Source organism: Shewanella halotolerans (genome assembly GCF_019457535.1).
Taxonomy (GTDB): domain Bacteria; phylum Pseudomonadota; class Gammaproteobacteria; order Enterobacterales; family Shewanellaceae; genus Shewanella; species Shewanella halotolerans.
Map to the genome: position 1 here is coordinate 285945 of NZ_CP080417.1, position 922746 is coordinate 1208690.

A 922746-nucleotide genomic window follows, 5' to 3' on the forward strand; every position below is an offset into this window, starting at 1 on the left:
GCGACATCCGGGGTCATCACGCCAAAGTCGTTGTAGCACTTCACGCTACCCCAGTCGGTGTTGAAGGTCTTGGCGATGTTGGCGCTGTAGGCCTGGCCCTTGGAGGCGATCTCATACTGCCAGCTCACCACAGAGACACCTATCTTGTTGGGATCTACGGCGTTGGCTGCGTCATATTCATACTGCATCGCCTGTAGCTGAAGGTTCCAGCCCTTGTAGCTGCTGTCCAGGTGCAGGGCCACGGCATAGCGGTCGCCGTTGTTGCCCGTTTTGCTGTTGTAGATCTGACCATATTGCACTGAGCCACCTAGCGTCGTCGAGCCGCCTTCATGCTCCAGGGTATAGGTTTGGCGCACGTTGAACTGGTTGGTCTCTTCGTTGTGATATTCGGTGCCGTTGATGGTGCCTGTGTAGAGATCGGTGGCGTAGCGCTTGTTCTCTGTCGGGCCGTACTCAGGGTTCTTGTAAAAGGCCAGATCTGTGTGCCAGCCATTTTTCTCATACACGGCCTTGATACCCACATCATGATCATCTTCGAAGCCTAGGTAGTAAGGGATGCCGAACCACCAGCTGTTAGAGATGAAGTCGCGGTTACCAAAAGGCACCTTGTTGATACCGAACTGTAATTGCCAGTCTGGGTCGATGTTGTAGTAGCCATAGCCATATTTGATATAGTCTGTGCTTGAGGTGAAGCGGTATTCTGCCGCCAGGCCCCAGTCACCTTTCTTGCCGTTAAACTTGATGGCGGCCATATCGAAGGTCAGGTCGCCGCCCTTGTCTTTAGAGGCCTCGCTATAGTCTTTGTAACCATAGTTAACGCGTACCGCGCCGCCGACATTGATGCCATCTTCTTGCTCCTGGGCATACGCCGTAGAAGCTGAGAGGGCGATCGCGGTGGCGACCATAGACAACATAAATTGAGTGGTCTTTTTCATCATCATTACCTATTAGTATTTTTAAGTATTTACTTCAGAAATCGTTACATCTCACCAAACCAGGTGCGGTGGCACTCTGCGCACACCGGAGCCTTCTTCTCATGCTCGCCATGACAGGCCAGGCAGCTCGCGCCTTGGTTATAGTGCAGAGACTTATGTGGATGGGCCTCTGGGATGGCCAGCATGCTTTCGTCTACTGGGATGCTGTTGATCTCGCCATGACACTCGACGCAGGCGCTGTCGGTGGCGTTCTTCTTGCCCGAACCCTGATGACAGCCTTGGCAGCCATCCTGATAGATAAACTCGTGGTTGGTGCGTCCCTGGGTCTTGCCCTTCATCTTGACGAGCTCGCCCGCGTAGACGCCCGAAGAGAGTGCTAGCCCGAGTAGGAGGGTTACAATAAATTTGTTCATAGTGATTAAGCCTGCGCGTCAGATTTGATGGTTTCAGAGACGACGATTCCCATCGCCAAACATTCGAGACAAGAGGTTGAGCTGAGTCTGGCCTCGCCGTGAATGCCACCCGTGACCTCTCCTATGGCGTAGAGCTTCTTGATGGGCGACATGGAGCGGCCATCGATAACCCTGGCGGCAAGATCGGTCTTCAGACCGCCCATGCAGTAGTGCACTTTTGGCCAAATACGAGAGACCACAAAGGGGCCGGTGAGAACTTCGGCCGTGTCCATCTTACGGTTGAACAGCGGGTCCTTACGGGCGCTGACGTGGCCGTTGTATTCGTTGATGGTGCGTTTTAGCTCGGCGGCTGGAATGTTAAACTTGCTGGCTATCTCATCGAGGCTGTCTAGTTTCCAGGCCATCTTGTCGCGCAGCGCACGCACCACACGGTCATCGTCTTTGTATTTCTCGTAGTTGAACAACACTATTGGGTAGGCTGGGCTGTTGTCTGGGTAGCGGTTCTTCATGATGGCTTCGGAGCAGGTCTTGCGATCTGCACGCTCGTCCATGAAACGCTTACCATTGAGGACGCTGATGGCCGCGCCCTGGTGCCAGCCGATAGAGAGCAGGGCGTTTGACCAGCCAAATCCGCCCTCGTCCGGGGAGCCCCAGTGACCCGTCTGGATCAGGTTCATGTGCACGGGCAGGGCGCCGTGTGCCATGGCGGTGAGGGTTACCTCGCCGGTGGCGCCAAGGGCATTGGTGCAGTCAAGTGTCGGGTCCAGCGAAGGGTCGACCACCTCCCTGAGTTTCATGTTACGGGCGAAACCACCATTGGCCAGGATGACCGCCTTGTTAGCCTTGATGTAAATCGTGCTGCCTGTGGTGATGTCGGGGAAGTGGTAGTTCTTACGCACCTTGACGCCGACGATCTCTTGACCGTCCATGATGAAGTCTTCGATGTAATGTTGTAGACGGTATTCGACCCCTTCTCTGACACCCGCCTCGTACAGCTTGGTGGTGATGTCGCCACCCGTGCCGTGTTGAGTGCGTATGGCGCGGGCCTTGTTATGGCCGCCGACTTGAATGTTAAAGCTGTCGCGAAATTTTACGCCCGTGCCGATACATAGCTCGTAGGCATCTAAGGCTCTATTGGCGATCTGGCGCAGCGCCGCCTCATTTTGCATGCCGCGACCCGAGATGATCTGATCTTTGACCAGCTCTTCTGGTGAGTCATCTTCGATGCCCTGGGCCAGTTGAATGGGATTCTTGGGAATGGCTAGCCAGCCGCCGTTGATCGCCGAGTTACCGCCGATGACCTGCATCTTCTCGAGTACCAATACGGATTTAATACCTTGACGCTTGGTGTTGAGGGCGGCAGAGAGTCCGGCGAAGCCTGAACCGACTATTATGACATCATGAGACTCGTCCCATTTAATCGCTTGGCACTCTTTGGCCAGGCTGGTGCTGGGGAGCGCGGCGGCCATGCCACCTATGGCAGCACCCGCACTAAGCTTTAAAAAATTTCTTCTGTTGTGCATCTAAAGTGTCCTCTGTCTCTGTATGCAGGCAAAGATAGAGGTTCTGTGGAGGGCTAAAGTTGAACTAAGTCACGGCGTTTTCTGGGTGGCAAACTTATTCGTGAACCATGTCCCGAATAATTTTTCTGAAATGTTTCTATATGGTCGAAAAGTTGGCGTAAGTGTATACGGGGTGAATATTCCTGGGTGAATGTTTGTTTGACGTAATTCACAAAGCGGTGCAATAAAGACCTCATTGCGTGAGGTCAGTCCCGATTAAATCGGCGTTCGCTGTAATTCAAAATCAAAATCAGCACATACTCTCGGCTTCTCTATGATTAAGGTATAAACGATGAAATGTCCCACTGAAACCTTGCCCATGATGCGTTGCAATCAGATATTGGATGCCGCCGAGCGGCTCATCGAGTCTCAGGGGATCGTCTCGTTCAAGTTCTCTCAGTTGGCCAAAGAGGTGGGGTGTTCCACCGGGACCCTGTATAAGTTTTTCGAGCGTAAAGAAGATGTGTTGGTGTGTTTGTTTTTACGCAGCGCCACCTCGAATCATCTGCCGATTTTTATCGATAAGCATCCGGAGCTGAGCGAGTTGGAGAAAGTGCTCCTGCCTGTATTGTTCACCTTCGAAACCATCAGCCGCAGCAAGAGTTTCTTCACCCTACGTTCGGTCTCGGTTAACACCATGGTGTGGCAGCTGGCCAGCGATGAGAAAGTGGAGCGCTTTAAGAAACGCATCAACGCCTTCTGGGGCTGGTTTACCAACTCGCTCCATGCAGCCGTGGAGCAGGGAGAGTTACAGGCCACACCGCTACAGATCAAAGAGTTGGTGCAGGGGCTAACCTTCTATCTAACCGGTTCATTGACTCAGTTTGAGAGTCAATTAATCGCGCCCGAGTATCTGTCTAACCGGCGAGAAACCTGTTACCGCCATCTGGCCAAGTTGATGGGGCAGTACAAGTGGAACCAAGCATTAACCCCTGAGCTGTTCGATAGTCTCGAGGCGAGAACCAAGGCATTTTTTGACCAACATTACCGCGACCATATGACCTGCGCGGCCTGCAGTGCCCTATCTGGCGTAAATCTGAAAGATCGCCCTGCCTGCGTCAGACAGGCTTATCAATAAAAAGCCCTCGATAGGGTCGAGGGCTGGGCCTAAGTTTGTCGGTGTGATTTGATGAGCAATAGTGTGGCCCTAAAGCTGACTAAGTTAATCTCTACAGCGAATAACTTAGTGGGAATGAATTGATTCCGCTGGGGCGACTTTGACCGGATAGGGAATGGCTTCATCGCCCTGAATGAAGTAACCCGTTTGTGCGAAGGCATTCTTTTCTGACCGCACCGAGAGTCTGCCGGAGATGTAGACAGGTTGCTCAATTTCTGGAAGTGCTACGGGTCGCTCAAACGTAACGTGAATCAACTGATTAGGGCCCGGTGGTGGTCTGTGGATACAGGCGCCCTGTCGCGGCGACAAGAGAAAGTCCCGTGTTTGTCCGTCGAGTGCATCCAATGGGATGACGAAGCCGGGAATGACCACACGTTTACCATCGAGTGCCTGGTTTATGTTGATTTCAGCCGGAAGCTTAGCCGGCCCGGGGGCCAAGCTATTCCAGAGAATCGCCTGCGGTTCATCGGCAAAAATATTGCCGCTAAGTAGTAAGCCGAAGATTAAGATGTATTTATTCATAATGATTTAAGGGGCCGGTATTAACGGCCCCTTACTCTGGCCAAATGGCGACTAAGCGTTACTTCTTAGAAGATTGAATGACATCCCAACCATAACCGCCTTTACCCGAGCGCACGGCGTGTGAATTGGTGTAAGGGATGAAGTCAAACATCAAGGTTTCACCTGGGCCAACATCTTTTGGCCACTGATATTTAAAGGTAGAGAACTTACCATCGAGCGGGAACCAGTACATGTAGATCAGATCCTGATCATCATAGGTGTTTGGTGTGTAGTGCATCGCTTTACTCGGGATCTCGATATAGTCCCCGGGTTGGAAAGGCTGCATTCTCTCTTGTGCCCAGGTCAGACCTTCACCGCTAAGGTTGTAGTAGCACTCCATCTCTCTGTGGTAGTGAGGAATGGCGGTACCAGGGGCGACTCGTACCAGACCGATAACTGTCGGTTCGTCGTTGAGCTCTTTCCAGCACATGCCAACCTCGGTGGCACTGGCGCCGCCTTCCGGACAGGGGATCAGCGTGTCGGGATCGGCAATCGTCCAGGTCAACCAGCCTGAGTCATTGGCACCCTTACCGCCATGATCGTTCGACTTGACCGAGAAGATGTCCTTCTCGCCACTCTGTAACTCTTTAAGGTAAGCCATCGCCTGCTCTTGTTTGCACACCATAGGCAGAGTCTTGGTTGGCGCATTGATGGTCGATAGGGTCGGTTTCTCATTGTGCCAAGGCTTGTCGGCTGGCTTATCGGCAGCAACGGCGCAGCCGGTCATCAATATTGCTGAGCTGATCAGTAGTTTTTTCATCATCATATCCTTTCGCGTTTTATTGCTTATTAGTGTTTGAATTTGGGGTAGTCGAAGTTATGACAGTCCATGCAGATTGCCTGTTTAGGCGTGTGCTCTCCGTGACACTCCATGCAGGGAGCCTCTTGGCCATAGTGCATGCTGTCATGTGGATTCTGTTTGGCGTCATGGCCTTCGCGTTTGGTCTGCTCCGCCAACTCACTCATGTCGTGACACTGTAGGCAGGCCTGATCCGAGGGAAAACGTTTGGCGCCTTGGTCATGACAGGTCTTACAGCCGGAGTCGTAGACCATGTCATGGTAGTCACGCTTGTCTCTCGCATGTGCCGAAAGGGTGAGACAGCTAGTCAATGCCAGCAAAAGTAATAGGTTGATCTTATTCATGTTAATTCCTTATGCTTTCATCATTGAACGCGCAGCGGTTACGCCGAACGCCATGCATTCTGGTGTGGAACAGCCCCCTAAGCGGCTAACGCCGTGAATTCCGCCCGATACTTCACCGGCGGCGTAAAGACCCGGGATCTTCTTACCTGTCTTAGCGGCGATCACCTCGGCCTTGGTGTTGATTTGAATACCGCCCTGACAGTAGTGCACCTTGGGCCATAAGCGCTGCACGATGAACGGAGGAGTGAGGTAGATACCCGTACTCATGTTCATACGTTTGCCAAATTGAGGGTCCTCACCGGCCTTGACGTAGGTATTCCAGTCTTCAATTTGCTTTTTCAGTGGCTTTAGAGGCACTTCGAAATGCTTGGCGATGGCCTCGACGCTGTCGAACTCCCACGCGACCTTGTAGCGCAGTACATTTTCCAGAGAAGGGTCTTTTTGCGCTTCGTGTTTAGGCGCAATCAATAACGCTGGATTTGGTTTGCCATCTTTATCGCGGCGCTGTACCTCAAGATCCGCACGGGTCTTGCGATCGGCCGTTTCGTTCATGAAACGCTGACCGGTAGACCTGTCAATTGCGATAGAGTGAGGGAAGTTGTAGAGAGAGAAGCCGGCGCCATAGCCGAATCCGCCTTCGTCGGGAGAGGCCCAGGGACCAGACTGAATGAAGCTCAAGTGGACAGGCATGGCTCCTTCGGCCAGCATGGCAATCAGGCCATCGCCGGTGGCGCCGCGAGCATTGGTACAGCCAACTTCAGGGCCAAGATTGGGGTCAAGCGCCTGACGGAAGCTGACATTCGCACCAAAGCCTCCCGTTGCGATCAACACGCCTCGCAGGGCGCGAACATTGATCAGTTCGCCTGAGTCTTCATGGCCGAAGTGGTAGCCTCTACGCACCTTAATACCGAGTACCGAACCATCTTTAGCCGTGATAAGACCTTCAAATTTATGACGTATCTTGGTTTTTACACCATAGCTGCGAGCGGTTTTGAGCATGGGCCGGATGAAGCCTGAACCGCTGCGTTCGACGACCTGATGACTACGGGTGGCGCTGGTTCCACCCGTATTGATGATGTGGTCGCGGTAGATACAACCACAATCCTTGGTGAGCTGGTAGATATAGGGGCCAAGCTCGGCGCTGTGGCGTAACAAGACTTCGCTGGCGTAGCCTCGTCCCGATTTGAGTTGATCTTGTACCATCAGCTCGGCGCTATCTTCGATGCCGAGCTTTTTCTGTAAGTCTGTATTGGCGAAGCAGGCTTGACCGGCGTTTAAGGTGCTGTTACCGCCATATACGCCCAGTTTTTCGAATACCACGACATCTTTAGCACCAAGCTTGCCGGCTTCAACCGCCGCGGCTAAACCTGCAAAGCCTGAGCCCACTATGATAATCTCATGTTCCTCATCCCACTTGATGTCGGATGGGCTGGCATGAGTAGCGAAGGGGACGAGTGCACCAGCGGCAGCTGCTCCCGCACCTAATTTTAAAAACGAACGTCTTGTTTGCATGTATTACCTCCGATTAACTTGAGGTAACAGTAATTTTTGGGCTGTATTCCAATCATGCGCAAAATCACACTTTAATATGGAAAAGAAAGTTTTATGTGATGATGATTAAGAAAATGTTTCTTTTTATTATGTTAAAGATATAGGAGTCATAAAATAGGCCGTAGATTAATTATTGTGTGGTGAATCATATGCGCTGTCCCAGAGATGATTTTGAGGCGTTAAGGTGTAATCAGTTACTAGATGAAGCTGAAAAGTTAATTGATAATCAAGGTGTTGTTTCGTTCAGATTTGCGCAGATCGCTAAGCAGGCGGGTTGCTCAACGAATACACTTTATAAGTATTTTGAATCAAAAGAAGATGTATTAGTTTGTCTTTTCTTAAGAAATACCACATCAACCAGAATACCTGTGTTTATCGATGAAAATCCTGATTTTGATATTTATCAGCGCGCGGTGCTTCCCTTGTTATTTACCTTTGAAATGGTTCGAAGAAGCTCAATATTTAATATATTAAGGTTGGTTTCGATAAATAGTATGTTTTGGCAGCTCGCAAGTTCAGAAAAAATAGATGTTCTTAGGCATAGAGTGAATCTGTTTTGGAGCTGTATCAGGCAACCTATAGATGCCGCCGTTGCCGCAGGAGAACTGCAGGCGACAGAGGTGGAAGTTAAAGAGTTGGTGCAGTCCCTGTACTTTTTCTTAGCGGGGGCGACATCTTCTTGCGAGAGCAGGTTAATGGATGAGTATTATCTGACACCGGACAATGAGACACAGTATCGTCATATAAGCCATCTGATGAATCGATATCGTTGGAAGCGGCCCATTACTAAAGAGATGATGCAGGAGATGACTCGGCGCATTAGCCTTTTTCTCGATAAGGGGCAGGGAAAGGTTCGTTCCTGTCAGACCTGTCTTGCAGTTGGTAAGTGTCATCACTGTGGCGAGTTAGCATACCAAGAGTAAAGGAAGAAACTCCTGGGGCGTAACACCTTGGCTGTCTAAAAATCTGTACTCTGGATGGGATGAAGAATTTCGTGCCAGACCGCTTATGGCTTGACTTTAAAGCAGGGCGTCCATAGTCTGCTAGATCAGTATTTAAGGTGGTATGCAATGCAAATAAATTACAATTTAAAACCTGCGTCTGAACGCCGAACACAGCAGTTTAAGCCCGAGACCAATGTTGGTTTTGGCAATCTTAGAACTGACCATATGTTTTTGATGGATTACCGCGATGGGGAGTGGCGGGATCCTAGGGTAGTCCCTTACGGACCATTCGAGATGGCGCCCGGTGCCATGGCACTGCACTATGGTCAGTCCATCTTCGAGGGGGCTAAGGCCTTCATGCATGACGATGGTGAGATCTATACCTTCCGTTTAAACAAGAATGCCGAGCGTCTCAACCTGAGTGGTGAGGTGGTCTGTATTCCTCCTGTTCCCGAGGCGATGCAGTTGGCGGGTATCAATGCCCTGATCGATGTCGACAGGCTCTGGTTTCCGATGCAGGATGGGGCCTGTCTCTATATTCGTCCCTTCGTGTTTGCCACCGAAGACAGACTCTCGGTGAGTCCGAGCCAGCAATATACCTTCTGTGTCATGTTGAGCCCGAGTGGCGCCTATTATGCCGATGGCTTCGATAAGGCGATTCGTCTGCTGATCACCGAGCGATTCCACCGCGCGGTATCTGGTGGCACGGGTGCTTCTAAGGCGGCGGGTAACTATGCTGCCTCGCTCAGAGCGGGTAAGGCCGCAGCGGAATACGGTGCGGCCCAGGTATTGTATCTCGACGCCAACAACAAGCAGATCGAAGAGGTGGGTGCCATGAACCACTTCCACGTGCTTAAAGATGGCACCATCATCATACCTAAATTTACCGATACCATTTTGAAGTCTATTACCTCGCAATCCATCATGGAGCTGGGAGAAGCGCTTGGCTGTGAGGTGCGCCAAGAGACGGTCATGCTGGACAAGTTTGTTGCCGATATCGAGTCTGGCGAGATCGTCGAGGCCGGTGGCTTCGGTACCGCCGCCGTGGTGTCGCCAGTGGGCTCTTATATCTTCGAAGACCATAGAGTATTGACGGTCGGTGATGGCCAGGTGGGCGAGCATACCCGCCGCATCTATCAGGTGCTGACGGATATCCAGAAGGGTAAGCGTCAGGGCCCTGAAGGCTGGATGCAAAAGGTTGAGCGCGTCGCGCCCTAACCCTTGAATCTGATATGAAAAAGGCGCCTATCAGGCGCCTTTTTTAATTGAACATCACGGTGGCGGAGACCCGTACCGGCTGGGCCGTCTTATTGTCGACCGTGGCGTTAAATCTCTGCTCGCTAAATCTGGCTAGCAGGGCCTCTCTTTGCTCGGGCGAGATAGATAGATCGTCGAGTTCGAGATCCACTAACTGCCCCGATGGGTTGATGCCAAAGCTGATATTGAGTTTCTGTTTTTGTTCGATTAATCCCTGCCAATTCAGGGTGTTGTCTTGGATAACCCAATACTTACTTAGCTGCGCCGGAGTGACCTCTAGATAGTCTCTCTCTGCCTGGGCGGGGAGATTGCTCTGACAGGCAGAGACAAATAGGGGTAAGGTGATTAGCGCAAACAAGCGGAAAAGCGATGACGGTTTGTGTCTAGCGATAAAATGGACTGGATTCACAGCGACTACTCTCTGCCAATGCATATCTATGCATTTAGTTTGGTCATTCAGGCAGACAAGTATATTAACATTTAGTTAAAATTTGTAGTCAAATTTATGACATTTACAATAATTTGGCGTGAAGATTGAGTGACATCTGATTTTAAAGAGAAAAGGCCTTGCCGGAAGGGAGGGGCAAGGCCTTTTCAAGTCGATGCCAACGAGTGTTCGCTGGCATGAACCCGGTTCGCGCTACTCTGCCTGTAGCGCCTTAAGTCGTTTCTCTGTATTGATTCGACCCTGTTCAATATGACGTCGCATCAAGAGGCTGGCCAATTCGCCGTCGCCAGCGGCAATGGCTTCGACAATGCGTCTGTGTTCGGCGATCGCCCTGGTCGGCCGGCTCTCGCTGGTGCATTGATAACGATACATGCGCAGCAGGTGGTAGAGGTTGCCGATTAGCGTTTCCTGCAGGTGGCGACTGCCGCTGGCGCGTATGATGCGGTAGTGGAAATCCACATCACCATCTTGTTGAAAATAGGTGTCGCCCTTGGCCAGTGCCGCTTCCTGACTATCCATCAGGCGTTGCAGTTGCATCAGTGCCGTTGGCGTAATATGTTTCGCGGCCAGCTCGCAGGCCATGCCTTCCAACACGCTGCGCAGACGATAGAGGTCGTTGAGTTCATCTATCGAAAGTTGAGCGACGCGGGCACCGACATGGGGGATTCTGACGATGAGACGACGACGCTCCAGGGTCAGCAGGGCTTCCCGGGTGGGGCCGCGGCTGATGCCGTAGCGTTGGGCAAGCATCTGCTCGTTGATCTTATTGCCGGGGGCGAGTTCTCCCTTGATGATACTGGTCTGGATCGCCTGTAAGGCTTTATCGGCCAGGGTGAGTGCGGGCGTCTCTGTGTCTAATGTGGTTATTGCATCTAACGCCATGGACTTGCTCATTAAGGGATTGGAGAAGTTATGAAATTAGTGCGGGAAGTGTAAATTGTCAACAATCTAAGGGTAGAACTTAAGTCTAACGCAAGTTTTTAACTATTATTTCTGTGGGTTACTGATGTTTGGCATCTTTGCTAAGATGATTTTGTTGACAACTCGAGGCATTCGCCGCCAGGGAGGGCGGCGAATGGAGCTAAGGTTAGCGACTCTCAGCCAGGGAGCGGGTCTCTTCGCTAACCAGCTGATCTGAGTTGTAGCGGGTCAAGATCTGGTGAATTTGCTCATCTTTCTGTTGCCAGACGCCGTTGAGCCAACGCTGGAACTGGGCACGACACTCGGCGTCGTTGAAATATTGCTGATCGTCCACCTCGGGCACCGGCATAGATTCGATGCGCACCACGATACGTTTCACCTTGCCGTGCATCACCTCGGATAGCGTGTTGTCGGCCGAGTCGGGATAGACCAGGGTGACGTTAAGCAGGCTGGTAAACTGCTCGCCCATGGCCGAGATGGTAAAAGCGATGCCGCCCGCCTTTGGGCGCAGCAGATAGCGGTATGGAGAGCGCTGACGAGCCTTCTTCTCCGGGGTGAAGCGACTACCTTCCACATAGTTGATGATAGAGGTAGGAATGGTCCTAAACTTTTCACAGGAGCGGCGGGTGGTCTCTAAGTCTTTGCCCTTGAGTTTAGGGTTTTTACGCAGCTGCTTGGCGCTGGTGCGATTCATGAAAGGCATGTCCAATGCCCAGCAACCGAGGCCAAGGAAAGGCACATAGAGCAGCTCTTTCTTCAGGAAGAACTTGAGCATAGGGATGTTGTTACGCAGCACATAGGTGAGGGCGGCGATGTCGAACCCGCTGAGATGATTGCTGATCAGCAGGTACCAGCCATCTTTCTTCAGTCCTTCAAGCCCTTCGATATCCCACTCTATCTTGGCGATCAAAAACAGAATGCCGCCATTGAGGCTGGCCCAGCTCCACATGCAGCGATTCATCAAGTGAGTGATCCCGGTGCGCAGCAGTGTGATCGGTAGCAGGAGTTTAATTATGCCGCCAACGCAGATCAAAGTACTCCATAACACAGTGTTGATGATCAACAAGGTCAGGCTAAGCGCAAACAGGAGGGGTCCGGGTAAAAAATTTAGCATCTTTCTAAAGCACCTTATCTGCGGTTATTGCTGCGCCATTTTCGTTAACATGGCGTCCTTTTCTTGCCAGATACGATTGAGTTGTTCCTGAAAACTGATCTTGTAGGCGCGATCATTGAGGTAGTCGCCACGCATCTCGGGAGCGATTTCGCTGACCTTGATGTGGACCCTGACCTGTTTGACCCGGCCGCAGATATAGTCCCAGTAGCTGGGTGTGTTGCCTGGATAATAGATGGTGACATCGACTAGTTTATGGATCTGCTCACCCATTGCCGACAGGGCGAAAGCCATACCACCCGCCTTAGGCTTGAGCAGGTGGTTAAATTCTGAGTTTTGCTTTTGATGTTTCTCGGGTCTAAAGCGGGTGCCCTCGACAAAGTTCATCACACTGACCGGCTTAGTCTTAAACTTGGCGCAGGCCTTACGGGTGATCTCGATATCTTTGCCCCTGAGCTTTGGATTCTTGCGCAGTTGCGCGCTTGAGTATCGGCGCATGAATGGGAAGTCTAGCGCCCACCAGGCGAGGCCCAGCACTGGCACGTAGAGCAGCTCCTGCTTCAGGAAGAATTTCAGGAAAGGGATCTTATGGTTGAAGATACGTTGCAGGACCAAGATATCTACCCAAGATTGGTGGTTGGCGATCACCATGTACCACTCCTTGGGGGAGAGATTGCTGTCGCCTTCAATCTGAACATCCACTCGGTGGAACAGACGTTCGATTAAGGTGTTGACGCTGATCCAGGCGGTCGCGCAGTGATCCAACAGGTAGCTACACAGGGTACGTAGCGGCGTGATAGGGATAAGTTTTATTATACTTACCAATAAGATAGGTATTACCCAAAAAAGGGTGTTGATGACATAACAGCTAAATGCCAAGCTGCCTCTTATTAGTGATAACACCGCGCCCATTAAAGCCCCCATAAAAAATTCGGAGACCTATGTTACTCGCCTGAGCCCATTAGCTCAATCTTATCCTGTTCATCTTGCCAAGATAACCCTGTTTTAGGTAATGATATAACTGGTCTCAGTAAGGCGTTTTCAGGCTATTGAGCAGACGATCCATGGCGCGATAGCCAAGTGCTTGGGCGATGTGGTGGCGTGCAACATCTTTGCTCTGCTCAAGATCGGCTATGGTGCGGGCAACCCTCTGCAGCCTGTGATAGCTGCGCACCGAGAGCCCGAGCTGGTTGACACTCTGCTCGAGAAACTCGAGATCTTTCTGGCTGAAGCCTGCGGTTTGCGTGAGCAGTTTGCCGCTCAGCTCGGCGTTGAGTACTCCGGCGCGGCTCAGCTGGCGCTCCCTGGCCTGATGCACTCGCTGAGCAACATCTCGGCTGGTTTCACCACGCTGACTGCTGGTGAGTGTGCCTTGGGGCAGCCGGGGGACCTCTATGGTGAGATCGAAGCGATCGATGAAGGGCCCCGAGAGTCTGGCGAGATAGCGCTGGATCTGATCCGGGGTGGCTCTGGCGTTGGCGCTGTCGCCGCAGGGGCTGGGGTTCATGGCGGCGATCAACTGAAAGCGGCTGGCAAAGGTGAGCTTGGCGGCGGCGCGGGAGATCACCACCTCGCCTGTCTCCATCGGCTCTCGCAGGCAATCGAGCACCTTGCGGGGAAACTCGGCGACCTCGTCGAGGAAGAGCACGCCGCGATGGGCCAGGGAGATCTCGCCTGGCTTGGGGTGGCTGCCACCGCCCACCAGTGAGATGGCCGAGCTGGTGTGGTGAGGGCAGCGAAAGGGGCGTTGATAAAAAGCCTGCATGGGAATGCTGAGCCCCGCCACCGAGTGAATGGCGGCGACCTCCAACGCCTCGTCATAGTCCAGTGGCGGCAGCAGCTGCATCATGCGGCTGGCCAGCATTGTCTTACCCGTCCCCGGAGGACCGAGAAATAATAGGTTATGATTGCCTGCGGCGGCGATCTCCAGGGCGCGCTTGGCTTGATATTGGCCTATCACATCGCTGAGGCACTTGTGGTCTGTGTCTGGTTGGGAGTCCAGCCACTGCAGATCTTGGGACAGGCCTGGCAGTGAAGTCTGACCGTGCAGGTACTGGGCTAAGCCTTGCAGGTGGGCGGCGAAGAAGCACTTTCGATAACCGACCAGTTCGGCGTCGTCTCGATTCTCCAGGGGGAGGACTAAGGTCTTGTCCTGCTTGCGGGCATCTATGATCACCGGCAAGATGCCGTTGCAGGGCCTTATTTGCCCGGAGAGGGCTAGCTCGCCGATGAACTCATGATCCGCTAAGTGGGTATCGGGCACCTGCTTGGAGGCAGCCAGTATGCCGATGGCGATGGGGAGATCGTAGCGGCCCCCCTGCTTGGGTAGATCCGCTGGGGCAAGATTGACGGTTATTCTGCGTTGCGGAAATTCAAATCCGGCGTTGATCAGGGCGCTGCGTACCCGCTCCTTGGCTTCCTTGACCGAGGTCTCCGGGAGTCCCACCAAGCTGAAGGCGGGCAAGCCATTGCTGAGATGCACTTCGACCGTGACTTCGGGAGCTGCCACGCCCAGGCTGGCGCGCGTGGTGACGCAGGCGATGGCCATAAACAAATCCTTTTGTTTTTGTTGTTAAACCTGAAAGAAAGTGTAGCAGGGATACGTTTTTTAGGCGTTTTGTACAAAATTTAGTTGCCAATTGGCCAATTTCTGATAAAAGGTGCTCCATATTCTCAACCGTCTCTTATTGCGGCACTGTTCCCGCCAATTCGGCATCTTGAGGTGGAATCTCAATCACGTCTTATGAAGGTGTAAGTCACTATAATGGTTGGCGTCTTCACACTGCATACATCATTTAGGGTTAATGTCTCTTAGTCCTCATCCCTGGGGAGCGCTTGGCCGATGCTGGCCTGTCTGAGCTTTAGGTTAGGTTTAAAATGAGTCTACTAGATAACATGTTGATTATTTTGTTGTTGATCGGCACCAGTTGTTTCTTCTCCATGTCGGAGATCGCCCTGGCGGCGGCGCGTAAGATCCGCCTGCGTCAGCTGGCCGACGAGGGGGATCCCCGTGCGGAAAGGGTGTTACAGCTGCAGGCTCATCCCGGCAGTTTCTTTACCGTGGTGCAGATAGGGTTGAATGCGGTGGCGATCATGGGTGGTATCGTGGGTGAGTCCGCCTTTACCCCTTATATCAAGGCTGGATTACACTCTTGGGTGGCCGATCCCTGGCTTAGTCAGCTCAGCTTTGTGTTGTCATTTATCATAGTGACCAGCCTGTTTATCCTGATCGCCGACCTGATGCCCAAGCGGGTCGCCATGGCGATGCCTGAGCGGGTGGCGCTGGTGCTTGTCGGCCCCATGACCTTCTGTATCCGCCTGTTGACGCCCCTAGTATGGGTATTCAACGGTCTAGCCAATGCCATCTTTCGTCTATTGCAGATCCCCACGGCCCGTAACGACCAAGTGACCTCTGACGACATCTATGCCGTGATGGACGCAGGCGCCGAGGCGGGCGTGCTGGATAAGGATGAGCAGCAGATGATCGAGAACGTGTTCGAGATGCAGACGGTACCTGTCACCGCGGCCATGACGGCGCGGGAGAGCCTGGTCTACTTTCTGCTGCAGGACGATGAGGAGGTGATCAAACGCAAGATCGCCGAAGATCCCCATACCAAGTTTCTGGTGTGCGACGGCCAGCTGGACACCATCAAGGGGGTCGTCGACGCCAAGGAGTTGTTGATTCGGGTGATCAATGGCCAGAGTATCACCCTCAAGGACAGCACCTTAGTACACAACTGTCTGATCATCCCGGATAGCCTGAGCCTGTCGGAATCGATGGAATATTTTAAGAATCACAGGGCCGATTTTGCCGTGGTGATGAACGAATATGCCCTGGTGGTCGGCATAGTGACCACCAACGATCTACAGAGCGCCGTGATGGGCGCCTGGTCACTCCATGAGAGTGAGGAGCAGATCATCGCCCGGGATAAGGACTCCTGGCTGGTGGATGGCGTGACGCCGATAACTGACGTGATGCGCGCCTTCGGTATCGAGGCCTTCCCACAGAGTCAGAACTACGAGACCATCGCCGGTTTCATGATGTTTATGCTGCGTAAGATCCCCAAGCGCACCGATTTCGTGAATTTCGGTGGCTACAAGTTTGAGGTGGTGGATATCGATGCCTATAAGGTGGACCAGCTGTTGGTGACGCGCATTCCCGCCGAGGTTCCGCCCTTAGTGGCGGCAGTCGAGCAGTAATGAACCGTGTGACAGGGTTAGACAGTCTCAGGGGCTGAACTGCCCCAGAGGTGCAGGCATATCGGTCACCTGTGAGAAGGTCTCATAGTCGCTGTTATTCTGTTTGCTGCGATACATGGCGATGTCGGCATGCTTCATCAGGGTCTTTCTGTCGTCGCCATCTTGGGGGTATAGGGCAATGCCTATGCTGATGCCAACGGCGAGCAGATGGCCCTCGCAGTGGATATCTTCGATCACCGCCTTTTGGATCTGCTTAGCCAGACGCTGGGCCTGGCCGAGCTCGCTCTTGGGCATTAGCACGGCAAACTCATCGCCCCCCAATCGCACCGGAAGTGCCTGGGGCGGCATGATGCGCTCGATACGGTAGGCAATGATCTCCAGCACCTTGTCACCGGCGTCGTGGCCCAGGTTGTCGTTGATCATCTTGAAGTCGTTGAGATCCATCATGATGAAGCCGAAGGGGGAGCCGTTTTCCTTGATCAGCCGTTCCATGGTTTCATACAGCATGTGGCGATTGGGCAGATCGGTCAGCGAATCGTGATAGGCCTGGTAGTGTTTATCTTCCAGTGTGTCTTGCAGCTTGACTATGGTCTTCTTGCTCATCTTGACCACCAACCAGACGAAGGCACCACCGGCGGAAAATACCAGTGAGACCACGGTTTCCAGCGTGCCAGTTTCCCGGTTAAGCAGCATCCACAGAAATCCCAGGTAGCCGAAAATAAACATGCCAATCATAAATAGCAGCAGGTGCCAACCTTGTGTCTGTGGTGGTTTCAGCAGACAGATCTGATAGGTAGGAATGAGCGATGCGAGCAGTCCCATCAAACCGATCAATACAATAAAAATGGCAAAGGCGGTCATGTCTCCCCCTTTCAGTGCATTGGCGTTGAGTGTGTCATTCCTTGGCATGGACGTACCGTCTTAGGGTTAGGGTAAAGGTCACGTCGGGTTCGCCAACTGCTTGAAAGTCTTGTGGCTGAGATGTCGGTATTAAGTATAGGCTAAGTTGGCTGCAAGGTAGCTGGCCGCCCGGTTTATCTCATCGCCCACGCAATAAATTTAGGGCAATAGGTTAGGGTCAGTAGGCGTGACTCAATAGGTTTGACTCAATAGGTTTGACTAAGTAGCTGCAGGTGATGCTCGAGCAGGGGGCGTAATTTGCCCTGTTTGTTGAGGCTGTCGATCTTGGCATCGAATAGCTGCTTGATGGTCTCTTTGTGGGGCGAGTTCTTCGAGATCAGCATATAGAAGGGTTCGGGCTTGGCGTTGGGCGCCGTGATACCTGCAAGCCGGGTGTAGAAGTCTTCCATCTTGTTGATGGCCAAGGTGCCGCTGAGTGTCTCCTTGCGGGCGAGGAAGAACTGGCAGCGCTTCTTGGTGAGCATCTCGGGTAGTTGAGCTAGGTTGCGGATCTGAAACAGGTGAAAGTCGGGCTTGAGGCCGAAGTTCTCATAGTTGAAGTTTTTGATGCCACACACGCTGCCATAGTCGTTGAGCTGCTCAAGGCGCTGCACCTCTACCCCCTTGGGAAAGTCTGACTTGAGGTAGTAGTAGCTGGGGGTCAGATAATAGTAGGGGGCGGAGATTAGATAGTCACGGCGACGCTCGCTGTTAAGCGACGCGCTCATGGCAGCATCGACCGTGCCCTGTTTGACCTCCTTGAGGCAACGATTCCAGGGCAGGGCGATCACCTTATGGCTCAGCACGCTCTTGCCGAAGGCAAGGTTGAGGATGTCGATGTCGTAACCTATGCTGCGGGGCTCGACGTTCTGGTTACGGTCGAAATAGTTGAAGGGGGGGAACTCGGTGTTTTCGACACATATGGTGACAGAGGCCGTGGCCAGGGCGGGAAGGGCCGAGAATAACAAGGCGAAGCCACAGCATAAGCGAGTGACCAAGCGTCCCCATGACACCATAGCTAACCTCTTGAAAATTCTTCGATGAAATCAGTATAGCAGAGGCCTGCCCTAAGCAAGTTTTTTGCTAGTTGACCGCATTGAGTTCTTTGACGAAGGCGGCGATCACCGGCTCATCTTCACGGCTTTTCTTGCTGCAACAGCCAAGTTCGAAGGGCGGGATGGCGACCGGCGAGCTAAGCTGCTGGATCCTGTCTTTTACCGGGCTGTTTTGAATCACCACCTCTGGGGTGATGCTTACCCCACAGCCCAGTGCCACCATGGAGGCGATTGCCTCCTGCCCCGAGACCTGGGCATAGACATTGGCACTGAGCCCCAGCTGCTTGAACCAGTTCTCGATTCTCAGTCGCCCAGGGCCATGTTCCGGCAGGATGAAGGGCAGGCGGTCCCAGGGAATATAGGGTTCGGTCAGTAGCTCCTGCACCGCGCATTTGAAGGTGGGGGCGATAATCACCAAGGGCACATTGTCTATCTTGATGAAGTGCAAGGACTCGGGCAGGGACTCGGGCTTAGCGGCGATGCTGATGTCGGCGCGGTTTTGTCGCACCATCTCTACCGCATTGGCGGCGTCCCCCGTGGTGAGGGCGATCTCCACCAGGGGATGCTCGTTGCGAAAGCGATCCAGCAGCGCCGGTAGGTGGCTATAGGCGGCGGTGACCGAACAGTAGATGTTGAGGCGGCCGCGCAGCAGATCCTGTTTGGGATCCAGCCTGTGTTTCAGCTTGCTCCAGTTATCCAGAGTCTGCTCGGCAAAGTGACGATACTCGACGCCGGCATTGGTGAGGGTCACGCTGCGATTGTCGCGCTCGAACAGCTTGGCTCCTACCTCTTCCTCCAGGCGCTGCATGGCGCGGCTCAGGGTGGAGGGGCTGACATGCATCTGCTGGGCAGTGCGGGCAAAATGCAGGCTGTTGCTCAGGTGCAGATAGAGTTTGATGGTACGAATATCCATGGTGGCGCCTTACTTTTTAGCTTGATTCGAGAGTGAGACCGGTCCTTCTTATATTGCAAAAAATGCAATATGACGTTTCGAATATATCATTTTAAGCAATAAAAGACATGGGCTATAGTTGATCTCATTCACAGCTTGGCCAAGGCGGTTGAGCCCATTTTCAACGGTTTCGTTTAAAGGTAGGGAATCTGATGGCTAATTATTTTAACTCTCTGAATTTACGCCAACAATTAGAGCAACTTGGCCAATGTCGTTTTATGGACCGCAGCGAATTTAGCCAAGGCTGTGACTATATTAAGGGCTGGAATATCGTCATCCTGGGCTGTGGTGCCCAAGGCCTTAACCAGGGCCTCAACATGCGCGATTCTGGCCTGAATATCTCTTTTGCCCTGCGTGAGCAGGCGATTGCCGAGAAACGTCCTTCCTACCAGAAAGCCACCGGCAACGGTTTCCGTGTTGGTACCTTTGAAGAGCTGATCCCTGATGCGGATCTGGTGCTTAACCTGACGCCCGACAAGCAACACACGGATGCGGTGAATGCCGTGATGCCGTTGATGAAGCAGGGCGCGGTACTCTCTTATTCTCACGGTTTCAACATAGTGGAAGAGGGCATGCAGGTGCGTCCCGACATCACCGTCATCATGGTGGCGCCTAAGTGTCCGGGTACCGAGGTGCGCGAAGAGTACAAGCGTGGTTTCGGCGTACCAACCCTGATCGCCGTACACCCAGAAAACGATCCTAAGGGCGATGGCCTGGAAGTGGCCAAGGCCTATGCCAGCGCTACCGGTGGCGATCGCGCTGGCGTGCTGCACTCCTCTTTCATCGCCGAGGTGAAGTCGGATCTGATGGGCGAGCAGACCATCTTGTGTGGCATGCTGCAGACCGGTGCCATCCTGGGCTATGAGAAGATGGTGGCCGACGGTATCGAGCCTGGCTACGCCGCCAAGCTAATTCAGCAAGGTTGGGAGACCACTACCGAAGCGCTTAAGCATGGTGGTATCACTCACATGATGGATCGCCTCTCAAACCCTGCCAAGATCAAGGCATTCGAGATGGCCGAGGAGCTCAAAGCGATTCTGCAACCACTGTTTGAGAAGCACATGGACGACATCATCAGCGGTGAGTTCTCTAAGACCATGATGGAAGACTGGGCTAACGACGATGCCAACTTGCTTAAATGGCGCGCCGAGACCAACGAAACTGGCTTCGAGAATGCCCCAACATGTGATGAGGCGATCGACGAGCAGACCTATTTCGATAAGGGGATCTTCCTGGTCGCCATGATCAAGGCGGGTGTGGAACTGGCCTTCGATACCATGGTATCGGCCGGTATCGTCGAAGAGTCGGCCTACTATGAGTCGCTGCATGAGACACCGCTTATCGCCAATACCATCGCCCGTAAGCGTCTTTACGAGATGAACGTGGTGATCTCAGATACCGCCGAATATGGCTGTTACCTGTTTAACCATGCGGCCGTACCATTGCTGCGTGACTATGTGAATCAGATGTCTCCCGAGTACCTGGGCGGCGGCCTGAAAGACAGTGGCAACGGCGTCGATAACCTGCGTCTGATCGAGGTGAACGATGCTATCCGTCACACCGCGGTTGAGTACATAGGTGCCGAGCTTCGCGGTTACATGACCGAGATGAAGCGCATCGTAGAAGAAGCTTAATTATCAATATATTAATCCACGGTTGTTTAGTGGTTGGGCCGAGCTTTCTCAGTTTCGAAATAGAAAAATTGAGTCGGCCCAAGAGTCAAACCCAAGAGTCACATGAGTAGGGAAATATCTGGTCTTGATTGGCTTGCTAGCGCTGCCCGAGACGCCTGTGAACAGGCTTTTTACAGATAGTCGCAGGTTTTGGTTGTGTTATTCGTTGGCTTTGTGGTATTGATTAAAAGGTCGGCTAAATTGAGTTGACCGAGATACAGAATTTAAGCAAACAAAGATTAGGAAACTGAAAAACACCATGTTTAACCAAGCTGCCCTCCTCATTATTGAGATTATTACCGTAGTGATTATTAAATCACAGCGGGGGCATCGCATGGCGCGTCGACACACCTAATCAGGTCAAGATTGCAACAAGAACCCCCGCTCCGAAAGGACCGGGGGTTTTTTGTTTTTAGCACTCATGACTTGCTTAACCCAGAAAAACACTTAATTACGCAGGATAGGGCAGATGGAACAAGGGCAGAAGATCAGAGGCGCAGACGCCGTCATCAAGGCATTGGCCGCGCACGGCGTGACCACGGTATTTGGTTATCCAGGTGGCGCCATCATGCCCATCTACGATGCCCTGGTCGGTGCGCCGGTTGAACATCTGCTCAGTCGTCATGAACAGGGCGCCGCCTTCGCCGCCGTAGGGTATGCCAGAGCCAGCGGCAAGACGGGTGTCTGCTTCGCCACCTCGGGCCCAGGGGCGACCAACCTGGTGACCGCCCTGGCCGATGCCCTGCTCGATTCTGTGCCCCTGGTGGCCATCACGGGCCAGGTGTCTACTGCGGTGATCGGCACAGATGCGTTTCAGGAGATCGACGTGCTGGGCATGTCGCTCTCCTGTACCAAACACAGCTTCATGGTGACAGATGTCGAGGAGCTGGTGCCTACCCTGTACCGCGCCTTCGAAATTGCCGCCTCCGGCCGCCCTGGCCCTGTGCTGGTGGACATACCCAAAGATATCCAGATCGCCCAGCTGGACTACAAGGCGCCACTCCAGGCGATACAGCCTGAACCCCAAGTCGACCCTAGCCTGCTCGAGTCTGCTAAGAATCTGATTGCTCAGGCACAGCGCCCCATGCTCTACGTGGGCGGCGGTGTCGGTATGGCGGGCGCGGTCGAGCAGCTGCGGGACTTTATCAAACAGAGCGGCATGCCCTCGGTCGCGACCCTTAAGGGTCTCGGCAGCATCGCCCATGACCATCCGGGTTATCTTGGCATGTTGGGCATGCACGGCGGTAAGGCGGCCAACCTGGCGGTGCAGGAGTGCGACCTGCTGCTGGTGGTCGGCGCCCGTTTCGACGACAGGGTCACCGGCCGTCTGGCCAGCTTCGCCGAGCATGCCAAGGTGGTGCACCTGGATATCGATATCGCCGAGCTAGGTAAGCTTAGACGCCCGGATGTGGCCATCGCCGGGGATCTGCGTGAGATCTTGCCTGCGTTGGCGCAGCCGCTGGAGATAGCCCCTTGGCTTACCGAGGTGGCCACATTGAAAGCCCAGCATGCCTGGAGCTATGACAGACCCGGTGAACTGATCTTCGCGCCTAAGCTGCTCAACAGTCTGGCGGCTAAATTGCCCGAGGACAGCGTGGTGGCCTGCGACGTGGGTCAGCATCAGATGTGGGTCGCCCAGCATATGTGGTTCAGACGCCCGGAAGATCATCTCTCCAGCGCAGGCCTGGGCACCATGGGGTTTGGTTTGCCGGCGGCGATCGGTGCCAAGGTTGCCAGACCCGACGCCTGTGTGGTGGCCGTCTCCGGCGATGGTTCTTTCATGATGAATGTACAGGAGCTGACCACCATCAAGCGACGTCAGATCCCGCTCAAGATCCTGCTGATCGATAACCAGAAACTGGGGATGGTGAAGCAGTGGCAACAGCTGTTTTTCGAAGAACGTTTCAGCGAGACAGACCTTTCCGACAACCCGGACTTTGTCACCATGGCCTCGGCCTTCGACATCCCGGGGCGCACCATCACCCAGGCGGGTGAGGTGGAGTCGGCGCTCGATGAGATGCTCGATGCAAAGGGGCCCTTCTTACTGCACGTAAGAATCGACGAGGCCCACAACGTTTGGCCTTTGGTGCCGCCCGGCGCCAGTAACCGCGACATGATGGATGAGATGGAGAAGCAGACATGATCTATAACCTAGCCTTAACCCTAGCCCAGCAACCCGAGGTGGTAGAACGTGTCCTGCGAGTCACACGTCACCGTGGATTTAAGGTCACCGAGATGGATATGCACCTGGGTGACAATGGTACCACCCGGCTCGGCATGGTGGTGGAGAGCGAGCGCGCGCTCGAGCTTCTGAGCCATCAGCTGAATAAATTGATCGATGTCACCGAGTGCGAGGTCCTTTCAGCCAAGCCCGCCGCGACAAGATACCCCCAACACGCAAGCGCCTAAGACGCGAAACAGATAGGTGAGAGAAGATGGCCGCAAAAACAGCAGAGTTGATTTGGTTTAATGGAGAGATCATGCCTTGGGGGGATGCCAAGGTACACGTGATGTCGCACGCCTTGCATTACGGCACCTCGGTGTTCGAGGGGATCCGCGTCTACGACACGCCACAGGGACCGGCGGGATTTCGCCTAACCGACCATGTGCAGCGCCTGTATGACTCGGCCAAGATCTATCGCATGCCTGTGCCCTATCGTTTCGAGCAGACCATGCAGGCCTGCCGCGACATAGTAAAGAGCAACAAACTCGACGCGGCCTACATTCGTCCCTTGGTGTTTTTCGGCGACGTAGGCATGGGGATCACCCCGCCTAAGGATGCGCAGTGCGATCTCATGGTGGCCGCTTTCCCCTGGGGCGCCTACCTGGGTGAGGGAAGCATGGAGCGCGGCGTCGATGTGGCCGTGACCTCCTGGAACCGTCTAGCGCCGAATACCATTCCTACCGGTGCCAAGGCGGGCGGTAACTATCTCTCCTCATTACAGATCTCTACCGAGGCCAAGCGTAACGGCTTCGATGAGGGGATCGCGCTGGATGTCAACGGCCTGGTGAGCGAAGGTGCCGGTGCCAACCTGTTTGTGGTCAAAAAGAACAAGCTCTATACCCCGCCAGCTACCGCGGCCATCCTGCTGGGGATCACCCGAGATACCATCATTACCCTAGCGAGAGACTTGGGGTATGAGGTGGTCGAAGAGCCTATGTCGCGTGAGTTTCTCTATCTGGCAGACGAGATCTTTATGACGGGAACCGCCGCCGAGATAGTGCCGGTACGCAGCGTCGATCGTATCGAGGTGGGTGCCGGTGGCCGCGGCCCGGTAACCCAGGCCTTGCAGGCGAGCTTCTTCGGCCTGTTTAATGGTGAGACCCAGGATAAGTGGGGCTGGTTAGAGCCGCTTTAAGGCGCAAACCACAGCAATTAAGATAAGATTAAAACCTCGGCGGTGGATCTGCCGTCGAGGCTCCAATTTAGCTCTGGTGGCCAGGCCGCCAACGCAACAGAAGGAAAGTGTCATGGCAAAACTACGTTCAGCTACCAGTACTCAAGGGCGCAACATGGCCGGAGCCCGTGCCCTCTGGCGGGCGACCGGGGTAAAAGACAGCGATTTTGGTAAGCCGATTGTCGCCATTGCCAACTCCTTTACCCAGTTTGTTCCGGGACACGTGCACCTCAAGGATATGGGCTCGCTGGTGGCTGGTACCATCGAAGAGGCGGGCGGTATCGCCAAAGAATTCAATACTATCGCCGTGGATGATGGCATCGCCATGGGCCATGGTGGCATGCTCTACTCCCTGCCATCGCGGGAGCTGATCGCCGACAGCGTCGAGTATATGGTCAATGCCCACTGCGCCGATGCCCTGGTGTGTATCTCCAACTGTGACAAGATCACCCCTGGCATGCTGATGGCGGCGCTGCGGCTCAACATCCCCGTGGTGTTTGTCTCCGGCGGCCCCATGGAGGCGGGTAAGACCAAGCTGTCGGACAAGCTGATAAAACTGGATCTGGTGGATGCCATGGTGGCGGCGGCCGACGATCGCGTCTCGGACGAAGACAGCGAGAAGATAGAGCGTAGCGCCTGCCCAACTTGTGGCTCCTGCTCGGGCATGTTTACCGCCAACTCGATGAACTGCCTGACCGAGGCCTTAGGCTTGTCGCTGCCGGGCAATGGCTCGCTGCTGGCGACCCACAGTGACCGCCGTGAGCTCTTCTTAGAGGCCGGTCGCCGAGTGATGGCGCTGGCGAATCGCTACTACCGCGATGATGACGAGTCGGTGCTGCCACGCAATATTGCCAGCTTCAAGGCATTCGAGAATGCCATGGCACTGGATATCGCCATGGGCGGCTCTTCCAATACCGTATTGCACCTTTTGGCCGCGGCCCAGGAGGCCAAGGTAGATTTTACCATGGCCGATATCGACCGCCTGTCCCGCCAGGTGCCACATCTGTGTAAGGTGGCGCCGTCGACCCCTAAATATCATATGGAAGATGTGCACCGCGCCGGTGGCGTGATGGGCATCTTAGGTGAGCTGGACAGAGCAGGCCTGCTGCATACGGATGTCAGCCATGTGGCCGGCGAGAACCTCAAGGCGGTGCTGGCCCAGTATGACCTGGTTCAGACCCAGGATGCGGCGGTGCAGCAGTTTTATGCCGCCGGCCCTGCCGGCATCCCCACCACTAAGGCCTTCAGCCAGAGCTGTCGCTGGCCGAGCCTAGATGTGGATCGCCAAGAGGGCTGTATCCGCACCCGAGAATTTGCCTTCAGCCAGGAGGGCGGCCTGGCGGTCCTGTCGGGGAACATCGCGGCCGATGGTTGTATCGTCAAGACTGCCGGGGTCGATGAGGCTAACCATATCTTCGTCGGCCATGCCCGCGTGTATGAGAGCCAGGACGACGCCGTGGCCGGCATCTTAGGTGGCGAGGTGGTTGCCGGTGATGTGGTCGTGATCCGTTACGAAGGCCCTAAAGGGGGCCCGGGTATGCAGGAGATGCTCTATCCCACCAGTTACCTTAAATCTAAGGGGCTGGGCACCTCTTGTGCGCTTATAACTGATGGTCGTTTCTCTGGTGGTACCTCAGGACTGTCTATCGGCCATGTGTCGCCCGAGGCGGCAGCCGGTGGCACCATTGCTCTAGTGGAAACCGGCGATCGCATCGAGATCGATATTCCTGCAAGGTCAATCACTTTGGCAGTGAGCGAAGAAGAGCTTGAGACCCGTCGCCAGGCCATGCAGGCCCGTGGCAAGCAGGCCTGGAAGCCGGTTAATCGTGAGCGCAGCGTATCGCTGGCGCTGAAAGCCTATGCCATGCTCGCCACCAGTGCCGATAAGGGCGCGGTGCGCGACGTCAGTAAGCTGGAGGATTAGTATGTTGGCCCTTGCCTCTCAGTCTCAGCTGGATCTCGCCCACTATTATCTGCAGAAGATCTTGCTGTCGTCGGTTTATGATGTCGCCAAGGTGACGCCGCTTTCCAGCCTTAATAAGCTGTCGGCGCGCCTCGGGTGTCAGGTATTTCTCAAGCGTGAAGATATGCAGCCGGTACACTCCTTTAAGCTGCGCGGCGCCTACAATCGCATCGCCGAGCTGAGTCAGGAGGAGTGTCAACGTGGGGTGGTGTGCGCCTCGGCCGGTAACCATGCCCAGGGGGTCGCCATGTCGGCCTCAGCGCGTGGTGTCAGTGCGGTTATCGTCATGCCCCAGACCACGCCGGATATCAAAGTGGATGCGGTGCGTCGCCTCGGCGGCACTGTGGTGCTGCACGGTCAGTCCTTTGACATGGCCAACGAGCATGCTCAGCAGCTCGCCCGCGATGAGGGGCGTATCTATGTGGCGCCGTTTGACGATGAGGCGGTGATCGCCGGGCAAGGCACGGTTGCCCAGGAGATGCTGCAACAGCAGCGGGATCTCGAGGTGGTGTTTGTGCCCGTGGGCGGTGGCGGCCTGATCGCCGGTATCGCGGCATATTATAAGGCGGTGATGCCCCAGGTGAAGATCATCGGCGTCGAGCCAGAAGACTCTGCCTGCCTCAAGGCGGCACTGGAAGCCGACGAGCGGGTGGTGCTGTCTCAGGTGGGCCTGTTTGCCGACGGCGTGGCGGTGAAGCAGATAGGCGCCGAGCCTTTCAGGTTGGCCCGCGAGTATGTGGATCAGGTGGTGACAGTAACCTCAGATGAGATCTGCGCCGCGGTCAAAGATATCTTCGAGGACACCCGCGCCATCGCCGAACCGGCGGGCGCGCTCTCTCTGGCGGGGCTAAAGAAATATATCGGCGACGAGGGCAAGGGGCAGAAGGTGGCGGCGATTCTCAGCGGCGCCAACGTCAACTTCCATAGCCTGCGTTATGTGTCCGAGCGCTGCGAACTGGGTGAACAGAAGGAGGCGATTCTGGCGGTGAAAGTGCCGGAGCGTCCGGGAATCTTCCTGCGCTTCTGTGAGCTGCTGGAAAAGCGCGCCATGACAGAGTTTAACTACCGCTTTTCCAGCCGTGAAAAGGCGGTGGTGTTTGCCGGTATTCGCCTGTCTCATGGCCAGGCGGAGCTGGACGAGATAGTGGCGCGGCTCGAGGGCGATGGCTTCGAGGTGCAGGATTTGTCTCACGACGAGACGGCCAAGCTGCACGTGCGCTACATGGTCGGCGGCCTGCCGCCAGAGCCGCTGCAGGAGCGTCTGTTTAGCTTCGAGTTTCCCGAGCATCCCGGCGCCCTGTTTAAGTTTCTCACCACCCTGCGCAGCAAGTGGAACATCAGCCTGTTTCACTACCGCAACCATGGTGCCGCCTATGGCCGGGTGCTGGCCGGTTTCGAGGTGCCCGAGAGCGATAGCGTCGCCTTCCAGCAGTTTCTTACCGAGCTGGGCTTCGTCTATCAAGAAGAGACCCAGAGCCCGGCCTATAAGCTGTTTTTGGATAATCGCGACTAATGTTTTTTGCTTTCGCGAGCGGAGACAAACTTTAATGTTAAAGGGGCGCGATGGCGCCTTTTTTTATGTTATCTTGCAACAGATTCAAAGCAATAAGATGCCAGTTATACCAATCACGGTAAGTAAGTGATCAGAAATAGCACAGGAAAAACGGTCGAGAACAAGGCAGAATTTTTCGATAAGTAGTTATTCTACAATCAAAAATAGTAACGCCGTTATCGGACGTTTTAACAAGCTAGCATGATCAGTTATTTACTACGATTGGTATTATGGCACGAAAGTAACTGTTCATCCGTAGGGTGATGATGGGGCGTAAAGCGTTCGTCATCAAAACAAAACGACAGTTAGCCTTAACCCTAACTTCTCAAGCTAAGGCTTGATAGAGGATATGAGATGTTAGCAGCACCCAAAGTTACCCCTTTTAATCCCCCACGCCGAGTCTTGATGGGCCCGGGCCCGTCGGATGTCTATCCCGAGGTTTTGGCGGCGCAGGCAAGGCCGACCATAGGCCACCTGGATCCCCTGTTTGTCGGCATGATGGATGAGCTTAAAGCACTGATCCAATATGCGTTCCAGACCGAAAATGCTATGACGCTGGCGGTATCAGCCCCAGGCAGCGCCGGTATGGAAACCTGTTTCGTCAACCTGGTTGAGCCGGGCGAGAAGGTGATCGTCTGCCGTAACGGCGTATTTGGCGAGCGTATGCGCCAGAATGTCGAGCGTGTCGGCGCGATTGCCGTGGTGGTGGACAACGAGTGGGGCACGCCGGTATCACTGAGCGATGTCGAGGCGGCGCTTAAGGCCCATCCCGATGCCAAGTTTCTCGCCTTCGTGCATGCCGAGACCTCAACCGGGGCGCTGTCGGATGCTAAGGGCTTGTGTGAGCTGGCCAAAGCCCATGATTGTCTGTCGATTGTCGATGCGGTGACTTCCCTCGGTGGCCTGGAGCTCAAGGTTGATGAGTGGGGCATAGATGCCATCTACTCGGGTAGCCAGAAGTGCCTCTCCTGTGTGCCGGGCCTCTCGCCTGTCTCTTTCTCACCGGCGGCGGTAGAAAAGCTCAAGGCGCGTAAGACGCCGGTGCCGAGCTGGTTCCTGGATCAGAGCCTGGTAATGGGTTACTGGAGTGGCGATCAGGGGGCGGGCGGTAAGCGTAGCTATCACCATACGGCGCCGGTCAATGCCCTGTATGCCTTGCATGAGTCGTTACGCCTGCTGGCCGAAGAGGGGCTGGAAAACGCTTGGGCGCGCCATCAGGTTATGCATGGCTTGCTGCGTGACGGCTTAGAAAACTTAGGTTTAGAGTTTGTGGTTGCGGAGGGCTCGCGTCTGCCACAGCTCAACGCAGTTTATATTCCTGAGGGAGTAGACGATGGCGCGGTGCGTAAGCAACTGCTCGAAAACTATAACCTGGAGATAGGTGCCGGTCTGGGCGCCCTGGCCGGTAAGGCCTGGCGTATCGGCCTGATGGGCTTCGGGGCGCGGCGCGAGAATGTCGCCCTATGCCTAAGAGCGTTAGAGGAAGTGCTGCGTTAAACCAGCTGCAAATCTAAAAAAGGGGCTTAGGCCCCTTTTTTGTTGTTATCGCCTCCCTGTTTAGAGGGAAAGCCTTTGATTTAGTCTATCGTGGTGCCATAGCCGATGAGTGCCAGGGTGGCCAGAATGGCGACCGAGGAGAAAATGGTGCCCAGTATGGCGAAGATCTTCTTGCGTTGTTTCTGCACCAGGCCGCCAATTCCCAGCCCCAGGGCCACCAAGGCCAGACCGATGAAGGCAAAGATCAGCATGCCGACGACGATCGCCTCGGGAGATGTCTCATCTATGCCACCGGGTGTGGTTGCCTCCATGACCCCAGCCACTGTGACTATGCCGAAGATTAACAGGGTTGCGATGATACTCAGGATAAAGGCGGCGATGCCCAGGCCCGAGTGTTTAAACTCTTGCTCCATAGCGGGCACTTGTGGGCTAGCTTGGGCAGGCGCCTGTGTTGTTGGTGTCGGCGCTGGCGCGCTGTCGATGGATGCAGTGTCCATGAACGATTCCTTTCGATAGATAGTGTCGTTCAGAGCATACCTAAGTCTCTCCCCGCTGTCTTTAAAAATGTGGCCGACTCAGGCGCAGTTAAAACCGCTATAACCTCATAATAATATTGCCTTTGTTTTGCCTTGCTCAGTAGGCGTTTTTACATGGCCACAAGGGCATATTCTGTGCCTGAACACTGCCAAGATCTGGAATTTTTCACCTTGATTTGATCTGGATTAACCTCGCGCTAGATTGTGCCTTGCGGTTCGTAAAATGTGGGACTAAGGGACTAAAATTAAAGTAAGGAGCCCGGAGGGCTTGCGCTTCGGGCTGTTCGTAAATCCTCTGAATCTTGCCTTTTGGAGATTCAACCAACAAAGGAGCTTGTTATGCGATCTTTCTTCCCCTCAATCTTTCATAAAGATGATCCGCGAACCGCTCTGCATTCGCGGCTAGACAATGTATTCGATGACTTTGCTAAAGACTGGTTAACCACTTGGCCTAACACTCGCACCGAGCTGGGCGTGATGCCTGCCATTGATGTCAAAGAATGTGCCGAATATGTCGAGATCAAGGCTGAATTGCCCGATATGGAAGAGAAGGACATCGACGTCGACATCCGCGGTAATTACCTCACCATCAGCGGTGAGAAGCGTCATGAGCAGGAGAAAGACGAGAAAGGCTATCACCTGAGAGAGCGCTCATTTGGCTCGTTCCAGCGGCAGATCCCATTAGGCTTCAACATCGATGCCGACCAGATCACCGCCAAGTACAAGAAGGGCGTGCTCGCCATTCATGTGCCAAAACCTGCCGAGTTGCAGCAAGATGCTAAGAAGGTGAAAGTCGACTTTCATGAGTAGCAAGTGAGGTGAGTTAACAGCTATAGCAAGTCAATCGAATGTGAATCAAAGGCGCCCGGTTGGGCGCCTTTTCACTGTTTTACGCAGGGTTAATAATATAAGCAGATTGCCGGTGGTAGTTGCGTGTCTTCCGGTGCGATTAATTGGGGGTATAGCTCGGTCATGTCAGCATACAATTTTGTGTATTTTAACCGTAAAAGCGCCATTAACCTGATATGTGCTGGCTGAATTGGCGGTTCGAGTGACATGATAAGCGGTAAATAGGTCATGAGTTGATCCGGATTGAACCTATGATCACTCGTGTCTAACAAGAGATATAAAGGATCCCGTCCAACCACTCTTTCGGGGTAAAGAATGTGCTGCGAGATGAGATAATTAAGCAGTTGAAGATCTTCTTTTGTAATCGCTATGTCGAGCAGGTTCTTACCTGAATAATCGAGCTCGTCGATATCTATACCCTGCGCAATAACGTCGACCATTTTACTCTTGGTGACGTCGTATAACAGCGAATAAGAGAGCCTTTCCTGATGCAGGCGACTGGTCTGTAAAGGTACAAAATAAGTGGGGTCGTAACCTAGCAGTTGATAGAAGAAATGGCGATATTCCGCTTCATTAAGCTGAGCCTCCTCTAACACGCTTATGGCTTCAGAGATCTTATTCTTACGAGCGAACCCGTAGACCTTATCTTCCAACTCTCTATCGTGAAGGTAACTTACCCCAAGTGTATTTGGTGCAACCTTTGAAGAACAGTCTGCTAGGATAGGATCGATTTCATTGAGGGTTTCTCTGGTAACAGTTTTCCCCTCTTCAGTGAGCTTAGTGGTGAAAAAGTTGAGATCCCGAGGTTGCCACTCTTGATCGACTCGAGCCACAATTTTCTTGCATTGGTTGCGCTCGGACTCTGAAGCAATAGTTGTTAGCTGCTCTGCGAGTTCTTTCTCAAGAGCTTGCATTAAGGCGCTCTGTTTATCTAGCTTTAGCCCTTGCTTGGGGAGGATTTGAGCCAAGGCTAAATCGTGAGTTTGCTGTAGGAATGCGATTTGCTGGGCGTCGAAACTGTAAAAGTGCCTTGGGAAGAATCCTTTAACACTCTGTTCTGTGTTCGAGATGAAGTTTGCCGGGCTCCCCTGTGACTGCAGGAGTCTGATGATCTTTATCTGGTGCTTAAAGACTTCATCATCGTTGAGTTTGTTCATTCGGAATCGATAGTCGAGGCCTGCAAGGGCATATTCCATCGTCGTGCCCAGATAGGGATCATTAGTCAGTTGGCTACCTTTGTTTAGTAGGGCAGAGACCACTTGGTTGCGACCATGAAAGGCTGCGGTATCGATTAGATGTAAGGTTTCATCCTGTGTAATACCGTAGCCGAGCAAAGCGTTGACATCTTCGATTTGATTGAGTGCTTGTAGCAAGAGGGTTTGAGGTAAGCTCTCTTGTTTCAGCAGCCAATTTAGATCATCGATTGAAATCTCTGTGGATTCAAGCAGGGCTAGTGCCTCTTGTTGGGTTAACTCAGCTATGTTTGTGAGTTGTGGCTGCGGAACAGCTTTTTCTACGCGAACGAAACTCGGCAAGTCAGGTATCAGCGCCTTTACCTGCTCGCCGAGGCTGCGATTAATCTGGTTAAGCTGAGAATTATGTTTGAGCTGTTTGGCTCGCCAGCTGCCGGCAAAGTTTGCATTGAGATAGTGAGCCATAGCCAGGGTAATGTCGTCTATGGAGTAATCTTGTTCGAGTCGTTGATCCCAATCTTGCTCTCCGGCCCATTTTTGCTTGAGATCCTTGGCAGATTGAAGGGTATTACGGCAATCGGCGTAATTTAGCTCAGCGATTGCTTTTGAACCGTTTGCAGTGTCAGGTGCCACATTAGCGGATTTATCGGTAGGGGCATTGGGTGTATCGACTGCTTGAGTAGGGACGATGATCGAACTGTCACGCGTCTGCCAATAGAGGATAAAGGCCACAAATAGAATGATGGCGACAAAAAATTTTTTCACTATGTTTCAATCCCTAAAACAATTTTGATGGTTAAATTTTTATTGTCGCCATTCTAGCATCTCGAATCGCAGAGGAAAAACCGGTCCTTGATGCCAAGCGAGTGGTGAGCCTCAAGGGCAGAAGATTATTCGTTTAGTGCTAAGTTGAGCTGTTCCTCCCGCCACCAGGCGACGCTATCGGGTGTGTTGTGAATATCCAGTACCTGTCCCACGATTGGCGTGATGAGCTGTGTGTTTGCATCGGCGGCTAGGGCGGCGATGCGCTCCAGCGGCTCGTACCAGCTGTGAAAGGCCAGGTCGAAGGTGCCGTTGTGGATCGGCATCATCTGACGTCCGCCCAGATCCAGATGGGCCTGCAGGCTCTGCTCCGGCGTCATATGGATGCTGGGCCAGTCTTTGTCATAGGCGCCCGTCTCTATCATGGTGAGGTCGAAGGGGCCGAACCGTTCGCCTATGGCCTTGAAGCCGTCGAAGTAGCCCGAGTCACCGCTGAAGAACAGCTTGCTCCTGTCAGATTGAATGACATAGCTGGCCCAGAGGGTCTGATTTTTGTCCCAAAGTCCCCGGCCGGAAAAGTGCTGGGTTGGCGTTACCGTGATGCTGAGCTCGCCCAGCGTTACGCTCTGCCACCAATCTAGCGGCTGCACCTTATCTTTGGCGACGCCCCAGCGAAGCAGATGTTGCTCCACACCCAGAGGGACGATGAATCGCTTCACCTTGTGGTGGAGCCGCTTGATGCTGGCCTCGTCCAGGTGATCGTAATGGTCGTGGCTAATCAACACGCCGTCGATTTCGGGAAGCTGCTCGAGGGCGATCGGTGGTTGATGGAAGCGTTTAGGGCCGATAAAGCTAAAGGGCGAAGCACGGTTGCTAAAAACGGGATCGATCAACCAGGTTTGGCCCGCTATCTTGAGTAAGATGCTCGAGTGGCCCAGGCGGATCACGCTGTCCTGAGCGTCAGGCAGCGCGGCGATGCCGTCGTGGGTCAGTGGCATCAAGGGGATTGCCTTCGAAGGGCTGGCATCGACTCGCGTCTCGGTCAGGTAACGCATCAGGATGGCGCCCATGCCGCTGTTCTCGGTGAGATTGGCGGCGGTATTTTGAAAGCCGCCATCTGACCTGTGGTGTGCGGCAGACTCTCTGCTGGCAAGTTGATCTCCTGAGGCCAGGGCTTGCGGCGCCGAAGAGGAGTTGATTAGGTTAGATGTCAGCATGCCGCCTCCGAGTATGATGCCAAGTGAGATGAGATATTTGCGTTTCATTGCAATTACCAAATGTAAACTAGTCAGTGTAGTTTACATAATCTTAGTTTAAAAAGTAAACTAACAAGTGTAAAATAATTGCAATTCGCCAAGGTAAACCTAATAAGTTATTTAAAATGATAGAGAAAAAATTAACTCGCTCGGAGCTGAAACGCGCGGCCATCGTCGAGGCAGCCAGTGTGGAGTTTCAAAATAAGGGATTTAGCCTGGCGAGTATGGATGACATTGCCAAACGTGCCGATGTGTCCAAGCGCACCGTGTACAACCATTTCCCCAGCAAAGAGGCGTTGTTTAGTGCCATCATGCTCGAGATGATGGAGATGCTGTGCGCCTTCGAATCTCTACCCTTCAGCGCCGAGGAGAGTCTGGCCTCACAGTTGACCCAATTGGTGCAACACGAGATTAAGCTGTTAAGTGCTAAGGGGTTTATCGATACGGCCAGGGTGATTATTGCCGAGGCGATCCATAAGCCAGAGCTGATTCAAGATGCCATGTCGGAGTTTAGTAAGCAGGAGTCGCCACTGGCGAACTGGTTCAATCAGGCGATCGCCGCCGGTGCGTTAAAGGCCAAGGATAGCGAGATCTTGGTGGTTCAGTTTACCGCGGTGATCAAGGCCTACTGCTTCTGGCCCCAGCTTATCCAGGGGGAGCCGCTGCCGAGCCAGACCAAGCTCGATGAGATCACCCAAACCGTGGTCGAGATGATCATCAAGCAATACACCTAAGGCTGGCTCCCCAGCCATTGGTCTTTGCCCAAATAGAAAGCCTAGTCATATTCCTATGACTAGGCTTTTGTGTATCTGAGCTTTAGACCGACCTTTTATGCTCACCTCAGACCGAGATAATCACTAAGCCTCAGGCGGTCAGCAGCTGCAATATGATGGCGAGGATCAGCACTGGGCAAACATATTTAACGTACAGAGGCCAGATGCGCCAGAAGAGGCCGTCGAGCTTGGAGCCTTCCTGGGCTGCGATCGCCTTGAGCAGGCTGTTTCTATGCCATATCCAGCCAGTGTACAGGGCTATGCCTAGGGCGATAAAGGGCTGGGCGCGCTCCGTGGTCAGGGTGATCACTAACCCGAACAAGGCATCGAAATTAAACACCATGATAGTCGCCAGCAGGGCGATACCACTGCCCACCAGATAGGTGGCGCTGTGACGCTGAATCTCTGTCTTCTCTACCATATAGCTGGTGGGCACCTCGACAATCGAGATGGCCGATGTCAGTCCAGCTATGGTCATCAGGATGAAGAAGACGATGGCGATCGCCTGCCCAGCTAAGCCGCCCAAGCTATCGAACAGCGCCGGCAGTACGGTGAACACCAAGGTATCGGCATTGAGCAGGCTGCCATCGGCGGCGAAGATCTGAACGCCGTTATGCTGGGCTACATACATGGCGGGAATGATCATCAGGGCGGCGAGGAAGGCGACGCTGGTGTCGGTCAGGGTGACGTAGGCGGTCAGCTTGGCCAGGTTTTCCTGCCGATTCAGGTAGGCGCCGTAGACCATCATGGCGCCTGTACCTACGGTGAGTGAGAAGAAGGTCTGGCCCAAGGCGCCTATGAGCACCTGAGGTTCCCAAATGCGGCCGAAATCTGGCACCAGCAGGGCGTTAAGCCCCTGGCTCGCACCGGGTTGAGTCAGAATATAGGCCACGCCCAATATCAAGATTGCCAACAGCAGCGGCATCAGTCGCTTAGACCAGGCTTCGATCCCCTTCTGTACCCCCTGGCGGATCACTAAGACCACCATGAGGATAAAGATTAGGGTAAAGAGCAGATTACGCTCCAGCGAGAAACTGGTTAGCCAGAGGGCAATATCTTGCATTCCCACTAGCCTGGCCATCGGCGCCAGGGTGAAGCTGACAAACCAGCCAGATAGGATGCTGTAGAAGGTGCAGATCAGGGTGGCGGTAATGATGGAGGCGAAGCCTATGGTCTTGCCCAGGTTGCGACTTAGCTTGTTGCTGCCCAGCTTGGCCATGGCATCGGCAGGGTTGGTCTGGCCGTGGCGGCCAATCATGAGTTCGGCGACCAGCATGGGGTAACCCAGCAGGAAGATGAGCACCAGATACACCAAGAGGAAGGCGCCGCCACCATGGGTTGCCGCCTGAGTGGGAAATCCCCAGATGTTACCGACGCCGACGGCCGAACCTGCCGCCGCCATGATAAAGCCTATGCGTGAGCTGAAATGCCCTAAATCTTTTGCGCTCATCTATCCCTACCTCAGTGTTAAAGAGGGCGCATCATAGTCCTTTATTATAGTTGGTCAAGGGTGGGAAATGGCGCAGTTCAAGGTTAAGTCTTTGTTGTTATCGCGTCATATGGCTATTTATTGGAAACTAATTTCGCCACTAGGCTTTATTGGCGAAATTATTGCGATGGTCGCATTGAGGCAGGCGTCGACGCGATAGGATTGCGCGGCCAAAAAAATGAGAATCTGTGTGATTTATCAAGCTTTATCCTCTTGAGTGCCGAGTTCAGGCAGGGGAATGGCGGTGCGGCTCTTGACCTGTTTGAGGACGAAGCTTGAGCGTATGCCTGCGATATGTGGATTGCTGGTGAGCTTCTCCAGCAGGAAGTGTTTGAAGGCATCCATGTCTCTGACCAAGACCTTGAGCTGGTAATCGGCGTCGCTGCCTGTCAGCAGGGCGCATTCGAGTACCTCGTCATAGCCGTCGATGGCCTGCTCGAACGCATCGAGTATCGCTTGGGTATGTTTTTCCAGGCGCACCTGCACGTAGGCGGTCAGGGTTAACTGAAAGTAGGGGGCATCGACTAAGGCGGCGTAACCGGCGATGATGCCCGCCTCCTCCATCGCCTTGACCCGGCGTGAGCAAGGGGAGGGCGACAGGCCGACGCTTGCAGCCAGATCTTGATTGGCCATGCGCCCCTGGGCCTGGAGTAACTTGAGGATCTGAATGTCGGTCTTGTCGAGTTGTAGTCTTGTCATGTCAGTCGCCGGGTAAGAGTAAACCCTTGTGGAAGTAAAATACTGTTTCAGTAAAACATTAGCTCAGTCAAACATTAGCTCAGTAAAACGTTAGCCCAGTTAGGCATTAGCCTTGCTTAATGAAGCGCCATTTCTCGGTGATCAGCAAGGCGAGCAGGGCGATAAGGCCGCCGAGCAAGGTTGCCGCCAAGACATCTTGAGGCCAGTGCATGCCCAGTAACATGCGGCTAAACCCCATGGCCAGCGCCCATAAGCATAACAGAGCGGCGAATAAAAACCTTTGCGCCGCCAACAAAAAATAGCTGACGACTAGGGCGAGGGTCACCGCAAACAGGGTGTGGCCCGAGGGAAAAGAGTAGCCCACCTCATCTTGCCAGTGCTGAGCTATCTTGGGGGAGAGGGATAGCTTGGTCTCCTGTGATAGCTTGGCAACCTCCTGTGCCATCAATGCCCGTCGCGTCGGCTGACTGGCCTGATAAAAGCCACTAAGCGAGAGCCCTTGGTTCTCTGCCAAGAATTGCACATTGGGTCTGGGATGGCCGAAATAAGGCTTGAGAAAGTGATTTAGCCCCAGGCTGAGCCCCATGGCGAGGCCGACGCTAAACAGCAGTGACGCAAGCTGTTTGCGTGGCAGCAACCAATAGCAGGCGAACAGCAGGGTCAGTACGGTAAGTACGCCATAGGGCGCCGTGCCCGAGCTGGTTAGGCCGTAGAGTAGCAGTGCATTGAGGGAACTGAGCTCGAGCCAGGGAAACAGGCTTAGTCCGCCTAAGTAGATCGCGGCGGGGATCAGCGTCAGACCGCTCCAGAGTAGCACTACTGAAAAATAGGGATTGGCGGGAGGATTCGATCTCATAGGTGTGCTTTTAAAACTTCCTGTTTGAAAAATACGGTTATTGAAAAGCGCTAGGCTAACCCGCTTAGGCGGCGCTGGCTAGTCTGGCCAGCGCTACCTGAGGTGTTATTTACTCTTGCTGCGGGGTTGATGGCATCTCGACCTGATGACGGGTCAGATACATGAGGATCAGCAGCACCATCATCAGCAGGCCAGATCCCATCAGCAGCGCATAATCTTCCAACTTCAGGATGGAGTAGAGCACGCTGTAGAGCGCCAGCAAGATGATGGCCATGAAGGCGCCGCGCCTGCGGCTGGCGGTCACGCTGGCAATATAGGCCGAGACAGACAGTAGTGGTACAGATGCCGCCAGCAGGTAGGCATAACCGAAGCTGATATGCTCCGACAGGGAGAGCAACAGCAGATAGAAGAGCGCCATGGCGCTGGCGACCAGCAGGTACTGAATCGAGTTCAAGACCTGTTGTTGCCCCAGCTCGAAGATCAGCAGCATTATGCTGGTGAGCATGATAAACAGCAGACCATATTTGACCGCACGCTCTATCTTGCCGTAGTGGGTCACGGGTTCAAACAGGGTGGCCTGGGCTGCGATCTCCTGCAGATTGACCTCCTGGGTCTTGGCAAAGACCTGAGGGTAGTTGCGGGTCAGGTGGCTCACGTCCCATTGGGCGCTGAAGCCCTGGGCGGTGATCTGTCGCTCGGTCGGTAGCAGGCCGTGAAAGCTTGGATGCGGCCAGTCCGCCGACAGGATGACCTCTGTCTGCTGTCCTATGGGCAGCACTGAGACCCCTTGAGAGCCCCTCAGGCTGATATCGAAGTTGACCGTGAGTTGCTCACTGTCGGGACTCAGGGCGATCAATTGATGAAAGCCACGGTTGAGACCCCTGAGCTGCTCCAGTCTGGTGCCGGGCATGAGCCTTTGCGGCGCGGCCGCTTGCTGGTCGGCCTTGGCGGAGAAACGGTTGATCTTGTCGATGGCCTGGTTGGCGGAGATGCCAAACACTAGTCTGGCCTGGTCGGGATGCAGGCTGACCAGGTTGGGTAAGGTGTAAGCTTCGAGGCGAAACAGCGCCGAGCCTGTGACCTGAGACTGATAGACCAGAGAGCGGAAGATGCCGCGGGAGAGGAAGCTGTGTTTGAGGGAGACGGCGAGGTTGAGCTGCTCCGGCAACACCACGAGTTCGCTGTCGTAGGTGTGCCTGGCCTTGGTCATCTTACCTGTGTCGCTGATGCTCTCCTGAACCACCTCATAGGTGTAGGGGATCACCAGCGCAGGTCCGGCAATGGTCTGCTGCTCGCCCCAGGAGCGGCCTATCTCGTTGACCACGCCGTGGTACAGATGCTGCCTGTCTGAGGTGAGGCTCTCGATGAGACCCAAGGGGATCATCGCTACCAGGGTAAGGATGGCGATGAAGATCAGTTTCTTGCTCAGTGGGCTGTTGGCCAGGGGTAACCGACTTAACATAAAAATCCCTCTCAATGACGGTCTGGGTGTATTACGCCATTACACCACAAGTCGCGCCACACAGGCTGGCATAGCGATGACCAATTGTGGCAAAACGGGGGCAATTGCAGATGTTGTAAGAGGTGAAAGGTGAGCAAAAGAAGAGAGCAAAATAGGTAACAAAAAAGAGCGCCTAGCGCTCTTTTTCATGGATGGACGACGCTTACAGGGCTTAGTGCGGCTTAAGCCTCGTCTTGCTGTCTGAGTTTGGCTTCCAGGGCATCGACCTGCGCCTGCAGGGCTTCGAGTTTCTCGCGAGTCTTCAACAGCACGTGTTGTTGCACATCGAACTCTTCGCGCGAGACAAGATCTAGCTTCATCAGCTGGTTTTGCAGTACCTGTTTGCTCTTCTCTTCAAATTCGCCGGCAAACTGCTTAAGCCCGCTGGGGAGGTTATCGCTTAGCTGCTTAGCTACTTCTTCGATCTTTTTGGGGTTAATCATCTTTTCTGTCCGCCATTGGCCGTTTAATGCTATGCCTGAATTGTACCTAAGCCTACTGGGATGACAACTAAAAACCGGTTGTCTGACACCAGGTTGAGGGCAGGCTCACGTCTGAGGCAGGCTGGTTACCTGCGGTTAAGCTCAAGGCAAAGCCTGGATATTTTTGTCTGAGCTATGGCGAAGATTCTGGTATGATCCCTGGCCGATCTCACGAATTCTCTAGTTGGTAGCCGTTAGTCAATGAAGCTCAATCCCGGTCAAAATGATGCTGTACACTATGTCTCTGGTCCCTGTCTGGTGCTAGCCGGCGCGGGCAGTGGTAAGACGCGTGTGATCATCAATAAGATTGCCTATCTGGTACAGAAGTGTGGTTATCAGGCGCGCAACATCGCCGCTGTGACCTTTACCAATAAGGCGGCGCGGGAGATGAAGGAGCGTGTGGCCCAGTCGATGGGACGCAAGGAGGCCAGAGGGCTGTGGATCTCGACCTTCCATACCCTGGGGCTAGAGATCATCAAGCGCGAATATAAGGTGGTCGGCCTTAAGCCTGGCTTCTCCCTGTTTGACGACCAGGATACCCTGGCGCTGCTGAAAGAGCTGACCGAGAAGGAGTTTGACGGCGATAAAGATCTGCTGCGCATGCTGATGACGGCCATCTCCAACTGGAAGGGCGACCTGATGACGCCGGACGGCGCCATCAAAACCGCCAGAGACGAGCAGTCACAGTTATTTGCCTTGCTCTACCAGCGATATGCTCAGCATATGAAGGCCTATAACGCGCTGGATTTCGACGATCTTATCCTGTTGCCCACCCTGCTGCTGCGGCACAAGCAGGAGGTACGCGAGCGCTGGCAGAAACGGATCCAATACCTGCTGGTGGATGAGTATCAGGATACCAACACCAGCCAGTATGAGTTGGTTAAACTGCTGGTGGGCGAGCGCGCCCGCTTCACCGTGGTGGGGGATGACGATCAATCTATCTACTCCTGGCGTGGGGCCAAGCCGCAAAACCTGGTGCTTTTGGGAAAGGACTTTCCCAATCTTAAGTTGATTAAGCTCGAACAGAACTACCGCTCCAGTCAGCGTATTTTGCGGGCGGCCAACATATTGATTGCCAATAACCCCCACGTCTACGACAAGTCGCTGTTCAGCGAGCTGGCCTATGGTGAGCCGCTGCGGGTGCTGATTGCCGCCAACGAGGAGCAGGAGGCCGAGCGTGTGGTGGCCGAGATGATCCGCCACAAGTTTGTCGGTAAGACCCAGTTTGGCGACTATGCCATCCTCTATCGGGGCAACCATCAGTCGCGCCTGCTGGAGCGTGCGCTGATGACCAACCGCATCCCCTATAAGCTCAGCGGCGGCACCTCTTTCTTCGGCCGCGCCGAGATTAAAGACATCATGGCCTACCTGCGTTTGGTGGTAAACCCCGACGATGATAACGCCTTTCTGCGGGTGGTTAACCTGCCCAAACGCGGCATCGGCCCTGCAACCCTTGAGCGCCTGGGTAACTATGCCAACGAGCAGCATATCTCCATGTTTGAGGCGATATTCCAGAGCGAGCTGAATCACCATCTGCCGCCAGCGGCCATGTCAGCCCTGTATCAGTTTGGTAAGTTTATCGTCGATACCGGCGAGGCCGCGACCCGCGGCGAACCGGTTGAGGCGGTGAAGCAGCTGATCCGCCACATCAACTACGAAGATTATCTGTACGAGACCAGTACCAGTGCCAAGGCCGCCGAGATGCGGATGAAGAATATCTCCGAGCTCTATCGCTGGGTGACCGAGATGTTAGAGGGTGATGAACTGGACGAAGGGATGACGTTGCCGGAAGTGGTGACCCGTCTGACCCTGAGAGACATGATGGAGCGTAACAGCGAGGACGAGGCTGGCGATCAGGTGCAACTGATGACGCTGCATGCCTCTAAGGGCCTGGAGTTTCCCTATGTCTTTATGGTGGGGGTGGAGGAGCGCATCTTGCCGCACCAGACCAGCATAGATGAAGACAACGTCGAGGAGGAGCGCCGCCTAGCCTATGTGGGGATCACCCGGGCGCAGAGGGAGCTGTGGTTCATGATCTGCCGTGAGCGGCGCCAGTTTGGCGAGGTGATGCGCTGTGAGCCCAGCCGCTTCCTGATGGAGCTACCCCAAGACGACTTGATTTGGGAAAACCGCAAACCGCCTCAGTCCGAGCAGCAAAGAGTGCAGTCCGGCCGGGCGAACATCGCCAACATACGGGATATGCTTAAGAAGTAAATTGCTAAGGCGGCGCTCACCTATGTGATTAGGCGGAGATGCAGCCGCTCGGGCGCTTTCTGGGCTCGGGCAGCTTGCTGGGATCGATAGATTCACCCAGGGCCTGGCCCTGACCCTGATCGAAGCCTAGGCTGACCAGCTGCTGCCTCTGTAGATCTGTCTTAACCCCTTCCACAAACAGCGTCAGCTCGAGCGCCGAGGCGGTCAGCTGATGCGCCTTAAGCAGGCGTTTCTGCTGCGGATTATTCAGATGACTGATATAGCTAGGGTCTAGCTTCAGGCCACTCAAGGGCAGGAAGCTGAGGCTGCTCAGTGCCGTGTGGGCGCTACCGTAGGCGCACAGGCCTAAGTTGATGCCCTGCTTAGCCAAGAGGTCGAACGCCTGAATATGGCTGTCGCTGTCGGCGACAAAGGCCTTCTCGTTGAAGAATACCCAGATATCGGCAGGTTTGTAGTAGCTCTGCTTGATGCGATTCTTCAGCTTGCGCACCGCATGTTTATGTTTGAGGTGCTGACTGGCGAGTTTGATGTGCAGCTGCACCTTGCCATCGACCTGCTGCATCACCTTGTCATAGTCGCTGTTGAGCTGGTCGAAGAGGTAGAGATCCAGCTCCTTGGTCAGGTTGCAGTGCTCGGCGATATTGCTGAGCTGATCCTGTTTGATCTTGCCCAGCTGCTCATGCTGCCAGTAGAGTCTTGGTTCAAGGGCTAGAACCTCCTGGGTCGCCAAGGCCATCACGGGGAAATATTGCAGCGCCAACTCTTGCTTGGCGATCGCCTCCCTGAGCTCTATCTCCAGGGTGATGTCATGGCTCTGCTGATGGCTGGTGCTGTGATCGAAGATGACGAAGCAGCCCTTGCCGTTGGACTTGGCCTGGTACATGGCTGCATCGGCATCCTTCAACAGCGACTCGCTGGTGTCGCCGCTGCTGTGGCCGCTGAAGGCGATACCGATACTGGCGCCCGAGGTGAAGCTCTGATTCGATAGCTGGTAGGGCTCGCTCAGCTCGCCTAAGATGCGCTCGGCCACCTCGATGGCGTCACTATTGGTGTTGATGCTGTCTAGCAGGATCACAAACTCATCGCCGCCGATACGCCCTAAGGTGTCATTACTTCTGATGCAGAGGTTGAGGCGACGGGCGGTTTCGATCAGAAAGCGGTCGCCTTGCAGATGGCCCAGGGTATCGTTGATCAGCTTAAAGCGGTCGAGGTCGATAAACAGCAGGGCAAATCTGTCTCTGGCGTGGCGCCGGACATGTTTTACCGCTTGAGCTAGGCGCTCCATGAACATGGCACGATTGGGCAGGCCGGTTAGTGTGTCGTGGCTAGCATCGTGTACCAGCTGCTGCTCGACCTTGCGGCGCTGAGCGATCTCCTTTTCGAGATCCTGGTTGAGCATCGCCAGGGCGCGGGTGCGTTGGGCGACTTTCTCTTCCAGCTGTTCATAGCTCTGTTTCAGGGACTCTGCCGACAGCTTACGCTCGATCGCTGCGGCGATATGCTGCGAGACGAAGGTGAGCAGATCCAGATCTTTCTCCTGGTAGGTCTGCGACGGGGTAAAGCTGTAGATGGTGAGCGCGCCCTTGACTATGCCCTGGATAAACAGGGGCACGCCTATCCACTGATGTATGGTCTCGGCATAGTTGAGCTGAGGCGCCTTGGCGTAGAGCTGCCCAGCCTGAATTAATGCCTTGATGTCGCTGCCATCGAGCAGCAAAGGGCGCTTATGCTTGAGAATAAACTCTGTCAGGCCATCGGCCAGAGGGCGCTTCTGCGGCGCGCCTACGTTGAGCTGAGAGACATAAAAGGGAAAATGCAGCTCACGGCCATTGTCCTCAAGCAGGGCGATATAACAGTTGTTGGCGGGTAGCAGGTGGCTGATCACCCTGTGTAGTTCGCGGTAGAAGCTCTGGTGGTCTATGGTCGCATTGGATAGCTCGGCGATTTCAAATAGCGATTTCTGCAGGTTTTCCGCGCGGCGTCGTTCGGTGACCTCCTGCTTTAGCTTATCGTAGGCGACGCTCAGCTCTTTGGTTCTGTGCTCAATTGCGGCCTCGAGGTTGTGTTGGTACTGCACCCGCTCGATAACGCCCGAGATATGCTGGCTGATGAAGGTCATCAGCTCGACTTCGATCTCGCCATAGGTGATATTGGCATCGTAGCTCTGCACCGCGATCACCCCTATGGTCTGATCGCTGCTGAAAATTGGGACCCCTAGCCATTGGTGGCAGCTGGAGCCTCGACTGACGATCTCGCCGCTGGCGAGCAGCTGCTCAAACTTATCGTCATCACACAGCAGGGGCTGCTGGCTGCGCAGCACATAGCCGGTGAGGCCGCTGTTGAGTGTGGTAGACAGCTCTTCGCTGGGGTAAAGCTGGCTTGGGTGCTGGTCCTTCTCATCGACGAAGAAAGGCACGCCTAATTTGTTGGTTTCTCTGTTGAGGATGGCGATGAAGAAGTTGTCTGCGGGGAGCAGGCGATTGAGATTGGTTTGGATACCAGCATAGAAGTCTTCGGCGCGCTCGACGCGAGCGGCAAGATTGGAGATATCCAATAGCGTATTTTGGACGATCTCAGAACGCTTGTACTTCCGAGCTAGGCTCTTTAAGCGAGATATCCTTTTATATAAACGCCCAACTTCATGGGGTGAATGTTGGTCTGTTTTATCCCTAAACATGGTTCCGCCAATCACAAGTAGTTATATTTTTTCGCTAGGATTTGGGGTAATGGTTATAGATAGCATAAAAAAGCAGCACCACCAAGTCATTATTTTGACGTCGTCAGCTTAATATCACCTTAAATATGCTAAAACTTGAGCAAACGCGTAAAAAAATACGTGTTTGCTATAGACGCGCAGTAAAATAATCCATACTATATGCGGCGCTAACAAGGCAGGCACCCATAGCTCAGCTGGATAGAGCGCACCCCTCCGGAGGGTGAGGCCGAGGGTTCGAATCCTTCTGGGTGCACCAGTTGGATGAGGGGCAAAGTTAGCGTTAAGAAGTCAATATCAGTGGTGATTGTAGCTCAGTTGGTAGAGCCCCGGATTGTGATTCCGGTTGTCGTGGGTTCAAGTCCCATCAGTCACCCCACTTCTTCTTGCAATAGACTTCACAAGTCATTCTTTTCCTTGATATAGTGAAGCGAGGCGGCACCTCGTAAAATATCCATTGTTTCGGTGATTAGCGCAGTCCGGTAGCGCATCTGGTTTGGGACCAGAGGGTCAGAGGTTCGAATCCTCTATCACCGACCAGTTTCCAAGTGAGTGATACATCAAGCATCGCTGGCTGATAAAAAAGATTTTCGGTGATTAGCGCAGTCCGGTAGCGCATCTGGTTTGGGACCAGAGGGTCAGAGGTTCGAATCCTCTATCACCGACCAATCCTAGAGAAGCCCCTCGAGTTATCGAGGGGCTTTTTCTTTGCCCGTCTGTTATTTCTTAGCGTTTGTCTTCACCGAATAAAACGCGCCATCAAGGTAAAAAAAAGCTGCCCAAGTGGGCAGCTTTGTCGTTTATAGCTCGACGCGGGTGGGTGGGTAGAGATAACCCATGTAGGCGTTGGCCTTGAGCGGCTCGAAGCGTGCCAGTTGCGGCTGCTCCTGAATGCCGGTGACGATGATCTGGATATCCAGGCCTCTGGCGACGTTCACCAGGGCGCGGCACAGCTCGCTGTTGTGCTCGTTCTCGTCATAGTAGGCGAAGGATTGATCCAGCTTGACGTAGCTAGGTCTTAAATTTTGCAGGTAAGACATAGAGCCAAACTGACGACCGAAGTGGTCGATACCGAAGTGAGCGCCATTGTCGCGAATGATGTTGCACAGCGCCTGGCAGGCATCGGGATCGCTATAGACGCCGGCTTCAGGGATGTCGAACACGATTCGCTGGGCGAGCGGCGTATTGCGCAGGAACTTGTTGAGCCACTGATGGAAGGTCGTATCGCTCAGACTGTTGAAGGTCAGATTGATGGCGATAGGCTCGTAGTTACGCTCCAGCAGGCCGTTATCCACTATGGTCTCGATCAGGCATCTGTCCAGCATAGATCCCAGTGAGAGCAGTTCCACATAGGGCATAAACTGGCCCGCGTGGATCTCTTTATCGCCTATGGTTAGTTGACAATAGAGCTCACGCTGCACCACCTCATCCTTATTGGTGTGGTAGACAGGCTGCCATTTGAACTGGAACTGCTTGCTGCTGATGGCGGCGCTCAAATGTTCTCGCCACTGCTCACGGGTGTAGAGCTGCTTCTCGTTGCTCTCGAACCAGTGGAACACCTTGTTTTCGGCTATTGCTTTCTGCAATGCATTATCTGTCTGCGCCAGGATGTCCGATACCGTCATGTTGTCGGTGCGCTGGGCGATACCTATGGCAAACTGCTCGTTAGGCTTACAGCCTGCCTTAGAGATCTCCTGATTCACGGTTCTGATCAGGGTATGCAGGTACTTGCTGCTCTGCTCCTGTTCGGCGCTGGTGATCAGGAAGGCAAATTCATAGGCGGCGATACGGGCGATGACGGACGGAGCTATCTCGTCCAGTTGCTCCTGCATCTTCTCGGACAGCAGGCGTATGGTCTCATCACGTACCTGATAACCATACTTGCTGTGTACCTCTTCGAGCCAGTCGAACTTGGCCATCATTAGCGAGCCATTGTTGGGTTCGCTTAACCAGCTGTTGAGGCGGCCCATCATATATTGTCTGTTTGGCAGCTTAGAGACCTGATCTACCAGGTTCTTCTTACGCAGCTCAGTCACCTCTTCGTCCAGTGAGCTGAAGATCTGCTTGAGCTGATGAGACATGCTGTTAAAGGCCTCGACCACAGACTTGAGCTCTGAGGTCTTAGGGATCGCCATGTCAGGGCCAAACTTGCGCTGGGCGATCTCGGCCGCGTGCTCGGCAATCTCATGCAGTGGCCTCAGGATCCAGGTCAGGCCGAAGCGCGCCAGCATGATGGCGAGTAAAAACAGGATGGAGATGACTATGATGGCGTTGGTTAGGGTGCGCCATAGCTCGTTGTAACCAAAGCCTGGGTGGGCGGTGATCTCCAGGTTGGCTAACTGGATCCAACCCGAGGTAATAGTGCTTTCGCGTTTAATGGTTTCGAAGAATCCCAGGTCGATAAACCATTGGGGAACACCCTCGATCTTAACGTCGTTTTCCCACACCTGTTGTTTGCCGTCGACCAGCCAGGTGAGCTTCACCTGTTGGTAATAGCCGCCTTCGAAGATGACGTTGATCAGCGTCTCGGCGCCGACAATGTCACCCGCTTCCAGATCGGGAACCAGCATGATCCCCAAGCTGTGGCTGGTGTTATTGAGATCGGACTCCATCTGCTTGGTCAGAAAGCTTTGTGTCTCGGTAAATTGGACATAAGCCAGGCTGATGACAACGACCAAGAACAGGCCAAAAAGCAGTGAGTATATCTGTCGAAACAGTGTCATTGTTTTCGCTACTCCAATCTTAACTTAGGCATTTTGAGTCGCTCAACACCTAATCTATTTTTGAGATCATTCCATTTTTCAAGGCGTTGGGATGAGCCTGCCAGCACACCGCGACCTTTCTCTTTGTTTAGCCACAACTGACGACCGTTAAAGCTGTATACGGGGATCAGATCTTGTCTCTGGGTGGCTGGTTTAATCTGTCTGTCCAGGTTATCCAATACCAAGGGGATGGAGCCGGGCGTCTCATAGTAGGCCAACACCATGTGGTACTGATTGACCGAAGTGGCCTTAACCATAGTGATCCGCAGCTTGTCATCGGGCACCCCCAGCTGTAGCAGGGTGAAATATTTGGCGATGGAGAAATCTTCGCAATCGCCACCATTTACCCCGATAAACTCCATTGGTGTGGCCCAGTAGTTACTGACACCCCACAACTTGATGTCGTCGACAAACCTAAACAGATTGAAAAAGTTATTTACCTTGGTGATCTTCTCTTGTTCACTCAGGCCCTGCGATTCATCCAGCACCTTAAACCAGGCGGTGACGCGCATACCTGCGCGTTCACCGTAGCGGGCTTCTAGGGTGGACTTAATGTAGTTGGCGTCGAGTGTTTGCGTCGGAGAAGCGTATAGGCAAGAAAACCCCAAGGCCGTTGCCACAACGCAAAGTTGGCAGACCCTCTGAAAGCGTTTTTGCCTGCCAATTTTGGCTTTCATCTTCTCCGACTATTTTTTTATTTTACTTGTTCATCAACTGTGTAGATATGCCACTTCATATCGGCCTTGGTATCTTCACCCGTTACCTCTGCGATCACGCGGCGGTTACGTGTGTGTGCCATCTTGGTATGAGTTGGATCTACCGGTCTGTCGTAGCTGTAGCCTATGGCCGTCAGACGATCGCTGGCGATACCAAATCGCTCAGACAACAGCGAGGTCACGGCGTCGGCGCGGTTTTGCGACAGGGTTAGGTTGTGCTCATAGCTACCCGTCTTACTACAGTGACCTTCGATGGTCACTTTAGTGTTTGGGTACTGTCTCATGAAAGTCGCAACCACTTCTACCTGATCATAGTACTGAGGATCTATGTAGTAAGAATCGTTGGCAAACAATATCTTAAGTTCTTGACGCTCATTGATAGGCTTAATCTTACCACAGCCATAGTTGTCTATGGTGGCACCTAGCACTGTGTCGTTACAGCGTTCACGGGCGACGATGACACCATCTTTATCTTTGTCGTTAAGATCGAATACCTGATTGGTTGGGGTATCCATGGTTACTATGTCGCGCGAAGCGCAGCCGCCCAGTAAGGCGACGCTTAGAATAATCAGTAAGGCTTTCATTATTTTACTCCCCCTTCGTATTCGCGCTCACCCTTCCAAACCTCTGGGCGAGTCACACGAAGCGATTCCAGTAGTCTACCCGTAGCGTTAAGGATGCGATATTCGGAGATGATCTCGTCGTATTCGGCATCGAGGTAATCCTTACGCGCTTCAAACAGTTCGTTTTCGGTATCTAGCAAATCCAATAAGGTGCGCTGGCCCAGGTTGAACTGCTGGCTATAGGCGACTTGAGTATCCTTGGCGGCGATGACGTGATCGCGAATATACAGTTTCTGCGGCTCTAGCATCTCGTAGGCGTTCCAAGCCAGGTTGACCCCTTCAACGACCTGACGGTAGGCGCGTTGGCGAATCTCTTTCGCCTCGCCAATCTTGTAGGCCGCTTCCTTCTCGCGGGCTAAATCTTTACCACCGGCGAACAGGTTGTACTTCACCCGTACCATGGCGATAAGATCATTGTTATGACCGCCGACATTTTGTGAGGCGAAGGCAGAGTAGCCATCTTCACCGTCAAGATTATCGTTCCAGTTACCACCCAGCTCTAGTGACAGCTTAGGATAATAGTTGGATTGGGCAGATGAACGCTCGTTCTCTGCTGCCGAGATATCACTCGCGGCCGATTTCAGAATAGGATGGTTTTCCTGAGCAACCTTGAGGCCATCGGTGAGGTTGGTTGGCAGCATATCGTCATCGGGTACGGGAACGATCAGGTTTTCCGGCTCCTTCTCGACGATACGGACAAACTGCGCCTTGGCATCGAAGAAGTTATTCTTCGCCGCGATCACGTTGGCGTTGGCGCGTGCCAGACGACCAGTGATCTGAGACAGGTCGGCGATTGAGCCCAAGCCTGAATCGGTACGCTGCTTAATCTGATCATAGATGTCTTTGTGACTCTGCAGGTTTTTCTCTGCCAAAGTCAGTACTTGCTCACTGCGGATATAGTTGACGTAGACTTTGGCTACATCCAGCGCGATATCTTCGGCCGCGGCAAACAGGGCCCATTGGTCGGCACTGGCTTCGAAGCTGAAGCGATCCACTTCGCTCGAGGTGTAGAAACCGTCGAATAGCATCTGCTTGATGCTAAATCCGACTTCACCACGCATCAATTCGATAACGCCATCCTTGTCAACATCGCCCTGGCCTGCACGGCGTCGGGTAGATGGACTGTTTGTCTGTTCCCAGCCATAGCCACCACTGATATCAACAGTAGGCATGTAACCGGCGATTGCCTGATTGACCTGCTCTTCACGCGCCTTGAAGCGATTAAATGCGATGCGAATATCTGGATTGGTATCCAGCGTATGGGCTACAGCCTGTTCTAGCGTTTGGCTAGAGGCTGCCCCCGGTATCAACATCGCACTAATGGCGAGTGCCATGGCACTGCGCTTTAGTTGATGCATGGTTTGCTTACTCATTTGGTTAACCCCCCTGGTTATTGTTGTGAACTTAACGCTCACGCAGAGCAGTGTCTCTTGCTCTCAAAATTGGATTAAGTATGTACTCCAGAACGGATCTTTGCCCAGTGATGACATCTACCGTGGTTAACATGCCAGGTATGATGGGCATCTGGGTGCCGTCGTCTTTCGTCAAACTTGATAGTTCAGTTCTAACCCTTACAAGATAGAAACTGTTTCCCTCTTCGTCCTGTGTTGTATCGGCACTGATGTGCTCCACAACGCCATTGAGGCCACCGTAACGCGTGAAATCGTAGGCGGTAACTTTAACAACGGCGGGTAAGCCAGGATGTAAAAATGCAATATCTTTCGGAATGATCTTGGTTTCGATAAGTAGCTGATCTTCCGATGGCACTATCTCTATGATGTCGATGCCAGGCTGTACAACACCACCTAAGGTATTGATATGAATTGTCTTAATGGTGCCATTTACCGGTGATACTATCTCTGCCTTGCTGACCTTATCGCGCGCGCCCACCTGGGCCTCGTTGACGCGCGACAGACGTGTCTGCATCTCATTGAGCTGGGTACGGACCTCGGCGGCGTAGACGAATACGGCTTCGCGACGCTTCAGGATGGCCTCATCCTGTGATGCCTTAACCTTCGGCCTGAGTAGCCTGAGTGAGCTTAGCTCACCACGAATGTCGTTGACGTTCCGTTCAAGCTTAAGCAGCTCAACCTCGGGCACAATCCCTTTGTCGGCAAGCGGGCGGGTTAGCTCCAGCTCCCGGGTCACCAGCTGGAAGCTGGTCGTCAGGGTGTTGATCTTTGAGGCCAGCTCTTCGGTTTCCTGTTGCTTCTGCTGGATCTGCCGCGCCAGGATCTCCAGTTGGTTGCTCAGATTATCCAGTCTGCCCGAGTACTCGTCGCGCTGACGCTGGACTAAGTCGTGTTCGCTTTCGATCAGCTCAGGTGGGAACTGTAGCGGCTGTTTGGCAATTTTCACCTGCTCGCGCCAGTCGGCGGCGACGTCTGAGATGGTGATGCTGTTGAGTTCGGCGCGCAGACGAATAACGTTGGCTTGCAGGCTATAGACCTCCTGCTCCTGCTGAGCGAAGTCTGAGCGGAAGCGGGTGTCATCTATGCGTACCAGAGGCTGGCCCTTGGTGACCGTCATGCCCTCACGGACATACAGCTCTTTCATGATGCCGCCATCCAGACTCTGAATCACCTGCACTTGAGACGAGGGGATCACCTTGCCTGTGCCCGTGGTCACCCGGTCGAGCTCGGCAAAATAGGCCCATACCAGGAAGCTGAAGGCGAGGGCGGTCAGGGCCCAGATGATCAGCCTGTGACTGGTGGGCGCATCTGTCATCATGGCGCCATAGACGTCATCGACCATCTCTAGTTCTTGGGTGGTTAAGTGCTTACTCACTCTTCGGCCCTCCCGACAGCAGCCCCTTGGCGAGCTGGTTGAGCACCTGATCTTTCGGACCGTCTGCCACCAGATGGCCACGATCTAATACCAGGATGCGGTCTACCAAATTGAGCAGGTGCATCTTATGGGTGATCAGCAGCAGGGTTCGCTCCTTAGAGACATTTCTCATGGCGCGGATGAATTGCTTCTCGGCGCGCGCATCCAGGCTGGCGGTCGGCTCATCCATCAGGAGTACCGGTGGGTCATTCAAGGTGGCCCGCGCCAGCGCGATGGTTTGGCGTTGACCGCGGGAGAGGGATTGTCCACCCTCTCCGACCTGTTGATCTAAGCCTTCGGTCTCGATATCGGTAAACTGGTTGACGCCAGAGAGCTGCACCGCACGGATCAGCTGATGCTCAGTGACCTGGCGGGTACCGAACAATATATTGTCGCGAATCGTGCCGTGGAATAGTGTGATGTCCTGGGGCAGGTAACCGAAGTTTCTACGCAGATCCGTCGGGTGGATCTGCGCCGAATCCAATCCGTCATAGCGTAGGCTACCCTTGGTCGGTTGATATAGGCCTACCAATAGCTTAGCCAGGGTACTCTTGCCCGAACCGTTGCGACCTATGATGGCGATGCGCTCACCCGGTGCAATAGACAGGGACATGGGATGTAGCACGGGGCGCTCGGAGCCTGGATAATTAAAGCTGACGTGGTCGGCGTTGATCTGCCCTTTAAGGCGATGCTTGCTGACCAGATGGCCTTTATTTTCAAACTCATCCTCTTGGGTCATGATCTGATCCAGCTGCCTTAGGGCGCTGGCGGTATGGTTGCCTCGGGTCATCAGGCCTGCCAATTGCGCCATGGGTGAGATGGCCCGGCTCGATAGGATAACTGCGGCGATGATGCCACCCATGGAGATGTCGTTATCGGCAACACGATAGACCCCTAAGATCACTACGCAGACCACAGAAAGCTGTACGGTGAAATTGGCCACGTTGGTGACTGAGGTAGAGATCTTCTTCACCTTCAATTGCCAGTTGGCGGTATGACCTATCATCTGCTGCCAGCTTTTCTGCACTAAGCCTTCGGCGCCACTGGATTTTATCGATTCGATGGAGGCAAGGGACTCGATAAGATGGCCGTGTTTCAGGCTGGAGAACTTGTTGCTCTCTTCGATAGCCGCCTTGAGCCGGGGCTGCATCAATAGGGTATAGCCGATAATGATACAGCCGCCGATCACAGGAATGATGGCCAGATCGCCGGCGACGATATAGATGATCAGCATGAAAAACAGTGCGAACGGCAGATCGACCAGGGTGGTGATGGTCGCTGAGGTTAAGATCTCGCGTATGCTGTCGAACTCGCCCAGTTGCCGCGCCATGCCGCCTATGCTGGGGGAACGCTTCTCTAGCGGTATGCCGATAGCCTTAGCGAAAAGCCGCGATGACACTATGATATCGACTTTCTTGCCAGCGACGTCGATCAGGTAGGCCCTGAGTTGCCGCATGACTAGATCGAAGATGTAGGCGATACCTGCGCCAATGGCGAGCACCCAAAGGGACTCGAAGGCGAGGTTAGGCACCACCTTGTCATACACGTTCATGATAAACAGCGGCGATACCAGGGCGAAAAGGTTAACCAGTACTGAGGCGATTAGGGCGTCGCGGTAGATAGGCGCCGAATCTTTCAGGGTCTGGATAAGCCAGTGGGTGCGACTGTCGTGTAGATGCAGATCTAAGCCCATGTCGCCACGGTATTGCTGCTTCACGAGGAACAGATAGCCGACATACATGGCCTCGAGTGCCTCTATGCTGAGCTCTTCTTCACCACCGGTTTCAGGTAGCTGAATGACGGCTCTGTCTTTGTCTATGTCGATCTCTCTTAATAGACAAGCGTTTTTATCTTTGAGAAGCAAGATACAAGGCAGGAGAATAGGGGAGATCTGATCCAGGCCCTTACGGGTGAGCTTGGCTGCCAAGCCGGCTCGACTGGCAGCCTGAGGCACAAGTTCTGGTGTCAGAATGCTCCCTGACAGCGGGAGGCCAGCGGCTAATGACTCGCTGGAGCAGGGGCTGCCGAAGTACTCTGTCAATAACACTAAACTGTCTAACAAGGGATCGACAGTCACTCTTTGGGAGGCTGAAACTGTCCATTGTTCAGTTTTTGGAGACGCTGTAGCTTGCACCTTAGAAGCTTATCCTTAAGATTTTATTATAAAATTATCGTAGAACAATTATAGAAGTAATACCAAAACATCACCAAAGTAAAAATGACACCAATTAGCCGAAACTAGTTGGTGCCATTTGTTACTGACCTTGATTAAGGTACTAGATGCTGGATCTGACCATCATCGTCTTGGGTTGTCGGTACGGCAAAGCTCGAAGCCGCCTGGTTCACGTTGGCATTATCTACGATTAATGCACCGTTACCCTCTGAGCCCAATAAACCGTTGATGATTTGACCATCGGTTGTGCCCAGATGGCTCAGGTCGACACCGTCGAGAACAATCGTCTGATCCACATGACCGTCGTTATTAGCATCAACCTCGATGGTGGTTGAACCATTATCAACGGTGAAGTGCAGGTAGTCTTCCAAGTTACCGCCATTCTCTCCCTGGAGCAGATCGCTCAGATCCAGTTTGTCCTGGTTGATATCGAAATCGGTAATGTGGTCGGTCCCCGTATCACCTTGCTGCCAAACGAAGGTATCGGCTTCGCCATCGGCCTTACCAGTGCCACCGGTTAGAGTGTCATCGCCCAGGCCGCCGATGAGGATATCTTCGCCGGCGCCGCCAATCAGCATGTCGCTACCGTGACCGCCAAGCAGCATATCATCGCCGCTACCGCCATGAAGCTCATCATCACCGCCTTGACCGAAGAGGATATCGTCCCCTTGGTTGCCGGCAATAATGTCGTCGCCGTCATGGTCGCGTGAGGTGTCGAATAGCCCAGGGTTGGCTGCTACGAATTCGTGAACATCTTGGATTGTAACGGTTGAAGCATCTTCACCCAGTTGCAATGCCACATATTTTTGCAGCGCTGCGTAGCCCTGGCCGTCGATGCCGTCAAACTGTACGAGATCGCCAAAGACAATGTCATTACCTTCACCAGCGTTAACAGTGTCATCTCCCTGAAGTAGCATCTCCTTAGAACCTAAGATAATGCTCGCCAGGTCACTCACATTGATATTGGTGGCTACATTGCCGTCTGAATCATAAGGGGTAAGCTTGTTTAGACTGATACCGCTGCCTATGCCAATAGCTTCCACGTTAGACAGGGTATTTAGCACTTGGAAGGCAGCCAATGCTTCAGACTCTGCCGTGACGTCTGTACCATTACCATTACTGTATCCAGAGGCGATCTTCGCGACATAGTAGTCGCCATTTTCGTCTACTCTGATAGAGCCAATTTGGCGACCATCCATATCGTATCTTGAATAGCCCGACCAATAGTTGATGTTGCCGTATTCGTCAATTATCACTTTTCCGCGATAAGTTAACTCTTTTCCTGGAATATAATCATTAAGAAGATCTGATAGGGTTCTATCGTCTCCGCTTCTGTAATTATCGGTATAATAAACCCACACATCTTCAGGATCGGCATTAACGTTGTAGTTGTTGGTTTCACCGTCTGTGATGAAGTAGGTGAGGTTGGTTCCTGTGTTCGATGCGGCCGAGCCATGGCTAAACCAATCGATAACCGTCTCAAATGCCGCCTCATAGTTGGTTCTGCCATTGTCGCTGCTGATTTCGTTCAGTACGCTCTCTAACTTAGAGATAGCATCTGAATCGGCTAGATTAACGGCCACATGTGCCTTAGTGCCGCTATTGAAGTCGACAAGTAATACGTTCACAGTACCGGAAGTCGCACCGCCAACGCTGGCCTTTAGAGTATTGAAGACCTGAAGTAGCTGGTCTTTAGCTGATTCAATTCGGTTCGAGCCCATACTTCCTGACGAATCCAGGATAAACGCAACATTGTAGTTTTCGCCGTGTACTACCTGTATGCCAGTTGTGTCACTGACGATGACATCATTATCTTCGCCACCATTGATCACGTTGTCGCCATCGGTGCCGTTGTCATAGTGGTAGTTTCTCAGTGAAACATCTAGAGTAGTCTGGCTAAAGGCGCTATCAGAGTTGCTTTGTTCAACTGAGCTCGCCTTAATGGTCAAGGTGAATTCCAGGTCGCCATTGTAGCTATCGGCCGCCTTGATGCTGAGGTTGCCCAGTTGGTTAACTGCGACTGTCCAGCTGCCATCAGCATTGAGTGTGCCGGCGGATAGCGAGACGCCACTTGGAACGCCTTGAATGGTAACGTCTGTCAGTGACTCACTACCATCTCTGTCGACGAGTGCCACATTTATATCCAGGGCGACTTCGCCTTGGACTACGTCACCAGTACTTGCGCTCAGTATAGGTGCATCGGCGACAGCCACGACATTCAGATCGAGAATAGCTGTGTCACCCGTATTGGTGAGATATTCAATCTGTGGCAGCGTGCCACTCCAATGCAGATTTGGTTCGAACGTAAAGCGCCCATCCGCGTGGATACTCAGTTTGCCTTCAGCAAGGTTAATGGTGCCGCCATCTGCCTGATATGTATTGCCTGATAGCTTAAAGCTAACGATAGATAACTCGTCATCAGGATCGATATCATTGGTGAGCAGATTACCAGATAGGTCATGATCTTCTGTTCCGCGAACACTATCATTCACTGCTTCTGCGTAGTCACTGACAGAGACAGTGATAGTGGAAACGGCCTTCTGTCCCAGAGCATCGACGCCGACAATGTTGATGCCGCTAATCACTAGATTCTCGGTCGACACATTATGTGGGAAAGAGGCCAATAGTTCGGCAGTTACGCTAACGCTTCCCTCTTCACCACTTTCGATACGGTCACCATTGAGAGTGAGACGGATAGCCTCTTTACCCATGAAGGTGCCGATGAGCTGTCCTTCATCGTTAAATGACCAGCTAATCTTCGCATTGACGCCAGAAATATGAATGTTGTCCGTATCGCCAAACTGGAATGCCGTAATCGACTCACTGCCAGACTTGAAGCGCAGTGTCTGTACGTCTGACTCGGCGCCATCTTTGTAAAGATCGGCTTCGCTCAGCATAGATACAGCATTCGAGGACAGCGCAGTTGGAGCCGTCGTCGTGCTGCCTGGTGCATCCAAATCGACATGGATAGAACCTGTTGAGGTGTCGCCGTCGCTGTCGGTCACATCGACCACAAAGTCGAGATCAACATCCACGGTCGAGCTGACGATATTCTCAGCCGACGTACCGGTAAACTGGAAGTTGGAATGCTCCCCTTGCGCACTGGTGGACACTTCGATATAGCTAATTTCGCCAAGGTTCCCAATGGTTTGTCCGCTGGTAATGTCGCCTTCGCCCAGCAAGTTGCCATTGGCATCGTAGGCCTTGTAATGGATATAGGTGGCACCGCTAAAGTTGATCGAAGCAGAGGCTACCTCATTGGCGTAGTCGATGATGAGTGCTTCGCCTTGGTCGACCCAGGCGTTTTGTGCGCCGAAACCATTGGTGTTGCCATTGACGGTACTTGCAATGCTGCCCGATGTAGATGTTAAAGTGAATGTAATGTCATTTGGATTCGTTACATCATTAATATCGTTATAAATTGTACCATCGGCCATCACATAGGCTGCAGGCGTGTTACCGCCTTTACCACCACTCATGTTGGCTACTGTCACTGTGCTGAGTTCATCGATGGCATGCTTCAGATCTAGCTGGTAGCTATCGCTATTCGGATCGATAGATAGGGTAAAGATCACCGATTGTGCACCGTTGCCTGAATCGTAAGCCGAAGGTGTACCACTGGTATCCGAGTAGGCAATGAGTATGCCTGGATTGGCCGGATCGACATAGTAGAACACGGTCAAGCCACCGGCAGTAATGCCTGAGTCAGAGAATGCGCCACTGCCTGAGATATTACCTGAGAGGTCTGCACTAAAGCCTTGATCTGCGCCGTCTACATTTATAACACCATCATAGATACCTGCGGCGTTATCACCGGCAAGGTCTAGTGGATTGACCGTGACGCCATCATCGATAACCTTCACTGATACTGTGCCTGTAGCTGTGTCATTGGCGGCATCAGTCGCAACGACTGTAATGCCGTTAATGACAAGTTCATCGACACTGGTTCCATGCGGTAAGTTGTCTAGTAGAGTCACTGAGACGGTAACAGTACCTGTCGCACCTGCGCTGATGTTACTACCCGATAGGCTAAGTTGAAGTACTGCATTGCCATCGATTTTGCCGATCAGGTTACCCGAGCTATCTAGGCTCCAGCTAATGTTTGCATCAAGGCCGCTGACATTGATATCGCCAATGTTGCCAAAAGCAAAACCTGTTACATCGTAAGCACCTGCAGTGAAGCTCAAACCTGCGCTGTCGCTGTCGGTTGCAGTGCCTTGGGTGTTGGCATCATCGACTATAAGGTCAACATTGTTGCCGCCGTCGACTCCTGGGGTGACCGTGATGGTCAGGGTCGCCGTCTCACCGGTGTTGGTGGTATAGGTGACAACCGGTACGCTGCCGTTCCAATCCTGGTTTGGCGTGAAGCTGTAGCTACCATCGCTGTTAACCACCAGTACGCCGCCCGCTAGGGTGACGCTGTCACCGGCAGTGAAGCTCTCTTGTGAGCCGTTGCCGTCGGTGTAGAGGGTGAAGCTGACCACGCTGGTGTTACCGGCCTCATCGTTGCTTAGCACGTTGCCGCTGGCAACAGTGTCTTCTGCTACGGTGATCGCATCGTTGGCCACATCGGTGTTGTCTGGGGTGACCGTGATAGCCAGGGTCGCCGTCTCACCGGTGTTGGTGGTGTAGGTGACAACCGGTACGCTGCCGTTCCAATCCTGGTTTGGCGTGAAGCTGTAGCTACCATTGCTGTTAACCACCAGTACGCCGCCCGCCAGGGTGACGCTGTTACCGGCAGTGAAGCTCTCTTGTGAGCCGTTGCCGTCGGTGTCGAGGGTGAAGCTGACCACGCTGGTGTTGCCGGCCTCATCGTTGCTCAGCACGTTGCCGCTGGCAACAGTGTCTTCTGCCACGGTGATCGCATCGTTGACCACGTCGGTGTTGTCTGGGGTGACCGTGATGGTCAGGGTCGCCGTCTCACCGGTGTTGGTGGTGTAGGTGACAACCGGTACGCTGCCGTTCCAATCCTGGTTTGGCGTGAAGCTGTAGCTACCATCGCTGTTGACCACCAGTACGCCGCCCGCCAGGGTGACGCTGTCACCGGCAGTGAAGCTCTCTTGTGAGCCGTTGCCGTCGGTGTCGAGGGTGAAGCTGACCACGCTGGTGTTGCCGGCCTCATCGTTGCTCAGCACGTTGCCGCTGGCAACTGTGTCTTCTGCCACGGTGATCGTATCGTTGGCCACATCGGTGTTGTCTGGGGTGACCGTGATGGTCAGGGTTGAGGTGTCGGTGCTTGAGCCGTCGGTGAGCACATAGGTGATCACTGGTACCGGACCGTTGTAGTTGGCGGCCGGGGTAAAGCTGTAGCTGCCGTCAGCGTTCAGGGTGAAGCTGCCGACGCCATTGATGGTGACTGCCTGACCCAGGGTGAATGGGCCGTCAACGCCGTCGATGCTGAAGCTCTGCACGCTCAGCTCACCGTCGACGCTGGTGCCATCAATCACATTACCTGTGGTGGCGCCGCTGTCTTCATTGACGTTAATGACTTCGTTGTCATCGGTGAAGTCATCGTTGACCGGATCAACCGTGATGGTCAGGGTTGAGGTGTCGGTGCTTGAGCCGTCGGTGAGCACATAGGTGATCACTGGTACCGGACCGTTGTAGTTGGTGGCCGGGGTAAAGCTATAGCTGCCGTCAGCGTTCAGGGTGAAGCTGCCGACACCATTGATGTTAACCGCCTGACCCAGGGTGAATGGGCCGGTAACGCCGTCGATGCTGAAACTCTGCACGCTCAGCTCGCCATCGACGCTGGTGCCATCAATCACATTACCTGTGGTGGCGCCGCTGTCTTCATTGACGTTAATGACTTCGTTGTCATCGGTGAAGTCATCGTTGACCGGATCAACCGTGATGGTCAGGGTTGAGGTGTCGGTGCTTGAGCCGTCGGTGAGCACATAGGTGATCACTGGTACCGGACCGTTGTAGTTGGCGGCCGGGGTAAAGCTATAGCTGCCGTCAGCGTTCAGGGTGAAGCTGCCGACACCATTGATGTTAACCGCCTGACCCAGGGTGAATGGGCCGGTAACGCCGTCGATGCTGAAACTCTGCACGCTCAGCTCGCCATCGACGCTGGTGCCATCAATCACATTACCTGTGGTGGCGCCGCTGTCTTCATTGACGTTAATGACTTCGTTGTCATCGGTGAAGTCATCGTTGACCGGATCAACCGTGATGGTCAGGGTTGAGGTGTCGGTGCTTGAGCCGTCGGTGAGCACATAGGTGATCACTGGTACCGGACCGTTGTAGTTGGCGGCCGGGGTAAAGCTGTAGCTGCCGTCAGCGTTCAGGGTGAAGCTGCCGACACCATTGATGTTAACCGCCTGACCCAGGGTGAATGGGCCGGTAACGCCGTCGATGCTGAAACTCTGCACGCTCAGCTCGCCATCGACGCTGGTGCCATCAATCACATTACCTGTGGTGGCGCCGCTGTCTTCATTGACGTTAATGACTTCGTTGTCATCGGTGAAGTCATCGTTGACCGGATCAACCGTGATGGTCAGGGTTGAGGTGTCGGTGCTTGAGCCGTCGGTGAGCACATAGGTGATCACTGGTACCGGACCGTTGTAGTTGGCGGCCGGGGTAAAGCTGTAGCTGCCGTCAGCGTTCAGGGTGAAGCTGCCGACACCATTGATGTTAACCGCCTGACCCAGGGTGAATGGGCCGTCAACGCCGTCGATGCTGAAGCTCTGCACGCTCAGCTCGCCATCGACGCTGGTGCCATCAATCACATTACCTGTGGTGGCGCCGCTGTCTTCATTGACGTTAATGACTTCGTTGTCATCGGTGAAGTCATCGTTGACCGGATCAACCGTGATGGTCAGGGTTGAGGTGTCGGTGCTTGAGCCGTCGGTGAGCACATAGGTGATCACTGGTACCGGACCGTTGTAGTTGGCGGCCGGGGTAAAGCTGTAGCTGCCGTCAGCGTTCAGGGTGAAGCTGCCGACGCCATTGATGGTGACTGCCTGACCCAGGGTGAATGGGCCGTCAACGCCGTCGATGCTGAAGCTCTGCACGCTCAGCTCACCGTCGACGCTGCTGCCATCAATCACATTACCTGTGGTGGCACCGCTGTCTTCATTGACGTTAATGACTTCGTTGTCATCGGTGAAGTCATCGTTGACCGGATCAACCGTGATGGTCAGGGTTGAGGTGTCGGTGCTTGAGCCGTCGGTGAGCACATAGGTGATCACTGGTACCGGACCGTTGTAGTTGGCGGCCGGGGTAAAGCTGTAGCTGCCGTCAGCGTTCAGGGTGAAGCTGCCGACACCATTGATGTTAACCGCCTGACCCAGGGTGAATGGGCCGGTAACGCCGTCGATGCTGAAGCTCTGCACGCTCAGCTCACCGTCGACGCTGCTGCCATCAATCACATTACCTGTGGTGGCACCGCTGTCTTCATTGACGTTAATGACTTCGTTGTCATCGGTGAAGTCATCGTTGACCGGATCAACCGTGATGGTCAGGGTTGAGGTGTCGGTGCTTGAGCCGTCGGTGAGCACATAGGTGATCACTGGTACCGGACCGTTGTAGTTGGCGGCCGGGGTAAAGCTGTAGCTGCCGTCAGCGTTCAGGGTGAAGCTGCCGACACCATTGATGTTAACCGCCTGACCCAGGGTGAATGGGCCGGTAACGCCGTCGATGCTGAAACTCTGCACGCTCAGCTCGCCATCGACGCTGGTGCCATCAATCACATTACCTGTGGTGGCGCCGCTGTCTTCATTGACGTTAATGACTTCGTTGTCATCGGTGAAGTCATCGTTGACCGGATCAACCGTGATGGTCAGGGTTGAGGTGTCGGTGCTTGAGCCGTCGGTGAGCACATAGGTGATCACTGGTACCGGACCGTTGTAGTTGGCGGCCGGGGTAAAGCTATAGCTGCCGTCAGCGTTCAGGGTGAAGCTGCCGACACCATTGATGTTAACCGCCTGACCCAGGGTGAATGGGCCGGTAACGCCGTCGATGCTGAAACTCTGCACGCTCAGCTCGCCATCGACGCTGGTGCCATCAATCACATTACCTGTGGTGGCGCCGCTGTCTTCATTGACGTTAATGACTTCGTTGTCATCGGTGAAGTCATCGTTGACCGGATCAACCGTGATGGTCAGGGTTGAGGTGTCGGTGCTTGAGCCGTCGGTGAGCACATAGGTGATCACTGGTACCGGACCGTTGTAGTTGGCGGCCGGGGTAAAGCTGTAGCTGCCGTCAGCGTTCAGGGTGAAGCTGCCGACACCATTGATGTTAACCGCCTGACCCAGGGTGAATGGGCCGGTAACGCCGTCGATGCTGAAACTCTGCACGCTCAGCTCGCCATCGACGCTGGTGCCATCAATCACATTACCTGTGGTGGCGCCGCTGTCTTCATTGACGTTAATGACTTCGTTGTCATCGGTGAAGTCATCGTTGACCGGATCAACCGTGATGGTCAGGGTTGAGGTGTCGGTGCTTGAGCCGTCGGTGAGCACATAGGTGATCACTGGTACCGGACCGTTGTAGTTGGCGGCCGGGGTAAAGCTGTAGCTGCCGTCAGCGTTCAGGGTGAAGCTGCCGACACCATTGATGTTAACCGCCTGACCCAGGGTGAATGGGCCGTCAACGCCGTCGATGCTGAAGCTCTGCACGCTCAGCTCGCCATCGACGCTGGTGCCATCAATCACATTACCTGTGGTGGCGCCGCTGTCTTCATTGACGTTAATGACTTCGTTGTCATCGGTGAAGTCATCGTTGACCGGATCAACCGTGATGGTCAGGGTTGAGGTGTCGGTGCTTGAGCCGTCGGTGAGCACATAGGTGATCACTGGTACCGGACCGTTGTAGTTGGCGGCCGGGGTAAAGCTGTAGCTGCCGTCAGCGTTCAGGGTGAAGCTGCCGACGCCATTGATGGTGACTGCCTGACCCAGGGTGAATGGGCCGTCAACGCCGTCGATGCTGAAGCTCTGCACGCTCAGCTCACCGTCGACGCTGCTGCCATCAATCACATTACCTGTGGTGGCACCGCTGTCTTCATTGACGTTAATGACTTCGTTGTCATCGGTGAAGTCATCGTTGACCGGATCAACCGTGATGGTCAGGGTTGAGGTGTCGGTGCTTGAGCCGTCGGTGAGCACATAGGTGATCACTGGTACCGGACCGTTGTAGTTGGCGGCCGGGGTAAAGCTGTAGCTGCCGTCAGCGTTCAGGGTGAAGCTGCCGACACCATTGATGTTAACCGCCTGACCCAGGGTGAATGGGCCGGTAACGCCGTCGATGCTGAAGCTCTGCACGCTCAGCTCACCGTCGACGCTGCTGCCATCAATCACATTACCTGTGGTGGCACCGCTGTCTTCATTGACGTTAATGACTTCGTTGTCATCGGTGAAGTCATCGTTGACCGGATCAACCGTGATGGTCAGGGTTGAGGTGTCGGTGCTTGAGCCGTCGGTGAGCACATAGGTGATCACTGGTACCGGACCGTTGTAGTTGGCGGCCGGGGTAAAGCTGTAGCTGCCGTCAGCGTTCAGGGTGAAGCTGCCGACACCATTGATGTTAACCGCCTGACCCAGGGTGAATGGGCCGGTAACGCCGTCGATGCTGAAACTCTGCACGCTCAGCTCGCCATCGACGCTGGTGCCATCAATCACATTACCTGTGGTGGCGCCGCTGTCTTCATTGACGTTAATGACTTCGTTGTCATCGGTGAAGTCATCGTTGACCGGATCAACCGTGATGGTCAGGGTTGAGGTGTCGGTGCTTGAGCCGTCGGTGAGCACATAGGTGATCACTGGTACCGGACCGTTGTAGTTGGCGGCCGGGGTAAAGCTATAGCTGCCGTCAGCGTTCAGGGTGAAGCTGCCGACACCATTGATGTTAACCGCCTGACCCAGGGTGAATGGGCCGGTAACGCCGTCGATGCTGAAACTCTGCACGCTCAGCTCGCCATCGACGCTGGTGCCATCAATCACATTACCTGTGGTGGCGCCGCTGTCTTCATTGACGTTAATGACTTCGTTGTCATCGGTGAAGTCATCGTTGACCGGATCAACCGTGATGGTCAGGGTTGAGGTGTCGGTGCTTGAGCCGTCGGTGAGCACATAGGTGATCACTGGTACCGGACCGTTGTAGTTGGCGGCCGGGGTAAAGCTGTAGCTGCCGTCAGCGTTCAGGGTGAAGCTGCCGACGCCATTGATGTTAACCGCCTGACCCAGGGTGAATGGGCCGTCAACGCCGTCGATGCTGAAGCTCTGCACGCTCAGCTCGCCATCGACGCTGGTGCCATCAATCACATTACCTGTGGTGGCGCCGCTGTCTTCATTGACGTTAATGACTTCGTTGTCATCGGTGAAGTCATCGTTGACCGGATCAACCGTGATGGTCAGGGTTGAGGTGTCGGTGCTTGAGCCGTCGGTGAGCACATAGGTGATCACTGGTACCGGACCGTTGTAGTTGGCGGCCGGGGTAAAGCTGTAGCTGCCGTCAGCGTTCAGGGTGAAGCTGCCGACACCATTGATGTTAACCGCCTGACCCAGGGTGAATGGGCCGGTAACGCCGTCGATGCTGAAGCTCTGCACGCTCAGCTCACCGTCGACGCTGCTGCCATCAATCACATTACCTGTGGTGGCGCCGCTGTCTTCATTGACGTTAATGACTTCGTTGTCATCGGTGAAGTCATCGTTGACCGGATCAACCGTGATGGTCAGGGTTGAGGTGTCGGTGCTTGAGCCGTCGGTGAGCACATAGGTGATCACTGGTACCGGACCGTTGTAGTTGGCGGCCGGGGTAAAGCTGTAGCTGCCGTCAGCGTTCAGGGTGAAGCTGCCGACGCCATTGATGTTAACCGCCTGACCCAGGGTGAATGGGCCGGTAACGCCGTCGATGCTGAAGCTCTGCACGCTCAGCTCGCCATCGACGCTGGTGCCATCAATCACATTACCTGTGGTGGCGCCGCTGTCTTCATTGACGTTAATGACTTCGTTGTCATCGGTGAAGTCATCGTTGACCGGATCAACCGTGATGGTCAGGGTTGAGGTGTCGGTGCTTGAGCCGTCGGTGAGCACATAGGTGATCACTGGTACCGGACCGTTGTAGTTGGCGGCCGGGGTAAAGCTATAGCTGCCGTCAGCGTTCAGGGTGAAGCTGCCGACGCCATTGATGGTGACTGCCTGACCCAGGGTGAATGGGCCGTCAACGCCGTCGATGCTGAAGCTCTGCACGCTCAGCTCACCGTCGACGCTGCTGCCATCAATCACATTACCTGTGGTGGCACCGCTGTCTTCATTGACGTTAATGACTTCGTTGTCATCGGTGAAGTCATCGTTGACCGGATCAACCGTGATGGTCAGGGTTGAGGTGTCGGTGCTTGAGCCGTCGGTGAGCACATAGGTGATCACTGGTACCGGACCGTTGTAGTTGGCGGCCGGGGTAAAGCTGTAGCTGCCGTCAGCGTTCAGGGTGAAGCTGCCGACGCCATTGATGGTGACTGCCTGACCCAGGGTGAATGGGCCGTCAACGCCGTCGATGCTGAAGCTCTGCACGCTCAGCTCACCGTCGACGCTGCTGCCATCAATCACATTACCTGTGGTGGCGCCGCTGTCTTCATTGACGTTAATGACTTCGTTGTCATCGGTGAAGTTATCGTTGACCGGGGTGACATTAATGGTCAGAGTCGCACTATCACCAGTATTAGTGGTGTATGTGATGACAGGTACGCTGCCGTTCCAGTTGTCGTTTGGCGTAAATGTGTAAGAGCCGTCGGCGTTTATCACCAGGCTGCCGCCTTCCACTTCAACTGTTGTGCCCGCGGTGACGGTTTGACCGTCGACGCTAAAGCTTACGACTGATAGTTCGCTGTCGATATCGCTGTCGTTATCGAGTACGTTGCCGCTAGCAACAGTGTCCTCGGCTATGGTGTTAAAGTCATTGACCGCGTTTGTGGCATCGTCCACTGGGGTAACGACGATGGCTAGAGTGGCGGTGGTACCTGTATTGGTAATGTAGGTCACTACGGGCACGTTGCCGTTCCAGTTTTCGTTCGGAACGAAGCTGTACGAGCCGTCGGTGTTAAGGAAGAAAATACCGCCGTCGAGCGTGGCGACGTTGCCAGCGATATAGCTATTGCCATCGATTTCGAAGCTGACCACGGACAGCGTGTCATCCACATCACTGTCGTTGTCGAGAACGTTGCCGCTGGCAATCGTATCTTCGGCCACTGTGTTGAAGTCGTTGACGGCGTTGGTGGCATCGTCCACAGGGTCAACGTAGATAGTCAGGATAGCGGTGGCACCGGTGTTAGTAGTGTAGGTCACCTCAGGTACGTAGCCATTCCAGTCGGCATTGGGAGTAAAGCTGTAAGAACCATCAGCATTAAGCATCAGAGTGCCACCGTCGAGTACGACGCTGCTACCTGCTGTATAGCTGTTCCCATTCACTTCGAAGCTGACCACGGACAGTTCGTCATCTACATCACTGTCGTTGTCAAGTACGTTACCGCTGGCCACGGTATCTTCAGGTACGTTGATGTAGTCATCCACGGCACTTGTGGCATCGTCCACTGGGGTAACGACGATGGTCAGAGTGGCGGTGGCACCTGTATTGGTAATGTAGGTCACTACGGGCACGTTGCCGTTCCAGTTTTCGTTCGGAACGAAGCTGTACGAGCCGTCGGTGTTAAGGAAGAAAATACCGCCGTCGAGCGTGGCGACGTTGCCAGCGATATAGCTATTGCCATCGATTTCGAAGCTGACCACGGACAGCGTGTCATCCACATCACTGTCGTTGTCGAGAACGTTGCCGCTGGCAATCGTATCTTCGGCCACTGTGTTGAAGTCGTTGACGGCGTTGGTGGCATCGTCCACTGGGGTAACGACGATGGTCAGAGTGGCGGTGGCACCTGTATTGGTAATGTAGGTCACTACGGGCACGTTGCCGTTCCAGTTGTCGTTAGGCGTGAAGGTGTAAGAGCCGTCGGCGTTGATCACCAAGCTGCCGCCTTCCACTTCTACTGTGGTACCCGCAGTGACGGTTTGACCGTCGACGCTGAAGCTCACGACTGATAGTTCGCTGTCGATATCACTGTCGTTGTCGAGTACGTTACCGCTTGCCACCGTGTCCTCTGCAACTGTGTTGCTGTCGTTGGCCAGTATAGATGGGTCATCTACCGGGGTGACGTTGATGGTTAGCGTCGCGCTCTCACCTGTGTTGGTGGTGTAGGTGATGACAGGTACGCTGCCGTTCCAATCTTGGTTTGGTGTGAAGGTGTAAGAGCCATCGGTGTTGATCACCAGGCTGCCGCCTTCCACTTCGACTGTGGTGCCCGCAGTGATGGTTTGACCGTCGACAGTAAAGGTAACGACTGACAATTCGGTATCGAAATCAACATCATTGTCTAAAACGTTGCCAGTTGCCACGCCATCTTCTGCGATGGTATTTGTGTCATTAGCGGTAATGGTAGGGGCGTCATCACTGCTAACGGTAAACGCTTGGACGGTTGGCTGTTCGACAGAAAATCCAGATGTAGTATATCCGGCACCAGCGAGTGTTTGGGCGCCAGTTCTGCTTACCGATATAAAGCCAGAGTCGCCTTCACTGGCGGCTGTGTTGCCGGCTGCGGTTTCTGGTAATTCAGCTGTTGGATCTTCTCCAGAGGCGATGAGCGCTTGAAGTTGTTCTATTTCATTTAATGCATCAGCTTCAGCGGCCGTAGTGTCATTGAGGCTTTGGCTTGTAAAAGAGGTGCCATCGGCAAATGCTAGTTCTAAATCAGCTTGTTCAGCAATGAGAATAGTGCTTCCTTCGGGAATCATTTCACCGATAGTTACTTCTTTTTGCTCGGTTTCTGTGACTAAAGAAACCTTTCCTTTCACACCTATTACTTGTCCATTTTTGGTTGTAACTAACGATTTCATACCTGCCCCCGCAGAATTAAATGACACAACTTGATTTTATATGTTGCAACTGTTAGCGCGTTTTTTCGCCAAGTATCGAATGTTATCAATAGTCTGTACAGTGGTCAATTTTTTGACGCGCAAATAATGCTAAAGCCAAGGTGTACTCGCAGTTTGTAATGCTTAAGATTGACAAATAAAAAGGCCAAACCACTAATTGTTAGGGCTTGGCCTTACAGGCTGTCACGATAATGTCAGCTGTTATGGAATTGTATCAATTACCAAGTTTTCGTTACCGAGTAGGTTGTTGATGATCTGAGCATCACTTAAGGTGTTGTTATTGGTTAAGTCAACATTGTTCAATACTATAGTGAGATCCACCACTCCATCATGGTTGGCATCAACAGAGATCTCAGTGTTACCACCACTGAAATTGAACGCTAAGTATTGATCTAAAGCGTATACACCACTCTCTTCATCGACCAATATGGCAGATAAATCTAACTTATCCATACTGATATCGAAGTTGAGCACAGTATCTATGCTGCTGTCATCGGACCCAACATCCCAAACAAAGGTATCTATATCGCTATCTATACCTGCATCTATAGAGTCGCTGCCCGCACCACCAATGAGTACATCGGCTCCTATACCGCCATCGATAGTATCGTCGCCTAGGCCTCCTAAGATGATGTCATTACCACTTCCGCCTTCGATCAGATCGTCACCAGAGCCACCGATGAGTTGATCGTCGCCTTCCAATCCGAATATGGAGTCGTTACCTTCTCGACCATAAATTTCGTCATCAAGGTTTGCCCCAGTTAACGAGTCTCCTTCTGTAGTACCGAAAATGAGATTATCTACATTATCAGTTCCTGTGACAGTTATTGCGGTATCAGGGAGCAGTTCATGGGTAAAGGTTGCCTGAACAAAGCGTGCCTGATAAGAGCCGCCATCATTATCCAAGTAGGTGATGGTCCAAATATCACCTGGATCGACAGGATTGGCACCGAGATAATCGGCCAGCGTGATGCTATTGTCAGATTCCATTAGAATGTCTGTATAAGAGATATGAGCACTCATCAAACCGGAATTAGCGTCATAGAACCAATCTGTTACGCCATTCGCTGCTGCTATCACAATAAAGGTGATACCGTTAATGGTCAGCCTTACAGATACTTCCTGCTCCCTTTCAATGCCAGTCGGTCCACCAATCTCGCTATTAGGAATTGGGATGTCGAAAGGTGATTTTTGGAAATCGGTAAATAGATCTAAAGCACCGCTGCTTGGATCTAAGTTAATGGCGCTGGCAAATGCACTGCTGACAGTCAGATAAGCATCTTGGTCATTACCTGACGTCAATGGTGATGAGCCATCACCGATTAGTACGGTATTTCCGCCCAGGCTATTTGCAGGAACCGTATGTATGACAAAGTTGCCATCAACGCTATCGGAACCTGAGTTGATCGTGAAGGTTAGATTGATATCTAGTTGATCTTCGATACCTGTATTATCTCCAGGGACATACACTAAGGTACCGAGTTCTGAAGCCGAAAGCACGACCGGATTATCAAAGTCATACAGGGTCAATACTCCCGAATCGTCATCGACATACCAGATCTCACCTATGTTGGCTGTTTCGTCGGGATCAACGAAGGATAGACTTAATCCAGTAATGGTAATGACATCGTTATAGTCCTGATCTGTCGGTACATCGATACCAAGTGGGTAACCATCTAGATAAGGTATGGCTATTTCTGCAAGTGAGGCGGGTACCCAGATCTCTTTAGCAAACTCACCCTCAATCGGATCATTATTACCGTTAATGGTGATAGTGACTGTTTGGGTATCTGTTCCACCGTCATTATCTGTGACGGTGACATCGAAGCTCAGGGTAATGGTCTCATCTTCAGCAAGGAACTGAATGAGAGAGTTTAAGATGCTGTAGTCCCAGCTGTCGCTGTCGACGCTGAAGCCGTCAATCAGGCTCTGAATTTGCGCCGCGCTGAGCACGCTGGTGAGGTCACCACCGCTCCAGCTGATGTCATCGTTGTAGACCTCGGTGACGTTGTGGGTGTTGTTGACATCCACATCGGTGAAGCTGAGTGCGCCGCTGTCGGTGAGGTTAGGATTGCTGGCATCTTCGGTGACGCCGCCAGTGGCGTCCACGGTCAGTACCGGCAGGTCATTGGTGCCGGTAATGGTGAGGCTGACGGTCTTGGTATCAGACCCGCCGTCGTTGTCGGTGACGGTGACCTCGAAGCTTAAGGTGATGGTCTCACCCAGGGCGAGGAACTGCACGTCACTGTTGAGGATGCTGTAATCCCAGCTGTCGCTGTCGACGCTGAAGCCGTCAATCAGGCTCTGAATTTGCGCCGCGCTGAGCACGCTGGTGAGGTCACCACCGCTCCAGCTGATGTCATCGTTGTAGACCTCGGTGACGTTGTGGGTGTTGTTGACATCCACATCGGTGAAGCTGAGTGCGCCGCTGTCGGTGAGGTTAGGGTTGCTGGCATCTTCCACTACGCCGCCAGTGGCGTCCACGGTCAGTACCGGCAGGTCATTGGTGCCGGTAATGGTGAGGCTGACGGTCTTGGTATCAGACCCGCCGTCGTTGTCGGTGACGGTGACCTCGAAGCTTAAGGTGATGGTCTCACCCAGGGCGAGGAACTGCACGTCACTGTTAAGAATGCTGTAGTCCCAGCTGTCGCTGTCGACGCTGAAGCCGTCAATCAGGCTCTGAATTTGCGCCGCGCTGAGCACGCTGGTCAGATCGCCACCGCTCCAGCTGATGTCATCGTTGTAGACCTCGGTGACGTTGTGGGTGTTGTTGACATCCACATCGGTGAAGCTGAGTGCGCCGCTGTCGGTGAGGTTAGGGTTGCTGGCATCTTCCACTACGCCGCCAGTGGCGTCCACGGTCAGTACCGGCAGGTCATTGGTGCCGGTAATGGTGAGGCTGACGGTCTTGGTATCAGACCCGCCGTCGTTGTCGGTGACGGTGACCTCGAAGCTTAAGGTGATGGTCTCACCCAGGGCGAGGAACTGCACGTCACTGTTAAGAATGCTGTAGTCCCAGCTGTCGCTGTCGACGCTGAAGCCGTCAATCAGGCTCTGAATTTGCGCCGCGCTGAGCACGCTGGTCAGATCGCCACCGCTCCAGCTGATGTCATCGTTGTAGACCTCGGTGACGTTGTGGGTGTTGTTGACATCCACATCGGTGAAGCTGAGTGCGCCGCTGTCGGTGAGGTTAGGATTGCTGGCATCTTCGGTGACGCCGCCAGTGGCGTCCACGGTCAGTACCGGCAGGTCATTGGTGCCGGTAATGGTGAGGCTGACGGTCTTGGTATCAGACCCGCCGTCGTTGTCGGTGACGGTGACCTCGAAGCTTAAGGTGATGGTCTCACCCAGGGCGAGGAACTGCACGTCACTGTTAAGAATGCTGTAATCCCAGCTGTCGCTGTCGACGCTGAAGCCGTCAATCAGGCTCTGAATTTGCGCCGCGCTGAGCACGCTGGTGAGGTCACCACCGCTCCAGCTGATGTCATCGTTGTAGACCTCGGTGACGTTGTGGGTGTTGTTGACATCCACATCGGTGAAGCTGAGTGCGCCGCTGTCGGTGAGGTTAGGGTTGCTGGCATCTTCCACCACGCCGCCAGTGGCGTCCACGGTCAGTACCGGCAGGTCATTGGTGCCGGTAATGGTGAGGCTGACGGTCTTGGTATCAGACCCGCCGTCGTTGTCGGTGACCGTGACCTCGAAGCTTAAGGTGATGGTCTCACCCAGGGCGAGGAACTGCACGTCACTGTTGAGGATGCTGTAATCCCAGCTGTCGCTGTCGACGCTGAAGCCGTCAATCAGGCTCTGAATTTGCGCCGCGCTGAGCACGCTGGTCAGATCGCCACCGCTCCAGCTGATGTCATCGTTGTAGACCTCGGTGACGTTGTGGGTGTTGTTGACATCCACATCGGTGAAGCTGAGTGCGCCGCTGTCGGTGAGGTTAGGATTGCTGGCATCTTCGGTGACGCCGCCAGTGGCGTCCACGGTCAGTACCGGCAGGTCATTGGTGCCGGTAATGGTGAGGCTGACGGTCTTGGTATCAGACCCGCCGTCGTTGTCGGTGACGGTGACCTCGAAGCTTAAGGTGATGGTCTCACCCAGGGCGAGGAACTGCACGTCACTGTTAAGAATGCTGTAATCCCAGCTGTCGCTGTCGACGCTGAAGCCGTCAATCAGGCTCTGAATTTGCGCCGCGCTGAGCACGCTGGTGAGGTCACCACCGCTCCAGCTGATGTCATCGTTGTAGACCTCGGTGACGTTGTGGGTGTTGTTGACATCCACATCGGTGAAGCTGAGTGCGCCGCTGTCGGTGAGGTTAGGGTTGCTGGCATCTTCCACCACGCCGCCAGTGGCGTCCACGGTCAGTACCGGCAGGTCATTGGTGCCGGTAATGGTGAGGCTGACGGTCTTGGTATCAGACCCGCCGTCGTTGTCGGTGACCGTGACCTCGAAGCTTAAGGTGATGGTCTCACCCAGGGCGAGGAACTGCACGTCACTGTTAAGAATGCTGTAGTCCCAGCTGTCGCTGTCGACGCTGAAGCCGTCAATCAGGCTCTGAATTTGCGCCGCGCTGAGCACGCTGGTCAGATCGCCACCGCTCCAGCTGATGTCATCGTTGTAGACCTCGGTGACGTTGTGGGTGTTGTTGACATCCACATCGGTGAAGCTGAGTGCGCCGCTGTCGGTGAGGTTAGGGTTGCTGGCATCTTCGGTGACGCCGCCAGTGGCGTCCACGGTCAGTACCGGCAGGTCATTGGTGCCGGTAATGGTGAGGCTGACGGTCTTGGTATCAGACCCGCCGTCGTTGTCGGTGACCGTGACCTCAAAGCTTAAGGTGATGGTCTCACCCAGGGCGAGGAACTGCACGTCACTGTTGAGGATGCTGTAATCCCAGCTGTCGCTGTCGACGCTGAAGCCGTCAATCAGACTCTGAATTTGCGCCGCGCTGAGCACGCTGGTGAGGTCACCACCGCTCCAGCTGATGTCATCGTTGTAGACCTCGGTGACGTTGTGGGTGTTGTTGACATCCACATCGGTGAAGCTGAGTGCGCCGCTGTCGGTGAGGTTAGGGTTGCTGGCATCTTCCACCACGCCGCCAGTGGCGTCCACGGTCAGTACCGGCAGGTCATTGGTGCCGGTAATGGTGAGGCTGACGGTCTTGGTATCAGACCCGCCGTCGTTGTCGGTGACCGTGACCTCGAAGCTTAAGGTGATGGTCTCACCCAGGGCGAGGAACTGCACGTCACTGTTGAGGATGCTGTAATCCCAGCTGTCGCTGTCGACGCTGAAGCCGTCAATCAGGCTCTGAATTTGCGCCGCGCTGAGCACGCTGGTGAGGTCACCACCGCTCCAGCTGATGTCATCGTTGTAGACCTCGGTGACGTTGTGGGTGTTGTTGACATCCACATCGGTGAAGCTGAGTGCGCCGCTGTCGGTGAGGTTAGGATTGCTGGCATCTTCGGTGACGCCGCCAGTGGCGTCCACGGTCAGTACCGGCAGGTCATTGGTGCCGGTAATGGTGAGGCTGACGGTCTTGGTATCAGACCCGCCGTCGTTGTCGGTGACGGTGACCTCGAAGCTTAAGGTGATGGTCTCACCCAGGGCGAGGAACTGCACGTCACTGTTAAGAATGCTGTAATCCCAGCTGTCGCTGTCGACGCTGAAGCCGTCAATCAGGCTCTGAATTTGCGCCGCGCTGAGCACGCTGGTGAGGTCACCACCGCTCCAGCTGATGTCATCGTTGTAGACCTCGGTGACGTTGTGGGTGTTGTTGACATCCACATCGGTGAAGCTGAGTGCGCCGCTGTCGGTGAGGTTAGGGTTGCTGGCATCTTCCACTACGCCGCCAGTGGCGTCCACGGTCAGTACCGGCAGGTCATTGGTGCCGGTAATGGTGAGGCTGACGGTCTTGGTATCAGACCCGCCGTCGTTGTCGGTGACGGTGACCTCGAAGCTTAAGGTGATGGTCTCACCCAGGGCGAGGAACTGCACGTCACTGTTAAGAATGCTGTAATCCCAGCTGTCGCTGTCGACGCTGAAGCCGTCAATCAGGCTCTGAATTTGCGCCGCGCTGAGCACGCTGGTGAGGTCACCACCGCTCCAGCTGATGTCATCGTTGTAGACCTCGGTGACGTTGTGGGTGTTGTTGACATCCACATCGGTGAAGCTGAGTGCGCCGCTGTCGGTGAGGTTAGGATTGCTGGCATCTTCGGTGACGCCGCCAGTGGCGTCCACGGTCAGTACCGGCAGGTCATTGGTGCCGGTAATGGTGAGGCTGACGGTCTTGGTATCAGACCCGCCGTCGTTGTCGGTGACGGTGACCTCGAAGCTTAAGGTGATGGTCTCACCCAGGGCGAGGAACTGCACGTCACTGTTAAGAATGCTGTAATCCCAGCTGTCGCTGTCGACGCTGAAGCCGTCAATCAGGCTCTGAATTTGCGCCGCGCTGAGCACGCTGGTGAGGTCACCACCGCTCCAGCTGATGTCATCGTTGTAGACCTCGGTGACGTTGTGGGTGTTGTTGACATCCACATCGGTGAAGCTGAGTGCGCCGCTGTCGGTGAGGTTAGGGTTGCTGGCATCTTCCACTACGCCGCCAGTGGCGTCCACGGTCAGTACCGGCAGGTCATTGGTGCCGGTAATGGTGAGGCTGACGGTCTTGGTATCAGACCCGCCGTCGTTGTCGGTGACGGTGACCTCGAAGCTTAAGGTGATGGTCTCACCCAGGGCGAGGAACTGCACGTCACTGTTAAGAATGCTGTAGTCCCAGCTGTCGCTGTCGACGCTGAAGCCGTCAATCAGGCTCTGAATTTGCGCCGCGCTGAGCACGCTGGTCAGATCGCCACCGCTCCAGCTGATGTCATCGTTGTAGACCTCGGTGACGTTGTGGGTGTTGTTGACATCCACATCGGTGAAGCTGAGTGCGCCGCTGTCGGTGAGGTTAGGATTGCTGGCATCTTCGGTGACGCCGCCAGTGGCGTCCACGGTCAGTACCGGCAGGTCATTGGTGCCGGTAATGGTGAGGCTGACGGTCTTGGTATCAGACCCGCCGTCGTTGTCGGTGACGGTGACCTCGAAGCTTAAGGTGATGGTCTCACCCAGGGCGAGGAACTGCACGTCACTGTTAAGAATGCTGTAGTCCCAGCTGTCGCTGTCGACGCTGAAGCCGTCAATCAGGCTCTGAATTTGCGCCGCGCTGAGCACGCTGGTCAGATCGCCACCGCTCCAGCTGATGTCATCGTTGTAGACCTCGGTGACGTTGTGGGTGTTGTTGACATCCACATCGGTGAAGCTGAGTGCGCCGCTGTCGGTGAGGTTAGGATTGCTGGCATCTTCGGTGACGCCGCCAGTGGCGTCCACGGTCAGTACCGGCAGGTCATTGGTGCCGGTAATGGTGAGGCTGACGGTCTTGGTATCAGACCCGCCGTCGTTGTCGGTGACGGTGACCTCGAAGCTTAAGGTGATGGTCTCACCCAGGGCGAGGAACTGCACGTCACTGTTAAGAATGCTGTAATCCCAGCTGTCGCTGTCGACGCTGAAGCCGTCAATCAGGCTCTGAATTTGCGCCGCGCTGAGCACGCTGGTGAGGTCACCACCGCTCCAGCTGATGTCATCGTTGTAGACCTCGGTGACGTTGTGGGTGTTGTTGACATCCACATCGGTGAAGCTGAGTGCGCCGCTGTCGGTGAGGTTAGGGTTGCTGGCATCTTCCACCACGCCGCCAGTGGCGTCCACGGTCAGTACCGGCAGGTCATTGGTGCCGGTAATGGTGAGGCTGACGGTCTTGGTATCAGACCCGCCGTCGTTGTCGGTGACCGTGACCTCGAAGCTTAAGGTGATGGTCTCACCCAGGGCGAGGAACTGCACGTCACTGTTGAGGATGCTGTAATCCCAGCTGTCGCTGTCGACGCTGAAGCCGTCAATCAGGCTCTGAATTTGCGCCGCGCTGAGCACGCTGGTCAGATCGCCACCGCTCCAGCTGATGTCATCGTTGTAGACCTCGGTGACGTTGTGGGTGTTGTTGACATCCACATCGGTGAAGCTGAGTGCGCCGCTGTCGGTGAGGTTAGGATTGCTGGCATCTTCGGTGACGCCGCCAGTGGCGTCCACGGTCAGTACCGGCAGGTCATTGGTGCCGGTAATGGTGAGGCTGACGGTCTTGGTATCAGACCCGCCGTCGTTGTCGGTGACGGTGACCTCGAAGCTTAAGGTGATGGTCTCACCCAGGGCGAGGAACTGCACGTCACTGTTAAGAATGCTGTAATCCCAGCTGTCGCTGTCGACGCTGAAGCCGTCAATCAGGCTCTGAATTTGCGCCGCGCTGAGCACGCTGGTGAGGTCACCACCGCTCCAGCTGATGTCATCGTTGTAGACCTCGGTGACGTTGTGGGTGTTGTTGACATCCACATCGGTGAAGCTGAGTGCGCCGCTGTCGGTGAGGTTAGGGTTGCTGGCATCTTCCACCACGCCGCCAGTGGCGTCCACGGTCAGTACCGGCAGGTCATTGGTGCCGGTAATGGTGAGGCTGACGGTCTTGGTATCAGACCCGCCGTCGTTGTCGGTGACGGTGACCTCGAAGCTTAAGGTGATGGTCTCACCCAGGGCGAGGAACTGCACGTCACTGTTAAGAATGCTGTAGTCCCAGCTGTCGCTGTCGACGCTGAAGCCGTCAATCAGGCTCTGAATTTGCGCCGCGCTGAGCACGCTGGTCAGGTCACCGCCGCTCCAGCTGATGTCATCGTTGTAGACCTCGGTGACGTTGTGGGTGTTGTTGACATCCACATCGGTGAAGCTGAGTGCGCCGCTGTCGGTCAGGTTAGGGTTGCTGGCATCTTCCACTACGCCGCCAGTGGCGTCCACGGTGAGTACCGGCAGGTCATTGGTACCGGTAATGGTGAGGCTGACGGTCTTGGTATCAGACCCGCCATCGTTATCGGTGACGGTGACCTCAAAGCTTAAGGTGATGGTCTCACCCAGGGCGAGGAACTGCACGTCACTGTTAAGAATGCTGTAGTCCCAGCTGTCGCTGTCGACGCTGAAGCCGTCAATCAGGCTCTGAATTTGCGCCGCGCTGAGCACGCTGGTCAGGTCGCCGCCGCTCCAGCTGATGTCATCGTTGTAGACCTCGGTGACGTTGTGGGTGTTGTTGACATCCACATCGGTGAAGCTGAGTGCGCCGCTGTCGGTGAGGTTAGGGTTGCTGGCATCCTCGATCACGCCGCCTAGGCCATCAATTGTAAGCACAGGAAGATCGTTAGTACCTGTAATGGTTATGGTTAGCGGGACGAGTACCGAATCGCCGTCGCTATCGGTTAGCAGGTAGTTAAAGGTTTCGGTTATCTGCTGGCCAAGTGCGAGTGATTGTACTGCGCTGGATCCATTGTTGAGTTGATAGCTATAGCTACCATCGGCAAACAGGGTGAGTACCCCGAACTGACCTTGGATGCTATTGGTTTCACCAAGGCTAATTGAGGAGCCTTGGCTGTTAGTGACAGCGGTGACCTCTGCTGAGTCTGCACCTTGTATATCGTTGACCAGTAAGTTGCCTGTTGCCACGGTAGCCGTATCTTCGGAGACGACGTTGCTGTCGGCGAAACCTTCTGGCTGATCGTCGACAATATTGACCGTAATGGTACCTGTGGCGATATCGCCTTGATTATCGACTAGCTCTATATTGAATAGGAGTTGCAGCTGGTCGCCTGCGCTGTGATCGGCTGAGCTATTGAAGGCGTAGTCGTAGGTAAATTGTCCCGACGTGCTGTCAAAGCCGGTGATGGTGAGGACGCCATTTGGCGTGTTGATCACTATAGGACCAGCAAATTGGCCGCCACTAATAATGTTAATGCCATTGATGGTCAGGCTGCTAATACCTGCATCTGCTTCGGTTTGAATACTGTTGGCAAAATTGGTGAGCAGTGCCGAAGGTGAACTACCCTGTGCCAGATTGGCCTCAAATAGCGAGAAGGTTGCTGAAGAGACTGTGGGCGCGCTGGGTTGAAGCTCGGGAATGATCACCTCTTCAACCGTGGTATCTGGCGTCAGTGGGAAACCTGCTGTGTCCCAGCCGGCATCGGCGAGGGTTTCATCACCGGTCCTGCCGACGGAGACGAAGTAAGCATCCCCTTGGTTAGCTGGCGTGCCGGCACCGGCGGCGGTTTCAGGCAGTCCTTGGGTCGGATCTTCACCGGCCAGTATCTGAGCCTGTAGCGCAGCTATTTCGGGATCCAAGGCTACCGGCGTGTCGGTTTGCGGCGCGGCGTCGCTCTGTTGTCCCTGACTTGTGTCCTGACTCACCGTTGTGTCTTGATTAAGCGTGTCTTGCATCAAGTTGGCTTGGGTCGTTGATGAGCCATCTTCATATTCAAGATTAAACTTAGCATTGGGTGAAAATATAAGTTGCTCCCCGGCATGGATCAGGTCGCCTATTTTTACCTCTCTGATATTTCCTTGTTCATCTTTAACCTTGAGTTCGCCAACAAGGTTAACAACTACTGCATCCTGTGTTGTGATTGAAGCACCCATAATCATTTCTCGCTCTACAAAGAGTAAAATCAAGAGCAAAAGAGTTCTATTTTGCGCTTGCTATTGGAATGTCCACGTGGTTTATCCCTTTAAGTGTGGTTGGCATTGAATAGCTGTCAAATAGCGGCAATTAAGGGAAAAATAGGGGAAAATAGTGTGTTTTTGTAAAAATACAACTAATTAATTGTTTTAAAGCGGGTTATATGTAAGGAAGTGGGTTGAGGGTATTTTTATAAATAAAAAACCACCAGTAAAGGTGGTTTCTTAGTTGAAAACAGTATAAAAAAGCGTCAAAAAATTGCCGCTTTTCGATAATGTTGGAGGGCCTGGTTCTGTTCACCCAGGTGCTCACAGGCCTCAGCAAGTGCCAGCCAGCGCTGTTTGGTAGGAGATTGTTGGCAGACTTTAGACCACCACTTCTGAGATTCTCTGAACTCCTTGCTCTGATCGTACAGCGCGGCGATGCAGGCCTGGTATTCGGTTTGCTCGCCGAGTTTCTTTTCAAGTTCAAAAAGTTGCTTTCTTGCGTCGAGATCCGCTGGGGTCAGTACCCGAGGCAGGGCGTCGAAGATCGCCTGCGTGGGTTGCTGTTTTGCCTGTTTCATCAGGAGTTTGATCGCCTCATCTCTGCGCTCGAATTTAGCGAGGCCCAGGGCATATTGTGCAATAAACTCGGTTTGCTTACGTTCTGCGCGGGAAAGCCAGTGCCAGGCTTTTTCTAATGCCTGTTCGTTCTGCCCCGCAGCTTGCTTGAGCAGCTCCAGGTTAACCTCCGCGTTCAGCGCTTGATGCTCGCTTTCATCTATGATGCCGCGCTTCTTAACGATGGGAAGTAGCAGCTTGAGGGCCGACCAATCTTCCTGGGCACGATAGAGATCGAGTGCCAAGCCCAATACCGGTGGCTTGCTCTTGCTGGTCGGATTGAGCTCATCCAGCAGGGCGCGTGCCTGGGTAAGTTCCCCCTGTTGTAGCAGGTATCTTACTCGTGTCGTGAGTACCGCCTTGTAGGCCGCAGGATCTTTGGCTGCCTCGTTGAGGTAATGGTCACGGGCGTCATGATCGTTTCTGTGCTGGGCGGCGCGGGCGGCGGCCAACAGGTTTAATGCCGGGATCTCGCCCTTGTCTGCGCCGCGGGCCATAGCCTTTTCGGCGGTGGACCAATCTTCTTCGGCTAAGGCTAAGGCGCCTGTGAGGGTGTGTTTTCTGGCAGCTTTACGACGCCATTTTTCCGGTAGCAGGCGGCTGTTTAGGATCAAGTTTATGCTCCAGACGACCAACATCTCGAGCAATACCAGTCCCACGTAAAACATGACGGCGGCAAAAATGGCAAATACCAGACTGGTTTCAAGCTCATAGTCGCCGATGGCGATATAGATATAGCCTTTTAGCCAGGAGAGATAGGGACTGGCAATTAAACCTATCATGACGATTACCAGGTAGATCAAGGCTCTTATCATAGCGATGTCTCCCGGTCGTTAATCAGGCTGCCGTTGGTCACCAGTTGCTGTAGCAGTGGCGTGGCGGCAAATTGCTCTATGGTTGGCGATTGAATTTCGAGGGTGGCCAGAGCATCCAGTGCGGCCAGGGTCTGCTCGGTCTTGTTGTCGCCGAGATCGAAATACTGGAAGATCCATTTTCTGGATAGTGTCACCGACTGACGGTAGTTCACTTGATCCTGTCGGAACAGGGCCAGTTGCGCCTGAAGGAGTTTGTTGCGAATATTTTCAACAAGATACCACTGTTGATCGGGTGCCAGTAGTGGTGCGGGATCTGTGGTGCGCTTGCGTATGATGACGAACTCTTCGATGAGTGCCTGCCAGGACTTGGCCAGATTACTCTGCCAGTCGTCGATAGATTCGGTGACTTGCAGCGAGTCGTCTTTGGCGTTGATCTTGGACTCGCTGCGATTGACCTTGAGTTTAGGCAGGCGTTCTATGATGGTATCCAGGCTGAGTACAGTGCCGGCGATATCGGTACTCTTGATGGCGGCAACATCGTTCATGTCACGGGCCAAGGCCTTACGGATCGGCGTGAGCGATGGATCTTTCATGGTTGCGATGCGATCGTCAGCGGCCTCCAGCAGGCTAAGCGCTGTCTGGGGATCTTTCTCTAGCCACAGCTTATTGCCCGCCATTCTGACCAGGTATTTGGCTTCCTCGGCCATCCAATGGTTGGGGTTGCGCTGCGCCAGCTTGTTCACCTGATCCTGCACCTCACCCTGCTTGGTTTGTAGCTGGGCAAGTTTTTGATCTAATTGATTTTCTGTCGCGCGTTGCTGCTGCTCTAGGTGGGTAATGCGGGTGCGCGGATCGTCCAGCCCCTGTTGCAGCTGTTTAGCCAGCGCGGCCGTCTTTTCTTTTTGCTGGGTCAGCTCCTGATACAGGTAGAAGCCACCGGTTGCCGTGGCAAACAGGAGTATTAGGATAAATACCAGATTAAAGAGAAATCCCCATGAAACCCCGCCGCCAGACTGAGCAGGCTTGGTCTCCTGGGATGCCGTCGATTTGGCCTGTGGCGTGTCGGTAAAGGTCGCATCGATAGACTCATCGTGCTCTGTGGTGGCGACCGCTTTACTCTCTTGGGTATTTTTGTCCATTTAGGCAGATCCTTGAAGACGAGGGCGACATCGGCGAGCAGCGGTATAAGAAGGCTTAATCCTGTAAACCTAAGGCTGTGAGTACTGCGTCGCGGTTTGCTGCTTTTGCATTGGTGACCCGTGTAAAACCTGCCGCAATGGCTTGGTCATAGACACGTGCGCTGGGCACTATAATATGACATGCGTGCAGCCAAGCAAATAATTCTTTAGGTACAAGTGTAATTAGATTGGCCAGAATTTCACCACTGGTAATCACTATGGTGTCAATTGCTTGCTCTCGCCATTCATAGGGAATGTGGGGATCGAGTTGCGGGCAGGCGCGGCGATAGACCTCCCAGTAGTCGACTTTGGCGCCTCTATCTGTCAGTTCGCTGGCTAGGGCTTCCCGGCCGCCGACTCCCCGGACTATGGTGATCTGTTGCCCTGTAATGGCTTGCAATTGAGCTAAAGTAAGCAGGCCTTCGGTTTGCTGGCAAGACTCGGGGGCCTCAAAGGCCACAATGCCTTTGTCCTTAAGGGCGCAATAGGTTGCCTGACCGACCGCAAAATATTGCTTATCCTTAGGCCAAGCTGACGCCAGGGCTGCATCGGCATACTCTACCGCATTGGTGCTGATAAAGATGATGATATCAGACTGATAAAAAAGCTTTTTCTTGTGCTCATGGTCGGCGGCTTGGTTAGCGACGACCGCTAGCAGAGGCGCTATGGTGAAAGGCACGTCACGTTGTGACAGTGCCTCGGCCATAGACTGATTGCGCCCTTCGGGGCGCGTCAGGAGTAGCTTCATTTTTACTTGGCGTATACCGCATCTAAAATGGCTTTGGCGCCCTTAGATAGCAGCTCATCGGCCAGTGCAATACCTAGCTGCTCAGCATCTTGCTTAGCGCCACTGGTTGCGCCGCGGATCACCTGGCTACCGTCTGGATTACCTACCAGGCCGCGCAGCGACAGGGTGTCGCCGTCGATTTCGGCGTAGGCACCGATTGGTACCTGACAGCCACCTTCCAGGCGGGTGTTCATGGCGCGCTCTGCGATCACGCGGTAGCGGGTTTCGATATGCTCTAACGGTGCCAGTAGCGCCTTGACGCGTTCATCGTCGGTGCGGCATTCGATACCCACGGCGCCTTGACCGTTAGCCGGTAGTGAGTCTTCCGCCGAGATAAAGCTGGCGATACGGTCTTCGAGTTTGAGGCGTTTCAGGCCAGCGGCCGCCAGAATGATAGCGTCATAGTTGCCGGCATCTAGCTTAGCCAGGCGAGTGCCTACGTTGCCACGCAGGTCGCGGATCTCAAGATCTGGGCGCGCCGCGCGGATCTGGCATTGGCGTCTCAGGCTCGAGGTGCCGACGATGGCGCCCTGAGGTAGCTCTTCGATGTTTTTATAGGTATTTGAGACGAAGGCATCGCGGGGATCTTCACGCTCGCAGATCACCTGTAGGCCCAGGCCTTCGGGGAAGTCGACCGGCACATCCTTCATCGAGTGCACGGCGATATCTGCCTTGCCTTCTAGCATGGCAACTTCCAACTCTTTAACGAACAAGCCTTTACCACCAACCTTTGCCAATGGTGTGTCCAGGATGACATCTCCCTTGGTGCTCATCGGCAGGAGTTCGACGACTAATCCCTCATGGGCTTTTTCTAGTTCGGCTTTAACAAATTCAGCTTGCCACATTGCCAGTGGACTTTTACGTGTAGCGATACGAATGACGTTTTGAGACATGCTCGATATTCCATCAGAGGCCATAGTTGCGCTAATGCTAACATTGCTAATTGCTAGATGTAAGAAATGGCTGTCGATTCTTTGAAGTTCACCCGCTTACGGTTTGTGCAGCTTGAGGATAAAGTGTGATCTAGCTCTCAAATACTTGCTGTTTCCGCCTAAGCTGTTAGCATGCTATAGGTGAGCTAAATGGACTAGGTTGCTTAAAATTGAAAGAGCAAGAGCATTTTATCGCAACGGCGGAGCGCTTAAACAAAGTGCGTTTAGCGCGTGCGCTTGCCATGTTGACGCCTCTGCAGCGTCATCTTATGCAATTGATCCCTGTGCTGTTTCACTATCATCGTAATGATTTCCCCGGTTACAACGGCCCCATGACGCCAAGCGGCGTATTCGAATATTTCCCCAGTGACGATGCCCTCGAGGCCTGCCGTACCTTAGGGCTCAGCGAGCCCCAGGTGATCCATCAGCAGCAGAGCGCCCTGTATGGTATCTATACCATGGGCAGTACCGCCAGTTTTGGCCAAAACCCTAAGAGTGATATCGATGTCTGGTTGGTGTATGACCCAACCCTGGCCGACGACGAAATCGCTTCCCTGCAGGAAAAGTCGCAGCTACTGACGGCCTGGTTTGGCCAACATGATCTCGAAGTGAATATCTATCTGGTTCATCCTAAACAGTTTCTTGCCAGCAGTAGTGACGGCGTGGTTCAGACCGCCAGCCTGGGGTGCGAAAACAGCGGCAGCGTGCAGCACTGGTTGCTGCTGGAAGAGTTTTACCGCAGCCAGATCTGTCTCGGCGGTAAGCGGGTCGCCTGGTGGCCAGGAGCGGAGGCGATCGAGAGCCATCTCTTTCTGGGGGATGTGAGCAACCTGCCCGCCAGCGAGTATTTCGGCGCCTCCCTGTGGCAGCTCTACAAAGGCTTGGACAAGCCCCATAAGGCGCTGCTTAAGGTAATGCTGCTGGAGGCCTATGCCAGCGATTATCCCAATAGCAATCTGGTGACCACTCAGGTGTGGCAACGCACCCTGGCGGGGGATTTTTCGGCCTTCAACGATGCCTATTTTCTCCTGTATCAGTCGATAGAACACTATCTGGAATACAAGAACGATAAGCGGCGCCTCGAGATCGTACGTCGCTGTTTCTATTTGAAGTGTGGTATCAGGCTGACGGTGGCGGAGCACCCTAAAGATTGGCGTTACTATAAGTTGCAATCCTTGGTGACGCGCTGGGGGTGGTCCGATAACCTGCTGCGCACCTTAGATCAATGTGCCAGCTGGCACTGTGGTCAGTTGCAGTGGTTTAACGAACAGCTCAATGAGTTGATGCTGGGCTGCTATCAGACCCTCCTACAATTTGCCTCGGCCAACAAGCTGAGCGACAGCCTGAAGATCTCCGAGTTGGGGCTGTTGACCCGCAAGCTACACACCTACTTTAGTGAAGATGACAAGCAGATCATCAGCCTCAACCGGCTCTGGACCCGCTCGGTCGCCGAGGCACACCTGACGGTGATCTACAGCCATAATACCAAGGAGTATTACCTCTACCGCTGTACCCCAGAATCGAAAAACTTCATGGGTAATCGTGCGGTATTTCACTCTCATAGTAAGGCTAAGTTATTGATTTGGGCCAGCCTGAATGGCGTATCCACCGCCCAGACCCAGTGGTACGCCTATGGCGAAGGCAAAGGCCAGGATAAGGCGCTCACCAAGGCGGCCAAGCGCCTGCCCACTATCATGGCGGAGCGTCGCTGGCGGGCATCTAAGCTGGACCTGTGTCAGCCGTGGCATTTTCGCCAGCTGCTGTTCCTCATCAACTTCAATCGCGATGAGACCCAGCTGTGGCGGGGTCAGGAGATCATCTTCGATTACATGAACGCCAATATCTTCTCCATGGGGCGTCACCACAGGAATATGATGCAGTCGCTGGATGTGATCTGCCAAAACAGCTGGGGAGAGTGGCACTGCCACCATTTCGAGGGTAACGAAGCCATCTTAGATGCCCTGGTCTATATCACCCCTGGCATGCAGCGGGCACCCCAGCAGGTGAAGGTGGATGTGGTGAGCTGCTCAAGCCGCCTCAGTACCCAGATAGAGCGCAGCATCAGCCAGCTGGTTCACCGAGCGAATCGCATGTGTACCAAGGCAAAAACCTCGTCGACCATGGTGCACCCGCTTCAGGTAGGCGGGATAAAATATGGCCTGTTCTTCAACTCCAAGGGCATGGTGTATCAGGACTTGAGTGAGTCAACGGCCTTCTATCAACGACTCTCCAAGCAACGTATGCTCGAGCTGCCGCGGCCGGATCTCGGCAACGAGCCTTTCAGCAAGATCCCTGAGGTGATCCAGGATTTTGCCGCCATCGGCGCGATTCAATACTTCCTGCGCCCGGGCAAGGAGGGGATAGACGTGTTTGTGCTGGATGAAAAAAATGAGCTAAATCATTATGTTCAGCCGGGTAATAATCTAGAGGAGCTGGTGAGTCAGGTGAGTCATCATCATGCCTTTGCCGACTCTTACCTGGATAATGAACGCTTTAATCTACCGCAGTTTTTCCGTTTGGTCAGAGTCGATGGCCGACTGCAGGCGCAGCCCTTTGGGGTCAACGTCGACGAGGCAGCCATCGAATTTTAGGGCCTTCTTACAGGCTAAGCGCTATGCCGCCTTGACGCAGGATAGAGGCGAGCACGAAGGGCATAAATTCGCCCGCATCGCTGCGCTCATCCAGCCACTTACCTTCGACGTAAGAGAAGTGGTATCCACCAAACTGTGTCGCTACCCAGATCTGATGCAGGGGCTCTTGCTTATTGATGACTATCTTGGACTTGTCCTGGAACTCAAGTTGCAAAACATTGCCTGAGGCATCGATGTCGATATCGGCATCTTGTTCATCGATTGCATTCTCTATGGCATCTTCAAGTGCGGTAAACATTTCGTCGGCGAGTTGGTGATACTCTGAATCTGTCATTGCCATCTGGGCATCCTTCAGTGGAGTGGGTTGTTGCAGAGCCCACATAGTAATACCAAATTTACCAAATATCTAACTTTGGCCGGGCCGGTATGAGGTGAAGTTTGTCGCCAGTCGCCTGCATCTCCCTATGCTTTGCAGAAACTAAGGAGGTCGCCAGGGCTTACCAATGAATAAAAATATTCACATTCGGGTTTTTTAGTCTGGGTTAAGCTTGACGTTTTGGCCCTATCTCTGCAAACATCAGACAGACTCGATTTTGGTTGTGCGCGGGCGTGTCAGGCGAAGGACAAGGGCCCCGTTTGATGGCAATAAAGCGAGATTTTGCCTAGCAGGGAATTCGTTTGTTCGGGTGATGCCTGAGTTATGAAAAGTGGATTTTTATGGGGTTTAGCGGGGATTTATCCTGTTTGGGTTAAAAACCATCTTTTTCTCCCCCGCGAGCCGAGATAGTGCGTACAATCATGAGAAACGTGATGAAAAAGGTACGGAGCCCTTCGGCTACCGTGTGTGATCCCCTCGAAACTGGAATGTCTGATGTTGAATAAGATGAAACCGATTTTACTTATGTTGTTGGCGAGCGCTGTGCTAAGCGGCTGCGGGCAGAAGGGGCCTCTGTATAAATCGCCAGCGCAAGAAGACAACCAGAAGCCGCAGGTGGAGCAGCCCACACCAGCAACCGAGCAGAATAACAATAAGGATTAAGCCCAGTGGATCACTTTCTCTATCAACAAGATGAACTCTATGCCGAGCAATGTACCGTTGCCTCGCTTGCAGAAACCTATGGCACGCCGCTCTATGTTTATTCGCGCGCGACTCTAGAGCGCCACTGGCATGCCTTCGACAATGCGGTCGCCGACCATCCCCATATGATCTGCTACGCGGTGAAGGCCAACTCTAACCTGGCGGTGTTGAATGTGTTAGCGCGTCTGGGCAGTGGCTTCGATATCGTCTCCGGCGGCGAGTTGGCAAGAGTATTAGAAGCCGGTGGTGAGGCGAGTAAGGTGGTCTTCTCTGGCGTCGGCAAGACAGTTGCTGAGATGGAGATGGCCTTGGAGGCGGGGATCTACTGCTTCAACGTTGAGTCGGCCGCCGAGCTCGAGCAGCTAAACTTGGTCGCCCTGAGGCTGGGCAAAGTCGCGCCAGTATCACTGCGGGTGAACCCTGATGTAGATGCCGGTACACACCCTTATATCTCGACCGGCTTGAAAGAGAACAAGTTTGGTATCGCCATGGAAGAGGCCGAGGCAATCTTCCTGCGAGCAAATGAGTTGCCGGGTTTGGCGGTGAAGGGCGCCGATTGCCATATCGGTTCGCAGCTCACCGAGTTACAACCCTTCCTCGATGCCATGGATCGTATGTTAGCCCTCATCGACCGTCTTGCAGAGCAGGGCGTTAAGATCGCTCATCTGGATGTGGGCGGCGGCTTGGGCGTGACCTATGATGGCGAGCAGCCGCCTGAGCCAAGTGCCTACGCCAGTGCCCTACTTGGCAAACTCGCGGGACGCGACCTCAAGCTCATCTTCGAACCGGGCCGCGCCATCGCCGCCAATGCCGGTATCTTCGTGACTCAGGTGCTCTACCTGAAAGAGAACGCCGAGAAGAATTTCGCCCTGGTTGATGGTGCGATGAACGATCTTATTCGTCCTTCGCTGTATAGCGCCTGGCAGAAGATCATCCCAGTGGTTCCGCGCCCAGGTGACACCCGCCAATATGACGTGGTAGGGCCTGTGTGTGAGACGGGGGACTTCTTAGGCAAAGACAGGGCGCTCAACATTGAGGCCAAGGATCTGCTGGCGGTACGCTCGTCGGGCGCCTATGGCTTTACCATGGCATCAAATTATAACTCTCGCCCCCGCGCCGCAGAGGTGATGGTGGATGGCGATCGTCATTATTTGGTGAGAGAGCGAGAAAAAGTCGCGCAATTGTGGCAAGGTGAACAACTCCTCCCTTAAGCAGGGCAGGCCGGTTACTTTTTGAAGGAAAACACATTTGATCCATTTCACCAAGATGCACGGTTTAGGCAATGACTTTATGGTGGTCGATGGCGTGACGCAGAACGTCTATTTCTCGCCCGAGCAGATAAAGCGCTTAGCGGATCGCAACTTCGGCATCGGTTTCGATCAGCTCCTGTTGGTGGAGCCGCCCTATGATCCTGAGCTGGATTTTCACTATCGCATCTTTAATGCCGATGGCAGCGAAGTCGAGCAGTGTGGCAATGGCGCCCGCTGTTTCGCGCGCTTCGTGAAGAGCAAAGGCTTAATCAATAAGCAGAAGATTAAGGTCAGTACCTCTTCTGGCAAGATGACCTTGCGTCTTGAGCGTGACGGCAGCGTCACGGTCAACATGGGGATCCCTGTGCTGGAGCCGAGCCGCATCCCCTTCAATGCTAAGAAGGCGGAGAAGACCTACCTGCTGCAGGCCGATATGCCTGAGGGCATGCAGACCTTCCTATGCGGCGCCGTGTCTATGGGGAATCCCCACTGTGTGCTCGAGGTCGATGACGTGGTCAACGCCGAGGTCGAGCAGATAGGCGCCCTGCTCACTAAGCATGAACGCTTCCCCAAGGGGGTGAATGTAGGTTTCATGCAGGTGGTCGATGCAAACCATATTAAACTTAGAGTGTATGAACGCGGCGCGGCCGAGACCTTGGCCTGTGGCAGCGGCGCCTGTGCGGCCGTGGTCGTGGGCCAACTGCAAGGCAAGCTTGCCAGACGCGTGCGGGTCGACCTTCCCGGTGGTAGCCTAACCATTAATTGGGAAGGCGAGGGTAAGCCCCTATGGATGACGGGGCCTGCTGAACATGTATACGATGGACAGATACAGCAATGAATGATGCGATGAACAAAAAAGCCGAGTTGCCCTTCGATGAAGTCTTGATCCGCGAGTATCTGCTCGACAATCCCGACTTCTTCGCCCGCTACCCCGAGCTGTTGTTGGCGATGCGTATCCCCCATGAGCAGCGCGGCGCAGTATCCTTGGTGGAACGTCGTCAGGAGATGCTCAGAGCCAGGGTGACCCAGCTGGAGGAGGAGATCACCTCCTTGCTGGCCATGGCCTCGCGTAACGAACAGATCTATATGTTCAATACCGCCTTGTCGCTCAAGCTGTTGCAGGCAGAGGATCTCGGTGACTTGCGGCAGATACTGTCGAGCGAGTTGCAGAAACAATTTCAGTTTACCCATGTCCGTTTGATCACTGTCCATGATATCGACAGCGAACTGTCGAACATCTGGAGCGAACGCCTGAAGCAGGGCTACTACTTCGGCCGTCTTACCCAGAATGAATCTAAGCGCCTGTTTGGCTGTGAGGTGGGCTCGGTGGCGCTATCTCGCCTGTCACAGCAGTGTGGCCAGGTGATCTTTGCCATCGCCAGCCAAGACCCTATGCATTTCCATCCTGAAATGGATAACCTCTTGCTGGATCAGCTAAAACAGTTACTCGACCACCTGCTGCCTAAGTTGTGAGGCCGTGATGTCTGACGACTGGGTGCAGGAATTTGTCTCATATCTGGTCAGTGAGCGGCAGCTCTCTCCCCATACGGTCAGAAACTATCGCTTCGAGCTCGAGCGGGTCGGCGAACTCCTCCCTGAGAATTTTATCTGGGCAGAGGTCAGCGACGAACAGCTGCAAGCCGTACTCAATAAACTGCACCGCAAGGGGCTGGGGCCTCGCTCCATCGCCCTGACGCTGTCGGCCTTAAAGCAGTTTTGTTATTATCTGCTGCAAGAGGGCTATATCAAAAAAGATCCCTGCCTCAACCTCAGCGCGCCCAAACAGCAAAAGCCTCTGCCTAAGAATATGGATCTCGACTCCGTGACCCACCTTCTGTCAATCGAAGGGGACGACCCGCTAGCGCTGAGAGATAAGGCGATCATGGAGCTGTTCTACTCTTCGGGCCTGCGTCTGGCTGAGCTGGCGGCCCTGGATACCCGAGACATCGCCAGTGGCGAGCATCAGGTCAAGGTCATGGGTAAGGGCAGCAAGGAGCGTATCGTTCCCATTGGCCGCATGGCACTGAGTGCCATCGACGACTGGCTAAAGGTGCGAGCAAGCCTGCCCTGTGAGGACGATGCCCTGTTTGTCACAGCAAAGGGCAAGCGCCTTGCCCACAGGAGCATACAGGCCAGGCTAAACAAGTGGGGCCAGCAGCAGGGGTTAAATGCCCGGGTGCATCCCCATAAGCTGCGCCACTCCTTTGCAACCCATATGCTGGAATCCAGCGCCGATCTCAGGGCGGTGCAGGAACTGCTGGGTCACGCCAACTTGTCTACCACTCAGGTATACACTAGCCTGGATTTTCAACATCTAGCCAAAGTCTACGACGGCGCTCATCCCAGGGCGAAGAAGCGAGGTGGTAATGGTTAGTGTGGCGATAGGTCTGCGACCCTTTAAGGCGATCAGTTTCGATCTGGATGATACCCTGTATGACAACCGGCCCATCATCATGGCCGCCGAGCAGCGCCTGCTAAGCTATCTGGCTGAATGTCATCCATTGACCCAAGATTGGAGCCTGGATGATTGGCAGGCATTGAAGCGCAGTCTGATAAGACAGTGCCCAAGTCTGGCCCACGACACCTCAGCCGCGCGCCTGGTGACCCTGGAGCAGGGGCTGATAACCTTAGGTTACGCCAAGACGACGGCCTGTGAGGCAGCGCAGCAGGCCCTGACTTACTTTGTCGAGCAGCGCTCCGACTTTAGCGTCGCGCCCGAGGTGATCGCCAAGCTCGCTCGCCTGGCACAGCACTATCCCTTGGTTGGCATCACCAACGGCAATGTCGATGCCCAGCGGATTGGACTGGGTGAGGTGCTGGAGTTCGTCCTGCATCCCGGCAATGGCACACGAATGAAACCCTACCCAGATATGTTCTATCAGGCCTGCCAACGGCTGGATATCGGCTGTCATGAGCTCTTGCACCTTGGCGACAGCTTTAAGGCCGATGTACAGGGGGCTCGTCGCGCGGGTTGCCAGGCCGCCTGGCTGAATCCGGCCTTCGATAGAGAGCCAAGTGAGCCTGGTTTGGGCTGTTTGCCTCATATTACCTGTACAGATCTTGACGATCTGCTAGCCCTTATCGACTAGGCTCGTCAGTCACTTATTTGTACTTTTCGGCTAACCATCACAGTCAGTTAACCTTAATTCCTCTATTGTCGGTGCTCATATTTCAAGGATAGAGAGGATATATGCGCACAAGGTTACTTCCCCTTTTGCTGTTGGCGTGGACGACGCCTGTATTTGCCCATGGGATCACCCATGGTGCGGGCTTCATGACCGGCTTTAATCATCCGGTGCTTGGTTTCGATCACCTGCTGGCCATGCTGAGTGTGGGCCTGTTGAGTACCCAGTTGGGTGGTCGGGCGATCTGGACGGTACCGCTGGCCTTTATGGCCTTCATGTTAGTCGGGGGCATCCTTGGCCTTTACGGTGTGGCTTTGCCCTGGGTTGAGCTGGGGATCGCCCTGTCTGTGTTGCTGCTTGGTCTGGCCATCGCCTTGGGCAGACATATTCCGTTGCTGCTCGCCATGGGGTTTGTGGGGCTGTTTGCTATCTTTCATGGTCATGCCCACGGCGCCGAGATGCCGGCCTTAGCCAGCCCGGTGCTCTATGCGCTTGGTTTCCTTACGGGAACCGCTGTGATCCATCTGCTCGGTGTGGCGCTTGGCATCATAATGCAGCAGCTGAGCCGTAAGCTGCCGCTGCTGCGTCTCAGTGGCGGCGTGATCGCCTTGGTCGGTGGTTATCTGATTATCGGCGTCTAGGGCACCGATTGGATAGGGGCGCTGATTGCCGCGCCCCTTCTCTTGCTAAGTGATAGATAACTAAGCTTTAAATAGCTAATTGTTAAATAGCTATGTTTTAAATAGCTATGTTTTAGATCGCTAGGGTCTTAGGGAAGAGGATGTTGTTCTCGATATGTATGTGCTGCTGCAGATCGGCGACAAACTCCTTCAGGGTAGCGTAGCAGATGCGCCAGGTGGTACAGGCTTGGGCCGGCGGCGTGAAGTTGTTGGTGAGGGCCCTCAGGCGCTCGACAATCTCGCTGGCCTCATCGTGTTCATGTTCCATGGCGTTGATGGGGTTGCCTATGTGACCGAAACAGCCGCTCACCTGTTCGCCCGCTGCCATGGCGCGGATGGCGGGGAAGAGGATCTGTTCCTCCTTCATCAGGTGGGGCATGAGATCTTCTATCAGGGCACGCACCCAGCCGGCAAAGGGTTTTATCTCGTCATAATGCTCGCCGTGGGCGCGCACCATCTTCTGGCTATATTCGATAAGCAGTGGCGCCTTCTCACGCACATAGTCGTGGTGCGTCGCCTCAATGTAGTCGATCAGCTCGCCTAAGGGTAACTGATTCAGGCTATCCTCTTGCATCCCTTCTGCCTTCACGGCCTGCAGCGCCGCCTCTACCTCCACCAGGGCGATGCCCGCCCGATCACAGGCCTTTGCCAGGGTGCGCTTGCCGCCGCAGCAGAAATCGATACCAAATTGGCTGAAGACGTGGGCGCGTCGAAAGTCGCCGGCCACTAGGCTGCCAACTGTCTCTTCGGCAAATTCTGAGGCCAGTGGGGACTGTGTAGATAAAGACATGGTGACTCCAATTTAAAAGCTGTATTTTATAAGTGTGTTTAGATGGTAGAGAGGTTACCGGGTAAATTCAACGTAAACTTGAGTGTTTTACTCGGGATTATTGATTTAGTTGAGGCAGATCATGATTTACGTGTTAAGCCGTGGGCCTAAGGTGAGGGATTGATTGCAGAGTTGTGTGACGGAGCGGGGAATGAAGCGGCTTAAAGCAAAACGGGCTCACCATCGCTGGCGAGCCCGTTCAATACAGCTGACTAAGACAGTCTTAGTTCATGCCATACTTCTTTAATTTCTTACGCAGAGTACCACGGTTGATGCCTAGCATGTTGGCCGCGCGAGTCTGGTTACCACGAGTGTGTTGCATGATGATATCTAGTAGAGGTGCTTCAACTTCACATAACACCATTTCATAAACTTCTTCGGCTTCCTGGCCGTCCATTTGAGCGAAAAAGTTAGTTACTGCGCGCTTCACTGCGTCACGAAGTAACTGAGGCTTGATAGTGCCGTTAGCGGTTTCGATTTTGCCTACGGTAAGCTGATGAGCTTCTGGTTGAGTTGTCTGATCAAACATTCGTATTCTGCTCTTTATTAATTCTTTACTAATTCATCAAAATAACGCTCCAACATGGAACGTTGTTCTTCAACAGTTTCCAGCCGATTGAAGTCGGCTCTGAAAGATCTCTGCGCTTCTTGGTCCAGATACCATCCAACATGCTTTCTGGCGATACGTAACCCTTTGTATTCGCCATATAATGCATATAAATTCTTGAGGTGTTCCAGCATCACTTGACGCTTTTCGTCCACTTCAATGGGCGCTAGCTTATTACCTGTTTCCAAGTAATGTTGGATCTCTCTGAATAGCCAAGGCCGTCCTTGAGCGCCTCTTCCTATCATCACGGCATCTGCGCCCGTGTAGTCCAGCACGTAACGTGCCTTCTCCGGGGTACAGATATCGCCATTTGCGACAACTGGAATAGAGACATTCTGTTTAATCGCACGAATCGTGTCGTACTCGGCGTCGCCTTTGTACATGCATTGTCGCGTACGGCCATGGACCGCGAGCGAGGCAATGCCACAATCTTGCGCAATTTGAGCTATGTGAACGCCATTTCGGTGTTCGGGTGCCCATCCGGTGCGAATCTTCAGGGTGACAGGTACATCCACAGCGGCAACGACAGCCTGTAAAATTGCTTTTACCAGCTCTGGTTGCTGCAGTAGGGCCGAACCTGCCAACTTCTTATTCACTTTTTTTGCAGGACACCCCATGTTGATATCGATGATCTGTGCGCCCTGTTGTACGTTAACAAGGGCGGCATGGGCCATCATATCGGGGTCGGCACCTGCAATTTGTACTGAGCGAATCCCATCTTCACCAGCGTGTGCCATGCGCTGTCGGCTCTTGTCCGTGTCCCAGACCTCGGGATTGGACGAAAGCATCTCTGATACGGCCAGGGCGGCACCGTAGCGTAAACAGAGATTTCGGAAGGGTTGGTCGGTGACTCCTGCCATAGGAGCCACGATCAGCTGATTCTTCAGTTGATAGGGTCCAATCTGCATTAATCATCACACCTTGCGCTTCAAAGGGGCGCTATAGTACGCCTTTTTCAAGCCTGTGAAAAGGTCAATAAATGACCTGAGAGCAACTTTTTTGCTTGACTTTTGCGAGGTGAGAAGTCTGTGGCGGCCTTGCGGCCGCTGGCTTTTACCCCTATTTGCGTCTGCCTGTCAAGCGGCTCCAATCCTCTTTGTGAACTGGTGCGTCCATGTCAAACCACTGGGCATAATGCTGGCTGATCTCGTCGGCCTGTTCCTTTAGTAAGCCAGAGAGTGCCAGCAGGCCACCGGGCTGAACTTTCTCGGCGATCAGCGGTGCCAGTTCGCGTAGCGGTCCGGCAAGAATGTTGGCCACCAGAACCTCTGCCTTAAGATCGGCAGGCTGGTCCTCTGGCAGATAGAGGTCGAGCTTGTCGGCCACCTGGTTGCGCTCGGCGTTGGCCTTAGAGGCCTCGATCGCTTGGTAGTCGATGTCGATACCTGTGACCTTGGCGGCGCCTAACTTGAGCGCGGCGACCGCGAGAATGCCTGAGCCGCAGCCAAAATCGATCGCTTCTTTACCTTGTAAATCCAGGCCGTCTAACCATTCCAGGCACAGGGCGGTAGTAGGGTGGGTGCCGGTGCCGAACGCCAGGCCGGGATCCAGCATGACGTTGACTGCTTCTGGGTCGGGCACTTCGCGCCAGCTTGGGCAGATCCACAGGCGACGACCAAATTGGATCGGGTGGAAGTTGTCCATCCACTCTCTTTCCCAGTCCTTGTCTTCGACCTGCTCAATCTTATGGCTAAAGTCGGCGCCTAAATAAGGTTGCAACTTGAGCATCTCTACCACGGGCGCCAGATCATAGTCGGCCTCGAACAGGGCGGTGATTACTGTGTGGCTCCAGAGCGGGGTCTCACCCAGGTTAGGCTCGTAGATTGGGGTGTCTTTACCATCTTCATAGGTGATCGACAGCGAACCCAGCTCCATCAGCATGTCGCTGAGTTGCTCGGCGTGTTGGTTATCTGTGTCTATCTTTAACTGGATCCAGGCCATGGGATCTTCTCTCTAAGGTCAATATAAGGTCAATAATGGCCCTATTGTAAACCAAGCCTAAGGCAAAGGCCGAGGAATCTGTGCCGAAACTGAGATTTGTGGGATTTAGCATCTAAATTCAATCGGTTATTTTGACTTGCTTGTGACTGATTGTGTTGTTTGAAATAAGTGTTTAAATTACTGATTATTATTGGTTAATTGGTTTTACCTTTGTTTCGTTATGGGCGGATTGTTTGTGATCGACGTCAAATGTTCCACCTTAGCAGGGTGAGGTGTCTCACGCTTTTCAGCTGTTCGTATAGGCAGCTAAAAACTTGTTGGTATGGTGTAGATCCCGACACTAGGCGCAGAAAGATCATGAAGGTTAACAGCTTGCAGTACCAACACACACATTACGCTGCTTTGGGTAGTCCCTGGTCAGCAAAGGCTGACAGAATACAGAGTGCCACCGGCATCTTATTGGGATGTTTTTTGCTGGCGCATCTGCACTTCGAGTCGAGCATTCTCTTCGGTAAAGAGACCTTCTATCACGTGGTGCAGTTCCTCGAAGGCGGCATGTTCAGCAGCACGGGCCATGGCATGCCGATAGTGACCAAGGTGTTCTCTATTTTTATCATGCTGGTTGTGATGCTGCATGCGGCGGTGGCGCTGCGTCGCTTCCCGGCCCAGCTGGGGCAATGGCGCGCGCTGCGTAATCACATGCAGGGGATCAAGCATAAAGACAGCCACGCCTGGTTCTGGCAGCTGGTAACAGGTTTCATCCTGTTTTTCCTGGCGCCGGTACACATCTTTACCATGATAACCAACCCGGAGATCGGCCCCCATCTATCGGCCGAGCGTGTCTATCACGCCAACGCCTGGTTGCTCTACGCTCTGTTGCTGCCCGCCGTGGTGGTGCACGCCATGATAGGTCTCTACCGTGTGGCGGTGAAGTGGGGACTAATCTGTCACCGTAAGGGGCTGAGAAAGGCGATCAAGGTGTTGATCATCTATCTGATGACCCTGGGCATCTTGAGCCTCATCTCGTACATCATGATAGGCCGATCACTCGTCTTGCCAATTACGCCATTTGTGCCATAACTGTGTAGGCGCGGGGTAGATTAGCAAATTATAAAATATCGGATTGTGTTTTGATCTATCTCACGGTTTCAGTAGGGTTTGTGAGCGACATTAAGGCTAGCTGTTTTTAAATCTGTTTGTCTCGCACTTTTCCCACTTTTCACAGGAGTGCCTATGTCGCTGGCGAAAAAAAATAATAATGTAAGCGGTTGGCTCGATATGAGCCAGAGTGTCTCTGGTGTCATCTTGGCGTTGTTCCTCTGGACACATCTGGTGTTGGTTTCCTCAATCCTGTTGGGGGCCGATGCCATGACATTTGTGGCGCGCACCATGGAGCTGAGTTTCCTCAGCGCCGATGGTCATGGTTATCCCTGGGTGGTGTCGGGTATCGCCATCATAGTGGCGCTACTGGCGTTGATCCATGTGTTGGTTGCCGTGCATAAGATGCCGCTGAATCTGCAACAGCAGCGGGCGCTGCGTCAGCAGATGAGCGTGATCCACCATGACGACACCAAGCTGTGGGTATGGCAGGCGATCACCGGCGTGGGGATCTTTCTGCTGCTGCCTGTGCATCTTTGGTTGATTGGCAGCGCGCCGGAAACCATAGGCCCTGTGGGCAGCGCAGACCGTATCTGGAACCAAGGGGTCTGGATGGTCTATCTGCCGCTGCTTCTGTGTGTAGAACTGCATGCCGCTATCGGCATCTATCGCGTGGCCATCAAGTGGGGCGCCAAGCGCGCCATCGACGCCCGCGCCCGAATTAAAAAAATAAAAACCATAGTGAGTGTGGTGTTTGTGGTGATAGGTCTGGCCTCTCTGCTTGCCTTCCTGCCCTACGCCAGCTAACCCATTAGACGCTAATTTGATCTCTTATCCCTCGTAAGGAGCAAGTGTGAAACTGATATATACCGATTCTTTAGTCGTGGGCGCCGGACTGGCGGGACTAAGGGTCGCCATCGCCTCGAAGGAACGCGGCCTGGATACCCTGGTGCTGTCACTGATCCCCGCCAAGCGTTCCCATTCAGCTGCTGCCCAGGGCGGCATGCAGGCCAGCCTGGGAAATACCGTTAAGGGCATGGGAGACGATGAAGACGTACATTTCCAAGATACGGTAAAGGGATCGGACTGGGGCTGTGATCAGGAAGTGGCGCGCATGTTTGCTCATTGTGCCCCGAAGGCGGTGCGTGAGCTGGCGAACTGGGGCGTGCCTTGGACGCGGGTCACCAAGGGGCCTCGCCAGGTGGTGGTGAATGCCGAGAAGGTCACCATCGAAGAGGCCGAGGAGGCCCATGGCCTGATCAACGCCCGCGACTTTGGCGGCACCAAGAAGTGGCGCACCTGCTATACCGCAGACGGCACCGGCCACTCACTGCTCTATGCCGTAGACAACAAGGCGATCTCTCTGGATATTCCGGTACACGAAAGGGTGGAGGCGCTGGCGCTGATCCACGATGGCAAGCGTTGCCATGGGGTGGTGGCCAGATGTCTGATCACGGGTGAGCTGCGCGCCTATGTGGCCAAGTCCACCACTATCGCCACCGGCGGCTATGGCCGTATCTATGAGGTCTCCACCAATGCGATCATCTGCGAGGGGATAGGCCAAGCGTTGGCGCTGGAAACCGGCGTGGCGACCCTGGGTAACATGGAGGCGGTGCAGTTCCACCCGACGGCCATCGTGCCTGTGGGGATTCTGACTACCGAAGGCTGCCGCGGTGATGGCGGCCTGCTCAGAGACAAAGATGGCCACCGTTTCATGCCCGACTATGAACCGGAGAAGAAGGAGCTGGCCTCGCGGGACGTAGTATCGCGCCGCATGACTGAACATATGCGTAAAGGTAAGGGGGTTGATAGCCCCTATGGTCCACACCTATGGCTCGATATCACCCTGCTTGGCCGCAAACACGTGGAGACCAACCTGCGCGAAGTCAAAGAGATCTGTGAGAACTTCCTCGGCATAGATCCCGCCGAAGATTGGATTCCTGTGCGTCCGACCCAGCACTACTCCATGGGCGGCATACGCACCGACGCCAAGGGGCAGAGTCCACAGCTAAAGGGTCTGTTCAGTGTGGGTGAGGCGGCTTGTTGGGACATGCATGGCTTTAACCGCCTGGGGGGCAACTCGCTGGCAGAGACAGTGGTGGGCGGCATGATCATCGGCAAGTATGTGGCCGACTTCTGCGAAGAGAACACCCTGGAAATCGACACCTCGCTGGCCGAGCGCTTCGTGGCTCAGGTACGAGATGAGATAGATGGCTTGGTGGAGGGGCAGGGCAGTGAGTCTGCCTATGAGCTTAAGCGCGAGATGCAGCGCATCATGATGGACTATGTGGGCATCTTCCGTAATGGCCCAGAGCTGACCAAGGCGGTCGAGGAGTTAGAGGCTCTGCTGATCCGCTCGCGTAACTTGGGCCTCAAGTGCAAGAAGCGCCATGCCAACCCAGAGCTGGTGGAGGCATTGAGAGTCAAGCGCATGCTTAAGGTGGCGTTAACGGTTGCCTGCGGCGCCGAGGCGCGCACCGAGAGCCGCGGTGCCCACGCCCGTGAAGATTATCCACAGCGTAACGATAAAGAGTGGCTCAACCGCACGCTCTCCTCTTGGCCGAGCAGTGACGCCACCCGTCCTCAGCTGGATTACGAACAGCTGGATGTGATGAAGATGGAGCTGCCACCCGGCTATCGTGGCTATGGCATCAACAACGCCATCGCCCATCCGGACACAGAGAAGCGTGAGAAACAGATCGTCGAGATCTTGAGTAACCTGGGCGAAGATGCCGATCGCCATGAGCGCCAGCACGCGCTGATGCCGTTCGAGGTGCCGGAATCCCTTAGAGAGAAGAATGAGCGTTTGCATGATAAGCCGCTCGGAAACAGACAGCAGCTTGGAGAAGAAAGCAAATGAGTCAGGGTCGTACATTAACCTTTAATATCTTCCGTTATGATCCTCAGATGCCGGACGATAAGCCCAAGATGGTCAAGTATCAGCTGGAAGAGGCGCCAGGTATGACGGTGTTTATCGCGCTGAATATGCTGCGTGAGCAGCAGGATCCGTCACTGCAGTTCGATTTTGTCTGCCGCGCCGGGATCTGCGGTAGCTGCGCCATGGTGATCAACGGTTATCCCACCTTGGCCTGTCGTACCCTGACCAGCAAGTATCCTAAGGGGGAGATCACCCTGATGCCGCTGCCGGGTTTCGAGCTGATCGGCGACCTGTCAGTCAACACGGGTAAGTTTATGCGCGAGCTGGCAGAGCGTCTCAAACTGTGGCTGCATCCGAGAAACGACGAGGCGGACATTCACCGCATCGAGGCCCCCATGGATCCCGAGGAGGCCGCCAGGCTCTACGAGCTGGAGCGCTGCGTCGAATGTGGTGTGTGTGTCTCGGCCTGTGCCACTAAGCAGATGCGCGACACCTTCGTCGGCGCCGTCGGCATGATGAAGATCGCCCGCTTCGAGCTCGACAGCCGAGATGCCCGTAGCGTGGAAGACTTCTATCACGTGATAGGCAATCAGGATGGGGTATTCGGTTGCATGACCCTGCTGGGCTGTCAGGACAACTGTCCTAAAGACCTGCCGCATATGCAGCAGATCGCCTATCTCAGACGTAAGATGGCGACCGCCTTGGTATAAGCCCTAAGTTGTTTGTGCACACCTTTGAAAGCCTGCTCGAGCAGGCTTTTTTATTGGCACCAAATCCACCACTTGGCTTACTTTTATCAAAAATATTTTGATAAAAGTAAGCTTTTTAGCCAGTCTATGCTTAATAGAAGTTTACTTAGGGAGAGTGCCGAACGCGGCGGGGAAACAGGCGATGCAGGTTAATGATCTATTGTTATTTGTGCGGGTGGCCGATTGCGGCAGCCTGAGCGGTGCGGCGGTGGAGCTGGAGATCTCCGCGGCGGTGGCCAGCGCCAGCCTGAAGCGGCTGGAGAAGGAGCTGGATACCGTGCTCTTCATCCGCAGCACCCGCAGCCTGAGGCTGACCGACGCCGGCGAGCGTTACCTCAGCTATTGTCGCCGGGCATTGGAGGACTTGCGTCTCGGCGAACAGGCGCTGGCCTGCGCCAAGTCGCAGATAGCCGGCAAGCTGAGTGTGGCCCTGCCGTCCGATGCCGGGCGCAACTATATTCTGCCCTGGCTGGATCATCTGATGGACGAATATCCCAGGTTACAGTTGAGGCTGCATCTCGCCGACAGCCTGACCAACTTCTATCACGACAAGATAGATGTGGCTCTGCGTAGCGGTACCCCAAAGGATTCCAGCCTGGTGGCCTTTAAGATCTGCTCGGCCCAGCGCATCCTGTGCGCCTCGCCCGAGTATATAGCTGCCCATGGTCGCCCCGAGACCCTGAGCGATCTGGAGAAGCATAACTGCTTGTTCTTCATGTTAGATGAGAAGACCCACGACCAATGGTGTTTCTATCGAGATGGTCAGAGTCACAGGGTGAGGGTGTCGGGCAATCGCACCTGTAACGACGCCGAAGTCGCCCGCAAATGGGCACTTGCGGGGAAGGGGATCGTCTATAAGTCATCTTTGGATCTGGCGGACGACCTGGCCAGTGGCGCCTTGGTGCCGCTGCTGACCCAGTACAGCGGCGAGAGCGCCGATCTCTATCTTGTGTGTCCCGGGCGGCAACATGTGACGCCTCTGGTGCTGACCCTGAGGGAGCATCTGCGCCAGCGCTGCCAGCAGCGCGCCAAGCGCCTCGCCACGGCTTTTACTCAGCAGGCATAAAAAAAGCCGCATCTTTGCGGCTTTTTATCGATAACGTTTTAAGACTAATATTGGGACTTAATTTAGGACTTAGCGCGTTTCATCGCGGTGAAGAACTCTTCGTTGGTCTTGGTCATGGCCAGCTTGTCGATGAGGAACTCCATGCCGCTGACTTCGTCCATAGGATTGAGGATCTTACGCAGGATCCACATCTTCTGTAGCTCGTCCGGTGTGGTCAGCTTCTCTTCGCGACGGGTACCCGAGCGGTTGAAGTCGATAGCTGGGAAGACACGCTTCTCGGCGGCCTTACGAGACAGGTGAAGTTCCTGGTTACCCGTACCCTTAAATTCTTCGTAGATCACTTCATCCATCTTAGAGCCTGTATCGACCAGCGCGGTGGCGATAATGGTCAGGCTGCCGCCATGTTCGATGTTACGAGCGGCGCCGAAGAAGCGCTTAGGACGGTGCAATGCGTTGGCGTCCACACCACCGGTAAGTACCTTACCTGATGAAGGGATCACTGTGTTGTAGGCGCGTGCCAGACGGGTGATAGAGTCGAGCAGGATCACTACGTCTTTCTTATGTTCAACCAGACGCTTAGCCTTCTCGATAACCATCTCGGCTACCTGTACGTGACGGCTGGCTGGCTCGTCGAAGGTAGAGGCGACCACTTCACCCTTCACCAGGCGTTGCATCTCGGTTACTTCTTCTGGACGTTCGTCTATCAGCAGTACCATGAGCACAACTTCTGGGTTGTTGTAGGTGATGCTCTGGGCGATGTTTTGCAGCAGCAAGGTTTTACCTGCCTTCGGCGGCGCCACGATCAGACCACGTTGGCCCTTACCGATTGGCGAGCAGAGGTCGAGAATACGGGCGGTAATATCTTCGGTTGAACCGTTACCACGTTCCATTCGGATACGTTCTTCTGCATGAAGTGGGGTTAAGTTTTCGAAGAGGATCTTGCTGCGGGAGTTTTCGGGTTTGTCGAAGTTGACTTCACTGACTTTCAGTAGCGCGAAATAACGTTCACCTTCTTTCGGGGGGCGGATTTTACCAAAAATGGTATCACCGGTGCGCATGTTAAAGCGGCGAATTTGACTCGGTGAAACATAGATATCGTCTGGACCTGCCAGGTAAGAACCGTCTGCGCTACGAAGGAAACCAAAACCATCTTGCAGGATTTCGAGTACCCCGCCACCGAAAATATCTTCACCGCTTTTGGCGTGGGCTTTAAGGATTGCGAAAATAATGTCCTGCTTGCGGGCTCGGGCCATGTTCTCGATTTTCATATCCTGAGCCAAAATGACTAGGTCTGAAATCGACTTCTCTTTTAATTCTGATAAATTCATCGTGGTGGGTCTTGTATATTGCGAGACAAAGCTATTTTGGGACTAATAGCATAAAGTTGTTTGGATATTAATCGAAATAGCGAGGTGTGGTTAATGAGAAAGTTTCTGGTTATTAAAGTAGCACTATAGGAGCAGGGCGTCTAGAAATTTAGCGACCCTCGACACAATTACTTGACCAAGCTGTGTCGAGAATCACTTTCTATGACAAAAATGTCATAGGGATCGAAGCATTATAGTTGTGCGTCGATGAACTCTTTAAGTTGAGTCTTAGAAAGGGCGCCTACTTTAGTGTCGGCTAGCTCACCATTCTTGAAGATAAGCAGTGTTGGAATGCCACGTACGCCATACTTAGCCGGAGAGGCGTTGTTTTGATCTACGTTTAGCTTAGCGATAGTTACCTTGCCGGCATATTCGTCTGCAACGTCATCCAGGATTGGGGCGATCATTTTACAAGGGCCGCACCATTCTGCCCAGAAATCAACGAGGACTGGCAGATCTGATTTTAAAACGTCGTTTTCAAAGCTGTCGTCGCTTAGGGTAATAATTTTATCGCTCATGATGTTCTCCAGTTAGGGTGCCATTGCTGGTTTGTTAATGGCTTAAGCTGTATATTGGGTCTGAAATTCGCTTTTCAAGAGTTATTCGCGGCTTTCAACGGTCTTTTTTTATTAGCCGTTATTTCAAACGATCGAGTTCCTTATTGCAACCCTAACTGGTATGCTTGCGCTATGAGCGAAACACATTTAACGAATCAAAAGTTTGCCGACTTTTCTCTACATCCAGAGATACAACAGGCATTAGTCGAAAGCGGCTTTGAATATTGCACACCTATCCAGGCATTATCATTACCGATTTTACTCCAGCATAAAGATATCGCAGGCCAAGCACAGACGGGTACAGGTAAAACCCTGGCTTTTCTGGTCGCAACCTTCAATCATCTGCTAACCACCCCCATTCCCGACGGACGTCAACTCAATCAGCCCAGAGCCATAGTGATGGCACCGACCCGCGAACTGGCTATTCAGATCGCCAAGGATGCTGAGCTGTTGGCAAAACATACCGGCCTCAAGGTCGGTATTGTCTACGGCGGCGAGAGCTATGAAGTACAACGCAAGGTGTTGGACAAGGGCGTCGATATCCTGATTGGTACCACTGGCCGCATCATAGATTATGTGCGTCAGGGGGTGATCAACCTCAGCACCATACAGGCGGTAGTGTTGGACGAAGCCGACCGCATGTTCGATCTCGGTTTCATCAAAGATATTCGCTTCCTCTTTAGACGTATGCCAGACGCCAACGAGCGTTTGAATATGCTGTTCTCGGCGACCCTGTCGATGAAGGTGCAGGAGCTGGCCTACGATCATATGAATGATCCTGAGAAGGTCGAGATCGCGCCAAGTGAGAAGACGTCTAAAAACATCACCGAGGAGATCTTCTATCCTTCACAGGAAGAGAAGATGCGCTTGCTGCTTACTCTGATTGAGGAAGATTGGCCAGAAAAAGCTATCGTGTTCTCTAACACTAAGCACAGCTGCGAAAACCTTTGGGCTCACCTGGAGGGTGATGGTCACCGAGTTGGCCTGCTCACCGGCGATGTGCCGCAGAAGAAACGTATCCGTATTCTCGAGCAGTTTACCGAGGGTCAGCTGGATATTTTGGTCGCGACAGACGTGGCCGCGCGCGGTCTGCATATCTCAGACGTGTCTCACGTGTATAACTATGATCTGCCCGATGACTGTGAAGATTATGTCCACCGTATCGGTCGTACCGGACGTGCGGGTCAGAAAGGGGTCTCTATCAGTTTCGCTTGTGAAGAGTACGCCCTGAACCTGCCGGCTATTGAGAATTATATTCAACATAGCATTCCTGTGACTAACTACGACAGCGAAGCGTTGCTCGATGATATTCCGCCACCAGTGCGCATTCATCGCAAGCATTCGCCACGTCCTGCAGGCCGTTCGGGTGGTAGTAAGCCACAGGGTGGTCGTCCAGGTGCACGTCCAAGACGCCACGACAGGACCCGTAGACACAGTTAATGAAGCACTCTGGCGTCAGTCCCTTGTATGCGGCCATTACCTTAGGCTCGAATAGTTTCAATATGCTGGTGGCGCAAACCCGCGCCGGCAAGCCGACCGTAGTGGCCAAGTATAAGCGCAAGGTACGCCTTGCCGAGGGGATAGGCATTGATGGTGTGCTCTGCCCCGAGGTGTTCGAGCGCGGCCTGGATTGTCTGCAGATGTTCTCGCAGATGCTGGACCGCGAAGGGGTGAGTCGTGACAACATCGCCGTCATCGCCACGGCGACCCTGCGTAGTATCGGCAACGCAGATGCATTCTGCGAGGCTGCCTTACCTATCCTGGGACAACCCATAGAGATCATCTCTGGCCTGCGTGAGGCGGAGCTTATCTATCAGGGCATGGTCGCCACCACTCAAGGTGAGGGGCGACGCCTGGTGATCGATATCGGCGGCGCAAGTACCGAGTTCATCATAGGTGATGGCAATAAGGTGCTGCTTAAGACCAGCCTTCCCATGGGCTGTGTCACCTTCAAGGATAAATTCTTCAACAGCTTCCCATTTCAGCAACTGGATTTCGATGCGGCCCAGAGCCAGGTCGAGACCGCCCTGGGTGACTATCGCAGACAGCTGACCGATTATGGCTGGCACTGTGTGGTCGGCGCCTCGGGGACTGTGCAGTCCGTGGTGGAGCTACTCAACGATCGCGGCGTCTCCGCGACCATTACCCCGGCAGTGCTAGCCGATCTCAGGGGGGAGGTGCTGGCACAGACAGATGTGAGCCTGCGAGACATTCGCGGCCTGCATAGTGAGCGCGCGCCCACCTTCGCCGCAGGCTTAGCCATCTTATCTGCCCTGTTCAATCTGCTCGACATTCAGTCCCTCAATCTCTCCGGCGGCGCCCTGAGAGAAGGCGTGCTGCATCAACTTGCGCAGCGAGTCTTGGCCGCCTAGTTCTGCCTTTTATTGGCGATTGCCAACATTTAGATGCCCCCTTCAAGTTCGTAATTTCTCCCTTCTTACTAAACAATATCTAAATTATTTGAATAATTTCATTTGCTTATCTGCTTGACCTGCCTTTTCTCTTCTCCGCTTCTCTACATGAAGATCTTTTGTATATTGAAGATTGTATAAAATATGTCTTTTGTGTTATGTTTTTGTTGCGTTCAGGGGCAGTACCCATAAAACACCACATTCATCGCCCTGAACGTCAGCAAAATAATAAAGAGAAGGGAGATAAAACTTATGTCAGGAAGTAACGCTACTAGGCGTTTTGTCCCGAGGAAGACCTTGGCGGCAATCGCAGTTGGCTCGGCACTCATGCTGTCTGCGCCCGCCGCGATGGCGGCCGATGGTTTGGGCACAATTAAAGGGCACATTACGAGTTCTGTCGGCGCAGAAGTTAATAACGCCAAGGTGATCATTCGCCACGAGAGCAAGGGTATAGTCAAAGAGACCACCACAGGTGCCAACGGCAGCTTTTCACTGAAAGGCCTGCCCATAGGTAACTACACCATCACTATCGTCAAAGATGGTTTCTACCAGGTGCAAGAGCAACATGTTGCCGTGACCGTGGGTAATGCCTTGACCTTCGATGTAGCGCTGGATGCCCAGAACAACGAAGTTGAGCGTATCGCGGTAACAGGCGCCCGCATCAGTCGTGTCGATACCTCGAGCACCACTAACTCTCAGGTGATCTCTATCGAGGAGCTAAATCAGCTGCCGGTAGAGTTAGACTCCACCTCAATCGCATTGTTGAGCCCTGGCGCGGTCGCGGGCGATAACGGTTTCGGCGGTGTTGCCATCGCCGGTTCTTCGGTGGCCGAGAACGGCTACTACCTGAACGGTCTGAACATTACCGATCTGCGTAAGGGGATGGGCGATATCGATCTGCCTTGGGAAGCGATCTCGCAGACTGAGGTACAGACTGGCGGCGTATCGGCGGAATATGGTCGTTTCATCGGTGGTGTGGTCAACCTGGTGTCTAAGTCGGGTGACAACGAGTGGAAGTTCGGCGCCAAGGCCGAAGTCGCGCCGGATGCCCTGGCCGAACCTGTGCCGCTCATGAGAAACGACGGCAGCATAGAAACCGTGTCCGATGCCTATTGGCAGGAAACCGAGTATAACCTCTGGGCGTCTGGCGCCCTGATCGAAGACAAACTCTTCTTCTACGGCCTGTGGAACCCCTATGGTGAAGAGGCAACCGCCTATGGCGAGACTACGTTGCGCGATAAAGAGTGGGATACCAACCGCTGGTTTACCAAGGTGGACTGGTTTATCCATGAGGATCACTCTATCGGTGTGATGGCCTTCAGCAACGAAGGGGATTACGCCAGCACCCAGTATCGTCGCAATGACGACGGTAGCCGTGGCGACGCCATCGGCCTTACCGAAAGCACCTACGGTGGTATCGGCTGGAACGCCCAGTACACAGGTTATCTGACCGACGATATTACCCTGTCGGCCATGTACGGTGAGATCACTCAGTCGACCAAGGACAACTCGGGCACCCTAGATCAGTCCACCTATGAAGATTACCGCTCCGGCAGCTATCAGCGCCTGGGTGACTGGGTTGGCTATGGTTCGTCCGAGACAGAAGATAAGCGTATCACCTATCGTATCGATCTGGACTGGGTGATCGGCGACCATACCCTGCGCGCCGGTTATGATTATGAGCGTCTCGAGATTGCCGACTTCTACACCCCGCATGGCGACGGCTGGTATGAGTATTACACCGCCGGTGCCGATAATGCCTACGGCCTGGCCGAAGGCACAGAATATGCGGATCTGCGTATCTGGGGTAAGGCGAGTGAGACTGAAAACGTACACACCGCCCTGTATGTGTCAGACACCTGGATGGTGACAGATACGGTAACTGTGAACGCCGGCGTGCGTTACAGCGAGTTCAGTAACACGACCGGTTCTGGCGATAAGTATGTCGACCTGGATGGTCAGTTTGCGCCGCGTCTGGGCGTGACCTGGGATGTGATTGGCGATGGCTCGAGCAAGGTTTACGCCTCTTATGGTCGTTACTTCCAGCCGGTGTCGCCTAACACCAATCTGCGTATGGCTTCTGCGGCCTACGATTCGCATATCGTCAGCCATCTTAATGGCGTGAACGCCGACGGCTCGCCTATTCTGGGTGATGAGATCTCTCGCCGCGTGGTGGCCGACGGCACAGTGCCCGATGCCGACCAGCTGTTTAACAACAAGGCGGGGTCCATGTATTCGGACGAGTTTGCCCTGGGCTTCCAGCAGCAGCTTAACGATGACTGGGCCGTGGGCATTCGCGGTGTCTATCGTGACCTGAAGCAATCGATCGAAGACGTCTCCTTCAACTACGGGATGAACCAGTGGATCAAGGAAAACTATGATTCTTCCTGGTACGCCGGTAACGGTGAGACCAGCGCCGAAGATTACTTCGTCGGTGGTTGGTTCCCGACGCTGACCAACCCAGGCATAGGCACAGAGATCAACTATGATGTCGATGGCGATGGCATAAAAGAAACCGTAAACGTCACCGCAGATCAGATGGGCTTCCCTAAGGCGACTCGTACCTATAAGGCTGTTGAGCTGAGCTTTAGCGGTAACGTGACCGAAGACTTTACCCTCAACGGTTCCTATACCTGGTCTAAGAGTGAAGGTAACACAGAGGGTCTGGTGCGTTCGGATAACGAGCAGGCCGATCCGGGTTGGACCACCTCGTTCGACTATCCTGAGTTGATGGATAACGGCGAGGGCTACCTGCCTAACGACAGACGCCACAACTTCAAGCTCTATGGTGTGTATCACATCACGGATGACTTGAGTGTCGGTTTCAACTCTTATCTGCAATCGGGTCGTCCGATCAATGCCTTCGGCTTGCATCCGGCGGATCAGGGTTACTGTGTGAAGGCGATCGCCATCGACGGTACCTGTTATGGTCGTGACTGGTACGGCGCTTCCTCTTTCTACGCCAATGGCGAGGCGGCACCGCGTGGCAGCATGGGACGTACAGACTGGGTCTACAACATAGATCTGAACCTGTCCTACACCATGGACTTCGACACGGCGGGACGCCTGAACTTCAAGTTGAACGTGTACAACCTGTTTAACTTCGACGGTATCACGGGTGTGGATGAGCAGTATGAGCTAGACAGTGGCGATAAGAACATTCGCTACGGCTATGCCGACAGCTTCCAGACGCCAAGATATGTTCGTGCGTCGGTACGCTACGACTTTTAATCTTTAGTCAGATCAAAAAAGGCCGCAATTGCGGCCTTTTTTATTGATGCGGGTTTAGTCGAGGATCTTCGCCAGATCCACCTCGAGTGAGGTTTCTGGACGCTCGACGATACGACCTATCTCCTTGCCATCCTGCTTCACGATGAAGGTTGGGATGCGGGTAAAGTCATACTTGGCAGCTAGGCCTTCTGGGTCGAGTTTCTTACGATCCACCCCTATGTAGGTCACCTTGATGTTGGCGTTGTTGGCCGCTTCCATGATGCGGATGAAGCGCGGCGTCTCACGGTGACAATCTGGGCACCAGGTACCTATGATGACGACTATCTCGGTCGGTGTCTGCAGCTTCTTGATTGGCGCGATGGCGGCCTCGTCTACCTGGTAGCTCTTATAGCCCTGGGTGAAATCATCAAGCTCTGTGACTAAGGTTTGGGCTTGTACTTCGCCGGTCAGTATCACTTCCTGTTTCTCCTCACTGCAAGTGGCGATAAAGCCTTCCTGCTTTTCATCGAATGCACAGCCATTATTTGCCAGTGCCTGAGTGCTAAAGAACAGCGCTGTGGTGGCAAGTAATGCTTTAATATTATTGGTCATAAATAGTACCTCAGGCCCGTAGACAAAAACCAGAATTGAGAATTCATTTCATTCTGATGCTATTCAATCATCTAAGTTGCACCGAGAGTAGCGCGAATGCGGCGAGCTGTTAACTGGATCACGCCATGGTCGATAGCTTAGCGCAGGGCTTCACACATTTGTCGCTAAATTGCAGAAATTTCCTGCGCTCGGCAACAAGGTGTTAACCCTGCGAGCCGCCTATTGCTGATTAGGCGGCGACCAGCTTGGCCAGATCGGCCGGGCGATAGTAGACAGACTTGAGCACCTTGCCCTGACGCACCACCTTACCGGCCATCTCCACATCCTTGGCGCACTTGGCGATGATGAAGTCGCCCTTGCGGCTGCCGACGATCTCAACGCCCTGCTTGGCATAGTGGGCTATGGTTTCTTCCAGTTCCTGCTCGTTGCGACACACCTTGCTCATGTTGCTCGAATGCACCTCGTCCCAGCAGCGGACGAAGTCGATGTCGCGGTTCTTGGCGACATGCAGGAGTAGGTCGATCACATAGCTGATCTCCAAGCGGTCACTCATCTGCGTGGCGCCGAGATGCACCAGGCGGCCCATGAGTACATAGACAGAATCGACAATAGCATCGGCCTGCTCGACGCGGCTATCGGCCTCGGCCAGCTCGGTCAACTCCTCAATGGCGAGTGAGGTGTGCAGGGTATCGGCCTGCTCATCCAGGCTGGACTCATCTTCGATAGGCAGATCGAAGGTGGAGCGGAACTGGTGGATGTCGCGGTAGAGGTGGTCGTAAAGGGGCTGATCGAGTGCGGTCAGTTTCATCTGTGTGCCTTATGGGTCTTGAATGTCTATATGCGTGCCGGCAATTTTAATTTAACCGGTCGCTAATTGAAAGTTAGCTCCCTTGTACCGGCTGTGTTAGCGGCATACGACCGCGAGAATAGTGGATTGGCTGCTGTCTGGGTGACTTTTTTCCTGTGGTGCAAGCCAGGGATATATGTGGATATCCTGCATAACCAGTCTCAAAAAGCCGCTCTTGGTGAATTTGTACGCTTAATGGGACATAAGCCCTATGGTCTCATGGCGTCGATATGCCCGCCCGGTCTGGACTGGATTGTTAAAAATGTGTAACTATGTTTGACCCGTCTGGCGATGAAACGGCCCATTCATAGTTCAAATGGCTGGTTTGATCGCCGGGGAGAAGAATAGGAAACCCCATAATTATAATAAGGATTACCCATGACCTCTCATCAGCAGTCGCCAGAACAGCCTGGCAGAGATTCGAGTCCCGCGTCCGCTAAACGCCACAAGCAGCCGACGCTACTAGATGCCCTGATCCCCATTATCGCCCTGGTCTGTATGTTAACGGCCTCTGTGTATCTCTTCTCGTCCGACAGCTCCTATGGCGCCAACCAGATCGCCCTGATCATGGCGGCCTGTATTACTCTGGTTATCGGGGTGAAAAACGGCTATAGCTGGAAGGAGATGGAGGCGGGTATCGTCAAGAGTGTCTCCCTGGCCACAGGTGCCCTGTTGATCCTGTTTTCGGTCGGCTCCCTGATCGGCACCTGGATCTTGGCCGGAACCGTGCCCACTATGATCTTCTATGGTATGAAGATCTTAAACCCAGATTATTTCTACGCCGCCTCCTGCCTACTGTGCGCCGTGGTGGCCCTGAGTATCGGTAGCTCCTGGACGGTCGCCGGCACCTTAGGTATCGCCCTAATTGGTGTCGCCGGTGCCATGGGGCTGAGCGTCGAGATCACCGCCGGCGCCATCATCAGCGGTGCCTACTTTGGTGACAAGATGTCGCCCATGTCCGACACCACTAACCTGGCGCCCGCAGTTGCCGGCAGCGAGCTGTTTGGCCATATTCGCCACATGGTGTGGACCACGACTCCGAGCATATTGCTTGCCCTGATAGGCTTTTTGTTTATCGGCCTTAACAGCGACAGCAGCGGCGTGGCGACGGATCTGGCCGCGACCATGGCGCGCATCGAGACCCAGTATCATCCCGGCCTGCATCTGCTACTGCCCCTGCTGGTGGTGTTAGTGCTGGCCTATAAGAAGTTGCCCGCCTTCCCAACCGTGATTCTGGGGACCCTGGCCGGCGCCATCTGCGCGGCGCTGTTTCAGTTCGACGGGGTGATCAAGTTCGTCAACGATGACAGCCTGCCGACTATGGTCGCCCTGGTGAAGGGGATCTGGGTTGCCATGTTCGATGGCTACACTGCCAACACGGGTGATAAGACGCTCGACAGTCTGCTGAGCCGCGGCGGCATGAGCAGCATGGTCAATACCGTCTGGTTGATCCTCTGCGCCATGGCCTTCGGCGGTGTGATGGAAAGGACAGGTCTGCTACAGCGTCTGCTGCAAGGCGTGCTGCGCCTGGTGAAATCCAGCGGCAGCCTGATCATCACCACCCTGGCGAGCTGCATCGGCGCCAACTTGATCACGGGCGATCAGTTTATTGCCATCTTGCTGCCGGGTCGTATGCTCAAGGTCGAGTATGAGAAGCATGGTCTGGCGCCGGTTAACCTGAGCCGCGCCCTGGAAGATTCGGCCACCATCACCAGCCCCTTGGTGCCCTGGAACACCTGTGGCGCCTACATGGCCAGCACCTTAGGCGTGGCGACCATCGCCTATCTGCCTTTCGCCTTCTTTAACCTCATCTGTCCATTCGTCAGCGCGGCTTATGCCTACTATGACTTTAAGATTGAGCGGCTCGATGAGAGTGAAGCCGTGGAGGCCGTGGCTTAGGCTATTCGCCTGAGCCGCCTGGCTTGGTGTTGGAAGCGTAAAAAAATCCGCCCGGCGAAATCACTGGCGTCGTGCCGGGCGGGAGCAATAAAGTGATGGTGGGTGGCGCCTAAGGGCGCCATTGCTTAATGAAGATGTTGTGCTTTGTTCGGCTTGGCATATTTGGCAGTGAGTTGTTCCAGATAGGGTTGTACCGCCTGATCGCCCCAGTCTAGATAACCTCTTAAAAATCCGATTAAATTCCCCTCGCCGTCGAAGGCGTAGGTGGCCGGTACTATGTTGGCGGGTAACATCTTTTCCACCTGCCGCTTAGGGTCGATTAGCGTGGGATATCCCCCTAATTGGTGGCGAGCCAGAAAGGCGCCCACCTCGTCATGGGCCTCGTCGATGGACAGGGGCAGCACCACAAGATCTTTGTCGAGATTGTCCCGTCTTATCTTATCCATCATGGGGATCTCCTTGATGCAGGGGGCGCACCAGGTGGCCCACAGATTGATTAAGACCAGCTTGCCCCGGTAGTCGCTCAATTTGACCTGGTCACCACTCAGACTCTCGAAGGTCGCCTCATCGACCTTCCGGGCACTGGTCATCTCTACGAAGCGCGACATGATCATCGGCTTAGGCAGGTTCTCTCCCGTGTCATACACCTTGGCGCTCGGCATCACGGCCAGGGCGTTGCCCGTAGGTGTCATTAAAGTTAGAGCGGACAGGGCGAAGCTGAGCAGGGCAAGTCGTGGTTTTCTCATGATCTATCTTCCTGAGAGGTGTTGATGGATGCGGCGCCAGCTGTCTGCCTGAAATACCAGAATATCGCTAGAGCCAGCAGGCAGAGCGGCGCGAAGAACAGCAGGGCGGTGCCTGCACTTAGGCTGGGCATATAGCGGATCCGCTCGCCGTAGCGGGCCACCATGAAGTCGACTATTTCATCGCTCGTCTTGCCCTGCTCCAGCTGCAGATAGATCTCCGCCTTGAGCTCGTTGGCGATCGGGCTCTGGGAGTCCTGCAAGCTCTGGTTGGTGGACATGGGGCAGCGTAGGCCTGCGGCGATCGCTATCGCCTGATGCTTGAGCTGAGCGGGCGTGCGCCACTGTGGGTTCCCATGAGTTTCTGCTAGCGCCTGGGCTTGGGATACAGTCGATCCAAGGAGAGTCGCAAGGGCGACCAGCAGTAAGATCCAGCTTCCTTTCATCATCAGGCTCCTTTCAGCGCCAGTTGCGGCGAGGGCGCCCGAGACAGTTGTTGTACCTTGCGCGGCAGCAGCAGGCTCAGACCGGCAAACATCATGATGAGGCCGCCTATCCAGATCCAGCCAATCAGGGGTTTGTAGCTGATACGGATCAGAAACTCCTCCTCGCTCAGTCTATTGCCCATGGAGATATAGAGATCGGCAAACAGGCTGCGATGGATCCCGGCGGCGGAGATCTGCATGGCGTTGCTGTTAAAGGTCTGACGCTGGGGATAGAGGTAAGCCAGGTGTTGATCTTGTCTGTCTCTCACCTCTATCTTGGCCTGAAGCGCACTATAGCTGGTGTGGGAAACGGTTTCGGTCGCCCGGTAGATAAAGGTATAGCCCGCCACCTCCTTGCCTTGGCCCGGCCCCATCCTGAGTAGCTCCTCCTGCTGAAAATAGCTGGAGCAGGTGGCCCCGAATATGCTCAGGGCCACACCCAGGTGAGCAAAGCACATGGCGTAGCAGCGCCTGTTATCCCCCGTGCCTGTGAACGTCGCAAGCCGCTTATGCAAGTAGAGCCCAGTACAGCCGAGAAGCCAGAGGCAGGAAAAGCTGCCAAGCAGGAAGTGGGCGGCAAACTCTTTCAGCAGCAGAGTATTAAGAATGAGGCTGATAAACAGGCAGATAGCTGCCAGCGCCGTTAACTGTCTTAGCATGCCTGGGTTTGATACTTGCCAGCGCATCAAAGGCGCGGCGCCCATAACCAGACAGATAAGCCAGGTCAGCGGGATGAAGAGGCTATTAAAGTAGGGGGCGCCCACCGAGATGCTCTGACCGCTTGCTACCTCATAGAGCAATGGATAGCAGCTGCCCAGCAAGATGGAGATGGCGGCGACCAGCAATAAGAGGTTGCCCAGCTGCATCAGACTTTCCCGGCTCAGCATATTGCCATCTATCTGTCTGTGCAGCCTGGGGAGGCGGTGCAGTAGCAGGGTAAAGCCGCAGATAGAGACCAGGGCAAACAGGGTCAACATGGCGCTACCGCGCAGAGGATCGGCGGCGAAGGCGTGAACAGATTGCACCACACCTGAGCGCACCAGGAAGGTGCCCAGCAGGCAGAGGCTGAAGCCTAAGATTGCCAGAAACAGGCTAGTGCCATGAAACCTGTCGCGTCGCTCGCCCAAGATTAATGAGTGCATCAGCGCCGTGGCGACTAGCCAGGGAATAAAGGAGGCATTTTCCACCGGGTCCCAGAACCACCATCCGCCCCAGCCCAGCTCGTTGTAGGCCCACCAGGAGCCGAAGGCGTTGCCGCCGGTCAACATGGCCCAGGCCAGTATCGCCCAGGGGCGCATCAAGCGGCAGTGCTGTTTCAGCGGCTGACTACTATCGATCAGGGCGGCGATGGCGGCGGCGAAACAGACCGCCAACCCTACATAGCCGATAAAGAGTAGCGGCGGATGCAGAATTAAGCCTATGTCCTGCAGTATGGGATTGAGATCCCGTCCCTCCACCGGAATGCCGGGTAAGAGCCTGGCGAAGGGATTCGATCCTATGAGCAAGAAGGCAATCAGCCCGGCTTGAATGGCGCCCAGCACGGCGTGGAGGTAGTGAAAAAATGGGGCTTTGCCGTGTTTTAGGCTAATCACACTGCTCCAGATCCCCATAACGGCGACCCAGAACAGCATAGAGCCTTCGTGGCCACCCCAGACGGCGGCTAGCTTATAGAGGCTGGCCAGCTGGGTGTTGGAGTTGTTGGCCACATAGGCCACTGAAAAATCGTTGCTGAGAAACAGATAGGCTAGGATAAACAGGCTTGTCATCTGCGCCAGGCTATTAAGGCGAATAAAGAGGGGCTGGTAAGGCTTAAGCCTGAGTTTGACCCCGCAGACAGGCATGACAGGGCTCATGGCCGTGAGTAAACACAGGGTCAAGGAGATAATAAGAAGTAGTAAGCCAATTTCCGCTGTCATGATCTCGCCTTCAGCCAAGGGGACCAAGCTACTCATCTATTTGCTGGTGATGGATAAGCCTGGTCTGTCTCTGTTTTGGCCTCACCTTAGGCGAACTCCCAAGCGGATTCTGTGAGCTAAAGCAGGGTCCGTTTTACCCGTTTTCCCGCTCAATATTTTTCATAACTCAAAAAGCCACTTGAGCTTTTTTGAGATCTAAAAATGTCGCTTTTAAAACTAAAAAATCACACGTGAGCACGTCTTAAGCCTCTGTTTAAATTGATTTTATATCTGTTCACAACTCACGAAAAATTCCGTGTGCGCCAGCTCAACTTTTTTCTTCTTTGTCTGTGAAAAATACTGAAATTGCTCAGTTGTATAAGTCGTTCGGTTAACGATTAGGTTTATTCCAATTAATTCCCGCCAGCGAAAAGGATGAGCTGATTTGGAATTAAACATAAACAGATAAAACTAAAAATATTTAGGAGTGAATGATGAGACGATGGAAACACAAGGTAGCCTTAAGTGCGCTATTTTGTTTCGGTGCCATTGCCAATGTGAATGCCGCTGGTGGTAAATACAACAGCGTGCCCGAGATGGGCAAGACCGCCAAAGAGGCAATAGCAAACTATCAGGGCACGGAACAGGTTAATGGTGTTAAAACCCTGCAAGACTATATTGTTCAAGAAGCCGAGCTGTTTGATTTCCTGTTTGAAAACCACCCTATGTTCAAATATCAGGAAGCGGGCAATCTGGTCGGCGACTATCACATCAGTGACCGGGGCGAGGAGTATCTGGACACCGGCCACAGCCCCGAATACAGCAAGAAGGCGGGCAAACCCAGAGCGGTACAGTATCGCCTTGGCGCTAAGTCGATTCTGGATTATCCCAACAACTTCGTCGGCCCAGAAAAGTGCGCCGAGTGTCACGCGACTCAATATGAGAAGTGGAGCCGTTCACGCCACGCCAAGACGATCCGTTTCCCCGGGGATCATCCCGAGGTGGATAACGATCTCAACAAGACAATGTACGGCACTAAGGACACCTCTATTCTACCCGACGGCATCACGCCGGATGTGATCTATGCGACCGTGGGTACGCCCAGAACCAAGTATGGCTTCATCGATGCCTGGTTAGTGCGCGGTTCATACCATATCGAGGGTGGTTTGCTTAAGGATGGCACGGGCAAGATGGTGGCCGGTGCCAACCAGTTCTCACGTGGCTGGGCCGAGTGGCTGACTCCCGAGATGGCCAAGAAGATCAATGCGGTGATCCCTGAGTTCCCAACGACCCTGGAAGCCTATGGCGGTTCAGGCTCTCACCAGTGGGGCATGAGCTCCTATGGCGCCAAGTATCGTAAGGAGATGCTGTTCCAACCCGCCAGTTCCTACTGTGAGGTTTGCCATACCTTTAAGTTCGACTTTAAGACCAAGCAGGAATACTTCGACGCCCTGGGCGATCCTAAGAAACTGCAGGAACACACCATAAGTAAAGGGATCGCCTGTGAAGAGTGTCACGGTGCAGGTGGTCACTTAGATGGTGGTACAGGCGGCATGCAGTCTAACTGCGAACGCTGTCACCAACGCTTCCAGTACGACCCTGCCATGGCCGAAACCCCGGCCGCCCAGGAAAAACCAGAGCTGGCCTTCGGCGTGAAGATGAAGTCGCTCTGTCCTTCTTGTGGTACCGAGGGCTCGCAGATGTATGGCTCGGCGCACTACGAGAAAGGGATGCGTTGTACCACCTGTCACGATCCTCACGAGGTTACAGACGGTACCTGGATGTCAGGCATCACTAAGCCTAAGTTGAAGACAGACTGTAAGGACTGCCACGAGGCGCAGACAGTGATTGCCAGCAACACAGACACCCACGCCAACCAGACCTGTCAGAGTTGTCACATGCCTAACATGGGCAGCTGTGAAAACTTCAAGGCGATGCAGTTCCCCGATCAGGCCGGCTTCGATGCGGTGCGTAAGTCGCACATGTGGAAGATCGATGTCGACCCTGAGCGTAAGACACTCAACCCGCCAGAAGGTCAGCCAAGAATCCAAGGACCTAAGGGGGCCAAGGGCTGGACAGTGGCCAAGAATGAGGAGGGGCGCACCTACCTGGATCTCATGTGGTCTTGTGCCCGCACCTCTATCTCAGATCACGACGTAGTGGAAAACAAGGGTTGTCATAGCCAGTTCCAGTCTGAACTCGAGACAGGCCTGCACTACAAGGATCAGCTGGAGATCTACGGTGAAGTGATGAAGTGGCAGAAGCCTATTAAAGAGGTCTTCGGTCAGGTAGAGCAGGCGCTGGTGCGTATCGATCAGCTGCTCGAGGTCACTAAGTTGTCTACCGAAGACAAGACTCAGGTGCTGATGCTGGCCGAGAAGGCTCAGGCCACAGTGGATCTGATCAAGCAAGACGGCTCTTGGGGTGTCCATGGCTTCCGTTACAGCCAGAAACGTCTCGATGCTGCCCTCACCTATGTGACTCAGGCGCAGAAGATCTTAGACGGCAGCGGCTATTCGGCCAAGGCCAACTAAGTCTCTGACATCTTGAGATATCTAGGTCAATCACTAACCACCCGGCGCCTTTCCGGCGCCGGGTATTAGAGGAGAGAGAAGATGAAATCCAAACTAGGGCTATCACTGGCATTGCTGCTGGGGCTAACCCCGCTGTGCAGCCAGGCGGGTGGCGGCGCCGAGATGGCACCGGCGCACAGATACGAGCATAGCCTGCATACCATCAGCCTGGCCGAGGCCGAGGCCCTGCTGGCTCAGAAAGATGTCTACTTCTTCGACGTCAACACCTTAGAGCTGTGGGCCGAGGGCTATATCCCTGGGGCCGTCTACTTCAATGTCGATAACTGGAAAACCCTGCTGCCCGAGGATAAGGCGGCGCGCATGGTGTTTTACTGCGCTAATCGCCTCTGCAATGCCAGCGAGATCGCAGCTCATCAGGTGATGAAGCTGGGCTACACCAATGTGATGCAGATGCACGATGGCATCTATGGCTGGCGCCTGTCGGGTAGAAGTATTGAAAAACCATAATAAACAGAGTGTTGCCTGATTTTTTGAACAATAGGTATTTTGAATAATAGGCATTTTGAGCAATAGATGATTGAGAGTGTGAATATGAAAGCGAACCTACTGAAATCTTGTCGTGTCACCACCTTAGCCCTGGCCTGCACCTGGTCATTCTTTGCCACGGCAAGCGAGTCGCCCCAGGAGGTCGAAGATGCCTCCTATGCATTGGGGGCCTCTGTCGGTCATTACATCTCCGGCAAGATCTATAACCAGGTCGACCTTGGCGCCCAGGTCAAGGTCGATACCGTGATCCAGGGAGTGATCGACGCCCTTAAGGGTGAGGGCAAGATGTCCAACGAAGAGATACTGACTCACCTCAACGCCCGCGCCGAGTGGCTCAACAACGCCAAGGCCGCCAAACTCGAAGCCTTAGCCAGCAAGCATCAGGCCGAGGGCCAGGCCTACCTGGCGGCCAACCAGGCCAAACCTGGAGTCAAGGTGACCGAGTCGGGTTTGCAATATGAGGTGATCAAACAGGGCGACGGCCCTAAGCCAGTCGAGTCTGATGTGGTCACAGTGCACTACGTGGGTAAGCTGCTGGACGGCACCGAATTTGATAACTCTTATGAGCGCGACGAGCCCAACCGTTTCGCCCTGCTGTCGGTGATCGACGGCTGGAAAGAGGGGATCGCCCTGATGAATGTGGGCTCTACCTATCGTCTGACTATTCCTGCCGAGCTGGCTTATGGCAAGGAGGTGGTGGGCGTGATCCCGCCTGGCTCGACCCTGATCTTCGATGTCGAGCTGCTCAAGATGGAGGCGCCCGGCGAGAACGCTCACGGCATGGGCCTCAGCGGTATGGGCATGGGCGGCATGATGGGCATGGGCCACTAGTTTAGGTTATCGGCAGTAGGTGCTTGTTATGAATAGTTTAGTGTTCGCCATGGCGGTAACCCTGGTCTGTTTTATTGCGCCCATCTGGCGCCACTATTTCATCCAAGAGGCTAACGCCCTAGCCGGCGATGCGACCATCCCTGCTAGGAAGCAGACCCTGACACCTATTGTGCTGACAGGCATGCTACTGCTGATACCACTTACCCTCTATGGCCTGCTGGGCCGCTTCAACGACTGGCATACCGGCCAGGTCGACGAAAACATCGACTACCTGATCGCCGCCGACATCAACAAGAATGCGCGCATCTTGGATGACACGCCCCTAGATAGACTGGCCTTACTCAACCTGGCCAATGCCTACACCGAAGGGGGACGCTACGGTGAGGCGGTAGAGACCTTAGATAAATTACTGGCAATAGCGCCCGACGCCGAGCTGTATGGCATGAAGGCGACGGCGCTCTATTACCGTGATAACCGCGTCATGAGCCTGGAGGTTTCCCTCGTGATATCCCAGGCGCTGGCGCTCGACCCCGAGGAAGTGCAGTCACTACTGCTGATGGCGACCCACGCTTATCTGAATAGGGATTTTCAGCAAGCGATCGTCCATTGGCGGCAGTTACTGGACAGCGATAACCCCAACATAAACCGAGCATCGATTAACAGTGCGATTGTCAACGCTGAGCAGAAGATGGCTAACCGTACCGTGACTGCATCTGAGTAAAAGTCACCAAAATGAAAGATTCAATGAGGTCGGCATGCGTGCCGACGGATGGAGGATGCTGTGAGTGAAAATATAGAGAGACGGAGGTTCCTGAAATGCTTAGGAGCCGGCTCTTTGATGTTGGCGCCCTTGGGGTGCAGCGTTAAGGAGCAGACAGCGCAAGATGCCGCACCGCACTATGTGATGGTGTTCGATCAAAACAAATGTGTGGGGTGTGGCGGCTGTAAGGAGGCCTGTAACAAGGCCAATAATCTGCCCGAGGGACGTTCGCGGGTGGTACTGGAGCAGCAGTCATCTGCCGTTGCCGGGCAGGCTTGTCCGCACTGCGGCAAGACAGACTGTGACTGTCAGCGTAAGTATGTGCGGGTCTCCTGTCAGCAATGTCAGAACGCCCCTTGTGTGTCTGTGTGTCCCACAGGCGCGGCCCATAGGGATCCCAAGACGGGCATAGTGACCATGGACGCCAGCAAATGCGCCGGCTGTAAATACTGTATCGCCGCCTGTCCCTACAACGCCCGCTATATCAACAGCGAGACGGATGTGGCCGACAACTGCGACTTCTGTCTGCAGAGCAAGTTGGCCAAGGGAGAGCTGCCCGCCTGCGTGCAGGAGTGTCGCTACGACGCCCTGGTCTTTGGCGACGCCAACGACCCCAACTCCTATGTCAGTCGCCTGCTGGCGGTGAAGGATTCGGTGCGGGTCAAGGCTCACTTGGGTACGGAGCCTAGCCTACGTTACATACCTATCGTTAAGTTGGGGGTATAGAGATGGACGGAACACTCGAATTTACCATGGGCCTCTCGGAAGGGGTCGCCTGGCCCTGGCCCATCGCCGTTTACCTGTTCTTCGCCGGTATCTCGGGCGGTGCATTGTCGGTCGCCCTGTTTATCCGCTTCTATAAGCAGCAGAGCGCCAATACTCCCTTCCTCAAGGCATCGGCGCTGATCGCCTTCGTCACCATCGCCCTAGGCATGCTCTGTCTGGTGCTGGATTTGACCAATCCGCTGTTCTTCTGGCGCATCTTGGTCTACTACAACCTCAACTCAGTGATGTCGGTCGGGGTGATCGCCCTGTCAGCCTATATTCCGCTGGTGGCCCTGATTGCCCTGTTTGCGCTTGAGGAGGAGATACGTCGCCTGCCTATGCTGGCGCCGCTGCTACCCTTGATCGACAAGCTCAGACCCTGGCGTCGTAGCGGCGAGGCCCTGGTGCTGGTGCTGGCGCTGGCGGTATGTGCCTACACAGGCTTCTTGATCTCGGCGCTGATCCGCTTCCCCATCATCAACACCTCTGTGTTGCCGGCCTTATTTGTGGCCTCTGGCCTGTCGGCCGGCGCTGCGGCGGCCAAGATGCTGGCGGTGGGGCTGTTTAAGGAAGACAGACACAGCAGCGACATGCAGATTCTGCACGGCGCCGAGTGGCCCATCATGTTTGCCGAAGCCCTGTTCCTCTTCATGATCATCATGTCGTTGGTAACTGGTAACGCCGGTGCCCAGAGCGCCTTCGAGGCCTTCCACACAGGCAGCTGGTCCATGGTGTTCTGGTTGGGTGTCGTGGGTGTGGGATTCGGCGGCCCCTTGCTGCTGAACTTCGCCACCGGCGAGCGCTTTAGCCATTCCTCTCAGGCCTTCTACCTCTCTGGCCTATGCGCCGTGAGCGGCATGATGTGCCTGCGGATGTTTATCCTTTACGCCGGTCAGAACTTTGCCATCTGACCATCTTGCTCAGCCCCTGTATGACAGGGGCTGCTTTCCAGCTTAGGAGTCATAATGAGAGCCTTTATCTTCATCTTTATCAGCGCCTTGTTTATCTCGGGTTGTGGCGCCGCCGAGAGCGATACCCATAGCCACGACGGCTTAGTGATAGGCAACCACGAGCGCTGCCACATGTGCGGCATGATGGTGAAGCAATACCCAGGCCCTAAGGGCAGCCTGGATCTTAAGGGTAACGAGATCCAGCCCAAGTTCTGCTCTACCCGGGATATGTTTATGTTTGCCCTGCAACCCGAGAATCGCCGTCAGGTCGAGGCGCTCTGGGTACACGATATGGCGGCGACCGATTGGCAGCATCCAGAGGATGAGCATTTTATCGATGCTACAAAAGCCTGGTATGTCTATGGCTCAAACCGCAAGGCGGTGATGGGCGTTGCCGTGGCGCCTTTCTCCACTCTGGCTGCGGCCGAGGCCTTCGCCCAGCAGTATGGCGGCGCGGTATTTGAATATGACGAGATCACCCTTGAGCTGCTGTCGGCAAAATAGGCGACGCCTGATGCTCGGGCAGTCACTCTGGTTATCGCTAAGGTTTTGGCGACGACTAAGACAGTGCCTGGTGCTGGCCTTGAGTCTAGGCCTTTGCTTGGCACCTCAATTAGTGCTGGCGGCCAGTGGGCCTCAGATCATAAATGTTGCTGATAGCGAGGCGCTGCGCACGGCGCTGGCATCTGCACCAAGTGGCACCGAGATACGGCTGTTGCCTGGGCGTTATATAGGGCGTTTCGAGGTCGAACAGCCGCTGACCCTGCGAGGTGAATCCGGCGCCGTCATAGATGCCCAAGGCGCAGGTTCGGCGCTGGTAGTCAGCGTGTCCGGCGTGACCCTTACCCGGCTGACGATACGCAACTGGGGGCGGGATCTCTATGAGAAAGATGCTGCCATTCGTCTGCTGCCTGGCGCCAACGAGGTGACCATTGTCGCCAATGAGCTCAGTGGCCCGGGCTTTGGTATCTACGCCAGCGAGGTGAGCGACCTTAAGCTAAAGGACAATCAGATTGAGGGGGAGGCCGAGGCCTTCTTGTTGGATCGTGGTGATGGCATTCATCTGCTGAAGGTGAACTATCCCCATGTCAGCGGCAATCGCATCAAAACGGTGCGCGATGGCATCTACCTGGAGTCTGGCGTCGGTAGCCGTGTCTATGGCAATCATCTCTCTGAGCTACAGTATGGCCTGCACTATATGTATACCAAGCAGGATGAGGCCATGGATAACCTGGCCTGCCGGGTCAGTGGCGGCTATGCCCTGATGAACTCAGAGGGAATACGCTTGGTGTTTAATCGCGTGCGCGAGGCTAAGGAGTTTGGCGTGCTGCTTAATCTTACCCATGACGCCGAGATCCAGGCTAATCAGATCGAGGCCACCCAGATGTCCAATAGTGTCGCCGGGGATCTCTTTAGCGAGGGCAAGGGGCTGTTTGTCTACGGCGCCAAACGCAATCAGATCAGCGGTAACTATATCGCAGGTAATCAGATCGGCATCGCCATGGCGCTCGGCGGCGAGGACAATCTTGTCTATCAAAACCAGTTTCTGGCCAATGCCACCCAGGTGCGTTATGTGGGAGAGACGCGAGTGGAGTGGAGTCTTCAGGGGCGGGGAAATTATTGGAGCGATTATCGGGGCTGGGATCTCGATGGTGATGGTATCGGCGATGGTCAACATCTGCCCAATGACAGTTTAGATCGCCTGTTTTGGCTGTACCCGGAGGCGAAGTTTTTGATGGAGAGTCCCCTAGTGAAATTATTGAAGTGGTTGGATAGCCAGCTGCAAGGCGAACATTCGGTCGGCGTGGTCGACAGTCATCCCGTGATGACGCCGCCACCTCATCTTGGCCCCGCCGCCTGGGAGGCATTATGAGTCAGATGGCGGTGAGCTTTAAGCAGGTGAGTCACTATTTCGATGAGCTGCGCGCCTTGAACGATCTCAGCTTCTCTCTGCCCGGGGGCAAGTTGATGGCGCTGCTGGGTCATAACGGCGCGGGTAAGTCGACCCTTATCAAGATGATCTTAGGACTGCTTAATCCCTGCTTTGGGGAGGTGAGTGTGCTGGGGCTGACCCAGAGACAGGCATCGAAGGCCGCCTCGACCGATATCGGCTACCTGCCGGAAAATATCAGTTTTTACGATAAGTTGACCGGCCATGAGGTGCTGAGTTACTTCGCCGCACTTAAAGGGGTCTCAGCCCGCACGGTCGTCCCTCTGCTGGAAGAGTTTGGCCTGGGTTATGCGCAGCACAAGGCGGTTAAGGGCTACTCCAAGGGGATGAAACAGCGCCTGGGATTTGCACAGGCAATACTGGCGCGGCCCAGGCTGCTCTTGCTGGATGAGCCGACCGTGGGGCTGGATCCCCAGGCGTCTCAATTTATCTATCACAAGCTTAAGCAGCTGACCGCTCAGGGCTGCACGGCCATCGTCTGTACCCACGAGTTACAGCTGGTGGAACCGCAGCTGGACTTGGCCTTAGTGCTGGGACGGGGCAAGAGGCTCGCCTTCGGCACCCTGGATGAGCTGGTGCTTAGTTGCGACCTGGGTGTGCGCATGGCCCATCCGGCCCTGGCTCGCCTGGTCGAGACCCACCCCCTATTACAATCTTTTTATCGAGATGGCGAGCTGATTTGCCCCGTCTCACAACGCGAGGTGTTGATGAAGTACCTGACCCTAGAATGCCAGCTGTTTGATATGAAGGTGGCACTTCCTGATCTGGCCCAGGTGTACCATGCCAAGATGGCGCAGATGCAGGTGATGAGCGAGCTGGGGCTCAGCCTTACCTCGGGAGAGCTATGATGTCGACCTCAGTAAAACGGCCGAGTCTCCAGCTTATTAGGGTGATCGCCACCAAGGAGATGAAGGATAGCGTGCGCAATCGCTGGGTCATGGTGGTGTTTGCCATCTTCTGGCTGCTGGCCCTTTGTATGACCTTTGCCGGTAGTGCCGTGAGCGGCACACTGTCGCTGCCGAGCCTGAGCAGTGTAGTGGCCTCCTTGACCACCATCTCGGTATTTATCATTCCGCTGGCGGCCATCTTGCTTAGCTACGATGCCTTCGTGGGTGAGGAGGAGGCAGGCACCCTGCAGCTGTTGCTCACCTATCCCGTGAGCAAGTCGCAGATCCTGGTCGGCAAGTTACTGGCCCATGGCGGGGTGATCTTTACCGCCATCGCCAGTAGCTATGCTAGCAGCGCCGCCATGCTGATTCTGTTTGGCCGAGGTGAGCCCTGGGGCGAGATTCTATCGTCATTCGCGCTGCTGATCGTCAGCAGCTGCCTGCTGGCGGTGAGCTTCATCCTCATCAGCTATCTAGTCAGCCTGAAGTCGGCGGAGAAGGCCAGGGCCGTCGGCAGTCTGTTAGCCCTCTGGTTCGCCCTGGTGCTTATCTATGATCTATTGCTGTTGCTGCTCCTGGTGGCGGATCTTGGCTATGCCAGCCAGTGGTTGGTGAACCTGCTTATTCTATTGAATCCGACCGATCTCTACCGCGCCATCAATATGCTCGGCGCGAGTGCCCCGCTGGGCAGTTTAGACCTGCTGGCCGAGTATGAGTGGAGCCTGCCGCTGCTGCTAAGTGCTGGTGTTGCCTGGCTCCTGTTGCTGCTCTATTGGACGCGACGCGTGTTTATTCACAAGCTGGTATAACCCTTGGCATTTTCTAGAGAGCCGGGATTTGGGCGCTAGTTCACACTCTGAGTCCTGGCCTGAGATCCTGGCCTGGGATTTGAGTGAGTAGTCACGGTAATTTTTGGCGAATGTTAATAAAATGCGAAAGATAACAATAAGATATTTCTAATTAACGGTTAGGAATTATTGAGGTGTCAGGTGTTAAAAATTACGCCATATCTTGAGTTCGATGATGAGGCGCACCAACTACACGATCGTACCTGTGGCGCCACGATAGGGCTGAGCTTTTCCGAGTCGGCGGTATTGGCTCACCTGCTTTCGCAGCCCGATGCCATCTGCGACAAGGAGGCCTTGATTGCCGTGGGTTGGCCCGATCGTGTGGTGGCGGCAACCTCGCTGACTCAATGCATCAGCACCCTGCGCAAGAAGCTGGAACCCTTTCCAGAGATACAGTTAAAGACCATAGCCCGGCGTGGCTATCAGCTCCATGTATCGCCTAAATCCCATGTGACCATGTTGGCGGTAAGCGATGCGGGCTCGATCAAAGATGCGCTCATCGATGTCTCCCTTATGGTTAAGGTCAGCGGCATTTTGATCTTGCTGGGGATAGTGTCGACCCTCTGGTATCAGAGTGATTATCACCAGGTGATGAAGCATGCGGCCAGATGGGCCTCGGATCATGAGATCAATCTTAATATTGGTGGTACCACCCGGCCCGTGACGCTGATTAATCCTAAGGGGGTAGATAGCCTGCACCCTTCCATGTGGCAGAAGCATATCGCACCTGAGAGCAATAGCATCCAAGGGTTTAACAATTTTGGCGGCTTTGCCTTTACCGATGGCAACCATTATTCGATGGCGCTCTGCGATCTGGATGAGCGCGGCGAGTGTCGCCGGGACAAGATAGTCAACCTGACGGCGATCGATCTTACCCCGGCGGGGCTCAACATGGTGGAATTTGTCGAGCTGAGTAAGCGGATGGAGGAGCGGATTCGCTATAACCGCATCCTTATCCCGCCTGGCGAAGCTGGCGGTGACCTGGTGGAACACCACTACAATGGTGATGTCTATTTTCCCGTGGCCGACGAGTTGTTGGTGCGCGCCGACATAGGGATCTCTCTGGTGTATGAGCAGCCCCTCGGCGGCAAGTTTTACTCCCGCGCCTGTATCACGGATCAGGACTGTCTAACCACGCCGATTAAGTATCAGATCCGCGGCGAGTTCGAGCAGTATCGCCAGAAGCTGGGGCAACTGGATGTGGACGTGTTTCATGTGAAGGTGAGGCAGAAAGATCTCATCATGCCCGATGTGGTGAGCGCCTCGGCGATGCATTTCTATCGCGAGATCCGCAAGCACAACATTCGCGATGAGGAGCTGTTTTATATGCGGGTCCATGCCGACAACGGCACGGCGGTGTGGGTGGTGCCTCTGCTGGGCAGCCTGGTGGCCTGGACCAAATATGAGAAGGTAGCGCTTTAGCCGAATCGTGTTAGGGCTTGAATCAAGTTAGCCCCGGCCTCGCGGACCAGGGCTAAGCGCAGATGAGATTTACTTGATGAAGGCGAAGGCGTCGCCGTAGAGGTGTTCCTCTTCGACGCCTATCTCGCGGAAGACTTCTCGGGCGGCGCCGACCATGTCGAAACGACCGGCGATATAGATGTCGTAGCCGTTGAGGCTGACATAGTCTTGCTTGATTTGGGCCAACAGATTGGCCGTCTTACCCTGCCAATCTGGCGTCGACTCTTCTACCACGGGCACGAAATGTAGCCAGGGGTGATCCTGGTGCCACTGGCGCGCCAGCGATTCATAGTACATGGCATTCTGGTTACGACAGCCCCAGTAGAGGGTGGTTTCGACTTTCTGATCCAGGGCGATCGCCTGCTCGACGATACTCTTGATGTAAGAGAAGCCAGTGCCACCTGCGATCAGCAGTCGTGGTCTGTGGCTGTCGCTGCGCAGGAAGGCTTCGCCGCCCGGCGCCTCGATGTCGATATATTCGCTCTGCTGTAAACGTTCGACCACCTGCATGGGGTAGCTTTCGCTGACGGCCGCGCCAATGTGCAGCTCAATCTGCTCGCTACCCGGCGCCGAGGCGATAGAGAAGGGACGTTTATCTTTTTCACCCATTACGACGCAAAGGTACTGACCAGCCTTAAATTCGAAGCTGGTTTCTGGGGTTAATGCTACCTGATAGACGGCATCATTAAAGGCGGTAACATGTTCAACTTTACAGCGTATGGTGTTCATTGGTTTTCCTTTCAGACCCTCTCTGTGGAGGTTTAGCACCTCTGAATACCCGATTAAATTGTTCAGGTATTCAAAGGGTTAACTTCTTTGATTTATTTTTAAAATTCAGACGATTAGTTTACGCCTGATATTGATTATAGTGTCGGGGCATCGTCTATGCCCAGGTCATCCCAGATCGCATCGATTCTCTGTTTGACCGCTTCGTCCATGACGATGGGGGTGCCCCACTCGCGGTTGGTTTCCCCTTCCCACTTGTTGGTGGCATCCATCCCCATCTTGGAGCCGAGTCCGGCCACAGGAGAGGCGAAATCCAGGTAGTCGATAGGGGTGTTGTCTATCATGACGGTATCGCGCTTTGGATCCATCCGGGTGGTGATCGCCCAGATAACATCGTTCCAGTCGCGGCAGTTGACATCCTCATCCACTATGATGATGAACTTGGTGTACATAAACTGGCGCAGGAAGGACCAGGCGCCCATCATCACCCGCTTGGCGTGCCCTGGATATTGCTTGCGGATGGAGATCACCGCCATGCGATAGGAGCAGCCTTCTGGCGGCAGATAGAAGTCGACGATCTCTGGGTATTGCTTACGCAAGATAGGCACGAATACCTCGTTCAGTGCCACCCCCAGCATGGCGGGCTCATCGGGTGGCCTGCCGGTATAGGTGCTGTGGTAGATGGCGTCGCGCCTATGGCTCACATGGGTCACTGTGAACACGGGGAACTCGTCGGTTTCGTTGTAGTAACCCGTGTGATCCCCGTAGGGGCCCTCTTCGGCCATCTCGCCCGGTTCGATATAACCTTCGAGGATGATCTCGCTGGTGGCGGGCACCTCGAGATCGCAGCTCAGCGCTTTACATACTTCGGTGCGCTCGCCGCGCAGCAGGCCGGCAAAGGCGTATTCGCTCATGGCGTCGGGCACAGGCGTCACGGCGCCTAAGATGGTCACGGGGTCGGCGCCCAGCGCCACCACAACCGGGTAACGTTCGCCCGGATGCTGCTCTTTGAAGTCTTTGAAGTCCAGTGCGCCGCCGCGATGATCCAGCCAGCGCATGATCAGCTTGTTCTTGCCTAGTAGCTGCTGGCGGTAGATACCTAAGTTTTGTCGCTTCTGCCTCGGGCCCTTGGTAATGGTCAGTCCCCAGGTCACCAGCGGAGCCACGTCGCCAGGCCAGCAGTGCTGAATAGGCAGCTTGGTGAGATCCACCTCATCGCCGCTGACCACCACCTCCTGGCAAGGGGCGTTGCGCACCGTCTTGGGCGGCATGTTCAGCGCCTGCTTGAACATAGGGATCTTGGAGATGGCATCTTTAAAGCCGCGTGGCGGTTCAGGTTCCTTGAGGAAGGCCAGCAGCTCACCCACATCGCGCAGGGCGAGGGGATCTTCCTTGCCCAGGGCCATGGCAACGCGTTTTGGGGTGCCAAACAAGTTGGCCAGCACAGGCATTGTCTTGCCGACAGGATTTTCAAACAGCAGCGCCGGGCCCTTGGCTCTCAGCACACGATCGGCGATCTCTGTCATCTCCAGATGGGGATCGACAGGGTGGGCGATACGCTTAAGTTCGCCATTGGCTTCGAGGTGATCGATAAAACTGCGTAAATCCTTAAAACTCATTTGGAAATACTCGCGTTGAGAAAAATGTGATATGGCGCGCACTATACCATTTATGGGCGCTATTCCCAAATAGCTTGCGTCGGCTTTGCGACCCCGGCATGACAAGATTTTCAGGGGGTATAATTAAGGGTAAGATGCGATAAACCCCTTGAGAGTGAGGTGGCAAGATGAAGCCCGATATGAAACCTTTATTGCTCCTGGCGAGCGTGCTCTGGCTCGGCGCCTTGCCGCCCGTGTCTAACTCTGCCTGGGCGCTCAAGATAGACGATGAATTTGAGATAGATCCTGATTTTGGCGTGGACCCAGATTGGGAGTATCGCCCCGACTGGGACAGAGACTTCTATGATCCCTGGCGCTGGCGTATTGGCATAGGCACTGGCTTTCCCTACTGGCGCCATGGCAGCTATGGCTATTGGCGTGATGGCTGGCGTTACCCCTATCGTTACCAGCCGCGCAAATACCGCAAGCCGAAACCCATCGCACCGCCGCAGCAAGTCACCACAAGTTTTACCCAGAGCGATGCCATTAAGAGCCTGCCAGCTAATGCCAGGGTGAGGGTGAAAGAGGGCAGAACTGTATATGAATGGCAAGGGGTGGAATATATCTACGACTGGAATAGCGACAGCTACGTCAAGCTTAAGTAGCTGTCACTCTGTTGCTTCTCTATTAGCGATTAGATGGGCTGCAGCCAGCGCTCGCTTCTAAACCAATAGTAGTGCTCGGGATCGTTGGAGAAGGCGACCCTGTGGGCCTTGCCGGTGATCTCTTCGCGTGGAACGAAGCCGATGACGCGTGAGTCGGCGCTGGCGTCGCGATTATCCCCAAGCGCCAGGTAGTGCCCCTCGGGGACAGTTACCGGGCCGAAATTGGCCAGCCTCGAGGGCTGGTCATTCAGCCTGATGGCGTGGGATTTGCCGGGCAGGGCCTCTTGCCAAACGCTAAAGGCTCTTTGTCCATCGCTAAGGGCTTCTTTCCCTTGGCAAAAGGCTTTTTCGGTATTCTCTGTAAGTGCCAGTGGCTCGGTGCGATAGTTGAGGGCCACGCCGTTAAGATAGAGGCGGTTGTTGCGCATCGCCAGAGTGTCGCCAGGCAGGCCTATGATGCGTTTGACCAGCTTCTTGTCGGCCTTGGCCGAGTCGAAGGTGATTATGTCGCCACGCTCCGGGTCGGCCAGCTTCATCAGGCTGACATGGGTGAAGGGCAGGCGCAGATCGTAGGCCATCTTGTTCACCAGTATGCGGTCGCCCTGCACTATGGTGGGCAGCATGGAGCCGCTGGGCACATGGTTCCAGTCGGCCACCGCGCTACGAAATATTAGGGTCTGTTGACCTTTCCTGTTTGTTTTTGCAGCAGTTTGCAGGTTATTGATACAAGGCGGAGCCTGTACCGTGTAGTTATTCTACACAAACTGGCGACAACGCCGTAGAAATGGCCTGCAAGCGCTGCCCAAAGGGTTCATCTCAACGCGCCCTGCTCAGTGTTGTTCGCAATTGCCATAGTATAACTATGCTTCATTGCTTACGCCTTGAGCATAACGCGGTGAGATTGAACAAAAATTAAACCTGAAAGATCAACAGGCCCTCGCATCAGGCCGATAAATAGAATGAACTGGCGGTGGTGTTTCACTTGTCGCATCACTTTTTTTAGCATACCAACTCCTTGGAAAGTAAAGTGTCTTAGCATCAGACGCCGCATCGCCCAAGTGGTTCCTGCTGTGTTATCCCAGAAGCGTAAGCAAATATTTTTGCTCTGCCGAGCTCGGCATTGATATAGTGCTGCCTGTTGTCCTAAGGCCATACCCATGGAGAGAGAATGAAGTACCAGTGGATATTATTTGACGCCGATGAAACCCTGTTTCATTTCGACGCCTTTAAAGGATTACAGTTGATGTTTTCGCGCTTCGGTGTGGATTTCACCCTAGCCGATTTCGAAGAGTATCAAACGGTTAATCTGCCTTTGTGGGTGGATTATCAAGACGGCAAGATCAGCGCCCGTCACCTGCAGGTGACCCGTTTTGAGCGTTGGGCCGAGAAGCTTTCTGTGACCGCCGAGCACCTTAATTCGGCGTTTCTCACGGCCATGGCCGACATCTGCACCCTGCTGCCTGGCGCCGCCGAGCTGGTGGATGCACTCTATGGCAAGGTGAAGATGGGGATCATCACCAATGGCTTTACCGACCTGCAGACGGTACGTCTACAGCGTACCGGCTTGCTGCATGCCTTCTCGCCCGTGGTGATCTCGGAAGAGGTGGGGGTGGCTAAACCCGACGTGGCGATCTTCGAACACGCACTGTCGCAGATGGCTCATCCGCCCAGAGAGCATGTGTTGATGGTGGGAGATAATCCTCATTCGGATATTCAGGGTGGGCTTAACGCCGGCTTCGATACCTGTTGGCTCAACCGCGCCAGTCAGCCAGTCCCCGAGGGGATCACGCCGCACTATCAGGTGGCATCACTCACCGAGCTGCACGACCTGCTGCTTAAGGGCTAATGCCTAACGGGTTAACAGCCCGAATCCACAATCTCGAAACTTGGGCCCTGGGTAGTACTCAGGGCCTGTGTGTATTTGAGGTAGCAGTTCTCACTACTGGACTTCTTGCTTGGGTGCATGAAGCGGATAAAGGGCTCGGCTTTGTTATTGTGAAAGTACCAGTCGGCCGGGTCATCGGCGTTGAACACGGCATCGGCAAAGCTGGCCTCGAGCAGGAGATCCCATGCGTGGGCCGAGTCGGCGGCCGGGTAACCATAGGCGAGCTCTACCTGATCGCCGTTGAGGCTTATGTTTGTGCTGGCCTGTGTCTGCAGGTTTTCCAGACTCGCCTTGGTAAACACCAGGGGCAGGGTGCCGCTCATCTCGCTCTTGAGTCCCTGTAGGGCGGCGATGCGGGCATCGGACTGGATATTGATGAAACGTGGCAGGGCAATGGTGGCAAGAATGCCGAGTATGATGACAGTGATGACAAGTTCAATCAGGGTAAATCCGTTACGTTTCATCTTGCTACCTGGGGTTGGCTTTGTGCCTATACTACACCCTGAGCAGGCATTTGATCCTTAAAATAGGTCCGAAAAGGTTGTTTTTAACGCATTTGTCATCGAAAAATGCCTTAATGGATTATTTGTTGCTCAGTTAGTGAAATTTAGGCTTTACATTTAAAGTCCATTTCCTTACTATTCTCGGCGTTCGGAGAGATGGCAGAGTGGTCGAATGCACCGGTCTTGAAAACCGGCACGGGTTTATAGCCCGTCTAGGGTTCAAATCCCTATCTCTCCGCCACATTAAGAAAAAGGGCTTCCAGAAATGGAAGCCCTTTTTCGTTCTAGCGCTAGTTAAGTTTTATCTAAGCGACTAAGCAAACAAAAGCATTTTGAACCCAGGGTTCCTAATATTTAGATCTGGTTATCCCTCAGCCTCATTAACAAAGCCCGATTTATAGCGGGCTTTGTGCTATCTAGCATATAGCATTTGAGTCATAGCCGGGTTCCTAATATTTAAATCTGGCTATCTCTCTATCACATTAAGAGAAAGGGCTTCCAGAAATGGAAGCCCTTTTTCGTTCTAGCCCTTTTTCGTTCTAGCCCTTTTTTGTTCTAGCGCTAGCTAAGTTCTACCTAAGCGACTAAGCAAACATAAGCACTTTGAACCTAGGGTTCCTAATATTTAGGTTTGGCTTCCTATCGATTCCATTTTGCTAGCCCATCGGCATCTGTGCCTGGGGGTTAACCCTAGTGCTTCTTTCCTTGCTTTAATTCAGTCTAACCCAACCTCAGTTGCATATGTGCTGCATAATTATTCGCCAACGTGAATAGGCAAGTGGCTGTCAATCGGGGAAAATCGGGCCGGTTTTGCTGGGAACTTACGAGTAGATAAGTAGGCGCTAATGGGCTTGTGGCTCACAAAATTACCGGCTTTTGTGATCGGTTTTGGTGTTTTTAAGGTTTAAAAATTGTTAAATGTGGCGTTTTTATCGCTAATTTGAATAAATTTTAAACATCAGGCTGGATTCCCGCTTTCTTTTACCGAGCGCTTTTTGCTATGCTCCCGCGGCATAAAAATACAGTGTAAATGATTCGCATTTTTTCAATTGCTGTCGATCGCATTCCAATTTTGGACTGATCTATTGAAACCTACTCCTAGTCATTTTCTGGCCGACGCACAGCGTGACCTCGCCCGGCTGGCAATTAGTCATCAGAAACAGTTGGCCTATCTGTTAAGCCTGCTGTTGCTCTGCTATTGCCTCTCCGTGGTGATCTCCAGCTATTTAGATAGCCGTGAGCTGATGCAGCTGTTGTCAGACTGGCTGCTTTGGGAGTCCTTCGATCTCTCCATGATGGGGCCTGTGTTCATCAGCCCGCTGTTCATCTATCCATATCTCTGTCTCTGTTTCATCGCTTATCAGCTGTTTTGCCTCCTGGCTTCCCAAGGGCCAGGCTACCCACTGCTGACATGCGATCTTAAGAGCGTCGAACATGACGCTCACGGCTGTCGCGCCCCTCCAAGCCTAACACTCTGTTTATAAAATACTTTAAGTATCCTTAGCCGCTTAATTTTCGCAGCTTGAGCCCTATTTTGCGCTCTATGCTTGCCCCTTGCTGGCCCGGATACCCTTGCCAAGCCCATTTGGCAATCTCATAAACTAGGGTTAGAGGAATATTCCTTGTGTTAATTCGAAACTTTGCCAAAGCAAGCTGTGCCATGGCGGCGCTGATGTTGGCAGGCTGTGAAGGTGGCGTACTCGATCCAAAGGGACAGGTGGGGATCGATGAGAAGCAGTTGATCGTGATTGCCACCTTGTTGATGTTGATCGTGGTGATCCCTGTGATCGTCATGACCTTGTACTTCGCCTGGAAGTATCGCGACGGTCGCGATCATGAAATCTATGCACCTAAGTGGGCGCACTCTAAGACGATCGAATTGGTGGTCTGGTGTGTGCCTATCGTCATTGTCGGCATTCTGGGTGTGATCACCTGGCATTCGACCCATAAGCTGGACCCTTATCAACCGCTGGAGCATGAGGCCGAGCCGATCACCGTCGAGGTGGTGTCACTCAACTGGAAGTGGTTGTTTATCTATCCTGAGCAGGGCATCGCCTCGGTCAACGAGCTGGCGTTTCCTGCCAATGTGCCGGTGAACTTTAAGATCAGTTCCGACACGGCCATGAACTCCTTCTTCATTCCCCAGCTGGGTAGCCAGATCTACTCCATGGCGGGCATGACCACTAAGCTGCATCTGATCGCCAACGAGCCAGGTACCTACAAGGGGATCTCGGCCAACTACAGTGGCGCGGGCTTTACCGGCATGAAATTTAATGCCATCGCGACGCCTACCCGCGACGATTTCAACGCCTGGGTTGCCAAGGTGAAGCGCGAAGGCGCGGCGCTCGGCCCAGAGAGTTATCGCGAACTGGCGAAAGAGAGCAGCAATAATCCCGTGAGCTACTACGCCTCGGTCAGTGACGGCCTGTTTGAGCAGATCGTTATGCAGTACATGCATCACCACCAGATGCCTGCCCATGAGGGCATGGCGATGCCGGCCGTCACTTTACACGGGCAGTCACACGAGCAGGTGCATGCATCTGAGTCATCTAACACGACGGGAGGCGAACACTAATGTCGTCTTTTCTTGGAAAATTAACACTGGATGCGGTTCCCTTCCACGAACCCATCATCATGGTGACCCTGGCTGCGGTCGCCGTGATAGGCCTTGTTATCGCGGCCCTGATCACCAAGCATAAGAAATGGGGCCCTCTGTGGCGCGACTGGCTGACCTCGGTCGACCATAAACGCCTGGGGATCATGTATATCCTGCTGGCCTTCGTCATGCTGATCCGTGGCTTCTCCGATGCCATCATGATGCGCACTCAACAGGCCATGGCCACCAATGGCGCCGCCGGCTACCTGCCGCCCGAGCACTATGACCAGATCTTCACCGCCCATGGCGTCATCATGATCATCTTCATGGCGATGCCCTTCATGATTGGCCTGATGAACCTGGTGTTACCGCTGCAGATAGGCGCGCGCGACGTTGCCTTTCCGTTTCTGAATAACCTCAGTTTCTGGTTGACCGCCTCCGGCGCCGTGCTGATCAACATCTCTCTTGGGGTGGGTGAGTTCGCCAAGACAGGTTGGGTGGCCTATCCGCCGCTGTCTGAGCTGGCCTTCAGTCCCGGGGTTGGGGTCGATTACTATATCTGGGCGCTGCAGATCTCCGGCATAGGGACCACCCTCACCGGGGTCAACTTCCTGGTGACTGTGCTTAAGATGCGCGCGCCGGGCATGAAGTTGATGCAGATGCCGATCTTCACCTGGACCTGTACCTGGGCCAACATACTGATCGTCGCCTCGTTCCCGATCCTGACGGCTGTGCTGGCCATGCTGACCCTGGACAGATACATGGATTTCCACTTCTTCACCAACGAAGGCGGTGGTAATGCCATGATGTATATCAACCTGTTCTGGGCTTGGGGACACCCAGAGGTGTATATCCTGATCCTGCCGGCCTTCGGTATCTTCTCCGAGGTGATCTCAACCTTCACCGCCAAGCGTCTGTTTGGTTACAAGTCTATGGTTTGGGCCAGCGGCGCCATCTCAATTCTGGGCTTCATCGTCTGGTTGCATCACTTCTTTACCATGGGCTCGAGTGCCAACGTCAACGCCTTCTTCGGGGTGATGACCATGGTGATTGCCGTGCCGACCGGGGTGAAGCTGTTTAACTGGCTGTTTACCATTTACCGCGGACGCCTGAAGCTAACGGTGCCCGTGCTCTGGACCCTGGGCTTCATGGTGACCTTCACCATAGGCGGCATGACAGGTGTGTTGCTGGCGGTGCCCGGCGCCGACTATGTGCTACACAACAGCTTGTTCTTGATCGCGCATTTCCATAACACCATCATAGGCGGCGCCGTGTTTGGCTACCTGGCAGGCTTTGCCTTCTGGTTCCCTAAGGCGACCGGTTTCCACCTCAACGAACGTCTGGGTAAGGCGGCATTCTGGTGCTGGCAGGTGGGCTTCTATGTCGCCTTCATGCCGCTGTATGTGCTGGGCTTCCTCGGCATGACACGTCGTCTCAATCAGACAGATAACCCTGACTGGAACTTCTGGATCTATCTGGCGGCGGTCGGTGCCTGCATCATCTTCGTCGGCATTGTGCTGCAGTTCGTTCAGCTGTACGTGAGTATCCGCGATCGTGAGCAGAACCGCGACACCACCGGCGACCCTTGGAATGGTCACACCCTTGAGTGGTCGACCGCCTCGCCACCTCAGTTCTATAACTTTGCCCGTTTGCCTCAGGTCGTCGATATCGACGCCTTCACCCATGCCAAGGAGCAGGGCCAGGCCTATCAGATGCAGGAGAGCTACAAGCCGATCCACATGCCGAAGAATACAGGCCATGGGGTTTGGATGGCCCTTGGGATCACCGCCGCCGGCTTTGCCGCCATCTGGCACATCCTCTGGCTAGCCATCGCAGGTTTCCTGGGCGCCTTCATCGTCTTCCTGATGCGAGCCTACGACACAGACACCGACTACTACGTGCAGGGCGATGAGGTTAAGCGTATCGAAACCGCACACCTGAACAAATTATCTAAGGGGCAGATATGAGTATTGCTATCCCAGCTGACCTGAGTGTTACCCAGGTCGAGACCCTACATGAGGAGCACCATGATACCGGCGAGAACACCTTGCTGGGCTTCTGGATCTACCTGATGACCGACTGCATCCTGTTTGCCTCGGCCTTCGCTACCTATGCCGTGCTCTACATGAACACAGACGGCGGCGTGTCGGGCAAGGATATCTTCGAGTTGGACTTTGTCCTGATTGAAACCGCGGCGCTGCTGCTCAGTAGTATCACCTATGGTCTGGCGTTGATCTTTGCCAAGCGTCATCACAAGGGGGCGACCCTGGCCTGGTTGGCGGTGACCTTCGCCCTAGGCTGTGTGTTTATCGGCATGGAGGTGAACGAGTTTCATCACCTGATCCTCGAGGGCAATGGCCCACAGCGTAGCGCCTTCCTCTCCGCCTTCTTTGCCCTGGTGGGCATGCATGGTCTGCACGTGAGTGCCGGCCTGGTGTGGATGGCGATCATGATGCTTGAGGTGGTTAAGCGCAGCACGGGCGGACGCACCCTGACTCGCCTGAACTGCCTCAGCCTGTTCTGGCATTTCCTGGACATCGTCTGGATCTGCGTGTTCACCGTGGTTTATCTGATGGGGGTCTTATTATGAGCCAAGCCACTACCCATGGTCAGGACGATCTGGCCGCCAGCATCAAGTCCTATCTTACCGGCTTCCTGCTCTCTGTGGTGTTGACCGGCATTCCCTTCTGGGCGGTGATGACTCACAGTCTGGAGACCTCGACCACCCTGGTCATAGTGCTGGTGTTGGCCGTGGTGCAGATTCTGGTGCATCTTAAGTATTTCTTGCACCTGGATTTTTCCAAGGAAGGCAAGGTGAATACCCTGTCGTTTATGTTTACTGCCCTGGTGATTGTCATGGTGGTTGGCCTGTCGGTGTGGATCATCTACGCCGCCAACGACCTCATGATGTAGGAGATGCTGCATGATTAGGCATTCGACCTCAACTCAGGTGGCCGCGCCCTTGGGGGCTTATCTTCAGGTGACCAAACCCGGGATTATCATGGGAAACCTCATCGCCGTGGTGGGCGGGTTTCTCTTGGCCGCCAGGGGGGAGGTCGATGCCGTCTTGATGCTGGCGACGCTGGTGGGGCTCTCTCTGGTGGTGGCCTCAGGCTGCGCCATCAACAACTATATCGACCGGGATATCGACGCCAAGATGCAGCGCACCTGCCGTAGGGCAACGGTGACCGGCGCTATCTCACTTAAGCAGGTACTTGGCTTAGGCATAGCCCTGGGCGTACTCGGCTTTGGCCTGCTGGGCTGGTTTACCAACCTGGCGGCCTTGCTGTTTGCCGCCTTCGGTTACCTGGTTTACGTGGGGCTCTACAGCCTCTATATGAAGCGTAACTCCGTCTATGGCACCCTGGTCGGTAGCCTCTCGGGCGCCTTGCCGCCCGTGGTGGGTTACTGCGCCGTGACCGGCAGGATAGATGGCGCTGCGTTGATCCTGCTGGCCATGTTCAGCCTGTGGCAGATGCCGCACTCCTATGCCATCGCCATCTTTCGCTTTAAGGACTATGAGGCGGCCAATATTCCTGTGCTGCCCGTGGCCCAAGGCGTAGAGAAGGCCAAGCTGCATATCGTCTTCTACATTGCTCTGTTCGCCCTGGTATCAACCCTGCTACCCCTGGCGGGTTATACCGGGGTGGGCTTTATGGCGGTGAGTTGCGTGACCAGCTTCTGGTGGCTACTGATGGCGCTGAAAGGCTATCGCAGCGATGTGAACCTGCTGCGTTGGTCGCGCCAGGTGTTCGGTTTCTCGATACTGACCATAGCTATTTTGAGCCTCACCATGGCGCTGGACTTTCAGGTGGCCGATCAGGTGCCGCTGCTGGCCATGTTGGGCTAGAAGTTGCGCTAGCAGTTGCGCTATCTGCAGCGTTAGTCGCAGGGTTATAAGAAAGCAAAAGGCGACCCATCAGGGTCGCCTTTTTTATTGTCTGACATCTTGTATGGCTGACTTTCACAGACAGCTATTTCAGTGAAAAATAGATCTCTGTTACCAGCTCATGCTCCGCGACCTCGGGGAAGAAGTTGTGGTACTCGAAGTAGAGAGGAAAGTCCCTCAGCTCCTCGCCGCTCTGGGGCAGCCAGTCGCGGTAGAACTGATAGATCTTATCGTCCATCTGATCGTGCGGCCCCTGGTGGCGGATCACGGCGCAGCGACCGCCGGGGATCGTCTTAGTGATCACCCCAAAGTCGTTGGCCTTGACCTCGGCCGTTACCGAGCCACAGATGTCGAAACGAAACGCCTCGGGCGCTACCGTGTTGGGGTCGTTAAAGGGCACGCCCAGGGTCAGGCTGCTGGCCACAGGGGATTCGCCGCTCTGCTTACGCCAGTTGATAAATTGTTGAATCGAGTCGTTCAGTGCGGCCGGGCTGCCTTGGTGTTCCAGCACGGCGACTTTGATATCGTCTCTTTGCGTGAGTTTGATCTGCACAGTTTCTCTCCTTGTATAGTTCACCTTGGCATATTGTTGACTCCATTGCTCCCACTTAGGGGTTAACCTGAACTGGGTAGGGGTCTGGGCAAATACCTGCTTAAAGGCTCGCGAGAAGGATTCGCCGTTCTCAAACCCGGCATCGAGGGCGATGTCGGTGATCTTGAGTTCGGGATGAAACACCAATCGGTATGAGGCCCGCTTCAGCCTGAGCAGGCTGATGTATTTACCTAAGGTTATGCCGGTATACACCTGAAACTGGCGATGAAAATGATACTTGGAGAAGTGCGCCTTCTGGCTCAGTTGTTCCAGCGTCAGGGGCTGGTCCAGATGTTTCGCGATATAGTCACAAACCGTCTGGATTCGTTGACTGTAGGCCTGGTGCGCTGCTCGGTTCATATGCATCCCTTTTCAAGTGAGCGGCCATTGTGCGATGAGAGGGCTTGCTTTGCCTGACTCATATTGCTCAATGGCAATTGGCCGAGCATTTGTGCTTAAAAGCCCCTGCGTTTCCAAAAGTTGGCCACCTGACTCTCCTCATCGTTAAGATGCACATGAAAGGTCTTCTCGGCAACCACCTTGTTACCCAGGGATAGTGTCATGCGCCACCTGCCCACCTTGTCATGTTCGGGCGCCCAGATGGTGTCACCCAGATAGAACTTCCAGTCGTTGGACTCGACAAACAGCTCACCCTCGAAGGGCGGGCGAACATTGCCCTGCTGGTCTGGAATATGGGGATGATAGATACAGTAGCTAAGCCTTTGATTCTTTGCCTTACGGATACGGGCGATGAAGCCAAATTCTATGTCGATCTCTGCCGGCACATGGACCGTGGCCTTGAGAAACTTGGGCAGATCCGGGCTCTCTTCATCCCAGCGGCTGAAGAGTCCGGCCTGTAGTATGGTGACATCGGCTTTGAGCTTAGACAAAGGAGGCTAGGCGTTAGGTGTGATACTTCACGGCCATGTCGATCAGCGGCTCACGGCTGGCCTTGGCGGCGCGCAGCCTGGCCAGATAGTTCTCCCACAGATCTACCTGATTGGTGGCCAGATCATAGAGCACCTTCCAGGAGTAGAGGCCTGTGTCGTGGCCGTCGTCGAACACCAGCTTGACCGCATAGTTGCCTACAGGGGTGATGGCGTTGATATTGACGTTCTTCTTGTGGGTGACCAGCACGGGATTGCCGTGACCATGGACCTCGGCCGAGGGGGAGTAGACCCTTAGGAGTTCGCAGCTCAAGGTAAATTGCTGGCCGTTGTCGAAACTTATCTCCAGCTGGCGCGACTTGCGCTTGAGTTTGAGCCCTGTGACCTTGGGCGTATCGCTTTGGGGGGTCATATGCTTCGCCTATTCGTGGGAGGGTATCCCTGGTTAAAAAAGAGGGCCCGCAGGGGAACTGACGGGCCCTTTAAGTTTACAGGATGAAGCGGCTGAGATCTTCGTCCTGTACCAAGTTCTCCAGGTGAGCGTTGACATAGTCGGCATCGATCACAGTCGTGCTGCCTGACTTGTCCGAGGCCTCGAAGGAGAGATCTTCCATCAGGCGCTCCATCACTGTATGCAGGCGGCGGGCACCGATATTTTCGGTGCGCTCGTTCACCTGCCAGGCAGCTTGAGCGATGCGCTCGATACCCGACTCGCTAAACTCGACCTTAACGCCTTCGGTGGCCATCAATGCCACATACTGCTCGGTGAGCGAGGCATGGGGCTCGGTGAGGATGCGTTTAAAGTCGTTGGCAGACAGGGCTTCCAGCTCGACGCGGATTGGCAGACGGCCCTGCAACTCGGGGATGAGATCCGATGGTTTAGACATCTGGAACGCGCCCGAGGCGATAAACAGGATATGGTCTGTCTTGACCATGCCGTGCTTGGTGTTCACCGTGCAGCCTTCCACCAGAGGCAGTAGGTCGCGCTGAACCCCTTCGCGAGAGACGTCTGGGCCTGAGGTGTCGCCACGCTTACAGATCTTGTCGATCTCATCTAGGAAGACGATGCCGTGTTGCTCGACCAGTTCGATCGCCTGCTCTTTAAGATCGTCAGGGTTCACCAGCTTGGCGGCTTCCTCTTCGATCAACAGCTTATAGGCTTCCTTGATGGTCATCTTGCGACGCTTGCTGGCGCCAGGGCCCATGTTTTGGAACATGCTCTGGAGCTGGCTGGTCATCTCTTCCATGCCGGGTGGCGACATGATCTCTATGCCTACCTGAGGCGCGGCGATATCGATCTCGATCTCTTTGTCGTCCAGCTGGCCTTCGCGTAGCTTCTTGCGGAACACCTGACGAGTGCCGGTGTCATCTTTCTTCTCAGTGTCCCAGTCTTCCTTGGGTTTAGGTAGCAGGGCATCGAGAATACGCTCTTCGGCCGCTTCTTCGGCTCTGAACTTACACTTGGCCATCTGCTCTTCGCGGGTCAGCTTGACGGCGGCGTCGGTGAGGTCACGGATGATCTGCTCGACCTCCTTACCCACGTAACCGACTTCGGTAAACTTAGTGGCTTCGACCTTGATGAAAGGCGCCTTGGCTAGCTTGGCCAGACGGCGGGCGATCTCTGTCTTACCTACACCCGTGGGGCCTATCATCAGAATGTTTTTTGGGGTGACTTCTTGGCGCAGCGCGGCATCTAGCTGCATACGACGCCAGCGGTTACGCAGGGCGATAGCGACCGAACGCTTGGCGTTTTGCTGGCCTATGATGTGGCTGTCCAGCTCGTGAACAATCTCGCGTGGAGTCATCTCAGACATAAGTATCCCTTAATGCTTGGGTGCATACGTTTGGTAACAGTGAGCGGGCTCAGTGTTAGTAATTCAGTTCTTCTATCGTCTTGAATTGGTTAGTGAATACACAGATGTCACCGGCAATGGTCAAAGACTTTTCGGCGATCTCCTTGGCGCTGAGATCGGTATTTTCCAGCAGTGCCGTGGCCGCGGCTTGGGCAAAGTTGCCGCCTGAGCCTATGGCGATCAGGTCGTTTTCTGGCTGCACCACATCGCCGTTACCTGTGATGATCAGGCTGCATTCGGTATCGGCTACCGCCAAGAGTGCCTCGAGCTTGCGCAGCACCCTGTCTGAGCGCCAATCTTTGGCCATCTCGACCGCGGCGCGCATCAGATGGCCCTGATGCATCTCTAACTTAGATTCGAAGCGTTCGAATAGGGTGAAGGCATCGGCGGTGCCGCCGGCAAAGCCCGCGAGGACCTTGTTGTGATACAGGCGTCGAACCTTTCTGGCGTTTCCTTTCATCACTGTATTTCCCAGTGATACCTGGCCGTCTCCGGCAATGACAACCTGATTATTGCGACGTACTGAAACGATTGTGGTCACGGTATTTCCTCTTCTCAAGCCGACGAGTAGGAAACTCATCGGTGGACAATAGCTTAGATATGGGGATGGCATTTTGTTTTTCAAGGGAGATCAACCATAGGTTTACCCACGCCAGAGGAGAAAAGCCGAGTTTTGTGCCTCTGCGACCTAAAAGCCGTTTATTTTTATCGCCTTACTCATTCAAGTATGACGCTGGGGCTAATACTAAAGAGGGGGGGCGTCTGGGCAAAATTAGCCGCTTGGTGGTGGGCTTTCATACCTTAGCCGGATGAAGGGGGAGAGGCTTGTCCGCATACTTTTGCCTGCCAGCACAGGCTGGCGCTTGTTTCTAAGCCGCTTGTTTCAAACATGGGGATGAAAGGAAAACGGTTCGCGGTGTAGGGTCGACAGGCCGGAGGTTGCACGGTGACGCTTGTCGGGATCTTCGCAGGATGCGCCAACATCGAGTGATGGGCGAAGAAGATTCGGCATCTGGTAATCGCAGTTTCATGTTACTGCTGAGACTTGCATAGGATTGCACCACCTAGGTGGTGTGCACAGGGGTTGCCTCAGGCGAGCGCCCCGACAGATAAATTTAGTAAAGGATATTACTCATGACAAAGCTACTTCCACTGGCCGCCGCTATTGCGATGACAATAGGTACCGCCCACGCTGCCGACAGCACGGCGACAACTTCACAAAATGGTTCGGGTAACATTGCTTCGACGGTGCAGACTGGTACTAACCATACTGCGGCCATCAACACCGCCCTGGGTTTCGACAGCTCGGCAACTATCGACCAAGCCGGTGATGCACAAACGGCCACCATCAATCAGATCGGCGGCGTCGCGAACTCTAGCGCCATGGTGACTCAGTCTGTGTCGTCAAATAACGCTACCGTTAACCAAGAGCACATGGACAACACTCATGCGACGGTTACCCAGGCCGGTGAGAGCAACAACGCCGATGTGAACCAGCTGCATGTTAACGACTCGCAGGCGATCGTTGTGCAACAAGGCAACACCAACAACGCCAACATCAGACAGTATGGTTTCGGCATCCATAACCCAGCCGGTTCAACCATATTGCAGACTGGTAACAACAACAGCGCTAACACAGATCAAGATACCTCTACCGACGCCCTGTCGACCGTAGTACAGACCGGCGCCGAGAACATTGCTAACGTTAATCAGATGAACAACGCCGAGCGTTCGGTTGTTGCGATTAATCAGATCACCAACAGCTCTATGGCAACGGCGACTCAGGATGGCTCTGCCGACTCGAGCATCACCATCAACCAGATCAACGGCTCAATCGGCACCGCCGATGTGACCCAGAGCAACGGCAGCGATAACCTGGCGAGCGTGACTCAGGATGATAACAGCCTGAATGCCACGGCGAGCGTGTCGCAAACTGGCAGCTTCAACCATGTGAATACACTGCAACAGCATGCCATCAACACCAGTCTGAGCGTGATGCAAAATGGTGAGTCTAACATCGCCTCAGTTAATCAAGAGCATGTGAACGACAGCGTTGCGACCGTGAATGTGACTGGTGACACCAACACCACCACAGTGCGTCAGTATGGCTTCGGTTACCATGAGCCAGCGTCGGCGACCGTAACGACTGTGGGTAACTTCAACAACGTGAACATCAACCAGGATACTTCATTCATGGCTGAGGCCAGCGTAAACCAGGTGGGTAACGGTAACATCGCCCTGGTGAGCCAGCTTAACGAGTCTGATAATTCCAAGGTGTTCATCGACCAGATCGATGCCAGCGAAAACGGTAATGTTGTTGTGGCGCAGGATCAGGCTGCCGACTCTACGGCGACTGTGATGCAGTCAGGTGTTAATGGTTCGGCGGTATTTGTGGCCCAGGGCCCAGGTAGCCAGCTGAATGCCAACGTGAATCAAACTGCTAGCGTGGGCGGTATCGTAAACATCAATCAGGATGGCCTAGATCAAGGTGCCATGGTGAGCCAGAGCGGCACAGACAACATGGCCGACATTGACCAGACTGCCTCGCTAAACCGCGTGACTGTTGCTCAGATGGGCGATTTCGGTGCCGCCGATATCGACCAGACAGGCAACAACAACGAAGGTTGGGTTAACCAGAGCGGTGGCGAATACAATGACGTCGTGCTGCTGCAACAGGGCGATGACAACTACGCCATGATCGAGCAATCTGGCCTGGGGCTTGATGGCGCACACAACCTGGCGACCATCAACCAGCTGGGCATGAACGATAGTGCTTCTATCATGCAGGCTGGTGGTTTCGGTAACACTGCGACCATCACCCAGAACTAAGCGATTAACGCAGACAACAAAAAGCCAGCATTACGCTGGCTTTTTTATTGCCTCAAACATAAAAAAACGGACCAGGGCCCGTCTTTAGTCTGCTAAGGCTAGCCGCCTTCCCAGAACCAAATCTGACAGCCGTTGAGGCCGCCACGTTGTAGTATGTGGCGATGTTTCTCGGCAAGGCGTTTACGCTCATAGGGGCCGAGCACCACCTTATACCAGGTGCCGTTGCTGCCGCTGACCTTACGCACCTGCGCCTCCAGGCCCTGGAAGGCGATCACCGCCTTCATCTCATTGGCCTGAGCCTCTTTCCTGAAGGAGCCGCATTGCATCTGATAGGGACGGGTCGGCGCGGTGTTTTCTGGGATATCCACCTCGACCTGCTTATTCTCCAGCTCCTCCTGGTAGGTCCACTCCTCCTTGGGCTTAGGCGGCAGCGCATTGGGGTCCTTCTTGACCACCTTAGGCTTAACCGTTTGTACCTCGGGCTGAGTCTCTACTTTGTCGGCGCTGTCGTTGATGCTCCAGAGGAAGTAGCCGAAACCGCCTACTAATCCTAGGGTCACCAGAGAGAGCACGAAGGGGAAACGTCTCGGCTTTGGTGCCGGCTGACGTCGGCCACCCGTGCTCTTCTTACGTCCTTTCGAGGCAGGTCTTCTGTTGGCGTAATCGCGATTGCTCATCCTGGCGCCCTATACTACATGCGTTCTAAGGTTTCGATACCCAGTAGATCCAGGCCCTGCTTCAGCGTCTTAGCGGTCAGTTGTGCCAGCAATAGACGGCTCTTCTTCTCATCTTCGCTGTCGGCCGCCAGCACTGGGCAGGCCTCGTAGAAACTTGAGAAGGCGCCCGCCAGTTCAAACAGGTAGCCACACAGGGCGTGAGGCTGACCCTTGGCCACCATGCGACCTAGCACCTCGGCAAACTGGGCCAGCTTGTTGCCCAGCTCTTTCTCTTTGTCGTGCTCCAGCTTGATGCTGGCGCCCGTGAGGTCGATATCGGCCGCACGCTTGAAGATGCCTGCAACACGTGTGTAGGCGTAAAGCAGGTAAGGCGCCGTGTTGCCCTCGAAGCTCAGCATCTGCTCGAAGCTGAAGATGTAGTCGCTGGCGCGATTCTTCGAGAGATCGGCATATTTCACCGAGGCGATACCCACCACTTTGGCGATCTTGGCCAGCTCCTCTTCATCCATATCAGGATTCTTGCTGCGTACCAGTTCAAGCGCACGGGTCTCGGCCTCGCTCAGCAGGTCAACCAGCTTCACCACCCCACCAGAGCGGGTCTTGAATGGGCGACCATCTTCGCCGTTCATGGTGCCAAAGCCCATGTGTTCTAGGCTCATCTCTGGACGGACGAAGTTAGCGGTGCGGGCCAGGCTGAATACCTGCTGGAAGTGCAGGGCCTGACGCAGGTCGACGAAGTACAGGGCGCGGTCGGCCTTGAGTACGTTTGAGCGATAGCGCATCGCCGCCAGATCGCTGGTGGCATACAGGAAGCCGCCGTCGGCCTTCTGGATGATCACCGGCAGTGGTTCACCCTCTTTGGTTTGGAACTCATCCTGGAAGACCACCTTGGCGCCGTTACTTTCAGACAGCAGCCCCTGGGCATCCAGATCCACTACCACCTGCTCGAGGTCATCGTTGTAGGCGCTCTCGCCGCGCACGTCGGCGCGGGTCAGGCTCACACCCAGACGCTCATAAACTTCGTGACAGTGGCTTAGGGAGATATCGTTAAATTCACGCCATAGCTTGTTGCAGTACTCGTCGCCCGATTGCAGCTCAACCACGAGCTGGCGAGCGCGGGTAGCAAACTCTTCCGACTCGTCGAAACGTACCTTGGCGGCGCGGTAGAAGCTCTCGAGATCTGCCAGTTCAACCTGGGCTTGCTCGCCTTGCTTAGCGCGTAGCTCTTCCATGTAGGCCAGCAGCATGCCGAACTGGGTGCCCCAGTCGCCGACGTGATTCTGGCGGATCACCTTGTGACCCTGGAACTCCAGCGCGCGTACCACGGCGTCACCGATAATGGTTGAACGTAGGTGACCTACGTGCATCTCTTTGGCCAGGTTTGGCGACGAGTAGTCAACCACTACTGTCTGCGGCGTCGGCAGGACTACGCCCAGGTGATCGTCGTTCAGGGCGGTCATCAGCTGGTTGGTCAGGGCGTTCTCATCGATAAAGAAGTTGATGAAACCTGGGCCGGCGATCTCAACCTTAGCCACCTGGCTGTCTTGTGGCAGGCTATCGATTATCAGCTGTGCGACCTCACGAGGATTCTTGCGAGCCACCTTGGTCAGCATCATGGCTAGGTTGGTGGCAAAATCACCGTGGGTTTTGTCTTTGGTTCGGTCAACCTGAATACGAGCCTCAAAATCGGCAGGAATGATCGCCTGCTGTTTTAGGGTTTGAATGGCTTGTTCGAGCAAAGATTGAATATGTGATTTCATTGGCGTTTAATCGACAGTTGCTAAATAAAAAGATTCAGGGATAACCGCGTATTTTAGCCGTTTGTGGTGGCCAATTGCTATCCTCTGGTCGGATTTTTATGAGCTATTTTTGCATTTTTTGATCACAGGAGATCCTGCGGGTCGCGATCTAGGCTCCAGCGGCATAGCTTGGCCAGTGGCAGGGCTTCGATCTGCGGCAGTGCCTGCTCGAAGGCCTGCTGCAACAGCCCGCGGGTCTTGGTCTGGAACATCAGCTGACGGCGGAATTTGCCGGCCTTTCTGTCCATGGGAGCGGGCATGGGGCCTATGATCTCGCACTGCTCGTCTTGCGGCAGTAACTGGGCAACCTGGGCCAGGAAGGCATCGGCGTCCTGTGCCTTGTGGGCCTCGGCGCGTAGCAGCAACATGTGCCAGGCCGGCGGCAACAGGGCCTGTTTACGCTCCTCCAGCTGACCGCGGGCGAACTCGCCATAGCCCTTGTGCATCAGCTCCCTCAGTATGGGGTTGTCACATTGGTGGGTCTGAAGCAGCACTGTGCCCGGCTTGCGCGCTCGTCCGGCGCGGCCCGATACCTGAGTATAGAGTTGACCGAAACGCTCGGGGGCGCGAAAGTCTGCGCTGAACAGGGCGCCATCGACATCTAACAGGCCGACCAGGGTGACGTCGGGGAAATGGTGCCCCTTGGCGAGCATCTGGGTGCCGACCAAGATCTTATATTCCCCCTTATGGATGGCGTTAAGGTGGGTTTCCAGCGCTCCCTTGCGGCTGGTGGTGTCGCGATCGATTCGCACCACAGGGTAGTTGGGAAACTCCTTGGCCAGGGCGTCGGCCAGCTGCTCTGTGCCCACCCCTTGGCCCATCAGCATGGTGCTGCCGCACTGATGGCACTGCTTGGGGATGGCGTACTGATTGCCGCAGTGGTGGCAACGGATCTCGCCGAGGGATTGATGCACAGTGAAGAAGGCGTCGCAGCGATCGCACTCGTGCAGGTGGCCGCACTCGTGACATAGCAGCGCCGGGGCGAAGCCGCGGCGGTTAAGAAACAGCAGCACCTGATTGCCCGCATCCAGATGGATTCGCATCTCGTTGAGCAGGCCATGGGAGAGACCATTCTTCAGCGGCTGATTGCGGATGTCGATGATCCCCTGGCGCACCTTCTCGGCGGCGCCGGCGCGGCTGCCCAGGCTCAGGTGTTGGTAGCGTCCAGACAGGGCATTCTGTAGCGTCTCCAGGGAGGGGGTGGCGCTGCCAAGGAGTACGGGCACCGATTCGAGATGGCCGCGCATCACGGCTAAGTCCCGGGCGTGATAACCGATCCCCTCTTGCTGTTTGAAGCTGGCGTCGTGTTCCTCATCCAGGATGATGATGCCTGGATAGCGCATGGGGGTGAACAGCGCCGAGCGGGTGCCGATTATGATGGCTGCCTCGCCGCTTCTAGCCAGACGCCAGGCGCTCAGGCGTTGATTGTCGGTGAGCCCAGAGTGGATCACCGCCACCTGCACCTTGAAGCGACGCTTGAAGCGGCTGATGGTCTGGGGTGTCAGGCCAATCTCGGGCACCAGGATCAGTGCCTGTTTACCCTGTTTAAGCACAGTTTCCAGCAGTGCCAGATAGACCTCAGTCTTGCCCGAGCCCGTGATCCCCTCGAGTAAGGTGCAGTGGTAGCCCTGCTGTTGGTTGAGGGTGGCGACGGCGATGGCCTGCTCGGGATTGAGCTGATGGGGCGTCTCATCGAGTTCGAGCCCGTCGCGCCAGCTGAGATTTGATTCGATACGCCGCTCGATACACTCTATCCAGCCCCGTTCAACAAGAGCCTTTAGCGCCGTCTTGCTCAGCTCCAGGGCATTGAGTTCATCCTGGCTGAGCTCTGTCTCTAACAGGGCAAGCAGCAGCTTGCGCTGGGCGGGTGCACGCTTGAGCAGATCGATATCCGCTTCCTGTCCGGCAGCGGTCACGCGCCAGATCTGTAGCTGCTGGGCCTCTACCTCGGCACCCTTACGCAGGGCGACCGGCAGGGCCTGTGACAACATCTGCCCCAGGCTGCAAAAATAGTAGCGGGCGGCCCATTGGGTCAGCTTGTATAGCGAGGGGGGCAATACTCCCTCATGGTCGAGGAAGGTGATAACCGACTTGATCTGGTTCGGCGCCAGATCGCAGCTTTGGCTTAGGCCGGTTACCAACCCGATCAGTTGCTGTCGACCGAAGGGTACCCTGACCCTGACACCTACCTGAGCTTTGTCGAGATCGGCCTCTTTGACGCGATAGCTAAAGGCCTGGCGCATGGGGACGGGGAGGGCGACTTCGACAAACAGGGACATAGATTCGGCTGGCAGCAATAATAGTAGAGCAAGTGTAACCAGACAGCCTGACGAGGGCTACCAGAATCTGTCACAAGTAGGTGGAAAGCCTAGGCTATTCAGATCTAAGACTTGTGACAAAATTGTTGAAACATCAAAGAGCTTGTTGCTTAATAGCTAGGTGAGACTCGGGGTTGTCGACTGGCCGGATGGCGGATGCGTGTGACCCTGAGGTGAGCGTCTGACAGTCGAATCGATCCACCCAAACAGGGATAAGAAGGTTGCGATGAAGAGAGTGCAATATCTGGTCATGCTGTGCCTAGTGCTGCTGGGGCAAGCCGGGCTTATGAGTCTGCCCGCCTGGGCGAAGCTTACCCACGTCAGTATCAATCAAAGGCTGTCAGATCTGGGGCAACGCCCGACGCTCAGGGTCAATATCGTCGCCCAATCGGTCAACCTGGATAAGGTGCAGTTTATCGTCGAGCAGCGCTCCGGCAGTGAGCGATTGATGGTCAAGCCGATGAACACCTATATGTTGCTGCTCAGCGGTGTCGAGGAGGTGGAAGATGGCGAGGCGCAGCTGGTGATCAAGGAGTATCTGGTCAATAACTGGCAGGAGGTGAAGCGGATGCCGCTGTTTAACGCCTCGACGACTTATCAGCAGAGCAAGCCGGTTAAATCAAAGCCTGTTAAATCAAATACGCCGGTTAAAACAGCCAAGACCAACAAGCAGCCGTCGCAACCCCTTGCAGCGGCTCAGCAGTCACTGGCAAGTTTACCGCCTGTTGATGCCGGCGATCGGGTGCAGCAGGGATGTCAGCTGGATTATGCCCCGCCTCAAACCCTGTGGCGTCTCGGCAGCGACTATGCCAAGCAGTGGGAGCTGAGCACCTACGGCGCCATGCTGGCCATCTTCGAGGCGAACCCCAATGCCTTTAATGGCGGTAAGATCAATGGCCTGCGGGCGGATGTGACCCTCAAGTGTCCGTCGGCGGCCCTCAAGCAGAGATACCTGAGCGCCGATGCGGCACGAGCGGCCTTCGAGGCGCTGGTCGCAGAATAAGCACGGCGGCCGATTGCTGCTAGAAGGAAAATCAGATAATGCAGGAGAATAGTTGCAGGCTATGCTTGTAACTATTGATGGTATCCTGTACTATCTCGCGCCTAAATATTCTATTAACTGCATGTGGTGTCCGACTTCGGGTTGGAAGTGCGACATGGCCTTAAACTTGAGGTAATCCCAATGAAACCAGGCATTCATCCTGAATATGCTGAAATCACTGCAACTTGTACTTGTGGTAACGTTATCAAAGTAAACTCAACTGCAGGTAAGCCACTGCACTTGGACGTATGTGGTGCATGTCACCCATTCTACACTGGTACTCAGAAAGTTATGGATACCGGTGGACGTATCGACAAGTTCAACAAGCGTTTCGGTATGCTTGGCAAGAAGTAATACTTCTGCAAAGAACTCTGAAAAAGGCGCCTATATGGCGCCTTTTTTGTTTTCAGCCCTAAACCACCTACTTCAGTAGGTGGTTATCATCATTTAGGCTTTGCCTGTAATTCGCATTGATAGATAGATGCAGTTACCCATCGAACGGGGCGGTGTAATCACTTTCCCAATGCTATAAGCAGGCTAAATAGAGCCAAAAATAGGTTGGGTAAATAAATAGACGCTTTTGGCCCCCTTTGAGGGGGCTAATACAAAGCCACCTTCTTCAGAAGGTGGATTTTTACTGTCTGTTATTGCTGGCCTGTGCCTATGGGCTCAGCCTGCCACTTATTCCGTCACTGTGCCTGCAAGTGGGCCTGCAAGTGGGCTTTCTTGAATAGAGTTGGCGATCAGCCTAACATGCTTGTAAGGTTATGATATTACTGATGACTGAGCGTTTAATCTAGGGAAGCGATTTATTATGGACAAGATTCTGGCCCTTTCTCTTTCTCTCTGCTCCTTCCTGGCGACTGCCGCTGGCAGCCTGTGTGCGCCAACCCACTATGATGAGACTGTCACCTTAGCCTCGGTGATCGATGGCGATACCTTGATGCTGGAAGATGGTCGTCTGCTCAGGCTTATCGGCATCGATTCGCCCGAGATAGACAGGCACTACCCTGAGCTGTCTGAGCCCTTCGCCAATCGCGCGCGCAATTTCCTCGCCGAGCGCCTGGTGCCTGGGCAGAAACTCAAACTGGCCTTCGATCGTAAACGTCTGGATCCCCAAGGGAAAACCTTAGCCTATGCCTATACCGAGGAGGGAGAGCACCTGCAGGAGATGATGCTGAGTCAGGGCTATGCCAAGGCGAGGGTCTATCAGAACGATTACTTCTGGCAGTGTTTGGCCAATATCGAGCGTCAGGCCCGCCAGGAGCAACGTGGATTATGGAGCCATAAAAGCTATCAGGCCAAGTTGCCGAATGAGTTAAATCGTGACGATCGCAATCGCTGGCGAGAGGTCAGAGGAGTGGTGACGGGTTTTGAAAGAAAAGGTCAGCAATTGTGGCTGATTATCGATGAAATCTTTTATGTGGGTATACCTAGAGAAGAATCTGGTAAATTTAGCAACATTTTAACCCTAAACCTGCTTGAAAGTCCGGTAATTGTGCGTGGTGAGTTGTATTATTCCTACAAAAAATGGCAGATGATTGCCCATCATCCTTCGCAGATAAGTTTGCAAAATAAGCCTTAGACCATTTGGCTTCATAATAAACTGAAATTTTCTAATATCTTGTTTAAAAATCGCCTAATTTCGAGTATCTTAGCGCTCTAATGACCTGCGTCGATTTTCGCCAAATCTGGGGGAGCGAGGCGGGGCAAATAAGACCTTACTCTGAATACACTTGTCGCATTTTTTGCAGGATTACTAAAATGGCCGATTTCCGTCAGCAAGCCCTTGACTACCATGAGTTCCCCGTACCAGGCAAAACCGCCGTTAGCCTGACCAAGCCCGCAGAGACCAGCATGGATCTGGCGCTGGCCTATAGTCCGGGTGTGGCCGAGCCGGTGCGTGAAATCGCTGCCAATCCTGACGACGCATACCGTTACACCGCCAAGGGCAACACGGTTGCCGTGATCTCTAACGGTACCGCCATCTTAGGTCTGGGCAACCTGGGCCCACTGGCCTCTAAGCCTGTGATGGAAGGTAAGGCACTGCTGTTCAAACATTTCGCCAATATCGATGCCACAGACATCGAGGTGAAGCACCGCACCGCCGAAGAGTTTATCAACACGGTCGAGGCGATTGCCGATACCTTCGGTGGCATCAACCTGGAAGATATCAAAGCACCCGAGTGTTTCGAGATCGAGAAGGCGTTGATTGAACGTTGTAACGTTCCTGTATTCCACGACGATCAGCACGGCACGGCCATCGTGACCGCGGCTGGCATGATCAACGCCCTCGAGATCCAGGGTAAGAAACTGGAAGAGGCGGTCTTTGTCTGTATGGGCGCAGGTGCGGCGGCTATCGCCTGTATGACCATGTTGGTGAAGTGTGGCGTGCAGCGTGAGAATGTCTACATGCTGGACCGTAAGGGTGTTATCCACACCCGTCGTGAAGATATTAACGAATACAAGGCGCTGTTTGCCAACAACACAGACAAGCGCACCCTGCAGGATGTGATCAAGGGCGCCGACGCCTTCCTGGGTCTGTCTGGCCCAGACGTGCTGAGTGCTGAAGATGTTGCCCTGATGGCCGAGAAGCCGGTGATCTTTGCCTGTTCAAACCCAGATCCAGAGATCAAGCCTGAGCTGGCCCACGATGTGCGCAAAGATCTGATCATGGGTACCGGTCGCAGCGATTACCCTAACCAGGTGAACAACGTGCTCTGCTTCCCCTTCATCTTCCGTGGTGCCCTGGATGTGCGCGCCGCCAAGATCAACGACGAGATGAAGATTGCCGCGGTACATGCCATAGCAGCCCTGGCGAAAGAGCCTGTGCCTGCCGAGGTATTGGCTGCTTATCCAGACGTGACCGAGCTGAAGTTTGGCCCTGATTACGTGATCCCTAAGCCGATGGATCCACGCCTGCTGTCAAACGTGGCCAAGGCCGTTGCCCAGGCGGCTATCGACTCGGGTGTTGCGGCCTTGCCAACACTGCCTGAGCACTACATGGCCTAATCGGCGATGGTAATGATAAGAAAAGGGCCTCAGGGCCCTTTTTTATTGTGCCTTTACGGCTTTATTTGTATGGTAATGGTGTTGCTCAGCCTAGGTGATAAAGCCTTTCGGGATCCTAGATGATAAAGCGGTCTCAGACGTAAAAAATAATAATAATCCTGCAGGAAGCGGAAATGAAATTGACACAACTCCTCACCAAGAAGTTAACCGGCTTTTGGCTGCTTTCCCTCGCTGCGGTCGCCTTCATCTTTCTGCTTACCGCTCTGGTCAGTTTCATTCAGCTCACCTATAAGTTTCAACAGCAACAGATGACAGAGCTGGAAGAGATGCTGCTGCAGCATCAGGTGAGGCACGAGCTTCAGCACCTGGATATCTGGCTGCCGCAGATCCTGGCCGCCTACGATGCACAAAAATTTACCCTGATCCGGGGTGATGAGACGCTGTACCGCTTCGACCGGGGTAATCATGATCAGAGTGTGGTCAACTACGACAGGGTACTCAACGAGACCTTAGACCTGCATTTTCATATCAGCCTGCCTCAGCCCTTCCTGCTGCACAACATCAGCTGGCACGGCGGTCTGGTGTTCCTAGTGGGATGCATAGCGGTAGGCCTGCTGGTGCGCCGCGGCTACCTCTGGCTGGCGCTGCAGCTGCAGGGCATAGAAGATCTGGCCAAGCGCAGTCATCTGATCCTCTCGGGAGATTATGACAAGGCGCTAGCCGAGACGGGCCATGGCCGTCCAAGGCTTATCAACCGCGCCTTGACCCAGATGTTGCTTGAGCTCGATGATGCCCAGAAGCAGCGTGCCAGGTTCGATCAGTTTATTCGCTCCAACACCTTCCTCGACCCCGAGTCGGGCATAGGTAATCGCCTGTTCCTCAAGAACCGCCTGGACGCCCTGAGCAACAAGGATGGCATGATGGCCCCCGGGGTGCTGCTACTGCTGGAAATGGAAGATCTGGATCTCTTACAGCAGGAAGCAGACGAGTTCAGCATTCAGGAGTTGCTCACCCAGACCATAGGCGGCATCAGTCATCTATTGGACAGTCAGGCCAACAGCATCTTCTCCCGTCGCTCCTACAATCAGTTTGCCATCGTGGTGCCGCAGATCTCCCTGGCTGATGCCGAGAAGCTGGCCGCCAGGCTGCTCAAGGTTTGCCTGAGTCAGCCCCTGGAAGGGGTGAACAATCGCGATGACTTCTTTCATATCGGCGTCGCCTACTTCAAGGTGGGCGAGAGCAAGGAGCAGCTGATCGAAGAGGCCGAGATGGCGTTGCGGGCGGCCCAGTTTCAGGGCAACAGCGGCTGGTTTATGTATGACAAGGGCGTGGTGGACGAGGAGTTTGCCAGAGGCTCGGTGCGCTGGCGCAGCTTCCTCGAATATGCCCTGGTCAACAAGCGCGTGGTGCCCTTCACCCAGGCGATACTCGACAGCGATGGCAAGGAGCACCACAGCGAGGTCTCCTGTCGTCTGCGCGACAGCAGCGACAACCTGGTGCGCGCGACCCTGTTCTTGCCCATGGCGATCAAGTGCGGCCTGATCCCCCAGATCGAGCGTCAGGTGATCGAGGCCGTGTTGTTCGATCTGTTACCCAAGTCACCCAAGAACAAGCGGAAATACAGTATTAATCTCTCTCTGGATACGCTTACCAGCCGCGCCTTTATCCGTTGGCTACAGACGACCCTGCTGGAGTATCGTCACCTGACGCCGCGGCTGATCTTCGAGATCAACGAAGATATCCTGGTGAATAACCTGGCGAAACTGAAGGCGCCGCTGGATATGATCGCCAAGATGGGTGCCAGCCTGTGTGTCGACCGGGTAGGGCAGCAGGTGGTGAGCACCCAGTATCTTCAATCCTGCCGCGTGGATCTGATTAAGCTGCACAGATCTATTGTGCGACAGATACATTTACGCCAAGAGAATCAATTGTTTGTCAGAAGCCTTATCGGCGGACTCTATCGTACCGAGGTGCAGGTTTTTGCCGAAGGGGTCGAGTCGTTGGAGGAGTGGCAGACGTTGAAGATTTTAGGGGTGAGTGCAGGACAGGGCAGTTTCTTTAGCGACCCCCTCGAGGCCGCGTGATTTTGTTATCTCCCTGTTGGGCCTGATAAGGGCTTGTTAGGGCAGGGTTACTGTTCTATGTTTATCTGAGTGTATCTGATTGATGTTAGATTTTTTCTATAAAATTAGGCGATTAGTCGCTACAATAACGCTATTATTTTGACGCTTTCCTCGAGGCAATATCCATCCGGCATTTGAGGTAGAGCGATTTGGGACACTCATGGCGCGTGAGTATCAAATTGGTGGATATGCCTTAAATGGAAAATAGTCTTTTGAGTAAATTTGCCTTCTGGCAAACCAAGCACGATAGAGTCGATTTGGGCGTATACCTCAACGCCGCCGCTGTGACCTTCTTCCAGCGCGACAGCGACACCTCATTCTCACTGCCCCTGGCGGGCGATGACTGGTCTGGCGTATTTGAGGCGCTGACCGACAAGATCCCTGCGCCTCATCTGCAACTCGTGCTCAGCGAGGACTTCTACCAGCTGCTGGTGGTCGACAAGCCTATGGTGCAGCCCGAGGAGATGCATCAGGCGCTCGTCTGGTCAATCAAGGATATGGTGTCAGAGCCCGTCGAGTCCCTGCATCTGGATTACTTTGAGTCGCCAGAGTCCACCAACAACAAGGTGACTGTGGTTGCGGTCAACAAGGCCATGCTGCAGGCGCTGATCAAGGCGGCGGATAAGCACCAGGTGACCATTGCCGGGATCAGCATCGAAGAGATGGCCATCAGTAACTATGGCGCCGAAGATAAGCTGGCGCACATGGTGCTTTGTCATAAGCCGGGGAGCGAGCTGTTGCTGACCGTGGTGAAACAGGGGCAGCTCTACATGCAGCGCCGTATCCGCGGATTTAGTCAGATAGATAGAGTCTCGAGCGAAGATCTGCAGCTTAACGTCGCCGATAACCTCAGCCTGGAGCTGCAGCGCTCCATGGATTATTTCGAGAGCCAGCTGCGCCAGGCGCCGGTAGCCTCTATCGCCCTGCTGATGGGCGGTGAGCGTCAGATGCTGGCTCAGCTATTGAGTCGGAACTTCGATCAGGCCGTCGAGGTGATCGCCTGTGATCAGGTGCAGGATAAGTTGGCCCAATGGGCATTGGCCGAGCTTGAACGTCAAACGGAGGAGCCTGCCTAGATGAATCCAAAACTGCGGGTCAACCTCTTTACTGCCAGCCTGTTACCGCCCAGGCTGCGCCTCTCCTTTACGCGTCTGCTACAGCTTGGCTTCGGCCTCTTTGTCTTGCTGCTGGCCGCCAACCTACTGGCCTATCTGCATCTGGGAAGCCTGGAGGCCGACAAGCATCAGCTACTCAGCGACAAGGCCGCTTTCGATCAACAGAAGGCGCAGCTCGAGCAGGCCATCGCCAAGCGTAGCGCTTCTCAGGCATTGGTGCAGCAGGTGGATCTCCTATCGCAGCAGGTGGAACTCAAGCGTCTGCTGCTCGGCGAACTTTCCCATGTGGAGACCCTCACCAGCAAGGGTTATTCTCCCCTGCTGACCGGCCTTGCACGGGTGACCGACGATCAACTCTGGCTGAGCCGCATCCAGGTGCAGGAAGATCAGTTTGTCTTCGAAGGCTTTAGCGCCGCGCCCAACGCAGTCCCCCTCTGGCTGGCACGCCTGCAAGGGGTTGAGCCGCTCAAGGGGCAGGCCTTTAGCACGCTCACCATGAACCGGGGCGACAAGCAGCCGCTGGGATTTGTGCTGCGCAGCAAGCGCGATGAGGAGCAGGCGAAATGAAACAACAGATAGCCCGCTGGGGCGAAGCCTTCGATCAACTGAGTCAGCGCGAGCGGGTGATGATCGCCGTGGCAGTCGTGGTGGTGATCGGCATGTTGCTCTATCTGCCGCTCGAGTCTCTGCTGACCCAGAGCAGCCGTGTGCAGAGTAATATCAAGGCCTTAACCGCAGAGAACCGGATCTCAGAGCAACAGATTGACCTGTATCAGCAGACTCTGGCGAGCGACCCCGATCAGGAATATCGTCAGCGTCTGGCGGGGCTACAACAGCAAGCCAAGGATCTCGATCAGCAGCTGTCGTTTCAGATGGTCGACATGGTGCCCGCCGACAAGATGCCGACCATGCTCGGCGAGTTGCTGGGTCGGGTAAAGGGGATACGCCTGCAAAGTTTCGAGTCTCTGGCGCCTAAGCCGTTGCTGGCATTAGGGGATGAGAACAAACTCAATCTCTATAGCCACGGCATCAAGCTGGCGTTCGAGGGAGATTACTTTGCCACCCTCAAGTTTATCGAGGCGGTCGAGGCCATGCCCAATAAGCTCTATTGGCGCCAACTGGATTATTTGGTGGGCGATTATCCTAAGGCCGAGGTGACGTTAGAGGTCTACACACTCAGTATTAACAAGGACTTTATCAGTGTTGCGAATCAAGATTAGTGTTTGCCTGCTGGCGCTGCTTTGCCTTGGGCTGACTCAGGCCTCGGCCCAGACCCTGAGGGATCCTACCCGTCCAGGTGCAGGGGCCCCAGGCTCGGCGCAGCATCAAGGCGGACAGAAGCTGGTGCTCAACAGCCTGATGATTACAGACCAATCGGCGACGGCCATTATCAATAACAAGACATTCACCACGGGTGACAGGGTACAAGGTGTGAGGATCACTCGCATCACTAAGCAGGGTGTCTGGCTTGCCGATGGCCGCCAGCTTAAGCTCTACCCAGAAGTAACTGCGACAAAGGGACAATAAATGACTGCGATGAAAACCATAACACCTCTGCTCGTGCTGATGTTAGCCGCCTGTCAGACAACGGATCGTCCCCAGCCTGTCGAGTCGAAATCGGCGATCGATAGCTCGATTGCCGCGGCGCAGAATAAGCCACAAACGCCACCACCGGCGGCCGTGATGCCAGATTCTGTGCAGCGTGAGCTGCAGTCATCGAGCCTGCTAGGTTCCTTGACCCCAAGCCAGCCGAGCGAGCGACGTTTCGATGTGTCGGCCAAGGATGTCGATGCCAAGGTCTTCTTCCCGAGCCTGGTGCAGGGCACCCCCCTGAGCGTGGCCGTGCACCCTAACGTGACAGGTACAGTCTCTCTGTCCCTCAAGGGGGTGACCCTGAGTGAGGCGCTGCAGGTGGTCGAAGATATCTATGGCTACGAGGTGAGCCGAGAAGGACGTATCCTGCGTGTCTTCCCTGCTGGCATGCGCACCGAGACCTTCCCGCTCAACTATCTCTACATGGAGCGCCAGGGCTTGTCGCTAACCTCGGTGAACTCAGGGCGGATCTCGGACAACAATAACAACCGAAATAACAACGGCAACAACAGCAATAATTACAACAACAATAACTCGAACAACAACGGTGGCGACAGCAATAGCAACAATAGCAACGAGACCACCAACGGCACCTTTATCCGCTCCAAGACCAAGACAGACTTCTGGGGTGAGCTGAAGGACACCCTGGAATCTATTATAGGCACCACGGGTGACGGCCGTCAGGTGGTCGTCAGCCCGCAGGCGGGCCTGGTGACCATCAGGGCTTTTCCCAACGAGCTGCGTCAGGTGAAGACCTTCCTTAAGACCGCCGAGAGCCATCTGCAGCGTCAGGTGATCCTCGAGGCCAAGGTGCTCGAGGTGACCTTGTCTGACGGTTATCAGCAGGGGATCCATTGGGAAAGCGTACTGGGTCAGAGTGGTAACAACAGCATCGAGTTTGGTACCTCGAAGGCGCCCGATGGTCTAGGGGATGTGATCACCTCGGCCATAGGCGGCATCACCTCCTTACAGGTCAAGGGCAAAGACTTTAGCACCATGATTAACCTGCTCGATACTCAGGGTGATGTGGATGTGCTGTCCAGCCCAAGGGTGACCGCTTCGAACAACCAGAAGGCGGTGATCAAGGTGGGCCGCGACGAGTATTTCGTGACAGATGTGTCTTCGACCACGGTAGCGGGCACCACGCCTGTCACCACGCCGGAAGTGGAGCTGACGCCGTTTTTCTCGGGCATCGCGCTTGACGTGACCCCGCAGATCGACGAGCAGGGCAGTGTGCTGCTGCACATCCATCCATCGGTTATCGACATCAAGGAACAGAACAAGTCGATCAAGGTATCAGACAGCACACTCGAGCTGCCGCTGGCCCAGAGCGAGATCCGCGAGTCGGATACTGTCATCAAGGCCAATACCGGCGATGTGGTGGTGATCGGCGGCCTGATGAAGAGCGAGAATATCGAGTTGGTCTCTAAGGTGCCGCTGCTGGGGGATATTCCGTTTCTGGGCGAAGCCTTTACCAACCGTTCGAACTCGCTACGCAAGACTGAGCTGGTGATCCTGCTCAAGCCGACCGTGGTGGGCGCCGAGACCTGGCAGACCGAGCTGCAACGCTCTAAGGCACTGCTGGATCGCTGGTACCCAGAAGAGAAACAGGAGTAGGCGCTTGTATCTGCAGCACTTTCATTTGGCGCAGGCTCCGTTTTCGCTGACGCCAAATACCGGCTTTTTCTTCGGCTTGGCGCCCCATGTCGAGGCGCTGCAAGTGCTGCAAACTGCCCTGCAGACGGGGGAAGGGTTTATCAAGGTCACCGGCGAGGTCGGGACGGGTAAAACCTTGATCTGTCGTAAACTGCTCAACGATATTCCCGAGCGTTTTCATTGCGCCTATCTGCCCAATCCCTATTTGAGTCCCAGCGAGCTGCGTTGGGCACTGGCTTTAGAGCTGGGGTTAAAATACAGCGCCGATCTGGATCAGCAGCGCCTCACCAGCCTTATTCAGCAGCAGCTTATTGCGCTGAGCGCCCATGGACACTCCATCGTTTTGGTGCTGGACGAGGCTCAGGCCCTGCCGGATGAGAGCCTGGAGGCATTGAGGCTGTTCACCAACCTGGAGACAGAGAGTCGCAAGCTGCTGCAGGTAGTCTTGTTTGGTCAGCCTGAGCTGGATACCCGACTGAAACAGGCGCAGTTTCGTCAGCTCAGACAGCGAATCACCTTCAGCTATCAACTACGGCCCATGACCGCCGACGAGACCAGAGCCTATCAAGCCCATAGACTCGAGGTGGCGGGGTATCGCGGCGAGGGGCTATTTGGCGCCCGCGAGAGTAAGCGCATCGCTCGCGCCGCAAGAGGAATTCCGAGACTCATCAATATTTTGTCCCATAAGGCGCTGTTGCTGGCCTATGGCGAAGGCGAAGACAGGGTGAGCCTGCGCCACGTGAAGGGGGCGATTATCGACACCCAGGATGCCGACAAGGGGCTGTTGCCCAGGTGGTGGCTGGGCACCTTTGGCGCCGTGTCACTGTGCGCCGGCGCGCTATGGTTTTGGCTTACCCGGGGGCTGGCATGAGCGTCATCAACACCATGCTCAAAGATCTGGATAAGCGCCAGCAGTCCCACGGCCTGGATGAGCTGCCAGTGCCGCCGCTGCAATATCGTCAGGCCCCCCAGCCGCGTCTGCCCTGGTTGTTACTCGCGCTGCTCTCCCTACTGCTGTTGGCCATGGGCTATCTGGCGTGGGATCGCTATGCGGCTCTTGAGCGCACCAACCTAGCACTGCAACAGGATAATCAGATTCTGGCTCAGGAGATCGCCAGCGGCGAACTCAAACAGCCGAGCGTAGAGACGATCGCTTCGAATGAAACGGCACTGGTAGCAGATGAAGCGCCTGCCGAGAAACCAAGGGCTGAGGCTTCACAGATTGCAGATACTCAGGCCACAGCTAAGGTCGAGCCTAGTGCCGACGCTAGTGCTGAGCTCGTGGCTACCCCCAAAACAGCCCCCGTTGCAGAGCCTAAGGGCGAGAGCACGCCTGCCGCTAAGCCTCAGACGGTTCGGGTCGAGCAGGCATCAGACGCCAAGACAGCCAAAGCGACCGGCTCAATGGCGGTGACCGAGGTAAAGCTATCACCCGAGGCGCTGGCCGAGAAACGTTTCAGCCAGGGCAAGTCGGCCCAGGAGGGGGGGCAATTGTCCCAGGCGCTGGATGACTTTAGCGAGGCGATAAGGCTCGATCCTGCCCTGCACGGCGCGCGTCAACATCTGGCGGCCCTTTATTATGGTCAGGGGCAGTTGGGTGAGGCTAAGACAGTGCTGGAACAGGGCCTCGCCCGCTATCCCCAAGAACTTGATTACACCTTCATGCTGGCCAAAGTGTTGGAGGCGCAGGGTGATAGCCAGGGGGCCCTGGCCGCGCTTGGCACGATCCCAGATGATCACCTGCTCGCCAAGCAGAAGTGGGTGCTGCAGAGTCATCTTGCCCAGCAGGCATCGCAATTTGCCTTGGCCGAAGAGAGTTATCGCCGCCTGGCCAGGGTCGAACCCACGCAGGCCAAGTGGTGGATGGGGCTGGCCTACGCCTTAGATTCCCAGCAAAAATATACCAGCGCCAAGCAGGCTTACGGTCAGGCCCTAGGCTTATCCGGCTTGTCGCAGCAGGCCAGCGATTTTATTCAGCGGCGGCTGGCCCAGTTAGGAGATATCGAGTGAAACCCAAGTTAAAGATGCGCCTCGGCGACTTATTGGTACAGGAAGCGATCATCAGCGAGGCACAGCTGGGTCAGGCCCTGGCCGAGCAGAAAAATACCGGCAAGAAGCTGGGTCGCACCCTGATCGATCTCTCCTGCATCACAGAAGAGCAGCTGCTTAAGTTTCTGTCGCAGCAGCTCAATATTCCCTTTTTGGATATCAGCCGCCGGGCTATTCCGCCTCAGGTGGTGAATCTTCTGCCCGAGGTTCAGGCCCGTCGTTATCGTGCCCTGGCGGTGGAAGATAATGGCGACCATGTGCTGGTGGCTATGAGCGACCCAGCCGATCTGCAGGCGATGGACAATATCGAGGTCTTGCTGGCGCCCAAGGCGATTAAGATCGCCGTGGTCACAGAGACCCAGCTGCTGGAGGCCTTCGATAACCTGTATCGCCGCACCGGGGAGATCGCCCAGATCGCCGGTAAGCTGGAGGAGGAATATGCCGCCGACGATCAGTTCGATCTCGCCAGCCTGACCGATGCCGACAGCGACAACGAAACCACTGTGGTTAAGCTGCTGCAGTCGATCTTCGAAGATGCGGTGCAGATGCGCGCCTCAGATATTCATATCGAGCCCGGTGACAAGGTGCTGAGGATCCGCCAGCGTATCGACGGCCAGCTGCAAGAGAATACCCTGCAGGAGGTGAACATCGCCTCGGCGCTGGTGCTGCGCCTTAAGTTGATGGCGGGGCTGGATATCTCAGAGAAGCGTCTGCCCCAGGATGGCCGTTTTCACATGGAGATCAAGGGGCACAAGATAGACGTGCGTATGTCGACCATGCCCATCTATCACGGCGAGTCTGTGGTGATGCGTCTGCTGGACCAGTCCGCAGGCCTGCTGACCTTAGATGAGACCGGCATGCCGGCCGAGATGCTAGCGCGGGTGCGCAGACAGATCAAACGTCCCCACGGCATGCTGTTGGTGACCGGGCCTACCGGTAGCGGTAAAACCACGACGCTTTATGGCGTGCTGAGTGAGCTTAACACCGCCGATCGCAAGATCATCACGGTGGAAGACCCGGTGGAGTATCAGCTGCCGCGTATCAATCAGGTGCAAGTTAACCATAAGATAGGCTTAGATTTTTCCAACGTACTGCGTACCACCTTGCGTCAGGACCCCGACATCATCATGGTGGGTGAGATGCGTGATCAGGAGACGGTGGAAATTGGCCTCAGGGGCGCACTCACTGGTCACTTCGTGTTATCGACCCTGCATACCAATGATGCGGTTACCTCTGCCTTGCGTCTGTTGGACATGGGCGCCGCCAGCTATCTGGTGGCCAGTGCGCTTAGGGTGATCATTGCCCAGCGTCTGGTGCGCCGGGTCTGTCACAAGTGTGCCCAGCCCTATGATCCTAGCGCCGCCGATCATGCCTGGCTTAGCAGCATCAGCGGTCGAGACTTCAGCCAGGCCAAGTTTCGTATCGGCACCGGCTGCCAGAGCTGCAACGGTAGCGGCTATCGTGGCCGTATCGGTGTATTCGAGATCCTGGAGCTGGATGAGAAGATGATCGATGCGATGCGTAGTGGCAATCCCCAGGCGTTTGCCCAGGCGGCCTATCAGAGCCCGAACTTTACTCCGCTGGCCGAGTCGGCGCTCAACTACCTTGCTGAGGGCATGACCACTATGGAAGAGGTGGCCAAGCTTATCGAAGATGCCAGCGATGCCCAGGTGCCCATCTCTCAGGAGATGATCCATCAACATGAGATTGAGGGCTAACTATGCCTGTCTATCAGTACAAGGGGCGTGATGCACAGGGTAATGCGGTTAGCGGGCGACTCGATGCGACCACACAAAGTGCCGCCGCCGATCAGCTGCTGTCTCGCGCCGTGATCCCCCTTGAGCTGGTGGAGGCCAAAGTTGCGCGCGAGTTTCACCTGGGCAGCCTGTTCAAGAGCAAGGTCGGTCTGGATGAACTGCAAATCTTTACCCGGCAGATGTATTCGCTCACCCGCTCGGGCATCCCTATTCTGCGGGCCATCGCCGGCCTGTCGGAGAGTTCGCACTCCAAACGGATGAAGGATGCCCTCAACGATATTTCAGAGCAGCTGATATCTGGTCGTCCGCTTTCATCGGCGATGAACCATCACCCGGATGTGTTTGACGCCCTGTTTGTCTCCATGATCCATGTGGGGGAGAACACGGGTAAGCTGGAGGATGCCTTTATTCAGCTCTCTGGTTATATCGAACGCGAGCAGGAGACCCGCAGACGCATCAAGGCGGCGATGCGCTACCCCATCTTCGTCTTGATGGCGGTGGCCCTGGCCATGGTAGTGCTCAATATCATGGTGATCCCTAAGTTTGCCGATCTGTTTGCCCGTTTCGGCGCGGATCTGCCCTGGGCCACCAAGCTGTTGATCGGCACCTCTAACTTCTTCGTCAACTACTGGTACCTGCTGCTCATCGCCTTGGTGGGCGGCTTCGTGGGGATCCGCTATTGGCACAATACAGAGAAGGGCGAGCAGCAGTGGGACAGATGGAAGCTTAAGATCCCTGCGGTGGGCAGCATCATAGAGCGCTCGACCCTGTCGCGGTATTGCCGCAGTTTCTCCATGATGCTGAGCGCAGGTGTGCCCATGACACAGGCCTTGAGCCTGGTAGCCGATGCCGTGGATAATGCCTATATGCATGACCGCATAGTGGCCATGCGCCGGGGCATAGAGTCCGGCGAGTCCATGCTGCGGGTGTCGAACCAGAGTCAGCTCTTTACCCCGCTGGTGCTGCAGATGGTGGCCGTTGGGGAAGAGACGGGTCAGATAGATCAACTGCTCAACGACGCCGCCGACTTTTACGAGGGGGAGGTCGATTACGACCTCAAGAACCTGACCGCCAAGCTGGAGCCGATTCTCATTGGCATAGTCGCGGTGATCGTCCTCATTCTGGCGCTGGGCATCTACCTGCCGATGTGGGATATGCTCAATGTCGTCAAGGGGGGATAACCCATGGCAGCCATGAGCCGGGAGCTGAGCTGATGGAAAACCAGACACGGGTCGATAGCGAGCTGATGCAGGCCTACGGCAAGATGATCGCCATAGTGGTGCTCTTGCTCATCTTGGGCGTACTGGGTTACGGTTATTTTGCCAAGGTGGATCAGGTCTCTTCTCAGGGGCTGAAGCTGGAGCACAGCCGCCTGCTGAATGTGCTGGCCATGGTGCGCTCTCAATGGTTGGTGCAGGGGCGCCCCGCCGAGATGCATCTCGACTGGTCCACGGCCATGGAACTCAGGGACGGCGAGCAACCCCTGATTAAGATGAGCGATCAGGGGTGGCCAACCTTGGCGCAAATCACAGAGGAGAACTGCAAGACCCTCTGGTGGCAGCTGTTGGGTGGCCGGGATGATTTAGCCAAAATTGTTACACAAGCGGACCAGGCTGGAGAGGTTTGTAGTTATATTGCTAATAACGGTGATCGATTGAGTTATCAACTCACTAGTGGACGCGTTATTTTTTTGACAGATCGCTGAATTTAGCGACTTCTAAGGTTTTATAATTTGCTGTAACTGCTAGAATTATCAGGATTATCTAAGGGAGTTTTTTATGAAAATGCGAGCCCAAAACATGCCAATCAAACAGAGCGGTTTCTCTCTGATCGAGCTGGTGATCGTGATTGTGATCCTGGGAATTCTGGCGGCCACTGCCATTCCCCGTTTTTTGAATGTGACCGACGATGCAGAAGATGCTAGCGTAGATGGCGTAGCCGGTGGTTTAGCCACGGCCGTAAGCTTCGTACGCTCCCAATGGGAGGTGGATGGTCGTAATAATGCCAATGTGGTGCTCGATGGTACGCAGATCTCCCTGGATACCCGTTTCGGCTTCCCAACGGGCTTGACTTCGGGTCGTGGTATAGTGAGTGCGACCGGTATGACAGATGCCGCCTGCCAGGAGGTATTCCAGAATATTCTTCAGGGCGCGCCGCGTAACGTGCTCTTTAATCAGGATGCCCGTAATCAGCGCTTTACCGCGCGTGTACTGGATGGCGCCGGTGGTAATGGTGTTGCCATCGATGGCACTCAGGTGACCAACTTAGATCTCTGTGTCTACCATCAGGTGACCTCGCTGGCATTAAACCCAACCACGGGCGTGCCTACACCTACACCTGATCTGGCCACCGCCAACGCCAAAGGTATCCTCTATAACCCAGGTACCGGTCAGGTGTTGAGTTTTACCAATTAATCTTGCGCCTTGCCCCGGCGAGGCCGACAGAATTTTATTGAAAAGTTGAAAGTTAGCAGAAGCGAAAATAACAAGGGTACGACATGAAGAAGCAAAACGGCTTTACACTGATCGAGCTAGTGGTTGTGATCATCATCTTAGGGATTCTGGCCGTGACCGCAGCGCCTAAGTTTATTAACTTACAGAGTGATGCGCGTGCATCGACGTTGGAAGGTTTGAAAGCCTCGTTGCAAGGCGCCAATACCTTAGTTTATTCCAAAGCTGCTATCCAAGGGCAAGAGTCGAAGTCGGCTGGCACCGTGATTTTAGATGATAAGGGTGATAGTGATACGAGTAACGATGTAACTATCAACTCAGTATATGGTTACTTAAAACAAGCATCGGCCGATTTAGTTTTAGCATTGGATATCGATACGACTTCATCTCAGCCTGAGTGGACGATAGTCGATTCTCCAAATGTAACCACGACTTTAACTGGCGCAATTATTATTCATCCAGGTGATAAAACACCATCTGATACGTCTAAATGTTGGGTTGAGTATAAGCAATCTGCATCTAACGGTGCATTACCTCAATATCAAGTAGAAAAATCAGGTTGTTAATTTAGGGAATGGCAAAAATGAGTAATCAAAAAGGTTTTACATTAATCGAGTTAGTTGTGGTCATCATCATTTTAGGCATTTTAGCTGTGACCGCGGCGCCAAAGTTTATTAACCTTCAGAGCGATGCCCGTAAATCGACAGTCTCTGGATTGGAAGCGGCAATAAAAGGAGCGGACAGCCTTGTGCATTCTAAATCCTTGATTGCAGGCAACGAAACTAAAGCAAGTACCGCAACTCCTGCGCCGACAGTCACGATAGATGCAGCGGGTACAGCAGTGGCGTTGAACTATGGTCATGCCAAGGCGGTTTGGACCGGTAGCTTGGCCAATGCGTTAGACATTAATGCCGCGTCTTCAGGTACCACTGCCGAATGGTTGTATGTTGAAGATTCGGCAACAAACAGCATCTATTTTTATCCACAGGGACAAACTAGCCCTAAAGCTGCCCAAGATGCAGGCACTTGTTATGTGCAATATGTAAATGGGTTAACTGCTTACGGAGCAATTACTGTCAATACAGTCGTTACAGGTTGTTAAGCCTGTTACGTTTCTAAAGGCCTGCAATGCAGGCCTTTTTTGTCTGTGACGAGAGACTAATTACTGAAATCGATGGCAATATTTGCCATACTCTGTAGGTTATTAGAAAGTTTAACGCTATCAGCGTGTTGCGGCTGGGGTGTCGATGAATAAACAACAAGGTTTTACCCTTGTGGAGCTGGTCACTAGCATCATCTTGATTGCCATTTTATCTGTGGTGGTCTTGCCGCGCTTCTTTACCGCCTCTAGCTACAGCGCCTATACCCTGAGAGACGAACTGATTAGCGAGCTCAGGCGAGTTCAGCTAATGGCGCTGAATAATCTGGATCGTTGCTACAAGGTGAGTATGACGGCGACAAGTTATCGTGCCGACATCTATGGCGCCGACTGCAGCAGCCTGTCGGTCAGTGGCAATCCACAATCGCTGCCCCGCCAGACAAGCCTGAGTTTAGGTGGCTTGAACAGCTTCACCCTGACCTTCGACCGTGATGGCAGGGTGACCGGCAGCTGTGCTACGGGCTGCACCATCAAGGTCGCCGCCGATGAAACCTTAGACCTCACCATAGAGAGCCAGGGGTATATTCATGGACGCTAGCAGAGCTATCTTACCAAGGCGCGCCTCAGGCTTTACCCTGATCGAATTGGTCGTGGGCATGATAGTGCTTGGTATCGCCCTGGTTATGCTCACCAGCATGCTGTTTCCCCAGGCGGATCGCGCCGCCGAAACCCTTCACCGGGTGCGCTCTGCCGAGCTGGCGCATTCCCTGCTCAACGAGATCTGGGGCAAACGTTACGATCAGAACAGCAATCCCAATGGCGGCGTGCCCGCCTGTGGCGCGGCGGCCAGGCCAGATCTTGGATTGCCAGCCGGGCTGCCCTGTACTGACGAGGTTAACTTTGGCGCGGGCGGACTTGATCGCAACGCCTATCGCGATGTGGATGACTATCATGGCCTGACCCATGCCAGCAAGATGCTCAACTCTGACCGCACCTATGCTCAGGAATATATTAACTACCAACTATCGGTCAGCGTCACCTATCCCGGCAGCGACAAGAACAGTAAGCTGGTGGCGATCAATGTGACCACACCCAGTGGCGAGGTGATCACCTATCATGCACTGCGGAGTAACTACTGATGCGGCTGCAAACTAACAAGGGCTTCACCCTGGTCGAGATGGTGACCGTTATCATCATACTCGGTATCCTGGTGGTCGGGGTGAGCAGCTTCGTGATCTTGGGTACCCGCATCTTCGTCGAATCCAGTTCTGTGGATCAGGTGCTGAGCCAGAGCCGTTTCGTGATTGAGCGTATGACGCGGGAGCTGCGTAATGCCCTGCCAAACAGCATCAGGGTGGCCAGCTCAAGCGATGCCCAGTGCATAGAGTTTATGCCTATCACTGCCAGCGCCAGCTATATCAATTTGCCCATAGCGCCAGACAGCGCCGCAGACAGCGGCAGCGTGATGCTGCCGGCGCAGGGAATTAACCTGGCTCACAAGATGGTGATCTATCCGCTTTCACCTGCTCAGCTCTACCAAGACAGTCCGTCGACCACACAGGGGCGTATCTTCGATGTTAAACAGATGAGTGGCAATCAGATCGAGTTTAACAATGCGCTGCGCTTCGATGAGGCCTCGCCTCAGAAGCGCTATTTTATGGTCAATGGCGCCGTGAGCTACTGCTTCTTAAGTAGTGGCGATATCAGGCGTTACGACGGCTACGGGGTTCAGACCACCCAGCCGACACCGGCGCAGATGGGGACGGGGGCCTTGATGGGCCAGCATGTGGTCAATAACCTCGGCAGCGAGGAACCGATTCACTACACGCCGGGCACCCTGGTTAACAATGCCGTGGTGCAGCTGTCGCCCCGTTTCGAGGTGAATGGCCAGACGTTTCAATATCAACATCAGGTGCAGGTGATCAATGTTCCCTAATCGAGCCAGGCAGCGAGGCAGCGCCCTAGTGATAGGCATTTTCATCATAACCGTGATGTTTCTGATGGCGGCGGCGCTCGTCAATATCGTCAGCGATGCCGACGAGGGGGTAAACCTGGAGGTCTTGGCGACTCGCGCCTTCGCCGCGGCGAACAGCGGCGCCGATGCCGCCCTGGCGCAGCTGTTTCCCCTAAGCGGTGCTGTGGTCGGTTGTTCTAGCGTCTCTGCTAGTTGGACACCGCCGGATGTGGTGGGCTTTCATGGCTGTAATGTGGTGTTAAGCTGCAGTCAGACCACAGTGGCGACTGGGAGTGGCAGCGTGACCCAATATCTTATCGGCAGTGAGGCGACCTGCGCCGTGGGCAGCTGCGACGGCGATGCCTGTCTACGCGTCAATCGTAAGGTGGAGGTCGAGGCCCGTGAATAGACACCTTCTAAACCTGCTCGCTGGCTTGTTTTTCCTAATCTTCTCCACAGGTGTTTTCGCCGTGCCTCAGTGTGATGCGATCTTTACCGACCCACCAACCGGAAACCATAATCCTGGTTTGGTGCCTCCCGATGATATTGGGCCTAGACTCGGCAACCTTACTTGTACTAAGTGGGGATGTTCTGGGCACAGTCCACAGTTCGCTCCCGGGGACTACGACTTTGCTACTGGTGATTTTCAAAATAAATCCTATATGAGCACCACGGGGAAAACGGCTCGCCTCTACTTCGATAACCTGTCGATGAATAATGCCAGCATCAATGCATCTGGCAATGCCGAAAACCTGATCATCTATGTCAGGGGCGATCTCTCTGTCGCCGGGCAGAACTATATTAATGGCATCCTCTATGTTGCCGGCACTGTGACTTTTACCGGCAATGCTTGGATAGATGGCGCCATCGCATCAGGGGGGAGCCTGAGTTTTGGCGGCAATGGTGGAGCGGATGTCGACCTGGGAGCTGTGGATGATGCCGACTTCGGCGGCATGTGTGATAAGGGCGGGGTGAGTGTTGATCATTACCGGCTCGAATTTACCTCGGATGCGCTGAGCTGCGCCGCCAAAGACATCCTGCTGCGTGCCTGTGTCAACGCCGACTGCTCGACCCAGGCGAGTGTCTCCTCGAGCGTCGAGTTAACCAAGAACGGCCTGAAATATGCCGATGTCGGCTTTACCGGCTCGGCTCAAACCCAGGTGTGGCACCCAGACGGCGGCAGCGTCCTCCTGGGACTTGGCACTACGGCACCATCCGCGCCCTATCGCTGTTATATCGACGGTGCTCTGGTGGCTAATGCCCAGTGCCTGCTCGACTTTGCCGATACGGGATTCTATTTCGATGTGCCCGACAGCACCGCCTGTAAGACGGGTAACAGCTTTAATTTGTTTGCTGTGACCAAGGATACTCAGACTCAGCAGTGTAAGCCCCTGTTTGCCAACCAGACCAAGACGATTAGCTTCGGCTTCGATTATCTGCGTCCGGCAACGGTAAACAATCCGGCCCAGCTTACCCTGAATAGCCTGTTATCGCCGAGTGACTCGATAGCGATCGATGGTGGCGGCACTCAGACAATGCAGGTGCATTTTAACGCTGAAGGAGTTGCCAGTCTGTCGGCCAACTACCCAGAGGCGGGCGTGGTGACGCTTAGCGCCGAACATAACCACACTGTTTCGCGTCCTGCCGGAGGCTCAGAGACGCTAGTGCTCACCCATAGCGATAGCTTTACCTCGGCGCCCGCCGGTTTTCATTTTGCCAATGTCAGTGCCAATGGGCGCTGTGATGCCAGTGATCCCTATGACACTGACTGTAAGGTACTGGCCGCGGCGGGTGAACCCTTTAGCATGCAGGTGACTGCGGCCTGTTGGCAGAGCGAAGACGATAAGGATTTCAGTGACAATAGCGCGCTGCAGAATTTCGAGCATGGCGGCCTGTCTGTGGTGTCACAGGTGGTGCAGCCCGATACCGGGGTAAACGGCGTGTTAGGCCGTGATAGTCTGGCGTTCTCACTGTCATCAGGCGCCAGTGCCCAGATCATCAATGATCAAAGCTGGAGCGAGGTGGGCACCATGCAGGTGACGCTTGGCAGCGATGTCAGCTTTGAGGGCGTGACCATCCCCGCCAGCCAGTCCAGCAGCGAGGTATTTGGCCGTTTCACACCAGCCTACCTAAGCATTACAGGCAATACCCCTGAGGCAGCCCAGAGCTGCGGCGCATTCACCTATCTGGATCAGTCCTTCGGCTTTAAAACGGGCGCTGAGCCAAACATTGAGGTGGCGGGATTAAATGCCCAAGATAAGGTTACCAGCAATTACCAGATCGGCGATTGGTGGCGTTACAAACACAGGGATGAGGCAGATCGCAATCAGTGGGCTGAGCGCAGCTATCAAGACAGCACAGGGCTAGCTGTGATTGGCGACAGTCAGGCGCCGGCACTCTCAGGCCAGGTCAATTATCGCGGCTCACCCAATGTCGCTGAGTTGATCGGCGCCCAGCCGAGTTACCGGCGCACCCAGACGCCACAGGAACCCTTCGATGCCAAGTTTGATCTGGTTTTGTCGGCGCTGGACGTCAGCGATGAAGATGGCATCTGTTATCGCGACAGCGCCTCGGCCCCTTGCCGCGGATTTACCTTTAGCGATATCGGCGACGGTAAGGCCTTCGAGCTGCGCTATGGTCGTCTGGTGCTGGAAAATGGCTATGGCCCTCAGTCGGAGAGCCTGCGGCTGCCGCTACGCAGCGAATATGTTTCAAGCGTGACTGCTGGCGTGCCCACCTGGACATTAAATGGCGATGATAATTGCTCGATTTTTAATACCCAGAACTCCTTAGATGCCGGCGAGACGGCAACCTCTGGCCTGTATCGCGTCCTACCTTCGGGCTTCCCCGACCTGCAGGCCTATAGCGATAGTGGATTGTCGCTGCGCAGTGGCGCTCTGGTGAATGGCGTGGGCAATCTCAATTTTGCCATCCCCAATCAGGCGGGCGAGGTGCCCCTCAAGCTGCATGTTGAACCTTGGCTCAAGGGCTATTGGAACTATCCGGGGAACGCTGCCGATACCTTGTTTGACCCGAGGGCCAATGCCTATTTTGGCACCTATCGCGGACACGATAAGATCATCTATTGGCGGGAAGTGAAATAGCCGATCTACCAATTGCTGAGCGAGTGTTCACTTAGGCTGACACAAGCCTCAATGATGAACAGATATTTATCTAAGGATCAGCATAATATCCTTGTGGAATGCGGGGGGCATTGATAAAGTTACCTGATTTTTATTTTTCCGACTCCACTGAGACAGGCTGGTTACATGTTCAAGAAGCTGCGTGGCATTTTTTCTAACGATCTTTCGATCGATTTGGGTACGGCTAACACCTTAATTTACGTTCGCGAAGAGGGCATAGTGTTAAATGAGCCTTCAGTTGTTGCAATTCGGGGCGAACGCGGCAGCGGCGGCCAAAAATCGGTTGCCGCCGTGGGAACAGAAGCTAAGCAGATGCTGGGTCGTACGCCGGGCAACATTCAAGCCATTCGTCCAATGAAAGACGGTGTGATCGCCGACTTCTATGTGACCGAGAAGATGCTGCAGCACTTCATCAAACAGGTGCACAATAACAGCGTATTCCGTCCAAGCCCACGTGTCTTGGTGTGTGTGCCAGTGGGAGCCACTCAGGTTGAGCGTCGTGCGATTCGTGAATCGGCCATGGGCGCAGGTGCTCGCGAAGTTTATCTTATCGAAGAGCCAATGGCGGCCGCTATCGGTGCCGGTCTGCCTGTGTCGGAAGCAACAGGTTCTATGGTGGTGGATATCGGTGGTGGTACTACCGAGGTGGCCATCATCTCGCTAAACGGCGTGGTTTATTCCTCTTCTGTGCGTATCGGTGGCGATAAGTTTGACGATGCCATCATCAACTATGTGCGTCGTAACTATGGCAGCCTGATCGGTGAGGCTACGGCCGAGCGCATCAAGCACACCATAGGTACCGCCTATCCGGGTGACGAAGTGCTGGAGATCGAAGTGCGCGGTCGCAACTTGGCCGAAGGGGTACCACGTAGCTTTACCCTGAATAGCAACGAGATCTTAGAGGCGCTGCAAGAGCCGCTCTCTGGCATCGTTAGTGCCGTGATGGTGGCGCTGGAACAGTCTCCGCCAGAACTGGCTTCGGATATCTCCGAGCGCGGCATGGTACTGACAGGTGGTGGCGCGCTGCTGCGTGACCTCGACCGTCTGTTGATGCAAGAGACCGGCATCCCCGTGATGGTGGCCGACGATCCGCTGACCTGTGTGGCCCGTGGTGGTGGTAAGGCATTAGAGATGATCGACATGCATGGCGGCGATCTCTTCTCTGACGAAAACTAATTCGGCTCAAGAAAATAGGCAGCAAGACTCTGGTTGCACCCCTGGCGAGGCATAGTAAATGATGGCTCGCCGCCCAGACACCACAAGGTGAATGGGTAAAAAGTGGGTACCGGGTTCGCTGCCTTAAGTGTTTTATGAAACCTATTTTTGCCCGCGGTATTTCGAATCAATTCAGGCTCACATTGGCAATTGTTTTGTCGGTGATCTTACTGGTGGCCAACGATAGGCTGGAACCGGTGCGCCAATCTATCTCCTCTGTGCTCAGCCCACTGCAATACGTGGCTAACATCCCCGGTGCCATCCTGGATTGGTCCGCCGAGAGTATCGCCACCCGTAACATGCTGGCCAAGCAGAACAAGCAGCTGCTGCGGCAACAACTCCTGATGAGCGAGCGTCTGCAGCGCTTCGAGCACCTGAGACAGGAAAACGATCGTCTGCGCGCCCTGCTGGGCTCTCCGGTACACATGGACTCCAAGAAGATGGTGGCCGAGGTGATGGAAGTGGCCAGCGATCCCTTTCGTCACTATGTGGTGCTCAACCATGGTGCCCGCAGCGGCGTCTTCGTCGGTCAGCCCGTGGTGGACGCCCATGGCGTCGTCGGCCAGGTGGTGGAGATCAGCGAGCTAACCAGCCGGGTGCTGCTGATTTCAGACGTGACCCACGCTATCCCGGTGCGGGTGACCCGTAACGATGTGCGCTTGGTGGCCCAGGGGATTGGCGAGCTCGACGAGCTCGAGCTGCGTCACGTGGCCAAGAGTACAGACCTTAGGGTTGGCGATCTCCTGGTCTCCTCGGGTCTGGGTAAACGCTTTCCCGAAGGCTACCCCGTGGCGCGCATCATGACGGTCGAGCGCGACGATGGCCAGAGCTATGCCACTGTCACGGCCCAGCCTTTGGCGGCACTGGATCGTATCCGTTACCTGCTGTTGATCTGGCCAGATGGCAATCAGAGTGAGCAAGCCGAGCCGGTCGAAGCTGAGGCCGATGCCCAACCGCAAGCGGAGGAGACGCCATGAGCATGCATATTCCCCACGGTCGTTGGGTGGTCTGGTTAAGCTTCCTGCTGGCCATGTTATTTCAGATCATGCCGCTGCCGGGCCTGGTCGAGGGCTGGCGTCCCGACTGGCTGCTGTTGGTGATGATCTACTGGGCGATGGCGCTGCCGCACCGCTACAACATCCTTTCGGCCTGGGTGCTGGGCGTCTTGCTGGATATCCTGCTGGGGGCCCACCTAGGCATTCGGGCGCTCTCCATGTCGCTGGTGATCTATGTGGTGGTACTGCATTTCCAGCGCCTGCGTAACTTCCCCATGTGGCAACAGGCTCTGATGGTGGCCAGCCTGGTGTGTCTGCATCATCTGCTGGTGTTCTGGGTACAGTTTGTGGTGAACGTGGCCAGCTTCGATGTCAGCCTGTTCCTGCCCGCCCTGTCGAGTCTGATCATCTGGCCTTGGGTATTTTGGATGCTGAGACGCATTCGACGTATTTATAAAGTGAGATAATGATGCAACTGGTATTAGCCTCTTCCTCTCCTCGTCGTCGCGAGCTGTTGGCTCAAGTGGGTCTTGGCGACCCCGGCTTTGCTTTCGAGGCGCTATCCGCCGACATCGACGAGAGCCATAGGGCAGGGGAAAGTGCCGAGGCGTTCGCGGTGCGTCTGGCGATCGAGAAGGCCAATGCCGGATTGGCGCTGTGGGGGCAATCGGATGCAGTGGTGCTGGGCTCAGATACTATAGTGGTATTGGATGGTGAAATCCTAGGTAAACCTAAGGATGAGCAGGACGCCAGGCAGATGCTTAGCGCGCTGTCGGGCAAGCGCCATAGCGTGATGACGGCGGTAGCGGTCACCGACGGTGAGCGAACCCTGTCTCGATTAGTTGAAACTAAAGTGCAATTTTGCGGCCTAACTGAACAAGATATCTTAGCCTATATCGCCACCGGCGAGCCCATGGATAAGGCCGGTGCCTATGGCATTCAGGGCTTAGGCGGCTGCTTCGTCGAGGCCATCGACGGCAGCTATTCGGCGGTGGTAGGACTACCCTTGGTGGAAACCCGCGCCCTGCTGGCCGAGATTAAGCTGTTATCCGCTTAGCGTTTTACCCAATAGATTGAGCCATTTAGGTCTAAGTTGTTCTAAAATTAACGGTCCTTAGGCCGTTAATGCATTAATCATATTTGAGTGAGTAAACATGAGTCACATAGTCAAAAACAGAGTACAGAAGAAGATAGGTTCTGAGCTATTGATCAATGTGACGCCTACCGAGGCGCGGGTGGCGCTGGTGGAATATGGCATCTTGCAAGAGGTGCATATCGAGCGCCGCATGAAGCGTGGCCTGGTGGGCAACATCTACAAGGGCAAGGTCAGCCGGGTATTGCCTGGCATGCAGGCCGCCTTCGTGGATATCGGCTTGGACAAGGCCGCCTTCCTCCATGCCTCGGATATTGTGCCCCATACCGAGTGTGTCGCCGACGTCGAGAAGGGCAACTTCGTGGTACGTGACATCGCCGAGTTGGTGCGCCAAGGCCAGGACATCATGGTGCAGGTGGTAAAAGATCCCCTGGGCACCAAGGGCGCGCGCCTCACCACAGATATCACCTTGCCCTCACGATATCTGGTGTTCATGCCGGGCTCCAGCCACGTGGGCGTATCGCAGCGCATCGAGTCTGAAGAGGTACGTGCCCGTCTCAAGGGACTGACCGAGCCCTTTGTGGATGAAGATGGTGGTTTCATTATTCGCACCGCCGCCGAGAATGCCGGTGAGCAGGAGCTGATCCAAGACGCGGCCTTCCTACGCCGGGTCTGGGCCAAGGTTTGCGAGCGTCGCAAGCGTCCAGGCGTCTCTCTGCTCTATCAAGATCTCGCCCTGCCTGTGCGTATCGTGCGCGACTTCGTCGGCACCGAGCTGGATCAGATCCAGGTGGATTCCGGGCAGACCTATGAGGAGCTGCTGCAGTTTACCCAAGAGTTTATGCCCGAGATCGCCGACAAGATAGAACACTATTCCGGCCGGGTGCCCATCTTCGATCTCTATGACGTGGAGAACGAGGTGCAGCGCGCCCTGGGACGCAAGGTGGAGCTCAAGTCAGGCGGTTACCTGATCATAGATCAGACCGAGGCCATGACGACTGTGGATATCAACACAGGCGCCTTCGTCGGCCATCGCAACCTAGAAGAGACCATATTCAACACCAACCTGGAGGCAACTCACGCCATCGCCCGCCAACTGCGCCTGCGTAATCTGGGTGGGATCATCATTATCGATTTCATCGACATGCTGAACGAAGATCATAAGAAGCGTGTGCTCAGCACCCTGGAGGCGGCACTGGCCAACGATAGGGTGAAGACCAATGTCAGCGGCTTCTCGGGGCTCGGCCTGGTGGAGATGACCCGTAAGCGCACCCGCGAGAGCCTGGAGCATGTGCTGTGCGGCGAGTGTCCGGCCTGTTTCGGCACAGGTAGCCTGAAGACGGTCGAGACGGTTTCTTACGAGATCTTCCGCGAGATCATCCGCCTTAATCGCGGCTATGATGCCGACGAGTTCCTGGTCTACTGTGCCCCGACTGTCTACAACAGCCTCACCGGCGAAGAGAGCCATCTGGTGGCTGAACTCGGCGCCTATATCGGCAAGCATGTTCGCCTACAAAACGAGCCCATGTATGCGCAAAACAAATTCGATGTGGTGATAATGTAGTGTCACGCCCATTCTGTCCCCGCACCTTCGGCCGCCTATGCTGGCAGATGATCGCCATCATAGTGGTGCTTTTCGCCTTGAGCGTCAGCCTGTTCAGAGGCCTGCTACCTAAGCTGGATCAGGTCCGTCAGGAGCTGGTGAGTTATATCTATGAGCAGTATCAGGTCAAGGTCGAGGTCAGCGAGCTTACCGCCGAGTGGCAGGCGTTCGGCCCTGCGGTGACCATCAAGAATCTGGTCTTGCCGGTGCAGGAAAACCTGCCGGTCACCTTCATCATAGACAATGTCCACCTCAAGTTGGATTTCTGGGACAGCCTGGTCTCGGCGTCGCCCCAGATAGAGAATGTGATCTTCGAGGGGGTCAAGATTGCCCTGGATCTCGACCGTATCAGTCAAGCCGGTAACGGTCAGCAGAGCAGCGATGCGCCAGTGGCAGAGCAAAATACCGATTGGCTCTATGCACTGATGCTGGAGCAGTTCGACCGCTTTGCCATCACAGATGTGACCATGCAGCTGATCAGCAGCTCTCACAAATACCGACCTATCCATATCAGGGATCTGCGCTGGCGCAATCTGGCGGGTCGCCACAGAGCCGAGGGCGCGCTGTTCCTCGACGAGCAGGCCTCTGAGGTCGAGCGTCTTTCTCTCGCCGTCGATATTCGTGGCGATGGCCATAGCCCAGAGTCCTTGACCGGTCAGCTCTATCTGGCGGCTAACTCGCTGGATCTTGGTGAGTGGGCATCGCGCCAGGAAAATCCTTATGCCTCGGGCAAGAAGCTGCCGCTCGAGGGGGTGGTGAACCTGCAGGCCTGGGCCGAGTTCTCTAACCGCGCCTTTACCGCGGCGACGGTCGCCTTCGAGCCGAGCTGGCTACAGTGGCAGCTCAAGGGTGAGCAGCAAAAATTTGAAATTAAGGCTGGCCAGCTTAACTGGCAGCCGCAGGTCTCTGGCTGGCAACTGACCAGCTCAGACCTAGCCTTCGTCACCAATGGTCAGGCCTGGCCGGCGCTGCATATCGGCGCGCGCAAGCGTGACGATCGGCTGATGGCCAGTATCAATCAACTCGATGCCGAGGTCTTGTTGCCTCTGTTGCCCCTGGTGCCCGGCATGGAGCTCGATGGCCTCTACCTGTGGCAGTCGATGGATCCCAAGGGCAGCATAGAGCAGCTCAAGCTGGGTTACGGTGCGCAGCAGGGCTTTGCCCTGTCGGCGCAGCTCAAGCAGATTGCCTGGCAAGGCAGCGGCGCCATCCCAGGGGCTGAGCCGATCGACCTTATGCTCGGCAAGCAGGGCAGCGACCTCTATCTGTCTGCGCCTGAGCAGCAGTATCACTTGGATTTTAACGGCGGCTTCGAAGAAGCATTGTCCCTCGCGGGTGACGCCTTCACGGTGAAATATGCCCTGGGCGAGGCGGCGCTGATCGCCCCTAAGCTGCATTTTTATAATGCCGACCTGGATCTCGATGCGGCCATGAAGCTGGGCTTTGCCGGTGAGGCCAGCCTCAACCTGCTGGCCGATGTGCAGGTGAAGAACGCCGCCAGGGCCAAGTACTATTTCCCTAAGCATGCCATGTCCGAATCTCTGGTCGATTACCTCAGTGGCGCCATCAAGGCGGGGCAGAGCCAGGACGCCAAGGTGGTGTGGAACGGCCCGCTGAAGCATTTCCCTTACGATGATAACAGCGGTGTATTCCAGGCCGGTTTCTCATTGAATCAGGCCCGCTACAGGTTTCAGCCCGATTGGCCCGAGGTGACCGACCTGAGCCTAAATGCTCTGTTTGAAAACGCGGCCATGGATATCTGGGTGAACAAGGGGATGTTGATGCAGGTGCCGGCCGACGGCGCCCATGTTGCCATCCCGCGCATGAGCCATCAGACGCTGCTGACGGTGAAGGCGGATCTGCGCACTCAGGGCGAGGCCGCCAAACAGGTGCTGCAACGCTCCCCCCTGGCCGATACGGTCGGGGCCACGCTAGAGGTGGTGCAGGTGCAGGGTGAGGTTTCGGGCAAGCTGGATCTCAGCATCCCCCTCTATCATGGTGGCAAAGAGGCGATACTGGGACAGGTGAAGTTCGACAATACCCCTGTCTATATCAGCGAGCCGGGGGTACAGCTAGATGGGGTGACCGGCGAGGTCTACTTTGCCAACGAGGTGGTCACAGGTGAGAAGATACAGGCGCGTCTGTTCGAGCAACCCGTGAGTTTCACCTTCGACACAGGCAAGACCAACAAGCACTATGGCCTGAATCTGGATATGCAGGGGCAGTGGGCGCTGGCCTCGCTGCCGGCGATGTTGGACAACCCGCTCAAGGATTACTATAGCGGTGAGCTGGATTGGCAGGGCGCCATGACGCTGATCTTCGATGAACTGGGTTATCGTATTCAGGCCCAGGTGAAGAGTGACATGCAGGGCGTCGAGCTGAGCCTGCCGGGTAAGTTTGCCAAGACGGCCGACAGCCCGCGAGCCCTCTCCTTCGAGCTGATCGGTGATAACAAGCAGGCCTCGTTAGGGGCCAAGCTTGGGGATCAGATGGAGTTCTGGGGGGGATTCGACGAGGAGTCGGGCGACCATTTGGCGCACTTCGACCTGCTGCTGGGACGCCTGTTTAAGCCGGGCGACCAACTCAAGCGTCAGGCCGGCCATCTGCAGCTGGATATGCCTGCCACCGAATTTGCCCCCTGGCTGCCCATCATCAAGGGATTCATGGGCGATGCCGCACTGGAATCCTCACTGGACATGGCCATGCGGGAAGCCTTAGCGGAGCAGGCGCCGGAGACTCCGCTGGTACAGGCTGATACCGAGCCTAAGAAGAGCAGCTTCTTCCCGCCGCTGATTGCGGTCGACGGTCAGGTACGCCAGTTGAACCTCTATGGGCAGCCGCTGACCGAGCTGAACCTGGAGGCGCGTCCCACAGAACATGGCTGGCGCTTCAAGGGCAACGCCAACGAATTTAGCGGCCGGGTGGACTTCTATCCAGACTGGTCGACCCAGGGCTTAAAGCTGGTGGCGAGCCGATTTAATTTTGCACCTGAGAGCAAGGAGGGCGAAGCCTCTGAGGTTGCCAGCAATGAGGTGCTCAGCATACTGCCGCCGTTGGCGGTGGATGTGGATCAGTTTAGCGTCTATGGTAAGCCGCTGGGCCACCTGGTGTTGCAGGCGACGCCCAAGAATGGCGACTATCAGATCCAGACTATCGCCATCACGACCCCGGGGATCACCCTCAAGGGTAAGGGCGCCTGGTCCAACAGTGAGGGGCAGAACCTGACCGAGTTTCAGGTGGATCTTAAGGCCAAGCAGTTCGATGAGGTCTCAGAGCGTCTGGGCATAGACCCCGGCCTCAAGGAGGCGCCGCTGGATCTGCAGGCCGAGCTGTCTTGGCAGGGGGCGCCCTATGCCTTCTCGCTGGAGACCCTCAACGGCCAGATCAGTTACAAGCTGGGCAAGGGCCACCTGTCTGAGGTGAGTGACAAGGGGGCGCGCATCTTCTCCCTGTTCAGCCTGGATTCCTTGCTGCGTAAGCTGTCGCTGGATTTCTCCGATGTCTTCGGCAAGGGGCTTTACTTTAACGCCTTTACCGGCACCCTTAAGCTGGATAACGGTGTGGTCAAGACAACAGACTCCGAGATGGATGCGGTGGCCGGTAACATGAGGGTGCGGGGCTATACCGACCTCACCACAGAGAGCCTCAACTACGACATACGCTTCGTGCCGCAACTGGCCTCAAGCGTGCCGACCGTGGTGCTGCTCAGTACCGGCGGTTGGACCCTGGGCCTGGGCGCCTTCGCCCTGACCAAGGTGTTGGAGCCGGTGATCGAGGTGATCTCTGAGATCCGCTTCAGGCTGACGGGCACCATGTCTGAGCCTAAGCTGGAGGAGCTGGAGCGTAAGAGCAAGGAGATAGAGATCCCCGAGTCTGTCTTGCCGCGTCAACAAGCGCCTGGCGTAGAAGCTAAGCCAGAGAGCGTGCTGCCAGAAAGCAAACAGCCAGCGAGCGAACAACCAGCGCAACTAAAACAAGAGCAGCAAGAACAGAATCCGGCGCAGTCTGGGGCAGACGCTCTGCCAGCAGAGGCGGCGGGTGAGCAGGTGATGCCATCGGGCGTGGAGATCCCTAAGCCGGCGGTCGTCGCCATGCCAGAATTTAAGGAGACGCCCACAGGGCAGCAGGCGCCAGTGGAGCAACAAACCGAGACGCCGCAACAGCAAGAGTCACAGGAAAAGCCAGTGAGCAAGGAGTCAAGCGATGCAGGTCAGCCTATTACAATGTCAGAGTGGTCGCGACGTCGAGGAGAACCTCAGCTTTATTCGCGAGCAGCTTGATGCCTTAGTCGGTGGCGAGCGCCCCCATCTGGTGGTGCTGCCAGAGTGCTGCCTGCTGTTTGGTGGCCATGAGCGTCAACAGCTGGCCTATGCCGGGGACGATGCTGGTAGCGAACTCAAGCAGACCCTGGCCGCGCTGGCGAAGCAATATGGTATCTATCTGGTGGCGGGCACCATTCCTATCCTGGCCGATGAGGGGCGGGTGTTCAGCCGCAGCTATCTGTTTAACGATAGCGGCGAGACCCTAGGTCACTACGACAAACTGCACCTGTTCGACGTGGATGTGGACGATGGCACTAAGTCTTACCGGGAGAGTGACACCTTTTGCCCCGGTGAGGCAGTAACCGTTGTCGATACGCCTTTCGGTAAGGTCGGGATGGCGATATGCTATGACATCAGGTTTGCCGATCTATTTCGCGCCATGCGTCTACAGGGGGCGGAGATCATCGTCCTGCCTGCGGCCTTTACCAGGGTGACCGGGCGGGTGCACTGGCTGCCCCTGCTGCAGGCCAGGGCGATAGAGACCCAGTGTTTCCTGTTGGCGGCGGCCCAGTGGGGCGAGCACAACCAGGGGAAACGTGAGACCTGGGGACACTCCTGCGTCATAGATCCCTGGGGAGAAGTGCAGGCGATCAAGCCCGAAGGTTGTGGCTGGTTGTCGGCAGAGATAGACCTTAAGGCCATAGAGGGGATACGTCGTAACATCCCAGTGGTCGAGCACAATCGTTTCGAGCCACCCAAATTAAAGAGATAATAAAATCGCGCCTTCCATGCGCCATAGAGAGAAAATTAATGCCATTTTTAACCCAAGTAGAACAGAGCCTCTTGCAAGACGGATTGTCGCTGGATCAGTTGCAAGGCTATATCAATAGCATTCATCAGCATCAGGTGGACTTTTCCGATCTCTATTTTCAGGGCAGTCGCCACGAGTCTTGGGTGTTAGAAGATGGCATAGTCAAGGAAGGCAGCTTCCATATCGAGCGTGGTGTGGGCGTGCGTGCCATCAGCGGCGAGAAGACAGGCTTCGCCTATGCCGACGAGATCAATCCCGTAGCATTGAGTGCGGCGGTCGAGGCGGCTCGCGGCATCTCTGCGGCGGGCAATAGCGGCCGCGTTCAGGCCTGGAAACAGCAGAAGGTGACGCCTCTGTATCAGAGTGCTGACCCTATTGCTGCCATGGAAGAGGTGAAGAAGATTGAGCTGCTCAAGCAGGCCGACGCCTATGTGCGCAGCCTGGATCCGCGCATCATACAGGTGGTGATCAGCCTGTCGGGCGTGCATGAAGAGATCTTAATCGCGGCCAGCGACGGCACCCTGGCGGCAGATATTCGTCCCCTGGTACGTTTCAACTGTAGTGTGGTGCTGGAGCAGGAAGGTAAGCGTGAGCGTGGCGCCAGCGGTGGCGGTGGACGCCATGACTACCAAGTATTTTTCGAGTCGGGCGAAGATGGTCTGCCTAGCTGTTTCGCCTTTGCCCGCGAAGCCGTGCGTCAGGCATCGGTCAATCTAACCGCCATAGATGCACCGGCCGGTGAGATGCCTGTGGTACTGGGCGCGGGTTGGCCCGGGGTACTGCTACATGAGGCAGTGGGTCATGGTCTGGAAGGCGACTTTAACCGTAAGGGCAGCAGCGCCTTTAGCGGCCTGGTCGGCCAACAGGTGGCGTCAAGCCTGGTAACTGTGGTGGACGATGGCACACTGGAAAATCGCCGCGGCTCGCTCAGCATAGACGATGAAGGGGTTCCTACTCAGAAGACTGTGCTTATTCAGGACGGCATCCTCAAGGGTTATATGCAAGACAAGCTCAACGGCCGTCTTATGGGCCAGGCCTCAACCGGTAATGGTCGCCGCGAGTCTTATGCCCATCTGCCGATGCCGCGCATGACCAATACCTATATGGAAGCCGGCGACAGCTCGCCTGCCGACATCATCAAGTCGGTGGACAAGGGTATCTATGCGCCTAACTTCGGCGGCGGTCAGGTCGATATCACCTCGGGCAAGTTTGTGTTCTCGGCGTCTGAAGCCTATCTCATCGAGAAGGGCGAGATCACCCAGGCGATCAAGGGCGCGACCCTGATAGGTAATGGTCCCGAGGCCATGGGGCAGATCTCCATGGTGGGTAACGATCTGGCGCTCGATAAGGGCGTCGGTGTCTGTGGCAAAGATGGTCAAAGTGTGCCCGTGGGCGTGGGCCAGCCTAGCTTGAAACTCGACCGCTTGACGGTAGGCGGCACGGCGTAATTTAGTCGCCGACCTCGCCTCTGGCAGAGCTGTCAGAGGCAAGTACCGCCCTGCGAGAGTAGTTGCAGGAGTGGTTGCAAGAGAGAGTTTAGGGAAGGCTGTCGACAGCTTGTGAAGCGGCTTGCCAACAAGGCTTGCTTCTCAACGCCCCCATAGGGTGTTAACATTTGCCAAGGAAATAGAGTTATAGCTCTAGAGGTGTCGATGAGATATTCACATATTGTTTGGCTGTCGCTGTTAGCCCTGGCGGGGAATGCCGCCCAGGCTAAGGAACTCGCCTTCGGCGATGCCTGGCAGCAGCTGTTACAGGTCAGCGACAAGTTGCAGGCCAGCCAGCAGGAGGTTAACCGTGCCCAGGCCGAGCAGGCCGCCGGCGAGGACCTCAACCTGCCTTCGTTGTCGATCAACGGCAGCTACACACGTTTAGAGAAACCCCTGGAGCTGGATCTGAGGGATCTCAACCCCTTAGCCAGTCTCGACCCCGCCAGCTTGCCGCCGGCACTCGGCGGTGCCCTAGGCGCCATTCCGGGGTCGCTGTTTGTCACCCCTTTTACCGAGCAGGATGTCTTCCGCTCCAGCCTGCAGGCGATGTGGCCCATCTATACCGGCGGCCGGATCAGCGCCGCCCAGGGGATCCATGAGGCCCAGGTGGCCGAGAAGGAGCAGCAGCATCAGCTGTCTACCCGGGATCTCTTCGTCCAGCTGGTGGACAGATACTATGGTGTGGCGGTGAGCCATGCCCTGATGGCGACCCGTGGCCAGCTGGTGGATGCCCTCACCGAGCACGCCGAGCATGCGGTCAAGCTTGAGCAGCAGGGACAGATCGCCAAGGTGGAGCGACTCAACGCCCAAGTGGCCCTGGAAAATGCCCGGGTGGATTATGCCAGCGCCAAGCGTCAGCTGGAGATGAGCCAGATCGCCCTATCACGCATGCTGCATCAGAGCGATGTCGATACCGCCTCTAAGCTATTTCTGCTCGATAACCCGCCCTCCCTCGGGCAGCTCAGTCAGCTGACCCTGACTAGCCATCCGGCGCTCAAGCTGTTGGAGGCCAAGGAGACCCAGGCCAACGGCCTTATTGATGTGGAGAAGGGCAGTTATTACCCTAGCGTCTTTCTCTACGGTAACTACACACTATATGAAGACGATAGCCTGCTGGCCAAGATGGAGCCCGACTGGATGGTCGGCGTCGGGGTGAAGATCCCGCTTATCAGCCGCGATGGTCGTAGTGGCAAGGTCGAGGCCGCCCGCAGCGCCCTGTTGCAGGCGCGCTACACCAAGGCACAGACCCAGCAGGATCTCAGCCTGCTGCTGGATCAGAGCTATCGCCAGCTGCAGCAGGCCAGGGAGGAGACAGAGTCACTCGACCTGTCGCTGTCGCTTGCCAAAGAAAACAAACGCCTAAGGGATCTCGCCTTCAGCCAGGGGCTGTCGACCTCTATCGAGAAGGTGGACGCCGAGCTTAAGCTGAGCGGCGTGCAGACCCAGCAGCTGGCGGCCCAGTACCGCTATGTACAGGCCTACGCCAGATTGATGGCCATCAGTGGTCAGTTAGATGAATTTATCGGTCGTTCACGCACCGCCCAGGAGAGAGCTGATGCGCACTAACAGAATCCTAGCCATTGTCGCCCTAATCGCCTTAGTGGCCATCCTGGCCTACGGCCTGATGCTTGCCCATACGCCCAAGGCCGAGCGACTGCAGGGGCAGATAGAGGCCAGAGAGTACAACATCTCCTCTAAGGTGCCAGGGCGCGTGGCGCAGGTCATGGTGCGCCGTGGCGACCAGGTGGCCGAAGGCGATCTCCTGTTTGCCATCGACAGCCCTGAGCTCAATGCCAAGCTGATGCAGGCCCAAGGGGGCCGCGACGCCGCTAAGGCGTTGCAACAGGAGGCGGATAACGGCGCCCGTAAGCAGCAGGTAGCGGCTTCTAAGGAGCAATGGCTAAAGGCGAAGGCGGCGGCAACCCTGGCCGAGACCACCTATCAGAGGGTAGAAGCCCTGTTTAGCGAAGGGGTGCTGGCCCGTCAGAAACGCGACGAGGCCTTTACTCAGTGGCAGGCGGCCAAGTACACCCAGCAGGCGGCCTATGCCATGTATCAGATGGCCGAAGAGGGCGCCCGTGAAGAGACCAAGGCCGCGGCCGAGGGTAATGCCCGCATGGCCGAGGGGGCGGTGAAAGAGGTTAGCGCCATTTTGGCCGACAGCCAGATGCGCTCGCCCAAGTCCGGCGAGGTCAGCGAGGTGCTGCTGCACCCAGGAGAGCTGGCGCCAAGCGGCTTTCCTGTGGTGAGCATTATCGACATGCAGGATGCCTGGGCCGTGTTTCAGGTGCGTGAAGATCAGCTTAAGGGCTTTAAGGTGGGCGATACCCTGAAGGTGGAGATCCCGGCGCTCGGCGAGCGTTACCCCTTCAAGATCGCGCACATCAGCGTCATGGGCCATTTCGCCACCTGGCGCTCCACCGAGAGTGGCCACGACTTCGATATGCGCACCTTCGAGATGGAGCTAAGACCCGTAACCCCCATCGCCGACCTGAGGGTGGGTATGACCAGCCTGTTGGTACAGTAGGCCTTGGCGTCCATGGGGCAACTCATCACGCGGGAACTCAGGCGGCTGTGGCAGTCGCCCTGGCAGCTCGCCCTGGTCAGCTATCTGCCCTTGCTGGGCACGCTCGCCCTCTGGTGGCTGTTTAGCGCCGGGCTACCTCGCGCCCTGCCTGTGGCCGTGGTGGATCAGGATCAGAGCCAGCTGAGCCGCATGCTGGTGCGTCAGCTGAGTGCCAACTCGGTGATCAGCCCTGTGAGCTATCAGGATATCGGTCAGGCACAGGCCGCCATGGAGAGGGCCGAGGCCTATGCCATGGTGGTGCTTCCTTTCAAGCTGAATCAGGACCTGATGATAGGGCATCAGCCCAATATCGATATTCGCTACAACGCCCAGTTTCTGCTGGTGGGCAAGCTGCTCTCCAGCCAGCTCCAGCTCAGCCTGGCCGATGGCCTCAAACAGAAGGCGCGGCTGAAGCTGCTGGCATCTGGCGTACCGCCGGTGCAGGCGGAGATCAACCTGAATCTGATAAAGACCCAGAGCAGTGCACTCTATAACGCCAATAACAACTATGTGGCCTTCCTGGTGCCGCCAATATTGATCGCCCTGGTGCAGATAGTGGCCATGCTGGTGTTTGCCAATGCCCTTACCGAGGAGCTGAGGCGTGAGACCCTGGCCGAGTGGTTTAGCCTGGGGACCTACCGGGTGCTGCTGAGTAAGGTCTTGGTCTATACCCCACTGCTGATGTTGCAGCTGGGGCTTGTCTACGCCTGGCTCTATGGCTATCTGGGATTGCCGATGCTTGGCGGCCTGGGTCAGCTGCTCCTCGCCCAGTTGGTGATGCTCCTGGCGGTGTGGCTTATCGTGCTGACCATCTTCGCCCTGCTGCAAGACTCGGCCCGGGTGATCAGCTTCTGCACCGCCTTGTTTGCGCCGTCCTTCGCCTTCATGGGGGTGACCTTCCCCACCCACGAGATGCCGCTTCTGGCGCAGTGGTGGCGACAGATCATGCCCTCGAGCCACTATGTCGATACCCATATCGGCGTCATCGCCTATGGTCAGGAGACTCAGGCATTAGTCTCCCAGCTGTCGAGCTACTGGGGTTTCCTGCTGTTGCTGCCGCTGATCGCCTTGATGTTGGCTAAGATGCGCCGGGAACAGACTGGCGAGCAGCTGGGCCAGGCGCAGATAACGGAGGGGCAGGGATGAACTTTTTTGCCCTGATGTTTGAAGAGCTTAAGGCTATCGTTACCGACAAGGCGATCGCCATCACCCTGTTTGGCGGGGTGATCTTCTATTCGGTACTCTATCCTTTACCCTATCTTAACGAGGTGCCGACCCGGCAGCAGATAGTGGTGGTCGATGGCGACCACTCCAGCCTGAGCCGCCTGGTGATCCGCCATGCCCAGGCCAGCCCTAAGCTGGAGGTGGTGGCTCAGTTGAATGACCTGACCCAGGCCCAGGCCGCCGTTAACTCAGGGCAGGCCCATGGTTATCTGGTGATCCCCGACGGGTTTCGGCGGGATCTGCTGCGCCAGCGTGGCGTCACCCTGGCCTACGGCGGCGATGCCAACTATTTTCTGGTCTACTCGGCGATCCTCGAGGGCCTAGTGTCTGTGGGGATAGACGCAGGGAAATATATTCAGTTCCAGGGCCTGCTGGCCAGAGGTGAGGCGGCCAAGCAGGTTCAGTTTGAGCTGGATCCAATCCACCTTAACAGTGTTCCAGCCTTCAACCCCAGCCTGGGCTATACCTCCTACGTAGTGCCCGGCGTGCTCCTGTTGGTGTTGCATCAGACCCTGCTGATTGGTACCGGCATATTGGGCGCAGGTCAGTGGCAACGTCAGGGGTATTGGCGCAGCGTGGGGCTCGGGCAGCTGCTGAGCGCCAGGGTGGCTACCTTCGGCCTAATCTATAGCCTGTTTACCGCCTACTACATAGGCTACTGCCACTACTGGTATCAGGTGGGCGTACAGGGCAACTTGGGGCAGGTCTGCCTGTTTCTGCTGCCCTTCTTGCTGGCCACTAGCCTGGCCGGTATCGCCTTTAGCAGCCTGTTTGTGCGCCGGGATTTACCGACCCAGGTGCTGTTGCTGATCTCCATGCCCATCCTGTTTGTGTCGGGCTTCGTCTGGCCGGTTGAGCTGATCCCTGCGCCGCTGCAGGCCGTGTCTCAGCTGATCCCCGGGGTGGTGACCATCAAGGGGATGTTACAGCTTAATCAGATGGGGGCGGACTGGCAGAGCGTCGCGCCGCTATGGTGGCAGCTGTGGGGCCTGGTGCTCTTCTATCTGCTGCTGGCCTATCTCGGGCTGCGGCTCAGACTTGCGACAATAAAAAGCCCGCACTAGCGGCGGGCTGTTTGCTCTCGATGTTTATTCGAGGGCTGGTGGCTATTCGCCGGTCTCGGCGCGCAAGTACTTCACCAGCTCGGCGGCTGACTTAGAGGCCACCTCAGGCTGTTTAGCTAGCTCCTTGTTGGCCTGTCTCACCAGCTGGCGTAGCTTCTGGCGCTCGAGGCCGGGATGCTGCTCGAGCAGGGCCTGAATCGCCTCATCACCGCCTGTCAGCAGATGATCTTTCTGCTTCTCGGCGACGTTCTGCTTAGAGCTTTCGTTGCGGTTCTGGTTAAGCACGTTCTTCAGGTTTTCCTGCAGCTCGTCGATATCGACGCTGCGCATCAGTTTACCCACATAGTGCAGCTGGCGGCGGTGAGCCTCGCTGTTGATACGGATAGTCTTGGCCTTCAAGATGTTGTCGTGTAGCAGCTCATCCAGCTCAAGCTTCTTCAGCTGACTCTTGCTGAGGGAGACCAGTTTCTTACCTAGCTCTTGGTAAATGGCAATTTCGCGCTTTATATCGGCTCTGCTGACGTAATCATCGTCATGATCGAAGGGCTGTTTAAAGTGTTCTGAGTCGCCAACAATATTCATCATTAAAAAATCTCTGGGGTCCAAGCCATAACTCCCCTAATCATAACATTTCCGGCCAATATCGCCTACGAAACGACTCAGTTATTTAATGTGAAAGCCCGACGGGTTTGCTATGCTACGGCCACGATTGATAACAAAAGAGTAGATCTGTGGCTTCTCCAAGCATCGAAACCGAATTGAATTCATTGAAAGACGCCGTGTCTATGGCATTGGAATATGCCGCCAAGTTGGGCACCTCGGGGGCCGAAGTGGCCATCAGCAAGCAGCAGGGACTCTCTGTCTCGACGCGCTTGAAAGAGGTGGAGACCGTTGAGTTTAATAAAGATGGTGCATTGGGGATCACCTTGTTTCGAGATGGCTGCAAGGGTAGCTCGTCGACCTCAGATCTGAGCCCAGAGGCGATTCGCCGTGCCGTGAAGGCCGCCGACGATATCGCCCGCTTTACTTCGGAAGACCCATTTAATGGCCTGGCCGATGCCGAGCTGATGGCTAAGCAGATCGAAGATCTCAAGCTCTACTATCCCCACGATACCACGCCCGCCGAGCTCGAAGCCCTGGCGGCCCGCGCCGAAACTGCGGCCCTGGATGCCGATGCCCGCATTAAAAACTCCGACGGTGCCAGCGCCAACGCCCATACGGGTGCCAAGGTGTATGGTAACAGCCATGGCTTCCTCAACGGTTACGTCAGCTCACGCTACAGCCTGAGCTGTGTGGTGATCGGCGAGCAAGATGGCCATATGCAGCGTGACTATGACTATACCGTCGCCCGCCGCTTCGATGATCTGTGGACGCCAGAGGCCGTGGGCCAGCAGGCAGCCAAGAAGACACTGAGTCGTCTTGGCGCGCGTAAGATTGCCACCACTAAGCTGCCGATTCTGTTCGCCCCCGATGTGGCCACTGGCCTCATGGGGCATCTGGTAGGCGCCATCAGCGGCAGTAGCCTGTATCGCAAGTCGAGCTTTTTGCTCGATGCCATAGACACCCAGATCTTCCCCGAGTGGTTCACCATCGCCGAGCAGCCGCACCTCAAGGGCGCGCTGGCCAGTGCCTGGTATGACAGCGAAGGGGTGGCAACCATAGATCGCAACATCATCGACAGCGGCGTACTCTCGACTTACCTGCTGACCAGCTATTCGGCGCGCAAGTTAGGGCTGACTAACACAGGCCATGCCGGTGGCATCTACAACTGGACGCTGTCCCATACAGGACAGACCTTCGATGAGCTGGTGAAACAGATGGGCACAGGCCTTATCGTCACCGAGGTGATGGGTCAGGGTGTGAATGGCGTGACCGGCGACTATTCTCGCGGCGCCGCCGGTTTCTATGTGGAGAATGGCGAGATCCTCTATCCGGTGGAAGAGATCACCATAGCCGGTAATCTCAAGGAGATGTACCGCAATATGGTTGCCGTGGGTAAGGAGCAGGATCTTCGCTCCTCTATCCGCACCGGCGCTATTCTGCTTGACGAGATGAAGATTGCCGGTAACTAATCCTAGGGCCTGATTAGCCTGAGATTTTTAGCGACCTTAAAGCGAGCCTGATGGCTCGCTTTTTTGTGCTTTAAACTAGTCTGCCAGGGCAAAATTATGGTCATCACGACTTGTATATATGGAAATCCATATATATGCTTAGCCATATGTTTGTTTGAGGAAGCACTGATGGCTGTTGCAATCTTTAAAGCCCTTTCCGATGAGACCCGTCTGCTGAGCCTGCTGCTGATCCAAGCCGAGGGCGAGCTGTGTGTGTGCGAGTTGATGGTGGCGCTGGACGAGAGTCAGCCCAAGGTCTCGCGTCATCTAGCACAGCTACGCAAGGCCGAGCTGCTGAGCGATCGCCGCCAGGGCCAGTGGGTGTTCTACCGCATCAACCCTGAGCTGCCCGAATGGACGGGCGAGGTGATCCAAAAGACGCTGGCGGGTAACCCTCAGCTATTGAGTCAGGCTCAGGCCAGGTTGGCCGAGATGGGTCAGCGCCCCGAGCGGGTGCAAGTCTGTTGTAAGGGATAAACCATGGGATTATTTGAGCGTTATCTGAGTGTCTGGGTGGGGCTGGCCATAGTCGCCGGCGTCGGCCTGGGTTATCTGCTGCCGGAGCAGTTTGCCCTGATCGCCTCGTTCGAGTACGCCAGCGTCAATCTGCTGATCGCTGTGCTTATTTGGGTGATGATCTATCCCATGATGGTGCAGATCGACTTCTCTGCGGTAAAGGATGTGGGCAAGCGTCCCAAGGGGCTGCTGCTGACCTTGGTGGTGAACTGGCTGATTAAGCCTTTTACCATGGCGCTGCTGGGCTGGCTTTTCTTTCGTGTGCTGTTTGCCTCCTGGGTCGATCCCCAAACCGCCAGCGAGTATATCGCCGGCATGATCTTACTGGGCGTCGCGCCCTGTACCGCCATGGTGTTTGTCTGGAGTCAGCTCACCAAGGGCAATCCTAACTACACACTAGTGCAGGTGTCGGTGAACGACATCATCATGGTGTTCGCCTTCGCCCCCATCTGCGCCTTCCTGCTTGGGGTGAGTGATATTCAGGTGCCCTGGCAGACCCTGCTGATCTCTGTGGTGCTCTACGTGGTACTGCCCCTAGTGGCGGGTATTGTGACGCGCAACGTATTGAATAAAAAGGGGCATGCCTCGGGTGTCGAGGCCTTCGTCGCCCGCCTCAAGCCCTGGTCTATCCTGGGCCTGCTGGCCACAGTTGTGCTGCTGTTTGGCCTGCAGGCCAATACCATATTGGCTCAGCCACAAAACATCTTGCTGATCGCCATCCCCTTGCTGCTGCAGACCTACGGCATCTTCTTCATTGCCTATCTGGCGGCCAAGCGGATGAGGCTAGAGCAGGATGTGGCGGCGCCCGCCTGCATGATAGCCACCTCTAATTTCTTCGAACTGGCGGTGGCCGTGGCCATCTCCCTGTTTGGTCTGCACTCGGGGGCAGCCCTGGCTACTGTGGTGGGGGTGCTGGTGGAGGTGCCTGTGATGCTCTCCCTGGTGGCCTTCGTCAATCGGGATAAAACCAATTACCTGCGCGGTCTGGGCAAGGCCTAGGCGATTAACGCGAATCTAACGAATAGGACGATAAGATGACAATCAAAGTGGGAATTAACGGCTTTGGCCGCATGGGACGCCTGGCGCTGCGCGCCGCCTGGGAGTGGGACGATATCGAGTTTGTGCAGATTAACGACCCGGCGGGCGATGCCGCCACCCTGGCGCATCTGCTGACCTTCGACTCCATCCATGGCCGCTGGAGCCATGATGCTGTCGCCGAGGGTGAGCAGATCATCATAGGTGACAAGCGCATCAACACCAGTGCCAACCGCGCCATCGGCGACACCGACTGGTCAGGCTGCGACCTGGTGATCGAGGCCTCTGGGGTGATGAAGTCTAAGGCACTGCTGCAGGCCTATCTGGATCAAGGCGTGAAGCGCGTGGTGGTGACAGCACCTGTGAAGGAAGAAGGTGTGCTCAACATCGTCATGGGGGTTAACCATCAGCTGTATGACAAGGATAAACATCCTATCGTCACCGCGGCCTCCTGCACCACCAACTGTTTGGCGCCTGTGGTCAAGGTGCTGCATGAGCAGATAGGTATAAAGCACGGCTCCATGACCACCATTCACGACATTACCAATACTCAGACCATTCTCGATGCGCCCCATAAGGATCTGCGCCGCGCCCGCGCCTGCGGTCAGTCGCTGATCCCCACCACCACGGGCTCGGCTACCGCCATCACCCATATCTTCCCCGAACTCAAGGGTAAGTTAAATGGCCATGCTGTGCGTGTGCCGCTGGCCAACGCCTCCATCACAGACTGTGTGTTTGAGATGCAGCGCCCGGTGACCGAGCAGGAGGTCAACGCCTTGTTTAAGGCGGCCGCGGCAGGTGAGCTGAAAGATATTCTTGGCTACGAGGAGCGTCCGTTGGTCTCTGTGGATTACAAGACAGATCCCCGCTCCAGCATAGTCGATGCCCTATCGACCATGGTGATCAACGGCACTCAGCTCAAGCTCTATGTCTGGTACGACAACGAGTGGGGCTATGCCAACCGCACCGCCGAGTTGGCGCGTATGGTCGGCCGCATGGATAAGGCCTAAATGATGCTTGCCAGCCTGCGCGCCCTGCCAAGCGAGATGCGCCAGTATCTCTTGGTAACCGGCAACTACTGGGCCTTCACCCTTACCGACGGCGCGCTGCGCATGTTGGTGGTGCTGCACTTTCACCAGCTTGGCTATTCGCCGCTGTCCATCGCCATGCTGTTTCTCTTCTACGAGATCTTCGGCGTGGTCACCAACCTGGTGGGCGGCTATCTGGGGGCGCGCCTCGGGCTCAATCGCACCATGAATATCGGCCTCGGGTTGCAGGTGGTGGCCTTGGGCATGCTCTTGGTGCCTAGTAGCTGGCTTGTCGTGTCTTGGGTGATGGCGGCCCAGGCGCTATCGGGGATCGCCAAAGATCTCAATAAGATGAGTGCCAAGAGCAGCGTCAAGATGCTGGTGGCCAAGGGGGAAGAGGGCAGGCTGTATAAGTATATCGCCGTGCTGACCGGCTCTAAGAATGCCCTCAAGGGGGCAGGCTTCTTCCTCGGCGGCGCCCTGTTGGCGCTGCTGGGCTTCAAGGGGGCGATCGGTCTGATGGCGGCTTTGCTGACTATCGTCTGGCTGGTGAGCATCATCAAGCTCAAGCAAGATCTCGGCAAGGCCAAGAACAAGCCTAAGTTTACCGAGCTGTTTTCCAAGAGCCGGGCGATCAACATACTCTCGGCGGCGCGCATGTGCCTGTTTGCCGCCCGCGATGTCTGGTTTGTGGTGGCGTTGCCCGTCTATCTCGCAAGTCAATTTGGCTGGGACCACTATCAGGTGGGTGGCTTCCTGGCGCTGTGGATCATCGGCTATGGCGCGGTGCAAAGCCTAGCCCCCAGGGTTACGGGCAAGGCCAGCGGCCAGGTGCCCGACGGGCGCAGCGCCATGTGGTGGGCAGGTGCCCTGACAATTATTCCCGCGCTGATCGCCTATTTGATGAATGGTGAGTTAGCGGCCCAGGCGCCCGAATTCAATCTCGGTGTGTTGCTACTTGGCCTGATGCTGTTTGGCGCCGTGTTTGCGGTGAACTCCTCCCTGCACAGTTACCTGATTGTCAGCTATGCCAGCGACGATGGTGTCTCCCTGGATGTGGGCTTCTACTACATGGCCAATGCCATGGGGCGCCTGTTGGGCACTATCCTCTCAGGCTGGGTGTACCAGGCCTATGGGCTGGGGGCTTGCCTGTGGATCTCTACAGGGCTGCTCGGGCTGACGGTTGTAATAAGCGTGGGACTGCCGAGGCGCTAGCCTTGGAATGAAGACTGAATGCTTCGAGGTTGCTAAATATTCTAGCAACAGCGGGAACTGCTTAAGAACTCATATACCAAGACTTAGACTTTTGGTGTAACAACATCAAGAGAATTTGGTTATAGTGACTCTAGGTTCAAGCGTGACCGTTTGTTAATAGTAATCTGAATTTAAAAGGGATTTTCATGACGGATTTAGAAAAAATTAAGATTTTAACCCGGGGTGAGAAGGGCGTTATCGCCGGTGTCTGCTCTGGGTTGGCCGACTATTTCGGTTGGCGAGTCAACGGACTGCGGGTTGCTTTTGTTCTTAGCAGCCTATTCTTCTTCCTACCTGTGTTCGCCTATCTGGTGTGCTGGTTAGTATTGCCCAAATATCCCACAACCCAAGCGATGCGCCGTCAGTTGCAGCGAAAGGCCAGCCAAGCTCGTTGATTGGCCGATACTGCAATTATGCGTTTGTGTCTCTATTCATTCCCCTCCAAGTTATAGTCGTTCGTCTCAGTGAAAGAGTCGGAGGCAGAGGGCCGAGAGATAGAGGCCGAGCCCGAATATGCCATGGGTGATCAGGCTGTGTAGTCGAGCCCGGCCTGGGTTCGGCAGACGTGAGGCGGCGATGCCTGCGCCCATGCCGGGTTGCATCAGCAAGAAGGGGGCGAGCACAGTGACTAGGCCCACCGCGAGGGCGGGGGTCAGGCTTGGGCTGGTGAGCCATTTTGAGCCGGTGACGAGCAGCAAGAGGGCGGCAAAGCTAACGCCGATAAGATAGTGGGCCAACCAACCTATGAGGGTCTCACCTGGGATGGGGGCGGCCTCGGTAATCGCCTGGTGACGAAACTGACCCTTGGGCATGTGGCCCAGCCAGCGGCCCACCAGATAATAGCTGGGCAGCGGCATACCCAGAAGGGGATGACGCAGCAGGCCCCAAAGATCCATGATCAGGGTGGCGCCCAGGCCGATGAGGAGGCAGTCGATAAGGGGAGACATATTCATTCCTTTGTTGTGTGAAGCCATTGATATTGTTAGCTTACAACTTCAAGTCGACTTGAGGTCAAGGGAAGGATATGGATATTTCACAGGTCGCCAAGCGGTCGGGCGTGCCGGCGTCGACCCTGCGTTACTACGAAGAGCGGGGGTTGATTCGCTCGCTGGGACGTCATGGCATTCGTCGCCAATTTAGCGCCGAGGTGCTAGAGCGCTTGGCGTTGATCGCCCTCGGCCGCTCGGCGGGATTATCCCTCGATGAGATTGGCAGCATGCTAGGTACAGGCGGCGATCCCCTGATAGACAGAGAGCTGCTGCTGCGCCGGGCCGACGAGCTGGAGCGCACCATACTGAGGATGCAGGCGATGCGTGACGGTTTGAGACACGCCGCCAACTGCACCGCACCCAGTCACATGGAATGCCCCAAGTTTCGCCGTCTGATGAAGGCTGCCGCAGCCGGAGCATTTGATCCGCAGGATAAGCCGTCTCTGCCAAGGCGTTAGCGGCTCGCTTGCGTCTAACGCCCTGAACACCCTTTGAGTCTTATTCTTCGGCGTTAGGCTCGCCGCTTCGGCTAACATCTCTCTTTGTTTCAATTTGTTAACAATCGCTGCTTTCATTTTGAACGCTTTTCGTTGTACTCTGGGATGCAATCAACAGAGCGTGGCGTAGATCACCAAAATAACGATAAAAACGACGAGGTTTGAATGGAAGGTATTACTGAATTTGTCAGTACGATCAACGGGTTCGTATGGGGTACTCCCATGCTCGTGATGATCTTAGGCGTGGGACTCTTTCTCTCCTTTGGCTTGCGGTTGATGCCGATCCTCAAGCTGGGTACCGGCTTTAAGCTGCTCTGGTCCGGACGCATTCCCGACAAGGATAAGCAGATGAAGGGGGAGATCAGCCCCTTCAATGCCCTGATGACCTCGCTGTCGGCCACCATAGGCACGGGTAACATCGCAGGGGTGGCGACCGCCATCTTTATCGGTGGCCCAGGCGCCCTGTTTTGGATGTGGTGTACCGCTCTGGTGGGTATGGCAACCAAGTTTTCCGAGGCCGTGCTGGCGGTGAAATATCGTGAAGTCGACGACAACGGCAACCATATCGGTGGCCCTATGTACTACATCAAGAATGGTCTGGGCAGCAAGTGGGCCTGGCTGGGTACCGCCTTCGCCCTGTTTGGCTCCTTTGCCGGTTTCGGTATCGGCAACACGGTACAGGCCAACTCAGTGGCCGATGCCCTGAGCAGTAACTTCGGCGTGCCAACCTGGGTGACGGGTGTGGTGCTCATGGTGCTGGTGGGCGCCGTGCTGATGGGGGGCATCAAGCGTATCGCCGATGTGGCGGGTAAGCTGGTGCCTCTGATGACGGTATTCTATATCGCCGCCGGTCTGTCGGTGATAGTGGTTAATGCCGCAGCTATCCCAGATGCTATTGCTCTTATCGTTCACAGCGCCTTCAATCCTGTGGCGGCCCAGGGCGGTTTTGCCGGGGCGGCAGTATGGGCGGCGGTGCGCTTCGGTGTGGCCCGCGGCGTCTTCTCTAACGAGGCCGGACTGGGTAGTGCGCCTATTGCCCATGCGGCGGCGCAGACCAACAACCCTGTGGCTCAGGGCCTGGTGGCCATGCTGGGTACCTTCATCGATACCCTGGTAGTGTGTACCATTACCGGTCTGGCGATCGTAGTCTCCGGCGCCTGGAAATCGGGTGAGAATGGCGCGGCGCTGACCTCCTATGCCTTCTCCCATGCCCTGCCTATGGGTAATTATATCGTGGCTATCGCCCTCTCTATCTTTGCCTTCACCACTATCCTAGGCTGGAGCGTCTATAGCGAGAAGTGTGTGCAGTATCTGTTTGGTGTGCGCGCGGTAAAACCCTTCAGAGCCATCTGGGTAGTGGTGGTGCCGCTGGGGGCCGTCAGTTCGCTAGACTTCATCTGGCTGCTGGCCGATACCCTGAATGCCATGATGGCGATACCTAACCTGATCGCCCTAACGCTGCTCAGCCCTGTTGTTTTTGGATTGACTCGCGAATACTTCATCAAGAAGCGTCAGCAAGCAGCCGAAGCCAACAGCTAAAGCCTGCGTTTGTTGAATTGAAGAAGCGCCCTCGGGCGCTTTTTTTGTGTCGTTAACTCTGCTGCTAGTGAATGTATTAGTCGAGGCGCTTATTGAAGCGCAGCGAGGCGACCAGGATACCGACCAGGGTGAAGCCGATAAGCCAGAGGGCATCGAACTGCATGTCGCTCAGGGCGCCGCCCCGCAGGACGATGGCGCGTATGATACGCATGAAGTGGGTGGCGGGCAGCAGCTCGGCGATCCACTGGGCCGGCTTGGGCATGGCCTCGAAGGGAAACATAAAGCCCGACAACAAGATAGTGGGCAGTATGATGAAGATGGTCATCTGCATCGCCTGCAGCTGGGTCTTGGCGATGGTGGAGATGATCAGTCCCAGGGTAAGGCTGGCGGCGATGAAGAGCAGGGTGCCCATCAGCAGCTGGGCGATGGCGCCATTGATGGGCACATCGAAGATAAGATAACCAAGGCCGAGGATGATGGTCATCTGCACCAGCCCCACCAGGATATAGGGGACTATCTTACCCAGCATCAACTCTAACGGCTTGATCGGGGTGGTGATCAGCAGCTCCAGGTTGCCACGTTCGCGCTCTCTTACTATGGCCGCCGAGGTAAAGAGGATCATTGTCATGGTGAGGATCACCGCGATCAGCCCTGGCACTATGTTGACCGCCGAGCGCTGCTCTGGGTTGTAGAAGAGGGCGACCTCGAAGGTGGGCAGTCGTTGGCTGTCCTGGCCCGTGATCTGATCCAGCAGCATGTTCCTCAGCTGGCTGATGGCCGAGGCCACCATAGTATCTGAACCGTCGACCACCCATTGGCCCAGCGTCTCGCCGTTGGCCAGCTTCTCGGTAAGGTTGGGGGGCAATATCAGCGCCGCGCGCACCTCGCCGCGGGTGATGGCGGCCTCGGCCTCCTCGGCGCTGGCGTAGTGCTTCTCTATGCTAACCACCTGAGTCACCTTGACGGCCTCGACGATCCAGCGCCCGGCGGCGGAGTGGCTCTGATCCACCACCACCACGGGCACGTTACGCACATCGGTATTGATGGCGTAGCCAAACAGCAACAGCTGGATCAGGGGGATCATCACCACCATGCCGAAAGTGATGCGATCCCGCTTGAGCTGGCGGATCTCCTTGGTGGTGATCGATTTTATCCGTCTCAGGCTAGCCAGTAACATCTTCAGCCTCCCGAGAGGTTTTGAGTCCCTTGCCTGTGACGGATACGAAGAGATCTTCCAGGTTGGGCGAGACCAAGCTTAACTGATTGGCGCTCAGCGGTTCAGGCGTTCCTTGCCCTGCCATGGTGCGACTCTTCTCCAGCAGCCAGGGGATGGGATCTGCTATCTGCTTATCGACTAGGACTAGCAGACGGTCGCCGAGTTGGGCGGCGGAAGGGATCTCGCTGAACTGGCTCAGGTGTGACTTTAGCTGGCGCAGCCTGTGGCCGGCTATCTCTATGACATGCAGCGGCATCGCCTCGAGGAGTGCCTGAGGATTACCCTTGGCGCGAATGTGGCCACTTTCCATGATCGCCAGCTGGTGGCAGCGCTGCGCCTCGTCCATGTAGTGGGTGGTGACCAGTATGCTGGTGCCGCGCTCGGAGAGATCGAACAGCTGCTCCCAGAAGTCGCGCCGGTTCTGGGGATCCACCGCCGAGGTGGGCTCATCGAGAAACAGCAGCTCGGGCTCGTTGATACAGGCGCAGGCTAATCCCAGGCGTTGCTTCTGACCACCACTGAGGGTGCCGGCTAGCTGCTGGCGCTGGGCGTCGAGATGATAGGTATCGATCAGCTCATCTATCTTGCGTTTGCTTTCTCTGGCACCCAGTCCATAGATGTCGGCGATAAATTGCAGGTTCTCCCTGACGCTCAGGTCTTCGTAGAGGGAGAACTTCTGGGTCATGTAGCCGATGCGCCGCCTGAGGGCCTCGGCCTGCTGGGGGATGGCCATGCCGAGCACGGAGATCTCGCCCCGGGTTGGGGTCAAGAGGCCGGTGAGCATGCGTATTGTGGTGGACTTGCCGCAACCATTGGGGCCGAGAAAGCCATAGATGTGGCCCTTCTGCACCTGTAGATCCAGCTCGGCCACCGCCAAGAGATCGCCAAACTGCTTATCGACGCCGCGGGCATCTATGGCCAGATCCGCATTTGGTTGCATCAGGGCAGCTCCACCTGGGCGGGGATCCCCGTGGGCAGGCGCTGGGCCGAGTCGTCGAGATCGAACTCCGCCAGATAGACGAGGCGAGACCTGTCTTGCTGATTCAAGGCGTAATAGGGAGTGAAGGCCGGCTCCTTGCTGAGCCAGCGCAGTGTGCCGCTGAAGGGCTGCTCTTGACCGTCGACATGGACTTTTAGCTGCATTCCTATGGTGAGCTTGGCCATGGCGGGGGCGGGAATATAGACCCTAGCATAGGCGGCCTTGTCGGCCTGAATCGCCACTACCACGGCGTTGGCGGGCACTCGCTCCCCCAGGTTAAAGGGCAGGCTGTCGAGTCGACCGCTGCGGGTCGCCGTGATGCTGAGGTCATCCAGCAGTTGCCGCGCCAGATCCAGCTCGGCCGCGGCGGCATCCAGAGCCGCCTGGGCCTGCTGAATATCTTCCTGGCGCACGCCGACAATCAGCTTGCTCAAGGCCTCATTGGCGGCGTTGTGTTCGGCTATGGTCTGATCCCGGCTGGCAACGGCCTGATCCAATTCTGACTGACTCACCAGGTTTTGCTGTTTAAGTTTAGCGATTCGGCGATAGGCCTTCTCCGCCTGAACCATGGCCGCCGTGGTACGTTCTAAGTTGGCCTGTGCGCTGGCGATATCTTCGGGGCGCTCACCATTGGTGAGTCTGAGCAGATATGCCTGGGCCTTCTGCCACTGAGCCTGGGCGCTGGCGACGCGGGCGGTTTGTTTGCGGGTGTCGAACTGTAGCAGCAACTCGCCTTCGTTGACCTGGCTGCCCTCGCGTTTGGGCAGTGCCGTGATGATCTCTGAGGTGGTGGCGCGCAGCAGTACCCGGTCGCGTTCCAGTGTGCCCAGGGCCTGGGGAGGTTCGGCGCCCTGACAGCCGCTAAGTAGCAGGAGCAGCGGGGCGAGAAGGCGTAAGGATTTACTCAGCGTCATGGTGACCTCTTGCAGCGAACCGCTTGGAAGAATTATGACTATCAATAAGTTATGTGCTGAATTTAATCTTACACCAATTTAACCTGGGTAGAAGGGGAATCTTTGAGCCCTGAATTTGAGTGCTAACTGGCTAGTGAATCTAAAGCTTAGCGTGCTCAACGTCGAGAGCAAACGTCTGCATGGAGCCTGGCCCCATGCAGTGTTGGCGAGAAGGAGGCAAAGGAGTCTGGGGTTAGTAGAAATCTCCCCCCATGGCGCGTTTAAGTGCCGCCTCTTCGAGTAACTCTTCCAGGCGACGTTTGACTTCGCGTCTGTGTTGCAGCTCACAGGCCGCCTTAGGGTTTTTGGGTGCTGTGATCGCTTCGATTTCAGCATCGTTCGGAATAACATCGAGTAACTGAGCCATAGTGAAATCCTCGTCAAATAAAGTGCTTGTGCACTCATTTGGTGCCGCTTAGCACTGAGCCGCTTTAACATAAAGTTAACTGAGTCAAAGCGTTAGCTAGTTTAGCGTCCTAAGGCGTGAGCACATTAGCGAGCGCTAATGAGAAAAATAGCAGGGGATTTTCGATTTTTGTTTGATCGAGTTAACACAATTGTATTTGTCGTGGATTTAGACAAAATGTGAGCGAATAGACGGGCGGTACTTTTATAACTTTATGTTTTTAATTGAAATATTTTAAGGCTGATAGTGAGTTGCCAGCTAATTTAGTGGCAACTCATTTAAATTTAGATCACAAATCGAAACTATAGCTGTAGCCAACGACCACTTTAGGATCGTCACCCTCGAGATCGGTATCGCTGACCAGGAAGGAGATGGTACCGAAGTCGGTTTCCTTATCCAGAGACAAAGAGTAGTCCGCATAGTTGTCGGTATCGAACCAGGCGTTGACGACATCACCGCTGGAGTAGCCATAGTGGGCCGAGATAGACAGTGTCTCCGACAGTGGGAAGCTGACGCCTGCGTTGATATAGCTGAGATCTTTCTCATCGAAAGGATCTGCCGCCACGTCGCTGCCGGCATTGACCACCTTTGAATAGCCAATGCTAAACCACTTCCAGCTCAGGGCCAGGGTGACTTCACCGAAGTCTATGCTCGAATCGCTGTCGGGGTAGGCGTAGTAGAGATAGCTGATGTCATAACCAAAGTCTTCCCCTATGCTGCCGGCATAGCCGCCGTAGAAGTCGATCTCGTAGCTGGTGTCGTCGCCGAAATCCACATTGGACGCCCAGGTTCCGAGGTAGAGACCGCTGTCGTGTTCGAAGTCTATGCCGCCTTGAACCGCGGGCGCGTCTCCCGTCTGTGTGGCGCCGCGCCACAAGTAGTTGGAGGTTGCGCCTATGTTGCCCGTGACGCTAGCGCTGGCCGGTAGGGCAACCATCAAGGTGCCCGCGAGTAGGCTTAGGGTTCGCAATGCTTGTTTCATACTCATTCCTTCTTATTGGTCTATGGGAGCGGCCCTGCCTGTTGTTATGAGTATTGTCAGGCCGCGTACAAGCTATAGCGAAGAGCGTGCCAAATATTTATCTGTTATTTTTCAGTCGTTTATTTTATTTGCATCAGAAGCAGGCAACGAATTGGTTAAAAATGAGGCAGAGGATGCACTAGGAGGGTGCATAAAAAAACCTCCATGGAGGAGGTTTTTTCGACGGATTAAATACCGATTTAGTTTACGCTGTCTTTTAGCGTCTTACCGGCTTTAAACTTAGGTACTACAGCCGCTGGGATCTGAATTTCTTTGCCCGTCTGTGGGTTGCGGCCTGTACGTGCTGCACGGCTAGTGGTCTCGAAAGAACCAAAACCTACAATAGAGATTTTTTCGCCGTTCTTCATCGCTTCCGCTACCGTTTCTTCGAAAGACTTTAAGGCGCGAGCAGCTTCAGCTTTAGTGAGTTCAGCGCTTTCCGCTATTTTTGCAACAAGTTCAGTTTTATTCATTTGGATAGTCTCTTCTTTCCGTAGATTTAGTAATACCAATTACATTAGATACTTGCAATTGCTGGACTTAACATGCCACAAGCATCCCTATAATGAAAGCGGTTTTATGCGCTCAAAGGGTGCTTTCAGTCAAATTCAGTAAAAATTTAACCCTTGAAACAGAAGAAAGCGACCTGGATTTGACTGAATTGACACGAAGGCCGGTCAGATAAGGCCTGGGGAGGTGATGGGATGTAAACCTCCCCGATAGAGGGATTAAGCCTTGGTCTGGTCGCTGGTTTTAGTTGCCTGCGGCAGATACTTTTTCATCCCTTTAGAGAAGGCCATATACCACTGGAAGCTGAGCAGTGCGGTGACGACTAAGGCGATGGCCCAGATAGGCAGCTCCTGACCGCGCACCACCACCTTAACGTCCTCCGGGGTGATCTGATAGGCGATCACCGCCGTGGCACCCAGTGCCGTGAAGCCCAGGGTCTGTATGCCGATATAGATCTTCAGCACCAGGCTTGCCCAGCTGGTGCGGGCGATGAGGCCGATGATCACAGGGATCACGCCCAGGGTAAAGAGATCTAGGGTCTGGCTGTCCAGGGCGCGCCAACCGGCGAGGATGGCGATAACAATATAGAGGGCGATCAGTAGCAGTATGCTGGGACTTGGTCGGTTCATCTTGGCACTTGGGTGAATGATTTGCCCCGCAGTGTAGAAAAATGGCGCAACTTAGTCCAACGCTTTACTTAAATGTCTAATGCTTTACCTAAATGTCCACTGCTTTGGCTAAATTGCAAAGGCCCTGCTGCCAGCCGGGCTGGCTTAGGGTAAGATGTGGCCTCTGTCTGGCCTGTCGCTTGATAAAAATGAGTCAGGATACGCAGGACAGGAGTATATGAAGGCAATCGTTAACCATAAACCGCGTTTGGTATGAGAAGAGCATGAACGAGAATGAATTTTGGCAGTTAGTCACCCGCAGCAAGCCTGAGCAAGATCAGGAGAGCCTGGCGGCGGAGCTTAAGGCGAAGCTGAACGAACTCGACAACCAAGACTTGGCGGCTTTCGACAAGTTCTTCTCGCAGCAGATGCGTCGATCTTACCTCTGGTCGCTGTGGGGCGCCGCCTACATAGTGACCGGGTGCGACAGCGAATATGGCTTTGCCGAATTTCGCGCTTTCCTGATCTCCCTGGGGCAGGAGTGGTTCGAGCGGATACTGCTTAACCCGGATGCCTTGGCCGAGCTGCCCGCCTGGCCGGAGAAGGATGGCTATGCCTATCCCTTCGTAGAGGATTACGATCTGATCGCCGGGCAGATCTATGAAGATCGCACTGGCGAGGAGTTGCCCTTTGTGCCTTCTGGGCAGGCGACGCCTCAGGGGAAGAAGTTTTCGCCCAAGAAAAAACAGCTGAAGGCGACTTACCCTCAGCTGTTTCAGTTATTTCCTTTCTAGCGAGCCCTTACTAAGCCTGCTCTAGTAGCAGACCTGGCTATCGCTATCGAAGGTTAGTTCATGCTCGGCGCAGGCACCTTCCATAAACTCCTCTTCGGCCTGCTCAAGCTGGCTGTCGAGATCGGCCTGGAAGCCGTCGAGCGTCTGGTTATCGCTTGCTTCTTGCTGCTGGTCCAGAATCTGGAAGTGTTGTTCTACCGCGGCGCGTTCGCTGTCGCTAAGCTCGCTGGCGTTGGCGCCTGAGATAAAGGCGAAACCAAGGATTAGTGAGGCCAATAGGGCGAATCTACCTGAGAATCTTGTGTGGGTTAGCTTGCTCATTGTCATAGCTCCTGTCGGTGTCTTAAATTCAATCTGTTGTCGGCATCTGGGGCTGTGTTTGCTGCGGCCCGAGTGCTGCTGCCGTTTCATTGATACCTATGTTAATGGCAATAGCTTGAACAGAAGCTGAATAAAAAACGAACAGATTAAATTGGCTCGCTGAGTGATGAAAGGCGGCTGACTCATTCCTGATTCTGCATGCTCTCGCACTGAAAGCCCTGACGGCTGTTATCGAAGCGACACCTGAGGCCACACTCCCATAAGACATCGCCAAGCTCCTTGGCCTGCTCGGTGGCGAAGGCCTTACAGCTTTGGTAATCCTCGAAGTCATCGGTTTTCTTGTAGCGCCCCGAGTTGTAGCCATGGGCATAGACGAAGGCCGACCAGGTTTCTGGGGCCTGCTGGGTCTCTTCCTCTAAGGTGATCCAATAGAGGGCACCGGCCAGCAGCGAAAAGAGGATGACGACGAACAGCAGAGAAGATCGGTTTTGCATGATTTACCTTAGTAGCCTCACTTGCCCTGTGAGTCTACCCCAGGCTCGAAGCAAATTGATACAAAGGCTGCCAAAAACTGTGGGCTGGGGAGAAAAGGGTTAATTGCGCTTGTCCAATAAGTAAATGATGGCGAAAAGATTCGCCAGGATTTTGCATTAAGCCTATATTCAGGTTAGCTTTTGTACACTCAATGTAGTCGCTAGACTCAGTAGGTGTCCCAAGCTTGGGCGATTAAGGAGGCATAATATGAAGTTTCAATCTCTACTCTTGGTGGGAGCACTGGTGTCACTCAACCTTGCCGCCGAAGAAGCCAAAGAGAATCCAGTCACAGAGGCCGGGGTGGTCAAGATCACCTGGCAGGATGTCGACAGCTACCGTGATGTGAAGGCGGTGGGTGACATTCAGTCCCGCTATGAGCAGCGTGTTTTCGACACCCTGACCAAGAACCTCAATAAGGCCGCCGAGAAGACGCTTAAGCCGAATCAGAAGCTGGAGCTGGTGGTGACAGACGTGGATCTGGCCGGTGATGTGCGCCCCACCTTTGGCGCGACCCCTAACGACATTCGTCTGATCGAAGATATCTACCCGCCACGCATGACCTTTAGTTACCAGGTGCTCGACGGTGATAATGTGGTGATCGCCGGTGACGAGAAGCTCAGAGACATGAGTTTCATGCACACCACAGGTGTGATGAACGACAAGCCCCTGAGACACGAGTCTAAGATGCTGAGCGATTGGCTGAAGAAGACGGTGCAGCCCAAACTCTAAGGCTGCTGGGCCTCTCAGGCGAACTTGAGCGGCCGATACATGGCAATTGCCGCGTCGTTGGGCGCGGGCGTAAACAGGCTAAAGCCATTTAATGCGGCTTTGGCCTGTTTTTTTGCCGCCGCGCTGTAGGCCGACAGCCCCTGCTCGTCGCAAAAGCGAGTCACCTCGGGGGGCAACAGGCCGACACACAAACTGATCAAGGGGTGAGCCACCCTCTGTCCCTGTCTGTCTTCGGCCATTACACATTGGGCCAGCCAGTCGTCTGGGCTGTAGAAGGATTCTCTGTCTTGGTTAAAGTCGAGCAGTAGGCGGCGACACTCGTCGACGATCGCCTGGCTTGTGCCTATCACCACAAAATCATCGCCGCCCACATGGCCGACAAAATGCTCGCACCCCAGTTGCTGCTGCAGGCGTAGCGCCAAAGATTGGATCACCTCATCGCCGCGGCAGAAGCCATAGATATCGTTGTAGGGCTTGAAGTGGCACAGGTCAAAGTAGGCCAGGTAGAAGGCGCGGCCCTGTTGGCGCAGGCGCTGTAGCTCCTCCTGTATGGGGATGTTGCCAGGAAGACCGCTCAGGGGGTTGGCGTGACGAGCCATTTTGATGCGCTGCTCGGTGATCTGTTGCAGCAGATCTTTGGTGTGGCCTATTCCTAACAGTTGTTGGTCACGCATCACCATGAAATGTTGCGCAACCGTGCCATGTTCTGCGGTCAGACACTGACTCACCTCGGAGATCGGCATGCAGGCTGGCACCTTCAGTACCTTGTCATTCATCACCTCTATCACAGGGCTGTTCTCGTGCAGTGCGCGGCCATAGGGGGTGCTGAACAGCTCCATCAACTGCGCCCTGTCGACGACTCCAAGTGGCTTCTGCTCGGCATCGACGATGGCGACTACCTGCAGGTGCGGCGAGCGCACGAAGCGGGCGCTCAGGGCCTTCAACTTGGTCTGGGGCGTCACACATATGGTGCGGGTCGACAGACTTTCGGCCGATTCGGCGTAACGGGTCTGTCGCTGCTTGGTCTCCTGGGGCGCCACTGCCGTCAGTGACTGTGTCGGTTGCGTTTGGGGGCGGCCCAATAGGTAGCCCTGACAATAGACTATGCCGAGCTGGGTTAGCAGCGCCAGTTCCGCTGGTGTCTCTATCCCTTCGGCAATTACCTTACAGCTGAGGCTCTGGCAGAGATCTATGATGGAGCGGACAAACTCCTGCTTCACCGGTGATTGGTCGATTTGGTGGATGAAGTGGCGGTCTATCTTCACATAGTCTGGTGCCAGTTCGGACCAGAGTCGCAGCCCTGAATAGCCGGTGCCGAGGTCGTCGATGGCGGTCAGAAACCCCTGGCTACGGTAGTGGTTAAGGCACTCCTTCAGGAGATCGATATCGTCGGCGGGATATTGCTCCGACAGCTCTATTACTATCTGATCCGGCGACAGCCCCAGCTCCTGAACCAGGCTGAGGGTGAGCCCCTTGGCGTGGCTGGGTTCCAGCAGGGCCTTGGGGGAGATGTTGATAAACAGCTTGCCCGGCAACTCGCGGGCATCGAACTGTCTGATGGAATGACGACGGCAGATCTCTTCAAGCTCGGACAGGCGTCCCTCGTGGGCCGCGGTCTGAAACAGGGGCACGGGAGAGAAGAGGGCGCTATGCTCGGGTCCCCGGCTCAGGGCCTCGAAGCCATGTAGCCGCTGGCTGTTGATGTTGAAGATGGGCTGAAACAGCACATGGATCTTCTCATTCTCGATGATCTTATCCAGTTCACTGCTCAGGTCGATTGCTGTCATCTAGGTCCGCCTCGTACGAAAAGTAGGGCGATTCTATGGCCAGGCTATGACAGCAATATGACACTAAAGTATGAGCTTACCCGCTCATTCATTTGCTTAGTTGCTTAGTTACTTAGGTGCTTAGTTACTTGGCCTGGCTCTTAAATGCCTGCAGGGTCTGTAGCAGTACTCCTAGCTTCCGCACGAAACTCTCCAGCGCCGGGGCCAGACCATCGCCTTGGCTTGGCAGCTTGGTCATCTCGTCGGCCAGCTCCTGTACATAGGGACCGAAGCGGTTGCTGCGCGAGGTAAAGCCTTCATCTTGGGTGAAGATGGTGGTGAATTTACCGTGGCCGGCCTTCTTTAACTCATCCAGTTTGGCATCGGCGTCGATGGCCTGACGATAAGCCAACTGCAGGTTCTCTTTCAGTTGCTCTATTAGGTGACTATGTGGCATAACAGCCTCGTGTTGAAAAATTTAGCCGAATTATAAGGGGCAAGCCAGATGGCAACAAGTCGACCGCGTTTATTAACTATAGGGATTCTACTACTGACAGGGATCATGTCACTCAGCGCGATGGCCGCCGGTGATGACAAGCCGCCCTTCTATAAGATCACTTATCAAGGCAAGCAGACCTATCTGTTGGGATCGATTCATATCGGCCAGGCCGATTTTTACCCCATGGCAGAACAGATCGAAGCGGCCTTTGCCAAGTCGGGCGCCCTGGCGGTTGAGGCCGACACTAACAAGGCGGATATCATGGGGCTGATCCGCAAGTATGGTTTGGCTCAGGTGGCGGCCGATGCCAAGACCCAGACGCGCCTTGAAGAATACTGCCATACTCGCCGCGAGATCTGTACGCCCATGCAGCCCTACGCACCCTGGATGCAGGCTATGCAGTTTAGCGTGATGCGTTTCGCCTCCCTGGGCTATCAGGCCCAGTGGGGCGTGGATCAGATGATGCTGAGCAAGAACGGTTCGCGCCCTGTGATCGAGCTTGAGAGCACAGAGTATCAGTTTAAGCTGATGGCCTCTTTCAGCCCGCAGATGCAGTGGGATATGGTGCTGGAGGCGATAGATGCGCCGGATGAGGAGATGGTGCAGCTGATCAAGGCCTGGCGCAGTGGCGATGAGGCGGGGCTCGATGCCTTGATGCAGGGGCAGATGCTGCACGATGGCGATAAGGAGCTTATCGACAAGATGCTGTGGCAACGCAACGAGCAGATGACGGCCAAGATCAGATCCTTGATGATGCAGCAAGATGGCCCGTCGCCGCTGTTTGTGGTGGTTGGTGCTGGGCACGTGGTGGGGGATAAGGGGATACCCGCCAAGTTTACCGGCATAGAAGGAGCCAAGGTACAAAATTGCTGGCAGACGGCCTGTAACTAACCTTTCTCTGCTCTGCACCGGTTTCTCCCGTTTGGCTATACTGATAGGCAGGATAAACCTTGGAGAGATCTCGATGGACGCCAAGTCCATCGATGCAGGGAGGCAAGATGCAGGCAGAGGCGACCCTTTTCCCCGTTCGACCGGAATTTGAAGCGATTCCCCGCCAGTGGGATAGCCGCCACGACGCCGTGGTGGCCAGGGTCGATCCCGGCAACTTCTATGTCACCGCCCATGATGAGCTGATCTTCACCCGCCTGGGTTCCTGCGTCGCCGCCTGCATCTGGGACCCCTTGCTGGGCATAGGCGGCCTCAATCATTTCCTGCTGCCCGAGCGGCAACTCCATGAAGACTGGCATCAGCTGACCAGCTATACCTGCCGCTATGGCAACTGGGCCATGGAGCAGCTGATTAACAGCATTTTGAGTCTGGGTGGCATGCGTAATCGCCTCAAGGCCAAGGTCTTCGGCGGCGCGCAGATGACTGCCACTAGTGTGCTAAACGTCGGCGAGTCCAATATCAGCTTTGTGAAGAACTACCTCAAGACTGAGGGCATAGAGATAGTGAGCGAAGATCTTGGCGGGCCCTGGCCGCGTAAGGTGCTGTTTCATCCCAACAGCGGCAAGGTTAAGCTGATGCGCCTGTCACCTGAGCGGATTAGTAAGATGATGAGCGAAGAGCAGCGCTACCTGAAACAGATAGTCACGGCTCAAGGGGAGAGCCAGGTGGAGCTGTTCGATTAGTGAGTTAGCTATCTTTGCCAACGGGTGATGAAGTGGACGTAGCGCCCCAGGCCTATGTAGGCGGGGTGGGTCGAATATTGCAGCTCCATCTCCAGCAGCTGGCTGAAATCTGAATTAGGGGGCTGGTGGGTCTTGAGGTAGTCGTGGATCACCCGCACGCCAGAGGCCGTTACCAGCTCCATCTGCCAATCACTCACCCAACCTCGCACATCGTCGATATACAGGGGGTAGCTTGGGGTCAGGCCCACCTTCTTCTTCACCTTGAAATCCGCCGCCACATAGTCGAAGTTACCCGAGATCAGGCTGTGAAAGCGCATCGCCTCCTTGTTGTAGAACATGAGGGAAAACAGCCCCCGGGGTTTTAACAACTGGGTCAGACCGGCCAGGGTCTGCTTGGCATCGCTGAGCCACTCGGCCACCGCATGGCAGAGGATGAGGTCGAACTGGCCAAGATCTTCCCGGCTCAGGGATTGAATCGGTGCGTGCAGCAGTGTGATGTCCAGCTTCTCACCGCTATTGCTTTCATACTCTGTAATTTGCGCCTGACCCAGGGCCAACATCTCGCTGGAGATATCGCACAGGGTGACGCTATGGCCAAGCTTCGCCAGCTTCTGGCTAAAGAAGCCGAAGCCGCCGCCGGCGTCCAGAATACGCAGTGGCCCCTCGGGCAGTTGTGTCATGGCCTGGGAGATATCCCGCCACAGCACGGCGGCGCGGACCTCGCCCTTAGGCGTGCCGTAGATGTTCTTGGCAAATTTACCGGCTAATGCATCGAAGTTTTTGTCTTGCACAGAGTGACGCCCATGGGAAAAGCTGACTGAAATTAGGAGGGCTATTTTGCCATAGGCGGGGGCGACGCGCATTAAACAGACTTAAGGTTTAGGTAAAAAGCGTGATTTTGGGGTATACTCGCGGGCTTGCAATTTTTAGGCTAAGTAAAGTGTGAAGGGTTTGGATAGCGTGAATAAAGAAATTTGTGTTGAACTTAAGGCGATGCCGTCGCTGTTATCGCTTTATCGCAAGATCTTTTTTGGCCGAAAGCCAGGCTGGGACGAGCAGCCTCTGCCCCATGTTAAGGTGACCTGTCCACAGGTGGCAGTGCGCGGCGATAAGGTCGCCCAATATGCCAAGGTGTGTGGCTTCGAGTTCGATGGTCAGCAGCTACCGTTGACCTATCTTTATGTCATGGTGTTTCGCCTGCATGCCAGCATCTTTACCTTAGATGCGATCACCTTCCCCTTGCTGGGCATGATCCACCTGAAGAACAGTATTACCCGTTACCGCACCACGAGTGTGGATGAGCGCTATGATCTTGAGTGTGAGCTGACCAGCAGTCAGATGACAGACTCAGGGTTGGAGTTTGAGCTGGTGTCTCGCGCCTTTGTCGGCGGCGAGCTGGTGTGGGAGTCGCTGTCGACCTATCTCTACCGTATCGAGGGTAGCGGCAAGCGCGCGCGTCCGCCTAAGGCGAGCCCAATGAGCTGGTCGAATCCGGTTAGCTGGGAACTGAGCGAAGATCTTGGTCGTCGCTATGCCAAGGCATCGGGCGACTATAACCTGATCCACCTGCATCCCGTGCTGTCTAAGCGTTTCGGTTTCGATCGCGTGCTGGCCCATGGCATGTGGTCTAAGGCACGAAGCGTGGCCCAGCTGATGCCTGAGATCGGCGATAAGCCTTGTACCGTAGAGGTGGCCTTCAAGTTGCCGCTACTCATGCCGGCCCAGGTGAGTTTCGATTTCGATACCGAGAGTGCCGAGGGGCTGATGTTCGAACTGCGCGACGTCAAGGGGCGCAGACCGCACCTGACGGGTCAGGTGAAGTTTCACGACTAAATCCCTGAAAGCTAAATCCTTGAAAGCTAAAACCTTAAAAGCTAATTCCTCAAAAGCTAGCTTAAATGGCTAGGTCTTAGTTTTTAGAGGGATAGAGAAAAGCCAGCAGATTGCTGGCTTTTTCGTTTCTGGTGAGAAAGGTAATGACTTCTTAGAGCCCTAAGGGACGCTGTGGCCGGTGGAGGCTTGCCAGATGCTAAACCACTCCTGCCTGTCGAGTTTTATCTCGCCGGCGGCGACGGCGGCACTGATCCGCTCAGGATTACCGCTACCTATGATAGGCCTTGGCTGGCTCGGCAGGGCCATCACCCAGGCGTAGATGATCTGGCTGATATCGTCCGTGCCATGGTCGGCGGCTATCTTGGTTAACGTCTGGCGAAGTCGCTTGGCCTGCTCGCTCTGGCTGCTGAAGATCTCGCCGCCACCTAGGCAGGACCAGGCCATGGGCGGGCAACGATACTGCTGCGCCTGATCCAGGCTGCCATCGCTCAGGGTATGCATGGCTAAGGGCGAGATCTCCAGCTGGTTGGTCACCAGGGGGCGATCCAGCCGGGACTGCAACAGGTCAAACTGGGCCGGGGTGAAGTTGGAGACGCCGAAGTGGCGCACCTTGCCGGTCTGATAGAGCTGCTCGAAGGCCTGGGCGACCTCGTCGGCATTCATCAGGGGATCTGGTCTGTGGATCAGCAGCAGGTCTATCTCATCAACCCGCAGCGCCTTAAGCGAGTTATCGACGCTGGTGAGAATGTGCTGATAGCCTGTGTCATAGTGGTTGACGTAGCGCTCAGGTGTCGAGGCGAAGGCAGGCTTGATGCCGCACTTGGTGACTATCTGCATCTGCTGTCTCAGCTCGGGCTTGAGGGCCAGTGCGCGGCCAAACAGTGCCTCGCAGCTGTACTCGCCATAGATGTCCGCATGATCCATACAGGTCACGCCCAGGCTGAGGTAGTGTTCGATCAACGCCAGGGTCTGCTGCGATGTCTGTTGCCAGCTATCCAGGCGCCAGAAGCCGGCGATAAAGGGGGAGAATGTAAAGCTTTGCTGACTCATGGGCTGCTCCGTTTGGATTAATTTTTTCCATTAATAATCATTTTATTGATTTAGATTCATAAATCCTTAATTAATACCTTCGCCGACAATGAATAGGTTTGTAATGATCACCATTTCCTCTATATTCGCACCAGCTCGCTTTTTTTCATGCTTATTCATTGTAGGAGCGCTATATGCTGACTGACATCGAAATTTCACGCCAAGCCAGCTTACAACCCATAGAAAGCATAGCTACTGCTTTCGGGATCTTGCCCCACGAATTAAGCCCTTACGGCAGAACCAAGGCCAAGGTCGATCTGGCTATCACCAACCGAATTAAAGATAACAAACATGGTAAGTTAGTGATAGTCACGGCGGTAACGCCGACTCCCTTCGGCGAAGGCAAGACAGTGACCAGTATCGGCCTGACCCAGGGCTTACAGGCGATCGGCAAGAAGAGCTGCGCCTGTATCCGTCAACCCAGCATGGGACCTGTGTTTGGCATCAAGGGTGGCGCCGCCGGTGGTGGCCTGGCCCAGGTGGTGCCCATGGAAGATCTCAACCTGCATCTGACCGGCGACATACACGCGGTGACCAGTGCCCATAACTTGGCGGCCGCGGCCATTGATGCCCGCCTCTATCATGAACAGCGTCTGGGCTGTGAGGCCTTTCGCGAACAATCTGGGCTAGCGCCCTTAGATATCGATCCCGAGAAGATCTTATGGCGCCGGGTAGTAGATCAGAATGAGCGCAGCCTGCGCACCATCACGGTCGGCCTTGGTGATGTTAACGGCCCTGTGCATCAGGGCGGTTTCGATATCAGCGCCGCCTCCGAGTTGATGGCGATTCTGGCACTGAGCCGGGATCTTAAGGACTTGCGTGCCCGTATCGGTCGTATTGTGCTGGCGCAGAACAAACAGGGCAACTACATCAGCGCCGAAGATCTAGGTGTGGCCGGCGCCATGACGGCCATCATGAGTCAGGCCATCTCGCCGACCTTGATGCAGACCCTAAGTGGTGCCCCTTGTCTGATCCATGCTGGCCCCTTCGCCAACATCGCCCATGGTAACTCGTCGATCATCGCCGACGATATCGCCCTCAGGCTGGCAGATATCGTGGTGACCGAGGGGGGCTTCGGCTCCGATATGGGCTTCGAGAAATTCTGTAATATCAAGACCCGTCAGTCGGGCAATGCGCCGGATGCGGCGGTATTGGTGGTGACGGTCAAGGCGCTCAAGTCTCATAATCCTGACGCAGGTAGCGAGATGGATAAGCTTGCAGCCGGCTATGCCAACCTCAGCTGGCACATCAGTAACGTGGCCAAGTATGGTTTGCCGCTGGTGGTGGCCATCAACCGCTTCGCCGAGGATACTCAGGAGGAGCTAGACTGGCTCAAGGCCCGCGTGCTGCAAGAGGGCGTGTTTGCCTGCGAAGTCTGCGAAGCCTTTACCCAGGGAGCCGAGGGGGCGGTGGCGCTGGCCAGGGCCGTGGTACGCGCTACCGAGCAGCCGAGCCAGTTTCGTTATCTCTATGAGACCAAGCAGTCTATCGAGGCCAAGCTGCTGACCATCGCCGAGGCAGGTTACGGCGCCAGCGGCATCAGTTTATCCGACACGGCCAAGGCTCAGCTGACTCAGCTGCAACGCCATGGGTTCGATAAGCTGGCGCTCTGTATCGCCAAGACGCCCATGTCGGTCAGCCATGATCCTAAGCTCAAGGGGGCGCCACAAGGGTTCGAGCTGCCCATCGCCGAGCTGAAACTCAATGCCGGTGCCGGCTTTATAACGGCGCTGGTGGGTAAGGTGATGACCATGCCAGGACTTGGGATACGTCCCGGTTACCTCAACATAGATATCGATGAGCGAGGCGAGATCACCGGTCTAGCCTAAGGTTGGCTGGTCTTTCTAGCTTAAAATAGATAAAAAAGCGCCTGCAGTTGCAGGCGCTTTTTTGTTGATGGCTGTGTTGTAAAGGGCTCTCTTGTTACAGCCCTTCTTGTTAAAGGCTGTCTTGTTAAGAGCTCTGTTTGATCCCTTACTTGCCAGTCTGGTAGATATGCACGTCGCGCTGCGGGAAAGGAATCGAGATATCTTCCTGGTCGAAGCGCATCTTCACCGCACGGGTGATGTCCCAATACACATCCCAGTAATCTTCCGGTTTCACCCAAGGACGCACCACGAAGTCCACCGAAGACTCGCCCAGCAGGTGTAGCTTCACCGTCGGCTCAGGCTGCTTGAGCACCTTAGGATGCTCGTCGACTATGCCGCGCAGCACCTGCTCGGCCTTCTCTATGTTGTCGCCGTAACCTATGCCGAAGGTCATGTCGACGCGGCGCTGATGTTCCACCGTGATGTTGTTGATGGTGTCGCCCCAGATCTTGTTGTTGGGAATGATCAGGCGCTGGTTGTCCAGGGTCTTGATGGTGGTGGAGACCAGGCTCATCTGGCTCACCTTACCCGTTACGCCCGCGGCGTTGATCAGGTCGCCCACGTCGTAGGGGCGATAGATGAGGATCATCATGCCCGAGGCGAAGTTAGACAGGGTATCTTGCAGGGCGAAACCTATGATCACACCCGCGACCCCGAAGCCGGCCAGTAGTGGCCCAAGTTCGAAGCCCAGCTGTGACAGGGCGATCATCAGACCCAGAGCAAACACTGTCTTACCCGAGAGGGAGACGAAGAAGTCTTGCAGCAACTTGCTGAATTTGAGCTTAGAGTTGCTCACCATCTTCTTGACGATGCGCTGCACCGCCTTGCCGGCCAGGTGGGCCAGGAAGAGGATCAGCAGGAAGACAAACAGCTTGAACAGCAGGCCAGGGCCGTTGTCCAGCGCTTGATTCTTGGCCTTGTTCCACCACTGATCCAGCAGGTTACTGGCCACATCGACGTTGAGCACGTCCTGGGTGATGTCCCCTGAGATGCTAAACAGCGTCTGCTTGAGGGCTGTGGTGTCCTGGCTCAGGGCATCCAGCAGTTCGATCGCTACCGACAGGCTGGCGCTGGTCAGGCTGAGTCGCTCGTTGAGGTTGGTGACCAAGGCGGTCTGCTCACTGGTGACATCCTTACCCGCCTTGGCCGCCTCATCCACCGCCAGCTTGAGTTTGTCCTGGGTGAAATGCACCAGGCTGTTGAGCATGTCTGAGCGTTTCAGCAGTTGAGTGGTCAGCTGGGTCTTGATGGCCTGGGTATCTTCGCCCAGGGCGTCTAGCCAGGTGAGGGTCTCATACTTGGCGCTGAGGATCTCGTCGCGCTGGCGATCCCGCATGGCGAGCTTATACATGACGCCCGTGTCATTATCGCTGCCAAGCTGTTGTTTAAATTGGTCGATATCGGCGGCGTAGTAGTCGGCCACCTTGTCGATGAAGGCCAGATGCTTCTGCAGCAGCGGCAGTAGGTTTGCCTTATCCAGTGGTTGCTGATTCATCAGCAGCTTGAACTTGTCATGAACCTGGTTGGCGTGCTCCTTGATACGGTACTCGATAAACTGCTTCATCTCGCCGTTGGCATTGCCTAGTTTAGCGATGTCTGAATCTATGGTCTGTTGCAGTTGAGTCAGTTCGGTCAGGGGCTGGGGGGGCTGGAGGGCTTCATCGGCGGTGGCGGGAAGATGGGCTAGGGCCATCATAGTCACCAGCGCCAGGGCTAAGTTGCGTAACATATTATCCGTCCTGTGTTAGCTAATGGCTGGAATCATAATCTGTTCCATCTGCGCTGTAAATTCGCAACGCGCGGCGGCGCAATCTGATAGACTAGCACTCTTTGCCGTTATTTGAGAGTTTGTTGTGCTGTGTCCTCACTGTAGCCACTCCTTTCGCGCCCAGCAGGTGTCTGCCCAGCGGGGTAAGGGGCTGGAAGCTCAGGTTCAATGTCCCCACTGCGAGGCCTGGCTGGGTCGAAGTGCCGCATTGATGCGATTGAAGATGTTGGGCTTCTATCTGGGGCTGGTGATGCTGGTCGTGGGCTATTTCCTACCCGAGTGGCGTAACTTGACCACGCCTGTGGCGATATTTGCCGTGATGATACTGCTGGTGAGCCATATGATGGACCACCTCAAGGTGACCCAAGCCCCGCCTAGGCAAGAGGTGGACGACAGCGAGCACAGACAGAAGTATCGTTGAGGGAGCTGTTGCCTGCTAAATGATGCTGCGCCAGAGCCAGGCCTGGCGCCTAGCTCATCTGAAATATGATATTTGTGCCTTGTTCTTAAAAAGCAGACTCAGGTCAAAGTCGTTATTCGACGACCTGAACCTGGGCTTCGAGCGCCGCTTCGACGTAATAGATCCCGCCGAGAATGGCGACAAAGAAGATGGCGGTCCAGAACAGCAGTTTGAAATTTTCGCGAAAAAATTCCTTCATAGAGAGCATTTCCTTTAAACCTTAAATAGTGAGAGTCGGTAGCTCAGAGCCGCCGCTCAATTTAGCTGTCATCTTAGTGTCACTAACTTAAGTCAGACTTAATTTTAGCCAATCTGGCCGTGATGTGGGCCACGCTTTGGGTCGGCGCATAAGTAAAATTTTCGAATAACTTTTGTTACATTCCAGCCTGAGCCACCGCCAATTCTGGCTTGACTTCATCACTCGTATCCCTAAACTTGGTCGGAATTTGAATGCGTCCAGTAGATCCCATGGCAATAAAGGTAAAAGGAAAAGTAAGAGGAGTGGCGATATGGCTTAGTGCTATATTGTTCTGCTTGTCTGTGCTTGCGCCTGCCCATAGCCTGGAACATCTGGACGAGGGCGCCACCACACACTGCACCCTGTGTATTCAAAAACTGCAGCTCAATAGCGTCTTGCCGGTCGGTGAGTTCAGCTTTAGCCTGCCCAGCCTCACGGTGGAAGTGCCGCTGCGCGAGCCCACGGTCCTTGCTGCCGTCCATGTCGACTACTTCCAGAGCCGCGCCCCGCCCGCACAATCGTAATACCTCAAAAACTCAAGATAATTAATACTCTGCGCCCCATTGGCGGCAGAGTCGTTTAGCTGTTTTTTGGAGACATTATGATAAATTTCAATGCGCGCCTGTCGGCGGTTGCTCTTGCCTGTGCCTGTTTACCAACCCTAAGTTTTGCGGCGGATCCTAGCCTGACTAACCCTGCCATCAGTGCGGTGCTCGATGGTTATTATCAAAACGCCGAGCGCCCAATGGCCGAGCGTGTCGAGGGCTTCGGTCTGGGTCACACAGAGCTGGCCCTGAGCGCCAACATAGACGATATGTTCTATGGCAAGTTGACCACAGTCATTGAGGTCGCTGATGGCGAGACCGAGGTGGGACTCGAAGAGGCCTTCATCCAGACGTTGTCGATGCCCTATGGCCTGTCGATGCGCGGCGGTCGTTTCCTGTCGGATGTGGGTTACCTTAACAATCAGCATGTGCATACCGATGCCTTCTCAGATCGTCCGGCGGCCTATCGTGCCTTCCTCGGTGGGCATTACTTCGATGACGGTGTGCGTCTGGACTATGTCGCGCCAACGGATCTCTACTGGAGCATGGGTGTCGAGGCCTTCAAGGGCGATAATATGCGCGCCGAAGATGAACACGGCGAGCGCGAATTTAAGAGCGTCGGCGTCTACACCGCCTACACTAAGTTGGGTGGCGATATTGGTGTCAGCAGCTCCTGGCAGCTGGGTCTGAGTTATTTGCGTAACGAAAACGGTCGCCTCAGCGCCCATGAGGAGCATGAAGAAGCCGTGGTGGCCGAGGATGGTCATGACCATAGTCATGGGGTCAGCTATACGGGTGAGAACACCTATATGGCGGACTTCGTCTACAAGTGGGCGCCCCAGGGCAACTACAAGTATCAGCACCTGACCCTGAGCGGCGAGTATTTCCGTGTGAGCGACTATGCACCGCTGGACGACCATGATCATGAGGCGGTGGACGATCATGATACCGCTAAGCCGGATGCCCATACGGGTTGGTATCTCAGCTCTGTTTATCAGCTCTCGCCAAGCTGGTCGGCAGGCCTGCGTTACGGTCAGGTCGATACGCACCTGATGCACGATGAGCATTTCGATGCCCAGAAACTGAAAGAGACTGAGGTGAGCCTGGCCTGGCATCACAGCCACTTCTCTACTGTGCGTCTGCAATATACCAATCAGCAAGGCACTAACTTTGACGGCATCACAGATGATAACGTCATTACACTTCAATATGTCATGACTCTGGGGGCTCACGGTGCGCATCAATTCTAACTACTTAAAGGCTGGCGTTGCGGCGCTGGCGCTGAGCTTTGCCTGTGGTGCACAGGCGAAATTGAATATCTTCGCCTGCGAGCCTGAATATGCCGCCTTGGCCAAGGAGCTAGCACCGGACGCTAAGATCTATGCCGCGACCACTGCGATGCAGGACCCGCATCAGGTGCAGGCTAGACCCAGCCTTATCGCTAAGATGCGCCAGGCAGATCTGGCGGTCTGCGCCGGCGCCGATCTCGAGGTGGGCTGGCTGCCCATGTTGCAGATGAAGTCGGCCAACGCTCAGGTGCGCTCGACCGACAAGGGGCTGTTCTATGCCGCCGAGCATACCCAGACCCTGGATAAGCTGGCCCAGGTGGATCGCAGCATGGGCGATGTCCACGCCCAGGGTAATCCGCACCTGCACTTCGACCCAGAGCGTCTGCTGGAGGTGGCTAAGGCGCTGTCGGCCAAGATGGTGTCGCTGGATCCGGATAATCGCGCGGCTTACGAGTCGGCTCTGGCCGATTTCAGCCAGCGCTGGCAGGCGGCGATTGGCCGTTGGCAATCACAGGCGGCGCCACTTCAGGGCAAGAAGGTGATCGCCTATCACACCAGCTTCCGCTACCTGTTTAACTGGTTAGGCATGGAGCAGGTGGGGGATCTCGAGCCTAAGCCTGGCCTGCCGCCAAGCACGGGTCATCTGGCCAGCCTGCAGGGGCGCGCCGGGCAGGGCGATGTGATGGCGATTATCGTCGCCTCCTATCAGGATGAGCGCGGGGCCAACTGGCTCGGTGAGCGTACCGGCCTGCCAGTGGTGAATCTGCCTATGTCGGTCGGCGGCAACGATGACGCCCAGGATCTTTTTGGCCTGTACGACAGCGTTCTCCACTTGTTGCTGAGCGTAAATCGCTAGCCTGGCTTAGATCCGGCGCCCTCATTGGGGGCGCCGTTGTTCGCTTTTTGGTACTCAACTATGTTTGATCTCGATCTCTTATCTATCCTGTTACCCGCCTTCGCCGCGGGTATTCTGGTGCTCTCAACCCATGTTTTGCTCGGGAGTCAGGTGCTTAAGCGGGGCATCATCTTCATCGACCTGGCGATCGCCCAGGTGGCGGCGCTGGGGGCGATTATTGCTCACACCAACCATGAGCTGGAGCACCTGCCCTATGCCACGGTCTGGATGCCGGCCCTGTTTGCCCTGCTAGGTGCCGGGTTTATCGCCTGGCTGGCCAAGCGGATGGCCGATGAGCTGGAGGCGATCATCGGCTGCTTCTATGTGTTGTCGGCGGTGGCGGCCATGCTCTTGCTGTCGAACGACCCCCACGGCGCCGAGATGCTTAAGCAGTTGATGTCTGGGCAGATCCTCTGGGTGAACTGGTCACAGTTGATCCTACCGGCCGTGGTGTCGGGCCTGGTGCTGGCGATCATCGCCCTGCGCCCCGCCATACTCAACGGTGCCGGTTTCTATCTGCTGTTTGCCTTAGTGATCACCCTGTCGGTGGAGCTGGTGGGCGTCTATCTGGTGTTCAGCTCGCTGATTTTACCGGCGCTGGCGGTCAACAAGCTGCGCGGCAAGGGTAAATGGCCGCTGGCCTATCTGGTGGGCCTGCTGGGCTATGGCATAGGTCTGTTGCTATCGGCCAGCTTCGACCTGCCTAGCGGCGCGGCGATTGTGGCTACTCTGGCGGTCAGCACGGTCGCGTTTCGTCTGCTACAGTCAAGACTACTCAGAGAAAGTTCGATTACAAAAGTCGAAGCTAACTAAAAAAGCCGATAAAAAACGACGCACTTGTGAGGTAAGCGGGCTGGGGGCAGTAGGCACTCACCCGCTTTTTTCTTAGCTGCATATGATTGCGGTGATGTTTTTCTACTGTTAATTCCATGACTTATATCGTTAACACTTGCCCTGTATCCTATCAGGCTGCTAGGGGGGGTAAGACGACAGGTGTAAGTCAAAAGGCCTGCTGCTATAATGTCGCCACTGAAATCACAGGAGTAAGTTGTGCTGTTAATCTTCAGATCTCTGATCTTAGCCATCATGTTGTTGTTGGCCTTTGTCTTCGGCGGCCTCTATTGTCTGCTGCGCCCCCGTCATAGAGACAATGTGCATCTGTTTGCTAAGATTTTTTCCTGGGCCGCGCCAGTATTGGGGGTCAAGGTGGTGGTGCGCAAGCCCAAGGTGGAGCGCAGCGAGCCCTGTATCTTCCTGGCCAACCATCAGAACAATTTTGACATGTTCACCCATACGGCCGCCGTGCCTAAGGGGACTGTTAGCCTGGGCAAGAAGAGCCTGGCCTGGATCCCTTTCTTCGGCCAGATCTACTGGCTGTCGGGTAACATACTGATCGACCGTAAAAACCGTAACCGCGCCTTTGAGACCATGGCGCAGACGGCGAAGAAGATCAAAGAGAAGTGTCTCTCTATCTGGATCTTCCCTGAGGGCACACGCTCACGGGGCAAGGGGCTGCTGCCCTTCAAGGCGGGCGCCTTTCATACCGCCATCGAGGCGGGTGTCGCTATGGTGCCTGTGCTGGCGTCGAATCAGGAACATATTAAGCTCAACCGTTGGAACAACGGCGTGGTGATCATCGAGATGATGGATCCCATAGAGACTAAAGGCCTGGCCAAGTCTCAGGTAAAAGAGCTTTCTACCCGGATTCATGCCATGATGGCGGAAAAACTGGCTCAGCTTAATCATGAAGCCAGTGCCCTGATGGCCAAGAAAGCAATTAATTAAGAACATTTTTATTCGGAGAGATCCATGTCTACAGAACGTCAGCTGCAGGAACAGAAACAGGAAAACCAGGAGATCGTGGATGCGATTCTTGCCGATGGTTCTGAGCCAGATGCCGAATACACCATAGAACATCACTTCTCGGCCTCTAACTTCGACCGTCTGGAGAAGGCGGCGGTGGAAGCCTTTAAGATGGGCTTCGAGGTGAACGATGCCGAAGAGATGGAGCTGGAAGACGGCTCAGTGCTCTTCTGTTTCGACGCCATCGCTTATCACAAACTCGACGTGGCCCTGCTGGACCAGGCCTGTGAAGATCTGATTCTGCTGGCGGCTAAGCTCAAGGTGGATTATGACGGTTGGGGCACCTATTTCATCGGCGACGAGATGGAAGATGACGACGAGGAGTATGAAGAGGAAGACTCTCGCTTCCATTAATCTTCGCTTCTCTCGCATCGAGTAAAAAGCCCATCATAGATGGGCTTTTTCGTATCTGTCACAGATTATATTTGACCTCATTCGGCTTCATCGGGATTGAAGATGACGCAACAGTTGCGCCCCTTCTGCTTGGCCTGATAGAGGGCGCTGTCGGCCTGCGCTAACCACTGAGCGCTATTGCTCAGATGTTCGTCTATGCCGCAGATGCCGATACTGACTGTGACCTTGAGGATGGCACTCTCGAACCTCAGCTCAGAGGCCTCGATCTTCTCCCGCAGGCGGTCGGCAAAATGCAGTGCGGCCTCGGCATTGGTGTTCGACAGCACCACGGAGAACTCCTCACCGCCGTAGCGACCGGCGCAATCTGTGTCACGCAGTGACTGACGCAGGATATGGGAGACATGCTGGATCACCCTGTCGCCGGCGATATGCCCATAGGTGTCGTTGATCCGTTTGAAATGGTCTATGTCGAACATCACCAGTGTGGTGGGCTCGCCGTAGCGGGCGTGGCGGTCGAACTCCTTCTGCATACACAGCTGCCAGTGACGGCGGTTATGCAGCTGGGTCAGGCCATCTGTCTGGCTCAGGTGCTCCAGGCGCTCGTTGGCGGCCTTGAGCTGTAACTTGTTGATCGCCACATCGGTGACGTCATAGATGATCATGCTGATATGTGTGATCTGGCCCGTGAGGGAGGAGAGGGGCAGCAGGGTCACATTCTGGTACATGAAGTCGGCGCGGCCCGTGATGGGGCGATAGTTGCCAAACTTAAACACATAGGGGCGTTGCTCCCAGCTGATGAAGGCGCGGTTCTTGAGCAGAAACACAGACTCCATCTTCTGCTTCAGCCAGTTGGCCGGCAGGTAGTCGAACTGATCGAATAGATTCTTGCCCTTGATGGAGTTGGGTGAGATGCCGCTATGGTTCTCCATGAAGCCGTTCCACAGCTGGATGTTGTAGTCGCGATCCAGTACGACCAGGCCCACCTCTATGGTCTGTACCATATCGATCAGCCAGTGGAGTTCATTCATCGCGCTTTGGTCATATGCCATATCTTGGTCCAACTTAATCCAGCAGGTAGCCCAGCTTATAGTTAAGCGTCGGCAAAGAGTCTTCGGTAAACAGCAGCAGGAGATCGCATTGAATATCATGGCCTTCGATGCGGTAGTTGATCTCCATCGCCAGAGTGCGGGACCATTTCTCCGAGTTGTCGTGGATCAGGTCATTCACAGTGCAGTGACGCCCCAACACCACGGGATGGCTCTGGCTGAATTTCATGTGCAGCTGCTCCGAGATACCACTAAGGAAGGCGCCGATAAGCACGTTGCCCGTGTCTATCATCACCTCTATCTCTGTGTTGGCATCCTCGGGATTTGCCAGTCCCATCAGTTTGGCCATGTCCTGAAAGGAGGAGTCGTGAAACAGCAAAAGCGCCTCGCCGGCCACGCCCGCGCCGATAAAGCCCTGGCACAGGGCCGATACCGTGCTGTAGCGCTCGGTAGCCTTGAGGGTCATGGTGAGTTCGCTGACTTCCAGCACGTTGACGTTAGGGATGGGCAGCAGTACGAAGACATCCAGCAGCTTGGCCAGCAGATCGGCGGCGCGGCCCATGGCCACGTTGGCGACCTCCTGACAGGCGTCGCGCAGATCCACTTCTATCATGGGGTTGTCGTTTTCTTGCTCCCCCAGAGCTATGGTGAGTATGCCGTATTCCTGGAGTATGTTGCTGATGGCATCGGCACTCACCGGCTTCTGAATAAAGTCCAGGGCGCCCAAAGCCTTCACCTTCTCGTGGGCCTTGATCTGAATGTCGCCGGAGACCACGATCACCAGGGCGGGTAGATCTTCCTTCTGAATCGTCTCCAGTACCTCGTAACCATCCATGACTGGCATGTTGAGATCGAGAAAGACCACTTCGCCCTTGCCGGCCCTGATCGCCTCGATACCTTCGGCACCATTATTGGCAAAGGTGATCTCGACATCCCACTCCTTGGGCAGGGTCCTGGCCATCTGCTTGCGAGCGAGTGCGGAGTCATCGCATATGAGTACGGGAATCGACATCTAGTTATAACATCCTAATCTGCCTTCATTATTAGAAGATAACACCAAATCACTTGCTTGGTGGCTAAAAGCTTCGTCCTGAGGCAGTTTTCATCGGTTTTGTCTGTGGTAACGACAGGCTTTAAGTGGACTTACAGTTGGTCTCTTTGCCGGGGTATCTACCCGAATCCCAGACATCCAGGTCGGGTCGCCGGGTGTGTCGGCGCAGGTAAATGACAAGCTTTGTCCAAAGGTTATTATCTATCAGCTTGATTAACAACCGTAAACGCTCTGTTGGCAATATTTTGACGCCAGTCAAAAAACGGACTTATGTTATATCTTTTAGGGATATTTGCCAAATGTGTTACATTCCTTCTGGACTGACCAGTAGCAGAGATTAACTGCAGCGATTGAGGAGTAAAGGAATGCAACATCCCCACGTCACCCTGACCATAGCCGAAGGCATCGCTTGGGTGGAACTGTCACGGCCGGAAAAGTACAACGCCCTCAACTATGCGCTGTTCGACTCTATCGTGAAGGTGCAGAAGGTTATCGCCAGGCGCAGAGACGTGCGGGCGGTGATCCTCAGTGGCAGTGGCGGCAACTTCTGCTCCGGCCTGGATGTGGCCAGCGTGATGAAGTCGCCCATGCAGGCGTTTAAGTTGCTGTTTAAATGGCTGCCGGGCAATGCCAACCTGGCGCAGCGAGTCTCCATCGGCTGGCGCCGCCTGCCCGTGCCTGTGATCTGTGTGCTCGAGGGGATCTGCTATGGCGGTGGCACTCAGATAGCCTTGGGGGCCGATATGCGTATCGCCGCGCCAGACTGCCGCCTCTCTATCATGGAGGCCAAGTGGGGCCTGGTACCCGACATGGCGGGCCTGGTCGGCCTGAGGGAGCTGGTAGGTATGGATATTGCCATGCAGCTCACCATGACCGCCGAGGTGATCGACGCCGAGCAGGCCAAGGCCTATGGCCTAGTGACCCAGGTGAGTGAGGCGCCGCGCGAGGCCGCCGAGGCGCTGGCCTTGAGGCTGGCGAACACCTCCCCCGATGCTAACGCCGCGATCAAGTTCAGCATCAACAAGAGTTGGCGCGCCGGTGAGCGCAGCCTGTTGGCGCGGGAATCCCTGAGCCAGGTACGCCTGTTACTGGGTAAGAACCGGGTGATTGCCGCCCTGCGTCAGACCAAAGATCCCGAGCGGCGCTACCAGGTGCGTCAGCCCTGGTGGCGCTAATTAGAACCCTTATCGGTAAGGTCGGCGACATAGAGATGTCGCCGCTAACCGAATGAGTGATAAGTAATTTTCAATGTGATCTGCTTCACACTCCGCTTCCCCAGGCGCGACTAAGCCCCTGAGGCCCGCTAGTATCCCGCTGCCAAATTTTTGATTAAGGAAAGCATGATAATGCGACAAGGGTTCGAACGATTTCTCTGGAGTAGCCGCCTCTCTGTGATGATTGGGGTGTTTGCCTGTGTGCTGGCGGCCTTTGTGGTGTTTGTCATGGGAATGAAGGATGTGGTCCACATGGTCGCCCTGCTGTGGGACTATGTGCTGACCGGCAGCTACGAGGTGCGTAACGATCTTGTGATGGTGGTGGTCGAGATCTTAGATACCTTCCTGCTGGGCTCTGTGTTGCTCATCTTCGCCTTCGGCCTGTATGAGCTGTTTATCAGTAACCTGCAAGCGGCGGAAGACAGTGTCGCCGGCGGTAAGATATTGGTGATCAGCAGCATAGACTCGCTCAAGAGTAAGCTGGGTAAAGTGATCCTTATGATGTTGATCATTAAGGTGTTCTCTTACTTTACCGAGATGAAGCCCACCTCAATGCTCGAGCTGCTCTACATGGGCGTCATCGTCGTGCTGATCGCCCTGGCCCTGATGTTGAGTAAAGACAAGAAGTAAAAGACAAGAAGTAAGGGGCTAGATACCCCTTTCTTTATGGATAGGCCCGCAGGATGCGCTGGGCGAAGCCCTGCACTAAGGTCAGCACATCCTGCCAGGCGCTGGGCTGATCCAGGTTTAACGCCAATTGCTGCTGCTCATACCGCAGCGGCTCCCCCATGGGAGAGAGGGCCTTGCGGGCCTTCTGGGTCGCCAGCGAGGCGGGCAGTCCGTCCGGCGATTGAATATCCAGCACCGGCAGCGCCAGCTTGGCCAGCTTGCCCGGCAGATCGCGATTCTCCTCATCCTGTTCAAGATAAGGGTTGATCACCACCAGTAGATCTGGGCTCGGCAGCGTTGCGGCCGTCAGCATCTCGATCACCAGGCCGGCGCTCTGGCCGGTAACGATCAGTATGCGTTTACCTGGATAACTCTTGCCGAGAGAGTCGAGCTGCCCCAGGGTCTGACTCATCACCGTCTTCTGTTGCTTCCTTAGTGCCGCCCACTCCTCCTGGCTGTATTTCGGCAGACTCTGATTACTCTTCTGGCTAAGCTGCTGCTCACCCGGCTTAGGGATCTCTCCTGCTTCGGTAATATGGTTAGGCTGCGCCGCGCCCTGAGGCGCGCCTATGCTGAGGGTCGCCCAGCCCTTGGGTGTCAGCTCTCGCCTGAGAAACGCCAGCAGTCCCTCTGGGTCGGCGTCCTCGCCTAAATCTCCTAATAAGACTGCCGCACCATATTGATTTCGCCCCTGCCAGGGACGCACCAATACAGCTTGCTCTGCGTCACCTACTGTTATTTTTTCCACCTCGGCAGGCGGCAGGTAATCATATTCTGGCGTGGTACTGCGTTGGGCCGAGGCCATAGCGGGAATTAGGGCCAGGCTCATCAGAGCGAGTAGGGCAAGGCTAAGCTGTGTGGAGCGTAGAGTCATCGGCATCTAAGTCATTGGGCGTTTACTTTGGCTATGGCGTCAGTATAAGCCTAAGTGCTTGCCATTGGCGATAAAATGCAGAAGAAGCAGGCACCGACTAGAGGTCGGTGCCAGTGGAAGAGGTGTAGCGCTAAGGGCAGATTAGGCGTGGCTGACAAGCACCAGACGCACGGCGTCCAGTTGTAGCTGACAGGCATCTAAGTAGTTGCCCAGCTCGACCATCTGATTTCTCAGGTGCTCCAGCTCCTCGTCACGAATGTTGGGATTAACCGCCTTGAGGGCCTCCAGACGTTCCAGCTCTGCGGTGAGCTGCTGGGTCATCTTGTTGCTGGCCTCTTCGGTCAGCTGCTTCATCGCCGCCTGGGCAAACTCCTCACCCTTGGCAAACAGCGGATGCAGCAGGGTTTGCGAGGCGTTCACCAGCTTGCTGGCGATATGGCGGTTGACCGCGCTCAGCTGCTTGTCGAAGCTCTCGTAGCTGACATTCTGCGACAGGTTATTGCCATTCTTGTCCAGCAGCACGCGTACCGGGGTCGGCGGCATGTAGCGGTAGAGCTGGCTCGAGCGCGGCGCCGAGGCATCGGCCATGTAGATCAGCTCCAAGAAGATGGTGCCCGCAGGTAGTGCCTTGTTCTTGAGCACGGCGACGCTGGTGGTGCCTGTCTCGGAAGAGGTGATCAGATCCAGCCCCGTCTGAACCAGCGGGTGCTCCTGGGTGATCAGGGCGATATCGTCGCGGGACAGCGCCATCTCACGGTCGAAGGTGACGGTAATGCCATCTTCCGGCAGACCCGGGTAGGTCGGGAACATCATGTGTTCGCTCGGGTGCAGTACGATGGCGTTCTCACCGCTGTCTTCCTGCTCGACGCCTATGATGTCCCACAGGCGGATCACAGAGCCGATCAGCTGGGTGTCCTGGTCGCGGGCCGCCAGGCTCTCCACTAACTTCTGCGCCTTGTCGCCGCCATGAGAGTTGATCTCCAGCAGCTTGTCGCGGCCCTGTTCCATTGCCTTTTTCAGCGCCTTGTAGCGGCTCTGGGTGTGGTTGAGCAGCTGGGTGAACTTGTCTTCGTCGCGGTAGACCAGCTGGGTCAGCAGCTCCTCGGAAAACTCGTTAAACAGAATATGGCCGGTAGGGCAGGTCTGCTCGAAGGCATTCAGTCCCTTGTGGTACCAGTTCATCAGGTTTTCCTGGGCCGTGTTGGCCAGGTAAGGTAGATGAATCTCGACATCGTTGGCCTGACCGATACGGTCCAGACGACCGATGCGCTGCTCCAGTAGATCCGGATTCAGTGGCAGGTCGAATAGCACCAGGTGGCTGGCAAACTGAAAGTTACGACCTTCCGAGCCGATCTCACTACAGATCAGCGCCTGGGCGCCGCCGCTTTCCTGGGCGAAGTAGGCGCCGGCCTTGTCGCGCTCTATGATAGACATGCCTTCGTGGAATACGGTGGCCTGAATCCCCTCACGGGTGCGCAGGGCCTCTTCCAGGCTCAGAGCGGTCTCCGCCTGGCTGGCGATGATCAGCACCTTCTTGCTGCGATGGTTTTTGAGGAAATCGATCAGCCAGTCGACCCTAGGGTCGAACTTCCACCAACTGGCGCTATCGCTCTCGAAGGCCTGATACAGTTTCTCTGGGCTCAGGGCCTGTTTCACCTTGGCGGTCAGATCTGTCTGGCCACCCATCATGTCAGACACCCTGGCGGCGGTCTCATACTGAGCCGGCATGGTCTGAGGGTGTGCGTTGAAGATACGGGTCGGGAAGCCCTTCACAGAGGCGCGGCTGTTGCGGTATAGCACGCGGCCGGTGCCGTGTCTGTCTAACAGCTCCTGCAGCAGCTCGCTGCGGGCCTGGTCACGTTGTTCGTTATCGACGCTCTCATCTTCAATCAGACGCAGCGCCGGGGTGATATCTTTCTCGTTGAGCAGCTCGGTCAGGCTGGCAACGGCCTCGTCGGGCAGACGCTTACCGCTGGCCAGGGCATCGGCGGCGCTCGCCACCTCTTTATAGCTCTCCTCCTCTTTGAGGAAGGCTTGATAGTCGTAGAAACGGTCCGGATCCAGCAGACGCAGACGGGCGAAGTGGCTCTGGTGGCCCAGCTGATCCGGGGTGGCGGTCAGTAGCAGCACGCCGGGCACCACTTCACTCAGGGCCTCGACCACGCGATAGGCGCGGCTCGGCGCCTCTTCGGTCCACTCTAGGTGGTGGGCCTCATCGACCACCATGAGATCCCAGTCGGCATCCAGCGCCTGATCCAGGCGTTTCTTCTTACGCAGCAGCTCGAGTGAACAGATCACCAGCTGCTCTGTGTAGAAGGGGTTGTCGTGGTCGGCGTAGGCCTCGACGCATCTGTCTTCGTCGAACACCGAGAAGCGCAGGTTGAAGCGGCGCAGCATCTCCACCAACCACTGATGACGTAGGGTGTCTGGCACTATGATCAGGATACGTTCGGCGCGGCCGGTCAGCAGCTGCTGATGGATGATCAGGCCGGCTTCGATGGTCTTACCCAGGCCCACCTCGTCCGCCAATAAGACGCGCGGCGCGAAGCGTTGGCCCACTTCATGGGCGATCCACTGCTGATGGGGGATCAGGCCGACGCGGGGACCCTGTAGGCCCAGCAGATCTGAGGTGGCCAGCTTATGACGCAGCAGCTGGCTCTGATAGCGCACGCCAAATCTGTCCAGACGATCGATCTGGCCGGCAAACAGCCTGTCTTGGGGCTTGTTGAAACGAATATTGTGGTTGAGCAGCGTCTCTCTGAGGCTGACCTCTTCGCCGGTCTCGGTGTGGATACCGTGGTAGATCACAAGTTGGTTCTTCTCTTCGATCTCGCTGACCTTGAGGCTCCATCCTTCGTGACTCTCAATGATATCGCCGGGGTTATAGATCACTCGGGTTAGCGGGGCATCGTCGCGGGCAAACATGCGGTTTTCGTCAGTGGCGGGGAACATCAGGGTGACCATACGGCCTTCGAGTCCAATGACAGTACCTAAACCGAGTTCCGATTCGGTATCACTAATCCAACGTTGACCTAAGGAAAAGGGCATTTACAAATTCTCATCTACAGGGTGAATCACGAAAGGGCGCGTATGTTATCCAATCGAGACTATGATGTCGAACATATCTGACCCGTAATTGTCTCGTTAAAAATACTAATTAGATTACAAATTATCCAATCGGATCGGCCGCCGCCCGCCTTGTCATCTTAATGTCATTTTAGGCCACCAGTCTCGAATTGGGTCGGGCGATTTTCTGGACAAGTTTCCGTTGAAGCCGTGAGATTTTGGTGTCAGTATGGATTTAATCCCTAAGTGCTTTGTTGCGCGTCACTATACTGACAGAGAAGGAGGCTAATTACCCGCTCAGCTCGCTTGACTACAAATATAACACCCTACGCACAAGTGGAGGCGCCATGGAACAAGACGACAAGAAGTTGTTTGTACTGGATACCAATGTGTTACTGCATGAACCCTTAGCCATCTATTCGTTTAAGGAGCATGATGTCGTAGTCCCCATGACTGTCCTTGAAGAGTTAGATCAGATCAAAGACAGGAAACGAGATGTTAGCCGAGATGCCCGAGTCGCCATTCGCGCATTGGAAGACATACTCGGCGGGCAGACCACCCCAGAAGAGATTGTCAGCGGGGTGCCCTTGCCCAAACGTGAAGGACACGGTGACGCAGTAGGTTCCCTCTCTATTTTCCCCGACCATCAACTCGAATTTACCCAGGCATCTCTGCCCGGCGACAACAACGACAACCGCATCATCAACACAGCACTGCATCTGCAGAATCAGTTTGCCCCACGCCATGTGGTGCTGGTGACCAAAGATATCAACATGCGCCTCAAGGCCAAGGGCGCCGGCATCAATCTGGTCGAAGACTATCGCACCGACCAGCTGATCGACGACATTCGCTTCCTTACCAAAGGCTTCCATCAGTTTGAGGGCGATTTCTGGGCGCGCAAGGAACATGTGAATACCGAGACCCAGGGGCGCCATACGGTGCACAGGGTGCCAGTTAAGGAGGTGGGTGAAGAGAACTTCTATACCAACCAATACCTTATCGACGAAGACTCCAACTTCTGCGGCCGGGTACTGAGCAACAACGACGAAGAGCTGGAGATATTGGATCTCGGCCGCGACCGTCTGCTTAACCTGGATGCCTGGGGCATCAAGCCCAAGAACGTCTATCAGGGGATGGCGATGCAGGCGCTGCTGGATCCCGATATCGATCTGGTGATCCTCACCGGCCCCGCGGGCTGTGGTAAGACGCTGCTCGCCATGGCGGCGGCCCTGGAGATGGTGGTGGAGCGTGGCCTCTACGATAAGGTGATAGTGACCCGTAACACGCCGGAGATCGCCGAGTCTATCGGCTTCCTGCCCGGCACAGAGGAGGAGAAGATGGCGCCCTGGCTGGCGGCCATTACCGATACCCTGGAGGTGCTGCACAAGCATGACGTTAACCCCAGCGGCAGCATGAACTACATCATGGACAAGGCCAACATTCAGTTTAAGTCGATCAACTTCATGCGCGGACGTTCGATTCAGAACTCTGTGGTGTTGCTGGATGAGTGTCAAAACCTGACCGCCTCGCAGATCAAGACGATGATCACCCGTATGGGCGAGGGGACTAAGCTGATCTGTAGTGGTAACCTGGCGCAGATCGATTCTAACTATCTGACGGCGGTGACCTCGGGACTCACCTATATCGTCGAGCGCTTTAAAAACTTCGACGGCAGTGCCAACGTCTACCTCAACGGCGTGGTGCGCTCTCGCCTGGCAGAGTTTGCCGAGGAAAACCTCTAACCGCTTAGGCGGCCACCGACGGCAAAAGGCTCCCAGGCGGAGTCTTTTGTCTAAAGTAAGGGCGATCTTGTGGGTCTGCGCCAATGCGCCGGCCCTGTGCCAGGCTGACGACTGAGATCATTCTGGCAAAAGCGACTCCCCTTTGTATTCCATTGGGCTGGCTTCCTGATACTATATGCAGAATATGATGCGCCGCTCCGGGTTAGCCCAAGGGCAGATGCTTGTTTTCAAAGGTAATCAATGAAGTCGACAGAGCCGGACTTACAGCTTAAGTCTCCGATTCAAAAAAACTACAATCGCGCGGTTTTCTATACCTATATCGGCGTGATCATCATGGCGTTACTGACGGCCTGGATCTTCTTCGAGCGTCAAAAGACCCAGATGATGGATCAGCGCGAAGAGCTGGTCGAGCGTCACGTGTTGCAGATCGACCTCCTGTTGGAATCCAGTATCCGCGCGGTGAAGAGCCTGCGCAACGTGGCGGTGGATCACCTGCGTCTGGGTGAGTTGGTGCGTACCGACCGTCTGCCCCAGTATGAGAAGTTTAACGAGAGCGGCCAGTTCTTCACCCTTGAGCCCAGCTACGCCCAGAGCGGCAAGCCCTTCACCAACATGGGGCGGATCACGGGCGCGGGCTCGCTCAATGGCCGCAGCGACAAGTTTTATCAGGAGCTGGAGATGCTGTTCGAGCTCTCCCTCTCCTTCCCGGTCGCCAGACAGGCGGCGCCCAAGGCCTCTTCTATCTACTACATCTCCAAACATAGGATGATGTCTTACTACCCCTGGCCCTCGGACGAGCAGCGTTTTCGCGACGAGCTGCTGAAGAAGCAGCAGTTCCAGCTGGTCACCCCGGCGATGAACCCACAGCGCAGCGTAGCTTGGAGCCCGGCCTATGTGGAGCCCAACGGCAAGGGGCTGCTGACCACGGTCGGTGTGCCCATCTATCTGGAAGATGAGTTTATCGGCTCCATCAACCTGGACATGACTCTCTCCTCACTGGATAAGCAGATCCGCCTCTACTTCAAGATGCCGGGCACGGTTATCCTGCTGGATCAGCAGAACAACATTCTCTCCCACAGCGATATCGACGCCGCCGACATCAACCGCGTCTTCCATATCAGCCAGAAGATCCCCTCGGCGCTGCACTCAGTGCCCGAGTCTGAGCTGTTCGATGCCCACGAGGGGATCATGCGCAACGGCTACTATATCCACTCGGTGGCGCTGCAGAACGCCCCCTGGCGCCTGCTCTACCTGCAGGATGAGAACGAGCTGTTTAAGGACTCCTGGGAGAAGCTGGAGCTGACCTTCCTGCTGGTGGTGATCGCCCTGTCTGTGCTGGTGACCATAGTGCACTGGCAGACCCGCCGCTCCTTCGTTAACCCGGCGTCGCGCCTGCTGTCGCACCTGGAGGGCTGCTCTCAGGAGCCACGCAAGCCACCGGCCAAGATCACCCAGGGCTGGGAGCCATGGTTCCAGCTGGTGAGTCGCATCTTCGAAGAGAACCAGCAATATACCCGTCACCTGGCGGAGCAGAACCGTCGCCTGGATAACCTGGTGGCGCGGCGCACCGAGCGTCTTAAGGAGACCACGGAGCGGCGCGAGCGGGAATACGCCCTGTTACGCTCCCTGCTGGATTCCATCCCCGAGGCGATCATCTTCAAGGATAAAGAGGGTAAATACCTGGGCTGTAACAAGTCCGCCGAGCGCATGCTGGGATATACCGAGAGCGAGATGATAGGCCAGGATTCCCAGACTATGACCAGCAACGAGCAGTCGATGCGGATCCGCGCCGAGGATGAGCGGGTGCTGTCCGAGCGTACGCCGCTGCGCTATCAGGAGAAGGTGGAGCTGGCGGGCAAGCCGGTGCTGCTCGATACCCTCAAGCTGCCTTTCTACAACCGCCGTGGCGAGCTGCTGGGTCTGATTGCCGTGTGGCGTGACGTGACCAGAGAGTATGAATCTGCCGAGCAGCTCAGGCTGTCGGAGGAGCGTTATCACCTGGCGATGGACGCGGTTGAAGATGGCCTGTGGGACTGGTATCTGGATTCGGAGCAGATCATCTGTAACCCGGCCTACTACTCTATGCTCGGCTATAAGAGCAACGAATTCCCGGCCCTGGTCTCCACCATAGACGAGCTGGTGCATCCGGACGATCGCATCCGGGTACAGGAGTATCGCGAGCAATACCTGGCGGATCCTATCGGTGCCTACGACGTGGAATTCCGTATGCGCGGCAAGAGCGGCATGTACCACTGGGTGCTCAGCCGTGGCCGTGTGGTGGAGTTCACCTCGGACAACCAGCCTAAGCGTATGGTGGGTACCCACAAGGATATTACCCGCCATAAGAGCAACGAGGTGGCGCTGCTGGAGGCCAAGCAGGACGCCGAATCGGCCAACCTCTATAAGAGTGAGTTCCTGGCCAACATGAGTCACGAGATCCGCACGCCGATGAACGCCATTATCGGTATGTTGCAGCTGGCCAGCCGGACTCAGTTGACGCCACAGCAGGCGGATTACCTGGACAAGGCGGGCTTCTCGGCCCAGTCACTGCTGCGCATCATCAACGATATCCTCGACTTCTCCAAGATCGAGGCCGGTAAGCTGGAGCTGGAACGGGTGGCCTTCCCGCTGGATAAGGTGCTGGACCACGCCCTGGATCTCAATGCCCTCAAGGCGCAGGAGAAGGGGGTCGAGCTGCTGCTGTATGCACCTGTCACCGCCGGGCTTATCCTCGAAGGGGATCCGCTGCGTTTGGGTCAGGTGCTGATCAACATGCTCAGCAACGCGGTCAAATTTACCCAGAGCGGCGAGATCGAGCTGGGCTGTGAAGATGTGGGCGAGCGGGATCACCGCATCACCCTCAAGTTCTGGGTGCGCGATACCGGCATAGGGATCAGCAAGGAGCAGCAGGAGAGCCTGTTCGACGCCTTCGCCCAGGCCGACGGCTCGACCACCCGCAAGTATGGCGGCACAGGTCTTGGCCTCTCCATCAGTAAACATCTGGTCTCCATGATGGGCGGCACCATGCAGGTGCAGAGTGAGCTGGGGGTCGGCAGTACCTTCAGCTTCACCATCAGCTTCGAGATCGCCGAAGAGGCCGAGGTGAAACCGCTTATCGTGCCCGAGGTGATCGGCAACCTGAAGACGCTGGTGGTGGACGACAACCCGACGGCGCTGCAGATCTATTCTACCGCCATGCGCGACTTCCACTTCGACGTGGACACAGCATCCAACGGCGCCGAGGCGCTATACAAGCTGGAACACAGGCCGGTGGATCTCCTGCTGCTGGACTGGATGATGCCAGAGATGGATGGGGTCGAGGTGATCAAGGCGCTGGATGCCATGGTGGCCGACGGCCGCCTGGAGAAACGCCCGGTGATCATCATGATGACCGCCTATGCCTCCGAGCCGCTTAAGGAAGATCTGGACGATCTCGACATCTACGCCATGTTGCAGAAGCCGTTCAAGGCCTCGGCCCTGTTCGACGAGATCATCGCCGCCTTCATCGACAAGCCTAAGATCAATCCGGCGGCCGCGCTGCCGGTGGAAGGCAACGCCACGGGCACAGGGCAGATCCTGCTGGTGGAAGACAACTTCATCAACCAACAGGTGGCGACCGAGCTGCTCAAGAGCGCGGGTTACGAGGTGGACGTGGCCGAGAATGGTCAGGTGGCCCTGGATATGGTGGACGCCAAGCAATACGACGCCGTGCTGATGGATATTCAGATGCCAGTGATGGACGGTCTGACGGCCACCAAGGAGCTGCGTAAGCGCTACACCAAGGAGGAGCTGCCGGTGATCGCCATGACGGCCCACGCCATGTCGGGGGATCGCGAGAAGAGTCTGGCGGCGGGCATGAACGCCCACATCACTAAGCCTATCGTGCTCAACGAGCTGTTCGACACCCTGGCCCAGTGGATAGTGCGTCACTAATCAGACAGTGCAATGCGCATGTGCGAGAACAGAAGGGGCCCAGGCCCCTTTTTTGTGGCTGTCGCTACGCTGGCCAACAAGGTGGGGAGGCTTGTGATGCGGCGTGAATTATTTGCACTTGAGCCTGAATTGAGACCTGTTAAGCTAAGTGACTGATATTCACGAGACGCATAATATTTGAACAACTCAGTCTCCCATTAAAAGTCTCAGCAAGGAGATAACATGAGACCCTCTACACTCGCGCTGGCCCTTGCCCTCATTCTGGTCCCGACTGGCCCCCTGCTCGCCATCGAAAATAGCGCTAAGGTGATCAAGAGCAGTCAGGCCGCCAAAGGCTTTATCAACCTCTTCTATCAGCAAGGTTCGGGCGATCTCTACCTGGAGGCGACCCGCCTCAAGCAGCCGTTCTTGTTGGTCACCAGCCTGCCCCATGGCGTGGGCTCTAACGATATCGGTCTGGATCGCGGCCAGCTGGGGATGACCCGCCTGGTGCAGTTTGAGCGCCACGGCCCCTATCTCATCCTGAAACAACTCAACACCCGCTACCGGGTGACCACAGACAACGGCGCCGAGCAGCGGGCAGTCAAAGAGGCCTTCGCCGAGTCTGTGCTCTGGCGCGGCAAGCTGCTGGAAGGCAAGCAGGCGCTGGTGTCGATCAAGGATCTTGTGCTGCGTGACCTGCACGGCATAGCCGACACCCTGGAGCAGACCAAGCAGGGGCATTATCAGCTGGATAAGGAGACCTCGCTCATCCTGCCTCAGGGGGTGAAATCCTTCGAGCGTAACAGCGATGTAGACGTACTGCTCACCTTCAAGGGCGCCAAGGCCGGGCCTCAGGTGGCCGAGGTCACCCCAGACGGCAAACAGATGTCGCTGCGGATGCGCTACTCCTTCGTCGAGCTGCCGGACGACAACTACCAGCCCAGGGCCTATCACCCCAACAGCGGCTACCTGTCCGATGAGTATCTGGATTACGGCGCGCCGATCGATAAGGACATAGTGCAGCGTCATCTGCTGCGTCACCGCCTGCAGAAGGTCGTCCCGGGCGATGCCCCCAGCGAGGTGGTGAAACCTATCATCTACTACCTGGATCCCGGTGTGCCCGAGCCCATTCGTAGCGCCCTGCTAGAGGGCGCTCGCTGGTGGGAGACCGCCTTCAACGAGGCCGGCTTCATCAACGGCTTCAAGGTGGAACTGTTGCCGGAAGATGCCGACCCTCAGGATATTCGTTACAACGTGATCCAGTGGGTACACAGGGCGACCCGTGGCTGGTCTTACGGCAGCGCCATCGCCGATCCCCGCACAGGTGAGATCATCAAGGGCCATGTGACCTTGGGCAGTCAGCGGGTCAGGCAAGATCACCTCATCGCCCGTGGCCTCACCGCGGGCTGGCAAGACAGAGAGGCGGTCGCCCAGGCGGTGACAGACCTTTCCCTGGCGCGTATTCGCCAGCTGTCGGCCCATGAGGTGGGCCACACCTTAGGCCTAGATCATAACTTCGCGGCGTCGAGTAACGATAACGCCTCTGTGATGGATTATCCGCACCCCAAGGCAACCCTAAAGGGCGACAAGATAGATATTTCTGCCCCCTATGATGAGGGCGTCGGTGCCTGGGACAAGTTTACCGTAGCCTATGGCTATGGTCAGTTTAGCGCGGAGGATCAACAGACTAAGCTGACCGAGCTGATGCAGGCAGTGGAGCGTCAGGGGCTAAGATATATCGGCGAGGCAGATTCGCGCCGCGCCGGTGCCAGCCATGCCTACGCCAGTCTGTGGGACAATGGCCAGGATCCTGTGGCCGAACTGAGCCGCCTGGCCAAGGTACGCGAGGCGGCCATCGACGGCTTTAGCGATGCCGCCTTGCTGCAAGGCCAGCCCTATGGCGAGCTGCGCGATGCCTTCGTCCCCATCTATCTGCTAACCCGCTATCAAATAGAAGCCGCGGCCAAGTTTATCGGCGGCACCGACTATACCTATTCCACCCAGGAGGGCGGGCGCAGCTGGCATTATATGGCGCCTGAGCTGCAAAAGAATGCTCTGGACGCACTGCTGCAGGGCCTGAGCGTGGATGCCCTGGCGCTGCCGACTAAGGTGACCGATGCCCTGGTGCCTAAGTCGGGTAACTATGGCGCCACCCGCGAGAGCTTCGATAGCGCCACCGGTGTGGTGATCGACCCTATCGGCATGGCCGAGGTGCTGAGTCGTCACACCTGCGGGCAGCTGCTGCAGCCGATGCGACTCAATCGCGTCAATCAGGGCTACTTTGCCGACAAGGAGCAGCTCTCCGTCGTTACTCTGGTGAACAAGCTGCTGGCCAAGACAGTGTTTGCCGATGCCCCTAACGGTCAGGCTCAGGGGGTATGGATGCGGGTCAATGCCGTGGTGCTCGACGCCCTGCTGGCCAGCTACCACGACGCGGCGAGTTCGCCCGAGGTGAAGGCGCAGCTGGCGGGCCGTCTGGCCTTCGCCCAGAAGCAGCTCAGCCGACTGGTGAAGCGCAGCAGCGACTATGAGGCGGCCCATTATCAATGGCTGCTCGATGGCGTAGAGAAGGGGCTGAAGGATAGCAAGCACAAGCTGATCCACAAGCCGCTGGCTATGCCACCGGGCTCGCCGATTTAAGCTCGTCAGAAGCGCTTATGAGCAAAAATGATATTTAGCTAAAAGCCCCGCATCGCGGGGCTTTTTTATGGTCTAAATTTGCCCGAGCCGGCGGGCTAGAGACGCTGCACCGAGTCGAGGAAGTTGCGGGCGGTCTGCTCTTCACGGCTGGACTGATAGCTGGCCATCAACAACAGCAGGTGGTCGTCGATGATATAGATGTGTTGCAACATGCGGGTATCGTCCTTGGGCAGACGCATCTCAACCTCGTAGCCGCGCATGCCATTGGTGTTGATATAGCCCTTGCTGAGGATCAACTCCTCGAGAATGGCGGCGACTTCAGGCCCCGCCATGGCAGTGTATTTATCCATCTCATACGGAAGAAACTCCAGATCTTCTGGCTCGAAGCGTTCCATCGAGGACTTGAAACTCATCACAAACATGGTGAGCTTGTCATCGGCGTTTTTCTGGGTATTGAGGGACTCGAACTCCACTTGGGTGTTTTGCTTGTGCAGCACCTTAGGATCCGGCAACAGCTTGAGGCTCACGGGTACAGAGGTGAGGCGATAGGTTTCCAGTGGGTAGGGGGCAAACCAGTGTTGGTAGCCAAAGTAGAGCGCAGCCACCAGGGCCGCCAGTTTGATCAGGTGCGACATGTTTGTTTCCTTGTCTGCTTAGCCTGGGGCTAAGGGTTATCCGTAACGCGTCATTGGGTCGTGCTAGCCATATCTGCCCGACTTGCCTTATTTGCTGTGCATTGCGCACTTGCCATGCAAATAGACTTGGGGGCCGCTGCAACCAAGTGAGTTTACCCAGCAAATCACCCAAATAGCAAATTTGCTGCTGGGTGGTTTGCCACGCAAAAAGTGTAACAATTTGCAAGCCTTACTGTGATCTTGTTCAAAAAATGTGTGGTTTAGGTTAGTATCTTTGTTAGCTAATTGTGGTCAATAAGATTGGAGTACATGATGAAGTTGTTAGCCAGCACGACCTTAGCTTTAGCCTCTCTACTACTTGCTACCCAGGCGTTTGCCGAGAGACCAGATTTCTCGAAGACCGCCGCGGCAAGAGCCGATTATCTCTTTGCCAACAACCCAAGTGCGCAGCTGGATCCGGTGTCGCGCTCGAGCAGTCGTCATGATTTTTCCAAGACGACCGCCGCCAACAGTGAGTATCGCTTCGCCGACAATCCTCCCGCCGATGAGACTGAGCTTGAGCCGAGAACGACTCAGCACGATTTCTCGCGCACGGAAGCGGCAAGAAAACAGAGCTAAAGCATTTTTGATCTTGTGAAGGAGCCGCTTAGGCTCCTTTTTTTATGGCTGTTTTCGTGGCGTTAGCCAGCCCTTTGAGCCATTGCCTGAGCTAGCAGTTTGAGCTAGCAGGCTGAGTCAGTGATTTGCCTCGGCATGATCTTGGCTCTGCCGTGCCTCCAGGCGCATCAGCTTACGGCCCTGACGATAGGCGTCTATGATGCCGATGAGCCAGCCGAGGATGAAGGCCCAGGTGGCGGCCTCGAGCCAGAAGGCCTCGCCACCCTGTGGGGCCTGGCTGATGGCGGCGTAGATGGCGCCATAGTCCAGCGGCAGCTCGCCCGACAGAATCTGGTCCGATACCGTCACGGCGCGGTTGACCGCCTGATACAGGAGGTAGGCGATGCCGCTCAGGCTGATGCAGGAGATCAGTGTCCCGGCGTTATAGCGCTTGAGGTAGAAGTGGCCCGAACCCGGGCAGACGAAGGCCGAAAGCAGGGTGGCTATGATGGCTTTATTCATAATGTTCGCTTCTGAGTTGTTTGGTTTCAGCCTCTACACATTAGCGGCTGAACTATTCCAGGTCGACGCGCCTGATGGCGGCCCTGAGGTGTTCGGCCTTGGCCCGCATTGTCTCGGGTGCCCTGTCGCCATGGGCGGCGAGCTGACTCTCTATGCCGCTCAGCTCCTGCACCAGCCAGCCACGGATCATCACATAGTAGCGTGAATCCGTGCCGTAGCGGGCGATCATTTCTAAGTGCTCGGGTGATGGGCTGGCGATCGCCTGCTGCAGCGCCTGCACCATGGCCCCCAACTCTTGCTGCTCTGCCTGGAGACTAGATTTAGACTGAGACTGATCTTGGGCCTGGCTGTGATGATTGGCGCAGCCGGACATCAGTCCGGTGATGAGCAGGCTGGCTGCAAATAGGGTGAACAAAAACAGACGAGCCATGGGCGTGTCCAACTAAGTGGCCTATCAATGAGTCTGATAATAACAGCTCTTTTGGGCCTGATTATACCAATCGTAGTAAATAGCTGTTCATTCTAGCTTGTTAAAATACGCGATAACGGCGTTAGTATTTTTGATTGTAGTATAACTACTTATCTAAAAATCCTGCCTTGTTCTCACGCGTTTTCCCTGCGCTATTTCTGATCATCTACTTACTTTGATTGGTATTAGCCTTATGGATCAATTTTTATGCAAGCTAAACCCGTGCTGTTTATTTGCAAATTAAAAAAACCACCGCCTCGGGGCGGTGGTCAGCAGGTGGAATCTTAGTTCTGTTTCGCGCCTTCATCTATCCAACGCTTGATGAGGGCGATCTGCTCGCTGCTGAGGGGCTTTCCTTCGCCTTGCGCAAATTTATCACTGTGGTGGGGCGGCATCTGGATCTTGCTATCGACCTTATGATCGATCGCCAGATAGAGGGTGCTGGAGGCGGAGCTGCCGGGGACTACGACAGGGCCAAGCTGGGTACCGCGCATCACGCCCTGATAGCTATCCAGTGCCAGATGGGTTTTTGCCATGCCTTCGCCTGCACCCGAATGACAGCTGATGCAGGAGGCGTTGAGTATGGGCTGTACTTCGGATGAGAAGCTCACCGGCCGCTCACAGCCCAGTAGCGCCGTGGTGGCCAATGCTGCCACCAGTAACAGGCGCCTGTCGATGGAGTGATGAGCATACATAGTATCCTCCCAATAACCTTGTTTTAAGTACGGTTTAAGTATAGTCCTGAGAGGGAGAATCCTCCTGTGTGGAGAGTGAGACAAGGCGCCTGTGGTGAGCGGGTGTAAATCCAGCTTGCCGCTAATCCGAGATGAACCAAAGAAAAAGCCCGACTCTCTCGAGCCGGGCACGCCGGGAAGCGAAATGGAAAGGGGTTATTGCGCCTTAGGCACCTTGATGCCGAAGACCAGGGTGTAGGCCACCGGCAGCACCACCAGGGTGAGCACAGAGGCGAAGCCCAGGCCGAAGATGATGGTGATCGCCATGGAACCGAAGAAGGCATCCGGCAGCAGGGGGATCATCCCCAGCATGGTCGTGATCGCCGCCATCAACACGGGACGCACGCGACTCACCGAGGAGTCGAATACCGCGCGGTAGGCTTCCTTACCCTGGCTCAGCTCCAGGTTGATCTGATCCACCAGGACGATACCATTCTTGATGATCATCCCGGTCAGACTCAGCAGACCCAGCAGTGCCATGAAGCTGAAAGGGGCGTCGAACAGCAGCAGGCCAGAGACCACGCCGATCAGCGCCAGCGGCACGGTAAACCAGATCACCAGGGGCTGTCTGACCGAGTTAAACAGCAGCACTGTTATCAGGAACATCGCCAGGTAGCCAAGTGGGATCGAGCTAAATACCGACTGCTGCGCCTCGCTGGAGGTCTCATATTCGCCGCCCCATTCCAGCTCATAGCCGGCAGGCAGGCTGATGGCCTCGACCTTGTCACGTAACTTTCTAAACACAGAATCTGCAGTCTCGTTGCTGCCGTTCACCGGGTCGGCGAGCACAGAGATCACCCGCTTACGGTCGCGGCGCATGATCAGCGGATCTTCCCACTCAGTGGTGAAGTCGCTGACCACCTGAGAGATGGGCACGAACACATTGTTTTCTGTGCTCCACACCTGCAGCGCCGAGATGCTGTCGGCATTGAGACGCTCATCGGCCGGTGCCCGGGCGATAATCGGCAATAGGTGGCTGTTCTCACGATACAGGCCGACATGCTTGCCACTGAAGTTGGTCAGCAGGGCATTATCGAGGTCTTGCTTGCTGATGCCGGTTTCCCGGGCCTGAGCCAGTGCCAGCTGTGGACGCACTAGGGTCACCTGGTTACGCCAGTTGTGGCGCACGCTGGTGGCGCTCGGCTCGGCAAGGAAGATCTCGCTCGCCTGCTGGGCCAGCTGTCTCAGCACCTCAGGGTCTTCGCCGTAAAAGCGCGCCTCGATCTTGGCCGCCGGGCTGGGGCCATTCTCCATATACTTGAAGCGATATTCCGCCTCGGGATAGTGCTGTACCAGGTCCTGCTCCAGCTTACGCATATAGGCGTTGAGGGTCTCCAGGTTGCTCATCTCGATCAGCAGCTGGCCATAGGCGGCGTAGCCCTTCTCCGGCACATAGGGCAGCACGAAGCGCTGGGCGCCCTGGCCGACCACACTGGTGATGTTTACCAGGCCGAGATCCTGTTTTGCCTGCTCCGCCATCAAGTCCTGCTCGATACGACCCAGCAGCGCCTCGGTGGCCTTGATGTCGCTGCCTTCCGGCATCCACACATCCACGAAGAAGATAGGGGTGTTAGAGGCCGGGAAGAAGACGTTCTTTACCTGACCGAAGCCCATCACCGAGCCCACCAGGGCCAGCAACACGACCAGCAGGGTCAGGCCGCGAAAACGCATCGCCAGGCCTAGGCTGCCGCGATAGAGCTGGAACAGCCAACCCTTGTAGGGGTCGCTATCCGCCTCATCGGGGATCTCGCCATCCTTAAACAGCAGATCGCAGAAGAAGGGGGTCAGCGTCATGGCGGTGATCCAGCTGATAAACAGGGAGATCAGCAGCACCAGGAACAGAGAGATACAAAACTCACCCGTGGCGTTGTCCGACAGACCGATAGGCGCGAAGGCGATGATGGCAATAACCGTCGCCCCCAGCAGCGGCCACTGGGTCTGGGTGATCACCTGCTTGGCGGTCTCCAGACGCGACTGGCCGCGCTTGAGGCCTATGATGATCCCTTCGGTTACCACGATAGCGTTATCCACCAACATCCCCAGGGCGATGATCAATGCCCCCAGCGAGATGATCTGCAGCTCGATATTGAGCACCTTCATCATGATGAAGGTACCGAGAATGGTGAGCAGCAGCACCAGCCCCATCAGCAGGCCAGATCTCAGCCCCATGAAGATCAGCAGCACGCCGATGACGATGGCGATCGATTCCGCCAGGTTCACCAAAAAGCCGTTGATGGTCTGATCCACCATCTTGCTCTGGTCATAGACTGTGGTAAGCGTCATGCCCACCGGCAGCTCGTCGCTGAGCGCCATCATCTTCTGGTTGACGGCTTCACCCACCTTGACCACGTTGACGCCGCTGGAGAAGGCGATGCCCACAGACAGCGCCATGTCGCCGCCGCTGTGATACAGGTTGCTCGGGGTCTCGTCCATCGCCTTGTAGATGTTGGCGATATCCCCCAGGTAGATCAGCTTGGCGCTACCGGGCGCGCTCACCACCAGGCGTGAAAGCGCCTCGACGCTGTCGAACTCGCCCGTGGGGTGGATGCGGATGCGGTTGTCGCCCACGCGTATGCTCCCCGCGTTAGAGACCACGTTCTGGCTGTTGATCAGCCCATAGATATAGTCCTGATTAAGACCCAGGGCGTTGATCTTCTGAGTGGAGATCTCCACCACCACCTGTTGGTCGACGATACCCGCGATGTTGACGCGCTTGATCCCATCGACCAGCACCAGCTCGCGGCGCAGAAAGTCGGCGTAGTTCTCCAGCTCGCGTTCGCTGTAGCCATCGCCGCTGAGGTTGAGCAAAATGCCATAGACGTCGCCGAAGTCGTCGATCACCTTAGGCGTCATGGCGCCGCTGGGCAGCTCTCCCAGGGTATCGCTCACCTTACGGCGCACTTCGTCCCAGATCTGCGGCAGCTTCTCGGCGTCATACTTGTCCTGCATCTCAATTTGGATCTGCGACAGGCCGGCGCTGTTGATTGAGGTGATATGTTTCACCCCATCGAGCTGTTGCAGTGCATCTTCCAGAGGCAGGGTGACCTCTTCCTCCACCTGCTCCGGTGAGGCGCCAGGGTAGGCAGTGACGACCAGTGCCTCTTTAATGGTAAATTCGGGAAATTCCAGCTGCCCCAGGCTCATGAACGACAGGCTGCCACCTATGAGGAGCAGCAGGGCAAACATCCAACTGACCACCTTGTGGGTGATCGAATACTCGGCAAAATTCATCGGTTAAACACCTCGTTGCCAGCGCAGAGGCTTGACCTGCTGATTCTCGTGCAGCTGGGCCACACCGGCAACCACCACGCGGTCACCTACAGCCAGGCCCTGGGTGATCTCTATTCCCTGACTGGTCACCTTACCCAGGCTCACCTTGCGGGCGCTTACCTGGCCCGTGCCCAGATCATAGGTCCAGACTATCTGCTCACCGTCTTGATCCCGCTTGAGCACGGCGCTCGGCGGCACTATGGCGCTCTTCTTGTCGGCATCGGGACCGGCAATATCCAAGATCAGCTGGGCGCTCATGCCCGGCAGCACGCTAAACTCGGTCGGAGTCGGCAGGGTAAACACTACCTCGTAGCTCTGGGTGCCCGGAGTCACCTGAGTGGCAAACTCTTTCAGGCGCGCGGCATATTTCTGCTCCGGGTGATTGCTAAAGGTCACCATGGGCAGCGAAGGCGAATGTGGGTTAAAGGAGGTCACACGGCTGGCCAGCGACTCGGGCACCTGGATCACCACGTCGATGAAGCGATCTTTCTGCAGCACCAGAACCGGCTGATTGGCCTGTACTATCTGGAAATTCTCTATCTTGGTCTTGGCGACCGTGCCGCTGAAGGGCGCCTTGATCACCGTATAGCTCAGCTGATCCTGGGCGCTGGCCAGGTTGGCGGCGCTGGATTTCAGCTGGGCCTTGGCCAGATCATATTCCGCCTGAGAGATCAGTGCCTGACGCAGCAGCTCGCCCTTACGATTAAAGTCGGCCTGGGCCAGTTCGTGATCCGCCTCGCGGTTGAGCAGCTGGTTGCGTGCGTCTCTGTCGTCGAGGCGCGCCAGCACCTCGCCCTTGGTGACGCGCTGGCCATCCACCAGAGAGAACTCGACCAGCTGACCGGATAATCTGAATGACAGTTCCGCCTGCTTGGTGGCGGCGACCTTGGCGGGGAAGCTTCTCAGGGTGCCGCTACCCAGCTCGGTGATCTCCAGCAGCTTAACGGGACGAACACTCTCGGGAGCGATCTCGGCAGATTCTGTGCTGCAACCGGCAAGTACTAGAGTTAATACGAGTAGTGAAAGTGACGTTGTAAGGGGTTTCATGTCGTAAACTCCATCATTTGTGACAAGGTGTATCTCATGGCGGCTAAGATAGCAGCGCGATACATCTATTAAAATGGAATTATATGGAATCATGAGTTCCAAAAATTGAAACTGTATTAACTTGATTTACCCCAGTGACTGTGTGCAAAGTAATAACAGAATCAGGTCTGCCGCCTGTTATTGAAGTGAGACTGTGATGAAAACCGAAGATATTGCCCTGTTCCACCGCATCGTCGAGACAGGCAGCCTGGTCGAGGCTGCCGATATTCTCAACGTGCCTAAATCGACCCTGAGTCGACGCCTGCAGACGCTCGAAGATGAGCTCAATGTTAAGCTGTTTCATCGCCAGAGTCGCGCCATGACCCTCACCGCCTCGGGCAGTCATTTCTACAATAAAACCACGCCCTTGCTGGCGAGTTTGGAGCAGACCTTCTCTGAGCTATCGGGGCAGGAAGCGGCGGTCACCGGCCATTTACGTATCTTGATCTTTCCCATTCCGGAGATATTGCATATCACCCACGCGATATTTGAGTTCATGGATCTCAACCCTGAGCTGACGGTGGAACTCATCGTCAGCTCGGAGCCCAAGGATATGATCCGCAACAATATCGACTTGGCCTTTATGCTCGAAGATGCCTTTAACGAGAATGAGATGGTGGCGCGGCACGTCATCAGCGAGACAGTGCACTTCTTTGCCAGTCCGGAATATCTGGCGCGGGCGGGTACGCCTACTATGCCTGAAGAGTTGGATGGGCATAACTCCATTTTGTTTCGTTACCCCAACGGCAGGATCTTCAACGAAGTGCCCTTCGGAAAAGACAGAATTATCTCGGTAAAAGGCAACCTGTGTGTCAATAGCCTGGGCACCTGCTTAGAGGCCGCCTTGATGGGGCGTGGCATCGCCTTGATGCCACTGCCGATTGCGCAGGAGTATGTGGATAATGGCAAGCTAGTGATGCTATTTGAAGATATCGAGCCCTATGAGGGTAAGTGCTTCCTCGTCTATCCGTCGCGGCGTTTCATTAGCCTCGCCAGTCAACGCTTTATCGACCATGTGTTGAGGGCAATAGATGAGTGTCTTCAAAATGGTGCCTGCGATCGTGAAGCCAGGACCAAGGGGGCGATTAAGCCGTTAATTTAACGCTATTCGCCGCAGACGATTAAGCCGTTAATTTAACGCTATTCGCCGCAGACGATTAAGCCGAAGGGCGCCAGCAGCTGACTCTGCTGCCAGGCGTCTATCATTACCCCTTCCAGCGCCACCTCGCGGGGATCCAGTCCCTCGAGATCCACCCGCGTCAGGTTGGCGCCCCTGAGATCGAACTCGCCCCACAGCTCTGGGCTAAACTCGCCGCCGCTGAGGTTACTGCCCTTCAGCGATGCGCCGGTCAGGTTGGCGCCGCGCCAGCGGTTGTCGGTCAGTTCACACTCTTCCAGTATCACCTGAGACAGGTTAGCGTAGGCGAGGTTACAGCCGGAAAACACGGCGCTGCAGAAGTAGTGGTTAATGCCTATTTGATTGGCGAAGCTGGCGCGGTAGAAGTCGGCGCCCTGCAGGTTAGATGCTCGAAACTCGGCGCCGAAGCAGCGGGCACCGGTGAAGCGCGCCAGATTAAGGCGACAGTCACTGAACTTGGCGTTGATAAGCGTGGCGTAGCTAAAATCACACCCCAGCAGATCGCCGGACTCGACAAACTGGCACTGCTCGAAATGGCAGTCGGTCAAATCCGCGCGGTTAAAGCTGCAGCGCACGAAGCGGCAGCGACGAAACTTCAGCCCCTGCAGATCCTCACCGCTAAAGTCATGCTCAAAGTAATCCTGTTCAAGCGTCTCGTGTTGCAAATCATCCATGGTGGCTAGGCCTCTATTAACGCTTGTAGATCTCGACATGCTTGGGCGTGGTGTCTGGCTCTGTGATACGACTGGCCAGGATATAACAGGCGATCCCCATCACGGCGTTGGTGACAGGTAGCGCCAGCAGCAACCCCTTCACGCCGCCCAGATAGGAGCCCAGCGCCGCCAGCGGCAGCAGGAGCAGAAACAGGCGGCAGACATTAAGCACCAGGGAGCTCATCGGCCTGTGGTAGGCGTTGAGTGAGGTGGCGGTAAGGATCACCATCCCCAGCGGGCCATAGGCGGCGGGCAGGGCGATGATGTAAAAAGCGAGCCACTCGATCACCTGGGGATCTTTACTGAACAGTTGGGCGATTGGGGTTGCCATGAGTGCCAGCGGCAGATAGATGAGGGTCTGGAATACCAGCACGAAACGCAGCGACAGCATTAGGGCGTCGCGGGCGCGCTCCGTCTGTCCTGCCCCCAAATTTTGGGCGATAAAGGGCACCAAACTGGAGGAAAGTGCCATCACGGCGATAAGCAGCACAGACTCAAGGCGGGTACCGGCGCCGAAGGCCGCCACCGCGCTGTGGTCGATGCGGGCCAGCATGGCCATTATGATGGCGTTGGCCACAGGGTTGAGCAGGTTCATCAGCGCCGCAGGCTGGGCGATATGGGCCAGTTGGCGCCAGTTGCAGTGAATGCGCTCAAGGTTAAACTCGGCAAAATCCACCAGGTTGCGCTTGATGATAAGCAGGTAGCCAGACAGAGACAATGCCACCACCCAGGAGATCAGGGTGGCGATGGCCGCGCCTTGAATTTCCAAGCGGGGGAAGGGCCCGAGGCCGAAGATCAGCAGCGGGTCGAGCACCAGGTTGATCACCGCCGCCAGGGCCATGATCTTGGCCGGCGACTTGGTATCGCCGGTGGCACGTAGCCCCTGGTTGCCCACCATCAAGAGCACCAGCAGGGGCGCCCCCAGATACCAGAGAAACATATAGTCGCGGATCAGCGGCAGGCTGTCGTCGTTGGCGCCCAGCAGAGTAAACAGCGGGCCGATAAACAGGCTGCCCAGCAGGGACAGGGCGGCGATCAGCCAGAAGGTGATCAGCAGGGCGTCGTGTAGAAATACCTTGGCTTTGGGGCTGTTGCCACTGCCGATGAGGCGGCCAAGGTTAGTCGATACCCCGGCCCCTATGCCGATGGCGATGCTGGAGACGATCAGGGTGACCGGAAAGGTAAAACTGATGGCCGCCAGGGCTTCTGTCCCCAACTGGCTGATAAAAAAGGTGTCTACAAGGCTGAACCCAAGAATGGTGAGAATACCAATCAGGTTCGGGAGGCTCATATTTAGCAGTACACGACCGATTGGCTGACTGAGCAGCCCGTGTCTGTCTCTCATGTATGTGGAATGCCTAGGTAACAGAAGGAGGGCAATTCTATCAGGAAAGGCTGATCTTTTATAAAACCCAGTTAAAAAAAATCAGATTTTTTTTGTAAAGCCCTTGGATCTCATCAACCCCATCCCCATATATCGAACATCCCGCGGCGAAAGCTATCTCGCCGCACTTTTAATTTGATAAACCGCCAACGTTTGTTGGGCAAAAAAATCATTAGGAGAGTCCGTAGATGAATATTCGTCCATTACATGACCGCGTCATTGTTAAGCGTTCTGAAGTTGAATCAAAATCAGCCGGTGGCATCGTACTAACAGGTAGTGCAGCCGAGCAGTCAACTCGCGGTGAAGTTCTTGCAGTAGGCAATGGCCGAATTCTTGAAAATGGCACTGTGCAGCCACTGGACGTGAAAGTGGGTGACATAGTGATCTTCAACGAAGGTTACGGCGTGAAGAAAGAGAAGATCGATGGCCAAGAGGTCTTGATCCTTTCTGAATCAGATTTAATGGCTGTAGTGGAATAACCCACTCAATATCCCGTTTAACCAGAATTTTATTAAAGGATACAGAACATGGCAGCTAAAGAAGTTTTATTTGGTAATGACGCTCGCGTAAAAATGCTTGCGGGCGTAAACGTACTGGCTAACGCAGTTAAAGTTACCCTGGGCCCTAAAGGCCGTAACGTAGTTCTCGACAAGAGCTTCGGCGCGCCGCTGATCACCAAAGATGGTGTATCGGTCGCTAAAGAGATCGAACTGGAAGACAAGTTCGAAAACATGGGCGCGCAGATGGTGAAAGAAGTTGCTTCTAAAGCCAACGACGCCGCCGGTGACGGTACCACTACCGCTACCGTACTGGCACAAGCCATCGTAACCGAAGGCCTGAAAGCCGTTGCCGCTGGCATGAACCCAATGGATCTTAAGCGCGGTATCGACAAGGCGGTTGTTGCTGCCGTTGCCGAGCTGAAGACCCTGTCTCAAGAGTGTAGCGACACTAAGGCGATTGCTCAGGTAGGTACCATCTCTGCTAACTCTGACGAGTCAATCGGCGAAATCATCGCAACTGCGATGGAAAAAGTTGGTAAAGAAGGCGTGATCACAGTTGAAGAAGGTCAGGCCCTAGAGAACGAGCTGGATGTGGTTGAAGGTATGCAGTTCGACCGTGGTTACCTGTCTCCATACTTCATCAACAAGCCAGAAACTGGCAGCGTTGAACTTGAAAACCCATACATCCTATTGGTTGACAAGAAGATCTCTAACATCCGTGAGCTACTGCCAATCCTTGAAGGTCTGGCGAAAACCGGTAAGCCACTGATGATCATCGCCGAAGACGTTGAAGGCGAAGCCTTAGCGACTCTGGTTGTGAACAACATGCGCGGCATCGTTAAAGTAGCTGCGGTTAAGGCACCAGGTTTCGGTGACCGTCGTAAGGCGATGCTACAAGATATCGCTATCCTGACTGGCGGTACTGTGATTGCCGAAGAGATCGGTCTAGAACTTGAAAAAGCGACTCTGGAAGACCTAGGTACCGCTAAGCGCGTAGTTATCACCAAAGATGACACTACCATCATCGACGGTACCGGCGAGCAAGAGCAGATCTCTGCCCGTGTTGCCCAGATCAAGATCCAGGCTGAAGAGTCGACTTCTGACTACGACCGTGAAAAACTACAAGAGCGTATGGCTAAACTGGCCGGCGGTGTTGCAGTGATCAAGGTTGGTGCCGCTACCGAAGTTGAAATGAAAGAGAAGAAGGCTCGCGTAGAAGATGCGCTACACGCGACTCGCGCCGCCGTTGAAGAAGGTGTGGTTGCCGGTGGTGGTGTTGCCCTGATCCGCGTTGCCTCTAAGATTGGCGAGCTGGACGTGGCTAACGAAGACCAGAAGCACGGTGTGACTATCGCACTGCGCGCCATGGAAGCGCCACTGCGTCAAATCGCAACCAACGCGGGTGAAGAAGCCTCAGTGGTGGCGAACAACGTGAAGAACGGCTCTGGTAACTATGGCTACAACGCTGGTAGCGACGTGTACGGTGACATGCTAGAGATGGGTATCCTTGACCCAACTAAGGTGACCCGTAGCGCGCTACAGTTCGCGTCATCTATCGCAGGTCTGATGATCACGACCGAAGCTATGGTTGGTGATGTACCGCAAGAAGCTGGTGCTGGCGATATGGCCGGCATGGGCGGAATGGGTGGTATGGGCGGAATGGGCGGCATGATGTAATTCTAGCTGGTTAAAATCGTCTATAGCGGCGTTATCTTGCCACTCGTTTAGACAGCTAAACGTCGCGGCAAGATGCCTTGCTCTAAAACGATTTTTCCTGCGCTAGAAGCAATGCTGGTCTAAAGCTTAACAGCCTGAAACCAAATGAAGTAAAGCCTCGATATCTAACGGTATCGGGGCTTTTTCATGGTTTGGATTTGTGATGGTGTTGAGAGCGACGTTGCAGCTCGCTCGTGTATGATATTTTGTGGTATGCCAGTAGGGCTAATTCTTGGTTTTCTAGGCATGTGCAAGTTCCAATTGCAAAGAGACTCTAGATAAGGAGTATAGCTAGATATTCTAAGTTTATTCTGCCCCGATTTTTCCCCCCGACTTTTCACTCGACTTTTCGGCAGCGGCCATTTTTAACAGCTGAAAATCTGACAAATAAACACTTAAAAATCAAGGAATAATGACAGGTTGAAAATTCAGTGAAAAATATAGTGCAGATTGCCATTAATAAAACAACAACCAACCCCAGAAAATTCTCACATGTAGTGAAGCACTGCGCCTCCCTGCCCCCGCAGTAGTTTCAGCCAGAAGGACCCGTTTAAATATTATTGTTGGTTGGAAAAGTAAAAGGCGCAGCAGCGCCTTTTACTTACGTTAGATCTAAAACATTATTTCCAGCAATCTGGGCCAAACTGGTCGTTTAATGTGACGTCAATAACACTCTTAAACATTGTTACTTTTTTACTTTCTAACGAAGTGATCATTCTGATGGGCATTCCATTGAAAGTTGGCATGTATTGTAAAGTTTGGTCGATAGTATCAGTAGTGTAATCTCTGAAATCAATTTTATGTTGGATTATTTCCCCTACACCTAATGGATACCAATCATATTGACTTTTTAGTTTAGCTTTACCCCTTATTTTTGGGTCGAAGTAGTCTGTTGACTCTGTAACATGAGACAGACTAACTCCAGCACTATGGGCATCATACGAAATAGGGTCCGCAAATGCGGGATCAATTAAGAGCAATTGGCCAGAAGTATTTGTTATTTGAAAGATCACCTGCCCTTCAGTGCTACACAAAGGTAAAAATTCAAGCTTAAGATAACTTTCATCAGTTACAGTTTCAAATAACTTTTCTTCAGCCCGTGCAAAATGCGCCATAAAAAGACATATAATCATTATTTCACTATTTATCTTCATAGGTACCTCCCAACAATATCCTCAAAAATGTATGCGTTATTAGTCAGTGGTTTAAGGTGTTCTTTTTTTTAAATAAACTGAGTTGAATTCAGAGTTGATTTCAATGTATTTATCTAGTCTAGATTGGTAAAACTTATCTCTTTCCAGTCTTATTTGAGCTGGAGATAAGCCTAAGCCATTATCAGTTAAATTATCCTGACCACCGCATGCGTGATGTAATTCATGAGTTATGGTTCCAGGTAACTGATTTTTATACCCTGTAAACAACCTGTTTGATAGCTCTATTAAAGTCAGCATACTATGTCCCAACTGGTTGTTTGCAATGTAGCCCATTCAACCCCTCAAAGTCATTTATCCTGATATTGTTACCTTGTGGATCATCGAGCACGTTCTCCACCCCATAGGTATGGGCAACCTCGTCCAGGGTAAAGCCGCGAAGTTGGCGGTCTGTCCTGAGCAAATCGTAAAAAGTGGGGTCAGAGTAAACTTTATTCGCTGTTCTCGCAGGGGCGTCCCATTTTCTGTGGTCTCATGCTTTTTCCCGTTATTCGTTCTATTTTGCTTTTAAATTTATCATTTCCAATTGCCATGCCTCTGTTGGTTGCCTGGCGAATGTCATCTACTTTTGCTCCAGCCTCATGTTGCTTGATAGCTTTAATGATTTGTTCTTCGGTGTAGCGTTTTTTCATGGTGAGATCTCCATTGGCTCCAGTGTATTGGAAATCTCATCAATGTCATGGTGTTAAATTTGGGAGATAGGTCAGCATGTGCAAGTTCCAATTGCAAAGAGACTCTAGATAAGGAGTAAAGCTAGATATTTTAAGTTTACCCCGCCCCGACTTTTCACCCGACTTTTAGGCAGCGGCTATTTTTAACCGCTGAAAACATGACGAATAAACACTTAAAAATCAAAGTTTAATGACGGGTTGAAAATTCATTGAAAAATATAGGGCTGATCACCATTAATAAAACAACAACCAACCCCTGAAAATTCTCACATGTAGTGAAGCACTGCGCCTCCCTGCCCCCGCAATACAAAGAGTTAGAAGGACCCAACAAAAAATTGATATTAAAAAGGCGCCGGAACGCCTTCTAAAGAAATGTACTATTGAAAGCAACTTGGTTCTATTATAAAAGGAGTCGGCCGTAAATACGTATCAATACCTGCAAGCCATATTTGACCATTTGGCCTAATGAATTTAATCGTTTTCATCATATTAACCTGATAAGACTTACTTGTATCTACAGCTGAACGAGCCCATAAACGTAGATCAATAGTGTGCTCTATTGACTGACCAACCTCTAGACGAAAATAGCTTTTAGGATCCGGAACCCTATTCCGTGGTTTTTTGAGATTAAGATCCTCACCTGTGTCGGCAGTATAAATCGACAGACCCCAATCACTTTTTCCAAACGAATCCGACTTGAAATACTGGTTCTCTACCAATAAAACTTCAGGAGAAGTATTTGAAAATGATATCTTAAATTGTCCTTCAGCATTGCAAATTGGCAAGAAATCTACTTTGAGATAAGATTCTGTATGATCAATCATATCTGCAACATTGTTAGAATAAGCCGAAAACGAGGCAAAAATGAAACAGGATACTACAACTACAGATTTAAATAATTTAGTTTTCATAATAGGCCTAAATTATATACTCATAAAAAGATGGGTCTTTTAAAATTGACTCAAAGTACTTCTGCCTGCTGAGTTCATCCATATAATTTTTTTGTAGCTCAAACATCTCCAATCGGTTTTTTAACCATGCTTTCTCTTTTAACCTAAAATCACTTTCATCTGAGCTTATCATATGAGAACCTCCGCAATGATGTTGGTTTTCATGCATCATTGTCACTGGCAACGTATTAATAAAAGGCAATACCACTCCTTCTTTATAGTCCTTCAAGCTACGTTCTGTAATTTCTATTTGCGGCTCCTCTGACGAACCAATATAACAAGTTCGAGCAAAAATACTACTTTGGGCTGCTTTATCAGTTTTAACTCGATACATATTTTCATTAGGTGCTAATTGGGCACCCTCAAGACGTGAAGATACACACTCGTTTACCTTCAAAATTACATTTGAAAGCGTATTAAAAAGCGGTTGAGAACTATCGGAAATATTAAATACCCGAGAAATTGAATCTAGTTTTTCTTTATTAAGCGCAGACGGGTTGTTCAAGTCAGATGACATTTGAGCTAAAAAGTCAACAGCCTCTTTTGCTGATGATGCAACAAGGTTCTCATCCTCTGTACTTAATGTATATACTTCAGGATAGTTTTCATGATCAATTGAAATGAAAGGACTTTCATGACAAGTATCGTCAAAATCTAGTTTTGTTCTAATTTTCAACTTATCTTCTGGATTATAACAACGATCTACCTTCCCATCCTCATCAAAATCTACTTCATAACTAAAATCAGGAAACAAACAGCTTAAAGAAGAAATACTTCCTTGCTCATAAACATAACCCCAAGGATGAACGCCAGAAACAGGATCATTTATACCTGGGTCAATCCACACTGTTGTATAACTAACTTTATATGCGTCACCATCAAAAAAACCACCAGAATTGGTGGTTTTTACTATTGAAGAAGAATAGTACGCATCATGACTTGATAAAAACCAATCTCCACACTCACTTTTAGAAACTTTATTGGGTGTAGAGTTACCACCATAAAAATTGCTATTTAGCATACACCAATATATATCAACATTTGTGACACGTGGAGGTACCCACGGTGCGTCCCCCCATACAGCATACACTCCTTCGTTTGCCGTAGTTGAAAACGACACATTCTGAAGTATAAAGAAGAAAACAATAACAAAATATTTTTTCATTTAAACCAAATCTTTATCAATCCTTGATTTACAAGGATAGTATGGCATACCGTACTATTTTTCAATTGATACCATATAAACACTCCTATTGCATAAGAAGTTGAAATTCTGCTCTTCTCAGCCTATACAAATATGACTTCCTACTACTAAACCCCATCAAGGACCACTGACCTCTACAGATATAGTTAGTTCTTATAGCCTTGATACTCTCGGGCGATAGACATTCAATCATCCTGTCCAACTCAGCTACATACTTTGGCACAATCAACTCACGAACAATTGGATTGCCATAAACCTGCACCTCTCCTAACAAATCGCAAGCACTTCGATTAGCGTACCCCTTCCCCAACTCCTGATATGTCCAGTACTGCCCCCAAGCTGCAAGCCCGGCTCTTAAAGCTTTAATGTTCATCATGGCTTCATGCTGTGCGTCATGCTGCATGGCTGGTCAACTCCGTTAACTTGATTAATGACAACTTAAACACCTGGTCTAATAGCGCGATAAGGTCATCGAACGACACCGCAGTGGTGCCTCTCTCCCAATTACGATAAGTCTTGGTGCTCACCCCATAGGTTTGGGCCACTTTGTCCTGGGTAAAGCCGCGAAGCTGGCGAGCTGTCCTGAGAAAATCGTAAAAAGTGGGGTCAGAGTATACTTTATTCGCTGTTCTTGCTGGGGCGTCCCATTTTCTGTGGTCTCATGCTTTTTCCCGTTATTCGTTCTATTTTGCTTTTAAATTTTTCATTTCCAATTGCCATGCTTTTGTTGGTTGCTTGGCGAATGTCATCTACTTTTGCTCCAGCCTCATGTTGCTTGATAGCTTTAATGATTTGTTCTTCGGTGTAGCGTTTTTTCATGGTGAGATCTCCATTGGCTCCAGTGTATTGGAAATCTCATCAATGTCATGGTGTTAAATTTGGGAGATAGGTCAGCATGTGCAAGTTCCATTTGTAAAGAGATTCTGGATAAGGAGTATAGCTAGATATTCTAAGTTTACTCTGCCCCCAGTTTTTTAGACATAATATGTCGCAAGTAAACGATTTAATCTGTACTCTGTTATTGGTTTCGATGTAAGAGGTTAAGGAGAACCGATGCGATTAATTAGTCTATTTGTTTACTCGCTACAGTGGTTGGCTGTAGCTGCATCACCCACGCTTTTAGGTCTGTTTGTAGGCGGCATGATCAGTTTGCAGTCTGGTCAGTTTAACTCGCTCACTATTATTGCGTGGGGGGCGGTGGGTTTTATTATTGGTGGCTTTTGGGCTGAAAGCATTAGAAAGCAGATCGGTCTTAGTCATTTTTTTGGGCGATTAACTGATGCAAGGGATAAACCCAAAAACAGGTCATGACAGCAGTGTATCCATCTTTGCCCTTATTTTTCACAGACAAGGCAATAGTGAACAAGATACCGCTTAGGAATGGTCGGGAGCCGTCAGAATAGTGTCGATGATGTTTTGCGGTGTTAGAGACTCTGATAGTGTAACAAATGACACTTTTGGCCCATTTTCTAGTTAAAAAGGCTTTAAAGTGTAGGATGTTACACTCCTGGGGGAGCGCCCGTACCAGCGTTTTACTAATACCTGAGTCGATATTCGAATTTCGTTTGGTAAGCCTAAACCACCTGCTGATTAAAGCTGCATTCTTGGCAGTGTAGCGTGTAGGTTTCTTGCCTTTTCTGTACTCGGGTATGCTTGCTTTGGCACTGGGGACAGTCCTGTTTCATGGGCGTGTTTTTAGTGCACTGGTTGCAATGGATGTAGTATCCGTACTTACCATACATTGGCCTGTAATTGGCTGATTCACCACAGTGCTTACAAAGCAGTTTTAGTTGTGGGACTGCATCATTCTGTGGAGCCTGGTAAGGGGAATGGGCCTCTTGTAGCGGCATTATGGGCTGTGGCTGAGCAGCCTGTTGAATCGCTTCTGAATCTATAACAATTTCGTCTTGTTCTAAGTTTTTATGTGTCCACGTAGCAGACTCGCTAGCTTCATTCTGTTCTTGCGAGTGCTTGTTATCGAAGTCATGGCTAATTAAGAAATCGGCGATTGAGTTGAGTTCATCTTGGCTAAAGTCGGGTCGGGTATCTGTAAAATTAACTAATCGCGTAAACTTACCCTTGAGGTTCATTATCTCGTTGAGTTTATCTACCAGAAACTCGGTTTTCACTAGCTTTTCTGAGACTTGCTTAGGCATGGTGTCGCGGTTTATTATTGCATCGCTCGATACGGCGCAAAGATGTTCCCATCCTCGTAACCTAAAGCCCTGCTGTTTGATGCCCAATAGCTTGCCGAGAATTTCACTTCTGTGATGCGTTAATAATTGCAGCAAAAGCGCCTGTTGGAGTTCGACTTGTTTGATTGGTGATGCCATACCAAACCAAGTGCCCTTATGGCTGCGAGTCCACTCTTCCTGTTGGTTAACCTTAACCTGACCTTTGATGCTCTTTGACTCGATTAATACAAAACCATAGGTATAAACAATCAGATGGTCTATCTGTGCTGTTTCATCGTTAAAACTGAACTTAAAGTCATTGATGACCAGCACTTGGGGATGGTCTTTAAAGGCTCTACGTAGAAAGAAAGCAACGTCCTGTTCTTGCTTTTGTCCCGCATAGGCTTGTGCGGAATGTACTGTTTGAAGTGATTTGTTTTTCAGAATCATTTATCAATTGCATCCATTCACTGCTCAATTATGAGCAAACTGATAATGGGCAAGTGTATCTGATTTCATACTGGTGACAAAGCATTGAAGCATGTTCAGGGATTTGTATATGTGGACTTGGATTTCCTTGCGCTTCAATCAATAATGCGGCTTTTATTTCTCAAGGAATAACAGCCCCTCGGCTGTCGATGGTATGGATACACAATATGCATGAAGATCTTATGCCGGTTTTGATGATCGCCGTGATGCTGGCGCTGCTCGTTGCTGTCATGCTTTTTATCGAGGGGCAACGTAAGCCGACCATAATGCCGGGCTGGTTAGATCTGCAGGGCTTTGAGCGCCTGTTTATCTACTGGGATGCGCCGAGTGCGAAGGAGTATGGCGAAAAGCATCCTCGCCGTTATCAGCGTCTGCTTGAGGCCTGGCAAGATCTGCCGCCAGAGGAGGCTTGGTTTCACTATAACCTCTCCTGTATCGGCGTGACGCCTGTGGGGTCGAGTGTGCGTAGCGCGAAACGTTGGTGTCAGAAGGCCTGGCTGAAGAAGCAGGATGTTGAGGCGGCCTATCATCTGGGGATGATGCAGCTTATGGGCTTGGGTGGAGCGCCTGAGTATCGCTCGGCGTTGATACTGTTTGAGGCGGCGGAGCAGGGGAGCATCATACGCGCGACAACTGCTCGCGGCCTGATGTTGCTGCGTGACCCTGGTTTTATGAATACTGGCTTTGGCAACTCAGATATAGGAGATTCTGGCTTAGTTGAGGACTGGCCAATCGAGGTGCCCAAGGCGCAGCGCCACGCCGAGGCGCTGGCCTGTTTCATCGGAGCGTTTGAACAGGGGGATATGTTGGCGGCGCTTAACCTGGGTTACATGCTGGAGCATGGCCTTGGTTTTGGCTCTGGTGTAGAGACCCGTTTAGAGAACCGTTTAGAGAATGGTTTAGAGGCTAGTACAGAAGCTAAAAGCGCGGCCAATCTGGATCGCGCCATCGAGAGTTATCTGCTGGCCGCCAATGCCGGCTTGCCCGCCGCTCAGTATCGTTTGTCTATGCTGTTTGAGGCTCGCGGCGAGCTGGTCGATGCCTATCGCTGGGCCTATATTGCCGCAGCCTGTTCTGAGTCGGACATTCCCATGGCCCGCAGCCAGAGGTTGGCGACATTGCTGGATAGTCGCACCCTGCAGCAGGCGCAGGAGTCGGCCAGGGCAGCCGCCCACAGGATAATGACGCCACGGGTGCTCGCCATGCTACATAACCTTAAGCATCTGCGCAGCGCGGCTTAACCCTTTATCTGGCCTCTTGCGCTAACGCTCGGCTTTAACCAGAACAATTACCCATTTTTAAGATTTGCCTCAGCTTGCTTGGGTAGCATGGTGACTGTTTTGTGTCTGGAATGGTTATCAAAGGGAGCGAGCGGCATGGGAAATCAGCATTTAAATGGGACTAAGCGGGGGCCTTGGATGGCGATTGGGGTGAGTCTGGCCGTGGTGGGGCTGATCGCGCTGCTGATCATGATGATGCCCAAGGGCTTTAAGGCGACCCATGAGGAGATAGGCAAGGGCACGCCGGCCCTGGTGTTTGTCTACGACCCTAATCTGGCGGTGAGCCATACCCAGACAGAGCAGATGAACGAGGCGCGGGGCCACCTGGGCGATAATGTACTGTTTCTACTGGCGAGAGTCGGCACCCCAGAGGGTGAGCAGCTGATCGCCAAATACCGCGCGGGCGTCGCCGAACTCCTGCTGTTTGACGGTTCGGGCAAGCTGGTTAAGCGCCAGCTTGCGGTGCAAGATGCCAATCAATTGATGCGCTGGGTGCGTTAATCCCTCGTGGGGCGCGTTTTCGGGCGCGCCGCCTATCTTTAATCGCTATTTCTTCAATACCAATTCTTTGCTGCTAGTTACTCAGTGCCAGCCCTTGTCCCTACAGCCCGTCTTAACCTAAGTGTTTCCAGTTTGCTGAACATTTGTTAATCGAAAAAGTCGTTGTTGAACGGCGCTGGGGTGGTAAAATGCCGCTCGGCTTGCGGTTGCTGCTGTTTGACACTGCAACAAATACGTAGCCCATAACTCCTAACATCTTATTTTTCCTGACTAATCATTAGAGTGTTTATGAAACGGATTTTATGCTTGTCCCTGCTGGCCTTTTCTCAATTGGCCGCCGCCGTAGAGCCCCTGATTGAAACGCCAAAAGATATGCAGCCTACCTGGGTCGATGAGATCCTGGATGTCTTCGGCGCCGACGGTGAGTTTGACGAGAGCAAGACCATAGACATGAGCTACCTGCCGACCGCCTATTACACGCCCGAGAAGAAGTTCGGCGTGGGCCTGCTGATGGTGGGCCTGTATAAGACAGATGGCGCGGCGCCCGAGGAGCAACCTTCCTCTTTGGTGCTGAACTCCTTCGTGTCGATGAACAACTCCTACGGCGTCGAAGTGGAAAACATGACCTTCTTCAACGGCGGCAAGCAGCGTCTGCTGCTGGGGCTGGATCTGCACAACGAGGCGTCTGTCTACTACGGCCGTGGCATAGCCGACGGCAACATCGACAGCAATCACCATGAGTTCGACGAGCAGCTCTACAGCTTCACGCCGCGCTGGATGACTCAGGTGGCCGACAACTATTTTGTTGGTGTGGGCGCCGACTTTACCTACGCCAGTGCCGACAAGTTCACTCGGGTAGAGGGCGATATTCCCCTGCCATCCGACGGCATCTTGCCAAGCAACTTCAGCTCGGGCCTGGTGGTGACCAGCATCTATGATTCCCGCGACTATCGCCTCAACGCCACCAAGGGCTGGTTGTTCCAGCTCGATGCGGGCTTGTATCAAAACAGTGAATACGACAGCTTCGCCAAGTATGACCTTGAGCTGGCCAACTATATCGATCTCAGCACCACCTCTTTGTTGAGCCAGATGCCTGGGCTTATCGCCTGGCAGGTGCAGGGCCACTTCACCAGCGGCGATGTGCCTTGGAACATGCTGCCTGATCTTGGTGGTTCAAGTGCCATGCGCGGTTACATCAAGGGACGCTACCGCGACAAGCAGATGATGATGGGCCAGGTCGAGTACCGTCTGCCTATCTTCCAGCGTTACGGCATGGTGTTCTGGGGCGGCGTGGGTAGCGTGGCCGACAAGGTGAGCGATCTTAACGACGAGCTGCTGACCTCTTACGGCACGGGTTTCCGCTTTAAGATCAAAGACAACATCAACCTGCGTCTGGATGTGGGTGTCGGCGAGAATGAGACCAACTTCTACCTCAACGTTAACGAAGTCTTCTAGCCATGACTGTGCTGCCTGTTCGATTGTGTGTTAACACCAAGCCTATGCTTGTCGCCTCGGCCGTTGTTGCGGCTCTGGCCTTTAGCCAGGGCGCGAAGGCGGACGAGACTCGGATTCGTGATGCGCAAGACAAGGCTGTTATCGATGCGACCCCAAAGCAGAAGCCACAGTGTACTCGCCGCTCGGATTACGACATCTATCTCAGCGGCATACACACGGGCACCATGAGCCGCACCGAGCAGTGGCAGGGCAAACAGGCAGTAGTGACCTCAAACAGTGAGGCCAGCATCCTAGGCATAGGCACCCGCTATCGGCAGCGAGCCGAACTCAGCTGGTCAGAGGCCACTGAGGAGTGGATCACCCAGGCGTTTCATCAGCAGGTGAGCGGCTTTCGCGCCAGAGACATGCAGGTGCACTTCAGTCACAATGGCCGCGCCGCGCGGGTGGATCTGGATGGTGAGGTGACCGATTATCACTCCAAAGACAAGGCCCTGCGGGACGTAGACACCCTGGCGATAGAGATGCGCCGACTGTTGATGCAGGGCAGGCATCAGTTTGCCCTGGTTCGTCAGGCGTCCGATGCCATGGAGCCCTATCAATTTTATGTTAAGCCTCCGCAAGCCGCCGAGGTGGCGCCTTGGGGAGAATTGATGCTGGTGCCCGTGGAACAGACTGGCGCCGAAGAGGTGACCTACTATTTCGCCCCCGAGCTGGATTATCAACTGATCAAGGCGCGCTATCACGGCATCTTGCTGCAAGGCCTTATCGAGCTGAACCACTACAGCTCGAGTTGCGACCTGGCCCCCTCGGCCTGAGTCGCCCGCTTTCATTCTTATCCAAGCGCGGCGGCTAACATAAACGCCCAGCATAAACGCTCAAGATAAACGCCCAACATAAACGCCTAGCTTAAGCGACTAATTTAACCCAAGCGCCTGCTAGTTGGTTTCGTAGTGGGCGATCGGCAGCTGGCTGACGCTATCGAGTCGCCAGGCACCCTTCTCATACACAAAGCTGACGCTGTGCAGGGCATCCTTGAAGTCATAGCGTTCGCTTGATTTGGGCAAGGCATCTTTAAATTCGACCTGAATGTTTTGGTAGCCTTGCTCGAGTGACATCTTACTCAGATGGCTGGGCAGGTCTATCAGGCGGCTCAGCGCCTTGTCTAACTCACGATCCTTAATTGGCAGCTTGAGTTTAAATTGCTCGCTGAATAGCGCCGAGAAAGCATGTTTATCTTTGCTGTGGGTGTAGGCGGCGACAGTCCAGTCGGCCAGCAGCAGTTCGAATGCCTTGTCGGCTTGGGTGAGCGAGGCGATAGGCGTCTTGTTGTCGTTGGCGAGGTATGCCTTGAGGGTCGCCTCGGCTTCTTGGTAGCCGTCGATGAAGATCTGCGCCACCTGAGTCGCCGCCGGATCTTGGCTCGCCTTAAGCTCATCGGTTACGGCCGCGATGGCGTCCCCTCGGGCCTGCCAGCTGTCAAAGCCCTTCATCAGGCCTTGTAGTGAGGCTTTATGCTGTTTTACCACCTCGGCAACGGCCTTATCCTGTTGGCGCGCCTGTCTGATCTTAGTGCCGACATACTCGCTGTAGGTGCCGCTGAGCAGGCTGGCTGGCGACTCGAAGTAGAGACCCGCGCCGCTGTAGGGATCGACCCAGAAAGCGCTGCTATCTATCGGCGCCATGGTCTTGGGCGTCATGCCGTTAAAGTAGAGATCTGTGAGTGCCGTCTTGTGCTTAGCGTAGAAGGCAGCAATCGCCTTACTATCTGTAGCGGGCACTTGCTGGTATTGCGCCGCTAGTTGCTGCAAGCCTTGGGATGCCTGGATCCTCTGACTGGCATAGTAGCCGCAGCGCAGGTCACAGGCTTGCTTGGTCAGACTGGAGGCCGCATCTAAGTTTATCGCCTTGCTTTGCACGAAGACCTCGGCGGTATAGATACCTCTGGGGATAGCGCCGCTTTTATCCATCAGGTAGATGGTGTTGTTGGGGCTATGGCGGCCGACGACCTGGAGATCTTGCTTGCTGGCGCAGAGGGAAAAGTCGCGGCTGGTGACCGGCAGCTCCTTGTTATAGGTGGAGACCACTAGCTTCTCCAGGCTGACGCCCTCAGGCACTGTGCCTGTGATGCTGAGATCACACTGCTGAGCGTTAGCGCTCATTGTCATCGCGCCTAAGCCTAGGCCGATAATTAGACATCCTTGTTTCATCTTACATCCTTGTTTGTTTATTGAAGTTTTAGAGATTTAGCCACAGAACTGTCTTTCGCAGGGAATGCCATCGTGATCACCATCCATTTCTGTGCCGGGACAATTGCGGAGGTAGAATTTGGCTTCCTCGCAGGATCGCATATGATTGCAATGTGTCTTGCCTGCCTCACAGCGAAACTTTGGGGTGGCCGGTTGCCACTCCTGAGCCTCTATGGCGGGAAGGTCTTCAAAGCTGGTGACAGGCGTGGCGTTGAGTGCCTGATATTGTTTAATGGCGAAGCTGCCAATACTCACCAGTATGATAATGAAGATCATCCGCTGCAGGCGTGAGCCGGAGCGGCGATGAGAATAGTGGGACGTGGGCGTATGGTCTCTATGTTGCGGGCGAGTCGGTTTATTCGCGAGGCCAGAAGCTATGCCTGAAACCACGGCGACGCCTTCAATACTGGCCTTGACAGCCTTTATCTTGCCATCGCTCTGTTGCTGGCTTTGGTAGACTATCTCGTCGCCCACCACAGGCTTTCTGGCCATCTGTTTCAGGGCCGAGATATGGATAAACACATCTTGGGCATTGGGCGTGTTCGGCTTGATGAAGCCAAAGCCTTTGTCATCGTTCCAGCGAACCAGGGTGCCTCTTTCCATGGCTAAGATTGTCCTTTTATGAATTATTTGCCTGTTGATTCAGCGGCTAAGCAATATTGTTCGCCTATGCTATCGCGAATTCTCCTGCTTTGTCATCCGCTAATGGTGACCAGGTTCAGCACCCAACCCATCAGGGTGAAGGCGACCAGTAGCAGGGCAAACAGTAGGGCCAGCAGGCGCCACTGCATCACCTGTTTGAGCATGACAAATTCGGGAAAGCTGGCGGCGACCGTGCTCATGCAGAAGGCCAGTGTGGTGCCCAGGGGCACGCCTTGGATCAACAGGCTCTCCAGCACCGGAATCACCCCGGTGGCATTGGCATACAGGGGGATGCCCATCAGTACGGCGATGGGCACTGACCACCACTGGCCGTCGCCCAGGTTGGCTTCAAGATAACCTGCGGGCACGAAGCCGTGTAGCGCCGCACCGATACCTACCCCAATAATCACCCATTTCCACACGCGGCCGAAGATGGTGAGCGTCTCCTCCTTGGCGAACTGGTGACGCTGGCGCCAGCTTATGCCGGGCGTGCTCTCGTCTGGCGTGTAAGCGTCAGATGCAGAAGTTGAAGTTTGCGTCTGGGTGGCGCCACGTCGGTAGGCGTTTGCGGCGAGGGGCTGTAGCCAGCGCTCGGCATGCAATAGGTCGAGCAGGGCGCCGCCGAGCATGCCAATGGTGATGCCGGTGAGGGCGTAGAGCAGGGTGATCTTGGCCCCCAGCAGGCTAAACAGCAGCAAGATGGCCACCTCGTTGATCAGCGGCGAGGTTAGCAGGAAGGCCATGGTGATCCCCACGGGGATCCCCGCCGTGGTAAAACCGAGGAACACGGGAATACTGGAGCAGGAGCAGAAGGGGGTGATGGCGCCAAAGCCGGCCCCCAAGCCATAACCTAGTAGCTTAGGCTTACCCGCCAGATAGTCGCGCACCCGCTCGACATTGAGTGCTGCCCGCAGCAAGCCGATCAGGTAGATCATCACCACTAGGAGGGCGAAGATCTTGCTGGTGTCTTCGACGAAGAAGTGCAGCGCCTGCCCGGCGGCGCTCTGGTTGGAGAGGCCGAGCAGATCGTAGATCAGGAGATCGGCGAGTTGGGTAAACCAGGCTAGCATGGGGCCTCCCTAGAGGTGACTGAGGCGCTATTGCACCTTGTTAATCTTGGTTAGCAGCTGGGCGAGCTCTTCTTCGCTGGGCAGGCGACCGGCGGCCAGGACTTCACCGTCGATCACTATGGCCGGGGTCGACATCACGCCGTAGGCGGCGATCTGCGCCATGTCGGTTACCTTGGTCAGCTCTATATTGAGGCTGAGCTCATCGGCGATTCTGGCGATGTCGCTGGCGAGGTTGGTGCAGCGTTTACAGCCGCTGCCGAGTACTTCTATCTTCATCTGTTTCTCCTTATCTAACGGATTGAATAGGTTTGGCTTTATCTGTTTTGGCGGCCAATGACTTGGTGCAGCAGCCGGGTGATTGCGCAAGGGCGGTCTCGATACAGCTCAGCATGCCGAGCAGGCAAGGCGTCTCCAGGCGGTAGTAGATCTGCTTGCCCTCGCGACGACTGGCGACTATGCCCGCCTGCCGTAGTTGCGACAGGTGTTTGGAGACGGTGGAGATGTCGGCGTCGACGCCGTCGGTCAGCTCGCAGACGCAGCGCTCCTGATGTTCCAACTGTTCAACCAGCCAGAGACGGGTCGGGTGGGCCAGCGCCTTGAGCTGGGCAGCGCGGTTGTTGAGTCGCTCCTGGCTCTGGATATGAGCTTGGGTATGAGTCTGGGTATGAGCTTGGGCCTGAGCTTGAGTCTGGGTATGAGTCTGGGCCTGAGCTTGAGTCTGAATCTGAGCCGTTGCAGGTTTCATGGTGCGCCTCAAAAAGTGGAGCCTTCATTTGGCATAATAGCCAAATGTTCTGGGGGGAGTTAGCTTTAATCAAGGGTTTAGCTCGGGTTTGTGATGAGCCTTTCAACTGCAGAAGGCTTTGTGAGCCCTGGCTGATTTGCAATCTGAGTGAATCAGATTTGCAGTTTGTGCAACTCTGTCGAGCCTCTGGCGCAGGATAGTCTATCTGTGTGGCGAAAATTTGTACTTATGTTGCGTGGTGATAGAGTGAAGCTCTTGGAGGTGTGCTAAGGATTAAGCTTAGTTTAAGTGTTAGGGTCGATCATGTTGGCCAAATCACAATAAAAACAACTTGAAGGAGAGGACGCGTGAAGAAGATAGCCATTTTGTTGCTGTGCATCTTGATGCCGGTGACGACGGTTTTTGCCCAGACGGGCAAGCCCCTGTCGGTGGAGGTGCTATGGCAGCTCAGTCGAATAGGTAACCCCAGCATTTCCCCCAACGGCGATTACATCATCGCCCCAGTCACCGAGTACGATGTGCCCGAAGATAAGGGCAATACCCAGCTGTGGCTGTTTAGCCAGGACGGCAAGCAGCAGCGCGCCCTGACCGCCAAGGGGATGCGGGTGAGCGAGCCGGTATTCTCACCAGACAGCAAGACCCTGGCCTTTATCAGCAAGCGCGATAAGGATGAGGCGGGGCAGATCTATCTCTTGCCTATGGATGGACCGGGCGAGGCTCAGCGTCTAAGCGATGTGCCGAGCGGCGTCTATGGCCTCAAGTGGGTGGGCGAGCACCTCTACTTCATCAGCTCTGTCTATCCGGGTAAGAATTGGACAGAGATCGGCGAGCAGCTCAAGGCCGATAAGGACGACAAGGTGTCGGCCCATCAGTGGAACGCGCTGCCCTATTCGAGCTTCGATCACTGGATAGACGAAGGCCGTCAGGCCCATGTGTTCCGTATTGCCGCTAAGGGTGGCGAGGTGGAGGCGATCACTCAACCCCTGAATATCGAGCTGCCACGCTCGTCGCAAGGTGCGGGCAGCTATGACATCAGCCCCGATGAAGCGTGGATCGCCTTTAACGCCAACGGCAGCGACAATCAGGTGAATCCTAAGCTAGATCTCTTCCTCGCGGCCATCGGCAGCGGCAAGGCGGAGAACATCACCCCAGACAACCTGGCGCCGGACGCCAGCCCGCAGTTCAGCCCTAACGGTAAGACGTTGGCCTTCACCCGCCAGCACATTCAGGGCTTCTATGCCGACACCGCCAAGCTGATGCTGTTCGACTTGAAGAAGCGCAGCACTAAGATGCTCGCCAAAGAGTGGGATCGCTCCGTGGCCCGCTTCGTGTGGACCCCAGACAGCAAGGGTTTCTATGCCGCCATAGACGATGCGGCCACCAGGCGCCTGTTCCATATCGATGCCAAGAATGGCAAGGTGAAGGCGATCACCAAGGCGACCAACTTTGGGCAGCCGGCCATCGCCAACAATGGTACCCTGGTTGCGACTAATGATAGCTTCCTCTACCCGGCGCGCCTGGTGAAGGTGAATGGCAAGAACGGCAAGACCAGCCGTTTGGATAGCTTTAACGACGAGATCCTCGCGGATGTCGATCTGGGCACCTATGAGTCCGTAACCTACAAGGGCTATAACGACCAAGAGATCCAGATGTGGGTGCACTACCCACCAGGGTTTGATCGCAGCAAGAAATATCCACTGATGATGCTGGTTCATGGTGGGCCGCACAACGCCATCTCAGACGGTTTCCATTACCGCTGGAACGCCCAGACCTTCGCCTCTTGGGGCTATGTTACTGCCTGGCCAAACTTCCATGGCTCCAACAGCTTCGGTCAGGCGTTTGCCGACAGCATCAACCCGGATTGGAAGAACAAATCACTGGAAGATGTGCTCAAGGCAGCCGACTGGTTCAAGCAGCAATCCTGGATCGATGACAAGCGCATGGTGGCCGGTGGTGCCAGCTATGGCGGTTACCTGACCTCTATCATCCTGGGGCAGAAGCATCCCTTCAACGCCCTGCTGATCCACGCCGCCGTATACAACATGTACTCGCAGATGGCGGCGGACTTCTCGGTGCACAGCCCCCGCTTTGGCAACTACTGGGATAACCCAGAGATCTACCAGTCTATCTCGCCTCACTATGGCGCAGGCAATTTCAACACCCCGACCCTAGTGATCCATGGTCAGCTGGATTATCGCGTGCCTGTGGGCCAGGGCTTCGAGCTGTTCAGAACCCTGCAGACCCGCGGCGTAGAGTCGCGCATGATCTATTTCCCAGACGAGAATCATTGGATCATGAAGCCTAACAACTCCATTTACTGGTATCACCAGGTGAAAGACTGGATGACCCGCTTCGCCGAGCCGGGTGGCAAGTAGGCGATCAATCTAGCCGTTTAGTAGTAATAAAAAAAGGCTGCCCAAATTACTGGGTGCAGCCTTTTTTGATGAGATGAAAAGCTTAAGACTTCTGAAGTTGGGCCTTGGCCGCCTCGACCTTGGCGAAATCCAGGCCTAGCTCGGTCACCGCCTCTTTGATCAGGGCGGGGTTTTGCATCACCAGCGCCATCAGCTGCTGTAGCTTCTCCGGGGCGATCCCCAGCTGACCAATGGTGCCCATGGCCATCAGAGGGTTCTCGGTCAGGGCCTGAAACAGCTCCTGGATCTGCGCGTCGCTGACGTTGTGTTCTTTTAAGATCGCAATAATAGGATTCATTGCACTACCTTATCTCGGTTGAAAGTAAAACAGGCCGCAAGTGTAGCATCCTCTGTGACCAGCTCAAGCGATAGCTTCTCATGCCTAGCTTCTAGCGCATGCCGCAGTTTCTAGTTCAGGCCGCAGTATCTAGTTCATGCCATTGCGCTTGAAGCAGTCCACATAGGCCTTGTCCTCCTTCTGGATGTGCTGGCTGAGCCAGCTCTTCAGAAATGCCATCAACTCATCGCCAATATCTTCGCCCTGTTCGACCCGGCGCTGAAACGCCAGCACCTTGCCCACCAGCTGGTGGTGAGAGTCGGTATGCTGCTTGTCTTGGGGGTAGCCAAACTGCTCGAATAGCGTCTCTTCATATTTGAAGTGATTGGCCGTGTAGTCGATCAGCCCCTGTACCACCCGCTTGATGGAGGCCAGGCCATAGTTGTTGTTGAGCAGATAGTAGAGCTCGTTGATCAGGTGTACCAGGGTCTGGTGCTGACGGTTGATCTCGGCGAGGTTGAGATCCAGGGCGTCGCTCCATTCGATCAGCTTGTCGCGGCGTGTATCCTCACGGCCGATCTGCTCGCTGTCGGTGGCAAAGCGGTGCAGCAGGGAGTCGATCTCACCCGCTAAATTACGCACCGTGATGCTAGCCAGTAGTGTCTCCTGGGTAGCCTTGACGTTTTCATCCGATACCTTGTCGACCTCCACCAGACAGGTCTCCAGCACCTGAGTCTGCTCTACCTGATGCTGAGAGGCGATGGCGATCTCCTGGCCCAGGGCATCGATGGCGTCTATCTGGCTCACCAACTCTTCGAAATGGGATTCGGCCTCGTTGGCCACGCTCTGGGAGTGTTGCACGCTCTGGCGGTTTTTCTGCATCGCCGCGATGGCACCATTTATCTGGGTCTGCAGGTTGACTATCTTGTTGTTGATATCTTCGGTGGCCACCTGGGTGCGCAGCGCCAGGGAGCGAACCTCGTCGGCGACTACGGCAAAGCCCCGGCCCAGCTCGCCGGCGCGGGCACTCTCGATGGCGGCGTTGAGCGCCAGCAGGTTGGTTTGCTCGGCAATACTTTTGATGGTTTCTACCACCTGACCTATCTGCTGGCTCTCCTGCTTGAGCTGCTCGAAGTTCTGGTCCGAGGCGGCAAACTGTTCGCCAACTTCTTCTAGCGCCTTTTCGAGGGAGCGCATCTCCTGTTTACCACGATCCGCCTGACGCTTGGACTCGCTGGCCAGCTGTGAGGTGGACTCGCAGAAGGAGGAGACTTCGGCGGTGGTCTCAAACAGCTTGGAGACTATCTGTTTGGCCTCTTCGACATCGCCTTTCTGTCTGAGGGCGCCGGTTTTGGAGACTTGGGAGTCGGCCTGCACGGTATCGGCCACCCTGACCAGCTGCTGGGCAGACTTGCTCAGGGAGAAGACGGTGCGCGACACATCCTCTCCTATCTGATTGAAGGCCTTAAACAGCGGGCCGCCGAGGGCCTCCTGGGTGTCGAGTCTTACCCTGAGATCGCCCTCGGAGAGATGGATGGCGGCGCTGCGCAGCCTGCCGAACATGTTACTCATGGCTAGTAGTACGGAGAGGATAAACAGGTAGTCGATAACTAACAGGGCCAGCCAGCCCCAGGCGCCTTGGCGTATCAAGAGGTAGGCTATCGGCACCAGTGGCAGGCCGGTCAGCAGGCTCCACTGCAGGGCGCTCAGCGAAGCGATTCTTTTCGCAATTTTATCAATCATTCCCAAACCTTATGTTGAGTGTGACTCTATAAAATTTAGTCCAAATTCACTAATTAGGTTATCTGTCTCCGCTAATAAAAACCGCTCGGCCCGGCGCTGATTTAGCCGGGCCGAATGTTAGTCTAATGCGGGCAGAATGTGGAGGGGAGGGAAGGTGAGTGCCTAGAGGCGGGGATCGCCGGACTTGCTGTCGACCCTGCCGATCACCTCGATATCGCTCAGCTTAGAGAGTATGCCCCACTGTTGTATGGTCATCATATCTTTAACCTCCTGGGCCTTGAAGCTCAAGCGCAGGCCATCCTTGCGATACTCCTGGGGGAGATTTTGCGGCAGTATGTGGCGACCATCGTCGGCGACTATGCCCCAGAAACCGCCCTCAAGATTGAAATACCTAACCGTGCCTTGTGTCATGGTGATCGCCTTCTGCAGTGAGTCGCTGGTCTCCTTAGATAACCCCTCGGCGACGATTTTAAGATCCTCGGCCTTGGGCTGAGCCTTGCTCGTTTCGACTTGAGTCGTCTTGGCCTCATCGGCCTTAATTGCGACAGTCTCTTCAGCGCTTTGCTTTGCCGCAGGTGGCTGTGCGGGGGCAGATTGTTCTTCCTGGTTACAGGCCGAGAGCGCCAGGGCGGCGAGTAGGGGGAGTGACAGCTTGGTGAATACACCCATAGGTAAGTTCCTCATGCACTTTATGTTTATCTTAATTACTCTAACAGAATCCCCACGAATGCCTAGTCCAAGGAGTGGGGCATGGCTTGCAACAAGAGCGCTCGCATCCTAGCCACCTCGTAGCAGGCTAGCGTAACCACGCCAGTATCTATTGGTTTTTCGCATATTAACTGCCAAGGCGGATCGTCCCTGCGGGGATAAGATGACATCCCATTACCTCTGTGATAACCAATAAGAGAAGGCCCATGAAAAAATTACTCCTTGTTCCGGCGTTGATCTCTGGCGCCTTTATTGCCGCTACGCCGGCATCGGCGGCGACCATTATCGGTGGTCTAGGCTTCGAGTCGGCGCGCACAGTGCAGCCCACGGAGAAGAAGGAGAAACAGCAGGTCGAAGCCATCTTGCAGGCGGTGAATGTGGAGTTTCTCGGGCTTAACTGGAGCAACACCACGGCTGCCAAGATAAACCGTAACGGCGACATGACCGTGGCGCGCAACTGGGCCTACGGCTTCTGGAACGATAACTTCGGTGTCTCAGTGGATCTCATCAAGGGAGACTGGCTCGGCGCCGGCCCCAATATCGCAGCGGTGGGTCTCGCCTATAAAGATTGTTGGGACAAGTTTTGCCTGCGGATTAACCCGACCCTGGCGGCGATCGACATGAAGGGCGCCGATGGTCAGGTATTTAAAGATAATGGTGCCCAACTCAACATCAAGGCGGACTATCAGTTTAACGATACCTTCAGCGCCACCTTTCATCCCCAGTATGCCAGCTGGAACGATGACGAGCTGGGGCAGACCCTTAAGCTGGAGTTCAACCTGACCGCTAATCTGACGGACGATAAGCGTCATAAGCTAATGCTGGTGAACGAACATTTTCTGGTCAATAACGCCTCTACCGACCACAGGACCCGTTACATAGGCGAGAACTCTCCCTTGGGCGGTTATGTGGTGGGTACAGAGTCGACCTTGAAGCTGCGTTATTTTTACGTCTTTTAAATCAAACCTTTGCCTACAAATTTGCCGACGCTACCCTCTCTCCTGGTGTCGGCGATCTCCGCCTGGGCCCACCCTTAGGGTGTGGCCCAGGTTTTCTTCTTCCCCTTAGCCAAGTACCATAGCCTGCAACAGACTGATTTATTGCGCCGCGAACCAACCCAGTTCGGCGGCCAAAGGAAGGCGTGATGCTTGCTAACAAATTGCTTGCCAGAAAAAGAGGCACCATGACCGCGATTCGCCGTCAGCGAGGCTTTAGTGGAATGCAGATCTTCTTGATCGTGCTCCTGACCATGGTGCTGACCGCGCTGGCCAGCTTCTTTATCATCAAGACCTATATCTTTCCCTCGCCCTTTACCCCTGTGACCCTCAATGCGAAGGAGGAGCAGCGGCTGGATAACAAGCTGTCCCAGCTGGGCTGGCAGGTGGAGCGCAAGGATGATCGCCACGGCGGCGCAGGTAAACTCGAGCCAGAACCCTATCGTGAGCGCGACGCCGATCGTCAGGTGACCTTTAGCGAGAAGGAGGTCAACGCCATGATTGGCCGCAACCCAGACTTTGCCGAGCGAGTGGCGATAGATTTCTCCGACAATCTGGCCAGCGCCAAGATCTTGATCCCCATTCCCCAGGACTTTCCCATCATGGCCGGTGAGATCCTGCGGGTGAACGCCGGTTTGGACATCCATCTGGACGCCAGCCGTCGCCCCGTGGTTGCCTTGGTCGGCGTGAGCCTGATGGGGGTGCCTATCCCCAATGCCTGGTTGGGTAACATGAAGAACGTCAATCTGGTCGGGGAGTTTGGCGATCGCGGCTTCTGGACCGCCTTCGCCGACGGGGTCGAGGAGCTGCAGATCCGCGATGGCGAACTCTATCTTAAATTACGACGCTAGAATCGCCCGGCCCCGGGCTGATTAGGAGGCAAAATAAAAGCCGGTGATGAGGGCCGGCTTTCGATGCAGTGGTGTAGGGAGATGGTGAGATGGCGCCTAGTCCTTGGTCTGCTGGGTGTCGGCCTCCTGCTCTGCTGCCTTCTCTTGTTTGCTCTCTTCCTGTTTAGGTTTCTCGGCTTGTCCGCCGCATCCGCCACAACAACTCATAACAACTCCTGTTGGTTCGATTAACTGGCCACAGAGTACTTGATTAAATTACTCGGGTATTTGATCTCGATCAGCTTTTGTCGACTTGTTGTGATCGCCGCCGCGCTCGGCAGCGATCCTTTAAGCGTTCTGGCGATCAATTAAGTTCTCAGACGGTCAACTCCTGCTGTGCGCCCTGGCTATCCCGGGCGGCGAAATAGCTCTGGGTGTCGGCTATGATCACCTTGCGCAGGCCGATGAGGGCGATCAGGTTAGGGATCGCCATCAGGCCGTTGACGGTATCGGCCAGCAGCCAGATGAGATCCAGCTGGATGAAGGCTCCCACGGCGATCAGGCTGAGAAAGATAAACTGGTAGATCTTAATGCCTCGCTCGCCCAGCTTGTGGCCGGTGAGATAGTACCAACAGCGCTCGCCGTAGTAGTGCCAGCCCAGTATGGTGGTGAAGGCGAAGCAGACCAGGGCTATGGTGACCAGATATTGGCCGATGACGGCCGAACCGCCGGTGGCGAAGGCGGCGCTGGTCATGGCGGCACCTGCGGCGTCGCCGCTCCAGACCCCCGTGATGATCAGCACCAGTCCCGTCATGGTGCAGATGAGCAGGGTGTCGAAGAAGGTGCCCGTCATGCTCACCAGCCCCTGTTCGACCGGCTCTTTGGTCTTAGCGGCGGCCGCTGCGATGGGCGCGCTACCCAGACCCGACTCGTTGGAGAAGACGCCGCGGGCGATCCCTATCTGAATCGCCTGCGCAACAGTTGCACCCAGGAAGCCGCCGGCGGCCGAGATGGGGCTGAAAGCCGAGTGGATCACCAGCTGCAGCGCCGGGATGATCTGCTCGCTAAAGGTCACCAAAATCCACAGGCAGGCCAGCACATATCCCAGCGCCATGCTGGGTACCAGCTTCTGTGCCACCTTGGCGATCCGCTTAACGCCCCCAAGGGTAACCGCGGCAACCAGTAGGGTGAGCACCAGGGCCGTGACCCAGGCGGGCAGGTGGAAGGCGATGGTCATGGCGTCGCTGATGGCGTTGACCTGGGCAAAGGTGCCTATGCCGAAGAAGGCGACGCCGACGCCGAACAGGGCGAACAGCTTGGCCAGCCAGCTCAGACCCAGGCCGCGCTCTATGTAATACATGGGGCCGCCGGCGATATTGCCGCGAGCATCTGTGGTGCGATACTTGAGCGCCAACATACACTCGCCATACTTGGTGGCCATACCGAAGAAGGCCGCCAGCCACATCCAGAAGAGGGCGCCCGGGCCGCCTACCTTGATGGCGGTGGCCACGCCGACGATATTGCCCGTGCCTATGGTGGCCGACAGTGCGGTGCACAGGGCGGCGAAGGAGGAGAGGTCCCCCTGGCCGCTGGCGGGTTTGAACAGCAGCCTGAGTGCCAGGGGCAGTTTGAATACCTGGATCAGCCTGAGGCGCAGGGTGAGATAGAGGCCGGTACCGACCAGCAGGCACAGGGTGATAGGGCCCCAGACGATGGCGTTGATCTCGCTTAGTAACGCGTGAAAATTCATGATGTTCCTCGAATATTAAACTCAAGGGTCCGTAGACCCCCTAATATGGAGGAGGAAAAGAAATGTCTGTGTGGAGACTGGCGTTTGTGGCTATTTGACAGCTATTAACAGTTACAGCTATTAGCTGCGACAAGCATTTACATTGGTGGATACCAACTGGGCAAAAGCAACAAACGACAGTGACTGAATATAGCCGGGGCTATAACCGCTACAGTCATCCTCTCCTCTGTCCTTTTGCCTGAGCGTTTCGCGCAGCCATTGGGGCTGCACTTTCGCCTTCGGCGCCGTGATACTCAGGGGTTATCCTGGGCTCACAGTCTCTCCAGAGGCTCGTCCAGTAACAGTCCACGCCACAATATGGCACCTGAAAGAGTGGTTTCTCGCCGATAACGCCTGGCGACAAACTTGCCTCGTCGGTGTGGGGTTGACTCCCCACTCTCCTGCTACCTTCATCCGAACGGAATCCGGGGGCTGAAGCCCCCGGGGCCGTATAGCATGCGCCAAACGCCGCGCCATCTCAAGGGGCGAAGTCACACTTTTGGTTGAGAAGTGTGGCAAAGAGAGTAGGGGATAGGGAGGAGAGGGCTTAAACGCCAAGCTTAGACCAAAGGCGTACGATTTTTTTCGCCCAGCCTCTTACCTTGGCGCCCGCCCAGGGTTTAGAATAAAAGCTCATAATCACACTGTGGTTATACTGGCATTCATTGCTTAGCAGTCCAGCCTCTACGCTCACAGAAACTTCAGGTGTATCGTCACCTCACGACTTGCCATTTTTTGCCAAGTGCAGACAAGCCTTGATCTCGACTCGTTACACTCAGATGTTCGCAACTGTGTTGCGGCCGCAAGCATTATTTCATCGGGATCAACATGTTTTCAGCAGTCAAAAAAAGCATCAGCGCTAAACCCTCTTTTCAGGAGATACAGACCAACATCTTGGCGGGATTGACCGTGGGGGTGATTGCCCTGCCACTCTCTATGGCACTGGCGATCGCCAGCGGCGTGCCGCCCCAGCACGGCCTCTACACGGCGATGATCGCCGGCATAGTGATCGCCCTGTGTGGCGGCTCTAAGGTCAACATCTCTGGGCCGACGGCGGCCTTCGTGGTGATTCTGCTGCCCATAGTGCAGCAGTTTGGCCTGGGGGGACTCCTGCTGAGCGGCCTGATGGCCGGGGTGATACTGCTGTTGATGGGGCTGGGTAAGCTGGGCAAGTTGATCGAGATAGTGCCTTATCCCGTGACCGTAGGCTTCACCGCCGGGATAGGTGTGGTGATCGCCACCTTTCAGATCAAAGACTTTTTCGGCCTTGAGGTGGCCGCCGGTGGCGAACATTACCTGGAAAAGCTCTCCTATATCCTCCAGGCGCTGACCAGCATCAGTTGGCAGGAGACGCTGATCGGTGCCCTGACCCTGGCCGTGTTGCTGGTCTGGCCTAAGCTCAAGTCTAAGGTGCCGGCGCATCTGGCGGCGCTCTTGGTGGGCGCACTCATCGCCTGGGTCATGACCCAGATGATAGGCGGTTTCTCGGTGGCGACCATAGGCAGCCGTTTTCACTATGAGCTCGATGGCCTGCTGGGCAGCGGTATTCCGCCCATCATGCCCAGCTTCGAGTGGCCCTGGAACCTGCCGGGCGCCGATGGTCAGCCCATAGGCATGAGCTTCGAGCTGGTGCGCGAGCTACTGCCCTCAGCCATTACCATCGCCATCCTTGGGGCGCTGGAGTCCTTGCTGTGCGCCGTGGTCGCCGACGGCATGTCGGGCAAGAAGCACAACCCTAACGATGAGCTGATCGGCCAGGGGCTGGGTAATATGCTGGTGCCTCTGTTTGGCGGTATTCCTGCAACGGCGGCCATCGCTCGCACCGCGGCCAACGTCAAGGCCGGGGGCAGCATGCCGCTGGCCTCAGTGGTGCATGGCCTGTTTATTCTGGCGGGGATCCTCCTGCTGGCGCCGCTGCTGTCATACATTCCCATGGCCTCGATGGCGGCGCTGCTGCTGGTGGTGGCCTGGAACATGAGCGAGGTCAAACACTTTGCCCGTACCTTAAAGGTGGCGCCGAGGGACGATGTGTTGATCTTGGTGCTCTGCTTCGCCCTTACCGTGTTGTTCGACATGACGATTGCCGTGGCGGTGGGCATGGGGCTGGCGGCCATGTTGTTTATTCGCCGCAGCATCAGCCTGACCGATGCCAGGGCGGTGGAGACTAACCATCAGGCCTACCAGGTGCCTGAGAGTGTGGTGGTGTACGACATCAATGGGCCGCTGTTTTTCGGCTCTGCCCACAAGGCGCTCAAGACCATCGCCCTGGTGCGTCCCGACGTGCGGGTGGTGATTCTGGATATGTCCGAGGTGACTCTGCTGGATATGAGCGCCATCGTCGCCATGGAGTCGATCGCCCAAGATCTCTCGGGCAAGCAGGTGGCGCTGATCATCAACAACCTGCAGCCGCGCATGTTGCTCAAGCTCAGGCGGGCGGGGATCCGCAAGCGCCGTGGTCAGGTGGAGTACGCCCGCACCATGGACGACAGCTTCGCCCTGGCACAGAGGATGACGGCGCAGGCATAAAGCGATTAGGGCACTTGGGGCCGCTGCATGTCGAAGCGCAGCGCCTCAGAGATGCCATAGTAGGCAGAGGGGCCGCCGGCCCTGAGGATAGGCTCGGCCTTGGCGGTCTGGTAGCTGCCATCTTCTATCAGGCTGGGATCGATATGCACGGCGACCACTTCGCCCAGCACCAGCCAGGTCTCAATCTTCTCGCCTGCGGCCGATTGCAGCTGCAGCGACTGGGTCAGCCTGCACTCGAAGTTGACCGGGCTTTCGGCCACCCGGTCAACCCCCACAATGCTACCCGGTACAGGCGTGAGCCCGGCAAAATCAAACTCGTCGCTGCCCGCTGGCAGGGCCGCCGAGGTGAGGTTCATCTTCTCGGCCAGCGGCCGGGTGGCCAGATTCCAGACAAATTCGCCCGTAGCCAATATGTTGGCCAGGCTGTCCTTATAGCCGACGCTGGCGAAGCCTATGATGGGCGGATGGTAGTTGAAGCAGTTGAAGAAGCTGTAGGGAGCCAGATTTCTATGGCCTTTAGGGCTACGCGAGGCGATCCAGCCGATCGGTCTGGGCCCGACGATGGCATTGAGCGGATCGTGCGCCAGCCCATGGCCCTTGCTCGGTTCATAATAATAACGCGCCTGTGTGTCCATCTCATCACCCTCTGCCAAGACCGCTGTCGATTAGGTTATTTAACGCCGCTTCAGCTCGAAAAACAACTCTCTGGTCTTGGACTGAGTTTTTGATTAGTCTAAAAAATCCCCTACCTAACTGTGAGAGCTCGAATGCTTACCAATAAGAAGAATAACTTAAGCCTCTTTGCGATTTTTATCTCGCTCGCCTGCCTACTGGCGCCTCAGCTTGGTCGGGCGGCCGCAACCGACGGGATACTGCCGCTGCGCGAGCGCGCGGCGATGATCGACAGCCTGACCCAGAAGCGTGTGCAGCAATTGCTGCCCGACTTGATGGGCGAGACCAATATCGATATGTGGCTGCTGATCAGCCGTGAATATAACGAAGATCCTGTACTGAAAACCCTGCTACCTGTTACCTGGTTGTCGGCGCGGCGCACCACCATACTGGTATTTGCCCGCGATAAAGCGGGTGAGGTGAACGCCTATGCCATCGCGCCTTACAGTGTGGGGAATCTGTTTACCAAGGCCTGGGATAAGGAGGCGCATCCCAGTCAGTGGCAGGCGCTTAACGCCTTAGTGGAGCGCTATCAACCCAAGCGTATCGGAGTGAACCGCTCCGGCAACTGGGCCCACGCCGACGGCTTGGTATCGGGAGACGAGCAGCGGCTCTTGAGTCATCTGCCCGAGCGTTATCGACAGGCGCTGGTGTCTGCCGAGCCGCTTGCGGTGGGCTGGCTTGAGCGCCGCATCCCAGAGGAGGTTGAGCTCTACCCCAGCCTGATCAAGATGGCCCATGAGATAATCGCCCGGGGTTTTTCCAATCGGGTGATTAAGGTGGGGCAGACGACCAGCGAGGATCTGGTGTGGTGGTTTAGGGAGCGGGTACGTGAGCTGAAACTCGACACCTGGTTCCATCCCAGCGTCACTATACAGAGGGCTAAGCAGCAAGACCTCTCTGGCGATACCCTAATTCTGCCGGGTGATCTCCTGCATGTGGACTTTGGTATCACCTACCTGAGATTGAATACCGATACCCAGCAACTCGCCTATGTACTGCGCGATGGCGAGACCCAGGCGCCCGACTATCTGGTGAAGGCGTTTAACTCTGGTAACCAGCTGCAAGACCTACTCACGGCTCAGTTTGCCGTGGGCAGGACGGGCAATGAGGTGCTCAAGGCGGCGCGCGAACAGGCCATCGCTGCCGGGCTTAAGCCGACTATTTACTCTCATCCCATCGGCTATCACGGTCATGGCGCAGGCACTAGCTTAGGGATGTGGGATGCCCAGCAAGGGATCGCGGGATCTGGGGATCACCCCCTGCATCTCAATACCGCCTACTCCATCGAGCTCAATAACGCCGTGTTTATCCCCGAATGGGAGCGCGAGATCCGTATCATGCTGGAGGAAGATGCCATGTTTGACGCCAGCGGCGTCTGGTATCTGGATGGCCGCCAAACGGCACTGATCTTAATCGAACCGGAATTAAGTATGGGAGGTCAGTGAGCGGACTAATACATTTGTTGTGTTTTTGTTGACACTCGGTTGGCCTGGCAGTAGCTTCTAGTTTCTTTTTTTTGAGGGAACAAAAATCGTGACTAACTACAAGATACAAAAACATTTTTCGCTAATTTTAGGGGTTGTTTTATTAGGCCTGACCACAGGTTGTGCCACCTCCTATAAGGTTGATCCTGAGCTGGTGAGCCAGTTTAAACCTGAGGCGACGCCGACTCAGGAGCAAACCTTCGTCTATGTGATCCGCGGTGCTAACTTTCAGGGGGGCGCCCGCGGTGCCTGGGTAGCGGCTAACAAAGATGTGGTTGCCGATCTCTCTAACGGCAGTCATACCCTGTTAAAGCTGGCAACCGGGCTTAACTCTGTGCATCTGGTGCAGGGGCTGGTGGGCTTCGGTTATAGCCGGGTAGATAATCGTCCCGGTGAGACAGTGTATCTGACTATAGACTACACCACGGGCAAGATGAAGGAGGTCGAGCGTGACCTTGGTGTCTCTATGATCATGCAGACTAAGAAGGCCAAAGATATCGGCGCGCCGAGAAAGAACGATGCCTACGATAACCTGTTGGCCAACCCTGCCTTGCTGGGTTTTCCCGTGATGAAGACCGGCGTCGAGCCGATTAAACCCGATGAGCACTCGGCGGTGATCAACTTCTATCGCATGGAGACGCTGATCGGTGAGGTGCCTTTCGATGTCTGGTCTGAAACCGGTTATGTGGGCAGTACCAAGGCGGGCACCTATTTTCAGGTGAGAGTTACCCCGGGCAAGCACACCTTCGTATCACTCTCTGAGCGTTATTCTGTGCTCGAAGCCGAGGTCGAGGCGGGCAAGGAGTATGTGGTCGAGTACGATGTCGACATGGGATGGAATCAGGCCCATGTGCAGATCTTGCCGATCGATCCCGTCAAGTCGGCTAAGACCATCAAGAAGTGGCAGGAGAAAGCCAGGCTGATGGTGCTGGATGAGACTGTGGTGCAGCAGCCGGAGTTTGCCCAGCGTGTTCAGATGGCGAAGGAATACCTGACGCCAAAATTTAAGAGCATAGATGCTGGTGAGATGAGCACTCGAGCCTTGACTAAGCAGCACGCGCTCTAGTCTCTAGTCTCTAGGCTCTAGGGCCTCTCAAAAGCGAATCACTCTTAGGTGGTTCGCTTTTTGTTTTTTTAGCCACCGCGAATATAAGCCAGTGTGAGCCGGCCCTCAGTTTCATTTCATAAGATCTCCCACAATTCAGTTATTGGCCTACGCCAATAACTCATCAACATTTAATCGATAAAGGGAATGGCCATGCCAAGACCCAAAAAATGTCGCCGCCTGCAGTGCCGTCCGCCCTGCAGCCTGTTTAAGCCTAATGGGATCCCAAGCGTGGAGCTGGAGAAGATCCAGTTGGAGGCCGACGAATTTGAGGCCCTGGCGCTGGGGGATGTGCAGCGTCTGAGTCAGTTGGAGGCGGCCGCGTCCATGGGGATCTCCCGCCAGACCTTCGGCAATCTGCTGGCCAGTGCCCGCCAAAAGGTGGCGACGGCGATCACTCAGGGCCAGGCCATAGTGTTGCCGACATCGAACTAATAAGGAATCATCATGATAATTGCTATGCCCATGAGCTGGGGCCGTCTGGCGGCGCATTTTACCAAGGCGCAGCGCATCGGCTTCTTCAACGAATATCACCAGCTGATCACCAGCTTCGATAACCCGGCCATAGGTGGCGGTGGTTGTCGCGCCAAGAGTGAGCTGCTCAGCCTGATCAAGGCGCAGAAGACAGACATAGTGATAGTGCAGCATATCGGCGAGCGCATGCTGGGTAAGTTGCTGGCGGCGGGGATCAGTGTCAGCCAGGGTGACAACGCTGAGAGTATCGAGGTGCTGCTTAGCCAGACTCAGCTGCTGGAGCATCGTCTGCTGGACGCCTCACAGGGACGGGCTTCCCTCAATCACGCCAAGAAGGGCGGCTGCTGTGCAGATGGCGGTGGCTGTTGCTCTAGTTCGAGTGGCTCGGGTGCGAGTGGCGGCTGCGGATGTGGTGGCCATGATGGGCACAAGGCCCAATCCTCAAGCCTGTTGCAGCAGTCTGCTTTGCATAAGGCTGCCCATTCTTCACGCACGGCTGAAGGCGAGGCCGACAAGCCCATCAGCTATCAGGGATTTCGTCCTCTGACTTGATTGATCATGGTCTGTTAGTAAAGAGGCATATAGGCCAGGGAAGGTGCGAACAAGTCGTTGCTATCAAAGCCCCGCAGGGCGAGGCTTACAGTGGTATTTGCTGCGTTCCATTTCTTGTGAAGGACTAGGGCCATTCGCTGCAAACTGTGCCTTGCATCTATTCACTTTAAGCACACGCAGAGCAAGCACGGGACTTATTCGCACCTTCTCTAGTCCAGCAATTGATAGGGGCGAGCGATCGCCTCTCTCACCTCGGCCATGGCAAACACCTTCATGAAGCGAGCGAACGCCTGACCCTGAAAGTAGAGCTCGACGACGGGGAGGCTGAACACCCTGTGGGCGGCGGCAATATCGGCCTGCTGCTCACAGTCGATATAGCAGAGGCGCATCTTGGGAAATTCCTCGGCCAGCATCTGCAGCAGCCTGGGCTTGATACTCTGACAAACGCCGCAGTGGGCGCCGCCAAAGAGCAGGAGCACGGCCTCATGGGTGGCTAAGTAGTCGTCCAAGGCGTCATTAGACTCTATGTTATCTGCGGTTAACTGTGGCATCTGTATTACCCTTGTCTTTCATGCTCTCTTTCGCCTCGATGCTCTCGAGAGGCTTCGCAAGCGTTACGCTACTTACTGAGCATGCCTCTAAAGAGGTATTTAAATTCAATATCATAGCCTAATTTACCTACCTGGTTCACACTTCTTTTGTTCGGCTCGAATATCCGTTGTCCGCTATCTCTCCTCTGAGTAGACTGGCGGCAATAAAGCTATATTCAAGATGTTTGTTTAATCCCTTATTCAGACCGAGGCGCAGCAGATGTTAAATATCGATGATCCTAGCGTGGTCGACAAGACACCGGCAATTTGGCGCCTGGGATTTAGGCCCTTTTTCCTGGGGGGCGCCCTGCTGGCGACCCTGTATGTGCCCCTGTGGTTGATCACCTGGTATCTGCCGGAGATGAGCCTGCTGAGATCTCAGTTCTGGGTCAAGGTGGTGCCGCTCTGGTGGCATCCTCACGAGTTACTGTTCGGTTTTGCCTTGGCGATCGTTTCTGGTTTCCTGCTCACCTCGGTGCAGACCTGGACCAATCAGCCTAGCCTCAAGGGCTGGCCCCTGGCCTTGGTATTTGCCTGCTGGTTGCTGGCGCGCGTGCTGCTATTGTCGCCGTTTGAGCTGCCGGTGTGGCTGCCAGCGCTGTTTGACAGCCTCTTTTTGCTGCTGACGGCGGCCAAGCTCTGGTCTTGCATCTACCGGGTCAAGCAGTGGCGCAACATAGGCTTTCCCATCATGTTGCTGGTGGCCACGGGGATCAACCTGCTGAGTTACTACGCCTTGAGCCAGCGCGATTTCGTGCTGAGCCACCATATCTGGCAGGGCATGCTCTGGTGGCTGGGGCTGTTGATCACCATAGTGGGCGGTCGGGTGATCCCCTTCTTTACCGCTGTGCGCATCAAACTGGCTAAGCCTGAGCCGATTAAGGCGTTGGATCTCAGCCTGATTGCCTTGATGATCTTGCTGATTGCCCAGGGGATCACTAAATACCTCGCGCCCGGGGGCGAGCAAGCTTTGCTGGCGGTGACGGCGCTGGCACACCTGCTGCGCTGGAGTCGCTGGCTGCCCCACAAGACGCTCGGCGAGCCCATGCTCTGGTCCTTGCAGCTGGCCTATCTCTGTTTACCCCTGACCCTGGCGGCGCTCGCCTGGAACATAGATGATGAAAATGCCTATCGCCATCTGCTGCATCTGTTTGCCATAGGCACCATGGCCGGGCTCTGCCTGTCGATGATCTCCCGGGTCTCTCTGGGCCATACCAGCCGTAATATCTATCAGGGCCCCAAGATGTCACTGGCCTTTATGGGCATCACGCTGGCGGCGCTGTGCCGGGCCGTGATGCCGCTGTGGTTTCCCGAGTATAGCGAGCTGTGGCTGTGGATCGCCGGCAGCTGCTGGAGCCTGGCTTTCGGCTGGTTTGTCTGGTGCTACGCGCCCATATTAATCCGGCCCAGAGTCGACGGACGTCCGGGCTAGCCCAGAGACAATCTATCCCAGACACAAGTAGTCATTTAAATGAGTGTGGAAGTGTAATGAAGAAACTAACTGCCATCGCATTGAGCCTGCTAGGCTGGTGCACCCTGAGTCAGGCGCTCGCCGCAGATATTAGCCCCGAGAAGATGAAGGCCAAATATCCTAACCAGTATGCCAGCTGGCAGGCGACTTCGACCCAGGCGGCGCGCAGCGACATGCTGGCCAGCTATCCCGCCGCCATTATCCTCTGGGCGGGCTCGGCCTACGCCAAGGAGTACCATAGCCCTCGTGGGCATCAGTTTGCGGTGGCCGACGTGACCCATACCCTGCGCACAGGTGTGCCACCGGGAGAGGGCAAGAAGGGGCTGTCGGCGAGCTGCTGGACCTGTAAGTCGCCGGACGTGCCAAGGCTCATCGATGAGCTGGGGGTCGAAGGCTTTTCGGCGAAGAACTTTACCGATCTCGGCACCGAGATGAACAGCGTGGTCTACTGCAGCGACTGTCATGAGCAGGGTAAGGCGGAGTTGACCCTGCCGCGTCCTCACGCCCGCGACGCCATGGCCAAGGTCCATCTGCCCTTCGACAAGCAGGATGAGGCAATGCAGGGGGCGCAGGTGTGTGGCCAGTGTCATGTGACCTACTATTTTCAGCCGGAGCGCAGCAACAAGGTTAACATTCCCTGGATCTTCGGCAGTAGCGCAGATCTTATTGAAAAATATTACGATACCCGCCGTTTCTACGAGTGGATCCATCCCGTCTCTAAGACGCCCATCCTCAAGGCGCGCCACCCAGAGTTTGAGCACTGGAGTCGCAGCGAACACGCTAAGGCGGGGGTGACCTGCGTGACCTGCCACATGCCGGCGGCGACCGACGGCGAGGGCAAGGCCTACACCAACCATCAGGTGGGCAAGGCGCTGCCAAACTATGACGTTGTGTGTCAGGGCTGCCATGAGAATAAACAGGCCTTAATGAAGCAGCTCAACTCGGCCAAGTCGCAGATAGCCGAGAAGGCGAGACGCGTGGAGCAACTGCTGGTCAAGGCCCACTATGAGGCGGGAGCCGCCTGGGATGCGGGTGCGAGCTGGGCCATCATGAACGATGCCATCATGGCGATCCGTCATGCCCAGTGGCGCTGGGATTTCGCCATGTCATCCCACGGCAGCTATGCCCATAACCCCCAGGAGGCTAACGCCCTGCTCGACACGGCGATCCTTCAGGCCGAACATGCCCGCCGCGCGCTTAGCGAAATCCTCAGCATGTTGTCTGTCACCCAAGTGAGCTACCCGGACATCTCCACCAAGGAGGCGGCGCAGCAGGCGGTGGGGATCGAGCTGGATAAGCTGACCGAGGCTAAGCAGGCCTTTATCAAGCAAGAGGTGGATAAACACTGGCCCGCGGTGAGCCGAACTGGTTACTAATCTACTGGCTTTCAAGTTTACGTAATTAAAAGCGCCGGCCAGGAGATTGAGCCGGCGTTTTTTGTTGCTAGCGCCTGAGCAGCGGATATTGGTTGTCGAAGGCCTGGCATTTCTCTTTAAGAAACTCGATGCAGGTGCGGACCTTGTGGCTTGGGTATTCCGTTTGCAGATAGGTGAGCTGCAGAGGGATGGGGTCGGCCAGATAGTCGGTCAGCAGCAGCTCGAGCCTGCCCTCTGTGACCTCCTGGGCCACATCGAACCAGCTTTTGTAGGCGATCCCTTCCCCCGCCAGGGCCCACTCTTTTACCACGGCGCCGTCGTTGCAACTCTTGCTGCCCGTCAGCTCGACCTCGAGGGGCTGTTGTTTGTCGGCAAATCGCCACTTGTGCCATGGGGTGTTACCCCGGTTGAGCAATAAGATCTTATGTTGGCTAAGCTGCTGGGGATGGCTCGGGCGGCCATGTCGCGCTAAGTAGCCTGGGGAGGCCACCGCCACCCTGTGCATACGCGTCAGTTGCCGACGCATCAGGGAGGAGTCTTGTAGTTCACCGTATCTCAGCGCCAGGTGGACATTCTGAGCGATGAGGTCGTCCAGCTGATCGCCGAAATAGAGCCTCAGGGTCAGCTCGGGAGCCTGGGCCGCTAGCTCATCTAGCCAGGCTCTGACCCGATTGCGGCCAAGATCTGAGGGGAGGGCGATGCGCAGCTCGCCCCTGAGTTCGCCTCGCTTGTCGGCGAGGGCGTCGCTGGCGCCTTGCAGCAGGCTGAGGGCCTGACGCCCGGTGTCGATGAAGGCCTGGCCCTCCTCGGTGAGCTGCATGTTGCGGGTCGAGCGGGCGAACAGCTGACAGTTGAGCTTATGTTCCAGACGCTGCAGGGCGGCGCTGGCGGAGGCAGGAGTCATGCCCAACTCGCGGGCGGCGGCCGATACGCTGTGCAGATCGGCGATGCGGATCGCCAGTTGCAGATCTTTGAGATGATACATATCAAAAAATTTTTGAAAATGATTTCAATACTAGCCTAATTATCAAATTATGTAACGGGTAATAGACTCTGTTTCATCGAACAACTTGAACTGCATCTGCCGCCAGCTGTCGGCATAAGGAAACCCGATGAAACTCTTTAACTCCTACCAGATGGGCCAGAACACCTTGGCCAACCGTATCGTTATGGCACCGATGACCCGCTCACGCACCAGTCAGCCGGGCAATCTGCCCAACCAGATGATGGCCACCTACTACGCCCAGCGTGCCTCGGCGGGGCTGATAGTAACCGAGGCGACTCAGATCTCAGGCGATAGCCAGGGATATTCCTTCACCCCAGGCATCTATACCCAGGCGCAGATCGACGGCTGGCGTCAGGTGACAGATGCGGTGCACAGTGCGGGTGGTAAGATCTTCAATCAGCTCTGGCATGTGGGCCGGGTGTCTCATCCTGTCTTTCAGGGCGGCGAGGCGCCCATGGCCCCCTCGGCCATTAAGCCGGAAGGAACCCAGGTGTGGGTGGTCGATGCTGCGCACCCCGAGGGGCAGATGGTGGATTGTCCGACGCCCAGAGAGATGTCCCAGGCGGATATCGATCGTGTGGTCAAGGACTTTGCCTTGGCTGCGAGCAATGCGGTGACCGCCGGCTTCGATGGGGTGGAGATCCATGGCGGTAACGGTTACCTCATCGATCAGTTCCTGCGCACCAACTCTAACAAGCGCCGCGATGCCTACGGCGGCAGCGGTGAGAAACGTATTCGCTTCCTGCTTGAGGTGGTGGCGACCGTGAGCGAAAGAATAGGCGCGGAACGAGTCGGCGTGCGTCTCGCTCCCTTCGTGACCTTCAAGGACATGAACTGCCCCGAGATCGTCGATACCATCTTGCTGGCTGCCGGCGCGCTGTCGAAGATGGGGATCGCTTATATTCATCTGTCAGAGGCGGATTGGGATGACGCGCCGCAGATCCCCGAGTCTTTCAGGGTGCAGCTGCGCAACCTATTCGACGCCACTATTATCGTGGCAGGACGCTACGATCTCGCCAGAGCCAGCGAGGTGCTGAGTAAGGGCTATGCGGATCTGGTAGCCTTCGGTCGCCCTTTTATCGCCAACCCGGACCTGCCTCATAGGTTGCAGCACCAGTTGCCACTGGCAAGCTTCGACAAGGGGCCGCTGTTTGGTGGTGGCGCCGCTGGGTATACGGATTATCCCAAGGCGACTTAAATTGGCGCGGGGCCTTGGGATGTTAAGGTGAATTTTTCTCTCAATCAGGCATTTGCGACTATGTTTATAGCTAGTGTCCGTGGAGGAATTGTCTGCTGGCGAACCATTTTCCATCGTCAGCATAGAGATTAACTCTCAATGAGGAAAAGCCATGCCGTTGATTAGTGTACTCATACTGTCGAGTCTTAGTCTGTGTCTGACCCTCTGTGTGAATGTTTCTCTTTGGGCGGCCGAGATTAGCCTGGTTGCTCCCCACTTTACCGGCCTTATCAATAAGCAGCACAGTGGGCCTTATCAAAATCTGCTGCAGGAGGCGGCGGGTATGGCGAAGGTCGACTTTGTCGAAGATGTCATCCCAGAGAAGCGAGCCATCTACATGTTTCGCAAGCGCCGTTACGATTGTATTTACAGTTACGCCAACGTGATGCGCCAAGAGTTTGGTGTGGATAAGATAGTGACCAGTTTCCCGTTGGGCGTCTTTAAAGAGTATATGATGACCCTGCGAGGCACCCCTGCGCTGACATCGACTGCCCAGCTTCAGGGGGGATTGGTTGGGGCAACCCTAGGCACTGAGGTGTGGGATCAAGAGCTGCTAGCGTCAGGTGTCAAGATAGAGTACGCCGCGACCGATGAACAGAATATCAAGAAGCTGGAAAGTGGTCGTATTCAAGTGTTTCTCGCCTATCTACCCGATGTGAACCAGTATCTATATCGCCTCAGCTATTCGCCTGCGCATCCCATAAGGATCGAATTTGATCAGATCACCTGTCATCGCACGCCCAAGACGGAAGCCTTTGTCGATGCCATTTCGAAGGCGCTGCGCGAAATGAAGCGTAGCGGCAGGACGGCGCAGCTCTTGGGTGAACATTATCTCGAGTTCGATGATAGGTTAATCCCTTAGCTGCCGAGGGGCGGTGCCGAGGGATTAACATGCACAAGCTGTTAGTGTCTTAGATCAGAGATCAGATGCCACTGCCTGCGGCCCATCTCTAATATCACACCTACGGCGAGTCCGGCGGCGGTATTGATGGTCAGGCAGACGGCAGCGGTGGATAAGATCACAAAGATGCAGAAGGGTTTACCATCGAGAAAGCGTTTCGACCAGGCCAGTTGCAAGCCGGCGATTGCCAGCAGGCTCCCCAGAATCGCCAAGGGGATCAGAGATAGCACCTGGGCTATGGTATCGCCCCAGCACAGGGCGATCGCTATGCAGGTCAGGCCAAACAGGGCGGGGGCTCGCCAGCTTCTGGCGCCAAAATGGTATTGCACCGCCAGGCCACCCGCGCCGTGGCACATGGGCGTGGCGCCCAGTGGTGCCAGCAGCAGGTTTGCCCAGCCGGAGCTGGTGGCCAGTCGCCGCGGTGCGAAGCGCTTATCATCTACCAGGGCATCTTGGGGGAATTTCTCTCCGGCCATGGCTGAGGTAGCGATCACCGCATTGGTCAGGGTCAACGCCAGCTGTGGCAGTACCAGGAGTAGCGCCGCCGAGCTCCATTCATCCATATTGGGCCAGCCCAATTGCCAGTCTGTGGTGGCCGACAGGGTGAAGCTGGTGGCCGAGCCCTGGTTTGCCTGCCATAGGACGCCTAGTACCAATACCAGGGGCATGGCCAGGTAGGGAAGCGGCATGAAACGGCTCATAAACAGGGCGCTGAAGGCCAGTATGCCGATGAACCAGGTGCCGCTCATCATCTGTCCGCCCATCCAGATGAGTTGTAGGCCAATAGCTAGCTGTATGCCGATACTGATGGCGGGTGACAGCTGCCTTGCCATCCAGTTAATGGCACCGCTATAGGCCAGCAGCAAGAGTATGAGGCCCATCATGATACCGCTGGCCTGCAGCATGCCCGGTGTGAGTCCCTGGGCGATCACCAGCGCCGCAATCACCTTCATCGGTTGTACCGGAATGGGTCTGCGATAGAAGTAGGCGGCAAAGAGGGCGAACAGGCCGAAGCCGAGAAAGATCCCTTGAGGGGAGAAGTGGTTGATGGCGATAAGGCCGAGTACCAGTGGCAGAAAGGTGCCGAGGTCGGCGAAGGCGCCGCTGAATTCTCCTATGTGTTTGTTTAGCTGGCTAACGTCTTGGGTGTTACATCTCATATTACTTGCCGTGGGAAATCATCACTCATTTCATGGCAAATTTAATGCCATGTTTTTTGTAGGCTTTTATGGGGAAAACCGAGGCAAAATGGGCCATTTGGCTGAAGTGGATGAGACAAGTTGTCACACTCTTGGCCGGCACTGGGACAAGAGATCTCAATATTGATTGATGCTGACTTTTTATGAAGTCTGCGCTAGCAGTGAATTTTTGGCTGCTTGTGGCTGTAAGTATCCCGCTTCTGACAAACGAACAGTGATTAAGTCAGGGGAGAAACGCTGTTTGTTAAATTGGGACTAGGGTCTTTGCTGTAGATCGGGTGTTGAGCCACTAATGTTTTATCGGCACAAGGCCCGTAAACGGGCCTTGTGATTGCGTCAGAGTTGGTTGTGCATATCGTTTAAGGCGTTGTGTAGCAGGTCGTCATCATGGGCACAGGCATGCTGATCGTCTCTGGGATCGTCGATATCCACAAGCGATGGATGAGGCTTCTCTTTCTCATGCTCCTCCAGCAGCGGGTTGTCGAACTGATCCGCCTGAGTCAGGGTGAGATCGTCGGCGTCGAAGTGCTCCGTGGCCATCAACGGCGTATCCAGATCCGGCTGAGGCTTAGTGTGACTCTCGACTTGCGCCAGATCCTGCTGACTCAGCCCCACCATCTGTAGATAGTGGTCCACGGGGGCGAGCACCGCAGCCATAGCTGGGCGGGTGTCCGCCTCTGTATGGGAGGGTTCGGTGCTACTCGCCGCTAGCTCATGGGGCTGGCTATGCACCGGCTTGTCATCCAGATCTGCAGCATGCTTATCCTCTTCCTTGCCTTCGTCCATCGGGATGACAATCACCTGGGCATCATCGATCGCATCTTGGTCGCCATCCCATTGGGTAGCATCGTGCAGCTCAGGCGGCGGTGGCGGCGGGGCAGGGCTAGTGGTGACAGGGGTGACCGTCATATCTACCAACTGGGTTGATAGTTGGTTGTGACCACTGTGACCGTGAACATAGGTGATATCCAGATTCACTTCCACATCCACATTGGAGGAGTGGCTGTCGTGATAGAGGATATGGAAGATATCGTGATGGGTTTCAGACATGGTTTCGCCTGCCCAATGGGTGCCACCAGCTGCTTTGTCGCCCGGTGTTGGTGCCTGATTATAGACATAGTCGACGTGGCCGGTATCTGGATCTATGGTCAGTGTGCCGTATTGGCCCCTAAGGCTCAGGGTGGGATGACCATGACCGTCATCGATCGCCCAGGCGCCAGTGGTAGGGGCGTTGGGTGTAAGCTGTTGCAGTAACGGCGGCGCAATCAGATCGCCCGAAATGTGGGAGCCAATGGCGCCCGTCCCCGTTGGCGTAGGCGGCGTGAGAAAACTCATGCTGGGTATGGGGTTAGCGTGGTCGACCACATACAGGGGGCTGCTCATCTGGGCGTGATTACCCGCCATGTCGCTGACCATGGCCTTGATCTCCAGGTTCCCGCCCGGCAAGGCATCGACCTCGGCGGCGCTTAGCTGGGTGCTCCAGCAACCGTTATGCACATTGGCATGGTATTGCTGCCCACCGATGGAAACGGTCACCCTCTGCCCCTCTTCGACATTAGTGACCGTGCCGCTGATGGTGAGGGGTTGATGATGCTCGCCGGCCTGTAGCATGTTGTCGCCGGCGATGGGGTTCATGTCTATGCTTGCCTGGGTATCGACTAGGTATTGATGGCTCTCTGTGGCGCTTCCCTGGTTGCCGGCAACATCTGTGGTGATCAGGGAGGCATTGATCTCATGGGCGCCTGCCAGCGTGCTGCCGGGCACCTGCACGCTGAAATGCCCCTGACAGTCCACCTGTCCCTGATAGGTTTGTTGTCCTATGGCTAGGGTGATTGCTGTACCTGCGGGGACTTCGCTGTTGACGCTGCCCGTGACCGCTATGCTTCTGCCTGCCTCGGCGGCATTGACCAGATTGTCTGGCGTGATGGCGTCGAGTCGTATCTGGGGAAGCGGCGCCTGATTATCCAGCTCAAAGTCGAGCTGGGTGTGGGGCGATGCGTGGCCGAAGGCGTCGGTCTGACGCACCCACAGCTGGTTATGGCCCTGCACTGGGGTAAATTGCGACTGCCAATGCTGTCCACCGTCGACTGAATATTCCACCTGCATGCCCGCGAGCTGGCCACCTATGGTCAGGCTGGCGTCTGTGGTGATGCCATCACTGCTCGACAGGCCGGTATCATGGGTCAGCGCCAGGGTAAGGGGCGGTATTTGGGTGTTGAGGCTGAGCGGCGAGCCGTTAAATTGGCTGCTAGTGGCCGAAGCTTGATTGCCCGCTAAGTCTTGCCCGCGCACGCTGATGGTAAGTTCGCCATCGGGCAGCGATGAGAGGTCGATATGTTCGAAATTAATATATTGATGATCGGGATGACTCACGCTGCCACCTATGGCGCCGTGATGTTGAGGGTTGATCACCAGGGGTTGACCGCCGCCACTGCTGCTGATCACCAGCTGAGTCAGCTCGCTATCCTTGGGCAGGTAGACCTGCACCATCAGCTCCCCCTGGCCATTCAGGGAGGCGCTATGCACGGCTATGTCTGTCTGGGTGTCGATTGTGAGCGCCAGCGGTGTGGCCTGCACCGCTTGTTGACTGCCGGGAGCCTGGGCACTGGCAGTGAGCTGGTGCGCGCCCTCGCTCAGGCCGTTGAGTGCGACGCTGTAGTGCCCTTGGGCATCGCTTAACACACTGGTGAGCTTGTTGCCCTGCTCATAGAGGGTGACCAGGGAGAAGGGGATGTCCGTCTGCCCTTCGATCACAGGGTGGGTGTCATGGGTGATACCGTCGCTGTCGGAGGCCCCTGTATCGCTGCCATGACTCAGTGCGAGAGTAATGGCGTTGCCTATGGTCTGTGTCGGGGGCAGCTGTGGCCTAGTGTCTGCCAGCTGCGATGGGCTGGTGACTGTGGTATGCAATTGGGGTTGTAAGCCTGCGCCTGTTGGCGCGGTGAGGCTAACCCTGGCATCGAAGCTGATAAATTTGGTCTCGCTGCCGCCATGGTTGTCACTGACCTGCACCTCGAAGGTGTCTGTGCCTTGGTACTGACCGCTGGCCTTGTCGTAATGCATGCCGGCGACGCTCTGATTGAGGTGGTAGCTGTAGGCGCCTGTGTCTGGGTCGACAACCAGGGTACCAAATTGTCCCGTTTGTTGGGCAACCGAGAAGCTGTGGCTGTCTTGGCTGTCTGGGTCTTGTACCGTGAGATGCCCAGTGGTGCTGGAGAGCTGCGCCACGCCAAGCATAGGGGCATCGTTGGTGCCTGTTATCTTGATGACGATATCCTGCGCCGTGCCATCCAAGGTATAGACTCTGTGGGTAACCAAGACCTCCTGATGTTCGCTCAGCTCTTGTAGCCTGGCGTTGTCGACGTCGTAGGTCCAGCTGCCATCGGCGCCGATATGCAGACTGCCGCCGAAGGGGTCGTCCACTTGTGTCGCCGTGCCCGCTTGGAAGGCCGCCTGTCCCGCATCGGGATCCTGCACATTGAGCTGGCCCGAGATAGCAATCTGGTTGTGGGCGTCCTGATGGTGATCTTCGACGAGCTCGCCCCAGGTATCGCCTGAGATCTGGGCTTGGTCACTCACCGCCGCCAGTGTGGTGCTGGCGCCTGTGTGAGTCACTCCGCCGTGAGCATCTTTGACATCGTAGGTAAAATGCACCGCACCGTTGTAGTCTTTGTCGGGGGTGAAGGTATAGGTGCCATCTTGGTTGTCTCGAATGGAGCCATGGTCGGCGATAAGGTTTGCGACGGTAAGCTGGCCTTGGTCGTTATTATCAATATCGGTTGCATGCGCCAGCAAATCAGACGCAGTAATGGTTTGAACAGTGTCTTCCTTGCCTGAGTTTAACTGCACCTCACTTGATACTGTCGGGGCATCATTAGTGCCGTGGATGGTAATGACGATATCGTGGGTGGTGCCATCTTTAGAGTGCACCGTCACGGTATCCGTTAAGGTTTCGCCTTTACCTAAGTGCTGGATTTCAGGTTTGCGGTTATCTATGTAGTAATTCCAGTTCCCTTTTGGGTCAATTGCCAATTGTCCACCCAGCGATGAAGAATAAGGTCGCCACTCTGGGTGCATTGCTGCCGAGATAAGAGTTTTGAATTCAAAGCCACTTTCTCCTGCATCAGGGTCTATAGCCTGAAGTGTGCCACGTGCTTCAAGCTTATAGGCGTAGTTCCCTTGCACAGGGGCATGAGGATGAAGATCTTCGGTGACAGAGCCGGTATCGGTTCCTGTAATTATTGCTGCGTCGTTGACAGCTGCCAGTGTGGTGCTGGCGCCTGTGTGAGTCACTCCGCCGTGAGCATCTTTGACATCGTAGGTAAAATGCACCGCACCGTTGTAGTCTTTGTCGGGGGTGAAGGTATAGGTGCCATCTTGGTTGTCTCGAATGGAGCCATGGTCGGCGATAAGGTTTGCGACGGTAAGCTGGCCTTGGTCGTTATTATCAATATCGGTTGCATGCGCCAGCAAATCAGACGCAGTAATGGTTTGAACAGTGTCTTCCTTGCCTGAGTTTAACTGCACCTCACTTGATACTGTCGGGGCATCATTAGTGCCGTGGATGGTAATGACGATATCGTGGGTGGTGCCATCTTTAGAGTGCACCGTCACGGTATCCGTTAAGGTTTCGCCTTTACCTAAGTGCTGGATTTCAGGTTTGCGGTTATCTATGTAGTAATTCCAGTTCCCTTTTGGGTCAATTGCCAATTGTCCACCCAGCGATGAAGAATAAGGTCGCCACTCTGGGTGCATTGCTGCCGAGATAAGAGTTTTGAATTCAAAGCCACTTTCTCCTGCATCAGGGTCTATAGCCTGAAGTGTGCCACGTGCTTCAAGCTTATAGGCGTAGTTCCCTTGCACAGGGGCATGAGGATGAAGATCTTCGGTGACAGAGCCGGTATCGGTTCCTGTAATTATTGCTGCGTCGTTGACAGCTGCTAATGTAGTGCTTGCGCCAGTGTGAGCCGTACCACCGTGGGCATCTTTCACATCGTAAGTAAAATGCACCTCGCCGTTGTAGTCCTTATCTGGCGTGAAGGTGAAACTGCCGTCGGGGTTGCTGGTAATAGTTCCATGATCGGCATGCAGGTTGGCGACTGTAAGTTGCCCGGCGTCGTTGTCATCGACATCAGTGACATTGGCGAGCAGCTGGGTCTGGGTGATGGTGAAGGCGTGGTCTTCCAATCCAGCTGGGAGTATCTGGGTGGCGCTAACCACCGGGGCATCGTTGGTGCCCTCTAGGGTGATCTTGATATCTTTACTCGTGCCATCGGTGCTGTAGACGCGATAGACGACCTGCTCAAACTGCCCCTTACCTAAATGCTGAAGGGCGTCATTTGAGACCACATATTGCCACACCCCGTGCTTCTCGATATCCAGGCTGCCACCGAAGGGATCTGAGATCGCCTGAGCGTCGTGAGTCGCCCGGAAATAGCTCTCTCCCTTGTCTGGATCATGGACGTCCAGGGAACCCGTATAGTGCAGGGTATGGTGCGCATCACCTGCAGGATAATGGTCTTCCTTCAAGTAGCCCTTGTCTTCTCCCGTGATGACGGCGGCATCATCTTGTCCTGAGATCTTGATGATGATCTGCTGCTCAGTGCCATCCAGGCTATGTACCGTCAGATTTTCGTTGAGTGACTCGCCGGATTTGAGCCCTTGAATAGCGGCCTGGGAGTTGTCGGCCGTGTAGGTCCAGTGGCCCAAATCATTGATTGTGAGGGTGCCATATTGGCCCTGTAGGCTGGTGGCGACAAATTGCGCCTCGCCATGATCGGCGTCGGTGACTGTCAGCGCGCCATCCACCCTGAGCTGGCCCAGGTAGAGGTCTCTATCTTCGGTCACGCTGGCTGTCGCCGCGCCGCCAATCACTGCTTTGTCGTCGGTGCCATTGATGGTGACGGTCACCTTTTGCGCTGTGCCATCGATGCTGTGAACAAACAGAGTCTCGGTGAGTGATTCACCGGATTTAAGCCCTTGAATAGCGGCCTGGGAGTTGTCGGCCGTGTAGGTCCAGTGGCCCAAATCATTGATTGTGAGGGTGCCATATTGGCCCTGTAGGCTGGTGGCGACAAATTGCGCCTCGCCATGATCGGCGTCGGTGACTGTCAGCGCGCCATCGACCCTGAGTTGTCCCTGATAGAGGTCTTTGTCCTCATTAACAATTCCTGTTGCAGTACCGCCAATTACCGCCCTGTCGTCTGTGCCGTTTATGGTCACAGTGATCTTCTGCTCTGTGCCATCGACTGAGTGCACCAGCAAGGTGTCAGTGAGTGACTCGCCCGATTTCAGCCCCTGAATAGCGGTTTGAGCGTTGTCGGTGGTGTAGGTCCAGTGGCCATTTGAATCAATCGACAAGGTACCAAATTGACCTTGTAGTGAGGTTGCTTGGAACTGCGTTTGACCACTGTCCGCATCGGTGGCGGTGAGCGCACCATCGACCCTCAGTTGTCCCTGATAGAGGTCTTTGTCTTCGGTAACCGTCCCCGTGGCTGCGCCAGTAATCACTGCTTTGTCGTCGGTGCCATTGATGGTGACGGTCACCTTTTGCGCTGTGCCATCGATGCTGTGAACAAACAGAGTCTCGGTGAGTGATTCACCGGATTTGAGCCCTTGAATAGCGGCCTGAGAGTTGTCGGCCGTGTAGGTCCAGTGGCCATTTGAGTCAATCGACAGTGTGCCAAATTGACCTTGTAAACTAGTTGTCAGGAACTGCGCTTGACCACTATCGGCATCGGTTACCGTGAGTGCTCCGTCAACACGCAATTGGCCTTGGTAGAGATCTTTGTCTTCGGTAACCGCCCCCGTGGCTGCGCCAGCAATCACTGCTTTGTCGTCGGTGCCATTGATGGTGACGGTGACCTTCTGCTCTGTGCCATCGACTGAGTGCACCAGTAAGGTGTCAGTGAGTGATTCGCCGGACTTGAGCCCTTGAATAGCGGTTTGAGCGTTATCGGCCGTATAGGTCCAGTGGCCATTTGAATCAATCGACAAGGTACCAAATTGACCTTGTAAACTAGTTGCCTGGAACTGCGCTTGACCGCTATCGGCATCGGTTACCGTCAGCGCGCCATCGACTCTCAGCAGGCCCAGGTAGAGGTCTCTGTCTTCGGTCACGCTGGCTGTCGCCGTGCCGCCAATGACCGCTTTATCGTCGGTACCATGGATGGTGACGGTGACTTTCTGTTCTGTGCCATCGACTGAGTGCACCAGCAAGGTGTCAGTGAGTGACTCGCCCGATTTCAGCCCCTGAATGGCAGCCTGGGAGTTGTCGGCCGTGTAGGTCCAATGGCCATTTGAATCAATCGACAAGGTACCAAATTGACCTTGTAAACTAGTTGCTTGGAACTGAGCTTGACCACTGTCCGCATCGGTGACCGTCAGCGCACCATCGACGTGGAGCAGACCCTGGTAAAGGTCTTTGTCCTCGGTCACTGTGCCCGTTGCACTGCCGCCAATCATCGCCTTGTCGTCTGTGCCGTTTATGGTGACGGTGACTTTCTGCGCTGTGCCATCGATGCTGTGAACAAACAGAGTCTCTGTGAGCGACTCACCGGACTTTAGCCCCTGAATAGCGGCCTGAGAGTTGTCGGCCGTGTAGGTCCAGTGGCCGAGATCGTTGATGGTCAAAGTGCCGTATTGGCCTTGCAGGCTAGTGGCGACAAATTGCGCCTCGCCATGATCGGCATCTGTGACCGTCAGCGCGCCGTCCACCCTGAGCTGTCCCTGGTAGAGGTCTCTGTCCTCATTCACAATCCCCGTTGCAGTACCGCCAATTACCGCCCTGTCGTCTGTGCCATTGATGGTGACAATTACCTTCTGTTCTGTGCCATCGACGCTGTGAACCAGCAATGTATCCGTTAATGACTCACCCGTTTTTAAGCCTTGAATGGCGGTCTGTGAGTTATCGGCGGTGTAGGTCCAGTAGCCATTTGAGTCAATCGACAAGGTACCAAATTGACCTTGTAAACTAGTTGCCTGGAACTGAGCTTGACCACTGTCCGCATCGGTGACGGTGAGCGCGCCATCGATGCGGAGTTGTCCCTGATACAGGTCTTTGTCTTCGGTCACTGTGCCCGTGGCCGTGCCGCCAATTACCGCCTTGTCGTCTGTGCCATTGATGGTGACGGTGACCTTCTGCGCTGCGCCATCGATGCTGTGAACAAACAGAGTCTCTGTGAGTGACTGACCGGACTTGAGCCCCTGTATCGCATTTTGTGAGTTATCTGCTGTGTAGCTCCAGTGGCCGAGATCGTTGATGGTCAAAGTGCCGTATTGGCCCTGTAGGCTGGTGGCAACAAACTGGTTTTGGCCGCTGTCGGCATCGGTCACCGTGAGCGCGCCATCCACCCTGAGTTGTCCCTGGTAGAGGTTTCTGTCTTCATTAACAATCCCCGTTGCAGTACCGCCAATTACCGCCTTGTCGTCTGTGCCATTGATGGTGACGGTCACCTTTTGCGCTGTGCCGTCAACGCTGCGAACAAACAGGGTCTCGGTGAGGGACTCGCCAGACTTGAGCCCCTGAATGGCGGCCTGGGAGTTGTCGGCCGTGTAGATCCAGTGGCCATTTGAATCAATCGACAAGGTACCAAATTGACCTTGTAAACTAGTTGCCTGGAACTGCGCTTGACCGCTATCGGCATCGGTTACCGTGAGCGCGCCGTCCACTCTCAGTTGTCCCTGGTAGAGGTCTTTGTCTTCGGTCACAGTCCCAGTGGCCGTGCCGCCAATTACCGCTTTGTCGTCTGTGCCGTTAATGGTGACAATTACCTTCTGCTCCGCGCCATCGACGCTGTGAACAAACAAGGTTTCTGTGAGGGACTCGCCGGATTTGAGCCCCTGAATGGCGGCCTGGGCGTTATCGGCGGTGTAGGTCCAGTGGCCAAGGTCGTTGATGGTAAGGGTGCCATATTGGCCCTGTAGGCTGGTGGCGACAAATTGCGCCTCGCCATGATCGGCGTCGGTGACTGTCAGCGCGCCATCCACCCTGAGCTGGCCCAGGTAGAGGTCTCTGTCTTCGGTCACGCTGGCTGTCGCCGCGCCGCCAATCACCGCCTTGTCGTCGGTGCCATTGATGGTGACGGTCACCTTCTGCTCTGTGCCATCGATGCTGTGAACAAATAGAGTCTCGGTGAGTGACTCACCGGATTTGAGCCCCTGAATGGCTGTTTGAGAGTTATCCGCGCTGTAGGTCCAGTGGCCGAGATCGTTGATGGTGAGGGTGCCGTATTGCCCTTGGAGTGTGGTGGCAATGAAGTGATTGTCGCCGCCATCGGGATCGATCACCGTCAGTTGCCCAGATGTCTGTAGCTGTCCGGCGACCAGGTCTCTGTCTTCTGTTACTAAGCCGCTGGCCATGCCATGGATGATGGCTCGCTGATCTGCGCCGTGAACTTCTATGGTCACTATCTGGCTGACGGGTTGTCCCGAGCTGTCGGTTGCCGTGACTCTGAAGGTTTCCGTGGCCACCTGGCCCGCATGTAGGGAGAGGGTGTTGGGCGAGCTATTATCGAGCCGATACTGCCAGACACCTGTATCTGGGTCGATCACCAGCTCGCCATAGACGCCTGATGAGTGGGGCACGGCCCAATGGACGCCGTCTCCCGAGTCGGGATCTGTGGCGATCAATTGCCCCGATACCCGATCAACCGAGCCCAGCTCGTTGAGGCTGGCGTGATGGACGCCGGAGATCACCGGCAGATCGTTACTGCCCTCGACGGCGACGCAAATGACGCTGCTGACTCTGTTACCCAAATTGTCTGTGGCCGTAATGGTAAAGGTTTCGTTGTGGTGCTCGCCTTCGAACAGGGCATTGGTCTTGGCATCGAAGTTGTTGAGATGATAGTGCCACTCACCCGTGCTGGGATTGAGCACAAGATCGCCATATTGTCCCTTACTGGTCTCCACAGTCCAGGTGACGGCGTCCTTAGTGTCGCCGCTGGCCGCGAGTTTGCCCGATACCGTATCGATAACACTATTTTCTTTAATCGTTTGCAAATCTTGTTGACTATCAATATGTAACGGGTTTTCATGCGTGCCAGTGCCAGTGCCAGTGCCAGTGCCAGTGCCAGTGCCAGTGCCAGTGCCAGTGCCAGTGCCAGTGCCAGTGCCAGTGCCAGTGCCAGTGCCAGTGCCAGTGCCAGTGCCAGTGCCAGTGCCAGTGCCAGTGCCAGTGCCAGTGCCAGTGCCAGTGCCAGTGCCAGTGCCAGTGCCAGTGCCAGTGCCAGTGCCAGTGCCAGTGCCAGTGCCAGTGCCAGTGCCAGTGCCAGTGCCAGTGCCAGTGCCAGTGAGCGAGACCTGAGGCTCGGTAGTGGGGCGGTCAGTTGTTGGGGGCTGAGTGCCTGTTTGCTGTGTGCTTGGCTGCTGTGTCGAGCCTGTGCTCGGCTGTGGTGGCTTATGAGCTTGTGTCTCGCTACTCGTCAGGGTCACCTGAAAGGCGGGCGGCTTGCCGTCTGAGTTGAGGGCGTGGGCAAGAGGCGTCAGGTTTGGGGTCTGGGCTGTGCCTTTTTCGAAGCCGCTAAACTCCTCTATTCCCGTGGTCTGCACTGCGCGGTGGGCCAACTTGTTTTGCACCTGCGCCGCATTTGCTTGTGCTTCTGGCGTTTGAGTTTCTTGTGCCTGGGCTTCTTGTGGCTGAACCTCTTGAGACTGGCTTTGCTGTGACTGAGCCGCTGACGCCATCCTACCGTCTAATTCTGTTGAGCTTGGTGTCAGCTCTGCCTGAGCCATTGGGCCCTGATCTGCACTATTTGCCAGATCTGCGTCTAGTTGCTCTGGCTCTGCGCTTGCGCTGGCGGCCGTGTGCCAAGACTTATCCGCCACCAGATCTTGATTGAAGCGGCTCGTCGTCTTGCCATCGCGATACTCTTCGGCCTTGAGCTGCTCGACCGCCTTATCCTGCGCCCTGGCGAGACGTTTCGCCTCGCGCTCACGTCGCTGAGCCTCTGTTAACGGCTCCGGCTCGCTCGCCGGCTGCGAATTGGTTTGCGGCTTAGCCTGATTAGTAGCCTGACTAGATTCGTCCTGAGGCGACGTGTTGGGGCGCTTATCTTGGCTCATGGCGTTCTCCTAACGTTCACCAAAGGCTTCGGTCACATTGGTAAATACCGGCTTCCACAGGTACTGGAAGACTGTCTTGTCGCCTGTCACTATGTCGGCTTCTCCCGTCATGCCGGGGATCAACGCCAGCTTGTCGGGTTGGTCGCCGAAGTAGGGTTTGTCTATGGCGATCTGTACCTTGTAGAAAACGCCACCTTTCTCGTCGGCGTCCGTGCTGGGGGAGATCTTCTTCACCAGCCCATCGATGGCGCCGTAGCGGCTGTAGTCGAAGGCATCTATCTTGATGCGGGCCTTCTGTCCGACGGTGACGAAGCCTATGTCTCTTGGGGACAGCTTGGCCTCTAGCAGCGCAGTGGGTGTGGTGGGGACGATCACCGCCACGGTACCGCCTGGCTGGATCACGCTACCCGCCGAGTTGTTGGGGATAGATTGAATGATGCCATCTACCGGCGAAGTGACCCGGTTCTGCTGCACAAGGGAATCTGAGGATTTGAGACGGGCTAGAATGCCCAGCAGTTCGGCCTGGGCGTCGGTGCGTTTCTCGCCCACCTCGTTGAAGAGGCTCGCCTCTTTCTGTGCCAGCTGTTTCTCTTGATTATCTATGTTGCGTTGCAGCACGCTGCGACGCCCCTCAAGCACCTTGAGTTCACGGATATAGGCATCGAGTTTCTGTTGTGATTCCAGCATCCTGAGCTTAGAAACCGCCTGCTGCTCCTTAACCGAGTTCATCATCTTGAGGGTCTGTTCCACCGAGCGTATCTGATCTTTGAGCGGGGTGATCTCCTGTTCGATGCTGGCCAGCTCAGCCTCAGACTTGGCCACGTCAGATTCGGACAGGGCGATGATCGCCTGTTTTTCCTGATTCATGCGGGCCAGGGCGTTGATGTGTTGAGCCACTAGGGCGGGGAAGCCGAGTTGATAGGCGCTGAAGTCGGGCTCGCGCTCCTCGAGGAAGGCGGTGTATCTCTCTATCTTCAGCTCCAGGTTGGCCTGCTTGCTTTGTAGCTCCTCCTTCAGGGCCTGGCTGTCGGTGGCGACAAAGTTAGCGATCAGGTCGCCCTTCTGGACCAGGTCTCCCTCGGCGACGGCGATCGACGCCAGGGTGCCTCCAGTCTGGCTCTGGATCACTTGCCTGTGGCCCAGCGGCACCACCTGGCCCTTGGCCTTGGCGATCTCCTCTATGTTGGTGAAGATTGACCAGATCAGCAGAATGAATACGGCCGTGGCGATAAAGAAGGTGATGCGGCGAATGGCGCGCTTCTCGGCAGGCGCCTCGACGGCCTCGGTAAATTCGTGTTCAGGCCAGGAATGCTGAGTGAGTTGGCTGTCATTCATTTTGTGAGGCCTCCATGCTGGGGGTTGTGTCCTGGTGAGTTGCATTTTGTGTCGTCACACTGTCTTGGTTAGGCAGCGGGCCGGCGTAGACCACTGTGCCCTTGTCGAGGATCACCACCTTGTCGGCCAGCTGGATCAGTGCCTGGTCGTGTGTGGTGAACAGGATGGTAGTCTTGCCCTTGAGGCGTTTGAGGGTCTGGATAAAGGCCTGTCGGGCAAAGGGATTGCGATTGGCTATCGGCTCATCCATCACCAGCAGGGGAGAGCCTTTCAACAGGGCCCTTGCCAGGCTGATATAGCTGCTTTCTACCGCCGAGAACATGCTGGTGCCGCGGGAGAAGAGGTTGGCATCTATGTTCTGTTTCAGCGCCTGCAGCAGCGAGGCGCCACCGGCATCCGTGAGGGCCTGCTTGAGCTCTTCGTCACTGGCCTCTGGCTTGGCAAGGCGCAGGTTGTCCGCGAGGGTGCCGGGTAAGATCTCGCTGTTGGTGGGGCTGTAGGCGGCCCACTGACGGAAGATCTCAGGGTCGAACTGTTTCAGGTTTTTGCCGTTGACGGTGACGAAGCCGGCCTGGGGCTCGATAACCCCGATGGCGGTGAGTAGCAGCGAGGTCTTGCCGCTGCCGTTGGGGCCTATGATGGCCACCGTCTCGCCGGCTTCGATGTCGAGCGTGACCCCGGAGAGGGCGGGCTCGCTGTCTGCGCTGTATCTCAGGGTCACATGCTTAAAGGAGAGCGCCGGTGTCTGGTTGAGATTTGGCGAGTCGAGTCTGAGCTCATTGAACTCTGTGGTGACGCCCATGAAACGGTCGAACTGATCGACGGCGCCCTTAAGCAGGGTAAACTTCTGCCGCGAGGCGAAGGCCAGCTGCGCCGGGCCTGTGATCCGCCAGATCAACATGACGCAGGCGATCAGCGCCCCAGGGGTGATGCTCTGGTTGAGGACCAGGAAGATGCCGGTAAACACTGTGGCTAGGGCGGTAAACAGCCCCATGGCATGGGCCACCGCCGCGTTGAGCCCCGCGCGTTTGCTGTAGAGAAAGTTCTGCCGGCAATGTTCCCGGGCGCGGCGCATAAATTGCTCGTACCAGGCGCCACTCTCGCCGGCGCTCTTGAGCGGTAGCAGATGAGTCGAGAGCTCGTTGAGGCTGTTCTGATATTCGCCGCTGATGGTGGGCGCCGCGGCCTGGGTATACTTGTCCAGCGCCTTCATCACCAGGTAGAAGAGCAGCAACATGGCCAGCGGCACCAGCACCAGAAAGCCACTCAATAGAGTGATGGCGACGAGGGCGATGAGGGTAAAGGGCAGATCGATAAGGCCGCCTCCGCCTGGGCCGGCCACCAGGCTGCGCACCTTCTCGGCGTTGCGCATCCTGGCGATATGGCTGGAGAGGCCGACGCGTGAGAGCAGGCTAAGGGGCATGCTCAGCAGGCGGTTGAAGGTGATGCCGGAAAGATCCCTGGCGAAGCGGTTGCTGACATTGGCCAAAGCCTGTGCCCTAAGCAGTCGACTGGCGACAAAAATCCCCAAGGCAAGGGCCGCACCTAGAGCTATGCTGGGCAGGATCTGCGGCGCCTGTCCGCCGATGACCCTGTCGTACACCGCCATGGTAAAGAGGGGAATGGCGAGGCCACTCAGGCTGGATAACAGACTCAGCCAGAAGATGGGGCGGTACCAGGGCCTGAGCTTGGCGAGATGGGAGGCGAACACGCTGCTGCTTCGGCTCTGGGCCGGCAGGCTCTCTACCAGAAACACGTGGCCGGCGCCCGGCAGCTTGTCGAGTGTGAGCCATTGATTATCTTGGTTTAAGTATTGAAAACTGTGGTTGCTGCGCCTTGCCACCATAGGCTCGCCATCCTGTGGTAGCAAGATGAAAGGGTAGACGCTGTGGACCAGGAGGTTAGCATCCAGTGCCTGCACCTTGATGCCCACATGATGCTTCTTCAGCAGAATATAGGCTTCGAGGTGGGTGAGCCTGTCGTGGAGATCGCTCTTGTCTATGTTGCTGGCCTGTACGCTAAGACCCAGCTGATGGAACAGGGCGATCAGCAGCGACTTGGGCAGATGTATCGGATCCAGGTGCTGATTCATTAGCGTGCTCCTCCTTGATCTTGGCTGGCCAGCTCGCCATGCTCGCCGAGTGCGATCTGCATGTCGCTCAGCGCCGCGACCTCATCGAAATAGGAGGCGATGACAACCGTCATCTGCCCGCGCCGCTCGGCTAACATCTGCAGCAGGCGCGCCTGGGAGTCGGCATCCAGTGAAACCATGGGCTCATCCAGCAGCAGGATAGAGGGGGACTGTGCCAGGGCCCGCACCAGGGCGATCAGCTTGATAGCCCCCTTGTTAAGCACCTGATTCTCATTGCTGCCTACCTGGGTCTGATAACCGGCTGGCAGCTGCGCCAGGGTGGCCGATAGGCCGAGTTGGTCGGCGATCAGCATGGCGCTGGCCTCACGCTCGCGGCGAAACAGCGTCATGTTGTCTAAGATGGAGCCGCTGAAGAGGCTGGCCCAGGGGGGAACATAGCAGATGGATTGACGGTACTCGAAGCCGTCATGATCCTGCTGCGGCACACCCGCGATGGCGATCTGCCCACTATCTAGCTGGTGATAGGCGCCTATGGTGCTCAGCAGCAGACTGGCATGGGTCATGGGGTTGGAGGTAACGGTGGCGATGCTGCCCGCAGGTATGGTGAGGCTGATGTTGTCGAGCCGGGCGCTGGTCTTCTCGGCGCTGACACCCTCGAAGCGGATAGGGCCTAGGGGCAGTTTCTGTTGATATCGGGTCTGGCCGTTAAAGGTCTCCTGTGGCGTCGCGACCAAAGCATTGACCTGATCCATCGCCTCCTTGGCGCTGACATATTTGGCCCTCAGGCTGCCGATGGCGCTTAAGGGGGCGACGGCGCGCCCGGCCAGGATGGAGCAGGCCGCCAAGCCGCCGGTGGTGAGGTTACCGTTGAGCACCTCGAAACAACCTATCATCACCAGGCACAGGGTGGTGGCCTGGGCGGTGCCCTGTATCAGCTCCTGGAGTTTCGCCGACAGCCAGTCGACCTCCTCCTGCTGGGCGAGGCGTTGATGATTGATCTTCTTATAGGCGTAGGTCATGCGGGACTCGAGCGCCATCGCCTTGGTAGTGGTGAGGCCCGAGAGCACCAGCATCAAGAGTCGGGTACGTTCATCCTGGCTCAGGCTTAGCTCCTTGGTGGCGAGAGAGAGCTTCTGCCCCAGTTGCCACACCCTCACGCCGGCAATTAGCCAGACGATCAGGGGGATAAACACCAGAGGCCCGCCTATGTAGGCCACCAGGGCGAGGAAGATGATCACGAAGGGGAAATCCATCAGCGCCACGGCCGCCTGGCCAGAGTAGATGTCGCGCATCGCCGCTATGCTGTGGATGCCGTGGGAGATCTTGCCAGCGCCGAGGTTCTCTATGTGATGATAATCGGCATTGAGCAGACGTTTCACCACCCGGGTGATGGTATGCAACTCATAGTTGGCCGCCGAGGCACCCAGCAGCCAGCTGCGGGCGTATCTGAGGATCAGCTCCAGCAGGATGGCGATGGCAACCCCAATCACGAGTACCGTTGCCGTTCCGTGTGCCTCGTTGGGCAAGATACGATCGTAGATCTGTAACATGGTGAAAGGCAGGGCGAGTGAAAGCAGATTGATAAACACAGAGGTGAGGAGCAGTTCGTTGAACGACTGATTCTGTGCGAGCAAACGAAAGGTTTTAACCATCTATGCCGTCCCTTGGAATAATTGGTGATTAAACAAGAGTGTAGTTCAATGTTGCTAGGACTAAAGCTAGCATCTAAGACAAGGGTTAGATATAAGACAAATTTCTATACTTTTGATTTAGCTGCAAAGCTTGCTTCATCATCATTTTGAGCAGTGGGCAGGCGTTATGCAGGGTGAGTTTGATGGACAAAAAAAGAGGCCTGGTAGACCAGACCTCTTTGCAGCAGGGAGATGACGAAAGGGGATTTCAAATTACTTGGCGTGTTTAGCGCCTTTCTTGTTCTTCATTGGGTCGCCTTCGTAACCTAAGGCTTGCCAATCTAAACGTGTGCCCTTGTTGTGGCAGTCGTTACACTTGAGCGCCTGGTCTTTTGGCGAAACCATGTGGTTGATGCGCCACCACATCTCTGTTTCGGCAAAGCCATGCTCACCACTGTATTTGATGCCTTGCTGGGCCAGTGCCTGGTTAGCCTCCATGCCAAGCTTGGCGGCCTTATCCCAGTCGAACTCTTTCCAGTAACCACCCTTGCCATAGACCTTGGCGGTGACGAAGATGTTCTGTTTCTTGTCGTAGATCTGCTTGCCGCGATGCACCTTGAATGGGTAGATCTTGGCGGTCTTGTCTGTGATATCACCCAGTGGCGAAGTCAGCTTAGTGACCTTGGATGGATCCATCTTGTCACCCACCATGTAGGCATCGGCCTTGCCGTTGTACCAGGCGTACTCAGGCTTGACCATCTTGCCCCAGACGAAGCTGCCTTTCTTCTTCATGAAGGTGTGCTTGCCATATTCGTCCACGGTTTCCTCTTGATCGCTACCCGCGGTCGACCAGTCCCAGCTCATCTTGGTCGGCTCATTGCGGGCGAAGAATGGAATGTGACAGGTCTGACAGGCGACACTGGCCGTATGGGTGTTGAGGCGCTTGTTGGCGTGTGGCGCGCTATCGTGGCAGTTTTCACAGCCGATATCGTTCTCACCGCCTGGCGATACGCCCATGGCATTACCTGTGATCTGGTGTTGCTGCGTGGTGTGACAGGTCTGGCACTGGAAGTCATTGCCATCGCTGTCCATGTGCACGTCGGTGGCCTTGTCTGGATAGGCCATGGAGGAGTCGAGATCCCCATGCTTCACCGCGTCGCCGCCGCCACCGTAGAAGTGGCAAGAGCCACAGTTGTCACGTACTGGCATGCCGACATTTTGTGCTACACGTTCCAGATTGACCTTAGCCAGGGCCTCGCCGGCACCGGCAGGGTCTTTAACATAGGTACCTGTGGTGTCGTGGCACACCAGGCAGTCGACCTTGGTCATGTCGCTAAAGTCGAAGTTGTTGTCTTTCCAGCCGTAGCCGGCGTGACAGCTGGTACATCTAGGCTCGTTACCGGCGATAGAAGTACAGAAGTTGTTGATGGCGTTCTTCTTACCCCGTTTAACTGTGCGTCCGGGCAGCTTCTGCTCCAGTTCCCAGGTCCAGTGAGACGACTTCATAAAGTCTTTGGCGTGATCTTCATGGCATTCGATGCACTGCTCGGTCACTTGAGAGCCCTGGGTAAAGGGTCCCTGAATGGCTTCTTTGTGCGGGTTTTCGGCGATGGCATTGAGGCTGGCCAAGCCGAAGATCCCTGCAGCAAACATCGCCGTGAGAGAATGTGTGTGTTTCATTGTCTGTTCCCTACCCCCGGCCTAGGCCGGGGGAGATAGCTTAGTTAGAAGTTGACGACGAGTGAGGCATTGATGTCATAGGCGGTATCGACTACTGGCAACATAGAGAAGGCTGAGCCAGCGATCACATCATCCACTTTTTGTGGGGCGCCCACCGGAGTGCCACTGCCGGTATATTCGTAGTCGTAGTAGAGACCAGCCAGTTTGATGAACATTCTTGGGTTGATATCAAACATATAGTAGGCCTCGGCCACATGACCACGGGTAGCCAGCTTGCTGCCGATAGGATCGTCTTGTGCCTGAGTAAATGGGGTCCAGTACTTGGAGCCATAGTTATACTCGAGGCCGAATTTGCCGTATGGCGCGGGGATTTGAATGCCCACATAGATGCCATAGCCATCTTTAGTGTCATTGTCGTCGGCGGCGCTTGGCATCATGATGATCTCGCTACCGTCGGCATTAAGCTGGGCTTCAAATACTGCGTCGCTGAGCATGCCACCAAACATACCGGCATTACCGTTGCCTTCGGCGCGGGTCCAACCGAAAGAGGCGAAGGCTTTGAAGTCTTCATCGCTCTCGTAGGCGTAGCCGATGCCACCTAGGTACATGTCGCCGATCACGCCGCTAGGCTGTACTCGGGTCTGGAAGTTGAAGTTGCTGAACTTCTGCATGTCCTGATACATGGTGGGGGCAAAGATTCCCGCTAGCTGAGTTGGGAAGGCCATGGTGCCCTTGAAGCCATCGTTGATATCTTTGGCGCCAAACAGGGTGAATTGTAGGAAGTGGTTGCCGTCGTTGATGGCATCTATGTTAAAGCCGCCCAGGTGGGTGTCTTTGGTGACGATATCGCCAAACATCTCACCATTGCCCCACTGTGACTCGAAGCCCTGGCCATAACAGAAACGCACTACCTGACCTTCGATGCCGGTGATCTCACCCAGCTTGTAACCCAGAGTTAGACCATCGAAGTTGAAGTTAACCAGGTGGCCAGATGGTGTACCGCCGCGTTTCTCGTTTTCACGATATTGGGTTGGTGGGCCATAGGTAGATGGACGACGACCGATAGAGAGGTAGGTGTTGCTGCCACCTATGTTCTTCCAGTCGAAGTAGGCGCGTTCGACCCTGAGCCAGTCGCCGCTGGTGTTACCACTGTTGGTGCCGTCCATGGTGAAGGAGCGCCATGAGTCGAACACCTGCACGCCGGTAGAGTCACCCCAGTTTTTATACATGCTGAGACGGCCGGCGAAGCTGACGTTATCCCACACCTTGGCCTTAAGGTTGAGTCTGAGACGCGTGGTGTAGAAGATGTCGTTGTTGATATCTTGGGTGGTCTTGGGAGCCAGCACGTAAGGCATCACGCCTTGTAGCATGCCGCTCTGGAAGGCGGCGGCAAGATCTGGGTTGGCCGCCATCATCTGTCCCAGCGGGGAGTTGGGATCGTTAGGCATACCAAAGGCACCAGACATGGCTTTAGCACCAAAATCGTTGAAGTCCACCTTGATTGCAGGGTTCCAGGTGACATTTTGGTAATGCAATGAATGGGCCTTGGTACGGAAATCGCCAGTGATCTCTAATCGGTCGAGAGCGGTGTGGCGCTCGTTCTTATCGACGCGGCTGTTGATAATGTCAATCTCTTCGGTGAGATCGGCAAGTTGTTGTTTAAGTTCGGCTATTTTTTGCGCATCGCTATCGGCGGCATAGACTGAGCCTGACATAGCCAGAGCGTTAGCGATCAATATAGACAGTAGAGTACGCATGTGAATCTCTCCTTAGGCGCTCATCGGGAGCGGTGAATGAGCGCTTCGATTACAAAAGCTGTGGTTAACCGCAAGTCTGTGGCTGATCTGAGTCGGCCGCGTGGTCGTATAAGAATTGCTGGATATCCAGGCGTTCTTTGTCGGAGAGCTTTTTAAATACGTCTGGTTGGGCGCTGTGCATGTCGCGCTTGAAGAAGCGATCCCACTGGCTCATGGTCTTGCTCATGGGGGTGAGTTCACCGGCGGCATCGCCCTTGCTGTGGCAGGCTTTGCACTCTTTTTTATAAAGGTGTTTCCCTTTCTTAGGGTTACCACCGTCGACGGCGTAGACTTGTCCGCCTACGGTGAGGGCGAGGAGTAAGCATGTAGCTATTTTGGCAACGTTTTTCATCATCATTTTCCTTAATCGCTACTCTGAGCGATTTATTAACCTGAAACAAAATGCTTGTTTCTTGTTGGAAAATTTACCAAAAGGGGGTAGTTGTAAATTTGATGTTGATCACTTCTATGAAAAAAATCTAATTGATAAAAATTTCATGAATAAAAATCTAATGAATATTGTGTAATGCAATGAAATTTAATGTTTTTTGTTTTTGGGCTTTTGCTTTCTTGTGATCTTGCTCTCGAATAAAAAGTACCCGGTTAGATCACACTTTGTTATTTCAGCTCTCTCTAAATAGGTATTTTCGCTTGTTTTTGTATTGCAAATGGGCCTGTTTTGACGGGCTGGGCGGTTAACCGAATCGGCAGGTTTCATTCTGGGTGAGAAGGAGTGGCAAAATAATTTAAAAAAAAGTGTTTGATCGACCTGTTTCGAGAGCACTTTTTAGCCGTCTTAGTCTATCTTTAAAGACGACTCGGGTAGATTCCCGAGCGAAAACAAAAATAATGAACGGGGTGAATGAGATGAAATACCTTAGCTTGGTCATCGCAGTGTTATTGTCTGCTAGTGCCTCACTGGCATCTGCCGCCTCTCTCTACAACGAGGCCCGTAGTGATGCCATGGGCGGAACTGGGGTCGCGGCTTCTAACCGCGAAGGTGCCGCCTTTATCAACCCCGCCCTGTTAGCCATTCATGCCCCCAAATATTCCGGCGGCGCCGTGATGTTGCCCGTGCTGGGCGCCGAGGCCGCCAATATCGATAATCTGACCGACAAGTTCGACGCCTTGCAGGCTTCCTATGACGGTCTGGAGGCGGCCATCAATGCCAGCGACGTCACTGGGATCACCAATTACCGCGACATGTTGGTCGCCGATCTCAAGTCTCTCGATGGTGAGAATGCCTATGGCAGCGTGGGGCTGGGTTTTTCAGTGGTCCTGCCCACCAAGCGCATGCCTATGTCGATCTTTTACAAGACCTATATCGATGCGGTGAGCGTGGCGGTGATCGAGGACAGCGACATAGACGCCCTGACTAATCTCGACCCTAACAATCCGCCTGCAGTTACCGATCTGGATTCGCAGGGGGCCGTGGTTGCCGGTGCCATCTCAGATCTTGGGGTGGCCCTCAGCTTCCCGTTGTCGATCGTCAATATGCCGGTCGCCGTCGGTATCTCGCCTAAGCTGCAGCGTATCGACACCTATAACTATGTGGTCAGTGCCAACAACTTCGACGCCGATGATTTCGACGACAACAAGTACCGCAACGACGATACCGTGGCAAACCTGGATATCGGCGTGGCGATTCAGCCACTCGATCGTATGACCATAGGCCTGTCGGGACGTAACCTGGTGAGCCAGAAACTGGACACCGTCGAGGCGATGGGACGCAAGTTTACCTACCGTGTCGAGGCCCTCTATACCTTAGGTGTGGCCTATGATTGGGATAACTTCAGCCTGACCACGGATGTGGATCTCAATGGTCATAAGCGTTTCGATGAGATAGGCGAGACCCAGTATTGGCGTCTGGGCGGCGAGATGAGGGCGACCGATTGGCTGGCCCTGCGTGTCGGCTATCGCCACGACATGAAAGATACCAGTAGCAACCTCTATACCCTGGGCACAGGCTTTACCATAGGCCGCTCCTTTAATCTGGATCTCACCGGCCTGGTGGGCACAGATGACGCCGTGGGCGGGGTGATTCAGACTTCCTATCATTTCTAGGGATAGGTTTTTTAGAAACAAGAAGGCCGGCTATGATGCCGGCCTTCTCTTTATCCTAGAGGAGTTACAGCAGGGTGCTTAAGGACTTAGCGGCCAGCAGGATGGCGCTCAGGCTACAGAGTATCAGCGTCATGATACGGGTCTTGTTCTTGTCTATGCGCCCCACCAGGCGATTGGCCATCAGGTAACCCAGCAGCACAGAGGGGAGCAGCAGCGCCGAGCAGTAAAAGTGATGTAGGGTCAGCAGACCCGTGAGCCCCAGAATCACTATGGCGATAGTGGAGCTGAAGATGAAGAAGGCCGACAGGGCCGCGCGAAACTGCTTGGCATCCTTACCCGAGAGCAGTATGGCCAGCGGCGGTCCGCCGATAGCGGCGATGTTGCCGAAGATCCCCGAGATCACCCCTGCGATAAACAGGTTGCGGCGGTTAACCACCAGGTTGAGCCGCATCAGGCTTAGCAGTACGGCGATGGCCACGATAATGGCGATAGTCATGCCGAGCACGTCCTGGGGAGCGACCATGAGCAGGCCGGCGCCGATCAGTCCGCCGGGGATGCGTCCCAGCAAGGCATATTGCAGGCCGTTGAATTCTAGGGCGCCACGCTCGCGGATCAGAGTCAGCAGGGCGATAGAGAATCCCATCAGGATCACGGGCGCTGGCACAAGTGACGGCTCGATAAGATAGAGTAGGGGCGCGGCGACGACCGCCATGCCGAAACCGATTAGGCTCTGGGTGAGGGCGCCGACGAAGACGATAAGCGAGGCTAGCGCCAGAATATGGGGATCGAGCGGAAGTGCAGGCACTGCAATGTTCCAGGCTAAGGTTGAAAACTAAAAGAGGGACCGCCTAGCGATCCCTCTATCGATTCGTGTGTGAGTGGATTACTCCATCTCTTCCCACTCTATGCCCATCTCGGTCATCAAACGTTTGACTTCGGCCGGGATGCTATCTGGCTTGTCTTTAGACAGGTCATCGTCTTGGGGTAGTGGCTGACCGGTGTAGGCGTGCAGGAAGGCCTCGCACAGCAGCTCGCTGTTAGTGGCGTGACGCAAGTTGTTGACCTGGCGCCGGGTGCGCTCGTCGGTTAACACCTTAAGCACCTTAAGAGGAATAGAGACAGTGATCTTCTTTACCTGCTCATTCTTCTTACCATGTTCAGCATAGGGGCTGATATAATCGCCATTCCACTCAGTCATTGACTCACCTGTAAATTCTAAAATTCGGTGCAGATTTTAAACCCTTACAAATTACAGTCAAATTATTGCCTCGAATTTTTGGCAAATGCAAATAGATTTCTAAATGTTTGGACGTCTAAACGTCCAAAAGTTGTTGACGCTCACTACCGGCTTAGGTACATTTAGACGTCCAGACATCTCTTTTGTCCGAGGTGCCTGCCCAGATCCATATTGAGGAGTTGAAGATGACAGCGCGTAAACTAGCCACCGCCGCCGTACGACGAGGCATAGAGTCAGACACTCAGCACGGTGCCGTGGTGCCGCCTATCTATCTGTCGACAAATTACTCGTTTGAAGGGCATCAACAGCCGCGGGCGTTCGATTACAGCCGTTCCGGCAACCCGACCCGCTCCATTCTCGGCGATGCGATTGCCGAACTGGAACAAGGGGCGACCGGCGTGGTGACCTGTACCGGCATGGCCGCCATCACCCTGGTGACCAGCCTGCTAGGCCCAGAAGATCTGCTGGTGGTGCCTCACGATTGCTATGGCGGCAGCTATCGCCTATTCACCAACCTGGCCAAGAAGGGCGCCTTCAAGCTCTTGGTGGTGGATCAAACCGACGATGCCGCGTTGCAGCAGGCGCTGACCCAGTCACCCAAGATGGTGTGGCTTGAGACCCCCTCTAACCCGCTGCTGCGAGTCGTCGATATCGAGGCCATCGCCCAGGCGAGCCACAAGGTGGGTGCTCAGGTGGTGGTGGACAACACCTTCCTTTCTCCCGTTTTACAACAGCCACTGTTGCTGGGGGCCGATATCGTGGTGCACTCGACCACCAAATATATCAATGGTCACAGTGATGTGGTGGGCGGCGCCGTGGTGGCCAAAGACCCTGAGGTGGGCGAGCTGCTGCACTGGTGGTCAAATACCCTAGGTTTGACCGGGTCGGCCTTCGACAGCTACCTGACCCTGAGGGGGCTGAGAACCCTGGCGGTGCGCATTCGTGAACACCAAGCCAACGCTCAGAAGGTATTGGCACTGCTTTGTGACCACAAGGCGGTGGAAAAAGTGTATTATCCGGGGCTTGCCGAGCATCCAGGCCATGAAATTGCGGCCAGACAGCAGAAGGGCTTCGGCGCTATGCTGAGTTTTGAGCTAAAAGGTGGCGAATCGGCACTCGTTGCCTTTTTAGATGCGTTACAATACTTCTCGGTAGCCGAGAGTCTGGGAGGCGTAGAGAGTCTGGTGGCGGTTCCCGCGACCATGACCCACAGAGCCATGGACCCAGAGGCGCGCCGTGAGGCGGGCGTGAAAGATACCCTGATCCGTTTGTCAGTGGGCATAGAAGATGGCGAGGATCTGGTGGCAGATATTCTTGCGGGTTTAGAAGCGGCTATCGCGGTAAGTAGTTAAAGGGTTTGAGGAGCAGATAATGACACGATGTCATTTGCATAAGTTTGGTGGTTCTAGTTTAGCGGATGCAGATTGTTACCGCCGCGTCGCCCACATTTTACTGACCCATGGCCACAGCGATGATCTTATCGTGGTGTCGGCCGCGGGCAAGAGTACCAATTTCCTATATCGCCTGCTGGAGCTGTGCGACACAGATCAGCTGTGGCAGGAAGAGTTACAGGTGCTGGTGAGTTACCAGCAGAACCTGATCGAGCAGCTGCTCTCCAACGAGCAGGCCCGTAGCCTGAGAGAGCGACTGGCCACCGACAAGTCGCAGCTGACCAGCCTGTTGTCGCTCGATGAGCTAAACGATTATCAACGCAACCAGGTAGTAAGTTTCGGCGAGCGCTGGTCTTCTCGTCTGCTGGCGGCGCTGCTGCGCGAGTCTGGCGTGGCGGCGACCGATGTCGATGCCCGCACCCTACTGGTCGCCGATGAAGGCGCCGTGCCGCAGATCCGCCTTGGCGAGTCACGCCAGAAGGTGCAGGCGCTGCTCGAGGCTCATCCCCAGGAGCGTCTGGTGATCACCGGCTTTATCTGCGCCAACGAGCAGGGCGACACCCTACTGCTGGGCCGTAACGGCTCAGATTTTAGCGCCACTTTACTGGCCAGTTTGGCGGATATCGAACGTGTCACCATCTGGACAGATGTGGAAGGCGTATTTAACGCCGATCCTAACCGAATTAACGATGCCAAGCTGCTCAAGAGCATGTCGCTCACCGAGGCGAACCGTCTGGCGCACCTTGGCTCTCCTGTGCTGCATAACCGCACTTTGCAGCCACTGTTCGACACCGAAGTGAGCCTGGCGGTGCGTTCAAGCTATGCGCCCCATACAGATTTTACCCTGATCGCCCCTAAGAGCTCGTCGGCCAGTGCCCCAGTGGTGACCAGCCTCTCCAGCGTCAGTCTGTTTAGCCTGACCATAGGGGTTGAGCTGCCGCAGTTGCTGGCCTGTTTTGCCCAGGCTGGCCTGACGCCACTGGCCTATTGGTCGTTGGCCCACGGCCGCGCCGAGCTGGCCTTTACCCATGAAAATCAGAAGCAGGCCCAGGCCATCTTCGAGGCCAAGCGCAGCGAGCTGGGAATCGATGAGTTACAGCTGCGCGACGATCTCGGCCTGGTGGCCCTGGTAAGCGCCGATGCCAGCCTCTATCGCCGCGGTTTCTCGCGTCTGCTGAGCCGTGAGGCCCATCCTCTGTGTAACGATGGCTTGAGTCTGGTGACTCTGGTGCCTAAGGCGCAGGTAAACCTGTTGACCCAGAAGGTGCACAGACGCTGCGCCGGTCCGCGCAAGCGTATCGGTGTCTTGCTGCTGGGCATAGGCAACATAGGCGAAGCTTGGATCGATCTCTTCAAGCGTGCCCGCCCCGTGCTCAATAAAGAGCTTGAAGTCAGCGTCGAGCTGGTGGGACTCTTGAGTTCCAAGAAAGCGCTGCTGAGCGAGACAGATATTGACTTAAGCAGCTGGCAACAGGCCTTCGAGGAGCGTGGTACTGGCTGGCAGTACACCCATCTGTTCGAGCAGTTACAGGCGTTAAATTGCGATGAGTTGATCGCCCTGGATATCAGTGCCAGCGCCGATCTCACCCTGCAATATCCAGAGTTTTTTGCCCGGGGCATTCATATCGTCAGCGCCAACAAGCTGGCGGGTTCTGGGCCGCTGGCCTTCTATCAGGAGCTGAAACAGCAGCTGGGCAATCGTCGTCTGTTTTGGCGTTATAACGCCAGCTGTGGTGCGGGTCTGCCGGTGCAACATGCGCTGAACGATCTGCATAACAGCGGCGATAGCATAGAGGCGGTCGGCGGCATCTTCTCTGGCACCCTGTGCTGGCTGTTCGAGCACTATGACGCCAAGAAACCCTTCTCCGAGCTGGTGCTGGAGGCTAAGGGGCTGGGCATTACCGAGCCAGATCCCCGCGACGACCTCTCCGGCCGGGACATGCAGCGCAAGTTGCTGATCTTGGCCCGTGAGATAGGTTACGACATTGAGCTGGACGATATCGAGCTGGAGTCTCTGGTGCCGACTACGCTGGCCGAGATCCCGTTGGATGATTTCATCAAACGTATGGCCGAGCTCGATGGCGAGATGTTGCAGCAGTATCAGGCTGCTGCCGAGCAGAACAAGGTGCTCAGGTATGTGGCGTCATTGGATTCAGACCAGGGCCAGCTCAAGGCCAAGGTGGGGATCCAGTGGGTCGATAGGAGCCACCCGTATGCCAATCTGACGCCGGGCGATAATGTCTTCGTGATCCGCAGCGATTTCTATCAGGACAATCCGCTGATCATACGTGGTCCGGGTGCCGGGCGCGAGGTGACGGCTGCCGCGGTGCAGTCGGATCTGGCGCAGATCTGCCGGGATCTCCTGCAAGAGTGATTCAAAGGGTCGATGCGTGCATCGGCCTTTTTTATAGCTTTTTCTCTTCTTCTTTATATCTCTCTTTCAGTGTATTTCGCCGGATGAATTGGTGAGATAGGCCTGCCTGTGTCTGCCGTTTCACTTTCGGACTATCTTATAAACAGATTGTTTTTTAATGAGGCAATTTTTGGGCTTGACATCACTCTGAGTTTCTCTAGTATATGGACATATAGACGTCCAAACGTCTAAAATATTTTTTGCTCTAGGTCTGAGGGAATTAAGATGGCTTTTCATCACGCACAACACGCCAATTCATTGAATCAAAGCTTGTCTGAGCTTAATGGTGATATCAATGTGTCATTTGAGTTTTTCCCGCCGGCCACCCCCGAGATGGAAACCATTCTGTGGAACTCCATCAGACGCCTGGAGCCGCTTAAGCCTAAGTTTGTCTCGGTAACCTATGGTGCTAATTCTGGCGTGCGCGATCGTACCCATGGGGTGATCGAACGTATTCAGAAGGAGACAGATCTGGTGGCGGCGCCCCATCTGACCCTGGTCGATGCCAGCGATGAAGAGCTGGTCGAGCTGGCGAAGCATTACTGGAACTCGGGTATACGCGACATCGTTGCGCTTCGTGGCGATCTGCCCGCGGGCAGCCCTAAGCCGACCCGTTTTGCCAACGACCTGGTGCGCCTACTCAAATCTGTGGCCGACTTCGATATCTCGGTGGCGGCCTATCCTGAGGTGCACCCGGATGCGCCCAATGCCCAGGCGGATCTGATCAACCTCAAGAAGAAGATAGATGCGGGGGCCAACCGCGCCATCACCCAGTTCTTCTTCGATGTGGAGTCTTACCTGAGATTCAGAGACCGCTGCGTGGCCGCCGGAATCGACGTGGAGATAGTGCCGGGCATTCTACCTGTGACCAACTTTACTCAGCTGAAACGCTTCGCCGGCATGACCAATGTGTCTATCCCGAGCTGGCTACATCGGCAGTTTGAGGGGTTAGATGATGATCCATCGACCCGCCAGATGGTCGGGGCCAACGTGGCCATCGACATGGTCAAGGTGTTGTCGCGAGAAGGGGTGAAAGACTTCCACTTCTATACCCTGAACCGCGCTGAATTAACCTATGCCATCTGCCATACCCTTGGTGTAAGACCCGGTAAATAGCATTTCGTTTGCCAGAATAGACGTCTAGCCCCGCCTCGATTGGTGGGGCTTTTTTATTCCTATTATCAATAGTCCTAGTGTGGTTTTTCTTCTATGATTGACCACAGCCAATAAGGAGGTTGATATGTATAGAATGCTTATCGGAGTAACAGCGCTTTTCCTGAGTAGTCAGGCGATGGCCGCCAACGAGATGCCACCGGCCGCCGCCCTGTGTGGTAGTTGCCATGGCCCGACCGGGATGGGCATAGAGCCTATCGCGCCGCGTATCGCCGGACTCTCTTCAGAATATATTGCCAAGCAGATCCACCTGTTTCAGCAAGGCGACAGACAAAACCCCAGCATGACTCCCATGGCGATGACGGTGCAGGGAGAGGCCATCAATCAGGTGGCAGATTACTTTGCCGCTCAGCCAGTGCCAGCCTTTATCCCCGTGGTGCGTGGCAGCCAGACTAGCTACCAAAGCGTGGCGGAAACCTTGGTCTATCAAGGGGACTGGCAGCGCACCCTGCCGGCCTGTGTCTCTTGCCATGGCCCCTCGGGGATAGGCGGAGGCCAGTTCCCGCGTCTGGCGGGGCAGCAGGCCAGCTATCTCAAGACACAGCTGATGGCCTGGCAGTCGGGCACGCGTAAGGGCGATATCGATAACATGATGGGCAATATCGCCAGCAAGTTGAGCCAGGATGAGATAGCGGCCCTGGCCGACTATTTTGCCAAGTTGAAGTAGGGAGGCGGATATGAACAGGAATCTAATGACACTCAGTGGCCTACTCTTTTTTGCCCTTGGCAATAACGTACAGGCGGGTGACTTACCCGATAAGCAGGCGGAGCTGAAACTGGCGGCGCCAGCGCCGGATGCGGATTATCTTAAGATGCGCTCCCTTGCCACCATCCCCGAAGGTGCCTTCGGCGAAAAGGTACGCCTGGGCTATCAGCTATTCGTCAATACCCAACAGCTTAGGGGCCAATATGTGGGCAACGAGCTGAACTGCGTCAACTGCCACATGGATGCAGGGCGCAGGGCCAATGCCTCTCCCTTGTGGGCCGCCTATCTGGCCTATCCCGCCTATCGCAAGAAGAACGATAAGGTGAACAGCTATCAGGAGCGGATCCAGGGTTGTTTCACCTATTCGATGAATGGCAAGGCGCCCGAGTCGGGCAGCGAGCCCCTGGTGGCGCTGTCGGCCTACTCCTACTGGTTAGCCATGGGCGGCCTGATGGATAAGTACGGCGTGACAGGCGCCGTGCCCGAGCTGAGCGATGCCGATCTACTCAAAGGCGGCAAGCGGGAGGATTTTGTCTTGCCTGAGGCGATCGCCAAGGCCATGACAGTCGATGAGCGTGCCAAGCTGCCCGGCAGAGGCTTCCCCGCCATCCCTAAACCCGAACAGGCTTATTCGCCTGCGCGCGGCGAGCGGGTATATCGGGCCCACTGTCAGTCCTGCCACGGTGAAAACGGCGAAGGGCTAGCCATGGGCGGTGTCTATAGCCTGCCGCCACTGTGGGGGCCGAACAGCTTTAACTGGGGAGCGGGCATGCACAGGGTCAACACGGCGGCCAATTTTATCTATGAGAATATGCCTCTGGGTAAGAGTGTGCAGCTATCGCATCAGGAGGCCTGGGACGTGGCGGCCTTTGTGGTCTCCCATGAGCGACCACAGGATCCACGACTGGAAGGCGATAAGGTGATGGAGCTGAGCAAGCGCTACCATCAGCATCAAGGCTATTACGGTAAGAGCCTGGGTGAGGGGGCCGTGCTCGGTACTCAGTCCTACCCCATCAATCCGGCTAAGCAGTAAGCTTAAGCAATAAGCCTTAAGCTTGTCCCGTCCGAGACTGAGTGTTAACGTTAACGGCTAACACTCAGTCTTTATGGATTCTATGCGCACGAATGCCAGTCAGTGCCCCCTGTGTCACAAGCCCAATCAATGCGCCGTCGTGGCGGGGCGTGAGAATGCTACCTGTTGGTGTCATCATCAGACGTTTGCGGCCAAGGCGCAGTTGCCTCAATCCATAGCCCCAGATGTTTGTATCTGCCAGGCCTGCGCCGAGGCGCTTAGGCTGGAGGCCGAGTTAGGGGTTAAGCGAGTCGATTAATGGTCAATCAATTATTTAAGGATGAATATTTATGAAAAATAGCGCCATCATGCTTTTAGGCCTGCTTGTTCTCGCGGGATGTAGCAATTTAACGCTGACGACCAATATCTCACCCGAAGAAGCGTTAAAGACCTCCAAGGTGGAGGAGTATAGTATGGCCGAAATTGGCCGTTATAAGGCGGATTCTCTGGGAAAAGTGTCAACCTCTATGTGCCGTACCCGCTCTACTCAGCCGAAACCGACCGAGTCTTTATTGGTTGGCAACCTTAAATATAAGGCGCAGAAGTTGGGAGCTAACGGCATAGTCGTCATGGAGTGTGTCGATCATAAAATTAATAACGATTGTCCTGAGTTCTTGCGGTGTGATGCGCTGGCCTACCGCGTCGACTTCGACGCCCTGTAAAATAAAAAAGAGGCGAATTCGCCTCTTTTTTCATCTTATGCGCTATCGAGCGCTTGGGTAGTAGTTAGGGCCTTCGATTCTAAATGGAATGGTCTCTCTTCCCCAGTCAGACAGCAATACATCTCTAACACGTTCACTGTCACCCTCTGTGCTACATCCCCACATCTCGGCGCAGGTGCGTCCGGCGATGTTGGAGCCTGTACCCGACTCTGTATCTGGGCGGCTGTTATTGAGGCGGGCAATTTCGTCGTCGAAATAGCGGTTATAGTCGGGAGCCGTTACTGTTATGGTTTCCATTTCACCCACTGGGGCATTGCTGCCTGGTTTGGCGTCCTTGTCCGCGTCGACCATGGCATATAGCTTAGGTAGCGGCAGAGTCGTGGCCAGTTCTGATTTTTTCAGGTTAGCGGCAAAGACTTTAGCCGAGGCATTGTTCAATTCATAGGCTCGAGATAGCCATTTGTCGGCTTCGGTAAGGTCTTGCTTGACCAGAGTATCGTTGAGGTAAACCTTACCTAACACTAAGGCACTTGGAGAGAAGTTGACCTTCATGCTGCGCTCCAAGAGCGAGATAGCCTTATCGACATCTTGATAGTCGGTCTCTTGCAGGTACATGACTGCTGCCTTGTACTGTGCCGTCGTATTGCCAAACTTGGCGGCGCGTCTAAACCATTTCAGCGCCTTCTTGTTGTCTTTCTTGGTGCCGTAACCTGCATAGTAGAGTTCGCCCAGAGTTGCCATGGCGTCTGAGTGACCTCGCTTGGTCAAGATGGTATAGGCCTTAAAATATTCCTTACATTCTGCCGAATCACACTCAGGCAATCCCGAAGCGTAACTCGTTGAAGTTATAGCCCAAAAGGTCAAGCCGATTGAGAGTGTTTTGATTATCCTTTTCATTATATTGTCCTATTTTGGTGGTTGATGTGCTTCAACCCTCTATGCCTCAATCGGCTCAGAGTACATCTTGTTGAGGCTGATATTATCGAAAACATTATCGAAAACTGAGAGCTATCCTTCCCCAGTCAGACAGCAGGAAGTCACGAACACGCTCACTGTCTCCCTCCGTACTACATGCCCACAATTCGGCACAGGTTCTGCCTGCGATATTGGATCCTGTGCCTTTTTCCGTATCAGGGCGACTGTTGTTGAGACGGGCGATTTCGTCGTTGAAAAACTGGGTATAGTCAGGCGCAGTGACAGTGATGGTTTCCATCTCACCGACAGGTGCATTACTGCCAGGTTTATTGCTGGCTTGCGCATCCAGCAGGGCATAAAGCGTTGGCAGGGTGAGTGTTTGGCCTTGTTGGGACGCTTTAAGTTGCTTGGCAAATTTTTGCGCCTCTTGGTTGTTGAGCTCATAGGCCTTGGCTAGCCAGTGATCGGCTTCGGCAAGGTCTTGTTTAACGAGTTCGTTGCCAAGATAAATTTTACCCAATACGAAGGCGCTGGGAGAGAAACCGACTTTACTGCTGCGTTTGAGCAGTGTGATGCCTTTGTCTATATCTCTATCTTTTGAATCTTGAAGATACATGATCCCGGCCTTGTACTGGGCCGTGGTATTGCCAAACTTGGCGGCACGTCTAAACCACTTGAAAGCTTGCTCCATATCTTTCTCTGTGCCATAGCCGGCATAGTAGAGTTCGCCCAGGGTCGCCATGGCGTCCGAATGGCCTCGCTTGGTCAAGATGGTATAGGCCTTGAAATATTCCTGGCATTCAGCCGTGTCGCATTCGGGAAGCCCGGCAGCAAAGCCTTGGGAGGTAACCGCCAACAGGCTTAGTCCAACTGAGAGTGCTTTGAGTCTCTTCTTCATCATCTCGTCCTTTGATAGCGCTGACAAAACTCCAACTCTTAAAGCCTGAAAGAGGCTTTAAGTACCACTCGTTGAAATGGATTTACCTAACATTTAAGGCCAATGCGATAGTGCCCCAATCCGATAACTGTAGGTCTCTAATGCGTTCGCTGTCGCCCTTACTGCTGCATGCCCAGATATCTGAGCAGGTTCGTCCGGCGATGCTGGAGCCGGTTCCCTTTGCCGTGTCGGGACGACTCTGGTTAAGTTGAGCTATCTCCTCATCGAAATAGGCGGCATAGTCAGGGGCCTCAACCAGTATTATCTCCATCTCTTCCAAAGATGATTTACTGTCGGCCGCGACGGGCTTTTCGGCATCGACAAGTGCAAACAGTTTAGGCAGCGGGAGCTTGGCTGTATTGGGCGATTCTCTAAGGGTTTTGGCAAATTTCATTGCCTCTAAGTTGTTGAGCTTATAAGCGAGCGTCAGCCACCTGTCCGTTGCGGCAAGATCTCTTGGGATCAGTTTGTCTTGCAGGTAGATCTTGCCTAAGGCTAGCGCGCTTGGTGAAAACGTCGCTTTGGCGCTACGTTTTAGCAAAGCGATCCCTTTGTCGATATCTTGGTATGCAGAGGTTTGCAAGTACATGATCCCGGCTTTATATTGCGCTGTGGTGTGGCCAAACTTGGCGGCGCGTCTAAACCACTTAAAGGCCTTATCGAGATCTTTTTCCGTGCCATAGCCCGAGTAGTAGAGCTCGCCAAGCGTCGCCATTGCGCTCGAATGACCCCGTTTGGTCAAGATAGTATAGGCGTCAAAATAGGCCTCGCATTCTGCCGTTTTACAAGGGGCTAACTGAGTTGCATTGCAAAGAGGGGCTATCGCGACCAAAGCTGCTACGAACAAAAGCTTATTCACGATTCGCTGCATGCCGATATCCTTTAGTAAAATGTTAATAACTATTACTATCAGTAACTAATGGAGAGTGCCATAGTACTAAAGTGCTAATGTTTGGTGATCTCTTAGTCCTCTCCCGGCATGGCTAAGAGCGGGCTCGATTTAGGAATTTTTAATCTATTCAGAACAAGGTCAGATATTTAGCCTGTTGGCATTAAGTGGCTCAAGTTGTCTGGTAGGAAGGGCAGGATTGGCAAGGGGGAGTGATGGACAAGCTTGATGCGATCGTTATCGGTGCCGGTGTGGTTGGGCTCGCGGTGGCGGCTAGCTTGAGTCGGCGTTTTGGTAATGTGCTGATCATAGATCGCGCCGAGACAATAGGCACTGGCATCAGCAGTCGCAACAGTGAGGTGATCCACGCGGGGATCTACTACCCGACGGGGAGTCTCAAGGCGCAGCTTTGCGTTGAGGGTAAACAGCAGCTGTATGCCTATTGTCGTCGCCGGGGTGTCGCCGTGAATCCCCTGGGTAAGCTGATAGTGGCGACTCAGGCCGAGCAGGAGGCGCAGCTTGACGCCTTGCTGGTAAACGCTCGGGCCAATGGGGTCGATGATCTTGTCCCCCTTGGTCGCCGGCAACTGCTGACGCTCGAGCCGGCGCTCAAGGCATCTGCCGGGTTACTCTCTCCCTCTACCGGTATTGTCGACAGTCATGGCTTGATGTTGAGTCTGCTGGCTGAGGCGGAGGATCATGGTACGATATTCTGCCCCCATACCGAGTTTATCACCGCCCAGACCGATGCGAATGGCTTTAGGGTGGAGCTGATGCAGCAAGGGGAGCGGGTGAGTCTGGATACCATCTACCTGATCAACTGCGCCGGTCTATATGCCACAGAAGTGACGACGCGTATTGAGGGGCTGGCAGAGTCGCTCATTCCACAGCGTTATTGGTGCAAGGGACATTACTTCGCCTATCAGGGCAAGAGCCCGTTTTCGCATCTCATCTATCCCGTGCCCGAGCCTGGGCTGAAAGGCTTAGGGATCCACGCGACCTTAGATCTCGGCGGCCAGCTTAAGTTTGGCCCGGATACTCAATACATGGTACCTAACTCTCTGGAAGACTATCGGGTGCCAGAAGCGCTGCGCCAGCGTTTTCATCAGGCGATTTCGCGTTATTACCCAGGCATAGCAATCGAGCGGCTACAGACTGCCTACGCCGGGATCCGTCCTAAGTTACAGGGGCCCGATGACACCGAGGTGGCTGATTTTATGATTCAGGGGGAGGTGCAGCATGGCATACCAGGCTTGGTGAATCTGTTGGGAATCGAATCCCCCGGATTAACGGCGAGTCTGGCCATTGCCGAACAGGTCTCCCTGCAGTTAGGCACGCCATAAAAAAGGAGCCGATGGGCTCCTTTTATTGGGTTCACGCGCTTTTATTGCGCCAGTGACGGGGCGTTAGCCGTTGTCTCTGTTGCCCTTGCGGTGTGACTTGCGCTCACCCACAGGCTTGCGACGACGTGGTGCTCGGTTGTCATCGCTGGCGTTGACCATTTCACTGCCCGCTTCACGGATGTTTAGTGGCTTACCACATACGCGTACCTTCTTCAGGTGTTGCAGGACATCCTTTGGCATGCCTTCTGGCAGATCGATCGAGGTGATCTGATCGAACAGTTGGATCTGGCCTATGTAGCGGCTGTCGATGTTGGCTTCGTTAGCGACGGCGCCGACGATGTTGCCTACACCCACACCATGGTCACGACCCACGTCTAGCACGTAACGGCACATCTTGACGTCTGGATGATCTTTCAGGGTATCGGCCTGGCCCAGGTTTGTCGGGGTCGGACGCGATTCGCGGCGGCCGCGAGGAGCACGATCTGAGCGTTCACCACGGTCACGCGAGTTGCGCTCGTCACGGCTATCGCGCTGACGCTCCTGGATAGGAGGCAGTTGCAGAGGACGCTCCTGCTGAACCATGTTCAACAGCGCGGCCGCAAGCACTTCTGTGTCCACTTCCAGTTGCTGACACAGTTGGGCGACGGCGCCATGCATGAAGTCCAGGGATTCGTTGTCGATGGTGTTAGATACCTGCTCACCCAGACGCGACAGACGACGCTCGGCCACTGTCTCAGGGCTTGGCACGTTCATCGGCGAGATACGGCTCTTGGTCGCACGCTCAATGGTACGCAGCATGCGCATCTCTCTGTGGGTGACGAACAGAATCGCCATACCGGTACGACCGGCGCGGCCGGTACGACCGATACGGTGTACGTAGGCTTCGGTGTCGTAGGGGATATCATAGTTGATCACGTGACCGATACGCTCAACGTCCAGACCACGGGCTGCCACGTCGGTGGCGATCAGAATATCCAGCTTGCCACGCTTAAGCTGATCGACGGCGCGCTCACGGGCCTGTTGGTTCATGTCGCCATGCAGTGGCGATGAGGCATAACCACGGGCTTCAAGCTTCTCGGCCAGCTCAACACAAGAGTTACGGGTACGTACGAAGATGATGATACCTTCGGTGTTTTCCACTTCCAGTACGCGTACCAGAGCCTCGAGTTTGTTGTGCTGAGACACCTGCACGAAACGCTGCTCGATAGACTCAACCGTGGTGTGGCTTGCGGCGATGCTGATGTGTTCCGGCGTTTGCAGGTACTTGTTGGCGACGCGCTTGATCTGCTCAGGCATGGTGGCCGAGAAGAGTGCCAGTTGACGCTCCTGTGGCGTGTGTTCCAGGATCCATTCGATGTCGTCGATAAAGCCCATCTTGAGCATTTCGTCGGCCTCATCGAGTACCAAGGCGTTGAGTGTCTCTAGCTTAAGGGTGCCACGACGCATATGGTCCATGACACGGCCTGGTGTACCCACGACGATCTGTGGGCCACGACGCAGGGCGTTAAGCTGTTGATGCATGCTCTGACCGCCGTAGATAGGCAGTACGTGCAGGCCTTTCATAAATTTGGAGTAGCTACCGAAGGCTTCGGCAACCTGTACCGCCAGTTCGCGGGTCGGTGCCAGTACCAGAATTTGTGGCACGTTGCGATTAGGATCGATAGCGTTGAGCAGGGGCAGGGCAAAGGCACCGGTTTTACCCGTACCGGTTTGCGCCTGGCCTAGAATATCTTTACCCGCCATGAGGGGGTCGATACTGGCGGCCTGGATCGGCGTAGGTTTTTCATAACCTAGCTCGTCGAGAGCACGCAACAAAGGCTCGGACAGGCCGAGTTCGCGGAAAGTTTTTTCACTGGATGACATGGGTTGTAGCCTTGTGGTGTAACTAAAGTGCAGAGACTGCACCAAAAGATGTAAAAGACAGAAAATCAACCCCGTGTCGACTTCCCGCACCGAAAACGAATCAGTAAGCCGATTATTATAACAGTAAGCCAGAGAACTTTCCACCGCCTGGCATAATTTTCGCAGTAAACTCAGGTGTCGTTAATTTAACCATTTAGTTAACAGTGAGTTACATTTTTCAAAAATACAGAAATCCCTGTGTTTTGTATTAGTTATTCAAGAGATAAGTGTCAATTATTAACAGTTTATAGGCGGTTTCCGTAACAGCGGCCAGAAAATTAACATCTATCTTACTCGCCTCGTCACTGGGTTGGTGGTAATCCTTGTGGGGCGGCACACCGAAGTAGAGCCAGGGGATGCCTGCCTGATGAAAAGGATAATGATCTGAGGCTCTTAACCAATCGACTTTCTGTATCGTCTTGCCCGCTTCCGGCGGATGATTGGCGCGAATACAAAGATTGACCGTCTGCTCCAGCCGGGCCTTGATCTGCTCGAACTGGCTAAAACCGCGGCGGCCTTCCAGGTAAATACGGCTGTTGCGTGCGGGGCGGCCTATCATGTCGAGATTGACCATCAGCTGGATCTGACTCGGTTTGAGCTTGGCATCAGGCGCCATCAGACCGTCGACAAAGGCCTTGGAACCGTAGAGACCCGGCTCTTCGGCGTCGGTGGCGATAAACATCAGGTTTGCGTCTCTTGGTAGGCGTGCGCTGTGGGTAGCGATCTCTAGCAGACCGGCGACCCCTGAGGCATTGTCGTCGGCGCCGTGATAGAGCTTATAGCCCTGTTTGCCCAAGTGATCATAGTGGGCGACCACCAGACGCCAACTGTCGCTGGGCTCGCTTGCCGGCAATATGCCTATGATGTTGGTGCCAAGGCGGGTGCCGAACTGATAGTCGTATTCAAAGTTGTGATCGAAACGGCCCTGCCAGGGAGTGAGACCCGCCTGATGCATCTGACCGATTACGTAATCTCTGGCCAGGACGGCGCCGTCTGTGCCTGTCTTGCGCCCGGCGAATTGATCGCTGCTGAGGGTCTCGACGTGGGCGAGGAGCCGTGCTTGATCGCTCCAGGTGAGCTGGTACTCATCGCCGCAGCGCCTATCGTTCGCGCTCTCGGCGCAGCCTACCAGGCCTAGCGTGATCAGGCTCAGGGTGAACAGGCCCAGCTTAAGTAGACTTAGCAGTGGTGCGAGCCTTAAGTAGTGCTTATGGACAGGGGCGTAGGGACTTCTCAATGACGGCAATCCTCGGGTCTGAATACTTCTAAGCTACCCCTGTTTGCCGGGGAAGGAAACAAAAAAGCCAGCCTGTCGAGGCTGGCTTCTTAAGGCCGTCAGCTTGAGTTAGCCCTTTAACAGCGGCTTGAGGAAGCGCGCCGTGTGGGAGCTTGGATGCTTGGCGACCTGCTCAGGTGTGCCGCTGACCAGTATGGTGCCGCCACCGGAGCCGCCCTCTGGGCCGAGGTCGACGATCCAGTCCGCCGTCTTGATCACATCCAGGTTATGCTCGATAACCACTATGGTGTTGCCATGGGCCTTGAGGCGATGCAGCACATCCAGCAGCAGCTGAATGTCGGCAAAATGCAGACCCGTGGTAGGCTCATCCAGAATATAGAGGGTCTTGCCGGTATCGCGTTTCGACAGCTCCTTGGCCAGCTTAACCCTTTGAGCCTCACCACCAGAGAGGGTGGTGGCGCTCTGGCCCAGGCCGATGTAGGAGAGACCGACCTCCATCAGGGTCTGCAGCTTGCGGGCGATGGCCGGCACGGCGTCGAAGAACTCGCGCGCCTCCTCGACCGTCATCTCCAGTACCTCGTGGATGTTCTTACCCTTGTAGCGTACCTCCAGGGTCTCGCGGTTATAGCGCTTGCTCTTACAGCTGTCACAGGGCACATACACATCCGGCAGGAAGTGCATCTCCACCTTGATCAGGCCATCGCCCTGGCAGGCCTCACAGCGTCCGCCCTTGACGTTGAAGGAGAAACGCCCCGGCTTGTAGCCACGGGTTCTCGCCTCCTGGGTGGCGGCAAACAGCTCGCGGATCGGGGTAAAGATCCCCGTATAGGTAGCCGGGTTAGAGCGCGGCGTGCGGCCGATGGGGCTCTGGTCGATATCCACCACCTTGTCGCAGTGATCCATGCCTGAGACTTTCTGATAAGGCGCGGGTTCATCGACCGTGGCGCCGTTGAGCTGGCGATGAGCGATCTTGTAGAAGGTGTCGTTGATCAGGGTCGACTTGCCCGAGCCCGATACCCCAGTGACACAGGTAAACAGGCCGACGGGAATGGTGAGGTCGACCTGCTTGAGGTTGTTGCCCGAGGCGCCGAAGAGTTCGATCACCTTGCTGGCATCGTACTGGGCGCGTTTCTCGCTGATATGGATCTGCTTCTTACCCGAGATATATTGGCCTGTGACCGACTCGTCGCAGGCGATAATCTCCTTGAGCGGGCCGTCGCAGATCACCTGACCGCCATGCACCCCGGCGCCCGGGCCGATATCGATAATATGATCCGCCATGCGGATGGCATCTTCGTCGTGTTCGACCACGATTACCGTGTTGCCGAGATCCCTAAGGTGGATCAAGGTGTTGAGCAGGCGCTCATTGTCTCGCTGGTGCAGGCCGATGGAGGGTTCATCCAGCACATACATGACGCCAACTAGGCCGGCGCCGATTTGGCTGGCCAGACGGATACGCTGGGCCTCGCCGCCGGAGAGGGTGTCGGCCGAGCGTGACAGGCTCAGATAGTTGAGGCCGACGTTCACCAGGAAGCCGAGGCGATCGCGCACCTCCTTGAGGATCTTCTCAGCGATCTGTGCCCGCTGGCCGGTCAGGCTCAGCTGCTCGAAGTATTCCATCGCCTCGCCGATAGACCACTCAGTGAGTCTCGGCAGGTTGAGGTCTTCGATAAACACATGGCGGGCCTCTTCACGCAGGCGAGAGCCACCACAGCTGCTACAGGCTTGGGTGTTGATATACTTGGCCAGCTCTTCGCGTACCGCGTTTGATTCCGTCTCGCGGTAGCGTCTGTCCATGTTATTGAGGATCCCTTCGAAGGGGTGGTTGCGCACCACCACATCGCCGCGATCGTTAATGTATTTGAACGCTATGCTCTCCTTGCCTGAGCCGTGCAGCACTATGTTGCGTATCTTGGCGCTCAGTTTCTCAAACGGCGCCTCGACATCGAACTTATAGTGCTCCGCCAGCGAGGTGAGCATCTGGAAATAGTAGAAGTTGCGTCTGTCCCAGCCGCGGATCGCGCCGCCAGCCAGTGAGAGTTCGGTATTGGTGATCACCCTGTCGGCATCGAAAAATTGTTGCACGCCCAGGCCATCACAGGTGGGGCATGCACCGGCCGGGTTGTTGAAAGAGAAGATGCGCGGCTCCAGCTCTGCCATGGAGTACCCACAGTGGGTACAGGCAAAGTTGGCCGAGAACAGCAGTTCTTCGCTGTCGCCGTCCATGGAGGCGACGGTGGCGATACCGCCAGAGAGTTCCAGCGCGGTCTCGAAGGATTCTGCCAGACGCTGCTGCAGATCGTCACGCACCTTGAAGCGATCTACCACCACCTCGATGGTGTGCTTTACGTGGAGCTCCAGCGCCGGGGGATCGGACAGGTCGCACACCTCGCCGTCGATACGGGCGCGGATAAAGCCCTGGGCCGCCAGGCTGTCCAGCAGCTTGACGTGTTCGCCTTTGCGGTCGTTGATCACCGGGGCCAGCAGCATCTGCCGGCTGCCCTCTGGCAGGGTGAGTACCTTGTCGACCATCTGGCTGACGGTCTGCGCCGCCAGTGGTTGGTTGTGAGTCGGACATCTCGGCTCGCCGACACGGGCAAACAGCAGACGCAGGTAGTCGTAGATCTCTGTGATGGTGCCCACGGTGGAGCGCGGGTTATGGGAGGTCGATTTCTGTTCGATTGAGATCGCCGGACTCAGGCCCTCGATATGATCCACATCTGGCTTCTCCATCAGGCTGAGGAACTGGCGCGCATAAGCCGACAAGGATTCGACATAACGACGCTGGCCCTCGGCGTAGAGGGTGTCGAAGGCGAGTGAGGATTTTCCTGAACCCGACAGGCCAGTGATCACAATAAGCTTATCTCTGGGGATCGTCAGGTTGATGTTTTTGAGATTGTGGGTGCGGGCGCCACGAACTTCAATCTTGTCCATCTGTGTCTCTGGTTGTGCCGAAAAAGAGACTGATTATCGCATAAAAATTGAGTTAGGTCATAGAAAAGCCCAGCCTGTGATCTGGCCATGAGGGGAGGGCAATTGCGCATTTTGCTCGCATCTTCAACTTTTCTTTTTGAGCTATTTCTCCGCTTCGTGATAAACTGCGCGACTTATTTATGAATACAGATCAGGGCGAATAATGGCCAATAATGGACTGTCTAAGACTGAGAAAAGAGTCGCGTTTTCACTAGCCAGTGTATTTGGGCTACGCATGATGGGCTTGTTTATGATCATGCCTGTCTTTGCGTTGTACGGACAACACCTTGAGGGATTCTCTCCCCTGTGGGTGGGGATTGCCATCGGGGCCTACGGCCTAACCCAGGCCATCTTGCAGATCCCTATGGGGATCCTATCGGACAGATATGGCCGCAAGCCTATCATTCTTATCGGCCTGGCCCTGTTTGCCCTGGGCAGCCTGCTGGCCGCCTCAGCCGATTCTATCTATGGTGTCGTCGCCGGACGAGCACTGCAGGGGATGGGGGCAATTGCCGCCGCTGTATTAGCCTTGGCCGCCGACCTGACCCGGGACGAGCAACGCACTAAGGTGATGGCCATCATAGGCATGTGCATCGGCTTCTCCTTCGCGCTCTCTCTGCTGGTGGGGCCGATCGTGGCCGAGCATCTTGGCCTATCTGGCCTGTTTGCCATGACGGCCGGTCTCGCCCTGTTGGGGATGGTGATAGTGCAGCTGCTGGTGCCTAACCCTATTGGTCAGGCGCCCAAAGGCGATACCGTCGCCGCGCCAGCCAAGCTCAAGGCGATGCTCACCGATCCTCAGCTGTTCCGCTTAGATGCCGGTATCTTCATCCTGCATCTGGTGTTAACCGCCGTATTCGTGGCGCTGCCGCTGGATCTGGTCGATGCCGGCCTGGTGAAAGAGAAGCACTGGATGCTCTATTTCCCCGCCTTCGTAGGGGCTTTCTTCCTCATGGTGCCGCTGATCATCATAGGGGTGAAGAAGAAAAACACTAAGGCGACCTTCCAGATCGCCCTGCTTATCATGATAGCCGCCCTGGCCGCCATGGCGCTGTTTGCCAACAGCCTGGTGGTGCTGAGCGTCGCCGTGGTGCTCTTCTTTACGGGTTTCAACTATCTCGAAGCATCCCTGCCAAGCCTGATCGCCAAGTTCTGTCCCGTGGGCGACAAGGGATCGGCCATGGGGGTTTACTCCACCAGTCAGTTCCTCGGCGCCTTCTGTGGTGGCCTGCTGGGTGGCGGCGCCTATCAGCTGCTGGGAGCGGCCGGTGTGTTCGCCGTGGCACTGGGCCTGATGTGCCTGTGGCTGCTGCTGACACTGGGGATGCAAAACCCCGTACTGTTAAAGAGTTATACCCTGGAAGCCGAGGTGGAAGGTAAAGAGCAGGCCCGCGCCATGGCGACCGAGTTGTCGCAACTGCCCGGCGTGGCCGAGGCCATTGTGGTGCTTGAGGAGAAGGTCGCTTATTTAAAAGTTGATGAGCATTTCGATTTGAGACAGGCGCGAGCTGTGTTAGGCTCTTCCAATTAACAGATTCGCGGTCGAGTACGGCCGTGCATCTGTACCTAATTTAGATTTATAAGATTATCGCAGGAGATTTCAATGGCCAGTCGTGGTGTCAATAAGGTAATTTTGGTCGGTAACCTGGGGAAAGATCCCGAGGTTCGTTACATGCCAAACGGCAACGCCGTAGCCAACTTTACAGTGGCGACCAGTGAGTCTTGGAAAGACCAGCAAGGTCAGATGCAAGAACGTACAGAATGGCACAACATTGTAATGTACCGTCGTCTTGCGGAGATCGCCGGTGAGTACCTGAAGAAGGGCTCGAAAGTGTATCTGGAAGGTAAACTGCAGACCAGCAAGTGGCAGGATCAGCAGACCGGACAAGATCGCTACAAGACAGAGATCAACGTTAACGAGATGCAGATGCTGGATAGCCGTGGCCAAGGCCAAGGCGGTCAAGGTGGCCAGCAAGGTTACGGTGCGCCGCAACAGCAAAACCAGTACGCACCACAGCAATCGGCGCCGGCCGCGCGTCCACAGCAGCCGCAACAATCGGCTCCTCAAGGTGGGTACGGTGCCCAGCAACAGCCACAGCCACAGCAAGGTTATGGCGCTCAGCCACAGCAGGCCCCTGCCTATGCGCCTAAGCCACAGGCGGCACCGCAACAGGCACCGCAGCAGCGTCCAGCACCACAGCCACAGCAGAACTTCACGCCTGATCTGGATGACGGTTGGGACGACGATATCCCGTTCTAGGATTTGGTCGACAAATGTTTGCTTAAAACCCTGCCTTGGCAGGGTTTTTCTTTTCTTAGACTCTGCCGCGCTATGCTCTTCTTAGCGCGCGTCGGTCGGCGTCATCCCACGGGAGTGTTCATTTACCGCCATGCGGTGTAAAATGCGCGCCCAGCCCGTAAAAGGGCGACTGCTAAACTTGGGTTACCCTTATTTATGTCATTTGCCACTATGCCAACTGCTATTAATCGTACCTTCTCCATTGCGCCCATGCTCGATTGGACCGACAGGCACTACCGCTATTTCGCGCGCCTGATGTCTTCCGAGTTGCTGCTCTATACCGAGATGGTGACGACCGGGGCGATCATTCATGGCAGGGGCGATTATCTGGCCTATAACCAGGAGGAGCACCCGCTGGCGCTGCAGCTAGGGGGATCCAATCCTGAAGATTTGGCAAAGTGTGCCAAGTTGGCGGCGGAGCGTGGCTATGATGAGGTCAATCTCAATGTGGGCTGCCCGTCGGATCGTGTGCAGAATGGCCGTTTTGGCGCCTGCCTGATGGCCGAGCCTGATCTGGTGGCTCAGTGTGTGGCGGCGATGAATGAGGTGGTGGATATTCCGGTAACGGTAAAGACCCGCATCGGCATCGACGAGCAAGACAGCTATGAGTTTCTTACCGAGTTTGTCGACAAGGTGAGCGCGGCTGGCTGCGACACCTTTATTATTCATGCCCGTAAGGCCTGGTTGCAGGGGCTGAGTCCCAAGGAGAACCGCGAGATCCCCGAGCTCGACTATGACAGGGTGTATCGCCTCAAGCAGGATTACCCTCAGCTGAGCATCTCCATCAATGGTGGGGTCAAGACGCTAGCAGAGTGCGGCGAGCACCTCAAACAGCTAGACGGCGTCATGGTGGGCCGCGAAGCCTATCAGAACCCTTATCTGTTGGCTCAGGTGGATCAGCAGCTGTGCGGCCTGGACAAGCCTGTGCTGAGCAGAGATGCCGTTTTGGAGAATATGATTCCCTATATAGAGAAACATCTAGTGTCCGGTGGTCGCCTGAATCATATTACCCGTCACATGACAGGTTTGTACCAAGGAGAGGCGGGTTCGCGGGCCTGGCGTCGTTATCTGAGCGAGAATGCTCATAAGCCTGGTGCCGGTATCGCCGTGGTGCATGAGGCCAGAGCCAGCATGGAACTCAAATAAAAACATAATACAAACAATGTATTGATTAAGATTCTTGCACAAAGCCGCTGATAACACAGCGGCTTTTTTTGTCTAACTTTTAAACTTCTCACCAGAGTTGGCGAAAATTACCAGCCGGTAGTGAAACTCACTATCTTCTTAACCAGCCGCCTCAGTCCTAATGAATGTCTCAGCGGCATTAAATTTTATAAACTCTTATTTATCATATATTTATATTGTTTTTATAAAGTTGGCACACCCCTTGTATTGTCATAGATGTCATAAACGAAATGGAAAGGAAGACATCATGAACAAGCTAACTAAAGTATCGCTAATCGCCTCTCTACTTGTAGGTGCTAGCTTCTCTGCCTCGGCAGATGACTTTATCCCAACAGATATCACCGCCAAGCTGGAGCGTCATTTGGCGACACAGATGCAAGAGATGATGGTGACTGCTCAGCAAGAACTGACACTTTCACTGCAGGCGCAGCTGTCAGAGTCGCTATTCGACACTAACCTTAAGCTGGCAGAAACGGCGACCAAGAGTGAAGACGCACCGATGAAGAGTGCGATGGTTAAGGAATAACTCTGGTAAAGGAATACCATAGTTTGGGGAATTGTTATGACTTATCTGTTTGAGTTGGCAGCACTGTTACTGCTCCCAGTATTGAGCTTCGCGCTCTGCGCAACCTTAGTCTGTACCTTGAAATGGCATAAGGTGTTATAGCCGGGGCTCATCAATTTGTTGATAGTAAGGACAAGTATTATGAATATCGATGATCTGGTAAGAAGGCTAAAAAATCCTCGCAGCATAGTATGTGGTGTGGCGGCGATGACGGCAGACAAATTTTCCTGGTCTTGCCTATGGACTCGCGTCGTGTGGGCCGTGGCAGCCTTTATGAATCCGGCCTTCGTCTTGTTAGTGTATTTTGTATTGGCACTCGTTCTGCCGAAATGGAAACCAGGCTACTAGCCGTTAGGAATTAAGAGCGTGAAGGGACGTACGAATTTACAAAAAGCGCTGGATATCTTGCTGGCCCTGGGTGTCATCCTTATAGTGGCTGCGGCGCTGATGATGCTGGGACATTACTTTGAAGCGCGTTGGTTTTACATCAGCCTGGAGTCGCCTCAGTGGATCGACATAGGTTTGTGGAGTACGGCGCTGGTCAGTGCCCTGTTATTGATTCTGCTACTCTGGCTCACTCTGGCCTTTAGTTTTGTCGCCCTGGTTTCTTCTGTTTGTGTGCTAAGCGCCATCGCCATGTTGTTTGCCGGCTTTTCGCTGTTTTGGCCGATTCTCCTATTACTGCTGGCGGCTTGGGGCGTAGGCCAGGCTAGCCGGGTCGATTAGCCTGGCTCGATTTCTTTATCTGCTCAGGAAGGCGTTAAACTGCGCCTTGGCCTCATCGCTTTGCAGGCGAATGGCAAACTCTTCCAACTCTTTTTGCATCTGCTCCCTGATGAGCTCGCTGTCACCGCGTATCAAGCGGCGACTGGCTCTGAGTGCCTGAGGTGGCTTCTTCGCCAGCTTGATGCTTTGGCTCAGGGCATGACTCATCAACTCATCGCTTGGCAGTAGATCGTTGATAAGCCCCATCGATAGGGCGCTGTGGGCATCGAAGGCCTCACCGAGCAGCAGCAATTCGCTGGCCTTGGTCTGGCCGACTAGGCGGGGCAGTAAAAGGCTGGCACCGGCCTCGGGCACCAGCGCCAGATTGACGAAGGGCAGCTGGAACTTGGCGGTGTTGTCGGCATACACCAGGTCGCAATGCAGCAGCAGGGTCGTGCCTATGCCGACGGCGGGACCGGCCACGGCGGCAACCAGAGGTTTAGTGAGATCCAGCAGGGTGAACAGAAACCTGACGGTAGGATGATTCGGTCCTAAGTCACTATTTTTTAAAAAGTCGGCAACATCGTTACCCGAGGTGAAACAATCGCCTTCGCCTTTGAGGAGAAAGGCGTTAATTCCGTTGTCTGACTCCCCTTGGATAAGGTATTCTGTGAGCCGAGCATACATCTCAAGGTTAAGCGCGTTGCGTTTGTCGGGGCGATTGATCGTGATGATGCGTACGCCCTGCTCATCCTGAAATTGAATGTTACTCATGGGTCAATAATCCTTATTTGGCAGATGGGTTAAAAAGGAGTTTAAGGCATTGAAACAGATTTTCAAACACGCGTTTAATTTTGTCCTGCTATCATGCACTTCATTTTCCGTATTGGCAAACGTCATGTTTGTCGATGGCTATGTCAGGGCCATGCCGCCGAGCGTGCCCAATACCGCCGCCTATTTCACCCTGATGAATCATGGGCCCGAGGTCGATCTTATTGGCGTCGACACAGAGGTAGCCGCCGAGGCGCAGCTACACACCCTGGTGGAAGAAGAGGGCGTGGTGAAGATGCGCCAACTCCCCAAATTTACCCTGGCCAGCCACGCTAACCTGGAGCTTATGCCCTCGGGTAAGCACGTGATGCTGTTGGGATTAAAAAAACCGCTGACGGAAGGACAGGAAGTGGTGTTAAGGCTAAAGTTTAGCGATGGCAGCGAGCAGCAGCTGACGCTGCCGGTGAGCAAGCAAGCGATAGCGACACAAGATGATGGCGAGCACCATCATCACCATTAATGGAGTAAGAGTATGCAGGTAACATGGAAACGGGTCAGCCTGGCGGCCGCCGTCTTATTTTTGATTGGCTACATCATCAGCGTATGGTGGAGCGTAGAACCAGACAGTATAGAGCCCCATCAACTCAATAACGAGACGGGCCATAAGATAGTGGGCTACGCGACCACTACCTCTTTGATTTTGACCATGGAAACCCTCCTCGATAAGAACGGTGGCTGGTTGTCGAACGACGTGATGCCTCCCTCGCTGTTCATGGATAACATGCCCGCCTTCGAGTTTGGTGCCATAGAGCAGGCGCGGGATCTGGCGCTGATCATGCGCAAGGAATTTAGCCGTTCCCAGTCGCAGTCTACCGCCGACAAAGATCTGCTGGCGGCCCACTCTAAGCTGAATATTGAACACACCAGCTGGTTGGTGCCGAGCGCCGAGGGCGAGTATCGTGACGCCATCAAGCTGCTCAAGCTCTATCGCGCCCGCATCGCCGACACCAATAATCCCGATGCTCAATTCTATGCCCGCGCCGATAACCTCAACGAGTGGCTCAAAGAGGTGCAGAAGCGCCTGGGCAGCATGTCGCAGCGTCTGTCTGCCAGTGTCGGTCAGGAGCGGATCAATACCGATCTCGCCGGTGACACTGAGGCTAGCCAGTCCACACCTAATCTGGCCAGCCAGGAGATCAAGACCGGCTGGTGGCAGATCGACGATGTCTTCTATGAAACCCGCGGCGCCACCTGGGCACTGCTGAACTTTATGAAGGCTATTGAGGTAGATTTTGCCGACGTATTGAAGAAGAAAAATGCTGAGGTCAGCTTGCAGCAGATCATTCGTGAGCTGGAAGAGACGCAGCAGCCTGTGTGGAGCCCGATCGTGTTGAACGGTTCTGGGTTTGGCATAGTGGCCAACCATTCGCTGGTGATGGCCAATTATATTTCCCGCGCCAATGCCGCGGTGATCGATTTAACTAACTTATTGACTCAAGGCTAATTAGATGAAAAAAACACTACTTGCATGTGCTCTGCTCGGGTCTTTGGCAGCGACGTCTGCACAGGCGGCTACTGTAGTTGGCTTCAAGGTGGGCGGCGACTACTGGAATGCCGATACCGAGGGTACCTTTGCTCAGAAGGGCCAGGCTCAACAGGAGTTTGATTACAGCTCTTCATCTCAGGGCAGCATCTGGGTCGCCATCGAGCATCCGATTCCTTTAGTGCCTAACCTGAAGATCCGCGAAAACCGCCTGGATGCCGACGGCAAGGCGACTGTGACCGGCGACTGGTCATTCGGCGATCGCGTATTTAATGATGATGTTACCACGGCAAGCAACCTGAGCAATACCGATTTCGTGCTCTACTATGAGCTGCTGGATAACGACATAGTGGCACTGGATCTCGGCGCCGCCTACAAGAAGATGCATGGCTCTTTCCGCGTACATCAGATCTCGCCATCTGGCGTGGTAGGCGCCTATGCACAGAAAGATCTCAGCGACGGCATCGTCATGGCTTATGCCAATGCCGAGGTGGGCATTCCTGGCCTGGGTCTGTATGGTTTTGCCGACGTGATGCAGGGCATCGACGAGAGCAGCGTCTACGACTATCAAGTGGGTTTGGGCTGGCAGTTTGACGGCGTGGCGCTAGATACCAAGGTGCGTGTCGGTTACCGTGACTTTAACTTCGATGTGAACGACTTCGATGGCGTGACCGCCAACATGCAGTTCAAAGGCTATTTTGCCGGGGTTGAGCTAGTCTTCTAATAGCTAGTTTGTAGCCAAAAAAAAACCGCCATGATGGCGGTTTTTTTTTGTGGCTAAAGCCTGACGTCTTACTGACTGACTTCAGGTGCCTTCAGGCCATTGTTGATGGCGATGACATCGTCTTCGCTCAGGGTACCTGTCGCTTGTTTCAACGCCAGGATAGAGTTGATATAGCCATAACGGGCATTAGAGAGCTGACGCTTAGAGTCATAGAGGTCACGGGTACGGTTGAGTACGTCAACGATAGTACGGGTACCGACTTCGAAACCTGCCTGAGTCGCTTTCAGTGCGCTCTCAGAAGAGATCACAGATTGCTCATAGGCGCGGATAGAGCTGATAGATGCACCAACGTTGTTGAAGTTGTTACGCACATCCTTCACAACCTTGCGGTAGGTCTGTTCCATCTTCTCGCTGGCTTCCACGTATTGGTACTGTGCCTGGTTGACCTTAGAGCTCACTTTAAAGCCTTCGAAGATAGGCACGCTCAGGGTCAGACCCACGTTGGCGTTGTCGTAATCGCTCAGATCACCTGCCTGATTCTTCTGATTCAGGTTGGTGGTGTAACCCGCATTCAGGCTCAGAGACGGCATGTGACCCGCCTTGTAGAGCGAGATGGTCTGCTGGGCGATATCTTTACCGATACGCGTGGTCAGCAGATCCACACTGCTGGTCTCGGCCATCTTCAACCAGTCGTTTGGCATGGCTGGGGTTGGCGGTACCGCGGTGAAACGTGTGGTATCCAGAATATCGATAGACTTGTGGTCTATGCCGGTGATTTCTCGCAGGGCTTCGTAGCTGTTGATCAGCTGGTTTTCTGCCAGAATTTCCGATGCACGGGCCAAGTCATACTGAGCCTGAGCCTCGTGTACGTCGGTGATCGCGGTGAGACCCACGGCGAAACGCTGCTTGGTCTGCTCGAGCTGACGCTCGATGGCACGCTTCTCGGCGCCCTTGAATTCGTAGTTATCTTTCGCGGCTAAGACGTCGAAGTAGGCGCCTGTCACGCGAATGATGAGTGACTGAAGTGTCGAGGCGTAGGCGGCATCGGCCTGTGACGCCGCAAGCTCAGCAAGGTCGAGTCCAACCCAGGCGCTGTGATCGTAGATCACCTGCTTGAGTGACAGCCCTGCATCGAGTCCGCTGTTGTACTTGTCATCATCAACATTGGTCCAGCTCTTTCCATAGCCTACGCTGGCGCTGATGGTGGGTAGCAAGGGGGCGCGGTTCTCTTCGATCTGCTCGTAGAGGCGGTCACGCTGCGCTTGTGCCTGGAGCGCAATAGGATCATTGGTAAGGGCCTGCTGATATATCTGCAGTAGATCGTCGGCATGCACGGCAGAAGTCGTTGCCGCGAGAGTCAACGCTGCACATAAGGTGCGGATCTTAAATTTCATTAGCTGTCCTTTTTTAGACATAAATACTCCGAGGCGGAGCCATTTACTTAATAAAGTTAAGTGATGCTTCAGCGCAAATCATTTGCGCGAAGCGGTTTGCGCTTCCCGACGCTTCCCGATACATCTAAACTTATTAAGGTTAAGATATTAAGAAATTAACCATTTTTAAGTCAACTAGGAAGTGTAACAGTTTTTAACGGTAAGTCTGCATTTTTTAGTGGTCTACATGGTATATTGAGAGCCCTTGGGGATAAGCATTTACTAACTGAGTCGCGGGACGGGTAATGAGCCAGAAATTCACCAATGAAGATGTACAGATGCTGGAAAAACGAACCCTTTTTCAGGGGTTCTTTCGTATGGAAGAGTACAGATTCAAACATAGGCTGTTTGCCGGTGGTTGGAGCCCGGAAGTGGTGCGCGAAGTATTCGAGCGCGGCCATGCCGTGGTCGTGCTGCCCTATGATCCCGTGAGTGACAAGGTGGTGCTGATTGAGCAAATACGCATTCCAGTGGTGAATGCCGCGCCAACCCCTTGGCTGCTGGAGTTTGTCGCCGGCATGATAGAGGAGGGAGAGAGCGCCGAGCAGGTGGCTCACCGTGAACTGCTCGAGGAGTCTGGCCTGGTGGCTAGTGAGATGCACTACATCAGCCAATATTTTTCCAGTCCCGGCGGCACCAGCGAGCGATTCGATTTCTACTGGGCCAGGGTCGACGCCAGTCAGGCCGATGGCCTACATGGACTGGACGATGAACATGAGGATATCAAGGTGCATGTGATGCCCCGTGAGGCAGCCTTTCAACTATTGCAGGATGGCACCATCAATAACGCCTCGACGGTGATCGGTCTGCAGTGGCTGCAGCTCAACTACCAAACCCTAAGGGCCGCCAAGTGAGCCTGTCGTTAAATAAGCGCAAGCCGGACTATCAGGCAAACGTGAGTCGTTTTCTCGCCTTGTGTAGTCGTAACTACTTCAATATATTACGCTGGCTGCCCGCGGGCTATGAGCAGGGGCAGTCCTGGCAGGTCGAGGGAGACTTCGGTTGCCTCGAGGTTAAGCTGCTGGAAAACACCCAATATACCCAATTAATTGAGATCTCCCGTCCGCTGAAAATCGCGCAATACGTTGATACGCCTAAAGTTGTAGTGCGTGTTTACCATGACGCTAAATTAGCAGAAGTGTTAACTAGTCGACAGATTTATCGATTAAGACCAGTATATGATTATCCAAATATACGTATGTACCATAGAGACGAAAAGTATCAGGTAAATGCTTTTCTTGAAGAGTTACTCAAGATTGACAACCATGCCCGCATCATTTGTCAGTCCGAATCTTAGGGTTTTAATGTGCTAAAAGAGGCTATCTCTTATTCCATAGATCACGATGAGAGCGTAAAGCTGGTCCAGGTGACGGACCCTCATCTTTTTGCTGATCCCGAGGCGCAACTGCTGGGTGTGAATACCGCACATAGCTTGGATGCTGTGTTGAACACCATTAAGGCCGTTGAGTACCCGGCACACCTCTTATTGGCCACTGGCGACATTAGCCAAGATTATTCCAATCAGTCTTACCATAACTTCGTCGCTGCGATTGAAAAATTAAATCTTCCTTGTCACTACCTGCCGGGCAATCACGATGACCCGCGCATCATGCACCTGCATATGCAGGGCCCCAGAGTCTACGGCGATAGGCGGATCCTGGTGGGAAAGTGGCAAATCATCATGCTGGATTCCACCGTTAGGGGGAAGCCTGGCGGGCATATGGCCGACGGCGAGATGGAGCTGATCGAGGCGGCGGTGGCGGCCCATCCCGAGCTGCATACCCTGTTGGTGATGCATCACAATCCGATCCTGGTGGATTGCAAATGGTTGGATCAACACTGCATGGACAATGGCGAGGCGTTTCTCGACAGAGTGACGGCCATGCCTCAGGTCAAGGGCCTGCTGTGGGGCCATGTACATCAGAGCCTGGATCAGTTCTACCAGGGCAAGAGTGGCCCGGTGAAGTTGATGGCAACGCCTTCTACCTGCATTCAGTTTAAGCCCAAGTCTCCCTATTTTGCCCTCGATGCCCAGCAGCCAGGTTATCGCCTGCTGGAGTTAAAGCCAGACGGCAGCATCCAGGCCAACGTCTACCGCGTGCCCGGCAACAAGTTTTCACCGGATCACGACTCCAGCGGTTACTAGGCGCTCATTTTGGTGAGCAGATAGCTAGCAGTCTGCTTGGCATTAGCGGGGTTAATATTTGGTTAATTGCCGCGCCGGTGTTAGCATCTGGAAGCCCCATGCTCGGCTGCAGATGTTAGGCGCAGAGCCAATCTGCCCGACAAGCCGTTATGCAGGGAACACATTGCCGTTTTATCATTCGCTGCCGAGGAAATATGCTGCTCTATATTCATGGATTTAATAGTTCACCGTACTCAGACAAAGGTGTGGTCACTGCCCAGTATATTGCCAAGCATTTTCCCGATATCAATTTCGTACAACCCCAACTCCCGTCCACACCCAAGGCGGCCATGGCGCTGCTGACAGATTTGGTCGAGCAGGCACTGGAGAAGGGAGAAAGCCTGAGTTTCATCGGTTCATCCCTCGGTGGCTATTTTGCCAGTTATCTGGCGGAGCGTTATGGCGGGCGCGCCGTGCTGGTTAACCCGGCGGTGAAACCCTTCGAGCTGTTTGATGAGTTCCTCGGTCCCCAGTACAATCCCTACACAGAAGAAGATTATCAGATTCTACCCGAGCACAAGTTAGAGGTGGCTAAGTACGATACCCCGGCCATCTCACATCCAGATCGTTTCTTGGTGCTGCTGCAGTCTGGGGATGAGGTGCTTGATTATCGGCAAGCCGTAAATAAATACCAATGTTGTCAGATGCTCATCGAGGCGGGTGGCGATCACAGCTTCGTCGGCTACCAGCAGAAGATGCCGGGGATCTGTGATTTCCTGTTTCTTGACAAATAGACATGTAGGGCCGCAACATGGCCTGAATAACAATATATTGTGTGCGCTATGACTAACCAATACACTTCAGATGCAATTGAAGTCCTCAATGGACTCGACCCGGTAAAACGTCGCCCAGGTATGTATACCGACACCACACGTCCAAACCATTTGGGCCAAGAGGTGATCGATAACAGCGTCGATGAGGCCCTTGCGGGACACGCGACCAGAATCGACGTGATACTGCACAAGGACAATTCGCTGGAGGTGATCGACGATGGCCGCGGCATGCCGGTGGACATACATCCCGAAGAGGGGATCCCAGGAGTCGAACTGATCCTTACCAAGCTGCACGCGGGCGGTAAGTTCTCCAATAACAACTATCAGTTTTCCGGTGGTCTGCACGGCGTAGGTATCTCGGTTGTGAACGCGCTGTCGAATCGCGTCGAGATCACAGTTAGGCGCGGTGGCCAAGTTTATGAGATGGCTTTCGAGCATGGCGACAAGGTGGAAGAGCTGACGGTGACAGGCACCTGCGGTCGACGCAACACCGGCACACGCGTCCATTTCTGGCCAACCGCCAGTTATTTCGATTCGGTTAACTTCTCTATTCCCAAGCTTATCTATCTGCTAAGAGCTAAGGCGGTACTCTGCCCGGGCCTGCGTATCAAGTTTACCAACAAGCAGACCGGCGATGTCGAAGAGTGGTGCTACGAGAGCGGCCTGACCGATTATCTCAAGTCGTCAACACAGGGAGCATTGACTCTGCCTGAAGAGCCTTTTATCGGCAGCATGGCTGGTAATACCGAGGCGGTCGACTGGGCCATCACCTGGTTACCTGAGGGGGGGGACTCCCTTAATGAGAGTTACGTCAACCTGATCCCCACGCCCCTGGGCGGCACTCATGTAAACGGTTTCCGTCAGGGGCTGCTGGAGGCGATGCGCGAATTCTGTGAGTTTCGTAACCTGATCCCCAGAGGGATCAAGCTCTCCCCCGAGGATATCTGGGATCGCAGCAGCTTCATTCTGTCGATCAAGATGCAAGATCCTCAGTTTGCCGGACAGACCAAAGAGAAACTCTCCAGCCGCCAGAGTGCGGCCTTCGTCTCGGGCATCGTCAGAGACGCCTTCAGTCTCTGGCTCAATACCCATACGGATCAGGCCGAGGCCCTGGCCGAGATGTGTATCAGCAACGCCCAGAAACGTCTGAAGGCGGCCAAGAAGGTAGCGCGTAAGAAGGTGACCTCGGGTCCAGCGCTGCCGGGTAAGCTGACCGACTGCAGCGGCCAGGACCCTATGCGCGGCGAACTCTTCCTGGTGGAGGGGGACTCGGCGGGCGGCAGTGCCAAGCAGGCGAGGGATCGTGAGTTCCAGGCGATCATGCCGCTGCGGGGTAAGATCCTCAACACCTGGGAGGTGGAGGCCTCACAGGTGCTGGCCTCTCAGGAGGTGCACGACATCTCAGTCGCCATCGGTTGTGACCCGGACAGCAACGATATTTCAGAGCTCAGATACGGTAAGATCTGTATCCTGGCGGATGCGGACTCGGACGGTCTGCATATCGCGACCCTACTGTGTGCCTTGTTCATGAAGCACTACAAGGTGCTGGTGGAGAAGGGACACATCTATGTGGCCATGCCGCCGCTGTTTAGGGTCGATGTGGGTAAAGAGGTATACTACGCGCTGGATGAAGCCGAGAAGCAGGGGATCTTAGATCGTATCAGCGCCGAGAAGAAGAAGGGCAAGGTGCAGGTGACCCGATTCAAGGGATTGGGTGAGATGAATCCATTGCAGCTGAGGGAGACCACCATGGATCCCAACACCCGAAGACTGGTACAGTTAACCATAGATGATGCCGAGGACACCCTGGCCATCATGGATATGTTGCTGGCCAAGAAGCGTTCTGGCGATCGTAAGACCTGGCTTGAAACCAAAGGCGACTTAGCCCAGCTATAGCTATGTCATTAAAATAAAAAGACAAATCGTTAGACAAGCTTAATATAATGCATAATAAAAGAGTTAGTTGTTATTTTCTGAGTGCGATGTTTGCCATGATGGCATCGGGTGTGGCCCTGACGGCGCGCGCCGAGCAGCCCATCATGATCACAGTCACCAAGGGATTTGGACTCTCCTTATATGCCTCAGATCTCGGTGATGCCAAACAGATGGCACTGGGTGACGAAGGCACCCTGTTTGTGGGCTCTTATAAGTCCGGCACCATACAGGCCCTGGTAGACAGCAACGCCGATGGTCGTGTAGACAAGCGCTACGTGGTTGCCAAGGGGCTCGAGTACCCAGAGGCGATCGCCTTTCATAAGGGGGATCTCTATGTTGCCGAAGAGGAACGCATCCTACGCTTCGTGGATATCGAGAATCGGCTGAAGCGTCCAGGTCGCGGCAAAGAGGTTTACGATCGTCTGCCTGGCAAGACCAACAAGAGTCGCCGCGCCATGCGTTTCGGCCCAGATGGACGTCTCTATATCGCCATCGGCGCGCCCTGTAACGTGTGTGAGGCCCATGCGCCCTTCGGCAGTATCATCGCCATCGACCTCAACAGCGGCAGCAGTGAGCAGATCGCCACAGGTATACGCAACGTCACCGGCTTCGACTGGGCGCCCACAGACAACAAGCTGTGGTTTGCCGATCTGGGCCGTGACTGGATGGGCGACAGGCTGCCACCGGATGAGATTAACCGTGTCGATATCGTCGGCGCCCACTACGGCTTTCCCTATATTCACGCCAGCAGCGTGCTGGAGCCCGCCTACGAGAAGCCTAAGGGGCTCAAGGTCACCACGCCCGTCTTCGAATTGCCGGCCCACGTGGCACCCATGGGGCTCGAGTTCTATCGTGGCGAGCAGTTCCCCGAGAAATATCGTGATCAGCTTTTCGTGGCCGAGAATGGCTCATGGAACCGCTCCAGTAAGATCGGCTATCAGGTCACCATGTTGACCCTGGAAGATGACAGTATCAGCAAGCGCCAAACGGTGGTGAGCTTTCTCGATGGAGAGTTCCCCGTCGCCCGGCCCTATGACTTAATCATGGCGCCCGATGGGGCCATGTATATCTCAGACGATCTGAAAGGCAATGTGTATCGTCTGTTTTATAAAGAGAACGCGAGCGAAGAGATTGAATCGAGTGAAGCGAGTGAACAACAGGATCCTAATCAATGAGTGATGCGATAGATTTAAGCCTCGATGGCGTCGAACAGATGCCCTTGAGACGTTTCACCGAAGAGGCGTATCTGAACTATTCCATGTACGTCATCATGGATCGCGCCCTGCCGCATATCGGCGACGGCTTAAAGCCGGTGCAGCGTCGTATCGTCTACGCCATGAGCGAACTTGGCCTGTCGGCGCAATCTAAGCACAAGAAGTCGGCGAGAACCGTGGGTGACGTACTGGGTAAGTATCACCCCCACGGCGACAGTGCCTGTTACGAGGCCATGGTCTTGATGGCGCAGCCTTTCTCTTATCGCTACCCGCTGGTAGATGGTCAGGGTAACTGGGGGGCGCCGGACGATCCTAAGTCATTCGCGGCCATGCGTTATACCGAGGCGCGCCTGTCTAAGTTTTCCGAGGTGCTGCTGACCGAGCTGGGTCAGGGCACGGTAGATTGGGGCGTCAACTTCGACGGCACGCTTAAAGAGCCCATGGTGCTGCCCGCCCGTCTGCCGCATATCCTGCTCAACGGCATCACAGGGATCGCGGTGGGGATGGCGACCGATGTGCCGCCCCACAATGCCCGCGAGCTGGTAGATGCCTGTGTGGAGCTGATTGACAACCCCAAGGCGGATCTGGAACGTCTGATGGAGCTGGTACCCGGCCCCGACTATCCCACCGAGGCGGAGATCATCAGCCCGAGAACCGAGATCGCCAAGATCTATGAGACCGGCCGTGGCTCCATCAAGGCCCGCGCCGTCTATAGCGTGGAGTCTGGCGAGATAGTGATCACCGCGCTGCCGCATCAGGCCAGTGGCGGTAAGATTTTAGAGCAGATCGCCGCCCAGATGCAGGCTAAGAAGCTGCCCATGGTGGCCGACCTGCGCGACGAGTCAGATCACGAGAGCCCGGTGCGTATTGTTATCGTGCCTCGGTCAAATCGTGTCGATTGCGATCAGCTGATGGCGCACCTGTTTGCCACCACAGATCTCGAGAAGAACTTCCGCGTTAACCTCAATGTGCTGGGGCTCAATGGCCGTCCTCAGGTGAAGGGGCTGAAACAGTTGCTGACCGAGTGGCTGGAGTTCAGATTGACTACGGTCAGACGCCGTTTAGAGCACAGATTAGACAAGGTTTTGGCAAGGCTGCATATTCTGGAAGCCTTGATGATCGCCTTCCTCAATATCGATGAGGTGATCGAGATCATTCGTTACCACGATGATCCTAAGGCCGAGCTGATGGCGCGCTTTAACCTGACCGACGATCAGGCCAACGCCATCTTAGATCTTAAACTGCGTCATTTGGCGAAGCTGGAAGAGTTTAAGATCAAGACAGAACAGAGTGAGCTTGAGGCCGAGCGTGAGAAGCTTGAGCAGCTGCTCAGCTCAGATCGCCGCATGAAGACGCTGATCAAGAAAGAACTTAAGCAAGACGCCGAGACTTATGGCGACGAGCGCCGCTCTCCGCTGGTCGAGCGCAGCGAATCCCGCGCCCTGTCGGAGCAGGAGCTGGTACCGGCCGAGGCGGTAACTGTAGTGCTGTCCGAGAAGGGCTGGGTGCGCTGCGCCAAGGGCCATGATATCGACCCAACGGCGCTCTCTTACAAGGCGGGTGATGGCTTCCTCTGCGCCGCGTCTGGCAGGAGTAATCATGCCACCGTCTTTATCGGCTCGACGGGGCGCGCGTTTGCCACCGATACCCATACCCTGCCATCGGCCAGGAGTCAGGGTGAGCCTGTGACTACCCGCTTCCAGCTGTCACCGGGCGAGTCTATGGCCCATGCGCTGCTCGGAGAGGATGGACAATGCTTCCTGTTGGCCTCGGATGCGGGCTACGGCTTTATCGGCGATTACAAGGATATGGTGTCTCGCAACAAGGCGGGTAAGGCACTACTCAGCCTGCCGGCCAATGCTCAGGTGCTACCGCCGAAACGCGTGGACAAGAGTCGTAGCGAGTCTATCTTAGCGATCACCAACGAGGGGCGCATGCTGCTCTTCTCCGTCGATGCATTGCCGCAACTGGCCAAGGGCAAGGGCAACAAGATCATCGGCATCGCCAGCGACAGGGCCAAGAGCCGTGAAGAGCTGCTGGTGCATCTGCATGTGGTGCCGCAGGATACCGCAGTTACTCTGTGGGCGGGTAAGCGCAAGCTTACTCTCAAGCCGAGCGATCTCGAGCACTACCGTGGCGAGCGTGGTCGTCGTGGCGCCAAGCTGCCTCGTGGCCTGCAACGTGTGGATAAGGTGGAGCTTGGCGAGGACGAGACCAGTCTCTAGCCGACTGTCAGACATAAAATCCGGATACAAAAAAAGCTGCCTTGGGCAGCTTTTTTTATCTCTGATGGAAGTAGGCCTTAAGCCACTTCGTAGAAGTTGGGGATTACATCGAGGCGGGCCTGAATGATCTCGGTGGCCATCTTGCTACATTTACCACATTGATTGCCAACACCCAGACGACGCTTAACGTCGGCAAGAGACATATCTCCTTGATCGACAGCTTCTTTTATTTGCTTGTCGGTAATGGCGTGGCAAAGGCAAACATACATACAGGTGACTCCCCTACTTCAGATGCATGCAATTATAAATGAAAACGATTCTCACTGCTAATAACTCCTGGTTATAGATCGTGCATTATGGCGCCTAAGCGGGGAATTAAAAATTGTGAGCTAGCCCACTAAATACGGGGCTTCCAGCCTATTGGTGGCTCGAACTTGACCTCGTTTTGTCTGGCCGTAGGCTAGGGCGGTAATGAGCGCAAGCGCGCGTGAAAGATGCACTTACCACAAGTTAAGATGGTTTATTTGCTGGCTTATGATGGGTTGGGGTAGGCATTTACTGCTCAGATGAGGCGCTATCTTTGGCTGATAGCGCCAGGGGGAATTAAGCTTAATAGCCGCGCTCGAAGTTGACCTTGTGGCTCAGGGGCTCTCCCTTGATGAACTTGTGATAGTTATTGGCGAAGATCTCCACCACCTGCTCTGGGAAACTCGGCGCGGCGATATGGGGAGTAATGATGACATTCTCCAGTGACCAGATGGGATGCTCCTGAGGCAGGGGCTCCTGATTAAACACATCTAGGATGGCGTTCTGCTGGGGATGAGTCAGCAGCTGGGCGTAGAGGGCGTCGAGATCCAACACGTCGCCGCGGCCCAGATTGAAGAGGATTGCCTCAGGCTTCATCATGGCCAGCAGCTCCTGGTTGAGCGCTCCCTGGGTCTGCGGCGTGCTGGGCAGTATGGCGGCGATGGCGTCTGCCTTACCTATGTGGTGGGCCAGATTAGCCAGGGTATCGACGCTGTCGAAGCCTATGGTCGGCTTAGCGCCGCGGTTGATGCCGGTCACCCGCATGCCGAAATGTTTGGCGGTCTGTGCCAGGTGTTTAGCGATATTGCCTGTGCCTAACAGCAGCAGCTCCTGCCCCTGCAGGGTGCGGAAGTTGCCCGGGCGCCAGATCTTCTCCGCCTGCTGGGACTGATATTGCTTGTGCTGACGCTGGTGGGCCAGCAGGTAGCCAAACAGGTACTCGCTCATCAGGGGGCCGAAGATCCCCCGCACATTGGTGAGCTGGTAGTCGCGGCGCAGTCTGGGTTTGACCAGGAGATCGACGCCGGCATAGGTGGATTGCATCCACTTGATCTGTTTGGCATGGCCCACCAAGGGGGCGGCCAATGGCGGTTCGGCGAGCCAGATATCGGCATCGAGAATACTCTGGGGATCGTCGCCTAGCAGTGTCAGGTGCGGCAGGTGACAGGAGCCGAGCAGGTTGCGGTATTTGTCGTTATCGCTGGTTAACAGCAGTAGCTTGTGTTCCATAGCGAGTCCTTTTGGCTGTTATTATTTTTGTATGAGACCCAGAAAATGGCTGGTTTATTTTGGTGGCGAACTTTATTCAGTCGCACCTTGTCATTATAGATGCTCCCGCCTGGCTTAGTACTTAAGTGGGGGGCTAGTGCTACAGTTACAAAAAATGGCTGAGGTGTCCACCGCTAGTGCGGACTTTGCCTATTTGTTGGGCAGTTTAAGGTGAGTAGGCACTCGCTGACCCTAGCGGGTCAGCAGCAGTTGATGGACGCAGTTGGCGCTGACGTCGGGGAAATTACTGAAGATGCCATCGACGCCCATCTGCGACAGATAGTGGATGTCGTCGCGATTATCCACGGTATAGACAAACACCTTGGCGCCGCGAGCGTGGGCGTCATCCACCAACTCTCGGGTGACGAAGTTGACGCTCAGGTGCAATGAGAAGGCCTCAAGCCGAGTGACTATGGCGGCCAGGTCTTCCGGCACCCCCTCGATGAGTGGCGCCAGTACAGCATCGGGGAAGGCTTGTCTCAGGGTGAACAGAAAGCCGTGATGGAAGGATGAGATCAGCAGCTGATCGGCGCGGTAGTTGAGCTTCTCGAGGATCTCAGGGTAGAGGGCCATGAAGGGGCCGAGGGAGTTGAGCCCTTTGAGCTCTATATTGATCAGGGCATCGAAGGGTTGCAGGTACTCCAGCAGCTCCCAGAGTTTAGGGATGGGCTCGCCATCAACGGTAACGCCGGCCAGATACTCTTGAGTCATCGCCTCGATAAGACCTGTGCCACTGCTTTTGCCGTCGAGACGCCTGTCGTGAAATACATAGAGTTCGCCCTCGACGCTGTGCACGTCGATCTCCACGGCGTTACAGCCCAAGGCGATGGATTTCTTGATGGCGGCCAGAGTATTTTCGGCGCCATAGCCGCTGGCGCCACGGTGAGCATAGACACGCATTAGCTTCTAATTATCCCCTGAGTCTCTTTACTTTGACCACTAATATGCACCTCGAGCTGCGGATAGGCGAGCTCCAGATGATTCTCTCTCAGTTTCTTGCTGACCTGCTTGTGCAGCTTGTGTCGTAGCGGCCAGCGGGTGTTCATATCCTTGGCATAGGCGCGGATCTCATAATCCTGGGTATGCTGACCAAATCCGGCAAACCAGACCTCGGGCTCCGGCGTGGTCAGGGCATCGTCACACTCCTTGACCGCCTGATAGAGCGCCGCCTCGACCCGTGCGGGATCCGAGTCTCTGGCGACCGAGACATAGACGATCACACGAGTTATCGGGTCTGACAGCGACCAGTTGATCAGCTGCTCGGTAATGAAGGCCTTGTTGGGGACGATTATCTCTTTTCTATCCCAATCGACAATCGTGGTGGCGCGGATCTGAATCTTGCTTACCGTACCTGTCAGTTCGCGAATGGTGACGGTATCACCGATACGCACAGGCTTCTCGAACAAGATGATCAGGCCCGAGATGAAGTTGGCGAAGATCTCCTGCAGGCCGAAACCTAAGCCTACCGAGAGCGCCGCGACCAGCCATTGCAGCTTAGACCACTCCATCCCCAGGGTCGAAAAGCCGCTGAGCATACCGAAGAAGACCACCAGATAGCGGCTCACAGTGGTGATGGCAAAGCCTGTGCCCTGGGTGAGATCCAATCGTTGCAGAATCATCAGCTCCAGCAGACCCGGCAGGTTGGTGGCTATCATCAGCGAGAAGCCGACGATGATAAGGCCCAGTAGCAGGGACTTGAGGGTGATAGGGATCTGCTGGGCGATGCCATCGACCGTGCTCGAGCTGGTCCACAGGGTGATGCCATCCAGAAACGAGAAGATAGCGCTATGGGTCTGAGTCCACAGACCAATCAGGCTGATCAGGAAGGCCAGCGTTAGCAGTGAACGCACCAGCCCAAGTGACTGGCTGGAGATGGTCTCGAGATCCACCACAGGCTCTTCATAGGTGTCCGGCGGCTCGTTACTGTTGGGGTCCTCTTCTTTCTCTCGCTGGGCCAAGATCTCGGCGCGCTTTGCCTTGGCGCGGTTAAAGGCGATGCGGCGCCGCTCGATTAACATCCAGCGTTTAATCAACTGATACAGCAGCATGAAGCTTAGGGATAAGATCAACGACAGCTGCAGCTGTAGCAGCATCTGATAGGCGGTGAAGTAGTAGCCCCTGAAGGCCAGCACGGCACAGGTCGGCGGCAGTAGTATGAGTATCGACCAGAGCAGTTTCTGCAGCAGGCGCTTATTCTTATCGTCCTGGTGGTAGTGATGTTCCTGCTTCGACAGGCTCAGCATATCGCGGTAGAACCAGAACAGCATGAGGGCCAGTAGGATGAAGGCGCCGCGTCCCAGGCTGTTGCGCACCAGCGAAGTTTCTAGCACCTCGGTGAAGCCGATCACGCCGACAATCGGCATCGCCAGTATGGTCAGGGCGCGCAGGCGCTGCTGACCGGCGCGTATGATCGCCTTGTCGCCCTTGAAGTGGCCGATCAACAGACCCTTATCCAGCGCCAGTAGATAGGTGAGGCGATAGAGCTGGTATAGCATGCCTATGGCCAGTATGCCCATGCCCACCGAGGAGACCAGGTTATGGTTGCTGAAGTAGAAGATCAGACCGCCGCAGATCAACGGCAGTGGTTTGATACAGCTGTAGAGCAGCGAGCCAACCAAGGTATTGAAACTATAGATAAACTTATCTTGCGTGACATTACCCACATAGGTGACGTTTTTGGCCATCAGCTGGGTAAATTTAGGCGTGACCAGGTCCTGCATTACCAGGCAGAGCACCATCAAGATCACCCACCAGGACCAGAGGGTGCTCTGTTCGCTCAGGGAGTCGTGTACCTGATGCCAAGGGGCCTGGGTCAGCAGCCATTGGGTGCTCTGATACAGGTCGCCCAGCCAGTAGCCGTCTATGCTGTTGGCGTTGGCTACCCAAAACAGGTGCTCGTTAAGCGTGGTCTTAAGGGTCTGATACTGCTGGCCCAGCTGTTCATACAGCACCCTTAACTCGGCCAGTTCGCCAAGGTAGAGATCATAGTTTTCCAGCAGCTGACGCTGCAGCTCTTTCTGGGCACCGACCAGCTTGTTCTGCAGCGGCGTGAGCTGCTCGACGGCGCCGAGTAGCGGGTGCAGAGTCTGGTCTTGCTCTATCTGGTAGCGGGCCAGACGGGCATTGGCGATCTCATTGCTGATCTTGTCCTGGCTCGGCGGCTTGGGCAGGGAGTAGAGGATACGCAGGAAGCGCTCGCCGAAGGCCGAGTTAAGCTTCACCAAGGCGATCTGCTGCTGAATATTAGTGATCTGCTTGGCCTGGAACTGGTATTGGGTCTCGGCCTGCTCCTGCAGTGTCATCACATTGGTGACCTCATGGGTCAGCTGTTTCAGCTGCTCGCCGTAGGCTTGGTTCTGCGCATTTAGCTTGATGGCGATGGCGTCGTCTGTGATGGAGGTTTCAATCTGACTGGCGGCGATGGTGGCCGCCGTCGCCTTGTGGCGCTGCTCGGCGATGGCGCCGTTGAGACGTTCGATAAGGGCCTCTTGCTGCACCAGCTGGCTGCGCACCAGCGCCAGTTGCTGCTGGGTGAGCGCGATCTGTTTCTGGCTGCTGGCCAGCTCCGATTCCAGGGTCGACAGGCTCTGAACATAGACCCGGCGCTGCATCTCGCTCAGGGGCTGGTTGTCATTGCTGGTCGCCTGTTTGTGCTTGGCCAGGGTCAGGTTGGCTTGGCTTATCAGGCTAGGAAGCTGTTGCTGGCGTTTGATTAACTCGTTGACCTGAGTGGCCAGGTTAGCCTCTGTCTCTTTGAGCTCAGACAGTCTCAGGTAGGAGAGTGAAGCCTGCTGGCTCAGATCTTGTTTGGGGTTATATTCCAGCGGCGTGGCGGCTTCTTTAAGCTGCTGAGTCAGCGCCTGTTTCTGGCTCTGATACTGGTGAATGATGGCGTCGAAGCTGGACTGCAGGACCTGTTGCTCGGTGAGCTGTTCCTCCAGCAGACTCAACTGCTCGGCGGTGCTCTTGCTGGCGACCTGAGGCTCCTGTCCTAATCCCAGGCGTTTATTGAGGTTCAGGGGCGAATTTGCGGCGCCTGAGAATGAGATTAGACAGAGAATAATCAGTAATATACGAGACATAAGCCGCTTTGTTCACACCAGCATCAATGGACGCTTATATATTACCAAGTTAGTTCAAAAATGATATCTATGAATCGGTTAATTTGACCCGTGTGGCGTTTCCTTTACCAATGACGAAAATGTCTTAGGATTTCGCCTTTTGGGCGCGGTTGGCCTTATGGCTCTTCTGGGTCTCATAGACGGCGGTAAAGACCACTAAGGCGCCGCCAATCAGCGTCTTCATGGCGAGTCCCTCGCCCAGGATCAACAGGGCTAACAGGGCACCATAGAGGGGTTGCAGGCAGGAGACCAGGCTGACCGTCTTAGCGCTTAGCTGGCGCAGCGCCGAGGTAAACAGGGCGTGAGGCGCGGCGGTAAAGACTATGCCTAAGAGGATCACCAACCACCAGACGTTGGCTTGGATGGCGCTTGGGTCGACCTCGAGCCAGGGCAGCAGGAACAGGGCGCTGACTCCTGTCTGGTAGTACATGGCTTGGGCGCCGCTGTAGCTGGCGAAGTAGCGCTTGTGCAGCAGGTTTCTGGCGGTGAACAGGGCCGCCGACAGAATGCCTATGATGATCCCCAGGGTGACATCGTTACCCAGGTTGGCCTCTGGGATCAGCAGGCTGACGCCGAGCAGGACACAGATGCCGCTGATGATGTCGGCCAGTTCAAGGCGTTTGCCGGTAAAGAAAGGCTCCACCAGAACCGTCATCACGGGATAGGTAAAGAAGGCGATCATGCCGATGGCCACCGATGACAGCTGCATGGCGGCAAAGTAGGTGACCCAGTGCAGGCTGACGATAATGCCGAGCCCCAGGGCGATGCCGTAGTCTTTACCGCGATTGAGCCTGAGGTGCTTGCCGCTGACCTTAACCAGTAGGGCGAGGGCAAGGGCGGCGATGCAACAGCGAAGTGCCGTGATATCCAGGGCACTGAGGGGAATAAGCTTGGAGAAAAGGGCCGTACCACCAAACAGGAGGACGGCCAGATGCAGTTCGATTAAGCCAGAGCGTTCGCTGCTACTTGTGTTCAAGATTTCCTCTAATCTATTTTGGCGAAGGCCTGACCCATGCGGGTAACGGCCTTAGGCTCGACGCCATCGGCAAAGTGTTCCAGCGCGTCTTTGGCAAATAGCATGACTACAGTGCTGCCAAGCTTGAAGCGTCCCATCTCCTCGCCCTTATCCAGGGTGATCGCCTCTGGGCCCTCGGTTGGGTAGTCCCAGGTGAAGACTTTCTTGCCCGTCGGCGGGGTAACGGTACCAGCCCAGACGGTTTCTATGCTGGCTACGATAGTGGCGCCAACCAAGACCATGGCCATAGGGCCGATTTCGGTTTCGAAGATGGCCACCACACGCTCGTTACGGGCAAACAGGCCGGGCACATTTTCGGCCGTCAGCGGGTTCACCGAAAACAGCTCGCCAGGCACATAGGTCATCTTAGACAGGGTGCCTTTAATGGGCATGTGAATTCTATGGTAATCCTTTGGTGCCAGATAGATGGTGGCGAAGTCGCCGCCTTCGAAGCGCTTGGCATCATCGGCTTGATCGCCTAAAAGGGCAAGTGACGAATATTCATGTCCCTTGGCTTGAAAGATACGGCCTTCTTTGATCGGTCCGCATTGGCTGACGGCACCATCGACCGGATGAACGATATAGTCGTCATCGTCACACAGGGGGCGGATGCCGGGTTTCAGGGCGCGGGTGAAGAACTGGTTGAAGCTGGCGTAGGCTTCGGGTGCACTCTCGGCGGCCTCGCTCATGTCTATCTTATACTGCTTGATAAACCACTTAATTACGCTTGTCGTTACCGCGCCGAGTTCGGCGGCTGCCAGTTTACCCACGAGTCGCGAGAGCAGGTGTTTCGGCATTATGTATTGCAAGGCAATCTTCAATTTGTCCACTGTCTGTTTTCCTTCAAATCCAGTTTGGCTGTTCTTAATTTAGTTAGTCGTTATCGTTTTTGAAATGACGGGCATGGCGCTGCTCGTCCAGGCTGTCGATAATTCTGTGGTAGTTCTGGTACCTGTCCTGGGCTATCTTGCCTTCCTCGAAGGCCTGGGTAATGGCGCAGCCAGGATCATTCTTGTGTTTGCAGTCTCTAAACTTACAGGTGCCGAGATAGTCCCTAAACTCAATAAAGCACCAGCCTACGCGCTCGGCAGGCAGGTGCCAGAGGGCAAATTCACGGACGCCGGGAGAGTCCACCAGATCGCCGCCACTTGGGAAGTGTAGCAACTTGGCCGTGGTGGTGGTGTGCTGGCCCAGGCCCGAGGTCTCGGACACGTCGCCTGTGATGAGCTCGGCTTCTGGCAGTAGGGCATTGATTAGCGATGACTTACCCACGCCTGACTGACCGACAAACACGCTGACCTTATCTTTTAACAGGGTCTTGATCGCCTCAACCCCTTCGCCAGACTTGCTGCTGACCCTATATACCTGATAGCCGATGGCTTGATAGCGTTCCAGCGCGGCCTCGACGGCAGGCGCCTCTTCGTCGCTGAGCAGGTCTATCTTGTTGAGTATGATGACGGGCGCTATGCCTGTGTCTTCGGCGGCCACCAGATAGCGGTCGATGATCTGGGTGGTAAAGCTAGGCACCACGGAAGAGACGATAAGTATCTGATCGATATTGGCGGCGATGATCTTGATGCCGTCGTAGAGATCCGGCCGTGACAGTGAGGAGTGTCTCGGGTGAACGGCCTCGACCACGCCGGCTATGGTGGCTGTGGTTTCACTGGCCTGGCGCATGATCACCTTATCGCCGGTGACCAGGCTTTGAATATTTCGGCGAATGTTACAGCGAACCAGTTCACCGTTTTCCGTTTCGACATCAGCGTGTTGGCCGAAACGAGAGATGACGGTGCCCAGCTGTTCTGGCCCCAGTGAGCTATCCTGTAACTCAATGGTTGTTTCTTTTGCGTCTTTGCGCTGCAGCCTTTTCTCATGATTGGCGCGCATGCGGCGGCGTTGGCCTTGGCTTAGGGGTTTCTTTTTACTCACAGTGTCGTCATCGTCAAAATAAGGTTATTTTGTGTCTTCTAAAAAAGCAGTATGATACACGGTCTTAAATAAAAAAGCCTGAATTTAGGCAAACACGCATTGATAAGGCAGATATATGGCTGCAGATGAAACAAATCTGATCTGGGTTGATCTGGAGATGACGGGACTAGAGCCCGAGGTCGACAGAATCATTGAGATAGCAACGATTGTGACTGACAAGGAATTGAACATCTTGGCGGAAGGGCCGGTAATTGCCATCCATCAGAGCGAAGATGTGCTTGCGGCGATGGACGACTGGAACCAGAAGCATCACGGCGAGTCGGGTCTGATCGACAGAGTCAGGGCGAGTGACTTCAGCGAGCAAGATGCCATCGAGCAGACGATTGCCTTCTTATCTGAGCATGTACCTGCCGGTGTATCGCCAATGTGCGGCAACAGCATAGGTCAGGATAGACGTTTCTTGAACCGTTACATGCCAACCCTGGAAGATTATTTCCACTACCGCAACATAGATGTCAGCTCTGTTAAAGAGTTAGTGCGTCGCTGGAAGCCTGAGGTAATGGACGGTTTTAAGAAGCAGGGCACACATCAGGCACTGGTTGATATTCAGGAATCGATCGCGGAACTCCAATATTATCGTGAGAAAGTATTTAAAATTTGACCAAACGGTAGAAAATTTTAAATTAGGGGGTTGCAGAGGGGCGAAATTCTCCTATAATGCGGCCTCAACTTTTTACTGGCGTGTTCGCTGGTAGAGATTGAAATGCGACATTAGCTCAGTTGATAAAAGGTGAAAGACGATACCTTTTGTTGATAATGACAGTTAATTTAGCTCGAAAAAATTTATGCGACATTAGCTCAGTTGGTAGAGCGATACCTTGCCAAGGTATAGGTCATCGGTTCGAACCCGATATGTCGCTCCAAATTACAAAAGTTTGGCTACAACGATATCCAGACTCACAGATTTTGCGACATTAGCTCAGTTGGTAGAGCGATACCTTGCCAAGGTATAGGTCATCGGTTCGAACCCGATATGTCGCTCCAAATTACAAAAGTTTGGCTACACCAATATCCAGACTCACAGATTTTGCGACATTAGCTCAGTTGGTAGAGCGATACCTTGCCAAGGTATAGGTCATCGGTTCGAACCCGATATGTCGCTCCAAATTTATGCGACATTAGCTCAGTTGGTAGAGCGATACCTTGCCAAGGTATAGGTCATCGGTTCGAACCCGATATGTCGCTCCAAATTTTCTCCAGTTAGTACCAATCATCTAATTAGGCCTTGCGACATTAGCTCAGTTGACTTTTTGTATAGAGCAAAAGGGCGATACCTTGCCAAGGTTTAGGTCATCGGTTGTTTGTTTCGAACCCGATATGTCGCTCCAAATTTTCTCCGGCTAATACCAATCATCTAATTCGGCATTGCGACATTAGCTCAGTTGACTCTCTGTATAGAGCAAAAGAGCGATACCTTGCCAAGGTATAGGTCATCGGTTCGAACCCGATATGTCGCTGCAAATTTTTCCCCGCTAGTACCAATCATCTAATTCGGCATTGCGACATTAGCTCAGTTGACTCTTTGTATAGAGCCAAAGGGCGATACCTTGCCAAGGTATAGGCTATCGGTTCGAACCCGATATGTCGCGCCAAATTTCTCCCTATAGTTTCAGCTTCCAGTTCCCCTTGGTTTGTATCCTTAAGTCATCTAGTGGTCTGCTTTTTGTTGTAATCGATTCGGTGTCATGGCAATTACCCTGATGAATTTTTATTCATTTTTTTCACGATTACTTTAGTGAGTCGTCGATGGCCTGTTTTGCCCAGAAAGCCTTTAAGCTAGCGATTATTGGCCCTTTATCGGCGTGAAGATCACAAAAATGCCATTAGCGTGATGTGAGATAAAATTCTTTAAGCTTGTCTAATGTAGCGACTTCAGAAGTGCGCAAACTATGACATTGTTCAAAAAAAACTGCGCTAATTACTCCCATAATGAAATCAAATCAGTATTAACGCCTAAAACTTGGCATCGATTGGAGAAGGAAAGATGAGATTTCAACAACTTAATGAACAGTTGGCATATGTCTCTAAGTGTCGCTTGGAAATGGCCCGTTTATATGCGCGTTTGCACAGTGCGGTAGACTCGTCTCGCGTGAAATTGATGCTGGAGTATTTGCAACAACATGAGAAAGAGGTTTCTCAGAAGATCGATGACTATATCGAAGAGGCACCACGCCGTCTGTTGGAACTCTGGTACAACGATATCGTGTTTGAAGACTTCATCAAACGCTGCCAAGACGTGATCCCTGCGGCCAACATGAACGAAGATGATCTGTTGGAGCTGCACCTGGATCTCGATAACCGTCTGATTGGCTTGTTTGAGAAGACGGCGGATTCCTCTGTTCCGGGTGATGTGAAGAACGCTCTCAACGATCTGGTGCGTGTCGAGAAGATTCAACAGCAACGTCTGGTGCACAGCAGCCTGAGAATGGAAGATATCTAACCCGATTCACTAAGCTGAATCATTGAATCAGAGCCATCTGGCCAGTTTTCTTGATAATGATTTGATAAAAAGGCGCCTTGGGCGCCTTTTTTCATTTATGCCGAGACAATTGCAAGCAGGCATTTATAGCTAATTATTTTTCATTGCTTTTTTCTTCTTATGCCAGGGCGAAATTATCACTTTCTTGCATCTATATCGCGTTTTCTGGCTCCAATGGCTCAGTAATTTGACTGACTTTCTAGCGAGTTCAATTAAGTTTGATGAAATGTTTTGTTATCGCCTCGTTGGCCTTTTTGTCGTTGAGTCGGCGAATTTATTGTGCCAGATCAAACTTCTTACATTCTCTGGCGTTTAAGCGGAATCTATTGGCGATTAAAAACTCAAATATCGAATATGCTTAGGCTTAGGGTAATCCGCCCCGGTGATGAGTCTTGTTAAGGAGAATCCAGATGTTGTTTAGTGACGGCCAGCTGCCATCGGCCTTATATACGGCGCAGATGATTCGTGATGCCGAAGCGCGTCTGATCGCGTCCGGTGAGGCAAACTTGTGCCAATTGATCGACAGCGCCGGACAGTCGGCCTTCGAGTTACTGCAACGAGAGGGCAAGCTCAATAGCAAAATTCTGGTATTGGCAGGTTATGGCAACAATGGCGCAGATGCCTATATCTGCGCCACCTTGCTGCTCGAATCTGGCTGTGATGTCGGCCTCTATGCGGTGGAGCGCCCAGAGCCTGGTGAGGGGATCAGTTATGCCAAGGCGGCCTTTCTCGCTGCGGGCGGGCATCAGCTATCTGACTATGAAGAGGCGCTCAAGGAGGCTGAGGTCGTCGTCGATGGCCTGCTAGGCACAGGTGTTAAGGGAGAGCTGCGCGACCCCTTTGCCGAGATGATAGTGGCGCTCAATCATTATTCTCCCTGGATCTTATCCTTAGATGTGCCATCGGGTATCGATGTGGATACTGGCGCCGGCCTGTTAGCGGTTAAGGCAGATGTGACCCTGACCTTTGGCGCGCCGAAACAGGGACTGATCACGGGTAAGGCCAGGGACTGTGTCGGCAGGCTCTGGTTTGCCGATATCGGCCTGCAGGAGTATCTGCCTGAGTCTAAGGTGCTCAATATTGCCCATAGGCTGACCGACCTTGGATTGCCTGCCAGGGCGCAGAACAGCCACAAGGGGGTCTGCGGTAAGGTGACAGTTATAGGTGGCGATATCGGCATGGCCGGGGCGCCGCGTCTGGCCGCCGAGAGTTGCCTGCGGGCGGGCGCCGGACTGGTGGCAGTGATCTCAAGACCCGAACATCTGGCCGTGGTTAACTCGGGCAGACCGGAAATCATGTTCTGGGGCTGCGAGCTGGTGGATATGGAGGTGTATCAACGCTTGGGTTGGGCCGATATTCTGCTGATTGGTCCAGGACTGGGTAAACACGACTGGGGCTATAACCTGCTTAAGGCGACAGGCCTGAGCGACAAGCCCTGCGTGATGGACGCCGATGCGCTTAACCTACTGGCGCTCGAGCCGTCACGTCAAAGCAACTGGGTGTTGACCCCTCACAGCGGTGAGGCCGCCAGGTTGTTGGGGATTAGCATCGCCGAGGTGGAGGCGGATCGCTTTGCCGCCGTCTATGCCTTGCAGGCTAAATATGGCGGTGTGGTGGTGCTCAAGGGTGCGGGCACTCTCATCTATGATGGTGAGGTGTGTCATGTGGCGCCGGTGGGAAATCCTGGGCTCGCCAGCGGTGGCAGCGGCGATGTGCTAGGCGGCATCATTGCGGCCTTGATGGCCCAGGGGATGCCTAAGATGGAGGCGGCGAGTGCCGGAGTAGTGGTTCATGGGGCCGCAGCGGATCTGGCCGCGAAAGATGGCGAGCGAGGCATGTTGGCCTGCGATCTATTCGCCCACATACGCGCCCTGGTCGATAAGATTTAGCTTAGGGCGGCGTTTGTTGAGCATTTCTACTGCGTTATCGCCAGCTTATGTAGATAACTACACTGCACTGGCTCTGCCTTGTACAAATGGTCAACAAGCTGCTGAAGAAACAAGCAGTAAAGAGCAACAGACTCTAACCAGATTAAAATACAGTAATGTCTGTTTAGATAAACGCCGGTTTAGGTTAAAGTATCTGGCTCAAAAAAGGATTGTCCTTAATTAGCGATAGATACGATGACACCAGTAAAAGTTTATCTTGAAAATGAAGCAGAAACCGTTAGCTTAGGTCAAAGGCTAGCCAGTGCGATCAAGCCGCCATTGACCCTCTATCTGAGTGGTGAACTGGGGGCGGGGAAAACGACCTTTAGTCGGGGGCTCATTCAGAGCCTTGGGCATAAGGGGGCGGTGAAGAGTCCGACCTATACGCTGGTTGAGCCCTATGAGCTAGGTGATATTGATGTGTATCATTTTGATCTATATCGATTAAGTGATCCAGAAGAGCTCGAATTTATGGGGATTCGAGACTACTTTACCGAGTCGAGCCTGTGTATTGTCGAGTGGCCCGATAAGGGCGTCGGCCTACTGCCCGAGGCGGATCTGGCGATCCATATTCAGTATCATCAACAGGGCCGAGAGGTCATGCTGACGGCGCACTCACGCGCCGGAGAGATTTTGTTAGATAGTTTACATAATAATGATAAGAACTGAGTCACTAATAAAACGCCTATTATTGATTGTCTTGCTATGCATTCCTTCCATTGCCTATAGTGCAAATAAGCTGGAAGGTGTGCGTATCTGGGCGGCACCAGAATCGACGCGGGTGGTGTTTGATCTGCGCGAGCCGCCAAAATATTCCCACTTCACCCTCACCAGTCCCTATCGCTTGGTGGTGGATCTGACGACCACGGCAACCGGGCTGGATCTCAATAAGATCGAGAACAACAGTAAGCTGGTCAAGCGGGTGCGTATCAGCAAGCCGCCCAAGAAGGGCACCCTGAGGCTGGTGATCGATCTGGTTAAGCCCGCCAAGGCTAACCTCTTTGCCCTGTCGCCTACGGCGCCCTATGGCAATCGCCTGGTGGTGGATCTCGAAGGGGGTAATCAGAGTCCTAAGACGGTAAAAGTCGAGCCTGAGCAGAAGCTTAGGGACATCATAGTGGCCATCGATGCTGGCCATGGCGGCGACGATCCCGGTTCCATCGGCCCCTCTGGTATCTATGAGAAGAAGGTGGCGCTGCAGATAGCCAAGAAGGTGGAGGCCAAGATCAACGCCACGCCGGGCATGCGCGCCATCATGACCCGTTCCGGTGACTACTTTGTCAATTTGAACAAACGCTCGGAGATCGCCCGCAACAGCAAGGCCGACCTGCTGGTGTCGATTCACGCCGACGCCTTTACCTCGCCTAAGCCTCAGGGGGCCTCTGTGTGGGTGCTGTCGATGCGCCGCGCTAACAGTGAGATCGGTCGCTGGTTAGAGCAGAAAGAGAAGCACTCTGAGCTGCTGGGTGGTGCCGGTGAGATTATCCAGAACGCGGATAATGAACAGTATCTGGCCATGACCCTGCTGGACATGTCGATGGACAGATCTATGGCGATCAGCCATAACATCGCCGGAGATGTGCTGGCTAATCTGGGTAAGGTGACTCGCCTGCACAAGCATAAGCCCGAGGCGGCCAGCCTGGCGGTACTCAAGTCGCCTGATATTCCCTCTATCCTGGTGGAGACTGGCTTTATCTCGAACCACAAAGAGGAACGCCTGCTGACCCAGAGGGATCACCAAAACAATATTGCCAATGCCGTCCACAAAGGCGTGGTGCGCTATTTCGAGAATAATCCTCCGGCCAATACCATGATGGCCAGTAAGAGCGGTATCAAACACAAGGTGACCGCAGGCGAATCACTGTCGGTGATTGCCCATCGCTATCAAGTATCAGTCGCCAGCATCAAGAAGGCCAACAAGCTCAAGTCCAACACCCTCTACATTGGTCAGAAGCTGATCATTCCCCGGGCCTAAGGAGCCAAGATGACCATACGTATTTTGCCTCCTCAACTGGCTAACCAGATTGCCGCCGGGGAGGTGGTAGAGCGTCCTGCCTCAGTGATCAAGGAGCTGGTGGAGAACAGCCTGGATGCTGGTGCGACCCGGGTCGATATCGAGATCGACAAGGGCGGCAGCAAGCTGATCAAGATCACCGACAACGGCTCAGGCATCCCCAAGGAGGAGCTGAGTCTGGCACTGTCCCGTCATGCCACCTCTAAGCTGGCCTCGTTAGACGACCTCGATGCCATCTTAAGCTTTGGTTTTCGCGGCGAGGCGCTGGCCAGTATCAGCTCCGTTTCCCGACTGACGTTGACCTCCCGCACGCAGGAGCAGAGCGAGGCCTGGCAGGCCTATGCCGAGGGCTCCGAGATGGCGGTTCGGGTGATCCCGGCGGCGCACCCTGTCGGTTCGACGGTCGAGGCGGCGGATCTTTTCTTCAACACGCCGGCCAGACGTCGCTTCTTAAAGAGCGATAAGACAGAATTTACCCATATCGATGAGTGGCTTAAACGTATCGCCTTGGTGCGCAGCGAGATCCATTTTACCCTCAAGCACAACGGCAAACAGGTGCGTAACTACCGCCCGGCCAAGACGGAGGCGCAGTATCTGCAGCGCCTGGCACAGGTCAGCGGCAAGGCCTTCGCCGACAATGCCCTCAGGGTCGATTGTAACCATAATGGCCTTAGCCTCAGCGGCTACATTCAGTCGCCATTTAGCGAGATGGCGGTTGGCGATACCCAATATTTCTATGTAAACGGCCGCCTGGTACGTGATCGCCTGGTCAATCATGCGGTGCGTCAGGCCTTTGCCCAGCAGCAGGGGGAGCAGGTCGCCTTCGTGCTCATGCTGAACCTGGATCCCCATCAGGTGGATGTCAACGTGCATCCTGCCAAGCATGAGGTGCGCTTCCACGAGAGTCGCTATGTGCATGACTTTATCCTGCAGGCGCTGGAATCGGCGCTGCGTCAGTCGAGCGAACTCGCCTTCGAGACCGCTCAGAACAGTCAGGTAACTGACCAGGATAGATCGGCTTCCTATATTCGTCCGCTACAGACGCAGCAAAGTGACACAGATTCCAATCAGATTGCGCTTGGCGAGACTGAAGAAAACGCAGTAGGGATCGCGAATGAACGGCCTGCCTATGGCGAGCGCGAAGCCAGTCGCCAAGCAGCTGGCCAGAGAGTGCAAGAGGCCCAGATGAGTGGCTATGGCGGCGGTCAGTTTGCTGGGCGAGGGCGTAGCTATGTAAGTGCGGAGCTTCCTAGCCAGGCAGCGGTCGATAGTTATGCCCAGCTGATGACCACACCCGGCGTGTCGAGTCAACAGCGTGACAGCCATCTTCCGCCCATGCCTCAGGTGCTCGACGGTCAGTATTGGCTCTTGGTCAGGGGGAGTGAGTTGGCGTTATTGAGTCTTAGCTGTGCGGCGCGCGAAGTGACCCGCCGCGAGATTGAAGCCAAGCTGGATGCAGGGCTGATTGGTCAGCCGCTGTTGATGCCTGTGTCGGTCAAGGTGGATGAAGATTGGCAGCAGACCCTGGTCGAAAGAGAGCTTTTGGTCAGAAAATTGGGCTTAGAGCTAACTATTCGCCTCGGCCAGTTGATAATTAAAAAAGTGCCCCCATATCTAAGGCAGAGTCAGCTGGCGAGTGTGATCCCTGAGTTTCTCCAGTGGATTCGCTTCGAAGAGCCGACAACTGAAGCCCTGGTTAACTGGCTGGTGAACCAGTCGGGTGAACAGTTTAATTCGGCGAGTCGACTCTGGGGCGAGCTCATGGGGCTTGCCGAGTCGCAGCAGCAAGAAATTTTATCTTTGGCCAAGGTGATGCCTTGGCAAACATGGTTAGGTGAGCAAACGAGTGAATAGCGAGAGTCAGCCGACAATTATCACCCTGATGGGGCCGACGGCGTCGGGTAAGACAGCGCTCGCGATGGCATTGGCCGAGCAGCATAACTGCGAGATTATCTCGGTCGACTCGGCGCTCATCTATCGGGGTATGGATATTGGCAGCGCCAAACCGACCCAGGAAGAGATGAGCCGGGCGCCCCATAGATTGATCGATATTCGCGATCCGAGCGAGAGCTATTCGGCGGCGGATTTTCGCAGCGACGCCATCGCTAACATCGAAGCGATCCTAGCCGCGGGCAAGACGCCCCTGTTGGTGGGCGGCACCATGCTCTACTTCAAGGCGCTATTGGAAGGCTTGTCGCCTTTGCCATCGGCAGATGAGGCGATTCGGGCCGAGATAGCCAAAGAGGTCGAAATTAAGGGCTGGCAGGCGCTACATGACGAGCTGCGTCGAATTGACCCTGTATCGGCAGAGCGGATCCATCCTAACGATCCCCAGCGTCTGTCGCGGGCGATTGAGGTGTACCGGATTAGCGGTAAGAGCTTGACCGAGTTGACTCAGGTGAAGGCCGATGCCTTGCCCTATAAAGTGGTGCAATTTGGCATAGCACCGAAAGATCGCAAAGTGCTACACCTTGCTATAGCAGAAAGATTCAAATTGATGTTAAATCAAGGTTTCGTCGAAGAGGTGCAGCGGCTCAAGGCGCGAGCGGATCTGCATCTAGACCTACCTTCGATGAGATGTGTCGGATATCGCCAGGTGTGGCAGTATCTCGATGGGGAATATGACTATGATACTATGGTCGAAAAATCCATAGTTGCGACTAGGCAATTGGCCAAGCGTCAATTAACATGGTTGCGAGGATGGGCTGATCTAAATTGGCTGGAGAGTGGGGATGAATCTAATCTGGCGGGACTATTAGAGTATTGTCGCTAGCTAATTCATTCACTCTATATAATACTAAAACCAAACCAGAAATTGATGCTGTATTAGGTTTTAATTAATTTTAATAAAAAGGAAATTACATAATGGCAAAGGGGCAATCTTTACAAGACCCATTTTTGAACGCATTACGACGTGAACGCGTTCCGGTATCTATCTACCTAGTTAACGGTATCAAGCTTCAGGGACAAGTTGAGTCATTCGATCAGTTTGTTATTTTATTGAAGAACACTGTCAGCCAGATGGTTTATAAGCACGCTATCTCTACCGTGGTGCCTGCGCGTCCATTTAACGTGAGCAGCCATCACAACACGCCTAACCAGGCGGCGGGTTACAATGCACCACATGACGATAGCGCTGAGTAATTTCCTGAGGAGTTCGATTTTTGTTTGAACGCTATGAGGCGGGAGAAGCTGCAGTACTTGTCCATATCGACTTTTCAGATGAAGACAGTAGGGAAGATATTACCGAACTTCGTTTATTGGTCGAGTCGGCAGGCGCTGAAACCGTTGGCGTGATCACGGGAAGTCGTCGTTCTCCAGATAGAAAGTATTTTGTTGGTACAGGTAAAGCGGAAGAGTTGGCAGCCATGGTTGCCGCCACTGACGCCAATGTGGTGATTTTTAACCACGCCCTGAGTCCTGCACAAGAGCGTAATCTTGAGCTGATCTGTCAGTGTCGGGTCTTAGACCGTACGACGCTGATTTTGGATATTTTTGCTCAGCGCGCCAGGACTTATGAGGGTAAGTTGCAGGTGGAGCTAGCGCAATTGCGCCACATGTCGACGCGCCTGATTCGTGGTTGGACTCACCTTGAACGGCAAAAAGGTGGTATCGGCCTGCGGGGACCGGGTGAAACTCAGCTGGAAACCGACAGACGTCTGCTGCGTGGTCGTATCAAGACCATCAACAAACGGCTGGAAAAGGTCGATAAACAGCGTGAACAGAGTCGCCGGGCGAGGCAGCGAAGCGAGCTCGCGACCGTGTCTTTGGTGGGGTACACCAACGCCGGTAAGTCGACCCTATTTAACGCCTTGACCGTTTCCGAGGTCTACGCCGCCGACCAGCTGTTTGCGACACTGGATCCGACCCTGCGTAAGTTAGACTTACAAGACGGTTCGGTCATTTTGGCCGATACGGTCGGTTTCATCAGACATCTTCCCCATGATCTTGTGGCGGCGTTTAAAGCCACCCTACAGGAAACCCGCGAAGCGGATCTTCTGCTGCATGTGGTCGACAGTGCTGATGAAAATATGGGCGACAATTTTGAACAGGTACAATTGGTACTTAAAGAGATTGGCGCCGAAGAGATTCCACAGTTGATCGTCTGTAACAAGATAGATCTGTTGGAAGATGTGGGACCTAAGATCGACTATGACGGCGATGGGGTTCCTACGCGTGTTTGGGTTTCGGCCCAGCAGAGTCTAGGCTTGGATTTGCTCGAAAAGGCCATCAACCAGTTGGTTGGACGGGCCATATTGGAGCTTACCTTGCGAATTCCGGCGACGGCCGGGCATTATCTTGGTCAGTTTTATCGACTGGATGTGATACAGCAGAAAGAGTATGACGATCTGGGGAACTGTATCTTGTCTGTTCGTTTGTTGGAGGCCGATTGGCACCGATTAGCGAAGCAGAGCCAAGGGGAGTTGGAAACCTTTATTGTTGAAACCGCAGCAATAGAGTAGTTTTTAGTAATCTCGTTTATTTCATACACCTATGGAGTGCTAAATGGCTTGGAACGAGCCCGGTAACAAGGGTCAAGACCCTTGGGGAAACAAGAACGGCAATGACAAGGGGCCGCCAGATCTCGACGAAGTATTTAAGAATATTTCGAAGCGTTTTGGGGGTAAAGGAAATGGCGCTGGCGGTGGATTCAGCGCGCTAGGTTTTATCATTGTATTAGGCATCGCCGTTGTCGTATGGGGCCTCTCAGGTTTCTATACGGTGAAAGAAGCCGAAAAGGGTGTGGCGCTACGCTTTGGCAAGTACATTGGCCAAGTGGAGCCAGGCCTACAGTGGAAGGCGACCTTCATCGATGAAGTCTTCCCGGTGAACGTGAGCAACGTTCGCTCAATTCCAGCCTCTGGCAGCATGCTCACCGCCGACGAGAACGTTGTCCTGGTGGAGCTGGATGTACAATATATTGTGGTCGATCCTTATCGCTATTTGTTTAGCGCGGTCGATGCCAATTCGAGCCTGCGCGAAGCCACCGATAGCGCGCTGCGTTATGTGGTGGGCCACAACAAGATGGATGACATTTTGACGACTGGTCGTGATCAGATCCGTCGTGATACTTGGGAAGAAGTTGAGCGTATCATCAAGCCTTACAACCTGGGTATTGAGATTCGTGACGTGAACTTCTTGCCGGCACGTCCGCCGGAAGAGGTGAAAGACGCCTTCGATGACGCTATCGCGGCGCAGGAAGATGAGCAGCGCTTCATTCGTGAAGCCGAGGCTTATTCTCGTGAGATCGAGCCTAAGGCGCGCGGTACTGTTCAGCGTATGGAGCAGCAGGCAAATGCTTATAAAGAGCGTGAAATCCTAGAGGCTCGCGGTAAGGTGGCTCGCTTCGAAAAGCTATTGCCTGAGTATAAGGCTGCGCCAGAAGTGACACGTAACCGTCTCTACATCGACGCCATGTCTAAGGTCTTATCGGGTACCAACAAGGTGCTGGTGGACTCAAAGGCGGGCAATAACATGATGTATCTGCCACTGGATAAGTTAATGGAGCAGCGTCCACAGACCAAGACCAGCAAGCCTGTCGAGGTGGATACGGTCAATGACTCAGTTAACAGCATAGTAAATAGTGTTGGCATGCCGTTAGATGGAAGGCCTTCTCGTAGCGACCGCACTCGCCAGGGGAGAAACTAATCATGGGTAGATTATCTGTTATTATTGCGGCCATCTTAGTCGCTATGGGTCTATCGTCCCTGATGGTGGTCAACGAGGGTGAACGCGCTATCGTGTCGCGCTTTGGTAAGATCATCAAAGACGAGGGCGTAACCCGCATCTATAAGCCGGGTCTGCATATTAAGCTGCCGGTGATCGATAAGATCAAGTATCTCGACTCTCGCATCCAGACCATGGATGGCGCGGCGGACCGTTTCGTCACGTCGGAGAAGAAAGACTTGATGGTCGACTCTTACGTGAAATGGCGCATCAAAGATCACGAGAAGTACTATCTCGCGACTAATGGTGGTAACAAGGTTCAGGCGGAATCTCTGCTCCAACGCAAGATCAACAACGACCTGCGCACCGAGTTTGGTCGTCGTACCATTAAGGATATCGTCTCCGGAAGTCGTGACGAGCTGCAGCAAGATGCGCTCAGAAACGCCTCTGACAGCGCCCAGGACCTCGGGATCGAGGTGGTCGACGTGCGTGTTAAGCAGATCAACCTACCTGCCAACGTGAGCTCAAGTATCTACCAGCGTATGCGCGCCGAGCGTACCGCTGTGGCGAAAGAGCATCGTGCTCAGGGTAAGGAGCAGTCTGAGATTATTCGTGCCAAGACAGATGCGAGTGTGACCATTCAGATCGCAGAAGCTGAGCGTAAGGCGCTTCAGGTTCGTGGTGAAGGTGATGCCGTGGCCGCTAAGATCTATGCCGATGCTTATAAGAAAGATCCTGAGTTTTACTCTTTCTTGCGTAGTCTAGAGGCTTACCAGGCGAGTTTTGGTAACGGTTCTAACGTTATGGTGCTCGAGCCAGAAGGCGACTTCTTTAAGTATATGAAGGACGCTAACGCTAAATAGTTCTCATTGAGGATTATTGAGATTAAAGCCCGACGAGTTCGGGCTTTTTTATCGCTTACTTCTGCAAGTTACTAATTTAGTTTTGATTGTTATTCTCGTTTACCATTTTATCAGGTAAAATCCTGACAGTTTTAAGCCGCTCTTGCTGCCCATTTTCTTCTAGAATGAGCTATTTCCTAACATAGTTAACTTTGTGCTTTGTTTTACTATGATCTGCTTCTAATTTTTGGCTATAATGAGCCCCGCCTCAAATTTGATTTTTGCGCTTTGGGGTAAAACCCCAAATTCAAAAATTTTTAAAACAAAAATTCCAACACTCTCTGGAGATAAGTGGATGAGCAATGCGCCAGTCGATACCGGACGTCGCAGATTCCTGACCGCAGCAACCGCCGTAGTGGGTGGTGCTGGTGCCGTCGCTGTAGCGGTTCCTTTTATAAAGTCGTGGAATCCGAGTGCCAAAGCGAAAGCTGCAGGTGCGCCGGTAGAAGTAAATATTAGTAAGTTAGAGCCGGGTCAGCTGATCCGTGTTGAATGGCGTGGAAAGCCTGTATGGGTTGTCCGCCGCACTGAAGAGATCTTAAAGGGTCTTGCTACTCACGATGATCAGTTACGCGATCCAGCGTCTAACGAAGAGCAACAACCTGCCTACGCGCAGAACGCCGTTCGCTCAATCAAGCCTGAGTACTTTATTGCCGTTGGTCTGTGTACGCATTTAGGTTGTTCTCCAACGTATCTGCCTGATACATTCGGTGAACAGGTTGAAGGCGTCGCTTCTGGTTTCTTCTGCCCATGTCATGGTTCTAAGTTTGATATGGCTGGTCGTGTATTCCAGGGTGTTCCAGCGCCGTTGAACCTAGTTGTTCCACCTCATCAATATATTGATGACGGCAACGTGATCATCGGTGTCGACCAGGGGGCTGCATAATGGTTAAGAATATTATCGATTGGATTGATGCGCGCATCCCTATGACGGCGACCTACAACCGTCACGTAGGTCAATATGCGACGCCGACCAACTTCAACTTCTGGTACTTCTTTGGCTCGCTAGCCATGCTAGTACTGGTCAACCAGCTGCTGACCGGTATCTGGTTGACCATGAACTATGTACCAACCGCAGAAGGTGCCTTCGCCTCTATCGAATACATCATGCGTGATGTCGAGTACGGCTGGTTGTTGCGTTACATGCACTCCACCGGTGCATCGGCCTTCTTCGTGGTGGTTTATCTGCACATGTTCCGTGGCCTTATCTACGGTTCTTATCAGAAGCCTAGAGAACTGCTGTGGCTGTTCGGTATGTTGATCTTCCTCGTACTGATGGCTGAAGCGTTCATGGGTTACCTGCTTCCTTGGGGACAGATGTCTTACTGGGGCGCACAGGTAATTATCTCTCTGTTTGGTGCTATCCCTGTTATCGGTGACGACCTGACACTATGGATTCGTGGTGACTTCGTTGTTTCTGGTGCGACACTGAACCGCTTCTTCGCGCTACACGTTATCGCGCTGCCATTGGTGCTTGTGGTTCTGGTGTTCCTGCACCTGATCGCTCTGCACGAAGTGGGTTCTAACAACCCTGACGGTATCGAGATCAAGAAGAACAAAGATGAGAATGGCTGGCCGAAAGACGGTATCCCATTCCACCCTTACTACACAGTAAAAGATATCATGGGCGTCGCTGGCTTCCTGGTCGTCTTCTGCTACGTATTGTTCTTCATGCCTGAAGGCGGTGGATACTTCCTCGAGAAGCCAAACTTCGAAGCGGCTAACCCGATGAAGACACCTGAGCACATTGCGCCAGTTTGGTACTTCACTCCATTCTACGCCATCCTACGTGCGATTCCTGACAAGCTGTTAGGGGTTGTGGGTATGGGTCTAGCGATTGCCGTACTCTTCGTTCTACCTTGGTTAGATCGTTGTAAGGTGAAGTCAATCCGCTACCGTAGCATGATTCATAAGCTGAATATTGGTCAGTTTGCCGTATCTTTCGTTATCTTAGGCTACCTGGGTGCCGTACCTGCGACGCCAACGCTGACAATTGCTGCGCGTATCTTCACTCTGACATACTTCGGTTTCTTCTTAGCACTGTGGTTATACAGTAAGAATGAGAAAACTAAGCCTGTACCAGAGAGGTTGACCCACTAATGAAAAAATTACTGATTGCATTAGTTACATTAGTACCATCTCTTGCGTTTGCTGCAGGTGGTGCCCATGTTCATCTAGAAAGTGCTAACGTTGACCTGAAAGACAAAGAGTCACTGCAACGTGGTCTGGATACTTTCCAGCACTACTGCTCAGGCTGTCACAGCACTCAGTACCAGCGTTACAACCGTGTAGCCGAAGACCTGGGTATCTCAGTTGACGATATGCGTAACAAGTATATGCTCAATGCCGATGCCAAAGTGGGCGACCTGATGGAAAATGCGATTCCTGAAGTCGACGCGGCGAAATGGTTCGGTGCCGCGCCACCGGATCTGACTCTGGTTGCACGTGTACGTGGCGAAGACTGGATCTACACCTACCTGAAGAGTTTCTACAAAGATGAGACTCGTCCATTTGGTGTAAACAACACAGTCTTCCCGTCAGTGGCTATGCCCCACGTACTGCAAGAGCTGCAAGGTCTGCAGGTTAAGCAAGAAGACGGTAGCTTCGTTGCTACTGGTGGAAAGCTGACTGCAGAAGAATATGATCAAGTCGTTCGTGACATCACAGGCTTCCTGGTTTACTCAGGCGAGCCGGTAAAACTTGAGCGTGAAAGCTTAGGTTGGTGGGTAATGGGCTTCCTGTTTATTTTCTTTATTGTGGCCTACCTCTTGAAGAAAGAGTACTGGAAAGATGTACACTAACCCCCAATAGAGGTTAGAATATATTATCCGCATATTATAAACGGGGGGCTTTGCCCCTCGTTTGTTTTTGCTTTTTTAGCTTTCATATTTAAATCTTGGAGGGTATCAATGGCTGTTGCTGCCAATAAACGCTCAATCATGACCCTGTTTTCAGGCGCCGACGATCTCTATAGCCATCAAGTCCGTATCGTCTTGGCGGAAAAGGGAGTGACTGTCGATGTTCTGCAGGTGGATCCTAGCGATATGCCTGAAGATCTTATTGAGCTAAACCCATACAACACAGTGCCAACTTTGGTTGACCGTGAGTTGGTGCTTTATAACTCACGCATCATCATGGAATACCTGGATGAGCGTTTCCCGCATCCACCTCTGATGCCTGTCTACCCGGTTTCTCGTGGTCAGACTCGTCTGATGATGCACCGTATCGAAAACGACTGGTATAGTCTGGTCGATCGTATCCGTAAGGGTGACCGTGCCGATGAGGCGCGTAAAGAGCTTCAGGAGAGCCTGACCTCTATCGCCCCTATCTTTAACGAGATGCCTTACTTCATGGCCGAAGAGTTTGGTCTGGCCGACTGCTACCTGGGCCCACTGTTGTGGCGTCTGCCTGTACTGGGCATCGAGCTGGACAGCCGTACCGCCAAAGAAGTTAAAGCCTACATGACACGTCTGTTCGACCGTGACTCATTCAAGGCGTCTTTGACCGAGGCTGAGCGCGAAATGCGCATGGGTATCTAAGATGAAACCTATGACCCCTAACCGTCCTTACCTGTTACAGGCCTATTACGACTGGCTCATGGATAACGAGCTGACCCCTCATGTGGTGGTCGACGCTTATGTGCCCGGTACCCAAGTACCGCAGCAGTATGTGAAAGATGGACAGATAGTGCTTAATATTACCGCCAGTGCCGTGGGTAATTTGCAGATAGGTCATGACTTCATCGAGTTTAATGCCCGCTTCGGCGGTGTACCGCAACAGGTGGTACTGCCTATGGCCTCTATCGTCGCCATCTACGCCAGAGAAAATGGCGCAGGAACCGTGTTCGATCAGGAAGAAGCCTATCAGCTCGAGGCCGATGCCCGCGATCTGGGCCTTTCTGTGGTCGATGAGCCTAAGTCGGAAGAACCGGCTGTGGCCGAGGCTTCTGCCGAGAAGGACAAGCCGAAACGTCGCGGTCATCTCACCCTGGTGAAATAACCGGCGCGAATTAGAAAAACCAGCTTAGGCTGGTTTTTTTGTGCCCGAGAAAAGACAGGCATGCGTGGGGGCATAGCAGGAGGTAAGCCCAAGGCATCAGTAGAATGGATGATCCTGCCTGGACTCTGTGTTAGCATCTGCGCCAGAAAAATGTGGCGCAACTCACCCCAAATTTACACGGGCACTCTATCCATGATCCTGATGATCGACAATTACGACTCCTTTACCTTCAACCTGGTGCAGTATTTTCAGCAGCTGGGGGAGGAGATTGTCGTCAGGCGCAACGATGAATTTAGCCTCGCCGACATCCAGGAACTAGCGCCGAGCAGGCTGGTGATCTCACCGGGTCCCTGTTCGCCTAACGAGGCCGGTATCTCCCTTGAGGCCATTAAGGCCTTCGCCGGTAAGCTGCCCATATTGGGGGTCTGTCTTGGTCATCAGGCGATTGCCCAAGCATTTGGGGCAAAGGTGGTACGCGCCAAGCAGGTGATGCATGGCAAGACCAGCGCCATCGCTCATACAGGCAAAGGCCTGTTTGTTGGGCTGAATCAGCCGCTCACCGTCACCCGTTATCACTCCCTTCTGGTCGAGCAGTTGCCCAAGGACTTTACCCTGGATGCCTGGTTCGACGACCCGGTTCACGGCAGGGAGATCATGGCCATGAGCAGGCCCGAGCTTGGCCTGTTTGGCGTGCAGTTTCATCCCGAATCTATCCTCACCGAGCAGGGACTCGAACTGCTGGCAAATTTCGTCAAGCAGAGCATTCCTTCCGGTAAATAAAACGGTGCTTGAGTCCAGCGCCATGAGCGAATTAGGCCCATTCTTTTTCAAACTGTTACAAGTTTTATCCCGCCCACATCCTCGTCCCACACTCATTTTGTGATATAAAAGGCGGCAAAATAACAAGGCTGGGGCCTTAGCCTCGGCGACATAAATAATAAGGAAGGACGATGACGGGCGCGTTTCGTGGATTTGGTCTCAGCATTTTGACCCTCACCATCTTGGGGGGCTGTGCAGTCACCCCTTCAAGCGATACTCAACAGACTCAGGTAACGACTCAGGCAAGCACTCAGGTGGCGTTAGCTAAGCCGCCAAGTGTGGATCAGCCTCTGACCCTCAAACAGATCATGGCCAATCCAGATTGGATGGGGATCCTGGCTAAGGGCGAATATTGGAGTGACGACAGCCAGTCGGTTTACTTTGCCCGTCAGGCCCATCAATCGCCGCTACTGGACTACTATCAACAGCCACTCGTCTCGGGTGAGGCCGCCAAGCTAGCGCTCGATGCTCTGCATCAGGCGGATCAGCAGTATGGCGTGATGGACGAGGCTCGCAGCCGCAAGGCCTATATTTATCAGGGCAACCTGTTCGTTAAAGATCTGCTCAGCGGCAAGGTGTCGCAGCTGACCCGTCAAAACACTAAGGTGGATGGGGTGCGTTTCCTCACCAATGGCGATATCGCCTACTGGCAGGGTGAGCAGGTGTTCCGTATCCACGGCGACAGTGGCCTGTATGAACAGATCGCCAACATCAAGATGGCCAAGCAGCCCAAAGGGGTCGAGGCGCCTAGCAGTTATATCGCCAAGCAGCAGCATAGACTGATTGAATATGTCGCCCTCAAGCAGAACCAGGCGAAAGAGAAAGAGCAATATCAGGCGGAGCTGGCCAAGCAAGATCCTACCATGACGGCCAAGACCTGGTATCTGGGCGACGAGGAGACAGTTTCCCAGATGAGCCTGTCACCGGATGGTCGCTACCTGCTGCTGTCACTGGTGGACAAGAATTACAGCTGGCGCGCCGAGCATGACATCATGCCTAACTATTTGGGCAGCCTGGGTTATGTGGATGCTGTACCTGCCAGGGCGCGTGTGGCCGAAGATAAGTATCCCGGCGAGCGTCTGGTGCTTTTGGATCTCGAGCAGCATGAGAAGCGTGACATCACCATCGAAGGCCTGACAGGCTTCGATGAAGACGTGCTGGCCTCGGTGAAGGCTGAAAATGCCAAAGCCAAGGGCGAGACCTATAAGAGCGAGAAGTCGCCGCGTAAGGTGCAGCTGATGCAGGACTGGGGCTGGACCCAGAGTGCCATGCAGTGGCAGGCCAAGGACAACAAGGTCGCCATCATGCTCGAGGCGGTGGACAACAAAGACAGATGGATTGCCACCCTCAACCTCAAGTCGGGCTCATTGAAGACTGAGCACAGACTGCATGACGATGCCTGGGTTAACTACAACTTCAACCAGTTCGGCTGGTTGCCACAGAGCGATACCCTCTATTACCTCTCGGAAGAGACAGGCTATTCCCACCTCTACCTCAAGGCGAGCGGCGCTAAGCCACAGGCCTTGACCCAGGGTAAGTATGTGGTCAGCGATATCACCCTAGGCCCCAAGGCCGAGTATATCTACTACAAGGCCAACAAAGACCATCCAGGCATAGACAACGTCTATCGCGTCAACATTGCCGATGGCCAGAGCGAGCAGCTCACCCAGTGGGATGGCCAGCTGGATTACAGCCTGAGCCCAGATGGCAGCAAGCTGCTGCTCAAGGCCTCTCGTCGTACTCAGCCGAGCGAACTCTACGTGCAGGCGATCGGTGGTGAACTTAAGCAGCTGACCCACTACACCTCGGATGCCTTCAAGCAATATGCTTGGCAGGCCCCTGAGGTGGTTAAGGTGCCATCTACCCATGGCGCCGGCGATGTTTATGCCAGAGTCTATCTGCCACAGGGCTTTGATAAGGCGCGGGCCGAGAAATACCCTGCGGTGATCTTCAACCATGGCGCGGGTTATCTGCAAAATGCCCACTATGGTTTCTCCGGCTACTTCCGCGAGTTTATGTTCCACAATCTGCTGACTCAACAGGGTTATGTGGTAATGGACATGGACTACCGTGGCTCTAAAGGTTATGGCCGCGATTGGCGCACGGCGATCTATCGCAACATGGGCCATCCAGAGGTGGAAGATCTGAAGGACGGCGTTAACTGGATGGTGGCCAATACCCATGTGGATGTTAAGCGTGTGGGCACCTATGGTGGCTCTTACGGTGGCTTCCTCACCTTCATGGCGCTGTTTACCGAGCCCGAGCTGTTCCAAGCCGGTGCGGCGCTGCGCCCCGTGAGTGACTGGGCGCACTACAACGCGCCATACACCTCTAACATTCTCAACACACCGGATGTGGATGCTATCGCCTATGAGCGCAGCTCGCCTATCGAGCACGCACAGGGACTGCAGAAGCCGTTGTTGGTGATGAGTGGTGTGCTGGACGATAACGTCTTCTTCCAAGACAGCGTGCGTCTGGTGCAGCGCCTGATCGAGCTGGAGAAGCCTATGTTTGAGACCGCCATCTATCCGGTCGAGCCCCACGGCTTCCGTCAGCCTTCGAGCTGGCTAGATGAATACCGCCGCATCTTCAAGTTGTTCGAGCAAGAGCTTAAATAACCGACCAGGGCCTCATTCGAGGCCCTTTTTATTGCAAGGGGATCTGCCAAGTGCGTGATTTGGTGTAATATAAGCCTAATGCGCTCAATTAGCTGAGGAGAACGGCTTAGGTGGCAAAGTCCATTGCCGGTGGTGTCCGTCCGGGCATCATCATAGATATCGAACACAGGCTTCTGAAACAGATCATCGTGGGTAAGCAGAAGGCCGCGGCCTCCATGTTTGATGACTTAGACCGTGAACTGGAAAGCGATGCCAATAAGCTCGCCATCGAGCGCGATGCCGTGTTCGAGCGCCTCTCTAAGCAGATCCAGGCACGGCAGGTGTACGAGGCGGTCTCTAAGCAGCTGATCACTACGGTCAACAGTACCCTGGACAATCAACTGGCGTCTCCCGAACTCTTGATTCAGCATGCCGGCATCAATCAGAGTCAGATGTTGATGCTGGAGCTGCTACAGCAGAAGAACCTGGATCTGAGCCGGTTGCGCCTGCTTATAGCCGATCTGCCCTGGCTGGCGCGGGATCTCACCAACATGGTCAACAGTCCTTCGTTTCGTCACAAGCGCCAACAGCGCTCGGACGTGAAGGTCACCGAGATAAAGCTGGTGCTCAACTTCATCGGCGTCGAAAACCTCAGGCTGCTGATTCCCTATTACTGTCTGCGCAACTGGCTGCCAACCGGGCATGCCAATCTCTTGTGGACCACACGTAAGCTGTGGCGCTATGCCATGGTTACCGGCATCGCCGCCAAGGCGCTGGCGCAGCTAAACGAGCAGGACATGGCCACCGCCTACACCAGCAGCCTGCTCTATCAGCTGGGGGTCTCAGTGGTGCTGAAAAATGGCGCCAAGGTCTACGAGAGCATCTGGGGCAACTGGCTCAGGGAGGCCAGTGCCAGCCGTGACAAGGAGCTGCATGACGCCGTGCTGGCCACCGAGTTTCCCGCCGAGGATATCTACCTGCAGGTGCTGCAACATGCCCATACTCTCAACTGGCGCCTGCCTGAGCTGCTGGACTTCTCTGCCAGCGGACTGACCCAGACCCAGAGGGAGCTGGACACCTGTCTTAGCTATAGCGAGTTGTCGACTGAGGCGGCTCTGGTCGCCCGGGCCAGCTGTTATGCCAAGGTGTTGATGCTAGATGAGATGCGGCTGATCTCGCCCAAAGAGAAGCAGATGATGTTCGACTATTATCAGCTCTCGGAGCAGGAGCAGATCCGCCTCAAGGGGCAGAACTACCGCAAGCTAGACCTTTATTAGAGTTCTAGCGCTTCGCGTACCGACCTATAGCGCTTCGCGTTAGCCCTTAGTCCGTAAAGCGCGGTTTCTCCCAAGGCGCCCAAAACTCAGCTTAACAGTGGCGTCTTGTCCTTATCCTTCGCTACGTATCCCATTGATAGTGATGACATCATTCACCTTGCTGGCCGCGTCTGTCAGGGCACTCGCATTCAACTAATAAAGAGTGGAAACGGCGGTGTACAACAGGGCAGTGAGAATGAACTGTTTTACTGATGCTTTTTAGTGTTATTTGCTGTGGAAATGTTTTACTATCCACGCCACGTCAAAATGTGACTATATATTCATAAAAATTACATTATTAGTTGAATTTTGGGTCGATAAACTTTTTTCTGACTATTTATGCTCAAGCCTAGGTTATAAACGCTTGTATAACCTTTAAGCTCAAATCTTTATGCATTTGTTATGCACATGCTAAGAAGGCTCGACTGGAGGAACTGGTATTTTGATCACGTTTTCGCTATTAATGTCCCCCTAGATAACAAAATAACCGTCACCGATAGGCGTCACTTTTCGGAAAAAGACGGGTACGACAGGCGATTGAAGCCTTCGGCAACATTGAAAGGATGAGTAGAATGAGCGTGAACCATAAGCTAACCCGAGCCCAGTTTGATGAAGTAATGGTGCCTAATTATGCACCTTCGGCTGTGATCCCTGTCCGTGGTGAGGGTAGCCGTGTTTGGGACCAGGAAGGCAACGAGTTTGTTGACTTCGCCGGTGGTATCGCGGTGAACTGTCTTGGTCATTGTCATCCTGCGCTAGTGGGCGCACTGAAAGAGCAGGGCGAGAAGATCTGGCACCTGGCCAACGTGATGACCAACGAGCCTGCACTGGCACTGGCCACCAAGCTGGTTGAGGCGACCTTCGCCGAGAAGGTTTATTTCGCGAACTCAGGTGCAGAAGCCAACGAAGCGGCCCTTAAGCTGGCCCGTCGTTACGCCCTGGACAAGTTTGGCGCCGAGAAGGATCAGATCATCGCCTTCGACAAGGCCTTCCACGGTCGTACCTTCTTCACCGTGAGCGTGGGTGGCCAGGCGGCCTATTCAGACGGTTTCGGTCCTAAGCCACAGTCTATTACCCACCTACCATTTAACGACATCGCGGCGCTGGAAGCCGAAGTGTCTGACAAGACCTGTGCCATCATGCTCGAGCCACTGCAGGGCGAAGGCGGCATCATAGACGCCGATCCTGAGTTCCTGCGCGCAGTACGTGCCCTGGCAGATAAGCACAACGCCCTGGTGATCTTCGATGAAGTTCAGACTGGTGTGGGCCGTCTTGGCGAGCTATACGCCTACATGCGCACCGAAGTGACGCCTGACATCCTTACCACAGCCAAGGCGCTGGGTGGTGGTTTCCCTATCGCGGCCATGTTGACGACCACTGAGATCGCCTCTCACCTTAAGATTGGTACCCATGGTTCAACCTACGGCGGTAACCCATTGGCCTGTGCAATCGGTAATGCGGTACTGGACGTAGTGAACACGCCTGAGGTGCTCGATGGTGTTAAACGTCGCGAGCAGCTGCTACGTGATGGTCTGAACCAGATCAACGAAAAGTACCATGTGTTCACCGAGGTTCGCGGTCAAGGCCTGCTGCTGGGCGCCGTGCTCAACGAGCAGTACCAGGGTCGTTCGAAAGATTTCTTGGTTGCCGGTACCAGCGAAGGCCTGATGTGCCTGATAGCTGGTCCAAACGTGATCCGCTTTACTCCTTCTCTTGTTATCCCTGAGGCCGATATCGCCGAGGGTCTTGCTCGTTTCGAACGTGCAGTAGCCAAGGTTGTAGCTGGCTAAGCGACAGCATAAGCGCGGCATAACAACCGCGCTTTTTTGTCTGAGAGAAAACCTTGAACCTCAAGCGTGGCACATAGGTCTTAATTGTTAAGGCTGTCTGCGTTTGAACGACAAGGACAAGTGAGGAGACCCGAAGATGTTAATTATCCGCCCAATACGATCGAGCGATTTCGATGCTTTGTATCAGATCGCCATCGAGTCAGGTCATGGATTCACGTCTTTACCCGTCAATGAAGAACTATTAAGAAATAAGATTGCCCGCGTTGAGGCCTCGTTTGTTAAAGAGATCGAGAAGCCGTTCGATGAAGGCTATCTTATGGTACTGGAAGACACAGAGACTGGCGAAGTGGTCGGTACCTGTGGACTCGAGGCCGCGGTCGGCATGGTCGATGCGTTTTACCACTACCGTCTGGGCACAGAGGTCTACTATTCAGAGCAGATCGACGTGCGCAACGAGGTGGAAACCCTGACCCTGTGTCACGACTACACGGGCGCCGCCGAGCTATGTACCCTGTTTCTGCGTGACACCTACCGTAAGAACAACAACGGGCGCATGCTGTCTCGCAGCCGTTTCCTGTTCCTGGCACAGCACGCCGAACGCTTCGGCGACACAGTGATCGCCGAGATGCGCGGTGAGAGCGACGCCGAGGGCAACTCGCCTTTCTACGGCTGGTTGCAGAAGAACTTTCTCGGCATCGACTTCGTGCAGGCCGACTACCTATCGGGCCTGGGCCAGAAGGCCTTCATGGCCGAGATGATGCCGAAAAACAGCGTCTATGTCTGTCTGCTGCCCGAAGAGGCGCAGAAGGTGATCGGCGAGGTGCACACCAACACTCGTCCCGCACTCAACCTGCTGCAGGCAGAGGGCTTTAGATGCCGTGGCTATGTGGATATCTTCGACGGCGGTCCAACGGTCGAGTGTAATCTTAACGACATTCGGTCGGTGAGAGAGAGCCGTCTGTTGACGGTCAAGGTGGGCGAGATGCCTGTCTCGAGCAGCAGTTTTATTATCTCAAATACTTTGTTAGCGGGTTACCGCGCCACCTCGGCCAACTTGATGGTCAGCGATGAAACCGACGAGGTGATCCTGTCACCCGAGCTCGCCGGTGCGCTGCTGGTGGCAGAAGGTGAACAGATCCGTGTCTTGGCAATGTAGGAATATATGATGAGTCAATTTATTAACGGCCAGTGGGTTGCCGGTCTGGGACACGACGTGGTCTCGAAGAACCCAGCAAATCAAGAAGTGATCTGGGAAAGCAAGACGGCGACCCCAGAGCAGGTTAACGCAGCAGTAGAGGCGGCGCGTGCCGCTCAGTTCGACTGGTTCATGCTGGGCTTCGATGCCCGCCTGGCGATTGTCGAAGCCTATCGCGACCAGCTCGAGGCTCACAAGGGCGATATCGCCGAGGTGATCGCTCAGGAAACCGGTAAGCCACAGTGGGAAACCGCCACCGAAGCGGGGGCTATGATCGGCAAGATCGGCCTGTCGGTAGCTGCTTACCATAAGCGTACCGGCACCTCAGAAAACGACACCCCTGCCGGCCGCGCCGTGCTGCGTCACAAGCCACACGGCGTGGTGGCGGTATTTGGTCCCTACAACTTCCCGGGCCACCTGCCGAACGGTCATATCGTCCCAGCACTGCTTGCGGGTAACACAGTTGTGTTCAAGCCATCTGAACTCACCCCTAAGACGGCCGAGCTGATGCTCAAGCTGTGGGAGAAGGCGGGTCTGCCGGCTGGCGTGATCAACCTGGTTCAAGGCGAAGTGGAAACCGGCAAGGCGCTGGCGTCACATCCGCAGATCGACGGCCTCTTCTTCACCGGTAGCTCTCGCACCGGCCACATCCTGCACCAGCAATACGCGGGTCATCCGGGTAAGATCCTGGCGCTGGAGATGGGCGGCAACAACCCGCTGATCATCAAGGGCGTTAAAGACACCCTGGCGGCGGTTCACGACATCATTCAGTCGGCCTATATCTCATCGGGTCAACGCTGCACCTGTGCCCGTCGTCTCTATGTGGAGAAGGGCGCCGAAGGCGATGCCCTGCTGGCTAAGCTGGCCGAGGCGGTTAAGCAGATCAAGGTAGGTCCTTGGAACGCGCAGCCACAGCCATTCATGGGCTCTATGATCTCTGAGGCCGCAGCCAAAGGCATGGTGGAAGCTCAGCGTAACCTGATCAACCTGGGCGGTACACCGCTGGTTGAGCTTAAGCATCTGGAAGCCGGTACCGGCCTGGTATCACCCGGTCTTATCGATGTGACTCAGGTGATCGAGCTGCCAGACGAAGAGTACTTCGGCCCACTGCTGCAGGTGGTGCGCTACACAGACTTCGACGAGGCGATCAAGCTGGCGAACGACACCCGCTATGGCCTCTCTGCCGGTATCCTGGCGGACAGCCGCGAAGACTACGACTACTTCCTGGCGCGTATTCGTGCGGGTATCGTCAACTGGAACAAGCAGATCACAGGCGCATCAGGTTCGGCACCTTTTGGTGGTGTTGGCGCCTCGGGTAACCACAGGGCGAGCGCCTTCTATGCCGCCGACTACTGTGCCTATCCGGTCGCTTCGGTCGAGGCCGATGCCCTGGCCATGCCTGCCAGCCTGAGTCCGGGTCTGACCCTTTAGTAAACAAGCATGGGAGTGGGCGTCTTGTCTGCTCCCATTTTTATAGGCGTACACGAAAAATCTCGTTGTACTTATATCGTGAAAACAAACAAACCGGCGCGATAACGACCGGTAACACGATGATGTTAAGGAAGAAATTGATGCATACCGATGTAAACCAGCTATTTGCCGCCCTATGGGACGACTATGTTGAAATGACCCCCTCAGCCGCCAAGGTACACCAGCTATTGGCCAAGGGTGAGACCATCATCAACGATCATATCGCCCTACGTACTTTCAACATTGCCAAGGTGAATCTGAGCGTTCTGGCGAAGCATTTCGAGTCTCTGGGCTATGTGGCCTGTGGCGACTACGACTTCGAAGCTAAGAAGCTTAAGGCCAAGCACTTCGAGCATCCGGATCCAACTCAGCCTAAGGTGTTTATCTCTGAGCTGATGGTCGAAGCCTTCAGCCCTGAGCTGCAAGCCATAGTTCATGGCCTGGTAGAGCAGGTGGATGAAGCCGCGACTACCGCGGATAACTTCCTCTACTCTGGCCGTCACTGGGAGCTGGACTACGCGACCTACGAGCAGCTACTGGCCGAGAGCGAGTACGCGGCGTGGGTAGCGGCCTTCGGTTACCGCGCAAACCACTTTACCGTGTCGATCAACCACCTACCTGGATACAACACTATCTTAGAGGTGAACGAGACCCTGAAGCAGGGTGATTTCGTACTGAACAGTGTCGGCGGCGAGGTAAAAGGGTCGGCTGATGTCTTGCTAGAGCAGTCATCGACCATGGCCGACAAGGTCAATGTGGCCTTTAAAGACGTCCAGAAGACGATTCCAAGCTGTTTCTACGAGTTTGCCTTGCGCTACCCTAAGGCTGACGGCGAGCTTTACACAGGCTTCGTGGCGGCCTCTGCGGATAAGATCTTCGAGAGCACCAACAACGCAGGTTAATCCTGGGGTGAATCTCAGACAGTAAAAAGCCGATGCACTGCATCGGCTTTTTTGTGGGCCAATGGGTTGTTTTAACAGGGTCTCGAAAGCTATCCCTTAAAGCCTATCCCTTAAAGCCTATCCCTTAAAACGTATCCTTTAGAGCCTATCCCTTAAAATTTATCCTTTAAAGCCAAGGGTGATCTTCAGTCCGCCCAGCTGCTGGCTGTGCTCGAAGGCTAGGCTTATCTCATATTGCTCGGCAATATCCTTGACGATAGAGAGCCCAAGGCCATGGCCCATGATCGCCTCGTCCAGGCGCTTGCCCCTCTGGGTCAGCAGGCTGAGGGCCTCGTCGGCGACCCCCGGGCCATCATCTTCTATGGTCAGTAAGATCTGCTCGTCGGCTTGCGTCGTCGACACCGCCACTTTGCTGTCAGCCCACTTGAAGGCGTTGTCCAGCAGGTTGCCGATAAGCTCCATGCCATCTTCGCGGTGAATAGGCAGGCGGCTTAAGCCCTCGTCCAGGCTAAACTCGCAGGCGATCGCCTTGTGGCCGTGAACCTTAGTGAGGGTCTGGGCCAGATCCTGTAGATCTTTGGGTAGCTGCATCTGCGCCGCGGGCAGCATGTCGCCGGTAATTCGTGCCGCCGCCAACTTGCGCTCTATCATCTTGTGGATCTGATCCAGCTGGCTCTGCATGGCGCTGGCGGCCTCGGGATCTTTTAGTCCCAGCACCTCAACCTGCTGCTGCATCACCGCCAGCGGTGTCTTGAGGCCATGGCTGAGGTTGCCCAGGTTGTTGCGGCTGCGCTCCATCTGCTTGCTCGAGTATTGCAACAATTCGTTATAGGTCTGTGCCAAGGGCGCCAGCTCTGGTGGGATCTTGCTGGTGTCCAGCGCGGTGATCTCCCCCTCTCTGAGCTTCATCAGCGCCCGCTGCATGTCGTTGATCGGTTTGAAGGATTGCCTTAGCAGAATGAAGATTCCCGCTACCATGGCAAGCAGCATGGCCAGGTTGACCGACAGCTTAGTACCATAGACTTGGGAGAATACCTGGCGGCCGATACTGAGATCCTGGGCGACCGTGAGCGTCGCCTGTACCTTGGCATCGGCGCTGCTCAGCCCCAGGGAGAGAAGCTGAATATCGTGATTCTGTGGCCCCTTGGTCTGCCATACCCGGGTTTGGCCCTTGGAGAGAGGTTCTATCTCCAGGCGTTGATCCCACAGGGAGCGGGATCTCAGCTCGATATCTTTGAGGTTGAGTTGGTAGTAGCGCCCTGAGTAGACGGGCTTGTAGAAGTTGGAGACCTGGTTGGGGTCTATGCTGATGTCGCCGTTGTCGAACTGAATCGCCAGTAACACCTGCTCTAAATCCTCTTCGAGGCGGTCGATGATCGAGTCGTGAAACGCCTGGCGCAACATGGACTCGAAGATGACGATCGCCACGAAGGTGGAGATGATGACTAAGGCCGACAGCCAGAGGCTGAGCTTAGTGCGGATCGATATCATGGCTTGAGGCCGTGGAAGATGTAGCCCTGTCCCCTGCGGGTCTCGATGGCCGTCTTACCCAGCTTCTTACGCAGGTGGGTCACATAGACCTCCACCACGTTACTCTCCTTCTCGTCGTCAAACTGATACAGCTTGTCGGTCAGTTGCGCCTTGGAGAGCAGTTTCTTGGGCGACATGAGGAAGATCTTCAGCAGGCGAAACTCCATGGCGGTGAGTTCGAACTGCTGCTCGCCAACGGTGACGCTCTGCTGGCTCTCGTCCAGGGTGACTCCCTCGAAGCTCAGCTCCTTGGTGGGGCTGTTGGTCTTGCCGTGGGCACGATTGATCAGGGCGTGAATGCGCGCCAGCAGCTCTTGGCTGTGGAAGGGCTTACCCAGGTAATCGTCGGCACCGGCGTTGAAGCCTTCGACCTTCTCGTGCCATTGACTACGGGCGGTGAGCATGATCACCGGCGTGTCTATGCCCTGGTTACGCCAGGTCTCCAGCAGCTGCAGGCCGTTGCCGTCGGGCAGGCCGATATCCAGGATGACACAATCATAATGGGTTTCTTTGATCAGGTAGTCGGCTTCGGCGGCTCTGTCGGTGACATCTGTGACATAGCCGGCCTGCTTCAGCTGTTTGGCAAGCTCATCGACCAGTAGGGTGTTGTCTTCAACCAGCAGCAATTTCATCGTTTTTCTCTACCTTAGCGCGGCAGGCGCTTCTGTCTACATGAAGGCGGCCGAGTCGCATCGACCTGAATTGATAATACACTTTTTCACCCTAAGCGGATATTTCGGCGCTAGTTTTTGTGCGGTACGCAGGCCTGGGGCAGGGGCTTGTTGGCGCTGTGACGGCCGGTGGTGGCGTCGATATCCAGGGAGATCAGCTCGCCATTGGCCAATTTGATCTGCAGATCGTAGCGCCAGTGGCCCTGGGCATGAAACAGGTGGGCGTCCACCAGTTTGCCATCGCAGTAGCCCTGTACCTGGCTGAGGGTGAGATCGAGAGAGAGGATTTTGCCTTCGCTGACCAGCTCTTGGGCCTGGTTGTGCTCCAGTTCGATAACGGCGGTCGCGGCAGGACTGAGCAGTGAGCAGACACTAAGCAGTAAGGTGCTGATAACGGCGGTCGGTTTCACTGAGGCTGTCCTAAAAAAATGGCCTGACTAAGGAGTCAGGCCACTTTAACTAAGATCCATTAAATCTAACTTAATGCTAGCTTAGCGGGTACCGTAAACCACGATAGTTTTGCCGTGTGCTTGGATCAGATTCTGCTCTTCAAGCATCTTGAGGATACGGCCCACGGTTTCGCGAGAACAACCCACGATCTGACCAATCTCTTGGCGAGTGATCTTGATCTGCATGCCGTCTGGATGGGTCATGGCGTCTGGTTGCTTAGCCAGGTGCAGTAGCGTCTGTGCGATGCGACCGGCAACGTCCAGGAAGGCAAGGTCGCCCACTTTCTGGCTGGTGCTTTGCAGACGGTAAGCCATCTGAGAAGAGAGCTTCATCAGGATCTCAGGGTTAACCTGGATCAGCTGCTTAAATTTCTTGTAAGAGATCTCAGCGATTTCACAGGCTTGCTTGGCACGAACCCAAGCGGTACGCTCGGCTTGCTCTTCAAACAGACCCAATTCACCGATGAAGTCACCTTGGTTCAGGTAAGAGAGGATCATCTCTTTGCCTTCTTCATCTTTAATCAAGACGGCAACAGAACCCTTCACTATGTAGTACAGCGTGTCAGAGTCTTCACCCGCATGGATCAGAGTGCTTTTGGCTGGGTACTTATGAATGTGACAGTGTGATAAAAACCATTCCAACGTTGGATCAGGTTTAGGCTTACCAATCAGAGCCATGCCTATGTTCCTCGACTGATTAATGTAAATACAAGAATATGCTAAATAAGCAGATTACGTCAATTAAGGCCAAAAAACCTCGTCAGAGATCAAATTATTGCAATAAGTATGCAGCCGGTAACGTAATTTACTTTGCTGTCAATAGTGGGAGTTCATTTTGATACATTAGTAATATATGTCAACTAATACCGTAATCGGGCCAGTTTATTTGGCCGACAATGTTGCCCATATCACATCTGCCTAGGTGCTTATTGTCCGCCCAGGAGATAACACCTGTGATTTTCATGCAGTAAAACACGGTTTTTACTCGACTTGGCGGGGGGATTATTGATAGTGTTAGTCTCTGCGCCGCCGAATATTATTCGGGCCTGGGCAGCTCAAAGTTGTGGCTATTTCGTGTCGTCTCCCTAGATGACACGAACTGGTGAAGGAGAGTTCTGAATCGTGACAAAGCATGTTTGGAAATTGGCCGCAGGCCTACTGGCCCTGTTTGCCGTGCAGCAGCCTGCCCTGGCATTTTCTGTGCCCGCCACCGAAGCGGCGGCGCCAGCCAGTAAGTTGGCCCATATTCAGCTAAAAGCCAGCCAAGGCGAGTCTGAGGCGCAATTTCTTCTCGGTTTGATGTATCTCTCCGGCCGTTTTGTTAGTCCGGATCCTCAGCTGGGTGCCAGCTGGGTCGAACGCGCCGCCGAGACAGGCCACAAGAAGGCGGCTCAGACCATAGCGGATCTGGCCTTCGACGGTAAGATCATTCCTCGCGATCTGGCCCTGGCCGAACGTTGGTATCTGAGCCTGGCGAGCGAGCAGGACAAGTGGGCCCAATTCCGTTTAGGCTTCATCTATGCCGCCGGCGGTAACGGTGTGGCGCGCAACTGTGGTAAGGCGGTCGATAACTTCATGGCGGTGGGCGATGAGATCTCCCTGGGCAACGTTGTGTGGATCCTCTCTACCTGTCCAGAGGCCAAGTATCGTGACGGCGGTAAGGCCCTGGCCATAGGCAAGGGGCTGGTCGAGGCCAACAAACAAGACCCGACCAACTTGGATAACCTGGCGGCAGCCTATGCCGAGATTGGCGATTACAGCTCGGCGGTGGATCTGCAGAAGCAGGCGATTAAGGCGCTCAAGCAGACGGCCGAGTTCGATAAGTCAGATGAATTTGAATTAAGGTTGGAAAACTATCGCCAACAGAAGCCCTATCGTGAAGTGGTACCGCTGTCACAGTAGCTTTTACGCCAGTAAATACCGGTTTCCTAAAGATTAAGACGTCGACTCGGGTCGGCGTTTTTTTATGCCTGAACGCTTTATGCTCGAAGCATGAGTCTTGAAATCTTTAAGCTTGAAATGGTTAGGAAGGTAACGCAGGGAAATTAATGCAGAGTGGCGTGCAAGATGAGGTGTCGGGACGCTAGCATACTCGAGGAAGCAAACAGATCAAGATGGGGGAATTCACTCCCAAGAGTATACTAACTATCAGTCTTTCGCCTGAAATCCCGATAGCCAGCATTGTATGTGAGCAGACTTAAATAAAGCTTAAGCGAATCTATCTCTGACTGAAGCTGGCGCGAGCGGTGATAATTTATTCGCTATCCAGATCCAACAGGTGTTGACGCTTCTCCAGCAGATCCCGAATCAGCGGCGTGAGGATCAGCTCCATCGCCAGCGACATCTTGCCGCCGGGCACCACCAGGGTGTTGATGCGGGACATGAAGGAGCCATCGATCATCTTCAGATAATAGGGGAAGTCGACGTTCTTGATGCCGCGAAAACGGATCACCACGAAGCTCTCATCCAGGCTGGGGATGGTCTTGGCGCTGAAGGGGTTAGAGGTGTCTACCGTAGGGACCCGTTGGAAGTTGATATGGGTGCGGGAGAACTGCGGCGTCATATGGTTAATATAGTCTTCCATGCTGCGCACGATAGAGCCCATCACCTTCTCGCGGCTGTGGCCTCTGTCCGAGGTATCGCGGATGATCTTCTGGATCCACTCCAGGTTAACTATGGGCACCATGCCGATCAGCAGGTCCACGTGCTGGGCCACGTCGCAGTCGTCGGTCACCACGCCGCCATGTAAGCCTTCGTAATAGAGCATATCCGTGTTTTCCGGCAGCGGTCGCCACTGGGTGAAGGTGCCAGGCATCTGGTTGAAAGGGACGGCCTCGTCGAAGGTGTGCAGGTAGGAGCGGGTCTCGCCCTGACCTGTGGCGCTATAGGCGCTAAAGCACTGCTCCAGTTTGCCAAAATCGTTGGCCTCGGGACCAAAATAACTGATGTTGCGGTTCTCGTTCTGCGCCTGGCGGATCTTCAGTTCCATCTCGGGACGCGTGTAGTGGTGAAAGCTGTCGCCCTCGATCATCGCGGCATTGATCCCCAACTGACGGAAGATATGGCTAAATGCTGTCGTGGTCGTCGTGGTGCCCGCTCCAGAGGAGCCGGTTACGGCAATAATGGGGTGTTTAGCTGACATTCTTTTACCTAAATAGCGCTAAGCTGATGCCCGATAACGGGCAATTGTGAACCAATAGTTATACGGCACGGATAACCTAAAGGTCAACAGGGCCCGTCATCTTGGATCTGTTGTGTCAGGGTATCTTGCCGGTGGCGAATGGCGATAGATTCATCCTCTTCGCTGTATTCGACCACAAGTTCGCTGAGGGCCAACGCCTGACGGCACTGTTTGATGGCGCGGGCCAAGGCCTCGCCATCCAGGCTGGCGAAGCTGCCATCCTCGGTCTGGGTGAAGAGAAACTCCTTAATCAGATTATCCAGGGTCTCGCTCGGCAGTTGCAGCAGGGATTGATAAGGGACCAGCATGGTTAAGCCTCCAGCAGAAAATGGACGATGCGCTGCTCCAGATAATATCTGGGCTTGAGGGGATGACCGCCGTCGATAAAGCCGACGTGACCCCCCTGTTGGTGCAGCTCGTAGGTGACCTGGGGCGAGAGCGCCTCCTGAGTCGGGATCACCTCATCTGTCATGAAGGGATCGTCCTTGGCGTGGATCACCAGGGTCGGCTTAGCCACCTGACTCAGGTAGGGCAGACCGCTGGCGCGCCGATAATAGTCTTCGACGCCATTGAAGCCGTGCAGCGGCGCGGTGACTCTGTCGTCGAACAGATGAAAGGTGGTCAGACTCTCTACCTCGGCCTGGGTCACCGGCATCTGGGCGCTCAGATCTGGCAGGGCCAGCTTGTCGCGCACCTTCTGCTGTAGCTGCTTGATGAGATAGCTCTGGTAGATCTTGGAGAAGCCGTGTCTGAGGCGTTTGGCGCAGGCGCCGAGCTGCAGCGGCGCCGAGATCACCACGGCGCGATCCACCAGGCTGTCACTGCCATGCTCGCCCATATATTTGGTCAGCACATTACCGCCCAGGCTGTAACCCACCGCCAGCAGAGGCGAGTCGGGATAGTCCCTTCGCAGCTGGCTGAGTGTGGTGTGCAGGTCCTGCGTATCGCCGCTGTGATAGCTGCGGGCGAGACGATTGGTCACGCCAGAACAGCTGCGATGATGATGCACCAAGGCGGCAACCTTGTGCTCGCCCAGCAGAGTGAGCAGACGTCTGGCATAGTGAGAGTCGGCGCTGCCCTCTAGTCCATGCACTAACACGACTATCGGTTCAATTTGTGTGGGCTCAGCCTGTGTGGGCCCAGCTTGTGTGGGTTTAGCCAGCCAGTCGAGATCGATAAAGTCGCCATCATCCAGTTCCAGGCGCTGGCGAGTGAGGGCTGGCTTGTTCACCTTAGTCAGCACAGGCAGGATAGTTTGCACATGGGGATTTCTTGCCCACCAGGGGGGCGTGAAGGTACGCTGGGTCATAAATCGCTGTTGCCGAAAATTAAAACATATGTTTAATTGTTAGTTATCTAGCTAGTGTAACATAGATTCGAGTCGCTCCTTGTTGTCGAAGGAGAGTCATGGAATATCGCTATTCACAGAGCGCAGGGAATAAGATGAATCGACGCACCTTTTTGACCACGGCCCTGGTGGGGACCGGCGCCCTGGCACTGGGAGTAAACCTGTATCATCCGCCGCAGGTGAGGGTGAGTGCATCCCTGGATCAGTCCCATCGTCTGCTGTTTAGCCTGCTGGTGCCCGTGTTTCTAGACGGCGCCTTACCCCATACCCAGTCGCTGCGCGTGGCGGCGCAAAACCGCACCCTAGATGCCATAGTGGCGACCATGGATCTGCTACCCGAGGAATCTCGAGACGAGCTCGAGCAACTGCTGGAGCTGCTTGAGTCGCGCCTGGGACTGCTACTGCTTACCGGTAACATGACCCCCTTGCTGATGCGTCAGCCCCAGGAGCTGGCGGCCATGCTGGAGGCCTGGCGAACGAGTTTTCTCGACCTTATGGTCACCGCCTATCAAGGGCTGCGAGAGCTGGTGCTGGCAAGCTATTACAGCTGCCCCGAGCATTGGACACGACTAAATTACGAGAAGCCACGGCTGTTTAATTGAGCGCTTAAATTGTTGAGAGCTTGAGAGCTTAAGTCCTAAGATCTTGAGTTAGTAAAAACTTGAGCCTAAGAGAAGCCGAGCGACTAGCCTCGGATAGATAAATACAGACCCCGATAACGGGGCAAAGGAGCGCCATTGGCCATCGAAGATCCCATAGTGACCGGCCTTGCAAACGGCTGGAAACATATAGATGCCAGTCAACTGACCCAAGACCAAACCCTTGAGGCCGACGTGGTGATTGTCGGCAGCGGCGCCGGTGGTGGCGTGGCGGCCGAGATCATGACCGAGGCTGGGCTGTCTGTGATTATCGTCGAAGGTGGGCCACTGAAATCGTCCGAGAGCTTCAACATGGAAGAAAGGCGCGCCTACCCCAACCTCTATCAGCAGGCCGCCTCGATGAAGACCAAGGACAAGGCGATCGGCATCTTTCAGGGACGCGCCGTCGGCGGCTCCACCACCATCAACTGGACTACCTCGATTCGCACCCCGGAAAATGCCCTGGCGTTCTGGGCCGAGCATAAGTCGGTCGAAGGCCTCTCCAGGGAGGCGCTAACGCCCTGGTTCGAGAAGATGGAGCAGCGGCTGAGCATTACCGAGTGGCCCTTCGAGCCCAACCGCAACAACATGGCGATCAAGCAGGGTTGTGAGGCATTGGGCTGGGACTATACCGTCATCAAACGCAACGTGGCCGGCTGCTGGAACACTGGCTACTGCGGCATGGGCTGCCCGGTCAACGCCAAGCAGTCTATGCTGGTCACCACGATACCTGCGGCGCTGGATCGCGGCGCGACTCTGGTGAGCCGCGCCAAGGTGAGCAAGATAGAACACCATAACGACAAGGTGTACGCCCTCAAGGCCCAGACGTTAACCGAGTCACTGCGCCCCAGTGGTGTGCAGCTGATGTTAAAGGCCAAGCACTTTATCCTCAGCGCCGGTGCCATCCATACGCCGGCCCTGATGATGCGCTCCCGCCTGCCGGATCCGCAAAAGCTGCTGGGTAAGCGCACCTTCCTGCACCCGACCGTGCTCAGTGGCGCCCTGTTTAACGACGCCATCAATGGCCATAGCGGTGCGCCACAATCCATCTATTCGGATCAGTTTGTCTGGCAAGATGGCGCTGATGGCGAGCTGGGCTATAAGCTGGAGGTGCCGCCCATCCACCCCGTGTTAATTGCCTCGAAATCTCTGGGATATGGTCAGAGTCACGCCGAGCTGATGGCCCAGTTTAATCAGCTACAGGTGACAATTGCTCTGATGCGAGACGGCTATCATGCGGACAGCCCGGGTGGCCAGGTGCAGCTGACAGACAAGGGCTATACCCTGGATTATCCACTGACCGACGCCTTCTGGCGAGCCGCCCGCCGCGCCTTTGCCAGCATGGCCGAGCTGCAGTTTGCCGCCGGGGCGCAGAAGGTGTTGCCCATGAGCGAGGGGATGCCCTTTCTGCCGAGCTGGCAGGCGGCCAAGGAGGCTATCGCCGATATGACCCTGGCCCCCTTCAAGACAGTGGTGGCGTCGGCCCATGTGATGGGCGGCTGCCCGCTGGGCGAAGATAAGCAGATGGCCATGGTAGATAGCCGGGGGCGCAGCCATTATCTGGAAAATCTGTCGGTGATGGACGGCTCGCTGTTCCCCACCAGTCTCGGAGCTAATCCTCAGCTCTCCATCTACGGCATTACCGCCCGCAACGCCAGCCTGTTGGCCGAAGAGCTAGGTGGAGCATAAATAGCTGGGCTCGTGCTTGGATTTGAAATTGAGATTTGGGCTTGGATTTGGATTTGGTTCTTAGGCCTTAGCGGATCAGCGTCTGTGCCAGCTGGTGGTACTTGTCTATCTCTATCTGAAACAGGCCGAGATAGCGGGGCAGATTCGCCTGGCCCTGCTCATTGGGAAGCTGTCTTAGCTGGCGCAGTATCATCCCCTGGGATTTGCGCTCCAGCATGAGTTCCACCTCTAGCATCTGGCGATACTCGGCCTCGGCCAGGTTGTGTTTGCTCAGCTTTCTCAGCCTGCGGTAGGGCTTGAGCACCTTCTGCTCCCAGGCCTCGACCTGCTCGCTGAGCTGGCGCCAATCCTGGTCGCTCAGGTAGTAGTGCTGCTCGTCGAGCCACTGGGCCAGCAGCAGGAGATTGACGTTGAGCCCGTATTCATCTTGCAGCTTGAGGTAGAGCAACTGCCCCTTCTCGTAGAGGCTGTCGCAGGTCTGCCACAGGCTGGCGTCAAAATGATTTACATGGCTCATACTTCATCCTTGTATCGCTTAGGTTTTCCCTTTGGTAGTGGTCGAGCTAGAGGCTTAGCCAAGATGGTTAGCCCTGCAGCTTGGCCTCTTGCTCTATGGCCTCTATGTTCTCTTGCAACTCGAGCCACTCCATCTCGCTCTCTTCAAGCTGTTGGGTATGCTGGGTCCGCTCGGCCAGGATCTGGGTGAGTTTGGCCTTGTTGTCGGCCTCATACAGGCTGGTGTCGGCCAGCAGGTTTTCCAGCTCGGCCAGCTTGTCGCTGCAATCTTGTTGGATCTTCTCAAGCTTGGCCTGCGCCTTCTTCAGCGGTGACAGTTTCTGTCTCAGCTCAGCTTCCAGTCGTTTCTGCAGCTTCTTGTCCTGGGCCGGTGTCGCATCATCCTGGGCGGAAGGCTTGTTAGCCTCCTTGGCGGCGTCCAGCAGCCACTGATGATAGTCGTCCAGGTCGCCGTCGAAGCTCTTCACCTCTCCGCCATCCACCAGGTAGTAGTCGCTACAGCTCAGGCGCAGCAAGTGTCTATCGTGGGAGACTATGATCATGGCACCCTCGAAGGATTGCAGCGCCATGGTCAGGGCGTGACGCATCTCGAGATCCAGGTGGTTGGTGGGCTCATCGAGCAGCAAGAGGTTAGGGCGTTGCCACACCAGTAGCGCCAGCACCAGACGGGCCTTCTCACCGCCGGAGAAGGGACGTACCGGTGACAGGGCCATGTCGCCATTAAAGCCGTAGCCGCCGAGGAAGTCCCTCAGCTCCTGTTCCCTGTTGTTTGGGGCGAGTCGCGTCAGGTGCTGTAGCGGCGACTCATCCAGGCGCAGAAACTCCAGCTGATGCTGGGCGAAGTAACCGATATTGAGGCCGGGATTTGGCTCATACAGGCCACTCATGGGCTTGAGTTGTTCGGCCAGCAGCTTAATAAGCGTCGATTTACCCGCGCCGTTACGACCAAGCAGGCCGATGCGGGCACCTGGCACCAGGTTCAGGTGCACATGGTTGAGGATCGCCTTGTCGCCATAGCCGACTGAGACTTGCTCCATTTTCACCAACGGGTTGGGCAGGGCCTCGGGGGCGCGAAACGCCATGTAGAAGGGGCTGTCGGCCTTGGAGGGCAGCAGCTCTGTCATCCGCTCCAGCGCCTTGAGACGGCTCTGGGCCTGCTTGGCCTTGCTGGCCTTGTAGCGGAAGCGATCGACGAAAGATTGCATATGGGCGCGCTCTTTCTGTTGGCGCTCATAGGCTACCTGTTGCTGGGCCATGCGTTCGGCGCGGATGCGTTCGAAGGCGGTGTAGTTGCCCTTGTAGTAGTTGAGCTTATGGTGCTCGACATGCACTATCTCGTCGACGATGGCGTCGATAAAGTCCCTGTCGTGGCTGATGAGGATCAGCGTGCCCTGATAGGCCTTGATCCAGCTCTCTAGCCAGTACATGGTGTCCAAGTCGAGGTGGTTGGTGGGTTCGTCCAGTAGCAGGAGTTCGGAGCGGCACAGCAGCGCCTGGGCCAGGTTGAGACGCATGCGCCATCCCCCCGAGAAGCTCTTCACCGGATTTTGCTGCTCGGCCTCACTAAAGCCCAGACCTGCCAACAGGCTGGCGGCGCGGGCGCGGATGCTGTAGCCGCCAATGGCGTCTATCTTGCCGTGCAGCAGGGCGATCTGGTGACCGTTATCCTCCAGCTGTGCCTTGTGCAGCGCCTCTTCCAGCTCGCGGTATTCGCGGTCGCCGTCGATCACATATTCCAGCGCGCTCACCTCCAGCGCCGGGGTCTCCTGGGCGACTGTGGCGATCTGCCAGCCCGTAGGCACGCTGATCTCACCCTTATCCAGGCTGAGGTGTCCCATGATCAACGCAAGCAGAGATGACTTGCCCGTGCCGTTGGCACCCACCAGGCCCACCTTGTGGCCGGGATAGACAGTCAGAGAGGCTTCATCCAATAGGGTCTTGGAGCCGCGAATAAGTTGCGCTTGGGTAATGGTGATCATTGAGGTCGACTTGATGCATAGCTAAGGATTAATAGGCTTGGGATGATAGCCCAGTTGGGGGGCCGCTTGCCACTCTTTAGCCGGGACATTTTGAATCCGATAGGGTGTTTTGCCGCACCTTGTGGCAAAATGGCCCCATCGACAGAGTTTTTATCCCAACAGGTTGAGTCAAGCGTGAGTAGAGTCAGAGTCAAGAAGCGTTTCGTTGCCGGTGCCAAGTGCCCCAAGTGTCATGCCCAGGACAGCATAGTGTTGTTTAAGGAGCAGGGTGTCGAGACGGTCGAGTGCGTCGAGTGCGATTACCGTGAGCAGCAGGCCGAGGCCGAGGTGGCCAAGCAGGCCACTGGCGCAGTGATCGGGGTGTTTAAGCCCTAACGCTATTTAGGCCTGAAAAGCCTAGTCGCGAAAAACTTAGTCGTGAAAAACTTAGTCTTGAAAACCCTGTTGTAGAAACAGGTGGCGCGTCTGATTGAAGCGCGCCTCGTCGGCGAGGATGAAGTCGATCGCTAGCTGGGCATTTTCCTGCCTGAACTTCTCCGTCTTGGCGATCTCATATTCGTTCATCACTATGTTCATCGCCTCCACAGTCCATTCGCATTCCCCCCGGCCTATGCTGACCTCGTCGGGATCATAATGGGTCACCATCCAGTCCTGTAACTCTTCATTGTCTATCTTGCCCTGCTGCCAGGCGGTGAGCTGGTCGATGAGTTGCTGTTTGCTGATGTTGGCTTGGCTCATAGTTTTAAAAGTTTGCTGTCATTGGTGGGGGATTCGTCGCGCAGATTATAATCATAAACTCAAGAAGATGCGACGGCGTAGAGTTATGTCGTAATGATTGATCAAGTTTAATGCTCTTAATATTAATAAGAAAGAGCGCATAAGAGAATCGCGAGACAGTCTAGCTCTCTGTATAGCTGTCTGACCTAAGTGGGAATGATTACGTTATTCGGATATTAGGACGAGTTAATAAGTGAGGTGCCTCGTTTTGACACACCTCACCGAAATCTAGATATTTATATGTTGAAAAACAGCCGATTATTAACTTGAACGGCCACTTTTTATGTCTTTATCTACTCTCTAAGGTCAACACACATCTCTTGTAACCATTTTTGAACCTGTTAATGCATATCGGCGATACATGATAGTGATTATTAATAAGAGTATTTCAATAAACATAACACCACCTGATGAACTACTACTGTTTGAACCATCAGGGGGAGTAGTATTTCCATCGTTATTGCTTTCGTTACCTCCTGTGCCAGTATTGCCTCCTTCATTTTCAGTTCTTATATTAATGGAAAATGGTTGGCTAGAGATTGTATCTATACCGTCTGATACACTAACGATGATATTTTCAATGTTTGAGTCCCAATCTGATGGGGTTTTTCCATAAATTTCACCATTATCAGGATTAAACTTCACCCAGTTAGGAACTTGGTTAATGGAGAATGTCAATTTATCCATATCTTCATCCCATGCTCTGATTGGGATGTATAGGTATTGGTTGGCCATTAACGTAGGGCTAACAACATCAAGCATGATTGGGGCTCTATTGTTATAAGGATTTTTACAGCTTTCTCCTCGGCCAATTTTAGCGGCTAAGCACTCTTGATTTATTGTAAAAAACTCGTCTCCAAACTGATTTGATCTATATCTGAAATAGTAATGTCCATTCAAGTAAAACCCCTTGTCATTGATGTTACTTAATTCAGATGCATTGGGGATTTTTATCGTGTGCCATAGATCGTGTTCAGGCATATAAATAGCCAGATTAAATATCCCTCCAATACTACCTATTGGGACAAACAACCATTGGTTAGGGTCGTTATAAAATGTGATTGGATAGGGAGTGAAACTACTATGATAGTTACTAAGTGTGCTCAGTTCGGTGCTGGTGCTGTTTGATATTGAATACAGTTTTAGTTGGTTTGTGTCTGTTTCGAAATAGTAAGTTCCTCTGTTGGTATATAGCATTGAGTCTCGTCTGAACTTGTCGAAGTCATCATGTAGCAATGATATGGCTTTCGAAGTGAGATCAATTGATCTCAGTAAAGATATTGAACTATTAGACGTGAATTCTTGAGTTGAAAAGATAATTTTACCTTCGGGGTAATGTAGTTCACTGATATGTTCATTTTCATTGGCTTTATATAGTTCATGGTTTATTCCGCTCTTGCAATCATAAGAGTTGATGGAGTATACGCTTTGAGAAGGGTAATATTTTAAATAGTATGCTCTTCCGCTTTCACTATCAATGTAAGTGTAACGATTGTAAGCTATAGAAATAGATTCTCTAAGCTTGTATTGATTGCTATCCCATTTGTAAAAGTTTAATTTATCTTCTGAATCACTTGATAAGTCAATGTTTGCAACTAAATCGTGGCATTTCCCCGTAGTAGTATCTTTTAGGCCTACTTCACTGGATGAATAAATTTTATTTGATTCAGTGTCGATGATTTTTACTTTTCGCTGATGTGTTAGTGCAATTAACCTTCCTTTATCAGCTAAAATCAACTCTGAAAAGCTAAGGTTTTCATAATCGATTAGTTCTGTAGTTGTTTGGTTAGTGTTGTTGTACCTATTTATTTTTCCATTTAGCAAGTAAAATACATCATCATTTTCGTTAGCCAAAGAAAGTGAACTATATTTTGGATACTCAACAGGAAGAGTTTCATCTAAAACCTCTGCTCCCTCCATCGATGATGCTTTGAAAAATACATGGTTTACTTCTGTATCACCTGGATTTGTGATTTCTCTCAGTTTTAATTTTTCATCCAATTTACCAAAAGCAAAAACATCTTGGCTATTCCTGCTGGAAAGCTTTGTATTGCTTGAAATTGTTCTGTTGCCCTTATCTATACTTGATACATAGTCGAATGTATCAGTATCATTGTTTAATACGTGAAGTCCTTGACCAATCAATTTATCTGACTGAATGATTTTATCGAAAAATATTTTGTTGTCATGGATAAAATTTTTGTTGGTCAGTTGACCTTTTCCATAGAAGATGTCTCTGATATCTCCTTTCTCTTGTGAATAGACTATTATATGAGTATCTTTATTAAATGAACTATCGAAAAATATTTCTTTCTCTGATTTTCCCAAGTAGAAAACTTTTGTGTCATCAATTGAAAGCGTTAAGCGTTTTATATCACTATCATTATTGCTGTTGAATTTATATAGGTAATCTTCTGAACTGGTATAGCCTTTTATTAAGATATCTTGCCCTATGTGGTATAGAGATAAGTCCCCATGATAATTCTCTAGCTTTTCCCTGTGAATGAAACCAGTTATTTTCGTGTTGTTGTTATACTTAAATAAATTGTATGTTAACTCACCTGAACCCATGGAATTTACGGCTAGGGCTATGAAGTAGGAAGCATCGTCTGAGTGAAATACTTTTTTATATGGTATGAGAAAGTAATCTTCGTTCTCGTATAGAGTGTGTGACTCGCCTGTTGAAATGTTTATTTTTACAAGCTTTGAAATGTTATCTAATAATGTAATTGTAACGTATTCATCTTTTTTGTTAGCATCGGATAGCTTATATTGTTTATCTTCTTCAAACTCATAAATTAAATTTGTACCACTTTCGGTGCCATCTGTTGTGTAAATTTTCCCACCCAGTATACAAACAACTCTGGTGCCCCATAATGTACATTCTTGATCTTCGTGGAAGCTCGCTCTTTCGTGGAATCTAGTGCTAACATTTTGTTTGATATCGAATAGATAGGTTCCATCGTATAGTGAGTAAATGTATTTGCCTTCTCCTATTTTTAGTATGTTTTCTGCTATATAATTTGAACCTTTATTAGCTTTGATGTTTTCTTTTATTATATCTAGCTCATCAAACCTCCTTGTTCCTTGTGTGGTGCCATCTGTGATAAATGTGTCGCCTACCAATGAAAATTTAAAGACGACTTCATCTTTACTTAGTTGGTATATATTACTGATGCTGGAGCAGTTAATGTACTCTGAATTATTATTCCATAGATTCTGAGGGGTAAACTCACCGTGTTTAATAATCCAGGGTTGTAAACCATTTTCGTTACAGCCGAAAAAAAATGTGCCAGCTTTTACAGAGAAGTGATTATAACTCGAAGTGCTTAATGGGTAATAATTTTTGTTAAGATCGTAAGTTTTCACATAACCTTTATCTTCAAATGATAAAGCCTGAAAGGTTATTAGTGTTAGTATTAGATAAAATATTCTCATATCGCTCCCTTTTATTTTGATTTTTATTCCTTTGTCACATCTGTATAAGTTTAACTCTCTTAATTGAAGATAACTTCTAAGGATGTGTTTCTGCGTGTTCTATGTCAGCAGTGTTTTTTCGATTGATAATTGTACATTTGTTGGTGTTTTGTTAAAAGTGTTTTCTTTCTAACATCGTGCAGTGTCGTGCGTTAGTGAATGCTAATTTGTAGGCGTTTAATTAGGTGTGCAGCCAGGTGTTTTACCGTATGCATATCTCTTGGTGAATGTTTGTCGAATTACATCTACTGTCTTTGAACACCTTTTCGCTTTGTTTTTCTCGTTAATTTGTCGCGCACTTTTGATAAAAATTGATCCCTATCATGACGCTAAGGTTGCGTCCTTGCTCGCCTCAGGGTAGTTTGAGGTGTTTTTTCGCCTGGAAGACTAAAAATGAATAATAAAGCTACGTCCACTGCGGCGCCGCGCTTTCCTAGAATTTTCTGGATCGCCAACGGTGTCGAGTTGCTCGAACGAGCGGCATATTATGGGGTGTTTATCGTTATCACCCTCTATCTGTCACGCATCCTTGGCTTTAGCGATGTCGAAGCCGCCTGGCTGGCGGGTTCATTCTCCGCGGGTCTCTACTTTTTACCTACCTTTAGTGGTGCGTTAGCCGATAAGATTGGCTTTCGCGGCGCCCTGCTGTTGGCGTTTGGCCTGTTAACCATAGGCTATGCGTCCTTGGCGATATTCCCTGCGCTTATCGAATCTCAGGGGCTGGTGGAATATGGCAAGGAGACCATATATCACGGCCTGAAGGAGGCGGATATTCGCTGGGCGATCGTGCCTATTCTTATCGTCATCATGATAGGTGGCTCCTTCATCAAGGCGGTGATCACAGGTACCGTGGCGCTATCGACCACGGCCGAGACCCGTGCCAAGGGCTTCTCTATCTTCTACATGATGGTCAACATTGGCGCCTTCTCGGGTAAGACAGTGGTGAAGCCGCTGCGTGAATCCATGGGTGACCTGGGTCTGATTAACCTTAACTACTTCGCCGCCACCATGACGCTGATCGCCTTCTTCAGCATCATGCTCTTCTTCAAGAGCACGGAGGAGAACCGCTCGGGCAAGAGCCTGGGCGAGATCTGGCAGGCGCTGCTCAAGGTGCTGTCTAATGGTCGATTGATAGCCCTGATCTTAATCATCACAGGCTTCTGGATGGTACAGCATCAGCTCTACGCCACCATGCCAAAATATGTGCTGCGTATGGCCGGTGAGGGCTCATCGCCGTCATGGTACGCCAACGTCAACCCTCTGGTGGTCTTCCTCTGCGTCAGCTTCGTCACAGGTATGATGGCCAAGCGCAGCGCGCTGACCTCTATGACGGTGGGGATGTTTATCATGCCGGTATCGGCGCTGCTGATGGCCTCGGGTAACATGTTTGCCGGCAGTGAGACCATCTTAGGCATGCACCCCATCGCCGCCATGATGATCATAGGCATCGTATTCCAGGGCTTGGCCGAGTGTTTCATCTCGCCGCGCTTCCTGGAGTACTTCTCGCTACAGGCGCCTAAGGGCGAAGAGGGTCTCTACCTGGGCTTCTCGCACCTGCACTCTTTCATCAGTTCATTGCTGGGCTTCGGTCTGTCGGGTTACCTGCTGGAGGCCTACTGTCCAGATCCGCGCGTCTATAACGACCACGCCGCCTGGGTCGAGGCTTCGGCACATGCTCACTACATCTGGTATGTGTTTGCCGCTATCGCTAGTGTGTCGGCGGTGTCACTCATCATCTATGGCGCCGTGATCAAGCGTATCGATGCCAAGAATGATACCGACGCCGAATTGGCAACCGCCTAACTGTTTGACTCAGTTTTGGTTGGTTTAACCCTGAATGCCGTCGCGATCCCTCGCGGCGGCTTTTATTTTATTCCCCGTCTAATTGGCGCATTGCCGCCTGATTGCTGCTATAATCGCCGCCATATCCACGCACGCCCTTGAAGATTCATCGGCAGCTGCCATCACATAGCTTTATTTGTGCCTGATCTAACTCAGTTTTTCTCGGCACAGCATTAGGAAATTACCGTGAGTCAATCTGACGCTACTACGCCAAGCGGGGCTTTTGACAGTCTGCCGCTTAAACCCGCTTTGCTCGATACCCTGAAATCTATCGGCTTTCACCAGATGACGCCTATTCAGGCCCAGAGTCTGCCTGCCATCCTCAATGGGCAGGACGTCATAGGACAGGGCAAGACGGGCTCGGGCAAGACGGCCGCCTTCGGTTTAGGCCTGCTCAACAAGCTGGATGTGAAGCGTTTTCGTATCCAGACGTTAGTGCTTTGTCCTACCCGTGAGCTGGCGGATCAGGTAGCGGCGGAGCTGCGCACCCTGGCGCGCGGTATCCACAACATCAAGATCCTCACCCTGTGTGGTGGTGTGCCCATGGGGCCACAGATAGGCTCGCTGGAACACGGCGCCCACATTATCGTCGGTACGCCGGGTCGTATCATAGATCACCTGGACAGAGGCCGCTTGGATCTCGACAACGTCGATACGTTGGTGCTGGATGAGGCGGATCGCATGTTGGAGATGGGCTTTCAGCGTGAGCTGGACGCCATCATGCAAGAGGTGCCCCGTGAGCGTCAGACCCTGCTGTTTAGCGCCACCTTCCCCGAGCAGATCCAAGGGCTTAGCGAGCAGTTTATGATCGATCCCCTCATGGTGAAGGTCGAGGTACAGCACGGCGGAGAGAGTATCGAACAGCACTTCTATGAGTGCGGCAACAACAACGATCGTATGAAGGCGCTGCAGCTTCTGCTGCTCAAGCATCAGCCCGAGAGCGCCGTGGTTTTCTGTAACACCAAGCGTGAGACTAAGGATGTGGCGGCCAAGCTCACCAATGCCGGTTTCAGCGTGGTGGCCCTGCATGGGGATCTGGAGCAGCGCGATCGCGACCAGATGCTGCTCAAGTTTGCCAACAAGAGTGCCAGCGTCATGGTGGCCACCGACGTGGCGGCACGCGGCCTGGATATTGACGCCCTGGACATGGTGGTCAACTACCATATGGCCTATGACACTGAGGTGCACATTCACCGCATCGGCCGCACCGGCCGCGCCGGCAGCAAGGGCGCCGCCCATACCCTCTTTAACCATGAAGATGGCTACAAATTATCCCTGCTGGCAGATGCACTTGGCCGCGAGATAGACGGCGAGGCGCTGCCTGGTGAAGCCCTGCTGGACACCATGCCGTCGCAACCCAGAATGGTCACGATTCAGATCGACGGCGGTAAGAAGCAGAAGGTGCGTCCAGGGGATATCCTCGGCTGTCTTACCGGTGACAACGGCATCGAGGGTAGTGAAGTCGGCAAGATCAAGATCACCGAGTTCCGCTCCTACGTGGCGGTGGATCGCAAGGTGCTGCGCAAGGCCCTTAACAAGATCGTCAAGGGTAAGCTCAAGGGTAAGAGCTACCGGGCGTGGGAGTTAAAGTAAGGGTTCACGCTATGCTAGCGTGGTAATTGGAAAAGGAGCTGACTGACGTTAGCTCCTTTTTTGTTGTCTGGGGTTTGGTGGGGGCAGATCATCGATATATCTTGTCTCTTTGTTTGAGCAGCGTTTGGCAGCATGTTTAGTTGTTGAGTGAGGTTGAAGGTCGACCCTTCATGGCAATCTAACGCCTGCCCGGCGGGGGAATGTGCAAGCACTCTTTTGGCACGCTGTGAATATATCCCTATACGCTTCACGGCGGCGTCCGTGCCGCCGAGAGCCAAAAGCGTGCTTACACCCGTATCTAAACGTCTCTTCGAATTGGCGGTATTGGCGTGTCTAAAGCGTGAAAACTAACTGATTTTTGCCCCAAAGTGTGTTGGCCTTGGAATGAAGGTTTGGCATTTCTATAGTTTGTTTGTTTGTTTGTTTGTTTGTTTGTTTGTTTGTTTGTTTGTTTGATTTGCATTTGGCCACATGATCATTAATTAAATGAGTTGAAGGTCGTACCTTCATCGCTATCTAACGCCTGCCCGGCGTGGGATGTGCAGATACGCCCGTGACGCACTGTGCGCCATCCCTGGCCGCTCTGCGGTTTCATCTGACCTACATGGATGTAGGGAATGCCGAAAATGTCGGGAACATTTTTTTGCCATGAAACCGAAGGTCACTGGCGTATCTACACTCGGCATCTAACGTCTCTTCGATTTGGCCGTGTTTGGTGTGAAGAGGGAATGAAAAAGCTGATTTGGTTTTGCCCCAAAATGAGTTAACACTTTGTCGGTGGAGCAGTACCTAACGAACTTTCTGGCCTGGCAATTTGTCGTCGCTACACCTGCGTGATCTAATTCACTACTCCCCAACCCAAAAAACTGGATAACTATACAGTCATATTCAGATCACAAGGATTTTGAACGACTTTTATCCTGTATTTGTGCGCGTTTTCTCATTTAGGTATAAATTAATAGCTTTAAAATTAACTACTTATAACATGCGTTAAGTAGATAATAGGTTTGGAAAACGCGCATGCGCGCTCTTCCAGATGGTATATTTGGCAAAATGCTGATAAGTTCATTACATACAGATAGTTAGCTATGCGCGTATTCACTGGTCCAACGAGGTAAACGCGCATGCGCACTAATAAAATGTTATAAGGCTTTATGAGTTCGACATTAATCGCAGCCGCAGTGGTTGCATCAATAAGTACACCAAACTATGAAGTATCATCATGTGATAATTCAAAATTTGAGCTAAAGCACGCTGTTGTTGCTAAATGGCCTGTGATTGAAGATCACCTGCGTTTAGATTCTGGATTTGTGAAAATAGAAGCTATAGTAAGCTCCACTGGTGTTGTAACTTCTCAAAAAGTAACTGAGACAAAGCCCCGACGTATATTTGACCGTTCAGCTAAAAAGGCAATGGAGAAATGGTTATTCTCAGAGAGTGACAAAGAGCAAAGATGTTTTAATGTTGTCTTTAAGTTTAAGTTGGTGCGTTGAAGCGCCTTATAACAAGCCAAGTCAGCGGGACTATTTCTCGCTGCGCTCAAAATAGCCCCTGCTTGGGGCATTAACTGCCCAAGAGAAATCGAGTGAAGTACGAGATTCGAAGACAAGATAAAGTCATTGGCATAACCGAACTAGAAGGCGGCGATCCTCCTATGGGATTCGTTTTTGGTGCAGTCGATCCAACTGACTTTTATTTATCGGGTGCAGGGAAAACCGACTGGAAAATATATACATGTGATACCAACGAAGAGATAGCTAGTGAGTCCATTACCATTGAAGATCTTTCGGAGGAGATGGGTGAGCAATGTATAGAAGTAACAGTTTTGGTTAAATCGGCAGAAGAATATGAAAGGTTCTTCAAACACCACCTCGAAGCTTATGGCAAACAATTTAGCTAAGCAGCAGTTAACAAGCAAAGGCTGTATCGCTCACGCAAAAGGCGCGTGGGCTGGACTCGCTAACGCTCACCGCTGCTTTGGGGGTTAAAGCTAAGAGCATGTGGAAGTTCATCAATACAATACTGCTAGTGTTTTGTTTTTGCTTCGGGGCTGCAGAGTCAATTCTGTTCGGGGATATGATGGATATACAATGGGGAAGAGATGACTTTCTTCTGGCCCCCTTAGTGTTTGGAGCTATGTGCTTTCTCTCCATATGGAGTTGTAGAATCTTTAGCAAAGACTCCAAGTGGTACACCCCTTCTTATAACATGAACCTCTTCGCCAACGACAATCCGTTAAAATTTCCTTTCGCGTTAGGTGGTCTGTCTGCAGTATTGGGCTTAGGGTGGTTAGCTGCAGACATCTACCAAAGTAGGGAAATTAGCAACTTCGCAATTATGCTACTTTTCTCCGGGATTGGAGTTTTTGCCACTGGGTTTATATCAGTTAAGGTGTTCTCCCATGAAACGATTTAACAATTACAGGCATCGGTTCTACGCAAGCAAGCTTGCTCCGTCCGTTGCAGTATGGGTTAAGTAACTAAAGGAAATCTTATGAATAAGTTGAAAAAAGGGAATTTATTCACGCGAACAGAGATACAGCAGCTAGTTGGTGGTGAAATACAAACATACCTACCTCAGAAAAATAAAGTGATTTTAGCTGGGTGTTTCAACCGAAAATTAAATCCTGATTGCCCAACGGAAGTTCAAGCTGGCAACGCTAAAAAAGTAACTCAAAAGGCAGCTTTACTAATTAGCCAACCAAATACTATTTTTCCGGTTTTCACCAAAGAATCTGATACAGACAAACACTATGAGTTTATCGGAATGTACCGTTGCACAGGAGGAACAAATGATCCAAAAGTCCTTGCTCAAGCAGAGAAGAAATCAGGACGAATCGATCAGTTGTCATACGTTTTCCAGCTTGAGAACGTTACTTAACAAACAAAATCAGCAGCGCCCGAAAGCGGGCCGGACGTCGCTTCGATTCGCCGCTGTTTAGAGCATTAGCACATACAAACGTTAATCTGAAGCTCACATATATAGCTCTAAAGTTCTAACTCATTTTTGTCCAAGAATGTTTTAAAGCTAGGTTGTGCAATAACGTTAAATCGAAGAGACGATAGATACTGGTGTAAACACATTTGTGACCTTCCGAGGCATGGATGCCGAGGCAGAGCTCACATGGATGTGCTCGTAGCGTGTCACAAATGTGTTTGCACATAAGCCTGCCGCAGGCAATTTAAAACCATGAAGGTCAACGCTGCCATCAGCGAAGTAAAAACCTATGCAGCTAAAAGTTACAAGTTAAAAAAGCCAATACCTTCATTCGAAGGCCTAATTACTTTTGTCCAAAAATAAGTCAGATTGCGCTAGTCGCACAATTAACGCTAAATCGAAGAGACGGGGGCACAAAAGGCCGTTTACTCACATCCATGTGATCACGACATTGCTGTATCCATGTCACAGCAGCATTCGTGAGTCCATTCACATCAGATGTTTCGCCAGAGCCTACAAGGTAATATTCAAGCAACATCCGCGTTTACATGTCAGTTCGGCATCCATGTCTCTCGTTCGTGAGTACGAAGTAGCACTTCACTCACCGTCTCAATGGCATATCAGCACATGACCCCCGCAGGTGATAAGTACACCATGACGCCATGACTCGACATTCCCAGTTGTATTCGCCCTACCGGATTAAGAAAACGTATGAAGCTGGATGTGACTGGCTGCTGCCAGGGTTAACTCTAGTAAGGTTATTTTGCCTTGCCGGGCGTTTTAGTATAGATTCCGCGCTCGTTAATCTATTGGTATGTAAGAAAAAATGAATAAAGAGGCCGTTGTCGCGGGTCAGGCGATCTACTCCAAGAGTGTGCTCGCCATCTATGATCTTTGGGTGCTGGGATTTTCCAATCACTATCTGTGGAAGTGTCCTACCAGGCTGATCGCCGAGCAGTTTGCCGCCTTGACCTCAGCCAATCACTTAGATGTCGGTGTCGGCACGGGTTACTACCTCAAGCATCATCTGCCGGAGCATACCCGGCGCATCGCCCTGATGGATCTCAATGAGAACAGCCTGGCATCGGCCTCGGCCGTGGTACGTCGTCTTTCCCCCGAGATCTATTGCCGCAACGTCCTGGCGCCGCTTGAGCTAACATGCGATGGCTTCGATTCGGTCAGCGTGAACTATCTGCTGCACTGCCTGCCGGGCACCATGGCAGAGAAATGCGTGCTCTTCACCCATCTCGAATCTGTTATGAAGCCAGGCGCCGTGCTGTTTGGCAGCACAATTCTGGGCATCGGCATCACGCCCAATGCCTTCGCGGCCAGGCTGATGGCTATCTACAACAAGAAGGGGATCTTCTGTAATCAGGCTGACGATATCGACACCCTGACCCAGGCGCTAAGCGCCAGATTCGATCGGTTCAACATCAGGCAGGTGGGCTGCGTCGCCCTGTTTAGCGCAGTGAAGCGCTAGAGATCGTTTCTTTCTTAACCCGTCTCAGCCTTCACTGCGGCTCAGGCGGTATCTGGGGAGGTCATCGGCAATCTTGAGCCAGTCGGGCTGATTGCCCGTGTAGATGTGATATCTGGGGGCGACCGCGTTGGCATCGTCCAGGCTGGCGATGCTCAGGGTGTAGTAATCTGGGTAGTCGGTACTGCGATAGCTGATGCTGGTACCACACTGGTCGCAAAAGCCGCGGCGAATGGTGTCTGAGGAGGCGTATTCCTTGGGCGCCCCCTGTAACCAAGTGACCTGGTCGGCCTTAAAATCCATCCAGCAGGTGGCCATAGCGCCGGTGCTCTTCTGGCACTGGCGGCAGTGGCAGTAATCGCTATCGAACGGCTGCGCCGACACCTTGTAGCGCAGCGCGCCGCACAGGCAGCCGCCTTGTAATTGCTCTACTGTTTTCATCTGTATTGCCGCCTAACTTTAGAGTTCATCCTTAAGATCGATACCTTAACATTAACTGTGAGTCTTTAGTTTCGTGGATAGATCTCAAGAATAGGAAACTTGTGTTCACCAAAAGCTAAGGTAATCGAGAGAATCTCATTGGCGGAAAATCTTGTTTTAAAGATGTGAGGCGTCAGTCTCTCACCATTAGCAAACAGTGCCATGAGTTGGTTCTGGTTTAACGTACGTTGGCCGGATGCTAAGTTTTCAACGGTTACTACCGCCCAGCGCTCTCCTGCTTCATTACTCATCAGCACGCTATTGAGCACCTTAAAATCACTGATATCAGGTTGAATGTTATTTTCGTTGGGAAATGAGGATTGGAAGCTACCGGAGACGCTGCGATCGACGGTTAACACATCGTCTACCGCTATTGCCATGCCTGAACTTAACAGGCCGATTGCGAGCATAATAAATTTCAACATAGTGTCCTTACTTATTTTCCATGGTGTCCTTATTTAATCTGCATATTGTTTTATGCTACTTCGAGATTGAAATCAACCGTGATAGGGGCGCAGATATTTCTGGCCCCAGATGACTCTTCAACTAGTGATTCGCAGGTGCGCTCTGGCTAGGACGGCGACGTCTGCGACGGCGAGCGGGGGCGTTACCGTCCCTGTGCTCCTGTTTGCCTTGGTTTTGCGCTTGTTGACCTTCGCTCGCAGGCTTGCTAGTACCAGTACTTGCGCCTGTTCGGCGACGGCCCTGACCCTCTTTGTTGCCCTGAGCTTGATCGCCGCGGCGAGGCTGTCCAGCCTTGTCTGAACCCTGGCCGTTGCTTGAGCGATTGCTGCTGCGTTGGCTGTTGCTTTTAGGCTTAGGATTACGTGGTCCCTTGTGCTGACCATGGCGCTTAGGCGTCAGGTTGGTCTCGGGCAGGGTGTGTGTCGGCTCGAAGCCTTCTACTTCGGCACGCGGCAGCAGCTTGCCGATCAGGCGCTCGATATCTGCCAGCAGCTTGGCCTCTTCGTCGCTCACCAGGGAGACAGCTTTGCCATCGGCGCCAGCACGACCGGTACGGCCGATGCGGTGCACATAATCTTCGGGCACGTTTGGCAGGTCGAAGTTGACCACTTGAGGCAGCTGGTCGATATCCAGGCCGCGGGCGGCGATGTCGGTGGCTACGAGCACGCGGATGTCGCCCGACTTAAAGTTAGCCAGCGCCTTAGTGCGGGCGCCCTGGCTCTTGTTGCCGTGGATTGCCGCTGCGGTGATCCCTTTGCCGTCCAGGGTCTTGGCCAGACGATTGGCGCCATGTTTGGTACGGCTAAATACCAACACCTGCTGCCAGTTATTCTGTTTGATGAGGGCGATAAGGGCCGCCGACTTCTTACTCTTATCCACGGGGCAGATAAGCTGCTGTACGGTATTGGCCGTGGTGTTACGTGGCGTAACCGAGATCTCCACCGGATTGTTCACCAGCCCCTTGGCCAGGGTGCGGATCTCATCGGAGAAGGTGGCGGAAAACATCAGGTTCTGCCGCTTGGGTGGTAAGATGGCGAGGATCTTCTTGATGTCGTGAATAAAGCCCATGTCCAGCATGCGGTCGGCCTCATCCAGCACCAGTGTCTCCAGCTGAGAGAAGCTCACGGCATCTTGCTGATAGAGATCCAACAGACGGCCCGGTGTGGCCACCAAGATATCGACGCCGCGCTTAAGTTGACTGATCTGTGGGCTGATGCCGACACCGCCGAACACCACGGCGCTGCGAAGCGGCAGATGTTGACCATAGGTGGTGACGCTTTCGGCGATCTGGGCCGCCAGTTCGCGGGTTGGCGTCAAGACCAGAGCGCGCACCTGTTTGCTGCGGGCGCGAGGACCTCCACTGAGTAGTTCCAGTAGCGGCAGGGTAAAGCCGGCTGTCTTGCCCGTCCCTGTCTGCGCCGCCGCCATCACATCTTTACCCGACAATACTGCTGGGATAGCCTGGGCCTGGATGGGCGAGGGGGTTTGATAACCTTTGTCGGCTACAGCTTTGAGTATGGGGGCGGATAACCCCAGGGAGGTAAAACTCATAGATGGATCTCTTGGGCGACGGGGCCGGATAATTGGAAGCCAGCGTGCTGGCGGGCGTGCAGCTTACATTAAGCGATAGCAAAGTGCTATCGAATTCGCCAGTTTTGCCTGGTTGAAGGGAGCAACTTTTTCGTATTTTGTGCGCGCTAATGATTGAGTTTTATCCAGAGGAGACTACAATAGCCGCCTTTCTGACGACAGTGGTATATTAGACCGCTGTTTCCCTCAATGAGCGCCACGTTTGCACTCGAAGATCGAATTAGGAAATTAACATGACACAACAAAAGAAATACGGTCTTCGCGTGAGCGAAGCCGAAGGTAGCTGGACTGCCGAAGTCACCCGTCGCATGACGGCACGCAAGACAGTAGTGACTAAGGCGCAAACTGGCTTTGCCAGCGAAGCCGAGGCCACCGCTTGGGGCGAAGAGACCCTCAAGGGCATAGTCGATAACCTGATGCTGCGTAACGAGCGTCGTGCCAAGCAGCGTGTCGAGCGTAACGAAGCCGCTGCCGCCAAAGAAGCCGCCGCCGAGAAATGGCGCGCCGAGCGTGACGCCGCTGGCGACAGCGATCTGGATGACGACTTCTTCGATGAAGACGACGAGTAACGGGACGAAGACGAGTCGTCGCCAGGCAAGATAAAAAAAAGCCCAGCAGATGCTGGGCTTTTTGCGTTTGTGGAGATGAGATTAACTGATATAGCTTTGACCTGCGTAGATCACGAAGTGTCTCAGGGCCAGCACGCCGGTGAGGCTGCAGCAGGCCACGGCTATCATCACGCCCTTGCTGTGACGTGTCTGCGACGGCATCAACATGGTGAGCAGCGGGATGGCAAAGCCGATACCGACCACGCCGACCCAGAACACGCTGGCCCAGACACCTGTGGTGAGTGACGCCAGCGCCGCCGCAGCTGCTCCACCCTTGAAGTAGAGGGCGCAGAACAGCATGAACAGGAACATGATCTCGCTCAGCATCACGGGCAGTTCCAGGCCATGCATCTTGCTCAGGTTGGTATCATGGCTGTGGGTGTTAAACATCAGCAGCGCGCCGATAGCGTTAGCCGCCGCGCCGGCTGACAGGCCAGACACCAGGAAGAGCGCCGGCAGTACCGCAGTGTTCAGCAGCGGGTAGGCGTTCATCGCCGAGATTAGGAAGCCGGTATAGGCGCCCACACCTATGGCTAGCACAAACAGCACTACCTCAATCGCCTTGCGCATCGGCATTAGTGCTTCTGCCACAGGTACCAGGAAGTCCAGCTTCCGCTTGGTCAGCTCATCCCTTAGCACGATCAGTGAGTAGGCGATGCCGATTGGCGAGTAGAGCAGTAGCGCCAGCACACCGATAGACATGACAGAGCTGAAGTTGTAGTTGACCAAGATCAGCCAGAACTCAAATGGCTTGGTCAGGTCAAACACCAGACAGGCCAGGCCCAAGGTGATGGCCAGCGGACTGATGATGGCTGCGGCTTTTAAAATCGCGCTCTCTATCGCCTTCTCTTTGCTGTACCAACGCAGACCTATGCCTATCAGGATGGAGCCCGCCGAGAGGCCCGCCATAAACAGGTAGACTGCGATAACCCAGTTCCAGGTGACTGGATCATATTGCGCCATATCGCCCCAGGTATTGTTCATGACTGTATCCCCCCACGTTTCGTTGGAATGCGATAGACCCTAGGCTTGGTCCCCAGATGGGTCTTCTCCTGATAGGTCGCTTTGGTGTTGATGAGTTTGGCTACCTCGCTGCTCGGGTCGTTGGCGTCGCCAAAGGTCAGTGCATCTGTGGGACACACGGTGACACAGGCGGGCAGTTCGCCGCGGGCCAGGCGGGTGTCCTTACAGAAGTTACACTTGTCGGCCGCCTTGGTTTCAGGGTTGATGAAACGCACCTTGTAGGGGCAGGCCGCCACACAGTACATACAGCCGACGCACTTATCTTCCTTGATGGAGACCAGGCCATCGTCGCCCACATAGGCCGCACCAGTCGGGCAGACGGTGACACAGGGGGCGTTCTCACACTGCTGGCAGGAGACGCGGTTATATTTAAAGTGCAGATGCGGCGCATCGCCAAAGGGGCCTTCTACGCGCACTTGCAAGCGGGTGACTCCCTCGGGGACGCCGTTTTCGCTGCGACAGGCGACGCTGCAGGCCTGACAGCCGATGCAGCGATTCTCGTCGTGCACCATTACATATCTTTTACTCATACTGGACTCCTATTAGATCTTGGCTAGCGTGATGCCAGTAGTGTGGATATTCATGCCGCACACGGCCGCGGTTTTGTTGGGTAGCAGGTTGCCGCAGTGAACCCCCTTGCCGGTCGCCCTAGCGAGCTCTTTGTTTTTAGAGCCAAAGCCCATGTAGGCGAACACGGTATCCTGACGAATACCCGGCGTGACCAGGGCCGTACCCTCTTCGCTGCCGACACTGCTGGTGAGGCGGATTCGATCGCCGCTGGAAATGCCTAAGCGTCCTGCTGTGATTGGGTGGATCCACACGCCGTTGTCAGACATCAGGTTGGCCAGCATGGGCACGTTGTGGGTGGCACCATTGGTGTGCACAGCTACCTTGCCCTGGATGAAATAGAGCTCGTTGTCCTGTTTGAGTTTGACCTCGCGGTACTTGATCACCCCGCGACCGGCGGCCATCTTCTCGACCTTGTCTGAGCTGAGTTCAATCTTGCCGCTCGGGGTCTTGAAGCTCATGGCGCTGGCGTAGGTGCCATCTTCATCTGTGGGCTTGGCATTGGGGTATTGCTTGATGAATGCCGCTACCATGGCGGGTTCGCGCAGCATCAGCGGTTTGCCGTAGCTGACATAGCCCTTCTGTTTGATCTCGTTGAAGCGGGCCATGTCGCGGTCCAGCTGCAGCAGTTGCAGGCTTTCCATGTTCTCCCAGGGGAAGTATTGCCCCAGGCCCATCTCGTGGCCTAATTCTTTAAAGATCTGCCAGCTTGGCTTAGTGTCGCCTATGGTCTCGACCACACGTTGGCGCACATAGTAGGCAGGGCTCTTGCCTGACTTGTCGGCGATCTCTTCGTCCCGCTCCAGATAGGTGGACTCAGGTAAGATGATGTCGGCGTAGGCGGCGGTCTCGCTGATGTAGACGTCGCAGCTGACCACAAACTCCAGTTTCTTCAGGGTCTCAACCACCAGGGCTCTGTCTGTCATGGTCTGCATAGGGTTGGTGCGGCTCATCACCCAGGCCCTGAGCTGATAGGGCTGGGCCTTGAGGGTGGCATCCAGAATAGTCTGATAGATACCGCCCGATGACCACATCATGGCGTACTGCTCATCCACCTGATCGATACGCTTGGCCGCAGGCTTAGGCATGCCCTCGACGCCTGGCTTACCCAGGCCGGGGGCGACCTTGTCGCCGGCAAACTTGTTATAGGTCTTGGCCTTCTTACCCAGGTAGAGGCCGCCCTTACGCTCAATGTTGCCGATCAACACGTTGGCGGCAAACAGGGCGCGGCGCATCTCGAACTCTTCTGGGGTAAAGGTGGCGCGGTGACCGAAGTCCACCACGGCGTGAGGCGCCTTGGCGGCAAACTCGTGGGCGATGCGGCGAATATCCTTGGCGGGTACGTCGCTGATCCCCTCGGCCCACTCAGGGGTATAGGCTTTGACCTCCTTGGCGAAGGCATCGAAACCTTCCACGTGGCGCTCGATGAAGGCCTGGTCGTAGAGGTTGTCGTAGATCAGCACATGACACAGGGCCAGCGCGACGGTGACATCGGTACCCGGACGTATGGCAAACCACTCGTCGGCCTTGTCGGCCACAATTGAGAAGCGCGGCTCGAACACCACCAACTTGGCCCCCTTGCTCATCTGCGCCTTCATCAGGCCGCGGGTTTCGGACATGTTGATCCCTTCATAGAGATTGTGGCCGAAGTTGATGATGTACTTGGAGTTGCTTAGGTCGCGCTTCACCTTAGTGCCAAACATTGCCTTGGCGGCGATCACATAGCCACCGGGGCAGGTGGAGGCGTGGGTGAAGGTGTTGGGCGAGCCGAAGGCCTTGCCCAGGTGGAACAGGTGTCCCGACAATGAGCCGGACTTGGAGGAGAAGGCAACGGCCTCTGGGCCATGTTGCTGCTTGATGTCGTTAAGCTTGTGGGCGATCGTCTTGTAGGCCTCTTGCCAGCTGATCTCTTCCCACTTGCCTTCGCCGCGCTCGCCCACCCGGCGTAGCGGTTTCACGATACGCTGTGGATCGTACAGCAGGCTGTGACCGGCGCCGCCACGGGCGCACACTTTGCCGCCGAAGGATTTTGCGGCGCTGTTGCCCTGGATAAACACATTCTTGCCATCGACGACCCGCGCCGAGATGGGGCAACGCGTCGAACACATTTCACAGATGCTGGCGACTTCCTTGCCCATACCCTGTAGGGGTTTCTGTTCCAGCGCTGCCAGCGAACCGGGTAATAATGTTGCCAGCGCACAGCTTGCTCCCCCTGCACCGGCACCCTTAATAAACGTTCGTCTATCAAGCTCTATCATGGTTTCCTCCTTCATCTGCCTGGGCAGATGAAATCACACACTGTTATTGGTTTTTGTTCCCTCCCGCAGGAGGTCTGAGTCCATTGTTATCCCGTACAAAATTAAGGGGTATTGTGGTAAACCACATAGGCGGGGGGCGCGTGATCTGGCGCAGCGATTTTTAGCCAGAATGTGAAAAAAGTGTGACCTTTATTCACACAGGACTTTGTGAATCGAGCGTAATAAGAAAGGCTTACGACTGGGGCTAAGGGCTGGGGCTAAGGAAACAAGGGGAATAGAAAACTCGGACGCTACTTATGCGTCTCAGATCTGACTGTACTTGGCTAATTCGGCCAGGTTGTGCACCTTGAGCTTTTTCATCACGTTGGATCTGTGTACCTCTATGGTGCGCAGGGACAAGAACAGCGCCTCGGAGAGCTGCTTGTTGGTCTTGCCCTGGATAAGCAACTCAAGCACCTGATGCTCGCGATCGCTCAGGGTGGCCAGGTTGTGGCTCAGCTGCAGCGCCTCGAAGGCCTTCTGGCTGTGGAGCATGCTCTTGTCGATGGCGGCCGCCAGGGCCTGACCCGATACCGGCTTCTGAAAGAAGTCGCAGGCACCCTGACGAAAGGCATTGACCGCCATGGGCAGGTCGCCATGGCCGGTGAGGAAGATGATCCCAAGGGGGCTTTGTTTCGCTAGAAGCTCTTGCTGCAGTGCCTGACCACTGATGGCCGGCATACGGCTATCGAGTATGACGCAGCCCGGCTGGCTCAGATCTACCTCTTCCAGGAAGTGCAGGCCAGAGACGAAGGTGGTCATCTCATAGCCGAACTGGCGCAGCATGAAGCTGAGGGAGTCGAGGACGGCTTCGTCATCGTCCACCAGATAGAGGGGCATAGGTTGCGGCGTGGCTTGCGGCATAGCTTTAGTGGGTCGTTGGCCTTGGGTTGCATCTAGCCTAGCGCCTCTATTTGAGGCTGGCAAAAGGGGCATTTGGGCCTTTGAGACAGATCACTAAATGATAATTTTCTGATGGAGACACAAGGGGATGTTTGCACCGCCTCACATCAAATAGCTCCTTTCTTGCCTAGAGTAGTAGGCTTAACTCAGTGATCGGGCGAGCGATGAAAGGGCGATTGGGATTTGCACTCATAAGGTGTTGGAAGGGGAGCTTAGGGCGGCTCAAGGGCGCGCTGATCTGCTTCTTATTGCCTTTCTGTCTGCTTCAAGTCGGCAATGTCTTGGCTAGTGAGAGCGCCAATGAGATAGGCGATGCGATAGTCGATGCCTCGGTTAGCGACAAGGTGAACCTCGTGCATCTCAGGGTCGGGGTGCTGGCCAATCACGGGGTGCAGAAGGGAATAGAGCGCTGGCAGCCCATGATGGACTACCTGTCGCAGGAGGTGCCTGGCACCCATTTTGAGGTGGTGCCGGTGGATTTCGATGAGATGAGCCGCCAGCTGCTGGAACACGAGCTGCAGTTTATCGTCACCAACCCGGGGCAATACTTTAATCTCAGCAGCAACTTCCCCCTCTCCTGGCTGGCGACCATGAAGAGCCATATGCATGGCGGCGCCACCTTTGCCATCGGCTCCACCATCATAGTGCGCGCCGATAGTGAGATCTACACCCTCAAGGATCTCGAAGGCAAACATCTGGTGGCCAGCGATCCCCAGGCCTTGGGGGGCTATCAGGCCGCCATCGGCCTGCTGCATAAGATGGGTTACAACCCGGAGAACTACTTCGGCTCGCTGCGCTTCCTGGGCTTTCCCCTGGAGCCCATCGTCTATCAGGTGCGTGACGGCACGGTCGATGCGGCCATCACCCCCTTCTGCACCCTGGAGGAGATGATTCAGGACGGCCTGGTGAAGAAGGAGGATTTCAGGGTGATCCACCCCACCATGCCGGCGGGCTACGAGTGTCTGGTGAGTACTCAGCTCTATCCCAATTGGTCCTTTGCCGCCGCCGATACCGTGCCGCCGGCCATCACCCAGAAGATCACCCAGGCCCTCTATGCTCTGGGGCCAGATCATCCCGCCGCCATTCAGGCCAAGACCCTGGGCTGGACGGCGCCCATCAGTCAGCTCAAGGTGATCAAGTTGTTTAAGGAGCTGCAGCTCAAGGCGCCACCGCCGCCACTGCACTACACGGTGTTGAAGTGGATGGAGAAGAACAAGGAGTGGGGCCTGGCGTTGTTGTTGCTGTTTCTGGTGTCCACCGTCTATCACCTCTGGCTTGAGTATAAGTTCAGGCAGAAGAGCGACTTTCTGATCGACACCGAGCGTCAGCTCAAGGATAAGGCGCTGCAGGTGGAGCGGATGAAGAGTGCGGCTATTCTCGGCGAGATAGGCTCGGGTCTGGCCCATGAGCTGAATCAGCCCATCGCCGCCATCACCCAATACAGCGAGGGGGGCATGATGCAGCTCAACAGCCGCGGCGATGCCGACTCAGATCTGTATGAGCTGCTGGCCAAGATCAATGCCCAGTCTGCCCGGGCTGGCGCAGTGGTGCACCGCATCCGAGGCCTGCTCAAGCGGCGTAAATCCCAGTATGAAGCCCTGTCTCTGGATGAAGTGATCACCAACACACTGGCGCTGTTTCGCCGCGAGTTTCAGCAGCAGGGGATAGTGCTCACCCAGGAGGTGCGCGGTGAACCCTACAGCCTGTTTGGCGACGGCGTCGGCCTGAGTCAGGTGCTGGTGAATCTCATCAAGAACAGCCTGGACGCCATGGCGGAGATGAAACCCGACAGGGAGAAGCGATTGCTGCTGACCGTTGAATATGGCGCCCAGCAGGCGACCCTTAAGCTGGTGGACAACGGCCCCGGCCTCAAGGGCAAGGCGCAGGATCTTATGGCCTCCTTCTACTCCACCAAGGACGACGGCCTGGGACTGGGTCTGGCCATCTGCTGCGACGTGATGCGTCAGCATAAGGGCCAGTTCACCATAGATAACTGCGCCGATCATGCCGACCTTCCCTGGCGGGAGGGATGCGTGGTGAGTTTGAGTTTGCCAAGAAACTCGGGGGCTTGTTAGCGGGGAAGTTAGCCGGTTTGAGCTAATCGGCAAATTAGCCTTTTTGCTGGCTGCATCGGGTTATAGCTTCTTTGTTGTAACGTTAACCTCAGCTGTCATCAATAGCCTGCGGCTCGCTTATGTGCAGATACGCCTGTGACACGCTGTGCGGCATCCCTGGCCGCTCTACGGTTTCATCCTTGAAACCGAAGGTCACAGTCGTATCTGCACTGGGTATCTAACGTCTCTTCGATTTGGCGGTATTGGGTACGAGTAGCGTTTGGCGGCAGGTTTATTTGTCGAGTGAGTTTGAAGGTTGTACCTTCGCTATTATCTAACGCCTGCCCGGCGGGGGAATGTGCAAGCACTCTTTTGGCACGCTGTGAATATATCCCTATACGCTTCACGGCGGCGTCCATGCCGCCGAGAGCCAAAAGCGTGCTTACACCCGTATCTAAATGTCTCTTCGATTTGGCGGTATTTGGCGCAAGTAGCGAATCTAAAGCCTGGGTTATTTTTGACGCATTGCGCGTTTTTCCAGATGGTGTATCTAGCAAAATGCTGATAAGTTCATTGTATACAGATAGTTAACTGTGCGCGTTTTCACTGGTCCAACGAGGTAAATGCGCATGCGCACTAATAAAATGTTAAATTTTTAAATAGGATATATCGTGCCTGAAGAAAAAGTAGTTAGAATCTGCTGGAATACAAACAATTGGTGTTCACCTTCAGGGCCAGAAGGAAAGTCTAAAAACAAAGAGTCATACGAAGAAATTGTTGGTTATGGCCATGAAGAATGGCTCTTTGATCTTAATAAGATCGTAGACGGCTACCACTACAGTTTTTTGCAAGCAGCCAATACCGGACGAAATGTTCATAAGAATAGTGATTTAAAGGTATATCTATATTCAATTAACAGTGCAACAAAAACAAGGTGGTGGATTGGCTCAATTGCTAACCTTCAGATTGTGCCTGAATCAGAATCTGAGCGAATATATCAGATTTATAAAGAGCAAGGCTGGCTCGATGAAATGATTGATCAAGTTTGTCAAGCTGGTGCCTCTTCGGAAGATCTAAGAAAAACTGACCCTAAAATTCTTTTTACGGTCAAATTTAGGCCAAGTGACTTAAGCTTAGAAGAACCTCCTAAGGAGTTTTCTGCAAGTGACGACTCCCTATCCGCTACTTACTATAATTTTCAACCATATTTAGGGTTGCCTGATTTCTTAAGCCATACTTTTAACTTTGTACCTGGTCATAACCCTGGGGAAAATGAAGGCTGGAGAACATATGAAGATAACAGTAAGAAGATAGATAATCTTCATAATCAAATCCAAAATGGAGCATACCTCCATCTTACTAAAAGTTATGGAAATGATAATGTTGGCACAGAGCAGCTAACAAGTAATGGTACGAAGATCGATATAGTTGCAAGAGAAAGAGATAATGGCCTGATATTTTATGAGATAAAAACCTCATCAACTGTTTTAGGATGTATTAGAGAGGCCTTTTCTCAGCTTCTCGAGTATTCTTATTATCCTGATAGTAATCATGCTAAAAAGTTAGTGATTGTATCGCCAAATAAGATCACTGAAGAGGCATCAGCTTACTTAAATAACATTCGAGAAAGATTTGGAATACCTATTTATTATCAAGCTTTTGATATGGATGTTAATGAGCTTGAAACAGAATTACATTGATAGTTTAACAAGTCAAAGCACTCGGACAGCGTAAACGCCGCCGGTGTTTGAGGCGTTAACCATACCTGTATTAATCCGAACCTAGTGGGTTAAAACTAAATTTCAGACTTACTTTTGTTCAAAAATAACTTTGTTCTAGTCAGTCCGATAAGGTTAAATCGAAGAGACGATAGATACTGGTGTAAACACGTTTTTGGCCCTCGGCGACAGGACGTCGCCGTGGAGCGTATAGGGATATATTCACAGCGTGCCAAAAACGTGTTTGCACGTCCCCCGCCGGGCAGGCGTTAGGTCGCTATGAAGGTGCGACCTTCAAGACCTCCTCAAATACAAACCCAGGTAGTGGCTACACTCTTTAACCTAGCCACATGAAGACTGCATGAAATCCATCAAAACCCAACAAACCTGACACCTCCAAAACTAAACTAGATAAAAACTGAGTTCCCAGTTTTTTTGATCTAGCTCAATTTTTGTGAGCCTACTAACAATTCCCCACCCGCTGGTTTATTCCTGAGTGCGAGCCTGCGATACTCTTGCCATCGAACTTAGTGTCCCTGCCTGATAACGCGCGGAGCTCAATGGATAAGACCCTCGAAAAAGTCCTCGGCCGCTGGCTTAAGCAGCAAAAATCGGCCTGTGGCGCCTACCTTAATCTGACCGTGTTGTTTGGTGTGCTTACCGGCTTCGCCCTGGTGGCCCAGGCCTATCTGCTGGCGACCATGCTTCACGGTCTGATCATCGAAAACCTGCCTCGAGAGGCCTTTACCAGCGAGTTTATCGCCCTGATTGCGGTAATAGTGCTGCGCTCAGCGCTGGCCTATGGCCGTGAGCGCATCAGTTTCAAGGCGGGCATGTTGCTGCGAAGTCATATTCGCCAGAGTGTGCTCGATAAGCTGGTGGAGCTAGGGCCTGTGTTTATCAAGGGGCGCCCGGCGGGCAGCTGGGCCAGCATAGTGCTGGAGCAGGTGGAAGACCTTCACGATTTCTACGCTAAATATCTGCCGCAGATGATGCTGGCGGGCTTCATTCCCCTGACCATATTGGCCGTGGTGTTTCCCATCAACTGGGCGGCAGGGATCATTCTGCTGGCAACGGCGCCGCTGATCCCTCTGTTTATGATCTTGGTGGGCATGGGCGCCGCCGATGCTAACCGCAAAAACTTCGGCGCCCTGTCGCGTCTGAGCGGCCACTTCATGGATAGGCTGAGGGGGCTTGGTACCTTGCGTCTGTTCCACGCGGGTGAGCGGGAGCAGCAGGCGATCGAGAGCGCCTCGGAGGAGTTTCGCAGCCGCACCATGGCGGTGCTGCGCATGGCGTTTCTTAGCTCGGCGGTACTGGAGTTCTTCGCCGCCGTCTCTATCGCCGTGCTGGCCGTCTATTTCGGTTTTAGCTTTTTAGATCATCTCGACTTTGGTCACTACGGCGCCGGTATGACGCTGTTTATCGGCCTGTTTGTGCTGATTCTGGCGCCTGAGTTTTATCAGCCACTGCGGGATATGGGCACTCACTATCATGCCAAGGCCCAGGCCATAGGGGCCGCCGAGGCGCTGATGGAGCTGCTGAATCATCAAGTGGATGAGGCTGTTGATGTGCCGCGCGTGCCTTTTACCAGTGAAACGCCTTTGAGCATTAAGCTGCAAGGGGCCGAGGTGTTAAGCCCGGACGGCCAGGTGTTGCTGGGGCCGATAACGGCCGAGGTTATCGGCGGCGAACAGCTTGCCATCGTCGGGCCGAGCGGGGCGGGTAAGACCAGCCTGCTCAACATGCTATTGGGCTTCTTATCCTATCGCGGCAGTGTCCTGATAAATGGTGTGGAGCTGAGCAGCTTAGACAGGGAGAGCTACCGCCATCACCTCGCCTGGCTGGGGCAGGAGCCGCAGCTGTTTCACGGCACCATAGGCGACAACGTCGCCATGGGTAAGACGATGTCGGATGAAGCCATTTATACATTGCTGGACGATGCTCGTATCGGCGACTTCGTGCGGGCACAGCTTCTTGGGCTCGCTCATCCCATAGGGGAGCAGAGCGCCGGTGTGTCCGTGGGGCAGGCGCAGCGTCTGTGTCTGGCACGGGCGCTAGGTCAGTCGGCCAAGCTGTTTGTGCTTGATGAGCCGACCGCCAGCCTGGATAGCCACAGCGAGGCGGCGGTGATGCAGGCGCTTATTGATGCGCGCCAGGGCGCTACCAGTCTGTTGGTTACCCATCGCCTGGATGCCCTCATCGATATGGATAAGATCTGGGTGCTGGATGGCGGCAAGCTGGTGCAGCAGGGGGATTATCACACCCTGAGGGCCGAGCCTGGGCTGTTTAGCGACCTGTGTCATCGACAGGAGGAGGCGTAATGAAACACCTGCTGCCTTTTATCAAGCTGTTTAAGCGCCAGTGGCTGATGATGCTGGTGGGCCTGCTGCTGAGCCTGACTACACTCATGGCGGGGATCGGCCTGCTGTCGCTGTCGGGCTGGTTCCTGTCGGCTACTGCGGTAGCCGGACTGAGTGTGGTGACCGCCCAGGCTTTTAACTATTTCACCCCGGCCGGTGGGGTGCGTTTCCTCTCCATCGCCCGCACCGCCAGCCGCTATGGCGAGCGTCTGGCGACCCACGAGGCCACCTTCCGCCTGCTGACCGAGCTGCGCACTTGGGCCTGGGGCAAGCTGATGCCACTGAGCGCCAAGGATCTCAGCCATCTGCGCGGCGGCGATCTGCTCAACCGTTTGGTGGCGGACATAGATACACTGGATCATCTCTATCTGCGGCTTATCACGCCGCTGCTGGCCTCGCTCTTGATGATCGCCGCCCTGTATGGCTTTCTCGCCTGGTTCGATAGTGAGCTGGCGCAGACCCTGTGCGGCGTGCTGCTGAGCCTCTGGTTCCTGCTGCCTCTGGTTTTCTATCGTTTGGGCCACGGGCCGGGCATCGCCCAGCTGGAGAGCCGCCGTCAGTATCGGGTGCTGCTGCTGGAATACCTGCAAGGCCAGGCGGAGCTGACCCTGTTTGGCGCCGAGAAGCGCTTCAGGAACGAGCTGGATAGTGCCCAGGCCAAGCTGTTTACTAGCCAGTCCACCATGACGGCGGTGACCGCCCTGAGTCAAGCGCTGCTGATCTTAAGCCATGGGCTGGCGCTGGTGCTGCTCTGTTATCTCGCCGCCGATGGGGTGGGGGATAAGGTGCCGCCAGGGCCGCTGCTGGCGCTGGTGGTGTTTATGACCCTGGCCTGTATCGAGATGTTGATGCCGCTGGCTGGTGCCTTTCAGCATCTGTCGGCCTGCGTGCAGGCGGCCGAGCGGGTGAGTGAGATCACCGAGCGTCGCCCCAGCATTGGCTATGGGGAAGAGGTTAGCCTGGCGGCGAGTCGCGGCGCACTGTCTATCGCGGGTGTCAGCTTCGGCTATCAGCCGGGCCAGCAGGTATTGGACGATTTGAGCCTGGAGGTGAAACCGGGCGAGAAGCTAACCCTGCTGGGCCAGACCGGCTGCGGCAAGTCGAGCCTGTTGTCGCTCATCACCCGGGAGTGGACGCCCGATGCGGGCACTATCTTGCTCGATGGCCGGCCGATCGAGGCCTATAGCGAGCAGGCGCTGCGTCGCGCCATGACGGTGGTGAGTCAGCGTATCTATCTGTTTGCCGGCACCTTGCGAGACAACCTGACTCTGGCGCAGTTTGAGCAGGCACCCGAGGGCAGCCGCGCCGAGCGTAAGGCTTGGCGTGAGGCCAACGATGCCAAGTTAATTGAGGTGTTAGAGCGTGTCGGTCTGGGAGCATTAACCCAAGGCGACAAGCCGCTGGATAACTGGATAGGCGAGGGCGGCAGACAGCTCTCAGGCGGCGAACGTCGCCGTATCGGCGTGGCCAGGGCGCTGCTGCGTGACGCACCATTATTGCTGCTGGACGAGCCAACCGAAGGGCTGGATCAACGCACCGAGCGGGAGATCATGGCGCTGCTGCTGGAGTTTGCCAAGGACAAGACCATGGTGATGATCAGCCACAGACTGACGGCCATGGACAAGATGGATAGCATCCACCTGATGGAGGCGGGCAAGATCCGCATCAGCGGTACTCACCAAAGCCTGCTTGCCCAGGATGACCACTACGCTAGTTTGAACCGTGTGCTAAGTTAAGGCGTATTCTGCGCCTTGAGTGCTTAGTCCTTAGCACTTAGTTCTTTTAGCCCTAGTGACGGGTAATAAAAAAGCCAGTGGCAACCCACCGGCTTTTTTGTTTGTCGCTTAACGAGAGCGCTTAACTAAAGCGCTTAGCGAACGAGATTATTCTTCGCTGTCACCCAGAGAAAGCAGGGTGGCGTTACCGCCGATGGCGGTGATGTTGTTGGTGCGCGTCTTCTCGGTGACGAAACGGGTCAGGTAGTGTGGACCACCGGCCTTAGGACCCGTGCCCGACAGGCCTTGACCGCCGAACGGCTGCACGCCAACTACGGCGCCAATCTGGTTACGGTTGATGTAGACGTTACCCACGTTGACCTTGTCGGCCACTTCCAGGGCATGGCCCTCGTTGCGGCTGTGGATGCCCAGGGTCAGACCGAAACCTGTTGAGTTGATGTCGTCGATCACCTTAGGCAGGTCGGCTGCCTTGTAGCGGATCACGTGCAGGATAGGACCGAAGTGTTCCTTCTCCAGCACCTTGATAGAGTCGATCTCTACCGCAGTTGGCGCCACGAAGTGACCATTTTCGGTACCTGCTGGCAGCTCCAGCTGGTTGATCAGACGACCCACCTGCTTGATATGGTCGATGTGGGCGTTGAGGTTCGCTTTGGCGGTCGCGTCGATCACAGGACCAACATCTGTCTTCACCGAACCTGGGTTGCCTATGGTCAGCTCGTCCATGGCGCCCTTCATCACGTCGATCACGCGATCGGCGATATCTTCCTGTAGATAGAGCACGCGCAGGGCCGAACAACGTTGACCGGCGCTGGTGAACGAAGAGGAAACCACGTCGTTAACCACCTGCTCTGGCTGTGAAGTCGAGTCCACCACCATGGCGTTCTGACCACCTGTCTCGGCGATCAGCGGGATGATGGCACCGTCACGCTGTGCCAGTGTCAGGTTGATGCGCTTAGCGGTCACGGTCGAGCCGGTAAAGCAGACGCCGCCGATACGCTCATCGGCCGTGATGGTCGCGCCAACGGTAGCACCCGTACCAGGCAGGAACTGCAGGGCTTCTTTCGGAATACCGGCCTCATGGGCCAGTTGCACCGCGCGGTAACCTACGATAGAGGTCTGCTCGGCAGGTTTGGCTACGACTGTGTTACCCGCCGCCAGCGCCGCAGTGACCTGACCTAGGAAGATCGCCAGTGGGAAGTTCCACGGGCTGATACAGACGAATACGCCACGGCCTTGCAGGAACAGCTCGTTCAGCTCACCCGTTGGGCCTGGCAGCAGCTCAGGCTTGCCCATCATCTTCTTGGCTTGTACCGCGTAGTAGCGACAGAAATCGACCGCCTCGCGCACCTCGTCGATGCCGTCTTGAATGCTCTTACCCGCTTCACGGGTACAGAGGGCGATCAGCTCTTCGCGGTTCTCTTCAAGCAGATCCGCCAGCTTCTGTAGCGCGTTGGCACGTACTTCAACCGGGGTTGAGCACCAGCTGCCGAAGGCGTTGTGGGCGCTGGCCAGAGCCTGCTCGATCGCCTGATTGTTGGCGAAGGCAACCTTGCCGACGATCTGTGTGGTGTCGTATGGGCTCTTCACCTCAATGGTTTCGCCGCTGAGGGTTTCGCCATTGACGATAGGGCCGGCAGACCACTGCTGGTCTTTGAACTTGTCCAGCGCGGCGAAGAAAGGCTCAGATTCTGAGATGATGTTCATGTTGATTCCCTTGGAGTTTTTACGCTCGGCGCCGAAGATGTCGATCGGCTGAACGATTTTATTGTTGGCTAGGGTTTTATAGCTTTGTAGGGTCGTCAATGGGTGGACAACCAAAGATTCGATCGGTGTCTTAGGGTCGACCAGCTTGTGTACGAACGAGGTGTTGGCGCCGTTTTCCAGCAGACGACGCACCAGGTAAGGCAGCAGATCTTTGTGGGCACCCACAGGGGCGTAGATGCGAACCGTGCTTACGCCGCTCTCGGCCAGTAGGGTGTCGTACAGCTCTTCGCCCATGCCGTGTAGGCGCTGGAACTCATACAGACGGTCGCCGGCCATGTCGGTGATGGCGGCCACTGTCTGGGCGTTGTGGCTGGCAAACTGCGGGTAGATGGCGCCGCGGGTGGCGTCAGACAGCAGGTAGCGTGCACAGGCAAGGTAAGAGACGTCGGTACCCGCCTTGCGGGTAAACAGCGGGTATCCGCCTTCGCCGGCAACCTGAGCCCACTTCAGCTCGCTGTCCCAGTAGGCGCCTTTCACCAGGCGTACAGGGATCTCATCGCCCTGATCTTTGGCCAGACGGGTGATCCAGCACAGCACGGGTAGGGCGCGCTTAGAGTAGGCCTGTACCACGAGACCCAGCAGGCCCCAGCCCTTGGCGGCATCTGAGTTATACAGCTTCTGGAAGAGCTTCAGTGACAGCTCGAGACGGTCAACCTCTTCGGCATCGATAGAGACACCCACGTTGAGGCTACGCGCCTGAGACACTAGCTTGACGAGCGTGTCATACAGCTCTGTCATGGTTCTGTCTTCGTTGGCCACCTCATAGCGAGGGTGCAGCGCCGATAGCTTGATAGAGATGGTCGGGCGTGGCGCCTCGCTCTCATCATAATGCTGGGCGCCCAGTGCCGCGATGGCATTGGAGTAATCTTGGTAGTACTTCTGCGCGTCTTTCATGGTCAGGGCGGCTTCGCCCAGCATGTCGTAGCTGTGGGTGTAGCCCAGCTTGCGCTTGTCAGTGCTGTTCTTCAGTGCCTCTTGTACCGTACGGCCCAGTACGAACTGTTTACCCATGATTTTCATCGCCGCCAGCATGGCTTGGCGGATCACTGGCTCACCTAGGCGGTTGACCAGACGATTCAGCAGGCTGCTTGGCTTGCCGTCTATGCTCTTGTCCAGGGAGATGATCTTACCCGTGAGCATCAGGCCCCAGGTTGAGGCGTTAACCAGGGTAGAGTCACTCTTGCTCAGGTGCTCATCCCACTTGGCGCCCGAGAGTTTGTCGTCGATCAGGGCGTCGGCGGTGGCCGCATCAGGGATACGCAGCAGGGCCTCGGCCAGACACATGAGGATGATCCCCTCTTGGGTCTCCAGGCTGTACTGTTGTAGGAAGGCGTCGATACCGACCATGAGTCCTTTCTTGTCGTATTGACGCACCTTGTGCACCAGGTCATGGGCACGCTTGGTAATACGTTGAATCTCGTCGTCGCTCGAGGGAACAAGCTTAATCAGTTCAGAGAGGTACTGCTCTTCGTCGACAATATAGTTGTTGGTGATCGCTGTAAATAGCTCATCTAGGGTAGCTGAGTCGTAACGACCAGTCAGAACTTCACTTGCTTTGAACATAGTAATCACTTCCACCTGGACCTAAATAGGGACAGTTTTGGCTTGAACAAAAGGTAAGTTTTCAGGCGTTTAGTATTATTTTTGTATACAATCTGGCGCCATTTGCGCGCCGATTATACCTCCAAAATGTGACGAGGGACACTCTTGTGTGGGTGAATGTGACCTTTGTTTGATCTCGTCCGGCCAGAAGGCGGCTAAGGCCACTGTTTATGGGGGTTGTGGCAGCGTGCTATGAATAAAATTCAGGGTGTTTTATGGCTATTTTAGCCATAAAAAAAGCCAGGGACTCAGCCCTGGCTCATTATGGTCGCTCGCGGTAATGCCTAGATGATTACCAACGGTTCTTCTGGCGACGACGTGGACGCGGCAGGTAGACCAGAATCACACCGATCAACACGCCGATACCGGCAATCATGCCGCCTTGCTTCATCAGCTCGAAGCGCTCGTCGTTTTTCAGCTTGGTCAGCTCGCGGGTGGCGCTGTCGCGCTCGCTCGAGGCCTTGGCCAGGGCTTCTTCGGCATTGGCCAGTTGTGAACGTAGCTGGCGGATCACCTGAGTGCTGCTGTCGCTCTCGTTGGTGATGTTCTCAAGCTCGGCCTTGACTCTGTCGAGTTCGGCCTGAACTTCTGGCAGCTGCACTCGGAAGCTCTTGCCAGAGTCCAACATCTTGCTGTCGACCCAGCCTTCGCGGCCCTTGTGGTCGACGACCTTAGCGTAGTCGTTTTGCATCTCACCCAGGTAGGTGACCGGTTGACCGGCTTCGACGCTGCCCAGAATACGGTATTGGGTGCCAGGACCACCGTGAATGAAGGTGTAGACGTTATCTGAGATATAACGGGTCTGCTCTGCCGCCATCAGGGTCGATGATATTAGCATCATGGCGAGAATAGATAGGAGTCTTAACACTTTGAGTTCTCTTCAGCGAAATATTGGCACATGCTAGGGATTTAGCCACCTATTTGCAAGTGCAACATGGGAAGTGTTACCAGGAATTAATCTTTGTAGCTGCCTAGTTTGGCAAACAAGTTGCACAGAAAAGATAAGCCCAAACGGCATGGCTAAAAGTCAGGGTAAATGGAAACAAAAAAGGAAGCCCTGAGGCTTCCTTTTTATTCTCTCATGAATAGGACTTAGCTTAGCTAAAGATCCCCTTGATCATGAAGAAGAAGATGATCGACAGACCCGCACCCGCAGGCAGTGTGACTACCCAAGAAACCACGATGTTACGTACCACGCCGATGTTGATGGCGGCGATACCACGTGCCATACCAACACCCAACACGGCACCAACCAGTGTCTGAGTGGTCGAGATAGGCAGACCCGTACCCGAGGCGATAACCACGGTAGAGGCTGCAGCCAACTCGGCGGCAAAACCACGGCTAGGTGTCAGGTGAGTGATGTTCTTACCGATAGTCTGCATCACACGCTTACCGAAGATAGCCAGACCCATGACGATACCAAAGGCACCCAGTGGTAGGATCCACCACACTAATTCAGCCTTGCTGGCGATCTCGCCACCGCTATTTACCACGGATACCACGGCGGCCAGAGGGCCAATAGCGTTGGCGACATCGTTAGAACCGTGTGCGAACGCCATACAACAAGCGGTCACAACCATCAGAATAGCGAATACCTTCTCCACGTTACCAAACTGCGTCTGACGATCGGCGCTCTGGCTCATCTTTAGACGTCTGATGGCAATCATACCGCCAATGCCCACCAGGATCGCAATAAAGACCGCCAGTGAGTAGGCTTCGACGTTGGTGAAGTGCAGACCTACGTGCTTCAGACCCTTCTTGATGGTCACCAGCGACATGACGAAACCGGCCAGTGCCATATAGAAAGGCACGTAACGCTTGGCGTTCTCCAGCGGGTTGTCAGTGTTGAAGATCAGCTTCTGTACGCTTTGGAAGATGGTAAAGGCGATAAAGCCAGAGATCGCCGGGGTGATGATCCATGACCCCACGATACCCAATACCTTGCTCCAGGCAACAGAATCGGCGCTCACACCCACGGCGGCGAAACCTACGATAGCTCCAACGATAGAGTGAGTGGTCGATACCGGCCAGCCCAGGGCTGACGCGACAACCAACCAGATACCGGCAGCCAGTAGCGCCGAGATCATGCCGTACACCAGCAGCTCAGGCGAGTCGACAAAATAGGCCGAATCTATGATCCCTTTACGGATCGTGCTGGTTACTTCACCGCCTGCGAGGTACGCGCCGGCAAATTCGAAGATCATCGCGATGATGATCGCTTGTTTAATGGTGATCGCGTTTGAACCTACTGAGGTTCCCATAGCATTAGCGACATCGTTTGCGCCAATACCCCACGCCATTAAAAATCCAAATGCAGCCGCAATGGCAATTAGCCACGGGCCATTGGTGATTAATACATCAACCATGTTGATACCTTGATAACTTTGTTTTTAGACGCGAGCTAACATTAGCTCTAGGCGGGAACCGACACGCTCGGCAAGGTCTGCCAAGTCTCCAACCCACTCAATTATCTTATAGAGGAACATCACATCCACAGGGTTTAGCTGATTCTCGATGCTAAACAACTGACGACGGATTTTGATTTGTAGATCGTCGGTGTCCTCTTCAATTTTGTCGAGTTCCACGATCATTTTAGCGACAAGATCGACCTCACGGCCTCTGAAACCTGTTTCTAGCAGGTCATCGAGTTCGTTAATGGCTTGCTTAGCCTGAGCCACTGCATCGAGACAGCGTGCCAGGTAGGCATTAAAGGTATCTTGAATTGCTTCTGGGACAAGTAGCTGACGGCCGATAACGCGACCTGAAATGTCTTTCGCCTTGTTGGCGATTTTATCTTGCTGGGTAAGTAGCTCCAGTAAGTCTGTTCTTTCAACTGGCATAAACAGGCCGCCGGGAAGCGTTAAGCGGATTTCACGCTTGAGTTCGTCTGCTTCACGTTCTGATTGGCTGATTTGCTTACGGAGTTGAACCGCTTTGTCCCAGTCACCTGCGACAGTAGCGTCAAAAAATGGTACAAGGATCGAGGCACAATCGTGTACCTTGTCGATATGATCTTGTAATGGTTTAATTGGCGATTTTGCAAACACGCCCAAAATAGAGTTTACTGGCATTGCCGTGTACCTATTTAGGTTATTCCACTGTTGGAAAATGCGGGCGCATGTTAACCCAAGCGTCCGCGTATTGAAACTGTGTTTTTATATAAAAACCCACAGTTTTTATTCTAACGAGTTATATATAAACTGCAATGCGAGATACTAATGGCCGATTATGACATTAATATGACATTGTGAAATTTTCATTAAAGTATAATGACACATTCATTACAGTTCCGAGTCCTAGATTAAAAAAGTGAGCAGCTGGCGAATGGAAGCCGAGATAGAGCTAAAACTATTTTTCCCCGAAAACAAACGCGAAGCCTTGGTATCACTGCTTAACAGTCTACCCCATAGCGATGCAAAAGGCGCTATTCATCTGACCAACAGTTACTACGATACCCCAGATCTTCAGCTTAGACGCTGGGACATGGGACTGCGTATTCGTGGCCGAGACGGTCAATTTGAGCAGACGATCAAGACCGCCGGCACTGTGGTCGGTGGGGTGCACTCCCGCCCCGAGTACAATATTGATATCGATCAAGCAAAGGTCAATTTGTCGCTTTTCCCCACTGAAATCTGGCCAGAGGGCGCCGAAATCGGCCCGGTGCAGGCTGAGTTGGTCTCGCTGTTCGACACAGACTTTACCCGCATGAGCTGGCATATCTATCTCGATGAGAGTCTGGTGGAGGTGGCGCTGGATATCGGCAGCATCAGCGCCAATGGCCAGTGCGAGCCTATCTGTGAGCTGGAATTTGAGTTGCTGGCGGGCGATGCCCAGGCGCTATTGGCCCTGGCCGAGCGGGTGACAGAGCAGATCCCGGCGAGACTTGGGCGCGCCAGCAAGGCCCAGCGCGGTTATCGCCTGGCGGCCATGGCCAGCCCCCTGCAGCTAGATACCCTGGCCTTTATCGCCCTGCCAAAGAAGGGCACTCCGAAACAGGCCCTGGTGACCCTACTGGAAACCGGTCTTGATCGCTGGCAGTTGCTGGAAGAGATGCTGCTGGAATCCCGGCAGACGGCGCGGCAGCTGCCGCTGCTTGGCTATCGTCTGCGTGCCTGCATTCGCCTGCTGCGTTGCACCCTGGCGCAGTTTTCCCTGCTGGATGACAAATTGCTGCAGGCTTTCGACGCCATAGAGTCGCAGCTGAGCTTTGTCGACAAGGGGCTGAGTCTGTGTGAGCTGCTGGATGGTGACGGTGCCCTGTTGAGTAATCTGAGTGAGCCCGAAGGCTTGCTGGATGCGGTGCGCCATGAGCTGGCTGCCCTGGAGATGCCACAAAAGATAGATGCCATGCTTAACCATGTGACCTATGGTCAGTTGCAGGTACGTCTGGTGAGCCTCTTGATGGCGGTGAATGCCGGGCAGGTATATATCAGCGAGCAGCAGAGCCTGCAGGCCTTCGCCGATCGGCTGCAGGAAGCCTCCTGGCAGCAGATTGTCGATTTAATGCCTTCCAATGCCGAGCTGAGCAGCGAAGATTATCAATCTTTTGCCAAGGCGCTGGATGAGAGCATCTTAGTCGGGGTTGCCTACGGTGAGCTGTATAAGCATAAGTCGCGGGATCAGTTCCGAGCCCCCTGGCAGGACTTGGTATTAGGCATACGCACCCTGGGCGCCTATCACAGTCTGAGGCAAACCGCCGCCACGCAGGGGCGGGATATCGGTGACTGGCTCGATAGCAAGGAGCAGAGCCTGCTGTTTGCCATGGAGCATTCGCGCCGCTCGGCCCTCAAGGTGCAGCCTTATTGGCGTTAAGGCTTATAGCGGTTAGTGGGCAGGGTGGTTAAGGTGTTAGTGCGCTCGGCTTATGCGCTAATACTTACACACTCCCACTCAACCTCACATTCGCACCCTGACTCGACGTCTAGCCGCCGAGTTAGTCTTTGGCCTCTTTCTTCTCATTCAGCTGGCGCTTGAGGGTTGCGATCTCCGCCAGTAGGGTCTCTTGATTCTTCTCCATCCGCTGCAGCACTATCTGTAGCTCGTCACGCATCTGTTGGCTCTGGGCCTCCTGATGCTGCTTGCTGTCTGGTGCGATGAAGATAGAGGCCATGTAACCCGAGATCACCCCGAAGAAGCTCACCCCACAGACGATCACTAGGCCGCCGATGAAGTGGCCTATCGTGGTGACTGGATAATAGTCGCCGTAACCCACGGTAGAGATGGTCACCAGCGCCCACCAGATGGCATTTTCTGCGGTGTGGATATTGGCATTGGGATCGCCGCTCTCCACTAACAGAATCATTACCGAGGCGAGGGTGAGTATGGTCACCATGGCCACCAACAGGCTGGCGAGGGTGGTCTCCTGACGCTGGCGCATCAGGGGGATAAGAATAGAACGGGTCATGCGGATCAGGCGGATCACCCGCAAGATCTGGAAGAAACGGGCCAGCCTCAAGGCTTCGATGGCGGGGATACTGGCCACCAGATCGATCCAGTGATGCCTGAAGTAGTCACGCTTATCTTCGGCGCGAAACAGGTTGATAAAGAAGTAGCTGATGAAGATGACGCAGATGCTGGTGTCGATGAAGAAGAGCAGGCGGCGGGTCTCGCCATCCAGCTTGGCGAAGGTCAACATGAGCACCACGATGACAGAGATTAGGGAGAGCAGCATCATCGCCAGCTCGAAGGGAGTGGGGTTCTGGTTTATGGGCAGAAGCCAGCGCTTTCTATCGATCATGATATCGATTCCTTTTTGGCGGCGGCGCTCAAGCCGAATTTCCCTGTGAGTCGCCCTAAAATAGTATACAGCCCATGATCTTATTCGTTTTTGTCGACAAAATGAACCAGGTCATCCAATACGCGGCGTTTTATTTCCAATTGCTCATCGGCGGCTAGGCCATATTTTTCCGCCAGTTGTTGATAATCTTCCGGGCTGAGGGAAACGGTGAGACGCGGACGCTTGGGCCGTTTGGTGGTGGCCAGCCCTAGTATGCTGCGGATCTGATCCGAGGGACTGACGCCTGCATCTAAGGCGGCCTTGCGGATAGAGTATTGAAACTTCTCGTCCAGATCGAAGGCGACCTGGGTGGCCTTGGCGGCTTTCTGATTCTGCTGCCACTGTTCGGGAAGCAGCTTCTTATTCTTGGTCATTAGCTTGCCTTAAGGTGCTGTGAATCTTGCAAAGTGGGCGGCATGACCGCCCTGTGTTGTTTATAGCTGTCCCGGCCAATATTGGCGAATATCGCTCAAGGGACGGTAAATAGTGAGGCTGACATCTGTATCGCCTCCTTCATACACCTCGACCTCGACGGCGCGATTTTCCTCTTCATCCAGCAGCAGATAACTCTCGAACGGCTCGCCTGAGCTCATCCCCTCGTCTTGAGGTGGACGCATGCCGCGATAATCGACGCGGTGGAAATAGCCAAACTGGGCGAAGTTTACCTGATGATAGCGATCACCCAGCCATCCCATGAGGGCGGCAGGGGTCTCTTTGACCTCAAGCTCGGCGTGCGAATCCTCTTCGAAGATCTCGCTGAAGGCGTCGAGATCGAACAGCTGCTCCACCTGACTGCGGGGGATCTTGATGGAGAAGGCCAGATAGGTTTCATCGTCTTCATCCAGAGAGAGGCAGAGGCTGTCGTTGCCGTGGCCCTTGAGCACCCATTCGCAGAGCTGTTTGCGCTGGTATTCGTAGGTGTTGATCCCTTCGACTCTCAGCTGTTGGCCTCGCAGTTGCTCGGGCAGGGCGAAGCTGTCATCCAGGCTGATAATATCGCCTTTTTGCAAATGATTAGGATGGTTGAGTTGGCGTTTGGGCGCCTCTTTCTTACCAAACAATCCTTTTAAGAATCCCATGAACTACCCTCGAGAAGAATAATGGTTGATACCAATCCTAGTAAATCGCTGCTCATGCTGGCTTGTTAAAACCTTCGATAACTGCTTATCGAAAAATCCTGCCTTGTTAGCAAGCGTTTTCCTGCGCCATTGCGGAACGCTTACCGTGATTGGCACAAAAGCACCTTGGGCAGTGCCGCAAGGTGCTATGATTTCGCTAGTCGCTTATGGCTTACTTACGGGCTTTGAGGCGATCCAGTACTGCGTTGGCATTGGACTTCTGCTCGCCGATACCCGCTTCGGCCAGCTTGGCCTGTAGCGACTTGTCGCTGTTCTCGTCGGCCAGGGTTTCGGCGGCCTTGAGACGGTCGTCAAACTGCTGCTGACGTGCCTTGATGCGTTCCAACGAATCCTTGGCGTTCAGCAGTTTAGAGTTGCTGCTGGCGAAGGAATCGGTAATGGTCGCCGTGGCCTTCTGCACGCTTTCCGTGGTCTTGACCATGCTGAGCTGACGTTGGTAGTCAGCCAGCTGGCGCTCTGTCTTGCGCACCAGGTCTTTCAGGCGGGCGGCGTGGGCGCTGAAGCTGTCGTTGGCGCTCTGGTGTTCAGAAAGCTCTTGCTCAAGCTGAGCGATCTTCTCGGCCACTTCCAGGGCCAAGGCTTCGTTTTCCTTCTCCAGCGCCTGAGTCGCATAGCCTTCGTGCTCGGCGATGGCGCGCTTTAGGCGATCCACTTCGCGGCTGGCTTGCATCTCTTTGGCCATGACGTCGGTCAGCTCGCGCTTGGCCTTGGTCAGGTGTTTCTCTGCGTCACGGATCTCTTGTTCGAAGATGCGTGTCGAGTTGGCGTCGACGATACTCTGGCCAACTTCGGTGGCGCCACCGCGAAATGCGGTGAGGATCTTGTTCAGTATGCCCATAATATGACTCCTCTTGGGGTAATGGCGTCGCCTTGTGCGTAAACCATCACATGACTAAATTGGTTAGCGGTTACTTTAAGAAATCGGCCAGTTCGTCGATCACTTCCAGACAGTTGTCGGACAGGACTGACAGCTCTTGCTCTATCTCTAACATGCTCGATTGCACAGACAGGGCTCCATAGACCACATACTTGTCGTCGACCTTAGCGAAGGAGGACAGTGGCATAGGGATGTTGAGTTCGAGCATGGTTTCAAACATCTCGCTGCGACGTTCTTGCTTAACTTCGTCTTCGCCCCATAGGTAGCTGATGCACAGGATTTGGTTGTCCGTTACCGATACAAACACAGGGATCTCTTCGCGTCCCACAACGTTGACTTGCAGTACTTCGACGTCACCATCTATGGGATAACAATCGAATTGAAAGCCGGTGTGGCTGTTGTCGCCAAGTGCATTGAGGTGGTTGGCAATGTTGTGAATGTTCATATTTATCCTCTTTGACATATTATGTCTGCGATTAAAGATAGCACTGAGACATAATATGTCAAGCGCTATTTTGTGTTCCATTTTTACCTTCAGTCGAGCGTCAGGTTTTCATCCTCTGACCAGGCGCGCTGATGGTAGCGATACAGATGCATTGAGCCTATATCGTTGACCTTCACCTGGTCTGCATGTTCATAATAATTTTTAGGAAATTCAAATGCGGCCCTGATAAGCCCAGGCGTGAGCCAAGGGTCATCGACCGGCAACTCTGTCATACTCGACAGCCGCTGCTTGGCGTTTTGGCCCCTTAGGGTGCCTATGCTCCAGCCCCACTCGCCGAAACTGGGCACATTGTGGTGATACTGCTCTACTTGAAAGCCTGCGGCTTGCAGCGTCTTGCCGACCGAGATGAAGGCCTTGGCGGCGTGATAGGGGGAGGTCGACTGCACTGAGATTGCCCCGTCGCTGCTCAGCAGCTCCTTGAGCTTGCGATAGAAGAGATCCGAATAGAGCTTGTTGAGATCCGGATGGCTGGGATCCGGCAGATCCACGATTATGGCGTCAAACTTCTCACCGCGTCTTATTAGCTTGTCGGCGCCGTTAAAGGCATCGTCTATCAGCAGCTCGACCCGCTCATCGTTAAAGGCATCGCCATTAAGCTTTAGCAGCGCGTTTGATAGTCGCGGTGGCATCTCTGGATCGCCCTCCTTGAACAGCCTCACCAGATCTGCGTCGAGATCCATCAGGGTCACCTGCTTGGGTTGCCACTTGAGCACCTGCCTCAGGCCCAGACCGTCGCCGCCGCCGATGATCAACACCTTGTCGTGACGGGCACTGGCGGCCAGCGTCGGGTGTACCAGGAAGGCATGGTAGATATGCTCATCCTGGCTGGAGAACTGCAGGCGGCCATTGATATACAGAGAGTAGACAGGCGCGAGGTGATTGCCCCGTAGTCGCTCGGTAAAGGTGAGCTGCTGAAAGCGGGTCGCCTTGGCATAGACCACCTTGTCCTTGTAGAGCATGTTGTTGAAGGCCTGATCCCACTTGGGGCCATGAATAGCCAGTACCAGCAATATCCCTGTGGCGAGCAGATGGCCTGCCAACAACAGTCGGTTAAAGCGGATCTTGGACCAGAAACGCCAGATAAACAGGAAACCCGCCAGCAGGTTGAAGCTGGCGGTCAGCGCAGCGGCCAGCTGGATATCCAGCGCCAACATGAAGAGCACCCAGATGGCGGCGCCGACGCCGGCACCTATATAGTCGGCGCCATAGATGGTGCCGGCGTTATGCATCAGGTGCTCGTCACAAAGTGACTGACGTACCCGGGCGATCAGGGGGATTTCCATGCCTATCATCAGGCCAAGCAATACGCCCCAGGCGTAGGGCAGGTATTCACTCAGCTTCTGCAGCGTGCCGATAAAGCCGCCCTGGGGCAGCTGATCTGGCGGTAAGCCTATGGTACTGGCGATGATGATGGGCAGCTGCTGGCCGAAGCCGATCACGGCGGCGGTGATCAGAATCGCCAGTGCGCCGCAGAGGGCGACGCACAGCTCCAGCATGGCGAAGCCGGTGAAGGCGCAGCGGATCTTGCGCGCGGCGAAGGCGCCGACGCCCATGGAGACGATCATCAAGCCGATCATAGTGTAGATGGCGGCTTCCAGGGCCCCCAGGATCCGCCCCGCATAGTGGGACAGCAAGTATTCGTAGATGAGGCCACAGGCGGCCAGTACCGCCATGATCCCCAGCAGCAGGAGATCGTCGAGCCAGCTTAATGATTTAACGCCTGCAGGAGCAGGCGTTGTGGTGTGTGTCGATTGCATTCAGGGTAGCGTCTTAGGCCATCAGGCTGGTGAGGATCAGGGCGATGGCCACGCTGATGGCCAGCTCGACGGTGGCGATCCCTATGTTGTGCTGCTCTTCGACCTCTGCTTTCAGGTTGATATTGGCCAGTACCAGTTTCTTCACCAGGGCCAGTAGCAGTGAGAGGGCGAGCAGCATGATCACCGAGAAGATCAGCCAGCCGAGTATGTTGGTGACATAGGCGGTCGGCATGAAGACGATGAAGTGGCTGGCGGCGTTGAAGCTAAGTGCCATGGCGAGCATATAGCCGCTGTGACGAATCGCCACCGCGATATGCCCCTTGGCCAGCGCCTCTTGCATCGAGCTGTCGTTGTGGCGCTTGGCATAGCTGCGCCCGCGCAGACGGGTCAGTAGCACCAACATCAGCTGTGAGATGGCAAAGGCGCTGAAGATGGCGATAAAGGTATCCAGGGTCAGATCTTCGGCCCACAGCAGTACGGAACGTATGATGATGGCGGTGGCGATGGCGGCGGTGGCATCCACTATGGCGACAGAGATATTGCCTTTTAAGATCATGGCGTTCTTATCTATCTCGTTCAGTGCCACCTTGTCATGCAGAAAGCGACCGAGTTTGATCAGAATCAGGCCGAAGATGCCGTAGGCGCTCATGCCGATGGCCTCGATGAGATAAGACTGGGCCGCCTCGCCGGTGATGGCGCCGGTAAGTACGATACCCAGACCGGCCACGGCACCGGCTGTGCTGATGCCGAAGGCGAAGTTATCCCGCTCGGATAACTCATGGGTGCTGTTGACCTTAACGGTCCAGCCCTGCAGGTAACGCATGGCCGTGAGCAAGACGATGGCGATAGTCAGATCTATGGCCAAGATGATCGCCAGTTCCTGGGTCAGACCGTAGTGTTGAAAAAATGTCATCTTAATATCCTTTATTTGCCCCGACGAACACTGCGCGTCGTACGACTGCTAGAGTTTCTGAAATTACTGTTCTTAGAGTAGTTTGAGCGGAACTTGCTGCCGCCAGTTGCCCGTCCTGTGGTGCTGGCCTTAGGCGTCGAGGCGCTTTGACGCGACAGGCTGGTGGAGCCAGAGCGAGACTTGGCGTAGGGGCTGTCGAATTGCTTACCCTGACGGTTAAACTGCTTCTTGGTGCGCTCGAAGGTCTGATTCTGGGCGCGAGCCTGTTTGGGCGAGGTGTAGCGATAGCGGCCCACGTCGTTGTAGTAGCTGTAGTTGCGGCGGCTCGACCATCTGTCATAGTAGATGGGGCCGCGTACCAGGTTGGAAAACATGGAGTACATGCCATACCAGGCCCAGAAGGACATGCCGTTACTGCCAGTCTGCCAGCTGCCGTAGGCCGGGTTGCCCACCAACTGGCTGCCTGCGCCAAAGTCTTCGCCGCCATTGGCGAGAATATCAGCCTCACGGCTGATGGCATTTACCCTGGCGAGGGCGCCACCTGACATGTCGGCGACCACGTTAACCGGGTCAGACAGCATGTCGTTAAACAGGCTGGGATCGGCCGCCTGATAGAGGTTTTCCGCCTCGTCGAGCTGCTGGTCGAGATCGACGAAATTGCTCTCGTTGCCCAGCTCCTGTAGACGCCGCTTGAGCGAGGCATACATGGGGCCCTGGCTGCTGGCGTCTTTAGACAGCTCCTGCAGCAGGGGGGCTACGTCTGGCTTGGTTGATGCGAGGATATCGGCATACTGCTTGAGTAGGTTGGCGTTGCGCACCTCGCCGTTATCCAACATCTGGCCTAGGGTATCGACCCTTGCCTGGGCTAGCTGTTGAAACTTGGCGATCTTCTCTGGCCTGTCGTCGCCGCATCCCGCCAGGGCGAAGAGCAGGGTCAGCGCGAGAACACGCATTAGCATCACTGCCATGTTTTCTCCATAAATTTAGTTGAGATTGAGACCGATAAATGAGTGATCAGTCTGCGACTTCTTTGCATAATATAGCGATAAGCTGGGTTATAGTAACCTGTAGTGCAGGATAAAAAGCCATCTTTACTTCCCCTGATAATATGGATGAGTAATTTGGATGACAATTTTATGCCAAGATGATTACCGCTTGGTTGCATAAACAGCTTATCTATAGCATTGATGACATAATATGTCGACCGTTTAAGGCTGAAGGATTTTTCTGGCGATGGAAAACATGAGCGAGCAAGCGTTACCCCATGAAGTCAATCAGGTTGCCGAGCAGCATTGGCAACGCCTCGCCGAGGCCTGGCCGGATATCTCCGAGCAGCTTACCCCGGAGCAGACCAAAGAGCTGAAAACCATCTTCGGCCTCAGCGACTTTGTCGCCGAGCAGCTGTGCCGCCACCCCAACTGGATAGTCTCTCTGTTCGAGGGGCAACTGAGTATGCTGGCCCGTGACAGTTTCAGCGCTGAGCTGCACTCCATCCTGGCCGGCGCCAACGACGAGGAGCAGGTCAAGGCGATACTGCGCCGCTACCGCAATCGTCAGATGGTGCGTCTCGCCTGGCGGGACTTCTTAGGCTACGCCGAGCTTAACGACTCCCTGCTGGATCTCTCGGCCCTGGCCGAGGCGCTGATCATCGCCGCCCGCGATTGGCTCTATGGCCAGATGTGCCAGCAGTATGGCACCCCTTGCGACAGCGAGGGCAATCCCCAGCCCTTGATGATCTTGGGTATGGGCAAGCTGGGTGGCCGCGAGCTCAACTTCTCTTCCGATATCGACCTTATCTTTACCTTCCCCGAACACGGTGAGACTCAAGGCGGTCGTCGCAGTCAGGACAACCAGCAGTTCTTTATCCGCATGGGTCAGCGCCTGGTCAACCTGCTCAATCAGGTGACGGTCGATGGCTTCGTCTACCGGGTCGACATGCGCCTGCGTCCCTACGGCGAGAGTGGCCCGCTGGTGGTTAGCTTCAGCGGCCTTGAAGATTATTATCAGGAGCAGGGCAGAGACTGGGAGCGCTACGCCATGGTCAAGGCCCGCGCCCTGGGCCCCTGGAGCGCCTACAGCGATGAGCTACACGACATGCTGCGCCCCTTCGTCTATCGCCGCTATATCGATTTCTCGGCTATCGAATCCCTGCGCAAGATGAAGCAGTTGATCACCCAGGAGGTGAGACGCCGACGCCTGACCGACAATATCAAGCTGGGAGCTGGTGGCATCCGCGAGGTCGAATTCGTGGTGCAGAGTTTTCAGCTGATCCGTGGTGGACGTGAGCCGGCGCTGCGGCAGCAGAGCCTGTTTGGCGCCATAGACACCCTCTATAAGCTGGGGCAGTTGGAATACCTGGCGGTCGATGAGCTCAAGCAGAGCTACCTTATGCTGCGCAGGGTGGAAAACCTGCTGCAGGCCATAGGCGATCAGCAGACCCAGACTCTGCCACAACACCTGCTGGACTGGCAGCGTCTCTGTTTCGCCTTGGGCATGGCGGGGGAGGCCGAGCTGCGTACCCATATCGAATCGGCGATGGCCAAGATACATCGTTACTTTAAGGAGACGGTGGGCGGTCAGGAGAGCGACGAGGTGGCCGAGCAGTGGACCGCCCAGCTGTGGAGCCTGGTTGAGGATGAAGACGCCGAGGCCCTGCTCAGGGAGCATGGCGTCGAGGAGAGCGAGCTCTGGCCCGCCTTGAAGAGCTGGCGTGGCACAGTAGCTAAACGCACCATAGGCCCACGTGGTAGAGAGACACTAGATAAATTAATGCCCTGGCTGCTGCAGGAGTTTATTCAGCTGCCGACGCCTACCAAGGCCTTCCTGCCTGTGTCTAAGGTGCTGGATCAGATCCTCACCCGTACCACTTACCTCGAGCTGCTGTTCGAAAATCCAGGTGCCCGTCAGCAGCTGGTGAGCCTGTGCATGGCCAGTCCCTGGATTGGCGAGCAGCTGGCCAAGTTCCCTATGCTGCTCGACGAGTTGATCGACCCGGCCCAGCTTTATGACACTACCTCGCTGGATGATTATCCCAGCGAGCTGCGCCAATACCTGCTGCGGGTGCCCGAGGAGGATATGGAACAGCAGATGGAGGCCCTGCGTCAGTTTAAGTTGTCGCAGCAGCTGAAGATTGCCGCCGCCGATGTGACCGGCGTGCTGCCTGTGATGCAGGTGAGTGACCATCTGACCTTCCTGGCCGAGGCGATCATAGAGCAGGTGGTGCTGCAGGCCTGGCAGCAGGTGAGCAAACGCCACGGAACGCCGCCTTATTTGGCACCTGAAGAGATGGGCTTTGCGGTGATAGGCTACGGCAAGGCGGGGGGCCTGGAGCTTGGGTATGGCTCGGATCTGGACCTGGTGTTTCTGCACAACTATACCCGCGACAAGTATCCAGAGGCGCAGCAAACCAACGGCGATCGCCCCATAGATATCGGCCACTTCTATCTCAAGCTGGCCCAGCGGATCTTGCACCTCTTCTCTACCCGCACCACCTCGGGGGAACTCTACGAGGTAGATATGCGCCTGCGCCCCTCGGGCGCCTCTGGCCTCTTGGTGAGTGAGATCGAATACTTCGGTAGCTATCAGCGCGAAGAAGCCTGGACCTGGGAGCATCAGGCGCTGGTGCGTGCCCGCTTCCTGTTTGGCGATAATCGCCTGGCCGCCCGCTTCAGCGAGCTGAGGGCCGACGTGCTCGCCATGGAGCGGGACAAGGCTGAGCTGGCCAAGGAGGTGCGTGAGATGCGCCAGAAGATGCGCACCCATCTGCTCAAAGTCGATGAGGGCTGCTTCGATCTGAAACAGAGCCCGGGCGGGATCGCCGACATTGAGTTTATTGCCCAGTATCTGGTGCTGGCCAACACCCATGATCATCCCGAGCTGGCGATCTGGTCCGATAATGTGCGGATCTTCGAGGTGCTGTCTGAGCTGGAGCTGCTGCCCCACCTGAGCGCCCAACACCTGACCCAGGCCTATTGCTACCTGCGCGACGAGAGTCACCGCCTGACGCTACAACAGGCGCCGGGACAGCTGCCTCAGGAGAGTGTGGATCTGCATGTGCAGCGGGTGCTGGCCATCTACGAACAGGTGCTCAATAGCGGCCAATAGCCTTTCTGCTACACTCAAATTAGGTCGGTGACTGATGGGGTGGGCATGTGGCTATATGTCGGGCGTTGATCCTCGCTGTTGTGGCATTTTTTAGCTGCAATGGCGAGCTATTGGCCCTGAACAAGCTATCGCAGCTCAGCTATTACACCGAATCCTACCCGCCCTATAATTACCGTGAATCCCATCAGCTAAAGGGGATCGCGGTGGATCTGCTGGCCGCGGCGGCCCGCAGGGTCGATGGTCGTTTCGACATCCATAGCATTCAGCTGGTGCCCTGGGCCAGGGGCTATAAGCTGACCCGCACCGGCAAGAATACCGTGCTCTTCTCCACCACCCGTACTCCCTATCGCGAGCCGCTATTCGACTGGGTCGGCCCCATCTCGGCGACCCGTATCGTGATCTTCGCCCGTGCCGATCGTAAGATCAGCATTACCGATGAGGCTCAGCTCAATCAATACAGCATAGGGGTGATCGCCCAGGATATCGGCGAGCAGGCATTGCTGGCGGCCGGCATCGCCCGTGAGCAGTTGCGCCACGCCCATGAGGCCACCTCTTTGGTGCACATGCTCAGGCGTGAACGGGTCGATCTCTGGGCCTATGAGGAGGTGGTGGGTCGCTACCTGATGAAACAGGAGGGGGTCGACACCGACGAGTTTGAGGTGGTCTTTACCCTCAAGGTGAGCGAGCTTTATTACGCCTTTAGCCGGGATAGCGATCCCGAGCTGCGTCGTCGCCTGCAGCAGGGGATAGATAAGGTGAAGGCCACCATAGAGGCCAACGGAAAGACCCAATACGAGAACATTCTAGCCAAGTATCGTTAGTGCTAGTTGTTGAGCGAATCGACGCGTTTAATCAGTAGCTTACCGCTGTGATTCAGGCATTGGCGTACCGCCAGACTGAGGGCGCTGGCGACGCTCATACTCAGCATCACCAAGATGGCCAGCATGATCACCACCTGATATTTCACCGCGACTAAGGGATCACTGCCGCCGAGGATCTGTCCCGTCATCATGCCGGGCAGAGTCACCAGCCCCATGGTGCTCATGGCAGCGATACTGGGCGCGAGGGCCTGTTGCAGCGCGCCTTGTATGAAGGGAAAGGCCGCCTGCCAGGGTGTTGCGCCCAGGGCGAGTCGCCCCTGATAGTCCTCCTGTTTCTCCTCGAAGGCGTTAAACAGACGCTGTAGCGCCAGAATATTCCCCGAGAGGCTGTTACCCAGTAGCATGCCTGCCAGGGGGATCATGTACTGAGCCTGATAGACAGGCGTGGGTTGCAGCAGTGCCAATAGCAGCAGTGCCAGCAGGGGCAGCAGGCTGAGGCTAAGGCTAAAGAGCAATGGCAACATTAACCTGGCCTTAGGTAGTCGGGCACCGCCGAGGATGGCGCTGGCGCCCACAAGTAACATGACACTCAGCCAGAGCAGATTGACCCAGAGACTCTCCAGACTAAAGAGAAACTTGAGGTAGAAGCCGACTAACAATAGCTGCGCCGTCATCCGCGCGGCGGCCAGCAGCATCTCGCCATCCAGTTTTAGATTAAACAGTCTGCCTATCCCTAGGGGCACAAGCAGCACCAGCATGAAGAGCGCAAGTGCTAGCCAGCCGATATCCAGACTCGCCTGCATCTGAGTCGCCATGGTTTAGGCCTCGCCCGCGGTGCGGGTTGCGTTCAGGTATTGGCGCGACTGCATCTCAATGAGGCGACTCATGGTGCGTCTGAACTCGAAGGCCAGGGCGCCCGGGGTGTAGAGCTGCTCAAGCGGCAGACTGGCCTCTAGGTAAAGTTTGACTCCTTGATCGTAGAGCTCGTCGACCAGGGCGATGAAGCGCCGGGCCGGATCATCGTTGGGCGCGTAGTTGAGCTGGCGATCCCCGGCGGCCACAGCGGCAGCGCCATCTTCTGTGCCCCTGGCGCGGATCCAGCTGCGGGGCGTGCCGCCAAGGGGCGGTACCTGGCTCAGGAGCAGGGTATCGAACTGGCTGGCGATGGCGATATAGTCGAGCTGTGAGCGTGGGCCGCCGCACAGGGCGTCGAAGTCGAGCCAGAGGGTTGAGGTGCCGCGGCGAATAACGCTAATTTCCCTGCCTAAGATGGTCAGCGGTGTGTCGCTGCCACCGCCAGGCTCCAGGGCATCGAAACGCCTGGCAAACTCCCCCTCATCTTGCCGGAAATAGGTCTGTACCTTGTCGAGGTGGCGCAGGCGGTGATCCATGCCGCCATCCAGGTGCAGGGCATCCGTGTGGGCTTCTAACAGGGCGATGCAGGGCAGAAACCTGTCTCTTGCCAGCCCATTCTCATAGAGGCGCTCTATGGGGGTATTGGAGGTGGCGACCAGAGTGATCCCGTGATCAAACAGGGCCTCAAACAGGCCCGACAGTATCATGGCATCGCCTATGTCGCTGACGAAAAACTCATCGAAGCAGATCACTCGATAACTCTGAGCGAGCCTGCCGGCGATGCGCCTTAGGGGATCGCGCTTGCCGCTCTCGGCCTTGAGCTCCTTATGAACCCGCTCCATGAAGCGATGAAAATGCAGCCTGAGAGCCATCCCATCGGGCAGGCTCTGACAGAAGAGATCCATCAGCATTGTCTTGCCGCGACCGACGTCGCCCCATAAATAGAGCCCCTTGATCGGTGCCTGCTTACTTGGATGTAGAGTGCCGGGCTTATGAGCGCCAGAAGGCGTTGCTTGCAAGGCCTGATAGAGGGCTTCCAGGCGCAATATGGCCTGCTGCTGAGCCGGGTCGTCGACAAAGTTCTCCTGGGTGAGTTGATGTTGAAAACCTTGGAGGGGAGAGCGCGACATGAGATGACCCAGGTAGTGAGCGGACGGTCATTATATCAAGATGTTATGAATTAAACAGCGCCCACAAGGGCGCCGTTTTGATGGACTATTGCATGTCTGAGCGCAGTACCAGCTCCACGCGACGATTACGCTGTCTGCCCGCCTCATCCAGGTTGTTGGCTACAGGCACATATTCGCCCACGCCCATGGGGCTGAGCTGAGCCTTGTTGATGCCATGAGATTGGGTGAGGGTGGCGACCACCGCCTTGGCGCGCTGCTCCGACAGCCCCTTGTTGTAGCCCTGTTTGCCTTGGTCATCCGTGTGACCCACCACATAGAAGTGCTGCTTGGGATGGCTCTTGAGGTAGGTGGCTAGGGTGGTGATCACTTCGTCTGCCTCGGGCAGCATCTGATCGCTGTCGAACTTGAACAGCAGACCATCCAGCGCCACGTGGCCTTGTTGGGCGATCTTATCCTTGAGCCCCTCGAGATCTATGACCACTCTGTCGTCGACGAGTTTGGTCTCCTCCACCACCTTTATCTCGCCCCAAAGGCCGCCGCTAAAGCCTGTAATATACACCATGGCGTGCACGGCGCCCTCGGGGCGATCGAGTCGATATAGGCTGTAATATTGGTTGTCATCTGGACCTATTTGGATCAGTGTCTTGATCCGGCGTTCGATGAGCTGTTTCTTACCACAGGCTAAGCCCTGGCAGTGAAAGCCTCGGACAAAACCAAGCTTTTCCAGCGCGGCCTTATAGTTGGCCTCGACTTCAAACTCCGAATAGCCTCTGGGGAGATTGTAGGCAATGTCGGTGACCTTACCCTCTAATGTCTTAATCTTGTGTTGGCCCTGTTCAACACCGTCAAATACTAAGGTCTGTGTATAGCCCTGCTGCTGATACTCTTGGATGAAGGCGCCGGGCAGCCTGGTGATCATGGGGTGATCCTTTGAGCCTTGGGTATCCTTGTTGCTTCTGTCCTTAAACTCGCTCTGGCTGACCTCGCTTGTTAAGTAGGCCTGGTTGGTGGCAAGCAGATCAAGGGGCTCGTCAATCACCTCGATGATATCCAGTTGCAGGCCGGTGTCGTGGATCCAACTTGCGCTGTAGACAGAGAGGTAGAGCTGTTTCTTGGCAAGCGCTAACTTGGCGGTTAGCAGCGCGGGTGTCTGCTTGGGGATATTGTTGAGCGGCGCTATCTGTTTTGAGAGTTTGTGGTCATCGCCGCAGGCCTTCTCCTGACACTCGAACAGTATTGTGCCGCCGAGCTTCTCTATTTGCGCCTTATAGTTGTTGACGGCGTGGGACGCCAGGTAGCTGTTTGGCAGCTTGTAGTTGACCCGTTTTAGCTGACCGGCAACCATCTGCGTCTGATAACTGCTTTTGTCGACGCCTATCACCAGCTCGAAAGGGGTGTAGTGGCGCTCATCTTGTTTGTTGAGCTTAGCCTCCGGCAGGGGCTGAAAGGGGAGGTCATTGGCCAGTGCTAGGCCGCTAAGGCCTAAGCCGCCACATAAGGCGAGTGTGCAGGCGAGAGTTTGGGGTTTCATCTTAATTCCCTTTAAGTTTCTGAAAGTAGCTTTATCAATATCTGTTTTGTGCATATCGTGTGCCCAGCTAAGGCGCGGGGCAATTCGTCATTATGGTGAGTCCCTGCATAGATGCCTGGCGTTGCATCAGGTCGGCCATGGCCTGTGGCGATAGGCCTTTGTAGAGCAAGGCAACATTTGGCTGATTTGCTAATGGTTTTAAGGCGTCGCAGCGCGTCGGCGACATGATGGCGATCGACTCGGCCTGAGCGTCTGCCAGTGCCTGCCAGTCTTGGCTATCGACCTCGCTGAAGCTAAGGTTGCCCTTAAGCGCCTTGAGGTCGCCAAAGGTGATGATTTGACTCTGCTCAATGTTCAGTAGGCTGAGATGGCTAAGGCCAGCCAGCGCCGACAGGTCGGTCAGCACGCCGCCCTGCAGGCTCAGCATCTCCAGGTTAGACAGCTTGCTCAGGGCTTTTAGGCTGACCGAGTCGCTGGATAGGCGGCAGCTCAATACAGTGAGCGCCTGTGCCGATGTCAGTCCCAGTTGCGAGACCTGCAGCTCGATACAGGCTTCGAGCGTGTTACCTTGCAGGCCGGGCTGTTTTGGTGACGTATTCTCTTCTCGTTGGTTAAATGCTTCACTGTCTACAGGATTTGAGCCATTAGTATTTGAATCAGCAAGGATTGCACCTGCCGCATTGGCGTCTAAACGGCTTGCATCCGCGATGTTAAGTTCGGACCCGTTTTGAGTGGGTTGGTTTAGCTCAGGTTTGTTAAGCCTTGGTTCGTTAAGGCTAGGTTCGTTTAGGCTTAGCCCTTCAGGCTCGAGTGCCGACAGATTGGCCGCCTCTACTATTTCGGGGAGCCGCTCGGCCATGAGTCCTTCGAGCAATAAGATATCCTGGGCAACCGCCGGCATGGCCTGGGTAACATAGCAAAGCTTGCTGGTTTCCAGCAGGTTGACCAGCACGGCCGCGCGGCTCTGGCCGATATTTATCGCCATCAGCGCCGCGTAAGCCTCCCCCTGCTCCTGGGTCTGAGTCAGGCCTTGCAGCTGGTTGAGGTAGTCTTGTACCTCGTCTCTGGTCTGCTGAAATTGTTCGAGTCGCTTGGGCTGATAACAGCTGGAGTTTTTGTCGATTCGGGTGAGGAAGGCGCGATAGCGAGGCAGATACTCATTGGTCAGGGTTAACATCTTGTCCGCGGTGAGCGCCATCTCACCGATTATGGCATCTTGCAGTAGTGGCCTGGCATCTTGGTATTGGTCAAGCTTGTTAGAGAAAGTCTCCATCTGCTCTCTGTGTCTGCGACTCAACTGACGGGCACGCTCGGTCAGTGGCGTCGTTTCGAGTTGAAATTGTTTGATGGCTTCTCTGTCGGTATCTTTGTCGGTTCCTGTGCCGGTTCCTGTGCCGGTATCGGCAGAGGCTAGGCCGCTAATCGATACTAAGCTCAGCGCCGAGGTCAGCGCCAGTGCGCGCAGCACCTTGCTGCTGAAATTGTAGATGCTTTGGGGGATCCTAAGGTCTTGATCAAATAACACGACTTAGCCTTATCAGATGGCGAGCGTTGAGGGGGCGTTAATCTTGCGATTGAGCCGCCATGGCATAGAGGCTCGTGCCTATGCCATGGCGATTAATTTAGAAGTAGAGGTTGTCTACTAGCTTTTCGTTGACATAGAGCTCGCACTTATCTGCGGTGCTGCTCTTAGAGGATTGAACTATACCCGCGATGGCGCCGAAGGCACCGCCTTGCTTACCCAGCACAGACCCGAAGTAGCAGTGGCTTTTAACGGCAAAGTCTTTGTAGTTAGCCTTAAGGTTTTGGGTTGGGGTGTAAGGGGGGAATCGGCCCTGCATGATAGGGTCGCCGTTGACGCTAAGGATCAAGATGTTCTTCTTGTCGTGGTAGCTGCCGTTAAATTTAAGCACTGTGCCATCGACTTCGACTGTCTTTTCCAGTGCCATGCGCGGGCCGGGATCTGAGGCGCAGGCGGTCAATAACAGGGCTAGGGTCAGGGCAGAGAGTGAAGCAATTTTCATTGATATAGTCCTTTATATGGGAAGAAATAGTCCTGAGTGGTTGAATGATTTTGAGGATGAAATGCCTCTCAATATGCTTTATTCACAACCACTTAAAATAAGCCTTTAGGTTTATTCGTAGCGATCCTATCGCAAAATATCGGCCGGAAACATTATTCTTTTGGGTGTATTTTGGCGGTTTTATCGGCAAAAAAATCATCGCTATGCACCGCCTAAGCGCTTTCAGCGTCAAGTTAAGGGCTGATGAAAATCATCCATAGATTCAGCAGCAAGACGCTTGTCCCCAGGACGAGGAGAAAGCTACCCAGTCGCTCCTTGGGTGGCGTGCTTTCCTCCATGACGATAGGGTAATCGAAGAAGATAGCCAGATAGAGCAGGCTTCTGAGGGGATAGGCCATGCTGGATAAGCTATAGCTTTGCCCCCGTTTCAGCTTGATGACGAGCCTGTGGGCGCGCTTACACTCTATCTGGTTGCTGTTTTGGTAGCTGTGCCAGTCGAACTGCAGCTGGGCTATCTCTTCTCGGCCTATGCTTTGCGACGACCCAGAGTTGCTGGTGAGAAAGGGGGGCAAGGTGATGCCAGATTGGCTAATGATGATCTGCTGATTGGCCTGGCTATCGGCCTCTATCCCCAGGTGTGTTTTAACCTGGCGTCTACGGATACTGGCGTAAACCAGCAGGCCTATTACGGTCAATATCGGGAAGCGCAAAAAATCGAACCTGGGGTCGACTGAAGGAATGAACAGCGCCAATAGAATGAACGGGAGCAGACTTGTGGCGAGCAGGAACTCTTTCTTAAGCGGCAGGGCAAAGAAGTTAAACGAGATGGGAAGCTTTTTCGTACTCTGCTTGTCGAGACCTAGGTACTGACTCAAGAAGACGGTATCGAACCATTGTAGATTTTCCAGCAGGTGATTGAGTGAGTTCATCTCGATGAAAAGTCCCTTTTTCTTAGCATTTGTGTCGAGCATCAATGCTCTGATTGCCGCGTAATATATCAAAAAGGGCAAACAAGTTGCCCAAGAAGATGCTGAAAATATCTCAGATAATCGCTGTTAACTCAAGGCTATAGCCGTAACGAGCGGAAATACCAGCTGTCACCTATGCGTAGGTATTTGCAAGCCGTCGCGCTACTGTTGCCTTTGTTACTGGCGATATAGAGGTTGATCTCCTTGGCCTCTAGTGCACCTAACTTCTCTTGCTCGATTTGGTAACTTTGGTTGGAAATCTTTTAAAATTACCCGATTTACTATTTTTGCTATGACTATCCAAAGCTAAGGTTTCAGGTAGGGTGCTAACCAGCTGTGAATCGCATAGCTGTGTTCTGTCGGTAACTTAAAAGCCAACCATTCAGCACCAAGTCGGGTAACTAGATAGGTATTTCTAGTCATGTTGACTACGCCAATTACATCTGAAAGTTTATATGTTTTTCTTGTTAATACACCGTGCTTAACGATCAGTTTGTCATTGTAAATCTTGAGTTTCACGCCCGATGAACGGTAAAAAAATATCCAAGAAAAAAAGCCAATAAGTAATACTGATAAGGCGTATTGAATAGGCAGGGATACATAAGGCGTAAAAATTGACTCAGAAAAAAATAATACAAATATCACAATGAAAAATGCTATGCCTATAGTATTCGCCGCAAATAACCAGAATTTTAATGATGAAGCTGGCATGCCGCCAAGCGTCAATTGCTGAAAACTAGACTCTCGCACTAAATCATCATTTGGAAGCGCGGTCGGCTTATGGTCTCTTAATAACCCCTTAGTACTAAATTTATGCCTTCTATCCTGAATGACTAGCGCCAAATCAGTATCGAAGTGTTTTTCAAAAAACATCACGACATTGATCATGGTTGAGAGATTTCTGATAGTCAGATGCCATTCAGGGTGGCTATAGAACTTCAGAGCATAGTGATGCAGGATCGCTTCTTTATTATCAAAAAATGCCGCAAATTCACCGCTAGTAAATCCAGACATTTCCAGTAGAGATAAGTTGTTATTAGTCACAATCTCTTTTTCAGCAGTAATACCGAACCAAGATCTTGTTTTCACCGCCTCTTTACGGATCGCATCAATCGTTAACTGGTTACGCTTAAACACAGGGAAGAATAAACAACTACCGACTAGAACAACTATGAGTGGCATGAATATTTCGCCCGTATCTTGGTAGCCAAACCAGCCTAAATAGATGATACCAGCACCTATGGCGGCTAAAACAGCACCAAAAACAAAGTCTATAACGCCGCCTGTGTCCTGCAGCACGATTTGTTCATCGGTCTGCTTGTAAATTTTATAGCTCATAAATCCCTTTAGTGTGCTTTAGAAATTAAAAGTAAAGCCCTGTTAATAAAGGGCTTTTATTTGATTAAGGTTTTTTGCCAAAATACCAACGACCATCATCATGACGTTTGAAATAACATGAAGTCCCCCTGTCATAAGCCATGATCCCAGCTTTATATCTTAATCTAATGCTTTTTGTTTGAAGTCCTTTGTATTCAGATTTCTCTATTTTATCTTTCATTTCAAACAGTTCATATTCCGTTAAAGGTTCAGAACCAAATCGTTTTAAATGACCTTCATACCACTTTTTTTCGAGCCTTTCAGCGTGGCTTACCATTGATTTAGGCAATAAATGGAAAAAAAGCTCAGGATCATTTTTTAAATAACTGTTGATCATATAATCTTTACAGACTGCTTTTAGGTTGGCATCGGAACCATCTTCAATGCCGGCGAAGCGCTCCAGGGCATTGGCTGAGGCACCCACTAGCATCATGCTAGATATTGTTATAAGGCTCGCGGCTAATCTCATATTAATCTCCTTTTAATACCTTGATGCCTGGATTTTCGGGGCGACTATGGCTCCTGCAAATGTTCCCATTAATCTAATTACCATCCATGGTTTGTTCATTTGTTAAGTTCCTTTTTAAGCTGATGGGTTTACAGAAAATACTCTTTAAACAGCAAGCCAGTTACCGCCATAAGGGCGACTAAGGGAAAAGCCACAAACAGGCTACGAGCGACGATGGCCAAAGAGTGTCGGCGCTTTTGCAGCGTGATTGGGTAGTCGAAGTAGACCAACAGGAAAAGAAGTGGCTTAATCGGGAAGTAGAGGCTCTTTAAACAGATTGATTGGCCCGATTCAAGCGTGATGATGAGTTCACTGACATCGTAGGTGGTGCGCTGGTCGCGTGTGCTTGGCCAATAACGCACGCCTATCGTCTTTATGTCTCGTCGCTGAATTTCCATAGAGCCTGCTTGGGTCTGGATAAGACGACTGCCGGGAATACAGAGCCTTTCAGCGTTAATCTGGCAAACTTGACTTCCCTCCCAGCCATAGATGCTGGTGATGAACAGTTTTTTGAGGATCAGATAACCTAGGAGGGCGGCAATATTTAGCGTAAGCCAGGCCTCTGGAAGCATCAGGCTAGGATTGATAAAGGGTTGAATGGCCAATGTCAGTGGGCCAATGAAAAAGAGTATTTCTAACGGCAAGGGCAGCGGGTAGAGCAACCTGGATGACTTGAGGCGAACGTCGCTGTTGCTAGTTAGTTGGTTCTTTCCCTTGAAGTCTGTGGTACCAAACCAAGGAGTGTCGTCAAGGGTTAGCTTTTCCATGCCAGTAGAATCCTTTCAAGCCGGTTGGGTTTGTGATTACCTGCTAAGATGTCAAAAAAGGGCAATCAAGTTGCCCAGATTCGTGCCAAGAATGTCTCAGCTAATCGCTGTTAACTCAAGGCTATAGCCGTAACGAGCGGAAATACCAGCTGTCACCTATGCGTAGGTATTTGCAAGCCGTCGCGCTACTGTTGCCTTTGTTACTGGCGATATAAAGGTCGATCTCCTTGGCCTCTAGCGCACCTAACTTCTCTTGCTCGATTTTGGCAACCTTGGCAGGCGTTATTGCCTTGATTTTTATGGTATCAGGCTTAGCTTGGTATTCTTTAACATATTTACCATGGCGATCGGCGAGCTGTTTCCTCAAGGTTTTTTCACCGAAGATGCCTAGCCAGGGCTCGGGAAATTCTGCCACATAGGCGTCGAAGTCCTCTGTGGCGTAGATATCCAGCATCTTGATGCAGCGCTGAGCCAAGGGGTCATCACTGAAATTTTGTTCGGTCGATGCTTGGAGGTTGGTTGATATTAGCGTTCCCGCTAATGTTCCCATTAATATTAATGCCATCCATGGTTTGTTCATCTGGTTAAATCCTTGTTGAGTTGGTGGGCATTGCCTAGAAAGGGCTTGATTCTAGCCTTTAGACAATATTAAGGACGATGCTTTTGCTCCAAATTGTTGCGAAGAATATCCCAGATAAGAGGCTGGAATTCAAGGTTATAGACGACGCTAACTGAAATAGCGACTGCCAATAACCCGTCAGCACTTACTCGGTTTGATCGAACTTAGCGGCACTTGAAATTGGCCCGTTATGGTTGTGAAGATTAAAACCAACCGTTGCTATATTTTAATTAATGACCACTCACGCGAGGAAAATTGAATGTCGTACCAACAATTGACATTGTGATTTTAGTGAGTTCGGTCGCACCAAATGCTTCCTGCTTATCAACACTAGCGTCGATATCGGGGACACCTTAACGAGTAAGCTTTCATGTCGAGCATAAAGGCAGCTTTCGCTGCCTTTATGCTCATTTTTATTGTGACTTTACGTTTTCCATAGATTGGGAGTGGTAATAGGAGCCTTTATTTTTCATATTAAGGTCAATGTTACCAAAAGCTGTGTCACCCATGATCTATTCTTCTTGTAAAATCCTTACCTTGTTGGTTGCCGAGTTGATATAGGCACAGTTAGAGATCTTCGGATTGGTGCTCTTAGCTACCTTGATCTTAAAGGACTTGGTTGCATCTCGAACTAAGTCTCGACCAGACAAGGCATGGCTACCTGCTTCGATGGTGACATTGTCAGAGAAACAGATGTAGTAGGTACCAACATCGTCAGGAGCCTCGATACCTTTGAGTTCGGCCGTATAGTTGCCAGGTTGAAGTTGTGAGCTAATGTCGACCATTCTTGCCCCTGTGGTCATTAGGCCTGCCTGCTTATTGTCTAGCCAGAGTGCGTATTTGTCGTCGGCCAGGTTACCGTTGTCGCCAAAGCGCACCAGCATCCTGTTTTCGAGCAGAGTGAAGGGGGTATACAGAGTTTCTGATTCCCTCTTGACCGAGACGCTGCCAGTGAGGGCGTGTTCGGGCACTATGATTTTAAGCTCATTGTCTTTAACTTGAGTGATGACGGCTTTTTCCTGTCCGCTGCTGGCGGTAAACCAAACTTCGACTTTGTCGTCAAAGCCGATTCCCTTGAGTGTCAGCACATCTTGAGGATAGCCTTCATCGGGATAGAGTTTATCGAGGGCGAAGCCAGTGCCAATTTTTATGGTCTTAGGGTCGCTGTAATCGGTCGATTTAGTGATCTGCTCTCTATGTTCGACTTCGACTCGTAGATCGCCCTTGGCGTCTTTGAGGTACTCTCCTGGAATGGTGACGATAAGTTCAGTGCCTGAGTCATTGACCTGGTATTTTGATATTTCGGTTTTGTGATCATTGTTGCCTTGATCATAGATAACCACCAGCGGATGCTCGTCTGGCCAAGGCCACCAGTTGTCAATCGGCTTGAAACCGGCACCACGTATGGTCAGTTCGACGCCCTTGTCTTCGGCGCTCACGATACCAGGGTTTAAGGTGATTATCTTCATTCCCCAGTTGACGTAGAAATCATATTGCGCGCCGACTTTATTTAAATCCCACCAAAACTTCGCAATATCGGCGCCGGAATCGACCCCTTTTAAGATATCCCATACGATGGCGACTTCACCTATGACGGGAATAACCCTCACGGCGATTTTCTTAAGTACCGCTTCGCCAATGTTGATCGGGCTTATCGACATCTCTTCAAGCAATGCGGTGAGGATTGGGCCAGATTTACCATTGGCCAAGGCATCCTTTTCCGTATCCAACATGAGCTTGATACGTCCCCAGATAAGCGCCTCGACGGCCTGGCTCCATTGACCATCCTCTTGAGCTTTTTCTATGGTATCCCTAATAAAATCAATATCATTGAATCCATGGGAAAGAATGACTTCGATGATATTCTTACCTCTTTTAAGCTTGGTCATTGGCCCTTGGGGAACCTTACCTGAAAGCCCGGCTACGTCTAGCATCAACTTGATCGATGGCCATATGCCGCGTTCGACCAGAGATCTCAGGTAGAGCTGAGAGCGAATCCTGACTTGATCGTTTTCCGTGGCAAAAGGTTGTGAATAACCGGGACTCAATACCGTGTAGACACAGTCGGTATAAGGGCACGCCTTAGAGGTCACATCCTGGGACCAGAGATCGACACCAAATAGCTGCAGATACTGGGCACCTATGATGTCGCGGTCAAACATGTCTTGGATATGCTCATGAGTCTTACCGGTTTTATCCGTGACATAGCCTTCCCCCTTCTCAAGATCTTTGTTCATGGGATGAACCCCAAGGCTGAGCAGTAGCTGAGAACGGTTCTGTACCTCCATGAAACCATCGTATTCCAGCGCCTTGTACCATTCCTCTTGAAAGGCTTTTCTGGTTGGGCTGATGGATATCTCATCCCAATAGGAGGCGCCGGGCGTGACTGTTGGTTTAATAGAGCCGTTGCTGGCTGCTTTCTGTGCCATGCTCTTCTGATTGATGTGCTGGTCTTGAGTCTCATAGCCGTTCATTAGGTCTATGGCTATGGCGGTTGAGGCTTTTGCCAAGCCACTCATATTTGGAATTTTATTGAGATTCGGGTCTTGTTTTAGCTGTTCAAGGAACCCTTTGTCGTGGGCGGCAATACGATTAACAGAGGGCATTAGCAGTATGTTGGAAAGTGCCAACCTGCCAGTATTGACCTCAACGGTTTGTTCGTCACTCATAACGGCCAAAGAGGTATAGGGAGTGAAATCTCCATCGATATGCTGATAGAGCTCGATAAAGCCGATAGCCTCGCGGATAAGTCCTACCTGCACGCCCTTATCGCTAAGCGCCGTAAACTCGTTAGTATAGGCGTCTTTGGCGTAGAGGGCGGGCAGATCTGTGGCCGTTGCCTGGCTATTTAGCGTGACGGTTACGCTGGCCTCGAGGTTTAGGTAGACCTTATTGCTCAGCAGCTGCAAGGATTCCACATAGATGAATCCCGAAGTTGTTTCAGCCGGCAGGGTGATGATTGCCTGGTTATCGACCACAGAATCAGGACTCACGGTCAGGGTGTCGATATGAACCGACATGCTTGGTTGCAGGTTGCGCCCTCTGATAGTGATTTTATCTCCTGCCTGATATTGTCCCGCGCTTAACTCTTCAATGATAGGTGTTAGTGGTGAGGAAACTCTGAAGTATTTAGAGAGGCTTCTTTGATTGCCATCTGTCAGGTAATATTCGAAATCTTGCTCATCTGAGATGGATTCGGGCAGATAGAAGTAAAAGCCGTCATTCTCGAAGTCGGTCAGTTTGATGTTATAGATTTCGCTGCCGTTAATTAGTACCAGAGTGGCATTGGCGACAGGGATATCCTGTCCTTGGACGAAGACTCTTTCTCCTGGAAAGCTTCTATCGGTCAAGCTAATGCCTAGGCTGTCTTGGTATCTGACGGCAAACACCTGAAATGCCTCGGTGAGGGCGATCTTAGTTAGTCTGTCATTGTCATTGATATCAAACAGACCGTCAGAATCATCATCTCTGTCTAAGAAATCATAGACACCGTCATGATCGGTATCGAGTGGCTTATCGAGCTCCACGGCTTCGACATTATCGGCAATGGTATTGCCGTCTGAATCTGTATCGACAAATGCACCCATGCCATCACCATCGACATCGGCGAGTAGCTCTAGGCTGTCAGGTAGGCCATCGTTGTCGGCATCCGTGTCCAGCCAGTTGGGGATACCATCATTATCTAAATCCAGTTGTAGGCTGCCAAAGGCTTTGACATAGACTTCGTTGGCGTCGTATACCCCATCACCATCGGTATCAGGATTGGTATCATTGATTGCCAGGGCTCTCTCTACATCTTGGGGCAGGCCATCGTAATCAGTATCGACAAATGCCTTCAGGGTATAGTTGGCGTTAGCATCACCAGCCAGATCCTGTTCGGCGATCGCTATGTAATAGATTCCAGCGGTTTGGAACTTCACGCTGGCGAGTGTGCCTATCATGCCGATTGGTTCGGCATTGTTTTTAATTTCAAAAATTGCCCTACCGGTTTCGTCCAGAATACTTATCGTCGGCTTGTAGGAGAAGTCATCCATGAGTAACAGGAAGGTAATGGGATTGTCCGCGTCGATGACTGCCTGGTCGACCTTGATGCGGTAGACATCACCGTCACCGCGCTCTTCAAAGGCGCCCTTTAAGGTAAAAGGGAAGCTACCTGGAACTAAGGTCGCTACCGCTGGATTGTCATTGAAGCTGGACTCAGTCGTTGTCGGATAGCTTTGCTTGCTGGCATCAAACGGATAATCATCCAATTCATCTACCACGCCGTCGCCGTCTTCATCCCTGTTTTCCCAGGTGCCCACCTGAGGGGGGGCTGTGGGATCGGTAGGATCCGTAGGTTCGGTCGGCTCAGTTGGATTGGTGGGATCAACAGGGTCCACAGGATCTGTCGGCACCTGAGAGTTAGGGCCTTCTCCCTCTTTGAGTTCGCCGTTACAGCCCGTTATTGCCAGGGTCGAGGTCAGCATGAGTGCCAGCCAATGTTGCTTGGTCAGGCGAGACGTGTGTTTCATTTTATATATCCCTATGATTTTACAAGGTCCAGAATTCTTGTTTGGTATTGAATATTCGGTTTAGCTGTTTCGCTGAGCTTACATTCGAAATGGTGTCTGCATACGCATCAGTCCCTGAGCCGTGATTGCCAAATACGTATCACCCGTTGCCAATCCCAGCACGTTGCAGGCCAGCTGTTCCCGGCTTGGGTTATAGAAGGGGGAGGTGACTATCTCCTTAATGAGGTAGTTGGCAAAGGGGACGATCAGCTTTTGGCACCAGCGCACCTCTATCTGCAGCAGGTTGGCGTCCTGCACATTCAGTTGTCGGTTATTGCCCACGTTCTTGGGGGCTGGGTCACGAAACATCAGGTTGTTGTTGGGGATCTCATAGCGAGAGCCTGTGTCATATCGACTTCGCACCTTGAAGCGGTCGAAGGTTTCCCTGTCAGGGCTGAGTATGGTTATTTGACTTTGTACCAGGGTGGCGATTCTTGCCTTGGCGAAGGCCCGAACCGTGTCACTCGTGCCCGTGCCGTGGGCAAATAGCGGCATCATCCCCTGGGCCAGCCCCTTGCGCATCTCGTCAATATTGCCATGGTGTAGGGTGCCGGCCCGAACGGCGGCAACCGTGGCCGCATCCAGGGTGCTCTTGCTGGTATAGATAAAGGCCCACTGCACGATCAACATCATCGCAACCAGAATGATGGGAATAAGAAACGGCAGGGCAAGGCTGAACTCAAACATACTCTGCCCTCGCTGTTTCGAGCGTGCCGCTATCATAGCCCCGCCTGCGCCGTCGTTTGTGGCTGACTCTGCAGCTGATTGAGGGCATCGAGTAGCGCCTTGATTTGACGGCCCACGGCTGAGTCGGCATCGCCCTGGTTGCTGGCGGTATTGAGCAGATTGGTGGACTGCTTGATACGCACCAATCCCATGTTGTACCAGGCCTTCTGGTTATTTGGCTCTAGCTCGATGCAGCGTCGATAGGCGGCGATGGCCGCTTCATGACGGTTGGTACGGGTATAGATGTTACCCAGGCGAAACCAGGCGGGCGCATAGTTAGGTACGCTCTTTAGCACCTCGAGATAGAGGCTCTCCGCCTGATCCAACATGGCAAGTTTGTAGGCATGCTCCGCCTGAGACTGAATCGCCATTATCTGCTCATTGCCCTTGTGCTCAGGCTTCTGAGGCGTAGTCGAACAGGCGCCGAGTAGCGCGGTAACGGCGACGAAAAGCGAGAGGCGTATTAGTTTGCCCATGTCAAAATATCTCCGGGTTTTATCTGTTTGTGGGTGGAGTTGCCTGCGGCCAGCTCCAAAACCTGGGTGGCACCTCGACAAGCACTGCTGCGCCAGGGCTTAAGATTTCGGGTGATCTTAAGCACCTTGTTGTTTTTATTGAGGTAGACGATATCCAGCGCATAGCGCATCCCTAAGGTATGCACCGAGCTGCAGGGAGCGATAAGCATCCCTTGCTCGTGAGAGAGGGGGCGACGACCTAACAGTCCCCTGAGTCTGAGCCAGGGAGTATCGGCCACGAAGACTTCGGTGATCGCCTGTCCATTTGGGGTTTTCAGTGTGGTTTTTTTCATGTTAGAGCTCATACATAAACTTCATGGCAATCGGGAAGGCCAAGATCATAAAGGTCACGGGAAAGATGAAGACGATCAGCGGAAAGACCAGCTTGACCGGTGCCTCCAGAGCCTTCTTCTCGGCGCGCTGAAAACGCTCTATTCGGCGTTGATCCGACTGGATCCTCAGTGTCTGGCCCAGGCTGGCACCGGTTCTTTCCGCCTGTGCCAGGGCGCTGACCAGGCTGTTGACCTCGGTCACCTGCACACGATCGGCCATGTTACGAAACGCCTGGGCACGTGACATACCGGCGCGCATGTCGCGAATTACCTTCTCAAATTCGATGCGCAGTGGTCCGGCAGGCCCGCGCTCGACCGCCTGGCTGAGCGCCCCTGTCATGTTCAGGCCCGCCTCGATCGACATGGTGAGGTAGTCCAGATACACGGGCAGGCTCTTGACGATCAGCCCCTGGCGTTTCTTACGCAGATCGTTGAGGGTCATCACAGGCAGAAAGTAACCGAACACGGCGGCCAGCAGCAGATATTGAGGCACATAGGCGTCGAGCATGGCGCTACATATGAGCGTCAGCCCCAGGCTAAACAGGGTGCTCAGGATGCGGATGGCAAAGTATTGCTCGGCGGTCATTATGTAAGATAACCCTGAGACCTGGAGCTTCTTGGAGACCCGCTCCAGATAATCGACGCTGAGGTTCTCACTGACATAGAAGGCCAGCAGGCGCACCAGGGGCCAGATAAGCTTAAGACCCGGCGATAGCGGGTCCATAAATTCACGGTTTTCCTTCGGTACTCTGTGGTAGATGCGAGCGCAGCTTACGGTCAGGAAAACGAAGGAGATCACGAAGCAGGCGACAATGAGATTGACCATGATATTTCCTATACGTCTATCGCGACGATCTTACGGATCGACAGGTAGCCACTGGTGAGCATGATGATGACCAGGGCAATCAGGGCCCAACCCATAGGCTCGGTGAGAATACGGCCCATGGCGGAGGGCTCCATGTGATAGAGCACTACGCCGATAAAGACGGGCAGCAGGGTCATTACTATGCCCTGCATCTTTCCCTGGGATGTCAGGGCATCTATCTTGCCTTCCATCTCTATCTTGCGTCGCAAGGTGGCGGAGAGGCGTTGTAGCACCTCGGCCAGGTTTCCCCCGACCTCACGGGAGATCTGCATGCCGGCGGTCACCAGCTGAAACTCCTCTTCGGGGATGCGTTTAAACATGTTGTCCAGCGCCGTGTTGAATTCAACCCCCAGGCGTTGCTCGCGCAGGAAGAGCTGAAACTCTTGCTTGATCGGCGCCTCCATCTCTTCGGCCATAAACTCGATGGCGTTGCTGACGTTGGCCCCCGACTGCATAGAGGAGGCGATCATGTTGAGCGCGTCGGGCAGCTGGTGGACAAACTTGCGGCGACGGCGCTTATGCAGGAACTGATAGGCGAAGCGCGGCAGCAGCGCCAGCGCGATACTCAGTAAAATCCCCAGCACCCAGGAGCCGAAGAAGAGCCGCACCAGAAAAGGCACCGCCAACAGGGTCAGCATGTTGATGACAAACAGCTGCCTTGGCTCGATAAACAGGAACATATCGAACAGGTTGGTACGGGCCGAGCTGGTAAAGGTTTCCTGGTAGCGCTTGGCGAAGCGTGTCGACAGGTGCTTAAGCGCCCACACTAATATGGTGACCGAAGCGAATGCCAGCATGGCGGCGATCAACGGACTACTCATAGCGGCTATCCTTGTCGAAGATATCCAAACGTACGGCGATCCCTTGTTTTCTTAGCTGTTCGTAGAATTCGGGCAGAGTGCCGGTTGCGGTGTAATAGCCCTGTACCTTGCCCTGCTCGTCGAAGCCGGTCTGCTGGAATTTGAAGATCTCCGACAGTTGCACCACAGTGCCTTCGATGCCAGTAACTTCACAGATGCTGGTAACCCGGCGCGAGCCGTCACAGAAGCGGGACTGCTGCACTATGATGTTGACCGCCGAGGTGATCTGCTCGCGGATCGCCGTGACAGGTAGATCCATTCCCGCCATCATCACCATCACCTCGAGACGTGAGATACAGTCTCTTGGCGAGTTGGAGTGGGCCGTGGTGAGCGAACCATCGTGACCCGTGTTCATCGCCTGCAGCATGTCGAGCGCCTCACCGCCACGGCATTCACCGATCACCACGCGATCGGGACGCATCCGTAGGCAGTTCTTCACCAGATCGCGGATCTCTATGGCGCCTTTGCCCTCCTGGTTAGGGGGACGGGCCTCGAGGGAGACTAGGTTAGGCTGATAGAGTTGCAGTTCGGCGGCATCTTCCACCGTAACGATACGTTCGTTGTCTGGGATGAAGTTAGACAGTACGTTTAGCAGGGTAGTCTTACCCGAGCCAGTCCCCCCGGAGATGACGACGTTGCGCTTCTGCTTCACGGCGATCTCAAGAAACTCCGCCATGGCCTGGCTCATGGAGCCAAAGGCCACCAGATCGTTGCAGCTCAGGCGTCGCTGCATGAATTTACGTATGGTGATGCAGGGCCCCTTGAGTGCCAGCGGGGGGATCACCGCATTCACGCGGGAACCATCCTTGAGGCGGGCATCCACCATGGGGGAGCTCTCGTCGATACGTCTGCCTATGGGGGTCACGATACGTTCGATGGCGCCGAGTACCGCTTGATCGTCGGAGAAGGCGATATCCGACAGGTAGAGGTTACCCGCCTTCTCATAGAAGATCTGATCATGGCTGTTGACCATGATCTCAGTGACATCCGGGTCGGCAATCAGCCCCTCGAGCGGCCCTAGGCCTATGGTCTCGTCCAACACTTCCTTGGTCAGCGCCGAGATCTCGATGTCGTCGGGTAACTTGAAGTTGTCGATGATCTGCTTGAGCAGCACCTCACTCTGGGCGCGCAGCTCGGTGTCACTCATCTCGTTAACGTTAACCCGGCGCAGATCCATCTGCTTGAGTAGCTCGGTATGCACCTTGCGGCGCCACTCGTTGCGTCTCTGAATCTGGGCGCTCTGCTCCGTCACTATTGGAGGCTGCGCCTCGACAGAGGTTACAGCAGCTGCCACGGGAGCGGCTTGTGCCACGACGGGCGCTGCAGGTGGCGGTGGCGTCTCGGCGGGGGCACTTGCCTGAAATTGCGGATCGCTGCTCTGTACCCTGAGCTGATAATCGCCCACCTGAATCTTGTCGTTGAGGGTGAGGGGACCGAACTCCTGATGTTTCTCGTCGTTCACGCGTACGCCTGTACGGCTCTTGTTGTCGACGATGAAGATCCCCTCCTCATTTTGCCGCAAGGTGGCGTGATGCTTGGAGATCTTAAAGCCCCGAAGGACGATCAGCTGATCGGGGTCTTTACCCACACGGCATTCGCGGTGGATACATTGAAACTCGCCGACCTTGGTGCCCTTGGTGGTGCTGACTAAGATGTTAAACATGAGCTGCTCCTAGTCCAAGATGTAGAAAGCTTCGAGCTTGGTGGCTTCTTCCGCCATCTCCAGGCCGCGATTGAGTTGAGTGTCATGCTCTTCCTGCCCCGGATAGACCACCACAGGGGTGACGAAGATGACCAACTCTGTCTTGTCGTCTTTAAAGTCGCGGGACTTGAAGAGTTCACCCAGGATGGGGATATCGCCAAGCAGAGGGAACTTGTTGACTATCTTGGACATTTCACTGTTGACCAGGCCAGAGATCACTATGGTCTCGTTGTTCTTCACGTTGATCACAGACTCGGTGCGGCGGGTCAGCATACCTGGCACACCATCGACGGCCACAGAAGGATCGATTGAGCTGACCTCGGCCATGACCCGGCTGACAATGTTTTGTTGCTCGTCTACCACGGGCTCAATGTCCAGCTTGATGCCGTACTCTTTATATTCGACATCCACGGCGCCCAGGCCGCTGACGCTGCGGATAGGGAACTCGCCACCGGCCAGGAAGCTGGCCGACTCGCCGCTGCGGGTGGTCAGGTTGGGCTGGGCCAGTAGGCGGGCATCGCCCTTTTCAGATAGCAATTGGATCTGGCTGCCGATACCCGAGACGATACCCAGCGAACTCCAGCCACGGGTATCTAAGACGCCTATGTTCTCGGCAATGGATTTGGTGATCGCCTCTGTGTATTGGCCGGGTGAGGCGACGTTGAAGATAGGGTTGGCGGTAAAGCCCTTAGCTACCCCATATGCCGGACCAGCCATGGAGGTTTCCCACTTGATGCCGACGTTGTTGAGGGTCGACTTGTTGAACTCGACTATCTTGACCTGCATCTTCACCATGGGTGACATTGTCTTGGCAAACTTGAGGTATTTCACCAGGGAGACGACGTTAGGATCGCCTTCGAGGATCTTCTCCAGCTGCTCCTTCTGGGCAAGGTCGGCTTCGCCCTGAACTATGATCAGGCCATCGCTCTCCGAGACAGTGAGCGACGGGAAGGCGGCGAGCATCTTCTTGACCATGGTCGTGGTACGCAGGCTGTTGTCTGGGGTGACGGTGAGGCTGAGCTTGATCAGCTTGCCATCTTTCTGCCATAGCTGCAGGTCGGTATTGCCCGGAGCCTCGCCGATCAGCAAGACGCCCTTGTTATCGACGACCTTGGCGCTGAGCACCTTGCCGTTACCCACGACGATACGCTCGACGTTGGCGGCCTTATAGAGTTCGACTGCGCCGACATAGAGCTTCATGGGGCGGTTGTTGTGCGCCATGCTGGACGCGGGCAGCAGTAGACATATCCAAAAAAATGCGACAATTTTCAATGTTTTCATAGTACGGCTTTATCTTTTTGTTGGCTGAGTTGCTCTAGCATCTCTTTGGGAAGCGGGTAGGTTTGGGTACTGGTTTTGATGCCACTGCCACCGGTGATCACCTCGACGGCAAGCTCGTGGTTTTCCACATCGCGATTAAACAGTTGGCCTTCATGCATAGAGATAAACTCCAGCGCCCTAGACTCCTTCTGATTTCTCAGCAGGGTGACAAAATCACCTTTCTGTTTTGCCAGTGAGACGCGCGCCGCGTCGTTGACCGATAGCGCTAGAGTGACTGTGTTATAGGCGTTGGGGTTGTCGTATAGGGTATCGACCAACTCGGGATTGACATCTATGCTGCGTCTGCCTGTGGCTAGCACTGTGACATCCTCCAGTAGCAGCTGGAGTCGTTTTCGCTCGCCATCACGTCCCTCTTCTTTGAAGGAGAGCAGCAGATCGATATGATCTGAGGGCACCAGCATGCCGGCATTCGAGTTAATCTCATCGATATCTATAGTGACGGCACGTTGGCCCTCTTTAAGAATGTCGGAGAACTGCGCCACGCGCATGCCGGGCAGGTAGGTTTCGATCAGCGGGCGACCCGGTGCCATGGGTTGTAGCAGCATCTGCCCGGCAACCTCGCCGAAGCGGCTGGGATGTATGGCGTCCAGGGGCAGGGTATCGGCGCGGATTTGACGCACAGACATGTTGGCCTGGGAGATGATATCGCCCTTTTTCAAAGGCTGGGTGGCGACGATTACATCGGCCATCGCAATGTTGTCCTTGGTCAACTCATCTCTGAGTTCCTGCTCTTTGGCTATGAAGTAGTTCTTGGTCGCCCAGGCCGAAATACCACCTAAGATCAAGGCAATAACTAGCAGCACCCAATTGAAGTCAATTGATTTTAATTTCATCGTTAAACCTGAAGTTAGTTGGGGAGTATCGAGAGCGATTTCGTGTAGGCAAACGCCGTATACCACTCGGTGAGGGCATCGGCGCAGAGGTCTAGCACATTGTCATCATTGCTGACGGGGGTGAGCAGGGCGGCGACTAAGGCGCCGCATACCACCAGGTATTCGACGCTGGCCTGGCCCCGACAGCGGGTGTTGCTTAACTGCATGGGTTCATCATCCTTGTTTCACTTGATTGGCAACTATGTAAACTTGCGAATTTCGGGTGTCGAAACTGATATCGACGCTATTGGTTCCCTGGCTCATTTGAAGGGCGGCCTTTCCCGATTGGGTATCGAGTATGGCGGTCTCTTCTACCCAGCCCCGCTGCTGATAGTGACGGCGGTAATAGTGATAGTTGCTGGAAAGGCTGCGAGTGCTGCTGAGCACGATGGTGCGCCCCTGCTTGTAGAGGTCGGTCGAGGCGATATCAGATAGCACAGTGGCACCACTGGGCTGAGGAAAAGTGTTGCGTCTAACCCTAGCCAGTTCATTCTCTTCCATATTCTTGGTGATGCCGACAAAGGCGGTGACGCCATCAAACTGCTGGCTGATGCGGGCGGTCAGCAGATAAGGGGGCTGCAGACTGTTGATCACTAAGTCGCCGTTAAAGGGGCGGGAGTCGAATCGTTCGCTATCTTTCTGCCAGGCCTTAGTAAAGAAGGCCGCCAGCTGGGCCTGGCTCTGGGTGTCTTTGACCACCCAGGTCTTCATAGGGTAGCCGTTGTAGCGCATCTCATCGGCGACTATCTCTACCTTGGCGGTGTCGGGAAAATTTACTTCAGGCCAGTCGCTTGCCTGTGTAAGGCCGGTGAATAGGACGAGAATAAGGGGGAAAAGTGATTTCATGGGGTCAGCCTCCACAGTTCTTGGTGCCATAGGTACATAGGCGGTTAGCGGGCAGCACATCGGGTTCGACGAAACCTAGCTTCAGCGAGTTGGACTTGATCTCCTTACCGAAGGGGATAATGCCAATGAGGTTCTGAGCGGTGCGGATCACGCCAACGTCCATATAGTTGGTCAGCACCAAGCGTCTTACCCGGTTCTTCACATGGTAGGGGCCGGCGGCGTTCCAGCCTGAGGCGAGCAGGGCGCTTTGACCCTCGACGCTCAGGTTTAGTTGGTCGAACGGACTCATTTCGAGGTTTTCCAGATCTGTCTTGACCTGGGTGCGATAGAACTGATCTCTGGGCAGCTTAAAGCCGGTAAAAGAGAGCATGCCGACGGCTCGCTCGACACTTGCGCCATAGGCCCCTGGTGTTCCAGAACCTTGCTGGCTACCGCTAATTCTGGCCAGTTCCTGTTCATCCTTGGCCGACTCCTGCAGATTCTTTAACAGCAGGCTATTTGTGCCGTCGCGCTTTAGGGGATACTTGAGTAGCGGGTGGACATTATTGTCCCAGCTCCATTGATCCTTTTGGCGGGTCGCTATCTTGCGGCCATCTTGCTGATAGAAGCGCCAGGGCAGGTATTGCATCTGCTCTTCATCTGAGCGAATGGCCACATAGAGGCCGCTGCGGCTCGGCATTCTATCGGGGCGTCCCTCTTTCCAAACGGTGCGCTCCCAGGCGTTATAGTGCGCGGCCTGATCTGCCCTGTGCTGGGCGCTAGAGACCTTAGCCAGTAAGGGGAAGATGATCAGCAGGGGGACAATCACAAAGCTGAGCCCTACGACACTCTCGACCAAGGCCTGGCCCTGTTGTTTCTTGGCCATTAGAGCATCCTCGTTAAGGCCAGCACTGTGCTGCGCTCGCCGTTGGTGGAGTCGGTCAGACGGGTCTGCCAGAAAGGGTTATAGAGGTTGCCATATTCGTGGCGGCCATCGCGTCTAGCCCAGGAAGAGGTTATTTGCATCAGATCTTTTGGGCGTGAGTAGTAGGCCTGCGCTGTCGCCAGGGCCGTCATGCGATTGCCGAGCATCTCTTCGTCTTTTGCCGGGTTAAGGCCATCGCCCACCAGTTGCACACTGCTTGATGTGCCGACATTGTTGCGTTTTTTAGAGACCACAATGGCGATGTTATCCGTCTGACTCTTCTTGTTGGCGCTGCTTGAGAGACCGAAGAAGGGGCGGACACCATTGTAATCGCCACGGGTTTCCTGGGCGTAACCTGCGTATCGGGATGCAGTACGGTTGATGCGGCGACTGCTGCCCCAGGTTTGGCGATCACCTTCGCGGGGAATATTGGCGCGATCATCCGAGCTGGTCGAGCCCCAGCCGAGCGGGATCTCTCTGTATCCGCGCCAACGGCAACCGGACCAACTACAACGAAACTTGGAGAGGTGGAAGCTGATGGTATCCATAGAGGTCCAGGATTCAGCCTGCCTATTGTCGTAGGCTATCAGATCGCTACCACCGGTTTTCTGGGTCTTCCAACGTATAGGGAAGACGGTCATCGACCAGATCCCCCCAAGTTTGTAGGTTCGATTTTTACTGAAGGGATCGCGTGACGCCAGAGTCACGCCGATGAAATCTTTAAACTGGGTCTCTTTACTCTTGGGGTTACGGCTATGGCGCTTCTGGAATGATATCCAGGTATCTTTCACATCGACAAACAGTAGTGGGTTTTGCGCCAGATCCAGCCTGGCATCGCTATCATTGGCCTTGACCACCTTGCCGGCCGATTCGATGCTGGAGGCCATGCCCGCGTAGTGGATAACCTGTTGTGAGCTGCTCAAGGTCCACAAGATGGCATCTTCGGCGTAGATCAAGCCTTCAAATACGGGTTGCGCCACCTGGTTGATGGTACCGACAGCCTTTTCGATACCAGCAAGCACCTGGCCAAGATAAGGTACCCAGCAGAGGGTTGTGCAGGCATTTTGCGCGAATTGGTCTGTCATGTTGAACCAGGAGGAGAGCCCGACCATCTGGGCAATGGCGACTTGATTCGCGACAGATGCGCGATTGGTATAGGCCTTGAAATTGAAATCTCGGGCGGCAAAGGTCGCGACGCTGTAGGCCGTGTTGTCGGCAGTATTCTGCAACTTAGTTGCGTTGAGATTGACCTTGGTTGTATTAAAACTGTAGAGCACAGACATGAGTGCGAGCGACATCAGCATTAAAGACAATGCCATGGCCTGCCCTCGCTGTTTGGAGCGCATGGTATTTGGTTTCATAGGAGTCTCTTGGCTAGTCGAAAAGGCTGGGGTTAATCTACGCCGCTACCTGACCCACTACCTGAGCCGGTACCACCGCTGGCGCTATTCGCCCCTTGGTCATAGTTACCTAGGTTGTAATCCTGGTTGGCTACACCGTTTGCTGCGGAGGCTGAACCTTGTGCTTGACCTATTTGACCGTTAGCACTCTGCCCTGAGACCTCGGCGGAAAGGCCGGCGACCTGGTTGCGCACCGTCTTGCCGAAGAAGCTGTAGACGCCAATTGCCGAGACGGCGATTAAGGCGACTATGATGATATATTCGGTCATGCCCTGACCTTGTATGTGTATCTTTTTCACCATAAGTTCCTTTTATGATCGATGGAAAGGCAAGTGCCTTGGCACTTGCCTTCGTCTTGACCCCAAAACAGTCTTGACCCCAAAACAGGTTTAACGCTTATAGGGTTAGTTAGTACCACCAGCGCTGCTGTTTGCAGCTTGGTCGTATGTACCTAAGTTGTAATCCTGGTTGGCAACACCATTTGCTGCGGTGGCAGCGCCTTGTGCTTGACCAATTTGACCGTCGGCGCTTTGACCTGACATTTCGGCAGACAGACCGGCAACCTGGTTACGGATAGTCTTACCGAAGAAGCTGTATACCCCGATGGCAGATACAGCAATCAGTGCGACAATGATGATATATTCGGTCATACCTTGACCACGTTGCTTTTTCTTTAACATCTCTTTTCTCCTTGAGAATATATAATTAAGACTCGGTTATTTTATCGTCATACCTTAGTGTCTCAATTATCCCTAGGAATAATATTGCCCTGATGAACCTACCCGTTGTTATTATTTTCCTACCTATAACTGATTATATTTAACCAGGAGTTGTCCTCGGCTCTTACAATCGGTTTTTTTGTAAATGTTTTGTAAATGCATCTTGATGGTATTTATTGAAACGTTCATTTTATTTGCGGCTTCTGAGTTACTCAGGCCTTTACAGATAAAAGAGAGCACCTCTTTCTCTTTCTTGGTGATCCCTTGAAACAGTGCATGTTGCTCTGAGGCTTTAGCGGGTTTTTGCTGTGTCTGAATATAGTGCGACAGGGCGCTCAGGCTAAAAAACAGGTTGCCCTCGAGCACATTGTCGAGCATCTGCATGATGGCGTGTGCTGGGCTGGATGCCTTGGTGGCTCCGCTAAATCCATGTTTTATTAGGGTTAACTCATCATCCATCGAGAGGTTTTCGCAGATGGCGATATGTTTGCCTGCCGATAAGAGCTCAGGATCTATCTGACCGAGTTCGCCGTGAACGTCTTTGAGAAAATGAAACAGAATCTTGGGGACTTTCTGCGGGTTGTGCCAGGCCGCTAGCGGCGTAATGCTGGCATCAACTTTTAAATTGAGTAGCCCAGAAATATTCTTTAACAGCTGAATATTTTTCGGCGACCGGCTTAGGGTAAATAATTCACCATTATACATTTCACGTCCTTATGAGATTTATAATGTACTACTTTGTTACTAATAGGGTTTGTTTATTTTTTTCGAGCGTAAGACTTTATTATGACTAAATTATTAAACGCTCGTTTATTTGTTCATATTCTATATAAGAAGGAATTAATATCAAGAGGCGAGAACTTGTGACTTATATCCTTTCGGGCAGGCATTAGACCCCTGTACTCGTGATCAGGCATAGCGTGTCCTGTGCCTTTGTGTCAGACGACACCTGATGTGGGATGAAGATCTGGGATGAAGAAGTGGGTAGAAGATGAGCAGCACAGAGGCGACAGCTTGCCGCCTCATTTTGGCGCCCTCTCTGTAACGCCCTCTCTGTTACGCCTTATCTTTAGCGCCTGATCATTGGAGTGAGGTTAGTCTACCGAGGTGACCTTGAGCTGCCACTCGGGTAGCTTCTCTTCGAGATCCGGCCTGATACGTGCTAGATCGCCGCGGATGACGATTACAGGCTCTTGGCCAAAGTGTGCTTGTGCCAAGGCTTGCAGCGCCTCTGGGGTTAACGTTTGCCAGTGTTTGAGTCGCTTTGCCATAGCGTCGGTGCCTGCTTGGCGTGCAATGGCCTGGCAGTAATCTTCGATGCGATGGCCAGGATCGTCCTGGCGCAGGGCGATCTGGCTAAACTGCGAGGTCTTCAGCGCGGCAAGCTCCGCCTCTGAAGGCGGGGCTTCGGCTGCCAGTGCCAGGTGATCTAAGATGCCACGAATAAAGGCGCCAGTATGCTGCTGTTGGGTGGCGCCGTAATATTTTAGGATGCGCGCCATAGGATTGTTGAAGCAGCGGCCATAGATGCCATAGGTTAGACCCCGTTGCTCCCTGAGATCGAAGTAGAGGCGCCCGGAGAAGCTACGCCCGAGCCAGCGACTGAGGGCTTCGCAGGCAAACGCCGAATCCTCTTGGTCAGCTAGTCCCATAGGCAGGTGATAGCCGATCCGCACCTGAGTCTGTACCGTGCCCGGCGCATCGATAACAAATAGCTGCTTGCCATAGGGGCTAACGGTATCGACGAAGCGCTCTTCCTGCCTTTGCGCGGCACCTAGCTGGCTCAGGCTTGCGGTAAGCTGCTCCCTTAAGCTGTTTTCCACCTGAGGGACGCCCTCCAACAACAGATGCCATTGGCTCTGTGCCTTGGTTTGTTTGAGTAGAGCCAGTAGCTGAGGCTTATCCAGGCTTTGCTGTAGATCCCTGTTATTCAGGGCCTTATTGTAGGGATGAGCGCTGCCGAGGATCTTGTCGGCCCAGACCTCTTCTATCTCGCTGCCATTAAAGGCTCTGATATGTTTATCCAGGGCCAGCTGGCGTTTGAGTCTCGGTAGATCAAGCTGGCCGTAGGCGTCTGGCGACCAGCTTTGGGCCAAGATGTCGACTGCTTGCGCCAGTGCTGATGTCGGGCATTTTAGGCTGAGTCTGAGACCATGGATGCTGGGGTGTATGGTCAGTCCTTCGATACAGGGCAGGTCGTGCTGGTTGGCCAGCTTGACGCTAAGCTGCTGCATCGCCGTATGCAAAATATCGAGATTCTCATAGGGGGCATCCGGGCTCACGGCTAGCAGGTGTATGCCCACCAACTGGGAGGGCGTGCCGGGAAGTAGATGCAGGCTTAGCTCGTCTGTCAGCGAGATAACCTCAGGCGGCGCCAAAGGCGTAAACTCTTTTTTCGTCAGCGTCGGCGCATTGGTCGGCGCGGTAAAACTCGGCACCTTAGGCGCTTCAACCTGGGTGAAGCTTAAGCGGGTCTGCTGGCAGCCTCCACTCCAGAGGCTGCCAATGAAGATGAGGAGTAAGCTTATTGGTCTCATAGCACCTTCTCCTCCAGTGAATCGGACAGGCCTTCGGGCAGCCACTCTAATATCGTCTTGCCCCAACGAATATACCAAGGCGGCAACAGGTCGAGGCGAACATACCCGGGGCTCAGATAGTGCTGGGTGACCCGTTTGATATCCTCTTGAGTCACCGCCGCAATGCGCTCCCAGGGGGCGGTGAGGGGATGCTCTCTATCTCTAAGTTGGCTGGCGCTGAGCAGATTGGCCAGGCTGACATCATTGTCTAGCTTGCTCAGCTGGGTGAGTAGCCAACGGCGTTTGAGTTGATCGAGCTCGAGCGGCGTTACCCCCTGGCTTGCCAGAGTATCCACCATGCCAGTGATGCGTTGGCTGAGAGTGTCGAGGGAGACCTTGGCTCTGGGCACCAGGATCAGGTTCATCACGCCAAGATGCTCCATGGAGAGGGGGACTGAGTAATGCAGTAGGGTGTCGGGCGCCTTGAGGTTCATCTGCTCCAGCATGCTGGTGCGGTTTTGCAGCAGATAATCTTCGACCAGGGTGATGGCGGCGGCATCCGGATGCAGGGCGCCCACCGTGTGCCAGGCCAACATCAGCCCGGGCCAGGGGCCGCGACTATCGACTATCTCACCTCGCACCGGCTGTCGCTCGACGGCCAGCGGGGAGAAATGCGCCAGGGGACGCTTGGGTTTCTGCCAACTGCCGAAGTACTTATCTACCCAAGATAGAGCTTGCGGCGGCAAGTCGCCGACGATGGCCAGCTGCATGGCATCTGGGCGGTAGAAGTCATGGTGAAACCGATTCAGGCTGGCGGGCGTGGCCGCCGACACATCGTCAACTGAGCCGATCACCGCATGGCCATAGGGGCTGCCTTTTACCTGATTGAGCAGAAAGTTCATAGCCGGGCGGATATAGGGCTGATTGTCTATGGTGGTGGCCATCTCCTCGAGTACGGTTTGTTGCTGATTGCGCACCGTCTCGTCGCTGAGCTGGGGGCGGATGAAGCGGTCCGACTCGAGCCAGAGTGCCAGCTCTAACGCCTGACTGGGGAGGTTGACATAGTAGTTGGTGGCATCGAAGAAGGTGCTGGCGTTGAAATAGCCGCTGTTGGCGCTCATGGTCTGGCCATAGCTGTCACCCGGGGCATTTTCGCTGCCCTTGAACAGCATATGCTCGAACAGGTGGGCGTAACCCGACTCACCCTCGAGCTCGTTGCGTGAGCCTACCGAAAACTGGCTGGAGAGGGCGACGCTTTGCTTGTTGGGCAGCGGCAGCAGATAGAGGCTCAGGCCGTTATCCAGTTCGTGCCGGCTCAGTTGCTGCTCCAGCTGATAAAGCGGCGCGGCCAGCGTCTCCAGGCTGGGCTCGCTGGCCATGGCGCTCACGCCAAAGAGGCTGAGCAGGCAGGCGAGCAGGGAATAGCGTGTTGGGCTTGGCATCTTATTGTATTTTCTGAAATTGACTTATTTTAACCCTATCCGTTTTGCCAGGCGGTGTAAATTACCCGAATCGACCTCGAGATCCCTGGCGGTGGCGGCCCAGTTATTATCGTGCTGGCTCAGGGTTTGGCGTATGTAGTCGGCCTGAAAGGCTTCGGTCGCCTGCTTGAGGCTGCCGCTAAATTGCGGTGCCAGGGTTTTGCCGCTACTTTGGACGGCGCGCGGTGCCTGGTTGGCGAACTCGAAATGCTCGGGGTTGATGAGGCCGTTACTGCCGGACGACTGAGCCCTCGCCAGAATGGCTGCTCGGTAGATGCTGTGCTCCAGTTCCCTGACGTTGCCGGGCCATTGGTAGCACTCCAGCATGGCAAGACTGGTCGGGCTGAGCCTTAGGGTCTGTAGCCCTAGTTGCTGACGGCAGCGCTCGACGAAGAAGCCGCTCAGCAGGGTAATGTCCTGCTCACGTTCTCTCAGTGGCGGCGCGATCAGCGGGAAGACGCTGAGTCTGTGGTAGAGGTCGGCGCGAAAACGTCCCGCCAGCACCTCGTTTTTCAGATTCTTGTTGGTGGCGGCGATGATCCTCACATCCACCTTGAGGCTGCGATCGTCGCCGACTCTTTGCAGATCGCCATATTGCAGTACCCTCAGCAGCTTGGCCTGTAGGGTCAGCGGCAGCTCGCCTATCTCATCGAGAAACAGCGAGCCCTTATCGGCCATCTCGAACTTACCGCTGCGATTGCTGACGGCGCCGGTAAAGGCCCCTTTGACATGACCAAACAGCTCACTCTCGGCCACAGATTCGGGCAGGGCGGCGCAGTTGAGGTAGACCAGCGGCTGGCTGGCGCGCATGGATCCCTGGTGGATCTCATGGGCGACCAACTCCTTACCTGTGCCTGTCTCGCCCATGATGAGCACGTTGAGATCCGTCGGCGCCACCACGGCGATCTCCTGCTTGAGGTTGTTCATCACCTGTGACTGGCCGATGATCTCCTTGGTGCCTTCCTTACTCTGGCTAGTGCTGTCGCCCTTGTCCCATTGGGCCTGCAGCGCCTGCTTCTCCAGCTTATCGATCAGCAGGGCGTTGTTGAGCGACGCCGAGGCGATGGCGCTGATCCCCCGCAGCTGCTCGTTGGTGAAAGACTTGAACTGATCCGGATCGAAGCCGTCTATGGTGACGGCGCCTATCAGGCTGCCATCGGCCAGCAGCGGCAGGCCGATACAGGCGTGTACCGTGAGGTTGTCCCCCTGATTGGGGATCAGGCCGTCGTAAGGATCGGGCAGATCGCTGTCGGCGGGAAAGCGCACCACGTCACCGGCGCGGGCAATCGCCTCGAGCCTTGGGTGTTCATGGAGCACGAAGCGGCGGCCCAGTACATCTGGGCTTAGGCCGTTGATGGCCAATGGGGTAAACTGCTGACCCTTAAACTCCAGCAGCGCGGCGGCGTCGCACTGCATGCTTTCCCTGATGGTGTCGAGCAGGCGTGAGAACCTGTCATGATTGGACAATCCCGAGGTGATATCTAACGCCATCCGCGTTAATTGGGTTTGACTTAATGCCATGGGGTCTCCGAAATATCGCGCCAGTGCCAAGGGACATCCTTCTTCATCGGCAGGCTGCGGCTGTACTAGGAATTAGTATATGTCAATTTAACAGTAATGTTTATTGTCATTTTTACACTTGTCGTGAGGGTAAAAAGGGGTCGATATGACCCCTTTGTCGAGTGATGTCAGGCGTTATGCGTTGGCCGACAGTGGCGCATCGGCAATGGCTTGAGTGCCCTTGGCGCCAATGGCTTTTCTGATGATGTCGAACAGGAAGGCGCCGAGGAACAGGCCGCCTGCACCGAAGATGACGTCACCAGGGACACGCATCCATACCAGGGTTTCAACCAGTGGGCTGTGGATCACCTCTGGTGAGCGGGCGAACCAGTAACCGTTCTCGATGACGGCGAAGAACTGGGTCAGACCCACAGGCAGCAGTGACATGAAGACCATGGCCGCCAGACCGATATTCAGGCTCCAGAAGGCACCCTTAAGCAGCTTGTCGCTCCACTGGATATTGCCTGTCAGACCGCGCAGACAGAAGAGCATCAGGCCTACACCCAGCATGCCGTACACACCCATGAAGGCGGCGTGGCCGTGGGTCGCAGTGGTGTTCAGACCCTGGATGAAGTAGAGCGAGATAGGTGGGTTGATCAGGAAGCCCAGTACGCCCGCACCTACTAAGTTCCAGAAGGCGGTAGCCACGAAGAACATGATGGCCCACTTGTAGCGAATCATCCAAGGGCTGGCGTTACGCATACGGTAACTCTCGATGGCTTCGAAGCCGATAAGGGCTAGCGGAACCACTTCCAGTGCCGAGAAGATGGCGCCCCAGGCGATCACACCCGTTGGTGTACCTGTGAAGTAGAGGTGGTGCAGGGTACCGATAAGACCACCGGTGAGGAAGATAACCGTGGCGAATAGTACGGCGCCGTTGGCGCTGCGGGCACGGATGAGTCCCAGACGCACCAGCATCAGGGCGATCACCGAGGTCGCAAAGGTCTCGAAGAAGCCTTCAACCCATAGGTGAACTACCCACCAGCGCCAGTATTCGGCGATGGCCAGGTTGGTGTGTTTGCCCATGAAGAGACCGGCGCCGTAGAAGAGGCCGATGGCGACACACGAGGCGTAAAGTACCCAGATCACGGGGCGCATCTCGCCTTGAATCTTAAGGGCTGGGCGCATGGCGGCGGTGACCAGGGTTAGCCAGATCAACAGGCCAGCCAGTAGCAGTACCTGCCAGACACGGCCGAGGTCGATATATTCATAGCCTTGGTGGCCGAAGAGGAAGTTGGTATCCAGGTCGAAGTATTGCTGTACGCCGATCCATTCACCGGCCATAGAGCCCAGTACCACGACAACCAGGGCTACCCAGAGGACGTTGACGCCCAGACGTTGGAACTTAGGCTCATATCCCGATAGCGCAGGCGCTATGTAGAGGCCTGTGCCGAGCCAGGCGGTGGCGATCCAGAATACCGCTAGCTGGGTATGCCAGGTACGGGTGACTGAGTAGGGCAGTATCTCTGATAGCGGGATGCCGTAGAAGTTTTGCCCTTCTACCGCGTAGTGCGCCGTCACGCCCCCTAAGAGGATCTGCAGCAGGAAGAGGCCGACTGCGGTGACGAAATACTTACCCACGGCCTTCTGTGAGGCGGTAGGCTTCTTGAGGAACAGAGGATCTTGCTCGGCTGGCTTAGGCAGCTCTTCATGCTTGCCTGAGGCGTGGTGCCATACCAGGGCGCCGATACCGGCGATAAGGGTGACGATACTCAGGATAGACCAGACGATGTTGTCTGAGGTCGGGGTGTTACCTAGCTGCGGATCGAAAGGCCAGTTGTTGGTGTAGGTATACTCTTGTCCTTCACGCTCTGTGATGGCGGCCCAGGCGCCCCAGAAGAGGAAGGCGTTTAGCTGTTGGCGACGCTCAAGGTCAGGCACTGTGCCTTCCTTCATCGCATACTGTTCGCGCAGAGTTGAGAGCTCAGGATCGTCGCCAAACAGAGACAGATAGTGGTCTGATACCTGGCCGATGGCCTGAATACGGGTTTCAGACAGGCTGATGCGTATCTCGCCATTGGCCGAGGTAGTCAGGGTGTTTCGACGTAGGTCGTCACGTAGCGACTGCTCGAGCCCAGCTTTCTTGATAGAGTCCAGCTCGTTGAAGCTTCTGCCATACTGCGCCTTGGCGGTGATATCTAACCAGGCCTGCGCCTCACGGTGTAGCCAGTCGGCGGTCCAGTCTGGGGCGACGTAGGAGCCGTGACCCCAGATAGAGCCTAGCTGGTGTCCGCCCATAGAGCGCCAAACCAGTTGACCACGCTCTATATCGTTTTGGGTGAACAGAGGTTGACCCTGCACATCGGTAAAGGCGGTGGGGATTGGGGGTTTTTCGCGATAGATCTGACTGCCTATGCTCAGCAGTACAGAGAAGGAAGCGATAAGTACTATCAAGAGTGCTATCGCCGTTAGCCGTTGTTTATTCATAGAGCCTCTCAGCGCAATATATTGTAGGTGTGGAGTACCCTGCTATAGCAGCTAACGTGCCATACTTATAAGTTGTTGATTGTTATTGGGTAAGAGTATATTAGTGTCTTATTAAATTGTCATAATGACAATTGAGATAAAGTGTAAAAATGACACTGAATGTCAAAAGGACAGTGTGTGTTTTGTCTGTGTCGATTTGATACTTATTGGGGTTGTAGAAAGATGTGCGGCATAAAAAAAGCCAGCCTAAATGGCTGGCTTTTACCGAGCGACTAACCCTTTCGCCGTCGGGCTAGCGATAGAGCGACGGGTCATCCTTATTGGGACGGGTCTTGAAGCGTCTATGCAGCCACATGTATTGCGCTGGGCTGCGTTCGATGATCTCTTCTATGATGCGGTTCCCCCGCTTGGCATCTTCCAGCTCGTTCTCGCCGGGGAAGTCTTCCAGCGGCGCTTGTATCTCTATGGTGTAACCCTTGTCATCTTCATTGCGCACCACAATGAAAGGCAGCACCTTGGCCTTGCCCAGTTTGGCTAGGGTGGTGGCACCCGTGATAGTCGCGGCCTCAGGCACGGCGAAGAAGGGGATAAAGACGGCGCTGGAACGGCCGAAATCCTGATCCGCCGTATACCAGATCACATCGGGGTTACGCAGACTGCGCACCATCTGTCTGAGATCCCGCTTGGGCACCAGTCCCTTGTTGGAGCGCAGACGTCCCTTTACCTGAAGGTATTCCATCAGCGGATTATTGTGGGGGCGGTAGACGCCTATGCCCGGCTGAAACTGGCCGAAGATGCGTGCGCCCATCTCCAGCGGCAGACAGTGCACCGCGAAGAGGATCACTCCCTGCCCGGCGGCCAGGGTCTGTTCTACGTGTTCTTGTCCCTTGATGGTCATATGGCGCTGAATGCGTTCGTCACTCCACCACCAGGCGTTGGCGATGTCGAATATAGCCTTGCCCGTCTCTTCGAAGTTGCGGGTTAATAGTTGCTGCTGGTCGGCCTGGCTCATCTCGGGAAAACAGAGTGCTATGTTGCGCTTGGCGGTATTGACGCGACTGCCGGCTATCGCCATGGCCAGGCGGCCTATGCCCTGTCCCAATTTCATCTGGGCCCGCAGGGGCAACAGCTGGGTCAGACGCATAAAGCCGACACCTAACCAGATGAGCCAATACTTGGGATGGAAAAATTGAGCGGAGAATTGAGCGTTTTCGACCACGGTTGACCCTATGGGGTTTACAAAAATTACTGCTTATTCTAACTCAATTTGTTGGGAAAATTAGGTATAATCAGGGATTAATTTTCGCAAAAAGATAAGTGCCATATGAAGATTTCTCTGCCAGCTTTCGAAAAAGCAAACGTTCTGGTCGTCGGTGATGTGATGTTAGACAGATACTGGAGCGGTCCTACGGGGCGCATTTCGCCCGAGGCGCCTGTGCCCGTGGTACGAGTGAATCAAATTGAAGACAGACCCGGCGGGGCGGCCAACGTTGCCTTGAATATCGCCACCCTGGGCGGTCAGGTGAGCCTGGCGGGCATAGTGGGTGAGGATGAAACCGCAGCGGCCCTGACCCAGGGCATAGAGGCGCTTGGCGTCGTGCCTAAGTGGCACACTGTGGCCGAGCTACCCACCATCACCAAGCTCAGGGTGATGTCGCGCAATCAGCAGCTGATTCGCCTCGATTTCGAGGAGGCCTATCCGGCCGAGCAGAGTCAGGCACTGCTGGCGAGCGCCGAGAAAGAGCTGGATAAGGTAGCCGTGGTTGTGCTGTCCGATTATGCCAAGGGCGCCATCGACAAGCCCGAGGCTTTCATCGCCAAGGCCAAGGCTAAGGGAGTCAAGGTGCTGGTGGACCCTAAGGGCAGTGACTTTTCCCGTTATCGCGGCGCGACCTTGCTGACGCCTAACATGAGCGAGTTCGAACAGGTGGTCGGTAAGGTTGCCGACGAGGCGGATCTGGTGGCTAAAGCCAAGGAGCTCCTCAAAGAGTTCGACTTCGAGGCCCTGCTGGTGACGCGCTCCGAGAAGGGGATGACGCTGATCACCGCTGATGCCACCGAGCTGCATATTCCGACCGTTGCCCACGAGGTCTATGACGTGACCGGCGCCGGTGACACAGTGATCTCGGCCCTGGCCACCTCGCTGGCGGTAGGTTGTGAGCTGCCAGTGGCCTGCGCCCTGGCCAACACGGCCGCGGGCATAGTCGTCGGCAAGCTGGGCACCTCAACCGTGAGCCGTATCGAGCTGATTACAGCGCTTAATCTGAGTCATGGCGAGAGTGGCTACGGGGTGGTCAGCGAAGATCAACTGGCCTATGCCCTGGAGCAGGCCAAGCTGAAGGGCGAGCGCGTGGTGATGACTAACGGCTGTTTCGACATTCTCCATGCCGGCCATGTGAGTTACCTGCAACAGGCGAGGGCGCTGGGTGACAGGCTTATCGTGGCGGTTAACGATGACGACTCGGTGAAGCGCCTTAAGGGCGATGGCCGTCCGGTCAACAAGCTGGAGCGCCGCATGGCTGTGCTGGCGGGTCTGGCCTCGGTCGACTGGGTGGTGCCATTTAGCGAAGACACGCCGCAGCGCATCATCTCCAGACTACTACCTAACAAGCTGGTGAAGGGCGGCGACTATAGTGTCGAGGATATCGCCGGTGGCAAAGAGGTGATCGCGGCTGGTGGCAGCGTCGAGGTGCTGGGCTTCGAAGATGGCGTCTCTACCACGGCCATCATAGAAAACATCATGGCTAAGCAGTGATTGCAGGGACGTTACTGATCGCCAGTGCCTGGTTCTGGGCGCCCATGCCCCAAGGCCAGGCCCTGGTGTGTCAAACGTCTCACGTTCAAGAGTGCCTTGGGCAGTTACCGAGTAATGCCAGGGCACAATTACCCCTAAATTCTCAGACGCTTTTGAGCCAGATGGGTCGGCGCGGCGCCATGGTCAGGCCGTTGACCGATTCCGATATTACCGGTCTGGTGTTGCTGCAAGATGAGCGGATCCCCAAGGCATATTCGGCGCTGTGGAATGGTCAGGTCTATGCCCTGCCGATAGAACAGGCCTACCAGATGACCCTGGCCCATGAGCTGGGGCACCTGGCGGTGAGCCGCTCGAACTCCATCTACCTAAAAGCCGACAAGCTAACCCCCTATCAACACGAGTGGCTGGCGGACTTCTATCTGCTCTGGTCTCTGGCCAGAGCGGGCAAAGCCGAGACCCTGGCCTGGCAGCAGTATCATAGGCGTAACCTGGAGGTGTTTGAGAGCGTGGCGGCCATCTCTCACTGGTCGACTCCTATGCTCGCTCAACTTCTGGACAGGTACAGCTGGCAGGCGCTTGGGGCATTTGAGAATTTCGATTCGCTTATCGACGCCATCTACCCAGAGCTGGTCCAGTATGATCAGGAGACGCTCGATGAGTTTGCCAGCCTGCTCCACTGGCTGTTCGGCGCCGCAAATCAGGCTAAATTACCCCAGTATATGTTTTGGCGGAGATCTGAGATGGGGGCGTTTATCCGCCCGACCCTGAGGCAGTTGATGGGTGAGCAGGCCGCCAATACCTGGATGACGCAGCAGGCGATGCAGGGAGAATAGTCGCTTGGTTTTAGCAATCGTTTGCGAGTCAGATAGAAAATAAAAAGGAGCCAGAGGCTCCTTTTTTTGCTTATTGCTTTCGAGGTGGACGGCGTTCGCGCAGGACGACATCTGGGTGAAAGTCGATATCACCTTCGTCGTCAATGGTAGCGAGTTGATCTTCCTGCTTGGCGATAGCGGTACTCGTTGTTGGGGTTTGCCTCACAAAGAGTAGCTGATAACCAAGTTTCGCTAAGGTGTAGAAGGCGAATCGCTGCGCCGTCGTCAACCTGTCCCAATGTTCGTTAGCGTGAGCCTGAGAAACGCGCCTATCCTCGAAAGATAGCAGTCCATTATTTAGCACTTGAGTTTGCATTTTCAAAGCCTCTTTAGGAAACGCTAACATTGTTACATGACGATTATATAATCAGATGTTAATCCAATATGCAAGCGATTCGCCCGGCCAAAGCGCGGCCTCTCAGGCTAAGTATAGCCGAAATGTTTAGATAACTTTCCACCAGAAAGCAAGGTGGTGGCGGGTGAAAAATAAACTGCAACTTAATCAATAAGATTTATCTAATTTTATTTTCAATAGGCAATAAAAAAGGCCGTTTAACGGCCTTTTTTCAATTTTGTGCGCTTAGTCCGCTTCTTTGAGGGATTGAGTCAGATCGACAATCGCCTTCTTACCATCGCCAAACAACATCAGGGCGTTGTCCCTGGCAAACAGCGGATTAGGCAGGCCGGCGAAGCCCGGGCTGAGTGAGCGCTTGACCACCACCACAGTACGGGCCTTGTCGACGTTGAGAATAGGCATGCCGTAGATAGGGCTGCCTTTGTCTTCACGCGCCATAGGGTTGGTTACGTCGTTGGCACCGATGACGATGGCCACATCTGTCTGCTCGAACTGAGGGTTGATCTCATCCATCTCGATCAGCTGCTCATAGGGCACCTCGGCCTCGGCCAGCAGCACGTTCATGTGGCCAGGCATACGACCGGCAACCGGGTGGATAGCGTACAGCACCTGGGCGCCGCGCGCCTCCAGTACCGAGGCCAACTCGCGCACCGCATGTTGCGCCTGGGCCATCGCCAGACCATAACCTGGAACGATCACCACGCGCTCTGCGGTTTCCAGCAGCATAGCTACCTCTTCCGGCGAGGAGGAGGTCACCTTACCGGCATAGACTTCGTCGGCATCTACCGTCTCGCCACCTTCGGCCATGACGCCGAAGAGTACGTTAAACAGCGAGCGGTTCATCGCCTTACACATGATCTGGGTCAGGATGATGCCCGAGGCGCCAACCAGAGAACCCGAGACGATCAGTACTGTATTGCCCGTGATAAAACCTGTGGTGGCCGCCGCGATCCCCGAGTAGGAGTTCAGCAGAGCGATAACCACTGGCATGTCGGCGCCGCCGATAGGCACCACCAGGAAGAGACCCAGTAATAACGATACGGCGACCAAGGCGTAGATGAAGGTCGGATTGCTTGGTGTGGTGACCACGGCAACCGTCAGCACCAAGGCGGCGATCAACAGGCTGGCGTTGATAAACTTGTTGCCCGGCACCCGGATTGGATTGCCCGAGATCAGCTCCTGCAACTTAGCGAACGCCACGAAGGAGCCCGACAGGGTGACTGAGCCGATGAGCACGGTCAGACCGATTGAGATCAGCGCCACCACATGAGTCGCCGAATCGGGATCCAGGAAGCTCGCCAGGGCGATAAACAGCGAGGCGCCGCCACCGAAACCATTAAGCAGGGCCACCATCTGCGGCATGGCAGTCACCTGGATCTTGGTGGCCATCACGGCGCCTATGGCACCACCCAGCAAGATACCGGCGATGATCCACTCATAGCTTAAGATACTCTTATCCAGCAGAGTCACCACCACGGCGATAAACATACCCAGGGCCGACAACTGGTTACCACGCACCGCGGTGCGCGGCTTGGTCAGCCCCTTGATCCCTAAAATAAACAGACTCGCAGCCACAAGGTAGGCGAGATAGATAATCGTCATACTCATGTTGGCTTATTTCCTCTTAAACATGGCAAGCATACGGTTGGTGACCATGTAGCCACCCACAACGTTGATGGTGGCCAGTACTACGGCAACAAAGCCCAGCACATTGACCCAGAGTCCCGCACCTGAACCTGCTGCGAGTAGGGCGCCGACCAGGGAGATCCCCGAGATGGCGTTTGAGCCCGACATCAGCGGCGTGTGCAGGGTCGGCGGCACCTTAGTGATCAGCTCAACCCCAAGGAATACTGCCACCACGAACAGGGTCAGTAGTAATAAAATTTCCATTATTGAGCCTCCTCTGTTGCCGCAAGTGGCGGCAGTGATAACAGATCACGTAATCTGGCGTTAGCCACCTCACCCTGATGGGCCACGACTGTGTCGCGGACAATCTCGTCCTCGAAATCCAGGTTTAACTGGCCTTCATCGTCGACGATCAGCTTGAGCAGGTTCTCTATGTTGGTGCCATACATCTGGCTGGCGTGGGTCGCTGCGCTGCCGGGCACATTTGATGGCCCTAGTATGGTAACGCCGTTGTGGACAACGGTTTGGTCCAGCTCCGTCAGCTCACAGTTACCACCGGTTTCGGCGGCAAGGTCGACGATAACCGTGCCAGGTTTCATGGCATCCACCATCTCCTTGGTGATCAGCACGGGCGCCTTGCGGCCCGGGATGGCGGCCGTGGTGATGACGATATCCTGCTGGGCCAGCACATTGGCCATCGCCTGCTGCTGACGCTTGAGGAAGTCATCGCTCTGCTCGGCGGCGTAGCCACCCTTGGTTTCTGTGTTCTCGGTTTCCAGATCCAGTTCAACCGGTTTGGCACCTACCGAGAGGATCTGCTCCCGGGCGGCTGGGCGAATATCATAGGCTTCTACCACGGCGCCCAAGCGCTTGGCGGTGGCACAGGCCTGTAGGCCGGCGACCCCGACGCCCATGATGAAGGCGCGGGCGGGTTTGAGCGTACCTGCGGCCGTCATCATCATAGGGAACATGCGCGGCGCCTCATGGGCGGCCAGCAGCACGGCCTTGTAACCGGCGATGGTCGCCATGGAGGAGAGAATATCCATGCTCTGGGCGCGGGTGATCCTTGGTACCAGCTCAAGTGCCAAGGCGCTGGTACCTGTTTCGGCCAGGGCGGCGGCATTTTCCGGTTGCGCCAGGGGATCCATCATGCCGATAAACAGCTGCTGGGGCTTCGCCTTGGCCTTGATCTCCTCGAACTGCTCACCCTTGAGGTTGACCAGGGTGATGATATTGGCGCCGAGTACCTCGTCTCTGTTGGCAATAATGGCTCCAGCTTCCTGATAGGCTTGATCGCTAAAGCCCGCAGCGAGACCCGCTCCGCTCTCCACGAGAATTTGGAGGTTTTTTTTGATTAACCGAGTCACATTGGCCGGGATCAACGCAACGCGTTTTTCATCGGCATGGCTCTCTTTAGGTAGACCTAGTTTCACTGAGAAACCTCTTAGTTGGGGACAGACGTCGTTTGAATTGTTGGCTCGCTATTGTGGCGAGTCTGGACTTAGACACAAGCGCGAATTTTTCATAATCAGCGCTGGTGCACTGGTCGGAGCAAAAAGTTTGCGCCAGTCCACAAAATTTCATTTCAAATTCTGTGGTTAAGGGCACAGCTTAAGCAAATATCGCTCACCACTCTCACTTTTGTAGCTCAAATTATGACCTTTGCATATTCCAAAAATGAATTAAAAATTAGATTTTATTCTTTTTTGCTTTTTCCATTAAGCCATTAAGCTAGGCTAATTACACTGTTATAGGGCCGTCTTCCATGCTGTTAAAAGAGCTTTCATCACTGGCTTCTCCCCTGTCTGCGACGCAGGTGGATAAGCTTAAGCAACTCACCGCTGAACTCAACGCCGTGCAACTCTCCTGGGTAGGTGGTTACCTGTCGGCTACGGCCGAACTGAGCGGCGTGGCCGGCGAGGTGCAGCAAGCGCCCCAGCAGACCATCACCATTCTTTACGGCAGCCAGACAGGCAACGGCCGCGGTATCGCCACCGAGCTGGCCGAGAGGGCGCAGACCCAGGGCTATAGCGTCAACTTGGTCTCCATGGCCGATTACAAGACGCGCCAGCTCAAGCAGGAGACACTGCTGCTTGCCGTGGTGAGCACCCATGGTGAAGGCGAGGCGCCGGACGATGCCATCGAGCTGCACAAGTTCCTGGCCTCTAAGCGCGCCCCTCAGCTAGACACCCTCAACTACGCCGTATTGGCGCTGGGAGACTCCAGCTATGAGTTCTTCTGCCAGACGGGTAAAGATTTCGATGCGCGCCTGAGCGCTCTGGGCGCCAAGGCGATCGTGCCGCTCACCAAGTGTGATGTGGACTACGAGAGCGCGGCCAGTCAGTGGCAAGAAGCCGTGCTGGGCGCGGTCAAGCCATTGGTGGGCACCGGCGCCAGCGTGGTCTCCATCGGCAGCGCAAGCAGCACAGTCAGCAGTTCAGCCTTCAGCAAGCAGAAGCCCTACAACGCCGAGCTCCTGGTGAGTCAGAAGCTCACCGGTCGTGACTCGGACCGCGACGTACGCCACGTGGAGATAGACCTTGGCGAGTCGGGCCTGAGCTATCAGGTGGGCGATGCCCTGGGCGTCTGGTTCAGTAACAGCGACGCCCTGGTGGAAGAGATCATCCAAGGCCTGTCTCTGGATGGCGAGGCCGAGGTGACCCTGGGTGATGCCACCCTAACTTTGGCCCAAGCACTCAAAGAGAAACGCGAGCTGACCCAGCTCTATCCTGGCCTGGTGCAAAACTGGGCGCAGCTGAGCGGCAACGAAGAGTTGCAGGCGATCAGCGAAGACAGAGAGCAGACCCGCCAGTTTATTCTCAAGCATCAGCTTGCCGACCTGGTGGCCAAGTATCCTGTGGATATCGGTGCCTTCCAGCTGGTGGAGCTGCTGCGTCCAATTACCCCAAGACTCTACTCCATCGCCTCGAGCCAATCTGAGGTGGAGAGCGAGGTACATCTGACCGTGGCCCTGGTGGCAGATGAGCGCGACTCGGGCACCCGCTTTGGCGGCGCGTCTCACTTCCTGGCAAGCGCCGAGGAAGGCGCCGAGGTCAAGGTCTATGTGGAGCCGAACAATCACTTCCGTCTGCCAGAAAACCCAGAAACGCCTGTGGTCATGATTGGCCCTGGTACGGGTGTGGCGCCGTTTCGCGCCTTCATGCAGGAGCGTGCGGCCCAAGGCGCCCAAGGCGACAGCTGGCTCTTCTTCGGTAACCCGCACTTCGAGCAGGATTTCCTCTATCAGACTGAGTGGCAGCAGTATCTCAAAGATGGCGTGCTGACCCGTTTAGATTCCGCCTTCTCGCGGGATCAGGCCCATAAGATCTATGTGCAGCATCGCATACTGGAGCAGGGCGAGACCTTGTGGCAGTGGATCGAGCGCGGCGCGCATCTTTATATTTGCGGCGACGCAGAGCGCATGGCCAAAGATGTGCATCAGGCGCTGATCGAGGTGATCAAACAGCATGGCGGCAAGAGTGAAGAGCAGGCCGAGGCCCTGCTTGAGAGCCTGCGCAGCGACAAGCGTTACCAGAAAGACGTTTATTAATTGAGACAGGCGCCAGTCGCCGACAGATTAACTTGCATGGGCAGAGCCGGTGCAAAAGAGACAATAGGGCAGCAGCCATGAGCGACCAGAAATTATCAGTAAACGAGTACCTAAAGACCGACAGCAACTACCTGCGCGGCACTATCGAAGAGGGGTTAGACACCTCGCTGACAGGTGCCTTCAACGACGCGGATCAGCAGCTGATCAAGTTCCACGGTTTCTACCAGCAGGACGATCGCGATCTGCGTAACGAGCGTAAGGAGCAGAAGCTAGAGCCTCTCTACAGCTTCATGCTGCGTGCCCGTGTCGCCGGCGGCGTCTGTACCCCCAAGCAGTGGCTGGGGGTAGATAAGATAGCCTCGACCCTGACCAGCTCCAACAGCATTCGTCTTACAACCCGCCAGACCTTTCAGTACCACGGTATCCCTAAGCGTAACCTCAAGACGCTGATCCAGGATCTGGACAGAGAGGCGCTGGACTCTATCGCCGCCTGTGGCGACGTGAACCGTAACGTCATGTGTAACCCTAATCCGGTAGAGTCCAAGCTGCATCAGCAGGCCTACTACTGGGCCAAGAAGCTGTCGGATAACTACCTGCCACGCACCAAGGCCTACGCCGAGATCTGGCTGGGTGATGATAAGGTGGCGGTGAGCGAGAGCGAAGAGGTGGAGCCTGTTTATGGCAAGACCTATCTGCCCCGTAAGTTCAAGATGGCCGTGGCCGTGCCGCCGGATAACGATGTGGATGTCTACACCAACGACCTTGGCTTCATCGCCGTGGCCGAAGACGGTGAGCTGGTGGGCTTTAACATGGTGGCCGGTGGCGGCATGGGCTCGACCCATGGCGAGGTAGCGACCTTCCCACGTCTGGGTGACGACTTTGGTTTCATCAAGGCCGAAGACTGCCTGAAGTTTGCCGAGGCCGTGCTCAAGGTGCAGCGTGACTGGGGTAACCGCTCAGATCGTAAGCAGTCGCGCCTCAAGTACACCATAGTCAAGCATGGTTTTGAGGCCTTCAAGGCTGAAGTGGAGCAGCGCACCGGGGTAAAATTTGAGCCTAAGCGTGAGGTGGTGATTGGCGATCGCGGCGATCGTTACGGCTGGATCAAGGGCGTGGATAACCACTGGCATCTGACCCTGTTTATCGAGGGTGGCCGCATCAAAGATCTGCCGGGACAACCGCTGCAGACCGGCCTGCGTGAAATCGCTCTGGTACACAAGGGTGATTTTCGCATGACAGCCAACCAGAACATCATTATCGCCGGTGTGGCCGAAGAAGATAAGGCGCAGATCGAGGCTCTTGCCCGCAGTCATGGCCTGATGGGTAAGCTGATCAGCCCGACCCGTGGCCACTCTATCGCCTGTGTGGCGCTGCCGACCTGTGCCCTGGCGATGGCGGAGGCCGAGCGTTACTTCCCGGACTTCATGACCAAGGTCGAGGCGCTGCAGGAGAAGCACGGCTTCCTGGAGCAGCCGATAGTGATCCGCATGACGGGCTGCCCTAACGGCTGTGCCCGTCCCTTCGCCGCCGAGATTGGCCTGGTGGGTAAGGCGCCGGGTCGATACAACCTCTACCTGGGGGCGAGTTTCGAGGGTACGCGCCTCAATAAACTCTACCGCGAGAACATTCAGGAAGCCGAGATTCTGGCGGCCCTGGACGAACTGTTTGCCCGCTACGTCAAAGAGCGTGAAGCTGGCGAAACCTTTGGTAACTTCACCGTGCGTGTCGGCGTGGTGAAGGCGGTTATCGATGCCGCTAAGGATTTCCATGGATAATTCAGTGATCTCTGCCCAGGCGCTGCAAGCATTGCTTAGCGCGCCCAAGGCGGAGCAAGACGCAGAGCTGGCTCGAGTCAACGCCTTCCTGGCGGGACTCACGCCGGCCGAGCGGGTGATCTGGGGCTTGGCTTACCTGCCGGGCACTCATGCGCTGTCGTCGAGCTTCGGTATTCAGGGGGCCGTAATGCTGCATCTGGTCACCCAGGTACAGCAGGATATTCCGGTGATCCTCACGGACACTGGCTATCTGTTTCCCGAGACCTATCAGTTTATCGATGAGCTGACCGAGCGACTCAAGCTTAATCTTAAGGTGTACCGTGCGCCCATGACCAGCGCCTGGCAGGAGGCCCGTTTCGGTCGCCTGTGGGAACAGGGGCTGGATGGCCTGGAGCAATACAACCGCCTCAACAAGGTGACTCCTATGCAGACGGCGCTTAAGGAGCTGGAAGTAGGCACCTGGTTTGCGGGCCTGCGCCGGAGCCAGTCCAGCACCCGTGAGGATCTGCCGATTCTGGCGATCCACGGCGATCGCTATAAACTGCTGCCGATCCTGGAGTGGAGTAACAAGGATGTGCATGAGTATCTCACCAAGCATGACCTGCCATACCACCCGCTTTGGGAGCAGGGCTATGTGTCGGTGGGCGATACCCATTCGAGTCGCCCGCTGGAGCTGGGGATGACCGAAGAGGAGACCCGCTTCAACGGCCTCAAGCGCGAGTGTGGCCTGCACTATGAGATCTAATGCTGCCGCGAAATTCGCGGCACTAGCAGTTTGATTCATTAGTACTTTTTTCTGATTTGTGCACTTTTTTTGCACAGGGTTATGCACAGATCATAAATTTGAACTATAGTGGTAAGTTCCCGTAGATGGTTTTGAATTGTTGTCTGTATCGGATCTCACTTGGATCCAGTCGCTTTCTCTTCCTCTTTGATGCGACAGGCAGAGCCGCCGACAAGATCGAAACCCAACTCGCTTGGCGAGAGCTAGATGTTTGATTGGTCTGCTGGCGCATGCTAATTAATAGCCATAGGCCCTGGATAGTCCGCTGCGGCTATCCAGGGATATCCCCGCTAATCTTATTTCCCTTTTTATTCATCTATATAGTAATATCGACCCCATTCTTTTCTTATACCAATCAAAGTAAGTCATTGATGGGTATTACGTGCTTGCCAGCTTGGGATAGGCCCGACTGCCGCGCGAATTAACAGGGAGTTTAGTGAATGAAGAAGGCATTAGTGGCGGCGGCGATCTTCGCCATAGGCGCGGGGGGCTACTGGGCGATGCAACAGGCGCCTAAGTCGGTGGAGAATCAGCTATTGGCCTATGTGCCTGCCGATACACCGCTGTTTTCCGCGCAGTTTGAGCCTTTTCCAATAAAGGACTATATCGACGCGCTTCCCGAGGCGCAGAAGCAATATCCCGCAGAGATGAAGACCCTGCTGTCTGAGGATGATGATCCCAGAGCCCAGTTTATCTTCCGCGTACTGGAACGTTACTTCGACGCCTCGAAAGATGGCCAGCAGCTGATCGATACCTTCGGCCTACCCGAGAAGATCACCAGTTACTTCTATACCCTGGGCGTCTTGCCTGTGATCAAGCTGGATATCGCCAATCCAGATCATTTCTGGGCGGTGCTGGATAAGGCCGAAGCCGACAGCGGCCTGACCCACACGGCGAAGCAGCTGGGCGAGGTTAAGTACCGTGCCTATCGTCTCACCGACGAGGGCGAGAACGAGCGTGTGGATCTGGTGTTTGCCATCGACAAGGGCATGCTGACCCTGACGCTGGAAACCAGCTTCCTCGAGCCTGAGCTGCTTGAAACCGCACTGGGGCTAAAGCCGGTACAAGACTCGCTGGCCAAGGCCGGTACGGTCGATGAGATCATCAAGAAGCACGGCTTCAGCAAGGCGGGCGTCAGCTATATCAATCATCAGGAGTTAGTGAAGGCGATCACCACCCTGGATGCTAATCAGATGGCGCGTCAGCTGACCAAGATCTTTAAGTTGATTCATGATGATCCCTTCGTTGAGCTGCGCTCTCAAACCTGTCAAAGCGAGCTGGCCGGCATCGCCGCAAACTGGCCACGCACAGTGATCGGTTATACCGATTTTGAGGTGAAGAACAAGCGGGCCAAGATAGGCTTTAGCACTGTTATCGAGAGCAACAACCAGGTGATCCTCGGCGCCCTGAGTCAGATGCGCGGCTTTATTCCGGCCCATACCAAGCGCATAGACACTGGCGTGTTCTCCATGGCCCTTGGCCTGGATGTGAATCAGTTTGTGCCTAGCATCTCTAAGATCTGGGACGACCTGCTTACCCCAAGCTATCAGTGTGAGCCGCTGGCGCAGCTACAGGGTGAGATGGAAGGGCAGAGCCCGGCCATGCTGGGTATGTTTACCGGTATGGCTAACGGCGTGAAAGGGGTTTCCTTCTCGCTGCTGGATTACGCGCTGGAGCAAGACACACAGCAGATTTCGCTCAAGGATCTCGACGCCATCGCGACCCTGACGGCGGACGACCCGGCGACTCTGTTTAACATGGTCAAACCCTTTGCCCCCGAGCTGGCCAATGTCAATCTGCCTAGCGACGGTAGCACGGTCGATCTCGGCGCAGCGCTGCAACTGCCGCCATCCCTCGGGGTGAGAGCGCAGATGGCACTTAAGGGGCAACACCTGACCATCTACACGGGCGACAAGAGCCAGGCGATCGCCGACAAGCTGGCCGCTGAGAAACCAACGGCGAATGGCCTGTTTGCTATGACAGCCGATTACGCCAAGCTGTTCACCCCCGCCATGAACCTGATGGCCATGAGCGGCGAGCCTATTCCTGAGGAGCTGGAGGCGCTGAAAGATTATCGCACCCAGCTGAAGGTGGGGATGGATATCAATGCCAAGGGGATCGTCATCGACAGCCTGGTGGAGACCCGTAACGACTAAGGGTCATTCATCGTTGCAAATACGTCATGGCAAATAAAAAGCCCCGGGGCCTGAGCGCACGGGGCTTTTTTATCGCTACCTTTTTACTTACTCGGCCTTGGCGATGCCTAAGGCAGCCAGGTTGGCGGCGATATCTTCGGCGGCCGTCTTAGGATGAATGTCTTCATCTATCTTGAGTATGGTGCCGTCCTCGCCTATGTAGAAGGTGACTCGGCTGGCGACGCGCACCAGGTTGAGCACGTCATAGGCCTTGGCGGTTTCCTTGGTGGGGTCGCTGAGCATAGGGAAATCGGCCTTCTGCTCCTTGGCAAACTTCTGGTTGTCTTCGAGATCATCGACGCTGGCCATCATGTATACGGCCTTGTACTGACGGATAAGATCCCCTTTCTCCACCAGTGATTTGCACTCTAGCGTACAGCCTCGGGTATTGGCCATGGGGTACCAGGCCAGTACCAGGGTCTGTTTGCCCAGGTAATCGCTGAGCTGATAATAGTGGCCGTCGGTGGCTTGTAGGCGGAAATCTGGCGCCTTATCGCCCACCTTGAGATCGGTGGCGTTGGCCTGTGCGGCGAGAAGTAGGCTCAGGCCGAGCAGGAGTCTGGTGACTAACTTATTCATGTGTGGTCCTTTTTAGTTAGTTGTAGGGTTGGTTATATTAGCTACTTGTATTAGTTACTTGTATTCGTTGAAGTCGGCGCCTGGCTGTCTGTATCCGGCGTAAACAGGGCGATCAGGTTTTCCCAGTAGACGACATCATCCAGCGACTGCTCGATATCTGGCTGAGTCGGCACACCAGATAGCGCCTTGCCCGTGGCATCATATACCTGGGTGGCGTTGAAACTGATCTTAAAGCCGCTGTTTGGCAGGGTGAGCTGCTGCTTTCTGCCATATTCCCCCCGCGTCGGCTCACCCACCACTAAGGTATCTGGCCAGGTCTTGGCGAAGTGGGCGATCCACTGGCACTGCTGACGACAATCAGGGCCAATCAGCAACATTAACTTACCCCGTTTAGGGCGGGGAAGATACGTCCAGGGGAGGCTGGCCAGGTGCCAAAACTTGGCCTGCCAGGGGCTAAAACTGGGTTCCTCTTCGGGCAGGTGTGGGCGTAGCAGTTCCAGCTGTAACTGCTCCGCCTGACTCAGGCTAGCGGGTGGCAGGAAGCCTAAGGGCTTGAGGTAGTCGCTGCGCAGGTTAGGCCCCTTCTTGTAGCGTGCCACCGCCTGCAAGGAGTCTGGCCAGCCCGCCAGTAGCGGCGGCCTGATGTCCGGGCTGAATGTCTGGGCCAGCAGTTTGAGGAGTTCATCTCCTGCGCCATAAGCCTGGCGCAGGTCCAATATGGTGACAGGGCTGGTCAGCGAGCGCTTGAGACGCTGCCCTAGGGGGCTGCCTGGATTGAAGCTCGACAGGTCATGGAGGCTAAACACCCCGTGCAGGTCGGCACTGACCTGCTCATTGTCATTGCTACTGAGCGCCTGAGGTGGCTTGCTGGTCAGCGCCAGGCTAACCTGGTGGCCGTTGCCCTCCTCATTGCTCAGGGTGAGGCGGCAGCGCTCGCTGGGTGCCAGGCCTATCTCGCGCCTGAGCATGGTGATCATCGTAAGATACCTTGCCTGTTCGCTTACCGTGTCGGCCAGGCTGGGGGGCAGAAAGCCCTGGGTGGCTGCTACCCAGAGGGCGATGGGCAGGCCATCGATATGGGTGATAAAGGGTGCCTCACTGTCCAGTGGGCTATTGTCCTGAGTCAGCGCCAGCCATTTATCGTCTAACTTGCGCAGCTTGATCGGCAGATAGGCTTGGGCGGTGACACCCTCGAGCCGAGCGCTGGGATCGTCTATTGCCGTCAGTATCTTAAGCAGTTGCTGGGCAAACAGCTGACGCTCACCGCCCAGGGGCAGCTGGCCCTGGGCCTTGTTGATCTGGGTATCCAGGCTCACTAAGCGCTGAGGGGAAGCGGCCGCGCTGGCGGAGTATTGACTGAGATGCTGTTGCAGGTAGTTAAGATCAGACAGCATCTCCCGCGCCGAGAGCTGCGGCTTGGGCGGCTCCTCGCGCAGGGCGATCACCGTCAGCTGGATGCAGCTCAGCAACATGATGAGGCCGAAGCCATTGATGATGCTTTGGTGTCCGAATTTCATTCTACTTCCTAATGCGAGCGGCGGGCATAGCGCGCCGCCTATGGTTAGAGAATGTCGTTGATCGCGAAACCTATGCCGATCCGCTGGGTATGGGCGTTGTAGTCGATAAGACTCTCGCCATAGCCATTAAAATATTGCGTATAGAGACGCAGATTGCCAATGATGGGATAGCTCCAGGTAAACTCCACCGCGCCGCGGTTAGGGCTCTCTAGGTTATTGCGCAGCATCAGCGAGAACCTGTGTTTGTCTACGCCATAGACTCCCATGAGCTCGAAGTTGCCCATGTAATCCAGGATATCAGGGTTATCGTCTCCCTTGGCGGAATCTGGGGTTTCTTTCTCATCTTCCGGAATCCGCCACCACACCTTGGCAGCGAGGGCAAAGGGGCCGCTATCGAACACCATGGTGCCATAGATACGGTTCCAGCTGCGGGAGAGATCACCCGATTTGCCGTTGGACTGATGCACGGCGCCGACGCCCCAGAAGGAGTTGGTTAGCGGACCTATCTGCCAGTCGTTGTTGAACAGCATGAAGATCTCTGGCTCATGGTTGGTTTCGCGAAACGGCGAGGAGATATCCTTGTTATACACCTGCCAGTAAGACTGGTTGGTGTAGGCGAAAAACAGGTGGCCGTTGTCGCCGAAGACGTTATACATCAAGGGAAACTTAAAGCTAATCTGAAACTTGGCTTCCAGGTTATCGATTTCCGAGTTGTTCTTGGCCAGCTCGTCGGCAAAGGGATCCATGTTAGGCGAGTTATTATAGGTCACGGGCAAGATGTAGTTGACCTTGTGCGGCGTGATCACGAAGGGCCTCTCCGAGGTGGCCAGCTCATCTTCGACGCGCTGGTCCAGCAGCGAGCTATCCTCTGTGGTTTTCTTCTCTTCAGTGGGCTCGGCGCCCAGGCAGGTTGCAGGCAGTGAACATAGGGTGATCAGGGGAAGCCATTTAAGGTATTGGGTGGTTTGCATCCTTGTTTCCTCTCGTGTCGCAAGCTTAGCGCGTCGTCTCCAATCTAGGCTATGTTGTAACATTTGAGCCCGCCGCGCGCACCTATTTTAATTCTGTCTATTTGATTTGTTTCATGAAAATCTCGCCAAACCCCACTAATAACTAAAAAGAATAAAACCTAATAAACTTCTATTTTTTATGGAATAAGAATGACGCTATATTAACCTCATCACTATTGTATGAGTTGCGGATATGGAACTATTTACTCTACCCGGGCAACAGGCACAGGGCAAAGTCTGGCTTGTGGGCGCCGGTCCTGGCGACATTGAGCTGTTAACGCTCAAGGCCTACCGTATCCTGAAGAAGGCCGATGTGGTCTTGTTCGACGCCTTGGTGAGCGATGAGATTTTGGCATTGGCGCCGAAAGAGGCGGAGCTGATCGCCGTGGGCAAGCGCGCCGGTAAACACAGCGCCGCCCAGGAGGAGATCAACCAGCTCTTGGTGACCAAGGCTTATACCCGCAAGAATGTGGTGCGTCTCAAGGGGGGCGACCCCTTCATCTTCGGCCGTGGTGGCGAAGAGCTGGAGACCTTGGTAGAGGCCGGGGTGGAGTTCGAAGTGGTGCCAGGCATCACGGCGGCCAGCGGCACCTCTGCCTACGCAGGTATTCCCCTGACCCACAGGGATCATGCCCAGGGAGTCACCTTTATTACCGGTCACTGCAAGTTAGAGAGCCGCCCCATGGACTGGCAGTCCTATGCCAACAGCGCCAATACGCTAGTGGTCTACATGGGGATCCTCAACGCCGCCAGCATTCAACATGGGCTTATCTCGGCTGGGCGATCGCCCAAGACCCCGGTGGCCATCATCTCAAAGGCGACTACGGCGGCGCAGCAGCGATTTATCGGCACCCTAGGTGAACTGGCGGAACTGGCTGCGGATCCGGCACTGGAGATGCCGGCGCTGATGCTCATAGGTGAGGTGGTTGGCCTGGCCGATAGCCTGCACTGGTTCAACCCAGAGACCAGCCCTAAGACCCTGGATGCGGCGCTGAAGCAGTCGCTGGGCCAGTAATCTACTTTTCAGTATTCTACTTTAAAGTCTTTCTTGAATAGTGCCTGCAGCGCGCGGGCGTACTCTTCATCTGCCTTGGGGCGCACCAGCTGCGCCAATTCGTCGCCGGTCGGCGTCAGTCGATAATAGCTAAACACCAGATGGCCGTGCTTTGGCGTCAGCGTCATGCGTTTGCCCGACAGGGTAAAGCTGATAGGGTTCTTGGCGTTGAGCTGGCCCGTCTCAAACTCGCTCCTGTGCAGAAGGCCCGCATCTACCAGGGTGAGCACAGAGGAGTAGGGCAGACCAAATTGCGACAGGGCGATCTGGGTCGTATCCGTCTTGCGAAACAGCTGGCCTATGCCACCGGCGTGGCGAAAGCCGATCACCAGCTTGAGCTTAGATTCGTTGTTGAAGGTGACTGCCATTCCCAGGGCCTTCTCGAACATCTGCGCCTCTTTGTGGGTCAACTGCTTCAGGGTCGCCAGACTCCTGAGGCTAAAGCTGCCTGGGCTGGTGATCTCATTGGCCAGGATCCGTCCCCACAGGGCCTGCATGTTGCGGTTGTGGATCTGCTCCGCCAGCTGAAAGAACTGGTGGACCCAGTCGGGATCGAGATCGGCCCCGGTCACATCCGATGGCGTGTGGGAGAGGGCGATGGCGTAGATGTTTTCCAGGTTAGCCTGATACTGGCTGGCGAGCTTGCGCAGGCGATGGTCCGAGCGCTCGGCCACAGAGGCCTGAGAGGGACGGTAATCCTCATCGCTGCTCAGACCGATAAGGCGCCCAAGCAGCAGGGCCTTGCGGCGGGCAGATACATCGGGTTGATTGGACCCTGAATTGGATAGCTTAACGATCTCGGCCATAATCTTTTCTTGTGAATAATCTTATCTTGTAAATAGTCTTATCTTGTAAATAGTCTTATCTAGTGAGTGACACTATTGTCTGATTCTATCTGAATTTCGCCCTAGGCCCTAGGCCTTAGCCCCAACCCCTAGTTTCAAGCGTTGGCCGGCCAGTTGACATGCTTGTCCTGGGCCGGATGGCGCGGAATGTTGAAGGCCAGCACCAGTGAGCAGAGGGCGAAGCCTGCCCCGATAAAGAACACCCACTTGTTGGAGTAGAGCCAGAGCATCCCCAGCAGCGCCGGGATCACCACGGCCGCGATATGATTGATGGTGAAGCTGACCGACATGGTGGCGGCGATATCCTTGGGCTCGGCGATCTTCTGGAAATAGGTCTTGATGGCGATGGCCATGGCAAACAGCAGATGATCCAGCACATAGAGCACGGCCGCCATCTCCGCCTGCTGCACGAAGGCGTAGCTGGTGAAGATCACTATCAGGCCCACATACTCTATCATCAGGGCGTTGCGCTCGCCGATGCGGCCGATAAAGCGGCCAATGGCGGGGGCGAACAGCAGGTTGACCACATAGTTGATCAGGAAGAGGGCAGTGATCTGGCTGACGCTATAACCAAACTTCTCCACCATCATGAAGCCGGCGAACACCATGAAGATCTGTCGCCGCGCGCCAGAGAAGAAGGTCAACAGGTAGTAGAGCCAGTAGCGTCGTCTGAGGATCACCTTCTTGTGTTGCACCTCGCCCTGGGGAAACTGCGGGAAATAGAGGCTCAGGGCGATCACCATCAGTAGGCCCAGGCCCCCTATGATGGCGTACATCCACTGATAATCCAGCTGCAGATAGGTCATCACCACCCAGATGCTACCATAGCCTGTGAGGGCTGCCGCCGAGCGCCAGGCCAGCGCCTTGCCCATGAAGCCTGCGGTATCGGCCTTGTCGACCCATTGCAGGGTGAGGGACTGATTGATGGTCTCGTAGTAGTGAAAGCCCACCGACATGAGAATGGTGGTCAGATAGAGCCCCAGCACCTGGGGAAAGAAGCCTGTGATGCCCACCCCTATGGTCAGCAGGGCGAGGGAGACCAGGGCGAAGGTCTGTTCCTTGAGCAGCAGTAAGATGAAGATGGCAGTAAAGGCCAGAAATCCAGGCACCTCCCGCAGGCTCTGTAGTATGCCTATCTCGGCGCCGGTAAAGCTGGCCCGCTCGATGACGAAGTTGTTCAGCAGCACCTGCCACACAGAAAACACCAAGGACATCACGAAGGTCATCAGCAGTAGGAGGGTTTGGGGGTTCTTCTTTAACATTCCATTGGCTTCCAGTCTTTCCCGGGGCGATCAGTCTACCCCATAGCTTGGGCGCTACAAACTGGTTTCAATCATTACGCCCTAGCATGCCTTGTCAACAATTTGTTATTAACAAATGTAAATTGTAATGCAAATAATTCTCATTTGAAATATTGTGCCCGCAATTTAACGGGGGATGCTGTTTATTCAGCATGGAGAGAAGATGACACTGAAATTAACCACCTTAGGGATGGCAATCGCCGGCTTGCTGGCGGGCAATGCCTATGCCGACACTCAACTAAATAACACAACCAATACCGCGACCAATACCGCCACCTTAGCCGAGTCGATCACCAGGCAGGAGCAGGCGCTTATCCAGCTGAAACAGGAGCTGGCTCAGCTTAAGGCGCAGCAGGCCGACAAACAGACAGAGAAACAGGCCGAGCAAAAGATTGACCGACAGGCACTGACCAAGGCAGTACAGGAGCAGGTTGCTCTGGAGGCCGCTAACAGCCCCTGGAGCCGCTTCAAGTTTGAATCCTACGGCAGCATGAATTACACCAGCGACGAGTATTTCGATAACGTGCAGGACACCTCGCCCGAGCGTCGCGGCCGTCTGGATCTGGAGCGGATCGTCACCGAATTTGGCTACCAGTTCAACGACGAGTGGGACATGGAGGTGGAGATCGAATATGAGCATGGCGGCACGGGCAGCGCCCTGGAATATGACGGTTTCGACGAGTTTGGCGAGTTCGAGTCGGAGGTCGAAGCCGGCGGTGAGGTGATGATCGAGAAGGCCCAGCTCAGGTATCGCCCGAGTAAAGCCTTCGGCGTCAAGTTCGGTAACATACATCTGCCGGTGGGCCTCTCCAGCATGCTGCACAAGCCTAACCAGTATCTGACCGTACTGCGTCACCGCAGCGAGGCGGCCATGTTACCCGCCGTGTGGAACGAGACGGGTATCGGCATCTTCGGCGACCTGGGGGATTTTCACTATCAGGCTCAAGTAGTTAGTGGCCTCAACTCAGAGTATTTCCGCACCTACGACTGGATAGCATCCGGCCATCAAAAGCGATTCGAGCACATTAACGCCGACGAGCTGGCCTATGTGCTGCGCCTGGATTACGGCAGCTTCAAACAGCCAGGTCTGGCCCTGGGCGCCGCCTACTACTATGGCAACACCAGCGGTAATCGCCACAAGAGCAACAAGTTGGCCGGTGATGGCAGCGTGAGCCTGCTGGCGCTGTCCGGTGCCTATGTGGATGGCCCTTGGATACTGCGTGGACAGTACCTGCAGGGCACCCTGGATGATGCCGATGCGATCACTCAGGCCAACAAGACCACCCCGGGCCTCAAGCCAGGCAACTTCGCCCAGCTGGGCAGCAAGGCCGAATCCTTCTTCGTCGAGGCGGGGCTGGATCTCAACCACTTCTTCTCTGTGCCGCTGACAGTGTTTGCCAACCTGGATTACGCCAACCCGCTGAGTGAGGTGGAAACCGGTACGGCCACCAAGCGCTATGAGAACACCTGGACCAGCGTCGGTATCAACTATTCGCCGATCCCCGAGATAGTGATCAAGGCCGAGGGCGGCCTGCATCAGGTGGCGGTGGCTGCCATCCCGGATACCCATTTCTTTGCCCTGGGCGTGGGCTATCAATTCTCGCTCTAACGGCGGACAACTTTGATTTTTATGGAGAGACAGATGAAACACTTTAAATATGGCGCGATCGCATTGGCACTCATTTCAACTCTGGCCGCCTGTGGTGGTTCGGGCAGCGACGAGCCCGAGGTCGTGGTGCCCGAGACAGGTTTTAGTTTCGATGCCGACGCCCTGATCGTCAACCTGAGCGACGAGGTGATCGTCAAGGGTTACAGCACACTGGCAGATCGCGGTGAGGCGCTGCTGCAGGCCACCCAGACCCTGGTTGCCACTCCGACCCAGGCAAATCTTGAGGCGGCGCAGTCGGCCTGGAAGGCGGCCCGCCAGCCCTGGGAGCAGGGCGAGTCACACATCTTTGGCCCGGTGGACTCTCTGGGGATCGACCCACACCTGGATAGCTGGCCGCTGAACACCACAGATCTTAAGACGGTCCTAATCAACAGCAGCGGCTTCGATGCCGAGACCATCAAGGGCTGGAACGATGACGTGCAGGGCTTCCACACCATGGAGTTTCTGCTGTTCGGTGACGGCATAGACGACAACGTCAAGCAGATCGACGAGTTGACCGCCAATGAGCGCGACTATCTCATGGGACTGGCCGAGGTGTTTCGCGACTACACCAAGCAGCTGGCCGATGCCTGGCAGGTCAGCCATGACGGTCAGAGCGGCAAGGCCTATGGCGAGTTGCTGAAATCGCCGGGCATCGATGGTAATACCTTCTACAGCTCACAGGTGGGTGTGTTGGAGGAGCTGATCAAGGGGATGATCGGCATAGTCGATGAGGTCGGCAATGGTAAGATCGCCGACCCCTTCGGTGGCTCGCTGGCCAGCGCCGACACCTCAAAGGTGGAGTCGCAATACTCCTGGAACTCGCTGACCGACTTTAGCGACAACATCATAGGGGTACGTAACGTCTATCAGGGCGAGTTCACCGGCGAAGCCGACAAGCAGGGGATCATCGACTTCGTGCGCGCCGCGGACAGCGAGCTGGCTAGCCGGGTCGCCGCCGAGATAGACGCTGCCATCTTGCAGATCCGCGCCATCGAAGGCACAGATAAGATGCCGTTCCGTCAGGCGATAAAAGATGAGGCGGGCCGTGAGCGCATCCAGAAGGCGGTCGATGCCCTGGCCACCCTGCAGGCGAGCCTGGAAAACCAGGTGTTGCCGCTACTCAAAGAGTGGAAGGTATAAGGCCAGTTAAGAAGAGAGCCCAGGCTCTCTTTTTCTTGCCTATATAACCCTATAAAAATAAAGGCTAAATGGCAAAAGGCCCATTTAGCCCGACTGCAATAAAGTGTGATAAAGATGATGAATTGCTTAACCAAACCCTCCGCCCTGTTGGCGGCCTTGACCCTGGCTCAGACATTGGCGCTAAGCGGCTGTGGCGGCTCGGGTGATGAGATAGAAGTGCCAGAGCCCGAGAAGCAGTATCCCGACTATACCCAGGTGACGGCATTGGGCGGTGATACCACCACCTTCGATGCCTCGAGTTCGGGCCACGGCTACTCGACGCCGGCGCTGAATCTTAACCAGACTCAGCTCGCCCAGCACCTAAGCGGCGACCTGAATTTTGAGACCGCCTTTACCACGGCGCCCAACGAGGAGCATCCCGAGCTCGACGGCCTGGGGCCAGTGTTCAACAACGCCGACTGTAACTCCTGCCATCAGCGCGACGGTCGTAACTCGACGCCGATAGTGCCCGCAGGGCAAGCGCGCATCAAGCTCGGCTCCGAGGCGGGGATCTTCCTGCGTATCAGCAAGGCGCCGGACCAGCCCTGCCTGGAAGGTACGTCTGAGAACAACTACTGCGCGCCTATCCCTGTGCCAAACTTTGGCACTCAGCTGTTTCACCGCGGGGTGCTTAAGGCCAGGGAAGATTGGCAGCAGAACCTGTTCGGCGGTCAGGCGGATGTCTACCTCTCCTACGAGCTAAAGACGGTAACCTATCCCGACGGCACCGAGGTGACGCTGAAAAGACCACTGTTTGCGGTGGAGAACCCCTTCGATGCGCCGGGTGAGAGCCTCAACAGCAGCAATGTCACCTCTGAGCTTTTGCAGGGCGATGTCTTGATGGGCTGGCGAAACGGCATGCCTGTGTTTGGTCTTGGGCTGCTGGAGGCGATTCCCGAGGCGAGTATTCTGGCGCTGGTGGATGAAAACGATGCCGACGGCGACGGTATCTCAGGACGGGCAAACTATGTGTTCGACGCCGTCAAGGCGCAGCGCGGCGAGAGCCATCCCGTCTCTTTGGGGCGTTTCGGCTGGAAGGCCAACACCCCCAGCGTGCGGGTGCAGTCATTGGGCGCGCTGCGCGGCGATATAGGGATCACCAATTCTCTGTTTCCCGAGGAGAGCATAGCGGGCACCAGCATGCATGACAGCTACCTAACCCGCACCGGGTTTGTCGATACCGGCAGCGGCGTCGACGGTGAGCCGGAGGCGAGCGCCGAGTTCAGCGACGACGTGGTCTTCTACGCCGAGACCCTGGCGGTGCCGGCGAGGCGGCAGGTGGATGATGTTAAGGTGAGGGAAGGGGCGCGCCTGTTCGAGCAGGTCAATTGCAGCGGTTGTCATCAGCCCAAGTTTGTCACCAAGAGCAATGGCGAGATCGGCGGCCTGCCCATGATAGAGGCCCTCAAGGGGCAGACCATCTATCCCTTCAGCGACATGTTGCTCCATGACATGGGCGAAGGCCTGAGTGACGCTCGCCCTGACTTCCTGGCGAGCGGCAGTGAGTGGCGCACCCGGCCGCTTTGGGGCATAGGCCTGACCCAGACGGTCAACCCCCAGGCGGGCTTCTTGCACGATGGCCGCGCGGCGAGTGTGGAGGAGGCGATCCTCTGGCATGGCGGCGAGGCCCAGGCCAGTACCGATAAGTTTATGGCCCTGAGCCAAGCGGAGCGCTCGCAACTGCTGGCCTTCGTGATGTCCCTCTAAGGGTAAGAAAGGCGATGGGGAGCGCGGTCTAGGCCGCGCTTTTTTATGACAAAATGTATCCAGGAGGCAATTTGTGACCTCGGTAAACTTAAGCCGGATTTTGCCCTTAGTCCTCGTGATCTGTTTCAATTAAATATTGCCCGATTTCCCCTATCATGGTGCTATAGCAAGAGTTAAGTCGACTTAGGGGCCTTCGTGAGCAAAATATTAATCATCTATTCCAGTGTGCATGGGCAGACCCGTAAGCTGTGCGATTTCATGCAGCGCGAGCTCGAGGCGCTGGAACATAGTGTCACCTGCGCCAGCATAGATAACCCGCCAGCCCTGGAAGGGTTCGATAAGATAGTCCTGGGCGCCAGCATTCGTCATGGCAAGCATAATCCCAGGGTGTATGACTTCATTCGCGAGAACATCAAGGTGTTGCAGGAGAAGGCCAGCAGTTTCTTTTCGGTGAGCCTGGTGGCGCGCAAGCCCGCCAAGAATACTCCAGAGACAAATCCCTATATGCAGGCATTTTTGGCCAAGTCGCCCTGGCAGCCTAAGCTCTTGGCGGTGTTTGGTGGTAACCTGGATTATCAGGGCTATAACGCCCTGGATCGCAACATCATACGCTTCATCATGTGGATCACTAAGGGACCGACGGCGCCGGATACCAAGGTCGAGTACACCGACTGGGATAAGGTGAAACATTATGCTCAGCAGGTCGATGCGCTCTAGTATTGCGTGCTTAAGTAAATTCCAAGCGTAAACATAGTGTGAGCCATATCAAGGGGAGAGCAAGATGAAGACACTGACCAAGCTGCGCGAGGTGCTGGAGACCTATCAGCATCTGTTTGTCATTCTGTTAACCCTGTTTCTGGTGGGCACCAGCGGCTGGCTCATGATGGGACGGGCGCTGCGGGCTAACGCCTCGGTCTGGGATATCCTGCATGTCTACCTCGGGCTGCTGGCGGGGATCTTCTCGGTCACCATGTTGGCGATAAACCTGATGCGCGGTCAGTGGCGACAATATTTTCCCTATCTGGTGGGCGACTTTACCCAGCTGAGTAACGATGTGTGTGGCCTGAAGCGGGGCAAGTTGCCCCTGGCCGGTGGCCGCGGCCTGTTTAGCGTGGTCGAGGGGATAGGCATGCTGCTGTTTGTGGCGGTATCCGTTACCGGCTTGATGTGGTTTCTCACCCAGGGCAGCAGCGAAGCCCTCAACTGGCGTAGCTATCATCACAGCCTGGCCCATGGCTTCATCGTCTTCATGGTGATCCACGCCCTGTTTGCCCTGTCGCACCTGCTGGACTTTATTCGTCGCTAGGCCAGTGCTAAGCCAGTACTAGGCCAGTGCCAGCGCCCGCGGGAGTTTAAGCGCCGCAAGACAAGGTTAGATTTGATCACTCCTCGTCGATTAACTGCTCGATAAACCAGTTGCCCGCTTGGCCCAGTCCCTCCTGCCAGATGAGATCTATGGGCCAGTGATTGCCCTGCTTACCATAATCGAAGTTCAGATCCTTAAGCTTGCCCTCCTCGATAAGCGGCCTAGCAAGCGCCTGTGGATACATGGCAAAACCACAGCCCGCCAACAGTAGCTCCCGCAGTTGGTAGAAGCGCTCGACGGTCACCAGCTTGCAGGAGTAGCGCATCACCTCCAGGTAATGGGGCAGTATGATGTTACCCGCTGGTGGCATCAGCTGGTGATGGTGATCGAAGTCTTCCAGCTCGGGGGCACTCCTCAGTTGCGCCAGCGGATGTTGGGGCGCGCTCACCAGCAGCCATTTAATGCTGTTGATGGATTGTATGTTGACCCCCCTGAGATTCACCAGGCGATTAGGCGCAATAATGATATCGCACTGCAGATTCTGCCAGTCCAGGGTTTCCGCCTCGACTATGTTGATTTCCAGATCTGGGTAGCGCGCCGCCAGCTCGCCGATGAGCCGGGTGTATTCGGGGTAACAGGTATAGGGATGCAGGCAGATGGAGAGCTGGCTCTCTATTCCTTCGCTCATCATCTGCGCCTGACGTTCCATGGCGATAAGCTTGGGCAGTATCTCCAGCGCCTTCACATAGAGGCGTTTGCCCTCTTGGGTGAGCTGTGGCTTCTTACCGCCATGGCGCTCGAACAGGGTCAGCTCAAGATCAAACTCCAGATGTTGTATCGCCTTGTTGACTGCGGCGACACTGACCCCCAACTCCTTGGCGGCGCTGGAAAAGCTGCCATGCTGGGCTACGGAAACCAGGTATTGCAATCTCTCTGTGGTGATGATCATCGGCGAACCTTTAACTTTAGGTTTATAGTTCTTAGGGTAGCACTTTTTTCGCCTTTGGTACGATTAACCCGTCAACGAATCAACATCCTCAGTTACGGAGATTGTTACCATGAAAAAAGTACTACTAAGCACCACTATCGCCGCCCTGTTTGCTACGACCATGGGCGCCGCCATAAACGCCGAAGCCTGTTCTCGTCTGGTGACAGAGACCCAATACGGCACTATGTTAATGCGCACCGCAGACTGGGTGAGCACAGCCCCTTTCGACGGTCACATGTCTGTCTTCCCTGTCGGTACCGAGCGCACCATGCGTGGTCAGGTTGCCGAGTACCAGCAGGCCATGACTAAGTGGCAGACTAAGTACCACACCCTCTCTATCGAAGAGCATGGCGCCTTCGGCGGCCTGTCGGGTCAGACTTCTAACGAGAAGGGACTCAGCGTGATGGCGCTATCTCAGCATGACAGCGAGCCCTATCTGGCCCAGCACAAAGATAATGGCGCACCAGCAGTCAACACCGCCGACGTAGTGAGCTTCATCACCGAGCGTTATGCCACCACTGCCGAGGTGAAAGCGGCCCTGGATAACGGTGAGTTCCAAATCGCCTGGGCCTCTGCGCCAAATGGTATGGAGCACGCTGCGCCGCTGCACTACTCTGTGGTCGATGCCGACGGTAACATCATGCTGATCCAACTGGTGAAGGGCGGTGAGCAGAAGATTTACTTGGGTGATGCCGAATCGGATCTGCGCGTGAAGACTAACGACCCGCTGCAGGAGAAGCACAGAGAGTATATGCAGCAGTTCGACCTTAAGGATCCTAGCGTTGCCACTAAGATGCCTTGGAGCATAGGCGGCCTGGAGCGTAACTCACGCCTGCTGGCCATGTCGACACACATGGACTTAGAAGGGCTGAGCTACACAGAGACAGTTGCTCGTCAGAAGGGCACCTTCGATGCGGCGGCGCTGGTGCCATTCGGTGTGCAGGATCCTAAGACGGGCGAAGACTATCCAAGCTTCTTCAGCATGCAGTACAACCTGGATAACGGTGATATCTGGTTCCGCAGCCTGATGAGTGGCAAGGAGATCAAGTTTAACCTGGAAGACACCAAGCAGTTCAAGACGCCAATGCATGCCGATATCATGGCTCAGGTAGATAAAGGCGCTCAGACCATCACCTGGTCTAAGATGTAAGCTAGGCGAATGCCTTAACAAAATGGGTTTAAAAAAGCGCGGCTTAGGCCGCGCTTTTTTTTATCTGCTTTTATGACTGCTTCGCTGCTGGCATCGCAGTCTCTGGCGCTTCGGAGGGCGCATTACTAGGCGCCTCATCTGAGCCCTTCTCATCCGTCGATTCATCAGTTGCGCCCGTCTCATGGTGCAGCAGGCTGAGCAGCAGGCCACCAATTACGATGGCGATACTGATAGAGATTAGGCGCACCAGCTGGGCATAGAGGGCATCGGATCCTATGTGAGTGATGATCTGATACACAAGCACCACAAAGTTGGTAAACAGCAGCTGATAGATGGCCAGGGGAGTGGCTCGCCTGATGGCAAAGCCCGCTAGTTGCAAGCCGCAGAAGATGGCCATTCCCAACACTACCCAGGTCGGCAGACCGAAGGCGAAGGTCAACATCACGGGGAAGGTGAAGAGGATACCTATGGCCGTGGTGATCAGACGATTCTGCTTGAAGCTCTTATGCTCCTTGGGATCCGCCAGCTTGATCATGCTGCCTATTGTGATAGCAATCAGCATGCTCTGGGAGCTGCCTATGCCGATCAGCGCCGCCAACACTATGGTCATGGCGGTGGTCTTAAATAAGATGGTGCCCATATGGGTGCTGCTGCCATCGGCCTGGGTCTCATCGGGCAGTATGTCTTGCTCGTCGCCGGGAAACAGCAGGAAACTCAGATAGGTGAGGATCAGTGCCAGCACCGCCGATTTCATCAACAACCAGGGCAGCACCTCGATGGGCGCCTGCATTTGCTTACTCATGATGGTCATGATGATCACCACGATCAGCATCAGGGTCGCGAGCAGATCTTTGCCGTCGTTGTGGCTGCGATAGAAACTCCAAAACAGCAGCGACCAGCAAAACAGCAGGTAGCCGCTGGGAGAGTCCAGCAAGAGTCCGCCGATAAACACCAGTCCCAGGCTGACAAACAGGACGATCAGCAGCAGCTTGAGCATCAGGCTCAGGGGCGGACGCGAAGGCATCAGGGTGAGAAAAATCACCATGAACATGGGCGCCAATATGGCTAGCGGCGCCGCCTGGGACCAGAGGTAAAACAGCAGCGCCAGTGGGCCGAATACCAGGCGTATGATAGGGTTGGCTGGGCTATGAAACATAGGTCCAGATACTCACTATCTGCATCCAGATGCCGGCCAGGAACTCGCCTATGCTGCTCTGCTCTGTGTAGAAGGCCACTGTGGCCTGAGAGCCGTAGCGAATATTGCCTGGCGGTTTAGTGCCGGTGAAGACTATGTTGACCGGGTAGCGCTGGGCCTTGATGCCATTGCTGTCTGCGGTAAGAAACCCTGTATTCTGGTCGATATTGTTACTGCCGCCCGTGCCCCAGCCTATGCTGTCGACCTTGCCTTCCAACACTCTTCCCGGCAGGGCGTCGAGGACTATCTCCACCTTGTTGCCCACCTTGATATGTTCCAGCGAGTTTTCTCTGACCAGGGCCGAGATCCACACGCCCCTTGGGTCGATAAAGGTCAACATGGGCGAGCCGACATTGGCGCGCTGTCCCAGGGTGAGCTGAAGGTTGGTGACCACCCCCTTAGAAGGTGCCTTGACCTGAGTCTTTTGCAGATCCAGCTGAGCCTTCTCCAGGTTTGCCATGGCCGCGAGGATCTGCGGATTGTCCTGACCCGCCGGGCCCAGGGCCTGTCTGGCTTGCACTAGCGAGGCCTCGGCCGCCTCCAGATTCGCCTGGGTCCTGTCTCTGGCCTCGATGGCGTTATCCAGCTCTGCCTGGCTGAGTACCCCTTGTCCGGCCAGCTCGCTGACGCGCGCGGCTTGCTCCTTAGCGTTGTTGCGCGCCGCGATGGCATCGACCACCTTGGCCTGGGCCACCTCTACCGCCGCCGTGCTGGCACCGATATTCTGCCCCGCCAGGGACAGATTGGCCTGAGCCGATTGCAGGGCAAGACGATAGTTGCGCGGATCGATCTGAAACAGGGGCTCGCCGGCCTCGACGATCTGGTTATCTCTGACGTTCACCTCTGTGATGTTACCGGCGACCTCGGAGGCCACCCTTACCAGATAGGCATGCACCCTGGCATCGCTCGTCATGGGCGTTACCCTGTCGGCCCACAGGCTATAAAGCCAGACGACCAAGATTAAGCCTATGATGTAAAAACTCATTTTCCGTGATGATTGTTCCGCAGCAGACATGCCTTCGCCTCGATGAATAGAGATTGTTTTATGGTAAACCTCGATCCTGTTACCAGCAAGTAACAAGACTCGTTTTAGTGGTGTTTATATGACCTAGGTATCTAAAAAGGTGGGGAAAGTGGGCTAGTCTGATTTAGCGTAGGTCTTGGCAAGCTTATTGTGAAGGGCTAAGAGCAGAGCTAGGCATAGCTCTGCTTTGCAGAGCATAGCGAGTATGTTAGCTTGGGAGCGTATCGCCATGGCGAGCGGATAAACGTCTTCGTCGGTGCGTGCAGGGAATGGGTCAATTCATGGAAGGCATCTGGGATCTCTCCTGGCAAATACACTCCTTCAGCAGTCTAGATTTACCGACATTGCCTAATATTTTTCGCTAAAAAAATTAAAGGATTAATTAGATATGCCTAGATTGAGCAAGGTGAATTTGCTGTTTCTAATCGGCCTTGGCGGCTGCCAGGTCTCCCTTAACGGTATCCCTCCTATGCCCGAGGTGATCGAGCTAGCCGATGGTACCTATAAGGTGTTTGTTGCCCACCCCAGTAAGACACAGGTGGTGAAAACCTCTAAAGGATTCATGAATAAGATATGTAGTGATAAGGGACTGAGTTACGACATCATCTCTGAAAATATCGAGATGACGGGTGAAGCCATCGACCAAACCAAGAAATCTTCCTCTGTATCTGTCTTGGGCGTGAGCCGCACCGAATCAGAATATGAAACTAAACATATGCAGGAAGGGGAGGTGCATTTCAAGTGTGTCTCTGAGGATGAAGCGGCCTCAAGCCTGGTGCATCGCACGACGCCTTGAGCTGCTGTCTTACAATTAGCGCTTTTAGTAAACGGATAATGCCAGAAATAATAATAGGAAAATCATAATGTCAGGGAATATCTTTAAATTTAAAGACGCAAGACTTTTAACTCAATGGGTGCGTTATCTGCTTTATGCCCAAGTCTTTGTTGCATTGCTCGCGATTAGCTCCAATTACATGGAATATCAGTTGCTGATGGATTATCAGTCTGGGGCTTATTCTTCAGAGGAGCAGGCGATTGCCGATGGTGACGAAAATGATCGACGTCAGCTGGGGGTGGCAGGTCTTTATTTTGTTGTCTTTATCGTTTCGGGGATCATGATCCTCAAGTGGATATACAGGGCGAACTTCAACGCGCGTCAGCTGGGGGCTACTGATATGAATTTTACTCCTGGCTGGTCCATCGGTTACTTCTTCATTCCCATCTTCTGCATCTGGAAACCCTATCAGGCGATGAATGAGATCTGGCAGGCGAGCCATGATCCCGAGAACTGGAGTTTGAGCGGCTTCAACTCCAGCATCAGCCTGTGGTGGCTACTATGGATCGTCAGTAATGCCCTGGGTCAGGTGGTATATCGATTAACCGATAGGGCAGAGGAGTTACAAGATTTCATTAATCTCAACATGCTAGCTCAAGTATCAGAGGTTTCCGCTATCTTATTGGCCTTCGCTACCCTAAGTGTGATTAACACTATTTACCGGGCCCAGACCAAGGCGCAGGCGCGGGTGGAACAGCAGACCTATCAGGGGGCGCAGCAGCTGGTAGTAGGCTAACGCCACAAGGTTAAAGCCAATGCGATTAATAACAACGAGAAACGAAAAAGGCGCCGTAGGGCGCCTTGTTTATGTCATTTTGCCAAGCTTATTTGTGCTCGACGGCCAGGTAGTTGATCAGATCGATCAGCTCACCTAGGGTACGGATCTGGCTTAGGTTGACCGCATATTTATCGTTAACGATAAAGGTGGGCACACTTTGAATGCGGAACTCACGTTGCTGGGCGCGCCACAGGTCGAGCTTGTCGCTGACCGTCTTACCATCGGCGATCTCGTCATACTTGCTGATATCGATCCCCTGATCGGCGAACACCTTCTTGATGTCGTCGCGGGTATTGATAGCAGGTTTCTCATGGGCACTATGGTCGTGATCATGGCTGTGTCCGTGGCCACCTTGTTCGCCCTGAATGGCGCTAAACATGGCGTGGACCATCTTGTCTTTGACGCCCAGCTCCTGGATCACCCCAAGTGAGCGCATCACCTCTGTGCCTATGTCTGAGTTCATGAAGTCTACATGCTTGCTGTCGAAGCTCACTCGTTTGTCCAGGTTGGCCTTGATGTCTCCCAGGAACTGAGTCTCCATGTTGTAACAGTTATGGCAGTAGAAGGAGTAAAACTCAGTCAGCTTGGGGCTGGCACTAGGGGCTTTGTCAGACACAGTCATGAAGTGTTGCCCCTCGACAAACTGGGCGGCAAAACTAGTGAGCGGGGCCACGGCTAGGGTCAGGGCGAGTGCGATATGTTTAATCATGATGATCCTTAAATTGATAGCGTCGTTGTGCAATCAATGGCTAACGTCAATCGACAATAGGGTTAGCCTAAATGCCAAAGCTTAATTATGACTGAAGGCGAGGTGAGAAACAGGGGCCAGAATGTGACCTGAGCTGAAGTTCTGAGTATTGTTCGTCGGCAAAAAGGGCGGATCTGTGACGGGGCTAGCGTGATTCTCTCAGTGTCTGCCAGGCCTCGCAGACCCGCTTAAACTGAGTGGCGTCGCCGCCGTCGCGGTCGGGGTGCCATTGCAGGGCCAGTTTTCGCCACTGCTTGCGTATCTCTCTGTCGCTGGCGTCTTGGGGCAGCTCGAACACCTCCAGCGCCTGACGTTTGGGCAGGGCGTTGTGGCGGGTGCCGATATAGTCTTCATAGCGCTGCCAGAAGGACTCTAGCATCTCCTGAATGATGTCCGGGCAGGTGTCGTAGTGCTGCCAGTCCTGATAGTAGCTTCTCAGGGCATCGTCCTGACTCAGCTGGCTATCTAAATTGCTGGGAGGGATGCGAAAAATCTGTATCTCCATCGCCCTGACCTGCAGGTAGCTGCCGGGCAGTAGCATGGCCTGTAACTCGAACAGGGCGTTCATCAGCAGGAAGTTCTGCTTAAACAGGGCCTTCTGTGGGTCTGTGTCCAGCTCGCGCATCAGGCCTTTCTCTTGTAGGGCGGCGGCCAGGTGATGCACCTTCCAGCTACGATTGCTGCGCTGCAGCAGGGTGAGGAGCGGCCAGATGAGCGGGTTATCGCCTTTGATGGCGAAGCATTGGCTGGACGATGAGGCGTCTTGCAGCCTGGCGGCTGTCGGGGTCGATTTGGCAAGAAGCATACAGAGAGTCTCATCCGTGACTGGCGATAATTTCTACTATGACAATGGTGAAAATAGAACGCAAGTCTTATTGGCTTAGCCTGGGCTTGTCGGGCCAGAAACCAATGAAAAGGCGATGCATGGCATATGCATCGCCCTATGACAGATCATGAGTTGAGACGATTAGAGCTCGGTGAAGAGCGTCTCGATAGGCAGGCGCGACTTAGGCAGCTTGGCGTTAAAGTCATCCTCGCTGTGATAGCCCAGGGCCACCACCACAGAGGCGGCGTAGCCTTTGGCTGGCAGGTCCAGTACCTGATTGAGCTTGGTGGCGTTGAAGCCTTCGATAGGGGTGGCATCGATATCCAGCAGGCTGGCCCCGAGCAGCAGGGTACCCAGCGCCAAGTAGACCTGCTTCTCCATCCAGTGTTGGCTGTCTTTCAGCTCGATTCTATGCATGTTGGCGAAGAAGGAACGTCCGTTGTGCTGGCCCTGTTTGGCGGCTTCGTCGGCGAAACGGCCATCCGCATCTTCCTGCTCGAGTACCTTTAATAGGTGGGCCTCATCCATGTTGGTCTTAGTGCAGAGCACCAGCACGTGGGAGGCGTTGAGGATCTTATCGGTGTTGAAGGCGAAGTCGCTGGTGGCCTCGGCGATCTGCGCCTTGCCTTCCTCGGTCGAGGCGAGCACGAAGTGCCAAGGTTGTGAGTTGGTCGACGAGGGGCTCATGCGAAGCAGCTGCTTGATCTCCTCGACCTTGTCGTCGGCGATCTTGCGGCTAGGGTCGAATGCCTTAGTGGTGTAGCGCTTATTGGTGTAGAAACTGAGTTGTTGCATGACAAGCATCCTGTGATTGAGTCGATTCTTTATGTCGAGAGTGAGGCTGATTCTACGTGACTCTTTCACCGATAAAAACAGAGGAAAGTCACATATACTTTCAAAAAAATATTGATAATAGGCAATCGCCAGTCTGGAGATGCCATTTATGATCGCGAGGCATAACCCTTAGCGATTGCTCAACGGATAGCTGTCGCATAAGTTAAGCTAATTACCTGACAAAAAAGATGATTTATGCTTAACTTTCAAAGCTGTTATCTTGAGTCGAGCGCTCCGCCCGGCTCGCCTACGCCGGAGAAGAAAACATGGCTTTTCGAATCGATTCATCCATCATCGCCTGGCCCCTTATGGGGGCATTGCTGAGTGCACCCGCCATGGCCCTGGACTGGCGCCTGGGCATAGGCGGACACGACTACTATGTGGATGAGGCCGACTCCCACACCTTAGGTGCTGGGGTGAGTATTGCCCTGACTCATCTTACCGAGAGTGAGATCAAGCTTACCGGCGAGCTGAATATCTTCGTGGATCATGATGTGGACGAGCTCGACCCAGACCATATTCCCGTCTGGTTTAGCTCCTACTACAGCGCAGGGGGCGACCTTGTCTCGCTATCCCAGCACTCTCGTCTCTTTTGGGACATAAGCCTGGGGGGCAAGCGTAATACCGTTAGCTCGGTGGAAAAGCAGGTCAGGCTGTTTCCGGCCCTGGGTTATGGCTACCAGAGAGAGGCTTTTCAGGCCGACGTTAAGCTGGGAGGCGGTTACTACTTCCTTGAGATCGACGACGATGTGCCGCGCATGCGTGGCTATGACAGGGAAGATTTTCAGAATAAGACCGGCGCCTATACGCTGGCCGCGGCAACCCAGTTTGCCCTGGGCAAAGATTTCGATCTGAGCCTGGCGGCGCAGCAGTGGCACGATGGCAGTGACTGGCTGGAGAACCAGCTGGAGGCGCGCCTCAGCTATGACGCCGACCATTGGTCATCTAAGAGTCAGCTCGTCTTCAGCGTGAAATATAACGAGTATAATCTGGACCCCTATGCTAGGGTGCCCGTGGACTCGCCGGACTATCTGCCAATCCTGCCCTGGAACAAAGATCTCTTCGTCAGAGTCTATTTCGACATGCCCTGGGGTTAAGCCTGACTGCGCGTGAGACAGGAGAGATGCGTAAAAGTGCTAGCGGCAGGGCGTTTCTACTCATGATGGCTTTGCTGCGAGTAAGGGCTTTGCCGTTAGCAGAGGTTTGGCCGTTAATATAGGTTTGGCAGTTAGTAGAGGCTTAGAGGAGGGGACGTGACCCAAACGTCAGCAGCGGCGAGCCAGATACGGATCGCCAGTTTCAATCTGTACAACTTCATCGCGCCGCCTGACGCCTACTACGATTTTAACAACATCTACACTCAGGCCCAGTGGCATCAGAAATGTGACTGGATAAGGCGCTACCTGGCGAGCCATGACCCCTGCGTCATCGGCTTTCAGGAGGTGTTTTCGATAGAGGCATTGCAGGCACTGCTGGCCGAGGCCGGTTATCCCTATTTTGTTACTGTCGACAGGCCTGAGATCAGCGACGACTTCATCTATCGCCACCCAGTGTTGGCCCTGGCCAGCAAGTACCCCATCCTTAGTTATGAGGCATGCGACATAGATCAGACGGTCGCCAGCCTCATGGGTATTGCCCCCGGCTTTCAATACAGCCGCCAGCCCTTGAGGGCGACCATAGCGCTGCCGCATCTTGGCCCCTGCGACTGTTATCTGGTGCACTTTAAGTCCAAGCGGGCTCAGTTTGAGCCCGGGTTAGTGGTGACGTCAGCCCCCGGGAGCGAGCCTGTCGCAACGGGGGCTCAGAGCGATAGCCTGACCATTGAGAAGCGTGGGGCCCTGTTTGCCATTGAGGCGGCCGCCAAGTGGGCTTCTTCGCTGATACGCGGCAGTGAGGCGAGCCTGCTGCGAGTCGCCATCGCCAGGCGCCGTATTGATACCCGCTACCCAGTTATCCTGATGGGCGATTTTAACGATAGCCTGGCCGGCGGCGTGTTGTCGGCCCTGGTGAGCGAGGATAGCCGCCTGCTTGGGGGCTTGGGTGAGGAGGCGTTTCAGGGCTATCGCCTGCAGGATGCCTACCTGCTGCATGAGCGCTCTGAGTACTGTCCTACCTCGGTGGCGCGGGCCCCGACTCACTATCACCTTAATCGCGGCGAGGTGATCGACTATATCCTGCTCTCCAACGAATTCGATCCCCATAATCATCAGTGTCTGGCAGAGGTGAGTCAGTATCACACCTATGATAGCCACCTGATCAATCCGCAATATGATCGCGACAGCCACAGCACAGATCACGCTCCCGTGATGGTCAGCCTCAAGATCAGGGAATAGGGCGGGGTCCAAAGAGGCAAAATGTGGGCTATATTCTTGTTTTACTTGTGGGATTAATTAACACTATCGGCTATATTTTGCTCAGACTAGGTGGTGAGGCCTAAAGCATAGATTCTAGTTTAGGGGTTAACGCTTTGGGCCTTAGTCGGGTTATCGGTACGCACTTACACACGCTGGGAAGGGAAAGTTATGGACAATGAAGCCAAGGCGCAGCAGCGCAAAGAGTTTATCGGTAATATGACGGAGTCGGCGATTCGCATCGGCCTGCTCGCCATCTTAGTGATCTGGACCTACGACATAGTACGGCCCTTTATCGTGCCAGCCCTGTGGGGTGCCATCATCGCCGTCGCTCTGATGCCTCTGACCCACAGGCTGGAGCGCATGTTAAAGGGACGTCGTGGCCTGGCCGCGACCCTTATCGCTCTGGTGGGGATCGCCCTATTGGTGACCCCTTTCGTGGTAGTCTCGGGCTCCATCTTCGAGGGGGTCTCCAACACCCTTAAGGTGCTGCAGAGCGGCGAGATCCACCTTCCAGAGCCGACCCAGCGGGTGGCGGAAATTCCCATCATAGGCGAACGCCTGTTTGAGGTGTGGTATAACATCGCCAGCAACCTGGAGAAGGCGATATTGCACTTCCTGCCTGAGATCAAGGCGGGCTTCTCCGCGCTGGCCGGGGTGATCGGCAGTAGCCTGGCCACCCTGGTGATGTTTATCATCTCGCTGCTGATCGCCGCCGGCTTCATGGCGAACTCAGAGCAGTGCTCCGCTGCCATGAGTAAAGTGGCGGTGCGGGCGGTAGGCCCCAATGCCCACGCCTGGACCAGTCTGACCGCGGCCACCATACGCAGCGTGCTCCTCGGGGTGGTCGGTGTGGCCTTCATCCAGGCCATGTTGATCGGCTCGGCCCTGTTTGTCTTCGGCCTACCCGCCGCCGGATTGCTCACCCTGGTGGCCCTGTTCCTGGGAATAGCCCAGCTGCCGGCGCTGATCATAGTGTTGCCCCTGATTGGCTATGCCTACTCCTCCATGGATGGCACCTCGGCAACCATCTTCAGCGTGTGGATCTTCCTCGGCGGCATCTCTGACAATATCCTCAAGCCTATCTTGATGGGCCGGGGCGTGGATGTGCCCATGCCAGTGATACTGATAGGTGCCATAGGCGGCATGCTGTTTGCTGGGATCATCGGCCTCTTCCTGGGCGCCGTGGTGCTGGCTATCTGGTATGAACTCTTCATCGCCTGGTTAAATGGTGGAGAGCCCGAGGCGGTGTTGGCCCAAGCAGAAGCGTCTGAGTCACCGGGCGACGCCGAGACGGCGGAGTAGGTCTATGCTGGATGCCGTCTGCCGGGTCGAGGGCCAGGCCGAGAAAACCTATTCGGTATTTACCTTTCAGCGCCTCAGCGAACAAGAGATTGAGGCGCTGCGCCAGCAGCTCTATTGCCCCGTGTGTGACGGCAAGGCTTATTTTCGCAAGGCCTCGCGTGACGGCAAGGCTGCCTGTTTCGGCTCGCGCTATCATCTGGTGGACTGCAGCGAGTTTAATCCCTCGGCCAGTCGCAAGCAGGAGGAGCAAGATGCTCTGGAGGTGAATCAGCAGCTGCTGGAGAGTGACGCCCTGAAGATAGACTTCAGCATGCCGTCCAGGCGTAAGAGTCAACCAGCGCAGCAGGCTCAGTCCAAACAAGCTCAGGCTGAAGGCGTACAGAGCCCCAAGGGGAGTTATCTCGCTGTGGCTAAATCAACAGCCGAGACTGAAACCGAAAATCAAGCCGAGCCAAAAGCTGAATCTGAGCACCAGTCAAAGGGCGAGGCAGAACCTAAGATAGCCACCCAGGGGCTACAGAAACTTCTACACAGCCTGTTGCGGGGCAGCGATCTGGCCAGCTCAGATCTCTGGGTCTATACCGACGACAAGTATCGCTGGCGGGCCAAGAACCTGTTCGTCAACTTTGCCGATGCCGAGCCCAACGAGCGTCACGCCCCGCGCATGTATTGGGGCACCATCTCCCACGCCGACAAGGCGCTGCTGTGGCTCAATCCCGCCGACTGTAAGGATGTGGGCATCCCCATCGAGGAGGTGAAGGACGGGCTGTGTAAGAAATACGATATCCAGCAGCGGGAGGATCTCGAAGGCGCTGGTATCATCCTCTTCGGCAAATGCTTCTGGAACAAGGACAAGACCCGCAAGATCATCCAGTTGTGGAACAAGGACCTTAGCCGGCTGCATCTGGTGAAGGCCGAGGATTAGGAGGCGTTTTGCATTGCAAAGCGCATTTTCTTGACGCCGCCTGAGCTTTCCCCTCTGCTAAGCATCGCCAAATCTTAATAACAACCCCTACCGATTGAACCACTTGAGTGGCTTTCTCAAGGATTGGTACGCCTTATGCTCAGCTAGGTTATCGAATCAGATACCTCAAGCATGAGGATAAGGAGTCGGCGATGAGGTTATGCAATCAAGCTCCCCTGCTGGGATTTGTGGTCAATCAGGCCCTGTATGCCAGCAGCGAGGCTTACCGGCAACGTATCGACTATATCTGCAAGTTAATGCGCCTGGCGGGCGCGGACAGGGGCCAGGCAGATTGCGGCCGTGCAGACAGAGGCCACACCCGACGCGAGCGTCAGGCCAGCCTGATAAAGGACTAGAGCTGTGAGGATACCCTGGCCCTTCGCCGGGCCAGCAGGGTATCGCCCCACTGAAACAGGCCGAGTCCCGCCAGCACCAGGCCGGCACCTATCATCAGGGTCTGGGAGATCTGCTCATGATTCACCATTGCGCCCAGGGCCATGGCAAATACCGGGGTGATCAGTGTGACCAGGGCGACCGTGCTGGCATTAAGGTGCTGCAGGATATAGAAGTAGCCGATGAAGCCTATCAAGGAGCCGAAGATCCCCAGGTAGAAGATGGCGGCGATGGAGCGCATCGACCAGGTCTCCACCGGCAGGCTGGCATCAAATATCAACCAGGCCAGGGCAAACAGGGGGGTCGAAAACAGCAGAGCGCCGACCGTGCTGGCGATGGGATGAATTGCCAGCTCCACCGTCTTGATCAGCACGCCGCTGAGACTGAAGAGAAACACGGCGCAGAGGATCAGCACCAGGCCTATCCAAGTATCGCTGCCCAGGGCAAGCTTGGCCGAACAGACCACGCCCAGGCCGCAAAATGCCAGAATGAGCGCCATGATCCGCATGGGGCTGAATTTAGGTTCGTTTAGCAGCCGCTGTGCCAACAGGCCTGATACCAGCGGGGAGAGGCCGAATAGCAGCGACATGGTGCCCGAGGCCAGATAACGGGCGGCAAAATAGCTCAGTAACATGCCGCCCACTATGCCTATGGCCGAATAGGCGTAGAGCTTGAAGGCGGTGCGATGCCAGGGCAGGCGTATGCTGCTAAAGAGGATGATCAGGCTGCCAATGATTAGGGCAATCACCATGCGCGAGAGTACCGCCATGGTGGGATGCACTGTCTCGCTGCTCCAGACGATCCCCAGCGGAGTCGTCGACCAGATGAGCACCACGGCCAGAAACGAAACTGGAACCAGGCGCGGCAGTTGAGCTGCGTCGGCTTGAGTAGGGGAAGACATGCTAGCGGGGCCCTAGTACAAAAATAAGCAAAGAGTGATAGAGGCGATTTTGACCCAGTTCGCACCGGAAAGCTATGGCCAAATGTGCTGTTGAGAAAAATTACTGATGGGGGATAAAAGGGGATGGAATGAGGTGTCAGTAGACGGCTTAGCACGCAATGGCGGGGCTTATTAAGTCAAAAGGGGCATTGCCCTTCAGCATATGCCCCTTTTGTTGTTGGCGTTTGTATGACCCTTTGCCTTTCTTGGGTTTCTCGACGCGCATCTTAAACAGTTCGCTGGTAACTATCGCCTTTAAGGCGTTGTCTTTGATGACGCCACGGCCGCTCTCGTGGGGAGCGTGCGCGTTGCGGCGCGATTGTTTGCTCATGGTTTTTCCTCTTACTATCAGTATTAAATCTGTCTCTGTTTGTCGTGCCTGACTCTGTCAGGCGGCGCAAGATTACTTCTTGGTTGCTTAAAAAGCAAACAGTATTTTATCACAAATTAGCAAATAATGTTTTACTCTTTAATTCAGTAACTTATGTCTAACTGTATTGGGTGGAATAGGGTTGACCCCTGCCTCGAAGGAGAGGGCAAGGGTCAACCCCAAAGCTTGCTAGATATCTGCCAGTTCGTGGCGATAGGGGATGGCACGCTGGGCACCGGCGCGGGTTACCGAGATGGCGGCGGCGCGGTGGGCAAAGGCGACCGCCTCCTCAACAGACTTGCCCTCGCCAAGGGCCACCATGAGGGCACCGTTGAAGGTATCGCCGGCGGCGACCGTGTCTACGGCTTTCACCTGAACGCCAGGGATCAGGGCGCAATAGTCCTTGGTGCTGAGCATGGCGCCTAGCTTGCCCAGGGTGATGATCACCGTCTGCGGCCCGAATTGATGCAGCATCTGCGCCGCCATTCTGGCGCTCTGCTCATCGGTCACCTCTATGCCAGTGATGGCTTCAGCCTCTGTCTCGTTGGGGGTGATCACATCCACCAGGCGAAACAGATCTTTGCCGATCACCATGGCTGGTGCCGGGTTGAGTACGGTGGTCACGCCATGTTTCTTGGCGTGCTTTAAGGCATCCAGCACAGTCACCGCCGGGGTCTCTAGCTGCACCAATAGATAATCGGCCTTTTCGATCAGCTCAAGATGGCCCTTGAGCGCCTCGGGGGTCAGGGTCGCGTTGGCGCCGGCTGAGACGCCTATGATGTTCTCGCCTGTATCGGCGACGAAGATCATCGCAGTGCCCGTGGGCTGGGCGTCCGTGTAGGTGATGCCGTCGGGCGCGATGCCATCTTGCTGCCAGGCCTGGGCCATTGCCTGACCTATGGCGTCCCGGCCTAGATGACAGATGAAGTCGACCCGGGTCTCGTCCTGGCTAAGGCGTGCGGCGGCCACCGCCTGATTGGCCCCCTTGCCGCCGTGTTCCAGTCTATAGCCGCTACTCATCAGCGTCTGTCCGGGGCTGGGCAGGTATTCCAGGTTCATCACATGATCGGCATTGGCACTGCCGAGGATTAACAGTCTGGTCATAGTGTCCTCTCGCCTGATGGGAGGGCGAACCCTCCCTGGGCTATTAATTATAGGCGCTGAGGCACTCGACAATCAGGTCGACGAAGCCTTGGCGATCTAAGTCAAACAGCACAGTGGCGTTAGGCGCCTTGCCTGTGAGCTGATAGCGATCCACCACTGTCATCCCTTGGGTATATTCACCCTTGGTCTCGACGCCTACCCAGCACTCCTGGGCGGTGAACAGCTCAGGCTTTAGCAGCCAGGCGATGGTGCAGGGATCGTGCAGCGGCGCGCCGGTGAAGCCCCACTTAGGATCTCTGTGGTAGATCATGAAGAAGTCCAGCAGCTCGGCGACACACTGGGCCACAGGGTTGGGGATGGCGCGGATCCGTTCGATATCCTCATCCATGATCTGCGCCTCGTGGGTCACGTCCAGGCCGCACATGGTGATAGGGATGCCGGACTTGAACACCATATCGGCCGCCTCTGGGTCGACGAAGATGTTGAACTCGGCGGCCGGAGTCCAGTTGCCAACCCCTGCGGCGCCGCCCATCAGTACGATACGCTCCACCTTGCTGTGCAGCTCGGGATAGTTAGCGATAAACAGGGCGATATTGGTGAGCGGCCCGGAGGGGACTAAGGTCACGGGTACTGCGCTCTGACGCACCTTCTCGGCCATCAGCTCGATGGCGTTTTGCGTTAGGGGATCAAAGCTGGGATCTGGTAGCTTAGGGCCGTCGAGACCGCTCTCGCCGTGGACGTTGTCGGCGATAATCAGCTCCCTGGCCAAGGGCTTCACCGCGCCGCCGGCTACCGGCATGTCGGCGCGATTGAGCAGGGTCAGGATGCGCAGGGCGTTGTTGAGGGTCTTGTCCGGCGTCTGGTTACCCGCGCTGGTGGTGACCGCCAACGGATTGAGGCGCTCGCTGCTCAGCGCCAGGATCAGGGAGATCGCATCGTCATGGCCCGGGTCGCAGTCGAGAATAATCGGGGTCGCCGAGGCGAGCGGGCGGATGGCTTTTGGAGAAGCGTTTGCTGCGTGAGAATGTGGGGCAGCGTTTGAGTGAGTCATGGTCATGCTCCTTTGATTGACACCTGTGGCAGAGTAACACGCTTTAGTTGCGTGTCATCTTTGAGATGAAAATTTGTGATTAAGCAGACAAAGCATGCCTCTGGCCACAAGGATAAAGTGAAACGGGCTCAGTGGTTTATCGAAATGCTGGTATATCGGGTTAGTGGCTTATCGACCTTTTTGGGTTGCTATCCCGCCTTCGAAGATTAATTGAGCATGGCCTTATTAATTAAGCGCTTTCGCTGCATAAGCTTAATTTTAAAGGTGTGCGAAATTAGCGCATTCTATTTTACTTATATTGTTAATTATCAATGGTTTGGTTTGTTTGTGTTTGAAGCCGAAAAATTATTTATCGCCGGATAACTATTTCTGATTGACTCAGTCTCCAATGCAGATTATTTTGCGCCCGATGTTTTAGCTGGGGTACAAAAATAAAGGCATGGTTCGCTAAGGGCGAACGTCGTTATGTCCATAATAAAGCAGCAATTAAGCGTATAAACTTTGGGGTTTTACGCCGAGTAAAATGAGTTTGCCGTATCGGCTCAATTTTAGAAGGACCTTAAGCCATGTCTGACGCGACAGCCTTAAGTCTTATCCCACCTGTGGTGGTCTTGGTGTTAGCGGTTTGGCTACGCCGTCCAATCCTTTCGTTAATCATAGGTGCCTTAGTGGGTCTGGTCTTGTATCAACCCGATCAGGTGCTGAATAACTTCTCCGATATCTCGCTCTCTGTCATGGCCGATGAAACCATAGGTTGGTTGATTCTGGTGTGTGGCGGTTTTGGCGCCCTGATCGCCCTCCTGGTTAAGACGGGGGGCTCCATGGCCTTCGGTCGCCATGCGCTCAAGTATGCCAAGGGGCCTAAGTCATCTCTGCTGATGACCTTCATCCTGGGTGTGGTGATCTTTATCGACGACTACCTCAACGCCCTGACTGTGGGGTCGACCATGAAGTCGGTGACCGACAAGTTTAAGGTGTCGCGGGAGATGCTGGCCTATGTGGTGGACTCTACCGCCGCGCCCATCTGTGTGCTGGTGCCGCTATCGACCTGGGCCGTCTTCTTCGGCGGCCTGCTGGTGGACAACGGCGTGGCGGGCGAGGGCCAAGGGATCAGCGTCTATATGTCGGCCATTCCTTACATGCTCTACGCTTGGTTGGCGGTGGCCATGGTGCTGCTGGTGATCCTGGGCATAGTGCCTGCTTTCGGTCCGATGAAGAAGGCGCAGCTGGCGGCTTTGGCGGGTAAACCGGCCAAGGCGGTCGACGCCATCGACGAGGTGCAGACCTCGGATGATTACAGCGTCAAGGCGATCGAAGAGGAGTTTAAGCATGCCGATAACCTGGGCAAGCTGCATAACTTCATGGTGCCAATAATCTTGCTGGTGGGCTTTACCGTCTACTTCGATATCGACGTGCTCAAGGGGCTGATCGCCACGTTGGCGGTGACCCTGCCTTACTATGGCGTGCAGCGTCTGATGCCTCTGTCAGAGATGATGGAGCAGATGCTCGACGGCTTTAAGTCTATGCTGCCGGCCATAGGCACGGTTATCGCCGCCTTCGTGTTTAAGGATGTCTGTGACAAGCTGATGCTGCCGCAATATGTGATTGGCAATCTGAGCCCCTTCATGACCTCACAGTGGCTGCCGGCCGTGGTCTTCCTGACCATGTCGATTCTGGCCTTCGCCACTGGCTCTAGCTGGGGGATCTTCGCGGTATCGATTCCTATCGTGATGCCACTGGCCCAGGCGGTCAATGCCGATATTCCGCTGGTGATCGGCGCCTTGCTGTCGGCCTCATCCTTCGGTAGTCAGGCCTGTTTCTATTCAGACTCTACCGTGTTGGCGGCCCAGGGCTCAGACTGTAATCTGGTGAGCCATGCGGTGACCCAGCTGCCCTATGCTCTGCTGGCGGCGGGACTGACCTTTATCGGTTTCCTGATCTTGGCTTAAGTCAGTAAGAGAGATGCAAGAGAAAGGGGCGTTGACTAGTCTAGTCAACGCCCCTTTTGATTAACCCATAGGGTGACTACAGGTAATCTAACCTTTACGACACCTTAGAATAGTGAGCTGTTGAGCCAGAGATGCACCAGGATACTGGCGACGTAGCCCAGGGCGATCACGGGTGTCCACTTGAGGTGGCTGGCGAAGGTGTAGATGCCGCGAGCCTGTCCCATCAGGGCCACACCGGCGGCGCTGCCGATAGAGAGCAGGCTACCGCCCACACCTGCGGTCAGGGTCACCAACAGCCACTGGCCCAATTCCATGTCTGGGTTCATGGTTAATACGGCAAACATCACAGGGATGTTATCCACGATAGCGGAGAGTACACCCACGGCGATGTTGGCATAGGTGACGTCCCAATGGGTATACATGGCCTCGGAGACTAGGCTCAGGTAGCCCATGAAGCCCAGGCCGCCGACACAGAGCACCACGCCATAGAAGAAGAGCAGGGTATCCCACTCGGCGCGGGCGATGCGGCTGAATACATCGAAAGGCACTACGTTACCTAGCTGCTCCAGGCGCTTGATGTTGTTGTCGCGCTCCGCCTGCTCCTTGGCCTTGAGTACCGCCTTGGGGAAGCTCTTACGCAGGTAGAAACCGAAGAATTGTAGGAAGCCGAGACCCGTCATCATGCCCAGCACGGGTGGCAGACCCAGCAGGCTGTGGGTGCAGACGGCGGTGGCTATGGTAAGCAGGAACAGGCCGACTATGCGTCTGGCGCCGCGCTTCATCAGTACCTTCTCCTCTTCCGCCTCCTGCACCTGATTGACGATGAAGGCGCTCATAATCGCCGCCGGCACCAGGAAGTTAACCAAGGATGGGATGAAGAGGTCGATGAACTGCTCGAAATGCACCACGCCTTTTTGCCAGACCATCAGGGTGGTAATATCGCCGAAGGGGCTGAAGGCGCCACCGGCGTTGGCCGCTACCACTATGTTGATACAGGCCAGGGCGATAAACTTCTTGTTGTCGCCGCCTACCTTCATCACCACGGCGCACATCAATAGGGCCGTCGTCAGGTTATCGGCGATGGGGGAGATGAAGAAGGCCATGAAGCCGGTGAGCCAGAAGACGGTGCGCTGACTAAAGCCCTTACCCACCATCCAGGCCCGCAGGGCGTCAAAAAGGTTACGCTCCTCCATGGCGTTGATATAGGTCATAGCAACCAGCAGGAAGAGCAGCAGCTCGGCATACTCTAACAGGTTGTGCTTAAAGGCGGTCTCTGAGAGTTCCGACATGCCATGCTGCACATAGATGTAACCTATGATGCCCCAGATCAAACCGGCGGCGACCAGCACAGGCTTGGACTTGCGCAGATGCAGCAACTCTTCACCCATCACCAGCAGATAGGCCAGGACGAAGATCATCACAGCGACATAGCCGGCGCCGGTGGCGGTGAGATCTAACAGCTGCCCATGGGCCTCGCCACTGCTGGCAAAGACAGCCGGGCTAAACAGTGCGGCCAAACATACAACTAAGCTTGCTAAGGTACTGGCAAGGTTGCCAAAGGGGGGCTTAAGGTTTCTCATTAAGTATTCTCTGTGTTAGGAATAGCTTAAAAATTACCACAGCTTTCCTGCTGTAAATTTTGATGCGCCTCAAGTTTATGTGTATTAGTTACGGCTAAGTCACATAAAATTGACAAAATTATGTATGAAAAATAAACATTTACCTACAAAGTGGTAATAAACTTATCGTCAGATTTGTGACGATTCCGCGTTTTGCGCTGTTAGAAACTTAGCACAGGATCACGCTTTTGGCGCCTGCGGATGCTGCCTGAATTTACGTAAAAAAAGAGGACCCTAGGTCCTCTTTAGTCTGTCTCGTATAAGGCCTTAGGCCTTGATGCTGCCAAATCGTCCCGCCTGATAGTCGGCGATCGCCTGTTGGATCTCCTGCTCAGTGTTCATCACGAAGGGGCCCATGTGCACTATCTTCTCGCGAATGGGCTGACCGGCAAACACCAGGGTACCGGCGCCTTGCTCGCCAGCCTTAAGCGTGAGGAGCTGCTGGCTATCGACAATCAGGTATTGCCCGGCGCTATAGGTTTTCTCCGGCTCTACTTGGCTGACTATCTCTCCCTGATAGAGGTAGAGGCCGACATATTCGCGTTCATGCAGATCCAGCTGGGCCGAGCCATTTGGCGCCAGCATAAGATCGGCAATCTTGCCTGCGCCTGCCAAGGTTTGAATCGGCGCCTCGATGGGATCGGCCCCCGTTAGCTGCCAGCTTCCAGCCAGGGCGCGCAGCTTGGCGCCGCTGTCGTTTTCGGTCTCGGGCAGCGGCTCATCTGTGCTGTCACGATAGATGGCGGGACGCATCTTCTCCTTGGCGGGCATGTTGAGCCAAATCTGGAAGCCGTGCAGGCCATCTTGGGCGTCGGCCAGTGGCATCTCAGAGTGCACCACACCGCTGCCAGTGCTCATCCACTGTACGTCACCGGCCTTGATCGCCTTGACGTTCCCCAGTTGATCCCTGTGCTCGAAGCCGCCCTTGCGGATATAGGTGAAGGTCTCTATGCCGCGGTGAGGGTGGGGCGGGAAGCCGCCAATATAGTCGTTGGCGTCGTCTGACTTGATCTCGTCCAGCATCAGGAAGGGATCGAAGCGGGTATTCAGAAAATCGGCCACACGGCGGATGTTGACGCCGTCGCCATCCATAGCCGGGCGGGCGGTAAATTGGCTGATCACTTTCATCGTTAGTACCTCATGATTAGGAACCGCCTAGTGCTGCTTAAGTGCTGCTTAAGTGTAGCTGGCGGGAATGGGAACAGCCTATCACTGGATTAATCGAACGAATATCGCTAAATACCGCATATTAGATTCTAAAAAATAGGATGATTAGCCGGGTTGTTGCTAAGCAATTGGCAGAGACCGGGTGAGGGTTTTATCAAAAAGAGATTAGTAATCCTTGTTTTTGTTATCAAAATTCAATCTCTCTGTACAAATTTGTCATCGGCCTGTGCTAGTATCCGCGCTTGCCTCGCTTCCCCCATTATTGTCTTGGGGCGGCGAGCCTGTTATTTGTTACCGGAGCCTGGATATGGATGTTAATGACAAAGCCGCCTTGGATGAGGGCAAGCGCTTTCCCCGTTTAGACAATAGGGAGCTGGTAAAGACCAGCTTCTGGATCAGCCAGATCTTCATGATCATCGCCACGGTCGCCGGCGTCTATCTGGCCGCTCAGGAGGGGTTGTCTCAGGCGATCACCTTCGATAATCTGACCAACAAACAGAATAACTATTACCTGCGTCATGCCCTGTATGACGAGGTGCAGGACAATGTCGGCATCATCAACGAGTACGCCGACTTCATCGCAGGTAAGGCGCCTTTTGACATTAAGAATCACAGGCCTGCACTGGCCACCTTCGTGTGGGAGAATATGCGCTACTCGCCCTATACCCTGGAGACGCCGCCTCAGCTGCTGTCGCAGACGCGGCGCTTCTACCTGCAGGTGAACGATATCATCGGTAAGATTGAGGGGCGTGTCTATGGCGCCAAGTATGGCGGCGACCTGCTCAAGGCCCAGACCAAAGCGATGAGCGACGACACCTTGCCTGCATTGAAGGCGAACTACACTGCGCTGGCCGATGAGCTGAGACGCAACGACATCACAGTAGATTAGGAAAGGAACTCCCCATGACCAATATCTGTCCGGGTTGCCACGATGGGCGATTGAGAGTGTTTAAATTTCACGGCGAAGAGGTGGATTGCTGCCGCCAGTGCGGCGGCCTCTGGTTCGAGAATGGCGAGCTCAACGCCGCCCTGTCTAAGGCCGATAACGGCGACGACAACGTCCGTATCGAAGAGACCCTAGGCGATCAACTGGGGATCTCCAGTCGCTGCTGCCATCGTTGCGACCTTGCCATGCAGCGCTACCATCTAATGGCTGGCTATGAGATTGAGGTGGATCTGTGTCACGGCTGCTGCGGCATCTGGATCGATGAGCATGAGCGCACCAAGGTGGTACAGTCGCCCAAGGTGCGCCAACTGCTGGAGGAGTTGAATGGCAGCATTAGCGTCAAGACCTGGCTGTTCCAGTTCCTCTCTAAGATGCCGGTGGAGTTTAACCTCAAGCCTAAGTCGACGCCCCTGGTGACCTATCTGCTGCTGGCGCTTAATATCCTGATTTTCTTCGCTTACGGCTTTAACCTGAGCACCACAGATATGGTGTTTGAAAACTTCGCCATGCGCTCCAACGATCTGCTTGCAGGACACCATCCCTGGAGCCTGGTGAGTCATATGTTTCTTCATGGTGACATCATGCACTTGGCGGGCAACATGTATTTCCTCTATGTGGTGGGGGATAACCTAGAGGACGTACTGGGCCGCGCCAAGTTTTTCGCGCTCTACCTCCTGTGTGGCCTGGCGGCTGCTGCGGCGCAAATCGCCGCCGATCCTGGCTCCGGCATCTATATGGTAGGCGCCAGCGGCGCCATCGCCGGCCTGTTCGGCATGTACCTCATGTGGTTCCGCCATGCCAGCCTGACCTTCATGTTTGTGGTGTTTCAGAAGAAGCTCAGTCCTATGGCCTTCTTCGCCATCTGGCTAGGCTTCAACATCTTCGGTCTGGTGATGGCCGGCCAGGGTGTGGCCTACTGGGCCCATATCGGTGGCTTCGTGATGGGGCTTATCCTGGGGGTGACTCTAAAGACTCGGGTGATGAATAATAACCCTATGCTGGCGCTGCTCAACGAGCCAGAGGTGAAGATCGCCCGCTAGCTATCTCATGGTGATTTAAGGCCCCGTCTTTGGATGGGGCTTTTTTATGGACGCCCTTTTTGTGGCTGAAACTTAAGCGAAAAAGCCGGGTCTAAGCTGTAGGCTTAACGAGTCGTGGCAGGCTGGTATTCCCGCCAGACTTGGATACAATGTAATCAATTTAACAGCGAGAGCGAGAAATAAATGTCCAGAGCGAAAATCTTGATCATAGATGACGATCCCGTCTGCACCGGGATATTACTCGCCATGCTGGGGGACGACTATGACGTGACCTCGGTGAACTCGGGGAGCGGTGGCATAGAGGTACTCAAATCCCTGACGCCGGATCTCATCCTGCTGGATATCACCATGCCACATGTCAACGGCTATCAGGTGATCCAGCATCTTAAGGGCAGCGAAGAGACCGCCAAGATCCCCTTGGTGGTAATAAGCTCGCTGGCGGAGCAGTCGGACAAAGACTTTGCCCTCAAGCTGGGGGTGGATGACTATATCACCAAACCTGTGATGCCTGATGCGATTCAGGAGATGATAGAGGCCTATCTCTAACCCATATTCATACCTTGGTCTCGATGAGATATGTTTACCTGCGCCTTTTATCTATCGACCAGCTTCTCACTAGACAGGCCTGACTGGGCTGAGCTATCTTATGGCGGCAACAAGGATGTCACCGCCTGGTCGACCGACCATCACCGACTCGTCACATCACCGATTTTTCACATCAATAAGGGATTAATGATGAAAGCAACACTCTTACTACCACTGTTTTTTATCCTCACCAGCGCCCAAGGCACCGAGGTTCCGCCCTATGACCTAGGCAGCATGGAGGTGGACATCGATAAATTTATCGAAATGAATGTCTCGCGGATGAAAGCCGACGGTGACTTTTCCGCCATGGAGCAGGTATCTGGGATCGGCAGTGGCAAGCTGGAGCGTGGTTATCGCAGCGCCATGAAGTTCTGCTTCGATAAGTATGAGCAGATGACAGAAGAGAACGCCGAGGCCTTGTCCAACTGTTTCATCGACCAGACCGCCGCAGAGGTTGGCGTGACGAATGAGCAGTTTTACGCCTGGCTGGATGAGCTCGACCGCCAAGACGCCGCCAATCCCGATCCTTTGGACGCCATCTTCGATGAGATGGATAGGGTAAGCGAAGCCATCTATGCTCTGCAGGATAAGCCAGAGCGCAGCGCGGCGGATGAGGCGCAGCTCGAGGCGTTAGAGCGTCAGCTTATCGAACTCACCGAGAAGCGCGACCGGATACAGGCCGAGGAGACAGAGGCGGTAGCCGCAGAGATGGAAGCCATCTTCAAGCGCAAGTAATCCAAGGTTAATCGCACGGCTAACTGTGTGAGCAGCCTAATTAAAAAAGGCTCGGTACTGAATTTGCCTTCAGTCCGAGCCTTTGTTGTTCTTCTGCTGTTAGTCTAACTTAGCGCTAGCCTAGCCCCTGGCGATGGTGATATCGGCAATATGGCCGTGGGCGGTGGCCTTCAGGGCGCCCTGTAGCATCTCGGCGGCTTCGTCTGCGCTCATGAAGCTGGAGGTATCGAGAGACATACCACTACTTGGCCAGAAGCCTGTGTCCATGCCGCCGGGATAGACGGCGATGATCTTCATCGGCTTGCCCTTGAGTTCCAGACGCACCGACTCGATAAAGCCGCGTACCGCCCATTTCGCCGCGCAGTAGGTTGACTCACCCGCCTTGGGCTGCTGGGCTGCGGTCGACATCACCACCACCAGATGCAGCGGCGTGTCCTGATAGCGTTTCACTAGCTCGCGCACCAGCAAGATACTTGAGGTGACGTTGTTGTGCATCAGCTTGTGGATCTCATCGGCCTGCTGCTCGGCGATGGGGCCGAAGTAGCCGCTGCCGGCGCAGTGAACCACAGTGTCGAGTGCGGCGCCGCCGCTCATGGTCGCCAGGGTATCGAGTAATGTCGCGACGCCCTTCTCATCACAAAGATCCGCCGCTAGCGGGTGTAGATTCCTTGATGCTTGTGCGACGCCGGCCAGTCTGGCCTGGTTGCGACCCGAGATCATCACCTGCTCGCCCAGATCCGCATAACGCTTGGCCAGGGCGGCGCCCAAGCCGCTGCTGGCACCGGTAATTAATATCATGATTCATTCACTTAGAAGCTATGTTAGGTCGACCTATTATGCCGCAACTGGCTCTCGATGCCAGTGGGCGGAATATCTAAGCGATGTGAGCGTGAACCTGAGCAGAAAAAAGGGGAAGCCGCAGCTTCCCCGATAAGAGAGGGTTAGTGGATGCTCTGATAGCTGAATCTCAGGTGTTTTGCGTCTTTGATCAGCTTGATGAAATCTTCGCGGCTGAGCCTGACCAGGCTGGTGTGATCGCCGGCCTCTAGGTAGAGCTCCTTGGCCTCGATCAGTAGGTCGTCATAGATGGTCTCGATATTGTAGGCCGCGCCGAGGGAGGGGATGGCGCCATGCTCGCAATCGTCAAACATCTGATAGACGGTTTGCTCCTTCACCAGATGCAGATCGCGGTTGAGCTTGTCGCCCAGCGCCTTGAGGTTGATCTTATGATTGGTGGGGAGCACTGCCATGACCCTGCGCCCCTGATGATCCTCCAGAATCACCCCCTTGGCGACTTGGGCGGGGGCCAGCTGGGCGGCAATAGCCGAACTGATAGAGTTGTGGCTGTGGCGGTGCAGCACTATCTCATAGTTCACTTCATGTTCCGCCAGGTAGTGATTTAAGCGGTTTGAAATACTCATATACTTGCCTCGTTAACGTTGTGAAACGTTAACGCTAAGTATAGTTCAACCAGGCCCCAATGCTGGCTGAGTGCACTTTTCACCGCTGACTTAAGGCCGTTTTTCTGCTGACTGAGCAGCGCTTTTCATCAATTAAGTCACCCGCCGAGCCTGGCTTGCCGATCAGCTAAACCAGGTCTTGAATTTGTTCAGCAGCGAAGGGCGATAGAAGGGCTCAAGCTTCTTCAGGCAGAAGTCGCTTATCTCATCATGTTTGTCACTTCTTAATAGGTAGGGGCGTATTTCCCAGCCATGAAGCTCAATCTCCCTATGTAGGTTGCGGCAATCGCTGCGAATGCAGCTGAAATCATCGCTAATCCTGTCTCCCTGCAGGGTGAGCGCCAGGGTGAAGGCGCTGTCTGTGCCGCCGCGGCGGATATCCAGCTCGCATGTTTCGATGAAATAGCCTGCCTTGACGTTGGGGTAGTTAGCCAATATTTGACGCACCGCGCCGAACATGGGCAGATCGCTTGCGAGTACCTTGCCGAGCAGCAGGAGGTGATTGCCCTGGGGGAGTAGCGCCATGTCGGGCAGCAACATATAGCGGATCTCATCGCTGCTGACGACTTTTGATAAATTGCTATTGGGGTTGAGTGCCATATCCATCTGGTTGCTCAGCAGCAGCTGAAATGCCTGAGGCGCATCTATCTCTATCTGGCCGTGAAATTCTGTGCCCTCCGCTTCCATAACCGCCTTGGCCTGATCGACCGCCTCCTGGGAGGTAAACAGCGGGACGAAGTAGTGCACCTGCTCATCGCTGACGGGAATGTGCCATTGCATGATGGAGAGCTCAGTGGTGCCATCGGCCTGAGGCGTTTCTTGGCCATCGCTCAGCAGGTAGAGCTTGGCCTTAATCAGGTGTTCATAGAGGGCTTTGGCTTGGGTGTGATCGGCAAGTGCCGCCTGCAGGGCGGTTTCGAGGGCGTTGCTCGGGGTGAGTGTAACTTCCATTTTCTTTAATCCTTGTTGCCAGCTGGTAGAGACCAGACATCCTGGTGAGTAGGCATAGTAGATCAAGGTGTTAGTTGGGTCTAGGGGGAGTGGGGGCAAACCTCGTTTGAGATTCTATTCCTCACTCGAGGGGGAGTTGGTTTGGCGGCTGAAGAAAGTCGTGGGTTTTCATCCCATACCTTGGAATGTGCGGCCTGACGGCCGAGGTAAGTCGTGGAACTCCGTTCCACACCTGGGCAAGAGGGGGATCTCCAGCAATCCCCCTCTTGCATCTCCCCTTGCCGCCCCAGACGAAGTTACATGCATTGATTAGGAGCCTCGTGCTTATGGATAAATCGCTATCGCTTCCGAAGGATGCATCCATGCACCTACGGAAGCTAGCCGGGCATCCATGCCCGTCTCACCCGATTTATTCCAACGCCCTTCGGCAACTTCGAGGGGGATTTACTGTAGCCACAACCGGTAATGATAGGAGGTTAGCTTGCCAGATGAGGGATGTGATTAGAGCAAACTTTGTTTGGATATTAACGTCGTGGGATTCCATTCCACACAAGGGCAAGAGGGATTAACAGCAATCCTCAAATATATCCCTATATAAAAGCCAGTTCGGCATCCCTGCCTCTCGTTCGTAAGCACAATCATCAAAGATGATTATTCACCTTGCATCTCCCCCTGCCGCCCCAGACGAAGTTAACTGCATTGGTTAGGAGCCTCGTGCTTATGGGTAAATCGTTACCGCTTCGGAAGGATGCATCCATGCAGTCGTCGGCAACTTCGATGGGGATTTGTTGTAGCCACGACCTGTATTGTTGCTAGTACCTTCGCTGAGATGGTTGTGCCGATTTTTTCGAGACGGGTATCGGCAGAGGTTTGTCGGGCTATGGTCAGAACTGTGGTTTTCGCCACTAAAAAGGCTTTCTTATTTTCGATTAAGATAATCGTTTTTATTCGATATATGCTTTTAGCATCTTGCTTCTAATATATTCCTGATGACTAAATCACGCCCTGGAAATTTAGCCTTGCCGCTTGCTGTCTCTTTTTTGTTTTTTGTGGCTTGGCGAAATCCACTCTGGGCTGACAACAGGCTTCGCCTCGGCGAAGCGTAATTAACCTGAAGGAAGCTAACCATGAAAGGAAAAACAGTAAACAAGCAAACGCTCGCGGCGTTAGTGAGTGCCTTGTTGGTGTTTAACCCTGCCGTCGCCGATGAGCAAGAATCCGCACAGATGACTAAGCCCAAAGGGGCTGCCGCCACAGGCACCGCCAAAGCGTTTCAACCCAAGAGCAAACAGTTTTGGTGGCCCGATCAATTGGATCTTTCCCCGCTGCGGGATCACGACTCCCGCTCCAATCCCTACGGCGAAAGTTTCGACTACGCCAAGGCCTTCAACTCGCTGGATCTCGACCAGGTAAAAGCCGATATCGACCAGCTACTCACCCAATCGCAGGATTGGTGGCCAGCCGACTACGGCAACTATGGTCCCTTCTTCATTCGCATGACCTGGCACAGCGCAGGAACCTATCGCACCTTGGATGGCCGTGGTGGCGCCGGTGGCGGACAGCAGCGATTCGAGCCGTTAAACAGTTGGCCCGATAACGCCAGCCTGGACAAGGCGCGCCGCCTGCTCTGGCCAGTGAAACAGAAGTATGGCGAGGCGCTCTCCTGGTCAGACTTAATTGTGCTCGCGGGCAACGTCGCCCTGGAAAACATGGGATTCAAGACTTTCGGTTTTGCCGGTGGTCGTAACGACGACTGGGAGCCAGACATGGTGTACTGGGGACCGGAGGTCGAGATGCTCGCCAGCGATCGTGAAGACAGAGACGGCAAGCTGCAAAGACCCTTAGGCGCGACCCACATGGGGCTCATCTATGTTAATCCGGAAGGCCCGAAAGGGGTGCCAGATCCATTAGGTTCGGCCAAGAATATCCGCACCGCCTTCTCCCGCATGGCGATGAATGATGAGGAAACTCTGGCACTTATCGCCGGCGGCCATACCTTCGGTAAGATGCACGGCGCTCACAAGCCGAAAGATTGTCTGGGGGCAGAACCTGCTGCGGCAGGCATCGAAGCTCAGGGGCTGGGCTGGCACAACAAGTGTGGCAAGGGCCACTCAGAAGACACCATCACCAGTGGCTTGGAAGGGGCTTGGACTCAGGCGCCGACTAAGTGGACCTCGCTCTATCTGAGTAACCTGCTGACCTACGACTGGCAACAGACCCGCAGTCCTGCCGGTGCGATCCAGTGGATCCCAACCGACGAGTCGGTGCACAAGGCCGTGCCCGATGCTCATGTCAAAGGTAAGTTTCATGCGCCCGTGATGACCACGGCGGACCTCGCGCTCAAGTATGACCCCGAGTATCGAAAGATCGCCGAGCGCTTCCTGGCTGACCCAGAAGAGTATCGCTTGGCCTTTGCCAAGGCCTGGTACAAGTTGACTCATAGAGACATGGGGCCTGCCCGTAACTTCCTCGGTAAAGAGGTGCCTCAGGGCAGCTTCATCTGGCAAGACCCAATCGATGATAAGACCCAATCGCGTCTCAGCGCCGGCGATATCAAGCAGCTTAAAAAAGCCATCAGCAAGTCTGGGCTGAGCGTTGCCGAGCGCGTGCGCCTGGCCTGGGCGTCGGCGGCCAGCTATCGTCAATCAGATATGCGTGGCGGCGCCAATGGTGCTCGTATCGCTCTGGCTCCGCAGAAGGATTGGGCGGTGAACAACCCAGCCGAAACCGCCACGGTGCTTAAGACGCTGGAGGCGATTCGTGCCGACTTTAATAAGGGCGCCGGCAAGCGTCAGGTTTCCTTGGCCGACCTTATCGTACTCGCGGGGGCTAGCGCCCTAGAGCAGGCCGCCAAGCAGGCGGGCTTCGAGGTCGCCGTGCCTTTCACCCCGGGACGAGGTGATGCCACTCAGGCGCAGACGGACGAAAACTCCTTTAGCCTGCTGGAGCTGCATGCCGATGGCTTTAGAAACTACTTCGACGTTAACCACAGCTATAAGTCGCCCACCGAGATGCTGGTGGATAAGGCCGACCAGCTGGATCTGACTGTGCCCGAGATGACAGTGTTAGTCGGTGGCCTGCGTGCCCTCGATGCCAACTATCAAGGGGTTAAGCACGGGGTGTTGACCCAGCGTCCCGGTACGCTTAACAATGACTTCTTCGTCAACCTGTTAGATATGTCGACCCTGTGGCAGAAGTCAGATGTCGATGGCATCTACCAGGGGCTGGATCGTAGCAGCGGCAAACCTAAGTGGACCGCCACTTCGGTGGACCTCATCTTCGGCTCTAACTCTGAACTGCGCGCGGTTGCCGAGGTTTATGCCTTCGATACCTCAAAGCAGAAGTTTGTCGATGATTTCGTCGCCGCCTGGGTCAAGGTGATGAATTTAGATAGATAACAGGGGAGTGTCGGTCTGATGACCGTTGTAAGTCGTGGGGTTATTTCTTTCCCTTTGGGAGGTGATACCTCACGGCTTACGTATGTATTGGCTCAAACTTTGTTTGGATATTAACTTAACGTCGTGGGATTCCATCCCATTGTTATGAGGTGAGTCGGTCTAGTGACCGAAGAAAGTCGTGGGATTCCATCCCACACCCGGGCAAGAGGGGGATCTCCAGCAATCCCCCTCTTGCATCTCCCCGTGCCGCCCCAGACGAAGTTACATGCATTGGTTAGGAGCCTCATACTCCAATGAAAATCGCCTAACGACTCGGATGGGACTCCTGTCCCCCCGAGTCTTAGCCATCGTCCATGATGGCTACACGGCATTTTCATCTGCGCATTTCGGCAACTTCGATGGGGATTTGTTGTAGCCACAACCGGTAATGATAGGAGGTTAGCTTGCCAGATGAGGGAAGTGATTAGAGCAAACTTTTTTGGATATTAACGTCTTGGGATTCCATCCCACACCCGGTCAAGAGGGGGATCTCCAGCAATCCCCCCTCTTGTATCTCCCCCTGCCGCCCCAGACGAAGTTACATGCATTGGTTAGGCGCCTCATACTCCAATGAAAATCGCCTAAAGATTCGGATGGAACTTCTGTCCCCCCGAGCCTTAGCCATTGTCCATGATGGCTACACGGCATTTTCATCTGTGTATTTCGGCTCTGGCATCCTGCTTCGCTCTAATTCCTGCATCCGTGTAGTCGTCGGTAACTTCAATGGAGGGCTATCAGATATGAAATATAGTAGCTAAAATTACGATTAGAAAATACAACTAGATTTCTTACTCTATATCTAGTTCCTGTGTTGAATAGTTCGTGATTTTTAGAATTAGTCGATGCTTTGCATAATGTTTTGGTAGGTTGGTTAAATAACAAATTTAGTTAATAAATGTGTCAGTTGAACTGGTCTGTATCATATTGGTATAAAACTAATGATGTGAAAGCGTTGTGGATTTATGTTTCTATCTTAGTATTTGAATCTGTGTTCTAATATTGCCTTTCGGCTCTTGTTTTTAACGCATATAGAGCCGAAAGGTAAATTTAAGGTTTTATTCTGAGCTTTTCATTCTTTTTAGATCGATGATAATTACAGAACCTCCACCACCTCTTACTGTTGCGCTTCCATCTCCAAAATATACATTGATACCTTCTATTGTGACTAAGTAGTTAGCTAGTGCGACTAAATCACCAACTTCTTGTTGATTTTTTTGACTGTCTTTTACATTTCTTAGGTACTCATTGACAGTATACTTTGAACGAGGGATTCTCTTCCCTGTAGCATCGTAGGCATCTTTAAAGGTCAATTCAATAGTTATTCTAGTTCCACCATATAATACTGCGTGGGATACGCCGAATGTAACAGATGTATTATCCTTGAATACAAAATTTACGTTTACACTCATTGGGTTAGATAAAGAGATTATGCCTTTTCCAATGCCAAAGTTATTCCTTATTACTGCCCATTGTGAATCTGCAACTGAATATTGCTCTTTCATTTCAGGCATATTGTTAATCAGCTCTGTTGCATACCCAGTGAAATCTTCTTTAGCTTCTAGAGCCGTGAAAGCAGAATCAAAGCTGCCATCTTCTGGCAAAACAATAGGCGAGCTAAAAAGCTCTTTTTGAGCTTTCATTTGTGCAGCTAAAATTTTTAGGATAGGCGTTCCCATTGTTTGAGCTAATTGGCTATTTGGGCCATGAGTTGTAATGTGCTTGGCCCAGTATTCAGGTCTATAACTCTCTTCGTCCCAATCACTTCCACCACTACTTATGGTTCTATATTCATCAATCGTAATTTGACTATTTTGAACATCATAGACGTATACTTTATATGTGTTTGAATTACTTATATCACTGGCCATGAGGCTTTTTTGTGCCGCAGTACAATCACTGCAATCTACGATTGCATTCGTTTGAGCTTGTGCAAATAAAGATGCAAAAAATAGTATTAAAGTTGAGGGGATTTGTATTAGTTTATTCATGTTCTACATACTCCTTTATTGAGAACAGATTGTTGTTTTTACATATATCGAATGTAAAGGAAGGGTAATATCCTGTCAACCCATAAATATTAATGGTTTTTTGCTGTTTTTGTAGGGGGTTATTTTTAAATATGTTTGTTTTGAATTTGTTTTGAATTTGTTTTGAATTTGCTTTGGGTTTGTTTTGAATTTGTTGTTGGCTTGCTGGGGCATTTTGTTTCTTATGTTGGTTTTTTGACAATTCTTATATTTTTTGAGGATAACGCACTCAATGGGTTAAATGTATAGACGTTGTGGGTACCGGGTGAAGATGGAGCGAGTAAAAGGCTGACCAGCATAGGGCTAGCATTTTATATTGCTATGGTGAGCATCATTTTATCTGGGCTAATATTTTCTAGCCTGTATCCCAGCTCGTTTATGGGCATAATCACTCAAAGTTTTCTAAATGCCATAGTTTACACGCTTGTAGTGGCGATTCCCTTCATTGCCCTAGAAAGGTATTTAACTCAAAAAGGTATCCTGTTAGATACCAATGACCAGGGTGACTGACCCTTCAGAATAGGTTAGATGCTACAACAAGTCCCCATCGAAGTTGCCGAAGGGCGTTGGAATAAATCGGGTGAGGCGGGCATGGATGCCCGACTAGCTTCCGCAGGTGCATGGATGCATCCTTCGGAAGCGGTAGCGATTTATCCATAAGCACGAGGCTCCTAATCAATGCATGTAACTTCGTCTGGGGCGGCAGGGGAGATGCAAGAGGGGGATTGCTGTTGATCCCCTTCTTGCTCGGGTGTGGGTTGAAGACCCACGACTTTCCTCGGCCGCAAGGCCGTATGAGTTAGTGAGGCGAAGCCTCTGGACTCAAGTTCAAACGAAGTTTAAACAATCACAAGGAGTCTATGTGATGACTCCAGATCACTTCCCGTTAAATATCATAATCGAGTACCGGCGCCAACCAACGCTCTGTCTCCTCAACACTCATTCCCTTACGTTTGGCGTAGTCCTCCACCTGATCCCGGCCGATATTGGTCACGCCGAAGTAGCGCGACTGCGGGTGGGCGAAGTACCAGCCGGAGACGGCGGCGGTGGGGAACATGGCGTAGCTCTCGGTGATATTGAGATCTATGGTCTCGTCGGGCTTTAGCAGCTCCCACAACAGGCCTTTCTCTGTGTGATCCGGGCAGGCGGGGTAGCCTGGGGCCGGACGTATCCCTTTGTATTTCTCGCGAATTAGCGCCTCGTTATCCAGGTTCTCATCGGCGGCATAGCCCCAGAACTCCTTACGCACCCGCTCGTGCATCCGCTCGGCAAAGGCTTCGGCCAGACGGTCGGCCAGACACTTGAGCATGATGGCGCTGTAGTCGTCATGGTTGGCCTCGAAGCGGGCCACATGCTCGTCGATGCCGTGTCCTGCGGTGACGGCGAAGCCGCCCATGTAGTCGGCGACGCCAGAGTCTTTCGGCGCGACGAAGTCGGCGAGACAGAAGTTGTCGTTACCGACACGCTCTATCTGCATCCGCAGATGGTGAGTGGTCATCTCGACCTGGCTGCGGCTCTCGTCTGTGTAGATCTCGATATCATCATGGTTAACCGTATTGGCCGGGAAGAGTCCGATGACCGCCTTTGCCGTAAGCCATTTCTCTTCGATGATGGTTTTGAGCATCGCCTTGGCATCTTGATAGAGCTTGCGCGCCTCTTCGCCCACCACCTCGTCGTCGAGGATCTTGGGGAAGTGGCCGTGTAGCTCCCAGCTGCGGAAAAATGGCGTCCAGTCGATGCGATCGACCAGGTCTTCCAGCGGATAGTCGTCAAACACCTGTCTGCCCAGTTGATTCGGGACAAAAGGCGTATGGGCGTTCCAGTCTTGCTGGCAGCGGTTTTCCCGCGCCGCCTCGAGGGAGACGATCTGCTTGCGCTTGGCCTGTGAATTACGTTTGTCGCGCATCACCCGGTATTCCTCGTAGGCGGCATCTATGGTCGCCTGGCGGGTCTCCTTGTTGATCAGCTTGGCCACCATGGGCACGGCGCGCGACGCGTCGGCGATATAGATGGCACCTTCGGGGGCGTGGGGTGCGATTTTCACTGCCGTGTGGATCTTGGAGCAGGTGGCGCCGCCTATGATGGAGGGAATATTCAGCCCCGCCTTATGGAAGGCTTTGACGTTGTGCACCATCTCATCCAGGCTCGGGGTGATAAGCCCCGACATGCCGATGATATCGACATTTTCCGCCTTGGCGACCTCTATGATCTTCTCGACCGGTACCATGACGCCGAGATCCACCACCTCGTAGCCGTTACAGGCCAGCACCACGCCGACGATATTCTTGCCTATGTCATGCACGTCACCCTTGACCGTCACCATGAGGATCTTGCCGTTGGATTCGCCCTCGACTTTTTCCGCCTCTATGTAGGGGTTGAGGTAGGCCACCGCTTTCTTCATCACCCGCGCCGATTTCACCACCTGGGGCAGGAACATCTTGCCCGAGCCAAACAGGTCGCCGACCACGTTCATGCCATCCATCAGTGGGCCTTCGATCACATCCAGCGGACGGCTGGCCAGCTGGCGCGCCTCTTCGGTGTCCTGGTCGATAAACTCTGTGATCCCTTTGACCAGGGCGTGCTCCAGCCGCTTGTTGACCGGCCAACTGCGCCACTCGAGATCTTCCTTCTTGGCGCCCGTGGCGCCGTCGCCACGGTACTGCTCGGCGATCTCCAGTAGTTGTTCTGTGTTGTTTGAATCTTCCACCGGGCAGGGCAGGTTCTGCACCACGGCCTCCACCCTGGCCTTCAGTTCGGGATCGATATCATCATAGATCGCCAGCTGCCCGGCGTTGACTATGCCCATGTCCATCCCCGCCTGGATGGCGTGGTAGAGGAACACGGCGTGGATCGCCTCGCGCACCGGGTTGTTACCGCGGAAGGAGAAGGAGACGTTGGACACCCCGCCGGAGATCATCGCGTGGGGCAGGGTACGTTTGATCTCGCGGGTTGCCTCGATGAAGTCCACCGCATAGTTGTCATGCTCGTCGATGCCGGTGGCGATGGCGAAGATGTTGGGGTCGAAGATGATATCTTCCGGCGGGAAGCCCACCTTATCCACCAATACCCGGTAGGCGCGGGTACAGATCTCTATTTTGCGCGCCATGGTGTCGGCCTGGCCAACTTCGTCGAAGGCCATGATGATGGCCGCCGCGCCGTAGCGTTTCACCAGGGTGGCCTGTTCGATAAACTTGGCCTCGCCCTCCTTAAGGGAGATGGAGTTCACCACGCCCTTGCCCTGGATGCACTTGAGCCCGGCCTCGATCACCTCCCACTTGGAGGAGTCGATCATGATAGGTACCCGGCTGATGTCGGGCTCGGAGGCGATAAGGTTGAGGAACTTCTGCATCACCTCGACGCCGTCCAGCATCCCCTCATCCATGTTGATGTCGATGATCTGGGCGCCGTTTTCCACCTGATCCCGGGCCACCGACAGCGCTTCTTCATATTCGCCCGTCTTGATCAGCCGCAGAAACTTGGCCGAGCCGGTAACGTTGGTGCGCTCGCCCACGTTCACAAACAGCGAGTCGGCGTCTATGGTCAGCGGCTCCAGGCCTGAGAGGCGACAGGCCACCGGCAGATCCGGCAGCTGGCGGGCACCGTGCTTGATGACGGCGGCGCGGATCGCCTTGATATGTTCTGGGGTGGTGCCGCAGCAGCCACCTATGATGTTGAGCAGGCCTTCCTCGGCCCAGGGGCCGATCACCTCGGCCATCTGCTCCGGGGTCTCGTCGTAGCCGCCAAACTCGTTGGGCAGGCCAGCATTGGGGTGCGCCGATACATAGCACTCGGCGATCTTCGACAGCTCCTCTACATAGGGGCGCAGCTCTTGCGGCCCCAAGGCGCAGTTGAGGCCGATGGAGAGCGGTTTCACGTGGCGCAGTGAATTGTAGAAAGCTTCTGTAGTTTGACCCGTCAGGGTGCGGCCCGAGGCATCGGTAATGGTGCCCGAGATCATCACAGGCAGACGCTGGCCCAGCTGTTCGAACAATGTCTCGATGGCAAACAGCGCCGCCTTGGCGTTGAGGGTATCGAAGATGGTTTCGACCATGATGATGTCGGCGCCGCCCTCGATAAGGGCCTGGGTCGACTCGATATAGGCTTCCACAAGGTCGTCGAAATGGATATTACGATAGCCAGGATCGTTCACATCTGGGCTGATGGAGCAGGTGCGGTTGGTGGGGCCGAGAACCCCGGCCACATAGCATTGACGGCCGGTTTCGGCGGCAACTTGGTCACAGGCGGCGCGGGCCAGTCGAGCGCCCTCTAGGTTTATCTCCCGTGACAGCGACTGCATCTCATAGTCGGCCATGGCCACCTGGGTGGCGTTGAAGGTGTTGGTCTCTATGATGTCGGCGCCCGCCAGCAGGTAATCTCTGTGGATCTGCTTGATAAGCTCGGGTTGGGTCAGCACCAACAGGTCGTTGTTACCCTTGAGATCGCAGGGCCACTCGGCAAAGCGTTCGCCGCGAAAGTCGGCCTCCTCCAGCTTGTGGTTCTGGATCATGGTGCCCATGGCGCCGTCGAGGATCAAAATTTCCTTATTGAGTCGCTCGCGGATCGCGTCGTTAATCTGCCTTACGTTTCGAACAGGGGATTGGGTCGCCATAACTTTCACCTACTTCAACTGACCTATTGCCTAAACTGCCGCGTCTATCGATTTGACGTGCTATTTTTATTTTGGATGTATAAACGTATAGACGTCTATACTAATCGACTTATAATACCCAGGGCAAGTCAAATGAGTATAAGCGTAAACACGGATGAAATTCGAGGGCTACGCCGCTGCGTCCTGTTTAAACCGCATTGTATGGAAAGGCTGACAAAGATATTTAATTTGAAAGTTTTTCAATGTGTTAATTGTCTGGCGTTGCCAAGCTTATTGCCATAAGGGTATGCTGCTAGCGACTTAACTTGAAAAGGTTTAATGCTGCAGTTATGACGCAAACGACACTCTATTTGATGCGCCACGGCGAATGTGAAGGCGGCAACCTGCTGCGCGGCCATAGCGATCAACCGCTTACAGAGATAGGCTTCGCCCAGATGCAGCTGGCCTATGCCAAGCTGCCCCAGACGGTGGACAGGGTGATCAGCTCGCCGCTTAAGCGTTGCCGCGTGTTTGCCGAACATCTGACGACTAAGAATCAGGTGAAGGTGGCGCTGGATGCCGGGCTCAAGGAGATCTACTTCGGCCGTTGGGATGGTCAGCCTATCCCTGAGCTGCATGCCGATCACGGCGAGGAGCTGAGTGCCTATTGGCGGGACCCTTGGGCCAATCCACTGCCCGAAGGGGAGCCCATGGCTGAGTTCGAGCAGCGTGTCGACGAGGTGGTCGAGCAATTGGTGCATCAGCATAGTGGTGAGGCCTTGTTACTGCTCACTCATGGCGGCGTGATACGTCACCTGATGGCCAAAGCCCTGGGGGTAGAGCGCGCCGTGGGCTTCTATACCCGGCTGAGCCTGGACTATGGCAGCGTGGTCAAGGTAAGCCACTATCGCGATAAGGCGGGAGAGGGCTACTGGCGCCTGCACTGGCACGACGCCGAGTAATTGATTTGTTAGCCCGAGTAGCAGCCCGCTTGCCAGCGGCGCGAAATTTAGCATAATAACCGTGCGTGGGGACCGCCTGCGCCGGGAGTATGGTGTCGAGATCGCCAAGGCGATAACTCGGACTTAATAGGGAATTGGGGAAGGCCTTGTGCCGCTAGCCCAAACTGTACCCGCAACTGTGAGTGTGTTACCTAGTCGAACCCGACCTGGTCGCCATTAGTCAGGATACCTGCCTACTCTCCAACCACTATCTCAAGCGGGTGACTTGAGGGAGCCTATAGATGAAGAATACCTCGGGGTCGAGTCTGGCCCAAGGGCGAGGGCGCCTCGGCGTCGTTTCCCGGAGGGCGCGACCTTGAGCGCCCCTAGTCAGCCATCACAAACAGAATCATTCCTGTCTCACGGCGCCAGTGACGGTGCTATTTTAGGTACGGACACAGGTGCTGGTGCAGCCATCGGCGATGGCGCCTGTGCGCGCCCGGCGCTGTCGGTGCGGGATCTTAGCTGGCGCTGCGGCGAGCGCGCCATCCTCTCTGGGGTCAAGCTGGATCTGCTAGAGGGTAAGATGCTGGGGATCATAGGTCCCAATGGCGCTGGCAAGTCCAGCCTGCTGCGCTGCCTCTATCGTTTCCTTACGCCTAGCAGCGGTGAGATCCAGCTGTTTGGTCAGCCCATCGCCAGCCTGAGCGCCAGGGCCTTTGCCCGCGAGGTGGCCGTGGTGTTGCAGGACACGCCCCAGCATTTCGACATGACCACGGCCCAGCTGGTGGCATTGGGGCTCACGCCACACAAGGCCGCCTTCTCCATGACCACTAAGGCCGACCGCCTGGCGGTGAGTCAGGCCCTGGAAACCGTGGGGCTCAAGGAGCGCGCCGGACAGACCTACGCCTCCCTGTCAGGGGGCGAGAAGCAGCGGGCGCTGATCGCCCGCGCCATAGTGCAGCAGCCCAAGCTGTTGATCCTCGACGAGCCCACCAATCACCTGGATATCCGCTATCAGATCCAGATCCTCGAGCTGCTCAAGGCCCTCGGGGTGACTGTGGTGATTTCGATTCACGACCTCAACCTCGCCAGCGCCCTGTGCGATCAACTTTTGCTGCTGGATCAGGGGAAGGCCGTGGCTCAAGGTTCGCCCAAACAGGTGCTGAGCGAGGCGCAGATCGCCAGGGTATTCGGCGTCTGCTGTCAGGTATCGCCCCATCCACAGCACGGCAACCCGCAGATTAACTATTTCTATGGCTATCACCTTCACAATGCTGACCAGAGTGCTCTGCATGGCAATGGCTTGGATGACCTGCCCCTTGAGGCGAAGGAGGCTAACCATGATGAGCGCTAGCCTGAGTCTGGGAAGAGGCTATAGCCCGCTGCAACAACTGGCCTTCGTCTGCCTGGGGCTGCTGACACTGGCGACTCCTGTGCTGGCGGTGAGCTTCGGCGCGGCGCAGATAGGCGTCGCCGAGGTGCTTGATGTGCTGCTGGCCAAGCTGAGCGGCGCCGACCCCGGCGGCGTGACTGCAAGAATATTGATTGAGCTGCGCCTGCCGCGCATCCTGCTGGCCTTCATCGCCGGCTTCGGTCTGGCCCTGGCGGGTGCCGTATTGCAGACGGTGACACGTAATCCCCTGGCCGACCCTTATCTGTTTGGCATCTCCTCGGGCGCCAGTCTGGGGGCGGTTGTGGTGATCACCCTGCTGGGCGGTGTCGGCGGCGCTTTGGCCAGTGTCGGCCTGCCGCTCGGCGCCTTTATCGGTGCCAGCCTGGCGGTGCTCATGGTGCTGGCTCTGTGCGGGCGGGATCTGAACACCCAGATAGAGCGCATGTTGCTCTCCGGGGTGGCGATCTCCTTCCTGTTTGGCGCGCTGGCCAGCTTGATGCTCTATTTCTCCGGGCCGCAATCGGCCGCCTCTGTGCTCTTCTGGAGCCTGGGCAGCTTTGCCAAGGCGAGTTGGCAGATGCTCTGGCTGCCCTGGCTGCTGGTGTTGGCGGCGAGCGCCATCCTGCTGCTGCTTAAGCGGCAGATCCTCGCCATTCAGGCGGGGGATGAGACCGCCCATACCCTGGGCATTCGGGTACAGCGCTTACGCCTCGTCAGCCTACTGCTCTGCTCGTTGATCACCGCCGTCCTGGTGGCCAACTGTGGCGGCATCGGCTTCGTCGGCCTGATGGTACCCCACATGGTGCGCCTATTGCTGCCCGGGCGTTTCGCCCTGCTGCTGACGGCCCTGGTGGGCGGCCTGTTTATGATCTGGGTGGATGTGCTGGCCAGGTGTCTGCTCAGCTATCAGGAGCTGCCGGTGGGGATCATCACGGCTGTGATAGGCAGCCTCTTCTTCCTGTTTATCCTGGGCGGCAAGCGTGGCAACTAGCCCAGGTCCTCTGTATACGGAAAGAGAAGAGTATGGAAGGAAAAGCGTATTGAACTATGCCAGCAAAGAAGGTGTGGATTGGAAAGAATCGAGAATGAGGGCGAGCGATATGAGGTACCAGTATGTTTGAAGTCACTGAGGTAAGTAGCGAGTTCGATGCCAAGATCCAGCAGAAAATAGACACTAAGACCAAGCCCCTCGGAGCCCTCGGCGCGCTCGAGACCCTGGCGATGACTATCGCTCGGGTGCTGGGTCCAGACAAGCCGCAAATAACCAAACCAACCCTTTTGGTGTTTGCCGGCGATCACGGTATCGCCGCCTCCGGGGTCTCCATCGCACCTAGCGAGGTGACCACCCAGATGGTGATGAATTTCCTCAAGGGCGGCGCGGCCATCAATCTGTTCTGTGCCCAAGGGGGGATCACCATGGAGGTGATCGACTGTGGCATCGCCCAGGAGATCCATGATCAGCCTAAGCTTATCAATCACAGGCTGGGGGCCGGCACAGCTGCGATTCATCGCGAGCCCGCCATGACCCTGGGCGCAGTCAAACAGGGCTTCGCCATGGCCAGGGAGCGAGTCGCGCTGCATCACGGCCGCGGCTGTAACCTGATCGCCTTCGGCGAGATGGGCATAGGCAACACCAGCTCGGCGGCGGCCATCATGGCGGCGCTGATGGGGCGCGAGGCGGCCGAGTGTGTCGGCCGGGGCACAGGCATAGATGCCGCCACCCTGGCACGCAAACAGCTGCTGGTGGAGCAGGCGCTGCATCTGCACCGCGAGCAGCTTGACGACCCCTATGGTGTGCTGGCCTGTCTGGGTGGCTTCGAGATAGTGCAGATGGCCGGTGCCATATTGGCGGCGGCGGAGCTGAAGATGCTGGTGCTGATCGACGGCTTCATCGCCACGGCAGCGGCCCTGGCGGCGGTGACCATAGCGCCCCACGCCCGGGACTATATGATCTTCGCCCACGAGTCCGGCGAGCGCGGCCACAAACTGATGCTGGAGCATCTCAATGCCCAGCCGCTCTTGTCTCTTGGACTGCGTCTCGGTGAGGGGACCGGGGCGGCGCTGGCGGTGCCTCTGGTGCAGGCGGCGGCCACGTTTTACAACGAGATGGCCTCCCTCGAAGAGATGGGCATTTCGATTTAGCGGCAATAACAATCTAAGGAACCAAAAGGGAAAGCGCGAAGATGTTTGCCAGAGAGTTAAACCTGTTTTTTATCGCCATGGGCTTCTTTACCCGGATCCCCATGCCTGCATGGGTGGAGGTCGACAATGAGCGGCTCAATCAGGCCAGCCGTTACTTCGCCCTGGTCGGCGTGCTTGTCGGTGGCATCTGCGCCCTGGTCTATAGCCTGGCGACTCAGGTATTGCCCATCAGCGTCGCCATCCTACTCGCCATGGTGGCCGGGCTGCTGCTCACCGGTGGCTTCCACGAGGATGGCCTGGCGGATACCGCCGACGGATTCGGTGGTGGCTGGCAGGTGCAGGATAAGCTCACCATAATGAAAGACTCGCGTGTCGGCACCTATGGCGTGCTCGCCCTGGTGATTAGCCTGCTGTTCAAGTTTGTGCTGCTCAGTGAGATTGCCCTGTTCGATGGCGATCTTGTGATGGCAGCCTTGGTGGTGGGCCACTGCCTGAGCCGTATGGTAGCGGCCTCCTTAATCTTCACCGAGACCTATGTACGGGATGACGACAGCAGCAAGAGCAAACCTCTGGCCCAGTCGCAGACCCCCAACGAGCTGGGAATTTTGCTGTTGACCGGCATCCTCACCCTCTGGCTCAGCGGTATCGCCTCGGCGCTCTCGCTCTGTTTGGTGTTGCTGGCGGCGCGCCAGCTGCTGGTACGCAGTTATCGCCGTCAGATCGGCGGCTACACTGGCGACGTGCTGGGGGCGACCCAGCAGATGATCGAGCTGCTCTGTTACCTGTTTATCCTGGTGATCAGCCTATGATGCACCTGGTTCTAGGCGGCGCCCGCAGCGGCAAGTCTCGCCATGGCCTTTCCCTCGTGGCCGATTATGTGGCCAAGGGTTATGAGTGCCTGTTTGTGGCCACCGCCCAGGGGCTGGATGAGGAGATGCGCGCGCGTATCGCCCGCCACCAGGACGAGCGCCGTGATGATGGTTTGCCCTGGCAGACCCTGGAGTGTCCGCTACACTTGAGTGCCTGTATCGAAACTCACGCCAGGGAGAAGCGGGTGATCTTAGTCGATTGCCTCACCCTCTGGCTCACCAATCAGCTACTCGAGGGCGATGACTGGCCGAGCGCTAAGGCGGAGCTGCTGCGCGCCTTGGAAACTGCGCCAGGAGCTGTCGTGCTGATCAGCAACGAGGTGGGCTGCGGCGTGGTACCGGCCGACCCCTTGAGTCGCCGCTTCGTCGACGAGGCGGGCTGGCTGCATCAGGCGATCGCTCAGCGAGCCCAGCAGGTGACCTTGGTCACCGCGGGTCTGCCGCTGATCCTCAAGGATGAGACGAGCCAGGGCGCCAAGGAATAGGAAGAGTAGCCAATGACACCAGATAACTTAAGTAATCAGCCCAACCAGAGTAAACAGAGCAAGCAGGGCAATAGCAATCAAGAGACAAGTGGCAATATCTTGATGGTGCAGGGCACCACTTCGGATGCGGGGAAGAGCACCCTGGTGGCGGGCCTGTGCCGCTACTTCGCCCGTGAGGGGCGCAGGGTGGCGCCCTTCAAGCCGCAGAATATGGCGCTCAATAGCGCGGTGACCCTTGACGGCGGTGAGATAGGCCGCGCCCAGGCGCTGCAGGCCGACGCCTGTTATCTTTCGCCCCACACAGACTTCAACCCCATACTGCTTAAACCCAACTCGGACACCAGCTCCCAGGTGATAGTGCAGGGTAAGGCCCTGTCCCACATGGAGGCCCAGACCTATTTTGGCAAAGACAGCCAGGGTTATCGCACCAAGGCGATGGCGGCTGTGCTGGACTCGCTGTCACGCCTGGAGCAGCAGTATGAGCTGATCTTGGTGGAAGGGGCGGGTAGCCCGGCGGAGATCAACCTGCGCGAGGGCGATATCGCCAACATGGGCTTCGCCGAGGCGGTGGACTGCCCGGTGATCTTGATCGCCGACATCGACAAGGGCGGGGTGTTCGCCCATATCGTCGGCACCCTGGCACTGTTGTCAGCATCCGAGCAGGCCAGAGTCAGAGGCGTGGTGATCAATCGCTTTCGAGGCGACATCTCTCTGCTTAAGCCTGGCCTGGATTGGCTAGAGGCCAGGATAGACAAGCCCGTGCTGGGCGTCTTGCCCTATCTTAACGATCTGCATCTGGAGGCCGAGGACGCCCTGGATGCCCGTCAGGTGAGCAGTGGCAACACTCGCTTTCGGGTGTTGGTGCTGGTCTTTCCCCGCATCAGCAATCACACAGATTTCGACCCCCTTAGGCTGCATCCGGAGATCGACTTTCGCTATCAGCAGGTAAACGAGGCGTTCGACGGTCAGGCAATTGATGTCGATCTCATCATACTGCCCGGCAGCAAGAGTGTGCGGCAGGACCTGGCCACCATGGTCGAACAGGGCTGGGATCGCGCCCTTAAGCGCCACCTGAGATATGGCGGCAAGGTGATAGGCATCTGTGGCGGCTATCAGATGTTGGGGCTGGCCATCGAAGATCCCCAAGGGGTCGAGGGCGAGGCTGGCGACAGCGATGGCCTGGGGCTACTGCCCATAGTCACAGAGCTGACCCCAAACAAGCGTCTGGCTCAGGTTAAAGGCACGATAAAACTGGCGGGTGAGCGCGCCAGCATAGCAGGTTATGAGATCCACTGTGGCCGCTCCAAGGTGTTGTCAAAGGCGACCAAGCCCCTTGTCCTAGAGAGTGACGAGGGCAATCAGTTTAACGAGGGCTGTTTGTCCAATGATGGCCAGATCCTGGGCAGCTATCTGCATGGTCTGTTCGACAGCCCTGCGGCCTGTGCGCTGCTCCTTGGCTGGGCTGGGCTCAGCAGCGTGGCCACGGTCGATCCTGAGGCGATCAAACAGGCACAGTTAGATCGCCTGGCCGATACCCTGGCCGAGCATCTGGACATGGCGAGGCTGAGCGCCATCCTCGCCGAGACGCCACTGAGGCGTCCAAACAAGAATAATTAACTAAAGGAGAGAAGATGAGCGCGGACAAGCAGGCGGAAAACCAGGCGGAAAATCAGAAGGCCGAGCGTCATAAGGCACGCCAGCAGAAGGTGAAGGAGGCTGTAGACGCCAAGATCGCCAAGGCCCAGACAGAAAAGGGCGTGCTGCTGGTGATGACGGGCAACGGCAAGGGCAAGACCACGGCGGGTTTTGGCAACATCACCCGCGCCGTCGGTCATGGCAAGAAAGCCGCCGTTGTCCAGTTTATCAAGGGCAATTGGCCCTGCGGCGAGCGCGCCGTGCTGGAGAAGGTGGGAGTCGAGTTTCATGTGATGGCCACCGGCTTTACCTGGGAGACCCAGGACAGAGAGAAGGATACCCTGGCGGCGCTGAGTGCCTGGGAGGCGGCCGAGACCCTGCTGAGCGACGACACCATAGACATAGTGCTGCTGGACGAACTCACCTACATGGTGAGCTATCACTATCTGGATCTGGACAGGGTGCTGACGGCACTTAAGAACCGTCCGCCCATGCAGCATGTGATTATTACGGGACGGGCCTGTCACAGGGCGATTTTGGAGCTTGCGGATACGGTGAGTGAGGTGCAGCCCATAAAGCATGCATTTGAGAGCGGAGTTAAAGCCCAGCTCGGCTTCGACTACTGAAAATTGCTATTGCAGTGCTCAATTGCGGCGTTGCGTCCTCATTCACGGCTCGCCTACCAGTAGGTATGTCTTCGCCGTTTATTGCGGGGCGCCTTGCACTGGAGCACTTCATGGCGCAATTTGGCTTTCTGCCTGTTTGCTCCTGTGGCGGTATTGTCTGCGCGGGCTTAGCCACAGAAGCAAACAGATTGAAATTCTCCTGCGGTGATCGGCTGGATAGATATTAATAAAGGGAAAATGAATAGATGAAGATGAGGGTTAAGCTGTGGCTGATGTTGGCCTTGTTGCTGTGTGTGCCTGGGCTTAAGGCGGCGCCTGCAAATCGGATCATCGCCCTGTCGCCCCATGGGGTGGAGATGCTGTTTAGTATCGGGGCGGGGGATAGGGTGGTCGCGACCACAGATCACGCCGATTTTCCCGATGCGGCCAAGGCGATCCCGCGGATCGGCGGCTACTACGGCATACAGATAGAGAAAGTTATCGAGCTCGACCCGGATCTGATTGTCATCTGGGGCGGCGGCAACAAGCGCGAGGATATCGAGCGCCTGACCCAGTTGGGTTATCCCATCTATAACAGCGACCCTAAGACGTTGGAGGCGGTGGCTGACGATCTGCTGGCGCTGGGTAAGCTGACCGGCAAGGAGCGCGAAGCGGAGCGGGTGGCCGAGCAGTACCTTATCGGCCTTAAGGCGCTCAGTAAGGAGAACCGGGCCAAGGCGGCGGTGCGGGTCTTCTATCAGCTCTGGTCCGTGCCCCTGATGACGGTGGCCGAGGGCAGCTGGATTGAGCAGATCATCCAGGTCTGCCACGGCGAGAATGTGTTTAGCGACGCGGGTAACGAGTATCCCCAGGTGAGCCTGGAAGCCGTGCTGCTCAAGCAACCTCAGGTGATTCTGCAGAGTCAGGATGAGGGCAATGTGCGCGGCATCGACTGGTCAGCCTGGCAGGAGATCCCGGCGGTGAAGCAGCGCCACATCTATCAACTGGATGCCGACCTCTTGCATCGGGCGACTCCAAGGGCCATCTTAGGGATTGAATCTTTGTGCAAGGCCCTGGACAAGGCGAGATAAACACAAACTAAAACTAAAGCTAAAACAATGCGCTAAATAATAAGGAGATAAATGATGACTATGCTACTGGCCTGCCTACTCTTTGCCATGTTGCTTCCCTACCTGGCCAAGGTGCCCGTGGCCATGGCGATGGCCAAGCAGGGTGGCTATGACAACGCCTATCCCAGAAGCCAGCAGGCGCAGCTGACCGGCTTCGGCGCCCGCGCCTTGGCGGCCCACCAGAACGCCTTCGAGTCCCTGCTGATCTTCGCCGTGGCGGTGCTGACAGTGATCGCACGGGACAAGGTCGACGACACAGTTGGTCTGTTAGCCCTGGTGCATGCGCTGGCAAGATGTGCCTATCATCTCCTCTACCTGCTGGATAAGAGCACCCTTCGTTCGCTTTCCTGGTTCGTGGCCATCATCGCCGCCTTCGCCATCTTCGCCCGGGCGTTTTAACTCCTTCCTCAATACTCAGCAAGTGTGTTCGCCATGTGCGCAGTCCTTTACCCTCAGTGGTTGGGGGCTGCCGCTTACTGGCTCGCTAATCTTCCAAGTATTTTAACGCTCTATCCACGCTTTATCATATGTCCGTACTTTCTCGTCTGTCCGGCTTTCCTCATATGCGGACACTCGGGGAAAATGACCGGACACTTTTGCGGGTGTCCGCGGACACTTTCATGGAATACTTAGCGGACATTTCTGTATAAGTTGTTGAAAGTTAATGGGTATAAAAGTTGGCACGGCAATTGTAATCCTTATGGGCAGAAATCGACTCGGTCGAGTAACGGACACTGTTAGGGATAAACAATGATTAAAGATACCAGCGCACAAGATAAGCAAGTTGCCCCCAGCCTGGGACGTCGCATCAAATGGCCTGTCACTATCGGCGCAGGCGTTCTCCTGGTTTCTGGTCTGGTGTGGGCCAGCGTCAGTGGCAGCAGCGTGAGCGAGTCTATCGACCGTAGCGAGCTGCGTTTTGCCACCCTGGAACGCGGCACCTTAGTGCGTGATATCGCCTCTACCGGCAAGATAGTCGCCGCCAACGCCCCTATCCTCTATGCCCCAGAGAAGGGCACAGTGACCCTAATCGCCAACCCGGGTGACAAGGTAGAGCAGGGCCAGGTGGTCGCCACCATAGAGAGCCACAGCCTGACCAACAACCTCAAGCAACAACAGGCGCTGCTGGAAGGAATGCAGAGCAGCCTGGAGCGTGCCCGTCTCGACGCCCGCCGCGATCAGCTCAAGGCGATCCAGACCCTGGACATGGCCAAGGTGGATCTCGAGGCGGCGGATCGCGAGAGTCGCCGTGGCGACCAGCTGATCGAGTCTAGCCTGATTTCTAAGATAGATTATGAGAAGAGCAAGGATGAGCTGCACAAGGCCAAACTGCTCTACGCTCACGCTCAGCAGGAAGCCGAGCTGATGAAAGATACCCTCAGCTTCGAGCTGAAAAACAAGGCCTCAGAGGTGGATCGCCAGGCCCTGGTGGTCGCCGAGCTTGAACGCCAGGTGGCGGCGCTGAATATCACGGCCCCCGTCGGCGGCATCATAGGTAACTGGCTGACGGAGCAGAAGGCCCGTATCGGCCAGAGCCAGCCCATATTGACAGTAGTGGATCTGAGCGCCTTCGAGGCCGAGCTGGCGGTGCCAGAATCCTACGCCGACGAGCTGGGGATTGGCATGGATGTCGAGCTTAACTTCGGTGGCCAGCTGGTGATGGGCAAACTGTCGGCCATCTCTCCCGAGGTGCGTAACCGTGAGGTGACTACCCGAGTGCGCTTCGAGCAGCAAGCTGCACTGCACCTGCGTCAGAACCAGCGTCTGTCGGCCCGCGTCTTACTGGAAAATCGTCCCGACGTGCTCATGGTCAAGCGTGGCCCCTTCGTCAACAGTGGCGGCGGCACCCTGGTCTATGCCGTCAAGAACGACCTGGCCGAGCGCACCGAGATCCAACTGGGTGCCCGCAGCATGAGCCACATAGAGGTGGTCTCGGGCGGTGAGGTCGGCGATCAGTGGATCATCTCCTCCACCGACGCCTTTAAGAACGCCGAACAAGTATTGATCCGCTAAGGAGCTAAGCGATGAAGACCCTGATGATAAAGCTACATCCAGAACGAGTGGTCGCAGGACTGGCGCTATTGCTCCTGCTGGTGGCGACTCAGGTCTATACCCAGGATGCCTCAGACTGGTTTCTGCTCGGGCTCAACATATTAGAAGCGACCGGCATGCACGGGCAGCCGGTCGATAGTAACCAACTTCCCGACGTCGCCAGAGTTGGCGGTGATTTAACTCAATGGTTATTGGCCCGATTGTCCTAGTCCGTCCGGGCATAGGTGTAATAACAAACTGAATAACGCGATACAAAAACAAAGGATACAACCCATGTTAACGATGAAAAATATCAACAAGGTGTTTAAAACGGATTTGGTGGAAACCCATGCGTTACGGGATTTCAATCTCGAGGTTAAGGAAGGTGAGTTTGTCGCCGTCACCGGGCCGTCTGGTTCGGGCAAGACCACCTTTCTCAACATCGCCGGCCTGTTAGAGGGCTTTACCAACGGCGAATATCATCTGGACGATGTCAACATCTCTAACCTGAGCGATAACAAGGCAGCCGCCATTCGCAACGAGAAGATAGGCTTTATCTTTCAGGGTTTTAACCTGATCCCCGACCTTAACCTGGCGGAGAATGTCGAGGTGCCATTGCGCTACCGCGGCTTCAACGCCAAGGAGCGTCAGCGCCGCGTGAAGGCTGCGCTGGAGCAAGTGGGTCTGGGGGCGCGTATGAAGCATCTGCCATCACAACTTTCCGGTGGTCAGCAGCAACGTGTGGCGATTGCCCGCGCCCTGGCTGGCGAACCAAGATTTCTCCTCGCCGACGAGCCAACAGGTAACTTGGACAGCCTGATGGCTCGTCAGGTGATGGAGCTTTTAGAAGAGATCAACAAGGCGGGCACCACCATCATCATGGTGACTCACGATCCCGAATTGGCGCGCCGCGCCCAGCGCAATATTCAGATCGTCGATGGTCAGGTGTGTGACTTCACCCTGTACCAGGGCGGTCAGTCGCACCTGGTCGATACGGCCGAAAAAGTGGCCAGCTAAGGAGAGTAAGCATGTTTCTATATTACGTCGATCTAGCCTGGCGCAGCATACGCAAGACGCCGATTCTGTCACTGCTCATGGTGCTGGCCATCTCTGTGGGGATAGGCATCACCATCACTACGCTGAACGTCTACAGCATGATGGCCTATAACCCGGCCGGCGAGCGCTCGGAGCAGCTTAACGCGATCCAGCTCTGGTCACAGGGCCCTGATTCCTGGGACGACTTTCATCGCCTGGTCACCTATCAGGATGCGATGAACCTGCGTAAGGGCAATGTAGCCCCAGCCCAGGCGGCCATGTTCCGTAGTGGCATGGCGGTGCAGACAGACGATCCTGAGGTGTTGCCAAGGTTGCAGGGCATCAGGGTAACGGATGGCGACTTCTTCAAGATGTTTGAGGTGCCCTTTGTCTATGGCAATCGCTGGGACAAGGCGGTGGATCTCGACCCTGCCTATCAGGCGGTGATCGGCGAGAAGCTTAACCAGAAGCTGTTTGGCGGCGAGAATAGCGTCGGCAAGACCATCTACCTCAACCGTAAGCCCTATCAGGTGGTGGGTGTGATCGGCGACTGGAATCCTCAGCCTAAGTATTACGATCCGACCAGTGGCGCCTTCGCCAAATCGGAGCAGATCTATATTCCATTTTCGCTGGCGGCAAACGAGGAGTTTAGCGTCTGGGGCAACTCATCGGGTTGGAAACATGAGCCGATGAACAACTATCAGGACAGGTTGAATTCAGAGAAGGTGTGGCTGGAGTACTGGACCTATCTGCCGACGCCTGAAGATCGCGCCGCTTATAAGAACTATCTGGCCAACTATGTGGAACAGCAGAAGGAGCTGGGCCGTTTCACCGATAACAAGTCACCTGTCGACTCTGTGCTCATGTCAAATGTCGACGGCTGGTTGGAGCGAAGCCATGTGGTGCCTGAAGATAACAAGATTCTGGTGGGACTGAGCGCCCTGTTCCTCAGCGTCTGCCTGATCAATATTCTCGGCCTGATGCTGACCAAGTTTCTCAAGCGTGCCCCCGAAGTGGGTGTCAGACGTGCCATCGGCGCCAGCCGGGGCCAGATCTTCTCTCAGTACATGGTGGAAGTGGGCGTCATCGGCCTGTTTGGTGGCCTGGTGGGACTGCTATGGGCCTGGGGCGCCCTCTACGCCCTGTCGGCACGCTTCGGCGTCGCCGAGGGACTGACCCATCTTTCCATGAGCATGTGGTTGATCACCCCAACCATCGCCGTGGGCACCGCGCTGCTGGCTGGGCTCTATCCTGCCTGGGTGGTGTGCCGCACTAAACCAAGTGTCTACTTGAAGAGCCAATAAGGGATTGAAAATGCTTAATATTAAACCAATTTTTAGCAGTTTGCTCCGCAGTAAGAGTGGTCCGGTATTGCTACTGGTGCAGATTATTCTGTCGGTGGCCATAGTCGCCAACGCCAGCTTTATCATCCATGAGCGTCTCGAGATGATGCAGCGTGACTCTGGGATTAATGAAGAGGAGGTGTTGACCTTTAGTGTGTTTAACTTCGATCCCAGCATAGATGGCGAACAGCAGAACAAGATAGATCAACAGATCCTGCGCGGTTTGCCTAACGTGCAGGCGGCCACCTCCACTAACATGTTGCCCCTGAGTGGCAGTGGTTGGTCGAGCACCCTTAATCTGGGACCAGATCCTGAGACGGCCAAGTCGACACCACAGTTTGCCATGTACCTGGGCACAGAACATACCGTTAAGACGCTGGGGCTCAAGCTCATCGAGGGACGCAACTTCTACGCCGATGAGATCAATAAGAGCGTTAACGATCCCGGTAAGCTGGCGATCATCTCCAAGGCGTTTGGTGAGGCGGTATGGCCGGGTGAGTCGGCCGTCGGCAAGTTGCTCTATGTAGATGATGAGCAGCTAGAGGTGATAGGCGTGGTGGAGAAGTTTCAGGGCGCCTGGGTCGACAGCGATGAGCTGGAATACAGCGTGATCCACAACGTCGATTTTGCGGGTTATAGCTATATGGTGCGTGCGGAGCCCGGCCAGCATGAGGCGTTGCAAGATGCCATCACCAAGGCCTTGATGAAGGAGAATCCAAACCGGGTGATCGACGATTTTCAGTCTGTCGCCGAGGTGAAGAAGCGCTCCTATCGAGATCACGAGCTGATGATAACCGTGCTCTCCATGATGGTGGTCCTGCTTCTGTTGATCACTAGCCTGGGTCTGACCGGTATGGTGATGTTCAATATCCAGCGCCGCACCAAGCAGATAGGCACTCGCCGCGCCTTGGGAGCGACCAAGGGGGATATCCTCAGCCTCTTCCTAGTGGAGAACTACCTCATCTGTCTCTCGGGTGGCGTATTAGGGGCCAGCCTGGCGGTGCTGCTGGGGCAGCAGCTGATGAAGTACTATGATCTGCCGCAGCTCAACCTGATCTACCCGCTAATGACGGTAGTAGGCATGATGCTGGTGACTACGGTTGCCGTGGTACTGCCGGCGCGCAAGGCGGCGAACATCTCGCCAGCCATGGCGACCCGCAGCGTTTAAGCCTGGTCTTTAACCCTGGGCGCTAAACAAGAGACACCGAAAGCGTTTGTCCTTTTCATCGGCGGCGCTTTCGGTTAGTTTGTTGCTCTGCAAGTAAAAAGTTAATAAGAATATATGGATACGATTCTCATCGTCGACGACAATCAGGCGGTATGCAGCGCGCTCTCCCTGATGCTCGAACTCAATGGATTTAAGACCCTAACTTGTTTCTCCCCGGAGGAGGCGCTGGGCCTGGTGGCCGAGCAGGAGATCGCCCTGGTGATCCAGGATATGAACTTCACCCAGGACACCACCTCGGGCGAGGAGGGCAAGCGCCTGTTCTACGATATCCGCGCCAGTCAGCCGCAACTACCCATCATACTCCTGACCGCCTGGACCCAACTGGAGCTGGCGGTGGAGCTGGTGAAGGAGGGGGCCGCCGACTACATGGGCAAGCCCTGGGACGATGATAAGCTGCTTAACAGCGTCAACAACCTGATATCCCTCCACGCCCTGTCGCGGCAAAACTCGCAGCTGGCGCGCTCCGAGCATCAGCGGATGTCGGCGATCAAGGATGCCGATCTGTGCGGCATCGTCTTCGGTAGCGGCGCCATGCAGCGCTGTATCGATCTGGCGCTGCAAATAGCCAAGTCCGACGTATCAGTGTTGATCACCGGCCCCAACGGCGCCGGTAAGGACAAGCTGGCGGACATACTGTACGCCAACTCTCCTCTTAAGCATAAGCCCTTCATCAAGGTGAATATCGGCGCACTGCCGATGGAGCTGCTGGAGGCCGAGCTGTTTGGCGCCGAGGCGGGCGCCTTCACCGGCGCCAATAAGGCCCGCATCGGTCGTTTCGAGGCGGCCGACGGTGGCACCCTGTTTCTCGACGAGATAGGCAACCTGCCGTTGTCGGGTCAGGTGAAGCTGCTGCGGGTGTTGCAGACCGGCGAATTCGAGCGTCTGGGCAGCCATCAGACCCGTAAGGTCAAGGTGCGGGTGATCAGCGCCACCAATGCGGATCTCGCCGAGGATATCGCCAGCGGTCGTTTCCGCGAGGATCTCTTCTATCGCCTCAATGTGATCGAGCTGGCCTTGCCGCCCCTCAATCAGCGTCAGGACGATATCCTGCCCCTGGTGAATCACTTCATCGGTCAGGACTTTAGCCTGAGTAAGCCCACCCAGCAGGCGCTGGTCAGCTACCCTTGGCCGGGCAATGTGCGCGAGCTGGAGAACGCCTGTAAGCGGGCGGTGATCCTGGCCGCCAGCCCCATGCTGACTATGGCTGACTTTGGTTTAAAGCCTGTGAGCGGCTTAAATCCTGTGAGCGGCGCACCATCGACCAGCTCGGTTTCTGCACCTAGCCCGGTAGAGTCGCAACAGGCTCAGGAACAGAGACAGAATACTCGTTTCGCGGAGCAAGAGGCGGAAACTGACAGAGCACCCACGGTTGATTCCGCTAGCCGCGGCGAGCCGACTGGGGCCGATATCGAACTGGCTCTGGCTGAGCACAACGGGGTGATCGCCCGGGTGGCCAAGTCCCTGGGGCTGAGCCGTCAGGCGCTCTATCGCCGCATGGAAAAATTTGGGATCGAGAAATAATGCCGACGCTGCGCACTAAGCTCATCTGGGGCAATGTGATTGTCAGTCAGCTGGCGCTGGCTCTGTTCATCCTGCTACTCAAGATGCTGGCGCCCGCGCTGTATCAGGCGGTGGCGCCCGAGCTGATAGTCGCCTGCCTGCTGCTGTCCGGCGGTTTTGCCTGGCTACTCAGCCGTTGGCTGACCCGGGGGCTGTCGACTAGCCTCAAGGCGCTGGAGGTGGGGCTGCTCAACATCAAAGACAATGATTTCAGCGTGAACATTCCTGTGACGGGGGACAGCCAGCTCAAGGCGCTGGCCAGCCTGTTTAACGAGTCGGCGGCCGTGCTGCGCCGCGAGCGTCAGTATATCTATCAGCGTGAGCTGCTGCTGGATAAGGTGATCCAGAGCTCGCCTAATGTCATGGTGCTGCTCGATGATCGCCAGCGCATCATCTACGCTAACGACGCCGCCCGCCACCTGTTTGCTCAGGGGGCGCGTATCGAGGGCAGCATGTTAGATGAGTTGCTGAACGGCGTCAGCGAGGAGCTGGCCGGTGCGGTCAACAATCCCAAGGGCGGCCTGTTTACCCTGGCGTGCATGGAGGAGGGCGGCGAAGATGAGACTTGGCATCTCTCGCGTGGACGCTTCCTGCTCAACGGTCAGTATCACCATCTCATTCTGCTCAAGCAGATGACCCGTGAGCTGAACCGTCAGGAGGTGGCGGTGTGGAAGAAGGTGATCCGCATCATCAGCCACGAGCTCAACAACTCGGTGGCGCCCATCGCTTCTATGGTCAATTCGGGCCGTAAGCTCACCGAGCCGCTGGATGATCCTAAGCTTAAGCTGATCTTCGACACCATAGAGGACAGGACCAGCCATCTGAGCCAGTTTATCTTCAATTATGCCCGCTTCGCCAAGCTGCCCCTGCCCAAGAAGAGCGAGGTGGATTGGCACAAGTTGGTGACTCAACTGGCCGAGCATTTCCGCTTCAGTCTGGTGGGTGAGCTGCCCCGGCGCTGCGGTTATTTTGACCTGATTCAGCTGGAGCAGGTGCTGCTGAACCTACTCAAGAACGCCCACGAGTCGGGTTCTCCCGAGGCGTCGGTAAGCCTAAGTGTCAGGGAGCAAGGCCTGGCCGATGGCAGCGACGGGGTGACTATCGAGATAACCGATGAGGGCAGCGGCATGTCGCCGGAGGTATTGACTCAGGCGCTGCTGCCTTTCTATTCCACCAAGCAGTCGGGTACAGGCCTTGGCCTGCCTTTGTGTAGGGAGATCATCGAGGCCCATGACGGCCGTATCAGTCTGCATAACCGCGAGCACAAGGGGCTGCTGGTGCGGATCTGGCTGCCCTATGATCAGGCTCAGCAGCTCGGGCAGGCAAGCGCCTAAACAGGTATTTTAGAGACAAAAACACCGCCAACTGGCGGTGTTTTTCTTTTTATCTAGAGCGGGTTAGTCTTCCACCTGCCATTCTATGGTTTCGCCGGCGCGGATCGGCACTACGCCCGTGTCACCCAGCGGATAGGTGGCGGGCACTTCCCAGCTGCGTTTCACTAGTGTGATGCTGTCAGTGTTGCGCGGCAGACCGTAGAAGTCAGGGCCGTTGAAGCTGGCGAAGGCCTCTAATTTGTCTAAAGCGCCCACTGACTCGAACGCCTCGGCGTAGAGCTCGATGGCGGCGTGGGCCGTATAAGAACCGGCGCAGCCACAGGCGGCCTCTTTACGGTCCTTGGCGTGGGGCGCCGAATCTGTGCCCAGGAAGAACTTCTTGCTACCGCTGGCCGCAGCCGCCAGCAGGGCCTGCTGATGGGTGTTGCGCTTGAGGATAGGCAGACAGTAGAAGTGAGGACGAATACCACCGGCCAGCATATGGTTACGGTTGTAGAGCAGGTGATGGGCCGTGATGGTGGCGGCCACGTTGTCGGAGGCGCCCATGACGAAATCCACCGCATCTTTGGTGGTGATATGTTCCAGCACTATCTTGAGTGACGGGAAGTCGGCAACCACCTGCTTGAGGGTGTTGTTGATGAAGGTGGCCTCGCGATCGAAGATGTCGATGCTCGAATCTGTAACTTCGCCGTGTACCAGGAAGAGCATGCCCACTTCCTGCATCGCTTCCAGCACGGGGTAGATGTTCTTCACATCAGTGACGCCCGAGTCTGAGTTGGTGGTCGCGCCCGCAGGGTATAGCTTGGCGGCAACCACCTTGCCCGACGCCTTGGCGGCGCGGATATCCTCGGCCGTGGTGTTGTCGGTGAGGTAGAGCACCATCAGCGGCTCGAAGTTGGCGGTGCAGACCGCCTTGATGCGCTCATAGTAGGCCAGTGCCGAATCGACATTGGTGGCCGGTGGCACCAGGTTAGGCATGATGATGGCGCGGCCCATGTAACGGCCAGTGTCTCTTACGGTATCGGTCAGCACGTCACCATCGCGCAGGTGAACATGCCAGTCGTCGGGTCGGGTTATGGTTAATTTGGTCATCGAGGACTCTTTCTTTTGCGTGGACTGGCTGGATCTTATGTGGCTGGCCAGGGCCTGTAAAGGGCAAACTGAGTTTTATCCTCGGGATAAAGGTGGACAATTTTTAATAAAGTCTTGCTCACTTTGCCATCGAGATCACTGTTTTCACCATTCGCTTAGATTTTTCTAATAAAAGGAATTTGCATGTAATAGCGAATGTAATACACTTTCGGCCAAGGTCTGTTTAGTGCAGTAGGAGAAGCATTGAGATGAAGAAGATACTGATCATTGGCGGCGTCGCGGGCGGCGCATCGGCGGCGGCAAGGGCGCGTAGACTCAGCGAAACTGCTGAAATCATTATGTTTGAGCGCGGCGAGTATGTCTCCTTTGCCAACTGCGGCCTGCCCTATCATATCAGTGGTGAGATCGTTCAGCGCAGCGCCTTAGTACTGCAGACGCCAGAGAGCTTCAAGGCCAGATTCAATGTCGAGGTGCGGGTTAAGCATGAGGTGGTTGCCATCGACCGCGCCGCCAAGTTGGTGACCGTCAGACGACTGCTCGATGGCAGCGAATACCAGGAAAGCTATGACACCCTGCTGCTCAGCCCCGGTGCGGCGCCAATCGTGCCGCCGATTCCGGGTGTGGATAACCCGCTCACCCACTCCCTGCGCAACATTCCCGACATGGATAGGATCCTGCAGACGATCCAGATGAACAATGTCGAGCATGCCACTGTGGTTGGTGGCGGCTTTATCGGCTTGGAGATGATGGAGTCACTGCATCATCTGGGGATCAAGACCACTTTGCTTGAGCTTGCCGATCAGGTGATGACACCTGTGGATCGCGAGATGGCGGGCTTTGCCCATCAGGCAATCCGTGACCAGGGCGTGGATCTGCGTCTGGGTACGGCCCTGTCAGAGGTGAGCTATCAGGTGCAGACCCATGTGGCCAGCGACGCCGCCGGTGAAGACACGGCCCATCAACACATCAAGGGACACCTGAGTCTGACCCTGAGCAACGGCGAGCTGCTGGAGACAGATCTTTTGATCATGGCCATCGGCGTGCGCCCCGAGACTCAGCTGGCCCGCGACGCCGGGTTAACCATCGGCGAGCTTGGTGGCATCAAGGTCAACGCCATGATGCAGACCAGCGATCCCGCCATCTACGCCGTAGGTGACGCCGTCGAAGAGCAAGACTTTGTGACCGGCCAGGCCTGTTTGGTGCCGCTGGCGGGCCCGGCAAACCGTCAGGGCCGTATGGCGGCCGACAACATGTTTGGCCGCGAGGAGCAGTATCAGGGCACCCAGGGTACGGCGATCTGTAAGGTGTTCGATCTCGCGGTGGGTGCCACGGGCAAGAACGAGAAGCAGCTCAAGCAATCGGGTATCGCCTTTGAAAAGGTCTATGTGCATACCGCCAGCCACGCCAGCTACTATCCTGGCGCCGAGGTGGTCTCCTTCAAGCTGCTGTTTGACCCGGTTAAGGGCACCATCTTTGGCGCCCAGGCCGTGGGTAAGGATGGTATCGACAAGCGTATCGATGTGATGGCGGTGGCCCAGCGCGCCGGCATGACGGTTGAGCAGCTACAGCACCTGGAGCTTAGCTATGCGCCGCCCTATGGCAGTGCCAAGGATGTGATCAATCAGGCGGCCTTCGTGGCCAGCAACATCATCAAGGGCGATGCGACGCCGATCCATTTCGACCAGATAGACAATCTCAGTGAAGATCAACTGCTGCTGGATGTGCGTAACCCTGGCGAGCTGAAGAATGGCGGCCTGGAAGGCGCGGTTAACATTCCCGTGGATGAGCTGCGCGATCGCATGCATGAGCTGCCAAAAGATAAGGAGATCATCATCTTCTGTCAGGTGGGTCTGCGGGGCAACGTGGCCTATCGTCAGCTGGTCAACAATGGTTACCGTGCCCGCAACCTGATCGGCGGGTACCGCACCTACAAGTTCGCCAGCGTGTAAAACGCTTTATTGATAAATGATTTAGTAATCAATAGGCGGGGCGCCTAGCCCCGTCTCTTTCCCTTTGCGACAGATGAAAGAGGTACTCGATGTTTTCATCACTCGCTATCGCCCTGTGCGGTGGTCTCTTGATTGGCTTGGCGGCAAGCCTGCTCCTGGTGGTTAACGGCCGCATCGCCGGTATCAGCGGTATTATTTCTGGCGCCCTGTGGCGCCGCGGCACAGACCTGTTTGGCTGGCAGTTCTATTTTCTCGCGGGTTTGCTGCTCAGTGGCCTGCTGCTGGCCGAGCCTTTAAAGGCCTGGCTGGCTATCGAACCTGTGGTGCTGAGTGAGCGTGGGATTGCCGCGCCGACTCTGCTGCTGTCGGCGCTACTGGTGGGACTCGGCTGCAGCCTGGGTAACGGCTGTACCAGTGGCCATGGCATCTGCGGCATAGGTCGTCTGTCGCCGCGATCCATCGCCGCGACCCTGGTCTTCATGCTGGTGGGTGTCATCGCCGCCGTGCTGCTGAACTAGGAGGGGCCATGCGTAACTTATTTGCCTTACTCTCGGGCCTGTTGTTTGGTGCCGGCCTGCTGCTCTCCGGTCTTGCGGATCCCGCCAAGGTGCTCGCCTTCTTAGATATCAGCGGCGTGGTCAATGGCCATTGGGACCCTAGCCTGATGCTGGTGATGGGCGGCGCCCTTGGGGTCTATCTGCCCGTCTTTCTGCTGTGGGTAAAACCTAGGATGGCGCGCAATCAAGGCCCTGTGCTGGACAGCCAATATCATCTGCCCAGCAAGACCCGCATCGATGGGCCGCTGATCGTCGGCGCCGCCTTGTTCGGCCTGGGCTGGGGCATGCTCGGCATCTGCCCTGGGCCTGCCGTGGTCAATCTGGCTAGCCTGGATCCCATGGCGCTGGCGTTTATGGCGACCATGGTCTTGGGGGCCTACCTGGGACGCCTGATAAGCAGGATGATCGCCCGCAGGCTGCCTGGGCCGGTTGAGGCCTAAGCGGCTTATTTTTATGTAAAAGTGCTTGGCAGCATCACGCTTTGATGCTTAGCTAATAGACAGAAGTTAGGCTGGATCTATAAGGCTATTACTTTTATTCCTGGCATGAGTGATGACAGGAGTGACGGCATGAGTATTAGCATGATTCCCGGCCTGCTACCCTGGTGGAGGCTGCTATGCACTTGTTTCTGTTTCGACAACCTTTTGCTATGCTGGCGGCGAGTCGGTTTGCTTTTGCATTAGCGATTCCGTTAGCGGCTTTGTTTCAGTTAGGCCTGCACCATGGCTGAGATGTCGCTACCGCTTCTTCTTATCATATTCCTGGCTATCGGCCTGATAGCCGCTGCGGCATGCATGCTTGTTCTTCGCTTTATCCTCAGGAGCCGCGGCGTCGACTTTTCTGCCCTGGAAAATTCTGTCGAGGATGGTCTGCTCCTTATTGACGAGCAGGCGAAGATCTTGGCCCATAACGCCCAGGCCGCAGCCTTGATGAAGGCCGAGGGGAGTGATCTCTCAGGGCTGCCCCTCAGCCTCTGGCTCAAGGATTCCAGCGGCGAGCAGCTGCAGGTGTTCGCCGACCGTCAGCTTGGCACTAGCCTGAACCTAGGCCATGAGATCTTAAGCTTTACCCGCCTGGCCCGTGAGCCCAGAGGGCTGCTGCTCTTGGTGCGTCATCACAACCTGGAACAGGACATTCGCCAGGATATCGCCCGTTATCACCACAGCCAGTATTTCGCCAAGATAGGCACCTGGGACTGGCAGGTGGGCACAGACACCCTCTATTGGTCCGATGCCATCTTCGGCATCTTCGGTTACAAGCTGGGGGAGGTCACCCCTAGCTATGAGTTCTTCTATTCCAGGGTGCACCCCGAGGATCGCGACAAGGTGAAGGCGGGAGAGGCGCGCTGCATCGCCACCGGCGAGAACCATGACGAGGAGTATCGCATCCTCTGGCCCGATGGTTCTGTGCACTGGGTGCGCGAGACGGGCAACCTGGTGAAGGATAGCGATGGTCAGCTGTTAAAGATGGTGGGGGTGGTGCGTGATATTACCCAGGAGAAGGCGCTGCATCATAAGCTCGAAAAGATGGCCCACCAGGACCCCTTAACCGGACTGCCCAACCGGCTGCAACTCGAGCTACGCCTGAGTGAGGCGATTCGCGCGGCGTCGCAGTGTGGTGGTCGCCTGGGACTTATCTTCATCGACCTCAATCAGTTTAAGGCGATCAACGATAGCCTGGGGCATCAAGTGGGGGATCGCGTCTTGATGACGGCGGCTACCAGGCTGCAGAGCCTTAAGGGGTCAGAGGATCTGGTGGCCCGCATCGGCGGCGATGAGTTTGTGATGCTTCTGCCCCAGTGGCCAGCTGATAAGCCGTTAGATGAGGAGGCGGCGCGACTTGCTAAGGCGCTGTTTGAGCGATTCGCTGAGCCTGTTATTCAGACCGGCAGGGGAATCGCGGCCAGCATAGGTTTCGCCATCTATCCGGATCATGCCGGACACATGGATGCGCTGCTGCATGTGGCCGATCAGGCCATGTATATCGCCAAGGGGCGTGGCGACAACCAATATCATCTGGGGCCGGATCATCGCATGGATCTCGGCCACCGTCTGGCCCGTTAAACCAAAATAACTATTGACCTGTTAAGGCGATTAGCTTCGGGCGGTTTCCAGTGCCGGGCTAATTGCGGGCTCTGACTGACGACGCAGGAAGAGGGCGTAATACCAAGTCAGTGCCGAGAACCAGGAGATGGTGAGGGTCCAGACATCGTGGGAGATGAAGTGGGCGCCCCTGAGCTGCTGGGCAATGCCGAAGGTGAGCCCCAGCAGCAGACCGAAACCAAGGCCGAACCAACGATAGCGCGGCGCGTAGGCCAGTGCGAAGAAATAGAGCGCCACCCAGGCATAGCCGCCGCTGGAGTGACCGGCAGGGAAACACTGACCCGGCGAGTTGGCATCAAACTGACCCGAGAACAGCGAGAAGTAATCCGCGCGGCCACCGAAGATCTTCAGATGCCAGGGGCAGTCCAGGTGTACGAATGACTTGCCCAGCCTCACCAGCAGTACGCTGCTCAGTACGCTCATGAAGAGAAACACCAGGCCCCTGCGATAGCTGGCCAGGGCGGGTTTCTTATAGCTCAGACCCAGAAGGGTGAGGACGGTGACTCCAAGTAAGATCACTAGATTACGACCGCCGACATGGATCAGATTTTCCGTGACCCAGGCGCCGCGAAGCGGCCAGCCATCGATGCCGCCCTCGAGACGAAACAGCCACTGGCCCAGGGCGATATCCAGATGAAATAGCTCTATCAGGCTGACGGCTAGCAGGAAGCAGACGGCGGGCAGCATGAAATGATAGCGCCAGAAGGCGGGTGAGCTAGCAGTGTCTAATGACTTAGCAATCGACATAGAAAAGTGTCCCATCGGCACCTAAAGTCTGGTGCAAAGATAAAAAATTCAGGCTAGGACAAGAGTCTAGGGGGAGGGGCGTGAATTATATGTGAATTACCCGGCCCCAAGGGTGCGGCCGGTGCCTTGGGGCGGGATTTAGCTGTGGTGCTCAGGTGTAAGATTTAGGTGTGGCGCTTAATTTGTTACTTGGCTTAGCTTGCCAGTCGAATTTGCCAGCTAGTCGCTCTTGCCTACTAGCTGGGCTGGTTGGCGGCGGCCTTGATTGCCTCGGCCAGCGCCAGCACGCCGTTGGTGCGCGATGGGCTCAGCTGACCGCTCAGCCCCAGTTGGTCGAAGTACTCGTGTAGATCTAAGGCGGCTATGGTCTGCTCGTCCTGCCCCTGCACTGCGGTGAGCAGCAGGGCGATCAGTCCCTTGACGATGCGGGCATCGCTGTCGGCCAGGTAGTAGTGTCTGCCGTCTATCTCCTTGTGATAGAGCCAGGCGTTGCTCTCGCAGCCTCTGACCTGGGCCGACTCTTGTCGAAGGGCATCATCCAGCGGCGGCAGGCGTTTACCCAATAGCATGAGGGCGCGGTAGCGCTCCTGCCAGTTGGCGGCCTGGGTGAAGCTTGGCAGTATCTCCTGGGGATCCAGCATTAGGCCGGTAAAGGCCTCAGTGGATGGGCTTAGCTGACTATTACTCATTTGGAACTCGTCTAATTAATACTGTCGCTCGTTAGAGCAAGAGGTCTTTTACCGATTTTAGCGCCAGGATGAAGCGATCGACATCTTCATCATTGCTATAGACGCCGAGGGAGGCGCGGCAGCAGCCAGACAGCCCCAGAGTCTGCATCAGAGGCATGGCGCAGTGATGGCCGCAGCGCACGGCGATCCCCTGCTGATCCAGCAAGATCCCTACATCCTGGTGATGCTCGCCGGTGAGGTTAAAGGCCACGGCGCCGATATTGTCCTGGTGGGCACCGTAGAGGCTGATGCCACCCAATGCCCTGAGCTCATCCTGAAGACGGTTCAGCAGGGCCTGTTCATGGGCCCTGAGTTCGGCGCGGGGCAAGGACTGGATAAAGTCGATGGTGGCGCCCAGACCTATCACCTCGGCGATGGGCGGCGTACCCGCCTCAAGACGGTTGGGCAGGATATTAAATGTGGTGCCTTCGAAGCTCACCTGCTTGATCATCTCGCCGCCGGTGAGCAGGGGATCTAGCTTGTCGAGCGCTGCATAGCGGCCATATAAGATGCCTATACCCGTCGGGCCATACATCTTGTGGCCGGAGAAGAGGTAGAAGTCGCAATCCAGGGCCTGCACGTCCACCTCGAGATGGGCGATCGCCTGGGCGCCGTCGATAAGCGTGAGTGCGCCTACCGCCTTGGCCTGAGCGATCATCTCTTTAACCGGATTGACCGTACCCAGCACGTTGGAGACATGGCTGAGGGCGACGACACGTGGGCCACGTTGCAGTAGCGCTTGATAGGCCGCCTGATCCAGGCGCGCCTCAGGAGTCAGCGGGATAGGCAGTATCTCGGCGCCGGTTTGCTTGGCCAGCATCTGCCAGGGCACTATGTTGGCGTGGTGGGCGGCGCTGTCTAACAGAATCAGATCCCCAGCCTTTAGCTGGCTGGCCAGCCCCAGGGCCACCAGGTTGATCCCCTCTGTGGTGCCATGGGTAAAGATGATCTCTTCGCGGCGGTTTGCCTTAATGAAAGCCTTCACCTTGTCGCGCACCGCCTCATATTGGCTGGTGGCGCGGGCAGAAAGATGATGGGCAGCGCGGTGTACGTTGGCATTGTCCGCTTGATAGTAGCGGCTCATGGCGTCGATCACCCCTTGGGGTTTCTGACTGGTCGCGGCCGTATCCAGATACACCAGCGAATAGTCGCCGAGTGACTGGGTGAGGGCGGGAAACTGGCTGCGCAGCTGGCTAAATTCCATCGATTGGGTCCGTCGCGTGATTCAAACAAAAAAGGCGCTCAGATCTTGGGAGATCTCAGCGCCTAATGCAAGTTCAATTAGCCTTTTAGAGTATCTCTACGGATTTAGGGGCAGGGAATGCGGTAGATGGCCGCCAACTCGTCGATTCTGCCCATCAGCTCGTCGCTCAGGCTGACCGAGGTGCTGTCGATATTCTCTTTCAGCTGCTCTAGGTTGGTCGCGCCTATGATGTTACTGCCGACGAAGCGGCGGCCGTTGACGAAGGCCAGCGCCATCTGCGCCGGGCTGAGGTTGAACTCCCGCGCCAGCTCCACATAGGCCTGGGTGGCATCCAGGGCCATCTGCGAGCCTGTGTAGCGGGCGAAGCGTTTAAACAGTGTGAGTCTCGCCCCCTCTGGCCATTGGCCGCCTATGTATTTACCGCTAAGGGCGCCAAATGCCAGTGGCGAGTAGGCCAGAAGCGGCAGCTCTTCCCTGTGGGCGATCTCGGCCATGCCCACCTCGAAGCTGCGGTTAAGCAGGTTGTAGGGATTCTGTACGCTGATGATGCGCGGCAGGCCATGCTTCTCCGCCAGTTGCAGATACTTCATCAATCCCCAGGGGGTCTCGTTGGAAACGCCTATGTAGCGGATCTTACCGGCCTTGATCAGATCCGCCAGGGCTTCCAGGGTCTCGACTATGGGGGTGAGCTTCTCGTCATCCTGCTGCTCATAAAAGAGCTCGCCGAAGAAGTTGGTGTTGCGATCCGGCCAATGCAGTTGATAGAGATCTATGGTCTCAATCTGCAAGCGCTCCAAGGAGTCGTTGACCGCCTGGTGGATGTTGCGCCAGTCCAGCGCCATGTTCTGGCGGATATAGTCGCTCTTGCCGCCAGGGGCCGCGACCTTGGTCGCGATAATGAGATCGTCACGCTTGCCCCTGGCCTTGAGGTAGTTACCCAGGATACGTTCGGTCTCGCCCTGAGTCTCGGCCTTGGGCGGCACGGGATACATCTCGGCGGTATCGATAAAGTTGATGCCTTGTCCGATGGCGTAGTCGAGCTGTTCGAAGGCCTGGGCCTGGGTATTCTGTTCACCCCAGGTCATGGTACCCAGGCAAATTTTACTGACGTCTAAGCTGGAATGGGGGAGTCTTGTATAGTCCATTCAAATCTCCAGAATGCGCAAGAATTACCTCTGAGGCTAGCAAGCTTTCTTAGGAAACACTAGATAAATTACTTCATGGTGAAGTAACAAAATATCTCAATGATTTGCTTGAATTTTTAATGGCTAAAGTTTAATCAGCATAGGCATTTCACAGGCATCGTGACCCGTGTTGCCAAGGGGGGCATCCAGGTGCTCGAACCCCAGTTTCTCATAGAGGCTGACCGCCTCACTCAGGCAGGCGGTGGTTTCCAGATAACAGTGGCTGAATCCCTGGCTACGGGCAAACTCGAACGCCTGCAGTGCCATGCGCTTGGCAAAGCCCTTGCCCCTGAGTTTGGGATCGAAATACATCTTCTGTAGCTCACAGACCTCATCGTGCCCCGGCAGGGGAGCGATCCCCACGCCGCCCAGCACCAAGCCCTTGTAGTCGACCACCCAGTAGTGGGCCTTGTCGGCCTGATAGACGCTGTAGAGATCGTCCAGGGTCGGGTCGGCGACGCTGTAGCCCTTGTCCGGTGTCAGGCCATACTCGGCGGAGACGTTGCGGATCACCCGGGCGATATGGGGGTTATCCTCCTGGGTGAGGCTGCGGATAGTGTAGCCCTGCTGGGCGCTGGCCAGATCCATGGCACGGGTATATTGGCGCAGGCTGGCTTCCAGCTGAGCGATCTGTTCGGGCGAGAGCTGAGCCAGAATCTCCTGGTACATCTTGTTCTGTTGCTCGTTCAGGCTGTTGAGTTGGCGTTTGCCCTGAGCCGTGAGTTGGCACAGCGAGCTGCGACTGTCTCTGGGATTGTTGCGACTCTTGGCAAAGCCCTTGTCACACAGCTGGCTCACGGCGCGGCTGGCATTGGACTTGTCGATATTCAGGGCCAGGGCCAGCTGCTTTATCGACAGCTCCTGGGTGCTGAGTTCGATCAAGGCGTGGGCCTGCACCGGCGACAGCGGCTGATCGCCGCAGGCGGAGTTGAGCATGCCCAGTTGCCTCACCAGTTGCCTCGACAGGCTGCGCAGTGACGAGCAGGTCTGGGGCAGTTCGACGGCCTGAGCGAGACTGGCATCATCGAGCATCGAAGGACAAGACTGTGACATGGTTAAGATCCGAGTGAGCTATATAGTTGCGATATACATCTAACTTAGATCCCTAAAAAGAGAAATGCAAGTTTTTGCTAATGTAGATAAATTCGGCAGGCTCATCAGGGTTGGCCTGCCTTCTCCTGGCGCCTAATTAGCCAAAAATCTCCGGGTTGAGCAGCGGCGCCATCGCCAGCACGATCGCCTGGGTGTAGACGCTCTCGCGACTGGCCTTGCCCTGGGTAAAGAGGCCGATGGCGCCCCCCTTCTGCTTGATATTGACCGTGTTGAACAGCCTGTCCATCACATCGCCAAGTTCCTCACCGGCCACCAGGGCATCATACACCGGGGCGGGCAGGGGCATCTGCGCGCTGCGACCTATGCTGAGCCCGCCTCGATGGACGATGGCCATGTAGGCGTAGGTGGCCGCACCGTGGTCGAACAGGTCGACGCCGCCCTCCATGGCGATATAGAGATCCGCCGTAAGGCGCTCATCGCTCTTGCCTTGCTGCTCGCAGTAGCGGGCGCGGTTGATGGCGCCTTCGCGGGTCTCTGAGTCCGTCATCGGCTGGGCCGCGACACCTGAGGGGGCGTGCATGCCCTGGCAGAGGATCTCGGCGTCAGGAAACAGCAGGCAGAGGGCGTTGCGGGCCGCGCCTATCTTGACCGGATTGGTCGAACCGACCGTGATACGAATGATGGCTTGTTGGCTAAGAGCGCTGGGCATGGGTATTCCAAAATTGAATGAATCGACAGGGCACCATTTTGCCATAAAGCGCCACGCGATGCATGGGCGGGCAAGCACCAGGCGCGGCGCGATATTTAACCTAGTGGATGCGCGTAAATGGCATCTTACCGCGGCGAAACAGGGCTAAGCGGCATAGCGGCCGCCATAGCGCCGGGTTAACAGATGTAAAAAAGGGTAACGCGCTTGTGATGTTCTGGTTCGCTTTGGTTAGCGTGAGATTGCCGTTATGAAAATTTACAACACAATAAGTTAGATTCGGCTCACAAAGCCGATTCATTCTGAAAATTCATTACAAAAAGAGGTGTCAGATCAATTTTTAGCGTACTGCCTGCTATATGCTACGCCCGAATTTTAGTCGTGCTCGTCAGGCGGAAAAACGCCGCGGGGCGGGGCGTCGAAACACTCAGATGCTAGTGCATCGATAAGGTTATTTTATGCAAAACGAAGCGACAATCTCTGATGTAAACCTCGCGCAGCGCCAAGGTTGGACTCGCAACGACACGACCTGGATGTTGAGCCTGTTCGGCACCGCCGTCGGCGCCGGTATCCTGTTTCTGCCCATCAATGCGGGCATGGGCGGTTTCTGGCCCCTGGTGCTGATGGCCGTGATTATCGGCCCCATGACCTATCTAGCCCACAGAGGCCTGTCTCGTTTCGTTTGCTCCTCTCAGCGTCAGGGTAGCGACATCACCCATGTGGTCGAAGAGTATTTTGGTGTCGGCGCGGGTAAGGCGATCACCTTGCTCTACTTCTTCGCCATCTACCCCATAGTGCTCATCTATGGTGTGGGCATCACCAATACGGTCGACAGCTTCATCGTCAACCAGTTGGGCATGGCCTCGCCACCACGCTTCCTCCTGTCCGGCATCTTAGTGCTGGGCATGATGTCTGTGATGGTGTCCGGCGAGAAGTTTATGCTCAAGGTGACTCAGCTGCTGGTGTATCCGCTGGTGGGGATCCTGGCCTTCATGTCGCTGTACCTGATCCCAAGCTGGAAGATGGACGCCCTGATGGAAGTACCTGCCGCCGGTGAGTTTCTCGGTACCGTCTGGCTGACTATCCCTGTGCTGGTGTTTGCCTTCAACCATTCACCGGCCATCTCACAGTTCTCGGTATCGCTGAAGAAGCAGTACGGTAGTAACGCGGCCAGAAAGGCCGATGTGATCCTGCGTAACACCAGCATGATGTTGGTGGGCTTCGTGATGCTGTTCGTCTTCTCCTGCGTGCTGTCGCTGAGTCCGGCCCAGCTGGCCGAGGCCAAGGCGCAGAACCTGCCGATCCTCTCTTATCTGGCCAACGTACACGCCAGCGGTTTCGTCAGCTATTTTGGCCCCATCATCGCGGTGATCGCCATCGTCTCCTCTTTCTTCGGTCACTATCTAGGTGCCACCGAAGGCCTCAAGGGGATCATCACCAAGCAGCTGCGTAGCAGCAACAAGGAAGTGTCGGACGCCAAGATCGACAAGTTTATCCTCGGCTTCATGTTCCTGACCATCTGGGGCGTTGCCGTGATCAACCCGAGCATCCTGGGGATGATCGAGGCCCTGGGCGGCCCTATCATCGCCGCGATCCTCTACCTCATGCCTATGTATGCCGTCTACAAGGTGCCTGCGCTCAAGGCTTACCGTGGTCGCATCAGCAACATCTTGGTGATCCTGGCAGGCTTGCTGGCGATGACGGCCATACTGTTTGGCATGCTCTCTTAATCGACTCATGTTACGCCCGGCGGCTCTCCGCCGGGCGAATCTAAGTGGAAGCAATTATGGTTAGCGCATTTGATATTTTTAAGATAGGTGTGGGTCCCTCCAGCTCACACACTGTCGGGCCGATGAAGGCCGCCAAAGGTTTTGTTGACGATCTGCGTCAGCGTGGGGAACTGCTGAGCATCACCAGTGTTAAGGTGGATATCTATGGCTCCCTGTCGCTTACCGGCAAGGGCCACCATACAGATAGCGCCATCATCATGGGGCTGGCGGGCAACAGCCCTGAGACGGTAGATATCGACCTGACCCCTGAGTTTATCCGTCAGGTGGCCATGACCTCCTGTCTGCCACTGGGCACGGAAGGGCATGGGGTCGATTTTCCGCCCGAGGCCGTGGTGTTTCACCCCGAGGCCCTGGCGCTGCATGAAAACGGCATGACGTTGAGCGCCTATGTCGGTCAGCAGTGTGTTTATCACAAGACCTATTATTCCATCGGCGGCGGCTTTATCGTCGACGAGGAACATTTTGGCATGACGGCCGCCAACGAGGTGGTCTTGCCCTATCCTTTCCCCAATGCCGAGGAGCTGCTGGATCTATGCCAGGAGACAGGCATGAGCATCAGCGCCATCATGATGGCCAACGAGCGGGCGCTTCACAGTGAGGAGCATATTGCCGAGGGTTTCGAGGCGGTATGGCATACCATGAAAGAGGCTATCGAGCGCGGTTGTCACACCGAAGGCGTGTTGGCTGGGCCATTACGGGTGCCACGTCGGGCACCGGCGCTGTTCCGTCAGCTGGCTACCGGTGAGCGTCTGTCGGCGGATCCCATGATGATCGTCGATTGGGTCAACATGTTCGCCCTGGCGGTGAGCGAAGAGAATGCCGCCGGTGGCCGGGTGGTGACCTCGCCCACTAATGGCGCGGCGGGGATCATCCCGGCCGTGTTGGCCTATTTTGACAAGTTCATTCAGCCAGTGGGCCCTAAGGAGTACAGCCGCTACTTCCTCGCCGCTGCTGCTATCGGTGGCCTGTATAAGCGCAACGCCTCTATCTCTGGCGCCGAAGTGGGCTGTCAGGGGGAAGTAGGCGTCGCCTGCTCCATGGCCGCCGCCGGACTGGCAGAGCTGATGGGGGGCAATCCGGCTCAGGTCTGCATCGCCGCCGAGATCGGCATGGAGCACAACCTGGGACTGACCTGTGATCCGGTCGCCGGTCAGGTGCAGGTGCCCTGTATCGAGCGTAATGCTATCGCCTCGGTGAAGGCGATTAACTCGGCGCGCATGGCACTGCGGCGTAACAGCGAGCCCAGGGTCAGCCTGGATAAGGTGATCGCCACCATGTATGAGACAGGCAAGGATATGCATGTGAAGTATCGCGAGACCAGTCAGGGCGGTCTGGCGATCAAGGTCACCAGCATCTGCGCTTAAGCTTTTGTCTGAGCAATTGGCTTAAGCTATGCGCCGGAGCCATAAAAAAAACGCCCATCGGGGCGTTTTTTTATATTTGGTTATCGGCTACTTTTCTTCATACATCAGGTAGTAGCTCTGCTTCATGCCGAGGGCCTCGTAGGTCTTCTGCGCCTTATGGTTCTCTTGCTCCACATAGAGTCTGAAGCTGGCGGCGCCGCCATTGTCCTCGGCTATCTGTTTCACCGCCTCATACAGCTTGCCATAGATCCCCTGGCGACGATTCTGCGGACGGATATAGACGCTCTGGATCCAATAGTAGTCCTTGGCGCGCCAGTCGCTCCATTCGAAAGTGACCATGAGGGAACCCAAGATTTCGCCTGCTTCCTCGGCGACCAGGTAGAAGCCGCGGGCGGGGTTTTCGAGTAGCGTCTGTACGCCTAGGGTGAGGGTTTGTTGATCTAGGCTGAGCCCTTCGGTTTCGTTGGCCATGGCCTGATTAAACTGCACCAGTGCGGTGAGATCCGATTGTTGGCCTTTTCTTATTTGCATTATCGCCTCCTTAATTTTGGCCATACTCTAGCATGCTTCATGGCCAAGCCAAGGCAGAATTTTTTCGATTGACTCTTAGACTAAAGTCTAACTCTGCTATGCTTTGAAGAAGGGAGTGCTAAGTGTCTATGGGGTGAGGCGATGAGTGATTCTGACCAGAATGATCTTACTAAACTCAATCAAAATCAGCGTGATAGCCTGGCGCTTGGCCGGGAGCAGGAGGTGGTAAACCATCTGCTGCATTTTCTGCTGACTCTGGTTACCCTGGGCCTCTGGGGCCTGGTCTGGTGGCACCTTATCTTAAAGTCCCAGGGCAAGGCGGAGCGGCTGTTTCATGGCTTCGACGACGCCTACTGGAGCCACCTCATCGAGCGCGAACAACCCCCTGCGGCCCTGCATACCTTCAGGGTCGATGCCAAACAGGAATCTGCCTACTTCGAGGCCTGATGGGCCTCTCTTGATATGAATCACAGCTTACTCCAGGTTTATCTGATATTATCCCCGTCCCATTTGTGTCCGTCGTCTGCTGCGTTGCTACTTGCTCCGTTGCGACTGGCTCCTCTGTCATAGTGCGGCGGGACGAAACCACTCTCGCGATTCAAGGTTATTAATGATGCGTCAACAAACCTCTTCTTGGCTGGGCCGTGCCTGGTCTGGCTGGATGTCTGTGCCCCTGTGGCTACAAATTCTTATCGGTATGCTGCTGGGTATCAGCGCCGGCCTGGGCCTGGGCGAACAGGCGGTGCTGCTTAAGCCAATCGGTACGCTTTTTGTCAACACCATCAAGATGTTGATTGTCCCCTTGGTGTTCTGCTCCCTAATTGTGGGGGTGACCTCGATGCAGGATACCGCCAAGATGGGCCGCATCGGTTTTAAATCTTTCGCCTTCTATCTGGGCACTACCTCAATCGCCATCACGCTCGGTTTGGCGGTGGGTTATATCATGCAGCCCGGCGCCGGACTGGCGATGACCTCGGCAGAGAGTCACAACGCGGTGAAAGAGGTGCCTTCTATCATGGAGACACTGATCAACATAGTGCCGACCAATCCTATCGCGGCGCTGGCCAGCGGGCAGATCCTGCAGGTGATCGTCTTCGCGGTGGCCCTGGGTATCGCCCTGGTGTTGATAGGTGACCATGGTAAGCCGGCCATCAAGGTGTTCGAGAGCCTGGCAGAGGCCATGTATAAGCTGACCGACATGGTGATGAAGCTAGCGCCTTATGGGGTATTTGGCTTGATGGCCTGGGTAGCCGGTGAATACGGCATGGATATGTTGATGCCGCTGATCAAGGTGATTCTGGCGGTTTATATCGGCTGCGCTCTGCATATCATAGGTTTTTACAGCCTGGTGCTGACCTTCGTGGCCAAGCTCAACCCCATGCAGTTCTTCAAGGGGATCAGCAACGCCCTGGCGGTGGCCTATACCACCTCGAGCAGCGCCGGCACCCTGCCTGCCAGCATGAAGTGCGCCAGCGAGTCTTTAGGGATCAACAAGAAGATCTCCAGCTTCGTATTGCCCCTGGGCACCACCATCAACATGGATGGCACCGCCCTGTATCAGGGGGTCACGGCGCTGTTTGTTGCCCAGGCCTTCGGGATCGACCTCACCTGGGTCGACTATATCACCATCATTCTCACCGCGACCCTGGCGTCAATTGGCACCGCCGGGGTGCCGGGTGCCGGTCTGGTGATGCTGACCCTGGTGCTGACCACGGTTGGCCTGCCACTGGAAGGGGTGGCGATCATCGCGGGTATCGACCGTATCTTGGATATGGCGCGTACCGTAGTGAATGTGTCCGGGGATCTGGTGGCGACCACAGTGATCGCCAAGTCTGAAGATGAGCTGGATCTCGAGCACTACAACGCCGACGCCGAGCAGAGCCAGATACTGGCAGAGCGCCTGGATAGCTAACGTTAAATAGCTAGTGTTAAATAGCCAAGCCGAGTTTGAGACATAAAAAAACCGCCAATCAGGCGGTTTTTTTATGTCTGTCAAAGCGGACTATTGCTTGCTGAGGATCAGCTGGGTTTCGCCATCTGCGTCGCTGAGCAGCAACTTGCCTTTGACCAGCTTGGCCTGGGTGACCTGAGACATGGCCTGCATGACATTGCGCTCCTGCTGCATCAGGGCGTCGACACAGGCTTTCATCGTGCTACCGGCGGGGGAGAGGGTCAGGGCCTGACCGTTAAGCTGATACTGGCCGAAGAACTGGTTACAGCTGTTGTTGCCGCTCAATGCGCCATCTTCGGCAAACACCAGCTGGGCTGGGCTGTAGTCGATGACGGCCTTACCTTGGGCGGCTTCAATATGCCAGCTGCCTAAAATATCCAGATCCTCGCCGCCTGTGAGGGATGCGCTTTGACAGGCAGATAAGCCGAGCAAGGTACCGGCGATAAACATAAACTTCTTAAACATGGGGAAACTTCCAAATCTGTGAGACAGATATTTTGACAAGCTTATGCCTAATTAAAAAGCCTTATTCGGGGTTTTTCCATGATATTTTGTTCATGGTAAGCTGTTTCCACTGTTGGCCCAGCTGCTTCGACGACAAACTAGGCTGACGACAAACTGTGCCGACGACAAGCTCTGCTGAAAGGGGAAAGACGAAGCTATGATGACAGGATTAAAACTGGCCCACTGGTTGGGATTCGCCATGGTGCTCGCCGGCCTTGGGATCTATGGCCTGACCTCCTGGACCGAGCAGATCCAGGGGATACTCTTGGTTTCAAGCCTGATAGGCCTGGGGCTGGTGATGATGTCGCCTTTCCCCATAGTGCTCTTTTTTCAATGGGCAAAGGCGCAGGATCAGAGCCAAGACGCACCTGAGTGCGAGAGCCAGCGCGAGAGCTAGCGCAAAACTTAAGGCTTAACTCGCCCTAGGCCTTTACGCCGCCTTGCTGTTTCAGTTCTCGGTTGGCATGTAGATTTTGTCTCGCCGCCTCAACCATGGGCTCGATGGCGAGATGTGTGGTGGGGGTGAAGAAACTTACGCCTATGGCGATCTCCGCCTTGATCTCCTCCTTGGCGATCTGCTTGAGCAATCGCTTGGTGAGGGATTCGAGATTAGCCTGACTGTCGACGAAGGCGAGTATGGCAAATAGCCCATCTTCGATGCGGGCCGATACATCGGCGTCGCGCATATTATGGTGTATCACCCGGGCTAACTGCCTCAGTCCCTGACTCTGTTCCATCACTCCCTTATAGGAGGTCATGTCCTGCAGCAGGACGATACCCGCATGGGAGCCGAAGCGGCGACTCAGGCTCAGTTGTCTTGGCGCCATCAGGTTGAAGCCATAGGGGTTGAGCATGCAGGTGAGATCGTCCTGTACCGACATCATCTGAATCTGCTGCATCAAAAACAGGTGCTTGAGCTCTGCCTGGATCAGCGCCTTGGCGTTTTCCATAAGCGGCAGGAGTCGCTTAAAGTGTTTGCTGCGCTGGCTGTCGCAGATCAGCATGACGCCGAAGGGTTGACCGTCTGACCAGTAGAGGGGCAGGGCCAGCAGGCTGTTAAAGCGTGTCAGGTGACTCTTGGGATCTTGGCTCTTGGTCAGATCCAGCAGGCCGTAGGCGGTGTGGTTCTTGAGGGCCTGGGTGAGGCTGGCATCATGAAACTGAGTACCGGCATAGAGATTGAGATCCGTGTGTTGACGACTACAGACCACCTGATACTCGCCGTCGATAAACTGCAGCACCACACTGGCCTGAGCCTGATAAAATTCATTAAGTAGATCAACTTGTTGCTGCCAACGTGGCAGGGTAATGGCGGGATGGTCGGCTTCCCTGAGCCAAAGGCTGGTATCGGCGCATTCTAATAGCATAGTAGTGCTCGCTTATTGTTATTATTAAATTGCATAACTCGCTAGATAAGGTGGGTCAGCCGAAAGACTGACGACACAAAGTGTTTACATCATACTCAAAAATCATATGTTGTGAGAATGTAAATTTCCAATTTTGCGAGCAAAATCTGTTTTTTGATTTTTCGAAATCAACTTCTAAAGCCTGTTTCTAATGCCAGTTTCTAGCGCCAGCCTCTAGCGCCAGTCTTTAGCACTAGGCCTCAGTCTCAATTTCATCGTCCTTCTGCTGAGACTTGAGTTGCTGCTTGGCCTTCTCCAGCATGGGCGCCAGCTTGGCCGAGGAGTCTGGGGCGAAGAAGGAGTGGCCCGAATCCAACTTGAGTCTATCGTTTTGTTGTAGCAGCAGTTTCTCGACTCTGTGGCTGATGTGGTTGAGATCCCGCTCGGTATCCACAAACACCAGCACCACGAACTGGCTGTGGCTGTAGTGGGCGGCGATGTCGGCGGTGCGTATGGTGTCCTGAATGATGTTGCCCAGCAGGCGGATATGCTTGTCCTCTATTTCGTCGATCAGCGGCGGGTTGGGGTAGAGCTCGAAGAAGAGGATGCCGGCATGGGCACCGAAGCGGCGGCCCAGGTTGAGCTGTCGCGGCGCCATCATGATAAAGCCATAGTGATTGAGCATGCCTGTGTCGCGATCCCGCATCGACAGTGATTCGATGCGCTGGCTCTGACACAATAGCGCCAGGTCCTGTTGCAGTAAGATCTGGAAGGGCTCCAACATGAAGGCGTTGGTGCTGGCGGTCTCCTTGCTGGCCGGATTGATCACACACAGACAACCGAACACTGTGCCGTCGGGCCAGAGGATCGGCCTGGATAGCATGCTGCTGGCAGTGGCGAGATCTTTGGGAAGCTCGGCGTTGGATTCCCGGCTCAGGTCCAGATTGACCCCTTCGGGCTGACTGTTGGCGAGACGGGTGAATAGCTCGAATTTCTCGTTATACAGGGTGCCGGAAAGAAACCTGCGGGTATCGTTGATGGAGCTGACGATGATCTCAAAACCCAGGTCCGTCTGCTGGGCGACAAAGGCGACATCCGCTTCGAAATAGCGTTTCATCAGCTCGCACTGATGCATCCACCTGACTAAGTTGATTTGCGCGTTATCGTTTTCAAGTATACTCACACCCGTGTGAATGTTTTCCGGCAGCATGATCGGCTCTAACCTATTGGTGTTTCAAGTGTGTTAAGTGTGGTAGTCGATTAGCTATTTTGCAAATAACCCGAAGATTTAAGGGGATATTCTTGTTTCTTCACAGCATAGTGAGTTTGTCATGGTGATCCGTCTGGCAACCCGCGCCGACCTCGATGCCATTGCCGCCCTGGAAGCGAACCAGTGGGAGGCCGAGCTTGCCCCAGATCAGCGCGGCGGCATGATGACGGGCCAGAGTTTTAGTCGCCAGCAGTTAGATGAGCTGATTCAGAATCATTGGTTGTTGCTGGCCGAAGTTGGCGGTGAGATCGCCGGTTATGTGATCGCCGGTCGCTGGCCTTTCTTCGGTGACTGGCCCCTCTATCGTTATCTCTTGAAGCGACTCGAGACCGGTCGCTTTGAAACTGGCTCGGGTATAATCAATAAAGCCAATAGCTGCCAGTATGGTCCCATCTGGATAGCGCCGTCCCTGAGGGGGTCTGGCCTGTTTGCCGACATGGTGGCAAAACTCAAGGTGCTAGTGGCACCTCAATATACCTACATGGTTACCTTTATCGCCGAAGAGAACGAACGTTCATTCGCCGCCCACACCCAGAAGGGGGGGATGCAGGTGCTGGACTTCTTCGAGTTCGATGGCCGCGGTTACTATCTGCTGGCGGCCGATACTGCAAGCACTATCTAGGGGGGCGGCCTTATGGCTAGCAATAATACCGAGAGTGACATGAATGAGAGCAAGATGCAAGACTTCCCGCCCCGTCTCGCCCAGCTGCTTGAGCCCTATGCCGGTGTCACCCTCAGCGCCCTGGATAATCTCAAGTTGCTTAACGCCTTGGCGGACCAAGCGGCGCTTAACTATGAGTGTCTCGAGCTCAGCGGCGAGCCGCGCGCGGTTTACGTCGCCAAGTGGCATGAGCACTGGTTTGATTGCGGCTTTAGTAACGCCTACAGCGCCGAGATAAGGCCTATGACGCCGCCATCTGAGGCGCAGTTGGCGACGGCCAAAAAGGTTGAGGTGCCACTGTTAAATGCGCAGCAGCTGAGTTTCATGTGCATGCAGTATGCCCACTTCGATCACTGCTAGCCGGCATTGATGACGTTACAGCAGAGAACTGGAATGAACATATCAAGGATGAGTCGATTGTGATGGTGAGAACCTTTGCCCTGCTGGGCGTGTTATTCAGTGGCTTCCTGGTCTGGCTGATCGTCAGCGCCGATGCCGGGCGCACTAACCCCTTGTTTGAGCTGGCCCATGCGATACCTTTTGGTGACAAGCTGGGGCATATGCTGCTGTTTGGCACCCTTACCCTGTTTGCCGTTGTGGGCAGCAACTTCAGGCGTGTCTCTTTCGGGCGGCTTTCTTTAGGGCGACTTTCTTTAGGGCCACTGGAGGTAAGGCCTTATCTGGGGGCTGTGGTGGTGGCGATTGTGGTGATCATCGAGGAGTGCAGTCAGCAATATTTTCCCAGTCGCAGCTTCGATGGCTATGATCTAGTGGCCGATGGGGTCGGTATCTTGCTCTTCAGCCTGATGAGTCTCTATCTAGAGAAGCGATTATCTACGGGTAATGAGACCTCTCGTCGAGCTTAATATTATCTCATTAACCAAGATACAAAAAAGCCGCCAAAGGGCGGCTTTTTGCTGACTGGCGAGAACCAATCTTACAACTTAGCGTCTGCACGCAGGGCTTCAGCCTTGTCGGTGCGCTCCCAAGGGAACTCGTTACGACCGAAGTGACCGTAAGCCGCAGTTGCCTTGTAGATAGGACGCGCCAGGTCGAGCATTTCGGTCAGGCCATAAGGGCGCAGATCGAAGTGTTGACGAACCAGGCCGATAAGCACTTCTTCAGAGACTTTGCCTGTGCCGAAGGTTTCAACGCTGATAGAGGTTGGCTCGGCCACACCGATAGCGTAAGAAACTTGAATCTCACAGCGATCCGCCAGACCGGCAGCCACTATGTTCTTCGCCACATAACGGGCCGCATAGGCCGCGCTGCGGTCAACTTTTGATGGGTCTTTACCCGAGAATGCGCCGCCGCCGTGACGAGCCATGCCGCCGTAGGTGTCGACGATGATCTTACGACCCGTCAGACCACAGTCACCCATAGGACCACCGATAACGAAACGGCCGGTTGGGTTGATGAAGAACTTGGTCTCCTTGTTCAACCACTGTGCCGGTAGCACAGGCTTGATGATGGTTTCCATCACGCCTTCGATCAGATCAGACTGGCTGACGCTGTCGCAGTGCTGGGTAGAGAGAACCACGGCGTCGATGCCGACGATCTTGTTGTCTTCGTAGGCGAAGGTCACCTGGCTCTTGGCATCTGGACGTAACCAAGGCAGGGTGTTGTCTTTACGCACTTCTGACTGACGCTTCACCAATGCGTGAGCATAGGTGATAGGGGCTGGCATGAGTACGTCAGTTTCGTTGCTGGCGTAACCGAACATCAGGCCCTGGTCGCCGGCGCCTTGCTCTTTAGGATCGGCGCGATCGACACCCTGGTTGATGTCTGGAGACTGCTTACCAATGGCGTTGAGTACCGCACAAGAATCGGCATCGAAGCCCATGTCTGAGTGGGTGTAGCCGATTTCGCGAACCGTCTTACGGGTTAGCTCTTCAATATCGACCCATGCAGAAGTGGTCACCTCACCACCTACCATCACCATGCCGGTTTTGACGTATGTTTCGCACGCCACACGTGCCTTAGGATCTTGCTCTAAGATCGCGTCGAGTACCGCATCAGAAATTTGATCGGCGATTTTATCTGGATGACCTTCTGAGACCGACTCAGAGGTAAACAAGTGCTTTGCCATAATGGAAAAATCTCGTCTTTAAACAATTCGAATGTGTAGAAGTATCTACATCTAGACGGCCATTTTAGTGGAAATCAGATCGGATAACACCCTTTTCGATGAAAATTGTGGAGTAAAACCGGGTAAATATTCTAATGCTTCGGATGAGTTTAAATAAAAGTACAACTTAAAATATTGTTAATGTTGGATTTTTATTGTTGTTATAAGGCCGCGATTTTTTATTGCCAAAGGATCGCTTAGGCCAGTTAGATGAAGATCGCGGCGAGTCGGGTCTGCCTGCTCAGTCTTATGCTCGCAAATTTTGGTGAGGGCGACGGAGAAGTTTAAGCGGCGAGGTGAGGTTTTGCCTGGGGTCATCTTGAGTGTCATCGATGTGCACTTTTTCGCGTCTAGATGGATTTAATCTAAGCTAAAGGGCGAATTTTATTTGCGTCCCATCCGCGAGTAGGGGAAAATATGCCCCCATTGTTGCCCGCAAAATCGGCCCGCAAAATCCCCAACATTCAAATCAGCAGGAGAGAGCATGTCATCTCGTAAAGAACTCGCAAACGCTATCCGTGTGTTAAGTATGGATGCCGTTCAGAAAGCCAACTCTGGTCACCCAGGTGCGCCATTGGGAATGGCCGATATCGCCGAAGTGTTGTGGAATGATTTCCTGAAGCACAACCCGAACAACCCAGAGTGGGTCGACCGCGACCGTTTCATCCTTTCAAACGGCCACGGCTCTATGCTGATTTACTCTCTGCTTCACCTGACGGGTTATGCACTGCCGATGGATGAGCTGAAGAACTTCCGTCAGCTGCACTCTAAGACGCCGGGTCACCCTGAGTATGGTTACACCCCAGGTGTTGAAACCACTACCGGTCCACTGGGCGCGGGTATCAGCAACGCGGTAGGTATGGCGATTGCCGAGAAGACTCTGGCGGCGCAATTTAACCGTCCTGGCCACGATATCGTTGACCACTACACCTACTGTTTCCTGGGCGACGGCTGTCTGATGGAAGGTATCTCTCACGAGGCCTGTTCACTGGCGGGTACCCTAGGTCTTGGCAAGCTGATTGCCTTCTGGGATGACAACGGCATCTCTATCGACGGTCACGTCGAAGGCTGGTTTACCGACGATACCGCCAAGCGTTTCGAATCTTACGGCTGGCATGTGATTGCCGGTGTCGATGGCCACGACAGCGATGCTATCCGCGCGGCAATCGAAGAAGCCAAGTCAGTTACCGACAAGCCAACCATGATCTGCTGCAAGACCATTATCGGTTTCGGTTCACCAAACAAGTCTGGCAGTCACGACTGTCACGGCGCGCCACTGGGCGATGCCGAAATTGCTGCGGCTCGTGAATTCCTGGGTTGGGAACACGGTCCATTTGAGATCCCAGCAGACGTTTACGCGGGTTGGGATGCCAAAGAAGTGGGCGCGGCTAACGAATCTAGCTGGAACGAGAAGCTTGCTGCCTATGAAGCCGCTTACCCAGAGCTGGCTGCGGAATATAAGCGCCGCGTGATCACTGGCGAACTGCCAGCCGACTTCGAAGAGAAGGCGCAGGCCTTCATCAAAGAGTGTCAAGAGAAGGGCGAGAACATCGCCAGCCGTAAGGCATCACAAAACGCTATTGCGGCCTTTGGCGCTATCCTGCCTGAACTGCTCGGCGGCTCGGCTGACCTGGCCGGTTCTAACCTGACCCTATGGTCTGGTTCTAAGGGCATCCAGGAAGATCCAGCCGGCAACTACATCTACTATGGTGTGCGTGAGTTCGGTATGAGCGGCATCATGAACGGTGTGTCGCTGCACGGTGGTTTTATCAACTACGGCGCGACCTTCATGATGTTCATGGAATATGCGCGTAACGCGGTACGTATGTCTGCGCTGATGGGCATTCAAAACATCTTCGTTTACACCCACGACTCTATCGGTCAGGGTGAAGATGGCCCGACTCACCAACCGGTTGAGCAGCTGGCTAACCTGCGCATGACACCAAACATGATGGTATGGCGTCCATGTGATGCGGCGGAAACTGCCGTAGCTTGGAAGATGGCTATCGAGCGTCGTAACGCGCCGACTTCACTGGTATTTAGCCGTCAGGGTCTGCCTGCACAGCCACGCAGCGAAGAGCAACTGGCTAACATCGCCAAGGGTGCTTATGTGTTGCAAGATTGTGCCGGCACACCAGATCTAATCCTGATCGCAACCGGTAGTGAGGTGCAGCTGGCACTGGATTCGGCTAAGGCACTGAGCGAGCAAGGTAAGGCGGTACGTGTGGTCTCTATGCCATCTACCGACGTGTTCGATGCGCAAGACGCCGACTACAAAGAGTCTGTACTGCCTAAGTCAGTCACCAAGCGTGTGGCCATCGAAGCGGCTCACGTCGATTACTGGCACAAGTATGTCGGTTTCGATGGCGCTATCGTTGGCATGACTACCTTCGGTGAGTCTGCTCCAGGCGGCGCGCTGATGAAGCACTTCGGCTTCACCGTTGAGAATGTGGTTGCTAAGGCAAGCGCTATTCTCTAAGGCCTAGTGCCTGCAAAAGGGCATAGGGCAAGCAGTTGCTCTATGCCATGATGACTCGGCTTATCGATAACGATAGGCCGTTGTCGCATCAAGAAAGCCTATCTCAGGACGGTGTTAGGAGTAGAAGCACTTAATGATTAAAGTTGCTATTAATGGTTATGGCCGAATCGGTCGCTCGATTCTTCGTGCTCTCTATGAGTCAGGCAAGCGGGATCAGATTCAGATTGTCGCCATTAATGAACTCGCCAACCCCGAAGCCATGCTTCATCTGACCCAATACGATACCACCCATGGTCGTTTTCAGTCTCCCGCGTCACTCGACGCCAATGTGATGACCATAGGGGATGATCGTATCCAATTGCTCCATGAGGCCGATGCCGAGAAGCTCCCCTGGCAATCCCTGGATATCGATATCGTGTTCGAGGCCACGGGCGCCCTCATCGACCGTCAGGCCTGTGAGGCCCATATCAGGGCGGGCGCCAAACAGGTGCTGATCAGCCATCCCTCATCCGGCGATGTGGACGCTACTATCGTCTACGGCGTGAATCATCAAGATCTCAAGGCCGAACATAAGGTGGTCTCTAACGCCTCCTGCACCACCAACTGCCTGGTGCCCATAATCCAGGTGCTGGACCGCGCCTTTAAGGTACGCAGCGGCGCCATTACCACCATCCACTCGGCGATGAACGATCAGCAGGTGATCGATGCCTATCATGACGACCTAAGACGCACCCGTGCGGCGGGGCAGTCGATCATTCCAGTAGATACCAAGCTGGCCAGAGGGATCGAGCGGATCTTGCCCGAGATGAAGGATAAGTTCGAGGCGATATCTGTGCGCGTGCCGACAATTAATGTGACTGCAATTGACTTATCGGTCACCTTAGATAAACGTGTCGATATCGATACAGTGAACCAGGTATTATCTCAGGCAGCAAATGGCTCATACCAAGGGGTTGTGGGCTATACTAATGCGCCATTAGTATCGTGCGATTTTAACCATGATCCCAGATCCAGTATCGTCGATGGCACCCAGACCCGGGTGAGCGACGGCCATCTGGTGAAGTTGCTGTTGTGGTGTGACAACGAGTGGGGCTTTGCCAACCGTATGTTGGACACCAGTTTAGAGATGATAAAGGCCGTTAGAGCCTGATTTTAAAGATTTTAACCTATGGCCGGTGAAGCGTCCCGGCGGTGGGTAGCCCAGTTTTGCTTTAACTTTTATTTTTAACTTTAAACTTAAGGAAACGTGAAATGGCGATTATCAATATGTCAGCGTTAGATCTTCAGGGCAAGCGCGTGCTTATCCGTGAAGACCTCAATGTCCCGGTCAGCAATGGTGTGGTCACCAGCGATGCGCGTCTGCGTGCCTCTCTGCCAACCATCAAGCTGGCGCTGGAGAAAGGCGCGGCCGTGATGGTGATGTCTCACCTGGGTCGTCCGACCGAAGGCGAGTACAACAGCGAATTCTCTATGCAGCCTGTTGTGGATTACCTGGACAAGGCGCTGGATTGCCCGGTACGTCTGGCTAAAGACTATCTGGACGGCGTAGAAGCCAATGTCGGTGAAGTCGTGGTGTTCGAGAACGTACGCTTCAACGTCGGCGAGAAGAAGAACGACGAGGCGCTGGCCAAGAAGCTGGCTGCCCTGTGTGACGTGTATGTGATGGACGCCTTCGGCACCGCACACCGCGCCCAGGCATCGACTCACGGTGTTGGCCTGTACGCCCCTGTGGCCTGTGCCGGTCCACTGCTAGCCGGCGAGCTGGAAGCCCTGGGTAAGGCGATGGACAACCCGGCGCGTCCGCTGGTGGCCATCGTGGGTGGTTCTAAGGTGTCGACCAAGCTGACCGTACTCGAGAGCCTCTCTGGCATTGTCGACCAGCTGGTCGTGGGTGGTGGTATCGCCAACACCTTCATCGCCGCTGCCGGTCACAACGTGGGTAAGTCTCTCTATGAAGCGGATCTAATCGATGAAGCCAAGCGCCTGGTAGCCAATGCCCAGAGCCGTGGCGGCGACATCCCAGTACCAACTGACGTTGTCGTTGCTAGCGAGTTCAGCCCAACGGCGAGCGCGACCCTCAAGGCGGTCCATCAAGTGGCGGATGAAGATATGATCTTCGACATCGGCCCTGATAGCGCCGAGGCCCTGGCCGAGATCCTCAAGAACGCCGGCACCATAGTCTGGAATGGCCCGGTAGGCGTGTTCGAGTTCGACCAGTTCGGTGAAGGCACCAAGCGTATCGCTCAGGCGATCGCCGACTCTTCTGCCTTCTCTATCGCGGGCGGTGGTGACACCCTGGCGGCGGTCGACAAGTACGACATCGCCGACAAGGTCTCTTACATCTCTACCGGTGGTGGCGCCTTCCTGGAATTCCTGGAAGGTAAGGAACTACCTGCTGTGGCGATGCTGGAAAGCCGCGGCGAATAAGTAAAAAAATAATTAGTATTATAAGAAACCGCCGATAGTCGGGTCGCAAGGAGTTCGCGACCTTTCTGTCGGTATCAAAATCTGTCCAAACGATAGTGACCTCGGTGGTTAAGCGGGCATGGCCCGATTGCCACCCTATTATTGGAGTTAAAAATGGCCTTAATTTCCCTACGTCAACTGCTAGACCATGCCGCAGAGCACGGATATGGCGTTCCCGCGTTCAACGTTAACAACCTGGAGCAGATGCGCGCCATCATGCAGGCGGCTGAAGCCACAGACAGCCCGGTTATCGTTCAGGCGTCAGCCGGTGCGCGTAAGTATGCTCGTCCTCAGTTCCTTAAGTATCTGATGGCGGCGGCGCTCGAGCAGTACCCAGATATCCCTGTGTGTATCCACCAGGATCACGGTACTCACCCTGACGTGTGTCAGCGTTCTATCCAGCTGGGTATGTCTTCAGTCATGATGGACGGCTCACTGATGTCAGACGGTAAGACACCGGCTTCATACGAGTACAACGTCGACGTGACCCGCAAGACGGTAGCTTTCGCCCACGCCTGTGGTGTGTCGGTAGAGGGTGAGATCGGCTGTCTGGGTAGCCTGGAAACTGGTCAAGCCGGTGAAGAAGATGGTGTTGGCGCCGAAGGTATCCTGAGCGAAGATCAGCTGCTGACCACGCCGGAAGAAGCGGCGCGTTTCGTGGCCGATACTCACGTGGATGCCCTGGCCATCGCTATCGGTACCAGCCATGGTGCCTACAAGTTTAGCCGTAAGCCTACTGGCGACGTGCTGCGTATCGACCGCATCAAAGAGATCCATGCACGTATCCCTAACACCCACCTGGTCATGCACGGTTCATCTTCTGTGCCGCAAGAGTGGCTGGAAGTGATCAACCAGTATGGCGGCGCCATCCCTGAAACTTATGGTGTGCCACTGGAAGAGATCGTCGAAGGTATCAAGCACGGCGTGCGTAAGGTTAACATCGACACCGACCTGCGTCTGGCCTCTACCGGTGCGGTACGTAAGTTCCTGGCGGAGAACCCAAGCGAGTTCGACCCACGTAAATTCCTGAAAGCCTCTATGGATGCGATGGCAGACATCTGTACCGTTCGCTACGAAGCCTTCGGTGCGGCGGGCATGGGTTCTAAGATCAAGCCTAAGTCACTGCAGGCCATGTATAAGGCATACCAGTCTGGCGAGTTAGATCCACAGGTGAACTAATTCGGTCTGACGACCCGATATGAATGCTTGATATCAAAGCTTGATATAAAACAAAGGCCCGCCAATTTGGCGGGCTTTTTTTATGGTAAAAACGCCACAAAGAGTAAGGACTAACTCTCGTTATTAGCTGAGCTGTTAGTTCAATATGCTGGAAAGGCAAGCGCAATTTTCATTTCTGTGCGCCGGGTGATACTATTGCGCCAATTTTTAAGGGACTTAGATAAATAGGTAAACAGATAATGAAAAAATTGCTGACGGCTACGGCCATCCTGATGGCGGCCCCTTTCGCAGCGCACGCGGGCGCCGATTTCGTTAAGGGTGACAGAACCTTTGCCGCCGACGCCGAACTGGGTGCGACGGTGACTACGGGTAATACTGAGACGACCTCTCTCAAGGGCCGTCTGGACATGAAGCACGAGCTAGGTAACTGGGAAAACCAATACCTGCTGGAAGCCCTCTACAAAGAGGACAGCGGCGAAGAGACGGGTAAGCGCTACTACGGCCTGGTACAGGGCAACTACAAGTTCAGCGACGTGAACTATATGTTTGCCAACGCCAACCACGAGATCGATCCCTTTACCGGCTTCGATTCTAAGTCGACGGTTTCTGCCGGTTATGGTCACAAGTTTGTCGATACCGAGAAGACGACCTTCGCCGTCGAAGTGGGTCCGGGTTTCCAGTACAAGCGTCTGGACGATGAGAGCGCCGCCGAAGCGGGTTACGACACCGAAGAGAGCTGGGTGGCTCACGGTGTGATGAACTTCGAAACCGAGATCACCGACAACTCTAAGTTTAAGCAGCTGTTTGTGGCCGATTACGGTGAGAGCCTGGAAGGTCGCTCTGAAACCTCTATCACGGCTAACATCGTTGGCGCCCTGGCGATGAAGTTTGCCGTCATCGTGCGTTACAACAGCGAGCCGCTGGACGACAAGAAGAGCACAGATACCGAAACCAACATGACGCTATTGTACTCTTTCTAATAGGGTTTTTATTGGGTTTAAGAGACGCCTTTCGGGGCGTCTTTTTTTTGTCTGAAATCAGGCTGAAATTAAGCCTAAGCGGGCTTAAATCTGTATCGGGATGTATCATAATTATTCAGATAATTTAATGGGTTATGTGCTGATTGTCACGAAAGTCAGCCGGGTAAAATGTCACACTAACAACTAGACGCTAGCCTTAACAGGCGTCGTGATATTTGTGTAATTTCCCCTTAAGTGTGAGACCCGGATGCAGATAGGCTGCTGTTGGTTTGAGCCGTCCCAGTCGACGCTGTCAAATCAGGACAATGACACCAGCTGGCTAATGCCAGGTGCGGAGTTTGCCGTACTTAAATTATTGACCGAGCACCGGGGTCAAGTGATGTCCAATGCCGATCTGTTGGCCTGCCTACCCGAAGATGACGCCAACATGGCACGTCTGGTGCAGGCGGTGGATCGCATCCGCTTCTTTCTCGGCAGTCCGTCGGGCAAGCTGCTGGAGTCGGTGGACGATCAGGGCTATATACTGCACAGCAAACTCTCGCCCCACCGCGAGCTGCTGGGCAATGGACCTATCCGACGCATGACCAAGCAGCAATACATACTGCTGATCTCTCAGCTGCTACTGCTGTTTCTGCTCATCTATTCAGTGTTTGAGCCCTTCAACTATCTGCCCTCGTTAGCCGAGATCATCGGCGAGCAATAACCCCTTCTTCTATCTATGGCCGTGTCCCGCTTGCTGGGCAGGTTTAGCGCTGGTTTAGCTTTGATTTAGACTTAGGCTTTATTTAGCTGACAGCTCTCTGCTGTTGCCGAAAGAGTGGCAAGAGCGGACATAAAAAAAGGGCCACACGTTAGGTGATGGCCCTCAAAGTGGTGCAGTGGGTTAAGTGGAGGGGAGCAGAACCAGTTCGTTGGTCGCCTTGGCACCTTTGATCTCGATACCTACCTTGTATTCCTTCACCGAGCCAGGCGCCGTGTTGGCGTCCCAGTTAAGATCCGTGGCATCGAAGCTGTATTGACCCTTGTCTGTTTCTTGCAGCACGCCCTGGCAATCGCCGGCGGCACTGTCGCATGAGTAGCTCTGGGTCACGTGCCAGTGTTTCCACGCCTTGGCGTTACGTGAGGTGGTGGAGCTATCAGGGAAACCGAAGTAGACGATACGGTAATCCGTGGCATTGGTGATGGCCAGGCCGGCATCATCCTTCAGGGCAAAGTTGAGTGTGCCCGTCTCGCCGTCAAACTCGGCCAGGGTCAGGTTGATGGCCAATGCCTCACCGGCATCTATGGTGTCGGCAACCGGTGGCGGAGTGATCTCGCCGCCGTTGTCATCATTGTCATTGTCGTCGCTACCGCAGCCGCCGCAGATTAGCGCCGTTGCCAGTAGGGCTGTTAATAACTTCTCATTCATGACCTGCTCCTTTAGTTAAAGTGGCCGGTATGGCAAGTCGTACATTCCATGTCAGACTTCACGCTGGCGGCGCTGCCCATGGTGCTCTCTACGCCGTGACAGCTTTGGCAAGCTTGCGCCTCGCTCGAAGGCTTTGATTCAGGCAGGGCAGAGATATCTTCGCCCTTGTAGGCACGGTTAAGTAGCTCGACCACATGGTAGGCCACTGAGGCCGACAGACGCTTACAACGCTCACCCTTCTGGCTGAAGGTAAAGCCTGAGGCCTTAGACCAGTTACTGATAGAGGAGTGACACAGTATGCTGTTGGCAACAGATGACTTACCTACAAGTGCCGTCTTCTCGGCGGTAGAACCGATACCGGCCACGAACTCGTCGCTGGAGAAAGGCAGCTCGGTCACCTCGTAGTAGCGGAAAGAGGCGCCGATCACCGCGGCGTTCTGGCCATTGATGTCGTCGAGTATGTTCACCAGCATACCTGTGGCGTTGTTGTTACCACATACTGTGCCCTGACCCACGATACCGGCCCAACCATAGCCAGCCAGTGCGGTAGGAATCGTTGCAAACTTGGCGGCGTCGGCGCTTTCAGAGTTGGCCAGCATGGTGACTAGGGCGTGAAAGACCTGGTGCATACAGCCGCCGCCTGTCTCGTAGGCGAGCTTGGCCGTTGCCATAGGATCCAGGGGGACATACTTGAGCTTCTCACCCAGTTCCAGTTTGTAGTTACCTTGTTCGTCGGTGGCGGCGAAGGCAGATGTGCCCATTAGGGTTGCGCCTGCCGCGGCGGTGCTGATGCCGATGATTTGGCTAAGTGCTTGGCGTCTATTGATGGTCATGACAATGTCCTCACTTGGATAGATGTTATTTTTGTTGTTGGCGTGGTTAAAGGGATACGCCGGTTTGAACTTGAGGCCAGTGTGGTCTGGGTAGATTGCAAATAGTGTGACCTGGGCTGGATGAAGCTTGGGGCTAGGCGCGCATCTGCCTGCGCCGATTTTTTCGGCGCCTTTTATCGATTTAATTAATTAACACCTCGAGCTTTCATCGTTGTTATGTTTTGCGATGTGAGGTTGGTCACTTTATTTGTAATATTCATGTTAATTTGCGAGGTTTCAGCCAGGGATAAATATTGGGGCTTAGTGCACGAAGAAGGGGGCGGGGATCACAGAGCGCATAACTCCACAACTATTGTAAGGGTATTTTCTAGATGACTTTCGAGGAGATAGAGGGGATCACAGATTTTTTTGCTAGGTTTGCATAAGCTTATGCACAGCGAAATGAAAGAGTAACCAAGATGCAACTGGGTGATTGCCGATTTGACAGACATACAGGCGTGCTCACCAATGAGTTAACGGGTGAAGAGTGGCATCTACCGCGCGCCGAGCTGCAGGTGTTGCTGCTCCTGCTGGCCAATAGTGACAAGGTAGTGGCTAAGCGCGTCTTAGGGGCGGGGGATGACGAGCATCCGCCATTAAGCGATTCGTCGGTGGCGCGGGCGGTATTTATGCTGCGCTCCTTCCTCGGTCCGCTGCACGAACACATGATAGAAACCGTTAAGGGCAAGGGCTATCGCCTGCGCCTGGATAGCGGCGTTCCCTCGTCTGTGCATCATACCGATAACGCCTCGGCAAACGGCGAGCCCCATGGCCTTGGCGAGCGGATCGAGGCTGTGCTGGCCTGGCTGTTTGGCAAGCGTCATCGCTGGATAAAGCTGTGGATTGGCCTTATCGTCCTGCTGCTGGGGGCGCTGGTCTCCTTGCAGCTCTTCTCCTCGGTCAATTTCGAGGCGCAACATACAGAGCCCTATCTGCGCCATGGCATCACCTTGGAGTCGGGGCAGAAGGTGATGTTTATCAGCTACGCCAAGTCCAAGACCAATAACACCTCGCTACTGCGCCTGTCAGAGAAGATGTCCCAGGCGTTCGAGCGCTGTGAGTCCTCGCCCTGGAAAGAGGTCTATATGTCGCTCTCCCACGATAAGCAGGTGTTTAACATCACCATGCGCGGCGAGAGGATGGGACAATCTCTGGTGCGCAACCTTAAGTTAACCGATTACAGGCAGCAGAAGGTGTTTATCTCCGAGGCCTGGTTTAAAGAGGTATCTTTGTGTGAATAGAAAGGTGCTGTGGGCGATCAATATTATCGTGCTGGGGCTGCTGGCGATTAGCATCACCATCAGCTATCGCTACCTCAATCCCAGCGAAACCCTGATGCTCAGTTGTAGCTCTGAGCTGTTCGACCGCCGCGACGACGCCCAGGCGGAGGGGCGCCACTATCTCTTGGTGGATATCATGGCCAAGAAGCAACAGGCGCAGATCAACTACCGCTACTTCAATCTCGACGGCACCTCGGCGGGGATCATACGCATGCAGGGCAAGTACCTCGAGTTCGATGAGGCTAACGGCCGCTATAACTTCTCGGTTGAGACCAAGGAGGAGAGCGGCGCCGAGTCGACAGATGCCATGCCAAGACACATGCAGTACCTCTCCTATATCAGCTCCTTTAACTTAGACAGCAAGGGGATGCACAACCTCTCTATCGAGCCGCTGGAATTAGATCCCCACAGGGACTATGCCGTGGTATTGTTTCAGCCGAGTAACACCGTCTGCGGCTGCCGTATAGTGCAATAGCCGCACTTGGGCTATACTCAGGATGTGCATTTCTAAATTACTGAAATAATTCTATTATTCTGAGGTTTTGTGTCTAAGGTTAATATCAAGCAGGAAGAGTCTCTGTCGATCAAGTTTACCCATCAGATGAAGGTGGGCGACCATAGACGACTCGACCTCTATTTCTTTCTGCCCAAAGAGATGGGGATCAATCCCCAGAGCCTCGACGAAGAAGAATATTATCACGCGGCCATCGCCGGCCGGCGCTCCTATTACTCCTCCGGGCTGCATCTGCCGCTGGTGCAGGGGCGTTTCATCAGTCAGAAGAAGCGTACCGTCGAGGAGTTTAGGCTTTACCTCAACCTGTTTGCCTACCAGTTTGCCGTGGCTATCGAGACCGACAGCAAGGAGCTGGCGCAGGTGGAGGATGTGGAGCAGTTCTACGCCTCCCTCAAAGATCTGAGCGAAATCGTCACTCAGCTACTGAAGAAGTTTCGCCGTAACGAGCCCAGCGATCCTAAGTGGAAGCACTACTTCGAGAATGCCGACAACTACCTCTCCTGGTTCTGCGAGCAGCGCCTGTTGAAACTCATGTCCCACGCGCCCCGCAGCAGTGACTACAGCGAGGTGGTGGAGGAGGTGATCAACCTGTGCCGCAGCGAGAACAGTTACCGCGACAGCAAGAACTACAACTCCTCCCAGACCCAGAGTGACCCGAACCGCATCTCCAACAAGATGCTGCTGCTGCGCCGCCTGATCCAGCAAGGGGTTGTGTTGAAAGAGGAGCAGAAGCGTCTCGGTGTGGGCCTGAAGAAGATGACCACGGGCATAGCCACCGCCTTCGTCATGTTGGTGGTTTCAACGCTCATCATCAAGGCCCAGGGGATCTTCAGCGGCCTCACCATGGCCTTGGTGTTCACCCTGGCGGTGATCTATGGTTTTCGTGAGATCTTCAAGGAAGATATTCGCAATGCCCTGTGGCGGGTGATCCAGAAGGGCCGTCCCCGCTGGAGCCGCATTCTGCGGGACACCACCAGCCAGGCGATGATCGCCAAACAGCACGTGTGGATCGATTTTGTTAAGTCTAAGGATCTCCCCGAGGAGATAGACGAGATATTGAAGCGCCGCCACAGCCAGAACAAGCTGGACGCCGACATACTCCACTATGGCATCAACTCGCGCATCGCCAGCAAAGATTTCCTCGCTGGCTACTCCACCATACAGGAGCAGGTAAACTTTAGCCTGGCCCCCTTCGCCCGCTACCTGGAGCGCGGCAAGGCCAAGATCTACAAGGAGGCCGACGGTAAGATCAGCAGCGACTCGGTAGAGCGCCGTTACCAGATCAACCTGGTGCTCTCCCTGCAAGAGGGCCGCAAGCCACCCCAGTTTGCCCGCTACAAGATCACCATGAACCGCTCCACCATAGTGGATATCAGTGAGAGTGCGCTACCAGATGGGGTAGAGGCCATTGGGATGGAACACGATGAGACTGAGGGCTAACTTGCCCTTAGTAGAAGTTTTCAGCTTCGACTGACTTTGCTCTGAATTAGTGGATTCTAGCGTTAACCTTCATTGTTTTGAATTGCCTGCGGAAGGTGCAGTGCATGGATGCACCAATGTCGCGATCACATGGATGTGAATGAGCGACCTTACGTGCAGATACGCCTGTGAGACGCCGCAAGTACGTTCCCTGTAGGCTCTGCCGAAACATCTGACCTCCATGGATGATGAGATGGACACCTCTTGTGAAGTCGGCGTCAAAAGCGCCATATTGAATTTGCACGTTCAATATCAACAAAAGGTGTCCACTATGAAAGTTACTCTAATTGGTATCGATTTGGCAAAAAACGTCTTTCAAGTTTGCGGCGTGAATCAGGCTTGTAAATCTGCATTTAATCGTGCACTTCGTCGACATCAACTTATGGCGTTTCTAGCTCAATATCCTGATGCAATCATAGCAATGGAAGCCTGTAGCGGTTCAAATTACTGGGGAAGAAGCTTAAAAGCCCAAGGTTATCAGGTAAGGCTAATTCCCCCTCAGCATGTGAAGCCATTTGTCAAAGGCAATAAAAATGACCGTAATGATGCCTTCGCCATTTGCGAAGCAGCGCATAGACCCAACATGCAGTTTGTAGAACCAAGAACCCTAGAGCAGGTTGATATGATGTTGGCGCATCGAGTCAGAGAAAGGCAGGTCGACGCCAGAACAACATTGATTAATCAAATCAGAGGCCTGCTAAATGAATATGGCATTGTCATCGCAAAAGGCAAAGAAAGCCTTAAAGCAGCATTACCTGACTTAATTGAAGATGCAGAAAATGGATTAACCGAAAGAGCTCGAGTCCACTTTACGCTGCTACACCAAGAGTGGGGCGCGATTGATGAAGCCATAAAGTCATCAGAAAAGGATATCAAACAGCAAGCCCTGGCTTCCGAAGGAGCTAAACTGCTAATGCAAATAAAGGGAATAGGAGAGATTACGGCAACAGCCGTAGTCTCTTTTGCTGGTAATGGTTCGTCCTACAAGAATGGTAGACATTTCTCAGCCAATATCGGTTTAGTACCTAAGGAACATTCAAGCGGTGGAAAACAAAATCTTGGTGGGATAACCAAGCGAGGTAACCGTTACCTCAGGAAGCTACTCATTCAATGTGCTTGGTCGATTATCAGGCACTGTAAAACAGCGCAAGATAGGTTGTCTGTTTGGGTTAAAACGCTCATCGAACGGCGTGGCAGTCACAAGTCTGCAGTCGCGCTGGCTAATAAGTTAGCAAGAACTGTTTGGGCCATTCTATTTAAGAAAACAGAGTTCAGAGCTGTTTAAATTTAAAGTTTAGAGTAAAGCAAACCATGTACTGCTAAATAGTAATGTAACAACAGGTAATACCGGCCTCTACAACCCCTGAGAGAATCCATGAACCAAAGAGTTCGGACGGACGGTTAAGGCATAGAGGCGCGGTTCTCATTAAGGCCAGAGCACAAAGATGCTCATAAACAGGTCGGATATACGGATGCAGTAATATCTTTTGTTACTAACAAATTAGCTATTGAATCTATCGAGGTGTCCATATATGGAGGGAATGCCAAAAAATGTAGGGAACATTTTTGGCCCTGTTTCGGAAGCTCACCGGCGTATCTACACCTAGTTATTCATCTCTTCGATTTAGCAGCATTTTGTACCAGTGCTTCGGTGCTAAATTTTATTTAACCATTTGAAATATATGGTTAAACTGCTATTTTTAAATACGTATCAAAAAGTAGCTTTACTTGAAACTTTAGCTAATAAAGATTTTCCCAATGTCACTGCTCTTGATGCCATTGAGATTGTTTGATCAATATTATCTATAAAAATTCGTAATTCTCGCTGTAATTCTCTACTTGCTCGGTTAAAGGTCTTCTCTAAATTTGGAAGTTCTTCCATTGTAGTGAGCAGACTTACGAAACCATCGCGTCCGCCCTGAGCTCCGTCTTGCAGTGATTCAAAGCCAGATATAAAGTTTCCAATACCTTCTTTAGATTCTTCATCGTGATTCTGACTTGAAGTTAAAACGATCTCGATACTTGTTTCTAATATTTTATTTAATTCTCTATAATTTTCATTTTTTGGTTTTAAAAAGCTTGCATAATCATCGACGTGAATAGCTAAATCTTTTATTAAGTTTCGTCTCTGTTTAGTCGTCAAACTATTTGTAGTAAGCGTTTGGGTAGTCTTGGTTATTTCAGGCGTTAATTCATCTACCATTTTACTGCCGACGATATTTACAATGTCTGTTAAGTCCTCAAAGTTTTCTTCAACTTGTACAATATGGTCTAAAAAACCTAATTCTAACTCTAGCTCTTTACTACTATCGTGAACAACAACAGGGAATACCGGAGTGCTATCAGCTCGAGTATTTGCATAATCTTTAACAGGGTTACCAAAAGGCAGCGTTCCTTTTGAAGCTTCTTGAGCCAGTTGAAGAAGCTCAGTCTTTGCTTCATGCATTCTAGAAAAGTGCGTGGAATAACCTATTACTCTGTATGATTTTAGATCAAAAGGAAGTTCGTCAATCTCTTGAGTTATAAGTACTACTTTTTTTTGCATCGCATGAGCAATACCAAGTTCATAATATACATTGGCATTAGAATCTGTTAGATCTGCAACGATTAAATCACTCTCCATAATGCCTTTGACAATATCCTCTAAAATATTGCTTTGACTTTTAATGTCATCAGCTCTTTTTACTTCATATCCTGCATCAATAAGCGCTCCTTTTATCAAAAAATCGTACACCTCATTTAATGATTCAGTAAATGGCATTAGTATAAATGCGTTCTTATATTCCATTTTATAACTCCAGTGAAATTTTAATTACCTGCACATCCGGTCGATAATGGCTCAATTACAACCTTGGATTTTCTGTGTCTAAAAAGTGAGGGCAAAGTAAATTTTTAAGAGAGTTGATTTGGCGCATAATTGAATGGCTTCTTCTTCCTTAAATGGCGTGCTCGTTAGATTGATGACGAGTTTGCCCAGCTCTGTCCTTAACTGGTTATACTTTAATCTATCTTGTTAGTTGGGCTCAAGAGCGCTTATCGTATTTATGTGAAGTATTTTGATTAAGAAAGAATGACTTGTGTCTGCGGGCAACAGAAATCGCTTAATCGAAGAGGCGTTGGATGCCCAGTGTAAACACGATTTTGGCCCTCGGCGGCAGGGAAGCCGCCGTGGAGCGTATAGGGACATATTCACAGCGTGCCAAAATAGTGTTTGCACGATCCCCGCCGGACAGGCGTTAGGTTGCCATGAAGGTACGACCTTCAACTCGCATCCCAACAACAAACTCGGTAGACGCTACAGCAGCGAAATGTGAACAAACAAGCCCGCCGGACAGGCGTTAGATTGCCATGAAGGTACGACCTTCAATCCCCTAGTCAATTCAAGTAAGGGTAAAGCCAGAAACCATTGAAGCAAATAATGACGTTAAATCGAAGAGGCGTTGGATACCCAGTGTAAACACGATTTTGGCCCACGGCGGCAGGGCCAAAAATGTTCCCTACATTTTTTGGCATTCCCTACATCCATGTAGGTCAGTACTGCCGCGGAGCGTATAGGGACATATTCAAACAACTTCCTTGTTTAAAGGCCAGTTCGGCATCCATGCCTCTCGTTCGTTAGTTTGAAGCTGTGCTTCACTCACCGTGCCAAAATAGTGTTTGCACATGCGTCGTTCCTTCACATCCCTGTGATCACGACATTGGTACATCCATGTACAGCACCCGCCGGGCAGGCGTTAGATTGCCATGAAGGTACGACCTTCAACTCGCGTTCCAACAAAAGTTCAGGTAGACGCTACAACACAGAAAATTCGAATGAATACACTGCTCGTATGGCACCCTCTAATTGCTAAACAAAAAGTTTAGCGGCAAAAAAAGCACCCGAAGGTGCCTTTGACATTGCAGGGTGGAACTCGGTGCTCGGTGAGGGCGAGCACCTTTGGGTCTTACAGTTGATGACCGTGAGCGTGCATCAGCTTCTCAGGTGTATGGCAGGTCGCACAGGCTTCGCGTGCCGCCTTGGCGCTGGCCTTGTCGGCACCTATGTAGGCGCCGTTGCCCTCCATATGAGCCACGGCTGCCTCAGAGAGATACTTCTGGTGACAGCTCATGCAGGCTGCGGCATCGGATGAGGCGTACCAGGTCGCTACCGGGTTGACCGCAGGGTCGTTGCTCTTGCCTGGGATGAAGCTAGGTACCGTATGGGCTTGTCCTGGGTTACGGCCCAGTTCAAAGCCGTAGGACAGGCCGCCCCAGCCTTGCTCGGCCGAGTGACAGGTCATGCAGTCGGTCTTTAGCAGGGTGCCGCTGCCGCCATGACCATTGTCGTGGCCTTTTGCCTTGTGGGCCTTGAACATAAAGCTGGTGGACTTCATCTCACCCCAGGCAACGGCGTCACCGTTGGCGTCTTCGACCGCGCCCAGCTTCTTGTCATTGGTGTGGCAGGCGATACAGTTGACGCCGTTTGAGTCATGATAGAACTCAAAGCTGTGGCAGCCATAGCAGCTTTGACTGTCGATGATGGCGCGGCGATCGGCCACCACGGCTTCACTGTCATCAAGCACGGTGCGTAAGGCATCGGTCTGCACATAGGCAGGGTAGGCGTTGTCGGCATCGCAGCTAACACGGGTGCCGCTGCCTTCTGCAAAGCAAACCTTGAGTACAGGCAGGATTTCCAGCGAGCGTGAGGCGATGTCGACTGGGAAGTTCATCGCGACCTTTACACTGACGCTGTTGTCGGCATTCCAGGTTGCCTTGGTGGGATCTTTGATGTCGATACGGCGCTGGCTGTAGGGCGACTGATCATAGTCGGGATAATCTTTCTCGACGTCCCAGCTAACCACCATGTAAGGCTTGCTGTAGCCAAGCTTGTAGACCTCTTGCTGGCTCACCAGGTTACCGGCTGGATCTGTGATGGCCATGTCGAAACTGATTTCGTTGGCGGCAGAGATGGCGACCTTGCTGACGGTGACATCATAGTCTTTCGCTGCCTGATAGGGCTTGGCATGATCGCCATGCACTGCGGCGCTATGGCAGTCGGTGCAGCTTAGCGCCGGGTTCTTGTCTGACTGATGCTGGGCTGGCGAGTCGGTATGACAGCCAGTACAGGCGTTGGCGTTGGCGTTGGCAAGCCAGAGATCTTTGTCTGCCAAGTTGTTATCTTCGACATGGCAGGCCGCGCAGTCCATGAAGGGTTTTGTCGGGAAGGCGGGGTAATCGAAGGCATGATCGCCACCGTAGCCGGCGATGGTGTATGGCATGGGCACCACATTGCCATCTGCGTCTTTACCTTCACGGTGTGGCCCCATATGGATGGCATGGACCATGTGGCCAAACTCTACAGAGATGGCATTGGGATCTGTGACTATACCGTTATGACAGGCCTGGCAGTTCTCCAGGTCCAGGCGACGGCCGCCGTGTGCCTTGAGGCTATCGACTTGGTGGCAGGTGTAGCAGGTCTGCATGGTCACCAGCTCTCGGCTCTCTATGCCTTCGCTGCCGTTGGTGGAGGGGATCCAGTCGAAGTGAGCATTCTCTGCCAGCTCATGGCCCGAGTCATATTCGAACTGCATCTCAATGGCGATACGTTGAGTCAGATCAGGGTTAAACTCGATACCGGCGGCATCTTCGGCGGTGAGCAGGTTGGTGTTAAAGGTGTAGGTGTAGCTACCATCATTATGATCGACTAGGCATTCGATACAGTCTTTAATCTTCTCGAAACCTTGCTCAAAGGTGGTGCCGTCGTCGTTAGTAGTGTCGTTGAGCAGGGATATCCATTGTTTCAGGTCGCTGCCCTCATGGGTTTGCAGCTGTGCCAGTGAGAAGCGGAAATCGTGAAACGGATTCTCACCACTTAACCCAAACAGGCCTACGCCTTGGCGATTTTCCAGCTCAAAGTCCACGCTAATGATACCGTCGGCGTAACTGGCATTGGTGATATTGGCGATAGCGTCTTCAGCCATATCAATATGTAAACCGACGGCGCCAGGTGTGCCCGGTGTACCGGGTTGACCATTTTCACCGTCGATACCATCTTTTCCATCATTCCCATCTCCACAGGCCGACAGCATCATTGCCGAAGCGATAAGTGCCGCCAGTGTGGTTGTTTTTGTTGTTATCATCATTTTTTCTCCAAGATAAACCACTGGGGTTATAGCCAGGAGAAATGTTAAAGAAGCGGGCTTTTGTCAGATATGAAGCACATCACCTTAATAATAAAGTTTTCAGTTGCATAAAACGCTGTTTAGTTTTGAGTTTGCTTGGTGTTTGCTTTGCTCGCGCCCATGCTTTTAGTGTATTGGTCTGTTTGGCTTACTGTTACCAGTGAGGCATCTCGCTTTTTAGAAAGTGGAACTCTCATATTCATATTATGCAAATGGCAAAAGTGAATTTTATCTGCAAAGGCCTAATTCTATCTATCCTTATGTTTAATATGAAGTATTCTGTTTTTATGGTGTCGGGTTATTCCCGGTTGTCGGTTATCTGTGTCCGAGAGGCATGGCGTTTTTCTATGTCACATATTTAACAAATGCACGGGGGAAGAGACAAAACTTTGCACTGGATAAACGTAATGCCAGGTGACTTAGCGTACATTAGCTAACGGCACTTAAGCCTAATTTAAGGCGATTCTTCAAGGAGAGGCATGAGCAAGATTAATACTAATACCCTGTTCAATATTAAAGTGTTTGTCTTACTGTTTGATACCTTAAATGCCACTGAGGTGGCCCAGCAACTCGGGGTGGCATCTTCTAAAGTCAGCCGGAGTTTAAAGGCATTACGCCACTCCTTCGGTGAACCCTTGTTTGTCCGCAGGCAGCATGGTTTCGAACACACGCCTTTTGCCCAGAGCATCTATCCTCACCTGAAGCAGATGTTAGCCCTGTCTGAGGCGAGTCTCTCCTGTGCCAGTAAGGATACCGAGCAGTCTCATACCGAGCTTACTATTGCCTGCCCGCCCCCTATTTCGCTAAACCTGTTAAGTTATCTTCAGGACAAGGCCTCGCAGCTTAAGCAGCGTTATACCTTCAATATCAAGCCTTGTAGCAATGATATCGACAAGCTACTTATTCGTCAGAATGTGGATTTAGCCATTACCCTGAGGGCATTTAATTCTGAGCGTCTATCGTCTGACTTTGTCGCGCGGGCAGACGCCTATGTGCTGGTGGGCAATCAGCAGCATCCGATTTTCCATCACGAAGCCCGGGCGGATATTGAGGCTATGCTGCAATATCCCTATATAAGCTTTAACGGTCATGAGCTGGAGCAGGAGCATGACCCGCTTATCCTCTATGCACTAGACAGGGGATTGCCCATTAACCTGGTTGCTAAGGTCTGTTTGCTGTCGGATCTCATGATTCAGCTGGAGCGTAGCGATGCATTAACCTTTATCTGTTATCGCGATGCGGTCGCCTTCCTATGTGCTAAGGCGAATCTGTCGGCCCTGGCGTTGCCGGAGGATCAAAACAGGCTACTCAATCGCCGCGCCGATGGTCATCGCCACTACTTAACCAAGCTGAGGGAAGGGGGGAACAGGCCGCCATGGTTGGAGCAGGAGATAGCTTCCTATATCCAGGGAAATGTCATTCTCAACTGTGAAGGAGCTGGCTATGCCAAAGGATAAGCTGCTGGATATTTCCTTAGCGACCATAGAGATATTCTGCCAGGTGTATGTGAAGAAGAACGCCATCGAGGTGGCAAATCATTTAGACCTGTCACAGCCCAAGGTAAGCCGTGCCCTGGCGGCACTGCGTAACGTATTCGATGATCCTTTGTTTATTCGCAGGGAAAGCCAGTTTCAAGCGACAGACAGGGCCCACGACCTCTACCCTCTGTTTAACGAGATGCTGGCGTGTCGTCAGCAAGTGGATCTCTTGATGCGTGGTGTGACTGGGGCGGTTCACGACCATGTTGAAATCGCCACCGTGCCTCAGTTGGAAGTTAATTTAACCCAAAGCGTCAAGCAGGCCGCTTATCGTGTCTTTGACAGCGAGTTGATGGTGAGCACGTCCCCCTGGGGAGAATCGACCCAGCAACAACTGCTCAACGACGAGATCGCCGCTGCAATCTGTTTTGAGCGGGCAAATGATCGCGCCATCTTGTCTAAATCCGTTATTCAGCATCGTGGCGGCTATCTTGTTGCTCGGGAAGATCATCCCATCTGGCAGGCGCCCAATGTGGATAACATGATCGATTACCCCTTGGTTAAGCTGAGGACCATGCCGTTCCCCGCCAACAAGTCGCCGCTGGGAAACTATGCCAAGCGAGTCGGGAAGCAGTTAGAGATCTATGCCACGGCGCCCGATTTGGGTAGTGCGGCCAACAGCCTGTTAAATTCAGATGCCATCATTATCATCGGCGTGAAGGGAGCCGTAAACTTCCTGAGAAACATCAAAGGGCTGCGCGCACAGCAGATAGAGCTTGTGCAGGACAACATCATCTTGGAAAACTTCAGCCACCCCACAGTCTATCTATGGCTAAGGCTCGATGCGAGTGGCAAGGTGACGACGCCATTTTGGCTGCAACACTGCCTGGAAGATTACATCCTTTCCATGCATCAGTAATGCTGATTCCGTCAGGCGTCTAGTGTGGGCTTTAGTTTTGCCGCGTTAGTCTTGCCGCGTTAGTTTTGCCTCGTAAACGCCTGGCAAATATTCTGCTCACCTATCTGCTTGGCACGCTTGAGCGCCACCTCGGCGTTACTCAGGTATTGCTCCAGGTTCTGGCCTGTCTGATAGCTGGCGATCCCCATGCAGATCCCTGTACCCAGGCCGATCTCGTTGAGGCCATTTAACGACTTCACCGCGAAGTGGTGGGCGTCGTCCGAGCTGGTGTCTGGCAGTATCACGATCAGCTTGCCCAGCTGCCAGTGAGACATCTGGTAGTTGACCGGCAGGGTTCTGAGGATATGGATCTCCACCTCCCGCTGACGGTTCTCCAGCTGGCCGATATCACTCATGTGGCTCAGCATGCTCTCGGCGGTGATGTCGATCAGCAGCAGGCTGGAGTGCTCGCGACTGACGGGGCTGAGTGACTTGAAGTAGTCGTCCAGATCCCTGAGGTTCACCAGGATGGCGCTGCGGTGAGGGATGAAGTCGCCCGTGTCTTGCAGCAGGGCGCGCTTCTGCGCCTGCTCCAGGGTGCAGACGATATGTTCTATCTCACCGGCGGCGTCCAGGTGGCCCTTGAGGGTCGCCTGCAGGCAGGTGTTCTCCTTGCTGTTGGGATCACAGAGGATCTGTCCCTTCCAGCTGCCCTGCAGCAAGATCTGCTGGGTGATCCTCGGCCACTGGGAGCTGAGGTCGTTATTGAGCAGATCGGTAAGGTTCTTGCCCTGAATATCATGGATGGAGACCAGCTGCATGAAGGCCTGGTTGGCCAGCTCCAGCATGCCGTTGGCCTGCACCAAGGCGCAGGGGATGGCGTTGTCGTTCAGCAGCTCGTTGAGCTTAGCCTGATGCTGAGCCTTTCTCAGCTGAGACACATCCTCGAAGGTGACCAGATAATATTTTTCCTGACGGCTGCGGCGCGGCGAGCTGGTGACAGTGATGGCCAGATGACTGCCGCCGGGCGAGTCGAAGTCGATAACCCCTTGCCACTTGTTATTGGTCTCAAGCTGGGCAGCGACCTCGGCGTACTGCTCGTTCTCGAACTGCAGGATCCGCTGCAGGTTACGATCTTGCAGCTCGTCCAGGGGCAGGCATAGCAGCTCGGCGGCCTTCTCGTTGGCGGTCATCACCCGGTTCTTGTCGTTGATGATCACGCAGCCGATATCCTGGTGGAACAGGCGGTGGGCCAGTTCTATGCTGTATTCCCGCGAGCGCTGGCCGATGCGGTAGGAGTGGCTCAGCAGGATCAGTGCCAGTGCCAGCAGGGTGAGTACCACGGCGCCGACGATCAGTATGTTGCGCCACTCGGAGAACAGCTCGGCGATGGCGTCGTTGCGCACATAGGAGACCAGGTAATATTCCCGGCGCGTCTCATACTGGGTGGTCAGCTCTATCTTGAGGTAGACGAAGGTGGCGTCGTCGCCATGGAACTGGCCGAAGTTGCTCATGGCCATCTTGCGCCACAGCGCAGGATATGTCTGACGCAGGCTGCCGCCCATGGTATCCGGGATGCGGTTGATGGTCGGCTTGCTCTCGGCGCCGGCGTATAGTAGCCCCTGGGTGTCGAGCATCATGAGTGGCGACTCGGCGCTGGAGTAGGCAGGCTTGATGCTTTTCAGCATACGGCTCATGGACTGATAGGTCAGCAGGTAGCCGCGTACGCTCTGGTCGGGATTCTCCAGCCAGGCCAGCTGATACAGGTAAGGCTCGAGCTTGCCCTTGATGGGGGTAAACTCCAGCGGCGAGGTGTAGACCTCGTTGCCGCCCATGTTGCGCGCGCCGCCGAGCAAGGAGGGGGGTAGCGGGTCGCGGCTAAAGTCGTTGGTGGTGGAAAACTTGTACTTGCCCTGGGGATCGAACAGGGCGATATCCAGCAGCTCGGGGATGTTGCGTATCATCACCTCCCAGCTCTGTTGCAGCTTGAGCTGACGCACCTCGCTGGGGATGGTCAGGTAGCGCTTGAGCAGCTCGTCGTTGGCAAACATCTGGGTACGGAACTGCTGGAAGGAGACCTTGTCGGCGATCAGGGTGCCGACAGATTGCAGTTCGCTGTATCTCTGGGTGGCCCAATCTTCCTGCAGGCGACGCTCGCCCAGGGTGATGATGACGTTGGTGAGGAGCAAGACGCTGATCAGCAAGATGATGATCTGGGTGACCACCGAGAAGATGCGTTGCGCAGACCAGTGCAGCCCCTGTCCGGCGATCAGTTGTGGTTGTTTCTGCGTCAGCATTGCAAGCGGTTTTTCCCCAGTGATTTTGCGGCTATGTTAGCATGATTTTCGCCGCAGAACACAGTCGGTTACAAACCGGCAACGCCCCGCTAAATCATCGGCTGACGCCCAGATAAATTAACCGACGACGCCGAGCTTTCTGTGTTTAAACTGCGCCTTGGCATCGAGCACCAGGGCGCGGCATCTGTCTATATCCACCCCTTCCAGGCCTTCGATGGCAGATACCTGCACCTGGTCGATATAGCCGGGTGCCTGGCGGATAAAGTCCCACAGGGACTCATAAGCACCTTTAAGCTTGGGCTGACAGTGTCTGAGGTAGGCGGCCTCGGTATCGGCGTTGAGGGAGATGGAGAGGGCGTCGACCACCTCGGCCAGCTCAGGCAGTATGTTGCGCCGGTGAAACAGGTTGCCCAGCCCATCTGTGTTGACCCGCACCTTGCCGCCGCGGCGCTTGATCTCCTTTGCCACGCTAAGCAAGGTGGCTAGGTTGAGGGTGGGCTCGCCATAGCCGCAGAACACATATTCGTCGAACTGACTGACCTCGCCCAGCAGGGGAATGAGCTCATCGGCTCTTGGCTGATGGTCGAGAGCCAGCTGATACTCGTGTACCTGCTTACTGCCGTTATGTTTGGGGCAGAACTGGCATCTCAGGGTGCAGCGCCCCGTGATGTTGAGGTAGCGGCTGTTGCGAATGTCGTAGACTAAGGTGGACTGGCTCATGGTACTCGGCGCTGTGATTGACTGGCCCTTGGCAAATTGAGTTGCAAGGAGAATGGCAGGAGTCTAGCGCGTTTGGCGCGGCGAAAACCTCTGCTGGATCAAAAAGGGAGGCTAAGCCTCCCTTTGAATCTAGGTTGATTAGGACTGCTCGCCCTCGACGCTATGGCTGCGGGGCTGCCACCACCAACGGAACAGACGGCCGGTGAGCTGCCTGATATCGTTGAGTATGATGTAGAGCACGGGCACCAACACCAGGGTCACCACGGTGGAGAAGAGGATACCGAATGCCAGCGAGGTGGCCATAGGGATCACAATCTGCGCCTGGAGGCTGCGCTCGAGGATGATGGGCACCAGACCGACGAAGGTGGTCATAGAGGTGAGGATGATCGCTCTAAAACGATAACAACCTGCGTCTATGGCGGCATCTTTGAGCGGCAGGCCCTGAGTACGGGCGCGGTTAACAAAATCCACCAGGATCAGCGAGTCGTTTACCACTACGCCGGCCAGCGCCACGATACCACACAGGCTGAGCACGCTCATGGAGAGCCCCAGGATGAAGTGGCCGAACAAAGCGCCTATGATACCGAAAGGGATCACCGACATGATGATTAGCGGCTGGCTGTAGGACTTGAGCGGAATTGCCATCAGCGCATAGATGGTGAACATGGCAAAAAAGAAGCCCTGGATCAGGCCTATCATGGCGCTCTGCTCATCGGCGCTGCCACCATCTAGCGTGGTGGAGATGTGGCGATACTTGCTCTCAAGGTAGGGCAGGAAATCCTTCTGGATCTCACCCACTACCTTGGAGGGCTCGACCACATTCTTGTTGGCGTTGGCGATAACAGTGATGGCTCGGCGGCCGTCGACACGGGTGATCGACGAGTAGGAATCACCCAGCTCTATGTCGGCCACGCTGGAGAAGGGTACCGAGGTGCCTTGGGGCGTGCGGATCATCATGTTTTCCAGATGCCCCAGGGTGCGGCGCTGCTCCAGTGGGTAGCGCACCATTACCTTGACCTCCTCCTTGTTGCGCAGAATACGCTGGGCCTCATAGCCGTAGAAGCCGTAACGCACCTGGCTGGCCAGATCCGACAGGGTCAGCCCCAGGGCCTCGGCCTCGGGCTTGATCGCCAGGCGGATCTCGTGGCTGCCGGAGGAGTAGTTGTCCGAGATGTCATACACCCCCTCGTAGGTGCGCAGCTTCTGCTTGAGCTCGTCGGCGGCCTGGGAGAGCTGCTCGAGATCGCTCGAGGTGAGCCTGAAGGAGATATCGCCGCCGGCGTCGTTGGTGCTGGCATTAATGTTGAGCTTCTTCACCGAGATCAGCTCAGGCAGTGCCTTGCGCCAGGCATCGGCGATGGTGACGCCGTCCACGTCCCTGTCTTCACCCTTGGTCAGCTCGGCGAAGATGAAGGCCGAGGTACGCGAGCCCATGTTGATAAAGCTGTGCTTCACCACAGGGTAGCCGTACTCGTCTTCCATCTGATCGTTCATCACATAGAGGGCGTTCTCTATCTCCTTGACGACCTTGAGGGTGTTGGCCTCTGAGCTGCCCACATCCATCTCCAGCCGCACCTGAATGAAGTCAGACGGAATATCGGGGAAGAAGACCCAGCGCACCTTACCGCTGGCGACCAGTGCCACCGAGAGGATGAGCACGCCAACGAAGGTGGCGACCACATTGTATCTGTGCTCGATACAGCGACCGATGAAGCTGCGGTAGCTATGGTGGATGAAGTGTTGCACCTTGTTGTTGAGCGCCGTCTTGAAACGCACAAACAGGTTAGGGTTAGGGTTCGGGCGACGCGGCTTTAGGTGAGCCAGGTGCGCCGGCAGAATAAGCTTGGATTCCACCAGTGAGAAGGCGAGACAGAGGATCACCACCAGGCCGATGGACTTCCAGATGATCGCCATGGGGCCAGAAACCATCAACATGGGGATGAAGGCGGCAATGGTGGTCAATACGCCGAAGGTGGCGGGCATGGCGACCTTGTGGGCTCCCTTGATCACATTGTCCAGTGAGTGGCCGTGGCGCTCGATCTCAGTATAGGCACTCTCGCCGATGACGATGGCGTCATCCACGACTATCCCAAGCACCAGAATGAAGGCGAACAGGGTCAGCATGTTGATCGACAGCGAAAAGGGCTCCAGTGGCATCAGCAGCATGGCGCCGAGGAAACAGACCGGCAGGCCCACCATCACCCAGAAGGCCAGACGCAAGTCGAGGAACAGCGCCAGAATGATAAATACCAAGAGGGCGCCATAGAACATGTTCGACAGCATCATGTTGAGACGGCCCTTGAGGTAGTGGGTCAGGTCGCCCCAGGTATCTAGCTGAGCAGTGGCAGGCAGGGTGGCGCGGCGCTCCTCCACATAGGCTTTCACCTGAGAGGAGATATCCAGCGCGTTCTGATCGTCGACGCTCAGCACCTCGATAATGGCCGCCGGCTTACCATTGAAGCGGGTGTATTCCAGACGCTCCTCGAAGTCGTCGCGAATGTTGGCCACCTCGGGCAGCATGATGCGGCTGCCATCCTTGCGGGTCTTGACCACTATCTTGGCAAAGTCGTCGCCCGTGTAGGCTTGGCCCTTGGTGCGCAGCAAGATGTCGCCATCCTCGGCGCGGATCGAGCCGCCGGGCAGGTCGATGGAGGAGTTACGCACCGCCATCGCCACGTCGGCGAAGCTGAGGCCATACTCACGTAGCTTGTCTTCGGATACTTCTATGCCTATCTCATAGTCGCGCACGCCGGTGACTTGGGCGCGGGTGACGGCGGGTAGGGCGGTGATCTCCTCACGTATGCTCTTGGCCAGCTCCTTCATCTCGTGCAGGTTCATGTCGCCATACACTGAGACCCAGATAACGTTGTTTTCTGGCTTGATGCGGAAGATGTTGGGCTTCTCGATATTGTCGGGAAAGGTCGCGATGGCGTCGATGCGCAGCTTGGCCTCATCAAGGATATCCTGGGGATCGAAGCCGTCCTCTACCTCTATGGTGACGCTGCCTGAGCCTTCGCTGGCGATCGAGGTCACCTTCTTAATGCCGCTGATATCCTGGATCGCCTCTTCGATCTTGATGTTGATCCCCTCTTCGATCTCCTGAGGGGCGGCGCCTGGATAGGCCACGGAAATTTGCAGATAGTTGAGCTCGAAGGAGGGGAAGACCTCCTTATTGATCAGCAAGGTGCTGAACAGGCCGCCGATAAGCAGCGCAAACATCAAGAGGTTGGCCGCCACGCTGTTGCGGGCGAACCAGGCAATGATGCCCTTATTGGTATTGGTCTCCATTACTGATCACCTGCTGCCACTAGGGTCTGCTGGCTGTCATCCTCTTTGTCCTGGTTCTGAGACTTGTCCTCTTCGCCGATCACCTTCACCAGCTGACCGGTGGCCATGTTGTTGATGGTGGTCAGTGAGATGCGCTCGCCATCTTTCAGGCTGTCCTTGATATAGACCTTGTCGATATCGCTGCGTACCACGTTGACCTCACGCATCTCTAGCGTGTTGTCGTCGCGTACTACGGCGACCTGGTGATCCCTGACAATATAACGGGGCAATTTGACGATCCCCTCGACGGTGCGGCCCTTGATGATGGCGTTGACGAAGCTCCCATACTTGAGCGGTAATTGCCCTTCTGCCTTGTTCTCTCTTAAGTAAGGGTCTTTCACCTCGGCCACCAGATAGACCATGCGGTTGTCGGCGTCGATCACCCCTTCACTACGCACTATTTGGCCTGTCCAGTTTACCGTGCGGCCCGCCAGCTCGGCGCTCAGGGTCACCTGGGTATCGGGATTGTCGATAGATTCCAGGTAGGCCAGCTCATGGTTGGCCAGCGGCAGACGGATCTCGGCGGTGCGGGTGTCGTACAACTCGCCCAGGTTAGTGCCCAGGGTGACATACTGGCCTAGATCCACGTTACGGGACTTGATGATGCCATCAAACGGGGCGCGTATGGTGGTGCGCTTCAGGTTACGCTGGGCACGAGCCAGGGCGGCCTCGGCAAACTTGACGTTGGCCTGCTCCTTCTTGAGCTGTGGCACACGCAGGCCAAGCTCTGGCGGCACGCCGCCGTCGTAACCTTTCCAGTCTTCTTTGGCCACTTCGCCGCGGGCGATCTCTTCATCCAGCGCCGCCTTGGCCTGGGCCAGGGTGGCCTGCGCCTGCATCAGATCCGCCTCGTAATCCGAGGGTTCGATCTGCGCCAGCATATCGCCGCGCTTGACTATGCCACCGGCGACAAACTTGTCCGAGATGGTCAGCATGCGTCCTTGCACCTCTGTGACCAGCTGGGTCTTGTTCTTGGGGAGTACCACACCGTAGGAGGGCAGGTTTAATGAAACGGTTTCACTTCGTACCGGCATCACGTCCACTATGGGAACCGGCATCTCTTCCTCTTTCTGCTCTGGGGCTTCCTGAGTACTCATCAAGAGGGCGGCAAACAGGCCGAAGACGATCAGGATAAGAAAAGGGGGGAAAACTCTTCGTAGGATAATTTTTATCATTGACTTCATGCTATTCCGTGCTGAGCTGAATGCCCTATAAATTACCAGAGTCTCCTCTGTGCGCAAAAGTCTTTTTGTAAATAAAATGTGTCAAATCCACTCTGTTAAACCAATTTAACATATTGAAAATCAAGTGAAGCTGGTGACACTTGCTACCAATTTGTTAAGTTGCCATAAAAAAAGCGCCCCCTGAGGGACGCTTAATTGCCGAGACGGCGGGCGTTTGGCAAGCCTAACGCTAGCGCTTCTTCTTGGCTTTCTTCGGGCTCTTCTTGTCGCTGCTCTTCACCTTCTTCTTGGTGGGCACCTTAGCTTCCTTGTGTTTAGGACGCAGCGAGTCGATCACCCGGCGTTTCAGCGGCTGCTCGATATAACGCTCGATCTTGGCGACGACGCGCATGTCGTGGGCCTCAACCAGAGAGATGGCCGTGCCCTTGTTACCGGCGCGGCCGGTACGGCCGATGCGGTGCACATAGGTGTCTGCCGAGCGCGGCATATCGAAGTTGATCACATGGGTGATGCCATCGATGTCGATACCACGGGCCGCCACGTCTGTGGCCAGCAGCACATTAACCTCGCCCTTGGTGAAGCGGCCCAGCGCCTGAAAACGTGCCTTCTGTTCCATGTCGCCACGCATGAAGGCGCAGTGAATTCCGGCCTGTTGCAGCTGACCTTCCAGGCTGGCTACGACCTCACGGGTCTTGACGAAGACGATGGCGCGGCTGACCTCTTCACGCTTGAGGATGTCGCACAGCAGAGCAAACTTATGCTCTTTGTCGTCGGCCAGGTGCATCCATTGATGGATCTTGGCCTTCTCGCTGCGGGGTGGCTTGGTTTCTATGGTCACAGGATTGGTCAGCAGCATCTCGGCGAAGCGGCTCACGCCGCCGCCTTCCAGGGTCGCAGAGAACAGCATGTTGTGTTTACGCTGCTGCGCCTCGATGGCGATAGACTGCACCGCGGAGGAGAAACCCATGTCCAGCATGCGGTCGGCCTCGTCGAGTACCAAGATCTCCACCGATTGGGCGTCGAAGAGTTCCTTGTCCAGGTACTCCATCAGACGGCCGGGTGTGGCCACCAGAATGTCGATATTTTCCTTGAGCGCCTGCTCCTGCGGAGCGTAAGGCACACCACCTGTGATGATGGCGATATCCAGTCCCAGGCCGGTGGCCAGATGGCTGGCGTATCTGTGTACCTGGCTGGCCAGCTCACGGGTTGGAGCGAGGATCAGCACGCGCGCTTGGCCCGAGTAGCGGCGGGGGAAGTCCAGCAGATGTTGCAGCGCCGGTAGCAGGAAGCTGGCGGTCTTGCCAGTGCCTGTCGGTGCCCTCGCCAGGATATCTTTGTGCTCCAGGGCTAGGGGAATCGTCTGTTGCTGGATGGTGGTCGGGGCAAGATGGCCCATCGCCTTGAGCGACTCGAGCAGGGTGTCGTCAAGGTGGAAATCTTCAAATTGCATGCGCTGCGTCTCTCTAAATAATAGCGGCGCATTATACACCCAAACCTGAGTAAAGTGCGAGGCCGCTCGCCGAGCCGAATTGCTGCGGTTTAGAGCTTGAGGTAGAAGGCCTGAGTCAGGGCAACCATAGCCTCGCTGTAGGCCCCTGAGGCATCTCGAATGCTGAGGTGCTCAGCCTCTATCGCTTCGCTAGACTCGGCGATCGAGACGGCGTGGCTCAGGCAGAGCAGATGCCGTTGAGGCTTTTTGCTGGGCGCTGTGGTGATGTCGACCCTGGCATTTAGCTTGAGCTCAAAATCGGCCAGCAGGGGCAGAAATCGTCCCAGGCTGGCATTTGGCAAAATCAGGCTGGCCTTGCCCTGGGGGGCCAGCAGCTGCTTGATGGCTGACAATAGCTGGTCAAACGCTAGGCTGTCTGTGTGTCTGGCCTGGGCGCGCTTGCTGCACTGAGACTGAGGCCCGTTGTCGAAATAGGGTGGATTGCAGAGGATATGGTCGAACTTCGTTTGTACGCCGGGATACCACGCCAGCAGATCCGCCTGGATCAATTTGATGCGATCGCCCCAGGGACTCTGGTCGATGTTGTGTTGGCAGTCCTGCGCCGCCAGGGGGTCTATCTCCAACGCTTGTATCGCCGCCTCGCTGCGCTGGGCTGCCATCAGGCTCAGCAGACCACTGCCGGCGCCGATATCCAGTATGGTTTTGGCCTGGGTGAGTGGTGCCCAGGCGCCCAGCAGGACGCCATCTGTGCTGACGGGCATACCGCAGTGGCTGTCATCGACGTGAAATTGCTTGAAGGTAAAGGGCATGGCCTAACGTTGGAGATTAAAGATGCGTGGGGCGCATTGTACGTGATAGTGCTAAACGCAGAAAGTCCGCTGTTACAAGGGCGCAAAACAGTGAATCTTGCTAGGGCCAAATGTTGCCTGGTGTGAAGGGTGAAAACAGCCTGTGGCGAGTTTGTTAAAATTAGGCTCTCATTTGCATCGATCTGGCGCCGCAATCTTGTGTCTCGGCGGCCTTTTTGCTAATAGTAGGTCCTCCTATCGGGGCTGAAAGCCTTGATTTGAGCCAGGTAAGCCAGTTTGAATGCATTTTTAGCGTTAGTTAATCCTGCTGTCGTTCAAGAAGTAGCCAAGAATGGGCTAGATTTACCACGGAGACGTGTAATAAGAAGTTTACACGCAATGAAGGTCGCGGTCATTAGCCAATAATTTCCACTAAGCGATTAAGATCATTATACAAAGCAGATTAACGGGGCGTTGTGTGCAGAACAATAAATTGAGTATGACGGATACATTGGGCTTAGGTTTCATGACCTTTGCCTTCTTCTTAGGCGCGGGGAACCTGATCTTCCCGCCGCTGGCCGGATTCCTTGCCGGTGAGAACATGTCTTGGGCCATGATCGGCTTCCTGCTGACCGCGGTGACTCTGCCGCTGGTGACCCTGATTGCCGTGGCAAAGGCCAACGGCAAGGTGATGGGGCTACTGCCACCTCTGGCCGCGACCATGCTGGCGATCGCCATCTACATCATCATTGGCCCAGCCTTTGCCGCGCCTCGTGCAGGCCTGGTGGCCTATGAGATGGGCTACAAGCCTTTTATCCAAGATGCTCAGGCGAGTTTTGAAGTCGCCGGTGTCGTCTTCACCAGCTCACAGCTTCTCTATACCAGCATCTTCTTCGGCATCGCCATGTTGCTGTCGCTGTTCCCCGGTAAGCTACTGGACAGCGTAGGTAAGGTGCTTACTCCTATCATGATCATCCTGCTGGTGGGTCTGGCGGTCTCTGTGGTTGTGCTACCAGGCTCAGACGTGGCCGCTGCCGTGGGCGACTATCAGACCAACCCGCTAACCAAGGGGATCATCGAAGGCTATAACACCATGGACACCCTGGCATCGCTGATCTTCGGCATGCTGATCATTGACCTGCTACGTAAGAAGGGCGTGGATTCGCCAAGAGAGCAGACCAAGTATCTGGTGCGCGCGGCCTTTATCGCCGCTGGTGGCCTGGCGTTTGTCTACGTATCACTCTTCTACCTGGGCGCGACCGCCGGTGACCTGGCCGTGGGCGCCGATAACGGCGGGGTGATCCTGACTAACTATGTGAACCATCAGTTTGGCGCCTCGGGTCAGCTGCTGCTGGCCGCCGTGGTGACCCTGGCCTGTCTGACGACGGTTGTCGGCCTGGTGTCTGCCTGCGCCGAGTACTTCAACGAGCTGATGCCTAGCCTCTCATACAAGCTATTGGTGGTGGTGATGAGCGTCACCTGCGCCGTGGTGGCTAACGTGGGTCTGGCGCAGCTGATCAACATCAGCATTCCTGTGTTGGTGACCATTTACCCAGTGGCGATCGCCCTGGTGGCGGTGACCTACTTGACCGAGCGTTTTGCCCAGCCTGCCTTTGCCCACCGCATGGTGTTGAGTGTGGCCCTGGTGTTCGGCATCATCGACGGCCTCAAGGCGGCCGGTGTCAACATGAGCATGTTCGACGTGATGCCGCTGTCGGCTCAGGGGATGGCCTGGTTAATTCCGACGGCAATTACCATCTTTGCCTGTTTGATGGTCAAACGCCCACGAGGTGAAGCGGTATTAAATTGATGCCAGCCTAAGCCATAGCGTAAGATAGCGGTGTTAACTCTAAGAGTTAGCACCGTTTTTGTATCTAAAGGATTTCATGTGCTAGCTGAGAGCAACGAATATCAGACCGATCCCCTCATCGAGCCGTTTCTCGATGATCTCTGGGCCGCTAAGGGACTGAGCGATCACACGCTGCAGGCCTATCGCAGCGATCTCAGCCACTTCGACCGTTACCTTAATAAACAGGGCTCCAGCCTGCTATCGACCAGTCAGGCTGAGGTGCGTGACTATCTCGCGCTACGGGTCGAGCAGGGTTTTGCCAAGACCAGCAGTGCCAGGCTACTCAGTAGCCTGCGCCGCTTCTATAAATACATGCTCGCCAAGAAGCTGATAGAAGTTGACCCCATGGCGATGATCAAGCCGCCCAAGCTGGCGAGAAAGTTGCCCGATGCCCTGAGTGAGGCGGACGTGGATCGTCTGCTTAACGAACCTAACCGGGAAGATCCCGTCGAGGCTAGAGACCGCGCCATGCTGGAGCTGCTCTATGCCAGTGGACTGCGGGTGTCTGAGCTGGTGGGGCTGACGCTGGATCAGATGAGTCTGAGGCAAGGTGTGGTACGCATAGTGGGTAAGGGCAGCAAGGAGCGCCTGGTGCCCTTTGGCGAGCAGGCGGGCGCAGAGATTGAGGACTACCTCAAGGCGGCCAGGTTCGAGCTGTTAAAGGGCAAGGCCAGCGACGTGGTGTTTCCCTCCAAGCGCGGCAATATGATGACCCGCCAGACCTTCTGGCACAGGATCAAGCTCTACGCTCAGCGTGCCGGGATTGCGGTGCATCTGTCGCCTCACACCCTGAGACACGCCTTCGCCACCCATCTGCTCAATCATGGCGCGGATCTGCGGGTGGTGCAGCTACTGCTGGGACACAGCGATCTCTCCACGACTCAGATCTACACCCATGTGGCCAAGGCCAGATTGGCCCAGCTGCATCAAGCCCATCACCCCAGAGGTTGATGGGAAAGCCACAAAATTGCACTGTGAAGGCCTAAGTTAAGGCCTCCATTGCGATTATTCGTTTGCTTTAACGGCCTCGAGCATGTAACTTTTCTGCCTCTAGGCCGGTCTATAACAATGACATCTTGGTCATAGCAAGTTTTAGTAACAATTTAGGTTGGAAAACCGGCAGCCTACTTTGCTTTAATGCTATTAGCCCTAACACCCTATAGGAATTCTAATGAAGTTTACCCGAGCGCTCACCTTAGTTGTTGCCATGGTGGCCACGCCCCTGATGGCGGCATCAAACAACGTGGTCGACAATGGCGACCAGTTGAAGCAGAAATTATCAGATACCCTAGGCGTCGAGGTGCAAAACCTTAGTCAGTCGCCAATCCCAGGCCTGTATGAGGCGATCACCAACCGTGGCGTACTCTATGTCAGCAAAGACGGCAGCAAGCTGTTTCACGGGAACCTGTACGATCTCGACAACGGCATGAAGAACCTCACCGAGGCGGCATTAGCCGGTCCGCGTATGGAAGCGATCAAGCCGTTTGAGCCAAACATGCTGGTCTACAAGGCCAAGGATGAGAAGCATGTGGTGACCGTATTTACCGATATTACCTGTGGCTACTGCCGCAAGTTACACAACCAGATGGCCGAGTATAACGACTTAGGTATCACAGTACGTTATCTGGCCTTCCCTCGTCAGGGCGTGCCGTCTAAAAACGCAGTGGATATGGAAGCCGTATGGTGTTCGGCCGATCCGCTCAAGGCAATGACAGATGCCAAGGCGGGTAAGCAGGTTTCGGGGGCTAAGTGTGATGCCAAGATCGCTCAGCAGTATCAACTTGGGCAGAGTCTTGGGGTGAACGGCACGCCAGCCATTATCTTGGAAGACGGTACCATGATCCCGGGTTATCAGCCGCCTGAGCAGCTGATCCAGGTGCTGGACCGCATCCAATAAGTCGCTAATGCGCGAAACAAGGTGAGCCTGGGCTCACCTTTTTTTTTGGCCATCTTTTGCTGTGTGTTCCGAGCTGGCTTTGTTATGCTAGCGACAAGATTTTTAGAGGTTGTTTGAGTCGTGATCCATAAGATAGTGCGCCGCCCCAAGGTAGATGACAGCCATCTGCCGAGTCATCTTTCCCCCATACTAAAGCAAGTCTACGCCAGCCGTGGCTGCAAAGTGGACGACTGCGAGTTGGTGCTGGCTAACCTGCTGCGCCCCGACACGCTCAAGGATGTGGACAAGGCCGCGGCCATCATCGCCGATGCCATGGCCAAGCAGCAATCGATTCTGATCGTCGGCGACTTCGACGCCGACGGCGCTACCTCCACCAGTGTCTGCCTGCTTGCCCTAAGAATGATGGGCGCTGCCAATGTGGATTACCTCATTCCCAACCGCTTCGATTACGGCTATGGTCTCAGCCCTGAGATAGTTCAGGTGGCCCAGCAGAAGGGGGCAGAGCTGCTGATCACCGTCGACAACGGCATCTCCTCCATCGAAGGGGTCGCCGCGGCCAAGGCGCTGGGGATGCAGGTGGTGATCACCGACCATCACCTGCCGGGCAACAGCGTGCCCGAGGCCGATGCGATAGTAAATCCTAACCAGCTGGGCTGTGGCTTCGCCAGCAAGGCGATCGCCGGGGTTGGGGTCGCCTTCTATCTGATGTCGGCCCTGCGCGCCGAGCTACGTAGCCGTGGCTGGTATCAGGCGCAGGGCATACAGGAACCCAATCTCGCCACCCTGCTGGATATCGTCGCCCTAGGCACTGTGGCGGACGTGGTGTCGCTCGATACCAACAACCGCATCCTGGTGGACGCAGGCCTCAAGCGGGTGCGCGCCGGACGCTGCCGCCCAGGAATTACCGCGCTCTTGGAAGTGGCCAAGCGTAACACTTCTCGCATCGTCGCCTCTGATTTTGGCTTCGCGGTCGGCCCCAGGCTCAACGCCGCCGGGCGCCTGGACGAGATGGCCTTGGGGGTCGAGACCTTGTTGTGCGACGACATGATGCGTGCGCGGCGTATGGCCAGCGAGCTGGATGGGCTCAACGCCGAGCGGCGTGAGCTGGAAACCGGCATGCAGCAGGAGGCGCTAAAGAGCCTGGAGAGTTTGTCGCTTAATGAGAGTGAACTGCCCTGGGGGATCGCCCTCTACCAGCAAGACTGGCACCAGGGGGTGATCGGCATCCTGGCGTCGCGCATCAAGGATAAGTACCACAGGCCGGTGATCGCCTTCGCCGAGGCGGGCGAGGGGGAGATCAAGGGCTCGGCGCGCTCCATCAAGGGGCTGCATATGCGCGACTTGCTGGAGCTGATCAATGCCCGCCAGCCTGGAATGATCATCAAGTTCGGCGGTCACGCTATGGCGGCGGGCCTGTCCCTGCGCGCCGGTGAGTTCGAGCGTTTCGCCAAGGCCTATGACGAGGCGGTGCGTGAACTGCTTGCCCCCGAGCAGCTGACCGGCGAGATCGTCAGCGACGGTGAACTAAGCCCGGCTCAGCTCAATATGGCACTGGCCAGGGAGCTTCGCAGTGCAGGTCCTTGGGGGCAGAACTTCCCCGAGCCGATATTCGACGGTGTGTTTCGTATCTTACAGCAGCGGATCGTCGGCGAGCGTCACCTCAAACTCGTGCTGGAGAGTGAATGCGGCCAGACTATGGTAGATGCCATCGCCTTCAACGTGGATCTCACCACCTGGCCCGATGCCACCATCCAATACGCCGAGGTCGCCTACAAGCTGGATATCAATGAGTTTCGCGGCAACGAGAGTCTGCAGCTAATGGTGGAGCAGATCGAACCTAAGTAGCGTAGGCTTCAAGGTTTGTGTTTGGCCCTGATTTCGAAGGCCAAAATCGTGTTTACACCATTTAATTACTGCTTCTTCGATTTGACTTCATTTGTGGAACCATGGCCTTGTTTGCTCATGACAAACAGGGCGATGCCGCCGAGGACGGCGATGGAGGCAAGCAGGAGTCTGCTTGTTAATGCCTCGTCGAGCCAGATGAAGCCGCCGAAGGCGGCAATAATGGGTACGCTGAGCTGCACGGTCGCGGCGGTGACGGCAGAAAGAGATGGCAGGACTAGATACCATAGGGCGTAGCCCAGCCCCGAGGCGAAGGCGCCTGAGGCGACGGCGTAGCCAATCCCGGCAGCGCTGATCGTCTCTAAATTAGCAAGCAGGGCAAAAGGCACCAGGGCCATGGGCACTGCGCGAATAAAATTCCCCGCAGTGGCCAGGGTTGGTCGCTTAGTGCCGCGACCTAGCAGGGAGTAGACGCCCCAGGAAACCCCGGCGATTATCATCAGCATGGCGCCTATTAAGGGCGGAGCGCTTACACCCGGCAGCACTAACCATACCAGTCCGCCTCCGGCCATTAGCGCTCCTACCATCTGTTTTCGATTTATCCGCTCGCCCGACCACAAACCGTAGAGGATCATGGTGATCTGCACCGCGCCGAACAGCAACAAGGCCCCTGTGCCGGCGCTTAGGCTGTTGTAGGCAAAGGAGAATGCCACCGCGTAACCAAACAGCGCCGATGCCGATAGCCAGTTGCCGCCAAGGCCGCTTGTGCGGATATGAGGTGATACGAGTATTCCCAGAACCAGGGCGCCGGAAGCGATTCGTATCAGGGTGAAGCTGGCTGCGCCGATACTGCCCGATGCCAGGGCCTCCCGGCAAAACAGCGAGTTGGCCGCAAACGCCAGCATGGTGACCGAGGTGAGTAACAGCAGGCGTATCCATGGTTGTTGGGGCATGTTTAATCTTCTGCGTTGAATTTCTTAGTGATATTAGTTTCAGTGTATCGTGGGATTGGTTGTTTGCCACGGTGGTTAATGGGTTAATGGGTTAATGGGTTAATGGGTTAATGGGTTAATGGGTTAATGGGTTAATGGGTTAATGGGTTAATGGGTTAATGGGTTAATGGTTTAGCTATTGAGCTTTTGGCGGCGCTCTTGTTTGATTAGAGAATTGAAGGTCGTACTTTCATTTACCTAAGCTACCTAACGCCTGCCCGGCGGGGGATGTGCAGATACACCCGTGACACGCTGTTCGCCATCCATGGCCGCTCTGCGGTTTCATCCCTGAAACCGAAGGTCACTGGCGTATCTGCACTCGGTACTCAACGTTTCTTCGATTTGACTGCATTTGTTGCCGATAGCCAGGAAAACTTAGTGCACCTTTGCCACTTTGTTATCTATAGGTGGCAAACCGAGTGAAAATAAAGGGTAATAAAATCAGTGCGTAAATTTAATCTCGTTAGGTGGAAGGTTTGGAAAAGCGCATGTGCGTTTTTCCGGATGGTGTATTTGAAGTAAAGGTGATAACTTCGTTGCAATACAATTAGTTAACAATGCGCGCTTTCATTTTACTACCGATGTAAACGCGCATACCTACTAATAAGCTGTTATACGTTAGGAGTTAGCATGAAGTTTAGATGCTTCGTTCTTTTTTCTTGTTTATTTTCCTTGAGCAGTTTCGCTTGTGAACCATCCTCAGTTGATTGGGCAAGTGAGTTGAAAGAGTCAAGACAACTTGACGAAGAATTTGCTCTAGAAGTAGCCAATAATGCTGACATTATTGGAATCGGTCGTGCTACTAAAGTCATTGATGTAGATGTTTCAAATGGATATAAGCAAAGAGTGTTTTTTGAAATCGAAGAGATACTTAAAGGGCCTCAACAAGCTGAGGTATCAGCGTTAATGAGTAAAATAAAAGTTCAAACTGAAAACGATCAAGTAGAAGAACTCTATGTTTGTGGAAAACCGATTGAACCTAGCATTGATGATGCGTATGCAGTTAGAACATATAAGTATCTTTTCTATATTAGAAATGATGTTTTGATCAGAGCCAGCACTTATCCAGAGGCACCATTACCAATGCTTCCACAAGAAGAGATTGATTTACTAATACGTGAAAAGCGTATAACAAGGCCTTAAAGCCGGATACAAAACTGTTGGCTGGTTCCGCTTCGCTTTAAACCAGCCGGAATGGGGGCGTTAGGTTTCAAGGAGTATTGAGTGAATACCAATGAGGGGAGAGTATATTTTGCTTTAGATGGTGATGATTTTGATCCTGATGAAGTGACCAAATTTATTGGAATAGAACCAACTTCAATAATGAGGAAGGGTAGCAAAGCAGGCGGTAAACTACCGAAAAAAAGTTCTTGGACTGTTTCGACTGAAAACGTTGTTAACGAGCACATTGATGTTTTTGACATGACCACTGAAATCGTCAATATACTTAAACCTAAAAAAGATCTGATTATTCAGTCGATTGAGAAGTTTAAAGTTAAGCCAAGATTAGAGGTTGTTCTTTGGTTTTCTATTAACGAAGAGTACTCAACACCTGCGATTGGCTTTGAAACAGAAACGGTATCTTTTTTAGGTGAAATCGGTGCATTCATAGACATAGATACGTACAAACATTAAAAGGTAACAAGAGGCTCCACCGGACACATTTTGGTGTGTAGTGGTCAATTAAAACTGATGACTTTATCTAACATACATGAATTTGCCAGATAAAATGGACTTAGTCGCATTGAAGCTCAGGCTCTATAGAAGCCGGCTGTTGATTGGTTTATTGGCAAGCCTAGTACCGATATTAAAGTTTATGGTTATCCCTCTGATCAATGGAATCGAACCTAGTGAAAAGGAAATTAAGTTTGTTTTTCTTAGTGGATTGGTCTTGTTCTGGTGTTTTGGGTTGTTGTTATTAAGCTTTGACTTCGGAGATAAGAAGAGAAGTAGGTTTTTTCCTACATTTAGTGCTTTAGGTCGCTGGTATGGGGCAATTTTTATCTTTGTATGGCTTGGTATTCTTACCTGCTTAAGCATTATTATACCGGTGGTGTTGATTGTAAGTTAGCTCTGCCATTAACTAGAGCTTTTGTTGTCCATAGATATTTTAATTTTGAATCCGTGAGTTAAAGCCAATTATCTCACAAGCTTGTGTCTAGAAGTTTCCCATGAGGTTAAATCTAAGAGATGGATAACTCGGTGTAAACACGCTTTTGGCCTTCGAAATCAGGGATGATTTCGCAGAGCATCCAAGGATGGACTTGCTGCGTGCCAAAAGCGGGTTTGCACGGAAGCCTGCCGCAGGAAATTCAAAACAGTGATGGTTAACGCTTCTTTGACTTTGATTCAATCAGAGTCAGCAAGTTTTCCCTGCAAGAAATCTCTTAGCCGTATTCCACACCCTTCAGACTCTAAAGGTCAGTACTCACCAAAGCATGAAGCAGGCTGGCCGCTAACCAGCCTAGGTTAGAGTAACCAGCCTAGGTCAGAGCAACCAGCTTGGATCATAGGGACTAGCCTAGTACCTCGGTCAACACCCGCTGCCAGTTCCCCCCCATGATTTTGCTGCGATCGCCGCTGCTGAATCCGGCGCGGGACAAGGCGCCGTCGATACGCTCCATGCGCTCGATATGGTTAAGCGCTGGGATCACCACGTGTTCGGGATCCTGGTCGAAGCCGAGTACGCCGCTGGCACGCAGGCTGTGCCACCACTCGACATATTGTTTCACCCCTTCGGCGTTGTCGTTGTCTAGCTCTAAGAGTTTCTCGTGGCCCCGCAGCGGGTAGTCGTTGGCGATGGCGACGGCGTCTATGCCGCCGACATTGGCCACATGTTTGAGCTGGGCCAGATAGTGGTCTGTGGTGGGTGTGTGCTCAGTGGTGAGCCAGAAGGTCATCATGAAGACGCCGAACAGGCCGCCGGTATCGGCGATCGCCCTGATCACCTCGTCGGGTGAGCAGCGAGCGTGATTGACGATGGCGCGCACGGCGCCGTGGCTCTGTACTATCGGCGCGCGGCTGGCCTTGGCGCTGTCTAGCGCCGATTGGGGGCTGGAGTGGCTGACATCGATCAGCATCCGCTTACTGTTGAGCTTGTGGAGCAGCTGATGACCGGCCTTGGTGAGCGGCAGGTTGAGCCCCTGCTTGCCGTCGTTGTCCAGGGCGCCGCCGCTAAACAGGTTGCCATAGTGGTGGGTGAGCTGTAGCACTCTAAGGCCGCGCTCATAAAACTCATCCACCTGATTGAGGTCTTGATTTATGCTCTGCTCGACGCAGTCGGCGCCCTGAATTTGAAAGAAGACGGCGGTGCGGCCGCTGGCATGGGCCGTCTCAATATCCTTGGCGCTGCGCCCCAGCAGTAGCTTGTCTGGGTTGGCATTTACCCTGGCCAGGGCCTCGCCGATACTCTTGACGCAGGCGTTGTAGGTGCGTTTGTAGTTGGTGGTGCCATCGGCCTGTTCTATGGCTTCGATGGCTGAGATATCACATAGGTAGGCATCAAGCTTTGAGGCGCCGAGATCGGCTAAGTCCTCCGGCAAAAAGGAGAGGCCATCGATATAGAGGGCTTTTTGAGTTGCTTTCGCCCATGCCGGGAGGGGGGCTAGCTGAGTCAGCAGACTGGCAGCGGCCAAGCCCTTAAGTAGATGGCGTCGTTGCATTTGCACAGGCATATTGCGCTCCTTAATAGTTGTTATTATCGCGGCAAATCAATGGGATTAAGCTGCCGATACTAACATCAAATAATCTGTCAGGGGAGCGAAGCCGGGCACTCATGGCCATTGAAACGACCATGAGTGTCGCTTTGCGCTTAAGCTAAGTGGGCGGCTATCGCCTTACCAATGGCGCCAGCACTGGCAGGGTTTTGCCCGGTAATGACTCGCTCATCTTCTATGATGAAGGCATTCCACGGCTGTACCTTGTTATAGCGCTTGGCACTGCGGGTGAGGGCTTCTTCGAGCAGGAAGGGGATCTTATCTATGGTGCCGTAGTCGATCTCCTCTTCACGGGTAAAGCCGGTGACAGACTTATCGGCAATCAGTTTTTCGCCATTGCTGAGTGTGATGGGCAGCAAACCGGCTGGTCCGTGACAGACGGCGCCAATGACACCGCCATTTTCGTAGTGCGCCGCACTGAGCTGGGCTACGGCTTCATTGGTGGCCAGATCCGATAGCAGGCCAAATCCCCCCGGATAGTAGATGGCGCTGTATTGCTCAATATCTATCTGTGAGGCGGGAATCGTATTGTTGACCCGGCTGATAAACGAGGCGTCCTGCAACACAGACGCGTTGACCTCATCACCTTCGATATCTGTGCCGTACAGGGGAGCCTTGCCGCCGTCGATTGAGACAAGATCATAATCAAGGCCCGCAGCTATTAGCTCATGCAGCGCATGGGTGAGTTCTGGCGCAAAGGTGCCATTGGCTTCGTCAGTGGTGCCGAGTGTGGCGTGGTTTGTCAAAAAGATAAGTACTTTTTTCATGGTGCAGAGTCTCTGTTATTGAAAGTGGTCTCATTGTAATTGTTGCTTTATCTGACGATAATCCATCAAAATGACAAATTAATATTGCTATATGGCAACAATGGTGGTTCATGGATAGTTTTGAGGGAATTGTCGAATTTATTGCGGTTGCCGAGTCTAATGGTTTTTCGGCGGCGGCACGCCAACTGGGAAGTTCGACCAGCCATGTGAGTCGCCAGGTGGCGAGACTTGAGGCGCGACTCGGCTGCGCTTTGTTTGCACGAACCACCCGTAGCGTTAGCCTGACCCTGGCAGGGCTGGGTTATTATCGCCAGTGTCAAAACCTGATGATGGGACTTAGACAGGCCAATGAGGAAGTGACTCAGCAGCAACAGCAGCTCAGTGGCACGCTGAGGGTAAGTGCGGCCGGTGCGTTTGCCGAGCAATATATCGCTCCGGTATTGATTGATTTTGCCAGGCAACATCCCGCCTTGACCATAGACATGGACTTCAACAGTCGTATGGTTAATTTTGTCGAAGATGGTATCGATTTCGCGATTCGCTTTGGAATGTTAAAAGACTCAGGCCTGGTAGCGCGTAAGTTAGCGAATCGAGACATGATGGCGGTGGCAAGCCCAGAGTACCTGGCCGAGCATGGTACGCCCAAGACGCCTCAGGATCTCAGGTTGCATAGCTGCATCATCTCTAACAATGATCACTGGCTGTTTCAACAAGACGATAATGAGCTGAGCATCAAGGTGGAGGGACGCTGGCGCAGCAACAATGTGCCAGCGGTGATCGCGGCGGCAGAGCAGCATTTGGGGATTGCCTATCTGCCTAAGAGTAGCTTTATCGTGCCGCTGGTCAAGGGCAGCCTGGTTCCTGTGTTGTCACCCTATTGGAATCGCGGCCTCACCAGCTGGATTGTTTACCAAAACCGCCGCTTCTTACCCATGCGGGCGCGAATGGCTATCGACCATCTGATTGCACATTTTGCCGATTGGCAGGAGTGATCACCGCGCGGCCATGGCATTCCAGAAGAGGGCGAAGCTGGCGCTGCGCTCATGGGCTTGCTGCCAGCGCTCAGGGTGGTCCACAAAGTAGCGGGTGGCGGCTAGGTATTGGCCGTGGCAGTTGTCCTGCATCAGCTCAATGGGATACTCGGCCAGCTCGCCGCTAGCCTGGCCTTGGCGGATCAATTCGGCGATGAAACCTAAGATGCCGTGCATCGCCTGATCGCGCACCGACTGCTCGAGGTTGGGGGACATGGAGTAGAGCTGAAAAAACGCCTGCTTAAGCGGATTGGCCATGGCCCAGGTCAGCGCCGCAAACCAGAGCTGCTCGGCATCTTGCTTGAGGTCGCCACGGCTGCTGGCACTTGCTTGTATGGCGTCGGCAAACTCCTGCTTAACACCGAGAAACAGCTGCTCGAGCAGCTGCTCCTTGGAGGGGAAATGGTGAAACAGGGTACCTGTGGCGACCCCTGCCTCGCGGGCGATGGTGGCCGTGCTTGTGCCATGAAAGCCCTGACTGACGAACAACCCTAGGGCGGTCTCTAAGATGGCCTGTTTCTTGGTGCGTTTGCTGCTTGCTGTCATCTGAATCTGCCCGTTAGCGTAAAAACAGCTTCATCAGCAGCTGCTGAATCGCCTTACCATAGGGAGGGTGCACCAGCTTGCCTGTGTTGAGCCTGCCACGGCTCAATATGGTCTTGGCGTGGCTCATGGTGAGGAAGCCTTCCTTGCCATGGTAGTGGCCCATGCCCGAGGGACCTATGCCGCCGAAGGGGGCATCGTCCGCCGCCACATGGAATACGGTCTCGTTGATGCAGACGCCCCCCGAGTGAGTCTGCTCCAGCAGTCGCTGCTGAGTCCCTGCATCGAAGCTCATGATGTAGAGGGCCAGCGGGCGAGGGCGATCGTTCACATACTCGATGGCCGACTCCAGGCTGTCATATTCGACGATGGGCAGGAGTGGTCCGAAGATCTCCTCCTGCATCACCTTCATCTGCTCGTTCACTCCGGTTATTAGCTGCACCGGCAGCTTACGGCTGCCGGGCGCCATGGTTTCAGTGCTGGTGGGGGTCACCTTGGCGCCCTGGTCGATGGCGTCTTGCAGCACAGCCTGCAGGCGATCGAACTGACGCTGGTTGATGATGGCGCCGTAGTCGGGGTTTTGGCCTATCTCGCCGTACATCTGCTTGAATCTGTTGATGAAGGCCTGCACGAAGGCCTGGCTCTGGCCCTTGGGCAGCAGCACATAGTCGGGGGCGACACAGATCTGCCCGGCGTTGAGGCACTTACCGTAGATCATTCGCTCCACGGCGGTATCCAAAGGCATATCCGGCGCGATGATCACTGGCGACTTGCCCCCCAACTCCAGGGTGACTGGGGTGAGGTTGTCGGCGGCGGCGCGCATCACATGGCGGCCAACCGTGGTTGAGCCGGTAAACAGCAGATGATCGAAGGGGAGCGCCGAGAAAGCGGCGGCGACCTCGGCCTCGCCTTCGACGACAGCCACCTGGGTCTCATCGAACAGGCCAGCCAGCATTTGTCTGAGCACCCTGTTGGTCTCTGGGGTGAATTCAGACAACTTGATCATGGCGCGGTTGCCAGCCGCCAGGGCGGTGATCAAGGGACCGATGGAGAGCATCACGGGGAAGTTCCACGGCACTATGATGCCGACTACGCCCAGAGGCTGATACTGCACCTGCACCTTGGCGGGCGCCAGTAAGATGCCCGCGTTGCGACGGTTGGGCTTCATCCAGCCCTTGAGCTTCTTCAGTGTGTAGTTGATGTTGTTGACGCAGGGCATGATGTCGGAGATGCGGCTGTCATCAGGAGATCTGTGGCCATAGTCGGCATTGAGGGCCTCGACAATCGCCTGCTGATGGCTCAACAGCGCCTGCTTGAGGGCGATAAGCTGGGCCTCGCGTTGCTGCCTAGAGGGGGCGCCTTGCTCACGGAAGCTGGCCTTCTGCCTCGCCAGCAGTTGGTTGAGGGCTTGGCCGACATCTAGGTTTGTGGGCATGTTCATTGTGCTTATCCTCTATTGGTTACTGACGTTGAGCGTTCGAATGTTAACGTCTCTTCTGCCAAGCCAGATCTGGAGTCAGATGGCCAAAATACAAAACCGACTGATTAGTCGGTCTAATGTTAGGGGGTAAAACCGCCTAGGTCAAATATTGTTCGATAGCGGTGAAAAGTGTGATCTGGATCAAGCGGGTGGCGGGGCTGGAAATCTAAAATGAAATAGACCCTTTTAGTTGGGATTACAGGAGCTTGATATGAGCAGTAATCTACATGGTATCGCCATAGGCATAGAGCGCAGTCAGGATGATTTTTATCTCGCCTTCAAGGCCGTCGGCAAGTTGACCCACGAAGACTATGAGCAGATGACGCCGCTGTTGGAGTCAGCATTGGCGGGCATCGAGGTGTCCGAAATCGTCGCGCTTATCGACATCACAGAGCTCGATGGCCTGTCGCTGCATGCAGCCTGGGATGACCTTAAGCTGGGCTTGAAACACGGCAAGGAATTTAAGCGGGTGGCCATCATAGGACGGGGGGATCTACAGGAGTGGGCGACCCGGGTGGCGAACTGGTTTACCCCTGGGGAGTTCAAGTTCTTCGAAGATAAGCGAGACGCGCTCGACTGGCTGTGTTGATGGCTAACCCTTCGTTTATCGCCAGTAACGGTTTTGAGTACTGGTTATGAGTATTAGGCGTGGTTTTGGGGATTTGGCGAGCTTTTGGGGATTAGCCGTGGTTTTTAATATTAGTGACGATTTTTAGCCGCTTTAGCAGGCGGAACTAAGGGCCCTATTCTACGCAGAGAAAAGCGGAGAAAGCCCTGCCAGCTAAGCGATTTCTGTCAAGCCTGTGTCACTTTTATCCGCTATGCTTAAAGAAAGCGAATGGTAAGGAGTAACAGATGAGAAATGGTCAAATTTTATGCCCGACAGATTTTTCTGAAACGGCTTCCCATGCCCTCTCTTATGCCATCGAGATGGCCAACCTGTATCAGGTGGGATTTCGCTTACTTCATGTGGTCGAGCAGCCCATGGGGGATGAGAATTTTCAGATCCTCGCCATCACGCCGGAGGAGCTCGCCCAGTCCATGGAAGATGCCGCCGCCGAGAAGATGAGATCCCTGCTGGCCAAGCTCGATAGCAATCTGCCCATCGAGACCATGATACGTCGCGGCGACGCAGTGACCGAGATCTTAGCCGAGGCCGAAGAGAGCCATGTCGGCATGATAGTGATCGCCAGCCATGGCCGTAAAGGCTTGTCTCATTTTCTGCATACCAATGTGGCAGAGGCGGTGGCGAACCGCGCCAAGTGCCCGGTGCTGGTGGTCAAGTAGTCCGGGCGAAGGTTCTGGTTTATAAGCCCGTCGTCGGTCAATTGTTTGTCGAGAATGGCTTTCGAGAATGCCTGTCGAAATTGGTTGTCGCAAACGGCTATTGAAAACAGCTGACGACGCAGCTTAGTTTTTGCATTTGTAACAGAGGGATACGAGCGCCTGAACTGAGGAGGTGAATATGCGTACCCGTCAAATATTGTGCCCAACGGATTTTTCCGAGACGGCCTCTCACGCCCTGGGCTATGCCATCGAAATGGCGACCCTGTATGGCGTGGATCTGCGTATCGTTCATGTGGTGAGTGAACCCTACGGCGCCCATAACTATGGGATAGTGGTGGAGAGTAACGAGGAGCTGGAGCAGCACCTGCATGCCTATGCCAACGGCAAGCTGGGTGAGATAGTCAGGGACGCGCAGATTAGAATGCCGCCCCATCTCAAGGTGCGCAGCGAGGTGCGTACCGGCGGTGTGTTAGGTCAGATATTGCTCGATGCCGAAGAGAATGATGTGGGCATGATAGTGGTCGCCAGCCATGGTCATACCGGGCTCGCCCACCTGTTGAATCCGAGCGTGGCAGAAGAGCTGGCCAATAAGGCCAAGTGTCCCGTGATGGTGGTGAAATAGCCTAGCCTCGGCAGGTGTCACGATAGAGCTGGTCCGCCAGGGCGTGCAATACCTCTGGCGCCGGCTTGGTATGGGCAAAGGTTCTGAGCCCGTAGATCCCCATAACGAAATAGCGCGCCAGATGAGCCGCATCTCCCTTAAGTTCTCCCCTGTCGACGGCGCGCTCAAACTGGGTCGTCAGCGCCTGCTGCCAACTCTCTAGATGCGATTGCACAGCATCTCTTATCATCTCATCTTGCTCGGCCACCTCGTTGAGCGCCTTGGTCAGCAGGCAGGCCTTGGGCGTATCCTTGCACTGACACTCATCGACTATGCCGGCCAGATACTGCTTAAGCTGCTCGGGGAAGGGGAGCACTGAGCCGAAACAGGCCGTTAGCTCGGCTTGTCTGTCCTGCCCATATTGTTCTATCACCGCCAGCAAGAGGCCGCGCTTGTTGTCGAAGGCGCAGTAGATGGAGCCAGGGTGTAACCCAGTGGCCTTGGTGAGATCTTGCATGCTGGTCTTGGCGTAGCCCTTGTCGATAAAGGCATTCATGGCCTGTCTCAGTACCTGCTGGCGATCAAATTCGGCGTTGCGCATCTTACTCTTTGGCTGCTTGTTGGGGCGATAGATGGGATTGTACTCAATTTTGAATGAACGTTCAAAAAAGGTCTTGAATCCTTTTTTGACTGAGAGTATCTTGAACGCTCATTCAAGAAAGAGAGCCGATTATGACAGCCGACCTGTTTCAGCCTTATGCGCTTAATGCCAGTATTACCCTCAACAACAAGATCTTGATGGCGCCGCTTACCCGTTGTCAGGCCGACGATGACCTGGTGCCAACCCAGGCGATGGCCGACTATTATGCTCGCCGCGCCGATGCTGGGCTAATCATCTCAGAGGCGGTGATCATTCGCCCCGATGGTCAGGGTTATCCTAATACCCCGGGCCTGTTTACCCCAGAGCAGATCCAGGGCTGGCAGCGCGTGACCAGCGCCGTGCATGCCAAGGGCGGTAAGATCTTCGCCCAGCTGTGGCACACTGGCCGGGTGGCACACTCACACTTTTTCGGTGGCCAGACGGTAGCGCCGTCGGCGGTGAAGATTGAAGGCACAGTACCGCGTCAGCGTGAGCTGGCCTACGAGACCCCTAAGGCGTTGACCACAGATGAGATTGCGAAGCTGGTGGCCGACTATTCCCAGGCGGCGGCCAATGCCATAGATGCCGGTTTCGATGGCGTCGAGATCCATGGTGCCAATGCTTACCTCATCGATCAGTTCCTGCACCATGACAGCAACCGCCGCGATGATGAGTTTGGCGGCACGCCGGAGAATATGGCGCGCTTCCCGCTGGCCGTGGTGGACGCCATCGTTAATCGTATTGGTAATGAGCGCACCGCACTGCGAGTGTCGCCGGGCGCCTATGTCAACATGCAGGGCGACAGCCGAGATCGCGCCGTGTTCGATTATTTCTTAGAGCAGCTGGAGTCTCGCAAGCTGGCCTACCTGCATGTGGGGATCTTCGATGATGCCCTGACCTTCGAGTATCTCGGCGGGCGAGTGTCTGACTATGTGCGTGGCCATTATAGCCAGACCTTGGTGGGGGTAGGCAGCTATAGCGCCGAGACGGGGGCCCAGGCCATCGCCGATGGCCGCTTCGACCTGCTGGCGATTGGTCGCCCCTTCATCGCTAACCCAGACTATGTGGTCAGGGTGCGCGACAGACAGCCGCTGGTGACTTACTCAGACGAGATGTTGGCCGAGCTGGTTTAATCGCGATAGTCGTTTTAGCATTGGCCTTCAAGCCTAGCCTTTCAAGCCTTTACTTAGGATGAGACAAATAATTGAGACAAATAAGAAAGGGCATATCGCGTCGGCGATATGCCCTTTTTAATGTCTGTTAGGGTTCAGCGTAAGCTTAGAGCTTCCAGGTAATGGTGGCGCTGTAGTTTGCCGGGGCGCCGTAGAAGGCCTGGGCCCAATAGAGACTGTTGAGGTATTTCTCGTCGGTCACATTGTTGGCGTTGAGGCTCAGCTGCAGATTGTCATTAAACTGATAGCGGGCCATGAGATCGACGATGGCATAGGCGTCCTGGCGGGTGATGATCGCCTCGCCCGCATTGGCAAAGCCGTCGCCGACTACGCCCTGGTCGCGGTAGATATCATCTTGCCAGCGCATGTTCATCCCCACAGAGAGGCCTTCGATGGCGGCCACGTCATAGGTGGCGGCAAGCTTAAGCAGGCGGCTCGGGGTGTAGGCGGCGACAATCTTGGCGTTGTCGTCATTGCCATCGATATCGAAGTCGGTGAAGCCCAGGCTCAGGTTGAGGCCGTCGAACACCTCACCGGCTACCTCAAACTCATACCCCTTGCTGTTGATACCATCGGCGCCTATGTAGCGCTGGTCGGTCGGCGGCAGATCGGCGGTGCGGGGATCGGGCACCGCCAGATTAACCTGCTGAATGTCGAAGTAGGCCAGGCTGGCGATCAGGCGGCCGTCGAACAGCTCGCTCTTGAAGCCTATCTCCTTGCTCTCACCCGTCACGGGGGCCAGCAGGTTGTCGTCGATATCCATCTCGGTTTGCGATTTGAAAGTTTCGGTATAGCTGGCGTAGGCCACAAGCTCAGGGGTGATACGGTAGACGGCGCCCAGGTAGGGAATAAACTGGCTGTCTTCGACGTCTTGTACCTTGTCGTAGGAGACGCCTTCGGCCTGCCATTTGTTGAAGCGGCCGCCGGCGATGAAATGGAAGCCGTCGAACAGGTTAAAGCGACCCGTGAAGTAGGCGGCCTGCTGCTTGGCGCTGACGTCACTGCCTCGTGGGCTGTCGGCAAACACTGGCTTAGGCGTGTTGCCATCCCAGTCGTTGAGATCCGGCATGGCCGGGAAGCCGTTGCCTGTGGTGTAGTCGTATAGCGAGGTGTCGATATAGTCTACCTTGGCATAGTTCACCCCGGCCACCAGTTGATGGTCGCGGCCAAACAGGCTGAACTCGCCGTCGACATAGAGATCCACCAGATCATGGCTCTCGTCGAGATCATATTCGCTGCCATAGCCTGTAAGGCCAAGGCCCGTCTCTCTGTCTGGGGTGCCGTAGACGTAAAAGAGTTCGGTATCTTCATCCGTGCTCTTGTGGGAGTAGGTGGCACGCAGGCGCCAATCGTCGGCGAAGTAGTGGCTCAGCTCTACCACTGTGTTGTTCTTGATCACCTGCCAGTTCGACCAGTTGGCCGAGGTGTTGGTGGATCTGTCGTAGTTGGTCGGGCTGCCATCAGTGTAGTAGAGCGGCAGGGCGCCCCAGTTGTTACCTGTGGCATCGTTGTTGATGTAGCTGTGGCTGACCGACAGGCTGGTGTCGTCACTCAGGTTGGCCTCGATGAAGGCATAGAGCACGCTCTTGTCTGTCTCATAGCGATCGAGGTAGGAGTCTTTCTGCTGTTTCACCGCCACCACGCGGGCGGCAAAGGTGTCGTTGAGGCGGCCGCTGGCATCGGCCTCGACTCTGGCGTTGTTGAAGCTACCGTAGCTGGCCTGCAGCTTGAGTTGATTGTCTGAGGTCGGACGCTTACGAATGAAGTTGACCGTGGCCGAGGGATTACCCACACCTGTCATCAGGCCGTTGGCGCCGCGGATCACCTCGATGCGATCATAGATGGCGGTGTCTTCGTCGGCGTGGTTGTTGCCTGAGGTCAGTGGCAGGCCGACCCCGTCGATCTGGAAGTTGGTGATGTCGAAGCCGCGGGCCGTGTAGTAGGTGCGGTCCGTCTCGATGCGCTCGACATTGATGCCGGTGGCGCTGTCCAGGGCGCTGTTGATGTCGTTGAGCTGGAAGTCGTCCAGCTGAGCATCTGTGATCACAGACACCGACTGTGGAATATCTATGATGGCCAGATCCAGGCGCGAGGCGCCGCCGACAGAGTGGGCATTGTAGCCCTGCACATAGCGGCCGCGAACCTCGATCTTCTCGATATCCTGGTTGTCCTGTTGGCTGTCATTGTCTAGTTGAGCAGTTTGATTCTCTGCGTGGCCTGGCATAGTCGCCATGCTCAGGGCGCAGAAGATAGCGAGCGAAATAGGCTTAAGTTTCATGATCTGTCGTCATCTTAGCAAAAGAAGAATAGTGAGGAGCGGTGCAAGACCGCTGGGGACTTGGCACGCCAACCAAATTTACGCAACAAAGGATATACAAAAAAAGTAGGATGTTAAATGGGAATGCTTATCATTTACTTTTGTGTCGAATGTAAAGAAAAAAACTGATTTTTCATGCCTGGCGGCCGCTTTGGCCTTTGCATTAGCAAGTTCGTCGGCTTTTTCTATACTCAGAGGTGTGAACTGGATCAGATTTTTAAGGTGAGGCACCCATGAGAAAAAGCGTAATTGGAGTATCTGGCTTGCTGCTGATGTCGGCAAGCGTCCTGGCTTTCGCAGGTCAAGCTGTTGCTGGTCAAGAGCAGGCGAAGACGAGTTCGACCCCGGCCTTCGAGCATGCCAACAGCAACGCCGCCTTCCTGCGCTGCGGCACCCGTACCCCCTCGGATCTCGAGGTGAAGATGTTGAATGAACACCTCAAGGCCCTGAAGAAGCCGAGCGGTGTGGGTAATGGCAACGGTGGCGGCGGTGGCGGCGGTGGTGATGGCGGCACGGGCGGTAACTACACGGCCGTGGGTTATAATATTCCCGTCTATGTCCACCTGATCCTGAGCAGTAGCGGCGACGGTGATGTGTCTGGTCTGGTTACGGAGCAGATGAATGTACTTAATGATGCCTTCGCCGGTGCAGGTGGCGGCAGCGGCTTCGATACCAAGTTCAGCTTCACCTTGATGGGGACAACAAAAACAGAAAACGATGCCTGGTATACCGCGGGGCCAGGCACCAGTGCCGAGCGTGCGATGAAACAATCCCTTCGTCAGGGCGGCGCCGATACCCTTAACATCTATGTCTCTAATCCAGGTGGTGGCTTGCTGGGCTGGGCGACCTTCCCTACGGACTATGCCAGCAATCCTAGTGACGATGGCGTGGTGATCCTTAATCAATCATTGCCGGGCGGTACGGCTTCGCCCTACAACGAAGGCGATACCGCGACCCATGAGGTCGGCCACTGGCTGGGCCTGTATCATACCTTCCAAGGTGGCTGTAATGGCGGTGACCAGGTTTCCGATACCCCGGCCGAGCGTTCGGCGGCCTATGGTTGTCCCTCGGGACGTGATACCTGCCGACGTGACAGTGGGGACGACCCCATCTACAACTTCATGGACTACACAGACGATAGCTGCATGGTCGAGTTCACCCAGGGCCAGTCTGAGCGCGCCGATACCTTAAGCGGTGCCTATCGCTGGCCGTCTAACTAGCCTCATGGAAAATTCACTGTTGAAACCGGGCCTATGGTGTCTCGCCATAGGCCTTTGTTTGTGGGGGAGTCCTTGTTTGGCGGAGCGACTGCGTGCCCCCGACTTCGTGCCCTGTGGCCGTGATCAACTGACCTCATGGCAGGGAGAAGTCTTTAACTATCACAGGAGCGAGACCCAGATAGCCTTCGGTATTCGCACCGTAGACGGTACCCTGGAGCGCCTGGATATCGCCTACGCGCTAGAGCAGATGCGGCTCAATGGTGGGCTGTTTACCCTGCCAGACTGGAAACGGCTCGAGCTTTCTCCCGGCGTGCTCAAACCCTCGGTGCGGGTGAGGGTATGGCGCTGCGATGAGCAGGGCGCCATTAGCTTCATGATTGACTGGCTGGAGTGATCCAGCCAGAGCCCTTAATCGCTAAGCTCTTAGTCGCTAAGCATAGCGGCGACGCTGCCGCAGAGTGTCATCAGAAACAGAAACCACTTGAGTACCTTGGGGCTAACCTTGATTGCCAGCTTGACCGCCAGATGGGCGCCCACCATGGTGCCAGCTGCCAGGATGAGCCCTGGTAGCCAGAGGATCAGCTCTTCCTTGATGAAGACCAGCAGGGAAGCCAGGGTGAAGAACAGGGTACAGAACACCTTGAGGGCGTTGGCCCTCACCAGATCATATCTCAGGCTGCCCGCCAGGGCCGCCAGTAAGACGAAGCCTACCCCCGCCTGTACAAAGCCGCCATAGATCCCGGCCAGTGTCAGCCAGAACCAGGAGCTGGGCGTGTCCTTGACCCGGTTGACCGGGGTGCCCAGCTCGGGCGCTATGATGGCGGGGCGCACTAAGATGATGAGCGCCATCAGCAGCATGGTGCCGAGCAGCAGGGGTTTAATCAGTGTGCTGGGGGAGTATGCGGCCAGGCCCGCGCCTATGAAGCCGCCGAGTATAGTGGGCAGCAGTATCGGCCCCTTGTCCTGGGTATCTAGCTTGCCATGCTTGTGAAAGCCTAACAGGGCGGTGATCGATTGCACCGTGACCCCGACCCGGTTGGTAGCGTTGGCGACCTCGGCGGGCATGCCCATCACCATGAGTGCGGGCAGGGTGAGGTTGGAGCCGCCGCCGGCCAGGGTATTGATGATGCCAGCCAGAAAGCCGGTGACGACCAGCAACAGGCCGTGGGTGAGGGTGATCTCCATGGGTACTCCTTACGCCCTAATGGGGAATGACTCGCTGGATAAGTTAGAAACTTGAGCCAGGCTCGGCGAGAAACGCCAGCTCCTCTTGGGTGGACTCGCGCCCCAAGATGGCATTGCGATGGGGATAGCGTCCAAAGCGGTCGATAATCGCCTTGTGGCGCTGCTCAAACGCCAGGTTGTTTTCGGCGCCCTCTCGATTAAACAGGATAAGGGCGACCTCGTGGATCGCCTGCGACTCGCTGTGCATGTAGGGCATATAGAGAAAGGGAACTTGCTTAGGTTGCAGCGCCTTGTCGATGCCGGCGGCCACGGCTTCCTGGGCCAGGGTTAGCGCCATGGGATCGGCGGCGAAGGCTTCTGGCGTATCCCGGTAGATGTTACGGCTAAATTGGTCCAGCACGATAATCTCGGCCAGACGCCCCTGGGGTGTGGTGCGCCAGTGATAGAGTTCGCCCTGTTTGGCCTGAGTGAGCAGCTCGCCGAAGCGGGCTTGAATCGTCTTGTCGAAGGTGAGGTCTTTGACAAACCAAGCTTTAGGTTCAATCTCCTCGAACCAGAAGCGAATGATGTCATCTGGCGTGTGGGCTATCCTGTTCATCTCTTCTCCTTCTCTCCAGGCTTATTGCCAGTTCTAGCTATATCCAGTTTTTCGGATCTTCTCTGGTCAAACTTAACGCGGTTTCGGCAATCAATCTAGCCTCTTCGAGGGGAATATAGGGGATCACCAGGGGGCCTGATGCCAGACCTAAGTGCAAGGTGGCCAAGGCATTACGCCTCTGCCCCGGCGTCTGTGAGATACAGACATCCTGGGTCTTGCCGAGGGGAACCAGTCGCCAGGTCTGCCCCAGCGCACCTGTGTGGATCCAGCAGTCATCCCCCTCCAAGCAGTAGCCCCATTGACGATAGTTGAGATAGAGGCCGACAAGCGCCACCAGGGTGAAGCCGGCGACCAGTTCGGTAAAGGGGTTGAGGCCAAGGATAAGGGTCATCACCACGGGAAGCAGTGCCAGTGGGATGGCGCGGCGCCAAAGCCAGCCGCTGTTTATCCCCTGATAACTGGTGGGCAGGGAGTTGGCCTTGGCCGCCAGGCTATCGAATCGGCCGAAGGCCTGAGGGATATCTTCACGACTCATGCTGGGGATCAGCAGGTGGCGCTTGGCGAGCTGCTCCACCTCATTACCTTTTACCTGCTCGAAATGTACCGTCCAGCGCCCGATAAGCCTGCCGATGACGGGCTGCTCGAATCGGACAAGCTGCACCCTGTGCAGGCGCAGCGCATCTTGCTGTTTTGCCAGTATGCCGCCGGTTCGATGCAGCGTTCCCTGACGCAGGCTGAGGCGATAGGGGTAATACTTGAGCACGGCCGAGGCGATAGAGATGAGCGAGAGCAGTAGGTAGAGGAGTATTAGCGCGGCCGCTACCGCCAGGATCTGATAGATAAGTCCTGTGGCGATATTGGCCTGATACCAGTGCCAGGCTCCCTGCACCATGCTGGTTTGTCCAAGTGATTCCCAGTCTACCTGGCCTATGATGGAGCCGGAGATTATTGAGAGCCAGATGAGGTTGTTCTGATAGAAGCCGAAGATTAGCAGCTCCTTAAGATCTTTGGCCACCACCAGGCCTTCGCCCTGACGCCAGGATTGCGCACTCGCCCGATTGGCCGTCATGCCCGCCTGCTGCGGCTCGCTGGCAAGCGACGGTGTCTCACAATCGGCATAGGTTGTCTCTGTACCTTGCAGTTGGGACTGGGAGGCAAACAGGCGTTTCTTGAGTTGCATGGCCTGGCGATAGTTGACCGCGGCCAGCACTGCCTCATCTTGCTTGGAGCCGGCCGTCTCCACCACCAGGCTGTAGAGGCCGAGCGGTCGGAAGTAGAGGGGCTGCTCCAGCCGCACATTTTGGATCTTGTTCAGCGGGATCTCCTGGGCGCGTTTAAACACCAGTCCCTGGCGGATCCCCAGCTTGGCGTCGCTGAGCCGATAGCGATACTTGGCCCATTGCAGGCTGGCATAGGTCAGAGTGACCAGGACCAGACCCGCGGCGACCAGCAGCAGCCAGGGGGAGTTGAATCCCCGCTGCCATCCGGTGTAGACCAGGGGGATCAGCGCGTAACCATTGGTCAGCAGCTGGCGTAGGCTGCCGACACTGAAGCTGACGATCGACCAAGGAGACAGGCTCGCCCACTGGGCGAAGCGTGTACTCATGGGTTAATCCTCGCGCCCGTCGGGGGCTTGATTCTGTGGTGCCTGTTTTTGGGAGGCTTTGGCCAGCAGATGCTTACGCAGTGGCTCGGCGGTGTCGTCCCCCAAGCCTGGAAGGCTGATCTCGGCGCTGCCGCTTCCTGCGCTGAAGCACTTTAGGGTGTGTTGATGAAAATAGCGCTCCAGCGGGCCCTGAGACAGGCTGACATGCTGCAGGCGGGTATAGGGCAGGGCGATCTTCTTATGCCAAATCAATCCCTTCTGCATGATGAACTCGTGATCGAATACGCCGTAGGCGATAGAGAGGGCGTAGCGATAGCGGCCGTAGCTGACGATACCAGCCAGGAAAAGCAGGCCCGTCACCAGGGCGATGATCAGGCTGCCCGGCAGGTTGAGCAGGATTGCGGCCAGGGGCGCTATGATCAGTAGCGGCGTGAAGATCAGCAGATTCTCTATCTGCACCTGATGCAGATAGGCCTGTTCCAGTGGTGTCAGTGGTACTTCATCTATGGCGATCCAGTCTGGCTGCTCCAGCCGACGCCTGGCCTGCATTGATGCCGAAGTTTGAGGAGTCACATCTTCCATTTGTTATCCTGCGAAAGTTGGCTATTGGCTGACTATAACATCTTTCCTTTGGTTGTCAGCCATTTGCACCTGTTTGTGATGCTTGTTTTATGTTACAAGATAATAAAAACCATGTTGAGAGAGGATGCCTTGAGCGCCGAGTTATCTAAGCAAAAAATTGCCTTCCTGAGAAAGCTCTATCTGGCCCATTTGATCGATAGTGAGCAGCATAATCTGCTGTCGCTGAACAAGGCCACCAGCATGCCGAGGCGTACCCTGCAAGATGCCATTGCCGCCATGGGAGATATAGGTATCAGCTGTACTTTTGTGCAAGATGGTGAGCGCCATAATGCCGGTTATTATTGCCTTAACGACTGGGGGCCTATCGACAAGGCTTGGGTGGCTAATAACATCGAGAGCATCACCCAATCGTTGAAGCATGACTGATTGCTGCCGCTAGATTGATCGCTGAGGCCAGATTGATCGCTGATACCTACTGGTTTGCTGGAATTAGTGATTCAGTAGGTAGAGGCCGATGAAGCCAAGCCAACTCAGGGCTAGCAGTAGCCAGGGCAGCTTGCTGGCTTTAGGCGCGGCCTGTAATCCGTCATCCATTGGCTCCATCGTTTGACGCTGCTTCTCCTTGAGGACCTGCTTGCGCTGCTTGTCCCTGTCTCTGGCCTTGCTCTTCTGGCGCTTCTTGTATTCGGCAATCCCCTTTTCTATCCCTTGGGCGATAAGCTTGGTCTGTTCCTTGGTTTGCCCGGGTTTCTGGGTGGCCTTGGCAATTTTCATCGCCTCATCTTTGGTTTCGTTGGAGATCTGCTGCGCCATAACGTCTTAAGCTGATGAATGTTGGCCTCACTATAACATGAGTCGAGCCATAGGGTGACACAGGCTTAGCCTCTGGTACGGCCTCTGCCCCTATACCATAGTATGAGTATGATTTTGTTAAGATATCGCTTAACCTGTCTGTGGCAAATTCAATCAATAATAATACCCTGCTATCAAGGACAAGATCATGCTTAATAAGGCCGCAAAACCTCTGGTCAAGTTGGTCGACCGCTATCTGCCCGACCCCTATATTTTCGTGTTACTCCTCACCCTGCTGGTGTTTGTCGCCGCCATGATGGTGGAACAGCAGAGCCCGCTGCAACTGGTGACCTACTGGGGCCAAGGCTTCTGGGCGCTGCTCAGCTTCTCGATGCAGATGTTGCTGGTGCTGGTGGCCGGTTACATGCTGGCCAGCTCGCCGCCCATTAAACGCCTGCTAGATAGCATCGCCGCCCTGGCCAAGAGTGCGCCCCAGGCGATCATCCTGGTGACTCTGGTGTCGCTGCTTGCCAGCTGGATCAACTGGGGCTTCGGCCTGGTGGTCGGCGCCCTGTTCGCCAAGGCGCTGGCGCGTCAGGTGAAGGTGGATTATCGCCTGCTGGTGGCCAGTGCCTATTCGGGGTTTGTGGTCTGGCATGGCGGCCTCGCCGGCTCCATCCCCCTGACCATAGCCACCAAGGGGCATTTCGCCGAGGACAAGATAGGCATCATAGCCACAGACAATACCATTTTCGCCGGCTTTAACCTGGCGCTGGTGGCTGTTCTGTTCGTGCTGATCCCCTTGGTTAACCGCTTCATGTTGCCAAGCGCTGATGAGAGCATCTATGTCGACAGGGACAAGCTAGTAGAGCCCGAGGTCGAGACCGAGGCGATCACCCGTCCGGCTGATTATCTGGAGAATAGCCGCCTACTGGCCTGGGCCGTGGGTGGGGCTGGTTTGGTCTACCTGGGGCAATACTTCTTCTCCTCTGGGGGCAAGCTCAACCTGAATATCGTTAACTACCTGTTTCTGTTTCTCGCCATCATCCTGCATCAGACGCCTCGCAGCCTGCTGATCAGCCTGAATGAGGCGATCAAGGGCGGCGCCGGCATAGTGATCCAGTTCCCCTTCTATGCGGGGATCATGGCGCTCATGGTGCAGTCGGGTCTGGCTCAGAGTATCTCGTCGGGGTTCGTGGCCATCGCCAGCGCCGACAGCCTGCCGTTCTGGAGCTTTATCAGTGCCGGTATCGTCAACATCTTTGTGCCGTCCGGTGGTGGCCAGTGGGCCGTGCAGGCACCTATCATGTTGCCCGCCGCCGAGGCGCTGGGTGCAGATGTGGCGAGGGTCGCCATGGCGGTGGCTTGGGGCGATGCCTGGACCAATCTGATCCAGCCCTTCTGGGCTCTGCCTGTGCTGGCGATCGCCGGGCTCAAGGCGCGGGATATCATGGGCTTCTGCCTGATGCAGCTGATCATCACTGGCATAGTGATCAGTATCGGTCTGACCTGGTTCTAGTCAGATCCCCACCGATTAATCTCCGCAAACAAAACCCGCTTTTCCCGGCGGGTTTTGTTATTCTGTTAGCTAAGCCTGATACCGCTGCCGAAAAGGAATGCCAGCTTGTCTCAACCTCTCTCACCGACTGCCTCTCATGACGCACCTCCCGGCCCTAAGCGGTCAGCACCTCAACCCAAGCGACCAGGAGCGAAGAAAGCCGTTCTGCCCTGGATAGGCGGCTTCCTGCGGCCCTATCGTGGCAAGGTGATCGCCGCCATAGTGTTTCTGTTTATCGGCTCGCTGGCCTGGTTATCTTTGGGCCAAGGGGTGCGCCTCATGGTGGACGAGGGCTTCCTGCGGGAAAATGGCGAGCGGCTCAACGAGATCATCTTGCTGGTGATTGGCATCACCGCGCTGAGCAGCTCCGCCATCTTCTGCCGCTTCTACCTCATGACCTGGCTTGGGGAACGGGTAAGCGCCGATATCCGCCTCAAGGTCTATGATCATCTGCTCAAGTTGTCGCCCGGTTTCTACGCCAGGCTGCGCACCGGCGAGGTGATCTCCCGCTTTACCGCCGATGCCACCCTGTTGCAATCTGTGGTGGGCTCCAGCCTCTCCATGGCGCTGCGCGCCAGCGTCACAGTCGTCGGTGGCCTGGTGATGATGGCGATCACCAGCCTAAAGTTGACGGCACTGGTGCTACTGGCCGTGCCTTTGGTGCTGGGGCCTATCTTCTTCTTCGGCCGTAAGGTGCGCGAGCTGTCTCGTAAAAGCCAAGACAGGGTGGGTGACCTGGGTGCCTATGTGGATGAGTCGCTGCATGAGATCCACACTGTGCAGGCCTATTGCCATGAAGACCGAGACAGACAGCTGTTTTCCGAGCGGGTCGAGGCCGTGATGGAGACGGCCAGGGGGCGCATCAAGTATCGCGCCATTCTCATCTCCTTGGTGATGTTTCTCAGCATACTCGCCATCGCCCTGATCACTTGGGTGGGCGCCAAGGATGTGATGAGCGAGGTGATCACGCCGGGCGAGCTCTCCGCCTTCATGTTCTATGCCGTGATGGTGGCGGGCGCCGTGGCGACCATCAGCGAGGTGATCGGCGAGATCCAGCGTGCCGCCGGTGCGACGGAGCGACTTATCGAGCTGGTGGAGACGCCTATCGACATTCCTCTGGCGCCAAAACCAGTCAGCTTGCCAGCAAAGGTGCGTGGCGAGTTGAGCCTAGAGCAGGTGCGTTTCAGCTATCCTGTTCAGGCCAGTGCCGATAGTGCTGAGGAGATGGAGGCGCAGGCTGGCGTCGAGGTGATCCGTGGCCTGAGCCTGCATATCTCTCCCGGCGAGCGGGTGGCCCTGGTGGGGGCGAGCGGCGCCGGCAAGAGTACCCTGTTTGAGCTGTTGCAGCGCTTCTATCCCCTGGACAGCGGGGTGATAGCCCTGGACGGTATCGACATCGCCAGCCTGCGACCACAGGATCTGCGCCAGCAATATGCCCTGGTGCCCCAGGAGTCGGTGATCTTCGCCACTAGCGTGCTGGAAAATGTGCGTTACGGCCGCCCCGACGCCAGTCTGGAGGAGGTGCAGGCTGCCTGCGTCGCCGCCCGCGCCGATGAATTTATTGCTGATTTTAGCGAGGGCTATCAGACCTATCTGGGTGAACGCGGCGTGCGTCTATCTGGCGGTCAGAAGCAGCGTATCGCCATCGCGCGGGCGATATTGGCCGATAGGCCGGTATTGCTGCTGGATGAGGCCACCAGTGCCCTGGATGCGGTCAGCGAGCAGAAGGTGAAGCAGGCACTGGATGTGCTGATGCAGGGGCGCACCACACTGATCATCGCCCATCGCCTGGCAACTGTGCTCAACGCCGACCGTATACTGGTGATGGATAAGGGGGAGCTGATCGCCAGCGGTACCCATGGCGAGCTGATGCAGAGCAACAGCCTCTACCGCGAGTTCGCCAGCTTGCAGCTACTCTCGGAAGAGGCCTAAAGGATAGGAGAGTGAGATAAGGGCAGACAGGTTATATCTGCTCTTATCTGTTTCTATATTTAGCTAGACTAGCCTCTATGGCCGCCGTGGCCACCACCGCACTGATGGCGGGTTTCTCTGCCGCCATCTTCCACACCGATCTCACCGCCATCTTCAAACAGCTTAAATGCGCCTTGAGTCATATCGTTTTGGGGCGGGGAGTCCAGGTGGCCGAGGCAGGTGTAGCCCACCCGATAGTTGCCGGCAGGCAGATAGCCCATGGCAAAGAACCAGTTGCCATTAATGTCTTGGCGTATGGGGGAGATGGCCACCGGTGAGAAGAGGCCGTCGTCGCGGCTCTGCGCTATGTCGCCCATCTGCGCCAGGCTGGTCACCTCACTCGGGTAGAGATAGGCCATGTGGTAGAACTGGCCGCCCTCGGGGGCACTCGCTGCGTATTGAGTCTCACAATCGGCGATCCATTGAGGATCCATCTCGCCGAAGATGTGTCCCATGGTGTCGTCGTCGATGGAGTAGATACCGTGATGGTTGAGTTGATATTGGCCATCGGAAAGGTGCATTGACTGGTAGAGGTCGATCTCCATGGTCAGGTTAAGGTGCTGATGTTCGCCCAGGGTGAAGTTTGCCATGGGGAGGCGACCATCTTCTATCATCAGCGGGTGCTGGCCCTGGCCGTTTTCGATGAGGCAACCCTGGGCCTGATCGCCATTAACCAGGGTAAAGTGTACGTCGTGATATTGGCCTGCGGGGAGTTCTAGGCCGTCGATCACTCTGTGGCTGTCCATGCCTTGGTAGTCCAGCAGGTTAAACCTGTGCTGGGCCATATCCTGAGTGTGCCGCTGGCCGTGAGCATCTGTCATCACCAGTTTATCGAGCACCAGCTCGACCCGGCTGACCTGACTCATTGGAGAATCGGACAGGGCGATACTCACTGTACCTGTGGCGAGTGGCTCTGGTGGACTGGTGTCATCGGAGCCGCCGCAGCCGCTGAGCATAAGGCCAACGAGGGGGAAGGGTAAAAAAGCTAGGGGTAGAGTTAAGGGTCGCATCTTGAGTAAACCTTTTAATGAGTTTTTTCTAATGGTTTTATTCATTCTAAGGAGTACTTGCACGAAATGTAGGGATTTGCTGGTTAAAATTTGTACTTTGTGAGTGGGCTAACGCTTAGGGCGTTCAGGCGTTGATGGCTTAAATAAAGTGCGATAGGGAGGCGCCTTTTTCACTGGAGAGCTTTATTACATGAGAGCATTATTACAGGAGAGCATTATTACAGAAGAGCGTTAGTGCTTGTGAACCTCAGGCGAGATCCCTGCGTACTGATTTAACGAATTAGTTTAAAGAATTGTTTTTCCAATATACCTCATTAAGTGGAGTATCGCGATGAGATGGCCTGTCACTTTTTCTCTTGTTTGTCTGTTAACCATGCTAACGGCCTGCACCAGCGCGCCCAAGGGGATAGCGCCGGTGGAGGGATTCGAACTCTCCAGATACCTGGGCACCTGGCATGAGATCGCCCGTTTGGATCATGGCTTCGAGCGCGGCCTGAGCCAGGTAACCGCCGAGTATCAACTGCGGGGCGATGGCGGCGTGAGTGTGACCAATCGCGGCTTCGATGCGCAATCACAAAGCTGGAAGAGCGCCGAGGGCAAGGCCTACTTTGTCCAGACGCCCGATATTGGCCACCTCAAGGTCTCCTTCTTCGGTCCCTTCTATGGTGCCTATGTGATCTACCGTCTGGATGCGGATTATCAGTACGCCTTCGTAACCAGCTATAACCGTGACTATCTCTGGCTGCTGGCGCGCTCGCCCGAGGTGGATGAGTCGGTACGACAAGCCTTTATCACCCAGGCCGAGAAGCTGGGGTTCGATACCCAGGCGCTCATTTGGGAGTAATAGAAAGCAGGGAGTAATAGATAGCTGGGCGAAATAGAGCTACTTATCCAACTCAGAGCGAATAAATGTGAGAATAAAAAATGGCGCCCGAGAAGGCGCCCTTTTTATGGCTTTTGAGGCTCAAATTGGTTGATTTAGCTGATTACTTCCTCAACTCACGACGCAGTATCTTACCCACGGTCGACTTGGGCAGTGCAGCCATGAACTCGATTATCTTGGGGAGCTTATAGGCGGCCAGCTGCGCGCGGCAATGTTCGAGCAGGGCCTGCTTAGTGGCATCGTTTGCCAGCTCAGGTTCTCGCAGCACTATGGCGGCCTTGACGGCCTCGCCGCTACGGCTGTCGTCGACGCCAATTACGGCGCACTCCAGCACGCTCTCATGGGCGGCCAGCACATCTTCCACCTCGTTGGGATAGACGTTGAAGCCGGAGACGATGATCATATCCTTCTTGCGATCCACTATCTTGTGCATGCCACCTTCCGTGGCCAGGGCGATATCTCCTGTCTTGAAGAACCCATCGCTGGTCATCACCTTGGCGGTCTCCTCTGGCTTCTGCCAGTAGCCGCTCATCACCTGTGGCCCCTTGACCGCCAGCTCGCCTATCTCACCCTGAGGCACCTCCTGCTCGTTGGCGTCGAGGATCTTCACCTGAGTGTCGATCACCGGGCGACCTATGGTGCCAAGACACTCGAGTCCCGGCGCGTTGAGGGAGACCACGGGCGAAGTTTCCGACAGGCCATAACCTTCGGAGATGGTGCAACCTGTGGTGGACTGCCAGATGCTGGCCGCCGCCTGAGTGAGCGCCGTGCCACCAGAAATGGTGATCTTAAGGTGACTAAAGTCCAGCGCCTGGAAGGACTGCTGATGGCACAGACCGACAAACAGGGTGTTGAGGCCGGCAAAGCCGGTGAAGGGATGCTGGGACATGGTCTGAATAAGCGCGCTGATATCTCTCGGGTTGGGGATGAGTACGCTGCATCCGCCCTGCTCGAAGTAGACGAAGTTCACCATGAAGGCATAGATATGGTAGATGGGCAGGGGCGCGATAAAGATCTCCTCGCCCTCGACAAATTTACTGGCCAGGCGCGACTGCACCTGCAGCATATTGGCCAGCAGGTTGCTGTGGCTCAGCATGGCGCCCTTGGAGAGGCCCGTGGTGCCGCCCGTGTATTGCAGCGCCGCCAGGCTCTGCTGCGCGACCTCTACCGGGCGGTACTCAGCCTGGCTGCCCAGGGCCAATACCTGGTTAAAACCTATGTGGGCGAGCTGGCTGTCGGCCTGGGGTTGGGTTGCTATCAGATCCAGCGGGTGGGTAGAAATTACCGTTTCTATCTGGGTCTCGGGGATCACAGCTTCCAGGGTTGGCAGCAGATCGCTCAGCACCACCAAGGCCTTGGCATCCGAGTCTCTGTATTGGTGGATCAGTTCTCGCTGGGTATACAAGGGATTAGTGTTGACCAGTATCATGCCGGCCCTGAGCGCGCCATAGGCGGCGATAACAAACTGGGTGATGTTGGGCAGCTGGATGGCGACCTTGTCGCCCACCACAAGCTGGGTATGTTGTTGCAGGTAGGCGGCAAAGTAGCGGGAGTCGCGTTCTATATCGGCAAAACTGCTGGCCTTGCCCAGACACACATAGGCTGTCTTGTCGCCATAGCGCTCGGCGGCCGTTTCGATCAGATTGATCAGTGATGCATATTTTTCCAGATCTACATGGGCATGTGAGTCATAGGCCATGGACGCGTCTCCTTTGCTTATTATTGTCGGTATTCTTGGGCGCAGCTAAAAATCAAACAGGTGTTTAGACTGTGCTAAAACGCGCCTAAGGTCAACCTCTGTCGGCCTAAAATAAAACAATCGTTTAACCCTTATCTGTCTGTTTAATATCGCTATTTTTATAGCGTGACAAAACCTGTCTGGTCTGACCTGATGGAGCCGTTATTATCGGGTATTGGGAGAGGGATAAAGAGTGAGGCGTGAAAGCGATAGAAAGAGCATTTGATTAAGTGTTGGCCCCGGTGGCCAGTAACACCACCGAGGCACACTCGAGTCCTTAGAAGGCGCTCAGGCTAAAGAAGGGACTGGCCTGGGAGACCTTCTCCTTGGGGTTACTCAGGTTGGTGACCGTAAAGGCGATGGTCTGTTTCTGCAGCTTAACGCCGACAAAGTCCGCCTGCTTCTGTTCGAAAACAGTCACCGGATAGCTCAGCTGTTCACCGGCCTTGATCATCACCTGCTGTGAGGTCTCCTTGGCGAAGCCGTGGTTGCCAGTGTCCTTTAGGCTGATAAGGTACTGGTGATCCTGCTGGGTCTTGTTGCGGATCTTCAGGGTGTAGCTGTTTTCGATGCGGCCGTCACCTACCTCGCGGTAGAGGCTCTGGCGGTCGCGGATGACGTTGAGATCTATGCTCTGGTGGCGATAGAGATCCAGGGCGAACACGCTGAGCATGATGATCACCGCGATGCCATAGCCGACAAACTTGAAGGAGGTAAAACGTTTCACTTCCTTCTTCTGCAGCTCGTTCTCGCTGGCGTAGCGGATCAAGCCCTTGTCATAGCCGAACTTGTCCATGGTCTGGTCGCAGGCATCGACGCAGGCACCGCAGTTGATGCACTCATATTGCAGGCCGTTACGAATATCTATCCCCGTGGGGCAGACATCGACACACAGATTACAGTCGACGCAGTCGCCGAGATCGGTAGCCTGTTTGCGTTTTCGCGGGCCGCGAGACTCGCCGCGAGCGGCGTCATAGGAGACGGTGAGGGTATTGGCGTCGAACATGGCCGACTGAAAGCGGGCGTAGGGACAGCAGTGCAGGCACATCTGCTCACGCATCCAGCCCGCGTTGAGGTAGGTACACAGGGCGAAGAACCAGACCCAGGCGGTGACCCAGAAACTGGCGCTTAGGGTAAAGATCTGTGGATAGAGCTCGCTGGCCGGGATGAAGTAGGCGATGAAACCACAGCCGGTGATCAGCCCCGCCAATGCCCAGGCCAGATGCTTGGCGCCGCGTTTAAGCACCTTCTCAACACTCCAGGGAGCCTTATCCAGGGCGTGACGCTTGTTGCTGTTGCCCTCAATCTGCCGCTCTATCCAGACGAAGGCGAAGCTCCAGCTGGTCTGAGGGCAGAGGTAGCCACACCAGACACGGCCCCAGAAGACTGTGACGAAGAAGAGGGCGAAGGCGGCGATGATAAACAGCCAGGCCAGCAGGGTGAAATCCTGCGGCCACAGGGTCAGGTTGAAGAAGTGAAACTCCTGACGCTCCACGTCCAAGAGGATCGCCTGGCGTCCCTGATAGGGGATGAAGGGCAACAGGAAGAAGAACAGGATAAGCAGGCTATTGAGGCCCGTGCGCAGACGCTGAAAGCGTCCCTTCTGTTCTTTTATGTGTATCTTACCGCGCTGCACCGGCAAATTGGTCACGGGGATGGCCTGGCCCAGGGCGGCCTTGGTGGCGATTGGGTTCTCTGTACTGCTGAGATCTTGACTCATTGGCTTTCCAAACTCTTGCTAGGGGAATTGCCGACAGCCAATGCAAGTTGGGAACCAAGTTTTGTTGCTTTGTAAGTGTTTGAAACTAAATTGGTTTAATTCATCTTCTCTATTTTGGTTTAGCGATATATCGTGCTTTGGCGATATATCGCTAATCTGTATGCGATCACTCAAGACGCTTTAGGCCGGACGCTTGATCCCCAGCTTGAGCATACGGGATCTCAGGGTGCTGGCGGGCAGCCCGAGCAAATTGGCGGCGCCGTTGGGGCCCGAGATTCGCCAGTTGAGCCGCTTCAGGGTGCGGCGGATATGGGCGGCCTCGACCTGCTGCAGGGTCTGAAACTCCCCCTTGTCCTGAGGCTGCGGCTCGGCCTGTAGCGCGGGGATCTGTAGGATCTGACCGTGACAGAGTATGGTCTGACGCTCGATAACGTTCTGCAGCTCACGCACGTTGCCGGGCCAGTGATAGGCCATCAGGTGCTGCATGCCTTGCTTGCTGACCCCTTTGATCTTCTTACCCAGCTTGTGGTTTAAGTTGAGCAGGATATCGCTGACCAATAGTGGAATATCTTGCAGCCGCTCCCTGAGGGGCGGCACATGCAGCGGGAACACATTGAGGCGATAGTAGAGATCCATGCGGAACAGCCCTTGTTCTACTCGCTTAAGCAGATCGTGATGGGTGGCGGTCACCAGGCGGATATCCACCTTGATGGGTGTGCTGCTGCCCACTCGCTCGAACTCCTGCTCCTGGATCACCCTGAGCAGCTTAGACTGGGCCTCGAGGGAAAGCTCGGCCACCTCATCGAGAAATAGCGTGCCCTGGTGGGCCAACTCGAATCGCCCCTTGCGGCGGCTGGTGGCGCCGGTGAAGGCGCCCTTCTCGTGGCCGAAGAGCTCGCTCTCTAATAGGGTGGGGGAGAAGGCGGCGCAGTTGACGCTCACCAGGGGCTGATCGCTGCGATCGCTGAGCGCATGTATGTTGCGGGCCACTAACTCCTTACCTGTACCGTTCTCGCCGTTGATCAGCACGGTACTGCTGGTGTTGGCCACCAGTTTTATCTGCTGGATAAGCGACTGTATCGTCTCGCTCTCGCCCGAGATATTGACCTCCTGACGATGGCTGGCCAGCTCGGTGAGCAGGTAGTCATTCTCGTTGGCCAGCTTCTCCGACAGGGCCTGTACCTGCTTGAGCGCCTCCCTGAGTGAGGCTTCTGTTTGCTTCTGAATGCTGATATCGCGAAATATCGCGACCACGCCTATGAGGCGATCGTTCTTGTAGACGGGGGTCGAGGTGTAGTGCACCGGGAAGCTGCTGCCGTCCTTGCGCCAGAAGAGATCATGGCTGATCTCCCGGGCGATGCCGTCGTGCAGCGTGTTGTAGATGGGGCACTCTTCCTGGGGATAGGGGCTGCCATCGGCGTGGCTGTGGTGGTGACAGTCGTGGATGTTCTTACCCAGCAACTCTTCGGCCTTCCAGCCCGTCATCCGCTCGGCGGCAGGGTTGATAAAGACGGCATTGCCCTCTAGGTCGAAGCCGTAGATCCCTTCGCCTACCGCGTTAAGTAGCAGTTTGTTCTCGGGTAGAAAGTCCACATGGGCATCATCGACCCTTGGGTGTTTACAAGCCATGTTCGCCGCTCCTTGCTGGCAATGATTGTTGTGCTATCTCACTCTTAATGTGAGGCCTGTATGCTAGTCGTGGAGAGTCATTTTCGAACAGTTACTCTTCGTAAGTCTCGAGAAAAGTCACTTATTTAATGTCGCTCAGCCTTTAAATGCTCATTTTAACTAACCTCTCACTTAGCCCCTATATTAGCTCGTTTTCTTGAATGGCGTCATCAAGCCTTTCCACGATATTTCGCTAATCTATCCTGGTTGCTCTGGCACTATTGCTAGATCGCCTGTCTAGAAGACCACTTTGCTATCTCCTTAGAGGTAGATGTTAATCACCGGTTAACGTTTTTTGCATCTTTTGAATATTTGCTTTAATCGAAACTGTTTGAGCTTTAATGATTAATCTTTTTGGGGTTTTATCGTGAACTCTACGTATTTGTTCGATTTTTAGTCTGCCAGTGTCTCCTGCTCTCGTCTAAATTAGACCAATTAGTATTAGCAATTATTTTTTGTTTGTTATAAAAGTGTAAATGAAATGTATTCATTTCACTCTGGGGTATGCCTGTGGTGGTTCGTGTGAGAAAGACGCGAATGATGGCGAAATATAAAAAAAACTATGCGGGAAAAATGATGACAACACATAAAAATAAAGGTTTCGGCGTGAGTGCGCTGAGTTTTGCCATCTCATTGGCATTGACAGGGTCGTTAGCGAGTACACAGGCATTTGCCGATGATCAGCAGGCAGAAGCGTCTCAGAATATTGAAAAAATTGCCGTAGTGGGAACACGTTCTGCGCCACGCTCTATCGGCGATTCGCCGGTACCTATCGATATCATCAGCAGCGATGATCTGAAGAAGAATGGTTCTACCGACATGATCGACATGCTGGTCACCACGGTGCCATCTTTCAACTCCCGTGCCCAGCCCATCAGTGATGCGGCAACCCTGATCCGTCCGGTCAACCTGCGTGGTCTGCCGTCAGATAGCACCCTGGTATTGGTCAACGGCAAACGTCGTCACCGCGCCTCGGTGATCGCCTTCCAGGGCGGTGGCATCAACGATGGCGCCCAGGGCCCGGATATCTCGGTCATTCCGAGTGCGGCGCTAAAACAAGTTGAGGTGCTGCGTGATGGTGCAGCGGCGCAATATGGTTCAGATGCCATTGCCGGTGTGATGAACTTTGTGCTCAAAGATGATGCCGAAGGCGGCTCTATCACGGTCGGCCAAGGCGAATACTATGAGGGTGACGGTGCCACCACCACTATCGATGCCAACGTGGGACTCCCTCTGTCTGACGCTGGTTTCGTTAACCTTAGCCTGCAATACAAGAATGCCGATGCGACCAGCCGCAGCATGCAGCGTCCGGATGCGGCCAACCTGATTGAGCAGGGCAACACCTTCGTCCAAGACCCTGCCCAGATTTGGGGTAACCCTGAGATCAAGGATGACTACAGCTTCTTCCTTAACTCTGGCTACGACATCAACGACAATGCGCGCCTATATGCCTTTGGTAACCTCTCTTCGCGCGATGTGGTCGGTGGTTTCTATTATCGTAACCCCCACAATCGCGGCAACGTCTACTCGTTAGATGGCGGTGAAACCCTGTTGGTGGGTGCGGTCAATGGCGATCCTTCGACCTGTGCCGTGGTGCCAATTCCAAAGAATGCAGATGGTAGCGACGGTAACGTGCTCGAGACTGATGCCTACAAGGCGATGCTGGCCGATCCTAACTGTTTCGCCATGAACCAGTTGCGTCCGGGCGGTTATACGCCGCAGTTTGCCGGTACTGTGGAAGACACCTCTTTCTTCGCCGGTGTTAAAGGCGAGCTAGGTGCCTGGAACTATGATTTCAGCGCGGGTATGGGTAACAACAAGTCGACCTTCAGCCTGAAGAACTCGCTTAACCCGTCACTGGGCTTAGACACACCCACCGACTTTGAAACCGGTGCCTATGAGCAGGCCGAGACCACGGTGAACCTGGACTTCTCGCGCATGCTCACCCTGGGTAGCGTCGAAGATATCAGCTTCGCCACAGGTTTCGAGTGGCGTGAAGAGTCGTTCGAGATTACTCAGGGCGAGGAAGCCTCTTGGATTGCTGGCCCATACGCCGACCAGGGCTTCAACATTGGCTCTCACGGCTTCAAGGGTTTCGGCCCAGAGTCTGCTGGCAAGAACTCGCGTAACAACATAGGCGTCTATGCCGACATGGAAGCCTATCTGGGCGAGCGCTGGTTGCTTGGCGCCGCGCTGCGTTACGAGGACTTCTCTACCTTCGGTGACACCCTGAACTACAAGCTGACCGCTCAGTTCACGGCTACCGACGATCTCTCTTTCCGCGCGTCACACAGCACAGGTTTCCGTGCGCCGACCGTGGGTCAGGAGAACGTGGTTAACACTCAGACCTCTATCGTTAACGGTGACCTGATCCAGACCTTTATTGCGCCGCCAACCGATCCGCTGTCGGCCTTCTATGGCGGTAAGGTGCTTAAGCCTGAGGAGTCTGTCAGCTATGCCCTCGGCGCCGTGTTCGAGCACGAAAACCTCTTCGTGACTCTGGATTACTACAATATCGAGGTGACAGGACGTATCGCGCAGTCGAGCCAGATCGAGGTTGAGGCGAAAGACTATGACGCGCTGCGCGCCGCCGGTGTCGAGTTCCCAGAGCTGATCTCTGCGGTGACTTACTACACCAACGACTTCGATACCACGACTCAGGGTATCGATCTGGTGGCCTCATACGACACTCAGCTGTTGTCGGGCGATACCAAGTTCAGCCTGGCCTATGGCTGGACTGATACCAGCGTCGACAAGTACAACCCAAATACCACAGATGAGGGTAAGGTGCGTCGTCTAGAAGATGGTATTCCGGCTCACCGTGCGACCCTGACCTGGGCACAGTCTTGGGACAGATTCAGCATGTCGCTGCGTGGTAACTACTTCGGTGAGTACTATGCGACTCACGCCGACGACACCTCGGATTGGGGCTCTGAGATGGCCGATTCTGCGGTGACCGTGGATCTGGAGCTAAGCTATCAGTTCCTCGATAGCTTGACCGTCTCTATCGGTGCCAACAACCTGTTCGATCAGGAGGCGCAGAAGCTGAAAGACGGTACCCGTGGTGAGCTAGGTGCGATCTACTATGAGAGTGGCCCGTTCGATTACAACGGTGGCTACTACTATGGTCGCGTGAACTACCGCTTCTAATCTCGGCGTCCTAGGCGTTAGTGATTAAAATCACCAGGCGCTAGCAATTGAAATGATAAGAAGGCTGCTTTGCAGCCTTCTTTTTTTGGGTTGAATACAACTGCCGCGAGAAGGGGGGCGCTGAGCATAAACCTGCGGAAATTTCGCAACTTTATCAAGCATCAGACTAGTCGCGGGGAGGCAGGGCGCTGAGCAGATCATCGATTGACAGCACTTTTGGCAGGACTAAGCCATCGGGGTGAGCCTGACTGTAGACGATGTTAAAGGGCACGCCATAGGCCTGATACTGAGTCAGGTAGGCCTCTATCCTGGCATCGCTCTGGGTGAGATCGCCGCGCATCAACACCATATCCTTATCCTTTAGCCGCTCAACCACCACGGCCTGATGCAGTACCCTATCCTTGTTGGCCTTACAGATGTTGCACCAGTCGGCGCTGACATCCACAAACACCGTCTTGCCCTGGGCCAGTTGGTCTGGGATAGCATTTGGACTTAGCGACTGCCACACCAGCTGCTTGTAGGTATCATCGCCGGCCTTGGGGGCAATAAAGTAACTCACGGCGCCGTTGATTAGCGCAAACACCAGTAGCACTGCCAGTACACCCGTCGGGATCTGGCTGCCCTTGAGCTTCTTGTAGCTGAGCCAGGTAAATAGCCCGAGTAGCAGGCTTAGGGTGAGGGCGCTGACCAGTAAGATGTTGTTCATTGTGATGCCTGGTGTCCTATGGTTGATGATGAGTGGTTGCTTGATGACGTGAATTGCCAGGGCACAGCTTGTTATTTGCCGCGCCATCATGATACCCCTTCTGACTCCATGCAAGCGTCCTAAGTTCAAAAGCTTATCTCGACCACGGTGGCGCCCAGCCGCCTGAGTGCTTGTCATAAATATGACATCCTACTGAAGTAATCTGCTGCTAATGGAAATTCTTTTTAAGCCCTGCCAATAGCTTGCCGCCGGTACTAATCGCCTCGCGCTAGCCTGTGGCGTGGCAAAGATGCAATGAAGCCGCCGTTTCCCTGCGCTCAAAGGAGTAGTCGAGTGTCTCCCAATTCCGACAAGATGTTTATCGACAAGGAACTGTCCTGGTTGTCGTTTAATGAACGCGTGTTGCAAGAAGCCTGCGACAGCGAGGTACCGCTGGTAGAGCGGGTGCGTTTTCTGGGGATATTTTCCAGCAACATGGATGAGTTCTTCAGGGTCAGGGTCGCCCAGGTGCGCCGCAGCATCATGCTGTCGAGCCTGCAAGATGGCCGCAGCAATAGCCGTCACCTGATGGCCAAAATCCAGACCCGGGTGCTGGCATTGCAGGAGCGCTTCGACAGCATCTACACCGAGTTGATGCGCGAGCTTATTCGCCGCAACATACTGCTGATCAACGAGGGGCAGCTGAGTGACTTTCACAGTCAGTGGTTAAGGGTCTATTTTCGCGACCACCTCAAGCGTCATATCGCGCCGCTGATCATTGGTAACAATAGATCTATGGTGAAACACCTCACCGACAACGCCACCTACCTAGCGGTGTGTCTGCACAGCAAGGACAGGCGCCAATATGCCCTGGTGGAGGTGCCTACCAAGAACGTGCCCCGTTTTGTCGAGCTGCCAACCGGCAAGCCTAAGAGTAAGAAGTATCTGATCTTATTGGATAACATCATACGTCACTGCCTGGATGACCTGCTCTCGCCCTTCTTCGAGTATGAGTCTATCGACGCCTATTCGATGAAGCTGACCCGCGACGCCGAGTTCGACATTGCCGACGAGTTGGATCAGAGCCAGCTGGAGAAGATGACCCGCGGCCTCAAGCAGCGCCTCACCGCCGAGCCGGTGCGCCTGGTGTATGACAGACAGATGCCTGAGCATATGCTGGCGATGATCAAGGAGCAGTTGGGGATCAGCTCCACAGAGTGTCTGGTGCCCGGCGGGCGTTACCACAGTTTCAAGGACTTCATCGCCTTCCCCAATCCAGGGCGCAAGTATCTGGAGAATGCCAAGTTGCCGGCCCTGGACAGCGCAGGTTTCCAGCGCTGCAGCAATAGTTTCGATGCCATCGCCCGCGGCGATATCATGCTCAACTATCCCTACCATAAGTTCTCGCACTTTACCGAGATGGTGCGTCAGGCGGCTTACGACCCGGCGGTGAAGTTTATCAAGATCAACCTCTACCGGGTGGCCAAGAAGTCGCGGGTGATGCACTCGCTGATGGATGCGGTGAAGAACGGCAAGCAGGTGACCGCGGTGATCGAGCTCAGGGCGCGCTTCGACGAGGAGCACAACATAGAATGGACCCGGATCCTGGCCGAGGCCGGGGTCAAGGTGCATCATGGTATCCCTAGCCTTAAGGTGCACTCTAAGCTGTGTTTAATTGGCCGGGAAGAGCAGGGCGAGACCCGCCTCTACTGTCACATCGGCTCGGGTAACTTCAACGAGGGCACCGCCAAGGTCTACACGGATCTGTCGCTGTTTACCGCCAATCAGGAGATAGCCCGTGAGGTGGAGCAGGTGTTCGATCTGATTGAGCATCCATATCGGCGCGACAACTTCCAGCACCTGCTGGTCAGCCCCTTCGATGCCAGGCAGAAGCTGACGGCGCTTATCGATCGTGAGATCCTTAATGCCCGCTGTGGCGGCAAGGCGGCCATCACCCTCAAGCTCAACAACCTGGTGGACGAGCAGCTGATCAACAAGCTATATGAGGCCTCTATGGCCGGGGTCGGCGTTAAGCTGATCATTCGCGGCATGTGTTCATTGGTGCCGCAGATCCCGGGGATCAGCGATAACATTCAGGTGATCAGCATAGTGGATCGCTTCCTGGAGCACTCTCGCGTCATGGTGTTCCACGCCGGCGGCGAGAATCTGGTGTTCCTCTGCTCCGCCGACTGGATGAGCCGCAACATAGACAGCCGCATCGAGGTGAGTACTCCCATCTATGATCCCGAACTGAAGCAGATGATCATCGACATACTGCAGCTGCAGCTGGGTGACAACACCAAGGCGAGGATCATCAACCAAGATCAGAGTAACCCCTATCGCGGCCGCGGCAATAAGCGTAAGGTAAGATCTCAAATCGCCATACATCAATATCTTAGCCAGTATGAGAAACAGGCCAAGGCACGCATCAAAGCCGAAGAGACATCGAGCGAGCCTAAGCCCAATTACCCGCTGCTGGCCGCCAGCTAGCCCCTATTGGAGGAACTTTGGCCCTAGTCACACAACGCCATTTTGTCGCTATCGACATGGGCTCAAATAGTTTTCATCTCATGATTGCCAGGGAGCAGGACGGTAGCCTGCAGATCCTCCACAGGGAGAAGGAGCAGGTCCGTCTGGCTCAGGGCCTTAACGCCGAGGGCTACCTGTCTGACGAGGCGATGGCCCGTGGCCTAGAATGCCTGAGAAACTTCGGTCAGCGTTTTTCCGATCTCCTTGAGACTCAGATCCGCCTGGTGGCGACCCATACTCTGAGGGTGGCCAAGAACCGCGACAAGTTTCTTAAGGCGGCGCTGAAGATCATCCCCTTTCCCATCGAGGTGATCTCCGGCCACGAAGAGGCCAGGCTTATCTACTCGGGTATCGCCCAGAGTCAGGTGCTGGCGCAGAGCAATCTGGTGATTGATATCGGCGGCGGCTCCACCGAGGTGGTGATCGGCGAGAAACACCTGCCGGTGAAACTCTCCAGCCTGCGCTGCGGCTGCGTCAGCTTTAACGAGCGCTTCTTCGAAGATGGTACATTGACCCCGGCGGCATTTCGCGCCGCCCAGGCCGCTGCCGACAGGCAGTTCTCCTCGCTTTCCAAGGAATATTTCGAGGCCGATTGGGAGCTGGTGTTGGGCAGCTCGGGTTCGGTCAAGGCGATCTGCGAGGCCTTGGCGGAACTGTCGCGGCGGGAGAGGCTGGCTGGCGAGGTCGCCAGTGAAGAGACACAAGAGAGCGATATCGAACCCGGCCACTATGCCCCCGTGACCCTGAGTCAGCTTAAGCGCCTCAAGCGCTTGCTGATAGAAGCGGGTCATGTGGACAGGCTAGATTTTGCCAATATCGACCGCAAGCGCATCATACTGGTGCCGGCGGGGCTGGCCATTCTGCTCAGCTTCTTTCGCCGCCTGGAGATCCAGCAGCTTAGCTTTACGCCCGCGGCCCTGCGCGAAGGCGTGCTCTACGAGCTGGCGCAGATAGGTCAGTATCATGATGTGCGCCATCGCACCGTAGACAGCATTGCTCAGCTCTATCATGTGGATATGGCTCAAGGCGCCAGGGTATGTAAAAGCGCCATGGCGCTGTTCGAGTCGGTGGCCGATGCCTGGGAGATCCGTCCCCAGGCGAGGCTGCTGGCCTATGCCGCGACCCTGCATGAAATAGGCATACATATCAACTCCCGCTCCCATCATAAGCATGGCGGCTATATCATAGCCAACAGCGATCTGCCGGGCTTTAGCCAGGATCTGCAGCAGGATCTGGCGCTGCTTATTGGCAATCAGCGAAAGAAGCCGCAGTTCGAGCAGCTCAACGCCCTGCCGGATGGAAGGCGCCAACTGATGGTGCGCTTGTTGTGTCTGCTGCGCCTCGCCATCCTGGTCAATCTCGGCCGGGTCGCCCAGAGCCTGCGCCTAAGCTGCGCGCCGCTGGACACCAACGAGCTGGCGCTGCTGCCCGAGCAAAGCGCGCGGGTGGACCTGCTGCTTAAGGATCTCAAGCGGGAGAAGAAGCATATGCGCGAGCTGGGGCTCAGCCTGCGGCTGGAGAGCTAAGCGGGGCACTACAAGGGCCGTTAATTCGCTGGCGGCTCTTCTCCGATTCGTGAAAAATTTGTTTGCAATTGATGCTTTGCGACGCTTTGGGATTCTTTGTAAGCTGACCGGCCCAAATCGACAATAACAATAATAGGACGCGCTCCATGGCTGATATTTTTACGCGGCGACACTCAGGTCAAAACTATTCTAGTCAAGATCACTTGAGTCAAAATCCATTCAATCATCAGACTCATTTCCTATCGAGACTCAAGCTCTCCAAGCAATTGTTGGGCGCGGCTGGCCTGTCGCTGCTTCTGAGCCTTCCCGGTCAGGCGGCTCAGGAAAAATCTAACGGCAAGCCTGCCAAGACAGAGGCACAGGCGCCAGAGGCCAAGGTCTATCAAACCACGGGTCAGGTGAAGATCAATGGCGAGCGGGTGCACTATGAGACCATCGCCTCGGAAACCATCTTAGAAGATGACAAGGATAAGCCGCTGGCCAGCATCTTCTCGGTCACCTATCTGCGCACCAAGATTGAATCAGGTCAGCCACACCCGGTGACCTTCGTGTTTAACGGCGGGCCCGGCTCGGCCTCGCTGTGGCTGCACATGGGGCTGTTTGGGCCTAAGCGTGTGGTGGTGCCTGGTGATGCCAAGGACGATGGCGCCGCGCCTTATCGCTTAGTGGATAACGAATTTTCCATGCTGGATAAGTCGGATCTGGTGTTTATCGATCCCGTGGGCACAGGCTTTAGCCGCGCCCTGGGTGAACACAAGGGCCAGGACTTCTGGGGGGTGAAAGAGGATGCTCAGTCGATTGCCGAGTTTATTCGCCGCTGGCTGATTGAACATGGCCGCTGGAACTCGCCCAAGTATATCGCCGGTGAGAGTTATGGCACCACCCGCGCCGCCGCATTGGTCGACGAGCTGCAATCAGGCTGGACAGATATCTCGGTCAATGGCGTCATGCTGATCTCATCCATTCTCGATTTTAGCCATGCCCGCTATCAGCCCGGCAACAATCAGCCTTACATCGGCTTCCTGCCGACCATGGCGGCCACCGCTTTCTACCATGACAGGGTTGCTGCGGCCGATAAGGCGATGGGGCTGAGCGCCTTCGTCGAGGCGGCGCGTCAGTTTGCGATGAACGATTATGCCCTGGCGCTGCTTAAGGGCAGTCGTCTGCCCCAAGCTCAATACCAGGCGGTGCGCCAGCAGCTGGCACGCTTTACCGGACTGACAGAGAACTACCTGGACAGGGTGAACCTGAGAGTCAGCGCTAGCCGCTACACCAAGCAGCTGCTCAGGGATGAAGATCGCACCGTGGGGCGTTTGGACAGCCGTTATCTGGGCGTAGACTATGACAGCGGCGGCGAGCGCACCGATGCCGATCCATCTGGCTATGGCATAGATGGCGCCTATACTGCCGCGATTCATCAATATCTGTATCAGGATCTGGGGGTGAAGATCACCCGTCCCTTTAACGTGCTCTCGGTCGATGTTAACCGTGGCTGGAACTGGAACATCAGCGGCAAGCAGATGCACTATGTGAATGTCGCCCCCTATCTCGGTCGCGCCCAGCGGGAAAACAAGGATTTCAGAATCCTGGTGGCCAATGGCTACTATGATTTTGCTACCCCCTTCTTCGCCACCGAGAACACCCTGGCCGATAACGGCATAGACAATAGCCGCGTGGAGATGCACTACTACGAGGCGGGCCATATGATGTATATTGAGCCCTCGTCGCTAAAGGCGCTGGCTAAGGATATTCGCCAGTTCTATCAGGCGGACTAATCAGGACAGCGAGGAGATAAGATGAGTTTTAGTGCGTGGCTGGGGCTGTTGGCCATCTGTTGTTTGGGCGCCATGTCGCCTGGGCCGAGTCTGGCCATGGTGGTGCGTCATACCCTGGGCGGTGGCCGGGCTAACGGTATCGTCTGCGCCTGGGCGCACTCCATTGGCATAGGTATCTACGCCCTGGTGACCCTGCTGGGGCTGGCGGTGCTGCTTAAGCAGGCCCCGCTGGTGTTTAATGGTATCGCGATCCTCGGCGCCCTCTATCTTGCCTATATCGGTGTGCAGGCGCTGCGCTCTAAGGGCGGCATGTCGGATAAGCTGGCGGCGGGTAAGTCGACAGACTGGTTGACCGCTGCCCGCGACGGTATCGCCATCTCGTTGTTTAACCCCAAGATCATGCTGTTTTTCCTGGCGCTCTTCAGCCAGTTTGTGATGGTGGCCGACGAGCTATGGGGCAAGTCGCTTATCGTGTTGACGCCGCTGGTGGTCGATGGCCTCTGGTATACCTTGATTGCGTTCTTGCTGTCGCACAAATCGGTATTGCCTAAGCTAAGGGAGAAGGCGGCGCTTATTGATAAACTCTCGGGCGTGGTGCTGATTCTGCTGGCGGTGCGGGTGCTGGTGACCCTCTAGGGGCAATAGGCTTTGCTTAATCCACCTAAGCTTTTGAAGCAGTCATAACAATGCGGCTAAGGAATATTCCTTAGCCGCATTGTTTTATCTGGCTGTGTCGGTTAGCAGACTAGCCGTTAAAGACCTGTACGGCATCATCTTTGGCTGGCTCCTGCTGAGCCGCTGGCGGATTGTCGATATGATCGTCTAGGTTATCATTCAACATGTCCTTGTATTCTTTGGTAAACCACTCCAGTGCGTTGGCTTTCTCGGCCTTAAGATCGGCAGATTTCAGCGCGGCCTCGAAGGCGTTAAAGCGGGCGGCGGCGAAACGCAGGGCGGTACCCACCTTGGCGATATCCTGCTCCTCGGCGCTAAGCTCGTTGGCTAAGGCGATAAACTTGTCGGCTAACTGAAAAATAGTGGTTTCTTTTTGCTGTTCTGACATGCGCATGCTCACAGGTAGGTCAATAGTATGCTGGCATAGTAACGTAAATTAGCCGTTAATGAAGCATAGATTTAGAGGTAATGGGATCTGTATCGCCAATCCCAATGCGCGCCGCAGGGTTAACTGGCGGGATCGCTGTCGACCAGTACCCGGCCATCTCGTGAGTCATAGTAGATGCTGAGGTTTTGGTTGTCGCTTAGGTTGTAGCGACACTGGTTCACGCTGATATAGTTGGCCTTATAATCTGTGCTCGTCTGGGCATCGCTGCGCGAGACGCTGGGCTCGTCGCCCTGAAACACCGTCTCCCACACCGAGATGCAATCTTCTACGTTGTCCAGCTGCGGCGAGGCCTCGTTATCGGTAAAGTAGTGCTGCGCTGGCCAGCCATTGGCGTTAAAATCCATCTCGCCGGCTTCGTCGTCGCCGAAGGTCTTGAGGTTTTCCGCCGGGCCTGAGCCGACTCGGACGGCCCAGACGGCGCGGGCCATATCGATGCCGGACTTGAAAGCGCCGCCGGTCGCCTTAACGCTGGCGACTTGAGCGTCCTGGGAGAGATTGATAAATTTTGGCAGGGCGGTCACCGCCAGGATCCCCAGCACTATGATAACGACCACGAGTTCGATAAGGGTAAAACCGCGTTTATGCGCCAAGGACATCGTCAAACCTCTTGGATATGCAGAGACTACTCTCGGTAAGCTTTAATGTGGCGATTTACTCTGTATGAGCTGGATTACGCCGTAAATATCACTCGATTCTAAGTTTTTTTTGAAAAAATATAAAGAGATAGCTATGACAGAGATCAGCCAATGGCAAGATTTTATCGACCAGGAGGCCAAGCAAGCCTACTTTGGCCGGTTGCAGGCTTTCGTGCAAGGTGAGCGCGATGCCGGTAAGGCGATCTATCCGCAAGAGGGGCAGGTGTTTAGCGCCTTCGAGCTAACGCCGCTGGATAAGGTGAGGGTGGTGTTGATTGGTCAAGACCCTTATCACGGCGAAGGCCAGGCGCACGGTCTCTGCTTCTCGGTACAGCCCGGGGTGAAGGTGCCGCCATCTTTGGTGAACATGTATAAGGAGCTGGCCAACGATATCGACGGCTTTGAGATCCCTGACCATGGTTATCTGGCCAAGTGGGCAGATCAGGGCGTCTTGATGCTCAATACTGTACTCACGGTGGAACAGGGCAAGGCGCACTCTCATGCCAAGGCGGGGTGGGAGACCTTTACCGACAACGCCTTAAGGCTGCTTAATGGGCAGGAGCGCCCGATTATTTTCGTGCTGTGGGGCGGTCACGCCATAAAGAAGAGCAAGCTTATCGAGGCGGACCAGCATCATCTGGTGAGCGGGCCTCACCCTTCACCACTCTCTGCCTACCGTGGTTTCTTTGGTTGTAAACACTTCTCAAAAATCAATGAGTTGTTAATGGCATCTGGCGAGACACCTATCGACTGGCAGGTATAAAATTCAGACAAAGCTGCTACAAAATCATACTTGCCGTACCATGAAAAGCTAATTATATTGATAGAGAAGTGTAACGTAACTGTTAATGGCTTGGGTGGGATACCCTTAATGACATAAACAGGTTACATCGGCTTGGGTAGGTAGCTGCCTTCCAGGCAAGGCTTTCAAGGCGGACAGGAATATGGATATTAGAGCTAAGCGAGGAACGCTTGTTCGTTGGAACCAGGAGCAAAGGGTAGGTTTCATCGCCCCGGACGACGGATCGGACGAACTCAGAATTTTTGGCATCAATTTACTCCCCTATGAACACATGCCCAAAGAGGGTGAATCTGTGGTGTATCGCCAGTGGAAAGACTCGCTGCGCGGCACTAAGGTCACCAAGGGCGAGATAGATCTGGGTAATCCCATCACCTTGACCTCGCCTTTCGAGTCACATGATAAGTTTGACAGCGAAGATGCCATCAGCTGGCGCGTCAAGGTGGGTTTAGTGGCCCTGGCGATCGCCTTTGGTAATCTGCTCTATCTGTTTATGGTCAACTATGATTACTCGGCCGATGTGGATATCAAACCACCTGAGGGGCTGTTCCCCCCAGGGTCTGAGTATTACGTGGGTAAGCAGGAGCTACAAGATGTGGTCTTTAGCTGCGATGCCCGCCAGCAGTGTCTGCAGATGACCTCCTGTCAGGAGGCCAAATACTTCGCCAACCATTGCCCCGGATTTGAGGTCAATGTGGGCGACACTCCCTGTGTTAATCTCTGGTGTAAATCCAATTAAGTCTGACAGGCAATATCAATTGGCTTTCAACAGTTGATATTGCTGGGCCAGCGCCCCCTTAATTCGCTCCCCCTTATCGTCCAGCATAAAGAGAATATTCTCGCCCACCTGAAGCTTCATGCCTCTGGCCTTGCTATCTAGGGTGATCTTGCTGCCCATCTCATTCCAGTTAAACTGCCCCTCGAGGACGACATCGGTTGCCTGCTTTTGCTCACCAAGGTTTTGCTTGCCAAGATACTGCTGAGTGAGTTGATAGCTGTTGTCACCATTAAGCTTGAGGCTTATGTTGATTCCCTGACAGTCGGCGCAGGGCAGGGTGCCCTTATATAGCCCAGGCCAATCCAGCGCGTTACGGCTGGTATCGCCAAGGGGCATAGTCTGAGCGGCTTGAGGTTCTGACGCCTGTGAGGTCGGCACTTTTGTCTGAGGTTCGGGTGCCTGACTGGTTTGTTGGGCGCAGGCGCCGAGGGTAAGCAGAACAAGGGGGAGGAGTCGCGCGCTAATCTTCATTGTTTCATCCTTTAATGGTGAAGCGCCTGGCGGTTAATGGCGAAGAGCCTAGTGGCTTAGAAAACCTTTGGCCGCCAGTGCAAAAAGTCTCTGCACACTTTAGCCCGTAAACCTTGGGCTTTCAAAGTGAACCGAGTGGATAGCCTGATTAATTTGCTGAGTTAGCTTGAGTTTGCCGTCTCTCGAGTTGGACTGCATCACGAGCGGGTAAAAACTAGACTAAAATGTGAACTATCCATTTGTTAATTCGCTGGAAAAGCTTCGATGGTTACAGCTTGTCAATCTGCTCAAGTTCGCCCGAGCACTGGCGTAGGTTCGCATCGATTGGCGCCGGGCATCAGTGCACTTAGGCTACTTATGTCTCGTCTAGGCAGGCTGAAACAAATCTGGCGAGTCATGAGCCTAGTCGTGGTGCTAGCCTTGTGGCAGATGTTGCTCTGCGCCCAGGCCATGGCCAGCGACGGAGATCGACATAGCGAGCTGCATCAACTGCCGGCGATGGCGAAAACGCCATTGATTAGCGTATCCAACGATTATCCGCCCTTCTACTCGCCGCAGATGCCAGAGTGGGGCGTGGCGTATCATCTGGTGGAGGCGGTATTTCAACATGCGGGATATCCTCTGTCCCACGAGTTTTACCCCTTTATTCGCGCCAAAACGCTTATTAAGCGGGAGCTGGCGGATCTTATCATAGGCGTCTGGTACAGGCCCGAACGCGAGCAGTGGATCGACTTTTCCGACCCCTTATTATCTGTCTCAATCCGCTTGTATAAGCGCAGCGACAGCAAGATTGTCTTTCGCGATATCGAGGATCTCAAACCTTACCTCATAGGCATCGGCCGGGGCTATGCCAATCCAGAGGCATTTCAAAATGCAGCATTAAAAACTGAAGCCGCCAGTTCAGATGCGGTGAACCTAAGGAAACTGCTGGCCGGGCGGGTGGATCTGGTGCTGATCTGTGAGGATGTCGCCCGCTACCTCATCGAACGTCCCGGCAGCGAATATAACGGTAAGCTTGAGCCGGTGGGAGACCCTTTGAGCGTGGAGCTGTTTCATATCGGGGTGGCCAAGCATCTTCCTAATGCCCGGCAGATTTTAGCCGACTTTAACCAGAGCCTGGCTGAGCTGCATCGCAGCGGCGAGCTGACCAAGATTCTGGCCAGCCATGGTTTCGAGCACAACGCCTATTGGCAGCAAAAGTCGCAGAGCAGCCAATAGTTGCTTGCCAATTTGACCTTAATTTGTGTGGGTGGCCGATGGGGTCACTATCATGGGTAGGGGCACATCCCAATGCTCGGTGGGCAGTGATTCGACTCGCTGGCAATCATGGGCATAGCCAATGGGGTAGGGTTTCCCCCTTAGCTGCCAGTCGCTCAGGCAACGGTCGTAATAGCCGCCGCCCATTCCCATACGATTTCCCTGCTTATCGAAGGCCACCAGGGGGGTGATGATCACATCCAGATGCTGGGGTAAGATCATCTCTGTGATATTGAGCTTGGGTTCCCAGATCTTGAGTCGATTCTGGATCAGGTGGCTGGTGGGATGGTATTTAAAAAACAGCAGGTTGCCCCGTGAGAAGGGGTGCAGACGAGGCAAATAGACATTCACCCCTGCCTGCCACAGGGTTTCAATCAGCGGCTGGGTATCCAGCTCGCCATCACTGGTTAGATAAAGCGCCACATGCTTGGCCTGACGCTGATTAATCACCGCCATCAGCCTGCTGGCCGCCTCCTGGGCAAATTGCTTCTGGGTCTGCTCGGGGAGCGCCCGTCTCGCGCTGCGGATCTGATTTCTAATCGCCTGACGATTTTCCTGATTGGTAGCGCTCGGCGCGAAGGCTGGTTTCAATGTCCCTACTCCAGTGAAGGCAGTTATACCAATCGTAGTAAATAACTGATCTTGCTAGCTTGTTAAAACGCCCGATAACGGCGTTATTATTTTTGATTGTAGAATAACTACTTATCGAAAAATTTTGCCTTGTTCTCGACCGTTTTTCCTGCGCTACTTCTAATCACTTACTTACCGTGATTGGTATTATCGAGTTTGCTTTGATGTGGGCAGTCTATCTCTGTTGTCATTACACTTTCAACTGCGCGGCAATTTAGCTAACGAGCTGGCGCGAGTTTGATGAGGATATAAAAAAGGCCAGAAGATGGTGGACCTTCTGGCTTTGCTATTTATTCGCTTTAATGGTCTTAAAGCTTGCTCCCCAAGATGCCGTTATCTGTGTAGCCCTTGAACCCATAATGGCTTCGAGGCGGGCAGTTTGCTTGGGATATAAAAAAGCCAGAAGATGGTGGACCTTCTGGCTTTGCTATTTATTAGCTTTAATGGTCTTAAAGCTTGAATTTGAATTGCTCCCCAAGATGCCGTTATCGGCGTAGCCCTTGAACCGTAGGTTCAAGGCGGGTAAATGATCAAGTCCTAAGGCTTCTCGGTTCGCGCCGAGCTTGCGCAATGTCATCAAAACATTCACCCTGAGTTTGTAAATATCGGCACAGGGACATAACCGACTCACGTACACCACAGGGAGCAAAATTGTTGCGTATCGACCTTAGCGGTCGGGCGGCGATATTAGTGATAAATCGCTTCGCCTCACGCGTAATTACAGTTTAATCGTCTTTTGTGGCACGCTCAACCAGCGCACTCTCTAAGGTCGATTGCAGCAGACCGATCTTGTCATCCATCTGCTTAATATAATCTTGATTCTTCTTCTGTTCTTCCAACAATTCATAGCCAATATTTAGTGCCGCCATGATGGCAATTTCTTCCCGGCTAAGATTGTTGGTTCGAGCACGCAGGGAACTCAGCTGCTTTTCCAGCTTGTTGGCCACATGGCGCAAGGCATCTTCCTGTCCTATCGGACAAGCGATGGAGTAGGTGCGGCCCAATAAGCTAATTTCGATAGCATGGCTACTCATTTGCGATGTAGATCCTTTTATCCTGTCGTTGAGCGGACTATATCGGGCTGCCCTGGAAAGTGCAATAACACTGGGGCCTTAATAACGCTTTGTTAGATTAAATGTTGTTTAGATAACCAATAGCTTAGCGCTGACCGCTTTGCCCTGGATGAATTGTGCGCAGTTACTGGGCCTCGCCATAGTCATCCAAGGCCTAACTTGGTGGTAGAGCAATGCTTTTGGCTTGGTCGCGCAGGCCAGATCTGCTAGCATGTCCAGAGTGAAATTATGATTGGAACACCTTATGGCAACCCCTCCCTCTTTACGCATCGAAATTCTGTTCGCCGAGCTCAATGCCGCCGATATCGCCCAACATCCCGTTGAAGTCCATGGTTCCCTGGTGGGCCTTATCTGCGGTGGCGTGGGTCAGGCCAAGAGCGAGTGGATCAAGCCACTGCTCGAGCTGATCAATGATGGTCAGTTGCCGCCGCCTTCTCTGGTGCAGCTGCTGGAAGAGCTCTACCAAGACACCCTGGCGCGCATCACTGACGCCGATTTCGGCTTCACACCTATGGCGCCGGAAGAGGAGGAGACCCTGAGCAAGCGCGTCGAGGCGCTATCTCTCTGGGTGCAGAGCTTCCTGACGGGCATCGCCATGGCGCAGCCAAAGCTCAATCGCGCCTCGAGCGACGTAAAAGAGGTGATCAAAGATCTCGCCGAGATCGCTCAGGTGGAGTTCGATGTGGCCGAAGATGAAGAGTCCGAGGCGGCCTACATAGAGCTGATGGAGTTTGCTCGCATGGCGGCGCTACTCTGTTACGCCGAATTCGGCCCCGAGCCGAGTGAGATCAAAGATCAAGACCCCATGATTCATTAATATTGTCTGCATTTATCGGGGCGAGCAGATTTAACTGCTTGCCACAGAAAGAGAAAGTGAATGACCACTTCGTCTGACCCTAAGCAGTTTGATATCGCCATCGTTGGCGGCGCCATGGCCGGTGCCACCCTGGCCTTGGGCCTGGCCAACCTGGCACAGAAACGCCAGCAAGTGCTGCGCATCGCCCTTATCGAGGCCAACCGTCCCGGCGGCGGCCATCCGGGATTCGACGCCCGCTCCATCGCCATCGCCCAGGGCTCCATCTTCGAGCTGACCCGTCTCGGCATCTGGCCTAAGCTGGCCCATCTGGGCACGGCCATCGAGAATATCCATGTCTCGGATCGCGGCCATTTCGGCATGACCACACTCAACGCCAAAGATTTTCATCTGCCCTATCTGGGCCAGGTGGTGGAGCTTGAGCGTGTCGGCGCCAAGCTATTTAGCCTGCTGGAGCAACAGGATGTCAGCCTGTTTTGTCCCGCCAAGGTGGCCAGTATTGTCGCCGACGTCGATGCCCAGCAATTGATGCTAGACGATGGCACTGCCCTCAGCGCCAAGCTGGTGGTGGCCGCCGACGGTCTAAATTCTAAGGTCAGACAGGACTTTAAGCTGCCGCTGGAGCAGGTGGATTTCGAGCAGGTGGCCGTGGTGGCCAACGTGCTCACCGACAAGCCCCATCAAGAGTGGGCCTATGAGCGCTTTACCGACAGCGGCCCGCTGGCGATTCTGCCCATGGCCAATGTGGATGGGCAGTCTAGAGTCTCCCTGGTATGGGCGCTGGCGCCAGAGCATGCCGAGCTGATGCTGGGCGCCGAGAAACCTGCGTTTTTAGATGCGCTGCAAGATGCCTTTGGCCACCGCGCCGGGCGTTTTATCGATGTGGGTGAGCGTTACGCCTATCCGCTTAAGCTCTCTTACATGGCGCGCCCCATCTATCAGCGCACCGTATTTATTGGTAACGCGGCGCAGACACTGCACCCCATCGCAGGCCAGGGCTTTAACTTGGGGCTTAGGGATCTCGTCTGTCTGCTCGAGGTGGTCGACGAGGCGCTAGAGCGGGGCGAGGATATCGGCGGCGCCAAGCTGACCCACGAATACCTTAGCCGTCGCCAGCAAGACCGTGACACCACCATCACCAATGTCGAATTCTTAGTGCGCGGCTTCTCCAATCAGCACTGGCCCCTGGTGGCTGGTCGTAACCTGGGGCTGCGTCTGCTCTCCTGGTGTCCGCCGCTCAAGACGCCCATTGCCCGCAAAGCCATGGGGTGGAAATCGCCTCAATCAGCCAGCCAACTTGGATAAAGGATCGCTATATGTTCAGTACACAAACCTATGACGTTGCTATCATCGGCGGAGGCATGGTCGGGCTGGCAACCGCCATCGGCTTGGGGCAGGAAGGGCTGAGAGTCGTGGTGATCGATGCCGGCGAAACCCAGGCGGTATCCGGTGAGGCCAGATTAAGAGTCAGCGCCATCAACAAGGCCAGTCAGCGATTACTTACCCATTTGGGTGCCTGGGCCTATATCGACGAGTCTCGCGTCGGCCCCTATCAGAAGATGGCGGTGTGGGATAAGGATAGCTTGGGCAAGATAGGTTTCGATGCCCATTCGATCAGCGAGCAGACCTTGGGCAGCATCATAGAAAATGACAACATCAGCCATGCCTTGGCGACCCGTGCCGGTGAGCTAAGTGAGATTACTCACCTGGAAAATCACCGCCTGGAGAAGATAGCCTTTGGTGAGCGTGAGGCCTGGCTGACCCTGGATAACGGCGACAACCTGTCGGCGGCGCTGGTGATTGGCGCCGATGGTGCCAACTCCTGGGTGCGCGAGCAGTGCAAGATCCCTATGACCTTCTGGGACTATGGCCATCATGCCATCGTTGCCTCGATCCGCACCGAGCTGCCCCACAATGCCACCGCCAGACAGGTGTTCTTAAGTGATGGCCCACTGGCGTTTCTGCCGCTGTTTGAGCCAAATCTCTGCTCTATCGTCTGGTCGGTACCACCGGCTAAGGCGCAGTCGCTGCTGGAGGGCGACAAGGTGCAGTTCGAACGCAGCCTGACCGCCGCCTTCGACGGTAAGCTGGGCATGTGCACGCTCGATAGTGAGCCGCAGGCCTTCCCGCTGCGGATGCGTTATGCCCGTCACTTTGCCCGCCACCGACTGGTGCTTGCGGGGGATGCAGCCCACACCATTCATCCGCTGGCAGGTCAGGGGGTGAACCTGGGCTTCTTAGACGCCGCTGCGATTATCGAGACCCTGAGTGAACTCAAGGCCAAGGGCAAGGATCTCGGCGATTATGCCAATCTACGTCCGTTAGAGCGTTGGCGTAAGGCGGACGCGCTGGAGATGATCGCGGCGATGGAGGGCTTCAAGCGGCTGTTCGAAGGTAGCAATCCGGTGAAAAAAGCCCTGCGGGATCTGGGTCTCAACCTGGTGGATAACCTTTCTCCTGTGAAAACACTGTTTATGCAACAGGCTATGGGTAACAAAACCCGCTTGCCTGAGTTGTGTAAATAAGCTCAGGAAAAATGCGGCACCTTATCATTTTGTTTTTAAATACAAGTGGTTGACATCATTTGATTTGATATACGGATTCTCATGTAAAAAAACTACATTTTAAACATGAGAAAAAGTAATGGAAAAATGGTTCGGATTAGAAAATTCTCTTGTATACAAAACTGTGACGCAAGGTATAATTTCGCCGCATTTTGATACCAAGCGCGTATCTTAAAACAGAATTTGTTGATGCATCTTATTCGACGCAATTGATGCAAAAACTCATCTTTGCAATCACATCCTGGCCCTACGTACCCTAGGTTTAGGTGTGTCAGTTCGAGACGGTTCACCATGACCGCCTGCTTCGCTACCGCCTATTGATGACAAGATAGTGCTTGACCGACCCTTTCGGCCTTTGCCCCATTTCATCAATCATGCCCTAGCGCTGAGGCACCGCCAGGTAAGACCCGAAAAGGGCAAAAAAAGAAGAGATAATAATGGCTAATAAAACTGTACTCTTTAACAAGCACCTAGAAGCTAACGCCAAAATGGTCGATTTTCACGGTTGGGACATGCCGCTAAACTACGGCTCTCAAATCGAAGAACACCATGTTGTGCGTCAAGACGCAGGTATGTTTGACGTGTCTCACATGACAGTAGTTGATGTTACGGGTGCTGAGGCCTGTGATTTTCTTCGTAAGCTACTGGCCAACGACGTCGCCAAACTCAAGGTGCCGGGTAAGGCACTCTACGGTGGCATGTTAGACCACAATGCAGGCGTTATCGACGACCTGATCACCTATTATCTCAGCGACACCCATTACCGTATCGTAGTGAACTCGGCTACTCGCGAGAAAGATCTCGCCTGGATCACCGAGCAAGTTAAAGGCTATGACGTGACTGTCACTGAGCGTCCTGAGCTGGCGATGATCGCCGTTCAAGGTCCTAACGCTAAGGCGAAAGCGGCGGCGGTATTTACCGACGAGCAAAACGCAGCGGTTGAAGGCATGAAGCCTTTCTTCGGTGTGCAGTCTGGCTCTCTCTTCATCGCAACCACAGGTTACACAGGCGAAGCCGGTTACGAGATCATCGTACCCGAGGCAGAAGCCGAAGCCCTGTGGCAAGCCCTGCTAGATAATGGCGTTAAGCCATGTGGTCTGGGCGCCCGCGACACCCTACGTTTAGAAGCAGGCATGAACCTGTACGGCCAAGATATGGACGAGAGCGTTAACCCGCTAGCGGCCAACATGGGCTGGACCATCGCCTGGGAACCAGAAGACCGTGACTTCATCGGCCGTGAAGCGTTAGCCGCCATCAAAGCCGCCGGCACAGATAAGCTAGTTGGCCTGGTGATGGAAGCCAAGGGCGTACTGCGCACCGGCATGCCAGTCTTCTTCACCGACGCAGACGGCGTAGAGCAGCAGGGCGCTATCACCAGCGGCACCTTCTCTCCGACCTTAGGCTACTCAATCGCCATGGCCCGCGTGCCAAATTCTGTTGGCGATGTCGCAGAAGTAGAGATGCGTAAGAAGCGCGTCCCTGTTAAAGTGATCGCACCTAGCTTCGTGCGCAACGGTAAGCAGGCTTTCTAACTGTTTGATAAGGGTTATCCCTGTTTAGCCGTCAGGCTGCCAAAAGGGCAATAGCGGGGCCGGGTTGCTCTACTTAAGCAACTCGGGCCAAAGCTGCTAAAATATCGGCTGACCCAGTCGAATGACAGGCGCTTGAGTGGTTATACAGTCTTAGTTTTTAAAATTTAGCACTACGGAACAAGGAACAAAAATAATGAGCAATATTCCGACTGAATTGAAATACGCTTCTTCACACGAATGGATCCGCAGAGAAGAAGACGGTTCATACACTGTTGGTATCAGTGAGCACGCCCAAGAATTGCTAGGCGACATGGTATTCGTTGAGCTGCCAGAAGTTGGCGACAGCGTTAGCGCCGGTGATGACTGCGCGGTAGCCGAGTCGGTAAAAGCCGCTTCAGACATCTACGCACCCGTTTCAGGTGAAGTGGTAGCGGTTAACGAAGCGCTAGAAGATTCTCCAGAGCTGGTTAACAGCGACGCGTACGGTGATGGCTGGTTCTTCCGCATCATGCCAAGCGACCTGAGCGAACTAGACAATTTGCTTGATGCCGAAGGCTATCAAGCGGTTATCGACGAAGAGTAATTGTCGATGCCTACGAAGCCCCATATCGCAAAGAGATGGGGCTTCGTTCGTTATAAGCCCGGGCAATATGCAGGCCGATAACGAGAAGTAGAACCACATCAAACAACGAGACCGGTAACACCAGCCCCCTACAGCTAGGATACTGGCAAATATGGAACTAGGTTAATCATGACCACTGAAACCCTCACTCAGTTAGAGCAGCACGAACTATTTATCCGTCGTCATATCGGCCCGGACAGCGCAGATCAGCAAGAGATGCTGAACTTCGTTGGTGCAGAATCTTTAGAAGATTTGACACAGCAGATAGTCCCTGAGTCGATTCGTCTTGGACGCGATCTTGCCGTTGGCAGCGCCTGTGGCGAAGCCGAAGGCCTTGCCTCAATTCGCAAGTACGCGGATAAGAACAAGGTGTTCAAGAGCTACATCGGCATGGGTTACTACGGCACTATCGTGCCAAGCGTGATTCAGCGTAACGTATTCGAAAATCCAGGTTGGTACACGGCGTATACCCCATACCAGCCTGAGATCGCCCAGGGCCGTCTGGAAGCCATCCTTAACTTCCAACAGCTGTCGATGGATCTTACCGGTCTTGACCTGGCGTCAGCCTCTTTGCTGGACGAAGCCACCGCAGCCGCCGAAGCCATGGCGCTGGCCAAGCGTGTCTCTAAGGCGAAGAAAGCCAACATCTTCTTCATCGCCGACGATGTGTTCCCACAGACTATCGACGTGGTGAAGACCCGCGCCGAATGTTTCGGTTTCGAAATCGTGGTTGGCCCAGCCAGCGAAGCGGTTAACTATGAGCTGTTTGGTGCCTTGTTCCAATACACCAACCACTATGGTCAAATCACAGACTTCACCGAGCTGTTTGCCGCGCTGCAAGAGAAGAAAGCCGTCGTGACCGTTGCCGCCGACATCATGTCGCTGGTATCGCTCAAGTCGCCTGGTGCTATGGGTGCCGACGTTGTCTTCGGTAGCGCCCAGCGTTTCGGCGTACCAATGGGCTTTGGTGGTCCACACGCCGCCTTCTTCGTGACTCGCGACCAACACAAGCGTTCACTGCCAGGCCGTATTATCGGTGTGTCTCAAGATACCCGTGGCAACCGTGCCCTGCGTATGGCGATGCAGACCCGTGAGCAGCATATCCGCCGCGAAAAGGCTAACTCAAACATCTGTACCGCACAGGTGCTGCTAGCCAACATGGCCTCTTTCTACGCCGTATTCCATGGCCCACAAGGCCTGAAGATCATCGCCGACCGTATCCACCGTCTGGCCGATATCTTTGCCGCTGGCTTGAAAGCGAAAGGCGTTGAGCTGGTAAACAATACTTGGTTCGATACCGTTTCCTTCAAGGTTGCCGACAGCGCCGCCGTGCAGGCTCGCGCCATCGCCGGTGAAGTTAACCTGCGTATCGACAGCGACGGCATCCTAGGTGTCGCCATGGCTGAAACTACAACTCGTGAAGATGTGGCGCAGCTGTTTGATATCGTTCTGGGCGAAGGTCATGGCCTAGATGTGGCAGCAATCGATGCCGACATCATCGCTAATGGCAGCAACTCAATTCCAGCCGAGCTGGTACGTCAAGACGCTATCCTTGAGCATCCAACGTTCAATCGCTATCACAGCGAAACTGAGATGATGCGTTACATCAAGCGTCTGGAAAACAAAGATTTAGCACTGAACCACTCGATGATCTCACTGGGTTCTTGCACCATGAAGCTGAACGCGGCAACCGAGATGATGCCGGTGAGCTGGCCAGAATTTGGCAACATGCATCCTTTCTGCCCGCAAGATCAAGCCCAGGGTTATGCCGAGCTTATCGAAGAGCTGTCAAATTGGTTGGTCGACATCACTGGTTATGATGCCATGTGCATGCAGCCTAACTCGGGTGCATCGGGTGAATACGCCGGCCTGCTGGCTATCAAGAAGTACCACGAGTCTCGCGGCGAAGGCCACAGAAACGTCTGTCTGATCCCTCAGTCTGCCCACGGTACTAACCCGGCTTCTGCCCAGCTTGCTGGCATGAAGATTGTGGTTACCGCCTGTGACAAGCAGGGTAACGTGGACATGGAAGATCTTAAGGCCAAGGCTGCCGAAGTGGCCGAAAACCTCTCTTGCATCATGGTCACCTACCCATCGACTCACGGTGTGTACGAAGAGACCATCAGCGAGATCTGCGAAGTGATCCATCAGCACGGCGGTCAGGTATACCTGGACGGCGCCAACATGAACGCTCAGGTAGGTCTGACTTCACCTGGCTCAATCGGCGCAGACGTGTCGCACCTTAACCTGCACAAAACCTTCGCTATTCCACACGGCGGCGGCGGACCAGGTATGGGCCCTATCGGCGTTAAAGCACACCTTGCGCCATTCGTTGCCGGTCACGCCGTGGTTAAACATGGTCGTGAGTCAGACAACAATGGTGCGGTATCGGCAGCGCCATACGGCAGCGCCAGCATCCTGCCTATCACCTGGATGTACATCAAGCTACTGGGTTACCAGGGCTTGAGACAATCTACTCAGATGGCACTGCTAAACGCTAACTATGTGATGAAGAAGCTGTCTGCCCATTACCCTGTGCTCTACACAGGCCGTAATGACCGCGTAGCGCACGAGTGCATCATCGACCTGCGTCCGCTTAAAGAAGCCTCTGGCGTTACCGAGATGGATATTGCTAAGCGTCTGAACGACTACGGTTTCCACGCACCGACCATGAGCTTCCCGGTTGCCGGTACCCTGATGATCGAGCCGACAGAGTCTGAGTCTAAGGCCGAGCTGGATCGCTTCATCGAAGCCATGGTTGCGATTCGCGGCGAGATCGCCAAGGTTGAAGCCGGTGAGTGGCCAGCGGATAACAACCCGCTGCACAACGCACCGCACACCATGGCCGATATCATGGACAGCGAGTTCGACTCACGTCCATACAGCCGTGAAACGGCCGTGTTCCCAACGGCTGCGGTTAAGGCTAACAAGTTCTGGCCGACTGTGAATCGTATTGATGACGTGTATGGTGACCGTAATCTAATGTGCTCGTGTGCACCGATTGACGATTACAAATAATTGCTGCTTGGTGTAGTTCTCGAATAAAGAATGCAACTATCGGAATTAAGTTTGCAACTCAAATAAAGTTTGCAACTGATAGTTAAATTTAGAGTTCAGTACAATGAAAAAGCGAACCATCTCTGGTTCGCTTTTTTGTTTTTACATTCTTATTCAAAGGGACGTGTTTTTCGGTATTCAGCATATTTGATTAATCCACCTCAGTCATACGTTACATCACTTTGTAGAAAGTACATCAATAACTTTTGTTGCTATATTCTTAGGACATTGGCCATAGTGCTCTTCCAAAACATGAAACTGCTCTAATGTAAAACATGCGGCCAGGGAGTTTAGGCGTTTACCATTTAAGGTTTCTAAGGGAAAAGCTACGGTAGAATGCCGGATATCTACCTCATTCCAAACAATACACTCACCATTGTGCCGTTTATTACGCTTATCTTGTTTTATATCGGAGCGGCCTTTCAAAGCATCAAGAACAACACTAAGTGGTAGGTCGTTTATTTTTGCTAAGTGGAGTAGTGAGTTGATCTTCTTTTTGTAGCGCTTACTAAAATACCGCATGACGAGGCCTAACTCAGTAGTACGAACAGTCACTTTAGTTTACCAATGAAACACCACCGGTCAAAATGCTGCTGTTGACTGAAATGTGGGAGGACCACATAGCACGATTCAGGCTAGAAAATTTATGTCCACGTGCATGCCAGGGGAAAATTGCTGGCACAGCTTTGCCCCTTTCTTTGTTTCGCATGACCAAGCTAGCTCAGCTTGGTATTGAACCGTTGACCTGATTTTAGTAATGCTACAAGTGTCTACTGTTCTAGAGGCTTACCATATTGTGCTGTAGCAGTATTTACATTACTGTATGATTTACGATAATTTTTTGAGTCTTACTAGTGTGTTTATATATGCTTGGTCTTCTACCTTACAAGGTAGCGTACCTTGCAAGGTCTCACTAATATGCTGTTAGTTGCCGAATGACATGGAATCAATAAATGATTAAAGATGTAAAATTGAAGTTTGGCAGAGCAGAAGGATTAGCCCCTGAATCCATCAAGGCAATGCCAATCACGGTATTTGTTGGCCCAAACAATTCGGGAAAGAGCAAAATTCTTACTGAGATCCAGCAGTTTTGCGCAAGCGGAAACCGCAATGCTAATAATCTGCTCATAGAGTCTATTGAGCTATCACCCGTCCCTGAAGAAATACTGGATAAAAAGATAGAGGGCGTAACGCTTAAGCCAAACCCCGGAGAGGCTCTGCACCCAGATCACATATTTGTCGGCAAAGGGCCGACAAGGCACCAAGTGAACCAGACAGCTTTTAAGCAAGCTCTGAAAACCCCAAACGCACAACCAATACATACTTGTCAGTGGTATTTGGCATACAACACATTAATATTGAATGGTAACAACAGAATAAATCTTGTCAACCAACAAGCTGCTGGCAACTTACAAAATCCTGCACACACGAGCTTTCAGGTTCTTTTTCGTGATGATGCTAAAAGAAAAGAAGTTCGAAGAATTATTCATGAGGCTTTCGGCCAATACTTGGTTATTGATCCAACGAATTTAGGTCAATTAAACCTTAGGTTGTCAAAAGTACCGCCGCAAGATGATATGCAGGAACGAGGTATTCATGCTGAAGCAGTAGAATTTCATGCTAATGCGATGCCAATTGCTCAAGCAAGTGATGGCGTAAAAGCCTTTACAGGCATGGTGACTGAAATGATAGCAGGTGACCCTTCTGTATTACTTATGGATGAGCCAGAAGCATTCCTTCACCCGTCACTGTCATTCAAGCTGGGCAAGGAAGTCTCAGGAATCATGTCTGATTCTGATAAGCGGCTTTTCGTAGCTACTCATAGCCCCAATTTCGTTATGGGCTGTATTCAGTCAGGTGCACCAGTAAATATTGTTAGGTTAACTTACAGGAATGAAGTTGCTACTGCGCGCGTGCTTCCTAATGAGGATATTCTGAAGTTAATGAGAAATCCGCTTCTTCGCTCCACGGGTGTTTTAAGTGGTTTGTTTTACGAATTTGTAATAGTAACAGAGTCTGATGCTGATAGAGCTTTTTATCAGGAGATTAACGACCGGCTTTTAAAGCATTCAGATGGTCGTGGAATACCAAACTGTTTATTTCTTCATGCTCAGAATAAACAAACAGTTAAAACTATTATTAAGCCACTGCGAGAATTAGGAATACCTGTGGCGGGGATTGTAGATATAGATGTTTTGAAAGACGGAGGGGCAGTTTGGTCCAGCTTTCTTGACAGTGGTTCAATCCCTGAATTAGAAAGAGAACCATTAGCCTCGTTGCGATTGGCACTAAAGCGAAAATTTGAAGAAGCAGGGAAAAACATGAAGCGCGATGGAGGGATTCAAGTGCTTGCTGAAGGAGACCAAGAAGCTCTCCAAAACTTTTTTACCAAGCTTTCAGACTACGGTCTGTTTGTTGTCCCTAATGGTGAACTAGAGTCTTGGCTTAAAGAACTAGATGCATCAGGCCATGGCCCTAGTTGGCTTGTGGAAATTTTTGAAAAAATGGGTGAAGACCCGAGTTCAGCGGATTACTTGAAGCCTACCGATGGTGATGTATGGGGTTTCATTGATAGTATTTCGAGCTGGTTCTTTGATCCAAGAAGAAAGGGAATCCCGAAATAGAAACTAACAAACGCGCCAATTAGGACGCTCGCAAGCTCGCGCCAATTACGCGGGCGTTAAGGCTCCATGAGAACCACATTGAAGCTAATCGCGATAATTTCAGTGATTGTAACTTTGACCTGCGTCGTATTTCTTGGTTTTTACCAATGTGGTGGTTACATTTCGGTTCGGCAAACTGTTACTGCCGTAGCTGGAGCAAGTTTAGTATTATTTGTGGCTTCCAGTTATCGGGCCTCCGACAAACTAGGATCAATTCACCCTCCCCGCTTTTTTACTCAGTTTGTTTTCACAAGCCGTAGTGGAGTTATGAATCACAAGATCCACCTTTTTAAACTATGTGGCTGAGCGACCGTGAGCTGGTTAGCTTGAGGTGAAGATTTCAGCTTTTTTGTGTCAAGGCATATGTTTAGGCGTTTTACGTAATACTTAATCAAAGCTCTTCTGCAAGATACGAAAAACTGTGCTTCAAGCATCCCATAGTCTGCTTTTACAACCAGTTGCTGTTCTTGAGTAAGAAAGGGGTTCGTTGTGATTTCGAAGGTTTCTTCGATGTTCCAATCGTCATCATCTTCTTTGGTCAAAGAAGACTTATCGAGGATTTCAGGTTCATTCCTGAATCGGCTTAGAACAAAGTCTCGAAATCCCTTCTTCTCTTCACAGTAAGCTCGTACGTGCCATCTAAAACCATCGAAAACAAGGGTGTGCGGTGCAATGTTTCTTCCTCGCTCAGAAGGGTGCTCTAACGAAACATAGTCAACATCAACACATCGCTGCTCTCTTGCTGCTTGAAGCAAACGCCTAACGATAATTGGTGCAACATGGCGGTCAGGTACACTGAGCACGATCGAGTTTGCTTGCCCCAGCCCTTGAAGGTCAAAACCATCAATATTTTCGTTAGTGTATTTGTTTAATAGAGACAGGTACTCGTTTGGCGTTCCCTGCGTAAAACGTGGTTTAAAGTCATTAGTGGGTCTATACCCTTTAATCCCCCGGTCATGAACAAGCGGAGGTATTTCGAAAAGCTTCTGATAGTTAGCAATGTCTCTCGATGCTTGCTGCCGTCCGATGTTGAATGAATTGCAAAGATGATTGGTTGTGAGCCTGCCTTCCCAAAGGGCAACGATTTCAATGAGTCGAAATCTAAGAAGCTGCTCCCATTTAACGTCAGCGGTAACCATGTAATGCCTGTTTTTGCTACATGTTAATGTATACAGACTATACATCAATAAAAACCACAAGTATATTGGGTATACCACTTACCAAACTCAACTTACTAAATTTGCGATAGAAAAATTAGTATTCGAGAAACATGGTAAAAATAGTGATCTAAAACGAGGAGCTTGCGCAGTTTCCTATGTTCCAAACAGAAAGACTATCAGCTCTTTTAAACCAGGTTCGAATGAACGAGCCTGCATTACACATTGAGCCAAACGAATACCTTTATTTGGCAGCCATGAGCTTATGGAATGTAAACGACGATGACGATTACCGACTTGTCGACCCAGGATACAAGGAGGAACAGTGCAACGAAATATTCTCCTACGTTGACAGGTGGCTGGGTCAAGACGACATCACCTCATTCCGGACAAGTAATTTTCTAAAACGAGCTGTTGAACAGGGCCTCGTAATGCAGGCCGGAAGCTCGTTAAGAAACGCTGATGGCTTCTATCGACTTACTCAGCTGAGTCACGACCTCCTCAAGCCCTTTACCGGCGACACATTGATACAGAAAGAGTCACTTTCTCAGCGATATGTACGGGTGGAGATCTTGCTTGGGAACCTACTCGTCTTGAAGATAGAGGACGACGAAGAGTGGGCCGATGAGATTAAGGCTCAGCTACCTTCATTTAGAGACCTTCTCGATGGTATTAACAAAAACCAGGAGGCCTTAATAAAAGGGTTTCAGCTTCAACGCAGCTCGATCCAGTCAGCAGCCAGCGGCTCTCTTGCGCAACAAATGCAGCACTTGATTGAGTTAATTGACGAGATTGCAGGCCAAATAAGGGACCTAAAATCGTTGATACTGAATGGGGCGGACAATGTGCTTTCTCTACTTCATGAAATCAAAGAGATGGCACATAACAGAAATGCTCCGATCAGACTTACCAATGCTATGGCTGATATTCATGACCAGCTGGATTCTATTCGTCAGTTCTCTGGACACTCTCTTCTGGAGCTAGCAGAGTTCTTCGAGCAAGTTTTATCCACTATCCGCCTAAAAATCACCCTAGATCCAAACGCGAATCTCAATTTATTGATTGAAAAAGCAGTCCTGCAAATGGATCGGATGCCTTGGTCAATCTCTATTCTTGCGCCAGATCCTGTTGTGGAGCTCAGGGATTGGGAGGCTCCGCCTCCACCTTTGGAAAACGAACTGCCAAATGATGGCGACCCAGAAGTCATCCTTAGAAAGACCCCGAGCGACTACCTAGAAAAATTAGCTAAGGGACTCGTAGCGAGAATGTATGAGAGCGATAACGAGGTCGATATTTCAAAAGTTGCCGACCAGATCCTTTCCAATGAAGAGTTTCAATATAAAGACCGCCATCGGTTGCTGTTTTTCATCTTCGATGAGTTGATAAAAAACGGAGATTGGACACGCCCTGCCTATCACCCTGAGTGGGTAAAACTAGCACACGATAATAACGTTGAAATTGAACAACAGTGGTTCAAAAAATATGACTGATCATCTATTTACACACGCTCAAGACTCAAAGAAACAGTACCTTACACTAGATGATGTAATTGATGACCCCCTATTCGCGGATGTAGATTATCGCCTTAGGGGCGGGGTAAACATTACTAGTGAAGATGACCGGTTACACACCTTTCTAGGAGAGACGGAGAGTGTGCTTCGCAAGTTTTACGGCAAGTTACACCTGGCTCTAGAAGTCACGCCTGAGAAAGTTTATTACCTAAGGCCACAGCGTCGTTCAAATGTTCCTACGACCCGATTGAACCAATTAGAAATGGTTATGGGTCTAACGATAGTTGCAATGCAATGGGAAAAAAATGCGACTGATTTCGAATGGATCCCCGTTGATTTTCTTATTGAACGATTGAAGTCTCAGCTGTCGGACGAACGGTTCGCTGAGTTGTATCGCCGTAAGCCGGGCATTCAGACAGACCATGATGTAGGGCGTGTGAGAGAGGAAACGTTGAAGAGACTCTCTAGGCTGTCACGTCTGAGTTTTATTAGGCTCAACAGAGATGAGCAGACTTTCTGGGCAACTAATGCGATCTACAGGTTTATCGAACCTTTGAAAGGCTTGAGCAGTGAAGACGAGTTGCCAGGCCGCATAAGTTCATTAATCCAAGAGGGTTTTCTCACCGACTCTCCTTCGCCCAGAGAAGAGTTAAGAGACACGCCAAGAACAGAGTCTGAACATTGGTCATCAGAAGGCCTAACTATCGAAGGTGATACTCGCGATATGTTTGATGCGGAGGAATATGATGCGTAATTACCCATACATAAAGAGCCTGTCGCTTGTGGGCGTCAACGGAGTCTCTGCCAGAACCCTCGATTTAGTTAATCCTCATGAACATCAGACTGGTAGGCAATATGGCACCGTGGTTAGCCTTTTAGGCAAAAATGGTTCAGGGAAAACTACGCTACTTGGGACCTTTATGTTGGCTCTCTTACCCGATATTCGCTCGGTCAGTTTGGGAACATCGGATAATTTTACTCAGACGCAGAAGATGCAGGACGCAGAAATGTTTGAGCGCTTGGGTAATCCGTCTCTTATTGGGTTAGAGGTTGTATCTCGTGCTGGTGAAAGAGCGCTGTTTATTGTTCGCTCTGAGCGAGAGACGGGGTCCCGCTTGAAGTTTGACACGTTCAGGGTTGGGTTGTCCGATAGTTTAGCACCACTTGATTTTCTTATCGTTCGTAACGGCAACATGGTTACGCCCAGAACTATAGATGGTATTCGAGATATAGCTGCCGAGCATGGCTGCCGACTACAAAGCTTCGACAAGATTGATAAATACATGCTGGCGTTGTTTAACGATGGTATTTTGCCCAGAACATTCAGCCGTTCTAATGAGCGTTACCAATTAGGTCAGATTTTTCACAGCGCCATGTCAGGAAAAAGAGATCAAGCTATCGGCCGAGATCTAGCTGATTTCCTAATGACGCACTCAAGGACAAATATTAAAAGTGTGGTCGATGTGTTGTCTGGAACAATGCGAAAGCTTAGGCAGACAAGAGATGATCTGGCGCACAACTCCAGAGACTATGCGTTTTTCAAGGAGTTGTTAGAGAAGTCCTTCACTGTATCAGCTAAAGCATGGGCTCAAGCCGAGTACAATTTTTCTCGAGCAGATAAAGAAGCTACATCCTGCCGACAAGATGTTTCAGAGTGCAAAGTTTCTATTGAGAAGAGTGACCAGGATCTTACGGAGTGTCGTTCGAAACTAGACACAAGCGTTGAGAATAGAACATCACTCGAGCAGGAAAGTGAGCAGCTAAAGCCAAGACTTGCTTCTGCTGTTGAGGGCGAAATCTTCTACAAGCAGGGTAAACAAGCCTCTGTGAGTCTATTAAAGAAGGAAGCTCAACTTTACGAGAGTTTGAGTTTGTCCCAGTTGGCTGACGAAGGCGCTGACGCGTCGCGCAACAAAGTTGAACAAGCTAATCAAGATATCTTGGATATCCAAGCACAGCTCGCAGATGTGCAAGAACGTTTTATCCTTCTTGAGAAAAAGGCGGGGCAATACCGAAATGCGAAGTCGTTATTAGATAGCGTCAAGAGCTGGTGTGGCGATAGCTTTGAACTAGCGAAGCTTAAGGGCATGATTGAAGAATACACTGCACAATCCAAACAGCTAGCGTTAGAGGCGGACCAGCTGGGAAACAAGCTCAATAGTGCAGAGAATATCAACGAAATTCATGCTAAAGCTGCATCATTGATTCGACGCGCTGGCGATAGCATTGACCCAAACGACGCAAAGAATTGGTTTATCTCTACAGAGCTTAGACTCGAAGAGGAACGCCCGCTAGCCGTTAGCCTTGAACAGCTGAGAAATGGATTGAGTGCGTTGAAAAGGAATCATCGTACTGTGAACCGCATGCTTGATCGCTTTAAGCAAGCAAAGTTACCACGCATGCCTTCCAATGAATCTGAGTACCAACAGCTTACGGAAGACAGAGGAGAAGCTCTTGAGTCGGCGAAGGAGGTGAAAGCGAGTGTCGATGCTAGGTATGAGGACGAGCGACATATCCAGGAAGAGCTAAAGATCGAGGTTTCACGTCTCAAATCGCTGCGAACAGAGTGGCAAAATTATCAACCTGCGGTTGCACGTTTATATGAATGCTTCCCTGATACTCAATTCACGGCAGAAATGTTAGATGAGTTGATTAAAAACACGCAGAGAGAACTCAGGTTATTACGAGAGAATAACTCCCGAATAGAGAGCAATATATTTTCTTTGAAAGAGAGGATCGGTTCACTCAGCAACAGGGAAACTGGGTCATTGGAAACCCTCCAACGTTTAGCCAGCGATGTTGGCGGAGTGGCCGTAGCGGACTTGTATAGCGATATACCGTTAGAAGAAGCTGGATTCACCGAAGCGGCTTTAGGTCAGCTTATGTGCGCTATCGTAGTGAATGACCCGAGCGATGCGGCTAGAACGCTATTAGCTGAATATGGTGATAACTGGCCATTACCTGACGTGATCTTAATGACTGTAAAAAACCACAGTCCTGATCAACTACGGAGTGGTGGCTATGACGCGGACCTGTTTTTTAAAGATCTTAGTCAAGAGTTTGTAGGTGCTGATCTAGAGCTTAATGACGACGAAAATGATGTTCCTTGGGTAGTTCTCAGTGAACCCTTTGGCGGTATACGTGTTAGCGGGGTGCCTACTGAACCAGTTTTGGGTAAAGAGGCTCGGGATAAGCTGATAGCAGATCTACAAATTGAGTTAAATTCAAAGCAAACTTTGTTTGACAGTAACGATGAGAATATATCGCTGCTGCAAAGTGGCCTAGAGCAAGCCAATCGAATCAACGTTAATCCCTCATTGGCTTTCGCTGTTGAGCCTAATGTTGAGCTCAAAAAACAGGAATTACAACAACAAGGTAATAAGGTAGCTGACCTGTACTCTCAAACGTTGCAAGCGACCAATCGCGTAAAAACCTTAGAACTACAATGCAGTTTGCTTGAACAGCATGCGGATTCAAGTGATTTGCTAGACGTTGACTTCGACAAGGAGATTATGGAAGCAGAGGAACAAATCATACGTTCTGAAAAGGCTAAAAAGTATGTCGATAGGTACGGCGGTACCTTCTCGCAGATAAAGCAGCAATACCCAAAGATTCGAGAAGATTATCAATCTGACATAGACACGCTAAAGCGACAACATCAACTCGCTGAACAAGATCTTAGCAATACCAACAACCGCAAGCGCGATTTAACCTCGCTTAACCAAGTGGCGAATCATCTCGCTGACGATTACGAGCAAGCACAAAACGATCTTGCGAAAGAAGATGGAAACGTAAGTTCATTGCGTGAGAGGCACAAACAGAAACGTGTCATGCTCGATGAGTTGAAGGTTCAGTTGAGAGAAAGCGAAGATAAAGCACGCAAAAACAAAGAGGTACATCTTAAGCTTCAATCGGAATATTCTGTGTTAGAAGAGCAGGTTGCGGAATCAAAACGTAGTTTGTCAAAGCTGACTTACCCTTATAGCGAAGGACTGGAAAAACAACTTTCACTCGATAGCGAAACGATATCTAAACGATTGAGAGCGGCTCAAGCTCAATGTGAATCACTCCAACTTAAGCAAGTATCATTAACCGAACACCATAACACCCTGCTCAAGCAAGTAGAATCCCTACAGAGTACATCAGTGATTGCAGAAGAGGCGCGTGAAAATGCAAATGGCATAAAGCAAAAGGTGCTGGATGCTCTGCCTGTCGGAGCCACAAAACATAAGCTAGAGCAAGAAATGGACGTCTATTTTAAACTGATGCATGAAGGTGAGGCTGTCCAATACACTAATGGGATTTACGCAATATCTGGATTGGTCAATCGCTATGGTTTGAGTCGAGATGATGAGTTCTCCCAAAAAATAAATAGTTTTAATCTAGAGGGAGGGACCACCCTGCCTAGTCTTTGCCAGCTGCATAGTGACGCTATTTCTTTGTTTCGTCGGCAAGCCCGAGGGGACATTATTCGTAGTTCCGAGCCGACAGAGATGCTTACACAATTGGATAGTGCGTGTAGTCTCGCTAGGAGAACACTTGAAAGCGCCGAAGAGCAATTTCTCACAGATAGAAATGAACTAGGAAATGCCATTGCCCGTCGTGTACAGGATGAGCAGAAAGCCATAAGAAGGCTAAGTGCTGAAATGATAGGAATAAGCTTTGGGCAAGTCGCGGCTATTCGTCTAGTACCTAAAAGCGTCCCTCATTTCGAAGCTACTTTGAAGGCTTTGAGAGGAAGCGACGATGTCATGGACGATCTCTTCAATAATGCTGAAGATGTAGAAGAAGCGCTCGCAACACTATATCAAAAAACCACTGGTGGCCGGATCGAGGGAGAAAAGCTGCTTGACCATAAGAACTACATCAATGTGGTAACAGAAATCCAGAGAGTTGGTAGTGAAGAGTTTGAGTTATTGGATGACAAAACACTTTCAACAGGAGAGCGAATTGGCTCTGGATTGGTAGTCTTAATAGCAATTCTAAAAAACTGGGGACGGGTCTCACATGAAAAACAACCTTTCTTAATCCCGTTAGTAATGGATGAAGCATCACGTTTGGACTCCGATGCTCAGAGAACGGTGCACCAGTTGGCGGTAAAGACCGGAAGTCAGATTGTAATTGCCGCACCTGAGTCGCAAGGAAAGATATCAGGTGTTGGCTATCAACTTGTCAGAAGTGCTTCTAAAGCAGGTAACAAAGAGAGTCGTGTAATCATTAGTGGGATCCGGGATGCTGACAGTTTAGGGATTGATGAAGAAGCATTTATCGATTCGGTTGTGAGTGGGGCGGCGCATTGATGCATGGACTACTGGAGGATGTAAAGTTAACACCTAAGCAGGCACTGGCTCTTATTGATAAGCTTATTGAGCGCGGGAAAGTGTTGCCCAACCAGAGAGATAGTTTACTGATTGAGCGCCTTGAGCAACTTGGTATAGTGAAACGAGTGGGGAGTTACTGGCAGCTGTGTGAGCCCCAACGCGTTGAGAGTGTTCGTAACCAAATAACGCAATATACTTTGCAAAAAAACAGGCCTGGTATCTTACGAAAGATGCCCGTTGTACATCATAAAAGTGCTGCTGCCTGGCGAGGGCATAGCAAAAGTGGCCAAGGCGAGGCTCTTCAGAAAGGTCAACTGATAAGTACAGACGATGTAGTACGGGTCCGCACTCAGAAGACAGGGTTCGTAATATACAGCGATAACGCCACGATTGATACTGACTTGGAGACTCTGCAAAGGACTGAAGTCAGCTTACCAGAACGGTTGTACAAAGACGCTCATGCGCACTGTGTCGCTGGGGTAAAGTTGGTTTTGACTGTCGAAAACTTGGGCACATTTGTTGACTTCCCCATGGTGGATGGACTCGTATTGGTGTACTCATCAGGGAATAACTTTGCATCATCGGTTTGTTTTATCAAGCGCTTCTTGGAAGAGGTGACCTGGGCACACTTCCCTGACCTTGATCCCAATGGTCTGATCATATCAACGCAAATGGCAGATACCCTCAACAAACCTTGCAATGTTTGGATTCCACCTCATTGGGATAGGGTCCGAGCTCAGCCGCTGGTTTCTGGTAAAGGAAAAAAGGTATGGGGGGAAGCCCCTGCCTGCCCTGAAATCGCAAGTTTGCAGGAAACAAGCCATTGGGTTGAGCAAGAGGTTCTCGTCTTAGATCAACGAAGCGTCAAAGCCGTCAGTGAGCTTGTTAGTGAGCCTAAGCTCCGGCTAATAACTCTTCAATACTAAAGATTTTACGATTGACAGTTCAGGCGGCAGTTAATCAAACATTGTACTCGGCGAAGCTGATGTTCGCGCAGTGTGTCGACAAGTCCGCTACAGGGAAAGTCTCAATTCATTGCCTGGCGAACAATGCCTAGCTATGCCCATAAGAAGCAGTTATCTGACTAGTTTACTTCTTAAGAATAAGGATACTTAATGAGTATTGAGAAGTTTAAAAGCGTGGAGGAACTGAAACAGTTCTTCGAAGAAGGAGGTAACCCTTGGTTTGATGCAGAGTTTTCTCCTCAGACCCAGAGTATCGTCGAAGCATTGGATGCAAAAGGAGCCTTTCTCAATAAGTGGTGGGTAAGGACCGCCATGGATTGGAAGTGTCCCGCCTGTAAAAGGGCTAAGCCCCAAATAGCCAAACTAGATAATCGCAGATATGCCTCCTGTAAACTGGAGGAGCATCACGATCACATGAAGGATACGGTGCGCACGTTGTTCGAAGAAATATCTTCGAACAGAGAAGTCGTTGTTGCAACTGAGCTAGCTAAGCGGTTTGCAATCAGGACGTCCTTTGCAATTTCCGCTTACGATAACACGGTGATTTGCGCGGATTGTAATAAAGCAGACGGTATTGCAAAACGGATGGTCAAAACTCACAGTGACTTTTCATTCTCTCCAGCAGAAATTGGGCGATTTGTAAAACCATCAGATAATCGAGAGCATGAAATTGACGCGGATATCGCCAAGGCAATTTGGAACGAGAATCTGGAAACGTTCAATAAGCGTATGCAGTTGGCAAAAGTTATAGCGGAGTTGGCTGCCAGCGATTCACATTGGTATCAACCCTCAGAACCAACGGCCAAGCAAGTCAATGATTCTGCCAATTACAAGTTTAACTTGCGTGGATTAAGAGACCTTCACGATGATCCTGAAAAGCTTCTTTACAATACAACGCCTTTCAAGGGAAACCACTCATCATGGAGATTGAATCCCAAGCCTTTCACAAGAACGAGACCAACTGATGGACAAATAGCACATTTATCTAACACCAGGGGGCGGTACTGGAACAGGTACGACGACAGCTGGCAATGCCCATGTTGTGGTCGTTTAAAGCGGGAATGTCTTAAGCCGTCTAAAAATAACCCTTGGGTGTTTGAAGTAAAGGCCATTCTAGCTCACGATTCTGAGCATCAGTCTTTTGCTGAAGAAATTAAGGTGTGCAACGAATGTTTCAATGCTGCAAACCATCTTGGCCAGGAAGCAATAAAAGAAGCCAAAGAACAAGATGAGACGGTAGATGTATATTTTCCACATAGCTTGATACAACTGGAAGAGTTGAAGTCTGTTATAACGCCGAGATTACACTCCTCACATATCATTGATAATGACTTGGCTGAAAATGTGGTTCGCAATGCCATCAGGCGCATTATTGATGAAGACTATAACCAATCCCCAAAGCACAAGATGAAGCTGCAAGAACAGTTCAGTACAATGCTTTATGGTGGAAGTTGTGAATAGTTCAGCCTTCGCTAGACACGAATGCAGCGACGCCACTGTCTAATTTGATCAAATATTGTGAAGGTCCACTAGAACCGACTTTAAAAAATCAGTGATTTATATGGGGATTGCTAAAATTGACCTTCTTTTGAGAATTACATGAGGGGAATGAAATGGATGTCAATGAAAGTAGATATATTCTCATCCAGAATCACGGTCTTCAAAACACCGATGATGTTTATACGTTTTATTACGATGAAACGAATAACATCCGAAAACTATATTTGAAAGATACTGGCCTTAATGTTGGCATGACAGATAACTTCCTGCTCGCGGGAATACTGCATAAAGGGTTAAGTACGGATAGTGATTATTCAGCTCTCTTTAAAAATCTGAATCTTCAAAAAAGTGCTCGTGAGTTAAAGCTCAAGCATATTGCTAAGGGTGATTTTTTGGATATGCTTAAATCTGATAAGCTTTTCATTATTTTAAGCTGGCTCATCGAAAACAAATTCTACATCCATTATTTTAATCTCAATATCATATACTGGTCTGTTATTGACATCATTGATTCAATTATAGGGGAGCTGCATCATCCTTTTTATGTCATGAATCACATGTCAATTAAGAGCGATTTTTATGAGCTTGCTAATAGCAATTCTGACGTATTTCTGAATGCTCTACATGAATTTAACTATCCAGATGTTCCAAAAGAAAAAGTTCATAATTTTTGCCGATGGCTTATCGATTTTACATGCATACATAGTTGTATGTTGTCGAATTTTCGAGCGAATGTAATCGAAAATTTGGTTAAAGAATCTCTGAGAATCGAAGAACTACCGTTCATATCGGGATTTCATGGTCGAGAACTGATTGGCAGCTTTATGGTATTTTATTTAAGAAACTTGTATCTATTTAAAAACTCTATTCACATATTTGATGAAGAAAAATGCATTCAGGATGACGTTAAAGATTTCTCCTTAACTGATAATGGCATTCCAATGCAGAATCATGAATTTGTTAAATCCCACAACTCAGAGGCTGTTCAACTATCTGATGTTATCACAGGCTTTTTGGGTAAGTATTTCTCTTATTTAAAAGATGTAAGTGATGAGCAATTAGTACGTGATAAGGCTGGATTAACTAGCACCCAATTTAAGACGCTTTCTGCGTTAAAACACATTATTGATGTTTCAGACGATGTTAGCAGAGGATTTTTTAATGTAGTTAGCAGCGAGGGAGAGCAACGAAGAAATAACCATTTTCTACATGGTGTAAATTTGTAAGGGTTAAAGTCTGCTTTTGGAACAAAACCGAGTGTTAGGTTTGGTTTAGCTTTAAAATGAAAGTGTCAGATAGAGTTGTGAGCCCAGAACAATTTGAACAACCTCATTTTGAGGCATTAGGGTGTCAATGAAATACGGGCCATTCCACACCTCTGTGCAACCTGATAGATGATGGCGTCCATCTCTTGCTGGCTGAATGTTTGCCCGTAGTCTTTATGGCCGTTCACCTTGGGTAAGGTTTTCACTAACTGCTTGTGATTCAAGATGGGGAAAGGCGGCCTGGATTGATTGGTGACGTACCAGCCGGGAAATACGAGTACAGGCATGGCATTGACCGAGACTCCGCTTGCCTTGGTGAGCCAGCTGCCGACCCATTTCGCTTGTCTGGAGGCCTGTTCTATCGGCTTGGTTTCCTGCCAAGAGGGGAAGCATAAGTGATTGTCTTTGTAGAAGACTTCATGAGCCTTACCGCCGTTCTTCTTATCTTTGGTACGCTTGTGGCGGCCTTTGGTTTCTATGGCAAATACACCATTTTTGCCTATGGCGAGGTGGTCGATATTAAAGCCCTCTGCCTGCACGTCGTGGAAGACCTGATAACCCAGCGCCTGTAATCCGATAAGCTCGTTGGCTGTCGCTATTTCGGCGGTATGACCCAGACGCAGCTTTGTCAGTTGCGTGAAGGCTTTCCAGGTTTTGTAGCCGCTATAAATCAGGCCTATGACTATGGTAAAGATGAATAACCAAGGAACATCCTCTTGAATGATATGAGCCCTGAGGCTGTCGATGGCGAAAGGAAAGGCAACAACCATGACGGCAATAACTAAGGCGCCGATGACATCCATCTACAGATCTTGAATCTGTTGCTGTAAGCCGTAGGCGGGAATACGGATAAGTTGGTCGCGATCGACGGGTAAATCTAGGGTGAGGTCACGCCGTTTTAGAATTAGCCAAGCGACACTCATCACGACAAACATACCCGATAACAAGACGGCTATTGATATGAGATTGGCTGCCAACTCTGTCATGTTCATCCTTGAAGCAAATGAGAGGGTATATCAGTGGTTAGAGATATAAACCCATGAATATGCGCATAATATACGCTCAATGTGTCTAAAAAGTAACTGGTAATTGGTCTAATTGTGACGTGTTTTTCGATCTTGCTGGTTGCGGCCTCTCCGGTGGGGCGGTCTATCGCCTATCCCTTAAGCGCTAGCCGCTAAGTCATTAAGGGTCTAATGCTCATGGCAGTATGTTCACAATGTTATAACAAAGCTTACCTAATTTGAGGTAGGTCAATATTAGATAAACTGCATTGGTTAAAATTTAACCGTTAGCTGTCGCCTTTCCACAGCTTAAAATCAATGGGGGCAAATATGATGTTCAATAAACTCTCCTTTATCGCGCTTGGCGCGAGCTTGCTCATCGCCCAATGTTTTGCGGCAGATGTGGTGCCTACCGAAGTGCAGATGCCTGGGACTCAGCAGGGGCAAGCAGGCAATTTCGAGTCACCGGACAAGTGTGATAACTGCCACTCTGGCTATAACAAAACCAATCCTGAGTATGAGCCTGCTACAGGCTGGCGAGGTAGTGCCATGGCCAATGCCAGTCGCGATCCGATCTTCTGGGCGACCATGGCGGTGGCAGAGCAAGATTTTGATGGTGCAGGGGATTTTTGTATCCGCTGTCACAGCACCAAAGGCTGGTATGAGGGGCACTCAACCCCAACCGATGGTTCGGGAATTCCTGCGATGGACGATAATGGCGTGGATTGTGATACCTGCCATGTGATGACCAACACCGACAATTCCGATCCTGTGCTGCAAGGTGCTATGACTGCCCCCTTTATTGCTAACTGTAGTGACAAAGCATTAGCGCCGTCGGGCACATGCCAAAATGCCGAAGAAGGCTTTTACGGCAGCGGTATCTTGTCACTCTGGAGCGCCAGCAGCGCCAAGTTAGGCCCTTATGTCGATGCCGATGCCCGTCATCAGTTTATGCAGTCTAAGTTTCATCGCCATGTGGACTTTTGTGGCTCCTGTCATGACGTGTCCAACCCTGTGGTGGGCGATTTAGCTCCGGGTAATGGTACGCAGCCCGGAGCGCCGCAGGTGATCTCCTCTCAAGACGCGAGTGGCTCCCCAAATGTGGGCGGCTCTGTGGTTGATAAGGCAGCGTTTAATAATCCTCCTTATGCTTATGGCGTGGTTGAACGCACTTTTAGCGAGTATAAGGCCAGTGCATTTCCCACCACACAGGTGGCTGATTTTCTGTCTCTGCCTGAAAACTTACGTCATCCAGGCGGCGCGATTGAGCAGACCTATCAGGCTGCACTATTAGCGGGAACCGGCGGTAATTATGCCGATGGTGATATTCGTTATTTCAGCTGTCAAAGCTGTCACATGCGGCCAGTGCAAAGCGCCGGTGCTAATAAGCGCGGTGTCCAAGTGCGTAAAGATCTGCCACAACATGATTTTACCGGCGGTAACAGCTGGATTGGCGATGTCATCAAATATCAGGACAGTCGCTCGCAGTTAAGGCTGGGTGATGGGCTGACCACGGCGCAGTTGTCGGCTATCGATCTGGCGACCGACAGGGCGAAGCAGCATCTGCAACAGGCGGCCAACTTGAGTGTGGCGGGTAACCTGCTCACTGTGGTGAATCTCACCGGACATAAGCTGATCTCAGGTTATCCAGAAGGTCGGCGTATGTGGCTCAACATCAAGTGGTATGACGGCGATGAGCAATTGTTACGTGAAGATGGCGCTTATGGGCCAATAGGTGTGACGCTTGCCAACCCTGCCGGTGGCGCAGCTGTTGAAGTGGAATCGATAGTGGATTTAACTGGTGCCAATACCCGTATCTATTCGGCGCATTATGGGATCACTCAAGCCTGGGCTGAGCGGTTAGTGTCCTTAGGTGTCAGCGGTGATTTAGCGCTAGCCTATGACCGTTTTAGTGGTGAGGTGGTAACGACTCTGGCGGATTTAGCCGCTGGCAGTGCCGACAGTGTGGCGGACAGTTTTCACTTTGCGTTAAACAATCATGTGGTGGCCGACAATCGGATTCCTCCCTATGGCATGAGCTTCGATGAGGCGAAAAGGCGCAATGCGTTGCCTGTACCCGCCAATCAATTTGGCGCTCCCGGTGTTGGCGGTGTGTATGACCATTATGATCGGCTGACTCTTAATCCTCCGGCTGGTGCCGTTTATGCCACTATCGACCTGTTTTACCAAGGCACCAGTTGGGAGTACATACAGTTCCTTTACTTGGCCAATAATCGCCAGAGCGCATTTCTTGGCGCCGAAGGCGATAACATGCTGGAAGCTTGGCTCAATACGGGGATGGCTAAGCCGCAGTTGATGGCGTCAACTACGTGGGGCTCACCACCTGTGACTGATGATACCTTGGGGGTGAGCAGTATCAGCACTGGGTATTTACAGCAAAGTGGTAAAGGTAAATCTCAGACAACCACTTATATCGTTTCAAGCACTATGACAGTCGGCGATGAGGTGGTCATTCGAGCCTTGGTGCAGGAAGCCAATGGCGAGCTAGAGGAAGGTGCCCTAGTCAGTATGAATGTGATCAATACTACGACGCTGGAAAGTTTTACACTTGTTAGCGGGGCCAGTGATAGTAATGGCGTTGCTGAGGTTCGCTGGAAAACATCTGCGCCCAACAGAAAAGGCAATGGTGGTACGACGCCAGGCACCTATAACATTAGCGTCACCGATGTCAGCGGCAGTTGGGATGGTGTGCCGACCAGTAGCAGTTTCAACTTAGTGAATTAACACTAGGGTCTAGGGAATCCCCAGATAATTCCCTTTTTATTCAATTCAGTAGACACGCATGGTGTTGATTGATCTAATTGATTTCGCCAAAAAACTACCAGATCCAACACCATGCGTGATGTCCATATCTTACACGATTTACTCAAAAAGCAATGCCCGCAAATACATCAAAAACGGCTTAATTCTCTGATGGTTGCTACAGAAGCGTTACTTGATGGCAATCAGTTGTCACTCACTCAGCTTGGTCGCAATATCTCTGGTGCGGTGGCGCCAAAGCACAACATCAAACGGATAGACAGGCTACTCGGCAACCCGCATCTACACTCTGATAAATTCGCTATTTATCAATGGCATGCCAAGTTACTCTGTGTTGCTAATCCCATGCCGGTAATCCTCATTGATTGGTCTGATGTCCGTGAACAATTGCGGATGATGACATTGCGAGCCTCTGTCAGTGTGCAAGGGCGCTCGGTTACCCTGTATGAGCGTACTTTCAAGCTTGCCGACTACAATGCTCCACGCAGTCATAACGCCTTCTTGGCGGAGTTGGCACAGGTGCTGCCGTCCCATGTGTGTCCACTGATTGTCACCGATGCGGGTTACCGCAATACCTGGTTTCGGGAGGTGGAACGATATGGTTGGTTTTGGCTTGGCCGTGTCCGTGGGGATGTCGGCTTTCTCCAGGCCAATCATGCCCAATGGCAGTCGAATAAGTCGCTTTATCCCTCCGCCACGGCGAAAGCCCGGCATATTGGTTACGTAAAACTGGGACGAAAATCGCCTATGCGCTGTCATTTACATCTGTACAAGGCTGCGCCGAAATATCGAGCCGACAAGCGGTCATCCAAAGCAGGACGCAATCATACGGCACAACAAAGTTACCGTCTTGGCAGTAAAGAGCCTTGGTTACTGGCAACCAACTTGCCTACGGAGGCGTTCTCGTCAACGCAGGTGGTCAAACTTTATGCCAGACGGATGCAGATAGAAGAAACCTTTCGCGACCTCAAAAGTCCCCAATACGGCATGGGACTCAGACAAAGCCGCAGTCGTTGTCCACGCCGTTATGATGTGTTGTTGCTGATAGCTTTGTTGGCAGAAATCCTGCTTTGGTGCATCGGTCTGGCAGCCAGGCATCTGGGATGGCAGCGGAGGTTTCAAGCCAATACGATACGTGACAGAAACGTGCTATCTGTGCTCCGGCTCGGCAAAGAAGTGAGACGACGTCCGGAATACTCAATCAAAGAATCGCATTTTCGCTGGGCTTGGGGTGAATTTCTTAAACTGGTTAACACCTCTGGGAGGCCCGAATTATGAGGGGATCCTCCAGCACTAGGGTTTATAAATGGTTTCGGGCACCGAAAGGTGCCTGATTTCTTGATTGATTTTGGGACTGATTTTGGGACTGATTTTACTGCTCAACCTGCATCCAATCGACTTCGACGCCTGCTTGGTCAAACATATCCTGGCTGACCTTAATCTTATCGCCCCAGCGGGAGAGGAAGTCGTCGCTGGGTTGTGGGCTGTGGACTACCTTTAGCCCAGTCTGGATGATCTTGGCGGCGCAGTTGGGGCAAGGAAAGTGGGTCACCCAGATCTCGCAGCTGCTGAGATCCCGCTTGGCGTAGAGAATGGCGTTCTCTTCGGCGTGCAGTGTCTTGAGCAGCTTCATCTCGCGGTTGTCTGTCTCGGCGCTGTCGGAGATCCCGCGCGGGTAGCCGTTGAATCCCAGTGAGACAATGCGGTTGTTTTCAGTGATCACGGCGCCCACTTGGGTGGAGGGATCTTTACTCCAAGAGGCTACCAGTTCGGCCATTTGTAAAAAACGTATCGCCCATTTGCTCATCATCTACTTAGGGTTCCTATTCTATATGGCTGAATATATTGACTTAACCAGAAACAATTCTCTGTCGAGAACAATGATAAATCAAGCCGCGCTCAACACAAAGCAAAGTCTGGCGGATTGAGTGTTCTTGCGCTAATTCATCACTACTCACAGCTCAAATCTAACTCATTAAAGCTAACTCATTAACGCTGGCTCAATAAAAACCATGGGGATGGCATTGGCTATTTTCCAAGGCCCTGGCCGGTCAATCTCTACTCGCGATTATCTGAGGAATGGTTTCAATCTCGGGTTCAAATTCTGGCTCGAGTGTCGATGTGATAGTGGTTCTTACGCTTTCGACATGATAACTGCGTTTGGCGTCGAACCGAATCAGAGGAAGCCCCGCGGTGCGACAGGCATCTTCCACTAGTTGGTCGCGCGCAATGGTCTTGGCCTGCTTGTGACTCTTGTCGTCGAGTTCGATGGCGGCGATAACGTCCAGGGTCTGCTTGTCGCACAACACAAAGTCAAAGTGTTTGGCGGAGATCTTGTTGAAAGCATTTTGCCAGTGTTGGCGCGTCATCCCCTTTTCTGGAGTGATCACATCGGCAATGCGTACCTTGCCAAGGATACGGTATTGCTCGCCAACGGCGTTATCTAACACCCCCAGAAACGATCGTTCGGCGGGGGTAAACAGGGCCTTATGTTTACGATATTGGTAGTGGCGACTGCTGGTGCTACTGCCTAGTCGCGACAGCAGGGTCAAAATGATGATAAAGCCAAAGGCCATTGCGAATAAAAGGTTGAGGTTCATCGAACATCCATCTCTTGAGGTTGGCGTCATTGCCGGGTTGATTTGTTTGCACAATAAGCCTTGTCCCTCGCTTTTTCAACTCGCACTCTTTTCAGTTGCAGCTTTGCCAACTTAGCTTGAATCCCAATCGAAACCAGACTAGCTTGGGGTATTGCAATGGATGGTCGGTTTTTTAAGCTGGCTGAGTGCGGATCCTGGATGCAGGATGACAAAGGGAGTGCCAAATGATGTTGAAAAATATGTGGGTACAGCGCAAGTCTAGAACGGATAAAGCGGAGCCGAGAGCCTGGGTGAGCAACCTGATGAGTGCCTTGTTGGTCACCTTTTCCAGTATCCTAGCCGGAGCCCTGGTCAGTGGCTGTAACAGTGATGATGAGGAGGCGCTAAACCCCATCGACACGGCCAAGATGCAGCAGACGGTGGCTGAGCTGGCCGAGGATATGTTGGTGCCGGGCGCCGTGGTGATACTGCATACCCCCAAGGGTAACTTTGAATATACCTTTGGGGTGAGCCAGTATGGCGGCAGTGAGCCAACCCGTTTCGATCAGCACCTCCGGGTTGGCTCCAATACCAAGACCTGGGTCGGCACTATCATCTTGCAGATGGTGCAGGAGGGTAAGCTCCAGTTAGATGACCCCGTGGCCATGCACTGGACTGGCGTGCCGAGCGGTGAGCAGATCACCATAGCTCAGCTGCTGTCGATGGAGAGCGGCCTGCATAACTACACCACCACATTGGCGCTGAATCAGATCTTAGATCAGGATCCCAACAAGGCGTGGACCCAAGCTGAGCTGCTTAAGCTGAGTTTCGACTCTCCGCTGGATTTTACGCCGGGCACAGACTTTGGCTATTCCAACGCTAATACGGTATTGCTTGGCCTGATCGCCCAGAAACTCGATGACAGCACCTTACCTGAGATCATGCTGCGCCGCCTGTTTGCTCCCCTAGGCATGACACAAACCCTGTTTCCTGAGATCACCGATAACGTGCTGCCCGAGCCCTACGCCCACGGCTATATGTATGGCACCAATGTGTTGACCATGGACGGGGCGCTGCCTGAGGCGATGCAGCAGGAGGCGCGCGATGGGGTGATAATGCCGGGGGAGCAGACCGAGGCTAATCCTTCCTGGGGCTGGGCGGCCGGTGCGGGGATCTCTACCGCCAGGGAGCTGCTGGTCTGGGTCGAGGCCTTGGTTGGCGGCAAACTGTTAAATGAGGAGATGCAGAAACTGCGTCTGGCCAGCGTTAAGCCTATCGATCCCGATAATCCCAACACCGCTTACTATGGCCTGGGCATAGCCAAGTTTGGCCAGCTCTATGGCCATACCGGCGAGCTGCCGGGTTATAACTCTTTCATGGGTCATGACCCAGAAAACAAGGTGACCCTGGTGGTCTGGACCAACATGGCACCTAGCGTGGATGGCCGCGACCCGGCCACCACGATTGCGGCGGCGCTCATCAAGCAACTCTACCGGCCGGTTAACTCATCTAACTAGGGGACAAAAATGTCACTGATTCAGTCGCTGGCGCTCTTGGTGCAGGTCTCGGCGTTTTCCGGTGTGCAGAGTTTGATGGGGGTAAAGACTATCTGCTCGAAGGCCTGGTCGCTGACGATCTTATGCAGGGTGAATATCGCCTGGCGACCCATCTCGTAGGGGCTCTGGCCTATGTTGGTATGGGCGAGATGGTCTTGTAGCATGGCCAGCTGAGGTGGCGCCGCATCTGAAATAATCACGACTATCTCTTTGTTATTCAGCTTGATTTTATAGGGCGCTATCATCTTACGATACAGGGCCTCATCGTTTTGCGGCCAGCCACCCACGGCGATAAAGGAGTCGGCCTTGATGGGCTTGCCTTTCATGACTGACTCCATCTGCTTCACCGCCTGACTGAGCTGATCGAAGTTGGAGAAGGGCTCTCTGATCTCTGTCCAGCCATTATCGTTTTGCAGTCGCTTGCCCGGTGGGTTTTCATAGGTTTTGCCAGACAGGGCGCTACGAATGCCCATGATCCTCAGGTTGAGGTTGGGGGAGTCGGGGCGGCCGGTTTGGATGATCAGGGTGCCGCCATTGGGCCTGAGTTTTTTGAGTTGCTCACCCAGTGCCAGGCCAAAGGCAAAGTTGTCTGTACCTATGTAGGCGCGTCTTAGATCTTGATGTTCGGCCAGGGTTGGGGCGTCGAAATCTGAGTCATAGGTGATCACCGGAATGCCGGCGGCCTTGGCTTTGGTGAGACTGTTCTCGGCGAGAAACTTAGACTGGGTGATGGCTACGGCAATGCCGTTTATGCCTTGGTCGATAAGCTGCTCGATCACCTTATCTTGCAGTCTCACGCTGGAGATCTCTGGCCCCAGATAGATACACTCGACATCCTTGAGCTGTCTTGCGGCGGCTTCGCAGCCGAGCTTACTCTGGTCGAAAAAGGCGCCGTAAAATTTTGGCACTACGGCGAATCTCAGGGTTTTAGCACTGACATCGGCGCTGAGCGTAGTGGTGGCCAGCAATGTCAGCGAGATGAGGGTGATGAGTAACCGAGTCACGATAACCTCTCGAATCCATTTCCTAATAACTAGGTTAGTCGTAGCTAAGGTATTAGCAACTAACGTCTTGATAAGCATAGCCATATCAAGCCAGGTCAAATTTTACATTTTGATAACCAAATGTAGCAAAGTGATACGGCTAAAGATATGTGTTGGATCAAGAATTTTCGGTGATAAATGCGTGTAAAACTAAGCGGGCTAAAGGTTTCGGCGCCTCTATCAGAGCAGAGGCGCCGAAACCTATGTCCTCGAAAGCAGAGGTGCCGAAACTAGAGTCGCCACAACTTGCTAGGCTAGCTTGAATTTACTCACCATGGCGCTGAGCTGTTGATTGGCGGCCGACAGGCTCTGGGTGCTTTCCAGTGTCTGCTGGCCATTTTGCAGCAGGGTCTGGGCCATCGCCTCTATGGTGTGCATGTTTTGGCTGATCTCGGCCGTTACCACACTCTGCTGCTCTGAGGCGCTGGCGATCTGGCCGCCCAGGTCGTTGATCTCGGCGATGGAGTTGGTGACGGCGCCCAGATTTGAGGTGACGCGGGCGGTATTTTGGGTGACCTGCTGGCAGCTGTTTTGGGTTTCCAGCATCAGCTGCTCTGCGGTGTCGGCGTCGCGCCTCAGGGTGGAGAGGATCTGCTCTATCTGTGTGGTGCAGGACTGGGTGCGTGAGGCGAGTGAGCGCACCTCATCGGCCACCACGGCAAAGCCGCGTCCCTGCTCGCCGGCCCGGGCCGCCTCGATGGCGGCATTAAGTGCCAGCAGGTTGGTCTGATCGGCGATCTCCTTGATCACCCCCAATACCGAGATGATCTGATTGGTGTTCTCGCTCATGGTGTGAATGCTCTGGCTGGCCGAGTTCATCTCGTTCGCCAGTGCCTGGACGCTGCCGGCGGCATCCGAGACGGTGAGGGTCGAGGTCTTGGCCTCTTCGTTGGCCTGATGCGTGCTGGCGGCCATCTTGCCCGCGCTCTGGGCCACGGCGTCTGCCGAGGCATTCATCTGGTTGATGGCGGTGACCACAAGCTCTGTCTCGCTGCTGTGTTTACTCAGCGCCTGACGATTGTTTTCCGAGTGGCTGTCGAGTTGGCCTATCCCCTGGGTGATCTTCTGTGAGGCGTGGGAGATCTCAAGCATCATCGCCTGTAGGTAGCCGATGAAGCTGTTAACCGAGTGGCCGATGGCCGCCAGTTCATCCTTGCTGGTGATGGCCAGCCTGGAGGTGAGGTCGGCGTCGCCGGTGGAGAGAGTATCGATGCGGTTTTTCAGCATCACCATGTCGGCGATGATCTTGTTGAGCAGGAATACGCAAAACGCCAGGGCGATGATGATAAGCAGGCTGGCAATGGCGATGCTGCGGTAAATTTTCTGTTTGAATATCGCCTCAGTGCCGGCGGTGAGCCCCTGCTCGATGGCGCTGATGTTGGACTCATAGGTGCCGGTGCCTATCACCCAGCCCCACTCGGGGAGGATCTTTCTGACATAGGCGATCTGCGTCTCTTGGCTGTGGGTCTTAGGGTCGGTGACAGGTAAGGCGACGAAGGCTTCCGCTTGGTTGCCGAGCGCCTGTTTCGCCTTGGCGGCGTTTGGCGTGACTTGCCCTATTTGAGATGACTGCGAGTGGGCCAATATCTTGCCGCTACTGTCCTGTATCCAGAAGTGGCCGTCTTCGCCAAACTTGGCGGCCAGCACGGTCTGCAGCGCGCTGTTGAGTTTGTCTTGTTTCAATGTGCTGACATATTCCCCGGTGGCGATCACCAGATTGAGCGGCTCGAAGTAGAAGGAGGCCGAGAGTTTCTCTTCCACTTGACCGGTCGAAGGATTGGAGAAGAAGTAGCTGGTAAATCCAATAGGATTGGCCCTAGCGGCGGCGACTATATCCCGGGCATAGTAGTTACCCTTCTCGTCCAGGGCGTCGCGGCTGTTACCCATGGAGACGCCGCCCATGCCGGACGCCTCATTCTCCAGGGTGTCGGCATTGTAGGCAAACAGATAGCGGCCGTTACCCCATTGATACTCATTGAGGAAGGTGTAGACCATCATGGCGGCATCGTCGGTGAGGTTGTTCTCGTACATGCGATTAATGACATCGCGGAACACCTTTATCTCATCCCCCAGCGCCTGCTTGATATTGGCTTCTCGGGACTGTTGGTAGAAGTCGTTGACGGAGCGGCTTAGGGTGTCGACTTGGCCGATGAGGTTCTGTTTGATGAGGGCTTCAACCTGTTGGTTGATGTTGCTCTGTTCCTGCTTAAGGACCTCTTGCGCGATGATATAGGTGTTGATGATAAACAAGCCTGATACCGCGACAAGTAAAGCACCTACTAATATGATTAGTTTAGCTTTTATTGTTATTTTCATAAGAACCAGCCTAAGACAATTTTGACTAGACATAAGAAAAATCTAATGGATATTAAGTGGCAAAATTAACCCAAAGGCAATCTGGCGTTTACAGAAGCGTGATGTGGATGCAACTTGTTTGGCGCAAATGAGAGTTGATTAACAGATATGGCCAAGAGGTGAGCCAGGTGGCATTTAAGCTGAATCTAACTGATTGGCTAGATTAGCAAATATGGCTAGACCTATAGTGCTGAAGAGGGAAGAGAAGACGTGAAAAAGGGAAGCCTGGGCTTCCCTTTAGTGTCGCGGCTTTATCTAAGCTTGTCGCTTTATTTATAGAAAGCTTCGATGGTGCCTTTGACTGTCATCATCAGCGGTTGGCCGTGACGGTCTAGGGCTTTAGGGCTAGGGATCTTCACCCAGCCTTCACTGATGCAATACTCTTCTACGTTGAAGCGCTCTTTGCCGTTAACGAGAATGCCGATGTCGTGCTCGAAGTAGTCGGCCACATGGTGTGGGCTACGTGGATTGACAGATAGGCGATCGGGCAATGCAGGTAGTGATTTAGTGTCAGTCATAGTGGTTATCTTCAATCAAAAAAGTTGTGCGCTATTGTAGGCAATAGTGCTGGTGGGCTCAAGAAATAACAGGTGGTAGGCGAAACCGGGAGGAGTAGGGTTGAGCGTTTGCCTTGAGTTTTTGTGTCTGGGCTGGAAAAATGGCCTGCTTGTTTACTATCGCCGCCCCATACCTTGAGGATTTTGTCGCCATGAATGAAGCGATCGTCATCGCCTTACCTTCGCTGATCCACCGTATCGGCCGGGAGCGGGTGACTCAGGCGCAGACCCTGGCGGGGAAATTTGGCTGCAGCCTGAAGCGGGTGCGGCGCTCGCGCAACTGGCAACTGACTGGCGGCGCGGTGGATGTGCAATCCTTTACCCTGGCGCTTAAGCAGTGTCAGCCGGCGATGGCGCCCTATCTGATCGCCAAGCTCGAGGCGGGTCTGTTGCTGCATGCCGATAAGTTAGAACCCTTGCCAGTCAAGTTAGTGCGCCTGATCCACGAGACCCCGGGCATCACCTTAGGGGAGCTGATGGAGCAGACCAAGTGCACCATTATCGAGGCGCGCCAGGCCAGGTTTGATGCCGATAGCTAAACCAAGTTTTTAATTTAGAAACAAGGGGGATGGCCGATTTGGCTATCCCCCTTGTGGTTATGGGTCAGACTAAAAGGCGCTAGGCGCTCAGTCTGCGCCAGGCGCTGCCCATCAGGGTGAAGATGAAGGTGAACAGCTTGTAGGTGAGCCAACAGAAAAAGATAAAGCCACCGATCATCAGTACCCAGACAATCACCTCTACCGTGGTCGAAGGTTTCTTCTTGGCCTTGTCTGAAGTCTTTTCTGTTTTCTCATCTGCCTGTTCGTTGGCGGCGGTTTGACTGCTTTGCTCAGGCTCCGCGACCTTAGTGCTCGCCTTGCCGTCATCTGCGCTGCTGGTGTCGGCTGTAACCGCCTTGCCATCGATCGATTGCAGGATGACGCCGAATTGGTTCTGGTTGTGGTCCAGCCTGACCTTGAGATTACGGGTCTTATAGCCCTTCTCGCTGACCTCTAGCTGGTAGTCTCCGGCGGCCAGTGGCATGCCAAACTCATATTTGGGCCCAATGTTCATCACCCTGACCTTTGCCGTGGTCGGCTGGGTCACTATCTCCAGCGGGAAGCTCTTACGGCCCTTCTCCCAGAAGGTGAGGGTCGCAATGTTGCGGCGCTTGGCCTGAACATAGACTTTGCGGGTGATGGCCTGCTTCTTCTTGTCCTTAGGGCTGGCCTTGAGCCAATAGGTGCCGGGTGCCAGATAGGCGCGGCGGCTGATCGCTATCCCGCTGCCATTGGCCTGACGCGACAGGGTTGCCTTGTCGAGATCTGGGTTGCTGCCCAGGTCCAGCAGGCCTGCATTCTTATTGGCGCTCACCAGTTGATATTGGTTAGCCTCCACCTGTGCGATCAGGTGTGACAGCCCCGGCAGCTGCGCCAGCTCGCCGGCGAAGGCCTCGAAGATGCCATCTTCAATCTTGTCTTTGATCTTCTGTTTCAGATCGGCGTGAGCGACTTCGGGGGCGAGGATCAGTAACAGCGCCGCACAGCAAGGTAAAATCCATTTATTCATCTGAACCTCCGATGATCTGCAGCAGTCCTGCGGCCAGCTCTGGGGCGGCATCGCCCAGTAGGTCGATGATCATCAATACTGTATCGGTATCACCGTGATTGACGATATAGTCGCGGATCATGGCATCGACCATCGCTTTGTTTTGCTTGTAAAGCTCCTCACCGCTGCTCTTGATCAGCTCATCGAGCGCCTCGCCTCTGAGGGCATCTTCGAGTTTCTGGGCTAGCTGGTTCGAAGTCTCCGTCTGGCGTTTGACCTCAAATGCGGTCTGATTATTAAACTCGATCGTATGATCGTTAATCTGCGCCTCCTTGATGCCCATCATCTGGGCAAACAGGGAGCTGATGTTGGAGAGGGCGACCACGTCGAAGATATTTTTTTCGATCTCCGCTTTTTCCGGCATCTTCTGTTTGCTGGGTCGGCTAACGTTACAGATGTTGGCATCTGGGAAGCATTTATATTCTCCCTTGGCCGCCTCGACGCCGTCTATCACAAGACGCCATTCGAAGACTAGGCCAAAGACCAGCCAGAGAATATTACCGCCGGGATATTGAGTATCTCCCATGGTGATCGTCTTATGCCTGAGTTCGCCAGTCCATACGCCGGATGAGCGTTTACCGTTTTGTTCGTTCAGCGACTGCATGTAACTGAACTCCAGGCTGACTTCAGGTTGTTTAAGCCCTATGTCGCTATGTGGAGTGAACTGCACCAGCTCGTCGCCAAGGAATCGTTTCTTGCCCTGGTTCAGCACGCTGGCGAGCTGTTTTTCGATGATTCTGCCGGCAACCTGGGGCTCGGGGTAGGTGAAACGCAGGTGTTCCGGCGTCTTGAGCAGCTGAGCCTCGAAGGCATCGGGCTCGGCCTTCTGCTCGGCGCGCGCCTTGCGATTGGCGTAGTAACGTTGCATGAAATACTGCGGGTCTAAGCCACTCCAGCCGCCGACGAGCAAATTAATGTCTATGTCGCTAACCGGTTTGCTGCAGCTCGTGTGTGTGGCTTTAACGCTGATCTGTGAATGACCCGTCTTGATCACCTTATGCAGCATGTCGAGGAATTCGGCGTTGAGTCCTCGCTCGGCCCAGCCCTTGCGGTACATCTCGAGTTTCAGGCGCCCACGCTGATCGATAGACTGCATGGCGACATCCGCCTTCTTGATAAAGCCGGTGCAGTGCGCTCGTCTGAGGGGATTGCTGCGCGCCCAGGTTAAGAAGTCGCGGTAGCCGGCCTTGGTGTCTGTGCTGACGGCCTCCTGCCAGCGCTTATCGGTATGGCGGTGGCGAGACAGATAAGCGGTGAGCCAGACGAGCAGCAGCAAGGTGCCTAAGAATTTGCTCACTCCCTGAAAGCGCGGCGCGTAGGGGAACTGCTGGCTGAGGGATTTCTCTGTGGCTTTGCTCATGGGGAAGCTGGTCTGATAATCCAGCGACAGCAGCACAGGCTTGGCCAGTGCCTTGATGGGCAGCAGGCGGTTCTCTTCCCAGGCGAACACGGTTTGTACCTTGCTCTTGTAGGTAAATGTCTTGTCTGTGTAGATCTGATATTTTACCGAGCCGAAGGCGATTACCACAAACCAGGCTGCGGCGCCTATCATCAGGTAGCGGGCGAGTCGTCTTAGCTTGAGTCGCCAAATCGAGTCGGGTTTAGACTTGCTTAGCTTGCGAATAAACATCCATGCCACAAAACAGCCAAGAATGATCAGTTTTATCATTATCTCTTCCGTGTCCGAGCTGAGGTGTCATGGCGCGAGTTGGACTGAGTGATAGATTCGATGCGCCACGAACAGGGGTTACTTTTGTTAAAAACTATACCTATAGCCGCGGCGAAAAGAAACCTAAGTATTAGCCTAAGTGTGTGATTAATCACAGAAGATTAACATTGCTGTCATTAAGGTCTCGGTTTGGTGGCCTGTATTGCCGAACGAATAAAAGGGTGATGCAAAGAGGCAGTGAGGAAGGAAATGATGAAGCTTCTGAGGATGGTTTTAGAGATAGGAATAGGGCGGTTTAGAAGATTATCTGCCCGTCACATCCTGACTCAGCGTCTTTCGCTGAAACGGCAAAGGCAAAGCAGATTTTCTCTTGGCGTTAAGAGCGCTGCTAAGATCAGTTTGAAGAGCCTAGCCCAAAGCGAAATTGGACAGCACAGGCCGAGTGTTTTAGCTTGAAGCCTATATACTTTGCGCCTTAGGGCAGGTCGGTCGATTGGCTCGACTTAAACTAGGAGTGAAACCAGCTGAAAGCATTCGGTGAAGAGGGAACGGACTATGTGTGGTCGACTCAATGTGATTAGCGATCCCCTGTGCGACTGGGTGTCGGGTCAGCTGGGGATAAAGTTTCATAGCGAGACCAATAACGACCTCAGGCCCACCCAGCAACTTGGGACCATAGCGCTGGATGGCGGCGCACTGCGGCAGGTGGATGCCAGCTGGGGGATAAAGCCTGAATGGGCTAAGCGGCTGCTGATCAATGCCCAGGCCGAGACGGTGAGGCAGAAACGCACCTTCGCCCAGGCCTTTGCCCAGCATAGGGCTGTGGTGCCCTGTAGCGGTTGGTATGAGTGGCTGCAGGCGGGCGGTGCCAAGCAGAAGTATCTGTTTCAAGGCCGTGACGGACAGCCGATCCTGATGGCGGGGATCCTCTATCCTCAGATTGATGGCAGCCATGCCCTGGTGACCCTTACCACCAAGCCGATAGCCAGCTGCGCGCCCTATCATCATCGCATGCCGCTGCTTATTGAGCCCCAGGCGCTGGATTTCTGGTTTCACTCACAGCCCCATGAGCTGGACGCGCTGCTGACTGCGCCCGAGACTCTTTTATCGATCCAAGCCTGCTAGGGGCCACATCTGCTGGCGTCGACCAGAGGCTAGTTTTCATGGTCTAGATGAAGCTGCAACCAGAGTTCTAAGAGTGTCACCTGCCACAGACGTGAGCCGAAGCGAGTGAGTTGTTGCTCAGGGCTAGCGAGCATGGCGTCGATATAGTCCATATTGAAGATCCCCCTTGCTCTGGCCTGTGGACGGGCAAAGACCTCTTTAGCGAGAGCCAGGTAAGGCCCCTGCATGTTACGCAGCCCTGGCACAGGAAAGTAGCCCTTGGGTCTGTCTATCACCTGATGGGGGATGATGCGTCTGGCGACCTGTTTGAGTAGGTATTTGCCTCCCTCCTTGAGTTTGAGATCGAAGGGGATGCGACTGGCCAGTTCGACCAGCTCATGGTCTAAGAAGGGAACTCTGGCTTCGAGTCCGAAGGCCATGGTCATGTTATCGACCCGCTTAACCGGGTCGTCGACTAACATCACCCGAGTATCCAACATCAGGGCCTTGTCGATGGCAGTTTCGGCCGGGCAATGGGCGAAGTAGCGCCGTACGTAATCGCCTGCATGATCGCCATCGAGAAGTGGCTGGGCGACCAGCTGCTGGTATTCTGGATATTGCCAGGAGAAGTAGGCGTCTTGATAGGTTTGTGCCTCATCTTCCGCGGTGGCGTCGACCATTGGAGGATACCAGTGATAACCGCCAAAGACCTCATCGGCCCCTTGACCACTCTGAACTACCTTGACGTGTTGACTAACGGTTTTAGAGAGCAGATAGAAGCCGATGACATCGTGAGACACCATGGGCTCAGACATCGCCATCACGCAGTCGGGCAGATGAGAGATAAGCTCACTATGACTGACCACTATCTTTTGATGTCGAGTCTGGTAATGCTCGGCGATCAGATCTGAGTATTTGAATTCATTACCTTGCTCATCTGCGACATCATCAAAGCCGATAGAGAAGGTATGGATCTCTTTTTGCCCCAGCTCGTGCAACAAGCCCACGATCAATGATGAATCTAAGCCGCCGGAGAGGAGCACTCCAACAGGTACGTCGGCTTCTAAACGGCGCTTGGCGCTGTCAAACAGCTTTTGTTCCAGTTGTTGAGACCAGGTTTCCTCTGTCTCTTGTTCTAGGCTGGATCCCGGTGAGAGGTACCAGTAGGGGCGGCGGTCTATCTGGCCGTCGGCGCTAACCATCATCCAATGTGCCGCCTCGAGTTTATGGATCTGCTTAAACAAGGTTTTGTCGCCGACGATGGCGCGAAAACAGAGATAGTGGTTGAGAGACTGGGGGTCTATCTCTGTATCGGCGACCGGATGACGCAAGAGGGCGGGTAAACTGGAGGCAAATACCAAACTGTGGCCATCATTGAAGTAGTAGAGAGGCTTGATGCCCAACCTGTCTCTGGCAACAAAGAGTCGTCCTGTATCACGCTCATGAATGGCAAAGGCAAACATGCCATTGAATTTTTCGACACATTGGCGACCCCAATGGGCATAGGCCTTGAGTATTACCTCGCTGTCGCTGTGGGAGAAAAAGTGGTAGCCCAACTCAGACAGTTCGGCCCGTAATGCGCGGTAGTTGTAGATACAGCCGTTGAATACCAGGGTAAGCCCGAGTTCGGCGTCGACCATAGGCTGGGCGCCATGTTCACTCAGGTCGATGATTTTTAAACGTCTATGGCCCAGACAGCATGGTCCTAGGCTATAGAGGCCCTGTCCGTCTGGTCCCCTTGGCGCCAGTTTATCCAGCATGGCGGCGACCTGGTCGACCTTGGCGCTAGTGGTAAAAGAGAGTTCTCCGGCAATCCCGCACATAGTCACTCCTACTAACTCGAATTTAATATCAGTTATAACTATTTACCTTAGTAAAACTCACTGGCTTCTCAAGTGAAATCAATGAAAAAGAGGCGAAACATTTTATTGTCTTACCGAGGGGAAATTGGCGGGGGCAATATGAGCAGAGGCTGCTACACTTTTAAACAAGTTGAAAATTTGTTCACTCAACAATTAATGAAGGACTTATGAAAATAGCTATCCTGACAACTAATCAGGTCGACGATGACAACAGATTGGTTGAAGTAGCTCGCGCCAAGGGACATGACGCCTTTCTGCTCGATCTGCGCCAAATTAGTATTGAGTTGCTCCCCAGTAATCCAGAAATTTACTATCAAAATGAAGTTATTACGAATAAGTTTGATATTGTGATCCCCAGATTAAATGTTTCCTATACCGATTTCGGTATCAATATCTTGCAACAATTTATCTGTGCCGGGATCTATGTCAGCGAATCGCCAGAGGCCCTGCGCCTGGGTCGGGACAAGCTTAAGTGTTTGCAATATCTCTTGAGTAAGGACTTGCCATTTCCGGCGACTGCCATTGCCTATACCCCAGAATATTTAGAGACGCTGGTCGGCCATCTAAAGTTGCCGCTGGTGGTGAAGTTGATCGAGAGCACCGAGGGTACTGGAGTATTTTTAGCTAAAACTAAAAAGGAGGTCGATAACCTATGTAAGACCTTCTCTCTGGCAGGGGTTAGCTATCAAATACAGGAGTTTATAGCCGAGGCTGCTGGGCAAGATATTCGTGCGTTTGTGGTGGGGGATAGGGTGGTTGCCGCGATGCAGAGGGAGTCCCAGGACGATGATTTTAGAGCCAATGTCTCTCTCGGTGCTCACTCGGCCGCCGTGCAGTTGACACCAGAAGAGGAGCAGGTGGTGTTAAGGGCGACCCAAAGCATAGGCGTCAATATTGCTGGCGTCGACTTTGTGCGTTCTTCTCGTGGGCCTCTGCTGCTGGAGATCAATGTCTCCCCCGACTTTACCGGTAAACAGGGCCTGGAAACCGTGACTAACTGTAATATTGCCGCCGCCATCATCGACTATACCCTGAGTGAGGCCAAGGGCTTCTATCGACATCGGAGGTTAATGGCTAGCCGGGTGCGGCGGGAGGAAGATCTGCTATGTGCCGATGGCTAGCCTATTCGGGGCGCCCCATTTTTTTGGATACCTTAGTGACACAGCCGAGTCACTCGCTAGTGGCGCAGAGTCTAAACAGTGAGTTGAACATTAGCCCTGCGGGCGTATTGCTCAGCACCAATGGCGATGGTTTTGGGATCGGCTGGTATAACCGACGTGCCGAGCCAGGCGTGTTTCGCGATGATAAACCCGCCTGGCATGATGAGAATCTGAAAAATCTTTGCCATCAGGTGGAGTCGCATATTTTCTTTGCCCACATTCGGGCCACTACCACTGGCGATGTGCAGCGCACTAACTGTCACCCGTTTCAATTTAAAAACTGGCTGTTTCAGCACAATGGTCATGTCAGCGATTTCGAGAAGATCCGCCGAGAACTCCAGCTGGATATCGCACCCGAGTTGTACCCCTATCTTAGGGGAACTACAGACAGCGAGACCTTTTTCATGTTGGCTCTCACCTATGGTTTGCAAGAAAACCCTAAGTTGGCGCTGCAAAAAATGGTCGAGCGAGTGCTGCAGGCCCTGGAGCGAGTTAATCCTAAGGGAGTGTTGAATCTATCTTGTGCACTCTCCGATGGTGACAGGCTCTATACCCTAAGGTTTTCCTATAATGAGGAGGCGATGACCCAGTTTTACTCGTCGGATACCGAGTGCATCCAAGATTTTGATGATCAATTTGAGCTGATGCCACAGGGAAGTATTGTTGTGGTTTCGGAACCTTTGGATAAGGCCAGTGATAAGTGGAAACCTATCCCAGCCAACACCTTTGCGACCATAGAAGCGAATCAGGTGACTAGCGAAACCTTCATATGATGGGTCAGATGTCGCTCTATCCTCTGTGTGCCCAGCGGCCAGAGGCCTAGAGAAAGGCTTCCGCAGTTCCCTTGAGATAGCCAATTGATCTGAATCAATGCCACTTCTTTCATAAGTGGTCAGTATATTAGGCAGTTTTGATATGTAGTTACAGGAGGCTGGGGTGACAGAGGAAAAGGAGGCGGATGCTAAGCTGATTCGGTTGCTAAAGATCTGTATCGTCATCGGGCTCTGCCTGATTTTGCTGGGGATCTATCTGCATAACTTTAGTGAAACTATGGAAGCCATGGGAGTGACCGGGATTATCATCAGCGCCGTCTGTGTGGCCTTCGGCATGGTGCTCTCCTTGCCGACCAAGATGTATCTCACCTTTATCCTGGTTAGGCGCGAAGCCGAAAATCGGGACAATTAAGCCTGCCAATTTGTCCTTACCTTCACCTTAACGTTATCTTGCTCAAGGTCATCTCGGCTAATTGTTCGATTCTTATATATAGTTAGCAAAAGCTTAATTTAATAGTTAGTTTTTAGTACAAGGTTAAGGTTTTGAAAGGCAAGGTAATTTATACTATGCCGAAAATGGGCCACTTAGCTGGCCATCTTGATTAATCTGGATGAGTAAAACATATCGCCGTTATGGATAGAGATGCCCCTCAGGAAGCCAAGCTGACCTACGCTAAATATAAGAAGAGCATGCTCTATTCGCTGCTACTCCTGCTATTCCTGTCTGCCGTACTGGCAATTGTCTATCTGATGACTAGCAGCAATATCTCCCGCGAACGAGAGATGCGCCAATATGCCGAGCTTGGAAACATGCAGGCGAGCCTGCTGGCCGAGCTTAATATCGTCGGTACTGACCTGGCTTATTATGCTCACAGCGAACTGGCCGTCTCGACCCTGGAGGAGAAAGATCCTAAGGCCAAGCGCTATCTCACCTCGCTGATGTTCCAAATTGGTAATCTCTATAAACATTACGATCAGCTCCGCCTGCTCGATGATAAAGGCGATGAGGTGATTCGTATCGACCAGCAGCGAGATAACAGCCTTCACCTGGTGCCGGACCAGGCCTTACAGAATAAGGCGGACCGTTACTATTTCCGTGAGCTTACCGGGCTAAAACCCGAAGAGATCTACGCCTCGCCGTTCGATCTCAATGTGGAGCACGGTGAGGTGGAGCAGCCCCTCAAGCCCACCATACGTTTTGCCACGCCCATCTACAGCAAGGCGGGGGATTTTATCGGCGCCGGTGTGATCAACTATAAGGGTAACGATCTTTTGCAGATCATTGACGATCTGAATGTGCATGAAGGTGACAAGGTTTACCTGCTGAACGGCAAAGGTTTCTATCTCAAGGGAGAGCAGGCCGACAAGGAGTGGCGTTTCATGTTCCCCGAACGTGAGCAGCTGGGCTTTGACAGTGACTACCCTACAGCCTGGCGTCGCATGCAGCAGTCGGAGCTGGGCAAGGTGGTGACCGACGATGGCGAGTACTATTTCAGCCGCTTCAAGTTGGCGCCCCATTCACTGTTTAACATAGTGGATAAGGAGAGCGCCTATCTGGTGATGTTCGTGCCCGAGAGTACGATTGAGGCCGCTCAGCAGAATCTCAACAAAAGCGCCATTTTTGCATTTTTGTTGGTGTCACCCATGTTTATCTTCCTGGCCTATAAATTGGCTGGCGCTCAGGTTGAGCAGCAACGCCTGTTTAGTCAGCTTACCTTCGATGCCCGCCACGATGCCCTGACTGGTCTGTATAACCGCAGCGCCATCATAGAGTATCTGGGTAAGAGCATCAGCCGCAGCCGACGCCAAAAGGCACAGCTGGCGGTGAGCTTCATCGACGTGAACGATCTGAAGAAGACCAATGATCTGCACGGTCATGAGGCGGGGGACGATCTACTCAAGGGCGTGGCTAGCGTGATCAACATGTCGATCCGTGACGGTGACTTTGCCGCCCGCATCGGTGGCGATGAGTTTCTTATCGTCTTCGTGGACTGCGACGGCAGCTGCGCCAACGAGATCATGGAGCGGATCCAGGCCGCCTATGGCGTCATGGGGCTTGGCAAGACGGGTAAGGAGTGGAGCCTGAGCTTCGGCTGCACTCAGCTGCTGCACGAGACCGATGATGTGGACAGTATCATAGAGCGGGCCGACAGCCTGATGTATGAACACAAGACGGGGCAGAAGAACCAGCTGCTGCCTTAATCCGCTCTCCCTAACGATTTCTCTAACTTGCTCTATTCTCTATTTTGATCTCTTGGGTGGCGCAGCTTCTTCGCCGCCCTGGTGGTTAATTCGGCTCATTTGGCCTTTTTCGGCAATTAACCCAAGACTAATGGGGCAAAAACACCGATAATTCCCCTCAATTGTCTCATTTTCAAATAAAGCATGCTGGCCCACGGGTACAGGCGCGCAGTGGAAACCACCCCATGGAAATCAAAGTTAATTTTCTCGATAACCTAAGACTCGAAGCCAAGTTCGACGATTTTACCGTCACCGCCGATCAGCCGATCCGCTACAAGGGTGATGGCTCGGCGCCTAGCCCCTTTGATTATTTCCTGGCGTCGTCGGCCTTGTGTGCGGCCTATTTCGTAAAGGTCTACTGTAAGGCGCGCGATATCTCGACCGACAACATTCGTCTGTCTCAGAACAATATCGTCGATCCGGAAGATCGCTATAACCAGATCTTCCAGATCCAGGTCGAGCTGCCCGACGATATCTCAGACAAAGATCGCGAGGGGATCCTGCGCTCCATCGACCGTTGTACTGTGAAGAAGGTGGTACAGACAGGCCCAGAATTTAAGATTGAGACGGTAGAAAACCTGGACGCCGATGCCAACGCCATGTTGATGGGTCAGCCAGGTGGCGACAGCAGCACCTATATTCTGGGTAAAGATCTGCCGCTTGAGCAGACCATCGCCAACATGACGGAGATCCTGGCCGGACTCGGGATGAAGATAGAGATCTCCTCCTGGCGTAACATAGTGCCCAACGTCTGGTCGCTGCATATTCGTGATGCGGCCTCGCCCATGTGCTTCACCAATGGTAAAGGCGCGAGCAAGGAGAGCGCCCTCTGTTCGGCGCTGGGCGAGTTTATCGAGCGTCTGAACTGCAACTTCTTCTACAACGATCAGTTCTTCGGCCTGGATATCGCAAATAGCGAGTTTGTGCACTACCCCAACGAGAAGTGGTTCGCCCTCACCGATGATGACTCGCTGCCTGAAGGCATGCTGGATGACTACAGCCTGGAGATCTATAACCCGGATGGCGAGCTGTGTGGCTCGCACCTGATCGATACCAACTCGGGCAATATCGAGCGTGGCATCTGCACCATTCCTTACAAGCGTCGCTCGGACGGTGAGACCGTCTATTTCCCATCGAATCTGATTGAGAACCTGTTCCTCAGTAACGGCATGAGTGCGGGCAACAACCTGCAGGAGGCCGAGGTACAGTGTTTGTCGGAGATCTTCGAGCGCGCGGTGAAGCGTCAGATTATCGAGCAGGAGATAGTGCTACCCGACGTGCCTATGGCCGTGCTGGAGAAGTACCCTAGCATTCTTGCCGGTATCAAGGGACTCGAGGAGCAAGGCTTCCCTGTAGTAGTGAGAGATGCCTCCCTGGGCGGTCAATTCCCCGTGATGTGTGTGACCCTGATGAACCCTAAGACAGGCGGCGTGTTCGCCTCTTTCGGTGCGCACCCAAGCTTCGAGGTGGCGCTGGAGCGCAGCCTGACCGAGCTTTTGCAGGGCCGCAGCTTCGAGGGTCTTAACGATGTGCCTAAGCCGACCTTTAACAGCATGGCGGTGAGCGAGCCGGAGAACTTCGTCGAGCACTTTATCGACTCGACCGGGGTGATCTCCTGGCGCTTCTTCAGCAACAAGGCGGACTATGAGTTCTGCGAGTGGGACTTCTCTGGCACCAACGAGGAGGAGGCCAAGGGGCTGTTCGGCATCCTGGAAAGCCTGGGCAAGGAGGTCTATGTCGCCGAGTTTGAAGAGCTTGGCGCATCTGCCTGTCGCATCCTGGTGCCTGACTACTCTGAGGTTTATCCGGTGGACGACCTCATCTGGGACAACACCAACAAGGCGCTGGACTATCGTGAAGATATCCTCAACCTGCACAGACTGAGCGACGATGAGCTTGCCGATCTGGTCAATCGTCTGGAAGAGAGCCAACTGGATAACTACACGGATATCCGTACCCTGATCGGTATCGTCTTCGACGAAAACACCGTCTGGGGACAGCTAACCATTATCGAGCTGAAGATCCTCATCTATCTGGCGTTGGGCGCCCACGAAGAGGCGCTGGAGCTGGTGGAAGACTTTTTGCAGTTCAACGACAACACGGTGCAGCGTGGCCTCTTCTACCAGGCGATGAGCGCGGTGCTCGAGGTGACTCTGGATGAGGAGCTCGAGCTTGAGGACTTTATCGGTAACTTTACCCGCATGTTTGGTGAAGAGGTGATGGCTCAGGTGGTTGGTTCGGTGAACGGCGAGGTGCGCTTCTCAGGCCTTACCGAGACCAGCATGGCACTGGAAGGGATAGAGCCACATCTGCGTCTCATCGAGAGCTACAAGAAGTTGCATCAGGCTCGTAAAATTAAAGCCGGACTTTAATCTTTAGTACTGTGCGTTACAGATAGCGAGTTAAAAAAGCGAGCCTTGGTGCTCGCTTTTTTGTGCTTGCTGTTTGGTGCTCGCTTTTGGGTGCTTGCTGTTTGGTGCTCGCTTTTGGGTGTCGGTTAGCCGAGTGGTTAGCCGTTAGCCTTGGCGCAGGCGGCTGCCTTTTGCTGCTGCACCTCTGGGCTCTTGTCTTGCATCGCCTTGAGGATCAACTCGTTACAGCGTTTCTGCGCTCTTTGCTGCTCGCTGCGCAAGCTTGGCTCGCCTATGTGGGCGATCATCGGCTTATAGCTGAGGGAGGCGTTACAGTACATGGTCGACAGGCGTCTGCCGTGCGGATTGAGATCGTCACGCCTGGAGAGCTGCTGACATAGACTGGTAAACATGCGCTTGGCCTTGCGGGTGCAGTAGGCATATTGGGTGACGTCTTGTTTGATGTCGGCGCAGACGCTCTGATCCCGGATTCGCCACAGCTGATGTTGAAAGCCGATGGCCGTGTCTTCATACACCAGACGCTGGCTGACAAGGCGGGTGTTGGCGGCATCTTCATAGCTGGCGACAATGTTGCTGCTGACCATTTCCAGATAGGCGGCAAACAGCTGGGAGATAGGGTCCATGACTCGTCCTTAAGTGGTTAACCTTAGCCATTTCCTTGCTAAGGGCTTTTGTGATCAGATACTTGGCCTATGAATTAGGCGGCGACATTTTAAGCGATTTAGCGCCTCAGGGCTAGTGATTAGCCACAGGATTAAGCATTTGCATCTACACTTTGGGCAAGTATCTGCTTTGCCGGGAGTCAGCTATGTCAATCAAAGCTTTGCGATTAAAAGCTATGCAATTAAAAGCCACGCCATTAAAAGCCATGCCATTAAAAGCCAAGCGACTACAAGCCTGTGCTGTGTTGGGAACGAGCCTGAGCTTCGCCGCTATGGCGGCGCCCTATAACGCCATCAATGAGTCGATAGACGATGGTTTTGTCGAGGCCGGAGATATATTGGTGATTGCCATTCCGGCGACCGGATACCTGGCGTCCTGGCTCTATGATGACTTCGAGGGGGCTAAACAGCTGACCTTCTCTGTGCTGACGACACAACTGATTGTCGAGGCCACCAAGAGCACTGTGGGGCGCTATCGACCCAACTCAAATGTGGCGGGTGGAAGTTATAAGTCTTTTCCCTCTGGCCATTCCGCCGGGGCCTTCTCTGGCGCCGCCTTTCTGCAGTCGCGATATGGCAGCAGCTGGGGGATCCCCGCCTATCTGGGGGCCGGTGTAGTGGCCGCCAGTCGGGTGCATGGCAGACGGCACTACGCCGATGATGTGCTCGGTGGTGCGGGCATTGCCATCCTTGTGAACCAGTATTTCGTCGAGCGCTACGATAACCAAGGTTTGGCGGTGTCCCTCTTTCCCAATGATGAAGGTGGGCTGCAATTTAATCTCTCTATGCCCCTGGATGGGCCCCTGAATGGCCGAGCTGGCCCGCGCGCGGAGAAGCGTGCTCAGCCTGCGGTTCATGGCCCCAAGCGTCACCGCTTTGCCGTTAATCTCGGCTTTAACATGACAGATTCTCTGGGTATGGCAGGGGCGAAAGATCTGCTGCCAGATAGTCAGCTGGTGGACGAACATCAGCCGTTTTCCTATCTCATGTACGAGTACTTAGACTCGAGTGAGACCTCGCTACAACTCGAACTTTCGCCCAACGAGACACGCCTGTTTGGCACCCTCTCGGGGGAGTTCGAGCTGGATGGTAAGCAGTATCAGGATGGTGACTCCCTCTATCTGGCTTTTAAGCAGTGGAGCCTGGGGTCGCAATATTTCTATCGTTTCGCGCCTCAGGGGGATTGGCACTTCAAGTTAGGTGGCGGTCTCTACGCCTATTGGGTCGAGCTGGAGGTGGACTATCTGACCGGCGGTCAGTATGCCGATGAGGGTAGCCTGGAGGTCATGCCCTCTATCGAAGGGCGAACCCGTTATCATATCGGTGGAGGGCTGTCGGCCGATGCCATGGGACGTTTTCAGGCCTGGTCCGGTAATCAACTGGTCGCAGCGGAAGCCGGGCTAAGCTATGCCTTGGGAGAGGAGTGGGTGATGGGACTCAAGTATGCCTACTCAGAGGCCAAATGGGATGCGCTTAACATGGAGTATCAGACGGACTCCATAGTGCTTACTGTCGAGAACCGCTTTTAGCCAGCTATACGCAGATGGCGGCCGATTTGAACCAGAACGCAAGGTTTTATGCTCGTCTGTTTAGGGGGGGCAACTCGCAGTGTGGATGAAGTTTCAATCTCGCAAGCCTTGTTGGTAGAAGCTGTTTGGTCTGGGAAAGCCTGGGGCTATGGGTTCACATCTTGGGCCACTCAGGGTAGAGTACGCGACATTGAGTAAGGCCCGTTTGCGGGCGGATGAAGATGAGAAGCAAAGTCATGAGTGATGATAAAACGGTTATCGACAACCTGGATGATCTTGCCAGCTTCTTGCTGGCGGTAGAAAACGGCGGCCTGGGACTGGAAGGGGTCGAAGGGGTTGGGATGGCGACCAATAACGCCGATGGCCGCCATTTTGTGGCCGTGTTCGACAAGAATCACAAGCTCCTGCATGCCCGTTGGATCACAGATGAAGTGTTCGAGCAGGGCAAAGAGATGGTGCGTCACGGCGTCTCTAAGCACTGAGACCTTGCGAAACACTAAAAGCCCAAGGCCTAACGCCCTGGGCTTTTTTATTTAGGCTATGATGCGACACGCTTGTCTAGTTGCTCAGCTCGAGTCACAGCATTAAGCATCAACATAGGTTAGAGTGCTAGGCCATTGATTTAGGAGCTATGACTTGAAGCCAATGACTAGGGCCATTAACTCAAGAGCATGAATCCTAAAGCCGGGTCGATTAGAACATGAAGAGGGAGAAGTTATGCAGCGCGCGGAAGATTTCATCAATGCATTGCAGTTAGAGCAACATGTGGAAGGAGGCTATTATCGCTCCACCTACCGGGCGGAAGAGGCCTTCGATGACAGGCGTCAGCTGTGGACCAGTATCTATTTCCTGCTGCGCACCGGCGAGGTGTCCCATTTTCATCGCCTGACCGCCGACGAGATGTGGTATTTCCATGGCGGCGAGCCACTGACCATCTATATGATCGACGGGGAGGGTGAGCTGACTACGGCTGAGCTGGGGCTGGACGTGGCCGCAGGTCAACGGCCGCAGTTTCTGGTGCCTAAAGGCTGTATCTTCGGCTCGGCCATGAATAACCCGGGCTTTTCTCTGGTGGGCTGCATGGTGTCGCCTGGTTTTACCTTCGAGGACTTCGAGCTGTTCGAGCGCCAGCCGCTGCTGGACACCTATCCACAGCATAAGGCGATTATCGAGCGTCTGACCCGTTAACCCTTTGGGCGGCGTTTGCAGATGATTTTTACGGCGTCACCGCCTAGGAACGTCTGCCAAAACAAACGGTAAAGTTACAAAGTCCCTTAAGAAAGAATAAAAAAGGGCGGCCCAAATAGGCCGCCCCTTTATGTTTTAGCGAGTGACTACTTGCTCTGCCACTGAACGATATAGTCTTTCAGATCTATCATAGCGGCGTTACCCACGTAAGACACTGCGGCCAGGGCATCCATGTCGGCAATCGGCCTGGCGGCGATGATATTGTTGGCGGCTGTCTTGTTCATAGCCGCGTCGATATCCAGCTCGGTCAGGGTCGCGTTGTTGACGATATCCAGTACCACACCCACTTCGCTGGCGCTAAAGAAGACGCCTTCCCAGGTGCCTTCCTGATAGGCGGGCTTGGCACAATCTGTGCCATTGCCAGCTACGCAATAGGTGTAGCTGAAGTGTCCCTCAAACTCGGCGGCGGTTTCACTGTCGTGGATAACCACTATGTTTTCGTCGTTACCAAAGGCCGCGGCGCCACTGATATTGTGGGATCCTGTCAGTACCATATCGTCGATAATCATGTACTTATGATGGAACTTATCGCCACCATTTAACTTGGCTACACGCACATCGGCAGGGTTTTCCCAGATGTTGTTGGCGGCGCCAGTGTAGCTGTCCACCTCTATCTGACCTGAGGTATTAGGCTTCTCTATGCCCAACATATCCTGAAATTCAGAGTAGTAGCGAGAGAAGAAAGACGCATCGCCAAGGCCCTGTACCTCGACGCCGGCATCGTGTCTCAGCTCCATCTCATCGGCTACATCCTGGGCGCTAATAACAAACTGCGCCAGATGAATGCGATACTGGGCGTTACGAATATATTGCTGCATGTTGTACAGAGTCGAGCCTACGTAGACGCTTGGCGACTGCGGGGTGAACTGCACATCGATGCGGATATTGTCGTTGTTGGTGTAGACGGTCTCCAGCTGGTGATCAGGCTTACCCAGGCCAAAGAGTGAGTCTTTGGCGCCGCCCTGACCGTCACCCCACATCAGGTTGAACTGGTGGGTGTAGACACTTGCTAGCTGGTTAGAGTCGATGATAACGATATGGTTATCATTGCCTTCGCTGATCAGGTTTCCCAGGGCATCCAGGTCGCCATGCACGCCGGACTGACTAAAGTTGGTGCTGCCGGTGAGCACCTTCTTGCCGTCGACGACAATGAATTTGTTGTGCTGGATCTTGGAGCCTGCGCTACCGTTTTCGGTATCGTCGATCCAGGGGACGCCGCCTTGATTTAAGATGGCGATGGCCTGGTCATTCTCGCCGGCGATATTGTCTTCGTCGGTGACAAACTTCACATCGACGCCGCGTTGTTTGGCGGCCACCATGGCGTTGGCGATACCGGGCAGGTCGAGATCATAGATTGCCATATACAAGGTGCTATTGGCGGAATCGATAAGCTGGATAATTTTCTGTTCAAGGTCGGCTTGAACGGCCGGTGGATTGACCACGTGATTAAAGTAAACTTCAACATCATCGGCATAGCTCATTGACGACGCTAGCGATAACAACAACCCCATACTCAGTTTATTAATTTTCATGTTTTACCTTATTTTTATAATAAAAGTGTAAATCGAAAATGAGTAATCTGAATCCAATTTTCATTGTAGGTTTTAGCTACGTTTAACCATCCTTAGTTTAAAAACTCGACAGCATACTAACAGCCTATTATGACAATTAGTAGGTGTTATTTAACAAAAGTTATACAAATGTCTCAGTTTTTGTACATTTTAAAAATATGCGTGTTATCTGTTATTTATGCAGTGTGGTGAATAAATTTTGCTCAGTTATTCGACTAAAATGACTAATCATTCTGTTGTGATTGTTTTGCTTTAAAAACAGCTAAATAAGTAGAATGGCTCTTGCCTGTGGTTAAGCTGTGGCAGTGAGTTTGGGAAGTTTTAGGTAAATGAGTTATAACTGATTAATATTATTTTGTTTAAGTTTTCAATGGTGCTTTTTTATTTGGATGGGTTTTACTTGTTGATTAGTTGTTAATTGATTTGTGTTGGAAACAGGCGGGATATATAGGATTGTTTTGTCGGCGAGATTTTGAATAAAAATAACCTGGATTTCTGAGGCGGAAATAAAGAGTTCATGAATATAGTAAAAAGTATAAAATCGGCTCGTCAGAGACATTCACGCTCGATAAGGGATATTCACGAGCCGATTTTATGTGTGCCTATTTTCGTATTACAGATTATTCCCACATCACGTTGTCATTATTCTTGGCCGCCGACTCGAATAACTCGATGAGGGGCTGCGCCCTTTGTCTCAGGCTCACATAGGGGCCCTTCTCATCTTCGTCATCTTCTGTTTGTGGGGGCTGAGTTGGTGCATTGGCGACCGCCTGTTGCAGGCGGGCGAGGGCGGCAGGAACCTCTTCGGCGCGAATCGCCCCCGGCACCGAGGTGCTATGGCCGAGTATCTTCAGGAAGGTCTGGGCCACATCGCCAAACAGGGTGATGTTGGCATAGTGCTTGGTTTTAAAGGTGACTAGCATGTTGCGACTCCTTGGTGTGCGCCGGGACTATGACTTGGCTTGCGATAGCCTGTGGATCAAATTATAACCTATTGTCTATTAAACGTTTTGTATTTAGACAGTAAAAAAGCCCGATCATCGAACCGGGCTTTTTGCTACGTCTTGCTAGTGGGCTTATATCCATCTAGCAAAGGGCTTATCGTTACTGGGCATCCTTGATGTCGAACACCTTCTTGCCGTTAACCCAAGTCTGGTTCACCTGGGTTTGCCATAGCTGCTGTGGGGCCATGGTGAAGGGGTCGTTCTCAAGCAGAATGAAGTCGGCCTTCATGCCGGGCTGCAGTTCGCCTATCATGGTTTCCTGATGGGCGGCGTAGGCGGCGTCATGGGTAAAGCTGTTTAGGGCCTCGGTGAGGCTCATCTTCTCGCCGGGATACCAGCCCTGCTCGGGTTTGTTAGCGTGATCCTGACGGGTGATAGAGGCGTGCAGGCCAAAGAAGGGATTGGCTGACTCGATGGGAAAATCAGAACCTGCCGCGATCACAGCACCGCTATCCAATAGCTTACGCCAGGCGTAGGCGCCCTTGATCCGCTGCGGGCCGACCCTGTCTTCGGCCATATTCATGTCGCTGGTGGCGTGGGTCGCCTGCATGGAGGCGATCACCCCAAGCTCGGCAAACCTGGGAATATCGCTCAGCTGCAGTATCTGGGCGTGCTCCACCCTGTGTCTCAGGTCCTTGGTGTGGGTCTTGGCGATCAGACTCTGGTAATTATCCAGCACCAGCTTGTTGGCGCGATCGCCGATGGCATGGGTATTCACCTGAAATCCCGCCTGCATAGACTTCAGCATCAAGGCCTTCAGCTCATCTTCCTCGTAGAGCAGCAGTCCCTTATGGCCGTGCAGATCCGAGTAGTCCTGTAGCAGGGCAGCCCCGCGGCTACCCAGGGCGCCATCGGCGGAGATCTTCACGCTGCTGATATCTAGCATGCTACCGGGATGGTGATAGGGGCCCTTGGCCAGGGTCTGGTCGAACTGGTTATCGTCGGCGGCGACCATGGCGTAGATGCGGATCGGCATCTGCTTATCGTCTGCCAGCTGGCGGTAGGCGGCGAGGGTATCGTGACCGACACCGGCGTCGTGCACACTGGTGAGGCCGAGCCGGGCGAGATCTGCCATGGCCGCACTTAGTACGCGGGCCTGCTCCGCCTGGGTCAATGCTGGGATCTGCTGCTCGATAAGCGCCATGGCATTGTCGATAAACACGCCGCTGGGTTGTCCCTTATCGTCGCGGATGATCTCACCGCCGCTTGGGGCCTGGGTGTCGGCACTGATGCCCGCTAGCTTCATGGCGGCGCTGTTGGCCCAGCCGGCATGGCCATCGACCCGTCTTAACCACACGGGCGTGTCGGGAAAGACCTTATCCAGAGTCTTGGCCGTGGGAAAGCTTTTTTCTGGCCAGAGCACCTGGTTCCAGCCTCGGCCCAGCACCCAGTTAAGATCCCTGTTTTGCTTTCTAAAGGCTTGAACTCTCGCTACGGCGGCCTGTTCAGACTCGCTACCCTTGAGATCGACCCGGATCAGATTTAGCCCCCAGCCGAGCACGTGACCGTGGGCATCGATGAGTCCAGGTAACATGGTCTGCCCCTTGGCATCGATCACCTTGACGTTAGTGGATTGCGTTTGCCGCTCACTCGGCGGCTGCTGGTAGATCTTCTCTATCTTGTCGCCACTAAAGGCGATGGCGCTAAACTGGGTCAGCTTTCCCCGCTCCAGGGTGTAGCCCTTGAGGTTATGGATTAGGGTGGTTTGCGCCAGAGTGCTGGCGGAAAACAGCAGGCCAATGGCGAGACTTACTTTAGTTAGGGTATTCATATTATTGATTTTTTTAGGGGGTTATTGGGTTCATACTAGCAGCTTAGGCGTCGCTGGCAAACTAGCCATAGGTAGTGGCTGGCACGCGCCAGGACTGTCTGAGCTAAAGCGCAATAGCAGCCTTAATTGCTGATGTTTAGTCGTTAACGGCGCAGATGTGAGGGCTGGCGGCTTCGGCCACGACCCGGTTGCGGCCCGTTTGTTTGGCTTGGTAGAGGGCGTTATCGGCGCGGTTGACCAGGGTCTTGATGGTGTCATCTTCTCTGAGCTGGGCGGCCCCCAGGCTGATGGTGAGAGACTGGCCATCAAACTTCTGTGCGGCGACATCCTGGCGTAGCTGTTCGGCCACGGCGACAGAGATTGAGAGTGAGGTATCGGGCAGCAGGATCACGAACTCTTCGCCGCCCCAGCGGGCCAGAAAATCTCCCTCACGGCAGAGGCTCCTGAGACTATCGGCCAGCTGGACCAGCACGCGATCGCCGGTCAGGTGGCCGTGGGCGTCATTAATCTGCTTGAAGTAATCCACATCCAGAATCAGCAGGCTAAAGGGAGTCTGCCGGTGACGGCTCTGCAGCACATACTCCTCCAGCGTGATGTCGAGCTTCTCTCTGTTGTAGAGGCCGGTGAGCTTGTCGGTCTCGGCCAGTTTCTGGATCTTGGCGTTGCGCTCGCCCAGTTGACGATAGGCCGAGGAGCGGGTGCCCTCGTAGAAACGAAACAGCAAGATATGGGCAATGGATACCTCGATGACATTGAACAGGGCGCCCATGCCGAAGGTGACGGGCTTGGCCTCCTGGATCTGGCCATAGACTATGTAGGCGCAAACCCCGAAGGCGATTAGGGAGACCAGGCTACCTCGTTGCCGTCCGAGGAGGAAGAAGGCGAACGGCGGGATCAGGGTTGCCCAATAGAGAGAGTGGGCATAGCCGCCCACCGAGGCGACGAACAGCAGGATCAATCCGGTGACCATCAGGGTCACCGCCCAGGAGGTGAGGTTGACGTTGGCGGTGCGGTTGAAGAAGGCCAGAATCGATAGGGAAAGCACGAAGCCGCTGGCGTCCAGGGTGGCGTACTCATAGCTCTCGAAATAGAAGATGTTGAGCAGGGTGAGCACCAGGAAGAAGCTGCTGCTGAGCAGCAGGGTATGGCCGATCAAACGGGTGCGCCAATAGTCTCTGTGGCCCGGTGGATATTGGGCAAAGTCTTTGTACCAGTACTTAAGCATGATGTCCCTTTCTTCACTGCTTCAGAGGATTATTACCCAAAATTAAGTAGATTAACAGTGGCTTATATCGAGGTGATTTTTCGGTTCGTTTTCGCCAGTCCTCACTCCTGAGTAGCTAAGGATTGATGACGCCTAGTCTGTGTCTATGCTAGGGTGAGCGCCAAGGGAAAGCGGTTAAGCCTTTGGCATTTGCGCTAAGCGGGCCGCTAGGATTTTGATGGGGTTAGAAAGGCGATGACGGCATTCTTGCTACAAAGATGGAGTGAGATAAATTGGCAATTTGGAGGTGCTCAGCTGCTGACCATGGCCGTGCTGGCACTCTGGCTTTGGGCCATCTGGCCGGTCGAGGATGTGAAGGCGCTACTTAAGGATAAGGCGCTGCAGACCCGCTTGCTACTGGCCATCTTCTTCGTCAATGCTCTTTGGCTTATCGACGCCAGCATCACCCCGGGGATTCATGCCCACTTTCTCGGCCTGGTGACATTGATGCTGATGTTTGGTTGGCGCCTGGCTACCCTGGCACTGCTGTTGCCGGTCGCCTTCTTCGCCACCTTCATGCTCAAGTTGCCGCTGGATTTCGCCATCTATGGCCTGGTGGCTATCGCCTTGCCGCTGTTTCTCAGCTATGTGGTCTACAGTCAGGTGTTTAAGTATCTGCCGCACCATCTGTTCGTCTACATCTTCTGCGGCGCCTTCATGAATGCCTTCCTCTGCATAGTGTTTCACATACTCAGCTGGTCGATCTGGCTCTACCTGATGACCGACTATGACTGGGCCTATCTGACAGATAACTATCTGCTGCTGATCCCGCTGCTGGCCTTCCCTGAGGCGCTGCTCAATGGCATGGCGGTGACCCTGATGGTGGTCTATCGCCCCGAATGGCTCTATGACTACTCGGACAGAACCTATTTCTAAGCACCTGTTGTAAAAATCCCGCGAGAACTGCCTGTTAGCTTGATTTTAATCAAAGGTTATCAAGATGATGGTTTAAATGTTTCAATTTGTAACCTTGGGGCGTTAGTATGCCTCCTTGTGCTCCCCGAAGGGATTTACCTTCGTGGCGTACGGGGTCAGCCCAGGCCTTAGGCCGGGCTCAATAATAAAAATACTAGAGTGAAAATTTACGATGGATATGTATAAGTTATCAACGGCTGCGTTAGTGGCTGGCCTGGCTTTCAATGCCAATGCCAATCTGCTGATCAGCGAAGTGTTATACGATGCGCCTAACAATGACAGCGTCGAAGAGTATGTCGAACTGTATAACGCCGGCTGCAGCAGTATCGACTTGAGTCAGTACCAGCTCAGCGACAACGGCAGCAGCTATGCCTTGCAGGGTACGCTCGCCCCTGGCGCCTACTATACGGTAGCAGCCAACCAGGCGGGTTTCTACAGCCTGTTCAACACCAATCCAGATCAATCTCCTATGTCGTTAACCCTAGGCAACTCGGGTGACTTCGTGCGCCTGTCGAAGGGCAGCGAAGAGGTGGATCTGGTCGCCTGGGAAGGCGGCCTGAGTGGCTGGTCGCTAAACGTGCGCGACGTCTCCCTGGCGCGTACAACAGTGATAAACACTAAGTCGCAGGCCGACTGGAGCGCCATGGATAACGCTGGCACGCCGGGCACGGGTAGCCTGGATAGCTGCGACACCTCCGCTGGTGGCAGCGACAATCAGCTGGGCAATGGTCAGCCAAAGTCTGACCTTAGTGCGGCCAAGGGGCAGACTCTCAGCTACCTGTTCGACCTGCCCCAAGGGGCGAGCGATGTGGTGGTCACCATGAGTGGCGGCACCGGGGATGCCGACCTCTATCTGCGCCAGGGCAGTGAGCCTACACTGGCTGAATATGACTGCGCCCCTTATCTTACCGGCAACAACGAGCAGTGCAGCGTCACCACGCCTGTTGTTGGTCGCTACTATGTGAATATCACTGCCTATGAGGCCTTTAGTGGCGTGTCGCTCAGCCTAAGTTATAACGTGGCGAGTGGCGGCGATGGCTCCGGCACTGGCACTGGTACTGGGACTGGGACTGGCGGTGACGGCTCGGCCGGCGACAATGGTGATTATGTCTACACCAGCTACTATGGCGATGCGATAGGCAAAAGCGGAGCGGCGCTAAAGGCCAGCCTGAATGGGATCATCAAGGGCCATACCCGCTTTAGCTATAGCCAGGTGTGGGATGGACTCAACTATGCCGATGAAGACCCGGCCAACAGCAACAATGTGATCTTGCTGTATTCGGGCCGCTCTGAGCCTAAGACGAATCGGGCCGGATTGAGTACCTCACTCGATGCCTGGAACCGTGAACACGTCTGGGCCAAGAGCCATGGCTTCCCCAGCAGCAGTCAGTACGCCTATACCGATCTGCATCACCTGCGTCCGGCAGATGTTACCGTTAACAGCAGCCGCAGCAACAAAGACTTTGCCGCCGGCGGCAATGTGATCTCTGAGGCGCCGGGCAACTTTACCGATGCCGACAGCTTCGAGCCGCGCGATGAAGTGAAGGGCGATGTGGCGCGTATGGTGTTCTATATGGATGTCAGGTATGAGGGTAACGATGCCAGCGGCACACCGGATCTCAGCGTGGTGAGCGGGGTTACCGGTAATGGCGAGCCTCTGCTTGGGGATCTCTGCACCCTGTATCGCTGGCACCAGCAAGATCCGGTCAGCGACTGGGAGCGCCGCCGCAACAATCGTGTGTTCGAGTGGCAGAAGAACCGTAATCCTTTCATCGACAACAGCAGTTGGGTGAGCGAGATCTACGGCGCCTCCTGCCCTTAAGCCTTAGCGTATCAGCTTGATCAAAAGCGCAGCCCTGAGGCTGCGCTTTTTTATGCCCATAAAGGACTACCAGAGGTAACCATAGCTGAGACCGACCACGTTGAAGCCATCGTTCTCGCTGGCGAGGTTGGCGTTTGAGTAATGGTTGAAGGCGATCCCGAGCTTGTGGTGCTTTTGCAGTATCACGCCGGCGCCTAACTTGTCTTCGAATTGCCAGTGGGAGCCCAGGCTGCGGTCAAGGTAATGCTCGCTGTCGATATAGGTGATGCCTATGCCGCCCTCGAAGTAGAGGCTGAGGCTCTCCAGGGGATATTGATAACTGAGCACAGGGATGAGTGACACGCCATGATTATCCCTCGGGGTGTAGTCTTGCCAGTAGTGGTAGGCCAGCTCCAGATTGATGCCGAGGTTGTGGCGGGTCAGCAGCTTGTCTTGCATGGGGATAGGATAGACCAGGGCGAGTCGGTGGGCCCTGGCGTTATCCGAGCCATGCCATTTGGGGTTGGTTTGTCCCAGGCTATAGCTCAGGCCCCAGTCGGCGAATGCCGATAGCGGCAAGAGTGAGAGGCCCAAGATAATAAACAAAGTTTTCATTGGGTTATCCTTGGAAGATGCGGCCCTGTCAGGAGATTAGCTAACGCCCTGATGCCGGCCGAAAGCCGCTAATGCAAAGCCGCTAATGCAAAGCCGCTAAGGTAGAGTCTTTAGAGCAAAGCTGTTAAATAAAAGCTCTTAAATAAAAGTTGTTAATTTAAGGTTAGTTTAAATCACTCTGCCTCTCGTTAAAGTGCCCAAATCCAGGTCTGGCGAGTGTCATCTCCCTGTCGTATTGTCAGGCTAAGTTAAGCCCATGGATAAGCAGTGTTAAGCTGGGGCAATGAGCCGGTTCTCCTTCGAGCATGCCTTCGAGATCGATACCCTAAAGCGGCTGATCGCCCAGCATCAGGCGCATTTTCGGCATCGCTCACTGCTGGACTTTTATTATCGCGGCGAGGCGCTGTCGGTGACCGCCATCGAGCTGGGGGCGCAAGAAAGCGACGCACCCTGCGTGCTCTTTGTCGGCGGGGTGCACGGGGTCGAGCGTATCGGCGCCCAGGTGGTGCTGGCGTTTCTCGGCAGTCTGCTTAACCGCCTCGACTGGGACACGCACTTGCAGGCGCTATTAAGAAAGGTAAGGCTGGCCTTCGTGCCCATAGTGAATCCGGCGGGATTTCTGCGCGGCAGTCGTGGCAACGGTCAGGATGTGGACCTGATGCGCAATGCTCCCATAGAGGCGCAGGAGGGAGTCACCTTCCTGGTCGGCGGGCAGCGCTTCTCCCGTCATCTGCCCTGGTATCGCGGCGAGGCGATGGCGTCGGAAACCAAGGCCTTGATAGACTATGTCACCTCGCTACAGGCGCGCAGCAGTAGCCTGCTGGCGCTGGATGCCCACTCGGGCTTCGGGCTCAGGGATCACCTCTGGTTTCCCCATGCCCACACCCGTGAGCCCTTCGCCGGCATAGGTTATGTCTATCAACTGCATAAGTTGTTTGAGAAGGGCTATCCCCACCACGGCCACTATCAGCTGGCGCCCCAAAGCCATTTCTATCGCACCCACGGCGACATCTGGGATTATCTGGTGACCCAGGTTGACGGCAAGACCCCCTTCGTACCGCTAACCTTAGAGATGGGGTCATGGGCTTGGGTACGCAAGAATCCGCGACAGCTGTTTAACTTTCCCGGCTACTTCAATCCTCAGGCGCCCCACAGACACCACAGGATTTTGCGCCGTCACGTGGTGCTGATGCAGTTTCTGCTCGACGCCGCCTACGGCAGGGTGCTGGAACGCCTCTCGCCATCCGAGCTGTCAATGCTCACCGCCGAGGGGCAGCGGTTTTGGTTTAATCGAGGAGCAAGATGACCACCTGGGTAATGCTTAGAGGCTTGATGCGCGACGAACGCCACTGGCAGGGCTTTGTCGAGCGCCTGATTGCTGCCGGCGAACGGGTGATCACAGCGGATCTGCCCGGTAATGGTCGCCTGGCATCTGAGCTGAGCCCCACGAGTATAGAGGCCTATTGCGACAGCGTCTGGGGCCAGGTACTACCCCATATCAATCCCTTTCGGGGCAAGTCTGTGGTGTTGATTGGCCTCTCCATGGGGGGCATGACGGCGCTGGCCCTGGCCAGTCGCTATCCGGATCGCGTTCGTCAGGTGGTGCTGCTTAACAGCAGCGCCGCCAATCTCTCCCCCTGGTATCGCCGTTTTCGTCTGCTCCCCTTGCTGAGGGCGATGTTAGGCGGAGTGCGCCTCAAGCTGACCCAGCTGGGCACGGGCCTCAGCCTGGTGGAGGCCTGCGTGCTGCAATACACCAGCCTGTATCATGGCGACAACCTGGCGCTGATCGCCAACTGGAGCCGCTGGCGCGATGAGCGCCATACCAGTCTTTGCAACGGCGTTCGTCAGCTTATCGCCTGCGCCCGCTTTCAGGCGCCGCCGCTGTCGAGTATTCCTGTGACGGTTATCTGCGCCGCCGAGGATCGTCTGGCCGATCCCCGCTGCAGCCGCGCGCTGGCCAGCTTCTACCATACCCAGGCGATAGTGTTACCCAGTTGCGGTCATGATATTAGCCTGGACGCCCCCGAGGCGCTGCAGACCAGTCTGCAGGCGAACATAGTGGCCGATGGCGGCCAATCGTCACATTAATGTTGTCTAACTGTCATCTGCACTGGCTAGTATCCCTGGCCGACTATGGTTAATTAAGGGAATAATAAAGTGCGAATTCAATCAGCTAATCTAACTGCCTTAGCGGGCATCCTACTGGGAAGCCTCAGCCTGGCGGCTTGTAATAGCAATGATGATGACAACCAGGAACCGAGCAATCCCCTCATCAAAGTGATGGGTATCGATAAGCAGGTTCCTGCCCAGGTGAGTGTTCGTCCCCTGTTTCTGGTGGATCAGATGGTCGACGGTGAGCTTAAGAGTCAGCTGGAGCAATGCCGTCAGGGGCCTTTCTATCGCAGCGACTTTGCCATCGGCCATCGCGGCGCGGCGATGCAGTTTCCCGAGCATACGAAAGAGTCTTACCAGGCGGCCATCGACTCGGGCGCCGGTGTGGTGGAGTGTGACGTGACCTTTACTGCCGACAAGGCGCTGGTGTGCCGCCACTCCCAGTGTGACCTGGCCACTACTACTAATATTCTGGCCATCGATGATATCGCCGCCAAGTGTAGCGCGCCCTTCACCCCGGCTGATGCCGTTAACGGCGTGAGCGCCAGTGCCACCTGTTGTACCAGCGATATTACGCTGGCAGATTTCAAGCGCCTCAAGGGCAAGATGGATGGCGCCAACCCTAAGGCCACCAATGTGCAAGAGTATATGGCGGGCACCGAAAGCTGGCGCACGGATCTCTACGCCGGCGAGGGCACCCTGATGACCCACGCCGAGAGCATCGCCATGTTTAAGGCGGCGGGCGTCAAGATGACCCCAGAGCTGAAGGCGCCGAGCGTGACCATGCCGTTTGATGGCATGACGCAAGCAGACTATGCCCAGATGATGCTGGATGAGTATCAGGCGGCCGGTGTCTCGCCATCTAGCGTCTATCCCCAGTCGTTCAACCTCGATGACGTGAAATATTGGATTGCCAATGCGCCCGAGTTTGGTCAGCAGGCGGTCTACCTGGATGACAGATACGATCTGAGCGACTTCGATCCTCAGGACAGCAGCACCTGGTCACCCGGCATGGATAGCCTGGCTGGTGATGGCGTGCAGATCATCGCGCCGCCCCTCTGGGTATTGGTTACGCTGGACGACGAGGGCAAGATAGTGCCGTCGGAATATGCCAAGGCGGCCAATGCGGCGGGCCTTAAGATCATCACCTGGACCCTGGAACGCTCGGGCCTGCTGACCCAGGGCGGCGGCTGGTACTATCAGAGCATCACTGAGGCGATCAAGGATGAAGGCAAGGCCTTCGAGCTGCTGGATGTGCTGGCGAAGGATGTTGGGGTGATCGGCGTGTTTAGCGACTGGCCGGCGACCGTGACCTACTACGCCAACTGCATGGCAAAATAGACGCTTCAAGGCGACTAAACAAGAGGCGCGCTCAAATGAGCGCGCCTCTTCGCTTTAGCGGTACAGCAAAAGGAGCGGCTTAGCCGAGCGCCAGCTCCTTGGCCCGGCGGGCGGCGCTGTCCATCGCCCTGGCGACTAAGGCATCGAGATCCCCATGCTGAAAGGCCAGCACCGCTTGCTCAGTGGTGCCCTTAGGGGAGGTGACCTGATGGCGTAGATTAGCGAGCCCCTCCTTGCTGGCCATCGCCATAGAGACGGCGCCTATGGCGCTCTGCAGCACCGCCTTGCTGGCGGTCTTGGCTGGCAGCCCCTGGGCGATGGCGGCCTTCTCCATCGCCTCTAAAAACAGGAAGAAGTAGGCGGGCGAACTGCCGGCGGTAGCCACTATGCTGGCCATTTGCTGCTCATCTTCGAGCCAGACGGTATCGCCGACGGCGCGCATCAACTGCTCGGCATCATCGACGGCCTGTCTGTCCAGGTGGCCCGGCACATAGAGACCGGTGAGTCCCTTGCCGATGGCCGTTGGCAGGTTGGGCATGGCGCAGACCAGCTGAACATTTTGGGGCAGCTTGTCTGAGATGCTGGCATGGGTTAGCCCTGCCGCGATGGAGATCAGCAATTTTTGCTCACTTCTGCCGTTATTAACTTGCCCAAGCAGGGGGCGTAACTCGTCACACACCAAGGGGACGATGAAGGGTTTCACCGCCAGTATGATGATGTCGGCAAAGGCCACCGCGGCGCTGTTATCCGAGTGCACCCTGACATTAAAATCCTGCACCAGGCGGCTGCGTGTGCGCTGGCTGGGGGCACAGACCAGGATATGTGCGCTCCTGTGGCCGTGCTTGATCAGGCCGCGAATGATGGCGCTGGCCATGTTGCCGCCGCCGATGAAGGCGATGCGTAACTGGGGATTTAACCCCGGGTCTTGATAAGAGATGTTGGGCCTCCTATGAATGTTTTTAGGCGCGGATCTGACCGTCGCCATTGACCAGGTATTTCTCCGTGGTGAGGGACTCCAGCCCCATGGGGCCGTAAGCATGCAGCTTAGTGGTGGCTATGCCGATCTCGGCGCCCAGCCCCAGCTCGCCGCCGTCGGAGAAGCGTGACGAGGCGTTGACCATGACCACTGAGGCGTCGACCGTGCGCTGAAAGCGTTTGGCGGTCAGCTCGTTTTCGGTGCAGATCACCTCGGTATGGCGGCTGCCGAAGCGATGAATATGGGCAACGGCCTGGTCAAAGTCCTTCACCTGACGCACGGCGAGTTCAAGATCCAGATACTCCTGGCCAAACGCCTCATCGCTGATCACCTGGGCGGCCGCGAAGTATTGCTGGGTATTGGCGCAGCAGTTGATCTTCACCTGGTGCTTGGCCAGCGCGGTGGCCGCCATGGCGAGAAACTTAGGGGCTACCTCGCTGTGTACCAGCAGACCCTCGAGGGCGTTACACACGCCGGTGCGTTGGGTCTTGCCGTTCAGCAGCAGGGCCAGTGCCTTGTCCAGGTCCGCATCCTTATCCACATACAGGTGGCAGACACCCTTAAAGTGCTGAATAACAGGCACCTTGCTGTGTTCGGTGACGAAGTTGATCAGGCCTTCACCACCGCGGGGGATGATGACGTCTATGGTGTCACGTTGCTGCATCAGCTCCATCAGCAGGGCGCGGTCTGGGTCTGGCACCACGGCAATTAGCGAGGCCGGCAGGCCATATTGTTTGAGGATCTTCTGCAGCACGGCGGCGATCACCTTGCTGGTGTGCAGCGCCTCCTTGCCGCCTCTTAAGATGACCGCATTGCCCGATTTGAAGCAGAGGGCGCCGGCATCGGCGGTAACGTTGGGGCGCGCCTCATAGATCATGCACACCACGCCGAGCGGCACCCGCATCTTGCTGATGCTCAGGCCGTTAGGACGGGTACTCAGGTCGCGCTGGGCACCGATAGGGTCGGGCAGGGTGGCGATGTTCTCTATTCCCTGGGCCATCGCCTCGATGCGATCTCCGTCCAGGGTGAGTCTGTCTATCATGGCGTGGCTCAGCCCCGCCTGCTCGGCGCTGGCGAGGTCGATAAGGTTAGCGCTGCGGATCTCGAAGCTGTTGTCCCGCAGGCTGCGTGCTATGTCCAGTAAGATGGTGTTCTTGGTTTGGGTGTCGACCTGAGCCAGCGTCTTGGCGGCCTGGGCGGCATCCCTAGATAGGGTTTCAATTATGCTCATATTTACTCCAATATGGCGATGTTCTCATCGCTTAAGATGGGACCGGTTTGCTGCTCGACATCGTGGGCAAAGGCACGGTCCGGTTGCTTGGCGATAAAACTCAATAAGCAACTGCTGTAATTGGCCTGGGCCTTCGCCAGCTTAGTGCCATCGCCTTTGCGCACTAAGATGGTGTCACCGACGGAAAAGTTGCCTTTTACGGCCACCACATCGTCGCTGGTCAGTTGCGTCTCCTGGTCGTCCAGGGGGGCGTCGAAGTTATCTTCGACAATCACTTCGCCCTGGGCCTGTGAGGTGTGGGTCATCCAGTGCACATGTTCCTGCATGGGCTGGTCGAACGGGGTGAACAGGGTGCCCGGGTTTTGCCCCTTGAGCAGACGGTTGAAGGCATCGGGGTCGAAGCCGTTGATGATCACCGTCTCTATGCCGTGGGCGATCGCCTTCTCGGCCGCCTCTATCTTGGTGCGCATGCCGCCGGTGCCGACCTCGCTGGTGGCGCCGCCAGCCATGGCGTAGATGGCTTCATTGATCTCGTTCACCTGTTTGATCAGCTTGGCATCATCGTGCAGCTGGGGATTCTTGGTGTAGAGCCCGTTAACGTCGGAGCAGATGATCAGGGCGTCGGCATCGGCCGCCGCCGCGACCATGGCCGACAGGTTGTCGTTGTCACCGACACGCAGTGTGTCTGTGGTGACCGCATCGTTCTCGTTGACTATGGGCAGCAGGCCGTGGTCCAGCAGGCTAAACAGGGTGTTCTTGATGCTGATGTAACGCTCGCGATCCCTGAGATCGCCATGGGTAACCAGCAGCTGGGCCGAGGGAAAGTCGAATAACTTATCCCAGGTGGCCATCATATCGGCCTGGCCCGCGGCGGCCATCGCCTTCTTCTGTGATACGCTTGGCTGTTTGACGTCACCCAGTCGGTGCCAGCCGGCGGCCACCGATCCAGAGGAGACCAGGACGACCTGGACGCCTTGGGCGCGGCAGTTAGCGATAAATTGGGCGATACCCAGCAGATAGTGGCTGCTGCATCCTTGCTTATGGGGCGCGATCAGGGCACTACCCACCTTAACGACGATGCGTTTCCAGTGTATGTTTGCCATGTTTCCCCCGCCTTATCTCTGCTCGGCTAGTTGACGCCCGGCCTCATCGAAGGTTTCTATGGTGTTTTCACAAGGGTCGCCATCTAAGGCGCTCACGCCCCAGATCACCAGGCTGCTGGCCATAAAGCCAGGGATCATTTCATAGAGCATGGAGCTCAGTGCCTTACCCTCGGGCAGCACTGGCGCGTAGATCCAGAAGAGTACGGTGGCGGCACCGGCGACGATACCGGCTACGGCAGCCTTATGGGTCAGGTTCTTCTTGTACAGGCTAAACAGCACCAGCGGACCGAAGGCGGCGCCGAAGCCGGCCCAGGCATTACTCACCAGTGACAGAATGCTGTTGGAGCGATCCAGTGCCAGTAGGCTGGCGACTATGGCCACCCCGGCTACACCGAACCGTCCCAGTTTCACCATCTCCTCTTCGCTGGCCTCCTTCTTCGACACCACGCGGTAGATATCTTCGGTCAGCGAGCTGGATGACACCAGTAGCTGAGACGAGATGGTGCTCATGATGGCCGCCAAGATCGCCGCGAGTAGGAAGCCGCTGATCAAGGGGTGGAACAACAACTCAGAGAAGACGATGAAGATGGTCTCAGGATCGCTCAGTTTCATGTCGAACTTGTTGGCATAGGCGATACCCACCAGGCCGGTGGCCAGGGCGCCTATGATGGTGACCGTCATCCAGCTCATGCCGATGTTCTTGGCCGTCTTGATGTCAGACACGCTACGGATCGCCATGAAGCGCACTATGATATGGGGCTGACCAAAGTAACCCAGGCCCCAGGAGAGCGCAGAGATCAGTCCCAGCAGGGTGACGTTTTGCATCGCCTCGCCGAAATGAGGGATAGACTCGTAGGCGAAGTTCATCATCTTATCGGCGTTGCTGAACTCCTGATAGGCCACCACGGGCACTAAGATCAGCGCGACAAACATGATACAACCCTGGACGAAGTCGGTCAGGCTGACGGCCAGGAAGCCGCCGAGCAGGGTGTAGGAGACGACGACCCCTAGGGTGATCACCAATCCCAGCTCGTAGTTGACCTCGAAGGCCGACTCGAACAGCTTACCGCCCGCCACCAGGCCTGCCGAGGTGTAGAGGGTAAAGAAGATCACTATGATGGCCGCAGAGATGATGCGTACATTGCAGCTGGGGTCATGAAAGCGCTTGGCGAAAAATTCCGGAATCGTCAGCGCGTTGTTGGCCACCTCGGTATAGACCCTCAGCTTAGGCGCGACGATCAGATAGTTCACCAGGGCGCCAAGTAACAAGCCCAAGGCGATATAGATGGTCTCGAAGCCTACCAGGAACATGGCACCGGGCAGACCCATCAGCATCCAGCCACTCATGTCGGACGCACCGGCTGAGAGGGCGGTGACCTGAGGGCTCACCTGTCTGCCGCCCAAGATGTAGCCCGACACATCATCGGTCGAACGGCGGTAGGCAAACAGGCCTATGGCCAACATGGCAAGAAAATAGATAGCGAGGGAGATGTAGGTTAAATAATGCATTGAGTTAGTGGCCTCCTAACGCTTTGTTATTTTGAATCCCACCGGGTTTCAACATGACAAAAAGATAGGTACTTAAGATGGCGAAAAGACAGGTGAGTTGCATGGCGTAAGTGGCCTTGCGGCGGGCGGTTTGCCACACCTGTGAGATGAGATTTTCTTCCGTTGCATTGTCTGACGACATAGTGCCCTCCCGAGCGAAGTGAGTGTTTCTTATGAAAAATTAATTACACAACTAATAGTTAGTACTCGAACTATATTAACACTCAATCGATCTGTTTTTCCACCCTGAATCCAGAGATAATGCTTAGTCGTACCTTCATCTAATCCTCTGTAGCCCTTGCGGTTACTGAAGTTGAGGCGTGATAAGTGGACACCGAAATAAAAATATGAAGCGGCAATACACCTAGTGCTGTTATGGGATTAGTCTTACCTTTGTGTGAAAAACAACCAACAATCAATTATCAGCAGCTTGGCTGGAGCTGTGGTTTGGGACAAATCATGTCCATAGTCTCGTTGGTCATGTTGATGACTCAATGACGGCTGAGCGAATGGTTAGCACTTACCCTGTAGTGCCTGGGTTGTTGTCCATGACTGAGGCCGATTGTGTATGCTTCTTGCGCGCTGTCGACCCTTATATAGCTAAGGGAAGTTTAGGCTGACAGAGTTTAACTATGGGGAGTAGTTTAATTAGCTCTGTAACTATTTTGCCATCTTGATTTCTAGGGATTCTCTCTAATCGACTTTAGGCTGTGCGTGGGGAAGCTCGGCGATCACGAAGTCGATAAACAGGTTGATCAGCGCCGAGTCTTTTCGCCTATGGCTGTAGAGGGCGTAGAAGTTGGCTGACGCAAGTTGGTAGTCGGGCAGTATGGTCACCAAATCGCCCCGCCGCAGGTCGGCATCGATCAGATATTTAGGCAGTACGGCGATGCCTAATCCAGCCTTGACCGCCTGGTAGATGGCGCTCTTATTGTTAAAAGTGAGTTCGCCGTCCAGTCGCTGTTCAATACTCTGCATGGCACTATGGTTAGTGCGTAGCAGCTTGATGCGATCGAATACCTTGTCTCTGCTGCTGAGGAGGATCATCTTGTGTTCAGCCAGCGCCTCAGGGGTCGGCGGGGCGGCATGTCGACTCAGATAGTCTTGGCTGGCGCAAAGTATAGATTCATCTTTTGCGATCAGCCGCGCCAGGTAAGGCTCTGTGGTGATCTGTGTGCTGCGAAAGGCGATGTGTAGCTTGTCTCTGTGAAGGTCGCTGTGTTCGTTGGAGAAGCTGGCCTTGATGCGCACATCGGGATGATGACGCTTGAAGGCCAAGATGATGGGGGTCAGTATGCGTTCGCCCCAGAGCTTGGGGGCGGTCAGGCGCAGCTCGCCGCCAAGCTGGGTCTTTTGGTGACTCAGGTTGTCGAGCAGTTCGTCGTTGAGCTCGAGGATCTCCTGGGACTTGCGATAGAAGAGTTCGCCGGCGTCCGTGGTGGTTACATGGCGGGTACTGCGCTGCAACAGTCGGGTATCGAGCAGGCTTTCCAGGTATTGAATATCCTTAGAGGCCTTGCTCGGGGTGATCGACAGCTGTGCGGCCGCGGCAGCAAAGGATCCGCGGTGGACAATGGCGGCAAATAGTTTCATCAGGTAGATGGTATCTAGCTTACTCTTCACAGTTATTATTTCCTATTGGGAAATTTACTCTTGCTAATTTACCTGATTATATCGCCACAAGGAGTGGTGTACAGTAGGCGCCATGAGTTTAATGGTGTGGAATATCTACTATGGTGACGACAAGCTTTACCCATCCCCAGCTGTTTTGCCGCGCAGGTAAGAGCGCGAAAAACAAGACGGTTCTGGCCCCACTGACCCACAACATGAGCGAAGATAATGGCGATCTCAGCAGCGACGAGATGGCCTGGCTTAGCCTGTGTGCCCGGGGCGGGTTCGGCACCCTGATCTTGGCCGCCACCCAGGTTCAGACCGGCGGGCGCTGCTGGCAGGGGCAGCCCGGTCTGATGAGCGATTATCAGCAGGGACAGTTTGCCAAGGTGGCCGAGATGGCCAGGGGACATGAGGTGCTGACCCTAGTGCAGTTGCATCACGGTGGCGTACGCGCCTCGGTGGAGTTAAATAGCCGTGCACCAATGGGGCCCTCTGCCATCCCACCGGGTGGACGCTATCCGCTCGGGGTACAGGAGATGAGCGGCGAACAGATCGCCGAGCTAAAGGAGGCCTTCGTTCATTCGGCGCAGCGGGCCTTTGAGGCGGGATTGGATGGCATAGAACTCCACGGCGCCCACAATTTTCTGCTGTGTAATTTTCTCAATCCGACCCTCAACCAGCGTAGCGACGAATGGGGCGGCAGCGTCTATAAGCGTACCAAGTTACTGCGCGACATCATCGCAGAGATCCGCCGTCGTCTGCCCCGTAACTTTATCGTCGGCGTTCGTCTGTCACCGGAAAGCTATGCCAATGTGCGTGGCATAGCGCTGAGCCATCAGATGGAGGTTGCCAATATCCTTGCCGAGCAAGATATCGACTATCTGCACTTCTCCATGGGGGACAGCTTTAAGGCGCCGGATGAAGGCGAGGGGAGTTTCCTGCTGGCGAATATTCGTGAAGGCTTTATCGGTGATATTCCTTTGATGGTAGCGGGCAAGATTGTCGATGGCCTCAGTGCCCAACAGGCGTTGCATCTGGGGGCCGACATGGTTGCCGTGGGCAGTGCGGCTTTGGGTAATCCCGACTGGTTCAACCGGGTGTCGACCCGCACTAAGTTGATTAACCCGCCCTTTAGTCGAAAGCGGCTGAGTCTCAATGGCTTCAACGCTAAGGGACTTGAATATCTGCTCTCAGTGCACGGGCTGGTTGCGACGCCAGACGACATTCAGGCTTAACTCAGGATAGGGAGAGACTCTGTGGATTTCTCATGGTTACTGGTTTTTATGTTGACCTTCTTTCTGATGTCGGTTTCACCTGGGATCTGCATGATGCTGGCAATGACGCTCGGAGCTAACATAGGCGTGCGTCGAACCCTGTGGATGATGCTCGGCGTGTTGGTGGGCATCGCGTCGATCGCCACCTTGGCGCTTGTCGGTATCAGCAACTTGCTTAGCCGTCATGAATGGTTGCTGCTGATGGTGAAATACCTTGGGGCAGCCTATCTCATCTATCTCGGGGTGAAGAGTTGGCGCTCGCCTTATAGTGCCATTAAGGTGGAGAGTGCGTCGCAATCATCGCCGGGGGCACTGGCATTGAGTGGCTTCTCCGCCGCGATCTCTAATCCTAAGGCTTGGGCCTTTCTGATGACGCTGCTGCCACCCTTTATTCGTCCCGAGCAGCCTTTGATGACCCAGACGCTAGTCTTGCTGACGCTGGTGGTGGTCATAGAGTTTGCCTGTTTGCTGCTCTATGCCTATGGTGGTCGACGGCTCTCGAGCTTCCTTCGGCAGCGCGGCAGGGGCCAGTGGCTCAATCGTCTCTCGGGTGCCATGCTCTTTCTGGTAGCCGTGCTTTGGCTCAGTATTTAACTTAGAGAGCTGCACTGCCCAAGTGATTGACCACGATGGCTAAATCACGCTTTTCGCTCCGGCTGTTATACTCAATGAACGGCGCAAAGTGAGGGGCGGGGCATGAGCTGGCAGGATATTAAAGAGATCTTATCATTCGTTCTCTTCACCTACGGAGACTCGGCGATCACCGTGTCTCAGGTGTTACAGGTGCCGCTGCTTTTGCTGCTGGCTTGGCTTATCGTGACTCGCATTGGCAAGCTGATCCGCCGCGCCCTGTTGGCCCGTAAGGTCGCCCCGGATGCGGTGCATCTCTTCTCCCGTATCTATCTCATCCTGGCGATCGCCATCATCCTGGTGACCAGCCTGGAGATCCTCAATATTCCCATTAAGGCCTTCGCCTTCGTCTCGGGCGCCGTGGCAATCGGTGTCGGTTTCGGCGCGCAGAACATCATCAACAACTTCATCAGCGGCTGGATTTTGATGTGGGAGCGGCCGATCCGCATCGGCGATTTTCTGGAGATAGGCGAGACCAAGGGGGTGGTGGAGAGCATTAATACCCGTTCGACTCTGATCCGCCGCAACGACGGAGTGCATATGCTGGTGCCCAACAGCCAGCTGCTGGAAAATACCGTCACCAACTGGACCCTGATAGACAACATCGCCCGTTCGACCGTGAGGGTGGGGGTTGCCTATGGGTCGGATGTAGAGCGGGTGGCGGATATCATCAAACAGACCCTGGATGAGCATGAGGAGATCTTAACTACGCCGTCTCCGGTCGCCATCTTCGAAGACTTTGGTGATAACGCACTCATCTTCGATGGCATCTTCTGGGTGTGTGCCAACACAGAGGCGGACATTCGCCGGATCCGCAGCGACATCCGTTTTCGCATCTACAAGCTGTTTACCCAGGCCGGCATAGTGATCGCCTTTCCTCAGCGGGATCTACATCTGGATGGCGAGCTTAAGATAGTCAAGGCCCAGCGAGGCAACTCTGAGGATAAAGCCGCTGAATAGTCAGCGTTAAAGCATGAACAGGGTCGCCAATCCTAAGAAGGCGAAGAAGCCCACCACATCTGTGACTGTGGTCAGCACCACGCCGCCCGCCAGCGCCGGATCTATCCCTATCTTCTTCAGCAGCACAGGGATGCTGGCGCCCGCCAACACGCCGGTGATCAGCACTATCACCATGGCGAGACCAAACACCAGCCCCAGCTGCCAGTCGCCAAACCACTTGAGGGCGATGAAGGCGACCAAGGATGCCCACAGCAGGGCATTGAGCGCGCCGATACCAAACTCGTGGCCAATCAACTTGATGATGTTATTACGATTGATCTGATCCAGTGCCAGGCCTCGGGTCACCATGGTGAGGGTCTGGCTGCCGGCGACGCCGCCCATGCTGGCCACCACGGGCATGAGCACGGCGAGGGCAACCACCTTCTCGATAGCCGCCTCGAACAGGCCGATCACCCAGGCCGCCAGAAAGGCTGTGAGCAGGTTGATGCCGAGCCAGAGTGCCCGGCGGCTGGCGCTGCGTACTATGGGGGCAAACAGGTCTGGGTGATTGTTCAGACCCGCCTGGGAATAGAGGGCCTTGTCGGCTTCATCCTGGATCACGTCGATCACATCATCCACTGTGATGCGGCCAATCAACTTGTGCTCACCGTCCACCACGGGGGCCGACAGCAGATCTTTGTCTTTAAAGACTTGTGCTACCTTGCTGGCGGACATCTCAGGGGTAAAGCTGGTGATCTCAGTGGACATCAGCTCGCTTAAGCTAGTGTCCATCTCGCTGGAAACCAGCAGACTCAGGGGGATGATGCCGACCAGGGTGTTGTTTCTGTCAACCACCATAAGGCTGTCCAAATGTTCTGGCAGCTGGCCTTCGCGCTGACGCAGGCGGCGCAGATAGCGCAGCGCGGCTTTTATTGAGACATCGGCGCGCAGGGCGCTGATATCCACATCCATCAGGCCGCCGGCGCTCTGGTCGGGGTAGTCTCTGACTAGCTCGTATCTCTGTCTGCGCTGGGAGTCCATCGCCTGCACCATGGCCGAGACCACTGGCATGGGTAGGTCGGCGTCGATATCTGCCAGCTCATCCATCTGCATCTGGCTAAGACCGGCGATCAGCTTGGCTTCATCCGTATGTTGAATGAGCGCCCGGCGCTGGGGCTGTGGCAGGGCCAGGAGCACCTTGGCGCAGCGCTTGGGGCCAACCTGGGCCCAGACGCTTAGTCTCTCCTTAGGTGGCAGGGACTCCAGCAGCCTGGCGATTTCGGCGCTGGCTATATCGGCTAAGATGGTCGCAATGGCGGTGTTATCGCCTGTGAGTAGGGCGGCATCTATCTTGTCTGCAAGCTGCTGAAATTTGTCGGTCATTCGATTTCCTTTACTGCCTGGGTTGCACGACTCGGCCTGTCCGTTGTGAGCTGGACTCTTATCTTTCAAGTGACGGAAGGAATAAGCCAAGCTTAGTATACGCTAACCAATTTAGAGCCTTAGTGATAGCTTTGCTTCTTAAGCTGTTAGCTAAAGTGCTTAGCCGATGATGTAAGATAGGGGAGCTGGCAAGTTGGATAATTTATATACTCCATCCCTTAAAGCGCCGACAGCTCACCCGACCAGGTGCGTTTTGCCTAGGTGATGTTTAGGGGCGCTCACCACCTCTACTGGCTGAGCTTTTCCGTTTCGTTGGCCTTGATGTAAGGCTCCAGTATTGACAGCCAGCTGCGTGAAATGGCGGCGTATTCTTCGATGCATAGCTCGGCCCTCTCTTCCCCTAGTAGCCCCTCTTTAACTATGGTTGCGTACTTGTCGGGGGCGCTGCCGTAGACGTGACATAGGGTCGTAAAGTAGCGTTGATCGTCCAGGCTGTGCTCGTCCCAAAAGTTTTCATCTTCAAGCACTTCTCTGTCGTCACTCTCGATATCAAACAGATCCGCGGCGCTTAACGCAATCTCCTGACCATCATCGAAAAACTCGACGAGTAGCGTTGTGGCGAGGGCGTCGGCGGCATCTTCCTCTTTTCCGAGAACAGGCAGCTGATACATGTCGATGAGGGCGTGGGCAAACTCGTGAAACAGGGTGTGCAACAAGGCATCATCCGTCGCCTGCTCAGGCGTCACGCCAGTCTTATCATAGTTAGCCCGCTTGAATCTGTGCCTGACCTCGTCAACGAATGCATAGGGGAGCATTATGCTGCCGCTCTCGCCATCAAACAGCGGGCCATCATCACCGCCGAAGGCAACCACAAGGGGCTCTGCGAGTTTGAAGTGGTCATTGATAAAGCTAGCGCCCGAGTCTATGACACTCGATGCGATAAGCTCCTCTCTCACCGCCTGCTCTGCCGCATCGCCAGGATTACCATACTCGAGACGCACACCAACCTCAGCACTGGCCGATGAAGCCATTAGGATCACCCCCGCAACAGCAAACGATATAGACTTTACGATACTCAATATTTTTCCTTACTCGGCAATACGCCAGGATCTGGGGGCTGGAGGCGCGAACTTGATTGACTTGTAATACCTTTACTCTTGTACAAGTCTCGATAGTTTTTTATACATTGATTTTTTTAATTCAGATCTATTCATTCCGTAGTGAATTTCTCTGTGGCAGTTTGGGCATAAAGCAACTGCATTGGTTATGGTATCCGAGCCACCGTCAGCCAAACGGCGAAGGTGATGAATCTCAATGAAAGGCTCGCCATCAGCAGTTGTGAAGGGCGCTTCAGAGCCACAGCATTCACATTTTCCTGATGCCTCTACAAGAATCCAGGCTTTAACTTTTGGGTCTCTATCGAAACTTGTTACTTGCGTATGTGTTTTTCTCGGTTCTTTGACGCCATCTGGTTTGGAAAGGTTTTCCTTTGATTTATATGATATGACTTGAGCTTCAAACTCGACCACTTCGGGGAGGTTTTGTCCTTCAATTTCAGATATTAGGCTTTCGATTTCTGCCGCATTTTTTGAACCAATATTTTTCGCGGGTTTTAGACCGGAAATCCATTCTCGTCCCATAAGTGAGTAGACATAAGAGATATTCTGCATTCGAAATTCAAATGATTTTTCGGTACGCCCAAAACGACTAGCTAGTTCTGAATAGATGTGCTTTTTAACGAAATGAATGCCATTAGCTTCGTCAGAACGCATCTGAATATATGCTTCCACTGCGGCTTTTAGTTCTTCTCTTGTCCATTGAGCGCTCAATGCTGTTTCCTTTCAATATGTTATAGAGTTAATCCGAACTCCCCATAGAGTCCAACCAAGAACTGTTAGATTTATTTTAGTCAGGACAGATAACTCAATATGTGACAATAACTTAGCATTGAGCTTTTCAAGATAACAACTGTTAGGTGCGCAGATGAAGTGAAACTTCACATATCTAGAATGATTTTGGCTTTAATTTACCTGATTCGACCATCAAATATGGCCTAATCGAAGAGATGATTGATATCGAGTGTAGATACGCCGGTGAGCTTCCGAAACAGGGATGTTTCGGTAGAGACTATAGGGATATATTCACGGCGTCTCACAGGCGTATCTGCACACCCACCCGCCGGGCAGGCGATAGGTTACAGAGAAAGTAAGAATTTCAAATAGGTATATAAGTCCATTAGGACGCTTGTTTTACACCGAAGAAGCAAGGTTTAAATCGGTTAGCGGAGAGGGTTAACAATCACCCCCATTGAACACATAGAATAAACCTTAGTATCAGGTCCGATACAACACCTTCACTACATGCCAGCCGAATTTGGTCTTCACCAGATGGGGGGTGATCAACTCGCCGCTGAAACAGACCTTGTCGAAGGCGGGCACCATCTGACCTTTTTTAAATTCCCCCAGGCTGCCGCCTTTCTTACCCGATGGGCAGGTGGAGTGCTTCTTGGCGAGCTGGTCGAACTTAGCGCCCTTGTTAAGCTTTTCGATGATCTCTTCGGCGAGTTCTTTATGTTTGACCAAAATGTGTAATGCGGCGGCGGTTCTAGCCATCTTAATGCTCTCTCGATTGGCGGGAATTAATCATTGCCGATGATTATAACTCAGCTTGCGGGCGAGATTCACGGGGCACTTACCGTAAAAGAGGAGAATTTATTGCACTTTTCTTGATACGGCTCAGTGTTGCCTAAGGCTTTTCTACTGCGCTATGTGCGCGGTTTTGTTATAATTCCTATCCATTTCTAATCGCTTTTTTCGAGGCTTTGATGGCGCGTAGCGTAGGCACAGAACTTGAGCTTATCCATCTTTTTGTGCATCTGGTGAATACCGGCGGTTTTTCTCAGGTGGCCAAAGAGCTGGGTATGCCTGTGGCGACCGTTAGCCGTAAGGTGACTAAGCTGGAAAGCCTGCTTGATACTCAGCTGATCATGCGCAGCACCCGTAAGCTGAGGTTAACCGAGGAGGGCAGCGAGCTCTTTGGCCGCTATCAGAATGTGGTGGCCCAGTTTGACCGCTGTAGCGAGCCCAGAGTCGAGAAGGCCGAAGGTACACTGCGCATCGCGGCGCCAGTCTCGATCATCTCGATGATCTTCATCGGGGTGCTAAACGACTTCTCCAAGGCCTATCCGGACATTCAGCTGCATATCACCCAGAATAACTCCAGTATCGATCTGATTGACGAAGGGGTGGACGTGGCCATCGTCGGCGGCGCCCAGCCCGACTCCTCCTGGGTCTCTAAGTCTCTGGGGGTCTTGGATTATGGCCTGTTCGCCTCGCCGGGCTACCTTGCCTGCGCCGGCACGCCCCAACATCCGGATCAGCTGGTGGAGCACTCCTTGATCAAGGTGTGGCCCCTGTTTAACTGGTCGATGAAGCATGTCAGCGGCGAAGATTTCTATTACGAAGGCCCCGCCAAGTTGACCCTTGGGGATCTCAACGGTGCGGTGCGGGCCACGGTAGACGATGGCGGTATTCTTTACGGCCCAGAGCTGTTCGTGAAGGGTGAGCTTGCCTCGGGTGAGCTTCGCCGGGTGCTTCCCGACTGGCACGGCGAGCAGCGACGCATCTCCCTGCTGTACCATCAGCGCACCCATCAGCCCCTCAAGGTGAAGCTGTTTATCGAGTTTATGCAGGACAGAGCCAGCTGTCTGTTCCATTAGCGCCGCGCTGCTAACACCTTTGCTTAGCGTCAGTTTCGCTAGCCCCTTGTCGTTGGCACTGACGCCAGCCCAAGCAAACTTACTGATAGCCGCCTATCAAGATTTCGTCTGCATCGTCTCTGACGTTTGGCGACAAATTAAGACAACTAATATTTAAGAAATTCAGGCGAAAAAAAAGCCACCACAGTGATCGTGGTGGCCAGGCAGTTTGAGGCTGCTAAATAGGGTTGAAGCTTACGGTTTAAACTAAGCGCTTAAACGAATGTTTTAAGCTAGGCGCTTAAACCAGGTAGACATTCAGGCTGCAGGCGCCGTGGGCGCCCACGACCAAGGCCTGCTCGATGTCCGCCGTCTTGGATGGGCCGGCGATAAAGACGCCGAACTCTCCGCTTTCCAGACTAATCTGTTTAATCGCCTGATGCATGTTGGCAACCACCTTGTCGGCGCTCACTACCAAGAACAGGTTTTCACAGATGAAGGGAGTTACCCTGTGGCCCAGATGCTGGTTGTTGACCCAGATGGCACCATTTTCAGCCACGGCTAAGTCACCAGGGATCACCGCAAAGTCGATGTCTCTTAGCTCATGGGCGGTGTCCGGGGCGTTACGGTTGCCCGTGACACCTTCGACCTGAGAGATCACCTGCTTGCCTTCTTTGAGCAGCTCGTCGACCTTGGCTTGCAGGGCGGCCAAGCCACCCTCGCGGTGCAGGGTGCCGGCAACCGTGCCCAGGTTAGTTTCAAACTGACCAATCACATCATCCAGACGTGGGCTGACATTGATTGACGGCATAGCCTGAGGTGCAACCGCGACGCTTTTTAATGCATTGAGAATAGATTGCTTGCTCGACATTTTATTGACCTCTGTTTTTGTTAAACCAAGCTTCGAAGCTGGACTTAGGTGCGACCGGCAGCTCTCTGTATTTGCCCCAGGCGCCAGAGAATGGCTTGAGCAGCGAGCCCGGCAGGATACGCAGCGCGGTGCGGGCGACACTCATAGAGCAGTTGAGCATGGTTTCGCTGGCCATGAAGTTACCGACCAACGGCATATAGTTGCGCTTACCGTACGGCAGTTTGCCCGCCTTGGCCTTGAGGCGACGGTGGTGATGGATGATCTTATCCAGCGGCACCTTGGTCGGGCAGACATAACTACAGCTGCCGCATAGGGTACAGGCCCAAGGGATAGAGTGGGTATCGTCCGCCTGGGCACCCACGGCGATACCGATAGGGCCTGGAATGGTGTAGTTGTAGCTGAAACCACCTGAGCGACGATAAACAGGACAAGTGTTCAGGCAGCCACCGCAGCGGATACACTTGAGCGATTCCGCCAGGATCTTGTCTTGCAGCATGTCGGTGCGGCCATTGTCGACGATGATCACATGCATTTCGCCGCCAGTCTGTGGACCGCGGTAAAAGCTGCTGTAGGTCGTGACAGGCTGGCCTGTAGCGTTACGTGCCAGGGTACGCAGTAGCACGGCGGCGCTGTCGAGATCCGGCACTATCTTATCTATGCCCATGGAGTGCAGCTGCAGTTTAGGCAGGTTGGCGCCCATGTCGGCGTTACCTTCGTTGGTGCAGACCACCACGGCGCCTTTGTCGGCGATCGCCATGTTCACCCCTGTCATGGCCGCATCGGCCGACAGGAACTGCTCACGCAGGTGAGCACGGGCGGCGCGGGTGAGATAGAGAGGATCAGAAGCGCCTGCTTTTGTACCTAATTTGTCATGGAAGAGGTCGCCCACTTCCTCTTTTTTTAGGTGGATAGCCGGTACTACGATATGTGATGGTGGTTGCTTGGCCAGCTGGATGATGCGCTCACCCAGGTCGGTGTCGATCACCCCTATGCCCTTGCTCTCGAGGTAAGGGTTGAGGTGACACTCTTCGGTGAGCATAGACTTGGACTTAACCAGCTTTTTCACCTGATGCTTGGCCAGAATGCTATGGACTATCTGGTTGTGCTCGGCGCCATCTTTGGCCCAGTGCACGACGATACCGTTGGCCTGGCAGTTCTTCTCGAAGGTCTCCAAGTATTCGCCCAGATGGGTCAGGGTGTGGAGCTTCATTTCGGAGCCGAGCTGACGCAGCTGCTCCCATTCTGGCAGGCTGGCGGCGGCGCGATCGCGCTTCTCGCGTAGCATCCATAGGGCCTTAGAGTGCCAATCGACGCGAGCCTCATCTTGACAGAAGATGTCGGCCTTCTTCGCATGCACGCCTGAATTGATGGCTGTGGTTTGACTAGACATGAGCTACTCCTTACAGGGCTGCGTTGATGACTTCGGCAATATGACGGGTCGCGATCGGCAATAGCTGACGGCGGATCATGCCATCCAGGTGCAGCAGGCATGAGGGATCGAAACCTACCGCATAGGTGGCACCCGTGGCGGCGTGGGCCTGTGCCTTGTCTTTACCCATCTTGGCCGAAACGGCGCCCTCGTCGACGGCGAAGGTACCACCGAAGCCGCAGCATTCGTCGCGGCGATCAGGGTAGACGATTTCGATACCTGGGATACGGCTCAGTACGGCCTCGACCTTATTGGTGCGCGGGCCCATCTGCTCGCTCGGCGTCGCCAGGTCCAACATGCGGATGCCATGACAGCTTAGCTGCAGGCTGATCTTGAAGTTAAACGCCTTGTTGAAAGCAGGAATCGGTGCCACATCGTGGAGGAATTCGGTTAGCTCATAGAGCTTGTCGATCACCGCCTGGGCTTCCGGGCTGTCGTCAAACTCATGGAAGTTCTCCTTGGCGGCAACCAGGCAAGAGGCGGCCGGGCAGACGATGGCGTCACACTCGACGCCCTTGAAGGCGTTCAGCAGCTTAAGGGTGGTTTTCTTGGCTTCATCAAAACAGCCCGAGTTAGTCATGGGCTGGCCACAGCAGGTCTGGCCCTTGGGCAGTATGACCTGATGGCCGAGTTTTTCGAGGAGTTCGACGGTGGCGATGCCGACATGGGGCATCATCTGGTTCACCAGACAGGGAATAAATAGGGCTATCTTCATGAAGCACTCTCTTATTTTGATGGCTGCATGTGGGCGAATGCGCTGGCTTATTGTGCCGCTACAGGTGGCATAAGCTGGGTATTTGGCCCATATCGCAGGGTTATTTGTGATGATAATTTAAGCTTATATCCACATAATAAGTAGTGCTAATTTAGTAAATATATATGCTTATTTTTTCATTTTTGAAACAGGGTGATTTCGCTCACTCATTAATGAAAAATGTCTCTGATCTAGGTCAAAAAAGGCCTGATTCAAACAATTATATGAAACAGTTGTTTAAATTTTTTATTTGAGCGTACACTTGTAACCTTTTGAAAAGAATGAGCTTAATTTTTAGTTGTGTTTGTAACTGTAAAATAAAGCATTTTTTTGAGGTTAGAATATTTGATCTAATCCATTTTTTGTGACGTAATGCACACTAGGTTTTCTGGTCGGATGAGTCTGAAAGATGAGTATTAGAACAAAATTTAAAAAAGTACTGCCGAGTATTTCTACCACTGAACAAGAGGCGCTCGACGCCGGTGATGTATGGCTAGAGGGATCTATCTATCAGGGGATCCCAGATTTCGATGCCTTGCGTCAGGTTCCGGGGGCGACCCTGTCCGATGAGGAGCAGGCCTTCCTCGACGGCCCAGTGCAGACACTTATCGAGATGGTGGACGACTTTGCCATTCAAAACAGCCTGCATCTGCCAGATAACATACTTAATTTCCTAAAAGAGCATAAGTTCTTCTCGCTGATCATTCCTAAGGCCTTCGGCGGCCTGGAATTCAGCCCTTATGCCAATTCGACGATTGTGGCCACCATTGCCGCCAAGAGTTCGGCGGTGGCGGTGACCGTCATGGTGCCTAACTCTTTAGGTCCTGGCGAGCTGCTGATGCATTACGGTACTCAGGCCCAGCAAGATTTCTGGCTGCCGCGTCTGGCCAATGGCCAGGAGATCCCCTGTTTCGCACTAACCAGCCCAGAGGCGGGCTCGGACGCCGGTGGTATTCCCGATATCGGCACAGTGACCATGGGCGACTACCAGGGCGAGCAGGTGCTCGGCCTGTCTGTGACCTGGGACAAACGCTACATCACGTTAGCGCCTATCGCTACCGTGTTGGGCCTGGCCTTCAAGGTGGAAGATCCACAAGGCCTGCTGGGCGACAAGGAGCAGCTGGGGATCACCTGTGCGCTGATCCCTAAGTCGCATCCGGGTGTCGAGCTGGGCAACCGCCACGATCCTATGGGTTGTCGCTTCTATAACGGCACCACACGTGGTGAGAATGTATTTATCCCAATGGACTTCATCATAGGCGGTCAGCAAAATATCGGCCGTGGCTGGCAGATGCTGGTGGCCTGTCTCGGCGCTGGCCGCGGCATCTCGCTGCCGGCTCTTGGGGTCTCGGTAAGCCAGGCGTCATTCAAGTCGTCGGCTGAGTATGCCGCGGTGCGTGAGCAGTTTGGCCTGGCCATCGGCAAGTTTGAGGGGATCCAGGAGAAGCTGGCGGATATCGCCGGTAAGACCTATCTGCAAGAGGCGATGCGCGTACTGACCACCGAAGGCCTGGGCCTTGGGCTCAAGCCCTCAGTCGTAACGGCGATGGCCAAGTACCATATGACGGAGATTGGCCGCGACGTGCTGAACTCGGCCATGGATATTCAGGCCGGTAAGGCGATTCAGCGTGGTCCGCAGAATACCCTGGCCTCTGGCTATGTGGCGCAGCCTATCGCCATCACGGTGGAAGGGGCGAACATTCTGACCCGAAACCTGATGATCTTTGGTCAGGGCGTGATGCGCTGTCACCCTCATCTGCAAAGCATGGTTGAGGCGATTCACAGCGATGACAAAGATGCCGACAAGACCTTTAACCGTATCTTTAAGCAGACTGTGGGTTACAGCGTGGGCAACAGCCTGCGCGCCTTCCGCCTGGGTCTGCTGCCTTTTACCGCCGATGCCAAGTCAGAGCTGAGCGAGGTGGTGGAATATGAGAAGGCAGTGCACAAGCTGGCGTCGAAACTGGCCGTGTATGCCGATTTTTCTCTCTTGGTGCTTGGCGGCAAGCTCAAGCAGGCCGAGATGCTGTCGGCGCGTCTGGGGGATGTGATGAGCTACCTGTACGCGGCCATGGCCTCGATTCGCTACTACGAGCAGAAGGTGAGCAGCGAGCATCGTGCCCAGGCCAAGCCTTACTTCGAGTACGCCACCCGTTGGGCACTGGTTAACGCCGAAAATGCCCTGTTGAGCTTCCTGGATAACTTCCCATCTGCAGCGACACGTCAGCTGATGAAGCTGATCACTGTGACCTACTCGCCTAAGATGAAGAAGATCAACGACGACCTGATCCGCGAACTGGCCCATGAGGCGCAGCTCAACACCCAGATCAAGCGTCAGCTGACCCATCTGGTGAAGCCGGTACCGGGGGATGGCAACGACATCAACCAGCAGGCTTATCTGGCGAAGATCGCCTGTCTGCCGCTGCTGGCCAAGGTGAAGAAGGGGCTGAAGCAGGGGTACTTCAAGTCTGGGGTGAGATTCGCCCAGACGCTGGACCGCGCCCGCGAAGCCAAGATCATCACAGAGGGCGAGCACAAGCAGCTGCTGGACTATAACCTCAAGCGTGAGCGCGCCATTCGTGTCGATGAGTTCGACTTCGACATGCAACTGATCAGCGACAAGGCGGCGCTGAAGATAGCCTAGCCTAATGGTTTAAGTCTGATCTGCTTCGTATCAGCAGAAATGCCAAGAGCCGCCCTAGGGCGGCTTTTTTGTGTGCCGATGTTGCGACTATCTTCGTCGCTGCTGGCGCGATTATCGAGGGCCATAACCAGCACTTGAAAGTGTGCCACACCTCCTTTATCGCCGAGATCATCTGCAGATAGAAAATAGGGTATGATGGCTGCGGGCAATTTTATGGGCAGGCGAGTGCTAAAACGAAACCAGTATCGACGTGAGGGGCCAGACTATCGCTGCGGCGAGCAGGCGAGCTTTCACGACATCAAGGAGGTGTTTGGCCTCAATCATATTCGCCTGGGCAGCTGGGTGGAGGAGGAAGAGAAGCATAAGGCGGCCAACCTTATCTTCGACGCCTTTGCCGATCTCGCCTTCATGTTAAAGCTGCCGCCCAAGGCCATGGGGCTGAGACAGACGCTGAACCTGGCCTTCGGGACAGGTGGGCAGATGGGCGTGCAGGCCCACTATATGCCTGCTCAGAGAGAATTAGCCCTGGCAAAAAATGCCGGTGCCGGCGCCCTGGCACACGAGTTCTGGCACGCCTTCGATCACTATATCGCCACCAAGGCCTTCGAGATCCCATCGACGGGCATCGCCTTTGCCAGTCACTGCTGGCTGGCCGAACACACGCCAGTTGTTCATCCCCTTAACGATCGCCTGATGCAGCTATTTGCCTGCGTCTTGCTGAGCGGCGATGGCCAGGACAGCCACGAGTATGTGCGCCGCGCCGTTGCGCTCGACAGGCAGCAGGGGAGGCAATACTTTTCCAAACCCACAGAGATGATGGCTAGGGCCTTCGAGGCCTGTATCGAGTCCCATCCCGAGATCCGCAATCCCTACCTGGTCAACGAGACCCTGGACTCGCCGCTGGCCAAGGCAGGTGGATACCCTAGCCTAGACCATAGAGAGAGCATCTATCGACAGCTACTGGCCTATTTCGGCCCCTTGGGTGATGCCTTGGGGCGCGAGGGATAGCCTTAATCTACCCAGTGCAGCACGTCGCGTATGATGGACCACCTGGGTTTAGGCTCGCTGGCGCCTTGGCCTAGCATCCAGTAGTTGTAGAGCCGCTCTTGGTGGCCATCCACCTTGCGCAGCTTCTGCCAGTTGTTGACATAGTTGAGCAGCGACTGGTTGTCCTGGGCGACCGCGTAGGCGATAGGGTACTTCGCCTTGTACTCCAGCGGCGCTATGCCATAGCCGGGGAAGAAGAGGGTCCAGGCGGAGCCCGCCTCGGCGCTGATCACCACGGCATCATACTTGTCGCCCTTCTGACGGAAGAAGTCCTTGTAGCCCTTAATCTTGACGAACTTAAGGTTGGGGTAGAAGGCCTTGGCATCTTCTATGATGTCGCTGTGCTCCACGTAGGCTATGGTGGTATCTTGCATCGCCTTTATCGACTGGTTGCGCTTGAAGCTGTTGACCTTATGGTCTTTGGTAGCGATGGCGAGGTTGAGTAGCAGCACTGGCTCCACATAGCTCAGCTTATCCATCTGCTCGATATCCATCGCCAGGCCCGACATGGCGATATCGAAGAAGCCCGCGTCGAGGGAGGCGGCCAGCTTGTCCTTCTCGAAGGGGATGAACTCGACCTTGACCCCAAGATCGTCCGCCAGACGATTGGCCATGGCGCTGTCGAAGCCCACCAGTTGTCCGGCGTTGTTGTAGTAGCTAAAGGGCACATTGCTGGGGATATAACCGACCCTCAGCAGGCCGCGTGCGCGGATGGCGTTGACATCGGCGATAGGGCGACTGGCGCTCTGACCCAACACCGGATATTGCTTGCTTACCTTGGTCGGCACCTTGTCGGCCACCTGCATGTTGGCGATAATGCCGCTGGTTACCTCTGGGCTATGAATAAACAGCCCCATGCCGACGCGGCAGACGATGAGGGTGAGCACCACGCTGGCCCCCACGCCTATGGCCATCTTGAGCAGTTGCGGCGGCCTGAGTCTTAGACGCTTCTCAAATAGCGCCACCGTCAACAGTGTCAGGGCAAACAGGTTCATCACGGCGGTGATGGAGTTAAACTTGCCCGTGATGAAGCCTGACATCACAAACAGCTGGAACAGATCCTTTGGCAGATGCACCAGGTCCAGCATGAAGGGGATCGCCACATAGACGCTGCCAAACAGCGACAAGACGCCGCTGATGGAGAGCGATGGCAGGGCGCTGAGCTCTATCGGGGTGCCGTTAAACCAACCGGCGAAGAGCACGAAGAGGATCACCGTCAGCTTGCCTATGTTGGGGAAGGTGAAGGCGATGGGCACCAAGATCTCCACCAAGGTTTCGGCATCGTCGCTCAGGCTCTGATGCTCGCGCATGATCTGCTTACACTCCTCGACGATCACCGGGATGACGATGAAGATGTTGCCAGTGGCAAAGGCGGTAACCAGGCTGGACTTGCTGATCCTTAGCGCCTGGGCGAAGGTGACCGGCGTCAGGGAGGCGACTATCCAGGGCAGTACCCAGAAGGTGAGCAGCAGGCAGAGGACGAAGTAGCTGATGAGATAGACCTGCATGCTGGCAAACTCATCCACCCCCATGGTGCCAGCGGCCGAGGCCGACATGGCGAAGATCCCTATAGGCAGTACTTTCACCAGCGCCTGGGTGATCTTGGAGAAGATCTCGCTGCAGGTGTGCATGAAGTTAATGATCAGCTGCTTGTTATCGCCCTCCATGCCAATCAGTGCCAGCCCCATGGCGATGGCGAAGATCACCATGGCGGGCACATAACCCTCAGCCATCGACTGGAAGGGGTTGGAGGGAATATAGAGCTTAAAGTAGTCGATGGCCGCGGCGGGCTCGATGGAGCTGGTACTGAAAAAGGAGGCGGTCTCGACAAAGGGAAAGGAGAGTGGCATCAGGGCGACCAGTAGCAGGCCAACAGCCCAGAGTAGTAGCATGATGACGCCGGCGCGGCTGAAGATCAGGCTGGCGGTGGCGCGCTTGAGTTTACCTATGCCCCCCACCAAGGAGACCAGAATATAGGGCAATACCGTCATCTGCATCAAGAGGATCACGCTGGTGCCTATGCTGCTCATCCAGCCGACGGACTCTCCGAAAAAGAGCCCCACCGCAAAACCGACAAACATGGCAACGAGCATCTGGGTTGAGCTGGTCATGGCGAGCAGTTTCTTTAGCACGAGAGTCATTCCCTTTTTACGTATGCTGAGTTTCCGACTGCCTGATTATAAAAGGGGCCGCGGCTTGGCAAAAGGCTTTCATCTCAATCTGTTGCGCAGCAGCACAATTAATATCTGGGCAGATAGTGGTGGCCAGCCTCATGCCAAGGCTGGCCCGAACGCTTGATGCTAGCCTCTCTCGCTAGAGGGAGAGCAGAGAATGGGACGCCTGAGGGATAGTGCGCTTGGCCTCGGGGTCGAAGATACAGATGCGATCCCGCCCGGTTTCCTTCGATTGATACATGGCACTGTCGGCGTCGTTGATCAGCCGCTCCAGCTTATAGCCCGACATCTGAGTATCAGTGATCCCAAAGCTGGCGGTGACCTCAAACTCATGGCCGGTGGCGCTACAATCAATCCCGGCAATCGCCTTACGGCAGGCCTCGGCCAGCTTAACCGCCGTCTGTAGATCGCAGCCGGGCAGGGCGATACAGAACTCCTCGCCGCCGATGCGGGCGAAGATATCGTTCTTGCGTCCCTGAGCCTGACAGGCCTTGGCAACTTTTTTCAGCACCCAGTCGCCAATGGCGTGGCCATACTTGTCGTTGATCTGCTTAAAGTTGTCCAGATCGAACAGGATGTAGCTGAGGTCTACCTCGCTGCTCTCGCAGTAGGTGAGCGCGCTCTGGGCTACCTGGGTGAAGTGGCCGCGGTTAAACACATGGGTCAGGGCATCGTATTCCGCCAGCTGTTTGAGGCGCTTTTGAATGGTCCAGGACTTATAGGCCCAGAAGCCCAGCAGGGTGATGATGGCGATCAGCAGCGAGATAAACAGCCGGTTGTTTTCCGCCTGGGTCTTCGCCAGTTGCTGCTCGGTCAGCAGCAGGTTGTTCTGTCTGTCCAGCAGTTTGATACGACTCTTCTGCTCCGCCGCCTGATGCTCGGCGAGCTGGAAGGCCAGATGCTTGGTCTTGATATCGTCCAGATATGCTTTGTCGGCCTGGGCGTACTTGACGTGATAATCCAGCGCCGCCTTGTAATTGCCGCTGAGCTCGGCGATCTGATAGAGCACCTTGTAGGCGGTAACGACCGCCTGAGTATTGCCTAAGCCCTTTGCCAAATTGACAATTTTCTCTGCCAATAAGCGAGCCTCACCTATCTTGTGATCCTGCAGATAGGCGCTGGCGAGGGTGGCGTAGACCTCGGCGATAAGCCTTGGGTAACGGGTTTTCTCTATGGTTTCCAGTGATGGCTTGAGTTGGCCATAGACCTCTGCCGTATTTCCGTCTCGCAGGTATTTAGTGGCGATAAAAGAGTGGATAAAGCTCTCCATTATCACCTCTTCGTCACAGCTGTCGACCGCGGCCTGCAGGCTGGGGGAGTCGACCTCGAGTTGATTGAGGCCAAGCTGCGCCTCTATGGCTAAGCCATTGGCTAGGCAGGTGTTTCTTTTCGATGGTTTGCTGCTTCTTAGTTTTTCGGCGTAGCTTAGGCCTAACTCATACTGCTCAATCTGGTTGTAAAAAATGGCGGCGATGGCCAGTCCGCTCTGAACCGTTTCGGGGTCCTTTATCTGCTCGATAAATTGAAAGTTTTTGGAGAGATGCGTCAGGCCTTTGGACCAATCCTGGGAGATTGCATAGATGTTGATTAAGGTTTGATTGGCCCGGAATTTTAGTGTTTCGTTGGCGTTCGAGTTAAGGATCTTGTTGAATACGTCGATGCTCTGCGCTTGCTTGCCTTGGTAGGTCAGCTCATATCCGCGCAGGTAGTCTAAAAAATATCTCTGTTGTGGATTGAGTGATTCCTTTTCTAGGGTATTTAGCAGCTCAGAGAAGGCTTTTGGATTGCTGCTCTTAAGTTGATCCGCCTGAGTTAAGGTCGCGTCAATATCGACTTCTTCAGCCATAGACTGGCTGAAGAAGAATATTAACAATAATAATAAATATCTGACTTTCATCTAAATAGTCTGAATAAGATTATTGGTTAACTGCGCTGGCCTGTTCCTGTTCTTCGTTTTCATTATTTTCATCTTCTTTCTGCTCATCTTCTGCCGGCAGTAGGAAGGCGACGACGTCAGGACAGATATCCAGCTGTTCATGCAGCGCTTCTGTGTCGTTGACCAGTAGCGAGTTTTTAATTTCAGCCGCGACATCGGCAGCTAAAATTTCTTGTGCTTTAGCGTCTTGGTTTTGTAGCGCCGCATCCTGACCCATGCGTTCCAGTAGTTGAATAATGTTCGACATTGTTCTTCCTTAATTGTTGTTGGTGGTTAGTTTGTTATTGATTAGTTTTCGGGTATTAGGGTGTCATCGACTCGGTGTGCCGTTTCAAGTTTAGCCAGCTTCTCCAAGATTGTAGGGTTTGGCCGCATCTTTTCGCTGGGCGGGATCACCAGGGTGGTATGCATGAAGATCTCGGCATCGGCCAGGTCCCGTAGCGGCAGAGTGTGTTTGCGCACCTTATCTATGGGGAGCACGGCGGCTTCGTAGAGGATCACCTGATGATCTAAGGGGTAAGTCTCTGCCAGCAATTCAATCAGCACCTGACGATGGGCCTTGCCGGTGGCGAATCTGGCCATGCTTTTGTCGCCTGCCAGGCCTATCTGCCAGAGGATCAGGTAACAGGAGGGGTCGAAGCGCCGCTGGTAAAACATAAACTGGCTGGCTTCAAACTGCTGGCAGCCAAATTGGCCTGGGTCTATGCCGAGGTCGGCGATGAGGCAATCTTCGGCGGAGATGCCGGGCACCATGACTGCCTCGAACCCTTCGGCGTGCGCCGCCTCTATGGATCTATGGGGCGCCTGGGCGAATACGCCGGGGTGACCGTAGAAGGCGCCGACAACTTTCTTGCCTTGTCTGACTTCTGCCAGAATGGCGTCGACCATCTCTCGGTAGGTGATATGGCGTGACTTACCCTCGCCGTAGTAGACCTGTAGCGAGCGTACGTCTGGGTGCATCTCCTGTAGCCAGAGTTCTACTATGCCGTTTGAAACGCCCGAGAAAACGACGTCGGCTTGTTCAATATAGCTGCGTGCCAGCGGGCAGATATGGGCGCCTAAGGTCATCCCTATGCCGACACAAGCCAGGCTTCCCGCCATGAATTTGGGTCCTGATGTTATGCATGTTAATTAAGGGTTAAAGCTAACAGCAATTTCTCTGTTTTAAAACCGCTAATTGCCTTGAATTGAATACTTATTTCGACCTTTTATAGTGGTGTGAATCGGCGAAGCAGGATTTCATCTGGTGAGCCTCTTTTGCCTCTGTGGATGCCAGGGGCAAAGCATCTGCGTCGAACACAAATCCCAGCTTCTTGACGAAGCGTTCGGTGGCGAGGTTCTTGGCGGCAAAGTTTGCCAGGATACGCGTCACGCCTAGCTTAAGATAGGCATACTCCATTAGTGCCCCCATGGCTTCCTCCGGGTAGAGTTTACCGTTGGCTTGGGGCATCAGCATTATGCCTATCTCGGCCTGGGTGCGATCCTTGCCCTGCCAAGTGAGCCCCTGTATGCCGATAGCGTGCTGGCTTCGTTGCTCCACTATCGCCCAGTTCATATATTGGCAAGCAGGTGCAGCGCCAGAGAGTGCCCGGTGCATCTGGCTCAAGGCTGTTTGAAACGCCCTGTCGGCCTGGGCCTGGGTGAGCGGCGCGCCGATATGGCGCATCACCCTCTCGTCGCAATAGAGGCGGCGATACAGCGCCTTGTCTGTCTCATTTATCGGGCGCATGGTCAGGCGCTCGCTAGCAAAACCATGGTCTGCCAGGTAGTGGGTTAGCCGCGAGGGCAGCGCGGAGGAAGGCTGCTCCCTTGAGGGGAGTTGCTTTGATGAGAAGGGTTCATTATCTGGCATGCTGCGCCTCGGATATCTGCAGCGGTCTCTGCTTGGCGAAGCGGATCACCCCCTTGTCGTCCACCGAGCGGTCGAACACCACATAGTAGGCACTCATCAGCGGCAGACCCAAGATGGATTGATCCGGCCAGTTGGGCAGCTGCGACAACAGCTTGAAGCAGGCCTTGCCCTGAGTCGGCGTGTTGATCTGCCAGTAGTGCTGCGGCGTGACGCGGATGGCGATGGGCTCGCATCCCGGTGGACAGTCGGGATCGTCGCAGCTCGGCGCTGCGTCATGCTCGTTTCGCGGGCCGACAAAATAGAAGGTGAGATCCGGCCAGCGCTCCAGCTGTAGCTCTGCCATGTCGATACCTGTCTGCTGAAAGGCGATTTCACTAAAGGGAGCTATCTGCTGGGTGAACTTGGGGTCTATCGCTTCCAGGGCCTGAGTCAGCGCGCCAAACAGGTGACGGGTGAGTACGATTGCCGAGGCGCCCGTGTCTATGATGGCGTTGCTCTGTCCCCTAAGGGTATCGCAGATATGCACTCCATGGGTATGTAGGTGCTGGCCGTCTGGGCAGAGTGCACTAGTGTTTGATGGTGCGTTATCTGGCTGGGCGTCGCCTGCTTTTGGCGCTTGCTCTGCTGACTCGTGCTCCGCTAATGCTTGCTGCTCTGCATCCTCTACAGATTGCGTCAGCAGGCTGGGGATCATCTCGCCATCGCCGACCCTAAGTCCCACCAGATTGACGTTGTAATATCGGTTTTCGATCACCTCTATGGTCTTAAACTCGCCCTGGTACAGCTCGGTATGTTCCTCGCCGCCACCTAAGATCAACCAGCCCTGGTTGAGGGGATCCTGGCCGAGGAAGGCGAACTCGTTGGCGCCGTTGGGGGCGAGCACCTCTTTGCTGGCCACATGTATGCTGGAGCGGCGGGCGAAGAAGGCAAACTTGTTAGGGGTCAGGCCGTGGCTGGTCAAATTGCTGAAATAGGGAGGCAGATCATCTGTGGGCTGGGTGCGCAGAAAGCGCTTAAACTGGCGCAGATCTTCGCTGTTGAAGCTCGTCTCGGTCGCCTGATGCCACTGGGAGTCTTGCGCGGTGAGCGCGCCCGGACCCATGGAGAAGTCCTGCTTGTCCTCGGTGAATATGGTCTCCGTGAGAATCGGGCGATAGTGCTGGCTGCACAGGTGGATCTCCTCATCGAAGGGCCAGGGGAAGGTAAGTGCCGGGGCTATGCCGTAGTGATGAAAATAGTTCTTGAGATCATAGACCTTGTTAAGGGCGTCGTAGGCCAGACCTAAGATGCCGTCGGCATCGGCAAAGCTGGTCTCCTGGGCAAGAGATGACACCACGGCCACAGGACACTGCTCAAGCACAATTGGATGATGGGCGTGGGGAATATGGTCGTCATGGAGATCGAAATCTATCGCATCCTCACGAATCCCCACCCGGGTGTAGACCACTGGGCCGTCCCAGCCACCTATTCCGTAGAGCACTTCCTGGGCGAAGCTGGTGGGAGTGAGGGCAGTGTCGCGCTCCTCGACATAGTCGCTGCCGGACACGACCAGCGTGCTGCTGCCGGTATCTAAGATCAGGTTGAGCGGGTGCTTCTCGGCGCCAATTCTTAACTGGGCACTGTAGCCACCTTTGGCATACACATTGACGAGAGGGACTTTGAGGGTGCGGGGGGCATTGGTGGTTGAACTCATCGATGACCTTTGGGGCTAAGGGAATTCATATAGTTGTTATATAAGTGATTGTTTTACCCTATCCAATCAAGAGGGTCAATTTAAGGAAGACGGTCGAACATCAATTGGGAAGAAGTTAAGAGAGCCTTTGCTATTGGCTTTGTAAATTTTAATTAAGATTAAAAAAGTAATCCAAAGCGTCAAGGAATTTTTCAGTCTTAATTTTTGAAAATCATCCGCTCCCTCTGGGTAACTTTGTAGTAATATCTGCTGGAAATCACTGGTGTTTAGTGATTCACACTGCAAATGGCCGCAGATTGTTATCGGTTTGTTGGCTATCTTTGTTTGCTATCTGGGTGTCGCAGCATTGAGGAAGAGGTAGATAAAATGGATTTTTCACCACAGGTATTCACTCAGGCGTTGGCCAAAAGGCTGACGCTTGGCCTGCTCGCACTGCCCCTGTTCGCACAGCCCTTGGTCGCGACCGCCACCGAGCTGGCACAGATGTCATCGCAGGCCCATGTTCAGCCCAGTCAATTGACGATCTTCAGGCAGAATCTTGGCCTGCATTTCCCCGCCAACTGGCGCCTGGCCTACAGTGAGCAGCGCGGCGATATGTTTTCGGCCGAGTTTGTGCCCGCCCAGCAGCTGCTGGCCCATTGGTCGTCGCTCTACTGTGTGCAGGGGTTTAAGGGGATGGCGGAGCGTATCGACCCCGAGGCCTTTCTCGACGGTTTTGCCGAGCAGTATCGCCATACCTGCGAAGGTGAGATGCAATACCAGAAACTGGGCGCCAGCGAGCTTGGCGGTAAGGCGAGCTATAGCGCCATGTTGACTTGCGATAAGATGCCGCAGACCCACAGAGGCGAGCAGGGCATAGATAAGCCGGTCGGCGAGATAGGTCACTATACTGTGATTGCCGGCAAGGAAGATCTGTTTCTGCTGCATCAATCGGCGCGGGGCGAGGCCTTGCTATCCCTCTCCTCCCTTAAGATAGCGCCGCCCATCGAGCGTATCGCCGATATGTCGGGCCTGCGATAACGCCTGCTTGGCCCTTGCTTGCGACGCTGCTTTAGCCAGGGCTAACAATGGCCGCTTTTGTGGTTGTTTTTAGGCCAATTTGTTGTCATGTTAGTGAAGTTTTAGGCGCTCGCCCTTGTCCTTACCGGGAGCTTTCTCGGCAAGGCGCGGTGAGTTCTCACTCCTTCACACATGATTAACGGGCCATAATGAAAAATAATACTCTGCTCCCCCTCGTCGCGCTGACGGCTGCTCTCTTGTCGCCATCCCTGTTTGCCAAAGATGTGACAGTGATCCATGCCGGCACCCTGCTGGCCGACCCGGCCGCCAAGCCGCTCAGCGAACAGACCCTGGTGATCACCGATGGTAAGATTAGCCAGGTTGCCCCCGGTTATCTGAGGGTCGAGACCGTCGCGCCCGGCGCTAAGTATGTGGATCTCAAGCAGGGCTTTGTGATGCCGGGTCTGATGGATATGCATGTGCATCTGCAAGGCGAGCTGGGGCCCAAGAATGATAGCCAAAGACTTAGGATGTCAGATGCCGATGTGGCGATGCAGAGCGCCTACTTTGCCAACAAGACCCTGATGGCGGGCTTCATCACGGTTAGGGACCTCGGCGCCAAGCCGGAGCAGATGTATGCCCTGCGTGATGCGATTGCTAAGGGGTGGATAGACGGGCCGCGGATCATCGCCTCGGGCGGGGTGTCGGTGACCGGCGGTCATGGCGATGTGGACGGCATGAGCCCAGATCTGCTGGATAAGTTCACCACTAAGACCATCTGCGACGGCCCCTATGACTGTCGCCGCGCCACCCGCCGCGCCATCAAGTTTGGCGCCGATGTCATCAAGATCACCTCTACCGGCGGCGTCTTGTCGGATACCGACACAGGCACGGGCCAGCAGATGAACGACGATGAGATCAAAGAAATTGTGGCGACGGCCCATGCCCTTGGGCGTAAGGTGGCCAGCCATGCCCATGCGACAGAGGGGATCAACGCCGCCCTGCGCGCCGGGGTCGATAGCATAGAGCACGGCAGCTACGCCGATAAGGAGAGCATCAAGCTACTCAAGAAGAATGGCGCCTTCCTGGTGCCCACCCTGTTGGCGGGCGATACCGTGGTGCATATGGCCAAGGAGTCTGACTTCATGTCGCCGGCCATCAAGCAGAAGGCGGTGCGAGTGGGCGCCGATATGACGGCTAACTTTACCCGCGCCTATAAGGCCGGGGTCAAGATTGCCTATGGTACCGACAGCGGCGTCTCGGCCCACGGCACCAATGCGCGCGAGGCGGTGTTGATGAATCAGGCGGGCATGAGCAATAAAGATGTGCTGATCTCGGCCACCATCAACGGCGCCGAGCTAGTGGATATGTCAGATAGCCTGGGCACCCTGAGTGTCGGCAAGCAGGCCGATATTATCGCGACCCAGGGCAACCCGCTGGAGGATATCTCGGCCCTGCTGGATGTGGGATTCGTGATGAAAGGTGGCAAGGTGGTGAAGTCGCGCCTGTGAATGAAAAAAGATTGTCATTAAAATTCAATTATATTTTTTAAACTATTGATATATTATGACACTTATCCAATAGGGGGCTTAGGAATGGCCCCCTCTTTATTGGAGTTTTTCAGTCAATTTACGTAAACAAAGGGAACTATATGGAATATTTTATTGGTGCGTTGAAGAAGTTTGCTGATTTCACCGGTCGTGCTCGTCGCAAAGAATTTTGGATGTTTACCCTGTTCTACATCATCTTCTATGCCGTGGCGGCAACCATAGATGTGGTGACCGGCCTGTATATGCTGAGCGGTATCTTCTCGCTGGCACTGCTTATCCCAACTCTCGCTATCTCGGCCAGACGCCTACACGACACCGGCCGTTCGGGCTGGTGGCAGTTGATCGGCCTGATCCCGCTTATCGGCGCTATCGTGCTGATCGTCTTCTATGTACAAGACAGCGTTGAAGGCAATGAATATGGTGAAAACCCTAAGGCATTAGCCGAGGCGTAACTTTCCCCTATCTGCGATGAAGGAGGCTTAGGCCTCCTTTGTTGTTTTTAGGGAGTAATGCAGCCCTTGGGTGAAGATGCCGACTCGGGCCATCATGGGAGTATTAGACATTTATACGTGTAGACGTCTATAATGCCCGCGTTCTGTCACTGGAGCCGGGAGAGAGCCTCTCCTCAACGCCGCACATAAGCCGCGGGGCCGAGGGCAGAGCGTTACCAAATTTAGTCAACCTTATGTGGTGCCCTGGCCAAAATGGCACAAGGGATAATCGGGAAGCCAGTGAGAATCTGGCACTGCCCCCGCAACGGTGATAGGTGAGAGCTGGGTGCGCCATGCCTTTAACATCATGGCGTTAAAAAAATCTAAGCTCGTCGTTTAAACCCTTTGTTTAGACTTAGCCTCAGTCCGGAGACCGGCCCTTAAGGTGATTTTGAGATTTCGGCGGGCAGATCTCGAAATGCGACCCTGGCGGTTTGATGGACTGCGCCCAGTCGTGACGCCTTGCCCTGTTTCCCTTTTAGGAGTTAAAGGAAAATGGGTACACAACCTAGTAAAATTGCGCTACTGCTTGGCGCCTGTCTGGCCGGAAGTTTTCCTGCTTTAGCGGAAAGTTCGGGCACCCCAGGGCCTGTGGATGAAACCATCACGGTTATCGGCCGCAGCGAAAACACCCCTATCAATATCGCGGCTAACGTCAACGTGATCGACGCTGCCGCCATCGAGCTCAGCGGTGCCACCAACCTCACCGACTTGCTGCGCGGACAGAGCGGCATTCAGGTGTCAGATTCAAACTCGGGCGCCGTATTTGCCATGCGAGGTTTCAGCGCCAGTCAGGCGGTCAACAACACCTTGATCCTGATCGATGGTCGTCGCCTCAATAACATCGATATCGCCGCGCCAAGCATCGGCGCCATCGGGCTCAATCAGGTGGAGCGAGTCGAGATCCTCTCAGGCAGCGCCGGTGTGCTCTATGGAGACCAGGCAGTTGGCGGGGTGATCAACATTATCACCAAGGCGCCGAAAGATAACGGCGGCAGCCTGCAGCTCTCTGGCGGCAGCTTCGACACCTTTGAGGCCAAGGCCGAGGGGTCGGTCGCCATCAACGACAACTGGCGCCTCTATGGCGCGGCCAACCATCTCAAGAGCGACAACTATCGCGATCACAATGCCAGCGAGACCAGCTCAGTGCTGGGACGCCTGCAATATGACGATGAGGTGCAGCAGTTCTTCGCCGAGGCGAGTCACTATGACAACCACCGCGAACTGGCTGCTGCGCTGAATGATGATCAGATCAAGGAAAACCCAAGACAAATGGGTGATCTACAGCGAGGCGACCTCTTTATCGATGCCTACCTGCATGAGATGACCACGGCGGCCCGCACCGGTTATCAGCGACAGCTGAATGAGGCCTGGTCGCTGGGCGCCGACCTTAACTACAGCGACACCCTGACAACCGGGCTCAGCACCTGGAATACAAGCCGCCGCGATACCCGCTCTCTGCTCGAGTTTAAGCCCAAGGCTGTGGCTAACATCAAGACGGATAACGGCGAGCTTAAGCTGGTGACCGGTCTGGATGTAAGCCGCGGCGAGGCGACATTTAGCAATCGCAGCAATGTGCAGAAGTTGGCTAGCGCCTATCTGCAGGCGACAGTGCCTCTCACCGAGAGTTTCAGCTACGTGGTGGGCGGTCGTTATGCCGAGGTGACCGATGAGCTGGTGGACGGTAAAGCCTATCCAAATGGGATCGATCTGGATCAGGACGCCCATGCCTTCGAGCTTGGCATCAACTATCGCCCGAACCAGCAGCATAGATTCTACCTGCGCGCCGACGATAACTTCCGTTTCGCCAAGGTGGATGAGCAGGCCTATACCCCGGCTAGCATTCAAGGACTCAAGCCGCAGACAGGTCGCTCCTACGAGGCGGGCTGGGATCTGCTGCTCGAGCGTAATACCCTGCGCCTGAGTGCCTATCGTCTGGATCTCGAAGATGAGATCGTCTTCGACCCGAGCGCCGAGACGCCTGCCGGTGGTGACTTCCCCGGCGCCAACGTTAACGCCGATGCCTCACGCCGTTATGGGGTAAGCGCAGACTGGGACTGGCAGGCGACTCAGGATCTAATGCTTGGGCTTGAATATAACTATATAGACGCCGAGTTTACCGAAGGACTAAACGAAGGTAAGGCGCTCTCCTGGGTGGCCAAGAACAGCGGCCGTGGCTATGTCAGCTACGATGTTTATGAACATCTGCAGCTCTTCGCCGAGGCGGTCTACACGGGTGAGCGTTACATGGAGGGCGACAATGCCAACCTGGGCGATAAGCTCGATGCCTATACCCTGGCAAATATCGCCATCAACTATTCCCGCGATGCCTGGCTGGCCAGCCTGCGGGTCGATAACCTGCTGGACAAGGAATATGTCAGCTCAGGGTATTTCAGCACCTGGGGTAGCGGTTATTATCCTGGTACGGGCCGAGCGCTGCGCCTGACCGCCAGCTACCGCTTCTAACGCGGCTTTAGCCTTAAGAGCCAGTCAGATCTGACTGGCTTTTTTATTGCCTGCTGTACATCATAGGGCTTGGGAAGGTGCGAACAAGTCGTTGCACAGCTCTGGCTTTGATAGCAGCGACAGTTCAAGGCATTCAACAGAGGGCATGCCGAGGCCTGCTGAAGTTGAATAACGCCGAAATGGTGTTGCTATCAAAGCCCCGCAGGGCGAGTCTTACAGCGGTATTTGCTGCGTTACAGTTCTTGCGAAGGACTAGGGCCATTCGCTGCAAACTGTGTCTTGCATCTATCCACTTTAAGCACACGCAGAGCAAGCACGGGACTTATTCGCACCTTCCCTTGATATGTTTAGTGAGGACAAAGGATGAAACTAAAGTGGTTGCTTGTGCCCGTTATCTTACTCTTGGCCATCAGCTTCTGGCCAAGCGGCGGGCCCTCTCTTGCTCCCTTGCCGGGGAGTGCCAGGATCCTTGCCTTTGGCGATAGCCTGACTAAAGGCGTGGGAGCCAGCCCCGGCATGGATTATCCTGCGCAGCTGCAAGCTATGAGCGGACGCGAGGTGATCAACGCCGGCATCTCGGGAGAGACCACCTCCCAGGGCCGCGAGCGCTTCGCCCGAGTGCTGGATGAGACGCCGCCGGATCTCATTATCTTGCTTGAGGGGGGTAATGATTTTCTGCGTAATGGCAACGCGGCGCAGGTCGAGGCCAACCTCTCTGCTATGCTGGCACAGGCCCAGCGGCGCGATATTCCAGTGGTGTTGATTGGCGTACCTCAGAAGAGCATCTGGCTGGAAACGGCGCCCCTGTATGGACAGCTGGCCGCGCAATATCAGCCGCTATTTATTGAGGATTTTCTGACAGAACTGCTAAAATTATCAGAAGTAAAATCTGATGCGATTCACCTCAACGATGAAGGCTATCGTCGTCTCGCCGAGCACCTATACCAGCGTCTGCAACAGGCAGGTTCGCTATAGCTAAAATGGCCCTGGCAGTAGCGGAACATCTGGCGTCACCCTTTGGTTAAGTGGCGGAATTTTGTCGTTTATCTTTCGTCCATAGTAGGCTGAAAGCTCAGGCGTGAGTGGCAAGATGAATTTATTTAGGTTAATGTCCGTTTTTACCCCAAATCGACTTGACCCAGACAGTCGTTTTATGGGTAAATTCTCGGATAACAAATGGCGCCGTGCCAATAATAAATCAGGTTAATAACTTCTCATGACAGATCTTGAGCATCAGGTATTCACTCAAGTACGCGCAATTATTGCCAATGAAGAACAGGTTATCGGACGACGGGGGATTCTGATCCCGCTGAAGAAAGCCATTATTGCCGATGGCGATATCCGCAATGTGATCGATATAGTCTCTTCCGATCCCGCGTTGGCGGCGCATCTGCTATGGCGCAGCAACTCGGCGGCTAATGCCAGCGTGTCATCGAAGAACCGTTCATTGAAAGATGCTCTGGTGCGCCTGGGCCAGGTCAATATCTACCGTTATGCCTTCACCTTCTACCTCAAGGAGCGTCTCGACGAGTTGCCACAGCCCTACAAGAAGCTGGTATACGGCTACTGGGCACTGACCGAGAGCATCGCTACCGACGCCGTGGATAGCCTGCATCATATGGAAGGGGTGAACATCAATCCCGATGAGGTGCAGACCCTGGCGCTGTTTAGCGTATTTGGCGAGATCATCGCCCTGACGGCCTTTGCCTACCTGAATGCCGAGTCGGAGCAGTCGTTCCCGCTCTCTATCATCAAGTCGCTGATCGATAATCAGAAGCAGACGCTGACCCTTGAGGCGTTCGAGTCATTAGGCCTGGACGAGGAACTCAGAGAAGAGTTTATGATCGCCCATAACCTACGTCAGACTCGCAATCCTGACTCTCCGGGTCTGGTGCTGCGCAGAGTGCTATCCATGCGCAATCAGCTGCTCAACCCGCTCTAGGGCCTGTTGACCTTTTACGTTCGTTTTTGCAGCATTCTGTATTGATTTTATACAAGGCTGAGTGATTGTAATCTAGTGAGCTACATCAATGAGCGATAAGGTAGTCGAAAAATGATACAGACGCCGCCCGCTGGGTTCGTCTTGAGCACGTTCAACTCTTTGTTACTCGGCTTTTGTATAGAATAACTATATCTCAAGCCTCGAGCCGCGATTTGAACGTGCTCAATTAGAACAAAGTTTGTTCTCAAAAGGCCAACAGACCCTAGGGCCTTCGACCTGATAAAAGAAAACCTGCCGAGTGCAGGTTTTTTTGTGTCCTTTTTTAGCTGCTCTGAAATTGCGCCTTTAGTGCCCCTGGCGCTCCAGCCCCTCAGAGGTCACCAGATTGAGCCACTGCTGTGCGAGGCGTGCGCTGCTGCCGTTGCTGCGATAGGCGCCAAACAGTGGGCGTCTGAGCCCTTCTGAACCCAATTTTACCGCCTTGAGCGACAGACCATGGGCCTCGTTGATCGACCAGTTGGGCAGGGCGGCAACCCCATCTTTGCAGGCGATGCGTTGCAGCAACATGGCGGTGAGATCGCAGCGGATCTGTTTAGCAACTGGCACGCCTGCAGGCTCCATGAAGTGGCGATAGATATCCAGCCTGTCTAGTGGCACTGGGTAGGTGAGCAGGGTCTGATCCCTAAGCTGCGCCGCCGTGATATAGGGGAGCTCGGCCAGCGGATGATCCGCGGCGACCAGGAGTTTGACCTCGAAATCGAACAGGTGCTGATAGGCAATATCATGGTCGGGAATAGGGTCTGAGGTGAGCACCACATCCAGCTGTCCCTGCTTGAGCGCGGTCAGCGAGTCGAACAGGTGGCGGCTCGACAGCTCCAAGTTGGTGTGAGGAAAGCTGGCATTAAACTGCTCGATCACCGGCATCAGCCAACGAAAACAGCTGTGGCATTCGATACCCACAAAGAGATCTCTTGCCTCGCTTCCCAGGCCATTCTTCAGATCGATTTCGGTTTCTATCACCTTAGGCAAGATCTCTTCGGCCAGATTGAGCAGCCGCGCGCCCTCTTGGGTAAAGGAGAGGGGTTTACTCTTACGCACGAAAATCGCCGAGTTGATGCGGGTCTCCAGTTCCTTGATCTGGTGGGATAAGGCCGACTGGGTGACAAAGCGCTTCTTGGCTGCGCCCGCGAGACTGCCGCTCTCTTTCAGGGCGACCAATGTACGTAAATGCCTAAGCTCTATCATTTTTACCTCACATGAATTTGGCTCATGTTGCTCGTGAAATCAATTCGATTGCGAGACAACAGACTAGCACAATAAACTTCTAGACGTCCAGACGCCTGTTTTAGTTTGTTGTGCAATTTCAGTTCTCAAACCTGTATTGCGATGACAGCGAAGGGCGCTAACCATGAATTTCGCTCATCTTAATGCAAAAGGTATACAATATGCAAACTCTAGATATCGCTTCATTAGGCTTTCCCCGCATCGGCCGTCAACGGGAACTCAAATTTGCCCTGGAAAAATATTGGCGTGGTGAGATAGACCAGTCGCAGCTGCAATCGGTCGCCAGTGAACTGCGCAGAACCCATTGGCAGTGGCAGCAGGCGGCGGGGGTGAAGCAAGTGCCGGTTGGGGACTTTGCCTTCTACGATCAGGTGCTCACCCTGAGCGCTACCATTAATGCCATCCCGGCGCGCCATCGCAGCGGCGAGCAGGTGGATCTCGATACCCTGTTTCGAGTGGCCCGTGGCCGCGCCCCCACGGGGGAGGCGAGCCGTGCCGCCCAGATGAAGAAATACTTCAACACCAACTATCACTACATAGTGCCCGAGCTCACGGCGGGTCAGCGCTTCGAAATAGCCTATGAGCAGCTGTTCGACGAGGTGGCCGAGGCTAAATCCCTAGGGCATCAGCCTAAGCCGGTATTGCTTGGCCCGGTCAGCTACCTCTATCTTGCCAAGTGCGAGGGCGAGCCCTTCGACAAGCTGAGCCTGCTGCCCGCGCTGGTCGAGGCCTACCAGGCCATTCTGGCGCGATTTGCCGACCAGGGCGTGACCTGGGTGCAGCTCGACGAGCCTATCTTGGCGCTGGAACTAGATGATGACTGGCTGGCGGCCTTCGAGCCGGCATACAGGGAACTCAGTGGCCAGGGGGTTAAGCTGCTGCTGGCCAGCTACTATGGTTCTGTGGCCCATCATCATGAGTTGATTAAGGAGCTCGTGGTCGATGGCCTGCATCTGGATCTGGTGAGCGATGCCGAACAGCTCACTTTGTTTGGCGCCAGCCTTAAGCCTACGCAGGTGCTCAGCCTTGGGGTGATCAACGGCCGTAACGTGTGGGCGGCGGATCTCGACATCTTGGCCGAGCGGCTGCGCGGTGTGGTGGCAGATCTTGGAGAGCGTGTCTGGCTGGCGCCTTCCTGTTCGCTCTTACACGTGCCCGTGGATCTGGAGAGCGAAACCGAGCTGGCGCCAGAGCTCGCCAATCAACTCAGCTTTGCCAAGCAGAAACTCGACGAGCTGGCCGCGCTGCGCACCTTGTTGCTTACCCCACAGAGCGAGGCAGCCCAGGCGATAGTGGCGCGCTGTGAGGCGAGACGTCAGGCCCGAGAGCAGGCGGCCAACCCTGAGGTGCAGGCGAGGCTCAAGTCCTTAACGCCTGAGGATTTCAATCGTCCTAGCGGTTTTGGCGAGCGCCGCCTAAAGCAACAGGCCCGTTTTCGTCTGCCGCTGTTGCCTACGACCACCATTGGCTCCTTCCCACAGACGCCGGCCATTCGCGGCCTGCGCAGTCGCTGGCGTAAGGGCGAGCTGACCGAGCAGGCTTATGTGGCGCAGCTCGAGGCGGTGACCCGCGACAGCATAGCGCGTCAGCTCAAGTTGGGGATCGACGTCCTGGTCCATGGCGAGGCCGAGCGCAACGACATGGTGGAGTATTTCGGCGAGCAGCTCGACGGGGTAGGCTTTACCCAGTTTGCCTGGGTGCAGAGCTACGGCTCACGCTGCGTCAAGCCGCCGCTCATCTATGGCGATGTCTCACGTCGTCAGCCGATGACGCTCGCCTGGGCAAGCTTCGCCCAGAGCCTGACCGACAGGCCAGTAAAGGGGATGTTGACCGGTCCGGTCACCATACTGCATTGGTCCTTCGCCCGGGAAGATATCGGCCGCGAGCAGATCGCCAATCAGCTTGCCCTGGCGATCCGTGACGAGGTGGCTGACCTGCAGGCGGCGGGTATCGGCATCATACAGATAGATGAACCGGCGTTTCGTGAAGGCCTGCCACTGAAAGCCAGTGACTGGCAGCATTACCTCGACTGGGCGGTGGCCGCCTTCAAGCTGAGCGCGGCGGGCGCCGAGGATGAGACCCAGATCCACACCCATATGTGCTACAGCGAGTTCAACGCTACCATAGATGCCATCGCCGCCATGGACGCCGATGTGATCACCATAGAGACCTCGCGCTCGCACATGGAGCTGCTCAATGCCTTCGAGGACTTCGAGTATCCCAACGAGATAGGCCCGGGTGTGTATGACATCCACAGCCCGAATATTCCGACTGTGGAGCAGATGGTGGCATTGATTGAGAAGGCGGCGACCAAGATCCCTGTGGGACAGCTGTGGGTGAACCCAGACTGTGGCCTCAAGACGCGCACCTGGGATGAGGTGGAGCCTGCGTTGCAAAACATGGTGAAGGCGACCAAGGAGCTAAGACGCCGCCTGGGTTAGTCTCTTTAAATTCCCGTTTTTAGACTAAGGGTGACCAGCTTACTGGCCACCCTTTTTTGGGCTTATATTTTGGGGCTAGTGCTTTTGGGCTTAGCGCTTTTTTGGGGTTTAGTGCGTTTGAACTTAGCGACTAGTGCTGGTGAAAGCCTAGTGACCTGTGAGTGACTCTTGCCGTTCTTGTAAGCGCTGCTCAAACAGCGCCTGCTCTGACTCGCTAAAGCCTTGCTTGAGGCTGGCTAAGCTGCTCTCCATCTCACCCGTGGGCAGAAAATAGAACTGATCTTCCAGGGCGATCTGTGCCCAGACGGCGGCATCGATCCTCTGGCTCAGCTCGGCGCAGGCCTTATGCAGCGGCTCAAATGCCAGATTTTCGCCGGCGAGTGCGGCGCGCTCCAGGAAGCTAATGGCCTCTCTCGGATGACGTCGGCCTCTGTCATCTTCATGAAGCAGGCGCAGGCCGTGGGTCAGATCTATGCAGGCCTGCTGAGACTTCTCTATGGGGTGCTCGGTGAGAAATGCTTGATACAGGCTCTCGGCTTGCTCCTTCTCATAGCTGCCCATCTTGGCACTTAATGTCTCGACCCGCTCAAGATGATAGGGCGCGGGATCGGTCGCCGCCAAACGATAGTAAGCTAGGGCCGTGGGGAGATGTCGACGGGTGCCAAGCCCCTCTTCGTGAGCCTGACCCAAAAGGAAGAGGGCGTCTGTCATCCACTGCTGGGCCAATGGCGTGAGCAGGGCGATCGCCTCAAGGTGACTTTTGTTGGCGCGTTTATGTTTGAGCAGTAGCTCCCCCAGCTGGTAGGTGGCACTGTTGTTTTCCATGGCCATGGCCTGTCTTAGGCACTCCTCAGCCTTATCGATGTCCTTAGGCAGATGTTTACCTTCCTGATAGAGGTGCGCCAGCTCGATGAGGGCAAATTCGTTGTCCTCTGCTTCCTCGCGCATCAGGCGCTCGGCCTCACGGGGTTCGGCCGGGCCGCCTTCCCCCCTAAGCAGCATCTGTGCCAGTTGGCTCTTGGCCAGTGGTTCGCTGTCGGCAATGGCCGTGAGCAGGGCTCTGGCCCTGATGGGATCCGGCTTGCCATGGCGCGGTTCCAGCAGCACCTTGGCCAGATGGTATTGCGCCTCAGCGTTACCCGCCTCGGCCGCAAGCTCCAGATAGTGCAGCGCCTTGCTGCCGTCGGGGTCGAGCTGTGGGCTCTCCTGATAGAGTCTGCCCAGTTCGCCTTGATGCTGGCTGTTGCCCTTATCGGCGCCAGGTTTCAGCATGGCTTCCAGTTCGTGACTGCCGCCTTCTTGGCTTGGATGAACCTTCAACTTGAGCATCTGGCGTTGAATCTGGGCAAATTGCTCATCCAGCTCGCCCGCTTGTTGAAACCAATGATTGGCCTTGTCTAAATCATACAGATGATGATCTTTGAGGCTGTAGAGTTCACCCAGGAACTGCGCCGCGTGGGCCATCCCCATGGCGGCTGCGCGCTCCAGATAATCGAGGGCCTGGGCTTCCCGACCGCTGTGCAGCAGTTGGTTGGCGAGAAAAATGACCTCATCCGGGCCGCCGGTGACTTCGATGGGCTGTTTGCCGCGCCAGTTTAGGTAGACCAGCAGCAGGCTGATAAAGAGTAGGGCTAAGATTATCGAGAAAATAACGACTTGCATTGTGATCCTTCACATTATCTATGGCTGAATTGAGGTGGCTTTTGGCCTTAGGGGATGGATTGCCCTAAAACGCTGGCAAGTGTGCACCTATTTGTCTTGTTAAACAAGTCTTTACTGGCAGGAGCTTTGTCTTATTGTTTTGCTCTTAATAGAGTTGAGCGCCCGCCCGCGCCCGAAGGGGACGGTTGGGGGAGGCGGGCAGGTGAGTGTAACCTGTCACGTTAAATTGGCGTCACGCCTGCGTAGGAGATGCCGGAGAGCCTTGCCATCTCGCTGTGCCAGGTGGCGAGATCGTCCAGGGTAAAGTCCTGCAGGCTGTGATGGCCACAGGCCCTGGCCATCACCTGCATCAGCTCGCTGGAGGCCAACAGAAAATTGGCCAGCTGCTGCGCCGACTTGTCGATATTGAGGCGTTGGCGTAGGTCGGCATTCTGAGTGGCGATACCGGCGGGGCAGTTGTTGGTGTTGCAGATGCGGGCGGCGACGCAGCCGATCGCCTGCATGGCACTGTTGGCCAGGGCAACGCCGTCGGCACCTAGCGCCATCGCCTTGACGAAGTCCATGGGTAGCCTCAGGCCGCCTGTGATGATGAGCGTCACCCGGCCGCTGGCCCCCTGCTGATCCAGGTAGCGGCGGGCGCGAGCCAGGGCGGGGATGGTGGGCACACTGATGTGGTCGCGAAAGATCTGCGGCGCGGCGCCTGTGCCGCCACCACGGCCGTCGAGTATGATGTAGTCGGCGCTGGCATCGAGTGCAAACTGAATGTCCCGTTCGATATGGTTGGCGCTGAGCTTAAAGCCGATAGGCACGCCGCCGCTGAGTTCACGTACCCTATCGGCGAAGCGTTTAAAGTCGGCCACAGAGTTGAGCTCCTTGAACCTGGGCGGCGAGATGGCATCTTGGCCCGCCGGAATACCGCGGATCTCAGCTATTTTCCCCTGGTTCTTGCTGCCCGGCAGATGTCCGCCTGTGCCTGTCTTGGCGCCCTGGCCGCCCTTGAAGTGAAACGCCTGTATCTTGGCCATCAAGGCTTCCTGATAGCCAAACTGGGCGCTGGCCAGCTCGTAGAAGTAACGTGAGTTGGCCGCCTGCTCCTCGGGCAACATACCGCCCTCGCCGGAGCAGATCCCGGTACCCGCAAGTTCGGCCCCCTTGGCCAGGGCGACCTTGGCCTCTTCCGATAGGGCGCCGAAGCTCATGTCTGACACCAGCAGGGGGATCTTCAGCCTCAGGGGCTTTCTTGCCTCAGGGCCTATGATCAGCTCGGTGTCGATGGCCTCGTCTTCGAACAGGGGCTTGTTGGCCATCTGGGCAGTCATGATCTGAATCTCATCCCAGCTGGGCAGCTGATATCTGGGCACCCCCATGGCGACCATGGGGCCATGATGGCCGAGTGTCTTGAGTCCATCTCTGGCGAGCTGATGGATCAACTCGACGCCGGGCTCCTCTTTGGTGGCGACCGCCTTGGGAGCCTGGTTGCCATCTTTGGCGATCGCCTCGCGGCCCGGGCCCTCCTTGCCCACCTGTTCGGCGCTAAACTGTTTGTGGGTGCCATCGCAGTAGGGAGCGTTGCCCGTGTGTTTACAGGCGCACAGGTAGGCCTCACCGCTTCGCTCGGCGGTAAAGGCCTTGGGGCTAAATCCCGTTCCCTTATGGGAACCATCACAGAAGGGCTGGCTGTTTGAGCGGCCGCAGACACAGAAATAGTATTCCTTTCCTTTGGTTAGCTCGACTTTTTTGGGTTTGTTATCGGCGACGACGGGTTTTACCATGGGAGCTCCTTAGGCTTGCTGCGCGGCTGTTGTCTTTAGTCTAGGCGCTTTTGCGGCGGGTCGCCGCCTCGCGATTCATGCTTAGTCATCTCTATCATCGCCTATCGATACTCGATGTGGGTGTTGACCCGGCGCGCCGAAAAATTCACACTCAATTGAATCAATTTGGCGATAATCAGGGTCTTATGTAAGGCGCTGTGACTTATGTCATGGGCAATAAAACAGACAGATCTAGTGAGCAAACGGGAGATTAAGTTGGCGAGGAGTAAGCGCGAAGCAAATAGACAATATGCCTTCGAAAGCGGCCTGACCCGGCGCGACTTTCTTGTGCGCAGCGGCGCCCTGGGTCTGCTGCTGGCGGCGAAGCCTGAGTTGAGTTTTGCCAGTGACGAAGGTTTCTCTCTCACCACGCGCCCCAAAGATTTCGACGTGATCAACCGCGCCGTCATAGAGAGCGTGCAGCTGCACCTGTTTCCCGACGATGGTGATGGCCCTTCGGCCAGGGAGCTGAACGCCTATCGCTATCTGCTATGGGCCATGGAAGATCCTGACAATCGCGCCGATGAGGACAGGCTGTTCATCTTGCAGGGGGCGGCCTGGTTGGAAGATTGGGCCGATACCCAGACCGGACGTAGCTTCCTGGTGCTGAGCTGGGATGAGCAGGAGGCACTGCTAAAAGCGATCGCCAAGAGCCGCGCAGGTGAAAACTGGCTCTCCCTGCTGCTCTATTATCTGATTGAGGCATTGATGTTAGATCCACTCTACGGCGGTAATCCGGATGAGATTGGCTGGCGTTGGCTCGAACATCAGCCAGGCTTTCCACGGCCCGTGCCGGGTAAGAGCTATCTGGATTTTTAAATAGAGACTATGGGGTCGTTTTTACAGGAATCTTTGATGGGATTAGCAGCTAAGAGTGAGGCGCAGGCGCCGCAACAGTTTGAGGTGTGTATCGTCGGCAGCGGTGCGGGCGCCGGCCCAATTGCCTATGAGCTGGCCAAGGCGGGGATTGCCGTCGCCGTGCTTGAGAAGGGCGACTGGTATACCGAGCAGGATTTCGTCAAAGATGAGCAGTTGCCGCGCCATAGGGTATTTCGCTCTCAGTTCGATGAGGAGCGCCATGTGCTCGAGCTTCCCGACGGCGAGGGCGGCTGGCGCAGGGAGACCACGGCGCAGTTTTGGGGCGGCAATATCGTCGGTGGCGCCTCCAATTTCATGAGTGGCTATTTTCATCGTTTGAAACCGAGCGACTTTCGCCTTGCCTCCACTTTCGGCTCGATCCCCGGCGCCAACACGGTGGACTGGCCCATCAGTTATGAGGAGCTCGAGCCTTATTATACCAAGGTGGAGCAGATTGTCGGCGTCAGCGGTCGGGTGGTGAAGCATCCACAGTTAGAGCCGAGATCGACCCCAGATTTTCCCTTTCCGCCAACGGCAGAGCACTCAATAGCGGCGCGTTTCGATAAGGCCTGTCAGACACTTAAGCTGCATCCTCTGCCCATGGCGCGGGCGATTCTGTCTCGCCCCTTCAAGCAGCGTCTGAGCTGCGAGTATTCCGGCTACTGCGGCAGCTATGGGTGCCACTCTGGCGCCAAGGGCAGTTCGCGGGCAGCGCTGCTAAACGATGCGGTGGCCAGCGGAAATTGTCGCATCATCACCCGGGCCAAGGTGTATCGCCTCAATACCGATGCCCAAGGAAGAGTGAGCTCTGCCGACTATTTCGATGCCAGTGGCCAAAGTCGGCGCGTTGTGGCCAAGATCTTCGTGGTTGCCTGCTACGCCATAGAGAGTGCCCGCCTGTTGCTGGCCAGCCCAGGGGAGAAACATCCCAAGGGGATAGGCAATCGCTTCGATCAGCTGGGTAAGAACCTGCACTGCTGCGCCGGCGGCACGGGCCATGGGGTGTTTAAGCTCGATAAGCTGCCTAAGGATACGGCTAATGGGCTCAAGCAGCGTGGGCCCTTCTTTAACCGTGCCCTGCAGGACTGGTATGTTATCGACGATAAGACGGCGTTCGATAAGCCGGTGAAGGGGGGCACCTTAGACTTCGTGTTTGACCCGCCATCACCCACCAGTGAGGCGAACGCGCTCAAGTGGCAGGAAGGCAACCTGCTTTGGGGGACGCCGCTCAAGCAGAAACTTAAGGCGCATTTTACCCAGTCGCGGGACTTTAAGTTTGAGGTGTTCTGTGACTGGCTGACCAATGATGACTGCTTTGTTACTCTGGACGATGAGGAGCAAGACAAATGGGGTCAGCCGGTGGCCAGGGTGCGCGCCGGTTTTCATCCCCACGATCTTAAGGTGGCTCAGTATCTGGTCGACCGGGGCGTAGAGGTGATGAAGGCGATGGGCGCCGACGAGGTGTGGGGCAATGTGTTTAGCGACCCGACGGCCAACCTGGTGGCCGGTGGCTGCCGGTTCGGTACGGATCCAAAGACCTCGGTGCTGAACTCAGATTGTCGGGTCCACGATTGTGACAACCTGTATGTGGCCGACGGCGCCTTTATGCCGAACGGCGGCAGCGTTACCCCGACATTGACCATCTATGCCAACGCTTTTCGGGTGGCCGATAAGCTGCTGGCGCGGTTGAAACCGATCTAGTGTTACGGATTTTGCGCCTGAAGATCACAGGGGCGCAAAGCTTTCCTATACTCAAGGGGATAGCCGATTTGCAACAGGAGATCCCCCATGAGTCATACCTACAAGATCATCGAACTCGTTGGTTCCTCGCCCATTAGTTCGGACGAGGCGATTAAGAATGCCATCGCATCGGCCAGTCAGTCGCTGCATCATCTGAGGTGGTTTCAGGTGGTTGAGACCCGGGGGCACCTGGAGGCTGGGCTGATCGCCCATTGGCAGGTGACGGTCAAGGTGGGCTTTACCTTAGACTAGTGATACCAATCCTAGTAAATAACTGATCACTCTAGCTTGTTAAAACGTCCGATCACGGTGTTCTCATTTTTGATTGTAGAATTACTACTTATCTAAAAATGCTGCCTTGTTCTCGAACGTTTTTCCCGCGCTATTTCTGATCACTTACTTAGCGTGATTGGTATTAATATCTCCTCTGAGGTGTCTGCTGTGTGCCTTGTGCTCATGGCCTAGGCGTCTCTGGGGAGCCCCTTCTCGACGGTGCGGATCACTCGCTGTGTCTTACGGTTGGCCTGAAAGTCGCCAAGCTTCTGGCGCGCCAGTGCCCAGTCGATATGCTCGCGCACCATCTCATCTACCTCATCGCTTTCCCTGCGATCCTCGAGGGCGGCGATGATCTCCTGCGATGCCGGCGCATTGCCCAGCGCGATGGCTATGTTGCGCAGCCAACGCTTGTGGCCGATACGGCGGATGGCGCTCCCCTCGGTAAACTTCAGAAACTCGGCCTCGTTCCAGGCGAAGAGGGTGAGCAGCTCTGGATGTTTGAGCGGATCCCGGGTGTGGAAATCGCTCTCCTGGGTGAGCGGCGCCTCGCCATTGACTGGACACACCAGCTGACAGTCGTCACAGCCATAGATGCGGTTGCCCATCAAAGGCCTGAACTCTGCGGGGATCGCCCCTTGAAGTTCTATGGTGAGATAGGAGATGCAGCGTCTGCCGTCCACCACATAGGGCTCGACGATGGCGTTGGTGGGGCAGGACTTGATGCAGGCGACGCAGGTGTTGCAGTCGGCCTGCACCGGAATGTCTACCGGCAATGGCAGGTCGATCAGCAGTTCACCGAGGAAGAACCAGCTACCGGCCTCGTGATTGAGCAGCAGGCTGTGTTTGCCGGTCCAGCCGAGTCCGGCCTTGTCGGCCAGTGGGCGCTCCAGAATCGGCGCCGAATCCACAAAGGGGCGATAGTTGGGGCGTTCGAGCCCCAAGGTTTCCAGTTCGGCCTCAATCTGTTGCCCCAGCTTCTTCAGGCGATTGCGGATCATCTTGTGATAGTCACGACCACCGGCATAGCGCGAGATATAGGCTAGGTTGGGATCCTTGAGATGGGTGGCAAAACCCGCTTCTGGCGGCAGGTAATCCATACGCGCCGAGATGACCCGCACAGTGCCCGGATGTAGCTCCTGCGGGCGGGCGCGCATCATGCCATGGCTCTCCATGTAGCCCATTTCACCGTGATAGCCCTTATCGAGCCAGGCCTGAAACTTGGGCTCTTCGGCGCGAAGATCCGTGTCGCAGATGCCGATTTGCGCAAAGCCTAACGCCTTGCCCCAGGTTTTAATCTTGAGGGCGAGTTGCTGTAACGCTTGGGGCGAGAGGAGGCTTTGGTCTGACATACTTAGATTAAGGGCGAGGAGCCAGGGTGAACAGTGGCGCCATGATACCAGTTTTGCGCGGGAGGAGAAAACTTAAGCCGGCTTGGGGATTGCCTGATACAAGAAGAAAGAGAGGATGAGAGCGTCTGGTCTTGCCTCAGCAAGTGTCTATTGCAATTTGGCTGGGCGCTATTTATGTTGAACAGAGCTAGTTGCAAGAGCGCTTAGCATTCATGGCAGAGGGAAAGCCTGTCCATCTTAGACGATAATCAATAACAGGCGTTGGCCTCATTTCCGGGAGAACTATTTGATCTGGCGTAGCGTGCGGCTCATATCACAGACCGGCTTATCATTGGCCGGCTTATTACTGATCGGCATGTCGCTGGTCTTGTCATCCCGGCCTGTCGGGGCGGCCCCCCTGCGCATGCTTACCGAAGAGTGGGCGCCCATGAGCTATCAGGAGCAGGGGCTTCCCATGGGCTATGGCGTCAGCCTGGTGCAGCGTCTTGCTAAGGAGCTCGGTGAGGAGGCCAATATCGAGGTGCTGCCCTGGGCCCGCGCCTATGCCATCGCAGAGGGCCAGGCCAACGTGCTGCTGTTTGCCACCTCCCTTAATGAGCAGCGCAGCAGGGATTTCGATTTCGTCGGTCCCATCGCCACCACAAGTATCTCTATCTATGCCAAGGCCGATGACAGGGTGACCCCCGCCTCGGTGGCCGAGCTGGATGCTCTGGGCAGCGTCGGCGTCTATCGCGGCTCTCTGGGAGAATCTATCCTGACGCGGCAAGGAGTCGAGCACCTGACGGTAGCCAGCTTTCCACAGCAGTCGGCGCGCCAGCTACAACATGACAGGATACGTTTCTGGTGTCAGGCGGATCTGGCGGTGGAGCGTCTGTTGGCCGAGGTGAATATGGGGCTGGATGAAGTGTATCCCGTGCTGGAATTGGCGCAGATAGATCTCTACCTGGCCTTCTCTAAGGGGACCGACCCTGAGCGGGTGAGTCGCTGGCATGAGGCTTTGGCTAAGTTACAGGCCTCGGGTGAGATGGCCCGTCTCTATCATGTTTGGTTTCCCAAGCTAAATCCCCCGAGCCGTATCGAGCTACTTAAACACGGCGACTAAGGATGCAGCGATAGGGCTTTTTGTTGCCTGTACTGCGATCTCTCTTTCGTTTTATTCTTCAAACTGTTAGGTATCCAGTATGGCGCAGTTACGACCCGATGACTTGGCGCGGTAGAGGGCATCGTCGGCGCGCTTCAGTAGATGCTCGAAGCTCTTGTCACCATCTGTGCAGGCGATACCGGCACTGATGGTGAGCTTAAAGTTCATGTAGACGTCGTCGAAGTTGCTGCTCTCTACTGTGGTCACCAAGCGCTGGGCCACATTGAGGGCCTGCTCGGCCGTGGTGCCGGGCAAGATCACCAAAAACTCTTCGCCGCCGACCCGTCCCACCAGATCCTGTTTGCGCATCAATCCGTTGCTGATGTTGGCCAGGGCGATGAGCACCTTGTCGCCGATATCATGGCCATATTTATCGTTGACCTTCTTAAAGTGGTCGGCATCGAACAGTATGATCGACAGTGGATGGTGGCCCTCATCCTTGGACTTGAAATACCCCTCGCCCTTGGAGTAGGTATAGCGCCGGTTGGGCAGCTGGGTCAGGTGATCCGTCAGCGCCAGGATAGAGAGCAGCTTGGACTTCTGCGACTGCTTGTAGGCGACGATGGAGAGAATGATCATTATGATACAGCCCAGGACGATCACCGCCAGCTGCAGATACTTGTTCTGCTTGAGGATCACCAGTTCGTTCTCTTTGATCTTCTGCAGTTCGATCAGCTGCTGGTTCTCGCGCTCTATCTGCTCGGTATTGAAGCGGGTGCGCATCTCCGTGGTCCGGTTAGTCTGCTGGGTAGCATCCAGCGACTTATGGGTCTGTATGTAGCTCAGCAGCGCCTCGTAGGCCTGTTTCCAGTCTTTCTCGGCGACGAAGATCTGGCTGTGTACCATGTGCAGCTGTTCCAGGCCGCGGGCGTTCTTGATCTGCTTAAAGGTCTCCTCGGCCATGTCGATATAGTCGAGCGCCTGTTGATACTGGCCATTGGTGAGGGCAGATTGCGCCTGATACAGACGCATGAAGCTGTAGCTGGCGCCTTGGTCCGGGGTGATGCTTTTCTGCGCTGCATCCAGATAGGGCTTGGCCTCCCCTTGACGATGTAGCTGAATCAGCACGCCGGCGACATTCACCGCCGTATGGGCACTGGCTTCCTCGCCCAGAGTATCACGCCAGTATTGGTAGGCTTCCTTGTGCTTTTTTAGCGCCGCCTCATATTCGCCAAGTTCCTCCAAGGCGAAGCCTATCTCCGTCTTGATGGCGTTGGCGCCATCTTTATCGCCGGTATCTTCGAAGCCCTTCTCCAGCTTGCGATAATATTTTATTGCCGTCTGAGGATCGCCGAAACGGCGGTAGCTGGTGGCCAACTCGGTGAGGTTGTAGATGGCCCAGTGTTGCAGGTTGAGGGATTCATAGAGGTGCTGGGCGGTGATCAGATCTTCCAGCGCCTGGGCAAAGTTACCCTGGAAAGAGTAGATGGCGCCTCGCAGTGAGCGCGAGTCGGCGATGAGTCGTGGCGATTCTATCAGGTAGGCTTCGGCGACAACCCTATTGTACTCCTCCAAGGCGATATCGACCTTGCCAAGTAATTGATGCATGAAGGCGCGGCATAGCTTGAGATCTGTGGTGGCCTCCGCCGAGGCGGCGACCCCTTCGGTGAGCAGTTTCAGATCGGCAAAGGCGATGGCATCTTTGAGCGCCTGCTGTTTGGTGATGTCGTAGTTGTTCCAGCAAAGTACCGTCTGCAGCTTGAGGTAACGCTCCATGTCATCGGCTGTGATATTGTCCGTTAGGTAGCCGAGCGCCTCTTTGATCGCCTGCTCATCTTTATACTCACCCTGGTCGAACTTTTTAAAAATGGCGTCTATCTCTTCGGCGCTATCTTCTTGCGCTTGGCTCAATGGGCTGAGGCCTAAGAGTGAGAGGCTAAGACTGATCAGCAGCAGAGAAGTTATCCAGGATTTTGCTTTTGTTGTTCTTGTCATTTTTAGCTTTGCCAACCTTGCTATGTGACCATTTAACCATAGCATAAACACTTTTTTTGTAACTATATTATACGGATGACAGTTTATTGACAGTAAAAAGTATATTTTTTATGCGTTTATTTTTAACTTTTATATAACAAAAGGTGTCAATTTTGCTTTTCAGTCAGACTAAGGTATAACGTCAGCCTTTATTCTGCGCCTGCTTGTCGGCTTCAATTTGGCAAGTTTATACAGGCGAACCAGGCCGTGATGAATGCGGCGCTTTGTGTCGAGAGTGTTTTATGAGTAAACCCAGTCAAGTATATCAGGCGATCGCCGAGCAGGCAGCGCTGAATGTATGTAACACAGTGATCCCCATGGACAAGGTGCCGGCGAATCTGTTGGAGGCCTATGCCAACTTGTTCAACGAGCTGCTCAGCGATGAAGAGGGTAAGTTCGCGGCTGCCTGGGACGCCTTGCCTGCCAGCGCTAAGGGGTTAATTGGCCAAGCCGAATTCCACGGTTTCTATATCGCCAATTCTTGGTTACAACTTAGCCGTGTCGCCCAGGATATTGCCGAGTTGGCCGACAGCGACGAGGCGATCGAGGAGAAGGAGTACAACAACATCTTCACCCGCCTGGCGGACGCCTCGCTCAAGGAGAGTGTGAAGAAGCTGAAGAAGGCGCGCACCGACCGCGCCCTGCTCAACAGTATCAAGGCGGTCATCGCCGGCCGATAATTGATAACTGTGCGCTACTTTACCGAGGCTATCTCAGCCTCTGTCAGGTAGCGCCATTCACCCGGTGCCAGACTCTCGTCCAGCACTATCTCGCCAACAGATTCCCTGTGCAGTCCCACCACCTTGTTGCCGACGGCGGCAAACATCCGCTTCACCTGATGATACTTACCTTCGGTAATGGTGAGTCTCGCCTCGTGGCTGCCCAGCAGCTCAAGCTTGGCCGGTTTAGTGAGTCCCTCTTCGCTGCGCAGCGCCAGCCCGGTGGCAAATTGCTCGACCCACTCGGCCTTGAGGGGATCGGCAAGCTGCACCAGATAGGTCTTACCGCATTCGCGTTTCGGCGAGGTAACCCTGTGGGACCATTGACCGTCACTGGTGATCAGCACCAGGCCCGTGGTATCTGCGTCCAGGCGTCCGGCGATATGCAGATTGTCTTTGAGGGGCAGGTCGAGCAGGTCAAGCACAGAAGGGTAGACCTCATCGACGGTGGAGCAGAGGGTGTCCACTGGCTTGTGCAACATGATAAAACGCGGCCCAATCAGCGAGATAGGCTCGCCGTCCAGACAGACCTGCTGGCTCTCATTCAGCTTGAAGCTGCCATCTTTGATGACCTGACCATCGACGGTCACTTCGCCCCTGTGTAGGGCCTTCTTGGCCAGAGAGCGGGTGAGCTGGGTGGATTCGCTGATAAATTTGTCTAGACGCACTGGATTATCCTAAGGATGCTACTTTGGGGCGGTATTATGAGGCCGCCGAGAACTAATGGAAAGTGCCAATTAAAAAGGACTCGTCACGAAAAGCATTAGTGAGGAAAAGAGCTATCACTGAAAAGTGTTAGCATGGCAAATTTCAGACACATTATGCATCCTCGAAAGGAGCCCATAGGCGATGGAAGAAGTGAGTGAATTTGACAAGATGGTCAGCGGTCAGGAGTACAACTGCCTCGATGGCGAGCTGCAGAGCCGTTGGCAGGCGCGGCAACAAGCCAATGCCGAGATGAACCGCCGCGGGGAGGTGGACAATGAGCTGTTGCCTCATCTGGATGCCAAGGCTGTGGTTAAGCTGCCGCTCTATATCAGCTATGGGCAGAATCTGCATGTCGCGCCTCAGGTGTTCATCAACGTCAATGTCACCTTACAGGACAATGCTCCCATCACCATAGGGCGCCAGACCATGATAGGGCCAAACGTGCAGTGCTATACCGCCAACCATCCGCTGGATGCGGCGCGTCGCTGTCAGGGCTGGGAGCTGGCCGAGGCTATCCATATAGGTGAGCGGGTTTGGATAGGCGGCGGGGCGATCATTTTGCCGGGCGTAACCATAGGTGACGAGGCCGTTGTCGCGGCGGGCGCCGTGGTCACTAAAGATGTCCCCGCTAAGACGGTAGTCGGTGGTAATCCGGCGCGGGTGATACGTCACATTGAGGCGTAATAGGGCGTTAGCGCCTGGGAGAGGAAATCTTTACTTACATATGAGTGACCAGAAATTCGCCCAAGGGCCGCAGATAAACTTGTTTACATTGACCCAATCCCTTTAACATAGGTCTCTTGAAGCAGTTTTTGCACCATTTTGGCTTCGCCATGACAGTCGCATTGCTAACAAAAAAACAATTAAGCATAAAAGGAATTCACATGAAAAAAGTGTTCGTTGGAGGGGTTTGTGCCTCTTTGATTTTTGGTCTTAGCGCTTGCAACAGCGACCAGGCAGAAGTTAAGGCCCCGGAAACCGCCAAGACAGAGACCGCGGTAGCGGTACAACAAGCCCTGACCTCGGGTATCGATTTCGCTAACTTCGACAAGTCGGTACGTCCGCAAGATGATTTCTATGCCTACGTTAACGGCACCTGGATCAAGAACACAGAGATCCCAGGCGATCGCACCAGCACAGGCGCCTTCTATGACCTGCGTGAAAAGTCACGTGACGATGTTAAAGCCATCATCGAAGAAGTGGCGGCTACCCCTAACCTGAAGGCGGGCAGCGACGAGCAGAAGGTTGCCGACCTGTATCGCTCTTTCATGGATACAGAGCAGCTAGACAAGCTGGGTATCAAGCCGATTCAGGGTGAGCTGGACAAGATCGCCGCTCTGGAGAACAAAGATCAGCTGGTGGAATACTTTGCCCACAGCCAGATGATTGGTGGCGGCACGCCGCTGGCATTCTACATTGACATCGACTCTAAAGATTCTAGCCGTTATGCCACTCACATCTGGCAATACGGTCTGAGCCTGCCTGAGAAGGATTACTACTTCAACGAAGCCGAGCGTTTCGTCAACATCCGTAAGGCGTTTGTGGCCCACATCGAGAAGATGTTCACCCTGGCCGGTCTGCCAAACGCGAAAGAGAGCGCCGAGCATATCCTGGCGCTGGAAACCGCTATCGCCAGCCGTCATTGGGACGTCGTCGAGACCCGCGACAGCACTAAGACCTATAACCTGTATCAGGTGGCCGATCTGCCTAAGCTGGCGCCGGACATTAACTGGAACGGTTACCTCAAGACCCTGGGCGCTGACAAGCAAGCCGACATCATCGTCAACCAGCCAAGCTTCATCGAAGGTTTCAACGAAGTGCTGAAGGCTAATGACCTGTCTGTGTGGAAGACCTACATGACCTGGCAGACCCTGACCCACTTCGCCGGCGATCTGAGCACAGATCTTGACCGTGAAAATTTTGAGTTCTTCTCTAAGACACTCAACGGCCAGGCTGAGCAACAGCCACGCTGGAAGCGCGGCGTGAGCACGGTAAACAACCTGCTGGGTGAGGTTGTGGGTAAGGTTTACGTGAAGCGTCACTTCAAGCCTGAAGCCAAGCACCGCATGCAGGAGCTGGTTGAAAACCTACGTCGCGCCTATGGCGAGAGCATCGATGGCCTGGAATGGATGAGCCCAGACACTAAAGTCGCGGCCAAAGACAAGCTGGCTAAGTTCGATCCTAAGATTGGTTACCCAGATCGCTGGGAAAACTATGACAAGCTGACCATCAAGGCCGATGACCTGGTAGGCAACAGTATGCGCGCCAGCGAGCTGAGCCACGAGAAGGATCTTGAGAAGCTAGGTGCGCCAATCCGTAAGTGGGAATGGCACATGACACCACAGACGGTGAACGCCTACTACAACCCAACCATGAACGAGATCGTCTTCCCGGCGGCAATTCTGCAACCACCTTTCTTCAACATGGAGGCAGATGATGCAGTGAACTATGGCGGTATCGGCGCCGTGATCGGTCACGAGATGGGCCATGGCTTCGACGATCAGGGTGCTAAGTTCGACGGCGAAGGCAACATGCGCGACTGGTGGACCGAGCAAGATCTGAAAGAGTTTGCTGCTCGCGGTAAGGCGCTGGTAGATCAGTACAATGGTTACGCGGTATTCGACGACCTGAATGTTAACGGTGAGTTGACCCTGGGTGAGAACATCGGTGACCTGTCTGGCGTGACCATCGCCTACAAGGCCTACAAGATGTCACTCAATGGTAAAGAAGCACCGGTTATCGACGGTCTGACTGGCGACGAGCGTTTCTTCATCGGCTTTGGCCAGATCTGGCGTGCCAAGATCAAGGAAGAGGCGATGCGTAACCGCGTAGCGACCGATCCACACTCACCGGCTAAGTTCCGTGCCTTGGGCGCGCTGTCTAACATGCCTGAGTTCTACACCACCTTCGACGTTAAGCAGGGCGATGCCATGTACATCGAACCCGCTCAGCGTGTGAAGATCTGGTAATTCGAGTTTTCTCGATGAAAAAGAGCGCCTTGGCGCTCTTTTTTTATGCCTGTTTCATGATAAATAATTGTTCATCATCCATTCAGCAAGGGTTAAGTGAACCCTGGCTAGATTAAGGGTACAAGGTTTGCGCTTTTACCGAGGACGGTTATGAATAAGTTGTTTAGACCCTTTTTTATCTTCCTGTTACTTGTCTCCACCCGTAGCGCCCTGGCGACCAATTACGACGCTTTAATCGACACCAAAGAGGAATCTGGTTGCTACGCTCAGAAACAGTCCTTCAGTAAAGACCAGCATGGTCTGCACGCCATCGCCAGTAGCTCCACCGCCCTGATCCGCCAGAGTAGCGACGACCTCGATAGCCTCTATGCCCAGGCCCAGAACGCCCAGCAGGAGCTGACTAGCCTGCTAGAGGGGCTAAATACCCAAGAGAGTTACCAGCTGCTGATCCCCGAAGTGAAAAGTTATGAACGTGCCAAGGCCAAGATTGCCGCCAAGTTTGACGGCGATGCCAGCCGCATCACGGATCTTGCCAGGGCCAGCCTGGTAGCTAACGATATTCAGGGGCTGATGACGGCGTTTGAGGATCTTCAGCAACAGGTCAAGGTATTGCAGGTGAAAAACCGTTTCGCCGAGCCTAAGGCTTCTGGTTATCGCGACCTCAACCTGCTGGTGCAGTTACCGCAAACCGGCATGATCGCCGAGGTGCAGCTGCACCTCAAGGCCATCGCCGAGATCAAGAGCGGAGAGGAACATAAGGCCTATGAGCAGATCCAGACCATCGAGGCTCGCGCCATGGCCCAGTCCCGCGACTTGAGTCAACTGGAGCTGGCGCAGATAACCCATCTGCGTCAGGCCTCCCATAAGCAGTATCACAAGGCATGGCTCTACTATAAAAGGTTGGACAGTGCCGAGCTGTTAGCCGCCGCGGCCTAAGGTGCAGCGTCTGGGATAAATTGGATTAACAATCTGGGCTTAAAGCGATTATACTTGCGGCCATTAGCCCATTTAGAGCAGACGACAATGCACGATCTTATCGAGCAACTCAGGGAACTGAGCGAGACAGTTCCCGTCCCTCTGGAGCTGCCAAGCTTCGATCAACTGGTCGAAGTGGAAGAGCAGATCCTGATCCCCTTACCCGCTGAGCTGAAAGAGTATCTCCTCTACGCCAGCGACGTGATTCACGGCACTATAGAGCCTGTGACCGCAGCCGATCCCTATGCCCATACCTATCTGCCCGAGGTGACCTCCTATGCCTGGTCTATCGGCATGCCGAGGGAATATATCGCCATCTGTCAGCAGGGCGATGACTTTTACTGTATCGATCAGGAAGGTCAGGTGATGCTGTGGCAAGGCGGCGAGCTGGCCGAGGAGAGCTGGGAGTCATTCTGGCAATGGGTCGAAGAGGTTTGGATCCCCGCCTAGGCGCGTGACAAGATTAACTCAAATTTGGATATCAAGATGGCAAAGACAGCTGAATTAAATGCAATAGAAATTAAATACCTGCGTCACTCACTCGGCCTAAGTGCCGCCCAGGTGGGCGAGCTGAGCAAGTGCAGTGAAGCCGATGTGTTGGCCTGGGAAGCGGGTGAGGCCGAGGTGTCTGGTCTGGCGGCCAAGAAGCTGCTGGAACTGGATGAGACCATAGAGATGCAGGTGCTCAACACCTGTGACGGCATCGAGGAGCTGTTTAAGAAGGAGCCTAAGCGCCGTCTGAGCTTCGTGGTCTACCCGACACAGGCCATCTATACCCAGTACAACCCTGAGTTCTTAAGCTCATTGCCGCTGACCGAGCTGTACAACACGGCGGCCTGGCGCATCAAGAAAGAGTGTAAGCTGGTGCTGGAAGTTGAGGTCACCTTGGTGCCGCTGGACGTCGATGCCTATAAGGCCTATCGCGAGAAGGAAGGCCTGAAAGAGAGCCGCGAGAGCCGCGCCAAGTGGGCAGCTACTCAGTTGTGAGTTAACCCCTGATTCGATAAAAAGCCCTGCTCTAAAGAGCGGGGCTTTTTTAATTATCTTTCATCTTTAAACTGTGTTGCTTCAACGAGCCCAATGCTATCTTATGCAGATGTTACTTAAAGGTTAACTCAATTTGGACAAGGATATGTACCAAGCCGTCAGCCCTCGCCAGCCTATTACTTTTTTCATTGCCATCGCAGCGCTTATCTACCTGCCGCTGATTGAGAGCCTGTTACCCGGCCTGTTTGGCGCCTTCTGGGTTGATCCTAGCTTTATGACCAAGGCGCAACCTGTGACCCTACTGATCAAGCTGATTGCCCTACTGTTTGGATTGTCGCTGTTGGAGCGTTTTCGTCGTCAATTTGCACAGGTCGTCAAAGGCAGTTGGCCGTTAACTATCCTTATTGGGCTGAGTTATCTGCTGGGAGCCGTGCAGCTGATCTTCTTAGCGCTGGGCTTGTTTATGAGCCTGGTGTTTAGCGCGCCTGCCAATGAGCAGAGTCAGTTTAAGCGCTATGAAGATTATGCCATCTGGGTGCAGACAGTAGATCCCGGCGCCATGGGCAAGGCCTATCACAGGGTGTGGATGCAGTGCGATCTGCCCCAGTGGCGGTATCGATTGGCGCCGATTCAAACCTTGGACTGGATGGGGGAGTATGAGGTGAGCCTGGATGAGCATATCTTGAAGATAAGCTCTAGGTTTAACGAGATCAGACTGGATCTCTCCAAGGTGCCAGGCTGCCCATCTGCCTGATGTCAGTTCGATTTACACAGCGAAAATGAAGACTATTTGCTAAGGCTTCATGGTGATGGATGGCAGCATAATCTCTAAAGTGTTAGACATTATGCTGCTAAACCTTTTACGCCTAACTACTCTGCTGCCTGGGCGGCGACGGCCTCGGTTTTTTTGAGGGCGCTGACCAGGGCCGGGCGGGTCTGCATCCTGTCTCTGAAGGCGGCGAGTTTAGGCGGGATCTGCTGCTCAAATACCGTCGCCCACATCAGGGTATGGGCCAGCATGATATCGGCAACCGTTGGGATATCTCCTAGCAGGAAGTCGCTGTCCGGCAGCCACTGTTCGGCGATGGCGGCGGCCTTGTCGAACTCCCATACCGCTGTGGGCAGTATGGCTGGCAGGCGGTGCTCCTCGGGTAGGGCGAACTTATGCTTGCCCATGGTCCACAGGGGCTGCTCCAGTTCGCAGATGATGTAACTCATCCACTGGTGGTAAAGGGCGGCCCCAGGTGTACCGGGAGTGGGCAGAAACTGTCCCTGGCCATATTTTTCCGCCAGATATTGGCAGATGGCGGCGGATTCGGTGAGCACCAGATCATCGTCCTTTATAACGGGCACCTTACCGCAAGGGTTCATGGCCAGAAAGGCCTCGCTGCGGTTGTCGCCCTTGGCAAAGTTGATGAAATGAAATTGCCAGTCGATAGCCAGTTCTTCCAGTAGCCAGGAGACGCGTAGCGCGCGGCTTCTTGGAGTTCCATATAGAGTGATCATCCTTTTCCTCGTTCATGTTTTTAGGTGAGTAATGAGTGTAAATAAAAATGGCATCCATTTGGATGCCATTTTTGTGACAGTGTATGTTTTACCTATCCTAGTAAATAGCTGATCATCCAAGCTTGTTAAAACGTTCGATAACTGCGTTAGCTTTTTTGATTGTAGAATAACTACTTATCGAAAAATCCCGCCTTGTTCTCAAACGTTTTTCTTACGCTATTTCTGATAGCTTACTTAGTGTGATTGGTATTAGAACCTCATGCTCAACTTGGTGTAGAAGTAGCGGCCCATTGGGTTATGGGTGGCAATCACATAGCCGTAGAGGTCGGTGTCGCCGTCGCCGATGGCAAATGGCGGCTCTTCATCCATTACGTTGTTGACGCCGACTGTCCACTTGAAGGTGTCGTTGAAGCGGTATGAACCAGACATGTCCACCAATAGTTGCGACTCGACCATACGCGACTTGTTGACCTCGAAGTCGAGTGAGCCGTCAAAGTCGATATCTGGCGTATCTTCAAACTCGCCAATGTAGCTGAAGTTGATGTTGGCGGCGAAGTCATCCATGGTCCAGTTGGTGGTCAGCAACCAGCGATGTTGCGGGTAGCGGTACTCGCCGGTGTAATCCAGCTTGTCCTTCTCAAACTTGTGCAGGTAGCTGTATTCCAGGCCAAACTTGAGGTCGCCGAAGCGGTCCATCTCCAGGCCATAGTGGCTGGAAACGTCCACCCCTTGAACCTCTTGCGAGCTTAAGTTGATGAAGCTTGAGTGGATCAGGCTGATTGGGCCTAATGTTTGCCCCGGCTGCGGCGCCAGACGCTCACACACAGTGCTGTTTTGATCGTTACAGTTCGCCAGGTAGATCTCGCCCAGTGGCTGCTTATCGATCTTGTTGTCTTGGGTGATGCTGAAGACATCGAAGCCGATATCAAACTTCTGGCTCGGTGCCCAAATTAGGCCCGCGTTCCAGGTTTCTGACTCTTCGGCGTCCAGTTCTGAGTTACCGGCAAATTCTGTGTTGTAGTCCAGCGCGGTACAGTCGACGTTGTCGGCGGCGCAGCGGTAGGTATCGATGAAGAAGCTACTCTCTCTCGATGGGCCAAGACCGATTTGTGCCAGAGATGGTGCGCGGAAACCGGTCGCCCAAGAGGCGCGAGCGGTCAGCTGATCGCTAATTCCCCACTGGAAGGCAACCTTAGGGTTAGTGGTTGAACCGAAATCGCTGTAGTGATCGTAACGGCCGGCCAGCTGCAGCTCGAAGTTGTCCGTAACCGGGATAGAGAATTCCACATAGGCCGCGTACTGGTCGCGGTCTGCCTGGGCTGACACGGCTTCGGTACCGAAGATCAGGCCACGCTGGAATTGATCATCCGGGACATCGCTCACATCCTCTTCGCGGTACTCGACGCCCGCCGCCATCATGACTTCACGATCCGCCAGGGTAAAGGCCGGGCCCGTGATGCTGGCGTCATAAGCGGTCAGGTGTGATACACCTTGGCGAACCAGGCTGGTGGTGATGCGATCGATCACATCCTGTGAATTCATGGTGCCGCCAAATGGGTTGTAGTTACCGGCGTCGATCTCGGCTTGCAGGAAGTCGGTGCGCACCCAGCCCTGGGTTCTGTCACCCTTCTGGGTTGATTCGCTGCGGCCTTTCTGAGCCGAGACTTCCCAATCCCATTCATCTATGTTGCCACGTAGGCCCGCAACCAGACGTAGGGTGTCAGATTCTATGTCCCAGCGACGGGCGCCGGCATCCACTGTGCGGTAACGACCTATCTCGATATCCTTGCCCCACGGGTTGTTAGGGTGGGTGCCTGGAACCGTCAGCATGGCATCTTCATCCAGCGGAGTCGGCGCGCCGCCGGCCTCAGAGGTGTTGTGCTGGGCCGCGACTTCCAGGAAGGCGGTCATCTCATCGCTCAGGTGATAGTCGAACTGGGCGATTGCCCCCACACGCTCGGCGGCTGGGATGGTGAGGTTGTATGGACCGTAGTCGAACAGACAGCTGCCGCTGGCGGTGGCCGAATCGGCCGGACAGTCAGGGTCTATGGTCTTGACGCCATCGACATAGAAGTAGCCTGGGAAGCCGCGTGATGAGCGGAAATCTTCACCGCCGTATGGGCTCTGGTTGGCGGTGCCGAAGCGGCCCATCTCACTGGCGGCGAGCGTGCTGTTTTTGAAGTAATCGAGAATGATAGAGGCACTGCCCTTATCGGACTGCATGCCCCAAAGCATAGAGCCGCTCTGCTCGTCATAGCCGGAGCCAGAGGCCTCGCCGTAGCCCAGGTTGACTTCGATACCTTCGAAGTTTTTACGCAGAATGATGTTGACCACACCGGCGATGGCGTCTGAACCATAGATGGCCGAGGCGCCATCTTTAAGGATATCGATACGCTCGATGGCGGATACTGGAATATTGTTGATGTCGACGAAGGAGTTAGTGATCCCCTCGGCGAATGAGCTGATGGCCACGCGGCGACCGTTAATCAGTACCAGAGTAGCGTCTGGGCCCATGCCGCGCAGGCTGATAGACGCCGCGCCGTTGGCGGTAGAGTCCTGGCTGTTACCTCGGGTCGAGAAGGCGCCCGCGCCGTTGGCTGGCATGCGTTCCAGCAGTTGTTGTAGGTTGTCGAAACCCATGTTGGCGATATCGTCTTTGTTGATCGACTGGATTGGCGATGGGCCTTCGATGTCGGTACGTTTAATACGAGAGCCTGTGACTTCTATGCGCTCGACGCCTTCGTCGGCCGCATAAACATGTGGGGTTAGCGCAATGGTAATGGCGATAGCGCAGGCGCTGGGCCAGTATTGAGGTCTTTTCATGTTCATCCCTTTTGAATCATTATATTTTTAATTCAGTGACTACGACTTAACTACCGCCACCATTTGTTACATTAACGTTACTAAACTAATTCCTAAAGTAACAAAGTCAATAGGGCGAATTGATAACAAATGTAAATAAATAAACCCATGAATTTGATTGATTAATACAAAAGCTCTTGGCATTGTCATAGCTCGGTTCCCGCCAGACCTATGGGGAGATGTAAATAAAATGGAAGAAAAAACACTGCTCGACGCGCGCTTTCACCGCAAGCTTGGGCACTATTGGCTGACCTCGGGGGCGTTAGTGCTTGCCGTCTCTGTCGTGGGTATCCCGCTCTTGCTGCTCTGGTATCCCATCGGCCTCTGGGCGACGCACAGGTATATCGCCAACATGAGCGCCGAGCTGACCACCAAGAAGCTTATCGTGCGTAAGGGTATACTCACCCGCACCGAAAATACCGTACCGCTGGATAAGATCACCGACATGGCGATGATCCAGGGGCCACTGATGCGCATGTTCGGCATCCACAAGTTGACCATAGAGACGGCGGGGCAGTCGGGTAATGGCGCGCTGATCAGCCTTACCGGCGTCGAGGCGGTGGCCGAGTTTCGCGCCGCCGTGATGGCGCAAAAGAGTGCGCTCGCCGAGCAGAGCCAGCCCGGCGAGGCGAAAGTAGATGTGGCCGCCCAGACCCTGGCCTGCCTGCAGAGTATCGAGGAGACCCTGAGGCGCATCGAGGCCAAGCTAGCTCAGTCTTAGCACAAGCTGGCTCAGCCTTAGCATCAGCCGCAGCAGGCTGGCGTTGACAGAGCCCTGCCTGGCCAAGCATTTTTTGTTTATCTGAAGGAAATCGAGAGTGGAAGACGTAAGTGTAAATACAACCCAGACTAGCCTCTGGTTGCAGTGCCGCCGATTGTTAACCGCCACAGGCCCTGGCCTGCTGATGGCGGCCGCGGCAATCGGCGCCTCGCATCTGGTGGCCTCGACCCGTGCAGGCGCCGAGTTTGGCTGGCAGCTGGCCTGGGTGATACTTCTGGTGAATCTGCTCAAGTATCCCTTCTTTGCCGCCGGGGCCCGCTATACGGCGGCGACCGGTGAGAGCCTGCTGCATGGCTATCAACGTCAGGGAAGGGGCTATCTGCTGCTCTTCTCGCTGCTCAACGCCTTGGCGGCGGTGGCTAGCACCGCAGGCGTCGCCATGTTAACCGCCGCGCTGCTCACCCAGTTTATTCCGCTGCCAATCGATCTGCTGGCGCTGATCGTCTTGGTCGCCAGCCTGCTGCTGTTGGTGCTGGGTCATTATCGGGTGCTGGATAGGGTGACCAAGGTGATCATGCTCAGCCTGACAGTGACCACCCTGAGCGCCGCCGCGCTGGCCTTTAACGCTGAACCTATTCTGGCGCCGGGCTTCGTGTCGCCCTCTCCCTGGCAGTGGGCTCATGTGGGCTTCTTGGTCGCCATGATGGGTTGGATGCCGGCGCCAATTGAGGTGAGCTGCTGGAACTCCCTCTGGCTTTTGGAAAAGCAGAAACAGCAGATGGTGACGCCTAAGCAGGCGCTGTTCGATTTTAATCTGGGCTTCATCACCACGGCGATACTGGCCGTGGTGTTTCTCTCGCTGGGCGCCATGGTGATGCACGGCTCAGGCGTACACTTCTCGCCTTCCGGGGCCAAGTTTGCCGAGCAGTTGATTCAGCTCTATAGCCAGGTGCTGGGGGAGGGGAGCCGCTATCTGATCGCCCTGGTGGCCCTGCTCTGTATCTTCAGCACCACGGTTACCGTAGTGGATGGTTACAGCCGTACCCTTATCCTGAGTGTGCAGCTTCTGCGTAAGGATGAGGTCAGCGAGCGCGGCCTCAACCTGACCATGTTGGCTGTGAGCCTGCTGGGGCTGGGGATCATACTCTTCTTCAAGGGGGCATTGCTGCCACTGCTGCAGTTTGTGATGACCCTGGCCTTCATGACCACCATCATCTTCGCCTGGCTCAACTATCGCCTGATGACCAGTGACAACCTGGCGCCCGGCGATCGCTATGGTGTGGCCATGCGGCTGCTTTCTTGGATCGGCATGACTTATCTGCTAGGGTTTGCCGCTTTATTTGTCTACTGGAAGTTTATCGGTTAAGCCGTGTAGGAGAACAAGGATGAAGATGAGTGTGTTGGCGAGCAGCCTCTGTCTGCTGGGGGCCATGGCCAGCGGCAGCGTGGCTGCTAGCGAGCTAGTTATTGAGGCTAAGATTGAGCAAGCTGCTGAGCGGGTTGATGTACCATCTGCGCATGACTTGGCGATTGGCGAGGCTTTTGCCAAGATCGGCAGTGCTTTCGATAACATCATCGCCGCCAACGAGCGTCCCTTCTATGGAGTGATCGCCCTGATGCAGCGCGGTGAGCTGCGCTACGTGAAGACTAATGCTTACGGTGAGGCCGCCGCGCCGACACTCGATAGCCGGGTCATGTTGGCCTCCCAGAGCAAGATGATCACCGCCGCCCTGGTGATGCAGGCGGTAAGCCAGGGCAAGTTGGCTCTGGAGGATAAGATTACTCCCTATCTGGTATCGACTAATTTGCCAACCTATGACGAGCGCATCACTATCGCTCAGCTGCTTAGCCACAGCTCTGGCATAGCGTCTCAGGGCAAGGCGAATCGGTTCGCGCCTGGCAGCGATTTTCAATATTCTAACCTGGGCTTTCAGGTGCTGGCAAAGCTGCTCGAAATTACCTATCAGCAGGATTTTGCCACCCTGGTGAATGCTTTTCTAAGCGAGCACGGCGTCAAAGGAATCAAGGCCCAGCTTGGGGCGCAGCAGGGGCTGATGGCAGGGATAGAGATAAGCACCCAAGAGCCGATGGAATATGATGTGCAGATGAATCTACTGCCCGGCGGCGGCATGACGGGCTCGGCTACTGGGCTACTGAATTACCTCAGTACGCTCCATGGCGGAAAGCTGCTGAGCAAAGAGGCTTACCAAGCTATGATGGCTCCCAAGATATTGCGGCCGCATCGTTGGTCGCAGCTCTTTTACGGCTTCGGCGTGCAGGTAAACCAGCAGGGGATAAAGGAGTACAGCCATTCTGGTTATCTGCCTGGCTATCAATCCCTCAGCCTGAGTTATCCCGAGTCAGACACTTATCTGGTGGTGCTGGAAAACGCCTCCTGGCCGATCGAACAGAGTAATCAAGCCTTTGGCCTGCACGATAAGCTGCGTCAGGCACTGCGAGAGAGCTTGATGCCAGGTAGCAAGCTTGAAAATAATGCCTCGGCGCCGACGCAAAGTCGGTTATAATGTCGTCGCTATGGCAGGCGCACCCGCGCGAGCCAGTAATTTAAGAATTTAAGTCATGATAAATAACGATATTTTACGCCGTCTACGATTCGTATTCGATTACAAGAATGCCAAGATGATCAAGATCTTCGCCAAGGTCAAACATGAGATGAGCCAGGAAGTCCTGCTCAACATGCTCAAGAAAGAGGCCGAAGAGGGTTATAAGCCCTGTAACGACAAGACCTTGTGCCTGTTTCTGGATGGCTTGATCATCGAAAAACGCGGCCTGCGCGATGGAGCAGAGATCCCCACTCCCGTGTCTCAGTTAAACAACAACCTGATCTTCAAGAAGCTGAGGATCGCCCTTGAGATGCGTGAAGAGGATATCATCGAGACCTTGGCCCTGGCGGATTTTAAGATGAGTAGTTCCGAGCTGGGTGCCCTGTTTAGAAAACCCGGTCACAAGCACTTTAAAGAGTGTGGCGACCAGGTGCTGCGCAACTTCTTGATGGGGCTGTCGATCAAGTATCGCGGTAAGTAAATAATATCATTCTCTAAAGACGCGGCTCAGGCCGCGTTTTTTTATGCCTGGGGTTAGGGCTGTGCCATGGCTGTTTAAAACAACCAGGGTGTGAAAATAATCAAAAAAAATGATCGCGCGAAAGGCAACAAAGATCACACTTTGTGGTAATCTTGCCAAAATTGATAGCACAGCCATTCCAACATACCCACAGATAGAGAAAAGGTTACCAATGGACGATAATAAACGCCCGCTATATCTTCCTTTTGCCGGCCCTGCCATTCTTGAAGCCCCCTTGATCAACAAGGGAAGTGCCTTCACCGAAGAGGAGCGTATCTTCTTTAACCTAGAGGGCCTGCTGCCTCACGTGATCGAGACCATCGAAGAACAGGCATCGCGCGCCTACGATCAGTACAAGAACTTCGGCAACGATCTCGACCGTCATATCTATCTGCGTAACATTCAGGATACCAACGAGACTCTGTACTACCGTCTGCTGCAGAACCACATTACCGAGATGATGCCCATCATCTACACGCCGACGGTTGGCCTGGCTTGTGAGCGTTTCTCGAAAAACTATCGTCGTAACCGCGGCCTGTTTATCTCTTATCCCAACAAGGATCGCATCGACGACATCCTCAACAACTCGACCCGTCAGAAGGTGAAGATCATCGTTGTTACCGACGGTGAGCGTATCTTGGGTCTGGGTGACCAGGGGATCGGCGGCATGGGTATTCCTATCGGTAAGCTGTCACTCTACACCAGCTGTGGCGGTATCAGTCCGGCCTATACGCTGCCTATCACCTTAGACGTGGGCACAGATAACCCGCATCTGCTGGAAGATCCTATGTATATGGGCTGGCGTAATCAGCGCATCGGCGGCGAAGAGTATGCCGAGTTTGTCGAGGCCTTCATGGAGGCGGTACACAGACGCTGGCCGGATGCATTGATCCAGTTTGAAGATTTCGCCCAGAAAAACGCCATGCCGCTGCTTGAGCGTTACAAGGACAGATACTGCTGCTTCAACGATGACATTCAGGGCACGGCGGCGGTGACCGTTGGCTCCTTGTTGGCGGCCTGTCAGGCGGCGGACAGTAAGCTGAGCCAGCAGCGCATCGCCTTCCTGGGCGCGGGCAGCGCAGGTTGTGGTATTGCCGAGGCGATCATCGCCCAGATGGTCTCAGAAGGGATCAGCGACGAGCAGGCGCGCCAGCAGGTGTTCATGGTAGACCGCTGGGGACTGCTGCAAGACAACATGCCTAACCTGCTGCCTTTCCAGCAGAATCTGGCGCAGCAAGTGGCCAAGGTTGAGGGCTGGAACACAGAGAGTGAGAACATCTCGCTATTGGATGTGATGCACAATGGTAAGCCGACCGTGCTGATCGGTGTATCCGGTGCGCCGGGTCTGTTCAGCGAAGAGATCATCAAGGCGATGCACACCCACTGTGAACGCCCGATCATCTTCCCGCTGTCTAACCCGACCAGCCGCGTCGAGGCGACGCCGAAAGATATTCTGCACTGGACCAAGGGCCAGGCGCTGGTGGCAACCGGTAGCCCGTTCGAGCCTGTGGTGATCGAGGAGCAGACATATGAGATCGCCCAGTGTAACAACAGCTATATCTTCCCTGGGATTGGCCTTGGCGTGCTGGCCTCTGGTGCCAAGCGTGTCAGCAACGAGATGCTGATGGCCTCGAGCCGTGCCCTGGCTGAGTGCTCGCCGCTGGCGAAGGACGGCGAGGGCTCTTTGCTTCCGGCGCTGGAAGATATTCACTCTGTTAGTAAGCATATCGCCTTCGCGGTGGGCAAGGTTGCCATCGAGCAAGGCCATGCGCTGCCGGCCAGCGACGAGCTGCTGATGCAGGCGATTGAAGATAACTTCTGGACGGCGGAATATCGCCGTTATAAGCGTACCTCTTTCTAACCGCTTTGGCTTAGCTGTTTGCGCTTAAAAAAGCCGCCTCAGGGCGGCTTTTTTGTGTCTTATGCAAGATGAAATTTTGCTTTGGATCACAAAGCGTTACTTAAGCTTATGATCCTGTCGGCACTTCTTTCATCGCGACGGCTTTTTTAAGTTTGGCTTAATCTTGGCTGGTAATGCTCGCCGGATAGCTTGCTGCGCCTTGCTCCTTGGATCTTCCATCCTGGAGCTTGTGCCCTTTGGCCATACAAGGCGGCAAGCCTTTGAATATAAACTTTTTAGTTGTTTGACTTGCCAAAACCAGGAGCCCGAGATGAAAACATTGATCACCCTAGCTGCCGGCCTGCTATTTGCTGGCGCCGCCGTCGCCATGGATTGTAAAGATTGCCATGAGCCTATCGACCTGACCATGCATACTGAGTCAGAGGCCACGCTGGCAAGCTGTAACGATTGTCACGCCATGAAGGATGCCCATGCACCCGATGCTGAGGTGCATACCCCAGAGCTAACCATTAAAGAGTGCAGTGATTGCCACGGCATGAACTAGTGGCTGCGCCAATTTAAGATGGCATAAAAAAGGGCCCTCAGAGAGGGCCCAATGACAAGGTCTAACTAAATGTTTTACTGCCAGATACTGCTTAGTGCAGCTTACGGCGTCCGGCGATTAGACCCAGTAGGCCCAGTGCCAGGAAGCCAAGGCTACCACCCGAATCAGAGTCACCGCCCTGTTCTGGGGTTTCCGGCGCCGGTGGTGTAGGTTCAACACCGTCTGAGTTCACCGTCAGCATGAAGCTGGTGGAGGCGGCGTCAGATGGGTAGGCCATATCGTGTACGGTTACCGTCACCAGGGTCTCGCCATACCAGTCGGCATCAGGTGTGATACTGAAGCTGTCACCATCAACAGTTGCCGTGATGTGTTCACCCGATACCATGATACCGTTGGCAGTGCCTTTGACATCGTTGTAGGTCACAGTGATGCCTTCCAGCGTGGTGTTCTCTTCCATCATCATGTCGGCAATAGGCGCAACCGAGATGTTAGTGGCGCTCGCCACATGATGGGTGACAGAGACCAGTTCAGAGTCGGCGTACTGGGTATCAACGGTAACGCTGTTATCCTTGCCTACTGCCGAGGCAGAGACTCTCGCGGAGAAGGTCAGTGATACAGCCGATTGCTCTGGACCGCGGTAATCGGCGCAGATCACCATGCCTTCTTTCACCTTGCTGTCGACGTCACGGAAGGCAAAGCCATCGTTTGACCAGCCATGGATTGGGCCGAAGGTGTGGCGTTCACCCCAGTAACCATGTAGGCCGATTGAACCCAGGTTAGAGTTAGCCGACTTCAGGGTGCGATAGGCGAAGATGATCTCAGGTGCCTCTGCCTCAAAGCTAATATCTGTGGCCACTATGGTCTCGATATTATATTGAGCATCTGGATCCGGGTTGTTGGCCCCCACCAGGAAGTTGCTCCACTCTTCACCACCCACCCACTGGAAGATGTAGTGCTTGTTGGTGACCACACCATAGACGGCATCTTGATACTTTAGGGTATCCCAGTTGAACGAGGCCTGAGGCATTCTCACGTCACCACGCCAGAGTGGGGCGATCAGCGTATCAGGGAAGTCCTGGAAGAAGTCGTTAAATGGACGGTCTTGATTCCAGAACATAGGCATAGGATCTAACTGCAGATAGCCGAATGGCGAGATCCCTAAGGTGTCATAGCCATATTCATCCGGATTGGCATATAGAGGGACAGTCGGTAAACCGCTGGCACTTAATGGCAGATAAATTGGACGATTTGAATATCCAGAGATCCCCATGTGGCCGAAACCAGCCGAAGGAATATCGTAGAAGGTCTCGTCTTCGCCATAAGGTACCTTACAGCTGGCATCTGTCTCATTGGTGGTGAAGACATAGTGACGCTTCATCTCACTGGAAGATGGCTGCGTGCTGGCGATGCTGATCAGATTGCCTTCAACGCTGGTGTCTTCGGCATAGGTTCCCATGCCGCCCACTTTCACAGAGTCTGCAAGCAGTACCAAACCATCGGATAGTTGAGCGTTAAGAGTAAACTCGCGTTCGCCGCCTAACAGGTTAGGTGCCAGCTCAACGCTGAAGTCTAGGATGTCACCTTCCTTCGCTGCGGTTTGTGAGGCTTCGATTTGAGTGTCGCTACCCTTATGTTGTAGCTTAACCCCGAAATCACCCAGGTTACTGTCGTTGTAGCTGTCGCTACCTATACTGACAACGCCGTAGTAGACATCGCCTTCTTCTGCGCCAGATAGGTCATGGTTAAGCTTCAGTTGGAAAGGCGTCATGCCATCATTGGTGGCAGGGCCTTCAACCGTCATATTGGCGTGATCGTCCTCACCGACTATACCGAGTCTCAGTTCAAACAGGTCGGCGCTGTTCTTAGCATCTTCCCATTCCCACTTCATGTTTGCGGCGATGGCCCAGTAGCGACCAGGGACAGGGTCGTTGATGGCGCAGAAATCACCGGCATCCGAGTAGGAGTAACAGATGGCTTCATCTGCCCACTGAATGTCGTTATCGCCGTTGATATCCATACCCAGATCCAGAGAGGTAAAGGCGATTCGTGGTGCTTTCAATACTTCCCAGACGATACGCTTGGTGCCTTCGGGGACATCGAAGAAGACAACCTTGGCACCACCGGCCTCAATCTCTTCACGGGTGAATCCCTGAGCATAGTCTCTCACCGTGGCGCTCTTGAGGGCGACATCGTGGTTTTCTGCCTTAGAGAGGCCATAAACATGAGAGTTAAGCTGTTGGATCTCCTTGGTATTTAACATAGGTGTCAGGGTGTGACCCTTGTCTCTATGTATGATGCCAGAGACTTGAGATGGCAGATTGTCGCCCTTGTACACAACCCCCACAGGCAGGTTTTGTGCAGGTTTGCTGGTGTCTGATGGCGTGATAGACACTAAACCGTTGAGCTGGAGCTGCGATGAATCTGCGCGATAGGCCTCAACCTCTAACACCTTGGCGGTTAGGCTGATGGCTTGGGTTTCTCCCGCCTTAAGCGTGAAGGTCTTAGGTGATACCTCCAGCTCTAGCATCGGAGCGCCATCTATGCTTTCTGGGGTTGCATCGACCGTCCAGGTGCCATCTTCCGTCGCGGTGACGATACGCATCCAGCTACAGGTGCCGGCACATTCGGTATTGAAGAAGTATGGCAGGTTCAGGGTATGAATATTGCCACCATTTCTTGGGTTGGCCGCGCGGTAATTGCCCGCGGTTTCATCCAGCAATAGTGTCGCGTTGTTGGCGCGCGATACATTGATCACCCCGCTACCTGCATCGGTCAGGTTTGCCTTCACCACATCATAAGGATAGGCGTCGCGAGAGCGGGTCACGCCATCGATTGAAGCCGTGGTCATCAGCGCCGATTGGATCTGCGCAGGTGTCCAGTCCGGATGCGCCTGAGTTAGCAGTGCCATGGCGCCGGCAACGTGTGGGGCTGCCATAGAGGTACCACTGATGGCCGCATAGTCGGCTGGCATTGCCAGCGCGCTAAAAGGCATCTCATCGGCCCAGGCGGCAAATACGCTTACACCAGGGGCTGCCAGGTTAGGCGTCATCACGTCCGGCACTTGAAGGTTAGGGCCGCGAGAAGAGAAGTTTGCCACATAATCGCTGGTGCCTTGCTTGGTCAGGACTTCTGATGCGGCAATGGTGATCTCATGGTTGCTGCCCGAGGCGAGCCACTGGCTTAGACCGAAATAGCCGTTGTCCCAACCGCCATAGTAGGCTTGATAATCGATGTTGATGCCAGGGATGGCATAAGGATCGTTATGAGTTGGATCTGAGTACTCAGGGTTCCAAAGAACGAAACCGCCGGCACCGCCCGCCTGCACGTTGGTGGCCTTCTCGACGCGAGGGATCTCGCCGCGCTTACAGACGACGATTGGCGCCTTGCTGTAGGCATTGCCCTGAGGGTCGAGATCGAAGAAACCGGCCGGGAAGGGCTCGTTACACATCTCATACTCGCTGCCGTAGGCCTTAGCCTCGACAATTGGACCTGTGTAGGCATCGGTGATCCCCGAGCCGACCAAGTCACTTAATGGCTGATCGCCGCCCGTGGCATTGGTCAGCATCTTACCTTCGACAGCGATCTCACGGCCGTGTGTGGTCGCCGCGACAGAGGTGAGCCAAGGTGATAGATGGTCGATCGCGCCGCGCGCCTGATTGCCATATTCTGGCATATAGGAGTTACCGGCAGAGGCCGACACTGAGATGCCCGCTTCACGAGCGGCCAGGAAGCCTAGCTCCATAGGATCGTCCCAAGGGAAAGAGCCGTAGGTCTTACCGATAGAGTAGTTGATCACATCCACGCCATCGGCAATGGCATCATCGATAGCCGCGAGTAGGGCCGAGCCCAAGCAACCACCAAAGCTCTCGCCATAGCTGCCATCTCCAGGGTAACAGACTTGATACATGATGACGTTAGCGCGCGGTGCGACACCCGAAATGCGTGGGAATTTCAGGCCTGTTGGCACACCGTCTCCGACTTCACCCGGCAGCGGTACTACATGGTCTACGTCTAGCAGTACGTTACCAGCGGCAGTAGATGAGGTATGTGAGCCGTGACCGTTGTAGTCCTCACCGTTTTGTGGGCGCTTAGGCTCTTCAATCCGCCAAGCTGGGATACCTGGCTGGAAGGCTGGGTCTAGGTAGGTATCTGTGATCTCCTCGTAAGATCGCACCCCGATCAGCTTGTCATTACACATGCTGGCAAATTCAGCCTTCTCACAGTCACCCAGATAGTGGCTGTAACGCGCAGGCATCTGGTGCACATAGCCATCACCGGCGACGGCAGCAAATGAAGGATGGTCTGTGTTGATCCCCGTATCCAACACACCGACCACTATGCCTTCACCCATATACTTGTCATCGGCCGTGGTGCCTGTCCAGATACCGTCGGCGCCTATGTGTTGTGGCCCGACATCTGTGTGTAGCTGATAGGTCTGTTCCAGCGTGACGTTACGTACACCTGGTAGCGCCGCAACGCGCGCCGCCTGGTCTTGGGTCATGCGCATCGCCATACCGTTGAAGGCGAGTTGGTAGCGCTTCTTAACATCCAGCTTACCACCAACCGAGCTGGCCATCTGGGCTAAGACTTCATCTTGCTTATTGGTGAGATAGTCGCTGTAGCGCTTGACCGCGCGGCTATTCATGTCCACCTTGTTGTGACTGCGGGCATTGAGCATCACGGGCACTGTGCTCATGCTCGGAGAGGTGGCCGCCAGGCTAGGGAGGTCGCCGCGATAGAGTGAAACCGGCTTGTCGCTGAGCTCGACAATATAGGTCTGCTCGCCTGTGATGCCCGCTTCATATTTAAAAGGCACCTTGTTGTCTTTGCTGGTTGCGATGGCACGGTGCACGTTTTTGGTCGAGACCGCGCGTGTGTTTTGTTGATTGTCGGCCTGGGTACCATTACGGCGTTTACCGTTATACAGGTCTTCGTTGTATTGGATGATGGCATCGGTAATTTCGATGGCACGCATCTCATGGTTATTAGCATTGCTCGAAGCGGCTGCACCGCCGACGCCAGCGGCATAGATGGCCGCCATCGTCATGAGACTAACTTTCTTCAGTTTCATGGGTTGTTCCCTTTTCTTTTTATAGGTAACGCCGAGGCGTCGATGTAAAAGTAAGGCACTCGTACAACTATCGATTGTTAATGAGTTGGTGATAAAGACGCCAATGCGTAAAAGCTATAGGGCTATAGCTGCCATGCATTCATGGTTAAGCAATTGGTAATATTGTTAAGGGATGAGGAAGTACGCTGGCTGAAGTTTTTGGCGATATTGGATTGTTTTGTTGGTGATAAATTTGGTTTCGCGTCCATTTATTGAAGAATAATGCTAAAAATGACGGCTTTGTTTGTAGATCAAATATGTGGTCGTTTTTAGCGCGCTTGTAGCATTTGGTCGCATTCTGATACAAATTGTTAAAACTTTGTTGCTTGGTGATTGGGCGATTTTCAGTTCGAGTGGCGTCGACTGAAATTTGACATAATTGATTGATATTATTTATTTTAATGTCATCTGCTTACCTTGCTGCTTCGCTACCTCTTGCTCGCTTTGTGCGAGAAACATCGCCTAGTGTCGGGTGCCTGCTATGTCTTTATGAAGTGGTAAATGATAGAAATGTTATCTCGCATGACGCTGGGTCGTGCGTAGATATTTTACCTGATTATCTGGCAGACCTATGGGCTAACCGATGGAACTAAGACACCTACGACACTTTATCGCGCTGGCGAGGCTAAAGAGTTTTAGCAAGGCTGCCAATGAGCTGCATCTGGCTCAACCCTCTCTATCGCGCAGTATTCAGAAGATGGAGGAGCGTCTAGGGGCCAGTCTGCTGGCCAGAGATGAGAAGCAGTTCGCCTTAACCGAATATGGTCAGATGGTGTTAGCCCAAGGCGAGCAGATCGTCAGTCAGCTCGAATATCTTGAGTCTGAGATCAAGAGTCGTCAGGGCATAGCGCAGAAGCGCCTGGTTATCGGCGCCAGCCCCATCCCACTGAACAGCATCATAGGCCCGGCATTGGGGGGCTTTATTCGAGATAATCCTCAGGTGTTGATCGAGCTGAAAGTGGAGAGCTGGAGCCGCCTCTACAAGATGTTGCTTAAGGGGCAGCTGGATCTGTTTATCGCCGAAACCAATGCCACCTTGCTTGACCAGCGCGATAATATCGAGACATGTCGTCTACCCCAGTCAAATGCCATATTTTGTTGTCGCCGCGAACATCCGTTGGCGCAGCTTGATCGTGTCTATCTGCCGAGCCTGAGGGATTATCCCTTGGGAGTGCCAAGAGCCTTTCCCGATCGCCTGAGAGAACAGTTTGATGATCTGTTTGATGAAGATCGCCACGACTACGCCGGTTTATTGAAATATGATCAGTTTCAGCCGATCAAGGCGTCGCTGCAAGGATGTGACCTTGTAGTCTTGACGCCGGACATCTCGGTGCAGGCCGAACTCGCCTCGGGTGACTTGGTGGCGCTAGAGGTGGTGGGTATGCCAGATATTCGCGCCAACTTTAGTGTGGTCTCGATGAAGAATCGTCGTCTCAGCCAGGGGGCCGAGGAATTTATTCAGGCCTTGTTTGCCGGAAATCTGGATAGGGCGAGTGGGTTTTAACGGCCAACCCAGGTTGGGTTGGGTTGGCCTTGGCCGTTGAGCCTAGTTTGACCTGAGGTTGATATCGCCGCTGATGGTCCCTATCAGTATATCGGCGCTGCCTTTGCCCATCTGGAATTGTAGCGAGCTGCCTGGGCCATACTTAGGTCGCTTCGGCTTATCTTGTGTCAGGCGATTGTCTATGTCACCGCTTGGGCCGCCGTCGATGGCGAAGGTGGCATCCAGGTTTGCCGGTAGGCTGAAGCTGATATCGCCGCTGACGCTGTCCAGGCTGGCCTTGGTGGCCAGGGCGGAAACCGACAGGTTGAGGTCGCCGCTGACGCTCTGGGCTTTTAGTCGGTCCACTTTATCTAAAGTTACCTTGGCATCTCCCGATACCAGCTCGATGGAGACCTGGTCGGCGCTGCTGTCGGCCTCCAGCTTACCGCTTACCAGGGTGTAGCTGATCTTGCCCAGGCTTTGTTTGTCTTTGATGTTGCCAGATACTGTCTCCAGCTTGAGCTTACCTTCAAGTTTCTGGCTGACAATGTTGCCCGAGACGGTATTGATGTTCACCTGCTCGGTGAGATCTTCGGCCTTGATGTCGCCGCTGACGGTCTGCACATTGATGTCACCGGCAAGCTTACTCACTCTGTAATTGGCCGAGACCCCTTCGCCGCTGAGCTTGAGCTTTGCCGGCACCTTGATGGTCAGGCGTGAGCCCTCCTTGTTGCTACCCGAGTAGTGGCGGGGCAGTTTATCTTCGATGGAGATAGTGCCGGACTTTTGCTCTACGGTGAGGCCTTCGCTCAGCTCATCTAAGGTACCCGTGATGGAGATGGCGTCCTGATCCCAGGAGAGGATCTCGACTTCGCCGCGCTGCACCTCCAGGTTCAGGCGCAGGTCCCCTTCGACTTCGATGCGTTTATCCACGCTCTGCGCCGCCAGCACAGATTGGCTTAATAAGATAAAAGGCAATACCAGGGCGGTGGTTTTTAGTTGTATTTTCATATCATCTCTCCTGTGGTATCTCGATCGACAGGGAGTTTCTGCCCCTGTTTGATTAATTCAATCTCGCGTTGCTGGGTCCATAGCCAAAGCTGCCACAGCTGTTTGTCAGTCGGGTTGAGCTTTAGCGCCTCATAGATCTCTTTGGCGGCGGTTCTTAGCTGTTCTATCCCTTGTTCGACCGGCTGGCTGTAAGGGCTGCTGCGCCAATCGACTCGCTTGGTCAGGCTTAGCGCATCGACGCTCGCCTTATGCTGGGCCTGAATGGCGGCCAGGGTCTGGATGAGAGCGTCGTTCTCGGCATATGGCATTGTTGGCCCAAGGCTCAACTTGCCGACCAGCAGCGCCAGCAACAGGGTGCTGGCTATCGCCATGGGACGCCAGTAGCTGCGGGGGCTATCCTTAGGCGCATCGAGGCGAAGTTCGACCCCTTGCCAGAGATCCCGCTCTGGCGTCATCTCCCTCGGCGTCTCTTCGAGGAGACGCTTGAGCGTATCTGCCTTGTCGACCATTAGATCATCTCCTGCAGTAGTTTCTTGGCCCTGTGGTACTGCGCCTTGCTGGTGCCGGGGGCTATATTGAGGCGCTTGGCGATCTCGTCATGCTGATATCCCTCCAGAGCGTAGAGGACGAAGACGATACGGGCGCGCTCCGGTAGACGCATCAGCAACTTGTCCACTCCCTGGTAGTCGAAGTCGATGGCAGCTGCGTGAGTCTCTTCGCTCGGCATAAACCTTGCCCAGAAGCTCTTATGCTTCTTGATGCAGCTCAGCGCCTGATTCACCGTTAGGCTGTGGAGCCAGGTGGTAAATTGGCTCTTGCCATCGAACAGGGGCAGCTTCTGCCAGAGGCGCACAAAGGTTTCCTGGGTGGCTTCTTCTGCCAGCTCGGTCTGGCCGGCCAGACGAAAACAGAGGGCGTAGACACGTCTGTGATGCTGATCGTAGAGTTGCCTAAATGCCGTCTTGTCTCCCTGCTTGGCGCGCTGCACCAATACGGCATCGAGGAGCTGGTGAGCATCATCTGGACTCGTGAGTGCGCTCAAATCTGTCTTCCCTGTGAGTGAACAATACCTATTAGACATAGGCAGCGATTGAAATGGTTTAAAGCGAAATGAAAAAAAGTGTTGGCTTAAGGTATATCAGCAAGATTCGAATGCCAACCTGGTGGGAAAAGCAGAGTTTTAAGAGACAGAAACATTCAAAGCGATGAAAGAAGCCGACATTGAAGAACCCGTCATTGAAGGAGCGAATGTCGTAGAAGGTAAAGAAAACAGGGCGGCTTAGCTGTACTAGATGAGCTGTACTAGCTTAGCCGCCCTATGATGTGATCTTATAAGCACTAGGCCTGTTTTTCGTATACCAGCTGGGCACCCACCAGATCCGCAAGCGCGGTGCCGACCGATTTAAATAGGGTAATGCCTTGCTCGTCTTGGCGACCAGCTATGTCACCGCGACAAAGATCCGCGAGTTCGCCCTTGACCTGGGACAGCTCAAACACGCCTTCCGACACAGGGATCAGCAGCTCGCCTGCTTCGGCGAAGACATTGACCTTGGCATCCACATAAACCTCGGCCTTGACGACCAGCTCGCTGTCGCATTCGCGTCTGTCATGATTGTGGTTGCCCACCAAGTCCACATGGGTGCCGGGCGCTACCCAGGCGGAATCGAAGAGTGGCGCTGGTGCCCCGGTGGCGCAGCTGATGATGTCGGCCGCAGCGACGGCCTTTGGAAGATCCTCACAGGCCTTCACCTCTATCAGCGGCGCGGCGGCCTGGATAGCGCTGATGGTCTTATCTACCTTATCCGGCGAGCGGCCCCATACGGTTATGGTGTCCAGCTGTCTCACGCTGGCGTGCGCCAGTGCCATGAAGGTCGCTAGCCTGCCTGTACCGAACAGTAGCAGATGTTTGGCATCAGACCGTGACAGATACTGGCTCGCCAGCGCCGAGATTGCGGCTGTGCGCCAGTAGGTGACGCTGGTGCCATCGATAAGGGCCTGGGGCTCACCGGTTTCGCGGTTAAAGATCAAAATCTTGGAGTAGAGGCTCTCCAGCTCGGGAGACTTCTTGGGGTTGCCGGGAAAATAGGTAAAGGCCTTCACCGCTATGGTCTTTTGGTTCCAGGCCGGCAATAGGGCAAAGGCATCGCTGTGGCTGCTGTCGTCTAACGGAAAGACCTGGCGCTGAGGCATACCCGCGGGCAGGGCAAAGGTGTTTCTTAAGGCGGCGATTAGGCTGGGGAAGTCCAGTGCCTGGTTCACCGTGTCGGCATCGATAACTTGCATATTACCTCCTGTTTATTTTGGGATATTGTATGCAATTGGTGGTTGAATTGAAAGCTGGGCCGTATACTTAAAGTTGATGGTGGATTTTTTTTAGTCAATCGAGCTCGGCAAGCGGCTGAATTATTAATAATTCATTAAAGATGAATGTATGTAAGTCGATAGTTACTATACTCAATATTGGAATCAAATTTGGCATTCCAAGGTGTTAATTGTCGTTGAAGACAAGTAAAGCAATCACTTCAACAAAAAGGATCTCCCCCTATGCTCATTCGTCACAAATTACTCGTTAGCGCAGCAGTGTCTATCTGTTCTGTGATAGCGATGTTTGGCTTGCAGCGCTTTTCGGCGGCAAAGCTGGATGATTTGTCCCATGCTGCACAACAAGTTATCGAACTTGAAAAGGATGTTTTGAGTTTACGTCGAGATGAAAAAGACTTCTTTGCCCGTTTGGACTTGGCTTATCTGGATAAACACAAGGCGCAGGCGAGAGAATTAGACGAGAAGATGGCCGGCTTGGCGACTATCTTCGAGCGTAACGACATTGCACAGAGTGATCTGCAGGCCTTTAGGCAGAACCTGACCCGTTACGAATCTACCTTTGCCGAGATTGCCGAGCTGCAGAAGCAGATTGGTTTGCATCCCAAGGATGGCCTCTATGGTGCGCTGCGCAGTGCGGTACATAACGTAGAGACCCTGGTGAGGGAGAAGAACGAGCCCGAGCTGATGGTGACCATGTTGCAACTGCGCCGCAACGAAAAGGATTTTATGCTCAGGCGCGCCATGAGTTATCTGGATAAGTTTAATGGCAACTTGGCGCTGCTGAGACAGCAAGTTTCTGGCGCCATGCTCAGCGATTCGGTCAAGGGTGAGCTTAATGCCCTGATCGACGATTATGAGAAGAACTTCAAGGCTCTGGTCAGCAAAGAGCAGGAGCTGGGACTGGATAAAGACAGTGGCAGCATGGCGAGCCTGCGAGACAGTATTTCCTCGGCGGAGAAGTCCTTGGTGCAGCTTAAGGCACAATCCATGGACGCGATTAGCGATGCTGAGAGCGCAACTGTTACCATCAGTATCGTTGTTTTTATCCTAATTACTCTGGTTTTAATCGGTTTCACTCTGGCGATCATTCGTAGCATCATGGAGCCTGTGCAGCGGATCAGCGATGCGATCTCCCGTATCGAGGCGACCAAAGATCTGACCCTGAGATGTGACACTAAGGTGGATGATGAAATCGGCCAGATAGCCCGTCATTTTAATAGCATGGTGGAGTCGTTTCAGTCGCTGATCCGAGAGGTGCTGACCTCGGTCGAGGTGGTGAATCACTCCTGTCAGGAGCTGTCGGAGAACTCGATGCGTGCATCGGAAGGGGTAGGACGCCAGCTTAACGAAACCGACATGGTGGCAACTGCGATCACCGAGATGGGCGCGACCATAGATGAGATCGCCAGCAATACCGAGCTGGCGGCGGAGCGGGCCGGTAATACCCATGACAATGCTCAGCAAGGCCAGGTTGGGGTTGAGCACACCATAGAGAAGATCCAGGCGTTGGCGGCTCAGCTCACCGATTCGGCCCAAGTGGTCTCCGAGCTTGAGAAAGATAGTGAGACTATAGGCAGCGTGCTGGACGTGATTCGTGGCATCGCAGAGCAGACCAATCTACTGGCACTAAATGCCGCCATCGAGGCCGCCAGGGCCGGTGAGCAGGGCAGAGGCTTTGCCGTGGTCGCCGACGAGGTGAGAAGTCTGGCGATGCGTACCCAGGAGTCGACCGAGGAGATCGCCGGTATCATTCAGACGCTGCAGTCTCGTACCCGCTCTATCGTGCAGCTGATGGAAGCGACCCAAAGGCAAGGCATTGAGAGTGCCGATCAGGCGGCGAGTGCCGGCGCCCTGCTGGAGCAGATCAACGCCGATGTCACCAACATCATGGACATGAGTACGCAAATCGCTGCGGCCATCGAGGAGCAGAGCATGGTAGCCTCCGAGGTGAACAAGAATGTGGTGGTGATCCGCGACATCGCCGCCGAGTCTGCCCAGGCGGCGGATGAAAATGCCAAGGCCTCTGACGATGTGAAGGCGCGCACCCAGGTGCTCTATCAGGCGGTGAGTCTGTTTAAGATTTAGGCGGTTGATTTAGAAAGGGGGCTTAGGCCCCTTTTTTTTTGAAATTTATTTGTGAAATGCTGGGTTTATACTCAAATTCTGTCGCCGGGTCGACTAAGCTAGTCTAGAGTGCAGGACAAAAGAGAGTGGTCGATGCGATTAAATCACTTCCTAAATATTTTAGCCCTAGGGCTCTTGCTGCTGTCGTTTCTGACCGCAAGCGGCATCTATTACCTTATCTACCTGCCAAGAATTGAAGAGCAAGTGATCTCAAGGCAAGACAGAGATCTGCAGGCGGTCCAAAAGGGGATCGCCTACGCCCAAAAAAACCTGGACACCCTCTGCTACGACTACGCCATCTGGGATGATATGGTGAGCTTTGTCGATAATGTATCGCCTGAGTTTGTGACCAAAAACCTCTACGATAATGCCTTCGAGGCGGCCAATATCGATGGTTTCTATGTGTTTAACCGCCAAAATCAGCTGGTGTGGCATTATCGAAGTGGCGCCGATTTTAGCTCCCAGCAGCTGCCCTTAGGCAAGGTTGCTGTGGCGGGCAAGGTCCTCCCCTCAAAGGCGGAGATGAAGGCGGGGAAGCCTTCGGTGCGCAGCGGCCTGCTGCGCATGGGATCTAGGGTGGTCTATTTCAGCAATGTCACCGTTTTGCCCAGTAACGGCGAGGGACAGGTGGCGGGTAGCTTGTTGACCGTACGAAACGTAAGTCAGGCGATTCACGAGGAGATAGAGCAGTTTAGCCTGATCAAGTTCGATCTCGAGGTGTTGGCTAAGCCAGCGCTTTCCGGTGAGACCTCGCTGGGCTTTCGAGAGACACCTAAGGTGGATGAGATCTCTGCGGAGCATTCTTGGTACCTGCATGATGCGCTCAATGTCCCTTCGCTCAAAATCACTGTGATCCACGACCGTAACCTTATCCCCTCTATCTTTACCGTAGAGTCGATCCTGATGTTTTTAAGCGTCCTGGTGATGTCCTACATCGCCATCGTTCCCTTCTCGGCGCTGGTGGTCCGGCCGCTACGGATTGCCAACGCCGTGCTGGATAAGATGGCCCACAGAGGCGTATTACTTACCATGCCTACGGGCTGGGCGATCACCGAGGTGGCTAAGCTGACCGAGTCTTTCAATCTGGTCGTGGAGAAGCTACAGCGGCATCAAAACTATCTGGAATCTCTCTCTTTTAACGACCCCCTTACAGGCATCGCCAATCGCCGCAGCCTGGAGGTGTTCGCCGAGCGCGCCCATAAGCAGTGGCGCGAGGGCAAGGGGGCGATTGGCTTCATCATGCTGGATATCGATTTCTTTAAGCCCTATAACGATACGGTTGGGCATCAGAGTGGTGACCAGGCCTTGATCAAGGTAGCCCAGGCTCTGATGCTTGAGTGTCGTCGCCGGGGCGAGCTAGTTACCCGCTATGGCGGTGAAGAGTTTTGTGTGGTGATCCATGGCGATAACCTGGCGCAGATGGAGTTGCTGGCCAGGCGCATGCTGCAAAGGGTGCGGGATCTCAACATCTATCATCAAGCCTCGCCCTATGAGATCATCACCGTCAGCATGGGCGCCGTGCTCTATGACGGATACCACCCCGAGTTTGCCGATGACGACTGGCAGCAGATGGTCAAGTTGGCCGACGAGCAGCTCTATCAGGCTAAAGAGAGCGGGCGAAATAACCTGCAGATACTGCATCGCAAGGTGAGCCCGCTCTTCGTGGTCGGCTGAGTCAGAGCCTGAAGGTGGTGACCTGTTGCCGCATCGAGTCGGCCAGGGAAGTGAGCTGGGCGATGGAGTGACCCAGCTCCAAGGCGGATTCGGTGGATTGGCTGGCGATATCGCTAATGGCGATGATGCTGCGGTTAATGCTCTCGGCGACACTGCTCTGCTCCTCTGCCGCCGTGGCGATATGGGTGTTCATCTCTGTGATGTTGTCGACCGAGGCGACTATCTCCTGCAACGCTTCCCCCGCCTTGTTGGTCTGTTGATTAGCATCATCCACCTGTTTAATGCCCACATCCATGGCGGTGACCGCCTCGTTCACCCCACTCTGAAGCGTCTCTATCATGGTCTCGATCTCCTGGGTCGCCTCCTGGGTGCGCTGGGCGAGGGAGCGAACTTCGTCGGCGACCACGGCAAATCCGCGCCCCTGCTCACCGGCCCTGGCGGCCTCGATGGCGGCGTTGAGCGCCAGCAGGTTGGTCTGCTCGGCAATCCCCTTGATGACGCTCAGTACGCTGCCGATATGTTGGCTTTCGTGGGACAGGTGGGTGATCACCTCTGAGGTGCTCTGGATCTGCATCGACAGCGCCTGCATGCTGCTAATCGACAGCTGGACGATATCATTGCCGTTGGCGGCGAATCTGTCGGCATTTCTGGCTGAGTCAGCGGCGGCCGTGGTGCTTTGCGCCACCTCATTGACCGTTGCCGTCATCTCATTCATGGCTGTGGCGGTCTGCTCTGTCTCCGCCTGCTGCTGTTGAATGCGGGCATTGGAGATCTGGGTGAACTCGTTGAGGGCTAACGCCGAGTCACTGACGCTGTTGGCTGCCTCGGCTACCCCTTTGAGGATGCCTCGCAAGTGGCGAAAGACATCATTGAGCCCGGTGGAGATCAGCCCCAGCTCGTCTTTATTCAGTTGCTCGAAGGTGACCGTAAGATCTGAGTCCTGCTGTATGGTATGTAGCTGAGTGCGTATGTGGTTGATGGGTTTCATTACGCTGCGGTTAATCCAGATGCCGAGCACTATACTGGCAATGGCGGCCACTAGGGTGATGAGTATAAAGAGGGAGATAGAGGACTCGTAGATCTCGGCGACCCTGTCTTTCTCCTCGCCGGCGACTTTGAGCTGCAGGCTGATGAGCTCGGCAATGGTGCCGCTGATGGGATCGATCACTCGGTAGAGTGGGATTATCTCCTCCCGCAACTGACCGGCAATATTACCTGACTTACTACCGAGCAGCTGTTCCAGATGGGTGATACGTTGGTTGGCCGGAACAAACAGGCGTTCGGCCTCATCGACCAGACGTTTCTCATCCCTGGTGAGTTCGGTGGCGACGTATTGGCGCCATTTGCTGTCTATGTTGTTGCTTGCTTCCTGCAGGGCTTGTTTGGCCTGTTCGGCGCTGAATTCACCGGCATTGGCCTTGTTGATGGCGTCGATAACAAATACCGCGTAATCATCGGCAATCACCTTGAGATCTTCTAGCGGAACGACTCTGTCGTTATAGATGGTGACGACACCTTTCTCGATATTATTCATCATGTTGATTGCTAAGATGCAGATACAGATGAGGAGCGAGAGGGGCAGTAAGATGCCGAAAGCCATCTTGTGCTTGATTTGAATATTGTTCATATAGATACCCAAATGAAGAGGTAAATAGCAGAAAGCTAAAACTTATGACGTATCTATAGGTATAGCAAAAGATTGAAATGGGTAAGATGAATAGAAACAAAAAAGCCTCGCAGTGCGAGGCTTTTTTGTGTGGTGCGCTAGGCACCCTCAGAATATGGTGCCCGAACCCGGAATCGAACCAGGGACACGAGGATTTTCAATCCTCTGCTCTACCGACTGAGCTATTCGGGCGACGGGGTGCATTAAAAGGCTTTTGCGCATTTGAGTCAACACATTTTTGCAAAAACTTTGTTTATCTCGCTTGTTTGGATAACTTTTGCCCGAAACGTCGATTTTTAGATCAAATGTCGTTGTCGGGCCTCTGGGAGGAGCGTGAAAGGATGTGGGCTGTGGGGAGGTTCTTGGTCGCGCATCTCGACAAAATCTGACATTCTTTTAGGCAGAATGTATGGTTATTTCGGTAATAACGGGCAAGGTGTTAGCGACGGCTAAGGTGCACTGGCAATTTATGCCGATAGTTGGGCCATGTGGTGGGAAAGAGGCTGGATGACGAGTGAGCATGCGAGGGACTAAGATTTCAGTTAAAAGGCTCCCGAGACAAACAGATCAAAAAAAAGCCCCGCAGTTGCGGGGCCTCTTAAATCAATTAATGCCTTGGATTGCCAGGCTTACTTGAGCATATTGTTGTTAGGGAAGTTACTTTGCATCACCATGAGTACGTGATCTTTTAGCTTCTGTTGGCCGAGTTCCTCGTAGGCGGTTGCCATGATCTCTAGGGCGCGCTCGGTCGAAGGTGTACCAGGATAGGTTTCCAGCACTGTCTGGGCACGCACAGCGGCTGCGCTCCAGGCATTCATCTTGATGTAGTATTCCGCAACCGTGACGGCGTACTTGGCCAGACGGTTTTTCAAGAACTGCATGCGTTTTTGCGCATCGGCGGCATATTTGCTGTTAGGATACTGCTTAATCAAACGATCGAAGTCTTTGAAGGCGTCCTGGGCAGCCTTGGGATCTCGGTCGGTTCTGTCGATGTTGAGCATGTCGTGGAACATATAGTTGTCCGACTGCATGTTCACCAGACCACGCATATAGTAGACATAATCGATATCTTTATGTGTGGGGTTAAGGCGAATGAAGCGATCGATATTGGCAATACCCGACGCTGAATCATCCAGTTTGTAGTATGCGTAGATCAGGTCTAATTGTACCTGAGTCTTGTGTGGACCGAAGGGATAGCGAGAGTCTAGTGCTTCCAAAGAGCGCACCGCTTTACTATAGTTGCCCAACTCCATCGAGGTTCTGGCTTGAGAATAGAGGACTTCGGGGGAAGATTTACTCAGCTCAATATCATCTTCTGGTTTACTACTACACGCCGCTAAGGCCAATGACAACAAGGCGATAGCTGCGCCTTTAGCAAAATTATGCATACTTGAATTCGATTCTTTGTAAGTTGTTGTTTAAGAATTTTTCCATTTCACGATAAAATAGAAACAATACGATTGTAACAGATAGCACTTTAATTTGGACCCCAAAACGCGGGTACGGTTCCTATGACACAAGAGATTAATCTAAAAAGCGAGATCACAGCAACACAAACCGGGCAGAGATTAGACCAAACTCTGGCCGAGTTGTTCCCTGATTACTCCCGTACACGTATTAAAGAGTGGATACAGGCTGGTGCCGTCTACGTCGATGGTATGGTGCAGACTAAGCCGAGAGAAAAGGTGCTCGAAGGCCAGGAAATTGAGATCGAAGCGACTCTCAAAGAGGAGATCAAGGCCGAGGCCCAGGCGATCGATCTGGATATCGTCTATGAAGATGACCATATTATCGTGATCAACAAACAGGCGGGCCTGGTGGTACATCCGGGAGCGGGAAATAGCGACGGCACTCTGATGAATGCACTGCTGCACCATTGTCCTGAGATCGAACTCGTCCCCAGGGCGGGTATCGTGCATCGTCTCGATAAGGACACCACGGGCTTGATGGTGGTGGCCAAGACGGTCGAGGCGCAGACCCATCTGGTTGCAGCCCTGCAGGCCCGCGAGATCACCCGTGAGTATGAGGCGATCGTGAGTGGCACCATGACGGCCGGCGGCGTGGTAGATGAGCCAATTGCCCGTCACCCGACCAAGCGTACCCATATGGCGGTGCATCATAGTGGTCGCCCCTCTGTGACCCACTACCGTGTGGCAGAGAAGTTCCGCGCCCATACCCGTCTGCGTCTGCGTCTGGAAACCGGCCGTACCCACCAGATCAGGGTGCACATGGCGCACATAGGTCATATCTTAGTGGGGGATCCCGTCTATGGCGGTCGTCCTCGTCCACCGAAGAAGGCGACACCTGAACTGATGGAGGCACTGAACGGCTTTAAGCGTCAGGCGCTACACGCGGTGCGCCTCGAGCTGGCACACCCCTTCACCTGCGAGATCATGAGCTGGCAGGCGCCTATCCCAGAAGATATGGTGGCCTTGACCCGCGCCCTGCGCGACGACACCAAGGCTCATCCGGCGGAATATTAATGCTGCCTCAAGACTGGTTCATTCCCCCTGGCGTGAAGTTGGCATTTAGCCGGCGTCAGGGCGGTGTGAGTCAGGCTCCCTTCGATAGTCTAAATCTTGGCGACCATGTTGGCGACGTTCCCGAGTATGTGCGGCAAAATCGTCTGCTTGTGGCCCAGGCCTTAGGCTTGTCAGGCGAACCTGCCTGGCTGGAGCAGATCCATGGTATTGAGCTGGTGAATCTGGATCAGGACACAAACCGTGTTGCCGATGGCAGTCTCTGCCGAAGTGGCGAGCATGTGTGTGTGGTGATGACTGCCGACTGCCTGCCTGTGCTTATCTGCGATCGCGCGGCGACTCAGGTGGCGGCGGTGCATGCCGGTTGGCGCGGTTTATGTAACGGCATTGTCGAGGCGGCTATCGCTGAGTTTGATGCGCCCGCCGAAGAGTTACTTATCTATCTTGGCCCCTGTATCGGCCCCAAGGCCTTCGAAGTTGGGGCGGAAGTCAGGGTGCAGTTTATCGCCCAGCATGCTGAAACTTATGCCTTTTTTACACCTAGAGGCGATAAGTTTTTAGCCGATCTGCAAGGGATAGCCCGTTATCGGGCCGAGCGTCTCGGCATCGCTTCCGTCTATCAACTGCCTCACTGCACCTACAGCATGAGCGCAGATTATTTCTCCTACCGCCGCGAGGCAAAAACTGGGCGCATGGCCTCATTTATCTGGCTGGAAAAATAGAGCAAATTTCAAGCAATTTTTTCCTTGTTGCTTGAATCCTCCTAAAAAGTCCCCATTTATACTGGTAACAAAGCACTGAAGGTTTCCTTCATTCGTTAATTTTTAGGAGGCTGTATGCGACTCGATCGTATGACGAACAAATTCCAGATAGCAATCTCCGATGCTCAGTCATTAGCGTTGGGGCGTGACCATCAGTTTATTGAGCCGATCCATCTGATGATGGCGCTGCTTAATCAAGATGGTGGCTCAATTCATCCACTGCTGACCCAGGCCGGGATCTCGGTAAGCACCCTGCGTTCCGCCTTGAGCCAGGAGCTTGAACGATTACCGCAAATTGAGGGCACGGGCGGCGATGTCCAGCTCTCGCAGGCACTGATTCGCCTGCTGAACCTGTGTGACAAGCTGGCGCAAAAGCGTAAAGACAAATATATCTCAAGCGAGCTCTTTGTGTTGGCGGCACTCGAAGGTAGCGACGCCTTGGCGCAATGTCTGAAGAAGTCTGGCGCTACCAAGGAGCTGCTGGAGAAGACAATCGAAGAGGTGCGTCTTGGCAAGAATATCGATGACCCTAACGCCGAAGATCAGCGCCAGGCGCTGAAGAAGTTTACCGTGGATCTTACCGAGCGCGCCGAGCAGGGCAAGTTAGACCCTGTGATTGGCCGTGACGATGAGATCCGCCGTACCATTCAGGTGCTGCAACGCCGCAGTAAGAATAACCCTGTGCTCATCGGTGAGCCGGGTGTGGGTAAGACGGCCATCGTCGAAGGGCTGGCCCAACGCATCATCAATGGCGAGGTGCCTGAGGGGATCAAGAATAAGCGCGTCTTGTCACTCGACTTGGGTTCCCTGGTGGCTGGGGCCAAGTATCGCGGTGAATTCGAGGAACGCCTCAAGGCGGTGCTCAACGAACTGGCTCAGGAAGAGGGCCAGGTGATCCTCTTTATCGACGAGCTGCACACCATGGTGGGCGCCGGTAAGAGCGATGGCGCCATGGATGCGGGTAACATGCTCAAGCCTGCTCTGGCCAGGGGCGATCTGCACTGCGTCGGCGCGACAACTCTAGACGAGTACCGTCAATATATCGAGAAAGATGCCGCCCTCGAGCGACGTTTTCAGAAGGTGCTGGTGGATGAGCCGAGTGTCGAAGACACTATCGCCATCCTGCGCGGCCTGAAAGAGCGTTATGAGCTGCACCACCATGTGGAGATCACAGATCCCGCTATCGTGGCGGCGGCCAGTATGTCGCATCGTTACATCTCAGACAGGAAGCTGCCCGATAAGGCGATCGATCTTATCGATGAGGCGGCGTCCAGTATTCGTATGCAGATAGACTCTAAGCCAGAGCCGCTGGATAGATTAGAGCGCCGCACCATACAGCTTAAGCTGGAGGAACAGGCCCTGAGCAAGGAGAGTGACGAAGCGAGTCTGCGTCGACTCAGTACCTTGCGTAGCGAGCTTGCCGAGGTCGAGGCCAAGGCGGCGGAGCTGAACGAGGTATGGCATACCGAGAAGGCGGCGCTGGCGGGCACTCAGCATATCAAGGCGGATCTCGAGCAGGCCCGTATGGATCTCGAGGTAGCCAGACGCGCAGGGGATCTGACCCGCATGTCCGAGCTCCAATATGGTCGTATCCCAGAGTTGGAGAAACAGCTGGATCTGGCCGCTCAGGCCGAGATGCAGGATATGACGCTGCTGCGTAACAAGGTTTCCGACGTCGAGATCGCCGAGGTACTGTCTAAGGCGACCGGTATCCCTGTATCTAAGATGCTCGAAGGGGAGAAAGAGAAGCTGCTGCATATGGAAGAGGCGCTGCATACCCGCGTGATTGGTCAGAATGAGGCCGTGGATGCGGTGGCCAACGCCATTCGCCGTAGCCGCGCTGGCCTTGCGGATCCCAATCGTCCTATCGGCTCCTTCCTCTTCCTAGGTCCTACCGGTGTGGGTAAGACTGAACTGTGTAAGTCGCTGGCGAAGTTCCTGTTTGATACCGAAGCGGCTATGGTGCGTATCGATATGTCCGAGTTTATGGAGAAGCATTCGGTATCGCGTCTGGTAGGGGCACCTCCAGGTTATGTGGGCTATGAGGAGGGCGGTTATCTCACCGAGGCGGTGAGACGTAAGCCTTATTCGGTGATCCTGCTCGACGAGGTGGAAAAGGCGCATCCCGATGTGTTTAACATACTGTTGCAGGTGCTGGACGATGGTCGTCTGACCGATGGTCAGGGACGCACGGTCGATTTTCGAAATACCGTGGTAATTATGACCTCTAACCTGGGCTCCGATGTGATTCAGGAGCGTTTTGGTATCGCCAGTTATGCCGAGATGAAGAGCGAGGTGATGAATGTGGTGACTCACAGTTTCAGACCCGAGTTCCTCAATCGAATCGATGAAAGCGTGGTCTTCCATCCGCTTGAGTCTGAACATATCGCCCATATCGCGCAGATCCAGATAGATAATCTGAAGGCGCGACTAGCGGAGAAAGACTTTGAGCTTGAGGTGAGTGATGATGCCTTAGCCTTAATTGCTCAGGCCGGATTCGATCCCGTCTATGGTGCAAGGCCGCTGAAACGCGCGCTGCAGCAAGAGGTGGAAAATCCACTGGCTCAGAAACTCTTGAGTGGTGAGCTGTTACCTGGCACGCCAATCAAGGTCGATGCCGCGGGTGGCGAACTCGCCTTCCATCAATAAGCCTTAGTCTTATGCAAGAAGCCCAAACTTAGGTTTGGGCTTTTTTTATCGCTGGCATCAGATTGCATTTGGTTATTATTTGCACTAGTTTGCAAAGGGCGAGATCTCTTCCTAATTTAAGTTTTTATACTGTGAAGGAGTACTGGATGAAAGCAAGGTTAGCAGTTATAGCATCTCTGGCCGTGTTGATGACGGCATGTAGCTCAGCACCAGAGCAAAGCAGTGGCCCGGCCTTTGTCGGCGTCGGCAGCGTCGACTATGACAGCCTCTATCACTATGGCTACAACACAGGTTGCCGCAGCGCCGGTTACCTGAAGCAAAACCCGGGCGCCGATACCTTAGAAGGAATGAAAGATAAGGTGTTGGATGGATTGACTGAGTTTGATAAAGGCTGGAACGCCGGCAGTCAGGCCTGTCAGGATGGGGTGAGCCGTTCTATGTATACGGTGAAAGCGAGCGGCTAGATTAGGTCGGCAAAGCCTAGTAGGACGATAAACCTAAAAACAAGAAGCGACAACCAGATTCATTTTGGTTGTTGCTTCTCTATTTCTCTACTTTCCTACTTCTCTGTTTGGAGGAGTAGCAGCCAGAAGGACTGTTTATATTAGAAGAGGAGTTTAGATTAGCTGAGCTATTTGTCGCAGAAGAGCTTGATACGCTGTTTCTGCGCGGCGATCTCTGATTGCCTGTCTTCCTCTGTCATACGCACCATTTCACCATTTTCTTCATTCTTACGTGTCAGGCGAGTATGTGTCTCGAGCACACTTAATTGATGCTTGGCATTTTCGCAGATGGCCTTGGCCTGCGCCTTATCTTTCTCATTGATCGCCTCGGCGGCTAATGCGGCCTCGCTCTTCTGCTCGACCTGTTTTTCCGTGACCTTAGGGGCGGTGAAACCAACCTTCTTCTGTTCGATATCTTCGCTATAGAGCTTTTCTGTCTTTGCCTCGGGGGGCTTTTCCTGACTGTAGTGGGTGATACCGTTTTCATCCACCCACTTATAGATGGTCGTTGCAAATGCTGGGGCGCAAAGGAATAGGCTTAACAGTGCGCTGAGATAAAATTTTCCGGTCATCATAGTATCCATATCTAGGCCGGGAGAGAGTGCAGGGGTGACTCATCTGCCAACAATTAGAGGTCCGTATAAAAAGTGAGCTTAAATCTGTGTTATCTTTTTATTTTATCAAGATAACCTTGCTCCTTATTATATGCAAAATTTAAACAAAGAGACGGTGAAGAACCGCGGTATCTACCTTTTACCCAACCTGTTTACTACGGCGGGATTGTTTTCCGGCTTTTATGCGGTGATCGCCTCCATGAATGGTCATTTCGAGGCGGCAGCCATTGCCATTTTCGTCGCCATGATCTTCGATGGCCTCGATGGCCGTGTCGCCAGGATGACCAATACCCAGAGTGCATTCGGCGCCGAATATGACAGCATGGCCGATATGGTCTCCTTCGGGGTGGCCCCGGCGTTGATCGCCTATAACTGGGCCTTGGCCGATCTTGGCAAGGTAGGTTGGTTGGCGGCATTTATCTATTGTGCCGGAGCCGCGCTCAGGCTTGCACGCTTTAATACCCAAGTTGGTGTCGCCGATAAGCGTTATTTTCAAGGCTTGGCAAGCCCGGCCGCTGCGGCGATTATTGCCGGCGCCATCTGGACTGGCACCTATTATGAGATAGAAGGCCAGCAGGTCAGCATACTGGCGCTGTTAATGACAGCTGGTGCCGGTCTCTTGATGGTGAGTAACTTCCGCTACTACTCCTTCAAAGACTATGACTGGCGCGGCCGGGTTAACTTTATGGTGATCCTGGCGCTGGTGGGTTTGTTTGTGGTGGTCTCGGTTCAACCTGCAACTATCCTGTTTATCGTCTTTAGTCTCTATGCTCTCTCCGGTCCCATCTACACCATACGCACGGTGAAGAAGTTAAAGGTGAGCCATGTGGTGGGTGATGAGAACGAAACCGATATAGATATTGCTCAAGAGACTGATGAATCCAAACCAACTGAGCAAGATGATTCAGATACTAATAAGAAGCAGTAACACTTAAGCTTATATTCTAAGCCTATACCTATTATATAGGCGACAAGATAAGGCGACACTGAGATAAGACGACACTGAGATAAGGCGACAAAAGCACAGATGCTATAAGGGCTAAATAAGCCAGCAGGACAGCCTTGCAATCGGGCTGCTCAAATTTTTGGCAGAGTCGAATTTTTTGTGCCAAACTTATTTTCCGGTTTCAAACAAGCGAGTCACCCAATCGACAGTTTGTGGTGTCGTCGTTACTTGCATGTTGCCTTTGTGTGTGGCTTTTCGCTGGGCCTATCTCGTTTTGCGTGTTTTTTGTTCGATCGATATCTTTCGTTAAAAAAGCCCTTGCGCAAAAGATTTGGCTTCCTATAATGCGCTCCCACTGACACGGCAAACGGCGCTACTTACCAAGTGAGTAGTTAACGAATGTCGAGTCAAGGTGATAAGCGGTTCGAGTTTTTAAGTCGGTAGTTACAGCGCGAAAGCACAGTAATTAACCACTTAAAAATCTTTTGAAAAAAAGCGCTTGACGCCGACAGGGAGAAGCGTAGAATACGCAGCCCTAGCCCGCTGGAGTCCAGTATGAGGCAGACGTTCTTTAACAAGATAAAACAAGAAATCTGTGTGGACACTCACAGGTATTGAGTTAATCGAAAACGATTTAAATCTCAATGCATGATTGACTAAATCTAGTTTCACTAGAGATAGTGAGTGTTCATAGCAATATGTACAAACATGTAGATGATTCTTCCGAGTCATTTATGTGAATCAGAATTCATTGAGTCGGACTTAGGTCCACAAAAACTTTTAATTGAAGAGTTTGATCATGGCTCAGATTGAACGCTGGCGGCAGGCCTAACACATGCAAGTCGAGCGGTAACAGGAAGTAGCTTGCTACTTTGCTGACGAGCGGCGGACGGGTGAGTAATGCCTAGGGAACTGCCCAGTCGAGGGGGATAACAGTTGGAAATGACTGCTAATACCGCATACGCCCTACGGGGGAAAAGAGGGGATCTTCGGACCTTCTGCGATTGGATGTACCTAGGTGGGATTAGCTAGTAGGTGAGGTAATGGCTCACCTAGGCGACGATCCCTAGCTGTTCTGAGAGGATGATCAGCCACACTGGGACTGAGACACGGCCCAGACTCCTACGGGAGGCAGCAGTGGGGAATATTGCACAATGGGCGCAAGCCTGATGCAGCCATGCCGCGTGTGTGAAGAAGGCCTTCGGGTTGTAAAGCACTTTCAGCGAGGAGGAAAGGTTAACGGTTAATACCCGTTAGCTGTGACGTTACTCGCAGAAGAAGCACCGGCTAACTTCGTGCCAGCAGCCGCGGTAATACGAGGGGTGCAAGCGTTAATCGGAATTACTGGGCGTAAAGCGTACGCAGGCGGTTGATTAAGCGAGATGTGAAAGCCCCGGGCTTAACCTGGGAACTGCATTTCGAACTGGTCAACTAGAGTCTTGTAGAGGGGGGTAGAATTTCAGGTGTAGCGGTGAAATGCGTAGAGATCTGAAGGAATACCGGTGGCGAAGGCGGCCCCCTGGACAAAGACTGACGCTCAGGTACGAAAGCGTGGGGAGCAAACAGGATTAGATACCCTGGTAGTCCACGCCGTAAACGATGTCTACTCGGAATTTGGTGTCTTGAACACTGGGTTCTCAAGCTAACGCATTAAGTAGACCGCCTGGGGAGTACGGCCGCAAGGTTAAAACTCAAATGAATTGACGGGGGCCCGCACAAGCGGTGGAGCATGTGGTTTAATTCGATGCAACGCGAAGAACCTTACCTACTCTTGACATCCAGAGAACTTTCCAGAGATGGATTGGTGCCTTCGGGAACTCTGAGACAGGTGCTGCATGGCTGTCGTCAGCTCGTGTTGTGAAATGTTGGGTTAAGTCCCGCAACGAGCGCAACCCTTATCCTTACTTGCCAGCGGGTAATGCCGGGAACTTTAGGGAGACTGCCGGTGATAAACCGGAGGAAGGTGGGGACGACGTCAAGTCATCATGGCCCTTACGAGTAGGGCTACACACGTGCTACAATGGTCGGTACAGAGGGTTGCGAAGCCGCGAGGTGGAGCTAATCTCACAAAGCCGGTCGTAGTCCGGATTGGAGTCTGCAACTCGACTCCATGAAGTCGGAATCGCTAGTAATCGTGGATCAGAATGCCACGGTGAATACGTTCCCGGGCCTTGTACACACCGCCCGTCACACCATGGGAGTGGGCTGCACCAGAAGTAGATAGCTTAACCTTCGGGAGGGCGTTTACCACGGTGTGGTTCATGACTGGGGTGAAGTCGTAACAAGGTAGCCCTAGGGGAACCTGGGGCTGGATCACCTCCTTACCTATACGATTGACTGATATTTGTTGAGTGTTCACACAGATAACTTGTTCTTGTTAGAACGAGTGGCACGTCCGTGCGGCGATGCTTGTTCTTTAAAAATTTGGAAAGCTGATAGTAATAACCGAAAGGTTATTGCGAAAAATAATTGAGTTCTCAAAACACACTTTAATCAAGTGACTTGAGTATTCTTTTGGCGAAAGTAGAAACCGTTAGTTGCGATGCGACTCAGATGAAACTCATTTGGGTTGTATGGTTAAGTGACTAAGCGTATACGGTGGATGCCTTGGCAGTCAGAGGCGATGAAGGACGTAGTAACTTGCGAAAAGCGTTGGCGAGCTAGTAACAAGCATTTGAGCTAACGATGTCCGAATGGGGAAACCCGGCACCATAAGGTGTCATCATTAAGTGAATACATAGCTTAATGAGGCGAACGAGGGGAACTGAAACATCTAAGTACCCTTAGGAAAAGAAATCAACCGAGATTCCCCTAGTAGCGGCGAGCGAACGGGGATTAGCCCTTAAGCCTAGAGGGTGTTAGTGGAATGTGTTGGAAAGCACAGCGATACAGGGTGATAGCCCCGTACATGAAAACTAACTTTAGGTGAAAACGAGTAGGACGGGACACGTGATATCTTGTTCGAATATGGGGGGACCATCCTCCAAGGCTAAATACTCCTGACTGACCGATAGTGAACCAGTACCGTGAGGGAAAGGCGAAAAGAACCCCTGTGAGGGGAGTGAAATAGAACCTGAAACCGTATACGTACAAGCAGTGGGAGCGGTTCTTGAGACCGTGACTGCGTACCTTTTGTATAATGGGTCAGCGACTTACATTTTGTAGCGAGGTTAAGCGAATAGCGGAGCCGTAGGGAAACCGAGTGTTAACTGCGCGTTTAGTTGCAAGGTGTAGACCCGAAACCCGGTGATCTAGCCATGGGCAGGTTGAAGGTTGAGTAACATCAACTGGAGGACCGAACACACGTATGTTGAAAAATGCGGTGATGACTTGTGGCTGGGGGTGAAAGGCCAATCAAACCGGGAGATATCTGGTTCTCCTCGAAAGCTATTTAGGTAGCGCCTCGAGCGAATACCATTGGGGGTAGAGCACTGTTAAGGCTAGGGGGTCATCCCGACTTACCAACCCTTTGCAAACTCCGAATACCAATGAGTACTACTCGGGAGACACACGGCGGGTGCTAACGTCCGTCGTGAAAAGGGAAACAACCCAGACCATCAGCTAAGGTCCCAAAGTTATTGCTAAGTGGGAAACGATGTGGGAAGGCTTAGACAGCTAGGATGTTGGCTTAGAAGCAGCCATCATTTAAAGAAAGCGTAATAGCTCACTAGTCGAGTCGGCCTGCGCGGAAGATATAACGGGGCTAAGCAATACACCGAAGCTATGGGTACTAGCGCTTGCGCTAGTGCGGTAGAGGAGCGTTCTGTAAGCCGTTGAAGGTGAAGGGGTAACCCACGCTGGAGGTATCAGAAGTGCGAATGCTGACATGAGTAACGATAAAGGGGGTGAAAAACCTCCTCGCCGAAAGACCAAGGGTTCCTGTCCAACGTTAATCGGGGCAGGGTGAGTCGACCCCTAAGGCGAGGCCGAAAGGCGTAGTCGATGGGAAACGGGTTAATATTCCCGTACTTCTGCTAACTGCGATGGAGAGACGGAGAAGGCTAGGCTAGCGCGGCGTTGGTTGTCCGCGTTTAAGGCTGTAGGTAGGGTACTTAGGCAAATCCGGGTACCTAATACTGAGAGTTGATGACGAGTCACTACGGTGATGAAGTAGTTGATGCCATGCTTCCAGGAAAATCTTCTAAGCTTCAGGTTAGTAGGAATCGTACCCCAAACCGACACAGGTGGTCGGGTAGAGAATACCAAGGCGCTTGAGAGAACTCGGCTGAAGGAACTAGGCAAAATGGTACCGTAACTTCGGGAGAAGGTACGCTCCTGTTGGTGATGAGACTTGCTCTCTAAGCTGACGGGAGTCGCAGATACCAGGTGGCTGCAACTGTTTATCAAAAACACAGCACTGTGCAAACTCGCAAGAGGAAGTATACGGTGTGACGCCTGCCCGGTGCCGGAAGGTTAATTGATTGGGTTATCTTCGGAGAAGCTCATGATCGAAGCCCCGGTAAACGGCGGCCGTAACTATAACGGTCCTAAGGTAGCGAAATTCCTTGTCGGGTAAGTTCCGACCTGCACGAATGGCGTAATGATGGCCACGCTGTCTCCAGCCGAGACTCAGTGAAGTTGAAATTGCGGTGAAGATGCCGTATACCCGCGGCTAGACGGAAAGACCCCGTGAACCTTTACTATAGCTTGGCACTGAACATTGACCCTACATGTGTAGGATAGGTGGGAGACTTTGAAGCGGGAACGCCAGTTCTCGTGGAGTCATCCTTGAAATACCACCCTTGTAGTGTTGATGTTCTAACTCTGGCCCCTGAATCGGGGTTGAGGACAGTGCCTGGTGGGTAGTTTGACTGGGGCGGTCTCCTCCCAAAGAGTAACGGAGGAGCACGAAGGTTGGCTAAGTACGGTCGGACATCGTACGGTTAGTGCAATGGCATAAGCCAGCTTAACTGCGAGACATACACGTCGAGCAGGTGCGAAAGCAGGTCATAGTGATCCGGTGGTTCTGAATGGAAGGGCCATCGCTCAACGGATAAAAGGTACTCCGGGGATAACAGGCTGATACCGCCCAAGAGTTCATATCGACGGCGGTGTTTGGCACCTCGATGTCGGCTCATCACATCCTGGGGCTGAAGTCGGTCCCAAGGGTATGGCTGTTCGCCATTTAAAGTGGTACGCGAGCTGGGTTCAGAACGTCGTGAGACAGTTCGGTCCCTATCTGCCGTGGGCGTTGGATGATTGAAGGGAGCTGCTCCTAGTACGAGAGGACCGGAGTGGACGAACCGCTGGTGTTCGGGTTGTCATGCCAATGGCATTGCCCGGTAGCTACGTTCGGAATCGATAACCGCTGAAAGCATCTAAGCGGGAAGCGAGCCCTAAGATGAGTCATCCCTAGACCTTTAAGGTCTCTAAAGAGCCGTCCGAGACTAGGACGTTGATAGGCAGGGTGTGTAAGCGTTGTGAGGCGTTGAGCTAACCTGTACTAATGACTCGTGAGGCTTAACCATACAACCCAAAAGGGTTTTACTTGAAACGTTCCAGACGTTTAAAGTACTTCCTCCTTCAATGGAGGTCGCGATAATGGTTACTGAATCAAAAGAATACAAAGTACTTGATTGAAGTGCGAACTCAAACAGCTTTCTAAATTTACTATTTTGGTTAATTACGCAGGTAATTGTTTGGCTGACAAAGCCGTAACGAAGCGAAGCGCGGAGTGTACTGGAGTACATGGTCTAAATTGTTCCATACAATTTAAGACATTTACTCCATCCTTGGAGGTCAAGCACTGCAGCGAGGAAACAATGCCGTCAGACGAAGAATTAACCAGTAAGAATTTGTCTGGAAACCATAGCATTGTGGTCCCACCTGATCCCATCCCGAACTCAGAAGTGAAACGCAATCGCGCCGATGGTAGTGTGGGGTCTCCCCATGTGAGAGTAGGTCATTTCCAGGCGCCTAATTAAGTGAAGAAGCCACCTGAATAAGGTGGCTTTTTTGCGTTTGGGGTTTATGAATTTATTGGGTACCCTTTCGAACCACCTTAATTAAAGTCAGGTGGCTTATTCACTTATGTAGGCATGAATGCCTACTCCCGACGTCGCCCCACCGCTAAGCGGGGTCTCCGGCTACGAAGCTTAGCTTCTCCGCGTTCAAGTGGGGCTAAATACTGCGTATTTAAAGCGCCTCACTTTCCCCCCATGTGTTCGCTGCGCGAACCGAGTAGGTCATTTCCAGACGCCTATTTATTCTCGAAAGAGAGTCGATAAATCCCCAGCACCTAGTGTTGGGGATTTTTTCGTTTATACGCTCGCCTAAATTGTTCCCAACAATTTATGGCGCTTCCTACATCCATGTGGGTCGCGCGAAAGCGCTACTTCACATGCAGCCCAAAGCTGCTTACGCAGTGTGGCAGTTAAGTGTTCCATTCTTCAACTGCATTTCCGCCATCCATGGTGGTCAGGCCCCTCAGCTTGCAGCTTAGCTGCTTCGCGCTCCAGCCATCCATTAAGCTGCGCTCGATAAGCGGATGTCTTACGCTCCCATGCGTGAAACCTTTGGCGGATTCCATTTCTCGAGATAGGACTAGATAGCGTTTCCTAGCATTCAACCATATGAGCTTGTACCTCAGCCGTACTGGTTAAAATTGATCTATATCTCCCTTTCTATTTTCATGCCTTTGTCCTATATCCACGCTTCGATGATTTAAGGCGAATGCCTTCTAGTGAGGTGGAGGGCTCGCAAGAACATCTGTTTTTGCGCTGTAGCTATTTAGGAGTGTCTTGGAACTATTTTTATCCCATATGGAGGCTGAGTCACTAAAAGCTGATGATTGACCTAGTGGAATCGGTATTAAGGTTTTTGTTTGTGGTGTCCGGGATAGGAAGAGGAAGGTGCGGGTAGCAGGTCTCTATGTATTTGTCCCCAGGTGCTAGTCTCGAAGAGGCTCGATGCAAAAAAATGCGGGCTTTATTTGGGGTACTTTATGTAGGGCTGTTATTTGCCTATGAAGGTAATCATTAATAGAACTTGCTTGGGGGATTTCAGGCTCGATATGCCATTAATCAGTGACGTATAACGTCATTAAAAGCAGGTTGAATGATGGTGTGGATGGCCATTTTTTGAGTGGGAATGTGAGGATATGACTTAATATTCGCTATCTTGCATGAAAAAGCCGCAATTGAGCGAGTTAGCCATAAAAAGTCCTTTACCTTTGAGAGGGGTTTTAGCATAATGCCCCACGTCAACAGGGGTGTAGTTCCAATTGGTAGAACAGCGGTCTCCAAAACCGATGGTTGCGGGTTCGAGTCCTGCCACCCCTGCCACATTCTAGAGAAGCCGTTCAGAAATGAACGGCTTTTTGCTTTTCTGAGTTTTATCTTTTCACTCAAGTTCATATAGTCTCTGGTCGTCGTGACACTCGCCTGGGCAGAGGTTATCCTTAAGGGGTTAGCATTTGTCTGGAGGCGATTTGGAACCGAGTGCATATTTAGATGCGATGGGTATAACCCGCTGGGTAGAGAAGGGAGCCGAGCTTCCCCTGTATCATATTCTCGTGGATCGAGGAGCGAGCGTCTCAGGCGACCACCCGCTTATCCGCCAGGTGTTGGCACTCTTTCCCGAGCAGGATAAGCAGGTTGTCGTCAGCGATTCGCTTAGCAGCACCAAAGAGGTGTTTTGGGATATGCGAAGTCTCAGGTTACCTAAGGTGGCATGCGCCATCAGCTCTGCACCTATAACCGTTCTCGAGCAAGAATCTAAGGCCAAGCGCGAGCTATGGCAGCATATTTGGGAGAGCGATGCCTATGACGCTAACGCTTAAGACACTGACCAAGGAAGACGCTCCTAAGTTGCATGAGCTGGAGTCGGCCTGCCATAGCTTCCCCATGTCGCTGAGTAACCTTGAGACCTGTTTCGGGCGTTTCTACCATGTCATCGGTCTCTTTGATGATGAGGAACTGTTGGGCTTCAGCATTCTGCATCAACTGTTCGAAGATGCCACCCTGATGGATATCTGCGTCCGGCCAGACGCTCAGGGGCAAGGTTTGGGTAAGCGCCTCACCGAGGCGTTAATCGAGCTGGCAGCGACTCAGGGCGCCGAACGTATGATGCTAGAGGTGAGGGCCTCTAATGAAAGGGCTATCGCCTTATATCGCCAGATGGGCTTCGAGCAGACAGGAATGCGGGCCAATTACTATCAGTTAGAGCAGGGGAAAGAGGACGCTATCCTGATGGAGCGTTTGTTCTAGCCGTTTTGGTTTGTATTTGGGAATAAAAAAATAGCGCCGAAAGGCGCTATTTTTACATCTAAGCTATTAAAGCCTAAGGTCTTAGGTTATTTAACCTCTTTACCTTGAGCTTGCAGATCCGCATGGTAGCTTGAACGCACCATAGGACCACATGCTGCATGGGTAAAGCCTATCTCTTCGGCATAGTCTTTCAGCTCGTCAAACTCAGCTGGCGGCACGTAACGCTCTACTGGTAGGTGGAACTTAGAGGGCTGCAGGTATTGACCGAGTGTCAGCATCTCAACATTGTGCGCACGCAGATCGCGCAGTACTTCGGCGATCTCTTCGTTGGTCTCACCTAGGCCCATCATCAAACCCGACTTAGTCGGAATGTTTGGGTGTTGCTCTTTGAATTTCTTCAACAGATCCAGTGACCACTGGTAGTTTGCCCCTGGACGCGCCTTACGATAGTGCTTAGGTGCCGTTTCCAGGTTGTGGTTGAAGACATCGGGTGGCTCGGTGGCCAGGATCTCCAAGGCGGCGTCGATGCGGCCCCTGAAATCGGGCACTAAGATCTCAATCTTGATCTCTGGGTTGAGCTTACGGATTTCGCGAATACAGTCGGCAAAGTGCTGTGCACCACCATCACGCAGATCGTCACGATCCACAGAGGTGATCACCACATATTTCAGCTTCATGTCTCTGATGGTCTGTGCCAGTTTTGCCGGCTCTTCGGCATCAGGCTTGAGTGGACGGCCATGGGCCACGTCGCAGAAGGGGCAGCGACGGGTACAGATGGCGCCCAAGATCATGAAGGTGGCGGTACCATGGTTAAAACATTCGGCAAGGTTAGGGCAGGAAGCCTCTTCACATACAGAGTGCAGACCGTTCTTACGCAGCGCCTGTTTGATGTCGACGATACGCTGGTTCGATGCCGGGAGCTTGACTCTCAACCAATCGGGTTTGCGTAGCATGGTTTCGCGCTCGGAAGGCACGACCTTGACCGGAATACGAGAGACCTTGTCGGCATCGCGTAACTTGACTCCGGGTTGTAATCTTTCAGGCCTACTCATATTAGTCTGTTAACCCTTGATGATGTTCTAGATGTTGATAGCCCAATTCTTGGCTAAAGGTTTGTATCAGTTTCTCGCCGGCTTCTTCGACGCTTTGTGGCCCCTTGAGCGGCTTACATTGAGCCATCTCTAATCCTGCATAACCGCAGGGGTTGATGCGCTGAAAGGGGGACATATCCATATCGACGTTTAGTGCCAGGCCGTGGAAGGAGCAGCCTTTACGGATCCGCAGACCCAGAGAGGCAATCTTGCGCTCCTCGACATAGACGCCAGGGGCGTCGGCCTTAGGATAGGCCTCGATACCATAGAGGGCGAGCATCTTGACGATACTCTGCTCTATGTCGGTCACCAGTTGGCGAACACCGATTTTGAGGCGTTTGATGTCCAGTAGTGGGTAGGCGACTAGCTGCCCTGGACCATGGTAGGTCACTTGGCCACCACGATCGACTTGAATGACGGGGATATCGCCGGGGTTGAGAATATGCTCACTTTTACCTGCCTGGCCTTGAGTGAACACCGGAGGATGTTCGACTATCCAAAGCTCATCTCGGCTCGTTTCATCGCGATTATCGGTATATTCCTGCATGGCATGCCATACCGACTCGTAATCCTGGCGTCCAAGATGACGAATATGTAAAACCGTATCTTTCAAGGGCAACCTCTCCCCTCAGCGTTTAAGTGCGCCTATTATACGCGCGAAATCAGGAAATGTAAGGTAGATCACATTTCCTATCTGGAGGGCACATCTTAGAGGACGCGCTTAACCCCTTCGATAGCCGCTAACTCGATGTAAAGCAGTTCGATCTGCTCTTTACTGTGAACCGTTACCTTAACGGTGATCGAGTGGTAGCTGCCTTTGCTTGAGGCCCTGGAGGTTGGCATATAGTCGCCTGGTACGTGACGCTGCACAACGGCAACGACATCATCGGCGAGTGTGTCTCTGGCGTCGCCCACGACTTTGAAAGGGAAGGCCGCGGGGAAGTCTAGGAGTTCATGAAATTTGGTGTCTAACATAGGTGTCTATCTCTTGCCTAACTTAATGGCTATAAAATGGGGGTTATTATACCTAATTCAAGCCTCGGAGGCTAAAAACAAAAAAGTCACCCTTAGGTGACTTTTTACTATCTCATGCATTTGTCGCTGTGGAATTAGTTAAACCAGCTGGCAAACATCTGCTTAAAGTAGTCCATCAGCTTGCTGAACCAGCTGCCTTCGTTCACCTCTTGCAGGGTGACCAGTGGGAACTGGGCAATGTCTTTGCCGTTAAGCTGGAAGTAGATGCGGCCTACTGTCTCACCCTTGGCGATAGGGGCGGTCAGCTCCTTGTTCAGCTCGTAGTTGGCTTCGAGGTTTTTCGCCTGGCCACGGCTGATGGTGATAGGGGTATCTGTTAACACGCCAAGATCCACTGACTCTCTGTCACCGTACCAGATCTTCTGGGTAACAAAGCTGTCGCCCGCCTTGTAGGGGGTGATGGTCTCGAAGAAGCGGAAACCATAGTTGAGCAGTTTCTTACTCTCTGCCTTACGGGCCGACTCGCTGGCGGTGCCCATGACCACAGACACCAGACGCATGCCATCTTTGGTTGCCGAGGTCACCAGGTTGTAACCGGCGCCAGAGGTGTGACCCGTCTTGATGCCATCGACGTTCAGGCTCTTGTCCCACAGCAGACCGTTACGGTTGTACTGCTTGATGCCGTTATAGGTGAAAGATTTCTCCGAGTAGACGCGGTACTCCTCGGGGACGTCGCGGATCAACGCGGCGCCCAGCAGTGCCATGTCGTAGGCGGTGGTCTTGTGATTTTCCGAGTCCAGTCCGTGTGAGTTCTCGAAGTAGCTGTCACGCATGCCCAGCTGTTTGGCCCAGGAGTTCATCAGATCCACGAAGCCATCTTCGGTACCGGCAATGTGCTCGGCCATGGCGACACAGGCATCGTTACCCGACTGAATGATGATGCCGCGGTTAAGATCTTCGACCGAGACCTGCTTACCCACTTCGATAAACATCTTAGAGGAGTCAGGGAAATTCTTCGACCAGGCGTTCTTACTGATGGTCACCTTGTCTTGTGGTGAGATATTGCCCACCTTGATCTCGTGGCCTATCACGTAGCTGGTCATCATCTTGGTGAGACTGGCCGGGTTCAGGCTCTCATAGGCATTCTCTTCGGCGATGATCTGGCCAGAGTTGTAATCCATCAGGATAAAGGCTTTGGCTGCTACCTTAGGTGCATCAGGCGTAACAACGGGTGCCGCGTTGGCTGCCGTGATAGAGAGGGAGGAGACAAGGAGGAGTGTTTTCAAGCTATGATTCAGTAATTTCATATTATCAAGGCACGTCTTCTGGTTGAATGCAAAAATTTGGGCGCTATGTCGGGCGAGTATAACATTAGTCGACCATCGAAATCAGTGAAGGTTCCTTAATCTTAAGGAAAAGCGCACCGATTTCGGGTCGTTACCTTATTCGGTCACCAGATAGCTCTGAGGGTAGCCGTTTTGCTGCAGTGTCTGATGCAGCTGGGCAGCGATTTGCTGGCGTCCTATGGGGCCGAGTTGCAGGCGATAGAGATTGCCGCTCTGCTGGATACGAGTCTTAACCTGGTACTGGTCGGCCAGGGTCTGCGCCAGATGATCGATGCGTCCCTTATCTGAGGAGGCGATCACCTGCACATAGTGAAGCTTGGTTTCCTGCAGTGCGGCCAAAGCCACCGACTCGGGGTTTTCTATGTAGATCACCTCGAGCTGGACCTTGGCCGTGCCTGTCTTGAGCATGTCCAGGCGATGCGCCGCGGCGTAGGAGAGATCTATGATGCGGTTATCGTGAAAGGGGCCGCGATCGTTGACCCTTACCACTACCGACTTGTCGTTGGCCAGGTTAGTGACCTTCACATAACTAGGCAGTGGCAGCGTCTTATGGGCCGCCGACATGGAATACATGTCGTAGGTCTCGCCATTGGAGGTGAGGTGACCATGAAACTTGGCGCCATACCAGGAGGCGATCCCCGTCTTCTGATAGCCTTTGCCTGTGTCGAGCACCCGGTAGGTCTTGCCCAGTACCGTATATTCCTTGCGGTTGCCGCCGCGGCTGTAGGGCTCAAACTTGGGGTGAGCATCTTCCACCTTGGAGACGTCGGGCGCATCGGTCGGCGCTACGTCGTCGGCAATCTTATAGCGGCCGCTCTGAGACGAGCAGCCCGCCAAAACCAATAGCAGGATGAAGGAGAGCAGTGACAGGGCGTTACTGTTTCGCATAAGCATCTTTGAGTTGTTGGCTGAATTGATACACCGCCATGGCGTACAGCGGGCTGCGGTTATAGCGGGTGATCACGTAAAAGTTGTTTAGTCCCAGCCAGTAGTCTTTGCTGCCTTGCTGCTCAAGCTCGACTAGTAGTGCGGATTGTTGCACGTCGAGATCGACATTCTGCGCCAGGGAGATGGTTGGCGACAGGATGTCGGCAACCTTGTAGGAGAGCTTCTCTCCCGACCAGGCCTTGAGATGCGCGGGCAGATGGTGTGTAGTCAGCGGTAGGGTGATCAAGGCGCCCTTCTGCCAGCCATGTTGATGGAAATAGTTGGCGACACTGCCGATGGCATCGACCGGATCGCCAACCAGGTCCCGGCGGCCGTCGCCGCTAAAATCCACTGCGAAATGGCGATAGCTGGAGGGAATAAACTGACCATAACCCATGGCGCCGGCGTAGGAGCCTTTTAGCGAGCTCAGGTCCAGCTTTTCCTCTTTGGCCAGGGTCTGTAGCTGGGCGAGTTCCTTGCGAAAGAAGTCGGCCCGCGGCGTGTAATGAAAGCCCAAGGTGTAGAGGGCGTCGATCACCGGATAGGTGCCCATGTAGCCGCCGTAGAAGGTCTCGATGCCGATAATGGCAACTATGATCTCGGGGTCCACCTGATAGGTCTTTGCCGCCTTGGCGATGGTCGCGTCATGGGTGCGCCAGAAATTCAGTCCCTTTTCCAGACGCTTATCGGTGAGGAAGATGGGGTGATATTGATACCAGGGCTTGGCTTCCCAAGGGGTGGTGATGGCGTCGATCACCTTCTGGTTGTATTGGGCGCTACTGAGAAAGCTGTCTATCTCTGCCAGGGTGAAGCCGGCGCCGAGTTGCTGCTCGGTGAAGGCTGTCTTCAACTCACTGATGTCGCCCTCTTGGGGGATCACCTTGTCATCGGCTTGGGCCAGCATGCTGGCGCTGCCCAGCATCAGGGCGAAAAATAGCTGTGAAACTGGTTTCAAATCGTCTTCCTTTAACGGTCAATGAATCGTCTATGGGTATGAATGCTCATCAGGATCCCGAAGCCTGTCATCAGGGTCAGCATAGAGGTGCCGCCGTAACTGATGAGGGGCAGGGGTACACCAACTACGGGGAGTAGTCCCGATACCATGCCAATATTCACAAAGACATATACAAAGAAGGTTAAAGTAATACTGCCAGCGAGTAAACGGGCAAAACTGGTTTGTGCGCGCGAGGCAATCACCAGGCCGCGGCCGATCACATAGAGGTAGAGGCAGAGCAGAATAAGGCTGCCGATCAGGCCAAACTCCTCGCCGATAACCGCGAAGATGAAGTCGGTGTGGCGCTCGGGCAGGAACTCCAGCTGAGATTGAGTGCCGTCGAGCCAGCCCTTGCCCCAGATCCCACCGGAGCCGATGGCGATCTTGGACTGAATAATATGATAGCCGGCGCCCAGTGGGTCTTTTTCCGGATCCAGCAGGGTCAATACCCGGGTACGTTGATAATCGTGCATCAGGAAGTACCAGAGCACAGGCAGCATGGCCAGCACGCCGCCGATGAAGCTGCCGACGATGGCCCAGCTCATGCCGGAGAGAAACAGCACGAAGATCCCCGAGGCCGCCACCAGGATGGAGGTGCCGAGATCCGGCTGCTTGGCAATCAAGAGCGTCGGAATGAGCAGAATTACCCCGGCACCGGCCAGATAACGCTTCTTCGGCGGTAGCGGAAACTTACTGATATACCAGGCCATGGTGATGGGGAAGGCTAGCTTAATCAGTTCAGAGGGTTGAAATTCCATGAAGCCCAGGTTGAGCCAGCGCTGGGCGCCCTTGTTGATCTCACCGAAGAAATGCACCCCTAGTAGCAGAATCACCCCCGCAATATAGATGGGGAATGCCCAGCGCCTGAGCACCTCTGGGTTGATCTGGGCGACAAACAGCATGATCCCCAGCGACAGTCCCATACGGATCAGCTGACGCTCCATCAGCGCCATATCTTCGCCGCCGGCGGAATAGATGACGAACAGGCCATAGCACATGAGTGCCAGCAGCCCAAGAAGCAGTGGCAGGTCGATATGCATGCGCTGCCAGATGTTGGGTCTATGGCTATGGGCGTTCATTGTGTGGGCTCCCGGCGGTTTCTAAGGGCAGGTTGTCGCGTAGCATATACTCATCCAGCAGCGCGCGGGCCACGGGGCCAGCGTTGGCGCCACCCCAACCGGCGTTTTCCAGTACCACTGCCAGCACGATGCGCGGCGCCTCATAGGGGGCGTAGGCGACGATCAAGGCGTTATCCCTCAGGTGTTCGTCGATATTTTCTGCGTCATATTTTTCATCTTCGGCCACACTGAAGACCTGGGCGGTACCCGTCTTCATCGCCGCGGTATAGCCGGCATCGACGAAGCGTGACTTATGGGCGGTATCTCTCATCGCCTCGTTGATGATCTGCCAGTTGTGTGGACTCTTCAGTACCACGGGAGCCATCTTGTCTACCGGGGTGTCCACCTTGACGGTATCATTCTTGATCGACTTCAACAGGTGCGGCACGAAACGTTCGCCCTTATTGGCCATGATGGCGGTGGCGTTGGCCAGCTGCAGTGGCGTGGTGGTCCAGTAACCCTGGCCGATCCCCACTGAGATGGTATCGCCGATATACCAGGGCTGATTGTATTTGAGTCGTTTCCAGTCCTTGGACGGCATGTTACCGGCCGACTCCTCGAAGATATCGACACCTGTGCGCTCGCCAAAGCCGAACTGCTGCATGAAGTTGCTGATCTTATCTATGCCTGTCTTGTAGGCCATGTCGTAGAAGTAGGTGTCACAGGAGTGCACCAGGGCGCCGTTGACATCGACCCAGCCGTGGCCCCAACGTTTCCAGTCGCGATACTTGCGCTCGACGCCGGGGATCTGCCAAAAGCCTGGGTCCCACACCCGGGTCTTAGGGGTCACAACCTTTTCTTCCAGGCCCAGCAGCGCCATGTGAGGCTTAACCGTCGATGCCGGGGCGTATTGGCCCTGGGTGGCGCGGTTGATCAGCGGGCGAGAGCGAGCGTTGAGCAGATCGCTATAGGCCTTGGAGCTGATGCCGTGCACGAACTGGTTCGGGTCATAGCTGGGGCTGGAGACCATGGCCAGTATGCCGCCGTCGCGGGGATCGATAGCCACGATTGAGCCGCGGCGACCCGCCAGCAGTTCCATCGCCTTCTTCTGTAGCTGAAGATCCAGGGTCAGGTAGATGTCCTGGCCCGGCTCTGGCGCCACAGATTTAAGGGTGCGAATGGTGCGGCCGCGGTTGTTGACCTCTTCTTCCAGGTGGCCAGGCATGCCGTGCAGCAGGCTCTCATAAAACTTTTCGATCCCCTGCTTGCCGATATCCTTGGTGGCGGCGTAGTTCTGCCACTGGCCGTTGCGCTGCAATGCGGCCTGGTCCCTGTTGTTGATGCGGCCCACATAGCCCAGCACATGGGTCAGCAGTCCATCGTAGGGGTAGTGGCGTTTCAGGCCTGCATCGATGGAGAAGCCAGGGAACCTGTGTTGGTTAACGCTAAAGATCGCCACTTCCTCCTCCGACAGGCGGTTCTTGACCGTGATCGGCTTGAAGCGGCGATGGTATTTGAGGGAGGCGACCAGGCTTTCTCTGTCATCCTTGCTGAGCTCGACGACCTTGGCGAGTTCATCCAGGGTCGCGGGAATGTCTTTGACCTTCTCGGGGATCAGTTCCAGCGAGTAGAAGGGCTGATTCTCCGCCAACAGTTGGCCGTGTCTGTCGTAGATCAGGCCGCGGCTTGGCGCCACTGGCACGACGCGGATGCGGTTGTCGTTGGAGCGGGTCTCGTAGTCTTTGTAGGACAGGACTTGCAGATGATAGAGGTTGCCCAGCAGTATGCTCAGCAGGATTATCACACAACCAAAGGTGAAGATGGCGCGGCGTTTGAACAGCGAGGCTTCGGCTGCATGATCATGCATGGCCATCCGTTTACGTGGCGCCAATTATACTCTCTCCGGCAGTATGTTGGTTGTCACTATCATCGTCTATCCCTCGATTGACTCGAGTATCGCGCGGCGCACTACTCTCTATGATACGGGTGGTTGTTGTTGATGCTCCAGGCACGGTATAGGCTCTCGGCCACCAAGACGCGTACCAAGGGGTGGGGCAGGGTCAAGGCCGATAGACACCAGCTTTGATTCGCCGCCTGTTTACAGGCGGGGGCCAGTCCCTCGGGGCCGCCGATAAGCAGGCTAACATCGCGACCGTCCAGTTGCCAGCGATTGAGCTGAGTGGCAAGCTCGGGCGTGGTCCAGTTTTTACCCGGCAGATCCAGGCTGACAATATGGTTTCCCTTAGGGATAGCCGCCAGCATCTGTTCGCCCTCTTTGTGCAAGATGCGGGCGATGTCGGCATTCTTACCGCGCTTGCCGGCAGGGATCTCAATCAGTTCGAACGCCATGTCCCTGGGGAAACGGCGCTGATATTCTTCGAAACCTGTGGTGACCCAGGCGGGCATGCGAGTGCCCACGGCAACGAGTTGTAACTTCATTAAGCTGGCTTTTCAGACCACAGCTTTTCAAGCTGATAGAAGTCGCGGGTCTTGTCTTGCATCACATGAACAATCACGTCGCCCAGGTCGACCAGCACCCATTCGCTGCTGTCACGGCCTTCGACGCCATGGATATGTAGGTTGGCACGTTTGGCCTCGAGTACCACGTTCTCGGCGATCGCTCTGACGTGGGTCTTAGAAGTACCCGAACAGACCACCATATAGTCGGTCACATTCGACTTGTCGGTGACTTCCAGTACTACAACATCTTTTGCTTTTAAATCTTCGACCTTGTCGATGACAAACTGTTTAAGCTCGGCGCTTTGCACGCTAAATTCCTCATTCATTTTTAACAGCGAGGCAGTATAACAGGTTATGCCCCTAAAGTAATTGCTAATAGCGGTGCGTGAAATGCCTGTCTGCGCCCTAAACGGCGTGAGTTTGGCTAAAGGTTGAGGCCTTGTTATCTGGCTGTTAGCGGTAGAGCTGATGGGCGGCGATATAGTCGGCCACAACCTGTGGCATGGCATCGGGCGCCAGCTGATTTTGGGCCAGCTGCTGGCGAATCTCGGTAGAGGAGTAGGGCTGAGGTGTGATGGTCACCGGGAGGATGAGACCGGCGTAGCAATCTGACTCGGCAGCCTTATCAAGCCCTGTCTTGTCTGCGCGGCGGGTATTAAGCAGTGTGGCCATCTCGCTGTCCTCGCACAACGTCCAGCCGGGCCTTTGGCAGACGGCGATATGACAGAGATCGAACAGCTGCCGCCAGTGATACCAGCTTGGCAGGCCAACGAAGGAGTCCATCCCCATGATAAACACCAGCTGATCCTGGCCGTGGGTCTGACGCAGGTACTTCAGGGTCTCTACCGAATAGGAGGGCTGGTCGCGGTTTGCCTCTATGTCACACAGCTTGAGCTGTGGGTATTGCTGACACACAAGCCTGGCCATGGCAAGGCGATGCTGAGTGGAGGTGTTGGTGCCGTCCTTGTGAGGCGGAATATGGTTGGGCATCAGCCAGACTTCGTCGAGTCCCAGGGCGGCCTGCACCTCAAGCAATGGCTTGATATGACCATAGTGAATGGGGTCGAAGGTGCCGCCCAGTATGCCTATCTTCATCAGCTTTTTCCTAGCCGAGTTCGATATGGCTAAGATGAGCGTGAGCCTTGGGATCGTACAGCAGGCAGAGGTGACTCATGGCGGTCCAGTCTTCAGCTCCTTGCTGCTTGAGCTTCAGCTCGATCTTCGAGGCACTGGCCAGGGCTGTTTCTATCTGGCTTAGACTCAGGCGAGATAGCGCACCCTGATACAGCCCCTTGCGCTTGTCCCAGATCCTGAACTGACTCCACAGACTCTGCAGCGGCGTTCCCGCCTCCTGAGCCTGCTTGAGCTGTAACAGTGTGGTCAGCTCCTTAAACTGGCCCCACAGCAATATCGGCAGGGCCGTGCCCTCGGCTTGGAGCTGGGCCAGGATATGCTGGGCCTTCTCCTGTTGATTGGCCAGCAGGCAATCGGCCAGCTGAAAAACGCTGAAACGGGACTGATCTTCGAAGTAGTTTTGCAGTTGCTCGCTGGTGATCTGGCTGCTGGGGCTAAGTAGCTGCAGCAGTTGTATCGCCTGATCCGCTGCCAGCAGGTTGCCTTCATACAGACTCAGCAACAGCTGCTGGGCGTCCTGGGTGAGGTTTAAGCCGGCCTCGCGAATACGGGTCTGTAACCAGCGCTGAAACTGTGGCCCTTCTGGCGTGGCGCAGGGGATATAAATCCCTTTGTCATCCAGCTGCTTAAACCATTTCGATTTGGTCTGTTCGCTGGCAAGCTTTGGCCCTGTGATCACCAACAGAATATCTGGATTCACCTGCTGCATCAGACTCTGTAGCTGGCTACTGCCCTCGCTGCCGGGTTTGGCCTGGGGCAGGTGCAGCTCTATGATGCGGCGACTGGCGAACAGGCTCATGCTGTTCCACTCATCCTGCAATTCGCGCCAGTTAAAGCCAGTCTCCTGAGTGAGCACTATGCGCTCCTCGAAACCTTCTCGCTTGGCCTGTTCCAAGATCGCCCGCTTGCTGGTTTCACACAGCCAGGGGTCATCACCAAAGATGAGGTAACAGGGCTTTAGCGGCGAGAGCTGCTTGGCGAGCTGGTCCGGGTAGACGCGCATCAGTTGGTCTCGATAGAGGCCAGGATCTGGATGATCTGGTCGGCGGCCTGGATGCGCATCTCTTTTACGAGCAGTTCCATCTCACGGCTCTTTGCCAGTGCGGTGCGGGGATCGTCGAGGTAGTCGCGGTGAATGTCGACATCGAAGGCCTTGGCCTCGCGCTCGGGATACTGCACCGCGAAGCGCACGTGATAGTTGAGCTCATATTCCGCCACATTCCCCGTGGGGTAGAGGGAGAGGGTACTTCTGTCCAGCGAGTCGTTGAGGATCCGCACGACAGGCACACTGGTATCATCTTCCACTACTGTGATGCTGTTGAGACGCAGGCGTTCGCGCACCAGGCGGGTCAGCTCGCTGTATTCGTCCTGGCTGCTCAGGGTGAGCGTCTTAAGAGAATCTGGGATCGAGTAGCTGCGCTGAAGTTTAAAACCACATCCGGCGCTAAGCAGCACCGAGAGGGCTAAGATTGCAAAACATAAGCGTTTAATAAGCATAGGCTAAGCCATCTATTTCCATGTTTGATAAGACTCGGCCACCTGAGGTGGCCGAGTAAAGCGGGCAATTAGTTTGCTACGATATTGAGTAGCTTACCAGGTACATAAATCACCTTACGTACCGTCTTGCCTTCGGTGTGCTTGATAACGCCTTCCTCTGCCATACCGGCAGCTTCCACCGTGTCTTTGTCGGCGTCGGCGGCCACTGTTACCTTGGCGCGTAGCTTGCCGTTCACCTGTACTATGATCAGCTTGCTGTCTTCGACCAGCGCCGACTCATCGACGACCGGCCAAAGCACGTTTTCAATCGTCTCTTCGTGACCCAGTGCCTGCCACAGCTCGAAGCTGGTGTGCGGGATGATAGGGTAGAGCAGACGGACCACGGCGCACAGGGCTTCCTGCATCAGGGCTCTGTCTTGCTCGCTCTCCATCGGCGCCTTTTGCAGACGATTCATCAGCTCCATCACAGAGGCGATGGCGGTGTTGAACATCTGACGACGCTCGATATCGTCACCCACCTTGGCGATAGTCTTGTGCAGCTCACGACGCAGCTCTTTTTGAGCGCTATCGAGTGAGGCAACATCCAGGGCAACGGTAGGGCCTTGTGACACATGGTCGTGGGCCAGTTTCCAAAGACGCTTGATGAAGCGGTGAGCCCCTTCGACGCTCGACTCTTGCCATTCCAGGGTCAGTTCTGGTGGCGAGGCGAACATCATGAACAGACGCACGGTATCGGCGCCGTACTTGTCCACCATCTCTTGCGGGTCGATACCATTGTTCTTCGACTTAGACATCTTGCTCATGCCGGTGTAAACCAGTTCATGACCTTGGCTGTCGACGGCCTTGACGATACGGCCCTTGTCGTCGGTTTCGGTAACCTTGGCATCGTTTGGCGATACCCAGACACGGGCACCTTTCTCATCTGTGTAGTAGAAGGCATCGGCCAGCACCATGCCCTGGGTTAGCAGACGCTTGGCTGGCTCATCGCTGTTAACCAGGCCGATGTCACGTAGCAGCTTGTGGAAGAAGCGGAAGTAGAGCAGGTGCATACAGGCGTGCTCGATACCACCGATATATTGATCCACCGGCAGCCAGTAGTTGGCCTTGGCTGGATCCAGCATCTGGTCGGCCTTAGGGCTACAGTAGCGGGCATAGTACCAAGAAGACTCCATGAAGGTGTCGAAGGTATCGGTTTCTCTGAAGGCTTCCTGACCGTTAACCTGAGTCTTGGCCCACTCTTTGTCGGCCTTGATTGGGCTCTGGATACCATCCATGACCACATCTTCAGGCAGGATCACCGGCAGCTGATCTTCAGGCGTTGGCATTACCGTACCGTCGGCCAGGGTGACCATAGGAATTGGCGCGCCCCAGTAACGCTGACGGGAGACACCCCAGTCACGCAGACGATAGTTTACCTGACGCTTACCTTTGCCTTCGCTGGTTAGCTTAGCGTCGATGGCATCGAACGCTGCCTGGAAGTCCAGGCCGTCCAGCTCTGGGAATGAGTCGCCAGAGTTAAACACTATGCCCTTTTCTGTGTAGGCTTCTTCGCTGATGTCCAGCTCGCCATCTGCAGGCTTGATCACCCCTTCGATTGGCAGGCCATACTTAGTGGCAAATTCGTAATCGCGCTGGTCGTGACCGGGTACCGACATCACGGCGCCCGTGCCATAGTTCATCAGCACGAAGTTGGCAGCCCAGATAGGTACTAGCTTGCCTGTCAGCGGGTGGATGGCCTTAAGGCCTGTGTCGACACCCTTCTTCTCCATGGCGGCCATGGCGGCTTCTGTGGTGTCGGCGTTCTTGCACTCTTCGATAAAGTCGGCCAGCACAGGGTTGTTTGCCGCTGCTTGCTCAGCTAACGGATGACCTGCGGCGATCGCCACATAGGTCACGCCCATAACAGTGTCTGGGCGAGTGGTGTAGATGTCGAAGCTCTGATCGCTACCCTCGACCTGGAAGGTCATCTCGATGCCTTCGCTGCGGCCGATCCAGTTGCGCTGCATCGTTTTGACCTGCTCTGGCCATTCGTCCAGCTGGTCGATGTCGTTCAGCAGTTCTTCGGCGTAATCGGTGATCTTGATGAACCACTGAGGGATCTCTTTTTGCACCACCTGGGTGTCACAGCGCCAGCAGCAGCCGTCTTGTACCTGCTCGTTGGCCAGTACGGTTTCATCGTTTGGACACCAGTTAACCGAGGCAGTCTTCTTGTAGACCAGGCCCTTCTCGTACAGCTTGGTGAAGAACCACTGCTCCCAGCGGTAGTATTCAGGTGTACAGGTGGCGATCTCACGGCTCCAGTCGTAGCCGAAACCCAGCATCTTCAGCTGGTTTTTCATGTAATCGATGTTTTCATAGGTCCAAGGGGCCGGCGCCGTCTTGTTGTTGATGGCGGCGTTCTCAGCAGGCAGACCGAAAGAGTCCCAACCTATGGGTTGTAATACGTTTTTTCCTTGCAGACGCTGGTAACGGGCAACGACATCGCCTATGGTGTAGTTGCGGACATGGCCCATATGCAGTCGGCCAGAAGGGTATGGAAACATAGAGAGACAGTAAAACTTCTCTTTGCTTTCGTCCTCGGTTACTTCAAATGTTTTAGTGTCTTGCCAGTGCTGCTGCACCTTAGCTTCAATCTCTGAAGGTAGATATTGCTCTTGCATTGATGATTCCCGGCCATGCCGCCTATTTATTTGATCTTGCGCATCTTGCGCGCGAGTTAGATCTGCATAGAATAAACTAGAAGTGAGTCATTAAAAAGGTTCGCATGAAGGAGTATTGAACATGAGTGAAAGAAGTACCGAGTTGCTAGCGCTTTACCAGGCCCTATTCGAGCAGGTGAAATCGGATTTCTCTGAAGATAACTCAATGACTGCAAAGGAATTATATAAGACTGTCACGGCGAGTAAGGAGTTCTTGCTGCTTAAGGAGCAGGCCAAGGAGGAGGAGCTTGCCCTGGTAGAAGAATTTTTAAAGCGTGATATCGGCAGCTACCTGGCCGAAAAGAACGCCACGGATCTTAGCCACAGCCCCACAGTCATCGCCGCCGAGAATACCCTGTGGCATTGGCTGAGTGAGATTACCGACAGGAGTCAGGTGGAGTGGCATGAGGTGACCCAAGACTTCAAACATCACGGCTATTATCAGAGCGGTGAGATAGTGGGTCAGGGAGTGATGGTCTGCACCGGTTGCGGCCATGAGATGCGCATCGAATTCCCCGGGGTCATCCCCGACTGCCCCGAGTGCGATGGCGATCAGTTTACCCGAGAGGCGCTGGCGCCTTAATCTCCTGAGCGCTTGATGACTGAGTGCCTGATGTTTTCAGGGGCTCATTCCCTGAGCGCCCGACGCATAAGCATCTAACCACAGTCGTGAGTCTGACCGGCTCATAAAAAATCCCCGCCAATGCGGGGATTTTTGTATCTGCTCGAAATTTGTTGGTGTGCTAATTCTAAAGTTAGAGATAGAGTTAGAGCTAGAGCCTGAGTCTGCGAATCACCGCGCCGATTAATAGGATGGTGCACAGCAGCAGGAGTGGCGTCTGGCCCCAGCGGGCGAAGCCTGTACTGCCGGACACCAGCGGCACCTCGGCCTTGAGCACTCCGGTTTCAAATTGCGGCAGGCTATGGGTGATCTTGCCCTGTGGGTCGACCACGGCGGTGACGCCATTGTTGGTGGCTCTTAGTAGCGGCATGCCCAGCTCGATGGCGCGCATCTGGGCGATCTCCATGTGCTGCAACGGCCCGTTTGAGCGGCCGAACCAGGCATCGTTAGAGACGGTGAGCAGCAGCTCAGTACCGGCATTCACGTTAGCCCTGAGCTGCTCCGGGAAGGCGATTTCATAACAGATGGCCGGCGCCAGCTGATGCCCCACGGCGTCCAGGTTAGGCTGCTGGAAGTCGCCTCTGGCGAAAGAGGACATGGGCAGGTTAAAGAAGGGGGCCAGGGGCCTGAGCAGATCTTCCAGCGGCACAAACTCGCCGATGGGCAGCAGGTGGTGCTTACGAAACTCGTTGCTGCCATCGCCGCGATAATCGGCACTTTCTTGTTGTAGCTGCTGGTGGTTACCCAGGACGATCAGCGAGTTATAAAAGCGATTCTGCTGCTTGCTGATGATGCCCGTGATGATGGCGCTGTTATTCAGATTGGCGACCTTGTTGGCGTTGTCGAGAAACTCTTCCACCATATACTCGGGGGCAGGGATCGCCGCCTCAGGCCAGATAAACAGATCTGTGTCGGCCAGCGACGGCCTTGAGAGATCCATATATTTCAGCATGGTGGGCCAGAGCGCCTCGGGCTGCCATTTCATGCTCTGGGCGATGTTGCCCTGCACCAGCGCCACCTTGACCGATTTGCCTGTCGGGGTAATGGGCGATAGTTGCGAGCTGACAAATGCCCCCAGGCCGGCAAGGGCGGTGATAATCAGCAGCGGTGCTACTCGCAAGCTAAATGAGCGCGGCCCATTTGAGCTCACCCCATTTGAGCCTTGCCCATCAGCGCGATAGGTGAAGGCGAGAGCTAAGGCGCCGGCGATCATGGCTAATACCAGGCTGAGACCCAGGGCGCCTATGTTGCTGGCAAGGGGCGCCAGCGGCCCATTGGTTTGGCTATAGCCGGCCCAGAGCCAGGGGAAGCCGGTCAGCACCCAGCCTCTGGCCCACTCGGTCAGCACCCAAGCGGCAGGGAAGACGGCGAGAAAGCGCAGCCTTAGCGAGTTTGGTACCAACTTAACGCTGAGGTAGGCCGCCAGTGCCGGGTAGAGCGCTAGGTAGAGGGCCAGGATGGCCATCAGGCCCAGTGAGGCGATAAGCGGCAGGCCACCGTAGGTGTCTATGCTGACATGCACCCAGCTGATCCCCACAGAGAAACAGCCAAAGCCAAAGCTCAGCCAGTAGATAAATGTCTGCTTCGGGGGAAGCATACGGCTGTGCCCAAGGGCGAATGCCATGGCCAGGGGATAGATGAGCCAAAGTGAATAGGGGGCGAAGGCCAGAGAGGTACTGGCACCCGCCAGATAGGCGAGTACCAGCCGTATTACAGGATGATGGGCAATTGCCCTAAGTCGTAGCAGCATTATAGCCTCATCAAGGGACTGAAAAGTTAAGCGTTTTCTTCTTCAGTCTGGGGATCGGGAAGTTTCACCCTGAGCTGAACCAGCCTGCGGGTGTCGGCGCTAATCACCTTAAATTCAATCTCATCTATGGTGATCTTCTCGTTGCGCTCGGGCAGGTGGCCGAAGGCGTGGGAGACCAGGCCACCGACGGTATCGAACTCTTCGTCACTAAACTGGGTGCCGAAGGTCTCGTTGAAGTCGTCGATAGGGGTCAGTGCCTTGACCATGTAGATCTGTTTGCCCACCTTGCGGATCTCTGTCTCTTCGGCGGAGTCGTGATCGAACTCATCTTCGATCTCGCCGACAATCTCTTCGAGAATATCCTCGATGGTGACCAGACCGGAAACGCCACCATATTCATCGACGACGATCGCCATATGGTAACGTTGGGAACGGAATTCCTTCAGGAGCACGTCGACACGTTTGCTCTCTGGCACCACGACGGCCGGACGGATCACCTGCTCGAGGGAAAAGGGCTCGTCGTTATTTTTAAAGCCATACTGCAACAGGTCTTTAGCCAGCAGTATGCCTTCGATATGATCTTTATCTTCGTTGACCACGGGGAAGCGGGAATGGGCCGAGCCGATTACGGTCGATAGCAGCTCCTCTACCGTGTTGTCTATTTTTAGCGCCACAATTTGTGCCCGTGGGATCATGATGTCACGCACGCGCAGATCGGAGACTTCTAAAACACCTTTAATCATTTCGCGCGTGTCTTCGCTGATCACTTCTCTCTGTTCAGCGTCGTGGATCACCTCCACTAACTCGTCGCGACTCTGTGGTTCGCCCTGGAATAACTGACTTACTTTTTCAAACCAGCCCTTCTTGTGGGCGTTGCTACTCGGTGGGTTATCGTCACTCATAGTAATTTCCTGACCAGAATTGGCCGGCTATTGCTCCTTGTAAGGATTGGGAAATCCCAAACTTTCAATAAGTTGAGTCTCTAAAGACTCCATCTCTTCTGCTTCGCTATCGATAATATGATCATACCCTAGCAGATGCAGACAACCATGTACAACCATGTGGGCCCAGTGGGCTGTAAGGCTTTTTCCTTGGATCTCAGCCTCCTGCTCGACCACAGGCACACAGATCACTAAGTCGCCCAGCAGGGGCAGTTCAACCTCAGGCGGCGACTCGAACGGGAATGATAGCACATTTGTCGGCTTGTCTTTGCCTCTATAGGTATGATTTAACTGCTGACTTTCAGCCTCATCCACCAGGCGTATGGTCATCTCGGCCTCGGGCATGGCGTTGCCTAGAGCCAGACGTACCCAAGACTCGAACTGCTCCTGGGTCGGCAGCTGGTCGGCCTGGGTCGCAACCTGCAGATCCAGGTGCAGTGCAATTGGGCTATCAGGCATCATGGTGCTTAGGCTCCTCTGCCTTAAACTGGCTCTCGCGCTTGGCCTTTTCGCTGGCTACCTTCTGATCGTGCGCCTCATAGGCCTCGACGATACGGGCAACCACGGGGTGGCGTACCACATCCTTGGCCTGGAAGAAGTTAAAGCTGACCTCGTCGACTTCGCTAAGCACTTCGATGGCATGGCGCAGACCAGACTTTTGATGCTTGGGCAGATCGATCTGAGTGATGTCGCCGGTGATCACCGCGCGGGAGTTGAAACCGATACGGGTGAGGAACATCTTCATCTGCTCCACAGTAGTGTTCTGGCTCTCATCCAGGATGATAAAGGCATCGTTCAGGGTGCGGCCACGCATGTAGGCCAGAGGCGCGACTTCGATGACGCTGCGCTCGATCAGGCGCTCGACCTTCTCGAAACCCATCATCTCAAACAGGGCGTCATACAGAGGGCGTAGGTAAGGGTCGACCTTCTGGCTGAGATCGCCAGGCAGGAAGCCGAGCTTCTCGCCGGCCTCGACCGCTGGGCGGGTCAGCAGTATGCGTCTCACTTCCTGACGCTCAAGAGCATCGACCGCCGCGGCGACCGCTAGGTAGGTCTTACCCGTACCGGCCGGGCCGATACCGAAGGTGATGTCGTGGCGCACTATGTTGGCCACATAATCGCTCTGGTTGGGATTGCGGGGCTTGACCACGCCGCGCTTGGTCTTGATATAGAGCTCTTTGTCGTCTCGGGGCGCCTCAGCCTCCAGGGCGATCGCCTCTTGTATCGCCATGTGCACCTTATCGGGCTCCAGGTCTGGCGTGCTGCCGCGTACCGGCTGCGTCTCGATATAGAGTTCTTTGAGCAGATTATTGACCGTCAGGCAGTTGTGGGCCTGACCAACAATTTGAAAATGGTTGTTGCGATAATTGATCTCGACGCCGATGCGACGCTCGAGTTGTTTGATGTTGTCATCAAAGGGGCCGCAGAGCGACGCTAGCCTACGGGTATCAGACGGCTCGAGATACAGATTGAGCGTGGTGAGTTTGTTTGACAAAAATAGCTCCAGTTGCGTTTGTCGTGAATGCGTGTGCCGTCGGGTGTCATGCCCGACAGACTATAGTGACAGTTTACGAGGCATTAAGTTTAATTGCTAATGCTATTTGATTGCACCATTTGATTGAAAATTCGCCGCCCCTAAAAGATTTATGGATTCAAGGCGCAGTAAAGATGCGCGATAGAAATGTGCAATAAAAAAGCGACCCTGGGGTCGCTTTCAATTCGCATTTTAGATATGCCTAAGGGATAAACTGAGTCACCCCAAGATCGTCATCTTTCTTATGCTTGGCCAGGATGTCAGATGGGCGCAGGTCACGGCGCAGGTCCATCTCATCTTCGCCGCGAATGAACTTGCCACGCAGCGAGTTGGTAAACACATCGACGATCTCGACGTCGACGAAGCTACCTATGTGCTTAGGATCGGCTTCGAAGTTCACCACACGGTTGTTTTCGGTGCGGCCACGCAGCTCCATCGGGTTCTTCACCGATGGACCTTCTACCAGGATACGCTGCACTGTGCCTAGCATCTGACGGCTGTAGCGCATCGCCTGCTGGGTGATCCTGTCTTGCAGAATCGCCAGGCGCTCCTTCTTCTCATCCAGCGACACATCGTCAGGCAGATCTGATGCCGGCGTGCCCGGGCGTGCGCTGTAGATAAAGCTGAAGCTGTGGTCGAACTGCACATCTTCAATCAGCTTCATGGTATCGGCAAAGTCCTGCTTAGACTCGCCAGGGAAGCCGACGATGAAGTCAGAGCTGATCTGAATGTCGGGTCTTGCCTTACGCAGACGACGGATGATCGACTTGTATTCGATAGCCATGTGGCCACGCTTCATCTGGGTGAGGATCAGATCTGAACCAGATTGTACCGGCAGATGCAGGAAGCTCACCAGTTCTGGCGTGTCTTCATACACGTCTATGATGTCTTGGGTAAATTCGATCGGGTGGCTGGTGGTGAAACGAATACGATCGATACCGTCGATGGCGGCCACATAACGTAGCAGCTCGGCGAAGGTACAGATATCGTCATCGTGGGTCGCGCCGCGATAGGCATTCACGTTCTGACCTAGCAGGTTTACCTCGCGCACGCCTTGCTCGGCGAGCTGGGCGATCTCTAGGATCACGTCGTCCACCGGACGGCTCACCTCTTCACCACGTGTGTAGGGCACCACGCAGAAAGAGCAATATTTGCTGCAGCCTTCCATGATGGAGACGAAGGCGCTCGGGCCCTCGGCGCGCGGCTCTGGCAGGCGGTCGAACTTTTCAATCTCGGGGAAGCTGACGTCGATGACAGCCTTGCCGCCTTGCTGGATCTGTTCGATCATCTCAGGCAGACGATGTAGCGTCTGTGGGCCGAAGATCAGGTCGACACACTGAGCTCTGTCTTTGATTGCCTTACCTTCTTGAGACGCCACGCAACCACCTACACCTATGATAAGGTTAGGGTTCTTGTCTTTTAGCGTCTTCCAGCGACCCAGCTGGTGGAATACTTTTTCCTGTGCTTTTTCGCGAATCGAGCAGGTATTGAGTAGCAGGACATCTGCTTCCTCTGCCTCTTCGGTCAAGGTGTAGCCTTGATATTCGTCGAGCAGGTCGGCCATCTTTGATGAGTCATACTCATTCATCTGACAGCCCCAGGTTTTAATGTGGAGTTTCTTACTCATCAGTTTTGCGCCGTTGTTGCAACTACTGGGAAAAATAGCGCGACATTTTACCCTCTGCGCCGCCTGCTGGCTAGCTTTTGCACGTCATAAGGGTGAATTTACTCGGTGCGTGCGGCTACTTTGACCGGGAAATCCACCAGGGCGACCTGCGCCTCGGGCATCTGAGTAAAGAATGCATCGGCCATCGCCTGGCTGCTGTTTTTGGCCTGACGCTGTATGCTTGTTTGGATCTCCGCCCTATAATGGCTCATTAATTCAATCGTATATTGATATAGGGCATAATCAAGCGAGTTGCGATAGGTTACAGTCATCCTCTCTATCCCAAAGGTGGGCGTGGCAAGGGCCGAGGCCGACACTAGACTGGCGGCGGTGATTAGGCTGGCTAGCAGTAACTTTTTCATAGGACACTCCGTGACACTCAGCAGTAATGGTTAGCTGTATTGCAAGTTAGCTGTGAACTGAGAGTGTAAAGGCGCAAATGCTGTTATGCGCCGCGCCTTTGTAACTGAGTGTGAGTAGTTGCCTGCCTGGTAACATTTATATACGCAATCCGTCGATGTGACATATTTGGTAATAAGAAGTAGGGAGTCGAACCCAAGGTGAGTCAGAACCAGCGCAAGACCTTAGTAAAAGATGTTGTCGTGTTAGGCGGCGGTATGGTGGGGGCGGCGACGGCCCTAGGCTTGGCGCAGCTTGGCCTGTCGGTGGCGGTGGTTGAGGCCTATGTGCCCAAGACCTACGACAGTGAGCAGGAACTGGATCTTAGGGTATCGGCCATCAGCGTGGCCTCAGAGCAGTTGCTTGAGCGCCTCGGCGCCTTGACTGCACTCGGCGAGATGCGCCAGGTGGCCTACAAGGGGCTGGAAACCTGGGAGATGGAAGGTTGCATCACCCAGTTTCATAGCGACCAGATTGGCGCCTCTCATCTTGGCCATATCGTCGAGAACCGTCTGGTGCAGCTGGCCCTGTGGCAACAATTTGACCGACATGACAATCTCAGTCTGCTCTGCCCTGCCAAGGTCAGCCAGTTTGCCCGCATGGAAGACGGCATTCGCCTGACCCTGGAGGATGGTAGCGAGATAGAGACGCGGCTGCTGGTGGGAGCCGATGGCGCCAACTCTCAAGTGCGCCAGTGGGCAGGGATCGGCGTGACGGGTTGGGATTACGCCCAGTCGGCCATGCTGATCAATATCGCCACCGAGCAGGAAGAGCAGGATGTCACCTGGCAGCAGTTTACCCCTAAGGGGCCGCGCTCCCTGTTGCCGCTGCCGGGCAAGCATGCCTCCCTGGTGTGGTATGACGATGCCAGTCGTATCGCTCAGCTGCAAAGTCTGAGTAACCAGGCGCTGTATGAGCAGATAGATGCCCACTTCCCGAAACGTCTGGCGCGTGAGTTCAAGGTGCTTTCTAAGGGAAGCTTCAAGCTGACCCGTCGCCATGCCCAACGCTACTTTGACGATCACCTGGTCATCTTGGGCGACGCCGCCCATACCATCAACCCGCTGGCCGGCCAGGGCGTCAACCTGGGCTTTAAGGATGTCAGCGCCCTGATAGACACCTTCGCCGATGCCATCACTAACCATAAATGCTGGTGGGATAACGAGGTGCTCAAGAGCTATCAGGCTAAGCGTTACACAGACAACCAGCTGATGATGTCCACCATGGATCTCTTCTACGCAGGCTTTAGTAACGATCTTCTGCCGCTGAAATTGCTTAGAAACGGCGCCCTCAAGCTGGCGAACATAGATGGGCCTATCAAGCAGAAGGTACTCAAATACGCCATGGGGCTCTAGGCTCTAGCTAAGGTCGTGGGCTAATTCAAGCAAGCAGAACCAGACACTATAGAGATACATCATTATAAAGAGGGGGCTTGGCTGTGATGCTAAGCCCCCTTATTGCCCTTGCCCGGGATAAATTTGTTGCCAACTCGATTGAGTGCTAAAATGCCGCGTTTTTTATTGGCACTTGCGAATGGACAAGGGTGAAATGAGCAATATAAAGCTTATCGTAGGCTTGGCTAATCCAGGCGACAAATATGAGCAGACTCGGCACAACGCAGGTGCATGGTATGTCAACGAGCTGGCACGGGTATGTGGTGTCAGCCTGGTGGCCGACAGCAAATACTATGGCCTGACAGCCAGGGCAACTCTGTACGGTAAAGATGTGCGCCTATTGATCCCAACCACCTTTATGAACCTTAGTGGTAAGTCGGTGGCGGCCTTGGCAAACTTCTTTCGTATTGCTCCCGATGAGATCTTAGTGGCTCACGATGAGTTGGATATGCCGCCAGGTGTGGCTAAGTTTAAGTTGGGCGGCGGTCACGGTGGCCATAATGGCCTCAAAGATATCATCGCCAAGCTCGCAAACGACAAAGGTTTCTATCGCCTGCGGATCGGCATTGGCCATCCAGGCGACAAGAGCATGGTCAGCAACTATGTGCTGGGTAAGGCTCCGCAGACCGAACAACGCCTCATCGAAGAGGTGATTGACGAGGCGGTGCGGGCCACCGAGGTGCTCTTTAAGGAAGACATGAGTAAGGCGATGCACAGGTTGCACTCTTACAAGGCCGGTTAAGTCGATTCGTCGGCAATGAACAGCTTTATTATCGCTTCGGCGATAAGGTTAATTAAATAAAGGTAATAATATGGGTTTTAAATGTGGCATCGTCGGCCTACCAAACGTAGGTAAATCGACTCTGTTCAACGCCTTGACTAAGGCGGGTATCGAAGCGTCAAACTTCCCGTTTTGTACGATCGAGCCTAACACGGGTGTGGTACCTGTGCCGGATCCACGTTTGGAGGCCCTGGCGGAAATCGTTAAGCCTGAACGTGTTCTGCCAACCACTATGGAATTCGTCGATATCGCCGGCCTGGTAGCGGGCGCCTCGAAAGGGGAAGGCCTGGGTAACAAGTTCCTGGCAAACATTCGTGAAACCGATGCTATCGGTCACGTGGTGCGTTGTTTCGAAGATGAGAATATCGTACACGTCGCCAACAAGGTTTCGCCTGCAAGCGACATCGAAGTGATAAACACAGAGCTGGCGCTGGCCGACCTAGACTCTTGCGAGCGCGCCATCTTGCGTCAGCAAAAGCGTGCCAAGGGCGGCGACAAAGATGCTAAGTTCGAGGTGAGCGTGCTGGAGAAGATGCGCCCAGTACTTGACGAAGGTCACATGCTGCGCTCTATGGATCTGAGCAAAGAGGAGCTGGCGGCGGTTAACTACCTTAACTTCCTGACCCTCAAGCCAACCATGTATATCGCAAACGTTGCCGAAGATGGTTTCGAGAACAACCCACACTTGGACGCGGTACGCGAGATCGCGTCTAAAGAGAATGCGGTAGTCGTTGCTGTGTGCGCGGCGATCGAATCTGAGCTGGCCGAGATGGATCCTGAAGACCGTGATGAGTTCATGGCTGACCTTGGCCTGGAAGAACCTGGCCTAGACCGCGTGATCCGCGCCGGTTACCAACTGCTGGATCTGCACACCTACTTTACCGCAGGTGTGAAAGAGGTTCGCGCCTGGACTGTGCCAGTTGGCGCCTGTGCGCCGCAGGCGGCTGGCGTGATCCACACCGACTTCGAACGTGGCTTCATTCGTGCCCAGGTGATGTCTTATGATGACTTCATCGCCTACAAGGGTGAGGCGGGTGCTAAAGAAGCGGGTAAACTGCGCGTCGAAGGTAAGACCTATGTGGTTAAAGATGGCGATGTGATGCATTTCCTCTTCAACGTTTAGCGGTTGATGCCGTTCTTGGCGGCGAAAACCAACAAACACTTAAGCGGCTCGATACTCATATCGGGCCGTTTTGCTTTCTCCCACGGGGAAAAATAGGCGTTAATTGCAGGTTTTTAGGGGCGAATTGCATAAGGCCTGTTCACTTTGATGAGTTTATAGGCGAACGGTTAAGATAGTTTAAATTAGCGAAAAAAAGCTGTTGACCTGCCTACGCTGAATAAGCATAATACGCCCCGTTCCTCAGCAAGAGGGACGCGAAATATTGATGGCTATGTAGCTCAGCTGGTTAGAGCACAGCACTCATAATGCTGGGGTCGCAGGTTCAAGTCCCGCCATAGCTACCATCTCTTCAAGATGTAAAATTGATAGTGGCAGACGCCAGCATCTGTTCAAGATGTAAAACTAGAAGCAGTGCGGGAGTGGTGGAATTGGTAGACACGCCAGATTTAGGTTCTGGTGCCGCAAGGTGTGAGAGTTCAAGTCTCTCCTCCCGTACCATTTATTTTTGACTAGAGGTTGTCTACCTTTAGTCTTAAGCAAGAAAATTGGGGTATCGCCAAGCGGTAAGGCACCGGGTTTTGATCTCGGCATTCCTAGGTTCGAATCCTAGTACCCCAGCCATTTTCCTCTTGCTTAACTTGATTCTTGGGGTATCGCCAAGCGGTAAGGCACCGGGTTTTGATCTCGGCATTCCTAGGTTCGAATCCTAGTACCCCAGCCATTTATCAGTAAGATAAATGTGGCTATGTAGCTCAGCTGGTTAGAGCACAGCACTCATAATGCTGGGGTCGCAGGTTCAAGTCCCGCCATAGCTACCATCTTATTTCAGGTAAATCCGCCGTTATCGGCGCCATCTGCTCGAGATGTAAAACTTGAGGTCTGCTAGTTAGTTGAGCCTCGGCTCAGACATATGACTAGAATCTTCATCAAGATATAAAACTAGATGCTAAGCGGGAGTGGTGGAATTGGTAGACACGCCAGATTTAGGTTCTGGTGCCGCAAGGTGTGAGAGTTCAAGTCTCTCCTCCCGTACCATTATTTGAGGTTATAGGTGTTTCCTGTAATCTAAGCCAAGCTTGTTGGGGTATCGCCAAGCGGTAAGGCACCGGGTTTTGATCTCGGCATTCCTAGGTTCGAATCCTAGTACCCCAGCCATTTTTATCTAGCTTAAGATGTTAAACTAAGCCATCAAATCAGATGTAAAGCGATGCGGGAGTGGTGGAATTGGTAGACACGCCAGATTTAGGTTCTGGTGCCGCAAGGTGTGAGAGTTCAAGTCTCTCCTCCCGTACCATTATTAAGATTGCAAAGAGCCTGTCCAAATGACAGGCTTTTTTGTATCTGTCTTTTGCCTATCTGTCGTTTGTTTATCTATCAGTTGCCTGTCAGGCCAGAATCTGAACCCTCAGACCCTGGATTTAAGCGTCGCTTCAATCCTTGCGAGAAGCCTTCAAGTCACGAGCCGACTCAAGCCGTGATCTACTGGCTAGTCGCTGCTAGGCCCCTGTGATAGCATGAGTTTTTTATTATCACAGGGAGTGACAACCTTGAGCATTAAAACATTAGTCTGTGGCCTGAGCCTGCTGGCGCTTAGCCCTCTGGTACTGGCACAGCCCAGCACACTAACGATAAAGCAAAATACCCAGCCTAAGTCTTCAGACCGTTATATTCGCGCGGTACATCAAGAGATAGAGACCCACAACATAGGGCTCGAAAAGACTCGCTACGCAATCTTGATGGGCATGCTGAATACCAAGGGCTTCGCCTGGGTGTATGACGGTGAGGGCGAGGGTTATATCTTGGCGCGCTTTGACTATCGCGGCGACACCAATGTGATGCGTATTGAATACGACGAGTCCCTGGTGCAGCTCAAGTATCAAGATGCCCTGGGCGATTATCAGTGCGCAAATCTGATCGATGGGATCTGCTATAAGAATGGCCGAGGCTATTACAACTACATCAAGAACCTCAGAGCCAGCATCGCCAGACAGCTGCAAATGCGTTAAGGAAGCGTGAAGATGAAAAAGATTATGCTAGGAATGCTCATAGGGCTAAGCCTTGCGGCGCCATTGCAGGCACAGGGGCTGCACCTCTATCAAGATCCCATTCCACTGGGCAGCTATGTGACTGATTACGATGACATGCTGGATAAGGCCGTGTCACGTAACCACTGGCGCTTCGAGCGTGTGGGGGACAAACGCTTCGCCAGACTGAGCTACAAGACCTACGAAATCAACGTCGAGCTGGTAGAGAGCGACAAGGGCATCGCCATCACCCTGATCGATGCCAAGCGCGAAGGCTGTACCAAGAAGTGTGACGTCGACATGGGTAAGGTCAGCGGTTGGCTGGTCAAACTGCGCCGCACCATCGCCTATGATCTTACCCTGGCGGTACGGGATGACGCCTTGAGGCGCACGGTCAGATAGGTGTTAGGTTGTTAGATGATGATAGATACAAAAAAGCCACTCGATTGAGTGGCTTTTTTCGTTACCCTTGAAGCGGGTGATTAGTGCTTAAACATCGCAGAGATAGACTCTTCGTTGCTTACGCGGCGGATAGCTTCGGCCATCACGCTAGACATGGTTAGCTGAGTCACTTTATCCAGTGCCGCCATCTCTTCACTTAGTGGGATGGTGTCGGTCACGATCACTTCGTCGATCACAGACTCGGCGATGTTCTTAGGCGCGTTGCCTGAGAATACTGGGTGAGTGGCGTAGGCGAATACGCGGTTAGCACCGTGTTCTTTAAGCGCTTCTGCAGCCTTACACAGGGTACCGCCGGTATCGATCATGTCGTCGACTATGATGCAGTCGCGGCCTTGAACGTCACCAATGATGTGCATCACCTGAGCAACGTTCGCCTGTGGGCGACGCTTGTCGATGATAGCCAGATCTGAGTCGTCCAATAGCTTGGCTACGGCGCGGGCACGTACTACACCACCGATATCTGGTGAAACCACGACAGGGTTGTCCAGCTGCTTGCCCAGCATGTCTTCCAGCAGCACTGGGCTACCGAATACGTTGTCTACAGGTACATCGAAGAAGCCCTGGATCTGCTCGGCGTGCAGGTCACAGGTTAATACGCGGTCAACACCAACGCTTGATAGGAAGTCGGCGACTACCTTAGCGGTAATAGGTACACGAGCACTGCGTACACGACGGTCTTGACGGGCGTAACCGAAGTAAGGGATAACCGCAGTAATACGGCCAGCAGATGCGCGACGTAACGCGTCTACCATAACGATAAGTTCCATCAGGTTATCGTTAGTAGGTGCACAAGTAGATTGAATGATAAATACATCCGCCCCACGTACATTCTCGTTAATCTGGACACTGATTTCACCGTCACTGAAAACGCCAACCTCAGCGTCTCCGAGTTTACAAAATAGGCGATCTGCTATCTTCTTGGCGAGACTGGGGGTTGCGTTACCAGCAAATAGTTTAATGTCAGGCACTGTATGGACCTCAGGCGTATGCTTCATTGTAATTGTCGGGATAACCTAGGCTTTCCCGCATGAACTTAGCGCTGCGTTAACCGCAACGCTAATGGTGATTTATTTGTCCCCTTGGCGATGAAACCGCACAAACCCGCCGGCAATTTGGCAAAAACCTGCTCTGCCTGCTGGCGTGTGTCGAAGATACCGAATACACATGCTCCGGTTCCCGTCATTCTGGACGGCGCATATTCTATCAGCCACGCCAATGCTTTGGCAACTTGGGGGTATCGCTCGGCGACTCTGGGTTGGCAATCGTTGTGCCAGTCGCTGCTCATTAAATCGTCCATGGAGAGCTTAGGCGTATCCCGTGGTAGCAGGGGATCGTTAAACACCTCGGCGGTGGAAACGTGAACATCCGGGGTCAGGATCAGGTACCAATTTTCTGGCGCCTCGACTGGGATAAGCTTCTCGCCGACCCCTTCGGCAAATGCCGCTAAACCATTAATAAAAACAGGGACATCAGCGCCGAGAGATAGGCCTATCTTTGCCAGTTCATCCTGTGATAATTGAGTCTGCCAAAGATGATTCAGGGCGACCAGTGTGGTGGCCGCATCGGATGAGCCGCCACCTATGCCGCCGCCCATTGGTAGTTTTTTATCCAGCCAGATCTCGGCGCCTTTATGGGTACCCGTGTACTCCTGCAAAGATTTTGCAGCTTTTAGAATTAAGTTATCGCTATTTGCAACAACAGCTTCCATTTCGGAATGCAGGGTGAGGTTGCCGCTGTCGTTGACGGCAAAATCCAGGTAGTCGCAGTAGTCGATAAACTGAAACAGGGTCTGTAGCTCATGGTAGCCATCGGCGCGGCGGCCGTTGACGTGGAGAAACAGGTTGAGTTTAGCCGGTGCCGGCCAGGCGGTGGATCTATTGCTTGTCATCTGTCGATTCCGGTTGTGATGCTTTGATGGGCGTCGGTGTCAGTGCCTGCCATTGGCTTACCTGCAACTTTAAGCGTATCTCGTCACGTTGCAGCTGCAGCAGTCTCGGCAGCTCGGCGCCGCTCTGCTGTTGCCAGCTGTTGAAGCTGACGTGCCAGGGACTACTGCCCGTGTGGTTGAGCACCTCCTTGGGGCGACCCTGTTCGTCGACGGCGACAACCTCATCCTGAGCGGAGATCTGCCCCGTGATCCACAGGGGCAGGGTGTCGACCGGAATCGACCAGCCGGTGAGGCGCCTGAGCAGCTCTTCGGCATCGCTGTCCTGATACACCTTGTCTTCGATCTCCAGGCTCGCCTGGCTAGGGGTCTTGTTGAGGGTCATGACCGTAGTGCCCAGCATAGTGGTCAGGGTCAGGTCATCCTTGGTCTGGGTATGGAACCAGTAGAGGTTGGTGCTGAATTTATCGTCCGGGGTGCGCACCGCCAATTTGCCCTGTAGCTCCCAGGCTTCTGCCTGGTTAGCGCTTTCTACCTGTGTGGGGACATAGTCGATCGGTTTGTGGGAGGCACAGCCGGCGAGGGTCATTAGCGCTAAGGCCGCACAGCTTGCCGAAATTTTTGTGAAGTAGTTCAAATTATTCATCTATGGCTAAAATCACTAGCGCATATCATACGAGGGCTGACTTTAAATACCAACGACTAATCCCAAATTTCCTGCCAGCCTAGGCTAGGGTTAGCAATGGCTAATTTTTGCCTTGGCCTGATGGCTTGATTTTAAGCCTCAGGTTTAATAGAAAAAAGTTGTGACAAGCCAGATTATTGTTCGGTTTTGTTAAGCGTATTCTGTTTTTAGTCGACTCAATTGCGTAGAATGACTGGCATTAAGTGAGATGATTCGGGCCTATGGCCGGTAGTCAATGAACTCGCAAGATTAACAGACCCTAGAGACCAGAAAGAGTCAGATGAGCCTTGTAGCAATCGGTATTAATCATAAAACAGCCACTGTAGACCTACGAGAAAAGGTAGCGTTTGCGCCTGATAAAATTCATGAAGCGATGAAGAGTCTTGCCAGTCGGACTAAGACAGGGGAGGCGGTGATCGTCTCGACCTGTAACCGCACCGAGCTCTATTGCAACACGGGTGATGAGGCGGATGTGATCAGCTGGCTGGAGTCTTATCATCAGTTATCTCACGATGACGTATTGCCCTGCCTGTACAAATATCAGGGGCAGCAGGTGGTACAACATCTGATGCGAGTATCGTCGGGACTCGACTCGCTCATCCTGGGCGAACCGCAGATCTTAGGTCAGGTGAAGCAATCTTTCGTGAAGGCCAAAGAGGCCGGCACGGTTGCCGTCACCATGGACAGATTGTTCCAAAATACCTTCTCGGTGGCCAAGAAGGTGCGCACCGAGACAGAGATCGGTGCCGCCGCCGTATCGGTCGCCTTTGCGGCCGTGAGCATGGCCAAACATATTTTCTCGGCGCTGAGCGCCACTAAGGTGCTGCTGATCGGCGCCGGCGAGACCATAGAGCTGGTGGCACGCCACCTGAAAGACAATGGTGTCGACTCCATGATAGTCGCCAACCGTACCATTTCCCGCGCCGAAGCCATGTGTGAAGAGTTCGGTGCGACGGCAATTACGCTCGAACAGATACCAGATTTTCTCCCTAAGGCCGATATCGTGATATCCTCTACCGCCAGCCCATTACCTATACTGGGTAAAGGCATGGTAGAAAAAGCGCTTAAGCAGCGTCGTCATCAACCTATGTTATTGGTTGATATAGCAGTTCCTAGAGATATCGAGGCCGAAGTTGCCGATCTGGACGATGCCTTCTTATACACGGTTGACGATCTGCAAAGCATCATTGAACAGAATATGGCCTCCCGACGTGAGGCGGCCGAGAAAGCTGAATTAATTGTTGAAGAGGAATCTCATCATTTCATGGAGTGGATTCGATCGTTAGAGTCGGTCGACAGCATCCGTGAATACCGAAGCCAGAGCATGGCGATCAGAGATGAGTTGGTCGAGCGAGCGATCAATAAGTTGGCCCAGGGTGGTGATAGCGAGCAGCTAATACTGGAACTGGCGAACAAGTTGACCAATAAGTTGATCCACGCCCCGACCCAGGCGCTCACTCAGGCGAGTCGCCGCGGTGACCTCAATAGCTTAGGACAATTAAGAGCAGCGCTCGGACTAGATAAAGACTAAGGTTAGCGTTGTAATGAAGGACAGTGTTATTCGCAAGCTCGAAGGCTTGCTTGAGCGTAATGAAGAGGTTTTGGCGCTGCTGAGTGATGCGGAGATCATCGCCGATCAGGAGCGTTTTCGCGCTCTGTCCAAAGAGTATTCTCAACTCGAAGACGTGGTAAAGAGCTTTAAGGCTTACCGTCAGGCTGAAGAAGATCTTGCTTCGGCGCAGGAGATGCTCGCCGAAGATGACGCCGATCTGAAAGAGATGGCGCAAGAAGAGATTAAAGAAGCCAAGGCGACCCTGGAAGCCTTGGAAGGCGAGCTGCAGATCTTGCTGCTGCCAAAAGATCCTAAAGATGACAACAATGCCTTCCTCGAGATCCGCGCCGGTGCCGGTGGTGACGAGGCGGCTATCTTTGCCGGTGATCTGTTCCGCATGTACAGTCGCTACTGCGAGGCAAACCGCTGGCAGATGGAGATCATGAACGCCAACGAAGGCGAACATGGTGGCTTCAAAGAGATCATCGTTAAAGTCTCTGGCGATGGCGTCTATGGCAAGCTTAAGTTCGAGTCGGGTGGACACCGCGTACAGCGCGTGCCTGAAACCGAATCACAAGGGCGAGTACATACCTCTGCCTGTACCGTAGTGGTGATGCCTGAGATCCCTGAAGCCGAAGCGATCGAAATCAATCCCGCCGACCTTAAGGTCGACACCTTCCGCGCCTCGGGCGCCGGTGGTCAGCACGTTAACAAGACAGATTCTGCCATCCGTATTACTCATATTCCTTCGGGTATCGTGGTGGAGTGTCAGGATCAGCGCTCGCAGCATAAAAACCGCGCCCAGGCCATGAGCGTCTTGGCCGCCCGTATTCAGGCGGTGGAAGATGAGAAGCGCCGCAGCGAAGAGGAATCGACACGTCGTAACCTGGTGGCCAGTGGTGACCGCTCAGAGCGTGTGCGTACCTATAACTTCCCGCAGGGACGTGTGAGCGAGCACAGAATCAACTTGACCCTCTATCGCCTCAGCGAAGTGATGGAAGGCGACCTCGATGCCATCCTCGGCCCCTTGATGCAGGAAAACCAAGCCGACATGTTAGCAGCCCTTTCCGAAGGTTAATCTTGCTATCATTGCCGCTAGGTGATTAAGGATATGCTTTGTTTCAGACGTTAGCACAGGCCCTCGAATGGGCCTCGACTCGACTCCAGGATGTGTCTGACAGTGCCAAGCTCGATGCCGAGGTGATGCTGTTGCATATCATTCATAAGCAGCGCAGTTATCTCTATACCTGGCCAGACGAGCGTCTGACCAGCGAGCAGGTGACCGAGTACAAGCAGATGGTCGGCCGCCGCGAGTTAGGCACCCCCATCGCCCATATCGTCGGCGAGCGGGAGTTCTGGTCTCTGCCCTTCATGGTCAACCCCACTACGCTGATCCCGCGCCCGGATACCGAGATTTTGGTAGAGACGGCCCTTAACCTGCCGCTGGCGGAGAATGCCAAGGTGCTGGACCTGGGGACTGGTACCGGGGCTATCGCCCTGTCGCTGGCCTTCGAGCGTAGTAACTGGCAGATCACCGCGGTAGACAAGGTGCTCGAGGCCGTCGCCCTGGCCAAGGCCAACCGCGATAACCTCAAGCTGCCTCAGGTGGAGGTGTTGCAGAGTGACTGGTTCGATGCCATCAATCGTTATGACTTCAACCTGATCGTCTCCAATCCGCCCTATATCGATGAGGAAGATGAGCATCTGTCCCAAGGGGACGTGCGCTTCGAACCCCATAGCGCGCTCACCGCAGGTGAACATGGCTATGCGGATCTCTTCTACATCGCCGAGGCGGCGCGCGACTATCTGGCGCCCGGCGGCTATCTGCTGCTTGAACATGGTTTCGGTCAGGCTCTCACGGTGCGCGACAAGATGATCGAGCTGGGTTACGAGGCGGTCGCGACGGTACGCGATTTTGGCAGCAACGACAGGTGCACCCTGGGTCGCTGGCCAAGGTAGTTAGCCTAGATGGTTTGACTCGCTAACTTAAGTGCTACGTTAGCACCTCACAGCGTGATACTAAAAACGCCATGGGCCTGAGCCTGTGGCGTTTTATTTTCGTAATATTGTCGTTTGGTTTTCGTTTTATTTTCGTTTTGTTTTAATGACCCCCAGGATAGGCCATACTCAACAGGTCGTAGGCTAGGGGAGACCTGCCGTCGTAGGAAAACACCATGAAAATGATCGCTATGTTACTGGCCTTGTTAATTATCGGCCTCTTGTATTATCAGCAACTCGCCAAGCAACCTGTGCTCAGGGAGCAGACCGAGGCGGCCCTGGAGGCCACTCAAGGCACTGGCCCTAAGGTGCCGACCCGGCCTGATGAACTCGCCACCTTCGATAAGGAGATGAATGCCCTGATGCAGGAGGAGGCCGAGAAGCGGGCCAAGGCGTTAAAAGAAGCCGAAGGCCAGTAGCGCTTAAAAGAGAGGCCGCTATTGCTTGAAGAAGCCTCTGGCGGTCAAAATTGATTCTCTAAGCTTGGTTAGCTTAGATTTGCTCGCTTAGATTTGCTCGCTTAGATTTGTTTGCTTAGAGCGTCTTGGTCATAAAGTATTTACAGCCCGTCTTAGGGTATTGCTCCTGAGTCCACTCCAGTCGATAGCCTCTGGCCTCGTAGAAGGGGCGCGCCTGAAAGTTTAGGGTGTCCAAGATGGCGTAGATGCAGCCCCGCTCCCTGGCGATACGTTCGGCCTCTTGTAGCATCTGGCTGCCAATCTGTTGTCCTCTGAGCGACTCGCTCACCCAGAAGTTATCTATCATCAGCCAGTTACCGAAGGTGCGGGCCGACAGGCCGGCGATCATCTCACCCGCCTCATTCTCCAGCTTAAGCCCCAGGGGTAAGCGCTCGCTCACCTCCCAACGCTGCCAGTTAAACTCGGCGATTTTTTGTTTCACCCTGTCGGCGAATTCACCGGAGTCATCATGGGTAAAGTTAATTTTGTTATCTGTATTCAAGTGACCTTTCCTGTATGAAAATTATCTGGCGGCATTATCGCTAAGAATCAAGAGTATGATATTGGTGCCCCGGCCCTTGATCGGGTACACTAGCGCCTTTGCGAGCCACGAAAGAAGATATAATGGACAGTTTATACCCAGCTATTAAGCATATACACCTCACCCTGATTGCCGTGAGTGTGCTGTTTTTTATCGTACGATTTGTGCTGCATCTTAAACAATCAGCCATCATGGACAAGAAATTTGTTAAGATTGCACCCCATGTGATCGATACCTTCCTGCTGCTCTCCGGCCTAACCTTGTGCTTCATCATCAAGCAGTATCCGTTTCAGGATGCCTGGTTGACCGAGAAGATAGGCGCAGTGATCGCTTACATCTTCCTGGCGGCTATCTCGCTCAAGGCTAACCGTAACAAACTCTTCAAGACCTTCGCCGCCCTGGGCGCGCTGGCCTGGGTGATGTACGCTGCGAAAATTGCCATGTTTAAACAAGCAATATTAATGAGCTAATGACAAACCTGATCTTAAACGAGGCGCTCTCCCTTCCAGAGAGCGCCTTTGATATTTCCGAGCACCTGGGATTTTCCGATAAGGAAGCGGCTAAGTGGGCCTGGTTTGAACTGGCAGGCGCTGTACTTAGCCACTATCTGGTCGACAGAGAAGCCCGTCTCGAGGCGCTGTTGCAATGGTTCTATCAGGATCTCGGCTTCTGTGCGCGAGAGTCCTATTTCAGTATCGAGGCGGCAGATCTGGCCAGCTGCATCACCACGCGGCAGGGTAACAGTACCACCCTGGCAAGCGTGCTTATGCTGCTGGGTAAGCAACTGGATCTGGTGTTGCAGCCGCTGCTGTTGCCGGGCACCACAGTGCTAAGCTGTCGTATCGACGATAAGGTGCACTATATCGACCCGCTCACCGGGCAATCCCTGACTCGTCATCAACTGCATGTGTTGGTGCGCGGCGAGTTAGGTAATGGCGCGCCTTTTAAGCCGCGTTATCTGAAGCCTGCGAGCCTCAAGCGCCTGCTGTCACGCATGCTGCATGAACTCAAGGCCGGCGCCATTTTGGCGAGCAAGTTTGAGAGCGCCATGGAGTGCTGTAACTTATTGATGCAGTGGCACCAAGATGACCTGAATCTTAACCGGGAGCGGGCCTTTATCGCCCAGCAGCTAGGTTGTATCAGCGTCGCGGCGGCGGACCTGCGACACTTTGTCGATAACAGTCCCCACGACCCAGTGACCGAGCTGGTCAAATTACAGTTAAAAGAACTCAACGACGAGGTTGAGGTCTATCATTAACCCTTAGCGTCGAGGCCGGGATGGCCCGATGTGGGGCGAAATTTGCCGCGATTGCCAATCGGCTTTAGCGGCCACCACTATAACTACAACAATAAATAACCCATACAAATTAAAGGGAGATGAGATGAGCAGTACCGCGATAGTCAGCAATGACGCCACGGCGTTAGTCACCAATGATGCCACGGGCCTGGGCCTGTTGGCGGTGATCTTAGGATTCGTGTTTTATACCAATAGCAGCCAGCACCCATTCTGGGTGAAGTTCTATCGTTTCATTCCCGCGCTGCTGCTGTGCTACTTCCTGCCTTCGCTGCTCAACTCCTTTAATATCCTGGATGGTGATACCTCAAACCTCTATTTTGTCGCCTCCCGTTACCTGTTACCTGCCTGTCTGGTGCTGCTGATCTTAAGTGTCGACCTCAAGGCGATCTTAAGCCTGGGCCCCAAGGCGATAGTGATGTTTTTAACCGGTACCGTCGGCATAGTGATAGGGGGGCCTATTGCCTTACTTATCGTGTCGACCCTCAACCCTGAGATCCTCGGAGTGACTGGCCCGGACGCGGTCTGGCGCGGCATGACTACTCTGGCCGGCAGCTGGATCGGTGGCGGCGCCAACCAGGCAGCGATGAAGGAGATCTACGAGGCCGGTGGCAACATCTTCTCCATTATGGTGACGGTAGATGTGATCGTGGCCAACATCTGGATGGCGGTGCTGCTGTTTATGGCTTCTAAGGCCAAGGAGATCGATGCCAAGACGGGTGCCGATACCCGCGCCATCGAGACCCTCAAACAGAAGGTGGAGAAGTATCACGCCGAAAACGCCCGTATCGCCAGCCTGCGTGATCTGATGATGATAGTCGCCGTGGGCTTTGGTATCACGGGTCTGGCCCATGTGATCGCCGATTTCCTTGGCCCCTTCTTTGAGGCCAACTATCCCTGGACCCGCGATTACAGCCTGACCTCTAAGTTCTTCTGGCTGATCGTGACGGTGACAACCATTGGCCTGGCCATGTCTTTTACCCCTGTGCGTCATCTCGAGGCGGCGGGCGCCTCTAAGGTCGCCTCGGCGTTCCTCTATATCCTGGTGGCGACTATCGGCCTGCATATGGATGTGTTCAAACTGTTTGACCCGGCCAACCTCTGGTATTTCGCCATCGGCATCATCTGGATGATAGTCCACGCCGGTTTCATGTTGCTGGTGGCCAAGCTGATCCGCGCGCCACTGTTTTACATGGCGGTGGGCAGTCAGGCCAATGTCGGCGGTGCGGCCTCGGCGCCCGTGGTGGCCGCGGCCTTCCATCCGGCCCTGGCACCTGTCGGTGTACTCCTGGCCGTATTAGGCTATGCTGTAGGCACCTATATGGCGTGGGTGTGTGGTCAGATACTGCAGGTCGTGGCTCAGTGATAGGCCAATAAAGAATTTGATTCCTGCCGGGCTTGCCCCGGCTTCTTAAGAGAGAAGTAGCGATGAGTAATAAAACCATAAAGTTAGGTAGCATTGAAATTGCAAACGACAAGCCCTTTGTCCTGTTTGGCGGCATGAATGTGCTCGAGTCGCGAGACCTGGCCATGCAGATCGCTGAGACCTATGCGGAAGTTACTCAGAAGCTGGGGATCCCTTATGTGTTTAAGGCATCGTTCGACAAGGCTAACCGCTCATCGGTGAACTCTTACCGTGGCCCAGGCATGGAAGAGGGACTGAAGATCTTCCAGGAGATTAAAGATACCTTTAACCTGCCGCTGATCACCGACGTGCATGAGCCATACCAGTGTCAGCCAGTGGCCGAGGTGGTGGATATCATCCAGCTACCCGCCTTCCTGGCACGTCAGACGGATCTCGTGGTCGCCATGGCCAAGACAGGCGCCATCATCAACGTGAAGAAGCCGCAGTTCCTGGCGCCCCATGAGATGCGTCATATCATCACCAAGTTTAACGAGGCGGGTAACGACGAGATAATCCTGTGTGAGCGAGGCTCTTGCTTCGGTTACAACAACCTGGTGGTTGACATGCTGGGCATGGATGAGATGAAGCAGTCGGGTTACCCAGTGATCTTCGATGCGACCCACGCCCTGCAGCGTCCAGGCGGACGTGCCGATAGCGCAGGCGGTCGTCGTGCCCAGGCCACCGAGCTGGCCCGTAGCGGCATGGCGCTTGGCCTGGCGGGTCTGTTTATCGAGGCGCATCCGGATCCTGACAACGCCAAGTGTGACGGCCCATGTGCCTTGCCACTGCATCAGCTGGAAAACTATTTGACCCAGATGAAGGCCATCGACGACCTGGTGAAATCTTTCTCCCCCATCGATACCAGCAAGTAAGCGAGCCTTTACTCAGACTGCTGTAAATCGAGGTCGACATAATGCTGAAGCCCCGCCTGTGCGGGGCTTTTTGTTGTCTATTGAGTTGCCTCTGGTATCTGCGCTTTAGCCTGCCATCGTCCTAAGACTTAATCACATGGCTCACTGTCCATGAGGCATTTTCACTCGCCCGGTTGGCGGTTAGGCGTTAGGCTAGTAGCCCCTTTTTGTGAGAGTCGCTTATGTGGATTGTCTTTACCTTTCTCGCCGCCTTCATGCAGTCCTGGCGTAATGCCCTGCAGAGTCAGCTGAGCCGCGATGTCAAGGTCGCCGGGGTAACGCTGGCACGTTTTCTTTGGGCCGGGCCGATCGCCGCCTGTTATCTCTCTGCACTTTACCTCTTCCTGCCGCCCGATCTACAACAAGCAGGGCAAGAGAGCCTGCAGCTGTTTCCCGCCCCTTTCTGGGGTTTCGTGCTCGGCGCCGCCTTGATGCAGATTGTGGCCACGGGTTTGATGGTGAAGCTGTTTCAGCTCAGAGACTTCGCCATAGGCGCAGGCCTTGCCAAGAGCGAGGCGATCGTCGCCGCCGTGTTTGGCGCCCTGTTTTTCGGCACCCAACTGAGCCTGCTGGGTTGGCTCGGTGTGGTGATAGGTGCCGTGGCCGTGCTCCTGATGAGCAAGGGCGCTGGGGTTGCCAGGCTCTCGGCTCAGGTGTTACTGCTGGGACTCGCCTGCGGCAGCGCCTTTGCGCTCACCTCGCTCTGGGTCAGAGAGGCGAGCCTGGTGCTGGCTCTGCCCTTTCCCCACAGCGCTGCCTGGGTGCTGTTCTGGGTGATAAGCGTGCAGACCGTCATCTTGCTGCTGTTTCTCTACTTGCGGGACCGTCAGACCTTGGAAGCCCTGTGGCGCAGGCCTAAGTTGACTCTGGCCATCAGCATCACCAGCTGCTTGGGTTCTATCGGTTGGTTCAGTGCCATGGCCTTAGAGGCGGTGCCTTATGTGAAGACCTTAGGGCAGGTAGAGGTGTTCTTTACCCTATTCGTGGCGGGGAGTTATCTCAAGCAGAAGGTGCAGCCGAAGGAGATGACCGCCTTGCTGCTTATCGCAGTGGCGGCCATCTTGGTCATCTGGGGATGATGCTGTCTTAGGCTGTCTGGTAGCGGGCGAGGATCTTGCCCAGACTCTCAGAGGCCTGTGACAGCTGGCTGACGCCGATCGAGGACTGGTTGGCCAGCTCCTTGATCACGTTGGCCTGCTGGCGTATCTCACTCAGCTCGGAGGCGATATCGTTGGCCACGGCGCTCTGTTCCTCCGAGGAGGCCGCTATCTGGAAGCTCATGTCGATAACCGATTGCGACGACTCGTTGATGGCGCTGACGTCTGTGCCTATCTCGGTGATCAGCGACTGGCTGGATTCGGCCTGCTTTACCGTGCGCTGGGTGATGTTATCTATGTTGTTGGTTTCCTGCTGCAGGTTCTCGATCATCGCCTGAATTTCCACCGTGGCCGACTGAGTACGGCTGGCTAGGGTTCTCACCTCGTCGGCAACCACGGCGAAGCCACGGCCCATCTCGCCGGCGCGGGCAGCCTCGATGGCGGCGTTAAGCGCCAGCAGGTTGGTCTGCTCAGAGATGGCGTTGATAGTGGTGATTACTTCGTTGATCTTGGTGGCGTTGACCTTGAGGGTGCTGACCGAATCTGAGGTTTGCTCGATAAAGCCAGACAGCTGCTCGATATCCTTGATCGCCTTCTGTACGCGCTCATAGCTCTGACGGATAGACTGTGAGTTTTGCTCCACTTTCTCCACCGAGCTGTTGGAGATGTTGGATACCTCACCGGCTGAGGCGGTCATCTCCTCCATGGCGGTGGCAACCGAGTCGAGGGATTGGTATTGCTGCTCGATCTGGCGCTCGCTTTCCTGATTCTCCGAGGCGAAGGAGCTGGCGGTGTGATGCAGCGTCTCGGCATTATCTTTCACCGTGACCACAAGCTCGGTGAGTGTGTCCATGGCGTTGTCCAGGGCGCAGCCTATGGTGCCAAACTCGTCGCGACCCGGGTGAAAGCCCAGGCGTGAGGTGAGGTCACCCTTGGCGATATTCTTGGTGGTGGTCCACAGCACCCAGAGGGCGCCGCCGATGAAGGTGGCGTTCCAGTAGAGCAGGACGGCAAACGGCAGTAACCAGAGATAGGTGAGCAGCAGGCTGTAGAGGGCCGATTGTTTGGCGTCGCGCTCGTGGCTGGCGACATTCTGCGTCAGCGACAGGTTTTGCCCCGCGGCGCTGCGCACCACGGCGGTGACGCTGTCTTGGCTGCGGCTTGAGCTTGCCTGGCCGCTGGGCTGGATATTCAGGCTGGCAAACTTATCGGTCTGGCCGCTGGTTTCCAGGGCGCGCACCATGCCCGATAGCTCACCTTCCAGCGCCGTCATCGAGGCTTGCTCTATGGCATCTATGCTGCCTTGATAGCGGCTGACGCCGATGCAGGTGATGGCGATGAAAAACAGCGCCCCAATGACCCAAAATTTATCGTTAATAGACATCTTGATGAAGAGTTTGTCTATGGTGCGAAAATTAACTTCTCTCATAGTTTTTTTCCGTCTCGAATTAAGGCTGAGGCCTTAGACAATAGTAGAATAAAATGCGGCGACATCCTTAAAATTACGCCTTTTTTACCAATAAATACAGGATGGTTTAACGTTTTTTTTACATAGATTGCGGCGCACCTGTTCTAGGTCAAGCTTGCCATTCGTCCCTTGAGGGAGTTGTGTAGCGTCAGCGCCAATTGGCTGGCCAGCAGACCAAAGCTAGCCCCAGCCAGCAGATCCCCGAGAAAGTGATAGTTGAGGCTCAACTGTCCGCTGATGACGGCAAGCATGCAGCCAAGCCAGAGGGGCAACAGCTTAGGCGTGTGGCGCCAGAAGGTGAAGGCGAGGGCGAAGGTCAGCAGGGCATGTCCCGAGGGGAAGGAATCATAGGCGAGTCCCTGGGCAAAAGGATGAAACGCCTCAATACGATCGGCTACCCAGGAGGGATTATGGCCATCGCCTAAACTTATCCAGCTCTCAGGCCAGGTGCGGCCAAAGAGCTGTTTGGCGACCCAGCGAATCGAGAAGGCCAGGGCCAGGGTGAGCACCAACTCAATGGCCAGGGCCTGGAACCTGGTGCGAAAGCGCTCGCTGATGCAGGCGAAGATGGTCAGCCCTGCCAGAAACTCCAGTAGCAAGGGCGTCTTACTCAGAAGCTTTAGTGCGGGGTGTGACAGCTGCTGGGCGTGCATCAGATCCGCCAGCTGGCGATCGATAAGGTGAACCGAGATAAGCACCAGGGTAAGCAGCAGGCCATAGAGGAGCAGGGCGCCCTTGACGCTACTGGGAAATAGATGTTTTAGCATGGAATTATGCATCTTTGGGAGAAAGCTCTAGCCTAAGGCAAATCCGAGTGCTTGCAAAGTTTGCTACCTCACACTCTGCTTATTTTGGGCTGCTTCTTGCAGCAGTTGTTGTAGCACTTGTTCACAGTGCTTGTCAGGGGATAAGAACGGGTGATGTGAGACGTGAAAACTGAGCATTGAGAGAAAAGAGAAAAGAGAAAAGAGAAAAGAGAGAAGAGAAAAGAGAGAAGAGGATAAGTAAGCGTCATTACGGCAGGGAGTTACCTTGCCGCCATGACGAGCGACTTAGAAAGGGTTCGCTTAGCTGCGCAGGCTCTCGATCAGGTAGTTGAGGCTAGGGCTCTCTTCTAAGTTACTGGTTGGGATGACGTTGTACTTAGGCGGCACCAGCCAGTCGCGCTGCACCAACTCATCGAGCAGATCCAGGTATTGCACGCTGGTCTTACCCACGAGTAGGTTATCCAGGCTGCGGGTCTTGGAGAGGTGTAACATATCCAGGAAGCCGCTAAGGTAGAGGTGGTCCTTAGTGAAGCCGCCGCCGCGATAGACGCGGGCCGTGGTCACGAAGGCATCATCCTTGTCCATCTCCAGTTCATCGATGAGATAGCTGTAGGTGAGATAGAAGTCCTGCTCTTTGAGCATTGAGTCTACTGCCAGCACGCGCGCCGCCAGGGTGTTGAGGCGTGAGTGGGCCATGAAGCCCGCCTTAAGCTCGGCCAGAATCGCCAGGCCTTCCTGGGTATAGGTAGAGCCGGGCAGCCCCAGACGCAACACCTTAAGCGACTGCTGTTTGGCGTTGAGCGTGGTAGCCATATGCACCCCAAGCTCATGCTGGATCAGCCGCTGCACCTCGCTCTCATGGAACTGGGCATGGGTGCTGATCGCCAGCTGCGCCGGATTTGAGCTGACCATGGCGCGGGCAACGATGGCGCCGCTGAGGCCAATCTTACAGCGCATCTGCCACTGCTCGGCGCTCTGCTTCATCATCTCGCACACCTGATGGGCATCCAGGCTTTCCCCTCTCTCTTCGGGGATCTCCTTGGCGTACAGCAGGAACTTGGCGTTGGCGATGGCGCTCTTATCCGGGCGGCCATGGTAACGCAGCGAGTTGTAGACGAAGCCTTCCTGACCGACGCTGGTCAGGAGATCTATCTGTTCGCCCAGCTTGTTAACGATATCCTTGTAGAGCTGCTTGAGCGCGGGATCGGCAATATTGTCTATGGGCAGACGATAGAGACGATACTTAAACTCGTTGGCATCGATAGGGAGCTGACGATAGGCAAAATTTGGCTTGAAACGACTCGGCGCCTTCATGAAGCGTCGACGCTCGGCCGCCAGGTTGGTCGGGTTGACATACTTCAGCGTGTCGACCTTCTGTGCCAGGCGGAATAGGGCGGCGTCTATCTCCAGCACCTCGGGCTCGATGGCGCTGCTGAGCATGTCGGCGCTACGGGTCTTGCTCTGACGATTGAGCTTGCGCTGGAAGTAGGCGCTGGTGGCGCTAAAGGCGTTCTTCAGTCCCAGCTTGAGATCGTCCAGCACTATGGGGTAGACCTCGCCGGTCAACTCATCCATGAACACCTTCTTGATCTCCGTCGGCAGCACTAAGGTGCGGTCGAAGCGGGCGTTGGTGTGGGCGATCAGGTAGCCGCGGCCTTCGAAGGCCACGTCCAGCTCGGCGTCTACTTCCACGTTGGGCAGGGTGATGGTCTTGAGTTCACGCTGGAACTTGTGAACCACGCTGCCCCAGCGCTCCATATCGATCTGTGAGGTGCCTATGTTAAACACCGGCGTCGCCTTCTCGATACGCTTGTAGTTGTAGGAGTGCAGGTCGAACACGATCACCATGCCGAACATGCTCTCTAACTTGGCGATTAAGGCCTCGTAGAGTCGATAGAAATCCTGGTGTTTGGCGTGGCTGATGGCGCGCTGTTTGGCGCTTAGCGGCTTGCGCCACACTTGCTTCATCCAGGCGGACTTGTAATAGGTACTCAGGCTCTTAGGGCGATTGAGATCGTACTCAAAGCGCGAGTCGCTGCCCGCTAGGGTAATGGGCTGGGAGGCGATCACCTCGTCGGTGAAGGGATCTTCCTCGAAGTAACGCTCCTCTGCGCTCAGCTGACATAATTTGATCAGCTCAGGGCGCAGGTTGTGCCCCGCGTGAATCGCGGTGCACACTACGGGCAGATACTCTTGGATGGTGACAACACAGCCGGAGGAGGCCAGCTGGCCTGAGAATGTCTCCCCACGTTTAATCAGGGAGAGCATCTGATCGAGACTATAGGTTTGCATTTTCTACCGCTTGACGATATGCACTCTTACGTTGCACCAATAGCTCTTTGGAGTTGATGATGTTTTCGGCGAAATCGATCACCTGCTTCTGCAGGCGGACGCGGTTAAGCTTGTTAATACGGGTGATGCCGCCCGGGCTGAGGACGTTAACCTCGACCAGCTTGTTGCCGATCACATCCAGGCCGGTGAAGTAGAGACCGTCGCGCACCAGCTTAGGACCGATGGCGGCGCATAACTCGCGCTCTTCACGTGTGATAGTGTGTCTGACCACGCTACCGCCGGCATGGACGTTAGATCTGAACTCGCCAGAGGCGGGTACGCGGCGCATGGCGCCAATAGGCTCGCCGTTGAGCATCAAGATGCGCTTGTCGCCTTCCTCGGCGCCTTCGATGTAATCTTGCAAGATCACATAGTTGCTCTGCTCGTCGGTGCCGATATAGAAGTCCAGCAGCGAGCTGAAGTTTTGGCGAGCGCTCTTTTCGATCACGATAACGCCATGACCGCCGAATCCGTTGAGCGGCTTGAGGATCATCTTATCGCTTTCGCTCTCTTCCAGCACTCGTTGCAGATAGTCGCGATTCTTCGACACGTGGGTGGCTGGAATGTACTGGCTTGCCGCACCGCTCATGCTGGCGGTGTAGAGTTTGTTGTTAGCGACTCTTAACCCTTCGAGATCGTTGATGATCAGGGTGTCGCCCTTTACCGAATCCAGGAAGTTAAGCGCCAGGTTATCCAGCGGCGGATTGGCGCGCATAAAGATGCAGTCGAAGCCGGCCATGGGCAGGCGCGCCTTATGAAATTCGGCGGAGCGGTAAAAGCGGGGAATGTTGTCCGATATCTTCATCCCTTTCTTGATGATTTGACAAAACCCGTAGACACTACTGTCACGAATGGTCAGCCCACTGGTTGTGGTGATGGCAACGGTATGACCACGCTGCGCGCACTCATGAACTAATCTCAGGGTGGTATCGGTTTCAGGATCGATACGCTCCCACGGGTACATCAAAAAACAGATGTGCATTCTTTAAGCAACCTCATCTTCTGGGGGAGATTCCACATATTCATACTGTTCAACACGCTTGTTACTCGTGCTGTTTAGGGTGTGGAACTTTTTTGGTTCGCGGGTAAGCTTAGTGTATTTCAACCATACATGCTCAAGCTTGGTATTAGCCTTGTTGGGGTGTTTTAGTACCTTAACAAAGTGTTTTTCCTCTGCAGTTTCAGGCTCAAGATCGCCTGCTTCAAAGGCCTGCATAGTATCGCCATATAGGCTCAACAATTCAGCTTCAGACAAGGTGAACTCTCCGGACTTACTGAAGCCGCGGGGAAAGTTTTTGTCATCAAAAAAACGCTTTTGACCAAAACGAAATGAATCTTCTGACATAACAACCTCTCACTGTGATAGCAACGCTGTAACTACAGGGTTTTTCGATCGCGAAATTATGATTTTTGTCGTTAAAAGAGAAACAAAACTTTTTTATCGTCACCATTAGGATTAGTTGTTATTCTCTCGGTGAAATTGACCGAGAGAATAAAATGGACGTCAAAGTATTTAAGACCTTTTTAGAGGTGGCCAGAACCCGGCATTTCGGCCGTGCGGCGGAGAATCTCTATATCACTCAGGCGGCCGTGAGCGCCCGTATTAAGCAGCTGGAGTCCTTCTTCGACTCCGCCCTGTTTGTGCGCAATCGCAATAGCATTCAACTCACCACCTCGGGTGAGCGTCTGGTGCCCTATGCCGAGGTGATGGTGAGTACCCTGGAGCAGGCGAAGAACGAGTTGGCCCTGACCAACCATAAGGCGTTGCAGCTGACCATGGCGGGGACGCCCAATATCTGGGATGCCTATCTGCAGCACTGCCTGAGTAAGGTGACAGATGCCTTCGGCGGCTATGGCTTCCTGGCCGAGGCGCTGAGTCGCGAGCAGCTCAACCGTAATCTGCTGGAGCGAACCCTAGATATGGCCTTCGCCTTCGATCCGCTTAAGTCGGAGGAGCTGGTGTGTAAGCAGGTGGCCGACCTTATCCTGGTGTTGGTCTCGACTCGCCCCTGCGATCAGAGCGAGGCGCTGAGCGATAAGTATGTTTATGTGGATTGGGGCACACGTTTCGCCTCCGAGCACGCCGAGCGCCACTATCGTATGCCGCCACCTTATCTGCGTACCTCCACCGGGCGTATCGCCCTGGACTTTATTCTGGATAAGGCGGGAGCGGCCTATCTGCCGCTGTCGATCGTCGAGCCGTTTCTGCAATCTAAGCAGCTCTACCTGGTAGAAGGGGTGGAGCCCTGGAATCGTCCCATCTATCTCTCCTACCGTAAAGACAGCGGGTCACTGGAGGCGATCATCAAGATTGAGGAGCTGGTCAAGGAGATAGACCCTCTGACCGCCTTCAGCCTGCAGCAGATAGGTCAGTTGGGCTGATCTGCTTGAACTAACTCTTGTTGAATGAGTAATAGGGGGCCGGCTAATCGTCGGCCTCCTCTTTTTGTTTGCGTTTAATAGCGATGGCGATACACAAGGCGGCGCCGCCCCAGGTCAGCGTCAATGCAAACATCATCATGATAAGGGCGCTGTGACTCATGTTTTACCTCCTGGATGTTGGTCTGGATAGCCAGGCGACTTGCTGGTGAAGTTGATCAGCACGGCAAAGAAGAGCATGGTGCCCACCAGGCCCCAGCCTAAGAAGAGCTGATCGGCAATCGGATAGTCGCCATAACCGTTGACTAAGGTGTTGTAGAGGTTCTTCGCCAATATGGTGGCCAGAATCGCCGGGCTGATGAAGCGCAGGCAGATCACAAACCAGCCGCCGACCCTAAACTCTGAATTTTCATTGGCATGCTGGTGGATCACTGTCACCTTGAGCAGCCAGGTGATGATCACCAGCTCCAGCAGGCAGCTGAGCAGTAGGGCGATGTTGTTGATGAAGTAGTCCACCAGATCCAGCAGCAGTAGGCCACCATTGGTGGCAAAAGCCATGGAAACCAGATAGCCCAGGCTACACACCAACACGGCCGCGGGCTTGCGGCGCACATGAAACTTGTCGATCACCGCACTGGTCACCGCCTCTATAATGGAGATGTGGGAGCTTAATCCGGCGATCACCAGGGCAATGAAGAAGAGGGGGCCGAGAATATAGGGCGCCGGCATAAGGTTAATGGCCGTGGGTATGGTGACAAACGCCAGGCCTATGCCCGAGCTGACTACCTCGGTCAGCGGTTTCATCTGCTCCTCTGCCATATAGCCGAGCACGCCGAATATTAAGATCCCCGCCAGAATCGAGAAGCCGCAGTTGATCAATACCGTCATGAAAGCGTTGTTGTTGATATCCGCCTTGCTCGGCAGGTAGCTGGAATAGGCGAGCATGATGGCGAAGCCGACGCTGAGGGTGAAGAAGATCTGGCCGTAGGCGGCGGACCAGACTTGGGCATCCAGCAGGCGGCTAAAGTCGGGCTCGAACAGGTAGTTGAGCCCAGACAGGGCACCGGGCAGAAACAGGATGCGGCCGATAAGGACCAGCACCATGATAAACAGCATGGGCATCATGATCTTGTTGGCACGTTCGATCCCTCCTTTGACGCCGGTAAAGACCGCCATGAAGGTCATCAGCCAGGCGATGCTCATGGCGATCGCTATGCCGATTTGAAACTCGCCCAGGTGGGAGGGGGAGTTGTTGCCGAGTTTAAGGTAATGATTGAAGAAGAAGTCATTGGGATTGTCTCCCCAGGCTTGGCTGAAGGAGAAGCCGAGATAGGAGAGGGTCCAGCCTATGATGGCCACATAATAGACGGCGATCACCGCGGCGATAAACACCTGAAACCAGCCGAGCCATTCGAGTCTGAAGCCGAGGGTGTGGCCGAGCTGGGCGAAGATGCGCGGTGAGGTCTTCTTTATCTTATGGCCCAGGCTAAATTCCATGATCATAAAGGGGATGCCGGCGGTGATCATGGCGAATAGATAGGGGATGAAGAAGGCGCCGCCGCCGTTGTCATAGGCCATGTAGGGGAACCGCCAGATGTTGCCCAGGCCGATGGCCGAGCCGACCGCCGCCAAAATAAAACCTACCCTAGAGTTCCACTGCTCTCGTTTCATCGATCACCTCGAGTCACGCGCCTTTTAAGAATAATTCTAGACGCTTATGTCGAGGTGGGGCAGAAATTGTCCTGCCCGGTATGGCTAGAGAGTTGGTTAGAGAGCTGACTAGAGAGTTGGTTAGCGAGTTGGCTAATGTGCAGGCTAGTGTATGGCGTTAGCTGCCCTGCTCAAGGGATTTTAGCTGGTGGTAGAGGGCCTGGTTGGCCGGTGTGGCTATGCCGTGCTCGGCGGCGCGGCTCAGTAGGTAGCCGGTGATCGCCTCGATCTCCGTCTGGCGGCCATGGTGGATATCCTGATGCATGGAGGAGTAATTACTAGCAGTAAGCTGGATCACCTGATAGACCCGCTCGGTCAGCTGCGTTTGGTTAAGTGCTATCCCATCGGCGTTTGCCACGCTAACTACCTCCTGGACAAGTGCATGTATGGTCGGCGTAAATTTAGCACCGGCCAGCTCGCCGTTGCGGCAATCGTTGATGGCGGTCAGCGGGTTGATGGCGATATTGATGGCGAGTTTCTGCCACAGCATGGGCAGAATGGGCTCGCACCACTCGCTGTTGTGAATCGCCCCAAGCAGCGCCCGGCGTAGATTGTCCGCAAGCCTTGGTCCCTGAGCAGGGCCAACTTGTGTCAGCCCGGCTCCGGTTTGTTTTATCTGCCACCTTCCCAGTTTCAGGGCGCCTTGGGAGGTGGTCCCAAGGCTAAGGCCACGACCAGCTAGATGGGGCGCCACGCTAAGGTGTGGGCCCATGCCATTGTGCAGCAAGAGTATGTGGGCATCGGTCGGGAGGGCATCTAATAGTGGTAGCAGGGCCGCCTCGACCTGATAGGCCTTGACGCAGACGATAAGCAGCTCGCAGCTGGCCAGCATTGATTTGTCGATAAACTGCGCCTGGCGCGTAACTGTCTCACCATCGAGATTGGTGAATTCCAGCGTCTGGCTATCCGCGCTTGCGTCTCTACCAAGCAGCGCGGGCGAGAGTCCATAGGCTGATAGCTGGTGGAAGATCAGCTGACCTATGGCGCCTGCGCCCAGGATCACTATCTTACCCGTATGAGTCATATCACTTGTCGTCATGGTTGGGTCTTAGCCCGGGTTTTACCGATCACGGCGGCCTTAATATAGCGGCGGTAGAGCCAGAGGCCGAAATAGAATAGGAGCACACCCACCATGTCGGCTATAAAATCGGCGCTGGAGGCGCTGCGATAGGGCAGGCGCGACTGTACCAGTTCGATGAAGAGGGCATAGCTGGCCAGTATGCCTGCCAGGCTGTACCACTTAGGTTCGAAGGCTAGATGGGTTAATAGCGCCAGACAGAAGAAGCTGCCCAGATGGCCAAGCTTATCCATGTGCGGGATCACTTGTGGGTAGTTAGGGCGGGAGAATACCAGGTAACTGATCACTATGATGGCAAGAAGAAGCGCTATCTTAAAAAAGGTTTTTCGAGAATTCACGGGTCGCTTAGGTTGAGTGGTTTTGCCCAATCATAGGAAAATGTCATCTTAAAGTCATTAAGAAACGCCTGTTGTAACATTAAGAATTTTTGGCGCTCACAGGCCCGAGCGGGTAAACTAGCGGGCAGATAAAGTGGTTAAATAGAGGATGATAAATATGCCTTCGATGGATATCGTATCGGAAGTAAACGAAGTTGAACTGCGTAACGCCGTAGACAATACGCGCCGCGAACTGGATAGCCGTTTCGATTTTCGCGGTGTCGAGAGCGAAGTCACCTATAAAGATCATCAGGTGACCCTGTCATCTGAGTCTGATTTCCAGTGCCAGCAGATGGTCGACATGCTGCGCAACCAGCTGAGCAAGCGTAACGTGGACCCAGCCTCTATGGACGTTGCCGAGAAGGCGATTCACAGCGGCAAGACCTTCTCGCTCAAGGTGACCTTTAAAGAGGGGATCGACAGCCTGGTGGCCAAGAAGCTGGTGAAGCTGATTAAAGACAGCAAGCTCAAGGTGCAGGCGGCGATTCAGGGCGACTCGATTCGAGTGACCGGCAAGAAGCGTGACGATCTACAGGCGGTGATGGCGATTGCCCGCGAATCGGATCTGGGCCAGCCGTTCCAGTTCAATAACTTCAGAGACTAATTCTCGTCTATTTCAGGTTAAGAAGCGTTAAGCTCTGATTAAAAAGCCCCGCCGATGAGCGGGGCTTTTTATTGCCTGTTATCGAGACGAGTGAGCTTTGGGTGCTAGTCTCTTGTCTATTAGTTTCATGCTTACTGGTCTCTCGCCTGCTGCACATCTTGCGAGTCCAGGGGCTCGGCCTGCTCGTCGCCGTTGGGATGGGGGGCGTATTTCTGCACCAAGACAATCAGCCCCAGCACAGGGAAGCCGATGACGCTGGCGGCGACGAAGAAGTTCACATAGCCGTAGGCATCGATATATTGGCCTGAGAAGCCCGCCACAAACTTGGGAAACAGCAGCATGATGGAGGAGAGCAGGGCATACTGAGTCGCGCTGTAGCCGCTACTGGTCAGGCTGGAGAGATAGGCGATAAAGGCTGCGGTGGCGACTCCGGCGCTGAAGTTGTCGATGGAGATCACCACAGTCAATAGCTCTAGGTTGTAGCCGATCATCGCCTGATAGGCGAAGAGCAGGTTGGTGACCGCCACCATGAAGGCGCCTAAGAAGAGGATCTTCATAGTGCCGTAGCGGGCCAGCAGCATGCCGCCGGCGCCAGCGCCTACCAGGGTCATGATTAAGCCATACACCTTACTGAGGGTGGCTATCTCCGTCTTAGAGAAGCCCATGTCCACATAGAAGACGTTGGCCATGATCCCCATGACGATATCCGAGATCCGGTAGCAGGAGATCAGCAGCAGGATCAGTATGGCGCTGCGGCCGTAACGTTTAAAGAAATCGATGAAGGGCAGTATGCTAGCGGTATAGAGCCAGGAGGCCGCCGCAGCCACGGGCCTGGGGGAGCGCTCTGATAGGCTCTGCTTCAGGTCTGATTCTATCTGGTCCGCCTCCTTAGCCTCGACCTTGGGCTCGCTGCTCAGTAGGGTGGTGAAGATACCGATAAACATCAGGCCCGCCATGACCAGGTAAGCAGTCTGCCAGGAGGCGAGATCATAGGCCTCGCTATTGGGGTCGACCCAGGCGGCTATGGTCAGGGCGCCGGCGGTGGCGACAATCATGGCGCTGCGATAGCCCACCTGATAGGCGGCTGCGAGGGCGGCCTGCATCTTCTGCGGCGCCGATTCGATGCGAAAGGCGTCGATCACAATATCTTGGGTGGCCGAGGCGAAGGCCACCATGAGGGCGAACAGCGCCAGGCGCTCCAGGTCGGCCAAGGGGTCACTCTGGCTCATGCCTAAAATGGCGAGCACTAACAGCATTTGTGCGAAGAGCATCCAGCCGCGGCGCCGTCCTAATATTTTGGTTAAGAAGGGCAGCGACATGCGATCTACCAGAGGCGACCAGGCCCACTTAAAGCCATAGGCGAGGGCTATCCAGCTGAAGTAGCCGATGGCGGTGCGATCTATGCCTGCTTCCCTTAGCCAAAAGGAGAGGGTTGAGAACACCAGCATCAAGGGCAGACCGGCGGAGAAGCCGAGAAACAGCAGGATCAATACCCGCTTGTGGAAATAGATGGTGAGGGCGTCTCGCAATCGGGAAACTCGGGATGCAATCAAAATAGCAGTCGGCGTTGTCAGGCTAGGTGGGGTTAGCTTAAACGCTGGAGCCGCAAATAAAAAGTGAAAAATCCGTCATGAAAAAAGCCCAGTCCGGAAAGACTGAGCTTGGCTTTTTTTCGAATTATCTTAATAAAGATAGTTGCTATGACATTGAGCTTGGTCTGGTACCGATACAACAACTTGGGCAGGTGCCACCGAGACTGAGAAAATCGCAGCAATCGTCTATCTGCTTTCGCAAGAACTGATTGCCTCGTATGGTCCAGTCGGGCCACCTGTCGAAGGCATGTATCAAGTGCCAAAACACTCGCTCGATATCGGTTTGCGCATCACCCTGATGATTGAACTGTGCCCACTCTTCTAGGGTGTCCCATAAGTAAAGCTGGATCTCATTGAAATCGAGTTGATTATTTAAAAACGCTTTTCCATATTGAGCCAGCTGGGGCGCTTTATTATCGATGAACTCATTGGGTGTCATCGTCCGCCTCCTTGCTACTACAGGCCTAAGTATAGCCAGTGGATTGAACGCCAGTTGTCTGAGATAAAAAATTTAATGTTCTGATTTATGGCACTTTAATGAAAGAAACATCAATCTTGAATTAAAGTGCCATTAATTTTGAATGAATGCAAAGTCTTATAGTTTTCTTAAACTAGCAGAATAGGTTCTCAAACCTGCAGACACGATTTACTGTCTCGGTAGCAGGGTTGCCTTCTTGAGGATGATCGGCTGCACCGGGAAGTCGGGCCAGCCCAGCTTGGTATTGATCTGCGTCTCTACTTCGGACATGGCTTCCAGCACTTCCATCCCCTCGCTGACTTCACCGAAGACGGCATAACCCCAGCGACGCTTAGAGGGGTCGAGACGCTTGTTGTCACCTACGTTAAAGTAAAATTGCGCGGTGGCCGAGTGAGGATCGTCTTCGCGGGCCATGGCGATGGTGCCCAGGCCGTTGCTCAGGCCATTGCCCGACTCGTTAACGATAGGCTTGCCATAGGGCTTCTCTTCCAGCTTGGGATTGAGGCCGCCGCCCTGAACCACGAAACCTGGGATGATGCGGTGAAACAGGGTGTTGTCGTAGTGCCCCTTGACCACATAGGTGAGAAAGTTATCTACCGTGATGGGGGCACGCTTACGATCCAGCTCGACCACTATATTACCCATGGTGGTTTCCAGTTTGACCTTGGGATAGATGGTGTCGCTCTGAATGTCCAGTGCCTGCGCCAGGCCGGAAAAAGCGAGTAACAGTAGGGCGCCAAGCCAGATTCTCATGTGAACTTCCTTATCTTAGTTATTGTTGGATGAACTGGTTGAGTTCGGGGTCGTTGATTATCTTTGCGGTCAGATCGCCGAGCAGATCGTTGACCGACAGCTCCAGGGTCGCAAAGTCTGCGCTAAAGGGACCCGACACCAGGTTACGGGCGGTATAGCGCTTGGTAAAGGTCTTGCTTTCGTTGCTGGCGATCACATTGATGATGATATCGTTGGTCGCCTGATAGCCGAAGGTAGTGTCGCTGACGTCGGTCAGCAGCTTTTCCAGTTGCAGCTGCATATGGTTCACCGAGCTTGGATCGATGCGATATCCCGCCCTGGTAAAGCCGTCACGAAACACCTGCTCCAGCTGGCGGCGGGGCGACTCCGATGGGCTCACGAGCCTGGCGGCATCCCCTTCATTATTAAAGCGGGCAATGAAGTTTGCCGAGCGGGTGTCTATCATCTCGATGGCGACGGGCTTGGCCGGGACCCCTTGGGATTCAATAGCAGGCAACTGCGGATTGAGCGCCATATGGGTCGGCGTATGAGAGGCGCAGCCAAATAGCAGGCCAGCACAGGCGATGATGGGAATAAATCGTTTCATAGCGGAAAATCATGCTGTAAAAAGGTGGCATCAGCATACCAGAATCTTCATTGGATGCCAGTGGGAGGCCTGTTTGTTAAGGCTTTGTTGCTCGCCGGGGTTTTAACTTAAACCAGAAAGCGTTAGAGTAAAAATTCCACTAAAAAGGTGCGGTCAAATGGCCGTCAGCCCGATAAGAAAGATAACAAAGAGAAGAAAGATAACAAGCAATGAAGATGGATATTCAACCCAGCGCGGTGCAGACCCTGGGGGCGCCGGATAGCCTGATCTCAAACTCGGGCCAGGTGCAATATGGTCACTTCGATGGCCCGGTCAAATCCTTTGGCCTGGAGCACTTTCGCTATACCAATGTGATGGACAAGCCTGCCAGTCATCTCGCGCGGCATTTTCATTTCAAGCAGTTCCAGTTTGTCTCTGTGGTGACGCCAAGGTATGTGATTGGGGTCGCCATTGCCGATATCCGCTACGCCGGTACAGGTTTCTGTTACCTCTATGACATCAAGGCCAATCAGCTGGTGGAAACCACCTGGCTCAAGCCGCTGGCCATGGGCTGCCAACTGGCAGACTCCCCTTGGGCCGGCAGGGCGCAGCTCGCAAGTGGCAAGGGTAGGGTGACCATAGAAATTGTCGAGGGAATATGGCAGCTCAACATCGACACGGCGCAGATCAAGGCCGAATTGATGCTCACGCCTATGCCCCTTAGCCTGCCCATGGCCATGTGTAACCCGACAGGTTATAGCGGCTGGACCTATACCCAGAAGCACAATTGCCTCAAGCTGGGCGGCAGCCTCACCATTCATCACGAGCCACAGCCCCTCAACCGCGCCCTGGCGGGCTATGATTTTTCCGCCGGTTATATGCGCCGTGAGACCAGCTGGCGCTGGGCCAGTATCAATGGCTATCAGGGCGATGATTTGCTCGGCCTCAACCTGGCGGCGGGGGTGAATGAGACCGGCTGCAACGAGAATGTGTTTTGGGTCAACGGCGAGCGTCATCTGCTGGGGCCTGTGCATTTTGCCTTTAGCCGCGCGCCCGAATCCGCTGATGATGCCAGCTGGCAGATAAGCTCCCAGGACGGCCGGGTGGCGCTCAACTTCCGCCCGCTGAATCGCCGCCAGGAGAAGCTCAATCTCTGGTTGCTGAAGAGCAACTTCAGGCAGTATCTGGGCTATTTCGACGGCGAGATCCGCGACGGCCTGGGGCGTACTCATCGTATCGATAATCTGCTTGGCTTAACCGAAGATCACTTTGCCCGCTGGTAGGGACTTTGTCCGCTGGTAGGGCGTGCTTAGGAAATAACTTAGGGAATATAAAGGAATAATTAGATGGATTTTAATTCACTCATCGCGCACCCCGAGGTGCTGTTACTGGTGCTGGCGCCGCTGTTTTTTGTCTGTATCCTAGCCGAGTGGTATCTGGGGGACCGTCGTGGTCGTTTGCCCGATAATGCCCGCTATCATCTGCCCGAGGTGCTGTGTAACTTTACCCTGGCGGGCCTGCATCAGGGAGCGGATATTCTCACCGGGCTATTAATAGCCAAATTATATCTGTGGGCGTTCGACTGGCGTCTGCTGGATATTCAGATGGGGCTGGGTAGCTTTATCGCGCTTATTATCGCCCAGGACTTTTGCTACTACTGGTTCCACCGCGCCAGCCACAGGGTGCGCTGGATGTGGGCGGCCCACGTGGCGCACCATAGCTCGGAGCGCATGAATTTTAGCACCGCTTTTAGGCAGAGCCTGATGTACCCTTTTGCCGGCATGTGGATCTTCTGGCTGCCGCTGGTGGTGGTCGGCTTCGATCCTAACTGGGTGGTGTTTGTCGTGCTGCTTAACCTGGGACTGCAGTTTTTCGTGCATACCCAGGCAGTGAAAACCCTTGGGCCGCTGGAGTGGCTGTTTAATACGCCTTCCCATCACAGGGTGCATCATGGGCGCAATCCTCAATATATAGATAAGAACTATGCCGGCGTGCTGATCATCTGGGATCGCCTGTTTGGCACCTATGTAAAGGAAGAAGAGACGGTGGAGTATGGCATCACCAAGCCGGTGAACAGTTTTAATCCCCTGATCGTAACCTTTAGCGAGTGGAAGACGATGTTTAGCGAGGCTTTCGCGCCTGGGCTAAGCCTTAAGCAGCGCCTTGCCTTGATGTTTGCGCCGCCGGCGGCGCCCGAGCCGCAAGATGAGATTGCTGATACCGAGCCCGAGCGTAAGCTTGCCTCCTAAAAGCAAGGTTAATAAAAACAAGGTTAATAAAAGAATCGCTTGGTGATCTAGAGGGAAGTAGTGTCTGACTAACCGCTAAGCTTCACTCATAAAAAAAACAGGGCCCTGGCCCTGTTTTTTGTGTCTGCACGTTAAGTTGCGAGTAGGTCAAGTGATGCGCTGGTCAGATTCGGTTTGCTGCTCAAGCTATTAGCTTTGATGGTCCGGCTCGTTCACATCTTTAGCCGGTTTAACCGGCTCTTTCGCTGACTTGATAGCCCGCAAGATCACAAACTTGCCGTTAGAGGCGGCCGTTTCGCAGTTTTTAAAGATCCGCTTGAGCTTGACGTGATAGCCCAGGTGGCGATTGCCCACCACCTGCAGCATGCCGCCAGGCCTGAGCTGGTGGAAGGCATCTAGAAACATCTGCCAGGCGATATGATCTGTAATAGCCTCGCCCTGATGAAAGGGGGGGTTACAGAGCACCAGATCCGGTTTCACCTCATCGCCCAGGTGGGTCAGGCAGTCGTCCCAGTGAAAGTGCCCCTGAGGCATGGCTTGCTCTGGATTGTCGAGCTTATTCGCTTGCCAGTTTTGTCTCGCCGAGGTGATGGCCATCTCTGAGTCATCCACGAAATGAACCTCAGCGTCCGGATAACACTGCTTGGCCCTCAGCCCCAGGATGCCGTTGCCGCAGCCGAGATCCACTATGGTGTCGAACTGGCCTTCTGGCAGATTGTCCAGCATGATGCGGGCGCCGATATCCAGCTTGTTGGCGGCGAAGACATTGCTAAGGTTGCTGATGCTGAGGTTAAACTCTTTCACCGGCCAGCTCACCTCGCTCGGTAGGCGCCTTGGTTTACCGTCGGCGATACAGGTGATCACCCGGGTCTTCTTCCAGGCCAGGCTGGCCGAGGCGGGGCCTAGGTACTTAGCTATGGTCTCCAGCAGCGCCTTATTGATCGACTTTGCCTTGGCGCCAATATACACAGGGGTGTTGGGCGCCAGAGACTGAGACAGGCGCTGCAGCTGGTGGATAAAATAGTTGAGATTCTTCGGCAGCTTCATCAGCACCAGGTTTAGGCCTTGGGGCGGCAGCTCGCGGCTGTTGAGCCAGGTAAGATTGCTATCGCTTAGCCGATGGGCTTTGAGGTTTTGCAGCGTGCCTAGCTGACTCGTCTTGGCATCTGTCTCGACCCAGATGGGCCAGTCGGCCTCAATGGAAGTAAGGGCGGTGCACAGGGCGCCGAAACTGTCGTTGACAACGGCCGTGTTGGCTTTGGGTTGCTCAATCTCTCTTAGGTGTTTTATCAGATGTTCGTCCGCCGCGTCCCAGGCCTGCAGGTTAGAGACCTGATTGGCGGGATAACGGGAGAGACTCAGCTCGATATCGGCAACGGAGAATTGAGTTGTCATGGCTAGGCTGCTACTTTGAAAATTGGGGCGGCGATTATCGCAGATTTGCCCCGCGAGGTATATGCCTGGCGACGTGTGAGTTAGGTGACTAGGCGAGTAGGAAGCAACAGATGCAACAGCAAGGGTTTGGATTCGATGAGATTGGCCACGAGGAAAGAGATGAAGGGGTTGAGAAGCAACAGACTCCCAGGCCGCCTATTACCCTGATCCCTGGGTATCTGAATCAGGCCCAGCAAAACGCCTTGCTTGATGAGGCCGAACATTATCCCTTTAGCCGACCAGAGCTGACACTCTTTGGCCGCACCCATCCCATCCCCAGACGTCAGGTGTGGTTTGGCGATGATGGCTGCGATTATCTCTATTCTGGCCTCTTCATTCGCGCCGAGCCCTGGCCCAAGTATGCCTTGCGCCTGCGGGAGAAACTTCAGCGAGACTTTGGCCTGGTAAGCAATGGTGTGCTGGTCAACCATTATCATGATGGCAGCGATACCATGGGCTGGCACAGCGACGATGAGGCCGAGATAGTCCCGGGCTCGGATATCGCTTCTGTCACATTAGGCGCCAGTCGTCCCTTCTTTCTGCGTCATACTCAGAGCAAGACCAAGGTCGAGCTGATGCTCAATAGCGGCGATCTGTTGATCATGCACTGGCCCATGCAGTCGAGCTGGCAACATGCGCTGCCGAAAAGGGCCAAGGTGAACCAACCTAGGCTAAACTTGACCTATCGGCATTTAATTCCACACTTTCATCATGGATAAAGTGATCGCGCCGAGGCGGGAAGTGTAAGCTAGCTCTCACCTTTGCAGGGATGAAAGTTTTATTCTCATCGTGAGCAGGTGTGTCGCACAATGTCTGTGGGACCCGATAATCACCAGAAGGAGTTGCTTATGAATAAGATGTTCGTGACCACGGTAACGGGTGTCGTTACCCCTGGGGTTGTTAAGGCGATGGCTAATCTGACCCGCGAGGCAGGTGGCGAGTGGTTAAGCAGCAAGGTGATCAAGATGGATGCCTGGTTTGCCGCCATGATGAAGGTGGCGATCGCTCAGGATAAGGTGGCCGATCTGCAGGCAGATTTTGTGCAGCAGTTCCCCGAACTTGTCTTTAGCTTCAGCGACATGGCCGAGGTTTTGAGTGAACACACCCGCAGCTTGAGATTTAATGTGGACTGCTCAGACAGGCCGGGGCTGACGCGGGAGATAGTCGATATCCTCTCTAACCTGGATCTCGAGGTTGAGCAGATGGAGTGCAACCGGGTCCATGTCTCTACCCTGGGGCAGACGGTATTCTCGGCCAAGTTGGCAGTATCCGTGCCCGATGAGATCAGCGGCGACAGCGTTATCGAGCTGTTGGAAAACGTCTCCCAAGATGCCAGAGTCAGCCTGACCTAAGCTTGAGGCAAGGGCTGTGGGTTAAGTGATCGCCTGCGGAGTCTGGGTGATGGAGAGTTGATCTTTGTTGCCACTCACAGTACTCTGCGGCCACTTAAGTTTTCTATTCGATAGAGACGATAGCCATGTCAGTAAAACAGCAGATAATCGATACGCTCACTCAAGTCTTAGCCCCTGTGCATCTTGAGGTGATCAACGAGAGCGACAACCACCATGTGCCGCCAAATTCCGAGACCCATTTTAAGGTGATCGTCGCCAGCGCCGTGTTCGAGGGCCAGCGTCTCATCGGCCGTCACCGCGCGGTCAACGAGGCGCTCAAGGCGCAGTTCGACGCCGGGCTCCATGCCCTGTCTATGCACACCTTTACCCCCGAAGAGTGGGACCAAGAGGTGCAGGTGCCTAACTCGCCCAAATGTAAGGGCTAAAAGCGTACAGGCTAAAAAGGACTAGCGCCTAGGCCCTTCTTGGCCGTAATGACGCATGAGATTGCGCCAAACGAAGACCACAGTAGGTTAACGCCGCTGTGGTTTTTTGCTTTCAAGGCGTTGAGCTAAGTTCACTTTACTTTCCCCGGCACCTACCGCATATTGTGTAGGTCTATCGCGGCGCAAGGGAACACCCTGTCGTCGCACGCCATACTGGTGCTCAGCATGTTGGCAAATAGATAGTTTGAGCATCACCATTTTGGGAGAATAATAATGCCGTTACTCGATAGCTTCACCGTAGATCATACCCGCATGAATGCCCCTGCCGTGCGTGTCGCCAAGACGATGACCACCCCCAAGGGCGATACCATTACCGTCTTCGATCTGCGTTTCTGCGTGCCCAATAAGGAGATCCTGAGCGAGCGCGGCATTCATACCCTGGAGCATCTCTTTGCTGGCTTTATGCGTGACCACCTCAACAGCGATCGCGTCGAGATCATCGATATCTCGCCCATGGGTTGTCGCACCGGTTTCTACATGAGCCTCATCGGTACGCCGAAAGAGGCAGAAGTGGCCGAGTGTTGGTTGGCCGCCATGGAAGATGTGCTCAAGGTGAAGCAACAGTCTGAGATCCCTGAGCTGAACGAATACCAGTGTGGTACCTATGAGATGCACTCTTTGGAGCAGGCTCAGGAGATCGCCAAGAACATCATCGCCGCCGGGGTGAATGTGAATCGCAATGATGACCTGAAACTCAGCGATGAGATCCTAAAGGGTCTATAACTCCCTCTCGGGATTTGACGTCATCTGAGTGGTAATCTGAGCGGTAAAATGTCATAAAAAGCAGCTTAGGCTGCTTTTGGGCTATCTGCATCGTCTTTTTAGCGGTTGTCGGTGGCTCATATGGGGCTAGTGATGGTCAAATTGGCGCCAACTTCTGCCTGAGTTAGGCTGATTGCATGGTTAAACTTTAGTCGAACAGTCCGGCTTTTTGCCGATTTTTTATGCGTTAAAAAGGGGCGAAAAAAAGCACGTTTTAGGGGGCAATTTTGCTTCGCAAATCCATATAACCCTGCTAGGACAGGGGGCTAAATTAATTTCCGTTTACCTAAATCATAAAAATCTCTCGAACTGTGATCTACTCCTCACTGTAAAAATCCCCGCATCCCTTTTAAAACACCCGTATTTTTCATGGCGATAAGCAATTATTTACGGTAAAATGCGCCCGACCAGCGTGATTGCGATCGCATTTCTGTAATAAATCTGCGCTAGCTCAATGCGATAGCTGATGTTTGAAATCTATCTCATTTAGCAGGAACGCGACGCATTATCTTTCCTTCATAAACGTAGTGCTTGTGGATATGATTACAATAAAGAAAGGATTGGACCTGCCTATAACAGGTGGACCAGAGCAAGTTATCCATAATGGCCCAGCCATTAAACACGTAGCTACTTTGGGTGAAGAGTATATTGGCCTGCGCCCCACGATGAAGATCAAAGTGGGTGATAAAGTGCAGAAAGGTCAGGTGATTTTTGAAGACAAAAAGAATCCTGGCGTTAAATATACTGCTTTAGCCAGTGGCACCATCTCAGAAATTAACCGGGGCGCCCAGCGTGTTCTTCAGTCTGTCGTGATCGAAGTTGAGGGAGACGACAGCGTTTCTTTCGCTAAGTACGATGCCGCAGCGTTAGACACCTTAGAGCCGCAACTCGTACGCGACAACCTGATCGAATCAGGTATGTGGCCTGCATTGCGCACGCGTCCTTTCAGCAAAGCACCAGCAGTTGACTCAACGCCTGCCGGTATTTTTGTGACCGCTATCGACACCCAACCGCTTGCTGCCGATCCTGCCGTTATCATTAACGAGCACAAGGAAGACTTTGCCAATGGCTTAAGAGTCCTTGCACGATTGACAGAAGGTAAGGTGTATCTGTGTAAGGCGCCAGGAGCCGATATTCCTGCGGCCAACGCACAAGTCGAAGAGTTTGCCGGTCCGCACCCTGCGGGTCTTGCTGGCACTCATATCCATTTTGTTCTGCCTGCATCGGCTAAACGCACCGTTTGGCATGTTGGCTATCAAGATGTGATCGCAATCGGTCAACTATTTACTACTGGTGAGCTAAACTCTCAGCGCGTGGTTGCGATTGCGGGTCCTAAGGCGCTTAAGCCTAGACTCGTACGCACTCACAGTGGCGCCTCTATTGCCGAGCTTACCGCCGGTGAAACTGCCCAAGGCGATGTACGCGTTATCGCAGGTTCTGTGCTTTCTGGTAAGACAGCCACTGGCCCACACGCCTACTTGGGACGTTTCTTTAACCAGGTTTCTCTGCTTGAAGAAGGCCGCGAACAAGAATTTATCGGCTGGGCGATGCCTGGTGCCAATAAGTTCTCTATCACGCGCGCTTTCCTGGGTCACCTGTCACCGTCTCGTCTGTTTAACATGACGACCAGCACAGGGGGCTCTGACCGCGCCATGGTGCCTATCGGCAACTATGAGCGTGTTATGCCTCTCGACATTCTTCCTACCATGCTATTGCGTGACCTGGTGTCAGGCGATACCGACGGCGCAGCTGCCTTAGGCGCGTTAGAGTTAGACGAAGAAGATTTGGCACTATGTACTTTCGTATGTCCTGGTAAGTATGACTACGCGTCGTACCTACGCGACTGCCTAGATACGATTGTGAGGGAAGGCTAATGGGCTTGAAACAGTTTTTCAAAAGTATTGAACCCCAGTTTGAGAAGGGCGGGAAATACGAGAAATGGTATGCGCTGTTCGAAGCGGCATACACGGTATTTTATACCCCAGGTCACGTAAACAAGGGTCGTACCCATGTGCGTGATAACTTAGACCTGAAGCGTATGATGATTACGGTTTGGGCCTGTGCATTCCCTGCGATGTTCGTGGGTATGTATAACGTGGGTCTTCAGGCACAAGATGCCTTGCTCGCTGGCTTTGCGACGCCGGATACCTGGCAAACTGCATTGTTTGGCCTGTTCGGTACTGAGCTGACGGCTGATTCGGGTGTTGCTGCCCTGATGTGGTACGGCGCCTGTTGGTTCCTGCCTATCTACGCGGTGACCTTCGCCGTGGGGGGTATCTGGGAAGTCCTGTTTGCAACAGTACGTGGCCACGAAGTTAACGAAGGTTTCTTCGTTACCTCTATCCTGTTTGCCCTGACTCTGCCGGCAACCATTCCGCTATGGATGGTGGCGCTGGGTATCACCTTCGGTGTAGTCGTGGCGAAAGAGATCTTCGGTGGTACTGGACGTAACTTCCTTAACCCTGCATTGGCCGGTCGTGCCTTCCTGTTCTTCGCTTACCCGCTAAACATGTCAGGCGACACCACTTGGGTGGTTGCAGACGGTTTCTCTGGTGCGACGGCGCTGAGCCAAGCGGCACAGGGCACTCTGGACTATGGCTTTAACCAAGCTTGGTGGGACGCCTTCCTAGGTTTCATCCCAGGTTCTGTTGGTGAAGTGTCTACGCTGGCGATTCTGCTAGGTGGCCTGGTCATCATCTATACCCGTATCGCGTCATGGCGCATCGTTGGTGGTGTGATGGTCGGTATGATTGCCGTCTCTCTGCTGCTTAACGCTATCGGTAGCGATACCAACCCTATGTTTGCGATGCCTTGGTACTGGCACATGGTACTGGGTGGCTTTGCCTTCGGTATGATGTTCATGGCGACTGACCCAGTTTCTGCGTCTTTCACCAATCAAGCGAAGTGGGCGTACGGTATTTTGATTGGTGCTATGGCCGTATTCATCCGTGTCATTAACCCTGCTTTCCCAGAAGGTATGATGTTGGCCATTCTGTTTGCCAACCTATTTGCGCCGCTATTCGACCACTTCGTGGTTCAAGCGAATATCAAGCGGAGGATTGCTCGTGGCTAGTAATAAAGATTCGTTCGGTAGAACGCTGTTTGTTGTTGTTGGATTATGTTTTATCTGTTCGGTATTCGTTTCTACTGCGGCCGTACTGCTTAAGCCAACTCAACAAGAAAACAAATTGCTTGATAAGCAAAAGTACATTCTTGAAGCCGCTGGCCTGGTAGACACTAAGTCTGGTGAAGTCAGCAAGGCTAAGATCCTTGAGACTTACGACAAGTATGTTGAAGCTAAGCTGGTTGACCTTAAGTCTGGTGACTGGGTTGAAGGCAACGCCGACACATTCGACACAGAGAAAGCGGCTCGCACCGTAGAGACCTCTTTCAAGCCTGAGCACGACATCGCTTCAGTTAAGCGCGTGGCGAACAAGGGCGTGGTTTACCTGGTACGCGATGACGCTGGTGCACTACAGACAGTGATCATTCCGGTTAAGGGTTACGGTCTATGGTCAACCATGTACGCCTTCCTAGCCGTTGAGTCTGACCTGAACACAGTTCGCAGCTTGGTTTACTACGACTTTACCGGTTCGGGTGAAACTCCGGGCCTTGGTGGTGAAGTTCAGAATCCTAAGTGGATCGCCAAGTGGAAGGGTAAGAAGCTTTATGATGACCAAGGTAACCTGGCTATCAAAGTGACTAAGAACCCTGCCGTTGCAGAGAGCGTTCACGGTGTTGACGCACTATCGGGTGCAACACTGACCAGTAACGGTGTACAGCACTCACTGGATTTCTGGTTGGGTAAAGAAGGTTTTGCACGTTTTCTTGAGAAGGCGCGCAACGGAGGACTGAGCTAATGGCTGACGCAAAAGAACTTAAACAGGTTCTGACTGGACCTATCATTAGTAACAACCCGATTGCGTTGCAGATCCTGGGTGTATGTAGTGCCCTGGCGGTAACCAGTAAGATGGAAACTGCCTTGGTAATGACCATAGCTCTGACTGCCGTAACGGCCTTGTCTAACTTGTTCATCTCTATGATACGTAACCACATTCCAAGCAGTGTGCGTATTATCGTTCAGATGACCATTATCGCTTCACTGGTGATCGTGGTTGACCAGGTACTGCAAGCTTATGCCTATGATGTGGCTAAGCAGCTGTCGGTATTCGTGGGTCTGATCATCACCAACTGTATTGTAATGGGCCGCGCCGAAGCTTACGCGATGAAGACGCCGCCTATGATGAGCTTCATGGACGGTATCGGTAACGGTCTGGGTTATGGTGCCATCTTGTTGTCAGTTGGCTTCGTGCGTGAATTGTTTGGTAACGGTTCGCTATTTGGTGTCGAGATCTTAAGCAAGATCTCTGAGGGTGGTTGGTATCAGCCAAACGGTCTGCTTCTGCTGCCACCAAGTGCGTTCTTCCTGATTGCATCGTTGATCTGGATTATCCGTACCATCAAGCCAGAGCAAGTTGAAGCAAAAGGATAAGCGTAATGGAACATTATATTAGTCTATTAATCCGTTCTGTTTTCATTGAAAACATGGCGTTATCCTTCTTCCTTGGTATGTGTACCTTCTTGGCTGTGTCTAAGAAAGTCACCACGGCCATGGGCTTAGGTGTTGCCGTAATCGTGGTATTGGCAATTTCAGTACCTGTTAACCAAATCATCTATCAGGGTATTTTGGCTCCGGGCGCCTTGGCCTGGGCTGGCGTACCCGATGCGGACCTGAGCTTCCTTAAGTTCATCACCTTCATCGGTGTGATCGCGGCGCTGGTTCAAATCCTTGAGATGGCATTGGATAAGTATTTCCCACCGCTATACAACGCGCTGGGGATCTTCCTACCGCTGATCACAGTAAACTGTGCGATTTTCGGTGCGGTTTCTTTCATGGTTGAGCGTGACTACAACCTGGGTGAAAGTTTAGTGTTCGGCATAGGTTCAGGTATCGGTTGGGCACTTGCGATTGTGCTGCTGGCCGGTATCCGTGAGAAGTTAAAATATGCTGATGTCCCTAATGGTCTGCGTGGTCTAGGTATTACCTTCGTGACTGCGGGTTTGATGGCGCTAGGTTTCATGTCGTTCTCAGGTGTGTCTCTGTAATAGAGACACCTTAACGGCTTCTGATTTTGAACCTTTAAGGATAAGTTAATGGGTATTATTGAATCTACTCCAATCGATGTATACCTCGGTGTGAGTATGTTTACAGCCATCGTACTGGTCTTGGTGTTGGTGATTCTGTTCGCCAAATCAAAACTGGTACCAAGTGGCGATATTACTATCGGCATCAACCATGATGCGGATAAATCAATTAAAACACCAGCGGGCGGTAAACTACTGGGTGCTCTGGCTGATAACGGTATCTTCGTATCGTCAGCCTGTGGTGGCGGTGGTTCTTGTGGCCAGTGTAAGGTGATCGTTAAGTCTGGCGGCGGTGACATTCTGCCAACAGAGCTCGACCATATCTCAAAGGGCGATGCCCGTAACGGTTGTCGTCTGTCTTGTCAGGTCAACGTTAAGTCAGATATGGAGATCGAACTGGAAGAAGAGATCTTCGGTATCAAGAAGTGGGAATGTGAAGTTATCTCTAATGATAACAAGGCAACCTTCATTAAAGAGCTTAAGCTGGCTATCCCTGATGGCGAGTCTGTGCCTTTCCGTGCCGGTGGTTACATCCAGATCGAAGCACCTGCGCACCATGTTAAGTACGCCGATTTCGACGTACCAGCAGAATATCGTGGTGACTGGGAGCACTTTGGCTTCTTCAAGCTAGAGTCTAAGGTTGACGAAGAGACAATCCGTGCGTACTCAATGGCGAACTATCCTGAAGAGGAAGGTATCATCATGCTGAACGTACGTATCGCGACACCGCCTCCACGTAACCTGTCTCTGCCTTGCGGTAAGATGTCTTCATACATCTGGAGCCTGAAGGCGGGCGACAAGGTGACTATCTCTGGTCCATTCGGTGAATTCTTCGCGAAAGATACCGATGCCGAGATGGTATTCATCGGTGGTGGTGCAGGTATGGCGCCTATGCGTTCACACATCTTCGACCAGCTCAAGCGTCTTAAGTCTAAGCGTAAGATGAGCTTCTGGTACGGTGCGCGTTCTAAGCGTGAGATGTTCTACGTTGAAGACTTCGACGGCCTGGCGGCTGAGAACGATAACTTCGTATGGCACGTGGCCCTGTCTGACCCGCAACCCGAAGATAACTGGGATGGTTACACAGGCTTTATCCACAACGTATTGTATGAAAACTACCTACGTGACCACGATGCGCCAGAAGATTGCGAGTTCTACATGTGTGGTCCTCCAATGATGAACGCGGCCGTTATCGGTATGCTTAAAGATCTTGGCGTTGAAGATGAAAACATCCTGCTGGATGACTTCGGCGGCTAAGCAATCATTCTTGTGATATTATTGCCGTGATTATCGTGCTCCCTAAGACGCCCAAAGGCCCTTAGGGAGTGTGTTACCGGGTTATCATTAAGGACAATGGTCAATATGTATAAGACCTTTATCAAGGGGTTAGTCCTGGCGGGACTAGCCTTTTTTATTTCGGCCTGTAGCCAACCTGTCAAGATGATTGCTATGTCTGGACAGACTATGGGCACCACCTACCACATCAAATTTGTCGGCGATAAACAGATGCCCGACGAGCAGCTGCTGCAGGCGGAGATCGACCTGGCGCTGGAGCAGGTGAACGATCAGATGTCCACCTACCGCAAAGACTCTGAGCTGTCGCGCTTCAATCAGATGACGCTCGAATCTAGCCTGACGGTATCGCCAGACACGGCCAAGGTAGTGCAGACGGGGATCGACCTCTATCGCAAGACAGATGGCGCCCTGGATATCACCCTGGGGCCGCTGGTAAACCTCTGGGGCTTCGGTCCCGACAAGCGTCCGACTCGCGTGCCAAGCGCCGAGCTGATCGCCGAGACCAAGGCCAAGACGGGTATCGAGTATCTCAAGGTCGATGGCCTCAAGCTGAGCAAGACCAATCCTGCCCTGTATGTTGACCTTTCCTCCATCGCCAAAGGCTTTGGGGTCGATAAGGTGGCCAAGCTGCTGAGCAAGTATCAGCCCAAAGGTTATCTGGTGGAGATAGGCGGCGAGATCAGCCTCTTCGGCGTCAAGGCGGACGACAGCCCTTGGGTGATCGCCATAGAGCAGCCCGATGAGGATGAGCGGGTGGCGCAGCAGGTGATTGAGCCGGGCAATATGGCCATGGCAACCTCTGGCGACTATCGCAACTACTATGAGGAGGAGGGGCAACGCTTCACTCATATCATCGACCCGCGCAACGGCTACCCCATCGACCACAAGCTTGCCTCCGTGACCGTGCTGGCCAAGGAGAGCATGATCGCCGACGGTTATGCCACCGCCATGATGGTGCTGGGCACAGAGGCCTCGCTGGCGCTGGCCGAGCGAGAGCATCTGGCCATCATGTTGATCGAGAAGCAAGCGCAAGGTTTCAAGGTCTACTATAGCGATGCCTTTAAGCCCTACGTGGGTTTGTGATAGAATAGCGTCCATCGGTGCGCCAGCCCGCTTAATATAGTGGCTAGGCGCACTCTAAAATGCAGTCTTGCATGTCGGTTGATTAGCTTGCCAAATAGCTAGTCAACTAGTTAGCGAATGGTTAGACACATAAGCAATACAGCCACTTATGTGTATCTGGAGTCAGTGATGAGCACTTTTTTAGCGGCTTTTGTGGTATTACTACTGTTTTTCGTTCTTATGTCTATCGGCTACCTGGTGAAGCAGAAGGCGGTTGCCGGCAGCTGCGGTGGTCTGGGTGCCCTGGGTATCGAGAAGGCCTGTGACTGTGACGACCCATGCGATAAGCGTAAGGCGAAGATGGCCGAAGAAGAGGCCCGTCGCGAGAAGCTGGCCAAAGATCGTATCATCTAGCCCGCGCCTTTTATGCGCTATTATTAAAGGTCCCATTCGGGGCCTTTTTTATTACCCCTGTTTTTCATCACTCTTTACCAAAACATCTTTCCACCCAGACTTCTCTCTACCCTGGCTCGTCTTCACCTAGACTCATCTCCTCCCTAGCGCCTTTCGCTTTGTATCGCCCTTAACACTCTGGATTTATTATCTTTAATCGCCTTGGTAATTAAAGCGCGAATGAGAACGATTTTCTTTGGTAACTGATTGAAACTAAATGTTTATTTGTAATTGGGTGAAAATTGCTCTAGGCTTAAATATTGATTTAGATCAAATCTTACTAAGGAGATCAAATGAAGGGTCATCCGAACGTCATTCGTCAGTTAAACAAGATACTGACCTTCGAATTGACGGCCATCAACCAGTACTTTTTGCACGCACGCATGTACAAAAATTGGGGTCTGGAAGAGCTCAATGAGAAGTGCTACAAGAAGTCGATCAAAGATATGAAGCATGCCGACAAGCTGATCGAGCGGGTGCTGTTTCTCGAAGGCCTGCCTAATCTGCAACAGCTTGAGAAGCTGCGCATAGGTGAGAACCCGGAAGAGATGTTGCAGTGTGACAAGACCATGCTCGAAGAGCAGCTGGTCGAACTGCGCAGCGTGATCGCCCTATGTGAGACGGAGCGAGACTATGTGAGCCGCGAGATCCTCGAGGACCTGCTCGAAGATGAGGAGGAGTATCTGGACTGGATCGAGGCGCAGCAAGATCTGATTAAGATGACGGGCATTCAAAATTACCTGCAGTCGCAGATGGAATCTGAATAGGGAGAGAAGCATGAAAGGCAATCAGGAAGTGATCGACACCCTCAACAAGCTGCTCACCGGAGAGTTGTCGGCGATGGATCAATACTTTGTCCACGGCTTGATGTATGAAGACTGGGGGCTTAACGAGCTGCACGAGCGGATCTCCCACGAGTCTGACGATGAGCGCGAACACGCCAAGAAGCTGGTCCAGCGGATTCTGTTCCTCGAGGGCACGCCAGATGTGGCCAGCCGCGAGGCGCTGAACATAGGTAAAGATCCCCAGGAGATGCTGCAGAACGATCTCAACTACGAGTATCAGGTGGCGGCCAACCTGCGTGAAGCCATTGCCCTGTGCGAGGAAAAGCAAGATTACGTCTCCCGCGAGCTGTTAGAGGTCTTGCTGGAAGAGACAGAGTCTGACCATATGTACTGGCTAGAGAAGCAGCTGGGCCTCATCGACAAGATAGGTCTGCAGAACTACCTCCAGTCTAAAATGTAAGAGACTGTTATATAAGAAAGAGGTAAGGCCTTGTATGTAAGGTGCCAGGCACAAGGCATTAGCCATTCGACGCCATGAGATAGCGATAAAGCCACCCTAGGGTGGCTTTTTGCTGCCTGTCATCTGGCGTCAGGCCTTTGTTCATCGCGAAGTGATTGAATACTGTTTAAATGTACAGTATTCTTGGCGGTGGAGGTATTAAGGTGAAAAAGATTATTCATGTAGACATGGACTGCTTCTTTGCGGCGGTCGAGATGCGTGATTTTCCCGAGCTCAGGGGCAAGCCTATAGCCGTCGGCGGACGCAGCGATCGCCGCGGCGTCATCAGCACCTGTAACTACGAGGCGCGCAAGTTTGGCGTGCGCTCGGCCATGGCCTCCGCCTATGCGCTCAAGCTCTGCCCGGATCTCATCTTGGTGCCCGGCCGCATGTCTGTCTACAAGGAGGTGTCGGCGCAGATCCGTGAGGTGTTTGCCCGCTACACAGAATTAATCGAGCCGCTCTCCCTGGATGAAGCCTATCTGGATGTCAGTGACTGCACTCAGCATCAGGGCTCGGCCACACTGATCGCCGAGGCGATTCGCCGGGAGATCTTCGAGGTGACCGGGCTCACGGCCTCTGCAGGTATTGCGCCGGTGAAGTTTCTGGCTAAGATAGCCTCGGATCTCAATAAGCCCAACGGCCAGTATGTGATCACTCCGCAGATGATCCCCGAGTTTGTGAAGACACTGGCGCTGATTAAGATCCCCGGTGTCGGTAAGGTGACCGCCGCCAAATTGGAAACCATGGGGCTGATTACCTGCGCCGACGTGCAGGCCTGTAGCCGTCAAAGCCTGGCTGAACGCTTCGGTAAGTTTGGCGGCGTGCTCTATGACAGGGCGCAGGGGATAGACCCTCGCGGCATCTCCCCCCACAGGGAGCGTAAGTCTGTCGGCGTCGAGACCACCCTGGCTAAAGATATTTACACCTATGAGCAGTGTCAGGCGGTGATGCCTCAGCTGATCCAGGAGCTGTCCGGGCGCATCAGTCGCAGCGCCAAGTCACGTCGCATTCACAAGCAGGTGGTTAAGCTCAAGTTCGACGACTTCAAACAGACCACCATAGAGCAGCGTAGCGACGAGGTCTCGGTGAAGCTGTTTTACGATCTGCTTAAACAGGCGCTAGAGCGCCGCGCGGGGCGGGGCATTCGCCTGCTGGGGGTGTCGGTCGGACTCGAGAGTGAGGCGGTGGGGGCCGGACTGGACGAGGAGGAGCATGGGGCGCAGATGGATCTCGGGTTTTAGCGTTAACCCTATTAACCTTTTGCTCGTAGCTTGGACGGTTATTGCACCTGGTTAGATTTTTGAAGCTTTACCCTTCATGGCAATCTAACGCCTGCCCGGCGGGGGTTGTGCAAGCACACTTTTGACACGGTGAGTGAAGCACAGCTTCGCGCTCGCGAACGAGAGGCATGGATGCCGAACTGGCATTTAAACACGGATGTTATTTGAATATGTCCCTATACGCTCCGCGGCGACGTCCTGTCGCCGAGGGTCAAAAGCGTGCTTACACCTGTATCTTCTATCTCTTCGATTTGACCTTTTTTATTTCCAATGTTTTGGCGCGAATTGGCTTTAACTCTTTGTAACAGCTCCGATGAGCACGGTATTTGGGCCAATCATGGGGCTGTTTTCCTCTCTCTTTCATTAGGTTTGTCCTGGTGTGGCAGAGTCTGGTTTGCTTAAAAAACGAGCCCCTTCAAGGGATAGGGGTTTTTAGGGGAGCTATGGGGGCAGATGAATGATTCATCATCACCATTATGAATGTTGCACAATCATTATAATAAATTTAAAAATTGGTAACGCGCTCCATATACTCGATTCTAACAGTCTTTGCTTATGTTTGTGGCCTGATGTACCGCGGGGGGAATAGGTGCTGTGGCAATAAATATTGCAGTTAGTGCAGGACTCGGTAGGGAGGTGCGGCTGATTTCCACATCGCCAACATCCTAATAAATATAAAACGTAATAAAGGAAGGATAGGATGATGGAAAAGTACATTAAAACTAATCACTTATTACGCTCCCGAGCAGCAGTAAGTCGGAGCAACATGAAGCTGAGTTGTTTGGCTATGGCCGTTTTTTGGGCCATTTCAGGTCAAGTTTTTGCTGAAGAAGCGCAGGCGCCAGAAGAATCACAGGATCAGAAGGCCAGCGCGTTTGAAGTCATCGAGGTGACGGCGCAGAAACGTGTGCAACGTATGCAAGATGTCGGCATCGCGATCTCCGCGTTTAAAGCCGATGAGCTAGAAGATCTCGGTGCCTATCAGGCATCGGCCCTGGCGGAATTTATCCCCAACATGGAGGTCGCTGTCTCTGACGATAGCGGCATCCCCATCTTCGTGATCCGTGGTGTGGGTCTACAGGACTACAACACTAACAACACGCCTAACACGGCCGTGGTCGTCGACGACGTCTATCAGCCCTATGGCATCTATAGCGCCTTCGCCATGTTCGATACCGATAGGGTAGAGGTGCTCAAGGGGCCTCAGGGCGGTCTGTACGGACGTAACTCTACCGGCGGCGCCATCTCTTTCTCCTCTAAGCGACCAGAGCTGGAGACCACGGAAGCCAATGTCGCGGTGGATTACGGCAACTATAACTCGCTCAACATCCGCGCCGGTGCAAGTCTGCCACTGGGGGAGATCGCCGCTGTGCGCCTTGCCGTGCAGTCTGAAACCAGCGATGGCTATTACTACAACACCTATCTGAATCGCGACCAGGGTGGCAAAGATAAGCAGCAGGCCCGCGTTACATTGCATCTCGAACCCACAGACTATTTTGCGGCGGATCTCAGATATACCTATGGCCGTGACACCTCTGAGGCGTCGATCCCCGAGGTCACAGGGTTATTAGACAGCAACGCCTATTGGGAGGGACCGTTGGCGGACTTCCCCGGCTTGCCATCGATGAATATTCCCTACAATCAGGATGGTACACCGGCCTATTGTGACGCCGTGTTGCAAACCGGTATCCCGGATGCCAGCTGTATCAACATGAACCGCGCCAGCGCCGATGGCGACCCATACAGCGGCGCCGATGCCAGGGTGCACCCCAACGATGACACCTACCATTCGGTGTCGTTAAATATGAACTGGGATTTCTCCGATTACTCGCTGACCTCGATCACTAACTACACCCAGATGCAGTTTAAGCATCGCAATGGTGTCGGCTCTGTCGGCATGGGCCCAGGTCAGGATCAAGAGGCCTGGGAGCAAGCCAGCCGTGACTATGGCCGTCTCAATGGTGGTGACCTCAACGAGATGTATGTCACCCAGTATGACTCTGATACCAGCTCGTGGAGCCAGGAGCTGCGCCTGCTGTCCAACTATGGTGGCGATTTCAACTGGATGCTGGGTCTGGTGTACGCCGAGGATAACCTGGACGACCTGAGAAACTGCTCCTTTGCCGCCAACGTCTATGCCGACTGGGTGCAATTCCCTGGGTGCGGCACCATGGCCTATACCCAGGACACTAAGGTGACCTCAGGCTATGCCCAGTTCACCTATGCCATCAGCGATACCCTGTCGACCACAGTGGATCTGCGTTACACCCAGGAGAAGAAGGATTATGTCGGCGACGTGTTTGTCAACGATGGTACCTGGATCTGTACCGTAAATGGTCTGAATACCACAGACCCAGACAGCGACACCTACTGCGCCAACTTCATTGGTTGGGACCCAGTAACCGGCCGTTACGATCTGGCGCGCGCTAATAAGTCTCACTATGACGAGAGTGACCCGTCATGGAAAGTTAACCTCGACTGGAAGGTCACCCCGGATACCCTGTTGTATGCCAGTGTGGGCAGCAGCTTTAAGTCCGGCGGCTTCTTCGGTGGCTTCCTGACCAATCCAAACGCCATCCGCCCCTACAAGCCGGAGCGCAACAACGGCGTCGAATTGGGCTTCAAGTCAACGCTGGAAGACTATCGCATTCAGCTCAACGGCGCGGCCTTCTACTACGACTACCGTGACTTCCAGTCGGCTATTCAGGAGGTCGATCAATCAACCGGTGGCGTCTTTAACGGCCTGCGTAACCTGGGTGACGTTATCATGCAGGGCGCCGAACTGGATCTGCGCTGGATGGCGACCGAGGACTTAGAGATCCGCGCCGCTATCGGCCTGCTCGATACCGAGGTGGATAGGGTCAACAAGTTTGAGTCTGCCGACGTCGGCATCACCAACATCTTCGGTGAAGTGATCGACATTCAAGGCAATGAACTCAATAACGCGCCTAAGTTCAGTGGCAACCTGATCGCCCGTTATCACTTTAACCTGAATGCTAACCTGGACGGCTTCGTGCAATTGGATGCCTCCTTCAAGGATGACTACTGGCTGTCTGTGTCTAATGAGCCTATCTATCGGCAAAAAGGCAATACCTTAGTCAACGCCAGAATGGAAATATTCAGTCCCGATGATAATTGGAGTGTGGCACTGTGGGGTCGCAACCTGACCGATAAGACCTATCGTACCAGCTTCTATCTGGATGGTTTGGACAGTGGCTATAGCGAATATAACGCGCCGCGAACCTTTGGAGTAAGCCTGTCTTACAACTACTAAAGCAAAGCTTTTCCCCGGCATCCCTGACTTAAAGACTGCACACTGTCGTCAGGGAGCCGCTTTTTATTCCTTCCCTGGCGATAAGTGTTTTATCGCCAGGCACCGAAGGCGGGGCGCTAAGGGATAACTCTGTGCTAAGGGATAACTCTGCGCTAAGGGATAACTCTGTGCTAAGGGATAGCCCTGGGGGGGAGATGGCTTAAGTTGGTGTAAGCGCAATAAGATCAATAACAGATAGGAAGTAAGACATGGAACAAGTTAGGGGAAAACCACAGCGCGCCGCTTGCTGGCTGGCCGCCGGCCTGTTGACGATTTCGGCAGGCGTTACTATTACGCCAATCATCACGCCGATCGCCGCGGCCGAGTCTGCAACAAACCAGTCTGGGCAGAGCGAACAGGCTCATAAGGAACATAAGAAGGTGTCCAGCTTTGGCCACTACAAAGGCTATTCCCAGGAGCGTTTCGACGGCTGGGTGACCAGCTCTGAGTATATCACCACACGGGACGGTACCCGGCTGGCGGCGGATATCTCGCGTCCGGCCAACCAGGGCGTGGTGACACAGGAAAAGCTGCCTGTACTCTGGACCTATTCGCGCTACCACAGGGAGTTTGAACCGGGAGTCACCAATATAGAAGACGATGCCATCTTGCAGCGTCTCGCCAGGCACGGCTATGTGATTGTGAGTGTTAATGTGCGCGGTGGCGGCGCCTCTTTCGGGCGTTATCAGGGCCTATTTAGCGCGCCTGAGACCCGCGATGCCTATGATGTCATCGACTGGTTGTCCAAGCAGGCATTCAGCGATGGCAACATTGGCATGTATGGCCTCTCCTATATGGGAATTAGCCAGTACATGGCCGCCAGCACCAAGCATCCGGCGCTTAAGGCCATCACCCCGGAAAACGGTTATTTTAACCTCTATGACGCGGTTCGTCGTGGCGGCATATTGCGTCAGGATCTGCTAGAGAGTTGGGGCAAGGGCACCCAGTACCTGGATAAGGAGCGTAAGCCCACGCCGGTGGATGCCGACACAGATGGCACTTTGGCGGCGGCTGCCGTGAAGGAGCATGCCACCAACTTCGACCCTATAACGCCACTTGGTGCGGCGAAGCTGCGCGATGCTACCGCGCCCGAGTTCGATTGGTATAAGGATATGCCCTCTGCGATAAACGTGGCCCTCAACGAGTCCGGTGTGGCCATCTACCATTTCGGTTCCTGGCATGATCCCTATACCACTGACACCTTAGTGCATTTCGAAAACTATCACGGCCCGCAGAAGATGGCCTTTGGTCCCTGGTCTCACATCACCAATAACCAGGCCGAAAAGCTGGAGCGTGATAGGGTATATGGCGCCGAGTTTCAGCGCTGGTTCGATTACTGGTTGAAGGGGATCAAAAACGGCGTGATGGATGAGCCGCAAATTCATGTGGCCGAGGTGGATACCATGCGCGAGCAGTGGCAGTGGATCTCCCTGTCCCAGTTCCCTCTCAACAAGCCGCGCACCAGCTTCTATTTTGGCGAATCCAGCGCCAAGAGCGGTTTGGTGACAGATCACCTGCTTTCTACTCAGGTGCCGGTTCTGTCGACTCAGCAGCCTGATGCCAGCGCGTTACTGGCCTATCAGGTCAATAATCTGACCACCACAGGAACGGCGACGCGCTGGGATTCCAACTTTGGCACTCAGGTGAACTATCCGGATATGGCGGCCAATGATGGCCATTCGCTGACCTTTACGACGCTGCCCCTTGAGAAGGATATGGTGATCGCCGGCATTCCGCTGGTCAAACTCTTCGTCTCGGCCAGCACGCCGGATGCCGATGTCTATGCCCTGCTGGAAGAGGTGGACGTCGATGGTCGCTCCAACTACATCACAGAAGGCAATCTGAGGCTTTCTCTGCGCAAGGAGCATAAGGCACCCTGGAATAACCTGGATATCCCTTGGCATCGCGCCTTAAAAGCAGACGAGCAACTGCTGACGCCGGGGGAGGTGGTCGAAGCCAACTTCGACATCATGCCCGTGGTGTATCGCATCAATAAAGGCAATCGTCTGCGGGTCGCCATCATGGGCGCTGACAAAGACAATATGGAGGCGCCGCCTTATCCCGAGGCGCAGCTCTCCTTAAGCGTCGGTGGTGCCAAGGCATCGCAAATCGCCTTGCCACTGATGTAGCGTGCTAATCCTAATGGATGATGACACGGCGGAGATAATGCCGCCGTTTCATCACAGATTTTACTGAGTATATCGGGTATCGGCACAGGCCAGGATACCCAGGTTATACCGGCCGGGCAGCGCTTGCCTTCGCGCCACAGCGCCCTCACTCGTGAGGGCTTTGTGCCAGAGTGCGGTTCACAAGGCCAACTTTCGCAGCCGTTAATGGAGTTTCTTTATGACAGTACCACTACTCAATGCCCGCGACATGGATTTCCTGCTATACGAATTCCTGGACACAGAAGGACTACTGCAGCGCCCCCGTTATTGCGAGCACAGCCGCGAGGTGTTTGACGCTACCCTGGAGACGGCAAAAACCATCGCCGAGAAATACTTTGCCAATCACAACCATAAAGGGGACGAGCAGGAGCCGACCTTCGACGGTGAGAAGGTGCAGATGATCCCGGAAACCAAGGAGGCTTGGGATCATTTTGCCGACGCTGGCTTTCTGGCCGCCCACTATGACTTCGAAGATGGCGGCATGCAGCTGCCAGAGATCATATTGCGCGCGGCGATGGCCTACTTCAGCGCCGCCAATACCGCCACCGCCGGCTATCCCTGCCTGAGCCTGGGGGCGGCTAACCTGATCCAGAGCTTTGGCAGCGATGAGCAGAAGGCCAAATTCATTCCCCCCATGCAGGAGGGCCGCTTCGCCGGTACCATGGCGATGACAGAGCCGGGCCAGGGCTCGGCGCTGGCGGATATCACCACCAAGGCGGCGCCACAGGCCGACGGCAGCTACCGGATCACGGGCCAGAAGATGTTTATTTCCGGTGGCGATCAGAGCATCACAGAGAATATCATTCATATGACCCTGGCGAAGATCGAGGGCGCGCCTGCCGGCGTCAAGGGGATCTCCCTGTTTATCGTGCCTAAGTTCCTGGTCAATGACGATGGCTCCCAGGGGGAGCGCAACGACGTGGCCCTGGCCGGTCTGCTGCATAAGATGGGCTTTCGCAACACCACCTCTACCGTCTTGTCTTTTGGCGAGAAGGGCGGCGCCGTGGGTTACCTGGTCGGCGAGCCTCACAAGGGGTTGGCCTACATGTTCCAGATGATGAATGAGGCGCGCATCTTCGTCGGCAGCACGGCGGCAGTGCTGGGCTACCAGGGCTTCAATGCCTCCCTAGAATACGCCCTTGAGCGTCCCCAGGGACGTCTGCCATCGAACAAAGATCCTGAGTCCAAGCAGATCCCTATCGTGCAACATGCCGACGTGCGCCGCATGCTGCTGGCGCAGAAGGCCTATGTGGAAGGTTCGCTGGCGCTGTGTCTGTATGCCAGCTCGCTGTTTGAAGATAGTCACACGGCGGATACTCAAGAGGCCCGTCAGCAGGCCTTCATGCTGCTGGACCTGCTGACGCCCATCATTAAGTCCTGGCCCTCAAAGTACGCCCTAAAGGCCAACGATCTGGCCATTCAGGTGCTCGGTGGCTCGGGTTATATCCGCGAGTATCCGGTGGAGCAGTATTATCGCGACAACCGCCTCAATCCAATCCATGAGGGCACGGAGGCGATCCATGGCCTGGATATCCTGGGGCGCAAGGTGCCTATGGGGAACATGGCCGCCTATGAGCTGTTCGTGAAGGCGGTGGAAGCCACAGCCGCCGAGGCCGCCACAAGAGAGGCGACGGCCGAGATGGGGCTCTCTCTGCTCGCGGCGCTTGGCAAACTAAGCAGGCTCAATGCCGTGCTGTTGCCCATGCTGGCCAAAGATCCTGATCTGGGCCTGGCCAACGCCACCCTGTATCTGGACGTGTTTGGCCGCATTACCGCCAGCTGGATCTGGCTACAACAGGCTAATATCGCCGCGGCCAAGTTGGCCGAAGAGGGCTCTCTGTCTGTCGATGACGCCAACTTCTACCAAGGTAAGCTGCAGGCGGCGCGTTACTACCTGGAGTGGGAACTGCCTGAGATCGACCCGCAGATCGCCCTGCTGGAGAGTTATAACAGTGTGCCCTTCGATATGCAGGACGCCTGGTTTCAGACCTAGGCTTGCTCAAGGGCTGTCTAAGGCGTGGCCTTAGATAACTCATAGCAAACAATGCCAGTCGCGTGTGCTCACCGACTGGCATTTTGCTATCTGGCGCCTAGGTATGACTCGAGTGCACAGATTCCCCTGGCAGCCCGCTGTTGGCGCCGAGTTGTGTGCTGACTGGGGAACTGAATAGGTGATACTGGGAGGGAGGGGCGCAGGCATTGAAGACGCCGGTGCCAGGAAAGAGGGATAAAAAAAGCCAGCCTGTGCGTCGCACTGACTGGCTTTGGGCTTATCTGATACCGGTAAAATGAGTTGTTTGACAGCCTTAGGATTTACCAGGTATCGATACAGTTACGTTTCTTGCCGCTGCGCTTCTCGGGTTTTGGCAGGCAGGCCAGGCCGCGAACGATCCAGTCACGGGACTCCATGGGATCGATCACCGCATCCAGCTCCAGATAGCTGGCGGTATTGATGGCGCTGCCATGGCTGTAGAGCTTATCCACCATGGCCTTGAAGGTGGCTTCGCGTTCATCTGGGTCGGCTATCGCCTCCAGTTGACGCTTGGCCGCGATACGCACCGCACCTTCTATGCCCATGGCACCAAACTCGCCACTTGGCCAGGAGGCGGTAAACACAGGTGCGGTGAAGCCGCCTCCCGTCATCCCCATGACGCCAAGGCCGTAGCCCTTACGCAGCACCAGGGCGAACAGAGGCACAGTGCTGTTAGCGCCGTGGACGAAGAGGCGGGAGATATGGCGCACCGTGGCGCGTTTTTCCGACTCAGGGCCCACCATGAAGCCCGGGGTGTCGCACAGGGAGATCATAGGAATGTCGTGGGCGTCACACAGCTGGATAAAGCGGGCCAGTTTGTCGCCGGCATCGGCATCTATGGCGCCGCCGAGGAAGCGTGGGTCGTTGGCGTACAGGCCGTAGGCCTTGCCCTCGATACGCACCATGGCGGTGATCATATTCTTGGCAAACTCGCGCCTTAGCTCCAATACCGAGTCCTTGTCACACAGGGTGTCGATCACTTCACGAATGTCATAGATGGCCATGCGGTTCTCGGGGATCAGGTGGCGCAATTTGCGCTGATCCGCCACTTGCCATTCGCTCAGATCCCCCTGGAAGTAGGAGAGATACTTCTTGGTGACCGCAACCGCCTCGGCCTCATCCTCTACCAGGATGTCGATCACCCCGTTGGGGCTGAGTACCGACGGCGGCCCAACCTCTTCGGGTTTATAGACGCCCAGGCCGCCCCCTTCGATCATCGCAGGCCCCGCCATACCTATGCTGGCCTGACGGGTGGCGATGGTGAGATCGCACACGCCGTAGAGGGCCGCGTTACCGGCAAAGCAGTTCCCGGCGGCGATACCCACGGTGGGCACCAAACCTGACAACTCACCCAGGGAGGAGAAAGTGTGCAGGTTCAGAAAGGCCACACCAGGGTAGTCGGTATCCGAGGGGCGTCCACCGGCCCCCTCGGCGAAGATCACCAGTGGCAGTTTCCACTTCTTACAGAGTTCCAGCAGGCGGTCGGTCTTCTTGTGGTTGACCAGGCCCTGTGAGCCCGCCATGACAGTGTAGTCGTAGGACATCACGGCGCAGCGCGCGGCTTCATCGCCGAAGCTATCGGCGTTGACTGTGCCTATGCCGGTGATCTTGCCATCGGCCGGGCTGATCTCCACCAACTTGTCGATGGCATGCTTCTGCCGCTGGGCGGCGATGGCCAACTGGCCATATTCGTTAAAGCTGCCTTCGTCGAGGAGATCGTTAAGGTTTTCCCGGGCGGTGCGCTTGCTCTCGCGATGGCGTTTGGCCACGGCCTCGCTGCGGCTCTCATCTAAAGTCTTGTCCCTGCGGTCGAAGAACTCGGCCAGGTTAGCGCGGATATAATCGAGATCGATCTCCATCTCGGTCTGACCGCCGCTGACCGAGACCTCGCCCGGCTGAATCACCGCCAAGATCTGATGCTCGTCGATCACCTCGCCGATATTGCCGGTTAGCACCTCGGTGACGATACCTGCGTGTTCAGATTTTACCGGGATCTCCATCTTCATCGCCTCGATGACGGCGATCTCCTGGCCGGCGTACACCTCATCGCCAGACTCGATATTGACCTGCACCAGCACGCCTGCGGTGGGAGACTTGACCCCCTCACAGCCGGCGGGAATGTTCACCGCCTGCACCGTTTCTTGCTGGTCGCTGGCGATGTTGAAGAAGTGCTCGTGGTGGTCATCATCGGCCAACAGCTCGGCCATGTGCGCCTCGACGAAGCGGGTGCTGAGGCGGTTGCGCTGCACCTCTTCACGCTGCAGCAGGTTCATCAGCAGCGCCTTGTTGCTTTGCACCCCGTCGATATTCAGCGCCTTGAGGCTGAGGTAGACCTTGTTCAGGGCGGCGCCGTAGTCCTCACCCTTGGCGATGATCTTGGCGCCCAATGAGTCGTAGCTGGGGCTGACCTTGTAACCTGCGTACAGATAGTCATCAACGCGCACGTTATGGCCGTTAGGCACCTGGTAGGCCTTGATCACTCCAGAGGCAGGCTTGGTGCTGCCATCGGGCAACATCTGCTCTAGGTTGATGCGGGCCTGAATGGCGCAGCCGCGTTTGATTGGCGCTTCAGTCAGTGACAGCTCCGCCAGCGTCTTACCGGCGGCGAGCAATATCTGTAACTTGACCAGGTTCAGGCCGGTGATCTCTTCGGTGATGGTGTGCTCCACCTGGATCCGTGGGTTGATCTCCATGAAGTAGAACTTGCTGTGATCGTCTGCGTCCAGCAGGAACTCGAAGGTGCCAAGGCCCTGGTATTTCACGTCGCTGGCGAGCTGCAATGCCGCCTCGATGATCGGCATGCGCGTAGCGTCGTCAAGGCTCGGGCTAGGGGCGATCTCCAGCAGCTTCTGGTTGCGGCGCTGCAGCGTGCACTCGCGCTCCCAGGCATGCACCGCGGCGCCCGTGCCGTCACCCAAGATCTGCACCTCGATGTGACGGGCGTGTTGCACCAGTTGCTCCACATACAGCTCGCCGCTGCCGAAGGCGATGATCGCCTCCTCGCGGCACTGACGATAGGCCTCGGCCAGATCCTCATAGCGGCTGACGGGACGCATGCCGCGCCCGCCGCCGCCGGCGAGGGCCTTGATCATCACGGCAGCGCCATCACCCAGGCTGGTGAAGAAGGCTTGCACCTCTTCCAGGCTGCAGGGCTTGTTGATGCCGCCGGTGAGCGGTGTGTCTGAGCGCAGGGCGGTTTCCCGGGCAGTGGCCTTGTTGCCCAGCAGGTCTAAGAGCTCGGCCGATGAGCCGATGAAGCAGATCCCTTCTTCCTGACAGCGACGCGAGAAGCTGCTGTTCTCAGACAGGAAGCCATAGCCTGGGTGCACGGCATCACACCCATGGGCCTTAGCCACGGCAATCAGTTGCTCGATATCCAGGTACGCCTTGACGCCGCGGCCCTGGAGGGCCACGGCCTGATCAGCCTTCTTGGTATGCAGCGACTGACTGTCGTCTTCGGCGTAGATTGCCAGGCTGTCGATGCCCATATCGGCACAGGTCTGTGCGATACGGATAGCGATTTCACCTCGATTGGCAATCAGGATCCGATTAAAAACACGTGTCATAAACTTTTCTCCAGATCCACCTTACGGATCTTGCCGGTGGCGGTCATAGGTAATCTCTCCTGGATGCGGATCTCCGGCACCTTGAAGATGGCCATGGCATTCACACACCAGGCCTGCAGGGACTCTTGGGTCTCATCGCAGCCGGGCTTTAGGGTAACGAAGGCCACGGGCACCTGACCCTTGCGCTCGTCGGGGCGGCCGACGACGCCGCATGAGGCGATGGCCGGATGTTGGCCCAGCATGCTTTCCACCTCTGTGGGGAATACGCTCATGCCGTTGACCTTGAGCATCTCCTTGCGGCGGCCCAGATAACGGAAGAAGCCTTCCTCGGTGATCATTCCCAGATCGCCGGTACGGTACCAGCCACCCTCTTCAAACAGGTTTTTGTTCAGATCTGGCTTATTCCAGTAGCCCGTGAGCAGGGTTGGGGTGCGGATCTGAATCTCGCCTTCCACGCCCAGGGGCATGAGCTCGCCAGTGACAAAGTCACAGATCTTGATCTCTGTGCCGGGCACGGGCAGGCCAAGGAATGCCGGGTCGAAGGAGAGATCCATGTCGTCTACCTGGAAGCCGCGGGTGAAGGTGTCACAGGTGTGGGTCTCTGTCATGCCATAGGCCACCTCGAACAGTGTGGTGCCGGTCAGCTCGCGCCAACGTTGACGGTAGTCTCTATTCAGTTTCTTGATGAAGGAGATGCAGGGCACTGTGGTTAGCGAGGTGAGGTCGAATTGGTGGAGCTGAGGGTGGTTGAGGATCTCATCCACGCTGTCTATCAGCATGATGGTCATATTCACCTTGTGGTGGTGAACCAGTTCCATAAAGGCCTTGGTATCCCAGCGGGCCATCAATACCAGAGTCGCGCCCGAATACAGGGGGAGCAGTAAGCCTGTGTCTTCGCCGGCAATCCAGAATTCCGGCAGGAAGCTGAGCATCACCAGATCTGTGCCTTCGGGGCCGACCTCACCAAAGGTGACCGGATAGTAAGAGGCCATGGTGCCTATCATGTTGCGGTGGGTGTGCATCACGCCCTTGGGCATGCCGGTGGTGCCGCTGGTGTAGTTGATGGCCGCAAGGTCGTCCAGCGCCGGGATATAGTCCAGCACTTCCTTAGACGCGTTATCTATCGCCTCGAAGAAATCGATGATGCCATCTGCCAAGGGGGTCTTGGGGATCTCAAACAGATCTGGCAGCACGGCGGTGATGGCGCGGGGCCTGACATCGGTATAGCTGGTGGTGATGATGTGCTCTATGCCCAGCTCCTGGCAGACGGGGCGCATGGTGGGCAGCAGGGCGTCGTAGCATAGGGCGACCTTAGGTTGACTGTCACCCAGCTGGTGGCGCAGTTCCATCTCTTTCGACAGTGGGCTCACAGGCATGTGCACGGCGCCGCACTTTAAGATGCCGAGAAAGGCGATGTGAAACTGCGGGCAGTTGGGCATGAATACGGCAACACCGTCACCCTGGCCCACGCCAAGCCCTCTGAGGACGTTAGCAAAGCGGGTGCTCATCTCATCCAACTGGGCGTAGGTCAGCTCATAGCCGTAGAACTGAATGGCCACCTTGGTAGGGGTGAGCCTCGCCCAGGCGGAGAGATACTCGGTGACCGGCTTTTCGCCATGGGGATAGATGGGCTCCCGTGGTGTGCCTTTGGGCCATCTAGCGGCTTGGAGTGCTTTGACCTGCTGGAGATAGGTTTGCTCGTTCATGTTTCTGCCTCGCTATTGTTGTTATGGGCCGGTACCGGTCATATCGTGCTAACTCGTGATTAGCCCTAGGGCACCACCTGGCGTTTTCGATTCAAGTCAACTCAGTCCTTGCAGCCGGAGCCGTTAACTGTCCTGCTTGAAATTTCTTATAGTCTTGTTGACGCTGAAGCGCCGTATCCCGCGGCCGTTTAGACCATGATTTTGGTCGGCAGCCATCTGTGGATTTCGGCATTAGGCATTACTTATACAGCAAATGTATAATTACAGTAACTATAAAAATATGTCAATTATGATGTTAATACTTACGACTTATTGTTAAATTAATTTACATTTGGGGTTGTGCGAACGTGACATCTCAGAGGCGAGACCGGCTTGGCGACGAGCTAACTAAAGTTCGTTTTATCAAGGCAGTAAGTTAGAATGTCGGGATATTTTTCATGTGCTTTCGAAAAAAAGCGTTTTTAAGAAAAGTGTTTTCGAGAAAAGCGTTTTCACTTGAAGCGTGCTCAAGGCGAGGTTTTAGGTGGCGGACGATATGGCAGAAGGTAAGGCTGAGGGGAAGGTAGAGGGCATGGCAGAAGATAAGGCTGGCGTTAAAACTGAAGGTAAGAGAGCCGAGATGAGTCTAAGAGAGCGTAAGAAGCAGCAGATGCGTCAAACCCTGCTGGATATCGCCGAGGAGCTTTTTTCGACCTTGCCCTTCGAGGAGGTGATGGTCGATGAGATCACCGCAAGGGCCAACATTAGCCAGAAAACCTTTTTCAACTACTTTCCCACTAAGGCACAGTTGCTGGAGGAGCTGCTGCTGAGCTGGTTGCGCCAGGTTAACCTCTGGCCGCTGCATACTGAGGGCGTGACAGATATTCGCTCGGCGCTAGTACCGCCAAATTTGCCTCAAATTCAGGAGTGGGTGATTGCCCATCGCCATGTGTTGCAGATGATCATGCGCCAAACAGAGTTATTTTCTTCAGTCTATTATTCGTCTCAGGTGCCTGCCGGCAAAAATTTGCTGTTCCCGCCCGAGTATCGTCAGCCGCGGGTGGACAGGGTCAAGTGGGCACAGGAGTTGGGGCTCATACGCGGCGATATCGCTCCACAACTCGTCTGTGAGATGTATGACCTGCTTCGTGTCGATATAGTGCAGCGTTGGCTGTGTATGCCCGACGAACAGGCTAACGGCGAGATTTATAAGCGCACCTACGAAGAGATGGTGGCCATCTTCTTCCGCGGACTGCAGCCCGACAGTAACTAGTCTGAACCAGGCCGGTCGTCAGTTAGCTTGGTGATCGCCATTTCTTGTTTGGTGCAAAGCCAGCCTCGGGAAAATCCCTCCACGACGAAAGCGCGCCCTATGGCGCGCCTTACCTTTTAACAAGTATCTACTGGCCGTGAGTTAGCTACACGGCCGTTCACCGATTAACCGTCTGCTAAGCCTGGTATTGGGCGAAGGTTTTGCCTTCTCTCACCAGCTGCTCCAGCAGGGGCGCAGGCTTAAACCACAGCTCTCCCTTATCCAGGGTGTCGCGGTACTTGTTCAGCGCCGTCAGCACAGTCTCCAGGCCTATCTCGTCGGCATATTGCATGGGGCCGCCACGGAAGATGGGGAAGCCGAAGCCGTAAGCCAGCACGATATCGATATCGCTGGCCCGCAGGGCGATGCCTTCCTCCAGGATCCGCGCCCCTTCGTTGATGATAGGGTAGATGGTACGCTCTAGGATCTCCTGGTCGCTTATCTGCTCAGGCGAGCGGCGGGTCACGCCGAACTCCTTGGCGGCCTCTGCGGCCAGTTCCAACACCTCCGGGTCCTCCTGCTTGTCGCGTCCCTCATAGATATAGAGGCCGCGACCCGTCTTCTGGCCATAGCGCTGCTTGGCGTATAGCTTGTGCAGTATGGCGAAGTGGCTGGGGTCCAGATCTGTGGTGAACGCCTTGCGATCTTCCCGGGTCAGGATGCCCACGTCGATACCCGCGAGATCGACCATTGAGGGCAGCCCCATAGGCATGCCGAACTCTGTGTGTACCTTGTCTATCTGCGCCGGACTCGCCCCTTCGAGGATCAGCGACATGGACTCACGCAGGTAAGAGTCGGTCGCCCGGTTGCCGATAAAGCCCCAACAGACGCCTGAGACCACAGGGACTTTCTTGATCCGCTGTGCCAGCTGCACTGTGGTGAGCAGGGCATCCGGCGCCGTCTTGTTAGCGCGCACTATCTCCAGTAGCCTCATCACGTTCGCCGGGCTGAAGAAGTGCAGGCCGAGCACGTCCTGAGGGCGGGAGGTCACCGCCGCTATCTCGTCAACGTCCAGGGTGGAGGTGTTGGTGGCCAGTATGGCGCCGGGCTTACAGGTGGCATCCAGGGTCTTAAATACCTGCTTCTTGATCTCCATCTTCTCGAACACGGCTTCGATCACCAGGTCGACATCGGCGATGTCGGCATAATCTGTGGTGCCGCTGAGCAGCGCCATACGCTCATCGAGCTGAGCCTGACTCAGCTTGCCTTTCTTGAGGGTGTATTCGTAATTCTTGCGGATCACCCCAAGGCCACGCTCAAGGGCCTCGCCGTTGAGATCCAGGATCTGGGTTGGGATCCCCACGTTGATGAAGTTCATGGCGATGCCGCCGCCCATGGTGCCAGAGCCTATCACCGCCACCTTGCGGATCTCGCGGGTCGCCGTGGTTTTAGGGTCTATGCCAGGGATCTTGGCAACGCCACGCTCGGCGAAAAACAGATGTTGCTGCGCGCGGGCCTGGGGCGTATTCAGGCACTCCATGAAGAGCTGATGCTCACGCTTAAGGCCCTCAGAAAGCGGCAGTTCACAAGCCGCTTCCACCGCTTGAATGCAGCGCTCGGGGGCGTAGTAGCCGCGGCTGCGCTTAGCAATGGCGGCGCGAAACTCGTTAAAGATCTCGCTGCTGATATTGCTGGTGTCCACTCTCATCTCGAAGCAGCTGCGCTTAGGCTTGTGCTGCGCGACCAGCTCTTGGGCAAAGTCGACCGCGGCCTGAATGAAGTCGCCGCCCTCTTGATACAAATTATCGATCACGCCTGCTTGTAACATAGCCGCGGCTGTGAGGGGACGACCACTGGTGATCATCTCAAGGGCCAGCTGAACGCCACCGATGCGGGGTAGACGCTGGGTGCCGCCGGCGCCGGGCAGAATGCCTAAGTTAACTTCGGGCAGTCCCAGCTTGGCCGCAGGCAGGGCGATGCGGTAGTCGCAGGCCAGTGTCAGCTCACAGCCGCCGCCAAGGGCCAGGCCGTTAATGGCGGCGACAACCAGCTTGGGAGAGTTCTCCAGGGCATCGCATACCTGGGGCAGGTTGGGCTCGGCGAGGGCGTCGTCGGAAGAAAACTCGCTGATGTCGGCGCCGCCGCAAAATAGCTTACCCGAGGAGGCGAGCACTATGGCATCGACCGACTCATCGGCTTCGGCTCTCTTGAGATCGGCCAGCAGGTGGGTGCGCAGCGCCAGCCCCAGGCTGTTGACTGGCGGCTGGTTGAGTACGATGACGGCGGTGCGTCCATGAATTTGGTACAGGGTGGCGTTCGTCATAGGGATACCCTTGTTATTGTTGTGAATGAGGATCAGATGGCAGAGACGCCACCATCGATGGCAATGGCCTGGCCTGTCATAAAGCCGTTGTCCGGGTTGACCATGTGCAGCATGGCGCTGACCACTTCGTTTGGCTCGGCCAGGCGGCGCATGGGCACGGCGCGGGTCAGCTGCTCGATTAGCGCGGGATCGACTCCCTCGGTCACCATAGGTGTTGGGGTGAAGAAGGGGCAGATGGCGTTGACCTGGATACCCTGGGCGGCAAACTCCAGCGCCGCGGTGCGGGTAATGCCGACCACGGCATGCTTGGCGGCCACATAGGGGGTCAGCTTGGGGGCGCCGTTAATGCCGGCCATGGAGGCGACATTTAAGATCGCCCCACATTTATGTTTCTGCATCAGAGGGATCTGCGCCTTCATGCCGAAGAACACCCCCTTGGTATTGATGGCGAAGCTAAGGTCCATGTCGGCCTCAGTGGTGTCCAGCAGGCTCTTCATGGGCGCAGAGATACCGGCATTGTTGATGGCGATATCCAGGCGGCCAAAACTCTTTTCGGCCAGCTGAGCCAGGGCCTGCTGATCGGCCTCTATGCTCACATCACAGCGCAGACCGACCGCGCACTCACCCAGTTCGCTGCACAGGGCGTCGAGCGCCGTTTCATTAATATCGCCCAGCACCAGCTTGGCGCCCTGAGGGGCCAAACGCTGGGCCAGCAGCTTGCCAAAACCGCTGGCGGCGCCTGTGATCAGCACCACCTTACCTTCAAAATTCGACTGCATTGATTCTTCCTCTGTTAGAGCGTCAGGCCGCCATCCACCACCAGGGTTTCCCCCGTGGTGTAGCTGCTGGCATCGCTGACTAGGTAGAGCACGGCGCCGGCCATCTCGCTGGGCACGGCGTGGCGGCCCATGGGGATCCTGGCGATCAGCTGCTGATAGATCTTGTCGTTACTGAACAGGGCGCCGGCAAACTGGGTCTTGGTGAAACCAGGCAGCAGGGCGTTGCAGCGGATCCCAAGCGGCGCGCACTCCTTGGCAAAGGCCTTGGTCATGCTGACCACGGCCGCCTTGCTGATGGAGTAGATCCCCTGCATCTCGCCGGGCTGCAGCGCATTGACCGAGGCGGTGTTGAGGATCACCCCGTGGCCCTGCTCGCGCATCATGCGACCGGCGGTGACCGACATAAAGAAGTAGCCCCTCAGGTTTACCTCCATGGTCTTGTTGAAGGCATTGAGATCCGTATCGAGGATATGGCCGAAGTAGGGGTTGGTGGCGGCGTTGTTGACCAGGATATCCAGCCTGCCGTGTTTGGCCTGGATCTGCTCGAAGGTGGCCTGGATGGCCTCGAGATCCCCCACATGACAGGCCATCGCCTCGGCGCTGCCGCCATTGTCGATGATCTGCTCGGCCACTGCCTGGCAACCTTCGGTCTTGCGGCTGGCGACAATCACATGGGCGCCATAGGCGGCCAACAGCTCGGCGATGGCGGCGCCTATGCCGCGACTGGCACCGGTTACCAGGGCGATACGCCCGCTTAGGTCAAACAGTGATTTATTATCCATGGCGTTACTCCTTTATCTGATCGGCGATGGCTTCCAGCGCCATTTCCGCCAGTGGCCCTACATGCTGGCCCAGCTCGGCGGCGTTCTTGTTGGAGGCATTACCATCGATGGCGCGCTTGGCGACGCCCTGAATGATGGCCGCCAGGCGGAAGAAACTAAAGGCGATGTAGAAACCGAAGTTGTCTATCTTGTCTATGCCGGTGCGTTGGCAGTAGCTGGCCACATAGGCCTGCTCATCTGGGATCCCAAGCTCGGCCAGGTCTTTGCCGCGAAGACCGGACACTGTGCCTATGGCGGGCATGCGCATCTGCATGCAGAGATAGCCAAGATCGGCAAAGGGGTGGCCCAGGGTCGAGAGCTCCCAGTCCAGCAGGGCGACGGCTTTTGGCTTAGTTGGGTGGAACATCAGGTTGTCCAGTCGGTAGTCGCCGTGAACCAGTGATATCCGGCCGTCATCTTGTGGAATGTTACTGCCCAGCCAAGTCATCAAGGCTTCCATCGCCTCAATATGACCGGTCTGCGAGGCGCGGTATTGGCTGCTCCAGCGGTCGAACTGGCGCTGGAAGTAGTTGCCGGGCCGGCCGTAATCACTAAGGCCCACCTTGTCGATATCGACGCTGTGCAGCGCCGCTAATACCCGGTTCATCTCATCGTACAGCTGGCCACGCTCCTCGCGGCTCACTTCGGGTAGGGCGGCGTCCCAATAGATGCGGCCCTCGCAGTACTCCATCAGGTAGAACATTGAGCCTATGACGCTGGTGTCTTCACAGAGGTGATACACCTTGGCCACCGGCACATCTGTGTCGGCCAGCGCCTTGAGCACCCGGTACTCGCGATCCACCGCATGGGCGGATTTGAGCAGCTTGCCCGGCGGCTGGCGGCGCAGTACATAGGTGCCAGACGCCGTCGTCAGCTTGAAGGTGGGGTTAGACTGGCCACCGGCAAACTTCTCGATCTGCATTGGCCCCTTAAAGCCGGCTACATGGGCCTCGAGATAGGGCTGGAGTGTGTCGAGATCCAGACTCTCTACGGCGCGGCTCATGATACGACTCCCTGATTTTGGCTGCCGAGGTGAGCGGCATGAATGTCGCGGGCCAGGTTACGACCCAGCTGCATCATATGCACCTGATCTGGGCCGTCGGCCAGACGGATGGAGCGGGTTATCGTGTAGGCCTTGGCCAGGAAGAAGTCCTGACTCAGACCACCGCCGCCGTGGATCTGAATGGCGCGGTCGATAACGGCGCAGCCCATGTTGGGGGCGACAATCTTGATCATGGCGATCAGGTCTTTGGCGGCCTTGTTGCCGCCCTGATCCATCTTGGCCGCCGCCTTGAGGGTCAGCAGGCGAGCTTGCTCGATCTCGCAGGCCGACTTGGCGATGGTTTCACGTACAGACTGTTGCTTGCTCAGTGGCTTGCCGAAGGCGATGCGGGTCTCGGCCCGTTCACACATCTGCTCCAGCGCGCGCTGGGCCAGGCCCACGGTACGCATGCAGTGGTGAATGCGGCCTGGGCCGAGGCGGCCTTGGGCGATTTCGAAGCCGCGTCCTTCACCCAGCAGCATGTTGCTTACCGGCACGCGGACATTGTCGTAAATCACCTCTGCATGGCCCTCGGGGGCATCGTCATAGCCAAACACCTTCATGGGGCGTACGACCTTGACCCCTGGGGTGTTGGCCGGCACCAGTATCATAGACTGCTGAATGTATTTGTTGCTGTTATCGGGGTCTGTTTTGCCCATCACGATATGGATTTGGGTGTGATTGTTACAGGCGCCTGAGATATACCACTTGCGGCCGTTGATCACATACTCGTCGCCGTCGCGGACGATGGAGGTCTCGACGTTGGTGGCATCGGAGGAGGCGACATCGGGTTCTGTCATGGAGAAGGCCGAGCGGATCTCGCCATTTAGCAGGGGCTGCAACCAGCGTTCCTGTTGTTCCTTATTACCGTAGCGGGCCAGCACCTCCATGTTACCCGTGTCTGGCGCGCTACAGTTAAACACCTCTGAGGCCCAGTAGACTCGGCCCATGATCTCGGCCAGGGGGGCATATTCAAGGTTAGTCAGGCCTGGGCTGAATTCACCATAGACTTGGGGCAGGAAGAGGTTCCACAGGCCGGCGTCTTTGGCCTTGGCCTTCAGCTCGCCCAAGATGGCCGGTGACTCCCAGCGATCGCCTTCTTCGACCTGTTGCTCCCACAGGGATTCGTTGGGGTAGATGTGTTCATCCATGAAGGCCAGCAGACGTTCGCGCAGCGCTTGTACTTTGGGTGAGAATTCGAAGTTCATGGTAGATTCCTTTAGCTGTAGCTGACCGAATCCCATCTGTCTGGGCGATCCAGATGGGGGGTGGCATTGATGCCAGTAACATAGGTGGTAGTTTCAGAGAAATAACAGTGGGTGATCCCCGAGTTCTTGCTCTGTAAATTTAAGTTGATAACCGTCTGGGCACCAAAGCCCATGATTTGGCTCAGGGCAACGCTGATGGCGCCGCCCGAGGTGGCAACCAGAGTGTTGCCCTTGGGCTGACTGCGGGCAAAATCCAGCCCGTCGGCCACCCTTTGCTGAAAGTCCTGCCAGCTTTCCAGCGGCATCTCGGCGGGCAGGGCGTTCTCCGACCAGGCCAACATGGCGAGCCTGAGGCAGGAATACACCTCGCGGGGATTGCGCCAATCCCTGATGGCGTGCTGCGGGGCTGCCTCGCCGAAGCCTTTCAGTAGCGTCATAAAGTCAAACTCATTGAAGCCAGGGTGGCATTCAAATTCAAGGCTGTGCTCAAGCCCTTGGCAGATCGCCTCGGCCGACTGGCGATGGCGCGCCATATCGCCGCAGATGATGCGCTCGAAGCGGACGCTGCGCTCTTTGAGGTACTCACCCAACCAGAGGCACTGCTGGGTGCCCAGGTTTGAGAGCTGATCATAGTTGGCGCTGCCAAAGGAGGCCTGACCGTGCCGGATAAGATATAGCGCTGCCATCAGTCTTGTTCCGAGCCCTGTTAGGCGACTTCAAACAGGCCGGCCGCACCCATGCCGCCGCCGATACACATGCCGACGACCACATATTTGACGCCGCGGCGCTTGCCTTCGATGAGCGCATGGCCCACCAGACGCGAGCCTGTCATGCCGTAGGGATGGCCGATAGAGATACCGCCGCCGTTGACGTTGTAGCGGGCGGGATCGATACCCAAATGGTCGCGGCAATATAGCACCTGCACCGCGAAGGCCTCGTTGATCTCCCACAGCCCGATATCATCTATGGTTAGGCCGTGCTGTTTCAGTAGCTTAGGGATGGCGTAGATGGGGCCTATGCCCATCTCTTCCGGCGCGCAGCCAGCCACCGCAATGCCGCGGTAGATGCCAAGTGGCGCCAGACCACGCTGCTCGGCCAGTTTACGCTCCATTACCACACAGGCGGATGCGCCGTCGCTGAGCTGGCTGGCGTTACCCGCAGTAATGAAGCCACCTTCGATCACAGGCGCCAGATTTTGCAGGCTCTCCATGGTGGTCGATGGGCGATTACACTCGTCGCGGTCCAGGGTCACCTCCTGGTAGGAGATCGCCTTGGTCTCGCGGTCCTGAATCGCCATGGTGGTGGTGAAGGGCACGATTTCGTCGTCGAAGTAGCCGGCTTCCTGGGCGGCCGCGGTGCGCTGCTGCGACATCAAGGCGTAGATGTCCTGAGCCTCGCGGCTGATGCCATAGACCTTGGCGACATGTTCGGCGGTCTTCAGCATTGGCATGTAGGCGTGGGGCTCGAATTGCATCACGTTGGGGTCGGCGTTATCGGCGGCCCACTTCATATATTCATTCTGTACGGCGGTGATGTTTTCCTGGCCACCGGCAACCACTATCTGCTGTTGATCGACGATGATCTGTTTCGCGGCCATGCCGATGGCCATCAAGCCCGATGAGCATTGACGGTCTATGGTCTGGGCCGAGACGGTGTTAGGCAGGCCGGCGGCAAGCACGGCGTTGCGGGCGATGTTCATCCCGGCTGTGCCTGCGGTGAGCACCGTGCCCATGATGGCATCATCTATCTCGCCGCCCTCGACCCCGGCGCGCTGGACGGCGTGCTTGATGCAGTGGCCCAGCATGGTAGGGGACTTAGTGTTGTTTAACGATCCGCGAAATGACTTTGCCATCCCGGTGCGGGCGGTGGATACAATTACGGCTTCTCTCATCTTGGACTCCCTAAACTAATAGCGGATTGATGCTCAATCCTCGCATCTTTAATAATGGTTTAGACCGTTCGTTGGCGATCTTTGCGTTGAAAAAAGTATAGTGGCTGTACTAATATTTACGTACTTTATTATTTTGATACCTTGCTATTCATGTGATGTATATATCCAGCTGCCAACGGGAGCGCCTATGCGCCTGCAAAATGTTGATTTGAATCTGTTTGTGGTGTTCGACGCCATCTACACCGAACGCAACCTAACCCGGGCAGCCGAGCGCCTCTGTATCACTCAACCCGCAGTTAGCAATGCCCTGAGCCGCCTGCGAACCAGCCTCAACGACCCTCTGTTTATCCGCACTCCCAAGGCCATGATGCCCACGCCCGTGGCAGAAAATATGATAGGCCAGGTGCGCGAAGCCCTGAAGCTGCTGAGCAGCAGCATGCAGCTCGGGGACAGCTTCGACCCCCTGCTCGCAGAGCATCACTTTCAGCTGGGAATGTTCGATGTAACCGAGGAGACCATGTTGCCATCATTGCTTGCCGCCTTGCAGGTGCACGCGCCCAGGCTATCCATCTCCAGCTATCCGGTATCGCGGGAGGAGATGCTCAAGGAGTTTGTTTCCGGCAGGCTGGATTTGGCCATCGACGCCCCCATAGTGACTCATCCCGACCTTTACCATCATCCACTGGTTACTGTGCCCTATGTGTGCCTGGTGAGGAAGGATCATCCTGAGGTTGGCGACTCCCTGACGTTGGAGCAGTATTTGGCACTCTCCCATGTTCATGTCTCCAGCCGCCGTCAGGGGGTTGGTTATGTCGACGCCGCGCTTAACCGCCTCGGCAAGCATCGCAACATCCAGGTGCGCACCAAGCATCATCAGGCGGCGCCTAAGCTGGTGGCCGAGACGAATCTGGCGACCACAGTACCCGAGAGCCTGGCGAAAAATACCGACCTTAAGGTGCTTAAACTGCCCTTCGAGGTGGAGCCGATAGAGTGGCATCTCTACTGGCATCGCAGCGCCGATCAGGATAACGCCAACCGCTGGTTGAGGGAGTTTATTACTGCGCTGATGCAGGGGCAGGGGTAGATTGGCGAATGTTCGCCTGCCATCTTGGTCGTTGAAATCTAGCTATTGCCTTGACCACCTTGTTTATTGGCTGGAAGGTTGAATGTCACACCTTCATCTTTATCTAACGCCTGCCCGGCGGGGGATGTGCAAGCACTCTTTTGGCACGCCGAGATTCCGTCCTTGGAGGCTTCGCGGCGGCGTCCATGCCGCCGAGAGCCAAAAGTGTGCTTACACCAGAATCTAAACGTCTCTTCGATTTAAGGTTTTCTGTAATCCTATGGGGGGCTCATTTGGCGATTTGCACTGTCAGGGCGGTGACCTTCCGAGGCCGGGATGCCGAGGTAGAGCACACAGGGAGGTGCTTGATGCGTGTCACCGCAGGGATAGTGCAAGTCGGCACTCAAATGTCATGTGATGCTACCTATATGGCAAATCTATTGTCGCTTTTATCCAAATAGTTCTTGGCAAAATTTTTCGAGATTCTCACTTCATGGCTACCTAACGTCGGCCCGGCGGAGGCTCTTGATTGAATAAGTCGTAAGGCTGAATTTTTCGATATCTGGGTTTGAACTGGGGGAGGCTCGGTTTTTTTGAGTGCTTTCTTAGTTGCTTGTGAGATATAACTCTGATAACCAATTGCCGCTATTGAATAAATTGGTTTTTAGGCGGCTGGGTGTCGCCTCTTTGATGTTCAGGCTAGCTTGGGGCTACAAAGATTTAGCTAATTCGCAGTTAGGCGTGATTCAATTCAGAGCTAAGCGATTAAGGATACAGGGATTATGTATAAAGTTGGCATCGTGTTGTTTGATGACTTTACCGATGTAGATTTCTTTTTGATGAATGACTTGCTGGGAAGAACCTCTGATAGCTGGACGGTCAGGATACTCGGCACTAAACCCGAGCATCATTCACAGCTAGGGATGACGGTGAAGACTGACGGCCATGTGTCTGAGGTAAAGGAGCAAGATGTCGTTCTTATCACCAGTGGTTATCGCGGTATTCCCGCGGCGTTGCAAGATGAGAATTTTATGTCTGCCTTAAAGCTCGACCCGAGCAGGCAGTTGATTGGCTCTATATGTGCGGGTTCCTTTGTGCTTCATGAACTGGGTTTGCTGAAGGGAAAGCTGCTAACGACAAACCCAGATGCTAAGGCGGTTCTACAAGGCATGGGCGGTGATGTTCAGGATCGACCCCTGGTGATTGAGGGGAACATAGCAACCGCTGGTGGCTGTCTTTCTCTCCTCTATCTAGTGGGCTGGTTAGCCGAGCGTCTGTTCGACTCGGCTAAACGCAAACAGATCCAGAATCAGTTGATCCCCGCAGGGCAAATGGAGATATTCGAAACGCTTATTTCCGAGACTATCCAATCGGCCGAAACCGCCTATGAGCATCGCTTAGCGTGTGAGAGTGATGCCGAGTCTTTGGTGGTTTAGGGAGTAAGGTGCGCTTAGGCGTTAGCTGGTAAGCGTAAGATTCAGAAGTAAGTAAATGGAGTTATATGAAATTTCTGAAGCAATTGATCATGAAACCACTGGAAGGCTATCTAGAGCTAACCGCTTGGTTAATCTTTGCATGGCTGTACTTTCAAATCGTACTTTCCGCAACCGCAATTTTTTGTATGTTGAGTGTATTTGGATTTTATCTTTTTGACTTCGAAACGGCCTTAAATATCTGTTACGGCGCAGCTGGTGTCGGCGCTATTGCGGGTGTTGTTTGGGCCGAGAGAGTTCGTAAGACACTCGGAATCATTACTTTTCATGCGTACCTTCTTTCAACTCCCGAAATTGAAGGTTGGCGTGATAAGCATGGAAACGTCATTCGTAAATGGAACAAACAGGGGAGTCATTAGGGCGTCCTGTTTGAATAGCATTTGGTGACACGCTGTAAGTCTTCAGACCTGCATGGATGCTGGAGAGGCGATTGAAGGTCGTACCTTGGCTGTAATTAATAGCCTGCGGCTCGCTTTTGTGCAGATACATCTGCTACACGCCGACTTTTTATTTCAAAGAGAGTCGTCCGTGGAGGCTCGACGATGGCATCTGACCTACATGGATGTTGGGAATGCCAAAAAATGTTAGGAACATTTTTGGCCCTGCCATCGACGTCCGCAGATGCATCTACACTCGGTATCTATCGTCTCTTCGATTTGGCGGTATTTGGTGCGAATAGCGAATCTAAAAACTGGATTACTTTTGCCCCATTCCGCGCCACAGCGCTAAGACAGGTTACTCGTTATCATGAGCCAATTGGCCAAGTTTTAGTAATGATACAAAGTGTCCACTATTGCTGGTTCAGATCAAAGTGATACATGCCAATAAGCGTTTGTAATAAAAGTATAAAATCGATATCTTAGTAAAAGAGACAATGATACGAAATTACAAGGTTAATGTATGTTATGAACAAGTCAGATAGAGATAGGGTTGTATTTCACTCGATACACGACATGTCGAGTGGTCATTACTTATCAAAAGCAGAGCGGTTATTGAATAGCGAAATAGCAAACGATTTAGACGATATAAACGATATACTTGAACTGTACAATATATCGCTGTTTTTCGAAAACGGCATATACCTTAAAAGTTGGTCAGATACAGATATTGTTGCTTACAAAGAAAAAGTTAATACTTTTAAAAATTTGATTGGGAAATTCATAACTAATATTGATGATAGTAACTTCCTGTCATATTTTGAAAATATAGATTACGGTTACTATGATAGTTTCTGGTTATTAATAAATAACTATCAACAATATAAAAAGATATCGCCATCTCAAATAGAAGAAGTTTTAAAGAACCTCCCCCATCAAGTGAGGCACTTGTTGAGCCATAAAAACTTGGTGGATAAATATAAGCTTGTTCTCTGTGAGTTTTTAAAAAGTGACCAACAGAGTGCAGAGATCCTCCTTTCTATATATGAAGTCGAAAATAGTTTCAATAAAACGAAGTTGTACCTACCTAGTTGTTTAACTATTCAAGATAAAGAAAGCATAATTGCTTCGTACATCGACTCAGAGCATTGCAATACTAACTACCTGCCAATAATACAAAATGCTAAAAAACATAGTGGCTTCCGAATCTCAGATAAAACTAAATTAGCAGCTAAGAGAAAATACCAACAGTCTATTAAAGAGTTTTTCGATAGTGGTTCTAGTTCATCATTTGAATACGGGATAGCTATCAGTTATCCCGAAAATGCTTCTAAAATTAAACATGCTTGGATTGAGCAGGGTACAGTCCATTACGAATTTAGCTTGGATTACATTAAAGAAAATAATCACCCATATATTCTGTACAGAAACTTCGAGACACTTTTTGAGTACGTGGATGAACAGAATATTGTAGCTTTAACCAGCAAAGAAAATCAGCTTGGAATTTTTGAAAGAACTTTAGGTGTTAGATCTAAAACTGAATACGTTTTTGGTGTAGCGTTCACACAATTAGAAATGGCATCTATGGGCCAAATTTACACATATTCCAACGTACTAAAAGGGCTTGGGTGTTCATTAGAAGATATTCTAAAAACAGTTTTCACTAATACTCTACCGGAATTATTTGACTTACCTAGTAACGCCAATTTTACAATTCCTACTCAAAATGCTTCTGCTTTAGAGAAAATAAGAACAATCGCACCTGAGTTCGAGTCGATATTGAAGCAATACAAATTATTTGTAGAAAATGGACATATTGATTTTGAACTTCTACAAATGTCTTCTGGCCCTACAGCCATCAAGGACATTCCAAGCTTAAACAGCAATAAATACATATATATCAATAAGGATGGCCAAGAAGTTAATTTTCTAACTTATCTGCTATTTTCGGATCAAACTCTGTTGACTTATCTTGACCCGTTCAAAGACAAGCAATACAGAAACTTTGTTGATTTATTGGTGAATGAAGAAGAAATCGATTTCGGAAATTATGAAGAACATCAGCTTGAGCATTTAAATTATTTGATAGATAACAATTATATATCTGTCGATGAAAATAATTGCGTTCAAGTTACAAATTGGAACCGAATTTTAATATTAAGAGATGTTTTTGAAAATGAGGTCGCCTCGTTACACCATTATCCTGCCGATATTCAAGACGAGGTTATGCATATGAGTAATGATGGACTAGTGTTTTTTGGAAGTTCACTTTTCGCAATACCTGAGCAAAATTACTTCAATTACTATTTAAACAAAAGTGAGTTTACAAACGGGCACGACTTAAGAAATAGCTATTTACATGGTACACAGGCAAATCCGACAGAAATTCATCTACATGAAAATTCCTATTTACTTTACTTAAAGCTTTTAATCTTAGTTATTTTTAAAATAGAAGATGACCTGTTTATTTATAAAAAGCTTAAGGCGGACGAAGAATAACAGTTAGAAAGGAACGTAGTTCGTACTAATTTATATGTAGGCAGGATACTATGACCAACTTATTGGGCGGTTCTCCTCCAATGATTCAGCTGACGTGATGGAGAAACAACACCGTTTATGGTTTCAATTGATATTCCTATGCTAATAATACCCCATATAGATACAAAGATCCTGTAGTGGTCAAGTAAAACTGGCCACAGGTCTAGAGCTTTTTCATACTTTTGGTAATCTTAAATGTTGTCATTAGAGCAAAAGTCCTAACTCAAAAATGTCCAAAAATGATTTAGCTTTTGATTTTCGGATGATACAAGTAAAGGCCAAATCGAAGAGACTGATAACTCGGTGTGAACACACTTTTGGCCT

The 922746-nt window shown here is 54.5% G+C and carries 769 protein-coding genes, 22 tRNA genes, 3 rRNA genes, 1 other RNA gene, 3 pseudogenes and 3 riboswitches (1 of these 801 cut by a window edge); of the genes and pseudogenes, 429 read left to right on the plus strand and 369 right to left on the minus strand.

Translation table 11 applies throughout. The features are described from left to right. The 3 genes in view from K0H81_RS01400 to K0H81_RS01410 are tightly spaced (at most 41 nt apart) and all read right to left on the minus strand, a layout consistent with a single transcriptional unit that may run on beyond the window. Positions 1-938 carry the 5' portion of a hypothetical protein gene (locus K0H81_RS01400; protein WP_220059634.1) on the minus strand. The gene continues 196 nt to the left of window position 1, outside the view, so only the first 938 of its 1134 coding nucleotides appear in the window; it begins with the start codon at positions 936-938; the stop codon falls past the left edge of the window. A 41-nt stretch (positions 939-979) separates the two neighbouring features. Beyond that, positions 980-1348 carry a cytochrome c3 family protein gene (locus tag K0H81_RS01405; protein ID WP_220059635.1) on the minus strand — a complete coding sequence of 123 codons (369 nt, stop codon included), beginning with the start codon at positions 1346-1348 and terminating at the stop codon, positions 980-982. Between the two features lie 5 nt (positions 1349-1353). Next, positions 1354-2871, minus strand: coding sequence for a flavocytochrome c (locus tag K0H81_RS01410; RefSeq protein ID WP_220059636.1), 1518 nt, complete (start codon positions 2869-2871; stop codon positions 1354-1356). 331 nt (positions 2872-3202) lie between these two features. Here K0H81_RS01410 and K0H81_RS01415 point away from each other — a divergent pair, with 331 nt between their 5' ends. Further along, complete coding sequence (locus K0H81_RS01415; protein ID WP_220059637.1) at positions 3203-3988, plus strand: TetR/AcrR family transcriptional regulator; 786 nt, start codon at positions 3203-3205, stop codon at positions 3986-3988. 105 nt (positions 3989-4093) lie between these two features. Here the strand turns inward: K0H81_RS01415 and K0H81_RS01420 are convergent, their stop codons facing one another. From K0H81_RS01420 to K0H81_RS01435, 4 genes are read right to left on the minus strand one after another with little or no spacing between them, the layout of a single operon-like run. Continuing rightward, the gene (locus K0H81_RS01420; RefSeq protein WP_220059638.1) at positions 4094-4549 is read right to left on the minus strand and encodes a DUF3299 domain-containing protein; all 456 of its coding nucleotides are present in this window, start codon (positions 4547-4549) and stop codon (positions 4094-4096) included. 58 nt (positions 4550-4607) lie between these two features. Then, positions 4608-5348: a cupin domain-containing protein gene (locus K0H81_RS01425; RefSeq protein WP_258406353.1), complete on the minus strand. Its 741-nt coding sequence runs from the start codon at positions 5346-5348 to the stop codon at positions 4608-4610. A 29-nt stretch (positions 5349-5377) separates the two neighbouring features. Then, a complete protein-coding gene (locus K0H81_RS01430; protein ID WP_144203866.1) occupies positions 5378-5731 on the minus strand; it encodes a cytochrome c3 family protein in 354 nt (117 codons plus the stop codon). Between the two features lie 9 nt (positions 5732-5740). Beyond that, positions 5741-7243 (minus strand): flavocytochrome c, encoded by a 1503-nt coding sequence (locus tag K0H81_RS01435; protein ID WP_220059639.1) that lies wholly within the window; start codon positions 7241-7243, stop codon positions 5741-5743. A 188-nt stretch (positions 7244-7431) separates the two neighbouring features. Between K0H81_RS01435 and K0H81_RS01440 the strand changes: the two genes are divergently transcribed. Both K0H81_RS01440 and K0H81_RS01445 read left to right on the plus strand, forming a co-directional pair. After that, the gene (locus K0H81_RS01440; protein ID WP_144203864.1) at positions 7432-8205 is read left to right on the plus strand and encodes a TetR/AcrR family transcriptional regulator; all 774 of its coding nucleotides are present in this window, start codon (positions 7432-7434) and stop codon (positions 8203-8205) included. Between the two features lie 147 nt (positions 8206-8352). Further along, positions 8353-9444, plus strand: a complete 1092-nt coding sequence (locus K0H81_RS01445; protein ID WP_220059640.1) for a branched-chain amino acid aminotransferase — start codon at positions 8353-8355, stop codon at positions 9442-9444. A gap of 43 nt (positions 9445-9487) precedes the next feature. On the opposite strand, the gene K0H81_RS01450 is transcribed toward K0H81_RS01445, so the two are convergent. From K0H81_RS01450 to K0H81_RS01470, 5 genes are all read right to left on the minus strand, one after another. Beyond that, the gene (locus K0H81_RS01450) at positions 9488-9841 is read right to left on the minus strand and encodes a hypothetical protein (RefSeq protein WP_220059641.1); all 354 of its coding nucleotides are present in this window, start codon (positions 9839-9841) and stop codon (positions 9488-9490) included. Positions 9842-10123: 282 nt separating this feature from the next. Then, positions 10124-10813, minus strand: coding sequence for a GntR family transcriptional regulator (locus tag K0H81_RS01455; RefSeq protein WP_258406354.1), 690 nt, complete (start codon positions 10811-10813; stop codon positions 10124-10126). Positions 10814-11018: 205 nt separating this feature from the next. After that, complete coding sequence (yihG, locus tag K0H81_RS01460; protein WP_220059643.1) at positions 11019-11966, minus strand: 1-acylglycerol-3-phosphate O-acyltransferase, YihG family; 948 nt, start codon at positions 11964-11966, stop codon at positions 11019-11021. Between the two features lie 24 nt (positions 11967-11990). After that, entirely contained in the window at positions 11991-12875 is an 885-nt protein-coding gene (yihG, locus tag K0H81_RS01465) for a 1-acylglycerol-3-phosphate O-acyltransferase, YihG family (RefSeq protein ID WP_144203859.1), read from the minus strand. 115 nt (positions 12876-12990) lie between these two features. Next, on the minus strand, positions 12991-14511 hold the full coding sequence (locus K0H81_RS01470; protein ID WP_220059644.1) for a YifB family Mg chelatase-like AAA ATPase: 1521 nt from the start codon (positions 14509-14511) through the stop codon (positions 12991-12993). Between the two features lie 329 nt (positions 14512-14840). Between K0H81_RS01470 and paeA the strand changes: the two genes are divergently transcribed. Further along, on the plus strand, positions 14841-16163 hold the full coding sequence (gene paeA, locus K0H81_RS01475) for a polyamine export protein PaeA (protein ID WP_220059645.1): 1323 nt from the start codon (positions 14841-14843) through the stop codon (positions 16161-16163). A gap of 27 nt (positions 16164-16190) precedes the next feature. Here the strand turns inward: paeA and K0H81_RS01480 are convergent, their stop codons facing one another. The 3 genes from K0H81_RS01480 to ilvY form a co-directional block, all read right to left on the minus strand. Further along, positions 16191-17072 (minus strand): GGDEF domain-containing protein, encoded by an 882-nt coding sequence (locus K0H81_RS01480; RefSeq protein ID WP_220059646.1) that lies wholly within the window; start codon positions 17070-17072, stop codon positions 16191-16193. A 197-nt stretch (positions 17073-17269) separates the two neighbouring features. Next, positions 17270-18079 (minus strand): substrate-binding periplasmic protein, encoded by an 810-nt coding sequence (locus tag K0H81_RS01485; RefSeq protein WP_220059647.1) that lies wholly within the window; start codon positions 18077-18079, stop codon positions 17270-17272. 67 nt (positions 18080-18146) lie between these two features. Next, positions 18147-19031: an HTH-type transcriptional activator IlvY gene (gene ilvY / locus K0H81_RS01490; protein ID WP_011864093.1), complete on the minus strand. Its 885-nt coding sequence runs from the start codon at positions 19029-19031 to the stop codon at positions 18147-18149. Positions 19032-19222: 191 nt separating this feature from the next. On the opposite strand from ilvY, the gene ilvC reads away from it, so the two are divergent. From ilvC to K0H81_RS01525, 7 genes are all read left to right on the plus strand, one after another. Continuing rightward, positions 19223-20704: a ketol-acid reductoisomerase gene (gene ilvC, locus K0H81_RS01495; RefSeq protein WP_220059648.1), complete on the plus strand. Its 1482-nt coding sequence runs from the start codon at positions 19223-19225 to the stop codon at positions 20702-20704. Positions 20705-21212: 508 nt separating this feature from the next. Next, positions 21213-22886, plus strand: a complete 1674-nt coding sequence (gene ilvG, locus K0H81_RS01500) for an acetolactate synthase 2 catalytic subunit (protein ID WP_220059649.1) — start codon at positions 21213-21215, stop codon at positions 22884-22886. Beyond that, on the plus strand, positions 22883-23152 hold the full coding sequence (gene ilvM, locus K0H81_RS01505) for an acetolactate synthase 2 small subunit (protein WP_144203851.1): 270 nt from the start codon (positions 22883-22885) through the stop codon (positions 23150-23152). The genes ilvG and ilvM overlap by 4 nt, the downstream gene beginning before the upstream one ends. Positions 23153-23178: 26 nt before the next feature. Then, a complete protein-coding gene (locus tag K0H81_RS01510) occupies positions 23179-24102 on the plus strand; it encodes a branched-chain amino acid transaminase (RefSeq protein WP_220059650.1) in 924 nt (307 codons plus the stop codon). 112 nt (positions 24103-24214) lie between these two features. Next, a complete protein-coding gene (ilvD, locus tag K0H81_RS01515; protein WP_220059651.1) occupies positions 24215-26065 on the plus strand; it encodes a dihydroxy-acid dehydratase in 1851 nt (616 codons plus the stop codon). Position 26066: 1 nt separating this feature from the next. Beyond that, on the plus strand, positions 26067-27617 hold the full coding sequence (gene ilvA / locus K0H81_RS01520; protein WP_220043961.1) for a threonine ammonia-lyase, biosynthetic: 1551 nt from the start codon (positions 26067-26069) through the stop codon (positions 27615-27617). A 393-nt stretch (positions 27618-28010) separates the two neighbouring features. Further along, on the plus strand, positions 28011-29153 hold the full coding sequence (locus tag K0H81_RS01525; protein ID WP_220059652.1) for a pyridoxal-phosphate-dependent aminotransferase family protein: 1143 nt from the start codon (positions 28011-28013) through the stop codon (positions 29151-29153). A gap of 80 nt (positions 29154-29233) precedes the next feature. On the opposite strand, the gene K0H81_RS01530 is transcribed toward K0H81_RS01525, so the two are convergent. Then, on the minus strand, positions 29234-29650 hold the full coding sequence (locus tag K0H81_RS01530) for a hypothetical protein (RefSeq protein ID WP_144203846.1): 417 nt from the start codon (positions 29648-29650) through the stop codon (positions 29234-29236). Positions 29651-30028: 378 nt separating this feature from the next. Here K0H81_RS01530 and K0H81_RS01535 point away from each other — a divergent pair, with 378 nt between their 5' ends. After that, the gene (locus K0H81_RS01535) at positions 30029-30499 is read left to right on the plus strand and encodes an Hsp20/alpha crystallin family protein (RefSeq protein ID WP_144203845.1); all 471 of its coding nucleotides are present in this window, start codon (positions 30029-30031) and stop codon (positions 30497-30499) included. Positions 30500-30588: 89 nt separating this feature from the next. On the opposite strand, the gene K0H81_RS01540 is transcribed toward K0H81_RS01535, so the two are convergent. Both K0H81_RS01540 and K0H81_RS01545 read right to left on the minus strand, forming a co-directional pair. Then, a complete protein-coding gene (locus K0H81_RS01540) occupies positions 30589-32496 on the minus strand; it encodes a hypothetical protein (protein WP_220059653.1) in 1908 nt (635 codons plus the stop codon). A gap of 125 nt (positions 32497-32621) precedes the next feature. Next, entirely contained in the window at positions 32622-33758 is a 1137-nt protein-coding gene (locus tag K0H81_RS01545) for an MBL fold metallo-hydrolase (protein ID WP_258406355.1), read from the minus strand. A gap of 116 nt (positions 33759-33874) precedes the next feature. On the opposite strand from K0H81_RS01545, the gene K0H81_RS01550 reads away from it, so the two are divergent. Further along, positions 33875-34483 (plus strand): TetR/AcrR family transcriptional regulator, encoded by a 609-nt coding sequence (locus tag K0H81_RS01550; protein ID WP_220059654.1) that lies wholly within the window; start codon positions 33875-33877, stop codon positions 34481-34483. A 130-nt stretch (positions 34484-34613) separates the two neighbouring features. On the opposite strand, the gene K0H81_RS01555 is transcribed toward K0H81_RS01550, so the two are convergent. The 5 genes from K0H81_RS01555 to ubiK all read right to left on the minus strand — a co-directional run bounded on the left by K0H81_RS01555 (position 34614) and on the right by ubiK (position 39510). Beyond that, positions 34614-35972, minus strand: a complete 1359-nt coding sequence (locus K0H81_RS01555) for a sodium-dependent transporter (protein ID WP_220059655.1) — start codon at positions 35970-35972, stop codon at positions 34614-34616. A gap of 237 nt (positions 35973-36209) precedes the next feature. Next, positions 36210-36710, minus strand: a complete 501-nt coding sequence (locus K0H81_RS01560) for an Lrp/AsnC family transcriptional regulator (protein WP_220059656.1) — start codon at positions 36708-36710, stop codon at positions 36210-36212. Between the two features lie 106 nt (positions 36711-36816). Next, positions 36817-37566, minus strand: a complete 750-nt coding sequence (locus tag K0H81_RS01565) for a phosphatase PAP2 family protein (protein WP_220059657.1) — start codon at positions 37564-37566, stop codon at positions 36817-36819. A gap of 109 nt (positions 37567-37675) precedes the next feature. Then, the gene (gene creD / locus K0H81_RS01570) at positions 37676-39028 is read right to left on the minus strand and encodes a cell envelope integrity protein CreD (RefSeq protein ID WP_220059658.1); all 1353 of its coding nucleotides are present in this window, start codon (positions 39026-39028) and stop codon (positions 37676-37678) included. A 221-nt stretch (positions 39029-39249) separates the two neighbouring features. Then, positions 39250-39510: a ubiquinone biosynthesis accessory factor UbiK gene (gene ubiK / locus K0H81_RS01575; RefSeq protein WP_011864110.1), complete on the minus strand. Its 261-nt coding sequence runs from the start codon at positions 39508-39510 to the stop codon at positions 39250-39252. A gap of 240 nt (positions 39511-39750) precedes the next feature. Between ubiK and rep the strand changes: the two genes are divergently transcribed. Further along, the gene (gene rep, locus K0H81_RS01580) at positions 39751-41763 is read left to right on the plus strand and encodes a DNA helicase Rep (RefSeq protein ID WP_144203838.1); all 2013 of its coding nucleotides are present in this window, start codon (positions 39751-39753) and stop codon (positions 41761-41763) included. 28 nt (positions 41764-41791) lie between these two features. Here the strand turns inward: rep and K0H81_RS01585 are convergent, their stop codons facing one another. After that, entirely contained in the window at positions 41792-44440 is a 2649-nt protein-coding gene (locus K0H81_RS01585) for a sensor domain-containing diguanylate cyclase (RefSeq protein ID WP_220059659.1), read from the minus strand. 218 nt (positions 44441-44658) lie between these two features. On the opposite strand from K0H81_RS01585, the gene K0H81_RS01590 reads away from it, so the two are divergent. From K0H81_RS01590 to K0H81_RS01605, 4 genes are all read left to right on the plus strand, one after another. Beyond that, a tRNA-Arg gene (locus tag K0H81_RS01590) sits at positions 44659-44735 on the plus strand. A 44-nt stretch (positions 44736-44779) separates the two neighbouring features. After that, a tRNA-His gene (locus K0H81_RS01595) sits at positions 44780-44855 on the plus strand. Positions 44856-44939: 84 nt separating this feature from the next. After that, positions 44940-45016: transfer RNA gene (locus tag K0H81_RS01600), tRNA-Pro, on the plus strand. A gap of 51 nt (positions 45017-45067) precedes the next feature. After that, positions 45068-45144: transfer RNA gene (locus K0H81_RS01605), tRNA-Pro, on the plus strand. A gap of 132 nt (positions 45145-45276) precedes the next feature. Here K0H81_RS01605 and K0H81_RS01610 read toward each other — a convergent pair. The 12 genes from K0H81_RS01610 to hemC all read right to left on the minus strand — a co-directional run bounded on the left by K0H81_RS01610 (position 45277) and on the right by hemC (position 82331). Next, positions 45277-47199, minus strand: coding sequence for a bifunctional diguanylate cyclase/phosphodiesterase (locus tag K0H81_RS01610; protein ID WP_144203836.1), 1923 nt, complete (start codon positions 47197-47199; stop codon positions 45277-45279). A gap of 8 nt (positions 47200-47207) precedes the next feature. Continuing rightward, complete coding sequence (locus K0H81_RS01615) at positions 47208-47915, minus strand: transglutaminase-like cysteine peptidase (protein ID WP_144203835.1); 708 nt, start codon at positions 47913-47915, stop codon at positions 47208-47210. A 17-nt stretch (positions 47916-47932) separates the two neighbouring features. After that, positions 47933-48538, minus strand: coding sequence for an OmpA family protein (locus K0H81_RS01620; protein WP_144203834.1), 606 nt, complete (start codon positions 48536-48538; stop codon positions 47933-47935). After that, positions 48538-49950, minus strand: coding sequence for a TolC family outer membrane protein (locus tag K0H81_RS01625; RefSeq protein WP_144203833.1), 1413 nt, complete (start codon positions 49948-49950; stop codon positions 48538-48540). The genes K0H81_RS01620 and K0H81_RS01625 overlap by 1 nt, the downstream gene beginning before the upstream one ends. Before the next feature lie 31 nt (positions 49951-49981). Further along, positions 49982-51364, minus strand: a complete 1383-nt coding sequence (locus tag K0H81_RS01630; RefSeq protein WP_144203832.1) for an HlyD family type I secretion periplasmic adaptor subunit — start codon at positions 51362-51364, stop codon at positions 49982-49984. Then, on the minus strand, positions 51357-53537 hold the full coding sequence (locus K0H81_RS01635; RefSeq protein ID WP_220059660.1) for a type I secretion system permease/ATPase: 2181 nt from the start codon (positions 53535-53537) through the stop codon (positions 51357-51359). Before K0H81_RS01635 ends, K0H81_RS01630 begins: the two co-directional genes overlap by 8 nt. A gap of 134 nt (positions 53538-53671) precedes the next feature. Continuing rightward, positions 53672-67456, minus strand: a complete 13785-nt coding sequence (locus K0H81_RS01640) for a retention module-containing protein (protein WP_350354829.1) — start codon at positions 67454-67456, stop codon at positions 53672-53674. 240 nt (positions 67457-67696) lie between these two features. Beyond that, complete coding sequence (locus K0H81_RS01645; protein WP_220059662.1) at positions 67697-78016, minus strand: retention module-containing protein; 10320 nt, start codon at positions 78014-78016, stop codon at positions 67697-67699. A 290-nt stretch (positions 78017-78306) separates the two neighbouring features. Further along, the gene (locus K0H81_RS01650; protein ID WP_220059663.1) at positions 78307-79473 is read right to left on the minus strand and encodes a heme biosynthesis HemY N-terminal domain-containing protein; all 1167 of its coding nucleotides are present in this window, start codon (positions 79471-79473) and stop codon (positions 78307-78309) included. Beyond that, a complete protein-coding gene (locus K0H81_RS01655) occupies positions 79470-80612 on the minus strand; it encodes a uroporphyrinogen-III C-methyltransferase (protein WP_220059664.1) in 1143 nt (380 codons plus the stop codon). Before K0H81_RS01655 ends, K0H81_RS01650 begins: the two co-directional genes overlap by 4 nt. A gap of 55 nt (positions 80613-80667) precedes the next feature. Next, positions 80668-81399, minus strand: coding sequence for a uroporphyrinogen-III synthase (locus tag K0H81_RS01660; protein ID WP_144200115.1), 732 nt, complete (start codon positions 81397-81399; stop codon positions 80668-80670). Positions 81400-81401: 2 nt separating this feature from the next. Beyond that, complete coding sequence (hemC, locus tag K0H81_RS01665) at positions 81402-82331, minus strand: hydroxymethylbilane synthase (protein ID WP_144200113.1); 930 nt, start codon at positions 82329-82331, stop codon at positions 81402-81404. A gap of 209 nt (positions 82332-82540) precedes the next feature. On the opposite strand from hemC, the gene K0H81_RS01670 reads away from it, so the two are divergent. After that, complete coding sequence (locus tag K0H81_RS01670; protein WP_220059665.1) at positions 82541-84961, plus strand: class I adenylate cyclase; 2421 nt, start codon at positions 82541-82543, stop codon at positions 84959-84961. Between the two features lie 7 nt (positions 84962-84968). On the opposite strand, the gene cyaY is transcribed toward K0H81_RS01670, so the two are convergent. Beyond that, entirely contained in the window at positions 84969-85301 is a 333-nt protein-coding gene (gene cyaY, locus K0H81_RS01675; protein WP_041406290.1) for an iron donor protein CyaY, read from the minus strand. Positions 85302-85844: 543 nt separating this feature from the next. Here cyaY and lptM point away from each other — a divergent pair. The 7 genes from lptM (at position 85845) to K0H81_RS01710 (ending at position 91055) form a co-directional block, all read left to right on the plus strand. After that, positions 85845-86000, plus strand: a complete 156-nt coding sequence (lptM, locus tag K0H81_RS01680; RefSeq protein ID WP_258406356.1) for an LPS translocon maturation chaperone LptM — start codon at positions 85845-85847, stop codon at positions 85998-86000. Between the two features lie 5 nt (positions 86001-86005). Beyond that, positions 86006-87250, plus strand: a complete 1245-nt coding sequence (lysA, locus tag K0H81_RS01685; RefSeq protein WP_220059666.1) for a diaminopimelate decarboxylase — start codon at positions 86006-86008, stop codon at positions 87248-87250. A gap of 37 nt (positions 87251-87287) precedes the next feature. Further along, on the plus strand, positions 87288-88127 hold the full coding sequence (gene dapF / locus K0H81_RS01690; protein ID WP_144200105.1) for a diaminopimelate epimerase: 840 nt from the start codon (positions 87288-87290) through the stop codon (positions 88125-88127). After that, on the plus strand, positions 88124-88762 hold the full coding sequence (locus K0H81_RS01695) for a DUF484 family protein (protein ID WP_186300552.1): 639 nt from the start codon (positions 88124-88126) through the stop codon (positions 88760-88762). The genes dapF and K0H81_RS01695 overlap by 4 nt, the downstream gene beginning before the upstream one ends. A 7-nt stretch (positions 88763-88769) precedes the next feature. After that, entirely contained in the window at positions 88770-89663 is an 894-nt protein-coding gene (gene xerC / locus K0H81_RS01700; RefSeq protein WP_220059667.1) for a tyrosine recombinase XerC, read from the plus strand. Next, positions 89656-90378, plus strand: a complete 723-nt coding sequence (locus K0H81_RS01705; protein ID WP_258406436.1) for an HAD-IA family hydrolase — start codon at positions 89656-89658, stop codon at positions 90376-90378. The genes xerC and K0H81_RS01705 overlap by 8 nt, the downstream gene beginning before the upstream one ends. A gap of 101 nt (positions 90379-90479) precedes the next feature. Beyond that, positions 90480-91055, plus strand: a complete 576-nt coding sequence (locus K0H81_RS01710; protein ID WP_144200100.1) for a HupE/UreJ family protein — start codon at positions 90480-90482, stop codon at positions 91053-91055. Positions 91056-91167: 112 nt separating this feature from the next. Here the strand turns inward: K0H81_RS01710 and ric are convergent, their stop codons facing one another. From ric to prmA, 4 genes are all read right to left on the minus strand, one after another. Beyond that, positions 91168-91884 (minus strand): iron-sulfur cluster repair di-iron protein, encoded by a 717-nt coding sequence (gene ric, locus K0H81_RS01715; protein ID WP_220059668.1) that lies wholly within the window; start codon positions 91882-91884, stop codon positions 91168-91170. Positions 91885-92146: 262 nt separating this feature from the next. Next, positions 92147-92452: a DNA-binding transcriptional regulator Fis gene (gene fis / locus K0H81_RS01720; RefSeq protein ID WP_011864135.1), complete on the minus strand. Its 306-nt coding sequence runs from the start codon at positions 92450-92452 to the stop codon at positions 92147-92149. 17 nt (positions 92453-92469) lie between these two features. After that, the gene (gene dusB / locus K0H81_RS01725; protein ID WP_144200097.1) at positions 92470-93438 is read right to left on the minus strand and encodes a tRNA dihydrouridine synthase DusB; all 969 of its coding nucleotides are present in this window, start codon (positions 93436-93438) and stop codon (positions 92470-92472) included. Between the two features lie 151 nt (positions 93439-93589). Further along, positions 93590-94471: a 50S ribosomal protein L11 methyltransferase gene (gene prmA, locus K0H81_RS01730; RefSeq protein WP_144200095.1), complete on the minus strand. Its 882-nt coding sequence runs from the start codon at positions 94469-94471 to the stop codon at positions 93590-93592. Between the two features lie 357 nt (positions 94472-94828). Here prmA and K0H81_RS01735 point away from each other — a divergent pair, with 357 nt between their 5' ends. The 5 genes from K0H81_RS01735 to K0H81_RS01755 all read left to right on the plus strand — a co-directional run bounded on the left by K0H81_RS01735 (position 94829) and on the right by K0H81_RS01755 (position 100262). After that, on the plus strand, positions 94829-95551 hold the full coding sequence (locus K0H81_RS01735; protein WP_220059669.1) for a fumarate reductase cytochrome b subunit: 723 nt from the start codon (positions 94829-94831) through the stop codon (positions 95549-95551). Positions 95552-95704: 153 nt separating this feature from the next. Beyond that, positions 95705-96376 carry a fumarate reductase cytochrome b subunit gene (locus tag K0H81_RS01740; RefSeq protein WP_144200093.1) on the plus strand — a complete coding sequence of 224 codons (672 nt, stop codon included), beginning with the start codon at positions 95705-95707 and terminating at the stop codon, positions 96374-96376. Between the two features lie 46 nt (positions 96377-96422). After that, positions 96423-98429 carry a fumarate reductase flavoprotein subunit gene (locus K0H81_RS01745; RefSeq protein ID WP_144200091.1) on the plus strand — a complete coding sequence of 669 codons (2007 nt, stop codon included), beginning with the start codon at positions 96423-96425 and terminating at the stop codon, positions 98427-98429. Then, positions 98426-99157 (plus strand): fumarate reductase iron-sulfur subunit, encoded by a 732-nt coding sequence (locus K0H81_RS01750; RefSeq protein WP_220059670.1) that lies wholly within the window; start codon positions 98426-98428, stop codon positions 99155-99157. The genes K0H81_RS01745 and K0H81_RS01750 overlap by 4 nt, the downstream gene beginning before the upstream one ends. 181 nt (positions 99158-99338) lie before the next feature. After that, positions 99339-100262 (plus strand): LysR family transcriptional regulator, encoded by a 924-nt coding sequence (locus tag K0H81_RS01755; protein WP_220059671.1) that lies wholly within the window; start codon positions 99339-99341, stop codon positions 100260-100262. A gap of 62 nt (positions 100263-100324) precedes the next feature. Here K0H81_RS01755 and rho read toward each other — a convergent pair whose 3' ends face one another. Both rho and trxA read right to left on the minus strand, forming a co-directional pair. Next, positions 100325-101590 carry a transcription termination factor Rho gene (rho, locus tag K0H81_RS01760; RefSeq protein WP_011864143.1) on the minus strand — a complete coding sequence of 422 codons (1266 nt, stop codon included), beginning with the start codon at positions 101588-101590 and terminating at the stop codon, positions 100325-100327. A gap of 230 nt (positions 101591-101820) precedes the next feature. Beyond that, entirely contained in the window at positions 101821-102147 is a 327-nt protein-coding gene (gene trxA / locus K0H81_RS01765) for a thioredoxin TrxA (protein ID WP_088903634.1), read from the minus strand. A gap of 171 nt (positions 102148-102318) precedes the next feature. Between trxA and rhlB the strand changes: the two genes are divergently transcribed. From rhlB to K0H81_RS01780, 3 genes are all read left to right on the plus strand, one after another. Continuing rightward, positions 102319-103626 (plus strand): ATP-dependent RNA helicase RhlB, encoded by a 1308-nt coding sequence (gene rhlB, locus K0H81_RS01770; RefSeq protein WP_144200086.1) that lies wholly within the window; start codon positions 102319-102321, stop codon positions 103624-103626. Then, positions 103626-104558, plus strand: coding sequence for a Ppx/GppA phosphatase family protein (locus tag K0H81_RS01775; RefSeq protein WP_220059672.1), 933 nt, complete (start codon positions 103626-103628; stop codon positions 104556-104558). Before rhlB ends, K0H81_RS01775 begins: the two co-directional genes overlap by 1 nt. Before the next feature lie 336 nt (positions 104559-104894). Further along, positions 104895-107828 (plus strand): TonB-dependent receptor, encoded by a 2934-nt coding sequence (locus K0H81_RS01780; protein ID WP_258406357.1) that lies wholly within the window; start codon positions 104895-104897, stop codon positions 107826-107828. Positions 107829-107882: 54 nt separating this feature from the next. Here K0H81_RS01780 and K0H81_RS01785 read toward each other — a convergent pair whose 3' ends face one another. Together K0H81_RS01785 and K0H81_RS01790 are read right to left on the minus strand one after the other, a co-directional pair. Further along, entirely contained in the window at positions 107883-108419 is a 537-nt protein-coding gene (locus K0H81_RS01785; protein WP_220059674.1) for a thioredoxin family protein, read from the minus strand. 229 nt (positions 108420-108648) lie between these two features. Then, positions 108649-109227 (minus strand): nucleoside triphosphate pyrophosphohydrolase family protein, encoded by a 579-nt coding sequence (locus K0H81_RS01790; protein ID WP_144200078.1) that lies wholly within the window; start codon positions 109225-109227, stop codon positions 108649-108651. A gap of 417 nt (positions 109228-109644) precedes the next feature. On the opposite strand from K0H81_RS01790, the gene nhaC reads away from it, so the two are divergent. Next, on the plus strand, positions 109645-111165 hold the full coding sequence (gene nhaC / locus K0H81_RS01795; protein WP_220059675.1) for a Na+/H+ antiporter NhaC: 1521 nt from the start codon (positions 109645-109647) through the stop codon (positions 111163-111165). 125 nt (positions 111166-111290) lie between these two features. Here the strand turns inward: nhaC and K0H81_RS01800 are convergent, their stop codons facing one another. From K0H81_RS01800 to K0H81_RS01810, 3 genes are read right to left on the minus strand one after another with little or no spacing between them, the layout of a single operon-like run. Next, positions 111291-111911, minus strand: a complete 621-nt coding sequence (locus K0H81_RS01800; protein WP_220059676.1) for a TlpA family protein disulfide reductase — start codon at positions 111909-111911, stop codon at positions 111291-111293. Continuing rightward, a complete protein-coding gene (locus K0H81_RS01805) occupies positions 111908-112357 on the minus strand; it encodes a cytochrome c-type biogenesis protein (protein WP_258406358.1) in 450 nt (149 codons plus the stop codon). Before K0H81_RS01805 ends, K0H81_RS01800 begins: the two co-directional genes overlap by 4 nt. Next, positions 112357-114309, minus strand: a complete 1953-nt coding sequence (locus K0H81_RS01810) for a heme lyase CcmF/NrfE family subunit (RefSeq protein ID WP_258406359.1) — start codon at positions 114307-114309, stop codon at positions 112357-112359. Before K0H81_RS01810 ends, K0H81_RS01805 begins: the two co-directional genes overlap by 1 nt. Positions 114310-114782: 473 nt before the next feature. Here K0H81_RS01810 and K0H81_RS01815 point away from each other — a divergent pair, with 473 nt between their 5' ends. The 11 genes from K0H81_RS01815 to K0H81_RS01865 all read left to right on the plus strand — a co-directional run bounded on the left by K0H81_RS01815 (position 114783) and on the right by K0H81_RS01865 (position 125782). Then, on the plus strand, positions 114783-116822 hold the full coding sequence (locus K0H81_RS01815; RefSeq protein WP_220059678.1) for a cytochrome c3 family protein: 2040 nt from the start codon (positions 114783-114785) through the stop codon (positions 116820-116822). A gap of 81 nt (positions 116823-116903) precedes the next feature. Further along, positions 116904-117329, plus strand: coding sequence for a rhodanese-like domain-containing protein (locus K0H81_RS01820; RefSeq protein WP_220059679.1), 426 nt, complete (start codon positions 116904-116906; stop codon positions 117327-117329). Positions 117330-117413: 84 nt separating this feature from the next. Continuing rightward, entirely contained in the window at positions 117414-118199 is a 786-nt protein-coding gene (locus tag K0H81_RS01825) for an FKBP-type peptidyl-prolyl cis-trans isomerase (RefSeq protein WP_258406155.1), read from the plus strand. A gap of 28 nt (positions 118200-118227) precedes the next feature. Next, positions 118228-118920, plus strand: a complete 693-nt coding sequence (locus tag K0H81_RS01830) for a tetratricopeptide repeat protein (RefSeq protein ID WP_220059681.1) — start codon at positions 118228-118230, stop codon at positions 118918-118920. A gap of 60 nt (positions 118921-118980) precedes the next feature. Then, on the plus strand, positions 118981-119685 hold the full coding sequence (locus tag K0H81_RS01835) for a 4Fe-4S dicluster domain-containing protein (protein ID WP_220059682.1): 705 nt from the start codon (positions 118981-118983) through the stop codon (positions 119683-119685). A gap of 2 nt (positions 119686-119687) precedes the next feature. Beyond that, positions 119688-120635 (plus strand): NrfD/PsrC family molybdoenzyme membrane anchor subunit, encoded by a 948-nt coding sequence (gene nrfD, locus K0H81_RS01840; protein ID WP_220059683.1) that lies wholly within the window; start codon positions 119688-119690, stop codon positions 120633-120635. A 54-nt stretch (positions 120636-120689) separates the two neighbouring features. After that, positions 120690-121178, plus strand: coding sequence for a nitrous oxide reductase accessory protein NosL (locus tag K0H81_RS01845; RefSeq protein ID WP_220059684.1), 489 nt, complete (start codon positions 120690-120692; stop codon positions 121176-121178). Between the two features lie 97 nt (positions 121179-121275). Next, positions 121276-122547, plus strand: a complete 1272-nt coding sequence (gene nosD, locus K0H81_RS01850; protein ID WP_258406360.1) for a nitrous oxide reductase family maturation protein NosD — start codon at positions 121276-121278, stop codon at positions 122545-122547. Further along, complete coding sequence (locus K0H81_RS01855; protein WP_220059686.1) at positions 122544-123473, plus strand: ABC transporter ATP-binding protein; 930 nt, start codon at positions 122544-122546, stop codon at positions 123471-123473. The genes nosD and K0H81_RS01855 overlap by 4 nt, the downstream gene beginning before the upstream one ends. Further along, entirely contained in the window at positions 123473-124321 is an 849-nt protein-coding gene (locus K0H81_RS01860) for an ABC transporter permease (protein WP_258406361.1), read from the plus strand. The genes K0H81_RS01855 and K0H81_RS01860 overlap by 1 nt, the downstream gene beginning before the upstream one ends. A gap of 180 nt (positions 124322-124501) precedes the next feature. Continuing rightward, positions 124502-125782, plus strand: coding sequence for a winged helix-turn-helix domain-containing protein (locus K0H81_RS01865; RefSeq protein WP_220059688.1), 1281 nt, complete (start codon positions 124502-124504; stop codon positions 125780-125782). Positions 125783-125851: 69 nt separating this feature from the next. Here the strand turns inward: K0H81_RS01865 and fre are convergent, their stop codons facing one another. Together fre and ubiD are read right to left on the minus strand one after the other, a co-directional pair. Further along, the gene (gene fre / locus K0H81_RS01870; protein WP_220059689.1) at positions 125852-126550 is read right to left on the minus strand and encodes an NAD(P)H-flavin reductase; all 699 of its coding nucleotides are present in this window, start codon (positions 126548-126550) and stop codon (positions 125852-125854) included. Between the two features lie 134 nt (positions 126551-126684). Next, complete coding sequence (ubiD, locus tag K0H81_RS01875) at positions 126685-128166, minus strand: 4-hydroxy-3-polyprenylbenzoate decarboxylase (protein WP_144200074.1); 1482 nt, start codon at positions 128164-128166, stop codon at positions 126685-126687. Positions 128167-128345: 179 nt separating this feature from the next. On the opposite strand from ubiD, the gene K0H81_RS01880 reads away from it, so the two are divergent. Then, complete coding sequence (locus K0H81_RS01880) at positions 128346-128810, plus strand: hypothetical protein (protein WP_220059690.1); 465 nt, start codon at positions 128346-128348, stop codon at positions 128808-128810. 29 nt (positions 128811-128839) lie between these two features. Here the strand turns inward: K0H81_RS01880 and lepB are convergent, their stop codons facing one another. Together lepB and K0H81_RS20215 are read right to left on the minus strand one after the other, a co-directional pair. Then, the gene (gene lepB, locus K0H81_RS01885) at positions 128840-129433 is read right to left on the minus strand and encodes a signal peptidase I (protein ID WP_434086880.1); all 594 of its coding nucleotides are present in this window, start codon (positions 129431-129433) and stop codon (positions 128840-128842) included. Between the two features lie 251 nt (positions 129434-129684). Next, entirely contained in the window at positions 129685-129816 is a 132-nt protein-coding gene (locus tag K0H81_RS20215) for a hypothetical protein (protein WP_258406157.1), read from the minus strand. Between the two features lie 162 nt (positions 129817-129978). Between K0H81_RS20215 and yjjG the strand changes: the two genes are divergently transcribed. Continuing rightward, on the plus strand, positions 129979-130656 hold the full coding sequence (yjjG, locus tag K0H81_RS01895) for a pyrimidine 5'-nucleotidase (RefSeq protein WP_220059691.1): 678 nt from the start codon (positions 129979-129981) through the stop codon (positions 130654-130656). 11 nt (positions 130657-130667) lie between these two features. Here yjjG and K0H81_RS20300 read toward each other — a convergent pair whose 3' ends face one another. Next, complete coding sequence (locus K0H81_RS20300; RefSeq protein WP_011864170.1) at positions 130668-131159, minus strand: type IV pilin protein; 492 nt, start codon at positions 131157-131159, stop codon at positions 130668-130670. Positions 131160-131348: 189 nt separating this feature from the next. Here K0H81_RS20300 and K0H81_RS01905 point away from each other — a divergent pair. The 7 genes from K0H81_RS01905 to cyoE all read left to right on the plus strand — a co-directional run bounded on the left by K0H81_RS01905 (position 131349) and on the right by cyoE (position 137644). Beyond that, a tRNA-Ser gene (locus K0H81_RS01905) sits at positions 131349-131439 on the plus strand. 844 nt (positions 131440-132283) lie between these two features. Then, positions 132284-132682, plus strand: a complete 399-nt coding sequence (locus tag K0H81_RS01910; protein ID WP_041406303.1) for a hypothetical protein — start codon at positions 132284-132286, stop codon at positions 132680-132682. 140 nt (positions 132683-132822) lie between these two features. Next, complete coding sequence (gene cyoA, locus K0H81_RS01915) at positions 132823-133773, plus strand: ubiquinol oxidase subunit II (RefSeq protein WP_220059692.1); 951 nt, start codon at positions 132823-132825, stop codon at positions 133771-133773. Next, on the plus strand, positions 133773-135761 hold the full coding sequence (gene cyoB, locus K0H81_RS01920; RefSeq protein ID WP_220059693.1) for a cytochrome o ubiquinol oxidase subunit I: 1989 nt from the start codon (positions 133773-133775) through the stop codon (positions 135759-135761). Before cyoA ends, cyoB begins: the two co-directional genes overlap by 1 nt. Continuing rightward, positions 135758-136384, plus strand: a complete 627-nt coding sequence (gene cyoC, locus K0H81_RS01925) for a cytochrome o ubiquinol oxidase subunit III (RefSeq protein WP_220059694.1) — start codon at positions 135758-135760, stop codon at positions 136382-136384. The genes cyoB and cyoC overlap by 4 nt, the downstream gene beginning before the upstream one ends. Beyond that, positions 136381-136707 carry a cytochrome o ubiquinol oxidase subunit IV gene (gene cyoD, locus K0H81_RS01930; protein WP_220059695.1) on the plus strand — a complete coding sequence of 109 codons (327 nt, stop codon included), beginning with the start codon at positions 136381-136383 and terminating at the stop codon, positions 136705-136707. Before cyoC ends, cyoD begins: the two co-directional genes overlap by 4 nt. Before the next feature lie 10 nt (positions 136708-136717). Beyond that, positions 136718-137644, plus strand: coding sequence for a heme o synthase (cyoE, locus tag K0H81_RS01935; protein WP_220059696.1), 927 nt, complete (start codon positions 136718-136720; stop codon positions 137642-137644). 124 nt (positions 137645-137768) lie between these two features. On the opposite strand, the gene K0H81_RS01940 is transcribed toward cyoE, so the two are convergent. The 5 genes from K0H81_RS01940 to hslV all read right to left on the minus strand — a co-directional run bounded on the left by K0H81_RS01940 (position 137769) and on the right by hslV (position 141556). Next, positions 137769-138635, minus strand: a complete 867-nt coding sequence (locus K0H81_RS01940) for an AraC family transcriptional regulator (protein WP_220059697.1) — start codon at positions 138633-138635, stop codon at positions 137769-137771. A 95-nt stretch (positions 138636-138730) separates the two neighbouring features. Further along, positions 138731-139165: a DUF3859 domain-containing protein gene (locus K0H81_RS01945; RefSeq protein WP_220059698.1), complete on the minus strand. Its 435-nt coding sequence runs from the start codon at positions 139163-139165 to the stop codon at positions 138731-138733. Positions 139166-139178: 13 nt separating this feature from the next. Next, on the minus strand, positions 139179-139574 hold the full coding sequence (locus K0H81_RS01950; RefSeq protein ID WP_220059699.1) for a gamma-butyrobetaine hydroxylase family protein: 396 nt from the start codon (positions 139572-139574) through the stop codon (positions 139179-139181). 76 nt (positions 139575-139650) lie between these two features. Continuing rightward, positions 139651-140976 (minus strand): ATP-dependent protease ATPase subunit HslU, encoded by a 1326-nt coding sequence (hslU, locus tag K0H81_RS01955; protein WP_011864180.1) that lies wholly within the window; start codon positions 140974-140976, stop codon positions 139651-139653. 55 nt (positions 140977-141031) lie between these two features. Further along, positions 141032-141556, minus strand: coding sequence for an ATP-dependent protease subunit HslV (gene hslV, locus K0H81_RS01960; protein WP_011864181.1), 525 nt, complete (start codon positions 141554-141556; stop codon positions 141032-141034). Between the two features lie 593 nt (positions 141557-142149). Between hslV and K0H81_RS01965 the strand changes: the two genes are divergently transcribed. Next, on the plus strand, positions 142150-143844 hold the full coding sequence (locus tag K0H81_RS01965) for a beta strand repeat-containing protein (protein ID WP_220059700.1): 1695 nt from the start codon (positions 142150-142152) through the stop codon (positions 143842-143844). Between the two features lie 98 nt (positions 143845-143942). On the opposite strand, the gene K0H81_RS01970 is transcribed toward K0H81_RS01965, so the two are convergent. The 3 genes from K0H81_RS01970 to priA form a co-directional block, all read right to left on the minus strand. Further along, the gene (locus K0H81_RS01970; RefSeq protein WP_220059701.1) at positions 143943-144521 is read right to left on the minus strand and encodes an SPOR domain-containing protein; all 579 of its coding nucleotides are present in this window, start codon (positions 144519-144521) and stop codon (positions 143943-143945) included. Positions 144522-144535: 14 nt separating this feature from the next. Next, positions 144536-146281, minus strand: a complete 1746-nt coding sequence (gene argS / locus K0H81_RS01975; protein WP_220059702.1) for an arginine--tRNA ligase — start codon at positions 146279-146281, stop codon at positions 144536-144538. 122 nt (positions 146282-146403) lie between these two features. Continuing rightward, complete coding sequence (gene priA / locus K0H81_RS01980) at positions 146404-148599, minus strand: primosomal protein N' (RefSeq protein ID WP_220059703.1); 2196 nt, start codon at positions 148597-148599, stop codon at positions 146404-146406. A gap of 265 nt (positions 148600-148864) precedes the next feature. On the opposite strand from priA, the gene K0H81_RS01985 reads away from it, so the two are divergent. The 35 genes from K0H81_RS01985 to K0H81_RS02155 all read left to right on the plus strand — a co-directional run bounded on the left by K0H81_RS01985 (position 148865) and on the right by K0H81_RS02155 (position 187954). Continuing rightward, positions 148865-149641, plus strand: a complete 777-nt coding sequence (locus K0H81_RS01985) for a FimV/HubP family polar landmark protein (RefSeq protein WP_220059704.1) — start codon at positions 148865-148867, stop codon at positions 149639-149641. A gap of 180 nt (positions 149642-149821) precedes the next feature. Further along, positions 149822-150034 (plus strand): 50S ribosomal protein L31, encoded by a 213-nt coding sequence (gene rpmE / locus K0H81_RS01990; RefSeq protein WP_011864187.1) that lies wholly within the window; start codon positions 149822-149824, stop codon positions 150032-150034. A 460-nt stretch (positions 150035-150494) separates the two neighbouring features. After that, the gene (locus tag K0H81_RS01995; protein ID WP_220059705.1) at positions 150495-151265 is read left to right on the plus strand and encodes a thermonuclease family protein; all 771 of its coding nucleotides are present in this window, start codon (positions 150495-150497) and stop codon (positions 151263-151265) included. Positions 151266-151444: 179 nt separating this feature from the next. Beyond that, a complete protein-coding gene (locus K0H81_RS02000; RefSeq protein WP_144200046.1) occupies positions 151445-152692 on the plus strand; it encodes a malic enzyme-like NAD(P)-binding protein in 1248 nt (415 codons plus the stop codon). Positions 152693-152865: 173 nt separating this feature from the next. Then, positions 152866-154776, plus strand: a complete 1911-nt coding sequence (csrD, locus tag K0H81_RS02005) for an RNase E specificity factor CsrD (protein WP_220059706.1) — start codon at positions 152866-152868, stop codon at positions 154774-154776. A 236-nt stretch (positions 154777-155012) separates the two neighbouring features. Beyond that, the gene (locus K0H81_RS02010) at positions 155013-155891 is read left to right on the plus strand and encodes an MSHA biogenesis protein MshI (RefSeq protein WP_220059707.1); all 879 of its coding nucleotides are present in this window, start codon (positions 155013-155015) and stop codon (positions 155889-155891) included. After that, positions 155892-156497, plus strand: coding sequence for a PilN domain-containing protein (locus tag K0H81_RS02015; protein ID WP_220059708.1), 606 nt, complete (start codon positions 155892-155894; stop codon positions 156495-156497). Beyond that, entirely contained in the window at positions 156494-157150 is a 657-nt protein-coding gene (locus K0H81_RS02020; RefSeq protein ID WP_220059709.1) for an MSHA biogenesis protein MshJ, read from the plus strand. The genes K0H81_RS02015 and K0H81_RS02020 overlap by 4 nt, the downstream gene beginning before the upstream one ends. Next, positions 157131-157457 (plus strand): MSHA biogenesis protein MshK, encoded by a 327-nt coding sequence (locus K0H81_RS02025; protein WP_434086875.1) that lies wholly within the window; start codon positions 157131-157133, stop codon positions 157455-157457. The genes K0H81_RS02020 and K0H81_RS02025 overlap by 20 nt, the downstream gene beginning before the upstream one ends. Then, entirely contained in the window at positions 157458-159140 is a 1683-nt protein-coding gene (gene mshL / locus K0H81_RS02030) for a pilus (MSHA type) biogenesis protein MshL (protein WP_220059711.1), read from the plus strand. It begins immediately after the preceding gene. Positions 159141-159144: 4 nt separating this feature from the next. Further along, positions 159145-160050 (plus strand): ExeA family protein, encoded by a 906-nt coding sequence (locus tag K0H81_RS02035; protein ID WP_220059712.1) that lies wholly within the window; start codon positions 159145-159147, stop codon positions 160048-160050. Beyond that, positions 160047-161189, plus strand: coding sequence for a tetratricopeptide repeat protein (locus tag K0H81_RS02040; RefSeq protein WP_220059713.1), 1143 nt, complete (start codon positions 160047-160049; stop codon positions 161187-161189). The genes K0H81_RS02035 and K0H81_RS02040 overlap by 4 nt, the downstream gene beginning before the upstream one ends. Next, the gene (locus tag K0H81_RS02045; RefSeq protein ID WP_220059714.1) at positions 161186-162946 is read left to right on the plus strand and encodes a GspE/PulE family protein; all 1761 of its coding nucleotides are present in this window, start codon (positions 161186-161188) and stop codon (positions 162944-162946) included. Before K0H81_RS02040 ends, K0H81_RS02045 begins: the two co-directional genes overlap by 4 nt. Positions 162947-162948: 2 nt before the next feature. Continuing rightward, positions 162949-164166: a type II secretion system F family protein gene (locus K0H81_RS02050; RefSeq protein WP_220059715.1), complete on the plus strand. Its 1218-nt coding sequence runs from the start codon at positions 162949-162951 to the stop codon at positions 164164-164166. Between the two features lie 32 nt (positions 164167-164198). Then, positions 164199-164690 carry a hypothetical protein gene (locus K0H81_RS02055; protein ID WP_011864200.1) on the plus strand — a complete coding sequence of 164 codons (492 nt, stop codon included), beginning with the start codon at positions 164199-164201 and terminating at the stop codon, positions 164688-164690. A gap of 94 nt (positions 164691-164784) precedes the next feature. Then, entirely contained in the window at positions 164785-165399 is a 615-nt protein-coding gene (locus K0H81_RS02060) for a pilin (protein WP_220060774.1), read from the plus strand. Between the two features lie 83 nt (positions 165400-165482). Further along, entirely contained in the window at positions 165483-166001 is a 519-nt protein-coding gene (locus K0H81_RS02065; protein ID WP_220059716.1) for a type II secretion system protein, read from the plus strand. Positions 166002-166018: 17 nt separating this feature from the next. Continuing rightward, positions 166019-166537 (plus strand): type II secretion system protein, encoded by a 519-nt coding sequence (locus tag K0H81_RS02070; protein WP_286670488.1) that lies wholly within the window; start codon positions 166019-166021, stop codon positions 166535-166537. Positions 166538-166682: 145 nt separating this feature from the next. Continuing rightward, positions 166683-167132 (plus strand): type II secretion system protein, encoded by a 450-nt coding sequence (locus tag K0H81_RS02075; protein WP_220059718.1) that lies wholly within the window; start codon positions 166683-166685, stop codon positions 167130-167132. Next, positions 167122-167673 (plus strand): type II secretion system protein, encoded by a 552-nt coding sequence (locus K0H81_RS02080; RefSeq protein WP_220059719.1) that lies wholly within the window; start codon positions 167122-167124, stop codon positions 167671-167673. Before K0H81_RS02075 ends, K0H81_RS02080 begins: the two co-directional genes overlap by 11 nt. Beyond that, positions 167673-168470, plus strand: coding sequence for a PilW family protein (locus tag K0H81_RS02085; protein ID WP_220059720.1), 798 nt, complete (start codon positions 167673-167675; stop codon positions 168468-168470). Before K0H81_RS02080 ends, K0H81_RS02085 begins: the two co-directional genes overlap by 1 nt. Continuing rightward, complete coding sequence (locus K0H81_RS02090) at positions 168460-168897, plus strand: MSHA biogenesis protein MshP (protein ID WP_220059721.1); 438 nt, start codon at positions 168460-168462, stop codon at positions 168895-168897. The genes K0H81_RS02085 and K0H81_RS02090 overlap by 11 nt, the downstream gene beginning before the upstream one ends. Beyond that, complete coding sequence (locus K0H81_RS02095; protein WP_491573766.1) at positions 168848-171592, plus strand: DUF8470 domain-containing protein; 2745 nt, start codon at positions 168848-168850, stop codon at positions 171590-171592. Before K0H81_RS02090 ends, K0H81_RS02095 begins: the two co-directional genes overlap by 50 nt. A 165-nt stretch (positions 171593-171757) precedes the next feature. After that, positions 171758-172807 carry a rod shape-determining protein gene (locus K0H81_RS02100; RefSeq protein ID WP_011864209.1) on the plus strand — a complete coding sequence of 350 codons (1050 nt, stop codon included), beginning with the start codon at positions 171758-171760 and terminating at the stop codon, positions 172805-172807. 134 nt (positions 172808-172941) lie between these two features. Beyond that, positions 172942-173823 carry a rod shape-determining protein MreC gene (gene mreC, locus K0H81_RS02105; protein ID WP_220059723.1) on the plus strand — a complete coding sequence of 294 codons (882 nt, stop codon included), beginning with the start codon at positions 172942-172944 and terminating at the stop codon, positions 173821-173823. Next, positions 173820-174308: a rod shape-determining protein MreD gene (mreD, locus tag K0H81_RS02110; RefSeq protein ID WP_011864211.1), complete on the plus strand. Its 489-nt coding sequence runs from the start codon at positions 173820-173822 to the stop codon at positions 174306-174308. The genes mreC and mreD overlap by 4 nt, the downstream gene beginning before the upstream one ends. Before the next feature lie 2 nt (positions 174309-174310). Further along, the gene (locus K0H81_RS02115) at positions 174311-174898 is read left to right on the plus strand and encodes a Maf family protein (protein WP_286670489.1); all 588 of its coding nucleotides are present in this window, start codon (positions 174311-174313) and stop codon (positions 174896-174898) included. Positions 174899-174995: 97 nt separating this feature from the next. Further along, the gene (gene rng / locus K0H81_RS02120) at positions 174996-176498 is read left to right on the plus strand and encodes a ribonuclease G (RefSeq protein WP_011864213.1); all 1503 of its coding nucleotides are present in this window, start codon (positions 174996-174998) and stop codon (positions 176496-176498) included. Then, positions 176498-180817 (plus strand): YhdP family protein, encoded by a 4320-nt coding sequence (locus K0H81_RS02125; RefSeq protein WP_220059725.1) that lies wholly within the window; start codon positions 176498-176500, stop codon positions 180815-180817. Before rng ends, K0H81_RS02125 begins: the two co-directional genes overlap by 1 nt. Then, entirely contained in the window at positions 180741-181571 is an 831-nt protein-coding gene (locus K0H81_RS02130; protein ID WP_220059726.1) for a carbon-nitrogen hydrolase family protein, read from the plus strand. The genes K0H81_RS02125 and K0H81_RS02130 overlap by 77 nt, the downstream gene beginning before the upstream one ends. Before the next feature lie 38 nt (positions 181572-181609). Beyond that, positions 181610-183058, plus strand: coding sequence for a metalloprotease TldD (gene tldD, locus K0H81_RS02135; RefSeq protein WP_220059727.1), 1449 nt, complete (start codon positions 181610-181612; stop codon positions 183056-183058). A gap of 204 nt (positions 183059-183262) precedes the next feature. Next, complete coding sequence (locus tag K0H81_RS02140) at positions 183263-184666, plus strand: TolC family protein (protein WP_220059728.1); 1404 nt, start codon at positions 183263-183265, stop codon at positions 184664-184666. After that, positions 184656-185627, plus strand: a complete 972-nt coding sequence (locus K0H81_RS02145; protein WP_220059729.1) for an HlyD family secretion protein — start codon at positions 184656-184658, stop codon at positions 185625-185627. Before K0H81_RS02140 ends, K0H81_RS02145 begins: the two co-directional genes overlap by 11 nt. 12 nt (positions 185628-185639) lie before the next feature. Then, positions 185640-186812, plus strand: coding sequence for an ABC transporter permease (locus tag K0H81_RS02150; RefSeq protein WP_220059730.1), 1173 nt, complete (start codon positions 185640-185642; stop codon positions 186810-186812). Beyond that, a complete protein-coding gene (locus K0H81_RS02155; protein ID WP_220059731.1) occupies positions 186809-187954 on the plus strand; it encodes an ABC transporter permease in 1146 nt (381 codons plus the stop codon). Before K0H81_RS02150 ends, K0H81_RS02155 begins: the two co-directional genes overlap by 4 nt. A 42-nt stretch (positions 187955-187996) precedes the next feature. On the opposite strand, the gene yjgA is transcribed toward K0H81_RS02155, so the two are convergent. Beyond that, positions 187997-188536, minus strand: coding sequence for a ribosome biogenesis factor YjgA (gene yjgA, locus K0H81_RS02160; protein ID WP_220045195.1), 540 nt, complete (start codon positions 188534-188536; stop codon positions 187997-187999). A gap of 149 nt (positions 188537-188685) precedes the next feature. Here yjgA and pmbA point away from each other — a divergent pair, with 149 nt between their 5' ends. The 6 genes from pmbA to K0H81_RS02190 all read left to right on the plus strand — a co-directional run bounded on the left by pmbA (position 188686) and on the right by K0H81_RS02190 (position 194293). Then, the gene (gene pmbA, locus K0H81_RS02165; RefSeq protein WP_220059732.1) at positions 188686-190026 is read left to right on the plus strand and encodes a metalloprotease PmbA; all 1341 of its coding nucleotides are present in this window, start codon (positions 188686-188688) and stop codon (positions 190024-190026) included. A 168-nt stretch (positions 190027-190194) separates the two neighbouring features. Beyond that, the gene (locus tag K0H81_RS02170) at positions 190195-190542 is read left to right on the plus strand and encodes a metalloregulator ArsR/SmtB family transcription factor (RefSeq protein ID WP_220059733.1); all 348 of its coding nucleotides are present in this window, start codon (positions 190195-190197) and stop codon (positions 190540-190542) included. A gap of 3 nt (positions 190543-190545) precedes the next feature. Next, positions 190546-191580 carry an ACR3 family arsenite efflux transporter gene (gene arsB, locus K0H81_RS02175; RefSeq protein WP_220059734.1) on the plus strand — a complete coding sequence of 345 codons (1035 nt, stop codon included), beginning with the start codon at positions 190546-190548 and terminating at the stop codon, positions 191578-191580. A 35-nt stretch (positions 191581-191615) separates the two neighbouring features. Next, positions 191616-192626: an ArsJ-associated glyceraldehyde-3-phosphate dehydrogenase gene (locus K0H81_RS02180; RefSeq protein WP_220059735.1), complete on the plus strand. Its 1011-nt coding sequence runs from the start codon at positions 191616-191618 to the stop codon at positions 192624-192626. Between the two features lie 3 nt (positions 192627-192629). Further along, positions 192630-193859 (plus strand): organoarsenical effux MFS transporter ArsJ, encoded by a 1230-nt coding sequence (arsJ, locus tag K0H81_RS02185; RefSeq protein WP_220060775.1) that lies wholly within the window; start codon positions 192630-192632, stop codon positions 193857-193859. Between the two features lie 185 nt (positions 193860-194044). Next, entirely contained in the window at positions 194045-194293 is a 249-nt protein-coding gene (locus K0H81_RS02190) for a PspC domain-containing protein (RefSeq protein ID WP_144199974.1), read from the plus strand. 66 nt (positions 194294-194359) lie between these two features. On the opposite strand, the gene K0H81_RS02195 is transcribed toward K0H81_RS02190, so the two are convergent. Beyond that, positions 194360-194845: a DUF2938 domain-containing protein gene (locus K0H81_RS02195; RefSeq protein ID WP_220059736.1), complete on the minus strand. Its 486-nt coding sequence runs from the start codon at positions 194843-194845 to the stop codon at positions 194360-194362. A gap of 77 nt (positions 194846-194922) precedes the next feature. On the opposite strand from K0H81_RS02195, the gene K0H81_RS02200 reads away from it, so the two are divergent. Next, positions 194923-195345, plus strand: coding sequence for a helix-turn-helix domain-containing protein (locus K0H81_RS02200; protein ID WP_220059737.1), 423 nt, complete (start codon positions 194923-194925; stop codon positions 195343-195345). 204 nt (positions 195346-195549) lie between these two features. Next, positions 195550-196923 carry an alanine/glycine:cation symporter family protein gene (locus K0H81_RS02205; RefSeq protein ID WP_220059738.1) on the plus strand — a complete coding sequence of 458 codons (1374 nt, stop codon included), beginning with the start codon at positions 195550-195552 and terminating at the stop codon, positions 196921-196923. A gap of 76 nt (positions 196924-196999) precedes the next feature. Here the strand turns inward: K0H81_RS02205 and K0H81_RS02210 are convergent, their stop codons facing one another. From K0H81_RS02210 to K0H81_RS02240, 7 genes are all read right to left on the minus strand, one after another. Further along, on the minus strand, positions 197000-198100 hold the full coding sequence (locus K0H81_RS02210; RefSeq protein WP_220059739.1) for an ABC transporter permease: 1101 nt from the start codon (positions 198098-198100) through the stop codon (positions 197000-197002). After that, a complete protein-coding gene (locus K0H81_RS02215) occupies positions 198087-199079 on the minus strand; it encodes an ABC transporter ATP-binding protein (protein WP_220059740.1) in 993 nt (330 codons plus the stop codon). The genes K0H81_RS02210 and K0H81_RS02215 overlap by 14 nt, the downstream gene beginning before the upstream one ends. Then, positions 199079-200032, minus strand: coding sequence for an HlyD family secretion protein (locus K0H81_RS02220; protein ID WP_220059741.1), 954 nt, complete (start codon positions 200030-200032; stop codon positions 199079-199081). The genes K0H81_RS02215 and K0H81_RS02220 overlap by 1 nt, the downstream gene beginning before the upstream one ends. Before the next feature lie 232 nt (positions 200033-200264). Then, complete coding sequence (locus K0H81_RS02225) at positions 200265-200438, minus strand: hypothetical protein (protein WP_011864234.1); 174 nt, start codon at positions 200436-200438, stop codon at positions 200265-200267. Positions 200439-200766: 328 nt separating this feature from the next. Further along, a complete protein-coding gene (locus K0H81_RS02230) occupies positions 200767-201459 on the minus strand; it encodes a TorF family putative porin (RefSeq protein ID WP_144199963.1) in 693 nt (230 codons plus the stop codon). Between the two features lie 239 nt (positions 201460-201698). Beyond that, on the minus strand, positions 201699-201971 hold the full coding sequence (locus tag K0H81_RS02235; protein WP_011864236.1) for an HU family DNA-binding protein: 273 nt from the start codon (positions 201969-201971) through the stop codon (positions 201699-201701). A 255-nt stretch (positions 201972-202226) separates the two neighbouring features. Further along, positions 202227-202637 (minus strand): hypothetical protein, encoded by a 411-nt coding sequence (locus K0H81_RS02240; protein WP_220059742.1) that lies wholly within the window; start codon positions 202635-202637, stop codon positions 202227-202229. A 263-nt stretch (positions 202638-202900) separates the two neighbouring features. On the opposite strand from K0H81_RS02240, the gene K0H81_RS02245 reads away from it, so the two are divergent. Beyond that, positions 202901-203410 carry a DUF4240 domain-containing protein gene (locus K0H81_RS02245; RefSeq protein WP_144199959.1) on the plus strand — a complete coding sequence of 170 codons (510 nt, stop codon included), beginning with the start codon at positions 202901-202903 and terminating at the stop codon, positions 203408-203410. 21 nt (positions 203411-203431) lie between these two features. Here the strand turns inward: K0H81_RS02245 and K0H81_RS02250 are convergent, their stop codons facing one another. Together K0H81_RS02250 and K0H81_RS02255 are read right to left on the minus strand one after the other, a co-directional pair. After that, complete coding sequence (locus K0H81_RS02250) at positions 203432-203731, minus strand: hypothetical protein (protein ID WP_144199957.1); 300 nt, start codon at positions 203729-203731, stop codon at positions 203432-203434. Between the two features lie 182 nt (positions 203732-203913). After that, a complete protein-coding gene (locus K0H81_RS02255; RefSeq protein WP_220059743.1) occupies positions 203914-204225 on the minus strand; it encodes a hypothetical protein in 312 nt (103 codons plus the stop codon). 247 nt (positions 204226-204472) lie between these two features. On the opposite strand from K0H81_RS02255, the gene K0H81_RS02260 reads away from it, so the two are divergent. Continuing rightward, positions 204473-204994, plus strand: coding sequence for a DUF3016 domain-containing protein (locus tag K0H81_RS02260; protein WP_220059744.1), 522 nt, complete (start codon positions 204473-204475; stop codon positions 204992-204994). Positions 204995-205008: 14 nt separating this feature from the next. Here K0H81_RS02260 and K0H81_RS02265 read toward each other — a convergent pair whose 3' ends face one another. Both K0H81_RS02265 and K0H81_RS02270 read right to left on the minus strand, forming a co-directional pair. Next, positions 205009-206781: a bifunctional diguanylate cyclase/phosphodiesterase gene (locus tag K0H81_RS02265; RefSeq protein ID WP_220059745.1), complete on the minus strand. Its 1773-nt coding sequence runs from the start codon at positions 206779-206781 to the stop codon at positions 205009-205011. 124 nt (positions 206782-206905) lie between these two features. Next, complete coding sequence (locus tag K0H81_RS02270) at positions 206906-207217, minus strand: prephenate dehydrogenase (protein ID WP_144199949.1); 312 nt, start codon at positions 207215-207217, stop codon at positions 206906-206908. Between the two features lie 48 nt (positions 207218-207265). Between K0H81_RS02270 and K0H81_RS02275 the strand changes: the two genes are divergently transcribed. Next, the gene (locus K0H81_RS02275; RefSeq protein ID WP_220059746.1) at positions 207266-208150 is read left to right on the plus strand and encodes a TraB/GumN family protein; all 885 of its coding nucleotides are present in this window, start codon (positions 207266-207268) and stop codon (positions 208148-208150) included. 107 nt (positions 208151-208257) lie between these two features. Continuing rightward, a complete protein-coding gene (locus K0H81_RS02280) occupies positions 208258-208890 on the plus strand; it encodes an MCP proteins methylation stimulator CheD (RefSeq protein ID WP_011864245.1) in 633 nt (210 codons plus the stop codon). 8 nt (positions 208891-208898) lie between these two features. Here K0H81_RS02280 and K0H81_RS02285 read toward each other — a convergent pair whose 3' ends face one another. Then, positions 208899-209681, minus strand: coding sequence for a methyltransferase (locus K0H81_RS02285; RefSeq protein WP_220059747.1), 783 nt, complete (start codon positions 209679-209681; stop codon positions 208899-208901). 202 nt (positions 209682-209883) lie between these two features. Between K0H81_RS02285 and K0H81_RS02290 the strand changes: the two genes are divergently transcribed. After that, positions 209884-210723 carry a MaoC/PaaZ C-terminal domain-containing protein gene (locus K0H81_RS02290; RefSeq protein ID WP_144200149.1) on the plus strand — a complete coding sequence of 280 codons (840 nt, stop codon included), beginning with the start codon at positions 209884-209886 and terminating at the stop codon, positions 210721-210723. 159 nt (positions 210724-210882) lie between these two features. On the opposite strand, the gene K0H81_RS02295 is transcribed toward K0H81_RS02290, so the two are convergent. Beyond that, the gene (locus K0H81_RS02295; protein WP_220059748.1) at positions 210883-211773 is read right to left on the minus strand and encodes an aldo/keto reductase; all 891 of its coding nucleotides are present in this window, start codon (positions 211771-211773) and stop codon (positions 210883-210885) included. A gap of 173 nt (positions 211774-211946) precedes the next feature. On the opposite strand from K0H81_RS02295, the gene K0H81_RS02300 reads away from it, so the two are divergent. Next, on the plus strand, positions 211947-213641 hold the full coding sequence (locus K0H81_RS02300; protein WP_220059749.1) for a formate--tetrahydrofolate ligase: 1695 nt from the start codon (positions 211947-211949) through the stop codon (positions 213639-213641). Positions 213642-213786: 145 nt separating this feature from the next. On the opposite strand, the gene K0H81_RS02305 is transcribed toward K0H81_RS02300, so the two are convergent. After that, on the minus strand, positions 213787-215409 hold the full coding sequence (locus K0H81_RS02305) for a mechanosensitive ion channel family protein (RefSeq protein ID WP_220059750.1): 1623 nt from the start codon (positions 215407-215409) through the stop codon (positions 213787-213789). Between the two features lie 124 nt (positions 215410-215533). Between K0H81_RS02305 and K0H81_RS02310 the strand changes: the two genes are divergently transcribed. Continuing rightward, positions 215534-215869 carry a hypothetical protein gene (locus tag K0H81_RS02310; protein ID WP_220059751.1) on the plus strand — a complete coding sequence of 112 codons (336 nt, stop codon included), beginning with the start codon at positions 215534-215536 and terminating at the stop codon, positions 215867-215869. Between the two features lie 112 nt (positions 215870-215981). On the opposite strand, the gene K0H81_RS20225 is transcribed toward K0H81_RS02310, so the two are convergent. Then, positions 215982-216107: a hypothetical protein gene (locus tag K0H81_RS20225; protein ID WP_258406364.1), complete on the minus strand. Its 126-nt coding sequence runs from the start codon at positions 216105-216107 to the stop codon at positions 215982-215984. Positions 216108-216409: 302 nt separating this feature from the next. Between K0H81_RS20225 and K0H81_RS02315 the strand changes: the two genes are divergently transcribed. From K0H81_RS02315 to rraB, 6 genes are all read left to right on the plus strand, one after another. Then, positions 216410-216670: a hypothetical protein gene (locus K0H81_RS02315; protein WP_011864252.1), complete on the plus strand. Its 261-nt coding sequence runs from the start codon at positions 216410-216412 to the stop codon at positions 216668-216670. 77 nt (positions 216671-216747) lie between these two features. Continuing rightward, positions 216748-217941 carry a hypothetical protein gene (locus tag K0H81_RS02320; RefSeq protein WP_220059752.1) on the plus strand — a complete coding sequence of 398 codons (1194 nt, stop codon included), beginning with the start codon at positions 216748-216750 and terminating at the stop codon, positions 217939-217941. Continuing rightward, entirely contained in the window at positions 217925-218836 is a 912-nt protein-coding gene (locus K0H81_RS02325) for a metal ABC transporter solute-binding protein, Zn/Mn family (RefSeq protein ID WP_220059753.1), read from the plus strand. Before K0H81_RS02320 ends, K0H81_RS02325 begins: the two co-directional genes overlap by 17 nt. A 60-nt stretch (positions 218837-218896) precedes the next feature. Continuing rightward, positions 218897-219688 carry a metal ABC transporter permease gene (locus tag K0H81_RS02330; RefSeq protein WP_144199932.1) on the plus strand — a complete coding sequence of 264 codons (792 nt, stop codon included), beginning with the start codon at positions 218897-218899 and terminating at the stop codon, positions 219686-219688. A 237-nt stretch (positions 219689-219925) separates the two neighbouring features. Further along, on the plus strand, positions 219926-220660 hold the full coding sequence (locus tag K0H81_RS02335) for a 1-acylglycerol-3-phosphate O-acyltransferase (RefSeq protein WP_144199931.1): 735 nt from the start codon (positions 219926-219928) through the stop codon (positions 220658-220660). A 24-nt stretch (positions 220661-220684) separates the two neighbouring features. Continuing rightward, the gene (gene rraB, locus K0H81_RS02340) at positions 220685-221092 is read left to right on the plus strand and encodes a ribonuclease E inhibitor RraB (protein ID WP_220059754.1); all 408 of its coding nucleotides are present in this window, start codon (positions 220685-220687) and stop codon (positions 221090-221092) included. 77 nt (positions 221093-221169) lie between these two features. Here the strand turns inward: rraB and K0H81_RS02345 are convergent, their stop codons facing one another. Together K0H81_RS02345 and K0H81_RS02350 are read right to left on the minus strand one after the other, a co-directional pair. Beyond that, entirely contained in the window at positions 221170-222141 is a 972-nt protein-coding gene (locus K0H81_RS02345) for a GGDEF domain-containing protein (RefSeq protein WP_144199927.1), read from the minus strand. A gap of 13 nt (positions 222142-222154) precedes the next feature. Beyond that, positions 222155-223150: a response regulator gene (locus K0H81_RS02350; RefSeq protein ID WP_144199925.1), complete on the minus strand. Its 996-nt coding sequence runs from the start codon at positions 223148-223150 to the stop codon at positions 222155-222157. 404 nt (positions 223151-223554) lie between these two features. Between K0H81_RS02350 and K0H81_RS02355 the strand changes: the two genes are divergently transcribed. Together K0H81_RS02355 and K0H81_RS02360 are read left to right on the plus strand one after the other, a co-directional pair. After that, complete coding sequence (locus K0H81_RS02355; protein WP_220059755.1) at positions 223555-224364, plus strand: crotonase/enoyl-CoA hydratase family protein; 810 nt, start codon at positions 223555-223557, stop codon at positions 224362-224364. 171 nt (positions 224365-224535) lie between these two features. After that, positions 224536-225033: a YqhA family protein gene (locus K0H81_RS02360; protein WP_220059756.1), complete on the plus strand. Its 498-nt coding sequence runs from the start codon at positions 224536-224538 to the stop codon at positions 225031-225033. A 34-nt stretch (positions 225034-225067) separates the two neighbouring features. Here the strand turns inward: K0H81_RS02360 and K0H81_RS02365 are convergent, their stop codons facing one another. Beyond that, complete coding sequence (locus tag K0H81_RS02365; RefSeq protein WP_220059757.1) at positions 225068-225952, minus strand: DUF3530 family protein; 885 nt, start codon at positions 225950-225952, stop codon at positions 225068-225070. 135 nt (positions 225953-226087) lie between these two features. Then, entirely contained in the window at positions 226088-228994 is a 2907-nt protein-coding gene (gene rapA / locus K0H81_RS02370; RefSeq protein WP_220059758.1) for an RNA polymerase-associated protein RapA, read from the minus strand. Positions 228995-229359: 365 nt separating this feature from the next. On the opposite strand from rapA, the gene K0H81_RS02375 reads away from it, so the two are divergent. The 3 genes from K0H81_RS02375 to K0H81_RS02385 all read left to right on the plus strand — a co-directional run bounded on the left by K0H81_RS02375 (position 229360) and on the right by K0H81_RS02385 (position 237309). Next, positions 229360-230754: a PhoH family protein gene (locus tag K0H81_RS02375; RefSeq protein ID WP_144199915.1), complete on the plus strand. Its 1395-nt coding sequence runs from the start codon at positions 229360-229362 to the stop codon at positions 230752-230754. 240 nt (positions 230755-230994) lie between these two features. After that, complete coding sequence (locus tag K0H81_RS02380) at positions 230995-234687, plus strand: response regulator (protein ID WP_011864265.1); 3693 nt, start codon at positions 230995-230997, stop codon at positions 234685-234687. A gap of 222 nt (positions 234688-234909) precedes the next feature. Continuing rightward, entirely contained in the window at positions 234910-237309 is a 2400-nt protein-coding gene (locus K0H81_RS02385; RefSeq protein WP_220059759.1) for a zinc-dependent metalloprotease, read from the plus strand. Positions 237310-237404: 95 nt separating this feature from the next. Here the strand turns inward: K0H81_RS02385 and K0H81_RS02390 are convergent, their stop codons facing one another. Continuing rightward, positions 237405-237944, minus strand: a complete 540-nt coding sequence (locus K0H81_RS02390; protein ID WP_220059760.1) for a hypothetical protein — start codon at positions 237942-237944, stop codon at positions 237405-237407. A gap of 309 nt (positions 237945-238253) precedes the next feature. Between K0H81_RS02390 and K0H81_RS02395 the strand changes: the two genes are divergently transcribed. Next, on the plus strand, positions 238254-238562 hold the full coding sequence (locus tag K0H81_RS02395; RefSeq protein WP_258406365.1) for a hypothetical protein: 309 nt from the start codon (positions 238254-238256) through the stop codon (positions 238560-238562). A 117-nt stretch (positions 238563-238679) separates the two neighbouring features. On the opposite strand, the gene K0H81_RS02400 is transcribed toward K0H81_RS02395, so the two are convergent. From K0H81_RS02400 to K0H81_RS02420, 5 genes are all read right to left on the minus strand, one after another. Then, positions 238680-239063, minus strand: coding sequence for a DUF6677 family protein (locus K0H81_RS02400; protein ID WP_220059761.1), 384 nt, complete (start codon positions 239061-239063; stop codon positions 238680-238682). A 52-nt stretch (positions 239064-239115) separates the two neighbouring features. Next, complete coding sequence (locus K0H81_RS02405; protein WP_220059762.1) at positions 239116-239493, minus strand: hypothetical protein; 378 nt, start codon at positions 239491-239493, stop codon at positions 239116-239118. 323 nt (positions 239494-239816) lie between these two features. Next, positions 239817-240227, minus strand: a complete 411-nt coding sequence (locus K0H81_RS02410) for a c-type cytochrome domain-containing protein (protein WP_144199905.1) — start codon at positions 240225-240227, stop codon at positions 239817-239819. Between the two features lie 195 nt (positions 240228-240422). Continuing rightward, positions 240423-243497 carry an efflux RND transporter permease subunit gene (locus K0H81_RS02415; RefSeq protein WP_220059763.1) on the minus strand — a complete coding sequence of 1025 codons (3075 nt, stop codon included), beginning with the start codon at positions 243495-243497 and terminating at the stop codon, positions 240423-240425. Positions 243498-243500: 3 nt separating this feature from the next. Next, the gene (locus K0H81_RS02420) at positions 243501-244583 is read right to left on the minus strand and encodes an efflux RND transporter periplasmic adaptor subunit (RefSeq protein WP_144199901.1); all 1083 of its coding nucleotides are present in this window, start codon (positions 244581-244583) and stop codon (positions 243501-243503) included. Between the two features lie 196 nt (positions 244584-244779). Here K0H81_RS02420 and K0H81_RS02425 point away from each other — a divergent pair, with 196 nt between their 5' ends. Further along, a complete protein-coding gene (locus tag K0H81_RS02425; protein WP_220059764.1) occupies positions 244780-245724 on the plus strand; it encodes a LysR family transcriptional regulator in 945 nt (314 codons plus the stop codon). A gap of 38 nt (positions 245725-245762) precedes the next feature. Here K0H81_RS02425 and K0H81_RS02430 read toward each other — a convergent pair whose 3' ends face one another. Together K0H81_RS02430 and K0H81_RS02435 are read right to left on the minus strand one after the other, a co-directional pair. Then, a complete protein-coding gene (locus tag K0H81_RS02430; RefSeq protein ID WP_220059765.1) occupies positions 245763-246434 on the minus strand; it encodes a Qnr family pentapeptide repeat protein in 672 nt (223 codons plus the stop codon). 16 nt (positions 246435-246450) lie between these two features. After that, entirely contained in the window at positions 246451-247818 is a 1368-nt protein-coding gene (locus K0H81_RS02435; RefSeq protein ID WP_144199895.1) for an MATE family efflux transporter, read from the minus strand. Between the two features lie 227 nt (positions 247819-248045). Between K0H81_RS02435 and K0H81_RS02440 the strand changes: the two genes are divergently transcribed. Further along, positions 248046-248336 carry a co-chaperone GroES gene (locus tag K0H81_RS02440; RefSeq protein ID WP_011864277.1) on the plus strand — a complete coding sequence of 97 codons (291 nt, stop codon included), beginning with the start codon at positions 248046-248048 and terminating at the stop codon, positions 248334-248336. 48 nt (positions 248337-248384) lie between these two features. Next, positions 248385-250034, plus strand: a complete 1650-nt coding sequence (gene groL / locus K0H81_RS02445) for a chaperonin GroEL (protein ID WP_220059766.1) — start codon at positions 248385-248387, stop codon at positions 250032-250034. A gap of 659 nt (positions 250035-250693) precedes the next feature. On the opposite strand, the gene K0H81_RS02450 is transcribed toward groL, so the two are convergent. The 8 genes and pseudogenes from K0H81_RS02450 to K0H81_RS20315 all read right to left on the minus strand — a co-directional run. Continuing rightward, the gene (locus K0H81_RS02450) at positions 250694-251227 is read right to left on the minus strand and encodes a hypothetical protein (protein ID WP_220059767.1); all 534 of its coding nucleotides are present in this window, start codon (positions 251225-251227) and stop codon (positions 250694-250696) included. Positions 251228-251278: 51 nt separating this feature from the next. Beyond that, positions 251279-251560, minus strand: a complete 282-nt coding sequence (locus tag K0H81_RS02455) for a hypothetical protein (protein ID WP_220059768.1) — start codon at positions 251558-251560, stop codon at positions 251279-251281. 278 nt (positions 251561-251838) lie between these two features. Then, positions 251839-251916: pseudogene (locus K0H81_RS20310) on the minus strand (transposase); the annotation flags it as partial. A 416-nt stretch (positions 251917-252332) separates the two neighbouring features. Next, on the minus strand, positions 252333-252866 hold the full coding sequence (locus K0H81_RS02465; RefSeq protein WP_220059769.1) for a hypothetical protein: 534 nt from the start codon (positions 252864-252866) through the stop codon (positions 252333-252335). A gap of 7 nt (positions 252867-252873) precedes the next feature. Then, positions 252874-254070: a hypothetical protein gene (locus K0H81_RS02470; protein WP_220059770.1), complete on the minus strand. Its 1197-nt coding sequence runs from the start codon at positions 254068-254070 to the stop codon at positions 252874-252876. An 85-nt stretch (positions 254071-254155) separates the two neighbouring features. Further along, positions 254156-254512, minus strand: coding sequence for a hypothetical protein (locus K0H81_RS20230; protein ID WP_258406366.1), 357 nt, complete (start codon positions 254510-254512; stop codon positions 254156-254158). After that, a pseudogene (locus K0H81_RS02475) lies at positions 254502-254687 on the minus strand (helix-turn-helix domain-containing protein); the annotation flags it as partial. The gene K0H81_RS20230 and the pseudogene K0H81_RS02475, both read right to left, overlap by 11 nt. 163 nt (positions 254688-254850) lie before the next feature. Further along, positions 254851-254928, minus strand: a pseudogene (locus tag K0H81_RS20315) (transposase); the annotation flags it as partial. A 234-nt stretch (positions 254929-255162) separates the two neighbouring features. On the opposite strand from K0H81_RS20315, the gene K0H81_RS02485 reads away from it, so the two are divergent. Then, on the plus strand, positions 255163-255420 hold the full coding sequence (locus K0H81_RS02485) for a hypothetical protein (RefSeq protein WP_220059771.1): 258 nt from the start codon (positions 255163-255165) through the stop codon (positions 255418-255420). A 263-nt stretch (positions 255421-255683) separates the two neighbouring features. Here the strand turns inward: K0H81_RS02485 and K0H81_RS02490 are convergent, their stop codons facing one another. Next, positions 255684-256733: a nuclease-related domain-containing protein gene (locus K0H81_RS02490; protein ID WP_220059772.1), complete on the minus strand. Its 1050-nt coding sequence runs from the start codon at positions 256731-256733 to the stop codon at positions 255684-255686. A gap of 206 nt (positions 256734-256939) precedes the next feature. Between K0H81_RS02490 and K0H81_RS02495 the strand changes: the two genes are divergently transcribed. From K0H81_RS02495 to K0H81_RS02510, 4 genes are all read left to right on the plus strand, one after another. Continuing rightward, complete coding sequence (locus K0H81_RS02495; RefSeq protein WP_220059773.1) at positions 256940-258013, plus strand: tetratricopeptide repeat protein; 1074 nt, start codon at positions 256940-256942, stop codon at positions 258011-258013. A gap of 135 nt (positions 258014-258148) precedes the next feature. Then, complete coding sequence (locus tag K0H81_RS02500; RefSeq protein WP_220059774.1) at positions 258149-258553, plus strand: hypothetical protein; 405 nt, start codon at positions 258149-258151, stop codon at positions 258551-258553. Positions 258554-258841: 288 nt separating this feature from the next. Continuing rightward, positions 258842-260008 carry a BamA/TamA family outer membrane protein gene (locus K0H81_RS02505; RefSeq protein WP_220059775.1) on the plus strand — a complete coding sequence of 389 codons (1167 nt, stop codon included), beginning with the start codon at positions 258842-258844 and terminating at the stop codon, positions 260006-260008. Between the two features lie 2 nt (positions 260009-260010). Beyond that, positions 260011-260823, plus strand: coding sequence for a hypothetical protein (locus K0H81_RS02510; protein WP_220059776.1), 813 nt, complete (start codon positions 260011-260013; stop codon positions 260821-260823). Between the two features lie 120 nt (positions 260824-260943). Here K0H81_RS02510 and K0H81_RS02515 read toward each other — a convergent pair whose 3' ends face one another. The 5 genes from K0H81_RS02515 to K0H81_RS02535 all read right to left on the minus strand — a co-directional run bounded on the left by K0H81_RS02515 (position 260944) and on the right by K0H81_RS02535 (position 264711). Next, the gene (locus K0H81_RS02515; RefSeq protein WP_220059777.1) at positions 260944-262215 is read right to left on the minus strand and encodes a hypothetical protein; all 1272 of its coding nucleotides are present in this window, start codon (positions 262213-262215) and stop codon (positions 260944-260946) included. A 36-nt stretch (positions 262216-262251) separates the two neighbouring features. Next, positions 262252-262857 (minus strand): excalibur calcium-binding domain-containing protein, encoded by a 606-nt coding sequence (locus tag K0H81_RS02520; RefSeq protein WP_220059778.1) that lies wholly within the window; start codon positions 262855-262857, stop codon positions 262252-262254. Positions 262858-262949: 92 nt separating this feature from the next. Further along, a complete protein-coding gene (locus K0H81_RS02525) occupies positions 262950-263966 on the minus strand; it encodes a permease (RefSeq protein ID WP_220059779.1) in 1017 nt (338 codons plus the stop codon). Positions 263967-263993: 27 nt separating this feature from the next. Then, positions 263994-264242, minus strand: coding sequence for a thioredoxin family protein (locus K0H81_RS02530; protein ID WP_220059780.1), 249 nt, complete (start codon positions 264240-264242; stop codon positions 263994-263996). Positions 264243-264252: 10 nt separating this feature from the next. Beyond that, positions 264253-264711, minus strand: a complete 459-nt coding sequence (locus K0H81_RS02535) for an ArsR/SmtB family transcription factor (protein WP_220059781.1) — start codon at positions 264709-264711, stop codon at positions 264253-264255. A gap of 347 nt (positions 264712-265058) precedes the next feature. Between K0H81_RS02535 and K0H81_RS02540 the strand changes: the two genes are divergently transcribed. Then, on the plus strand, positions 265059-267086 hold the full coding sequence (locus tag K0H81_RS02540; RefSeq protein WP_220059782.1) for a dipeptidyl-peptidase 5: 2028 nt from the start codon (positions 265059-265061) through the stop codon (positions 267084-267086). Between the two features lie 82 nt (positions 267087-267168). Here K0H81_RS02540 and K0H81_RS02545 read toward each other — a convergent pair whose 3' ends face one another. The 3 genes from K0H81_RS02545 to K0H81_RS02555 form a co-directional block, all read right to left on the minus strand. Beyond that, positions 267169-267423 carry a DUF2999 family protein gene (locus tag K0H81_RS02545; RefSeq protein WP_011864297.1) on the minus strand — a complete coding sequence of 85 codons (255 nt, stop codon included), beginning with the start codon at positions 267421-267423 and terminating at the stop codon, positions 267169-267171. A gap of 129 nt (positions 267424-267552) precedes the next feature. Next, positions 267553-269145, minus strand: coding sequence for a bacteriohemerythrin (locus K0H81_RS02550; protein WP_220059783.1), 1593 nt, complete (start codon positions 269143-269145; stop codon positions 267553-267555). A 162-nt stretch (positions 269146-269307) separates the two neighbouring features. Continuing rightward, positions 269308-269814 (minus strand): hypothetical protein, encoded by a 507-nt coding sequence (locus tag K0H81_RS02555; protein ID WP_220059784.1) that lies wholly within the window; start codon positions 269812-269814, stop codon positions 269308-269310. Between the two features lie 245 nt (positions 269815-270059). On the opposite strand from K0H81_RS02555, the gene K0H81_RS02560 reads away from it, so the two are divergent. Both K0H81_RS02560 and K0H81_RS02565 read left to right on the plus strand, forming a co-directional pair. Further along, the gene (locus K0H81_RS02560) at positions 270060-270812 is read left to right on the plus strand and encodes a hypothetical protein (protein WP_220059785.1); all 753 of its coding nucleotides are present in this window, start codon (positions 270060-270062) and stop codon (positions 270810-270812) included. Positions 270813-271036: 224 nt separating this feature from the next. Then, entirely contained in the window at positions 271037-271699 is a 663-nt protein-coding gene (locus tag K0H81_RS02565; protein WP_258406367.1) for an arginine N-succinyltransferase, read from the plus strand. Positions 271700-272054: 355 nt separating this feature from the next. On the opposite strand, the gene K0H81_RS02570 is transcribed toward K0H81_RS02565, so the two are convergent. Next, the gene (locus tag K0H81_RS02570; RefSeq protein ID WP_220059787.1) at positions 272055-273428 is read right to left on the minus strand and encodes an alanine/glycine:cation symporter family protein; all 1374 of its coding nucleotides are present in this window, start codon (positions 273426-273428) and stop codon (positions 272055-272057) included. 216 nt (positions 273429-273644) lie between these two features. Beyond that, positions 273645-273764: riboswitch (glycine riboswitch) on the minus strand. 531 nt (positions 273765-274295) lie between these two features. On the opposite strand from K0H81_RS02570, the gene dauA reads away from it, so the two are divergent. Beyond that, on the plus strand, positions 274296-275993 hold the full coding sequence (gene dauA, locus K0H81_RS02575) for a C4-dicarboxylic acid transporter DauA (protein ID WP_220059788.1): 1698 nt from the start codon (positions 274296-274298) through the stop codon (positions 275991-275993). A gap of 5 nt (positions 275994-275998) precedes the next feature. Here the strand turns inward: dauA and K0H81_RS02580 are convergent, their stop codons facing one another. Further along, positions 275999-276628 carry a flavin reductase family protein gene (locus K0H81_RS02580; protein WP_220059789.1) on the minus strand — a complete coding sequence of 210 codons (630 nt, stop codon included), beginning with the start codon at positions 276626-276628 and terminating at the stop codon, positions 275999-276001. 132 nt (positions 276629-276760) lie between these two features. Between K0H81_RS02580 and K0H81_RS02585 the strand changes: the two genes are divergently transcribed. The 4 genes from K0H81_RS02585 (at position 276761) to K0H81_RS02600 (ending at position 280283) form a co-directional block, all read left to right on the plus strand. Beyond that, the gene (locus K0H81_RS02585) at positions 276761-278113 is read left to right on the plus strand and encodes a M24 family metallopeptidase (RefSeq protein WP_220059790.1); all 1353 of its coding nucleotides are present in this window, start codon (positions 276761-276763) and stop codon (positions 278111-278113) included. Positions 278114-278201: 88 nt separating this feature from the next. Beyond that, positions 278202-279218 (plus strand): DUF2846 domain-containing protein, encoded by a 1017-nt coding sequence (locus tag K0H81_RS02590; protein WP_220059791.1) that lies wholly within the window; start codon positions 278202-278204, stop codon positions 279216-279218. Positions 279219-279410: 192 nt separating this feature from the next. Continuing rightward, positions 279411-279692 carry a DUF134 domain-containing protein gene (locus K0H81_RS02595; protein ID WP_220059792.1) on the plus strand — a complete coding sequence of 94 codons (282 nt, stop codon included), beginning with the start codon at positions 279411-279413 and terminating at the stop codon, positions 279690-279692. Positions 279693-279704: 12 nt separating this feature from the next. Then, complete coding sequence (locus tag K0H81_RS02600) at positions 279705-280283, plus strand: NifB/NifX family molybdenum-iron cluster-binding protein (RefSeq protein WP_220059793.1); 579 nt, start codon at positions 279705-279707, stop codon at positions 280281-280283. 209 nt (positions 280284-280492) lie between these two features. Here the strand turns inward: K0H81_RS02600 and K0H81_RS02605 are convergent, their stop codons facing one another. Beyond that, positions 280493-280834 carry a thioredoxin family protein gene (locus K0H81_RS02605; RefSeq protein WP_220059794.1) on the minus strand — a complete coding sequence of 114 codons (342 nt, stop codon included), beginning with the start codon at positions 280832-280834 and terminating at the stop codon, positions 280493-280495. 259 nt (positions 280835-281093) lie between these two features. On the opposite strand from K0H81_RS02605, the gene K0H81_RS02610 reads away from it, so the two are divergent. Both K0H81_RS02610 and K0H81_RS02615 read left to right on the plus strand, forming a co-directional pair. Beyond that, positions 281094-282305 carry an NnrS family protein gene (locus tag K0H81_RS02610; protein WP_220059795.1) on the plus strand — a complete coding sequence of 404 codons (1212 nt, stop codon included), beginning with the start codon at positions 281094-281096 and terminating at the stop codon, positions 282303-282305. Positions 282306-282361: 56 nt separating this feature from the next. After that, positions 282362-283720 (plus strand): ammonia-forming cytochrome c nitrite reductase subunit c552, encoded by a 1359-nt coding sequence (locus K0H81_RS02615; protein ID WP_144199850.1) that lies wholly within the window; start codon positions 282362-282364, stop codon positions 283718-283720. Positions 283721-283787: 67 nt separating this feature from the next. Here K0H81_RS02615 and K0H81_RS02620 read toward each other — a convergent pair whose 3' ends face one another. After that, the gene (locus K0H81_RS02620; protein WP_144199848.1) at positions 283788-284705 is read right to left on the minus strand and encodes a LysR family transcriptional regulator; all 918 of its coding nucleotides are present in this window, start codon (positions 284703-284705) and stop codon (positions 283788-283790) included. 127 nt (positions 284706-284832) lie between these two features. Here K0H81_RS02620 and K0H81_RS02625 point away from each other — a divergent pair, with 127 nt between their 5' ends. Together K0H81_RS02625 and K0H81_RS02630 are read left to right on the plus strand one after the other, a co-directional pair. Then, positions 284833-285924, plus strand: coding sequence for an alkene reductase (locus K0H81_RS02625; protein ID WP_220059796.1), 1092 nt, complete (start codon positions 284833-284835; stop codon positions 285922-285924). 151 nt (positions 285925-286075) lie between these two features. Further along, complete coding sequence (locus K0H81_RS02630; RefSeq protein WP_220059797.1) at positions 286076-286825, plus strand: substrate-binding periplasmic protein; 750 nt, start codon at positions 286076-286078, stop codon at positions 286823-286825. A 41-nt stretch (positions 286826-286866) separates the two neighbouring features. On the opposite strand, the gene K0H81_RS02635 is transcribed toward K0H81_RS02630, so the two are convergent. The 8 genes from K0H81_RS02635 to K0H81_RS02670 all read right to left on the minus strand — a co-directional run bounded on the left by K0H81_RS02635 (position 286867) and on the right by K0H81_RS02670 (position 308013). Beyond that, the gene (locus K0H81_RS02635) at positions 286867-288024 is read right to left on the minus strand and encodes a putative sulfate/molybdate transporter (protein WP_220059798.1); all 1158 of its coding nucleotides are present in this window, start codon (positions 288022-288024) and stop codon (positions 286867-286869) included. A 375-nt stretch (positions 288025-288399) separates the two neighbouring features. Further along, positions 288400-299124 (minus strand): VCBS domain-containing protein, encoded by a 10725-nt coding sequence (locus tag K0H81_RS02640; protein ID WP_220059799.1) that lies wholly within the window; start codon positions 299122-299124, stop codon positions 288400-288402. Positions 299125-299133: 9 nt separating this feature from the next. After that, entirely contained in the window at positions 299134-300459 is a 1326-nt protein-coding gene (locus K0H81_RS02645) for an HlyD family type I secretion periplasmic adaptor subunit (protein WP_220059800.1), read from the minus strand. Further along, on the minus strand, positions 300452-302551 hold the full coding sequence (locus tag K0H81_RS02650; RefSeq protein WP_220059801.1) for a peptidase domain-containing ABC transporter: 2100 nt from the start codon (positions 302549-302551) through the stop codon (positions 300452-300454). Before K0H81_RS02650 ends, K0H81_RS02645 begins: the two co-directional genes overlap by 8 nt. Then, positions 302551-304203 carry an ABC transporter transmembrane domain-containing protein gene (locus K0H81_RS02655; protein ID WP_220059802.1) on the minus strand — a complete coding sequence of 551 codons (1653 nt, stop codon included), beginning with the start codon at positions 304201-304203 and terminating at the stop codon, positions 302551-302553. Before K0H81_RS02655 ends, K0H81_RS02650 begins: the two co-directional genes overlap by 1 nt. 252 nt (positions 304204-304455) lie before the next feature. Then, positions 304456-305862: a tetrathionate reductase family octaheme c-type cytochrome gene (locus tag K0H81_RS02660; RefSeq protein WP_186300546.1), complete on the minus strand. Its 1407-nt coding sequence runs from the start codon at positions 305860-305862 to the stop codon at positions 304456-304458. Positions 305863-305906: 44 nt separating this feature from the next. Further along, positions 305907-307619 (minus strand): DUF3373 domain-containing protein, encoded by a 1713-nt coding sequence (locus K0H81_RS02665; RefSeq protein WP_220059803.1) that lies wholly within the window; start codon positions 307617-307619, stop codon positions 305907-305909. A 64-nt stretch (positions 307620-307683) separates the two neighbouring features. Continuing rightward, positions 307684-308013: a c-type cytochrome gene (locus tag K0H81_RS02670; RefSeq protein WP_220059804.1), complete on the minus strand. Its 330-nt coding sequence runs from the start codon at positions 308011-308013 to the stop codon at positions 307684-307686. Between the two features lie 512 nt (positions 308014-308525). Between K0H81_RS02670 and K0H81_RS02675 the strand changes: the two genes are divergently transcribed. Beyond that, entirely contained in the window at positions 308526-309722 is a 1197-nt protein-coding gene (locus tag K0H81_RS02675; RefSeq protein WP_144199824.1) for a conjugal transfer protein TraF, read from the plus strand. A gap of 64 nt (positions 309723-309786) precedes the next feature. Here K0H81_RS02675 and K0H81_RS02680 read toward each other — a convergent pair whose 3' ends face one another. Together K0H81_RS02680 and metJ are read right to left on the minus strand one after the other, a co-directional pair. Further along, complete coding sequence (locus K0H81_RS02680; protein ID WP_220059805.1) at positions 309787-310527, minus strand: sulfite exporter TauE/SafE family protein; 741 nt, start codon at positions 310525-310527, stop codon at positions 309787-309789. Positions 310528-310605: 78 nt separating this feature from the next. Then, positions 310606-310920, minus strand: a complete 315-nt coding sequence (gene metJ, locus K0H81_RS02685) for a met regulon transcriptional regulator MetJ (protein ID WP_011864325.1) — start codon at positions 310918-310920, stop codon at positions 310606-310608. 224 nt (positions 310921-311144) lie between these two features. Between metJ and metB the strand changes: the two genes are divergently transcribed. The 7 genes from metB (at position 311145) to K0H81_RS02720 (ending at position 318376) form a co-directional block, all read left to right on the plus strand. Continuing rightward, the gene (metB, locus tag K0H81_RS02690) at positions 311145-312311 is read left to right on the plus strand and encodes a cystathionine gamma-synthase (RefSeq protein ID WP_220059806.1); all 1167 of its coding nucleotides are present in this window, start codon (positions 311145-311147) and stop codon (positions 312309-312311) included. A gap of 19 nt (positions 312312-312330) precedes the next feature. Then, positions 312331-314724: a bifunctional aspartate kinase/homoserine dehydrogenase II gene (locus K0H81_RS02695; RefSeq protein WP_220059807.1), complete on the plus strand. Its 2394-nt coding sequence runs from the start codon at positions 312331-312333 to the stop codon at positions 314722-314724. Positions 314725-314988: 264 nt separating this feature from the next. After that, positions 314989-315879 carry a methylenetetrahydrofolate reductase gene (gene metF, locus K0H81_RS02700; RefSeq protein WP_144199816.1) on the plus strand — a complete coding sequence of 297 codons (891 nt, stop codon included), beginning with the start codon at positions 314989-314991 and terminating at the stop codon, positions 315877-315879. 133 nt (positions 315880-316012) lie between these two features. Next, positions 316013-316603 (plus strand): c-type cytochrome, encoded by a 591-nt coding sequence (locus tag K0H81_RS02705; protein WP_258406439.1) that lies wholly within the window; start codon positions 316013-316015, stop codon positions 316601-316603. A 25-nt stretch (positions 316604-316628) separates the two neighbouring features. Next, on the plus strand, positions 316629-317675 hold the full coding sequence (locus K0H81_RS02710) for a c-type cytochrome (RefSeq protein ID WP_220060777.1): 1047 nt from the start codon (positions 316629-316631) through the stop codon (positions 317673-317675). Positions 317676-317757: 82 nt separating this feature from the next. Continuing rightward, a complete protein-coding gene (locus K0H81_RS02715; RefSeq protein WP_258406368.1) occupies positions 317758-317973 on the plus strand; it encodes a cysteine-rich CWC family protein in 216 nt (71 codons plus the stop codon). A 31-nt stretch (positions 317974-318004) separates the two neighbouring features. Beyond that, entirely contained in the window at positions 318005-318376 is a 372-nt protein-coding gene (locus tag K0H81_RS02720) for a hypothetical protein (RefSeq protein ID WP_144199810.1), read from the plus strand. 42 nt (positions 318377-318418) lie between these two features. Here the strand turns inward: K0H81_RS02720 and K0H81_RS02725 are convergent, their stop codons facing one another. The 3 genes from K0H81_RS02725 to K0H81_RS02735 all read right to left on the minus strand — a co-directional run bounded on the left by K0H81_RS02725 (position 318419) and on the right by K0H81_RS02735 (position 320943). Then, the gene (locus K0H81_RS02725; RefSeq protein ID WP_258406369.1) at positions 318419-319198 is read right to left on the minus strand and encodes a tetratricopeptide repeat protein; all 780 of its coding nucleotides are present in this window, start codon (positions 319196-319198) and stop codon (positions 318419-318421) included. Between the two features lie 169 nt (positions 319199-319367). Further along, on the minus strand, positions 319368-320189 hold the full coding sequence (locus tag K0H81_RS02730; protein WP_258406370.1) for a tetratricopeptide repeat protein: 822 nt from the start codon (positions 320187-320189) through the stop codon (positions 319368-319370). Between the two features lie 82 nt (positions 320190-320271). Next, positions 320272-320943, minus strand: coding sequence for a tetratricopeptide repeat protein (locus K0H81_RS02735; protein ID WP_258406371.1), 672 nt, complete (start codon positions 320941-320943; stop codon positions 320272-320274). Positions 320944-321332: 389 nt separating this feature from the next. On the opposite strand from K0H81_RS02735, the gene K0H81_RS02740 reads away from it, so the two are divergent. Further along, entirely contained in the window at positions 321333-322460 is a 1128-nt protein-coding gene (locus K0H81_RS02740) for an NAD(P)/FAD-dependent oxidoreductase (protein ID WP_220059812.1), read from the plus strand. Positions 322461-322523: 63 nt separating this feature from the next. On the opposite strand, the gene K0H81_RS02745 is transcribed toward K0H81_RS02740, so the two are convergent. The 3 genes from K0H81_RS02745 to uvrA form a co-directional block, all read right to left on the minus strand. Continuing rightward, entirely contained in the window at positions 322524-324323 is a 1800-nt protein-coding gene (locus K0H81_RS02745; protein ID WP_220059813.1) for a DEAD/DEAH box helicase, read from the minus strand. A gap of 247 nt (positions 324324-324570) precedes the next feature. After that, entirely contained in the window at positions 324571-325599 is a 1029-nt protein-coding gene (locus K0H81_RS02750) for a M28 family peptidase (RefSeq protein WP_220059814.1), read from the minus strand. Positions 325600-325707: 108 nt separating this feature from the next. After that, a complete protein-coding gene (uvrA, locus tag K0H81_RS02755; RefSeq protein WP_220059815.1) occupies positions 325708-328533 on the minus strand; it encodes an excinuclease ABC subunit UvrA in 2826 nt (941 codons plus the stop codon). Between the two features lie 202 nt (positions 328534-328735). Between uvrA and K0H81_RS02760 the strand changes: the two genes are divergently transcribed. From K0H81_RS02760 to K0H81_RS02785, 6 genes are all read left to right on the plus strand, one after another. After that, positions 328736-330103, plus strand: coding sequence for an MFS transporter (locus K0H81_RS02760; RefSeq protein WP_144199796.1), 1368 nt, complete (start codon positions 328736-328738; stop codon positions 330101-330103). Between the two features lie 72 nt (positions 330104-330175). Beyond that, a complete protein-coding gene (locus tag K0H81_RS02765; RefSeq protein ID WP_220059816.1) occupies positions 330176-330832 on the plus strand; it encodes a single-stranded DNA-binding protein in 657 nt (218 codons plus the stop codon). 195 nt (positions 330833-331027) lie between these two features. Then, positions 331028-332017 carry a tRNA dihydrouridine(20/20a) synthase DusA gene (dusA, locus tag K0H81_RS02770; protein ID WP_220059817.1) on the plus strand — a complete coding sequence of 330 codons (990 nt, stop codon included), beginning with the start codon at positions 331028-331030 and terminating at the stop codon, positions 332015-332017. Between the two features lie 286 nt (positions 332018-332303). Then, entirely contained in the window at positions 332304-332582 is a 279-nt protein-coding gene (locus K0H81_RS02775; RefSeq protein WP_220059818.1) for a hypothetical protein, read from the plus strand. A gap of 180 nt (positions 332583-332762) precedes the next feature. Continuing rightward, positions 332763-332969: a PspC domain-containing protein gene (locus K0H81_RS02780; protein WP_220059819.1), complete on the plus strand. Its 207-nt coding sequence runs from the start codon at positions 332763-332765 to the stop codon at positions 332967-332969. Positions 332970-332987: 18 nt separating this feature from the next. Further along, positions 332988-333347: a hypothetical protein gene (locus K0H81_RS02785; protein ID WP_220059820.1), complete on the plus strand. Its 360-nt coding sequence runs from the start codon at positions 332988-332990 to the stop codon at positions 333345-333347. A gap of 15 nt (positions 333348-333362) precedes the next feature. Here K0H81_RS02785 and K0H81_RS02790 read toward each other — a convergent pair whose 3' ends face one another. Next, positions 333363-334100, minus strand: a complete 738-nt coding sequence (locus K0H81_RS02790) for an enoyl-CoA hydratase (protein ID WP_144199784.1) — start codon at positions 334098-334100, stop codon at positions 333363-333365. A 49-nt stretch (positions 334101-334149) separates the two neighbouring features. Here K0H81_RS02790 and K0H81_RS02795 point away from each other — a divergent pair, with 49 nt between their 5' ends. Genes K0H81_RS02795 through K0H81_RS02805 form a run of 3 tightly spaced genes read left to right on the plus strand, consistent with a single transcriptional unit; the run spans position 334150 to position 336364 of the window. After that, the gene (locus tag K0H81_RS02795) at positions 334150-334617 is read left to right on the plus strand and encodes a copper chaperone PCu(A)C (protein WP_220059821.1); all 468 of its coding nucleotides are present in this window, start codon (positions 334150-334152) and stop codon (positions 334615-334617) included. A gap of 12 nt (positions 334618-334629) precedes the next feature. Further along, positions 334630-335601 (plus strand): DUF2333 family protein, encoded by a 972-nt coding sequence (locus K0H81_RS02800; RefSeq protein WP_011864348.1) that lies wholly within the window; start codon positions 334630-334632, stop codon positions 335599-335601. A 4-nt stretch (positions 335602-335605) separates the two neighbouring features. Next, positions 335606-336364 carry a TIGR04219 family outer membrane beta-barrel protein gene (locus tag K0H81_RS02805; protein WP_220059822.1) on the plus strand — a complete coding sequence of 253 codons (759 nt, stop codon included), beginning with the start codon at positions 335606-335608 and terminating at the stop codon, positions 336362-336364. A gap of 68 nt (positions 336365-336432) precedes the next feature. Here K0H81_RS02805 and tolC read toward each other — a convergent pair whose 3' ends face one another. Further along, positions 336433-337758: an outer membrane channel protein TolC gene (gene tolC / locus K0H81_RS02810; RefSeq protein ID WP_144199778.1), complete on the minus strand. Its 1326-nt coding sequence runs from the start codon at positions 337756-337758 to the stop codon at positions 336433-336435. A gap of 284 nt (positions 337759-338042) precedes the next feature. Between tolC and nudF the strand changes: the two genes are divergently transcribed. The 7 genes from nudF to parC all read left to right on the plus strand — a co-directional run bounded on the left by nudF (position 338043) and on the right by parC (position 346129). Then, complete coding sequence (gene nudF, locus K0H81_RS02815) at positions 338043-338651, plus strand: ADP-ribose diphosphatase (protein ID WP_220059823.1); 609 nt, start codon at positions 338043-338045, stop codon at positions 338649-338651. After that, positions 338648-339094 (plus strand): DUF1249 domain-containing protein, encoded by a 447-nt coding sequence (locus K0H81_RS02820; RefSeq protein ID WP_011864352.1) that lies wholly within the window; start codon positions 338648-338650, stop codon positions 339092-339094. The genes nudF and K0H81_RS02820 overlap by 4 nt, the downstream gene beginning before the upstream one ends. Positions 339095-339103: 9 nt before the next feature. After that, positions 339104-339943, plus strand: a complete 840-nt coding sequence (gene cpdA, locus K0H81_RS02825) for a 3',5'-cyclic-AMP phosphodiesterase (protein WP_144199774.1) — start codon at positions 339104-339106, stop codon at positions 339941-339943. 194 nt (positions 339944-340137) lie between these two features. Next, positions 340138-340716: a YqiA/YcfP family alpha/beta fold hydrolase gene (locus K0H81_RS02830; RefSeq protein ID WP_220059824.1), complete on the plus strand. Its 579-nt coding sequence runs from the start codon at positions 340138-340140 to the stop codon at positions 340714-340716. A 48-nt stretch (positions 340717-340764) separates the two neighbouring features. Then, positions 340765-342651 (plus strand): DNA topoisomerase IV subunit B, encoded by a 1887-nt coding sequence (gene parE, locus K0H81_RS02835; protein WP_220059825.1) that lies wholly within the window; start codon positions 340765-340767, stop codon positions 342649-342651. Positions 342652-342737: 86 nt separating this feature from the next. Beyond that, positions 342738-343865: a PQQ-dependent sugar dehydrogenase gene (locus K0H81_RS02840; RefSeq protein ID WP_258406440.1), complete on the plus strand. Its 1128-nt coding sequence runs from the start codon at positions 342738-342740 to the stop codon at positions 343863-343865. Continuing rightward, positions 343862-346129 carry a DNA topoisomerase IV subunit A gene (parC, locus tag K0H81_RS02845; RefSeq protein WP_220059827.1) on the plus strand — a complete coding sequence of 756 codons (2268 nt, stop codon included), beginning with the start codon at positions 343862-343864 and terminating at the stop codon, positions 346127-346129. The genes K0H81_RS02840 and parC overlap by 4 nt, the downstream gene beginning before the upstream one ends. A gap of 77 nt (positions 346130-346206) precedes the next feature. Here the strand turns inward: parC and K0H81_RS02850 are convergent, their stop codons facing one another. From K0H81_RS02850 to rsgA, 7 genes are all read right to left on the minus strand, one after another. Next, complete coding sequence (locus K0H81_RS02850; RefSeq protein ID WP_144199766.1) at positions 346207-346398, minus strand: bacterioferritin-associated ferredoxin; 192 nt, start codon at positions 346396-346398, stop codon at positions 346207-346209. A gap of 340 nt (positions 346399-346738) precedes the next feature. Then, complete coding sequence (locus tag K0H81_RS02855) at positions 346739-347665, minus strand: D-2-hydroxyacid dehydrogenase (protein WP_220059828.1); 927 nt, start codon at positions 347663-347665, stop codon at positions 346739-346741. A gap of 231 nt (positions 347666-347896) precedes the next feature. Continuing rightward, positions 347897-348604 (minus strand): glycerophosphodiester phosphodiesterase, encoded by a 708-nt coding sequence (locus K0H81_RS02860; RefSeq protein WP_220059829.1) that lies wholly within the window; start codon positions 348602-348604, stop codon positions 347897-347899. Continuing rightward, the gene (locus K0H81_RS02865) at positions 348604-351786 is read right to left on the minus strand and encodes a mechanosensitive ion channel domain-containing protein (RefSeq protein ID WP_220059830.1); all 3183 of its coding nucleotides are present in this window, start codon (positions 351784-351786) and stop codon (positions 348604-348606) included. The genes K0H81_RS02860 and K0H81_RS02865 overlap by 1 nt, the downstream gene beginning before the upstream one ends. A 124-nt stretch (positions 351787-351910) precedes the next feature. Next, complete coding sequence (locus tag K0H81_RS02870; RefSeq protein ID WP_144199758.1) at positions 351911-352801, minus strand: DMT family transporter; 891 nt, start codon at positions 352799-352801, stop codon at positions 351911-351913. Between the two features lie 8 nt (positions 352802-352809). Further along, the gene (asd, locus tag K0H81_RS02875) at positions 352810-353670 is read right to left on the minus strand and encodes an archaetidylserine decarboxylase (protein ID WP_220059831.1); all 861 of its coding nucleotides are present in this window, start codon (positions 353668-353670) and stop codon (positions 352810-352812) included. 43 nt (positions 353671-353713) lie between these two features. After that, positions 353714-354769 (minus strand): small ribosomal subunit biogenesis GTPase RsgA, encoded by a 1056-nt coding sequence (gene rsgA / locus K0H81_RS02880; RefSeq protein ID WP_220059832.1) that lies wholly within the window; start codon positions 354767-354769, stop codon positions 353714-353716. Between the two features lie 115 nt (positions 354770-354884). Here rsgA and orn point away from each other — a divergent pair, with 115 nt between their 5' ends. From orn to K0H81_RS03030, 30 genes are all read left to right on the plus strand, one after another. Further along, on the plus strand, positions 354885-355430 hold the full coding sequence (gene orn / locus K0H81_RS02885; protein ID WP_220059833.1) for an oligoribonuclease: 546 nt from the start codon (positions 354885-354887) through the stop codon (positions 355428-355430). A 186-nt stretch (positions 355431-355616) separates the two neighbouring features. Then, a tRNA-Gly gene (locus K0H81_RS02890) sits at positions 355617-355692 on the plus strand. A 45-nt stretch (positions 355693-355737) separates the two neighbouring features. Then, positions 355738-355813, plus strand: a tRNA-Gly gene (locus K0H81_RS02895). Between the two features lie 45 nt (positions 355814-355858). Continuing rightward, positions 355859-355934: transfer RNA gene (locus tag K0H81_RS02900), tRNA-Gly, on the plus strand. A gap of 7 nt (positions 355935-355941) precedes the next feature. Continuing rightward, positions 355942-356017: transfer RNA gene (locus K0H81_RS02905), tRNA-Gly, on the plus strand. 39 nt (positions 356018-356056) lie between these two features. Continuing rightward, a tRNA-Gly gene (locus K0H81_RS02910) sits at positions 356057-356157 on the plus strand. 39 nt (positions 356158-356196) lie between these two features. Then, positions 356197-356286, plus strand: a tRNA-Gly gene (locus K0H81_RS02915). Between the two features lie 42 nt (positions 356287-356328). Beyond that, positions 356329-356421 (plus strand) — tRNA-Gly (locus K0H81_RS02920). 392 nt (positions 356422-356813) lie between these two features. Then, positions 356814-357269: a hypothetical protein gene (locus K0H81_RS02925; protein WP_144199750.1), complete on the plus strand. Its 456-nt coding sequence runs from the start codon at positions 356814-356816 to the stop codon at positions 357267-357269. A 449-nt stretch (positions 357270-357718) separates the two neighbouring features. Continuing rightward, positions 357719-359197, plus strand: coding sequence for an NAD(P)H-hydrate dehydratase (locus K0H81_RS02930; RefSeq protein ID WP_220059834.1), 1479 nt, complete (start codon positions 357719-357721; stop codon positions 359195-359197). Between the two features lie 234 nt (positions 359198-359431). Then, positions 359432-359905, plus strand: coding sequence for a tRNA (adenosine(37)-N6)-threonylcarbamoyltransferase complex ATPase subunit type 1 TsaE (gene tsaE, locus K0H81_RS02935; protein ID WP_011864368.1), 474 nt, complete (start codon positions 359432-359434; stop codon positions 359903-359905). Further along, positions 359892-361211, plus strand: a complete 1320-nt coding sequence (locus K0H81_RS02940; protein ID WP_144199744.1) for an N-acetylmuramoyl-L-alanine amidase — start codon at positions 359892-359894, stop codon at positions 361209-361211. Before tsaE ends, K0H81_RS02940 begins: the two co-directional genes overlap by 14 nt. A gap of 9 nt (positions 361212-361220) precedes the next feature. Next, positions 361221-363104: a DNA mismatch repair endonuclease MutL gene (gene mutL / locus K0H81_RS02945; RefSeq protein ID WP_220059835.1), complete on the plus strand. Its 1884-nt coding sequence runs from the start codon at positions 361221-361223 to the stop codon at positions 363102-363104. Then, positions 363097-364023 carry a tRNA (adenosine(37)-N6)-dimethylallyltransferase MiaA gene (gene miaA, locus K0H81_RS02950; protein ID WP_220059836.1) on the plus strand — a complete coding sequence of 309 codons (927 nt, stop codon included), beginning with the start codon at positions 363097-363099 and terminating at the stop codon, positions 364021-364023. The genes mutL and miaA overlap by 8 nt, the downstream gene beginning before the upstream one ends. 92 nt (positions 364024-364115) lie before the next feature. Beyond that, entirely contained in the window at positions 364116-364394 is a 279-nt protein-coding gene (gene hfq, locus K0H81_RS02955) for an RNA chaperone Hfq (RefSeq protein ID WP_144199738.1), read from the plus strand. A gap of 20 nt (positions 364395-364414) precedes the next feature. Then, entirely contained in the window at positions 364415-365713 is a 1299-nt protein-coding gene (gene hflX / locus K0H81_RS02960; protein ID WP_220059837.1) for a ribosome rescue GTPase HflX, read from the plus strand. A 43-nt stretch (positions 365714-365756) separates the two neighbouring features. After that, positions 365757-366899 (plus strand): FtsH protease activity modulator HflK, encoded by a 1143-nt coding sequence (gene hflK / locus K0H81_RS02965; RefSeq protein WP_144199734.1) that lies wholly within the window; start codon positions 365757-365759, stop codon positions 366897-366899. 2 nt (positions 366900-366901) lie between these two features. Next, a complete protein-coding gene (gene hflC, locus K0H81_RS02970; RefSeq protein ID WP_144199732.1) occupies positions 366902-367780 on the plus strand; it encodes a protease modulator HflC in 879 nt (292 codons plus the stop codon). Between the two features lie 334 nt (positions 367781-368114). Beyond that, entirely contained in the window at positions 368115-368705 is a 591-nt protein-coding gene (petA, locus tag K0H81_RS02975; RefSeq protein WP_041508372.1) for a ubiquinol-cytochrome c reductase iron-sulfur subunit, read from the plus strand. After that, complete coding sequence (locus tag K0H81_RS02980) at positions 368705-369919, plus strand: cytochrome b (protein ID WP_220059838.1); 1215 nt, start codon at positions 368705-368707, stop codon at positions 369917-369919. The genes petA and K0H81_RS02980 overlap by 1 nt, the downstream gene beginning before the upstream one ends. Then, the gene (locus tag K0H81_RS02985; protein WP_144199728.1) at positions 369919-370620 is read left to right on the plus strand and encodes a cytochrome c1; all 702 of its coding nucleotides are present in this window, start codon (positions 369919-369921) and stop codon (positions 370618-370620) included. Before K0H81_RS02980 ends, K0H81_RS02985 begins: the two co-directional genes overlap by 1 nt. A 108-nt stretch (positions 370621-370728) precedes the next feature. Then, positions 370729-371358 carry a stringent starvation protein SspA gene (sspA, locus tag K0H81_RS02990; RefSeq protein ID WP_011864379.1) on the plus strand — a complete coding sequence of 210 codons (630 nt, stop codon included), beginning with the start codon at positions 370729-370731 and terminating at the stop codon, positions 371356-371358. Position 371359: 1 nt separating this feature from the next. Continuing rightward, positions 371360-371818 (plus strand): ClpXP protease specificity-enhancing factor, encoded by a 459-nt coding sequence (locus tag K0H81_RS02995; RefSeq protein ID WP_220059839.1) that lies wholly within the window; start codon positions 371360-371362, stop codon positions 371816-371818. Between the two features lie 192 nt (positions 371819-372010). Then, positions 372011-372598, plus strand: coding sequence for an anthranilate synthase component II (locus K0H81_RS03000; RefSeq protein ID WP_220059840.1), 588 nt, complete (start codon positions 372011-372013; stop codon positions 372596-372598). Between the two features lie 170 nt (positions 372599-372768). Then, entirely contained in the window at positions 372769-375255 is a 2487-nt protein-coding gene (locus K0H81_RS03005; protein WP_220059841.1) for a S9 family peptidase, read from the plus strand. A gap of 110 nt (positions 375256-375365) precedes the next feature. Continuing rightward, positions 375366-376511, plus strand: coding sequence for an HDOD domain-containing protein (locus K0H81_RS03010; RefSeq protein WP_220059842.1), 1146 nt, complete (start codon positions 375366-375368; stop codon positions 376509-376511). Positions 376512-377122: 611 nt separating this feature from the next. Further along, positions 377123-378340 carry an aspartate aminotransferase family protein gene (locus K0H81_RS03015; RefSeq protein WP_011864384.1) on the plus strand — a complete coding sequence of 406 codons (1218 nt, stop codon included), beginning with the start codon at positions 377123-377125 and terminating at the stop codon, positions 378338-378340. 136 nt (positions 378341-378476) lie between these two features. Beyond that, positions 378477-379496 (plus strand): arginine N-succinyltransferase, encoded by a 1020-nt coding sequence (gene astA / locus K0H81_RS03020; RefSeq protein ID WP_011864385.1) that lies wholly within the window; start codon positions 378477-378479, stop codon positions 379494-379496. A gap of 9 nt (positions 379497-379505) precedes the next feature. After that, positions 379506-380966 (plus strand): succinylglutamate-semialdehyde dehydrogenase, encoded by a 1461-nt coding sequence (gene astD / locus K0H81_RS03025; protein ID WP_041406340.1) that lies wholly within the window; start codon positions 379506-379508, stop codon positions 380964-380966. A gap of 140 nt (positions 380967-381106) precedes the next feature. Beyond that, positions 381107-381907, plus strand: a complete 801-nt coding sequence (locus K0H81_RS03030) for a DUF1338 domain-containing protein (protein ID WP_011864387.1) — start codon at positions 381107-381109, stop codon at positions 381905-381907. Positions 381908-382066: 159 nt separating this feature from the next. On the opposite strand, the gene K0H81_RS03035 is transcribed toward K0H81_RS03030, so the two are convergent. The 4 genes from K0H81_RS03035 to crp form a co-directional block, all read right to left on the minus strand. Beyond that, the gene (locus K0H81_RS03035) at positions 382067-383398 is read right to left on the minus strand and encodes an ATP-binding protein (protein ID WP_144199715.1); all 1332 of its coding nucleotides are present in this window, start codon (positions 383396-383398) and stop codon (positions 382067-382069) included. Further along, the gene (locus K0H81_RS03040) at positions 383395-384069 is read right to left on the minus strand and encodes a response regulator (protein ID WP_011864389.1); all 675 of its coding nucleotides are present in this window, start codon (positions 384067-384069) and stop codon (positions 383395-383397) included. Before K0H81_RS03040 ends, K0H81_RS03035 begins: the two co-directional genes overlap by 4 nt. A gap of 110 nt (positions 384070-384179) precedes the next feature. After that, positions 384180-384518 (minus strand): PepSY domain-containing protein, encoded by a 339-nt coding sequence (locus K0H81_RS03045; protein ID WP_220059843.1) that lies wholly within the window; start codon positions 384516-384518, stop codon positions 384180-384182. 81 nt (positions 384519-384599) lie between these two features. Further along, the gene (crp, locus tag K0H81_RS03050; RefSeq protein WP_011864391.1) at positions 384600-385235 is read right to left on the minus strand and encodes a cAMP-activated global transcriptional regulator CRP; all 636 of its coding nucleotides are present in this window, start codon (positions 385233-385235) and stop codon (positions 384600-384602) included. A 444-nt stretch (positions 385236-385679) separates the two neighbouring features. Here crp and K0H81_RS03055 point away from each other — a divergent pair, with 444 nt between their 5' ends. After that, entirely contained in the window at positions 385680-386459 is a 780-nt protein-coding gene (locus tag K0H81_RS03055; RefSeq protein WP_220059844.1) for a tetratricopeptide repeat protein, read from the plus strand. Positions 386460-386811: 352 nt separating this feature from the next. Here K0H81_RS03055 and K0H81_RS03060 read toward each other — a convergent pair whose 3' ends face one another. From K0H81_RS03060 to K0H81_RS03070, 3 genes are all read right to left on the minus strand, one after another. Next, positions 386812-387699, minus strand: coding sequence for a phosphoribulokinase (locus K0H81_RS03060; RefSeq protein WP_144199709.1), 888 nt, complete (start codon positions 387697-387699; stop codon positions 386812-386814). Between the two features lie 83 nt (positions 387700-387782). Next, a complete protein-coding gene (locus K0H81_RS03065; RefSeq protein ID WP_144199707.1) occupies positions 387783-388046 on the minus strand; it encodes a YheU family protein in 264 nt (87 codons plus the stop codon). A 2-nt stretch (positions 388047-388048) separates the two neighbouring features. Then, the gene (locus K0H81_RS03070) at positions 388049-389047 is read right to left on the minus strand and encodes a hydrolase (RefSeq protein ID WP_144199705.1); all 999 of its coding nucleotides are present in this window, start codon (positions 389045-389047) and stop codon (positions 388049-388051) included. 134 nt (positions 389048-389181) lie between these two features. On the opposite strand from K0H81_RS03070, the gene K0H81_RS03075 reads away from it, so the two are divergent. Both K0H81_RS03075 and K0H81_RS03080 read left to right on the plus strand, forming a co-directional pair. Next, complete coding sequence (locus K0H81_RS03075) at positions 389182-389688, plus strand: twin-arginine translocation signal domain-containing protein (protein WP_220059845.1); 507 nt, start codon at positions 389182-389184, stop codon at positions 389686-389688. Positions 389689-389823: 135 nt separating this feature from the next. After that, a complete protein-coding gene (locus K0H81_RS03080; RefSeq protein WP_220059846.1) occupies positions 389824-391413 on the plus strand; it encodes a GMC family oxidoreductase in 1590 nt (529 codons plus the stop codon). 67 nt (positions 391414-391480) lie between these two features. Here K0H81_RS03080 and K0H81_RS03085 read toward each other — a convergent pair whose 3' ends face one another. Further along, positions 391481-391930 (minus strand): TIGR02444 family protein, encoded by a 450-nt coding sequence (locus K0H81_RS03085; protein WP_220059847.1) that lies wholly within the window; start codon positions 391928-391930, stop codon positions 391481-391483. A gap of 67 nt (positions 391931-391997) precedes the next feature. After that, the gene (locus K0H81_RS03090; protein WP_220059848.1) at positions 391998-393908 is read right to left on the minus strand and encodes an ABC transporter ATP-binding protein; all 1911 of its coding nucleotides are present in this window, start codon (positions 393906-393908) and stop codon (positions 391998-392000) included. Between the two features lie 174 nt (positions 393909-394082). On the opposite strand from K0H81_RS03090, the gene K0H81_RS03095 reads away from it, so the two are divergent. Further along, positions 394083-394283: a YheV family putative zinc ribbon protein gene (locus K0H81_RS03095; protein ID WP_011864400.1), complete on the plus strand. Its 201-nt coding sequence runs from the start codon at positions 394083-394085 to the stop codon at positions 394281-394283. A 51-nt stretch (positions 394284-394334) separates the two neighbouring features. Here K0H81_RS03095 and K0H81_RS03100 read toward each other — a convergent pair whose 3' ends face one another. Both K0H81_RS03100 and K0H81_RS03105 read right to left on the minus strand, forming a co-directional pair. Further along, the gene (locus tag K0H81_RS03100; RefSeq protein WP_220059849.1) at positions 394335-394646 is read right to left on the minus strand and encodes a hypothetical protein; all 312 of its coding nucleotides are present in this window, start codon (positions 394644-394646) and stop codon (positions 394335-394337) included. A gap of 345 nt (positions 394647-394991) precedes the next feature. Beyond that, positions 394992-398123, minus strand: a complete 3132-nt coding sequence (locus K0H81_RS03105; RefSeq protein ID WP_220059850.1) for a hypothetical protein — start codon at positions 398121-398123, stop codon at positions 394992-394994. Positions 398124-398555: 432 nt separating this feature from the next. Between K0H81_RS03105 and K0H81_RS03110 the strand changes: the two genes are divergently transcribed. The 7 genes from K0H81_RS03110 to K0H81_RS03135 all read left to right on the plus strand — a co-directional run bounded on the left by K0H81_RS03110 (position 398556) and on the right by K0H81_RS03135 (position 406014). Then, positions 398556-399965, plus strand: a complete 1410-nt coding sequence (locus tag K0H81_RS03110; protein WP_220059851.1) for an MFS transporter — start codon at positions 398556-398558, stop codon at positions 399963-399965. A 225-nt stretch (positions 399966-400190) separates the two neighbouring features. Next, positions 400191-401597 carry an ATP-dependent RNA helicase DbpA gene (gene dbpA / locus K0H81_RS03115; RefSeq protein WP_220059852.1) on the plus strand — a complete coding sequence of 469 codons (1407 nt, stop codon included), beginning with the start codon at positions 400191-400193 and terminating at the stop codon, positions 401595-401597. Between the two features lie 1154 nt (positions 401598-402751). Next, positions 402752-403090, plus strand: a complete 339-nt coding sequence (locus K0H81_RS03120; RefSeq protein WP_220059853.1) for an energy transducer TonB family protein — start codon at positions 402752-402754, stop codon at positions 403088-403090. Between the two features lie 92 nt (positions 403091-403182). Next, positions 403183-403497: a hypothetical protein gene (locus tag K0H81_RS03125; RefSeq protein ID WP_220059854.1), complete on the plus strand. Its 315-nt coding sequence runs from the start codon at positions 403183-403185 to the stop codon at positions 403495-403497. Between the two features lie 308 nt (positions 403498-403805). After that, positions 403806-404012 (plus strand): hypothetical protein, encoded by a 207-nt coding sequence (locus K0H81_RS20340; RefSeq protein ID WP_491573767.1) that lies wholly within the window; start codon positions 403806-403808, stop codon positions 404010-404012. Between the two features lie 78 nt (positions 404013-404090). After that, positions 404091-404477, plus strand: a complete 387-nt coding sequence (locus K0H81_RS03130) for a hypothetical protein (protein ID WP_220059855.1) — start codon at positions 404091-404093, stop codon at positions 404475-404477. An 883-nt stretch (positions 404478-405360) separates the two neighbouring features. Beyond that, on the plus strand, positions 405361-406014 hold the full coding sequence (locus K0H81_RS03135; protein ID WP_220059856.1) for a methyltransferase domain-containing protein: 654 nt from the start codon (positions 405361-405363) through the stop codon (positions 406012-406014). Positions 406015-406038: 24 nt separating this feature from the next. Here K0H81_RS03135 and K0H81_RS03140 read toward each other — a convergent pair whose 3' ends face one another. The 3 genes from K0H81_RS03140 to K0H81_RS03150 all read right to left on the minus strand — a co-directional run bounded on the left by K0H81_RS03140 (position 406039) and on the right by K0H81_RS03150 (position 408507). Next, complete coding sequence (locus tag K0H81_RS03140; RefSeq protein WP_220059857.1) at positions 406039-406452, minus strand: GFA family protein; 414 nt, start codon at positions 406450-406452, stop codon at positions 406039-406041. A gap of 65 nt (positions 406453-406517) precedes the next feature. Next, positions 406518-406916, minus strand: a complete 399-nt coding sequence (locus tag K0H81_RS03145; RefSeq protein ID WP_220059858.1) for a hypothetical protein — start codon at positions 406914-406916, stop codon at positions 406518-406520. A gap of 121 nt (positions 406917-407037) precedes the next feature. Then, on the minus strand, positions 407038-408507 hold the full coding sequence (locus K0H81_RS03150; protein WP_220059859.1) for a DEAD/DEAH box helicase: 1470 nt from the start codon (positions 408505-408507) through the stop codon (positions 407038-407040). A 272-nt stretch (positions 408508-408779) separates the two neighbouring features. Between K0H81_RS03150 and K0H81_RS03155 the strand changes: the two genes are divergently transcribed. Then, positions 408780-409115, plus strand: a complete 336-nt coding sequence (locus tag K0H81_RS03155) for a DUF3622 domain-containing protein (RefSeq protein WP_144199680.1) — start codon at positions 408780-408782, stop codon at positions 409113-409115. An 81-nt stretch (positions 409116-409196) separates the two neighbouring features. On the opposite strand, the gene nrfD (K0H81_RS03160) is transcribed toward K0H81_RS03155, so the two are convergent. The 4 genes from nrfD (K0H81_RS03160) to K0H81_RS03175 all read right to left on the minus strand — a co-directional run bounded on the left by nrfD (K0H81_RS03160) (position 409197) and on the right by K0H81_RS03175 (position 413905). After that, positions 409197-410138: an NrfD/PsrC family molybdoenzyme membrane anchor subunit gene (nrfD, locus tag K0H81_RS03160; protein ID WP_220059860.1), complete on the minus strand. Its 942-nt coding sequence runs from the start codon at positions 410136-410138 to the stop codon at positions 409197-409199. Next, complete coding sequence (locus K0H81_RS03165; RefSeq protein ID WP_011864413.1) at positions 410135-410707, minus strand: 4Fe-4S dicluster domain-containing protein; 573 nt, start codon at positions 410705-410707, stop codon at positions 410135-410137. The genes nrfD (K0H81_RS03160) and K0H81_RS03165 overlap by 4 nt, the downstream gene beginning before the upstream one ends. Before the next feature lie 12 nt (positions 410708-410719). Then, positions 410720-413002 (minus strand): thiosulfate reductase PhsA, encoded by a 2283-nt coding sequence (gene phsA / locus K0H81_RS03170; RefSeq protein WP_220059861.1) that lies wholly within the window; start codon positions 413000-413002, stop codon positions 410720-410722. A gap of 303 nt (positions 413003-413305) precedes the next feature. After that, positions 413306-413905, minus strand: a complete 600-nt coding sequence (locus K0H81_RS03175) for a response regulator transcription factor (protein ID WP_144199674.1) — start codon at positions 413903-413905, stop codon at positions 413306-413308. A 203-nt stretch (positions 413906-414108) separates the two neighbouring features. Here K0H81_RS03175 and K0H81_RS03180 point away from each other — a divergent pair, with 203 nt between their 5' ends. The 4 genes from K0H81_RS03180 (at position 414109) to cydC (ending at position 421815) form a co-directional block, all read left to right on the plus strand. After that, positions 414109-416019 (plus strand): sensor histidine kinase, encoded by a 1911-nt coding sequence (locus K0H81_RS03180; protein ID WP_434086876.1) that lies wholly within the window; start codon positions 414109-414111, stop codon positions 416017-416019. A 650-nt stretch (positions 416020-416669) separates the two neighbouring features. Further along, positions 416670-417698, plus strand: coding sequence for a hypothetical protein (locus K0H81_RS03185; RefSeq protein WP_220059862.1), 1029 nt, complete (start codon positions 416670-416672; stop codon positions 417696-417698). Positions 417699-418276: 578 nt separating this feature from the next. Continuing rightward, positions 418277-420040, plus strand: a complete 1764-nt coding sequence (gene cydD / locus K0H81_RS03190; protein WP_220059863.1) for a heme ABC transporter permease/ATP-binding protein CydD — start codon at positions 418277-418279, stop codon at positions 420038-420040. After that, entirely contained in the window at positions 420040-421815 is a 1776-nt protein-coding gene (cydC, locus tag K0H81_RS03195; protein ID WP_220059864.1) for a heme ABC transporter ATP-binding protein/permease CydC, read from the plus strand. The genes cydD and cydC overlap by 1 nt, the downstream gene beginning before the upstream one ends. A gap of 147 nt (positions 421816-421962) precedes the next feature. Here the strand turns inward: cydC and putA are convergent, their stop codons facing one another. From putA to K0H81_RS03215, 4 genes are all read right to left on the minus strand, one after another. Beyond that, positions 421963-425142: a bifunctional proline dehydrogenase/L-glutamate gamma-semialdehyde dehydrogenase PutA gene (gene putA, locus K0H81_RS03200; protein WP_220059865.1), complete on the minus strand. Its 3180-nt coding sequence runs from the start codon at positions 425140-425142 to the stop codon at positions 421963-421965. Between the two features lie 331 nt (positions 425143-425473). Beyond that, positions 425474-426022 carry a TIGR04211 family SH3 domain-containing protein gene (locus K0H81_RS03205; protein ID WP_011864422.1) on the minus strand — a complete coding sequence of 183 codons (549 nt, stop codon included), beginning with the start codon at positions 426020-426022 and terminating at the stop codon, positions 425474-425476. A 256-nt stretch (positions 426023-426278) separates the two neighbouring features. Next, the gene (locus K0H81_RS03210; RefSeq protein ID WP_011864423.1) at positions 426279-427547 is read right to left on the minus strand and encodes an inorganic phosphate transporter; all 1269 of its coding nucleotides are present in this window, start codon (positions 427545-427547) and stop codon (positions 426279-426281) included. Positions 427548-427571: 24 nt separating this feature from the next. Beyond that, entirely contained in the window at positions 427572-428252 is a 681-nt protein-coding gene (locus K0H81_RS03215; RefSeq protein ID WP_011864424.1) for a TIGR00153 family protein, read from the minus strand. A 253-nt stretch (positions 428253-428505) separates the two neighbouring features. Here K0H81_RS03215 and K0H81_RS03220 point away from each other — a divergent pair, with 253 nt between their 5' ends. Beyond that, positions 428506-429993, plus strand: a complete 1488-nt coding sequence (locus K0H81_RS03220) for a CYTH domain-containing protein (RefSeq protein WP_220059866.1) — start codon at positions 428506-428508, stop codon at positions 429991-429993. Between the two features lie 121 nt (positions 429994-430114). On the opposite strand, the gene K0H81_RS03225 is transcribed toward K0H81_RS03220, so the two are convergent. The 8 genes from K0H81_RS03225 to K0H81_RS03260 form a co-directional block, all read right to left on the minus strand. Then, the gene (locus K0H81_RS03225; RefSeq protein ID WP_144199656.1) at positions 430115-430918 is read right to left on the minus strand and encodes an ion transporter; all 804 of its coding nucleotides are present in this window, start codon (positions 430916-430918) and stop codon (positions 430115-430117) included. Positions 430919-430998: 80 nt separating this feature from the next. Then, positions 430999-431331 carry a hypothetical protein gene (locus K0H81_RS03230; protein WP_144199654.1) on the minus strand — a complete coding sequence of 111 codons (333 nt, stop codon included), beginning with the start codon at positions 431329-431331 and terminating at the stop codon, positions 430999-431001. Between the two features lie 60 nt (positions 431332-431391). Beyond that, complete coding sequence (locus K0H81_RS03235) at positions 431392-432036, minus strand: DUF4178 domain-containing protein (protein WP_144199652.1); 645 nt, start codon at positions 432034-432036, stop codon at positions 431392-431394. Positions 432037-432247: 211 nt separating this feature from the next. Continuing rightward, the gene (locus K0H81_RS03240) at positions 432248-432934 is read right to left on the minus strand and encodes a PspA/IM30 family protein (RefSeq protein WP_011864429.1); all 687 of its coding nucleotides are present in this window, start codon (positions 432932-432934) and stop codon (positions 432248-432250) included. A 70-nt stretch (positions 432935-433004) separates the two neighbouring features. Then, positions 433005-433418: a YjfI family protein gene (locus tag K0H81_RS03245; RefSeq protein WP_041508415.1), complete on the minus strand. Its 414-nt coding sequence runs from the start codon at positions 433416-433418 to the stop codon at positions 433005-433007. 89 nt (positions 433419-433507) lie between these two features. Then, positions 433508-435235: a polyamine aminopropyltransferase gene (locus tag K0H81_RS03250; protein ID WP_220059867.1), complete on the minus strand. Its 1728-nt coding sequence runs from the start codon at positions 435233-435235 to the stop codon at positions 433508-433510. Positions 435236-435248: 13 nt separating this feature from the next. After that, positions 435249-436148, minus strand: a complete 900-nt coding sequence (locus tag K0H81_RS03255) for a DUF350 domain-containing protein (RefSeq protein ID WP_220059868.1) — start codon at positions 436146-436148, stop codon at positions 435249-435251. Positions 436149-436159: 11 nt separating this feature from the next. Further along, complete coding sequence (locus tag K0H81_RS03260) at positions 436160-437116, minus strand: hypothetical protein (RefSeq protein ID WP_220059869.1); 957 nt, start codon at positions 437114-437116, stop codon at positions 436160-436162. Positions 437117-437381: 265 nt separating this feature from the next. Here K0H81_RS03260 and glnE point away from each other — a divergent pair, with 265 nt between their 5' ends. Both glnE and K0H81_RS03270 read left to right on the plus strand, forming a co-directional pair. Next, entirely contained in the window at positions 437382-440252 is a 2871-nt protein-coding gene (glnE, locus tag K0H81_RS03265; protein ID WP_434086877.1) for a bifunctional [glutamate--ammonia ligase]-adenylyl-L-tyrosine phosphorylase/[glutamate--ammonia-ligase] adenylyltransferase, read from the plus strand. 110 nt (positions 440253-440362) lie between these two features. After that, positions 440363-441073 carry a substrate-binding periplasmic protein gene (locus K0H81_RS03270; RefSeq protein WP_258406373.1) on the plus strand — a complete coding sequence of 237 codons (711 nt, stop codon included), beginning with the start codon at positions 440363-440365 and terminating at the stop codon, positions 441071-441073. A gap of 2 nt (positions 441074-441075) precedes the next feature. On the opposite strand, the gene K0H81_RS03275 is transcribed toward K0H81_RS03270, so the two are convergent. The 31 genes from K0H81_RS03275 to K0H81_RS03425 all read right to left on the minus strand — a co-directional run bounded on the left by K0H81_RS03275 (position 441076) and on the right by K0H81_RS03425 (position 475687). After that, a complete protein-coding gene (locus tag K0H81_RS03275; protein ID WP_258406374.1) occupies positions 441076-441888 on the minus strand; it encodes an ABC transporter permease in 813 nt (270 codons plus the stop codon). A 3-nt stretch (positions 441889-441891) separates the two neighbouring features. Then, the gene (gene zapE / locus K0H81_RS03280; protein ID WP_220059871.1) at positions 441892-443058 is read right to left on the minus strand and encodes a cell division protein ZapE; all 1167 of its coding nucleotides are present in this window, start codon (positions 443056-443058) and stop codon (positions 441892-441894) included. Positions 443059-443143: 85 nt separating this feature from the next. Beyond that, the gene (locus K0H81_RS03285; RefSeq protein WP_220059872.1) at positions 443144-444589 is read right to left on the minus strand and encodes an OmpA family protein; all 1446 of its coding nucleotides are present in this window, start codon (positions 444587-444589) and stop codon (positions 443144-443146) included. Positions 444590-444656: 67 nt separating this feature from the next. Then, positions 444657-446114, minus strand: a complete 1458-nt coding sequence (locus K0H81_RS03290; protein ID WP_220059873.1) for a hypothetical protein — start codon at positions 446112-446114, stop codon at positions 444657-444659. 97 nt (positions 446115-446211) lie between these two features. Beyond that, positions 446212-446613, minus strand: a complete 402-nt coding sequence (locus K0H81_RS03295) for a hypothetical protein (protein WP_011864440.1) — start codon at positions 446611-446613, stop codon at positions 446212-446214. A 233-nt stretch (positions 446614-446846) separates the two neighbouring features. Next, the gene (locus K0H81_RS03300) at positions 446847-447542 is read right to left on the minus strand and encodes a hypothetical protein (protein ID WP_220059874.1); all 696 of its coding nucleotides are present in this window, start codon (positions 447540-447542) and stop codon (positions 446847-446849) included. Positions 447543-447887: 345 nt separating this feature from the next. Continuing rightward, positions 447888-448919: a hypothetical protein gene (locus K0H81_RS03305; protein ID WP_220059875.1), complete on the minus strand. Its 1032-nt coding sequence runs from the start codon at positions 448917-448919 to the stop codon at positions 447888-447890. A gap of 64 nt (positions 448920-448983) precedes the next feature. Beyond that, the gene (locus K0H81_RS03310; RefSeq protein ID WP_220059876.1) at positions 448984-449427 is read right to left on the minus strand and encodes a hypothetical protein; all 444 of its coding nucleotides are present in this window, start codon (positions 449425-449427) and stop codon (positions 448984-448986) included. A 128-nt stretch (positions 449428-449555) separates the two neighbouring features. Next, on the minus strand, positions 449556-450233 hold the full coding sequence (locus K0H81_RS03315; protein ID WP_220059877.1) for a hypothetical protein: 678 nt from the start codon (positions 450231-450233) through the stop codon (positions 449556-449558). Between the two features lie 121 nt (positions 450234-450354). Continuing rightward, a complete protein-coding gene (locus K0H81_RS03320) occupies positions 450355-450813 on the minus strand; it encodes a hypothetical protein (RefSeq protein ID WP_220059878.1) in 459 nt (152 codons plus the stop codon). A gap of 551 nt (positions 450814-451364) precedes the next feature. After that, positions 451365-455363, minus strand: a complete 3999-nt coding sequence (locus K0H81_RS03325) for an IPT/TIG domain-containing protein (RefSeq protein WP_220059879.1) — start codon at positions 455361-455363, stop codon at positions 451365-451367. A gap of 78 nt (positions 455364-455441) precedes the next feature. Next, on the minus strand, positions 455442-456089 hold the full coding sequence (locus K0H81_RS03330) for a pilus assembly protein (protein WP_220059880.1): 648 nt from the start codon (positions 456087-456089) through the stop codon (positions 455442-455444). Between the two features lie 32 nt (positions 456090-456121). Continuing rightward, positions 456122-456604: a tetratricopeptide repeat protein gene (locus tag K0H81_RS03335; protein ID WP_220059881.1), complete on the minus strand. Its 483-nt coding sequence runs from the start codon at positions 456602-456604 to the stop codon at positions 456122-456124. Continuing rightward, complete coding sequence (locus tag K0H81_RS03340) at positions 456592-456936, minus strand: DUF192 domain-containing protein (protein ID WP_011864447.1); 345 nt, start codon at positions 456934-456936, stop codon at positions 456592-456594. Before K0H81_RS03340 ends, K0H81_RS03335 begins: the two co-directional genes overlap by 13 nt. A gap of 1 nt (position 456937) precedes the next feature. Further along, entirely contained in the window at positions 456938-457801 is an 864-nt protein-coding gene (locus K0H81_RS03345) for a type II secretion system F family protein (RefSeq protein ID WP_011864448.1), read from the minus strand. A gap of 8 nt (positions 457802-457809) precedes the next feature. Then, positions 457810-458661, minus strand: coding sequence for a type II secretion system F family protein (locus K0H81_RS03350; RefSeq protein ID WP_220059882.1), 852 nt, complete (start codon positions 458659-458661; stop codon positions 457810-457812). After that, a complete protein-coding gene (locus K0H81_RS03355; RefSeq protein WP_220059883.1) occupies positions 458654-460363 on the minus strand; it encodes a TadA family conjugal transfer-associated ATPase in 1710 nt (569 codons plus the stop codon). Before K0H81_RS03355 ends, K0H81_RS03350 begins: the two co-directional genes overlap by 8 nt. Positions 460364-460372: 9 nt before the next feature. Further along, complete coding sequence (locus K0H81_RS03360; protein WP_220059884.1) at positions 460373-461683, minus strand: type II and III secretion system protein family protein; 1311 nt, start codon at positions 461681-461683, stop codon at positions 460373-460375. Then, positions 461680-462576 carry a Flp pilus assembly protein CpaB gene (gene cpaB / locus K0H81_RS03365; protein ID WP_220059885.1) on the minus strand — a complete coding sequence of 299 codons (897 nt, stop codon included), beginning with the start codon at positions 462574-462576 and terminating at the stop codon, positions 461680-461682. Before cpaB ends, K0H81_RS03360 begins: the two co-directional genes overlap by 4 nt. A 14-nt stretch (positions 462577-462590) precedes the next feature. Next, a complete protein-coding gene (locus K0H81_RS03370; protein WP_011864453.1) occupies positions 462591-462782 on the minus strand; it encodes a hypothetical protein in 192 nt (63 codons plus the stop codon). Between the two features lie 7 nt (positions 462783-462789). After that, entirely contained in the window at positions 462790-463461 is a 672-nt protein-coding gene (locus tag K0H81_RS03375) for a hypothetical protein (RefSeq protein WP_220059886.1), read from the minus strand. A 4-nt stretch (positions 463462-463465) separates the two neighbouring features. After that, positions 463466-464326, minus strand: a complete 861-nt coding sequence (locus K0H81_RS03380; RefSeq protein WP_220059887.1) for a hypothetical protein — start codon at positions 464324-464326, stop codon at positions 463466-463468. Next, the gene (locus K0H81_RS03385; protein ID WP_258406375.1) at positions 464326-465726 is read right to left on the minus strand and encodes a hypothetical protein; all 1401 of its coding nucleotides are present in this window, start codon (positions 465724-465726) and stop codon (positions 464326-464328) included. The genes K0H81_RS03380 and K0H81_RS03385 overlap by 1 nt, the downstream gene beginning before the upstream one ends. Before the next feature lie 32 nt (positions 465727-465758). Further along, a complete protein-coding gene (locus K0H81_RS03390; RefSeq protein WP_220059888.1) occupies positions 465759-466067 on the minus strand; it encodes a Flp family type IVb pilin in 309 nt (102 codons plus the stop codon). A 102-nt stretch (positions 466068-466169) separates the two neighbouring features. Then, complete coding sequence (locus tag K0H81_RS03395) at positions 466170-466445, minus strand: Flp family type IVb pilin (protein WP_011864458.1); 276 nt, start codon at positions 466443-466445, stop codon at positions 466170-466172. A gap of 123 nt (positions 466446-466568) precedes the next feature. Further along, positions 466569-467189 (minus strand): response regulator transcription factor, encoded by a 621-nt coding sequence (locus K0H81_RS03400; RefSeq protein WP_220059889.1) that lies wholly within the window; start codon positions 467187-467189, stop codon positions 466569-466571. Between the two features lie 389 nt (positions 467190-467578). After that, positions 467579-469021: a M16 family metallopeptidase gene (locus K0H81_RS03405; RefSeq protein WP_220059890.1), complete on the minus strand. Its 1443-nt coding sequence runs from the start codon at positions 469019-469021 to the stop codon at positions 467579-467581. Then, complete coding sequence (locus tag K0H81_RS03410) at positions 469018-470442, minus strand: M16 family metallopeptidase (RefSeq protein ID WP_220059891.1); 1425 nt, start codon at positions 470440-470442, stop codon at positions 469018-469020. The genes K0H81_RS03405 and K0H81_RS03410 overlap by 4 nt, the downstream gene beginning before the upstream one ends. 24 nt (positions 470443-470466) lie before the next feature. Next, on the minus strand, positions 470467-472002 hold the full coding sequence (gene norR / locus K0H81_RS03415) for a nitric oxide reductase transcriptional regulator NorR (protein WP_220059892.1): 1536 nt from the start codon (positions 472000-472002) through the stop codon (positions 470467-470469). A gap of 174 nt (positions 472003-472176) precedes the next feature. Continuing rightward, positions 472177-474468 (minus strand): nitric-oxide reductase large subunit, encoded by a 2292-nt coding sequence (locus K0H81_RS03420; protein ID WP_220059893.1) that lies wholly within the window; start codon positions 474466-474468, stop codon positions 472177-472179. Positions 474469-474760: 292 nt separating this feature from the next. Then, on the minus strand, positions 474761-475687 hold the full coding sequence (locus tag K0H81_RS03425) for an LpxL/LpxP family Kdo(2)-lipid IV(A) lauroyl/palmitoleoyl acyltransferase (RefSeq protein WP_220059894.1): 927 nt from the start codon (positions 475685-475687) through the stop codon (positions 474761-474763). A 105-nt stretch (positions 475688-475792) separates the two neighbouring features. Here K0H81_RS03425 and hldE point away from each other — a divergent pair, with 105 nt between their 5' ends. Together hldE and K0H81_RS03435 are read left to right on the plus strand one after the other, a co-directional pair. Continuing rightward, on the plus strand, positions 475793-477223 hold the full coding sequence (gene hldE, locus K0H81_RS03430; protein ID WP_220059895.1) for a bifunctional D-glycero-beta-D-manno-heptose-7-phosphate kinase/D-glycero-beta-D-manno-heptose 1-phosphate adenylyltransferase HldE: 1431 nt from the start codon (positions 475793-475795) through the stop codon (positions 477221-477223). Next, entirely contained in the window at positions 477220-478056 is an 837-nt protein-coding gene (locus K0H81_RS03435) for a hypothetical protein (protein WP_220059896.1), read from the plus strand. Before hldE ends, K0H81_RS03435 begins: the two co-directional genes overlap by 4 nt. 70 nt (positions 478057-478126) lie before the next feature. On the opposite strand, the gene K0H81_RS03440 is transcribed toward K0H81_RS03435, so the two are convergent. The 4 genes from K0H81_RS03440 to K0H81_RS03455 form a co-directional block, all read right to left on the minus strand. Further along, positions 478127-478411 carry a hypothetical protein gene (locus K0H81_RS03440; RefSeq protein WP_049766562.1) on the minus strand — a complete coding sequence of 95 codons (285 nt, stop codon included), beginning with the start codon at positions 478409-478411 and terminating at the stop codon, positions 478127-478129. Positions 478412-478675: 264 nt separating this feature from the next. Further along, positions 478676-480058: an NAD(P)(+) transhydrogenase (Re/Si-specific) subunit beta gene (locus K0H81_RS03445; RefSeq protein WP_220059897.1), complete on the minus strand. Its 1383-nt coding sequence runs from the start codon at positions 480056-480058 to the stop codon at positions 478676-478678. 6 nt (positions 480059-480064) lie between these two features. Next, on the minus strand, positions 480065-480340 hold the full coding sequence (locus K0H81_RS03450) for an NAD(P) transhydrogenase subunit alpha part 2 (RefSeq protein WP_144199603.1): 276 nt from the start codon (positions 480338-480340) through the stop codon (positions 480065-480067). Beyond that, complete coding sequence (locus tag K0H81_RS03455; RefSeq protein ID WP_220059898.1) at positions 480340-481509, minus strand: Re/Si-specific NAD(P)(+) transhydrogenase subunit alpha; 1170 nt, start codon at positions 481507-481509, stop codon at positions 480340-480342. Before K0H81_RS03455 ends, K0H81_RS03450 begins: the two co-directional genes overlap by 1 nt. A gap of 332 nt (positions 481510-481841) precedes the next feature. On the opposite strand from K0H81_RS03455, the gene K0H81_RS03460 reads away from it, so the two are divergent. From K0H81_RS03460 to K0H81_RS03475, 4 genes are all read left to right on the plus strand, one after another. Further along, positions 481842-483626, plus strand: coding sequence for an assimilatory sulfite reductase (NADPH) flavoprotein subunit (locus K0H81_RS03460; RefSeq protein WP_220059899.1), 1785 nt, complete (start codon positions 481842-481844; stop codon positions 483624-483626). A gap of 77 nt (positions 483627-483703) precedes the next feature. After that, positions 483704-485401 (plus strand): assimilatory sulfite reductase (NADPH) hemoprotein subunit, encoded by a 1698-nt coding sequence (gene cysI / locus K0H81_RS03465; RefSeq protein ID WP_220059900.1) that lies wholly within the window; start codon positions 483704-483706, stop codon positions 485399-485401. Then, complete coding sequence (locus K0H81_RS03470) at positions 485394-486146, plus strand: phosphoadenylyl-sulfate reductase (protein ID WP_258406164.1); 753 nt, start codon at positions 485394-485396, stop codon at positions 486144-486146. Before cysI ends, K0H81_RS03470 begins: the two co-directional genes overlap by 8 nt. A 479-nt stretch (positions 486147-486625) precedes the next feature. Further along, positions 486626-488341: a hypothetical protein gene (locus K0H81_RS03475; RefSeq protein WP_220059901.1), complete on the plus strand. Its 1716-nt coding sequence runs from the start codon at positions 486626-486628 to the stop codon at positions 488339-488341. Between the two features lie 87 nt (positions 488342-488428). Here K0H81_RS03475 and K0H81_RS03480 read toward each other — a convergent pair whose 3' ends face one another. From K0H81_RS03480 to K0H81_RS03490, 3 genes are read right to left on the minus strand one after another with little or no spacing between them, the layout of a single operon-like run. After that, positions 488429-488959, minus strand: a complete 531-nt coding sequence (locus K0H81_RS03480; RefSeq protein ID WP_011864475.1) for a peroxiredoxin family protein — start codon at positions 488957-488959, stop codon at positions 488429-488431. Positions 488960-489009: 50 nt separating this feature from the next. Then, complete coding sequence (locus K0H81_RS03485) at positions 489010-490476, minus strand: S41 family peptidase (RefSeq protein ID WP_220059902.1); 1467 nt, start codon at positions 490474-490476, stop codon at positions 489010-489012. 44 nt (positions 490477-490520) lie between these two features. Beyond that, positions 490521-491447, minus strand: coding sequence for a phospholipase A (locus K0H81_RS03490; protein WP_220059903.1), 927 nt, complete (start codon positions 491445-491447; stop codon positions 490521-490523). A gap of 232 nt (positions 491448-491679) precedes the next feature. Between K0H81_RS03490 and cobA the strand changes: the two genes are divergently transcribed. Continuing rightward, a complete protein-coding gene (gene cobA, locus K0H81_RS03495; protein WP_220059904.1) occupies positions 491680-492501 on the plus strand; it encodes a uroporphyrinogen-III C-methyltransferase in 822 nt (273 codons plus the stop codon). A gap of 8 nt (positions 492502-492509) precedes the next feature. Here the strand turns inward: cobA and K0H81_RS03500 are convergent, their stop codons facing one another. Then, positions 492510-493346 (minus strand): TIGR03899 family protein, encoded by an 837-nt coding sequence (locus K0H81_RS03500; protein WP_220059905.1) that lies wholly within the window; start codon positions 493344-493346, stop codon positions 492510-492512. 134 nt (positions 493347-493480) lie between these two features. Then, positions 493481-494647 carry an MFS transporter gene (locus K0H81_RS03505; protein ID WP_220059906.1) on the minus strand — a complete coding sequence of 389 codons (1167 nt, stop codon included), beginning with the start codon at positions 494645-494647 and terminating at the stop codon, positions 493481-493483. Between the two features lie 202 nt (positions 494648-494849). Between K0H81_RS03505 and K0H81_RS03510 the strand changes: the two genes are divergently transcribed. From K0H81_RS03510 to K0H81_RS03530, 5 genes are all read left to right on the plus strand, one after another. Further along, positions 494850-496295 carry a hypothetical protein gene (locus tag K0H81_RS03510; protein ID WP_220059907.1) on the plus strand — a complete coding sequence of 482 codons (1446 nt, stop codon included), beginning with the start codon at positions 494850-494852 and terminating at the stop codon, positions 496293-496295. A 33-nt stretch (positions 496296-496328) separates the two neighbouring features. Continuing rightward, complete coding sequence (locus tag K0H81_RS03515) at positions 496329-497477, plus strand: imelysin family protein (protein ID WP_220059908.1); 1149 nt, start codon at positions 496329-496331, stop codon at positions 497475-497477. Positions 497478-497591: 114 nt separating this feature from the next. Beyond that, positions 497592-499223, plus strand: a complete 1632-nt coding sequence (locus K0H81_RS03520; protein WP_220059909.1) for a di-heme oxidoredictase family protein — start codon at positions 497592-497594, stop codon at positions 499221-499223. A 195-nt stretch (positions 499224-499418) separates the two neighbouring features. Next, positions 499419-499940, plus strand: coding sequence for a menaquinone-dependent protoporphyrinogen IX dehydrogenase (hemG, locus tag K0H81_RS03525; RefSeq protein ID WP_144199574.1), 522 nt, complete (start codon positions 499419-499421; stop codon positions 499938-499940). A gap of 64 nt (positions 499941-500004) precedes the next feature. Continuing rightward, entirely contained in the window at positions 500005-500529 is a 525-nt protein-coding gene (locus K0H81_RS03530; protein WP_011864485.1) for a cytochrome b/b6 domain-containing protein, read from the plus strand. 76 nt (positions 500530-500605) lie between these two features. Here K0H81_RS03530 and K0H81_RS03535 read toward each other — a convergent pair whose 3' ends face one another. Then, a complete protein-coding gene (locus K0H81_RS03535) occupies positions 500606-501478 on the minus strand; it encodes a LysR family transcriptional regulator (RefSeq protein ID WP_220059910.1) in 873 nt (290 codons plus the stop codon). Between the two features lie 109 nt (positions 501479-501587). Between K0H81_RS03535 and K0H81_RS03540 the strand changes: the two genes are divergently transcribed. Beyond that, positions 501588-502667 (plus strand): linear amide C-N hydrolase, encoded by a 1080-nt coding sequence (locus K0H81_RS03540; RefSeq protein ID WP_144199568.1) that lies wholly within the window; start codon positions 501588-501590, stop codon positions 502665-502667. Positions 502668-502737: 70 nt separating this feature from the next. Here the strand turns inward: K0H81_RS03540 and K0H81_RS03545 are convergent, their stop codons facing one another. Further along, on the minus strand, positions 502738-503823 hold the full coding sequence (locus K0H81_RS03545) for a DUF2955 domain-containing protein (RefSeq protein WP_220059911.1): 1086 nt from the start codon (positions 503821-503823) through the stop codon (positions 502738-502740). After that, entirely contained in the window at positions 503813-504847 is a 1035-nt protein-coding gene (locus K0H81_RS03550; RefSeq protein ID WP_258406376.1) for an HlyD family secretion protein, read from the minus strand. The genes K0H81_RS03545 and K0H81_RS03550 overlap by 11 nt, the downstream gene beginning before the upstream one ends. A gap of 427 nt (positions 504848-505274) precedes the next feature. Here K0H81_RS03550 and K0H81_RS03555 point away from each other — a divergent pair, with 427 nt between their 5' ends. Together K0H81_RS03555 and K0H81_RS03560 are read left to right on the plus strand one after the other, a co-directional pair. After that, a complete protein-coding gene (locus tag K0H81_RS03555) occupies positions 505275-505682 on the plus strand; it encodes a hypothetical protein (RefSeq protein WP_220059913.1) in 408 nt (135 codons plus the stop codon). Between the two features lie 67 nt (positions 505683-505749). Next, complete coding sequence (locus tag K0H81_RS03560) at positions 505750-506457, plus strand: DUF4328 domain-containing protein (protein ID WP_220059914.1); 708 nt, start codon at positions 505750-505752, stop codon at positions 506455-506457. An 88-nt stretch (positions 506458-506545) separates the two neighbouring features. On the opposite strand, the gene K0H81_RS03565 is transcribed toward K0H81_RS03560, so the two are convergent. From K0H81_RS03565 to nfsB, 3 genes are all read right to left on the minus strand, one after another. After that, on the minus strand, positions 506546-507208 hold the full coding sequence (locus K0H81_RS03565) for a thiol:disulfide interchange protein DsbA/DsbL (protein WP_220059915.1): 663 nt from the start codon (positions 507206-507208) through the stop codon (positions 506546-506548). A gap of 184 nt (positions 507209-507392) precedes the next feature. Continuing rightward, a complete protein-coding gene (locus tag K0H81_RS03570) occupies positions 507393-508052 on the minus strand; it encodes a DNA-J related domain-containing protein (protein ID WP_220059916.1) in 660 nt (219 codons plus the stop codon). Positions 508053-508214: 162 nt separating this feature from the next. Further along, positions 508215-508868: an oxygen-insensitive NAD(P)H nitroreductase gene (nfsB, locus tag K0H81_RS03575; protein WP_144199556.1), complete on the minus strand. Its 654-nt coding sequence runs from the start codon at positions 508866-508868 to the stop codon at positions 508215-508217. A 305-nt stretch (positions 508869-509173) separates the two neighbouring features. Here nfsB and K0H81_RS03580 point away from each other — a divergent pair, with 305 nt between their 5' ends. From K0H81_RS03580 to K0H81_RS03600, 5 genes are all read left to right on the plus strand, one after another. Further along, positions 509174-510004, plus strand: a complete 831-nt coding sequence (locus K0H81_RS03580) for a hypothetical protein (RefSeq protein ID WP_220059917.1) — start codon at positions 509174-509176, stop codon at positions 510002-510004. Between the two features lie 156 nt (positions 510005-510160). Further along, positions 510161-511240 carry an endonuclease/exonuclease/phosphatase family protein gene (locus tag K0H81_RS03585; protein WP_220059918.1) on the plus strand — a complete coding sequence of 360 codons (1080 nt, stop codon included), beginning with the start codon at positions 510161-510163 and terminating at the stop codon, positions 511238-511240. Positions 511241-511429: 189 nt separating this feature from the next. Then, the gene (locus tag K0H81_RS03590) at positions 511430-512563 is read left to right on the plus strand and encodes an AI-2E family transporter (RefSeq protein WP_220059919.1); all 1134 of its coding nucleotides are present in this window, start codon (positions 511430-511432) and stop codon (positions 512561-512563) included. Between the two features lie 4 nt (positions 512564-512567). Further along, positions 512568-513488, plus strand: coding sequence for a hypothetical protein (locus K0H81_RS03595; protein ID WP_220059920.1), 921 nt, complete (start codon positions 512568-512570; stop codon positions 513486-513488). Positions 513489-513679: 191 nt separating this feature from the next. Then, complete coding sequence (locus K0H81_RS03600; protein ID WP_220059921.1) at positions 513680-513883, plus strand: hypothetical protein; 204 nt, start codon at positions 513680-513682, stop codon at positions 513881-513883. On the opposite strand, the gene K0H81_RS03605 is transcribed toward K0H81_RS03600, so the two are convergent. The 4 genes from K0H81_RS03605 to rihA all read right to left on the minus strand — a co-directional run bounded on the left by K0H81_RS03605 (position 513880) and on the right by rihA (position 517385). Then, the gene (locus K0H81_RS03605; protein WP_220059922.1) at positions 513880-514821 is read right to left on the minus strand and encodes a DMT family transporter; all 942 of its coding nucleotides are present in this window, start codon (positions 514819-514821) and stop codon (positions 513880-513882) included. The two genes, K0H81_RS03600 and K0H81_RS03605, sit on opposite strands and share 4 nt — an antisense overlap. 148 nt (positions 514822-514969) lie before the next feature. After that, positions 514970-515191: a ribosome alternative rescue factor ArfA gene (locus K0H81_RS03610; RefSeq protein ID WP_144199544.1), complete on the minus strand. Its 222-nt coding sequence runs from the start codon at positions 515189-515191 to the stop codon at positions 514970-514972. A 228-nt stretch (positions 515192-515419) separates the two neighbouring features. After that, on the minus strand, positions 515420-516334 hold the full coding sequence (rbsK, locus tag K0H81_RS03615; RefSeq protein WP_220059923.1) for a ribokinase: 915 nt from the start codon (positions 516332-516334) through the stop codon (positions 515420-515422). A 43-nt stretch (positions 516335-516377) separates the two neighbouring features. Then, positions 516378-517385: a pyrimidine-specific ribonucleoside hydrolase RihA gene (rihA, locus tag K0H81_RS03620; protein ID WP_258406377.1), complete on the minus strand. Its 1008-nt coding sequence runs from the start codon at positions 517383-517385 to the stop codon at positions 516378-516380. A gap of 566 nt (positions 517386-517951) precedes the next feature. On the opposite strand from rihA, the gene K0H81_RS03625 reads away from it, so the two are divergent. Then, a complete protein-coding gene (locus K0H81_RS03625; protein ID WP_144199540.1) occupies positions 517952-519334 on the plus strand; it encodes a Na+/H+ antiporter NhaC family protein in 1383 nt (460 codons plus the stop codon). A gap of 104 nt (positions 519335-519438) precedes the next feature. Here K0H81_RS03625 and nhaD read toward each other — a convergent pair whose 3' ends face one another. Both nhaD and K0H81_RS03635 read right to left on the minus strand, forming a co-directional pair. Then, entirely contained in the window at positions 519439-520914 is a 1476-nt protein-coding gene (gene nhaD, locus K0H81_RS03630) for a sodium:proton antiporter NhaD (RefSeq protein ID WP_144199538.1), read from the minus strand. A gap of 306 nt (positions 520915-521220) precedes the next feature. After that, positions 521221-522081: a pirin family protein gene (locus K0H81_RS03635; protein ID WP_220059924.1), complete on the minus strand. Its 861-nt coding sequence runs from the start codon at positions 522079-522081 to the stop codon at positions 521221-521223. A 346-nt stretch (positions 522082-522427) separates the two neighbouring features. Here K0H81_RS03635 and K0H81_RS03640 point away from each other — a divergent pair, with 346 nt between their 5' ends. The 4 genes from K0H81_RS03640 to K0H81_RS03655 all read left to right on the plus strand — a co-directional run bounded on the left by K0H81_RS03640 (position 522428) and on the right by K0H81_RS03655 (position 525426). Beyond that, entirely contained in the window at positions 522428-523009 is a 582-nt protein-coding gene (locus tag K0H81_RS03640; RefSeq protein WP_011864507.1) for a hypothetical protein, read from the plus strand. A gap of 14 nt (positions 523010-523023) precedes the next feature. Continuing rightward, positions 523024-524106: a rhomboid family intramembrane serine protease gene (locus K0H81_RS03645; protein WP_220059925.1), complete on the plus strand. Its 1083-nt coding sequence runs from the start codon at positions 523024-523026 to the stop codon at positions 524104-524106. A gap of 183 nt (positions 524107-524289) precedes the next feature. Continuing rightward, the gene (locus tag K0H81_RS03650; protein WP_144199530.1) at positions 524290-524652 is read left to right on the plus strand and encodes a response regulator; all 363 of its coding nucleotides are present in this window, start codon (positions 524290-524292) and stop codon (positions 524650-524652) included. Positions 524653-524841: 189 nt separating this feature from the next. Further along, complete coding sequence (locus K0H81_RS03655) at positions 524842-525426, plus strand: hypothetical protein (RefSeq protein WP_220059926.1); 585 nt, start codon at positions 524842-524844, stop codon at positions 525424-525426. A gap of 120 nt (positions 525427-525546) precedes the next feature. Here K0H81_RS03655 and K0H81_RS03660 read toward each other — a convergent pair whose 3' ends face one another. The 3 genes from K0H81_RS03660 to K0H81_RS03670 form a co-directional block, all read right to left on the minus strand. Next, on the minus strand, positions 525547-526224 hold the full coding sequence (locus tag K0H81_RS03660; protein ID WP_220059927.1) for an SDR family NAD(P)-dependent oxidoreductase: 678 nt from the start codon (positions 526222-526224) through the stop codon (positions 525547-525549). 143 nt (positions 526225-526367) lie between these two features. Then, on the minus strand, positions 526368-526847 hold the full coding sequence (locus K0H81_RS03665) for a YbaK/EbsC family protein (protein WP_011864513.1): 480 nt from the start codon (positions 526845-526847) through the stop codon (positions 526368-526370). Between the two features lie 162 nt (positions 526848-527009). Continuing rightward, on the minus strand, positions 527010-527837 hold the full coding sequence (locus tag K0H81_RS03670; RefSeq protein WP_220059928.1) for an SseB family protein: 828 nt from the start codon (positions 527835-527837) through the stop codon (positions 527010-527012). Between the two features lie 1127 nt (positions 527838-528964). Here K0H81_RS03670 and katG point away from each other — a divergent pair. Further along, positions 528965-531235: a catalase/peroxidase HPI gene (katG, locus tag K0H81_RS03675; RefSeq protein WP_286670507.1), complete on the plus strand. Its 2271-nt coding sequence runs from the start codon at positions 528965-528967 to the stop codon at positions 531233-531235. Between the two features lie 1094 nt (positions 531236-532329). Here the strand turns inward: katG and K0H81_RS03680 are convergent. Together K0H81_RS03680 and metH are read right to left on the minus strand one after the other, a co-directional pair. Further along, entirely contained in the window at positions 532330-533262 is a 933-nt protein-coding gene (locus tag K0H81_RS03680; RefSeq protein WP_220059929.1) for a hypothetical protein, read from the minus strand. A 925-nt stretch (positions 533263-534187) separates the two neighbouring features. Then, the gene (gene metH, locus K0H81_RS03685) at positions 534188-537910 is read right to left on the minus strand and encodes a methionine synthase (RefSeq protein WP_220059930.1); all 3723 of its coding nucleotides are present in this window, start codon (positions 537908-537910) and stop codon (positions 534188-534190) included. 329 nt (positions 537911-538239) lie between these two features. Between metH and K0H81_RS03690 the strand changes: the two genes are divergently transcribed. The 17 genes from K0H81_RS03690 to K0H81_RS03770 all read left to right on the plus strand — a co-directional run bounded on the left by K0H81_RS03690 (position 538240) and on the right by K0H81_RS03770 (position 555623). Continuing rightward, complete coding sequence (locus K0H81_RS03690) at positions 538240-538851, plus strand: histidine phosphatase family protein (RefSeq protein ID WP_220059931.1); 612 nt, start codon at positions 538240-538242, stop codon at positions 538849-538851. A gap of 72 nt (positions 538852-538923) precedes the next feature. Beyond that, positions 538924-539102, plus strand: a riboswitch (cobalamin riboswitch). A gap of 104 nt (positions 539103-539206) precedes the next feature. Beyond that, positions 539207-540187: an ABC transporter ATP-binding protein gene (locus K0H81_RS03695; RefSeq protein WP_220059932.1), complete on the plus strand. Its 981-nt coding sequence runs from the start codon at positions 539207-539209 to the stop codon at positions 540185-540187. Further along, positions 540174-541217, plus strand: a complete 1044-nt coding sequence (locus K0H81_RS03700) for a FecCD family ABC transporter permease (RefSeq protein WP_220059933.1) — start codon at positions 540174-540176, stop codon at positions 541215-541217. The genes K0H81_RS03695 and K0H81_RS03700 overlap by 14 nt, the downstream gene beginning before the upstream one ends. A 122-nt stretch (positions 541218-541339) precedes the next feature. Continuing rightward, positions 541340-542368 (plus strand): nicotinate-nucleotide--dimethylbenzimidazole phosphoribosyltransferase, encoded by a 1029-nt coding sequence (cobT, locus tag K0H81_RS03705; RefSeq protein WP_220059934.1) that lies wholly within the window; start codon positions 541340-541342, stop codon positions 542366-542368. Positions 542369-542409: 41 nt separating this feature from the next. Further along, positions 542410-543177 carry an adenosylcobinamide-GDP ribazoletransferase gene (locus K0H81_RS03710; RefSeq protein ID WP_220059935.1) on the plus strand — a complete coding sequence of 256 codons (768 nt, stop codon included), beginning with the start codon at positions 542410-542412 and terminating at the stop codon, positions 543175-543177. Then, entirely contained in the window at positions 543174-543722 is a 549-nt protein-coding gene (cobU, locus tag K0H81_RS03715) for a bifunctional adenosylcobinamide kinase/adenosylcobinamide-phosphate guanylyltransferase (protein WP_220059936.1), read from the plus strand. Before K0H81_RS03710 ends, cobU begins: the two co-directional genes overlap by 4 nt. A gap of 12 nt (positions 543723-543734) precedes the next feature. Then, complete coding sequence (locus K0H81_RS03720; RefSeq protein ID WP_220059937.1) at positions 543735-545339, plus strand: cobyric acid synthase; 1605 nt, start codon at positions 543735-543737, stop codon at positions 545337-545339. A 14-nt stretch (positions 545340-545353) separates the two neighbouring features. Next, entirely contained in the window at positions 545354-545983 is a 630-nt protein-coding gene (gene cobO, locus K0H81_RS03725) for a cob(I)yrinic acid a,c-diamide adenosyltransferase (protein WP_220059938.1), read from the plus strand. A gap of 245 nt (positions 545984-546228) precedes the next feature. Beyond that, entirely contained in the window at positions 546229-547053 is an 825-nt protein-coding gene (locus K0H81_RS03730; protein ID WP_220059939.1) for a cobalamin-binding protein, read from the plus strand. 54 nt (positions 547054-547107) lie between these two features. Next, positions 547108-547491, plus strand: coding sequence for an MAPEG family protein (locus K0H81_RS03735; protein WP_220060784.1), 384 nt, complete (start codon positions 547108-547110; stop codon positions 547489-547491). Between the two features lie 351 nt (positions 547492-547842). Continuing rightward, positions 547843-549105 (plus strand): efflux RND transporter periplasmic adaptor subunit, encoded by a 1263-nt coding sequence (locus tag K0H81_RS03740; RefSeq protein WP_011864527.1) that lies wholly within the window; start codon positions 547843-547845, stop codon positions 549103-549105. Between the two features lie 11 nt (positions 549106-549116). Then, the gene (locus K0H81_RS03745; RefSeq protein ID WP_220044297.1) at positions 549117-549353 is read left to right on the plus strand and encodes a hypothetical protein; all 237 of its coding nucleotides are present in this window, start codon (positions 549117-549119) and stop codon (positions 549351-549353) included. Between the two features lie 64 nt (positions 549354-549417). Beyond that, positions 549418-550140, plus strand: coding sequence for an ABC transporter ATP-binding protein (locus K0H81_RS03750; RefSeq protein WP_011864529.1), 723 nt, complete (start codon positions 549418-549420; stop codon positions 550138-550140). An 11-nt stretch (positions 550141-550151) separates the two neighbouring features. Next, positions 550152-551462, plus strand: coding sequence for an ABC transporter permease (locus K0H81_RS03755; protein WP_220059940.1), 1311 nt, complete (start codon positions 550152-550154; stop codon positions 551460-551462). 10 nt (positions 551463-551472) lie between these two features. Next, on the plus strand, positions 551473-552669 hold the full coding sequence (locus tag K0H81_RS03760; RefSeq protein WP_220059941.1) for an ABC transporter permease: 1197 nt from the start codon (positions 551473-551475) through the stop codon (positions 552667-552669). A 114-nt stretch (positions 552670-552783) separates the two neighbouring features. Then, on the plus strand, positions 552784-554250 hold the full coding sequence (locus K0H81_RS03765) for a sigma-54-dependent transcriptional regulator (RefSeq protein WP_220059942.1): 1467 nt from the start codon (positions 552784-552786) through the stop codon (positions 554248-554250). Then, positions 554250-555623, plus strand: coding sequence for a sensor histidine kinase (locus K0H81_RS03770; RefSeq protein ID WP_220059943.1), 1374 nt, complete (start codon positions 554250-554252; stop codon positions 555621-555623). Before K0H81_RS03765 ends, K0H81_RS03770 begins: the two co-directional genes overlap by 1 nt. A 63-nt stretch (positions 555624-555686) precedes the next feature. Here K0H81_RS03770 and pyrC read toward each other — a convergent pair whose 3' ends face one another. After that, positions 555687-556715, minus strand: a complete 1029-nt coding sequence (gene pyrC / locus K0H81_RS03775) for a dihydroorotase (protein WP_220059944.1) — start codon at positions 556713-556715, stop codon at positions 555687-555689. A 248-nt stretch (positions 556716-556963) separates the two neighbouring features. Here pyrC and K0H81_RS03780 point away from each other — a divergent pair, with 248 nt between their 5' ends. From K0H81_RS03780 to K0H81_RS03795, 4 genes are all read left to right on the plus strand, one after another. Further along, on the plus strand, positions 556964-558664 hold the full coding sequence (locus K0H81_RS03780) for an FAD-dependent oxidoreductase (RefSeq protein WP_220059945.1): 1701 nt from the start codon (positions 556964-556966) through the stop codon (positions 558662-558664). An 89-nt stretch (positions 558665-558753) separates the two neighbouring features. Continuing rightward, the gene (locus tag K0H81_RS03785) at positions 558754-559182 is read left to right on the plus strand and encodes a YeeE/YedE family protein (protein WP_220059946.1); all 429 of its coding nucleotides are present in this window, start codon (positions 558754-558756) and stop codon (positions 559180-559182) included. Between the two features lie 8 nt (positions 559183-559190). After that, on the plus strand, positions 559191-559661 hold the full coding sequence (locus K0H81_RS03790; RefSeq protein WP_220059947.1) for a DUF6691 family protein: 471 nt from the start codon (positions 559191-559193) through the stop codon (positions 559659-559661). Between the two features lie 282 nt (positions 559662-559943). Then, positions 559944-561284, plus strand: coding sequence for a diguanylate cyclase domain-containing protein (locus K0H81_RS03795; protein WP_220059948.1), 1341 nt, complete (start codon positions 559944-559946; stop codon positions 561282-561284). Between the two features lie 30 nt (positions 561285-561314). Here the strand turns inward: K0H81_RS03795 and K0H81_RS03800 are convergent, their stop codons facing one another. The 6 genes from K0H81_RS03800 to yjjX all read right to left on the minus strand — a co-directional run bounded on the left by K0H81_RS03800 (position 561315) and on the right by yjjX (position 566948). Further along, positions 561315-562070, minus strand: a complete 756-nt coding sequence (locus K0H81_RS03800; protein WP_220059949.1) for a phosphatase PAP2 family protein — start codon at positions 562068-562070, stop codon at positions 561315-561317. A 236-nt stretch (positions 562071-562306) separates the two neighbouring features. Next, positions 562307-562759, minus strand: a complete 453-nt coding sequence (locus tag K0H81_RS03805; RefSeq protein WP_144199477.1) for a SufE family protein — start codon at positions 562757-562759, stop codon at positions 562307-562309. 31 nt (positions 562760-562790) lie between these two features. Continuing rightward, entirely contained in the window at positions 562791-564002 is a 1212-nt protein-coding gene (locus K0H81_RS03810; RefSeq protein ID WP_220059950.1) for a cysteine desulfurase, read from the minus strand. Between the two features lie 104 nt (positions 564003-564106). Next, positions 564107-565147, minus strand: a complete 1041-nt coding sequence (locus K0H81_RS03815; RefSeq protein ID WP_220059951.1) for an NADP(H)-dependent aldo-keto reductase — start codon at positions 565145-565147, stop codon at positions 564107-564109. 123 nt (positions 565148-565270) lie between these two features. Further along, positions 565271-566239, minus strand: coding sequence for a bifunctional helix-turn-helix transcriptional regulator/GNAT family N-acetyltransferase (locus K0H81_RS03820; RefSeq protein WP_258406378.1), 969 nt, complete (start codon positions 566237-566239; stop codon positions 565271-565273). Positions 566240-566375: 136 nt separating this feature from the next. Then, positions 566376-566948, minus strand: a complete 573-nt coding sequence (yjjX, locus tag K0H81_RS03825; RefSeq protein WP_144199469.1) for an inosine/xanthosine triphosphatase — start codon at positions 566946-566948, stop codon at positions 566376-566378. Between the two features lie 455 nt (positions 566949-567403). Between yjjX and K0H81_RS03830 the strand changes: the two genes are divergently transcribed. Continuing rightward, positions 567404-568675, plus strand: coding sequence for a serine/threonine transporter (locus tag K0H81_RS03830; RefSeq protein ID WP_220059952.1), 1272 nt, complete (start codon positions 567404-567406; stop codon positions 568673-568675). 56 nt (positions 568676-568731) lie between these two features. Further along, a complete protein-coding gene (locus tag K0H81_RS03835) occupies positions 568732-570099 on the plus strand; it encodes an L-serine ammonia-lyase (RefSeq protein ID WP_220059953.1) in 1368 nt (455 codons plus the stop codon). Positions 570100-570186: 87 nt separating this feature from the next. Here the strand turns inward: K0H81_RS03835 and K0H81_RS03840 are convergent, their stop codons facing one another. Next, on the minus strand, positions 570187-570630 hold the full coding sequence (locus K0H81_RS03840) for a GNAT family N-acetyltransferase (protein ID WP_220044314.1): 444 nt from the start codon (positions 570628-570630) through the stop codon (positions 570187-570189). Positions 570631-570771: 141 nt separating this feature from the next. Between K0H81_RS03840 and K0H81_RS03845 the strand changes: the two genes are divergently transcribed. Beyond that, positions 570772-571077 (plus strand): DUF4234 domain-containing protein, encoded by a 306-nt coding sequence (locus tag K0H81_RS03845; protein WP_144199461.1) that lies wholly within the window; start codon positions 570772-570774, stop codon positions 571075-571077. Positions 571078-571243: 166 nt separating this feature from the next. Beyond that, positions 571244-572542 carry a dicarboxylate/amino acid:cation symporter gene (locus K0H81_RS03850; protein ID WP_144200125.1) on the plus strand — a complete coding sequence of 433 codons (1299 nt, stop codon included), beginning with the start codon at positions 571244-571246 and terminating at the stop codon, positions 572540-572542. A 90-nt stretch (positions 572543-572632) separates the two neighbouring features. On the opposite strand, the gene K0H81_RS03855 is transcribed toward K0H81_RS03850, so the two are convergent. Next, positions 572633-573046 (minus strand): META domain-containing protein, encoded by a 414-nt coding sequence (locus tag K0H81_RS03855; protein ID WP_220059954.1) that lies wholly within the window; start codon positions 573044-573046, stop codon positions 572633-572635. A gap of 196 nt (positions 573047-573242) precedes the next feature. Between K0H81_RS03855 and K0H81_RS03860 the strand changes: the two genes are divergently transcribed. After that, positions 573243-573482, plus strand: coding sequence for a hypothetical protein (locus K0H81_RS03860; RefSeq protein ID WP_220059955.1), 240 nt, complete (start codon positions 573243-573245; stop codon positions 573480-573482). 25 nt (positions 573483-573507) lie between these two features. Here the strand turns inward: K0H81_RS03860 and K0H81_RS03865 are convergent, their stop codons facing one another. Continuing rightward, complete coding sequence (locus K0H81_RS03865) at positions 573508-574452, minus strand: GGDEF domain-containing protein (RefSeq protein WP_220059956.1); 945 nt, start codon at positions 574450-574452, stop codon at positions 573508-573510. Positions 574453-574684: 232 nt separating this feature from the next. Continuing rightward, positions 574685-575641, minus strand: coding sequence for a nucleotidyl cyclase domain-containing protein (locus K0H81_RS03870; protein WP_144199454.1), 957 nt, complete (start codon positions 575639-575641; stop codon positions 574685-574687). A gap of 121 nt (positions 575642-575762) precedes the next feature. On the opposite strand from K0H81_RS03870, the gene K0H81_RS03875 reads away from it, so the two are divergent. The 3 genes from K0H81_RS03875 to K0H81_RS03885 are packed head-to-tail and all read left to right on the plus strand — an operon-like array spanning position 575763 to position 577228. Next, positions 575763-576323 (plus strand): GNAT family N-acetyltransferase, encoded by a 561-nt coding sequence (locus K0H81_RS03875; RefSeq protein WP_220059957.1) that lies wholly within the window; start codon positions 575763-575765, stop codon positions 576321-576323. Between the two features lie 12 nt (positions 576324-576335). Next, the gene (locus K0H81_RS03880) at positions 576336-576722 is read left to right on the plus strand and encodes a hypothetical protein (protein WP_220059958.1); all 387 of its coding nucleotides are present in this window, start codon (positions 576336-576338) and stop codon (positions 576720-576722) included. A gap of 59 nt (positions 576723-576781) precedes the next feature. Further along, positions 576782-577228 carry a VanZ family protein gene (locus K0H81_RS03885; RefSeq protein ID WP_220059959.1) on the plus strand — a complete coding sequence of 149 codons (447 nt, stop codon included), beginning with the start codon at positions 576782-576784 and terminating at the stop codon, positions 577226-577228. A gap of 71 nt (positions 577229-577299) precedes the next feature. Here the strand turns inward: K0H81_RS03885 and metK are convergent, their stop codons facing one another. After that, complete coding sequence (gene metK, locus K0H81_RS03890) at positions 577300-578451, minus strand: methionine adenosyltransferase (RefSeq protein WP_011864557.1); 1152 nt, start codon at positions 578449-578451, stop codon at positions 577300-577302. Between the two features lie 523 nt (positions 578452-578974). On the opposite strand from metK, the gene tkt reads away from it, so the two are divergent. From tkt to K0H81_RS03920, 6 genes are all read left to right on the plus strand, one after another. Next, positions 578975-580969, plus strand: a complete 1995-nt coding sequence (gene tkt / locus K0H81_RS03895) for a transketolase (protein ID WP_220059960.1) — start codon at positions 578975-578977, stop codon at positions 580967-580969. A gap of 133 nt (positions 580970-581102) precedes the next feature. Further along, complete coding sequence (gene epd, locus K0H81_RS03900) at positions 581103-582119, plus strand: erythrose-4-phosphate dehydrogenase (RefSeq protein WP_144199445.1); 1017 nt, start codon at positions 581103-581105, stop codon at positions 582117-582119. A gap of 101 nt (positions 582120-582220) precedes the next feature. After that, positions 582221-583396, plus strand: a complete 1176-nt coding sequence (locus K0H81_RS03905) for a phosphoglycerate kinase (RefSeq protein WP_220059961.1) — start codon at positions 582221-582223, stop codon at positions 583394-583396. 153 nt (positions 583397-583549) lie between these two features. Further along, entirely contained in the window at positions 583550-584614 is a 1065-nt protein-coding gene (fba, locus tag K0H81_RS03910; RefSeq protein WP_011864561.1) for a class II fructose-bisphosphate aldolase, read from the plus strand. A 239-nt stretch (positions 584615-584853) separates the two neighbouring features. Beyond that, positions 584854-585594, plus strand: coding sequence for a DUF481 domain-containing protein (locus K0H81_RS03915; RefSeq protein WP_144199441.1), 741 nt, complete (start codon positions 584854-584856; stop codon positions 585592-585594). 247 nt (positions 585595-585841) lie between these two features. Further along, positions 585842-586297, plus strand: coding sequence for a winged helix-turn-helix domain-containing protein (locus K0H81_RS03920; RefSeq protein WP_011864563.1), 456 nt, complete (start codon positions 585842-585844; stop codon positions 586295-586297). A 180-nt stretch (positions 586298-586477) separates the two neighbouring features. On the opposite strand, the gene K0H81_RS03925 is transcribed toward K0H81_RS03920, so the two are convergent. Together K0H81_RS03925 and K0H81_RS03930 are read right to left on the minus strand one after the other, a co-directional pair. Then, positions 586478-587002, minus strand: a complete 525-nt coding sequence (locus tag K0H81_RS03925; RefSeq protein ID WP_220059962.1) for a hypothetical protein — start codon at positions 587000-587002, stop codon at positions 586478-586480. 11 nt (positions 587003-587013) lie between these two features. Beyond that, positions 587014-587835, minus strand: coding sequence for a cytochrome c3 family protein (locus K0H81_RS03930; RefSeq protein ID WP_011864565.1), 822 nt, complete (start codon positions 587833-587835; stop codon positions 587014-587016). 458 nt (positions 587836-588293) lie between these two features. Between K0H81_RS03930 and K0H81_RS03935 the strand changes: the two genes are divergently transcribed. From K0H81_RS03935 to K0H81_RS03950, 4 genes are all read left to right on the plus strand, one after another. Next, a complete protein-coding gene (locus K0H81_RS03935) occupies positions 588294-589115 on the plus strand; it encodes a winged helix-turn-helix domain-containing protein (RefSeq protein ID WP_220059963.1) in 822 nt (273 codons plus the stop codon). Continuing rightward, positions 589108-589629, plus strand: a complete 522-nt coding sequence (locus K0H81_RS03940) for a hypothetical protein (RefSeq protein ID WP_220059964.1) — start codon at positions 589108-589110, stop codon at positions 589627-589629. Before K0H81_RS03935 ends, K0H81_RS03940 begins: the two co-directional genes overlap by 8 nt. A gap of 69 nt (positions 589630-589698) precedes the next feature. Beyond that, positions 589699-591108, plus strand: a complete 1410-nt coding sequence (locus K0H81_RS03945; protein WP_220059965.1) for a hypothetical protein — start codon at positions 589699-589701, stop codon at positions 591106-591108. Between the two features lie 310 nt (positions 591109-591418). Then, entirely contained in the window at positions 591419-592432 is a 1014-nt protein-coding gene (locus K0H81_RS03950) for an IS110 family RNA-guided transposase (RefSeq protein ID WP_220059966.1), read from the plus strand. Between the two features lie 426 nt (positions 592433-592858). Here K0H81_RS03950 and K0H81_RS03955 read toward each other — a convergent pair whose 3' ends face one another. Together K0H81_RS03955 and K0H81_RS03960 are read right to left on the minus strand one after the other, a co-directional pair. Beyond that, a complete protein-coding gene (locus K0H81_RS03955; RefSeq protein WP_220059967.1) occupies positions 592859-593935 on the minus strand; it encodes a hypothetical protein in 1077 nt (358 codons plus the stop codon). A gap of 1156 nt (positions 593936-595091) precedes the next feature. Further along, positions 595092-597269, minus strand: a complete 2178-nt coding sequence (locus K0H81_RS03960; RefSeq protein ID WP_220059968.1) for an OmcA/MtrC family decaheme c-type cytochrome — start codon at positions 597267-597269, stop codon at positions 595092-595094. A gap of 518 nt (positions 597270-597787) precedes the next feature. On the opposite strand from K0H81_RS03960, the gene K0H81_RS03965 reads away from it, so the two are divergent. Both K0H81_RS03965 and K0H81_RS03970 read left to right on the plus strand, forming a co-directional pair. Then, positions 597788-598765 (plus strand): LysR family transcriptional regulator, encoded by a 978-nt coding sequence (locus K0H81_RS03965; protein WP_220059969.1) that lies wholly within the window; start codon positions 597788-597790, stop codon positions 598763-598765. After that, positions 598752-599705 (plus strand): LysR family transcriptional regulator, encoded by a 954-nt coding sequence (locus K0H81_RS03970; protein WP_220059970.1) that lies wholly within the window; start codon positions 598752-598754, stop codon positions 599703-599705. Before K0H81_RS03965 ends, K0H81_RS03970 begins: the two co-directional genes overlap by 14 nt. Before the next feature lie 59 nt (positions 599706-599764). Here the strand turns inward: K0H81_RS03970 and K0H81_RS03975 are convergent, their stop codons facing one another. The 6 genes from K0H81_RS03975 to K0H81_RS04000 form a co-directional block, all read right to left on the minus strand. Further along, complete coding sequence (locus tag K0H81_RS03975) at positions 599765-601981, minus strand: PAS domain-containing protein (RefSeq protein WP_220059971.1); 2217 nt, start codon at positions 601979-601981, stop codon at positions 599765-599767. A gap of 117 nt (positions 601982-602098) precedes the next feature. After that, entirely contained in the window at positions 602099-602701 is a 603-nt protein-coding gene (locus tag K0H81_RS03980) for a TatD family nuclease-associated radical SAM protein (protein WP_220059972.1), read from the minus strand. Positions 602702-602839: 138 nt separating this feature from the next. Further along, a complete protein-coding gene (locus tag K0H81_RS03985) occupies positions 602840-605989 on the minus strand; it encodes an efflux RND transporter permease subunit (protein WP_220059973.1) in 3150 nt (1049 codons plus the stop codon). Then, positions 605989-607203 (minus strand): efflux RND transporter periplasmic adaptor subunit, encoded by a 1215-nt coding sequence (locus K0H81_RS03990; protein ID WP_220060785.1) that lies wholly within the window; start codon positions 607201-607203, stop codon positions 605989-605991. The genes K0H81_RS03985 and K0H81_RS03990 overlap by 1 nt, the downstream gene beginning before the upstream one ends. A gap of 238 nt (positions 607204-607441) precedes the next feature. Beyond that, positions 607442-608662: an ATP-dependent RNA helicase SrmB gene (gene srmB, locus K0H81_RS03995; protein ID WP_041406410.1), complete on the minus strand. Its 1221-nt coding sequence runs from the start codon at positions 608660-608662 to the stop codon at positions 607442-607444. Between the two features lie 89 nt (positions 608663-608751). Further along, on the minus strand, positions 608752-609471 hold the full coding sequence (locus tag K0H81_RS04000; protein ID WP_220059974.1) for a tRNA1(Val) (adenine(37)-N6)-methyltransferase: 720 nt from the start codon (positions 609469-609471) through the stop codon (positions 608752-608754). Positions 609472-609949: 478 nt separating this feature from the next. Here K0H81_RS04000 and brnQ point away from each other — a divergent pair, with 478 nt between their 5' ends. From brnQ to recJ, 4 genes are all read left to right on the plus strand, one after another. Further along, positions 609950-611260, plus strand: coding sequence for a branched-chain amino acid transport system II carrier protein (brnQ, locus tag K0H81_RS04005; protein ID WP_258406167.1), 1311 nt, complete (start codon positions 609950-609952; stop codon positions 611258-611260). A 78-nt stretch (positions 611261-611338) separates the two neighbouring features. Next, positions 611339-612250: a site-specific tyrosine recombinase XerD gene (gene xerD / locus K0H81_RS04010; protein ID WP_220059976.1), complete on the plus strand. Its 912-nt coding sequence runs from the start codon at positions 611339-611341 to the stop codon at positions 612248-612250. Positions 612251-612470: 220 nt separating this feature from the next. Continuing rightward, entirely contained in the window at positions 612471-613196 is a 726-nt protein-coding gene (gene dsbC / locus K0H81_RS04015) for a bifunctional protein-disulfide isomerase/oxidoreductase DsbC (RefSeq protein WP_220059977.1), read from the plus strand. Between the two features lie 120 nt (positions 613197-613316). Next, on the plus strand, positions 613317-615041 hold the full coding sequence (recJ, locus tag K0H81_RS04020; protein ID WP_220059978.1) for a single-stranded-DNA-specific exonuclease RecJ: 1725 nt from the start codon (positions 613317-613319) through the stop codon (positions 615039-615041). Between the two features lie 65 nt (positions 615042-615106). On the opposite strand, the gene K0H81_RS04025 is transcribed toward recJ, so the two are convergent. Then, positions 615107-615991, minus strand: coding sequence for a DMT family transporter (locus K0H81_RS04025; protein ID WP_220059979.1), 885 nt, complete (start codon positions 615989-615991; stop codon positions 615107-615109). Between the two features lie 669 nt (positions 615992-616660). Between K0H81_RS04025 and K0H81_RS04030 the strand changes: the two genes are divergently transcribed. Beyond that, positions 616661-617173 (plus strand): hypothetical protein, encoded by a 513-nt coding sequence (locus tag K0H81_RS04030; protein ID WP_220059980.1) that lies wholly within the window; start codon positions 616661-616663, stop codon positions 617171-617173. Between the two features lie 81 nt (positions 617174-617254). After that, positions 617255-617665 (plus strand): DUF4279 domain-containing protein, encoded by a 411-nt coding sequence (locus K0H81_RS04035; RefSeq protein ID WP_220059981.1) that lies wholly within the window; start codon positions 617255-617257, stop codon positions 617663-617665. A gap of 881 nt (positions 617666-618546) precedes the next feature. Here K0H81_RS04035 and K0H81_RS04040 read toward each other — a convergent pair. Together K0H81_RS04040 and K0H81_RS04045 are read right to left on the minus strand one after the other, a co-directional pair. After that, entirely contained in the window at positions 618547-619704 is a 1158-nt protein-coding gene (locus K0H81_RS04040) for a membrane dipeptidase (RefSeq protein ID WP_220059982.1), read from the minus strand. A gap of 137 nt (positions 619705-619841) precedes the next feature. Next, a complete protein-coding gene (locus K0H81_RS04045) occupies positions 619842-620513 on the minus strand; it encodes a type 1 glutamine amidotransferase domain-containing protein (RefSeq protein WP_220059983.1) in 672 nt (223 codons plus the stop codon). 110 nt (positions 620514-620623) lie between these two features. On the opposite strand from K0H81_RS04045, the gene K0H81_RS04050 reads away from it, so the two are divergent. Continuing rightward, the gene (locus K0H81_RS04050) at positions 620624-621505 is read left to right on the plus strand and encodes a LysR family transcriptional regulator (protein WP_220059984.1); all 882 of its coding nucleotides are present in this window, start codon (positions 620624-620626) and stop codon (positions 621503-621505) included. On the opposite strand, the gene K0H81_RS04055 is transcribed toward K0H81_RS04050, so the two are convergent. Both K0H81_RS04055 and K0H81_RS04060 read right to left on the minus strand, forming a co-directional pair. Beyond that, positions 621506-622090 (minus strand): TetR/AcrR family transcriptional regulator, encoded by a 585-nt coding sequence (locus K0H81_RS04055; protein ID WP_220059985.1) that lies wholly within the window; start codon positions 622088-622090, stop codon positions 621506-621508. It lies immediately after the preceding gene. Between the two features lie 13 nt (positions 622091-622103). Continuing rightward, the gene (locus K0H81_RS04060; protein WP_220059986.1) at positions 622104-623528 is read right to left on the minus strand and encodes a coniferyl aldehyde dehydrogenase; all 1425 of its coding nucleotides are present in this window, start codon (positions 623526-623528) and stop codon (positions 622104-622106) included. A 250-nt stretch (positions 623529-623778) separates the two neighbouring features. Here K0H81_RS04060 and K0H81_RS04065 point away from each other — a divergent pair, with 250 nt between their 5' ends. From K0H81_RS04065 to K0H81_RS04075, 3 genes are all read left to right on the plus strand, one after another. Further along, complete coding sequence (locus K0H81_RS04065) at positions 623779-624156, plus strand: SpoIIAA family protein (protein ID WP_220059987.1); 378 nt, start codon at positions 623779-623781, stop codon at positions 624154-624156. A gap of 266 nt (positions 624157-624422) precedes the next feature. Next, the gene (locus K0H81_RS04070) at positions 624423-624854 is read left to right on the plus strand and encodes a universal stress protein (RefSeq protein ID WP_144202027.1); all 432 of its coding nucleotides are present in this window, start codon (positions 624423-624425) and stop codon (positions 624852-624854) included. 178 nt (positions 624855-625032) lie between these two features. After that, positions 625033-625476 (plus strand): universal stress protein, encoded by a 444-nt coding sequence (locus K0H81_RS04075; RefSeq protein ID WP_011866896.1) that lies wholly within the window; start codon positions 625033-625035, stop codon positions 625474-625476. 1 nt (position 625477) lies between these two features. Here K0H81_RS04075 and K0H81_RS04080 read toward each other — a convergent pair whose 3' ends face one another. Continuing rightward, positions 625478-626056, minus strand: coding sequence for a TetR/AcrR family transcriptional regulator (locus K0H81_RS04080; protein WP_220059988.1), 579 nt, complete (start codon positions 626054-626056; stop codon positions 625478-625480). A gap of 131 nt (positions 626057-626187) precedes the next feature. On the opposite strand from K0H81_RS04080, the gene K0H81_RS04085 reads away from it, so the two are divergent. Then, positions 626188-627228 carry an alkene reductase gene (locus K0H81_RS04085; RefSeq protein WP_220059989.1) on the plus strand — a complete coding sequence of 347 codons (1041 nt, stop codon included), beginning with the start codon at positions 626188-626190 and terminating at the stop codon, positions 627226-627228. A 145-nt stretch (positions 627229-627373) separates the two neighbouring features. Here the strand turns inward: K0H81_RS04085 and K0H81_RS04090 are convergent, their stop codons facing one another. Continuing rightward, positions 627374-629545, minus strand: coding sequence for a TonB-dependent siderophore receptor (locus K0H81_RS04090; protein WP_220059990.1), 2172 nt, complete (start codon positions 629543-629545; stop codon positions 627374-627376). Between the two features lie 272 nt (positions 629546-629817). Between K0H81_RS04090 and K0H81_RS04095 the strand changes: the two genes are divergently transcribed. Continuing rightward, positions 629818-630804: a zinc metalloprotease gene (locus tag K0H81_RS04095; protein ID WP_220059991.1), complete on the plus strand. Its 987-nt coding sequence runs from the start codon at positions 629818-629820 to the stop codon at positions 630802-630804. Positions 630805-630880: 76 nt separating this feature from the next. Continuing rightward, a complete protein-coding gene (locus K0H81_RS04100) occupies positions 630881-631198 on the plus strand; it encodes a hypothetical protein (protein WP_220059992.1) in 318 nt (105 codons plus the stop codon). Positions 631199-631227: 29 nt separating this feature from the next. Here the strand turns inward: K0H81_RS04100 and K0H81_RS04105 are convergent, their stop codons facing one another. The 4 genes from K0H81_RS04105 to K0H81_RS04120 are packed head-to-tail and all read right to left on the minus strand — an operon-like array spanning position 631228 to position 634775. Continuing rightward, positions 631228-631989: a sulfite exporter TauE/SafE family protein gene (locus K0H81_RS04105; protein ID WP_220059993.1), complete on the minus strand. Its 762-nt coding sequence runs from the start codon at positions 631987-631989 to the stop codon at positions 631228-631230. Between the two features lie 43 nt (positions 631990-632032). Continuing rightward, positions 632033-632587 carry a DUF924 family protein gene (locus K0H81_RS04110; RefSeq protein WP_220059994.1) on the minus strand — a complete coding sequence of 185 codons (555 nt, stop codon included), beginning with the start codon at positions 632585-632587 and terminating at the stop codon, positions 632033-632035. Positions 632588-632624: 37 nt separating this feature from the next. Beyond that, on the minus strand, positions 632625-634193 hold the full coding sequence (locus tag K0H81_RS04115; RefSeq protein ID WP_220059995.1) for a PH domain-containing protein: 1569 nt from the start codon (positions 634191-634193) through the stop codon (positions 632625-632627). Positions 634194-634196: 3 nt separating this feature from the next. After that, positions 634197-634775 (minus strand): PH domain-containing protein, encoded by a 579-nt coding sequence (locus K0H81_RS04120; RefSeq protein ID WP_220059996.1) that lies wholly within the window; start codon positions 634773-634775, stop codon positions 634197-634199. Between the two features lie 111 nt (positions 634776-634886). Between K0H81_RS04120 and K0H81_RS04125 the strand changes: the two genes are divergently transcribed. Next, positions 634887-635201: a winged helix-turn-helix domain-containing protein gene (locus K0H81_RS04125; RefSeq protein ID WP_220059997.1), complete on the plus strand. Its 315-nt coding sequence runs from the start codon at positions 634887-634889 to the stop codon at positions 635199-635201. A 63-nt stretch (positions 635202-635264) separates the two neighbouring features. On the opposite strand, the gene K0H81_RS04130 is transcribed toward K0H81_RS04125, so the two are convergent. Then, the gene (locus K0H81_RS04130) at positions 635265-635588 is read right to left on the minus strand and encodes a DUF2956 domain-containing protein (protein ID WP_144202007.1); all 324 of its coding nucleotides are present in this window, start codon (positions 635586-635588) and stop codon (positions 635265-635267) included. 187 nt (positions 635589-635775) lie between these two features. Between K0H81_RS04130 and K0H81_RS04135 the strand changes: the two genes are divergently transcribed. Further along, a complete protein-coding gene (locus K0H81_RS04135; protein ID WP_220059998.1) occupies positions 635776-637086 on the plus strand; it encodes a short-chain fatty acid transporter in 1311 nt (436 codons plus the stop codon). A 105-nt stretch (positions 637087-637191) separates the two neighbouring features. Beyond that, complete coding sequence (locus K0H81_RS04140; RefSeq protein WP_220059999.1) at positions 637192-639057, plus strand: ABC transporter transmembrane domain-containing protein; 1866 nt, start codon at positions 637192-637194, stop codon at positions 639055-639057. A 68-nt stretch (positions 639058-639125) separates the two neighbouring features. Here K0H81_RS04140 and K0H81_RS04145 read toward each other — a convergent pair whose 3' ends face one another. After that, a complete protein-coding gene (locus tag K0H81_RS04145; RefSeq protein WP_220060000.1) occupies positions 639126-640106 on the minus strand; it encodes a DUF4382 domain-containing protein in 981 nt (326 codons plus the stop codon). Positions 640107-640437: 331 nt separating this feature from the next. Here K0H81_RS04145 and K0H81_RS04150 point away from each other — a divergent pair, with 331 nt between their 5' ends. Continuing rightward, the gene (locus K0H81_RS04150; RefSeq protein WP_220060001.1) at positions 640438-640950 is read left to right on the plus strand and encodes a lipocalin family protein; all 513 of its coding nucleotides are present in this window, start codon (positions 640438-640440) and stop codon (positions 640948-640950) included. 142 nt (positions 640951-641092) lie between these two features. Here K0H81_RS04150 and K0H81_RS04155 read toward each other — a convergent pair whose 3' ends face one another. The 3 genes from K0H81_RS04155 to K0H81_RS04165 all read right to left on the minus strand — a co-directional run bounded on the left by K0H81_RS04155 (position 641093) and on the right by K0H81_RS04165 (position 646076). Beyond that, positions 641093-642688 carry an AMP-binding protein gene (locus tag K0H81_RS04155; RefSeq protein ID WP_220060002.1) on the minus strand — a complete coding sequence of 532 codons (1596 nt, stop codon included), beginning with the start codon at positions 642686-642688 and terminating at the stop codon, positions 641093-641095. A gap of 316 nt (positions 642689-643004) precedes the next feature. Next, positions 643005-644447 carry a cytochrome c oxidase accessory protein CcoG gene (gene ccoG / locus K0H81_RS04160; RefSeq protein ID WP_220060003.1) on the minus strand — a complete coding sequence of 481 codons (1443 nt, stop codon included), beginning with the start codon at positions 644445-644447 and terminating at the stop codon, positions 643005-643007. A 180-nt stretch (positions 644448-644627) separates the two neighbouring features. Further along, entirely contained in the window at positions 644628-646076 is a 1449-nt protein-coding gene (locus tag K0H81_RS04165; RefSeq protein WP_220060004.1) for a sigma-54 interaction domain-containing protein, read from the minus strand. A gap of 612 nt (positions 646077-646688) precedes the next feature. On the opposite strand from K0H81_RS04165, the gene K0H81_RS04170 reads away from it, so the two are divergent. Next, positions 646689-649265 carry a TonB-dependent receptor plug domain-containing protein gene (locus tag K0H81_RS04170; RefSeq protein WP_220060005.1) on the plus strand — a complete coding sequence of 859 codons (2577 nt, stop codon included), beginning with the start codon at positions 646689-646691 and terminating at the stop codon, positions 649263-649265. A 166-nt stretch (positions 649266-649431) separates the two neighbouring features. On the opposite strand, the gene K0H81_RS04175 is transcribed toward K0H81_RS04170, so the two are convergent. Continuing rightward, complete coding sequence (locus K0H81_RS04175; RefSeq protein WP_220060006.1) at positions 649432-649971, minus strand: thioredoxin family protein; 540 nt, start codon at positions 649969-649971, stop codon at positions 649432-649434. A gap of 333 nt (positions 649972-650304) precedes the next feature. Here K0H81_RS04175 and ppk1 point away from each other — a divergent pair, with 333 nt between their 5' ends. The 4 genes from ppk1 (at position 650305) to K0H81_RS04195 (ending at position 656416) form a co-directional block, all read left to right on the plus strand. Further along, positions 650305-652440, plus strand: coding sequence for a polyphosphate kinase 1 (gene ppk1, locus K0H81_RS04180; RefSeq protein ID WP_220060007.1), 2136 nt, complete (start codon positions 650305-650307; stop codon positions 652438-652440). 56 nt (positions 652441-652496) lie between these two features. Then, entirely contained in the window at positions 652497-654005 is a 1509-nt protein-coding gene (locus K0H81_RS04185) for a Ppx/GppA phosphatase family protein (RefSeq protein ID WP_258406442.1), read from the plus strand. 146 nt (positions 654006-654151) lie between these two features. Further along, positions 654152-655780 carry a S10 family peptidase gene (locus K0H81_RS04190; RefSeq protein ID WP_220060009.1) on the plus strand — a complete coding sequence of 543 codons (1629 nt, stop codon included), beginning with the start codon at positions 654152-654154 and terminating at the stop codon, positions 655778-655780. Between the two features lie 21 nt (positions 655781-655801). After that, positions 655802-656416 (plus strand): LysE family translocator, encoded by a 615-nt coding sequence (locus K0H81_RS04195; RefSeq protein ID WP_144201984.1) that lies wholly within the window; start codon positions 655802-655804, stop codon positions 656414-656416. Between the two features lie 109 nt (positions 656417-656525). Here the strand turns inward: K0H81_RS04195 and K0H81_RS04200 are convergent, their stop codons facing one another. Together K0H81_RS04200 and K0H81_RS04205 are read right to left on the minus strand one after the other, a co-directional pair. Beyond that, positions 656526-656843, minus strand: a complete 318-nt coding sequence (locus tag K0H81_RS04200; RefSeq protein ID WP_220043241.1) for a DUF3144 domain-containing protein — start codon at positions 656841-656843, stop codon at positions 656526-656528. 119 nt (positions 656844-656962) lie between these two features. After that, on the minus strand, positions 656963-657499 hold the full coding sequence (locus tag K0H81_RS04205) for a type II secretion system protein (protein WP_220060010.1): 537 nt from the start codon (positions 657497-657499) through the stop codon (positions 656963-656965). Between the two features lie 133 nt (positions 657500-657632). Here K0H81_RS04205 and ung point away from each other — a divergent pair, with 133 nt between their 5' ends. Both ung and K0H81_RS04215 read left to right on the plus strand, forming a co-directional pair. Continuing rightward, positions 657633-658301 (plus strand): uracil-DNA glycosylase, encoded by a 669-nt coding sequence (ung, locus tag K0H81_RS04210; RefSeq protein WP_220060011.1) that lies wholly within the window; start codon positions 657633-657635, stop codon positions 658299-658301. Between the two features lie 181 nt (positions 658302-658482). Beyond that, positions 658483-659076 carry a hypothetical protein gene (locus tag K0H81_RS04215; RefSeq protein ID WP_144201978.1) on the plus strand — a complete coding sequence of 198 codons (594 nt, stop codon included), beginning with the start codon at positions 658483-658485 and terminating at the stop codon, positions 659074-659076. Between the two features lie 15 nt (positions 659077-659091). Here K0H81_RS04215 and K0H81_RS04220 read toward each other — a convergent pair whose 3' ends face one another. Beyond that, positions 659092-659586 (minus strand): copper resistance protein NlpE, encoded by a 495-nt coding sequence (locus tag K0H81_RS04220; protein ID WP_220060012.1) that lies wholly within the window; start codon positions 659584-659586, stop codon positions 659092-659094. Positions 659587-659982: 396 nt separating this feature from the next. Here K0H81_RS04220 and K0H81_RS04225 point away from each other — a divergent pair, with 396 nt between their 5' ends. Then, positions 659983-660804, plus strand: a complete 822-nt coding sequence (locus tag K0H81_RS04225) for a substrate-binding periplasmic protein (protein WP_220060013.1) — start codon at positions 659983-659985, stop codon at positions 660802-660804. An 18-nt stretch (positions 660805-660822) separates the two neighbouring features. Here K0H81_RS04225 and K0H81_RS04230 read toward each other — a convergent pair whose 3' ends face one another. The 3 genes from K0H81_RS04230 to K0H81_RS04240 form a co-directional block, all read right to left on the minus strand. Further along, positions 660823-661434: a 5-formyltetrahydrofolate cyclo-ligase gene (locus K0H81_RS04230; protein WP_220060014.1), complete on the minus strand. Its 612-nt coding sequence runs from the start codon at positions 661432-661434 to the stop codon at positions 660823-660825. A 506-nt stretch (positions 661435-661940) separates the two neighbouring features. Then, a non-coding RNA gene (gene ssrS / locus K0H81_RS04235) (6S RNA) lies at positions 661941-662121 on the minus strand. A 77-nt stretch (positions 662122-662198) separates the two neighbouring features. Beyond that, positions 662199-662507, minus strand: a complete 309-nt coding sequence (locus K0H81_RS04240; RefSeq protein WP_011866864.1) for a cell division protein ZapA — start codon at positions 662505-662507, stop codon at positions 662199-662201. A 283-nt stretch (positions 662508-662790) separates the two neighbouring features. Between K0H81_RS04240 and K0H81_RS04245 the strand changes: the two genes are divergently transcribed. The 6 genes from K0H81_RS04245 to gcvP all read left to right on the plus strand — a co-directional run bounded on the left by K0H81_RS04245 (position 662791) and on the right by gcvP (position 671096). Continuing rightward, complete coding sequence (locus K0H81_RS04245; RefSeq protein WP_144201968.1) at positions 662791-663363, plus strand: UPF0149 family protein; 573 nt, start codon at positions 662791-662793, stop codon at positions 663361-663363. A 60-nt stretch (positions 663364-663423) separates the two neighbouring features. Next, on the plus strand, positions 663424-664665 hold the full coding sequence (gene ubiH, locus K0H81_RS04250; protein WP_220060015.1) for a 2-octaprenyl-6-methoxyphenyl hydroxylase: 1242 nt from the start codon (positions 663424-663426) through the stop codon (positions 664663-664665). 11 nt (positions 664666-664676) lie between these two features. Beyond that, the gene (locus K0H81_RS04255; RefSeq protein WP_220060016.1) at positions 664677-665885 is read left to right on the plus strand and encodes an FAD-dependent oxidoreductase; all 1209 of its coding nucleotides are present in this window, start codon (positions 664677-664679) and stop codon (positions 665883-665885) included. A gap of 476 nt (positions 665886-666361) precedes the next feature. Beyond that, a complete protein-coding gene (gene gcvT / locus K0H81_RS04260) occupies positions 666362-667456 on the plus strand; it encodes a glycine cleavage system aminomethyltransferase GcvT (RefSeq protein WP_011866860.1) in 1095 nt (364 codons plus the stop codon). Positions 667457-667649: 193 nt separating this feature from the next. After that, a complete protein-coding gene (gene gcvH, locus K0H81_RS04265) occupies positions 667650-668039 on the plus strand; it encodes a glycine cleavage system protein GcvH (RefSeq protein WP_011866859.1) in 390 nt (129 codons plus the stop codon). A gap of 168 nt (positions 668040-668207) precedes the next feature. After that, positions 668208-671096 (plus strand): aminomethyl-transferring glycine dehydrogenase, encoded by a 2889-nt coding sequence (gene gcvP / locus K0H81_RS04270; RefSeq protein WP_220060017.1) that lies wholly within the window; start codon positions 668208-668210, stop codon positions 671094-671096. A 216-nt stretch (positions 671097-671312) separates the two neighbouring features. On the opposite strand, the gene K0H81_RS04275 is transcribed toward gcvP, so the two are convergent. Next, positions 671313-671690 (minus strand): hypothetical protein, encoded by a 378-nt coding sequence (locus K0H81_RS04275; RefSeq protein ID WP_220060018.1) that lies wholly within the window; start codon positions 671688-671690, stop codon positions 671313-671315. Between the two features lie 398 nt (positions 671691-672088). Between K0H81_RS04275 and K0H81_RS04280 the strand changes: the two genes are divergently transcribed. Further along, on the plus strand, positions 672089-673759 hold the full coding sequence (locus tag K0H81_RS04280; protein ID WP_220060019.1) for an ATP-dependent nuclease: 1671 nt from the start codon (positions 672089-672091) through the stop codon (positions 673757-673759). Positions 673760-674070: 311 nt separating this feature from the next. Here K0H81_RS04280 and K0H81_RS04285 read toward each other — a convergent pair whose 3' ends face one another. Continuing rightward, positions 674071-674937, minus strand: coding sequence for a helix-turn-helix transcriptional regulator (locus K0H81_RS04285; RefSeq protein ID WP_041412632.1), 867 nt, complete (start codon positions 674935-674937; stop codon positions 674071-674073). Positions 674938-675158: 221 nt separating this feature from the next. Between K0H81_RS04285 and K0H81_RS04290 the strand changes: the two genes are divergently transcribed. The 6 genes from K0H81_RS04290 (at position 675159) to K0H81_RS04315 (ending at position 685478) form a co-directional block, all read left to right on the plus strand. Then, positions 675159-676445, plus strand: a complete 1287-nt coding sequence (locus tag K0H81_RS04290; RefSeq protein WP_220060020.1) for a hypothetical protein — start codon at positions 675159-675161, stop codon at positions 676443-676445. Continuing rightward, positions 676438-677220, plus strand: coding sequence for a chromosome partition protein MukE (locus tag K0H81_RS04295; RefSeq protein WP_011717072.1), 783 nt, complete (start codon positions 676438-676440; stop codon positions 677218-677220). The genes K0H81_RS04290 and K0H81_RS04295 overlap by 8 nt, the downstream gene beginning before the upstream one ends. After that, complete coding sequence (gene mukB, locus K0H81_RS04300; RefSeq protein ID WP_220060021.1) at positions 677210-681766, plus strand: chromosome partition protein MukB; 4557 nt, start codon at positions 677210-677212, stop codon at positions 681764-681766. The genes K0H81_RS04295 and mukB overlap by 11 nt, the downstream gene beginning before the upstream one ends. After that, on the plus strand, positions 681766-682713 hold the full coding sequence (locus K0H81_RS04305; protein ID WP_220060022.1) for a Wadjet anti-phage system protein JetD domain-containing protein: 948 nt from the start codon (positions 681766-681768) through the stop codon (positions 682711-682713). Before mukB ends, K0H81_RS04305 begins: the two co-directional genes overlap by 1 nt. A gap of 189 nt (positions 682714-682902) precedes the next feature. Next, positions 682903-684213, plus strand: coding sequence for a hypothetical protein (locus K0H81_RS04310; RefSeq protein WP_220060023.1), 1311 nt, complete (start codon positions 682903-682905; stop codon positions 684211-684213). Positions 684214-684365: 152 nt separating this feature from the next. Continuing rightward, on the plus strand, positions 684366-685478 hold the full coding sequence (locus tag K0H81_RS04315; protein WP_220060024.1) for a DUF3800 domain-containing protein: 1113 nt from the start codon (positions 684366-684368) through the stop codon (positions 685476-685478). A 116-nt stretch (positions 685479-685594) separates the two neighbouring features. On the opposite strand, the gene K0H81_RS04320 is transcribed toward K0H81_RS04315, so the two are convergent. Both K0H81_RS04320 and K0H81_RS20235 read right to left on the minus strand, forming a co-directional pair. Then, on the minus strand, positions 685595-686320 hold the full coding sequence (locus K0H81_RS04320; RefSeq protein WP_258406380.1) for a nuclease-related domain-containing protein: 726 nt from the start codon (positions 686318-686320) through the stop codon (positions 685595-685597). Next, on the minus strand, positions 686321-686503 hold the full coding sequence (locus K0H81_RS20235) for a hypothetical protein (RefSeq protein ID WP_258406381.1): 183 nt from the start codon (positions 686501-686503) through the stop codon (positions 686321-686323). Positions 686504-686851: 348 nt separating this feature from the next. Between K0H81_RS20235 and K0H81_RS04325 the strand changes: the two genes are divergently transcribed. Next, positions 686852-689266, plus strand: a complete 2415-nt coding sequence (locus tag K0H81_RS04325; RefSeq protein WP_220060025.1) for a cytochrome c family protein — start codon at positions 686852-686854, stop codon at positions 689264-689266. Between the two features lie 111 nt (positions 689267-689377). Beyond that, positions 689378-690580, plus strand: a complete 1203-nt coding sequence (locus K0H81_RS04330) for an IS4 family transposase (RefSeq protein WP_220058389.1) — start codon at positions 689378-689380, stop codon at positions 690578-690580. 94 nt (positions 690581-690674) lie between these two features. Here K0H81_RS04330 and K0H81_RS04335 read toward each other — a convergent pair whose 3' ends face one another. After that, a complete protein-coding gene (locus tag K0H81_RS04335; protein WP_220043222.1) occupies positions 690675-691112 on the minus strand; it encodes a dCMP deaminase family protein in 438 nt (145 codons plus the stop codon). A gap of 241 nt (positions 691113-691353) precedes the next feature. Further along, on the minus strand, positions 691354-691902 hold the full coding sequence (locus tag K0H81_RS04340; protein ID WP_220060026.1) for a DUF2726 domain-containing protein: 549 nt from the start codon (positions 691900-691902) through the stop codon (positions 691354-691356). Between the two features lie 224 nt (positions 691903-692126). On the opposite strand from K0H81_RS04340, the gene K0H81_RS04345 reads away from it, so the two are divergent. Beyond that, positions 692127-693398: a serine hydrolase domain-containing protein gene (locus tag K0H81_RS04345; protein WP_220060027.1), complete on the plus strand. Its 1272-nt coding sequence runs from the start codon at positions 692127-692129 to the stop codon at positions 693396-693398. A gap of 20 nt (positions 693399-693418) precedes the next feature. On the opposite strand, the gene K0H81_RS04350 is transcribed toward K0H81_RS04345, so the two are convergent. The 3 genes from K0H81_RS04350 to K0H81_RS04360 all read right to left on the minus strand — a co-directional run bounded on the left by K0H81_RS04350 (position 693419) and on the right by K0H81_RS04360 (position 697353). Next, complete coding sequence (locus tag K0H81_RS04350) at positions 693419-694441, minus strand: substrate-binding domain-containing protein (protein WP_258406382.1); 1023 nt, start codon at positions 694439-694441, stop codon at positions 693419-693421. Positions 694442-694729: 288 nt separating this feature from the next. Then, positions 694730-696796: a methyl-accepting chemotaxis protein gene (locus K0H81_RS04355; RefSeq protein ID WP_220060029.1), complete on the minus strand. Its 2067-nt coding sequence runs from the start codon at positions 696794-696796 to the stop codon at positions 694730-694732. Positions 696797-697104: 308 nt separating this feature from the next. Continuing rightward, on the minus strand, positions 697105-697353 hold the full coding sequence (locus K0H81_RS04360; RefSeq protein WP_011866839.1) for a DUF3297 family protein: 249 nt from the start codon (positions 697351-697353) through the stop codon (positions 697105-697107). Positions 697354-697544: 191 nt separating this feature from the next. Between K0H81_RS04360 and K0H81_RS04365 the strand changes: the two genes are divergently transcribed. Next, positions 697545-697931, plus strand: a complete 387-nt coding sequence (locus K0H81_RS04365) for a ribosome recycling factor family protein (protein ID WP_220060030.1) — start codon at positions 697545-697547, stop codon at positions 697929-697931. A 79-nt stretch (positions 697932-698010) separates the two neighbouring features. On the opposite strand, the gene K0H81_RS04370 is transcribed toward K0H81_RS04365, so the two are convergent. Together K0H81_RS04370 and K0H81_RS04375 are read right to left on the minus strand one after the other, a co-directional pair. Next, the gene (locus tag K0H81_RS04370; RefSeq protein WP_220060031.1) at positions 698011-698940 is read right to left on the minus strand and encodes a hypothetical protein; all 930 of its coding nucleotides are present in this window, start codon (positions 698938-698940) and stop codon (positions 698011-698013) included. After that, positions 698933-700648 carry a hypothetical protein gene (locus K0H81_RS04375; protein ID WP_220060032.1) on the minus strand — a complete coding sequence of 572 codons (1716 nt, stop codon included), beginning with the start codon at positions 700646-700648 and terminating at the stop codon, positions 698933-698935. The genes K0H81_RS04370 and K0H81_RS04375 overlap by 8 nt, the downstream gene beginning before the upstream one ends. A 555-nt stretch (positions 700649-701203) precedes the next feature. Between K0H81_RS04375 and K0H81_RS04380 the strand changes: the two genes are divergently transcribed. Beyond that, complete coding sequence (locus K0H81_RS04380; RefSeq protein ID WP_220060033.1) at positions 701204-701773, plus strand: SOS response-associated peptidase; 570 nt, start codon at positions 701204-701206, stop codon at positions 701771-701773. Positions 701774-701802: 29 nt separating this feature from the next. Here K0H81_RS04380 and K0H81_RS04385 read toward each other — a convergent pair whose 3' ends face one another. Further along, the gene (locus K0H81_RS04385) at positions 701803-703575 is read right to left on the minus strand and encodes an N-acetylglutaminylglutamine amidotransferase (protein ID WP_220060034.1); all 1773 of its coding nucleotides are present in this window, start codon (positions 703573-703575) and stop codon (positions 701803-701805) included. Between the two features lie 206 nt (positions 703576-703781). On the opposite strand from K0H81_RS04385, the gene K0H81_RS04390 reads away from it, so the two are divergent. From K0H81_RS04390 to K0H81_RS04410, 5 genes are all read left to right on the plus strand, one after another. Then, positions 703782-704735 (plus strand): ATP-grasp domain-containing protein, encoded by a 954-nt coding sequence (locus K0H81_RS04390; RefSeq protein WP_220060035.1) that lies wholly within the window; start codon positions 703782-703784, stop codon positions 704733-704735. After that, entirely contained in the window at positions 704720-705547 is an 828-nt protein-coding gene (locus tag K0H81_RS04395; protein WP_220060036.1) for a class II glutamine amidotransferase, read from the plus strand. Before K0H81_RS04390 ends, K0H81_RS04395 begins: the two co-directional genes overlap by 16 nt. A gap of 163 nt (positions 705548-705710) precedes the next feature. Continuing rightward, positions 705711-705959 (plus strand): hypothetical protein, encoded by a 249-nt coding sequence (locus K0H81_RS04400; RefSeq protein ID WP_220060037.1) that lies wholly within the window; start codon positions 705711-705713, stop codon positions 705957-705959. Positions 705960-706180: 221 nt separating this feature from the next. Beyond that, complete coding sequence (locus K0H81_RS04405) at positions 706181-707749, plus strand: sensor domain-containing diguanylate cyclase (RefSeq protein ID WP_220060038.1); 1569 nt, start codon at positions 706181-706183, stop codon at positions 707747-707749. A gap of 224 nt (positions 707750-707973) precedes the next feature. Continuing rightward, on the plus strand, positions 707974-710160 hold the full coding sequence (locus K0H81_RS04410) for an OsmC domain/YcaO domain-containing protein (protein WP_220060039.1): 2187 nt from the start codon (positions 707974-707976) through the stop codon (positions 710158-710160). A gap of 137 nt (positions 710161-710297) precedes the next feature. On the opposite strand, the gene K0H81_RS04415 is transcribed toward K0H81_RS04410, so the two are convergent. After that, the gene (locus K0H81_RS04415; RefSeq protein WP_220060040.1) at positions 710298-710783 is read right to left on the minus strand and encodes a hypothetical protein; all 486 of its coding nucleotides are present in this window, start codon (positions 710781-710783) and stop codon (positions 710298-710300) included. Between the two features lie 215 nt (positions 710784-710998). On the opposite strand from K0H81_RS04415, the gene K0H81_RS04420 reads away from it, so the two are divergent. From K0H81_RS04420 to K0H81_RS04430, 3 genes are all read left to right on the plus strand, one after another. Continuing rightward, positions 710999-712351 carry a phosphatase PAP2 family protein gene (locus K0H81_RS04420; protein WP_258406383.1) on the plus strand — a complete coding sequence of 451 codons (1353 nt, stop codon included), beginning with the start codon at positions 710999-711001 and terminating at the stop codon, positions 712349-712351. Between the two features lie 236 nt (positions 712352-712587). Next, entirely contained in the window at positions 712588-712833 is a 246-nt protein-coding gene (locus K0H81_RS04425; RefSeq protein ID WP_144201911.1) for a hypothetical protein, read from the plus strand. A gap of 235 nt (positions 712834-713068) precedes the next feature. Next, positions 713069-713539 carry a cupin domain-containing protein gene (locus K0H81_RS04430; RefSeq protein WP_220060042.1) on the plus strand — a complete coding sequence of 157 codons (471 nt, stop codon included), beginning with the start codon at positions 713069-713071 and terminating at the stop codon, positions 713537-713539. A 146-nt stretch (positions 713540-713685) separates the two neighbouring features. On the opposite strand, the gene K0H81_RS04435 is transcribed toward K0H81_RS04430, so the two are convergent. From K0H81_RS04435 to K0H81_RS04450, 4 genes are all read right to left on the minus strand, one after another. Next, positions 713686-715131 carry a phospholipase D-like domain-containing protein gene (locus K0H81_RS04435; RefSeq protein ID WP_220060043.1) on the minus strand — a complete coding sequence of 482 codons (1446 nt, stop codon included), beginning with the start codon at positions 715129-715131 and terminating at the stop codon, positions 713686-713688. 659 nt (positions 715132-715790) lie between these two features. After that, positions 715791-716093 carry a DUF1840 domain-containing protein gene (locus K0H81_RS04440; protein ID WP_220060044.1) on the minus strand — a complete coding sequence of 101 codons (303 nt, stop codon included), beginning with the start codon at positions 716091-716093 and terminating at the stop codon, positions 715791-715793. A gap of 181 nt (positions 716094-716274) precedes the next feature. Continuing rightward, complete coding sequence (locus K0H81_RS04445; RefSeq protein ID WP_220060045.1) at positions 716275-717945, minus strand: amidohydrolase; 1671 nt, start codon at positions 717943-717945, stop codon at positions 716275-716277. A 136-nt stretch (positions 717946-718081) separates the two neighbouring features. Next, positions 718082-719170 (minus strand): GGDEF domain-containing protein, encoded by a 1089-nt coding sequence (locus K0H81_RS04450; protein WP_220060046.1) that lies wholly within the window; start codon positions 719168-719170, stop codon positions 718082-718084. Between the two features lie 234 nt (positions 719171-719404). Here K0H81_RS04450 and K0H81_RS04455 point away from each other — a divergent pair, with 234 nt between their 5' ends. Continuing rightward, positions 719405-720085, plus strand: a complete 681-nt coding sequence (locus K0H81_RS04455; RefSeq protein WP_220060047.1) for an energy-coupling factor ABC transporter permease — start codon at positions 719405-719407, stop codon at positions 720083-720085. 211 nt (positions 720086-720296) lie between these two features. After that, on the plus strand, positions 720297-721946 hold the full coding sequence (locus tag K0H81_RS04460) for an endonuclease (RefSeq protein WP_220060048.1): 1650 nt from the start codon (positions 720297-720299) through the stop codon (positions 721944-721946). A 66-nt stretch (positions 721947-722012) separates the two neighbouring features. On the opposite strand, the gene K0H81_RS04465 is transcribed toward K0H81_RS04460, so the two are convergent. Continuing rightward, positions 722013-722540, minus strand: coding sequence for an acyloxyacyl hydrolase (locus tag K0H81_RS04465; RefSeq protein ID WP_220060049.1), 528 nt, complete (start codon positions 722538-722540; stop codon positions 722013-722015). Between the two features lie 283 nt (positions 722541-722823). Between K0H81_RS04465 and K0H81_RS04470 the strand changes: the two genes are divergently transcribed. The 3 genes from K0H81_RS04470 to K0H81_RS04480 all read left to right on the plus strand — a co-directional run bounded on the left by K0H81_RS04470 (position 722824) and on the right by K0H81_RS04480 (position 725996). Continuing rightward, positions 722824-723846, plus strand: coding sequence for a M14 family zinc carboxypeptidase (locus tag K0H81_RS04470; RefSeq protein ID WP_220060050.1), 1023 nt, complete (start codon positions 722824-722826; stop codon positions 723844-723846). Further along, the gene (locus K0H81_RS04475) at positions 723843-724631 is read left to right on the plus strand and encodes an alpha/beta fold hydrolase (RefSeq protein ID WP_220060051.1); all 789 of its coding nucleotides are present in this window, start codon (positions 723843-723845) and stop codon (positions 724629-724631) included. The genes K0H81_RS04470 and K0H81_RS04475 overlap by 4 nt, the downstream gene beginning before the upstream one ends. A gap of 69 nt (positions 724632-724700) precedes the next feature. After that, entirely contained in the window at positions 724701-725996 is a 1296-nt protein-coding gene (locus tag K0H81_RS04480) for a glycerophosphodiester phosphodiesterase family protein (RefSeq protein ID WP_220060052.1), read from the plus strand. A 79-nt stretch (positions 725997-726075) separates the two neighbouring features. Here the strand turns inward: K0H81_RS04480 and proC are convergent, their stop codons facing one another. The 6 genes from proC to K0H81_RS04510 all read right to left on the minus strand — a co-directional run bounded on the left by proC (position 726076) and on the right by K0H81_RS04510 (position 732477). Continuing rightward, complete coding sequence (gene proC / locus K0H81_RS04485; RefSeq protein ID WP_258406384.1) at positions 726076-726981, minus strand: pyrroline-5-carboxylate reductase; 906 nt, start codon at positions 726979-726981, stop codon at positions 726076-726078. Further along, complete coding sequence (locus K0H81_RS04490) at positions 726956-728203, minus strand: glutamate-5-semialdehyde dehydrogenase (protein ID WP_220060053.1); 1248 nt, start codon at positions 728201-728203, stop codon at positions 726956-726958. Before K0H81_RS04490 ends, proC begins: the two co-directional genes overlap by 26 nt. Positions 728204-728205: 2 nt before the next feature. Beyond that, positions 728206-729306, minus strand: coding sequence for a glutamate 5-kinase (proB, locus tag K0H81_RS04495; RefSeq protein WP_011866810.1), 1101 nt, complete (start codon positions 729304-729306; stop codon positions 728206-728208). A gap of 12 nt (positions 729307-729318) precedes the next feature. After that, positions 729319-730815, minus strand: a complete 1497-nt coding sequence (gene putP / locus K0H81_RS04500) for a sodium/proline symporter PutP (RefSeq protein WP_011866809.1) — start codon at positions 730813-730815, stop codon at positions 729319-729321. A 4-nt stretch (positions 730816-730819) separates the two neighbouring features. After that, positions 730820-730996: a hypothetical protein gene (locus K0H81_RS04505; protein WP_186300604.1), complete on the minus strand. Its 177-nt coding sequence runs from the start codon at positions 730994-730996 to the stop codon at positions 730820-730822. A gap of 551 nt (positions 730997-731547) precedes the next feature. Continuing rightward, positions 731548-732477, minus strand: a complete 930-nt coding sequence (locus K0H81_RS04510) for a LysR family transcriptional regulator (RefSeq protein ID WP_220060054.1) — start codon at positions 732475-732477, stop codon at positions 731548-731550. A gap of 110 nt (positions 732478-732587) precedes the next feature. Here K0H81_RS04510 and K0H81_RS04515 point away from each other — a divergent pair, with 110 nt between their 5' ends. The 3 genes from K0H81_RS04515 (at position 732588) to K0H81_RS04525 (ending at position 735332) form a co-directional block, all read left to right on the plus strand. Beyond that, positions 732588-733703 (plus strand): NADH:flavin oxidoreductase, encoded by a 1116-nt coding sequence (locus tag K0H81_RS04515; protein ID WP_220060055.1) that lies wholly within the window; start codon positions 732588-732590, stop codon positions 733701-733703. Between the two features lie 48 nt (positions 733704-733751). Next, positions 733752-734336, plus strand: a complete 585-nt coding sequence (locus tag K0H81_RS04520; RefSeq protein WP_258406385.1) for a LysE family translocator — start codon at positions 733752-733754, stop codon at positions 734334-734336. A gap of 102 nt (positions 734337-734438) precedes the next feature. Next, positions 734439-735332 (plus strand): mechanosensitive ion channel family protein, encoded by an 894-nt coding sequence (locus K0H81_RS04525; protein ID WP_220060057.1) that lies wholly within the window; start codon positions 734439-734441, stop codon positions 735330-735332. A 6-nt stretch (positions 735333-735338) separates the two neighbouring features. Here the strand turns inward: K0H81_RS04525 and mgtE are convergent, their stop codons facing one another. The 4 genes from mgtE to ppiC all read right to left on the minus strand — a co-directional run bounded on the left by mgtE (position 735339) and on the right by ppiC (position 739306). Next, positions 735339-736694: a magnesium transporter gene (gene mgtE / locus K0H81_RS04530; protein WP_220060058.1), complete on the minus strand. Its 1356-nt coding sequence runs from the start codon at positions 736692-736694 to the stop codon at positions 735339-735341. A gap of 287 nt (positions 736695-736981) precedes the next feature. Beyond that, the gene (locus K0H81_RS04535; protein WP_220060059.1) at positions 736982-737725 is read right to left on the minus strand and encodes a DUF4344 domain-containing metallopeptidase; all 744 of its coding nucleotides are present in this window, start codon (positions 737723-737725) and stop codon (positions 736982-736984) included. Positions 737726-737845: 120 nt separating this feature from the next. Beyond that, a complete protein-coding gene (locus K0H81_RS04540; protein ID WP_220060060.1) occupies positions 737846-738523 on the minus strand; it encodes an HNH endonuclease in 678 nt (225 codons plus the stop codon). 504 nt (positions 738524-739027) lie between these two features. Next, a complete protein-coding gene (gene ppiC, locus K0H81_RS04545; RefSeq protein ID WP_011866805.1) occupies positions 739028-739306 on the minus strand; it encodes a peptidylprolyl isomerase PpiC in 279 nt (92 codons plus the stop codon). A gap of 212 nt (positions 739307-739518) precedes the next feature. On the opposite strand from ppiC, the gene K0H81_RS04550 reads away from it, so the two are divergent. Beyond that, entirely contained in the window at positions 739519-740412 is an 894-nt protein-coding gene (locus K0H81_RS04550; protein ID WP_011866804.1) for a LysR family transcriptional regulator, read from the plus strand. A 280-nt stretch (positions 740413-740692) separates the two neighbouring features. On the opposite strand, the gene K0H81_RS04555 is transcribed toward K0H81_RS04550, so the two are convergent. The 3 genes from K0H81_RS04555 to K0H81_RS04565 are packed head-to-tail and all read right to left on the minus strand — an operon-like array spanning position 740693 to position 743406. Further along, positions 740693-741262: a LutC/YkgG family protein gene (locus K0H81_RS04555; RefSeq protein ID WP_220060061.1), complete on the minus strand. Its 570-nt coding sequence runs from the start codon at positions 741260-741262 to the stop codon at positions 740693-740695. A 1-nt stretch (position 741263) separates the two neighbouring features. Then, positions 741264-742652: a lactate utilization protein B gene (locus K0H81_RS04560; RefSeq protein ID WP_220060062.1), complete on the minus strand. Its 1389-nt coding sequence runs from the start codon at positions 742650-742652 to the stop codon at positions 741264-741266. 10 nt (positions 742653-742662) lie between these two features. Further along, positions 742663-743406 carry a (Fe-S)-binding protein gene (locus tag K0H81_RS04565; protein WP_011866801.1) on the minus strand — a complete coding sequence of 248 codons (744 nt, stop codon included), beginning with the start codon at positions 743404-743406 and terminating at the stop codon, positions 742663-742665. A gap of 448 nt (positions 743407-743854) precedes the next feature. Between K0H81_RS04565 and K0H81_RS04570 the strand changes: the two genes are divergently transcribed. Further along, entirely contained in the window at positions 743855-746089 is a 2235-nt protein-coding gene (locus K0H81_RS04570; protein WP_220060063.1) for an acyl-CoA dehydrogenase, read from the plus strand. Positions 746090-746314: 225 nt separating this feature from the next. Then, entirely contained in the window at positions 746315-747097 is a 783-nt protein-coding gene (locus K0H81_RS04575; protein ID WP_220060064.1) for a CLCA_X family protein, read from the plus strand. Positions 747098-747099: 2 nt separating this feature from the next. Here K0H81_RS04575 and K0H81_RS04580 read toward each other — a convergent pair whose 3' ends face one another. From K0H81_RS04580 to K0H81_RS04605, 6 genes are all read right to left on the minus strand, one after another. Further along, positions 747100-749277, minus strand: a complete 2178-nt coding sequence (locus K0H81_RS04580) for a cation:dicarboxylate symporter family transporter (protein WP_220060065.1) — start codon at positions 749275-749277, stop codon at positions 747100-747102. A gap of 172 nt (positions 749278-749449) precedes the next feature. Continuing rightward, positions 749450-751156, minus strand: coding sequence for a GGDEF domain-containing protein (locus K0H81_RS04585; protein ID WP_258406386.1), 1707 nt, complete (start codon positions 751154-751156; stop codon positions 749450-749452). Positions 751157-751226: 70 nt separating this feature from the next. After that, positions 751227-751493 (minus strand): hypothetical protein, encoded by a 267-nt coding sequence (locus tag K0H81_RS04590; RefSeq protein ID WP_220060067.1) that lies wholly within the window; start codon positions 751491-751493, stop codon positions 751227-751229. Positions 751494-751534: 41 nt separating this feature from the next. After that, positions 751535-752347, minus strand: coding sequence for an SAM-dependent methyltransferase (locus K0H81_RS04595; protein WP_220060068.1), 813 nt, complete (start codon positions 752345-752347; stop codon positions 751535-751537). Positions 752348-752441: 94 nt separating this feature from the next. Continuing rightward, the gene (locus K0H81_RS04600) at positions 752442-753098 is read right to left on the minus strand and encodes a GNAT family N-acetyltransferase (RefSeq protein ID WP_220060069.1); all 657 of its coding nucleotides are present in this window, start codon (positions 753096-753098) and stop codon (positions 752442-752444) included. Next, positions 753088-754791: a pepsin-like aspartyl protease gene (locus K0H81_RS04605; RefSeq protein ID WP_220060070.1), complete on the minus strand. Its 1704-nt coding sequence runs from the start codon at positions 754789-754791 to the stop codon at positions 753088-753090. Before K0H81_RS04605 ends, K0H81_RS04600 begins: the two co-directional genes overlap by 11 nt. A gap of 366 nt (positions 754792-755157) precedes the next feature. Between K0H81_RS04605 and K0H81_RS04610 the strand changes: the two genes are divergently transcribed. The 6 genes from K0H81_RS04610 to K0H81_RS04635 all read left to right on the plus strand — a co-directional run bounded on the left by K0H81_RS04610 (position 755158) and on the right by K0H81_RS04635 (position 762239). Beyond that, entirely contained in the window at positions 755158-755811 is a 654-nt protein-coding gene (locus tag K0H81_RS04610) for a hypothetical protein (protein WP_220060071.1), read from the plus strand. Positions 755812-755999: 188 nt separating this feature from the next. Further along, positions 756000-757301 (plus strand): metal-dependent hydrolase family protein, encoded by a 1302-nt coding sequence (locus K0H81_RS04615; protein WP_220060072.1) that lies wholly within the window; start codon positions 756000-756002, stop codon positions 757299-757301. Between the two features lie 140 nt (positions 757302-757441). Further along, positions 757442-757792: a DUF805 domain-containing protein gene (locus tag K0H81_RS04620; RefSeq protein WP_011866788.1), complete on the plus strand. Its 351-nt coding sequence runs from the start codon at positions 757442-757444 to the stop codon at positions 757790-757792. A 218-nt stretch (positions 757793-758010) separates the two neighbouring features. Beyond that, positions 758011-758227, plus strand: a riboswitch (cobalamin riboswitch). Between the two features lie 99 nt (positions 758228-758326). Next, positions 758327-760297, plus strand: coding sequence for a TonB-dependent receptor (locus tag K0H81_RS04625; protein WP_220060073.1), 1971 nt, complete (start codon positions 758327-758329; stop codon positions 760295-760297). A 363-nt stretch (positions 760298-760660) separates the two neighbouring features. Further along, the gene (locus K0H81_RS04630) at positions 760661-761272 is read left to right on the plus strand and encodes an arylesterase (protein WP_220060074.1); all 612 of its coding nucleotides are present in this window, start codon (positions 760661-760663) and stop codon (positions 761270-761272) included. Between the two features lie 241 nt (positions 761273-761513). Next, entirely contained in the window at positions 761514-762239 is a 726-nt protein-coding gene (locus K0H81_RS04635; RefSeq protein ID WP_011866785.1) for an HDOD domain-containing protein, read from the plus strand. A 345-nt stretch (positions 762240-762584) separates the two neighbouring features. On the opposite strand, the gene K0H81_RS04640 is transcribed toward K0H81_RS04635, so the two are convergent. Beyond that, positions 762585-763484 carry a LysR family transcriptional regulator gene (locus K0H81_RS04640; RefSeq protein ID WP_220060075.1) on the minus strand — a complete coding sequence of 300 codons (900 nt, stop codon included), beginning with the start codon at positions 763482-763484 and terminating at the stop codon, positions 762585-762587. Between the two features lie 200 nt (positions 763485-763684). Here K0H81_RS04640 and metE point away from each other — a divergent pair, with 200 nt between their 5' ends. Then, on the plus strand, positions 763685-765964 hold the full coding sequence (metE, locus tag K0H81_RS04645) for a 5-methyltetrahydropteroyltriglutamate--homocysteine S-methyltransferase (RefSeq protein WP_220060076.1): 2280 nt from the start codon (positions 763685-763687) through the stop codon (positions 765962-765964). A gap of 147 nt (positions 765965-766111) precedes the next feature. Here the strand turns inward: metE and K0H81_RS04650 are convergent, their stop codons facing one another. Both K0H81_RS04650 and K0H81_RS04655 read right to left on the minus strand, forming a co-directional pair. Next, positions 766112-767626, minus strand: coding sequence for a tetratricopeptide repeat protein (locus tag K0H81_RS04650; protein WP_220060077.1), 1515 nt, complete (start codon positions 767624-767626; stop codon positions 766112-766114). 221 nt (positions 767627-767847) lie between these two features. Continuing rightward, positions 767848-769398: a glutamate synthase-related protein gene (locus tag K0H81_RS04655; protein ID WP_220060078.1), complete on the minus strand. Its 1551-nt coding sequence runs from the start codon at positions 769396-769398 to the stop codon at positions 767848-767850. Between the two features lie 204 nt (positions 769399-769602). Between K0H81_RS04655 and K0H81_RS04660 the strand changes: the two genes are divergently transcribed. From K0H81_RS04660 to K0H81_RS04670, 3 genes are all read left to right on the plus strand, one after another. Further along, positions 769603-770256 carry a gluconate 2-dehydrogenase subunit 3 family protein gene (locus tag K0H81_RS04660; protein WP_220060079.1) on the plus strand — a complete coding sequence of 218 codons (654 nt, stop codon included), beginning with the start codon at positions 769603-769605 and terminating at the stop codon, positions 770254-770256. Positions 770257-770292: 36 nt separating this feature from the next. Continuing rightward, on the plus strand, positions 770293-771996 hold the full coding sequence (locus K0H81_RS04665; protein ID WP_220060080.1) for a GMC family oxidoreductase: 1704 nt from the start codon (positions 770293-770295) through the stop codon (positions 771994-771996). 87 nt (positions 771997-772083) lie between these two features. Beyond that, positions 772084-772287, plus strand: coding sequence for a dodecin (locus K0H81_RS04670; RefSeq protein WP_011866777.1), 204 nt, complete (start codon positions 772084-772086; stop codon positions 772285-772287). A gap of 209 nt (positions 772288-772496) precedes the next feature. Here K0H81_RS04670 and queG read toward each other — a convergent pair whose 3' ends face one another. Continuing rightward, complete coding sequence (gene queG / locus K0H81_RS04675; protein WP_220060081.1) at positions 772497-773660, minus strand: tRNA epoxyqueuosine(34) reductase QueG; 1164 nt, start codon at positions 773658-773660, stop codon at positions 772497-772499. A 331-nt stretch (positions 773661-773991) separates the two neighbouring features. Here queG and K0H81_RS04680 point away from each other — a divergent pair, with 331 nt between their 5' ends. Further along, on the plus strand, positions 773992-774762 hold the full coding sequence (locus tag K0H81_RS04680) for a substrate-binding periplasmic protein (protein ID WP_258406387.1): 771 nt from the start codon (positions 773992-773994) through the stop codon (positions 774760-774762). 66 nt (positions 774763-774828) lie between these two features. On the opposite strand, the gene K0H81_RS04685 is transcribed toward K0H81_RS04680, so the two are convergent. Continuing rightward, on the minus strand, positions 774829-776652 hold the full coding sequence (locus K0H81_RS04685; protein WP_258406388.1) for a tetratricopeptide repeat-containing diguanylate cyclase: 1824 nt from the start codon (positions 776650-776652) through the stop codon (positions 774829-774831). A 365-nt stretch (positions 776653-777017) separates the two neighbouring features. On the opposite strand from K0H81_RS04685, the gene K0H81_RS04690 reads away from it, so the two are divergent. Then, the gene (locus K0H81_RS04690; RefSeq protein WP_220060083.1) at positions 777018-777455 is read left to right on the plus strand and encodes a DUF3069 domain-containing protein; all 438 of its coding nucleotides are present in this window, start codon (positions 777018-777020) and stop codon (positions 777453-777455) included. 14 nt (positions 777456-777469) lie between these two features. Here K0H81_RS04690 and rsuA read toward each other — a convergent pair whose 3' ends face one another. Further along, positions 777470-778162, minus strand: coding sequence for a 16S rRNA pseudouridine(516) synthase RsuA (gene rsuA, locus K0H81_RS04695; protein ID WP_220060084.1), 693 nt, complete (start codon positions 778160-778162; stop codon positions 777470-777472). A 181-nt stretch (positions 778163-778343) separates the two neighbouring features. Between rsuA and K0H81_RS04700 the strand changes: the two genes are divergently transcribed. From K0H81_RS04700 to K0H81_RS04725, 6 genes are all read left to right on the plus strand, one after another. After that, positions 778344-778886, plus strand: a complete 543-nt coding sequence (locus K0H81_RS04700; RefSeq protein WP_434086878.1) for a sugar O-acetyltransferase — start codon at positions 778344-778346, stop codon at positions 778884-778886. Between the two features lie 200 nt (positions 778887-779086). Next, a complete protein-coding gene (locus K0H81_RS04705) occupies positions 779087-781171 on the plus strand; it encodes a M13 family metallopeptidase (protein WP_220060085.1) in 2085 nt (694 codons plus the stop codon). Between the two features lie 150 nt (positions 781172-781321). Beyond that, the gene (locus K0H81_RS04710; RefSeq protein ID WP_220060086.1) at positions 781322-782107 is read left to right on the plus strand and encodes a RelA/SpoT domain-containing protein; all 786 of its coding nucleotides are present in this window, start codon (positions 781322-781324) and stop codon (positions 782105-782107) included. Between the two features lie 87 nt (positions 782108-782194). Next, entirely contained in the window at positions 782195-782596 is a 402-nt protein-coding gene (locus tag K0H81_RS04715; RefSeq protein WP_220060087.1) for an SMI1/KNR4 family protein, read from the plus strand. Between the two features lie 36 nt (positions 782597-782632). Beyond that, a complete protein-coding gene (locus K0H81_RS04720; protein WP_220060088.1) occupies positions 782633-783133 on the plus strand; it encodes a DUF4447 family protein in 501 nt (166 codons plus the stop codon). A gap of 145 nt (positions 783134-783278) precedes the next feature. Next, positions 783279-783887, plus strand: a complete 609-nt coding sequence (locus K0H81_RS04725) for a hypothetical protein (protein ID WP_220060089.1) — start codon at positions 783279-783281, stop codon at positions 783885-783887. Positions 783888-784003: 116 nt separating this feature from the next. Here K0H81_RS04725 and K0H81_RS04730 read toward each other — a convergent pair whose 3' ends face one another. Both K0H81_RS04730 and K0H81_RS04735 read right to left on the minus strand, forming a co-directional pair. Beyond that, positions 784004-784639: a glutathione S-transferase family protein gene (locus tag K0H81_RS04730; RefSeq protein WP_220060090.1), complete on the minus strand. Its 636-nt coding sequence runs from the start codon at positions 784637-784639 to the stop codon at positions 784004-784006. 249 nt (positions 784640-784888) lie between these two features. Beyond that, positions 784889-787462 (minus strand): TonB-dependent receptor, encoded by a 2574-nt coding sequence (locus K0H81_RS04735; RefSeq protein WP_144201810.1) that lies wholly within the window; start codon positions 787460-787462, stop codon positions 784889-784891. A gap of 229 nt (positions 787463-787691) precedes the next feature. Between K0H81_RS04735 and K0H81_RS04740 the strand changes: the two genes are divergently transcribed. The 6 genes from K0H81_RS04740 to K0H81_RS04765 all read left to right on the plus strand — a co-directional run bounded on the left by K0H81_RS04740 (position 787692) and on the right by K0H81_RS04765 (position 793711). After that, a complete protein-coding gene (locus tag K0H81_RS04740) occupies positions 787692-788222 on the plus strand; it encodes a PH domain-containing protein (protein ID WP_220060091.1) in 531 nt (176 codons plus the stop codon). A gap of 139 nt (positions 788223-788361) precedes the next feature. Then, positions 788362-789588, plus strand: coding sequence for an Nramp family divalent metal transporter (locus K0H81_RS04745; RefSeq protein ID WP_258406443.1), 1227 nt, complete (start codon positions 788362-788364; stop codon positions 789586-789588). A 19-nt stretch (positions 789589-789607) separates the two neighbouring features. Then, positions 789608-790747: a serine hydrolase domain-containing protein gene (locus K0H81_RS04750; protein WP_220060093.1), complete on the plus strand. Its 1140-nt coding sequence runs from the start codon at positions 789608-789610 to the stop codon at positions 790745-790747. Positions 790748-790802: 55 nt separating this feature from the next. Then, complete coding sequence (locus K0H81_RS04755) at positions 790803-791267, plus strand: YehS family protein (RefSeq protein WP_220060094.1); 465 nt, start codon at positions 790803-790805, stop codon at positions 791265-791267. Positions 791268-791478: 211 nt separating this feature from the next. Further along, positions 791479-793167, plus strand: coding sequence for an NAD-dependent malic enzyme (locus tag K0H81_RS04760; RefSeq protein ID WP_011866759.1), 1689 nt, complete (start codon positions 791479-791481; stop codon positions 793165-793167). A 310-nt stretch (positions 793168-793477) separates the two neighbouring features. Beyond that, a complete protein-coding gene (locus K0H81_RS04765) occupies positions 793478-793711 on the plus strand; it encodes a hypothetical protein (RefSeq protein ID WP_220043157.1) in 234 nt (77 codons plus the stop codon). 91 nt (positions 793712-793802) lie between these two features. Here the strand turns inward: K0H81_RS04765 and K0H81_RS04770 are convergent, their stop codons facing one another. Further along, positions 793803-798782 (minus strand): S8 family serine peptidase, encoded by a 4980-nt coding sequence (locus K0H81_RS04770; RefSeq protein ID WP_220060095.1) that lies wholly within the window; start codon positions 798780-798782, stop codon positions 793803-793805. A gap of 622 nt (positions 798783-799404) precedes the next feature. On the opposite strand from K0H81_RS04770, the gene K0H81_RS04775 reads away from it, so the two are divergent. After that, the gene (locus tag K0H81_RS04775) at positions 799405-800325 is read left to right on the plus strand and encodes a LysR family transcriptional regulator (protein ID WP_220060096.1); all 921 of its coding nucleotides are present in this window, start codon (positions 799405-799407) and stop codon (positions 800323-800325) included. 42 nt (positions 800326-800367) lie between these two features. Here K0H81_RS04775 and K0H81_RS04780 read toward each other — a convergent pair whose 3' ends face one another. From K0H81_RS04780 to lhpI, 4 genes are all read right to left on the minus strand, one after another. Then, positions 800368-801315, minus strand: coding sequence for a DUF4097 family beta strand repeat-containing protein (locus K0H81_RS04780; RefSeq protein ID WP_220060097.1), 948 nt, complete (start codon positions 801313-801315; stop codon positions 800368-800370). Continuing rightward, the gene (locus K0H81_RS04785; RefSeq protein ID WP_220060098.1) at positions 801312-801824 is read right to left on the minus strand and encodes a hypothetical protein; all 513 of its coding nucleotides are present in this window, start codon (positions 801822-801824) and stop codon (positions 801312-801314) included. The genes K0H81_RS04780 and K0H81_RS04785 overlap by 4 nt, the downstream gene beginning before the upstream one ends. Beyond that, positions 801824-802396 (minus strand): RNA polymerase sigma factor, encoded by a 573-nt coding sequence (locus K0H81_RS04790; RefSeq protein WP_434086879.1) that lies wholly within the window; start codon positions 802394-802396, stop codon positions 801824-801826. Before K0H81_RS04790 ends, K0H81_RS04785 begins: the two co-directional genes overlap by 1 nt. Before the next feature lie 257 nt (positions 802397-802653). Continuing rightward, positions 802654-803598: a bifunctional Delta(1)-pyrroline-2-carboxylate/Delta(1)-piperideine-2-carboxylate reductase gene (gene lhpI, locus K0H81_RS04795; protein WP_220060100.1), complete on the minus strand. Its 945-nt coding sequence runs from the start codon at positions 803596-803598 to the stop codon at positions 802654-802656. 261 nt (positions 803599-803859) lie between these two features. Between lhpI and K0H81_RS04800 the strand changes: the two genes are divergently transcribed. Together K0H81_RS04800 and K0H81_RS04805 are read left to right on the plus strand one after the other, a co-directional pair. Continuing rightward, positions 803860-805722: a methyl-accepting chemotaxis protein gene (locus K0H81_RS04800; protein WP_220060101.1), complete on the plus strand. Its 1863-nt coding sequence runs from the start codon at positions 803860-803862 to the stop codon at positions 805720-805722. Between the two features lie 132 nt (positions 805723-805854). Beyond that, positions 805855-807435: a diguanylate cyclase gene (locus tag K0H81_RS04805; RefSeq protein WP_220060102.1), complete on the plus strand. Its 1581-nt coding sequence runs from the start codon at positions 805855-805857 to the stop codon at positions 807433-807435. 1 nt (position 807436) lies between these two features. On the opposite strand, the gene K0H81_RS04810 is transcribed toward K0H81_RS04805, so the two are convergent. The 3 genes from K0H81_RS04810 to K0H81_RS04820 form a co-directional block, all read right to left on the minus strand. Further along, positions 807437-809062: a methyl-accepting chemotaxis protein gene (locus K0H81_RS04810; protein ID WP_220060103.1), complete on the minus strand. Its 1626-nt coding sequence runs from the start codon at positions 809060-809062 to the stop codon at positions 807437-807439. A gap of 155 nt (positions 809063-809217) precedes the next feature. Then, positions 809218-809293, minus strand: a tRNA-Phe gene (locus tag K0H81_RS04815). A 437-nt stretch (positions 809294-809730) separates the two neighbouring features. Beyond that, positions 809731-810489 carry an outer membrane protein assembly factor BamD gene (locus tag K0H81_RS04820; RefSeq protein ID WP_220060104.1) on the minus strand — a complete coding sequence of 253 codons (759 nt, stop codon included), beginning with the start codon at positions 810487-810489 and terminating at the stop codon, positions 809731-809733. 123 nt (positions 810490-810612) lie between these two features. Here K0H81_RS04820 and rluD point away from each other — a divergent pair, with 123 nt between their 5' ends. The 4 genes from rluD to K0H81_RS04840 all read left to right on the plus strand — a co-directional run bounded on the left by rluD (position 810613) and on the right by K0H81_RS04840 (position 815455). Next, entirely contained in the window at positions 810613-811584 is a 972-nt protein-coding gene (rluD, locus tag K0H81_RS04825; RefSeq protein WP_144201779.1) for a 23S rRNA pseudouridine(1911/1915/1917) synthase RluD, read from the plus strand. Next, a complete protein-coding gene (gene pgeF / locus K0H81_RS04830; RefSeq protein ID WP_220060105.1) occupies positions 811584-812303 on the plus strand; it encodes a peptidoglycan editing factor PgeF in 720 nt (239 codons plus the stop codon). Before rluD ends, pgeF begins: the two co-directional genes overlap by 1 nt. A gap of 114 nt (positions 812304-812417) precedes the next feature. Beyond that, a complete protein-coding gene (gene clpB / locus K0H81_RS04835) occupies positions 812418-814991 on the plus strand; it encodes an ATP-dependent chaperone ClpB (RefSeq protein ID WP_220060106.1) in 2574 nt (857 codons plus the stop codon). A gap of 146 nt (positions 814992-815137) precedes the next feature. After that, positions 815138-815455: a hypothetical protein gene (locus K0H81_RS04840; protein WP_220060107.1), complete on the plus strand. Its 318-nt coding sequence runs from the start codon at positions 815138-815140 to the stop codon at positions 815453-815455. Positions 815456-815622: 167 nt separating this feature from the next. On the opposite strand, the gene K0H81_RS04845 is transcribed toward K0H81_RS04840, so the two are convergent. After that, positions 815623-816066, minus strand: coding sequence for a DUF4124 domain-containing protein (locus tag K0H81_RS04845; RefSeq protein WP_258406389.1), 444 nt, complete (start codon positions 816064-816066; stop codon positions 815623-815625). Positions 816067-816199: 133 nt separating this feature from the next. Between K0H81_RS04845 and pssA the strand changes: the two genes are divergently transcribed. From pssA to rimI, 7 genes are all read left to right on the plus strand, one after another. Next, a complete protein-coding gene (gene pssA, locus K0H81_RS04850; RefSeq protein ID WP_220060109.1) occupies positions 816200-817036 on the plus strand; it encodes a CDP-diacylglycerol--serine O-phosphatidyltransferase in 837 nt (278 codons plus the stop codon). A 799-nt stretch (positions 817037-817835) separates the two neighbouring features. Further along, positions 817836-819378 (plus strand): 16S ribosomal RNA (locus K0H81_RS04855). A gap of 251 nt (positions 819379-819629) precedes the next feature. Then, positions 819630-822522: ribosomal RNA gene (locus K0H81_RS04860) — 23S ribosomal RNA — on the plus strand. 330 nt (positions 822523-822852) lie between these two features. Then, positions 822853-822968, plus strand: a 5S ribosomal RNA gene (rrf, locus tag K0H81_RS04865). The 16S, 23S and 5S rRNA genes sit together here, the layout of an rRNA operon. Positions 822969-824260: 1292 nt before the next feature. After that, positions 824261-824337: transfer RNA gene (locus K0H81_RS04870), tRNA-Trp, on the plus strand. 146 nt (positions 824338-824483) lie between these two features. Next, entirely contained in the window at positions 824484-824834 is a 351-nt protein-coding gene (locus K0H81_RS04875; protein WP_220060110.1) for a hypothetical protein, read from the plus strand. After that, complete coding sequence (rimI, locus tag K0H81_RS04880) at positions 824812-825261, plus strand: ribosomal protein S18-alanine N-acetyltransferase (RefSeq protein ID WP_220060111.1); 450 nt, start codon at positions 824812-824814, stop codon at positions 825259-825261. The genes K0H81_RS04875 and rimI overlap by 23 nt, the downstream gene beginning before the upstream one ends. 86 nt (positions 825262-825347) lie before the next feature. Here the strand turns inward: rimI and lipA are convergent, their stop codons facing one another. From lipA to leuS, 14 genes are all read right to left on the minus strand, one after another. After that, complete coding sequence (lipA, locus tag K0H81_RS04885) at positions 825348-826313, minus strand: lipoyl synthase (protein ID WP_220060112.1); 966 nt, start codon at positions 826311-826313, stop codon at positions 825348-825350. A 1-nt stretch (position 826314) separates the two neighbouring features. Then, complete coding sequence (lipB, locus tag K0H81_RS04890) at positions 826315-826965, minus strand: lipoyl(octanoyl) transferase LipB (RefSeq protein WP_041406693.1); 651 nt, start codon at positions 826963-826965, stop codon at positions 826315-826317. A 95-nt stretch (positions 826966-827060) separates the two neighbouring features. Next, positions 827061-827327, minus strand: coding sequence for a DUF493 family protein YbeD (ybeD, locus tag K0H81_RS04895; RefSeq protein ID WP_011866737.1), 267 nt, complete (start codon positions 827325-827327; stop codon positions 827061-827063). Between the two features lie 134 nt (positions 827328-827461). Further along, positions 827462-828634: a serine hydrolase gene (locus K0H81_RS04900; protein ID WP_220060113.1), complete on the minus strand. Its 1173-nt coding sequence runs from the start codon at positions 828632-828634 to the stop codon at positions 827462-827464. Positions 828635-828769: 135 nt separating this feature from the next. Next, a complete protein-coding gene (locus K0H81_RS04905; protein WP_220060114.1) occupies positions 828770-829567 on the minus strand; it encodes a septal ring lytic transglycosylase RlpA family protein in 798 nt (265 codons plus the stop codon). Next, complete coding sequence (mltB, locus tag K0H81_RS04910) at positions 829548-830504, minus strand: lytic murein transglycosylase B (RefSeq protein ID WP_258406445.1); 957 nt, start codon at positions 830502-830504, stop codon at positions 829548-829550. Before mltB ends, K0H81_RS04905 begins: the two co-directional genes overlap by 20 nt. A gap of 62 nt (positions 830505-830566) precedes the next feature. Then, positions 830567-831673 carry a rod shape-determining protein RodA gene (rodA, locus tag K0H81_RS04915; protein ID WP_144203635.1) on the minus strand — a complete coding sequence of 369 codons (1107 nt, stop codon included), beginning with the start codon at positions 831671-831673 and terminating at the stop codon, positions 830567-830569. Then, positions 831660-833543: a penicillin-binding protein 2 gene (gene mrdA / locus K0H81_RS04920; protein WP_220060116.1), complete on the minus strand. Its 1884-nt coding sequence runs from the start codon at positions 833541-833543 to the stop codon at positions 831660-831662. Before mrdA ends, rodA begins: the two co-directional genes overlap by 14 nt. A gap of 77 nt (positions 833544-833620) precedes the next feature. Then, positions 833621-834091 (minus strand): 23S rRNA (pseudouridine(1915)-N(3))-methyltransferase RlmH, encoded by a 471-nt coding sequence (gene rlmH, locus K0H81_RS04925; RefSeq protein WP_041509028.1) that lies wholly within the window; start codon positions 834089-834091, stop codon positions 833621-833623. Then, positions 834091-834420 (minus strand): ribosome silencing factor, encoded by a 330-nt coding sequence (rsfS, locus tag K0H81_RS04930; protein WP_144203639.1) that lies wholly within the window; start codon positions 834418-834420, stop codon positions 834091-834093. Before rsfS ends, rlmH begins: the two co-directional genes overlap by 1 nt. 145 nt (positions 834421-834565) lie before the next feature. Continuing rightward, complete coding sequence (nadD, locus tag K0H81_RS04935) at positions 834566-835207, minus strand: nicotinate-nucleotide adenylyltransferase (protein WP_220060117.1); 642 nt, start codon at positions 835205-835207, stop codon at positions 834566-834568. A 10-nt stretch (positions 835208-835217) separates the two neighbouring features. Then, entirely contained in the window at positions 835218-836249 is a 1032-nt protein-coding gene (holA, locus tag K0H81_RS04940) for a DNA polymerase III subunit delta (protein WP_220060118.1), read from the minus strand. Beyond that, positions 836249-836743 (minus strand): LPS-assembly lipoprotein LptE, encoded by a 495-nt coding sequence (locus K0H81_RS04945; RefSeq protein WP_144203645.1) that lies wholly within the window; start codon positions 836741-836743, stop codon positions 836249-836251. Before K0H81_RS04945 ends, holA begins: the two co-directional genes overlap by 1 nt. A 68-nt stretch (positions 836744-836811) precedes the next feature. Beyond that, positions 836812-839403: a leucine--tRNA ligase gene (leuS, locus tag K0H81_RS04950; RefSeq protein WP_220060119.1), complete on the minus strand. Its 2592-nt coding sequence runs from the start codon at positions 839401-839403 to the stop codon at positions 836812-836814. Between the two features lie 121 nt (positions 839404-839524). Here leuS and K0H81_RS04955 point away from each other — a divergent pair, with 121 nt between their 5' ends. Further along, the gene (locus K0H81_RS04955) at positions 839525-840025 is read left to right on the plus strand and encodes a zinc ribbon-containing protein (RefSeq protein ID WP_011866725.1); all 501 of its coding nucleotides are present in this window, start codon (positions 839525-839527) and stop codon (positions 840023-840025) included. A 190-nt stretch (positions 840026-840215) separates the two neighbouring features. On the opposite strand, the gene lnt is transcribed toward K0H81_RS04955, so the two are convergent. From lnt to K0H81_RS04985, 6 genes are all read right to left on the minus strand, one after another. Then, entirely contained in the window at positions 840216-841814 is a 1599-nt protein-coding gene (gene lnt / locus K0H81_RS04960; RefSeq protein WP_220060120.1) for an apolipoprotein N-acyltransferase, read from the minus strand. 26 nt (positions 841815-841840) lie between these two features. Next, entirely contained in the window at positions 841841-842716 is an 876-nt protein-coding gene (corC, locus tag K0H81_RS04965) for a CNNM family magnesium/cobalt transport protein CorC (protein ID WP_011866723.1), read from the minus strand. 27 nt (positions 842717-842743) lie between these two features. Continuing rightward, positions 842744-843214, minus strand: coding sequence for an rRNA maturation RNase YbeY (ybeY, locus tag K0H81_RS04970; RefSeq protein ID WP_220060788.1), 471 nt, complete (start codon positions 843212-843214; stop codon positions 842744-842746). Next, on the minus strand, positions 843207-844250 hold the full coding sequence (locus K0H81_RS04975; RefSeq protein WP_220060121.1) for a PhoH family protein: 1044 nt from the start codon (positions 844248-844250) through the stop codon (positions 843207-843209). The genes ybeY and K0H81_RS04975 overlap by 8 nt, the downstream gene beginning before the upstream one ends. Positions 844251-844491: 241 nt before the next feature. Further along, positions 844492-845916: a tRNA (N6-isopentenyl adenosine(37)-C2)-methylthiotransferase MiaB gene (gene miaB, locus K0H81_RS04980; protein WP_011866720.1), complete on the minus strand. Its 1425-nt coding sequence runs from the start codon at positions 845914-845916 to the stop codon at positions 844492-844494. 98 nt (positions 845917-846014) lie between these two features. After that, entirely contained in the window at positions 846015-846317 is a 303-nt protein-coding gene (locus tag K0H81_RS04985; RefSeq protein WP_220060122.1) for a hypothetical protein, read from the minus strand. Between the two features lie 255 nt (positions 846318-846572). On the opposite strand from K0H81_RS04985, the gene K0H81_RS04990 reads away from it, so the two are divergent. The 13 genes from K0H81_RS04990 to K0H81_RS05050 all read left to right on the plus strand — a co-directional run bounded on the left by K0H81_RS04990 (position 846573) and on the right by K0H81_RS05050 (position 852078). Beyond that, positions 846573-847709 (plus strand): FAD-dependent monooxygenase, encoded by a 1137-nt coding sequence (locus K0H81_RS04990; protein WP_434086881.1) that lies wholly within the window; start codon positions 846573-846575, stop codon positions 847707-847709. 193 nt (positions 847710-847902) lie between these two features. After that, the gene (pth, locus tag K0H81_RS04995) at positions 847903-848490 is read left to right on the plus strand and encodes an aminoacyl-tRNA hydrolase (RefSeq protein ID WP_220043130.1); all 588 of its coding nucleotides are present in this window, start codon (positions 847903-847905) and stop codon (positions 848488-848490) included. A gap of 70 nt (positions 848491-848560) precedes the next feature. Then, entirely contained in the window at positions 848561-849652 is a 1092-nt protein-coding gene (ychF, locus tag K0H81_RS05000; RefSeq protein WP_220060124.1) for a redox-regulated ATPase YchF, read from the plus strand. Between the two features lie 267 nt (positions 849653-849919). Then, positions 849920-849996: transfer RNA gene (locus tag K0H81_RS05005), tRNA-Met, on the plus strand. 69 nt (positions 849997-850065) lie between these two features. Next, positions 850066-850150: transfer RNA gene (locus K0H81_RS05010), tRNA-Leu, on the plus strand. Positions 850151-850198: 48 nt separating this feature from the next. Next, positions 850199-850273: transfer RNA gene (locus K0H81_RS05015), tRNA-Gln, on the plus strand. Positions 850274-850298: 25 nt separating this feature from the next. Beyond that, positions 850299-850373 (plus strand) — tRNA-Gln (locus tag K0H81_RS05020). A gap of 20 nt (positions 850374-850393) precedes the next feature. Continuing rightward, a tRNA-Met gene (locus K0H81_RS05025) sits at positions 850394-850470 on the plus strand. 132 nt (positions 850471-850602) lie between these two features. Continuing rightward, positions 850603-850687, plus strand: a tRNA-Leu gene (locus tag K0H81_RS05030). A gap of 45 nt (positions 850688-850732) precedes the next feature. Beyond that, positions 850733-850807, plus strand: a tRNA-Gln gene (locus K0H81_RS05035). A 54-nt stretch (positions 850808-850861) separates the two neighbouring features. Beyond that, positions 850862-850946 (plus strand) — tRNA-Leu (locus K0H81_RS05040). 244 nt (positions 850947-851190) lie between these two features. After that, positions 851191-851658, plus strand: coding sequence for a hypothetical protein (locus K0H81_RS05045; RefSeq protein WP_258406446.1), 468 nt, complete (start codon positions 851191-851193; stop codon positions 851656-851658). Between the two features lie 12 nt (positions 851659-851670). Next, positions 851671-852078, plus strand: coding sequence for a hypothetical protein (locus tag K0H81_RS05050; RefSeq protein ID WP_144203661.1), 408 nt, complete (start codon positions 851671-851673; stop codon positions 852076-852078). A gap of 80 nt (positions 852079-852158) precedes the next feature. Here the strand turns inward: K0H81_RS05050 and K0H81_RS05055 are convergent, their stop codons facing one another. The 3 genes from K0H81_RS05055 to lolB form a co-directional block, all read right to left on the minus strand. After that, positions 852159-853106 (minus strand): ribose-phosphate pyrophosphokinase, encoded by a 948-nt coding sequence (locus K0H81_RS05055; RefSeq protein WP_144203663.1) that lies wholly within the window; start codon positions 853104-853106, stop codon positions 852159-852161. Positions 853107-853171: 65 nt separating this feature from the next. Beyond that, positions 853172-854026: a 4-(cytidine 5'-diphospho)-2-C-methyl-D-erythritol kinase gene (gene ispE / locus K0H81_RS05060; RefSeq protein WP_220060125.1), complete on the minus strand. Its 855-nt coding sequence runs from the start codon at positions 854024-854026 to the stop codon at positions 853172-853174. Continuing rightward, positions 854013-854669 (minus strand): lipoprotein insertase outer membrane protein LolB, encoded by a 657-nt coding sequence (gene lolB, locus K0H81_RS05065; protein ID WP_144203667.1) that lies wholly within the window; start codon positions 854667-854669, stop codon positions 854013-854015. Before lolB ends, ispE begins: the two co-directional genes overlap by 14 nt. Positions 854670-854988: 319 nt before the next feature. On the opposite strand from lolB, the gene hemA reads away from it, so the two are divergent. The 4 genes from hemA to K0H81_RS05085 all read left to right on the plus strand — a co-directional run bounded on the left by hemA (position 854989) and on the right by K0H81_RS05085 (position 858677). Beyond that, positions 854989-856239: a glutamyl-tRNA reductase gene (hemA, locus tag K0H81_RS05070; protein ID WP_011866710.1), complete on the plus strand. Its 1251-nt coding sequence runs from the start codon at positions 854989-854991 to the stop codon at positions 856237-856239. Positions 856240-856252: 13 nt separating this feature from the next. Next, positions 856253-857338, plus strand: a complete 1086-nt coding sequence (gene prfA / locus K0H81_RS05075; RefSeq protein WP_220060126.1) for a peptide chain release factor 1 — start codon at positions 856253-856255, stop codon at positions 857336-857338. A 38-nt stretch (positions 857339-857376) separates the two neighbouring features. Next, entirely contained in the window at positions 857377-858219 is an 843-nt protein-coding gene (prmC, locus tag K0H81_RS05080; protein ID WP_011866708.1) for a peptide chain release factor N(5)-glutamine methyltransferase, read from the plus strand. A 215-nt stretch (positions 858220-858434) separates the two neighbouring features. Then, the gene (locus K0H81_RS05085) at positions 858435-858677 is read left to right on the plus strand and encodes a hypothetical protein (RefSeq protein WP_220060127.1); all 243 of its coding nucleotides are present in this window, start codon (positions 858435-858437) and stop codon (positions 858675-858677) included. A gap of 115 nt (positions 858678-858792) precedes the next feature. On the opposite strand, the gene K0H81_RS05090 is transcribed toward K0H81_RS05085, so the two are convergent. Then, the gene (locus tag K0H81_RS05090; RefSeq protein ID WP_258406390.1) at positions 858793-859218 is read right to left on the minus strand and encodes a GNAT family N-acetyltransferase; all 426 of its coding nucleotides are present in this window, start codon (positions 859216-859218) and stop codon (positions 858793-858795) included. A gap of 122 nt (positions 859219-859340) precedes the next feature. Here K0H81_RS05090 and K0H81_RS05095 point away from each other — a divergent pair, with 122 nt between their 5' ends. From K0H81_RS05095 to K0H81_RS05115, 5 genes are all read left to right on the plus strand, one after another. Further along, positions 859341-859727 (plus strand): SirB2 family protein, encoded by a 387-nt coding sequence (locus tag K0H81_RS05095; RefSeq protein WP_011866704.1) that lies wholly within the window; start codon positions 859341-859343, stop codon positions 859725-859727. Next, the gene (locus tag K0H81_RS05100) at positions 859727-860515 is read left to right on the plus strand and encodes a transglutaminase family protein (protein WP_144203673.1); all 789 of its coding nucleotides are present in this window, start codon (positions 859727-859729) and stop codon (positions 860513-860515) included. Before K0H81_RS05095 ends, K0H81_RS05100 begins: the two co-directional genes overlap by 1 nt. A gap of 124 nt (positions 860516-860639) precedes the next feature. Beyond that, a complete protein-coding gene (locus K0H81_RS05105; protein WP_220043123.1) occupies positions 860640-861917 on the plus strand; it encodes a DUF819 family protein in 1278 nt (425 codons plus the stop codon). Positions 861918-861979: 62 nt separating this feature from the next. Beyond that, complete coding sequence (gene kdsA / locus K0H81_RS05110) at positions 861980-862828, plus strand: 3-deoxy-8-phosphooctulonate synthase (RefSeq protein ID WP_220060128.1); 849 nt, start codon at positions 861980-861982, stop codon at positions 862826-862828. Between the two features lie 221 nt (positions 862829-863049). Continuing rightward, positions 863050-863946, plus strand: coding sequence for a DMT family transporter (locus tag K0H81_RS05115; protein ID WP_220060129.1), 897 nt, complete (start codon positions 863050-863052; stop codon positions 863944-863946). Positions 863947-863953: 7 nt separating this feature from the next. On the opposite strand, the gene K0H81_RS05120 is transcribed toward K0H81_RS05115, so the two are convergent. The 5 genes from K0H81_RS05120 to K0H81_RS05140 all read right to left on the minus strand — a co-directional run bounded on the left by K0H81_RS05120 (position 863954) and on the right by K0H81_RS05140 (position 869875). After that, the gene (locus tag K0H81_RS05120; RefSeq protein ID WP_220060130.1) at positions 863954-865393 is read right to left on the minus strand and encodes a methyl-accepting chemotaxis protein; all 1440 of its coding nucleotides are present in this window, start codon (positions 865391-865393) and stop codon (positions 863954-863956) included. A gap of 143 nt (positions 865394-865536) precedes the next feature. Next, positions 865537-866199, minus strand: coding sequence for a phosphatase PAP2 family protein (locus K0H81_RS05125; protein WP_258406391.1), 663 nt, complete (start codon positions 866197-866199; stop codon positions 865537-865539). Between the two features lie 300 nt (positions 866200-866499). Continuing rightward, positions 866500-868491 carry a flavohemoglobin expression-modulating QEGLA motif protein gene (locus K0H81_RS05130; RefSeq protein ID WP_220060132.1) on the minus strand — a complete coding sequence of 664 codons (1992 nt, stop codon included), beginning with the start codon at positions 868489-868491 and terminating at the stop codon, positions 866500-866502. Then, positions 868478-869512 (minus strand): glutathione synthase, encoded by a 1035-nt coding sequence (gene gshB / locus K0H81_RS05135; RefSeq protein WP_011866696.1) that lies wholly within the window; start codon positions 869510-869512, stop codon positions 868478-868480. The genes K0H81_RS05130 and gshB overlap by 14 nt, the downstream gene beginning before the upstream one ends. Positions 869513-869515: 3 nt before the next feature. Continuing rightward, positions 869516-869875: a MaoP family protein gene (locus K0H81_RS05140; RefSeq protein ID WP_144203684.1), complete on the minus strand. Its 360-nt coding sequence runs from the start codon at positions 869873-869875 to the stop codon at positions 869516-869518. Positions 869876-870027: 152 nt separating this feature from the next. Between K0H81_RS05140 and K0H81_RS05145 the strand changes: the two genes are divergently transcribed. After that, a complete protein-coding gene (locus K0H81_RS05145) occupies positions 870028-870912 on the plus strand; it encodes a LysR family transcriptional regulator (RefSeq protein ID WP_011866694.1) in 885 nt (294 codons plus the stop codon). 43 nt (positions 870913-870955) lie between these two features. Here K0H81_RS05145 and K0H81_RS05150 read toward each other — a convergent pair whose 3' ends face one another. The 4 genes from K0H81_RS05150 to K0H81_RS05165 form a co-directional block, all read right to left on the minus strand. Next, positions 870956-871072 (minus strand): MetS family NSS transporter small subunit, encoded by a 117-nt coding sequence (locus tag K0H81_RS05150; protein ID WP_220060133.1) that lies wholly within the window; start codon positions 871070-871072, stop codon positions 870956-870958. Then, entirely contained in the window at positions 871069-872580 is a 1512-nt protein-coding gene (locus K0H81_RS05155; RefSeq protein WP_144203690.1) for a sodium-dependent transporter, read from the minus strand. Before K0H81_RS05155 ends, K0H81_RS05150 begins: the two co-directional genes overlap by 4 nt. A gap of 157 nt (positions 872581-872737) precedes the next feature. Further along, complete coding sequence (locus K0H81_RS05160) at positions 872738-873658, minus strand: ketopantoate reductase family protein (RefSeq protein ID WP_220060134.1); 921 nt, start codon at positions 873656-873658, stop codon at positions 872738-872740. Continuing rightward, positions 873655-874035, minus strand: coding sequence for a VanZ family protein (locus tag K0H81_RS05165; RefSeq protein ID WP_220060135.1), 381 nt, complete (start codon positions 874033-874035; stop codon positions 873655-873657). Before K0H81_RS05165 ends, K0H81_RS05160 begins: the two co-directional genes overlap by 4 nt. A 157-nt stretch (positions 874036-874192) precedes the next feature. On the opposite strand from K0H81_RS05165, the gene K0H81_RS05170 reads away from it, so the two are divergent. Further along, positions 874193-874678, plus strand: coding sequence for a YajQ family cyclic di-GMP-binding protein (locus tag K0H81_RS05170; protein ID WP_220060136.1), 486 nt, complete (start codon positions 874193-874195; stop codon positions 874676-874678). Between the two features lie 131 nt (positions 874679-874809). Here the strand turns inward: K0H81_RS05170 and K0H81_RS05175 are convergent, their stop codons facing one another. The 4 genes from K0H81_RS05175 to K0H81_RS05190 form a co-directional block, all read right to left on the minus strand. Continuing rightward, a complete protein-coding gene (locus tag K0H81_RS05175) occupies positions 874810-876231 on the minus strand; it encodes an AmpG family muropeptide MFS transporter (protein ID WP_220060137.1) in 1422 nt (473 codons plus the stop codon). A 145-nt stretch (positions 876232-876376) separates the two neighbouring features. Next, positions 876377-876709 carry a hypothetical protein gene (locus K0H81_RS05180; protein ID WP_144203695.1) on the minus strand — a complete coding sequence of 111 codons (333 nt, stop codon included), beginning with the start codon at positions 876707-876709 and terminating at the stop codon, positions 876377-876379. Positions 876710-876916: 207 nt separating this feature from the next. Beyond that, the gene (locus tag K0H81_RS05185; protein ID WP_220060138.1) at positions 876917-877501 is read right to left on the minus strand and encodes a peptidylprolyl isomerase; all 585 of its coding nucleotides are present in this window, start codon (positions 877499-877501) and stop codon (positions 876917-876919) included. A 19-nt stretch (positions 877502-877520) separates the two neighbouring features. Next, positions 877521-878087 (minus strand): YajG family lipoprotein, encoded by a 567-nt coding sequence (locus K0H81_RS05190; RefSeq protein WP_220060139.1) that lies wholly within the window; start codon positions 878085-878087, stop codon positions 877521-877523. Between the two features lie 209 nt (positions 878088-878296). On the opposite strand from K0H81_RS05190, the gene K0H81_RS05195 reads away from it, so the two are divergent. Together K0H81_RS05195 and K0H81_RS05200 are read left to right on the plus strand one after the other, a co-directional pair. After that, complete coding sequence (locus K0H81_RS05195) at positions 878297-879349, plus strand: DUF2804 domain-containing protein (protein WP_220060140.1); 1053 nt, start codon at positions 878297-878299, stop codon at positions 879347-879349. Positions 879350-879412: 63 nt separating this feature from the next. Beyond that, positions 879413-880315, plus strand: a complete 903-nt coding sequence (locus tag K0H81_RS05200; protein WP_220060141.1) for a sterol desaturase family protein — start codon at positions 879413-879415, stop codon at positions 880313-880315. A gap of 189 nt (positions 880316-880504) precedes the next feature. On the opposite strand, the gene K0H81_RS05205 is transcribed toward K0H81_RS05200, so the two are convergent. Then, positions 880505-881710: a methyltransferase gene (locus tag K0H81_RS05205; RefSeq protein WP_220060142.1), complete on the minus strand. Its 1206-nt coding sequence runs from the start codon at positions 881708-881710 to the stop codon at positions 880505-880507. Positions 881711-881820: 110 nt separating this feature from the next. Here K0H81_RS05205 and K0H81_RS05210 point away from each other — a divergent pair, with 110 nt between their 5' ends. From K0H81_RS05210 to K0H81_RS05295, 18 genes are all read left to right on the plus strand, one after another. After that, positions 881821-882468: an alpha-ketoglutarate-dependent dioxygenase AlkB family protein gene (locus tag K0H81_RS05210; RefSeq protein ID WP_220060143.1), complete on the plus strand. Its 648-nt coding sequence runs from the start codon at positions 881821-881823 to the stop codon at positions 882466-882468. Between the two features lie 129 nt (positions 882469-882597). Continuing rightward, on the plus strand, positions 882598-883101 hold the full coding sequence (locus K0H81_RS05215; protein WP_220060144.1) for an ACT domain-containing protein: 504 nt from the start codon (positions 882598-882600) through the stop codon (positions 883099-883101). 125 nt (positions 883102-883226) lie between these two features. After that, complete coding sequence (locus K0H81_RS05220; RefSeq protein ID WP_144203703.1) at positions 883227-883526, plus strand: BolA family protein; 300 nt, start codon at positions 883227-883229, stop codon at positions 883524-883526. A gap of 273 nt (positions 883527-883799) precedes the next feature. Continuing rightward, complete coding sequence (luxS, locus tag K0H81_RS05225; RefSeq protein WP_144203704.1) at positions 883800-884309, plus strand: S-ribosylhomocysteine lyase; 510 nt, start codon at positions 883800-883802, stop codon at positions 884307-884309. A 578-nt stretch (positions 884310-884887) separates the two neighbouring features. Further along, a complete protein-coding gene (locus tag K0H81_RS05230; protein WP_144203743.1) occupies positions 884888-886222 on the plus strand; it encodes a Na(+)-translocating NADH-quinone reductase subunit A in 1335 nt (444 codons plus the stop codon). After that, a complete protein-coding gene (locus tag K0H81_RS05235) occupies positions 886222-887421 on the plus strand; it encodes an NADH:ubiquinone reductase (Na(+)-transporting) subunit B (RefSeq protein WP_144203705.1) in 1200 nt (399 codons plus the stop codon). Before K0H81_RS05230 ends, K0H81_RS05235 begins: the two co-directional genes overlap by 1 nt. Next, entirely contained in the window at positions 887414-888208 is a 795-nt protein-coding gene (locus tag K0H81_RS05240) for a Na(+)-translocating NADH-quinone reductase subunit C (protein ID WP_220060145.1), read from the plus strand. The genes K0H81_RS05235 and K0H81_RS05240 overlap by 8 nt, the downstream gene beginning before the upstream one ends. After that, positions 888208-888840 carry an NADH:ubiquinone reductase (Na(+)-transporting) subunit D gene (locus K0H81_RS05245; RefSeq protein ID WP_011866675.1) on the plus strand — a complete coding sequence of 211 codons (633 nt, stop codon included), beginning with the start codon at positions 888208-888210 and terminating at the stop codon, positions 888838-888840. The genes K0H81_RS05240 and K0H81_RS05245 overlap by 1 nt, the downstream gene beginning before the upstream one ends. A 5-nt stretch (positions 888841-888845) precedes the next feature. After that, positions 888846-889454, plus strand: a complete 609-nt coding sequence (gene nqrE, locus K0H81_RS05250) for an NADH:ubiquinone reductase (Na(+)-transporting) subunit E (RefSeq protein ID WP_011866674.1) — start codon at positions 888846-888848, stop codon at positions 889452-889454. 48 nt (positions 889455-889502) lie between these two features. After that, positions 889503-890750, plus strand: a complete 1248-nt coding sequence (gene nqrF, locus K0H81_RS05255; protein ID WP_144203707.1) for an NADH:ubiquinone reductase (Na(+)-transporting) subunit F — start codon at positions 889503-889505, stop codon at positions 890748-890750. A gap of 105 nt (positions 890751-890855) precedes the next feature. Continuing rightward, positions 890856-891872 (plus strand): FAD:protein FMN transferase, encoded by a 1017-nt coding sequence (locus K0H81_RS05260; RefSeq protein ID WP_144203708.1) that lies wholly within the window; start codon positions 890856-890858, stop codon positions 891870-891872. Positions 891873-892040: 168 nt separating this feature from the next. Continuing rightward, complete coding sequence (gene nqrM, locus K0H81_RS05265; protein WP_011866671.1) at positions 892041-892265, plus strand: (Na+)-NQR maturation NqrM; 225 nt, start codon at positions 892041-892043, stop codon at positions 892263-892265. A gap of 332 nt (positions 892266-892597) precedes the next feature. Next, entirely contained in the window at positions 892598-893071 is a 474-nt protein-coding gene (bfr, locus tag K0H81_RS05270) for a bacterioferritin (RefSeq protein ID WP_011866670.1), read from the plus strand. Between the two features lie 10 nt (positions 893072-893081). Beyond that, the gene (bfr, locus tag K0H81_RS05275) at positions 893082-893549 is read left to right on the plus strand and encodes a bacterioferritin (protein WP_011866669.1); all 468 of its coding nucleotides are present in this window, start codon (positions 893082-893084) and stop codon (positions 893547-893549) included. A 203-nt stretch (positions 893550-893752) separates the two neighbouring features. After that, positions 893753-894832: a DNA polymerase IV gene (dinB, locus tag K0H81_RS05280; RefSeq protein ID WP_220060146.1), complete on the plus strand. Its 1080-nt coding sequence runs from the start codon at positions 893753-893755 to the stop codon at positions 894830-894832. 826 nt (positions 894833-895658) lie between these two features. Beyond that, on the plus strand, positions 895659-898145 hold the full coding sequence (locus tag K0H81_RS05285; protein ID WP_220060147.1) for a TonB-dependent receptor: 2487 nt from the start codon (positions 895659-895661) through the stop codon (positions 898143-898145). Between the two features lie 248 nt (positions 898146-898393). Next, positions 898394-900313, plus strand: coding sequence for a CocE/NonD family hydrolase (locus tag K0H81_RS05290; protein ID WP_220060148.1), 1920 nt, complete (start codon positions 898394-898396; stop codon positions 900311-900313). A gap of 217 nt (positions 900314-900530) precedes the next feature. After that, positions 900531-902345, plus strand: coding sequence for an acyl-CoA dehydrogenase (locus K0H81_RS05295; RefSeq protein ID WP_220060149.1), 1815 nt, complete (start codon positions 900531-900533; stop codon positions 902343-902345). Positions 902346-902665: 320 nt separating this feature from the next. Here K0H81_RS05295 and K0H81_RS05300 read toward each other — a convergent pair whose 3' ends face one another. Together K0H81_RS05300 and K0H81_RS05305 are read right to left on the minus strand one after the other, a co-directional pair. Further along, positions 902666-905950, minus strand: a complete 3285-nt coding sequence (locus K0H81_RS05300; protein WP_220060150.1) for a carboxyl transferase domain-containing protein — start codon at positions 905948-905950, stop codon at positions 902666-902668. Beyond that, the gene (locus K0H81_RS05305) at positions 905947-907656 is read right to left on the minus strand and encodes an AMP-binding protein (RefSeq protein ID WP_220060151.1); all 1710 of its coding nucleotides are present in this window, start codon (positions 907654-907656) and stop codon (positions 905947-905949) included. Before K0H81_RS05305 ends, K0H81_RS05300 begins: the two co-directional genes overlap by 4 nt. Positions 907657-908191: 535 nt before the next feature. Here K0H81_RS05305 and K0H81_RS05310 point away from each other — a divergent pair. Then, positions 908192-908908 (plus strand): TetR/AcrR family transcriptional regulator, encoded by a 717-nt coding sequence (locus K0H81_RS05310; protein ID WP_220060152.1) that lies wholly within the window; start codon positions 908192-908194, stop codon positions 908906-908908. A 175-nt stretch (positions 908909-909083) separates the two neighbouring features. Here K0H81_RS05310 and K0H81_RS05315 read toward each other — a convergent pair whose 3' ends face one another. The 7 genes from K0H81_RS05315 to K0H81_RS05345 are packed head-to-tail and all read right to left on the minus strand — an operon-like array spanning position 909084 to position 916951. Then, positions 909084-911210, minus strand: coding sequence for a 3-hydroxyacyl-CoA dehydrogenase NAD-binding domain-containing protein (locus K0H81_RS05315; RefSeq protein ID WP_220060153.1), 2127 nt, complete (start codon positions 911208-911210; stop codon positions 909084-909086). Positions 911211-911242: 32 nt separating this feature from the next. Further along, positions 911243-911989, minus strand: a complete 747-nt coding sequence (locus K0H81_RS05320) for an SDR family NAD(P)-dependent oxidoreductase (protein ID WP_220060154.1) — start codon at positions 911987-911989, stop codon at positions 911243-911245. Positions 911990-912003: 14 nt separating this feature from the next. Further along, positions 912004-912771 (minus strand): SDR family oxidoreductase, encoded by a 768-nt coding sequence (locus K0H81_RS05325; RefSeq protein WP_144203720.1) that lies wholly within the window; start codon positions 912769-912771, stop codon positions 912004-912006. A gap of 4 nt (positions 912772-912775) precedes the next feature. Further along, positions 912776-913813 (minus strand): phosphotransferase family protein, encoded by a 1038-nt coding sequence (locus K0H81_RS05330; protein WP_220060155.1) that lies wholly within the window; start codon positions 913811-913813, stop codon positions 912776-912778. Further along, complete coding sequence (locus K0H81_RS05335) at positions 913810-915060, minus strand: acyl-CoA dehydrogenase family protein (RefSeq protein WP_220060156.1); 1251 nt, start codon at positions 915058-915060, stop codon at positions 913810-913812. The genes K0H81_RS05330 and K0H81_RS05335 overlap by 4 nt, the downstream gene beginning before the upstream one ends. Before the next feature lie 11 nt (positions 915061-915071). Continuing rightward, the gene (locus K0H81_RS05340; RefSeq protein WP_220060157.1) at positions 915072-915746 is read right to left on the minus strand and encodes a histidine phosphatase family protein; all 675 of its coding nucleotides are present in this window, start codon (positions 915744-915746) and stop codon (positions 915072-915074) included. Between the two features lie 20 nt (positions 915747-915766). Continuing rightward, the gene (locus K0H81_RS05345; protein ID WP_220060158.1) at positions 915767-916951 is read right to left on the minus strand and encodes an acetyl-CoA C-acyltransferase; all 1185 of its coding nucleotides are present in this window, start codon (positions 916949-916951) and stop codon (positions 915767-915769) included. 187 nt (positions 916952-917138) lie between these two features. On the opposite strand from K0H81_RS05345, the gene K0H81_RS05350 reads away from it, so the two are divergent. From K0H81_RS05350 to K0H81_RS05365, 4 genes are all read left to right on the plus strand, one after another. Then, complete coding sequence (locus K0H81_RS05350) at positions 917139-918035, plus strand: LysR family transcriptional regulator (RefSeq protein WP_160797959.1); 897 nt, start codon at positions 917139-917141, stop codon at positions 918033-918035. Positions 918036-918796: 761 nt separating this feature from the next. Then, a complete protein-coding gene (locus tag K0H81_RS05355; RefSeq protein WP_220060159.1) occupies positions 918797-919450 on the plus strand; it encodes a DJ-1/PfpI family protein in 654 nt (217 codons plus the stop codon). Between the two features lie 65 nt (positions 919451-919515). Beyond that, positions 919516-919866 carry a hypothetical protein gene (locus K0H81_RS05360; protein ID WP_220060160.1) on the plus strand — a complete coding sequence of 117 codons (351 nt, stop codon included), beginning with the start codon at positions 919516-919518 and terminating at the stop codon, positions 919864-919866. A gap of 546 nt (positions 919867-920412) precedes the next feature. Then, positions 920413-922383, plus strand: coding sequence for a hypothetical protein (locus K0H81_RS05365; RefSeq protein ID WP_220060161.1), 1971 nt, complete (start codon positions 920413-920415; stop codon positions 922381-922383). Positions 922384-922746: the final 363 nt, after the last annotated feature.

What these genes read in the sequence shown, in the direction of transcription:
- K0H81_RS01405 (WP_220059635.1), bottom strand. Translation starts at nt 1,348, where the DNA reads ATGAACAAATTTATTGTAACCCTCCTACTCGGGCTAGCACTCTCTTCG.
- K0H81_RS01410 (WP_220059636.1), bottom strand. Translation starts at nt 2,871, where the DNA reads ATGCACAACAGAAGAAATTTTTTAAAGCTTAGTGCGGGTGCTGCCATA.
- K0H81_RS01415 (WP_220059637.1), top strand. Translation starts at nt 3,203, where the DNA reads ATGAAATGTCCCACTGAAACCTTGCCCATGATGCGTTGCAATCAGATA.
- K0H81_RS01420 (WP_220059638.1), bottom strand. Translation starts at nt 4,549, where the DNA reads ATGAATAAATACATCTTAATCTTCGGCTTACTACTTAGCGGCAATATT.
- K0H81_RS01425 (WP_258406353.1), bottom strand. Translation starts at nt 5,348, where the DNA reads ATGAAAAAACTACTGATCAGCTCAGCAATATTGATGACCGGCTGCGCC.
- K0H81_RS01430 (WP_144203866.1), bottom strand. Translation starts at nt 5,731, where the DNA reads ATGAATAAGATCAACCTATTACTTTTGCTGGCATTGACTAGCTGTCTC.
- K0H81_RS01435 (WP_220059639.1), bottom strand. Translation starts at nt 7,243, where the DNA reads ATGCAAACAAGACGTTCGTTTTTAAAATTAGGTGCGGGAGCAGCTGCC.
- K0H81_RS01440 (WP_144203864.1), top strand. Translation starts at nt 7,432, where the DNA reads ATGCGCTGTCCCAGAGATGATTTTGAGGCGTTAAGGTGTAATCAGTTA.
- K0H81_RS01445 (WP_220059640.1), top strand. Translation starts at nt 8,353, where the DNA reads ATGCAAATAAATTACAATTTAAAACCTGCGTCTGAACGCCGAACACAG.
- K0H81_RS01455 (WP_258406354.1), bottom strand. Translation starts at nt 10,813, where the DNA reads ATGGCGTTAGATGCAATAACCACATTAGACACAGAGACGCCCGCACTC.
- yihG (WP_220059643.1), bottom strand. Translation starts at nt 11,966, where the DNA reads ATGCTAAATTTTTTACCCGGACCCCTCCTGTTTGCGCTTAGCCTGACC.
- yihG (WP_144203859.1), bottom strand. Translation starts at nt 12,875, where the DNA reads ATGGGCGCGGTGTTATCACTAATAAGAGGCAGCTTGGCATTTAGCTGT.
- K0H81_RS01470 (WP_220059644.1), bottom strand. Translation starts at nt 14,511, where the DNA reads ATGGCCATCGCCTGCGTCACCACGCGCGCCAGCCTGGGCGTGGCAGCT.
- paeA (WP_220059645.1), top strand. Translation starts at nt 14,841, where the DNA reads ATGAGTCTACTAGATAACATGTTGATTATTTTGTTGTTGATCGGCACC.
- K0H81_RS01480 (WP_220059646.1), bottom strand. Translation starts at nt 17,072, where the DNA reads ATGCCAAGGAATGACACACTCAACGCCAATGCACTGAAAGGGGGAGAC.
- K0H81_RS01485 (WP_220059647.1), bottom strand. Translation starts at nt 18,079, where the DNA reads ATGGTGTCATGGGGACGCTTGGTCACTCGCTTATGCTGTGGCTTCGCC.
- ilvY (WP_011864093.1), bottom strand. Translation starts at nt 19,031, where the DNA reads ATGGATATTCGTACCATCAAACTCTATCTGCACCTGAGCAACAGCCTG.
- ilvC (WP_220059648.1), top strand. Translation starts at nt 19,223, where the DNA reads ATGGCTAATTATTTTAACTCTCTGAATTTACGCCAACAATTAGAGCAA.
- ilvG (WP_220059649.1), top strand. Translation starts at nt 21,213, where the DNA reads ATGGAACAAGGGCAGAAGATCAGAGGCGCAGACGCCGTCATCAAGGCA.
- ilvM (WP_144203851.1), top strand. Translation starts at nt 22,883, where the DNA reads ATGATCTATAACCTAGCCTTAACCCTAGCCCAGCAACCCGAGGTGGTA.
- K0H81_RS01510 (WP_220059650.1), top strand. Translation starts at nt 23,179, where the DNA reads ATGGCCGCAAAAACAGCAGAGTTGATTTGGTTTAATGGAGAGATCATG.
- ilvD (WP_220059651.1), top strand. Translation starts at nt 24,215, where the DNA reads ATGGCAAAACTACGTTCAGCTACCAGTACTCAAGGGCGCAACATGGCC.
- ilvA (WP_220043961.1), top strand. Translation starts at nt 26,067, where the DNA reads ATGTTGGCCCTTGCCTCTCAGTCTCAGCTGGATCTCGCCCACTATTAT.
- K0H81_RS01525 (WP_220059652.1), top strand. Translation starts at nt 28,011, where the DNA reads ATGTTAGCAGCACCCAAAGTTACCCCTTTTAATCCCCCACGCCGAGTC.
- K0H81_RS01530 (WP_144203846.1), bottom strand. Translation starts at nt 29,650, where the DNA reads ATGGACACTGCATCCATCGACAGCGCGCCAGCGCCGACACCAACAACA.
- K0H81_RS01535 (WP_144203845.1), top strand. Translation starts at nt 30,029, where the DNA reads ATGCGATCTTTCTTCCCCTCAATCTTTCATAAAGATGATCCGCGAACC.
- K0H81_RS01545 (WP_258406355.1), bottom strand. Translation starts at nt 33,758, where the DNA reads ATGAAACGCAAATATCTCATCTCACTTGGCATCATACTCGGAGGCGGC.
- K0H81_RS01550 (WP_220059654.1), top strand. Translation starts at nt 33,875, where the DNA reads ATGATAGAGAAAAAATTAACTCGCTCGGAGCTGAAACGCGCGGCCATC.
- K0H81_RS01555 (WP_220059655.1), bottom strand. Translation starts at nt 35,972, where the DNA reads ATGAGCGCAAAAGATTTAGGGCATTTCAGCTCACGCATAGGCTTTATC.
- K0H81_RS01560 (WP_220059656.1), bottom strand. Translation starts at nt 36,710, where the DNA reads ATGACAAGACTACAACTCGACAAGACCGACATTCAGATCCTCAAGTTA.
- K0H81_RS01565 (WP_220059657.1), bottom strand. Translation starts at nt 37,566, where the DNA reads ATGAGATCGAATCCTCCCGCCAATCCCTATTTTTCAGTAGTGCTACTC.
- creD (WP_220059658.1), bottom strand. Translation starts at nt 39,028, where the DNA reads ATGTTAAGTCGGTTACCCCTGGCCAACAGCCCACTGAGCAAGAAACTG.
- ubiK (WP_011864110.1), bottom strand. Translation starts at nt 39,510, where the DNA reads ATGATTAACCCCAAAAAGATCGAAGAAGTAGCTAAGCAGCTAAGCGAT.
- rep (WP_144203838.1), top strand. Translation starts at nt 39,751, where the DNA reads ATGAAGCTCAATCCCGGTCAAAATGATGCTGTACACTATGTCTCTGGT.
- K0H81_RS01585 (WP_220059659.1), bottom strand. Translation starts at nt 44,440, where the DNA reads ATGTTTAGGGATAAAACAGACCAACATTCACCCCATGAAGTTGGGCGT.
- K0H81_RS01610 (WP_144203836.1), bottom strand. Translation starts at nt 47,199, where the DNA reads ATGACACTGTTTCGACAGATATACTCACTGCTTTTTGGCCTGTTCTTG.
- K0H81_RS01615 (WP_144203835.1), bottom strand. Translation starts at nt 47,915, where the DNA reads ATGAAAGCCAAAATTGGCAGGCAAAAACGCTTTCAGAGGGTCTGCCAA.
- K0H81_RS01620 (WP_144203834.1), bottom strand. Translation starts at nt 48,538, where the DNA reads ATGAAAGCCTTACTGATTATTCTAAGCGTCGCCTTACTGGGCGGCTGC.
- K0H81_RS01625 (WP_144203833.1), bottom strand. Translation starts at nt 49,950, where the DNA reads ATGAGTAAGCAAACCATGCATCAACTAAAGCGCAGTGCCATGGCACTC.
- K0H81_RS01640 (WP_350354829.1), bottom strand. Translation starts at nt 67,456, where the DNA reads ATGAAATCGTTAGTTACAACCAAAAATGGACAAGTAATAGGTGTGAAA.
- K0H81_RS01645 (WP_220059662.1), bottom strand. Translation starts at nt 78,016, where the DNA reads ATGGGTGCTTCAATCACAACACAGGATGCAGTAGTTGTTAACCTTGTT.
- K0H81_RS01650 (WP_220059663.1), bottom strand. Translation starts at nt 79,473, where the DNA reads ATGATAAGAGCCTTGATCTACCTGGTAATCGTCATGATAGGTTTAATT.
- K0H81_RS01655 (WP_220059664.1), bottom strand. Translation starts at nt 80,612, where the DNA reads ATGGACAAAAATACCCAAGAGAGTAAAGCGGTCGCCACCACAGAGCAC.
- K0H81_RS01660 (WP_144200115.1), bottom strand. Translation starts at nt 81,399, where the DNA reads ATGAAGCTACTCCTGACGCGCCCCGAAGGGCGCAATCAGTCTATGGCC.
- hemC (WP_144200113.1), bottom strand. Translation starts at nt 82,331, where the DNA reads ATGTCTCAAAACGTCATTCGTATCGCTACACGTAAAAGTCCACTGGCA.
- cyaY (WP_041406290.1), bottom strand. Translation starts at nt 85,301, where the DNA reads ATGGCAATGACAGATTCAGAGTATCACCAACTCGCCGACGAAATGTTT.
- lptM (WP_258406356.1), top strand. Translation starts at nt 85,845, where the DNA reads ATGAAACCGATTTTACTTATGTTGTTGGCGAGCGCTGTGCTAAGCGGC.
- K0H81_RS01695 (WP_186300552.1), top strand. Translation starts at nt 88,124, where the DNA reads ATGAATGATGCGATGAACAAAAAAGCCGAGTTGCCCTTCGATGAAGTC.
- xerC (WP_220059667.1), top strand. Translation starts at nt 88,770, where the DNA reads ATGTCTGACGACTGGGTGCAGGAATTTGTCTCATATCTGGTCAGTGAG.
- K0H81_RS01705 (WP_258406436.1), top strand. Translation starts at nt 89,656, where the DNA reads ATGGTTAGTGTGGCGATAGGTCTGCGACCCTTTAAGGCGATCAGTTTC.
- K0H81_RS01710 (WP_144200100.1), top strand. Translation starts at nt 90,480, where the DNA reads ATGCGCACAAGGTTACTTCCCCTTTTGCTGTTGGCGTGGACGACGCCT.
- ric (WP_220059668.1), bottom strand. Translation starts at nt 91,884, where the DNA reads ATGTCTTTATCTACACAGTCCCCACTGGCCTCAGAATTTGCCGAAGAG.
- fis (WP_011864135.1), bottom strand. Translation starts at nt 92,452, where the DNA reads ATGTTTGATCAGACAACTCAACCAGAAGCTCATCAGCTTACCGTAGGC.
- dusB (WP_144200097.1), bottom strand. Translation starts at nt 93,438, where the DNA reads ATGCAGATTGGACCCTATCAACTGAAGAATCAGCTGATCGTGGCTCCT.
- prmA (WP_144200095.1), bottom strand. Translation starts at nt 94,471, where the DNA reads ATGGCCTGGATCCAGTTAAAGATAGACACAGATAACCAACACGCCGAG.
- K0H81_RS01735 (WP_220059669.1), top strand. Translation starts at nt 94,829, where the DNA reads ATGAAGGTTAACAGCTTGCAGTACCAACACACACATTACGCTGCTTTG.
- K0H81_RS01740 (WP_144200093.1), top strand. Translation starts at nt 95,705, where the DNA reads ATGTCGCTGGCGAAAAAAAATAATAATGTAAGCGGTTGGCTCGATATG.
- K0H81_RS01750 (WP_220059670.1), top strand. Translation starts at nt 98,426, where the DNA reads ATGAGTCAGGGTCGTACATTAACCTTTAATATCTTCCGTTATGATCCT.
- K0H81_RS01755 (WP_220059671.1), top strand. Translation starts at nt 99,339, where the DNA reads ATGCAGGTTAATGATCTATTGTTATTTGTGCGGGTGGCCGATTGCGGC.
- rho (WP_011864143.1), bottom strand. Translation starts at nt 101,590, where the DNA reads ATGAATTTATCAGAATTAAAAGAGAAGTCGATTTCAGACCTAGTCATT.
- trxA (WP_088903634.1), bottom strand. Translation starts at nt 102,147, where the DNA reads ATGAGCGATAAAATTATTACCCTAAGCGACGACAGCTTTGAAAACGAC.
- rhlB (WP_144200086.1), top strand. Translation starts at nt 102,319, where the DNA reads ATGAGCGAAACACATTTAACGAATCAAAAGTTTGCCGACTTTTCTCTA.
- K0H81_RS01775 (WP_220059672.1), top strand. Translation starts at nt 103,626, where the DNA reads ATGAAGCACTCTGGCGTCAGTCCCTTGTATGCGGCCATTACCTTAGGC.
- K0H81_RS01785 (WP_220059674.1), bottom strand. Translation starts at nt 108,419, where the DNA reads ATGACCAATAATATTAAAGCATTACTTGCCACCACAGCGCTGTTCTTT.
- K0H81_RS01790 (WP_144200078.1), bottom strand. Translation starts at nt 109,227, where the DNA reads ATGAAACTGACCGCACTCGATCAGCCCCTTTACGACCACCTCTACCGC.
- nhaC (WP_220059675.1), top strand. Translation starts at nt 109,645, where the DNA reads ATGACCTCTCATCAGCAGTCGCCAGAACAGCCTGGCAGAGATTCGAGT.
- K0H81_RS01800 (WP_220059676.1), bottom strand. Translation starts at nt 111,911, where the DNA reads ATGAGAAAACCACGACTTGCCCTGCTCAGCTTCGCCCTGTCCGCTCTA.
- K0H81_RS01805 (WP_258406358.1), bottom strand. Translation starts at nt 112,357, where the DNA reads ATGATGAAAGGAAGCTGGATCTTACTGCTGGTCGCCCTTGCGACTCTC.
- K0H81_RS01810 (WP_258406359.1), bottom strand. Translation starts at nt 114,309, where the DNA reads ATGACAGCGGAAATTGGCTTACTACTTCTTATTATCTCCTTGACCCTG.
- K0H81_RS01815 (WP_220059678.1), top strand. Translation starts at nt 114,783, where the DNA reads ATGAGACGATGGAAACACAAGGTAGCCTTAAGTGCGCTATTTTGTTTC.
- K0H81_RS01820 (WP_220059679.1), top strand. Translation starts at nt 116,904, where the DNA reads ATGAAATCCAAACTAGGGCTATCACTGGCATTGCTGCTGGGGCTAACC.
- K0H81_RS01825 (WP_258406155.1), top strand. Translation starts at nt 117,414, where the DNA reads ATGAAAGCGAACCTACTGAAATCTTGTCGTGTCACCACCTTAGCCCTG.
- K0H81_RS01830 (WP_220059681.1), top strand. Translation starts at nt 118,228, where the DNA reads ATGAATAGTTTAGTGTTCGCCATGGCGGTAACCCTGGTCTGTTTTATT.
- nrfD (WP_220059683.1), top strand. Translation starts at nt 119,688, where the DNA reads ATGGACGGAACACTCGAATTTACCATGGGCCTCTCGGAAGGGGTCGCC.
- K0H81_RS01845 (WP_220059684.1), top strand. Translation starts at nt 120,690, where the DNA reads ATGAGAGCCTTTATCTTCATCTTTATCAGCGCCTTGTTTATCTCGGGT.
- K0H81_RS01855 (WP_220059686.1), top strand. Translation starts at nt 122,544, where the DNA reads ATGAGTCAGATGGCGGTGAGCTTTAAGCAGGTGAGTCACTATTTCGAT.
- K0H81_RS01860 (WP_258406361.1), top strand. Translation starts at nt 123,473, where the DNA reads ATGTCGACCTCAGTAAAACGGCCGAGTCTCCAGCTTATTAGGGTGATC.
- fre (WP_220059689.1), bottom strand. Translation starts at nt 126,550, where the DNA reads ATGAACACCATACGCTGTAAAGTTGAACATGTTACCGCCTTTAATGAT.
- ubiD (WP_144200074.1), bottom strand. Translation starts at nt 128,166, where the DNA reads ATGAGTTTTAAGGATTTACGCAGTTTTATCGATCACCTCGAAGCCAAT.
- K0H81_RS01880 (WP_220059690.1), top strand. Translation starts at nt 128,346, where the DNA reads ATGAAACCTTTATTGCTCCTGGCGAGCGTGCTCTGGCTCGGCGCCTTG.
- lepB (WP_434086880.1), bottom strand. Translation starts at nt 129,433, where the DNA reads ATGCTGCCCACCATAGTGCAGGGCGACCGCATACTGGTGAACAAGATG.
- K0H81_RS20215 (WP_258406157.1), bottom strand. Translation starts at nt 129,816, where the DNA reads ATGCTAAAAAAAGTGATGCGACAAGTGAAACACCACCGCCAGTTCATT.
- yjjG (WP_220059691.1), top strand. Translation starts at nt 129,979, where the DNA reads ATGAAGTACCAGTGGATATTATTTGACGCCGATGAAACCCTGTTTCAT.
- K0H81_RS20300 (WP_011864170.1), bottom strand. Translation starts at nt 131,159, where the DNA reads ATGAAACGTAACGGATTTACCCTGATTGAACTTGTCATCACTGTCATC.
- cyoB (WP_220059693.1), top strand. Translation starts at nt 133,773, where the DNA reads ATGTCGTCTTTTCTTGGAAAATTAACACTGGATGCGGTTCCCTTCCAC.
- cyoC (WP_220059694.1), top strand. Translation starts at nt 135,758, where the DNA reads ATGAGTATTGCTATCCCAGCTGACCTGAGTGTTACCCAGGTCGAGACC.
- cyoD (WP_220059695.1), top strand. Translation starts at nt 136,381, where the DNA reads ATGAGCCAAGCCACTACCCATGGTCAGGACGATCTGGCCGCCAGCATC.
- cyoE (WP_220059696.1), top strand. Translation starts at nt 136,718, where the DNA reads ATGATTAGGCATTCGACCTCAACTCAGGTGGCCGCGCCCTTGGGGGCT.
- K0H81_RS01940 (WP_220059697.1), bottom strand. Translation starts at nt 138,635, where the DNA reads ATGAACCGAGCAGCGCACCAGGCCTACAGTCAACGAATCCAGACGGTT.
- K0H81_RS01950 (WP_220059699.1), bottom strand. Translation starts at nt 139,574, where the DNA reads ATGACCCCCCAAAGCGATACGCCCAAGGTCACAGGGCTCAAACTCAAG.
- hslU (WP_011864180.1), bottom strand. Translation starts at nt 140,976, where the DNA reads ATGTCTGAGATGACTCCACGCGAGATTGTTCACGAGCTGGACAGCCAC.
- K0H81_RS01965 (WP_220059700.1), top strand. Translation starts at nt 142,150, where the DNA reads ATGACAAAGCTACTTCCACTGGCCGCCGCTATTGCGATGACAATAGGT.
- K0H81_RS01970 (WP_220059701.1), bottom strand. Translation starts at nt 144,521, where the DNA reads ATGAGCAATCGCGATTACGCCAACAGAAGACCTGCCTCGAAAGGACGT.
- argS (WP_220059702.1), bottom strand. Translation starts at nt 146,281, where the DNA reads ATGAAATCACATATTCAATCTTTGCTCGAACAAGCCATTCAAACCCTA.
- priA (WP_220059703.1), bottom strand. Translation starts at nt 148,599, where the DNA reads ATGTCCCTGTTTGTCGAAGTCGCCCTCCCCGTCCCCATGCGCCAGGCC.
- K0H81_RS01985 (WP_220059704.1), top strand. Translation starts at nt 148,865, where the DNA reads ATGAAGAGAGTGCAATATCTGGTCATGCTGTGCCTAGTGCTGCTGGGG.
- rpmE (WP_011864187.1), top strand. Translation starts at nt 149,822, where the DNA reads ATGAAACCAGGCATTCATCCTGAATATGCTGAAATCACTGCAACTTGT.
- K0H81_RS01995 (WP_220059705.1), top strand. Translation starts at nt 150,495, where the DNA reads ATGGACAAGATTCTGGCCCTTTCTCTTTCTCTCTGCTCCTTCCTGGCG.
- K0H81_RS02000 (WP_144200046.1), top strand. Translation starts at nt 151,445, where the DNA reads ATGGCCGATTTCCGTCAGCAAGCCCTTGACTACCATGAGTTCCCCGTA.
- csrD (WP_220059706.1), top strand. Translation starts at nt 152,866, where the DNA reads ATGAAATTGACACAACTCCTCACCAAGAAGTTAACCGGCTTTTGGCTG.
- K0H81_RS02010 (WP_220059707.1), top strand. Translation starts at nt 155,013, where the DNA reads ATGGAAAATAGTCTTTTGAGTAAATTTGCCTTCTGGCAAACCAAGCAC.
- K0H81_RS02015 (WP_220059708.1), top strand. Translation starts at nt 155,892, where the DNA reads ATGAATCCAAAACTGCGGGTCAACCTCTTTACTGCCAGCCTGTTACCG.
- K0H81_RS02020 (WP_220059709.1), top strand. Translation starts at nt 156,494, where the DNA reads ATGAAACAACAGATAGCCCGCTGGGGCGAAGCCTTCGATCAACTGAGT.
- mshL (WP_220059711.1), top strand. Translation starts at nt 157,458, where the DNA reads ATGACTGCGATGAAAACCATAACACCTCTGCTCGTGCTGATGTTAGCC.
- K0H81_RS02040 (WP_220059713.1), top strand. Translation starts at nt 160,047, where the DNA reads ATGAGCGTCATCAACACCATGCTCAAAGATCTGGATAAGCGCCAGCAG.
- K0H81_RS02050 (WP_220059715.1), top strand. Translation starts at nt 162,949, where the DNA reads ATGCCTGTCTATCAGTACAAGGGGCGTGATGCACAGGGTAATGCGGTT.
- K0H81_RS02055 (WP_011864200.1), top strand. Translation starts at nt 164,199, where the DNA reads ATGGAAAACCAGACACGGGTCGATAGCGAGCTGATGCAGGCCTACGGC.
- K0H81_RS02060 (WP_220060774.1), top strand. Translation starts at nt 164,785, where the DNA reads ATGCCAATCAAACAGAGCGGTTTCTCTCTGATCGAGCTGGTGATCGTG.
- K0H81_RS02065 (WP_220059716.1), top strand. Translation starts at nt 165,483, where the DNA reads ATGAAGAAGCAAAACGGCTTTACACTGATCGAGCTAGTGGTTGTGATC.
- K0H81_RS02070 (WP_286670488.1), top strand. Translation starts at nt 166,019, where the DNA reads ATGAGTAATCAAAAAGGTTTTACATTAATCGAGTTAGTTGTGGTCATC.
- K0H81_RS02075 (WP_220059718.1), top strand. Translation starts at nt 166,683, where the DNA reads ATGAATAAACAACAAGGTTTTACCCTTGTGGAGCTGGTCACTAGCATC.
- K0H81_RS02080 (WP_220059719.1), top strand. Translation starts at nt 167,122, where the DNA reads ATGGACGCTAGCAGAGCTATCTTACCAAGGCGCGCCTCAGGCTTTACC.
- K0H81_RS02085 (WP_220059720.1), top strand. Translation starts at nt 167,673, where the DNA reads ATGCGGCTGCAAACTAACAAGGGCTTCACCCTGGTCGAGATGGTGACC.
- K0H81_RS02090 (WP_220059721.1), top strand. Translation starts at nt 168,460, where the DNA reads ATGTTCCCTAATCGAGCCAGGCAGCGAGGCAGCGCCCTAGTGATAGGC.
- K0H81_RS02095 (WP_491573766.1), top strand. Translation starts at nt 168,848, where the DNA reads ATGCCTGTCTACGCGTCAATCGTAAGGTGGAGGTCGAGGCCCGTGAAT.
- K0H81_RS02100 (WP_011864209.1), top strand. Translation starts at nt 171,758, where the DNA reads ATGTTCAAGAAGCTGCGTGGCATTTTTTCTAACGATCTTTCGATCGAT.
- mreC (WP_220059723.1), top strand. Translation starts at nt 172,942, where the DNA reads ATGAAACCTATTTTTGCCCGCGGTATTTCGAATCAATTCAGGCTCACA.
- mreD (WP_011864211.1), top strand. Translation starts at nt 173,820, where the DNA reads ATGAGCATGCATATTCCCCACGGTCGTTGGGTGGTCTGGTTAAGCTTC.
- K0H81_RS02115 (WP_286670489.1), top strand. Translation starts at nt 174,311, where the DNA reads ATGCAACTGGTATTAGCCTCTTCCTCTCCTCGTCGTCGCGAGCTGTTG.
- rng (WP_011864213.1), top strand. Translation starts at nt 174,996, where the DNA reads ATGAGTCACATAGTCAAAAACAGAGTACAGAAGAAGATAGGTTCTGAG.
- K0H81_RS02130 (WP_220059726.1), top strand. Translation starts at nt 180,741, where the DNA reads ATGCAGGTCAGCCTATTACAATGTCAGAGTGGTCGCGACGTCGAGGAG.
- tldD (WP_220059727.1), top strand. Translation starts at nt 181,610, where the DNA reads ATGCCATTTTTAACCCAAGTAGAACAGAGCCTCTTGCAAGACGGATTG.
- K0H81_RS02140 (WP_220059728.1), top strand. Translation starts at nt 183,263, where the DNA reads ATGAGATATTCACATATTGTTTGGCTGTCGCTGTTAGCCCTGGCGGGG.
- K0H81_RS02145 (WP_220059729.1), top strand. Translation starts at nt 184,656, where the DNA reads ATGCGCACTAACAGAATCCTAGCCATTGTCGCCCTAATCGCCTTAGTG.
- K0H81_RS02150 (WP_220059730.1), top strand. Translation starts at nt 185,640, where the DNA reads ATGGGGCAACTCATCACGCGGGAACTCAGGCGGCTGTGGCAGTCGCCC.
- K0H81_RS02155 (WP_220059731.1), top strand. Translation starts at nt 186,809, where the DNA reads ATGAACTTTTTTGCCCTGATGTTTGAAGAGCTTAAGGCTATCGTTACC.
- yjgA (WP_220045195.1), bottom strand. Translation starts at nt 188,536, where the DNA reads ATGAATATTGTTGGCGACTCAGAACACTTTAAACAGCCCTTCGATCAT.
- K0H81_RS02170 (WP_220059733.1), top strand. Translation starts at nt 190,195, where the DNA reads ATGGCTGTTGCAATCTTTAAAGCCCTTTCCGATGAGACCCGTCTGCTG.
- arsB (WP_220059734.1), top strand. Translation starts at nt 190,546, where the DNA reads ATGGGATTATTTGAGCGTTATCTGAGTGTCTGGGTGGGGCTGGCCATA.
- K0H81_RS02180 (WP_220059735.1), top strand. Translation starts at nt 191,616, where the DNA reads ATGACAATCAAAGTGGGAATTAACGGCTTTGGCCGCATGGGACGCCTG.
- arsJ (WP_220060775.1), top strand. Translation starts at nt 192,630, where the DNA reads ATGCTTGCCAGCCTGCGCGCCCTGCCAAGCGAGATGCGCCAGTATCTC.
- K0H81_RS02190 (WP_144199974.1), top strand. Translation starts at nt 194,045, where the DNA reads ATGACGGATTTAGAAAAAATTAAGATTTTAACCCGGGGTGAGAAGGGC.
- K0H81_RS02195 (WP_220059736.1), bottom strand. Translation starts at nt 194,845, where the DNA reads ATGTCTCCCCTTATCGACTGCCTCCTCATCGGCCTGGGCGCCACCCTG.
- K0H81_RS02200 (WP_220059737.1), top strand. Translation starts at nt 194,923, where the DNA reads ATGGATATTTCACAGGTCGCCAAGCGGTCGGGCGTGCCGGCGTCGACC.
- K0H81_RS02205 (WP_220059738.1), top strand. Translation starts at nt 195,550, where the DNA reads ATGGAAGGTATTACTGAATTTGTCAGTACGATCAACGGGTTCGTATGG.
- K0H81_RS02210 (WP_220059739.1), bottom strand. Translation starts at nt 198,100, where the DNA reads ATGTTACTGGCTAGCCTGAGACGGATAAAATCGATCACCACCAAGGAG.
- K0H81_RS02215 (WP_220059740.1), bottom strand. Translation starts at nt 199,079, where the DNA reads ATGCAACCAAATGCGGATCTGGCCATAGATGCCCGCGGCGTCGATAAG.
- K0H81_RS02220 (WP_220059741.1), bottom strand. Translation starts at nt 200,032, where the DNA reads ATGACGCTGAGTAAATCCTTACGCCTTCTCGCCCCGCTGCTCCTGCTA.
- K0H81_RS02225 (WP_011864234.1), bottom strand. Translation starts at nt 200,438, where the DNA reads ATGGCTCAGTTACTCGATGTTATTCCGAACGATGCTGAAATCGAAGCG.
- K0H81_RS02230 (WP_144199963.1), bottom strand. Translation starts at nt 201,459, where the DNA reads ATGAAACAAGCATTGCGAACCCTAAGCCTACTCGCGGGCACCTTGATG.
- K0H81_RS02235 (WP_011864236.1), bottom strand. Translation starts at nt 201,971, where the DNA reads ATGAATAAAACTGAACTTGTTGCAAAAATAGCGGAAAGCGCTGAACTC.
- K0H81_RS02240 (WP_220059742.1), bottom strand. Translation starts at nt 202,637, where the DNA reads ATGAACCGACCAAGTCCCAGCATACTGCTACTGATCGCCCTCTATATT.
- K0H81_RS02245 (WP_144199959.1), top strand. Translation starts at nt 202,901, where the DNA reads ATGAACGAGAATGAATTTTGGCAGTTAGTCACCCGCAGCAAGCCTGAG.
- K0H81_RS02250 (WP_144199957.1), bottom strand. Translation starts at nt 203,731, where the DNA reads ATGAGCAAGCTAACCCACACAAGATTCTCAGGTAGATTCGCCCTATTG.
- K0H81_RS02255 (WP_220059743.1), bottom strand. Translation starts at nt 204,225, where the DNA reads ATGCAAAACCGATCTTCTCTGCTGTTCGTCGTCATCCTCTTTTCGCTG.
- K0H81_RS02260 (WP_220059744.1), top strand. Translation starts at nt 204,473, where the DNA reads ATGAAGTTTCAATCTCTACTCTTGGTGGGAGCACTGGTGTCACTCAAC.
- K0H81_RS02265 (WP_220059745.1), bottom strand. Translation starts at nt 206,781, where the DNA reads ATGACAGCAATCGACCTGAGCAGTGAACTGGATAAGATCATCGAGAAT.
- K0H81_RS02270 (WP_144199949.1), bottom strand. Translation starts at nt 207,217, where the DNA reads ATGCCACATAGTCACCTAATAGAGCAACTGAAAGAGAACCTGCAGTTG.
- K0H81_RS02275 (WP_220059746.1), top strand. Translation starts at nt 207,266, where the DNA reads ATGGCAACAAGTCGACCGCGTTTATTAACTATAGGGATTCTACTACTG.
- K0H81_RS02280 (WP_011864245.1), top strand. Translation starts at nt 208,258, where the DNA reads ATGCAGGCAGAGGCGACCCTTTTCCCCGTTCGACCGGAATTTGAAGCG.
- K0H81_RS02290 (WP_144200149.1), top strand. Translation starts at nt 209,884, where the DNA reads ATGCCGTCGCTGTTATCGCTTTATCGCAAGATCTTTTTTGGCCGAAAG.
- K0H81_RS02295 (WP_220059748.1), bottom strand. Translation starts at nt 211,773, where the DNA reads ATGAGTCAGCAAAGCTTTACATTCTCCCCCTTTATCGCCGGCTTCTGG.
- K0H81_RS02300 (WP_220059749.1), top strand. Translation starts at nt 211,947, where the DNA reads ATGCTGACTGACATCGAAATTTCACGCCAAGCCAGCTTACAACCCATA.
- K0H81_RS02305 (WP_220059750.1), bottom strand. Translation starts at nt 215,409, where the DNA reads ATGTTACGCAACTTAGCCCTGGCGCTGGTGACTATGATGGCCCTAGCC.
- K0H81_RS20225 (WP_258406364.1), bottom strand. Translation starts at nt 216,107, where the DNA reads ATGAAGGAATTTTTTCGCGAAAATTTCAAACTGCTGTTCTGGACCGCC.
- K0H81_RS02320 (WP_220059752.1), top strand. Translation starts at nt 216,748, where the DNA reads ATGATAAATTTCAATGCGCGCCTGTCGGCGGTTGCTCTTGCCTGTGCC.
- K0H81_RS02330 (WP_144199932.1), top strand. Translation starts at nt 218,897, where the DNA reads ATGTTTGATCTCGATCTCTTATCTATCCTGTTACCCGCCTTCGCCGCG.
- rraB (WP_220059754.1), top strand. Translation starts at nt 220,685, where the DNA reads ATGTCTACAGAACGTCAGCTGCAGGAACAGAAACAGGAAAACCAGGAG.
- K0H81_RS02345 (WP_144199927.1), bottom strand. Translation starts at nt 222,141, where the DNA reads ATGGCATATGACCAAAGCGCGATGAATGAACTCCACTGGCTGATCGAT.
- K0H81_RS02350 (WP_144199925.1), bottom strand. Translation starts at nt 223,150, where the DNA reads ATGTCGATTCCCGTACTCATATGCGATGACTCCGCACTCGCTCGCAAG.
- K0H81_RS02355 (WP_220059755.1), top strand. Translation starts at nt 223,555, where the DNA reads ATGCAACATCCCCACGTCACCCTGACCATAGCCGAAGGCATCGCTTGG.
- K0H81_RS02360 (WP_220059756.1), top strand. Translation starts at nt 224,536, where the DNA reads ATGCGACAAGGGTTCGAACGATTTCTCTGGAGTAGCCGCCTCTCTGTG.
- K0H81_RS02365 (WP_220059757.1), bottom strand. Translation starts at nt 225,952, where the DNA reads ATGCCGATGACTCTACGCTCCACACAGCTTAGCCTTGCCCTACTCGCT.
- rapA (WP_220059758.1), bottom strand. Translation starts at nt 228,994, where the DNA reads ATGCCCTTTTCCTTAGGTCAACGTTGGATTAGTGATACCGAATCGGAA.
- K0H81_RS02375 (WP_144199915.1), top strand. Translation starts at nt 229,360, where the DNA reads ATGGAACAAGACGACAAGAAGTTGTTTGTACTGGATACCAATGTGTTA.
- K0H81_RS02380 (WP_011864265.1), top strand. Translation starts at nt 230,995, where the DNA reads ATGAAGTCGACAGAGCCGGACTTACAGCTTAAGTCTCCGATTCAAAAA.
- K0H81_RS02385 (WP_220059759.1), top strand. Translation starts at nt 234,910, where the DNA reads ATGAGACCCTCTACACTCGCGCTGGCCCTTGCCCTCATTCTGGTCCCG.
- K0H81_RS02390 (WP_220059760.1), bottom strand. Translation starts at nt 237,944, where the DNA reads ATGTCGCACCTGATCAAACTGGCGGCCCTGGTGGCTGCGCTCTACTTT.
- K0H81_RS02395 (WP_258406365.1), top strand. Translation starts at nt 238,254, where the DNA reads ATGATGAAGTTGTTAGCCAGCACGACCTTAGCTTTAGCCTCTCTACTA.
- K0H81_RS02400 (WP_220059761.1), bottom strand. Translation starts at nt 239,063, where the DNA reads ATGAATAAAGCCATCATAGCCACCCTGCTTTCGGCCTTCGTCTGCCCG.
- K0H81_RS02405 (WP_220059762.1), bottom strand. Translation starts at nt 239,493, where the DNA reads ATGGCTCGTCTGTTTTTGTTCACCCTATTTGCAGCCAGCCTGCTCATC.
- K0H81_RS02410 (WP_144199905.1), bottom strand. Translation starts at nt 240,227, where the DNA reads ATGTATGCTCATCACTCCATCGACAGGCGCCTGTTACTGGTGGCAGCA.
- K0H81_RS02415 (WP_220059763.1), bottom strand. Translation starts at nt 243,497, where the DNA reads ATGAATTTTGCCGAGTATTCGATCACCCACAAGGTGGTCAGTTGGATG.
- K0H81_RS02420 (WP_144199901.1), bottom strand. Translation starts at nt 244,583, where the DNA reads ATGAAACCCCTTACAACGTCACTTTCACTACTCGTATTAACTCTAGTA.
- K0H81_RS02425 (WP_220059764.1), top strand. Translation starts at nt 244,780, where the DNA reads ATGAAAACCGAAGATATTGCCCTGTTCCACCGCATCGTCGAGACAGGC.
- K0H81_RS02430 (WP_220059765.1), bottom strand. Translation starts at nt 246,434, where the DNA reads ATGGATGATTTGCAACACGAGACGCTTGAACAGGATTACTTTGAGCAT.
- K0H81_RS02435 (WP_144199895.1), bottom strand. Translation starts at nt 247,818, where the DNA reads ATGAGAGACAGACACGGGCTGCTCAGTCAGCCAATCGGTCGTGTACTG.
- K0H81_RS02440 (WP_011864277.1), top strand. Translation starts at nt 248,046, where the DNA reads ATGAATATTCGTCCATTACATGACCGCGTCATTGTTAAGCGTTCTGAA.
- groL (WP_220059766.1), top strand. Translation starts at nt 248,385, where the DNA reads ATGGCAGCTAAAGAAGTTTTATTTGGTAATGACGCTCGCGTAAAAATG.
- K0H81_RS02450 (WP_220059767.1), bottom strand. Translation starts at nt 251,227, where the DNA reads ATGAAGATAAATAGTGAAATAATGATTATATGTCTTTTTATGGCGCAT.
- K0H81_RS02455 (WP_220059768.1), bottom strand. Translation starts at nt 251,560, where the DNA reads ATGGGCTACATTGCAAACAACCAGTTGGGACATAGTATGCTGACTTTA.
- K0H81_RS02465 (WP_220059769.1), bottom strand. Translation starts at nt 252,866, where the DNA reads ATGAAAACTAAATTATTTAAATCTGTAGTTGTAGTATCCTGTTTCATT.
- K0H81_RS02470 (WP_220059770.1), bottom strand. Translation starts at nt 254,070, where the DNA reads ATGAAAAAATATTTTGTTATTGTTTTCTTCTTTATACTTCAGAATGTG.
- K0H81_RS20230 (WP_258406366.1), bottom strand. Translation starts at nt 254,512, where the DNA reads ATGCAGCATGACGCACAGCATGAAGCCATGATGAACATTAAAGCTTTA.
- K0H81_RS02485 (WP_220059771.1), top strand. Translation starts at nt 255,163, where the DNA reads ATGCGATTAATTAGTCTATTTGTTTACTCGCTACAGTGGTTGGCTGTA.
- K0H81_RS02490 (WP_220059772.1), bottom strand. Translation starts at nt 256,733, where the DNA reads ATGATTCTGAAAAACAAATCACTTCAAACAGTACATTCCGCACAAGCC.
- K0H81_RS02495 (WP_220059773.1), top strand. Translation starts at nt 256,940, where the DNA reads ATGCATGAAGATCTTATGCCGGTTTTGATGATCGCCGTGATGCTGGCG.
- K0H81_RS02500 (WP_220059774.1), top strand. Translation starts at nt 258,149, where the DNA reads ATGGGAAATCAGCATTTAAATGGGACTAAGCGGGGGCCTTGGATGGCG.
- K0H81_RS02505 (WP_220059775.1), top strand. Translation starts at nt 258,842, where the DNA reads ATGAAACGGATTTTATGCTTGTCCCTGCTGGCCTTTTCTCAATTGGCC.
- K0H81_RS02510 (WP_220059776.1), top strand. Translation starts at nt 260,011, where the DNA reads ATGACTGTGCTGCCTGTTCGATTGTGTGTTAACACCAAGCCTATGCTT.
- K0H81_RS02515 (WP_220059777.1), bottom strand. Translation starts at nt 262,215, where the DNA reads ATGAAACAAGGATGTCTAATTATCGGCCTAGGCTTAGGCGCGATGACA.
- K0H81_RS02520 (WP_220059778.1), bottom strand. Translation starts at nt 262,857, where the DNA reads ATGGAAAGAGGCACCCTGGTTCGCTGGAACGATGACAAAGGCTTTGGC.
- K0H81_RS02525 (WP_220059779.1), bottom strand. Translation starts at nt 263,966, where the DNA reads ATGCTAGCCTGGTTTACCCAACTCGCCGATCTCCTGATCTACGATCTG.
- K0H81_RS02530 (WP_220059780.1), bottom strand. Translation starts at nt 264,242, where the DNA reads ATGAAGATAGAAGTACTCGGCAGCGGCTGTAAACGCTGCACCAACCTC.
- K0H81_RS02535 (WP_220059781.1), bottom strand. Translation starts at nt 264,711, where the DNA reads ATGAAACCTGCAACGGCTCAGATTCAGACTCAAGCTCAGGCCCAGACT.
- K0H81_RS02545 (WP_011864297.1), bottom strand. Translation starts at nt 267,423, where the DNA reads ATGAATCCTATTATTGCGATCTTAAAAGAACACAACGTCAGCGACGCG.
- K0H81_RS02550 (WP_220059783.1), bottom strand. Translation starts at nt 269,145, where the DNA reads ATGATTGATAAAATTGCGAAAAGAATCGCTTCGCTGAGCGCCCTGCAG.
- K0H81_RS02555 (WP_220059784.1), bottom strand. Translation starts at nt 269,814, where the DNA reads ATGGGTGTATTCACCAAGCTGTCACTCCCCCTACTCGCCGCCCTGGCG.
- K0H81_RS02560 (WP_220059785.1), top strand. Translation starts at nt 270,060, where the DNA reads ATGAAAAAATTACTCCTTGTTCCGGCGTTGATCTCTGGCGCCTTTATT.
- K0H81_RS02565 (WP_258406367.1), top strand. Translation starts at nt 271,037, where the DNA reads ATGACCGCGATTCGCCGTCAGCGAGGCTTTAGTGGAATGCAGATCTTC.
- K0H81_RS02570 (WP_220059787.1), bottom strand. Translation starts at nt 273,428, where the DNA reads ATGAATTTTCACGCGTTACTAAGCGAGATCAACGCCATCGTCTGGGGC.
- dauA (WP_220059788.1), top strand. Translation starts at nt 274,296, where the DNA reads ATGTTTTCAGCAGTCAAAAAAAGCATCAGCGCTAAACCCTCTTTTCAG.
- K0H81_RS02580 (WP_220059789.1), bottom strand. Translation starts at nt 276,628, where the DNA reads ATGGACACACAGGCGCGTTATTATTATGAACCGAGCAAGGGCCATGGG.
- K0H81_RS02585 (WP_220059790.1), top strand. Translation starts at nt 276,761, where the DNA reads ATGCTTACCAATAAGAAGAATAACTTAAGCCTCTTTGCGATTTTTATC.
- K0H81_RS02595 (WP_220059792.1), top strand. Translation starts at nt 279,411, where the DNA reads ATGCCAAGACCCAAAAAATGTCGCCGCCTGCAGTGCCGTCCGCCCTGC.
- K0H81_RS02600 (WP_220059793.1), top strand. Translation starts at nt 279,705, where the DNA reads ATGATAATTGCTATGCCCATGAGCTGGGGCCGTCTGGCGGCGCATTTT.
- K0H81_RS02605 (WP_220059794.1), bottom strand. Translation starts at nt 280,834, where the DNA reads ATGCCACAGTTAACCGCAGATAACATAGAGTCTAATGACGCCTTGGAC.
- K0H81_RS02610 (WP_220059795.1), top strand. Translation starts at nt 281,094, where the DNA reads ATGTTAAATATCGATGATCCTAGCGTGGTCGACAAGACACCGGCAATT.
- K0H81_RS02615 (WP_144199850.1), top strand. Translation starts at nt 282,362, where the DNA reads ATGAAGAAACTAACTGCCATCGCATTGAGCCTGCTAGGCTGGTGCACC.
- K0H81_RS02620 (WP_144199848.1), bottom strand. Translation starts at nt 284,705, where the DNA reads ATGTATCATCTCAAAGATCTGCAACTGGCGATCCGCATCGCCGATCTG.
- K0H81_RS02625 (WP_220059796.1), top strand. Translation starts at nt 284,833, where the DNA reads ATGAAACTCTTTAACTCCTACCAGATGGGCCAGAACACCTTGGCCAAC.
- K0H81_RS02630 (WP_220059797.1), top strand. Translation starts at nt 286,076, where the DNA reads ATGCCGTTGATTAGTGTACTCATACTGTCGAGTCTTAGTCTGTGTCTG.
- K0H81_RS02635 (WP_220059798.1), bottom strand. Translation starts at nt 288,024, where the DNA reads ATGAGATGTAACACCCAAGACGTTAGCCAGCTAAACAAACACATAGGA.
- K0H81_RS02640 (WP_220059799.1), bottom strand. Translation starts at nt 299,124, where the DNA reads ATGAGCCAAGATAAGCGCCCCAACACGTCGCCTCAGGACGAATCTAGT.
- K0H81_RS02645 (WP_220059800.1), bottom strand. Translation starts at nt 300,459, where the DNA reads ATGAATGACAGCCAACTCACTCAGCATTCCTGGCCTGAACACGAATTT.
- K0H81_RS02650 (WP_220059801.1), bottom strand. Translation starts at nt 302,551, where the DNA reads ATGAATCAGCACCTGGATCCGATACATCTGCCCAAGTCGCTGCTGATC.
- K0H81_RS02655 (WP_220059802.1), bottom strand. Translation starts at nt 304,203, where the DNA reads ATGGTTAAAACCTTTCGTTTGCTCGCACAGAATCAGTCGTTCAACGAA.
- K0H81_RS02660 (WP_186300546.1), bottom strand. Translation starts at nt 305,862, where the DNA reads ATGAAACACACACATTCTCTCACGGCGATGTTTGCTGCAGGGATCTTC.
- K0H81_RS02665 (WP_220059803.1), bottom strand. Translation starts at nt 307,619, where the DNA reads ATGCGTACTCTACTGTCTATATTGATCGCTAACGCTCTGGCTATGTCA.
- K0H81_RS02670 (WP_220059804.1), bottom strand. Translation starts at nt 308,013, where the DNA reads ATGATGAAAAACGTTGCCAAAATAGCTACATGCTTACTCCTCGCCCTC.
- K0H81_RS02675 (WP_144199824.1), top strand. Translation starts at nt 308,526, where the DNA reads ATGAAATACCTTAGCTTGGTCATCGCAGTGTTATTGTCTGCTAGTGCC.
- metJ (WP_011864325.1), bottom strand. Translation starts at nt 310,920, where the DNA reads ATGACTGAGTGGAATGGCGATTATATCAGCCCCTATGCTGAACATGGT.
- metB (WP_220059806.1), top strand. Translation starts at nt 311,145, where the DNA reads ATGACAGCGCGTAAACTAGCCACCGCCGCCGTACGACGAGGCATAGAG.
- K0H81_RS02695 (WP_220059807.1), top strand. Translation starts at nt 312,331, where the DNA reads ATGACACGATGTCATTTGCATAAGTTTGGTGGTTCTAGTTTAGCGGAT.
- metF (WP_144199816.1), top strand. Translation starts at nt 314,989, where the DNA reads ATGGCTTTTCATCACGCACAACACGCCAATTCATTGAATCAAAGCTTG.
- K0H81_RS02705 (WP_258406439.1), top strand. Translation starts at nt 316,013, where the DNA reads ATGCTTATCGGAGTAACAGCGCTTTTCCTGAGTAGTCAGGCGATGGCC.
- K0H81_RS02710 (WP_220060777.1), top strand. Translation starts at nt 316,629, where the DNA reads ATGACACTCAGTGGCCTACTCTTTTTTGCCCTTGGCAATAACGTACAG.
- K0H81_RS02715 (WP_258406368.1), top strand. Translation starts at nt 317,758, where the DNA reads ATGCGCACGAATGCCAGTCAGTGCCCCCTGTGTCACAAGCCCAATCAA.
- K0H81_RS02720 (WP_144199810.1), top strand. Translation starts at nt 318,005, where the DNA reads ATGAAAAATAGCGCCATCATGCTTTTAGGCCTGCTTGTTCTCGCGGGA.
- K0H81_RS02730 (WP_258406370.1), bottom strand. Translation starts at nt 320,189, where the DNA reads ATGAAGAAGAGACTCAAAGCACTCTCAGTTGGACTAAGCCTGTTGGCG.
- K0H81_RS02735 (WP_258406371.1), bottom strand. Translation starts at nt 320,943, where the DNA reads ATGGCGACGCTTGGCGAGCTCTACTACTCGGGCTATGGCACGGAAAAA.
- K0H81_RS02740 (WP_220059812.1), top strand. Translation starts at nt 321,333, where the DNA reads ATGGACAAGCTTGATGCGATCGTTATCGGTGCCGGTGTGGTTGGGCTC.
- K0H81_RS02745 (WP_220059813.1), bottom strand. Translation starts at nt 324,323, where the DNA reads ATGTCATCCAGTGAAAAAACTTTCCGCGAACTCGGCCTGTCCGAGCCT.
- uvrA (WP_220059815.1), bottom strand. Translation starts at nt 328,533, where the DNA reads ATGGACAAGATTGAAGTTCGTGGCGCCCGCACCCACAATCTCAAAAAC.
- K0H81_RS02760 (WP_144199796.1), top strand. Translation starts at nt 328,736, where the DNA reads ATGGCCAATAATGGACTGTCTAAGACTGAGAAAAGAGTCGCGTTTTCA.
- K0H81_RS02765 (WP_220059816.1), top strand. Translation starts at nt 330,176, where the DNA reads ATGGCCAGTCGTGGTGTCAATAAGGTAATTTTGGTCGGTAACCTGGGG.
- dusA (WP_220059817.1), top strand. Translation starts at nt 331,028, where the DNA reads ATGTCATTTGCCACTATGCCAACTGCTATTAATCGTACCTTCTCCATT.
- K0H81_RS02775 (WP_220059818.1), top strand. Translation starts at nt 332,304, where the DNA reads ATGAACAAGCTAACTAAAGTATCGCTAATCGCCTCTCTACTTGTAGGT.
- K0H81_RS02780 (WP_220059819.1), top strand. Translation starts at nt 332,763, where the DNA reads ATGAATATCGATGATCTGGTAAGAAGGCTAAAAAATCCTCGCAGCATA.
- K0H81_RS02790 (WP_144199784.1), bottom strand. Translation starts at nt 334,100, where the DNA reads ATGAGTAACATTCAATTTCAGGATGAGCAGGGCGTACGCATCATCACG.
- K0H81_RS02800 (WP_011864348.1), top strand. Translation starts at nt 334,630, where the DNA reads ATGCAGGTAACATGGAAACGGGTCAGCCTGGCGGCCGCCGTCTTATTT.
- K0H81_RS02805 (WP_220059822.1), top strand. Translation starts at nt 335,606, where the DNA reads ATGAAAAAAACACTACTTGCATGTGCTCTGCTCGGGTCTTTGGCAGCG.
- tolC (WP_144199778.1), bottom strand. Translation starts at nt 337,758, where the DNA reads ATGAAATTTAAGATCCGCACCTTATGTGCAGCGTTGACTCTCGCGGCA.
- nudF (WP_220059823.1), top strand. Translation starts at nt 338,043, where the DNA reads ATGAGCCAGAAATTCACCAATGAAGATGTACAGATGCTGGAAAAACGA.
- K0H81_RS02830 (WP_220059824.1), top strand. Translation starts at nt 340,138, where the DNA reads ATGCTGCTCTATATTCATGGATTTAATAGTTCACCGTACTCAGACAAA.
- parE (WP_220059825.1), top strand. Translation starts at nt 340,765, where the DNA reads ATGACTAACCAATACACTTCAGATGCAATTGAAGTCCTCAATGGACTC.
- K0H81_RS02840 (WP_258406440.1), top strand. Translation starts at nt 342,738, where the DNA reads ATGTTTGCCATGATGGCATCGGGTGTGGCCCTGACGGCGCGCGCCGAG.
- parC (WP_220059827.1), top strand. Translation starts at nt 343,862, where the DNA reads ATGAGTGATGCGATAGATTTAAGCCTCGATGGCGTCGAACAGATGCCC.
- K0H81_RS02850 (WP_144199766.1), bottom strand. Translation starts at nt 346,398, where the DNA reads ATGTATGTTTGCCTTTGCCACGCCATTACCGACAAGCAAATAAAAGAA.
- K0H81_RS02855 (WP_220059828.1), bottom strand. Translation starts at nt 347,665, where the DNA reads ATGGAACACAAGCTACTGCTGTTAACCAGCGATAACGACAAATACCGC.
- K0H81_RS02860 (WP_220059829.1), bottom strand. Translation starts at nt 348,604, where the DNA reads ATGCGTGTCTATGCTCACCGTGGCGCCAGCGGCTATGGCGCCGAAAAT.
- K0H81_RS02865 (WP_220059830.1), bottom strand. Translation starts at nt 351,786, where the DNA reads ATGTCTCGTATATTACTGATTATTCTCTGTCTAATCTCATTCTCAGGC.
- orn (WP_220059833.1), top strand. Translation starts at nt 354,885, where the DNA reads ATGGCTGCAGATGAAACAAATCTGATCTGGGTTGATCTGGAGATGACG.
- K0H81_RS02925 (WP_144199750.1), top strand. Translation starts at nt 356,814, where the DNA reads ATGAGATTTCAACAACTTAATGAACAGTTGGCATATGTCTCTAAGTGT.
- K0H81_RS02930 (WP_220059834.1), top strand. Translation starts at nt 357,719, where the DNA reads ATGTTGTTTAGTGACGGCCAGCTGCCATCGGCCTTATATACGGCGCAG.
- tsaE (WP_011864368.1), top strand. Translation starts at nt 359,432, where the DNA reads ATGACACCAGTAAAAGTTTATCTTGAAAATGAAGCAGAAACCGTTAGC.
- K0H81_RS02940 (WP_144199744.1), top strand. Translation starts at nt 359,892, where the DNA reads ATGATAAGAACTGAGTCACTAATAAAACGCCTATTATTGATTGTCTTG.
- mutL (WP_220059835.1), top strand. Translation starts at nt 361,221, where the DNA reads ATGACCATACGTATTTTGCCTCCTCAACTGGCTAACCAGATTGCCGCC.
- hfq (WP_144199738.1), top strand. Translation starts at nt 364,116, where the DNA reads ATGGCAAAGGGGCAATCTTTACAAGACCCATTTTTGAACGCATTACGA.
- hflK (WP_144199734.1), top strand. Translation starts at nt 365,757, where the DNA reads ATGGCTTGGAACGAGCCCGGTAACAAGGGTCAAGACCCTTGGGGAAAC.
- hflC (WP_144199732.1), top strand. Translation starts at nt 366,902, where the DNA reads ATGGGTAGATTATCTGTTATTATTGCGGCCATCTTAGTCGCTATGGGT.
- petA (WP_041508372.1), top strand. Translation starts at nt 368,115, where the DNA reads ATGAGCAATGCGCCAGTCGATACCGGACGTCGCAGATTCCTGACCGCA.
- K0H81_RS02980 (WP_220059838.1), top strand. Translation starts at nt 368,705, where the DNA reads ATGGTTAAGAATATTATCGATTGGATTGATGCGCGCATCCCTATGACG.
- K0H81_RS02985 (WP_144199728.1), top strand. Translation starts at nt 369,919, where the DNA reads ATGAAAAAATTACTGATTGCATTAGTTACATTAGTACCATCTCTTGCG.
- sspA (WP_011864379.1), top strand. Translation starts at nt 370,729, where the DNA reads ATGGCTGTTGCTGCCAATAAACGCTCAATCATGACCCTGTTTTCAGGC.
- K0H81_RS02995 (WP_220059839.1), top strand. Translation starts at nt 371,360, where the DNA reads ATGAAACCTATGACCCCTAACCGTCCTTACCTGTTACAGGCCTATTAC.
- K0H81_RS03000 (WP_220059840.1), top strand. Translation starts at nt 372,011, where the DNA reads ATGATCCTGATGATCGACAATTACGACTCCTTTACCTTCAACCTGGTG.
- K0H81_RS03005 (WP_220059841.1), top strand. Translation starts at nt 372,769, where the DNA reads ATGACGGGCGCGTTTCGTGGATTTGGTCTCAGCATTTTGACCCTCACC.
- K0H81_RS03015 (WP_011864384.1), top strand. Translation starts at nt 377,123, where the DNA reads ATGAGCGTGAACCATAAGCTAACCCGAGCCCAGTTTGATGAAGTAATG.
- astA (WP_011864385.1), top strand. Translation starts at nt 378,477, where the DNA reads ATGTTAATTATCCGCCCAATACGATCGAGCGATTTCGATGCTTTGTAT.
- astD (WP_041406340.1), top strand. Translation starts at nt 379,506, where the DNA reads ATGAGTCAATTTATTAACGGCCAGTGGGTTGCCGGTCTGGGACACGAC.
- K0H81_RS03030 (WP_011864387.1), top strand. Translation starts at nt 381,107, where the DNA reads ATGCATACCGATGTAAACCAGCTATTTGCCGCCCTATGGGACGACTAT.
- K0H81_RS03035 (WP_144199715.1), bottom strand. Translation starts at nt 383,398, where the DNA reads ATGATATCGATCCGCACTAAGCTCAGCCTCTGGCTGTCGGCCTTAGTC.
- K0H81_RS03040 (WP_011864389.1), bottom strand. Translation starts at nt 384,069, where the DNA reads ATGAAATTGCTGCTGGTTGAAGACAACACCCTACTGGTCGATGAGCTT.
- crp (WP_011864391.1), bottom strand. Translation starts at nt 385,235, where the DNA reads ATGGCTCTGATTGGTAAGCCTAAACCTGATCCAACGTTGGAATGGTTT.
- K0H81_RS03060 (WP_144199709.1), bottom strand. Translation starts at nt 387,699, where the DNA reads ATGTCAGCTAAACACCCCATTATTGCCGTAACCGGCTCCTCTGGAGCG.
- K0H81_RS03065 (WP_144199707.1), bottom strand. Translation starts at nt 388,046, where the DNA reads ATGCTGGTCCCTTATCAATCCCTGCTGCAACTGCCGAGCGAGACCCTG.
- K0H81_RS03070 (WP_144199705.1), bottom strand. Translation starts at nt 389,047, where the DNA reads ATGACCCAGCGTACCTTCACGCCCCCCTGGTGGGCAAGAAATCCCCAT.
- K0H81_RS03075 (WP_220059845.1), top strand. Translation starts at nt 389,182, where the DNA reads ATGAATCGACGCACCTTTTTGACCACGGCCCTGGTGGGGACCGGCGCC.
- K0H81_RS03085 (WP_220059847.1), bottom strand. Translation starts at nt 391,930, where the DNA reads ATGAGCCATGTAAATCATTTTGACGCCAGCCTGTGGCAGACCTGCGAC.
- K0H81_RS03090 (WP_220059848.1), bottom strand. Translation starts at nt 393,908, where the DNA reads ATGATCACCATTACCCAAGCGCAACTTATTCGCGGCTCCAAGACCCTA.
- K0H81_RS03100 (WP_220059849.1), bottom strand. Translation starts at nt 394,646, where the DNA reads ATGAGCCAAGCCAACATCAGCAAACAGCAACTCATCGACCAGCTCACC.
- K0H81_RS03105 (WP_220059850.1), bottom strand. Translation starts at nt 398,123, where the DNA reads ATGAGAATATTTTATCTAATACTAACACTAATAACCTTTCAGGCTTTA.
- K0H81_RS03110 (WP_220059851.1), top strand. Translation starts at nt 398,556, where the DNA reads ATGAATAATAAAGCTACGTCCACTGCGGCGCCGCGCTTTCCTAGAATT.
- K0H81_RS03120 (WP_220059853.1), top strand. Translation starts at nt 402,752, where the DNA reads ATGAGTTCGACATTAATCGCAGCCGCAGTGGTTGCATCAATAAGTACA.
- K0H81_RS20340 (WP_491573767.1), top strand. Translation starts at nt 403,806, where the DNA reads ATGAACCTCTTCGCCAACGACAATCCGTTAAAATTTCCTTTCGCGTTA.
- K0H81_RS03130 (WP_220059855.1), top strand. Translation starts at nt 404,091, where the DNA reads ATGAATAAGTTGAAAAAAGGGAATTTATTCACGCGAACAGAGATACAG.
- K0H81_RS03135 (WP_220059856.1), top strand. Translation starts at nt 405,361, where the DNA reads ATGAATAAAGAGGCCGTTGTCGCGGGTCAGGCGATCTACTCCAAGAGT.
- K0H81_RS03140 (WP_220059857.1), bottom strand. Translation starts at nt 406,452, where the DNA reads ATGAAAACAGTAGAGCAATTACAAGGCGGCTGCCTGTGCGGCGCGCTG.
- K0H81_RS03145 (WP_220059858.1), bottom strand. Translation starts at nt 406,916, where the DNA reads ATGTTGAAATTTATTATGCTCGCAATCGGCCTGTTAAGTTCAGGCATG.
- K0H81_RS03150 (WP_220059859.1), bottom strand. Translation starts at nt 408,507, where the DNA reads ATGAGTTTTACCTCCCTGGGGTTATCCGCCCCCATACTCAAAGCTGTA.
- K0H81_RS03155 (WP_144199680.1), top strand. Translation starts at nt 408,780, where the DNA reads ATGACACAACAAAAGAAATACGGTCTTCGCGTGAGCGAAGCCGAAGGT.
- nrfD (WP_220059860.1), bottom strand. Translation starts at nt 410,138, where the DNA reads ATGAACAATACCTGGGGCGATATGGCGCAATATGATCCAGTCACCTGG.
- K0H81_RS03165 (WP_011864413.1), bottom strand. Translation starts at nt 410,707, where the DNA reads ATGAGTAAAAGATATGTAATGGTGCACGACGAGAATCGCTGCATCGGC.
- phsA (WP_220059861.1), bottom strand. Translation starts at nt 413,002, where the DNA reads ATGATAGAGCTTGATAGACGAACGTTTATTAAGGGTGCCGGTGCAGGG.
- K0H81_RS03175 (WP_144199674.1), bottom strand. Translation starts at nt 413,905, where the DNA reads ATGCCGCAAGCCACGCCGCAACCTATGCCCCTCTATCTGGTGGACGAT.
- K0H81_RS03180 (WP_434086876.1), top strand. Translation starts at nt 414,109, where the DNA reads ATGAAAGGGCGATTGGGATTTGCACTCATAAGGTGTTGGAAGGGGAGC.
- cydD (WP_220059863.1), top strand. Translation starts at nt 418,277, where the DNA reads ATGGATAAGACCCTCGAAAAAGTCCTCGGCCGCTGGCTTAAGCAGCAA.
- cydC (WP_220059864.1), top strand. Translation starts at nt 420,040, where the DNA reads ATGAAACACCTGCTGCCTTTTATCAAGCTGTTTAAGCGCCAGTGGCTG.
- putA (WP_220059865.1), bottom strand. Translation starts at nt 425,142, where the DNA reads ATGTTCAAAGCAAGTGAAGTTCTGACTGGTCGTTACGACTCAGCTACC.
- K0H81_RS03205 (WP_011864422.1), bottom strand. Translation starts at nt 426,022, where the DNA reads ATGATGCTAATATCATCGACCCTGATGGCGGCAGAGCAGACCCGTTAT.
- K0H81_RS03210 (WP_011864423.1), bottom strand. Translation starts at nt 427,547, where the DNA reads ATGGTTGATGTATTAATCACCAATGGCCCGTGGCTAATTGCCATTGCG.
- K0H81_RS03215 (WP_011864424.1), bottom strand. Translation starts at nt 428,252, where the DNA reads ATGCCAGTAAACTCTATTTTGGGCGTGTTTGCAAAATCGCCAATTAAA.
- K0H81_RS03220 (WP_220059866.1), top strand. Translation starts at nt 428,506, where the DNA reads ATGGAAGCCGAGATAGAGCTAAAACTATTTTTCCCCGAAAACAAACGC.
- K0H81_RS03225 (WP_144199656.1), bottom strand. Translation starts at nt 430,918, where the DNA reads ATGATCGATAGAAAGCGCTGGCTTCTGCCCATAAACCAGAACCCCACT.
- K0H81_RS03230 (WP_144199654.1), bottom strand. Translation starts at nt 431,331, where the DNA reads ATGACCAAGAATAAGAAGCTGCTTCCCGAACAGTGGCAGCAGAATCAG.
- K0H81_RS03235 (WP_144199652.1), bottom strand. Translation starts at nt 432,036, where the DNA reads ATGGGATTCTTAAAAGGATTGTTTGGTAAGAAAGAGGCGCCCAAACGC.
- K0H81_RS03240 (WP_011864429.1), bottom strand. Translation starts at nt 432,934, where the DNA reads ATGGGCATACTGAACAAGATCCTCACCGCATTTCGCGGTGGCGCCACC.
- K0H81_RS03245 (WP_041508415.1), bottom strand. Translation starts at nt 433,418, where the DNA reads ATGAACATTCACAACATTGCCAACCACCTCAATGCACTTGGCGACAAC.
- K0H81_RS03250 (WP_220059867.1), bottom strand. Translation starts at nt 435,235, where the DNA reads ATGCAATCGACACACACCACAACGCCTGCTCCTGCAGGCGTTAAATCA.
- K0H81_RS03255 (WP_220059868.1), bottom strand. Translation starts at nt 436,148, where the DNA reads ATGACATTTTTTCAACACTACGGTCTGACCCAGGAACTGGCGATCATC.
- K0H81_RS03260 (WP_220059869.1), bottom strand. Translation starts at nt 437,116, where the DNA reads ATGGCAGTGATGCTAATGCGTGTTCTCGCGCTGACCCTGCTCTTCGCC.
- glnE (WP_434086877.1), top strand. Translation starts at nt 437,382, where the DNA reads ATGGAAAACATGAGCGAGCAAGCGTTACCCCATGAAGTCAATCAGGTT.
- K0H81_RS03275 (WP_258406374.1), bottom strand. Translation starts at nt 441,888, where the DNA reads ATGGCGACTCAGATGCAGGCGAGTCTGGATATCGGCTGGCTAGCACTT.
- zapE (WP_220059871.1), bottom strand. Translation starts at nt 443,058, where the DNA reads ATGTCGCGCTCTCCCCTCCAAGGTTTTCAACATCAACTCACCCAGGAG.
- K0H81_RS03285 (WP_220059872.1), bottom strand. Translation starts at nt 444,589, where the DNA reads ATGAAACCCCAAACTCTCGCCTGCACACTCGCCTTATGTGGCGGCTTA.
- K0H81_RS03295 (WP_011864440.1), bottom strand. Translation starts at nt 446,613, where the DNA reads ATGAAAATTGCTTCACTCTCTGCCCTGACCCTAGCCCTGTTATTGACC.
- K0H81_RS03300 (WP_220059874.1), bottom strand. Translation starts at nt 447,542, where the DNA reads ATGAACTCACTCAATCACCTGCTGGAAAATCTACAATGGTTCGATACC.
- K0H81_RS03305 (WP_220059875.1), bottom strand. Translation starts at nt 448,919, where the DNA reads ATGAGCTATAAAATTTACAAGCAGACCGATGAACAAATCGTGCTGCAG.
- K0H81_RS03310 (WP_220059876.1), bottom strand. Translation starts at nt 449,427, where the DNA reads ATGAGATTAGCCGCGAGCCTTATAACAATATCTAGCATGATGCTAGTG.
- K0H81_RS03315 (WP_220059877.1), bottom strand. Translation starts at nt 450,233, where the DNA reads ATGGAAAAGCTAACCCTTGACGACACTCCTTGGTTTGGTACCACAGAC.
- K0H81_RS03320 (WP_220059878.1), bottom strand. Translation starts at nt 450,813, where the DNA reads ATGAACAAACCATGGATGGCATTAATATTAATGGGAACATTAGCGGGA.
- K0H81_RS03325 (WP_220059879.1), bottom strand. Translation starts at nt 455,363, where the DNA reads ATGAAACACACGTCTCGCCTGACCAAGCAACATTGGCTGGCACTCATG.
- K0H81_RS03330 (WP_220059880.1), bottom strand. Translation starts at nt 456,089, where the DNA reads ATGTTTGAGTTCAGCCTTGCCCTGCCGTTTCTTATTCCCATCATTCTG.
- K0H81_RS03335 (WP_220059881.1), bottom strand. Translation starts at nt 456,604, where the DNA reads ATGGGCAAACTAATACGCCTCTCGCTTTTCGTCGCCGTTACCGCGCTA.
- K0H81_RS03340 (WP_011864447.1), bottom strand. Translation starts at nt 456,936, where the DNA reads ATGAAAAAAACCACACTGAAAACCCCAAATGGACAGGCGATCACCGAA.
- K0H81_RS03345 (WP_011864448.1), bottom strand. Translation starts at nt 457,801, where the DNA reads ATGGTCAATCTCATTGTCGCCTGCTTCGTGATCTCCTTCGTTTTCCTG.
- K0H81_RS03350 (WP_220059882.1), bottom strand. Translation starts at nt 458,661, where the DNA reads ATGAGTAGTCCGTTGATCGCCGCCATGCTGGCATTCGCTTCGGTCACC.
- K0H81_RS03355 (WP_220059883.1), bottom strand. Translation starts at nt 460,363, where the DNA reads ATGTTTAACATCTTAGTCAGCACCACCAAGGGCACCAAGGTCGGCGAG.
- K0H81_RS03360 (WP_220059884.1), bottom strand. Translation starts at nt 461,683, where the DNA reads ATGAAAACATTGAAAATTGTCGCATTTTTTTGGATATGTCTACTGCTG.
- cpaB (WP_220059885.1), bottom strand. Translation starts at nt 462,576, where the DNA reads ATGAAATTAAAATCAATTGACTTCAATTGGGTGCTGCTAGTTATTGCC.
- K0H81_RS03370 (WP_011864453.1), bottom strand. Translation starts at nt 462,782, where the DNA reads ATGCAGTTAAGCAACACCCGCTGTCGGGGCCAGGCCAGCGTCGAATAC.
- K0H81_RS03375 (WP_220059886.1), bottom strand. Translation starts at nt 463,461, where the DNA reads ATGAAATCACTTTTCCCCCTTATTCTCGTCCTATTCACCGGCCTTACA.
- K0H81_RS03380 (WP_220059887.1), bottom strand. Translation starts at nt 464,326, where the DNA reads ATGGCCAAGAAACAACAGGGCCAGGCCTTGGTCGAGAGTGTCGTAGGG.
- K0H81_RS03385 (WP_258406375.1), bottom strand. Translation starts at nt 465,726, where the DNA reads ATGAAACCAAATACCATGCGCTCCAAACAGCGAGGGCAGGCCATGGCA.
- K0H81_RS03390 (WP_220059888.1), bottom strand. Translation starts at nt 466,067, where the DNA reads ATGGTGAAAAAGATACACATACAAGGTCAGGGCATGACCGAATATATC.
- K0H81_RS03395 (WP_011864458.1), bottom strand. Translation starts at nt 466,445, where the DNA reads ATGTTAAAGAAAAAGCAACGTGGTCAAGGTATGACCGAATATATCATC.
- K0H81_RS03400 (WP_220059889.1), bottom strand. Translation starts at nt 467,189, where the DNA reads ATGTATAATGGTGAATTATTTACCCTAAGCCGGTCGCCGAAAAATATT.
- K0H81_RS03405 (WP_220059890.1), bottom strand. Translation starts at nt 469,021, where the DNA reads ATGAGACCAATAAGCTTACTCCTCATCTTCATTGGCAGCCTCTGGAGT.
- K0H81_RS03410 (WP_220059891.1), bottom strand. Translation starts at nt 470,442, where the DNA reads ATGCCAAGCCCAACACGCTATTCCCTGCTCGCCTGCCTGCTCAGCCTC.
- norR (WP_220059892.1), bottom strand. Translation starts at nt 472,002, where the DNA reads ATGGCATTAAGTCAAACCCAATTAACGCGGATGGCGTTAGATATCACC.
- K0H81_RS03420 (WP_220059893.1), bottom strand. Translation starts at nt 474,468, where the DNA reads ATGAATAAACAACGGCTAACGGCGATAGCACTCTTGATAGTACTTATC.
- hldE (WP_220059895.1), top strand. Translation starts at nt 475,793, where the DNA reads ATGAAGATTTCTCTGCCAGCTTTCGAAAAAGCAAACGTTCTGGTCGTC.
- K0H81_RS03440 (WP_049766562.1), bottom strand. Translation starts at nt 478,411, where the DNA reads ATGCAAACTCAAGTGCTAAATAATGGACTGCTATCTTTCGAGGATAGG.
- K0H81_RS03445 (WP_220059897.1), bottom strand. Translation starts at nt 480,058, where the DNA reads ATGAGTATGACGATTATCTATCTCGCCTACCTTGTGGCTGCGAGTCTG.
- K0H81_RS03450 (WP_144199603.1), bottom strand. Translation starts at nt 480,340, where the DNA reads ATGGAAATTTTATTACTACTGACCCTGTTCGTGGTGGCAGTATTCCTT.
- K0H81_RS03460 (WP_220059899.1), top strand. Translation starts at nt 481,842, where the DNA reads ATGCTGTTAAAAGAGCTTTCATCACTGGCTTCTCCCCTGTCTGCGACG.
- cysI (WP_220059900.1), top strand. Translation starts at nt 483,704, where the DNA reads ATGAGCGACCAGAAATTATCAGTAAACGAGTACCTAAAGACCGACAGC.
- K0H81_RS03470 (WP_258406164.1), top strand. Translation starts at nt 485,394, where the DNA reads ATGGATAATTCAGTGATCTCTGCCCAGGCGCTGCAAGCATTGCTTAGC.
- K0H81_RS03475 (WP_220059901.1), top strand. Translation starts at nt 486,626, where the DNA reads ATGAAGAAGGCATTAGTGGCGGCGGCGATCTTCGCCATAGGCGCGGGG.
- K0H81_RS03480 (WP_011864475.1), bottom strand. Translation starts at nt 488,959, where the DNA reads ATGAATAAGTTAGTCACCAGACTCCTGCTCGGCCTGAGCCTACTTCTC.
- K0H81_RS03485 (WP_220059902.1), bottom strand. Translation starts at nt 490,476, where the DNA reads ATGAAATTCGGACACCAAAGCATCATCAATGGCTTCGGCCTCATCATG.
- K0H81_RS03490 (WP_220059903.1), bottom strand. Translation starts at nt 491,447, where the DNA reads ATGCAAACCACCCAATACCTTAAATGGCTTCCCCTGATCACCCTATGT.
- cobA (WP_220059904.1), top strand. Translation starts at nt 491,680, where the DNA reads ATGGAACTATTTACTCTACCCGGGCAACAGGCACAGGGCAAAGTCTGG.
- K0H81_RS03500 (WP_220059905.1), bottom strand. Translation starts at nt 493,346, where the DNA reads ATGGCCGAGATCGTTAAGCTATCCAATTCAGGGTCCAATCAACCCGAT.
- K0H81_RS03505 (WP_220059906.1), bottom strand. Translation starts at nt 494,647, where the DNA reads ATGTTAAAGAAGAACCCCCAAACCCTCCTACTGCTGATGACCTTCGTG.
- K0H81_RS03510 (WP_220059907.1), top strand. Translation starts at nt 494,850, where the DNA reads ATGACACTGAAATTAACCACCTTAGGGATGGCAATCGCCGGCTTGCTG.
- K0H81_RS03515 (WP_220059908.1), top strand. Translation starts at nt 496,329, where the DNA reads ATGAAACACTTTAAATATGGCGCGATCGCATTGGCACTCATTTCAACT.
- K0H81_RS03520 (WP_220059909.1), top strand. Translation starts at nt 497,592, where the DNA reads ATGATGAATTGCTTAACCAAACCCTCCGCCCTGTTGGCGGCCTTGACC.
- K0H81_RS03530 (WP_011864485.1), top strand. Translation starts at nt 500,005, where the DNA reads ATGAAGACACTGACCAAGCTGCGCGAGGTGCTGGAGACCTATCAGCAT.
- K0H81_RS03535 (WP_220059910.1), bottom strand. Translation starts at nt 501,478, where the DNA reads ATGATCATCACCACAGAGAGATTGCAATACCTGGTTTCCGTAGCCCAG.
- K0H81_RS03540 (WP_144199568.1), top strand. Translation starts at nt 501,588, where the DNA reads ATGAAAAAAGTACTACTAAGCACCACTATCGCCGCCCTGTTTGCTACG.
- K0H81_RS03545 (WP_220059911.1), bottom strand. Translation starts at nt 503,823, where the DNA reads ATGTTTCATAGCCCAGCCAACCCTATCATACGCCTGGTATTCGGCCCA.
- K0H81_RS03550 (WP_258406376.1), bottom strand. Translation starts at nt 504,847, where the DNA reads ATGAGTTTTTACATCATAGGCTTAATCTTGGTCGTCTGGCTTTATAGC.
- K0H81_RS03555 (WP_220059913.1), top strand. Translation starts at nt 505,275, where the DNA reads ATGCCTAGATTGAGCAAGGTGAATTTGCTGTTTCTAATCGGCCTTGGC.
- K0H81_RS03560 (WP_220059914.1), top strand. Translation starts at nt 505,750, where the DNA reads ATGTCAGGGAATATCTTTAAATTTAAAGACGCAAGACTTTTAACTCAA.
- K0H81_RS03565 (WP_220059915.1), bottom strand. Translation starts at nt 507,208, where the DNA reads ATGATTAAACATATCGCACTCGCCCTGACCCTAGCCGTGGCCCCGCTC.
- K0H81_RS03570 (WP_220059916.1), bottom strand. Translation starts at nt 508,052, where the DNA reads ATGCTTCTTGCCAAATCGACCCCGACAGCCGCCAGGCTGCAAGACGCC.
- nfsB (WP_144199556.1), bottom strand. Translation starts at nt 508,868, where the DNA reads ATGCAACAACTCAGTTTCTACACCAATAAGCGCTACACCACTAAGGCA.
- K0H81_RS03580 (WP_220059917.1), top strand. Translation starts at nt 509,174, where the DNA reads ATGGCTTTTCGAATCGATTCATCCATCATCGCCTGGCCCCTTATGGGG.
- K0H81_RS03590 (WP_220059919.1), top strand. Translation starts at nt 511,430, where the DNA reads ATGGACAATGAAGCCAAGGCGCAGCAGCGCAAAGAGTTTATCGGTAAT.
- K0H81_RS03595 (WP_220059920.1), top strand. Translation starts at nt 512,568, where the DNA reads ATGCTGGATGCCGTCTGCCGGGTCGAGGGCCAGGCCGAGAAAACCTAT.
- K0H81_RS03600 (WP_220059921.1), top strand. Translation starts at nt 513,680, where the DNA reads ATGAGGTTATGCAATCAAGCTCCCCTGCTGGGATTTGTGGTCAATCAG.
- K0H81_RS03605 (WP_220059922.1), bottom strand. Translation starts at nt 514,821, where the DNA reads ATGTCTTCCCCTACTCAAGCCGACGCAGCTCAACTGCCGCGCCTGGTT.
- K0H81_RS03610 (WP_144199544.1), bottom strand. Translation starts at nt 515,191, where the DNA reads ATGAGCAAACAATCGCGCCGCAACGCGCACGCTCCCCACGAGAGCGGC.
- rbsK (WP_220059923.1), bottom strand. Translation starts at nt 516,334, where the DNA reads ATGACCAGACTGTTAATCCTCGGCAGTGCCAATGCCGATCATGTGATG.
- rihA (WP_258406377.1), bottom strand. Translation starts at nt 517,385, where the DNA reads ATGACTCACTCAAACGCTGCCCCACATTCTCACGCAGCAAACGCTTCT.
- K0H81_RS03625 (WP_144199540.1), top strand. Translation starts at nt 517,952, where the DNA reads ATGTCTGACGCGACAGCCTTAAGTCTTATCCCACCTGTGGTGGTCTTG.
- nhaD (WP_144199538.1), bottom strand. Translation starts at nt 520,914, where the DNA reads ATGAGAAACCTTAAGCCCCCCTTTGGCAACCTTGCCAGTACCTTAGCA.
- K0H81_RS03635 (WP_220059924.1), bottom strand. Translation starts at nt 522,081, where the DNA reads ATGAAAGTGATCAGCCAATTTACCGCCCGCCCGGCTATGGATGGCGAC.
- K0H81_RS03640 (WP_011864507.1), top strand. Translation starts at nt 522,428, where the DNA reads ATGGATGTTAATGACAAAGCCGCCTTGGATGAGGGCAAGCGCTTTCCC.
- K0H81_RS03645 (WP_220059925.1), top strand. Translation starts at nt 523,024, where the DNA reads ATGACCAATATCTGTCCGGGTTGCCACGATGGGCGATTGAGAGTGTTT.
- K0H81_RS03650 (WP_144199530.1), top strand. Translation starts at nt 524,290, where the DNA reads ATGTCCAGAGCGAAAATCTTGATCATAGATGACGATCCCGTCTGCACC.
- K0H81_RS03655 (WP_220059926.1), top strand. Translation starts at nt 524,842, where the DNA reads ATGAAAGCAACACTCTTACTACCACTGTTTTTTATCCTCACCAGCGCC.
- K0H81_RS03660 (WP_220059927.1), bottom strand. Translation starts at nt 526,224, where the DNA reads ATGATATTAATTACCGGTGCCAGCAGCGGCTTGGGCGCCGCCCTGGCC.
- K0H81_RS03665 (WP_011864513.1), bottom strand. Translation starts at nt 526,847, where the DNA reads ATGAGTATTTCAAACCGCTTAAATCACTACCTGGCGGAACATGAAGTG.
- K0H81_RS03670 (WP_220059928.1), bottom strand. Translation starts at nt 527,837, where the DNA reads ATGGAAGTTACACTCACCCCGAGCAACGCCCTCGAAACCGCCCTGCAG.
- katG (WP_286670507.1), top strand. Translation starts at nt 528,965, where the DNA reads ATGAAAGGAAAAACAGTAAACAAGCAAACGCTCGCGGCGTTAGTGAGT.
- K0H81_RS03680 (WP_220059929.1), bottom strand. Translation starts at nt 533,262, where the DNA reads ATGAATAAACTAATACAAATCCCCTCAACTTTAATACTATTTTTTGCA.
- metH (WP_220059930.1), bottom strand. Translation starts at nt 537,910, where the DNA reads ATGGCGACCCAATCCCCTGTTCGAAACGTAAGGCAGATTAACGACGCG.
- K0H81_RS03690 (WP_220059931.1), top strand. Translation starts at nt 538,240, where the DNA reads ATGACGCAAACGACACTCTATTTGATGCGCCACGGCGAATGTGAAGGC.
- K0H81_RS03700 (WP_220059933.1), top strand. Translation starts at nt 540,174, where the DNA reads ATGATGAGCGCTAGCCTGAGTCTGGGAAGAGGCTATAGCCCGCTGCAA.
- cobT (WP_220059934.1), top strand. Translation starts at nt 541,340, where the DNA reads ATGTTTGAAGTCACTGAGGTAAGTAGCGAGTTCGATGCCAAGATCCAG.
- K0H81_RS03710 (WP_220059935.1), top strand. Translation starts at nt 542,410, where the DNA reads ATGTTTGCCAGAGAGTTAAACCTGTTTTTTATCGCCATGGGCTTCTTT.
- cobU (WP_220059936.1), top strand. Translation starts at nt 543,174, where the DNA reads ATGATGCACCTGGTTCTAGGCGGCGCCCGCAGCGGCAAGTCTCGCCAT.
- K0H81_RS03720 (WP_220059937.1), top strand. Translation starts at nt 543,735, where the DNA reads ATGACACCAGATAACTTAAGTAATCAGCCCAACCAGAGTAAACAGAGC.
- cobO (WP_220059938.1), top strand. Translation starts at nt 545,354, where the DNA reads ATGAGCGCGGACAAGCAGGCGGAAAACCAGGCGGAAAATCAGAAGGCC.
- K0H81_RS03730 (WP_220059939.1), top strand. Translation starts at nt 546,229, where the DNA reads ATGAAGATGAGGGTTAAGCTGTGGCTGATGTTGGCCTTGTTGCTGTGT.
- K0H81_RS03735 (WP_220060784.1), top strand. Translation starts at nt 547,108, where the DNA reads ATGACTATGCTACTGGCCTGCCTACTCTTTGCCATGTTGCTTCCCTAC.
- K0H81_RS03740 (WP_011864527.1), top strand. Translation starts at nt 547,843, where the DNA reads ATGATTAAAGATACCAGCGCACAAGATAAGCAAGTTGCCCCCAGCCTG.
- K0H81_RS03745 (WP_220044297.1), top strand. Translation starts at nt 549,117, where the DNA reads ATGAAGACCCTGATGATAAAGCTACATCCAGAACGAGTGGTCGCAGGA.
- K0H81_RS03750 (WP_011864529.1), top strand. Translation starts at nt 549,418, where the DNA reads ATGTTAACGATGAAAAATATCAACAAGGTGTTTAAAACGGATTTGGTG.
- K0H81_RS03755 (WP_220059940.1), top strand. Translation starts at nt 550,152, where the DNA reads ATGTTTCTATATTACGTCGATCTAGCCTGGCGCAGCATACGCAAGACG.
- K0H81_RS03760 (WP_220059941.1), top strand. Translation starts at nt 551,473, where the DNA reads ATGCTTAATATTAAACCAATTTTTAGCAGTTTGCTCCGCAGTAAGAGT.
- K0H81_RS03765 (WP_220059942.1), top strand. Translation starts at nt 552,784, where the DNA reads ATGGATACGATTCTCATCGTCGACGACAATCAGGCGGTATGCAGCGCG.
- K0H81_RS03770 (WP_220059943.1), top strand. Translation starts at nt 554,250, where the DNA reads ATGCCGACGCTGCGCACTAAGCTCATCTGGGGCAATGTGATTGTCAGT.
- pyrC (WP_220059944.1), bottom strand. Translation starts at nt 556,715, where the DNA reads ATGACCAAATTAACCATAACCCGACCCGACGACTGGCATGTTCACCTG.
- K0H81_RS03780 (WP_220059945.1), top strand. Translation starts at nt 556,964, where the DNA reads ATGAAGAAGATACTGATCATTGGCGGCGTCGCGGGCGGCGCATCGGCG.
- K0H81_RS03785 (WP_220059946.1), top strand. Translation starts at nt 558,754, where the DNA reads ATGTTTTCATCACTCGCTATCGCCCTGTGCGGTGGTCTCTTGATTGGC.
- K0H81_RS03790 (WP_220059947.1), top strand. Translation starts at nt 559,191, where the DNA reads ATGCGTAACTTATTTGCCTTACTCTCGGGCCTGTTGTTTGGTGCCGGC.
- K0H81_RS03795 (WP_220059948.1), top strand. Translation starts at nt 559,944, where the DNA reads ATGGCTGAGATGTCGCTACCGCTTCTTCTTATCATATTCCTGGCTATC.
- K0H81_RS03800 (WP_220059949.1), bottom strand. Translation starts at nt 562,070, where the DNA reads ATGTCGATTGCTAAGTCATTAGACACTGCTAGCTCACCCGCCTTCTGG.
- K0H81_RS03805 (WP_144199477.1), bottom strand. Translation starts at nt 562,759, where the DNA reads ATGAGTAATAGTCAGCTAAGCCCATCCACTGAGGCCTTTACCGGCCTA.
- K0H81_RS03810 (WP_220059950.1), bottom strand. Translation starts at nt 564,002, where the DNA reads ATGGAATTTAGCCAGCTGCGCAGCCAGTTTCCCGCCCTCACCCAGTCA.
- K0H81_RS03815 (WP_220059951.1), bottom strand. Translation starts at nt 565,147, where the DNA reads ATGGACTATACAAGACTCCCCCATTCCAGCTTAGACGTCAGTAAAATT.
- K0H81_RS03820 (WP_258406378.1), bottom strand. Translation starts at nt 566,239, where the DNA reads ATGTCACAGTCTTGTCCTTCGATGCTCGATGATGCCAGTCTCGCTCAG.
- yjjX (WP_144199469.1), bottom strand. Translation starts at nt 566,948, where the DNA reads ATGCCCAGCGCTCTTAGCCAACAAGCCATCATTCGTATCACGGTCGGT.
- K0H81_RS03830 (WP_220059952.1), top strand. Translation starts at nt 567,404, where the DNA reads ATGCAAAACGAAGCGACAATCTCTGATGTAAACCTCGCGCAGCGCCAA.
- K0H81_RS03835 (WP_220059953.1), top strand. Translation starts at nt 568,732, where the DNA reads ATGGTTAGCGCATTTGATATTTTTAAGATAGGTGTGGGTCCCTCCAGC.
- K0H81_RS03840 (WP_220044314.1), bottom strand. Translation starts at nt 570,630, where the DNA reads ATGCAAATAAGAAAAGGCCAACAATCGGATCTCACCGCACTGGTGCAG.
- K0H81_RS03845 (WP_144199461.1), top strand. Translation starts at nt 570,772, where the DNA reads ATGAGTGATTCTGACCAGAATGATCTTACTAAACTCAATCAAAATCAG.
- K0H81_RS03850 (WP_144200125.1), top strand. Translation starts at nt 571,244, where the DNA reads ATGCGTCAACAAACCTCTTCTTGGCTGGGCCGTGCCTGGTCTGGCTGG.
- K0H81_RS03855 (WP_220059954.1), bottom strand. Translation starts at nt 573,046, where the DNA reads ATGTTTAAGAAGTTTATGTTTATCGCCGGTACCTTGCTCGGCTTATCT.
- K0H81_RS03860 (WP_220059955.1), top strand. Translation starts at nt 573,243, where the DNA reads ATGATGACAGGATTAAAACTGGCCCACTGGTTGGGATTCGCCATGGTG.
- K0H81_RS03865 (WP_220059956.1), bottom strand. Translation starts at nt 574,452, where the DNA reads ATGCTATTAGAATGCGCCGATACCAGCCTTTGGCTCAGGGAAGCCGAC.
- K0H81_RS03870 (WP_144199454.1), bottom strand. Translation starts at nt 575,641, where the DNA reads ATGCTGCCGGAAAACATTCACACGGGTGTGAGTATACTTGAAAACGAT.
- K0H81_RS03875 (WP_220059957.1), top strand. Translation starts at nt 575,763, where the DNA reads ATGGTGATCCGTCTGGCAACCCGCGCCGACCTCGATGCCATTGCCGCC.
- K0H81_RS03880 (WP_220059958.1), top strand. Translation starts at nt 576,336, where the DNA reads ATGGCTAGCAATAATACCGAGAGTGACATGAATGAGAGCAAGATGCAA.
- metK (WP_011864557.1), bottom strand. Translation starts at nt 578,451, where the DNA reads ATGGCAAAGCACTTGTTTACCTCTGAGTCGGTCTCAGAAGGTCATCCA.
- tkt (WP_220059960.1), top strand. Translation starts at nt 578,975, where the DNA reads ATGTCATCTCGTAAAGAACTCGCAAACGCTATCCGTGTGTTAAGTATG.
- epd (WP_144199445.1), top strand. Translation starts at nt 581,103, where the DNA reads ATGATTAAAGTTGCTATTAATGGTTATGGCCGAATCGGTCGCTCGATT.
- K0H81_RS03905 (WP_220059961.1), top strand. Translation starts at nt 582,221, where the DNA reads ATGGCGATTATCAATATGTCAGCGTTAGATCTTCAGGGCAAGCGCGTG.
- fba (WP_011864561.1), top strand. Translation starts at nt 583,550, where the DNA reads ATGGCCTTAATTTCCCTACGTCAACTGCTAGACCATGCCGCAGAGCAC.
- K0H81_RS03915 (WP_144199441.1), top strand. Translation starts at nt 584,854, where the DNA reads ATGAAAAAATTGCTGACGGCTACGGCCATCCTGATGGCGGCCCCTTTC.
- K0H81_RS03920 (WP_011864563.1), top strand. Translation starts at nt 585,842, where the DNA reads ATGCAGATAGGCTGCTGTTGGTTTGAGCCGTCCCAGTCGACGCTGTCA.
- K0H81_RS03925 (WP_220059962.1), bottom strand. Translation starts at nt 587,002, where the DNA reads ATGAATGAGAAGTTATTAACAGCCCTACTGGCAACGGCGCTAATCTGC.
- K0H81_RS03930 (WP_011864565.1), bottom strand. Translation starts at nt 587,835, where the DNA reads ATGACCATCAATAGACGCCAAGCACTTAGCCAAATCATCGGCATCAGC.
- K0H81_RS03935 (WP_220059963.1), top strand. Translation starts at nt 588,294, where the DNA reads ATGCAACTGGGTGATTGCCGATTTGACAGACATACAGGCGTGCTCACC.
- K0H81_RS03950 (WP_220059966.1), top strand. Translation starts at nt 591,419, where the DNA reads ATGAAAGTTACTCTAATTGGTATCGATTTGGCAAAAAACGTCTTTCAA.
- K0H81_RS03955 (WP_220059967.1), bottom strand. Translation starts at nt 593,935, where the DNA reads ATGGAATATAAGAACGCATTTATACTAATGCCATTTACTGAATCATTA.
- K0H81_RS03960 (WP_220059968.1), bottom strand. Translation starts at nt 597,269, where the DNA reads ATGATGATAACAACAAAAACAACCACACTGGCGGCACTTATCGCTTCG.
- K0H81_RS03965 (WP_220059969.1), top strand. Translation starts at nt 597,788, where the DNA reads ATGAGCAAGATTAATACTAATACCCTGTTCAATATTAAAGTGTTTGTC.
- K0H81_RS03970 (WP_220059970.1), top strand. Translation starts at nt 598,752, where the DNA reads ATGCCAAAGGATAAGCTGCTGGATATTTCCTTAGCGACCATAGAGATA.
- K0H81_RS03975 (WP_220059971.1), bottom strand. Translation starts at nt 601,981, where the DNA reads ATGCTGACGCAGAAACAACCACAACTGATCGCCGGACAGGGGCTGCAC.
- K0H81_RS03980 (WP_220059972.1), bottom strand. Translation starts at nt 602,701, where the DNA reads ATGAGCCAGTCCACCTTAGTCTACGACATTCGCAACAGCCGCTACCTC.
- K0H81_RS03985 (WP_220059973.1), bottom strand. Translation starts at nt 605,989, where the DNA reads ATGGAGACCAATACCAATAAGGGCATCATTGCCTGGTTCGCCCGCAAC.
- K0H81_RS03990 (WP_220060785.1), bottom strand. Translation starts at nt 607,203, where the DNA reads ATGATAAAAATTATCCTACGAAGAGTTTTCCCCCCTTTTCTTATCCTG.
- srmB (WP_041406410.1), bottom strand. Translation starts at nt 608,662, where the DNA reads ATGCAATTTGAAGATTTCCACCTTGACGACACCCTGCTCGAGTCGCTC.
- K0H81_RS04000 (WP_220059974.1), bottom strand. Translation starts at nt 609,471, where the DNA reads ATGCCCTTTACCTTCAAGCAATTTCACGTCGATGACAGCCACTGCGGT.
- brnQ (WP_258406167.1), top strand. Translation starts at nt 609,950, where the DNA reads ATGACGGATACATTGGGCTTAGGTTTCATGACCTTTGCCTTCTTCTTA.
- dsbC (WP_220059977.1), top strand. Translation starts at nt 612,471, where the DNA reads ATGAAGTTTACCCGAGCGCTCACCTTAGTTGTTGCCATGGTGGCCACG.
- K0H81_RS04025 (WP_220059979.1), bottom strand. Translation starts at nt 615,991, where the DNA reads ATGCCCCAACAACCATGGATACGCCTGCTGTTACTCACCTCGGTCACC.
- K0H81_RS04030 (WP_220059980.1), top strand. Translation starts at nt 616,661, where the DNA reads ATGAAGTTTAGATGCTTCGTTCTTTTTTCTTGTTTATTTTCCTTGAGC.
- K0H81_RS04040 (WP_220059982.1), bottom strand. Translation starts at nt 619,704, where the DNA reads ATGCCTGTGCAAATGCAACGACGCCATCTACTTAAGGGCTTGGCCGCT.
- K0H81_RS04045 (WP_220059983.1), bottom strand. Translation starts at nt 620,513, where the DNA reads ATGAAAAAAGTACTTATCTTTTTGACAAACCACGCCACACTCGGCACC.
- K0H81_RS04050 (WP_220059984.1), top strand. Translation starts at nt 620,624, where the DNA reads ATGGATAGTTTTGAGGGAATTGTCGAATTTATTGCGGTTGCCGAGTCT.
- K0H81_RS04055 (WP_220059985.1), bottom strand. Translation starts at nt 622,090, where the DNA reads ATGACAGCAAGCAGCAAACGCACCAAGAAACAGGCCATCTTAGAGACC.
- K0H81_RS04060 (WP_220059986.1), bottom strand. Translation starts at nt 623,528, where the DNA reads ATGAACATGCCCACAAACCTAGATGTCGGCCAAGCCCTCAACCAACTG.
- K0H81_RS04065 (WP_220059987.1), top strand. Translation starts at nt 623,779, where the DNA reads ATGAGCAGTAATCTACATGGTATCGCCATAGGCATAGAGCGCAGTCAG.
- K0H81_RS04070 (WP_144202027.1), top strand. Translation starts at nt 624,423, where the DNA reads ATGAGAAATGGTCAAATTTTATGCCCGACAGATTTTTCTGAAACGGCT.
- K0H81_RS04075 (WP_011866896.1), top strand. Translation starts at nt 625,033, where the DNA reads ATGCGTACCCGTCAAATATTGTGCCCAACGGATTTTTCCGAGACGGCC.
- K0H81_RS04080 (WP_220059988.1), bottom strand. Translation starts at nt 626,056, where the DNA reads ATGCGCAACGCCGAATTTGATCGCCAGCAGGTACTGAGACAGGCCATG.
- K0H81_RS04085 (WP_220059989.1), top strand. Translation starts at nt 626,188, where the DNA reads ATGACAGCCGACCTGTTTCAGCCTTATGCGCTTAATGCCAGTATTACC.
- K0H81_RS04090 (WP_220059990.1), bottom strand. Translation starts at nt 629,545, where the DNA reads ATGAAACTTAAGCCTATTTCGCTCGCTATCTTCTGCGCCCTGAGCATG.
- K0H81_RS04095 (WP_220059991.1), top strand. Translation starts at nt 629,818, where the DNA reads ATGAGAAAAAGCGTAATTGGAGTATCTGGCTTGCTGCTGATGTCGGCA.
- K0H81_RS04105 (WP_220059993.1), bottom strand. Translation starts at nt 631,989, where the DNA reads ATGGAGATCACCCTCACCCACGGCCTGTTGCTGGTCGTCACCGGCTTT.
- K0H81_RS04110 (WP_220059994.1), bottom strand. Translation starts at nt 632,587, where the DNA reads ATGAACAGGATAGCCCACACGCCAGATGACATCATTCGCTTCTGGTTC.
- K0H81_RS04115 (WP_220059995.1), bottom strand. Translation starts at nt 634,193, where the DNA reads ATGAGTACACGCTTCGCCCAGTGGGCGAGCCTGTCTCCTTGGTCGATC.
- K0H81_RS04120 (WP_220059996.1), bottom strand. Translation starts at nt 634,775, where the DNA reads ATGGAAGATGTGACTCCTCAAACTTCGGCATCAATGCAGGCCAGGCGT.
- K0H81_RS04125 (WP_220059997.1), top strand. Translation starts at nt 634,887, where the DNA reads ATGTTGAGAGAGGATGCCTTGAGCGCCGAGTTATCTAAGCAAAAAATT.
- K0H81_RS04130 (WP_144202007.1), bottom strand. Translation starts at nt 635,588, where the DNA reads ATGGCGCAGCAGATCTCCAACGAAACCAAAGATGAGGCGATGAAAATT.
- K0H81_RS04135 (WP_220059998.1), top strand. Translation starts at nt 635,776, where the DNA reads ATGCTTAATAAGGCCGCAAAACCTCTGGTCAAGTTGGTCGACCGCTAT.
- K0H81_RS04145 (WP_220060000.1), bottom strand. Translation starts at nt 640,106, where the DNA reads ATGCGACCCTTAACTCTACCCCTAGCTTTTTTACCCTTCCCCCTCGTT.
- K0H81_RS04150 (WP_220060001.1), top strand. Translation starts at nt 640,438, where the DNA reads ATGAGATGGCCTGTCACTTTTTCTCTTGTTTGTCTGTTAACCATGCTA.
- K0H81_RS04155 (WP_220060002.1), bottom strand. Translation starts at nt 642,688, where the DNA reads ATGGCCTATGACTCACATGCCCATGTAGATCTGGAAAAATATGCATCA.
- ccoG (WP_220060003.1), bottom strand. Translation starts at nt 644,447, where the DNA reads ATGAGTCAAGATCTCAGCAGTACAGAGAACCCAATCGCCACCAAGGCC.
- K0H81_RS04165 (WP_220060004.1), bottom strand. Translation starts at nt 646,076, where the DNA reads ATGGCTTGTAAACACCCAAGGGTCGATGATGCCCATGTGGACTTTCTA.
- K0H81_RS04170 (WP_220060005.1), top strand. Translation starts at nt 646,689, where the DNA reads ATGATGACAACACATAAAAATAAAGGTTTCGGCGTGAGTGCGCTGAGT.
- K0H81_RS04175 (WP_220060006.1), bottom strand. Translation starts at nt 649,971, where the DNA reads ATGAACAACATCTTACTGGTCAGCGCCCTCACCCTAAGCCTGCTACTC.
- K0H81_RS04185 (WP_258406442.1), top strand. Translation starts at nt 652,497, where the DNA reads ATGGGCTCAAATAGTTTTCATCTCATGATTGCCAGGGAGCAGGACGGT.
- K0H81_RS04190 (WP_220060009.1), top strand. Translation starts at nt 654,152, where the DNA reads ATGGCTGATATTTTTACGCGGCGACACTCAGGTCAAAACTATTCTAGT.
- K0H81_RS04195 (WP_144201984.1), top strand. Translation starts at nt 655,802, where the DNA reads ATGAGTTTTAGTGCGTGGCTGGGGCTGTTGGCCATCTGTTGTTTGGGC.
- K0H81_RS04200 (WP_220043241.1), bottom strand. Translation starts at nt 656,843, where the DNA reads ATGTCAGAACAGCAAAAAGAAACCACTATTTTTCAGTTAGCCGACAAG.
- K0H81_RS04205 (WP_220060010.1), bottom strand. Translation starts at nt 657,499, where the DNA reads ATGTCCTTGGCGCATAAACGCGGTTTTACCCTTATCGAACTCGTGGTC.
- ung (WP_220060011.1), top strand. Translation starts at nt 657,633, where the DNA reads ATGACAGAGATCAGCCAATGGCAAGATTTTATCGACCAGGAGGCCAAG.
- K0H81_RS04215 (WP_144201978.1), top strand. Translation starts at nt 658,483, where the DNA reads ATGGATATTAGAGCTAAGCGAGGAACGCTTGTTCGTTGGAACCAGGAG.
- K0H81_RS04220 (WP_220060012.1), bottom strand. Translation starts at nt 659,586, where the DNA reads ATGAAGATTAGCGCGCGACTCCTCCCCCTTGTTCTGCTTACCCTCGGC.
- K0H81_RS04225 (WP_220060013.1), top strand. Translation starts at nt 659,983, where the DNA reads ATGAGCCTAGTCGTGGTGCTAGCCTTGTGGCAGATGTTGCTCTGCGCC.
- K0H81_RS04240 (WP_011866864.1), bottom strand. Translation starts at nt 662,507, where the DNA reads ATGAGTAGCCATGCTATCGAAATTAGCTTATTGGGCCGCACCTACTCC.
- K0H81_RS04245 (WP_144201968.1), top strand. Translation starts at nt 662,791, where the DNA reads ATGGCAACCCCTCCCTCTTTACGCATCGAAATTCTGTTCGCCGAGCTC.
- ubiH (WP_220060015.1), top strand. Translation starts at nt 663,424, where the DNA reads ATGACCACTTCGTCTGACCCTAAGCAGTTTGATATCGCCATCGTTGGC.
- K0H81_RS04255 (WP_220060016.1), top strand. Translation starts at nt 664,677, where the DNA reads ATGTTCAGTACACAAACCTATGACGTTGCTATCATCGGCGGAGGCATG.
- gcvT (WP_011866860.1), top strand. Translation starts at nt 666,362, where the DNA reads ATGGCTAATAAAACTGTACTCTTTAACAAGCACCTAGAAGCTAACGCC.
- gcvH (WP_011866859.1), top strand. Translation starts at nt 667,650, where the DNA reads ATGAGCAATATTCCGACTGAATTGAAATACGCTTCTTCACACGAATGG.
- gcvP (WP_220060017.1), top strand. Translation starts at nt 668,208, where the DNA reads ATGACCACTGAAACCCTCACTCAGTTAGAGCAGCACGAACTATTTATC.
- K0H81_RS04280 (WP_220060019.1), top strand. Translation starts at nt 672,089, where the DNA reads ATGATTAAAGATGTAAAATTGAAGTTTGGCAGAGCAGAAGGATTAGCC.
- K0H81_RS04285 (WP_041412632.1), bottom strand. Translation starts at nt 674,937, where the DNA reads ATGGTTACCGCTGACGTTAAATGGGAGCAGCTTCTTAGATTTCGACTC.
- K0H81_RS04290 (WP_220060020.1), top strand. Translation starts at nt 675,159, where the DNA reads ATGAACGAGCCTGCATTACACATTGAGCCAAACGAATACCTTTATTTG.
- K0H81_RS04295 (WP_011717072.1), top strand. Translation starts at nt 676,438, where the DNA reads ATGACTGATCATCTATTTACACACGCTCAAGACTCAAAGAAACAGTAC.
- mukB (WP_220060021.1), top strand. Translation starts at nt 677,210, where the DNA reads ATGATGCGTAATTACCCATACATAAAGAGCCTGTCGCTTGTGGGCGTC.
- K0H81_RS04305 (WP_220060022.1), top strand. Translation starts at nt 681,766, where the DNA reads ATGCATGGACTACTGGAGGATGTAAAGTTAACACCTAAGCAGGCACTG.
- K0H81_RS04310 (WP_220060023.1), top strand. Translation starts at nt 682,903, where the DNA reads ATGAGTATTGAGAAGTTTAAAAGCGTGGAGGAACTGAAACAGTTCTTC.
- K0H81_RS04315 (WP_220060024.1), top strand. Translation starts at nt 684,366, where the DNA reads ATGGATGTCAATGAAAGTAGATATATTCTCATCCAGAATCACGGTCTT.
- K0H81_RS04320 (WP_258406380.1), bottom strand. Translation starts at nt 686,320, where the DNA reads ATGGATGTCATCGGCGCCTTAGTTATTGCCGTCATGGTTGTTGCCTTT.
- K0H81_RS20235 (WP_258406381.1), bottom strand. Translation starts at nt 686,503, where the DNA reads ATGACAGAGTTGGCAGCCAATCTCATATCAATAGCCGTCTTGTTATCG.
- K0H81_RS04325 (WP_220060025.1), top strand. Translation starts at nt 686,852, where the DNA reads ATGATGTTCAATAAACTCTCCTTTATCGCGCTTGGCGCGAGCTTGCTC.
- K0H81_RS04330 (WP_220058389.1), top strand. Translation starts at nt 689,378, where the DNA reads ATGCGTGATGTCCATATCTTACACGATTTACTCAAAAAGCAATGCCCG.
- K0H81_RS04335 (WP_220043222.1), bottom strand. Translation starts at nt 691,112, where the DNA reads ATGATGAGCAAATGGGCGATACGTTTTTTACAAATGGCCGAACTGGTA.
- K0H81_RS04340 (WP_220060026.1), bottom strand. Translation starts at nt 691,902, where the DNA reads ATGAACCTCAACCTTTTATTCGCAATGGCCTTTGGCTTTATCATCATT.
- K0H81_RS04345 (WP_220060027.1), top strand. Translation starts at nt 692,127, where the DNA reads ATGATGTTGAAAAATATGTGGGTACAGCGCAAGTCTAGAACGGATAAA.
- K0H81_RS04355 (WP_220060029.1), bottom strand. Translation starts at nt 696,796, where the DNA reads ATGAAAATAACAATAAAAGCTAAACTAATCATATTAGTAGGTGCTTTA.
- K0H81_RS04360 (WP_011866839.1), bottom strand. Translation starts at nt 697,353, where the DNA reads ATGACTGACACTAAATCACTACCTGCATTGCCCGATCGCCTATCTGTC.
- K0H81_RS04365 (WP_220060030.1), top strand. Translation starts at nt 697,545, where the DNA reads ATGAATGAAGCGATCGTCATCGCCTTACCTTCGCTGATCCACCGTATC.
- K0H81_RS04370 (WP_220060031.1), bottom strand. Translation starts at nt 698,940, where the DNA reads ATGAATAAATGGATTTTACCTTGCTGTGCGGCGCTGTTACTGATCCTC.
- K0H81_RS04375 (WP_220060032.1), bottom strand. Translation starts at nt 700,648, where the DNA reads ATGATAAAACTGATCATTCTTGGCTGTTTTGTGGCATGGATGTTTATT.
- K0H81_RS04380 (WP_220060033.1), top strand. Translation starts at nt 701,204, where the DNA reads ATGTGTGGTCGACTCAATGTGATTAGCGATCCCCTGTGCGACTGGGTG.
- K0H81_RS04385 (WP_220060034.1), bottom strand. Translation starts at nt 703,575, where the DNA reads ATGTGCGGGATTGCCGGAGAACTCTCTTTTACCACTAGCGCCAAGGTC.
- K0H81_RS04390 (WP_220060035.1), top strand. Translation starts at nt 703,782, where the DNA reads ATGAAAATAGCTATCCTGACAACTAATCAGGTCGACGATGACAACAGA.
- K0H81_RS04395 (WP_220060036.1), top strand. Translation starts at nt 704,720, where the DNA reads ATGTGCCGATGGCTAGCCTATTCGGGGCGCCCCATTTTTTTGGATACC.
- K0H81_RS04405 (WP_220060038.1), top strand. Translation starts at nt 706,181, where the DNA reads ATGGATAGAGATGCCCCTCAGGAAGCCAAGCTGACCTACGCTAAATAT.
- K0H81_RS04410 (WP_220060039.1), top strand. Translation starts at nt 707,974, where the DNA reads ATGGAAATCAAAGTTAATTTTCTCGATAACCTAAGACTCGAAGCCAAG.
- K0H81_RS04415 (WP_220060040.1), bottom strand. Translation starts at nt 710,783, where the DNA reads ATGGACCCTATCTCCCAGCTGTTTGCCGCCTATCTGGAAATGGTCAGC.
- K0H81_RS04420 (WP_258406383.1), top strand. Translation starts at nt 710,999, where the DNA reads ATGCAATTAAAAGCCACGCCATTAAAAGCCATGCCATTAAAAGCCAAG.
- K0H81_RS04425 (WP_144201911.1), top strand. Translation starts at nt 712,588, where the DNA reads ATGAGTGATGATAAAACGGTTATCGACAACCTGGATGATCTTGCCAGC.
- K0H81_RS04430 (WP_220060042.1), top strand. Translation starts at nt 713,069, where the DNA reads ATGCAGCGCGCGGAAGATTTCATCAATGCATTGCAGTTAGAGCAACAT.
- K0H81_RS04435 (WP_220060043.1), bottom strand. Translation starts at nt 715,131, where the DNA reads ATGAAAATTAATAAACTGAGTATGGGGTTGTTGTTATCGCTAGCGTCG.
- K0H81_RS04440 (WP_220060044.1), bottom strand. Translation starts at nt 716,093, where the DNA reads ATGCTAGTCACCTTTAAAACCAAGCACTATGCCAACATCACCCTGTTT.
- K0H81_RS04445 (WP_220060045.1), bottom strand. Translation starts at nt 717,945, where the DNA reads ATGAATACCCTAACTAAAGTAAGTCTCGCCATTGGCCTGCTGTTTTCC.
- K0H81_RS04450 (WP_220060046.1), bottom strand. Translation starts at nt 719,170, where the DNA reads ATGCTTAAGTACTGGTACAAAGACTTTGCCCAATATCCACCGGGCCAC.
- K0H81_RS04455 (WP_220060047.1), top strand. Translation starts at nt 719,405, where the DNA reads ATGACGGCATTCTTGCTACAAAGATGGAGTGAGATAAATTGGCAATTT.
- K0H81_RS04460 (WP_220060048.1), top strand. Translation starts at nt 720,297, where the DNA reads ATGGATATGTATAAGTTATCAACGGCTGCGTTAGTGGCTGGCCTGGCT.
- K0H81_RS04465 (WP_220060049.1), bottom strand. Translation starts at nt 722,540, where the DNA reads ATGAAAACTTTGTTTATTATCTTGGGCCTCTCACTCTTGCCGCTATCG.
- K0H81_RS04470 (WP_220060050.1), top strand. Translation starts at nt 722,824, where the DNA reads ATGAGCCGGTTCTCCTTCGAGCATGCCTTCGAGATCGATACCCTAAAG.
- K0H81_RS04475 (WP_220060051.1), top strand. Translation starts at nt 723,843, where the DNA reads ATGACCACCTGGGTAATGCTTAGAGGCTTGATGCGCGACGAACGCCAC.
- proC (WP_258406384.1), bottom strand. Translation starts at nt 726,981, where the DNA reads ATGGCGACGGTCAGATCCGCGCCTAAAAACATTCATAGGAGGCCCAAC.
- K0H81_RS04490 (WP_220060053.1), bottom strand. Translation starts at nt 728,203, where the DNA reads ATGAGCATAATTGAAACCCTATCTAGGGATGCCGCCCAGGCCGCCAAG.
- proB (WP_011866810.1), bottom strand. Translation starts at nt 729,306, where the DNA reads ATGGCAAACATACACTGGAAACGCATCGTCGTTAAGGTGGGTAGTGCC.
- putP (WP_011866809.1), bottom strand. Translation starts at nt 730,815, where the DNA reads ATGCATTATTTAACCTACATCTCCCTCGCTATCTATTTTCTTGCCATG.
- K0H81_RS04505 (WP_186300604.1), bottom strand. Translation starts at nt 730,996, where the DNA reads ATGTCGTCAGACAATGCAACGGAAGAAAATCTCATCTCACAGGTGTGG.
- K0H81_RS04515 (WP_220060055.1), top strand. Translation starts at nt 732,588, where the DNA reads ATGGTGACGACAAGCTTTACCCATCCCCAGCTGTTTTGCCGCGCAGGT.
- K0H81_RS04520 (WP_258406385.1), top strand. Translation starts at nt 733,752, where the DNA reads ATGTTGACCTTCTTTCTGATGTCGGTTTCACCTGGGATCTGCATGATG.
- K0H81_RS04525 (WP_220060057.1), top strand. Translation starts at nt 734,439, where the DNA reads ATGAGCTGGCAGGATATTAAAGAGATCTTATCATTCGTTCTCTTCACC.
- mgtE (WP_220060058.1), bottom strand. Translation starts at nt 736,694, where the DNA reads ATGACCGACAAATTTCAGCAGCTTGCAGACAAGATAGATGCCGCCCTA.
- K0H81_RS04535 (WP_220060059.1), bottom strand. Translation starts at nt 737,725, where the DNA reads ATGGCTTCATCGGCCAGTGCTGAGGTTGGTGTGCGTCTCGAGTATGGT.
- ppiC (WP_011866805.1), bottom strand. Translation starts at nt 739,306, where the DNA reads ATGGCTAGAACCGCCGCCGCATTACACATTTTGGTCAAACATAAAGAA.
- K0H81_RS04550 (WP_011866804.1), top strand. Translation starts at nt 739,519, where the DNA reads ATGGCGCGTAGCGTAGGCACAGAACTTGAGCTTATCCATCTTTTTGTG.
- K0H81_RS04555 (WP_220060061.1), bottom strand. Translation starts at nt 741,262, where the DNA reads ATGTCGAGCAAGCAATCTATTCTCAATGCATTAAAAAGCGTCGCGGTT.
- K0H81_RS04560 (WP_220060062.1), bottom strand. Translation starts at nt 742,652, where the DNA reads ATGTCTAGTCAAACCACAGCCATCAATTCAGGCGTGCATGCGAAGAAG.
- K0H81_RS04565 (WP_011866801.1), bottom strand. Translation starts at nt 743,406, where the DNA reads ATGAAGATAGCCCTATTTATTCCCTGTCTGGTGAACCAGATGATGCCC.
- K0H81_RS04570 (WP_220060063.1), top strand. Translation starts at nt 743,855, where the DNA reads ATGAGTATTAGAACAAAATTTAAAAAAGTACTGCCGAGTATTTCTACC.
- K0H81_RS04580 (WP_220060065.1), bottom strand. Translation starts at nt 749,277, where the DNA reads ATGACTCTCGTGCTAAAGAAACTGCTCGCCATGACCAGCTCAACCCAG.
- K0H81_RS04585 (WP_258406386.1), bottom strand. Translation starts at nt 751,156, where the DNA reads ATGGCTGAAGAAGTCGATATTGACGCGACCTTAACTCAGGCGGATCAA.
- K0H81_RS04590 (WP_220060067.1), bottom strand. Translation starts at nt 751,493, where the DNA reads ATGTCGAACATTATTCAACTACTGGAACGCATGGGTCAGGATGCGGCG.
- K0H81_RS04595 (WP_220060068.1), bottom strand. Translation starts at nt 752,347, where the DNA reads ATGGCGGGAAGCCTGGCTTGTGTCGGCATAGGGATGACCTTAGGCGCC.
- K0H81_RS04600 (WP_220060069.1), bottom strand. Translation starts at nt 753,098, where the DNA reads ATGCCAGATAATGAACCCTTCTCATCAAAGCAACTCCCCTCAAGGGAG.
- K0H81_RS04605 (WP_220060070.1), bottom strand. Translation starts at nt 754,791, where the DNA reads ATGAGTTCAACCACCAATGCCCCCCGCACCCTCAAAGTCCCTCTCGTC.
- K0H81_RS04610 (WP_220060071.1), top strand. Translation starts at nt 755,158, where the DNA reads ATGGATTTTTCACCACAGGTATTCACTCAGGCGTTGGCCAAAAGGCTG.
- K0H81_RS04615 (WP_220060072.1), top strand. Translation starts at nt 756,000, where the DNA reads ATGAAAAATAATACTCTGCTCCCCCTCGTCGCGCTGACGGCTGCTCTC.
- K0H81_RS04620 (WP_011866788.1), top strand. Translation starts at nt 757,442, where the DNA reads ATGGAATATTTTATTGGTGCGTTGAAGAAGTTTGCTGATTTCACCGGT.
- K0H81_RS04625 (WP_220060073.1), top strand. Translation starts at nt 758,327, where the DNA reads ATGGGTACACAACCTAGTAAAATTGCGCTACTGCTTGGCGCCTGTCTG.
- K0H81_RS04630 (WP_220060074.1), top strand. Translation starts at nt 760,661, where the DNA reads ATGAAACTAAAGTGGTTGCTTGTGCCCGTTATCTTACTCTTGGCCATC.
- K0H81_RS04635 (WP_011866785.1), top strand. Translation starts at nt 761,514, where the DNA reads ATGACAGATCTTGAGCATCAGGTATTCACTCAAGTACGCGCAATTATT.
- K0H81_RS04640 (WP_220060075.1), bottom strand. Translation starts at nt 763,484, where the DNA reads ATGATAGAGCTTAGGCATTTACGTACATTGGTCGCCCTGAAAGAGAGC.
- metE (WP_220060076.1), top strand. Translation starts at nt 763,685, where the DNA reads ATGCAAACTCTAGATATCGCTTCATTAGGCTTTCCCCGCATCGGCCGT.
- K0H81_RS04650 (WP_220060077.1), bottom strand. Translation starts at nt 767,626, where the DNA reads ATGCAAGTCGTTATTTTCTCGATAATCTTAGCCCTACTCTTTATCAGC.
- K0H81_RS04655 (WP_220060078.1), bottom strand. Translation starts at nt 769,398, where the DNA reads ATGGTAAAACCCGTCGTCGCCGATAACAAACCCAAAAAAGTCGAGCTA.
- K0H81_RS04660 (WP_220060079.1), top strand. Translation starts at nt 769,603, where the DNA reads ATGTCATGGGCAATAAAACAGACAGATCTAGTGAGCAAACGGGAGATT.
- K0H81_RS04665 (WP_220060080.1), top strand. Translation starts at nt 770,293, where the DNA reads ATGGGATTAGCAGCTAAGAGTGAGGCGCAGGCGCCGCAACAGTTTGAG.
- K0H81_RS04670 (WP_011866777.1), top strand. Translation starts at nt 772,084, where the DNA reads ATGAGTCATACCTACAAGATCATCGAACTCGTTGGTTCCTCGCCCATT.
- queG (WP_220060081.1), bottom strand. Translation starts at nt 773,660, where the DNA reads ATGTCAGACCAAAGCCTCCTCTCGCCCCAAGCGTTACAGCAACTCGCC.
- K0H81_RS04690 (WP_220060083.1), top strand. Translation starts at nt 777,018, where the DNA reads ATGAGTAAACCCAGTCAAGTATATCAGGCGATCGCCGAGCAGGCAGCG.
- K0H81_RS04700 (WP_434086878.1), top strand. Translation starts at nt 778,344, where the DNA reads ATGGAAGAAGTGAGTGAATTTGACAAGATGGTCAGCGGTCAGGAGTAC.
- K0H81_RS04705 (WP_220060085.1), top strand. Translation starts at nt 779,087, where the DNA reads ATGAAAAAAGTGTTCGTTGGAGGGGTTTGTGCCTCTTTGATTTTTGGT.
- K0H81_RS04710 (WP_220060086.1), top strand. Translation starts at nt 781,322, where the DNA reads ATGAATAAGTTGTTTAGACCCTTTTTTATCTTCCTGTTACTTGTCTCC.
- K0H81_RS04715 (WP_220060087.1), top strand. Translation starts at nt 782,195, where the DNA reads ATGCACGATCTTATCGAGCAACTCAGGGAACTGAGCGAGACAGTTCCC.
- K0H81_RS04720 (WP_220060088.1), top strand. Translation starts at nt 782,633, where the DNA reads ATGGCAAAGACAGCTGAATTAAATGCAATAGAAATTAAATACCTGCGT.
- K0H81_RS04725 (WP_220060089.1), top strand. Translation starts at nt 783,279, where the DNA reads ATGTACCAAGCCGTCAGCCCTCGCCAGCCTATTACTTTTTTCATTGCC.
- K0H81_RS04730 (WP_220060090.1), bottom strand. Translation starts at nt 784,639, where the DNA reads ATGATCACTCTATATGGAACTCCAAGAAGCCGCGCGCTACGCGTCTCC.
- K0H81_RS04735 (WP_144201810.1), bottom strand. Translation starts at nt 787,462, where the DNA reads ATGAAAAGACCTCAATACTGGCCCAGCGCCTGCGCTATCGCCATTACC.
- K0H81_RS04740 (WP_220060091.1), top strand. Translation starts at nt 787,692, where the DNA reads ATGGAAGAAAAAACACTGCTCGACGCGCGCTTTCACCGCAAGCTTGGG.
- K0H81_RS04750 (WP_220060093.1), top strand. Translation starts at nt 789,608, where the DNA reads ATGAAGATGAGTGTGTTGGCGAGCAGCCTCTGTCTGCTGGGGGCCATG.
- K0H81_RS04755 (WP_220060094.1), top strand. Translation starts at nt 790,803, where the DNA reads ATGATAAATAACGATATTTTACGCCGTCTACGATTCGTATTCGATTAC.
- K0H81_RS04760 (WP_011866759.1), top strand. Translation starts at nt 791,479, where the DNA reads ATGGACGATAATAAACGCCCGCTATATCTTCCTTTTGCCGGCCCTGCC.
- K0H81_RS04765 (WP_220043157.1), top strand. Translation starts at nt 793,478, where the DNA reads ATGAAAACATTGATCACCCTAGCTGCCGGCCTGCTATTTGCTGGCGCC.
- K0H81_RS04770 (WP_220060095.1), bottom strand. Translation starts at nt 798,782, where the DNA reads ATGAAACTGAAGAAAGTTAGTCTCATGACGATGGCGGCCATCTATGCC.
- K0H81_RS04775 (WP_220060096.1), top strand. Translation starts at nt 799,405, where the DNA reads ATGGAACTAAGACACCTACGACACTTTATCGCGCTGGCGAGGCTAAAG.
- K0H81_RS04780 (WP_220060097.1), bottom strand. Translation starts at nt 801,315, where the DNA reads ATGAAAATACAACTAAAAACCACCGCCCTGGTATTGCCTTTTATCTTA.
- K0H81_RS04785 (WP_220060098.1), bottom strand. Translation starts at nt 801,824, where the DNA reads ATGGTCGACAAGGCAGATACGCTCAAGCGTCTCCTCGAAGAGACGCCG.
- K0H81_RS04790 (WP_434086879.1), bottom strand. Translation starts at nt 802,396, where the DNA reads ATGTCTAATAGGTATTGTTCACTCACAGGGAAGACAGATTTGAGCGCA.
- lhpI (WP_220060100.1), bottom strand. Translation starts at nt 803,598, where the DNA reads ATGCAAGTTATCGATGCCGACACGGTGAACCAGGCACTGGACTTCCCC.
- K0H81_RS04800 (WP_220060101.1), top strand. Translation starts at nt 803,860, where the DNA reads ATGCTCATTCGTCACAAATTACTCGTTAGCGCAGCAGTGTCTATCTGT.
- K0H81_RS04805 (WP_220060102.1), top strand. Translation starts at nt 805,855, where the DNA reads ATGCGATTAAATCACTTCCTAAATATTTTAGCCCTAGGGCTCTTGCTG.
- K0H81_RS04810 (WP_220060103.1), bottom strand. Translation starts at nt 809,062, where the DNA reads ATGAACAATATTCAAATCAAGCACAAGATGGCTTTCGGCATCTTACTG.
- K0H81_RS04820 (WP_220060104.1), bottom strand. Translation starts at nt 810,489, where the DNA reads ATGCATAATTTTGCTAAAGGCGCAGCTATCGCCTTGTTGTCATTGGCC.
- rluD (WP_144201779.1), top strand. Translation starts at nt 810,613, where the DNA reads ATGACACAAGAGATTAATCTAAAAAGCGAGATCACAGCAACACAAACC.
- pgeF (WP_220060105.1), top strand. Translation starts at nt 811,584, where the DNA reads ATGCTGCCTCAAGACTGGTTCATTCCCCCTGGCGTGAAGTTGGCATTT.
- clpB (WP_220060106.1), top strand. Translation starts at nt 812,418, where the DNA reads ATGCGACTCGATCGTATGACGAACAAATTCCAGATAGCAATCTCCGAT.
- K0H81_RS04840 (WP_220060107.1), top strand. Translation starts at nt 815,138, where the DNA reads ATGAAAGCAAGGTTAGCAGTTATAGCATCTCTGGCCGTGTTGATGACG.
- K0H81_RS04845 (WP_258406389.1), bottom strand. Translation starts at nt 816,066, where the DNA reads ATGACCGGAAAATTTTATCTCAGCGCACTGTTAAGCCTATTCCTTTGC.
- pssA (WP_220060109.1), top strand. Translation starts at nt 816,200, where the DNA reads ATGCAAAATTTAAACAAAGAGACGGTGAAGAACCGCGGTATCTACCTT.
- rimI (WP_220060111.1), top strand. Translation starts at nt 824,812, where the DNA reads ATGCCTATGACGCTAACGCTTAAGACACTGACCAAGGAAGACGCTCCT.
- lipA (WP_220060112.1), bottom strand. Translation starts at nt 826,313, where the DNA reads ATGAGTAGGCCTGAAAGATTACAACCCGGAGTCAAGTTACGCGATGCC.
- ybeD (WP_011866737.1), bottom strand. Translation starts at nt 827,327, where the DNA reads ATGTTAGACACCAAATTTCATGAACTCCTAGACTTCCCCGCGGCCTTC.
- K0H81_RS04900 (WP_220060113.1), bottom strand. Translation starts at nt 828,634, where the DNA reads ATGAAATTACTGAATCATAGCTTGAAAACACTCCTCCTTGTCTCCTCC.
- K0H81_RS04905 (WP_220060114.1), bottom strand. Translation starts at nt 829,567, where the DNA reads ATGCTTATGCGAAACAGTAACGCCCTGTCACTGCTCTCCTTCATCCTG.
- mltB (WP_258406445.1), bottom strand. Translation starts at nt 830,504, where the DNA reads ATGCTGGCCCAAGCCGATGACAAGGTGATCCCCCAAGAGGGCGACATC.
- rodA (WP_144203635.1), bottom strand. Translation starts at nt 831,673, where the DNA reads ATGAACGCCCATAGCCATAGACCCAACATCTGGCAGCGCATGCATATC.
- rlmH (WP_041509028.1), bottom strand. Translation starts at nt 834,091, where the DNA reads ATGAAGTTACAACTCGTTGCCGTGGGCACTCGCATGCCCGCCTGGGTC.
- nadD (WP_220060117.1), bottom strand. Translation starts at nt 835,207, where the DNA reads ATGAAGATAGGCATACTGGGCGGCACCTTCGACCCCATTCACTATGGT.
- holA (WP_220060118.1), bottom strand. Translation starts at nt 836,249, where the DNA reads ATGCGCGTCTACCCGGACCAGCTCGCCAAGCAGCTCTCGCCGCTAAAG.
- K0H81_RS04945 (WP_144203645.1), bottom strand. Translation starts at nt 836,743, where the DNA reads ATGCTTATTAAACGCTTATGTTTTGCAATCTTAGCCCTCTCGGTGCTG.
- leuS (WP_220060119.1), bottom strand. Translation starts at nt 839,403, where the DNA reads ATGCAAGAGCAATATCTACCTTCAGAGATTGAAGCTAAGGTGCAGCAG.
- K0H81_RS04955 (WP_011866725.1), top strand. Translation starts at nt 839,525, where the DNA reads ATGAGTGAAAGAAGTACCGAGTTGCTAGCGCTTTACCAGGCCCTATTC.
- lnt (WP_220060120.1), bottom strand. Translation starts at nt 841,814, where the DNA reads ATGCTGCTACGACTTAGGGCAATTGCCCATCATCCTGTAATACGGCTG.
- corC (WP_011866723.1), bottom strand. Translation starts at nt 842,716, where the DNA reads ATGAGTGACGATAACCCACCGAGTAGCAACGCCCACAAGAAGGGCTGG.
- ybeY (WP_220060788.1), bottom strand. Translation starts at nt 843,214, where the DNA reads ATGCCTGATAGCCCAATTGCACTGCACCTGGATCTGCAGGTTGCGACC.
- miaB (WP_011866720.1), bottom strand. Translation starts at nt 845,916, where the DNA reads ATGAGTAAGAAACTCCACATTAAAACCTGGGGCTGTCAGATGAATGAG.
- K0H81_RS04985 (WP_220060122.1), bottom strand. Translation starts at nt 846,317, where the DNA reads ATGAAAAAGTTACTGCTAGCCAGCCTAATCACCGCCGCCAGTCTAGTG.
- K0H81_RS04990 (WP_434086881.1), top strand. Translation starts at nt 846,573, where the DNA reads ATGGTGGGGGCGGCGACGGCCCTAGGCTTGGCGCAGCTTGGCCTGTCG.
- pth (WP_220043130.1), top strand. Translation starts at nt 847,903, where the DNA reads ATGAGCAATATAAAGCTTATCGTAGGCTTGGCTAATCCAGGCGACAAA.
- ychF (WP_220060124.1), top strand. Translation starts at nt 848,561, where the DNA reads ATGGGTTTTAAATGTGGCATCGTCGGCCTACCAAACGTAGGTAAATCG.
- K0H81_RS05050 (WP_144203661.1), top strand. Translation starts at nt 851,671, where the DNA reads ATGAAAAAGATTATGCTAGGAATGCTCATAGGGCTAAGCCTTGCGGCG.
- ispE (WP_220060125.1), bottom strand. Translation starts at nt 854,026, where the DNA reads ATGACAAGCAATAGATCCACCGCCTGGCCGGCACCGGCTAAACTCAAC.
- lolB (WP_144203667.1), bottom strand. Translation starts at nt 854,669, where the DNA reads ATGAATAATTTGAACTACTTCACAAAAATTTCGGCAAGCTGTGCGGCC.
- hemA (WP_011866710.1), top strand. Translation starts at nt 854,989, where the DNA reads ATGAGCCTTGTAGCAATCGGTATTAATCATAAAACAGCCACTGTAGAC.
- prfA (WP_220060126.1), top strand. Translation starts at nt 856,253, where the DNA reads ATGAAGGACAGTGTTATTCGCAAGCTCGAAGGCTTGCTTGAGCGTAAT.
- K0H81_RS05085 (WP_220060127.1), top strand. Translation starts at nt 858,435, where the DNA reads ATGAAAATGATCGCTATGTTACTGGCCTTGTTAATTATCGGCCTCTTG.
- K0H81_RS05095 (WP_011866704.1), top strand. Translation starts at nt 859,341, where the DNA reads ATGGACAGTTTATACCCAGCTATTAAGCATATACACCTCACCCTGATT.
- K0H81_RS05100 (WP_144203673.1), top strand. Translation starts at nt 859,727, where the DNA reads ATGACAAACCTGATCTTAAACGAGGCGCTCTCCCTTCCAGAGAGCGCC.
- K0H81_RS05105 (WP_220043123.1), top strand. Translation starts at nt 860,640, where the DNA reads ATGAGCAGTACCGCGATAGTCAGCAATGACGCCACGGCGTTAGTCACC.
- kdsA (WP_220060128.1), top strand. Translation starts at nt 861,980, where the DNA reads ATGAGTAATAAAACCATAAAGTTAGGTAGCATTGAAATTGCAAACGAC.
- K0H81_RS05115 (WP_220060129.1), top strand. Translation starts at nt 863,050, where the DNA reads ATGTGGATTGTCTTTACCTTTCTCGCCGCCTTCATGCAGTCCTGGCGT.
- K0H81_RS05120 (WP_220060130.1), bottom strand. Translation starts at nt 865,393, where the DNA reads ATGAGAGAAGTTAATTTTCGCACCATAGACAAACTCTTCATCAAGATG.
- K0H81_RS05125 (WP_258406391.1), bottom strand. Translation starts at nt 866,199, where the DNA reads ATGCTAAAACATCTATTTCCCAGTAGCGTCAAGGGCGCCCTGCTCCTC.
- K0H81_RS05130 (WP_220060132.1), bottom strand. Translation starts at nt 868,491, where the DNA reads ATGCAAACCTATAGTCTCGATCAGATGCTCTCCCTGATTAAACGTGGG.
- gshB (WP_011866696.1), bottom strand. Translation starts at nt 869,512, where the DNA reads ATGCACATCTGTTTTTTGATGTACCCGTGGGAGCGTATCGATCCTGAA.
- K0H81_RS05140 (WP_144203684.1), bottom strand. Translation starts at nt 869,875, where the DNA reads ATGTCAGAAGATTCATTTCGTTTTGGTCAAAAGCGTTTTTTTGATGAC.
- K0H81_RS05145 (WP_011866694.1), top strand. Translation starts at nt 870,028, where the DNA reads ATGGACGTCAAAGTATTTAAGACCTTTTTAGAGGTGGCCAGAACCCGG.
- K0H81_RS05150 (WP_220060133.1), bottom strand. Translation starts at nt 871,072, where the DNA reads ATGAGTCACAGCGCCCTTATCATGATGATGTTTGCATTGACGCTGACC.
- K0H81_RS05155 (WP_144203690.1), bottom strand. Translation starts at nt 872,580, where the DNA reads ATGAAACGAGAGCAGTGGAACTCTAGGGTAGGTTTTATTTTGGCGGCG.
- K0H81_RS05160 (WP_220060134.1), bottom strand. Translation starts at nt 873,658, where the DNA reads ATGACGACAAGTGATATGACTCATACGGGTAAGATAGTGATCCTGGGC.
- K0H81_RS05170 (WP_220060136.1), top strand. Translation starts at nt 874,193, where the DNA reads ATGCCTTCGATGGATATCGTATCGGAAGTAAACGAAGTTGAACTGCGT.
- K0H81_RS05180 (WP_144203695.1), bottom strand. Translation starts at nt 876,709, where the DNA reads ATGACACCCAATGAGTTCATCGATAATAAAGCGCCCCAGCTGGCTCAA.
- K0H81_RS05185 (WP_220060138.1), bottom strand. Translation starts at nt 877,501, where the DNA reads ATGAGAATCTGGCTTGGCGCCCTACTGTTACTCGCTTTTTCCGGCCTG.
- K0H81_RS05190 (WP_220060139.1), bottom strand. Translation starts at nt 878,087, where the DNA reads ATGAAACGATTTATTCCCATCATCGCCTGTGCTGGCCTGCTATTTGGC.
- K0H81_RS05195 (WP_220060140.1), top strand. Translation starts at nt 878,297, where the DNA reads ATGAAGATGGATATTCAACCCAGCGCGGTGCAGACCCTGGGGGCGCCG.
- K0H81_RS05200 (WP_220060141.1), top strand. Translation starts at nt 879,413, where the DNA reads ATGGATTTTAATTCACTCATCGCGCACCCCGAGGTGCTGTTACTGGTG.
- K0H81_RS05205 (WP_220060142.1), bottom strand. Translation starts at nt 881,710, where the DNA reads ATGACAACTCAATTCTCCGTTGCCGATATCGAGCTGAGTCTCTCCCGT.
- K0H81_RS05210 (WP_220060143.1), top strand. Translation starts at nt 881,821, where the DNA reads ATGCAACAGCAAGGGTTTGGATTCGATGAGATTGGCCACGAGGAAAGA.
- K0H81_RS05215 (WP_220060144.1), top strand. Translation starts at nt 882,598, where the DNA reads ATGAATAAGATGTTCGTGACCACGGTAACGGGTGTCGTTACCCCTGGG.
- K0H81_RS05220 (WP_144203703.1), top strand. Translation starts at nt 883,227, where the DNA reads ATGTCAGTAAAACAGCAGATAATCGATACGCTCACTCAAGTCTTAGCC.
- luxS (WP_144203704.1), top strand. Translation starts at nt 883,800, where the DNA reads ATGCCGTTACTCGATAGCTTCACCGTAGATCATACCCGCATGAATGCC.
- K0H81_RS05230 (WP_144203743.1), top strand. Translation starts at nt 884,888, where the DNA reads ATGATTACAATAAAGAAAGGATTGGACCTGCCTATAACAGGTGGACCA.
- K0H81_RS05235 (WP_144203705.1), top strand. Translation starts at nt 886,222, where the DNA reads ATGGGCTTGAAACAGTTTTTCAAAAGTATTGAACCCCAGTTTGAGAAG.
- K0H81_RS05245 (WP_011866675.1), top strand. Translation starts at nt 888,208, where the DNA reads ATGGCTGACGCAAAAGAACTTAAACAGGTTCTGACTGGACCTATCATT.
- nqrE (WP_011866674.1), top strand. Translation starts at nt 888,846, where the DNA reads ATGGAACATTATATTAGTCTATTAATCCGTTCTGTTTTCATTGAAAAC.
- nqrF (WP_144203707.1), top strand. Translation starts at nt 889,503, where the DNA reads ATGGGTATTATTGAATCTACTCCAATCGATGTATACCTCGGTGTGAGT.
- K0H81_RS05260 (WP_144203708.1), top strand. Translation starts at nt 890,856, where the DNA reads ATGTATAAGACCTTTATCAAGGGGTTAGTCCTGGCGGGACTAGCCTTT.
- nqrM (WP_011866671.1), top strand. Translation starts at nt 892,041, where the DNA reads ATGAGCACTTTTTTAGCGGCTTTTGTGGTATTACTACTGTTTTTCGTT.
- bfr (WP_011866670.1), top strand. Translation starts at nt 892,598, where the DNA reads ATGAAGGGTCATCCGAACGTCATTCGTCAGTTAAACAAGATACTGACC.
- bfr (WP_011866669.1), top strand. Translation starts at nt 893,082, where the DNA reads ATGAAAGGCAATCAGGAAGTGATCGACACCCTCAACAAGCTGCTCACC.
- K0H81_RS05285 (WP_220060147.1), top strand. Translation starts at nt 895,659, where the DNA reads ATGGCCGTTTTTTGGGCCATTTCAGGTCAAGTTTTTGCTGAAGAAGCG.
- K0H81_RS05290 (WP_220060148.1), top strand. Translation starts at nt 898,394, where the DNA reads ATGGAACAAGTTAGGGGAAAACCACAGCGCGCCGCTTGCTGGCTGGCC.
- K0H81_RS05295 (WP_220060149.1), top strand. Translation starts at nt 900,531, where the DNA reads ATGACAGTACCACTACTCAATGCCCGCGACATGGATTTCCTGCTATAC.
- K0H81_RS05300 (WP_220060150.1), bottom strand. Translation starts at nt 905,950, where the DNA reads ATGACACGTGTTTTTAATCGGATCCTGATTGCCAATCGAGGTGAAATC.
- K0H81_RS05305 (WP_220060151.1), bottom strand. Translation starts at nt 907,656, where the DNA reads ATGAACGAGCAAACCTATCTCCAGCAGGTCAAAGCACTCCAAGCCGCT.
- K0H81_RS05310 (WP_220060152.1), top strand. Translation starts at nt 908,192, where the DNA reads ATGGCAGAAGGTAAGGCTGAGGGGAAGGTAGAGGGCATGGCAGAAGAT.
- K0H81_RS05315 (WP_220060153.1), bottom strand. Translation starts at nt 911,210, where the DNA reads ATGACGAACGCCACCCTGTACCAAATTCATGGACGCACCGCCGTCATC.
- K0H81_RS05320 (WP_220060154.1), bottom strand. Translation starts at nt 911,989, where the DNA reads ATGCAGTCGAATTTTGAAGGTAAGGTGGTGCTGATCACAGGCGCCGCC.
- K0H81_RS05325 (WP_144203720.1), bottom strand. Translation starts at nt 912,771, where the DNA reads ATGGATAATAAATCACTGTTTGACCTAAGCGGGCGTATCGCCCTGGTA.
- K0H81_RS05330 (WP_220060155.1), bottom strand. Translation starts at nt 913,813, where the DNA reads ATGAGCCGCGCCGTAGAGAGTCTGGATCTCGACACACTCCAGCCCTAT.
- K0H81_RS05335 (WP_220060156.1), bottom strand. Translation starts at nt 915,060, where the DNA reads ATGAACTTCGAATTCTCACCCAAAGTACAAGCGCTGCGCGAACGTCTG.
- K0H81_RS05340 (WP_220060157.1), bottom strand. Translation starts at nt 915,746, where the DNA reads ATGGCAGCGCTATATCTTATCCGGCACGGTCAGGCCTCCTTTGGCAGC.
- K0H81_RS05345 (WP_220060158.1), bottom strand. Translation starts at nt 916,951, where the DNA reads ATGAGAGAAGCCGTAATTGTATCCACCGCCCGCACCGGGATGGCAAAG.
- K0H81_RS05350 (WP_160797959.1), top strand. Translation starts at nt 917,139, where the DNA reads ATGCGCCTGCAAAATGTTGATTTGAATCTGTTTGTGGTGTTCGACGCC.
- K0H81_RS05355 (WP_220060159.1), top strand. Translation starts at nt 918,797, where the DNA reads ATGTATAAAGTTGGCATCGTGTTGTTTGATGACTTTACCGATGTAGAT.
- K0H81_RS05360 (WP_220060160.1), top strand. Translation starts at nt 919,516, where the DNA reads ATGAAATTTCTGAAGCAATTGATCATGAAACCACTGGAAGGCTATCTA.
- K0H81_RS05365 (WP_220060161.1), top strand. Translation starts at nt 920,413, where the DNA reads ATGAACAAGTCAGATAGAGATAGGGTTGTATTTCACTCGATACACGAC.